The sequence below is a fragment of the Pseudomonas sp. FG1 genome (assembly GCF_034313875.1).
Lineage (GTDB): Bacteria > Pseudomonadota > Gammaproteobacteria > Pseudomonadales > Pseudomonadaceae > Aquipseudomonas > Aquipseudomonas veronii.
In genome coordinates, this window is sequence record NZ_JAVIWP010000001.1 from 342233 (window position 1) to 1264978 (window position 922746).

General features: G+C 60.9%; 853 protein-coding genes, 7 tRNA genes, 3 rRNA genes, 1 other RNA gene, 27 pseudogenes and 1 riboswitch (2 of these 892 only partly in view). Of the genes and pseudogenes, 390 read left to right on the top strand and 501 right to left on the bottom strand.

From position 1 onward, the window contains the following. A protein-coding gene (gene glyA, locus RGV59_RS01510) for a serine hydroxymethyltransferase (RefSeq protein WP_017848268.1) crosses the window boundary here: on the top strand, window positions 1-431 show its final stretch. Its footprint begins 823 nt before the window's first position; the window shows 431 of its 1254 coding nt (coding positions 824-1254); its start codon lies off the left edge, out of view; the stop codon is at window positions 429-431. 184 nt (window positions 432-615) lie between these two features. Here glyA (RGV59_RS01510) and yjiA read toward each other — a convergent pair whose 3' ends face one another. The 3 genes from yjiA to RGV59_RS01525 all read right to left on the bottom strand — a co-directional run bounded on the left by yjiA (window position 616) and on the right by RGV59_RS01525 (window position 4011). Beyond that, on the bottom strand, window positions 616-1575 hold the full coding sequence (gene yjiA, locus RGV59_RS01515) for a GTPase (RefSeq protein WP_017848269.1): 960 nt from the start codon (window positions 1573-1575) through the stop codon (window positions 616-618). 156 nt (window positions 1576-1731) lie between these two features. Continuing rightward, window positions 1732-1929, bottom strand: a complete 198-nt coding sequence (locus tag RGV59_RS01520; RefSeq protein WP_322246851.1) for a YbdD/YjiX family protein — start codon at window positions 1927-1929, stop codon at window positions 1732-1734. A 15-nt stretch (window positions 1930-1944) separates the two neighbouring features. Next, window positions 1945-4011, bottom strand: coding sequence for a carbon starvation CstA family protein (locus RGV59_RS01525; RefSeq protein WP_017848270.1), 2067 nt, complete (start codon window positions 4009-4011; stop codon window positions 1945-1947). A gap of 175 nt (window positions 4012-4186) precedes the next feature. Between RGV59_RS01525 and RGV59_RS01530 the strand changes: the two genes are divergently transcribed. Next, window positions 4187-4555: a PilZ domain-containing protein gene (locus tag RGV59_RS01530; protein WP_017848271.1), complete on the top strand. Its 369-nt coding sequence runs from the start codon at window positions 4187-4189 to the stop codon at window positions 4553-4555. Between the two features lie 54 nt (window positions 4556-4609). Here the strand turns inward: RGV59_RS01530 and radA are convergent, their stop codons facing one another. The 3 genes from radA to katB all read right to left on the bottom strand — a co-directional run bounded on the left by radA (window position 4610) and on the right by katB (window position 8241). Next, a complete protein-coding gene (gene radA, locus RGV59_RS01535; RefSeq protein ID WP_017848272.1) occupies window positions 4610-5977 on the bottom strand; it encodes a DNA repair protein RadA in 1368 nt (455 codons plus the stop codon). A 35-nt stretch (window positions 5978-6012) separates the two neighbouring features. After that, window positions 6013-6561 (bottom strand): ankyrin repeat domain-containing protein, encoded by a 549-nt coding sequence (locus tag RGV59_RS01540; protein WP_017848273.1) that lies wholly within the window; start codon window positions 6559-6561, stop codon window positions 6013-6015. Between the two features lie 138 nt (window positions 6562-6699). Beyond that, a complete protein-coding gene (gene katB, locus RGV59_RS01545) occupies window positions 6700-8241 on the bottom strand; it encodes a catalase KatB (RefSeq protein WP_126586223.1) in 1542 nt (513 codons plus the stop codon). A 287-nt stretch (window positions 8242-8528) separates the two neighbouring features. On the opposite strand from katB, the gene mscL reads away from it, so the two are divergent. Next, window positions 8529-8945, top strand: coding sequence for a large-conductance mechanosensitive channel protein MscL (gene mscL, locus RGV59_RS01550; RefSeq protein ID WP_017848275.1), 417 nt, complete (start codon window positions 8529-8531; stop codon window positions 8943-8945). A 45-nt stretch (window positions 8946-8990) separates the two neighbouring features. Here the strand turns inward: mscL and RGV59_RS01555 are convergent, their stop codons facing one another. Then, window positions 8991-9767 carry a ferredoxin--NADP reductase gene (locus RGV59_RS01555; RefSeq protein WP_046381980.1) on the bottom strand — a complete coding sequence of 259 codons (777 nt, stop codon included), beginning with the start codon at window positions 9765-9767 and terminating at the stop codon, window positions 8991-8993. Window positions 9768-10167: 400 nt separating this feature from the next. Between RGV59_RS01555 and RGV59_RS01560 the strand changes: the two genes are divergently transcribed. Together RGV59_RS01560 and RGV59_RS01565 are read left to right on the top strand one after the other, a co-directional pair. Next, the gene (locus RGV59_RS01560) at window positions 10168-10878 is read left to right on the top strand and encodes a helix-turn-helix transcriptional regulator (protein WP_046381979.1); all 711 of its coding nucleotides are present in this window, start codon (window positions 10168-10170) and stop codon (window positions 10876-10878) included. 169 nt (window positions 10879-11047) lie between these two features. Continuing rightward, the gene (locus RGV59_RS01565; RefSeq protein WP_046482168.1) at window positions 11048-12172 is read left to right on the top strand and encodes a methyltransferase; all 1125 of its coding nucleotides are present in this window, start codon (window positions 11048-11050) and stop codon (window positions 12170-12172) included. A 68-nt stretch (window positions 12173-12240) separates the two neighbouring features. Here the strand turns inward: RGV59_RS01565 and RGV59_RS01570 are convergent, their stop codons facing one another. Genes RGV59_RS01570 through RGV59_RS01580 form a run of 3 tightly spaced genes read right to left on the bottom strand, consistent with a single transcriptional unit; the run spans window position 12241 to window position 14869 of the window. Next, complete coding sequence (locus tag RGV59_RS01570) at window positions 12241-12408, bottom strand: DUF2474 domain-containing protein (protein ID WP_017848279.1); 168 nt, start codon at window positions 12406-12408, stop codon at window positions 12241-12243. 12 nt (window positions 12409-12420) lie between these two features. Beyond that, window positions 12421-13428 carry a cytochrome d ubiquinol oxidase subunit II gene (cydB, locus tag RGV59_RS01575; protein ID WP_017848280.1) on the bottom strand — a complete coding sequence of 336 codons (1008 nt, stop codon included), beginning with the start codon at window positions 13426-13428 and terminating at the stop codon, window positions 12421-12423. 1 nt (window position 13429) lies between these two features. Beyond that, a complete protein-coding gene (locus RGV59_RS01580; protein WP_017848281.1) occupies window positions 13430-14869 on the bottom strand; it encodes a cytochrome ubiquinol oxidase subunit I in 1440 nt (479 codons plus the stop codon). Window positions 14870-15186: 317 nt separating this feature from the next. Here RGV59_RS01580 and RGV59_RS01585 point away from each other — a divergent pair, with 317 nt between their 5' ends. Further along, a complete protein-coding gene (locus RGV59_RS01585) occupies window positions 15187-16425 on the top strand; it encodes an MFS transporter (protein WP_126586225.1) in 1239 nt (412 codons plus the stop codon). 48 nt (window positions 16426-16473) lie between these two features. Here the strand turns inward: RGV59_RS01585 and RGV59_RS01590 are convergent, their stop codons facing one another. Next, window positions 16474-16920 (bottom strand): DUF4879 domain-containing protein, encoded by a 447-nt coding sequence (locus tag RGV59_RS01590; protein WP_046482566.1) that lies wholly within the window; start codon window positions 16918-16920, stop codon window positions 16474-16476. A 222-nt stretch (window positions 16921-17142) separates the two neighbouring features. Between RGV59_RS01590 and RGV59_RS01595 the strand changes: the two genes are divergently transcribed. Both RGV59_RS01595 and trmA read left to right on the top strand, forming a co-directional pair. Then, complete coding sequence (locus tag RGV59_RS01595; RefSeq protein ID WP_017848284.1) at window positions 17143-18438, top strand: NCS2 family permease; 1296 nt, start codon at window positions 17143-17145, stop codon at window positions 18436-18438. After that, the gene (gene trmA / locus RGV59_RS01600) at window positions 18435-19514 is read left to right on the top strand and encodes a tRNA (uridine(54)-C5)-methyltransferase TrmA (RefSeq protein WP_046381974.1); all 1080 of its coding nucleotides are present in this window, start codon (window positions 18435-18437) and stop codon (window positions 19512-19514) included. The genes RGV59_RS01595 and trmA overlap by 4 nt, the downstream gene beginning before the upstream one ends. A 6-nt stretch (window positions 19515-19520) precedes the next feature. On the opposite strand, the gene RGV59_RS01605 is transcribed toward trmA, so the two are convergent. Together RGV59_RS01605 and RGV59_RS01610 are read right to left on the bottom strand one after the other, a co-directional pair. Further along, window positions 19521-19958: a DUF2442 domain-containing protein gene (locus RGV59_RS01605; protein WP_126586227.1), complete on the bottom strand. Its 438-nt coding sequence runs from the start codon at window positions 19956-19958 to the stop codon at window positions 19521-19523. Further along, a complete protein-coding gene (locus RGV59_RS01610) occupies window positions 19955-20383 on the bottom strand; it encodes a hypothetical protein (RefSeq protein WP_046381972.1) in 429 nt (142 codons plus the stop codon). The genes RGV59_RS01605 and RGV59_RS01610 overlap by 4 nt, the downstream gene beginning before the upstream one ends. A 273-nt stretch (window positions 20384-20656) precedes the next feature. Here RGV59_RS01610 and aroQ point away from each other — a divergent pair, with 273 nt between their 5' ends. Next, window positions 20657-21097, top strand: coding sequence for a type II 3-dehydroquinate dehydratase (aroQ, locus tag RGV59_RS01615; protein ID WP_102616974.1), 441 nt, complete (start codon window positions 20657-20659; stop codon window positions 21095-21097). Window positions 21098-21102: 5 nt separating this feature from the next. Beyond that, window positions 21103-21951, top strand: coding sequence for a shikimate dehydrogenase (locus RGV59_RS01620; RefSeq protein WP_126586229.1), 849 nt, complete (start codon window positions 21103-21105; stop codon window positions 21949-21951). Between the two features lie 64 nt (window positions 21952-22015). Here the strand turns inward: RGV59_RS01620 and RGV59_RS01625 are convergent, their stop codons facing one another. Both RGV59_RS01625 and quiC read right to left on the bottom strand, forming a co-directional pair. Next, the gene (locus tag RGV59_RS01625; RefSeq protein WP_017848290.1) at window positions 22016-22681 is read right to left on the bottom strand and encodes a TetR/AcrR family transcriptional regulator; all 666 of its coding nucleotides are present in this window, start codon (window positions 22679-22681) and stop codon (window positions 22016-22018) included. Window positions 22682-22762: 81 nt separating this feature from the next. Continuing rightward, complete coding sequence (quiC, locus tag RGV59_RS01630) at window positions 22763-24661, bottom strand: 3-dehydroshikimate dehydratase QuiC (protein ID WP_126586231.1); 1899 nt, start codon at window positions 24659-24661, stop codon at window positions 22763-22765. A gap of 210 nt (window positions 24662-24871) precedes the next feature. Here quiC and RGV59_RS01635 point away from each other — a divergent pair, with 210 nt between their 5' ends. Beyond that, window positions 24872-26206 (top strand): MFS transporter, encoded by a 1335-nt coding sequence (locus RGV59_RS01635; protein WP_046482183.1) that lies wholly within the window; start codon window positions 24872-24874, stop codon window positions 26204-26206. Window position 26207: 1 nt separating this feature from the next. On the opposite strand, the gene RGV59_RS01640 is transcribed toward RGV59_RS01635, so the two are convergent. Continuing rightward, a complete protein-coding gene (locus RGV59_RS01640) occupies window positions 26208-27086 on the bottom strand; it encodes a DMT family transporter (protein WP_017848293.1) in 879 nt (292 codons plus the stop codon). A gap of 185 nt (window positions 27087-27271) precedes the next feature. Between RGV59_RS01640 and RGV59_RS01645 the strand changes: the two genes are divergently transcribed. The 3 genes from RGV59_RS01645 to RGV59_RS01655 are packed head-to-tail and all read left to right on the top strand — an operon-like array spanning window position 27272 to window position 29598. Further along, the gene (locus RGV59_RS01645) at window positions 27272-27685 is read left to right on the top strand and encodes a lipoprotein (protein ID WP_046482185.1); all 414 of its coding nucleotides are present in this window, start codon (window positions 27272-27274) and stop codon (window positions 27683-27685) included. A gap of 44 nt (window positions 27686-27729) precedes the next feature. Then, window positions 27730-28617 (top strand): neutral zinc metallopeptidase, encoded by an 888-nt coding sequence (locus tag RGV59_RS01650; RefSeq protein ID WP_126586233.1) that lies wholly within the window; start codon window positions 27730-27732, stop codon window positions 28615-28617. Then, the gene (locus RGV59_RS01655; protein WP_126586235.1) at window positions 28618-29598 is read left to right on the top strand and encodes an alpha/beta hydrolase; all 981 of its coding nucleotides are present in this window, start codon (window positions 28618-28620) and stop codon (window positions 29596-29598) included. Between the two features lie 120 nt (window positions 29599-29718). Here RGV59_RS01655 and RGV59_RS01660 read toward each other — a convergent pair whose 3' ends face one another. Genes RGV59_RS01660 through RGV59_RS01670 form a run of 3 tightly spaced genes read right to left on the bottom strand, consistent with a single transcriptional unit; the run spans window position 29719 to window position 31792 of the window. Continuing rightward, window positions 29719-30318, bottom strand: coding sequence for an HAD family hydrolase (locus RGV59_RS01660; RefSeq protein ID WP_046381966.1), 600 nt, complete (start codon window positions 30316-30318; stop codon window positions 29719-29721). Continuing rightward, entirely contained in the window at window positions 30315-31184 is an 870-nt protein-coding gene (tesB, locus tag RGV59_RS01665) for an acyl-CoA thioesterase II (protein WP_017848298.1), read from the bottom strand. The genes RGV59_RS01660 and tesB overlap by 4 nt, the downstream gene beginning before the upstream one ends. A gap of 38 nt (window positions 31185-31222) precedes the next feature. Continuing rightward, window positions 31223-31792 carry a GNAT family N-acetyltransferase gene (locus RGV59_RS01670; RefSeq protein ID WP_046482192.1) on the bottom strand — a complete coding sequence of 190 codons (570 nt, stop codon included), beginning with the start codon at window positions 31790-31792 and terminating at the stop codon, window positions 31223-31225. A gap of 76 nt (window positions 31793-31868) precedes the next feature. Between RGV59_RS01670 and RGV59_RS01675 the strand changes: the two genes are divergently transcribed. Together RGV59_RS01675 and RGV59_RS01680 are read left to right on the top strand one after the other, a co-directional pair. After that, complete coding sequence (locus RGV59_RS01675; RefSeq protein WP_046482194.1) at window positions 31869-32789, top strand: histone deacetylase; 921 nt, start codon at window positions 31869-31871, stop codon at window positions 32787-32789. 171 nt (window positions 32790-32960) lie between these two features. Beyond that, window positions 32961-34187, top strand: coding sequence for a TIGR03862 family flavoprotein (locus RGV59_RS01680; protein ID WP_126586237.1), 1227 nt, complete (start codon window positions 32961-32963; stop codon window positions 34185-34187). Window positions 34188-34311: 124 nt separating this feature from the next. Here RGV59_RS01680 and RGV59_RS01685 read toward each other — a convergent pair whose 3' ends face one another. Together RGV59_RS01685 and yedA are read right to left on the bottom strand one after the other, a co-directional pair. Next, a complete protein-coding gene (locus RGV59_RS01685) occupies window positions 34312-35646 on the bottom strand; it encodes a DEAD/DEAH box helicase (RefSeq protein ID WP_017848302.1) in 1335 nt (444 codons plus the stop codon). 60 nt (window positions 35647-35706) lie between these two features. Continuing rightward, window positions 35707-36603 (bottom strand): drug/metabolite exporter YedA, encoded by an 897-nt coding sequence (yedA, locus tag RGV59_RS01690; RefSeq protein WP_017848303.1) that lies wholly within the window; start codon window positions 36601-36603, stop codon window positions 35707-35709. Window positions 36604-36763: 160 nt separating this feature from the next. On the opposite strand from yedA, the gene RGV59_RS01695 reads away from it, so the two are divergent. Then, entirely contained in the window at window positions 36764-37225 is a 462-nt protein-coding gene (locus RGV59_RS01695; RefSeq protein WP_017848304.1) for an Lrp/AsnC family transcriptional regulator, read from the top strand. A 44-nt stretch (window positions 37226-37269) separates the two neighbouring features. Here RGV59_RS01695 and RGV59_RS01700 read toward each other — a convergent pair whose 3' ends face one another. After that, entirely contained in the window at window positions 37270-37542 is a 273-nt protein-coding gene (locus RGV59_RS01700; protein WP_126586239.1) for an acyl carrier protein, read from the bottom strand. Window positions 37543-38298: 756 nt separating this feature from the next. Between RGV59_RS01700 and RGV59_RS01705 the strand changes: the two genes are divergently transcribed. Next, window positions 38299-38595: a DUF6124 family protein gene (locus tag RGV59_RS01705; protein WP_017848305.1), complete on the top strand. Its 297-nt coding sequence runs from the start codon at window positions 38299-38301 to the stop codon at window positions 38593-38595. A 124-nt stretch (window positions 38596-38719) separates the two neighbouring features. Here RGV59_RS01705 and RGV59_RS01710 read toward each other — a convergent pair whose 3' ends face one another. The 3 genes from RGV59_RS01710 to RGV59_RS01720 all read right to left on the bottom strand — a co-directional run bounded on the left by RGV59_RS01710 (window position 38720) and on the right by RGV59_RS01720 (window position 40747). After that, the gene (locus RGV59_RS01710) at window positions 38720-39331 is read right to left on the bottom strand and encodes a PolC-type DNA polymerase III (protein ID WP_017848307.1); all 612 of its coding nucleotides are present in this window, start codon (window positions 39329-39331) and stop codon (window positions 38720-38722) included. Window positions 39332-39377: 46 nt separating this feature from the next. Next, complete coding sequence (locus tag RGV59_RS01715) at window positions 39378-39854, bottom strand: NYN domain-containing protein (protein ID WP_017848308.1); 477 nt, start codon at window positions 39852-39854, stop codon at window positions 39378-39380. A 128-nt stretch (window positions 39855-39982) separates the two neighbouring features. Next, entirely contained in the window at window positions 39983-40747 is a 765-nt protein-coding gene (locus RGV59_RS01720; RefSeq protein ID WP_017848309.1) for a DUF2076 domain-containing protein, read from the bottom strand. Between the two features lie 181 nt (window positions 40748-40928). Between RGV59_RS01720 and RGV59_RS01725 the strand changes: the two genes are divergently transcribed. After that, window positions 40929-41588 (top strand): YciC family protein, encoded by a 660-nt coding sequence (locus RGV59_RS01725; RefSeq protein ID WP_017848310.1) that lies wholly within the window; start codon window positions 40929-40931, stop codon window positions 41586-41588. Between the two features lie 40 nt (window positions 41589-41628). Continuing rightward, window positions 41629-42717 (top strand): endonuclease/exonuclease/phosphatase family protein, encoded by a 1089-nt coding sequence (locus tag RGV59_RS01730; protein ID WP_017848311.1) that lies wholly within the window; start codon window positions 41629-41631, stop codon window positions 42715-42717. A gap of 32 nt (window positions 42718-42749) precedes the next feature. On the opposite strand, the gene hrpB is transcribed toward RGV59_RS01730, so the two are convergent. Beyond that, window positions 42750-45257 carry an ATP-dependent helicase HrpB gene (gene hrpB / locus RGV59_RS01735; protein WP_126586241.1) on the bottom strand — a complete coding sequence of 836 codons (2508 nt, stop codon included), beginning with the start codon at window positions 45255-45257 and terminating at the stop codon, window positions 42750-42752. Between the two features lie 183 nt (window positions 45258-45440). On the opposite strand from hrpB, the gene RGV59_RS01740 reads away from it, so the two are divergent. After that, window positions 45441-45860, top strand: a complete 420-nt coding sequence (locus RGV59_RS01740; protein WP_017848313.1) for a hypothetical protein — start codon at window positions 45441-45443, stop codon at window positions 45858-45860. A gap of 15 nt (window positions 45861-45875) precedes the next feature. Further along, complete coding sequence (locus tag RGV59_RS01745; protein ID WP_017848314.1) at window positions 45876-46769, top strand: cation diffusion facilitator family transporter; 894 nt, start codon at window positions 45876-45878, stop codon at window positions 46767-46769. Here RGV59_RS01745 and RGV59_RS01750 read toward each other — a convergent pair. Beyond that, window positions 46766-47785: a DUF6515 family protein gene (locus tag RGV59_RS01750; RefSeq protein ID WP_126586243.1), complete on the bottom strand. Its 1020-nt coding sequence runs from the start codon at window positions 47783-47785 to the stop codon at window positions 46766-46768. The two genes, RGV59_RS01745 and RGV59_RS01750, sit on opposite strands and share 4 nt — an antisense overlap. 415 nt (window positions 47786-48200) lie before the next feature. On the opposite strand from RGV59_RS01750, the gene RGV59_RS01755 reads away from it, so the two are divergent. Both RGV59_RS01755 and RGV59_RS01760 read left to right on the top strand, forming a co-directional pair. Then, window positions 48201-48680: an Lrp/AsnC family transcriptional regulator gene (locus RGV59_RS01755; protein ID WP_003194418.1), complete on the top strand. Its 480-nt coding sequence runs from the start codon at window positions 48201-48203 to the stop codon at window positions 48678-48680. Between the two features lie 165 nt (window positions 48681-48845). Beyond that, window positions 48846-49055: a DUF2788 domain-containing protein gene (locus RGV59_RS01760; RefSeq protein WP_026140189.1), complete on the top strand. Its 210-nt coding sequence runs from the start codon at window positions 48846-48848 to the stop codon at window positions 49053-49055. Here RGV59_RS01760 and RGV59_RS01765 read toward each other — a convergent pair. From RGV59_RS01765 to RGV59_RS01780, 4 genes are all read right to left on the bottom strand, one after another. Then, a complete protein-coding gene (locus tag RGV59_RS01765; protein WP_046482390.1) occupies window positions 49050-49685 on the bottom strand; it encodes a pseudouridine synthase in 636 nt (211 codons plus the stop codon). The two genes, RGV59_RS01760 and RGV59_RS01765, sit on opposite strands and share 6 nt — an antisense overlap. Before the next feature lie 71 nt (window positions 49686-49756). Further along, entirely contained in the window at window positions 49757-51229 is a 1473-nt protein-coding gene (amn, locus tag RGV59_RS01770; protein WP_162231494.1) for an AMP nucleosidase, read from the bottom strand. A 155-nt stretch (window positions 51230-51384) separates the two neighbouring features. Further along, window positions 51385-53037, bottom strand: a complete 1653-nt coding sequence (locus tag RGV59_RS01775; RefSeq protein WP_046482392.1) for an acyl-CoA dehydrogenase family protein — start codon at window positions 53035-53037, stop codon at window positions 51385-51387. Between the two features lie 69 nt (window positions 53038-53106). Beyond that, entirely contained in the window at window positions 53107-55500 is a 2394-nt protein-coding gene (locus tag RGV59_RS01780) for a hybrid sensor histidine kinase/response regulator (protein ID WP_126586245.1), read from the bottom strand. Between the two features lie 288 nt (window positions 55501-55788). On the opposite strand from RGV59_RS01780, the gene RGV59_RS01785 reads away from it, so the two are divergent. The 4 genes from RGV59_RS01785 to RGV59_RS01800 all read left to right on the top strand — a co-directional run bounded on the left by RGV59_RS01785 (window position 55789) and on the right by RGV59_RS01800 (window position 59309). Then, window positions 55789-56586: a hydroxymethylpyrimidine/phosphomethylpyrimidine kinase gene (locus RGV59_RS01785; protein WP_026140190.1), complete on the top strand. Its 798-nt coding sequence runs from the start codon at window positions 55789-55791 to the stop codon at window positions 56584-56586. Between the two features lie 18 nt (window positions 56587-56604). Further along, window positions 56605-57234, top strand: a complete 630-nt coding sequence (gene thiE / locus RGV59_RS01790) for a thiamine phosphate synthase (protein ID WP_017848322.1) — start codon at window positions 56605-56607, stop codon at window positions 57232-57234. Between the two features lie 11 nt (window positions 57235-57245). Next, a complete protein-coding gene (gene hemL / locus RGV59_RS01795; protein WP_126586247.1) occupies window positions 57246-58529 on the top strand; it encodes a glutamate-1-semialdehyde 2,1-aminomutase in 1284 nt (427 codons plus the stop codon). Window positions 58530-58754: 225 nt separating this feature from the next. After that, on the top strand, window positions 58755-59309 hold the full coding sequence (locus RGV59_RS01800; RefSeq protein WP_017848324.1) for a tetratricopeptide repeat protein: 555 nt from the start codon (window positions 58755-58757) through the stop codon (window positions 59307-59309). Between the two features lie 42 nt (window positions 59310-59351). Here RGV59_RS01800 and RGV59_RS01805 read toward each other — a convergent pair whose 3' ends face one another. Next, window positions 59352-59678: a DUF1820 family protein gene (locus RGV59_RS01805; RefSeq protein ID WP_003194436.1), complete on the bottom strand. Its 327-nt coding sequence runs from the start codon at window positions 59676-59678 to the stop codon at window positions 59352-59354. Between the two features lie 131 nt (window positions 59679-59809). Between RGV59_RS01805 and miaB the strand changes: the two genes are divergently transcribed. The 5 genes from miaB to lnt all read left to right on the top strand — a co-directional run bounded on the left by miaB (window position 59810) and on the right by lnt (window position 65186). Then, window positions 59810-61135, top strand: coding sequence for a tRNA (N6-isopentenyl adenosine(37)-C2)-methylthiotransferase MiaB (gene miaB / locus RGV59_RS01810; RefSeq protein ID WP_017848325.1), 1326 nt, complete (start codon window positions 59810-59812; stop codon window positions 61133-61135). A gap of 184 nt (window positions 61136-61319) precedes the next feature. Further along, complete coding sequence (locus RGV59_RS01815; protein WP_017848326.1) at window positions 61320-62321, top strand: PhoH family protein; 1002 nt, start codon at window positions 61320-61322, stop codon at window positions 62319-62321. Next, window positions 62314-62772, top strand: coding sequence for an rRNA maturation RNase YbeY (gene ybeY, locus RGV59_RS01820; protein ID WP_017848327.1), 459 nt, complete (start codon window positions 62314-62316; stop codon window positions 62770-62772). The genes RGV59_RS01815 and ybeY overlap by 8 nt, the downstream gene beginning before the upstream one ends. Window positions 62773-62814: 42 nt before the next feature. After that, on the top strand, window positions 62815-63654 hold the full coding sequence (locus RGV59_RS01825) for an HlyC/CorC family transporter (RefSeq protein WP_017848328.1): 840 nt from the start codon (window positions 62815-62817) through the stop codon (window positions 63652-63654). Between the two features lie 8 nt (window positions 63655-63662). After that, entirely contained in the window at window positions 63663-65186 is a 1524-nt protein-coding gene (gene lnt, locus RGV59_RS01830; RefSeq protein ID WP_017848329.1) for an apolipoprotein N-acyltransferase, read from the top strand. A 113-nt stretch (window positions 65187-65299) separates the two neighbouring features. Here lnt and RGV59_RS01835 read toward each other — a convergent pair whose 3' ends face one another. Together RGV59_RS01835 and RGV59_RS01840 are read right to left on the bottom strand one after the other, a co-directional pair. Continuing rightward, window positions 65300-66061, bottom strand: a complete 762-nt coding sequence (locus RGV59_RS01835) for a YdcF family protein (RefSeq protein ID WP_102616984.1) — start codon at window positions 66059-66061, stop codon at window positions 65300-65302. A gap of 107 nt (window positions 66062-66168) precedes the next feature. After that, window positions 66169-66486 (bottom strand): hypothetical protein, encoded by a 318-nt coding sequence (locus RGV59_RS01840; RefSeq protein WP_046381934.1) that lies wholly within the window; start codon window positions 66484-66486, stop codon window positions 66169-66171. A gap of 262 nt (window positions 66487-66748) precedes the next feature. On the opposite strand from RGV59_RS01840, the gene leuS reads away from it, so the two are divergent. The 5 genes from leuS (at window position 66749) to RGV59_RS01865 (ending at window position 72840) form a co-directional block, all read left to right on the top strand. Then, complete coding sequence (leuS, locus tag RGV59_RS01845; protein ID WP_046381933.1) at window positions 66749-69355, top strand: leucine--tRNA ligase; 2607 nt, start codon at window positions 66749-66751, stop codon at window positions 69353-69355. An 89-nt stretch (window positions 69356-69444) separates the two neighbouring features. Further along, on the top strand, window positions 69445-70050 hold the full coding sequence (lptE, locus tag RGV59_RS01850; protein ID WP_017848334.1) for an LPS assembly lipoprotein LptE: 606 nt from the start codon (window positions 69445-69447) through the stop codon (window positions 70048-70050). Window positions 70051-70089: 39 nt separating this feature from the next. Continuing rightward, a complete protein-coding gene (gene holA, locus RGV59_RS01855) occupies window positions 70090-71127 on the top strand; it encodes a DNA polymerase III subunit delta (RefSeq protein WP_046381932.1) in 1038 nt (345 codons plus the stop codon). 161 nt (window positions 71128-71288) lie between these two features. Continuing rightward, window positions 71289-71453 carry an alternative ribosome rescue factor ArfA gene (arfA, locus tag RGV59_RS01860; RefSeq protein ID WP_003176285.1) on the top strand — a complete coding sequence of 55 codons (165 nt, stop codon included), beginning with the start codon at window positions 71289-71291 and terminating at the stop codon, window positions 71451-71453. 61 nt (window positions 71454-71514) lie between these two features. After that, window positions 71515-72840, top strand: coding sequence for a lytic murein transglycosylase (locus tag RGV59_RS01865; protein WP_026140192.1), 1326 nt, complete (start codon window positions 71515-71517; stop codon window positions 72838-72840). A gap of 128 nt (window positions 72841-72968) precedes the next feature. Here RGV59_RS01865 and RGV59_RS01870 read toward each other — a convergent pair whose 3' ends face one another. The 13 genes from RGV59_RS01870 to RGV59_RS01930 all read right to left on the bottom strand — a co-directional run bounded on the left by RGV59_RS01870 (window position 72969) and on the right by RGV59_RS01930 (window position 85454). Beyond that, window positions 72969-73901: a S66 peptidase family protein gene (locus RGV59_RS01870; RefSeq protein WP_126586249.1), complete on the bottom strand. Its 933-nt coding sequence runs from the start codon at window positions 73899-73901 to the stop codon at window positions 72969-72971. Window positions 73902-74051: 150 nt separating this feature from the next. Then, complete coding sequence (gene lipA / locus RGV59_RS01875; protein ID WP_167379504.1) at window positions 74052-75053, bottom strand: lipoyl synthase; 1002 nt, start codon at window positions 75051-75053, stop codon at window positions 74052-74054. 26 nt (window positions 75054-75079) lie between these two features. Beyond that, window positions 75080-75727: a lipoyl(octanoyl) transferase LipB gene (lipB, locus tag RGV59_RS01880; protein WP_046381930.1), complete on the bottom strand. Its 648-nt coding sequence runs from the start codon at window positions 75725-75727 to the stop codon at window positions 75080-75082. Continuing rightward, the gene (locus tag RGV59_RS01885) at window positions 75727-76002 is read right to left on the bottom strand and encodes a DUF493 domain-containing protein (RefSeq protein WP_017848340.1); all 276 of its coding nucleotides are present in this window, start codon (window positions 76000-76002) and stop codon (window positions 75727-75729) included. The genes lipB and RGV59_RS01885 overlap by 1 nt, the downstream gene beginning before the upstream one ends. A gap of 85 nt (window positions 76003-76087) precedes the next feature. After that, entirely contained in the window at window positions 76088-77245 is a 1158-nt protein-coding gene (locus RGV59_RS01890; protein WP_017848341.1) for a D-alanyl-D-alanine carboxypeptidase family protein, read from the bottom strand. Between the two features lie 183 nt (window positions 77246-77428). Further along, entirely contained in the window at window positions 77429-78427 is a 999-nt protein-coding gene (locus RGV59_RS01895; RefSeq protein ID WP_017848342.1) for a septal ring lytic transglycosylase RlpA family protein, read from the bottom strand. After that, entirely contained in the window at window positions 78427-79437 is a 1011-nt protein-coding gene (gene mltB, locus RGV59_RS01900; protein WP_017848343.1) for a lytic murein transglycosylase B, read from the bottom strand. Before mltB ends, RGV59_RS01895 begins: the two co-directional genes overlap by 1 nt. A gap of 17 nt (window positions 79438-79454) precedes the next feature. After that, complete coding sequence (gene rodA, locus RGV59_RS01905) at window positions 79455-80558, bottom strand: rod shape-determining protein RodA (protein ID WP_046482428.1); 1104 nt, start codon at window positions 80556-80558, stop codon at window positions 79455-79457. A gap of 31 nt (window positions 80559-80589) precedes the next feature. Beyond that, on the bottom strand, window positions 80590-82488 hold the full coding sequence (mrdA, locus tag RGV59_RS01910; RefSeq protein ID WP_017848345.1) for a penicillin-binding protein 2: 1899 nt from the start codon (window positions 82486-82488) through the stop codon (window positions 80590-80592). A gap of 15 nt (window positions 82489-82503) precedes the next feature. Continuing rightward, the gene (gene rlmH / locus RGV59_RS01915) at window positions 82504-82971 is read right to left on the bottom strand and encodes a 23S rRNA (pseudouridine(1915)-N(3))-methyltransferase RlmH (RefSeq protein WP_003176297.1); all 468 of its coding nucleotides are present in this window, start codon (window positions 82969-82971) and stop codon (window positions 82504-82506) included. Between the two features lie 9 nt (window positions 82972-82980). Then, the gene (gene rsfS / locus RGV59_RS01920) at window positions 82981-83475 is read right to left on the bottom strand and encodes a ribosome silencing factor (RefSeq protein ID WP_003176298.1); all 495 of its coding nucleotides are present in this window, start codon (window positions 83473-83475) and stop codon (window positions 82981-82983) included. Between the two features lie 69 nt (window positions 83476-83544). Further along, the gene (gene nadD / locus RGV59_RS01925) at window positions 83545-84189 is read right to left on the bottom strand and encodes a nicotinate-nucleotide adenylyltransferase (protein WP_017848346.1); all 645 of its coding nucleotides are present in this window, start codon (window positions 84187-84189) and stop codon (window positions 83545-83547) included. Further along, window positions 84189-85454 carry a glutamate-5-semialdehyde dehydrogenase gene (locus RGV59_RS01930; RefSeq protein ID WP_126586251.1) on the bottom strand — a complete coding sequence of 422 codons (1266 nt, stop codon included), beginning with the start codon at window positions 85452-85454 and terminating at the stop codon, window positions 84189-84191. Before RGV59_RS01930 ends, nadD begins: the two co-directional genes overlap by 1 nt. A 174-nt stretch (window positions 85455-85628) precedes the next feature. Here RGV59_RS01930 and RGV59_RS01935 point away from each other — a divergent pair, with 174 nt between their 5' ends. Both RGV59_RS01935 and RGV59_RS01940 read left to right on the top strand, forming a co-directional pair. After that, entirely contained in the window at window positions 85629-86312 is a 684-nt protein-coding gene (locus RGV59_RS01935; protein WP_046381925.1) for a DNA-3-methyladenine glycosylase, read from the top strand. 25 nt (window positions 86313-86337) lie between these two features. Further along, complete coding sequence (locus tag RGV59_RS01940; protein ID WP_126586253.1) at window positions 86338-87654, top strand: bifunctional DedA family/phosphatase PAP2 family protein; 1317 nt, start codon at window positions 86338-86340, stop codon at window positions 87652-87654. On the opposite strand, the gene RGV59_RS01945 is transcribed toward RGV59_RS01940, so the two are convergent. From RGV59_RS01945 to RGV59_RS01960, 4 genes are all read right to left on the bottom strand, one after another. Then, on the bottom strand, window positions 87648-87863 hold the full coding sequence (locus RGV59_RS01945) for a hypothetical protein (protein WP_026140195.1): 216 nt from the start codon (window positions 87861-87863) through the stop codon (window positions 87648-87650). The two genes, RGV59_RS01940 and RGV59_RS01945, sit on opposite strands and share 7 nt — an antisense overlap. Before the next feature lie 102 nt (window positions 87864-87965). After that, on the bottom strand, window positions 87966-88556 hold the full coding sequence (locus RGV59_RS01950) for an LON peptidase substrate-binding domain-containing protein (RefSeq protein ID WP_017848351.1): 591 nt from the start codon (window positions 88554-88556) through the stop codon (window positions 87966-87968). A 21-nt stretch (window positions 88557-88577) separates the two neighbouring features. After that, on the bottom strand, window positions 88578-89294 hold the full coding sequence (locus tag RGV59_RS01955) for an LrgB family protein (protein WP_017848352.1): 717 nt from the start codon (window positions 89292-89294) through the stop codon (window positions 88578-88580). Beyond that, window positions 89291-89653: a CidA/LrgA family protein gene (locus RGV59_RS01960; protein ID WP_017848353.1), complete on the bottom strand. Its 363-nt coding sequence runs from the start codon at window positions 89651-89653 to the stop codon at window positions 89291-89293. Before RGV59_RS01960 ends, RGV59_RS01955 begins: the two co-directional genes overlap by 4 nt. 159 nt (window positions 89654-89812) lie before the next feature. Here RGV59_RS01960 and RGV59_RS01965 point away from each other — a divergent pair, with 159 nt between their 5' ends. From RGV59_RS01965 to RGV59_RS01975, 3 genes are all read left to right on the top strand, one after another. After that, window positions 89813-90268 carry a MaoC family dehydratase gene (locus tag RGV59_RS01965; RefSeq protein WP_017848354.1) on the top strand — a complete coding sequence of 152 codons (456 nt, stop codon included), beginning with the start codon at window positions 89813-89815 and terminating at the stop codon, window positions 90266-90268. Between the two features lie 195 nt (window positions 90269-90463). Then, complete coding sequence (locus RGV59_RS01970) at window positions 90464-92182, top strand: C13 family peptidase (protein ID WP_126586255.1); 1719 nt, start codon at window positions 90464-90466, stop codon at window positions 92180-92182. Window positions 92183-92212: 30 nt separating this feature from the next. Next, window positions 92213-92854 carry an oxidoreductase gene (locus RGV59_RS01975; protein ID WP_017848356.1) on the top strand — a complete coding sequence of 214 codons (642 nt, stop codon included), beginning with the start codon at window positions 92213-92215 and terminating at the stop codon, window positions 92852-92854. Between the two features lie 58 nt (window positions 92855-92912). Here the strand turns inward: RGV59_RS01975 and RGV59_RS01980 are convergent, their stop codons facing one another. From RGV59_RS01980 to RGV59_RS02000, 5 genes are all read right to left on the bottom strand, one after another. Further along, window positions 92913-93197, bottom strand: coding sequence for a YceK/YidQ family lipoprotein (locus RGV59_RS01980; protein ID WP_017848357.1), 285 nt, complete (start codon window positions 93195-93197; stop codon window positions 92913-92915). After that, window positions 93190-93819: a flavin prenyltransferase UbiX gene (ubiX, locus tag RGV59_RS01985; protein WP_010206807.1), complete on the bottom strand. Its 630-nt coding sequence runs from the start codon at window positions 93817-93819 to the stop codon at window positions 93190-93192. The genes RGV59_RS01980 and ubiX overlap by 8 nt, the downstream gene beginning before the upstream one ends. Continuing rightward, entirely contained in the window at window positions 93816-95165 is a 1350-nt protein-coding gene (gene mpl, locus RGV59_RS01990) for a UDP-N-acetylmuramate:L-alanyl-gamma-D-glutamyl-meso-diaminopimelate ligase (RefSeq protein ID WP_017848358.1), read from the bottom strand. Before mpl ends, ubiX begins: the two co-directional genes overlap by 4 nt. A 209-nt stretch (window positions 95166-95374) precedes the next feature. Next, on the bottom strand, window positions 95375-96451 hold the full coding sequence (locus RGV59_RS01995) for a hypothetical protein (protein ID WP_126586257.1): 1077 nt from the start codon (window positions 96449-96451) through the stop codon (window positions 95375-95377). A 211-nt stretch (window positions 96452-96662) separates the two neighbouring features. Further along, window positions 96663-98588, bottom strand: a complete 1926-nt coding sequence (locus RGV59_RS02000) for a sigma-54-dependent Fis family transcriptional regulator (protein WP_126586259.1) — start codon at window positions 98586-98588, stop codon at window positions 96663-96665. Window positions 98589-98862: 274 nt separating this feature from the next. On the opposite strand from RGV59_RS02000, the gene RGV59_RS02005 reads away from it, so the two are divergent. The 14 genes from RGV59_RS02005 (at window position 98863) to RGV59_RS02075 (ending at window position 113726) form a co-directional block, all read left to right on the top strand. Then, window positions 98863-100383, top strand: a complete 1521-nt coding sequence (locus RGV59_RS02005) for an aldehyde dehydrogenase family protein (protein WP_017848361.1) — start codon at window positions 98863-98865, stop codon at window positions 100381-100383. 184 nt (window positions 100384-100567) lie between these two features. Beyond that, window positions 100568-102001 (top strand): ethanolamine permease, encoded by a 1434-nt coding sequence (eat, locus tag RGV59_RS02015; RefSeq protein WP_017848362.1) that lies wholly within the window; start codon window positions 100568-100570, stop codon window positions 101999-102001. Between the two features lie 63 nt (window positions 102002-102064). Then, entirely contained in the window at window positions 102065-103459 is a 1395-nt protein-coding gene (locus RGV59_RS02020) for an ethanolamine ammonia-lyase subunit EutB (protein WP_017848363.1), read from the top strand. After that, the gene (gene eutC, locus RGV59_RS02025; protein ID WP_017848364.1) at window positions 103456-104289 is read left to right on the top strand and encodes an ethanolamine ammonia-lyase subunit EutC; all 834 of its coding nucleotides are present in this window, start codon (window positions 103456-103458) and stop codon (window positions 104287-104289) included. The genes RGV59_RS02020 and eutC overlap by 4 nt, the downstream gene beginning before the upstream one ends. A 92-nt stretch (window positions 104290-104381) precedes the next feature. Further along, window positions 104382-104840 carry a GNAT family N-acetyltransferase gene (locus tag RGV59_RS02030; protein ID WP_017848365.1) on the top strand — a complete coding sequence of 153 codons (459 nt, stop codon included), beginning with the start codon at window positions 104382-104384 and terminating at the stop codon, window positions 104838-104840. Between the two features lie 309 nt (window positions 104841-105149). Beyond that, window positions 105150-105806: a DedA family protein gene (locus tag RGV59_RS02035; RefSeq protein ID WP_017848366.1), complete on the top strand. Its 657-nt coding sequence runs from the start codon at window positions 105150-105152 to the stop codon at window positions 105804-105806. 6 nt (window positions 105807-105812) lie between these two features. Beyond that, on the top strand, window positions 105813-106628 hold the full coding sequence (locus RGV59_RS02040; RefSeq protein WP_017848367.1) for a zinc-dependent peptidase: 816 nt from the start codon (window positions 105813-105815) through the stop codon (window positions 106626-106628). Between the two features lie 107 nt (window positions 106629-106735). Continuing rightward, window positions 106736-107263 (top strand): inorganic diphosphatase, encoded by a 528-nt coding sequence (gene ppa, locus RGV59_RS02045; protein WP_003176323.1) that lies wholly within the window; start codon window positions 106736-106738, stop codon window positions 107261-107263. 213 nt (window positions 107264-107476) lie between these two features. Beyond that, complete coding sequence (locus tag RGV59_RS02050; RefSeq protein ID WP_079444786.1) at window positions 107477-108250, top strand: LexA family transcriptional regulator; 774 nt, start codon at window positions 107477-107479, stop codon at window positions 108248-108250. Between the two features lie 536 nt (window positions 108251-108786). Next, window positions 108787-109020 (top strand): hypothetical protein, encoded by a 234-nt coding sequence (locus RGV59_RS02055; RefSeq protein WP_260473888.1) that lies wholly within the window; start codon window positions 108787-108789, stop codon window positions 109018-109020. 47 nt (window positions 109021-109067) lie between these two features. Further along, window positions 109068-110660 (top strand): hypothetical protein, encoded by a 1593-nt coding sequence (locus RGV59_RS02060; RefSeq protein ID WP_260473889.1) that lies wholly within the window; start codon window positions 109068-109070, stop codon window positions 110658-110660. Continuing rightward, complete coding sequence (locus tag RGV59_RS02065) at window positions 110660-111391, top strand: OmpA family protein (RefSeq protein WP_126586263.1); 732 nt, start codon at window positions 110660-110662, stop codon at window positions 111389-111391. Before RGV59_RS02060 ends, RGV59_RS02065 begins: the two co-directional genes overlap by 1 nt. Then, on the top strand, window positions 111375-112460 hold the full coding sequence (locus tag RGV59_RS02070) for an HNH endonuclease (protein ID WP_126586265.1): 1086 nt from the start codon (window positions 111375-111377) through the stop codon (window positions 112458-112460). Before RGV59_RS02065 ends, RGV59_RS02070 begins: the two co-directional genes overlap by 17 nt. A 339-nt stretch (window positions 112461-112799) precedes the next feature. Next, window positions 112800-113726, top strand: coding sequence for a DUF5655 domain-containing protein (locus tag RGV59_RS02075; protein WP_115146491.1), 927 nt, complete (start codon window positions 112800-112802; stop codon window positions 113724-113726). A gap of 384 nt (window positions 113727-114110) precedes the next feature. On the opposite strand, the gene istB (RGV59_RS02080) is transcribed toward RGV59_RS02075, so the two are convergent. The 5 genes and pseudogenes from istB (RGV59_RS02080) to RGV59_RS02100 all read right to left on the bottom strand — a co-directional run bounded on the left by istB (RGV59_RS02080) (window position 114111) and on the right by RGV59_RS02100 (window position 118155). Continuing rightward, window positions 114111-114866 (bottom strand): IS21-like element ISPsy14 family helper ATPase IstB, encoded by a 756-nt coding sequence (gene istB / locus RGV59_RS02080; protein ID WP_057711072.1) that lies wholly within the window; start codon window positions 114864-114866, stop codon window positions 114111-114113. 19 nt (window positions 114867-114885) lie between these two features. Next, window positions 114886-116399: pseudogene (istA, locus tag RGV59_RS02085) on the bottom strand (IS21 family transposase). 118 nt (window positions 116400-116517) lie between these two features. Further along, window positions 116518-116823 (bottom strand): hypothetical protein, encoded by a 306-nt coding sequence (locus RGV59_RS02090; protein ID WP_322246852.1) that lies wholly within the window; start codon window positions 116821-116823, stop codon window positions 116518-116520. 246 nt (window positions 116824-117069) lie between these two features. Then, window positions 117070-117762 (bottom strand): DUF745 domain-containing protein, encoded by a 693-nt coding sequence (locus RGV59_RS02095; protein ID WP_126586813.1) that lies wholly within the window; start codon window positions 117760-117762, stop codon window positions 117070-117072. 135 nt (window positions 117763-117897) lie between these two features. Continuing rightward, the gene (locus RGV59_RS02100; protein WP_017849563.1) at window positions 117898-118155 is read right to left on the bottom strand and encodes a hypothetical protein; all 258 of its coding nucleotides are present in this window, start codon (window positions 118153-118155) and stop codon (window positions 117898-117900) included. A gap of 158 nt (window positions 118156-118313) precedes the next feature. On the opposite strand from RGV59_RS02100, the pseudogene RGV59_RS02105 reads away from it, so the two are divergent. The 9 genes and pseudogenes from RGV59_RS02105 to RGV59_RS02150 all read left to right on the top strand — a co-directional run. Beyond that, window positions 118314-118542, top strand: a pseudogene (locus RGV59_RS02105) (WYL domain-containing protein); the annotation flags it as partial. 123 nt (window positions 118543-118665) lie between these two features. Continuing rightward, window positions 118666-119310 (top strand): NAD(P)H-dependent oxidoreductase, encoded by a 645-nt coding sequence (locus RGV59_RS02110; protein WP_104904372.1) that lies wholly within the window; start codon window positions 118666-118668, stop codon window positions 119308-119310. Beyond that, on the top strand, window positions 119249-119620 hold the full coding sequence (locus tag RGV59_RS02115; RefSeq protein WP_026140359.1) for a MerR family transcriptional regulator: 372 nt from the start codon (window positions 119249-119251) through the stop codon (window positions 119618-119620). The genes RGV59_RS02110 and RGV59_RS02115 overlap by 62 nt, the downstream gene beginning before the upstream one ends. 120 nt (window positions 119621-119740) lie before the next feature. Next, window positions 119741-120709, top strand: coding sequence for an ornithine cyclodeaminase (locus RGV59_RS02120; protein WP_322246853.1), 969 nt, complete (start codon window positions 119741-119743; stop codon window positions 120707-120709). Between the two features lie 58 nt (window positions 120710-120767). Next, entirely contained in the window at window positions 120768-121379 is a 612-nt protein-coding gene (locus tag RGV59_RS02125; protein WP_046482525.1) for a helix-turn-helix transcriptional regulator, read from the top strand. Between the two features lie 99 nt (window positions 121380-121478). Further along, a complete protein-coding gene (locus RGV59_RS02130) occupies window positions 121479-121721 on the top strand; it encodes an exodeoxyribonuclease VII small subunit (protein ID WP_003176346.1) in 243 nt (80 codons plus the stop codon). Next, window positions 121718-122605, top strand: coding sequence for a (2E,6E)-farnesyl diphosphate synthase (gene ispA, locus RGV59_RS02135; RefSeq protein WP_017849569.1), 888 nt, complete (start codon window positions 121718-121720; stop codon window positions 122603-122605). Before RGV59_RS02130 ends, ispA begins: the two co-directional genes overlap by 4 nt. A gap of 110 nt (window positions 122606-122715) precedes the next feature. Then, the gene (dxs, locus tag RGV59_RS02140; protein ID WP_017849570.1) at window positions 122716-124614 is read left to right on the top strand and encodes a 1-deoxy-D-xylulose-5-phosphate synthase; all 1899 of its coding nucleotides are present in this window, start codon (window positions 122716-122718) and stop codon (window positions 124612-124614) included. Between the two features lie 133 nt (window positions 124615-124747). After that, window positions 124748-126640, top strand: a complete 1893-nt coding sequence (locus RGV59_RS02150) for a TonB-dependent receptor domain-containing protein (protein WP_322246854.1) — start codon at window positions 124748-124750, stop codon at window positions 126638-126640. A 28-nt stretch (window positions 126641-126668) separates the two neighbouring features. On the opposite strand, the gene RGV59_RS02155 is transcribed toward RGV59_RS02150, so the two are convergent. From RGV59_RS02155 to nrdR, 10 genes are all read right to left on the bottom strand, one after another. Then, complete coding sequence (locus RGV59_RS02155; RefSeq protein WP_322246855.1) at window positions 126669-127469, bottom strand: cobalamin-binding protein; 801 nt, start codon at window positions 127467-127469, stop codon at window positions 126669-126671. Next, entirely contained in the window at window positions 127466-127885 is a 420-nt protein-coding gene (locus RGV59_RS02160; RefSeq protein WP_026140360.1) for a nuclear fragile X mental retardation-interacting protein 1, read from the bottom strand. Before RGV59_RS02160 ends, RGV59_RS02155 begins: the two co-directional genes overlap by 4 nt. Further along, on the bottom strand, window positions 127882-128499 hold the full coding sequence (gene ribA / locus RGV59_RS02165; protein WP_017849574.1) for a GTP cyclohydrolase II: 618 nt from the start codon (window positions 128497-128499) through the stop codon (window positions 127882-127884). Before ribA ends, RGV59_RS02160 begins: the two co-directional genes overlap by 4 nt. A 142-nt stretch (window positions 128500-128641) precedes the next feature. Continuing rightward, on the bottom strand, window positions 128642-129607 hold the full coding sequence (gene thiL / locus RGV59_RS02170; protein ID WP_079444802.1) for a thiamine-phosphate kinase: 966 nt from the start codon (window positions 129605-129607) through the stop codon (window positions 128642-128644). Window positions 129608-129625: 18 nt separating this feature from the next. Continuing rightward, window positions 129626-130126 (bottom strand): transcription antitermination factor NusB, encoded by a 501-nt coding sequence (nusB, locus tag RGV59_RS02175; RefSeq protein WP_017849576.1) that lies wholly within the window; start codon window positions 130124-130126, stop codon window positions 129626-129628. Next, complete coding sequence (ribE, locus tag RGV59_RS02180) at window positions 130123-130599, bottom strand: 6,7-dimethyl-8-ribityllumazine synthase (protein ID WP_017849577.1); 477 nt, start codon at window positions 130597-130599, stop codon at window positions 130123-130125. The genes nusB and ribE overlap by 4 nt, the downstream gene beginning before the upstream one ends. An 88-nt stretch (window positions 130600-130687) precedes the next feature. Continuing rightward, window positions 130688-131779: a bifunctional 3,4-dihydroxy-2-butanone-4-phosphate synthase/GTP cyclohydrolase II gene (gene ribBA, locus RGV59_RS02185; protein WP_046381892.1), complete on the bottom strand. Its 1092-nt coding sequence runs from the start codon at window positions 131777-131779 to the stop codon at window positions 130688-130690. A gap of 15 nt (window positions 131780-131794) precedes the next feature. Then, window positions 131795-132472 (bottom strand): riboflavin synthase, encoded by a 678-nt coding sequence (locus RGV59_RS02190; RefSeq protein ID WP_017849579.1) that lies wholly within the window; start codon window positions 132470-132472, stop codon window positions 131795-131797. Window positions 132473-132519: 47 nt separating this feature from the next. Further along, a complete protein-coding gene (gene ribD, locus RGV59_RS02195) occupies window positions 132520-133656 on the bottom strand; it encodes a bifunctional diaminohydroxyphosphoribosylaminopyrimidine deaminase/5-amino-6-(5-phosphoribosylamino)uracil reductase RibD (RefSeq protein WP_046381891.1) in 1137 nt (378 codons plus the stop codon). Next, window positions 133653-134117: a transcriptional regulator NrdR gene (gene nrdR / locus RGV59_RS02200; RefSeq protein WP_026140361.1), complete on the bottom strand. Its 465-nt coding sequence runs from the start codon at window positions 134115-134117 to the stop codon at window positions 133653-133655. The genes ribD and nrdR overlap by 4 nt, the downstream gene beginning before the upstream one ends. 139 nt (window positions 134118-134256) lie before the next feature. Here nrdR and RGV59_RS02205 point away from each other — a divergent pair, with 139 nt between their 5' ends. From RGV59_RS02205 to trxA (RGV59_RS02215), 3 genes are read left to right on the top strand one after another with little or no spacing between them, the layout of a single operon-like run. After that, window positions 134257-134712 carry a YbaY family lipoprotein gene (locus RGV59_RS02205; protein WP_017849582.1) on the top strand — a complete coding sequence of 152 codons (456 nt, stop codon included), beginning with the start codon at window positions 134257-134259 and terminating at the stop codon, window positions 134710-134712. Beyond that, complete coding sequence (locus RGV59_RS02210) at window positions 134709-135371, top strand: class I SAM-dependent methyltransferase (RefSeq protein WP_201021593.1); 663 nt, start codon at window positions 134709-134711, stop codon at window positions 135369-135371. Before RGV59_RS02205 ends, RGV59_RS02210 begins: the two co-directional genes overlap by 4 nt. A 32-nt stretch (window positions 135372-135403) precedes the next feature. Continuing rightward, window positions 135404-136276, top strand: coding sequence for a thioredoxin (gene trxA / locus RGV59_RS02215; protein ID WP_017849584.1), 873 nt, complete (start codon window positions 135404-135406; stop codon window positions 136274-136276). A 101-nt stretch (window positions 136277-136377) separates the two neighbouring features. Here the strand turns inward: trxA (RGV59_RS02215) and RGV59_RS02220 are convergent, their stop codons facing one another. Next, window positions 136378-136728 carry a hypothetical protein gene (locus tag RGV59_RS02220; protein ID WP_322246857.1) on the bottom strand — a complete coding sequence of 117 codons (351 nt, stop codon included), beginning with the start codon at window positions 136726-136728 and terminating at the stop codon, window positions 136378-136380. A gap of 132 nt (window positions 136729-136860) precedes the next feature. Here RGV59_RS02220 and RGV59_RS02225 point away from each other — a divergent pair, with 132 nt between their 5' ends. The 5 genes from RGV59_RS02225 (at window position 136861) to RGV59_RS02245 (ending at window position 140776) form a co-directional block, all read left to right on the top strand. Then, window positions 136861-137466, top strand: coding sequence for a DUF2796 domain-containing protein (locus RGV59_RS02225; RefSeq protein WP_102617002.1), 606 nt, complete (start codon window positions 136861-136863; stop codon window positions 137464-137466). A 6-nt stretch (window positions 137467-137472) separates the two neighbouring features. Further along, window positions 137473-138183, top strand: a complete 711-nt coding sequence (locus RGV59_RS02230; protein WP_046381886.1) for an ABC transporter ATP-binding protein — start codon at window positions 137473-137475, stop codon at window positions 138181-138183. 1 nt (window position 138184) lies between these two features. Continuing rightward, window positions 138185-139450 carry an ABC transporter permease gene (locus tag RGV59_RS02235; RefSeq protein WP_046482553.1) on the top strand — a complete coding sequence of 422 codons (1266 nt, stop codon included), beginning with the start codon at window positions 138185-138187 and terminating at the stop codon, window positions 139448-139450. A gap of 11 nt (window positions 139451-139461) precedes the next feature. Then, window positions 139462-139983 carry a DUF3299 domain-containing protein gene (locus tag RGV59_RS02240; RefSeq protein WP_126589127.1) on the top strand — a complete coding sequence of 174 codons (522 nt, stop codon included), beginning with the start codon at window positions 139462-139464 and terminating at the stop codon, window positions 139981-139983. A 94-nt stretch (window positions 139984-140077) separates the two neighbouring features. Further along, a complete protein-coding gene (locus tag RGV59_RS02245) occupies window positions 140078-140776 on the top strand; it encodes an OmpW/AlkL family protein (protein WP_126589128.1) in 699 nt (232 codons plus the stop codon). Window positions 140777-140911: 135 nt separating this feature from the next. On the opposite strand, the gene RGV59_RS02250 is transcribed toward RGV59_RS02245, so the two are convergent. Beyond that, window positions 140912-141796 carry a sugar nucleotide-binding protein gene (locus RGV59_RS02250; protein ID WP_026140363.1) on the bottom strand — a complete coding sequence of 295 codons (885 nt, stop codon included), beginning with the start codon at window positions 141794-141796 and terminating at the stop codon, window positions 140912-140914. A gap of 166 nt (window positions 141797-141962) precedes the next feature. Here RGV59_RS02250 and RGV59_RS02255 point away from each other — a divergent pair, with 166 nt between their 5' ends. Then, a complete protein-coding gene (locus RGV59_RS02255; RefSeq protein WP_322246858.1) occupies window positions 141963-146210 on the top strand; it encodes a DEAD/DEAH box helicase in 4248 nt (1415 codons plus the stop codon). A 164-nt stretch (window positions 146211-146374) separates the two neighbouring features. On the opposite strand, the gene RGV59_RS02260 is transcribed toward RGV59_RS02255, so the two are convergent. Continuing rightward, entirely contained in the window at window positions 146375-147346 is a 972-nt protein-coding gene (locus RGV59_RS02260; RefSeq protein WP_046482562.1) for a GlxA family transcriptional regulator, read from the bottom strand. A gap of 97 nt (window positions 147347-147443) precedes the next feature. Here RGV59_RS02260 and RGV59_RS02265 point away from each other — a divergent pair, with 97 nt between their 5' ends. Then, window positions 147444-148004: a cysteine hydrolase family protein gene (locus tag RGV59_RS02265; RefSeq protein WP_322246859.1), complete on the top strand. Its 561-nt coding sequence runs from the start codon at window positions 147444-147446 to the stop codon at window positions 148002-148004. Window positions 148005-148025: 21 nt separating this feature from the next. On the opposite strand, the gene tam is transcribed toward RGV59_RS02265, so the two are convergent. Next, window positions 148026-148787: a trans-aconitate 2-methyltransferase gene (tam, locus tag RGV59_RS02270; protein ID WP_046381880.1), complete on the bottom strand. Its 762-nt coding sequence runs from the start codon at window positions 148785-148787 to the stop codon at window positions 148026-148028. Between the two features lie 253 nt (window positions 148788-149040). On the opposite strand from tam, the gene RGV59_RS02275 reads away from it, so the two are divergent. Continuing rightward, window positions 149041-149865 (top strand): alpha/beta fold hydrolase, encoded by an 825-nt coding sequence (locus RGV59_RS02275; RefSeq protein ID WP_232590926.1) that lies wholly within the window; start codon window positions 149041-149043, stop codon window positions 149863-149865. A gap of 80 nt (window positions 149866-149945) precedes the next feature. Here the strand turns inward: RGV59_RS02275 and RGV59_RS02280 are convergent, their stop codons facing one another. Continuing rightward, entirely contained in the window at window positions 149946-150461 is a 516-nt protein-coding gene (locus tag RGV59_RS02280; protein ID WP_017849542.1) for a single-stranded DNA-binding protein, read from the bottom strand. 9 nt (window positions 150462-150470) lie between these two features. Beyond that, window positions 150471-151865 carry an MFS transporter gene (locus tag RGV59_RS02285; RefSeq protein ID WP_017849543.1) on the bottom strand — a complete coding sequence of 465 codons (1395 nt, stop codon included), beginning with the start codon at window positions 151863-151865 and terminating at the stop codon, window positions 150471-150473. Window positions 151866-152043: 178 nt separating this feature from the next. Between RGV59_RS02285 and uvrA the strand changes: the two genes are divergently transcribed. Further along, window positions 152044-154878 carry an excinuclease ABC subunit UvrA gene (uvrA, locus tag RGV59_RS02290; RefSeq protein WP_017849544.1) on the top strand — a complete coding sequence of 945 codons (2835 nt, stop codon included), beginning with the start codon at window positions 152044-152046 and terminating at the stop codon, window positions 154876-154878. A 116-nt stretch (window positions 154879-154994) separates the two neighbouring features. After that, window positions 154995-156200, top strand: a complete 1206-nt coding sequence (locus RGV59_RS02295; protein ID WP_026139890.1) for an ISL3 family transposase — start codon at window positions 154995-154997, stop codon at window positions 156198-156200. 60 nt (window positions 156201-156260) lie between these two features. Here RGV59_RS02295 and bfr read toward each other — a convergent pair whose 3' ends face one another. From bfr to tyrS, 55 genes are all read right to left on the bottom strand, one after another. Then, on the bottom strand, window positions 156261-156725 hold the full coding sequence (gene bfr / locus RGV59_RS02300) for a bacterioferritin (protein WP_017848805.1): 465 nt from the start codon (window positions 156723-156725) through the stop codon (window positions 156261-156263). Between the two features lie 155 nt (window positions 156726-156880). Next, window positions 156881-158329: a catalase gene (locus RGV59_RS02305; protein ID WP_079444808.1), complete on the bottom strand. Its 1449-nt coding sequence runs from the start codon at window positions 158327-158329 to the stop codon at window positions 156881-156883. Between the two features lie 239 nt (window positions 158330-158568). After that, window positions 158569-158955: a 50S ribosomal protein L17 gene (rplQ, locus tag RGV59_RS02310; RefSeq protein WP_003176402.1), complete on the bottom strand. Its 387-nt coding sequence runs from the start codon at window positions 158953-158955 to the stop codon at window positions 158569-158571. Between the two features lie 41 nt (window positions 158956-158996). Beyond that, complete coding sequence (locus tag RGV59_RS02315) at window positions 158997-159998, bottom strand: DNA-directed RNA polymerase subunit alpha (RefSeq protein WP_003176403.1); 1002 nt, start codon at window positions 159996-159998, stop codon at window positions 158997-158999. 22 nt (window positions 159999-160020) lie between these two features. Next, window positions 160021-160641 (bottom strand): 30S ribosomal protein S4, encoded by a 621-nt coding sequence (gene rpsD, locus RGV59_RS02320; protein WP_003176404.1) that lies wholly within the window; start codon window positions 160639-160641, stop codon window positions 160021-160023. A gap of 18 nt (window positions 160642-160659) precedes the next feature. Further along, window positions 160660-161049, bottom strand: coding sequence for a 30S ribosomal protein S11 (gene rpsK / locus RGV59_RS02325; protein ID WP_002555466.1), 390 nt, complete (start codon window positions 161047-161049; stop codon window positions 160660-160662). A 30-nt stretch (window positions 161050-161079) separates the two neighbouring features. Then, entirely contained in the window at window positions 161080-161436 is a 357-nt protein-coding gene (gene rpsM / locus RGV59_RS02330; protein WP_017848803.1) for a 30S ribosomal protein S13, read from the bottom strand. A 129-nt stretch (window positions 161437-161565) separates the two neighbouring features. Further along, window positions 161566-161682 (bottom strand): 50S ribosomal protein L36, encoded by a 117-nt coding sequence (gene rpmJ, locus RGV59_RS02335; RefSeq protein WP_002555468.1) that lies wholly within the window; start codon window positions 161680-161682, stop codon window positions 161566-161568. 27 nt (window positions 161683-161709) lie between these two features. Next, a complete protein-coding gene (gene secY, locus RGV59_RS02340; RefSeq protein WP_003176406.1) occupies window positions 161710-163038 on the bottom strand; it encodes a preprotein translocase subunit SecY in 1329 nt (442 codons plus the stop codon). Beyond that, window positions 163039-163476 (bottom strand): 50S ribosomal protein L15, encoded by a 438-nt coding sequence (gene rplO, locus RGV59_RS02345; protein ID WP_322246860.1) that lies wholly within the window; start codon window positions 163474-163476, stop codon window positions 163039-163041. A 3-nt stretch (window positions 163477-163479) separates the two neighbouring features. After that, entirely contained in the window at window positions 163480-163656 is a 177-nt protein-coding gene (gene rpmD, locus RGV59_RS02350; protein WP_003176408.1) for a 50S ribosomal protein L30, read from the bottom strand. A 2-nt stretch (window positions 163657-163658) separates the two neighbouring features. Then, a complete protein-coding gene (gene rpsE, locus RGV59_RS02355; RefSeq protein WP_003186035.1) occupies window positions 163659-164159 on the bottom strand; it encodes a 30S ribosomal protein S5 in 501 nt (166 codons plus the stop codon). A gap of 3 nt (window positions 164160-164162) precedes the next feature. Next, window positions 164163-164513 carry a 50S ribosomal protein L18 gene (gene rplR / locus RGV59_RS02360; protein ID WP_003186037.1) on the bottom strand — a complete coding sequence of 117 codons (351 nt, stop codon included), beginning with the start codon at window positions 164511-164513 and terminating at the stop codon, window positions 164163-164165. Window positions 164514-164523: 10 nt separating this feature from the next. Beyond that, complete coding sequence (gene rplF, locus RGV59_RS02365) at window positions 164524-165057, bottom strand: 50S ribosomal protein L6 (protein ID WP_003176412.1); 534 nt, start codon at window positions 165055-165057, stop codon at window positions 164524-164526. Between the two features lie 12 nt (window positions 165058-165069). Further along, entirely contained in the window at window positions 165070-165462 is a 393-nt protein-coding gene (gene rpsH, locus RGV59_RS02370) for a 30S ribosomal protein S8 (RefSeq protein ID WP_017848802.1), read from the bottom strand. Between the two features lie 207 nt (window positions 165463-165669). After that, window positions 165670-165975 (bottom strand): 30S ribosomal protein S14, encoded by a 306-nt coding sequence (rpsN, locus tag RGV59_RS02375; RefSeq protein ID WP_003176414.1) that lies wholly within the window; start codon window positions 165973-165975, stop codon window positions 165670-165672. 13 nt (window positions 165976-165988) lie between these two features. Beyond that, window positions 165989-166528 (bottom strand): 50S ribosomal protein L5, encoded by a 540-nt coding sequence (rplE, locus tag RGV59_RS02380; protein ID WP_003194642.1) that lies wholly within the window; start codon window positions 166526-166528, stop codon window positions 165989-165991. Between the two features lie 22 nt (window positions 166529-166550). Further along, window positions 166551-166865, bottom strand: a complete 315-nt coding sequence (gene rplX / locus RGV59_RS02385; protein WP_007896770.1) for a 50S ribosomal protein L24 — start codon at window positions 166863-166865, stop codon at window positions 166551-166553. An 11-nt stretch (window positions 166866-166876) separates the two neighbouring features. Then, window positions 166877-167245, bottom strand: a complete 369-nt coding sequence (gene rplN, locus RGV59_RS02390; protein WP_002555479.1) for a 50S ribosomal protein L14 — start codon at window positions 167243-167245, stop codon at window positions 166877-166879. A 23-nt stretch (window positions 167246-167268) separates the two neighbouring features. Next, complete coding sequence (rpsQ, locus tag RGV59_RS02395; protein WP_003176419.1) at window positions 167269-167535, bottom strand: 30S ribosomal protein S17; 267 nt, start codon at window positions 167533-167535, stop codon at window positions 167269-167271. 2 nt (window positions 167536-167537) lie between these two features. Continuing rightward, window positions 167538-167729, bottom strand: coding sequence for a 50S ribosomal protein L29 (rpmC, locus tag RGV59_RS02400; RefSeq protein ID WP_002555481.1), 192 nt, complete (start codon window positions 167727-167729; stop codon window positions 167538-167540). Further along, the gene (gene rplP, locus RGV59_RS02405; protein WP_003232424.1) at window positions 167729-168142 is read right to left on the bottom strand and encodes a 50S ribosomal protein L16; all 414 of its coding nucleotides are present in this window, start codon (window positions 168140-168142) and stop codon (window positions 167729-167731) included. Before rplP ends, rpmC begins: the two co-directional genes overlap by 1 nt. Window positions 168143-168154: 12 nt before the next feature. Continuing rightward, window positions 168155-168841, bottom strand: a complete 687-nt coding sequence (rpsC, locus tag RGV59_RS02410; protein ID WP_003176422.1) for a 30S ribosomal protein S3 — start codon at window positions 168839-168841, stop codon at window positions 168155-168157. 13 nt (window positions 168842-168854) lie between these two features. Beyond that, a complete protein-coding gene (gene rplV / locus RGV59_RS02415; protein ID WP_003103908.1) occupies window positions 168855-169187 on the bottom strand; it encodes a 50S ribosomal protein L22 in 333 nt (110 codons plus the stop codon). Window positions 169188-169198: 11 nt separating this feature from the next. Further along, window positions 169199-169474: a 30S ribosomal protein S19 gene (rpsS, locus tag RGV59_RS02420; RefSeq protein ID WP_002555486.1), complete on the bottom strand. Its 276-nt coding sequence runs from the start codon at window positions 169472-169474 to the stop codon at window positions 169199-169201. 16 nt (window positions 169475-169490) lie between these two features. After that, entirely contained in the window at window positions 169491-170315 is an 825-nt protein-coding gene (gene rplB, locus RGV59_RS02425) for a 50S ribosomal protein L2 (RefSeq protein WP_003210080.1), read from the bottom strand. Window positions 170316-170329: 14 nt separating this feature from the next. Further along, the gene (rplW, locus tag RGV59_RS02430) at window positions 170330-170629 is read right to left on the bottom strand and encodes a 50S ribosomal protein L23 (RefSeq protein WP_002555488.1); all 300 of its coding nucleotides are present in this window, start codon (window positions 170627-170629) and stop codon (window positions 170330-170332) included. Beyond that, complete coding sequence (rplD, locus tag RGV59_RS02435) at window positions 170626-171228, bottom strand: 50S ribosomal protein L4 (protein ID WP_003210082.1); 603 nt, start codon at window positions 171226-171228, stop codon at window positions 170626-170628. Before rplD ends, rplW begins: the two co-directional genes overlap by 4 nt. 12 nt (window positions 171229-171240) lie before the next feature. Next, window positions 171241-171876, bottom strand: a complete 636-nt coding sequence (gene rplC / locus RGV59_RS02440) for a 50S ribosomal protein L3 (protein WP_007253310.1) — start codon at window positions 171874-171876, stop codon at window positions 171241-171243. A gap of 81 nt (window positions 171877-171957) precedes the next feature. Next, a complete protein-coding gene (gene rpsJ, locus RGV59_RS02445) occupies window positions 171958-172269 on the bottom strand; it encodes a 30S ribosomal protein S10 (protein WP_003186070.1) in 312 nt (103 codons plus the stop codon). A 158-nt stretch (window positions 172270-172427) separates the two neighbouring features. Then, window positions 172428-173621, bottom strand: a complete 1194-nt coding sequence (gene tuf / locus RGV59_RS02450; protein ID WP_017848801.1) for an elongation factor Tu — start codon at window positions 173619-173621, stop codon at window positions 172428-172430. A 30-nt stretch (window positions 173622-173651) separates the two neighbouring features. Continuing rightward, the gene (gene fusA, locus RGV59_RS02455; protein ID WP_017848800.1) at window positions 173652-175757 is read right to left on the bottom strand and encodes an elongation factor G; all 2106 of its coding nucleotides are present in this window, start codon (window positions 175755-175757) and stop codon (window positions 173652-173654) included. A gap of 30 nt (window positions 175758-175787) precedes the next feature. Next, complete coding sequence (gene rpsG / locus RGV59_RS02460; protein WP_002555493.1) at window positions 175788-176258, bottom strand: 30S ribosomal protein S7; 471 nt, start codon at window positions 176256-176258, stop codon at window positions 175788-175790. 118 nt (window positions 176259-176376) lie between these two features. Continuing rightward, a complete protein-coding gene (rpsL, locus tag RGV59_RS02465; RefSeq protein ID WP_002555494.1) occupies window positions 176377-176748 on the bottom strand; it encodes a 30S ribosomal protein S12 in 372 nt (123 codons plus the stop codon). A gap of 217 nt (window positions 176749-176965) precedes the next feature. Beyond that, entirely contained in the window at window positions 176966-181165 is a 4200-nt protein-coding gene (rpoC, locus tag RGV59_RS02470; RefSeq protein WP_017848799.1) for a DNA-directed RNA polymerase subunit beta', read from the bottom strand. A gap of 64 nt (window positions 181166-181229) precedes the next feature. Continuing rightward, window positions 181230-185303, bottom strand: a complete 4074-nt coding sequence (gene rpoB, locus RGV59_RS02475; RefSeq protein ID WP_017848798.1) for a DNA-directed RNA polymerase subunit beta — start codon at window positions 185301-185303, stop codon at window positions 181230-181232. A gap of 219 nt (window positions 185304-185522) precedes the next feature. Beyond that, window positions 185523-185888, bottom strand: coding sequence for a 50S ribosomal protein L7/L12 (gene rplL, locus RGV59_RS02480; RefSeq protein WP_017848797.1), 366 nt, complete (start codon window positions 185886-185888; stop codon window positions 185523-185525). Window positions 185889-185966: 78 nt separating this feature from the next. Continuing rightward, on the bottom strand, window positions 185967-186467 hold the full coding sequence (rplJ, locus tag RGV59_RS02485; protein ID WP_016969477.1) for a 50S ribosomal protein L10: 501 nt from the start codon (window positions 186465-186467) through the stop codon (window positions 185967-185969). A 199-nt stretch (window positions 186468-186666) separates the two neighbouring features. Continuing rightward, window positions 186667-187362 carry a 50S ribosomal protein L1 gene (rplA, locus tag RGV59_RS02490; RefSeq protein ID WP_003232403.1) on the bottom strand — a complete coding sequence of 232 codons (696 nt, stop codon included), beginning with the start codon at window positions 187360-187362 and terminating at the stop codon, window positions 186667-186669. Then, on the bottom strand, window positions 187362-187793 hold the full coding sequence (gene rplK / locus RGV59_RS02495) for a 50S ribosomal protein L11 (RefSeq protein WP_003176435.1): 432 nt from the start codon (window positions 187791-187793) through the stop codon (window positions 187362-187364). Before rplK ends, rplA begins: the two co-directional genes overlap by 1 nt. Before the next feature lie 116 nt (window positions 187794-187909). Then, the gene (gene nusG, locus RGV59_RS02500) at window positions 187910-188443 is read right to left on the bottom strand and encodes a transcription termination/antitermination protein NusG (RefSeq protein WP_003176436.1); all 534 of its coding nucleotides are present in this window, start codon (window positions 188441-188443) and stop codon (window positions 187910-187912) included. A gap of 9 nt (window positions 188444-188452) precedes the next feature. Further along, window positions 188453-188821, bottom strand: a complete 369-nt coding sequence (gene secE / locus RGV59_RS02505) for a preprotein translocase subunit SecE (protein WP_003194658.1) — start codon at window positions 188819-188821, stop codon at window positions 188453-188455. A 45-nt stretch (window positions 188822-188866) separates the two neighbouring features. Further along, window positions 188867-188942: transfer RNA gene (locus RGV59_RS02510), tRNA-Trp, on the bottom strand. Between the two features lie 161 nt (window positions 188943-189103). Continuing rightward, window positions 189104-189179 (bottom strand) — tRNA-Thr (locus tag RGV59_RS02515). A gap of 26 nt (window positions 189180-189205) precedes the next feature. Continuing rightward, window positions 189206-189279: transfer RNA gene (locus RGV59_RS02520), tRNA-Gly, on the bottom strand. Between the two features lie 24 nt (window positions 189280-189303). Next, a tRNA-Tyr gene (locus RGV59_RS02525) sits at window positions 189304-189388 on the bottom strand. Window positions 189389-189530: 142 nt separating this feature from the next. Next, window positions 189531-189977 (bottom strand): hypothetical protein, encoded by a 447-nt coding sequence (locus tag RGV59_RS02530; RefSeq protein WP_017848796.1) that lies wholly within the window; start codon window positions 189975-189977, stop codon window positions 189531-189533. A gap of 7 nt (window positions 189978-189984) precedes the next feature. Then, complete coding sequence (locus tag RGV59_RS02535; RefSeq protein WP_017848795.1) at window positions 189985-190734, bottom strand: pantothenate kinase; 750 nt, start codon at window positions 190732-190734, stop codon at window positions 189985-189987. Further along, entirely contained in the window at window positions 190724-191683 is a 960-nt protein-coding gene (gene birA / locus RGV59_RS02540; RefSeq protein ID WP_017848794.1) for a bifunctional biotin--[acetyl-CoA-carboxylase] ligase/biotin operon repressor BirA, read from the bottom strand. Before birA ends, RGV59_RS02535 begins: the two co-directional genes overlap by 11 nt. Window positions 191684-191851: 168 nt before the next feature. Next, window positions 191852-191967: ribosomal RNA gene (rrf, locus tag RGV59_RS02545) — 5S ribosomal RNA — on the bottom strand. Between the two features lie 156 nt (window positions 191968-192123). Continuing rightward, window positions 192124-195014, bottom strand: a 23S ribosomal RNA gene (locus RGV59_RS02550). A gap of 247 nt (window positions 195015-195261) precedes the next feature. After that, a tRNA-Ala gene (locus tag RGV59_RS02555) sits at window positions 195262-195337 on the bottom strand. 27 nt (window positions 195338-195364) lie between these two features. After that, a tRNA-Ile gene (locus tag RGV59_RS02560) sits at window positions 195365-195441 on the bottom strand. Window positions 195442-195523: 82 nt separating this feature from the next. Then, a 16S ribosomal RNA gene (locus RGV59_RS02565) occupies window positions 195524-197060 on the bottom strand. Together the 16S, 23S and 5S rRNA genes with 2 tRNA genes alongside form the textbook arrangement of a ribosomal RNA operon. A gap of 552 nt (window positions 197061-197612) precedes the next feature. Continuing rightward, window positions 197613-198812: a tyrosine--tRNA ligase gene (tyrS, locus tag RGV59_RS02570; RefSeq protein ID WP_017847777.1), complete on the bottom strand. Its 1200-nt coding sequence runs from the start codon at window positions 198810-198812 to the stop codon at window positions 197613-197615. A gap of 209 nt (window positions 198813-199021) precedes the next feature. On the opposite strand from tyrS, the gene RGV59_RS02575 reads away from it, so the two are divergent. Further along, window positions 199022-200440 (top strand): peptidoglycan DD-metalloendopeptidase family protein, encoded by a 1419-nt coding sequence (locus RGV59_RS02575; protein WP_322246861.1) that lies wholly within the window; start codon window positions 199022-199024, stop codon window positions 200438-200440. 3 nt (window positions 200441-200443) lie between these two features. Further along, the gene (locus RGV59_RS02580; protein WP_232590932.1) at window positions 200444-201535 is read left to right on the top strand and encodes an anhydro-N-acetylmuramic acid kinase; all 1092 of its coding nucleotides are present in this window, start codon (window positions 200444-200446) and stop codon (window positions 201533-201535) included. 78 nt (window positions 201536-201613) lie between these two features. On the opposite strand, the gene erpA is transcribed toward RGV59_RS02580, so the two are convergent. Then, window positions 201614-201964, bottom strand: coding sequence for an iron-sulfur cluster insertion protein ErpA (gene erpA, locus RGV59_RS02585; RefSeq protein WP_007906865.1), 351 nt, complete (start codon window positions 201962-201964; stop codon window positions 201614-201616). Window positions 201965-202129: 165 nt separating this feature from the next. Then, window positions 202130-203164 (bottom strand): N-acetyl-gamma-glutamyl-phosphate reductase, encoded by a 1035-nt coding sequence (gene argC, locus RGV59_RS02590; RefSeq protein WP_017847781.1) that lies wholly within the window; start codon window positions 203162-203164, stop codon window positions 202130-202132. A 136-nt stretch (window positions 203165-203300) separates the two neighbouring features. On the opposite strand from argC, the gene hemJ reads away from it, so the two are divergent. The 6 genes from hemJ (at window position 203301) to coq7 (ending at window position 207738) form a co-directional block, all read left to right on the top strand. After that, window positions 203301-203729: a protoporphyrinogen oxidase HemJ gene (hemJ, locus tag RGV59_RS02595; protein WP_017847782.1), complete on the top strand. Its 429-nt coding sequence runs from the start codon at window positions 203301-203303 to the stop codon at window positions 203727-203729. A gap of 24 nt (window positions 203730-203753) precedes the next feature. Further along, window positions 203754-204716: an NAD(P)H-dependent flavin oxidoreductase gene (locus tag RGV59_RS02600; protein WP_017847783.1), complete on the top strand. Its 963-nt coding sequence runs from the start codon at window positions 203754-203756 to the stop codon at window positions 204714-204716. Between the two features lie 68 nt (window positions 204717-204784). Further along, the gene (locus RGV59_RS02605; RefSeq protein ID WP_017847784.1) at window positions 204785-205735 is read left to right on the top strand and encodes a DUF805 domain-containing protein; all 951 of its coding nucleotides are present in this window, start codon (window positions 204785-204787) and stop codon (window positions 205733-205735) included. Window positions 205736-205798: 63 nt separating this feature from the next. Then, window positions 205799-206587 carry an SDR family NAD(P)-dependent oxidoreductase gene (locus RGV59_RS02610; protein WP_017847785.1) on the top strand — a complete coding sequence of 263 codons (789 nt, stop codon included), beginning with the start codon at window positions 205799-205801 and terminating at the stop codon, window positions 206585-206587. Window positions 206588-206633: 46 nt separating this feature from the next. Further along, entirely contained in the window at window positions 206634-206972 is a 339-nt protein-coding gene (locus RGV59_RS02615; protein WP_017847786.1) for a histidine triad nucleotide-binding protein, read from the top strand. 118 nt (window positions 206973-207090) lie between these two features. Then, entirely contained in the window at window positions 207091-207738 is a 648-nt protein-coding gene (gene coq7, locus RGV59_RS02620; protein ID WP_017847787.1) for a 2-polyprenyl-3-methyl-6-methoxy-1,4-benzoquinone monooxygenase, read from the top strand. Between the two features lie 57 nt (window positions 207739-207795). On the opposite strand, the gene RGV59_RS02625 is transcribed toward coq7, so the two are convergent. After that, on the bottom strand, window positions 207796-208218 hold the full coding sequence (locus RGV59_RS02625) for an OsmC family protein (RefSeq protein WP_005792019.1): 423 nt from the start codon (window positions 208216-208218) through the stop codon (window positions 207796-207798). Between the two features lie 248 nt (window positions 208219-208466). Here RGV59_RS02625 and crp point away from each other — a divergent pair, with 248 nt between their 5' ends. Beyond that, window positions 208467-209111, top strand: a complete 645-nt coding sequence (crp, locus tag RGV59_RS02630) for a cAMP-activated global transcriptional regulator CRP (RefSeq protein WP_017847788.1) — start codon at window positions 208467-208469, stop codon at window positions 209109-209111. Here the strand turns inward: crp and RGV59_RS02635 are convergent. From RGV59_RS02635 to RGV59_RS02700, 14 genes are all read right to left on the bottom strand, one after another. Beyond that, window positions 209108-209803: a lipoate--protein ligase family protein gene (locus tag RGV59_RS02635; RefSeq protein WP_322246862.1), complete on the bottom strand. Its 696-nt coding sequence runs from the start codon at window positions 209801-209803 to the stop codon at window positions 209108-209110. The genes crp and RGV59_RS02635 overlap by 4 nt on opposite strands. A gap of 158 nt (window positions 209804-209961) precedes the next feature. Continuing rightward, entirely contained in the window at window positions 209962-210798 is an 837-nt protein-coding gene (gene trpC / locus RGV59_RS02640) for an indole-3-glycerol phosphate synthase TrpC (RefSeq protein WP_102618117.1), read from the bottom strand. Then, window positions 210795-211844, bottom strand: coding sequence for an anthranilate phosphoribosyltransferase (gene trpD, locus RGV59_RS02645; protein ID WP_017847791.1), 1050 nt, complete (start codon window positions 211842-211844; stop codon window positions 210795-210797). Before trpD ends, trpC begins: the two co-directional genes overlap by 4 nt. A 9-nt stretch (window positions 211845-211853) precedes the next feature. Then, window positions 211854-212447: an aminodeoxychorismate/anthranilate synthase component II gene (locus tag RGV59_RS02650; RefSeq protein WP_017847792.1), complete on the bottom strand. Its 594-nt coding sequence runs from the start codon at window positions 212445-212447 to the stop codon at window positions 211854-211856. A 20-nt stretch (window positions 212448-212467) separates the two neighbouring features. Next, window positions 212468-213949 (bottom strand): anthranilate synthase component I, encoded by a 1482-nt coding sequence (gene trpE, locus RGV59_RS02655; RefSeq protein WP_017847793.1) that lies wholly within the window; start codon window positions 213947-213949, stop codon window positions 212468-212470. Window positions 213950-214018: 69 nt separating this feature from the next. Continuing rightward, window positions 214019-214837, bottom strand: a complete 819-nt coding sequence (locus tag RGV59_RS02660; RefSeq protein WP_017847794.1) for a phosphoglycolate phosphatase — start codon at window positions 214835-214837, stop codon at window positions 214019-214021. Then, a complete protein-coding gene (gene rpe, locus RGV59_RS02665; protein WP_017847795.1) occupies window positions 214834-215508 on the bottom strand; it encodes a ribulose-phosphate 3-epimerase in 675 nt (224 codons plus the stop codon). The genes RGV59_RS02660 and rpe overlap by 4 nt, the downstream gene beginning before the upstream one ends. A gap of 84 nt (window positions 215509-215592) precedes the next feature. Then, window positions 215593-216741: an iron-containing alcohol dehydrogenase gene (locus tag RGV59_RS02670; protein WP_046381867.1), complete on the bottom strand. Its 1149-nt coding sequence runs from the start codon at window positions 216739-216741 to the stop codon at window positions 215593-215595. Between the two features lie 123 nt (window positions 216742-216864). After that, window positions 216865-217689, bottom strand: coding sequence for an ABC transporter permease (locus tag RGV59_RS02675; RefSeq protein ID WP_017847797.1), 825 nt, complete (start codon window positions 217687-217689; stop codon window positions 216865-216867). Between the two features lie 12 nt (window positions 217690-217701). Further along, window positions 217702-218949 (bottom strand): ABC transporter permease, encoded by a 1248-nt coding sequence (locus RGV59_RS02680; RefSeq protein ID WP_102618120.1) that lies wholly within the window; start codon window positions 218947-218949, stop codon window positions 217702-217704. Window positions 218950-219098: 149 nt separating this feature from the next. Beyond that, window positions 219099-220139 (bottom strand): ABC transporter substrate-binding protein, encoded by a 1041-nt coding sequence (locus tag RGV59_RS02685; RefSeq protein ID WP_017847799.1) that lies wholly within the window; start codon window positions 220137-220139, stop codon window positions 219099-219101. 44 nt (window positions 220140-220183) lie between these two features. Further along, window positions 220184-221296, bottom strand: coding sequence for an ABC transporter ATP-binding protein (locus RGV59_RS02690; RefSeq protein WP_017847800.1), 1113 nt, complete (start codon window positions 221294-221296; stop codon window positions 220184-220186). 225 nt (window positions 221297-221521) lie between these two features. Next, window positions 221522-222151, bottom strand: coding sequence for a response regulator transcription factor (locus RGV59_RS02695; RefSeq protein WP_017847801.1), 630 nt, complete (start codon window positions 222149-222151; stop codon window positions 221522-221524). A gap of 18 nt (window positions 222152-222169) precedes the next feature. Then, the gene (locus tag RGV59_RS02700) at window positions 222170-224164 is read right to left on the bottom strand and encodes a histidine kinase (protein WP_102618121.1); all 1995 of its coding nucleotides are present in this window, start codon (window positions 224162-224164) and stop codon (window positions 222170-222172) included. A 77-nt stretch (window positions 224165-224241) separates the two neighbouring features. Here RGV59_RS02700 and RGV59_RS02705 point away from each other — a divergent pair, with 77 nt between their 5' ends. Further along, window positions 224242-225216: an alpha/beta hydrolase family protein gene (locus RGV59_RS02705; protein ID WP_102618122.1), complete on the top strand. Its 975-nt coding sequence runs from the start codon at window positions 224242-224244 to the stop codon at window positions 225214-225216. Between the two features lie 23 nt (window positions 225217-225239). Here RGV59_RS02705 and RGV59_RS02710 read toward each other — a convergent pair whose 3' ends face one another. From RGV59_RS02710 to RGV59_RS02720, 3 genes are read right to left on the bottom strand one after another with little or no spacing between them, the layout of a single operon-like run. Then, the gene (locus RGV59_RS02710; RefSeq protein ID WP_017847804.1) at window positions 225240-226007 is read right to left on the bottom strand and encodes a TerB family tellurite resistance protein; all 768 of its coding nucleotides are present in this window, start codon (window positions 226005-226007) and stop codon (window positions 225240-225242) included. A gap of 1 nt (window position 226008) precedes the next feature. Continuing rightward, window positions 226009-226683 carry an N-acetylmuramate alpha-1-phosphate uridylyltransferase MurU gene (murU, locus tag RGV59_RS02715; protein WP_046489161.1) on the bottom strand — a complete coding sequence of 225 codons (675 nt, stop codon included), beginning with the start codon at window positions 226681-226683 and terminating at the stop codon, window positions 226009-226011. Further along, window positions 226680-227705 (bottom strand): aminoglycoside phosphotransferase family protein, encoded by a 1026-nt coding sequence (locus tag RGV59_RS02720; RefSeq protein WP_126587655.1) that lies wholly within the window; start codon window positions 227703-227705, stop codon window positions 226680-226682. The genes murU and RGV59_RS02720 overlap by 4 nt, the downstream gene beginning before the upstream one ends. A gap of 130 nt (window positions 227706-227835) precedes the next feature. Between RGV59_RS02720 and RGV59_RS02725 the strand changes: the two genes are divergently transcribed. From RGV59_RS02725 to RGV59_RS02775, 11 genes are all read left to right on the top strand, one after another. Continuing rightward, window positions 227836-230670 (top strand): LPS-assembly protein LptD, encoded by a 2835-nt coding sequence (locus tag RGV59_RS02725; protein WP_322246863.1) that lies wholly within the window; start codon window positions 227836-227838, stop codon window positions 230668-230670. Then, window positions 230645-231985 (top strand): peptidylprolyl isomerase, encoded by a 1341-nt coding sequence (locus tag RGV59_RS02730; RefSeq protein WP_322246864.1) that lies wholly within the window; start codon window positions 230645-230647, stop codon window positions 231983-231985. Before RGV59_RS02725 ends, RGV59_RS02730 begins: the two co-directional genes overlap by 26 nt. After that, window positions 231982-232971 carry a 4-hydroxythreonine-4-phosphate dehydrogenase PdxA gene (pdxA, locus tag RGV59_RS02735; RefSeq protein WP_017847809.1) on the top strand — a complete coding sequence of 330 codons (990 nt, stop codon included), beginning with the start codon at window positions 231982-231984 and terminating at the stop codon, window positions 232969-232971. Before RGV59_RS02730 ends, pdxA begins: the two co-directional genes overlap by 4 nt. Beyond that, entirely contained in the window at window positions 232968-233780 is an 813-nt protein-coding gene (gene rsmA, locus RGV59_RS02740; RefSeq protein ID WP_017847810.1) for a 16S rRNA (adenine(1518)-N(6)/adenine(1519)-N(6))-dimethyltransferase RsmA, read from the top strand. Before pdxA ends, rsmA begins: the two co-directional genes overlap by 4 nt. 107 nt (window positions 233781-233887) lie before the next feature. After that, the gene (apaG, locus tag RGV59_RS02745; RefSeq protein WP_017847811.1) at window positions 233888-234268 is read left to right on the top strand and encodes a Co2+/Mg2+ efflux protein ApaG; all 381 of its coding nucleotides are present in this window, start codon (window positions 233888-233890) and stop codon (window positions 234266-234268) included. Beyond that, complete coding sequence (locus RGV59_RS02750; protein WP_017847812.1) at window positions 234268-235119, top strand: symmetrical bis(5'-nucleosyl)-tetraphosphatase; 852 nt, start codon at window positions 234268-234270, stop codon at window positions 235117-235119. Before apaG ends, RGV59_RS02750 begins: the two co-directional genes overlap by 1 nt. Window positions 235120-235152: 33 nt before the next feature. Next, on the top strand, window positions 235153-235482 hold the full coding sequence (gene glpE, locus RGV59_RS02755) for a thiosulfate sulfurtransferase GlpE (RefSeq protein WP_102618125.1): 330 nt from the start codon (window positions 235153-235155) through the stop codon (window positions 235480-235482). A 285-nt stretch (window positions 235483-235767) separates the two neighbouring features. Next, window positions 235768-237690 carry a PrkA family serine protein kinase gene (locus RGV59_RS02760; protein ID WP_017847814.1) on the top strand — a complete coding sequence of 641 codons (1923 nt, stop codon included), beginning with the start codon at window positions 235768-235770 and terminating at the stop codon, window positions 237688-237690. Between the two features lie 113 nt (window positions 237691-237803). Next, window positions 237804-239075 (top strand): YeaH/YhbH family protein, encoded by a 1272-nt coding sequence (locus RGV59_RS02765; protein ID WP_017847815.1) that lies wholly within the window; start codon window positions 237804-237806, stop codon window positions 239073-239075. Then, entirely contained in the window at window positions 239072-240634 is a 1563-nt protein-coding gene (locus tag RGV59_RS02770; protein WP_322246865.1) for a SpoVR family protein, read from the top strand. Before RGV59_RS02765 ends, RGV59_RS02770 begins: the two co-directional genes overlap by 4 nt. Before the next feature lie 63 nt (window positions 240635-240697). Then, window positions 240698-241927, top strand: a complete 1230-nt coding sequence (locus RGV59_RS02775) for a multifunctional CCA addition/repair protein (RefSeq protein ID WP_322246866.1) — start codon at window positions 240698-240700, stop codon at window positions 241925-241927. Here RGV59_RS02775 and folK read toward each other — a convergent pair. Continuing rightward, on the bottom strand, window positions 241922-242440 hold the full coding sequence (folK, locus tag RGV59_RS02780) for a 2-amino-4-hydroxy-6-hydroxymethyldihydropteridine diphosphokinase (protein WP_046381854.1): 519 nt from the start codon (window positions 242438-242440) through the stop codon (window positions 241922-241924). The genes RGV59_RS02775 and folK overlap by 6 nt on opposite strands. Beyond that, entirely contained in the window at window positions 242431-242784 is a 354-nt protein-coding gene (folB, locus tag RGV59_RS02785; RefSeq protein ID WP_026140135.1) for a dihydroneopterin aldolase, read from the bottom strand. Before folB ends, folK begins: the two co-directional genes overlap by 10 nt. Window positions 242785-242856: 72 nt before the next feature. Between folB and plsY the strand changes: the two genes are divergently transcribed. Further along, a complete protein-coding gene (gene plsY, locus RGV59_RS02790; protein ID WP_177029581.1) occupies window positions 242857-243426 on the top strand; it encodes a glycerol-3-phosphate 1-O-acyltransferase PlsY in 570 nt (189 codons plus the stop codon). A gap of 33 nt (window positions 243427-243459) precedes the next feature. Here plsY and tsaD read toward each other — a convergent pair whose 3' ends face one another. Next, the gene (gene tsaD / locus RGV59_RS02795) at window positions 243460-244485 is read right to left on the bottom strand and encodes a tRNA (adenosine(37)-N6)-threonylcarbamoyltransferase complex transferase subunit TsaD (protein ID WP_046489142.1); all 1026 of its coding nucleotides are present in this window, start codon (window positions 244483-244485) and stop codon (window positions 243460-243462) included. 203 nt (window positions 244486-244688) lie between these two features. On the opposite strand from tsaD, the gene rpsU reads away from it, so the two are divergent. The 5 genes from rpsU to RGV59_RS02820 all read left to right on the top strand — a co-directional run bounded on the left by rpsU (window position 244689) and on the right by RGV59_RS02820 (window position 253210). Then, complete coding sequence (gene rpsU / locus RGV59_RS02800; RefSeq protein WP_002551877.1) at window positions 244689-244904, top strand: 30S ribosomal protein S21; 216 nt, start codon at window positions 244689-244691, stop codon at window positions 244902-244904. A gap of 448 nt (window positions 244905-245352) precedes the next feature. Further along, a complete protein-coding gene (dnaG, locus tag RGV59_RS02805; protein WP_017847822.1) occupies window positions 245353-247323 on the top strand; it encodes a DNA primase in 1971 nt (656 codons plus the stop codon). A gap of 67 nt (window positions 247324-247390) precedes the next feature. Then, window positions 247391-249241, top strand: coding sequence for an RNA polymerase sigma factor RpoD (gene rpoD / locus RGV59_RS02810; RefSeq protein ID WP_017847823.1), 1851 nt, complete (start codon window positions 247391-247393; stop codon window positions 249239-249241). A gap of 133 nt (window positions 249242-249374) precedes the next feature. Continuing rightward, complete coding sequence (locus RGV59_RS02815; protein ID WP_046381851.1) at window positions 249375-253118, top strand: EAL domain-containing protein; 3744 nt, start codon at window positions 249375-249377, stop codon at window positions 253116-253118. 15 nt (window positions 253119-253133) lie between these two features. Continuing rightward, a tRNA-Ile gene (locus RGV59_RS02820) sits at window positions 253134-253210 on the top strand. Window positions 253211-253284: 74 nt separating this feature from the next. Here RGV59_RS02820 and RGV59_RS02825 read toward each other — a convergent pair. After that, window positions 253285-253710 (bottom strand): VOC family protein, encoded by a 426-nt coding sequence (locus tag RGV59_RS02825; protein ID WP_046489119.1) that lies wholly within the window; start codon window positions 253708-253710, stop codon window positions 253285-253287. Between the two features lie 113 nt (window positions 253711-253823). Here RGV59_RS02825 and RGV59_RS02830 point away from each other — a divergent pair, with 113 nt between their 5' ends. The 10 genes from RGV59_RS02830 (at window position 253824) to pqqE (ending at window position 263738) form a co-directional block, all read left to right on the top strand. After that, the gene (locus tag RGV59_RS02830; protein ID WP_046489117.1) at window positions 253824-254693 is read left to right on the top strand and encodes a LysR family transcriptional regulator; all 870 of its coding nucleotides are present in this window, start codon (window positions 253824-253826) and stop codon (window positions 254691-254693) included. 35 nt (window positions 254694-254728) lie between these two features. Then, the gene (locus RGV59_RS02835; RefSeq protein ID WP_017847827.1) at window positions 254729-255175 is read left to right on the top strand and encodes an Lrp/AsnC family transcriptional regulator; all 447 of its coding nucleotides are present in this window, start codon (window positions 254729-254731) and stop codon (window positions 255173-255175) included. A gap of 165 nt (window positions 255176-255340) precedes the next feature. Then, entirely contained in the window at window positions 255341-257023 is a 1683-nt protein-coding gene (locus RGV59_RS02840) for a flavin monoamine oxidase family protein (RefSeq protein WP_046489182.1), read from the top strand. Between the two features lie 11 nt (window positions 257024-257034). Continuing rightward, entirely contained in the window at window positions 257035-257829 is a 795-nt protein-coding gene (locus RGV59_RS02845) for a carbon-nitrogen hydrolase family protein (RefSeq protein WP_017847829.1), read from the top strand. Between the two features lie 48 nt (window positions 257830-257877). Then, complete coding sequence (pqqF, locus tag RGV59_RS02850) at window positions 257878-260268, top strand: pyrroloquinoline quinone biosynthesis protein PqqF (RefSeq protein ID WP_046489115.1); 2391 nt, start codon at window positions 257878-257880, stop codon at window positions 260266-260268. A gap of 159 nt (window positions 260269-260427) precedes the next feature. Beyond that, on the top strand, window positions 260428-260502 hold the full coding sequence (pqqA, locus tag RGV59_RS02855) for a pyrroloquinoline quinone precursor peptide PqqA (protein WP_003194766.1): 75 nt from the start codon (window positions 260428-260430) through the stop codon (window positions 260500-260502). A gap of 71 nt (window positions 260503-260573) precedes the next feature. Continuing rightward, window positions 260574-261485 carry a pyrroloquinoline quinone biosynthesis protein PqqB gene (gene pqqB / locus RGV59_RS02860; protein WP_017847831.1) on the top strand — a complete coding sequence of 304 codons (912 nt, stop codon included), beginning with the start codon at window positions 260574-260576 and terminating at the stop codon, window positions 261483-261485. 105 nt (window positions 261486-261590) lie between these two features. Continuing rightward, a complete protein-coding gene (gene pqqC, locus RGV59_RS02865) occupies window positions 261591-262343 on the top strand; it encodes a pyrroloquinoline-quinone synthase PqqC (RefSeq protein ID WP_017847832.1) in 753 nt (250 codons plus the stop codon). Further along, window positions 262340-262615: a pyrroloquinoline quinone biosynthesis peptide chaperone PqqD gene (pqqD, locus tag RGV59_RS02870; protein ID WP_046489112.1), complete on the top strand. Its 276-nt coding sequence runs from the start codon at window positions 262340-262342 to the stop codon at window positions 262613-262615. The genes pqqC and pqqD overlap by 4 nt, the downstream gene beginning before the upstream one ends. Beyond that, the gene (gene pqqE / locus RGV59_RS02875; RefSeq protein WP_017847834.1) at window positions 262608-263738 is read left to right on the top strand and encodes a pyrroloquinoline quinone biosynthesis protein PqqE; all 1131 of its coding nucleotides are present in this window, start codon (window positions 262608-262610) and stop codon (window positions 263736-263738) included. Before pqqD ends, pqqE begins: the two co-directional genes overlap by 8 nt. A gap of 5 nt (window positions 263739-263743) precedes the next feature. Here pqqE and RGV59_RS02880 read toward each other — a convergent pair whose 3' ends face one another. Both RGV59_RS02880 and RGV59_RS02885 read right to left on the bottom strand, forming a co-directional pair. Then, window positions 263744-263902 carry a YqaE/Pmp3 family membrane protein gene (locus RGV59_RS02880; RefSeq protein ID WP_010207008.1) on the bottom strand — a complete coding sequence of 53 codons (159 nt, stop codon included), beginning with the start codon at window positions 263900-263902 and terminating at the stop codon, window positions 263744-263746. A 182-nt stretch (window positions 263903-264084) separates the two neighbouring features. Continuing rightward, window positions 264085-265352 (bottom strand): annotated as a pseudogene (locus RGV59_RS02885) (aspartate aminotransferase family protein). Between the two features lie 209 nt (window positions 265353-265561). Between RGV59_RS02885 and RGV59_RS02890 the strand changes: the two are divergent. After that, window positions 265562-266461, top strand: a complete 900-nt coding sequence (locus RGV59_RS02890) for a LysR family transcriptional regulator (RefSeq protein ID WP_017847836.1) — start codon at window positions 265562-265564, stop codon at window positions 266459-266461. 226 nt (window positions 266462-266687) lie between these two features. On the opposite strand, the gene RGV59_RS02895 is transcribed toward RGV59_RS02890, so the two are convergent. From RGV59_RS02895 to bioB, 10 genes are all read right to left on the bottom strand, one after another. Then, window positions 266688-268466 (bottom strand): acyl-CoA dehydrogenase C-terminal domain-containing protein, encoded by a 1779-nt coding sequence (locus RGV59_RS02895; RefSeq protein ID WP_046489107.1) that lies wholly within the window; start codon window positions 268464-268466, stop codon window positions 266688-266690. Between the two features lie 122 nt (window positions 268467-268588). Next, window positions 268589-270358, bottom strand: coding sequence for an acyl-CoA dehydrogenase C-terminal domain-containing protein (locus RGV59_RS02900; protein ID WP_046489105.1), 1770 nt, complete (start codon window positions 270356-270358; stop codon window positions 268589-268591). Window positions 270359-270448: 90 nt separating this feature from the next. Then, window positions 270449-271738 carry a sensor domain-containing diguanylate cyclase gene (locus RGV59_RS02905; protein ID WP_046489103.1) on the bottom strand — a complete coding sequence of 430 codons (1290 nt, stop codon included), beginning with the start codon at window positions 271736-271738 and terminating at the stop codon, window positions 270449-270451. Between the two features lie 204 nt (window positions 271739-271942). Next, complete coding sequence (locus RGV59_RS02910; protein ID WP_322246867.1) at window positions 271943-273748, bottom strand: phenylacyl-CoA dehydrogenase; 1806 nt, start codon at window positions 273746-273748, stop codon at window positions 271943-271945. Between the two features lie 249 nt (window positions 273749-273997). Next, the gene (locus tag RGV59_RS02915) at window positions 273998-274279 is read right to left on the bottom strand and encodes a hypothetical protein (RefSeq protein ID WP_046489100.1); all 282 of its coding nucleotides are present in this window, start codon (window positions 274277-274279) and stop codon (window positions 273998-274000) included. Window positions 274280-274383: 104 nt separating this feature from the next. After that, window positions 274384-275064 (bottom strand): dethiobiotin synthase, encoded by a 681-nt coding sequence (gene bioD / locus RGV59_RS02920; RefSeq protein WP_017847842.1) that lies wholly within the window; start codon window positions 275062-275064, stop codon window positions 274384-274386. Next, entirely contained in the window at window positions 275061-275873 is an 813-nt protein-coding gene (bioC, locus tag RGV59_RS02925; protein ID WP_169881918.1) for a malonyl-ACP O-methyltransferase BioC, read from the bottom strand. The genes bioD and bioC overlap by 4 nt, the downstream gene beginning before the upstream one ends. After that, on the bottom strand, window positions 275866-276597 hold the full coding sequence (locus RGV59_RS02930) for an alpha/beta fold hydrolase (protein ID WP_322246868.1): 732 nt from the start codon (window positions 276595-276597) through the stop codon (window positions 275866-275868). The genes bioC and RGV59_RS02930 overlap by 8 nt, the downstream gene beginning before the upstream one ends. Beyond that, on the bottom strand, window positions 276590-277771 hold the full coding sequence (bioF, locus tag RGV59_RS02935) for an 8-amino-7-oxononanoate synthase (RefSeq protein WP_017847845.1): 1182 nt from the start codon (window positions 277769-277771) through the stop codon (window positions 276590-276592). The genes RGV59_RS02930 and bioF overlap by 8 nt, the downstream gene beginning before the upstream one ends. A 154-nt stretch (window positions 277772-277925) precedes the next feature. Continuing rightward, entirely contained in the window at window positions 277926-278981 is a 1056-nt protein-coding gene (gene bioB / locus RGV59_RS02940; protein ID WP_017847846.1) for a biotin synthase BioB, read from the bottom strand. A gap of 92 nt (window positions 278982-279073) precedes the next feature. Here bioB and RGV59_RS02945 point away from each other — a divergent pair, with 92 nt between their 5' ends. From RGV59_RS02945 to rarD, 5 genes are all read left to right on the top strand, one after another. Further along, window positions 279074-279811, top strand: coding sequence for a ComF family protein (locus tag RGV59_RS02945; RefSeq protein WP_322246869.1), 738 nt, complete (start codon window positions 279074-279076; stop codon window positions 279809-279811). Window positions 279812-279869: 58 nt separating this feature from the next. Beyond that, on the top strand, window positions 279870-280634 hold the full coding sequence (locus tag RGV59_RS02950; protein ID WP_322246870.1) for a TOBE domain-containing protein: 765 nt from the start codon (window positions 279870-279872) through the stop codon (window positions 280632-280634). A 90-nt stretch (window positions 280635-280724) separates the two neighbouring features. Beyond that, on the top strand, window positions 280725-282623 hold the full coding sequence (locus tag RGV59_RS02955) for a PhoX family protein (RefSeq protein ID WP_046489087.1): 1899 nt from the start codon (window positions 280725-280727) through the stop codon (window positions 282621-282623). Between the two features lie 627 nt (window positions 282624-283250). Then, the gene (locus RGV59_RS02960; RefSeq protein ID WP_046489085.1) at window positions 283251-284225 is read left to right on the top strand and encodes a serine/threonine protein kinase; all 975 of its coding nucleotides are present in this window, start codon (window positions 283251-283253) and stop codon (window positions 284223-284225) included. Between the two features lie 118 nt (window positions 284226-284343). Further along, window positions 284344-285228, top strand: coding sequence for an EamA family transporter RarD (gene rarD / locus RGV59_RS02965; RefSeq protein WP_017847851.1), 885 nt, complete (start codon window positions 284344-284346; stop codon window positions 285226-285228). Window positions 285229-285450: 222 nt separating this feature from the next. On the opposite strand, the gene RGV59_RS02970 is transcribed toward rarD, so the two are convergent. After that, complete coding sequence (locus RGV59_RS02970; RefSeq protein ID WP_017847852.1) at window positions 285451-285969, bottom strand: glycine cleavage system protein R; 519 nt, start codon at window positions 285967-285969, stop codon at window positions 285451-285453. A gap of 388 nt (window positions 285970-286357) precedes the next feature. Here RGV59_RS02970 and RGV59_RS02975 point away from each other — a divergent pair, with 388 nt between their 5' ends. Next, the gene (locus tag RGV59_RS02975) at window positions 286358-288535 is read left to right on the top strand and encodes a malate synthase G (RefSeq protein WP_046489083.1); all 2178 of its coding nucleotides are present in this window, start codon (window positions 286358-286360) and stop codon (window positions 288533-288535) included. 156 nt (window positions 288536-288691) lie between these two features. Here RGV59_RS02975 and RGV59_RS02980 read toward each other — a convergent pair whose 3' ends face one another. Then, window positions 288692-289138 (bottom strand): response regulator, encoded by a 447-nt coding sequence (locus RGV59_RS02980; protein ID WP_017847854.1) that lies wholly within the window; start codon window positions 289136-289138, stop codon window positions 288692-288694. Between the two features lie 247 nt (window positions 289139-289385). Between RGV59_RS02980 and RGV59_RS02985 the strand changes: the two genes are divergently transcribed. The 8 genes from RGV59_RS02985 to RGV59_RS03020 all read left to right on the top strand — a co-directional run bounded on the left by RGV59_RS02985 (window position 289386) and on the right by RGV59_RS03020 (window position 298625). Continuing rightward, window positions 289386-291308 (top strand): DUF294 nucleotidyltransferase-like domain-containing protein, encoded by a 1923-nt coding sequence (locus tag RGV59_RS02985; protein ID WP_032804651.1) that lies wholly within the window; start codon window positions 289386-289388, stop codon window positions 291306-291308. After that, on the top strand, window positions 291305-292012 hold the full coding sequence (locus RGV59_RS02990; RefSeq protein WP_017847856.1) for a PolC-type DNA polymerase III: 708 nt from the start codon (window positions 291305-291307) through the stop codon (window positions 292010-292012). The genes RGV59_RS02985 and RGV59_RS02990 overlap by 4 nt, the downstream gene beginning before the upstream one ends. Window positions 292013-292109: 97 nt before the next feature. Beyond that, the gene (locus RGV59_RS02995; RefSeq protein ID WP_026140138.1) at window positions 292110-292628 is read left to right on the top strand and encodes an RNA polymerase sigma factor; all 519 of its coding nucleotides are present in this window, start codon (window positions 292110-292112) and stop codon (window positions 292626-292628) included. After that, window positions 292625-293593, top strand: coding sequence for a FecR family protein (locus RGV59_RS03000; protein WP_322246871.1), 969 nt, complete (start codon window positions 292625-292627; stop codon window positions 293591-293593). The genes RGV59_RS02995 and RGV59_RS03000 overlap by 4 nt, the downstream gene beginning before the upstream one ends. 228 nt (window positions 293594-293821) lie before the next feature. Beyond that, a complete protein-coding gene (locus RGV59_RS03005) occupies window positions 293822-296251 on the top strand; it encodes a TonB-dependent siderophore receptor (protein WP_104904335.1) in 2430 nt (809 codons plus the stop codon). Window positions 296252-296313: 62 nt separating this feature from the next. Continuing rightward, on the top strand, window positions 296314-297417 hold the full coding sequence (locus RGV59_RS03010; RefSeq protein ID WP_275958613.1) for a PepSY-associated TM helix domain-containing protein: 1104 nt from the start codon (window positions 296314-296316) through the stop codon (window positions 297415-297417). Continuing rightward, window positions 297414-297596 carry a hypothetical protein gene (locus RGV59_RS03015; protein ID WP_046489074.1) on the top strand — a complete coding sequence of 61 codons (183 nt, stop codon included), beginning with the start codon at window positions 297414-297416 and terminating at the stop codon, window positions 297594-297596. Before RGV59_RS03010 ends, RGV59_RS03015 begins: the two co-directional genes overlap by 4 nt. 399 nt (window positions 297597-297995) lie before the next feature. Beyond that, on the top strand, window positions 297996-298625 hold the full coding sequence (locus RGV59_RS03020) for a glutathione S-transferase (RefSeq protein WP_017847862.1): 630 nt from the start codon (window positions 297996-297998) through the stop codon (window positions 298623-298625). An 84-nt stretch (window positions 298626-298709) separates the two neighbouring features. Here the strand turns inward: RGV59_RS03020 and creD are convergent. The 4 genes and pseudogenes from creD to RGV59_RS03040 form a co-directional block, all read right to left on the bottom strand. Then, a pseudogene (gene creD, locus RGV59_RS03025) lies at window positions 298710-299873 on the bottom strand (cell envelope integrity protein CreD); the annotation flags it as partial. Between the two features lie 49 nt (window positions 299874-299922). After that, a complete protein-coding gene (locus RGV59_RS03030) occupies window positions 299923-301212 on the bottom strand; it encodes an ISL3-like element ISPpu12 family transposase (protein ID WP_004574636.1) in 1290 nt (429 codons plus the stop codon). Window positions 301213-301233: 21 nt separating this feature from the next. Next, window positions 301234-301746, bottom strand: coding sequence for a signal peptidase II (lspA, locus tag RGV59_RS03035; protein ID WP_004863699.1), 513 nt, complete (start codon window positions 301744-301746; stop codon window positions 301234-301236). A 3-nt stretch (window positions 301747-301749) separates the two neighbouring features. Further along, a complete protein-coding gene (locus RGV59_RS03040) occupies window positions 301750-302646 on the bottom strand; it encodes a cation transporter (protein WP_004574643.1) in 897 nt (298 codons plus the stop codon). 95 nt (window positions 302647-302741) lie between these two features. On the opposite strand from RGV59_RS03040, the gene cadR (RGV59_RS03045) reads away from it, so the two are divergent. Further along, on the top strand, window positions 302742-303149 hold the full coding sequence (cadR, locus tag RGV59_RS03045) for a Cd(II)/Pb(II)-responsive transcriptional regulator (protein WP_004364961.1): 408 nt from the start codon (window positions 302742-302744) through the stop codon (window positions 303147-303149). Window positions 303150-303223: 74 nt separating this feature from the next. Here cadR (RGV59_RS03045) and RGV59_RS03050 read toward each other — a convergent pair. From RGV59_RS03050 to RGV59_RS03065, 4 genes and pseudogenes are all read right to left on the bottom strand, one after another. Continuing rightward, window positions 303224-303463, bottom strand: a pseudogene (locus RGV59_RS03050) (inner membrane CreD family protein); the annotation flags it as partial. A 51-nt stretch (window positions 303464-303514) separates the two neighbouring features. After that, a complete protein-coding gene (creC, locus tag RGV59_RS03055; protein ID WP_322246872.1) occupies window positions 303515-304954 on the bottom strand; it encodes a two-component system sensor histidine kinase CreC in 1440 nt (479 codons plus the stop codon). Beyond that, complete coding sequence (gene creB / locus RGV59_RS03060; RefSeq protein WP_017847865.1) at window positions 304954-305622, bottom strand: two-component system response regulator CreB; 669 nt, start codon at window positions 305620-305622, stop codon at window positions 304954-304956. The genes creC and creB overlap by 1 nt, the downstream gene beginning before the upstream one ends. 9 nt (window positions 305623-305631) lie before the next feature. After that, window positions 305632-306132 carry an ATP-dependent zinc protease gene (locus tag RGV59_RS03065; protein ID WP_322246873.1) on the bottom strand — a complete coding sequence of 167 codons (501 nt, stop codon included), beginning with the start codon at window positions 306130-306132 and terminating at the stop codon, window positions 305632-305634. Window positions 306133-306304: 172 nt separating this feature from the next. Between RGV59_RS03065 and RGV59_RS03070 the strand changes: the two genes are divergently transcribed. Beyond that, the gene (locus RGV59_RS03070; protein WP_322246874.1) at window positions 306305-307210 is read left to right on the top strand and encodes an acyltransferase; all 906 of its coding nucleotides are present in this window, start codon (window positions 306305-306307) and stop codon (window positions 307208-307210) included. A gap of 3 nt (window positions 307211-307213) precedes the next feature. On the opposite strand, the gene RGV59_RS03075 is transcribed toward RGV59_RS03070, so the two are convergent. Continuing rightward, window positions 307214-307417 carry a hypothetical protein gene (locus RGV59_RS03075; protein ID WP_017847868.1) on the bottom strand — a complete coding sequence of 68 codons (204 nt, stop codon included), beginning with the start codon at window positions 307415-307417 and terminating at the stop codon, window positions 307214-307216. Window positions 307418-307720: 303 nt separating this feature from the next. On the opposite strand from RGV59_RS03075, the gene RGV59_RS03080 reads away from it, so the two are divergent. Further along, a complete protein-coding gene (locus RGV59_RS03080) occupies window positions 307721-308197 on the top strand; it encodes a hypothetical protein (protein WP_052743389.1) in 477 nt (158 codons plus the stop codon). 66 nt (window positions 308198-308263) lie between these two features. Here the strand turns inward: RGV59_RS03080 and RGV59_RS03085 are convergent, their stop codons facing one another. Next, complete coding sequence (locus tag RGV59_RS03085) at window positions 308264-308836, bottom strand: DUF2780 domain-containing protein (RefSeq protein WP_017847870.1); 573 nt, start codon at window positions 308834-308836, stop codon at window positions 308264-308266. Between the two features lie 136 nt (window positions 308837-308972). On the opposite strand from RGV59_RS03085, the gene RGV59_RS03090 reads away from it, so the two are divergent. The 4 genes from RGV59_RS03090 to RGV59_RS03105 all read left to right on the top strand — a co-directional run bounded on the left by RGV59_RS03090 (window position 308973) and on the right by RGV59_RS03105 (window position 311084). Further along, window positions 308973-309431 (top strand): anti-sigma factor domain-containing protein, encoded by a 459-nt coding sequence (locus RGV59_RS03090; protein ID WP_017847871.1) that lies wholly within the window; start codon window positions 308973-308975, stop codon window positions 309429-309431. Window positions 309432-309515: 84 nt separating this feature from the next. Beyond that, the gene (locus tag RGV59_RS03095) at window positions 309516-309824 is read left to right on the top strand and encodes a hypothetical protein (RefSeq protein WP_416152038.1); all 309 of its coding nucleotides are present in this window, start codon (window positions 309516-309518) and stop codon (window positions 309822-309824) included. 148 nt (window positions 309825-309972) lie between these two features. Further along, on the top strand, window positions 309973-310455 hold the full coding sequence (locus RGV59_RS03100; protein WP_158243624.1) for a DUF3757 domain-containing protein: 483 nt from the start codon (window positions 309973-309975) through the stop codon (window positions 310453-310455). 227 nt (window positions 310456-310682) lie between these two features. After that, on the top strand, window positions 310683-311084 hold the full coding sequence (locus tag RGV59_RS03105; RefSeq protein ID WP_322246875.1) for a DUF3757 domain-containing protein: 402 nt from the start codon (window positions 310683-310685) through the stop codon (window positions 311082-311084). 28 nt (window positions 311085-311112) lie between these two features. On the opposite strand, the gene fdhA is transcribed toward RGV59_RS03105, so the two are convergent. The 8 genes from fdhA to RGV59_RS03145 all read right to left on the bottom strand — a co-directional run bounded on the left by fdhA (window position 311113) and on the right by RGV59_RS03145 (window position 321086). Next, window positions 311113-312312, bottom strand: a complete 1200-nt coding sequence (gene fdhA / locus RGV59_RS03110) for a formaldehyde dehydrogenase, glutathione-independent (protein ID WP_322246876.1) — start codon at window positions 312310-312312, stop codon at window positions 311113-311115. A 180-nt stretch (window positions 312313-312492) separates the two neighbouring features. Beyond that, window positions 312493-313350: a formyltetrahydrofolate deformylase gene (gene purU / locus RGV59_RS03115; protein ID WP_046487903.1), complete on the bottom strand. Its 858-nt coding sequence runs from the start codon at window positions 313348-313350 to the stop codon at window positions 312493-312495. A 171-nt stretch (window positions 313351-313521) separates the two neighbouring features. Next, on the bottom strand, window positions 313522-314154 hold the full coding sequence (locus tag RGV59_RS03120) for a sarcosine oxidase subunit gamma (protein WP_046487905.1): 633 nt from the start codon (window positions 314152-314154) through the stop codon (window positions 313522-313524). A gap of 109 nt (window positions 314155-314263) precedes the next feature. Then, window positions 314264-317281: a sarcosine oxidase subunit alpha gene (locus RGV59_RS03125; RefSeq protein ID WP_322246877.1), complete on the bottom strand. Its 3018-nt coding sequence runs from the start codon at window positions 317279-317281 to the stop codon at window positions 314264-314266. Next, window positions 317278-317580 carry a sarcosine oxidase subunit delta gene (locus RGV59_RS03130; RefSeq protein ID WP_275959521.1) on the bottom strand — a complete coding sequence of 101 codons (303 nt, stop codon included), beginning with the start codon at window positions 317578-317580 and terminating at the stop codon, window positions 317278-317280. Before RGV59_RS03130 ends, RGV59_RS03125 begins: the two co-directional genes overlap by 4 nt. A gap of 15 nt (window positions 317581-317595) precedes the next feature. Next, a complete protein-coding gene (locus RGV59_RS03135) occupies window positions 317596-318846 on the bottom strand; it encodes a sarcosine oxidase subunit beta (protein ID WP_003209185.1) in 1251 nt (416 codons plus the stop codon). Window positions 318847-318868: 22 nt separating this feature from the next. After that, window positions 318869-320122: a serine hydroxymethyltransferase gene (gene glyA, locus RGV59_RS03140; RefSeq protein ID WP_017847878.1), complete on the bottom strand. Its 1254-nt coding sequence runs from the start codon at window positions 320120-320122 to the stop codon at window positions 318869-318871. Window positions 320123-320357: 235 nt separating this feature from the next. Then, a complete protein-coding gene (locus RGV59_RS03145; protein ID WP_322246878.1) occupies window positions 320358-321086 on the bottom strand; it encodes a TraX family protein in 729 nt (242 codons plus the stop codon). Between the two features lie 90 nt (window positions 321087-321176). On the opposite strand from RGV59_RS03145, the gene RGV59_RS03150 reads away from it, so the two are divergent. Continuing rightward, window positions 321177-322217, top strand: a complete 1041-nt coding sequence (locus RGV59_RS03150) for a threonine aldolase family protein (RefSeq protein WP_017847880.1) — start codon at window positions 321177-321179, stop codon at window positions 322215-322217. 61 nt (window positions 322218-322278) lie between these two features. Here the strand turns inward: RGV59_RS03150 and gbcB are convergent, their stop codons facing one another. Then, the gene (gbcB, locus tag RGV59_RS03155; RefSeq protein ID WP_017847881.1) at window positions 322279-323379 is read right to left on the bottom strand and encodes a glycine-betaine demethylase subunit GbcB; all 1101 of its coding nucleotides are present in this window, start codon (window positions 323377-323379) and stop codon (window positions 322279-322281) included. A gap of 282 nt (window positions 323380-323661) precedes the next feature. Here gbcB and gbcA point away from each other — a divergent pair, with 282 nt between their 5' ends. Next, window positions 323662-324954 carry a glycine-betaine demethylase subunit GbcA gene (gene gbcA, locus RGV59_RS03160; RefSeq protein ID WP_017847882.1) on the top strand — a complete coding sequence of 431 codons (1293 nt, stop codon included), beginning with the start codon at window positions 323662-323664 and terminating at the stop codon, window positions 324952-324954. A 685-nt stretch (window positions 324955-325639) separates the two neighbouring features. Here gbcA and RGV59_RS03165 read toward each other — a convergent pair. From RGV59_RS03165 to RGV59_RS03190, 6 genes are all read right to left on the bottom strand, one after another. After that, complete coding sequence (locus RGV59_RS03165) at window positions 325640-326410, bottom strand: electron transfer flavoprotein subunit beta (protein WP_046487910.1); 771 nt, start codon at window positions 326408-326410, stop codon at window positions 325640-325642. Between the two features lie 15 nt (window positions 326411-326425). Further along, window positions 326426-327646 (bottom strand): electron transfer flavoprotein subunit alpha/FixB family protein, encoded by a 1221-nt coding sequence (locus RGV59_RS03170; RefSeq protein ID WP_232590960.1) that lies wholly within the window; start codon window positions 327644-327646, stop codon window positions 326426-326428. After that, window positions 327646-329589: a dimethylglycine demethylation protein DgcB gene (dgcB, locus tag RGV59_RS03175; RefSeq protein WP_322246879.1), complete on the bottom strand. Its 1944-nt coding sequence runs from the start codon at window positions 329587-329589 to the stop codon at window positions 327646-327648. The genes RGV59_RS03170 and dgcB overlap by 1 nt, the downstream gene beginning before the upstream one ends. Window positions 329590-329702: 113 nt before the next feature. Further along, window positions 329703-331763 carry a dimethylglycine demethylation protein DgcA gene (dgcA, locus tag RGV59_RS03180; RefSeq protein ID WP_017849541.1) on the bottom strand — a complete coding sequence of 687 codons (2061 nt, stop codon included), beginning with the start codon at window positions 331761-331763 and terminating at the stop codon, window positions 329703-329705. Between the two features lie 16 nt (window positions 331764-331779). Then, window positions 331780-332310: a DUF5943 domain-containing protein gene (locus RGV59_RS03185; protein ID WP_046381807.1), complete on the bottom strand. Its 531-nt coding sequence runs from the start codon at window positions 332308-332310 to the stop codon at window positions 331780-331782. 51 nt (window positions 332311-332361) lie between these two features. Continuing rightward, on the bottom strand, window positions 332362-333339 hold the full coding sequence (locus RGV59_RS03190; RefSeq protein WP_017849539.1) for a dipeptidase: 978 nt from the start codon (window positions 333337-333339) through the stop codon (window positions 332362-332364). Window positions 333340-333558: 219 nt separating this feature from the next. Between RGV59_RS03190 and RGV59_RS03195 the strand changes: the two genes are divergently transcribed. Then, on the top strand, window positions 333559-333960 hold the full coding sequence (locus tag RGV59_RS03195; protein WP_017849538.1) for a lysozyme inhibitor LprI family protein: 402 nt from the start codon (window positions 333559-333561) through the stop codon (window positions 333958-333960). Between the two features lie 40 nt (window positions 333961-334000). Here the strand turns inward: RGV59_RS03195 and RGV59_RS03200 are convergent, their stop codons facing one another. Beyond that, a complete protein-coding gene (locus tag RGV59_RS03200) occupies window positions 334001-334963 on the bottom strand; it encodes a tyrosinase family protein (RefSeq protein ID WP_046487917.1) in 963 nt (320 codons plus the stop codon). A gap of 202 nt (window positions 334964-335165) precedes the next feature. Here RGV59_RS03200 and RGV59_RS03205 point away from each other — a divergent pair, with 202 nt between their 5' ends. Further along, the gene (locus RGV59_RS03205; protein ID WP_079444846.1) at window positions 335166-335582 is read left to right on the top strand and encodes a DUF3010 family protein; all 417 of its coding nucleotides are present in this window, start codon (window positions 335166-335168) and stop codon (window positions 335580-335582) included. An 814-nt stretch (window positions 335583-336396) separates the two neighbouring features. Here RGV59_RS03205 and RGV59_RS03210 read toward each other — a convergent pair. Both RGV59_RS03210 and RGV59_RS03215 read right to left on the bottom strand, forming a co-directional pair. Further along, window positions 336397-337575, bottom strand: a complete 1179-nt coding sequence (locus RGV59_RS03210) for an AAA family ATPase (RefSeq protein ID WP_104904324.1) — start codon at window positions 337573-337575, stop codon at window positions 336397-336399. A 68-nt stretch (window positions 337576-337643) separates the two neighbouring features. Then, window positions 337644-338588: a GlxA family transcriptional regulator gene (locus tag RGV59_RS03215; RefSeq protein WP_017844925.1), complete on the bottom strand. Its 945-nt coding sequence runs from the start codon at window positions 338586-338588 to the stop codon at window positions 337644-337646. 193 nt (window positions 338589-338781) lie between these two features. On the opposite strand from RGV59_RS03215, the gene RGV59_RS03220 reads away from it, so the two are divergent. The 5 genes from RGV59_RS03220 (at window position 338782) to RGV59_RS03240 (ending at window position 342683) form a co-directional block, all read left to right on the top strand. Next, on the top strand, window positions 338782-339726 hold the full coding sequence (locus tag RGV59_RS03220; RefSeq protein WP_322246880.1) for a choline ABC transporter substrate-binding protein: 945 nt from the start codon (window positions 338782-338784) through the stop codon (window positions 339724-339726). Between the two features lie 87 nt (window positions 339727-339813). Further along, on the top strand, window positions 339814-340701 hold the full coding sequence (locus tag RGV59_RS03225; RefSeq protein WP_108524913.1) for a 3-keto-5-aminohexanoate cleavage protein: 888 nt from the start codon (window positions 339814-339816) through the stop codon (window positions 340699-340701). 144 nt (window positions 340702-340845) lie between these two features. Next, on the top strand, window positions 340846-341811 hold the full coding sequence (locus RGV59_RS03230) for an L-carnitine dehydrogenase (RefSeq protein WP_017844928.1): 966 nt from the start codon (window positions 340846-340848) through the stop codon (window positions 341809-341811). A 13-nt stretch (window positions 341812-341824) separates the two neighbouring features. Then, on the top strand, window positions 341825-342322 hold the full coding sequence (locus tag RGV59_RS03235; RefSeq protein WP_108524909.1) for a thioesterase family protein: 498 nt from the start codon (window positions 341825-341827) through the stop codon (window positions 342320-342322). A 97-nt stretch (window positions 342323-342419) separates the two neighbouring features. Then, entirely contained in the window at window positions 342420-342683 is a 264-nt protein-coding gene (locus RGV59_RS03240) for a hypothetical protein (protein WP_017844930.1), read from the top strand. A 94-nt stretch (window positions 342684-342777) separates the two neighbouring features. On the opposite strand, the gene RGV59_RS03245 is transcribed toward RGV59_RS03240, so the two are convergent. Further along, window positions 342778-343881: a GlxA family transcriptional regulator gene (locus RGV59_RS03245; protein WP_017844931.1), complete on the bottom strand. Its 1104-nt coding sequence runs from the start codon at window positions 343879-343881 to the stop codon at window positions 342778-342780. A gap of 522 nt (window positions 343882-344403) precedes the next feature. Further along, the gene (locus tag RGV59_RS03250; RefSeq protein WP_017844932.1) at window positions 344404-345780 is read right to left on the bottom strand and encodes an L-serine ammonia-lyase; all 1377 of its coding nucleotides are present in this window, start codon (window positions 345778-345780) and stop codon (window positions 344404-344406) included. 415 nt (window positions 345781-346195) lie between these two features. Here RGV59_RS03250 and RGV59_RS03255 point away from each other — a divergent pair, with 415 nt between their 5' ends. The 3 genes from RGV59_RS03255 (at window position 346196) to choV (ending at window position 349233) form a co-directional block, all read left to right on the top strand. Beyond that, on the top strand, window positions 346196-347143 hold the full coding sequence (locus RGV59_RS03255) for a choline ABC transporter substrate-binding protein (RefSeq protein WP_017844933.1): 948 nt from the start codon (window positions 346196-346198) through the stop codon (window positions 347141-347143). Between the two features lie 69 nt (window positions 347144-347212). After that, a complete protein-coding gene (choW, locus tag RGV59_RS03260) occupies window positions 347213-348058 on the top strand; it encodes a choline ABC transporter permease subunit (protein WP_017844934.1) in 846 nt (281 codons plus the stop codon). After that, window positions 348055-349233, top strand: a complete 1179-nt coding sequence (choV, locus tag RGV59_RS03265; RefSeq protein ID WP_104904321.1) for a choline ABC transporter ATP-binding protein — start codon at window positions 348055-348057, stop codon at window positions 349231-349233. The genes choW and choV overlap by 4 nt, the downstream gene beginning before the upstream one ends. 173 nt (window positions 349234-349406) lie before the next feature. On the opposite strand, the gene RGV59_RS03270 is transcribed toward choV, so the two are convergent. Further along, window positions 349407-351341: a BCCT family transporter gene (locus RGV59_RS03270; RefSeq protein ID WP_322247142.1), complete on the bottom strand. Its 1935-nt coding sequence runs from the start codon at window positions 351339-351341 to the stop codon at window positions 349407-349409. Window positions 351342-351731: 390 nt separating this feature from the next. Between RGV59_RS03270 and betI the strand changes: the two genes are divergently transcribed. From betI to yccS, 10 genes are all read left to right on the top strand, one after another. Beyond that, window positions 351732-352325, top strand: coding sequence for a transcriptional regulator BetI (gene betI / locus RGV59_RS03275; RefSeq protein WP_017844937.1), 594 nt, complete (start codon window positions 351732-351734; stop codon window positions 352323-352325). 110 nt (window positions 352326-352435) lie between these two features. Continuing rightward, window positions 352436-353908: a betaine-aldehyde dehydrogenase gene (gene betB / locus RGV59_RS03280; RefSeq protein WP_017844938.1), complete on the top strand. Its 1473-nt coding sequence runs from the start codon at window positions 352436-352438 to the stop codon at window positions 353906-353908. 141 nt (window positions 353909-354049) lie between these two features. Further along, the gene (gene betA, locus RGV59_RS03285) at window positions 354050-355753 is read left to right on the top strand and encodes a choline dehydrogenase (protein WP_046381793.1); all 1704 of its coding nucleotides are present in this window, start codon (window positions 354050-354052) and stop codon (window positions 355751-355753) included. A gap of 205 nt (window positions 355754-355958) precedes the next feature. Beyond that, the gene (locus RGV59_RS03290; protein ID WP_046381792.1) at window positions 355959-357401 is read left to right on the top strand and encodes a TldD/PmbA family protein; all 1443 of its coding nucleotides are present in this window, start codon (window positions 355959-355961) and stop codon (window positions 357399-357401) included. Next, a complete protein-coding gene (locus RGV59_RS03295) occupies window positions 357401-358717 on the top strand; it encodes a TldD/PmbA family protein (RefSeq protein ID WP_046381791.1) in 1317 nt (438 codons plus the stop codon). Before RGV59_RS03290 ends, RGV59_RS03295 begins: the two co-directional genes overlap by 1 nt. Window positions 358718-358953: 236 nt before the next feature. Then, window positions 358954-359844, top strand: a complete 891-nt coding sequence (locus RGV59_RS03300) for an alpha/beta fold hydrolase (RefSeq protein WP_102617717.1) — start codon at window positions 358954-358956, stop codon at window positions 359842-359844. Window positions 359845-359879: 35 nt separating this feature from the next. Further along, on the top strand, window positions 359880-361307 hold the full coding sequence (mdtD, locus tag RGV59_RS03305; RefSeq protein ID WP_102617718.1) for a multidrug transporter subunit MdtD: 1428 nt from the start codon (window positions 359880-359882) through the stop codon (window positions 361305-361307). Between the two features lie 131 nt (window positions 361308-361438). Continuing rightward, window positions 361439-362776 carry an ATP-dependent RNA helicase DbpA gene (gene dbpA / locus RGV59_RS03310; protein WP_231590016.1) on the top strand — a complete coding sequence of 446 codons (1338 nt, stop codon included), beginning with the start codon at window positions 361439-361441 and terminating at the stop codon, window positions 362774-362776. A gap of 157 nt (window positions 362777-362933) precedes the next feature. Then, window positions 362934-364112: an NAD(P)/FAD-dependent oxidoreductase gene (locus RGV59_RS03315; protein WP_046487938.1), complete on the top strand. Its 1179-nt coding sequence runs from the start codon at window positions 362934-362936 to the stop codon at window positions 364110-364112. 158 nt (window positions 364113-364270) lie between these two features. Beyond that, window positions 364271-366454: a YccS family putative transporter gene (gene yccS, locus RGV59_RS03320; protein ID WP_017844946.1), complete on the top strand. Its 2184-nt coding sequence runs from the start codon at window positions 364271-364273 to the stop codon at window positions 366452-366454. Window positions 366455-366458: 4 nt separating this feature from the next. Here the strand turns inward: yccS and RGV59_RS03325 are convergent, their stop codons facing one another. Beyond that, the gene (locus tag RGV59_RS03325; protein WP_046487940.1) at window positions 366459-367196 is read right to left on the bottom strand and encodes a substrate-binding periplasmic protein; all 738 of its coding nucleotides are present in this window, start codon (window positions 367194-367196) and stop codon (window positions 366459-366461) included. 202 nt (window positions 367197-367398) lie between these two features. On the opposite strand from RGV59_RS03325, the gene RGV59_RS03330 reads away from it, so the two are divergent. Then, window positions 367399-367851, top strand: coding sequence for a GNAT family N-acetyltransferase (locus tag RGV59_RS03330; RefSeq protein ID WP_017844948.1), 453 nt, complete (start codon window positions 367399-367401; stop codon window positions 367849-367851). Between the two features lie 58 nt (window positions 367852-367909). Here the strand turns inward: RGV59_RS03330 and RGV59_RS03335 are convergent, their stop codons facing one another. The 3 genes from RGV59_RS03335 to RGV59_RS03345 are packed head-to-tail and all read right to left on the bottom strand — an operon-like array spanning window position 367910 to window position 370875. Then, window positions 367910-368206, bottom strand: coding sequence for a winged helix-turn-helix domain-containing protein (locus tag RGV59_RS03335; protein WP_017844949.1), 297 nt, complete (start codon window positions 368204-368206; stop codon window positions 367910-367912). 19 nt (window positions 368207-368225) lie between these two features. Beyond that, on the bottom strand, window positions 368226-368726 hold the full coding sequence (locus tag RGV59_RS03340; RefSeq protein ID WP_010207148.1) for a M48 family metallopeptidase: 501 nt from the start codon (window positions 368724-368726) through the stop codon (window positions 368226-368228). Window positions 368727-368769: 43 nt separating this feature from the next. Further along, a complete protein-coding gene (locus RGV59_RS03345) occupies window positions 368770-370875 on the bottom strand; it encodes a putative bifunctional diguanylate cyclase/phosphodiesterase (RefSeq protein WP_017844950.1) in 2106 nt (701 codons plus the stop codon). A gap of 312 nt (window positions 370876-371187) precedes the next feature. Between RGV59_RS03345 and RGV59_RS03350 the strand changes: the two genes are divergently transcribed. After that, complete coding sequence (locus RGV59_RS03350; protein WP_102617721.1) at window positions 371188-371853, top strand: polysaccharide lyase family 7 protein; 666 nt, start codon at window positions 371188-371190, stop codon at window positions 371851-371853. A gap of 181 nt (window positions 371854-372034) precedes the next feature. Here the strand turns inward: RGV59_RS03350 and fba are convergent, their stop codons facing one another. From fba to tkt, 6 genes are all read right to left on the bottom strand, one after another. Beyond that, entirely contained in the window at window positions 372035-373099 is a 1065-nt protein-coding gene (fba, locus tag RGV59_RS03355) for a class II fructose-bisphosphate aldolase (RefSeq protein ID WP_003177554.1), read from the bottom strand. Window positions 373100-373380: 281 nt separating this feature from the next. Then, window positions 373381-373713 carry an MliC family protein gene (locus RGV59_RS03360; RefSeq protein ID WP_017844952.1) on the bottom strand — a complete coding sequence of 111 codons (333 nt, stop codon included), beginning with the start codon at window positions 373711-373713 and terminating at the stop codon, window positions 373381-373383. Between the two features lie 60 nt (window positions 373714-373773). Then, on the bottom strand, window positions 373774-374001 hold the full coding sequence (locus RGV59_RS03365) for a hypothetical protein (protein ID WP_017844953.1): 228 nt from the start codon (window positions 373999-374001) through the stop codon (window positions 373774-373776). A gap of 26 nt (window positions 374002-374027) precedes the next feature. Then, complete coding sequence (locus RGV59_RS03370; RefSeq protein WP_017844954.1) at window positions 374028-375191, bottom strand: phosphoglycerate kinase; 1164 nt, start codon at window positions 375189-375191, stop codon at window positions 374028-374030. Between the two features lie 18 nt (window positions 375192-375209). After that, the gene (gene epd / locus RGV59_RS03375; RefSeq protein ID WP_017844955.1) at window positions 375210-376259 is read right to left on the bottom strand and encodes an erythrose-4-phosphate dehydrogenase; all 1050 of its coding nucleotides are present in this window, start codon (window positions 376257-376259) and stop codon (window positions 375210-375212) included. A gap of 209 nt (window positions 376260-376468) precedes the next feature. Continuing rightward, complete coding sequence (tkt, locus tag RGV59_RS03380; protein ID WP_017844956.1) at window positions 376469-378466, bottom strand: transketolase; 1998 nt, start codon at window positions 378464-378466, stop codon at window positions 376469-376471. Window positions 378467-378725: 259 nt separating this feature from the next. Here tkt and RGV59_RS03385 point away from each other — a divergent pair, with 259 nt between their 5' ends. The 5 genes from RGV59_RS03385 to RGV59_RS03405 all read left to right on the top strand — a co-directional run bounded on the left by RGV59_RS03385 (window position 378726) and on the right by RGV59_RS03405 (window position 383697). After that, window positions 378726-379721 carry an ArsR/SmtB family transcription factor gene (locus RGV59_RS03385; protein ID WP_026139787.1) on the top strand — a complete coding sequence of 332 codons (996 nt, stop codon included), beginning with the start codon at window positions 378726-378728 and terminating at the stop codon, window positions 379719-379721. A gap of 19 nt (window positions 379722-379740) precedes the next feature. Beyond that, the gene (gene metK / locus RGV59_RS03390; protein ID WP_017844958.1) at window positions 379741-380931 is read left to right on the top strand and encodes a methionine adenosyltransferase; all 1191 of its coding nucleotides are present in this window, start codon (window positions 379741-379743) and stop codon (window positions 380929-380931) included. Between the two features lie 219 nt (window positions 380932-381150). After that, entirely contained in the window at window positions 381151-381501 is a 351-nt protein-coding gene (locus RGV59_RS03395) for a DUF1090 family protein (RefSeq protein ID WP_017844959.1), read from the top strand. 99 nt (window positions 381502-381600) lie between these two features. Next, on the top strand, window positions 381601-383262 hold the full coding sequence (gene ligB, locus RGV59_RS03400) for an NAD-dependent DNA ligase LigB (RefSeq protein ID WP_017844960.1): 1662 nt from the start codon (window positions 381601-381603) through the stop codon (window positions 383260-383262). A 39-nt stretch (window positions 383263-383301) separates the two neighbouring features. Further along, a complete protein-coding gene (locus RGV59_RS03405) occupies window positions 383302-383697 on the top strand; it encodes a DUF1090 domain-containing protein (protein WP_046487954.1) in 396 nt (131 codons plus the stop codon). A gap of 5 nt (window positions 383698-383702) precedes the next feature. Here the strand turns inward: RGV59_RS03405 and RGV59_RS03410 are convergent, their stop codons facing one another. Next, window positions 383703-384152 (bottom strand): c-type cytochrome, encoded by a 450-nt coding sequence (locus tag RGV59_RS03410; RefSeq protein ID WP_017844962.1) that lies wholly within the window; start codon window positions 384150-384152, stop codon window positions 383703-383705. A 129-nt stretch (window positions 384153-384281) separates the two neighbouring features. Here RGV59_RS03410 and RGV59_RS03415 point away from each other — a divergent pair, with 129 nt between their 5' ends. Continuing rightward, complete coding sequence (locus tag RGV59_RS03415) at window positions 384282-385466, top strand: murein transglycosylase A (RefSeq protein WP_046381782.1); 1185 nt, start codon at window positions 384282-384284, stop codon at window positions 385464-385466. Between the two features lie 52 nt (window positions 385467-385518). On the opposite strand, the gene RGV59_RS03420 is transcribed toward RGV59_RS03415, so the two are convergent. The 4 genes from RGV59_RS03420 to RGV59_RS03435 all read right to left on the bottom strand — a co-directional run bounded on the left by RGV59_RS03420 (window position 385519) and on the right by RGV59_RS03435 (window position 389477). Continuing rightward, complete coding sequence (locus tag RGV59_RS03420) at window positions 385519-385905, bottom strand: MAPEG family protein (RefSeq protein WP_046381781.1); 387 nt, start codon at window positions 385903-385905, stop codon at window positions 385519-385521. Window positions 385906-386083: 178 nt separating this feature from the next. Then, window positions 386084-386971, bottom strand: a complete 888-nt coding sequence (locus RGV59_RS03425; RefSeq protein WP_017844965.1) for a formate/nitrite transporter family protein — start codon at window positions 386969-386971, stop codon at window positions 386084-386086. Window positions 386972-387042: 71 nt separating this feature from the next. After that, a complete protein-coding gene (locus tag RGV59_RS03430; RefSeq protein WP_322246881.1) occupies window positions 387043-388974 on the bottom strand; it encodes a patatin-like phospholipase family protein in 1932 nt (643 codons plus the stop codon). Between the two features lie 98 nt (window positions 388975-389072). Continuing rightward, complete coding sequence (locus RGV59_RS03435; protein WP_017844967.1) at window positions 389073-389477, bottom strand: acyl-CoA thioesterase; 405 nt, start codon at window positions 389475-389477, stop codon at window positions 389073-389075. A gap of 198 nt (window positions 389478-389675) precedes the next feature. Continuing rightward, a riboswitch (S-adenosyl-L-homocysteine riboswitch) is annotated at window positions 389676-389782 on the top strand. 21 nt (window positions 389783-389803) lie between these two features. On the opposite strand from RGV59_RS03435, the gene ahcY reads away from it, so the two are divergent. The 5 genes from ahcY to RGV59_RS03460 all read left to right on the top strand — a co-directional run bounded on the left by ahcY (window position 389804) and on the right by RGV59_RS03460 (window position 396383). Further along, window positions 389804-391213, top strand: coding sequence for an adenosylhomocysteinase (ahcY, locus tag RGV59_RS03440; protein WP_017844968.1), 1410 nt, complete (start codon window positions 389804-389806; stop codon window positions 391211-391213). Window positions 391214-391385: 172 nt separating this feature from the next. Continuing rightward, window positions 391386-392231: a methylenetetrahydrofolate reductase [NAD(P)H] gene (metF, locus tag RGV59_RS03445; RefSeq protein WP_169884521.1), complete on the top strand. Its 846-nt coding sequence runs from the start codon at window positions 391386-391388 to the stop codon at window positions 392229-392231. 78 nt (window positions 392232-392309) lie between these two features. Next, a complete protein-coding gene (locus RGV59_RS03450; protein WP_198864245.1) occupies window positions 392310-393392 on the top strand; it encodes a hypothetical protein in 1083 nt (360 codons plus the stop codon). 63 nt (window positions 393393-393455) lie between these two features. After that, window positions 393456-394259: a substrate-binding periplasmic protein gene (locus tag RGV59_RS03455; RefSeq protein WP_017844970.1), complete on the top strand. Its 804-nt coding sequence runs from the start codon at window positions 393456-393458 to the stop codon at window positions 394257-394259. A gap of 222 nt (window positions 394260-394481) precedes the next feature. Beyond that, window positions 394482-396383, top strand: coding sequence for a DEAD/DEAH box helicase (locus tag RGV59_RS03460; protein WP_046381778.1), 1902 nt, complete (start codon window positions 394482-394484; stop codon window positions 396381-396383). Between the two features lie 146 nt (window positions 396384-396529). Here the strand turns inward: RGV59_RS03460 and RGV59_RS03465 are convergent, their stop codons facing one another. Next, window positions 396530-397126: a YceI family protein gene (locus RGV59_RS03465; protein ID WP_017844972.1), complete on the bottom strand. Its 597-nt coding sequence runs from the start codon at window positions 397124-397126 to the stop codon at window positions 396530-396532. Window positions 397127-397158: 32 nt separating this feature from the next. Next, window positions 397159-397710 (bottom strand): cytochrome b, encoded by a 552-nt coding sequence (locus tag RGV59_RS03470; protein ID WP_017844973.1) that lies wholly within the window; start codon window positions 397708-397710, stop codon window positions 397159-397161. Window positions 397711-397982: 272 nt separating this feature from the next. Between RGV59_RS03470 and RGV59_RS03475 the strand changes: the two genes are divergently transcribed. Both RGV59_RS03475 and RGV59_RS03480 read left to right on the top strand, forming a co-directional pair. Then, the gene (locus RGV59_RS03475) at window positions 397983-399389 is read left to right on the top strand and encodes an adenosylmethionine--8-amino-7-oxononanoate transaminase (protein ID WP_046381777.1); all 1407 of its coding nucleotides are present in this window, start codon (window positions 397983-397985) and stop codon (window positions 399387-399389) included. Window positions 399390-399428: 39 nt separating this feature from the next. After that, a complete protein-coding gene (locus tag RGV59_RS03480; protein WP_017844975.1) occupies window positions 399429-400148 on the top strand; it encodes a 16S rRNA (uracil(1498)-N(3))-methyltransferase in 720 nt (239 codons plus the stop codon). Window positions 400149-400166: 18 nt separating this feature from the next. Here RGV59_RS03480 and RGV59_RS03485 read toward each other — a convergent pair whose 3' ends face one another. Together RGV59_RS03485 and RGV59_RS03490 are read right to left on the bottom strand one after the other, a co-directional pair. Then, window positions 400167-401069, bottom strand: coding sequence for a transporter substrate-binding domain-containing protein (locus tag RGV59_RS03485; protein WP_322246882.1), 903 nt, complete (start codon window positions 401067-401069; stop codon window positions 400167-400169). A 27-nt stretch (window positions 401070-401096) separates the two neighbouring features. After that, complete coding sequence (locus tag RGV59_RS03490; protein ID WP_322246883.1) at window positions 401097-402338, bottom strand: D-amino acid dehydrogenase; 1242 nt, start codon at window positions 402336-402338, stop codon at window positions 401097-401099. Window positions 402339-402445: 107 nt separating this feature from the next. On the opposite strand from RGV59_RS03490, the gene RGV59_RS03495 reads away from it, so the two are divergent. After that, window positions 402446-403348 (top strand): LysR family transcriptional regulator, encoded by a 903-nt coding sequence (locus RGV59_RS03495; RefSeq protein ID WP_017844978.1) that lies wholly within the window; start codon window positions 402446-402448, stop codon window positions 403346-403348. Between the two features lie 139 nt (window positions 403349-403487). Here RGV59_RS03495 and trhA read toward each other — a convergent pair whose 3' ends face one another. Beyond that, a complete protein-coding gene (gene trhA / locus RGV59_RS03500) occupies window positions 403488-404105 on the bottom strand; it encodes a PAQR family membrane homeostasis protein TrhA (protein ID WP_017844979.1) in 618 nt (205 codons plus the stop codon). Between the two features lie 144 nt (window positions 404106-404249). On the opposite strand from trhA, the gene RGV59_RS03505 reads away from it, so the two are divergent. Then, window positions 404250-405170: a LysR substrate-binding domain-containing protein gene (locus RGV59_RS03505; protein ID WP_017844980.1), complete on the top strand. Its 921-nt coding sequence runs from the start codon at window positions 404250-404252 to the stop codon at window positions 405168-405170. Window positions 405171-405276: 106 nt separating this feature from the next. Here RGV59_RS03505 and madM read toward each other — a convergent pair. The 20 genes and pseudogenes from madM to pilG form a co-directional block, all read right to left on the bottom strand. Then, a pseudogene (madM, locus tag RGV59_RS03510) lies at window positions 405277-406042 on the bottom strand (malonate transporter subunit MadM). Between the two features lies 1 nt (window position 406043). Then, entirely contained in the window at window positions 406044-406457 is a 414-nt protein-coding gene (gene madL, locus RGV59_RS03515; RefSeq protein ID WP_017844982.1) for a malonate transporter subunit MadL, read from the bottom strand. A 66-nt stretch (window positions 406458-406523) separates the two neighbouring features. Beyond that, window positions 406524-407423, bottom strand: coding sequence for a malonate decarboxylase subunit epsilon (gene mdcH, locus RGV59_RS03520; RefSeq protein WP_104904308.1), 900 nt, complete (start codon window positions 407421-407423; stop codon window positions 406524-406526). Continuing rightward, window positions 407420-408016, bottom strand: a complete 597-nt coding sequence (locus RGV59_RS03525) for a malonate decarboxylase holo-ACP synthase (protein ID WP_169884525.1) — start codon at window positions 408014-408016, stop codon at window positions 407420-407422. The genes mdcH and RGV59_RS03525 overlap by 4 nt, the downstream gene beginning before the upstream one ends. Continuing rightward, the gene (mdcE, locus tag RGV59_RS03530) at window positions 408010-408780 is read right to left on the bottom strand and encodes a biotin-independent malonate decarboxylase subunit gamma (protein WP_322246884.1); all 771 of its coding nucleotides are present in this window, start codon (window positions 408778-408780) and stop codon (window positions 408010-408012) included. The genes RGV59_RS03525 and mdcE overlap by 7 nt, the downstream gene beginning before the upstream one ends. Further along, window positions 408777-409619 carry a biotin-independent malonate decarboxylase subunit beta gene (locus RGV59_RS03535; protein WP_322246885.1) on the bottom strand — a complete coding sequence of 281 codons (843 nt, stop codon included), beginning with the start codon at window positions 409617-409619 and terminating at the stop codon, window positions 408777-408779. Before RGV59_RS03535 ends, mdcE begins: the two co-directional genes overlap by 4 nt. Beyond that, the gene (locus RGV59_RS03540; RefSeq protein ID WP_046381769.1) at window positions 409612-409911 is read right to left on the bottom strand and encodes a malonate decarboxylase subunit delta; all 300 of its coding nucleotides are present in this window, start codon (window positions 409909-409911) and stop codon (window positions 409612-409614) included. The genes RGV59_RS03535 and RGV59_RS03540 overlap by 8 nt, the downstream gene beginning before the upstream one ends. Continuing rightward, entirely contained in the window at window positions 409911-410759 is an 849-nt protein-coding gene (locus RGV59_RS03545) for a triphosphoribosyl-dephospho-CoA synthase (protein WP_102617733.1), read from the bottom strand. The genes RGV59_RS03540 and RGV59_RS03545 overlap by 1 nt, the downstream gene beginning before the upstream one ends. Continuing rightward, window positions 410760-412430 carry a malonate decarboxylase subunit alpha gene (gene mdcA, locus RGV59_RS03550; protein WP_322246886.1) on the bottom strand — a complete coding sequence of 557 codons (1671 nt, stop codon included), beginning with the start codon at window positions 412428-412430 and terminating at the stop codon, window positions 410760-410762. It lies immediately after the preceding gene. Window positions 412431-412594: 164 nt separating this feature from the next. Further along, the gene (locus RGV59_RS03555; RefSeq protein WP_104904597.1) at window positions 412595-412975 is read right to left on the bottom strand and encodes a rhodanese-like domain-containing protein; all 381 of its coding nucleotides are present in this window, start codon (window positions 412973-412975) and stop codon (window positions 412595-412597) included. Window positions 412976-413018: 43 nt separating this feature from the next. After that, on the bottom strand, window positions 413019-413459 hold the full coding sequence (locus RGV59_RS03560) for a group II truncated hemoglobin (protein WP_017844991.1): 441 nt from the start codon (window positions 413457-413459) through the stop codon (window positions 413019-413021). A 499-nt stretch (window positions 413460-413958) separates the two neighbouring features. After that, a pseudogene (locus RGV59_RS31645) lies at window positions 413959-414060 on the bottom strand (DUF6124 family protein); the annotation flags it as partial. Between the two features lie 56 nt (window positions 414061-414116). Then, window positions 414117-414536 carry a hypothetical protein gene (locus RGV59_RS03565; RefSeq protein ID WP_046381766.1) on the bottom strand — a complete coding sequence of 140 codons (420 nt, stop codon included), beginning with the start codon at window positions 414534-414536 and terminating at the stop codon, window positions 414117-414119. Between the two features lie 15 nt (window positions 414537-414551). Further along, on the bottom strand, window positions 414552-414896 hold the full coding sequence (locus RGV59_RS03570) for a polymorphic toxin type 44 domain-containing protein (protein WP_322246887.1): 345 nt from the start codon (window positions 414894-414896) through the stop codon (window positions 414552-414554). Window positions 414897-415277: 381 nt separating this feature from the next. Next, window positions 415278-415733, bottom strand: coding sequence for a chemotaxis protein CheW (locus tag RGV59_RS03575; RefSeq protein ID WP_017844993.1), 456 nt, complete (start codon window positions 415731-415733; stop codon window positions 415278-415280). Next, window positions 415726-421545 (bottom strand): Hpt domain-containing protein, encoded by a 5820-nt coding sequence (locus RGV59_RS03580; protein ID WP_322246888.1) that lies wholly within the window; start codon window positions 421543-421545, stop codon window positions 415726-415728. Before RGV59_RS03580 ends, RGV59_RS03575 begins: the two co-directional genes overlap by 8 nt. A gap of 162 nt (window positions 421546-421707) precedes the next feature. Further along, window positions 421708-423759, bottom strand: coding sequence for a methyl-accepting chemotaxis protein (locus RGV59_RS03585; protein ID WP_232590979.1), 2052 nt, complete (start codon window positions 423757-423759; stop codon window positions 421708-421710). Beyond that, a complete protein-coding gene (locus tag RGV59_RS03590) occupies window positions 423756-424280 on the bottom strand; it encodes a chemotaxis protein CheW (RefSeq protein ID WP_046381763.1) in 525 nt (174 codons plus the stop codon). The genes RGV59_RS03585 and RGV59_RS03590 overlap by 4 nt, the downstream gene beginning before the upstream one ends. A 12-nt stretch (window positions 424281-424292) precedes the next feature. Then, on the bottom strand, window positions 424293-424658 hold the full coding sequence (pilH, locus tag RGV59_RS03595; protein WP_046487806.1) for a twitching motility response regulator PilH: 366 nt from the start codon (window positions 424656-424658) through the stop codon (window positions 424293-424295). 46 nt (window positions 424659-424704) lie between these two features. After that, window positions 424705-425112 (bottom strand): twitching motility response regulator PilG, encoded by a 408-nt coding sequence (gene pilG, locus RGV59_RS03600; RefSeq protein WP_010564379.1) that lies wholly within the window; start codon window positions 425110-425112, stop codon window positions 424705-424707. A 239-nt stretch (window positions 425113-425351) separates the two neighbouring features. On the opposite strand from pilG, the gene gshB reads away from it, so the two are divergent. From gshB to RGV59_RS03635, 7 genes are all read left to right on the top strand, one after another. After that, window positions 425352-426305, top strand: coding sequence for a glutathione synthase (gshB, locus tag RGV59_RS03605; RefSeq protein WP_017844998.1), 954 nt, complete (start codon window positions 425352-425354; stop codon window positions 426303-426305). 77 nt (window positions 426306-426382) lie between these two features. Next, a complete protein-coding gene (locus RGV59_RS03610) occupies window positions 426383-427288 on the top strand; it encodes an energy transducer TonB (protein WP_017844999.1) in 906 nt (301 codons plus the stop codon). Window positions 427289-427485: 197 nt separating this feature from the next. After that, window positions 427486-428055, top strand: coding sequence for a YqgE/AlgH family protein (locus RGV59_RS03615; protein ID WP_017845000.1), 570 nt, complete (start codon window positions 427486-427488; stop codon window positions 428053-428055). Beyond that, window positions 428055-428492, top strand: a complete 438-nt coding sequence (ruvX, locus tag RGV59_RS03620) for a Holliday junction resolvase RuvX (protein WP_005792259.1) — start codon at window positions 428055-428057, stop codon at window positions 428490-428492. Before RGV59_RS03615 ends, ruvX begins: the two co-directional genes overlap by 1 nt. Window positions 428493-428576: 84 nt before the next feature. After that, on the top strand, window positions 428577-429083 hold the full coding sequence (pyrR, locus tag RGV59_RS03625) for a bifunctional pyr operon transcriptional regulator/uracil phosphoribosyltransferase PyrR (RefSeq protein ID WP_017845001.1): 507 nt from the start codon (window positions 428577-428579) through the stop codon (window positions 429081-429083). A 24-nt stretch (window positions 429084-429107) separates the two neighbouring features. Next, on the top strand, window positions 429108-430112 hold the full coding sequence (locus tag RGV59_RS03630; protein WP_017845002.1) for an aspartate carbamoyltransferase catalytic subunit: 1005 nt from the start codon (window positions 429108-429110) through the stop codon (window positions 430110-430112). Then, entirely contained in the window at window positions 430109-431380 is a 1272-nt protein-coding gene (locus RGV59_RS03635; protein ID WP_322246889.1) for a dihydroorotase, read from the top strand. The genes RGV59_RS03630 and RGV59_RS03635 overlap by 4 nt, the downstream gene beginning before the upstream one ends. A gap of 132 nt (window positions 431381-431512) precedes the next feature. Here the strand turns inward: RGV59_RS03635 and RGV59_RS03640 are convergent, their stop codons facing one another. Further along, window positions 431513-431941, bottom strand: a complete 429-nt coding sequence (locus RGV59_RS03640; protein ID WP_017845004.1) for a TM2 domain-containing protein — start codon at window positions 431939-431941, stop codon at window positions 431513-431515. A 250-nt stretch (window positions 431942-432191) separates the two neighbouring features. On the opposite strand from RGV59_RS03640, the gene RGV59_RS03645 reads away from it, so the two are divergent. Further along, on the top strand, window positions 432192-432827 hold the full coding sequence (locus RGV59_RS03645) for a C40 family peptidase (RefSeq protein WP_046487813.1): 636 nt from the start codon (window positions 432192-432194) through the stop codon (window positions 432825-432827). Window positions 432828-432901: 74 nt separating this feature from the next. Here the strand turns inward: RGV59_RS03645 and RGV59_RS03650 are convergent, their stop codons facing one another. Further along, the gene (locus tag RGV59_RS03650; protein ID WP_322246890.1) at window positions 432902-433936 is read right to left on the bottom strand and encodes a type IV pilus twitching motility protein PilT; all 1035 of its coding nucleotides are present in this window, start codon (window positions 433934-433936) and stop codon (window positions 432902-432904) included. 57 nt (window positions 433937-433993) lie between these two features. On the opposite strand from RGV59_RS03650, the gene RGV59_RS03655 reads away from it, so the two are divergent. From RGV59_RS03655 to RGV59_RS03695, 9 genes are all read left to right on the top strand, one after another. Further along, window positions 433994-434680, top strand: coding sequence for a YggS family pyridoxal phosphate-dependent enzyme (locus RGV59_RS03655; RefSeq protein WP_017845007.1), 687 nt, complete (start codon window positions 433994-433996; stop codon window positions 434678-434680). 33 nt (window positions 434681-434713) lie between these two features. Then, the gene (gene proC / locus RGV59_RS03660) at window positions 434714-435532 is read left to right on the top strand and encodes a pyrroline-5-carboxylate reductase (RefSeq protein WP_017845008.1); all 819 of its coding nucleotides are present in this window, start codon (window positions 434714-434716) and stop codon (window positions 435530-435532) included. Window positions 435533-435571: 39 nt separating this feature from the next. Beyond that, window positions 435572-436159: a YggT family protein gene (locus RGV59_RS03665; protein ID WP_017845009.1), complete on the top strand. Its 588-nt coding sequence runs from the start codon at window positions 435572-435574 to the stop codon at window positions 436157-436159. A gap of 104 nt (window positions 436160-436263) precedes the next feature. Further along, window positions 436264-437403: a homoserine O-succinyltransferase MetX gene (metX, locus tag RGV59_RS03670; protein ID WP_046381757.1), complete on the top strand. Its 1140-nt coding sequence runs from the start codon at window positions 436264-436266 to the stop codon at window positions 437401-437403. A gap of 7 nt (window positions 437404-437410) precedes the next feature. Beyond that, window positions 437411-438031, top strand: a complete 621-nt coding sequence (gene metW, locus RGV59_RS03675) for a methionine biosynthesis protein MetW (RefSeq protein WP_017845011.1) — start codon at window positions 437411-437413, stop codon at window positions 438029-438031. Window positions 438032-438052: 21 nt separating this feature from the next. Continuing rightward, entirely contained in the window at window positions 438053-438487 is a 435-nt protein-coding gene (locus RGV59_RS03680) for a DUF4426 domain-containing protein (RefSeq protein ID WP_017845012.1), read from the top strand. Further along, window positions 438484-439080, top strand: a complete 597-nt coding sequence (rdgB, locus tag RGV59_RS03685) for an RdgB/HAM1 family non-canonical purine NTP pyrophosphatase (protein WP_026139793.1) — start codon at window positions 438484-438486, stop codon at window positions 439078-439080. The genes RGV59_RS03680 and rdgB overlap by 4 nt, the downstream gene beginning before the upstream one ends. Beyond that, window positions 439077-440279 (top strand): radical SAM family heme chaperone HemW, encoded by a 1203-nt coding sequence (gene hemW / locus RGV59_RS03690; RefSeq protein WP_193039529.1) that lies wholly within the window; start codon window positions 439077-439079, stop codon window positions 440277-440279. The genes rdgB and hemW overlap by 4 nt, the downstream gene beginning before the upstream one ends. Window positions 440280-440298: 19 nt before the next feature. Further along, window positions 440299-440622, top strand: a complete 324-nt coding sequence (locus tag RGV59_RS03695) for a DUF3392 domain-containing protein (RefSeq protein ID WP_003176691.1) — start codon at window positions 440299-440301, stop codon at window positions 440620-440622. Window positions 440623-440764: 142 nt separating this feature from the next. Here RGV59_RS03695 and trmB read toward each other — a convergent pair whose 3' ends face one another. From trmB to RGV59_RS03715, 4 genes are all read right to left on the bottom strand, one after another. Then, window positions 440765-441490 carry a tRNA (guanosine(46)-N7)-methyltransferase TrmB gene (gene trmB / locus RGV59_RS03700; RefSeq protein WP_017845015.1) on the bottom strand — a complete coding sequence of 242 codons (726 nt, stop codon included), beginning with the start codon at window positions 441488-441490 and terminating at the stop codon, window positions 440765-440767. A gap of 9 nt (window positions 441491-441499) precedes the next feature. After that, entirely contained in the window at window positions 441500-442294 is a 795-nt protein-coding gene (locus RGV59_RS03705) for a thiazole synthase (RefSeq protein ID WP_017845016.1), read from the bottom strand. 65 nt (window positions 442295-442359) lie between these two features. After that, window positions 442360-442560 carry a sulfur carrier protein ThiS gene (gene thiS / locus RGV59_RS03710; RefSeq protein ID WP_008434168.1) on the bottom strand — a complete coding sequence of 67 codons (201 nt, stop codon included), beginning with the start codon at window positions 442558-442560 and terminating at the stop codon, window positions 442360-442362. Between the two features lie 85 nt (window positions 442561-442645). After that, window positions 442646-443026 (bottom strand): DUF423 domain-containing protein, encoded by a 381-nt coding sequence (locus tag RGV59_RS03715; protein WP_017845018.1) that lies wholly within the window; start codon window positions 443024-443026, stop codon window positions 442646-442648. A 74-nt stretch (window positions 443027-443100) separates the two neighbouring features. On the opposite strand from RGV59_RS03715, the gene mtgA reads away from it, so the two are divergent. Continuing rightward, complete coding sequence (gene mtgA, locus RGV59_RS03720) at window positions 443101-443823, top strand: monofunctional biosynthetic peptidoglycan transglycosylase (RefSeq protein ID WP_322246891.1); 723 nt, start codon at window positions 443101-443103, stop codon at window positions 443821-443823. A gap of 123 nt (window positions 443824-443946) precedes the next feature. Here the strand turns inward: mtgA and rpoH are convergent, their stop codons facing one another. From rpoH to ftsY, 4 genes are all read right to left on the bottom strand, one after another. Continuing rightward, window positions 443947-444801 (bottom strand): RNA polymerase sigma factor RpoH, encoded by an 855-nt coding sequence (rpoH, locus tag RGV59_RS03725; RefSeq protein ID WP_017845020.1) that lies wholly within the window; start codon window positions 444799-444801, stop codon window positions 443947-443949. 129 nt (window positions 444802-444930) lie between these two features. Then, window positions 444931-445953: a permease-like cell division protein FtsX gene (gene ftsX, locus RGV59_RS03730; RefSeq protein WP_017845021.1), complete on the bottom strand. Its 1023-nt coding sequence runs from the start codon at window positions 445951-445953 to the stop codon at window positions 444931-444933. Then, window positions 445950-446621, bottom strand: a complete 672-nt coding sequence (gene ftsE, locus RGV59_RS03735) for a cell division ATP-binding protein FtsE (RefSeq protein WP_017476533.1) — start codon at window positions 446619-446621, stop codon at window positions 445950-445952. Before ftsE ends, ftsX begins: the two co-directional genes overlap by 4 nt. Further along, window positions 446618-447922 (bottom strand): signal recognition particle-docking protein FtsY, encoded by a 1305-nt coding sequence (gene ftsY / locus RGV59_RS03740; RefSeq protein WP_017845022.1) that lies wholly within the window; start codon window positions 447920-447922, stop codon window positions 446618-446620. The genes ftsE and ftsY overlap by 4 nt, the downstream gene beginning before the upstream one ends. 341 nt (window positions 447923-448263) lie before the next feature. Between ftsY and RGV59_RS03745 the strand changes: the two genes are divergently transcribed. From RGV59_RS03745 to RGV59_RS03760, 4 genes are all read left to right on the top strand, one after another. Next, entirely contained in the window at window positions 448264-449619 is a 1356-nt protein-coding gene (locus RGV59_RS03745; RefSeq protein ID WP_017845024.1) for a M16 family metallopeptidase, read from the top strand. Further along, on the top strand, window positions 449612-451102 hold the full coding sequence (locus RGV59_RS03750; RefSeq protein WP_322246892.1) for a pitrilysin family protein: 1491 nt from the start codon (window positions 449612-449614) through the stop codon (window positions 451100-451102). The genes RGV59_RS03745 and RGV59_RS03750 overlap by 8 nt, the downstream gene beginning before the upstream one ends. Next, the gene (rsmD, locus tag RGV59_RS03755) at window positions 451102-451719 is read left to right on the top strand and encodes a 16S rRNA (guanine(966)-N(2))-methyltransferase RsmD (protein WP_017845026.1); all 618 of its coding nucleotides are present in this window, start codon (window positions 451102-451104) and stop codon (window positions 451717-451719) included. Before RGV59_RS03750 ends, rsmD begins: the two co-directional genes overlap by 1 nt. Before the next feature lie 62 nt (window positions 451720-451781). Beyond that, on the top strand, window positions 451782-452777 hold the full coding sequence (locus tag RGV59_RS03760; RefSeq protein WP_046487833.1) for a hydrolase: 996 nt from the start codon (window positions 451782-451784) through the stop codon (window positions 452775-452777). A 27-nt stretch (window positions 452778-452804) separates the two neighbouring features. Here the strand turns inward: RGV59_RS03760 and RGV59_RS03765 are convergent, their stop codons facing one another. Together RGV59_RS03765 and RGV59_RS03770 are read right to left on the bottom strand one after the other, a co-directional pair. Next, entirely contained in the window at window positions 452805-453659 is an 855-nt protein-coding gene (locus RGV59_RS03765) for a sulfurtransferase (RefSeq protein ID WP_322246893.1), read from the bottom strand. 33 nt (window positions 453660-453692) lie between these two features. Beyond that, window positions 453693-454364 (bottom strand): TetR/AcrR family transcriptional regulator, encoded by a 672-nt coding sequence (locus tag RGV59_RS03770; RefSeq protein WP_017845029.1) that lies wholly within the window; start codon window positions 454362-454364, stop codon window positions 453693-453695. Between the two features lie 146 nt (window positions 454365-454510). Between RGV59_RS03770 and RGV59_RS03775 the strand changes: the two genes are divergently transcribed. The 5 genes from RGV59_RS03775 to RGV59_RS03795 all read left to right on the top strand — a co-directional run bounded on the left by RGV59_RS03775 (window position 454511) and on the right by RGV59_RS03795 (window position 459082). Then, window positions 454511-455938, top strand: coding sequence for a coniferyl aldehyde dehydrogenase (locus RGV59_RS03775; protein WP_057003959.1), 1428 nt, complete (start codon window positions 454511-454513; stop codon window positions 455936-455938). A gap of 28 nt (window positions 455939-455966) precedes the next feature. Next, window positions 455967-456512 carry a hypothetical protein gene (locus tag RGV59_RS03780; protein WP_017845031.1) on the top strand — a complete coding sequence of 182 codons (546 nt, stop codon included), beginning with the start codon at window positions 455967-455969 and terminating at the stop codon, window positions 456510-456512. Between the two features lie 36 nt (window positions 456513-456548). After that, complete coding sequence (locus RGV59_RS03785) at window positions 456549-458144, top strand: GMC family oxidoreductase (RefSeq protein ID WP_046487839.1); 1596 nt, start codon at window positions 456549-456551, stop codon at window positions 458142-458144. A gap of 103 nt (window positions 458145-458247) precedes the next feature. Further along, complete coding sequence (gene coaD, locus RGV59_RS03790; protein ID WP_003176711.1) at window positions 458248-458727, top strand: pantetheine-phosphate adenylyltransferase; 480 nt, start codon at window positions 458248-458250, stop codon at window positions 458725-458727. 103 nt (window positions 458728-458830) lie between these two features. Next, entirely contained in the window at window positions 458831-459082 is a 252-nt protein-coding gene (locus tag RGV59_RS03795; RefSeq protein ID WP_010564414.1) for a YfhL family 4Fe-4S dicluster ferredoxin, read from the top strand. A 121-nt stretch (window positions 459083-459203) separates the two neighbouring features. Here RGV59_RS03795 and mutM read toward each other — a convergent pair whose 3' ends face one another. Together mutM and RGV59_RS03805 are read right to left on the bottom strand one after the other, a co-directional pair. Then, window positions 459204-460016, bottom strand: coding sequence for a bifunctional DNA-formamidopyrimidine glycosylase/DNA-(apurinic or apyrimidinic site) lyase (mutM, locus tag RGV59_RS03800; protein ID WP_017845033.1), 813 nt, complete (start codon window positions 460014-460016; stop codon window positions 459204-459206). 21 nt (window positions 460017-460037) lie between these two features. Beyond that, window positions 460038-460850: an HDOD domain-containing protein gene (locus tag RGV59_RS03805; protein WP_193039782.1), complete on the bottom strand. Its 813-nt coding sequence runs from the start codon at window positions 460848-460850 to the stop codon at window positions 460038-460040. Between the two features lie 240 nt (window positions 460851-461090). Here RGV59_RS03805 and RGV59_RS03810 point away from each other — a divergent pair, with 240 nt between their 5' ends. Beyond that, window positions 461091-462287, top strand: coding sequence for a class I SAM-dependent rRNA methyltransferase (locus tag RGV59_RS03810; RefSeq protein WP_046381745.1), 1197 nt, complete (start codon window positions 461091-461093; stop codon window positions 462285-462287). Between the two features lie 131 nt (window positions 462288-462418). Here the strand turns inward: RGV59_RS03810 and RGV59_RS03815 are convergent, their stop codons facing one another. After that, entirely contained in the window at window positions 462419-462877 is a 459-nt protein-coding gene (locus tag RGV59_RS03815) for an REP-associated tyrosine transposase (RefSeq protein WP_017845036.1), read from the bottom strand. A 451-nt stretch (window positions 462878-463328) separates the two neighbouring features. Here RGV59_RS03815 and ilvD point away from each other — a divergent pair, with 451 nt between their 5' ends. Then, a complete protein-coding gene (gene ilvD / locus RGV59_RS03820) occupies window positions 463329-465170 on the top strand; it encodes a dihydroxy-acid dehydratase (RefSeq protein WP_046381743.1) in 1842 nt (613 codons plus the stop codon). Window positions 465171-465405: 235 nt separating this feature from the next. On the opposite strand, the gene RGV59_RS03825 is transcribed toward ilvD, so the two are convergent. Further along, complete coding sequence (locus RGV59_RS03825) at window positions 465406-466467, bottom strand: haloacid dehalogenase-like hydrolase (protein ID WP_322246894.1); 1062 nt, start codon at window positions 466465-466467, stop codon at window positions 465406-465408. 241 nt (window positions 466468-466708) lie between these two features. On the opposite strand from RGV59_RS03825, the gene RGV59_RS03830 reads away from it, so the two are divergent. Then, a complete protein-coding gene (locus RGV59_RS03830) occupies window positions 466709-468100 on the top strand; it encodes an L-cystine transporter (protein ID WP_102618288.1) in 1392 nt (463 codons plus the stop codon). A gap of 84 nt (window positions 468101-468184) precedes the next feature. On the opposite strand, the gene RGV59_RS03835 is transcribed toward RGV59_RS03830, so the two are convergent. Beyond that, the gene (locus RGV59_RS03835; protein WP_169884630.1) at window positions 468185-468697 is read right to left on the bottom strand and encodes a dihydrofolate reductase; all 513 of its coding nucleotides are present in this window, start codon (window positions 468695-468697) and stop codon (window positions 468185-468187) included. Window positions 468698-468787: 90 nt separating this feature from the next. On the opposite strand from RGV59_RS03835, the gene RGV59_RS03840 reads away from it, so the two are divergent. Next, a complete protein-coding gene (locus RGV59_RS03840) occupies window positions 468788-470167 on the top strand; it encodes a DUF2868 domain-containing protein (RefSeq protein WP_322246895.1) in 1380 nt (459 codons plus the stop codon). Further along, window positions 470160-471527 carry a DUF3482 domain-containing protein gene (locus tag RGV59_RS03845; RefSeq protein ID WP_017845042.1) on the top strand — a complete coding sequence of 456 codons (1368 nt, stop codon included), beginning with the start codon at window positions 470160-470162 and terminating at the stop codon, window positions 471525-471527. Before RGV59_RS03840 ends, RGV59_RS03845 begins: the two co-directional genes overlap by 8 nt. Before the next feature lie 6 nt (window positions 471528-471533). Here RGV59_RS03845 and RGV59_RS03850 read toward each other — a convergent pair whose 3' ends face one another. From RGV59_RS03850 to RGV59_RS03885, 8 genes are all read right to left on the bottom strand, one after another. After that, window positions 471534-472076, bottom strand: a complete 543-nt coding sequence (locus RGV59_RS03850) for a hypothetical protein (RefSeq protein ID WP_017845043.1) — start codon at window positions 472074-472076, stop codon at window positions 471534-471536. Window positions 472077-472169: 93 nt separating this feature from the next. Continuing rightward, window positions 472170-472724 (bottom strand): phosphonate degradation HD-domain oxygenase, encoded by a 555-nt coding sequence (locus RGV59_RS03855; RefSeq protein ID WP_026139794.1) that lies wholly within the window; start codon window positions 472722-472724, stop codon window positions 472170-472172. Next, window positions 472724-473857: a TIGR03364 family FAD-dependent oxidoreductase gene (locus RGV59_RS03860; RefSeq protein WP_017845045.1), complete on the bottom strand. Its 1134-nt coding sequence runs from the start codon at window positions 473855-473857 to the stop codon at window positions 472724-472726. Before RGV59_RS03860 ends, RGV59_RS03855 begins: the two co-directional genes overlap by 1 nt. A gap of 136 nt (window positions 473858-473993) precedes the next feature. Beyond that, window positions 473994-475016 carry a putative 2-aminoethylphosphonate ABC transporter substrate-binding protein gene (locus RGV59_RS03865; protein ID WP_017845046.1) on the bottom strand — a complete coding sequence of 341 codons (1023 nt, stop codon included), beginning with the start codon at window positions 475014-475016 and terminating at the stop codon, window positions 473994-473996. A gap of 18 nt (window positions 475017-475034) precedes the next feature. Then, entirely contained in the window at window positions 475035-476747 is a 1713-nt protein-coding gene (locus RGV59_RS03870; RefSeq protein ID WP_275958121.1) for a putative 2-aminoethylphosphonate ABC transporter permease subunit, read from the bottom strand. Between the two features lies 1 nt (window position 476748). Further along, the gene (locus RGV59_RS03875; RefSeq protein ID WP_322246896.1) at window positions 476749-477813 is read right to left on the bottom strand and encodes a putative 2-aminoethylphosphonate ABC transporter ATP-binding protein; all 1065 of its coding nucleotides are present in this window, start codon (window positions 477811-477813) and stop codon (window positions 476749-476751) included. Between the two features lie 247 nt (window positions 477814-478060). Next, entirely contained in the window at window positions 478061-478924 is an 864-nt protein-coding gene (locus RGV59_RS03880; protein ID WP_322246897.1) for a LysR family transcriptional regulator, read from the bottom strand. Between the two features lie 16 nt (window positions 478925-478940). Further along, window positions 478941-481199, bottom strand: a complete 2259-nt coding sequence (locus RGV59_RS03885; protein WP_104904282.1) for a heavy metal translocating P-type ATPase — start codon at window positions 481197-481199, stop codon at window positions 478941-478943. Between the two features lie 84 nt (window positions 481200-481283). On the opposite strand from RGV59_RS03885, the gene cadR (RGV59_RS03890) reads away from it, so the two are divergent. Then, complete coding sequence (cadR, locus tag RGV59_RS03890; protein ID WP_017845051.1) at window positions 481284-481733, top strand: Cd(II)/Pb(II)-responsive transcriptional regulator; 450 nt, start codon at window positions 481284-481286, stop codon at window positions 481731-481733. An 82-nt stretch (window positions 481734-481815) separates the two neighbouring features. On the opposite strand, the gene RGV59_RS03895 is transcribed toward cadR (RGV59_RS03890), so the two are convergent. The 3 genes from RGV59_RS03895 to RGV59_RS03905 all read right to left on the bottom strand — a co-directional run bounded on the left by RGV59_RS03895 (window position 481816) and on the right by RGV59_RS03905 (window position 484363). Continuing rightward, window positions 481816-482649, bottom strand: coding sequence for a thymidylate synthase (locus tag RGV59_RS03895; protein ID WP_017845052.1), 834 nt, complete (start codon window positions 482647-482649; stop codon window positions 481816-481818). Window positions 482650-482701: 52 nt separating this feature from the next. Then, the gene (gene lgt, locus RGV59_RS03900; RefSeq protein ID WP_017845053.1) at window positions 482702-483514 is read right to left on the bottom strand and encodes a prolipoprotein diacylglyceryl transferase; all 813 of its coding nucleotides are present in this window, start codon (window positions 483512-483514) and stop codon (window positions 482702-482704) included. 66 nt (window positions 483515-483580) lie between these two features. Next, window positions 483581-484363 (bottom strand): sulfite exporter TauE/SafE family protein, encoded by a 783-nt coding sequence (locus tag RGV59_RS03905; RefSeq protein WP_017845054.1) that lies wholly within the window; start codon window positions 484361-484363, stop codon window positions 483581-483583. Window positions 484364-484484: 121 nt separating this feature from the next. Here RGV59_RS03905 and RGV59_RS03910 point away from each other — a divergent pair, with 121 nt between their 5' ends. Continuing rightward, entirely contained in the window at window positions 484485-485231 is a 747-nt protein-coding gene (locus RGV59_RS03910) for an NRDE family protein (protein WP_322246898.1), read from the top strand. A gap of 168 nt (window positions 485232-485399) precedes the next feature. On the opposite strand, the gene ptsP is transcribed toward RGV59_RS03910, so the two are convergent. Together ptsP and RGV59_RS03920 are read right to left on the bottom strand one after the other, a co-directional pair. Further along, window positions 485400-487679 carry a phosphoenolpyruvate--protein phosphotransferase gene (gene ptsP, locus RGV59_RS03915; protein WP_017845056.1) on the bottom strand — a complete coding sequence of 760 codons (2280 nt, stop codon included), beginning with the start codon at window positions 487677-487679 and terminating at the stop codon, window positions 485400-485402. A gap of 22 nt (window positions 487680-487701) precedes the next feature. Then, window positions 487702-488181, bottom strand: a complete 480-nt coding sequence (locus tag RGV59_RS03920) for an RNA pyrophosphohydrolase (RefSeq protein ID WP_026139795.1) — start codon at window positions 488179-488181, stop codon at window positions 487702-487704. 143 nt (window positions 488182-488324) lie between these two features. Between RGV59_RS03920 and RGV59_RS03925 the strand changes: the two genes are divergently transcribed. Then, window positions 488325-488981, top strand: coding sequence for an HAD family hydrolase (locus RGV59_RS03925; protein WP_017845058.1), 657 nt, complete (start codon window positions 488325-488327; stop codon window positions 488979-488981). Between the two features lie 111 nt (window positions 488982-489092). On the opposite strand, the gene RGV59_RS03930 is transcribed toward RGV59_RS03925, so the two are convergent. After that, complete coding sequence (locus RGV59_RS03930; RefSeq protein ID WP_017845059.1) at window positions 489093-489506, bottom strand: DUF2269 family protein; 414 nt, start codon at window positions 489504-489506, stop codon at window positions 489093-489095. Between the two features lie 41 nt (window positions 489507-489547). Next, the gene (ilvA, locus tag RGV59_RS03935) at window positions 489548-491062 is read right to left on the bottom strand and encodes a threonine ammonia-lyase, biosynthetic (protein ID WP_017845060.1); all 1515 of its coding nucleotides are present in this window, start codon (window positions 491060-491062) and stop codon (window positions 489548-489550) included. Between the two features lie 135 nt (window positions 491063-491197). On the opposite strand from ilvA, the gene rpiA reads away from it, so the two are divergent. After that, a complete protein-coding gene (gene rpiA, locus RGV59_RS03940) occupies window positions 491198-491869 on the top strand; it encodes a ribose-5-phosphate isomerase RpiA (RefSeq protein ID WP_017845061.1) in 672 nt (223 codons plus the stop codon). Window positions 491870-491900: 31 nt separating this feature from the next. Here the strand turns inward: rpiA and RGV59_RS03945 are convergent, their stop codons facing one another. The 4 genes from RGV59_RS03945 to RGV59_RS03960 all read right to left on the bottom strand — a co-directional run bounded on the left by RGV59_RS03945 (window position 491901) and on the right by RGV59_RS03960 (window position 496110). Next, the gene (locus RGV59_RS03945) at window positions 491901-492815 is read right to left on the bottom strand and encodes an SdiA-regulated domain-containing protein (RefSeq protein WP_046487870.1); all 915 of its coding nucleotides are present in this window, start codon (window positions 492813-492815) and stop codon (window positions 491901-491903) included. Between the two features lie 118 nt (window positions 492816-492933). Continuing rightward, entirely contained in the window at window positions 492934-493860 is a 927-nt protein-coding gene (locus tag RGV59_RS03950; protein WP_322246899.1) for an SdiA-regulated domain-containing protein, read from the bottom strand. A 167-nt stretch (window positions 493861-494027) separates the two neighbouring features. After that, window positions 494028-494693 carry a fumarylacetoacetate hydrolase family protein gene (locus tag RGV59_RS03955; protein ID WP_017845064.1) on the bottom strand — a complete coding sequence of 222 codons (666 nt, stop codon included), beginning with the start codon at window positions 494691-494693 and terminating at the stop codon, window positions 494028-494030. 22 nt (window positions 494694-494715) lie between these two features. Then, window positions 494716-496110 carry an FAD-binding oxidoreductase gene (locus tag RGV59_RS03960; RefSeq protein WP_322246900.1) on the bottom strand — a complete coding sequence of 465 codons (1395 nt, stop codon included), beginning with the start codon at window positions 496108-496110 and terminating at the stop codon, window positions 494716-494718. A 367-nt stretch (window positions 496111-496477) separates the two neighbouring features. Here RGV59_RS03960 and serA point away from each other — a divergent pair, with 367 nt between their 5' ends. Next, on the top strand, window positions 496478-497707 hold the full coding sequence (gene serA, locus RGV59_RS03965; RefSeq protein ID WP_017845066.1) for a phosphoglycerate dehydrogenase: 1230 nt from the start codon (window positions 496478-496480) through the stop codon (window positions 497705-497707). Between the two features lie 67 nt (window positions 497708-497774). On the opposite strand, the gene RGV59_RS03970 is transcribed toward serA, so the two are convergent. Then, window positions 497775-498215: a DUF4399 domain-containing protein gene (locus RGV59_RS03970; protein WP_026139796.1), complete on the bottom strand. Its 441-nt coding sequence runs from the start codon at window positions 498213-498215 to the stop codon at window positions 497775-497777. 133 nt (window positions 498216-498348) lie between these two features. Between RGV59_RS03970 and RGV59_RS03975 the strand changes: the two genes are divergently transcribed. Then, window positions 498349-498843, top strand: a complete 495-nt coding sequence (locus tag RGV59_RS03975; RefSeq protein ID WP_046381723.1) for a transporter substrate-binding domain-containing protein — start codon at window positions 498349-498351, stop codon at window positions 498841-498843. A 1-nt stretch (window position 498844) separates the two neighbouring features. Here RGV59_RS03975 and RGV59_RS03980 read toward each other — a convergent pair whose 3' ends face one another. Beyond that, window positions 498845-499345 carry a DUF523 domain-containing protein gene (locus RGV59_RS03980; protein ID WP_102618671.1) on the bottom strand — a complete coding sequence of 167 codons (501 nt, stop codon included), beginning with the start codon at window positions 499343-499345 and terminating at the stop codon, window positions 498845-498847. 2 nt (window positions 499346-499347) lie between these two features. After that, complete coding sequence (locus tag RGV59_RS03985; protein WP_017845070.1) at window positions 499348-499980, bottom strand: 2OG-Fe(II) oxygenase; 633 nt, start codon at window positions 499978-499980, stop codon at window positions 499348-499350. A 131-nt stretch (window positions 499981-500111) separates the two neighbouring features. Here RGV59_RS03985 and RGV59_RS03990 point away from each other — a divergent pair, with 131 nt between their 5' ends. Then, the gene (locus RGV59_RS03990) at window positions 500112-500864 is read left to right on the top strand and encodes a DUF2059 domain-containing protein (RefSeq protein WP_017845071.1); all 753 of its coding nucleotides are present in this window, start codon (window positions 500112-500114) and stop codon (window positions 500862-500864) included. A gap of 104 nt (window positions 500865-500968) precedes the next feature. Here the strand turns inward: RGV59_RS03990 and RGV59_RS03995 are convergent, their stop codons facing one another. Beyond that, window positions 500969-501910, bottom strand: a complete 942-nt coding sequence (locus RGV59_RS03995; protein ID WP_017845072.1) for an alpha/beta hydrolase — start codon at window positions 501908-501910, stop codon at window positions 500969-500971. 111 nt (window positions 501911-502021) lie between these two features. Between RGV59_RS03995 and RGV59_RS04000 the strand changes: the two genes are divergently transcribed. Both RGV59_RS04000 and RGV59_RS04005 read left to right on the top strand, forming a co-directional pair. Next, window positions 502022-502597: a DUF6436 domain-containing protein gene (locus tag RGV59_RS04000; RefSeq protein WP_046381720.1), complete on the top strand. Its 576-nt coding sequence runs from the start codon at window positions 502022-502024 to the stop codon at window positions 502595-502597. 31 nt (window positions 502598-502628) lie between these two features. Then, on the top strand, window positions 502629-504983 hold the full coding sequence (locus RGV59_RS04005) for a penicillin acylase family protein (RefSeq protein ID WP_322246901.1): 2355 nt from the start codon (window positions 502629-502631) through the stop codon (window positions 504981-504983). Window positions 504984-505037: 54 nt separating this feature from the next. Here RGV59_RS04005 and RGV59_RS04010 read toward each other — a convergent pair whose 3' ends face one another. Beyond that, on the bottom strand, window positions 505038-506003 hold the full coding sequence (locus tag RGV59_RS04010; RefSeq protein WP_322246902.1) for a GlxA family transcriptional regulator: 966 nt from the start codon (window positions 506001-506003) through the stop codon (window positions 505038-505040). A 250-nt stretch (window positions 506004-506253) separates the two neighbouring features. On the opposite strand from RGV59_RS04010, the gene RGV59_RS04015 reads away from it, so the two are divergent. Then, complete coding sequence (locus RGV59_RS04015; RefSeq protein ID WP_017845076.1) at window positions 506254-506895, top strand: HD domain-containing protein; 642 nt, start codon at window positions 506254-506256, stop codon at window positions 506893-506895. Window positions 506896-507015: 120 nt separating this feature from the next. On the opposite strand, the pseudogene RGV59_RS04020 reads toward RGV59_RS04015, so the two are convergent. The 12 genes and pseudogenes from RGV59_RS04020 to RGV59_RS04075 form a co-directional block, all read right to left on the bottom strand. Further along, window positions 507016-507117: pseudogene (locus RGV59_RS04020) on the bottom strand (putrescine ABC transporter permease PotI); the annotation flags it as partial. Between the two features lie 160 nt (window positions 507118-507277). Further along, window positions 507278-507406 (bottom strand): annotated as a pseudogene (locus tag RGV59_RS04025) (putrescine ABC transporter permease PotI); the annotation flags it as partial. 158 nt (window positions 507407-507564) lie between these two features. Then, window positions 507565-507693: pseudogene (locus RGV59_RS04030) on the bottom strand (putrescine ABC transporter permease PotI); the annotation flags it as partial. 126 nt (window positions 507694-507819) lie between these two features. Then, window positions 507820-507921, bottom strand: a pseudogene (locus tag RGV59_RS04035) (putrescine ABC transporter permease PotI); the annotation flags it as partial. Window positions 507922-508056: 135 nt separating this feature from the next. Next, window positions 508057-508941 (bottom strand): ABC transporter permease subunit, encoded by an 885-nt coding sequence (locus tag RGV59_RS04040; RefSeq protein WP_046381717.1) that lies wholly within the window; start codon window positions 508939-508941, stop codon window positions 508057-508059. Continuing rightward, on the bottom strand, window positions 508938-509858 hold the full coding sequence (locus tag RGV59_RS04045) for an ABC transporter permease subunit (protein WP_017845077.1): 921 nt from the start codon (window positions 509856-509858) through the stop codon (window positions 508938-508940). The genes RGV59_RS04040 and RGV59_RS04045 overlap by 4 nt, the downstream gene beginning before the upstream one ends. Continuing rightward, window positions 509855-510997, bottom strand: a complete 1143-nt coding sequence (locus RGV59_RS04050; protein ID WP_017845078.1) for an ABC transporter ATP-binding protein — start codon at window positions 510995-510997, stop codon at window positions 509855-509857. The genes RGV59_RS04045 and RGV59_RS04050 overlap by 4 nt, the downstream gene beginning before the upstream one ends. A gap of 67 nt (window positions 510998-511064) precedes the next feature. After that, window positions 511065-512159 carry a polyamine ABC transporter substrate-binding protein gene (locus RGV59_RS04055; protein ID WP_046487885.1) on the bottom strand — a complete coding sequence of 365 codons (1095 nt, stop codon included), beginning with the start codon at window positions 512157-512159 and terminating at the stop codon, window positions 511065-511067. Window positions 512160-512398: 239 nt separating this feature from the next. After that, on the bottom strand, window positions 512399-513493 hold the full coding sequence (locus tag RGV59_RS04060) for a polyamine ABC transporter substrate-binding protein (RefSeq protein ID WP_026139797.1): 1095 nt from the start codon (window positions 513491-513493) through the stop codon (window positions 512399-512401). A 207-nt stretch (window positions 513494-513700) separates the two neighbouring features. Next, window positions 513701-515065 carry an aspartate aminotransferase family protein gene (locus tag RGV59_RS04065; protein WP_017845081.1) on the bottom strand — a complete coding sequence of 455 codons (1365 nt, stop codon included), beginning with the start codon at window positions 515063-515065 and terminating at the stop codon, window positions 513701-513703. 58 nt (window positions 515066-515123) lie between these two features. After that, complete coding sequence (locus RGV59_RS04070) at window positions 515124-516482, bottom strand: glutamine synthetase family protein (protein WP_017845082.1); 1359 nt, start codon at window positions 516480-516482, stop codon at window positions 515124-515126. A gap of 118 nt (window positions 516483-516600) precedes the next feature. Then, entirely contained in the window at window positions 516601-516873 is a 273-nt protein-coding gene (locus RGV59_RS04075) for a glutamine amidotransferase (protein WP_128192375.1), read from the bottom strand. Window positions 516874-517151: 278 nt separating this feature from the next. On the opposite strand from RGV59_RS04075, the gene RGV59_RS04080 reads away from it, so the two are divergent. Further along, window positions 517152-518528 carry a glutamine synthetase family protein gene (locus RGV59_RS04080; protein ID WP_026139798.1) on the top strand — a complete coding sequence of 459 codons (1377 nt, stop codon included), beginning with the start codon at window positions 517152-517154 and terminating at the stop codon, window positions 518526-518528. A 232-nt stretch (window positions 518529-518760) separates the two neighbouring features. Beyond that, window positions 518761-519402, top strand: a complete 642-nt coding sequence (locus RGV59_RS04085; RefSeq protein WP_046381715.1) for a TetR/AcrR family transcriptional regulator — start codon at window positions 518761-518763, stop codon at window positions 519400-519402. Window positions 519403-519988: 586 nt separating this feature from the next. On the opposite strand, the gene RGV59_RS04090 is transcribed toward RGV59_RS04085, so the two are convergent. The 6 genes from RGV59_RS04090 to ssuE form a co-directional block, all read right to left on the bottom strand. Continuing rightward, window positions 519989-520204, bottom strand: coding sequence for a TOBE domain-containing protein (locus tag RGV59_RS04090; RefSeq protein ID WP_017845085.1), 216 nt, complete (start codon window positions 520202-520204; stop codon window positions 519989-519991). 28 nt (window positions 520205-520232) lie between these two features. Next, window positions 520233-521039 carry an aliphatic sulfonates ABC transporter ATP-binding protein gene (gene ssuB, locus RGV59_RS04095; protein ID WP_322246903.1) on the bottom strand — a complete coding sequence of 269 codons (807 nt, stop codon included), beginning with the start codon at window positions 521037-521039 and terminating at the stop codon, window positions 520233-520235. Beyond that, on the bottom strand, window positions 521036-521824 hold the full coding sequence (ssuC, locus tag RGV59_RS04100) for an aliphatic sulfonate ABC transporter permease SsuC (protein WP_046381713.1): 789 nt from the start codon (window positions 521822-521824) through the stop codon (window positions 521036-521038). Before ssuC ends, ssuB begins: the two co-directional genes overlap by 4 nt. 9 nt (window positions 521825-521833) lie before the next feature. Continuing rightward, the gene (gene ssuD / locus RGV59_RS04105) at window positions 521834-522982 is read right to left on the bottom strand and encodes an FMNH2-dependent alkanesulfonate monooxygenase (RefSeq protein WP_322246904.1); all 1149 of its coding nucleotides are present in this window, start codon (window positions 522980-522982) and stop codon (window positions 521834-521836) included. A gap of 25 nt (window positions 522983-523007) precedes the next feature. Continuing rightward, window positions 523008-523976 (bottom strand): sulfonate ABC transporter substrate-binding protein, encoded by a 969-nt coding sequence (locus tag RGV59_RS04110; protein ID WP_322246905.1) that lies wholly within the window; start codon window positions 523974-523976, stop codon window positions 523008-523010. 93 nt (window positions 523977-524069) lie between these two features. Next, window positions 524070-524663, bottom strand: a complete 594-nt coding sequence (gene ssuE, locus RGV59_RS04115) for an NADPH-dependent FMN reductase (RefSeq protein ID WP_017845090.1) — start codon at window positions 524661-524663, stop codon at window positions 524070-524072. Window positions 524664-524920: 257 nt separating this feature from the next. Here ssuE and RGV59_RS04120 point away from each other — a divergent pair, with 257 nt between their 5' ends. Continuing rightward, entirely contained in the window at window positions 524921-526126 is a 1206-nt protein-coding gene (locus RGV59_RS04120; protein WP_322246906.1) for an ISL3 family transposase, read from the top strand. A 171-nt stretch (window positions 526127-526297) separates the two neighbouring features. Here RGV59_RS04120 and RGV59_RS04125 read toward each other — a convergent pair whose 3' ends face one another. The 4 genes from RGV59_RS04125 to argE all read right to left on the bottom strand — a co-directional run bounded on the left by RGV59_RS04125 (window position 526298) and on the right by argE (window position 531853). Beyond that, window positions 526298-526936, bottom strand: a complete 639-nt coding sequence (locus RGV59_RS04125; RefSeq protein WP_017845091.1) for a peroxiredoxin — start codon at window positions 526934-526936, stop codon at window positions 526298-526300. A 276-nt stretch (window positions 526937-527212) separates the two neighbouring features. After that, complete coding sequence (locus RGV59_RS04130; RefSeq protein ID WP_102618905.1) at window positions 527213-528538, bottom strand: OprD family porin; 1326 nt, start codon at window positions 528536-528538, stop codon at window positions 527213-527215. Window positions 528539-529272: 734 nt separating this feature from the next. Continuing rightward, the gene (gene argA, locus RGV59_RS04135) at window positions 529273-530571 is read right to left on the bottom strand and encodes an amino-acid N-acetyltransferase (protein ID WP_017845093.1); all 1299 of its coding nucleotides are present in this window, start codon (window positions 530569-530571) and stop codon (window positions 529273-529275) included. Window positions 530572-530704: 133 nt separating this feature from the next. Beyond that, window positions 530705-531853, bottom strand: a complete 1149-nt coding sequence (gene argE, locus RGV59_RS04140; RefSeq protein ID WP_322246907.1) for an acetylornithine deacetylase — start codon at window positions 531851-531853, stop codon at window positions 530705-530707. A gap of 158 nt (window positions 531854-532011) precedes the next feature. Between argE and RGV59_RS04145 the strand changes: the two genes are divergently transcribed. Continuing rightward, window positions 532012-533379 (top strand): inorganic triphosphatase, encoded by a 1368-nt coding sequence (locus RGV59_RS04145; protein ID WP_017845095.1) that lies wholly within the window; start codon window positions 532012-532014, stop codon window positions 533377-533379. Window positions 533380-533464: 85 nt separating this feature from the next. Here the strand turns inward: RGV59_RS04145 and RGV59_RS04150 are convergent, their stop codons facing one another. Beyond that, complete coding sequence (locus RGV59_RS04150) at window positions 533465-533935, bottom strand: Lrp/AsnC family transcriptional regulator (RefSeq protein WP_046381706.1); 471 nt, start codon at window positions 533933-533935, stop codon at window positions 533465-533467. A gap of 127 nt (window positions 533936-534062) precedes the next feature. Here RGV59_RS04150 and RGV59_RS04155 point away from each other — a divergent pair, with 127 nt between their 5' ends. The 7 genes from RGV59_RS04155 to RGV59_RS04185 all read left to right on the top strand — a co-directional run bounded on the left by RGV59_RS04155 (window position 534063) and on the right by RGV59_RS04185 (window position 540150). Next, window positions 534063-534401 carry a hypothetical protein gene (locus RGV59_RS04155; RefSeq protein ID WP_017845097.1) on the top strand — a complete coding sequence of 113 codons (339 nt, stop codon included), beginning with the start codon at window positions 534063-534065 and terminating at the stop codon, window positions 534399-534401. 80 nt (window positions 534402-534481) lie between these two features. Next, window positions 534482-536164 carry a GspE/PulE family protein gene (locus RGV59_RS04160; RefSeq protein ID WP_322246908.1) on the top strand — a complete coding sequence of 561 codons (1683 nt, stop codon included), beginning with the start codon at window positions 534482-534484 and terminating at the stop codon, window positions 536162-536164. 77 nt (window positions 536165-536241) lie between these two features. Next, complete coding sequence (locus tag RGV59_RS04165; protein ID WP_046381704.1) at window positions 536242-537162, top strand: SPFH domain-containing protein; 921 nt, start codon at window positions 536242-536244, stop codon at window positions 537160-537162. Window positions 537163-537172: 10 nt separating this feature from the next. Beyond that, complete coding sequence (locus RGV59_RS04170) at window positions 537173-537619, top strand: NfeD family protein (protein ID WP_193040287.1); 447 nt, start codon at window positions 537173-537175, stop codon at window positions 537617-537619. Between the two features lie 69 nt (window positions 537620-537688). After that, on the top strand, window positions 537689-538003 hold the full coding sequence (locus RGV59_RS04175) for a DUF2388 domain-containing protein (RefSeq protein ID WP_003176799.1): 315 nt from the start codon (window positions 537689-537691) through the stop codon (window positions 538001-538003). Between the two features lie 184 nt (window positions 538004-538187). Beyond that, the gene (locus tag RGV59_RS04180; RefSeq protein ID WP_046381703.1) at window positions 538188-538853 is read left to right on the top strand and encodes an outer membrane protein; all 666 of its coding nucleotides are present in this window, start codon (window positions 538188-538190) and stop codon (window positions 538851-538853) included. A gap of 157 nt (window positions 538854-539010) precedes the next feature. Continuing rightward, on the top strand, window positions 539011-540150 hold the full coding sequence (locus RGV59_RS04185; RefSeq protein WP_017845102.1) for a DegT/DnrJ/EryC1/StrS family aminotransferase: 1140 nt from the start codon (window positions 539011-539013) through the stop codon (window positions 540148-540150). 42 nt (window positions 540151-540192) lie between these two features. Here the strand turns inward: RGV59_RS04185 and gcvH are convergent, their stop codons facing one another. From gcvH to RGV59_RS04225, 8 genes and pseudogenes are all read right to left on the bottom strand, one after another. After that, on the bottom strand, window positions 540193-540576 hold the full coding sequence (gene gcvH / locus RGV59_RS04190) for a glycine cleavage system protein GcvH (RefSeq protein ID WP_102618642.1): 384 nt from the start codon (window positions 540574-540576) through the stop codon (window positions 540193-540195). A gap of 51 nt (window positions 540577-540627) precedes the next feature. Next, on the bottom strand, window positions 540628-541710 hold the full coding sequence (gene gcvT, locus RGV59_RS04195; RefSeq protein ID WP_322246909.1) for a glycine cleavage system aminomethyltransferase GcvT: 1083 nt from the start codon (window positions 541708-541710) through the stop codon (window positions 540628-540630). Between the two features lie 156 nt (window positions 541711-541866). Beyond that, complete coding sequence (locus tag RGV59_RS04200; RefSeq protein ID WP_322246910.1) at window positions 541867-543483, bottom strand: iron ABC transporter permease; 1617 nt, start codon at window positions 543481-543483, stop codon at window positions 541867-541869. 82 nt (window positions 543484-543565) lie between these two features. Beyond that, window positions 543566-544569, bottom strand: a pseudogene (locus RGV59_RS04205) (extracellular solute-binding protein). Window positions 544570-544727: 158 nt separating this feature from the next. After that, the gene (locus RGV59_RS04210) at window positions 544728-545945 is read right to left on the bottom strand and encodes a 2-octaprenyl-3-methyl-6-methoxy-1,4-benzoquinol hydroxylase (protein WP_164887041.1); all 1218 of its coding nucleotides are present in this window, start codon (window positions 545943-545945) and stop codon (window positions 544728-544730) included. A gap of 85 nt (window positions 545946-546030) precedes the next feature. After that, window positions 546031-547218 (bottom strand): 2-octaprenyl-6-methoxyphenyl hydroxylase, encoded by a 1188-nt coding sequence (gene ubiH, locus RGV59_RS04215; RefSeq protein ID WP_275958110.1) that lies wholly within the window; start codon window positions 547216-547218, stop codon window positions 546031-546033. Then, a complete protein-coding gene (gene pepP, locus RGV59_RS04220) occupies window positions 547215-548537 on the bottom strand; it encodes a Xaa-Pro aminopeptidase (protein WP_102618638.1) in 1323 nt (440 codons plus the stop codon). Before pepP ends, ubiH begins: the two co-directional genes overlap by 4 nt. Window positions 548538-548557: 20 nt before the next feature. Further along, the gene (locus RGV59_RS04225; RefSeq protein ID WP_017845110.1) at window positions 548558-549115 is read right to left on the bottom strand and encodes a YecA family protein; all 558 of its coding nucleotides are present in this window, start codon (window positions 549113-549115) and stop codon (window positions 548558-548560) included. Window positions 549116-549252: 137 nt separating this feature from the next. Between RGV59_RS04225 and RGV59_RS04230 the strand changes: the two genes are divergently transcribed. The 4 genes from RGV59_RS04230 to RGV59_RS04245 all read left to right on the top strand — a co-directional run bounded on the left by RGV59_RS04230 (window position 549253) and on the right by RGV59_RS04245 (window position 550672). After that, the gene (locus RGV59_RS04230; protein WP_017845111.1) at window positions 549253-549462 is read left to right on the top strand and encodes a TIGR02449 family protein; all 210 of its coding nucleotides are present in this window, start codon (window positions 549253-549255) and stop codon (window positions 549460-549462) included. Beyond that, the gene (locus tag RGV59_RS04235) at window positions 549459-549776 is read left to right on the top strand and encodes a cell division protein ZapA (RefSeq protein WP_017845112.1); all 318 of its coding nucleotides are present in this window, start codon (window positions 549459-549461) and stop codon (window positions 549774-549776) included. The genes RGV59_RS04230 and RGV59_RS04235 overlap by 4 nt, the downstream gene beginning before the upstream one ends. Window positions 549777-549806: 30 nt before the next feature. Next, a non-coding RNA gene (gene ssrS, locus RGV59_RS04240) (6S RNA) lies at window positions 549807-549985 on the top strand. Between the two features lie 57 nt (window positions 549986-550042). Next, window positions 550043-550672: a 5-formyltetrahydrofolate cyclo-ligase gene (locus RGV59_RS04245; protein ID WP_102618637.1), complete on the top strand. Its 630-nt coding sequence runs from the start codon at window positions 550043-550045 to the stop codon at window positions 550670-550672. 7 nt (window positions 550673-550679) lie between these two features. Here RGV59_RS04245 and RGV59_RS04250 read toward each other — a convergent pair whose 3' ends face one another. Next, window positions 550680-550829 carry a hypothetical protein gene (locus RGV59_RS04250; RefSeq protein ID WP_017845114.1) on the bottom strand — a complete coding sequence of 50 codons (150 nt, stop codon included), beginning with the start codon at window positions 550827-550829 and terminating at the stop codon, window positions 550680-550682. Window positions 550830-551024: 195 nt separating this feature from the next. Between RGV59_RS04250 and RGV59_RS04255 the strand changes: the two genes are divergently transcribed. The 4 genes from RGV59_RS04255 to RGV59_RS04270 all read left to right on the top strand — a co-directional run bounded on the left by RGV59_RS04255 (window position 551025) and on the right by RGV59_RS04270 (window position 556411). Beyond that, the gene (locus RGV59_RS04255; RefSeq protein WP_017845115.1) at window positions 551025-551474 is read left to right on the top strand and encodes an EVE domain-containing protein; all 450 of its coding nucleotides are present in this window, start codon (window positions 551025-551027) and stop codon (window positions 551472-551474) included. 139 nt (window positions 551475-551613) lie between these two features. Continuing rightward, complete coding sequence (locus RGV59_RS04260; RefSeq protein ID WP_017845116.1) at window positions 551614-552579, top strand: HlyD family secretion protein; 966 nt, start codon at window positions 551614-551616, stop codon at window positions 552577-552579. Next, entirely contained in the window at window positions 552576-555293 is a 2718-nt protein-coding gene (gene rbbA / locus RGV59_RS04265; protein ID WP_102618646.1) for a ribosome-associated ATPase/putative transporter RbbA, read from the top strand. Before RGV59_RS04260 ends, rbbA begins: the two co-directional genes overlap by 4 nt. Beyond that, window positions 555293-556411, top strand: a complete 1119-nt coding sequence (locus RGV59_RS04270) for an ABC transporter permease (protein ID WP_046381693.1) — start codon at window positions 555293-555295, stop codon at window positions 556409-556411. Before rbbA ends, RGV59_RS04270 begins: the two co-directional genes overlap by 1 nt. Before the next feature lie 96 nt (window positions 556412-556507). Here the strand turns inward: RGV59_RS04270 and RGV59_RS04275 are convergent, their stop codons facing one another. Further along, a complete protein-coding gene (locus RGV59_RS04275) occupies window positions 556508-556915 on the bottom strand; it encodes a flagellar basal body-associated protein FliL (RefSeq protein ID WP_046488859.1) in 408 nt (135 codons plus the stop codon). Between the two features lie 150 nt (window positions 556916-557065). Here RGV59_RS04275 and RGV59_RS04280 point away from each other — a divergent pair, with 150 nt between their 5' ends. Further along, window positions 557066-558052, top strand: coding sequence for an NADPH:quinone oxidoreductase family protein (locus RGV59_RS04280; protein ID WP_017845120.1), 987 nt, complete (start codon window positions 557066-557068; stop codon window positions 558050-558052). Window positions 558053-558157: 105 nt separating this feature from the next. Here the strand turns inward: RGV59_RS04280 and RGV59_RS04285 are convergent, their stop codons facing one another. Next, window positions 558158-558811, bottom strand: coding sequence for a gamma-glutamylcyclotransferase (locus RGV59_RS04285; RefSeq protein WP_046488861.1), 654 nt, complete (start codon window positions 558809-558811; stop codon window positions 558158-558160). A 240-nt stretch (window positions 558812-559051) separates the two neighbouring features. Here RGV59_RS04285 and RGV59_RS04290 point away from each other — a divergent pair, with 240 nt between their 5' ends. Continuing rightward, a complete protein-coding gene (locus RGV59_RS04290; protein ID WP_017845122.1) occupies window positions 559052-559534 on the top strand; it encodes a hypothetical protein in 483 nt (160 codons plus the stop codon). A 38-nt stretch (window positions 559535-559572) separates the two neighbouring features. Here RGV59_RS04290 and RGV59_RS04295 read toward each other — a convergent pair whose 3' ends face one another. The 7 genes from RGV59_RS04295 to RGV59_RS04325 form a co-directional block, all read right to left on the bottom strand. Continuing rightward, window positions 559573-560541: a CDP-6-deoxy-delta-3,4-glucoseen reductase gene (locus RGV59_RS04295; RefSeq protein WP_017845123.1), complete on the bottom strand. Its 969-nt coding sequence runs from the start codon at window positions 560539-560541 to the stop codon at window positions 559573-559575. Further along, a complete protein-coding gene (ubiD, locus tag RGV59_RS04300) occupies window positions 560541-562007 on the bottom strand; it encodes a 4-hydroxy-3-polyprenylbenzoate decarboxylase (RefSeq protein WP_046381692.1) in 1467 nt (488 codons plus the stop codon). The genes RGV59_RS04295 and ubiD overlap by 1 nt, the downstream gene beginning before the upstream one ends. A 59-nt stretch (window positions 562008-562066) precedes the next feature. Continuing rightward, on the bottom strand, window positions 562067-564049 hold the full coding sequence (locus RGV59_RS04305; RefSeq protein ID WP_126585170.1) for an acyltransferase family protein: 1983 nt from the start codon (window positions 564047-564049) through the stop codon (window positions 562067-562069). Between the two features lie 158 nt (window positions 564050-564207). Beyond that, on the bottom strand, window positions 564208-565467 hold the full coding sequence (rho, locus tag RGV59_RS04310; protein WP_017845130.1) for a transcription termination factor Rho: 1260 nt from the start codon (window positions 565465-565467) through the stop codon (window positions 564208-564210). A gap of 309 nt (window positions 565468-565776) precedes the next feature. Beyond that, on the bottom strand, window positions 565777-567201 hold the full coding sequence (locus RGV59_RS04315) for an IS1182 family transposase (protein ID WP_221768640.1): 1425 nt from the start codon (window positions 567199-567201) through the stop codon (window positions 565777-565779). Between the two features lie 103 nt (window positions 567202-567304). Next, complete coding sequence (trxA, locus tag RGV59_RS04320) at window positions 567305-567634, bottom strand: thioredoxin TrxA (protein WP_017845131.1); 330 nt, start codon at window positions 567632-567634, stop codon at window positions 567305-567307. A 121-nt stretch (window positions 567635-567755) separates the two neighbouring features. Next, the gene (locus RGV59_RS04325) at window positions 567756-568451 is read right to left on the bottom strand and encodes a FadR/GntR family transcriptional regulator (RefSeq protein WP_017845132.1); all 696 of its coding nucleotides are present in this window, start codon (window positions 568449-568451) and stop codon (window positions 567756-567758) included. Between the two features lie 255 nt (window positions 568452-568706). On the opposite strand from RGV59_RS04325, the gene RGV59_RS04330 reads away from it, so the two are divergent. The 4 genes from RGV59_RS04330 to RGV59_RS04345 are packed head-to-tail and all read left to right on the top strand — an operon-like array spanning window position 568707 to window position 571553. Beyond that, window positions 568707-569492, top strand: a complete 786-nt coding sequence (locus RGV59_RS04330) for a transporter substrate-binding domain-containing protein (RefSeq protein ID WP_046381688.1) — start codon at window positions 568707-568709, stop codon at window positions 569490-569492. Between the two features lie 21 nt (window positions 569493-569513). Continuing rightward, the gene (locus tag RGV59_RS04335; RefSeq protein ID WP_017845134.1) at window positions 569514-570182 is read left to right on the top strand and encodes an amino acid ABC transporter permease; all 669 of its coding nucleotides are present in this window, start codon (window positions 569514-569516) and stop codon (window positions 570180-570182) included. Next, a complete protein-coding gene (locus tag RGV59_RS04340) occupies window positions 570179-570829 on the top strand; it encodes an amino acid ABC transporter permease (RefSeq protein WP_017845135.1) in 651 nt (216 codons plus the stop codon). The genes RGV59_RS04335 and RGV59_RS04340 overlap by 4 nt, the downstream gene beginning before the upstream one ends. Then, window positions 570816-571553, top strand: a complete 738-nt coding sequence (locus RGV59_RS04345; RefSeq protein WP_017845136.1) for an amino acid ABC transporter ATP-binding protein — start codon at window positions 570816-570818, stop codon at window positions 571551-571553. The genes RGV59_RS04340 and RGV59_RS04345 overlap by 14 nt, the downstream gene beginning before the upstream one ends. Here the strand turns inward: RGV59_RS04345 and RGV59_RS04350 are convergent. The 4 genes from RGV59_RS04350 to RGV59_RS04365 all read right to left on the bottom strand — a co-directional run bounded on the left by RGV59_RS04350 (window position 571525) and on the right by RGV59_RS04365 (window position 576054). After that, complete coding sequence (locus RGV59_RS04350; RefSeq protein WP_126585172.1) at window positions 571525-572073, bottom strand: hypothetical protein; 549 nt, start codon at window positions 572071-572073, stop codon at window positions 571525-571527. The genes RGV59_RS04345 and RGV59_RS04350 overlap by 29 nt on opposite strands. Beyond that, window positions 572063-574564: a fimbria/pilus outer membrane usher protein gene (locus RGV59_RS04355; RefSeq protein WP_185833554.1), complete on the bottom strand. Its 2502-nt coding sequence runs from the start codon at window positions 574562-574564 to the stop codon at window positions 572063-572065. Before RGV59_RS04355 ends, RGV59_RS04350 begins: the two co-directional genes overlap by 11 nt. Before the next feature lie 7 nt (window positions 574565-574571). Continuing rightward, window positions 574572-575288 carry a fimbria/pilus chaperone family protein gene (locus RGV59_RS04360; protein ID WP_206614658.1) on the bottom strand — a complete coding sequence of 239 codons (717 nt, stop codon included), beginning with the start codon at window positions 575286-575288 and terminating at the stop codon, window positions 574572-574574. Window positions 575289-575394: 106 nt separating this feature from the next. After that, on the bottom strand, window positions 575395-576054 hold the full coding sequence (locus tag RGV59_RS04365) for a DUF1120 domain-containing protein (protein WP_017845140.1): 660 nt from the start codon (window positions 576052-576054) through the stop codon (window positions 575395-575397). 481 nt (window positions 576055-576535) lie between these two features. Between RGV59_RS04365 and ppx the strand changes: the two genes are divergently transcribed. Beyond that, window positions 576536-578038 carry an exopolyphosphatase gene (gene ppx, locus RGV59_RS04370; protein WP_017845141.1) on the top strand — a complete coding sequence of 501 codons (1503 nt, stop codon included), beginning with the start codon at window positions 576536-576538 and terminating at the stop codon, window positions 578036-578038. Between the two features lie 128 nt (window positions 578039-578166). Here ppx and ppk1 read toward each other — a convergent pair whose 3' ends face one another. Both ppk1 and hemB read right to left on the bottom strand, forming a co-directional pair. Further along, window positions 578167-580392: a polyphosphate kinase 1 gene (gene ppk1 / locus RGV59_RS04375; protein ID WP_017845142.1), complete on the bottom strand. Its 2226-nt coding sequence runs from the start codon at window positions 580390-580392 to the stop codon at window positions 578167-578169. A gap of 18 nt (window positions 580393-580410) precedes the next feature. Further along, the gene (hemB, locus tag RGV59_RS04380; RefSeq protein WP_057003998.1) at window positions 580411-581424 is read right to left on the bottom strand and encodes a porphobilinogen synthase; all 1014 of its coding nucleotides are present in this window, start codon (window positions 581422-581424) and stop codon (window positions 580411-580413) included. A 207-nt stretch (window positions 581425-581631) separates the two neighbouring features. Here hemB and RGV59_RS04385 point away from each other — a divergent pair, with 207 nt between their 5' ends. Further along, window positions 581632-582279 (top strand): DedA family protein, encoded by a 648-nt coding sequence (locus tag RGV59_RS04385; RefSeq protein ID WP_046488873.1) that lies wholly within the window; start codon window positions 581632-581634, stop codon window positions 582277-582279. On the opposite strand, the gene RGV59_RS04390 is transcribed toward RGV59_RS04385, so the two are convergent. After that, on the bottom strand, window positions 582260-583495 hold the full coding sequence (locus tag RGV59_RS04390) for a sterol desaturase family protein (RefSeq protein ID WP_126585173.1): 1236 nt from the start codon (window positions 583493-583495) through the stop codon (window positions 582260-582262). The genes RGV59_RS04385 and RGV59_RS04390 overlap by 20 nt on opposite strands. 115 nt (window positions 583496-583610) lie before the next feature. Here RGV59_RS04390 and elbB point away from each other — a divergent pair, with 115 nt between their 5' ends. After that, window positions 583611-584276 (top strand): isoprenoid biosynthesis glyoxalase ElbB, encoded by a 666-nt coding sequence (gene elbB / locus RGV59_RS04395; RefSeq protein ID WP_126585174.1) that lies wholly within the window; start codon window positions 583611-583613, stop codon window positions 584274-584276. On the opposite strand, the gene RGV59_RS04400 is transcribed toward elbB, so the two are convergent. The 5 genes from RGV59_RS04400 to RGV59_RS04420 form a co-directional block, all read right to left on the bottom strand. Further along, window positions 584273-584728 (bottom strand): YaiI/YqxD family protein, encoded by a 456-nt coding sequence (locus RGV59_RS04400; RefSeq protein ID WP_126585175.1) that lies wholly within the window; start codon window positions 584726-584728, stop codon window positions 584273-584275. The genes elbB and RGV59_RS04400 overlap by 4 nt on opposite strands. 2 nt (window positions 584729-584730) lie before the next feature. Continuing rightward, a complete protein-coding gene (locus RGV59_RS04405) occupies window positions 584731-586626 on the bottom strand; it encodes an FTR1 family protein (RefSeq protein ID WP_126585176.1) in 1896 nt (631 codons plus the stop codon). A 294-nt stretch (window positions 586627-586920) separates the two neighbouring features. Then, window positions 586921-587553, bottom strand: coding sequence for a LysE family transporter (locus RGV59_RS04410; protein WP_026139801.1), 633 nt, complete (start codon window positions 587551-587553; stop codon window positions 586921-586923). 88 nt (window positions 587554-587641) lie between these two features. Further along, window positions 587642-588214 carry a mechanosensitive ion channel family protein gene (locus RGV59_RS04415; RefSeq protein WP_017845150.1) on the bottom strand — a complete coding sequence of 191 codons (573 nt, stop codon included), beginning with the start codon at window positions 588212-588214 and terminating at the stop codon, window positions 587642-587644. Continuing rightward, window positions 588214-590124: an ATP-binding cassette domain-containing protein gene (locus RGV59_RS04420; protein WP_126585177.1), complete on the bottom strand. Its 1911-nt coding sequence runs from the start codon at window positions 590122-590124 to the stop codon at window positions 588214-588216. The genes RGV59_RS04415 and RGV59_RS04420 overlap by 1 nt, the downstream gene beginning before the upstream one ends. Before the next feature lie 50 nt (window positions 590125-590174). Here RGV59_RS04420 and RGV59_RS04425 point away from each other — a divergent pair, with 50 nt between their 5' ends. Then, entirely contained in the window at window positions 590175-590639 is a 465-nt protein-coding gene (locus tag RGV59_RS04425; protein ID WP_104904263.1) for a TIGR02444 family protein, read from the top strand. Here the strand turns inward: RGV59_RS04425 and RGV59_RS04430 are convergent. Continuing rightward, window positions 590636-591703 (bottom strand): AlgP family protein, encoded by a 1068-nt coding sequence (locus tag RGV59_RS04430; protein ID WP_126585178.1) that lies wholly within the window; start codon window positions 591701-591703, stop codon window positions 590636-590638. The two genes, RGV59_RS04425 and RGV59_RS04430, sit on opposite strands and share 4 nt — an antisense overlap. Before the next feature lie 192 nt (window positions 591704-591895). Here RGV59_RS04430 and RGV59_RS04435 point away from each other — a divergent pair, with 192 nt between their 5' ends. Next, a complete protein-coding gene (locus tag RGV59_RS04435; protein ID WP_126585179.1) occupies window positions 591896-592573 on the top strand; it encodes an FKBP-type peptidyl-prolyl cis-trans isomerase in 678 nt (225 codons plus the stop codon). 54 nt (window positions 592574-592627) lie between these two features. Here the strand turns inward: RGV59_RS04435 and RGV59_RS04440 are convergent, their stop codons facing one another. From RGV59_RS04440 to RGV59_RS04470, 7 genes are all read right to left on the bottom strand, one after another. Next, a complete protein-coding gene (locus tag RGV59_RS04440) occupies window positions 592628-593086 on the bottom strand; it encodes an Rsd/AlgQ family anti-sigma factor (protein WP_017845155.1) in 459 nt (152 codons plus the stop codon). A gap of 209 nt (window positions 593087-593295) precedes the next feature. Further along, window positions 593296-593817, bottom strand: a complete 522-nt coding sequence (locus RGV59_RS04445) for a disulfide bond formation protein B (protein ID WP_126585180.1) — start codon at window positions 593815-593817, stop codon at window positions 593296-593298. Window positions 593818-594054: 237 nt separating this feature from the next. Further along, window positions 594055-595296, bottom strand: coding sequence for a heme biosynthesis protein HemY (locus RGV59_RS04450; RefSeq protein ID WP_017845157.1), 1242 nt, complete (start codon window positions 595294-595296; stop codon window positions 594055-594057). Window positions 595297-595301: 5 nt separating this feature from the next. Next, a complete protein-coding gene (locus tag RGV59_RS04455) occupies window positions 595302-596417 on the bottom strand; it encodes a uroporphyrinogen-III C-methyltransferase (protein WP_260473857.1) in 1116 nt (371 codons plus the stop codon). 18 nt (window positions 596418-596435) lie between these two features. Then, window positions 596436-597194, bottom strand: a complete 759-nt coding sequence (locus RGV59_RS04460) for a uroporphyrinogen-III synthase (RefSeq protein ID WP_017845159.1) — start codon at window positions 597192-597194, stop codon at window positions 596436-596438. Further along, on the bottom strand, window positions 597191-598132 hold the full coding sequence (gene hemC / locus RGV59_RS04465) for a hydroxymethylbilane synthase (protein WP_017845160.1): 942 nt from the start codon (window positions 598130-598132) through the stop codon (window positions 597191-597193). Before hemC ends, RGV59_RS04460 begins: the two co-directional genes overlap by 4 nt. Before the next feature lie 138 nt (window positions 598133-598270). Next, a complete protein-coding gene (locus tag RGV59_RS04470) occupies window positions 598271-599017 on the bottom strand; it encodes a LytR/AlgR family response regulator transcription factor (RefSeq protein WP_017845161.1) in 747 nt (248 codons plus the stop codon). A 501-nt stretch (window positions 599018-599518) separates the two neighbouring features. On the opposite strand from RGV59_RS04470, the gene argH reads away from it, so the two are divergent. Next, complete coding sequence (gene argH / locus RGV59_RS04475; protein WP_046381669.1) at window positions 599519-600913, top strand: argininosuccinate lyase; 1395 nt, start codon at window positions 599519-599521, stop codon at window positions 600911-600913. Between the two features lie 40 nt (window positions 600914-600953). Here argH and RGV59_RS04480 read toward each other — a convergent pair whose 3' ends face one another. Next, window positions 600954-601613, bottom strand: a complete 660-nt coding sequence (locus RGV59_RS04480; protein ID WP_046381668.1) for a glutathione S-transferase family protein — start codon at window positions 601611-601613, stop codon at window positions 600954-600956. A gap of 125 nt (window positions 601614-601738) precedes the next feature. On the opposite strand from RGV59_RS04480, the gene RGV59_RS04485 reads away from it, so the two are divergent. From RGV59_RS04485 to RGV59_RS04495, 3 genes are all read left to right on the top strand, one after another. Continuing rightward, window positions 601739-602023: a hypothetical protein gene (locus RGV59_RS04485; protein ID WP_017845164.1), complete on the top strand. Its 285-nt coding sequence runs from the start codon at window positions 601739-601741 to the stop codon at window positions 602021-602023. 152 nt (window positions 602024-602175) lie between these two features. Further along, entirely contained in the window at window positions 602176-602430 is a 255-nt protein-coding gene (locus tag RGV59_RS04490; protein ID WP_017845165.1) for a TIGR02647 family protein, read from the top strand. A 168-nt stretch (window positions 602431-602598) separates the two neighbouring features. Beyond that, window positions 602599-605439, top strand: a complete 2841-nt coding sequence (locus RGV59_RS04495; RefSeq protein WP_126585181.1) for a class I adenylate cyclase — start codon at window positions 602599-602601, stop codon at window positions 605437-605439. Here RGV59_RS04495 and rnk read toward each other — a convergent pair. From rnk to cyaY, 3 genes are all read right to left on the bottom strand, one after another. Beyond that, window positions 605436-605846 (bottom strand): nucleoside diphosphate kinase regulator, encoded by a 411-nt coding sequence (gene rnk, locus RGV59_RS04500; RefSeq protein WP_017845167.1) that lies wholly within the window; start codon window positions 605844-605846, stop codon window positions 605436-605438. The genes RGV59_RS04495 and rnk overlap by 4 nt on opposite strands. A 131-nt stretch (window positions 605847-605977) precedes the next feature. Continuing rightward, window positions 605978-606196 carry a DUF1289 domain-containing protein gene (locus RGV59_RS04505; RefSeq protein WP_026139803.1) on the bottom strand — a complete coding sequence of 73 codons (219 nt, stop codon included), beginning with the start codon at window positions 606194-606196 and terminating at the stop codon, window positions 605978-605980. 2 nt (window positions 606197-606198) lie between these two features. Further along, window positions 606199-606546, bottom strand: a complete 348-nt coding sequence (cyaY, locus tag RGV59_RS04510) for an iron donor protein CyaY (RefSeq protein WP_126585182.1) — start codon at window positions 606544-606546, stop codon at window positions 606199-606201. Window positions 606547-606784: 238 nt separating this feature from the next. Here cyaY and lptM point away from each other — a divergent pair, with 238 nt between their 5' ends. The 6 genes from lptM to RGV59_RS04540 are packed head-to-tail and all read left to right on the top strand — an operon-like array spanning window position 606785 to window position 611367. Next, a complete protein-coding gene (gene lptM, locus RGV59_RS04515) occupies window positions 606785-606952 on the top strand; it encodes an LPS translocon maturation chaperone LptM (RefSeq protein ID WP_017845169.1) in 168 nt (55 codons plus the stop codon). Between the two features lie 9 nt (window positions 606953-606961). Then, the gene (gene lysA / locus RGV59_RS04520; protein ID WP_126585183.1) at window positions 606962-608209 is read left to right on the top strand and encodes a diaminopimelate decarboxylase; all 1248 of its coding nucleotides are present in this window, start codon (window positions 606962-606964) and stop codon (window positions 608207-608209) included. 3 nt (window positions 608210-608212) lie between these two features. Next, window positions 608213-609043, top strand: coding sequence for a diaminopimelate epimerase (gene dapF, locus RGV59_RS04525; protein ID WP_017845171.1), 831 nt, complete (start codon window positions 608213-608215; stop codon window positions 609041-609043). A gap of 13 nt (window positions 609044-609056) precedes the next feature. After that, window positions 609057-609773: a DUF484 family protein gene (locus RGV59_RS04530; RefSeq protein WP_017845172.1), complete on the top strand. Its 717-nt coding sequence runs from the start codon at window positions 609057-609059 to the stop codon at window positions 609771-609773. A 2-nt stretch (window positions 609774-609775) separates the two neighbouring features. Beyond that, window positions 609776-610675 (top strand): tyrosine recombinase XerC, encoded by a 900-nt coding sequence (xerC, locus tag RGV59_RS04535; RefSeq protein WP_046381665.1) that lies wholly within the window; start codon window positions 609776-609778, stop codon window positions 610673-610675. Further along, entirely contained in the window at window positions 610672-611367 is a 696-nt protein-coding gene (locus RGV59_RS04540) for an HAD family hydrolase (RefSeq protein ID WP_126585184.1), read from the top strand. The genes xerC and RGV59_RS04540 overlap by 4 nt, the downstream gene beginning before the upstream one ends. Window positions 611368-611480: 113 nt before the next feature. Here RGV59_RS04540 and sutA read toward each other — a convergent pair whose 3' ends face one another. From sutA to glnK, 4 genes are all read right to left on the bottom strand, one after another. Continuing rightward, a complete protein-coding gene (sutA, locus tag RGV59_RS04545; RefSeq protein ID WP_017845175.1) occupies window positions 611481-611807 on the bottom strand; it encodes a transcriptional regulator SutA in 327 nt (108 codons plus the stop codon). A gap of 103 nt (window positions 611808-611910) precedes the next feature. Beyond that, complete coding sequence (locus RGV59_RS04550; RefSeq protein WP_017845176.1) at window positions 611911-612336, bottom strand: secondary thiamine-phosphate synthase enzyme YjbQ; 426 nt, start codon at window positions 612334-612336, stop codon at window positions 611911-611913. Between the two features lie 212 nt (window positions 612337-612548). Then, complete coding sequence (locus RGV59_RS04555; protein WP_017845177.1) at window positions 612549-613886, bottom strand: ammonium transporter; 1338 nt, start codon at window positions 613884-613886, stop codon at window positions 612549-612551. A gap of 33 nt (window positions 613887-613919) precedes the next feature. Further along, the gene (glnK, locus tag RGV59_RS04560; protein WP_002555808.1) at window positions 613920-614258 is read right to left on the bottom strand and encodes a P-II family nitrogen regulator; all 339 of its coding nucleotides are present in this window, start codon (window positions 614256-614258) and stop codon (window positions 613920-613922) included. 422 nt (window positions 614259-614680) lie between these two features. On the opposite strand from glnK, the gene RGV59_RS04565 reads away from it, so the two are divergent. Beyond that, window positions 614681-614944 (top strand): accessory factor UbiK family protein, encoded by a 264-nt coding sequence (locus tag RGV59_RS04565; protein ID WP_017845178.1) that lies wholly within the window; start codon window positions 614681-614683, stop codon window positions 614942-614944. Between the two features lie 214 nt (window positions 614945-615158). After that, window positions 615159-616676, top strand: coding sequence for a YifB family Mg chelatase-like AAA ATPase (locus tag RGV59_RS04570; RefSeq protein WP_079444919.1), 1518 nt, complete (start codon window positions 615159-615161; stop codon window positions 616674-616676). A 10-nt stretch (window positions 616677-616686) separates the two neighbouring features. Here the strand turns inward: RGV59_RS04570 and glyA (RGV59_RS04575) are convergent, their stop codons facing one another. From glyA (RGV59_RS04575) to RGV59_RS04585, 3 genes are read right to left on the bottom strand one after another with little or no spacing between them, the layout of a single operon-like run. After that, window positions 616687-617952, bottom strand: a complete 1266-nt coding sequence (glyA, locus tag RGV59_RS04575; protein WP_102617845.1) for a serine hydroxymethyltransferase — start codon at window positions 617950-617952, stop codon at window positions 616687-616689. A 25-nt stretch (window positions 617953-617977) separates the two neighbouring features. Further along, complete coding sequence (locus RGV59_RS04580) at window positions 617978-618793, bottom strand: YggS family pyridoxal phosphate-dependent enzyme (RefSeq protein ID WP_102617846.1); 816 nt, start codon at window positions 618791-618793, stop codon at window positions 617978-617980. After that, a complete protein-coding gene (locus tag RGV59_RS04585) occupies window positions 618790-620031 on the bottom strand; it encodes a benzoate/H(+) symporter BenE family transporter (RefSeq protein WP_102617847.1) in 1242 nt (413 codons plus the stop codon). The genes RGV59_RS04580 and RGV59_RS04585 overlap by 4 nt, the downstream gene beginning before the upstream one ends. A 142-nt stretch (window positions 620032-620173) precedes the next feature. Here RGV59_RS04585 and RGV59_RS04590 point away from each other — a divergent pair, with 142 nt between their 5' ends. Beyond that, complete coding sequence (locus tag RGV59_RS04590; protein WP_126585185.1) at window positions 620174-621673, top strand: PLP-dependent aminotransferase family protein; 1500 nt, start codon at window positions 620174-620176, stop codon at window positions 621671-621673. A gap of 17 nt (window positions 621674-621690) precedes the next feature. Here the strand turns inward: RGV59_RS04590 and RGV59_RS31650 are convergent, their stop codons facing one another. The 3 genes and pseudogenes from RGV59_RS31650 to RGV59_RS04600 all read right to left on the bottom strand — a co-directional run bounded on the left by RGV59_RS31650 (window position 621691) and on the right by RGV59_RS04600 (window position 624765). Continuing rightward, window positions 621691-622551 carry a methyl-accepting chemotaxis protein gene (locus RGV59_RS31650; RefSeq protein ID WP_370737543.1) on the bottom strand — a complete coding sequence of 287 codons (861 nt, stop codon included), beginning with the start codon at window positions 622549-622551 and terminating at the stop codon, window positions 621691-621693. A 42-nt stretch (window positions 622552-622593) separates the two neighbouring features. After that, window positions 622594-623667 (bottom strand): annotated as a pseudogene (locus RGV59_RS31655) (Cache 3/Cache 2 fusion domain-containing protein); the annotation flags it as partial. A gap of 177 nt (window positions 623668-623844) precedes the next feature. Beyond that, a complete protein-coding gene (locus tag RGV59_RS04600) occupies window positions 623845-624765 on the bottom strand; it encodes a LysR substrate-binding domain-containing protein (protein ID WP_026139908.1) in 921 nt (306 codons plus the stop codon). Window positions 624766-624917: 152 nt separating this feature from the next. Between RGV59_RS04600 and RGV59_RS04605 the strand changes: the two genes are divergently transcribed. Then, window positions 624918-626321, top strand: a complete 1404-nt coding sequence (locus RGV59_RS04605; RefSeq protein ID WP_017846029.1) for a NorM family multidrug efflux MATE transporter — start codon at window positions 624918-624920, stop codon at window positions 626319-626321. A gap of 50 nt (window positions 626322-626371) precedes the next feature. Here RGV59_RS04605 and RGV59_RS04610 read toward each other — a convergent pair whose 3' ends face one another. Then, the gene (locus tag RGV59_RS04610; protein ID WP_017846030.1) at window positions 626372-628036 is read right to left on the bottom strand and encodes a putative bifunctional diguanylate cyclase/phosphodiesterase; all 1665 of its coding nucleotides are present in this window, start codon (window positions 628034-628036) and stop codon (window positions 626372-626374) included. 255 nt (window positions 628037-628291) lie between these two features. On the opposite strand from RGV59_RS04610, the gene rep reads away from it, so the two are divergent. Both rep and RGV59_RS04620 read left to right on the top strand, forming a co-directional pair. Beyond that, window positions 628292-630301: a DNA helicase Rep gene (rep, locus tag RGV59_RS04615; protein ID WP_017846031.1), complete on the top strand. Its 2010-nt coding sequence runs from the start codon at window positions 628292-628294 to the stop codon at window positions 630299-630301. Between the two features lie 58 nt (window positions 630302-630359). Further along, on the top strand, window positions 630360-630932 hold the full coding sequence (locus tag RGV59_RS04620; protein ID WP_017846032.1) for a xanthine phosphoribosyltransferase: 573 nt from the start codon (window positions 630360-630362) through the stop codon (window positions 630930-630932). A gap of 68 nt (window positions 630933-631000) precedes the next feature. Here the strand turns inward: RGV59_RS04620 and RGV59_RS04625 are convergent, their stop codons facing one another. The 6 genes from RGV59_RS04625 to dadA all read right to left on the bottom strand — a co-directional run bounded on the left by RGV59_RS04625 (window position 631001) and on the right by dadA (window position 637101). Continuing rightward, entirely contained in the window at window positions 631001-632923 is a 1923-nt protein-coding gene (locus RGV59_RS04625) for an acetyl-CoA hydrolase/transferase C-terminal domain-containing protein (protein WP_017846033.1), read from the bottom strand. 136 nt (window positions 632924-633059) lie between these two features. Continuing rightward, complete coding sequence (locus RGV59_RS04630) at window positions 633060-633473, bottom strand: c-type cytochrome (RefSeq protein ID WP_026139909.1); 414 nt, start codon at window positions 633471-633473, stop codon at window positions 633060-633062. Between the two features lie 181 nt (window positions 633474-633654). Next, on the bottom strand, window positions 633655-634203 hold the full coding sequence (locus tag RGV59_RS04635; RefSeq protein WP_017846035.1) for a cupin domain-containing protein: 549 nt from the start codon (window positions 634201-634203) through the stop codon (window positions 633655-633657). Between the two features lie 116 nt (window positions 634204-634319). Continuing rightward, window positions 634320-635393: an alanine racemase gene (gene alr / locus RGV59_RS04640; RefSeq protein ID WP_017846036.1), complete on the bottom strand. Its 1074-nt coding sequence runs from the start codon at window positions 635391-635393 to the stop codon at window positions 634320-634322. Window positions 635394-635474: 81 nt separating this feature from the next. After that, window positions 635475-635828 (bottom strand): RidA family protein, encoded by a 354-nt coding sequence (locus RGV59_RS04645; protein ID WP_017846037.1) that lies wholly within the window; start codon window positions 635826-635828, stop codon window positions 635475-635477. Next, window positions 635800-637101, bottom strand: coding sequence for a D-amino acid dehydrogenase (gene dadA / locus RGV59_RS04650; protein ID WP_017846038.1), 1302 nt, complete (start codon window positions 637099-637101; stop codon window positions 635800-635802). Before dadA ends, RGV59_RS04645 begins: the two co-directional genes overlap by 29 nt. Before the next feature lie 155 nt (window positions 637102-637256). On the opposite strand from dadA, the gene RGV59_RS04655 reads away from it, so the two are divergent. Beyond that, complete coding sequence (locus tag RGV59_RS04655; RefSeq protein WP_017846039.1) at window positions 637257-637745, top strand: Lrp/AsnC ligand binding domain-containing protein; 489 nt, start codon at window positions 637257-637259, stop codon at window positions 637743-637745. Window positions 637746-637792: 47 nt separating this feature from the next. Here RGV59_RS04655 and RGV59_RS04660 read toward each other — a convergent pair whose 3' ends face one another. After that, the gene (locus RGV59_RS04660) at window positions 637793-638146 is read right to left on the bottom strand and encodes a YkgJ family cysteine cluster protein (protein WP_126585186.1); all 354 of its coding nucleotides are present in this window, start codon (window positions 638144-638146) and stop codon (window positions 637793-637795) included. 114 nt (window positions 638147-638260) lie between these two features. Between RGV59_RS04660 and RGV59_RS04665 the strand changes: the two genes are divergently transcribed. Beyond that, on the top strand, window positions 638261-639553 hold the full coding sequence (locus RGV59_RS04665; protein ID WP_046381651.1) for an NAD(P)/FAD-dependent oxidoreductase: 1293 nt from the start codon (window positions 638261-638263) through the stop codon (window positions 639551-639553). A 1-nt stretch (window position 639554) separates the two neighbouring features. On the opposite strand, the gene RGV59_RS04670 is transcribed toward RGV59_RS04665, so the two are convergent. After that, entirely contained in the window at window positions 639555-639779 is a 225-nt protein-coding gene (locus RGV59_RS04670) for a DUF1127 domain-containing protein (RefSeq protein WP_017846042.1), read from the bottom strand. A 165-nt stretch (window positions 639780-639944) separates the two neighbouring features. Between RGV59_RS04670 and RGV59_RS04675 the strand changes: the two genes are divergently transcribed. Both RGV59_RS04675 and RGV59_RS04680 read left to right on the top strand, forming a co-directional pair. Beyond that, window positions 639945-641369 (top strand): PLP-dependent aminotransferase family protein, encoded by a 1425-nt coding sequence (locus RGV59_RS04675; protein WP_046385149.1) that lies wholly within the window; start codon window positions 639945-639947, stop codon window positions 641367-641369. A 62-nt stretch (window positions 641370-641431) separates the two neighbouring features. Continuing rightward, the gene (locus RGV59_RS04680) at window positions 641432-643000 is read left to right on the top strand and encodes a phospholipase D family protein (protein WP_032804275.1); all 1569 of its coding nucleotides are present in this window, start codon (window positions 641432-641434) and stop codon (window positions 642998-643000) included. Between the two features lie 85 nt (window positions 643001-643085). Here the strand turns inward: RGV59_RS04680 and RGV59_RS04685 are convergent, their stop codons facing one another. Together RGV59_RS04685 and RGV59_RS04690 are read right to left on the bottom strand one after the other, a co-directional pair. After that, window positions 643086-644228 carry an MFS transporter gene (locus tag RGV59_RS04685; RefSeq protein ID WP_017846045.1) on the bottom strand — a complete coding sequence of 381 codons (1143 nt, stop codon included), beginning with the start codon at window positions 644226-644228 and terminating at the stop codon, window positions 643086-643088. Between the two features lie 161 nt (window positions 644229-644389). Beyond that, window positions 644390-645883 (bottom strand): aldehyde dehydrogenase, encoded by a 1494-nt coding sequence (locus RGV59_RS04690; protein WP_046381649.1) that lies wholly within the window; start codon window positions 645881-645883, stop codon window positions 644390-644392. Window positions 645884-646113: 230 nt separating this feature from the next. Between RGV59_RS04690 and RGV59_RS04695 the strand changes: the two genes are divergently transcribed. Beyond that, on the top strand, window positions 646114-646476 hold the full coding sequence (locus RGV59_RS04695) for a cupin domain-containing protein (protein WP_046381648.1): 363 nt from the start codon (window positions 646114-646116) through the stop codon (window positions 646474-646476). 71 nt (window positions 646477-646547) lie between these two features. Here RGV59_RS04695 and rpmG read toward each other — a convergent pair whose 3' ends face one another. Continuing rightward, entirely contained in the window at window positions 646548-646703 is a 156-nt protein-coding gene (gene rpmG, locus RGV59_RS04700; RefSeq protein WP_003176906.1) for a 50S ribosomal protein L33, read from the bottom strand. A gap of 11 nt (window positions 646704-646714) precedes the next feature. After that, a complete protein-coding gene (gene rpmB, locus RGV59_RS04705) occupies window positions 646715-646948 on the bottom strand; it encodes a 50S ribosomal protein L28 (protein ID WP_003176907.1) in 234 nt (77 codons plus the stop codon). Between the two features lie 458 nt (window positions 646949-647406). Between rpmB and RGV59_RS04710 the strand changes: the two genes are divergently transcribed. Next, complete coding sequence (locus RGV59_RS04710; protein ID WP_126585187.1) at window positions 647407-648999, top strand: ABC transporter substrate-binding protein; 1593 nt, start codon at window positions 647407-647409, stop codon at window positions 648997-648999. 59 nt (window positions 649000-649058) lie between these two features. On the opposite strand, the pseudogene RGV59_RS04715 reads toward RGV59_RS04710, so the two are convergent. Beyond that, window positions 649059-649220 (bottom strand): annotated as a pseudogene (locus RGV59_RS04715) (JAB domain-containing protein); the annotation flags it as partial. A 43-nt stretch (window positions 649221-649263) separates the two neighbouring features. On the opposite strand from RGV59_RS04715, the gene RGV59_RS04720 reads away from it, so the two are divergent. From RGV59_RS04720 to RGV59_RS04740, 5 genes are all read left to right on the top strand, one after another. Further along, window positions 649264-650460 carry a tyrosine-type recombinase/integrase gene (locus RGV59_RS04720; RefSeq protein WP_019819803.1) on the top strand — a complete coding sequence of 399 codons (1197 nt, stop codon included), beginning with the start codon at window positions 649264-649266 and terminating at the stop codon, window positions 650458-650460. Continuing rightward, a complete protein-coding gene (locus RGV59_RS04725) occupies window positions 650453-651841 on the top strand; it encodes a site-specific integrase (protein WP_322246915.1) in 1389 nt (462 codons plus the stop codon). The genes RGV59_RS04720 and RGV59_RS04725 overlap by 8 nt, the downstream gene beginning before the upstream one ends. Window positions 651842-651894: 53 nt before the next feature. Continuing rightward, window positions 651895-652875, top strand: coding sequence for an IS5-like element IS1384 family transposase (locus tag RGV59_RS04730; protein WP_010466230.1), 981 nt, complete (start codon window positions 651895-651897; stop codon window positions 652873-652875). Between the two features lie 375 nt (window positions 652876-653250). Further along, the gene (locus RGV59_RS04735; RefSeq protein ID WP_003253492.1) at window positions 653251-655653 is read left to right on the top strand and encodes a hypothetical protein; all 2403 of its coding nucleotides are present in this window, start codon (window positions 653251-653253) and stop codon (window positions 655651-655653) included. After that, the gene (locus RGV59_RS04740) at window positions 655650-656009 is read left to right on the top strand and encodes a hypothetical protein (protein WP_003253491.1); all 360 of its coding nucleotides are present in this window, start codon (window positions 655650-655652) and stop codon (window positions 656007-656009) included. Before RGV59_RS04735 ends, RGV59_RS04740 begins: the two co-directional genes overlap by 4 nt. A gap of 8 nt (window positions 656010-656017) precedes the next feature. Here the strand turns inward: RGV59_RS04740 and RGV59_RS04745 are convergent, their stop codons facing one another. Further along, window positions 656018-656440 carry a hypothetical protein gene (locus RGV59_RS04745; RefSeq protein ID WP_003253488.1) on the bottom strand — a complete coding sequence of 141 codons (423 nt, stop codon included), beginning with the start codon at window positions 656438-656440 and terminating at the stop codon, window positions 656018-656020. An 83-nt stretch (window positions 656441-656523) separates the two neighbouring features. On the opposite strand from RGV59_RS04745, the gene RGV59_RS04750 reads away from it, so the two are divergent. The 3 genes from RGV59_RS04750 (at window position 656524) to RGV59_RS04760 (ending at window position 659230) form a co-directional block, all read left to right on the top strand. Beyond that, window positions 656524-656844 carry a helix-turn-helix domain-containing protein gene (locus RGV59_RS04750; protein ID WP_003253486.1) on the top strand — a complete coding sequence of 107 codons (321 nt, stop codon included), beginning with the start codon at window positions 656524-656526 and terminating at the stop codon, window positions 656842-656844. Window positions 656845-656993: 149 nt separating this feature from the next. After that, the gene (locus RGV59_RS04755; RefSeq protein ID WP_003253484.1) at window positions 656994-657353 is read left to right on the top strand and encodes a histone-like nucleoid-structuring protein, MvaT/MvaU family; all 360 of its coding nucleotides are present in this window, start codon (window positions 656994-656996) and stop codon (window positions 657351-657353) included. Between the two features lie 956 nt (window positions 657354-658309). Next, window positions 658310-659230: a hypothetical protein gene (locus RGV59_RS04760; protein ID WP_003253479.1), complete on the top strand. Its 921-nt coding sequence runs from the start codon at window positions 658310-658312 to the stop codon at window positions 659228-659230. Between the two features lie 130 nt (window positions 659231-659360). On the opposite strand, the gene RGV59_RS04765 is transcribed toward RGV59_RS04760, so the two are convergent. The 3 genes from RGV59_RS04765 to RGV59_RS04775 form a co-directional block, all read right to left on the bottom strand. After that, window positions 659361-661190 carry a CocE/NonD family hydrolase gene (locus tag RGV59_RS04765; RefSeq protein WP_003253477.1) on the bottom strand — a complete coding sequence of 610 codons (1830 nt, stop codon included), beginning with the start codon at window positions 661188-661190 and terminating at the stop codon, window positions 659361-659363. 44 nt (window positions 661191-661234) lie between these two features. Next, window positions 661235-662674: a YfcC family protein gene (locus RGV59_RS04770; RefSeq protein ID WP_003253475.1), complete on the bottom strand. Its 1440-nt coding sequence runs from the start codon at window positions 662672-662674 to the stop codon at window positions 661235-661237. A 112-nt stretch (window positions 662675-662786) separates the two neighbouring features. Next, window positions 662787-663698 carry a LysR family transcriptional regulator gene (locus RGV59_RS04775; protein ID WP_003253472.1) on the bottom strand — a complete coding sequence of 304 codons (912 nt, stop codon included), beginning with the start codon at window positions 663696-663698 and terminating at the stop codon, window positions 662787-662789. A gap of 202 nt (window positions 663699-663900) precedes the next feature. On the opposite strand from RGV59_RS04775, the pseudogene RGV59_RS04780 reads away from it, so the two are divergent. Further along, a pseudogene (locus tag RGV59_RS04780) lies at window positions 663901-664581 on the top strand (OprD family outer membrane porin); the annotation flags it as partial. A gap of 105 nt (window positions 664582-664686) precedes the next feature. Here the strand turns inward: RGV59_RS04780 and istB (RGV59_RS04785) are convergent. After that, window positions 664687-665442 (bottom strand): IS21-like element ISPsy14 family helper ATPase IstB, encoded by a 756-nt coding sequence (istB, locus tag RGV59_RS04785; RefSeq protein ID WP_057711072.1) that lies wholly within the window; start codon window positions 665440-665442, stop codon window positions 664687-664689. Window positions 665443-665461: 19 nt separating this feature from the next. Further along, window positions 665462-666975: pseudogene (istA, locus tag RGV59_RS04790) on the bottom strand (IS21 family transposase). A 78-nt stretch (window positions 666976-667053) separates the two neighbouring features. On the opposite strand from istA (RGV59_RS04790), the pseudogene RGV59_RS04795 reads away from it, so the two are divergent. Then, window positions 667054-667707 (top strand): annotated as a pseudogene (locus RGV59_RS04795) (OprD family outer membrane porin); the annotation flags it as partial. A gap of 323 nt (window positions 667708-668030) precedes the next feature. On the opposite strand, the gene RGV59_RS04800 reads toward RGV59_RS04795, so the two are convergent. Together RGV59_RS04800 and RGV59_RS04805 are read right to left on the bottom strand one after the other, a co-directional pair. After that, window positions 668031-669728 carry a phosphoethanolamine transferase gene (locus RGV59_RS04800; protein ID WP_003253466.1) on the bottom strand — a complete coding sequence of 566 codons (1698 nt, stop codon included), beginning with the start codon at window positions 669726-669728 and terminating at the stop codon, window positions 668031-668033. A 440-nt stretch (window positions 669729-670168) separates the two neighbouring features. Continuing rightward, window positions 670169-670375: a hypothetical protein gene (locus RGV59_RS04805; protein WP_003253464.1), complete on the bottom strand. Its 207-nt coding sequence runs from the start codon at window positions 670373-670375 to the stop codon at window positions 670169-670171. Between RGV59_RS04805 and RGV59_RS04810 the strand changes: the two genes are divergently transcribed. The 3 genes from RGV59_RS04810 to RGV59_RS04820 all read left to right on the top strand — a co-directional run bounded on the left by RGV59_RS04810 (window position 670355) and on the right by RGV59_RS04820 (window position 672023). Continuing rightward, window positions 670355-670555: a zinc ribbon domain-containing protein gene (locus tag RGV59_RS04810; RefSeq protein ID WP_223255137.1), complete on the top strand. Its 201-nt coding sequence runs from the start codon at window positions 670355-670357 to the stop codon at window positions 670553-670555. The two genes, RGV59_RS04805 and RGV59_RS04810, sit on opposite strands and share 21 nt — an antisense overlap. A gap of 54 nt (window positions 670556-670609) precedes the next feature. Further along, window positions 670610-671515: a cation diffusion facilitator family transporter gene (locus tag RGV59_RS04815; RefSeq protein ID WP_003253462.1), complete on the top strand. Its 906-nt coding sequence runs from the start codon at window positions 670610-670612 to the stop codon at window positions 671513-671515. 157 nt (window positions 671516-671672) lie between these two features. Then, the gene (locus tag RGV59_RS04820; RefSeq protein ID WP_003253461.1) at window positions 671673-672023 is read left to right on the top strand and encodes a DUF3147 family protein; all 351 of its coding nucleotides are present in this window, start codon (window positions 671673-671675) and stop codon (window positions 672021-672023) included. A 32-nt stretch (window positions 672024-672055) separates the two neighbouring features. Here the strand turns inward: RGV59_RS04820 and RGV59_RS04825 are convergent, their stop codons facing one another. Then, a complete protein-coding gene (locus RGV59_RS04825) occupies window positions 672056-672382 on the bottom strand; it encodes a DUF2790 domain-containing protein (RefSeq protein WP_003253458.1) in 327 nt (108 codons plus the stop codon). Between the two features lie 689 nt (window positions 672383-673071). Between RGV59_RS04825 and RGV59_RS04830 the strand changes: the two genes are divergently transcribed. Further along, window positions 673072-673746, top strand: coding sequence for a heavy metal response regulator transcription factor (locus RGV59_RS04830; protein ID WP_003253457.1), 675 nt, complete (start codon window positions 673072-673074; stop codon window positions 673744-673746). Further along, entirely contained in the window at window positions 673743-675161 is a 1419-nt protein-coding gene (locus tag RGV59_RS04835) for a heavy metal sensor histidine kinase (protein ID WP_009682005.1), read from the top strand. Before RGV59_RS04830 ends, RGV59_RS04835 begins: the two co-directional genes overlap by 4 nt. A gap of 57 nt (window positions 675162-675218) precedes the next feature. Here RGV59_RS04835 and RGV59_RS04840 read toward each other — a convergent pair whose 3' ends face one another. Then, window positions 675219-675806, bottom strand: coding sequence for a hypothetical protein (locus tag RGV59_RS04840; protein ID WP_003253452.1), 588 nt, complete (start codon window positions 675804-675806; stop codon window positions 675219-675221). A gap of 266 nt (window positions 675807-676072) precedes the next feature. On the opposite strand from RGV59_RS04840, the gene RGV59_RS04845 reads away from it, so the two are divergent. Beyond that, on the top strand, window positions 676073-676294 hold the full coding sequence (locus RGV59_RS04845) for a hypothetical protein (protein ID WP_003253450.1): 222 nt from the start codon (window positions 676073-676075) through the stop codon (window positions 676292-676294). Window positions 676295-676376: 82 nt separating this feature from the next. On the opposite strand, the gene RGV59_RS04850 is transcribed toward RGV59_RS04845, so the two are convergent. From RGV59_RS04850 to RGV59_RS04860, 3 genes are read right to left on the bottom strand one after another with little or no spacing between them, the layout of a single operon-like run. Next, complete coding sequence (locus tag RGV59_RS04850) at window positions 676377-677831, bottom strand: ArnT family glycosyltransferase (RefSeq protein ID WP_003253448.1); 1455 nt, start codon at window positions 677829-677831, stop codon at window positions 676377-676379. Continuing rightward, window positions 677825-678808 (bottom strand): glycosyltransferase family 2 protein, encoded by a 984-nt coding sequence (locus tag RGV59_RS04855; protein WP_003253446.1) that lies wholly within the window; start codon window positions 678806-678808, stop codon window positions 677825-677827. Before RGV59_RS04855 ends, RGV59_RS04850 begins: the two co-directional genes overlap by 7 nt. Beyond that, window positions 678774-679193, bottom strand: coding sequence for a GtrA family protein (locus tag RGV59_RS04860; RefSeq protein ID WP_003253444.1), 420 nt, complete (start codon window positions 679191-679193; stop codon window positions 678774-678776). Before RGV59_RS04860 ends, RGV59_RS04855 begins: the two co-directional genes overlap by 35 nt. Window positions 679194-679450: 257 nt before the next feature. On the opposite strand from RGV59_RS04860, the gene RGV59_RS04865 reads away from it, so the two are divergent. The 4 genes from RGV59_RS04865 to RGV59_RS04880 all read left to right on the top strand — a co-directional run bounded on the left by RGV59_RS04865 (window position 679451) and on the right by RGV59_RS04880 (window position 683613). After that, complete coding sequence (locus RGV59_RS04865; RefSeq protein WP_003253442.1) at window positions 679451-680419, top strand: LysR family transcriptional regulator; 969 nt, start codon at window positions 679451-679453, stop codon at window positions 680417-680419. 210 nt (window positions 680420-680629) lie between these two features. After that, on the top strand, window positions 680630-681937 hold the full coding sequence (locus RGV59_RS04870) for an OprO/OprP family phosphate-selective porin (RefSeq protein WP_003253440.1): 1308 nt from the start codon (window positions 680630-680632) through the stop codon (window positions 681935-681937). A 298-nt stretch (window positions 681938-682235) separates the two neighbouring features. After that, entirely contained in the window at window positions 682236-683261 is a 1026-nt protein-coding gene (locus RGV59_RS04875) for a hypothetical protein (protein ID WP_003253439.1), read from the top strand. Window positions 683262-683388: 127 nt separating this feature from the next. Then, the gene (locus RGV59_RS04880) at window positions 683389-683613 is read left to right on the top strand and encodes a hypothetical protein (RefSeq protein ID WP_003253436.1); all 225 of its coding nucleotides are present in this window, start codon (window positions 683389-683391) and stop codon (window positions 683611-683613) included. A 90-nt stretch (window positions 683614-683703) separates the two neighbouring features. Here the strand turns inward: RGV59_RS04880 and RGV59_RS04885 are convergent, their stop codons facing one another. The 5 genes from RGV59_RS04885 to RGV59_RS04905 form a co-directional block, all read right to left on the bottom strand. Further along, window positions 683704-685701 carry a heavy metal translocating P-type ATPase gene (locus tag RGV59_RS04885; protein WP_046786872.1) on the bottom strand — a complete coding sequence of 666 codons (1998 nt, stop codon included), beginning with the start codon at window positions 685699-685701 and terminating at the stop codon, window positions 683704-683706. A gap of 201 nt (window positions 685702-685902) precedes the next feature. Continuing rightward, the gene (locus tag RGV59_RS04890; RefSeq protein ID WP_003253432.1) at window positions 685903-686226 is read right to left on the bottom strand and encodes a DUF2790 domain-containing protein; all 324 of its coding nucleotides are present in this window, start codon (window positions 686224-686226) and stop codon (window positions 685903-685905) included. A gap of 162 nt (window positions 686227-686388) precedes the next feature. Then, complete coding sequence (locus RGV59_RS04895) at window positions 686389-689550, bottom strand: CusA/CzcA family heavy metal efflux RND transporter (protein ID WP_003253428.1); 3162 nt, start codon at window positions 689548-689550, stop codon at window positions 686389-686391. Between the two features lie 24 nt (window positions 689551-689574). Continuing rightward, window positions 689575-690825 (bottom strand): efflux RND transporter periplasmic adaptor subunit, encoded by a 1251-nt coding sequence (locus tag RGV59_RS04900; RefSeq protein ID WP_047279635.1) that lies wholly within the window; start codon window positions 690823-690825, stop codon window positions 689575-689577. A 68-nt stretch (window positions 690826-690893) separates the two neighbouring features. Continuing rightward, on the bottom strand, window positions 690894-692165 hold the full coding sequence (locus RGV59_RS04905) for a TolC family protein (protein ID WP_139047608.1): 1272 nt from the start codon (window positions 692163-692165) through the stop codon (window positions 690894-690896). A gap of 404 nt (window positions 692166-692569) precedes the next feature. On the opposite strand from RGV59_RS04905, the gene RGV59_RS04910 reads away from it, so the two are divergent. After that, window positions 692570-693913 carry an OprD family porin gene (locus tag RGV59_RS04910; RefSeq protein ID WP_322246916.1) on the top strand — a complete coding sequence of 448 codons (1344 nt, stop codon included), beginning with the start codon at window positions 692570-692572 and terminating at the stop codon, window positions 693911-693913. Between the two features lie 488 nt (window positions 693914-694401). Next, complete coding sequence (locus RGV59_RS04915; RefSeq protein ID WP_003253420.1) at window positions 694402-695076, top strand: heavy metal response regulator transcription factor; 675 nt, start codon at window positions 694402-694404, stop codon at window positions 695074-695076. Window positions 695077-695611: 535 nt separating this feature from the next. Here the strand turns inward: RGV59_RS04915 and RGV59_RS04920 are convergent. Then, window positions 695612-695848, bottom strand: a complete 237-nt coding sequence (locus RGV59_RS04920; protein ID WP_074059229.1) for a hypothetical protein — start codon at window positions 695846-695848, stop codon at window positions 695612-695614. 275 nt (window positions 695849-696123) lie between these two features. Then, window positions 696124-696663: a hypothetical protein gene (locus tag RGV59_RS04925; RefSeq protein WP_003253418.1), complete on the bottom strand. Its 540-nt coding sequence runs from the start codon at window positions 696661-696663 to the stop codon at window positions 696124-696126. Between the two features lie 94 nt (window positions 696664-696757). Here RGV59_RS04925 and RGV59_RS04930 point away from each other — a divergent pair, with 94 nt between their 5' ends. After that, complete coding sequence (locus RGV59_RS04930; RefSeq protein ID WP_009682000.1) at window positions 696758-697291, top strand: hypothetical protein; 534 nt, start codon at window positions 696758-696760, stop codon at window positions 697289-697291. Here the strand turns inward: RGV59_RS04930 and RGV59_RS04935 are convergent. The 4 genes and pseudogenes from RGV59_RS04935 to radC all read right to left on the bottom strand — a co-directional run. Further along, a complete protein-coding gene (locus RGV59_RS04935) occupies window positions 697284-698180 on the bottom strand; it encodes an alpha/beta fold hydrolase (RefSeq protein ID WP_014754857.1) in 897 nt (298 codons plus the stop codon). The two genes, RGV59_RS04930 and RGV59_RS04935, sit on opposite strands and share 8 nt — an antisense overlap. Then, window positions 698177-698551: a hypothetical protein gene (locus RGV59_RS04940; RefSeq protein ID WP_223255136.1), complete on the bottom strand. Its 375-nt coding sequence runs from the start codon at window positions 698549-698551 to the stop codon at window positions 698177-698179. The genes RGV59_RS04935 and RGV59_RS04940 overlap by 4 nt, the downstream gene beginning before the upstream one ends. Beyond that, window positions 698517-699554: a hypothetical protein gene (locus RGV59_RS04945; RefSeq protein WP_003253411.1), complete on the bottom strand. Its 1038-nt coding sequence runs from the start codon at window positions 699552-699554 to the stop codon at window positions 698517-698519. The genes RGV59_RS04940 and RGV59_RS04945 overlap by 35 nt, the downstream gene beginning before the upstream one ends. A 498-nt stretch (window positions 699555-700052) precedes the next feature. Continuing rightward, window positions 700053-700565: pseudogene (gene radC, locus RGV59_RS04950) on the bottom strand (RadC family protein); the annotation flags it as partial. A gap of 143 nt (window positions 700566-700708) precedes the next feature. On the opposite strand from radC, the gene coaBC reads away from it, so the two are divergent. From coaBC to argB, 4 genes and pseudogenes are all read left to right on the top strand, one after another. Next, window positions 700709-701917 (top strand): bifunctional phosphopantothenoylcysteine decarboxylase/phosphopantothenate--cysteine ligase CoaBC, encoded by a 1209-nt coding sequence (coaBC, locus tag RGV59_RS04955; RefSeq protein WP_102617852.1) that lies wholly within the window; start codon window positions 700709-700711, stop codon window positions 701915-701917. Between the two features lie 5 nt (window positions 701918-701922). Then, window positions 701923-702378: a dUTP diphosphatase gene (gene dut, locus RGV59_RS04960; protein ID WP_017846053.1), complete on the top strand. Its 456-nt coding sequence runs from the start codon at window positions 701923-701925 to the stop codon at window positions 702376-702378. Window positions 702379-702620: 242 nt separating this feature from the next. Then, window positions 702621-704045, top strand: a pseudogene (locus RGV59_RS04965) (phosphomannomutase/phosphoglucomutase); the annotation flags it as partial. 22 nt (window positions 704046-704067) lie between these two features. Beyond that, complete coding sequence (gene argB / locus RGV59_RS04970) at window positions 704068-704973, top strand: acetylglutamate kinase (RefSeq protein ID WP_017846055.1); 906 nt, start codon at window positions 704068-704070, stop codon at window positions 704971-704973. Between the two features lie 148 nt (window positions 704974-705121). Here argB and pyrE read toward each other — a convergent pair whose 3' ends face one another. Next, window positions 705122-705769 carry an orotate phosphoribosyltransferase gene (gene pyrE / locus RGV59_RS04975; RefSeq protein WP_017846056.1) on the bottom strand — a complete coding sequence of 216 codons (648 nt, stop codon included), beginning with the start codon at window positions 705767-705769 and terminating at the stop codon, window positions 705122-705124. A gap of 82 nt (window positions 705770-705851) precedes the next feature. On the opposite strand from pyrE, the gene RGV59_RS04980 reads away from it, so the two are divergent. After that, window positions 705852-706631, top strand: coding sequence for an exodeoxyribonuclease III (locus RGV59_RS04980; RefSeq protein WP_003195493.1), 780 nt, complete (start codon window positions 705852-705854; stop codon window positions 706629-706631). A 61-nt stretch (window positions 706632-706692) separates the two neighbouring features. Here RGV59_RS04980 and RGV59_RS04985 read toward each other — a convergent pair whose 3' ends face one another. Continuing rightward, window positions 706693-707061, bottom strand: coding sequence for a DUF4870 domain-containing protein (locus tag RGV59_RS04985; protein WP_017846057.1), 369 nt, complete (start codon window positions 707059-707061; stop codon window positions 706693-706695). A gap of 22 nt (window positions 707062-707083) precedes the next feature. Next, window positions 707084-707806, bottom strand: coding sequence for a ribonuclease PH (gene rph, locus RGV59_RS04990; protein ID WP_003195497.1), 723 nt, complete (start codon window positions 707804-707806; stop codon window positions 707084-707086). Window positions 707807-708035: 229 nt separating this feature from the next. On the opposite strand from rph, the gene RGV59_RS04995 reads away from it, so the two are divergent. The 6 genes from RGV59_RS04995 to RGV59_RS05020 all read left to right on the top strand — a co-directional run bounded on the left by RGV59_RS04995 (window position 708036) and on the right by RGV59_RS05020 (window position 713332). Next, window positions 708036-708899 carry a YicC/YloC family endoribonuclease gene (locus RGV59_RS04995; protein ID WP_017846058.1) on the top strand — a complete coding sequence of 288 codons (864 nt, stop codon included), beginning with the start codon at window positions 708036-708038 and terminating at the stop codon, window positions 708897-708899. 10 nt (window positions 708900-708909) lie between these two features. Beyond that, window positions 708910-709530 (top strand): guanylate kinase, encoded by a 621-nt coding sequence (gmk, locus tag RGV59_RS05000; RefSeq protein WP_017846059.1) that lies wholly within the window; start codon window positions 708910-708912, stop codon window positions 709528-709530. 167 nt (window positions 709531-709697) lie between these two features. Continuing rightward, window positions 709698-709961 carry a DNA-directed RNA polymerase subunit omega gene (gene rpoZ / locus RGV59_RS05005; RefSeq protein ID WP_003176920.1) on the top strand — a complete coding sequence of 88 codons (264 nt, stop codon included), beginning with the start codon at window positions 709698-709700 and terminating at the stop codon, window positions 709959-709961. A gap of 60 nt (window positions 709962-710021) precedes the next feature. After that, window positions 710022-712127: a bifunctional GTP diphosphokinase/guanosine-3',5'-bis pyrophosphate 3'-pyrophosphohydrolase gene (gene spoT, locus RGV59_RS05010; RefSeq protein WP_017846060.1), complete on the top strand. Its 2106-nt coding sequence runs from the start codon at window positions 710022-710024 to the stop codon at window positions 712125-712127. A 24-nt stretch (window positions 712128-712151) separates the two neighbouring features. Further along, complete coding sequence (locus RGV59_RS05015) at window positions 712152-712532, top strand: RidA family protein (RefSeq protein ID WP_003176922.1); 381 nt, start codon at window positions 712152-712154, stop codon at window positions 712530-712532. Window positions 712533-712588: 56 nt separating this feature from the next. Next, window positions 712589-713332 (top strand): hypothetical protein, encoded by a 744-nt coding sequence (locus RGV59_RS05020; protein ID WP_126585189.1) that lies wholly within the window; start codon window positions 712589-712591, stop codon window positions 713330-713332. Between the two features lie 118 nt (window positions 713333-713450). On the opposite strand, the gene RGV59_RS05025 is transcribed toward RGV59_RS05020, so the two are convergent. Beyond that, window positions 713451-714302: an SDR family oxidoreductase gene (locus tag RGV59_RS05025; protein WP_126585190.1), complete on the bottom strand. Its 852-nt coding sequence runs from the start codon at window positions 714300-714302 to the stop codon at window positions 713451-713453. Window positions 714303-714491: 189 nt separating this feature from the next. Between RGV59_RS05025 and exbB the strand changes: the two genes are divergently transcribed. The 7 genes and pseudogenes from exbB to RGV59_RS05060 form a co-directional block, all read left to right on the top strand. Continuing rightward, on the top strand, window positions 714492-715463 hold the full coding sequence (gene exbB / locus RGV59_RS05030; protein WP_046381643.1) for a tonB-system energizer ExbB: 972 nt from the start codon (window positions 714492-714494) through the stop codon (window positions 715461-715463). A 6-nt stretch (window positions 715464-715469) separates the two neighbouring features. Further along, on the top strand, window positions 715470-715895 hold the full coding sequence (gene exbD, locus RGV59_RS05035) for a TonB system transport protein ExbD (RefSeq protein WP_017846064.1): 426 nt from the start codon (window positions 715470-715472) through the stop codon (window positions 715893-715895). Continuing rightward, complete coding sequence (locus tag RGV59_RS05040) at window positions 715892-716641, top strand: TonB family protein (protein ID WP_017846065.1); 750 nt, start codon at window positions 715892-715894, stop codon at window positions 716639-716641. Before exbD ends, RGV59_RS05040 begins: the two co-directional genes overlap by 4 nt. Window positions 716642-716870: 229 nt before the next feature. Continuing rightward, entirely contained in the window at window positions 716871-717791 is a 921-nt protein-coding gene (locus tag RGV59_RS05045) for a hydrogen peroxide-inducible genes activator (RefSeq protein WP_046488968.1), read from the top strand. A gap of 8 nt (window positions 717792-717799) precedes the next feature. Then, window positions 717800-719875 (top strand): ATP-dependent DNA helicase RecG, encoded by a 2076-nt coding sequence (gene recG / locus RGV59_RS05050; protein ID WP_126585191.1) that lies wholly within the window; start codon window positions 717800-717802, stop codon window positions 719873-719875. Window positions 719876-719952: 77 nt separating this feature from the next. Beyond that, on the top strand, window positions 719953-721353 hold the full coding sequence (locus tag RGV59_RS05055) for an aminoacyl-tRNA deacylase and HDOD domain-containing protein (protein WP_169884162.1): 1401 nt from the start codon (window positions 719953-719955) through the stop codon (window positions 721351-721353). Window positions 721354-721506: 153 nt separating this feature from the next. Then, window positions 721507-721710 (top strand): annotated as a pseudogene (locus RGV59_RS05060) (histidine kinase); the annotation flags it as partial. Window positions 721711-721818: 108 nt separating this feature from the next. Here the strand turns inward: RGV59_RS05060 and RGV59_RS05065 are convergent. Further along, a pseudogene (locus tag RGV59_RS05065) lies at window positions 721819-721932 on the bottom strand (helicase); the annotation flags it as partial. 11 nt (window positions 721933-721943) lie between these two features. On the opposite strand from RGV59_RS05065, the pseudogene RGV59_RS05070 reads away from it, so the two are divergent. Then, a pseudogene (locus RGV59_RS05070) lies at window positions 721944-722165 on the top strand (histidine kinase); the annotation flags it as partial. A 108-nt stretch (window positions 722166-722273) separates the two neighbouring features. Here the strand turns inward: RGV59_RS05070 and RGV59_RS05075 are convergent. Continuing rightward, window positions 722274-722387, bottom strand: a pseudogene (locus RGV59_RS05075) (helicase); the annotation flags it as partial. A gap of 11 nt (window positions 722388-722398) precedes the next feature. Between RGV59_RS05075 and RGV59_RS05080 the strand changes: the two are divergent. Further along, window positions 722399-722620 (top strand): annotated as a pseudogene (locus RGV59_RS05080) (histidine kinase); the annotation flags it as partial. A 108-nt stretch (window positions 722621-722728) separates the two neighbouring features. Here the strand turns inward: RGV59_RS05080 and RGV59_RS05085 are convergent. The 13 genes from RGV59_RS05085 to tagH all read right to left on the bottom strand — a co-directional run bounded on the left by RGV59_RS05085 (window position 722729) and on the right by tagH (window position 740228). Next, window positions 722729-723103 (bottom strand): hypothetical protein, encoded by a 375-nt coding sequence (locus RGV59_RS05085; protein ID WP_046385148.1) that lies wholly within the window; start codon window positions 723101-723103, stop codon window positions 722729-722731. Window positions 723104-723227: 124 nt separating this feature from the next. Further along, window positions 723228-724157: a type VI secretion system-associated lipoprotein TagQ gene (gene tagQ / locus RGV59_RS05090; protein WP_102618740.1), complete on the bottom strand. Its 930-nt coding sequence runs from the start codon at window positions 724155-724157 to the stop codon at window positions 723228-723230. A gap of 84 nt (window positions 724158-724241) precedes the next feature. After that, a complete protein-coding gene (locus RGV59_RS05095; RefSeq protein ID WP_126585192.1) occupies window positions 724242-725954 on the bottom strand; it encodes a formylglycine-generating enzyme family protein in 1713 nt (570 codons plus the stop codon). After that, entirely contained in the window at window positions 725947-727131 is a 1185-nt protein-coding gene (locus RGV59_RS05100) for an ABC transporter permease (protein WP_126585193.1), read from the bottom strand. The genes RGV59_RS05095 and RGV59_RS05100 overlap by 8 nt, the downstream gene beginning before the upstream one ends. Then, window positions 727131-727835 carry an ABC transporter ATP-binding protein gene (locus RGV59_RS05105; RefSeq protein WP_046381638.1) on the bottom strand — a complete coding sequence of 235 codons (705 nt, stop codon included), beginning with the start codon at window positions 727833-727835 and terminating at the stop codon, window positions 727131-727133. Before RGV59_RS05105 ends, RGV59_RS05100 begins: the two co-directional genes overlap by 1 nt. Beyond that, window positions 727835-730816 carry a serine/threonine-protein kinase gene (locus RGV59_RS05110; protein ID WP_126585194.1) on the bottom strand — a complete coding sequence of 994 codons (2982 nt, stop codon included), beginning with the start codon at window positions 730814-730816 and terminating at the stop codon, window positions 727835-727837. The genes RGV59_RS05105 and RGV59_RS05110 overlap by 1 nt, the downstream gene beginning before the upstream one ends. Next, window positions 730813-731532, bottom strand: coding sequence for a PP2C family protein-serine/threonine phosphatase (locus tag RGV59_RS05115; protein WP_017849970.1), 720 nt, complete (start codon window positions 731530-731532; stop codon window positions 730813-730815). The genes RGV59_RS05110 and RGV59_RS05115 overlap by 4 nt, the downstream gene beginning before the upstream one ends. After that, a complete protein-coding gene (gene tagF, locus RGV59_RS05120) occupies window positions 731533-732186 on the bottom strand; it encodes a type VI secretion system-associated protein TagF (RefSeq protein ID WP_126585195.1) in 654 nt (217 codons plus the stop codon). After that, window positions 732183-735683, bottom strand: coding sequence for a type VI secretion system membrane subunit TssM (gene tssM, locus RGV59_RS05125; protein WP_126585196.1), 3501 nt, complete (start codon window positions 735681-735683; stop codon window positions 732183-732185). Before tssM ends, tagF begins: the two co-directional genes overlap by 4 nt. Next, on the bottom strand, window positions 735680-736969 hold the full coding sequence (locus RGV59_RS05130; RefSeq protein ID WP_017849973.1) for a DotU family type VI secretion system protein: 1290 nt from the start codon (window positions 736967-736969) through the stop codon (window positions 735680-735682). The genes tssM and RGV59_RS05130 overlap by 4 nt, the downstream gene beginning before the upstream one ends. Before the next feature lie 6 nt (window positions 736970-736975). Next, on the bottom strand, window positions 736976-738310 hold the full coding sequence (gene tssK, locus RGV59_RS05135) for a type VI secretion system baseplate subunit TssK (protein WP_046381634.1): 1335 nt from the start codon (window positions 738308-738310) through the stop codon (window positions 736976-736978). 18 nt (window positions 738311-738328) lie between these two features. Continuing rightward, window positions 738329-738841, bottom strand: a complete 513-nt coding sequence (gene tssJ / locus RGV59_RS05140) for a type VI secretion system lipoprotein TssJ (RefSeq protein WP_017849975.1) — start codon at window positions 738839-738841, stop codon at window positions 738329-738331. A gap of 52 nt (window positions 738842-738893) precedes the next feature. Further along, window positions 738894-740228: a type VI secretion system-associated FHA domain protein TagH gene (gene tagH / locus RGV59_RS05145; RefSeq protein WP_126585197.1), complete on the bottom strand. Its 1335-nt coding sequence runs from the start codon at window positions 740226-740228 to the stop codon at window positions 738894-738896. A gap of 394 nt (window positions 740229-740622) precedes the next feature. Between tagH and tssA the strand changes: the two genes are divergently transcribed. The 9 genes from tssA to RGV59_RS05190 all read left to right on the top strand — a co-directional run bounded on the left by tssA (window position 740623) and on the right by RGV59_RS05190 (window position 752573). Next, entirely contained in the window at window positions 740623-741645 is a 1023-nt protein-coding gene (tssA, locus tag RGV59_RS05150) for a type VI secretion system protein TssA (RefSeq protein WP_126585198.1), read from the top strand. Between the two features lie 54 nt (window positions 741646-741699). Continuing rightward, window positions 741700-742206, top strand: a complete 507-nt coding sequence (tssB, locus tag RGV59_RS05155) for a type VI secretion system contractile sheath small subunit (RefSeq protein WP_017849978.1) — start codon at window positions 741700-741702, stop codon at window positions 742204-742206. A 2-nt stretch (window positions 742207-742208) separates the two neighbouring features. Then, complete coding sequence (gene tssC / locus RGV59_RS05160) at window positions 742209-743705, top strand: type VI secretion system contractile sheath large subunit (RefSeq protein WP_046488991.1); 1497 nt, start codon at window positions 742209-742211, stop codon at window positions 743703-743705. Window positions 743706-743880: 175 nt separating this feature from the next. Then, the gene (locus RGV59_RS05165) at window positions 743881-744369 is read left to right on the top strand and encodes an Hcp family type VI secretion system effector (protein ID WP_003195562.1); all 489 of its coding nucleotides are present in this window, start codon (window positions 743881-743883) and stop codon (window positions 744367-744369) included. 78 nt (window positions 744370-744447) lie between these two features. Further along, window positions 744448-744963, top strand: a complete 516-nt coding sequence (tssE, locus tag RGV59_RS05170) for a type VI secretion system baseplate subunit TssE (RefSeq protein WP_005792513.1) — start codon at window positions 744448-744450, stop codon at window positions 744961-744963. Then, the gene (gene tssF, locus RGV59_RS05175; protein ID WP_104904235.1) at window positions 744960-746819 is read left to right on the top strand and encodes a type VI secretion system baseplate subunit TssF; all 1860 of its coding nucleotides are present in this window, start codon (window positions 744960-744962) and stop codon (window positions 746817-746819) included. The genes tssE and tssF overlap by 4 nt, the downstream gene beginning before the upstream one ends. Beyond that, a complete protein-coding gene (gene tssG / locus RGV59_RS05180; protein WP_046381629.1) occupies window positions 746783-747826 on the top strand; it encodes a type VI secretion system baseplate subunit TssG in 1044 nt (347 codons plus the stop codon). The genes tssF and tssG overlap by 37 nt, the downstream gene beginning before the upstream one ends. Then, window positions 747819-750482: a type VI secretion system ATPase TssH gene (tssH, locus tag RGV59_RS05185; RefSeq protein WP_126585199.1), complete on the top strand. Its 2664-nt coding sequence runs from the start codon at window positions 747819-747821 to the stop codon at window positions 750480-750482. Before tssG ends, tssH begins: the two co-directional genes overlap by 8 nt. A 159-nt stretch (window positions 750483-750641) precedes the next feature. Then, the gene (locus RGV59_RS05190; RefSeq protein WP_322246917.1) at window positions 750642-752573 is read left to right on the top strand and encodes a type VI secretion system tip protein VgrG; all 1932 of its coding nucleotides are present in this window, start codon (window positions 750642-750644) and stop codon (window positions 752571-752573) included. A 29-nt stretch (window positions 752574-752602) separates the two neighbouring features. Here RGV59_RS05190 and RGV59_RS05195 read toward each other — a convergent pair whose 3' ends face one another. From RGV59_RS05195 to RGV59_RS05230, 8 genes are all read right to left on the bottom strand, one after another. Further along, the gene (locus RGV59_RS05195) at window positions 752603-753028 is read right to left on the bottom strand and encodes a guanosine-3',5'-bis(diphosphate) 3'-pyrophosphohydrolase (protein ID WP_017849984.1); all 426 of its coding nucleotides are present in this window, start codon (window positions 753026-753028) and stop codon (window positions 752603-752605) included. Between the two features lie 460 nt (window positions 753029-753488). Further along, a complete protein-coding gene (locus tag RGV59_RS05200) occupies window positions 753489-753752 on the bottom strand; it encodes a hypothetical protein (protein ID WP_017849986.1) in 264 nt (87 codons plus the stop codon). Window positions 753753-753760: 8 nt separating this feature from the next. Continuing rightward, the gene (locus tag RGV59_RS05205; RefSeq protein ID WP_017849987.1) at window positions 753761-755014 is read right to left on the bottom strand and encodes a PAAR domain-containing protein; all 1254 of its coding nucleotides are present in this window, start codon (window positions 755012-755014) and stop codon (window positions 753761-753763) included. Window positions 755015-755057: 43 nt separating this feature from the next. Beyond that, complete coding sequence (locus RGV59_RS05210; protein ID WP_046381626.1) at window positions 755058-755492, bottom strand: DUF1795 domain-containing protein; 435 nt, start codon at window positions 755490-755492, stop codon at window positions 755058-755060. Window positions 755493-755746: 254 nt separating this feature from the next. Next, window positions 755747-756211, bottom strand: coding sequence for a hypothetical protein (locus RGV59_RS05215; protein WP_017849989.1), 465 nt, complete (start codon window positions 756209-756211; stop codon window positions 755747-755749). A 951-nt stretch (window positions 756212-757162) separates the two neighbouring features. Beyond that, on the bottom strand, window positions 757163-757438 hold the full coding sequence (locus RGV59_RS05220; RefSeq protein WP_003213368.1) for an HU family DNA-binding protein: 276 nt from the start codon (window positions 757436-757438) through the stop codon (window positions 757163-757165). Window positions 757439-757629: 191 nt separating this feature from the next. Then, on the bottom strand, window positions 757630-758778 hold the full coding sequence (locus tag RGV59_RS05225) for an NAD(P)/FAD-dependent oxidoreductase (protein WP_017849991.1): 1149 nt from the start codon (window positions 758776-758778) through the stop codon (window positions 757630-757632). A 36-nt stretch (window positions 758779-758814) separates the two neighbouring features. Further along, a complete protein-coding gene (locus tag RGV59_RS05230; protein WP_046381624.1) occupies window positions 758815-758982 on the bottom strand; it encodes a rubredoxin in 168 nt (55 codons plus the stop codon). Between the two features lie 197 nt (window positions 758983-759179). Here RGV59_RS05230 and RGV59_RS05235 point away from each other — a divergent pair, with 197 nt between their 5' ends. Together RGV59_RS05235 and ubiA are read left to right on the top strand one after the other, a co-directional pair. After that, window positions 759180-759743, top strand: coding sequence for a chorismate lyase (locus tag RGV59_RS05235; RefSeq protein ID WP_079444949.1), 564 nt, complete (start codon window positions 759180-759182; stop codon window positions 759741-759743). Next, window positions 759743-760633, top strand: a complete 891-nt coding sequence (ubiA, locus tag RGV59_RS05240) for a 4-hydroxybenzoate octaprenyltransferase (RefSeq protein ID WP_017849994.1) — start codon at window positions 759743-759745, stop codon at window positions 760631-760633. Before RGV59_RS05235 ends, ubiA begins: the two co-directional genes overlap by 1 nt. A gap of 30 nt (window positions 760634-760663) precedes the next feature. Here ubiA and RGV59_RS05245 read toward each other — a convergent pair whose 3' ends face one another. Continuing rightward, window positions 760664-761044: a hypothetical protein gene (locus RGV59_RS05245; protein WP_017849995.1), complete on the bottom strand. Its 381-nt coding sequence runs from the start codon at window positions 761042-761044 to the stop codon at window positions 760664-760666. A gap of 154 nt (window positions 761045-761198) precedes the next feature. Here RGV59_RS05245 and phoB point away from each other — a divergent pair, with 154 nt between their 5' ends. The 3 genes from phoB to RGV59_RS05260 all read left to right on the top strand — a co-directional run bounded on the left by phoB (window position 761199) and on the right by RGV59_RS05260 (window position 764815). Continuing rightward, complete coding sequence (phoB, locus tag RGV59_RS05250; RefSeq protein ID WP_003176964.1) at window positions 761199-761888, top strand: phosphate regulon transcriptional regulator PhoB; 690 nt, start codon at window positions 761199-761201, stop codon at window positions 761886-761888. 59 nt (window positions 761889-761947) lie between these two features. After that, window positions 761948-763270 (top strand): phosphate regulon sensor histidine kinase PhoR, encoded by a 1323-nt coding sequence (gene phoR / locus RGV59_RS05255; RefSeq protein ID WP_017849996.1) that lies wholly within the window; start codon window positions 761948-761950, stop codon window positions 763268-763270. 204 nt (window positions 763271-763474) lie between these two features. Beyond that, window positions 763475-764815 carry a hemolysin family protein gene (locus RGV59_RS05260; RefSeq protein ID WP_017849997.1) on the top strand — a complete coding sequence of 447 codons (1341 nt, stop codon included), beginning with the start codon at window positions 763475-763477 and terminating at the stop codon, window positions 764813-764815. A gap of 3 nt (window positions 764816-764818) precedes the next feature. Here RGV59_RS05260 and RGV59_RS05265 read toward each other — a convergent pair whose 3' ends face one another. The 8 genes from RGV59_RS05265 to RGV59_RS05300 form a co-directional block, all read right to left on the bottom strand. Next, entirely contained in the window at window positions 764819-765490 is a 672-nt protein-coding gene (locus RGV59_RS05265; protein ID WP_079444950.1) for a M23 family metallopeptidase, read from the bottom strand. A 207-nt stretch (window positions 765491-765697) separates the two neighbouring features. Further along, a complete protein-coding gene (locus RGV59_RS05270) occupies window positions 765698-766603 on the bottom strand; it encodes a response regulator (RefSeq protein ID WP_046485961.1) in 906 nt (301 codons plus the stop codon). A gap of 167 nt (window positions 766604-766770) precedes the next feature. Further along, window positions 766771-767532 carry a phosphate signaling complex protein PhoU gene (gene phoU, locus RGV59_RS05275; RefSeq protein ID WP_017850000.1) on the bottom strand — a complete coding sequence of 254 codons (762 nt, stop codon included), beginning with the start codon at window positions 767530-767532 and terminating at the stop codon, window positions 766771-766773. A 70-nt stretch (window positions 767533-767602) separates the two neighbouring features. After that, window positions 767603-768436, bottom strand: a complete 834-nt coding sequence (gene pstB / locus RGV59_RS05280; RefSeq protein ID WP_017850001.1) for a phosphate ABC transporter ATP-binding protein PstB — start codon at window positions 768434-768436, stop codon at window positions 767603-767605. Window positions 768437-768626: 190 nt separating this feature from the next. Next, window positions 768627-770297 (bottom strand): phosphate ABC transporter permease PstA, encoded by a 1671-nt coding sequence (pstA, locus tag RGV59_RS05285; RefSeq protein ID WP_017850002.1) that lies wholly within the window; start codon window positions 770295-770297, stop codon window positions 768627-768629. Between the two features lie 15 nt (window positions 770298-770312). Beyond that, window positions 770313-772346 carry an ABC transporter permease subunit gene (locus RGV59_RS05290; RefSeq protein WP_185833596.1) on the bottom strand — a complete coding sequence of 678 codons (2034 nt, stop codon included), beginning with the start codon at window positions 772344-772346 and terminating at the stop codon, window positions 770313-770315. 484 nt (window positions 772347-772830) lie between these two features. Then, a complete protein-coding gene (locus RGV59_RS05295; protein ID WP_017850004.1) occupies window positions 772831-773817 on the bottom strand; it encodes a phosphate ABC transporter substrate-binding protein PstS in 987 nt (328 codons plus the stop codon). Between the two features lie 250 nt (window positions 773818-774067). After that, window positions 774068-775357, bottom strand: a complete 1290-nt coding sequence (locus tag RGV59_RS05300) for an MFS transporter (protein ID WP_017850005.1) — start codon at window positions 775355-775357, stop codon at window positions 774068-774070. A gap of 468 nt (window positions 775358-775825) precedes the next feature. Between RGV59_RS05300 and RGV59_RS05305 the strand changes: the two genes are divergently transcribed. Together RGV59_RS05305 and RGV59_RS05310 are read left to right on the top strand one after the other, a co-directional pair. After that, window positions 775826-776230, top strand: a complete 405-nt coding sequence (locus tag RGV59_RS05305; protein ID WP_010566936.1) for an acyl-CoA thioesterase — start codon at window positions 775826-775828, stop codon at window positions 776228-776230. A gap of 58 nt (window positions 776231-776288) precedes the next feature. Further along, complete coding sequence (locus RGV59_RS05310) at window positions 776289-777188, top strand: D-hexose-6-phosphate mutarotase (protein WP_104904229.1); 900 nt, start codon at window positions 776289-776291, stop codon at window positions 777186-777188. A 119-nt stretch (window positions 777189-777307) separates the two neighbouring features. Here the strand turns inward: RGV59_RS05310 and RGV59_RS05315 are convergent, their stop codons facing one another. The 5 genes from RGV59_RS05315 to RGV59_RS05335 all read right to left on the bottom strand — a co-directional run bounded on the left by RGV59_RS05315 (window position 777308) and on the right by RGV59_RS05335 (window position 781023). Beyond that, on the bottom strand, window positions 777308-777844 hold the full coding sequence (locus RGV59_RS05315) for a DUF3299 domain-containing protein (protein ID WP_017850007.1): 537 nt from the start codon (window positions 777842-777844) through the stop codon (window positions 777308-777310). Window positions 777845-777922: 78 nt separating this feature from the next. After that, window positions 777923-778168, bottom strand: coding sequence for a GlsB/YeaQ/YmgE family stress response membrane protein (locus RGV59_RS05320; protein WP_126586269.1), 246 nt, complete (start codon window positions 778166-778168; stop codon window positions 777923-777925). 106 nt (window positions 778169-778274) lie between these two features. Then, window positions 778275-779360 carry a 5-(carboxyamino)imidazole ribonucleotide synthase gene (locus tag RGV59_RS05325; RefSeq protein WP_046381615.1) on the bottom strand — a complete coding sequence of 362 codons (1086 nt, stop codon included), beginning with the start codon at window positions 779358-779360 and terminating at the stop codon, window positions 778275-778277. An 11-nt stretch (window positions 779361-779371) separates the two neighbouring features. After that, window positions 779372-779863 (bottom strand): 5-(carboxyamino)imidazole ribonucleotide mutase, encoded by a 492-nt coding sequence (purE, locus tag RGV59_RS05330; RefSeq protein WP_017850010.1) that lies wholly within the window; start codon window positions 779861-779863, stop codon window positions 779372-779374. A gap of 251 nt (window positions 779864-780114) precedes the next feature. Then, on the bottom strand, window positions 780115-781023 hold the full coding sequence (locus RGV59_RS05335) for a LysR substrate-binding domain-containing protein (protein WP_017850011.1): 909 nt from the start codon (window positions 781021-781023) through the stop codon (window positions 780115-780117). Window positions 781024-781205: 182 nt separating this feature from the next. On the opposite strand from RGV59_RS05335, the gene aspA reads away from it, so the two are divergent. The 8 genes from aspA to RGV59_RS05375 all read left to right on the top strand — a co-directional run bounded on the left by aspA (window position 781206) and on the right by RGV59_RS05375 (window position 798224). Continuing rightward, window positions 781206-782630: an aspartate ammonia-lyase gene (gene aspA / locus RGV59_RS05340; RefSeq protein ID WP_017850012.1), complete on the top strand. Its 1425-nt coding sequence runs from the start codon at window positions 781206-781208 to the stop codon at window positions 782628-782630. Window positions 782631-783009: 379 nt separating this feature from the next. Further along, window positions 783010-784461, top strand: coding sequence for an alanine/glycine:cation symporter family protein (locus RGV59_RS05345; protein ID WP_102618756.1), 1452 nt, complete (start codon window positions 783010-783012; stop codon window positions 784459-784461). Window positions 784462-784533: 72 nt separating this feature from the next. Continuing rightward, on the top strand, window positions 784534-785511 hold the full coding sequence (locus RGV59_RS05350) for an asparaginase (RefSeq protein ID WP_126586271.1): 978 nt from the start codon (window positions 784534-784536) through the stop codon (window positions 785509-785511). A gap of 129 nt (window positions 785512-785640) precedes the next feature. Beyond that, the gene (locus tag RGV59_RS05355) at window positions 785641-790236 is read left to right on the top strand and encodes a hypothetical protein (protein ID WP_126586273.1); all 4596 of its coding nucleotides are present in this window, start codon (window positions 785641-785643) and stop codon (window positions 790234-790236) included. Window positions 790237-790295: 59 nt separating this feature from the next. Continuing rightward, a complete protein-coding gene (locus RGV59_RS05360) occupies window positions 790296-791288 on the top strand; it encodes an AraC family transcriptional regulator (protein ID WP_104904227.1) in 993 nt (330 codons plus the stop codon). 133 nt (window positions 791289-791421) lie between these two features. After that, entirely contained in the window at window positions 791422-792456 is a 1035-nt protein-coding gene (locus tag RGV59_RS05365) for a histone deacetylase family protein (RefSeq protein WP_102618759.1), read from the top strand. After that, window positions 792453-793544, top strand: coding sequence for a polyamine ABC transporter substrate-binding protein (locus RGV59_RS05370; RefSeq protein ID WP_126586275.1), 1092 nt, complete (start codon window positions 792453-792455; stop codon window positions 793542-793544). Before RGV59_RS05365 ends, RGV59_RS05370 begins: the two co-directional genes overlap by 4 nt. Before the next feature lie 111 nt (window positions 793545-793655). Then, the gene (locus tag RGV59_RS05375; RefSeq protein ID WP_126586277.1) at window positions 793656-798224 is read left to right on the top strand and encodes a dermonecrotic toxin domain-containing protein; all 4569 of its coding nucleotides are present in this window, start codon (window positions 793656-793658) and stop codon (window positions 798222-798224) included. On the opposite strand, the gene RGV59_RS05380 is transcribed toward RGV59_RS05375, so the two are convergent. Next, window positions 798209-799759 carry a PLP-dependent aminotransferase family protein gene (locus RGV59_RS05380; protein WP_126586279.1) on the bottom strand — a complete coding sequence of 517 codons (1551 nt, stop codon included), beginning with the start codon at window positions 799757-799759 and terminating at the stop codon, window positions 798209-798211. The genes RGV59_RS05375 and RGV59_RS05380 overlap by 16 nt on opposite strands. Window positions 799760-799861: 102 nt before the next feature. Between RGV59_RS05380 and RGV59_RS05385 the strand changes: the two genes are divergently transcribed. The 3 genes from RGV59_RS05385 to RGV59_RS05395 are packed head-to-tail and all read left to right on the top strand — an operon-like array spanning window position 799862 to window position 801625. Beyond that, complete coding sequence (locus RGV59_RS05385) at window positions 799862-800500, top strand: FMN-binding negative transcriptional regulator (protein WP_126586281.1); 639 nt, start codon at window positions 799862-799864, stop codon at window positions 800498-800500. Continuing rightward, on the top strand, window positions 800497-800943 hold the full coding sequence (locus RGV59_RS05390; RefSeq protein WP_126586283.1) for a GNAT family N-acetyltransferase: 447 nt from the start codon (window positions 800497-800499) through the stop codon (window positions 800941-800943). Before RGV59_RS05385 ends, RGV59_RS05390 begins: the two co-directional genes overlap by 4 nt. 10 nt (window positions 800944-800953) lie before the next feature. Then, window positions 800954-801625, top strand: coding sequence for a GNAT family N-acetyltransferase (locus RGV59_RS05395; protein WP_017850023.1), 672 nt, complete (start codon window positions 800954-800956; stop codon window positions 801623-801625). Window positions 801626-801840: 215 nt separating this feature from the next. Here RGV59_RS05395 and RGV59_RS05400 read toward each other — a convergent pair whose 3' ends face one another. After that, the gene (locus RGV59_RS05400) at window positions 801841-802743 is read right to left on the bottom strand and encodes a homocysteine S-methyltransferase family protein (RefSeq protein WP_169884741.1); all 903 of its coding nucleotides are present in this window, start codon (window positions 802741-802743) and stop codon (window positions 801841-801843) included. A gap of 114 nt (window positions 802744-802857) precedes the next feature. Here RGV59_RS05400 and RGV59_RS05405 point away from each other — a divergent pair, with 114 nt between their 5' ends. Both RGV59_RS05405 and RGV59_RS05410 read left to right on the top strand, forming a co-directional pair. Beyond that, window positions 802858-803679, top strand: a complete 822-nt coding sequence (locus tag RGV59_RS05405; RefSeq protein WP_017850025.1) for an ABC transporter substrate-binding protein — start codon at window positions 802858-802860, stop codon at window positions 803677-803679. After that, complete coding sequence (locus RGV59_RS05410; protein ID WP_017850026.1) at window positions 803676-804506, top strand: amino acid ABC transporter permease; 831 nt, start codon at window positions 803676-803678, stop codon at window positions 804504-804506. The genes RGV59_RS05405 and RGV59_RS05410 overlap by 4 nt, the downstream gene beginning before the upstream one ends. A gap of 4 nt (window positions 804507-804510) precedes the next feature. Here the strand turns inward: RGV59_RS05410 and RGV59_RS05415 are convergent, their stop codons facing one another. Both RGV59_RS05415 and RGV59_RS05420 read right to left on the bottom strand, forming a co-directional pair. Then, the gene (locus RGV59_RS05415; protein WP_017850027.1) at window positions 804511-804792 is read right to left on the bottom strand and encodes a helix-turn-helix domain-containing protein; all 282 of its coding nucleotides are present in this window, start codon (window positions 804790-804792) and stop codon (window positions 804511-804513) included. After that, a pseudogene (locus RGV59_RS05420) lies at window positions 804789-805001 on the bottom strand (type II toxin-antitoxin system HipA family toxin); the annotation flags it as partial. The gene RGV59_RS05415 and the pseudogene RGV59_RS05420, both read right to left, overlap by 4 nt. A gap of 410 nt (window positions 805002-805411) precedes the next feature. Here RGV59_RS05420 and RGV59_RS05425 point away from each other — a divergent pair. Beyond that, window positions 805412-806704, top strand: coding sequence for an autotransporter outer membrane beta-barrel domain-containing protein (locus RGV59_RS05425; protein ID WP_026140406.1), 1293 nt, complete (start codon window positions 805412-805414; stop codon window positions 806702-806704). Between the two features lie 90 nt (window positions 806705-806794). On the opposite strand, the gene oadA is transcribed toward RGV59_RS05425, so the two are convergent. Beyond that, window positions 806795-808603, bottom strand: coding sequence for a sodium-extruding oxaloacetate decarboxylase subunit alpha (gene oadA, locus RGV59_RS05430; RefSeq protein ID WP_126586287.1), 1809 nt, complete (start codon window positions 808601-808603; stop codon window positions 806795-806797). 11 nt (window positions 808604-808614) lie between these two features. Beyond that, a complete protein-coding gene (locus tag RGV59_RS05435) occupies window positions 808615-810030 on the bottom strand; it encodes an acetyl-CoA carboxylase biotin carboxylase subunit (protein WP_003213442.1) in 1416 nt (471 codons plus the stop codon). 196 nt (window positions 810031-810226) lie between these two features. Here RGV59_RS05435 and RGV59_RS05440 point away from each other — a divergent pair, with 196 nt between their 5' ends. Next, on the top strand, window positions 810227-811201 hold the full coding sequence (locus RGV59_RS05440; protein WP_126586290.1) for a LysR family transcriptional regulator: 975 nt from the start codon (window positions 810227-810229) through the stop codon (window positions 811199-811201). Here RGV59_RS05440 and RGV59_RS05445 read toward each other — a convergent pair. The 3 genes from RGV59_RS05445 to RGV59_RS05455 all read right to left on the bottom strand — a co-directional run bounded on the left by RGV59_RS05445 (window position 811131) and on the right by RGV59_RS05455 (window position 815451). Then, window positions 811131-811328: a PA3496 family putative envelope integrity protein gene (locus RGV59_RS05445; protein WP_079444958.1), complete on the bottom strand. Its 198-nt coding sequence runs from the start codon at window positions 811326-811328 to the stop codon at window positions 811131-811133. The genes RGV59_RS05440 and RGV59_RS05445 overlap by 71 nt on opposite strands. Before the next feature lie 220 nt (window positions 811329-811548). Next, entirely contained in the window at window positions 811549-812415 is an 867-nt protein-coding gene (hexR, locus tag RGV59_RS05450) for a transcriptional regulator HexR (protein WP_017850032.1), read from the bottom strand. A 162-nt stretch (window positions 812416-812577) separates the two neighbouring features. Continuing rightward, window positions 812578-815451, bottom strand: coding sequence for an EAL domain-containing protein (locus RGV59_RS05455; RefSeq protein WP_126586292.1), 2874 nt, complete (start codon window positions 815449-815451; stop codon window positions 812578-812580). Between the two features lie 279 nt (window positions 815452-815730). Between RGV59_RS05455 and uvrD the strand changes: the two genes are divergently transcribed. From uvrD to RGV59_RS05470, 3 genes are all read left to right on the top strand, one after another. Continuing rightward, window positions 815731-817914: a DNA helicase II gene (gene uvrD / locus RGV59_RS05460; RefSeq protein ID WP_126586293.1), complete on the top strand. Its 2184-nt coding sequence runs from the start codon at window positions 815731-815733 to the stop codon at window positions 817912-817914. Between the two features lie 315 nt (window positions 817915-818229). After that, entirely contained in the window at window positions 818230-819099 is an 870-nt protein-coding gene (locus RGV59_RS05465; protein WP_017850035.1) for a Tim44 domain-containing protein, read from the top strand. A 136-nt stretch (window positions 819100-819235) separates the two neighbouring features. Continuing rightward, on the top strand, window positions 819236-819643 hold the full coding sequence (locus tag RGV59_RS05470; RefSeq protein WP_017850036.1) for an SMI1/KNR4 family protein: 408 nt from the start codon (window positions 819236-819238) through the stop codon (window positions 819641-819643). Between the two features lie 35 nt (window positions 819644-819678). On the opposite strand, the gene RGV59_RS05475 is transcribed toward RGV59_RS05470, so the two are convergent. Then, entirely contained in the window at window positions 819679-821442 is a 1764-nt protein-coding gene (locus RGV59_RS05475) for a cation:proton antiporter (protein WP_126586295.1), read from the bottom strand. Window positions 821443-821730: 288 nt separating this feature from the next. Here RGV59_RS05475 and RGV59_RS05480 point away from each other — a divergent pair, with 288 nt between their 5' ends. After that, window positions 821731-822216 carry an acyl-CoA thioesterase gene (locus RGV59_RS05480; protein WP_017850038.1) on the top strand — a complete coding sequence of 162 codons (486 nt, stop codon included), beginning with the start codon at window positions 821731-821733 and terminating at the stop codon, window positions 822214-822216. 69 nt (window positions 822217-822285) lie between these two features. Here the strand turns inward: RGV59_RS05480 and pdxY are convergent, their stop codons facing one another. Further along, complete coding sequence (pdxY, locus tag RGV59_RS05485) at window positions 822286-823158, bottom strand: pyridoxal kinase PdxY (protein WP_017850039.1); 873 nt, start codon at window positions 823156-823158, stop codon at window positions 822286-822288. 118 nt (window positions 823159-823276) lie between these two features. Between pdxY and RGV59_RS05490 the strand changes: the two genes are divergently transcribed. Further along, window positions 823277-823669, top strand: a complete 393-nt coding sequence (locus tag RGV59_RS05490; RefSeq protein ID WP_017850040.1) for a DUF3301 domain-containing protein — start codon at window positions 823277-823279, stop codon at window positions 823667-823669. Here RGV59_RS05490 and RGV59_RS05495 read toward each other — a convergent pair. Genes RGV59_RS05495 through zigA form a run of 3 tightly spaced genes read right to left on the bottom strand, consistent with a single transcriptional unit; the run spans window position 823663 to window position 826522 of the window. Then, a complete protein-coding gene (locus tag RGV59_RS05495; protein WP_126586297.1) occupies window positions 823663-824625 on the bottom strand; it encodes a CobW family GTP-binding protein in 963 nt (320 codons plus the stop codon). The genes RGV59_RS05490 and RGV59_RS05495 overlap by 7 nt on opposite strands. A 44-nt stretch (window positions 824626-824669) precedes the next feature. Next, entirely contained in the window at window positions 824670-825314 is a 645-nt protein-coding gene (locus RGV59_RS05500; protein ID WP_126586299.1) for a DUF1826 domain-containing protein, read from the bottom strand. Next, window positions 825314-826522: a zinc metallochaperone GTPase ZigA gene (zigA, locus tag RGV59_RS05505; protein WP_017850043.1), complete on the bottom strand. Its 1209-nt coding sequence runs from the start codon at window positions 826520-826522 to the stop codon at window positions 825314-825316. The genes RGV59_RS05500 and zigA overlap by 1 nt, the downstream gene beginning before the upstream one ends. 139 nt (window positions 826523-826661) lie before the next feature. On the opposite strand from zigA, the gene RGV59_RS05510 reads away from it, so the two are divergent. Further along, window positions 826662-827030 carry a hypothetical protein gene (locus tag RGV59_RS05510; RefSeq protein ID WP_017850044.1) on the top strand — a complete coding sequence of 123 codons (369 nt, stop codon included), beginning with the start codon at window positions 826662-826664 and terminating at the stop codon, window positions 827028-827030. On the opposite strand, the gene RGV59_RS05515 is transcribed toward RGV59_RS05510, so the two are convergent. Next, the gene (locus RGV59_RS05515) at window positions 827027-828229 is read right to left on the bottom strand and encodes an N-acetylmuramoyl-L-alanine amidase (RefSeq protein WP_108525799.1); all 1203 of its coding nucleotides are present in this window, start codon (window positions 828227-828229) and stop codon (window positions 827027-827029) included. The two genes, RGV59_RS05510 and RGV59_RS05515, sit on opposite strands and share 4 nt — an antisense overlap. A 129-nt stretch (window positions 828230-828358) precedes the next feature. On the opposite strand from RGV59_RS05515, the gene folE2 reads away from it, so the two are divergent. Genes folE2 through RGV59_RS05545 form a run of 6 tightly spaced genes read left to right on the top strand, consistent with a single transcriptional unit; the run spans window position 828359 to window position 833568 of the window. Beyond that, on the top strand, window positions 828359-829249 hold the full coding sequence (folE2, locus tag RGV59_RS05520; protein WP_126586301.1) for a GTP cyclohydrolase FolE2: 891 nt from the start codon (window positions 828359-828361) through the stop codon (window positions 829247-829249). Then, entirely contained in the window at window positions 829246-829914 is a 669-nt protein-coding gene (locus RGV59_RS05525; RefSeq protein ID WP_126586303.1) for a metal ABC transporter ATP-binding protein, read from the top strand. The genes folE2 and RGV59_RS05525 overlap by 4 nt, the downstream gene beginning before the upstream one ends. Continuing rightward, complete coding sequence (locus RGV59_RS05530; RefSeq protein ID WP_017850048.1) at window positions 829914-830780, top strand: metal ABC transporter permease; 867 nt, start codon at window positions 829914-829916, stop codon at window positions 830778-830780. Before RGV59_RS05525 ends, RGV59_RS05530 begins: the two co-directional genes overlap by 1 nt. A gap of 11 nt (window positions 830781-830791) precedes the next feature. Then, entirely contained in the window at window positions 830792-831670 is an 879-nt protein-coding gene (locus RGV59_RS05535) for a metal ABC transporter substrate-binding protein (protein ID WP_046381599.1), read from the top strand. Continuing rightward, window positions 831667-832227 (top strand): DapH/DapD/GlmU-related protein, encoded by a 561-nt coding sequence (locus RGV59_RS05540; protein WP_017850050.1) that lies wholly within the window; start codon window positions 831667-831669, stop codon window positions 832225-832227. The genes RGV59_RS05535 and RGV59_RS05540 overlap by 4 nt, the downstream gene beginning before the upstream one ends. Before the next feature lie 3 nt (window positions 832228-832230). Then, window positions 832231-833568, top strand: a complete 1338-nt coding sequence (locus RGV59_RS05545; RefSeq protein WP_126586305.1) for a dihydroorotase — start codon at window positions 832231-832233, stop codon at window positions 833566-833568. Here RGV59_RS05545 and RGV59_RS05550 read toward each other — a convergent pair. After that, window positions 833565-834086 carry a DUF3617 domain-containing protein gene (locus RGV59_RS05550; protein WP_017850052.1) on the bottom strand — a complete coding sequence of 174 codons (522 nt, stop codon included), beginning with the start codon at window positions 834084-834086 and terminating at the stop codon, window positions 833565-833567. The two genes, RGV59_RS05545 and RGV59_RS05550, sit on opposite strands and share 4 nt — an antisense overlap. A gap of 130 nt (window positions 834087-834216) precedes the next feature. Between RGV59_RS05550 and cls the strand changes: the two genes are divergently transcribed. Beyond that, window positions 834217-835656 (top strand): cardiolipin synthase, encoded by a 1440-nt coding sequence (gene cls / locus RGV59_RS05555; protein ID WP_046484309.1) that lies wholly within the window; start codon window positions 834217-834219, stop codon window positions 835654-835656. Between the two features lie 622 nt (window positions 835657-836278). On the opposite strand, the gene cfaB is transcribed toward cls, so the two are convergent. The 8 genes from cfaB to hflK (RGV59_RS05595) form a co-directional block, all read right to left on the bottom strand. Continuing rightward, window positions 836279-837463: a C17 cyclopropane fatty acid synthase CfaB gene (cfaB, locus tag RGV59_RS05560; RefSeq protein ID WP_026140407.1), complete on the bottom strand. Its 1185-nt coding sequence runs from the start codon at window positions 837461-837463 to the stop codon at window positions 836279-836281. Window positions 837464-837550: 87 nt separating this feature from the next. Beyond that, complete coding sequence (locus RGV59_RS05565; protein WP_046484311.1) at window positions 837551-838339, bottom strand: DNA-binding domain-containing protein; 789 nt, start codon at window positions 838337-838339, stop codon at window positions 837551-837553. After that, window positions 838330-839175, bottom strand: coding sequence for a DUF692 domain-containing protein (locus RGV59_RS05570; RefSeq protein WP_017850056.1), 846 nt, complete (start codon window positions 839173-839175; stop codon window positions 838330-838332). The genes RGV59_RS05565 and RGV59_RS05570 overlap by 10 nt, the downstream gene beginning before the upstream one ends. Before the next feature lie 65 nt (window positions 839176-839240). Beyond that, a complete protein-coding gene (locus tag RGV59_RS05575) occupies window positions 839241-839492 on the bottom strand; it encodes a membrane protein (RefSeq protein ID WP_017850057.1) in 252 nt (83 codons plus the stop codon). 115 nt (window positions 839493-839607) lie between these two features. Continuing rightward, a complete protein-coding gene (locus tag RGV59_RS05580; protein WP_046381595.1) occupies window positions 839608-841494 on the bottom strand; it encodes a cation-translocating P-type ATPase in 1887 nt (628 codons plus the stop codon). Continuing rightward, entirely contained in the window at window positions 841491-842525 is a 1035-nt protein-coding gene (hflK, locus tag RGV59_RS05585; RefSeq protein ID WP_017850059.1) for a protease modulator HflK, read from the bottom strand. The genes RGV59_RS05580 and hflK (RGV59_RS05585) overlap by 4 nt, the downstream gene beginning before the upstream one ends. After that, window positions 842522-843511: a protease modulator HflC gene (gene hflC, locus RGV59_RS05590; RefSeq protein ID WP_017850060.1), complete on the bottom strand. Its 990-nt coding sequence runs from the start codon at window positions 843509-843511 to the stop codon at window positions 842522-842524. The genes hflK (RGV59_RS05585) and hflC overlap by 4 nt, the downstream gene beginning before the upstream one ends. 12 nt (window positions 843512-843523) lie before the next feature. Further along, complete coding sequence (gene hflK, locus RGV59_RS05595; RefSeq protein ID WP_102617670.1) at window positions 843524-845449, bottom strand: protease modulator HflK; 1926 nt, start codon at window positions 845447-845449, stop codon at window positions 843524-843526. A gap of 318 nt (window positions 845450-845767) precedes the next feature. Here hflK (RGV59_RS05595) and RGV59_RS05600 point away from each other — a divergent pair, with 318 nt between their 5' ends. From RGV59_RS05600 to RGV59_RS05625, 6 genes are read left to right on the top strand one after another with little or no spacing between them, the layout of a single operon-like run. Next, a complete protein-coding gene (locus RGV59_RS05600; RefSeq protein ID WP_046381592.1) occupies window positions 845768-846391 on the top strand; it encodes a CDP-alcohol phosphatidyltransferase family protein in 624 nt (207 codons plus the stop codon). Between the two features lie 10 nt (window positions 846392-846401). After that, complete coding sequence (locus tag RGV59_RS05605; protein ID WP_102617669.1) at window positions 846402-848156, top strand: bifunctional alpha/beta hydrolase/class I SAM-dependent methyltransferase; 1755 nt, start codon at window positions 846402-846404, stop codon at window positions 848154-848156. Between the two features lie 2 nt (window positions 848157-848158). Further along, window positions 848159-849457 carry a phosphatase PAP2/dual specificity phosphatase family protein gene (locus RGV59_RS05610; RefSeq protein WP_126586307.1) on the top strand — a complete coding sequence of 433 codons (1299 nt, stop codon included), beginning with the start codon at window positions 848159-848161 and terminating at the stop codon, window positions 849455-849457. Continuing rightward, window positions 849447-849890: a hypothetical protein gene (locus RGV59_RS05615; protein WP_046484321.1), complete on the top strand. Its 444-nt coding sequence runs from the start codon at window positions 849447-849449 to the stop codon at window positions 849888-849890. The genes RGV59_RS05610 and RGV59_RS05615 overlap by 11 nt, the downstream gene beginning before the upstream one ends. Window positions 849891-849899: 9 nt before the next feature. Then, a complete protein-coding gene (locus tag RGV59_RS05620; RefSeq protein ID WP_046484323.1) occupies window positions 849900-850520 on the top strand; it encodes a lysophospholipid acyltransferase family protein in 621 nt (206 codons plus the stop codon). 1 nt (window position 850521) lies between these two features. Further along, window positions 850522-851454 carry a phosphatidate cytidylyltransferase gene (locus tag RGV59_RS05625; RefSeq protein WP_017850067.1) on the top strand — a complete coding sequence of 311 codons (933 nt, stop codon included), beginning with the start codon at window positions 850522-850524 and terminating at the stop codon, window positions 851452-851454. A gap of 1176 nt (window positions 851455-852630) precedes the next feature. On the opposite strand, the gene RGV59_RS05630 is transcribed toward RGV59_RS05625, so the two are convergent. Continuing rightward, window positions 852631-853284: a hypothetical protein gene (locus RGV59_RS05630; protein WP_024078232.1), complete on the bottom strand. Its 654-nt coding sequence runs from the start codon at window positions 853282-853284 to the stop codon at window positions 852631-852633. Window positions 853285-853296: 12 nt separating this feature from the next. Beyond that, window positions 853297-854034 carry a HupE/UreJ family protein gene (locus RGV59_RS05635; protein ID WP_024078233.1) on the bottom strand — a complete coding sequence of 246 codons (738 nt, stop codon included), beginning with the start codon at window positions 854032-854034 and terminating at the stop codon, window positions 853297-853299. A 513-nt stretch (window positions 854035-854547) separates the two neighbouring features. Here RGV59_RS05635 and RGV59_RS05640 point away from each other — a divergent pair. The 5 genes from RGV59_RS05640 to RGV59_RS05660 are packed head-to-tail and all read left to right on the top strand — an operon-like array spanning window position 854548 to window position 858279. Beyond that, complete coding sequence (locus RGV59_RS05640) at window positions 854548-854841, top strand: metal-sensing transcriptional repressor (protein ID WP_024078235.1); 294 nt, start codon at window positions 854548-854550, stop codon at window positions 854839-854841. A gap of 7 nt (window positions 854842-854848) precedes the next feature. Then, complete coding sequence (locus tag RGV59_RS05645; RefSeq protein ID WP_024078236.1) at window positions 854849-855997, top strand: nickel/cobalt efflux protein RcnA; 1149 nt, start codon at window positions 854849-854851, stop codon at window positions 855995-855997. Then, window positions 855998-856435, top strand: a complete 438-nt coding sequence (locus RGV59_RS05650; protein ID WP_024078237.1) for a YqaA family protein — start codon at window positions 855998-856000, stop codon at window positions 856433-856435. Next, window positions 856432-857175: a TraX family protein gene (locus RGV59_RS05655; protein WP_024078238.1), complete on the top strand. Its 744-nt coding sequence runs from the start codon at window positions 856432-856434 to the stop codon at window positions 857173-857175. Before RGV59_RS05650 ends, RGV59_RS05655 begins: the two co-directional genes overlap by 4 nt. 39 nt (window positions 857176-857214) lie before the next feature. After that, window positions 857215-858279: an N-acetylmuramoyl-L-alanine amidase gene (locus RGV59_RS05660; protein ID WP_041161326.1), complete on the top strand. Its 1065-nt coding sequence runs from the start codon at window positions 857215-857217 to the stop codon at window positions 858277-858279. Window positions 858280-858409: 130 nt separating this feature from the next. Here RGV59_RS05660 and RGV59_RS05665 read toward each other — a convergent pair. From RGV59_RS05665 to RGV59_RS05675, 3 genes and pseudogenes are all read right to left on the bottom strand, one after another. Beyond that, window positions 858410-858880: pseudogene (locus tag RGV59_RS05665) on the bottom strand (IS5 family transposase); the annotation flags it as partial. Window positions 858881-858939: 59 nt separating this feature from the next. Further along, window positions 858940-860208 (bottom strand): group II intron reverse transcriptase/maturase, encoded by a 1269-nt coding sequence (gene ltrA, locus RGV59_RS05670; RefSeq protein ID WP_010466266.1) that lies wholly within the window; start codon window positions 860206-860208, stop codon window positions 858940-858942. Window positions 860209-860727: 519 nt separating this feature from the next. Then, window positions 860728-861240 (bottom strand): annotated as a pseudogene (locus RGV59_RS05675) (IS5-like element ISPre1 family transposase); the annotation flags it as partial. 461 nt (window positions 861241-861701) lie between these two features. Here RGV59_RS05675 and phnC point away from each other — a divergent pair. The 8 genes from phnC (at window position 861702) to RGV59_RS05715 (ending at window position 869107) form a co-directional block, all read left to right on the top strand. Further along, the gene (gene phnC / locus RGV59_RS05680) at window positions 861702-862529 is read left to right on the top strand and encodes a phosphonate ABC transporter ATP-binding protein (RefSeq protein ID WP_003118432.1); all 828 of its coding nucleotides are present in this window, start codon (window positions 861702-861704) and stop codon (window positions 862527-862529) included. Then, window positions 862526-863389, top strand: a complete 864-nt coding sequence (gene phnD / locus RGV59_RS05685; protein WP_010466255.1) for a phosphate/phosphite/phosphonate ABC transporter substrate-binding protein — start codon at window positions 862526-862528, stop codon at window positions 863387-863389. Before phnC ends, phnD begins: the two co-directional genes overlap by 4 nt. An 8-nt stretch (window positions 863390-863397) precedes the next feature. Then, a complete protein-coding gene (phnE, locus tag RGV59_RS05690; protein ID WP_010466252.1) occupies window positions 863398-864225 on the top strand; it encodes a phosphonate ABC transporter, permease protein PhnE in 828 nt (275 codons plus the stop codon). Between the two features lie 8 nt (window positions 864226-864233). Further along, a complete protein-coding gene (gene ptxD / locus RGV59_RS05695) occupies window positions 864234-865244 on the top strand; it encodes a phosphonate dehydrogenase PtxD (RefSeq protein WP_003118429.1) in 1011 nt (336 codons plus the stop codon). Continuing rightward, window positions 865238-866107, top strand: a complete 870-nt coding sequence (locus RGV59_RS05700) for a LysR family transcriptional regulator (RefSeq protein WP_010466239.1) — start codon at window positions 865238-865240, stop codon at window positions 866105-866107. Before ptxD ends, RGV59_RS05700 begins: the two co-directional genes overlap by 7 nt. 107 nt (window positions 866108-866214) lie before the next feature. Beyond that, window positions 866215-867195 carry an IS5-like element IS1384 family transposase gene (locus RGV59_RS05705; RefSeq protein ID WP_010466230.1) on the top strand — a complete coding sequence of 327 codons (981 nt, stop codon included), beginning with the start codon at window positions 866215-866217 and terminating at the stop codon, window positions 867193-867195. 336 nt (window positions 867196-867531) lie between these two features. Further along, on the top strand, window positions 867532-868329 hold the full coding sequence (locus RGV59_RS05710; RefSeq protein ID WP_019821372.1) for a sulfite exporter TauE/SafE family protein: 798 nt from the start codon (window positions 867532-867534) through the stop codon (window positions 868327-868329). Between the two features lie 280 nt (window positions 868330-868609). Next, window positions 868610-869107 carry a tetratricopeptide repeat protein gene (locus tag RGV59_RS05715; protein ID WP_019821370.1) on the top strand — a complete coding sequence of 166 codons (498 nt, stop codon included), beginning with the start codon at window positions 868610-868612 and terminating at the stop codon, window positions 869105-869107. 76 nt (window positions 869108-869183) lie between these two features. Here RGV59_RS05715 and znuA read toward each other — a convergent pair whose 3' ends face one another. Further along, complete coding sequence (znuA, locus tag RGV59_RS05720; protein ID WP_019821367.1) at window positions 869184-870173, bottom strand: zinc ABC transporter substrate-binding protein ZnuA; 990 nt, start codon at window positions 870171-870173, stop codon at window positions 869184-869186. A 242-nt stretch (window positions 870174-870415) separates the two neighbouring features. After that, window positions 870416-871726, bottom strand: coding sequence for an MFS transporter (locus tag RGV59_RS05725; protein WP_019821365.1), 1311 nt, complete (start codon window positions 871724-871726; stop codon window positions 870416-870418). Window positions 871727-872012: 286 nt separating this feature from the next. Between RGV59_RS05725 and RGV59_RS05730 the strand changes: the two genes are divergently transcribed. Beyond that, window positions 872013-872144 (top strand): YHYH domain-containing protein, encoded by a 132-nt coding sequence (locus RGV59_RS05730; RefSeq protein WP_094030665.1) that lies wholly within the window; start codon window positions 872013-872015, stop codon window positions 872142-872144. Between the two features lie 48 nt (window positions 872145-872192). Here the strand turns inward: RGV59_RS05730 and RGV59_RS05735 are convergent, their stop codons facing one another. The 3 genes from RGV59_RS05735 to RGV59_RS05745 form a co-directional block, all read right to left on the bottom strand. Beyond that, window positions 872193-872645: a chromate resistance protein ChrB domain-containing protein gene (locus RGV59_RS05735; protein ID WP_019821364.1), complete on the bottom strand. Its 453-nt coding sequence runs from the start codon at window positions 872643-872645 to the stop codon at window positions 872193-872195. 83 nt (window positions 872646-872728) lie between these two features. Next, window positions 872729-874087 (bottom strand): chromate efflux transporter, encoded by a 1359-nt coding sequence (chrA, locus tag RGV59_RS05740; protein ID WP_019821362.1) that lies wholly within the window; start codon window positions 874085-874087, stop codon window positions 872729-872731. Next, on the bottom strand, window positions 874080-875024 hold the full coding sequence (locus RGV59_RS05745) for a chromate resistance protein ChrB domain-containing protein (protein ID WP_024078242.1): 945 nt from the start codon (window positions 875022-875024) through the stop codon (window positions 874080-874082). The genes chrA and RGV59_RS05745 overlap by 8 nt, the downstream gene beginning before the upstream one ends. Window positions 875025-875435: 411 nt before the next feature. Here RGV59_RS05745 and RGV59_RS05750 point away from each other — a divergent pair, with 411 nt between their 5' ends. Beyond that, window positions 875436-875636, top strand: coding sequence for a heavy-metal-associated domain-containing protein (locus RGV59_RS05750; RefSeq protein ID WP_019821359.1), 201 nt, complete (start codon window positions 875436-875438; stop codon window positions 875634-875636). A gap of 118 nt (window positions 875637-875754) precedes the next feature. Here RGV59_RS05750 and flgB read toward each other — a convergent pair whose 3' ends face one another. Further along, window positions 875755-876168, bottom strand: coding sequence for a flagellar basal body rod protein FlgB (gene flgB, locus RGV59_RS05755; RefSeq protein WP_019821357.1), 414 nt, complete (start codon window positions 876166-876168; stop codon window positions 875755-875757). A gap of 384 nt (window positions 876169-876552) precedes the next feature. Between flgB and RGV59_RS05760 the strand changes: the two genes are divergently transcribed. From RGV59_RS05760 to RGV59_RS05785, 6 genes are all read left to right on the top strand, one after another. Beyond that, on the top strand, window positions 876553-876759 hold the full coding sequence (locus RGV59_RS05760) for a co-regulatory protein PtrA N-terminal domain-containing protein (protein ID WP_019821356.1): 207 nt from the start codon (window positions 876553-876555) through the stop codon (window positions 876757-876759). A 217-nt stretch (window positions 876760-876976) separates the two neighbouring features. Next, on the top strand, window positions 876977-878953 hold the full coding sequence (locus tag RGV59_RS05765; protein WP_024078243.1) for a copper resistance system multicopper oxidase: 1977 nt from the start codon (window positions 876977-876979) through the stop codon (window positions 878951-878953). A gap of 12 nt (window positions 878954-878965) precedes the next feature. Beyond that, window positions 878966-879214 carry a hypothetical protein gene (locus RGV59_RS05770; RefSeq protein WP_154502361.1) on the top strand — a complete coding sequence of 83 codons (249 nt, stop codon included), beginning with the start codon at window positions 878966-878968 and terminating at the stop codon, window positions 879212-879214. Next, on the top strand, window positions 879186-880160 hold the full coding sequence (locus tag RGV59_RS05775) for a copper resistance protein B (RefSeq protein WP_019821351.1): 975 nt from the start codon (window positions 879186-879188) through the stop codon (window positions 880158-880160). Before RGV59_RS05770 ends, RGV59_RS05775 begins: the two co-directional genes overlap by 29 nt. A gap of 9 nt (window positions 880161-880169) precedes the next feature. Then, window positions 880170-880985: a c-type cytochrome gene (locus RGV59_RS05780; RefSeq protein WP_024078244.1), complete on the top strand. Its 816-nt coding sequence runs from the start codon at window positions 880170-880172 to the stop codon at window positions 880983-880985. Further along, complete coding sequence (locus tag RGV59_RS05785; RefSeq protein WP_024078245.1) at window positions 880975-881442, top strand: DUF411 domain-containing protein; 468 nt, start codon at window positions 880975-880977, stop codon at window positions 881440-881442. The genes RGV59_RS05780 and RGV59_RS05785 overlap by 11 nt, the downstream gene beginning before the upstream one ends. A 305-nt stretch (window positions 881443-881747) precedes the next feature. Here the strand turns inward: RGV59_RS05785 and RGV59_RS05790 are convergent, their stop codons facing one another. The 27 genes from RGV59_RS05790 to rpmH all read right to left on the bottom strand — a co-directional run bounded on the left by RGV59_RS05790 (window position 881748) and on the right by rpmH (window position 911004). Further along, entirely contained in the window at window positions 881748-882080 is a 333-nt protein-coding gene (locus tag RGV59_RS05790; RefSeq protein ID WP_032874284.1) for a DUF2790 domain-containing protein, read from the bottom strand. Between the two features lie 188 nt (window positions 882081-882268). Beyond that, the gene (locus RGV59_RS05795; protein ID WP_158080547.1) at window positions 882269-883900 is read right to left on the bottom strand and encodes a TnsD family Tn7-like transposition protein; all 1632 of its coding nucleotides are present in this window, start codon (window positions 883898-883900) and stop codon (window positions 882269-882271) included. Between the two features lie 361 nt (window positions 883901-884261). After that, the gene (locus RGV59_RS05800; protein WP_019821343.1) at window positions 884262-885929 is read right to left on the bottom strand and encodes a TnsD family Tn7-like transposition protein; all 1668 of its coding nucleotides are present in this window, start codon (window positions 885927-885929) and stop codon (window positions 884262-884264) included. 16 nt (window positions 885930-885945) lie between these two features. Beyond that, window positions 885946-887406: an ATP-binding protein gene (locus tag RGV59_RS05805; RefSeq protein ID WP_019821342.1), complete on the bottom strand. Its 1461-nt coding sequence runs from the start codon at window positions 887404-887406 to the stop codon at window positions 885946-885948. Next, window positions 887403-889571, bottom strand: coding sequence for a Mu transposase C-terminal domain-containing protein (locus RGV59_RS05810; RefSeq protein ID WP_019821340.1), 2169 nt, complete (start codon window positions 889569-889571; stop codon window positions 887403-887405). Before RGV59_RS05810 ends, RGV59_RS05805 begins: the two co-directional genes overlap by 4 nt. Next, window positions 889568-890422, bottom strand: a complete 855-nt coding sequence (locus RGV59_RS05815) for a TnsA endonuclease N-terminal domain-containing protein (RefSeq protein ID WP_019821338.1) — start codon at window positions 890420-890422, stop codon at window positions 889568-889570. The genes RGV59_RS05810 and RGV59_RS05815 overlap by 4 nt, the downstream gene beginning before the upstream one ends. A 283-nt stretch (window positions 890423-890705) precedes the next feature. Further along, the gene (gene glmS / locus RGV59_RS05820; protein ID WP_017848927.1) at window positions 890706-892538 is read right to left on the bottom strand and encodes a glutamine--fructose-6-phosphate transaminase (isomerizing); all 1833 of its coding nucleotides are present in this window, start codon (window positions 892536-892538) and stop codon (window positions 890706-890708) included. Window positions 892539-892548: 10 nt separating this feature from the next. Then, window positions 892549-893319, bottom strand: coding sequence for a DeoR/GlpR family DNA-binding transcription regulator (locus RGV59_RS05825; RefSeq protein WP_169885952.1), 771 nt, complete (start codon window positions 893317-893319; stop codon window positions 892549-892551). A 226-nt stretch (window positions 893320-893545) separates the two neighbouring features. Next, window positions 893546-894913, bottom strand: coding sequence for a bifunctional UDP-N-acetylglucosamine diphosphorylase/glucosamine-1-phosphate N-acetyltransferase GlmU (glmU, locus tag RGV59_RS05830; RefSeq protein ID WP_046484441.1), 1368 nt, complete (start codon window positions 894911-894913; stop codon window positions 893546-893548). Window positions 894914-895028: 115 nt separating this feature from the next. Beyond that, a complete protein-coding gene (locus RGV59_RS05835) occupies window positions 895029-895454 on the bottom strand; it encodes a F0F1 ATP synthase subunit epsilon (RefSeq protein ID WP_017848931.1) in 426 nt (141 codons plus the stop codon). A 44-nt stretch (window positions 895455-895498) separates the two neighbouring features. Next, window positions 895499-896878, bottom strand: coding sequence for a F0F1 ATP synthase subunit beta (gene atpD, locus RGV59_RS05840; RefSeq protein ID WP_010565871.1), 1380 nt, complete (start codon window positions 896876-896878; stop codon window positions 895499-895501). A 27-nt stretch (window positions 896879-896905) separates the two neighbouring features. Beyond that, complete coding sequence (gene atpG / locus RGV59_RS05845; protein WP_017848932.1) at window positions 896906-897766, bottom strand: F0F1 ATP synthase subunit gamma; 861 nt, start codon at window positions 897764-897766, stop codon at window positions 896906-896908. 50 nt (window positions 897767-897816) lie between these two features. Further along, window positions 897817-899361, bottom strand: a complete 1545-nt coding sequence (gene atpA / locus RGV59_RS05850; RefSeq protein WP_017848933.1) for a F0F1 ATP synthase subunit alpha — start codon at window positions 899359-899361, stop codon at window positions 897817-897819. A 21-nt stretch (window positions 899362-899382) separates the two neighbouring features. Further along, window positions 899383-899919 (bottom strand): F0F1 ATP synthase subunit delta, encoded by a 537-nt coding sequence (locus tag RGV59_RS05855; protein WP_017848934.1) that lies wholly within the window; start codon window positions 899917-899919, stop codon window positions 899383-899385. Window positions 899920-899931: 12 nt separating this feature from the next. After that, window positions 899932-900402 carry a F0F1 ATP synthase subunit B gene (locus RGV59_RS05860; protein WP_015886647.1) on the bottom strand — a complete coding sequence of 157 codons (471 nt, stop codon included), beginning with the start codon at window positions 900400-900402 and terminating at the stop codon, window positions 899932-899934. A gap of 57 nt (window positions 900403-900459) precedes the next feature. Then, window positions 900460-900717 carry a F0F1 ATP synthase subunit C gene (gene atpE, locus RGV59_RS05865; RefSeq protein ID WP_002555987.1) on the bottom strand — a complete coding sequence of 86 codons (258 nt, stop codon included), beginning with the start codon at window positions 900715-900717 and terminating at the stop codon, window positions 900460-900462. 133 nt (window positions 900718-900850) lie between these two features. Then, complete coding sequence (gene atpB / locus RGV59_RS05870; RefSeq protein ID WP_017848936.1) at window positions 900851-901720, bottom strand: F0F1 ATP synthase subunit A; 870 nt, start codon at window positions 901718-901720, stop codon at window positions 900851-900853. Between the two features lie 16 nt (window positions 901721-901736). Then, window positions 901737-902144: a F0F1 ATP synthase subunit I gene (locus RGV59_RS05875; RefSeq protein ID WP_026140275.1), complete on the bottom strand. Its 408-nt coding sequence runs from the start codon at window positions 902142-902144 to the stop codon at window positions 901737-901739. A gap of 148 nt (window positions 902145-902292) precedes the next feature. Continuing rightward, window positions 902293-903165: a ParB/RepB/Spo0J family partition protein gene (locus RGV59_RS05880; RefSeq protein WP_017848938.1), complete on the bottom strand. Its 873-nt coding sequence runs from the start codon at window positions 903163-903165 to the stop codon at window positions 902293-902295. A 9-nt stretch (window positions 903166-903174) separates the two neighbouring features. Beyond that, on the bottom strand, window positions 903175-903972 hold the full coding sequence (locus RGV59_RS05885; RefSeq protein ID WP_016978715.1) for a ParA family protein: 798 nt from the start codon (window positions 903970-903972) through the stop codon (window positions 903175-903177). 18 nt (window positions 903973-903990) lie between these two features. Continuing rightward, entirely contained in the window at window positions 903991-904635 is a 645-nt protein-coding gene (rsmG, locus tag RGV59_RS05890; protein WP_026140276.1) for a 16S rRNA (guanine(527)-N(7))-methyltransferase RsmG, read from the bottom strand. After that, window positions 904632-906524 carry a tRNA uridine-5-carboxymethylaminomethyl(34) synthesis enzyme MnmG gene (gene mnmG / locus RGV59_RS05895; RefSeq protein WP_057004955.1) on the bottom strand — a complete coding sequence of 631 codons (1893 nt, stop codon included), beginning with the start codon at window positions 906522-906524 and terminating at the stop codon, window positions 904632-904634. The genes rsmG and mnmG overlap by 4 nt, the downstream gene beginning before the upstream one ends. 551 nt (window positions 906525-907075) lie before the next feature. Continuing rightward, complete coding sequence (gene mnmE / locus RGV59_RS05900; protein WP_017848941.1) at window positions 907076-908446, bottom strand: tRNA uridine-5-carboxymethylaminomethyl(34) synthesis GTPase MnmE; 1371 nt, start codon at window positions 908444-908446, stop codon at window positions 907076-907078. Between the two features lie 79 nt (window positions 908447-908525). Beyond that, a complete protein-coding gene (gene yidC, locus RGV59_RS05905) occupies window positions 908526-910208 on the bottom strand; it encodes a membrane protein insertase YidC (protein WP_017848942.1) in 1683 nt (560 codons plus the stop codon). A gap of 2 nt (window positions 910209-910210) precedes the next feature. After that, entirely contained in the window at window positions 910211-910456 is a 246-nt protein-coding gene (gene yidD / locus RGV59_RS05910) for a membrane protein insertion efficiency factor YidD (RefSeq protein WP_003213574.1), read from the bottom strand. Continuing rightward, a complete protein-coding gene (gene rnpA, locus RGV59_RS05915; protein ID WP_010565857.1) occupies window positions 910449-910853 on the bottom strand; it encodes a ribonuclease P protein component in 405 nt (134 codons plus the stop codon). Before rnpA ends, yidD begins: the two co-directional genes overlap by 8 nt. Window positions 910854-910869: 16 nt before the next feature. Next, window positions 910870-911004 (bottom strand): 50S ribosomal protein L34, encoded by a 135-nt coding sequence (gene rpmH, locus RGV59_RS05920; protein WP_003213577.1) that lies wholly within the window; start codon window positions 911002-911004, stop codon window positions 910870-910872. Between the two features lie 585 nt (window positions 911005-911589). Here rpmH and dnaA point away from each other — a divergent pair. Genes dnaA through gyrB form a run of 4 tightly spaced genes read left to right on the top strand, consistent with a single transcriptional unit; the run spans window position 911590 to window position 917795 of the window. Continuing rightward, a complete protein-coding gene (gene dnaA, locus RGV59_RS05925; RefSeq protein WP_026140277.1) occupies window positions 911590-913107 on the top strand; it encodes a chromosomal replication initiator protein DnaA in 1518 nt (505 codons plus the stop codon). A 38-nt stretch (window positions 913108-913145) separates the two neighbouring features. After that, window positions 913146-914249, top strand: a complete 1104-nt coding sequence (gene dnaN, locus RGV59_RS05930; RefSeq protein WP_017848945.1) for a DNA polymerase III subunit beta — start codon at window positions 913146-913148, stop codon at window positions 914247-914249. Between the two features lie 20 nt (window positions 914250-914269). Continuing rightward, the gene (gene recF / locus RGV59_RS05935) at window positions 914270-915373 is read left to right on the top strand and encodes a DNA replication/repair protein RecF (protein WP_010565854.1); all 1104 of its coding nucleotides are present in this window, start codon (window positions 914270-914272) and stop codon (window positions 915371-915373) included. A 4-nt stretch (window positions 915374-915377) separates the two neighbouring features. After that, the gene (gyrB, locus tag RGV59_RS05940; RefSeq protein ID WP_017848946.1) at window positions 915378-917795 is read left to right on the top strand and encodes a DNA topoisomerase (ATP-hydrolyzing) subunit B; all 2418 of its coding nucleotides are present in this window, start codon (window positions 915378-915380) and stop codon (window positions 917793-917795) included. A gap of 128 nt (window positions 917796-917923) precedes the next feature. Here the strand turns inward: gyrB and norW are convergent, their stop codons facing one another. Next, complete coding sequence (gene norW / locus RGV59_RS05945) at window positions 917924-919057, bottom strand: NADH:flavorubredoxin reductase NorW (RefSeq protein ID WP_102618204.1); 1134 nt, start codon at window positions 919055-919057, stop codon at window positions 917924-917926. After that, window positions 919054-920496 (bottom strand): anaerobic nitric oxide reductase flavorubredoxin, encoded by a 1443-nt coding sequence (gene norV, locus RGV59_RS05950; RefSeq protein WP_102618203.1) that lies wholly within the window; start codon window positions 920494-920496, stop codon window positions 919054-919056. Before norV ends, norW begins: the two co-directional genes overlap by 4 nt. Window positions 920497-920656: 160 nt before the next feature. Here norV and norR point away from each other — a divergent pair, with 160 nt between their 5' ends. Further along, window positions 920657-922180 carry a nitric oxide reductase transcriptional regulator NorR gene (gene norR, locus RGV59_RS05955; protein ID WP_079442533.1) on the top strand — a complete coding sequence of 508 codons (1524 nt, stop codon included), beginning with the start codon at window positions 920657-920659 and terminating at the stop codon, window positions 922178-922180. 85 nt (window positions 922181-922265) lie between these two features. Here norR and RGV59_RS05960 read toward each other — a convergent pair whose 3' ends face one another. After that, a protein-coding gene (locus tag RGV59_RS05960; RefSeq protein WP_102618202.1) for a cytochrome P450 crosses the window boundary here: on the bottom strand, window positions 922266-922746 show its final stretch. Its footprint extends 722 nt past the window's final position; 481 of the gene's 1203 nt are visible here — the last part of the coding sequence; its start codon lies beyond the right edge, outside the window; the stop codon is at window positions 922266-922268.

Here is a 922746-nt window from a genome sequence, read left to right on the forward strand (position 1 = left end):
TCAAAGAAGCCCTGCAGCCTGAGTTCAAGACTTACCAGCAACAAGTGGTGAAAAACGCCAAGGCCATGGCCGAAGTGTTTATCGCACGCGGTTTTGACGTGGTCTCCGGCGGGACTGAAAACCACCTGTTCCTGCTGTCGCTGATCAAGCAGGACATCTCCGGTAAAGATGCTGACGCCGCCCTGGGCAAAGCCTTCATCACCGTGAACAAAAACTCCGTGCCGAACGACCCACGTTCGCCGTTCGTCACCTCGGGCCTGCGTTTCGGCACCCCGGCCGTGACCACTCGTGGCTTCAAGGAAGCAGAGTGCAAGGAACTGGCCGGCTGGATCTGCGACATCCTGGCTGACCTGAACAACGACGCCGTGATCGACGCGGTCCGTGAGAAGGTCAAGGCCATCTGCAAAAAGCTGCCGGTGTACGGCGCTTGATTGCAGTTGCTTGAATAAGAAGCCCGGCTCTTGAGCCGGGCTTTTTTATACAGATCAGGATTTGGAATACCGGCCAATGTGGGAGGGGCTTGCCCCCGATGGCGGTGGGTCAGTCGACACATGTATGGCTGACACACAGCTATCGGGGGCAAGCCCCTCCCACATTTTTGATCGTATTTCCAAGTCAGGCTTGATAGACCTTCGCAAAACCCTCGCGAATCTTGTCTTCCGGCAACTCATCGGCAATAAACACGATCACACTCTCCCGCGTTTCGCCCTCGGCCCATTCGGTATCCCAATCGAAACCGTAGAGCTTCAGCACGCCCTGGAACACCATGCGCCGATCTTCCCCGGCGATGTTCAGCACGCCCTTGTAGCGCAGCAGTTGCTTGCCGTGGTCTTCCAACAACTCGTTCATGAACTCGCTGAGGCGGTCGATATCCAGCGGCTGTTCGGTGCGCAGCACCAGGCTGGAGATGCGGTCGATGGACGGCGCGGTGCTGACCGGGCGCAGGTTCATGCCGGCGTTGAGGTTGAAGCCGCGCACGTCGAGCAGCTCGGCCAGGTCGATGGCGCCGTGGTCGACCACGCGAATCGGCGCGCGGCGGTTGATGCGGGTCAGGCGCTGGCTGAGGGCATCGAAGCTAGCGTCGTCCACCAGGTCGCGCTTGCTCACCAGCAGGCGGTCGGCAAACCCGATCTGTGCCTGGGCGATGGTTTGGGTCAGGTGGTGCTCGGCGTGGGCCGCGTCCACCAGGGTGATGATGCCGTCGAGGATGTAGCGCTCGCGCAGCTCTTCATCGATGAAAAAGGTCTGGGCCACGGGGGCCGGGTCGGCCAGGCCGGTGCATTCGATCACCAGGCGGTCGAAGGCAATCTCGCCGTTGTCGAGACGCTCCAGCAGCAGGTACAGGGCTTTGGTCAGGTCGGTGTGGATGGTGCAGCACACACAGCCGTTGGACAGGGTCATGACTTGCACGGGCTCGTTGCCCAATAGCTGGGTGTCGATACCGGCGTCGCTGAATTCGTTTTCGATTACGGCGATTTTCAAGCCGTGCTCGGCTTTGAGCAGGTGACGCAGCAACGTGGTCTTGCCGGCGCCGAGGAAACCGCTGAGGACGGTGACGGGAATGGGAGAGGACAAAGACAGTTCTCCTGAAAATGGGGAGGTAAAAACAACTGTAGGAGCGCGCTTGCTCGCGAAGAACGTCAACGATAACCCGTGCTATCTGGATGCACGTGGTGTCCTTGCGTTGTTCGCGAGCAAGCTCGCTCCTACAGGTAAAGCGGTTTTACCAACTTAGCAGCACTTGGGCCCACCCTTGCCGCCGTAACGGGCTTCCTGGCGTTCCCGGAAGAACGTCTTGTAGTCCATCATCGGCTTGTCCGGGTGTTTGGTTTGCATATGCTCGACGTAAGTGTCGTAGTCGGGTATGCCGACCATCAGGCGCGCGGCCTGACCGAGGTATTTACCGACGCGACTGATGTCATTGAACATGGCTGCAATCCTCGATCATGCGTCCGGTACGGCCTGGAACGGGGCTTCTTTATCCGTGCGCTCTTTGTTGCCCCAGGCGGCGACGCCGACTTTGAGCGCATAGAACAGGATACTGAAGACCACGAACAGGAACAGCGCCGTCAGCGTTGCGTTGGTGTAGGCGTTCCAGATCACATGCTGCATCTGGTCGATGCTCTTGGCCGGGGCGAGGATCTGGCCGTTGGCCAGCGCATCGCTGTACTTCTTCGCCAGCGACAGGAAGCCGATCGCCGGGTTGGCGTCGAACAGCTTGATGAAGCCCGCCGTGGTGGTGCAGATCAGCAGCCAGACGGCCGGCAGCATGGTCACCCAGATGTAGCGTTGGCGCTTCATTTTGATCAGCACGACGGTCGCCAGCATCAGCGCGATACCTGCCAGCATCTGGTTGGAGATACCGAACAGCGGCCACAAGGTGTTGATGCCGCCCAGCGGGTCGATCACGCCTTGATACAACAGGTAACCCCACATCGCCACACAACCGGCGGTCGCGATCAGGTTGGCCGTCCAGGACTCGGTGCGCTTGAGCGCCGGCACGAAGGAGCCCAGCAGGTCCTGCAGCATGAAGCGCCCGGCACGGGTACCGGCGTCGACGGCCGTCAGGATGAACAGCGCTTCGAACAGGATCGCAAAGTGGTACCAGAACGCCATGGTGTTTTCACCCGGCAGCACACTGTGCAGGATCTGCGCGATACCCACCGCGAGCGTCGGCGCACCGCCGGCACGAGCCAGCACGGTGGTTTCGCCGATGTCATGGGCAACGGCCGACAGCGCCTCAGGCGTAATCGCAAAGCCCCAGCTGCTGACGGTTTGAGCGACGGTGACCACGTCCGAGCCGACGATCGCCGCCGGGCTGTTCATGGCGAAGTACACACCCGGCTCGATCACCGAAGCGGCAACCATCGCCATGATGGCCACGAACGACTCCATCAACATGCCGCCATACCCGATGTACCGGGCGTGGCCTTCACTGGCCAGCAACTTCGGCGTGGTGCCCGAAGAGATCAGCGCGTGGAAGCCCGAGACCGCACCGCAGGCAATGGTGATGAACAGGAACGGGAACAGACCGCCCTTCCACACCGGGCCGGTGCCATCGATGAACTGGGTCAGCGCCGGCATTTTCAGGTCGGGCATGGTCACCAGGATACCGATGGCCAAGGCGACGATGGTGCCGATTTTGAGGAAGGTGGACAGGTAGTCACGCGGGGCCAGGATCAGCCACACCGGCAGTACCGCCGCGACGAAACCGTAGCCGATCAGCATCCAGGTGATCTGGATGCCGGTGAAACTGAAGACCTTGGCCCAGACCGGGTCGGCGGCAATCTGCCCGCCCAGCCAGATCGAACCGAGCAACAACAGCACGCCGACGATCGAAATCTCACCGATGCGGCCCGGGCGGATGTAGCGCATGTAGATGCCCATGAACATCGCGATCGGGATGGTCGCCATCACCGTGAAGATGCCCCACGGGCTTTCGGCCAGGGCCTTGACCACGATCAGCGCCAGCACCGCGAGGATGATGATCATGATCAGGAAGCAGCCGAACAGCGCGATGGTCCCGGGAATGCGGCCCATCTCTTCGCGGACCATATCCCCCAGGGAACGGCCGTTACGACGGGTAGACAGGAACAGCACCATGAAGTCCTGCACCGCACCGGCCAGTACCACACCGGCGATCAGCCACAGGGTTCCGGGCAGATAACCCATTTGCGCCGCCAGCACCGGGCCGACCAAGGGGCCAGCACCGGCAATCGCCGCAAAGTGGTGACCGAAAAGGATGTGTTTGTTGGTCGGTACGAAGTCCAGACCGTCGTTATTGACCACTGCGGGGGTGGCCCGTCGTGGATCGAGTTGCATCACGTTGTTGGCGATGAACAGACTGTAGTAGCGATAGGCGACCAGATAGATCGCCACTGCTGCGACGACGATCCACAAGGCATTGATCGCCTCGCCGCGGCGCAGGGCCACTACGCCCAGGGCGCACGCACCTACTATGGCCAGTACCAGCCAGGGTAAGTGGCGTAGCAGGCTATTATTATTTTTCATTTTTTGTATTCCAGCCAGGGTGGACAGAAAGGACAACCAGCTCGAGTTTAGCGCTACTGGCCTTAAAGGCCAGCCCCCTACATTGGTCTAGAGCCTTCCCATGGCAAAAAAAGCAGAAATAAAGCCTCAATAATGGCGTAGGGCTACAATCCCTTCATCCACAGAGGGTTTCACCATGACCGAACATGCGTCTGACCGCCGTCGTTTTCGCCGGATTGCCTTTGATGCCAAGACCGAACTCCGGCAGAACGGTCGGAAATGGTCGGTGCAACTGGTGGACTTATCGCTGAAGGGCTTGTTGGTGCAGAAACCGACGCCCTGGCACAGCATCGGCACCGAGTCGTTCGATGTGGATATCCACCTGGACGCCAATACCGATGTGCAGATGCAGGTCAGGCTGACCCATGACCAGAACGGTCACCTGGGGTTTGAATGCGAGCACATCAGTCTGGAATCGATCAGCCATTTGCGCCGCTTGATCGAGTTGAACCTGGGGGATCAGGCAGAACTGGAGCGGCAGTTGGGCGCTTTGCTGGAGCACTGACCACCGGTGGGAGGGGGCTTGCTCCCTCCCACATGTGTACTGCGGTGTTGCGGGCTACTCGAAAAGTGCATCCAACGCCTGCTCCAGCCGCGTCACCGCGATCACCTGCAACCCCGGCGGCGCTTCCTTCGGCGCGTTGCCCTTGGGCACGATCGCGCGCTTGAAGCCGTGTTTGGCCGCTTCCTTCAAACGCTCCTGACCGCTGGGCACCGGGCGCACTTCGCCCGACAGGCCGACTTCGCCGAACACCAACAGGTCGTGGGGCAGCGGCCGGTTGCGCAGGCTGGACATCACCGCCGCCATCAACGCCAGGTCGGACGCGGTCTCCAGCACCTTGACCCCGCCCACCACGTTAAGGAACACGTCCTGGTCATGGGTCGGGATGCCGCCGTGCCGATGGAGTACCGCGAGCAGCATTGCCAGGCGGTTCTGGTCCAGGCCCAGGGTCACTCGACGCGGGTTGGCCAAATGGCTGTCGTCCACCAGCGCCTGCACTTCCACCAGCATCGGGCGGGTGCCTTCCCACGTTGCCATCACCACACTACCGGGGACTTCTTCCTGGGCACGGGTCAGAAAAATCGCCGAGGGGTTGGAGACTTCTTTCAGCCCGCGGTCGGTCATGGCGAATACGCCCAGCTCGTTCACCGCGCCGAAGCGGTTCTTCACGGCGCGCAGCAAACGCAAACGACCATCGGACTCGCCTTCGAAATACAGCACGGTGTCGACCATGTGCTCCAACACCCGTGGCCCGGCCAGCGCGCCTTCCTTGGTCACGTGACCGACCAGGAAAATCGCCGTGCCGCTCTGCTTGGCATAGCGCACCAGCAGCGCCGCGCTCTCACGCACCTGGGACACGCCGCCCGGAGCCGATTGCAGTTGCTCGGTGAAAATCGTCTGGATCGAGTCGATCACCATGACCTTGGGTTTTTCGATCCGCGCAGTGGCGATGATGCTTTCGATGCAGGTTTCGGTCATCACCCGCAGTTGGTCCTGGGGCAAGCCCAGGCGGCGTGCGCGCATGGCCACTTGTTGCTGGGATTCTTCGCCGGTGACGTACAACGCCGGCATGCGGCTGGCGATGCTGCACAGGGTTTGCAACAGGATGGTCGACTTGCCGATACCGGGATCGCCGCCGATCAGCACCACCGAACCGTCCACCAGGCCACCGCCCAGCACGCGGTCGAGCTCACCGGACGCGGTGGAGAAACGCGGGACTTCCTCGACGCTGACTTCGGCCAGGGTCTTGATCTGCGCCTGTTGCCCGGTCCAGCCGGCACGGCCGCTGGGGGCCGCGGCGCCGCCGCTTTCGATCATGGTTTCGGTGAGGGTGTTCCACGCCCCGCACTCGGTACACTGGCCGGCCCACTTGGGAAAGGTCGCGCCGCACTCGGTGCAGCCGTACATGCGCTTGGCCTTTGCCATTTGAGAACCTCCAACCGAAAAACCGCGATGATAGCTCAGCGCGGCGCCGGGGTCCGGATTTCACCGCCGGCCAATCGTGAAGCACTGTTGCCGATCGGGTCTTCGGCATTCAGGTCGGCGCCTTTGGCCTTCAACGCGTCGAGCAGTTCGAGACGCTTGAACAGCCCGGCGTACATGGCGGCGGTCTGCCCGGCGCCGTTGCGCTGGTCGGGGTTGCAGTCGGTGGCCAGCAGGCGCTGGGCAATCTTCAGCTCGCCCTTGAAAATCGCGCCCATCAGCGCGGTGTTGCCGCGCTTGTCCTGCACACAGGCATCGGCGCCGGCGGCGAGCAGACGTTCAACGTAGGCGCTTTCGCCGTGGTAGGCGGCGAGGATCAGTGCGGTGTAGCCCTTGTCGTCCTGGGTATTGAGGGGGAAGCCGGCGTCGATGAAGGTATCGAGCATGGGCAGGTCGCCGCGACGTGCGGCATCGAAATAGTAGCCTTGCAATTGCGCCTTGAGCGCCGCTGCGTCATTGGGCGCAGGCTGCCCGGCAACCCCGCTCAGCGACCAGCAGGCCAGCAGCGCGCCGATGAAGGTACGCATTGATTCAACTCCTCTACAAAGCCCTTGTAGGAGCGAGCTTGCTCGCGAAAAACGTCAACGATGACGCGTGCATCCTGGATGTACGCGTTGCCTGGCAGATCTTCGCGAGCAAGCTCGCTCCTACAGGGGCGGGTGGGGTTAGTCGGTGAGTTTTTGTGCCAGCGCTTTCACGCGGGCCAGGTCACCTTTGGCGACCTTGGTCACGCCGGCGCCGTATTCCGGGTCGGCTTTATAGAGGAAGGACAGGATGATGTGCTTGCTCTCGTCGTCGGTGGTGGCCAGGGAGCCGCCGAAGTTGTCGATCAAGTCCTGACGTTCTTTCTTGCTGTAGGAGCGATACAGATCACCGGCCTGCTTGAAGTTCTGCTCACGCTGGATCTTCGCCTGCTGGGTACTGCCCGCCAGCGGCGACTGGCTGTAGCGCGCGGTTTGCGGCTCTTCCCGTGGCAGCAGGCGGCTTGGCTGGTAGTTCACGCCGGTGCTGGTCTTGCCGGAATTCATCGCGCCGTCCTGGTTGCCGTTGTTGACGGTGACCCGTGGCGCGTTGATCGGCAGTTGCAGGGCGTTGGCGCCCAGGCGGTACATCTGCGTGTCGGCATAGGAGAACACCCGGCCTTGCAGCAGGCGGTCTTCCGACGGCTCGATGCCCGGCACCAGATTGGCCGGGGCCATGGCCACTTGCTCGGTTTCCTGGAAGACATTGGCCGGGTTGCGGTTCAACACCATCTGCCCGACTTTGCGCTCGGGTATGCCGGGCCAGATCTTGGTGGCGTCCAGCGGGTCGAAATCGAACTTGGCCAGTTCCTCAGGTTTGAGCACCTGCACGTACAAGTCCCACTTGGGGAAGTCGCCCTTGTTGATATGGGTGACCAAGTCATTCGTCATATGGCTGTAGTCACGGCCCTGTACGTCGGTGACTTGCTTGGGATCAAGATTCTTGATGCCTTGCAGGCTCTTCCAGTGGAACTTGACGTAATGCACTTCGCCCTTGGCGTTGATCAACTTGTAGGCATGTACGCCGTTGCCGTCCATTTCGCGGTAACTGGCCGGCGTGCCGGAGTCGGAGTACAGCTCGGTCAGGGTGCGGGTGGCTTCGGGAACATGGGAGAAGAAGTCGAAACGACGCGAGTCATCATCCAGGTTAGTGCGCGGGTCGGGTTTGAAGGCATGGACCATGTCCGGGAACTTGATGGCGTCTCGGATAAAGAACGTCGGGAAGTTGTTGCCGACCAAGTCCCAGTTGCCGTCGGCGGTGTAGAACTTGGTGGCGAAGCCGCGAGGGTCGCGCAGGGTTTCCGGGGAGTGATTGCCGTGTACCACCGCCGAGAACCGCACGAATACCGGGGTTGCCTCACCGGCGGCGAAAACTTTGGCCTTGGTCAGGTCGCTGAGGTTATCGGTGACGGTAAACGTGCCGTGAGCGCCGGTGCCACGGGCATGTACCACGCGCTCGGGGATGCGTTCGCGGTCGAAGCGTTGCAGCTTCTGAATCAGTTGCACATCTTGCAGCAGCACCGGGCCGTTGGCGCCCGCGGTTTGCGAGTTCTGGTTGTCGCCGACGGCGGCACCATTGTCACGGGTCAGGTTGGCAGCTTGCACAGACAGGGAAAGCAGGCTGACGGTTGCCAGCACCAGCGCATGTCGCGCCAGAACGGGCGCGCGGCTCATTGGGTTGTTCATCGAGGTTTCCTCTGGTTTTTTTAATGCACATTCAGTTGTGCTTGCCAGAGGCTAGTGACCCGCGAGTCAGAAGATAAATAGAAAAACCCCACCGGGTCGATTGAGAAAATAATCTGGTAACTCACTGAAATCGCGGGTATTTCGCGCGCGATTGATGGCACTTTGCAAACTATTTGCGATTTAATGTGTCGATAAAAATCGACAGTGTTAACAGTTGTGTCAGGCAAGCCCGCTACGACTGACTTACACTGACTTCCACCCTTCTCATCTGTAACAAGGAATAACCTATGGGCGTGATCAGTGAGTTCAAGGCCTTCGCGGTCAAAGGTAATGTGGTCGACATGGCCGTCGGGATTATCATCGGCGCCGCCTTCGGCAAAATTGTTTCCTCGTTTGTAGGCGACGTGGTGATGCCACCGATCGGTCTGTTGATCGGCGGTGTGGACTTCGCTGATCTGGCGGTGACGCTCAAGGCTGCGCAGGGCGATGTCCCGGCGGTCGTGCTGGCCTACGGCAAGTTCATCCAGAGCGTGATCGACTTCCTGATCGTCGCGTTTGCGATCTTCATGGGGGTGAAGGCCATCAACCGCCTGAAACGCGAAGAAGCCGTGGCCCCCAGCCTGCCGCCGACGCCGAGCAAGGAAGAAGTGTTGCTGGGTGAGATCCGCGATCTGCTCAAGGCACAGAACGACAAACCGCAATAAGCCGTATCGGTTTGAACGAAGGCGCCTCCAGGGGCGCCTTTTTTGTTACCAGTAGTTCTCCACCGCCACCTGGCCGGGGCGCCGGGACAGGCTCAATTGCATATCGCGCTGTTTGAGCAACTGACGGGTGTCGTCGATCATCTGCGGGTTGCCGCAAATCATCACGCGCGAATGCTCTGGGGTCAGCGCGACGCCGGCTGCGCGCTCCAGCTCGCCATTCGCGATCAGGGTGGTAATGCGCCCGTGCAGGGCGCCGGGGTGCTGCTCGCGGGTGACCAGCGGCAGATAGGTCAGCTTGTGGGCGTACTCGGCCAGGTACTCACGCTGAGCCAGCCCCTGGATCAGCGACTGATAGGCCAGCTCCCTGGCTTCCCGGGCGCTGTACACGAGGATGATGCGCTCGAATTTTTCCCAGACCTCGAAGTCCTGCAGGATCGACAGGAACGGCGCCACTCCGGTGCCGGTGCCCAGCAACCATAAGTCACGACCGTCGACAAACCGGTTCAGGGTCAGGAAGCCTGTGGCCTGACGCTCGACCATCAACGTATCGCCGACGCGCAGACGGCTCAGCTCGCTGGTGAACTCGCCACCGGGCACCACGATCGAGAAAAAATCCAGGTACTCATCAAACGGCGACGACACCACGGAGTACGCGCGCCATACCGTGCTGCCATCGGCCTTGGTCACCCCCAGGCGCACGAACTGGCCGGCGGTGAACCGAAAGCCCGGGTCACGGGTGGTGCGCAGGGTGAAGAGGCTGGGGGTCAGCGATTGCACGTCGAGCAGGGTCTGGCGGGTAAATTTCTCAGCACTGGCCGTCATGGGGAGCTCCGTTCTACAGGTGCCCTAGTGTCCCCCAAAGTCACGTGCGGAAACACCCGTAGTCGGTAGTGGCATTGTGAATAGAGCAAAAACCCCACAAGTTGATGGCTATTTAATTGCACTACTAAACATTTGGCTATTAGTCCAAGACACATCACAACATCGCCCCATAGTGCGATTGTCAGTGACGCATAACAGACGCTAAAACCCACTAAAAAAGGGCAAAACTTCGCAAAAAGTTGCGGACGGAAGTTGCACACCTGCTTAAAGAGTCTTAGAACACGACGAACAAGAACGAAAACTTCCGCTACAAGTGTAGTCCGTGTCCTACACTAATTTGCGTGCAACATTGGGGGCCAGGACGTACCCAAGTCACAAAGAACTCCATGGAGAGCTTCCGATGGTCAACTGGCGCAATACACGACTCCCTAAACTGGAAGGCGAGGACAAGATCACCAGTGTATTTGAAATGGTCATCAACAAAACCTACGAGCTTGGCTTCCAATTCTGTTCCTTCACGATGAGTTCACAACGACCCACACACCCATGCAAACCGATTTGCCTCAACAACTACCCAAATGAATGGAACTCCCTGTACGACCAGGCCCACTTTTTCGACGTAGACCCGGTTGTCACCCACTGCAAACGTTGCGTACTACCGATTGTCTGGGAGGAAAAAGTGTTCGGCGCCGCGCCGAATTTGTGGGAACTGGCCCGGTCCTCTGGCGTGCATCTTGGATGGACCCAGGCGGTCCACGATTTCCAGGGCGTGTTCAGCATGCTGACCCTGGGACGCAGCAAGGGCGAGGTCAGCCCGGAAGAGCTGTACGAAAAGGCCGGCCAGGTATTGTGGCTCTGTCATGCGATGCATGCGGTGGTCGCACAGAAATATGCCGACAAGCCCAACGCGCCTTCGGCCTGCAAATTGACACCACGGGAGACAGAAATCCTCAAATGGTCAGCCCTGGGCAAAACGGCTGCCGATATCGCCGCCATACTGTGCCTGTCGGAACGCACCATTGGTTTTCATCTCAAAAGCATCTTCACTAAAATGGGCGTCAATAACAAAATCGCTGCGGTGCTCTGTGCCTCGAAAGCAGGCTTGTTTTAACCCGCTTTGAAACACCGCATGTAATCACTCCAAAAAAAAAGTAACATTTACGGCCAACTCTGAGTGTTGACGCAGCCCCTCGGTGCCGCCTCGCAGTTCACTCAGACGGTTCCGCCGGCCGCCACAGCGCCTGTCGAACACCCATCGATTACCCAGAGCCTCCCCCGCCATGCCCCTGCTCGAAAGCCCGTTCGCCCAGCTCGATCTGATCCGCCAACCCGAGCAGCACAATGATCCGCTGCAGGCCTTCGACGCCGCCGACGAGTATCTGCTCAGCTACCTGGCCGAACAGCAACCGAACGCCGCAACTCGCGTGCTGGTGCTTAACGATAGCTTTGGCGCATTGGCCGCCAGCCTTGAGGGCCATGTGCAGGTGACATCCAGCGGCGACTCGTTTCTCGCCGCCCAAGGCCTGGAAAAAAACCTGCTGCGCAACGGCAAGGCGTTCGATGCGGTGTCGTTCATCCCCGCCAGCCAAGTGCCTGTCGGGCCATTCGACCGGGTGCTGATCCGCGTGCCGAAAACCCTGGCGCTGCTCGAAGAACAGTTGATCCGCCTGCAGGGCCAACTGGCGCCGGGCGCTGAAGTTATCGCCGCAGCGATGGTCAAGCATCTGCCACGGGCCGCCGGTGAATTGCTGGAGCAGTACATCGGGCCGATGCACGCGTCCCTCGCGCTCAAAAAGGCGCGGCTGTTGATCGCCACCGTTGGGGAGCGCCCGGCCGCCGTCTCGCCCTACCCCACCCGTTACGCCTTGGACACTCCAGCCATCGCCCTGCTCAACCACGCCAACGTGTTCTGCCGCGAAAGCCTGGACATCGGCACCCGCGCCTTCCTGCCACACTTGCCCACGGGCCTTGGCAGTGCGCGAGTCGCCGACCTGGGTTGCGGCAATGGCGTACTGGCGATTGCCAGCGCCCTGCAGAACCCGGACGCGCATTACACCTTGGTGGACGAGTCCTACATGGCCGTGCAATCGGCCGCCGAGAACTGGCAAGCGGCCCTGGGTGATCGCGAGGTCATCGTCCGCGCCGACGATGGCCTGGCCGGGCAGGCACCGCAATCGTTGGATGTGGTGCTGTGCAATCCACCGTTCCACCAGCAACAGGTGGTCGGCGACTTCCTCGCCTGGCGCATGTTCCAGCAGGCGCGCGAAGCGTTGGTGGTCGGCGGCGCCCTTTATATAGTCGGCAACCGTCACCTGGGTTATCACAGCAAGTTGGCGCGGCTGTTCCGGGGCGTCGAGCAAGTGGCCGCCACGCCCAAATTCGTCATTCTCAAAGCGCGCAAATAAAAAAAGACCCCGCCCCTCCAAAGAGGGGCAGGGTCAAAAACCGTGCCGCAAGGCAACGGGATGGGATGTCAGTGCGTGGTCAGGCCGGCCGCGCTCATGAACAGGCGCATCAGGCTGGCCACGATGAACAGGGCCAGCACGCTGCCGCTCCAGATCATCGCCAACCAACCAAGGCGCCGCCACAGCGGTTGCTTCTCAGCCTGTTCAATCTCGTGCAACGAAGGTTTGCCGGACATGAAACGACCCTCCTAGTGATAACCGTCTTCATGGGTGACCTTGCCGCGGAACACGTAGTAGCTCCAGAAGGTGTAGCCCAGGATGAACGGGATGATGAACAACGTGCCCACCAGCATGAAGCCCTGGCTTTGCGGCGGCGCGGCAGCGTCCCAGATCGATACCGACGGCGGGATGATGTTCGGCCAAAGGCTGATCCCCAGGCCGCTGTAGCCGAGGAAGATCAGCACCAGCGTCAGCAGGAACGGCGTGTAGTGCGCGTTGCGCGCCACGGCGCGGATCAGCCCATACATGGTCACCAGCACCAGGATCGGCACCGGCAGGAACCAGAACAGGTTCGGCAGAGTGAACCAGCGCGAGGCGATTTCCGGGTGCGACAGCGGCGTCCAGATACTCACGATGCCGATCACCGCCAACACCACGAAGGCCAATGGCCGCGCCAGGTTGTGCATCTGCTCTTGCAACTTGCCTTCGGTCTTCATGATCAGCCAGGTGCAACCGAGCAACGCGTAGGCCACGATCAGCGCCACGCCGCAGAACATCGTGAACGGCGTCGCCCAATCCAGTGAGCCACCGGCAAACTGGCGATCGACCACCGGGATGCCGTCGATGAACGCACCCAACGCGACGCCCTGGAAGAACGTGGCCGCCAGCGACCCGCCGATGAACGCCTTGTCCCACAGGTGACGCTTGTGGTCCTTGGCCTTGAAGCGGAACTCAAAGGCCACGCCGCGAAAGATCAGCCCGATGAGCATCAGCATCAGCGGCAGGTACAACGCCGACAGCACCACCGAATAGGCCAGCGGGAACGCGCCGAACAATGCCGCGCCGCCCAGTACCAGCCAGGTTTCGTTACCGTCCCAGACCGGGGCGACGGTGTTCATCATCACGTCACGGTCGGTCTTGCCGGGGATGAACGGAAAGAGGATGCCGATGCCCAGGTCGAAACCGTCCATGACCACGTACATCATGATGCCGAAGATGATGATCACGGCCCAGATCAGCGGAAGATCAATACCCATCTCAATGCCCCTTATGCTGGAGGTCGACGTGATCGTCATCGCTGCCGTCATCGGCCGCCGACAACGGCCGCGCCGGTGTGCGTTTCTGGCCTGGGCCACCGTGGGTTGGCTCGATGCCGTCGTGGGCCACCGGGCCTTTGCGCACCAGGCGCATCATGTAGCCCAAACCAGCGCCGAACAGCGCGAAGTACACCACCACGAACAGCACCAGGGTGATGCTCATCTGCGCCAGGCTATGCCCGGAGGACGCATCCGCAGTCCGCATCAGCCCGTAGACCACCCACGGCTGGCGGCCGATCTCGGTGGTGAACCAACCGGCGAGAATCGCGATCAAGCCGGATGGGCCCATCCACAACGCCAGGTACAGGAACGGCCGGGACGTATACATCTTGCCGCCCCGACGCAGCCAAAGGCTGAACAGGCCGGTGAAGATCATCAGGAAACCCAGGCCGACCATGACCCGGAACGACCAGAACACGATGGTCGAGTTGGGGCGGTCCTCAGGCGGGAACTCCTTGAGCGCCGGTACCTGTTTGTCCAGGGAGTGGGTCAGGATCAGGCTGCCGAGGTAGGGAATTTCCACCGCGTACTTGGTTTTTTCCGCCTTCATGTCGGGCCAGCCGAACAGGATCAGCGGCGTCGGCTCGTTGCCGATGTTTTCCCAGTGGCCTTCGATCGCGGCGATTTTCGCCGGCTGGTGCTGCAGGGTGTTGAGGCCGTGGAAGTCACCGATCACTGCCTGGATAGGCGCGACAATCAGCGCCATCCACATGGCCATCGACAGCATCTTGCGGATCGCCGGGTTGTCCTTGCCGCGCAGCAAATGCCAGGCCGCCGAAGAACCGACGAAGAACGCCGTCGCCACAAACGCCGCCGTGGCCATGTGCATCAGGCGGTAGGGGAACGAGGGGTTGAAGATCACGGCCAGCCAGTCCGTGGGGATCACGCGGCCGTCGATGATTTCAAAGCCCTGGGGAGTCTGCATCCAGCTGTTGGAAGCGAGAATCCAGAAGGTCGAAATCAGCGTGCCGACGGCCACCATCACGGTCGCGAAGAAGTGCAGCTTGCGCCCCACCTTGTTCCAGCCGAACAGCATCACGCCGAGGAAACCGGCCTCGAGGAAGAAGGCCGTGAGTACTTCATACGTCAGCAGCGGCCCGGTGACGGAGCCGGCGAAGTCCGAGAAGCGGCTCCAGTTAGTGCCGAACTGGTACGCCATGACCAAGCCGGAGACCACGCCCATGCCGAAGTTGACGGCAAAGACCTTCGACCAGAAATGGTAGAGGTCACGGTAGGTATCGTTATGGGTCTTGAGCCACAAGCCTTCCAGCACCGCAAGGTAACTCGCAAGGCCGATGGTGATCGCCGGGAACAGGATGTGGAACGAGATAGTAAACGCGAACTGAATTCGGGCGAGATCTAGCGCCTCCAAACCGAACATAAGTCTTCCTCTGTCAGGTAATACCGAATGCTGGCTGGAGGCCGCATCCACTGCCCCCACGGATATGGAGTGTGGCGAATTTCAATTCGTTTCTTTTTTTACCAACCACGTAGGGAGTCAGGCCTTGCGGCCGCCAGAACAAATCCTGAAATAGCTTTGATCTGGATCAATCACAGTCAAAAGAGTAGTCCCATTTTGGTAATTGGCTTGTGTGGTCTTTTGCCGCGTGACAGCTTGCCTCAGCGCAGTTTCTGCAACTGTTTGTTACAGCTTGATGCTAATCTCGGGCTTCCCTACCGCGCTGGCCCGAACTCCCGATGCCCAATGAAACCGCGTTGCTGTTGCGTCACCACCGCCCTTTCATCGCGTTCTGGCTGGCGCGGATCTTCACCGCCAGCGGCTTCCAAATGCTCACCGTGGCCATCGGCTGGAACCTCTATCAACTGACCGGCAACGTGCTGGACCTCGGCCTGGTCGGCCTGGTGGAATTCGTTCCCCGCGTGCTGTTCATGCTGCACACCGGGCATGTGGCCGACCGCTATGATCGGCGCAAGGTGGCGGCTATCTGTCAGACCGTGCAGGCGCTGATTGCCGTGTCCCTGGCCATTGGCGGCCTGACCGGCAATGTGACCCGCGAGATGATCTTTATCCTCGCCTTCCTGCTCGGCGCCGCGCGCTCCTTTGAAATGCCCACCACCCAAGCGCTGCTCCCGAGCATCGTGCCCAGCACGCTGTTCCCGCGCGCCGTGGCCTCGTCGCAATCGGCCCAGCAACTGGCAACCATCGTCGCCCCGGCCCTCGGCGGTTTGCTCTATGCGTTCGGCAGCGTGTGGGTGTATGGCCCGACCGTGGTGCTGTACCTCATTGCCTGCACGCTGACCCTCAACCTGCCCGCGCGCCAGACGCCGCTGAACAAGGCCAAGGCCACGATGGACTCGCTGCTGGCCGGGATTCGCTTTATCCGCAGCCGCCCGGACATCCTCGGAGCGATTTCCCTCGACCTGTTCGCCGTGCTGCTCGGCGGTGCCACCGCGTTGCTGCCGGTGTTCGCCAAGGACATCCTGCTGACCGGCGCCTGGGGCCTGGGCCTGCTGCGTTCGGCGCCGGCGGTGGGCGCGCTGTTGATGTCGTTGTGGTTGGCGCGCTTCTCGGTCGACCGACACGTGGGCCGTGTGATGTTTACCGCCGTCGGAGTGTTCGGGGTGGCGACTATCGCTTTCGGCCTGTCCACCTCGTTCTGGTTTTCCCTGGCGGTGCTGGTGGTGCTGGGCGCCGCCGATATGATCAGCATGGTGATCCGCGCATCCTTCGTGCAATTGGAAACCCCGGACGACATGCGCGGGCGGGTCAGTGCGGTCAACGGCCTGTTTATCGGCGCGTCGAATCAACTGGGCGAGTTCGAATCCGGGATCACCGCCCACTGGTTCGGCACCGTGCCCGCCGTGGTCATAGGAGGGATCGGCACGTTGGTGGTGACCGGGACGTGGATCAAACTGTTCCCGACCCTGGCTCACCGCGACCGCATGCATGTGCCGCTGGACGAAGCCAAGGGCTGAACCTCACCACCAGCCGGTGCGGATATCCGTGACGTTCAGGGCCATTGATCAGCGGATATTGAGCTGGGTATTCAAGGTATTTCGCGGCGCGTTGATCGACGTGTTGCTGTATTCGAACCAGCCTTGGGCTTCGACATTCAGGTCGAACACATAGATGTAGCCCATCAACGTGCCCGCGCCATTGCAGGCCTGGCTGACGTTGCCGACCTGGCACACCGCAGTGCGTTGCCCGTTGAGTACTGCGCCATTGAAGCGACCCATCGGGTTGTTGCCCAGGCCAACCTCCATCACCGACACCTGGGTGGGCCCACGGTGCGTACACATCTGTGTGCTCTGGGAGCGCTCCGGAATCGTTTCCACACACCCGGCCGACTCGACCTTGAACACCCGCACCTCGCTCAAGGCCGGTGCAGTCGCGCCCCACGCCGGTGCCGCACCTAACCACGCGCTGATACAAGCGATCAGAGCTAGACTCCACCGGTTGGCTTTTTTCATGCTGTCGATGACCCTGAATTAAACATCGGCGCAGTATGCCTCAAGGCCATGATTCACAGCCATGCGCCACAAAGCCAAGCCCGTGCGCCACACGGCCTCGGCTGCTGGTATGATGCGCCGCTTTTTCCGATCCTCTCTGAAACCACAGGCGCTTGGCGCAATTTGTGCTTTGACTTAGAGGTCAACAAATAACGACGCAACATAGCGTCACAGGGAGCAGGCATGCTGGAAAAGCTGTTTCAACTCAAAGCACACAACACGAACGTGCGAACCGAGATCCTCGCGGGCATCACGACATTCCTGGCCATGGCCTACATTTTGTTCGTGAACCCGAGCATCCTCGGCGAAACCGGCATGGACAAGGGCGCAGTGTTCGTCGCCACCTGCCTGGCAGCGGCCATCGGTTCGACCGTGATGGGCTTGATCGCCAACTACCCGATCGCGCTGGCGCCGGGCATGGGCCTCAATGCCTTCTTTACCTACACCGTGGTCCTGCACATGGGCCATACCTGGCAAGTGGCGCTGGGGGCGGTGTTCATTTCGGCGGTGCTGTTCTTCATGCTGTCGATCTTCCGCATCCGTGAATGGATCATCAACAGCATCCCCCTGCCCCTGCGCTCGGCGATTGCTGCCGGTATCGGCCTGTTCCTGGCGCTGATCGCCCTGCACAACGCCGGGATCGTGGTGAGCAACTCGGCCACCATGGTCGGCCTGGGCGACCTGAAACAACCGGCACCGATCCTCGCCGCCCTCGGTTTCGCGCTGATCGTCGCGCTGGAAGCCCTCGCGGTACGCGGCGCGGTGCTGATCGGCATCCTGGCGGTGACCATTGTCTCCATTCTGCTCGGCGTGACCCCGTTCGGCGGCGTGACCTCGATGCCACCGTCCCTGGCCCCGACCTTCCTGCAGCTGGATATCAAGGGCGCGCTGGACATCGGCCTGGTCAGCGTGATCTTCGCGTTCCTGTTCGTCGACCTGTTCGACAACTCCGGCACCCTGATCGGCGTGGCCAAGCGCGCCGGGTTGATGGACAAGGATGGCCACATGCCGAAAATGGGCCGTGCGCTGATCGCCGACAGCACCGCCGCCATGGCCGGTTCGCTGCTGGGCACCTCGACCACCACCAGCTACATCGAATCCGCCGCGGGCGTGAGTGCCGGTGGCCGCACCGGTTTGACCGCGGTCGTGGTCGCGATCCTGTTCCTGCTGGCGCTGTTCTTCTCGCCACTGGCCTCCAGCGTACCGGCCTTCGCCACTGCACCGGCGTTGCTGTTCGTGGCCGTGCTGATGACCTCGGGCCTGGCGGAAATCGACTGGGATGACATCACTGTTGCAGCGCCGGTGGTGATCACCGCCCTGGCGATGCCCTTCACTTACTCCATCGCCAACGGCATCGCCTTCGGTTTCATCGCCTGGACCGCCATCAAGCTGCTTTCGGGCCGCTACCGTGAGCTGAACCCGGCGCTGGTGATTCTGTCGATTCTGTTTGTGATCAAGCTGGGCTGGTTCAACGCATGACTTTTGACGCCGCAAGCTACACCGTTCAACTGCAAGACAAGGTCACGCGCTTGCGTGACCTGCTGGCACCGTTCGACGCGCCACAGCCTCAGGTCTTCGACTCGCCCCTGCAGAACTTCCGCCTGCGCGCGGAATTCCGCCTGTGGCGCGAAGCAGGGGAACGCCACTACGCAATGTTCTCCCAGGACGACAAGCGCACGCCGATCCTGATCGACGAGTTCCCCATCGCCAGCCAGCGCATCAACCAGTTGATGCCGCAGCTCAAGGCCGCCTGGCAAGCCAGCGCCGCCCTGAGCCACAAGCTGTTCCAGGTGGAGTTCCTGACCACCTTGGCCGGCGACGCGATGATCACCCTGTGCTATCACCGCCCGCTGGACGAGCACTGGCACACCGCCGCGAACCAGCTGGCCGCCGACTTGAACGTGAGCATCATCGGCCGCTCCAAGGGCAAACGCGATGTGATCGGCCATGACTACGTGGTGGAAAAACTCGACGTCGGTGGCCGCACCTTCAGCTATCGCCAACCCGAAGGCGCCTTCACCCAGCCCAACGGCACGGTGAACCAGAAGATGCTCAACTGGGCATACGACGCACTCGGCGATCGCCCGGACGATCTGCTGGAGCTGTACTGCGGCAACGGCAACTTCACCCTGCCGCTGGCCACCCGCGTGCGCAACGTGCTCGCCACCGAAATCAGCAAGACCTCGGTGAACGCAGCCCTGAGCAACCTCGATGAAAACGCAGTGGATAACGTCACCCTGGTGCGCCTCTCCGCCGAAGAACTCACCGAAGCGCTGAACGACGTGCGCCCGTTCCGACGCCTGCACGGCATCGACCTGAAAAGCTACGAATTCGGCAGCGTCTTCGTCGACCCGCCGCGCGCCGGCATGGACCCGGACACCTGCGAACTGACCCGGCGCTTCGACAACATCCTCTACATCTCCTGCAACCCGGAAACCCTGGCGGCGAACATTGCGCAACTGCATGACACGCACCGGATTACCCAATGCGCGATGTTCGACCAGTTCCCATGGACGCACCATATGGAGTCCGGGGTGCTGTTGACCCGTCGATAACCTCCCTTACGGCTCCTTGCGCGGCCGACCGCCCTTCTTGCCATTGGCTCGGGCGGCGGCGGATTTGGCCGCGCTGCTTTTACGGCCGTTGTGCGACGCCACCAGGCTCACGGCCAGATCCATCAAGGGCTGGCTGGTCGCAATCAGGCCGGTGATGGAAACATGCAGGTCGCGGGCTTCACAGCACAGCGCCTTGCCGCCAAAGCCGACCTCCAATTGCTCGAAGTCCTGCGTGGAAAACCCTTCGAACTCCGGAAGACCGGCCACCGGCAACATGATGCGACTGCCATCGCTGAAGCCGATGGAGATGCAGTCATCCTCGTAACGCACCGAGCAGGCATTGGCGTACACACGCTTCAGTTTGCGCCCCCGCACTATGGCCTTATCGATATCGGCCTCAGTGATCGGTACATCGGGCAAAGTTTTGGCTTTTACGACTTTCATAGATCAATCTCCACACAATCTGGCGCCCTGACCAGATTCAAAAGGGTTCGCTGCCCCGCCACATCGTGTCGGGCGTTTGCAATCACATAGACGCCACGCCGAATGATCAACCCCGGCACCACCTCGTCGGCGTCCCAATCCCAGGAATGGTTCTCCAGGCAAACCGTTTGCAGTTTTTCCCACCAGATCCTTCGTACACGAGCCAGGACGTGTCGCTGCATCAACGTCTGGCGAATGCCCTCCAGAATCCCGGGGGGTGGCCGCCGCCGTTCGGGGTCTACATCCCAAAGCTCCACTCGCCCATCCAGAAAGCTGAAACGAAAACGCGCATCCCATTGCTTTCCCCTGACATGCACGTGAGGCGGGCAATGCTCATCCCTGAGAAACACCGCAATCACATGTCCTTTGTAAGTGCCTACTTTCATCGTAACCCATCCGTTAGGTTATTTTCCGCCGGGTAACACTTTTCCATGCATCACCCGACAACCGGCTCCTTGATCAGGGCGTTTTTCACAGCGTAGTAACAGCGGGCAAACCGTCGAATACGGTCTTGTAACGACTCATGGCAGCACCTGGAAATGCCCGGTCTCACTGATTAACGGTTCGATAATCGAACACATCTACCGCCATCGATTGACCAAATTAACCATTCAGTACATTTTATCCGCACAACGAACAATAACTGTGGAGATCCCCTTATGCCGCCCATCGTGCTGGTGCTCAACGGCCCCAACCTCAACCTGCTCGGCACCCGTGAGCCCGCCACCTATGGCCATGAAACCCTGGCCGACATCGCCGCGCTGTGTGGCCGCAGTGCCGAGCAACTGGGGCTGACCATCGAATTTCGCCAAACCAACCACGAAGGCGAATTGCTCGACTGGATTCACGGCGCCCGCGCCCGTTGCGCCGGTATCGTGATCAACCCGGCGGCCTGGACCCACACCTCGGTGGCGATTCGCGATGCGCTGGTGGCCAGTGAAGTGCCGGTGATCGAGGTGCATTTATCCAACGTGCATGCGCGCGAGGCGTTTCGTCATCACTCGTTCGTGTCGCCCATCGCCAAGGCGGTACTCGCCGGGTTTGGCAGCCACGGCTATCACCTGGCCCTGGAACATTTCAGCCGCACGGTGAAAGGATGAGCCCGATGAAACCGCACGTCCTCGCCGGCCTGATCGGCGCCGGCATCCAGGCCTCCCGCACGCCCGCCCTGCATGAACAGGAAGGTGACGCCCAAGGCCTGCGCTACCTGTATCGCCTGATCGACCTGGAACCGCTGCAGCTGGACATCAATGCCCTGCCCGACCTGCTGCAGGCCGCCGAGCAGATGAACTTCACCGGGTTGAACATTACCTACCCGTGCAAGCAGGCGATCCTGCCTCTACTCGATGAATTGTCCGACGAGGCCCGGGGCATTGGGGCGGTCAACACCGTGGTGTTCAAAGCGGGCAAACGCATCGGCCATAACACCGACTGCCTGGGGTTCGCCGAAGGTTTCCGGCGCAACTTGCAGGATGTCGTTCGGCGACGCGTGGTCCAGATGGGCGCCGGCGGCGCAGGCGCGGCGGTGGCCCATGCGCTGCTGGCGGAAGGCGTTGAGCACTTGAGCATTTTCGACGTAGACGCCAGCCGCGCCCAGGACCTGGCGGATAACCTCGCACACTGTTTCGGCCCGGGACGGGCCCAGGTCGGCACCCATCTGGAAAACGCCATGGCCGAGGCCGACGGGTTAGTGAACACCACGCCGATGGGCATGGCCAAACTGCCCGGCACGCCCGTGCCACCGGCCTTGCTGCACGCGCAATTGTGGGTCGCGGAAATCGTGTATTTCCCACTGGAAACCGAACTGCTGCGCAACGCCCGCGCCTTGGGTTGCCGCACTCTGGATGGCGGCAACATGGCAGTATTTCAGGCGGTGAAGGCGTTCGAATTGTTCAGTGGCGTGGTGCCGGATGCACACAGGATGTTGGCGCACTTCCAGAGCATGAACAGCTGACGGCCAAAATCGCATCCAAATGTGGGAGGGTGTTTGCCCCTCCCACCGTGAATCCGCGCCAACCTCAGGTTTGCAGGTAACGCAGCACCGACTCGCAAATCATCTGTCGATGCCGCTGCTTAACGGCTTCGTCCGACAGTTCGATCTGAAAAATCTCACTGAACGTATGGCGGTTGGATACGCGGTAAAAACAGAATGAGTTGATCAGCAGGTGAACGTCCAGCGGCTCCAGCCCCTCGCGGAACAGCCCCATTTCGGCGCCACGGCGCAAGGTCGTGCCCAGCGCATCCAGGATGTTGCTGTTCATCGCCTTGATTGAATCGGAGCGCTTCACGTACTCGGCATTGTGGATATTTTCGATGCAGACGATACGCACGAAATCCACGTTCCGGTCGTGGTGATCGAAGGTGAACTCCACCAGCCGACTGATCGCTTCGCGCGGCTCCAGGGCCGTGAGGTTCATGCGTGATTCGGTGTTGCGGATATCGCCGTAGAGCTTCTCCAGCACCTCGACGTACAACTGCTCCTTGCTGCCGAAGTAGTAATAGATCATGCGTTTGGAGGTGTGGATACGCTCGGCGATCGCATCCACGCGAGCGCCGGACAGGCCCTGCTGAACAAACTCGACAATGGCTTCTTGCAGTATGTTTTCGCGGGTCTTTTCCGGGTTGTTCTTGCGACTCTTGCGCGGTGCGTCTGACACTGCGGAGAGATCGGGAGTCAAGGTCATGGTGCGCTCACGGCCGTTTTTTATTGTGCAGGCCGCGATTATGGGCCGCGGCGCGCCCCGAAGGAAGCACCGGCCCTGCCGTCACAACCGTGCCTGGCGTACCGCACCACTGCGCGACTTGGCCATCGCCGCCAGACGCACCGCCACATTGGCCGCACCGTAGCCGGCGTAGCCATGCTTGCGCTGGATGATCTCGAAGAAAAACCGCCCTTCGAACGGCTCGGTGTACACATGAAACAACTCACCGCCCTGGGCGTCGCGGTCGTACAGCACGTTGTAGTACGCCAGCTCGCTGAGGAACTCGTCGTCGAAATCGAAGCGCGCCGCCAGGTCGTCGTAGTAGTTGAGCGGGATATCCAGCAGCGGCACACCCGCCTCCTTGGCCCGGCGCACTTCGGCGAAAATATCCGCGCAGTCGAAGGCAATGTGATGCACACCCGAGCCGCGATAGCTCGACAGCGCGTGGGAAATCGCGGTGTTGCGGTTTTCGGAAATATTCAGCGGCAAACGAATCGAGCTGCAACGGCTGCGCAGCGCACGGCTTTTCACCAGGCCATACGGATCAGGCAGCACCACTTCGTCATCGGCCTCGAAATCCAGCAAGCTCTTGTAGAACAGCACCCAGCTGTCGAGGCTGTCGGCAGGCAAGGCCATCGCCATGTGGTCGATGCGCAAAAGCCCACCGCTGGTGGCAGCGCCCGGTCGCAGATTGAAATCGGTGTCGTATACGCCTTCGCTTGGGTCCACCAGGTAAATCAGGCTACCGTCCGGCGCGCGCACCGCCGCCAATTCCAGTTCGTTCGGCCCGACCAGGCCACGATACGGCTGGCCCTTGTAGGCCACCGCCCGTTCCAGGGCCTTGGCGCTGTCCTTGACCCGAATCGCGGTGGCGCACAGCGACGGCCCATGCGCCTCGAAAAAGTTGTGGGCGAAGGAGTAGGGCTCGCAGTTGAGGATCAGGTTGATATCGCCCTGACGCAACAGGCTGACGCTCTTGGAGCGATGCTGGCCGGCCTTGACGAAGCCCAGGCGCTCCAGCCATTGGGTCAGCTTGGCGCCGAGGTCTTCGTCCACGGCAAACTCAAGGAACTCGATGCCGTCGTATTCGCTGGCGGGCGGGGTTTCGAAGAGAATATCCAGCGGTACGGCAGGGCGTTCCTGCGCCAGGCGTTGGCGGGTTTTCTCTTCCAGGTAGAGCAGCGAGCGCAGGCCGTCCGCCGCGTTGGCTCGGGTTGGCGCGGCGCGGAAGCCGTCGTTGAAGATTTCCAGGGACAGCGGCCCGGTATAGCCGCTCTTGATGATCGGCGCGAGAAAACCCGCCAGGTCGAATTCGCCTTGGCCGGGGAAGCAACGGAAGTGTCGGCTCCACTCCAGCACATCCATGGCCAGGATCGGTGCGTCGGCCATCTGCACAAAGAAGATCTTGTCGCCGGGGATCTCGGCGATGGCGCTCGGGTCGCCCTTGAGCGACAGGGTGTGGAAGCTGTCGAGCAACACCCCGAGGCTCGGGTGATCGACCTGACGCACCAGGTTCCACACCTGCTGCCAGGTGTTCACATGCCGGCCCCAGGCCAGCGCTTCATAGCCGATGCGCAAGCCACGACGGCCGGCGTGTTCGGCGAGCAGGCTGAGGTCATCGAGTAGAATACGTTCATCGCCCACGCAATCGGCCGAGGCGTTGCTGCACACCAGCACCAGGTCGGTGCCCAGCTCGTGCATCAGGTCGAATTTACGCTCGGCGCGCTCCAGGTTGCGCGCCAGACGGTCGCGGCGGCAGCCTTCAAAGTCGCGGAACGGCTGAAACAAGGTGATGGCCAGGCCCAAGTCAGTGCATATTTGCCTGACTTCCCGCGGGCTGCCGTCGTAATACAACAGGTCGTTCTCGAAAATCTCGACCCCATCAAACCCGGCGGCGGCAATGGCTTCGAGCTTTTCCGGCAGGGTGCCGCTCAAGGAAACAGTGGCGATGGAACGTTGCATGGGGCGACTCCCGGCAATTGTTATTTACAGTAAATTATTCGCCCCCTAGCCTAATGCAGCAATTGAAATGTACGAACCAGTTAGTTTTCAGGGCGATTATCGAACACAATGGCCATTGGCGAATTGACGATTTTTTAGCCACTGCGCACCATCGATTCCGTAACAAAACCCAGAACACACCATAAAAATTTCAAAAACGGGTAAACCCTCATGCCTTCGCAAAACTCCGTCCTGGCTGCGCGCCCGGCCAATCCGCACGCCGGCATCGGCGACAAGATCCGCGGTGCAATGGCCGTCGGTAAAACTCGCTGGGGCATGCTGGCCCTGGTGTTCTTCGCGACCACACTCAACTACATCGACCGCGCCGCCCTCGGCGTGATGCAACCGATCCTGGCCAAAGAAATGAGCTGGACGGCGATGGACTACGCCAACATCAACTTCTGGTTCCAGGTCGGCTACGCGATTGGCTTTGTGCTGCAAGGCCGACTGATCGACCGCGTAGGTGTCAAGCGCGTGTTCTTCTGCGCGGTGCTGCTGTGGAGCGTGGCCACCGGCGCCCATGGCCTGGCCACCTCGGCCGTCGGCTTCATGGTCTGCCGCTTCATCCTCGGGCTGACCGAGGCCGCCAACTACCCGGCCTGCGTCAAGACCACTCGCCTGTGGTTCCCTGCCGGCGAGCGCGCAGTGGCCACCGGCATCTTCAACGCCGGTACCAACGTCGGCGCGATGATGACGCCGATGCTGCTGCCGTTGATCCTGCACGTATGGGGCTGGCAAGCGGCGTTCCTGTGCATGTCGGCACTCGGTGGGATCTGGCTGCTGTTCTGGGGCTTGAAGTACTACAACCCGGAAGAGCATCCGACGGTTAAGCAGTCCGAACTGGACTACATCCAACGGGAAGTCGAACCGGAACAGCCCCGCGTCCCCTTCAGCCGCATCCTGCGCATGCGCGGCACTTGGGCCTTCGCCATCGCCTACTCGCTGACCGCGCCGGTGTTCTGGTTCTACCTGTACTGGCTGCCGCCGTTCTTGAACCAGCAATACAACCTGGGCATCAACGTCACGCAGATGGGTATCCCGCTGATCATCATTTACCTGACCGCCGACTTCGGCAGCGTGGGCGGTGGGATTCTGTCGTCGTTCCTGATCGGCCGCGGGATGAATTCGATCAAGGCGCGGCTGCTGTCGATGCTGCTGTTCGCCTGCTGCATCATCGGGGTGATCATGGCCGCCGGCTCCAGCCAGTTGTGGGTCGCGGTGTTCGCCATCTCCCTGGCGATTGGCGCACACCAGGCCTGGACCGCCAACATCTGGAGCCTGGTGATGGACTACACGCCCAAGCACATGATGAGTACGGTATTCGGCTTCGGCGGCATGTGCGCGGCCATCGGCGGCATGTTCATGACCCAGATTGTCGGCCACATCCTGACCGTGACGAACAACAACTACACCGTGCTGTTCACCCTGATCCCGGCGATGTACTTCATCGCGCTGACCTGGATGTACTTCATGGCACCGCGCAAGATTCCCAGGGTCGACGCCTGATTCAGCGCCGCCGCTGCTGCCAGGCAGCGGCCAACCCGCTCATGCAGATCACCCCGATGCCGACCACCGTGGTCAGGTCGGGGGTATGCGCAAACACCAGCCAGCCCAACACGCCCGCAAACACGATCTGGCAATAGCCGAACGGCGCCAGCAAGGCCGGCGCCGCGAAGCGGAAGGCCTGGGTCAGCAGCAAGTGCGCGGTCATCCCGCAGGTGCCCAACGCCAGCATCAACACGCCGTGCCACAGGGTTGGCACTTGCCAGAAGAACGGCACCATCGCACTCATCACCAAGGTATTGCACAGGCCGGCGAAGAAGTTACTGGTGGTGGGCGTGTCGTATTGGCTGAGGATGCGCGTGAGCAGTTGGTAGAAGCAGAAGAACAATGCCGAGCACAGCGGCAGCAGCACCGCCGGGGTGAACAGTTCACCGCCCGGGTGGATGATCACCAGCACCCCGACAAACCCGCAGATCACCGCCAGCCATTGGCCACGCGTCACGTGTTCACCGAGCAGAGGCACCGACAGCGCCGTCACCAGGATCGGCGCAAGGAAGTTCACTGCGGTGGCTTCCGCCAGCGGGATGTAATGCAGCGCGGCGGTAAAAAACAGGCTGGTACCCAACAGGCACAGGGCCCGCACCACCTGCATCCCCGGCCGTTTGCTGCGCAGCACGCGCAAGCCCGATTGCGGCAGGAAAATCCCGGCCATCAACAAGGTATGCACCAGGTAACGCGCCCACACCACCATCACGATCGGGTAGAACCCGGCCAGGAATTTGGACAAGGCGTCGTGGCTGGAGAACAGAAAAGTCGCCACCACAATCAGCAGAATGCCTTTGAAGGGATGGTTGACGCCGGAAAGTGGGGTGCTGACAGTCATTGAATTCTCTTGCGTGGCGGGCTGAACGCGGTGGTACTCAACCCGTTAATCTAGCAGTCGGGCATGCGTCTGCCCCAAGAGCATAACCAAACACCGTGCGAACAGCGCACTAAATCACTGCAATCGAGTCCAACGCTGCACGTTCGCCCCGGCGTTGCACACTTTTTAACCAAGGCCTTGCCGCTATGAAAAAAACTGTCTTTCTTCTGTCTACCCTTGCCCTGCTCACCGCGTGCAACCAAGAGTCCAAGGCGCCCGCCAAACCGGCGCCGCCTTCCGTGCAAGCGACCCTGGTGCCGCAAACCCCACCCACCGACAGTTGGGTCGGCAAATGGATCGGCGTCGAAGGCTTGCACCTGACCATCGCCAAGGACGACAGCATCGGCCGTGGCCACTACCTTCTTACCATGCAATACGGCCTCGACGCCGACGCCGCCGGCACCTTCAAAGGTGAAGCGGCCGAAGACGGCATCGCCTTCACCCGCCCCGATGGCCCGCAACAGCTGCGCGCCGGTGACGGTGCGGCAACCGGGTTGAAATGGCTGGCGGATAAAAAGAACTGCCTGATCGTCGCCACCGGCGAAGGCTATTGCCGTTAATCACGACCATAATCAATCACGCTTAGCACACAGAGGATTGCCCCATGCTATGGAAAAAAGGCCGACGCAGCGACAACGTGGTGGATGCCCGCGATGACAGTGGCGGTGGTAGTGGCGGCATGCGTTTTGGCGGCGGCAAGGGCCTGAGCCTGACCGCGATTGTGTTGATCGTCGGCATCGGCTGGCTGACCGGCCAGGACCCGCTGCAGATCCTCGGCCAATTGACCGGCCAGTTGGAACAGGCGCCCTCGGTGAGCACCCCGTCGCGCCAGGCGCCGCCGGCCAATGATGAGCAGACCGACTTTGTCCGTGCGGTGCTCGGCGATACCGAAGACACCTGGGCCCAGGTGTTCCAGGAAAACGGCTTGGCCTACAAGAACCCGAAACTGATTCTGTTCCGTGGCCGGGTCAATTCCGCCTGCGGTGGCGCCACGTCCGCCAGCGGCCCGTTCTATTGCCCGGCGGATCAGCAGGTGTACCTGGACCTGGATTTCTTCCGGGAAATGTCGCAACGCTTCCAGGCCGCCGGCGATTTTGCCCAGGCCTACGTGATCGCCCACGAAGTCGGGCACCACGTGCAGACCTTGCTCGGCATCTCGTCGAAGATCCAGGCTGCACGCCAGCAAGGCCGGCAGATGCAAGGCGACGGCGGCCTGCTGGTGCGTCAGGAGCTACAGGCCGACTGCTTTGCCGGCGTGTGGGCCAACCGCGCGCAAAAACGCCTGAACTGGCTGGAACCCGGCGATATCGAAGAAGCGCTGAATGCGGCCAACGCGATTGGCGATGACCGTTTGCAGCAACAGGGCCAGGGCCGTGTCGTGCCGGACTCGTTCACCCACGGCACCTCGGCGCAGCGCGTGCGTTGGTTCAAGACCGGCTTTGCCCAAGGCCAGATCACTCAATGCGACACCTTCGCGGCCAAGAGTCTTTAAATGAATACGCGATTGCGAATGCTGCTGGGTGTGCTGGTCGCCTGCAGCGCCTCCACCTGGGCCGCCGAGCAGGGGGTCAAGGCGGTCAGCCCCGAGCGCTTTCACCTGACGGCCGGCGACCTCAGCCTCGGCTTGAGCCAGGACTGGAGTAAACCCCTGCCCAACGTCACCCGTGCGTTGATCATCGTGCATGGTCGCCTGCGCAACGCACAGACCTACCTGCAGAGCGCTGAAGACGCCGCCGAACATGCCGGGGTTGGTGGCACGACGCTGGTGGTCGCGCCGCAGTTTCTCAATGACTCGGACGTGAAACGCCATCACCTGGCCCCGCAAGTGCTGCGCTGGAACGGCAATGACTGGATGGCCGGCGAGCCCTCCACGGGCCCCGGCCAGGTCAGTTCCTACGGCGCCCTGGACCAGATTATCGAGCACCTGGGCAACCGCACCGTGTTCCCGGCACTGAAAGAGATTGTGGTGGCCGGCCACTCCGGCGGCGGCCAGGTGGTGCAGCGTTTCGCGCTCACCGGCCATGCTCAACCGAGCCTGCAAAGCGCGGGCATCCGCCTGCGCTATGTGGTGGCCAACCCGTCGTCCTACGCCTACTTCAGCCCGCAGCGCCCGGTGCCGTTCAAGGTCGCCGACTGCCCTGGCTTCAATGACTGGAAGTACGGCATGCAACACCTGCCCGCCTATGCCAAGGGGCAAAGCGCCGAGCAACTGGAACAGGCCTATGTGTCGCGTGACATCACCTACCTGCTGGGCCGGCAAGACACCGACCCGAACCACCCGGCGCTGGATAAAAGCTGCGAAGCCGAGACCCAGGGCGCGTACCGCCTGATTCGCGGACACAACTATTTCGACTACCTCAAGCAGCGCCACCCGCAACTGACCCAGAAGCTGGTGGAAGTGCCGGGGGTTGGGCATAACGGCGATGGGATCTTCACTTCGCCTGAAGGACAGAAGGCACTGTTCTCTCAGTAATACCTGCAGAAACCGGCTCAACCTGTGGGAGGGGGCTTGCCCCCGATTGCGGTGTAACAGTCAGCAAATTTTTAACTGACAGACTGCTATCGGGGGCAAGCCCCCTCCCACATTTGATCTCTATTGCCCGGGCTGGATCATCCGGCGCAGTACCGCGCAGTCTGCGGCATGCCAATCAGCCAGCTCGGGCCACGGGTTCTCCGGCAGGTTGACCAACACTGTTCTGGTCCCCGCTGCGCGGCCGCAATCCAGGTCAAAGCGGTAATCCCCCACCATCACCATCGCACTGGGCGATACATCCCAGGCCGCCGCCAGTTTCAGCAGGCCACCTGGGTCGGGCTTGGGTGGCGCATCATCGCGCCCCAGTACATCCTCGACGGCAAAGCAGTCCGCCAGGCCAATCGCTTCCAACGTCACATGCGCCAGCTCCCGCGCATTGCGGGTCAGGATGCCCAGGCGACAACCCCGCCCGGCCAATTCCCGCACCAGTTCCACCGAGCCTTGCGCCGCGACCGAACCCAGCGCCAGCTCGCGCTCATGCTCCAGCAACCAGGCATGTTTGGCCGCCGCGACATCCGCCGGCAATGCTGCGAGGTGGGTGAGGATGTCATCCTCGGGCGGAATATCCAGCGCTACGCGAATGGCCGCGAAATCATGCACGGCCACCGTGAGGGTGCCGTCCATGTCGAACACCCAATGTTTAATCTGCGCCAGGCTCACGCCCAGTCCTTACGGTGGCGGATCAGGCCTTCCTGAGTGACCGAGGCCACCAGTTGCCCAGCGCGGTTGTACACGCTGCCCCGTGAGAAACCACGGGAATTGCCGGCCCACGGGCTGTCCATGGCGTAGAGCAACCAGTCATCGGCGCGCAGGTCGGCGTGGAACCACAGCGCGTGGTCGAGGCTGGCGACCTGCATGTCTTTCTGCCACACGGTCTTGCCATGGGGCAGCAGCGACGTGGTCAGCAAGCCGAAGTCCGAGGCGTAGGCCAGCAGGTACTTATGCAGCGCCGGCGTGTCGGCCAGGGCGCCGTCGGCGCGGAACCACACGTACTTGACCGGGTCGGACGGCTGCGGGTTGAACGGGTCTTTTTCGGTCACCGGGCGCACTTCGATCGGCTTGGGGCACAGCAACTTGTCGCGCATGTGCTCGGGGATCAGGTGGACGCGCTGCTTGGTCAGCTCCAGCTCCGACGGCAGGTTTTCCGGGCCGACCACCTCGGGCATGCTGGTCTGGTGCTCGAAGCCGGCTTCGTCGTACTGGAACGACGCGCTGCAGGTAAAAATCGGGTGGCCCTTCTGGATCGCCGTCACGCGGCGTGTGCTGAAGCTGCCGCCATCGCGCACGCGGTCCACCGAATACACCACCGGCAATGCGGCATCGCCGGGGCGCAGAAAATAACCGTGCAAAGAATGCACGTGCCGCTCGGCTTCTACGGTCTGGCTGGCAGCCGACAGCGACTGGCCGAGCACTTGCCCGCCGAACAGTTGGCGAAAACCCAGGTCCTGGCTGCGGCCGCGAAAGAGGTTTTCCTCGATCGGCTCCAGGGTCAGCAAGTCCACCAGATCTTCCAATACTTGGCTCATAGAGCAACTCCTACAATCTATGGGGCATTCCGGGCTGCTTATCCGTGCAGCGTGTCCAACCATTGGGCGCGGGTGATGCGGTACAAAACATGCGGGCGCAGCGGGTCATCAGCCGCGACCTTGGGGTGTTCAAAATCTGCCTGGGGATCGTAATGCATCCCGATGGCTTGCATGACTTTTTGTGATGGCAGATTGGTTTGGGTGGTGAAGGCGACGATTTCGTCCAACTGCAGGCGGTCGAAACCACAACGCAACGCGGTCCATGCCGCCTCGCTGGCATACCCCAGGCCCCAATGCTCACGCGCCAGGCGCCAGCCGATTTCCACCGCAGGGGTGAAGGCGGTTTCAAAGCTGACATTCTGCAACCCGGTCAGGCCGATGAACTCGCCGCTGTCCTTGCGCTGCAAGGCCCACAGGCCGAAGCCGTATTCGGCGAAATGCCCACGAATCCGGCCGATCAACGCGGCGCTTTCCAGGCGGTCCAATCGGGTCGGGAAATAACGCATCACCTGCGGGTCGGCGCACATGTGCGCAAACGCCGGCAGGTCGGCATCGCGCCATTGGCGCAGCACCAGGCGTGCGCTGTGCAATTCCAGTATCGGCTCCATGGGTCCCCCTCCCTTGCCATGTGCGTGAGTGTACCGCGCTGTTAAGATCCGTCGCAGGTTCCCGTCAGAAAATCCCATGCCTTTGCCATTGATCTACCACGATGATTACAGCCCCGAGTTCCCGGCGGACCACCGCTTCCCGATGGACAAGTTCCGCCTGTTGCGTGACCACTTGGTGTCCACCGGGCTGACCCAGGACAGCCAATTACTGCGCCCACCGCTGTGTCCGGCGGACATTCTGGCCCTGGCCCATGAACCTGGGTATATCGAACGCTACATGAGCGGCGAGTTGTCCCGCGAAGACCAACGGCGCCTCGGCCTGCCCTGGAGCGAAGCCCTGGCGCGGCGTACCGTGCGCGCGGTGGGCGGTTCGATCCTGGCGGCGGAGCAGGCGCTGGAACACGGCCTGGCCTGCCACCTGGCGGGCGGCACCCATCACGCCCACTACGATTACCCGGCGGGCTTTTGCATCTTCAATGACCTGGCCGTGATCAGCCATTACCTGCTGGCCAGCGGCCGGGTCAACCGCGTGCTGATCTTCGACTGCGACGTCCACCAGGGCGACGGCACCGCGCGCATCCTCCACGACACGCCGGACGCGATCACCGTGTCGCTGCACTGCGAGAAGAACTTCCCCGCGCGCAAGGCCCAGAGCGACTGGGACATCCCGCTGCCCATGGGCATGGGCGACGCCGATTACCTCAAGGTGGTGGACGACGCGCTCAACTACCTGCTGCCGCTGTACCAACCGGACCTGGTGCTGTACGACGCAGGCGTCGACGTGCATAAGGACGACGCCCTCGGCTACCTCAAGCTGACGGACGAAGGCGTCGCCGCCCGCGATGAGAGCGTGATGCGCCATTGCCTGGGCCGCGACATTCCGGTGATGGGCGTGATCGGCGGCGGCTACAGCAAAGACCGTGTGGCCTTGGCCCGCCGCCACGGCATCCTGCACCACAGCGCGCAACGGGTGTGGACGTCATCAGGTTGTCATTGAAATATGGGCGTTACCCACAATGCCTGTGGAACGGCCTGTGGATAACTTGAGCGTAAACGTCTGAAAGCCAGTAACCGCATAGCCTGTAGGAAGCTGTACGTTTTTTGATCAGGAACTTGCGCCGTCCTCGGGTAGAATGCTCGGCCTATTCACGCGACCGTAGCCCTGCCCATGCCTCAGACCCCTGCCCAACACGTCACCATTATCGGCGGCGGCCCTGCCGGCCTGATGGCCGCTGAAATCCTGAGCCAGGCGGGCCTGCGGGTGGACGTGTACGACGGCATGCCCTCGGTGGGGCGCAAGTTCCTGCTGGCCGGTGTGGGCGGCATGAACATCACCCATTCCGAGGCTTACCCGGCGTTCCTGTCACGCTATGCCGAACGTGCGCCGCAGATGGCGCCGTTGCTGCGTGCGTTTGGTGCGCAAGCGCTGTGCGAATGGATTCATGGCCTGGGCATCGACACCTTTGTCGGCACCTCCGGCCGGGTGTTTCCCACAGACATGAAAGCCGCCCCGTTGTTGCGTGCCTGGCTCAAGCGCCTGCGCGACCACGGCGTGGTTATCCACACCCGCCATCGCTGGCTGGGCTGGAGCGCGGACGGCAGTTTACTTATCCACAGCCCGGACGGCGAAAAAACCATCCACAGCGACGCCGTGCTGCTCGCCCTTGGCGGCGGCAGTTGGTCGCGCCTGGGCTCCGACGGCACCTGGCTCAAGCGGCTGGAAGCTAAAGGCGTGCCCTGCGCGCCGTTACAGCCGAGTAATTGTGGCTTCGAGGTGTCGGCCTGGAGCGAACTGATGGTCAGCAAATTCGCTGGCGCACCGTTGAAAAACGTCGCTATCGGCCTGGGAGATGACAAGCCGCGCCTCGGCGAATGCGTGATCACCGCCAGCGGTATCGAGGGCAGCCTGATCTATGCGCTGTCGGCACCGATTCGTGAGGCGATCAATCGCAATGGCGCCGCCACGGTGCACATCGACCTGCTGCCGAGCAAGCCGCTGGACAAGGTCCAGGCCGCCTTGGCCAAGCCGCGTGGGTCGCGCTCGATGAGCAAGCATCTGCACAGTCAGTTGGGGTTGGATGGGGTCAAGGCGGCGTTGTTGCGTGAGCTGGCACCCGCCGAACACTTCAACGACCCGGCGCAATTGGCTGTGGCTATCAAGGCATTGCCCCTGAGCCTGGTGAAAACCCGGCCGATGGATGAAGCGATCAGTACGGCGGGCGGTGTGCCGTTTGAGGCGCTGGATGAGCGGTTGATGCTCAAGCAATTACCGGGGGTGTTTTGTGCGGGGGAGATGCTGGACTGGGAGGCGCCGACCGGCGGGTATTTGCTGACGGGGTGTTTTGCCAGTGGCAGAGCGGCCGGGCGGGGGATGTTGGAGTGGCTTAAGCGCTGAGATCTGTGGTGAATTCAAAGCCGTCATCGGGGGCAAGCCCCCTCCCACATTTTGAATGTATTCACAGATCAAAACTGTGGGAGGGGGCTTGCCCCCGATGACGGCCATCAGCAGCGCCGCAAAATCACTTCTTCTTACGCGGCCCGGTGTTGAACACCGGCACCTTGCGCACCGGCTTGATCGACGGCTCGGCAGGCGCGACCTCACCACTGTCCACCCACTTGCCCAGGTTGCGCTTGCCGCCACCACCGGAAGCCTTGGGCTTCTTCGGCTTTTTCGGTTTCTTCACCACTTGCCCACTGGCATCGGTGTCCGGCACGCGGTGTTCCGGCTCGAAATCCTGTTCCATATGCCGGGTCAAGGTCTGACGCGTGAGCATCTCGATGGCCGACAGCATGTTCACTTCATCGGCGCACACCAGGGAAATCGCCTCGCCGGTGTTGCCCGCGCGGCCGGTGCGGCCGATACGGTGGATGTAGTCTTCAGCCACAATCGGCAGGTCGAAGTTGACCACCAGCGGCAGGTCTTCGATATCCAGGCCACGGGCCGCCACGTCGGTGGCCACCAGGATCTGCACGTCGCTCGACTTGAAGCGGTCCAGCGCACGTTGACGGGTCGCCTGCGGCTTGTCGCCGTGGATGCCGTCAGCATTGATGCCCAGGCCCTGCAGCTTATCCACCAACGCATCCACGCCGTTACGGGTCTTGGCGAACACCAGCACCTGCTTCCAGCGGCCCTTGCGCATCAGGTGGACAAACAGCTCCGGCTTGCGCTTCTTGTCCACCGGCACCACCCATTGCTTGACGGTATTGGCGGCGACGTTGCGCGGGCTGACTTCGATGCTCAGCGGGTCGTTGAGCATTTGCCCGGCGAGCGTGCGGATTTCATCGGAGAAGGTCGCGGAGAACAGCAGGGTCTGGCGCTTTTTCGGCAGCATGCGGTAAATATTCGCCAGCTCCTCGGAGAAGCCCAGGTCGAGCATGCGGTCGGCTTCGTCGAGCACCAGGGTTTGCAGCTGATTGAGTTTCAGCGCGTTCTGGCGAAACAGGTCGATCAGGCGGCCAGGCGTGGCGACCAGCACATCGACGCCTTTGCGCAGCTTCATCATCTGCGGGTTGATGCTCACGCCGCCGTACACCGCGTAGGTGGTGAGTGGCAGGTGCTGGGCATACTCAGCAACACTGGCGTGAACCTGCTCGGCCAGCTCGCGGGTCGGGCACAGGATCAGCGCGCGCGCCGAGTTGGCGGCGACTTTCGGCCCTTCCATGGTCAGCAGTTGCAGGAGCGGCACGGCGAAAGCGGCGGTCTTGCCGGTGCCGGTCTGGGCAGCGGCCATCAGGTCGCGGCCGGCCAGCACCGCCGGAATGGCTTGCGCCTGCACCGGCGTCGGGGTCTGGTAGCCGAGCGTCTCAAGGGCGCGCTGCAAGGGTTCGATCAGGCCAAGTGTGGCGAAAGTCATGTGGTTACCGTAGGGGAAATTCAGCGCCTAAGCGGGTAAAAAGGCGTTATGCGCGGCAGTTTACCTTATTTTCGGCCCAGGCTTTCGCCACTGGGGCAGGCTGATCAACAGCACGGCGCTGATGATCACCAACATGGCCAGTGCCTCTTCGATGCCGATGGACTCGCCGACAAACACGATCCCCAACAACACCGCCACCGCCGGGTTCACATAGGCATAGCTGGTCGCGGCAGCCGGACGCACGTGCTTGAGCAGGTACATATACGCGTTGAAGGCGATGATCGAACCGAACACCGTCAGGTAGGCCAGGGCCAGCCAGCCCTCCAGCGGCGGCATGGCTTGCAGGTGCTCACCGGACACTGCGCTGCCGATCAACAGGGCCGCACCGGCCACCAGCATCTCCGCCGCACTGGCCATCGCGCCCTGGGGCAGCGGCAGTTGCCGGCTCCACACCGAACCGAACGCCCACGAGGCGGCGGCAAACAGCAATAAAGCCGCGCCGATCGGGCTCGATTGCAAGGTGCTGCCCATGTTGAGCATGGCAATGCCGATAATGCCCAGGATCACCCCCGCCCACTCCAGACGGGTATTACGCGCGCCCCAGAAGTAACCGCACAGCAAGGTGAACAGCGGCACGGTCGCCACGGCCAGCGCAGCGACACCGGACGACACCCCCGCGTGCTCCGCCAACGTGACACCGCCATTACCGAAAGTGAGCAGCAAAATCCCGATCATCCCGGCGGACTTCCATTGCACCCACGTCGGCGCCGGCACTCCACGCCAGCGCAAAAACGCGTACATCAGCGCCCCCGCCGTACAGAACCGAATCCCCGCCAGCAACAGCGGTGGCCAGTACTCCACACCGATCCGGATCACCAGGTAGGTAGACCCCCAAATCACATACAACGCAAAAAAGGCGGCGATCAACGGTAAGGGAAAGCGACGTGGGCCAGGCATTGGGCAGCTCTGCGGCAGAAAAAGAGAGGCTTATTCTAAAAAGACAGGTGCATAAACATAAGTTACAAAACCTGTTTAAACCGCCCATACACTTTTCAAAGCATGGTTATGAGGGCTATAAACCATGCTTTCGAAAGCCACCTGACGCTGGAGCCTTTTCATGGACAAATACGACCGCATGCTCCTCAGCGCCCTGCTCGAAGACGGCCGCGCGTCCTACGCGCAACTCGCGCGCACGGTCAACCTCTCCGCCCCCGCCGTGGCCGAGCGCGTGGCCAAGCTGGAAGCCAGCGGCGTGATCACCGGCTACCAGGCCAAGGTGGACCTGTCCAAAGTCGGCCTGCCGATCCAGTGCGTGATCGAACTGCGCCTGACCAACCATGGCAGCCAGAAGGTGTACGACGCCCTGGCCGAAATCCCCGAACTGACCGAATGCCACCGGGTCACGGGCGATCCGTGCGTGATCATGCAAGCGGCGGTAGGCACCATGCCGGAGCTGGAGAGTTTGATTAATCGGATAGCGAAGTTCGGGTTCAGCAAGACCTCGATCATTTTGTCGAGCGCGATAGCGCGGCGGGTGCCGTTGGGGCAGTTGGAGGGGAATGGGAAAAGTGGTGGCTGATCCAGCGCCATCGGGTGCGACGATTCGACTTGCCCCCGATGGCGTCAGAGCCCGCACTGCAGATTTGAACGCTGAACGATCAAGTCGACAATTTGCTCGAGGGTGGTGATGTGATCCCAATCTGCCTGAGTCGCACGCAGTTTGAATTGCCACTTGATCTGCATGACAAAGCAAGTCAAATCGTCATCGATGATCTTGAAGTCATGGATGAAATCCGTTTGCTCCGTCACCTGGCTGCGGTCGATGAAGCCGATGATATCGACGAACAGTTGAATGACCTTTTCGCTGATCTCGGCTCGAGTCAGATTACTTTGCATTTCTTGCCTCATAGGCACACTTGCCAATACTGATGAGATCAAAGACAGCCAACCCCGCAGCCACGAAGGGAATGCCTCGCCCGATCTGGCGCCATGGGTCGAGCCTGGCGAATTAGGCAAAGCCATGACTGCCGGGCAGCTTGTCATTGTGTTTCCCATATGAAACGCCATGCTTGAAGTTGAGCCGAAATCGATGCCCTTGCTTTCGAGCTCAAACTTGCTTCGCATGATTGCTGTATGAAGATCGCGTTCCTGCATGCCGTAGTCCCTGTACGTAAATGACAGGCGGATAGTAAGTTTCAGCAAAGGGCGATTGGTGGTTGGCGGGAAAAACCAGAAAGGTCCGACGAAGCAGTAGCGCTTAGCCTACTGACGTTTCAGAAGACCGCTAAAAGCCTCCACAAAGAACTGATGTTTTAGTGGCCAGCAAGACCAATCCCTTTCATTTGCGGGACGTTTCCTAGAGAATTCCACGACCTTGTTTCCGTCGGATCAGGTCGCAGTCTCGCTCAGTCATCGAATGTTCGGTGGCCGGACGTGCAAGTCCGACGGCAAGTAGAATCCACAAATCAACATACAGCTTATTAATGCCCAGCTTGATGCTTGGCGTTCGCCCATTATGGCGGCTGTGCGTGGGAGGCCTTCGGGCCTGCTGGGTTTCGCTCCTTGCCCCGGTCTTGCACACCTACGTACAGTTGCCACCCCAATTCGCGTGCAAGCGGACGGTTGCAACTTCTTCCTGCAAGGAGTTCCACCATGGTCAAAGTCACCCCCGATCCACCAGATTTCTTGAGCGAAGACGCCCTGCTCAACCGCCGCGCCATCGACTACTACCTCAAAGCGTCCGCCCCGGATGCGCCCACCTTCATCCTGAATGACAACCTGAGCCTCGAAGATGCCCTCGCCCATGCGGCGGACTTGCTGCATTGCGCGGTGAAAACTGCGCACTTGCCGGGTGAGGCGATGAACGCGCAGCAACGGGCGGTGATGCATTTGGTGGAAATGGCGAAGGGAGTGGTGGATCGGGCGCTGGAGTGTGTGCAACCTCGTTGAACCACACATAACGAATGTGGGAGGGGGCTTGCCCCCGATTGCGGTGGGTCAGCTACACATAAGCTGACTGATCCACTGCTATCGGGGGCAAGCCCCTCCCACATTTTGAACGGTGTTCGTTCTATCAGAACCCGCGATGCTTCTTCAAATGCTCATTGATCTTCGCCGCCGGGACTTTCTGCAAGGTACACAGCAGGTCGTGGGACAGCTCGCGCAAGCCATGGGTTCGCCGCAGTTGCTCGGCCAGGTGCGCCGTCAGGTTAGCCGCCATCTCCGCATCGGCCATGGCCCGGTGAGCCTGGCCGGTGTGGGGCAGTTGGGCGTAGCTGTTGAGGGTGCCGAGTTTGTGGTTGGGTGCAGCAGGCATGAGGCGGCGGGCCAATAGCAGCGAGCAGGCGAATTTTTGCAGGCGGGTGCGGCGGATCAGGCCCAGTTCGAAGTCCCAGAACTTCTGGTCGAACGCGGCGTTGTGCGCCAGCAGCGGTGTGGTGCCGACGAACTCGTTGACTTCGTTCATCACCCGCTCGGCCGGCGGCGCGCTGCGCAGCATGGCGTTGCTGATGCCGGTGAGCTGTTCGATAAAGCCCGGCACGCGCACGCCGGCGTTCATCAGGCTCTGGTAGCGGTCCACAATCTGGCCACGTTCGAGGATGACCACCGCGATTTCCGTGGCCCGGCAGTGGCTGCTCGGGGTGATGCCGGTGGTTTCAAAGTCGATGACCGCTATACGTTCCAAACCTGTTCCAACTCCGTCTAAGCATTTATCTATTGAACCGCAGCGCTTATTTGAGCAGCAACGCGCCTTCGATCGGCACGTAGCGGCTGGCGGCGCGTATCAGTGAGTTGGCCGTCAGCCCCGGCACGCCATAGGCCACAGCTTCGACGCCATGCTTGTGGATGATGCGGTCGAGCAGCATGTCGAAATCACCGTCGCCGGAAGCCAACACCACTTCGTCGACGTTAGCGGCGGCGTCCATGATGTCGATGGTGATGCCCACGTCCCAGTCGCCCTTGGCCGAGCCGTCGCTGCGCTGGATGTAGGGCTTGAGCTTCACGGTAAAGCCCAGGTTGCGCAGGATCTGCTGGAATTGCTGCTGCTTGCTGTCACCACGGTCGATGGCATAGGCATACGCCTCGACGATCTGCCCGCGCGAGCTGATGTCAGCCCACAGGGCGGCGTAGTTGAAGTGGCAGCCATACGCCTGGCGCACGGTGTAGTAGAGGTTTTGTACATCGGCGAACACTGCAATTTTCTTCACCGCACTTCCCCATGACTGCCGCTTGGACCCCGGACGCGAAGGTCCGCAAAGGTTGCCAGTATGCCAGCCACGGGAAAGTTTCCGGGAAAAATCAGCCCGGGGCGGCAAAGCGCCCCGGCCTGGATGCGTCAGACGAAGGAATCGTCGTCGTCGAAGGAGGACGAGTTGTCGGAATAATCACTGTCCGCGAAGCTGTCGGAATTGTTGCTGCCCCAGTTGTCATTGCCAGCAAACTTCTGGTCATCGTTGCCCCAGTTGCTGTTGTCACTGGCAGGCGCAGGCACTTCACGGATGATTTCTTCCACCACTTGCGGCTGTTGCGAGTTGTGGTTGAACAGGCTGCTGATACCTTCCGCCAGCATCACACCACCGGCCACACCCGCTGCGGTTTTCAGGGCGCCACCGAGAAAGCCACTGCCGATGGGGGCGGCAGCGGGTTGTTGCGGCTGTTGGTAGTTCTGCTGCGGGGCGGCGTAGTTTTGTTGCGGTGCAGGTTGTCCGAAAGACGGCCGAGCCGGTTCACGCCAACCGCCGCCGGATGAGGCCGGAGCGCTCTGTGGCGGTTGCGCGTCACGGGAACCGCCGCCGAAAATGCTCGACAGAAAGCCACCGCTGCTCGGCGCCGGTTGTGCCGCCTGGGACTTGGCCCGCTGCAGCTCGTCTTGCAATTGCTGGATCTGTTGCGCCTGCTGCTTGTTCTGCGCGTCGAGGTTCTTGAGCGCGTGTTCCTGCACCAGGATCGACTGGGTCATGTAGTACCCGGCCGCCGGTTGGCGCGTCATATGCTCCTTGATCCGCGCTTCGGCCTGCGCGTCGCGGGGGGCTGAGTCCGTTTCGGCCTGTTGCAGCCGTGAAAACAGTCCATCGATCAGGGTTTGCTCTTCGCTGTTCATGGCGACCTCGTTAGATTGCCGGTAGAAATCATGGTCCGGCCTGTGATCAGGCTCGGTCCTACTAGTTATGGGGGTGTTACCAGTTGTTTCAATGGTCTTTACTCAAGGTTTACGTTTGCTTGCTCACGGCACCTATCGGTTAAAGTGTGCCCCTGCTTTTTTTCGGCCTGTGATGACTCTGATGAATCCGTTAGATGTGCTGCGCGACTCCCTCCGTTTCACCCAGCGCAACCTGGGCGCCATCGTCCAGCTGTGCCTGCCGCTGGTGATCCTCGAAGCCCTGCTGCAACAGGTGCTCGACCACACGCTCGGCCCGGATGCCTTCCCCGGCTACAGCGTGGTGGTGGGGTTGCTGGTGTATCCGCTGTACACCGGGGCGCTGATCCTGTTTCTCGACGCCCGCACCCGTGGCGAATCGCCGCGCACCAAGGATGTGTGGGCCATGGCCCTGACGCTGTGGCCGCGCTTCGCCCTGCTGACGGCGATGAGCACCCTGCTGATATTGCTCGGGCTGTCGCTGTATTTCCTGCCGGGGCTGTGGCTGATGGTGGTGCTGGCGTTCGCCGAGTACCTGCTGGTGCTGCGCGGCATGTCCGCACTGGCGGCGATGAAGGAAAGTTTGCGCCTGACCCGCGGGCATTTCTGGCGAATCCTGGTGTGCCTGCTGTGCGTAATGACGCCACTGTGGCTGCTCAAAGGCGCCAGCATGGCCGCGTATCCCGAGCCCGCGCCGTTGCTGGGCGTGCTGATCGACAGCGCGCACAGCTTCCTGCAGCTGTTTACCAGTGTGGTGCTGTTCCGTTTATTTATGCTGATCGGTGGCGACGCCGACGTGCGGTGATATGCTCCGTGTCACCTCTGACACGCTATAAGCCGAGCCGATGACCCGTTTATTGCGCCTCACCTTGCTGGGCCTGCTGATCATCGCGGGCCTGCTGACGGCCCTGATCTACAGCCTGACCTGGCGCCCCGCCGACAAGCAAACCCTGCCCGTGAGCTGCATCGCGCCCCGTGCGCCGACCCTGCTGCCCGGGCAGGCGCTCAAGGTAATGACCTGGAACGTGCAGTACCTGGCCGGCAAGAACTACGTGTTCTGGTACGACACCGCCGACGGCAGCGGCCCGGACGACCGCCCCACCGTCGAAGACATGGCCTTCAGCCTCGACGAAGTGGCCCGGGTGATTCGCGACGAACAGCCCGACATCCTGCTGTTGCAGGAACTCGACGAAGGCGCCAAGCCGTCCCACTACCAGGATCAGGTGGCGCTGCTGCAAGAGCGGCTCGTCGATCTCTACCCCTGCAGCGCCCAGGCCTTCGACTGGAAAGCCGACTTTATCCCCAACCTGCATATTTTCGGCAGCGTCGGCCGCAAGCTGGTGACCCTGAGCCGCTACCAGATCGAACACGCCGAACGCCTGCAACTGCCCGTACCGCCCGCGGATTTCATCAGCCGTCAGTTCCAACCCAAACCGGCGTTGCTGCTGACCTATCTGCCCTTGAGCGACGGCGGCCAACTGGCGGTGCTCAACACTCGCCTGGAAGGCGACGCACCCGGGCGCAGTGCGGTGCAAGCACAAGTCCAGGCCACGGTGAAACTGCTGGATAAATTCGAAAGCCGCGGTACGCCGTGGTTGATCGGCGGGGATTTCAATTTGCTGCCGCTGGGGCAATTCCTGCGCCTGGATGCCGGTAAACGCGGGCAGTATTCACCGGACAGCGAATTGCATCTGCTGTGGGACAAATACCCGATGATCCCGAGCAACAGCGAATCCACCGGGATTGATCGTGAGCAGTGGCTGACGCACTTTCCGAATGACCCGAGCCTGGACGGGCCGGATCGCACCGTCGATTACCTGTTCTACAGCTCGCGGATCAAGCGTGTAGAAGCCAAGGTGCGCCAGGCGGATACGTTGCGCATTTCCAACCATCTGCCGGTCATCGCCCGCTTCCTGCTGCCCGCCGCGCAATAACCGCCCCTCCCACATTTGAATCGCGGTCACGCTTACTTGCGGGGTTTGATCCGCGCCGTCGCCTCGGCCACCAACGGGTCATCCGGCCAGTAATGTTTGGGATAGCGCCCTTTCAGATCTTTCTTCACCTCGGCGTAGGTACTGCGCCAGAAGTTCGCCAGATCCTGGGTCACCTGCACCGGCCGTCGTGCCGGGGACAGCAGGTGCAACTTGACCACCTGGCGCCCGCCGGCAATGCGCGGTGTATCCGCCAAGCCGAACAATTCCTGCAGGCGCACTGCCAGAATCGGCGGATGCTCGCTGTAGTCCAAGCGCACCGACGAACCCGACGGCACTTTCAAATGGTGCGGTGCCAGTTCGTCCAGGCGTTGGGGCAACGGCCAGGGCAACAGGTTGTGCAGGTAGCTGGAAATATCCAGATTAGCGAAATGACTGAGGCGCGAGACCTTGCCCAGGTAAGGCATCAGCCAGTGCTCCAGGCTGGCGAGCAAGGCGCTGTCGCTGACGTCGGGCCATTCGCTGGTGTTGCCGGTGTCCAGCTGGCGCAGCAACATCACACGGGCCTGCCATTGGCGCAGTTCCGGCGTCCAGGGCAACAGCTCCAGGCCTTTGCGCCGGACCAGGTTGACCAGCGCCTGGCTGCGGGCGTTTTCGTCGAGGCCGTTGAGGGGTTCGCGGCTGAGTACCAGTTCGCCGACTTTGCGTTGGCGCTCGGCGCGCAGCACGCCTTCGCGCTCGTCCCAATCCAATTGGTCAACGGTGCGTACTTGTTCGGCGAGGACCGTGTCGAACAGCGCCGGATCAAAATCCGCCGCCAGGTAGATGCGTTCTTCGCGCTGGCCCTGGCGGCTGCCCAGGTCGGCAATCACCAGCCAGGCTTGTTTCATCAGGCTATCGGCCTCGGCGAACAAGGCGGCGCGGCCATTGGCCAGGCGGTATTCGGCGCCGCCGGGGCGGCGTTGTTGGGCCACGCGGTCGGGATAGGCCAACGCCAGCAGCGCGCCAAGCCAACGCGGGTGTTCGGGGTCGGCCACCGGCTGGGTCGCCTGGCCGCGCAAATAGCCGCGATATTGCCGGGCCAACTGCTTGGCGCGCTGAACACCACCCTGAGTGCCCCGCGCGCGTTCTTCACCGGACAATAACGCCAGGCGACTGTGCAGATCCGCGCCGCCCCCGCGCAGGATATCGCGCTCGCCCAGCAGCGCGGCGACATCACACGCGGTGGCCGCCAGCCCCAGATCCTGCCCGCGCAGCAGCAGATGGGCGATGCGCGGATGGGCCGGCAGCTCGGCCATCTTCTGGCCGTGGGCGGTCAGTTTTTCGTCATTCAAGGCGCCGAGGCGTTGCAGCAGGTCCTGGGCCTGGGCATACGCGGCAGCGGGCGGCATGTCGAGCCACACCAACTGCGCGGGCGCAACGCCCCAACGCGCCAGTTGCAAGGCCAGCCCGGCGAGGTCGGCGGCGAGGATTTCCGCGCTGCCATAGGCGGCCAGGCCTTCGTGCTGGTCCTCGGACCACAAGCGATAGCACACGCCCGGTTCCAGGCGCCCGGCCCGGCCGGCACGCTGAGTGGCGCTGGCGCGGGAGATGCGCTGGGTGTCGAGGCGGGTCATGCCGCTGCCGGGGTCGAAACGCGGCACACGCGCCAACCCGGCGTCGATCACCACGCGCACGCCATCGATGGTCAGGCTGGTCTCGGCGATGTTGGTGGCCAGCACCACTTTGCGCTTGCCAGCGGGCGCCGGGTCGATGGCGGCACGCTGGGCATTCAGGTCGAGCTCGCCATGCAGCGGGCAGAGCAGCACATCGCGGCGATCACCGAGCGCGTCTGCCAGTTGCTGGTTGACCCGGCGGATCTCCGCCTGGCCCGGCAGGAACACCAGCACGCTGCCGGTTTCGTCATGCAAAGCGTCGAGGATGGTCTGCACCAGGCGCGGCTCGATGAATTCACCGGACTGGTACGGCCGCCCCCAGCGCATCTGCACCGGGAACATGCGCCCTTCGCTGCGCAGGATCGGCGCGTTGTCCAGCAGCGCGGCCAGGCGCTCGCCTTCGAGGGTGGCGGACATCAGCAGGATTTTCAGCGGCTGCTCGTCGCGAAACAGGTCGCGGCCATTCAGGCTCAGGGCCAGTGCCAGGTCGGCGTCGAGGCTGCGTTCGTGGAATTCGTCGAAGATCAGCAGGCCCACGCCGTCCAGCGCCGGGTCGTCCTGCAGGCGGCGGGTGAGGATGCCTTCGGTGACCACTTCGATGCGCGTGTTGGGCCCCACTTTACTGTCGAGGCGGATGCGGTAGCCGACGGTTTCACCGACCTTTTCCCCCAGCTCGCTGGCCAGGCGCTCGGCGGCGGCGCGCGCGGCCAGGCGTCGGGGTTCGAGCATCAGGATGGTCTGCCCGGTCAGCCAAGGCTCATTCAACAAGGCCAAGGGTACGCGGGTGGTTTTACCGGCGCCGGGCGGTGCTTCCAGCACGGCTTCATGGCGATTCGCCAAGGCGTCACGCAGGGCGGGTAAAACATCATCGATCGGCAACGAATTCATACTGGCTCCAAAGCAGAGCGGCAAGTATAACGGCGAACTGTCGGATGCCGGTGGTGGTCTCCCGTAGGCGCGAGCCTGCTCGCGAAAAATCACAGAGCACCACGCACATTCAGGCAGCACGCGGTATCGTTAACGTCTTTCGCGAGTAAGCTCGCTCCTACAGTGACTGACAGGAGATTTTCCATGCGTATCGCTTCCCGTGTCATCGGCGGTGTCCTCGCCGTCACTCTGCTGAGCCAACTGACGGCCTGCGGTTCGATTTTCTATCCCGACCGCCGCGGCCAGATCGACGGCAAGATCGACCCGACGATTGCCGTGCTCGATGCCGTGGGCCTGCTGTTCTACGTGATCCCTGGCCTGATCGCCTTCGGCGTCGACTTCGCCACCGGCGCGATCTACTTCGAACCGGGCAAGACCGCACAAGTCGCCCCGGAGAAACTGCAGCAAGCCATCGGTGCCGACGGCAAGGTCGACACCGCCAAGCTGCAGACCATCATCCAGCAGGAAACCGGTCGCACGCTGCCGCTGGACGACCCGCGCATGATCCAGTTCAAGGGCAGCGTGCAACAACTGGCGGCCCTCGGCTTACAACCGTCCGCCTAAGGATCTGACCCGCTTATGACCAGCAGTCCCGAACACGCCCGGCTCTTGCGCCTGGCCACGCGCGCCTCGGTGGGCGTCGCCTCTGTGCTGATTGTGACCAAGGCCATCGCCTGGTGGCTCAGCGGCTCGGTGAGCATGCTCGCCGGGTTGACCGATTCGCTACTCGATGGTGTCACCTCGCTGCTCAATCTGCTGGCGGTGCATTACGCCCTGCGCCCGGCCGATGACGATCACCGTTACGGGCATGGCAAGGCCGAGTCGCTGGCCGGGATGGCGCAGGCGCTGTTTATCGCCGGCAGTGCGGTGCTGATTGCGTTGCAGGCATTCGAACGGATCAAGCATCCCGAACCGGTGGGCGCGCCGTGGCTGAGCATTGGCGTGATTATCTTGTCCCTGGCGCTGACCGTGGCCCTGCTGGTCCTGCAACACCACGTGGTGCGGGAAACCGGCTCAAGCGCCGTGCGCGCCGACTCGCTGCACTACCGCTCGGACCTGCTGCTCAATGGCAGTATCTTGATTGCGCTGATCCTGGCCGGTTTCGGCTTCCATCAGATCGACGCCTGGTTCGGCCTGGGCATCGCGGCCTACATTCTGTGGAGCGCGATCCAGATCGCCCGGGAAAGCTTTGCCGTGCTGATGGACGAAGAACTGCCGCCGGACGTCAGCCAGCACATGCTGGAATTGGCCCGTGGCGTGCCCGGCGTGCTGGGCGCACACGACTTGCGCACGCGGATTTCCGGCAACCACTGGTTTGTGCAACTGCACCTGGAATTGCCGGGGGAATTGACGTTGTCTGTCGCCCACGGCATCAGCGACCAGGCCGCCGATGCCATTCACAAAGCCTACCCGCGGGCCGAAGTGCTGGTACACGCCGACCCGTTGGATGTGGTGAGTGGCGCCCAGGCCTAGTACTGCACCTGATAGCCGCGACTGCTCAGGCAGTTGCCCTGGGCCTGGCGGTAGGCTTGCACCACTGCCGGGGCCGGAGCGTAGGTGACCGCTTGCGGGTCGAAGCCACTTTGCTGCACGGCCCAGCGATAACAGTCGTAACCATCCTGCTGCACCTGCGCCGGTGACTGGCCGTTGGCGGGATAGGCCACCACGTCATAACCGTTACCCTGGGGCGCTGGCTGCGGTGCCGGTACGGCGGTCGGCGGTTCCACCACCACGTACTGCTGGGTGCTGCTTTCGTAGGTGTAATAGGCACCCGCCGCGAGGAAAAACAACGCACCGCCCACCCACACTTCGCGCGCGTAGTCCGGCAAGTAATGCACGCGGATGCCATACGGCGGCGCCACCACTACATAGCGCGGGCCTTGCGGGCGATACCAGTAGCCGCCGGAGAAGAAATAATCCTGGCCCCGGTAAGGCACGCGGTAATTACGCTCCGGAAAACGATCCACCATATACCCCGGGCGATACTGCGGGCCGGGGCCCCAGCCGTTGCCGTGCCCATCGGGGCGACCTGGCCAGCGATTATCACCGGGACGCCCATTGTGGTAACCGCCGTCGTTGCCTGGACGTGAACCGGGGCCGCCGGCCTCCCAATGTTGATTGCCGTCGTTGCGGCGCGGGATATCGCGGTAGTAACCCTCACGCGGTTCCTGGGTCTGGCGCACCGTATCGGGCCGCCCCTGGATCGGCAGGCTGTTCGACGGTTGTGGCTGCGGTGCCGGGCGACCCGCCTCATTGCCCTGGGGCCGGCCTTGCCCCTGACCGCCGCCGTTCGGGCCGCCGCGATCAAAATGCGGGTTCTGCGGGCGTGGCTGATTATTCTCGGGCCGCCCGCCACCTTCAGGACCGCGTTCATGCTGCCCGCCGCCCTGCGGCCGCTCGGGTGAATTATCACGCTCGTCCGCTGTTACCTGCGCGCTGACGCTGACCACCAACAAACCAACACCTGCCATTCGCCAGATGCGCTTCATGCTCTTCCTCACTGCGGTTTAGGGCTTATCAATGAGACTGGAAAAGCCTCGCCCGGTTCTGGAACAGGTTATCAGTCACGAGAACTATTTTCTTAAGGCAAAAAGAAAGGGGCAGCCCGTCGGCCGCCCCTTGAGAACTTCGTCCTGGCTCAACGCTTATGACGTTGGCTCACCTCACGCCGTCTTGTGGACAGTGTGCAGCCTGGAGGCCGGCTCAACCCTGCTGGGGTGGCGGCCGCAGCGAGCCTGATTGGGCGAGCTGCAGTGGACTATGTCCAGGCGGTGATTCTGTTGGTAATCATAGGCGCAGCGCCCCGGCAGATGATTGCGAAGATTGCGTCAATAAACAGTGCTTGCGCAATTTTTAACCCTTAAGGGATAATTCACCGCAATAGTTACGACAAAGGCCAGCCCCATGAGCAAACTTGACCGATACGACCTGAGTATTTTGGCGGAATTGCAGCGCGACGCGAGGATCTCCAACCAGGAGTTGGCCGAGCGTATCGGGCTGTCGCCGTCGCCCTGCTCGCGCCGGGTCAAGCAATTGGAGGACGACGGCTACATCGCCCGCCAGGTCGCGCTGCTCGACCGCAAGATGCTCGGCCTGAGCCTCACCGCCTACGTGCTGATCGGCATGGACCGCCACACCCCCGAGCGCTTCGAGAACTTCGAAGCCGCCATCCGTACCCTGCCGCAGGTGCTGGAATGCAGCCTGGTGACCGGGATGGATGCCGACTATCAGTTGAAAGTGGTGGTGCCAGACATGGATCACTACCAGAAGCTGCTGCTGGGCCACCTCACTCGGATCGAAGGCGTGACCAGCGTGCGCTCGAGCTTTGTGCTGAACCAGGTATTGAACAGCACCGAGCTGCCGCTGACCCATCTGCGTACTTGAGATCGGTGACGGTCAAAGGTGGGAGGGAGCAAGCCCCCTCCCACATTCTGCCTGTGTTTCAACCGTGAAGTCTGCCTGCGACGCACCGACGCAGGTCAATGCTCAGCCCGAGCACTGCCGTATACTTCCCGCCTGCCCTGTCGGAAAAATTACCGAATGAACTCGATTGACCCCGCACTATTCGAAGAATGGATGATGACCGGCCTGGTCACGATTCTGATCATTTTCATGGGCTTCATCGTCTGGGACCTGGCGAAAAAATCCAAGGCCGGGCGTTTCGGCTCGTTCATTCTGTTCTTCGTGCTTGGCCTGGGCGTGGCCGCGTTCGTCATCAAGAGCGTGGTGATCGGCCTGATCGAGTCCGGCGCCTTATAAGCGCGCCGGGACGGCCTTCCATTGGCCCTGATCCAGGCCGTCGATGGACCAATCGCCAATCCGCACGCGCACCAGGCGCAAGGTGGGCAACCCCACCGCCGCGGTCATGCGCCGCACCTGGCGGTTTCGCCCCTCACGAATCACCAACTCCAGCCAGTGGGTCGGCACGCTTTTGCGAAAACGCACCGGCGGGTTGCGTGGCCATAACTCAGGCTCGTCCAGTTGCCGTGCTTCGGCGGGCAAGGTCATGCCGTCGTTGAGCTCCACCCCGTCGCGCAGGCGTTGCAGTTGTTCTTCGGTAGGTTCGCCTTCCACCTGCACCCAGTAGGTTTTCGCCAGCTTGTGCTTGGGGTCGGCAATCCGCGCCTGCAATTGACCGTCGTTGGTCAACAGCAGCAGGCCTTCGCTGTCACGGTCCAGGCGGCCCGCCGGGTAGATGCCGGGGATGTCGATAAAATCCTTGAGGGTCGCCCGCCCGCCTTCGTCGCTGAACTGGGTCAGCACGTCGAACGGTTTATTGAACAGGATCAGCTTCGGCTCGGCCGGTGGCGCCTTGGCGACGCGACGGGTTGCGGAATACGGGGCTTTCACGCCAGGGCGACGCGAATCGGGACGGCTGGGACGGGACATGGCGAAGGAACATCTAACGGTCAGGACCGACAATGCTAGTGGCCTGACCGCTAAATGACCATCCCAACCGCTTAGCGGAACGGCGGCTCGTCGAAGCTGCGCAGTTTGCGCGAGTGCAGCGAGTTGAGCTCGGTGCGCAACAGGTCGACCGCCTCGATGCCGATCTTCAAGTGCTGGCTGACCGCCCGCTCATAGAACGCGTTGGCCGAGCCCGGCAGCTTGATCTCACTGTGCAACGGCTTGTCCGAGACACACAGCAACGTGCCGTAAGGCACACGCAAACGGTAGCCTTGGGCGGCGATGGTGCCGCTCTCCATGTCCACCGCGACGGCGCGGGACAGGTTGATCAGCGGCCGTTCCTGGGCCCAGCGCAGTTCCCAGTTGCGGTCGTCGTAGGTCAGCACGGTGCCGGTGCGCAGGCGCTTTTTCAGCTCTTCGCCTTTTTCGCCGGTGACATTGGCCGCCGCTTGCTGCAAGGCCATCTGCACTTCGGCCAGGGCCGGGATCGGGATGTTCGGCGGCACTACGCGGTCGAGAATGCCGTCACGGCGCATATAGGCGTGAGCCAGGACATAGTCGCCGATGGTCTGGGATTGGCGCAGGCCGCCGCAGTGGCCGATCATCAGCCAGCAATGCGGACGCAGCACGGCCAGGTGGTCGGTGATGTTCTTGGCGTTGGACGGGCCGACGCCGATGTTGACCAGCGTCACGCCGTGACCGTCACTGGCCTGCAGGTGGTAGGCCGGCATCTGGTAACGGTGCCAGACCACGCCTGCGGCAATGGCGGACGCTTCGCCGTGGTCCATGCTCTTGTCGATGATCACGTTGCCCGGCAACACCATGCGGATAAAACGCGGGTCGCTGCGCAGTTGCTCCAGGCCATGCACGATGAACTGGTCGACATAACGGTGGTAGTTGGTCAGCAGGATCCACGGCTGTACATGGCGCCAATCGCTGCCGGTGTAATGCACCAGGCGGCGCAGGGAAAAGTCCACGCGGGCCGCATCGAACAGGGCCAGGGGCAGCGGGTCGGTGTTTTCCCAGTCGTACAGGCCGTCGGCGATGCCATCGGTGGCGGCCGACAGGTCGGTGCTGGGAAACACCCGCGCCAGGGTCGCGGCGGTCACGCCGGAGCCGGCCAGTTCGTCGCCCTGCTCGACCACATACGGGTAAGGAATATTCTGCTGACTGACGCCGACTTCCACCGTCACGGTGAAGTCGTGCATCAGCGGCACCAATTGCTCCAGCAGGTATTTACGGAACGCCGACGGATGGGTGACGGTGACGCTGTAAGTCCCCGGCAGTTGGACCTTGGCATACGCCCGGGTGGTTTGTGGGACTTCGCCATGGCATTGGTAAGTCAGGCGCAGCTCCGGGTAACGAAACATCGCGCGTTGTTCGGCGTCGGGCTCGACGCGGTCCTTGAGGTATTGCTTGAGGGCCTGATTGAGCGCGCCGGTAGCACGCTCATGCAGAGCCGCCAGCCGGTCCACGGCTTCTTCGGCGGTTTGAACGACAACAAAAGCTTCGGTCACGGTAAGCATCCTGTGTGCTGACTTGCAGACCTTTATCTTGCCTGTATCCCTGTCAGACGCAAACTTTGAATTGGCATGCCTACTCAAGAAGAGCTCAGTCCCTGTGGGAGGCTGGCACACCGCGATCGCAGGCAAGCCAGCTACCACAGGTTGACCGCGTGTATTCAAAGGGCCTGTGGCGTGGACCGCGCGACAATCGCCTCAACATCCACACCGCGTGGCAAGGTGCCATACACGCGTCCCGACGACTGGCCCAAACGGCTGGCGATAAACCCATCGCTGACCGCCGCGTTCCCAGCCTCCAGCAACAACTTGGCCTGCAACGCTACAGCAATGTCCTCGGTCAGTTGCCGCGCGCGGTACTGGATATCCTGGGTGTCCATGAACGCCGATTTCAGTTGCTCGACATGGCGCGCCAACTGCCTGTCACCATGCCCGTCGCCCAGTTCGACGAACAGCGCTTCCAGCACGCCCGGTTCTTTGGACAAGGCGCGCAGCACGTCCAGGCACTGCACATTGCCGGAACCTTCCCACGTCGAATTCACCGGCGCCTCACGATACAAGCGCGGCAGGATACTGTCCTCCACATAACCGGCACCGCCCATGCACTCGGCGGCTTCGTTGATCATCGCCGGCGCGCGCTTGCAGATCCAATACTTACCCACCGCCGTCACCAGCCGGGAGAACTTGGCTTCCTGCTCATCGCCCAAATGATCGAGGGCGCGGCCCATGCGCAAGCTCAAGGCCAGCGAGGCCTCGCTTTCCAGCGCCAGGTCGGCCAGCACGTTTTGCATCAGCGGCTGCTCGCTGAGTACGCGACCGCCGACCGAACGATGGGCGCAATGATGGCTGGCCTGGGTCAGCGCCTGGCGCATCAAGGCGCTGGAGCCGACCATGCAATCGAAGCGGGTCATGGCGACCATCTCGATGATGGTCGGCACGCCACGGCCTTCTTCGCCGACCATCCAGGCCAGGGCGCCGCGGAACTCGACTTCGCTGGACGCATTGGAGCAATTGCCGAGTTTGTTTTTCAGACGCTGGATATAGAACTGGTTGCGCGTGTCGTCCGGACGGTGCCGAGGCAGCAGGAAACAGGTGAGGCCCTTGTCGGTCTGGGCCAGGGTGAGGAACGCATCGCACATCGGCGCCGAGCAGAACCACTTGTGCCCCACCAGCTCATAGGCTTGGCCGGGGCCGCCCGCGCCCACGGGGTAAGCACGCGTGGTGTTGGCGCGCACGTCGGTGCCGCCCTGTTTCTCGGTCATCGCCATGCCGATGGTGGCACCGGCCTTGTGGGCGATGCCGACGTTGCGCGGGTCGTAATCGGTGCTGAGGATTTTCGGCAGCCAGGTCTGCGCCAGGTCCGGTTGCAGGCGCAGGGCCGGGACGCAGGCAAAGGTCATGGTCAACGGGCAGCCGGTGCCGGCCTCGGCCTGGCTGTGCAGGTACGTCAGGGCAGCACGGGCCACATGGGCGCCGGATTGTGGATGAGCCCACGGCAGCGACGGCAGGCCATGCTCGACGGCGGTGTGCATCAGCTCATGGTAGGCCGGGTGAAACTCCACCAGGTCGACACGGTGACCATAGCGGTCATGGCTGCTGAACTGTGGCTTGTTCTGGTTCGCCAGGAACCCGGCCGCCATCAGCGGCCCACCGGCCAACGCGCCATAGGCATCGAAGCGCGGTGCTGCCCAGCCGGCACCGAAGCGGTGCGACCAGTCTTGCAGCGGCACATCGATGCGGTACAGGTTGATGCCGTCCAGGGAGGACGGCTGGTTGGTGACGTCGTGGGTTTCGGCGAACTGGTGCAGGTTCATGACGGGCCTCCTGGAAAAAAGGCCACCTGGGGTTGCGGCCCGAATTTCAGTTAAGCACCGTCATCTCGCTTAAAAAAGTGGCATACGCGCCGAATGTCCGGCGCTTTCGCCCTCTGACGGACACAGCAGCCGACGTTCCAGCAGCGCCTGCAGCGCGTCGAAACGTACCGGCTTGACCAGGCGCTCGGTGATGCCGATGCCATGGCAGCGCTCGCGTTCGGACACATTCAACGTGGTGCTCAGGGCGATCACCGGTAACTCGCCGCAGCCGGGCAACGCGCGAATCTGACAGCACAACGAGAAACCGCCTTCCGGTATATCCAGCAACACTGCGTCGAAGGTTTCCCCCTGCAACGCCGCCAACGCCGCCGGCCCGCTGTCGACGGTTTTCACCCGATAACCGAGCTTGAGCAACATGCCGCGCACCACCAACTGGCCGACGCTGTTGTCGTCCACCAGCAGCACCGCACACTGCGCAGGCGTGCGTGCGTGCGCGGGGCTTGCCGGGCGTGGCTCGGGCTGCAGCGGGGTGACCGCCAGTTCCAGCTGAAAACGACTGCCCTTGCGCGGTTCGGAATGATGGGTGAGACGCCCGCCGAGTAATTCGATCAGTTGCCGGCAGATCGCCAGACCAATCCCCAGGCCGCCGTATTCGCGGGTCGTCGAGCCATCGAGCTGGAAGAAACGCTGGTACAGGGTGGCCTCGTCGAGGAACGCAAAGCCGATGCCAGTGTCGGTGACGATAAAACTCAGGCGCACTGCACCATCGCTCAGGGGCACGCCGACCACCCGCAGACGCACGACGCCTTCGTGGGTGAACTTGAAGGCGTTGTCCAACAGGCAATCCAGGCACTGGCTGAGTTTGTCGGCATCGCCGCGCAGGCGATCGGGCAAGTCGTCGGCGACATCAATGGAAAAGGCCAGGCCTTTGCTCTGGGCGCTGGCGCTGAACTGCTGGCGCAAGGTGTCGAGCACGCCGCGCAGGCTGAACACCCTGGGCTGGGCACTCAGGCGCCCAGCCTGCAACTCGGTGAGGGTGAGGATGCCATTGACCATCCGCATCATGTCCCGCGCCGAGCCGGCGGCGGTTTGCTGGTAGTTCGCCAGGTCGTCGTCCAGAGGCACGGTCTGCATCAATTCCAGGGAGCCGATCACCCCATTCATCGGCGTGCGCAGTTCGTGGGTCAGGGTGGCGAGGAATTCGTCCTTGAGCCGGTTACTGCGGGCCAACTGCTGGTTGAGCACTTCGAGCTTCTGGCTCGCGTCGTAGAGGATCTGCGCCTGTTGCTCGCGCATGGCGTTGATGCGGTCTGCCAGGGCCAGGGACAACAGCGCCACTTCGATCGCCGAGCCGATCTGGCTGGCGTACATGGTGAGGAACACATTCGGCAGGTAACCCAGCACCATCAAGGTGTTGACCACGCCGCCCAGCAGGAACGCCGACCAGGCGATGATGAAATAACGTGCCACCCGCTGGCCGCAGTACCAGGCCTTGATGGCGGCGACGAAGATAGTCACGGTGAACACCAGCGCCAGGCCGGTGGCCAGGCGCAGCGCGAGAGCGTAGCTGGTCATCAGTGAGAGCAGCATCACCACCGCGCCACAGGCCACCAGCGCCAGCAACAGGCGATTGATCCAGCGGCTGTGCTGGGCGGTGTGCAGGAAGCTGCGGGCGAACAAGCTGCCGAACAACGCCGCCGAGCCGATCATGAACGGCGTCGCGGCATTCGCCCACCAGGGGTTGTTCGGCCAGAAATACTCCACAGCCGCACCGTTCACCGACAGCTGGTACAGACCGAACGAGGCGATATAGAAGATGTAATAAAGGTAGCTGGTGTCGCGCACGCTGAGGTAGATGAACAGGTTGTACACCAGCATCCCCAGCAACACGCCATAAATCAGGCCCAATACATATAGGCGCAGCGGTTGTTGTTCCAGGTAGGCAGTGCTGGACCACAGCGTCAGCGGCGCCTGGATCGAACCTTCGCTTTGCAGGCGCAGGTAGACGGTCTTGGTTTCGCCCGGCGTGAAGTCGACCTTGAACAAGTAGTTGTTCTGGCGAATCTCGCGGCTGGAGAACGCCAAGGCATCCCCGGTGCGACCGGCCAGGCGATAGTTGCCGGTGCTGTCGGGCAAGTACAGGTCAAGGTGGTCGAGGGGCGGATAGGCCAACTCCAGCAGCCAGGTGCGCTGGGTTTCAGGCAGCTTGGGCTGGTAACGCAGGTTGACCTTGAGCCAGAACACCGAGCGCGAATAGCCGGCGTTGAGGGTGTCTTTGTCGTGGGGCTTGAACTGTGTGGCAGCGGCGGGAGCGCTCACATCGGCGATGGTCAGGGTGTTGGTCGGGTCTTCGAGCACTTGCATGGCCCGGCCCAGCGGCAGGCTTCGCGTGTCTTGGGTGAACTCAACGGCGTCGGCGAGCAGCGGTAGCCCGCACAATAATAAAATCAGCAAATAACGCATAGAGCCCCAGCGTGACCTGTCCGGTCATGTCAAAAAGCCCCCCATTCCTTTTGAGAAGACGTATACCGGCGATACAGTAAGTTGTTTCGAATCACTTTAGCATAGCCGCTAAAGGCCATTAGACACCATTGATATAATTTTTCTAAAGGCTCTAGAACAAGGCTTTCAGCGGACCTCACAACTAAAATCCGATACTAGCAAACAGCCATAATCGCCCATGGTTCCGGGCGAAATTCAGCCATCGCCAGACGGCCACGCCAAAAGCGTTTGGTGGTAAGCTCGCGCACCATGAATATCTACAGCTCTCGCCCCGTTGTCCTCTGTCTCTCCGGCCATGATCCCAGTGGTGGCGCCGGCTTGCAGGCAGATATCGAAGCCCTGCTCGCCCAGGGTTGCCATGCGGCCCCGGCCGTTACCGCGCTGACGGTGCAGAACACCGTCAACGTCAGTGATTTCCGCGTACTCGACCGCGAGTGGGTGCTGGCCCAGGCCAACGCCGTGCTCAGCGATTCGCCAGTGGCGGCGGTCAAGCTGGGCATGCTCGGCTCCACCGCGATGGTCGACACCGTGGTCGAACTGCTGCAGGCACACCCGCACCTGCCGGTGGTGTGCGACCCCGTGCTGCGCGCCGGTGGCGGCGGCAGCCTGGGCAAGGACGAAGTCGGCTACGCCATGCGCGAGCGGCTGTTGCCGTTGTCGCTGATCGCCACACCCAACCTGCCTGAAGCACGCATCCTTGCCGAACTGCCTGAGGGCACGGCGGACGAATGCGCGGAAAAGCTGTTGCCGTTTATCAAGCACCTGCTGATTACCGGCGGCCATGGCGATGAGCACCAAGTCCACAACCGCCTGTACAGCCGCGACGGCACGCGCCAGACCTTTACCTGCCAGCGCCTGCCCGGCAGCTATCACGGTTCGGGGTGTACGCTGGCCAGCGCGCTGGCGGGCCGGATCGCCCAGGGTGAAGGCCTGGTCAGCGCCGTGCAATCGGCCCTCAACTACACTTGGCGCACCCTGCGTGACGCCGAACAACTCGGCCAGGGCCAGTTCGTGCCTCGCCGGCTGCCGCTGGATTTCTGCTCGTAACACCAAGAGGCCTGCCCGATGAAACTACGTGGCCTTTATGCCATTACCGACAGCCAATTATTGGCCGGCAAATTCCTCGCCTACGTCGAAGCGGCGCTGGATGGCGGCGTGACCCTGCTGCAGTACCGTGACAAAAGCAGCGACGAGGCCCGGCGCCTGCGTGAAGCGGAAAAACTCCGCGAATTGTGCTCGCGCTACAAGACCCAACTGATCATCAACGATGACGCCGAACTGGCCGCGCGCCTGGGCGTCGGCGTCCACCTGGGCCAGACCGATGGTCCCCTGACCACAGCCCGTGCGTTGCTGGGCTCCAAGGCGATCATCGGCGCCACCTGCCACAGCCAGATCGAACTGGCCGAACAGGCCGCGAAAGAAGGCGCCAGCTACGTCGCCTTCGGCCGCTTCTTCAACTCCAGCACCAAGCCCGGCGCCCCCGCCGCCAGCCTCGAAATGCTGGCCCAGGCCCGCGCGCGCCTGCAGTTGCCGATCTGCGTGATCGGCGGCGTCACCCTGGAGAATGCCGAACCGCTGGTGGCCCACGGGGCCGACTTGCTCGCCGTGGTACACGGCCTGTTTGGTGCCGACAGCACCCAGGAAGTCACGCGCCGCGCCCGCGCTTTCAACGATCTTCTTAAATCTTCAGTTTAGAGAGCCCGATCATGTCCCGTTCCGAAACCCTGTTTGCCGATGCCCAGAAACACATCCCCGGCGGTGTGAACTCCCCCGTGCGTGCATTCAAGAGCGTCGGCGGCACGCCGCTGTTCTTCAAGCATGCCGAAGGCGCCTACGTCACCGACGAAGACGACAAGCGCTATGTGGACTACGTCGGTTCCTGGGGCCCGATGATCCTCGGCCACAGCCACCCGGACGTACTCGACGCCGTGCGCCAGCAGTTGCAACACGGCCTGTCCTACGGCGCCCCGACCTCGATGGAAACCGAGATGGCCGATCTGGTCTGCTCGATCGTGCCGTCGATGGAGATGGTGCGGATGGTCAGCTCCGGCACCGAAGCCACCATGAGCGCGATTCGCCTGGCCCGCGGTTTCACCGGCCGCGACAGCATCATCAAATTCGAAGGCTGCTACCACGGTCACTCCGACAGCCTGCTGGTCAAGGCTGGGTCCGGCGCGCTGACCCAGGGCGTGCCAAGCTCGGCCGGTGTGCCGGCAGACTTCGCCAAACACACCCTGACCCTGCCGTTCAACAACATCGCCGCCGTCGAGCAGATGCTCAATGAAGTGGGCCAGGAGGTGGCGTGCATCATCGTCGAGCCGGTCGCTGGCAACATGAACTGCGTACCGCCGGCCCCGGGCTTCCTCGAAGGCCTGCGCGCACAGTGCGACAAGCATGGCGTGGTGCTGATTTTCGACGAAGTGATGACCGGCTTCCGCGTGGCCCTCGGTGGCGCCCAGGCGCATTACGGCGTAACGCCGGACCTGAGCACCTTCGGCAAGATCATCGGTGGCGGCATGCCGGTGGGCTGCTTCGGCGGCAAGCGCGAAATCATGCAATACATCGCGCCGCTGGGCCCGGTGTACCAGGCGGGCACCCTGTCCGGTAACCCGCTGGCCATGGCCGCCGGCCTGACCACCCTGCGCCTGATCAGCCGCCCGGGCTTCCATGCCGAGCTGACCGACTACACCTCCCGCCTGCTCGACGGCCTGCAACAGCGCGCCGATGCCGCTGGCATTCCGTTTGTCACCACGCAAGCAGGCGGCATGTTCGGCCTGTATTTCAGCGGTGCCGACGATATCGTCACCTTTGAGGACGTGATGGGCAGCGACGCCGACCTGTTCAAGCGCTTCTTCCACCTGATGCTGGACGGTGGCGTGTACCTGGCACCGAGCGCCTTTGAAGCCGGCTTCACCTCGATCGCCCATGGCGACGCCGAGTTGAAACTGACCCTGGATGCTGCCGAGCGCGCCTTCGCCGCCCTGAAATAACCGGCACAGCATTCTGACGTCGCCCCCCAGCGGCGTCAGATTTGCTACTTTGCTTACAGACTTTTCCTGGTTTTCTCGAGAAATCACCTGCAATCCGGCAGATAACTTGCCCAACCGGCAGAAAAACGAGTAAAGACTTTGTAAGCAGAGGTCTGCTTATTTCATAATGCGCGCTTATTGGACCCCCGAGGGTCCGCGTGCCCCGTCAGAGGTAAGTCGATTCCCATGAAACGCACCGGCCGCACCCTGGTCCTGGGCTGCCTGTTGCTCCTTCAGCCGCTGCTGGCACATGCACAAGCAGGCGGCAACTCGTTGTTAATCCCAGCGATGGGTCGTTGCACCCTCAATACCCAGCCAGACAGCCAGGCCGAGGCCCTGAGCGCGTGCCAGAAACAGGCCGACGGCGGGGATGCGCAGGCGCAATACGAGTTGGGCGAGTACTACCACGACGGCAAGAACCCCGCGCGCGACCTCAACAAAGCGTTGAACTACTTCGAAAAAGCCTCGCTGCAGGGCCACGCCCAGGCGCAATTCCAGCTGGGCACCATGTTCTTCAAAGGCGAAGGGGTGCCGGCCAATAACGTCCAGGCGTATATCGTGCTGAAAATGGCCGCGGTCAACGGCGCCGAAGACGCACTGGACACCGCCGACGAAGTTGCCGAACACATGCAGCGCGATGAACTGGAACTGGCGACCCAGGTGCTGGGCCAGATCTTCCGCAATTATCTGCAGGAACTGCAGAGTGCGGATGGGCGCTCACCGTTCTCGCCCCTGCCCTGATCGACCGGTGACGAGGGAGCCAGCGCCCTCGCTACAAACGCCCTACTTCTCAGGCATCGGCATCGGAAACGGCATGACATTGCTCGTGCCACGCGCTTCGCTGATCTTCGGCGTGCCCAGGCGCTCGACTTCATCGATACGCACGATCGAATGCATCGGCACAAAACTGCGCACCACGCCTTCGAACTGGGCCTTGAGTTTTTCCTCGCCCGGGTCGACGACCAGCTGTGTGCGCTCGCCAAAGACGAACTCTTCCACTTCCAGGAAGCCCCACAGATCACTTTGATAGATCTGCTTGGCGTACATTTCGAACACCTGGCCCTGGTTGAGGAAAATCACCTTATAGATTGGAGCTTCACGTTTGGTCATGGTGGGCGGGGAACACATCGGGGATATAAAAGAGGGCGCGAACTATAGCATGGCACCCGATGCACAGTGCTAGGAACCGATGGACATGACCCCTATAATGCGCGGTTCTTTACCACCAGTTGACGATTCCCATGGCCAAGAAGCTCTACATTGAAACCCACGGTTGCCAGATGAACGAGTACGACAGCTCGCGCATGGTCGATCTGCTGGGTGAACATCAGGCCCTGGAAGTCACCGCCCGCGCCGAAGATGCCGACGTGATCCTGCTCAATACCTGCTCGATCCGCGAACGGGCACAGGACCGCGTGTATTCGCAGCTGGGCCGCTGGCGTGAATTGAAACTGGCCAACCCGGAGATGGTGATTGCCGTCGGCGGCTGCGTCGCCAGCCAGGAAGGCGCAGCCATCCGCGACCGCGCGCCCTACGTGGACGTGGTCTTCGGCCCGCAAACCTTGCACCGCCTGCCGGAAATGATCGACGCCGCACGCCTCACCAAGCTGCCCCAGGTCGACGTCTCGTTCCCGGAAATCGAAAAATTCGACCATTTGCCCGAGCCGCGCATCGATGGGCCGAGCGCCTACGTGTCGGTGATGGAAGGTTGCAGCAAGTACTGCACCTTCTGCGTGGTGCCCTACACCCGTGGTGAAGAAGTCAGCCGGCCGTTTGACGATGTAATGTCAGAAATCATCCACCTGGCCGAAAACGGCGTGCGTGAAGTGACCCTGCTGGGCCAGAACGTCAACGGCTATCGCGGCCAGACCCACGACGGGCGCCTGGCCGACCTCGCAGAGCTGATCCGGGTTGTCGCCGCGGTGGATGGCATCGAGCGCATTCGCTACACCACCTCGCACCCGCTGGAGTTCTCCGACAGCCTGATCCAGGCCCACGCCGAAGTGCCGGAGCTGGTCAAGCACCTGCACTTGCCGGTGCAATCGGGTTCGGACCGCATCCTGTCGGCGATGAAACGCAACCACACCGCCCTGGAATACAAATCCAAACTGCGCAAGTTACGCGCGGCAGTGCCGGGCATCTGCATCAGTTCGGACTTTATCGTCGGCTTCCCCGGCGAGACCGAGAAAGACTTCCAGCAGACCATGAAGCTGATTGAAGACGTCGGTTTCGACTTTTCCTACTCGTTTGTCTACAGCCAGCGCCCCGGCACGCCTGCCGCCGACCTGCTGGACGAGACCCCGGAAGAGCTGAAAAAAGAGCGCCTGAACGCCCTGCAACATCGCCTGAACCAGCAGGGGTTCGAGATCAGTCGACAAATGGTCGGGTCCACCCAGCGCATCCTGGTCACCGACTACTCGAAAAAAGACCCGGGCGAACTGCAAGGGCGCACCGAGAACAACCGCATCGTCAACTTCCGTTGCGACAACCCGACCCTGATCGGCCAGTTCGCCGATGTCCACATCGATGCGGCGCAACCGCACTCGTTGCGCGGCTCTCTGGTGTAATAAATGTGCGAGGGGGCTTGCCCCAAATTGCGGGACATCAGCAGCACATGAGCTGCCTGACACTCCGCTATCGGGGGCAAGCCCCCTCCCACACTGGATCGGGTTGGATAAGTGCTTTCGCACACTGGCGCGTGGCGTTATCCTCTCTTTCACCTCAACAGCCAAAGGGCGGCTAAAAGCGACCTTGAACGCACCCATCGAACCCCATCGTTTTCTCCTCGAGCCGTTTGAGGCTCGCCGTTTCGCCAATTTGTGCGGACAGTTCGACGAGCACCTGCGCCTGATCGAACAACGCCTGAGCATCGAGATCCGCAACCGCGGCAATCAATTCGAGCTGATTGGTGAACCCCAGCACACCACGTCTGCAGAAAACCTGCTCCGCCGCCTCTACCGCGAAACCAAGGGTAGTGAGCTGTCGCCGGAAACGGTCCACCTGTACCTGCAGGAATCGGCCGTGGAAGACCTGGCCAACAACCCGGTGGCCGAAGCCAGCGTGGCCTTGCGCACCAAAAAGGGCATGATTCGCCCACGCGGCTTGAATCAGCAGCGCTACGTCAAAGAAATCCTCGGTAACGATATCAACTTCGGCATCGGCCCCGCCGGTACCGGCAAGACCTACCTGGCCGTGGCCTGTGCCGTCGACGCCCTGGAGCGCGAGCAAGTACGCCGCATCCTGCTGGTGCGCCCGGCGGTCGAGGCCGGCGAAAAGCTCGGCTTCCTGCCCGGCGACCTGGCCCAGAAGATCGACCCGTACCTGCGCCCGCTCTACGACGCGCTCTACGAGATGCTCGGCTTTGAATACGTGGCCAAGCTCATCGAGCGCCAGGTGATCGAGATCGCCCCGCTGGCCTACATGCGCGGCCGGACGCTGAACAACAGCTTCATCATTCTCGACGAAAGCCAGAACACCACCGTCGAACAGATGAAAATGTTCCTCACCCGCATCGGTTTCGGCTCCACCGCCGTGATCACCGGCGACGTCACCCAGGTCGACCTGCCCAAGGGCACCAAGTCGGGCCTGGCCCAGGTGATCGAGGTGCTCAAAGACGTGCCGGGGATCAGCTTCACGCACTTCATGCCCAAGGACGTCGTCCGCCACCCGCTGGTCCAGCGCATTGTCGAAGCCTACGAGCGCTTCGAGCACCGCGACGACGCCCCGGCCAAGGACACCCGCCGCGATGCTTGAGCTTGACCTGCAACTGGCAACCGACGCGCCCGCCCCCAGTGAAGAGCAGTTCCGTCAATGGTGCGCCCTGGCCCTGCGCCAGCGCACCGCCGACTCGGAGCTGACCATCCGCCTGGTGGACGAACCCGAAGGCCGCGAACTGAATCACACCTGGCGCCAGAAGGATTACGCGACCAACGTGCTGTCCTTCCCCGCCGACGTACCCGACGAACTGCTGGATATCCCGTTGCTGGGCGACCTGGTGATCTGCGTCGAAGTCGTCGAGCGTGAGGCGCAGGAACAAGGCAAGGCCCTTGAAGCCCATTGGGCTCATCTGGTCATCCACGGCTGCTTGCATCTGTTGGGTTACGACCATATAGACGATGACGAAGCCGAAGAAATGGAAGCACTGGAACGATCGTTGCTTGCAGAATTGGGTCACCCCGATCCGTATGCAGATGACGAAAACTGATCAACACTCAACTGAAACATCAAAGGATTTAGAGTAATCGCTATGAGCGAAGACCGATCGAGCAACGGGCAAAAGTCATGGCTGGGTAAACTGACCCAGGCTTTTGCCCACGAGCCGAAAAACCGCCAGGAGCTGCTGGAGCTGCTGCGCGAGGCCCATCAGAACAAGTTGCTGGACAGCGAAGCGCTGGCCATCGTCGAAGGCGCCATCCAGGTGGCTGACCTGCAAGTTCGGGACATCATGGTCCCGCGTTCGCAGATGATCAGCATCAAGGCGCCCCAGACCCCACGGGAATTCCTCCCGGCCGTGATCGACTCGGCGCACTCGCGCTACCCGGTGATCGGCGAAAGCCATGACGACGTCATGGGTGTCCTGTTGGCCAAGGACTTGCTGCCGCTGATCCTCAAGGAGAACGGCGACAGCTTCAACATCAAGGACCTGCTGCGTCCGGCCACCTTCGTCCCCGAATCCAAGCGCCTGAATGTGCTGCTGCGCGAGTTTCGCGCCAACCACAACCACATGGCCATCGTGATTGACGAATACGGCGGCGTCGCCGGCCTGGTGACCATCGAAGACGTGCTGGAACAGATCGTCGGCGACATCGAAGACGAGCACGACGTCGAAGAAGACAGCTACATCAAGCCGCTGCCGAGCGGTGATTTTCTGATCAAGGCGTTGACGCCGATCGAAAACTTCAACGAGTTCTTCGACAGCGAATTCTCCGACGACGAGTTCGACACCGTCGGCGGCCTGGTGATGAGTGCGTTCGGGCACCTGCCCAAGCGTAACGAGACCACCGAGATCGGCGCTTATCGCTTCCGCATCCTGAATGCCGACAGCCGCCGGATTCATCTGATTCGCCTGACACCTATTGCCCGTTAAGGACTGACATGCGCCGTTTCATCGCACCCGGCTGGCCCGGCAACTTGTTGGCCGTGGTGGCTGGCGCCATCACCACCCTGGCGCTGGCGCCATTCGATCTGTGGCCGCTTGCGTTGGTCGCGGCCGGATTGTTCTATATCGGGCTGCGCGAGCTGTCCCCACGCCAGGCCCTCGGCCGTGGCTGGTGTTTCGGTTTCGGCCTGTTTGGCGCCGGCACCAGCTGGATCTACTACAGCATCCACCACTTCGGCGGCGCTTCGGTGTTGCTGGCTGGCTTGCTGATGCTGGCGTTCACCGCCGCCATTGCCTTGTTCTTCGCCCTGCCCGCCTGGTTGTGGGCGCGCTGGCTGCGGCGCAATGAAGCGCCACTGGCCGATGCCCTGACGTTTGCGGCGCTGTGGGTCGGCCAGGAAGCGTTCCGGGGCTGGTTCCTGACCGGTTTTCCCTGGTTGTACTCCGGTTACAGCCAACTTGACGGCCCCCTCACCGGCCTCGCGCCGCTGGGTGGGATGTGGCTGATTTCCTTCGCCCTGGCCCTGACCGCCGCCCTGCTGTGCAACCTGCCGCGCCTGCTGGCGACCCAGCGCAACGCCTTCATCGGCGCTGGCCTGTTGCTGCTGGTGGCGCCCTGGGCCATCGGCCTGGCCCTCAAGCATCACGCCTGGACTTCACCGTCCGGCGACCCGCTGAGCGTGGCGGCGATCCAGGGTAACGTCGAACAAAGCATGAAGTGGGACCCCGAGCAGCTCAATGCACAACTGGCGCTGTACCGCGACATGAGCTTCAGCTCCAAGCGGGTCGACCTGCTGATATGGCCGGAAACGGCCGTGCCGGTGCTCAAGGAGTCCGTCGAGGGCTACCTCGGGATGATGGGCAAGTTCGCCGCCGAACGGCACACCGCGCTGATTACCGGCGTGCCGATTCGCCAGGAAGTGCATCACCAGAAGCGCTACTACAACGGCATCACCGTCGTGGGCGAAGGTGACGGCACCTACCTCAAGCAGAAGCTGGTGCCCTTCGGCGAGTACGTGCCGCTGCAGGACATGCTGCGCGGCTTGATTGCCTTCTTCGACCTGCCCATGTCGGACTTCGCCCGCGGCCCGTCCGACCAGGCGATGCTACAGGCCAAGGGCTATCAGATTGCGCCGTTCATTTGCTATGAAGTGGTCTACCCGGAATTCGCCGCCAGCCTCTCGGCCCAGAGCGACTTGCTGCTGACCATCAGCAACGACACCTGGTTCGGCACCTCCATCGGCCCCTTGCAGCACCTGCAAATGGCGCAGATGCGTGCGCTGGAAGCCGGCCGCTGGATGATCCGCGCCACCAACAACGGCGTGACCGGGCTGATCAACCCGTATGGGCAGATCACCGCGCAGATCCCGCAGTTCGAGCGCGGCATCCTCTATGGCGAAGTGGTGCCGATGCACAACCTCACGCCGTACCTGCAATGGCGTTCGTGGCCGCTGATCGTGGTGTGCCTGGTGTTGTTTGGCTGGGCGCTGCTGGCCGGCCGAATGTCCAAAACCGTCTAACAGATTCAAATGTGGGAGGGGCTTGCCCCCGATAGCAGTGTGTCAGTCAGTAGATTTGATACTGATACACCGCAATCGGGGGCAAGCCCCCTCCCACATTTTGATTTGCGGTGCTATCGGTAGAACAACCGATACCCCACCTGCCCCACCGCCTCATTGAGCAACTGCCCGCTCTGCCACACCGACTTGAACTCCGGCATCCAGCCACCCAGCGGCCGCGCGTTATCCTCGCCGAGGAAGCCGACCGGCGCCGGCACCACGCTGAAACCGGCTTTTTCAAAGCTCCAGACCGCACGCGGCATATGCCAGGCCTGGGTCACCACCACGACGCGCTTGACCCCCTCGGGCAACAGAATCTCGGCACTCATCTGCGCATTTTCCCAGGTGGTGCGGCTGCGCTCTTCCTTCCAGCGCACCGCCACATCGAAGTCGTCCCGCATCGATACCGCCATCAACTCAGCTTCGCTGGGCGGTGTGCCGTAGTGCAAACCGCCGCTGGTCAGCACCGGCAGCCCGGAGGCCTTGGCCAATCGCGCGGCGTAGCGCTGACGTTCGAGCCCGATGCCGGTTGGCTGGTCCGAACCCCAGGCCGGGTCGCCACGCTCGCGCCCCGAACCCAGCACCACAATGGCATCGGCGCGCCGGGCCAGGTTCGACCAGTCCTCCCGGGCCAACGGCGGCGCCGTCTCCAGGGCGCGCGCGCCCCACTCCACCATGATCGGCAGGCTCATCAGCCACATCCCGCCCAGGCCGAGGGCAAAGCAGCAGCCGGCCAGGCGCGGGCGGCTGCGGCGAAACCACCAGGCAAGGGCCAGCAACAGCAAGAGAATGCCGGGCGGCAACAGCAGTTGTTTGATGAAATAACGAATAGGCATCGAGCATCTCCATAGATGCCCGAAGCCTAAGGTGTAACGGGGTTTAGCGACAATCTTTACAAGAACGAAGCAGAGTCAGCGATGATCAGGAAACTAAGGGGCATGTATTACTTGAACCGCACGGACCGATGTTTTTCCGGACCGCGAGCGGCTGACACATCCTTGAGCCACACCACCTTGGCCGACCGCACGGGCTCGTTGGGCGGCGTGCTCGCCACGCCGGTAAAAGCCGAACGTTCGTTCCTTGCCAGGTAAGCCTTGATCAGTTCCAGCTCCGCGTGGCTCAAGCCTCGCAGTTCCAACTCGACGGGCTGCTCATCACGCAATCGACCCGCCGTACTTGCTGCATCCAATGCACGACCCAAACGGTCGATGAGTCCTTGGTACACATCCGGTTTAGATAACATTCGCTGCGATTCCACCATCCCCTCACCTCATTGAAGATAAGACTCACTCCCCAATAAACAGCGTAGCCCCCATGGCTGCGCCTGCCCGGCGCCGCGACAGACGGCCTCGACCGCGCAATCAGGGTTTCCCTCGATAGAGTGGGGTCATGTATGCTACGGCGCTTCCTGTAACTCCACTTCCCGCAGGGTTTGGGCACGGACGCGGCGCTTTATGGTGTCGGCCAGCTCGGACAATGCACCGAAGAGGATTAGGCCACCCCTATTCAGTTCAAAAGTAGCCATGCACGAACAATATCAGCCCCGTGAAATAGAAAATGCCGCCCAAACCTTCTGGGATGAGCAAAAGTCCTTTGAAGTCAGTGAACAGCCGGGCAAGGAGACGTTCTATTGCCTATCGATGTTCCCTTACCCCAGCGGCAAGCTACACATGGGGCACGTGCGTAACTACACCATCGGCGACGTGATTTCCCGTTACCAGCGCATGCAAGGCAAGAATGTCCTGCAACCCATGGGTTGGGACGCCTTCGGCATGCCGGCGGAAAACGCCGCGATGAAGAACAACGTAGCGCCCGCCAAGTGGACCTACGAAAACATCGCCTACATGAAGACCCAGCTGCGCAGCCTGGGCCTGGCGGTGGACTGGTCCCGCGAAGTGACCACCTGCAAGCCGGACTACTATCGCTGGGAACAATGGCTGTTCACCCGCCTGTTCGAAAAAGGCGTGATCTACCGCAAGAACGGTACCGTGAACTGGGACCCGGTCGACCAGACCGTGCTCGCCAACGAGCAAGTGATCGACGGGCGCGGCTGGCGTTCCGGCGCGCTGATCGAAAAGCGCGAAATCCCGATGTACTACTTCAAGATCACCGCCTACGCGGATGAACTCTTGTCGAGCCTCGACGACCTGCCGGGCTGGCCTGAACAGGTCAAGACCATGCAACGCAACTGGATCGGCAAGTCCAAGGGCATGGAAGTGCAGTTCCCGTACAACGTCGATTCGATCGGCGAAGCGGGTACCCTCAAAGTCTTCACCACCCGTCCGGACACCCTGATGGGCGCGACTTACGTCGCCGTGGCCGCGGAACACCCGCTGGCCAGCCAGGCCGCACAGAACAACCCTGAGCTGCAGGCGTTCATCGCCGAATGCAAAGGCGGCAGCGTGGCGGAAGCCGACGTCGCCACCCAGGAGAAAAAAGGCCTGCCGACCGGGCTGTTCGTCGAGCACCCGCTGACTGGCGAAAAATTGCCGGTATGGGTCGCCAACTACGTGCTGATGCACTACGGCGATGGCGCAGTAATGGCTGTGCCGGCCCACGACGAACGCGATTTCGAATTCGCCACCCAGTACAACCTGCCGATCAAATCCGTGGTACGCACCAGCTCGGGCGACACCAACCCGGCCCCGTGGCAAGACGCCTACGGCGAGCACGGTGAACTGATCAACTCCGGCGAGTTCGACGGCCTGGACTTCGCCGGTGCCTTCGACGCCATCGAAGTCGCGCTGATCAAGAAAAACCTCGGTGCCTCGCGCACCCAGTTCCGCCTGCGCGACTGGGGCATCAGCCGCCAGCGTTACTGGGGCTGCCCGATCCCGATCATCCACTGCGAAACCTGCGGTGACGTGCCGGTGCCGGAAGACCAGTTGCCGGTAGTCCTGCCGGAAGACGTGGTGCCGGACGGCGCCGGTTCGCCTTTGGCGCGCATGCCTGAGTTCTACGAGTGCAGCTGCCCGAAATGCGGCCAGCCAGCCAAGCGCGAAACCGACACCATGGACACTTTCGTCGAGTCCTCGTGGTACTACGCCCGTTATGCCTCGCCGCACTACGAGGGTGGCCTGGTCGAGAAATCGGCGGCCGACCACTGGTTGCCGGTGGATCAGTACATCGGCGGTATCGAACACGCCATTCTTCACCTGCTGTACGCGCGCTTCTTCCACAAGCTGATGCGCGACGAAGGCCTGGTCAGCTCCAACGAGCCGTTCAAGAACCTGCTGACCCAGGGCATGGTGATCGCCGAGACGTATTACCGTCGCGAAGCCAATGGCAGCTACACCTGGTTCAACCCGGCGGATGTCGAGCTCGAGCGCGACAGCAAAGCCAAGGTCATCAGTGCCAAGCTGATCGCCGACGGCCTGCCGGTGGAAATCGGTGGCACCGAGAAGATGGCCAAGTCGAAGAACAACGGCGTCGACCCACAGTCGATGATCGACCAGTTCGGCGCCGACACCTGCCGCCTGTTCATGATGTTCGCCTCGCCGCCGGACATGAGCGCCGAATGGTCCGACTCCGGCGTCGAAGGTTCGCACCGCTTCCTCAAGCGCGTCTGGCGCCTGGCCCATGCCCATGTCAGCCAGGGCCTGCCGGGCAAGCTGGATGTGGCCGCCTTGAGCGACGAGCAGAAAGCCATTCGCCGCAGCACCCACCTGGCCATCAAGCAAGCCAGCCAGGATGTGGGCCAGAACCACAAGTTCAACACCGCCATCGCCCAGGTGATGACACTGATGAACGTGCTGGAAAAAGCCCCGCAAGCCACCGAACAGGAGCGTGCGCTGGTTCACGAAGGCCTCGAGACGGTCACCTTGCTGCTGGCCCCGATCACGCCGCACATCAGCCACGAACTGTGGCACCGCCTGGGCCACAGCGAAGCCGTCATTGACGCCCGCTGGCCGGTGCAGGATGACAGCGCGCTGGTCCAGGACACGCTGCAGCTGGTGATCCAGGTCAACGGCAAACTGCGCGGCCAGATCGACATGCCGGCCAGCGCCAGCCGCGAAGACGTCGAAGCGGCCGCGCGCTGCAACGAGAACGTGCTGCGCTTTACCGAAGGCCTGACGATCCGCAAAGTGATCGTCGTGCCGGGTAAACTGGTCAATATCGTCGCCAGCTAAATCGGATCGGGCGCAGGGCTTGAGCGCTGCGCCGAACTAAACCTTCAGGGCCTCGATAAGGCCCGCATGGTTTCAAGGGGAGCAATAAAATGATCAAACGCAATTTGCTGGTGATGGGCCTTGCTGTGCTGCTGAGCGCTTGCGGCTTCCAGCTGCGCGGTACCGGCACCAATGAACTGACCATCAAGGAATTGGACGTCAGCGCCCGCAACGCCTACGGCGAAACCGTTGTGCAACTGCGCGACACCCTGAAAAACAGTGGCGTACACGTCTACACCGGCGCGACCTACAAGCTGTTCCTGGCCGACGAGAAAGAAACCCAGCGTAACCTCAGCTACGCCAGCGCCGGCCGTGCGTCCGATATCGAGCTGATCACTTCGTTGACGTTTGAAATGCAGGGCCGCGACCATCTGCCGTTGATGGGTGACAAGATCGAAGTGCAAAAGGTCGTGAGCCACGATGGCAACAACCTGGTGGGCTCGGACTCGGAAATGACCCAGGTGCGCAAAGAAATGCGTCGCGAGCTGGTCCAACGCGTGATGCTGCGCCTGCAACAGCTGACGCCGGAAAAACTGGAACTGCTGCAACAGACCGCCGACAACAAGGCCAAGGCTGACGCCGACGCCCTGAAAGCCGCGCAAGAGTACGAAAACAACACGCCGAAACAATCGCCTGTTGAAGTCCCTGTAGACTAAGCCAGACGGGGCGCCCCAGGCGCCCCGTTCATCGCGCCTATGAAACTCGCCCCCGCCCAACTCGCCAAACACCTGCAAGGTGCTCTCGCGCCTGTCTATATCGTCAGCGGCGATGACCCGTTGCTGTGCCAGGAAGCGGCAGACGCCATTCGCACCGCCGCGCGCCAGCAAGGCTTCGACGAACGCCAGGTGTTCAGCGCCGACGCCAGTTTCGACTGGGGCACGTTGCTGCAAGCCGGCGCGAGCATGTCGCTGTTTGCCGAAAAACGCCTGCTGGAACTGCGCCTGCCGTCGGGCAAGCCCGGCGACAAGGGCGCGGCGGCCTTCATCGAGTACTGTTCGCGGCCTGCCGAAGACACGGTGTTGCTGATCAGCCTGCCCAAGCTCGACGGCAGCGCGCAGAAAACCAAGTGGGGCAAAGCGCTGGTGGAAGGGGCACAGACCCAGTTCATCCAGATCTGGCCGGTGGACAGCAATCAGTTGCCGCAGTGGATTCGTCAGCGCCTGTCCCAATCGGGGCTGTCGGCCACGCAGGACGCCGTGGAACTGATCGCCGCCCGGGTCGAAGGCAACCTGCTCGCCGCCGCCCAAGAGATCGAAAAGCTCAAGCTGATGGCCGAAGACGGGCAGATCACCGTCGAAACCGTGCAAGGCGCGGTGGCTGACAGCGCGCGCTTTGACGTGTTCGGGCTGGTGGACGCCATCCTCAACGGCGAGCCTGCGCACGCCCTGCGCATGCTCGAAGGGTTGCGCGGTGAAGGCGTGGAACCGCCGGTGATTCTCTGGGCGCTGGCTCGCGAGTTGCGGGTACTGGCCAATATTGCGCTGCAATACAGCCAGGGCACGCCGTTGGACAAATGCTTCAGCCAAGCCAGACCGCCGGTCTGGGACAAGCGCAAACCGCTGATGAGCAAAGCCCTGCAGCGGCACTCGGCGCAACGCTGGGCGCAACTGTTGCTCGAAGCCCAGCGCATCGATGCGCAAATCAAGGGCCAGGCAGCGGGTTCGCCGTGGATGAGCCTGAGCCGTTTGTCACTGCTGATGTCTGGCCAGCGCCTGACATTACCTGCCGAATAACCCACCCTCTTAAAAACACCGCAAAACCAATGCGGGATGGGGCAAGCCCCCTCCCACATGTTGGCTGCATTTGTATTTCAAAAAACTTGTCGGGCTTTACAGCGGCCAGACTTCGGCAGATGATTTGCACCGCTGCATCCCACCTGAAGAGAGTAACGACCATGAGCAAAAAGCCATCTAAGCATGGCCCCAACAAGGCCAAATCCATCATCGCCCAGCCACTGTTCCGCAGCCGTCAGGAACGCGCCGGCAAGGGCAAAGGCAGCTACCGCCGCGAAGCCTTCCAGTCTAATAGCTGGGAGGCTTCTTACTTTCTGGCCGCCTGAAGGCAAGCGCCCCTCCGGCATGATAAGGTCAGCACTTGATTTGTAATCCCTGGACCTGTGCATGCCCTCTAGTCTTTCCCGTCGTTGGCACCTTCGCCAATTGATCGCTGCCTCCAGCCTCATTCTGCTTGTCGCCTGCGCGGAAAAACCTACCGCCGCAGATGCTCAACCCTTGCCGACACTGTCGACCGCACCGGTCGTAGCGCCCGCTGTCGTGGCCCCGCTGGCTGTGGATAACCTGGACATCCAGCCCACCCAGACCTTTGCCGAATGGCAGGCCGGTTTCCGTGCGCAAGCCTTGAAGGCCGGCATTACCCCAGCCGTGTTTGATATCGCCTTCGCCAACGTCACCCCGGACATGGCGGTGATCCGCGCCGACCGCAGCCAACCGGAATTTTCCCGCCCGGTGTGGGAATACCTCGACGGCGCCCTGTCGCCAGTACGCGTGCGTAATGGCCAGGCACTATTGGTCAAGCACGCCGACATCCTGCAAAGCATCGAGCAACGTTATGGCGTCGACCGCCAGGCGCTGGTCTCGGTGTGGGGCATGGAAAGTAACTTCGGTCAGTTCCAGGGCAATAACTCGGTGATCCGTTCCCTCGCGACCCTGGCCTACGAAGGCCGGCGCCCGGCCTTTGCCCAGGCGCAATTGCTTGCGGCGCTGCAAATCATCCAGCACGGCGATATCCAGGCCGACCAGATGCGCGGTTCGTGGGCCGGCGCCATGGGCCAGACCCAGTTCATCCCGACCACCTACAACACCCACGCCGTGGACTTCGACGGCGACGGTCGCCGCGATATCTGGAACAGCCCGGCCGACGCCCTCGCCTCCACTGCGCATTACCTGCAAAGCTCCGGCTGGCAGAAAGGCCAGCCGTGGGGTTTCGAAGTCAAACAACTGCCGGCCAACTTCGATTACACCCTGGCCGACGGTGGCGTGCGCAAGACCGTCGCCGACTGGCTGAAGCTGGGCATCCAGCTGCCACCGGGAGCGAGCATGCCGCCTAACGTCGACCAGCTCTCCGCCGCCCTGCTGCTGCCAGCGGGTTACCGTGGCCCGGCGTTCCTGGTGCTGGATAACTTCCGCGCAATCCTCAAGTACAACAACTCGTCGTCCTACGCACTGGCCGTGGGCCTGCTGTCGGAACGGTTCGGCGGAAGTGGTGTGATTCGTGGCGATTGGCCGAAAGATGAACTACCGCTGAGTCGTTCCCAGCGCATCGACCTGCAGACCGTACTCAGCAGCAATGGCTATGACGCGGGCAACCCGGACGGGATTATCGGCGCCAACACGCGTAAGGCGATCCGCGCGGCGCAACAGTCACTGGGCTGGCCGGCGGATGGTTATCCGACGGTGAAATTGCTGGAGTCGTTGCAGAACCGTTAGATCGGCTTATGGCGACTGCCGCTATCGGGGGCAAGCCCCTCCCACATTTTGACCGCGTACATCCTTTGAAATGCGGTCAAAATGTGGGAGGGAGCTTGCTCCCGATAGCGGTTTAGCAGACGACAGATTCAGCGGTTGAACACCACATCCTGCTCCAACACCACCCGCTGCTCCCCCGCATCCAACCGCACCCGCGCGCCCATCGGCAGCGTCAGGTTCGGATCGCAATGCCCACTGCGCCAGCCAGACAGCACCGGGATGCACAACGGTTCGAAGGTCTGCTTCAGCAGCCGCTCCAGCGCGGTGCTATCCACCCCCGCCACGTCCCCCACCAGCACACCCGCTACCTGCGCCAGCTTGCCGGTCAGGCGCAGATGCGTCAGCAAGCGGTCGATGCGGTAGATCGGCTCGTTGACGTCTTCGATAAACAGGATGATGCCCTCGGCATCGATTTCGTAGGACGTCCCCATCATGGCCGCGATCATCGACAGGTTGCCGCCGAGCAAGCGCCCACAGGCGATACCGGGCTCGATCGTGGTCAATGGGTAGGCCACCGGGTGCGCCAGCACGCTGCCTGCACCCACCTGGCCACGCAGCATGTTGAACAACGACGACTCGGTGGGGGGCTGCTTGTCGCCGAGCAGGTCGGCATTCAGCATCGGGCCGTGGAAGGTCACAAAACCGGCATAGCGGTTGATTGCCAGGTGCAACGCAGTGATATCACTGTAACCCACGAAAGGCTTGGGGTTGGCGCGCAGCAGATCGAAGTCCAGGCGGTCCAGCAGGCGGGGCGTGCCGTAGCCGCCGCGCAGGCAGAAGATCGCATCGATATCAGGGTTGGCGAAGGCGGCGTGCAGGTCGCGCAAGCGCACGTCATCGCTGCCGGCCAGGTAGCCGTCGCGTTCATATACTCCGGGGAAGATGCGTAGCTCATAGCCACGGGCGCGCATCCATTGCCCGGCTTTTTCCACGTCCAGCGCGGCAGGGCCTGCGGGAGCGATCAGGCCGATGGTGGCTTCAGAACGCAATGCAGGTACGGCGGCGGCTAGTCGACTGGTCATCCCTGATTCTCCCTATATGACGCGGAACGAAATGTGGGAGGGGGCTTGCCCCCGATAGCACTGAATCAGCCAGTACCTGTAGCGACTGACACACTGCCATCGGGGGCAAGCCCCTCCCACATTGGATCTGCGGTGTTGCGCAGATCTGTATTACGAAATCAGGCTAGCCTTGACCAGCTTGGCCTGCTCATCGGCGTGGTACGAGGAACGTACCAGCGGGCCCGACGCGACGTTCTTGAAGCCCATCTTGTAACCTTCCTCGGCGAACCAGGCGAAGGTGTCCGGGTGAACGAAACGCTGTACCGGCAAGTGGCTGCGCGATGGTTGCAGGTATTGGCCGAGGGTCAGCATGTCGATGTCGTGCTCACGCATGCGCTGCATGACTTCGATCACTTCCTCGTCGGTTTCGCCCAGGCCGAGCATCAGGCCGGACTTGGTCGGGATGTGCGGCATCATCTGCTTGAATTTCTGCAGCAGGGTCAGCGACCACTGGTAGTCCGAACCTGGACGCGCCGCCTTGTACAGGCGTGGCACGGTTTCCAGGTTGTGGTTGAACACATCCGGCGGCTCGGCGGCGGTGATTTCCAGCGCGACGTCCATGCGGCCACGGTAGTCCGGCACCAGGGTTTCGAGCATCACGTCCGGCGACAGCTTGCGGATTTCGCGGATGCAGTCGGCAAAGTGCTGGGCACCGCCGTCACGCAGGTCGTCGCGGTCGACAGAAGTGATTACCACGTACTTGAGTTTCAGGTCGGCGATGGCGATGGCCAGGCTTTCCGGCTCGTTGACGTCCAGCGGCTTCGGCCGGCCGTGGCCGACGTCGCAGAACGGGCAACGACGGGTGCAGATGTCACCCATGATCATGAACGTGGCAGTGCCGCCGGAGAAGCATTCGCCCAGGTTCGGGCAGGACGCTTCTTCGCACACGCTGTGCAGCTTGTGCTTGCGCAGCAACGCCTTGATACGGTCGACTTCCGGCGAGACCGGGATACGCACGCGAATCCAGTCAGGTTTTTTCGGCAGTTCGGTGGTCGGGATGATCTTGACCGGGATGCGTGCAACCTTCTCGGCGCCGCGCAGCTTGACGCCGGCTTCCACCTTGGCACGCGGGGCCGGGGCCGAACGTTCGGTGACGTCCAGCGTCGGGATCATGGTTTGCACTGCATCAGTAGTCATAATCAGTCGATTCCGCCCGTAAGGGTCGTCTGCTCAGCATAGTCGAGGTGTTTGACGAGCTGCGCACGCAGCCGGGCACTTACCTCGGCAAATTTAATCGGTGTGGCGTGGTCGCTCAACTGGGTCATCGCCAACCCGGCATAACCGCACGGGTTGATGCGCCGGAACGGCGCCAGGTCCATGTCCACGTTCAACGCCAGACCATGAAACGAACAACCGTGGCGAATGCGCAGCCCCAGGGAAGCGATTTTCGCACCATCCACATACACACCGGGTGCATCGGGCTTGGCCACGGCGCTCACGCCGTAACTGGCCAACAGCTCGATCAGGCAAGCCTCCATACGGTTCACCAGGTCGCGCACGCCAAACCCCAGCTTGCGCACATCCAGCAGCAGATACGCCACCAGTTGACCGGGCCCATGGTAAGTCACTTGACCCCCTCGGTCGACCTGCACCACCGGAATATCACCCGGAAGTAGCAGATGCTCGGCCTTGCCGGCCTGGCCCTGGGTGAACACCGGCGGGTGTTCCACCAGCCAGATCTCATCGGGTGCCGAGGTGCCGCGCTCGTTGGTGAAGCGCTGCATCGCGTGCCAGACGGGCTCGTAGTCCATCCGGCCGAGCTCGCGAAAGCCCAGGACCTGCGGCATCACAGCACCATATGTACGAAGCCGGTGGCCCGCAGTTCGCTGTTGATGTCGTAAAGCTGGTCTTGACCGGTCGCAACGATGTGCAACTGGATCGTGGTGTACTTACCGTTGGTGCTCGAACGTTCATCCACACGGTTGTCGTTGATCGTCGCGTGTTTACGCACGATGTCGAGAATCTTGTCCTTGTTGCCCACACCGGTATCGCTGATCACCTTGACGGGATAATCCGTCACCGGGAATTCGATCTTTGGCGCCTTTACTTCTTTATCGGTCATGGCGTAACGGCCTCGTAAGCGTAAGCCGTGGCGACGGGCAAAGCCCCGCGTCGGATCAACACGGGGCTTTGCAGGTGCACACTTATCAGTTGAACAAGCTGTAGAAGAACAGGCGGATGCTATCCCACACGCGGCGGAAGATACCACCCTCGTCGACGGCGTCCAGGGCGATCAGGTCGGCACTGTGTACCACTTTATCGTCCAGCTTCACTTCGACCTTGCCGATCACGTCGCCCTTGGCGATTGGCGCAACCAGGTGCGGGTTCATGGTCATGCTGGCCGCGAGCTTTTTCAGCTGGCCTTTAGGCATGGTCAGGGTCAGGTCTTCAGCCAGGCCGGCCTTGACTTGCGAGGTCGTGCCTTTCCATACCGGCGCGGTCGCCAGTTCAGCACCCTTCTGATAGAAGGTCTGGGTTTCGAAGAAGCGGAAACCGTAGGTCAGCAGTTTTTGCGTCTCGGCCGCACGGGCCTGCTCGCTGTTGGTGCCGAAGACCACGGCGATCAGGCGCTGGCCATCGCGCACGGCGGACGACACCATGCAGTAGCCGGCTTCTTCGGTGTGGCCGGTTTTCAGACCGTCGACGGTCTTGTCGCGCCACAGCAACAGGTTGCGGTTAGGCTGCTTGATGTTGTTCCAGAAGAATTCCTTCTGGGAGTAGATCGCGTAGTGGACCGGGTCGACACGAATGATCGCGCGCGCCAGGATCGCCATGTCGTGAGCCGACGAGTAGTGCTCTGGGTTCGGCAGACCGGTCGGGTTCATGAAGTGGCTGTTGGTCATGCCCAGGTCGGCCACGGTTTTGTTCATCATGTCGGCGAACGCGTCTTCGCTGCCGGCGATGTGCTCGGCCAGGGCGACGCTGGCGTCGTTACCGGACTGGATGATGATGCCGTGCAGCAGGTCGCTGACCGTCACCTGCGAGCCGACCTTGATGAACATCCGCGAACCACCGGTGCGCCAGGCGTTTTCGCTGACGGTCACCGGGTCGTTTTCGCCGATCTGGCCGCGACGGATTTCCAGGGTCGCGATATAGGCTGTCATCAGCTTGGTCAAGCTGGCAGGCGGCAGGCGCTGGTCACCGTTGTTTTCCACCAGCACGTTGCCACTGGCGGCATCCATGAGGACCCAGGCCTTGGCGGCCAGTTGCGGTGAAGCCGGCACCATTTCAACCGCCCAGGCGGCCGGGGTGATGATCAGCGAGATAAGCAGGCACGTGCGTTTGGCTAAGGTGATGATGTTCATCCGTCTCTCGAAATTACGTATGGAAACTTGCCCTCGCGGGCAAAACTTATTCAGACAGCCCGTTACCAGTCTGTCGCGTGTTCGGTTGCCTGCTCACCCCTTGCCCCTGGGTTTTATTGTTCAACGAGCCAACAACCAGGGCCCAGGCCCGCGGACGGACCTGAACCATCAATCCTTTACGGTTTATTCGGCGCTGACCACGCTGGGTTGCCCCAGGTTGGCCAGGCGCACGCTGTTCTGCACTTGCGCGACCTCGCTCGGCGAACCGATCGGGCCCATACGCACACGGTGCAGGGTCTGTTGATTACGCACGATGGAACTGATGAAGACCGGCGCATTGACCATACTGCTCAGCTTGGACCTTAACAGCTCTGCCGCATCCGGGTTGGCGAAAGCGCCCACCTGCAGGTATTGCCCACCGGCAGCCGAAGCACCCGGCGCGGCGCGAGGCACCACGACCGTGTCGGGCGCGTGCTGTTGCGCGGGTGGCGTCCACTGCTCGATCTTGCCGGTCGAGGCTGTGACTTGCGGTTGCGCGGCCTGCGGCTCGTTGAGCATCAACGGTGCCGGTTTGCCACGCTGGGCCCAGTATTGCGCGGGGTCGATCCCTTCGACCTTGACCCGCGCGGTGCCGGTTTCGGCATAACCGAGTTTCTTCGCGGCGGCGTAGGACAAGTCGATGATCCGGTCCGAATAGAACGGCCCGCGATCGTTGACCCGCAGGATCACCGTGCGGTTGTTGTCCAGGTTGGTCACGCGCACATAGCTGGGCAGCGGCAGGGTCTTGTGGGCCGCGCTCATGCCGTACAGGTCGTAGACCTCGCCATTGGCGGTGTTCTGGCCATGGAACTTGGTCCCGTACCACGACGCGGTGCCCGACTGCACGTAGGTCTTGGAGTCCTGCAGCGGAAAGTAGCTCTTGCCCAGCACGGTATAGGGGTTGGCCTTGTACGGACCGGTGTGCAGGGTCGGCGTGGCATCCGGGATTTTCGACACGTCGACGTCCCACCACGGCGCACCGTCTTTATGCGCGCGGTTGATGTCCAGGCCCGGCTGGGAACGAATAGCGGTGCCGCCGGACTTTTGCGTCGGCGCGCGGCTGGTGGAGCAACTGACAACCAGCAAGGACAACGCGGCAAACGCCACCAGCTTGAGCGGTTTTTTCAACGGCGATGCCCGCATTACTTGTTGCCCCGTGCTTGGACCAGCATGTCAGACAGTTGATGCACAGCCATGGCGTACATCACACTGCGGTTATAACGCGTGATTGCGTAGAAATTCTTCAGGCCCATCCAGTATTCAGGGCCGTTTTCGCCTTCCAGGCGGAAAGCCGTGACCGGCATATCATCGCGCAGCGCATCATGACTTGACCAGCCCAGCGCCCGCAACTCCCCGACCGTCTTGGCCGGCTCAATGCCCTGGGTCAGGCCTTCATCGGCGCGCTCGCCACTCACGTCGGCACGGCTGACGACCGGTTCGCCGCTCACCCAGCCATGGCGCTTGAAGTAGCTGGCCACGCTGCCGATGGCATCGTCCGGGTTGCTCCAGATATTGATATGGCCGTCGCCGTCAAAATCCACCGCGTAGGCGCGAAAACTGCTCGGCATGAACTGCGGCAAGCCCATCGCACCGGCGTAGGAGCCTTTGAGGGTCAGCGGGTCGACCTGCTCTTCGCGGGCCAGCAGCAGGAATTCACGCAGTTCCTTACGGAAGAATTCAGCGCGGGGCGGGTAATCGAAGCTCAAGGTCGACAAGGCATCGATCACCCGGTAACCGCCAGTGTTGCGCCCGTAGAAGGTTTCAATGCCAATGATCGCGACAATCACCTGGGCAGGCACGCCGTATTCCTGCTCGGCGCGAGCCAGCGCGGCTTCGTGCTGGCGCCAGAAGTCCACGCCCCGGGCCACGCGGGCGTCGGTCAGGAACATCGGGCGATAGTCCTTCCACTGCTTCACGCGCTCGGCCGGGCGGGAGATGGCATCGAGGATCGCCTGCTTGCGCTGGGCCTCGCGGAACACGCCCATCAGCTGTTCACCGGCGAAGCCATAGTCACGGGTCATCTCACCGACGAATTCGGCGACCTGAGGTGAGCCATCGTAGTCACCGGCCTGCGCTTCGTGCATGGCGCCCAGCAGCCCGATCAGGCTCATCCAGGACGCATGCCGAGTCGCCCAGCCGCGCAATACTTGCATTGACATCTTCACCTTATTCAAACCTGTGCGATCCATTTGCGATGCGTGTGAATCGACATCAAAACCCCAAACGCTGACAGCAATGTCACCAGCGAAGTTCCGCCGTAGCTAATGAACGGCAACGGCACCCCAACCACCGGCAAGAGGCCACTGACCATACCGATGTTGACGAAAACGTAAACAAAAAAAGTCATGGTCAACGAGCCCGCCAGCAATTTGCCGAACAACGTCTGCGCCTGCGCGGTGATCACCAGGCCACGCCCAATCAACAGTAAATAGATCAGCAGCAACGCGCAAATGCCCACCAGGCCGAACTCTTCGCCCATCACCGCAATAATGAAGTCGGTGTGGCTCTCGGGCAAAAAGTCCAGGTGCGACTGGGTGCCCATCAGCCAGCCCTTGCCAAAGACACCGCCGGAACCGATGGCCGCCTTCGACTGGATGATGTTCCAGCCCGTGCCCAGCGGGTCGCTCTCCGGGTCGAGGAACGTGAGAATCCGCTGCTTCTGGTAGTCATGCATAAAGAAGAACCACATGGCCACGGCCACCGGCACGGCAGCGGCGAGCACGCTGAGAATCCAGCGCCAGCGCAAGCCGCCCATGAACAGCACGAATGCACCGCCCGCCAGGATCAGCAGCGATGTACCGAGATCCGGCTGACGCACGATGAGGATGAACGGCACGCCGATCAGGATCAGGCTGATCCCCACATGCTTGAGTTGCGGCGGCAAGGTGCGCTTGGACAGGTACCAGGCGATGGTCGCCGGCATCAGGATCTTCATGAATTCCGACGGCTGGAAGCGAATCACCCCCGGAATGTTGATCCAGCGGGTCGCGCCCATGGCGTTGTGGCCCATCACGTCCACCACCACCAGCAACAACACGCCAGCGACGTACCCCAGCGGCACCCAGCGCGCCATGAAACGCGGCTCCAGCTGGGCAATTACCACCATCGACAACAAGCCCAGGCCGAACGACGACGCTTGCTTGATCAGCAGGTCCCAGTTCTTGCCGCTGGCCGAATACAGCACGAACAGACTGCCAGCCGCCAGGGTCAGCAGCAGGATCAACAACGGGCCATCAATGTGCATGCGCTGCAGCAACGTCGCGCGGCGACGCATCACATCCTCACTGGAGAGGATGCGGTCAAAATTACTCTTCACTGGCCGTAACCTCGGTGCTTGAAGGGGGGCCGCCATATTCGGGCTTGAGCTTGCCATCGTCGGTCAACAGCCAGGCATCCATCACTTGACGGACCACCGGCGCGGCGACGCCCGAACCGGACTCGCCGTTCTCGACCATCACGGCGACCACGATCTTCGGGTCGTCCGCCGGAGCGAAGCCGACAAACAGGGCGTGGTCGCGGTGGCGCTCCTGGACTTTGGAACGGTCATATTTTTCGCCTTGCTTGATCGCGACCACCTGGGCCGTACCGCTCTTGCCGGCAATGCGATATTGCGCACCGATCGCCGCCTTGCGCGCCGTGCCCCGGGCGCCGTGCATCACCTGCTGCATGCCGTGGTTGACCTTGGTCCAGTCCGACGGGTCACGCAGCACAATGTCCGGGATCGGATTTTCATCCACCGGCTTTTCGCCTTCGATGGTGCGGGCCAGGTGCGGACGGTTCCAGACGCCTTTGTTGGCCACCAACGCCGTGGCCTGGGCCAGTTGCAGCGGTGTCGCCTGCATATAGCCCTGGCCGATGCCAAGAATCAGAGTCTCGCCGGGGAACCACGCCTGGCGGCGGGTGGCACGCTTCCATTCGCGCGACGGCATCAGGCCTGGGGATTCTTCGAACATGTCCAGGGAGACTTTCTGACCCAACCCGAACTTGCCCATGTAGGCCGACAGGCGATCGATCCCCAGCTTGTGGGCTAGGTCGTAAAAATAGGTGTCGTTGGACCGCATGATCGCGGTGTCCAGGTCGACATAGCCGTCACCGGTGCGGTTCCAGTTACGGTATTTGTGATCGTAATTAGGCAGCATGTAGTAGCCGGGGTCGAACACGCGACTCGACGCCGTGACCACGCCCGCATCCAGGCCGGCAATCGCTACCGCCGGCTTGATCGTCGAACCCGGCGGATACAGGCCGCGCAACACCCGGTTGAACAGCGGCCGGTCGATGGAATCGCGCAGCTCGGCGTAGGCCTTGAAGCTGATCCCGGTCACGAACAGGTTGGGGTCGAAACTGGGCTGGCTGACCATGGCCAGGACTTCGCCGGTACTCGGGTCCAGCGCCACCACCGCGCCACGGCGCCCGCCCAGGGCCATCTCGGCCGCTTCCTGCAACTTGATGTCCAGGCTCAGCACAATGTCCTTGCCCGGCACCGGATCGGTACGCTTGAGCACCCGCAACACACGGCCGCGGGCGTTGGTCTCGACCTCTTCGTAACCCACCTGGCCGTGCAGCTCGGGCTCGTAGAAACGCTCGATGCCGGTCTTGCCGATATGGTGGGTGCCGCTGTAATTGACCGGATCGAGGCTTTTCAGCTCTTTCTCGTTGATCCGCCCCATATAACCGACGGAGTGCGCGAAGTGCGGCCCTTGCGGGTAATGCCGCACCAACTGCGCCACCACTTCCACGCCCGGCAGGCGGAACTGGTTCACCGCGATCCGGGCGATCTGCTCTTCGGTCAGCTCGAACAGGATCGGCACCGGCTCGAACGGCCGACGCCCCTGTTTCATGCGCTTTTCAAAGATCGCCCGGTCTTCCGGGGTCAGTTGCAGCACGTCGACGATCACATCGAGAACCTGCTGCCAGTCGCCGGAGCGTTCGCGGGTCATGCTCAGGCTGAAGCTGGGCCGGTTATCCGCGACCACCACGCCGTTGCGGTCGAAAATCAGGCCACGGGTCGGCGGAATCGGCTGCACATGCACCCGGTTGTTTTCCGACAGAGTGGAGTGATAGTCGTACTGGATCACCTGCAGGAAATACAGGCGCGCGATCAACACCCCGATCAACGTCACTACCATGATCGCGCCAAAAACCACGCGCGAGCGCACCAGACGTGCGTCTTTCTCGTGGTCCTTGATGCGGATCGGCTGAGTCATCGGGAGGGGCGCAGACTATTTGTGGTAAGGGTGCCCGGACAGAACTGTCCAGGCGCGATACAGCTGTTCACCGATCAGAATCCTTACCAACGGGTGCGGCAACGTCAGCGCCGACAGCGACCAGCGTTGGTCCGCCCGCGCGCAGACTTCCGGCGCCAGCCCCTCGGGGCCGCCGACCATGAAGTTGACGGTGCGCGAGTCCAGGCGCCAGCGATCCAGTTCCACCGCCAATTGCTCGGTGCTCCAGGGCTTGCCGTGGACTTCGAGGGTGACGATGCGCTCGTTGGGACCGACCTTGGCCAGCATGGCTTCGCCTTCCTGACGGATAAAGCGCGCCACGTCGGCGTTCTTGCCCCGGGTATTGAGCGGAATTTCCACCAGCTCAAGCGACAGCTCGGCGGGCAGACGCTTGGCATATTCATGCCAGCCTTCTTCCACCCACTTGGGCATGCGTGAACCGACAGCGATCAGACGCAGGCGCACAGCCGTTCCTTATTCCTGGTCTTTGTTGAGCTTGTCGAAGTGCGCGTGGCCCACTTCCGGGCTGTGGTGCTTGCCATCAGCGGCACGGCTCTGTTCGGCGCCTTTCCACAGACGCTCCAGGTCGTAGAACTGACGGGCGTTGGAGGTCATCATGTGAACGATCACGTCGTCCATGTCCAGCAGCACCCAGTCGCTGTCGCCCTTGCCTTCTTCACCCAGCGGCTTAACGCCCTGGGCTTTGACGGCTTCGCGCACTTTGTCGAGCATCGCGCCGATCTGGCGGTTGGAGGTACCGGTGGCGATGATCATGAAGTCGGTGATGCTCTGCTTGTCGCGCACGTCCAGCACCTGGATGTCCTGGGCCTTGACGTCTTCCAGGGCCGCCACGGCGACTTTCACCAGCTCTTCGCCAGCCAGTTCCGGGCCAACGTGGGCTTCAACCGGCAGTGGCGCGCTTTTGAAGGTGCCTTTGCGCTTAACTTTGCTTACGTCTTTGTTCGTCATATAAAACTCGTTTTGCTCGTATGTTCGGGCGCTCGCTGCACGACTGTTCGTGCGTTCAAGCGCGCCTTTTCAGTTCGACGCACGGTAAAGCCCGTGCGCATCGATGTAGGCCAGGACCGCGTCAGGCACCAGGAAACGTACCGACTTCCCGCTGGCCAGCAGTTGACGGATCTGGGTGGCGGACACCGCAAGCGGGGTCTGCCAGACGAATGCAATATTCCCGTTCGGCCCGGTCAGGGCCAAGGGGTCACTTACCGACCGCGCGGCCAGCAGGTTGCGCAAGGCATCCGGCGGTTCGCTGTCGGCATCCGGGCGTTGCAAAACCAGGATGTGGCAATGCTGGAGGAGTTCCTCCCAGCGATGCCAAGAGGGCAGGCCGCAAAATGCGTCCCAGCCCAAAAGCAGAAACAACTGGTCGTCCGCGGCCAACTCGGCACGCATCAGTTCCAGGGTGTCGACAGTGTAGGACGGTTTATCGCGCTTGAGCTCGCGGTCGTCCACCACCAGCGGCGGTATGCCGGCTACGGCAAGGCGCACCATTTCCAGGCGCTGCTGCGCTGACACCTGCGGCGTATCGCGGTGCGGCGGCCGGGCATTGGGGGTCAGGCGCAATTCATCCAGCGCGAGGGCATCCGCGACTTCCAGGGCACTGCGCAAATGGCCGATATGCACGGGGTCAAAGGTGCCGCCGAGCAACCCGATGCGTTTACCCATCAAGCGCGCACATGCCCGTCGCCGAACACTACGTACTTCTCGCTGGTCAGGCCTTCCAGGCCAACCGGGCCGCGTGCGTGGAGCTTGTCGGTGGAGATACCGATCTCCGCGCCCAGGCCATACTCGAAGCCGTCGGCAAAACGCGTCGAGGCGTTGACCATCACCGAAGCGGAGTCCACTTCGGTGAGGAAACGCCGGGCATCGCTGAAATGCTCGGTAACAATGGCATCGGTGTGCTTGGAGCCGTATTTGTTGATGTGCTCGATGGCCTGATCCAGGTCGTCGACGATGCGGATCGACAGGATCGGCGCCGTGTACTCGGTGTACCAGTCTTGCTCGGTGGCTTCGATCACGTCCGCGCCGAGCAGCGCACAGGTGCGCTCGCAACCGCGCAGTTCCACACCCTTGTCGCGGTAGATGGCAGCCAGCGGCGGCAGCACGCGATCGGCAATGCCGGCGTGCACCAGCAGGGTTTCCATGGTGTTGCACGGCGCGTAACGGTGGGTCTTGGCGTTGTCGGCGATGCGGATCGCCTTGTCGATGTCGGCGGCGATGTCGATGTAAACGTGGCAGACGCCGTCCAGGTGCTTGATCACTGGCACCTTGGCATCACGGCTGACGCGTTCGATCAGGCTCTTGCCACCGCGCGGCACGATCACGTCGACGAATTCCGGCATGGTGATCAGCGCGCCGACGGCGGCGCGGTCGGTGGTTTCCACCACTTGCACCACTTCGGCCGGCAATTCGGCCACGGCCAGGCCCTGCTGGATGCAGGCGGCAATCGCACGGTTGGAATGGATCGCCTCGGAACCACCGCGCAGGATGGTGGCGTTGCCAGACTTGAGGCACAGGCTCGCAGCGTCGATGGTCACGTTCGGGCGCGACTCATAGATGATGCCGATCACGCCCAGGGGCACGCGCATCTTGCCGACCTGGATGCCGGACGGCAGGTAACGCATATCGCGGATTTCACCGATGGGGTCAGGCAGCTTGGCCACCTGACGCAGGCCTTCGATCATGTCGTCGATACGCGCCGGGGTCAGCGCCAGGCGGTCGAGCAACGCCGGTTCCAGGCCATTGGCGCGGCCGTTGGCCAGGTCCAGTTCGTTGGCGGCGGTCAACTCGGAGCGCGAAGCATCCAGAGCATCGGCGGCGGCCAGCAAGGCACGGTTTTTCTGCGCGGTGCTCGCACGGGCGATCAACCGCGAGGCCTGACGGGCAGCGCGACCCAGGCGGGTCATGTAGTCAAGAACGGACTCAGTCATGGTCAGGGAGTCTTGGCAAAGAGGAAAGCGGCAGATTATAGCTGTGACGCCGCCCGACTGACAGCGGTGAGGGGCGGATGGTCGAAATGAACTGTAAAAACCTGGGGTTCAGCCGTAATTAAGGTAGGAGTTGTTATTATTCCGTCACATTTAGCCGTATTAACCCTGAAGGCCATGTCGAGTTTCACCCCCCAACTCCCTGCCAGCGCCCTGCCCGACCGCTTCTTCGACCGCGATGCACAACTGCTTGCGCGGGAATTGCTCGGCAAAATCATCCGTCATCGGGTCGGCGATCTCTGGCTTTCGGCGCGGATTATTGAAACCGAAGCGTATTACGTGGCCGAAAAAGGCAGCCATGCCTCACTGGGCTACACAGAAAAGCGTAAGGCTTTGTTTCTGGATGGCGGTCATATCTATATGTACTACGCCCGTGGCGGCGATTCGCTGAACTTCAGCGCCCAGGGCCCGGGCAATGCAGTATTGATCAAATCCGCCTATCCCTGGGTCGATGAGACCTCCGGCCCGGCCAGTTTGGCGCAGATGCTGCTGAACAACCCGGACGCCAATGGCAGGCCGCGCGCCTCGCAGAAGCTCTGCGCCGGCCAGACCTTATTGTGCAAGGCGCTGGGCCTGAAAGTGCCGATGTGGGATGCCAAGCGCTTCGACCAGGAGCGGCTCTATGTAGAAGACGTCGGCCAGGTGCCGACGCACATTATCCAGACCACCCGCCTGGGCATTCCCGGCGGCCGGGACGAACACTTGATGTACCGCTTCGTCGATGCAGGCTATGCGCCTTATTGCACGCGGAACCCGCTGCGCCGGGGCCAGGTCGAAGGCCGCGACTATTTTTTGATTTGAAACGGTGACGAGGGAGTGAAGAAATATGGGCCAATGGCTCGATAGCATCACCGGCTGGCTGACCCTGAACCCCCAATGGCTGGCGGCGGCGGTGTTTATCGTGGCGTGCGTGGAATGCCTGGCCATTGCCGGTTTGATCGTGCCCGGCACCGTGCTGCTGTTCGCCATTGCCGTGCTGGCCGGCAACGGTGCGCTGTCGTTGAGTGAAACCCTGCTGCTGGGTTTTCTCGGCGGCCTGGTGGGCGATGGGGTGTCCTACTTCCTGGGACGCCATTTCCACCAGAACATCCGGCGCCTGCCTGGCCTGCGGCATCACCCTGAATGGATGAACGGCGCCGAGACCTACTTCCACAAGTACGGCATCGCCAGCCTGCTGGTCGGACGTTTCATCGGCCCGTTGCGCCCCATGCTGCCGATGGTGGCCGGCATGTGCGACATGCCGTTCCCACGCTTTGCCCTGGTCAGCATTCTCGCGGCGGCCGGTTGGACAGTCGCGTACCTGCTGCCGGGCTGGGCGACCGGCGCGGCTTTCCGCCTGCCATTGCCGGCGGGGTTCTGGCCCGAGGCGGGAATTGTCGCGGCATGCCTGGCGGTGTTGCTGGGGCTGAGCTTGAACAGCAGCCTGCGCGGCCATCGCCGCGCCACAGGATGGATAGGTTGCGCCAGCCTGACCCTGTTGATCGCCCTGTTTATCGGCTACCCGCACCTCAACGACTTCGACCAGGGGCTGAGCGCCCTGGTGCAGGAGCATCGCAGCGCCTGGCTGGACGAGACCATGGTGAGGCTCACCCAACTGGGCGAGTTCAAGAATATGTTTGTCGCCAGCGCCCTGTTCACCGGCCTGTTGTTACTCGCACGCCAATGGCGCCACGCGCTGTTTGTCGGCATCACGCTGGGCATGGCCGCAGTGATCAATACCGCCACCAAGCTGTTCTTCGCCCGCGGTCGCCCGGAAATCCTCACCGACCCACTGAGCAGCTTCAGCATGCCCAGCGGCCACTCCTCCGGCGCATTCGCGTTTTTCCTGGCGTTAGCCGTATTGGCCGGGCGCGGGCAGCCCACGCGCCTGCGCCTGACCTGGCTGCTGCTGGGCTGCATCCCCGCGGCATTCATCGCGTTGTCGCGGGTTTACTTGGGCGTCCACTGGCCCACCGACATCCTCGCCGGAATGTTGCTGGCGATGAGCGTGTGTACATTGAGCCTGGGCGCAATCCAATACCGCAGCCCGCTGCCGCCGATGTCGCAGAAAGCCTGGTGGCTGGTATTGCCTGCCCTGGTGGCGGTGCTCGGTTTCATCGCCCTCAGCGACACCTCGCAGGCCCTGTTCAAGTATGCCTACTGACCCTTGGCCGGGCCGATCCAATCGATTGGCGCGGTTCGGCGCTCAACGCAACGTTCGCGCCGCTCCAGCAGCATTTCATCGGCAATTTCTGCAGCACGCTCGGCGATGTATTCCGGGCCGCGCTGTGCATCCTGCGCGAGCAGTTGTGAGGTAATGCTGACAAAAAAAGCGTCCCAGGCCGCCTGCTCCGATTGCGCTAGCCGAATCATGTTCATCCCCTGATCAGTGGTTGTGTGATCGGAAACTATTTCAGCCCGTGCGATGGGAGCAACGCAGAAACGTCTGAAAGCAGCACCAGACAATTCTGAAAATCAGGTGAACAGCTCACCTTGCAGTTCATCCAGCAGCCTCTGGATCGCATCCAGCCGTTGTTGTGGATCGTCGAGCTGCAGCAGGTCGATCTTGTCGGCCTCGGTGAACGGCAGCAAATACGCCAATTGATTGCCCAGGGCCTGCTGGCCGTCGGCATCGGCGCCCATGTCCAGCGAGGCCACCATCGGGTGTTCGGCCAGGGCCTGGAGCAAGGCCTGCAGGTCGGCGTCCGCCTCTTCCAGCGCGTGGTCCGGCCGCTCTTCCAGCCATTGCACCTCGGCCACCAGCAACTGGTCCTTCTGCACCTCGGCGTCGCGGACACGGAAGCGCCTCCCGCCCTCGACGCGAATGCCCAGCAGGCCGTTATCCTGCTGCTTGAAGTCGCGAATCAGCGCTTCACAGCCGATCAGCGCGTAGCCATCCGGGGCCGCGCCCACCTCTTTGCCGTCGAAGATGCACACCACGCCGAAACTTTCGCCCTTTTTCATGCAGCGGCTGATCATGTCCAGGTAGCGCGCCTCGAACAACTGTAGGTCGAGGGTGCAGCCAGGGAACAGCACAGTGTTGAGCGGGAACAGCGCCAGACTCATAAAGGTTTCCTTAACCCTGGTTCAAACAATCACCGACACGGCCAGCGGCAGGAACACCGCCGTCGCCACGCCCATCAGACTCATGGCCAGCGCCGCAAAGGCGCCGCACTCTTCGCTTTCCTGCAGGGCCACCGACGTGCCGACGGCGTGAGCGGTCATGCCCAGCGCCATACCGCGCGCCTCGGGGCTGTGGACGCCCAGGCGCGACAAGTACGCCGGGCCGATCATCGCCCCGATCACGCCGGTGATCAGCACGAACACCGCGGCCAACGCGGCCACGCCGCCGATCTGCTCGGCCACCAGCATGGCAATCGGCGAGGTCACCGACTTGGGTGCCATGGTCATCAACATCCTGTGTTCGGCACCGAACCACCAGCCCAGCAACACACACAGGCCGGTGGCCAACACACCACCTATCACCAGCGTAGTAAAAATCGGCCAGAACAATTGACGAATCCGGCGCAGGTTCAGATAGAGCGGCACCGCCAGGGCCACAGTCGCCGGCCCCAGCAGGATGCTCATGATCTCGGTGCTCTTGCGGTACTCGGCGTAGCTCAGGCCACAGGTGAGCAGCACGCCGATCACCAGCAACATGGACACCAGCACCGGCTGCAGGAAGATCCAGCGGGTTTTCTCGAAGCCCGCGAGCACCAGTTGATAGGCGCCGAGGGTGATGCCGATGCCGAACAGCGGATGATGAATCACCGCCGCCCATGCGCCTTGCCAGTCGAAGGTCATGATTGCTCCTCCTGCTGCGCCTGGCGCTTGACCAGTTTTTGCATCAGCACGCCAACGAACCCCATGGCGATCACCAGCGACAACACCAAGGCACCGACGATGGCCCAGAAGTCTGCGGCGATGTCCTTGGCATACACCATCACCCCGACCGCCGGCGGCACCAGCAGCAAGGGCAAGTAACGCAGCAGGCTGCTGGCCGCCAGGCTCAGCGGCTCGCCGACTTCGCCGCGCCACACCAGGTAACCCAGCATCAGCAGCAGACCGATGATCGGCCCCGGCAACACCGGCAGCAGCAAATGGTTGATCGCCGTGCCGATCAATTGAAACAGCACCAGCCATGTCAGACCGCGTAATAGCATCCGTCCTTCCCCCCTCAAGACCGACCCGCATTATAAGCATGCCCGCGCTATGCTCCGGCATTCGTCATATGCATGGTGGGTTGACCGGGCGGGTTGCCCATGATGATCTAACATGGTTCTCGCACATCAATAAAAACCGATGAACCAAGGAGAGACGCAATGCCCTATGTACCCGTAGCGCAGCTCAAAGATTATGTCGGCAAGGAACTGGGACGTTCCGACTGGCTCACCATCGACCAGGCCCGCATCAACCTGTTCGCAGAAGCCACTGGCGACCATCAGTTCATCCACGTCGACCCGGTCAAGGCCGCGCAAACCCCGTTCGGCAGCACCATCGCCCACGGTTTCCTGTCGCTGTCGCTGATGCCCAAGTTGATGGAAGACATCCTGATCATGCCCGAAGGCCTGAAAATGGCGGTCAACTACGGCTTGGACAGCGTGCGCTTTATCCAGCCGGTGAAGGTCAATTCCAAGGTCCGCCTGAACGTGACCCTCACCGACGTCACCGAGAAAAAACCCGGCCAATGGCTGTTCAAGGCCACCGCCACCCTGGAAATCGAAGGCCAGGAGAAACCCGCTTACATTGCCGAGTCGCTGTCGCTCTGCTTCGTGTAACCGCCTCCTTCCTCCCTGTAGGAGCTGGCTTGCCAGCGAAAAGCCCCCAGACGCCACATTCCCCCTGAATGCCCGCGTTTTCGTTGACCACCTTCGCCGGCAAGCCGGCTCCTACAGGTCATCATTCCCCAACAGACCACTAGGTATGGCTCCTTCGCTGCGGCATACTCGGCGCTTAATTATCCGGATCCCGCTATGCGCCCACTCGCTCCCCTTGCCCTTGTCCTGTTGCTCACCGCTTGCGGAGACGGCGAATCGCTGTTGCCGCCCGATGCGCGCCTGCCCGACGGCGGCCGTTACCGGGGTGATGTGGTCAATGGCTTGCTGCAAGGCCAGGGCCGCGTGGATTACCCCAACGGCAGTTGGTACGCCGGCCAGTTCGACAAAGGCCAGTGGCACGGCCAGGGCGAATGGCATGGCAGCAACGGCGAAGTCTATAAAGGCCAGTTCCAGCAAGGCCTGTTTGACGGCCAGGGCAGCCTGACCACTGCGGGCAGCCACTATGTCGGTGGCTTCAAGCAAGGCCGGCGCAACGGCGAAGGCACCCTCAAAGAGGGGCAAATGACCTATCGCGGCGAATTCAAGGACGACCAGTATTCCGGCCTCGGGCGCCTGGAGCTGGCCGACGGCAGCCAATACCAGGGCCAGTTCGCCCACGGCAAGCCCAACGGCGAAGGCCAGCGCAACGACGACAGCGGCAACCAGTTCAGCGGCCACTTCGTCGATGGCCAGCTGGAAGGCAACGGCACCTTCAACAGCGCTGACGGCGACATCTATGTCGGCCAGTTCAAACAGAACCAATTGAACGGCAAGGGTCGCTACGAAAACGCCGACGGCGACGTGTGGATCGGCCAGTTCAAGGAAGGCGCCCTCAGCGGCAAGGGCGAGTTGATCGGCGTCGATGGCAGCCACTACATTGGCCAGTTCAGCGATTGGCGCTTCAGCGGCGAAGGCCGCCTGAACCTCACCGACGGCAGCTTCTATATCGGCGGTTTCGACAGCGACAACTACCAGGGCCACGGCACCCTGGTGCTCGCCGACGGCACCGTGCAAGCCGGCACCTGGGTCAACGGCATGCGCGTGCGCGACGCCGACGGCAAGCTGTTGCCCGACCCGTTGGAAATCGGCGTGCTGGCCCAGGGCCGCCTGCTCGATGCTGCCCTCGCCGCCGTGCCGCCCTCGACCCCCGCCGTGGAACTGTACACCCTGGTACTCGCCGGCGACGGCAAACAGAGCGTGTTCCTGCGCGAAGCCGATTACGTCAGCAACATGCTCGCCAGCCGCTTCGGTGCGCGCGGGCAGATTCGCCTGGTCAACCACCGCGACCATATCGCCGACCGCCCGCTGGCTACCCGCGAAAGCCTGCGCCGTGCGGTGCAGACCCTGGCCGAACGCAGTGGGCCGGAGGACCTGGTGTTTATCTACCTGACCAGCCACGGCACCCACGAAAGCGAACTGGTGCTCGACCAGCCGCGCATGGAGCTGGCCGACCTGCCGGCCGATGAGCTCGCCGCAGTGCTCACGCCGTTGAAGAACCGCGACAAGGTCGTGGTGATTTCCGCGTGCTACTCCGGCGGTTTCATTCCCGCGCTGAAAGACGAGCACACCTTGATCATGACCGCTTCCCGCGCCGACCGGGTGTCGTTTGGCTGCTCCGAGGAAGCCGACTTCACCTACTTCGGCGATGCCCTTTTCGCCCAAGCCTTCAACCAGACCGACGACTTGCAGCAAGCCTTCAAGCTGGCGCAACTGCACGTGACCGAACGCGAACAGGCGGACAACTTCGAAGCCTCCGAACCGCAGATCTGGGCCCCCAAAGGCGTGATCGCCCATTGGCAACTATTACGCAAGCAGCAAGCACGAAAGGCGCTCGAAAGCGTCTCAATGAATAGCAAGGAAGCTAAAGGCAACTAAGCTGTAACGTGTAACAAAGGGGGAAACACCATGTACCTGACGCCTCAGCATATTTTGCTCGCAGGAGCCTCTGGCCTGACCGGCGAACACCTGCTCGATCGCCTGCTCAACGAACCCACCGTGACCCGTGTGCTGGCGCCCAGCCGCAAGCCATTGGCCGAACATCCACGCCTGGAAAACCCAGTGGGCGACCCGGCGGTGGTCCTGCCGCAACTGCGTGGCCAGGTCGATATCGCCTTCTGCTGCCTGGGTACCACGATCAAGCAAGCCGGCTCCGAGGACGCCTTTCGCGCGATCGACCTGGACCTGGTCGTGGCCTTTGCCAAGCGCGCGCGGGAAATGGGCGCGCGGCACCTGATTGTCATCAGCGCGATTGGCGCCGACCCGAAATCCTCGATCTTCTACAACCGGATCAAAGGGCAAATGGAAGACGCCTTGAAAGCCCAGGGTTGGCCGCAACTGACCATCGTGCGGCCGTCGCTGTTGCTGGGGGAGCGCCTCGAACCGCGCCTGGCCGAGCAATTGGCCGGGCCGTTGTCACGGCTGATTCCAGGCAAGTACCACGGCATCGAAGTGTGCGAACTGGCACGCGCCATGTGGCGCCTGGCGCTGGAAGAGCAAGATGGTGTGCGTGTGGTCGAATCGGATGAGTTGCGCAAGCTGGGTAAATAAACCCGCCAACCGAGCTGCCAGCTCAACATGTGGGTTCAGATGGGGCCTGAGCGCGGAGTCACAGCCCTCCCGTGGCGTTGAACCCTACCCCCAACACCGTCAACACCGACAGCGGCAACAGCAGGGTATCGAGCAACGCGCTGGCTGGCAGGTCGACGCCGGGATAGCTCGGCGCCTCGGCACCAAAACGGTCCATCGCGCAACAGCCGCCGTTCATCGCATACAGGTCCAGCCGCGTGCCGGCATACACCACCGGCGCGCCGGGCTTCGCCGCATCCAGCGTGCGCGCGGTGGCGCAGCCCGCCAGTTGCAACGCCAGCAACACCAACAGCGCCTTATTCATCGCTGCTCAAATGGTGCTCACCCCAACGGGGGAGCATGTCCTGGGGAATGTTCAGCAGGTTGAGAATCCGCGCCACCACAAAATCCACCAGGTCATCAATGGTCTGCGGCTGGTGATAGAAACCAGGCGACGCCGGCAAGATGGTCACGCCCATGTTCGACAACTTGAGCATGTGCTCCAGGTGAATGCTCGAATACGGCGCCTCACGCGGCACCAAAATCAGCTGGCGCCGCTCTTTCAACGTCACATCGGCGGCCCGTTCGATCAAATTGTTGCAGGCGCCCGTGGCAATCGCCGACAACGTACCGGTGGAACACGGCACCACCACCATCGCCGCCGGCGCGCCGGAGCCGGAGGCCACCGGCGACATCCAATCCTCTTTACCGTAGACCTTGATCTGCCCCGCCGCCGCACCGGTGTACTCGGTGAGGAACGCCTGCATCATCTGCACCTTGGGCGGCAGCGCGACATCGGTCTCGGTGGCCATCACCAGTTGCGCGGCCTTGGAGATCAGGAAATGAACTTCACGCTCCTCGCGCACCAGGCAGTCGAGCAGGCGCAAGCCATAGGGCGCGCCGGATGCGCCGGTCATCGCCAGCGTCACGCGCTCGGGCCCGCTCATTTCAGGGCCTCAGCCAATTTGCCGTGCAGGCCGCCGAAGCCGCCGTTGCTCATGACCACCACGTGGGTGCCGGGCGTGGCCTGTTGCTTGACGTGTTCAATGATGCCTTCGATCGAATCGCAGACCGTCGACGGCACGTGACACAGCGCCGCAATGGCGGGCAGGTCCCAGCCGAGGTTGGCCGGTGCGTACCAGACCACTTGGTCCGCATCATTGACGCTCTCCGGCAAACCATCGCGGTGCGCGCCGAGCTTCATGGAGTTGGAGCGCGGTTCGATAATCGCAATGATCGGCGCATCACCGACCCGCTTGCGCAGGCCATCAAGGGTGGTGGCAATCGCCGTTGGGTGGTGGGCAAAGTCGTCGTAGATGGTAATCCCATTCACATCGGCAACTTTTTCCATGCGTCGTTTCACACTTTTGAACGCACTCAAGGCCGCGATGCCCATGGAAGGCACCACGCCAACATGCCGTGCCGCCGCCAAGGTGACCAGGGCGTTGGCAACGTTGTGCTGGCCGGTCATGTCCCAGTCGACCACACCCTGGGCCTCGCCTTCGAACAGCACTTCAAATGTCGAACCGTCTTCACTGAGCAACCTGACCTGCCACTGCCCGCCCGCGCCGGTGGTTTGCACCGGCGTCCAGCAGCCCATGTCGATGACGCGCTGCAAGGCCGGCTCGGTGGTCGGGTGGATCACCAGGCCCTCACTCGGGATGGTGCGTACCAAATGGTGGAACTGCCGCTCGATGGCCGCCAGATCGGGGAAGATATCCGCGTGATCGAACTCCAGGTTATTCAGGATCGCCGTGCGCGGGCGGTAGTGGACAAACTTGGAGCGTTTGTCGAAGAACGCGCTGTCGTATTCATCGGCTTCGATCACGAAGAACGGCGTATCGCCCAGGCGCGCCGACACCGAGAAGTTCTGCGGTACGCCGCCGATCAGGAAACCCGGGCTCATGCCTGCGTGCTCCAGCACCCAGGCCAGCATGCTGCTGGTGGTGGTCTTGCCATGGGTGCCGGCTACCGCGAGTACCCAACGGCCTTGCAGCACATGGTCGGCCAGCCATTGGGGGCCGGACACATAGGGCAAACCTTTGTTCAGTACGTATTCGACCGCCGGGTTGCCCCGAGACATGGCGTTGCCGATCACCACCAGGTCGGGGACCGGATCGAATTGGGATGGATCATAGCCCTGGGTCAACTCGATGCCCTGGGCTTGCAGTTGCGTACTCATGGGCGGATAGACGTTGGCATCGGAACCCGTCACATGGTGGCCCAACTCCTTGGCCAGAACCGCCATCGAGCCCATGAAAGTACCGCAAATACCGAGAATATGAATGTGCATGGTCGACCTCGTAAAACATCGAGGCAGGTTAGCGCAGGGAGGGGGAAATCGCACTCTTTTAGCGGTACACGCCAGCTCAATCGTCTGAATTCGGCCGGCAGTGCGGTCGTTGAGCCCGGTGCCGGCACCCGCCGTGACTGCACCGGACTCAGCGTATACGAGGGGTCACTATGGGGTGTCAATTAACGGCCTCCCCTGCATAACCCGCATCAGACAAACTGCATCGAGGATAGCGGCCCCTTCGGCTCCAACACCGTATTGATACGGGAGATCTGGTTTAAAACAGCCTGATTGCGTCGATCCAATGTTTCAAGGCGGCGCACAGGGTCTTTCTCGGTGGCGGCGGTATCACTTTTAAAGGGCCTGAATATAAAATCATTTTCCTTAGAGATTAATTCCAAGTTCGACTCGACGGTGTTGTATTGCTTTTCCAACATATCAAGTCGGGCAGTTGTCTCGGTTGGCCAATCGGGGCTTTTATCCAAGGCTTGACCCTCGCTCCCTTCGGTATAGGCCTGGATCGTATTACTGACCAAGAGCAGTTTTAATTCTGCATTGTCCAAGTGCAACGCCAGGTCTTGCGGCGATGAAGGACTCGGCGCCGATCCCGCCACACCGTTCTGTTGACTCGGCGCGGGCTGGTGCGCGGGAGGAAGTAAGGGGGTATTGGCGCTGAACGCCCCCTTGATCTGCTCGCCACTCCATACGGAGCCTGCGTAAGTACCAATACTCAATGGCGTACTGACCAAGCCGTTGACTGCGGCATTCACGAAAGCGTCCCGTGTCACGGTTTTCAGATCTGGCCCGGTCTTGAACACGCCAGCCTTGACCAGGCGATCGGCAGTGACGAGGTTTTGCGCCACCTCGCCAAACGTCTTGGGAACGGGGTGAGACCTGGAAGGAAGGGTAGAGCCCCCGAACCGGTTGTTATTAATCAGATCTCGAAAGGGCTTATTAGATGCATGAGTGGAAGGTGGGTTTGAGAAAAACGGTCCCTTATTAACCTGAGTATATTGACCGGGCGTCCCAGACGGCACGCGGGAAGTGCTATGCGTCGGCCTGCGGAAAAAACGTCCGAAATCAAGTCCCCTTTTGCTACGAACCTGCGTGTCCGAGTTCAAACGTTCAGCATCATAAGTAAGCTCGGAGCGATCATTTTGCCAAGTAGCCGAAGCGGCGTTGCGCGGGTTACCGGTCGATCCAGTATTATTGGCAGCTTGAGTAACATCAGCTGAAACGTCACTGGACGGTGCTGTAGTGTAAGTTGGAACACCTGTAACATTCATAATCATCACCTTAGTCAGTCAATAAAAACTTGCATTCACTGGGTGACAAAAATATCTATCTCAGTTCCACCGAAACAACATTACATGCATTTACTTCCGCGCCAGCCAGGACACACTTTCTCAACAATTAACCCACAAAAGCAAAAACAGTAAATCCCCCTACAACCAACAATTAAAAACCGCCCCCACACACTCGACAACAACTTACGAATTACAACGCCGAACGCAGTTCAATGCCATGTTTGCGTAACTTTCGATATAACGTGTTGCGGCTCACCCCCAACCGTTCAGCCACAAGGGTCATATGCCAGCGCTGCTGCGTCAGGACCTTCAACAATGCCAGGCGCTCGGCATCCTCAAGCAGCGACAGCGGGGGGACATCCGCAGCAGGCGTAGTCAAGGACGCCGGGCGGATCATCGGCGGCAAATCATCGACACCGATCAACGCGCCGTCACACAGTGCAACCAGGGTGCGCAACACCGTGCGCAACTGCCGCACATTGCCCGGCCAGGCGAACGCCAGCAATGCCTGACGCGCGCCGGCATCAAGCGTTATCGTCTGCTCCCCGGCTTCCTGGGCCAGCAGAAAATCCAGCAATTGCGGCTTATCACTGCGCTCGCGCAACGGCGGCAAGCCGATTTCGAGGCCATTGAGTCGGTAGTACAAATCTTCACGAAAGCTGCCGGCCTGCACACGTTGCAACAAATCACGGTGGGTGGCGCTGATGACTCTAACGTTTACCGACTGGGGCTCGCCGCCGATGGGCACCACCAGGCGATCCTCCAGCACCCTCAAGAGCCGGGTTTGCAAAGCCAGGGGCATGTCGCCGATTTCATCCAGGAACAACGTGCCCCCATCTGCCTGTTGCAGCTTGCCGCGCATGCCTTCCTTGCGGGCACCGGTGAAACTGCCGCCGCGATAGCCGAACAGTTCGCTTTCGATCAGGCTTTCCGGGATGGCGGCGCAGTTGAGCGCAACAAAAGCCTTGTCCGCACGCTGGCTGGCCTGGTGTACGGCCTTGGCGAAGGCCTCTTTGCCGGAACCGGTTTCACCGTTGACCAGCAGCGGCACATCACGTTCGAACACGCGCAACGCCTTGCGAAAATCGCTTTGCAACGCGGAATCGCCCAGGCAGATACCGAGCAGACGCTCGGGCTTGGCGGCAACCACCGGCTGCGACGGTACGGGCACCGGCACACTGCGCGGCTGGCCGCGCAACGCGGCAAACAGATGTCGACCGTCCCGCGTCCGCAGCGGCCAACTCGCTGTGGCATTGGCGCTGGCGCGGCCCAGCAGTTGATCCAGGGTGCATTCGAAAAGCACTTCCACAGGCTGCCCCAGCAAGCCACCACGCATCTGCCCCAACAGGTTCAGGGCACTTTGGTTGACTGCGCACATGCGCCCTTCACCGTCGAACGCCAGCAGCCCTTCACTGAACAAGCCCACGGACTCCGCCTGCAAGTGAAAACGCAGCAGCCAGTGGTGTTCAAAGTGACGCAGGAAGTAACAACTCTCGATCATCTTCGCCGACAGGTTGACCAGCGCCATGGTGTGGAACTGGCTCTGACGCGACACCGCTTCTCGCGCCGACGACACGTCCAGCACCGCCAGCAACTCACCATGGGGATCGAACACCGGGCTCGCCGAACAGGTCAGCCCGGTGTGGCGCCCGCGAAAATGCTCATCGCGGTGAATGGTCAACGACTGGCGCTCCACCAGGCAGGTGCCGATGCCATTGGTGCCTTCGCAGGCCTCGCTCCAGTCGGCGCCGAGCCACAATCCGGCGCGCTCGAAAATCTTGCGCTCGGACGGCGCGGTGACGCAGTTGAGGATCACCCCGCGCGCGTCGGTGAGCAACACGGCGTGACCGGCGCCCGAAAGTTGCTGATGCAGGCTGTTCATCTCGCCGCCAGCGATGTGCAGCACCTGCTGCAGGCGCTCGCGGCTTTCCAGCAGACGGCCATGTTCGAGCACGGTGGGGGCGATGCTCAGCGCAGGGTCGAGGTGATAGTCCTCCAGGCAACGCAGCCAGGAGCGGGCGATGGACGGGTCGCTGCCGGGGCCCTGGGAAAGGTCTTGCCCACGGGTCACGGTCAAGACTTGCTGGGCATGGCGACTGAAATGATCGTGATGCATGTTCTTATTATTCTCCCTGCGTGAGAACGTCCAGCATCCCCCAGCCACCCGGCCATTGCAATCCCGCGCCGACCCACCGGTCACAGGTTGTACCGTGCATGGCACAAACTGTCACACAGACTGTACCAAGGCTGGCACAGCCGCACTTTTTGGCTCTCGCCAACCCCCTGATTTAACTGGCTTGCAAGGCAGTGGCCCGACCTTTGCTCTACGCTTTATCAAGCGCTTGCCGCGCTGCACTCCAATAAACATAAAAAGCCAGGAGATACCCACCATGCGTTACGCACACCCCGGTACTGAAGGCGCCATCGTTTCGTTCAAGGCCAAGTACGGCAACTACATCGGCGGCGAATTCGTGGCGCCGATCGATGGCAACTACTTCACCAACACTTCCCCGGTCAACGGCAAGCCCATCGCCGAATTCCCGCGCTCCACCGCCAAAGACATCGACAAGGCGCTGGACGCCGCGCATGCCGCCGCCGACGCCTGGGGCAAAACCTCTGCCCAGGACCGCTCGCTGGTGCTGCTGAAGATCGCCGACCGTATCGAACAGAACCTCGAACTGCTGGCCATCACCGAAACCTGGGACAACGGCAAGGCCGTGCGGGAAACCCTCAACGCCGACATCCCGCTGGCCGCCGACCACTTCCGCTACTTCGCCGGTTGCATCCGCGCCCAGGAAGGCAGCAGCGCCGAAATCAACGAACACACCGCCGCCTATCACTTCCATGAGCCCCTGGGCGTGGTCGGCCAGATCATCCCGTGGAACTTCCCGCTGCTGATGGCCGCCTGGAAACTCGCCCCGGCCCTGGCCGCCGGCAACTGCGTGGTGCTCAAGCCGGCCGAGCAAACCCCGCTGGGCATCAACGTGCTGATGGAAGTCATCGGCGACCTGCTGCCGCCGGGCGTGCTGAACGTGGTACACGGTTTCGGCAAAGAAGCTGGCGAAGCCCTGGCCACCAGCAAGCGCATCGCCAAGATCGCCTTCACCGGCTCTACCCCGGTGGGCGCGCACATCATGCATTGCGCGGCCGAGAACATCATTCCGTCCACCGTTGAACTGGGTGGCAAGTCGCCGAACATCTTCTTCGCCGACATCATGAAAGCCGAACCGCAATTCATCGAGAAAGCCGCCGAAGGCTTGGTGCTGGCGTTCTTCAACCAGGGCGAAGTGTGTACCTGCCCATCCCGTGCGCTGGTGGAAGAGTCTATCTACGACGACTTCATGAAAGTGGTGATGAAGAAGGTCGCGTCGATCAAGCGTGGCGACCCGCTGGACACCGACACCATGGTCGGCGCCCAGGCGTCCGAGCAGCAGTTCGACAAGATCCTGTCGTACCTGGAAATCGCCAAGGGCGAAGGCGCCGAGTTGCTGGCCGGCGGCAAGGTCGAGAAGCTGACAGGTGATCTGGCCACCGGCTATTACATCCAGCCGACCCTGCTCAAGGGCACCAACAAGATGCGGGTGTTCCAGGAAGAAATTTTCGGCCCGGTGGTGAGCATCACCACCTTCAAGGATGAAGCCGAAGCCCTGGCGATCGCCAACGACACCGAGTTCGGCCTCGGCGCCGGCCTGTGGACCCGCGACATCAACCGCGCCTACCGCATGGGCCGGGCGATCAAGGCGGGCCGCGTGTGGACCAACTGCTACCACCTGTACCCGGCACATGCCGCGTTTGGCGGTTACAAGAAGTCCGGCGTCGGTCGTGAAACCCACAAGATGATGTTGGATCACTACCAGCAGACCAAGAACCTGCTGGTGAGCTACGACATCAATCCATTGGGCTTCTTCTAACCCAACACCGCCGGGGCGATAACCGCCCCCGTAGGAGCGAGCTTGCTCGCGAAGAACCTCAACGATTACGCGGATAGCCTGGCTCTGCGCGGTGCTCTGAAGTTTTTCGCGAGCAAGCTCGCTCCTACATTACCCGGCGACAACTTGTCGGGACCAAAACAATAAGAATGAAAGGTACTTTCCCATGCCTAGCGAACCCACTGGATCCTCCGTCGACTTCGAAAAAGTCGATTCCCAATACTTCCAACAACGCGAACTGAAAAAAGGCGCCGCCGGCTGGGTGCTGCTGGTCGGCCTTGGCGTTGCCTACGTGATCTCCGGCGACTACGCCGGCTGGAACTTCGGCCTGGCCCAGGGTGGCTGGGGCGGCATGTTCCTCGCCACATTGCTGATGGCCACCATGTACCTGTGCATGTGCTTTTCCCTGGCCGAACTGTCTTCCATGATCCCTACTGCCGGCGGTGGCTACGGTTTTGCCCGCAGCGCCTTTGGCCCTTGGGGCGGGTTCCTGACGGGCACCGCGATCCTGATCGAATACGCCATCGCCCCCGCCGCCATCGCGGTGTTCATCGGCGCCTATTGCGAGTCGTTGTTCGGCATCGGCGGCTGGATGATTTACCTGGCGTTCTACATCATCTTCATCGGCATCCATATCTTTGGCGTGGGTGAAGCCTTGAAGCTGATGTTTGTCATCACCGCCGTCGCCGCCATTGCACTGGGCGTGTTCCTGGTGTCGATGGTGCCGCACTTCAACGTCGCCAACCTGCTCGACATCCCGGTGACCGACGCCAAGGGCGCCAGCACCTTCCTGCCATTCGGCTACGTCGGCGTGTGGGCAGCGATTCCCTATGCGATCTGGTTCTTCCTGGCGGTAGAAGGCGTGCCGCTGGCGGCCGAAGAAACCAAGAACCCGAAGCGCGACCTGCCTCGCGGCCTGATCGGCGCCATTGTGGTGCTGACCAGTTTTGCCCTGCTGATCCTGGTGATTGCACCGGGCGGCGCCGGCACCTACGCGCTGATCAAGTCCGGCAACCCGCTGGTTGAAGCGTTGGCGCTGTCTTACGGCGGCTCGACGTGGATGGGCAGCTTCGTCAACCTGGTCGGCCTGGCGGGCTTGATCGCCAGCTTTTTCTCGATTATCTACGCCTATTCGCGGCAGATCTTCGCGTTGTCCCGCGCCGGCTACCTGCCGCGCAAACTGTCCCAGACCAACAAAAGCAAGGCGCCGGTCCTGGCGCTGGTGATCCCCGGCATTATCGGTTTCGGCCTGTCGCTGACCGGCCAGGGCGACCTGCTGATTCTGGTGGCGGTGTTTGGCGCGACCATTTCCTACGTGCTGATGATGGCCGCGCACATCACCCTGCGCATCCGTCGCCCCAAAATGGATCGTCCGTACCGCACGCCGGGCGGCATCTTTACCTCCGGCGTGGCCCTGGTATTGGCCTGCGTGGCCGTGGTGGCGGGCTTTCTGGTCGACCCGCGAGTGGTGATTGGCGCTGCAATCATCTATGGAGTATTAATTGCTTACTTTGCTTTCTACAGCCGGCATCACTTGGTAGCAGGCACGCCGGAAGAAGAGTTCGCGGCGATCCAGGCCGCAGAGGCCGCCTTGCACTGACTGCCGTAAACCTCGACGCGGGCGCCTTACCCATATTTGCCCGCGTCATCAAGGAGACACTGTATGGCAAGTTTTTCCCACGCGGTGGGCGCATCGACCTACCGCTTCGACAGCCTCAAGGACGTGATGGCCAAGGCCAGCCCCGCCCGTTCAGGCGACTTCCTCGCTGGCGTCGCCGCACAGAACGATGGCGAGCGGGTGGCGGCGCAAATGGCCTTGGCGAATATCCCGCTGAAGCACTTCCTGCAAGAGGCGCTGATTCCCTATGAAAGCGACGAAGTCACCCGACTGATCATCGACACCCACGATAAACAGGCGTTTACCGCCGTCAGCCACCTGACCGTCGGCGGCCTGCGCGACTGGCTGCTCAGTGACGCAGCCGATGAACAATCCCTACGCGCCTTGGCGCCAGGGCTGACACCAGAAATGGCCGCCGCCGTGTCGAAGATCATGCGCGTGCAAGACCTGGTGCTGGTCGCGCAGAAGATCCGCGTGGTCACCCGGTTTCGCGGCACCATGGGCCTGCGCGGCCGCTTGTCGACCCGCCTGCAACCGAACCACCCCACCGACGAACCGGCGGGCATCGCGGCGAGCATTCTCGACGGCCTGTTGTACGGCAACGGCGACGCCATGATCGGCATCAACCCGGCCACCGACAGCATCGCCTCGATCTGCGCGATGCTGGAGATGCTCGACGCGATCATCCAGCGTTACGAAATCCCCACCCAGGCCTGCGTGCTGACCCACGTCACCACCTCCATCGAAGCCATCAACCGTGGCGTGCCGCTGGATCTGGTGTTCCAGTCGATCGCCGGCACCGAGGCGGCCAACGCCAGTTTCGGCATCAGCCTGAGCGTGCTGCAGGAGGGCTACGAAGCAGGCCTGAGCCTGAACCGTGGCACCCTCGGGCAAAACCTGATGTATTTCGAAACCGGCCAGGGCAGCGCCTTGTCGGCCAACGCGCACTTCGGCGTCGACCAGCAAACCTGTGAAACCCGCGCCTACGCCGTGGCCCGGCACTTCAAGCCGTTTCTGGTGAACACCGTGGTCGGTTTTATCGGCCCCGAGTACCTGTACAACGGCAAACAGATCATCCGCGCCGGCCTCGAAGACCACTTCTGCGGCAAGCTGCTGGGGGTGCCGATGGGTTGCGACATCTGCTACACCAACCACGCCGAAGCCGACCAGGACGACATGGACACCCTGCTGACCCTGCTGGGCGTGGCCGGGATCAACTTCATCATGGGCATTCCCGGTTCCGACGACATCATGCTCAACTACCAGACCACCTCGTTCCACGACGCCCTGTACGCCCGCCAGACATTGGGTTTAAAGCCGGCGCCGGAGTTTGAACAGTGGCTGGCGAACATGGGCATTTTCACGCAAGCCGACGGCAAAGTGCGCTTCGGCAACAGCCTGCCACCGGCGTTTCGCCACGCCTTGGCGCAATTGGGATGAAGGAGCCGCCCGTGCAACCAGACTTACCCGAAAACCCGTGGCTGGAACTGCGTCGCCTGACCCCGGCGCGCATCGCCCTGGGCCGTACTGGCACCAGCATCCCCACCAGCGCACAGTTGGACTTCCAATTTGCCCACGCCCAGGCGCGGGACGCGGTCCACCTGCCCTTCGACCACGTCGGCCTCAGCACTCAGCTCGCCGAACGCGGGCGTGACAGCCTGTTGCTGCACAGCGCCGCCGTCGACCGCCACAGCTACCTGCAACGCCCGGACCTGGGGCGGCGCCTGAGCGATGAGTCGGCCCAGGCCCTGCGCGACCATGCGGCGGCCAACCCGGGCGGCATCGACCTGGCCGTGGTGGTGGCCGATGGTCTGTCGGCGCTGGCGGTACATAAACACACGTTGCCGTTTCTCACGCGCATGGAGGAACAGACCCACGCCGAAGGCTGGTCCTTGTCACCGGTGATCCTGGTGGAACAGGGCCGCGTCGCGGTGGCCGATGAGATTGGCCAGCTACTCGGCGCCAAGATGGTGGTGATCCTCATCGGTGAACGACCGGGGCTCAGTTCGCCGGACAGCCTGGGCCTGTATTTCACCTACAACCCCAAGGTTGGCCTCACCGATGCGTACCGCAACTGCATCTCCAACGTGCGCCTGGAGGGTTTGAGTTATGGCATGGCAGCCCACCGCCTGCTGTACTTGATGCGCGAGGCCTGCCGTCGGCAGTTGTCGGGGGTCAACCTCAAGGATGAGGCGCAGGTTCAGACCATCGAGTCAGATGACCCGGACTTGGTGAAAGGCAATTTCCTGCTCAGCCCGCCCACCGACTGATCCCCGCACGATTGCGCTTTTTCGCGTCTTTAGGCAGCATCGAGTCACGGCCGCTCGCGTGGTCATATACCATCTGGAAGTTGAGGCCTGGCATGCGGATCACTCAAGCGACCCTGGAACACCTGGACCTGTTGACCCCGTTATTCGTCAAATACCGCGAGTTCTACGGGGCGCTGCCGTTCCCGGACTCTTCGCGGGCGTTCCTGGAAAAACGCCTGCGCCGCAAGGAATCGGTGATCTACCTGGCCCTGGCCGATGACGACGACAAGCGCTTGCTCGGGTTCTGTCAGCTGTACCCGAGCTTTTCTTCGTTGTCGCTCAAACGGGTGTGGATCCTCAACGACATCTACGTCGCCGAAGACGCGCGCCGGCAACTGGTGGCGGACAACCTGATGCGCGCGGCGAAGAAGATGGCCAAGGAAACCCATGCGGTGCGGCTGCGGGTGTCGACCAGCAGCAACAATAACGTGGCGCAGAAGACGTATGAGTCGATGGGTTTTCGCGAAGACAGCGAGTTCAAGAACTACGTGTTGCCGATCAGCGAAGACTGACCCCATCCCCAAGCCCCCCCAAAGTCCCTGTGGGAGGAGCTTGCTCCCGATAGCCGTGGACCAGTCAGACTATTTATAACTGGCACGACCCGATCGGGGGCAAGCCCCCTCCCACATTTGGTTCTGTGGTGCTCTGGGAGCCGAGTGCCATGACATCACCCGCTACAAAACCCACACACTCTTTTCACTTCTCAATCCGTATAATGCCGACCTTTCAGGATTGTAAGAAGCGCGACAAATACTTGTAGCCTTATTACCCGAGCCTCCGCACAGGCCTGCTGAGTCGGGCCATTCACACAGGTGCCATCCATGGATTTCAACCCGCTTGACCTTATCCTGCATCTCGACGTCTACCTCGACCTGCTGGTAAAAAATTACGGTCTGTGGATCTACGCCATTCTGTTCCTTGTAATCTTTTGCGAAACCGGCCTGGTGGTCATGCCGTTCCTGCCGGGTGATTCATTACTGTTCATTGCCGGCGCGGTGGCGGCGGGTGGCGGCATGGACCCGGTCTTGCTCGCCGGTCTATTGATGTTGGCGGCGATCCTCGGCGATAGCACCAACTATGTGATCGGGCGAACAGCCGGCGAACGCTTGTTCAGCAACCCGAACTCGAAAATCTTCCGCCGCGACTACCTGCAAAAAACCCACGACTTCTACGACAAGCACGGCGGCAAAACCGTGACCCTGGCGCGTTTCCTGCCGATCCTGCGCACCTTTGCGCCGTTCGTCGCCGGTATCGCGAAAATGCCCTACCCGCGCTTCTTCGGCTTCAGCGTGCTGGGCACCGTCTTCTGGGTTGGCGGCCTGGTAACCCTGGGTTACTTCTTCGGCAACGTGCCGTTCATCAAGAAAAACCTCTCGCTGCTGGTGGTGTTCATCATCCTGCTGTCGCTGGTGCCGATGATCATCAGCGTGTTCCGCAGCCGCTTTGGTCGCACGTCCACCGAAGCCAAGTCGCAGTAACCTGCGATGTGGTCCCTCAGCGCCTGGCGTCGCCGGCGCCTGTTGGCCAGGCACCCGATTGCCGATGACACCTGGCAGCGGGTGCGCGAGCACCTGACCTTCCTCGACGGCATCAGCGCCGAGCAAGACCAGTGGCTGCGCGAAGCCTGCGTGGTGTTTCTCGCCGAAAAACACCTCACCGCCCTGCCCGGCGTCGAGCTGCACCAGGAACAACGCCTGCTGCTCGCCGCCCAGGCGCAACTGCCACTGATGAACCTCGGCGACCTCGACTGGTATCAGGGCTTCCACGAGATCGTGCTGTACCCCGACGACTTCCTCAGCCCGCAACGTCATCGCGATGCCAGTGGCGTCGAGCACGAGTGGGACGGCGAGCACAGCGGCGAAGCCTGGCAACAAGGCCCGGTGATCCTCGCCTGGCCCGGCGTGCTGGCCAGCGGCAACTGGGAAGGCTACAACCTGGTGATCCACGAACTGGCGCACAAGCTCGACATGCTCAACGGCGACGCCAACGGCCTGCCGCCCCTGCACCACGACATGCGCGTGCAAGACTGGGCCCGCGTGATGCAAGGCGCCTACGATGAGCTTAACCGTCAACTGGACGCCAACCCCGACGCCGAAACCGCCATCGACCCCTACGCCGCCGAAAACCCGGCGGAATTTTTCGCGGTCACCAGCGAATATTTTTTCAGCGCGCCAGATTTATTGGTGGAAAGTTATCCACAGGTGTACGCCCAACTCAGTCATTTTTACCGCCAGGACCCTCTGGCCCGCCTCGCGCAGCTGCAAGCGCACGACCCGCGTTATCAGCCACAAGGCGAATGACTGTACGACGTCTGGTGCATGGCATCGGCGTCAGAATATGCCTATAATCGCCGCCACTTTTAGGCCAATCCGGCCATGTACATGGCCAACTACGGGGGCAACGCCCAATGAGCTACAGCAAGATTCCGGCTGGCAAAGACCTGCCGAACGACATCTACGTCGCCATCGAGATTCCGGCCAACCACGCGCCGATCAAATACGAAATCGACAAAGACAGCGACTGCCTGTTCGTTGACCGGTTCATGGCCACCCCGATGTTCTACCCGGCCAACTACGGTTTCATCCCCAACACCCTGGCTGACGACGGCGACCCCCTCGACGTGCTGGTCGTAACCCCTTACCCGGTTACTCCAGGCTCGGTTATCCGCGCGCGTCCAGTCGGCATCCTGAACATGACCGACGACGGCGGCGGCGATGCCAAAGTCATCGCAGTGCCCCACGACAAGCTGTCCCAGCTGTACGTGGACGTGAAGGAATACACCGATCTGCCGCCACTGCTGCTGGAACAGATCAAGCACTTCTTCGAGAACTACAAAGACCTCGAAAAAGGCAAATGGGTGAAGATCGACGGTTGGGGCAACGCAGACGCCGCCCGCGCCGAGATCATGAAGTCGGTCGCCGCCTACAAAGGCTGATACCGGCTCCTCATTGCTGCGGCAATCAAAAAGCCCCGATCATTCAGGGCTTTTTTTGTGGAAAAACTTAAACACCAAGTTCAATTATTAACACTCTATGTTGAACTAAGCAGCGCCAACGAAAGATCAGGCTACAACTAAGTAAAAACCTACACCGGCAATTGAACGCATAGTTTATTTGATCTATTTTCCCGGCCAGTAAACTCAGCGTTTATGAATACATCAGGTGATCGCTTAAAAGCGCTATTACGGGAAGTTCATCTTTCCGCTTCCGACTTCGCCAAGAACCGCGGCGTCACGCCTCAGCACGTGAACAACTGGTTCAAACGCGGTGTTCCCATGGGCCGACTCAACGAAATCGCAGAACTGCTGTGCGTCTCCAGCCGCTGGCTGCACGCCGGTGTAGGCCCTAAACACCCACCGGCCAACTTCCTGTTGGACGCTCAAGATGCAAGGAAAGCATTGCCCACCCGCGAAGAAAGCGGCAAATACCTCACAGGCCCCGCCCGTTCCCCGGAAACAATCGATGTGGAGATCACCCTCCATCCGTCCTTCACCTCAACCGAACGCATCCGCCTCTCCCGTCACACCCTCGACACCTTAAACGTAAACCCCGACCGCGCCCTCGGCGCCTACATGGTCGATAACAGCATGGTCGACATCATCCAACAAGGCGCCACCCTCGCCATCGACCGCGGCCGCACCCAAATCGTCGACGGCGAAATCTACGCCGTCGAACACGACGACATGCTGCGCATCAAATACCTCTACAACCGCCCCGGCGGCGGCCTGCGCATGCGCAGCCACAACGCCGGCGAACACCCCGACGAATACCTGACCTTCGATCAACGCTTCGAACAGAACTTCCAGATCGTCGGCTGGGTGTTCTGGTGGTCCACCCTCAACAACCGCCGCCCACCCGTGCCGCTGGATGAACACCTGCTGGGCTGGGAAGGCTCTAAATCGGATACGGAGGTGGGCAACTGAGGTGAATATGGGTATCATGCGCCGCACATTTGGCAGGGGCTGGTTTTAGGCCATTCACCCTGCCAGGCGATGCGGAAAAACGCCCGCGGATGCCCTGACTATTCAGCCAGACGCGATGTTGGCTGAGCGATTTGAAGGCTGGTGAGGTTTGTCAAAAACAAGCTGAGGCGGTCCCCGAGAAGCCGGCCACAAGCCGGCTTTTTAATGCGCTAAGTATTTGTAAAATAAGAATTTTTATTCAGAGTTTTACTCAGCCCACACTTCAGCCCATACACCAGTGAGCTTGATTTGGGATGGCAAATGTCTGCCGTCCGTGCCGATGGTGCCTTCCAGCCATAGCAAAACAACCTGTACTAAGTGACCCAAAGGAAAAAGGGTGCGCGTTGAATCTCAACCACAGACCCTGCATCGCGTCCATCATAGGCGCTGGTTACCGGTATGAGGTTCATTGCTTGCCTGGGTCAGTTTTCAATCAGCCCCAACAACTTACGCTTCTTTTCGGTAATATTCGTTAACTCAGGACTGAAGGTCAGGAAATGGATATCACCCCCCTCATTGCGCAGGTCCTGGGCACGCTGCCCTTGTTTATCCCGCTGATGCAACGGATCGGCCTACTAAAATCGTATTCGGCTGACCGCACCATTCGCTACACCGCCCCCTTCACGCTCGCCAACCGAGAAGCCGACTGCCGCATAGCCTGGGCTTTTTTCGAGTGCGCGACATCTCCCCCTGGACTTTCTTCCGTGCCTGATTCTGGAGTTTGCAAATGATTAGCCAATACCTTGAGGGTGCCCTGAGATCCGCCTCAGCGGGCACCATGACTGAGTTGTTCATCTGGGTAATGTTGGCAATCTTTGCCATGGCAATCATCCAAGGCAAAACTGGCAAGCACGGCTTTTTTGTCGAACATGCACCCGCTGTACTGGTATCGCTGGGCATTCTGGGTACCTTTATAGGTATCGTTATCGGTTTGCTAGACTTCAATGCACACGACATCAAGAGCAGCATTGAAGACCTGCTCGATGGTCTGAAAACCGCATTTATCACAAGCCTGGTCGGCATGACGCTATCAATTGTGCTGAAGGCTTTGGATGCTTGGTGGTTTGAGCCCGCGCGCGGGAAGGCAGAGCAGCCTGACTTAGTTACACCTGAGCATATCTACGGCGTAATGAGCCGACAGGAAAAGCTGTTAGAGGCGCTTAATCACTCCCTCGCGGGCAGTGAGGAAGGCTCGGTAGCGGGGCAACTGAAGTTATTGCGATCAGATATGGGCGACTTCCGGAATGGCTTGGATCGTGGACAACACGAGTTTCAGGACAAGCTTTTTAAACACTTGGTTCTGTTTAGCGAGATGCTGGCGCAATCTGCCACAGAGACGGTGATCAATGCACTTCGACAAGTGATACAGGACTTCAATAAGCACTTGGTGGAGCAGTTTGGCGACAACTTCAAGGCGCTTAATGAGTCTGTCGGCAAGATGGTGGACTGGCAAGAGCAGTACAAGCAGCATGTAGAAGTGTTGGAGGCACGTATCGAAATGGCTGTCCGTGAACTTGAACGTACTGCTACAGCTAATGAGGCTATCAGCCGTTCGTTGACGACATCTGAACAATCCATTGGCTCAATTGATAATCACTGCCAGAGTATTCCAACGGCTATCGGCCAGCTAGAGCCAGTACTGCAGGTCAATCAGCACCAAATTCAGGAACTGCAACGACATCTGGATGTGTTCATTGCTATGCGCGATAAAGCCACGAGCGCGGTGCCAGAACTGCAACAGCATATGGATACTCTCTCTAAGGCGCTCTCAGATGGCATGCAGGGCGTCATATCTACCATGCACGAGGGTTCAATGGAGTTCGGACGCTCGGTTGATCTCACCAATACAGCCTTGACCGAGGCCTCGCATGTGATCAGCAGCCAAACGGAACAGATCAACGAGAATATGAAGGATGCAGCGCAGGAGTTCGGTTCCTCTGTGCGTGGCACCCTAGAAAGCATGCTGCATAATTCGAAGGCGCTGGAGCAGCAAATGGGGCTGGCGATCGAGCAGGCGTCTGGCTCATTGACGGAAACATTTAAACAAGCGACCGGTAAGATTCAAGACAGTCTTACATCGACAGTTGATGCCGCGATGAATACGTTGCGCTCAACCGTAGAGGGCAACCTCAGCCAGACTGAATCGCTGATTCAAGGCTCTGCTAACCGCACTATGGGGTCCGTGGAAGCTCAGGTCAGAGAGGCCACCGAGCGGGCTAACGCATCTCTGCAAGCGCAGCTTAATGCTATGGATCAAGCCATCGGGCGTGAGTTAGAGAAAGTCTTCAGGGAAATGGGATCGGCCCTGGCCACTATCTCTCGCCGGATTGCTGATGATCATGCAGAACTGGTTAGCAGGGTGCGTTCGTAATGAGCTCTCTGGACAATGTGTTCCGCAGTCGGCACTCGAAAAAGGAGGATGCCGAGCACTGGATTGGCATTTCCGATTTGATGTCCGGACTAATGATGATGTTCTTGTTCATCGCTGTTGCCTACATGTACTACGTGCAGGTCGAGCGAGAAAACATCAAGGAGATCGCGGTCGCCTATAAGGACACGCAAGTAGCAATATACAATGACCTAAACAATGAGTTTAGGAGTGACCTCCCACGCTGGAATGCGTCGATAGATCGCAACACTCTGCAAGTGATCTTCAACAATCCCGAGGTACTGTTTCGCTCAGGCTCGCCGGAGCTAAGTACACAGTTCCAAGCAATGCTCTCCGACTTCTTTCCACGTTATGTGGCTGTGCTTTCCCGCTACAGGGGGGCGATTGATGAGATTCGTATCGAAGGGCATACCAGCAGTGATTGGGGAACGCTGCATGGTGATGAAGCCTATTTTCCGAACATGGCGCTGTCACAGGATCGGACGCGCTCGGTGCTGCAGTACGTACTATCGAAGTTGACATCTGGAGCAGATAGGGACTGGGTCCGTTCGAGCTTTGCGGCAGTAGGTTACTCCTCGTCAAGGCGCCTTGTGGATGCAAGTAGCACCGCTGAAGACGCCGCACGCTCCCGACGCGTTAACTTTCGGGTGATCACTAACTCCGAGCTGCAGATCCGCACAATCATTGAGAGACTCGATGGAAATCAACATTGATTTTTCCGGGCTATGGGCTCAGGTCAAACGGCTAAATGCGGAGACCGTTGATTTCGATTGGACGGCGGCCGCACAGCTTGACCCTATCGATATCGCGCTGTTGGAGGGGCGCGAGGTTCAGCTCGACGATTTGAATGTCATTAACGGGCTGCTGAGTGTCGATGGCCGTCAGGTGTTGCTGTACATCCCTGACCAATTCGCCCCAGTGGACGTAGTGCAGCTGTCTCCAGATAAAGGTAAGCGTTTCCATGTGGCGGACTGCAAAACGCTGAACGACATGCGCAGCAAAGGACGCTTTGAACGCTATGTGGTTACTAATAATTTGAGCGGGATTTTCCCGATTAGTGGCAAAAGCAGCCGTGGTGTTCGTGAGGAACTGGATTCTCGTCTGCTTGTATGTAAAAACTGCCTAGAAAAGCTCAATTACCAGAATTACTGCCATGAGGGCACACGCTCGACTATCTGGAATGGGTTTGAGATTGGCAAATTCTTTGAAACTTACAGTACGAGCTTTCGCCACCTACCGCGCAGCTTGACGCAGCGTGCTCTCGGGAATGATTACACCAAGGACTGGGCTGAAATTTCTGCGGATGTGAGGCGGCGTTGTGGATTCACTTGCGAGGCGTGTGCTGTGAGCCTCACAGAGCATCGTCACTTACTGCACGTTCATCACATCAACGGCGTAAAACAGGACAACAGCACGGTAAACCTTCGCCCCCTCTGTGCTGACTGTCACCGTAAACAGCCGCTGCACGATCACATGTTTATCTCGACTCAAAACATGCAGATACTTAATCGTTTGCGTCGTGAGCAGAGCATCGTTGCTGGCGACTGGAAGCAGGCTCTGGCACTAGCCGATCTTGCAGTGCATGGCGGGCTTATGCACGGTCGGCACAAAGGTTTTGGGGTTCCTGTGATTGGTTACGAAGTCATGAATGCCCAGGAACTGGTGGTCACAGAGGTTGCGGCTGCATGGCCCGAGCAGCGTATAGCTATGTATGTTGCCGACGCCCCTGCCATTGAGGGTTGGGCTGTACTAAATCCGGTTGAGTTTATTGATAAATATTGAACTGTTGCCGTGATGGTTGTTTTTTTGTGGTGGTGTGCACATGGCAACGGAACGAAATTCATAATGGCGGCGGTTGCAGACTCTGAGTGCAACACGGTTACCTTGGCCAAGTATGGATTGATCAATTTAGAGCGTCCATTTCCGCTGAGCAGAAGCACTTCCCAAACCTCGCGGACCTACGGCCCCCCTAATTCTGACCTTCCGCAGGGTTTGCATTCCCATAGGGCTAGCTTACGCAAGCACGTTAGCTGAAAATCAGGCAAGGGGCGCGATGATTGAAAATGCTTCAGCACTGTTTAGTCAAATCATGACAGGCACGTTGTTATCAAGGATGGTGGGATGAGTGACATACAGCTTTTTCGCTTGGGTGGCGCAGGCATTGCCTGTGAGTTGCCGGGGCGTGCGGTCGCGGTAGAAAAGCACCTACAAAACTTAATCGAATCCCAGATGGAGACCTTCCTAGGGGTGCGATTTATTGCGACTGAGTACACCACAGGTAAGACCCATAAGGGCCGTATCGACTCTCTAGGTCTGGACGAGAACGGGTGCCCGGTGATTATCGAATACAAGCGCCACAGTAACGAAAATGTGATCAATCAGGGACTGTTCTATCTCGACTGGTTGCTGGATCACCAGGCTGAGTTTCGCTGGCTGGTGATGGAAAAACTAGGTAAGGATGCGGCAGAGCAAATTGAGTGGAGCGGCACACGACTGTTATGTATAGCCGCAGACTTCACCCGCTACGACCAGCATGCCGTACAGCTGATTCAACGCAACATTGAGCTTATCCGCTACAAGCTATTTGGAGATGATCTGCTTCTGCTTGAGCTGGTCAATGTGGTGAGCGTGGCGGATACCTCCGCTACAGCTAAGTCTGTGGACAGTGGCGCAGATAAACCTGCATCTATCAGTAAGGACAAGACTTGGCAGGAGCAACTAGCCCAAGCCCCGTCGGAAATCGCTGCGCTTTTCGAGCAAACGACCAGCTACCTGCATTCCCTCGGCGATGATGTACAAGAAAAGCCCCTTAAGCTCTACCTGGCATTTCGCCGCCTGAAGAACTTCGCGAGCGTAGTGGTGCAGTCTAAGCGGCTGCAGCTTTACCTCAAACTCAATCCCGATTCGGTCGAGCTTATCGAGGACTTCAGCCGAGATGTGCGCTTCATCGGTCACTGGGGCACCGGCGATTTGGAACTGAGCCTGCGCACCCAGGCCGACTTGGAAAGGGCCAAAGCATTGATTGAACGCAGCTATCAGGAGAACTAATTTCGAGATAGCCGAATCTGCGGAAGGCGCCCCCCTCTAATTCGCCACGTAAGCAGGCAGAGTTGATGATCCTCTAAAAGCTCACGGAGGTCACTGGCCTGCTCATTTTGGTTATGATCAGCTCTCCATGGATGACCTTCGGTGCAGGACCTCATGTAAGCGCCAGCAATCCAGCCGTGCCGTAGGTGGCTCACAATCACCAACGCGGGACACCGAGTCAGTTGGATACGTATCGGTAGATCAGCTCTGGAAGTCTCGGGCAAGCATGGTGGACGCTATCTGCGCATTCCACGCCATCCGGCCACCCAGCCCACCAACATCCGGCCACCTATTCCACGCTCATCCGGCCGGGCAGTCGGAGCGCAGCGACGCAGGCTTGCATTGTTAGTCTGAAGTCTCTGTCGCCGTCAATTTCGTTGCGCGTCTGCGCATCGATTCGCCCTTCAGTTCGATCCGATAAGCGTTATGTACCAGCCGGTCGAGGATCGCATCGCCCAGGGTCGGATCGCCGATCAGTGCGTGCCATTTGTCCACCGGCATCTGGCTGGTTACCAGCGTCGAGCGGTTGCCGTAGCGGTCGTCCAGCAGTTCAAGCATGTCGCGCCGCTGAGCAGCGGTAAACGGCGCCAAGCCCCAGTCATCCAGGATCAGCAGGTCGGTCTTGGCGTAGCCGGCCATTAGCTTGGCGAAGCGGCCGTCGCCGTGTGCCAGGCCCAGTTCTTCCATCAAGCGCGGCAGGCGCAGATAGCGCACGCTGTAACCGTCGCGGCAAGCTTTATGAGCCAGCGCGCAGGCGAGCCAGGTTTTGCCTACGCCCGTCGGCCCGCCGATGATCAGGTTCAGGCCATCGCGCAGCCACTGGCCGCTACCCAGTTGCAGGATCAGCGCCTTGTCCAGGCCACGAGGGCTGCGGTAATCGATGTCTTCCAGGCAGGCGTTATGGCGCAGTCGTGCGGCTTTGAGGCGAGTCGTCAGGCGGGCGTCTTCGCGCTCGGTCAGCTCGCGGTCGACCATCAGGCCGAGGCGTTCGTCGAAGCTGAGATCGTTGATGTCGGGCGTTGCGTGTTGTTCGCCAAGCGCCTTGATCATGCCGTGCAGGCGTAGGATTTGCAGCTTGTCGAGGGTCGGGTTAGGCAGCATGTTCGTGCTCCTTTTTCAGTCAGTGGTAGTAGCCAGGGCCGCGCAGATTGATATGTTCATCGGGCAGTAACGGCAGGTTTTGCTGGGCAAGAGGTAGCCGTTCCAGGCCTTGGCGCAGGATCGATTCGAGGCTCTTGTAACTGCATGCGCCTAGGGCCAGCGCACGTTGGCAAGCGGCTTCCAGCCGCTCTTCGCCGTGCTGTTTGCTCAAGCGCAGGATGCCCAGACAGGCGCGGAAGCCATGCTGCGGATGGATTCGGCGTTCGAGGATGTAGGCGATGACACCGGCCGTATTCGGGCCCGTCTGCTCAGCCCAGCGGATCAGCCGCTGGGGCGTCCACTCGGCGTGTTCGCGGTGACTTTTGGGCATGTGCTCGGTGTGGGTAGTGTGGCGGCCTTTGTGCGGCGAGCGCAGATGGCTGGCCACGCGCTGGTTGGCGTGGAAGCACTCGACGGTCTGCGCGGTCAGGCGTACTTCGAGTTGGTGTTTCACCAGTTGGTACGGCACGGAGTAAAAATGGCCGTCGACTTCGACGTGGTAGTCGATGTGGACTCGCACCTTTTTCCATTCGGCGTAGACATACGGATGTTCTGGTAGCGGTTGCAGCGCGGGTTGGTCGATGGTCTCGAAGGCCGAGCGGCGTGAGCCGGGCAGTTTCTTGAAGGGCTTCTGATTGAGGCGATCCAGCAGCAGTCCGATGGCGGTGTTGAGTTCACCCAGCGAAAAGAACTGCCGATTGCGCAGCACCGCCAGGATCCAGCGCTCGACCACTTGAACACCGACTTCGACCTTGGCTTTGTCCTTGGGTTTTCGTGAGCGAGCGGGCAATACGGCGACGCCGTAGTGCTCGGCCAGATCGCGGTAGCTGGGGTTGATATCGGGCTCGTAACGGTGCGCCTTGGTCACGCCACTGCGCAGATTGTCGGGCACCAGGATCTGTGCGGTGCCGCCGAAAAAGCAAAACAGCGGGCATGCGAGCCCAGCCAGTCGGGCAGTTTCTGCGACCAGGTCGCCTCGGCGAAGGTGTAGCTGGAGGCGCCGAGGACGGCGACGAAGATCTGGGCCTGGCGGATCTCTCCGGTTCGCCGGTCGATGATCGGCACGGTCTGACCCGCGTAATCGACGAACAGCTTTTCGCCGGCGCGATGTTCCTGGCGCATGACCACGTCGACCTTGGCGGCCCAGAGCCGGTAGTGCTCGCAGAACCAGCTGTATTGGAAGCCTTGCGGATGGGCGAGTCGATATTCTTGCCAAAGCAGGGCCAGGGTTACGCCGGGGCGGCGCAACTCTGCGTGGACATGAGTCCAGTCCGGCATCGGACGTTGATCGCTGGGGACGTCGGGTGGTGGCGGAAAAAGACGCTGCTGCAACTGCGCCTCGCTCGCCGCACACGGCCAAGTCAGCCCGCTGGCAGCAAAGCGATTGAGGTACTCACCGATAGTTGCGCGACCCACCTGCAAGCTGACAGCGATCTGGCGAGCAGATAGGCCGACCTCAAACTTGAGACGTAGCACTTCCTTAATTTTACGCATGGATAACCGCTCCACGACGACCTCTCTGCTTCGATAAAAGAGGTCGATGGTAGTGAATTAATCCTGCGTTGCTGCCTGCCTTGTGGGTGGCCGGATGGCCGTGGAACGGGTGGCCGGATCATCGTGGAATCAGTGGCCGGATGTTCATGGAATGGGTGGCCGGATGCCCGTGGAATCCGCACGCTATCGACGGCTCAACAGCTTGATCGCCGGAAAACTGCTTAGCTGCGGCAAAACCTTCCCGGCGAAACCTCGCCAGCATTTCGTCGTAGTTGGTCAGCGTCTGGGTATTGAATCGCAGCCGCAAAGCTGTTCCCTGGTAAGAAGTCAACCGATCATGTTTGCCCGTGTGATCGAGCAGGAGTCCGGCACCATCGCTGGCTATAAAAAAGCTACCGCCGGCACGGCAAATACGGCTAGTCATATACAAGCCGAAACCGGAGTTTTGCCACGCGTCGTTAGGGCGTTTTTTTACACCGCGGTACTCTTGCCCGATATCCCAGGTAGCAGAGCCAAATGTAGTGCATCACGGTCGCTGGCAATGTTTAGGTACGGGTTGTTTCGCAAACCGAAACGGACACCATGCCCTACATCAAGGATCGCCACCTCCACCATGTTCTGGCTTGGCCAATACTGGCCACAATATTCGATGAACTCCGAGCCAGAATGCTCAACCACATTGCGCATGGCAGTCGCTGCGTGCGCCTTGTAACTGCTGACCAACCTGTTGCAGTTCACCCCGGACCTGGCCCAGCATGCTCTGGCTTTCACTCAGGCGCGTTTCGGTGCCTTGCAGCGCTTGGCGCGTGTTATCCAAATCGCTCTGGGCATGATTAAGCCGCTCTTTGCAGAAGGTGTAATCCTGCTGGGTATGCTCGAGTTGCTGGCGGGTGCTTAACAGGTCGCGCTGGGTCTGGTTGACCAGGGCGCCAATGTCGTCCCCCAGCGCGGCAACGTCTTCGCAGAAGCTGACATAACGCGTACTGAGTTCGTCAATAAGCGCGTCGCTTTTCTCCGAGAACACCGCCTGGATATCACTGACGGTGGCCTGGTTTCTTTTGATCAGCGCCTGGCGTTTCTTTTCTTCAAACAGAATGCGCAGGCTTTCAATGATCGTGCTTTTCCCAGCGTTTGTTTCGCCGAAGAAGGCGATGGTGAAGTTGTCCCACTCGGCATGTTTCTCGAGATAGGTAATCTCGGAGTCGAACCGCAACTTCATTTCGCCGAGTTTTTCTTTAACGCTGGCGAGGTGGGCATTGCCCTTGTCGTTACTGACATCAAGCCTGGAAACGTCTTCCAGTGCAGTGGCGATATCACTCGCCACACGCGCATACAGCTTGGAGAAATCCTGAGCCTTACTCATATCGTCCCTTAATAATGTATCCAGGTGTACTACGCTTCAGGTGGACAAGTTGCATTTTGCCATCATCGGTGTCAAGTTGATCGGCAGTACACTGCAAGATCCAATTAGCGGCGGTCCGGCTAAGACGTTCCCAGGCTACTCTTCCTGCGCAATCACCCCCTGCAAAATCCCCACCTTCGTCTGCAACTGCTTGATATGCGCCTTCTCAGCGCGCAGCGCAGAACGCAACTCCCGGTTCTCAGCCTCATAGATCCGCCCCCAGCGCGCGTTCCGGCGGCAGGTAAGCGCCATTTTCCAGAGTTCACGCAGCCTCAAGTATTGCAGCAGGAGCACCAGCAGGATGCTCCCCAACACTACCAATGCCCCTGTCGACACTGCTTCTGCCATAGTCATGCGTACTTCCTTGCGTATACCCAATTTGTTTAAACGACAGCCACACGATATGTAGCAATAGACGACAGGTCTAGAATGTAGACTTATACAGGTAAAGTATTCGCACACGTCACGAGGGGATGGAACGCATGCATTGCATTGAACAGGTTTGCTGAGACCTGGCACTTCGCCACTGCTTGATCGAGATTGTCGCCCGGCAGGAGGGCCGGCAGACCACGGGGCACTTGATCCAGAGCGTTGGTAGCAAAAGCCGGCAGGCCGCCAACGACATCAATATGCACATCACCGAACATGCGCCTCAAAACCTTACACATGACAAAAAAAATAACCGGCTACGTGCCAAGCAAAACGTTCCAGCCGCTGTTCATCGGTGACGAATCTCAAGCACTTGAGACCGGGGTTTTATGAGTAACGGGGCAAAACGTGGGGCAAGCCGCATCGTGCTATTGCCCTTGACTCTCCCCTATACGGCAGCCCCTACCCTGCAACCCCGTTTCAGGACTCATCCCCATGGCTCAGCGCATTCTGGTCATCCTCGGCCATCCCTCCAGCACCAGTTTCTGTTCGGCACTGGCGGACACCTACATCCAATCGGCCAAAAACGCCGACCATGAAGTACGCGTCCTACGGCTGGGCACGCTGACTTTCGACCCGGTGCTGCATCACGGTTACACCGACATTCAAGCCCTGGAAGCCGATTTGCTCGGTGCCCAGGCAGATATCCTGTGGGCCACCCATTTGGCGTTTGTCTTGCCGATTTGGTGGGGTGGTATTCCGGCGTTGATGAAGGGCTTTATCGATAGAGTTTTCCTACCCGGCTTCGCCTTCAAGTACCGTGCAGGCAAGGCATTTCCCGACAAGCTGCTGCATGGCCGAACCGCACACTTGCTGGTGACGCTCGATACGCCGCCATGGTATTACCGCTGGTTCTACCGCATGCCGGGCATTCATCAGATGCGCAAGACGACGCTGGCGTTTTGCGGCATAACGGTGACCAAGACCTTGTTGCTCGGGCCGGTGCTGGGTTCCACGCCCGCGCAACGCGCTCGTTGGCTGACGCGGGCCGGCGGATTATTTGGAAAAGGGCGTTTTCATGTTCATCGGCAAAGCGGCGCAACTGTCGGGCACGACCATCAAGGCGATTCGTCACTATGAAGCGATCGGCCTGCTTCCCAGCCCGCAGAGAGCGGGGCGGTATCGGGTCTATTCGGCGCAGAGTGTCGAGCTGCTGATGTTGATCAAGTGTGCTCAGCAACTGGGTTTCAAGCTCAAGGAGCTACAGGCCATTTTGCACGGGCACCAGGGCGACGCGCTGCCCTGGGAGCGCGCGAGCCAGGCGATTGCCCGCAAGCAGGAGGAGCTGGCGCTGCAGATGGCGGCACTGCAGAAGATGCAGGCCGGGCTGGTCGAGTTTGACGCGATGCTTAAACACTCAAACCAGAATTGTACGATAAGTACAAATTAGACAATAAATACAAATCAGGTTAGTGTCGCGCTTTCGTCCCGTTGATATTCAGGAGCGCGCCATGACCACACTCTCGGACTTCAAGCTTAAAACCTGCTTTCCCCCGCAGGAGCGTGCGTGATGAGCGCGGTGCCACTGGCGGTTTACGAACTCAGTGCATTGCGCGCCGCGCTGTCGCGCCAAGACATGCTGCACGCGGTGGAACAGGCATTGATCAGTCACGCCGACGGCCGCATCGTGGCCCCGCCGCCGGGGGTGTTGTTGTTTGAAAACCCGCCGGGGGACTGTCATATCAAGTCCGGCTACGCGAAAGACGGTTCGGTGTTTGTGGTCAAGCTGGCCATGGGCTTTTATGAGAATCCTTCCCGCGGCCTGGAGACCAATAATGGCCTGGTGCTGGTGTTCGATTCTCACACCGGCAAGACCCGCGCCATCCTCAACGACGAAGGCTGGCTGACCAGTTGCCGCACTGCCGCCGCCGGTGCCTTGGCCGCACGGGCCGGGGCGCCCGCACGGGTGAGCGCGCTAGGCATTCTCGGCAGCGGACATCAGGCGCAACTGCAGGCGCGCTGGGCCTGCGAACTGCTCGGAATCGAGCGTGTGGTGATCTGGGGACGCGCTCCCGAGCGGGCACAACACCTCGCCAACGCGCTGCAGCAAGCTGGGTTGAAAGCCCAAGCAGCCGACAGCGTTGAGGCTGTTTTCGCACAGTGCAATCTGGTGATTACCTGCACGCCGTCGACCCAGGCAATCGTACCGGCCGACGTGGTGCGTAAAGGCACTCATATTGTCGCCCTGGGCGCAGACAGCCCAGGCAAACAGGAACTGGACCCGTTGCTGCTGCAGAGGGCACGGGTGCTCATGACCGATGACCGGGCACAATGCCTGGACCATGGCGAAATGAGCCACGCAGTACGGGCCCATTTGATCAGCGACCAGGCCGACGTTTCCCTCGGCCATGTGCTGGCCGGTAAGGCACGCGGGCGTTTCCGCGACGATGACCTGACCATCGCCGACCTGACCGGCCTGGCCGCTCAGGACATCGCACTGGCGACCCTCGCGGTGCAGCGCATGCAAGCCGTGGACTGACAACTGTTCGGACGCCTGCGTACAATCACCGTTCCTTTTTCCTGTGCCCGGTTAACCCATGGTCGATATCGCATTCATCAAGGCAACCGCCGACGGCATCGCCGCCCTGCTCTATCCGGACCTGGAAGCCGTGGTACACGACCTGCACACCGGGCGCATTGCCCACATCGCCAATGGCTTTTCCCGACGTCAGGTCGGGGATGAATCGCTGATCACTGACCTGGCTGAGTTGGCTGCCGGACCCGACACCGTCGGGCCGTATGAAAAGACCGGGATCAACAGCCGTCAGTTACGTTCGATCTCCCTCGTCGCCCGTGCCGCCAACGGTGAACCCTGCGCCTTGCTGTGCCTGAACTTCGATGTGACCGCCCTGGCCCAAGTGCAGAAACTGATCAACGGCTTTGCCGTAGGCCAGCAGTCCCAGGGGCGCCCAGAATCGCTGTTCAGCGGCGACTGGCGGGAAAAACTCAATGAGATCATCGAAACCCTCGCCGCCGAAAATCATTTGAAACCCGCCGATTTCGGCCGTAGCGAAATCATCCAGGTGCTGGTGCAGGCGCGGGAGCACGGCCTGCTGGATGTGCGTAACTTTGTCGACTACGTCGGCGACTACTTCAAGATTTCCCGGGCCAGTGTGTATAACTATTTGCGCGCCGCGGCGGCGCAGTAACAGGCGACCGCGCAATCGGCTCAGTCGCCCCGTTCATTTGCCCCCATCCCCCATGTCTGCTAGTGTCGCGCCGGTTTACCGTCTACCGGAATAGCCGCCATGGCCCGCAAAAAAGTTGCACTCGATTTCGAACAATCCCTCGCCGACCTGCAAACCCTGGTCGAGCGTCTGGAGAACGGCGAGTTGTCGCTGGAAGACTCGCTGACGGCGTTTGAACAAGGCATCGGCCTGACCCGCGACTGCCAGAGCGCGTTAGCGCAGGCGGAGCAGAAGGTCCAGGTGTTGCTCGAACGCGACGGGGAGTTGGCCGAAGAACCTTTCGATGCGGAACAGCCCGAATGATCGACGCGTATCAGGCCAGTAGCCAAGCCCGGGTCAATGCGGCGCTGGAGCCCTTGTTTGTTGCGCCAAGCCCGGAAATGAAACGGCTCTACGAGGCCATGCGCTACAGCGTGATGAATGGCGGCAAGCGGGTGCGCCCGTTGCTGGCCTATGCGGCCTGCGAAGCCCTCGGCGCGCCTGCCGAACAAGCCAACGGCGCGGCCTGCGCGGTGGAGTTGATTCACGCCTATTCCCTGGTGCATGACGATTTGCCGGCGATGGACGACGATGACCTGCGTCGCGGCCAGCCGACCACCCATAAAGCCTTTGACGAAGCCTGCGCGATCCTCGCCGGCGATGGCCTGCAAAGCCTGGCGTTCAGCGCATTGCTCGACCCGAGTTTGAGCAGCGTGAATGCCGAGATCCGCTTGCGCATGGTCACCACCCTGGCGGTCGCCGCAGGCCCCGCCGGGATGGTCGGTGGCCAGGCCATCGATCTCGGCTCGGTGGGCCAGAAGCTCGATCAACAGGCCCTCGAACACATGCATCGGCACAAGACCGGCGCCCTGATCGAAGCCGCCGTCCACCTGGGCGCCTTGGCCAGTGGGCGTGCCGAAGCCGCGCAATTGGCGGCCTTGCAGGTTTACTCCGGGGCTATCGGCCTGGCGTTCCAGGTGCAGGACGACATTCTCGACGTAGAAAGTGACACCGCCACCCTGGGCAAACGCCAGGGCGCCGATATCGCACGGGACAAACCGACTTATCCTGCGCTGCTCGGGCTGGATGCCGCCAAGGCTTATGCCCTGGAACTGCGCGACCAGGCCCTGGCCGCCCTGCGACCTTTCGACGCAGCAGCCGAGCCCCTGCGAGACCTGGCGCGGTACATCGTCGAACGTCGTCACTGATAACCGCGGCCATTACAGCCACATATCGGTCAAGTTCGGTGCTCTGCGTGGGCAGTTTGCGATGCTTGAGGTAAACTGCCGCCTCTTCTATACCTATAACGATTCGCCTGATGCCCACGACGTTTCAAGAGATTCCCCGCAAACGCCCGTCCACGCCTCTGCTCGACCGTGCTGTCACGCCGGACGGCCTGCGTCGTCTGGGTGAAGCCGAGCTGGTAACCCTGGCCGATGAATTGCGCCTGGAATTGCTCTACACGGTCGGCCAGACCGGTGGGCATTTCGGTGCCGGCCTGGGCGTCATCGAGCTGACCATCGCGCTGCATTACGTGTTCGACACCCCGGACGACCGGCTGGTGTGGGACGTAGGCCATCAGGCGTATCCGCATAAAATCCTCACCGGCCGTCGCGAGCGCATGAGCACCCTGCGCCAGAAGGACGGCATCGCCGCCTTCCCGCGTCGCTCGGAGAGCGAGTACGACACCTTTGGCGTCGGCCACTCCAGCACCTCGATCAGTGCCGCGCTGGGCATGGCGATTGCCTCGCGCCTGCAAGGCAGCGATCGCAAGGCGATTGCGGTGATCGGTGACGGCGCGCTGACCGCCGGCATGGCTTTCGAAGCGCTGAACCATGCGCCGGAAGTGGACGCCAACATGCTGGTGATCCTCAACGACAACGACATGTCGATCTCGCGCAATGTCGGCGGCCTGTCCAACTACCTGGCGAAGATCCTTTCCAGCCGGACCTACGCCAGCATGCGCGAAGGCAGTAAAAAAGTGCTGTCGCGCTTGCCCGGCGCGTGGGAAATTGCCCGCCGCACCGAAGAATATGCCAAAGGCATGCTGGTGCCCGGCACGCTGTTCGAAGAGCTGGGCTGGAACTACATCGGCCCCATCGACGGCCACGACCTGCCAACCCTGATCGCCACGCTGCGCAACATGCGTGACCTCAAAGGCCCGCAGTTCCTGCACATCGTCACCAAGAAAGGCAAAGGCTTCGCCCCGGCGGAAGTCGACCCGATCGGTTACCACGCGATCACCAAGCTCGACCCCCTGGACGCCCCCGCCGCCGCGCCGAAAAAAGCCAGCGGGCCAAAGTACTCCGGTGTGTTCGGCGAATGGCTGTGCGACATGGCCGCCGCCGACCCGCGCCTGGTGGGAATTACCCCGGCGATGAAGGAAGGTTCCGACCTGGTGGCGTTCAGCGAGCGTTTCCCGCTGCGCTACTTCGACGTCGCCATCGCTGAGCAGCACGCAGTGACATTCGCCGCAGGCATGGCCTGCGAAGGCGCCAAGCCGGTGGTGGCGATCTACTCCACCTTCCTGCAGCGCGCTTATGACCAGTTGGTGCATGACGTCGCGGTGCAGCACCTCGACGTGCTGTTCGCCATCGACCGCGCCGGCCTGGTCGGCGAAGACGGCCCGACCCACGCCGGCAGCTTCGACCTGTCCTACCTGCGTTGCATCCCCGGCATGCTGGTGATGACGCCGAGCGACGAAAACGAACTGCGCAAGATGCTCAGCACCGGCCACCTCTACAACGGCCCGGCCGCCGTGCGCTACCCGCGCGGCACCGGCCCGAACGCGGTGATCGAAAAAGACCTGGCGCCGATCGAAATCGGCAAGGGCGTTGTGCGACGCCAAGGCAGCAAGACCGCATTCCTGGTGTTCGGCGTGCAACTGGCCGAAGCCCTGAAAGTCGCCGAGAAGATCGACGCCACCGTGGTCGACATGCGTTTCGTCAAACCGCTGGATGAAGCACTGGTGCGCGAGATCGCCGCCGGCCATGAACTGCTGGTGACGGTCGAAGAAAACGCCATCATGGGCGGTGCCGGTGCGGCGGTCAGCGAGTTCCTGGCGCGCGAGAACATCCTCAAGTCGGTGCTACACCTGGGCTTGCCGGATGTGTACGTCGAACACGCCAAGCCGGCGCAGATGCTCGCCGAGTGCGGGCTCGACGAGGCGGGTATCGAGGCGTCGGTCCGCGAACGCATGACACTCCTGGGTTTATAACCCCCCGAGACTTCTGTAGGAGCGAGCTTGCTCGCGAAAAACGTCAACGATGACGCGTGCACTCTGTATGCACGCGGTGTCCTCAGGTTTTTCGCGAGCAAGCTCGCTCCTACAAAAAGCTATGGACCGCTCTATGAATCACCTGCGCCTTGCCCTGCCCTTGCTGCTTCTGCCAGCCCACGACCTGCTCGCCGACACCCGCGACGCCGCGCTGAAACTCCCCGACGTGGTCATCAGCGCCAACCGCCAGGTCCAGGCGCGCAACGACAGTAGCGCCGCCAACACCGTCTTCACCCGCGACGACATCGACCGCCTGCAACCCACCAGCCTGACCGACCTGCTCAGCCGCGTGCCCGGCGTGCAAGTGGCGCCCACCGGCGGCCGTGGCAGTTTGCCGGGCATCTACCTGCGCGGCACCAAGTCCGCGCAAAGCCTGGTGCTGGTGGACGGCCAGCGCATCGCCAACACCACCTCCGGCGACAGCGGCCTGCAATACCTGAATGTGGACCAGATCGAGCGCGTCGAAGTGCTGCGCGGCTCGCGCTCGGTGATCTACGGCAGCGATGCGATTGGCGGGGTGATCCAGGTGTTTACCCGGCGCAACGCCGAACAGGGCCTGCAACCGCGCCTGCGGTTGGGCTTCGGCAGCCACCAGAGCTGGGAGCGTAGCCTCGGGCTGTCCGGCGGCGACGAACACACGCGCTTCAACCTGGGCGCGAGCCTGGATGAAAGCGCCGGCATCAACTCGACACACACCTCGTTTCCCAGCGATGGCGACCATGATGCCTACCGCAACCAGTCCGTCAGCCTGAACCTCAGCCACAGTTTCAGTGACGCGTTGGAAGCCGGTTTCAACCTGTTGGATAGCCGCGGCAAGTCGGAGTACGACAACAGCTTCGGCCGCTACGACGTCGCCACCGGCCAGAGCGTCGGCCAGAAACCCTACACCGACTACGCCGTGAGCAGCGCCAGCGGCTATGCCGACGCCCGCCTCAGCGAACGCTGGCAATCGCGCCTGGAACTGGGCCACAGCGAGAACCGCGATACCAAACGCGATACGCTCAGCGATGACTTCAGCGTGTTCAACACCTACCGCGACTCGCTCAACTGGCAGAACGACCTGACGCTGAATGAGCGCAACAGCCTGATCCTCGGCGGCGACTGGTACGAAGACCGCTTCCACGGCTCCACCACGTTTACCGAAAACAGCCGCTGGAACCGCGCCGCCTTTGTCCAGCATCGTTTCCGCAGCGAATGGTTTTCCACCGAACTGGGCCTGCGCCATGACCAGAACCAACAGTTTGGCAGCCAGAACAGCTGGAGCGGCACCCTCACCGTGCCGATCAACCCCGACAACGATGTGCTGCTCAGCTACAGCGAAGGCTTCCGCGCGCCGACCTTCAATGACCTCTATTACCCGGACACGCAGTACAGCAACCCGAATCTTCAGCCCGAGACGTCGAAGAGTTACGAGCTACAATGGCGCAGCCAGCTCGGCGACCACACGCGCCTGGAAACCTCGCTGTACCGCACCGACTTGAGCGACGCGATCATCCTCGACGGCGGCAAACCGCAGAACGTAGCCTCGGCGCGGATCAATGGTTTTGAAGCCGCGCTCAAGCACGAGCTGTTCGGCTGGCAGGGCAACCTGGGCGTTTCGCTGATCGACCCGCGCGACCGCGACAGCGGCCACACCCTCGCCCGCCGTGCGCGGCGCACCCTGAACCTGGACCTGGATCGGCAATTCGATCAACTCGGCGTCGGTGCGAGCTGGCAGGCGATCAGCAGCAGCTACGACGACGAAGCCAATCGCAATCGCCTGGGCGGTTATGCCTTGCTCGGGCTGCGCAGCAGTTGGGCGCTCAGCCGGGAAGTGGCGCTGTCGCTGAAAGTCGATAACGTGCTGGACAAGACTTACGCTCGCGCACGTTACAGCTATGACGATCCGGCGTTCCTGAACAATCAGGACTATCGGGAAGAAGGTCGGGTGTGGAGGGTTGGCGTGACCTGGACGCCGACGCTCTGATAGAAACGTCGGCGTGTCTGCGATTGCGTCAGCGGTTCGGCGCAATCACCTGACACAACCGCGCCAAGGCTTCCAACATCTGCCCGCTCGGCCGTTCCAGACCCTTGTCCGGCACCAACAACAACCGCCCCTGTGCCACCGCCGCCAGCTGCGGCCAGGCTTTCCAGGCATCCAACTGCGGTTGATCCGCCGCCAGAATCACCTCGGGGTTGCGCTGCAGCACCGCCTCGACGCTGACCTGCGGCGCGGGCAGCGTGAGGTCGTCGAACACATTGCGCGCGCCGCACACACTCAGCGCATCGCTGATGATCTGCCCACCGCCCACGGTGTACAAAGGCGGGCTCCACACTTGGTAAAACACCCGCAGGGGTTCGGCACGCTGATAGCGCTGGCGCAACCCGGCCAGGCGTTGGCGCAACTGCGCAGACAATTGCCGGCCGGCGTCGGCGCGCCCCAGTTGCTCGGCAATGGCCTCGACCTGCTGGGTCAGTTGTTCGAGGCTATGGGGTTCGGCGACGTAGACCGGGATATTCAAGCGCTGCAACTGTTCACGCTGGGCCGGGCCGATGCTGCCGGGCCAGAGCAGGATCAGGTCGGGCTTGAGGCTGAGCAAGCGCTCGATGTTCAATTGCCCATAGCGCCCGACCGACGCGACCTTCGCCAGCGCCGCTGGCCGTTCGCCGCCGTCGAGCACGCCCACCAACAGGTCGGCAGCGCCCAGTTCAACCATGATTTCCGACAGCGACGGCGCCAGGCTGACCACCCGCTCGACCGCCAGGGCCTGGGCAGCGAACGCCAGCAGCAGGAGCGCCAGCCAGCGAGGCTTCATCCCAATTGACGCGGGATGCGGTAGAGGTAAAACAACACCAGGGTCGACAATGCCAGCAGGAACAACGGCACCGCTTCCAGGCCGACGAATACCGCCAGCGCACCGATCCAGGCGGGCACGGAGGCAATCAGCAACGCCGTGCGCCGACGGGCGGCGAGGGTGATCCAGGCCGCCGGCTCTTCTGCGGTATCGAGGGCTTTAGAGGTGGCGATCAACGCATGTTTATAGCCATGAAAATAGCGCAGGCTGAGAAACATCGAGGCCACGCCGGCAATGAAGAACGGCATGGCCAGCACCGGCAACAGCGGTTCGGCCTGAGCGAACACCAGGTTGATCACGAACAATGGCAGCAACGCCAGCGCCAGGTACTGCCACCAATTGAAGGACAGTCGCCGTTTCACCTGGCCTCGAGTCACGCGCGGTCGACCTCGCCCTGGTGTTCGTTGCCCATCATGTGGTCGAGCTTGCTGGCTTTGGTCGCCAGGTAGAGCTTGTTGTGCGGGTTGTGCCCGGTGTGCAGCGGCACGCGCTCGGCGACGGTGATACCCATCTCGGTCAAGGCTTTGACCTTGCGCGGGTTGTTGGTCATCAGGCGCAGGGATTTCACGCCCAGGTGCTCCAGCATCGGCAGGCAGATGCCGTAATCACGCTGGTCGGCGGCAAAGCCCAGGCGCTCGTTGGCTTCAACGGTGTCGGCGCCGCCGTCCTGCAACTCGTAGGCGCGGATTTTATTCAGCAGGCCAATGCCACGACCTTCCTGGCGCAAGTACAGCAAGATGCCGCGGCCTTCATGGGCAATGGCGCGCATCGCCGCTTCCAGTTGCGAACCACAGTCGCAGCGCTGGCTGAACAGCGCGTCGCCGGTCAGGCACTCGGAGTGGATGCGGCCCAGTACCGGCGCGCCATCGGCGATATCGCCCAGGCTGAGCACGACGTGCTCGCGCCCGTTGGCTTCTTCGAGGAAGCCATGCATGGTGAACATGGCAAAAGGGGTAGGCAGCTTGGAAGCAGCGACGAAAACGACGGGCACCGTGTGCTCCTGATTTCAGATTTCACAGAGGCGGGCATTGTAACAGCACGTTCCTACAGACGCTTAAGCTGAATTATCGTTGATAAAGATCAATCGGCTCGATTGGCCTTCGTCTCGGTTCTATGCAGGTCTGAATGCTGACTCAGGGCGTCTCGCGAAAATGTTGATAACCGCGAACGGCCGGGGTGATGTCGCGCCCGTTCGCGTCGAGCAGCGTCACCCCCTGCCCCGCCTCGACCCGGCCGATCACATGCACCGGCCAGCCGCCCGCCAGCAACGGTGCCAGCGCGGCCGGTGGCAGGGTGAACACCAACACATAGTCGTCGCCGCCACTCAAGGCCGCCACCCGCGCCGCGTCATCGCCGACAAATGCGAGCAAGGCTTTGGATAACGGCAGTCGCTGGCGCTCGACCAGCAGGCTGACAGCCGATGCCTTAGCGATATGCCCACAATCGGCCAGGAGCCCGTCGGAAATATCCATCGCGGACGTCGCCTTGCCCCGAAGGGCAACGCCCAGGGCCAACTGCGGTTGCGGCGACCAGTAATGCGCCAGCAGCGGGTCGGCGATGCCGGCCTCGGCGCTGCGCTGGCCCAGCACCAACGGCAGCGCTCCCGCCGCGTTGCCCAATTCCCCGCCCACACACAGCAAGTCACCCGGCCGCGCACCGCTGCGGGTCAACGCTTGCCCGGCCGGTACACGGCCGAACACGGTCATGGTCAGGCTCAGCGGCCCGCGCGTGGTGTCGCCGCCGACCAAGCCCACGCGGCAGCTCTGCGCCATGGCGTTCAAACCCTGGGCATAGCGTTGCAGCCAATCGGCATCGACGGTGGGGGTTGTGAGGGCCAGGGTAAACGCGATGGGGTCGGCGCCCATGGCGGCCAGATCGCTCACCGCCACGGCCAGCGAGCGCTGGCCGAGCAGGAACGGATCACAGGGGTCGGCGAAATGCACGCCGGCCACCAAGGTATCGGTGGAGATTGCCAACTGCTCCCCGGCGGGGAGCGCCAGCAAGGCGCAGTCATCGCCGATCCCCAGGGCAATGCCCTCGCCGCCCTGCGCACAAGGCGCGGCGGCGAAGTATTTGCGGATCAGCTCAAACTCGCCCATCGGGAACTCAAGCGCGGATCAGCGCTTGTGTTCCTTCACTTCGGCTTCGCGCAGGCGCGGGGCCAGCTTGTCGAGCACGCCGTTGACGAACTTGTGACCGTCGGTCGAACCGTAGACTTTCGCCAGTTCGATGCCTTCGTTGATCACCACACGGTACGGCACGTCGACGCGCTTGAGCAGTTCCCAGGTGGACAGGCGCAGTACGGCCAGTTCAACCGGGTCCAGCTCGTCGAGGGTCAGGTCCAGGCACGGTGCCAGCGCGATGTCGATCTCGGTCTTATTGGCCGGGACGCCGTGCAGGATGTCGTGGAAGTAGCTGGCATCGACGTCGCTGAAATCGTTGTCGACGCGAAATTGCGCTTCGATTTCGTTCAGCGAGGTTTTCGCCATGTGCCACTGATACAGCGCCTGGGTCGCAAGCTGACGCGCTTCGCGACGCTTGACGCTCTTGGACGGCTTGCCAGCGTCGGCTGGGCGTGGGTCGCGCGGGTTGAAACGATCGCTCTCGTCGGAAATCACTTGGCCTCCAACTGCGCCAGCAGGCTGACCATTTCCAGGGCGGACAGGGCAGCTTCAGCACCTTTGTTACCGGCCTTGGTGCCGGAACGTTCGATGGCTTGTTCGATCGAATCCACGGTCAGCACGCCGAATGCAACCGGTACGCCGAACTCCATGGACACCTGGGCCAGGCCCTTGGTGCATTCGCCAGCCACGTATTCGAAGTGCGGCGTACCGCCACGAATGACCGCGCCCAGGGCGACGATCGCCGCGTATTCACCCCGTTGCGCAACTTTTTGCGCAACCAGTGGAATTTCGAAGGCGCCAGGGGCACGGATGATGGTGATGTCGCTCTCGCTCACACCGTGGCGAACCAGGGCGTCCACGGCACCGCTTACCAGGCTTTCAACCACGAAGCTGTTGAAGCGGCCAACCACCAGGGCATAGCGGCCTTTGGGGGCGATGAAGGTACCTTCGATGGTCTTCAGGGTCATTCGACAAATCTCTTAAAGAGCCGGGACGCGAAAAGTGCGTCCCTCAGTGATGATTTAACCGCGAACAAGGGGCAACAATCGCCAGCCTTTATTCGGAGGGCACGTATTCTACAACTTCCAGGTCGAAACCGGATATCGCATTAAATTTCATCGGTGCGCTCATCAGGCGCATTTTGCGCACGCCAAGGTCGCGCAGGATCTGCGAACCGGCGCCGACGATGCTGTAGGTGGTCGGCGTTTTGACCTGGGTTTGCTCGGCGGACTCACGAATATGCGCGAGCAAGACGTCGCCATCCACCGGGTTGCCCAACAGCAACACCACCCCGCTGCCGGCCTCGGACACCGCGGCCATCGCGGCGCGCAGGCTCCAGCGCCCGGGTTGCTTGACCATCAACAGGTCGCGCAGCGGGTCCATGTTATGCACGCGCACCAGGGTCGGTTCGTCGGCGCAGATGGTGCCCAGGGTCAGCGCCATGTGAACGTCGCCTTCCACCGAATCACGGTAGGTCACCAGGTTGAATTGGCCCAGTTCGCTGTCCAGCGGCTGCTCGGCAATCCGCTGAACGGTACGTTCGTGGATCATCCGGTAGTGAATCAGGTCGGCAATCGTGCCGATCTTGAGGTTGTGTTGGGCGGCAAAGGTTTCGAGTTCGCTACGACGGGCCATGGTGCCGTCGTCGTTCATCACTTCGCAGATCACCCCGCTCGGCTCGAAACCGGCCATGCGCGCCAGGTCGCAGGCGGCTTCGGTGTGGCCGGCGCGGGCCAGGGTGCCGCCCGGCTGGGCCATCAGCGGGAAGATGTGGCCCGGGCTGACGATGTCTTCGGCCTTGGCGTCTTTCGCGGCGGCCGCTTGCACGGTGCGCGCACGGTCGGCGGCGGAGATCCCGGTGGTCACGCCGGTGGTGGCCTCGATCGATACGGTGAACTTGGTGCCGAACCCGGAACCGTTGCGCGGCGCCATCAGCGGCAGCTTGAGCAACTCGCAGCGTTCGCGGCTCATGGGCATGCAGATCAACCCACGGGCGTGCTTGGCCATGAAGTTGATGTGCTCCGGCTTGCACGCCTCGGCGGCCATGATGATGTCGCCTTCGTTCTCACGGTCTTCGTCATCCATCAGGATGACCATCTTGCCTTGGCGGATATCTTCAACCAGTTCTTCGATGCTATTGAGCGCCACAGGGCACCCCCTTGGTCAGGATTTCAGGTAGCCGTTAGCGGCCAGAAAACTTTCGGTGATGTTACTGGCAGGCTTTTGTCGAGAGTCAGACTCTGCGGCCTTATCGCCCATAAGCAGGCGCTCCAGGTAACGGGCAAGCAAGTCGACTTCCAGGTTCACCCGGCGACCTGGCTGGTACGACGCCATGATGGTTTCGCTCAGGGTGTGGGGAATGATGGTCAGTGCGAATTCGGCGCCATCCACGGCGTTCACGGTCAGGCTGGTGCCATCGACGGTGATCGAGCCTTTGTGGGCGATGTATTTGGCCAACTCCTTGGGCGCGCGGATGCGGAACTCCACGGCGCGGGCGTTTTCGCTGCGCGCCACTACTTCGCCGACGCCGTCGACATGGCCGCTGACCAGATGACCGCCCAGGCGCGTGGTTGGGGTCAGGGCTTTTTCCAGGTTGACCGGGCTGCCGGCCTTGAGGTCGCTCATCGCCGTGCAGTCCAGGGTTTCCCGGCTGACATCGGCGGCAAAGCCGTTGCCCGGCAAGTCGACGACGGTCAGGCACACGCCGCTGACGGCGATGCTGTCGCCCAGCTTGACGTCGCCCAGGTCGAGCTTGCCAGTGTCAACCAGCAGGCGCACGTCGCCGCCCTTGGGGGTCATGGCACGGATACTGCCGATGGATTCGATAATGCCGGTGAACATGGCCTTCTCCTGGAAAACGGTGCGGGCGTTTGAGCACCCGGTCAGAATTATACGCTCGCTGCTGGCACAGGGATGGCAGTGACTCGCCAGTCATCGCCCACAGCGCGCATTTCAGTGATCTTGAGTTGGGGCGCGTCGGCCAGTTTCTCAAGCGGCCAGTCCAGCAAAGGCCGGGCTGCGGAGCCGAGGAACTTGCCGGCGACGAAAATCACGTATTCGTCCACCAGGCCCTGCTGGGCGAACGCGCCCGCCAGGCTTGGCCCGGCTTCCACCAGCACGTCGTTGACGCCACGGGCCGCCAACGCCACCAGCGCCGAGCGCAGGTCGACCTGGCCATCGACACCGGGCACCACCAGGCACTCGGGGCCGCGGGGGAACTGGTTTTCCGCAGTGACACAGGTGATGACCAGCGCCGGGCCGGCCTTGAAGAACGGCGCATTGAGCGGCACCCGCAAGCGGCCGTCGATCAATACGCGCAGCGGCGGACGCGACATGGCCAACGCGGTGGTTTCTGCGTCCAGGCCGAGTTCGGCGGCGCGCACGGTCAGGCGCGCACCATCGGCCAGCACGGTGTCGGCGCCGGTCAGCACTACGCTGGCCTCGGCGCGCAGGCGCTGCACGGCGGCGCGGGCGGCGGGGCCGGTGATCCATTGGCTCTCACCGCTAGCCATCGCGGTGCGGCCGTCCAGGCTCATCGCCAGCTTGACCCGCACAAACGGCAGGCCGTGTTCCATGCGCTTGAGGAAACCTTTATTGAGCGCCCGCGCTTCCACTTCGAGCACACCACTGCGCACTTCGATGCCGGCCTGGGCCAAACGCTGCATACCGCGCCCGGCGACGTCCGGGTTGGGGTCCTGCATCGCCGCGACCACCCGCGCCACCCCGGCACTCACCAGCGCATCGGCGCACGGCGGGGTATGGCCGTAATGGCTGCAGGGTTCCAGGGTGACGTAGGCCGTGGCGCCGCGGGCTTTGTCAGCGGCCGCGCGCAAGGCATGCACTTCCGCATGGGGCTCGCCGGTACGTACATGCCAACCTTCGCCGACGATCTGCCCATCGCGCACAATCACGCAACCCACACGCGGGTTGGGATGGGTGGTGTACAGGCCGTTGCGCGCCAGTTCGAGGGCGCGGGCCATGTAATGGGCGTCGAGGATGGCCTGTTCAGCAGACGGTGGGTTCATTTTTTGATCGGCTCACGGGCCAGGCGGTCGATCTCTTCGCGGAACTCATTGAGGTCCTGGAAACGTCGATACACCGAAGCGAAACGGATATAGGCGACTTCGTCGAGCTTTTGCAGCTCGCCCATCACCAGCTCTCCAACCACCAGGGACTTGACCTCGCGCTCGCCGGTCGCGCGCAACTTGTGCTTGATATGCGCCAGCGCCGCCTCCAGCCGCTCGACACTCACCGGGCGTTTTTCCAGGGCGCGCTGCATACCGGCGCGTAATTTGTCTTCGTCGAAAGGCTGGCGGCTGCCGTCGGATTTGATCAGGCGCGGCAATACCAGTTCGGCGGTTTCGAAGGTGGTGAAACGTTCACCGCAGGCCAGGCATTCGCGCCGGCGACGCACTTGATCGCCCTCGGCGACCAGACGCGAGTCAATGACCTTGGTGTCGTTGGCACCGCAGAAGGGACAGTGCATGGTGGCAGGCAACAAAAAAAGGGAGGGCCATGGTAGCGCATCCCCGTGGCAAGACAAGCCATAGCCTTTACGGTATATAGGCTGACGATTATGTTTCCTGTTTTTTAAGCCACGGATTTTGTCCTTTCTGGAGCCGTACATGCAGTTACGACCACTCGTTTTACTCACCTTGTTCGGTTTTCTGGTCGCCTGCAGCAGCGAAGCCCCAAAACCTTCGACGCCGCAGCCTCAGCCGGCGCAAGAGAAAAAAGTCCCCGGCATCGAAGACCTCGGCCCGCTGCCGGCCTACCAGCGTGAGATCAACGGCAGCCTGACCAACGTGCCCGCCGGCGCCGAAGTCGAAATGGCGCTGTTGGTGATCGACGACCGCAGCCGCCCGCAACAACTGCTCGCCAGCAGCGTGCTGAGCGGCAACGGCAAGCCCCTGGCCTTCCGCCTGCGCTTCAGCCCCGACGCGTTCCCGGCCGGTGCGCGGGTCGAACTGCGCGGGCGCGCCAGCCAGTCCGGCCAACTGATCCTGCACCTGCCCGCAGTACGCATCACCCAGGCCATCACCCAGACCACCGGCCCCCTGCAACTCGTCAAGGCACCATGACGCCACCGCTCGACCTGCAACGGGCGCTGAGCGCCCTGATCGGCGACGCACAGCTGGTGCCCTGCCCGCTGCCGGGCACCGACCTGGCGTTGTGGCTGCTCGACGCCGACAACATGGACCGCGCCTTCAGCCCCGAAGAAACCCGGCGCATCCTGCATGAGCCGCCCTACTGGAGTTTTTGCTGGGCCAGCGGCCTGGCACTCGCACGCTACCTGGCGGCGAACCCGGAATGGGTCGCGGGCAAGCGCGTGCTGGATTTCGGCGCCGGCTCCGGCGTCGCCGGGATTGCCGCGGTCAAGGCCGGCGCGCTGGAAGTGGTGGCCTGCGACCTGGACCCACTGGCATTGGCGTCCTGCCGTGCGAATGCCGAACTCAACGGGGTTGAACTGGGCTATTCGACGGATTTTTTCGCCGAGGCCGACCGCTTCGACCTGATCCTGGTGGCCGACGTGCTCTACGACCGCGCCAACCTGCCGCTGCTCGACCAGTTCCTCACGCGCGGGCGTGAAGCACTGGTGGCGGACTCGCGGGTGCGGGACTTTCAGCATCCGGATTATCAGCGCCTGGCGATACTCGATGCCCTGACATTGCCGGACTTGGCCGAGCCTTGGGAGTTTCGCAAGGTGAGCCTGTACCATTCGCGGCGCCAGCCCTTATAGTTGCCCCATTCCCGCTTTATTCGAGACGCCCCATGAGTGAGCCCACGCCGTATATCTTCGACGCCACCACCGCCACGTTCGACCAGGCGGTGATCCAGAACTCCTTCGAAAAGCCCGTGCTCGTGGACTTCTGGGCCGAGTGGTGCGCGCCGTGCAAGGCGTTAATGCCGATGCTGGCGCAGATCGCCGAGAGTTATCAGGGCCAATTGCTGCTGGCCAAGGTCGATTGCGAGGCCGAGCAGGACATCGTTGCGCGCTTTGGTATTCGCAACCTGCCGACGGTGGTGCTGTTCAAGGACGGCCAACCGGTGGACGGGTTTGCCGGGGCGCAGCCGGAGTCGGCGGTGCGGGCGATGCTCGAACCTCACGTGCAGATGCCGCCGCCGGCTGCGGCGGACCCGCTGGAGCAGGCTCAGGCGCTGTTTGCCGAGGGCCGTATCAGTGAAGCCGAAGCCGTGCTGGTCGCGCTGCTGGGCGAAGACAACAGCAACGCCGGCGCGCTGATTCTGTACGCGCGCTGCCTGGCCGAACGCGGTGAATTGGGCGAAGCCCAGGCCGTTCTCGACGCCGTCAAGAGCGACGAGCACAAGGCCGCCCTCGCTGGCGCCAAGGCGCAAATCACCTTCCTGCGCCAGGCCGCCGACCTGCCCGACCCCGCCGACCTGAAAAGCCGCCTGGCGCAAAACCCGCAGGACGACGAAGCGGCCTATCAGTTGGCCATTCAGCAACTGGCGCGCCAGCAGTACGATGCCGCGCTGGAAGGCTTGCTCAAACTGTTCATCCGCAACCGCAGCTACAGCGAAGGCTTGCCGCACAAGACCTTGCTGCAGGTGTTCGAACTGCTGGGCAACGATCATCCGCTGGTGACCGCGTACCGCCGCAAGCTGTTCGCCGCGCTGTACTAATCGCCCTGTAGGAGCGAGCTTGCTCGCGAAACACTCAAGGACACCGCATTCATTCAGGATGGGCGCGTTGTGGTTGACGCTCTTCGCAAGCAAGCTCGCGCCTACAACGGGTCAATCCAGGTATAGAGCGGCGTATCACCGCCACTGCTGACCTTGACCTGGCCGCAATGGCGCAGGCGCACCAGCAGGCGCTTGCCCGCCGCGGCGTCGCCGGCCAGTCCTTCCAGTTGATCGAGCAATTCCAGCCCGTTGAGCTGGCCGGCGGCGCGCAACAGGTCCTGGGCGTTCTGCCACAGGTCATCGTTCTGCTTGACCGCAACGGCCGGCGCAGCGGTGGCGCTGGCCACCGGCGTCGCCTGCAACTGCGCGCGCAGGCGTGCCCAATCAGCGTCATCCAGCTCCAGGGTCAAGTCCACCGGCAGGTCGCCGACAGTTCCACGAATCCGCAACATCGTCCCTACTCCTGCATTTTTTCCGACGGGCATGCTCCCATGCGGCTTGCGCAACGCCAAGCGGACGGTCAAACTCTCGATACTATTGTTATAAGATCACATAACATAAATTTCATGTTCTGGAGCTTCCCCATGCGCCGTCTGCTGCTTGCTTTGCCGTTTGCCCTGCTGCCACTGGCTATCGCCCACGCCGCTGACGAGCATGATCATGAGCATGCCAGCCTGGGAGCCCATGAACACGGGGTCGGCCGTCTCAACGCGGTGCTCGACGGCCAGGCCCTGGAGCTTGAGCTGGACAGCCCGGCGATGAACCTGGTGGGGTTCGAACACCCGGCCACCAGCGCCGCCGACAAAGCCAAGGTCGCCGCCGTGCGCAAACAGCTGGAAAACCCAGCCGTCCTGTTCAATCTGCCCAAGGCCGCCGGTTGCGTGGTCAGCACCCAGGAACTCAACAGCCCGCTGTTCGGCGACAAGCCCGAAGCCGAGCATGATGACGACGATGACGACCACGCCACCGACAGCAAAGGCGCGGCCGCCCACGAGCATCATCACGACCACAGCGAAATCCACGCCCACTACCAATTCACCTGCGCCACGCCGACGGCCTTGAGCAACCTCGACCTGAGCCAAGTGTTCAAGACCTTCCCCGCCACCCAGAAAATTCAGGTACAACTGATCGGCCCGAGCGGCCAGCAAGGTGTGGAAGCGACGGTCACAGCAGCCACCCTGAAGTTCTGAGTAGCCATGAGCCACGCATTGATCGAACTGTCCGACCTGGGTTTCAACTGGCCCGGACACCCGCCGTTGCTGGACATCCCCGCGTTCCGCCTGGAACCGGGGGAGACCCTGTTTCTCAAGGGCCCCAGCGGCAGTGGCAAGACCACCCTGCTCGGCCTGCTGGGCGGCGTGCAGACACCCGGCCGGGGCAGCATCCGTCTGCTCGGCCAGGAACTGACCGAACTCTCGGCCAGTGCCCGCGACCGTTTTCGCGTCGACCACACCGGCTACATCTTCCAGCAGTTCAACCTGCTGCCGTTCCTGTCGGTGCGCGAAAACGTCGAGTTGCCGTGCCACTTTTCCAAGCTGCGCGCGCAGCGGGCCAAGCAGCGCCACGGCAGTGTCGACCAGGCCGCTGCGGCGTTGCTGGCGCACCTGGGGTTGAAGGACAGCGCCCTGCTGGAGCGCCGCGCCGACTCGCTGTCGATCGGCCAGCAACAACGGGTGGCCGCCGCCCGTGCGCTGATCGGCCAGCCGGAACTGGTGATCGCCGACGAGCCCACCTCGGCGCTGGACTACGACGCCCGCGAAGCCTTCCTGCAACTGCTGTTCGCCGAATGCCGCGAGGCCGGCGCCAGCCTGTTGTTTGTCAGCCATGACCAGAGCCTGGCCCCGCTGTTCGACCGTCACCTGTCGCTGGCCGAACTCAATCGCGCCGCCACGCCCGCAGAGGTTTGAGATGTATCTGTTCCGTCTAGCCATGGCCAGCCTGGCTAACCGCCGCTTTACCGCGATCCTCACCGCCTTCGCCATCGCCCTCTCGGTGTGCCTGCTGCTGGCCGTGGAGCGGGTGCGCGTTGAAGCGCGCAACAGTTTCGCCAGCACCATCAGCGGCACTGACCTGATCGTCGGCGCGCGCTCCGGCTCGGTCAACCTGCTGCTGTATTCGGTGTTCCGCATCGGCAACGCCACCAACAATATCCGTTGGGACAGCTACGAACACTTCGCCGCCAACCCGCAGGTGAAATGGGCCATTCCGATCTCCCTCGGCGACTCCCATCGCGGCTACCGGGTGATGGGCACCAACGAATCCTATTTCGAGCACTACCAGTACGGCCGCAAGCAACACCTCGAACTGGCCAGCGGCCGCGCCTTCGCCACCGATCCGTTCGAAGTGGTACTCGGCGCCGAAGTGGCCGATGCGCTGCACTACAAGCTCGGCGATCAGTTGGTGCTGGCCCATGGCGTGGCGGTGGTGAGCCTGGTCAAGCACGATGACAAACCGTTCACCGTGGTCGGCATCCTCAAGCGCACCGGCACCCCGGTGGACCGCACACTGCATATCAGCCTCGGCGGCATGGAGGCGATCCATATCGACTGGCACAACGGCGTGCCGGCCCAGGGCAAAGGCCGCATCAGTGCCGATCAGGCGCGCAACATGGACCTGACCCCGCAAGCGATCACCGCCTTCATGCTCGGTTTGAACAACAAGATCTCCACCTTCGCCCTGCAACGCGAGATCAATGAATTCCGTGGCGAACCGATGCTGGCGATCCTGCCCGGCGTGGCGCTGCAAGAGCTGTGGAGCATGATGGGCACCGCGGAAAAAGCGCTGTTCGTGATCTCGCTGTTCGTGGTGCTGACCGGTTTGATCGGCATGCTCACCGCGATCCTCACCAGCCTCAACGAGCGCCGTCGCGAAATGGCGATCCTGCGTTCGGTGGGCGCGCGCCCATGGCATATCGCGACGTTGCTGATCTTCGAAGCCTTTGCCCTGGCGCTGTCCGGTGTGATCGCCGGCGTGGGTCTGCTGTACGTGTGCATCGCCGCTTCACGCGGGTACCTGCAGGCCAACTACGGCCTGGACCTGCCGATGGCCTGGCCCAGCGAGTATGAATGGAGCTTGCTCGCCGGTATCCTCGCGGCGGCGCTGCTGATGGGCAGCGTGCCAGCGTGGCGGGCCTATCGACAATCCTTGGCCGATGGCCTGTCCATACGTTTATGAGGAAGGCTTCGATGCATCGTGCCCTGTTTGCCCTGTTGTTGCTGCTGGCCGCGCCCGCCTGGGCGGAGGATCAGCCCAAGGATTTGTCCTGGCAGGAGATGATCCCGGCGGACGCGCCGCCGGAAATCCCCAATATGAAACCACTGCACGACCTGTCGAAAATGGCCGATGCGTTATCGGTGGAGGCCGCGCCAGCGGCCAAGCAGGACTTGCCCAACGCACCGGTGGTGCCAAGCCTCGACGGCCGGCATATCCGCCTGCCGGGCTATATCGTGCCGCTGGAAGTCAGTGAAGAAGGCCGTACCACCGAGTTCCTGTTGGTGCCGTATTTCGGCGCGTGCATTCACGTACCGCCACCGCCGTCGAACCAGATCGTGCATGTGAAAAGCGAAGTCGGCGTGAAGCTCGACGAGCTGTATCAGCCGTATTGGATCGAGGGCGTGATGCAGGTCAAACCGTCCTCCAGTGAGTTGGCCGACGCCGGCTATCAGATGGATGCCGAGAAGATTTACGTCTACGAATTGCCGGAATAGCGCTTATCACCCATTCATTGAGCTGCGTCAAAAGACCGAACGGAACGATCTTTACCATTGGATGTACAACCTTTAAACGTCCTCTGGAGCTCCCATGAACAATAAGTCTCTGCTCGGCGCGTCACTCTTCGCGCTCGCCCTCGCCGCCCCCGTTGCCCACGCTCACGAGGCCGGTGACATTCTGGTTCGCGCAGGTGCAATCACCGTGAACCCGAATACCGACAGCGGCAGCGTCAAAGTTGACCAGGGCCCAATTGCCGGCACGAACCTGGGCGGCAAAGCGACCTTGAGCAGCGACACGCAACTGGGTCTGAACTTCGCCTACATGTTCACCAGCCACTGGGGTATCGAACTGCTGGCGGCCACACCGTTCTCGCATGACGTGAAGCTCAAGAATACCGCTTTGAGCCCAGCCAACGGTAAACTCGGCTCCCTGAAACAACTGCCGCCAACCCTGAGCGTCGTGTACTACCCGCTGGACAGCAAATCGGCGTTCCAACCGTATGTGGGTGCCGGTATCAACTACACCTGGATCTATGACGAGAGCGTCAGCGGCAGCGCGAAACAAAACGGTTTCAGCAACTTCAAGGCCGAAAACTCCTGGGGCTGGGCCGCGCAGATCGGCGCCGACTACATGATCAACGACAAGTGGATGATCAACGCCCAGGCGCGCTACATCGACATCAACACCAAGGCCACAGTGAACTACAACAACGTGCCTGGCACTCGCGCCAAGGTCAATGTTGACGTTGATCCATTCGTTTACATGGTTGGTATCGGCTACAAGTTCTAAGCGATATTTAACAAACACCGCAAAACCAATGTGGGAGGGGGCTTGCCCCCGATAGCGCGGCGTCAGTCAACAGATTCATTGACTGAGCCACCGCTATCGGGGGCAAGCCCCTCCCACATTTTGCTTTGGGGTGTTTCAGCTACGGCGGTAGAACCGATCCAGCAACGCCGGCAACCCCGCTCGCCACGCCCGCGGCTTGATGCCGAAGGTGTGGAGAATTTTCTTGCAGGCCAGCACCGCGTGTTGCGGTTCTTCACCGGCATCCGGCCGAGCCGCATGGGCCTGGGCGGTGGGGGCTTCGATCACCAGCGCACGGAAACTGCGCGCTTCGGTGAGGATCGCCTGGCCCAGCGCCAACGGCGTGGTCGCCTCGTGACCGGCGTAGTGATAAGTGCCCCACAGCGGCGCGGCGCAGTCGAGTTGCTTGAGCACGGAGATGATCACCCGCGCCGCATCGTCCACCGGCGTCGGGTTGCCGCGACGGTCGTCCGCCATCAGCAGTTCTTCAGTCTGCTCGGCCCGCGCCAGGAAACGCCCGAGGGTGCCGTCGACACTGTCATCCAGCAGCCAGCCAAAGCGCAGCAACACATGCTGCGGGCAGGTGGCGCGCACGCTCTGTTCGATACGCCACAACGCCTGGCCGCGCAGGCCCAGGGGCACTGGCTCGTCCTTTTCGCTGTAGGCAGTGGCGCGGGAGCCATCGAACACGCGGTAGCTGGACGGTTGCAGCAAGGTGATGCTGTGGTGCTGACACAGTTCGGCCAGGCGTTCGATCGCCGACTCCTGGGCGGCCAGACGGCTTTCGCTGACCGTTTCGGCCTGGAACCAATCGAAATAGTAGGCGAGGTTGATCAACGCATCGGGACGGGTGTCGTCGAGCAATTGGGTAAGGCTCGCGGCATCCCAGCCGTCTTGGGGCGGTTTGGGGGCGAGGAAACCGATGTCTTCCTCTGCACCGAGGCGAATCAGCGCCTGCCCGAGGGCATTCCCGCCGCCCAACAACATAAGGCGCATTCGCATAGATTGAGCTGGCCCGGTCTGTTTGGAACGATGGTTAGTATCGACAGGCGTTTGAGCCTTGCCGTGGGTATTTGCCAGAATCGTTGCATTTTGCGGGTTTGTAGCGCAACCGTCACGGACAAAGTGCGGGCTTGCAACTTGGCCCGGGCGGTTGCATATAGGGATCATGAACCTTCCTGAAACAACCGATACGGTCTTGAACGGCTTTCACCCCGCCGTCAGCGCCTGGTTCCGCAGCACCTTCCCCTCGGTGACCCACGCCCAGGCCCAGGCGTGGCCGCTGATCCGCCAGCGCCGCTCGACGCTGATCGCCGCGCCCACCGGCTCCGGCAAGACGCTGACGGCCTTCCTCGCGGTGCTCGATGACCTGGTTCATCAAGGCCTGGCCAACGGCGGGCAACTGCCAGATGAAACCCAGGTGGTGTATGTGTCGCCGCTCAAGGCGCTGTCCAACGATATCCAGATCAACCTGCAAACCCCGCTGACCGGGATCACCGCGCATTTACAGCAACTGGGCCTGCCACCGCTGGCGATCCGCACCGCCGTGCGTACCGGCGACACGCCGCAAAAAGACCGCGTGCTGATGCGCAAGCGTGCGCCACATATCCTGGTGACCACGCCGGAATCGCTCTACGTGCTGCTGGGCTCGGACTCCGGCCGGCAGATGCTCGCCAGCACGCGCACGGTGATCGTCGATGAGATCCATGCGATCGCGGCGAGCAAACGCGGCAGTCACCTGGCCCTGAGCCTCGAACGCCTGCAAGGCTTGTGCGCCGAGCCGTTGATACGCATCGGTCTGTCGGCCACGCAAAAACCCATCGAGGCGGTGTCGCGTTTTCTGGTGGGCACGGCACGTCCGTGCGCAATCGTCGACATCGGCCATGCGCGCCCGCGTGACCTGGATATCGAAGTGCCGCCGGTGCCGCTGTCAGCGGTAATGGCCAACGACGTGTGGGAATTGGTCTACGACCGCCTCGCCGCCCTCGCCCGCGAACACCGCACCACGCTGATTTTCGTCAACACCCGGCGCCTGGCCGAACGCCTGGCGCGGCATTTGAGCGAGCGCCTGGGCAAGTCCGCCGTGGCCGCGCACCACGGCAGCCTGGCCAAGGAGTTGCGCCTGGACGCCGAACAACGGCTCAAGGCTGGCGCGCTGCAGGTGCTGATCGCCACCGCATCCCTGGAGCTAGGGATCGATATCGGCGAGGTCGACCTGGTGTGCCAGATCGGCTCGCCCGGTTCCATCAATGGGTTTCTGCAAAGAGTCGGTCGCTCCGGGCACCAGGTCGGCGGCACGCCCAAGGGGCGCCTGTTCGCTACCACCCGCGATGACCTGATCGAATGCGCCGCCCTGCTCGACTGCGTGCGCCGGGGCGAGTTGGACACCTTGCACATCCCGGTCGCGCCGCTGGACGTGCTGGCCCAGCAAATCGTCGCCGAAGTCAGCGCACGGGAATGGCCAGAACAGGCGCTGCTCGAACTTATCCACCGCGCCGCGCCCTATGCCGAGCTGGATGAACGCCATTACCAGGCGCTGGTGCAGATGCTCTGCGACGGCTACAACGGCCGCCAGGGCATCCGCAGCGCCTACCTGCACCGCGACGCCGTGACCGGCACCTTGCGCGGCCGTCGGGGCGCCAGGCTGACCGCCGTGACCAGCGGCGGCACCATCCCCGACAACGCCGACTACAGCGTGTTGCTCGAGCCTCAGGGCCTGAACATCGGCAGCGTCAACGAAGACTTCGCGGTGGAAAGCATCGCCGGGGATGTCTTCCAGCTCGGTAATACGTCCTACCGGATCTTGCGGGTCGAAGCCGGCAAGGTGCGGGTCGAGGACGCCCATGGCCAGCCGCCGACCATCCCGTTCTGGCTCGGCGAGGCGCCGGGGCGCAGCCGCGAACTGTCGGCGGCGGTCGCGCGTTTGCAGGGCCAGTTGGACGAACTGCTCGGCGTCACGCCCGGCGATCTGCAGCCCACCCTCGCCTGGCTCACCGACACCCTGGGCCTGAACCGCGCCAGCGCCGAGCAGATCGTGGATTACCTGGCCCGCGCGCGCCTGGCGCTCAGCGCGCTGCCGTCCCAGGACACGCTGATCATGGAGCGGTTTTTCGACGAGTCCGGCGGCACCCAACTGATCATCCACACGCCGTTCGGCAGCCGCATCAACCGCGCCTGGGGCCTGGCGCTGCGCAAGCGCTTCTGCCGCACCTTCAACTTCGAACTGCAAGCGGCGGCCAGCGAGAATGCGATCGTGCTGTCGCTGTCCACCAGCCACAGTTTCGCGCTGGATGAGGTGTGGCGTTATCTCAACAGCCAGACCGCCGAGCACCTGCTGATCCAGGCCGTGCTCGACGCGCCGTTGTTCGGCGTGCGCTGGCGCTGGAACGCCGGGGTGGCCCTGGCGTTGCCGCGTTTTACCGGCGGGCGCAAGGTGGCGCCGCAGATCCAGCGAATGAAAAGCGAAGACCTGATCGCCAGCGTGTTTCCCGACCAGATCGCGTGCCTGGAAAACCTCGCCGGCGAGCGCGAAGTACCCGACCACCCGCTGGTCGAACAAACCCTGGATGACTGCCTGCACGAAGCGATGGACAGCGACGGCTGGCTGGCCCTGTTGCGGCGCATCGAGCGCGGCGAGGTACGCCTGATCAGCCGCGACCTGCCGGCGCCCTCGCCCATGGCCGCAGAAATTCTCAGCGCGCGGCCCTACACCTTTCTCGACGACGCGCCGCTGGAAGAACGCCGCACCCAGGCCGTGCTCAACCGGCGCTGGAGCGACCCGCAGAGCACCGACGACCTTGGCGCGCTGGACGCCGACGCCATCGCCGGCGTGCGCGAAGAGGCCTGGCCGGCGCCCCATGGCCTGGATGAAATGCATGAAGCGTTGATGAGCCTGGCGTGCATCGTCGACAGCGAGGTTACGCCGCAATGGCGGCAGTGGTTGCAAACGCTGGCCAAGGGCGGACGCGCCTGTCATCTGCCCCAAGGCCAGTGGGTGGCGGTGGAACGCCTGAGTTGCTTGCGGGCGATTTACCCCAACGACCTGCCGCTGTTGCCCGGCTTCGATGAGCCCTGGACCTTCGATGACGCGCTGGTGGAAGTACTGCGCGCGCGCCTCGGGGGGTTCGGCCCGCTGAGCCTGATCGAAATCGCCGCGCCCCTTGGGCTGCCGGTGACCGACATCGCCCAGGCCCTGGCCCGCCTGGAGCAGGAAGGCTATGTGTTGCGCGGGCGTTTCAGCCCCGGCGCCCGCGAGGAGCAATGGTGCGAACGGCACCTGCTGGCGCGGATTCATCGCTACACGGTCAAGCGCCTGCGCCGGGAAATCGAGCCGGTGGCGTTGCAGGACTTCATGCGCTTTCTGTTCGATTGGCAGCACCTGTCCGACGGTACGCGTGGCCAGGGCAGCGCGATGTTGCCGCAGATCGTCGCCCAGTTCGAAGGCTACGCGGCGGCCACCTCGGCCTGGGACAGTGACTTGCTCAGCGCGCGGCTCAAGGATTACACATCAACCTGGCTCGACGACCTGTGCCGCAGCGGCAAGCTGGTGTGGACACGCCTGAGCAACAAGCCCGGCGCCACCGCCCTGCGCAGCACGCCCGTGGTGCTGCTGCCACGCAGCCAGGTGCCGCTGTGGAGCGGGCTGACCGAACAGACCGACAGCACGACGTTGTCGCCCAAGGCGCAGAAAGTCCAGCAGACCCTGCACGAACACGGCGCGTTGTTTTTCGATGAGCTGGCCCACGAAGCCCATCTGCTGCGCAGCGAGCTGGAAACGGCGCTGCAGGAACTGGTCGGCGCCGGCCTGGTGAACGCCGACAGCTTTGCCGGGCTGCGTGCGCTGACCACGCCCGCGAGTAAACGCCAGGCGCGCAGCAGCCGGCGCGGGCGCGGTGCATTTGTCGGCGGCATGGACGATGCCGGGCGCTGGGCGCTGATCCGGCGCCCGTCGACCGCCGCCGGCCCGCACTCGGCCGAAACCCTGGAGCATGTGGCGATGACCTTGCTGCGCCGCTACGGCGTGGTGTTCTGGCGACTGCTGGAGCGCGAGGCGGATTGGCTGCCAAGCTGGCGCGAACTGTTGCGCACCTTTCACCGCCTGGAGGCACGCGGGGAGATTCGCGGCGGGCGGTTCGTCAGCGGGTTGGCGGGCGAGCAGTTTGCGTTGCCGGAAGCGATCCCGCTGCTGCGTGAGGTGCGGCGGCGGGCCCATGATGGAAGCCTGATCGCGGTGTGCGGGGCTGATCCGCTGAACCTGGTGGGCACGCTATTGCCGGGCAGCAAAGTGCCGGCGGTGAGTGGTAACCGGATTGTGTATCGCGATGGGCTGCCGGCGGCGGTGATGGTGGCTGGCAAGCAACAGATACTGCTGGATGTGGATCAGCAGGCGGTGCAGGAGAGGCTGATCAGGCATTGAGTCAGGGTGACTTTGAAGGCCTCATCGGGGGCAAGCCCCCTCCCACACGTTGATCTGTGAACACAATCAAATGTGGGAGGGGCTTGCCCCCGATGAGGCCAGAACATCATCAGGCCTATAGGAAGCTGACGAGGCGAGCGCGGGCGGTGACGACGAAACATTCTTCACACACCAAACCGGCTGCGGTACTCGCTGGGGGCCAGGCCGGTGATTTTCTTGAAGGTGGCGCGAAACGCGCTGGGGTCCTGATAGCCCACGGTCCAGGCGATATGGTCGATGGTGCCGTTGGTGAACTCGAGCATTTGCCGGGCTTTGCCCACTCGCAGGTGCTGGCAGTATTCGGTGGGTTTCAAACCCGTTGCGCCGCGAAAGCGCCGCAGGAACGTGCGTTCTTCGAGGCCGGCTTCCTGCGCCATCGCCGCCACCGAGACATCCACCGCGCCACTGGCTTGCAACCAGTGCTGCACTTTCAGGATCGCGCCGTCGCCATGCCCGAGAATCGGCGCAAAGTTGCTGCCGCACTGGCTGGCGCTGTCGCTGTGTTCGATCACCAGAAAGCGCGCCGTGTCCGCCGCAACGCTCGGCCCCATGAGGCGGTCGACCAGGCGCAGGCCCAGTTCGGACCACGCCATCAGCCCGGCGGTGGTGATCAGGTCGCCGTCATCGACGATCGGCTTATCCGCTTCCAGACGCACCGCGGGGTAATGCTCTGCGAACGTACTGGCGGAAGACCAATGGGTGGTGGCGCTGCGCCCGTCCAGCAAACCACTGCGCGCCAGCATGATCGAACCGATACACACGCCACCGAGCACGGTGCCCGCCGCGTGTTGTTGGCGTAGCCATTGCAACAACGCGGGTGGCGTCTGTTGCTCCGTGAATTCGCCAATCGACGGTGGCACCAGCACGGCCATCAGCGGTTGGCCGGGGCCGGGATGGCTGGCGAATACGCGCGCGGGCGTACCATCTGCCGCCACCTGCCAATGGCTGACCCGCAGCAGCGGCAATTGCGCGGATTGGTGCGCGGCGGCGATCCGGTTGGCCACCCCGAACAGATCGGTCAGGCCATGCACCGCCGCCAGTTGCGCGCCCTGATAGATCAACACACCCAACTCGATGATCGAGCGTTCCACGGCCATTGTCAGTTTTCCCCCTGCTATTGTCGGTGCAGCCAATCCCCGGTCGGTGCGCCAGCTAAGATACTGGCGCCCATCAACCCATCACGAGGCAACACACATGGCCAAGCAAGCGCTCATCCTAATCGATATCCAGAATGACTACTTCCCCCACGGCAAGTGGCCACTCGACGGCGTGGAAGCCGCGGCAGACAAGGCCGCGCAGGCGCTGCAGGCATTTCGCCAGGCGGGCGATGCAGTGATTCATGTGCGCCATGAGTTCACCTCGGAAGATGCACCGTTCTTCACCCCAGACTCCGAAGGCGCGCATCTGCACCCCAAGGTGCTGAACGAAGGCAGTGAGCCGGTGGTGCTTAAACATTTCGTGAATGCGTTTCGCGAAACCCAACTGCGCACCGTGCTGGAACAACGCAGCATCACGGACCTGGTGGTGGTCGGCAGCATGAGCCATATGTGCATCGACGCCGTGGTACGGGCGGCGGCGGACCTCGGTTACAAGGTCACCGTGCTCCATGACGCCTGCGCCACGCGGGATCAGGAATTCAACGGGCAAGTGATTCCGGCGGCGCAGGTGCATGGGGCGTATATGGCGTCGCTGGCATTTGGGTATGCGAGCGTGGTGTCGACGCAGGAATACTTGCAGGCGCAAGCGGCGGCCTGACCGCCACGTGCGGGCGTGGGGCTAGCGGGTTGCGATGATGAACAGGCGTGGGAAAGGCAGCAGCACGGTGCCATCAGCCAGGGCCGGATAAGCCTGGGTAATTCGCGCCTGATAGTCCTGTAGGAAGGCGGCTTTTTCGTCGTCACTCAACGGTGCGAGGAACGGCCGCAATGCCGAGGCCTTGAACCACTCCACCACAGCCGCGTGATCCGCCAGCGGGTGCAGGTAGGTGGTGCGCCACACATCGACAGCGCTGCAGTGTTTGCTCAGCAGTTCGTAGTAATAGCTCGCCGTGTGCCGTTCATTGTGTTTGACCGCGCCGATCCTGGCGGACCATGGGCCATCGGCGGCGACTTCACGCGCCAGCCGATGGGCGGGCTCGTCGAGGTTGTCCGGGGTTTGCACCGCCAGGGTTCCGCCGGAGGTCAACTGGCTGACCAGGTGCGGGTAAAGCGTGGCGTGGTCCGGCAGCCATTGCAGAGAAGCATTCGCCAGGATCACATCGAACGGTTGCGCCGGGCTCCAGGCGCCGATATCCGCCCGTTCGAAGTTCAGCGTCGGCAGGCGCTTGCGGGCGTCGGCCAGCATGTCGTCGGAGCTGTCCATGCCGGTGACGCGAGCCTGCGGAAAACGCTCGGCCAACACTTGCGTGGAATTACCGGGGCCGCAGCCCAGGTCGACGGCGGTTTGCACCGCGGTATTGGGAATGGCCGCGACCAGATCACGGACGGGGCGTGTGCGCTGTTGTTCGAACAGCGTGTATTGCTTGGCGGACCAGGTCATCGCGGCGCTCCTTGTGCTTAAAGGTTGGCCACAGCCTAAATCGTGTGAGCCATGAGAACAAACGCCAGGGATCACCTCACCATCGGAAGATGCCTGCACACCCTGCGCAGCGTGCGCAAACCCGAACTAAGATTAGGTTAGACCTGCACGAGCCAGGTCCTCTGCGAATCGTTAATACCAATGCCAGCGTAGTGTCCACGGACGGCTTTCTGGTCTCCACCGCCAAGTCTGTTCACGTCAATGGAGCTACGCCATGACTTATCTGATAACTCGCGAAGGCAACGAGCTTTATTATAAAGACTGGGGCAGCGGCCAGCCTGTTATGTTCTGCCACGGCTGGCCACTGAACAGCGACAGCTGGGAATCGCAAATGCTGCATTTCGCCAACAACGGTTTTCGCGCCATCGCGCATGACCGCCGCGGGCATGGCCGCTCAAGCCAGCCGTGGGGCGGCAATGACATGGACCACTACGCGGACGATCTGGCGGAACTGATCGAGCACCTGGATCTGACCAACGTGATCCTCTTCGGTTTCTCCACCGGAGGCGGTGAAGTTGCACGCTATATCGCTCGCCATGGCACTTCGCGCGTGGCCAAGGCCGGCTTGATCTGCGCGGTAACGCCGTTGATGCTGAGAACCCCCAGTAACCCCCAAGGGACGCCAATCGAAGTTTTTGACGGAATGCGTGCCGACTCCATCGCCAACCGTTCGCAGCTCTACCTCGATCTGGCCAGCGGCCCTTTCTATGGATTCAACCGGGTAGGCGTCGAACCCTCGCAAGGCTTGATCAATTCATTCTGGATGCAGGGTGTAATGGGAGGGCACAAAAATACTTTTGACAGCATCAAGGCATTTTCGGAGACAGACTTTCGAGCGGACTTGAGGCGTTTCAGTATTCCCACCCTCATCATTCATGGTGATGACGATCAAATCGTGCCGATCCAATCTTCGGCACTGGAAAGCAAGCGCCTAATCCCGCATGCCCAGTTGCTGGTCTATACGGGCGCTCCGCATGGGTTGACCGACACGCACAAGCAACGAGCCAATGAAGATATGTTGCGTTTCGCAATGCTCTAGGCTGGGTACTGTACATAAACCGCACGACCTTCAAGGTCGTGCGGTTCTTTTAGTATGTAACTGTTTTGCTGCGGTATGCGCTAGAACGGAATATCGTCATCAAAGCTGTCGAAATCCGCAGCCGGTTGCGGAGCGGCCTGTTGTGGCGCTGGGCGCGACTCACGCTGTGGTTGCTGGCTTGGCTGCGGACGCGACTGCTGTGGACGCGGTGCCGAGTTGGACATGCCGCCCTGGCCCTGTTGGTCGCCCTGTGGACGGCCGCCGAGCAGTTGCATGGTGCCTTGCATGTCGACCACGATTTCAGTGGTGTAACGCTTGATGCCGTCTTTTTCCCACTCGCGGGTCTGCAGTTTGCCTTCGATGTAGACCTGCGAACCTTTGCGCAGGTATTCACCGGCGATCTCTGCCACTTTGCCGAACATCGACACACGGTGCCATTCGGTTTTCTCGACCTTCTGGCCGGTCTGCTTGTCGGTCCACTGTTCGCTGGTCGCCAGACTCAGGTTGGTCACGGCGTTACCGTTAGGCAAGTAGCGAACTTCGGGATCCTGGCCGCATGTACCGACCAATATGACTTTGTTAACCCCACGGGCCATAACGTTCTCCTAAGCTGGGCGCGCTGTCGGCACTGGGTTGACCAGTTGCTCGAGCGTCGCGCGATCCAATAATTCGGTGTCCAATTTGATGTAGATGGCGGCTTCTTCAGCAATAACCACAGCATCGGTAACCCCTGTAACGGCCTTAAGACGCTCGGCCAAGCCAGCTTCGCGTATCGCTTCAGGCGATAACGGCAAGCGCAGACTCGTCACATAGGGAGGTTCGCGCATGGTAACAGCAAAGGCTAGCCAGAGGGCAGCCAGACCTGCGCATCCGAGGAACACAACCGACAAACCGCCGTGCTGGAACATCCAGCCACCCATGATGCCGCCCAGTGCAGAGCCCAGGAACTGGCTGGTGGAATACACCCCCATCGCCGTGCCCTTGCCGCCGGCCGGTGAAACTTTACTGATCAGCGAAGGCAGCGAAGCCTCCAGCAGGTTGAACGCGGTGAAGAACACCACCGTACCGATTACCAGCGCCCGCAGGCTGTCGCCGAACTGCCAGAAGAATAGCTCAGTGAGCATCAGCGTCACGACGGCGCCGAGTAAAACTCGTTTCATTTTGCGTTTCTTCTCGCCATAGATGATGAACGGGATCATGGCGAAGAATGAAATCAGCAGCGCGGTCAGATAGACCCACCAGTGCTGTTCCTTGGGCAGCCCGGCTTTTTCCACCAGGGCCAGGGGCAAGGCCACGAAGCTGCTCATCAGCATCGCGTGCAATACAAAGATACCCAAATCCAGGCGCAGCAGGTCCGGGTGCTTGAGGGTCGGCAGCAGCGCCTGGCGCGCGACGCCGGATTCACGGTGCTGCAGAGTGCCGGTGGAACGCGGCACCATGAAGGCCACGATCACGATACCGAACAACGCCATGCCGCCGGTGGCCAGGAACAGCCCGTGCAAACCGAAGGCGCGGGTCAGCAACGGGCCGACCACCATCGCGACGGCGAACGACAGGCCGATGGTCATGCCGATCATGGCCATGGCCTTGGTGCGGTGTTGTTCGCGGGTCAGGTCCGACAGCAAGGCCATGACCGCTGCGGAAATCGCGCCGGCGCCCTGTAGGACACGCCCGGCAATCACGCCCCAGATCGAATCGGACTGGGCCGCGAGTACGCTGCCGAGGGCAAACACGATCAACCCGAGGTAGATCACCGGGCGGCGGCCGATGCGGTCGGAAATGATCCCGAACGGAATCTGGAAAATCGCCTGGGTCAGGCCATAAGCGCCAATGGCCAGGCCGATCAGGGCGGGGGTCGCGCCTGCGAGATCCATCCCGTAGGTCGCCAGCACCGGCAACACCATGAACATGCCAAGCATACGGAAGGCGAACACCAGGGCCAGACCGCTTGCTGCTCGGGTCTCGCCGCTACTCATGCGTTCGCTGTGGGGATCGTGCATGGAAAAACCTCGTGTGAACCGGCGGCGATTCTACCAGTCCCATCGATTGAGAGGGTATATGCGGCGGTTTGCCGCGCAGGTTTCATGTAAGGCTGCACCTGGCACCTTGACAGTGTATATTCATCCAGTCTTTAGCCGTATACTCCGGCATTATTTACGCCCGCCGTGCGAGGCCATCTTGGACAAGATCCTGATTCGTGGGGCTAGAACCCACAACCTGAAGAACATCGACCTGACCCTGCCCCGGGACAAACTGATCGTCATCACCGGTTTGTCCGGGTCCGGCAAATCGTCGCTGGCGTTCGACACGCTGTACGCCGAAGGCCAGCGGCGCTATGTCGAGTCGCTGTCGGCCTATGCCCGCCAGTTTCTGTCGATGATGGAAAAACCCGACGTCGACACCATCGAAGGCCTGTCGCCGGCAATTTCCATCGAGCAGAAGTCGACTTCCCACAACCCGCGCTCCACCGTGGGCACCATCACCGAGATCTACGACTACCTGCGCCTGCTGTATGCGCGCGTCGGTATCCCGCGCTGCCCGGACCACGACATCCCGCTGGAAGCCCAGACCGTCAGCCAGATGGTCGACCTGGTGCTGGCCCAGCCGGAAGGCGCCAAGCTGATGCTGCTGGCGCCGGTGATTCGCGAGCGCAAGGGGGAACACCTTTCAGTGTTTGAAGAACTGCGCGCGCAAGGTTTCGTGCGTGCGCGGATCAACGGCAAGCTGTACGAGCTGGACGAAGCGCCGAAGCTCGACAAGCAGAAGAAGCACTCGATCGATGTCGTGGTCGACCGCTTCAAAGTACGCGCCGACTTGCAGCAGCGCCTGGCGGAATCCTTCGAGACAGCCCTGAAGCTGGCGGACGGTATCGCCCTGGTCGCGCCGATGGACGACGAACCGGGCGAAGAGATCATCTTCTCCGCACGCTTTGCCTGCCCGATCTGTGGCCACGCCATCAGCGAGCTGGAACCCAAGCTGTTTTCCTTCAACAACCCGGCCGGCGCCTGCCCGACCTGCGATGGCCTGGGCGTGAAGCAGTTCTTCGACATAAAGCGCCTGGTCAATGGCGAGCTGACGCTGGCGGAAGGCGCGATACGCGGCTGGGACAGGCGTAACGTCTATTACTTCCAGATGCTCGGCTCATTGGCCTCGCACTATAAGTTCAGCCTGGAAGTACCGTTCAACCAACTGCCGGCGGATCAGCAGAAGGTCATTCTCAACGGCAGCGGCTCGCAGAACGTCGACTTCAAATACCTCAACGACCGTGGCGATATCGTCAAACGCTCGCATCCGTTCGAAGGCATCGTACCCAACCTCGAACGCCGCTACCGCGAGACCGAGTCGGCGAGCGTGCGGGAAGAACTGGCCAAGTTCCTCAGCACCCAGCCCTGCCCGGATTGCCGAGGCACCCGCCTGCGCCGTGAGGCGCGGCACGTATGGGTTGGCGAGAAGACCCTGCCGGCGGTGACCAACCTGCCGATCGGCGACGCCTGTGAATATTTCGGCGTACTCAAGCTGACCGGACGCCGTGGGGAGATTGCCGACAAGATCCTCAAGGAGATTCGCGAGCGCCTGCAGTTCCTGGTCAACGTCGGCCTGGATTACCTGTCGCTGGACCGCAGCGCGGATACCTTGTCGGGCGGTGAAGCCCAGCGCATCCGCCTGGCCAGCCAGATCGGCGCCGGCCTGGTGGGCGTGTTGTATATCCTTGATGAGCCGTCGATTGGCTTGCACCAGCGCGATAACGATCGCCTCCTGGGCACGCTGAAACACCTGCGGGACATCGGCAACACGGTGATCGTGGTCGAGCACGACGAAGACGCGATTCGCCTGGCCGATTATGTGGTCGATATCGGCCCGGGGGCCGGCGTGCATGGTGGGCATATCGTCGCCCAAGGCACGCCTGCCGAGGTGATGGCTCATCCAGACTCGCTGACCGGCAAGTACCTGTCCGGGCGCGTGAGGATTGAAGTGCCGTCCAAGCGCACGCCACGCAACAAGAAGATGGCGTTGCACCTCAAGGGCGCGCGCGGCAACAACCTGCGCAATGTCGACCTGGAAATTCCGCTGGGTCTGCTGACCTGCGTGACCGGTGTTTCCGGCTCCGGCAAGTCGACGCTGATCAACAACACGCTGTTCCCGTTGAGCGCCACCGCCCTGAACGGCGCGACCACGCTGGAAGCGGCTGCACATGACAGCATCAAGGGCCTGGAGCTCCTCGACAAAGTGGTCGATATCGACCAGAGCCCGATTGGCCGTACTCCCCGCTCCAACCCGGCGACCTATACCGGGCTGTTCACGCCCATTCGCGAGTTGTTCGCCGGCGTGCCGGAATCCCGCTCGCGGGGCTACGGGCCGGGCCGGTTCTCGTTCAACGTCAAGGGAGGGCGCTGCGAAGCGTGCCAGGGCGATGGCTTGATCAAGGTGGAGATGCACTTCCTGCCGGACATCTACGTGCCGTGCGATGTGTGCAAGAGCAAGCGCTACAACCGCGAAACCCTTGAGATCAAATACAAGGGCAAGAACATCCACGAAACCCTGGAGATGACCATCGAGGAAGCGCGGGTGTTCTTCGACGCGGTTCCGGCGTTGGCGCGCAAGCTGCAGACGCTGATGGATGTGGGCTTGTCGTACATCAAGCTGGGGCAATCGGCGACCACGCTGTCCGGTGGTGAAGCGCAACGGGTCAAGCTGTCCCGCGAGCTGTCCAAGCGCGACACCGGTAAAACCCTGTATATCCTCGATGAGCCGACCACGGGCCTGCACTTCGCGGACATTCAGCAATTGCTGGATGTGTTGCACCGCCTGCGTGACCACGGCAACACCGTGGTGGTGATCGAGCACAACCTGGATGTGATCAAGACCGCCGACTGGCTGGTCGACCTCGGGCCGGAAGGCGGTTCCAAGGGCGGTCAGATCATCGCGGTAGGTACGCCGGAGCAGGTCTCCGAGATGCCGCAATCGCACACGGGTTACTACTTGAAACCGTTGCTCGCGCGCGACCGGGCCTGATTTATCCGGCCCAATAAAAAGGTTCTTCACGGAATCCCGGGAAACACAGAAACAAGAACGCCGATTTGATGGATGATGTTCGTGCGAGCAAACACATCTAAAAAACCGGCGTTCTTATGCGCAATATTAATACTTTCCTTCCTTTTTGGGAGGGCTTTTCTGTCGTTGCGATCAAACCTGACGGCGATGCCCTTCAAATCGATCTGATCCCCCAGGCCACGCGATTTCCCACCTGTGGTGGCTGCCAAAAGCTCTGTTCAACAACTCATGAGTACTGCGATCGAGTCGTGCGTGACTTGCCGATTCTCGGTCGCGCAGTCCGCCTCAACGTGCAGCTCAGGCGTGTTAGTTGCCGTGATTGTGGCAAGCGCATGGAGGTCGTCAGTTGGCTGGATCGCTATGCCCGCATGACGCGCCGGCTGGCGGAGGCCGTTATTCAAGCCTGCGAACGCCTTCCTACACTGCATGTTGCGCAAATGTTCGGGCTGCACTGGGACACCGTTCGGTTGCTGGAGCGGCGCGCTCTGCAAGCGGCGTTGAGTGCCTTACCCAAGGCCCAGCCACGGCGCCTGATAATGGACGAGTTCGCGTTATTCAAAGGTCATCGCTACGCCAGCGTGGTGTTGGACGCTGATACTCGGCGAGTGCTTTGGATCGGCGAAGGCCGTAGCCGAGCGGCAGTCAGACCGTTTTTCGAAGAGCTGGGGCCAGAAGGGTGCGCCCGAATTGAAGCGGTAGCGATGGACATGAACACGGCTTATGACCTGGAAGTTCGCCAACACTGCCCAAAAGCACGAGTGATTTATGACCTTTTCCATGTGGTCGCCAAATATGGCCGAGAAGTGATTGATCGTGTTCGCGTTGACGAGGCGAACCGATTGCGCCATGACAAGCCCGCTCGAAAGATCATAAAGCAAGCGCGATGGTTGCTATTGCGTAACCCGGAGAACCTGAAAAAGCCGGAACAGCAGGTTCATTTACAGGATCTGCTGGCCGCTAACCAATCGTTAATGACGGTCTACTTGATGAAGGCCGAGCTCAAAATGCTCTGGGCGCCGAGCGATGCCTGGGACTGGAGATCAGCCTGGAAGCAGTGGCTGCGTCATGCTCAAGAAAGCGAAATACCCGCACTGATCCAGTTCGCAAAGCGACTAAAGGGCTACTGGCGGGGCATCGTGAGCCGGGTACGCTGGCCAATGCACACTGGTCAGTTGGAAGGAATAAACAATCGAATAAAGGTCATCAAACGAATGGCGTACGGTTACCGGGACAGCGAATTCTTTTTCATGAAGATCAAGAGCGTCTTTCCCGGCAATCCGTGAAGAACCAATAAAAAGCCCCTGTCACTTCAACGGTGACAGGGGCTTTTTTACAGCCGGGAATCAGAACTGCGATTGCAGGTAATTCTCCAGGCCGACCAGCTTGATCAGGCCCAGCTGCTTTTCCAGCCAGTAGGTGTGATCTTCTTCGGTATCGGCCAACTGCACGCGCAGAATTTCACGAGTGACATAGTCGTTGTGCTGCTCGCACAGCTCGATGCCCTTGCAGAGCGCGGCACGGACCTTGTTCTCGAGGCGCAGGTCGGCGGCGAGCATCTCAGGCACCGTTGTGCCTACGTCCAAGTCGTCGGGACGCATGCGTGGCGTGCCTTCGAGCATCAGGATACGGCGCATCAGTGCGTCGGCGTGCTGGGTCTCTTCTTCCATCTCATGGTTGATACGCTCGTAGAGCTCGGTAAAGCCCCAGTCTTCGTACATACGCGAATGGATGAAATATTGGTCACGAGCCGCGAGTTCGCCCGTCAGCAACGTGTTGAGGTAATCGATTACGTCGGGGTGACCTTGCATCGCCCTACATCTCCCTGCTTGAAAGTCTTTAGTTTGAACCATGCTGACCCATAGGTCACGGAGCCAACGGCTGAAAAGTGAAGATTTCCTGAGAAAAGCAGCTGAATTAACGCAAAAACCGCCCAAATGAGGGCGGTTCTGCTTATCGTTTAGAGTCAGTTAATCGATACACCCAGCGCCTTTGCGATTGCTTCTCCATAAGCCGGATCGGCTTTGAAGAAGTGCTGCAACTGACGCTGGACCACATCACTGGAAACCCCCGCCATGGCGCCTGCGATGTTGCCGGTGAGCAAGGCTTTCTGCTCATCGTTCATCAGGCGGAACAGCGCACCGGCGTGGCTGTAATAGTCGGTGTCTTCGCGGTGATCGTAACGATCCGCGGCACCGCTCAGGGCCAATGCGGGCTCGGCGTACTGTGGCGCTTGTTTCGGCGCGTCGGCGTAGCTGTTTGGCTCATAGTTGGGCGCCGCACCACCGTTGCTGCCGAAGGCCATCGAGCCATCACGCTGGTAGCTGTTGACCGGGCTACGTGGGGCATTCACCGGCAATTGCTGGTGGTTGGTGCCGATACGGTAGCGGTGGGCATCTGCGTAAGCGAAGACGCGACCTTGCAGCATGCGGTCCGGCGACAGGCCAACACCCGGGACCATGTTGCTCGGGCCGAACGCCGCTTGTTCCACTTCGGCGAAGTAGTTCTGCGGATTACGGTTGAGCTCCAGCTCACCGACTTCGATCAGCGGGAACTCCTTCTGCGACCAGGTTTTGGTCACGTCAAAGGGGTTCTCGTAATGTGCGTTGGCCTGGGCCTCGGTCATGATCTGAATGCAGACGCGCCATTTCGGGAAATCCCCGCGCTCGATCGCACCAAACAGATCGCGCTGTGCGTAATCAGGGTCGGTACCGGCCAAACGTGCCGCCTCGGCCGGTGCCAGGTTCTTGATGCCTTGCTTGGTCTTGTAGTGCCACTTCACCCAGTGCCGCTCGCCCTTGGCGTTGATCAAGCTGTAGGTGTGGCTACCGAAGCCGTGCATGTGGCGGTAACCGTCAGGGATACCACGGTCCGAAAACAGGATGGTGACCTGGTGCAGCGCCTCCGGGGAGTGCGACCAGAAATCCCACATCATCTGCGCGCTTTTCAGATTGCTTTGCGGCAGGCGTTTTTGAGTGTGGATGAAATCAGGGAACTTGAGTGGGTCGCGGATGAAGAACACCGGGGTGTTGTTACCGACGATGTCCCAGTTGCCTTCTTCGGTGTAGAACTTCAAGGCAAAGCCACGAGGGTCGCGCTCGGTATCCGCCGAACCACGTTCGCCACCAACCGTGGAGAAACGCAGAAAGGTCGGCGTTTGTTTACCAACGGCCTCGAACAGCTTGGCGCTGGTGTACTGAGTAATGTCCCGGGTGACGGTGAACGTGCCGTAAGCACCCGAACCTTTGGCGTGTACGCGACGCTCAGGGATGTTTTCGCGGTTGAAGTGAGCGAGCTTCTCGATCAGGTGAAAATCATCGAGCAACAACGGGCCACGCGGGCCGGCGGAACGGGAGTTCTGGTTATCCGCCACGGGAGCGCCGCTGGCGGTGGTAAGAATTTTGTTCTGGCTCATGTTCAATCTTCCTCAGGTCGGACTTGGAACTGCCGGCTAATCGGCTTGCAGTGAGTATTGATCATCAACATGACGTCTACAAATTCATTAAATTGTGGACATCAATAGAAAATTACTACCAATACACCCGACGCCCATAATGCCGCGGCCAGATCGATGCACGCTTGTATCCATGGCGCTTTTCTTACGCGCACAAAAAACCGGGCGCTAGGCCCGGTTCTTCGTAACAGACTGTCGTCTTACTCGGCGCTTACAGCTTCGCCGGCAGTAGCACGATCAACCAACTCGACATACGCCATAGGCGCGTTGTCGCCAGCGCGGAAACCGCACTTGAGGATGCGCAGGTAGCCACCCTCACGGGTAGCGTAACGCTTGCCCAGGTCGTTGAAGAGCTTACCAACGATAGCTTTCGAACGAGTACGGTCGAAGGCCAGACGGCGGTTAGCCAGGCTGTCTGTCTTAGCCAAAGTGATCAGCGGCTCAGCAACGCGACGCAGTTCTTTAGCTTTCGGCAGTGTAGTTTTGATCAGCTCGTGCTCGAACAGCGACACCGCCATGTTTTGGAACATGGCCTTACGGTGCGAGCTGGTACGGCTCAGGTGACGTCCACTTTTACGATGACGCATGGTTCATTCCTTACCAAACTCACGTTCGGTGATTACGACGATCAGGCAGTCGCCTTGTCGTCCTTCTTAAGACTTGCAGGCGGCCAGTTGTCGAGGCGCATGCCGAGGGACAGACCGCGGGAGGCCAGAACGTCCTTGATTTCAGTCAAGGATTTCTTGCCCAGGTTCGGAGTCTTCAACAGTTCTACTTCGGTACGCTGAATCAGGTCGCCGATGTAGTAAATGTTTTCCGCCTTAAGGCAGTTAGCCGAACGTACAGTCAGTTCCAGATCGTCAACCGGGCGAAGCAGGATCGGATCGATCTCGTCTTCCTGCTCGATTACCACTGGTTCGCTGTCGCCTTTGAGGTCGACGAACGCAGCCAACTGCTGTTGCAGAATGGTTGCAGCGCGACGGATAGCCTCTTCAGGGTCCAGAGTACCGTTGGTTTCCAGATCAATAACCAGCTTGTCCAGGTTAGTACGCTGCTCGACACGGGCGTTTTCCACCACGTATGCGATACGGCGAACCGGGCTGAACGAAGAGTCAAGCTGCAAGCGACCAATGCTGCGGCTTTCGTCTTCATCGCTCTGACGCGAGTCGGCCGGTTCATAACCACGACCACGAGCTACAGTGAGCTTCATGTTCAGGGCGCCGTTAGACGCCAGGTTAGCGATTACGTGATCGGGGTTAACGATCTCGACATCATGATCCAGCTGAATATCGGCAGCGGTAACCACCCCCGAACCCTTCTTCGACAAGGTCAGCGTAACTTCGTCACGGCCGTGCAGCTTGATAGCCAGACCTTTAAGGTTCAACAGGATTTCAATTACGTCTTCCTGTACACCTTCGATGGCGCTGTACTCGTGGAGCACACCGTCAATCTCGGCCTCGACTACTGCACAGCCGGGCATTGAGGACAACAGGATGCGGCGCAGCGCGTTGCCCAGGGTGTGGCCAAAACCACGCTCGAGAGGCTCGAGTGTGATTTTGGCGCGGGTTGGACTGACAACCTGCACATCAATGTGGCGGGGTGTCAGGAACTCATTTACCGAAATCTGCATGGATGCACCTATTTTCTAGCCCTTACTTGGAGTAGAGCTCGACAATCAGGCTTTCGTTGATGTCGGCGGACAGATCACTGCGAGCTGGAACGTTCTTGAAAACGCCCGACTTCTTCTCAGTGTCTACTTCTACCCATTCTACGCGGCCACGTTGGGCACACAGATCGAGAGCTTGGACAATGCGAAGTTGGTTTTTTGCTTTCTCGCGAACAGCGACCACGTCACCAGCACGAACCTGGTAGGACGGAACGTTTACGGTCTGGCCGTTAACGCTGATCGACTTGTGCGATACCAGCTGACGGGATTCGGCACGAGTAGAACCAAAGCCCATACGGTATACAACGTTGTCCAGACGGCATTCGAGCAGTTGCAGCAGGTTTTCACCGGTTGCACCTTTCTTGCCAGCAGCTTCTTTGTAGTAGCCGCTGAACTGACGCTCGAGAACGCCGTAGATACGACGGACCTTCTGCTTTTCACGCAGTTGGGTGCCGTAATCGGACTGGCGACCGCGGCGTTGGCCGTGGATACCAGGTGCTGCTTCAATGTTGCACTTCGATTCGATCGCGCGCACGCCGCTCTTCAGGAAGAGATCGGTGCCTTCGCGACGAGCGAGTTTGCATTTTGGACCAATGTAACGAGCCATTCTTTACAATCTCCTGGATTACACGCGGCGCTTCTTCGGCGGACGGCACCCGTTGTGCGGGATTGGCGTCACGTCGGTGATGCTGGCGATCTTATAGCCACAGCCGTTCAAAGCACGGACAGCGGACTCACGACCTGGACCTGGACCTTTGACGTTAACGTCGAGGTTTTTCAGGCCGTATTCCAGCGCAGCTTGACCAGCACGTTCAGCAGCTACTTGAGCAGCGAACGGGGTGGACTTGCGGGAACCGCGGAAACCCGAACCACCGGAGGTAGCCCAAGAAAGCGCGTTACCTTGACGGTCGGTGATGGTCACGATGGTGTTGTTAAAAGAAGCATGGATGTGGGCGATGCCATCAACCACTGTCTTTTTAACTTTTTTACGAGGACGAGCAGCAGGTTTTGCCATGATAATTTTCCTGTCGATTCGCGGGGGCGATTACTTGCGGATCGGCTTACGCGGACCTTTACGGGTACGCGCGTTAGTCTTGGTACGCTGACCGCGTACTGGAAGACCACGACGATGACGCAGACCGCGATAGCAACCGAGGTCCATCAAACGCTTGATTTTCATGTTGATTTCGCGACGCAGGTCACCTTCAGTGGTGAACTTCGCCACTTCGCCACGCAGCAATTCAACCTGCTCGTCGCTCAGATCCTTGATCTTAGCGGCTGGGTTTACCCCAGCGACCGCGCAAATTTTCTGCGCAGTAGTGCGACCAACACCATAGATGTAGGTCAGCGAGATAACAGTGTGCTTGTTATCTGGAATGTTAACGCCTGCAATACGGGCCATTCAGTGGGACTCCAATTGACAGCTACCTACGCCCCGGAAGCCAAGAAATAGGGCGCGAGATAATATCGCTGTAATAACAAATAATCAACCCGGCAGCGCACTAGCTGCCGGGCTTCAAGCGGATCACACTCAGCCTTGGCGCTGTTTGTGACGCGGTTCCGCGCTGCAAATTACTCGAACAACACCTTCGCGGCGAATAATCTTGCAGTTACGGCACAGCTTTTTCACCGATGCACGAACTTTCATCACCAACTCCTCGAACCTTATGGGTACTCAGCGCAACATGCCGCTGCCGTAACCCTTCAGGTTGGCTTTCTTCATCAGGGATTCGTACTGGTGCGAAACGAGGTGCGATTGTACTTGGGACATGAAGTCCATCACAACCACGACCACGATCAGCAACGAGGTCCCGCCAAGGTAGAACGGAACGTTTGCTGCAACCACCAGGAACTGGGGCAACAAGCACACGGCCGTCATATATAGAGCACCGAACAGGGTCAAACGAGTCAGAACGCCATCAATGTAGCGTGCAGACTGCTCACCTGGACGGATGCCCGGAATAAAGGCACCGGACTTCTTCAGGTTTTCCGCTACGTCTTTCGGATTGAACATCAACGCCGTATAGAAGAAGCAGAAGAAAATAATCCCTGCACTAAACAGCAGAATATTCAACGGCTGACCAGGAGCGATCGACTGAGAGAGGTCCTGCAGCCAGCCCATGTTTTCAGACTGACCAAACCAGGTACCCAACGAAGCCGGAAACAGCAAGATGCTGCTCGCGAAAATTGCCGGAATAACACCGGCCATATTCACTTTCAGCGGCAAGTGGCTGGTCTGCGCAGCAAAGACCTTACGGCCCTGCTGACGCTTGGCGTAGTGAACAGCAATACGACGCTGGCCACGCTCAATGAACACCACAAAACCGATAATCGCTACTGCCAGCAAACCGATGGCAACCAGGGCGAAAATGTTGATATCACCCTGACGTGCAGACTCGAAAGACTGCCCGATCGCTCTCGGAAGACCGGCGACGATACCTGCGAAAATCAACATCGAGATACCGTTACCAACACCACGCTCAGTAATCTGCTCACCCAGCCACATCATGAACATCGCACCAGCCACAAACGTGGATACCGCGACGAAATGGAAGCCAAAGTCACCAGTGAACGCAACACCCTGCCCCGCCAGGCCAACGGACATGCCGATAGCTTGAACCAGGGCGAGGATGACAGTGCCGTAGCGGGTGTACTGGCTAATCTTGCGACGGCCAGCTTCACCTTCCTTCTTCAACTGCTCCAGCTGCGGGCTGACGGCGGTCATCAGTTGCATGATGATCGATGCCGAAATGTACGGCATGATCCCCAGTGCAAAGATGCTCATCCGTTCCAGCGCGCCGCCGGAAAACATGTTGAACAAGCTAAGAATGGTCCCCTCATTCTGTCGAAACAGGTCTGCGAGTCGGTCCGGGTTGATACCTGGAACCGGGATGTGTGCGCCTATTCGGTAGACGATAATCGCCAGGAACAGAAAACGCAGACGAGCCCAAAGTTCAGACATACCGCCTTTGCCGAGCGCTGAGAGAGCACCTTGCTTAGCCATTTATTCCTCGAACTTGCCGCCAGCTGCTTCGATAGCCGAACGCGCACCTTTGGTGGCGCAGATTCCCTTGCCGATAGTGACAGCGCGAGTCACTTCACCGGACAGCATGATTTTCACACGCTGTACGTTGACGTTGATCACGTTGGCATCTTTCAGGGTCTGCACAGTAACGATGTCGCCTTCCACTTTAGCCAGCTCGGACAGACGCACTTCTGCGCGGTCCATGGCCTTCAGGGATACGAAACCGAACTTAGGCAGGCGACGATGCAGCGGCTGTTGACCGCCTTCAAAGCCTGGAGCAATGGTGCCACCGGAGCGGGAGGTTTGACCTTTGTGGCCACGGCCACCAGTCTTACCCAAACCGCTACCGATACCACGGCCCGGACGATGCTTTTCGCGACGGGAACCCGGCGCTGGACTCAGATCATTGAGTTTCATCGATTAACCCTCGACACGCAGCATGTAGTAAGCCTTGTTGATCATCCCGCGATTCTCGGGAGTATCCTGGACTTCTACAGTGTGACCGATGCGACGCAGACCCAAACCCTTAACGCACAATTTGTGGTTAGGGATGCGGCCGGTCATGCTTTTGATCAGCGTTACTTTAACGGTAGCCATGATCAGAAGATCTCCTTGACGCTTTTGCCACGCTTGGCGGCAATGGATTCAGGAGACTGCATTGCTTTCAAACCCTTGAAAGTGGCGTGAACCACGTTTACTGGGTTAGTCGAGCCGTAGCACTTGGCCAGAACGTTCTGAACGCCAGCAACTTCGAGGACAGCACGCATAGCGCCGCCAGCGATGATACCGGTACCTTCAGAAGCAGGCTGCATGTACACCTTCGAAGCGCCATGGGCGGACTTCATTGCGTACTGCAGAGTGGTGCCGTTCAGATCAACTTGGATCATGTTGCGACGAGCAGCTTCCATTGCCTTCTGGATCGCAGCAGGCACTTCACGTGACTTGCCACGGCCGAAGCCAACGCGCCCTTTACCATCACCCACCACGGTCAACGCGGTGAAAGTGAAGATACGGCCGCCTTTAACGGTTTTGGCTACGCGGTTAACTTGAACCAGCTTCTCAATGTAGCCTTCGTCGCGCTTTTGGTCGTTATTTGACATAACTTAGAACTCCAGCCCAGCTTCACGAGCAGCATCAGCCAGCGCCTTGACGCGACCGTGATACTTGAAGCCAGAGCGGTCGAAAGCCACCTGCGAGACGCCAGCGGCTTTAGCACGCGTAGCGACCAGCTGGCCAACCTTAGTGGCCGCGTCGATGTTGCCGGTGGCACCATCACGCAGTTCTTTATCCAAAGTCGAGGCGCTTGCCAGGACTTTGTTGCCGTCGGCCGAGATGACCTGGGCGTAGATGTGCTGCGACGAGCGGAACACGCAGAGACGCACGACTTCGAGTTCGTGCATTTTCAGGCGTGCTTTGCGAGCGCGACGCAGTCGAGTAACTTTTTTGTCGGTCATTTGCTATGCCCTACTTCTTCTTGGCTTCTTTACGACGGACGACTTCGTCCGCGTAGCGCACACCTTTGCCTTTGTACGGCTCTGGTGGACGGAAGTCGCGGATCTCAGCGGCCACCTGACCTACCAGCTGCTTATCGATGCCCTTGATCAGGATATCGGTTTGGCTAGGGGTCTCAGCGGTGATGCCTTCCGGCAGTTCGTAATCCACTGGGTGCGAGAAGCCAAGGGCCAGGTTCAAAACCGTGCCTTTTGCTTGCGCTTTGTAACCAACACCGACCAGCTGGAGCTTACGCTCGAAGCCTTGGCTTACGCCTTGGACCATGTTGTTTACCAACGCACGCGTGGTACCGGCCATTGCGCGAGTTTGTTGATCGCCATTGCGAGCAGCGAAACGCAGCTCACCAGCTTCTTCAACGATCTCAACGGACGAATGGATGTTCAGTTCAAGAGTACCCTTGGCACCCTTCACCGAAAGCTGTTGGCCTGCGAATTTTACTTCGACACCGGCTGGCAGCTTAACGGGGTTCTTAGCGACGCGAGACATGCTTATCCCCCCTTAGAACACAGTGCAAAGAACTTCGCCGCCGACACCGGCAGCGCGCGCAGCACGATCCGTCATCACACCTTTGTTGGTGGAGACGATAGACACGCCAAGACCGCCACGAACTTTCGGCAGATCTTCAACGGACTTGTACTGACGCAGGCCTGGACGGCTAACGCGCTTCACTTCCTCGATGACCGGACGGCCTTCGAAGTACTTCAGCTCGATGGACAGCAGTGGTTTGATTTCGCTGCTGATCTGATAACCCGCAATGTAGCCTTCGTCTTTCAGGACTTTGGCAACAGCTACCTTCAACGTGGAAGATGGCATGCTTACGACGGACTTTTCAGCCATCTGGGCATTACGGATACGAGTTAGCATGTCCGCTAACGGGTCCTGCATACTCATGGGCTAGACGCTCCTAATACAAAAAAATTAGCCTTGCGGCTACATATGTCGCTGAGTATCTCCGGGCATAGAAAACACGGGCTCAGGCGAGCCGGGTATTCTAGACACACTCCGGAAATGAAACAAGCCCCAAAAGGGGCTTGTTCCAGATTCAAGGTACCGGCGGTCAGTATCTTGCGATTCAGACCGTCCGGACTTTGAAAGTACTTACCAGCTGGCTTTAACCAGACCTGGTACGTCACCACGCATTGCCGCTTCACGCAGTTTGTTACGGCCGAGGCCGAACTTGCGGTAAACGCCGTGTGGACGACCGGTCAGGCGGCAGCGGTTACGCATGCGCGAGGCGCTTGCGTCACGTGGCTGCTTCTGCAGAGCTACTGTGGCTTCCCAACGTGCTTCTGGACTTGCGTTCAGATCAACGATGATTGCTTTCAGTGCTGCACGCTTCTTGGCGTACTTGGCAACCGTGAGCTGACGTTTCAGCTCGCGGTTTTTCATGCTCATCTTGGCCATGGTCCTACTCCAATCAGTTGCGGAACGGGAATTTGAAAGCACGCAACAGGGCGCGACCTTCATCATCGTTCTTGGCAGTGGTGGTCAGGGTGATGTCCAGACCGCGGAGAGCATCGATCTTGTCGTAGTCGATTTCCGGGAAGATGATCTGCTCTTTCACGCCCATGCTGTAGTTACCACGACCATCGAAGGACTTGGCATTCAGGCCGCGGAAGTCGCGGACCCGAGGCAGGGAGATCGACAGCAGACGATCCAGGAATTCGTACATACGCTCACGGCGCAGAGTCACTTTGACGCCGATCGGCCAACCTTCACGGACTTTAAAGCCAGCGATGGATTTCCGAGCGTAAGTCACAACGACTTTTTGACCGGTGATCTTTTCCAGGTCAGCAACAGCGTGCTCGATGACTTTTTTGTCGCCGATCGCTTCGCCCAGACCCATGTTCAGGGTGATTTTGGTAACGCGCGGAACTTCCATCACGTTCCCGAGCTTAAGTTCTTCCTTAAGCTTGGGGGCGATTTCCTTCCGGTAAATCTCTTGTAGTCGTGCCATGGTCTTATCTACCTAGCAGTGTTCAAGCATCAACCGCTTTTTGGGTCGACTTGAAGACACGAATTTTCTTACCGTCTTCTACTTTGAAACCAACGCGGTCAGCCTTGTTGGTTTCGCCGTTGAAGATGGCGACGTTAGAAGCGTGCAGTGGCGCTTCTTTCTCGACGATACCGCCTTGTACGCCCGACATAGGGTTAGGCTTGGTATGACGCTTGACCAGGTTCAGACCACCGACGACCAGACGGTCGTCAGCGAGAACCTTCAGCACCTTACCGCGCTTACCTTTGTCTTTGCCGGCGATCACGATGATCTCGTCGTCACGACGAATCTTTTGCATGTCGGATCTCCTTACAGCACTTCTGGGGCGAGCGAGACGATCTTCATGAACTTCTCAGTACGAAGTTCACGGGTCACTGGCCCAAAGATACGGGTGCCGATCGGCTCTTGCTTGTTGTTCAGAAGAACAGCAGCGTTGCCATCAAAGCGGATAATGGAGCCATCTGCACGGCGAACGCCGTGACGAGTGCGGACTACAACAGCAGTCATCACTTGGCCTTTTTTCACTTTACCGCGAGGAATTGCTTCCTTCACGGTAACTTTGATGATGTCACCGATACCAGCGTAACGACGATGGGAGCCACCCAGCACCTTGATGCACATAACACGGCGAGCGCCGCTGTTATCGGCCACATCGAGCATGGATTGAGTCTGAATCATATAATTTCTCCGACCCCTAGTCCTTAGACTTCCACAGCGCGTTCGAGAACATCAACCAGTGCCCAAGACTTGGTCTTGGCCAGCGGACGAGTTTCACGAATAGTGACTTTGTCGCCGATGTGGCACTGGTTGGTTTCGTCGTGCGCGTGCAGCTTAGTCGAACGCTTAACATATTTACCGTAGATCGGGTGCTTAACGCGACGCTCGATCAAAACGGTGATGGTTTTGTCCATCTTGTCGCTGACAACACGGCCAGTCAGCGTACGGACAGTCTTTTCGGCTTCAGCCATGATCACTTACCTGCCTGCTGGTTGAGCACAGTCTTCACGCGAGCGATGTCACGCTTAACTTGCGAGAGCAGATGAGACTGCCCCAACTGGCCAGTTGCTTTCTGCATGCGCAGATTGAACTGGTCGCGCAGCAGGCCGAGCAGTTGCTCGTTCAGCTGCTGTGCGGATTTTTCACGAAGTTCATTCGCTTTCATCACATCACCGTCCGTTTAACAAAGGCGGTGGCGAGCGGCAGCTTTGCAGCAGCCAGGGCAAAAGCCTCACGCGCCAGCTCTTCAGTTACACCCTCGATTTCATACAGGACTTTGCCTGGCTGAATCTGGGCTACCCAGTATTCCACGTTACCCTTACCTTTACCCATCCGAACTTCGAGGGGCTTTTTGGAGATCGGCTTGTCCGGGAATACACGGATCCAGATCTTGCCGCCACGTTTTACGTGACGGGTCAGAGCACGACGCGCTGACTCGATCTGACGAGCGGTGAGACGACCACGAGCTACAGACTTCAGCGCGAATTCGCCGAAGCTGACTTTGCTACCGCGCTGAGCCAGACCACGGTTGTGGCCTGTCATCTGCTTGCGGAACTTCGTACGCTTTGGTTGCAACATTTGGCGTACCCCTTACTTAGCAGCTTTTTTACGAGGCGCTGGTGCTTGTGGTTTCAGTTCTTCTTGGCGACCACCAATTACTTCGCCTTTGAAGATCCAAACCTTTACACCGATCACACCATAAGTGGTGTGAGCTTCGTAGTTGGCATAGTCGATGTCGGCACGCAGGGTGTGCAGTGGCACACGACCTTCGCGATACCATTCAGTACGTGCGATTTCAGCACCGCCGAGACGACCGCTCACTTGGATTTTGATGCCTTTGGCACCAATACGCATGGCGTTCTGTACGGCGCGCTTCATAGCGCGACGGAACATGACGCGACGCTCCAGCTGCTGAGCTACGCTCTGCGCAACCAGCATACCGTCGAGCTCCGGCTTGCGGATCTCTTCGATATTGATGTGCACAGGCACACCCATTTGCTTGGTCAGGTCCTGACGCAGTTTCTCAACATCTTCACCTTTCTTCCCGATAACGATACCTGGACGAGCGGTGTGGATGGTGATACGTGCAGTTTGTGCCGGACGATGGATATCGATACGGCTTACGGACGCGCTTTTTAGTTTGTCTTGGAGATACTCACGCACCTTCAGATCAGCGAACAAATAGTCCGCATAAGTCCGACCGTCTGCGTACCAGACGGAGGTGTGCTCCTTGACGATTCCCAGGCGAATGCCAATGGGATGTACTTTCTGACCCATCTCTTCGACTCCGTTACTTGTCAGCAACCTTGACAGTGATATGGCAAGACCGCTTGACGATGCGATCAGCACGGCCTTTGGCACGCGGCATGATACGCTTCAGCGAACGCCCTTCGTTGACGAAAACGGTGCTGACCTTCAGGTCATCAACGTCTGCGCCTTCGTTATGCTCGGCGTTGGCTACGGCCGACTCCAGCACTTTCTTCATGATCTCGGCGGCTTTCTTACTGCTGAAAGCCAACAGGTTGAGCGCTTCGCCCACCTTCTTCCCGCGGATCTGGTCGGCGACCAAGCGGGCTTTCTGGGCGGAGATTCGAGCGCCCGACAACTTAGCGGCTACTTCCATTTCCTTACCCCTTAACGCTTGGCTTTCTTGTCTGCCACGTGCCCACGATAAGTGCGGGTACCGGCAAACTCGCCTAGTTTGTGGCCGACCATGTCTTCGTTAACGAGAACTGGGACGTGTTGACGACCGTTGTGTACTGCGATGGTCAGACCGACCATTTGTGGCAGGATCATCGAACGACGCGACCAGGTCTTAACTGGTTTGCGATCGTTCTTTTCCGCCGCCACTTCGATCTTCTTCAGTAGGTGAAGATCAATAAAAGGACCTTTTTTCAGAGAACGTGGCACTGTCGTATCCCTCTATTTACTTGCGACGACGGACGATCATTTTGTCGGTACGCTTATTACCACGAGTCTTCGCGCCCTTAGTCGGGAAGCCCCATGGCGATACCGGATGACGACCACCAGAGGTACGACCTTCACCACCACCGTGTGGGTGGTCAACCGGGTTCATGGCAACACCACGAACGGTTGGGCGAACGCCACGCCAGCGTTTGGCACCAGCTTTACCCAGCGAACGCAGGCTGTGCTCGGAGTTCGAGACTTCACCCAGGGTCGCGCGGCATTCAGCCAGCACTTTACGCATCTCACCAGAACGCAGACGCAGGGTCACGTAGACACCTTCACGAGCGATCAGCTGAGCCGAAGCACCAGCGGAACGAGCGATTTGCGCGCCTTTACCTGGCTTCAATTCGATGCCGTGTACGGTGCTACCAACTGGAATGTTACGCAGTTGCAGAGCGTTGCCCGGCTTGATCGGTGCCAGAGCACCTGCGATCAGCTGGTCACCAGCACTCACGCCTTTAGGGGCGATGATGTAGCGACGCTCGCCATCTGCGTACAGCAGCAGAGCGATGTGAGCAGTACGGTTTGGATCGTATTCGATACGCTCGACAGTGGCAGCGATGCCATCTTTGTCGTTGCGACGGAAGTCGACCAGACGATAATGCTGTTTATGGCCACCACCGATGTGACGAGTGGTAATGCGACCATTGTTGTTACGACCACCAGTCTTCGATTTCTTCTCGAGCAGCGGTGCGTGAGGAGCGCCTTTATGCAGCTCCTGGTTGACCACCTTGACCACAAAACGGCGGCCAGGGGAAGTCGGTTTGCATTTAACGATTGCCATGATGCACCCCTTCCTTACTCAGCACTGCTGCTGAAATCGAGATCTTGGCCTGGCTGAAGGGAGATAACTGCCTTCTTCCAGTCATTACGCTTGCCCAGACCGCGAGCAGTGCGCTTGCTCTTACCCAGAACATTCAGGGTAGTAACACGCTCTACTTTCACGCTGAACAGGCTTTCGACGGCCTTCTTGATTTCCAGCTTGGTTGCGTCAGTTGCAACCTTGAAAACGAACTGGCCTTTCTTGTCAGCCAGAACCGTAGCCTTTTCGGAAACGTGCGGGCCAAGCAGAACTTTAAATACGCGTTCCTGGTTCATCCCAGCAGCTCCTCGAATTTCTTCACGGCCGACACGGTGATCAACACCTTGTCGTATGCGATCAGACTAACTGGATCGGAACCTTGCACGTCACGTACATCAACGTGTGGCAGGTTGCGAGCAGCCAGGTACAGGTTCTGATCAACAGCTTCAGACACGATCAAGACGTCAGTCAGGCCCATGCCGTTCAGCTTGTTCAGCAGATCTTTGGTTTTCGGTGCTTCAACAGCGAAGTCCTGAACCACGACCAGACGATCAGTACGCACGAGTTCAGCAAGGATGGAGCGCAGTGCTGCGCGGTACATCTTCTTGTTGAGCTTCTGAGTGTGATCCTGCGGACGAGCTGCGAAAGTGGTACCGCCGCCGCGCCAGATTGGGCTACGGATAGTACCGGCACGAGCACGGCCAGTACCTTTCTGACGCCAAGGGCGCTTACCGCCACCACGAACGTCGGAACGGGTCTTTTGCTGCTTGCTACCTTGACGGCCGCCGGCCATGTAGGCCACGACTGCTTGGTGAACGAGCGTCTCGTTGAATTCGCCGCCAAATGTCAGTTCGGAAACTTCGATCGCTTGAGCGTCATTTACATTTAATTGCATGTCAGCTTCCCCTTAACCGCGAGCCTTGGCCGCTGGACGTACAACCAGGTTGCCGCCAGTAGCGCCAGGAACAGCACCCTTGACCAACAACAGATTGCGTTCAGCGTCGACGCGCACTACTTCGAGGGACTGCACGGTCACGCGCTCAGCGCCCATATGACCGGACATTTTTTTGCCCTTGAATACACGACCAGGAGTCTGGCACTGGCCAATAGAGCCCGGGACGCGGTGGGAAACGGAGTTACCGTGAGTGTTGTCTTGGCCACGGAAATTCCAACGCTTGATCGTACCCTGGAAGCCTTTACCCTTGGACTGACCGGTTACATCAACCAGTTGACCAGCGGCGAAGATTTCAGCGTTGATCAGATCGCCAGCCTGGTAGTCGCCTTCTTCAAGACGGAACTCCATAACAGTGCGACCAGCTGCAACGTTTGCTTTAGCGAAGTGACCTGCTTGAGCAGCAGTCACGCGCGAAGCACGACGCTCGCCGACAGTGACTTGCACTGCACGATAGCCATCGGTTTCTTCAGTTTTGAACTGGGTGACGCGATTCGGTTCGATCTCAATGACCGTGACCGGAATGGAGACACCTTCTTCGGTGAAAATACGGGTCATACCGCATTTACGACCGACTACACCAATAGTCATGTTGTAAACCTCATGAGTGTACGGGGCTTTCACCCGCTATGGCCGCCCATTTCAGAGCGTTACACGACTAAGACCCAAGTCTTAGCCGAGGCTGATCTGTACTTCCACACCGGCCGCCAGATCAAGCTTCATAAGTGCATCAACGGTTTTATCCGTTGGCTGGACGATGTCCAGTACGCGCTTATGAGTACGGATCTCGTACTGGTCACGCGCGTCTTTGTTGACGTGCGGGGAGACCAGAACGGTGAACCGCTCTTTACGGGTAGGCAGTGGAATTGGACCACGCACTTGAGCACCAGTACGTTTCGCGGTTTCCACGATTTCCTGGGTGGATTGGTCGATCAGGCGATGGTCAAAAGCCTTCAACCTGATACGGATTTGCTGATTTTGCATTGGATTTCAGACTCCGGCTGCTATTCCCAGCGAGCGCAATACGCCCGTTAAAAGGAGGCGCAATTCTATAGACGCCCCAGATAGGTGTCAACCCAATAAAAAAAGCCCCCGCTGAGCGGGGGCTTTTTCAAAACCTCGAAGCTAACTCAAAAAAGAGCTTACTCGATGATTTTAGCTACAACGCCAGCACCAACGGTACGGCCGCCTTCACGGATAGCGAAGCGCAGACCGTCTTCCATTGCGATGGTTTTGATCAGGGTAACAGTCATTTGAATGTTATCGCCTGGCATTACCATTTCAACGCCTTCTGGCAGTTCGCAGTTACCAGTCACGTCAGTAGTACGGAAGTAGAACTGTGGACGGTAGCCTTTGAAGAACGGAGTGTGACGACCGCCTTCTTCCTTGCTCAGAACGTAAACTTCTGCGGTGAACTTGGTGTGCGGCTTAACGGTACCTGGCTTAACCAGAACCTGACCACGTTCAACGTCATCACGCTTGGTGCCGCGCAGCAGTACGCCACAGTTCTCGCCAGCACGACCTTCGTCGAGCAGCTTGCGGAACATTTCAACACCGGTGCAAGTGGTAACGGTGGTGTCACGCAGACCAACGATTTCCAGTGGGTCTTGAACGCGAACGATACCACGCTCGATACGACCAGTCACAACAGTACCGCGACCCGAGATCGAGAATACGTCTTCGATTGGCATCAGGAATGGCTTGTCGGTCAGACGAACTGGTTCTGGGATGTAGCTGTCCAGAGTTTCAACCAGTTTACGAACGGCAGTGGTGCCCATTTCGTTGTCGTCTTTGCCTTCCAGCGCCATACGAGCAGAACCGATGATGATCGGAGTGTCGTCGCCTGGGAAGTCGTAAGTGCTCAGCAGATCGCGCACTTCCATCTCAACCAGTTCCAGCAGCTCAGCGTCGTCTACCAGGTCAGCCTTGTTCAGGAAAACCACGATGTACGGAACGCCTACCTGACGGGACAGCAGGATGTGCTCACGGGTTTGTGGCATCGGACCATCAGCGGCCGAGCAAACCAGGATCGCGCCGTCCATCTGGGCAGCACCAGTGATCATGTTCTTCACATAGTCAGCGTGACCTGGGCAGTCAACGTGAGCGTAGTGACGAATCTTCGAGTTGTACTCGACGTGCGCGGTGTTGATGGTGATACCACGAGCTTTTTCTTCTGGTGCGCTGTCGATTTTATCGAAATCAACGATTGCGGAACCGAATACTTCGGAGCAAACGCGAGTCAGAGCAGCAGTCAGAGTGGTTTTACCGTGGTCAACGTGACCGATGGTGCCAACGTTGACGTGCGGTAGGGAACGATCAAATTTTTCTTTAGCCACGACAATTAACTCCTTGCCTAAAGGACTGAATCAGCCTTGTTTTTTGGATACAGTTTCAGCGATGTGCGCCGGAGCTGTGTTGTATTTTTTGAATTCCATAGAGTAGCTTGCGCGACCCTGGGACATGGAGCGAACGTCGGTCGCATAACCGAACATCTCACCCAACGGAACCTCGGCGCGAATCACTTTGCCGGAAACCGTGTCTTCCATACCCAAGATCATGCCGCGACGACGGTTAAGGTCGCCCATGACATCACCCATATAGTCTTCAGGTGTAACAACTTCTACCGCCATGATTGGCTCAAGCAACTCACCACCGCCCTTCTGGGCCAGTTGCTTGGTTGCCATGGAAGCAGCCACCTTGAACGCCATCTCGTTGGAGTCGACGTCGTGGTAAGAACCGTCAAAAACGGTTGCTTTCAGGCCGATCAGCGGATAGCCGGCGACAACACCGTTCTTCATCTGCTCTTCGATACCCTTCTGGATAGCAGGGATGTATTCCTTAGGAACAACACCACCTACTACTTCGTTCACGAATTGCAGACCTTCCTGACCTTCGTCAGCAGGAGCAAAACGGATCCAGCAGTGACCGAACTGACCACGACCGCCGGACTGACGAACGAACTTGCCTTCGATTTCACAGTTCTTCGTGATGCGCTCACGATAGGAAACCTGAGGCTTACCGATGTTGGCTTCGACGTTGAACTCACGGCGCATCCGGTCAACCAGGATGTCCAGGTGCAACTCGCCCATGCCGGAGATGATCGTTTGACCAGTCTCTTCATCAGTCTTGACGCGGAAAGATGGATCTTCCTGAGCAAGTTTGCCCAGAGCGATACCCATTTTTTCCTGGTCATCCTTGGTCTTAGGCTCTACGGCAACCGAAATAACCGGCTCCGGGAAGTCCATACGAACCAGGATGATTGGCTTAGCAGCGTCGCACAAAGTTTCACCAGTGGTGACGTCCTTCATGCCGATCAGGGCCGCGATGTCACCAGCGCGCACTTCCTTGATCTCTTCACGGGCGTTTGCGTGCATTTGCACCATACGACCCACGCGCTCTTTCTTACCTTTAACCGAGTTGATCACGCCGTCGCCGGAGGCCAACACGCCCGAGTAAACGCGGACGAAAGTCAAGGTACCCACGAATGGGTCGGTTGCGATCTTGAACGCCAGAGCCGAGAACGGCTCGCTGTCATCGGCGTGACGCTCCATCTCTTCTTCCTCGTTATCAGGGTTGGTACCCTTGATAGCAGGAATGTCGGTTGGAGCAGGCAGGTAGTCGATAACGGCGTCGAGAACCAGGGGAACACCCTTGTTCTTGAAGGAAGAACCACAAACAGCCAAGACGATCTCACCAGCGATAGTACGCTGACGCAGAGCGGCCTTGATTTCCGCGTTGGTGAGTTCTTCACCTTCGAGGTACTTGTTCATCAGTTCTTCGCTGGCTTCGGCAGCAGCCTCAACCATGTTGTTACGCCACTCGTCAGCCAGTTCCTGCAGTTCAGCAGGGATAGGCTTACGAACAGGAACCATACCTTTGTCAGCGTCATTCCAGTAGACGGCTTCCATGGCGATCAGATCGATCTGGCCCTGGAAGTTATCTTCGGAACCGATTGCCAATTGAATTGGCACCGGAGTGTGACCCAGACGCTGCTTGATCTGACCGATCACGCGCAGGAAGTTGGCACCAGCACGGTCCATCTTGTTTACGTAAACAAGACGTGGAACGCCGTATTTGTTGGCTTGACGCCATACGGTTTCCGACTGAGGCTCAACACCCGAGGTACCGCAGAACACAACGACAGCGCCGTCGAGTACACGCAGGGAACGCTCAACTTCAATAGTGAAGTCTACGTGGCCTGGGGTATCGATAACGTTGAAGCGGTGCTCGTCTTTGTACTGCTTCTCGGAACCTTTCCAGAAGGCGGTAATAGCAGCAGAAGTAATGGTAATACCACGCTCCTGCTCCTGAACCATCCAGTCTGTGGTCGCGGCGCCGTCATGCACCTCGCCCATCTTGTGACTTTTGCCGGTGTAAAAAAGGACGCGCTCGGTGGTGGTGGTTTTACCAGCATCCACGTGAGCAACGATACCAATGTTACGGTAGCGATTAATCGGTGTAGTACGAGCCATAAAGCCCTCGCAAATTGAGTGACGCTGGATTTAGAAGCGGTAGTGCGAGAAAGCCTTGTTAGCTTCAGCCATACGGTGCACGTCTTCACGCTTCTTAACAGCAGCGCCTTTACCTTCAGCAGCGTCCAACAGTTCGCCAGCCAAACGCAGAGCCATAGACTTCTCGCCACGCTTACGGGCGAAGTCTACCAACCAGCGCATTGCCAGGGCGTTACGACGGGACGGACGAACTTCAACCGGAACCTGGTAAGTAGCACCGCCTACACGGCGCGACTTCACTTCGACCAGCGGAGCGATGGCGTCGAGAGCTTTCTCGAAGATTTCCAGGGGGTCGCTGTTCTTGCGTTCTTTAACCTTTTCCAGCGCGCCATAAACGATACGCTCGGCAACGGCTTTCTTGCCGCTTTCCATCACGTGGTTCATGAACTTGGCCAGGATTTGGCTTCCGTATTTTGGATCGTCAAGCACTTCGCGCTTGGCTGCTACGCGTCTTCTTGGCATGGATAAGCCCTCAAACGGTCTTCAGGTTCGCTCGGAATCGGTGCCCTTTCGGGACGCCTCCGACCTTACTCTTATCGACTCAGAAAATAAGATGATTCAGTTTTACAAAAAGCCGCTACTACTTAGGCTTCTTGGTACCGTACTTCGAACGACCCTGGTTACGACCTTTAACGCCGGAAGTATCCAAGGAGCCGCGTACGGTGTGGTAACGAACACCTGGCAAGTCTTTTACACGACCGCCGCGGATCAGTACCACGCTGTGCTCTTGCAGGTTGTGGCCTTCACCGCCGATGTACGAGGAAACCTCGAAACCGTTGGTCAGACGCACACGGCATACTTTACGCAGTGCCGAGTTAGGTTTTTTCGGCGTAGTGGTATACACGCGAGTGCATACGCCACGACGTTGCGGGCAGTTCTGCAGCGCAGGTACGTCGGATTTCTCGACGATACGCTTACGCGGCTGACGTACCAGCTGGTTGATAGTTGCCATCTACTAGCTCCACTGTTGTCTTGCGACGCTATTGTCTTGCAAGAAAAGCAAAATGGCAGGAACGAATTCCCGCCAAATTTAGGGGTACAAGAGTCTAAAGAGGATCTTGCCCCCAGTCAAGGCAAGGCCCCGACCTCCCCTCTCAACGAACCGGGGCAAAACTGCCTCGATCCGACGAATGGGGGCTGCCAGGGCCCAGACTTATTTATCGCAGAACTCAGTTACCGCTTGAGTTCAGCGCTTCGGTCAGTGCAGCTTCCACTTCACTGGCGCTTACGCGCAACGGCTTGTCAGCATCACGGCGGCGCTTGCGCTCGCTGTGGTAAGCCAAACCGGTACCGGCTGGGATCAGACGACCCACAACCACGTTTTCTTTCAGGCCGCGCAGGTAATCGCGCTTGCCGGTTACCGCTGCTTCGGTCAGTACGCGAGTGGTCTCCTGGAAGGAGGCCGCCGAGATGAACGACTCAGTGGACAACGACGCCTTGGTGATACCCAGCAGTACACGAGTAAATTTGGAAACAAATTTCTCGTCGGCTGCCAGACGTTCGTTTTCTACCAGTACGTGAGTCAGTTCCATCTGGTCGCCCTTGATGAAACTGGAATCGCCGGATTCAGCGATTTCAACTTTACGCAGCATCTGACGCAGGATGGTCTCGATGTGCTTATCGTTGATCTTCACGCCTTGCAGACGGTAAACGTCCTGGATCTCGTTAACGATGTACTTGGCCAGCGCACTCACACCCAGCAGACGCAGGATGTCGTGTGGATCGCTCGGACCGTCGGAGATAACTTCGCCGCGGTTTACCTGTTCGCCTTCGAACACGTTCAGGTGACGCCACTTCGGAATCAGCTCTTCATACGGATCGCTACCGTCGTTCGGGGTAATGACCAGACGGCGCTTGCCCTTGGTCTCTTTACCGAACGCGATGGTGCCGCTGACTTCAGCCAGAATCGACGCTTCTTTCGGACGACGAGCTTCGAACAAGTCGGCAACACGCGGCAGACCACCGGTGATGTCACGGGTCTTCGAAGTCTCTTGCGGGATACGCGCGATAACGTCACCGATCGCGATCTTCGCACCATCCGCTACACCGACCAGGGCGTTGGCTGGCAGGAAGTACTGAGCGATTACGTCAGTGCCTGGCAGCAACAGATCCTTGCCGTTGTCATCGACCATCTTCACGGCAGGACGGATGTCTTTACCGGCAGCTGGACGATCTTTCGCGTCGAGGACTTCAATGTTGGTCATACCGGTCAATTCGTCAGTCTGACGCTTGATCGTGATGCCTTCTTCCATGCCCACGTAGGTCACGGTACCTTTCATTTCGGTAACGATTGGGTGAGTGTGCGGATCCCACTTGGCCACGATTGCGCCAGCGTCGACCTTGTCACCTTCTTTAACCGAAATCACAGCACCATACGGCAGCTTGTAGCGCTCACGCTCACGACCGTAGTCATCAGCGATTGCCAGCTCACCGGAACGGGACACCGCAACCAGGCAACCATCCACTCGCTCAACGTGCTTGAGGTTGTGCAGGCGGACGGTACCGCCATTCTTCACCTGAACGCTGTCGGCTGCGGAGGTCCGGCTTGCCGCACCACCGATGTGGAATGTACGCATGGTCAGCTGGGTACCCGGCTCACCGATGGACTGGGCAGCGATAACGCCGACCGCTTCACCGATGTTCACCTGGTGACCACGAGCCAAGTCACGGCCATAGCACTTGGCGCAAATGCCGAAGCGGGTTTCGCAGCTGATCGGCGAACGAACGATCACTTCGTCGATGCTGTTGAGTTCGATGAACTCGACCCACTTCTCGTCAACCAGGGTGCCGGCAGGAACGATAATTTCCTCGGTACCCGGCTTGAATACGTCACGGGCAATAACACGGCCCAATACGCGCTCACCCAGCGGCTCTACAACGTCACCGCCTTCAATGTGCGGTGTCATCAGCAGGCCGTGCTCGGTGCCGCAATCGATCTCGGTTACAACCAGATCTTGTGCAACGTCTACCAGACGACGAGTCAGGTAACCGGAGTTAGCGGTTTTCAACGCGGTATCCGCCAGACCTTTACGAGCACCGTGAGTAGAGATGAAGTACTGAAGTACGCTCAAACCTTCACGGAAGTTCGCAGTAATCGGCGTTTCGATGATGGAACCGTCCGGCTTGGCCATCAGGCCACGCATACCGGCGAGCTGACGGATCTGCGCAGCAGAACCCCGTGCGCCCGAGTCGGCCATCATGTACATCGAGTTGAAAGACTCTTGATCGACTTCTACGCCATGACGGTCGATAACCTTCTCTTTCGAGAGGTTAGCCATCATCGCCTTCGACACTTCGTCGTTGGCCTTGGACCAAAGGTCGATCACTTTGTTGTACTTCTCGCCCTGGGTTACCAGGCCGGAGGCGTACTGACTTTCGATCTCTTTCACTTCATCGGTGGCAGCACTGATGATGCGGGCTTTTTCATCCGGGATAACGAAGTCGTTAACACCGATGGAAACGCCGGAAATGGTCGAATAGGCAAAACCGGTGTACATCAACTGGTCAGCGAAGATCACGGTCTCTTTCAGACCAACCACGCGGTAGCACTGGTTGATCAGCTTGGAGATCGCCTTTTTCTTCATCGGCAGGTTGACGACGTCGTAAGACAAACCTTTTGGCACAACCTGGTACAACAGCGCACGGCCAACAGTGGTGTCGACGATACGGACATTGCTCACGCTGCCGCCGTCACGGTCGTTCACGGTTTCGTGAATCCGCACTTTGACCTTGGCGTGCAGTGCGGCTTCGCCGGCACGGAACACACGGTCAACTTCCTGCAGGTCAGCGAACACACGACCTTCGCCCTTGGCGTTGATCGCTTCACGGGTCATGTAGTACAGACCCAATACAACGTCCTGCGACGGAACGATGATTGGCTCACCGTTGGCTGGCGACAGGATGTTGTTGGTCGACATCATCAACGCACGCGCTTCCAACTGGGCTTCCAGTGTCAGCGGTACGTGCACGGCCATTTGGTCGCCGTCGAAGTCGGCGTTGTACGCAGCACAGACCAGAGGGTGCAGCTGGATAGCCTTACCTTCGATCAGTACCGGTTCAAACGCCTGGATACCCAGACGGTGAAGGGTCGGTGCACGGTTGAGGAGAACCGGGTGTTCGCGGATCACTTCAGCGAGAACGTCCCAAACCTCTGGCAGTTCGCGCTCGACCATTTTCTTGGCCGCTTTGATCGTGGTCGCGAGACCGCGCATTTCCAGCTTGCCGAAGATGAACGGCTTGAACAGCTCAAGGGCCATCTTCTTAGGCAGACCGCACTGGTGCAGACGCAGGGTCGGGCCTACGGTAATTACCGAACGACCGGAGTAGTCAACACGCTTACCGAGCAAGTTCTGACGGAAACGACCTTGCTTACCCTTGATCATGTCAGCCAGGGATTTCAGAGGACGCTTGTTCGAACCGGTGATAGCGCGGCCACGACGACCGTTGTCGAGCAGGGCATCGACGGCTTCTTGCAACATACGCTTTTCGTTGCGCACGATGATGTCCGGAGCGGACAGATCGAGCAGGCGCTTCAAGCGGTTGTTACGGTTGATCACGCGGCGGTACAGGTCGTTGAGGTCGGACGTCGCGAAACGACCACCGTCCAACGGTACCAGCGGACGCAGGTCTGGCGGCAGAACCGGCAGAACGGTCAGCACCATCCACTCTGGCAAGTTGCCGGAACCCTGGAAGGCTTCCATCAACTTCAGACGCTTGGACAGCTTCTTGATTTTGGTTTCGGAGTTGGTTTGCGGAATTTCTTCACGCAGACGGCCAATCTCGTGTTCCAGGTCGATAGCGTGCAGCAGTTCGCGGACAGCTTCGGCACCCATGCGGGCATCGAAATCGTCGCCAAACTCTTCCAGCGCTTCGAAGTACTGCTCGTCGTTCAGCAGCTGACCTTTTTCAAGGGTGGTCATGCCTGGATCGATAACGACATAGCTCTCGAAGTAGAGAACGCGTTCGATATCACGCAGGGTCATGTCCATCAGCAAGCCGATACGGGACGGCAGCGATTTCAGGAACCAGATGTGGGCAACCGGCGAAGCCAGTTCGATGTGCGCCATGCGCTCACGACGAACCTTGGCCAGTGCAACTTCAACGCCGCACTTCTCGCAGATCACACCACGGTGCTTCAAGCGCTTGTACTTACCGCACAGGCACTCGTAATCCTTTACCGGGCCAAAGATCTTGGCGCAGAACAGGCCGTCACGCTCGGGTTTGAACGTACGGTAGTTGATGGTTTCCGGCTTTTTAACTTCACCGAACGACCACGAACGGATCATCTCAGGCGATGCCAGTCCAATACGGATGGCGTCGAACTCTTCGACTTGACCCTGGTTTTTCAGCAAATTCAGTAGGTCTTTCAAGGCCTTTCCTCCTGGCGGAGCAGAGAGCGGGCCAAATAGCCCCGCTCTCGATTCGCGTCACGTGTTATTCGGTTTCCAGATCGATATCGATGCCGAGGGAACGAATTTCTTTGATCAACACGTTGAAGGACTCGGGCATGCCCGGCTCCATACGGTGATCGCCGTCCACGATGTTTTTGTACATCTTGGTCCGACCGTTCACATCGTCCGACTTCACTGTGAGCATTTCTTGCAGAGTGTAAGCAGCACCGTATGCTTCCAGTGCCCAGACCTCCATCTCCCCGAAACGCTGACCACCGAACTGAGCCTTACCACCCAGCGGCTGCTGGGTAACCAGGCTGTACGAACCGGTAGAACGAGCGTGCATCTTGTCGTCTACCAAGTGGTTCAGCTTCAGCATGTACATGTAGCCAACAGTAACCGGGCGCTCGAACTTGTTGCCGGTGCGGCCGTCGAACAGCTGCATCTGGCCGCTTTCGGGCAGGTCTGCCAGTTTCAGCATGGCCTTGATTTCGCTTTCCTTGGCACCGTCGAACACCGGGGTAGCCATTGGAACGCCGCCGCGCAGGTTCTTCGCCAGATCCAGGATTTCCTGGTCGGAGAAGGTATCCAGCTCTTCTTTGCGGCCGCCGATCTCGTTGTAGATCTCGTGCAGGAACTTGCGCAGGTCAGCAACCTTGCGCTGCTCTTCGATCATACGGTTGATCTTCTCGCCCAGACCTTTGGCCGCGAGGCCCAGGTGGGTTTCGAGGATCTGACCAACGTTCATACGCGAAGGTACGCCCAACGGGTTGAGGACGACGTCGACCGGGGTGCCATTGGCATCGTGCGGCATGTCTTCAACCGGCATGATCACGGAGACCACACCCTTGTTACCGTGACGACCGGCCATCTTGTCGCCCGGTTGGATGCGGCGACGGATTGCCAGGTAGACCTTGACGATTTTCAGCACGCCTGGAGCCAGGTCATCGCCCTGCTGCAGTTTGCGCTTCTTGTCTTCGAACTTGTCGTCCAGCAGACGGCGGCGATCGACGATGTAGGCCTGGGCCTTCTCGAGCTGCTCGTTCAGAGCGTCTTCAGCCATGCGCAGTTTGAACCACTGGCCGTGCTCAAGACCATCGAGGACTTCGTCGGTGATGTCCTGACCTTTCTTCAGGCCCGCGCCGCCTTCGGCCTTGTGGCCTACCAGAGCGGAACGCAGACGTTCGAAGGTCGCGCCTTCAACGATACGGAACTCTTCGTTCAGGTCCTTGCGGATCTCGTCGAGCTGGGTCTTCTCGATGGACAGCGCACGAGCATCACGCTCAACGCCGTCACGGGTGAAGACCTGTACGTCGATGACAGTACCTTTGGTACCGGTCGGTACGCGCAGGGAGGTGTCTTTAACGTCGCTGGCTTTTTCACCGAAGATGGCACGCAACAGCTTCTCTTCCGGAGTCAGTTGGGTCTCGCCTTTCGGAGTGACCTTACCGACCAGGATGTCGCCTGCGCCAACTTCAGCACCTACGTAAACGATACCGGCTTCGTCCAGCTTGTTCAGTGCAGCTTCACCCACGTTCGGGATGTCTGCAGTGATTTCCTCTGGCCCAAGCTTGGTATCACGCGCCACACAGGTCAGTTCCTGGATGTGGATCGTGGTGAAGCGGTCTTCTTGAACCACACGCTCGGACAGGCAGATGGAGTCTTCGAAGTTGAAGCCGTTCCACGCCATGAACGCGATACGCATGTTCTGGCCCAGCGCCAGTTCACCCATGTCGGTGGACGGGCCGTCAGCCATGATGTCGCTGCGCTGAACGCGATCACCCTTACGCACCAGCGGACGCTGGTTGATGCAGGTGTTCTGGTTCGAGCGGGTGTATTTGGTCAGGTTGTAGATGTCGACACCGGCTTCGCCAGTTTCAACTTCGTCATCGGCAACACGCACCACGATACGGCTGGCATCAACGGAGTCGATCACGCCGCCACGACGAGCCACGACGCAAACGCCGGAGTCACGGGCTACGTTACGCTCCATGCCGGTACCTACCAGCGGCTTGTCAGCACGCAGGGTCGGTACAGCTTGACGCTGCATGTTGGAACCCATCAACGCACGGTTGGCGTCATCGTGCTCCAGGAACGGGATCAGCGACGCGGCGACCGAAACTACCTGCTTGGGCGATACGTCCATCAAGGTGACGTCTTCCGGCGCCTTGACGGTGAACTCGTTCAAGTGACGAACAGCTACCAGCTCGTCGACCAGGACTTTCTTCTCGTTCATCGTGGCCGAAGCCTGGGCGATCACGTGATCGGCTTCTTCGATGGCGGACAGGAATACGATCTCGTCGGTGACCAGAGCGTCTTTCACCACACGGTACGGGCTCTCAAGGAAGCCGTACTGGTTGGTGCGCGCATAGGCGGCCAGGGAGTTGATCAGACCGATGTTCGGACCTTCCGGCGTTTCGATCGGGCAAACACGACCGTAGTGCGTCGGGTGTACGTCACGGACTTCGAAGCCAGCACGCTCACGGGTCAGACCGCCCGGGCCCAGTGCAGATACACGGCGCTTGTGGGTGATCTCGGAGAGCGGGTTGTTCTGGTCCATGAACTGCGAGAGCTGGCTGGAACCGAAGAACTCTTTCACCGCCGCAGCCACTGGCTTGGCGTTGATCAGGTCTTGCGGCATCAGGCCTTCGCTTTCAGCCATCGACAGACGCTCTTTGACCGCACGCTCAACACGTACCAGGCCAACGCGGAACTGGTTCTCGGCCATTTCGCCTACGCAGCGAACACGACGGTTACCCAGGTGGTCGATGTCATCGACGATGCCTTTGCCGTTACGGATGTCAACCAGAGTCTTCAGGACCGCAACGATGTCTTCCTTGCACAGCACGCCCGAACCTTCGATCTCGGTACGACCGATACGACGGTTGAACTTCATCCGGCCGACCGCAGACAGGTCATAGCGCTCAGGGCTGAAGAACAGGTTGTTGAACAGGGTTTCGGCAGCGTCTTTGGTCGGTGGCTCGCCAGGACGCATCATGCGATAGATCTCGACCAGCGCTTCCAATTGGTTGCTGGTGGAGTCGATCTTCAAGGTGTCGGAGACGAACGGACCGCAGTCGATATCGTTGGTGTACAAGGTCTCGATGCGAACAACCTGGGCCTTGGCGATTTTTGCCAGGATCTCGGTGTTCAGCTCGGTGTTGCACTCAGCCAGGATTTCGCCTGTGGCCGGGTGAACGATGACCTTGGCGGTCGTGCGACCCAGGACGTAGTCCAGAGGCACTTCCAGCGACTTGATACCGGCTTTTTCGATCTGGTTGATGTGGCGCGCAGTGATACGGCGGCCGGCTTCAACGATGACCTTGCCATTTTCGTCCTGGATATCCAGGACAGCAATTTCACCACGCAGACGCGAAGCGATCAGTTCCAGGCTGAGGGTTTCGTCCTTCAGGCTGAACACGTTGGTGGTGTAGAAAGCATCAAGCACTTGCTCAGTGGTATAGCCGAGCGCGCGCAGCAGTACCGAGGCCGGCAGCTTGCGACGACGGTCGATACGCACGAACACGCAGTCTTTCGGGTCGAACTCGAAGTCCAACCACGAACCACGGTACGGAATGATCCGCGCGGAGTACAGGAGCTTACCGGAGCTGTGCGTCTTGCCGCGGTCGTGGTCGAAGAACACGCCCGGGGAACGGTGCAGCTGGGAAACGATAACACGCTCGGTACCGTTGATAACGAAGGTACCGTTTTCAGTCATCAGTGGGATTTCGCCCATGTAGACTTCTTGCTCTTTGATGTCCTTGATCGCTTTGTTCGACGATTCTTTGTCGAAAATGATCAGACGGACTTTTACCCGCAAAGGTACGGCGTACGTAACACCGCGCAACACGCATTCTTTGACATCAAATGCCGGTTCGCCCAGGCGATAACCGACGTACTCCAGCGCAGCATTGCCGGAGTAGCTGATGATCGGGAAAACGGATTTGAAGGCCGCATGCAGGCCCACGTCGCGGAACTGATCTTTGGTCGCTCCCGCCTGCAAGAATTCACGATACGAATCCAGCTGGATAGCCAGAAGGTACGGGACATCCATGACGTCCGGCAACTTGCTAAAGTCCTTGCGGATACGTTTTTTCTCAGTATATGAGTAAGCCATCAGCGTTCCCCAGCTTGGTCACCTGCTTGTTTGGCCCTCCCGACGGGAGCAGCCAGAAAATCTTGCAAACCCCTTGGTTTGCACCACCGCACCGGGTGGCTACAGCACGTTAATGGCGGCGACCGAGTCGACAGCCAAGAACGGAAAAAGGCCGGTGGCAAGAGCCACCAGCCATCAGCCTTCAGCTTAACGCTTGGGCTGGAGACGCAAGGTCGATGCTTACTTCAGCTCGACTTTAGCGCCTGCTTCTTCCAGAGTTGCTTTGGCTTTGTCAGCTGCGTCTTTGGCAACAGCTTCCAGAACCATGGCAGGAGCGCCGTCAACTACAGCCTTGGCTTCTTTCAGGCCCAGACCGGTCAGTTCACGAACTGCCTTGATCACGTTTACTTTCTTCTCGCCAGCTTCCAGCAGCATGACGTTGAATTCGGTTTGCTCTTCAGCAACAGCAGCAACAGCGGCTGGGCCAGCGGAAGCAGCGGCAGCAGAAACGCCGAATTTTTCTTCGAAAGCTTTGATCAGCTCAACAACCTGCAGAACCGACATTTCAGCTACGGCGTTGAGGATATCTTCTTGGGAGATAGACATTACTGTATTTCCTGAATTGGGGGACGGCCTACGCGGCCATCGAAATAAACAAAAATACGCGAGAGAAAATGCTCAGCCTTAGGCTGCGGCAGCTTCTTTTTGCTCGCGAACTGCAGCCAGAGTACGAGCCAGCTTGCTGGTAGCGCCTTGAATCACGCTCATCAGTTGCGAAATAGCTTCGTCACGGGTCGGCAGTGTTGCCAGTACGTCGATTTGGTTAGCTGCGAGGAACTTGCCCTCGAACGCAGCTGCCTTGATCTCGAACTTGTCCTGACTCTTGGCGAACTCTTTGAACAAACGGGCAGCAGCGCCTGGATGTTCTTTGGAGAACGCGATCAGAGTCGGGCCAGTGAACACGTCGTTGAGGACACTGTATTCAGTGTCAGCAACAGCGCGCTTGAGCAGGGTGTTACGTACAACACGTACGTATACGCCAGCTTCACGAGCCTCTTTACGGAGTCCGGTCATAGCGCCTACTGTCACACCACGGGCATCAGCCACGACAGCGGACAGAGCAGCTTTGGCAGCCTCGTTGACTTCAGCGACGATGGCCTTCTTGTCTTCGAGATTAATTGCCACGGGTTTAACTCCTGCTTGTTACCGTTTCATCTGGCCGAAGCCGGATGTCGTTTTGGTGTCTGATTCGGTAAGGAACCGGGAGCACCATCTGCGTAGGCTTGAGGTTTAAGACTTGCGTCGCCTACGGTCTTGGATAGCCCCCGCCAGGCAGGGACCCCAATTTTTTCAATTGGCGCGATCGCTCACGCCAACTTGTGTCTTATACGTCCAGCGAGCCTTGGTCGATGACCAGACCTGGGCCCATAGTGGTGCTCAGGGTAACGCGCTTGACGTAGATGCCTTTCGAGGAAGCTGGTTTGATACGCTTCAGATCAGCGATCAGGGCTTCAACGTTTTCCTTCAGCTTGACGGCATCGAAGCCGACTTTGCCAACGGAAGTGTGAATGATGCCGTTTTTGTCGGTGCGATAACGAACCTGACCAGCCTTGGCGTTTTTAACCGCGGTAGCGACGTCTGGGGTTACGGTGCCGACTTTTGGGTTAGGCATCAGGCCACGTGGACCAAGGATCTGACCCAACTGACCTACAACGCGCATTGCATCCGGGGAAGCAATAACGACGTCATAGTTCAGGTCGCCGCCTTTCATTTCGGCAGCCAGGTCGTCCATGCCAACGCGATCGGCGCCGGCGGCCAGAGCAGCTTCAGCTGCTGGACCTTGGGTGAAGACAGCAACACGTACAGTCTTGCCAGTACCGTGTGGCAGCACAGTAGCGCTACGAACGACCTGGTCGGATTTACGTGGGTCAACACCCAGGTTCACAGCAACGTCAACCGACTCGCTGAACTTGACAGTCGACAGCTCGGTCAGCAGGGCAGCAGCGTCTACAAAGTTGTAGGCCTTGCCTGCTTCGATTTTGCCGGCGATAGCCTTTTGGCGCTTGGTCAGCTTAGCCATTACACACCCTCCACGTTAAGGCCCATGCTACGAGCAGAACCGGCGATGGTACGCACGGCTGCATCCATATCAGCTGCAGTCAGATCCGCGTTTTTGGTTTTCGCGATTTCTTCCAGCTGAGCACGAGTCACGGTGCCAACCTTAACGGTGTTAGGACGAGCGGAACCGCTAGTCAGACCAGCAGCTTTCTTCAACAGAACCGAAGCCGGGGTCGACTTGGTTTCGAAGGTGAAGCTACGGTCGCTGTATACAGTGATGATCACTGGAGTCGGCAGACCTGGCTCAAGACCCTGAGTACGGGCGTTGAAGGCCTTGCAGAATTCCATGATGTTCACGCCGTGCTGACCCAGAGCTGGACCGACGGGTGGGCTAGGGTTGGCCTGAGCGGCCTTCACTTGCAGCTTGATGTAAGCGGTAATCTTCTTGGCCATGAGGCACTCCAATTACGGGTTCGAACGCCTCGAAAGGCTCCCCGGTTACTTGCGCGTTTATCCCAGTGACGACAAAACCCCACAGCCTAGGCTGCGGGGTTGGGATGCTTGCTCAGTTAGACCTTTTCGACCTGACTGAACTCCAACTCTACCGGAGTAGAGCGTCCGAAAATGAGCACTGCCACTTGGATCCGGCTCTTTTCGTAGTTAACTTCTTCGACGGTGCCGTTGAAATCAGCAAACGGACCATCGGTGACACGAACAACCTCACCCGGCTCGAACAACGTCTTCGGCTTAGGCTTGTCGCTACCGTCAGCAACACGACGCAGAATCGCTTCTGCTTCTTTGTCGGTGATCGGAGCAGGCTTATCGGCAGTACCGCCAATGAAGCCCATGACACGAGGGGTATCCTTGACCAAGTGCCAAGTACCTTCATTCATGTCCATCTGAACCAGCACGTAGCCTGGGAAGAACTTGCGTTCACTCTTGCGCTTCTGCCCATTCCGCATTTCAACCACTTCTTCAGTGGGAACCAGAATTTCGCCGAAGCCATCTTCCATGCCTGCCAGCTTTACGCGCTCCAGCAAAGAGCGCATAACATGCTTCTCGTAACCCGAGTAAGCATGCACAACGTACCAACGCTTAGCCACGGGACACCCTTAGCCAACAATCAAGGAAACAAGCCAGCCGAGCAGGGAATCAAGCCCCCACAACAGCAACGCCATAACCAGAACAACAGCCACAACAATCAACGTGGTCTGCGTGGTTTCTTGGCGAGTCGGCCAAACGACTTTACGAATTTCGGTGCGAGCTTCCTTTACCAGGACCGCGAAAGACTTGCCTTTGGCAGTCTGCAGGCCTACAAAGGCAGCTACAGCAGCGAGGGCGAGCAAAGCGAGTACGCGGTACAGGATCGGCGAAGCAGAATAGTACTGATTGCCAACAACGCCTACGACCACCAATGCGACTACAGCGAGCCACTTGACCAGATCGAAACGAGAGCTTTGAGCTTCAGCCTTAGGAGTCATCTATGAAGATCCTGTGAAAAGAAAGCCAGATACACCACGTGAATCTGGCAGGTCAGGAGGGAATCGAACCCCCAACCTACGGTTTTGGAGACCGTCGCTCTGCCAATTGAGCTACTGACCTAAAACAAAATCAGGCCGACCATTATGCAGGCCTGAAAAAGACTTTACAACAGCCAACCCCTAGAGACTTGAAACCAACCGGCGAAAACGCCCGTTACAACAGAATCAAGCCGAGATAGCCGTTAAAACAAAGGCAGATATTTTCATATCTGCCTTGTTATATGGAGCTCTTGAGCGGATTTGAACCGCTGACCTCACCCTTACCAAGGGTGTGCTCTACCAACTGAGCTACAAGAGCAAAACACGCCGCACAACCTGCAAACTTGGAGCGGGTAGCGGGAATCGAACCCGCATCATCAGCTTGGAAGGCTGAGGTTCTACCACTAAACTATACCCGCGGAGCTTGCAGCTCACGCTAAAAATGGTGGAGGGGGAAGGATTCGAACCTTCGAAGTCGTAGACGTCAGATTTACAGTCTGATCCCTTTGGCCGCTCGGGAACCCCTCCTAAGCGAGCCGGCATTCTACATCATGCCAGCCTTCTGTCAAGCATTTTCTCATTAAAAATATGAGGTTAGCTGCGTTGACCTTCGCTTCACACTGTAGGCCTTAAAGGTCTTCACTGCGAAGCGGGCGCCATTCTATGCAAACTATTCGAGAGTTGCAATGCCTTCGCACAGCATTATTTTATGTTTTAACTCATTGAATTCCTTAGCAAGGTTTTCAAACGGCAGATCCTCAGCCAGGCGCCGGCTTTCAGGGGCCACACGAAGCCAGTAACCGGACGCCTCAGGTGTGCTCAACAGTTGAACCTTGACCTTTATATCCAGGCTCGTGAGGCGCTGCTCAAGCGACTGCGCCTGGCGCTGGTCGGCAAAGCCGCCGATGTATAAGCAGGTATTCTGCGCCTCGGGCGCTTTTGCTCGATCACGCCGGGACACCGAGTCCGAGGACTCGCTTAGCAGTCGAATATCCTGCTGAGGGCCACGATACAGACTCAGGGGCGTGACATCCTTGGCGCGCAACGGCGCCTCTTGCTGATGCCAAACGTAATAGAAGGCATTAAGAACGAGTAAAAGTAAAAACAGCCAACGCATAAACACCTCAGGACAATGGACACGCCATGGCCAGACCAACGAAAACCAGGTCCGGGATCAACCGCGCCTGCGGCACGGCGTCCGAGACCAGATCAGCATCCCCACCCGTCAGGAATACGGTGAAATCATCACCCCAGTAGCTGCGGGCCAACTCGAGCTGGGTCAACACGAAGCCCCTGAGCATCAGCGTACAACCACGCTCGACAGCCTCCGCGGTCGTGCGCCCGGGGGAGAGCCGCTCCAGGGCACGCTCAGCCGCCGCGTCGTCGTAGCGTATCTTGCGGGTGTGCGTGCGCAACTGGTTGCGCATCAACGGCATGCCGGGGCAAATGAAGCCGCCCAGGTGCTGGCCGTCTGCCGCGATGAAATCGGCGGTGGCTGCGGTACCAAAATCGAGTACCAGGCACGCGCCCGAAGCCAACTTGAAGCCACCCAGCATCGCCAGCCAGCGATCAAGACCAAGGCGTTCGAAGTCTTGGTAGCCATTGCGCACGCCAGCCATCTCACGCGCGGGGACAGCACAGGAGACGACAACACCGAAAGCCCCTTGCAAAGCCTCGACCAGCTTATTGGTCTCTTCTGAAGCCCGAACACTCACCAATCGGCAACGCGCCAACGACAGGCCTGGTAGCGCCGCCAGGCTTTCAATCAATGCGAGGTCCGATCCCACAACACCTTCGGCGCAAGCTTTCGCCTGATCCGATTCAAGTACGCGCCATTTGATAAAGCTATTCCCACAGTCGAGCTCAAGAATCATCACGCAACCTCAGGCTTAGCTCACCACCGCTGTATATTTTTTCAACACCATCGACGCTCAAACGCAACGCACCCTGGCGGTCGACCCCCAGAACCACCCCGTCAACCTGATTGACTCCAGCAATGAGGGACACCGCCCTGCCCTGCCATAAGTGATTCTGCTCCCACTCCTCCTGAAGCGCCGCAAAGCCGGAGGCGGCGTGTCGCTCCAAGTAACGTTGCAACTGCAGCCCCAGCCGCGCCACCAGTAGATTGCGATCTACGGGAGAGCCCGTTTCAAGCTGCACCGACGTCCACTGCTGATCGATTGCCGCGACTTTCTGCATATTTACGTTGATGCCGATCCCGAGCACAACGTGACAGATATCAGCAGGATCGCCGACCAACTCCAGCAGGATACCGGCAATTTTCTTCTGCCCCACCAAGACATCGTTTGGCCATTTCAAGGCAGCTCCTTGCACGCCCGACTCGCGCAAGGCCTGCATGACCGCAAGCCCCACAACCAGGCTCAGCCCCTCTAGCTGCCGCAGACCGCCCTCGATGCGCAGCACGAGGCTGTAATACACATTCTGAGCGAACGGGCTGACCCACTTGCGCCCCCGTCGACCTCGTCCGGCGCTCTGCTGCTCGGCGAGCACCAGGAATGGTGCCGCGCAACCCGCATCGACAAGGCGCAAGGCTTCAGCATTGGTGGAGTCAATGGAATCGGATATGTGGACGGGCCACGCCAGGGAAGGCGCCTTCAGCGCGATGTCTTCGGCATTCAAGAACACCAGCGGCGATGCCAATTGGTACCCCCTGCCACGCACTTTGTGGATGGGCAGGTTTAACTCAGCCTCAAGATGCTGAAGCTGCTTCCATACAGCACTGCGACTGACGCCCAGGGCAGCGCCCAGCGCTTCCCCGGAGTGGAATCGACCATCTTTCAGAAGTTTTAACAACGTCAGCATGCAAGTATCGCCTCACAATGAGGCACGCATGATAGCCATGCGCAGGGTCATTGCATAGAAAGGCCGGGCCTTAGCACTGACAGCCGTCGCAATGAGCCACTTGACCCTTTCCGACCGCCCAAAACAAAACCCCTGTCTGCGTAAGCAAACAGGGGTTCTGGAATTTAATCTTGACGATGACCTACTCTCACATGGGGAAACCCCACACTACCATCGGCGATGCATCGTTTCACTGCTGAGTTCGGGATGGGATCAGGTGGTTCCAATGCTCTATGGTCGTCAAGAAATTCGGGTACTGAGTCGTGGCCAGCTGGCCTCGCTTCAGCAAATTGGGTATGTGATAGCTTTCGGTGTTTTGTAAGAGTCGAACTTTCGGTTCGGTTCGTCTTCACACACCGCAATCTGGTCTCTTTCGAGTTCGCAAATTGCTTGGGTGTTATATGGTCAAGCCTCACGGGCAATTAGTATTGGTTAGCTCAACGCCTCACAGCGCTTACACACCCAACCTATCAACGTCGTAGTCTTCGACGGCCCTTCAGGGGACTCAAGGTCCCAGTGAGATCTCATCTTGAGGCTAGTTTCCCGCTTAGATGCTTTCAGCGGTTATCTATTCCGAACATAGCTACCCGGCAATGCCACTGGCGTGACAACCGGAACACCAGAGGTTCGTCCACTCCGGTCCTCTCGTACTAGGAGCAGCCCCTCTCAAATCTCAAACGTCCACGGCAGATAGGGACCGAACTGTCTCACGACGTTCTAAACCCAGCTCGCGTACCACTTTAAATGGCGAACAGCCATACCCTTGGGACCGGCTTCAGCCCCAGGATGTGATGAGCCGACATCGAGGTGCCAAACACCGCCGTCGATATGAACTCTTGGGCGGTATCAGCCTGTTATCCCCGGAGTACCTTTTATCCGTTGAGCGATGGCCCTTCCATACAGAACCACCGGATCACTAAGACCTACTTTCGTACCTGCTCGACGTGTCTGTCTCGCAGTCAAGCGCGCTTTTGCCTTTATACTCTACGACCGATTTCCGACCGGTCTGAGCGCACCTTCGTACTCCTCCGTTACTCTTTAGGAGGAGACCGCCCCAGTCAAACTACCCACCATACACTGTCCTCGATCCGGATAACGGACCTGAGTTAGAACCTCAAAGTTGCCAGGGTGGTATTTCAAGGTTGGCTCCACGCGAACTGGCGTCCACGCTTCAAAGCCTCCCACCTATCCTACACAAGCAAATTCAAAGTCCAGTGCAAAGCTATAGTAAAGGTTCACGGGGTCTTTCCGTCTAGCCGCGGATACACTGCATCTTCACAGCGATTTCAATTTCACTGAGTCTCGGGTGGAGACAGCGCCGCCATCGTTACGCCATTCGTGCAGGTCGGAACTTACCCGACAAGGAATTTCGCTACCTTAGGACCGTTATAGTTACGGCCGCCGTTTACCGGGGCTTCGATCAAGAGCTTCGCGTTAGCTAACCCCATCAATTAACCTTCCGGCACCGGGCAGGCGTCACACCCTATACGTCCACTTTCGTGTTTGCAGAGTGCTGTGTTTTTAATAAACAGTCGCAGCGGCCTGGTATCTTCGACCGGCATGAGCTTACGGAGCAAGTCCTTCACCCTCACCGGCGCACCTTCTCCCGAAGTTACGGTGCCATTTTGCCTAGTTCCTTCACCCGAGTTCTCTCAAGCGCCTTGGTATTCTCTACCCAACCACCTGTGTCGGTTTGGGGTACGGTTCCTGGTTACCTGAAGCTTAGAAGCTTTTCTTGGAAGCATGGCATCAACCACTTCGTCATCTAAAAGATGACTCGTCATCAGCTCTCGGCCTTAGAATCCCGGATTTACCTAAGATTCCAGCCTACCACCTTAAACTTGGACAACCAACGCCAAGCTGGCCTAGCCTTCTCCGTCCCTCCATCGCAATAACCAGAAGTACAGGAATATTAACCTGTTTTCCATCGACTACGCTTTTCAGCCTCGCCTTAGGGACCGACTAACCCTGCGTCGATTAACGTTGCGCAGGAAACCTTGGTCTTTCGGCGTGGGTGTTTTTCACACCCATTATCGTTACTCATGTCAGCATTCGCACTTCTGATACCTCCAGCAAGCTTCTCAACTCACCTTCACAGGCTTACAGAACGCTCCTCTACCGCATCACTTACGTGATACCCGTAGCTTCGGTGTATGGTTTGAGCCCCGTTACATCTTCCGCGCAGGCCGACTCGACTAGTGAGCTATTACGCTTTCTTTAAAGGGTGGCTGCTTCTAAGCCAACCTCCTAGCTGTCTAAGCCTTCCCACATCGTTTCCCACTTAACCATAACTTTGGGACCTTAGCTGACGGTCTGGGTTGTTTCCCTTTTCACGACGGACGTTAGCACCCGCCGTGTGTCTCCCATGCTCGGCACTTGTAGGTATTCGGAGTTTGCATCGGTTTGGTAAGTCGGGATGACCCCCTAGCCGAAACAGTGCTCTACCCCCTACAGTGATACATGAGGCGCTACCTAAATAGCTTTCGAGGAGAACCAGCTATCTCCGAGCTTGATTAGCCTTTCACTCCGATCCACAGGTCATCCGCTAACTTTTCAACGGTAGTCGGTTCGGTCCTCCAGTTAGTGTTACCCAACCTTCAACCTGCCCATGGATAGATCGCCCGGTTTCGGGTCTATTCCCAGCGACTAGACGCCCTATTAAGACTCGCTTTCGCTACGCCTCCCCTATTCGGTTAAGCTCGCCACTGAAAATAAGTCGCTGACCCATTATACAAAAGGTACGCAGTCACCTAACAAGTAGGCTCCCACTGCTTGTACGCATACGGTTTCAGGATCTATTTCACTCCCCTCTCCGGGGTTCTTTTCGCCTTTCCCTCACGGTACTAGTTCACTATCGGTCAGTCAGTAGTATTTAGCCTTGGAGGATGGTCCCCCCATATTCAGACAAAGTTTCTCGTGCTCCGTCCTACTCGATTTCATGACTAAGAGATTTTCGCGTACAGGGCTATCACCCACTATGGCCGCACTTTCCAGAGCGTTCCGCTAATCTCAAAGCCACTTAAGGGCTAGTCCCCGTTCGCTCGCCACTACTAAGGGAATCTCGGTTGATTTCTTTTCCTCAGGGTACTTAGATGTTTCAGTTCCCCTGGTTCGCCCCTTACACCTATGTATTCAGTGTAAGGTAACCATCTTATGATGGCTGGGTTCCCCCATTCAGACATCTCCGGATCAAAGTCTGTTTGCCGACTCCCCGAAGCTTTTCGCAGGCTACCACGTCTTTCATCGCCTCTGACTGCCAAGGCATCCACCGTATGCGCTTCTTCACTTGACCATATAACCCCAAGCAATCTGGTTATACTGTGAAGACGACATTCGCCGAAAATTCGAATTTCTCAACTAAGAGAACTCACAAATTTTACCTTAGCCTGATCCGTTACCAGTGAAAGTAACGTTCAGTCTATCTTTCTATCACATACCCAAATTTTTAAAGAACGATCTAATCAAAGACTAGAAATCAACATTCACCATCATCACGATGGAATGCTCATTTCTAAGCTTTCAAACTTCAGAAGCAGTAGTGGTGGAGCCAAACGGGATCGAACCGTTGACCTCCTGCGTGCAAGGCAGGCGCTCTCCCAGCTGAGCTATGGCCCCGTATTGCTACAGGTTCCCACACAAAATTGGTGGGTCTGGGCAGATTCGAACTGCCGACCTCACCCTTATCAGGGGTGCGCTCTAACCAACTGAGCTACAGACCCAATTTCGGGCTGCTTCTTATCGTCTTCTTCAATGAATCAAGCAATTCGTGTGGGAACTTATGGAGCAGCTGATGTCGTCGATTAAGGAGGTGATCCAGCCGCAGGTTCCCCTACGGCTACCTTGTTACGACTTCACCCCAGTCATGAATCACACCGTGGTAACCGTCCCCCCGAAGGTTAGACTAGCTACTTCTGGTGCAACCCACTCCCATGGTGTGACGGGCGGTGTGTACAAGGCCCGGGAACGTATTCACCGCGACATTCTGATTCGCGATTACTAGCGATTCCGACTTCACGCAGTCGAGTTGCAGACTGCGATCCGGACTACGATCGGTTTTCTGGGATTAGCTCCACCTCGCGGCTTGGCAACCCTCTGTACCGACCATTGTAGCACGTGTGTAGCCCAGGCCGTAAGGGCCATGATGACTTGACGTCATCCCCACCTTCCTCCGGTTTGTCACCGGCAGTCTCCTTAGAGTGCCCACCATAACGTGCTGGTAACTAAGGACAAGGGTTGCGCTCGTTACGGGACTTAACCCAACATCTCACGACACGAGCTGACGACAGCCATGCAGCACCTGTCTCAATGTTCCCGAAGGCACCAATCTATCTCTAGAAAGTTCATTGGATGTCAAGGCCTGGTAAGGTTCTTCGCGTTGCTTCGAATTAAACCACATGCTCCACCGCTTGTGCGGGCCCCCGTCAATTCATTTGAGTTTTAACCTTGCGGCCGTACTCCCCAGGCGGTCAACTTAATGCGTTAGCTGCGCCACTAAGAGCTCAAGGCTCCCAACGGCTAGTTGACATCGTTTACGGCGTGGACTACCAGGGTATCTAATCCTGTTTGCTCCCCACGCTTTCGCACCTCAGTGTCAGTATCAGTCCAGGTGGTCGCCTTCGCCACTGGTGTTCCTTCCTATATCTACGCATTTCACCGCTACACAGGAAATTCCACCACCCTCTACCATACTCTAGTCAGTCAGTTTTGAATGCAGTTCCCAGGTTGAGCCCGGGGATTTCACATCCAACTTAACTAACCACCTACGCGCGCTTTACGCCCAGTAATTCCGATTAACGCTTGCACCCTCTGTATTACCGCGGCTGCTGGCACAGAGTTAGCCGGTGCTTATTCTGTCGGTAACGTCAAAACAATCACGTATTAGGTAACTGCTCTTCCTCCCAACTTAAAGTGCTTTACAATCCGAAGACCTTCTTCACACACGCGGCATGGCTGGATCAGGCTTTCGCCCATTGTCCAATATTCCCCACTGCTGCCTCCCGTAGGAGTCTGGACCGTGTCTCAGTTCCAGTGTGACTGATCATCCTCTCAGACCAGTTACGGATCGTCGCCTTGGTGAGCCATTACCTCACCAACTAGCTAATCCGACCTAGGCTCATCTGATAGCGCAAGGCCCGAAGGTCCCCTGCTTTCTCCCGTAGGACGTATGCGGTATTAGCGTCCGTTTCCGAACGTTATCCCCCACTACCAGGCAGATTCCTAGGCATTACTCACCCGTCCGCCGCTCTCAAGAGAAGCAAGCTTCTCTCTACCGCTCGACTTGCATGTGTTAGGCCTGCCGCCAGCGTTCAATCTGAGCCATGATCAAACTCTTCAGTTCAAACATCTTTGGGTTTTTAAGAAACCCTAAACTTGGCTCAGCAATCGTTGGTTACATCTTTGATTTCTCGCGGAGTAACTTGTGATGCTGATAATCTTGTTGACTATCAGTCTGACTCCACAAGCACCCACACGAATTGCTTGATTCAGTTGTTAAAGAGCGGTTGGTTAAGATATTTCGTCTCAACCGAGGCGCGCATTCTACAGCAGCCTCATTTGCTGTCAAGTGATTATTTTAAGAAGTTTTCAAAGTTTCCTTTGTAACTTCAACCACTTGCGCTTCCGATCTCTCGTTAGCGGGAGGCGAATTCTACAGCGTTACACGCTGCTGTCAACACCTCTTTTTCTCCGCTTTCGACCGAGAAGATCGAAACGTTAATAGAGCCAAACAACCCTGCTCTACCAACTCCTTCCAGGCTTCGATAAACTGAAGCAGGTCGCTGTCGAATCTTGCGTAACTCTTTGTTTACCAAGGAGTTTTCCGTTTCGACTGCGCCGGAAGTGGGGCGAATTATAGACAGATATAAATCGCCGTCAACAGTTAATTTCAGACTTATTCGGATTTAAGCGTAATACGCGCAAATGCCTTCTTCCCAGCCTGGCAAACATGGGTCGCACCCAGCGCGTATATAAAGGTGCGATCAACCACCTCACCATCGATACGCACACCACCGGAACCCAAGAGGTCACGCGCGACCGCCGAGTTCTTCACCAGGCCTGCCTTATTAAGGACGGCCGCGATCGGCATTGCCTCGGCAGCAGTCAGCTCGATCTCCGGCAGATCATCCGGCAGCTCACCATCCTTCATGCGGTTGCCCGCCGCACGGTGAGCACTGGCCGCAGCTTCCTCGCCATGGAAACGCGCAACAATCTCTTCAGCCAGCTTGATCTTCACGTCGCGAGGATTGGCACCCGCCTCGACATCCGCACGCAGCGCATTGATCTCATCCATCGAGCGGAAGCTCAACAGCTCGAAGTAACGCCACATCAGCGCATCCGGAATCGAAACCAGCTTGCCGTACATCACGCCCGGCGCTTCCTGGATACCGACATAGTTGCCCAGGGACTTGGACATCTTCTTGACGCCGTCCAACCCTTCCAGCAACGGCATGGTCAGAATGCACTGAGCCTCTTGCCCATACGCACGCTGCAGCTCACGCCCCATCAGAAGGTTGAACTTCTGATCGGTGCCACCCAACTCAACGTCAGCGCGCAACGCCACCGAGTCATAGCCCTGGACCAGCGGGTACAGGAACTCATGAATCGCGATCGGCTGGTTGGTCGAATAGCGCTTGTCGAAGTCATCGCGCTCAAGCATGCGCGCCACGGTGTACTGGGATGTCAGACGAATGAAGTCCGCCGGCCCCATCTTGTCCATCCAGGTGGAGTTGAACGCCACCTCGGTCTTGGCCGGATCGAGAATCTTGAACACCTGGGTCTTGTAGGTCTCGGCATTCTCGAGAACCTGTTCACGGGTCAGCGGCGGACGCGTGGCGCTCTTGCCGCTTGGATCACCGATCATCCCGGTGAAATCCCCTATAAGGAAGATCACCTGATGCCCCAGGTCCTGGAACTGGCGCAGCTTATTGATAAGCACGGTATGGCCCAGGTGCAGATCCGGCGCAGTCGGATCAAAGCCGGCCTTGATACGCAGGGGCTGGCCACGCTTGAGCTTTTCGATCAGCTCCGCCTCGACCAACAGTTCTTCCGCACCACGTTTTATCAGCGCTAGCTGCTCTTCAACCGACTTCATAACAGACCCGCAAGGCTCAGATTCAAAAGGGAACCAACCATACAAGATCAGGGACTAATTACAAGTTTTGCCCTGCGCACGGACACCGTTCGACAAGCCCGGCGTTCGCGAGCTTGCGTCACAGATGATTTGGTTATATTTTATACAGTTATTTCATCTTCATCATGTCAGTCATCTTTTCCATTTCATCTTCAAAGTCAAAATTACCTATGACCACAGAACCGTCTAAAGCGCCGCCGCTTTACCCAAAGACCCACCTGCTCGCTGCAAGTGGTATCGCCGCCCTTCTGAGCCTGGCACTCCTGGTATTCCCTTCCAGTGACGTAGAAGCCAAACGAACATCCCTGAGCCTTGACCTGGAAAGTCCCGCAGAACAACTGACACAAGATCAAGACGCTTCCGACGCGCAACTAGCCACAAATGCATCCGTCGATTCGCCGTTTGCCCAGATCGAAAGCGCCCCGGACGAAACCGACAAAACCGCCCAGCAGCAGGCTGCACCTGCCGTAGCGCAGGCCAAGAACCCCCAGCATCGCGAGGTGCTCGTCGGCAAGGGCGACACGCTTTCCACGCTGTTCGAGAAGGTCGGCCTACCTGCCACTACGATTAATGAGGTCTTGGCCAGCGATAAACAAGCCAAGCAATTCACCCAGCTCAAACGCGGTCAAAAACTCGAATTCGAACTGACCCCAGATGGCCAGCTGAACAACCTGCACAGCAACCTCAGCGACCTGGAAAGCATCACCCTGACCAAGGGTGCCAAGGGTTTCGCGTTCAATCGCATCACCACCAAGCCAGTGATGCGCTCCGCCTACGTACATGGCGTCATCAACAGCTCGCTGTCGCAATCGGCCGCCCGTGCCGGCTTGTCCCACAGCATGACCATGGACATGGCCAGCGTGTTTGGCTACGACATCGACTTCGCCCAGGACATCCGCCAGGGTGACGAATTCGACGTGATCTACGAGCAGAAAGTCGCCAACGGCAAAGTGGTCGGCACCGGCAATATCCTCTCCGCGCGCTTTACCAACCGCGGCAAGACCTACACCGCCGTGCGCTACACCAACAAACAAGGCAACAGCAGTTACTACACCGCTGATGGCAACAGCATGCGCAAGGCCTTTATCCGCACACCTGTGGATTTCGCCCGCATCAGCTCGCGCTTCTCCATGGGACGCAAGCACCCCATCCTGAACAAAATCCGCGCCCACAAAGGCGTCGACTATGCAGCGCCGCGCGGCACGCCCATCAAGGCCGCAGGTGACGGCAAGGTACTGTTGGCCGGACGTCGCGGCGGTTACGGCAACACCGTGATCATCCAGCACGGCAACACCTACCGCACGCTGTATGGCCACATGCAAGGCTTCGCCAAGGGCGTACAGACCGGCGGCAACGTGAAGCAGGGCCAGGTGATCGGCTATATCGGCACGACCGGCCTGTCCACCGGCCCACACTTGCACTATGAATTCCAGGTCAATGGCGTACACGTCGACCCGCTGGGCCAGAAACTGCCGATGGCCGACCCGATCGCCAAGGCCGAACGCGCGCGTTTCATGCAACAAAGCCAACCGCTGATGGCACGTATGGATCAGGAGCGCTCCACCCTGCTGGCTTCGGCGAAGCGCTAAGGTATGCCGCTCTATATAGGCGTGATGTCAGGGACCAGCCTCGATGGCCTGGATATCGCCCTGATCGAACAAGAGGCGGCGATCAAGCTGATCGCCACTCACTACATCCCCATGCCAGACAGCCTGCGCGCGGAGCTGCTTGGCCTGTGCGCCAGCGGCCCGGATGAGATCGCCCGCTCGGCAATGGCCCAGCAGCGCTGGGTGACACTCGCCGCCCAGGGCATCCATGCCCTGCTCGACCAGCACAACCTCAAGCCCCAGGACATTCGCGCGATCGGCAGCCATGGGCAGACTATCCGCCATGAACCGGCACGCGGTTTCACCGTACAGATCGGCAACCCTGCCTTGCTCACCGAATTGACCGGCATCACCGTGGTCAGCGACTTCCGCAGCCGCGACGTTGCTGCAGGTGGCCAGGGTGCGCCGTTGGTACCGGCCTTTCATGAAGCACTGTTTGACGAACGCAGTGGGAATCGTGCGGTTTTGAACGTCGGAGGTTTCAGCAACCTCAGCCTGATCGAGACCGGAAAACCCGTAGCCGGCTTCGACTGCGGCCCGGGCAATGTCTTGCTGGATGCCTGGATTCATCAACAGCGCGGCGAACACTTTGATCGCGAGGGCCAATGGGCCGCCAGCGGCAAAGTCGAACCTCAGTTGCTCAACGCGCTGCTCAGTGACCCCTTTTTCTTGACCAAAGGCCCAAAAAGCACCGGGCGCGAAGTGTTCAACCTGGGATGGCTGCAACAACACCTGGCGCGCCTACCCGCCTTCGCCCCCCAGGACATCCAGGCCACGCTGCTGGAGCTGACGGCCCTGACCATCGTCGAGTCCCTGCAAACCGCCCAACCCCAGACAAACACCCTGCTTGTCTGCGGCGGCGGCGCGCATAACCGCACGCTGATGAAACGCCTGGCCACGCTATTGCCATCGACCCAGGTCAGCAGCACCGCCACCTGCGGCGTCGATCCCGATTGGGTCGAAGCCATGGCCTTCGCCTGGCTGGCCCATTGCTGCCTCGAAGGCATCGCCGCCAACCGCCCCAGCGTCACTGGCGCACGCGGGCTACGGGTGCTGGGCGCGATCTACCCCGCCTGACTGCCCGCCAGAATCCGCAGACAGCAAAACGCCGCTTGGCCGATCAAAGCCAAGCGGCGTTTTTGTATCCGCTACCGATCAGATCGAGAACGAAGACCCGCAACCACACGTAGTCGTGGCATTAGGGTTCTTGATCACGAAACGCGAACCCTCCAGACCTTCCTGGTAATCCACCTCGGCGCCTGCCAGGTATTGGAAACTCATGGGGTCCACAACCAGGCTCACGCCCTCGCGCTCGACGATGGTGTCGTCATCGGCCACTTCTTCATCGAAGGTAAAACCGTACTGAAACCCTGAACAACCGCCGCCCGTAACAAATACGCGCAGCTTCAAGCGATCATTACCCTCTTCATCGACCAGGCTCTTCACCTTGTGCGCAGCACCGTGGGTGAATTGCAAAGCCGTGGGGGTGAAGGACTCAACGCTCATGCTGATAATCTCCCGGCGTACCGCCGCCATATGCGTAATGGTCGGTATTATCCGCTTCTCCTAGAAAAGCGGTCAACTATTGTTACGGTATATCAATCTGCGCAGCCGCCATTAAAAACACAAAAGGCCCGATCGACGGGCCTTCTGCTTGGCGACCTGACAGCCTTACGGCAGCATGCCTGCGTGGGACAAGCCCAGCTTCTCATCCAGGCCGAACAGGATGTTCATGTTCTGCACCGCCTGGCCCGAAGCGCCCTTGACCAGATTGTCGATCACCGACAGCACCACCACCAGATCACCGTCCTGCGGCCGATGCACGGCAATCCGACACACGTTGGCGCCGCGCACGCTGCGGGTTTCCGGATGGCTGCCGGCCGGCATCACATCGACGAACGGCTCGTTGGCGTAACGTTTTTCAAACAGCGCCTGCAAATCCACCGAGCGATCCACCACCGTCGCATACAGTGTCGAGTGAATGCCACGGATCATCGGAGTCAGGTGCGGCACGAAGGTCAGCCCCACATCCTTACCGGCGGCGCGACGCAGCCCCTGGCGGATTTCCGGCAGATGACGATGCCCTTTTACCGCGTAGGCCTTCATGCTTTCCGACGTCTCGGAGTACAGCGACCCCACCGCCGCCCCACGCCCGGCGCCGCTGACGCCCGACTTGCAGTCGGCAATCAAGCGCGAAACGTCGGCCAGCCCGGCTTCGAGCAATGGCAGGAAGCCCAACTGCGTCGCGGTCGGATAGCAACCCGGCACGGCGATCAGGCGCGCTTGCTTGATCTGCTCACGATTGACTTCCGGCAGGCCGTACACCGCCTCTTCCAACAGCTGCGGCGCGCCGTGTGGCTGGCCGTACCATTTGGCCCACTCGTCGGCGTCCTGCAGGCGGAAGTCCGCCGACAGATCGATGACCTTGGTGCCCGCGGCCAGCAACTCGCCGGCCAGCGCATGGGCTACGCCGTGGGGGGTGGCAAAGAACACCACGTCACAGGCGCCGAGGGTCTTGATGTCCGGCACGCTGAACGCCAGGCCGTCGTAATGGCCTCGCAGGTTCGGGTACATATCGGCCACAGCCAGGCCGGCCTCGGATCGGGAAGTGATGACCACCACCTCAGCTTGCGGATGCTGAGCCAACAGACGCAGCAATTCGACACCGGTGTAACCCGTGCCGCCGACGATACCGACCTTGACCATAAACCTGCCCTCAAAGAACCCACTGGAAAGCCGTCGATAATAGGGGCCGCATTGTCCTGCGACAACCGCCAAGGTGACGTAAGGACGCATGAGCCACTACTATCTTCAGTTACCGTGAACCTGGGAATAACTAAAAATGCTTTATCTATGGGTCAAAGCCTTCCATATCGTCAGCATCGTGTGCTGGTTTGCCGGGCTGTTCTACCTGCCGCGCCTGTTCGTCTACCACGCCCAAAGCGAAGACACCGTCAGCAAGGAACGCTTCAGCGTCATGGAGCGCAAGTTGTATCGCGGCATCATGGGCCCGTCGATGCTTGCCACGCTGGTCTTCGGCATCTGGATGATCGCCCTCAACCCCGGCCTCTTCCATATGGGCGCCTGGCTCCACGTCAAGCTGACCCTGGTCGTTCTGCTGATCGGTTACCACCACATGTGCGGCGCGCAGGTAAAACGCTTCGCCCGTGGCGAAAACACCCGCAGCCATGTCTTTTATCGCTGGTTCAATGAGTTCCCGGTTCTGATATTGCTGGCTATCGTAATTCTGGTCGTGGTCAAACCGTTCTAACGTCAATGCCTCGGGGTACCTCCAATGTCGCTGCCCGCTTTGCTTGAACAACGTCTGCGCCTGCCCGTCGTGGCCGCGCCGATGTTCCTGATTTCCAATCCGCAACTGGTCCTGGCGTGCTGCCGCAATGGCGTGGTCGGAAGTTTCCCGGCACTGAACCAGCGCGAAAGCAGTGGTTTCAAGGCCTGGCTGGAGGAAATCGAAGCGGGCCTGGCGCAGTTGAGCAACCCTGCGCCCTACGCCGTCAACCTCATCGTCCACCACAGCAACCCACGGTTGGAGGCAGACCTGGCGATCTGCGTCGAGCACAAGGTGCCGATCGTCATCACCAGCCTCGGCGCGGTGAAGGCGTTGGTCGATGCGGTACACAGCTACGGCGGCCTGGTCTTCCATGACGTCACCACTCGACGTCACGCCGAGAAAGCCGCCGAAGCCGGGGTGGACGGCCTGATCGCCGTGGCCGCCGGCGCCGGTGGTCATGCCGGCACCTGGAGCCCGTTCGCGTTGATCGCCGAGATTCGCCAGTTCTTCGATAAAACCCTGCTGCTGGCCGGCTGCCTCAACCACGGGCACGAGATCCTGGCCGCCCAGTTGCTGGGCGCGGACCTGGCGTATCTGGGCACGCGGTTTATCGCCACCGCCGAAAGCCACGCGCCGGATGCATATAAAGAGATGCTGCTCACATCAGGCGCCGTCGACATCGTACACACTGCCGCAGTCTCCGGCGTGCCCGCCAGCTTCATGCGCCAGAGCCTGGCAAACGCCGGTTTCGACCTGGCCGCCCTGCAAGGCAAAGGCGAAGTCAATTTCGGCGCCAAGCTCAAGCCGTTGAACGACGAGGCCAAGGCCTGGAAGACCGTATGGTCCGCCGGCCAGGGCGTCGGTGAGATCGATGATTTGCCCGGCGTCGATGAACTCGTTGCGCGCCTGGATGCCGAATACCGCGAAGCCCGCGAGAAGGCGGCACAGTTGCGCTGGCCGCGCTGATACACTTGCCGGGCCCGCCCATTGAAGCGGGCCTGCCCCCTCCCCTGTAACATGACAAGGATGCCCGCATGAGCGACAACCGTTTCAAGATTGTGTTTGATGGAGCCCTGCTCCCGGGTGTCGAAAGCACCACCGCTAAACTGAATCTCGCCGAATTGTTCAAAAGCAACGTTGAGGCCATCGAGAAGCTCTTTACCGGTCGCCCCGTCGCCCTCAAGCGCGACCTCGCGCGCCCCGATGCCGAAACCTACCTCACCGCGCTGAAGAACGCCGGAATAGACGCGCGTATCGAAGCCGAACAGCCCGTGGCCTTCAGCCTTGACGAAACCCACGAGACCGAGCCCTCTGCCCGCCCTGCCGCCTCCCCGTATGCACCACCGCGTGCCGCAGTAGGTGACGATTTGCCGGAGTACGCCGAGCTCAAGATCTTCACGATCCATGGCCGCATCGGTCGCCTGCGCTACCTGGCCTGGACGCTGGTACTCACCGTCGCGATGCTCGTCGCCTCGGGCATCCTCGCCACTGCCGGCTTCGCCGTGGCGACCGCTTCGCCGACGGCGGGCATCATCCTGGGCTCGCTGCTGGGTTTCGCGCTGTTCGTGGCGATTGTCTGGGTCAGCGTGCAAATCGGCGTGCAGCGTCTGCACGACCTGGGCTGGTCCGGCTGGCTGTACCTGCTGAACCTGGTACCGCTGGTGAACAGCATTTTCCCGCTGCTGCTGCTGGTGTTGCCAGGTAACACCGGCGCCAACCAGTACGGTGCGCCGCCACCGCGCAACTCCACGGCAGTGAAAGTCCTGGCCTCCCTGTGGCTGGCGTTTATTCCGTTGATGCTCATCATCTTGATGGCCTTGGGGATGAACGGCTACCTGGACCAACTCGAAAGCAACGTGGACAGCAGCTACGAAAGCAGCTCCATCACCTCCGATGAAGACGCCGATCAAAGCGTGATCGTCAATGAAGAAGACGTGCAAAGTGCTGACGACGCGGCCGAACCTGTAGACTCTCCAGAACAGTGAAAAAACGCCCGCCGCCTGTGATGCCTCTGTCACAGGTCCGGCGGCGTTGCGATGGAGAAAGGCATGACCCGTTACGCTCTGATCACCGGTGCCTCCAGCGGCATCGGCCTGGCCTTGGCCGAAGCACTGGCCCGGCGCGGCCGCAGCTTGATTCTGGTGGCCCGCCAGCGTGATCAGTTGGAAAGCATTGCAATCGAATTGACGCAACGCTTCGGCGTCGAGGTGCTGTTCCGCGCCTGCGACCTGGGTGAGCCGCTGCGTTTGTCCGGGTTCCTGTTGGAGCTTGAGGAAGGCGAGCGGCAGATCGACTTGCTGGTCAACTGCGCTGGCATGGGCACCAGCGGGCCGTTCCTGGCCCAGGACTGGATGACCGAGCAGGACCTGATCGAAGTCAACATCCTCGCCCTGACCCGTATGTGTCACGCCCTCGGCAATGCCATGGCCCTGCATGGCGGCGGGCAGATCCTCAACGTCGCCTCGATCGCCGCATTCCAGCCCGGCCCGTGGATGAGCAGTTACTACGCCAGCAAAGCCTATGTATTGCACTTCTCCGAAGGTCTGCGCGAAGAATTGAAAACCTGCGGCATCAAGGTCTCGGTGCTGTGCCCCGGCCCGACGCGCACAGCCTTCTTCGGCACGGCGCAAATGGACACCGCCAAGCTCGAGCGCAGCGCGCACTTGATGAGCCCGGAGGAAGTGGCGCTCTACACCGTGCGCGCCCTGGAAAAAAACCAAGCCATCATCATCCCCGGCCGCCGCAATCGCTGGCTCGCCTTCAGTCCGCGCTTGAGCCCACGCTGGCTGACCCGCAAGCTCGCCGGCGCGATCAACAAGGCCTATTGCCCGCGCTGAAGGCCTGAGTACACTCACCCTGCACATTCACCATGGAGAAACAGCTTTGGATACTCTGTTCACCAAGATCATCAACAGAGAAATACCCGCGAAGATCATCTATGAAGATGATCAGGTCCTCGCCTTCCACGATATCGCCCCACAAGCGCCGGTACATTTTCTGGTTATCCCGAAAAAACCGATCCGCACCCTGAACGATCTGACCGAAAGCGACAAAACCCTGGCTGGGCACATCCTGTTCACCGCTCAGCGCCTGGCCCTGGAACAGGGCTGCGAGAAGGGCTTTCGTGTGGTGATGAACTGCAATGAAGACGGTGGACAGACCGTTTACCATATCCACATGCATGTGCTGGGTCAGCGCCAGATGAACTGGCCGCCGGGCTGATACGCCTGACACACTGGTCGCCGGCCTCCCGCATGCGACCCCATGCCCTTGACTCAACGCAAACGCTTCGCCCTCTCTTGCGGTAAACTGGCCGCCGAGATTCTTCCCGGAGGTCAGCATGACTACCCAACGTCACTACTCGCCAATTGACCGTCTGTTGTTGCAAGCCGACACGGCCATACGCACGCTGCTGCCATTCAGCGGCCAGCCGTATCGCCCGTCGCCCGCCATCGTGCAGCCCGATGCACAGATGAACGAGACCGACACCCGCCACGTCGCCGGCCTGATGCGTATCAACCATACCGGCGAAGTCTGTGCCCAGGCGCTGTACCAGGGCCAGGCGCTGACCGCCAAGCTGCCGCAAGTGCGCGCAGCCATGGAGCATGCCGCCGAGGAAGAAATCGACCACCTGGCCTGGTGCGAGCAACGCATTCGCCAATTGGGCAGCCATCCCAGCGTGCTGAACCCGCTGTTCTATGGCCTGTCGTTTGGGATTGGCGCCGCAGCCGGCTTGATCAGCGACAAAGTCAGCCTGGGGTTTGTCGCAGCCACGGAACAGCAAGTATGCAAGCACCTGGATGAGCACCTGGAACAGTTACCGACCGAAGACGAAAAGTCCCGGGCGATTCTTGAACAGATGCGTATCGACGAAGAACACCACGCAGAAAGCGCACTGGACGCCGGTGGTTTCCGCTTCCCGGCGCCGGTGAGGTTTGGCATGAGCCTGATGGCCAAGGTCATGACCAAAAGCACCTACCGCATCTAACCTGCAAAAAAGGGCGCTATCAAAGCGCCCTGTCTTTATTGCCGACGAATCCCTGGATCAGCCCAACTCAATGATTTCGTAATCATGGGTAATGGCGACACCGGCCGCGCCCAGCATGATCGACGCCGAGCAATACTTCTCGGCCGACAGCTCGATGGCACGTTTGACCTGGGCTTCTTTCAGCGCCCGGCCCTTGACCACGAAATGCATATGGATCTTGGTGAACACCTTGGGATCTTCAGTCGCACGCTCGGCTTCGAGGAAGGCTTCGCAGCTTTCCACGGCCTGGCGGGACTTTTTCAGAATGCTGACCACGTCGAAATTGCTGCAACCGCCTACACCAAGCAGGAGCATTTCCATCGGGCGTACGCCCAGGTTGCGGCCACCGGCTTCCGGCGGACCGTCCATGACCACGACATGGCCACTGCCCGACTCACCGAGGAACATGGCTTCGCCCGCCCATTGGATGCGTGCCTTCATCGCCCAGACTCCACTGCTAAAAAAGGGTCGCCAGCTTAGCACACGACCCGCGGCCGGCAGCTTTTGCGCGTAAAGCCATCAATCGCCACAGTTACCCGGTAAATTGGCTAATCGAGTCACAATGTGTCTGGTAAGCTGGCGCCAAATGAATGGCGCATTGCCATCCTTTGTACAACGTGTATCAATGCAGATACAGCTGGATAAAAACAATTCCAACCACCCTGTGCAGTCTTTTTCGGGATACAACCATGGTTGCTTTTACTCCCATACCCAAGATCAAGAATCTCGACAGACTGCTGACGCATTGCCAGAGTCGTCGTTACCCGGCCAAGCACAACATCATCTGCGCAGGCGAACGCTCCGAAACACTGTTCTTCATTATCAAGGGCTCGGTCACCATCCTGATCGAGGATGAAGACGGCCGCGAGATGATCATTGCCTACCTCAATACCGGCGATTTCTTCGGCGAGCTGGGGTTATTTGAACAAGCGGGCAAAGAACAGGAGCGCAGCGCCTGGGTGCGGACCAAAATCGAGAGCGAAGTGGCCGAGATCAGTTACACGAAGTTTCGTGAACTGACCCAGCACGATCCCGACATCCTCTATGCACTGAGCGGCCAGATTGCCCAGCGCCTGCGGGACACCACGCGCAAAGTCGGCGACCTGGCATTCTTTGATGTCACCGGCCGTGTGGCCCGCTGCCTGTTGGAGCTGTGCAAGCAGCCCGACGCGATGACTCACCCCGATGGCATGCAGATCAAAGTCACGCGCCAGGAGATCGGGCGCATTGTCGGTTGTTCACGGGAGATGGTCGGTCGCGTGCTCAAGGATCTGGAAGAACGCAACCTGGTAGACGTCAAAGGCAAGACGATGGTGGTGTTCGGCACCCGTTAAACCGGCAGGAAGCTGGCCAGCATCTGCCGGTACAACGCATCCAGCCGACTGAGCGCGTCCGGTGCGGGGAAAGCTTCGTGCAGGGCGATATGGCTGTCGGCGCGAACGCGCTGTTCCAGGCCGCAGGCTTGATTGAAGCGATTGACCGCCGCGATCAGTTCTTCGCGATCGTTGTCCAGCAACAAGGCTCCGTGTACCAGCCCCACCGGACGGCCACCACTTTGACGCCAGCGCTGGGCGGTGCCGACCATTTTGCGGCCATTGAGGTTGACGTTGTAGCGGCCGTCGCAGAACGCGCCGTCGATTTCGCCGACGGAAGCATCGCCGCCCAGTTCGATCAGCAAGTCACAGATCGGCTGGCACAAACGCAGGTAGCCGGTTTCGATGCGCCCCTGATCGCCTTCGCTGCGCGGCGGTGCGTAGACCAGGGCGATATTGACCGTGGCGTTTGATTGCGGCACCGGCTCGCCGCCGGTTTCGCGTAACAGCACCGGCCAACCCGCCGCGGCTGACACTTGGCTAGCCAGCTCGAACGCCGGCAAGCGGCTCAAACGACGCGGCATCACCAATGCCTGGTCGCTGGGTTGCCAGAACAGCAATCCAAACGCCCGCTCACCCGCGCACACTTCAGCCAGTAAGGCCTGCTCGGCAGCAAGCCCGGCTTCGACGGTCATCGATACTGGCTGGATCATCGAACACCTACCTCGCTGAATAAACACAAAACCCAATGTGGGAGGGGCTTGCCCCGATGGCGGTGTATCAGTTGATAAATGTATCTGACTGACACTCCGCTATCGGGGGCAAGCCCCCTCCCACATGTTGACCGCACTTCAAACTGACCGCGGTTTGATCAATCCAGGGTCGAACCGCTGACTGCCACACCACGCTCCGGGAAGAACAGGCGTTGCAGTTCGGCGCCCGGGTTCTCGGCGCGCATGAAGGTCTCGCCCACCAGGAACGAATACACGTCGCTGATTTCCATCAGCTCCACGTCGGCGCGGTTAACGATGCCGCTTTCGGTAATCACCAGGCGGTCGCGCGGGATACGCGGCAGCAGGTCGAGGGTGTTTTCCAGGCTGACTTCGAAGGTGTGCAGGTTGCGGTTGTTGACCCCCACCAGCGGTGTGTCGAGGGTTTTCAGCGCACGTTCCAGCTCATCGCCGTCGTGGACTTCCACCAGCACGTCGAGGCCGACGCTTTTGGCCACGGCCGCCAGCTCGGCCATCTTCACGTCATCCAGCGCGGAGACGATCAGCAGCACACAGTCGGCGCCCAGGGCACGGGCTTCAACGATCTGGTATGGATCGATCATGAAGTCCTTGCGGATCACCGGCAACTTGCACGCGGCGCGGGCCTGTTGCAGGAACAGGTCGGAACCCTGGAAGAAATCGACATCAGTCAGCACGGAGAGGCAAGTCGCCCCGCCTCTCTCATAGCTGACGGCGATGTCGGCCGGTACGAAGTTTTCGCGGATCACGCCTTTGCTTGGCGAGGCCTTCTTGATTTCAGCGATAACAGCCGGCTGCTTGAGCTTGGCCTGGGCGATCAAGGCCTTGGCGAAGCCACGCGGCGCATCGGCGATTTTCGCCTGGCTTTCCAGCTCGGCCAGGCTCACGCGGGCACGGCGTTCAGCGACTTCTTCGGCTTTGCGGGCCAGGATCTTTTCCAGAACGCTCGGCACACTCATCCTTCATTCTCCATCTTGAACACCGCAGTAAAGGCCCCCAGTTCTTCGAGCTTCTCGCGGGCAAGGCCGGTGTGCAATGCATCATGCGCGAGGGCCACGCCTTCGTTAAGACTATAGGCGTGATCGGCGGCATAAAGCGCGGCACCGGCATTGAGCACAATCATTTCGGCGGCTTTCTGGCCGTTTTCGGTCTTGCGACGCCCCAAGGCGTCCTGAATCAGCGCCAGGGAGTCCGCCGGGCTTTCCACTGCCAGGCCGTGCAGGCTCTGGCTCTTCATGCCGAGATCTTCAGGCTCGACCCAATATTCGGTGATCTGATCATTCTTCAGCTCCGCCACAAAGGTCGGCGCCGCCAGGCTGAATTCGTCCAGGCCATCTTTGGAATGCACCACCAGCACATGCTTGCTGCCCAGGCGCTGCAACACTTCGGCCAACGGCCGGCACAACGCCTGGCTGAACACGCCGACCACCTGATGCTTCACACCGGCCGGATTCGTAAGCGGGCCGAGCATGTTGAACAGGGTGCGCAGGCCGAGATCCTTGCGCGGGCCGGCGGCGTGTTTCATCGCGCCGTGGTGGGACTGCGCAAACATGAAGCCAATGCCCACGTTGTCGATGCAGCGCGCCACTTGTACGGGGGTCAGGTTCAGGTAGATCCCGGCCGCTTCGAGCAGATCCGCGCTGCCGCTTTTGCCGGACACCGCTCGGTTGCCGTGTTTGGCCACGGTGCAACCCGCCGCCGCGACCACGAAGGAGGCCGCCGTGGACACGTTGAAAATATTCGCACCGTCACCGCCGGTGCCGACCACGTCGACCACGCCGTCGAGGGTCTTGAGCTCGACCTTGTCTGCCAGCTCGCGCATCACCGACACGGCGCCGACGATTTCGTCGATGCTCTCGCTCTTCATACGCATCGCCATCATGAACGCGCCGATCTGCGCGTCGGTGCATTGACCGGTCATGATCTCACGCATCACATCGCTCATTTCCGCGGTGCTCAGGTCCAGATGGCCGACGATACGGCTCAGGGCAGTCTTGATATCCATGAAAAGTCCTTAGCGCGTGCCGCCGCTCTGCTTGAGAAAGTTGGCGAACAGCTCGTAGCCCTGCTCGGTCAGGATCGACTCGGGGTGAAACTGCACCCCTTCGATGTTCAGTGTCTTGTGGCGCAAGCCCATGATCTCGTCGACCGAGCCGTCTTCCAGCTGGGTCCAGGCGGTCAATTCCAGGCAGTCGGGCAGGGTTTCGCGCTTGACCACCAGCGAATGGTAGCGCGTCACGGTGACCGGCAGGTTGAGGCCTTCGAACACGCCGAGGTTGTTATGGAACACCGGGCTGGTCTTGCCGTGCATCACTTGGCGCGCCCGCACCACCTCACCGCCAAACGCCTGGCCGATGGACTGGTGGCCCAGGCACACGCCGAGGATCGGCAGCTTGCCGGCGAAGTATTTGATCGCCTCCAGGGAGATGCCCGCCTCGGTCGGCGTGCAGGGCCCCGGCGAAACCACAATGCGCTCCGGGTTCAGGGCGGCGATTTCGGCGACGGTCAGTTCGTCGTTGCGCACCACCTTGACCTCGGCACCGAGTTCGCCCAGGTACTGCACAACGTTGTAGGTAAAGGAGTCGTAGTTATCAATCATCAGCAACATGGGGGAAACCTCAAGAATTCTTAGCCCTGGGGGGTCTGTTCAGCCAACGCCACTGCACGGAACATGGCGCGGCGCTTGTTCAGGGTTTCTTCCCATTCGAGGGCCGGCACCGAGTCGGCGACGATCCCGCCACCGGCCTGCACATGCAGTTCCCCGTCCTTGATCACCGCCGTGCGAATCGCAATGGCGGTGTCCATGTTGCCGTTCCAGGCGAAATACCCCACGGCGCCGCCGTAGACACCGCGCTTGACCGGCTCGAGCTCGTCGATGATCTCCATCGCGCGAATCTTCGGCGCGCCCGACAAGGTGCCCGCCGGCAGAATCGCCCGCAGCGCGTCCATCGCGGTCAGGCCGGCCTTCAATTCGCCAGTGACGTTGGAGACGATGTGCATCACGTTGGAGTAGCGCTCGATGACCATCTTCTCCGTCAACTTCACCGAACCGATTTCCGAGACGCGCCCGGTGTCATTGCGGCCCAGGTCGATCAGCATGAGATGCTCGGCGATTTCCTTGTCGTCGCTGAGCAGCTCTTCTTCGAGCGCCAGGTCCGCTTCCTCGGTCGCGCCACGCGGGCGGGTACCAGCGATCGGGCGCACGGTGATCAGGTTGTCTTCGACGCGCACCAGCACTTCCGGCGAACTGCCGACGACGTGGAAGTCGCCGAAGTTGAAGAAGTACATGTACGGCGTCGGGTTGAAGCAGCGCAGCGCACGGTACAGGTCGATCGGCGCGGCCTTGAAGTCGATGGACATGCGTTGCGACGGCACCACCTGCATGCAGTCTCCAGCGAGGATGTATTCCTTGATGGTATCGACCGCCCGCTCGTAGTCATCCTGGGTAAAGCTGGAGCGGAACACCGGGTCGGCCGCCGGCGGACGGCGCAGGTCCAGGCCGCGACGCGGGGTGATCGGCTGGCGCAGTTTTTCCAGCAGGGCTTCGAGGCTGGCCAGGCCTTGCTCGAACGCATCGCTCTGGGAGGGGTCGGCCAGCACGATTGCATGCATCTTGCCGGCGAGGTTGTCGAACACCACCACGGCGTCGGAGACCATCAGCAGAATGTCCGGAACGCCCAATGGATCGGGGTTCGGGCATTTACCCAGGCGTTTTTCCACATAACGCACGCAGTCGTAGCCGAAATACCCGACCAGGCCGCCGTTGAAACGCGGCAGCCCAGGGATGGTCGGCACGTTGTAGCGCGCCTTGAAGGTTTCGACGAAGGCCAGCGGGTCTTCGACGTCATGGCTTTCGATCTCGACGCCGTCATGGGTGATGCTGACGTGATGGTCGTACACGCGCATGACGGTGCGGCACGGCAGGCCGATGATCGAGTAACGGCCCCACTTCTCGCCGCCCTGTACCGATTCGAGCAGGTAGGAGTTGGGCGCGTCGGCCAGCTTCAGGTAGATCGACAGCGGCGTGTCGAAGTCGGCCAGGGTTTCGCAGGCCAGGGGGATACGGTTGTAGCCGGCAGCGGCCAAGCGCAGGAATTCTTCGCGGATCATGAGGTGCCTCGTGGCATGAGGGTCTAACGGTCAGGTGTGCAAACGTGCCGCAGCGCGGCCAGGATTCAGTCAGGCGCGCCAACGCCAGCGGGCCAGGGCCTTGATGACTTTCATCCAGAGTTTGCGAGTGACTACCACGATGGTATTTCCAGAAGGGGACGGATCGGTGTCGGCCAACGTTATCTCAGCGCCCGCTCCCAAGCAACCGGGGATTAGTCGGCGCAGGTCATCAATTACCAGCGCGGGCGACTCTTCGGCGATCGGCCGACCGTGGTTATAGCCGTAACTCAAGGCCACGCACTGCACGCCCGCCGCCTTGGCCGCCAGCACGTCGCTGCGCGAATCACCGACAAACAACGACTGGGACGCCGGGATATTGGCCATTTTCATCACGAAAAACAGCGCCGCCGGGTCGGGTTTCTTCTGCGGCAAGGTATCGCCACCGATGATCCAGCGGAAATAACGGCCGATTTTCATCTGGTCCAGCAACGGCGCGACGAAGCGCTCCGGCTTGTTGGTGATCAGGGCCATTTCCACGCCCTGCTTGCTCAGCCATTTGAGGGTGTCGCGCACGCCGGGGTACACCACGGTCAGTTCGTGGTGGTCTTCATAGGCGAGGTTGAACAATTCCAGGGCGTGTTCGGCCTCGACATCATCGACCCCCTCGGCCTCGATGCGGTTAGCCAGCGCCCGGCGCACCAGCACCTGCGCGCCGTTGCCGACCCATTTGCGCACCGACTCGATACCGACCGGCTTGCGCCCCAGCTTGAGCAGCATCTCGTCCACCGCCGCCGCCAGGTCCGGCACCGAGTCGATCAACGTACCGTCCAGATCGAACATCACCAGCCGTGGCAGTTTGCCGGGGAACAGCCGCTCGAAGCCGCTCATGGGCGCGCCAGCGCCAGTTCCGCACGCATCTTGGCGATGACGTCCTGGTAGTCCGGCGCATTGAAGATCGCCGAGCCGGCGACAAAGGTGTCGGCGCCGGCAGCAGCGATTTCGCGGATGTTGTTGACGTTGACCCCGCCGTCGATTTCCAGGCGGATCTCACGCCCCGAGGCATCGATCAGCGCACGGGCTTCGCGCAGCTTGTCGAGGGTGCCGGGGATGAACTTCTGCCCGCCGAAACCTGGGTTGACGCTCATCAGCAGCACCATGTCGACTTTGTCCATCACGTACTTGAGCACGTCCAGCGGGGTGGCCGGGTTGAACACCAGGCCCGCCTTGCAGCCGCCTTCGCGGATCAGTTGCAGGGTGCGGTCGACGTGCAGCGAGGCTTCCGGGTGGAAAGTGATGTAAGTCGCGCCCGCTTCAATGAAGTCCCCGACGATGCGGTCTACCGGGCTGACCATCAGGTGCGCGTCGATCGGCGCGGTGACACCGTACTTGCGCAACGCCGCGCAAACCATCGGGCCGATGGTCAGGTTGGGGACGTAGTGGTTGTCCATGACATCGAAGTGGACGAAGTCGGCACCGGCGGCCAACACGTTGTCCACTTCCTCACCCAGACGGGCGAAGTCGGCGGAGAGAATCGATGGAGCGATAACGAAGGGCTGCATGACGCACCTTTTTTGAGCTAAATCACAATGGCGCGCATTGTATACCTCATGCTTTGCCCTGCGCACCGTGACCTAACTCAACGGCTAGTACGCCGCCCGATAGATTTTCTCGATATCGGCGGCGCTGAGTTGGCGCGGATTGTTGCACATCAGGCGCTCGATACCCGCCGCTTCCACGGCCATGGCCGCAAGGGCGTCTTCGGGGATACCGAAGCTGCGCAGGCCCGACGGGATCTCCACCGCGGCGCACAGTCGCGTCATCGCCTCGACCGCCTGGTCGGCGGCGTCATTGATGCTCAGGCCGGTGACATTCACGCCCATGGCCTGGGCAATGTCCTGCATGCGTTCGACACACGCCAGCTTGTTCCAGTGCATGACATACGGCAGCAACAGCGCATTGCTCACGCCATGGGCGATATTGAAGCGCCCGCCCAGCGGATACGCCAACGCATGCACCGCGCCGACCCCGGCGTTACCGAACGCCATCCCGGCCATCAGGCTGGCGGTGGCCATGTCGTCGCGGGCCTGCAGGTTGGCCGGGTTGGCGTAAGCCTTGGGCAACGCCTTGGCAATCAGCTTGATCGCGCCGATGGCCAAGGCATCGGTAATCGGCGAGGCGTTCAGCGACAGGTAGGACTCAATGGCATGCACCAGCGCATCCACGCCACTGGCGGCGGTGACGCTGCGCGGGCAGGTCAGGGTCATCTGCGGGCTGATGAGTGCGACGTCCGGCAGCAGGAAGTCACTGACGATGCCCTTTTTCAGTTGCGCGGCCTTGTCGGAGAGGATCGCGACGTTGGTCACTTCCGAGCCGGTGCCGGCCGTCGTGGGAATGGCGATCAGCGGCGGGCCCTTGCGCGGCACCTGATCGACACCGAACAGGTCTGCCAGCGCGCCGTGGTATCCGGCATAGGCCGCCACACTCTTGGCGATATCGATCGCACTGCCGCCGCCCAGACCGATCAGGCCGTCATGCCCGCCTTCGCGGTAGGCGCGCATGCAATCTTCGACAATGGCGATTTCCGGGTCGGGCAGCACCCGGTCGAAGATCTCATAGGAGCGCTCGCCCAAATGTGCCAGCGCCAGCGCCACGGTGCCGGACTTGACCAGCGCGGCATCGGTGACGATCAGCGGGTTGTCGACATCCAGCCGCGTCAACTCTGCGGCCAATTGCTCGATGGCGCCGGCGCCAGTCAACAGTTTGTGGGCGATCTTGAATGAGGAAGTACTCATGTGCGCGGCCTCTTGTCGATTGTGGGCTGGCACAAGAGTAGCTGACGGAGATCGGTTGTCTTCCATTCAACAGCTGAATGGTCACAGAACCGATTGTGGGAGGGGGCTTGCCCCCTCCCACATTTAGACCTGGGCGGTGCGCAACTTCTCGCTACGGCCGCGCAGCCATTCCAGGGTCAGCAGCAGCAACACCGAGAAGGCAATCAGCAAGGTCGCCGCGGCGGCAATCGTCGGGCTGAGGTTTTCGCGGATACCGCTGAACATCTGGCGCGGCAGGGTCGCTTGCTCGGGGCCGGCGAGGAACAGCGTCACCACCACTTCGTCGAACGAGGTGGCAAACGCGAACAGCGCCCCGGAAATCACCCCCGGCGCGATCAGCGGCAAGGTCACCCGGCGAAACGCGGTCAACGGCGATGCCCCCAGGCTGGCCGCTGCCCGCACCAGGTTATGGTTGAAACCCTGCAAGGTCGCGGACACCGTGATGATCACAAACGGCACGCCCAACACGGCATGGACCACGATCAGCGAAAAGAAACTGTTACCCAGCCCCAGCGGCGCGAAGAACAGGTAACTGGCCACGCCGATGATCACCACCGGCACCACCATCGGCGAAATCACCAGGGCCATCACCAGCGCCTTGCCGGGGAAATGCCCACGGGTCAGGCCGATCGCCGCCAACGTGCCGAACACCATGGCCAGCACGGTGGCCGCCGGGGCGACGATGACGCTGTTCTTCAGCGCCCGCATCCATTCGGCCGAGGCGAAAAAGTCCTGATACCAGTGCAGCGAGAAGCCTTGCAGCGGGTACACCAGGAAGCTGCCGCTGTTGAACGACAGCGGGATGATCACCAGCACAGGCAGAATCAGGAACAGCAGGATCAAGCCGCAGAGGATCCGCAAGCTGTAGAACCACACCCGCTCCACGGGCGACATATAAGGGCTCAGCATCGCAAGGTCTCCTTAGCTCAGGCGCAGGCGGCTGGCGCCCACCAGCCGGTTGTAGATCAGGTACAGCAGCACGGTGGCCAGCAGCAGCAAGCCGCCCAACGCGGTCGCCATGCCCCAGTTGATGCTGGTGTTGGTGTAGAAGGCCACGAAGTAGCTGACCATCTGGTCGTTCGGGCTGCCCAGCAAGGCCGGGGTGATGTAGTAACCAATCGCCAGGATGAACACCAGCAGGCAGCCTGCGCCCACACCGGCGTAGGTTTGCGGGAAGTACACGCGCCAGAAGCTGGCGAATGGGTGACAGCCCAGGGAAATCGCGGCGCGCATGTAGGTCGGCGAGATGCCTTTCATCACGCTGTAGATCGGCAGAATCATGAACGGCAGCAGGATATGCACCATGGAGATGTAGACCCCGGTGCGGTTGAACACCAGCTCCAGCGGCTTATCGATCAGGCCCATGCCCATCAGCGCGCCGTTGATCAGGCCACCGGACTGCAGCAGCACGATCCACGCCGCCACGCGCACCAGGATCGAGGTCCAGAACGGCAGCAGCACCAGAATCATCAGCAGGTTGCTTTGCCGTGCCGGCAGGTTGGCCAGCAGGTAGGCCAGCGGATAGGCCAGCAGCAGGCAGAGAAAGGTGATCACCAGGCCCATCCAGAAGGTGCGGGCGAAGATGTCCAGGTAGATCGCCTGGTCCGGCGTGGCCGGGGCCACTTCGCCGAGGTCGTCGATGCGGTGATCGACGGCCGCCAGCAGGTAGTACGGCGTCAGGCTGCTGGTATTGCGCCGGATCGCCTGCCAGTACGCCGGGTCGCCCCAGCGTTCGTCGAGGGTTTCCAACGCTTCTTTATAAGAGGCTGGCGCTTCGGTAAACGGCAGCGCCCGCGCGGTTTTGGTCAGCAGGCTGCGATAGCCGGCCAGTTCCATGTTCAAGCGTTTCGACAGATCGCCGAGGGTCTGGTTCTTGCGCGCTTCGCCAAGGTCTTCGCTGAGCGCCTGGTACACCGGCTCGCCAGGCAAGCCGCGACCGTCCCAGGTCTTCACCGCCACCACCGTGCGTGGCAGGCCGCCCACGACTTCCGGGTTGCCGACACTTTTGTACAACAGCGCAACGATCGGCACCAGGAACACCAGCAGCAAAAACAGCACCAGCGGCGCAATCAAGGCCTGGGCCTTCCAGCGATTAAGCCGCTCAGCACGCGCCAGGCGCTGCTTGAGAGTGGGGCTGTTGACCTCGGTCGAGGGAACGGCGATGGCCATGGCTAACTCCGAAACTTGAAAATGAATGCACTCTGCCAAACGCAGCAGATCCCCTGTGGGAGGGGGTTTGCTCCCGATGGCGGTGTATCAGTTGATAGATGTTCTGACTGACACTTCGCTATCGGGGGCAAGCCCCCTCCCACATGGAGTTACTTGGCAGCCCAGGAATTGAAGCGCTGCTCAAGTTGCTCGCCGTTATCCGCCCAGAAGCTCACATCGATCTGCACCTGGTTGGCAATGTTCTCAGGCGTGGTCGGCATGTCTTTGAGCACGTCCTTGGCCAGCAACGGTACGGCTTGGGTGTTGGCCGGGCCGTAGGCGATGTTTTCCGAGTAGATCTTCTGCTGCTGCGGCTGCACCGAGAAGGCGATGAACTTCTTCGCCGCTTCTGCGCGATCCTTGGCCAGGCCTTTTGGAATAGCCCACGCGTCGAAGTCGTAGATGCCACCGTTCCAGACCACTTTCAGGTTGCTCTCTTTCTGTACGGCAGCGATGCGACCGTTGTAGGCCGAGCTCATCACTACGTCACCCGAGGCGAGGTACTGCGGCGGTTGCGCGCCGGCTTCCCACCACTGGATCGACGGCTTGAGTTCGTCGAGCTTTTTGAACGCACGGTCCTGGCCGTCTTTGCCGGCCAGCACTTTGTACACATCCTTCGGCGCCACGCCGTCAGCCATCAACGCGAATTCGAGGGTGTATTTGGCACCCTTGCGCAGGCCGCGCTTGCCAGGGAATTTCTTGGTGTCCCAGAAATCCGCCCAACTGGTCGGCGCGCTGCTCAGCTTGTCAGCGTTGTAGGCGAGTACGGTCGACCACACGAAGAAGCCCACGCCGCACGGCTGGATCGCGCCTTTGACGTAGTCAGCGGTGTTGCCGAACAGTTTCGGGTCCAGCGGCTCGAACATGTCTTCGTCGCAACCACGGGACAGTTCCGGCGATTCCACTTCTACCAGGTCCCAGGACACGCTCTTGGTGTCGACCATGGCCTTGATCTTGGCCATCTCACCGTTGTACTCGCCGGCGATGATTTTGCCGTTGCCTGCACTTTCCCACGGTGCATAGAAAGCCTTGACCTGTGCGGCCTTGTTCGCGCCACCAAAGGACACGACCGTCAGATCCGGGCCAGCCATGGCCTGGGTCGCGCCGATCAAGCCGATCGCCAGTGCGGAATACTTAAGGGATCTCAACATTGTTGTTCTCTCCACGTGCAGGGTTGGTGAAGCCATGGGGGCGATTATTTCGCCTCTAGAAGTGGGTCGAGTGCGCGAACGTGCTCGACTTGCCAGCCAATCGGTACCACGTCGCCGACCGCCAGTGCCGGGTCCAGCTCGGCGATCGGTTGTTTCACAAAAAAATCGGTCATGCCGCAGACTTCCAGGCGCACGCGCACGTGGTCGCCCAGGTAGACAAATTCCGCTACTCGCCCAGAGAAGCGGTTCACGCAACGTTCGCTGGAGCCATTGAGGCTGACGCGCTCAGGCCGCACCGACAAGGTCACCGGGCCGCCGACCTGGCCGACGTTCACCGCCAGCGCCTCGACTTTCTCGCCCCGCGCCAGTTCCACCACGCAGCGGTCGCCGGTGTGGCTGTGCAGGCGACCGTTGAGGCGGTTGTTTTCGCCGATGAAGTTGGCGACGAAGGTATTTTTCGGCTCTTCGTACAGGGTACGCGGCGCCGCGATCTGCTGGATCTCGCCCTGGTGGAACACGGCCACCCGGTCGGACATGGTCAAGGCTTCGCCCTGGTCGTGGGTCACATACACCACGGTCACGCCGAGGCGTTGGTGCAGGTGCTTGATCTCCATCTGCATGTGTTCGCGCAATTGCTTGTCGAGGGCGCCGAGGGGTTCGTCCATCAGCACCAGCTGCGGTTCGAACACCAGCGCCCGGGCCAACGCCACACGCTGTTGCTGGCCGCCGGAGAGTTGCGCCGGGTAGCGTTGGGCGAAGGCGTCGAGCTGGACCATGCTCAGCACGCGCTTGACCCGCTCGCTGATATCGGTCTTGCTCAACCCTCGCACCGACAGGGGAAACGCCAGGTTCTCGGCCACGGTCATGTGCGGGAACAACGCGTAGTTCTGGAACACCATGCCGATATCGCGCTTGTGCGGCGGCACGTTGTTGATGGCGCGTCCGGCCAGCTGGATTTCGCCGGCAGTCGGCGTTTCGAAGCCGGCCAGCATCATCAGGCTGGTGGTCTTACCCGAACCCGACGGCCCTAGCAGGGTGAGGAACTCGCCCTTGCGAATCTCCAGGTTGAGGTCTTTGACGATCAGGTTCTCGCCGTCGTAGCTCTTCTGCACGCCACGAAAGCTGACCAGCACATCATTTGAATCCGCCTCGCTCATACCCGCACCTTTGTATTTTGGACTGCTGTGGCACAAGCGTAGTCCAGGGGCGGGGCCCCGGAAATCGGGGGCCAGGAGAGAATCACATCAGCCGGATGGAAGGTTGGGGGTAGGGAACGCCCTACAGCGATGGCGGGGATAGAACAGCGCCGCTATGAGCGCCAGCCTGCAAGCGCCGAGAACGGGCAAATGGCGCTCTGAAGGAGGTCGCAAACAGGCATGTCGTCAGAGCAGCTTGTGCTCCATGGCGTACTTCACCAGTTCGGCCAGGGAGGTGATATTGAGCTTTTGCATCAGGCGTGCCTTATGGGTGCTGATGGTCTTGCTGCTCAACGCCAGTTGCTGAGCGATGTCGTTGACGTTGGCGCCCTGGGCCAGGCGTTCGAACACCGAGAACTCGCGTTCCGACAGCAGCGAATGCAAAGGCCGCGAATCGGTCAGGCCGACCTCGAAGACCATGCGATCGGCCAGGTCCGGGTCGATATAGCGCCCGCCGGCCGCGACCTTGCGAATCGCCATCAAGAGCAGGGCCGGGTCGCTGTCCTTGGTGGCATAACCGGCCGCGCCTACCTTCAAGGCCCGCGCGGCCATCTGCGCTTCATCGTGCATCGACAGCACCAGGATCGCCGGCGGATTGCTCAGCGCACGAATCCGCGCGATGGCTTCCAGGCCGTTGACGCCGGGCATCGAGATATCCAGCAACACCACCTCGCAAGGCACATGGCGCAAGGTCTCCAGCAACTGCTCGCCATTGCCCGCCTCGCCCACCACCAGCAAGTCTTTGGCCAGGCCGATCAATTGCTTGATGCCTTCACGCACGATGGTGTGGTCTTCGGCTACCAGTACACGGATCACAGGGGTTTCCTCTTATTGTTATGCATCCAATGGCACCGTCACACTCAGGGTGGTGCCCTCCCCCGGCTGGCTGTCCAGGTTCAACTGCCCGCCCATGATCAGCACGCGCTCACGCATGCCGACCAGGCCGAACGACACCGGACGGCCCTTGGCCTCGATGAAACCGACGCCGTCGTCGCTGATGGTCAGCCGCAGTTGCTTGCCCTCCACCGCCAGGGTCAGCTCGACAGTATGCGCCTGGGCATGGCGCATCACATTGGTCAGCGCCTCCTGCAGGATACGGAACAGGCCGATGGCCTTGGCATCGCTCAAGGCCGGCAGGTTATCCGGGACTTGCACCAGGCAGGGAATCTGCGTGCGCGCTTCGAAGCGCCGCGCCTGCCACTCGATGGCCGAGGCGATCCCGGCGTCGAGAATTGGCGGGCGCAACGCCGTAGCCACGTCGCGCACCAATTGAAACAGTTGGGCGATCAGGCGTTTCATGCTGTTCAAGCGCTCGTTCAGGCCAGGGTCCAGTTGCGCATAGGCCAGCTCGCACATGGAGGTTTCCAGCTTGAGTACGGTGAGCATTTGCCCGAGTTCGTCGTGTACTTCGCGGGCGATGCGCGCCTTTTCTTCTTCACGCACGGTTTCCAGGTGCGCCGACAGTTCGCGCAACTGCGCTTCGCTTTGCAGCAACGCAGCCACATAACGGCGACGCTCAGTGACGTCATTGAGGTAGACCACCAGGTATTCGCCGTCGGCAAACCGCAAAAAGCTCAACGACACCTCGGCCGGCAGGATGCTGCCGTCTGCGCGCAGGCAGTCGGCGGCGAAATGCTGCGGGCCCTCTTCGCTGGCACGCGCGCGTTTCCACAGGTTCAGCCAACGGTCCATGCTCAGGCTCGGGTCGAAATCAGCCAGCGGACGCTCGATCAGCGCGCCAGGGCCATAACCGAGCATGGTTTCCGCCGCCAGGTTGGCGTAGCGCACATGGCTGTCCCAATTGACCCAGAGGATGCCGACGGTACTTTGATCGATGGAAAACTGCGTCAGGCGCAGCGCTTCGGCACCGGCGGCGCGTGCGGCGCTTTCTTCGCGAGCGGCGAGCAGTTTGTGTTCCAGCACTCGTTGCTGGCGACGCTGCCAGAACACCACCGCCAGGCTGGCGAGCAGCAGCAACCCCAGCAGCAGGCTGAGGTTTTGCCACAGGCCGGGAGACTCGGACAGACGCGGGTATTTGGGTTGCAGCCAGCGGTTGTGCAACTGGTCCAGATCGCGGGCGGGGATGGCGCGCAACGCGCTTTCCATGATGCCGGACAGTTCCGGCCAGTCGCGGCGGGTCGCCACCCGCAGCAATTGCGGCAGGCCGATATCGCCGACCACCGCCAGCCCGGAGAACTCAGGCTCGCCCGACAAGCGGCTCAGTTGCGCCTCATCCACCACGGCGTAACGCGCCTGCTGACTGACCAGCAACTGCAAGGCCTGGCGCTCCATGGGCACGCCTTGCAGGTTGAGACCGGGATAAGTGCTGCGCAGGTAATCGGCCACGGCGCTGGGCATACGCACGGCGACGCGGGAATGTTCGTCGAGTTTTTCCAAATCCACCGCACCGCCGCCCTCACGCACACCGACGATACGCTGGGGCACGCGCATGTACGGGTCGGTGAACAACCACAGGCGCAAACCGGCCGGGGTTTGCTGCAGACCGGGGGCGATGTCCACCTCGCCGTCGCGCAGGGCAGCTTCCAGTTGCTCCTGAGTGGGGAAATTGCGCCACGTCAGCTCGATGTTCAGGGCCTTGGCCAGCCATTGCATCAACTCGACATTGGCCCCCGACAAACGCTGCAGGCGCCGGTCGTATTGCGCATACGGCGCCTGCAAGACCAGCCCCACCCGCAACTCCGGGTGTTGCGCCAGCCATTCGCGTTGCGGCACAGAGAGCTGCGCTTGCGCAGCGACAGGCACGGGCGCAGCCCCCGCCATCAAGGCAAAGCACATACAGCCGATAACCAGCAGACAGCGAAAACCCATGATCCACGTCTCACATCACTGACAAATACTGACCAACCCATTAGGCTGCTGGAATCACTTCTGGCCGGGAATTAACGATGCCCTATCGAAACCGTTCGGCACTGCCAGCATTGTGCCTGTCACTCCTCTTTACCGCCGTCTTTTCTGCCCAGGCCGCCGACGCGCCTGCGCCGGTTACGGAAAAACCGCTCGAACGCCAGCCCCTGCCGGAGCGGAGCCGGGAAGAAGCCAGCGCCCTCGAACGCCAGATCCCACGCGAAGAACAGCAACAGCTGCAGGCCGGCAGCGATTCATTCCTGGCCCTGTGGAAACCGGCCAACAGCGCCGAAGCCGAAGGCGTGGTGATTATCGTACCTGGCGCGGGTGAAAATGCTGACTGGCCGCAAGCAATTGCACCATTGCGGCGTAAATTGCCGGATGCCGGCTGGGGCACCCTCAGTCTGTCACTGCCGGACGTGAACCTGGACACCTTGCCACCACGGGTGATCGAAGCGCCCAACGCGGCCGTCGACACCAGCAGCAAAGACGGCAGCACCGCCGCCAAACCGATCGAGCAAGCCGCCAGCGCGGAAGCCGAAGGCACCGACCCGGCCGTGGTGCCGGGCGCGGACGAACAGGACAAGACCGATGCCAAGCGTATCTTCGAGCGCATCGATGCCGCCGTCGCTTTCGCCCAGACCCAAGGCGCCCGCAGCGTGGTGCTGCTTGGCCATGGCAGCGGCGCCTGGTGGGCCGCGCGGTACTTGAGCGAGAAACAACCGAGCCAGGTGCAGAAGCTGGTGATGGTGGCGGGCAAGGCCCCCGTGGGTCGCCAACCGGACCTGCAACAACTTGCCCCGGGCTTGAAAGTCCCCACGGCGGATGTCTTCTACCAGGACCTCGCCCAGGACCGGAACACCGCACGGGAACGCGCCCAAGCCGCCAAACGTTTGAAGAATGGCGGCTACAAGCAGGTGTCGCTCAAGGCCGTGCCCGGCAACAGTTCGGCCGAGCAGGAGCAGTTGTATCGGCGGGTGCGCGGGTGGTTGAGCCCCGAGCCAAAAGACAGCTGAGCGCCCGCGCCCAAATGGGACGACTAGCGGAAATCCCGCCGCTCGCGAATCAACGTATAGGCGTTATGCAGTTCGCGGGTTCGCTCGGTGGCCTCACGCACTTGCGCGGGGCTGGCGCCGCTACCGGCGATCTTGTCTGGATGGTGGCGGCTGAGCAGGCGGCGGTAGGCGCGCTTGATCGCCGAGGGCTCGGTGGTGCTGGTCACCCCCAGAATCCGCAACGCCTCCTGATACGCGGCGCCACGGCTGGCCACCGGCTTGCGCTCCGGCGCGTAATCGGCGGCCAGCGCCTGAAGCTGTTGCGGCGTCCAGCCCAACCACTTGCCCCACAAGTTGATCAGGTCACGCTCGGCATCATCCGCGCGGCCATCCGCCCAGGCCATGCGCCAACAGGCGCGCAACACGCCTTCTGACGCATGGGGCTGGGACTTGAGGACGCGCAGGTAGGCGCGCACCCGGTCAGAGCCGGATTTACCGCGGTTGAACGCCGCAATCGCCCGACGCTGGGCCGGTTCGGTCATGTCCAGCGCGCGCATTTCCTGGCGTGCCTGCTGGATATGCCCGTCCGCCACGCGGCCATTGCTTTTGGCCAGGCGGCCCAGCAGCACAAACAACAGTTCGTCATTGCGCAACGCCGGGCGCCCGCCCAGGCGCTCACGCAACTGTGCCCAGCTGTGCAGTTGCAGGCGGCGATCCAGCGCCTGCCCGAGCAAGGCTCCCAACAAGGCACCCGGAATACTGGCAATGGCAAAGCCAGCCCCGGCGCCGATCAGCGTCCCAGGCCACAACATCTTAGCGCCCCGCTGTCAGCAGGGTTTCGACTTGCGCCAGGCGCTCCAGCGTGCCGACATCGATCCAGCGTCCCGTCATGTGTTCTCCCGTTACTTGACCTTGCGCCATGGCCGCGCGCAACAGCGGCGCCAGCTTGAAAGCACCGGTGCTGCAACCCGCGAACAACTTGGGGTCGAGCACTGATATGCCACTGAAGGTCAGGTTATCGGCACCGGGCGCCGCATCATGAAGCACACCATGATCCAGGTGGAAATCCCCGCCCGAGGGGTGATGCGCCGGGTTATCGACCATCACCAAGTGGGCCAGGCCCTGAAGCGGGCGCTGGAGTTGGGCGAAGTCGTAATCGGTCCAGATATCGCCATTGACCACCAGAAAGGGTTCATCCCCCAGCAACGGCAGCGCCTGGAAAATCCCGCCGCCGGTTTCCAACGGTTCGCCCTCGGGGGAGTAGCGGATGCGCAGGCCAAACTGCGCACCGTCGCCCAGGTAGTTTTCAATCTGCTGGCCGAGCCACGCATGGTTGATCACGACATCGGTGAACCCGGCCCTGGCCAGCGCCTCCAGGTGATACTCGATCAGGCGTTTGCTGCCCGCTTGCACCAGCGGCTTGGGCGTGTGCAAGGTGAGCGGGCGCATCCGCTCGCCTTTACCGGCCGCCAGGATCATCGCCTTCATACGCTCGCCTCGGCGGGTTGGCGCAGGCTGGCCAGCAGCTCCGCCAGTTCGCCCAACTCCGGACGGTCCGCCAGTACCGCTTCTATATAGGCAAAGAAGCGCGGCACGTCGGCCAGGTAGCGTGGTTTGCCGTCGCGGTGGCAGATACGCGCGAAGATACCGATCACCTTGAGGTGACGCTGCACGCCCATCAGGTCGCTGGCGCGCAGGAAGTCGTCGAAATCCGCCTGCACCGGGATGCCCAGGGTTACGGCGCGCTGCCAATAACCGCGCTGCCATTCGCGCACGCGGGCCTGGGGCCAACTGAGGAACGCGTCCTTGAACAGGCAGGTGATGTCGTAGGTCACCGGGCCGTAGACCGCGTCCTGGAAATCCAGCACACCGGGGTTCGGCGCGCTGATCATCAGGTTGCGCGGCATATAGTCGCGGTGTACCAGCACTTTCGGCTGGGCCAGGGCGCTGTCGATCAGGCGCTCGCTGACACGCTGCCAGAGCGCCTGCTGGTGCGCGTCGAATTCGACCCCCAGGTGGCGGCGCACGTACCATTCGGGGAAGAGTTCCAGCTCGCGGCGCAGTAAAGCGACGTCATAGCTGGGCAGCGGCGCGTCCATCGGCAACTGCTGGAAAGCCAGCAAGGCGTCGATGGCATCGGCGAACAATTGATCGGCATTTTGCTCGTCAATCACGTCCAGGTAGGTTTTTCTGCCCAGGTCGTTGAGCAAAAGAAAGCCGCGCGGCAAATCTTCTGCATAAATTTTTGGCACATTGATTGCCGATTTCGCCAGTAAATCGGCGATATCGACGAAAGGTTTGCAGTTTTCCTGGGGGGGTGGAGCGTCCATCACCACGAAAGTATGCGCCCCGCCTTCCCAGCGGAAGTAGCGCCTGAAACTCGCGTCGCTACTGGCCGCGGTCAATGTGGCCGGGGGTACGGCGCCCCAATCCTGAGCGTTGAAGAGGATCGGCAACTGCTCATCCAGCCAGACTTTCAGCTGTTGTAAACGTAGATCTTGCTCGGGCATTACAAGGGTCTCCGACGGCGCTAGCCGTCAAGCGGGTCATGCTTTATTATCACGCATCTTTTTCAGACCATCGAGAGGCGTGCGGCCCACACCGCGGGCAGATGGCACGCAGGAAGCCCGGACTAATAAGATGGCATTGAAATCCCCCGCGTTTCGTAGAAAATTTCCGTTGCTGGTAACCGGCAGTCTGCTGGCCATGCAACCTTTCGCCACCTCATTCGTGGTCGCCGCGGAACAGTATGACTGCTCAGTCTCTGCTTCGGGTGCCTGGGATTGCGCGCCGAAAACCGCCGCCGCCCCATTGCCACCGCGCCCGGTGCATGACGGTGCAGCCGTCAGCTCGGCCAACGGCACGGCGCAAGCCAACGCTGAAGGCGGCACCGAGGCCGAGCCGAAGACCATGCTGGTCACCGAATCCAAGGGCCGTGGCCTGCGTTCGCGCAGCGCCGACTACAGCCACTTGGACTGGGTGCCTCGCGAGAAGCTGACCGCCGCCCAACTGGCGGAAACCGGTCCTTATTGCTCCGGCGCGTACATCGAGCCGATTCGTCCTGGCATGAACGACAAGACGAACAAGAGCGATGCGCCGACCTTCATCGGCGCCAAGGCCTCGCGTTACGAGCAGGAACAGCAGGTCGCGACCCTGGCCGGTGACGTCGTCATGCGCCAAGGCAGCATGCAGCTGGAGTCTGAAGAAGCCAGCCTGTACCAGGCCGAGAACCGTGGCGAGCTGAACGGCAACGTCCGCCTGCGCGACAACGGCGCGCTGATCGTCGGCGACCACGCCCAGGTCCAGCTCGATACCGGCGCGGCACAGATCGACAACGCCGAATACGTGATGCACAAGTCACGCATCCGCGGTAACGCGCTGTACGCCAAGCGCGCCGAAAACGCGATCATCCGTCTCAAGGACGGTACGTACACCACCTGCGAGCCAGACAGCAACGCCTGGCAGCTCAAGGGCAACAACATCACGTTGAACCCGGCCACCGGTTTCGGTACGGCCACCAACGCGACGTTGCGGATCAAGAACATCCCGATCCTGTATACCCCTTACATCTATTTCCCGATCGACAACCGTCGTCAATCCGGCTTCCTGCCGCCGAGCTTCAGCACCGGCAGCGAGACTGGCTTTACGCTGGTGACGCCGTACTACTTCAACCTGGCACCGAACTACGACGCCACGTTGTACCCGCAATACATGACCAAGCGCGGCTTGTTGATGGAAGGCGAATTCCGCTACCTCACCAAATCCAGCGAAGGCCAGTTCGGCGGCGCGTACCTGAACGACGACAACGACGAACGCAGCAAGCAGACCGATTACGAAAAAACCCGTTATATGCTCAATTGGCAGCATAAGGGCGGGCTGGATTCGCGCCTGACGACTCAGGTGGATTACACCAAGATCAGTGATCCGTTCTACTTTCAGGATCTGAAGTCATATGAAGAAGGCGTAGAGAGCCGAGACTTCCTCAACCAACAAGGCTCTTTGACCTATCGTGGCGACTCTTACCAGGCGCGCCTGAACGTCCAAGCGTATCAATTGGCGACGATCTCCCAAATCACGCCTTATGACCGACTGCCTCAGATCACTTTTAATGGCGCTCTGCCGTATCACCCCGGCGGCCTGAACTTCTCTTATGAGACTGAAGCTGTACGGTTTGATCGAGACCTCAGAAGCGGCAATGTCACCAATGAAGATGGTGGCCCGTTCAATGCGGATGGTACGGTAGGTGAGCGTCGTCTGGACACTTACGTCACAGGCCTGACCCGTGCAAACGGTACTCGCTTGAACGCGGCCCCCGCCGTCGACTACCCGATGAACTGGACCTACGGCTTTATTACGCCGAAGTTGAAGTACGTCTATACCAAGTACGATTTGGACTTGGATAGCAGAGGCAAGAACGACATTATTACCGCGCAAGCGAATGCAACCGCGACTAATCCGTATGCAGGCGGAGTATTCAAAAGCTCGCAAGACCGCGCAATTCCAATCGCCAGCGTCGACAGCGGCCTGTACTTCGACCGCAACACCAACTGGTTCGGCAAAGACTATCGCCAAACCCTCGAGCCGCGCGCGTTCTACCTTTATGTTCCGAATAAAGACCAGAGCGACATCCCGGTTTTCGACACCAGCGAATACTCGTTCAGCTATGCCTCGCTGTTCCGTGACAACCGCTTCAGCGGCACCGACCGGATCGGCGATGAGAACAAGCTGTCCCTGGGTGTCACCAGCCGTTGGATCGAAGAAAACGGCTTCGAACGCCAACGCGTCAGCGTCGGCCAGGCCTTGTACTTCAAGGACCGCGAAGTTCAACTGCCCGGCATCCTGGCAGCCGACCGCGCCGACGCCCAGAGCGACGTTTCGCCGATCGCGCTGGACTACGAGTTCCGCTTCAACCGCGACTGGCGCGCCACTGCCGATTACAACTGGGACACGGAAAGCCACGCCCCACGTTCCGGCAGCGCGATGTTCCACTACCAGCCGGAAGACAACCCGAACAAGGTCGTCAACCTCGGTTATCGCTATCGCAACGACCAAGTGGTCTACAACCAGCTGACCGGTAAATGGCAGTTTGGCGGCGACTACGGCACGGAAGGCCAACCAAACTTCGTGAAGGATTACTACAAAATCCAACAACACGACTTCTCGATGATGTGGCCGATCATTCCCCAGTGGAACATGATTACCCGCTGGCAGTACGACTACGCCCGCAACCGTACCCTGGAAGCCTTCGGTGGTTTCGAGTACGACAACTGCTGCTGGAAACTGCGCGTCATCAACCGTTACTGGGTTTCCAACGACGAATACAGCCAGATCGCCCCGCTTAACGAAAAGGGTGACCACGGGCTCTTCTTCCAGATCGTCCTCAAAGGACTCGGCGGCCTGACCGGCGCCAAGGTAGAGAGCTTCCTCGACAAAGGCATTCAAGGTTATCGTGAACGTGAAGATCAAGCTTTCTGATTGTCTGCGCCCGCTCGTGCTGGGCGCGCTGTTCCTGGGTACCGCATCGGCGCATGCCGCGGTTCAACAGCTGGATAAGGTCGTGGCCATCGTCGATAACGACGTGATCATGCAGAGCCAACTGGACCAACGGGTCAAGGAAGTTCAGCAAACCATCGCCAAGCGTGGCGGTGGTGTGCCGCCTACCAGCGTCCTGGACCAACAGGTGCTGGAGCGCCTGATCGTCGAAAACCTGCAATTGCAGATCGGCGATCGTTCCGGCATCCGTATTTCGGACGAAGAACTGAACCAGGCTGTCGGCACGATCGCGCAACGCAACAACATGAGCATCGATCAGTTCCGCGCCGCCCTGGCCCACGACGGCCTGTCCTATGAGGACGCGCGTGACCAGATCCGCCGCGAAATGATCATCAGCCGTGTGCGTCAGCGTCGTGTGGCCGAGCGGGTTCAGGTGTCCGAGCAGGAAGTGAAGAACTTCCTCGCATCGGACCTGGGCAAGATGCAGCTCTCCGAAGAACTGCACCTGGCCAACATCCTGATCCCGACCCCGGACAGCGCCAACTCTGAGCAGCTCAATGCAGCCGCCGCCAAAACCCAGGCTATCTATGATCGCCTGAAGGCCGGTGCCGACTTCGCCCAGATGGCAATCGCCCAATCCGGCAGCGACAACGCCCTGGAAGGCGGCGATATGGGCTGGCGTAAAGCCGCTCAATTGCCACCGCCGTTCGACCGTGAGCTGAGTGCCATGGAAGTGGGAGGCATTACCCAGCCAGCCCGCACCCCAGGCGGCTTCATCATCCTCAAGTTGCTGGAACGTCGCGGCGGCGAGACCTCGCTGAAAGACGAAGTCCACGTTCGTCACATCCTGGTTAAACCAAGCGAAATCCGCACCGAAGCGCAAACCAAGGAACTGGCCCAGAAGATCTATGACCGCATCGAAAGCGGCGAAGACTTTGCCACCCTGGCCAAAAGCTTCTCGGAAGACCCGGGTTCCGCCCTCAACGGTGGCGACCTCAACTGGATCGACCCGAACGCATTGGTGCCGGAGTTCCAGGAAGTGATGGCCAAGACCCCGCAAGGCGTACTGTCCAAACCGTTCAAGACGCAATATGGCTGGCATGTACTGGAAGTCCTTGGCCGCCGCGCCACCGACAACACCAGCCAGGCCCGCGAACAGCAAGCCCTGACCGTCCTGCGCAACCGCAAGTACGATGAAGAGCTGCAAACCTGGCTGCGTCAGATCCGTGACGAAGCCTACGTAGAAAACAAACTGCCAGGCGCCGAGCAAACAGGCACCAACCAGGCAAACCAGTGAAACCCCAGCGTTTCGCGGTGACACCCGGCGAGCCGGCCGGCATTGGTCCAGACCTGTGCCTGCTGCTCGCCTCGCAGCCCCAGCCACACCCCCTGATCGCCATTACCAGCCGCGACCTGCTCCTTGAGCGGGCCGCGCAACTGGGCGTGGCCGTCAAACTGCTGGACGTTGCGCCGGGTAACTGGCCCGACCTGCCGGCTCCCGCGGGCAGCCTGTATGTGTGGGATACCCCGCTGCAGGCCAAGGTGGTCGCCGGGCAACTGGACAAGGCCAATGCGGCCTTTGTGCTGCAAACCCTGACCCGTGCCGGGCAAGGGTGTATCGACGGCGACTTCGCCGGCATGATCACCGCCCCCGTACACAAGGGTGTGATCAACGAATCCGGCATCGCCTTTTCCGGCCATACCGAATTCCTCGCCGAACTGACCCACACCCCCCAAGTCGTGATGATGCTGGCCACACATGGCCTGCGCGTCGCCCTGGTGACCACGCATTTGCCGTTGCGCGACGTGGCCGATGCCATCACCGTCGAACGCCTGGAGCGCGTCACGCGCATCCTGCATGCCGACCTGCAACAGAAATTCGGCATCGCCCAACCGCGCATCCTGGTCTGCGGGCTCAACCCCCACGCCGGTGAGGGCGGCCACCTGGGCCATGAAGAAATCGACATCATCGAACCCACCCTGGAGCGTCTGCGCCAAGACGGCATGGACCTGCGCGGCCCATTGCCCGCGGACACTCTGTTTACCCCCAAATATCTGGAGCACTGCGACGCAGTGCTGGCGATGTACCATGACCAGGGGCTGCCCGTACTGAAATACAAAGGCTTCGGCGCCGCAGTCAACGTGACGCTGGGCCTGCCGATCATCCGCACTTCCGTCGACCATGGCACCGCCCTGGACCTGGCGGGCAGCGGCAAGATCGATACCGGCAGCCTGCGCGTGGCCCTGGAAACCGCCTATCAGATGGCCGAGACCCGTATATGACCGAGCATTACCAACACCGGGCGCGCAAGCGCTTCGGGCAAAACTTCCTGCACGACGCTGGCGTGATCGACCGCATCCTGCGCTCCATCCATGCCAAGCCCGAAGACCGTCTGCTGGAAATCGGCCCGGGCCAGGGCGCACTGACCCAAGGCCTGCTGGCCAGCGGCGCGCAACTGGATGTGGTTGAGCTCGATAAAGACCTGATCCCGATCCTCAATCAGCAGTTTGGCGGCAAGTCCAACTTCATCCTGCACCAGGGCGATGCGCTGAAGTTCGACTTCACCAGCCTCAATGCCGCGCCCAACAGCCTGCGGGTGGTGGGTAACCTGCCGTACAACATCTCCACGCCGCTGATCTTCCACCTGCTGAACAACGCAGGGATCATCCGCGACATGCACTTCATGCTGCAGAAAGAAGTGGTTGAGCGCTTGGCCGCCGGCCCTGGCGGCGGCGATTGGGGCCGCCTGTCGATCATGGTTCAGTACCACTGCCGCGTCGAACACCTGTTCAATGTTGGCCCGGGCGCGTTCAACCCGCCGCCGAAGGTCGATTCAGCCATCGTGCGCCTGGTGCCTCACGCCGTGCTGCCGCACCCGGCCAAGGATCACAAACTGTTGGAGCGCGTCGTGCGCGAAGCCTTCAACCAGCGCCGCAAGACCCTGCGCAATACACTCAAAGCGCTGTTGAGCAACGCCGAGATCGAAGCCGCTGGCGTCGACGGCAGCCTGCGCCCGGAACAACTGGACCTGGCCGCATTCGTGCGCCTGGCCGACCAGCTTGCGATCCAGCCGCCGCCCGTCGCGGACTGAAGCCCGCCCTGCACCAGGCCCGACAGCATGTCTGGCCTAGTGCCCGCCTCTTGGCCTAGACTGATCCGCATCTGCTGTCCTCCGCTTTTGCTTTTAAGGCCTCTTGCATGTCCGATCCTCGCTACCAGATCGACGTCAGCGTCGTTACCCGCTTCCTGGCGGACCAATCGCAACCTGAACACAACCGTTTCGCCTTTGCCTACACCATCACGGTGAAAAACAACGGGCTGGTGCCGGCCAAGCTGCTGTCACGCCACTGGGTGATCACCGACGGTGACGGTCAAGTGGAAGAGGTGCGGGGTGCCGGCGTGGTCGGCCAGCAACCGCTGATCGATATCGGCGCCAGCCATACCTACAGCAGCGGCACGGTGATGACGTCCAAGGTCGGCACCATGCAAGGCTCGTATCAGATGAAAGCCACTGACGGCAAACTGTTCGACGCGATCATCAAGCCATTTCGCCTGGCCGTGCCCGGAGCCTTGCACTGATGGCAACCTATGCGGTCGGCGACCTGCAAGGCTGCCTGCAGCCCCTCAAGTGCCTGCTCGAGCGCGTGGCCTTCGACCCGGCGAACGATCGTCTGTGGCTGGTAGGCGACCTGGTCAATCGTGGCCCCGAGTCCCTGGAGACCCTGCGCTACTTATATGGCCTGCGCGATTCCCTGGTGTGCGTACTGGGCAACCACGACCTGCACCTGCTCGCGGCCGGCAGTAACATCGAGCGCCTGAAAAAAGCCGATACCCTGCGGGAAATCCTCGAGGCCCCGGATCGCGCCGACTTGCTGGACTGGCTGCGCCGGCAAAAGATCATGCACTACGACGAGCAGCGCGACATGGTGCTGGTCCATGCCGGCATTCCACCGCAGTGGACGCTGAAAAAAGCCCTCAAGTGCGCCGCCGAAGTCGAAAGCGCCCTGGCCGATGACAACCTGTACATCGCCTATCTCGACGGCATGTACGGCAATGAACCGGTGAAATGGGACAACGACCTGACGGGCGTCGCCCGCCTGCGCGTGATCACCAACTATTTCACACGCATGCGCTTCTGCACCGCCGACGGCAAACTGGACCTCAAGAGCAAGGAAGGCGCCGACACCGCGCTGCCCGGCTACAAACCGTGGTTCGCCCACAAGGAACGCAAGACCCGCGACACGAAGATCATCTTCGGTCACTGGGCGGCCCTCGAAGGCAAATGCGATGAACCCGGCGTGTTCGCCCTCGACACCGGCTGCGTGTGGGGCGGCGCCATGACCCTGATGAACATCGACACCGGCGAGCGCCTGAGCTGCCAGTGCCCTTCCCCTCTTCCCGTGACCCCGTCGGTTGCCGCGAAGCGCTAGACGCCGCTTGCAGCCAAACCCAAGGAGCCCGCCATGAGCGAATTCAAACGTATCCCTCCCGAACAAGCCCAGGCCCTGCGCGAACAAGGCGCGGTGGTGGTGGATATTCGTGATCCGCAGGCCTACGCCCTGAACCACATCAAAGGCGCCCGGCACCTGGACAACCACAACATCGCCGATTTCATCCGCGCCGCCGACCTCGACGCGCCGGTGATCGTGGCCTGCTATCACGGCAATTCCAGCCAGAGCGCGGCCGCCTATCTGATCAGCCAGGGCTTCTCCGACGTCTACAGTCTGGACGGTGGCTTTGAGCTGTGGCATACGACCTATCCTGCAGAAATTGCCTCCGGCGATTCGCAATAATTTTTTTCACACCCCGCCACCCCGCGTGACGCTTGGGCTTGCGCCGTTTCTGACGAACGGCGCACCCAAACTAATTGCGTATCCCTCCTTTACCTCGCGGATTCCGAACTATCCTTAAGCGCAGGCCATCCGAATCAGGGGAGAGCCGGTACACCGGCGTGCGGGTCATCGGTAGCGTTTCAGGGTGTTCTGGGGGGAAAACGGCCATTGGCGTTCGTCAATGACTGCCAGCATCGACTGATTGATCCGGCGTCGGCTCCACGTATCGAGCGAGGTGACGACGTCATGAGTATTTTTAGCCACTTCCAACAACGTTTCGAGTCCACGCAGCAGGAAGAACTCACACTGCAAGAGTATCTCGACCTGTGCAAGCGTGACCGCAGTACCTACGCGTCTGCCGCCGAGCGTTTGTTACTGGCGATTGGCGAGCCGCAGTTGGTGGACACCTCCAACAATTCGCGTCTGTCGCGAATCTTCTCGAACAAGGTGATCCGCCGCTATCCGGCCTTTGAAGACTTCCACGGCATGGAAGAATGCATCGACCAGATCGTCTCCTACTTCCGGCACGCCGCCCAAGGCCTGGAAGAGAAGAAACAAATCCTCTACCTGCTCGGCCCGGTTGGCGGCGGTAAATCGTCCCTGGCCGAAAAGCTCAAACAACTGATCGAGAAAGTGCCCTTCTACGCCATCAAGGGTTCGCCGGTCTTCGAATCGCCCCTGGGCCTGTTCAACGCCACGGAAGATGGCGCGATCCTCGAAGAAGACTTCGGCATCCCACGGCGCTACCTCAACACCATCATGTCGCCCTGGGCCACCAAGCGCCTGGCCGAGTTCGGCGGTGACATCAGCCAGTTCCGCGTGGTGAAACTCTACCCGTCGATCCTCAACCAGATCGGCGTGGCCAAGACCGAGCCGGGCGATGAGAACAACCAGGACATCTCGGCGCTGGTGGGCAAAGTCGATATCCGCAAACTGGAAGAATTCCCACAAAACGATGCCGACGCCTACAGCTACTCGGGCGCACTGTGCCGGGCCAACCAGGGCCTGATGGAATTCGTGGAGATGTTCAAGGCTCCGATCAAGGTCCTGCACCCACTGCTCACCGCCACCCAGGAAGGCAACTACAACAGTACCGAAGGCCTCGGCGCGATTCCGTTCACCGGGATTCTGCTGGCCCACTCCAACGAATCGGAATGGCACACCTTCCGCAACAACAAGAACAACGAAGCCTTCATCGACCGGATCTACATCGTCAAGGTGCCGTACTGCCTGCGGGTCAGCGATGAAATCAAGATCTACGACAAGCTGCTGTTCAACAGCTCCCTGGCCAAGGCCCATTGCGCGCCCGACACCTTGAAGATGCTCGCGCAATTCACCGTGCTGTCGCGCCTCAAGGAGCCGGAGAACTCGAATATCTATTCGAAGATGCGCGTGTACGACGGCGAAAACCTCAAGGACACCGATCCGAAGGCCAAGTCGATCCAGGAATACCGCGACACCGCCGGCGTGGACGAGGGCATGAACGGCCTGTCGACGCGCTTCGCGTTCAAGATCCTGTCCAAGGTGTTTAACTTCGACCCTCACGAGATCGCCGCCAACCCGGTCCACTTGCTCTATGTGCTGGAGCAGCAGATCGAACAGGAACAATTCCAGGCCGAAACCCGCGAACGCTACCTGCGCTTCCTCAAGGAATACCTGGCGCCGCGCTATATCGAGTTCATCGGCAAGGAAATCCAGACTGCCTACCTGGAATCCTACAGCGAGTACGGCCAGAACATCTTCGACCGCTACGTGCTGTATGCCGACTTCTGGATTCAGGACCAGGAATACCGCGATCCGGAAACCGGCGAAATCCTCAACCGCGTAGCCCTCAACGAGGAACTGGAAAAGATCGAAAAACCCGCCGGCATCAGCAATCCGAAGGATTTCCGCAACGAAATCGTCAACTTCGTGCTGCGTGCCCGCGCCAACAACAACGGCAAGAACCCCACTTGGCTCAGCTACGAGAAGCTGCGGGTGGTCATCGAGAAGAAAATGTTCTCCAACACCGAGGATCTGCTGCCGGTCATCAGCTTCAACGCCAAGGCCAGCAAGGAGGATCAGCAAAAACACAACGACTTCGTTACACGGATGGTCGAGCGTGGCTACACCGACAAACAGGTACGGCTGCTCTCCGAGTGGTATCTGCGGGTGCGCAAATCGCAGTAAGGCAGCGACGGGCGTGTACTGCCAGGCCCATGGCCTGGCGGTCGACCGCTTGTCTCTAAGCTTCCAGCTCGCGGCTTGAAGCTTGTAACGTGAAGCTGCCCGGAGGGCTCCCCATGAGCTATGTGATCGACCGACGCCTCAATGGCAAGAACAAGAGCACGGTAAACCGTCAACGTTTCCTGCGGCGTTACCGTGACCACATCAAAAAGGCCGTTGAAGAGGCCGTCAGCCGCCGTTCCATCACCGACATGGAGCATGGCGAACAGATCAGCATTCCCGGACGGGACATCGACGAACCGGTGCTGCACCACGGCCGGGGTGGCAAGCAGACTGTCGTGCATCCGGGCAACAAGGAGTTCACCACCGGCGAACACATCCAGCGCCCCCAAGGCGGTGGCGGCGGCAAAGGCCCCGGCAAGGCGGGTAACTCCGGCGAAGGCATGGATGAGTTCGTGTTCCAGATCACCCAGGAAGAATTCCTCGAATTCATGTTCGAAGACCTCGAACTGCCCAACCTGGTCAAGCGCAACCTGACCGGCACCGACACGTTCAAGACCGTGCGCGCCGGGATCAGCAACGAAGGCAACCCTTCACGGATCAACATCATCCGCACCCTGCGTTCGGCACACGCCCGGCGCATCGCCCTGTCCGGCAGCAGCCGCGCCAAATTGAAGGAGGCCAAGGAAGAGTTGGCGCGTTTGAAACGCGAAGAACCGGACAACTTCGGCGATATCCAGGAAATCGAGACAGAAATCGAGAAACTCAGCGCGCGCATTCACCGCGTGCCGTTCCTCGACACCTTCGACTTGAAATACAACCTGTTGGTCAAACAACCCAACCCAAGCTCCAAGGCGGTGATGTTCTGCCTGATGGACGTGTCCGGCTCCATGACCCAGGCCACCAAAGACATCGCCAAGCGCTTTTTCATCCTGCTGTACCTGTTCCTCAAGCGCAACTACGACAAGATCGATGTGGTATTCATCCGCCACCACACCAGCGCCCGGGAAGTCGATGAGGAGGAATTCTTCTATTCACGGGAAACCGGCGGCACCATCGTCTCCAGCGCGTTGAAACTGATGCAGGAAATCATGGCCGAGCGCTACCCGGCCAACGACTGGAACATCTACGCGGCGCAGGCCTCCGACGGCGACAACTGGAATGACGACTCGCCGATCTGCCGGGACATCTTGATCAACCAGATCATGCCATTCGTGCAGTACTACACTTATGTCGAGATCACCCCCCGTGAGCACCAGGCGCTGTGGTTCGAATACGAGCGCATCGGCGAAGCCTTCGCCGACACGTTCGCCCAGCAGCAATTGGTCTCGGCCGGCGATATCTATCCGGTCTTCCGTGAACTCTTCCAGCGCAGGTTAGTGACATGACCGCCAAAGAGCATAAACGCCAACCCATTTCCACGGGGTCTGAGTGGACCTTTGAACTGATCCAGGCCTACGACCGGGAAATCAGCCGCATCGCGGCCGGTTATGCCCTGGACACCTACCCCAACCAGATCGAAGTGATCACCGCCGAACAGATGATGGATGCCTACGCCTCGGTAGGCATGCCCCTGGGTTACCACCATTGGTCCTACGGCAAACACTTCCTCAGCACCGAAAAGTCCTACAGCCGCGGCCAGATGGGTCTGGCCTACGAAATCGTGATCAACTCCGACCCGTGCATCGCCTACCTGATGGAAGAAAACACCATCTGCATGCAGGCGCTGGTGGTGGCTCATGCCTGCTACGGGCATAACAGTTTCTTCAAGGGCAACTACCTGTTTCGCACCTGGACCGACGCCAGCTCGATCATCGATTATCTGGTGTTCGCCAAGCAGTACATCATGCAGTGCGAGGAGCGCCACGGCATCGATGCGGTGGAAGACTTGCTCGACTCCTGCCATGCCCTGATGAACTACGGCGTCGATCGCTACAAACGCCCGTATCCGATTTCCGCCGAAGAAGAACGCCTGCGCCAGAAGGAGCGCGAGGAACACCTGCAGAAGCAGATCAACGACCTGTGGCGCACCATTCCCAAACGCGCCGATAAAAACAGCGACAAGGACAATGCGCGCTTCCCCGCCGAACCTCAGGAAAACATCCTGTATTTCCTGGAAAAGCACGCGCCCCTGCTGGAGCCGTGGCAACGGGAAATCGTGCGTATCGTGCGCAAGATCGCCCAGTACTTTTACCCACAGCGCCAGACCCAGGTGATGAACGAAGGCTGGGCGACGTTCTGGCACTACACCCTGATAAACGACCTGTACGACGAAGGCCTGGTCACTGACGGCTTCATGATGGAGTTCCTCACTTCCCACACCAGCGTGGTGTACCAACCCGGTTTCGACAGCCCGTATTACAGCGGCATCAACCCGTATGCGCTGGGCTTTGCCATGTACCGCGACATCCGGCGCATGTGCGAAAACCCCACCGAGGAAGACCGCCGCTGGTTCCCGGAAATCGCCGGCACCGACTGGCTTTCCACCATCAAGTTCGCCATGAGCAGCTTCAAGGACGAGAGCTTCATCCTGCAGTACCTGTCGCCCAAGGTGATTCGCGACCTCAAGCTGTTCAGCATCCTCGATGACGACCTCAAGGACGACCTGGTGGTGCCGGCCATCCACGACGAGCCCGGCTACCGCACCATTCGCGAAACCCTGGCGGCGCAGTACAACCTGGGCAACCGCGAGCCCAACGTGCAGATCTACAGCATCGACGTGCGCGGCGACCGCTCGCTGACCCTGCGTCACCAGCAGCACGACCGCAAACCCCTGGGCGACTCCACCGAGGAAGTACTCAAGCACCTGCATCGGCTGTGGGGGTTCGACATCCACCTGGAAACCCTGCAGGGCGATCAGGTGATGAAAACCCACCACGTCCCCCCACGCAGCGATCACAACGATAACGACTACGGCCGCCTGGACCTGGCCGTCGTTCATCTCTGAAACGGCAAAGCCGCCATTGGCCGGGCACAGGCGTTATCCTGTGCGGCTAATGGAGGCTTTTTCATGAAAATCTACAAAGTCGGCGGCGCGGTGCGTGACCGCCTTCTGGGCATCAAGGTCACCGATATCGACCGTGTCGTCGTCGGCGCAACGGCCGAGGAAATGCTCGCCAAGGGCTATAAACCGGTGGGCGCGGACTTCCCGGTATTCCTCGACCCGAAAAACGGCGACGAGTACGCCCTCGCCCGTACCGAGCGCAAGAGTGGCCGGGGCTATGGCGGCTTTGTGTTTCACGCCAGCCCCGACGTCACGCTGGAAGAAGACCTGATCCGCCGCGACCTGACCATCAACGCCATGGCAGAGGACGACGACGGCAGGCTGACCGACCCCTATCACGGCCAGCGCGACCTTGAAGCCCGCGTTTTACGCCACGTTTCCCCGGCGTTCGCCGAAGATCCCCTGCGCGTATTGCGGGTTGCGCGCTTTGCTGCGCGCTACGCCCACCTGGGTTTTACAGTGGCGCCGCAAACCCTGGACCTGATGCGTCAACTCAGCGAATCCGGTGAACTCGAAGCCCTGACGCCGGAGCGCAGTTGGAAGGAAATTTCCCGTGCCCTGATGGAAGATCAGCCCCAGATATTCATCCAGGTGCTGCGCGATTGCGCCGCATTGAACACCTTGATGCCGGAAGTCGACGCCCTGTTCGGCGTGCCGCAGCCCGCAGCCCATCACCCCGAGATCGACAGCGGCGTTCACACCTTGAGCGTGCTCGAACAGGCCGCCTTGCATCACCAACCGCTGACAGTGCGCTGGGCCTGCCTGCTGCATGACGTCGGCAAAGGCCTGACGCCTGTGGATAAGTTGCCACAGCATATTGCCCATGAGCAGCGCGGCCTGAAGCTGATCAAGGCGGTCAATGAACGCTTCAAGGCGCCGAGGGACTGCCAGGAACTGGCGCTGTTGGTGGGCCAATACCACACCCATGGGCATCGAGCCCTGGAGCTTAAAGCCTCGACATTACTGGAATTGCTGCAGAGTTTTGACGTTTACCGGCGGCCGCAGCGCTTTGAAGAGTTTGTGGTCGCCTGCGAAATGGACGCCCGCGGCCGCAAGGGCTTGGAACAACGCAGTTATCCACAGGCGGATTATTTACGCGGCGCCGCAAAGGCCGCGCGCGAGGTCGCGGTGGCGCCGTTGCTGGAGAAGGGTTTCAAGGGCCCCGAACTGGGCGAGGCCCTGAAGCGCGAACGGCTCAAGACCTTGAAAGCCTACAAGGAACAGCACGCCCTATAGCAGCGCGCTCGGCGTCAGTTGCTGGCCCCGCCATTCGAATCCGACGGGCGCCAGCACCTGATCGATCTGTGCATCCCGCCACAGCTCAGCCAGCGTCTTGCCCACTTCAGGGTGTACACGATCTGGCGCCATCATCGACAACGGCCACAGCACGAAGGCGTTTTTCAGGATTTCTGCACGCGGCAGGATCAGGCCATCGAAGTTGCCCACCAGATCGCCGTACAGCAGCACGTCGATATCCAGCGGCAGGCCCTTGCGATCCGGCGCGTAACGGCCATTGTCGGCCTCGATGGACTTCAGCCGGCGATCCAGCTCCATCAACGACAGGTCGGTATAGGCCGACACCACCAGATTGAAGAACAGCCCGCTCTTGATGCCCACCGGCTGACTCTCGAACACCGCCGAGCAGCGCATGTCGATCAAGAAGCCCGCGAGTGCATCCAGGCCCGCGCACAGATGGGGCTCGCGCTCGATATTGCTGCCAAGACCAAGGTAAACCTGAGTTAGCGACATCCGCGCTCGATCTCCACGCCCACGCCCTTGGCGGCCGGCACGGCCCCCGGCTTGGTCAACTTGAGGTGCAGCCAGGGAATCTGGAACTCGCTCATCAGCACTTCGGCCAGACGCTCGGCAAAGGTTTCCACCAACTGGTACTGCGACTGCTCGGCAAAGGCCTGGATACGCGCGGACACACTGGCGTAATCCAGTGCCAGGGTGAGGTCGTCACCCGCAGCGGCCGGGCGGTTGTCCCAGGCGAAACTCAGGTCCAGGCGCAAGCATTGCTTGATGCCGCGCTCCCAGTCGTAGGCCCCGATCACGGTGTCGACTTCCAGGCCTTCGATAAACACTCTGTCCAAGCTCTTCTCCGCAGCACGACAAGGGCGCGATGCCCCGTTAGAATCAGGGCGTCCTCGCCCGGAATAGTTAGCATGTTTTGGTCACTGGCGATTTTCGCCTACCTGCTCGGCTCGCTGTCCTTCGCCATCTTGCTCAGCCGCCTGACGGGAAATCCCGACCCGCGAATGGGTGGTTCAGGCAATGCCGGCGCCACCAACATGCTGCGCCTGGCCGGCAAGAAGCTCGCCGTGCTGACGCTGCTGGGCGACGTGTGCAAGGGCCTGTTGCCCGTACTGATCGCCAGCCTTGCCGGCCTTACCCTGCAACAGCAAGCCTGGGTTGGCGTGTGCGCCGTCCTCGGCCATCTGTTTCCGTTGTACTTTCGTTTTCGCGGCGGCAAGGGTGTCGCCACGGCGGCCGGCATGCTGCTGGGGATCTACCCTCCGGCGGCGCTGCTGGCCATGCTCGCCTGGCTGCTGACCTTCTACCTGACCCGCACCAGCTCGCTGGCCGCGCTGATCGCCACGCCGCTCACCCTGCCGTTGCTGGCCTGGCAGGAACCGGCGGCGCTGTTGCCGATGAGTGTGCTGACCCTGCTGATCGTCTGGCGCCATCGCGGCAATTTACGCGACCTGTTTGCCGGGCGCGAACGGCATTTTTAAATCCGGCCGATGAATTCCGCTCACCTTGAGCGCCTACAACGGTGACAACTGCTCCATCGGCCAGCGTGCCTGCACGCTGATCGCCAGGCTTTCGTGCTGCCCGGCCTGCAGGCGCTGGCAACCGGCATAAGCGATCATCGCGCCGTTGTCGGTGCAGAATTCAGGGCGCGCATAGAACACATCGCCCCTCATGTCGCCGAGCATTTTTTCCAGGGATGCGCGCAAGGCCTTGTTGGCGCTGACGCCGCCTGCGATCACCAGGCGCTGCATGCCCGCCTGTTTCAGGGCGCGCTTGCACTTGATGGTCAAAGTCTCCACCACCGCCTGCTGGAACGCCAGCGCGATGTCGCAACGGGCTTGCTCACTGTCGTCCCCGGCGCTGACGCTGTGCTGCCAGGTATTCAGGGCAGAGGTCTTCAAACCGCTGAAGCTGAACATCAGGCCCGGGCGATCACACATCGGACGCGGGAAGGTATAGCGACCGGCGACGCCTTTTTCGGCCAGACGCGCGATTTCCGGACCGCCGGGATAATTGAGGCCCATCATCTTCGCGGTCTTGTCGAACGCCTCACCGGCGGCATCGTCCAGCGACTCGCCCAATAGCGTGTATTGACCGATCCCATCGACCTGAACCAGCTGCGTATGGCCACCCGAAACCAACAAAGCGACGAACGGGAACTGCGGCGGTGTTTTTTCCAGCATTGGCGCCAGTAAATGGCCTTCCATATGGTGTACGCCGAGGGCCGGAATGTCCCAGGCAAATGCCAGCGCCTGGGCGCAAGAAGCCCCAACCAGCAGGGCTCCGACCAATCCGGGACCGGCGGTGTAGGCGATCGCATCGATCTCGGTCGGCACGCAGCCGGCCTCGTCCAGCACCTGCCGAATCAACGGCAGCATGCGTTTGACGTGATCACGGCTGGCAAGCTCCGGCACCACGCCGCCATAGGCGCGATGCAAGTCGATCTGACTGAACAGCGCATCGGCCAAAAGCCCGCGTTCACTGTCGTAAAGTGCGACACCGGTTTCGTCGCAGGAGGTTTCAAGTCCCAGTACTAGCATGGGTTTGCGCCTTGTAGAGGCTGAATTCGAAGGCGCGCATAATAGTCGCCACTCCCCCTCCCGACTAGCGGTTTTCGATCAGAGGCTTTGCATTCCTGGCAATGAGGGGTTAACATCCGCAACCCTTAAAAACCGACGACCTCAGCCGCGAATTTTTTGCGACGAGAACGTTGATTCCCGGTAATGAAAGAAGGTAGCTCTGGATGCCAGCCGTCAAAGTAAAAGAGAACGAACCCTTCGACGTAGCTCTGCGTCGTTTCAAGCGCTCCTGCGAAAAAGCCGGTGTTCTGGCTGAAGTTCGTAGCCGCGAATTTTACGAGAAGCCAACTTCTGAGCGTAAGCGTAAAGCAGCAGCCGCTGTTAAGCGTCACGCCAAGAAAGTTCAGCGCGAGCAGCGCCGCGCCGTTCGTCTGTACTAATACACAGACGTTCGTAGCAAGCTTCTGCCAAGCCCGGCCCTAAGCCGGGCTGTTGGCATTTGCGGATATCGCTTGATGCTTCACCGTCGACGCCGCCCATGCGACCGAGACACTGCTTCACACGTCAGGACTGGCTCTTCTGCCAGCGGTGCGCGTCTCTTCTGACGAGTCTAACAAGGCTACTGACGAGCACACTTATTTCTTCAAGCAGACGATCGACTGTGTCGGCTGTGCCCATCGATGCGCTTCCGAGGCCCGCCATTGGCCAAGACCGGACGCCGGGGCAACATTTCTTCGCCGAACAGACTGAGTAGAAATTAACGTCAGTGGATGTTCGGCAGATACACTTCCTGACAGCCCAAGCAGACGATTGATGGTCGAGCCATACGATACGTGCGCTTGAGCACTTCACGGGCCCTCATTTCCACGCAGTGATGACGAGAACGCCATGGCCGGGCTGATTCCCCAGAGCTTTATTGACGACCTTCTGAACCGCACCGACATCGTCGATGTGGTCAGCTCGCGCCTGCAAATGAAGAAGGCGGGCAAGAACTACACCGCCTGCTGCCCGTTCCACAAGGAAAAGACCCCGTCGTTCAGCGTCAGCCCCGACAAGCAGTTCTACTACTGCTTCGGCTGCGGCGCGGGCGGCAACGCCCTCGGCTTTATCATGGACCACGACAACCTGGACTTCCCCCAGGCCGTCGAGGAACTGGCCAAAGCCGCCGGCATGGAAATCCCCCGCGAAGAAAGCGGCCGCCCGCACAAACCGCGGCAACCCACCGATTCGCCGCTGTACCCGCTGCTGACCGCCGCCGCCGACTTTTATCGCCAGGCGCTCAAGAGCCATCCGCAGCGCAAAGCCGCCGTCGACTACCTCAAGGGGCGCGGCCTCACCGGCGAAATCGCCCGCGACTTCGGCCTGGGCTTCGCCCCGCCGGGCTGGGATAACCTGTACAAACACCTGAGCAGCGACACCCTCCAGCAAAAAGCCATGATCGACGCCGGCCTGCTGGTGGAAAACGCCGAGACCGGCAAGCGCTACGACCGCTTCCGCGACCGCGTGATGTTCCCGATCCGCGACAGCCGTGGCCGGATCATCGCCTTCGGCGGCCGGGTGCTCGGGGACGACAAGCCCAAGTACCTCAACTCGCCGGAAACCGCAGTGTTTCACAAGGGCCAGGAACTCTACGGCCTGTTCGAAGCGCGCAAGAACAACCGCAACCTCGACGAAATCATCGTGGTTGAAGGCTATATGGACGTGATCGCCCTCGCCCAGCAAGGCCTGCGCAATGCCGTGGCGACCCTGGGCACCGCCACCAGCGAAGAACACTTGAAGCGCCTGTTCCGCGTAGTGCCCAGCGTGCTGTTCTGCTTCGACGGCGACCAGGCCGGCCGCAACGCCGCCTGGCGCGCCCTCGAAGCCACGCTGCCGTGCCTGCAGGACGGGCGCCGCGCACGCTTCTTGTTCCTGCCCGAAGGCGAAGACCCGGACACCCTGGTCCGCTCCGAAGGCACCGACGCCTTCCGCGCGCGCATCAACCAGCATGCGCAGCCGCTGGCGGACTATTTCTTCCAGCAACTGACCGAAGAAGCCGACCCGCGCTCCCTCGAAGGCAAGGCGCACATGGCCACCCTCGCAGCGCCGCTGATCGACAAAGTGCCGGGCGCGAACCTGCGCACCCTGATGCGTCAACGCCTGCTGGAAATCACCGGACTGAGCGGCGAAGCGGTCAGCCAGCTGGTCCACAGCGCACCGCAAGATGCGCCGCCGGCCTACGACCCAGGCATGGATTACGACGCCATGCCGGACTATTCCGACTTCCACCAACCGCAGGAGGCCTACACGCCCCAGCAGGAGTGGACACCGAAAAAGCCCGGCGCCGGCGGCAAGAAATGGGACAAGAAGCCCTGGAACAAAAACGGCAAGCGTGGTGACCGCGACGAGGCCTACGCCCCGCGCACCCCGGTGGCCGTAGAGGCGCCGACGCTGATTGCCCTGCGCACGCTCATCCACCATCCGCAATTGGCGGGCAAGGTCGAGAGTGCCGAGCACTTTGCCAACGAGAGCAATACCTATGCCCAGGTACTGATCGCGCTGATCGAGGCGGTGCAGAAAAATCCTAAGCTAAACTCCATTCAGCTGATGGCTCGCTGGCATGGCACCGAACAAGGGCGGTTGTTGAAAGCACTCGCGGAAAAGGAGTGGCTAATTGACGGCGATAACCTTGAACAACAGTTTTTAGACACCATTACTAGGTTATCCGCGGGTCAGCACACGCAGACCCTCGATGAACTCATCAAGAGAGCGAGGCAGCCGGGATTATCGGCTGAAGAGCAAATTCAGATAGCAAAACAGATGCGTGACCTCTTAAAACAGAATGTTTCCGCATCAAACCCGACCTCAGCTGGCGCGTGAGGTCATAGCTCGGGTATAATCCTCGGCTTGTTTTTTGCCCGCCAAGACCTTCAGTGGATAGGGTGTTATGTCCGGAAAAGCGCAACAGCAGTCTCGTATCAAAGAGTTGATCACCCTGGGTCGTGAGCAGAAGTATCTGACTTACGCAGAGGTCAACGATCACCTGCCTGAGGATATTTCAGATCCAGAGCAGGTGGAAGACATCATCCGCATGATCAACGACATGGGGATCCCCGTACACGAGAGTGCTCCGGATGCGGACGCCCTTATGTTGGCCGACGCCGATACCGACGAGGCAGCCGCTGAAGAAGCCGCTGCCGCGTTGGCCGCGGTGGAGACCGACATCGGTCGCACGACTGACCCTGTACGCATGTATATGCGTGAAATGGGTACCGTCGAGTTGCTGACACGCGAAGGCGAAATCGAAATCGCCAAGCGTATTGAAGAGGGTATCCGTGAAGTGATGGGCGCAATTGCGCACTTCCCTGGCACGGTTGACCACATTCTCTCCGAGTACACTCGCGTCACCACCGAAGGTGGCCGCCTGTCCGACGTCCTGAGCGGTTATATCGACCCGGACGACGGCATTGCGCCACCTGCTGCCGAAGTGCCGCCGCCTGTCGACCCGAAAGCCGTGAAAGCGGACGACGATGCCGAAGACGACGATGCCGAAGCCAGCACCGACGACGAAGATGAAGTCGAAAGCGGTCCAGACCCAATCATCGCTGCCCAGCGTTTCGGTGCGGTTTCCGATCAAATGGAAATCACCCGCAAGGCCCTGAAAAAGCACGGTCGCTCCAACAAGCTGGCAATTGCCGAGCTGGTGGCGCTGGCTGAGCTGTTCATGCCGATCAAGCTGGTGCCGAAGCAATTCGAAGGCCTGGTCGAGCGTGTTCGCAGCGCCCTTGAGCGTCTGCGCGCACAAGAGCGGGCGATCATGCAGCTCTGTGTGCGTGATGCGCGCATGCCGCGTACCGACTTCCTGCGCCAGTTCCCGGGCAACGAAGTTGACGAAAGCTGGACCGACGCTCTGGCCAAGGGCAAGGCGAAATACGCCGAAGCCATTGGTCGCCTGCAGCCCGATATCATTCGTTGCCAGCAGAAGCTGACCGCACTTCAGACCGAAACCGGTCTGACGATTGCCGAGATCAAGGACATCAACCGTCGCATGTCGATCGGTGAGGCCAAGGCCCGCCGCGCGAAGAAAGAGATGGTTGAAGCGAACTTGCGTCTGGTGATCTCCATTGCCAAGAAGTACACCAACCGTGGCCTGCAATTCCTCGATCTGATCCAGGAAGGCAACATCGGCTTGATGAAGGCGGTGGACAAGTTCGAATACCGTCGCGGCTACAAGTTCTCGACTTATGCCACCTGGTGGATCCGTCAGGCGATCACTCGCTCGATCGCCGACCAGGCCCGCACCATCCGTATTCCGGTGCACATGATCGAGACGATCAACAAGCTCAACCGTATTTCCCGGCAGATGTTGCAGGAAATGGGTCGCGAACCGACCCCGGAAGAGCTGGGCGAACGCATGGAAATGCCTGAGGATAAAATCCGCAAGGTATTGAAGATCGCTAAAGAGCCGATCTCCATGGAAACCCCGATCGGTGATGACGAAGACTCCCATCTGGGCGACTTCATCGAAGACTCGACCATGCAGTCGCCAATCGATGTAGCCACCGTTGAGAGCCTTAAAGAAGCGACCCGCGACGTACTGTCCGGCCTCACTGCCCGTGAAGCCAAGGTACTGCGCATGCGTTTCGGCATCGACATGAATACCGACCACACCCTTGAGGAAGTCGGTAAACAGTTTGACGTGACCCGCGAGCGGATCCGTCAGATCGAAGCCAAGGCGCTGCGCAAGTTGCGTCACCCGACGCGAAGCGAGCATCTGCGCTCCTTCCTCGACGAGTGATCCCAGAACCCCCGGCCCAGGCCGGGGGTTTTGCTTTCTACCGATTACTTTTTATAGATTCACCGCTGCGCCCTCCCTCCCCCGCAATGCCCGTCTACACTCGAAACATTCCCCGTGCCATAACGAGACCGTTATGCCCAGATTGCCGACCGTGCTTTTGCTGTCGCTGCTGACCTGGACCGCAACGGCTGGCGCCTTGACTCTCACGGAGGATGAGCGTGGCTGGTTGGCGGACCATCAGGAGCTGCGCCTGGGGGTGGATGCCTCCTGGCCGCCCTTCGAATACCGCGACGAGAACGGACGCTACCAAGGCTTGGCGGCGGATTACGTGCGCCTGATCCAAGACCGCCTGGGCGTCAGGATCAAGCTGATCGAGCCGGTGAACTGGAGCGCCGTCCTCGAACAGGCCCGCAACAACCAGCTCGACCTGCTGCCGGGCATCATGTCCACCCCCGAGCGCCAGGCCTACATGGCGTTCACGCGGCCTTATCTGGACTTCCCCATCGTCATCCTCGCCCATGAAGGCGGTGCGCAACCGCACAACCTGAAGGACCTCTATGGGTTGAAGATTGCCGTGGTGGAAAACTACGCGCCCCATGAATTGCTGCGCACCCACCACCCCGACCTCAACCTGGTGGCCTTGCCGAATGTCAGCTCGACCCTGCAGGCGCTGGCCACCGATGAAGTGGACGCAGTAGTCGGCGACCTGGCTTCGAGCGTATGGAGCCTGCGCCAACTCAAGCTCGATGGCTTGTACGTCAGCGGTGAAACGCCCTACCGCTACCAACTGGCGATGGGCGTGCCTCGTGAAAACAAAATGCTGGTAGGGATTCTGGACAAGGTCCTCGCCGACCTCAGCCCGGACGAAACGCAAGCGATCCAGCGACACTGGGTCGGCAGCCTCACCGATCACCGCACGTTCTGGACGGATCTGCTGACGTATGGCCTGCCCACGGTACTGCTGCTGAGCAGCGTATTGGTCGTCGTGATTCGGATCAATCGTCGGCTCAGTTCGGAAATTTCCCGCCGCGTCGCCCTCGAGCAGGAATTGCGCAGCAGCGAATATCACTATCGCGGCCTGGTGGAGAGCTTGTCCGCCATCGCCTGGGAAGCCAGCATTAGCGATTTCACCTACAGTTACGTGTCGCCGCATGCCGAAGAACTGCTCGGTTACCCCCGCGCCCATTGGCTGATTCCAGGCTTCTGGCGCAGCATCATTCACCCCGCCGACCTGACGCGCACCGAAGCCTATTGCTACCGCGAAACCCGCGCCAACCGTGATCACAGCGTCGATTACCGGGTGATCACCGCCGACGGCCGTTGCCTGTGGGTACGCGACATTGTCAGCCTGATCGAACACGGCCATGAACCGGTACTCCGTGGCTTGATGATCGACATCAGTGACGCCAAGCGCACGGAAGAGGCGCTGCAATTGTCCGAGCAAAAATTTGCCTCGGTGTTCCAACAGTGCCCAGACATTCTGGTGATCGCACGAATGTCCGACGGCTGCCTGTTGGAGGTCAACAAAGCGTTTGAGGACCAGGTGGGCCTGAAGGCCGAAGACGTGATCGGTAAAACCGCTACTTCGCTGAATATCTGGGGTATCCCGGGCATCGGCCCGGACCTGCTGCAACGGCTGCAGACCACCAGCATCCGCAACCTGGAAATGCGCTTTCTGCGCAGCAACGGCCAAGCCTTTACCGGGCTGATTTCCGCCGAACCGTTCCAACTCGACACGACCGAAGCCCTGGTAATTGTGGTGCGAGACATCACCCAGCTCAAGGAAACCCAGCAACAGCTGCAAACCTCCGAAGAGAAATTCGCCAAGGCCTTCCATGCCTCGCCCGACGGTTTGCTTTTGAGCCGTCAGAGCGATGGCCAACTGATCGAGGTCAACGAAGGGTTCAGCCGCATTACCGGCATCGCCAGCGTGAGTTCCCTCGACCAGTCAACCCTGGACCTGGGCATCTGGGTCGACCTCAACGAACGCAAACACATGCTGGAGCTGCTGCAACGCGATGGGTTTGTCCGCGATTTCATCTGCCATATCCGCCGCAGCGACGGGCAGATCCGGCTGTGCGAGTTGTCCAGCCGCCCGCTGCCCATCGGCGATGACGACTGCATGCTGACCATCGCCCGGGACATTACCGAGCGCCAACAGATGCAGGAAAAACTGCAACAGGCCGCTACCGTCTTCGAAAGCACCGCCGAAGGCGTGTTGATCACCGACACCCGGCAAAACATCAGCGCCGTGAACCGCGCCTTCAGCGAGATCACCGGCTACAGCGAAGCCGAAGCCCTCGGCCACACCCCGCGCCTGCTCGCCTCCGGCCTGCATGACAGCGCATTCTATGCCGCGATGTGGCACCAGTTGACCACTCACGGGCATTGGCAGGGCGAGATCTCCAACCGTCGCAAGAATGGCGAGGTCTACCCCAGTTGGCTGACCATCAGCGCCGTGCGCAACCGCGACCAGGCGATCACGCACTTCGTCGCGGTGTTTGCCGACATCTCCAGCCTCAAACACGCCCAGGCCCGCCTCGACTACCAGGCCCATCACGACCCGCTGACCGGCCTGCCCAACCGCACCCTGTTTGAAAACCGGCTACAGGCCGCGCTCAACAATCAACAGGAGAGCGGCCACCAGGGCGCCGTGCTGTTCCTCGACCTGGATCGCTTCAAACACATCAACGACAGCCTCGGCCACCCGATCGGCGATCTGCTGCTCCAGAACATCGCCGTGCGCCTCAAGGAGCAACTGCGCGACATCGACACCGTCGCCCGCCTGGGCGGCGACGAATTCATCATCCTCCTGCCCGGCCTGCAGCAAGCCAGCGACGCCCAGCACCTGGCCAATAAACTGCTGGCCTGCTTCACCCCGCCGTTCCAGGCGGGTGAGCACGAGTTTTTTATCAGCGCCAGCATCGGCACCAGCCTGTACCCCCAGGACGGCATGGACGTCGCCACCCTGGTCAAAAACGCCGACGCCGCGATGTACCGCTCCAAGGCCAAGGGCCGCAACCGCGTCGAAGGCTACACCCGCGACCTGACCGCCCAGGCCAAAGAACGCGTGGCGCTGGAACATGAACTGCGCCGGGCCATCGAACGCGATGAGCTGAGCCTGTATTACCAACCCAAACGGAGCCTGGAGACCCAGGAACTGATCGGCGCCGAAGCGCTGATCCGCTGGCACCACCCGACCTTCGGCGACGTACCGCCCGAACACTTCATCGCCCTGGCCGAAGAGAACGGCATGATCCTGCAGATCGGCGATTGGGTCCTGGAGCAGGCCTGCCAACAAATGCACGCCTGGCAAACCGTCTTCGATCACTTCGGCCCGCTGTCAGTCAACCTCGCCGGCGCACAACTGCGCCAGCCCAACCTGCTGTCACGCATCGAACAGCTACTGCGCGATTACCGTCTCGAACCCGGCTGCCTGCAACTGGAGATCACCGAAAACTTCATCATGAGCCAGGCCGAAGAAGCGCTGGACGTGCTGCACCAACTCAAACGCCTGGGCGTACAACTGGCGATCGATGATTTCGGCACCGGCTATTCATCCCTCAGCTACCTCAAGCGCCTGCCCCTGGACTTCCTGAAAATCGACCAATCCTTCATCCGCGGCCTGCCCGACGACCCCCACGACGTGGCGATCGTGCGCGCCATCATTGCCCTGGGCCACAGCATGCAATTCACCATCATCGCCGAAGGCGTAGAGACCCCCGCCCAACAAACCTTCCTCGCCGCCGAGGGCTGCGAACAGATGCAAGGCTACATCGTCAGCCTGCCCCTGCCCCCGGAGCTTTTTGCCGCGACGTTTCTTCGTATGAGGGTTCAGGATTTTTCGGATAGCACAGCGGAGAAACCATCGCTATAATCCGCGACCTGTTAAGGGCCTATAGCTCAGTTGGTCAGAGCAGAGGACTCATAATCCTTTGGTCCACGGTTCAAGTCCGTGTGGGCCCACCAACTCCAAAGCCGCGCATTGCGCGGCTTTTGTGTGTCTGTCGCTGCCGTTTTAGCCAGCGCCCTCGCCCTCAGGCTCACGTCGCAAACAACTGCCCAATATCCCGGAACGCTTTGAACTCCAACGCGTTACCGCAGGGGTCAAACAAAAACAGTGTCGCCTGCTCCCCCACTTGGCCTTTGAAGCGAATGTGCGGTTCCAGCACGAACGCGGTCTGCCGTGCCTGCAAGCGCGCCGCCAGGGCATGCCAGTCGTCCCAGCTCAATACCACGCCGAAATGCGGCACGGGGACGTCGTGGCCGTCGACTGCGTTGGTGTGCGCCGCAGCCTGGGAGGCTGTTTTGGGGTGTTCATGAATCACCAGTTGATGGCCGAAGAAGTTGAAGTCGACCGAGTGGTCGCTGGAACGCCCCTCTTGCAGGCCGAACACGTCAGCGTAGAAATGCCGGGCAGCAGCCAGGTCGAATACCGGAATGGCCAAGTGAAAAGGTGCCAGTGTCATCAGGTCAAACCTCTGCGGATCGTGGAGAGGCTTGAGTTTAGCCTTGCTGCTGGCGATGAAAAGACGATAGTTTTTGCGCCGAGCTCAAATAATTTCGATGAGTTGAGGCGCCCATGCTGCGTGAATTGAAGACCTTTATCGCGGTAACGCGCCACGGTACGTTCGCCGCGACGGGCATGCATATCGGGCTGACGCAATCGGCGGTCAGTGCGCAGATTCGTCAACTGGAGCAGGCGCTCGGGGTGCCGTTGTTCGACCGCACCGGGCGCCAGGCTACGCTGAATGCCGCAGGCGTTCGCGCCTTGCCGCTGGCCAAGGAGATTCTGGAGACGTTCAACCGCATGGCAGTGCCGGTGGATGCCAATGAATACCGGGGCGAGCTGAAAGTCGGGGCGATCGGCACTGCGCAGACCGGGTTGTTGCCCCAGGCCCTGGTCCGGTTACGTCAGGCCGCGCCGACCGTGGAATGCAAGTTGGTGCCCGGCGTGTCCCTGGAATTACTGAGCCAGGTGGACGCCGGCGAGTTGGACTCGGCGATTATCATTCGACCGCCTTTTGACTTGCCTAAGGAGCTGCACGTACAGGTGCTGCGCAAGGAGCCTTTTGCGCTGATCGTGCCGCATGCACTGGCAGGCGATGACCCCTTGCAGTTGCTCGGCAGCCAGCCCCATGTGCGCTACGACCGGGCGTCGTTTGGCGGTCGATTGGTCAGCCGGTTTCTGCGCGAGCAGAAACTCGAGGTGCAGGTGGCGCTAGAGTTGGATGAGCTGGAAGCCATCGTCAAGATGGTCGAGTGTGGCCTGGGGGTGTCGCTGATTCCTCAGGCGGGGCTGTGGCTCGAACGCTCGCCCCAGGTACGAATTATCCCGCTAGGCCATCTGACCTTTTACCGGGAGATCATCCTGCTCAGTCGCTACAACCACCGCAACCTGCCCGTGCCGCAACTGTTTGCCCGCTGTCTGTTGGCTGACGCAAGCCTGTAACATATGCCCCCTATCCGTCCGCACCGGAGCTGCCCTTGCCTGTCCTCGATGAAATCGACCGCCAACTGATCGCCGCGTTGCAGATCAATGCCCGTGAAAGCGTCGCCATGCTGGCACGGCAACTCGGCATTGCGCGCACTACGGTGACGTCGCGCCTGGCTCGCCTGGAGAAAACCCAGGTGATTACCGGTTATGGCGTGCGCCTCGGCCAGCGTGTGGTGGATGGCGGGCTGCAGGCGTATGTCGGCATCACCGTGCAGGCGCGCTCGGGCAAGGACGTGCTGCGCAAGCTCAGCGCCATGGCCCAGGTTCAGCAACTGTGCGCGGTGAGCGGCGAGTTCGATTACGTGGCATGGCTGCGCACCGATTCGCCAGAACAGCTCGATCAATTGCTGGACCAGATCGGCAGCGTCGACGGCGTGGAAAAAACCACCACGTCGATCATCCTCAGCAACAAACTCGATCGCAGACAACCAATCTGACCGCCAATCTCGTCACTTTGACTGAAAACAATTCAATTCGACGACACTTTGCGTCTTATTAACGAACGCTACGCTCCCTAAACTGGCTGCCATCTTTTCCTATACTCAGCGGGCACGTCCCGCGAGCCGCTAGTAAGGTCAGCCATGAGCATTCCGTCCAGCAGCATCAGCAAGACCAATCGCCACCCCGCCGACGGTAAAAAACCGATCACCATCTTCGGCCCGGATTTCCCCTTTGCGTTTGATGACTGGATCGAACACCCCGCCGGCCTGGGCAGTATTCCGGCCGCCAACCACGGCGCCGAAGTGGCGATCGTCGGCGCCGGGATCGCCGGCCTGGTGGCCGCCTACGAACTGATGAAGCTGGGCCTCAAGCCCGTGGTGTACGAGGCCTCGAAGATGGGCGGCCGTTTGCGCTCCCAGGCGTTTGAAGGCGCCGAAGGGATCATCGCCGAGTTGGGCGGCATGCGTTTCCCGGTGTCGTCCACCGCGTTCTACCACTATGTCGACAAGCTCGGCCTGGACACCAAACCCTTCCCCAACCCGCTGACGCCGGCTTCCGGCAGCACGGTCATCGACCTGGAAGGCCAGACCCACTACGCACAAAAACTGTCCGACTTGCCTGCGCTGTTCCAGGAAGTGGCTGACGCGTGGGCCGACGCCCTGGAAGCCGGCTCGCAGTTCGGCGATATCCAGCAAGCCATCCGCGACCGCGATGTGCCGCGCCTCAAGGCGCTGTGGAACAAACTCGTGCCGCTGTGGGACGACCGCACCTTCTACGACTTCGTCGCCACCTCCAAGGCCTTTGCCAAGCTGTCCTTCCATCACCGCGAAGTGTTTGGCCAGGTCGGCTTCGGCACCGGTGGCTGGGATTCGGACTTCCCCAACTCCATGCTGGAAATCTTCCGCGTGGTGATGACCAACTGCGACGACCATCAACACCTGGTGGTCGGCGGCGTGGCGCAGGTGCCCATGGGTATCTGGCGCCATGTGCCGGAGCGCTGCGCCCACTGGCCGGCGGGCACCAGCCTGAGTTCGCTGCACAGCGGCGCGCCACGGGCCGGGGTCAAGCGCATTGCCCACGCGCCCAGCGGCCGTTTCGCCGTGACCGACAACTACGGCGATACCCGCGAATACGCCGCCGTGCTGACCACCTGCCAAAGCTGGCTGCTGACCACCCAGATCGAATGCGACGAAACCCTGTTCTCGCAAAAGATGTGGATGGCCCTGGACCGCACCCGCTACATGCAATCGTCGAAGACCTTCGTGATGGTCGACCGCCCGTTCTGGAAAGACAAAGACCCGCAAACCGGCCGCGACCTGATGAGCATGACCCTCACCGATCGCCTGACCCGTGGCACTTACCTGTTCGACAACGGCGACGACAAGCCGGGCGTGATCTGCCTGTCGTACTCGTGGATGAGCGATGCGCTGAAAATGCTCCCGCAGCCCATCGATAAACGCGTGAAGCTGGCCCTCGACGCACTGAACAAGATCTACCCGAAAGTCGACATCAAGGCGCGCATCATCGGCGACCCGATCACCGTGTCCTGGGAAGCCGACCCGCATTTCCTCGGGGCCTTCAAAGGTGCGTTGCCCGGTCACTATCGCTACAACCAGCGGATGTACGCGCACTTCATGCAGAAGGACATGCCCGCCGAGCAACGTGGGATTTTTATCGCCGGCGATGACGTATCCTGGACACCGGCCTGGGTCGAAGGCGCGGTGCAAACCTCATTGAACGCGGTGTGGGGCATCATGACCCACTTCGGCGGCCACACTCACCCAGAGAACCCGGGGCCGGGTGATGTGTTCGATGAAATCGGGCCAATTGCCCTGGCCGATTAAGGAGCCAAGCCATGCGTGTCGCCCTGTACCAATGCCCGCCGCTGCCGCTGGACGTGGCCGGCAACCTCGAGCGCCTGCATCAACTCGCGCATGAGGCATCCGGCGCCGACCTGCTGGTGCTGCCGGAGATGTTCCTCACCGGCTACAACATCGGTGCCGAAGCTGTCGGCGCATTGGCCGAGGCGCAGGATGGCGAGTCGGCGCGAACGATTGCCGAACTGGCGCGAAGTGCCGGGCTGGCAATCCTGTACGGCTACCCGGAGCGCGCCGCGAACGGGCAGATCTATAACGCCGTGCAGTTGATCGACGCCCACGGCCAGCGCCTGTGCAACTACCGCAAGACGCACCTGTTCGGCGACCTCGATCATTCGATGTTCAGTGCCGGCGGCGATGATTTTCCGCTGGTGGAACTCAACGGCTGGAAACTGGGCGTGCTGATCTGTTACGACCTGGAGTTCCCGGAAAACACGCGGCGCCTGGCCCTGGCCGGCGCCGATCTGATCGTGGTGCCCACCGCGAATATGGTGCCGTTCGACTTTGTCGCCGACGTCACCGTGCGGGCGCGGGCCTTCGAGAACCGGTGCTACGTGGCGTACGCCAATTACTGCGGGCACGAAGGCGAGATTCAGTATTGCGGGCAAAGCAGCATCGCCGCGCCGGATGGGCAGCGAATCGCCCAGGCCGGCCTGGATGAAGCCTTGATCGTTGGCACGCTGGAACACCAATCGATTCTCGATGCCCGCGCCGCCAATGACTACCTGCAAGACCGCCGCCCCGAACTGTACGGCACGCTGCACAAGCCCTGATCTGGAGGGTTTGCTAGCATAGGCACTTCCCTCGTATCGGAAGTGCCCATGCCTGCGCCGGCCCAGCCCCATCACCTTCACCTGACCCTGGCCAACGGCCTGCGGGTTTCCCTGCGCCATGCCCCGCGTTTAAAGCGTTGCGCCGCTGTTTTGCGGGTGGCGGCCGGCAGCCATGACGTGCCGTTGGCGTGGCCCGGCCTGGCGCACTTTCTGGAACATCTGTTGTTTCTTGGCACTGAGCGTTTTCCGAGCGATGAAGGGCTGATGACCTACGTGCAGCGCCACGGTGGCCAGGTCAATGCCAGCACCCGCGAGCGCACCACGGATTTCTTCGTTGAACTGCCGTTGTCGACCTTTGCCGATGGGCTCGAACGCCTGGCCGATCTGCTGACCCATCCGCGCCTGGCGCTGGACGATCAACTGCGCGAGCGCGAAGTGCTGCACGCGGAATTCATCGCCTGGTCCCAGGACGCCAACGCACAACAACAGGTCGCGCTGCTGGAGGGCCTGGCGGCCGATCATCCGCTGCGCGGCTTCCATGCGGGCAATCGCGACAGCCTGCCGGTGGAACGTCAGGCGTTTCAGCAAGCATTGCGGGATTTCCACCAGCACTTCTATCAGTCGGGGCAAATGACCTTGAGTCTGGCCGGCCCACAACCGCTGGCAGAACTGGAACGCCTGGCGCGGCGCTTCAGTGAGCAACTGCGCGCCGGCCCGCGACACCCGCAGGCGGCCCCGCCAGCACTGATGCCCGCTCATACACAGCATTTCCAACACAGCGCCGACGGCCATCTGCATCACGTCATCAGCGTCGACGCCCCCAGGGAAGCCCTGGATTTCCTCTGTTTCTGGCTCAACGCCTCGGCGCCCGGCGGGTTGCGCGCGGAACTGCAAGCGCGGCAATTGGCGAGCACCGTGCAGGCCTCCGTGCTCTACCATTTCGCCGGGCAAGCGCTGCTGGATCTCGACTTTACCCTCGGAACTCAAAGCGACGCGGCGACACAGATCGAAGCGTTGTTGTACGACTGGCTGAGCTTTTTCGCACACAGCGACTGGACATCTCTGCGCGAGGAATTCGCCCTGCTCAACGCACGCCAACAGCAGGTCCAAGGCGCCCTCGCGTTGGCGCGGCATGACAGCGAAGAACTCGAAGCGCTGGTGTCGGAGCAGCACGTTGCCGCCCTCAAGACCCTGCTCGACGCCCTGCCGCTGCAAGCCTGCCGACATGCGTGGCAACTGCCGCCCAACAACCCGTTCCTGCGCCCACCCGTGAAGGACGAACGCGCCGGCCTGATTCGCGGCCAGACCAGCGCCCACCGGGGCCTGCGCACCTTTGCCCAGGACCGTTCCCGAGGGCGGCGAGAGCTGTCGGCGTTGTCGTTCAGCCCGGCGTTGGCCGATGCCTATGAGGAAGGCGCGCTCTACCTGCGCTGGCGGCTGGATTGCGCGCTCCCATCGACGCTGGAAAACACCCTGGCACCGTTGCGCGAAAATGCCCGCCAGGCCGGCGTCGACTTATCCTTCGACGCGATCGGCAATGACTGGCTGGTGAAGATGGTCGGTCTTCACCAACCCATGCCAGCGATACTCGATGAACTCGCGCGCAGCCTGAACCTGCTTGAGGAGGATCGGCAACACGCCACTGCTGGTACACCGCCGATTGCCATCCGGCAATTGCTCAAGGCGCTGCCGGCGTGCTGTGTCGGCGTTCGACCAAACCCGCCTGCGCCCTCGCTGTCGTGGACCCACGCACGCTGGGAAGGCCTGGGCATTGGGCTGCCCGCCCACTGCGAAGCGGCGCTCAGATCCGCCGCCACCCGCTTGCCCGGGCAACCGGCCATTCTTGAATCCGAATGCCCCAGCCTCAACGGCCAGCGTCTATGGCATGAGGTCCACACCGATGCCCACGATGCGGCCTTGCTGTTGTTCTGCCCGACGCCGACGCGCTCCCTGGCAGATGAAGCCGCATGGCGCCTGCTGGCGCACCTGCTCCAAGGGCCGTTCTACCAACGCCTGCGGGTAGAGCTGCAAATCGGCTACGCGGTGTTCAGCGGTATCCGACAGATCAATGGGCAAACCGGCCTGCTGTTTGGCGTGCAGTCGCCCAGCGTTTCCCTTGAGGGCATCATGCAGCACCTGCGCACCTTCCTCGCGCAATTACCGGCATTGATCGACGCCAGCGACGACCTCGGCCACCCAGCGCTGGCGCAACAGTTCACGGCGCAGTCGCTGCCCCTCGCCCAGGCCGCCGAACTGTTGTGGCAGGCGCGCCTGGCCGGCCATCCAGCAGAGTATCTGGCGCTGCTTCAACACCAGATCCAAGCCCTGACGCACGCGGATCTGCAGCGCGCCGCCCAACAGGTGCAGGACGCCGCGGGCGGCTGGCGCTGCATCGCCAACGGCCCGCGCAGCGGCGGTGACTGGCAATCGGCAGACTGATCGTTGCCGCTGCCGCAATAGGCTTTTTCCACCAAGACAGCGCTAACTTGGAAAAAAATGCGTAATATTCATAGGCACACATCTGAACATCTCCGACTGGAGGTGGACTATATGTATTACTTGGTAGTAAACGTCCCATCCCTTCGTAGGAGTAAGAATATGACTTGGTCCAAACCTGCTTACACTGATCTGCGCATCGGTTTCGAAGTGACTATGTACTTCGCCAGCCGCTGATTGGCTGGGTAAGACAACGCCTCGGCTCGTCCGGGGCGTTTTTGTTTTCAGCTTTGTTTGATGGAGCGGCCATGTTTGTCCAGATTCTAGGTTCCGCCGCCGGCGGCGGCTTCCCGCAGTGGAACTGCAACTGCGCGAACTGCGCAGGCTTTCGTGATGGCAGCCTGCGAGCGCAGGCGCGTACCCAGTCATCCATCGCGATTTCCGACGATGGCGTGAACTGGGTGCTGTGCAATGCCTCGCCGGATATCCGCGCACAACTGCAGGGCTTCGCGCCGATGCAACCCGGCCGCGCCCTGCGCGACACCGGCATCAGCGCGATCATCCTGATGGACAGCCAGATCGACCACACCACTGGCCTGCTGAGCCTGCGCGAAGGCTGCCCGCACCAGGTGTGGTGTACCGACATGGTCCATGAAGACCTCAGCAGCGGTTTCCCGCTGTTCACCATGCTCACCCACTGGAATGGCGGCCTGGCCTGGAACCGCATCGAGCTGGACGCCAGCTTCACCATCCCGGCCTGCCCCAACCTGCGTTTCACCCCGCTGCCGCTGCGCAGTGCCGCGCCACCGTATTCGCCGCACCGCTTCGACCCGCACCCCGGCGACAATATCGGCCTGATCGTCGAAGACCTGCGCACCGGCGGCAAACTGTTCTACGCCCCAGGGCTGGGCAAGGTGGACGCGCCATTGCTGGAAATCATGGCCGGCAGCGACTGCCTGCTGGTGGACGGCACGATGTGGGACGATGATGAAATGCAGCGCCGTGGCGTCGGCACCCGCACTGGCCGCGAGATGGGCCACCTGGCGCAGAACGGCCCCGGCGGCATGCTCGAAGTGCTGGAACACCTGCCGAAGCAGCGCAAGGTACTTATCCACATCAACAACACCAACCCGATCCTCGATGAAGATTCTCCCGAGCGGGCCGAGCTGGTGCGGCGCAATGTCGAAGTGGCCTACGACGGCATGAGCATTGAACTGTAGGAGCGAGCTTGCTCGCGAAAAACGCAAAAACACCGCAGATATTCAGGGTGCACGCGTCACCGTTAACGACCTTCGCGAGCAAGCTCGCTCCCACAGGAGACCCATATGACTGATATACCGATGAGCACCGATGCATTTGAAAAAGCCCTGCGGGCCAAGGGCGCCTTCTACCATATCCATCACCCGTACCACGTGGCGATGTATGAAGGCCGCGCCACCCGCGAGCAGATCCAGGGCTGGGTCGCCAACCGCTTCTACTATCAAGTGAACATCCCGCTGAAGGACGCCGCGATCCTGGCCAACTGCCCGGACCGTGAAATCCGCCGCGAGTGGATTCAGCGCCTGCTCGACCACGACGGCGCCCCCGGCGAAGACGGCGGCATCGAAGCCTGGCTGCGCCTGGGCCAGGCCGTCGGCCTCGACCCGGACCAACTGCGCTCCCAGGAGCTGGTGTTGCCCGGCGTGCGCTTTGCGGTGGACGCCTACGTCAACTTCGCCCGCCGCGCCTGCTGGCAGGAAGCCGCCAGCAGCTCGCTGACCGAACTGTTCGCGCCGCAGATCCACCAATCGCGCCTCGACAGCTGGCCGCAGCATTACCCGTGGATCGACCCCACCGGCTATGAGTATTTCCGCACCCGCCTGGGCCAGGCCCGCCGCGATGTGGAACACGGCCTGGCGATCACCCTGCAGCACTACACCACCCGCGAAGGCCAGGAGCGCATGCTGGAAATTCTGCAGTTCAAACTGGACATCCTGTGGAGCATGCTCGATGCCATGAGCATGGCCTACGAATTGAAACGCCCGCCCTATCACAGCGTGACCACGCAGCGCGTCTGGCATAAAGGGATCGCCCTATGAGCTTTGATCGCAGCAAGAAACCGACCTGGCGCCAGGGTTATCGCTACCAGTACGAGCCCGCGCAAAAAGGCCATGTACTGCTCTACCCCGAGGGCATGATCAAGCTCAATGAAAGTGCCGCCTTGATCGGTGGACTGATCGACGGCGAGCGCGACGTCGCCACGATCATCGATGAGCTGGATAAACAATTTCCCGGTGTGCCTGAGCTGGGCAATGATGTAGAGCAATTCATGGAGGTCGCCCGTGCCGAGCACTGGATCACCCTTGCCTGAAAAACCAGCCATCGGCCTGCCCTTGTGGCTGCTCGCTGAGTTGACCTATCGCTGCCCGCTGCAGTGCCCGTATTGCTCCAACCCGCTGGATTTCGCCGAGCAGGGCAAGGAGCTGAGCACCGAGCAGTGGTTCAAGGTGTTTCGCGAAGCCCGTGAGATGGGCGCCGCGCAGTTGGGCTTTTCCGGCGGCGAACCGCTGGTGCGCCAGGATCTCGCCGAACTGATCGCCGAAGCGCGCAAGCTGGGCTTCTACACCAACCTGATCACCTCCGGCATCGGCCTGACCGAGCAGAAGATCAGCGACTTCAAGAAGGCCGGCCTGGACCATATCCAGATCAGCTTCCAGGCCAGCGACGAACAGGTGAACAACCTGCTGGCCGGCTCGAAAAAGGCCTTCGCGCAAAAGCTGGAAATGGCCCGCGCAGTGAAGGCCCACGGCTATCCGATGGTGCTGAACTTCGTCACCCATCGGCACAATATCGACAAGATCGACCGCATCATCGAGCTGTGCATTGCGCTGGAAGCGGATTTTGTCGAACTCGCCACCTGCCAGTTCTATGGCTGGGCGCAGCTCAATCGCGTGGGGTTGTTGCCGACACAGGAACAGTTGGTGCGCGCCGAACGCATCACCAACGAATACCGCGCCAAGCTCGAAGCCGAAGGGCACCCGTGCAAGCTGATTTTCGTCACCCCGGATTACTACGAAGAACGCCCGAAAGCCTGCATGAACGGCTGGGGCAGCATCTTTCTGACCGTAACCCCGGACGGTACCGCCCTGCCCTGCCACGGTGCCCGACAGATGCCGGTGCAGTTTCCCAACGTGCGCGACCACAGCATGCAGCACATCTGGTACGACTCTTTCGGCTTCAACCGCTTTCGCGGCTACGACTGGATGCCCGAGCCGTGCCGTTCATGCGATGAAAAGGAAAAGGACTTCGGCGGCTGCCGCTGCCAGGCGTTCATGCTGACCGGGGATGCGAGCAATGCCGACCCGGTGTGCAGCAAGTCCGAGCACCACGGCATCATCCTTCAAGCACGGGAAGAGGCCGAACACGCCACCCAGACCATCGAGCAACTGGCCTTTCGCAACGAGCGCAACTCACGACTCATCGCAAAAAGCTGAGAGCCTCAGCGTTTGGCGATGATGTACACCGCGTGAATGATGCCTGGGAAGTAACCGCACAAGGTCAGCAGAATATTCAGCCAGAACGCGCCGGCGAAACCCACTTGCAGGAATACACCCAGTGGCGGCAACAGAATGGCGATGATGATACGAATGATGTCCATGGGTTCAGCTCCTGAAAATCGGCTCGTGTGAGCCGTGTAGCTAATCGACCTTGGACGTTCGTGAGGGTTCAGTAGGATCTGGCACCGCGACCGTCGTTCGCTGCACAAAAAAAAACGCCCCCAGCCAAAAAAAACAAGCTGGGGGCGCCGCGTATACCGCGAGACGGTTCAGGAATAAGGGGTCAGACGGCGATGCCCTTGCGGCATTGCATTTGTGCGGTGCGTACCCGGGAAAAGGCGTGCCCCAGGCGCAGGAGCATTTCGTCGATGTTGCTTTTGCTCACCGTCAGGGCCGGAGTGAAGCGCAGGCAGTTGGGTTGCGGGGCGTTGAGGATCAGTCCTTCGTCCAGAGCCGCTTTTACTACGGCATCCGCAGAATCATCCGATAACGTCAGTCCCCACATCAGGCCGTGGCCGCGCAGTTGACCATGGCCATAGCGATAAGCCAGGCGAGCCAGACCTTCGCCGAGGTAACAACCAGACTCACGCACATGCTCGAAGAAGCCATGCCCCAGCACAGCATCGAGCACCGCCCCCCGGCGCAGGCCATCAGCGCATTGCCATGATGGGTGCCTTCCAACTCACCGACTTCAAAGCAACAAGCCTTGCCACGCGCCAGCAGTGCCGCCAGCGGTACACCACCGCCCAGGCCTTTGCCGAGCGCAATGATGTCGGCGCGTACACCGTACTGCTCTTCGGCGAGCAAGGTGCCGCAACGGCCGATGCCGGTTTGCACTTCGTCGAGGATCAGCAGAATGCCCAGCTCGCGGCACAGCCGCTCGACACCCTTGAGGTAATGCTCGGTCGCCGGGATGACGCCGGCTTCGCTCTGGATCGGCTCGAGCATGATGGCAACGGTTTGCGCATCAACGGCCGCGTGCAGCGCCGCCAGGTCGTTGAGCGGGACGTGGCTGAAGCCCGGCAGTTGCGGTTCAAAGCGGTTTTCACGGCTGCTCGCCGAGGCCGACATCGCCGCGAAGCTGCGCCCATGGCAACCGTTGCTGGCGCTGATGATGCGATGAGCACCGCCGCGATACAGCTGGCCCCACTTGCGCGCCAGTTTGATCGCCGCTTCGCAGGCTTCCGCGCCGCTGTTGAGCAAATACGCCTGGTCGCTGCCGGTGCGGTGGCACAGGCGGTCGACGAGGTTGAGTTGGGGACGGTTATGCAAGCCGTTACCGGGATTGATCAGCGCCTGGGCCTGATCGGCCAGGGCCCGGATCAATACCTGCGGGCTGTGGCCGAGGCTGTTGGCCGCGCAGCCCTGGCTGAAGTCCAGATAGGCGCGATCATCGCTGTCCCACAACCAGGAACCCTGGCCGCGCACAAAGACCTGCGGGGGGCGCGCTACGGTAGGCATCAGGCATCCACTGGGAAAATCTTCGCCACACGCATCCAGGATCAGGTCATCCAGACTGGCCGCCGAGCGGCGCAAATTGAACAGGTTCACACTTTTCCTCCCATGGCAACCATGCCGTGGTCGGTGTACCCCGCAAAACCTGCCTGGAGGTTTTTTGACTTGCCTATGCAAACACCATCAACATAAACGCTAATCATCGCCCGATCTGGCCCTGTAAGCCTTGTGGATAGGCGCTAGACTAGGCGTCTTGGGGGCCAACGGCCATTTCGATTTTCCAGCTTTTCCGATAAGAATTACTTATGGATTTTAAGCAACTGCGTTATTTCGTCGCGGTGTATGAGGAAGGCCACGTAGGCCGTGCCGCTGAGCGCCTGTCGATCTCCCAACCGGCCCTGTCACAGCAGATCCGCCAGCTCGAACAAAACCTCGATGTGAGCCTGTTCGAACGCAGCAGCAAGCGCCTGCTGCCGACCCTCGCGGCCCATACGTTATACAACCACGCCTTGCCGTTGATCGATGGCATGCAACAAGCCGTGGAGGCGTTGCGCAACTTCAAGGGCCAGGCATTGCGCACCTTGGCCATCGGTGTGTTGCAAACCGTACACACCAGCCTGGTGCCGCAGATGCTGGAGCGTGTGCGCAAGGCCCAGCCGCACCTGGTGGTGCAAATCTACGAACTGACCGGGCTGGAGATTGAACGGCGCCTGCTCAATGGCTCGCTGGACATCGGCATCAGTTACCTGCCGCCCCGCCAGCCGGGGTTGCACGGCGTGCTGCTGTATGAAGATGAGCTGAAGGTGGTCATCCCGGAGGATCACCCCCTGCGTGAATTCAAGAAAGTCTCCCTGACACAAGCGGCCGAGTTGCCGATGTTGCTGCTCGGGGAGGAGTTTCAGATCCGGCAGATCTGGCAGGGCCAGCTATCCAACCTCGGGCGGCGCCCGCAGGTGCAGGCGGAGTTGAATACCATGGTGGGGATTCTCGACAGCCTGCCGCATACCAAACTGGCCACGGTGCTGCCGGGACGTTCCCAGGACCAACACAACAGCCAGTCGCTGCTGTGGAAACCCTTGAGTGAACCGAGGGTGCCGCTGAAAGTCGGGTTGGTGTGCCGCGATGTGCAGCGCCAGCAAGCGACGTTGGCGCTGCTGCGCACCTTGCTGGAGGACGTGATGAACGCCCCGCAGGTGCCGGGCTGAGTTTTTCGCGGGCAAAAGAAAACCCCGCCGAAGCGGGGCTTTGCAGACTGTTTCCCTGACATCCATTTCACTCCGCCATCCTGGCAGAATCCTACGTGTCCGTGTTGTTGCTTTGCGCTTCCTGCGCGACGTCCATGTGAAGTAGATTATCCGTGGATCCAATTTGGCGATAGAGGACGATTAGCAGCACGTCATGTAAGAGAATGCTTACAAAGCCTCTACACCCTTAGAACAGGGCCTCATCCAGCAAGAACAGCGATTCGCTACCGGCTTTTACCGACGCGCTCAACGACTGAATACGCGGCAGCAGACGGGCAAAGTAGAAACGTGCGGTGCCCAGCTTGCTGGCGTAGAAACCTTCTTCGGCTTCTTTGCCCAGCGCCGCCTTGGCCATCCTTGCCCACATGTAGGCGTAGGCCATGTAACCGAATGCATGCAAATACTCCACCGAGGCCGCACCGATTTCATTCGGGTTGCTCTTGGCACGGTCCAGCACCCAGGCCGTCAACTCATCCAGGCTATCCACCGCGGCATTGAGCGGCGCGGTGAACTCAGCCAGCTCCGCGCCCGCGGTGGCGGTGAACTGGCGGATCTCGTCGGCGAACAGGGTGTAGAACGCGCCGCCGCTGCCGACAATCTTGCGTCCCATCAGGTCCAGGGCCTGAATGCCGTTGGTGCCTTCGTAGATCTGGGTAATGCGTACATCACGCACCAATTGCTCCTGGCCCCACTCGCGGATGTAACCGTGGCCGCCAAAGATTTGTTGGCCGAGTACCGTGGTTTCCAGGCCCAGATCGCTGAGGAATGCCTTGGCCACCGGGGTCAGCAAGGCCACCAGGTTATCCGCGCGCTCGCGGGCGGCGGCGTCTTCGCTGAACTTGGCGATATCCAGTTGCATCGCCACATATGTGGAGAATGCACGGCCGCCTTCGTTCGACGCCTTCATGGTCAACAGCATGCGACGCACGTCGGGGTGGACGATGATCGGGTCGGCGACTTTGTCCTTGGCCTGGGCACCGGTCGGCGCACGGCTCTGCAGGCGGTCGCGCGCATATTCAATCGCGTTCTGGTAGGACCGCTCACCGGACGCCAGGCCCTGGATGCCTACGCCCAGACGCTCGTAGTTCATCATGGTGAACATTGCCGCCAGGCCCCGGTTAGGCTCGCCCACCAGGTAACCCACGGCTTGGTCGAAGTTCATCACACAGGTCGCCGACGCTTGAATCCCCATCTTGTGTTCGATGGAACCGCAGCTCACCGGGTTACGCGCGCCCAGGCTGCCGTCGGCATTGACCATGAACTTCGGCACCAGGAACAGCGAAATGCCCTTCGGCCCCGCAGGCGCATCCGGCAGTTTGGCCAGGACCAGGTGGATGATGTTCTCGGTGAGGTCGTGTTCGCCGCCGGTGATGAAGATCTTGGTGCCGCTGATGGTGTAGGAACCGTCCGCCTGAGGCTCGGCCTTGGTGCGGATAATGCCCAGATCGGTGCCGGCATGCGCCTCGGTCAGGCACATGGAACCGGCCCACTTGCCGGAGTACATATTCGGCAGGTAGGTGGCCTTGAGTGCTTCACTGGCGTGGGTGTTGATCGACACGCAGGCGCCGGAAGTCAGCATCGGGTACAGGCCAAACGCCAGGCTCGACGAGTTGATCATCTCTTCGACTTGCGCCGACACCGCCTTGGGCATGCCCATGCCGCCAAACGCCGGATCGCCGCCTACGCCCACCCAGCCGCCTTCGGCGTAGGTGGTGTAGGCCTGTGGAAAGCCGGCCGGGGTGCTGACAACCGTGTCGGCCCAGCGGCAGCCCTGTTCATCGCCGCTGCGGCTGAGCGGGGCGATGGATTTGGCGGTGACTTTACCGGCTTCTTCGAGGATTGCCTCAACGGTTTCGGCGTCGACAGTGTCTGCCAATGCCGGCAATTGGGCCCAAAGTGTGGCGACCTCAAAAACTTCGTTGAGGACGAAGCGCATATCACGCAGCGGCGCTTTGTAATCAGCCATGGCAAACCTCGTGAGAACGTGAAAAGTAATTCGATAGGGTCGGTTTTACAGGCGCCGAGTGTACCCGAACAACTTTTCAGACACATAGGGTCCACTTTTGACTGATTGGTATTTTTAAGTCATCAGCCGCCGAATGCCTCCGCAGGCAGACTCATCAGGCACTCGCTGCCCGCTTGCACGGCAGCCCGATGGGTGGCAGTGCGCGGCAGCAGGCGCTTGAAGTAAAAGTCGCAGGTGGCCAGCTTGGCCTTGGCGAAGTCGGCATCGTCGTGGGTCTGCGCCGCGATCGCCATGCGCAGCCACAAATAGGCGAGGACGATGTAGCCGCTGTACATCAAGTAGTCCACCGCGGCGGCGCCCACTTCGTCAGGGTTTTTCATCGCGGCCATGCCGACCTCGGTCGTCAGCTCGCCCCATTGCCGGTTCAGTTGATCAAGCTGCGCCACATACGCCTTGAGCTGCGCATGCTCGGCATTCGCCTCACAGAACTTATGCACAATCCGGGTAAAACCGCGCAGCAGCTTGCCCTGGCTGCCCAACACCTTGCGCCCCAGCAAGTCGAGCGCCTGGATCCCGTTGGTGCCTTCGTAGATCGACGCAATGCGGCAATCGCGCACCAACTGCTCCATGCCCCACTCGCGAATAAAACCATGGCCGCCGAACACCTGCATGCCGTGGTTGGTCACTTCCAGCCCGGTGTCGGTCATGAAGGCTTTGCAGATCGGCGTGAGGAATGCCAACAGGTCTTCGGCCTCCTGGCGCTGGCCGGCGTCGCTGCTCAAGTGCGCGGTGTCGAGCAGTTGCGCGGTGAAATAGGTGAGCGCCCGGTTGCCTTCGTTGAACGCCTTCATGGTCAGCAGCATGCGCCGCACGTCGGGATGGACGATGATCGGGTCGGCGGCTTTTTCCGGGGCCTTGGCGCCGGTCAGCGCGCGCATTTGCAGGCGGTCGTTGGCGTACCTGATCGCGCCCTGGAAGCTCGCTTCGCCGTTGCACAGCCCTTGCATCCCGGTGCCGAGGCGCGCGTGGTTCATCATGGTGAACATGCAGTTGAGGCCTTTGTTCGCCTCGCCGATCAAAAAGCCCTTGGCCCCGTCGAAGTTCAGCACGCAGGTGGCCGAGGCCTTGATCCCCATCTTGTGCTCGATGGAGCCGCAATGCACCGCGTTGCGCTCGCCCGAATCGGCATGGAACTTGGGCACGATAAACAGCGAGATGCCTTTGGTGCCGGCCGGGGCGTCCGGCAGCTTGGCCAGCACCAGGTGGATGATGTTGGCGCTCAGGTCGTGCTCACCGGCAGAGATGAAGATCTTGCTGCCGCTGACCGCATAGCTGCCATCCGCCTGAGGCACGGCGCGGGTCTTGATCAGGCCCAGGTCGGTGCCGCAGTGGGCTTCGGTCAGGCACATGGTGCCAGTCCATTCGCCAGCGGTGAGTTTGCTCAGGTAGGTGGCTTTCTGTTCGGCGCTGCCGTGGGCGTGGATCGCCGACATCGCGCCGTGGGTCAGCCCCGGGTACATGCCCCAGGAGGTGTTGCTGGAGCCGATCATTTCGCTGAGCACCAGCCCCAGGGATTGCGGCAAGCCTTGACCGCCGTAGGCCGGGTCGGCTGCCACGCCGTGCCAGCCGCCTTGTACATACTGGGCGAAGGCTTCCTTGAAGCCCTTGGGCGTGGTCACCACGCCTTTGTCGAAATGGCAGCCTTCTTCATCGCCGCTGCGGTTGAGCGGCGCGAGCACGTTCTCGCAGAATTTCGCACCTTCTTCGAGGATCGCGCTGACCATGTCCGGGCTGGCGTCCGTCGCGCCAAGGGCGGCGTAGTGAGCGTGAAAATCAAACACGTTGTCGATCAGAAAGCGCATGTCGCGCAGGGGAGCTTTGTACTCAGGCATGGCAATGTCTCCGGCAGCAGATGGTTTCAACCTACTGCCGGCCACCGCCCCGGACAATCACTGTAGCGCCGCTGAATACAGCACCATCACTCAACCGGCAGCACTCTGCGTGCGTACCGCGCCACGGCGGTTTTGCCCGGCCGCAATCACGCAGTTACGCCCCGCGCCCTTGGCGGCATACAGCGCCTGGTCGGCGGATTTGAGCACCTCTTCGGAGGTGCGGTGCTCGGCCTGGCGCTCGGCCACGCCGATGCTGATGGTCACCGAGACACTCGACGCACCGCTGCCCGCGCGCCGCTGGCGACCTTGCAGGTCATCCTGCGGGCGGTCCGGGTTGCGCAGCTTGATGTCGTAGTTGGCGATGATCTCGCGGATTTCTTCCAGGTGCGGCATGCATTCATCCAGGGTCTTGCCGGCAAACACCACGGCGAACTCTTCACCGCCATAACGGTAGGCGCGTCCGCCGCCATTGACCTTCGACAGCTTGCTGGCGACCAGGCGCAGCACCTGGTCGCCGACATCGTGGCCATGGGTGTCGTTGAAGCGCTTGAAGTGATCGACGTCGCTCATCGCCAGCACATAGTTGCGCCCCAGTCGCTGCATGCGCTCATTGAGTGCGCGGCGCCCCGGCAGGCCGGTCAACTCGTCACGGAACGCCATCTGATACGCCTCGTGGGCCACCGCGGCCGCAATCATCAGCATCACCTGGCTGCACATGATGTTCAGGGTGAACGGCAGGATAAACGTCTGCGGCAACATCCAGAACAATCCCACCAGCCCCACCATCTGCGCCGCGTGCAGCGGGCGCGGCTGGTACCAGTATTGCGCCGCCAGGGTCAGGAAACCGATCAGGAACATCGGGTACGACAGCTGGATCAGGCTCATCCAGGCGCCATGCAGCGCCGGCCAGCGAATTTCCGCCAGCCAGTTCAGCAGCGCCTGGGGATAACTTTGCTCCAGCGCCAACGCGACGCTGCCGACCGCCAGCAGCACCGCACAGCGCGCGACAAAATCACGGAACAAGTGGGTTTTTTCCTGCCACAGCCCATAGAGGCCGAACAGCAGCGGCAGCAACAGGCAGCACAAGTGGAACACCACCGCGGCGTCTTCGCGCACGCGGCCGTTGTCGCGGTAGTAGTCGGTCTGGGTGTCGAGCAGGAAGTAGGCGATGTACACCGTGATCATCAGGAACAGTTCACGCTGGCGACGATAGACCGCGCAATACGAACCGCCGAGCAACAGCACCAGGGTCGGCAACACGTTGAACAGCGAGGTGAAGAAGACGTTGAGGTCCTTGACATACGCAGCCGAGAGCCCGGCCAGTAACAGCAGCAATGAAGGGAGGAAATGACTGAAACGTAAAGCGGACGCGCGTGACAAGGGTAAAACTCCGACCCGCCAGGAATGATGGCACTGTGCCTTACTCCAGACAGTTAAACATACCCTGCCCGGCCTGTATCACATTGCCATCACTGTAACGGCAGCCAATCGCAATCCCTGAGCGCCCCGCTGCGTTTTTTCTCGGCAAAAAAAAACCGTCGCCCCCAACAGGAGCGACGGTTTTTCAAGTGGGCTCGGTGAGGCTTAGTAAGCCAGGCCGAAGTCCTCTTCTTTCATGTCCATCAGGTTGTTGGCGCCCGACAGCATGGTGGCCATGTGAGTACGGGTACGCGGCAGGATGCGCTGGAAGTAGAAGCGCGCGGTCTGCAGCTTGGCGGTGTAGAACGCCGCTTCGCTGGTGCCGGCGGCCAGTTTTTCGGCCGCCAGGCGTGCCATGTCGGCCCAGAAGTAAGCCAGGCAGGCGTAACCGGAGTACATCAGGTAGTCCACCGACGCGGCACCGACTTCTTCACGGTCTTTCATCGCCGCCATGCCAACCTTCATGGTCAACTCGCCCCACTCTTTGTTCAGCGCGGCCAGCGGTGTCACGAACTCTTTGACCGCTTCGTTGCCTTCGTTGGCCTGGCAGAACTTGTGGACGATCTTGGTGAAGCCCTTCAGCGCTTCGCCTTGGGTCATCAGTACTTTACGGCCGAGCAGGTCCAGCGCCTGGATGCCGGTGGTGCCTTCGTACAGCATCGAAATGCGGCTGTCGCGCACGTTCTGCTCCATGCCCCACTCGGCGATGAAGCCGTGACCGCCGTAGATCTGCACGCCGTGGTTGGCGGACTCGAAGCCGACTTCGGTCATGAACGCCTTGGCGATCGGGGTCATGAAGGCCAGCAGGCCATCGGCCTGTTTCTTGGCTTCGTCGTCGGTGCCGTACTTGACGATGTCCACTTGCTTGGCGGTGAAGTACACCATCGCACGGTTACCTTCGGCGAAGGCTTTCATGGTCAGCAGCATACGGCGCACGTCGGGGTGGACGATGATCGGATCGGCCGCTTTGTCCGGCGCTTTCGGGCCGGTCAGGGAACGCATTTGCAGGCGATCGCGAGCGTATTTCAGGCCGCCCTGGAAGCCGATCTCGGCGTGGGCCAGGCCTTGCAGCGCGGTGCCCAGGCGAGCGGTGTTCATAAAGGTGAACATGCAGTTCAGGCCTTTGTTCGCCGGGCCGATCAGGAAACCGGTGGCTGCGTCGAAGTTCATCACGCAGGTGGCGTTACCGTGGATGCCCATCTTATGTTCCAGGGAACCGCAGGTCACCGCGTTGCGCGCACCGATCGAGCCATCGGCGTTCGGCAGGAATTTGGGCACGATGAACAGCGAGATGCCTTTGGTACCGGCCGGTGCGTCCGGCAGGCGGGCCAGGACGATATGGACGATGTTGTCGGCCATGTCGTGTTCGCCGGCCGAGATGAAGATCTTGGTGCCGGAGACTTTGTAGGTGCCGTCGGCCTGAGGTTCGGCCTTGGTGCGCAGCATGCCCAGGTCGGTGCCACAGTGAGGCTCGGTCAGGCACATGGTGCCGGTCCATTCGCCCGACACCAGCTTGGTCAGGTAGGCGTCTTGTTGCTCGGGGGTGCCGTGCTCGGAGATGGTGTTCATCGCGCCATGGGACAGGCCTGGGTACATGCCCCACGACCAGTTGGCTTCGCCGACCATTTCGCTGACCGCCAGGCCCAGGGATTCCGGCAGGCCTTGGCCACCGTGCTCCACGTCATGGGCCAGGCTCGGCCAGCCGCCTTCAACGAACTGTTTGTAGGCTTCTTTGAAACCAGTAGGGGTCTTAACGCCTGACTCGCTCCAGGTACACCCTTCGATGTCACCCACGCGGTTCAACGGTGCCAGTACTTGCTCACAAAACTTGGCGCCTTCTTCGAGAATGGCGTCAACCATGTCCGGAGTAGCGTCCTGGCAAGCCGGCAGGCTTTGATAATGCGCTTCATAGCCGAGCAGTTCGTCACGAACGAAGCGAATATCACGCAAGGGGGCCTTGTAGTCAGGCATAGCGATAAACCTCTGCTGATGTGTCTGGGATGAACAACCGCGTGGGATTTGTTATGGCGGTCAAACAGGTGTTTGAAACATACGTTTACCACCTGGGGATGTCAAGCGTCGTCCCGCTGCCGTTTGTCATGACACCGCTCAAGAGCGCGCACGACGATGCCTGCGGCGAGGCGCCACAAGGGTTATCGGGAAAAAGGCGAAGGTGCAGGCGCGAGCGGTGTGCCTGGCACACCGCGTTGCTTCAGGGGGTCAGGCGAAGGTGTCGATCAACGTGCCGAGCATTTCATCGGAAGCCTTGGCGACTTTCGCGCCCAGCTCCACCTGAAACTTGCCTTGGGCCATTTCGACCATATTGCTCGCCGAGTTGGTCGGCTGGGCGCGGTCATTGGCCCGTAGCAGGTCGCTCTGGGCGTCCGACGGCTGGGTAGTGGCGGTGCTGGCAATCCTGCCGGCGGCCTGGTCGACGCGGCTCTGCCCGGTTTGAATGGTACTCAGGCCTGAATAAAACGCACTGCTGCCAGAGATTTCCATGGCGTGGACCTGCTGAGAGAATCGTGAAGTTGAATTGAAACAGACATCCTGGCAAAAGGCCCGTCAAAAACGCTAATGGCATAATGCCTTATCGATAGCCAAAATCAGTCAAGCAAGTCCAAGTGCAGGTACTCAGCCACCGCGTCGCTGCTGGCGTGCTTGAGTTTGGGCACCCGGCCCAGGCACGGCGCGGGCAAGCGTTCGGCCAGGGTGGCGAGGTTTTCTTCCAGACGAGAGGTCTTCGGCTCGATGATATTCGCCACCCAACCGGCCAGCGGCAGGCCATCGCGTGCGATCGCTTCGGCGGTGAGCAGGGCATGGCTGATGCACCCCAGGCGCACGCCCACCACCAGGATCACCGGCAATTGCAGCGCCATGGCCAGGTCGGACAGGTTGTCCTGGTCGGCCAACGGCACGCGCCAGCCGCCCGCGCCTTCGATCAGGGTGAAATCCGCTTTTCGCGCCAGGATCTGTTGCATGGGTTTGAGCAGCGATTGCACCGTCAGCGCAACGCCCGCCTCGCGCGCAGCCAGGTGCGGCGCGATGGCCGGCTCGAACGCCACCGGGTTGACCTCGGCATAACTCAACGGCAACGAACACTCGGCCAGCAGTGCCAGCGCATCGGCGTTGCGCAAGCCTTTGGCGGTGACCTGGCAACCGGAAGCCACCGGCTTGCCGGCGGCGGTGCTTTTGCCGGCCAGGCGCGCGGCATGCAGCAGGCCGGCGGCGATGGTGGTCTTGCCGACATCGGTATCGGTGCCGGTGATGAAATAAGCGGCGTTCATAGAGGTTTCTCCAGTACGGCGTACACCACTTGGTAGGTGGCCGGCAGGCCCTGGGCCTGGCGGAACTGCTCGTAGGCGTCGATCAGTGCAACAATCCGCGCGCGGCCCGTCAACCCTCCCGGCCGCCCCGGGTTGAGATTGTGCGCGCCAAGCGCTTTCAATTCGTGGGTCAGGCTGCGCACATCCGGGTAATGCAACACATGAGCACGCCGCTCCAGGCTCCGCACCTTGAAGTCACTGGCCGCGCACAGCTGTTGATAGGCTTCGAAGCTGCGGAAGCGGTTGACGTGGACCCGCCCGTCCACCGCCCGCCAGCTTTCGCGCAACTCGTCCAATGTGCCCACGCACAAGCTGGCGAACGCCAGCACGCCGCCCGGCTGCAGCACGCGATGGGCTTCGCTGAGCACCGCCGCGAAATCCGCGCACCATTGCACCGCCAGGCTGGAGAAAATCAACCCGCAGCTGGCCGCCTGCAACGGCAGGCGCTCGGCGTCACCGGCGATGAAATGCTGCGCGCCGCCCAACGGCCGCGCATGGTCGAGCATGCCTTGGGCAATATCCAGCGCCACGCCTTGGCCGGCCGGCAGCCGTTCGCCCAGCACGCGGCTGAAATAACCGGTGCCGCAGCCCATGTCCAACCAGCGCTGCGCACTGCAGGCCGGCGGCAGACGGGTCAGCAATTCATGCCCCACCGCGCGCTGCAACTCGGCCACGCTGTCGTAACTGGCGGCGGCACGGGAAAAGGAGGCCGCCACCTGGCGCTTGTCCGGCAACGCGCCTGGCAGGCAGGCATGGGCTAAATCAGTCATCAACGCACTCGTGCAAAAAAGCCTGGATGGCCCCCGCTACACCGTGGGGGTCCTCCAGGAGAAAAGCGTGGCCGGCCTGTTCAATCAGGCCGATTTCGACATCGGGCAGCAGGCTCAGCAGGTCGCTGGCGGCTTCGGCGGGCACCAATTCATCCAGGCCCGCGAACAGGTGCAATTGCGGGCCGCGGAAGGCCACCAAGGCGTCGCGGGTATCCAGTTGGGCAAGCAGCTCGAGGCCGCTCATCAACACGTCCGACGGCGTCTGTGGTGCCGCGCTGGCCAACAGACGCGCCAAGCCGCGCGGGTCCGCGGCGCCTTTGGCGCACAACAGGCCGAAGCGCTTGAGGGTGACCGGGGCGTCGGCGTGGCAACCGGCGAGGAACGCCTCGAAGGTTGCGCCGGGCATCGCGTTCGGCCAGCCATCACGGGCGACGAAACACGGGTTGCTCGCCAGGGTCAGCAACCCACAACAACGCTCGCCGCGCCGCGCGGCCAGCTCGGAAGCGAGCATGCCGCCCAACGACCAGCCACCGAGCCAGGCGTTGTCCGGCAGGCTCGCGTCGAGTTCGTCGAGCCATTCATCCAGGTCGCTGGAGGCCAACGCCGGCAACGGCTCGACCTGTACGCGCAGGTGTTCGTTCAGGCCGTGCAGGGCGGCGACCAACGGTTCCAGCGGCGACACGCCGAGGCCCCAGCCGGGCAGCAGGATCAAGCGATCACGCATGGTCGGGCTCCGTCGTACCGGACAAGCGGAAACACGCTTCCAATGCGTTTAACAATAGCTGCACCTGCGCCGCGCTGTGGGCCGCGGTCAGCGTCACGCGCAAACGGGCGCTGCCGGCGGGCACGGTGGGCGGGCGGATCGCGGTGACCATCAGGCCGCGCTCGCGCAACATCCGCGACAACGCCATGGCCTTGGCACTGTCGCCGATCAGGATCGGCTGAATCGGCGTGAAGCTGTCCATCAGCGTCAGGCCGATCTGCTCGGCGCCGTGACGGAACTGGCGGATCAGGCCGTTGAGGTGCTCGCGCCGCCAATGCTCGGTGCGCAGCAGCTCCAGGCTTTTCAGGGTGGCGCAGGCCAGGGCCGGGGGTTGGCTGGTGGTGTAGATGTAGGGCCGGGCGAACTGGATCAGGCTTTCGATCAAGTCATCACTGCCCGCGACAAAGGCGCCAGCAGTGCCGAACGCTTTGCCCAGGGTGCCGACCAGCACCGGCACATCCGCCTGGCTCAGGCCGAAATGCTCGACGATACCGCCGCCGTTCGCGCCCAACGGGCCGAAACCATGGGCGTCGTCCACCATCAACCAGGCGCCTTTGGCCCGCGCTTCACGGGCCAGCGCCGGCAAGTCGGCGAGGTTGCCGTCCATGCTGAACACGCCATCGGTGACCACCAGGGTATTGCCGGTGGCTTTCTCCAGGCGCTTGGCCAGGCTGGCGGCGTCGTTGTGCAGGTAGCGATTGAAGCGCGCCCCGGACAGCAGGCCGGCATCCAGCAATGAAGCATGGTTGAGGCGGTCTTCCAGCACCGTATCGCCCTGCCCCACCAGCGCCGTGACCGCGCCGAGGTTGGCCATGTAACCGGTGGTAAACAACAACGCACGCGGGCGTCCGGTGAAGTCGGCCAGGGCTTCTTCCAGCGCATGGTGCGGCGTGGCATGCCCGACCACCAGGTGCGAAGCGCCACCGCCCACGCCCCAACGGGACGCACCGGCACGCCAGGCCTCGATCACCTGCGGGTGATTGGCCAGGCCCAGGTAATCGTTACTGCAGAACGCCAGTAACGGTTGACCGTCCACCACCACTTCCGGGCCTTGCGGGCTGTCCAGCAGAGGGCGTTGGCGGTAAAGGTGTTCGGCACGACGGGCAGCGAGACGCGCGGCGAGATCGAAAGACATGCAGGCCTCGGCAGATCAGAGAAATGTAAGACAGGGCGCGATCCCCTGTGGGAGTTGGCTTACCTGCGATAGCGGCAGGACTGTCACCACCGAAGTGTCAGAAAGACCGCTATCGCAGGCAAGCCAACTCCCACATTTGGATCGCCGTGGTGCTTTAAACCGCGGCGTTGTAGAACTGCTCGCTGCTTTTCTGTTCCACCAACGCTTGCTCGATCGCCGCCTGGTGGACTTCGTCGGCGTGCTCTTCCCGCGCTTCCGGCAAGATGCCCAGGCGCGAGAACAGTTGCATGTCCTTGTCGGCCTGCGGGTTGGCGGTGGTCAGCAGTTTGTCGCCGTAGAAGATCGAGTTGGCGCCAGCAAAGAACGCCAGGGCCTGCATCTGCTCGTTCATCGCCTCACGGCCGGCCGACAGGCGCACATGGGACTGCGGCATCAGGATGCGCGCCACCGCCAGCATGCGGATAAAGTCGAACGGGTCGATCTCCTCGGCGTTTTCCAGCGGCGTGCCGGCCACCTTCACCAGCATATTGATCGGCACCGATTCCGGATGCTCCGGCAGGTTGGCCAGCTGGATCAGCAGGTTGGCGCGGTCGTCGAGGGACTCGCCCATGCCGAGAATGCCGCCGGAGCAGATCTTCATCCCCGAATCGCGCACATAGGCCAGGGTTTGCAGGCGCTCGGCGTAGGTGCGGGTGGTGATGATCGAGCCGTAGAACTCCGGCGACGTGTCGAGGTTGTGGTTGTAGTAGTCGAGGCCGGCCTGGGCGAGGGCTTCGGTCTGGTCCTGGTCGAGACGGCCGAGGGTCATGCAGGTTTCCAGGCCCATGGCCTTCACGCCTTTGACCATCTGCAGCACGTAGGGCATGTCTTTGGCCGACGGATGTTTCCACGCCGCGCCCATGCAGAAGCGGGTCGAACCGATGGCCTTGGCGCGGGCCGCCTCTTCGAGGACCTTCTGCACTTCCATCAGCTTTTCTTTTTCCAGGCCGGTGTTGTAGTGGCCCGACTGCGGACAATATTTGCAATCTTCCGGGCAGGCGCCGGTCTTGATCGACAGCAGGGTCGACACCTGCACACGGTTCGCATCGAAATGCGCGCGGTGTACGGTCTGCGCCTGGAACAACAGGTCATTGAACGGTTGCACGAACAGTGCTTTGACTTCGGCCAAGGACCAATCGTGACGCAGGGTGGCAGTGGTGCTGGCGCTCATGGGCGATTCCTTGATTATGCTTTGGCAAACGCTGCGGGAAGGGCAATACCCACAGGCACGACACGGATGCTCGGCATATTTAAGGAAGATTCATGCACTGTCAACCTGGATACAAACACCAAGTTTACATATGGTCAAAAAACGTACAGTACTGTTTAATCTGCGATGAAGCCACTGAGTCGGCCGATTGTGTGTGCAACGCCTGCGAAACCGAGCTGCCCTGGCTGATGGAGCAGTGCGAGGTCTGCGCCCTGCCCCTGCCGCTGGACGGTCTGATCTGCGGCCAATGCCAGAAACACCCGCCAGCCTTTAAACAGGTCATTGCCGCCTGGCGCTACAGCTTCCCCGTCGATAGCCTGATCAGCCGCTTCAAGCATCAGGCGCGCTGGCCCCTCGGGCATCTGCTGGGGCGCTTGCTGGGACGCCATCTGCAACACCGCTTCGACAACGCCGAACTGCCGCGCCCCGACTGCCTGCTGCCGGTGCCCATGGCGCGCAAACGCCTGCGCGAGCGCGGTTATAACCAGGCGTTGATGCTGGCACGCTGGCTCAGCGCCGAACTGCACATTGCCTACAATGAACACCTGTTGTTACGCCCCAGTGAAACCGTCGCGCAACAGGCGCTCGACGCCAAGAGCCGCCAACGCAACCTGCGCGGCGCCTTCAGCCTGGCGCGTGGCATGGCGGTACAGGACCGCCACTTTGCGCTGGTCGACGACGTGCTCACCACCGGTGCGACCGCCCATAGCCTGGCACGTCTGTTGATGGAGGCCGGAGCGCGGCAGGTCGACGTGTACTGCCTGGCGCGCACGCCCAAACCGGGTGCCTGACTTGACTCCGGCCGGCCTTGCCCGCAACGTTCCGCTCATCTCATCGAAGCGTAACCCCATGTCTCTGCCGACCTCCCTCAGCCAACACATCATCCGTCGCCCGCAGCGCATCGCTTTGCTCGCGCATATCGCCGAGCAGGGCTCGATCACCCGCGCGGCGAAAAGCGCCGGCTTGAGCTACAAAGCGGCCTGGGACGCCATCGACGAACTGAACAACCTCGCGCAAAAACCGTTGGTGGAACGCAGCGTCGGCGGCAAGGGCGGCGGCGGCGCCAGGCTGACGGCCGAAGGCGAGCGCGTGCTGCGCCTCTATCAGCGCCTGCAAGTGTTACAGGCCGAAGTGCTCGGCTCGGACGAAGCCGCCAGCGACTTCAACCTGCTGGGCCGCCTGATGCTGCGCACCAGTGCGCGCAACCAACTGCATGGCCAGGTCGTCGCCATCGAGCGTCATGGCCGCAATGATCTGATCCGCCTGCAACTGGCCGGCGGCCTGAGCCTGAGCGCGCAGATCACCCACGACAGCACGCAACGGCTGGAGCTGGAAGCCGGTGTCGAAGTGGTCGCCCTGATCAAGGCCGGCTGGCTGGAGGTGTGTGCCAGCCAGCACCCAGAAACACCTGGACACAATTGCCTGATCGGCAACGTCGACGTCATTCTCGACGCCGAGGACGGCCCCAGCGAAGTGCGAATCGCCCTGCCCAACGGCCAGGTACTTTGCGCCCTGGCCCAGCCCCACGCGCTCAAGGCCCTGGGTGCCGCCGAAGGCCAGCCGATCCAGGTGCAATTCGCGCCGAGCAATGTATTGCTCGGCACGCCCGTCTAAGCGCCGGGCCTGCTGCGCCCGCCGTCAAACTGCAACAATTTCGTCATGCCCGCTCCTTATGGTGTCTGCAAAAACCGCAGGGAGCCTGACATGAGCCTATTAGAAGAAAACCAAGCCACCGACCTCGAACAGATGGTCGGCCTCACCCGCCGCCGCTTCATCGGCGCCGGTGCCCTGTGCGGAGCCGCGATGTTCCTCGGCGGCAACCTGCTGACCCGCAGCGCGCTGGCCGTGAACGCCGCCAACGCCAGCCCGCTGCTGGGGTTCGCCAGCATCGCCGCTGCCACCAGCGACAGCATCACCCTGCCGCCCGGCTACAGCGCCTCGGTGCTGATCAGTTGGGGCCAGCCGCTGCACAAGAATGCCCCGGCGTTCGACCCGTCCGGCAACGGCACGGCCAAGGCCCAGGAGCAGCAGTTCGGTGACAACAACGATGGCATGAGCCTGTTCGCCTTCCCCGGCGACGACAACCGCGCGCTGATGGCGATCAATAACGAATACACCAACTACCGCTACCTCTTCGCCCACGGCGGCGCGCCGCAATCGGCCGAAGACGTGCGCAAGGCCCAGGCCAGCGAAGGTGTGTCGGTGATCGAAGTGCGCCGCCAGGGCGACACCTGGCAGTTCGTCCAGGACTCGCGCTACAACCGGCGCATCCACGGCAACTCGCCGATCCGCCTGAGCGGCCCGGCGGCCGGCCATGACTGGCTGAAAACCAGCGCCGACAAATCCGGCAAAAAAGCCCTCGGCACCTTCCAGAACTGCGCCAACGGCAAGACGCCGTGGGGCACTTATCTGACGTGCGAAGAGAACTTCACCGACTGCTTCGGCAGCAGCAACCCACAACAAACCTTCGACGCCGGGCAAAAGCGCTACGGCGTGGTGGCGGCGAGCAAAGAGATCAACTGGCACCTGCACGACCCGCGTTTCGATATGGCCAAGAATCCCAACGAACTCAATCGCCATGGCTGGGTGGTGGAAATCGACCCGTTCGACCCGCACTCCACCCCCGTCAAACGCACCGCCCTCGGCCGCTTCAAGCATGAAAACGCAGCCCTCGCGGAAACCCGCGACGGCCGCGCCGTGGTGTACATGGGCGACGACGAGCGCGGCGAATTCATCTACAAGTTCGTCAGCCGCGACCCGATCGACCACCAGAACCCCAAGGCCAACAAAGACCTGCTCGACCATGGCACGTTGTTTGTGGCGATCTTCGACGCTGGCGACGGCAACGCCGACCACCCCAAGGGCAACGGCCAGTGGGTCGAGTTGACCCATGGCAAGAACGGCATCGACGCCAGCACCGGTTTCGCCAGCCAGGCCGAAGTGCTGATCCATGCACGCCTGGCTGCCAGTGTGGTGAAAGCCACGCGCATGGACCGCCCGGAATGGATCGTGGTCAGCCCCACCGACGGCCAGGTCTATTGCACCCTGACCAACAACGCCAAGCGCGGCGAAGACGGCCAGCCGGTCGGTGGGCCCAACCCACGCGAGAAAAACGTCTACGGCCAGATCCTGCGCTGGAAGCCCAACGCCGATAACCACGGCGCCGCCGATTTCACCTGGGATCTGTTTGTGGTCGCGGGCAACCCCGGCGTGCATGCCGGTACGCCGAAGGGCGGCTCGTCGAACATCAACCCGCAGAACATGTTCAACAGCCCCGATGGCCTGGGTTTCGACAAAGCCGGGCGCCTGTGGATTCTGACCGACGGTGACTACAGCAACGGCGGCGACTTCGCCGGCATGGGCAATAACCAGATGCTCTGCGCCGACCCCAACACTGGGGAAATCCGCCGTTTCATGGTCGGGCCGGTGGCGTGCGAGGTGACGGGGATCAGCTTCTCGCCGGATCAGAAGACCTTGTTCGTGGGGATTCAGCATCCCGGCGAAACCGGTGGTTCGACGTGGCCGGAGCATCTGCCCAATGGCAAGCCGCGTTCGTCGGTGATGGCGATTCGGCGGGATGATGGTGGGATCGTGGGCGCCTGACAGACCGCTATCGGGGGCAAGCCCCCTCCCACATGTTGATTTGTGAATACCTTCAACTGTGAGAGGGGGCTTGCCCCTGCCACATGTTGAGTTGTGAATACCTTCAACTGTGGGAGGGGCTTGCCCCTGCCACATGTTGAGTTGTGAATACCTTCAACTGTGAGAGGGGGCTTGCCCCTGCCACATGTTGAGTTGTGAATACCTTCAACTGTGAGAGGGGGCTTACCCCTGCCACATGTTGATTTGTGAATACCTTCAACTGTGGGAGGGGGCTTGCCCCTGCCACATGTTGATTTGTGAATACCTTCAACTGTGAGAGGGGGCTTGCCCCTGCCACATTTTGATTTGTGAATACCTTCAACTGTGGGAGGGGGCTTACCCCTGCCACATGTTGATTTGTGAATACCTTCAACTGTGAGAGGGGGCTTGCCCCTGCCACATGTTGATTTGTGAATACCTTCAACTGTGAGAGGGGGCAAGCCCTCTGCCACATTTTGATTTGTGAATACCTTCAACTGTGGGAGGGGGCTTGCCCCCGATAGCAATGGCACAGCCGCCCCCTATCTCAAGCCCGGTGCGTTACCATACCCGGCCGGACGCGGCGCCCTGCTGCGCGCAGGAGTTCGCATGGCCCATCCGTTTGAAACACTCACCCCCGACCTGGTGCTCGATGCTGTCGAAAGTATCGGCTTCCTCAGCGACGCACGCGTATTGGCGCTCAACAGCTACGAAAACCGTGTGTATCAAGTGGGCATCGAAGACGCCGAGCCGCTGATCGCCAAGTTCTACCGGCCGCAGCGCTGGACCAACGAAGCGATCCTCGAAGAACACAGCTTCACCTTCGAGCTGGCCGAGTGTGATGTGCCGGTGGTCGCGCCGATGATCCATAACGGCTCAAGCCTGTTCGAACACGCCGGGTTCCGCTTCGCCCTGTTCCCGCGCCGTGGCGGCCGGGCGCCGGAGCCGGGCAATCTGGACCAGCTCTATCGCCTTGGCCAGTTGCTCGGGCGCTTGCACGCGGTCGGCGCGACCCGCCCGTTCGAACACCGCGAAGCCCTGGGCGTGAAGAACTTCGGCCACGACTCCCTGACCACCCTGCTCGAAGGCAACTTCATTCCCAAAAGCCTGCTGCCGGCCTACGAGTCCGTGGCCCGCGACCTGCTCAAGCGTGTGGAAGAGGTGTACAAGGCCACGCCGCACAAGAACATCCGCATGCACGGCGATTGCCACCCCGGCAACATGATGTGCCGCGACGAGATGTTCCACATCGTCGACCTCGATGACTGCCGCATGGGCCCGGCCGTACAGGACCTGTGGATGATGCTCGCCGGCGACCGTCAGGAATGTCTGGGCCAGCTGTCGGAGTTGATGGACGGCTACCAGGAGTTCCACGATTTCGACCCACGCGAACTGGCGCTGATCGAACCGCTGCGGGCCCTGCGCCTGATGCACTACAGCGCCTGGCTGGCGCGGCGCTGGGATGACCCGGCGTTCCCCCACAGCTTTCCGTGGTTCGGCAGTGAGCGGTATTGGGGTGATCAGGTGTTGGCGTTGCGCGAACAGTTGTCGGCGCTCAACGAAGAACCGCTGAAACTGTTCTGACGGCGTTGCTTCCTGTGGGAGGGAGCAAGCCCCTCCCACATAAAGCACTGCAGGCCCCACGAGCGGACAAATATCCTTACAATCGCGCTTTGTTAGCTGCCTAAGCAAGGATTCTGCAATGCACGCCGCCAACCCCCGCAAGGGCTACATCCTGGGCCTGAGCGCCTATGTCATCTGGGGTCTGTTCCCGCTCTATTTCAAAGCCATCGCCAGTGTCCCCGCCGCCGAAATCATCGTACACCGTGTGCTCTGGTCGGCGCTGTTCGGCACGCTGTTGCTGATGGTCTGGAAACACCCCGGCTGGTTCCGCGAACTGCGCGATAACCCGCGGCGCCTGGCGATCCTGGCGCTCAGCGGGGCGTTGATTGCGGCTAACTGGCTGACCTATGTGTGGTCGGTGAACAGCGGACGCATGCTCGAAGCCAGCCTGGGTTACTACATCAACCCGCTGGTGAACGTGTTGCTCGGCATGCTGCTCCTCGGCGAACGCCTGCGCCGCCTGCAATGGCTCGCCGTCGGTCTCGCCGCCGCGGGGGTGGCGCAACAGGTGTGGCAGGTGGGCAGTTTGCCGTGGGTGTCGCTGGCGCTGGCGCTGACCTTCGGTTTCTATGGCCTGATCCGCAAGCAGGCGCCGGTCAAGGCACTGCCGGGGCTGGTGGTGGAAACCTGGATGTTGGTGCCGATCGCCGTCGCCTGGTTGCTGTTCAACCCGTCGGCGCACAGCGCGCAGCTGGCATTCTGGAGTACGTCCGAAGCCTGGTGGCTGGTGGCCGCCGGCCCGGTGACGCTGATCCCACTGGTGTGCTTCAACGCCGCCGCACGGCATTTGCCCTACACCGCCCTGGGCTTTTTGCAGTACGTGGCGCCGACCCTGGTACTGCTCGAAGCGGTGCTGCTGTTTGGTGAACAACTGGCAACCAGCACGCTGATCGCCTTCGCGTTTATCTGGGCCGGCCTGGTGGTCTACAGCCTGGACGCCTGGCTGACCGTGCGCAAACGCTGATCAAATAACGTACAAACTTCTGCAAGCCACGGCCCGCATGGCTTGCAGAGAACCACCCCAAGGTTATCCACAACCTGATCCCCGCCATTTGTGTACAAGCCCTTGAAACTGCTCGTTTTTTGCTCAGGTGACGGAGACGCACGGCCGGCGTGGCCTGGCGCCGGGTCTCTACAGGTTATCCACAGGCCCATGCAAGATTTCCATGCATAACCTTGTGGGTGGTTATTCCTCGCGGCGCAGTTCCAACTCCACCATCAAGTCGTCGGCCAGGGTTTCCAGGGCCGCTTGCAGGGTGTCCAGCGCCAAGCCAGACGGCACCGCCAGTGATGCATCGGCGTGGAACAGCGGATCGCCGCTCATCGGCGCCGGGCGCACGTCGGTACTCAAGCGTTCGAGGTTCACCCCCTGCTTGCTCAACAGCGCGGTGATCTCACGCACGATCCCCGGCCGGTCGTTACCTACCAGCGTCATGGTGATCGGTTTGGACGCCGCCGCCTGCCCGGCGCCGCTCTCGCCCACCAGCACGCGGATGCCGTGTGTGGATAAGTCCTCCAGCGCATTCACCAGGGCCTGACGGTTCTCGGCGGGAACGCTGACCCTCAGAATCCCGGCAAACTGCCCGGCCATGTGCGCCATGCGGCTCTCCAGCCAGTTGCCGCCGTGGGCCGCGATGTTCTGCGCAATGCGTTCAACCAGGCCGGGTTTGTCGGCGGCAATGATAGTGAGTACAAGATGGTCCATGGCGAAGCCCTCTGGAATTCAATCTACAAGGTGGACGCAGATGCCCACGAAAACAAATCGTGTACCATTTTTATATTTATCTGGAACAATCCATCTGTTTCTTGAGAACATCCCAGACCCCACTGTGACCATACGACCAAAGTGGGTCGCTAAACGACGTATTTAGTCTAATTTTCACAAGCGCAAGTCATCATGTAGTATGCGCAATCGCGCACTACATAACGTTGGGTCGATGTCTGCCACGGCAACCATGCTCCGCGACACAGCCTGCCCAGCCGCCTTCACAGGCATGTACCGGCGCAGCGTGCCCGCGGTTTAAATGGCCAGAGGCTTCATTGGTAAATTGAAAAGCTGAAAAGCGCATAAGCTCCGCAGAGTGAGGCAAGCAATGACTGAACACGTTCAAGTCGGTGGCCTGCAGGTCGCCAAAGTCCTGTTCGACTTCGTGAACAACGAAGCCATTCCCGGTACCGGCATCACTGCCGACCAGTTCTGGGCCGGTGCCGACAAGGTCATCCACGACCTGGCACCGAAGAACAAAGCCCTACTCGCCAAACGCGACGATTTCCAAGCGCGGATCGACACCTGGCACCAGACTCACGCCGGCCAGGCGCATGACCCGGTGGCCTACAAAGCCTTCCTGCAAGATATCGGATACCTGCTGCCAGAAGCCGCAGACTTCCAGGCCTCGACCCAAAACGTCGATGACGAAATCGCCCGCATGGCCGGCCCCCAGCTGGTTGTGCCGGTGATGAACGCCCGTTTCGCCCTCAACGCCTCCAATGCGCGCTGGGGCTCGCTGTATGACGCGCTGTATGGCACCGACGCCATCAGCGAAGCCGACGGCGCCGAAAAGGGCCAGGGCTACAACAAGGTGCGCGGCGACAAGGTCATCGCCTTCGCCCGCGCCTTCCTCGACGAAGCCGCACCGCTCAGCGCCGGCAGCCACGTCGATTCCACTGGCTACAAGATCGTTGACGGCAAACTCGTGGTCAGCCTCAAAGGCGGCAGCAACAGTGGCCTGCGCGACGATGCCCAGTTGATCGGTTTCCAGGGCGACAGCGCCCAGCCGATTGCGATCCTGCTCAAACACAACGGCCTGCATTTCGAAATCCAGATCGATGCCAGCACCCCGGTCGGCCAGACCGATGCGGCCGGCGTCAAAGACGTGCTGATGGAAGCCGCGCTGACCACCATCATGGACTGCGAAGACTCCGTCGCCGCCGTCGATGCCGACGACAAAGTGGTGATCTACCGCAACTGGCTCGGCCTGATGAAAGGCGACTTGGCCGAAGAAGTGGCCAAAGGCGGCAAGACCTTCACCCGCACCATGAACGCCGACCGCGTCTACACCGGCGTGAATGGCCAGGACGTGACACTGCACGGTCGCTCGCTGCTGTTCGTGCGCAACGTTGGCCACTTGATGACCATCGACGCGATCCTCGACAAAAACGGCAACGAAGTACCGGAAGGTATTCTCGACGGCCTGCTCACCAGCCTGGCGGCGATCCACAGCCTCAACGGCAACAGCAGCCGCAAGAACAGCCGCACCGGCTCCGTGTACATCGTGAAACCAAAGATGCACGGCCCGGAAGAAGCGGCATTCACCAACGAGCTGTTCGGCCGCATCGAAGACGTGCTGAACCTGCCGCGCAACACCCTCAAGGTCGGGATCATGGACGAGGAGCGCCGTACCACGGTCAACCTCAAGGCCTGCATCAAGGCCGCCAGCGAGCGCGTGGTGTTTATCAACACCGGCTTCCTCGACCGCACCGGCGATGAAATCCACACCTCCATGGAAGCCGGCGCGATGGTGCGCAAGGCCGCGATGAAGACGGAAAAATGGATCGGCGCCTACGAAAACTGGAACGTCGATATCGGCCTCGCTACTGGCCTGCAAGGCCGTGCGCAGATCGGTAAAGGCATGTGGGCCATGCCCGACCTGATGGCGGCGATGCTCGAACAGAAAATCGCCCACCCGCTGGCCGGCGCCAACACCGCCTGGGTGCCGTCGCCGACGGCGGCTGCGTTGCACGCGTTGCACTACCACAAGGTCGACGTGTTCGCGCGCCAGGCCGAACTGGCCAAGCGCGAGCGCGCGTCGCTGGACGATATCCTGACCATCCCGCTGGCGAACAACCCTAACTGGTCGGACGAAGAAATCCGCAACGAGCTGGACAACAACGCCCAGGGCATCCTCGGTTATGTGGTGCGCTGGATCGACCAGGGCGTCGGCTGCTCGAAAGTGCCGGACATCAACGACATCGGCCTGATGGAAGACCGCGCCACCCTGCGCATTTCCAGCCAGCACATCGCCAACTGGCTGCGCCACGGCGTGGTCACTCAGGATCAGGTGATGGAAAGCCTCAAGCGCATGGCGCCGGTGGTAGACCGTCAGAATGCCGGGGATGCGTTGTACCGCCCGCTGGCGCCGGACTTCGATAGCAATATCGCGTTCCAGGCGGCGGTGGAGTTGGTGATTGAAGGCACCAAACAGCCTAATGGTTATACCGAGCCGGTGTTGCATCGCAGGCGTCGGGAGTTCAAGGCTAAAAACGGCCTGTAAATGAAAAAGCCCTGGTCTTGCGATCAGGGCTTTTTCTTTGAGGCTTGTGGTGTCCGGAATGGCCTCATCGGGGGCAAGCCCCCTCCCACAGTTGACCGCGTACATCCTGTGGGAGGGGGCTTGCCCCCGATGAGGCCATTACATACACCGCAAAAATCAGGACCTCATCCCCAACTCGCGCTTGACCATCTTCGCCAACTTCACGCTATCAATCGGCTTGAGCAAAAAGTCCACCACGCTCAAATGCATCGCATCGATCACATCCAGCGCTCCGGCGTTCCCGGACACAACGATGATCGGCAACGCCGCGCGCTCGGATTCGCGCACTTCGCGAATCAACTGGAGGCCGTTGCTCGGCGCCATGCGCAGGTCGGTGATCAGCAACCCAATGGAGCGGCTCGACTTCAAGAGTTTCAAGGCTGCCTCACTACTCTCGGCGGTCATGCAGCGAATCCCGTCCAGGCCCAGGATTTCCGCCAGCAGTTCGCGCGCATCCTTGTCGTCGTCGACGATCAACACGCGTTGTGGCGGTAAATCAGGCTTCAGCATCACAGCGCTCAGCGCTTCGCGCTCGGCATCACTCAAAATATCGTGGTCGGACATACGGTTCTCAGCTAGCTCTCATCAATCTCCCAGCACACTCGTCAGACATCTGCGGAAGGGCGAACAATGTGCACTTCGTCGGAAAGTTTGCCTAGTGGGCGTTCTACGGGGTTTGGACGATCGTCATGTAAGGTTTTTCCCTAGTTATGCGCCGTTTTCATCGACCTAGACTTACGTCCAATGGGCACCCGCCGTGCAGGAGTCGACCATGCAGGACGATAACGACAAAAACATCGCGGTCATTGTTATGAGTAAAGCTGATGCATTCGCCCAGGCGGGAAAAACTGCGGTGTTGCAGAACATCCACGGCACCTTGCAGTTCCTGCAACGCTTCCCGCCGTTCAACCAAATGGAAAACGCGCACCTCGCGTTCCTGGTAGAGCAGTGCCAATTGCGCTTTTATGGCCCCGGCGAAAGCATCCTCAAGCCGTCGGCCGGGCCGGTGGAGCACTTTTACATCGTCAAGCAGGGCCGGGTCATCGGCGAACGGCCGGATTCGGCCGAACCCACCTTTGAGATTGCCACCGGCGAGTGCTTCCCCCTTGCGGCACTGCTGGGCGAACGTGCGACGCGCACCGAGCACAAGGCCGCCGAAGACACCTTCTGCCTGCAACTGAACAAGCCGGCGTTTATCAAGCTGTTCGCGCTGTCCAGCGAGTTCCGCGATTTCGCCTTGCGCGGCGTCAGCAGCCTGCTCGATCAGGTCAACCAGCAAGTGCAGCAAAAAGCCGTGGAAACCCTCGGCACCCAATATTCCTTGAACACCCGCCTCGGTGAGTTGGCCATGCGCCACCCGGTGACGTGCAGCCCGGCTACACCGTTGCGCGAAGCGGTGACGCTGATGCACGAGCAACAGGTCGGCAGCATTGTGATCGTGGATGAGCACAAGGCGCCCCTGGGGATCTTCACCCTGCGCGATCTGCGCCAGGTAGTGGCCGACGGCACCAGCGATTTCACCCTGCCGATCGACGCGCACATGACCCATGCGCCGTTCTTCCTCACCCCGGACCACAGCGCCTTCGACGCCGCCATCGCAATGACCGAGCGGCATATCGCCCACGTGTGCCTGGTCAAAGACCAGCGTCTGTGCGGCGTGGTGTCCGAGCGCGACCTGTTCTCCCTGCAACGCGTGGACCTGGTCCACCTGGCCCGTACCATCCGCAACGCGCCCAAGGTGGAAAACCTGGTGGCGATACGCGGCGAGATCGGCCAGTTGGTGGAGCGCATGCTGGCCCATGGCGCGTCGTCGACCCAGATCACCCACATTATTACCCTGCTCAACGATCACACCGTGTGCCGGGTCATCGAGCTGACCCTCGCCGACAAAGGCGACCCCGGCGTGCCGTTCACCTGGTTGTGTTTCGGCAGCGAAGGCCGGCGCGAGCAGACGCTCTACACCGACCAGGACAACGGCATCCTGTTCGACGCCAAGGACGCCGCCGAAGCGGCTGAGATCCGTGCGCGCCTGCTGCCCCTCGCGCAGCAGATCAACCAGAGCCTGGCGCAGTGCGGCTTCACCTTGTGCAAAGGCAACATCATGGCCGGCAACCCCGAGCTGTGCCTGTCGCGGGCCGAATGGGCGCGACGGTTTGCGGCGTTCATCCGCGAAGCCACGCCGGAGAACCTGCTGGGGTCGACCATCTATTTCGACCTGCGGGTGGTGTGGGGCGATGAACAGGGCTGTGAACAACTGCGCCAGGGCATTCTCGACCAGGTCGCGGATAACCGCCTGTTCCAGCGCATGCTGGCGGAGAACGCCTTGCGCCAGCGCCCGCCGGTGGGGCGCTTCCGCGATTTCGTGCTGACGCGCAAAGGCGGCGAAAAAGCCACCCTCGACCTCAAGGTGCAGGGCCTGACGCCCTTTGTCGACGGCGCGCGCCTGCTGGCCCTGGCCAACGACGTCCACGCCATCAACACCCTGGAGCGCCTGCGCCAGTTGGTGGTCAAGGAAGTGATCGAGCCGCTGGATGGCGCCGCCTATGAAGAGGCGTACCACTTTATCCAGCAAACCCGCATGCAGCAGCACCAATTGCAGATGCGGGAAAACCAGCCGTATTCCAACCGCGTCGACCCCGACAGCCTCAACCACCTGGACCGGCGCATCCTGCGCGAATCCCTGCGCCAGGCCCAGCGCCTGCAAAGCAGCCTGACCGTGCGGTATCAGCTGTGAACTTATTTGGTTGGTTGCGCACGGCCAAACCCCATCTCGACGCAACACAACAGCAGCGCCTGGCGCAGTTACCCCAGCCGGTCGCGCTGGGCGACGCGGCATTGCGCAGCCAGCGCTGGGTGGTGCTGGACCTGGAAACCAGCGGCCTGAACCTCAACCGCGATCAGGTGTTGTCCATCGGTGCGGTGGTGATCGAGGACGGCGCGGTGGATTTTTCCCAGATGTTCGAGCGCACCCTGCAACGCGCCGAAACAAAACTCAGCCCCAGCGTGCTGATCCACGGTCTCGGCCCCAGCGCGATCGCCGCCGGCAGTGACCCGGTGGACGCGTTGCTGGATTTCATGGAGTTCGTCGGCGACAGCCCGTTGCTGGCCTTCCATGCGCGGTTCGATCAACACATGCTGGCCCGGGCGCTCAAGGACAGCCTGGGTTATCGCCTGGCCCATACCTTCCTCGACGTGGCCGACATCGCCCCGCTGCTGTACCCCGAGGCGCTGCTGCGCGAAGCCGGGCTGGACGACTGGATCGACCACTTCCACCTGCAGGTGGGCGAACGCCATCACGCCAGCGCCGACGCCCTGGCCACTGCGGAGCTGATGCTGATCCTGCTCAGCCGCGCGCGCCAGCAGCACATCGACACACCGCGCGCCCTGCAAGCACGTTTGAGCCAATGGAAACGGCGCAAGCAGGCGCCATCGTTTTAATAGCACCGCCGGACAGACGCCAATTGCGCCCGCTGCACGCCTCTGACACAATCGCGAATAATTCTCGTTAGTTTAAACTTGTTTATTCGGTGATGCCTTGTCGTCGGTCCAGACCCCACACAGTGAGCTTGTCGGTGCGTTGTATCGCGACCATCGCGGCTGGCTGCTGGCCTGGCTGCGGCGCAATGTGGCCTGCCCGAGCCGCGCCGAAGACCTGAGCCAGGACACCTTCATGCGCCTGCTCGGCCGCGACGGGTTGCGCGAACCCCGCGAGCCCCGCGCCTTCCTGGTGGCGATCGCCAAAGGCTTGCTGTTCGACTACTTCCGCCGCGCCGCCCTGGAACAGGCCTACCTCAGCGAATTGATGCTGATCCCGCAAAGCGAACAGCCGTCGCCGGAAGACCAGCAACTGATCCTCGAAGACCTCAAGGCCATCGACCGCCTGCTCGGCACGCTGTCGAGCAAGGCCCGCGCCGCGTTCCTCTACAACCGCATCGACGGCCTGGGCCACGCCGACATCGCCCGGCGCCTCGGCGTGTCGGTGCCGCGCGTGCGCCAGTACCTGGCCCAGGGCATCCGTCAGTGCTACATCGCGTTGTATGGCGAGCCGCTGTGAGTGCGATCAGTTGCAAACCGGTGTCAGCCCGGGTGCTGGATGCGGCGATTGCCTGGCAACTGTCCCTCGACTCAGGGGACGGCAGCGCCGTGGAACAGGAGGAGTTCGCCAAATGGCTGGCCAGCGATGCAGAACATGCCCGCGCCTGGCGCCAACTGGGCCTGCTCGACCAGCGCTTCAGCGTGGCCTCGGGCCCGGCGCGGGCGGCGTTGTTGCAGTCACGCGAGGGCATTCGCCAGCGCGTGCGCAAACTCGGCAGCGGCCTGGCGAGTATCGCACTGGTCTGCGGCCTGACCTTGTTTGCCGGGGAGCGTTATGTACCGCTCCACTATTGGCTGGCCGATCAACGCACCGCCACCGGCGAACAACGCACGCTGACACTGGCGGACGGCACGCAGATCAACCTCAACACCCACAGCGCCATCGATGTGCGCTTCGATGAAAAACGCCGGCTGATCGTGTTGCAGGAAGGCGAAATCCTCGTCGAAACCGGCCACAACGATGCGCGCCCGTTCTATGTGCAGACCCGCGACGGCAGCCTGCGCGCGCTGGGCACGCGGTTTATCGTCAAACGCGAGGACGCCGCCACGCGCCTGAGCGTGCTGCAATCGGCGGTGGCCGCGCAACCCGAGGCGCTGCATCAGGAACAGATCTTCAAGGCCGGCCAGCAAGTGCTGATGCGCAGCGACAGCCTCGGCCCGCTGCTCGCCGTCACCCCCGCCACCGACGCCTGGACCCGCGGCATGCTGGTGGTGGACAACGCCCGCCTGGGCGATGTGGTCGAGGAACTGAGCCGTTATCGCCGCGGCTACCTGGGTGTGGATAACGCCGTGGCCGACCTGCGCATCACCGGCAGCTTCCCGCTGCACGACACCACCCTGGCGCTCAACGCGCTGCTGCCGACGCTGCCGGTGCGGATCGAACAGCGCACGCCGTGGTGGGTGACGGTGAAGGGTAGGCCCTAGGTCCGGCGGTGTCTGGGATATTGCTCGCGCGAGCAATCCCGCTCCCACCTTCGACCGCGTTGTATCAGGCTGAACGCGGTCGAAGGTGGGAGCGGGCTTGCCCGCGATGAGGCCCTCAAGAACACCGAATAGCCCCAGGCAACAATTATTTTCCCCAAGCCCTATCACTTTTCGAATCTCGCTCGGCACAGGGGTAATTGCGAATTACTTCCATTCAGGAGCCGCCCCATGTCCCGCACGCTAGACACCTTGTTGCGCCCCAGCCTGTTAGCCGTGGCCATTGCCCTCAGCACCCCGCTGACCAGCAGCGTGCTGATCGCCGCCGAGCAAGCGTCCAGCGTGCGCGCCTACAACCTGCCCGCCGCGCCATTGGCCGCCACCCTGAACCAGATCGCCAGCCAGGCCGGCCTCGCGCTGACCCTCAGCCCGGCACTGGCCGCAGGCAAAACCTCGGCGCCGGTCCAGGGCCAGTTCGACGCCCCGGGCGCACTGCGCGAGGCACTGCGCGGCAGCGGCTTGCAGGTGGAGCAGAGCAGCGCGGGGACTTACACGCTGGTGGCGATTGCGGACGGGGTCGTGGCGTTGCCGCAAACCAGCATCGTTGCCCAGGGCAACACTGAAAGCGCCTGGGGCCCAGTGCAAGGCTACCTGGCGACGCGCACCGCCGCCGGCACCAAGACCGATACCGCGCTGGTCGAAGCACCGCGCTCGATCTCCGTCGCCACCCGCGAGCAGATGCAGGACCGCAACGTGCAGAACCTGGATGACGCCGTCAAATACATGCCCGGCATTGTGTCCGCCAGCTACGGCAGCGACACCCGCTACGACTGGATGCGCGTTCGCGGCTTCGAACCGACCCAATTCCTCGACGGCCTGCCGTTGCCACGCGGTGTGTACGCCAACCCCAAGGCCGAAACCTGGAACCTGGATCGACTCGCCCTGCTGCGTGGCCCAGCCTCCTCGGTCTATGGCCAGACCCCGCCGGGCGGCCTGCTGGACATGGTCAGCCGGCGCCCCAGCGCGGAGTCGAGCCATGCCATTCAAGTGCAGTACGGCAGCGACAACTATCGCCAGATCAATTTCGCCAGCACCGGCAAAATCGATGATGAAGGCCAGTTCCTTTACGGCGTCAGCGGCGTGGTCCGGGATGCTGGCACCCAGGTCGACCACATCGACAACAAGCGCTACAACATCGCCCCCAGCCTGGTCTGGAACATCGACCCCGATACCCAACTGACCTTGCTCTCGCAGTTCACCCGCGACGATACCGGCACCACCAGCCAGTTCCTGCCGATCCAGGGCACCAAGATCAAATCGCCGCTGGGCGAGGTCTCCCACCACAAGAACCTCGGCGATCCGGACTATGAATTTTACGACCGCACCTACTACGCGCTGGGCTATGCGTTCGAGCATCGCTTCAACGATACATGGCAGTTCCGCCAGAACCTGCGCTACACCAAGTCGGAGCTGGCGTTCCAGCAACTGACCGTGGGCTCACTGATCTACGGCCCTGCCGACGCTGCGGGCAACATCGGTCGTTCGTCGACCAACGTTGACGAAAACATCGGCCAATTCGCGGTCGACAACCATTTCCAGGCTGACTTCAACACGGCTGACATCACGCACACGCTGTTGCTGGGGCTCGATCATCAACGCACCGACACTTCGTATCTGTCGATTTTCAGCAGCGCCGGTACGACCAATATCTTCAACCCGACCTACGGCCAGACGATCGTCCGCCCGCCGCGCTCCGACGCGTACTACGACTACAACCAGAAAACCATACAGACCGGCCTCTACGTGCAAGACCAGATGGCCCTCGACAAATGGCGCCTGACCCTCGGCGGGCGTGAAGACTGGGTGCATCAGGGCACCACGTACTTCAACAAGGACGACGCGACCAACACCGACCGCAGTCGGAACTTCAGTGGCAACGCGGCGTTGAGCTATGTCTTCGATTCGGGCTTCGTGCCGTACCTGTCCTACGCCGAGTCCTTCCAGCCGGCGAGCAATGCCAGCGTCGACCCGGTCAAATCGTACAAGCCCACGCAGGGCAAGCAATGGGAACTGGGGGTCAAGTATCAGCCTCCCGGCTCCAACACATTGCTCAGCGCAGCGGTTTACGACCTGACCCAGAAAAACGTGCTGGTCACCAGCTTCGGCGCCGGGGGCGAATCGGTGACCGACCAGACCGGCGAAGTGAAGGTCAAGGGCCTGGAACTCGAAGCCGTGTCTGACGTGAGTGAAAACCTCAAGCTGATAGCCGCCTACACCCTGGCCAAGTCCGAAGTGCAAAAAGGCCAATACAAAGGCAACCGCCTGCAACTGATGCCGAACCAGCAAGCCTCCCTGTGGACGGACTACACCTGGCACAGCGGCATGCTCGACGGTTTCGGCATTGGCGCCGGGGCCCGCTACACCGGCAATACCTATGGCGACCAGGGCAATACCTGGACGGGCAAGGCCAACGCCTACACGGTGTTCGACGCCGCCGTGCATTACGACCTCGGCCGCCTGGACAACAGCCTCAAAGGCGCCTCGCTGAAACTGAACGCGACCAACCTGTTCGACAAGGACTACCTCTCCACCTGTGACGGTTCCTACTGCTACTTCGGCGACCAGCGCAGTGTGGTCGCCAGCGCCACCTACCAGTGGTAAACGACTGAGTTAACCATCCGGCCGCCCCCTGGGGCGGCCCGGGTGTGTCTGAAGGCCAACAAATGAAAAGCCGAACCATCCGCCGCTGGTCCTTTATCCACACCTGGACCAGCCTGATCTGCACCTTGTTCCTGCTGCTGCTCGCCCTTACCGGCCTGCCGTTGATTTTCCACCACGAGCTCGATCACCTGCTGGGCAACGAACCCGAGTTGCAGCAGATGCCCGCCGACACACCACAGCTGAACCTCGAGCAACTGGTGGCCAAAGCCCAGGCGCATCGCCCTGGCGAAGTCATGCAATACCTGGCGTGGGACGAAGACGACCCGCACGGCGTGATCGCGATCATGGCCGCCACCGCCGGCACCGAACCCAATGCGTCGCACACGTTCATGCTCGACGCGCGCACCGGCGCAACCGTGGAGATGCCGTCGGCCAACGGCGGCTTGACGCTGTTCCTGCTGCGCCTGCATGTGGATATGTTCGCCGGCCTGCCGGGCAAGTGGCTGCTGGCGTTCATGGGCCTGTTGTTTGTGCTGGCGATTGTCTCGGGCACGCTGCTTTACCTGCCGTTCATGCGCCGCTTGACGTTCGCCACCGTGCGCCAGGACAAATCCACCCGCCTGCGTTGGCTCGACCTGCACAACCTGATCGGCGTGGTCACCCTGACCTGGGCGCTGGTGGTCGGCGTGACCGGCGTGATCAGCGCCTGCGCCGATCTGATCATCGCCGCCTGGCGCACCGACAGTCTCAGCGCGATGGTCGAACCGTACCAGCACGCCCCGCCGCTGACCCAGCGCGCACCGACCAACGATCTGCTCAAGATCGCCGCCGCGGCCGAGCCCGGCATGCAGCCGGACTTCATCGCCTTCCCCGGCACGCGCTTTTCCAGTGAGCACCATTACGCGGTGTTCATGAAGGGCAGCACCCACCTGACCTCGCACCTGCTCACGCCGGTGCTGATCGACGCCAGCAGCCTGGCCGTCACCGCGATCGCCGAGCGGCCGTGGTACATGGACGCCATGGGCATGTCGCAGCCGCTGCACTTCGGCGACTACGGCGGCATGCCGATGAAAATCCTCTGGGCGCTGCTGGATGGGCTGACCATCGTCGTGCTCGGCAGCGGTGTGTACCTGTGGTGGGTGCGGCGCAAGGCGGGCAAGGCATGAGGCCGCGTCAGTCGAGTTTCTGGAAGGTGTTCGGCATTCCGCTGGGGATCGGCCTGCTCAGCGCCGTCGGTTTGTTTGCCGCGTTGCTGGGGGATGGGCTGTGGGATGCGCTGAGTTGGGTCGGGTTGGGTATTCCTGCGGTCATTGGGACTTGGGCGTTGTTCAGGCGGCGTGGCTGAGGACGCCATCGGGGGCAAGCCCCTCCCACATTTGGAATGCATTCCCCTGTGGGAGGGGGCTTGCCCCCGATGAGGCCCTCAAGAACCACAGCCCCCCCTCGCCAGCCACCGCGCAACCCACTAGGCTAGCGACTGCCCATCCCATCCATAGGGATTGGCTGTGGGATGCGCTGAGTTGGGTCGGGTTGAGTATTCCTGCGGTCATTGGGACTTGGGGGTTGTTCAGGCGGCGTGGCTGAGGACGCCATCGGGGGCAAGCCCCCTCCCACATTTGGAATGCATTCCCCTGTGGGAGGGGGCTTGCCCCCGATGAGGCCCTCAAGAACCACAGCCCCCCCTCGCCAGCCACCGCGCAACCCACTAGGCTAGCGACTGCCCGTCCCATCCAGAGGAATGCCTATGTCCGCTCCCAGCATGACCTTGTTCCACAACCCCGCTTCGCCGTTCGTGCGCAAAGTCCGCGTGCTGCTGGCCGAAACCGGCCAGCAGAACCGTGTGGCCCTGCAGCTCTGCATGCCGACACCGGTCAACCCGGACGTGCAACTGGTCAACGAAAACCCGGTGGGCAAGATCCCGGCCTTGCGCCTGGCCGATGGCACGGTGTTGCACGACAGCCGGGTGATCCTCGATTACCTCGACCACCAGCACGTCGGCAACCCGCTGATCCCGCGTGACGGCTCGGCCCGCTGGCGTCGCCTGACCCTGGCCTCGATGGCCGACGCCATCATGGATGCCGCCGTGCTGGTGCGTTACGAGAGCGCCCTGCGCCCGCCGGAAAAACACTGGGCGCCGTGGCTCGACGAACAGCGCAACAAGATCCGGCGCACCCTGGCGGAGCTGGAAGCGGATGCGATTGCCGAACTGGCCAGCCACTTCGATATCGCCGCGATCAGCGTGGCCTGCGCCTTGGGTTACCTGGATTTCCGCCACCCGGACCTGCACTGGCGCGACGCCAACCCCCAGCTTGCCGCCTGGTACGCCGAAGTCAGCCAGCGCCCTTCGATGCTTGAGACACAGCCGCCGGTTTGACCCTGCGCATAGGTGGCGCAGGAAACAACGCCACAATCCTCGCCACCAACTGCGCTCGCTCCCGCTGGTCCTCACGCAACCCGATCATTGCACGGCCTCCAGATCGAATGCCAAGGGCTCGGCCGCCTTGCGTTTGCCCACGCCGTACCAATCGAGTTTGCGTGTCAGCACCATCACCGTCCCCAGCAGGCCGAACAGCAACAGCGAGCCCATCAGCAGCGCGTAGTCCTCGGCACTCAACAGCCCGTACAACAAGCCATACAACGCCGCCAGCCCGGCCGAAAACCCCAGGCCGTGGGCGACGCTGCGCAGCACATGGCACACGTAGAAACCAATCAACAACACACAGGCACTCGCCGAGATCAGGTACGCCAAGGCAAAGCCCAGGTGCTCGGACAACGACAGCAATAACAGGTAGAAAAACGCCAGGGCGAACCCCACCAGGGCGTACTGGATCGGATGCACCGCCAAGCCCTTGAGCACTTCGAACAGGAAGAAACCGGCAAAGGTCAGGGCGATGAACAGCAGCGCATATTTGATCGCGCGGTCGCTCTTGAGGTACTGGTCCACCGGGTCGATGAAGTTCACCCCGAAGCTGCGGTTGTTGAAGTCGTCACAGCCGCGTTCGTCCAGGCAGCCGCGCAGGGCTTCTTCGAGGTTGGTGGAGAAGAATGAGGTCTGCCAGTTGGCGCTGAAGCCCTTGTCGGTGACTTCCCGTTGCGCCGGCAGGAAGTTGCCGATGAAGCTCGGGTGCGGCCAGTTGGAGGCCAGTGTGACCTGGCTGGTCTTGCCCACCGGCACCACTTGCAGTTGCTCGGTGCCTTGCAGGCGCAGGTCGAAGGCGAAGTCCAGCGCGGCAGGGGTTTTGCTGTCCAGCTCCGGCAGCGCCACATGCACCCCCTCGCCCAGCCACTCCACGTGGGTGCCTGGCGCAAACTCCAGGCGCTGGCTGCCCAGCTCCAGCTTCAGTGCGTTTTCGATACCGCGAATATCGCTGATACCCACCGCCAGAAACGCCGGCTCAAAGCGGTAATCGGCGAAATTTTCCTTGATGCCCCATTGCTCCGGCAAGACGAAGCGTCCGCTGATGCGGTTGTCGGCGTGGAACAGCCGGGCCTGGTAGATGCCACGCGCACGCAGTTCGGTCTGCACCCGCCCGTCGAGCTCAAAACGCTCCGGCAGGAAATACAGACGACCGCGCACTTCACGGGTTTCCTCGTAGCGCCTGTTGAGTTTTTCGGGTATACGGATTTAATGGTTGATGGGGCACCTTCACCCCATCAATCTGATACCACCCTCAGATGGTTGATAGATCGACTCCGTAGTTGAGTTCCTCTGCGAAGTCCGGCAGTCCGTAACCGATGGTTTTCTTGTAGAAAGGAGAGACCTTCGCAGTCGGTGCCTTCTTCTTGTGCTTCGTGGTGTAGAGCATTCGTGCCCGCATCACCTCGAAGGAGTAACCGCGCCCTTCACGGTTCTTGTCCTTGGCCAGTCGGTTGATGGACTCCGTGTAAGCGTTGGTGACGGGCATGTCCGTCTCGAAGTAGGTCATGGTCTCTTCGCGCCAGTTTCCCACTGCCCTGACCAGATCGCTCCAGACTTCCTTTTGGCCCTTCGGGATGGTGGCTATCCACTCGTCCAGGGCGGCTTCTGCCTGGAGCCGTGTGGTGGCGTCCCAGATGCCGTAGAAGCGCTCCTTGTGCTCGTAGGCGGCCAGCAGTTGCGGGAACGCGCCTGTCCAGGTCTCCATGATGAGGCGCTCCCGGTCTGAGACTTCGTGAGCGCGTTTCAGCAGGATTTTCCGGTCTCCCTTGAGAGTCCGGCTCTGGGACGGTTTCAGCTCCTTTCTGAGGCCCTTGCGCACTCTCTCTAGGGCATCGTTGGCCATGCGCACCACATGGAACTTATCGACCACGATACGGGCCTGGGGCAGCACAGCCTTGACCGCTGCCCGGTAGGGGTTCCACATGTCCATGCTGACGATCTCGACCTTCTGCCGGTCTTTCAGCTTCATCAGGTAGTTGGTCACCACGTCCTGGCGGCGGGTGGCCAGCAGGTCGAGCAGGGTTCGCTCCTCAATGTTGGTCAGAATGCAGCGGTAGCGCTTGTTCAGGTATAGCTCGTCAATGCCCAGGATGCGGGGCGTCTCGAAGCGGTGCCAGCGCCCCAGGAACTCGGCGCGGGCGTTGAAGATGTCGCGCACCGTCTTCTCGTCCAGGCCGGTCTGTGCCGCCACAAAGGTGTAGGGGTGGTTGAAGGATTCCTTCTCCACGTACTCATGCAGCCGCAGTGTCATACGGAATCCGTCCACCATCTCCGGTAGCTGGGGCCTGAATGTTGTCTTGCAGGCCCGGCAGGTGTATCGGCGGCGGACCACCCAGAGAGTGACCCGCTTGCCGTGGATGGGCAGATCACGATAGGGAACGTCACGCTTGCCGAACCGTACGAACTCACCCTGCACGCCGCATTCCTCGCAGGCGATGGGATCGGGCACGTCCACCTGGAAGTGCATTTCGTCGTCGGTTGATTTGCAGCCCAGTACTTGGTATTGCGGCAGGTGAAGGATGTTGTCGGGAAGTTCGGTCATGGTGTTGTATAGGCGTAGGTGTCAGTCAGATCCATCCGGCTCGGCATTGGTGTTTGCTTTTTTACCCAACAAGCTGCTGGAAACGAAAAGTAAGGCACCGAGGACAATTGCAATATCAGCCAGGTTGAAGGCCGGCCAATGCCAGTCTCGCCAATAGAAATCAAAGGAATCCACAACATAGCCGCGAAAGACCCGGTCAATCAGGTTGCCCATGGCGCCACCGAGGATAAGACTGTAAGCGATGGCTTCTCCTTTATGACGATTTTCAAGGATCAGCTTGATCAGAAAAATCGAGACCACTACCGCGATTCCGATAAAAAAGTAGCGCTGCCAGCCTCCACCATTCGCAAAAAGACTGAATGCGGCACCGGTGTTCCATAGGTGCACCCAGTTAAAGAACGGGGTCACCGAAACATACTCGCCATAGGCCATTGATTGCTGCACCAGCCACTTTACAGCCTGATCAGACGCTGCCAGCAGGCCCGATATGGACAATAGGGCATACGGCGAGAGCTTTTTGCCAATAATGAGCATTATTTAACCCTTCAACGCCAAAATGCGTCTGGCACCGTTAAGTACAATGCCCCCCGCGATGGTGCCGATAATCAGATCCGGATAATTGGAACCGGTCCACGCGACCAGGGCGCCGGCGGTGATGACCCCCAGGTTGATCACCACGTCGTTGGCCGAGAATATCCAGCTTGCCTTCATGTGCGCCCCGCCTTCCCGATGTTTGGATATGAGCAGCAGACAACTGGTATTGGCAATCAATGCGACGAATGCGATAGCCATCATCACCAGCGATTCAGGCTCACTACCGAATACAAAGCGTCTCACCACCTCTACGAGCACGCCCACAGCCAAGATCAGTTGCAGTACACCAGCAAGATGCGCGGCACGTACCTGCATTTTCACGCTATGTCCAACCGCATAAAGGGCAAGCCCGTACACCGCCGCATCGGCAAAATTGTCCAGGGATTCTCCAATCAGGCCGGTGGACTGGGCGATCAGACCGGCAGTCATTTCCACCACGAACAGAAGTGCATTGATGCCGAGCAACCAGCGCAGGGTCCCGGATTCTTGCTTAGCAGAAGCTGCCGAAAACTCGGCGGCCTTGATGGTCTCCGGATTTGCAGCGACGGTTTCCTGAAGCGAGGCGCCTAGCCCCAAGGTCTTCAGTTTCGAGGTGACGGGCTCGACCTCGCCGTCATGCACGACCTTCAGCCGGCGGTTCGACAAGTCGAAGGACAGCGCCCGAATCTCCTCAAAGCCGTTCAGGGCTAGGCGAATCATTCGTTCTTCTGATGGACAGTCCATCTTCGGCACGGCATAAACACTGACCCATCTCCCTGGCGCCTCGGAGGAGGCCTGTATATCGGTATCCGCTGCGGACGTTGCATCACCGCCACAGGCGCCACCACAGGATTTGCTCATGATACGACTCCACTTGAACAATGTTGTGGTACCATTTAAAACTATAAAGCTACTATAAGGTCAATAGAGTAAAGAATCCGTTGGGGAGGAGGCTGATGCGCATTGGTCAGTTGGCGCAGTTGGTAGGGGTCGAAACACAGACGATCCGCTTCTATGAACAGCAGGGCTTGTTGCCGCCGCCTGATCGGCAGGACAACGGTTACCGTGTCTATACCGAGAAGCATGGTGAGGGGCTGGCCTTCATCCGTCGCTGCAGAATCCTGGGCCTGTCACTGGCTGAGATTCACGAACTACAGAGCTATCAGGACGACCCTCATCAGCCTTGTACCGCCGTCAACGCCTTGCTCGATGATCACATCTCTCATGTGCGGTCGCAGATAACCGCTCTGCAAGCGCTTGAGAAACAACTCGTTTCACTGAGAGCGAGTTGCAACGATGACCGGGAAGTTGAGGCGTGTGGGGTTCTTGCTGGAATTAGCGAAGGAAACATGCACCAGCAGTAGGTGAAGCATCAACCAGATAATCCGATGAGATGCCGGTCTGTCTCACTCTCATGCAAAGGTAAGATCAACCATTTAATCCGCTTACCCAGTTTTTCATTGAGCTTCCACTCGCGGACAGTCTTGCGGTACGGCACCACCATCACCGGGCCGGTGAGGCGCTGGCTGTAGCTGGAGCTACGGGCGATATCCATCAGGACACTGTCGCGAGTGTATTGGCGGTCGGCGATGAGGCCGTTGATCATCAGCAATGGAATCAGCAATAGCAGGATCAATAGCGCAATCGCGCCAAGTTTGAAAAGCAGGCTGCGGTTCATGGGGCTCTCCCTGTTTTGATGGGGAAAGCGTGAGCCGCGCATGTGGGAAATTTATGTGGGCAGTGTGGAGACTGTGTGGAGATGCAGCACCACTTGCACGCCACCGTGTACGTTGCCGATCTGCAACGTGCCGCCATGCAGCTTCATCACTTCCTCGACAAAGTTGAGGCCCAGGCCGGTGCTTTTGCGCCCGCTGGCCGGACGCGGCAGCGAGTAGAAACGCTCGCTCAGGCGCGGCAAGGCGTAGTCGGGAATCGGCGCGGCCTGGTTGAACAGGCTGACCTGCACAGCGTTGTGCCGGGTCTGTGCGCTGAACCGCAACACTCCGCCCGCCGGCGTGAAGTCCAGGGCGTTGTCGAGCAGGTTGCCCAGGGCCTGGCGCAGCAGGAACGGTTCGCCGAAGACCTTCACCTCAGCGCCGATCGTTTGTTCGATGCGCAAGCCGGCACCTTCGATGCGCGCGCATTGGGCCTTGAGCACATCGTCCACCAGCGCGGCCAGCGGCAGGCTGGCTTGCGCCTCCAGGCCCTGGCGATGCTCGACCTGGGCCAGGTTCAGCAAGCGCTCGATCAACTGCTGCAGGCGGGTACTTTCGCTGTCGATATTGCCGACAAAGCGCTGTTGCTGCTCGCGGCTCATGTCGCCCTGCAACAGCTCGGCCGCGCCGCGAATCGCCGCCAGCGGGCTCTTCAATTCGTGGGTCAGGGTGTGGACGTAATGCTCCACATAAGCCTTGCCCTCCAGCTGTGTCCGCATGTGCTCCACAGCGGTGGACAACTGCTTCAGCTCGCCGCCACGGTAATGCGGCAATTCGGCGCGCCGCCCCTCGCTGACCGCCTCGGCATACGCGGTAAGCCGGCGCAGTGCCACGCTCAACCACCATGACAATAGCGCACCGAGCAGCAGGCCAAGGATCACCAAGCCGGCGCCGTACCACAGCAACCGGTGCTCGGTGCGATCGACATAAGGCTGCAGCGAACTGTTCGGCTTGGCCACCGTGACCACGCCGATGATCTGCCCGTTGTCGCGAATCGGCGCGCCCACGTGCATCACCGACGAGGCCGGATCATCCGGCGCGCTGCGGGTGGAACGCGCGCCGTACTCGCCGCGCAGGGTCAGGTACACGTCGTTCCATTTGGAGTAGTCCTGGCCCACGGCTTCGCCGCTGGAGTCGAGCAACACCATGCCGTTGGCGTCGGTCACGTAGATGCGGTGGTTGACCTGGTTTTTCGGCAGGCCCCAGATGGTCGCGCCCGGCTGACGGGTGCCGTAGGCCTTGAGCAGCTCCGGCCAGTGGCTTTGGGCGAGGGTGCCGTTCTTGACGTCGTTGCGCAGGATTTCGGCCAGCAGGTTGGCGGTGTCCACCAGGGTTTCTTCGGTGGACTGGCGCACGCCGGGGCGGATTTCCTTCATCACGGTGTTCAGCACGAAGTAACCGGTGAAGCCGATAAACAGCGCGTAGACCAGGAAAAACCGCAGCCCCAGGCGCATCAGCTGTGGCTCGGGCTGTAGCTGTAGCCGAGGCCGCGATGGGTCTGGATCGGTTCGGCCTGCGCCGCCACGCTGCGTAATTTGCTGCGCAGGCTTTTGATATGGCTGTCGATATTGCGCTCATAGCCGGCATCGGCCGGCACGCCGACCGCGTCCAGCAGTTGTTCGCGGCTGAACACACGCTCGGGTTGTTCCAGCAGGCTTTGCAGCAAGCGGAACTCATGGCGGGTCAGGCTCAGTGCCAGGCCACGGTAGGTGATCTGCATGCGCTCCAGGTCGACCTGGAACAACGCCGGAACGACGCCAGGGCCGACGCGCTTGAGGATCGCCCTGACCCGCGCCGCCACTTCCCGTGGGCTGAACGGCTTGACCACATAATCGTCGGCGCCGATCTCCAGCCCGACCACGCGGTCGATCTCGCTATCGCGGGCACTGAGAAACATCACCGGCACTTCGCTGAAGCGCCGCAGTTGCTTGCAGGTTTCAAAGCCGCTGATGTCGGGCAGGCCGATGTCGAGGATGATCAGGTCGGCCGGGGTCTGGCGCTGGTGGGCCAGCGCTTCCTGGCCGAGGCTCAGCCAGGTGGTGGTAAAGCCCTCGCCTTGCAGGGCGAAAACCAGTGTGTCGGCTATCGCCGCTTCGTCTTCGACAATCAGGATGTGCGGCATGGCGGTCCGTCAGCAGTCCGGCTTGTCGGCGGTGTAGCGACGCGCCGGGTTCACCGCGGCGCCGAACTCACGCAGGGCCTTGGCGCCGATCAACAGCGGGTAGTTGAAGCTGCTGCGGTCGGTGAGGTTGACCTCGACGGTGCGCTTGACGTTGCCCAGGCACATTTCCAGGTCGATCACCGGGCGCGTGGCCACGGTGGCTTCTTCCTTGTCCTCGTCTTCGTCGGCGCGGCTCTTGATCTTGCTGATGCGCGCCACCTTGTGTTCGTAGACTTTGTTGCCGGCGTCCTTGCCGCCGACGCGGAAGCGCACCCAATCGTCGCCGTCACGGGTGAAGGTCTCGATGTCACGGGCCGACAGCGAGGCGGTCAGCGCGCCGGTGTCCATCTTGGCCTTGAAGGTTTCGCCGATCTCCGGCAGTTGGATGTATTCGTAGCGACCGTAAACGGTCGGTTCGGCGGCCATGACGGGCAAGACCACCAGGGCGAGCGAGGCAAGGAGCAGTTTCACGAAGTGATTTCCTCGGAAAGAAGTAGGCGAATTCTAGACCGCAAAGGCAGCACTTAGTTAGTTCGGCAACCATACCCGGCATATTGTGAAACATTCGTCGGGCGATTTGCGATTTGGCCTCTAGACGCCGCTCTCTTATTATGTCCCGCCCACAGGATTCCAAGAGTTACTTATGCGCCGCCTGCTCACCGGCTGTTTCGTCTCGCTGCTGCTCCTGCTCAACACCCTGGTCCTGATCGGGCCGCTGACGGTGTTTGCCCTGCTCAAGCTGGTGGCCCCCGGTCGCTATCGCGATTACGCGTCATGGGCCGTGATGTGGATCGCCGAGACCTGGGCCGAAATCGACAAACTGATCTTCGCGCTGTGCATCCCGACCCAATGGGACATCCGCGGCGCAGACGACCTGCGCGGCGACACCTCGTACCTGGTGATCAGTAACCACCAATCCTGGGTCGATATCCCCGCGCTGATCCAGGCCCTCAACCGCCGCACGCCGTTCTTCAAGTTCTTCCTGAAGAAAGAACTGGTCTGGGTGCCCTTCCTCGGCCTGGCCTGGTGGGCACTGGATTATCCGTTCATGAAGCGCTACACCAAGGCGTTCCTGGCCAAGCACCCGGAACTGGCGGGCCAGGACTTGAAGATCACCCGCCAGGCCTGCGAGCTGTTCAAGCGCCAGCCGGTGACGGTGGTCAACTACCTGGAAGGCACCCGGTTCAGCGAGGCCAAGCGTGCCCAGCAAGGCTCACCGTTTGCCCGCCTGCTCAAGCCCAAGGCCGGCGGCGTGGCGTTTGTGTTGGCGGCACTGGGCGAACAACTGGATGCCGTGCTCGACGTGACCGTGGTCTATCCGCAAGCGAAGACGCCGGGGTTCTGGGATCTGATCAGCGGGGCGGTACCGAAGGTGATCATCGATATCCGCACCCGTGAGCTGGACCCGGCGCTGTGGCAGGGCGACTACGAAAACGACCTGGCGTTTCGCCAGGTCGTGCAGAACTGGGTGAACCGGCTCTGGATGGAGAAGGATCAGCGGATTCAGGAACTGCGAGGCGAAACCGCTGGGGCCTTATTGGCAAAGTAACCGTTACGGGCGCTTAGGCCACGTGGCCGAATCGTCACCGGTACGCCACCCGTGCGCTATCTCGATGGTGTCGTGACTGCTCACGGTATCAGCCTGCTCCTGGCTGGCGTCGTGGGGCGCTTTTCCTTGCTCTGCGGCAGCGGGCTTGTGGGTCGCGGCGTGATACGAAGCGCTAGCGAGAGCGTTGTAGGTGTTGACGATGTTCATGGAAGACTCCTACCTGACCGGATTGAAGAATCCACCTCAGGAGGGTTGGTTTTCCTGGGGCAGTCCCCGTAGGTGGTGAAACATCCCACACAGTTCCTCGAGAGTTGTTGCGCAGCATTGCCAAACGAGGGGCTGACTCAATCCTTGGCTACCCGCGCCCCACGCCTGGACTCGCTTGCCCTGCTGCGAACCCGCGATAGGGCATCGTCTGAAAACGCATAAAAAACTGTCAGAGTTAACAGTTCCGCCCGCCTTGGGCGGCTGATTAGGCTAAGGACTCCATCTCAGTCGAGTGCCCTGATCATGACCATCAAAGTCCTCTTCGCCGGCATAGCGTTACTGACAGCAGCGAACATTGCCCATGCAGAAATGGCCACGTGCCCCGCAGTCAGTTCAATAAAAGCTACGCCGTATACCGACCCGGACCTTCCTCCGGACTTCAACCAAGGCTTCAAATACGAAGCCCCCGGGCCCGGTGGCCAGATGTGGGAGGGCCAGTCCACGGCCACAAGCGAGACCTACCTCGAATCTAAATACAACCTGATGTTAGTCAGTGCCGAAATGATCCACGGGAAAATACTCTGCAGTTATGGCGGTACAACACAAAGAGAAAACGCAGAGCCGGTGAACAACGTTTCCAAACCCTATGTTCAATTGGGCCTGCCGTTTAACAACCCGAAGGCCGCGACCGGTACAGCATGGAAAGGAACCAGCTGCGGGAATCAAGGCGGCGCGGTGCCGATCGACGCCTCCCAATGTACTTTTGAGTACCAACCGTAACGCTGTTCCCCGCAACCTGCCGGCCACTTCAAAGCGGGGGCGAACCCGCTTTGAAGGACCACGGCCTTAGCTGCCGGTGCCCCAAGCCTGGCCCAGTTTGCCCAGCAGCGAACTGTTGGCACCCTGGCCGCCCAGGTATTGCAGGATCACCGGGGCGAATTGGCCGATCATGCCGCTGTCCATGCCCAACGCGCTGAACGCGGTGTTCAGGTCGCTGGTGTTCTTCACGTTACCCAGCAGGCCGTCGAGGCCGCTGGTCTTGCTGCCGCCGCTCTGGCCGAGCATGCCGCTCAAGGCACCGAGGCTACCCAACGCATTGCTGCCCGACAGTTGATCGAGACCCGGCACGCTTTTCCCCAGTTGCGAATAGTCGCTGCTGCTCAGTTGGTTCCTGGCCAGGCCCAGCATGGCGCCGGTGCCGCCGACGGCTTGCTCGGGGGTGACATTCAATTGTGAGGTCAGGGCACTCAGCAAACCGGCCGTTTCGGACGACGGCGCAACGGCAGCGGCTTTGTTGTTGCCGCCCTGCATACCGGAAATCGCATTGGCCGCATCGCCAAGGCTGAACCCGGCGGCGAATACCGGGCCGGCTGCCAGGGTCATCAGGCAGGAAAGGGCGAAACCGCGTGAAATCTTCATCGAAACAACCTCTGGATGTAGGGGTGAAAGCAGGCGTTTGACTGGCCTTTTCGTCACTTGTTCCAAACCCGCTCCGGAACCCAACTGCGATAAGCCGGTCCATGAACTGACTACAAAATTTGTCAGGAAGAGACTTATGACGACGATCCACCCCCAAGTGATTGATCACAAGCCTTCATTCTGGAGCCGCCCGCGCCTGTTCATCGGCGCCTGCGCTGTAGTGGCCGCCGGTATCGGCGGCGCGCTCTACACCCAGGACAGCGTCAAATCCGCCGCCACCCTGGTGACCACCACCCAGCAGCCGGCAGCGCAGATCATGGCCCACAAGGACTACCTGGAAGTGCAGCCGATTGCCTCCACGGCCCCTGCCCCTGATCAGAGCCTGGAACTGTGGGCCATCCCCGAGGACGGCACGCCGGTATCCCTCGGCCTGTTGCCGGAAAATGGCAAAGGCATCATCGGCTTGAATCCACGCCAGCAGGAATCCATCAGCAAACCGGTGGGCTTGATGGTGAGCTCGGAAACCAAGGGTGGATCGGTGAGCAAGCAGCCGACCGGGCCGACGGTGTATCAAGGCGCGCTGGCGATTCGTTAAGCCACGGGGTAAACATCAACGAGTCACTGGATCAATCGCCAAAAGCAAGCTCAGCCGGCAGTCCGCCAGTCGTGAGCGAGAGCCGTGGTTGCTGACAAGCAATCTGAAGCAAAGCGAGTGGAATTCAGCAAAATCGTGGCAATTTATAAGCGGCGTATGCAGATCGAAGGAGGCTTCCGAGATGTGAAAAGTGAGCACTTGGGGCTGGGTTTTAATCTGCATCGAAGCATGAGCCCAAAGCGAATAGAGGTGCTGCTGTTGATTGCTGCGCTCACCAACTATCTCCTCTTTTTAACCGGGCTTCAGGCGCGAGAACGTGATCAACCACAAACTTTCCAGCGCAGGGGCCTCATAAAAGCCGGAGTCACCACAACCGCAATGAAGAACCATTAACGCCAGAAAGACAAACAGACCCTACTTATATCAATAAACAATTAACAATATCTCAAATCAATATAAAAACTGTCAATTTCAACAGTAGAGCAATAAGCCTTGGCTCCGGATGATGGCCCTCCACACAATGAAAATGGAGCACAAGACCATGCACGCCAAAGTATCAATTGTCACTCTTCTCCTTCTAACAGCAGCAGCCAGCAACACCTACGCGGGAAACTGCGCGTACGCGTTTAATATAGCCAAAGTAGGCGATTCCTACGTTGCAGATGGCGTTGAAGGCGCACGTTCACAGTGGACTTCCAGCGCCACAGCTCCAGATATCAGCCTTTCTAACCTTAGGTTCGTGAACGCCCGCATCCAAAAAGCGAATAATGAAACAGATCCAAGCAGAAAAAAAGATTGGAGAGTTTTTTGCCGCTACCAAGACCAGAACAATCAATTTATAACAATGTCTTTTAATCCAGGCCAACCCATCAAAGCTGTAGGCGGAAATTGGAAAAGTGTGGCCACAGATAGCTTTGACAGAGAAGTCAAAGCTAAAACCAAATCACCCAGCGACATGACGGAGGCTGATATTATTGCGAGGGACTGCGTTAAGTCATCGCCTGAAGAGTGTCCGTATCAATAAGTTTTATAAAAATAAAGAGTGTGGCCAGAACGCCACTCTCTTTTAATACTCGGGCGGCGCATCATCCAGTCTGATCACCTGCACGCGTGTCGATTTTTTGCATCTCTGGCAATAAAAAACCACTCTTTAATCTCAACTTCTTCTAAAGCACTGTCACTTCTAACAGTAGCTGCCGCCGGAACATCACCTGCAGCATAGAGCCTTCCACGCCCCACAGGAGTTGGGCTATGAAAACTGCACTGCTTGCAGGTGTGTTAGCCACTGTGGCACTGATGAACAACACCCACGCGGCGACTTCCACCTGCCCGCCGATCCAAAACATCAAACAAACGGCGATGGCCAGTGGAGGTTACCGCTATGAAGCATCACAGTCCGATGGACGCATCTGGGCAGGTGAAAACCAGCAGGCGACAGCGTCGTACCTTACTGATTCGACGTTTCACGATGCCCGGTACGATGCCGACCACAAAGCCGTCATCTGCACCTACGAAGGGCCAATGAATAACGACGCGAGCTTTTCGGTCACGCTCAAACCTATCTCTGATTGGAACCTTATCCCTATAGGTGACTGGAAAGGCACGCATTGCGAAGCCCAGGACATTTCCAAATGCTCATTTACGCATGAATGAAAAGGGCGACTCGAAGTCGCCCTTTTCGTTACGCCGCGCTGAACAACTTATGCGGATCAATCACAAACTTCTTCGGCACGCCCGCATCAAACTCGCCATACCCACGCGGCGCGTCATCCAGGCTGATCACCTCAACCCCGGCGATGTCGGCAATGTGAATACGGTCCCACATGATCGCCTGCATCAACTGGCGGTTGTACTTCATCACCGGCGTTTGCCCGGTGTGGAAGCTGTGGGATTTGGCCCAGCCCAGACCAAAACGGATGCTCAGGCTGCCCATCTTCGCGGCAGCGTCGACGGCGCCAGGGTCTTCGGTGACGTACAGGCCGGGGATACCGATCTTGCCTGCCACGCGCACCACGCCCATCAGTGAGTTGAGCACCGTGGCCGGGGCTTCGTGCTTGACGCCGTCATGCCCGTGGCCGCGTGCTTCGAAGCCCACGCAGTCGACGGCGCAGTCCACTTCCGGCTCACCGAGCAAGGCAGCGATCTGTTCGTGCAGCGGCGTGTCGGTGGACAGGTCGACCACTTCAAACCCTTGCGCCTTGGCATGGGCCAGGCGGATGGAGTTGACGTCGCCGATGATCACCACCGCCGCGCCCAGCAGGCGTGCGGAAGCGGCAGCGGCCAGGCCGACCGGGCCGGCACCGGCGATGTAGACGGTGCTGCCAGGGCCAACGCCGGCGGTGACGGCGCCGTGGTAGCCGGTGGGCAGGATGTCGGAGAGGCAGGTCAGGTCGCGGATTTTCTCCATGGCCTTGTCGCGGTCCGGCAGTTTCAGCAGGTTGAAGTCAGCGTAGGGCACCAGCACGTATTCGGCTTGGCCGCCGGTCCAGTCGCCCATGTCGACATAGCCGTAGGCGCCACCGGCACGGGCCGGGTTGACGGTGAGGCACACGCCGGTGTGTTGCTCTTTGCAGGAGCGGCAGCGGCCGCAGGCAACGTTGAAGGGCACGGACACCAGGTCGCCGATTTTCAGGTTCTCGACGTCGCTGCCCTTCTCGATCACTTCACCGGTGATCTCGTGACCGAGCACCAGGCCGGTCTGGGCAGTGGTGCGGCCGCGCACCATGTGTTGGTCGGAGCCGCAGATGTTGGTGGAGACCACGCGCAGGATGACGCCGTGCTCAATCTTCCTGCCACGGGGGTCCTGCATTTTGGGATAGTCGATTTTCTGTACTTCGACCTTGCCGTTGCCGAGATACACGACACCACGATTACCAGACATGCTTTCACCTCGCTGTTGTTTTTATGAAAGCGCGTTGCCCGTGGGTGGGCAGCGCGTTGAGTGCTCGGGGTACAGATGCTGTTTCTTGTGTTGTTTGTTAGGGCCTCATCGGGGGCAAGCCCCCTCCCACATTTGGAATGCATTCCCCTGTGGGAGGGGGCTTGCCCCCGATGGCGTCAGTCAGAGCACCACCGTTCTATTGGCATTCAAAAACACCCGCCGTTCAATGTGATACCCCACCGCCCGGGCCAGGGTCAGCCCTTCAATATCGCGCCCCTTGGCAATCAGATCCTCGGGGTAATGGCTGTGATCCACCACCTCCACACCCTGGGCGATGATCGGGCCTTCATCCAGGTCGTTGTTGATGTAATGCGCCGTCGCGCCGACCAGCTTCACGCCCTTGTTGTACGCCTGGTGATACGGCTTGGCGCCCTTGAACCCCGGCAACAACGAGTGGTGGATATTGATCGCCTTGCCATCCAGCTTGCGGCACAGCTCCGGCGACAGCACTTGCATGTAGCGCGCAAGGATCACCAGTTCCGCGCCGGTCTGTTCGATCACTTGCCACACCTGACGCTCCTGGGACGGTTTGTCGTTGGGGTCTAGGGCGAAGTGGTAGTAGGGAATCTGGTGCCAGTCGGCCAACGGTTTCAGATCGGGGTGGTTGGACACCACCGCGACCACGTCCATCGACAGTTGGCCGATACGCTGGCGATACAACAAGTCGTTCAGGCAGTGATCGGCCTTGGACACCATGATCACCACTTTGGGCCGATAGTTCGGCGCCGTCAGTTCGAAGACCATGCCAAAGGCTTCCCCGCGCGCGGCCAGGCCATCGCGGAACGCTTGCTCATCGAAACCCTCCGGCTGACGAAACTCCACGCGGATAAAAAAGCGCCCTGACAGCCGGTCATCGAACGAGTGGTGCTCGGTGACGTAGCAACCCTGCTCGAACAGGTAGCGGGTGACCGCGTCCACCGTGCCGAGCACGCTGGGGCAGTCGGCGGTCAAAATCCATGTGTCGGGTGCGCGGCTCATGACAGGTCACTCCTCAAGCAAAGCCCGGCCTCACCCACCCCTGTAGGAGCGAGCTTGCTCGCGAAAATCGTCAACGATAACGCGGGCATCCTGGATGACCACGGTGCCCTTGAGGTTTTCGCGAGCAAGCTCGCTCCTACAGGGTGGCGGGTGAGGGGGGTGGGGGTCATATCAGGCTTGAACGCTCAGGCCGAATTCGGCCGAGGCATCCTGCAACCACAACCACCAGTAATCCGAGAAGCTGCGACGAATCACCAGCTCCCAAGTGTCTTCGGCGGTATGGCGGATCACCAATTGCGACTTGGCGAACACCGTGCCCACCGCCTTGCCCACCGGGAAGTTGTTGGGGTGTACGTCGTAGCTGGTGGACTTCATCAGCACGTCGCGCACGTTCGGGCCGCGCAGTTCGAGGATCTGTTGGCCGCCGCTGACATTGACGATCTGGATATGCAGATCGCCCAGGGCGGCACGCAGGTTTTGTTCGGCGGCGAATTCTTCACCGCTCGGCACCACCAGCAGCCACTCGTCCGGGCCGAGCCATTGCAGGCTGGTGTCGCCGTTGACGATCACCGTCAGCGCGCCGGGCAGTTCGATGCCCAGGGCCTTGTGGACGCCAGCGGCGAAGGCGGCGTCATGGCCGTCGCCGCGAATAGTCAGGTGGCCGAGCAGTTTCTTTTCACGCACGGTCACGCCGGCATTCTTGCGGCCCTTGCCGACCAGGCTGGCGAGGTCGGCATGGTGCAGCGACGACTCGGCCTTGGCCCCGGTGGTGGGGCGTTGTTGGTATACGTTGGCTGCTGTCATAGAGCACCTTTGCTGAATTCTGTTGTGTGGCTACTGGCGTCATCGGGGGCAAGCCCCCTCCCACATTTGGAATGCATTCCCCTGTCTCCCGATGGCGCGCCTCGGTCTATCAGATGTTCTGGCGGTCGCCTTTCGGATCAAAGAACACCGAGGACACAATCTCCGCCTCGATCACGCTGCCATCCGCTTGCGGCGAAAACACCCGCTCGCCGATGCGCTTCAAGCCGCCCTTGACCACCGCCAGCGCAAACGAATAACCGAGGGAGTTGTGCGCGTAGCTGGAGGTGACATGGCCGACCATCTTCATCGGGATCGTCTGCTTGGCGTCGAACACCAGTTGCGCGCCTTCCGGCAGCCACACCGCTGGATCGATCGGCTTGAGGCCGACCAATTGCTTGCGATCTTCGCGCACGCAGTCTTCGCGGTTCATGCCGCGCCAGCCGATCCACGAGAACGGCTTGGTACGGCCGACGCACCAGCCCATGTTCAGGTCGTCCGGGGTCATCGAACCGTCGGTGTCCTGGCCGACGATGATGAAGCCCTTCTCGGCCCGCAGGACGTGCATGGTTTCGGTGCCATACGGGGTCAGGTTGTACTTTTTGCCGGCCTCGACGATTTGCTCCAGCACGCCCATGGCGTAGTCGGCCTGCACGTTGACTTCATACGACAGCTCGCCGGTGAACGAGATGCGGAACACCCGCGCCGGCACGCCGCCGACCAGGCCTTCTTTCCAGGTCATGAACGGGAAGCCGTCCTTGTCCAGGTCGATGTCGGTGACTTCGGCCAGCAGCTTGCGGCTGTTGGGGCCCGACAGGGTCATGGTCGCCCAGTGGTCGGTGACCGAGGTGAAGTAGACCTTGAGGTCCGGCCATTCGGTCTGTTGGTAGATTTCCAGCCATTGCAGCACCCGGGCCGCGCCGCCGGTGGTGGTGGTCATCAGGAAGTGGTTGTCGGCCAGGCAAGCGGTCACGCCGTCGTCGAAGACCATGCCGTCTTCTTTGCACATCAGGCCGTAGCGCGCCTTGCCCACGTCGAGCTTGGTCCAGGCGTTGCTGTAGATGCGGTTGAGGAACTCGCGGGCATCCGGGCCCTGGATGTCGATCTTGCCGAGGGTCGACGCATCCAGCAGGCCGACGCTGTCGCGCACCGCCAGGCATTCGCGCTTGACCGCCGCGTGCAGGTCTTCACCGTTGCGCGGGAAGTACCACGGGCGTTTCCACTGGCCGACGTCTTCAAACTCGGCGCCATTCTTCACATGCCAGGCGTGCAGCGCGGTGTAGCGAACGGGCTCGAAGATGTGCCCACAGTGCCGCCCCGCAACCGCGCCGAAGGTCACCGGCGTGTAGTTGGGGCGGAACATGGTGGTGCCCATCTGCGGGATGGTCACGTTCAGCGAACGCGCCGCAATGGCCAGGCCGTTGACGTTACCCAGCTTGCCCTGGTCGGTGCCGAAGCCCAGCGCGGTGTAGCGCTTGACGTGTTCCACCGACTCGAAACCTTCGCGGGTCGCCAGTTCGATGGCGGCCGCGGTGACGTCGTTCTGCAGGTCGACGAATTGCTTGGGCGCCCGTGCAGTGGCTTTCTCGTGAGGCACCTGGAACAGCGCCAGCGTCGGCTCTTCCAGGCGGTTCAAGGCTTTGGGCAGCGTGCCTTCCACCGGGCTAAAACCGGCTTCGCTGGCGGCGCGCACGCCCCCTTCAAAACCGTCCGCCAGGGAATCGCCCAGGCCGTAGACGCCGTTGATACCGCCAACGCACACGCGCTTTTGCGGTGCTTCGCCCGGTACAAAACCGAGGATGTCTTCGCGCCAGGTCGGCTTGCCGCCCAGGTGCGAGGCCAGGTGGACCACCGGGCTGTAGCCGCCGGAGCTGGCCACCAGGTCGCAGTCCAGCCACTCGCCGGGGCTGGTGACGGTATGCGCTTTGACATCGATGGCGGCAACACGGGCGCCGCTCACATGCTTGCTGCCACGGGCTTCGATCACGGCGCTGCCGGTGAGGATACGAATGCCTTTGGCGCGGGCTTCTTCCACCAGCGCGCCGCGTGGGTTATGGCGGGCATCGGCCACGGCCACCACTTTCAGGCCGGCTTCCAACCAGTCCAGAGCGACGCGGTAGGCGTGATCGTTGTTGGTCGACAGCACCAGTTTCTTGCCGGGTGCCACGCCGTAACGGCGCACGTAAGTCGAGACTGCACCGGCGAGCATATTGCCCGGCACGTCGTTGTTGGCGTACACCAGCGGACGCTCGCACGCACCGGTCGCCAGCACCACGCGCTTGGCACGCACACGGTGGATACGCTGGCGCACCTGGCCGATCGGCGCACGGTCGCCGAGGTGATCGGTGAGACGCTCGTGAATGGTCAGGAAGTTATGGTCGTGGTAACCGTTGACGGTGGCGCGGGGCAGCAGCACCACATCCGGCAGGGCTTTGAGTTCGGCGATGACGCTGGCGACCCACTCGGTGGCCGGCTTGCCGTCGAGGCTTTCGCGCGAATCGAGCAACGAGCCGCCGAACTCTTCCTGCTCATCGGCGATGATCACGCGGGCGCCGCTGCGCGCAGCGGCCAGTGCAGCGGCCAGACCGGCCGGGCCGGCACCGACCACCAGCACGTCGCAATGCCGGTTGAAGTTGTCGTAGGTGTCCGGGTCGTTCTCGGTCGGCGAGCGGCCTAAACCTGCAGCCTTGCGGATGTACTTCTCGTAGGTCATCCAGAACGACTGCGGGTACATGAAGGTTTTGTAGTAGAACCCCGGCGGCATCAGCTTGCCGCCGACTTTGCCGAGAATGCCCATCACGTCGTTGTTCACGCTCGGCCAGCCGTTGGTGCTGGTGGCGACGAGGCCCTGGTACAACGCCTGTTGCGTGGCGCGCACGTTGGGAATCTGGGTGGCTTCGGTGGCGCCGATCTGCAGCACCGCGTTCGGCTCTTCGGCACCGGCAGCAAAGATGCCGCGTGGGCGCGAGTACTTGAAGCTGCGGCCGATGATGTCGACACCGTTGGCCAGCAGCGCGGCGGCCAGGGTGTCGCCTTCGAAGCCTTTGTAGGTCTGGCCGTTGAAGCTGAAGGTCAGGACTTTGTTACGGTCGATCCGGCCACCGTTGGACAGGCGATTGATCTGGCTCATACCTTCGCTCCAGCAGCCTTGGCGGTGAATTGTGGCTTGGTGCCGATTTTGTAGGTTTCAAGAATTTCGTAGGTCAGCGTGTCGCGGGTCGCGTTGAAGTACTGACGGCAACCGGCGGCGTGAATCCACAGTTCGTGGTGCAGGCCACGGGGGTTGTCGCGGAAGAACATGTAGTCGCCCCACTCTTCATCGGTGCAGGTGTTGGGGTCCAGCGGGCGTGGGATGTGCGCTTGGCCGGAGGCATGGAATTCCTCTTCGGAGCGCAGTTCGCCACAGTGAGGACAGAAGATATGCAACATAGGGAATTTCTCCTGTTAGTGGGCGACGGCCGCAGCGCCGTGTTCGTCGATCAACGCACCGTTGTGGAAACGGTCGATGGAGAAAGGTGCGGCCAGCGGGTGCATTTCACCCTTGGCCAGGCTCGCGGCAAACACGTTGCCTGAACCGGGAGTGGCCTTGAAACCGCCCGTGCCCCAACCGCAGTTGAAGAACATGTTCGGCACCGGGGTCTTGGAGATGATCGGGCAGGCGTCCGGCGTGGTGTCGACGATGCCGCCCCACTGGCGGTTCATACGCACGCGCGAGAGCACCGGGAACATCTCGACGATGGCCTGGATGGTGTGTTCGATCACCGGGTACGAACCGCGCTGGCCGTAGCCGTTGTAGCCGTCGATACCGGCGCCGATCACCAGGTCGCCCTTGTCGGACTGGCTGATGTAACCGTGTACGGCGTTGGACATGATCACGCTGTCGATAATCGGCTTGATCGGCTCCGACACCAGTGCTTGCAGCGGGTGCGATTCGATCGGCAGGCGGAAACCGGCGAGCGAAGCCATGTGCCCGGAGTTACCGGCGGTGACCACACCGACGCGCTTGGCGCCGATAAACCCCTTGTTGGTTTCGACGCCGATGCACACGCCGTTTTCCTTGCGAAAGCCGATCACTTCGGTCTGCTGGATCAAATCCACTCCGAGGGCGTCGGCGGCGCGGGCAAAGCCCCAGGCCACGGCATCGTGACGGGCCACGCCGCCGCGCCGTTGCACGGTGGCGCCCATCACCGGGTAGCGGGTGTTCTTCGAGCAATCCAGGTACGGAATCTCGTCCGCGACCTGTTTGGCGTTGAGCAGTTCGCCGTCCACGCCGTTGAGGCGGTTGGCGCTGACGCGACGTTCGGAATCGCGGATGTCCTGCAGGGTGTGGCACAGGTTGTAGACGCCGCGCTGGGAGAACATCACGTTGTAGTTCAGGTCCTGGGACAGGCCTTCCCACAGTTTCATCGCGTGTTCGTACAGGTGCGCCGACTCGTCCCACAGGTAGTTGGAACGCACGATGGTGGTGTTGCGCGCGGTGTTACCGCCGCCCAGCCAGCCCTTTTCGACCACGGCCACATTGGTGATGCCGTGCTCCTTGGCCAGGTAATAGGCGGTCGCCAGACCATGCCCGCCACCGCCGACGATGACCACGTCGTACACCTTTTTAGGGGTCGGCGTGCGCCACATCTTCTGCCAGTTTTCGTGGTGGCTGAGTGAGTGCTTGAAGAGGCCGAAGCCCGAGTAGCGTTGCATAGTCATTACTCCAAAACCGCGCTCAGCGATAAACCGGGAAATCAGCGCACAGGGCCGACACGCGCTTGGCCACGTCGGCCTCGACATCGGCGTCGCCGAGGTTGTCGAGGATGTCGCAGATCCAGCCGGCCAGCTCGATGCATTGCGGCACCTTGAAACCGCGCGTGGTCACCGCCGGCGTGCCGATACGCAGGCCCGACGTCACGAACGGCGACTGCGGGTCATTCGGCACGGCGTTCTTGTTGACGGTGATGTGGGCGCGACCGAGGGCGGCGTCCGCGTCTTTACCGGTGAGGCCCTGGCGAATCAGGCTGACCAGGAACAGATGGTTATCGGTGCCGCCGGACACTACATCGTAGCCGCGTTTGATAAACACGCCGGCCATGGCCTGGGCGTTGTCGATCACTTGCTGCTGATAGGCCTTGAAGCCAGGCTCCTGGGCTTCCTTGAAGCACACCGCCTTGCCGGCGATGACGTGCATCAGCGGGCCGCCCTGGGCGCCAGGGAATACAGCGGCGTTGAGTTTCTTTTCGATCGTTTCGTTGGCACGCGCCAGAATCAGGCCGCCACGCGGACCGCGCAGGGTCTTGTGGGTGGTGGTGGTGACCACGTCGGCGTAGGGCAGCGGGTTCGGGTACAGACCGGCGGCCACCAGGCCGGCGACGTGGGCCATGTCGACGAACAGCAGCGCACCGACCTTGTCGGCGATCTGACGGAAGCGTGGGAAATCCAGGGTCTTGGAGTAGGCGGAGAAACCGGCCACCACCATCTTCGGCTGGTGCTCCACGGCCAGGCGCTCGACTTCGTCGTAGTCGATCAGCCCGGTGTCGGTGTTGATGCCGTATTGCACCGCGTTGTACAGCTTGCCCGAGGACGACACTTTGGCGCCGTGGGTCAGGTGGCCGCCGTGGGCCAGGCTCATGCCGAGGATGGTGTCACCGGCGTTCAACAGCGCCAGGTACACCGCGCTGTTGGCGGATGAGCCGGAATGCGGCTGCACGTTGGCGTAGTCGGCGCCGAACAACTGCTTGGCGCGTTCGATGGCCAGGGCTTCGACCTTGTCCACATGCTCGCAGCCACCGTAGTAGCGCTTGCCTGGGTAGCCTTCGGCGTACTTGTTGGTCAGGCCGCTGCCCTGGGCTTGCATCACGCGCTTGCTGGTGTAGTTCTCCGACGCGATCAGCTCGATATGATCTTCCTGCCGCTGCTCCTCGGCATTCATCGCCGCGAGCAGTGCATCGTCATAACCCTGGATCTGGTCTTGTTTGCTGAACATCGCGTCTCTCCCAGCCTTTCGTATTGTTAAGGCCCGTGCAGGGCCCTTTGATGCGATGGTAGGGCTGGCGCAGGCAGGTCAAATGCCTACGGACGCCACGCAAAGGTGCGTTTACGACATTGCTGGAACAACGCAGAACAAATGTGGGAGGGGCTTGCCCCCGATAGCGGTGGATCAGCTTGCACATGCCGTGGCTGACACACCGCTATCGGGGGCAAGCCCCCTCGCACACTGGTTAGGCGATGATTTGACGGACGAGTAGCAGCAGCAGGAAATGCACAGGATAGAGGGCATACGCCCAGCGGCGCATTGCCGGCGGCGTGGCGTTTTTGACATGTCGCAACAGGACCAGGCCGGCCAATGGCGCGATCAGGCATGCCGCCAACCCCATCCACGCCACCGGCGTGCCGCTATCGAGCAGAATCTGCCATTGATTGGCTGCCACACACAGCAGCCCCGGAAATACGCTGAAATACCATGGCCGACGAAACACCAACACCATCGCCCACGGCAGCAATACACCGAAGAAACCGAACATCAGCTGCGTGGAAAACACAGCGCCTATCGCCAGGGAAATCAGCGCCAATCCTCGATCAACCAGCGCCTTCTGCTGCCATCCTCGGGCAACCAGCAGGCCCAACGCCAAGGTGGGCAACACATTCAACGTATCGGCATCTTCGATGAACAGCCGGTACGGCACTTCACTGATCAGGCTGAACAACAGCAACCAGCCCAGGTAACGCCAGCGGCCGCTCACTGGCGCGTCTCGCACCCGATACACATTCGCCGCAATCGCCAGGCAAAACCACGGGAACGCCAGGCGCCCCGGCACATACAGGCCATCCAGGCTCAACCCGACATAACGCAAGTGGTCCAGCACCATGCTCAGCAGCGCCAGCCACTTGAGCAAATCCAAGGCGCCATCGCGGACACGTCCGACAGGAATCGTTTCAGTAGCGTGCATAATTCCCCAGTGACTTTGCATTTACAGTGCGTGTGCACCCCAGACAATCTTGGTTAAAGTGTGCACCAACATCGACCACAGGAATGGGCCATGACCGACAAGAGCCAACAATTCGCCAGCGATAACTATTCCGGCATCTGCCCGGAAGCCTGGGCCGCCATGGAACAAGCCAACCACGGCCATCAGCGCGCCTATGGCGATGACGAATGGACCCACCGCGCCGCCGACGGTTTCCGCAACCTGTTCGAGACCGACTGCGAAGTGTTCTTCGCCTTCAACGGCACCGCCGCCAACTCCCTGGCGCTGTCGTCGCTGTGCCAGAGCTACCATAGCGTGATCTGCTCGGAAACCGCCCACGTCGAGACCGACGAATGCGGCGCACCGGAGTTTTTCTCCAACGGTTCCAAGCTGCTCACCGCGCGCACCGAAAACGGCAAGCTGACCCCGGAATCGATCCGCGAGATCGCCCTCAAGCGCCAGGACATCCATTACCCCAAACCCCGCGTGGTGACGCTGACCCAGGCCACTGAAGTCGGCAGCGTGTACACCCCGGACGAAATCCGCGCCATCAGCGCCACCTGCAAAGAGCTCGGCCTGAACCTGCACATGGACGGCGCGCGCTTCGCCAACGCCTGCGCGTTCCTCGGCTGTTCGCCGGCCGACCTGACCTGGAAAGCCGGGGTGGATGTGTTGTGCTTCGGCGGCACGAAAAACGGCATGGCCGTGGGCGAAGCGATTCTGTTCTTCAACCGCGCACTGGCCGAAGACTTCGACTACCGCTGCAAACAGGCCGGCCAGCTCGCGTCGAAGATGCGCTTCCTCTCCGCGCCGTGGGTGGGCCTGCTGGAAAACGACGCCTGGCTCAAACACGCACGCCACGCCAACCACTGCGCACAGTTGCTGAGCAGCCTGGTGGCGGATATTCCCGGCGTGGAATTGATGTTCCCGGTGCAGGCCAACGGCGTGTTCCTGCAACTCTCGGAACCGGCGATCGCCGCGCTGACGGCCAAGGGCTGGCGCTTCTACACCTTCATCGGCAAAGGCGGCGCGCGCTTCATGTGTGCGTGGGACACCGAGGAAGAGCGCGTGCGCGAGCTGGCGGCGGATATTCGCGAAGTGATGGGGGCCTGATTACGAAGGTGGCAGGGGCTTGCTCCCTGCCACAGTGGATCGTGCCCACTTAAGGTGTGGGTCAGAACTCAATCCGCACGTCGCCCTTCGGCACGCTGCAGCACGACAGGATGTAGCCCTCGGCTTCGTCTTCCTCGGTAATCCCGCCGTTGTGGTCCATCTCGACCTCGCCGCCCAGCTTGAGCACCTTGCATGTGCCGCAAATCCCCATGCCGCAGGCCTTGGGAATCAGCAAGCCGAGCTTGGCCGCAGCGGCGTGGACGGTTTCGCCCGGCGCCACGCGGATGCTCTTGCCCGAGGTGATGAACTCGACCTGATGCAGGTCCGCCAGGTCGATTTCCGGCGCATCGGCGGCTTGTTCGGCCTGTTCCACCGCATCGGCGCGGGCTTCCGCTGGCGTCGCGCCGAAGGACTCTTCGTGATAACGCGTCATGTCGAAACCGGCGGCTTCCAGCAGGCGCTTCACTGCGGTCATGTACGGCGTGGGGCCGCAGCAGAACACTTCGCGCTCCAGGAAGTCCGGCACCATCAATTCGAGCATCTTGTGGTTCAGGTAGCCGCGATACCCGGCCCAGGGCTCGCCCAGGCCGTGCTTCTCGCAGATCAGGTGCAGGCTGAAGTTGTCGATCCGCGAGGCCATGTGCTCCAGCTCGCGGTGGTAGATGATGTCTTTGGGCGAGCGCGCGCTGTGGATAAACGTCATGTCGACGTTGGCGTTGGTGTCGTAGAACCAGCGCGCCATGGACATCACCGGGGTAATGCCGACGCCGCCGCTGAGGTACAGCACCTTGGGGCTTGGGAAGTCGATGGCATTGAACAGCCCGACCGGCCCGTGGACCGCCAGCTCCTGGCCCTCGTGCAGGGTGTCGTGCAGCCAGTTGGAGACCTTGCCGCCCGGCACGCGCTTGATCGTCACCGAGAAGCTGTAAGGCACCGACGGCGAGCTGGAGATGGTGTAGGAACGCATGATCGGCTGGCCGTCGATTTCCAGCTCCAGGGTGACGAACTGCCCCGGCTTGAAAAAGAACAGGATCGGTTGGTCGGCCATGAAGCAGAAGGTGCGAACGTCCCAGGTTTCCTGGATGACTTTGACGCAACGGACAATGTGCCGACCATTGGCCCAGGTCTGGGTGGTTACCGGATTCAGGAAGTTGCTGGACATGCTGTTCTCCACCGCCGAGGCTCGGCCTTATGGTGGCGATTCTGCGTAACGCGAGAACCACCCATTTACCTATCTGCGACATTCACATACTTATCGCGACCAGCCCCCAACGACAGGGGGTTGCGCGTCGGGAACAGATTGGGCCATGTCGCCCATGGATAAGGTTCACCGCAACGGCGGCCGCACACTCGCTGCCAACAACGACACTTTCTTTACGCCTTGCACTGCACTAACCGTAGCCACTTTCGCCGGCCACACAGAATGGCCATGAGGACACACACGATGGACGTCACCGCAACCTTAAGCTTGGGCGATCCGCTGGAACCCGCACGCAAGGCCACCGCGCAGATGCTGCAAGAGCGCGAACGCACGTTCTCGCTGCCACAGCCGTTCTACTCTGATGAGCGGTTGTTTGATATCGATATGCAGGAGATCTTCCAGAAAGAATGGTTGATCGCCGGCATGACCTGCGAGATCCCCACCAAGGGCAACTTCCTGACCCTGCAAGTGGGCAAGAACCCGATCATCGTGATCCGTGGCGCCGATGGCGTGGTGCATGCGTTCCACAACGTCTGCCGCCACCGCGGTTCGCGCTTGTGTACCAGCGACAAAGGCAAGGTCGCCAAGCTGGTCTGCCCGTACCACCAGTGGACCTACGAACTGGACGGCCGCCTGCTGTTCGCCGGCACCGAGATGGGCGCCGACTTCGACATGAAGCAGTATGGCCTCAAGCCGATCAACGTGAAGACCGCCGGCGGCTACATCTTCATCAGCCTGGCGCAGAACCCGCCGGCCATCGATGACTTCCTGTCGACCCTGAACCACTACATGGAACCCTACGACATGGAGAACACCAAGGTGGCGGTGCAAACCACCTTGATGGAAAAGGCCAACTGGAAGCTGGTGCTGGAAAACAACCGCGAGTGCTACCACTGCAACGCCTCGCACCCCGAGCTGTTGAAAACCCTGCTCGAGTGGGACGACGTCACCGACCCGCGCGCCGACCAGGCCTTCAAGGACCACGTGGCCGCCAGCGCCGCGGCCTGGGAAGCCGAAAAAATCCCTTACGCCCACGCCAGCTTCGGCCTGCGCAACCGCATCGTGCGTATGCCACTGCTCAAGGGCACCGTGTCGATGACCCTGGACGGCAAACAGGGCTGCAAGAAGTTGATGGGCCGCATCAAGAACCCGGACCTGGGCTCGATGCGTATCCTGCACCTGCCGCACTCGTGGAACCACTGCATGGGCGACCACGTGATCGTGTTCACCGTGTGGCCGATCAGCGCCCAGGAAACCATGGTCACCACCAAGTGGCTGGTCCACAAGGACGCGGTCGAAGGCGTGGACTACGACGTGGAGCGCATGCGCCAGGTATGGGACGCCACCAACGACCAGGACCGTCGCCTGGCCGAAGAAAACCAGCGCGGGATCAACTCCACCGCCTACCAGCCGGGCCCCTACTCCAAGACCTATGAATTCGGCGTGGTGAACTTCATCGACTGGTACAGCGAGCGCATGCTGAGCAACCTCGGCGCGGCGCCGGCGCCCTACCTCAAAGGCGTGGCCGCCCAGTAACCATCCCAGTGGGAGCGGGCTTGCTCGCTCCCACATTGGGTTGCGCACTGATCAAAATTTGTTCAAGCACACTGAACCCCTCTCGCCGCCTGCCCTCCAGCCTTTGCCCAACAACTTATCCACAGAGCCACCCACAGCAATTGTGCGCAAGTGCGTCTGCCCGTCGAAATTAAATCAAGAAAATCCGTGACTTATTCGACTTGGCCGTTTTAAGGCGCCACTGATCAATTTTTGAACAACTCCGTGTAAGCCATATGAACCGTGCCCTGTAGCGGTACGCGAACACCTTATCCACAGAAGCACCAACAGACTTTGGGGGCAACTTTGACGCGGCTGTGGAAAACCCCTTCAAACCTTCATAAACCGGGCTATCCACGCGTTTCAGCGGGCAAATGCGCGCAATTGATCAAATTTCGATCAACCTAGCGTAAGCCTTGATTTATAAGGGCTTCAGCGGTAAGCGAACATCTTATCCACAGAAGCGCCAACAGACTTTGGGGGAAACTCTGCGCGCGGTAATCGCTGTGATCACACAGAAACCCAAGGAAAAACCGAGGGTTAGCCTGGTCGTTTTTTGTACGGAGGGCTGCAGGGCTTGATTTACAGGGGGTGTGGACAACCGCGAACAGGTTATCCACAGACGGGTCAACAGGGATTGTGGGTAAGCCACTCTCCCCGTTGCGGCTCAGCGAACCACGCCTTCCTCAAGCAACAACTTGAGAATCGCTTCAGCACCCGCTTCAGGGCTGAGGCCCTTGAGTACCTGCCCGCCGCCGCCACTGGCCTTGGCCGTGGCCGCCTTCATCCGGTCCGCGCCGCTCTTGGCCTTGATCACCTTGAGCCGCTTGGGGCGTGGCTTGGCCGGTTGCAGCACGGCGCCTGTGAATAACTCGTCCGCTTCAACCTCGACCTCGTGGGCCGCCAGTTCGCCGCGTTGCGCCGGGCCATAGGCGCTCTGCCGAGGCTTGGGCGCGGCGTTATCCACCGTGGCCAGAAACGGCAGGCGCACCTTCAAGCGCCGCCGCTGCCCGCGGGGCAAGGCTTGCAGCACCAGGGCCACGCCGCTCTCGATGGACTCCACCTGCGCCAGCCCGACAATCAGCGGCCAGCCCAGGTGTTCGGCGAGCAGGAACGGCAACATCCCCGAACCTTCGCCGGTTTCGGCCTGGCTACCGGTGAGCACCACCTGGGCGCCGGCGTCGCGCAGATACTCACTGAGCACCGGCAAGGCATCGGCGCCAGGCGGTTGTTCGAGCACATGCAACTGCGCCAGCCCCATGCCCAGGTAGCTGCGCAGCGTGGGTTCGGCGATGTCGCCGGCATGCAGCACCTGCAACTTATCCCCAGCCATTTGCAGGCCCAACTCGACCGCGCGCGCATCCTGCTCGGCGCGGCGCGGGCGCCCGGAGGTGGGGTGGGCGCCGATGGAGACCAGACTGATTACCTGCGTGTTCATGCCCTTATCCTTTGCTTAAGCCGCATCGCGCTTGGCGCCGTGGCGGTAGGCCTCGACCGCGGCGATCAAGGCTTGCAGAATCGCGGCGCTGTCGCCGATCACCGACAGGTCGGCACGCTTGATCATGTCGCAGCCGGGGTCGAGGTTGATCGCCACCACCTTGTCGCAGGCGCCGATGCCTTGCAGGTGCTGGATCGCCCCGGAGATACCGACGGCCACATACACCCGCGCCGTAACCCAGGTGCCGCTGGCGCCGACCTGGCGATCGCGGGCCATGAAGCCATCGTCCACCGCGACGCGCGAGGCACCTTCGGTAGCGCCCAGGGCGGCGGCGGTCTGGTGGAACAGCGCCCAGTCCTTCACGCCGTTGCCGCCGGAGAAAATAAACTCGGCTTCAGCCATCGGAATCGCCGCCGGGTCCACCGCCACCGCGCCGAGGTCTTCGATACGCGGCAGGCTGCGCGCCAGGGCTGTGGATAACTCCACGGGCAGCACTTCATGCCGAGTGTCGCTGACCGGATCGGCGCATTCGGCGGCGGCCAGGATCAGGCGCGGCAGCGGCCGGGCCACGTCTTGCTGACCAGCACCGGCACGGCCGATGCACTGCTCGCCCTGGATCTGCCAGACCCGCGTGGCCGGGCGCTCGTTGAGGCTGGCGGCAAAACGCCGACCGAGTTCGCCGCCACCGCTGCGGCTGTCCGGCAGCAACCAATGGCGCGGGTTGAACTGGTTATCCACAGCCCGCAGGCCCTGCACCCGTTGCTCCGGTGAATAACCGTCGAAGGCATGACCTTCGAGCACCAGCAGGCGGTCGACGCCGGCCGTGGCAAATGCGTTTTCCTTGTGTTCGCCAAACACCACGGCCAGCACCGCACCGTCGCTGCCGGCGAGTTGCCGGGCCAGGCCGAGCAGGTCACGGTCGTGGCTGCTCAGGCGGCCGCCGACCATGTCCGGCACCACGTTGATGTAGAACGCGGGCGCCGCCACTTGATGCAGCGGCAACTGCACTTCCACCGCCGCCGTGCGCTTGGCCGCCCCGCCCTGCTGGGCACCGCTGCGGTCGATGCGCTTGATGCCGTTGGGGCCGATAAAACCGACACCATGGACGTTCTTGCGGATGACGCCGTTGGGCCCCATCCAACTGTGTTGCACCGGTTGCATCGCCGCATGCAGCGGGTGCAGGCGGTTACGGGCGATCCATTCGGCGCGTGGGTCGCGGCGGATAATGTCGCTCATCAGTGTACCTCCGCGGGTTCACGCGTGATCGGGGCTTTGGCCGGCGCCGGCTCGTCGAGCAAGGCATCGGCCACCAACTCGGCGATGTCCTTGATCAGTGGGCGCGGTTCGACCACGCCTTCGAGCATCGCGGTGCATTGCGGGCAGCCCACGGCCACCAGCTCGGCGCCGGTTGTGCGGATGTCGTCCATCCGCATATCGGGGATGCGTTGCTTGCCCGGAATGTCGGTGATCGGCGCGCCGCCACCGCCACCGCAGCAGCGTGAACGGTAGCCCGAGCGTTGCATCTCCTTGACCTCGATCCCCAACGCGCGCAGCACCTGGCGCGGCGCCTCGTATTCGCCGTTGTAGCGGCCCAGGTAGCACGGGTCGTGATAGGTCACGCTGCTGCCTTTGTGCTGGCCCAGGTTCAGCGCGCCGTCGCCGATCAGCTCGGCCATGAAGGTGCTGTGGTGCTGTACGACATAGTCACCGTTGAAGGCGCCGTATTCGTTTTTCAGCACATGGAAACTGTGCGGGTCGCAGGTGACGATGCGCGTGAAGTTGTACTTGGCCAGGGTCTGGATATTGCGCGTGGCCAGCAGTTGGAAGGTCGCTTCATCGCCCAAACGGCGGGCGACGTCGCCGCTGTCGCGCTCTTCCAGACCGAGCACGGCGAAGTCGACCTTGGCCGCTTTCAGCACTTTGACGAAGGCGCGCAGGGTGCGCTGGTTGCGCATGTCGAAGGCAGCGTCGCCGACCCAGAACAGCACCTCGCAGCGACCTTTTTCGCTGAGCAACGGCAGGTTCAGATCCGCCGCCCAGTTCAGCCGGCCGCCCGGTGCGAAGCCGCCGGGGTTGTCGGTGGCGATCAGGTTTTCAAGGACTTCGGCGCCCTTGTTCGGCGTGGCGCCTTTTTCCAGGGTGAGGTGGCGGCGCATGTCGACGATGGCGTCCACGTGCTCGATCATCATCGGGCACTCTTCCACACAGGCGCGGCAGGTGGTGCAGGACCACAACGTGTCGGCGTCCACCAGGCCGTTGACGATCGGTTGGTGCGGGTTGCCGCGGTGTTCACCGATCAGTTTTCCAGGATAAGCGCTGCCGGCGAACTTGGCATCGGTGCCGCCGGCCAGGCCGACCACCATGTCCTGAATCAGCTTTTTCGGGTTCAGCGGCTGGCCGGCGGCGAACGCCGGGCACGCCGCTTCGCACTTGCCGCACTGCACGCAGGCGTCGAAGCCGAGCAGTTGGTTCCAGGTGAAGTCCTTGGGTTTTTCCACGCCCAGGGGCGCGCTTTTATCGTTCAGGTCCAACGGTTTCAAACCGGTGGAACGGCCCCCGCCGAAGCGCTCGGCGCGGCGGTGCCAGGCCAGGTGCAAGGCACCGGCGAAGGCGTGCTTCATCGGCCCGCCCCAGGTCATGCCGAAGAACATTTCCGACACGCCCCACAGCACACCCACGCTCAACAACGCGGCCAGCAACCAGCCGCCGAAGTCGGCGGGCAGCACCCCGGCCACCGGCAGCGTCACCAGGAAGAAGCTCACAGAAAACGCCATCAGGCTTTTCGGCAGGCGCATCCACGGGCCTTTCGACAGGCGCGACGGCGGATTGCGCCGGCGCAGATAGACAAACGTGGCGCCGACAAACATCAGCACCGACGCCAGCAGCAAGGCAACGCCGAGGATGCGGTTATGCAAGCCGAAACCATGCACCAGGACCGCCAGCAGCGCCGACAGCACAAAACCCAGCGCCGTAGCGACGTGGGTGTTGGCGATGTATTTGTCGCGGGCGACCACGTGGTGCAGGTCGACCATGTAGCGCTTGGGCATGGCCAGCAGGCCTTTGATCAGGTCGACCTTCGACGCCCGCCCACGGCGCCACATGGCTGCCCGCCGCAGTGCGCCCAGAACAGCAAGGCCCAGCGCCGCGAACAGCAGAATCGGAAGAAGAGTATTCAACATGGTGAAGCTCCCACAGACCACACGGATCTACTGTGAAACCGGGTCCTAAATGTGGGAGGGGGCAAGCCCCCTCCCACATTTTCAGACCGAGTACACATTGGTTCGGTGTCGGGTCAGAAATCCTTGCACAAGCGCAGGGCGTCATAGATCGCGGCGTGGGTATTGCGCTGCGCCACACAGTCACCGATGCGGAACAGCAAGTAGCCCTCGCCCGCTTCGCTCAGGCACGGTTGCGGCTTGATCGCGAACAGCGCTTCGATGTCCATCTGCCCCTTGTTGCGCGAGCCGGGCTTGAGGGCGTAGTAGATCTCCTCATCGGGACGCACGCCGTTTTCCACCACCACTTGATCGACCACCCGCTCCTCTTTGGCGCCGGTGTATTCGTTCTCCAACACCGCCACCAGCTTGTCGCCTTCGCGGTAGACCTTTTCCAGCATCATGTCGCCGGTCATGATCACTTCCTTGGGGTACATGCTGCGGTAGTAGGTCGGGAACGACGTACCGCCGATGGCCACGCCGGGCTTGATGTCGTCGGTGACGATCTCGACCTGGCTGCCCTTGTCCGCGAGGAAATCGGCCACCGACATGCCGGTGAATTCGCAGATAGTGTCGTAGACCAGCACGTTCTTGCCCGGCGCGACTTTGCCGTCGAGCACGTCCCAGCTGCTGACCACCAGGCCTTCGGCCGCGCCCCAGTGTTCGTTCTGCTCCAGGAACGGATGCCCGCCCACCGCCAGCACCACCACATCCGGGCGCAGGTCGAGGATGGCCGCCGCGTCCGCCGCCACGCCCAGGCGCAGGTCGACGTTCAACCGCGCCAGTTCCAGTTGGAACCAGCGGGTAATCCCGGCGATCTGGTCGCGCTGCGGGGCTTTGGAGGCGGTAGTGATTTGCCCGCCGATAAAGGCTTTTTTCTCGAACAGGGTCACGTCGTGGCCACGCTCGGCGGCGACGCGCGCAGCCTCCATCCCCGCTGGCCCGGCGCCGACCACCACCACCTTGCGCTTGGGCCCGGTGGATTTTTCGATGATGTGCGGCACGCCCATGTATTCGCGGGAGGTCGCGGCGTTCTGGATGCACAGCACATCCAGGCCCTGGTACTGGCGGTCGATGCAATAGTTGGCGCCGACGCACTGTTTGATCTGGTCGATCTGGCCCATCTTGATCTTGGCGATCAGGTGCGGGTCGGCGATGTGGGCGCGGGTCATGCCGACCATGTCCACATAGCCGCCTTCGAGGATGCGCGTGGCCTGGTTCGGGTCCTTGATGTTCTGCGCATGCAGCACCGGGGCCTTGACCACTTCCTTGATCCCGGCCGCCAGATGCAGGAACGGCTCCGGTGGATAACTCATGTTCGGAATGACGTTGGCCAGGGTGTTGTGGGTATCGCAACCCGAGCCGACCACACCGATAAAATCGAGCATGCCGGTGTCGTCGTAATACTTGGCGATCTGCTTCATGTCCTCGTGGGACAAGCCGTCCGGGTGGAACTCATCGCCGCACAGGCGGATGCCGACGCAGAAATCCGGGCCGACTTCAGCCCGCACCGCCTTGAGCACTTCCAGGCCGAAACGCATGCGATTTTCAAAGCTGCCGCCCCATTCGTCGGTGCGCTTGTTGACCCGCGGGCTCCAGAACTGGTCGATCATGTGCTGATGCACCGCCGACAGTTCCACGCCGTCCAGGCCACCGGCTTTTGCCCGCGCTGCCGCGCTGGCGTAGTTGCCGATCACGCGCCAGATCTCTTCCGGCTCGATGGTCTTGCAGGTCGCACGGTGTACCGGCTCGCGGATGCCCGAGGGCGACAGCAGGGTCGGCCAATGCTCGCCGTCCCAGCGCGAGCGGCGGCCCATGTGGGTAATCTGGATCATGATCTTGGCGCCATGCTTGTGCATGGCATCGGCCAGGTTCTGGAAGTGTGGGATGATCCGGTCGTCGGCCAGGTTCACCGATTTCCACCAGCCTTGCGGGCTGTCGATCGCCACGCTGGAAGACCCGCCGCAGATGGCCAGGCCGATCCCGCCCTTGGCTTTCTCTTCGTAGTACTTCACATAGCGGTCGGTGGTCATGCCGCCGTCGGTGGCATACACCTCGGCGTGGGCGGTACTGAGCACGCGGTTGCGGATGGTCAGTTTGCCGATCTGGATCGGCGCGAACATTGCTTCGAAAGCCATGGCAGGGTTCCTCGACTTACAACGGCTTGACGGTGAACAGGCCGTCGTCATGGCCCTCTTCGGAGCCGCCGTAGACTTGTTCGGCCACGGTGCGAATAGTGCTGCCGCGCGCTTGCAGGATCTGGTCCATGGCCCCGGCAAACCAGCCGGTGAACATGTAGTCGACCTTGCGCCCGACCTTGCCGTACACGTAGACAAACGCCGAGTGTTCGAGCTTGACGCTGGCGGTGCCTTTGTCCAGGTCGATGTCCTGGATCTTGAACAGGCCCCAGCCGCGTTGCGACAGGCGCTTCATGTAGTGCTCGAACACCGCCACGCCTTCAAGGCCATGGCATTCGGCTTCTTTTTCACACCAGTGCCAGGCGGATTTGTAGCCGGCCTTGTAGAGGATCTCAGCATAGGCCTCGGCGCCGAGCACTTCTTCGATGCCCATGTGGTTGTTGACGAAGAAATGACGCGGTACGTACAGCATCGGCAGGGCGTCGGAGGTCCAGACACCGGTTTCGCTGTCGACTTCGATAGGCAATTGCGGGGCGATCTTGGCCATGGAAACTTAACTCCAGAAAATTCGTAGTGGTGTTGCCCGTGGGTGTTTGGCTTATTCGCCCCACACGTCCTTCAAGACGTTGACCCAGTTCTCGCCCATGATCTTGCGCACCACGCGTTCGCTGTGGCCGCGCTTGAGCAGGGTCTCGGTGAGGTTGGGGAACTCGCCCACGGTGCGGATGCCCAGCGGGTTGATGATCTTGCCGAAGCTGGTCAGGCGGCGGGCGTAGCCCTTGTCATGGGTCAGCATTTCGAAGAAATCCTGGCCATGACCCTGGGTGAAGTCGGTGCCGATGCCGATGGCGTCTTCGCCGACGATGTTCATGGTGTACTCGATGGCTTCGGCGTAGTCGTCGATGGTCGAATCGATACCCTTGGCCAGGAACGGCGCGAACATGGTCACGCCGACAAAGCCGCCGTGGTCGGCGATGAACTTCAGCTCTTCATCGGACTTGTTGCGCGGGTGTTCCTTGAGCCCGGAGGGCAGGCAGTGGGAGTAGCACACCGGTTTTTTCGATTCGAGGATGACTTCTTCGCTGGTCTTGGAGCCGACGTGGGACAGGTCGCACATGATGCCGACGCGGTTCATCTCGCCGACGATCTCGCGACCGAAGCCCGACAGCCCGCCGTCGCGTTCGTAGCAACCGGTGCCGACCAGGTTCTGGGTGTTGTAGCACATCTGCACCACACCGACGCCGAGCTGCTTGAAGATCTCGACATAGCCGAGCTGGTCTTCAAACGCGTGGGCGTTCTGGAAGCCGAAGATGATGCCGGTCTTGCCCTGTTCCTTGGCCTTGCGGATGTCGGCGGTGGTTTTCACCGGGATCACCAGGTCGCTGTTCTCGCGGATCAGGGTCTGACTGGCGACGATGTTATTGATCGTCGCCTGGAACCCTTCCCACACCGACACGGTGCAGTTGGCGGCGGTCAGGCCACCTTTGCGCATGTCCTCGAACAGCTCGCGGTTCCACTTGGCAATGATCAGCCCGTCGATAACGATGCTGTCGGCGTGTAATTGCGCTGGGCTCATCAGGCGTCCCCTTATTGGCGATTCGTGCGCCGAATCGTCTGCCGGCGCTTTGGGGCCAGCATATGCCGAGGGGCCGAGCGGACCGGGTGCAAAAACGACAGGGGAATTGCCGAAAGCGTCAATCCGCGACGAAGGTCGCTAAGACAGGTCTGTCTGGCGGCTGTTCTTTGTCTTACGCTTGGGCCAGAATTCCCGCATCAACCGATACGAGACGGCGCAATGAAATCGATTTTCCTGGCTTTGGCACTCATCGCAACCGGCGTCCACGCGGCCGAAGACACCGACAGCACGCCGTGCGACGGCATCGAAAACGACAAGCAAACCCTGGAATGCGCCACCTACAACAAAACCACCGCCGAGCAATTGCTCAAGGATAACTATCAAGGGTTGCTGGAGCGCATGGGTTCGACCTATGGCAGCAACAAGTCACAGCTGGCAGACATTACCGCTCGTCTGAAGGATGCCCAGCAGAAGTGGGAAAAATTACGCGATGCTGATTGCGCGGTGGACACCTTCCCGGCGGCGACCGGTACCAAACCCTATGCGATCGCGCTGAACGATTGCCTGGCGCGGATGAGTGATGAGCGGTCGGAGTTTTTGGAGTCGATCGGCCAGGAGTGAAGCATTCCCGCGCATTGAACGCGGGAACGCTTCACAGGCGTCAGGCCATGAAGGGCGACTTGAACGGGCTTTTCGTCAATGGGCGGCTGGGCGCATAGCTGTAGCCCAGCGCGGCGATATCCATCACCTCACTGATCCGGCGGGTCCAGGGATTAATCACATCATCATAGTTGTGGCCCGGCGGACCGTCCTGCATGGGGCAATAGTGCGGGGCCAGGTCCGGCTCATCCAGGCGCTTCTGCGCCTGCCAGTCCGCCCAGATCTTGTCGATGAAACAGTGATGCAGGAAGAACACCGGGTCATCCGGTGAGGTCATGGGCAACATATTGCCGCCAATCCACAAATGCACACGGTTATGCAACTGCGAACCGGAGGTTTTGACAGCAGGATCGCCACGCTGGGTGATCCAGCCTTCCAGGCGGTTTCTGAAACCACGGATGAAAGGGCTCGAGTTGTAATTGGGTTCGTCATACAGGCTTTCGTTCATCGCCACTCGCAGGTCGTCCTCGGTTGGCAGTGAGCTGATCACTTGCCCGAACTGGCGTTTGAGGCCTGGCCCGGGCAAGCCCTCCTCGTCATAGGGCGGCACGGGCCAGTTCCCGTATTTGTGGGCAAAGACCCCATCCTGCACGCGAAACTGATCGGCTGGGTCGCCATCACCCCCCAGGAAACCCTGGCGCCAGACCGGCGATTGTTCAGGGGCGGCCGCATCCTGCGTCCAGTCCCAATAAGGCAACGTTACGCTGACGTTGATCGCTTGTAGATCCGCCTCGAACTGCATCAACATTTCACGGTGCCACGGCAGAAATGCCGGCCCCCGGTGAGCACCGTTACGGTAGTTGGGATCTTGGGGTTCGTTCGGGTAGACCGTGGCCTTCATGACGGCGTGATGCCAATGAACATACTTGTCGTAGACACCGGAACGCTTCATCGCCAATAACGTGTTGATAAACTCCAGTTGTTCCGTTGCGGTCAGTGCGCGAATTTCCTTGCGAATATTCATTGCATAACTCCCTTGTCGGAATAGCCATGGAACAGGCCGGAACCCTCGGCAGGCTCCTTCAGGGAATCTATGAGACCGGGCACGCGGCGGTCTACTGTCAAAAATAACAGGTCGAGCACGTTCCCGACGGGTGGACGGCGGCCGTCTCAGCCCTCGACCCTGATACTATTGCGGCCTCTCTTTTTTGCCCCAAGGCGACCCAATGACTCTCTGCGGCATCGAAATCAAAGGCAGCGAAGCCATCATCGCCGTTGCCTCCCTGAACAATCAGACGCTGACCCACGTCGCCCTGGCCACCAAGAAAATCGCCCTCGAAGACGACGATGACGCGGCCAACGTCAAAGCCTTCGCCGCCCAGGTGAAGGCGTTCGTGCAGGACAACGCCATCGAACGCATCGCCATCAAGAAGCGCAGCAAAAAAGGCGAATTCGCCGGCGGCCCGACCACGTTCAAGATTGAAGGGGTGTTTCAACTGCTGGAGGGGGTTGAAGTGACGCTGCTGTCGCCGCAGACCATCAATGCGCAGAACAAGAAGCACAATTTCGATCTGCCGGCGACGCTGAACAAGTACCAGCATGAAGCCTTCAAGGCAGCGTGTTCGGCCCTGATAAAGCAATAGGCACACCGACAATTTACTGTGGGAGGGGGCTTGCCCCCGATGGCGATGTGTCAGCCACTCAGGGGCCGCTGATCCACCGTCATCGGGGGCAAGCCCCCTCCCACATTTGATCTTGGTCGCTTACAGGAGAAGGGGTGTACCAGCATGAAGCCTTCAAGACGGCTTGTTCGGCCCTGATAAAGCAATAAGCACACCGACAATTCACTGTGGGAGGGGGCTTGCCCCCGATGGCGGTGTGTCAGCTACTCAGGTGCCGCTGATCCACCGTCATCGGGGGCAAGCCCCCTCCCACATTTGATCTTTGTCGCTTACAGGAGAAGGGGTGTACCAGCATGAAGCCTTCAAGGCGGCGTGTTCGGCCCTGATAAAGCAATAAGCACACCGACAATTTACTGTGGGAGGGGGCTTGCCCCCGATGGCGGTGTGTCAGCCACTCAGGGGCTGCTGATCCACCGTCATCGGGGGCAAGCCCCCTCCCACATTTGATCTTTGTCGCTTACAGGAGAAGGGGTGTACCAGCATGAAGCCTTCAAGGCGGCGTGTTCGGCCCTGATAAAGCAATAAGCACACCGACAATTTACTGTGGGAGGGGGCTTGCCCCCGATGGCGGTGTGTCAGCCACTCAGGGGCTGCTGATCCACCGTCATCGGGGGCAAGCCCCCTCCCACATTTGATCTTTGTCGCTTACAGGAGAAGGGGCGTACCAGCATGAAGTCTTCAAGGCAGCGTGTTCGGCCCTGATAAAGCAATAGGCACACCGACAATTTACTGTGGGAGGGGGCTTGCCCCCTCCCTCATTGGCTTTGTGGTGTGTTTAGCCGGGTGTACGGTGCTTGTGCAGTAGCCAGTCGCCGAAGGACTTGTCTTCCAGGGCATAACCGCCGCGGCTGGACTTCCATACCAGTTCCTTGTCACGCAGGGCATCGATACACGCCTGGATGGTCTGAGTGCCGGGCACCACGTCGCTGCCCATCTCCTCCAGCGCCTTGCTGACCGCAGTGAGGGTGCTGTCGGTGAACGGGGCGAAGGGTTGATTGTGTTGCGAACGCTCCACCATCACTTGCAGCACTGCACGTTGCGCAAGGGTGAGGGCGTTCCAGGCGCTTTCGAATTCGTTCCAGACGCCAGCACGCAGCACTTCCGCGCGGCTGTGCAGCAACTGGCCCAGGTTGCTTGCCTCGCCCAACTCCAGGGCCACTTCACCGATGATGGTGCGCAGCATCTCGGGGCGCCGGCCTACCAACTCAAACGCTTCGTCGATATCCGCCGCGTTGAATTGGTTGGTCTCGGCCAGATGCGCGTTGAGATGCGCGGTGTAAGCCTGAGTGAACGCCTTACCCAGCAACGGAAACGGCGTGATGCTGGAGCCGAAGAACGGCTGGCTTTTGCCCAGCACCAAATGAGCGAGCTTGTCGCGGTTGGAGCCGGTGAACACCAGGTGTAAGCCACTGCCCTCGCCTTCGCGGCCCTGGTTGAGCTGGTCGCGTGCGGCCTTGAGGGCGAACATGGCATTGATGCCCGCTTCGGTGGTGAGCGCGTGCTGGGCTTCATCAATCACCAGCACCACGGTTTTCTCGGCGGCGCGGTGAAGTAATTCCAGTGCTTGCGTAAGGGTCGCGCCCACGGGCAGTTGAGGCTTGGTGAAGTCCCAGGACAAGGTGCGCAGGAAGCTGAGTTTTTCGATGCCGATGTTCTTCGCCAGTTTGCGGATGCCCTTTTCGAAAGGCACCAACGCACCGGCAATGGCGCTGGAAATCAGCTCGGCGGGATCTTTCTCCTTGTCGGCCCACAGGTCCACATACACCGTCAGCCAACCCCGAGCCTGGCACTCGGGGAGAAGGTCTTCGCGCAGAAAAGTACTTTTGCCGGTACGACGCGGCGCCGCGAGAAACAGGCCAGAGGTGAAATCCTGGATACCCACGCCCACCAGGCCATCGGCAATACTGCTTGCCAGGGTGGGGCGGCGGAACACAAAACCGCTGGGCTTGGACATGCTTTTATACTCAATTATTGAACTAACTATAAATTATAGTCGTGAGTATAATTGACTATAATCGCCGGTCAAACCACCTCCCGTCGCCGATCCTCCCGCGGACACTTGGCAAACCGCGCCCGATAACTGCGGGTGAAATACGACGGCGACTCAAAGCCGCAGGCAAGACTCACCTCCAGCACGCTCATGTCGCTCTGGCGCAACAACTGCCGCGCTTTTTCCAGGCGCAGGCCGAGGTAGAAGTTGCTCGGCGTGTCGTTCAGATGCAGGCGAAACAGCCGCTCCAGCTGACGCCGCGTGACTTTGATCGCCTCGGCCAGGGCCAGGGTGCTCAACGGCGGTTCGGTGTGTTGTTCCATCTCGCCGATCACCTGCACCAACTTCTTGTTGTTGATGCCGTAGCGCGTGGCGATCTGCATGCGCTGGTGGTCTTTGCGCGGGCGGATGCGCCCGAGCACGAATTGCTCGGAGACCTGGATCGCCAGGTCGGGGCCGTGGGCCTGGGCGATCAGGTCGAGCATCAGGTCGATGGAAGCGGTGCCGCCGGCGCAGGTGATGCGGCGGCGGTCGATCTCGAACAGTTCCTGGGTCACGCTCAGGTGCGGATAGGCTTCTTTGAAGGCGTCGATGGCTTCCCAGTGCAGGGTCAGGCGGTGGCCGTCGAGCAGCCCGGCCTCGGCCAGGATGCAGGCACCGGTGTCGATGGCGCCGAGGGTCACACCGTCATGGTCGAGGCGGCGCAGCCAATGTTCGAGGGCCGGGGTGGCGAATTCAAGCGGTTCGAAACCGGCGACCACCATCAGCGTCGCGCCTTTTTTCAGCGGCTCCAGCGCCGCGTCGGCGTTGACCGACATGCCATTGCTCGCCAGCACCGCGCCGCCGTCGGCGCTCAATACATGCCAGCGGTACAACTCGCCACGAAAGCGGTTGGCCACGCGCAGCGGTTCGAGCGCGGAGATAAAGCCGATGGCCGAGAACCCCGGCATCAGCAGAAAGTAGAAATCCTGGGACATGGTGCGCTCTCGTAGGACCGGCAGCGTGGTCACTGTGATACGCCAGTTCAACGGCCCATTCAAGAGCACAGGTCGCTGCAGTGCAAGAGCGGGTCGCCGCCGTGCGTTTTGTCGCCCTTCAAGCTGCGTAACGTGACCTCACGGCGCACAAAGACGCCGGCCCCCACAATAACGACCTGCCGAGGGAACCACCATGAACCGACTGATCAGCCGCTGCGTGCTCGCATTCAGCGCCAGCGCCATCTTGAGTACCAGCGTCTTCGCGGCCGATGCGCCATCCTGCCAGAACGTGCGTATGGGCGTGGTGAACTGGACCGACGTGATCGCCACCAGCGCCATGACCCAAGTGTTGCTCGATGGCCTCGGCTACAAGACCAAACAGACCAGCGCGTCCCAGCAAATCATCTTCGCCGGCATCCGCGACCAGCGCCTGGATTTGTTCCTCGGCTACTGGAACCCGCTGATGACCCAGACCATCGCCCCGTTCGTCGACGCCAAGCAGGTCAAGGTCCTCGATAAACCGAGCCTGGAAGACGCGCGTGCGACCCTGGCGGTGCCGACTTATCTGGCCGACAAAGGCCTGAAAACCTTCGCCGACATCGCCAGGTTCGAGAAAGAACTGGGCGGCAAGCTCTACGGCATCGAGCCGGGCTCGGGTGCCAACACCCAGATCAAGGCGATGATCGCCAAGAACCAGTTCGGCCTGGGCAAATTCCAGCTGGTGGAGTCCAGCGAAGCGGGCATGCTCGCCGCCGTCGACCGCGCGGTGCGTCGCAAGGAAGCTGTGGTGTTCTTCGGCTGGGCGCCGCACCCGATGAACGTCAACATCGCGATGACCTACCTCACCGGCAGCGAAGATGCCCTGGGCCCGAACGAAGGCATGGCCACCGTGTGGAGCGTCACCTCGCCGACCTATGCCGAGCAGTGCCCCAACGTCCACAAGCTGCTGACCAACCTGACCTTCACCGCCGCCGACGAGAGCCGAATGATGCAGCCGTTGCTGGAACACAAGGACGCCTTCGAGTCCGCCAAGCAGTGGCTCAAGGACCACCCGCAAGACCTGGCGCGCTGGCTCGAAGGCGTGACCACCTTCGACGGCAAACCGGCGGCCGCCAACCTGCAACTGACCAGCAAATAACGGTATTCGACGCACCGTTTCGCGGTCGTGCCTGACCGCGAACGGCCTCGCTACGCCTTGAAATCACGCCTGTAAGGAACCTGCCCCATGAACCACGACGTCATCATCACCTGCGCACTCACCGGTGCTGGCGACACGAGCGCCAGAAGCCCCCATGTACCGGTCACCCCCAAACAAATCGCCGCCGCCGCCGTGGAAGCCGCCAAGGCTGGCGCCACTGTCGTTCACTGCCATGTGCGCAACCCCGAGACCGGCAAGTTCAGCCGCGACGTCGCCTTGTACCGCGAAGTGATGGAGCGTATCCGTGAGGCCGACATCGACATCATCGTCAACCTCACCGCAGGCATGGGCGGCGACCTGGAGATCGGCGGCGGCGAGACGCCCATGGCATTCGGCCCCAACACCGACCTGGTCGGCCCGCTGACGCGCCTGGCCCATGTGGAAGCGCTGTTGCCGGAAATCTGCACGCTCGACTGCGGCACGCTGAACTTCGGCGATGGCGACACCATTTACGTGTCCACCCCGGCGCAACTGCGGGCCGGCGCCAAACGTATCCAGGCACTTGGCGTAAAAGCCGAGCTGGAAATCTTCGACACCGGCCACCTGTGGTTCGCCAAGCAGATGATCAAGGAAGGCCTGCTCGACGACCCGCTGTTCCAACTGTGCCTGGGCATCCCGTGGGGCGCGCCGGCCGACACCACCACCATGAAAGCCATGGTCGACAACCTGCCTGCCGACGCGGTGTGGGCCGGCTTCGGCATCGGCCGCATGCAAATGCCGATGGCGGCGCAGGCGGTGCTGCTCGGCGGCAACGTGCGGGTCGGGCTGGAAGACAACCTGTGGCTGGACAAAGGCGTGCTGGCCACCAACGGTCAACTGGTGGAACGCGCCAGTGAAATCCTCAGCCGCCTGGGCGCGCGGGTCATGACCCCGGCCGAAGGGCGCCTGAAAATGGGCCTCAAAAAACGCAGCTAACCCCCCAACCCAAACCGGATCAAAACCTGTGGGAGGGGCTTGCCCCCGATAGCGGCGTATCAGCAGCGAATGCATCGACTGGTACACCGCTATCGGGGCAAGCCCCTCCCACAGGAGAACATCACCTTATTCAGGAATGTCGCCATGCGTTTTATTACAGATATCAAAACCTTCGCCGCCCTCGGCAGCGGTGTGATCGGCAGCGGTTGGGTGTCCCGCGCCCTGGCCAACGGCCTCGACGTGGTGGCCTGGGACCCGGCGCCCGGTGCCGAAGCCGCGCTGCGCCAACGCGTCGCCAATGCCTGGGGCGCCCTGGAGAAACAAGGCCTGGCCCCCGGCGCATCGCAGGACCGCCTGCGTTTTGTCGCCACGATCGAGGCGTGCGTGAAAGACGCCGACTTCATCCAGGAAAGCGCCCCGGAACGCCTGGAGCTGAAACTGGAGCTGCACAGCAAGATCAGCGCGGCCGCCAAGCCGAATGCGTTGATCGGCTCCAGTACCTCGGGCCTGTTGCCCAGCGAATTCTATGAAGGCTCGACCCACCCTGAACGCTGCGTCGTCGGTCACCCGTTCAACCCGGTGTACCTGCTGCCGCTGGTGGAAGTGGTGGGCGGCAAACACACCGCGCCCGAAGCGATCCAGGCGGCGATCCAGGTGTATGAATCCCTCGGCATGCGCCCGTTGCATGTGCGCAAGGAAGTCCCCGGCTTTATCGCCGATCGCCTGCTCGAAGCCCTGTGGCGCGAGGCGCTGCACCTGGTCAACGATGGCGTTGCCACCACCGGCGAGATCGACGACGCAATCCGTTTTGGCGCCGGCTTGCGCTGGTCGTTCATGGGCACGTTCCTGACCTACACCCTGGCCGGCGGCGATGCCGGGATGCGGCACTTCATGGCGCAGTTCGGCCCGGCGTTGCAGTTGCCGTGGACCCACCTGCCGGCGCCGGAGCTGACCGACAAGTTGATCGACGATGTGGTCGACGGCACCCGCGAGCAGTTGGGTAACCACAGCATTTCGGCGCTGGAGCGCTATCGTGATGATTGTCTGTTGGCGGTGCTGGAAGCGGTGAAGACCACTAAAGCCAAGCACGGCATGACCTTCGCCGAATAAGGAAACCCCCAGCATGCCTGCACTGACCACCTACACCACCCAGGTCCACCCCGACTGGGTGGATTACAACGGCCACCTGCGCGACGCGTTCTACCTGCTGATCTTCAGCTACGCCACCGACGCGTTGATGGACACCCTCGGCCTGGACAGCGAAAACCGCGCCGCCAGCGGCCATTCGCTGTTCACCCTGGAGCTGCACCTGAACTACCTGCACGAAGTGAAACTCGGCGCCGACGTGGAGGTGCGGACCCAACTGATCGCCCACGATGCCAAGCGCCTGCACCTCTATCACAGCCTGCACCTGGTGAGCGACGACAAGGAACTGGCGGGCAACGAACAGATGCTGCTGCACGTCGACCTCGCCGGGCCGCGCTCGACGCCGTTCACCGAGGCGACACTGGAACGCCTCGCGGCCATCCGCGCCACGCAAGTCGACCTGCCCACTCCCGCCCTCCTCGGCCGCGTCATTGGCCTGCCCGCGCCAAATGGCCCGAAAACGACCTGTTCATAGCCATCCGAGCCATTCGTGCATTCTGCCCTTGCCGACCGCCTGGTCGGCTACCAGAATCCAGATCGATCCCCCCGCTCCCTTCACCAGGATAAACGTCATGATGCACGCGGATTTGATTGACCAGGATGACCTGCTGAGCAAACTGCGCTCGCTCGGTTTCGAGGTATCCAGCGGCGCCAGCGCCGAGCAGGCCTGTGAATGTGCGGTACGCGGTTTGAGCGAAGCGCGGGCCAAGGCGCTCAAGGGCATGGTCGAGCAGATGTACAGCGGCAGTGCGACGATTCTGCCGGCGGTGCGGCAGGCGATCGACAGGCAGTTATTGCCGGCGCTGATGCAGTTCAAACAGAACTCCGGCGTCTGACAGACCTCTATCGGGGGCAAGCCCCCTCCCACACTCGAATTGTGAATACAGTCAAATGTGGGAGGGGGCTTGCCCCCGATGCAGGCGACTCGGTCTAGAGCCTCACACTGGCAAACGTCGACTCATTGCGCGCCTGGCTCAACGCCGACATCGGCCCCGACAACGGGGACAACACCAAGGCCGGCGGAATCGGCATCATCGCCACCTGCTGGGTGGTGTTGGAACCGACGCGCTCATCCCGTGGCGGAATACCGAAGTATTCGCGGTAGCACTTGGAGAAGTGCGGCGTGGACACAAACCCGCACACCGACGCCACTTCGATGATCGACATCGGCGTTTGCTTGAGCAACTGCCGTGCGCGAATCAGGCGCAGCTTGAGGTAGTAGCGCGACGGCGAGCAGTGCAGGTATTTCTGGAACAGCCGCTCCAGCTGGCGCCGCGACACGGCGACGTACACCGCCAGCTCATCCAGGTCGATCGGCTCTTCGAGGTTGGCTTCCATCAGCGCGACGATTTCCTGCAACTTCGGCTGGTTGGTGCCGAGCATGTGCTTGAGCGGCACACGCTGGTGATCCTGTTCATTGCGGATGCGCTCGTACACGAACATCTCGGAGATCGCCGCCGACAGTTCACGGCCGTGGTCGCGGCTGATCAGGTGCAGCATCATGTCCAGCGGCGCGGTGCCGCCGGAGCTGGTGAAGCGGTTGCGGTCGAGGGTGAACAGGCGGGTGCTCATCGACACGCGCGGGAAGGCTTCCTGCATCGACGCCAGGCATTCCCAGTGCACGCTGCAATCGAAGCCATCGAGCAACCCGGCGCAGGCCAGGGCCCAACTGCCGGTACATACCGCGCCGAGGCGACGGGACTGACGCGCCTGGCTTTGCAGCCACGACACATGTTCACGGGTGACGGTGCGCTGGATACCCACGCCGCCGCACACGATGACGGTGTCCAGGGCCGGGGCTTTGTGCATGGCGGCATCGGGGGTGATTTGCAGACCGTCGCTGGCCCACACCTGGTTGCCGTCGACACTCAGGGTTGTCCAGCGATACAACTCGCGCCCGGACAACTGGTTGGCCATGCGCAGCGGTTCCACTGCCGAAGCCAGGGAAATCAGCGTGAAATTGTCCAGCAGCAGAAAGCCGATGGATTGAGGCGCACGGTTCTGGGGTTGGGCCCCGGAGTTGAACGACGTCATCGCGGTATCTCCTCACACAAAGCGGGTGATGGCCTCAGGCGAGGCTCTTGTTATTGCGCTCGTCTCTGATGCAGAGAGAGGCGTTGAGTTGATAGAGCAATTGCCATGCCTAAATTTGAATGGCCATTCAATAACTCCTGAAAACGACCTCTTGATGTGTCTAGACAAGCCCCTGTACGAAGTGCGGAATATGCCCCGAATCGGCGGCGCAAACGGCCCCGTTCAAGGGCTGTGAGCAGATCGGTAGCACTTGTGGGTAGGCGCTTTGAGGGCGAAGCAAGCGTCTGTCACCGCAGGCACGGGTGACGGGTGGTCGGAGGGGAAAGTGTTTGGGGGCTACTTATCTGTTTGCGACGCGCTAAAAGGTGGCGCTTTTGGTTTTGGTGTTCACTTTATGAGCAGGGTTGTTTGGACTGGCGCTATCGGGGGCAAGTCGAATCGTCGCACCGCCCCTCCCACACTCGACCGAGTTCACATTTCAAATGTGGGAGGGGGCTTGCCCCCGATAGCGGCGACGCGGTCTCAACACTCAACCGCACTGACCGCCAACCCACCCCGCGAGGTTTCCTTGTACTTGTCATGCATGTCCGCCCCCGTATCGCGCATGGTGCGGATCACCCGGTCGAGGGAAATAAAGTGCTGGCCGTCGCCGCGCAGGGCCATCTGCGCGGCGTTGATCGCCTTCACCGCGGCAATCGCGTTGCGCTCGATACACGGCACTTGCACCAGGCCGCCCACCGGGTCGCAGGTCAGGCCGAGGTTGTGTTCCAGGCCGATTTCGGCAGCGTTGCACAGTTGCTCCGGGGTGGCGCCGAGGATCTCCGCCAACCCCGCCGCCGCCATGGCGCAGGCTGAGCCGACCTCGCCCTGGCAGCCGACTTCGGCGCCGGAGATCGAGGCGTTCTTCTTGCACAGAATGCCCACCGCCGCCGCGCTGAGCAGGTAGTCGACCACGTTGGCTTCGGTGACGTCATCGCTGAACTTCATAAAGTAGTGCAGCACCGCCGGGATGATCCCCGCCGCGCCATTGGTCGGCGCGGTGACCATGCGCCCGCCAGCGGCGTTTTCTTCGTTGACCGCGAGGGCGAACAGGTTGACCCACTCCATCGCGCTCAAGGTCGAGCCGATCACGTTGGGCTTGCTCAACTCCAGCAAACTGCGGTGCAACTTGGCGGCGCGACGGCGCACATTCAGGCCGCCGGGCAGGATGCCTTCGTGCTTGAGGCCCTGCTCGACGCACGCCTGCATGGCGCGCCAGAGCGTCATCAGGCCGCTGCGGATTTCATCCTCGGAGCGCCAGACTTTTTCGTTGGCCAGCATCAGCTCGGCGACGCGCAGGTTATGGCTCTTGCACAGTTGCAGCAGCTCCACCGCGCTGGAGAATTCATAGGGCAATGCGCTGCGGTCCATATCCGCCACGCCGCTTTGCGCCTGGGCTTCATCCACCACAAAGCCGCCGCCGACGGAGTAGTAGGTGTCGCGGTGCAACTCGCCGTCAGCACCGAACACCACCAGGGTCATGGCATTGGGGTGGAACGGTAGGTTTTCGTCGAGCAGGCGCATGTCCCGCGCCCACACGAAAGGCACCGGTAAACGCCCGTCCAGCAGCAGCGTGTCGGTCTCGCGCAGGGTATGGATACGCAGGCCGATCTGCGCCGGATCGATTGCGTCCGGCCACTCGCCCATCAGGCCCATGATGGTTGCGGTGTCGCTGCCGTGGCCGATGCCGGTGGCCGACAATGAGCCGTAGAGCTGAACTTCGACGCGCCGCACCTGTTCCAACCATTCACGTTCACGCAACCGTTGAACGAACAACGCTGCGGCGCGCATGGGGCCGACGGTGTGAGAACTCGAAGGCCCGATGCCGATCTTGAACAGGTCGAAAACACTGATAGCCATTGCCGTGGAACTCCTCGATAAGCACAGGCCAGGCTTGAACGAGGTGCTACGCTCAGATCGCCCAGATGGCGGCATCATCAGGCTTTTATCCGCCATCACGGCGTCTCACACCGACGCAACCATGCTCATCAGCGTCGCTCACGAACAAGGGCCTGTTTTGGGCGTTTTTAGCGGTGCAGATGGGTAAAAACAGCGGTTTTACCTTAGGAAAAATCTGTAAACGACGTCACCGACACTGGATGCGACCCTGCCTGTACTGGATACGACGCCCCCTGTAGGCGTCAGATTTTCACTGGTACATGATCAGTCTCGACTCGTTGGCAAGGCACCGTGCCGCCGCCTCAAAGCACGTTCCAACCGCAACACTTATAAAGCGCGGCGAATGCCGCCAGAAAGTACACAGGAGTCTAGCCCCATGAAAGGTTCACCCTCGTTGTTGTTGGCCGCCATGCTGAGTCTGCCAGTCCTGGCGCACGCTGCAGAACCGGCACAATGTCAGACCGTCAACTTCTCCGATGTCGGCTGGACCGACATCACCGTCACGACCGCGACCACCAGCGAAATCCTCAAGGGCCTCGGCTACAAGCCGCGCACCACGATGATTTCGGTGCCGGTGACCTACAAGTCCCTGGCCGACGGCAAGAACATGGACATCTTCCTCGGCAACTGGATGCCGACCATGGAAAACGACATCAAGGCATACCGTGATGCCGGCACCGTGGAAACCGTGCGCGCCAACCTGGAAAACGCCAAGTACACCCTGGCCGTTCCCGAGGCGCTGTATGACAAAGGCCTGAAAGACTTCGCCGATATCGCCAAATTCAAGGATGAGCTGGAAGGCAAAATCTACGGCATCGAACCTGGCAACGACGGCAACCGCACCATTCAAACCCTGATCGACAAGGACGCGTTCGGCTTGAAGTCGGCCGGTTTCAAAGTCGTCGAGTCCAGCGAAGCCGGGATGCTGTCGCAGGTCGAACGCGCCACCAAGCGCGGCAAGGCCATCGTGTTCCTCGGCTGGGAACCGCACCCGATGAACACCCGCTTCAAGATGAAGTACCTGACCGGGGGTGACGACTCGTTCGGTCCCAACTACGGCCAGGCCACCATCTACACCAACGTGCGCAAGGGCTACACCCAGGAATGCAGCAACGTCGGCCAGTTGCTGAAAAACCTGTCGTTCACCCTGAACATGGAAAGCACCCTGATGGGTAACGTCCTGGACGACAAGATGAAACCCGACGCCGCGGCCAAGGCCTGGCTGAAGAAGAACCCGCAAGTGCTCGATACCTGGCTTGCCGGTGTCACCACCGTCGATGGCAAACCAGGTCTGGAGGCCGTCAAAGCTTACCTCGCCAAGTAATCCCTGCTGACCCCGGGCTGGTGCGCTGGCCCGGGATGTTTTCCCCTTCGCATGTGGACATTCACTACCATGCTGACTGAACAGAAAATCCCACTAGGCCAGTACATCGCTGCCTTCGTCGAATGGTTGACCCAACACGGTGCCAACTACTTCGACGCAATCGCATCGACCCTGGAAACGATGATCCACGGCGTGACGTTCGCGCTGACCTGGTTCAATCCGCTGGCATTGATCGGTCTGATTGCGCTGCTGGCTCACTTCATTCAACGTAAATGGGGCCTGACTGTTTTTGTCATCGCCTCCTTCCTGCTGATCCTCAACCTGGGGTACTGGCAGGAAACCATGGAGACCCTCGCGCAGGTGCTGTTCGCCACCCTGGTCTGCGTGGTCATCGGCGTGCCGCTGGGCATTGTTGCCGCGCACAAACCGATGTTCTACACCCTGATGCGGCCGGTGCTCGATCTGATGCAGACCGTACCGACCTTCGTCTACCTCATCCCTACCCTGACCCTCTTCGGGCTGGGTGTGGTGCCTGGGTTGATTTCCACGGTGGTGTTCGCGATTGCCGCGCCGATCCGCCTGACCTACCTGGGTATCCGTGATGTACCGCAAGAGTTGATGGACGCCGGCAAGGCCTTCGGCTGCTCGCGCCGTCAATTGCTCTCGCGCATTGAACTGCCCCACGCCATGCCGAGCATTGCTGCCGGCATTACCCAATGCATCATGCTGTCGCTGTCGATGGTGGTGATCGCCGCCCTGGTGGGTGCCGATGGCCTCGGCAAGCCGGTGGTCAACGCACTGAACACCGCCGACATCGCCCTGGGCTTTGAAGCCGGCCTGGCGATCGTGCTGCTGGCCATCATGCTCGACCGCATCTGCAAACAACCCGACGCCAGAGTAGGGGGTGATGCATGAGCATTATCCGATTCGACAATGTCGACGTGATCTTCTCCAAAGACCCACGCGAAGCGCTCAAGCTGCTGGACCAGGGCATGAGCCGTAACGAGATCCTGAAAAAGACCGGCCAGATCGTCGGCGTTGAAAAAGCCAGCCTGGATGTGGAAAAAGGCGAGATCTGTGTGCTGATGGGCCTGTCGGGCTCCGGCAAGTCGAGCCTGCTGCGCTGCATCAACGGCCTCAACACCGTCAGCCGTGGCCAGTTGTTCGTCGAGCATGAAGGGCGCCAGATCGACATCGCCTCCTGCACCCCGGCCGAGCTGAAAATGATGCGTACCAAACGCATCGCCATGGTATTCCAGAAGTTCGCCCTGATGCCCTGGCTGACCGTGCGCGAGAACATCAGCTTCGGCCTCGAAATGCAGGGCCGCCCGGAGAAAGACCGGCGCAAGCTGGTGGACGAAAAGCTCGAACTGGTGGGCCTGAGCCAATGGCGTAACAAGAAGCCGGACGAACTCTCCGGCGGCATGCAGCAGCGCGTCGGCCTGGCGCGGGCGTTGGCGATGGACGCCGACATCCTGCTGATGGACGAACCCTTCTCCGCCCTCGACCCGCTGATCCGCCAAGGCCTGCAGGACGAGTTGCTGGAGCTGCAAAACAAGCTGAGCAAGACCATTGTGTTCGTCAGCCACGACCTCGACGAAGCCCTCAAGCTCGGCAGCCGCATCGCGATCATGAAAGACGGCAAGATCATCCAGTACAGCGTGCCGGAAGAGATCGTGCTGAACCCGGCGGACGATTATGTGCGTACCTTCGTCGCACATACCAACCCGCTGAACGTGCTGTGCGGGCGCAGCCTGATGCGGACACTGGACAACTGCAAACGCATCAACGGCTCGGTGTGCCTCGATCCGGGCGGCGACTCGTGGCTCGACCTGGCCGAAGGCAACACCATCCGGGGCGCACGCCAGAATGGCGCGGTGATGAACCTGCAGAACTGGGCACCGGGGCAACCCGTGGAAGGCCTGGGCCGCCTGCCGACACTGGTGGACTCGAATATCGGCATGCGCGATGCGCTGCAGATCCGCTACCAGACGGGCAACAAGTTGGTGTTGCACGACAACAACCAGGTGGTGGGGATCCTTGGCGACAGCGAGTTGTACCATGCCCTGCTGGGCAAGAACCTGGGCTAACAAACACCGCATAACCCATTGGAGAAACAGGGTCAAAATGTGGGAGGGGCTTGCCCCCGATAGCGGTGTATCAGTAACAGACGAGCTGACTGACACACTGCAATCGGGGGCAAGCCCCCTCCCACATTTTTTGCCCCAGTGGTGTCAGTGGGGACACCACCAGGCTTCAACCATCAGCTATAGACACGGCCAAGGAGCTGCCGATGGCTTTCAAACTGATCGAGCACGTCCCGGGTGATCTGCTCCTGGGCGAAGCCCATCAGGTCGTACTCCTGAGGCCCGTTGTGCAGGTACACCTCGGCCCGGTAGTAACGGGCGCGCTCCGCCTCGGGCAGTTCGTCCGACGCCACCGCGTAGCCGTCCAGGCTCACTTCGTAGACAAACGGGTTGCCCTCTTCCATCTCGATACGCACGCCGATGCAACGCTTGGATTTGCCCAACAGGGTCTGCACGTCCAGCCCCTGGTCGCGCAACGCCTTCGTCGCGTCTTCCAGCGCCGGCGTGACGTGCTTGTCCATAAAGCGCTGCACCGTGGCCTGGCTCGGTTGCAGGTCCAGGGCGGTCAAGCGCTCGCTGAAACCACGACGGCCACGCTCGGCCAATTGCGCCTGCTCCAGTTCCGTCGCCATGTCCTGGCGCATCGCCTTGTGCAAACCGAACATAAAGACAATCAGCACCACCGAGAACGGCAGCCCCGCCAGCACCACCATGGTTTGCATGGCTTCGAAGTTACCCGCAAACAGCAGGCCGATAGTCACCAGGGTGATCACCGCCGACCAAAAGATCCGCAGCCAGTGCGGCGCGTCTTCGTCCACGTTGCCGCCTTTGCAGGAAAGGTTGGCCATCATCACCGCGCCGGAGTCCGCCGGGGTCAGGAACAGCACGAAGCCGACAAAGATCGACACGCCGATGACGATTTTCGACGCCGGGTAATGCTCCAGCAATTGGTAGATGGCCATCGACGGTTGTTCCAGCGCCGTCTTGCCCAACGCCACCGCACCCTGGTTCAACACCAGGTCCAGCGCCGAGTTACCGAAGATCGACAACCACGCCAGGGTGAAGCCCAGCGGGATCAGCAGCACGCCGGCCACCAGCTCACGCACCGTGCGGCCCCGGGAAATCCGTGCGATGAACATGCCCACGAACGGCGCCCAGGAAATCCACCAGGCCCAGTAGAACAGGGTCCACAGGCCCATCCAGCGTTCGGTCTTGTCGGCGTCGCCTTCGTACACATACAGGTCGAAGGTTTTCAGGAGGATGCCGTTGAGGTAGTCACCGGTGTTCTGCACCAGGCCGTTGAGCAGGTGCAGGGTCGGGCCGAACAACAGCACGAAGATCAGCAAGCCGCTGAACAACACGATGTTGAGGTTGGACAGGCGACGAATGCCGTTCTCCACCCCCGACACGGCGGCAATGGTCGCCACGCTGCTCATGATAATGATCACGATCAGCAGGTTGGTGTTGCTGTGCTGCATGCCGAACAGGTTTTCCAGGCCGGACGACACCTGCATCGCGCCGATACCGAGGTTGGTCACCAGGCCCAGCAGGGTCACGAACATGCCGAACCCGTCCACCGCATGGCCAGCCGCGCCTTTGACCCAACGCTCGCCCACCAGCGGGTACAACGCCGAGCGCAGGGCCAGTGGCTGGTTATGGCGGTACGCGAAGTACGCCACGGCCAGGCCGACCAGCGCATAGATCGCCCAGCCGTGCAGGCCCCAGTGCAGGAAGGTCAATTGCAGCGCCTGGCGCGCCGCGCCGTTGCTGGCGGCCGCGCCTTCGGGCGGGTTGAAGTAATGGTCCAACGGCTCCGACGCGCCGAAATACAGCAACGAGATGCCGATACCCGACGAAAACAGCATGCCGGCCCAGGCGCCGTAGCTGAAGTCCGGGGTGTCGTCCTTGCTGCCCAGTTTCAACTTGCCGTAGGACGAAAACGCCAGGCCGACCACGAACACCAGGTAGGCCGCGATCACCAGCATGTAGTACCAGCCGAAGCTTTTCGATAACCACGCCTGCGCCACGCCGAGCATCCGGCCGGCCTCTTGCGGGGCGATGATCAAAATGGCGGTCAGCAACAGAATCAGTGCGGTGGAGGTGTAGAACACCCAACCGTTGACCCGCACCTTTTCCGGTGGGGTTTTTATTAGAGAGGCAGAACTCATGGCGCAGATGCTCCAGGCAGTGCGAGAGAGAAACACAAGGCAGCGGTGATCCCGTGCTCATCGATTTTTCGGCAGTCGACGGACGGGTGTTATAAAGACACCCCGAAAATTCTTGAGCCCGCCGAGGCGGTGTTCAGGCTCTGAAATGGCCTGTTTCAAGGGTTTTCACAGGTGTCAGATGTCGCCACCTACCTGTAGGAAATACCGGCAGGCAGCGACCATTTGTCGCAGAGCTTATTCTTTGTTGATTGAACGTTCAATCAAAACAAAATAGACTGGCCATCGAGTCGACGGACGTCATCGCCCGCCGGCAGGCCTGAGGAGAGGTACTCCATGCCCAAGGTCGGTATGCAACCCATACGCCGCCAACAACTGATCGAAGCCACGCTGACGGCCATCGATCAAGTCGGAATGGGAGATGCCAGCATTGCGCTGATCGCCCGCTTGGCCGGCGTTTCGAACGGCATCATCAGTCACTACTTCAAGGACAAGAACGGCCTGATCGCGGCCACGATGCGGTACTTGATGAATGTGCTGATCGAGAACGTCCACGAACGGCGACAAGCGTTGACGGAGGACACGCCACGGGCACACCTCCAAGTGATCATCGGCGGCAACTTCGACGCCAGCCAGGTCAACGGCCCGGCAATGAAAACCTGGTTGGCCTTCTGGGCGACCAGCATGCACCACCCGTCTTTGCACAGGTTGCAGCGGATCAACGATCACCGCCTGTATTCCAACCTGTGCTGCCAGTTCCGCCGCGTGTTGCCGCTGCCGGATGCACGCAGCGCAGCCCGAGGCCTGGCGGCCTTGATCGACGGTTTGTGGTTGCGCGGCGCCCTGTCGGGAGATGAATTCGACACGGCGCAGGCGCAACGGATCGCTTACGAATACATGGATTTCCAATTGGCCAAGCAGGTGAGTTAGAGCACACATAACCGCTCAACCCCTGAACCTCCACTGATCGGTGTTGCCAGACTCTTATTGGCCACCCCTCAGTGGTTAACGCCAACCACTTATGCACTTGCGAGGACTTTATGGCCCGTTTCGACCTGCAAAAACTCTACATTGACGGCGGCTACAGCGACGCTGGCAGCGATGCCACCTTCGAAGCCATCAACCCGGCTAACGGTGAAGTTCTCGCCCAAGTGCAACGCGCAACGTTCGATGACGTTGAACGTGCCGTGGTCAGCGCTGAAAAAGGCCAGAAAATCTGGGCCGCCATGACCGCCATGGAGCGTTCGCGCATCCTGCGTCGTGCCGTCGACATCCTGCGTGAGCGCAATGACGAACTGGCCGCCCTGGAAACCCTGGACACCGGTAAATCCTTCTCCGAAACCAAGTACGTCGACATCGTCACCGGCGCCGACGTGCTGGAATATTACGCGGGCCTGGTGCCAGCCATCGAAGGCGAGCAGATCCCGCTGCGCGACACCTCGTTCGTCTACACCCGCCGCGAGCCGCTGGGCGTGGTCGCCGGTATCGGCGCGTGGAACTACCCGATCCAGATCGCCCTGTGGAAATCCGCACCGGCCCTGGCCGCCGGTAATGCGATGATCTTCAAACCCAGCGAAGTCACCTCGCTGACCACCCTGAAACTGGCGGAGATCTACACCGAAGCCGGCGTTCCGGCCGGTGTGTTCAACGTATTGACCGGCAGCGGCCGCGAAGTCGGCACCTGGCTGACCGAGCACCCGCGCATCGAGAAAGTCTCGTTCACCGGCGGCACCGACACCGGCAAGAAAGTCATGGCCAGCGCCTCCAGCTCTTCGCTCAAGGAAGTGACCATGGAACTGGGCGGCAAATCGCCGCTGATCGTGTTCGAAGACGCCGACCTGGACCGCGCCGCCGACATCGCGATGATGGCCAACTTCTACAGCTCCGGTCAGGTCTGCACCAACGGTACTCGCGTGTTCGTGCCCAAGCACCTGCAAGCCGCGTTCGAAGCCAAGATCGCCGAACGTGTTGCGCGCATCCGCATCGGCGACCCGCAGGACGACAACACCAACTTCGGCCCGCTGGTCAGCTTCGCCCACATGGAAAGCGTGCTCGGCTACATCGCCAAGGGCAAGGCCGAAGGCGCTCGCGTGCTGTGCGGCGGCGACCGCCTGACCGACGGCGACTTCGCCAAAGGCGCCTTTGTTGCCCCGACCGTGTTCACCGACTGCACCGACGAAATGACCATCGTCCGTGAAGAAATCTTCGGCCCGGTGATGAGCATCCTCACCTACGAGACTGAAGAAGAAGTGATCCGCCGCGCCAACGACACCGACTTCGGCCTCGCCGCCGGCCTGGTGACCAAGGACCTGAACCGCGCCCACCGCGTGATTCATCAACTGGAAGCAGGCATCTGCTGGATCAATGCCTGGGGCGAGTCCGACGCGAAAATGCCGGTCGGTGGCTACAAACAGTCGGGCGTGGGCCGTGAGAACGGGATCAGCTCGCTGAACAACTTCACCCGCATCAAATCGGTACAGGTCGAGTTGGGCGATTACGCCTCGGTGTTCTAAAGCCTGAGCCTTGCGTTGCCTGTGAGGCCGCTATCGGGGGCAAGCCCCTCCCACATTTGAATTGTGAATACCTTCAAAGGTGGGAGGGGGCTTGCCCCCGATGAGGCCCGACCTGACCACACTTCAAAGAGGGTGCATTCAATGTCCCAAGAATACGACTACATCATTGTGGGTGCCGGCTCCGCCGGTAACACCCTGGCGACCCGTCTGACCGAAGACGAAGGCGTCACCGTCCTGCTGCTGGAAGCCGGCGGCCCGGATTACCGTCTCGACTTCCGCACCCAGATGCCCGCCGCCCTGGCGTTCCCGCTGCAGGGCCGTCGCTACAACTGGGCCTACGAGACCGATCCAGAGCCGCACATGGACGGCCGTCGCATGGAATGCGGGCGCGGCAAGGGCCTGGGCGGTTCCTCGCTGATCAACGGCATGTGCTACATCCGTGGCAACGCCATGGACTACGACAACTGGTCGAAACTGCCCGGCCTGGAAGACTGGACCTACCTCGACTGCCTGCCGTATTTCCGTAAAGCCGAAACCCGCGACATCGGCCCCAACGACTACCACGGCGGCGACGGCCCGGTCAGCGTGACCACGCCCAAGGCCGGCAACAACCCGCTGTTCCACGCCATGGTCGAAGCCGGCGTACAGGCCGGTTACCCACGTACCGAAGACTTGAACGGCTACCAGCAGGAAGGCTTCGGCCCGATGGACCGTACCGTCACGCCAAACGGCCGGCGCGCCAGCACTGCGCGCGGTTATCTGGACACGGCTAAAAAGCGTTCCACCCTGACCATCGTCACCCATGCCCTGACCGACAAAGTGCTGTTCGAAGGCAAGCGTGCGGTCGGCGTGCGTTACCTGATCGGCGCCGCCGAAGAACGCGTCGAAGCCCGTGCGCGTAAAGAAGTGCTGGTGTGCAGCGGCGCCATCGCCTCTCCGCAACTGCTGCAACGCTCCGGCGTCGGCCCGGCCAAACTGCTCGAAAGCCTCGACATCCCGGTGGTCCACGACCTGCCCGGCGTCGGCGAAAACCTGCAGGACCACCTTGAGCTGTACCTGCAATATGCCTGCACCCAACCGGTGTCGCTGTACCCGTCGCTGCTCTGGTACAACCAACCGGCCATCGGTGCCGAGTGGCTGTTCAACGGCACCGGCATCGGCGCCAGCAACCAGTTCGAAGCGGGCGGTTTTATCCGTACCCGGGAAGACTTCGATTGGCCGAACATCCAGTACCACTTCCTGCCGGTGGCGATTAACTACAACGGCAGCAACGGTGTGAAAGAGCATGGTTTCCAGGCGCACATGGGCTCCATGCGTTCGCCGAGCCGTGGCCGCGTGCAATTGAAGTCGAAGAACCCACGGGACTACCCGAGCATTCTCTTCAACTACATGGCCACCGAGCAGGACTGGCAGGAATTTCGCGATGGCATCCGCCTGACCCGCGAAATCATGCAGCAGCCGGCGCTCGACCCGTTCCGCGGCCGCGAAATCAGCCCGGGCATCGAGGTGCAGACCGACGAGCAACTCGACCAGTTCATCCGCGAACACGCCGAGACCGCGTTCCACCCGTCCTGCTCGTGCAAGATGGGCAGCGACGAGATGGCCGTGGTGGATGGCGAAGGCCGCGTGCATGGCATGCAGGGCCTGCGGGTGGTCGATGCGTCGATCATGCCGATCATCACCACCGGCAACCTGAACGCGCCGACGATCATGATCGCCGAGAAAATCGCCGACAAGATCCGTGGCCGCAAGCCACTGCCGCGCAGCACCGCGGACTACTACGTGGCAGGCGATGCGCCAGTGCGGGGCAAGCCGATGCGTGAAGTGGGGCCTACTGCGCAGTAACTGGAAGACCGTGTCGCCCTATCGGGGGCAAGCCCCCTCCCACACTTTGAATGTATTCACACATCGAAATGTGGGAGGGGGCTTGCCCCCGATAGGGCCCGACCCAACACCGCAAACCTTACGCCTACACTCTCCTTGATCCGCTCCCCAGCCCAGGCCTACTCTGTTCGTCTGCCCGCGCTGAGCCGCCCACAAGGAAGGCCCCATGTTCGAACACCACGCCACACTCAAAAAGCATTTCAGTGCCCTGCGCACCACCGCCGAGTTTTTCTCCCTGCGTTACGTGCGCGAATCCGGCCACTACCTGTCGGTGCGCAAGAACGTCGCCGCACCGCCGCACCTGAACCACGACGAAGGCGCCATGCTCACCGTGCGCGTCAACGGTGTCGAAACCTACGCCGCGACCCACGATATTTCCCTGCCCGGCCTGCAAGCCGCGCTCGAGCGTGCCGAACAGCAAGCACGCCTGATAAAACCCCACGCCCTGCTCGACCTGCGCGAGCAACACGTGTCCAGCGACGTCGCCGATTACCTGTCGCCCCACCTTGAGCAAGCCTTCCCCTCCTTGAGCGACTGCTACCAATTGCTCGGCGCTGAATCTGCAGCCGTGCCCCGGGACGAGCGCCTGGTGAACTGGGAAGTCAGCCTCGGCCTGAGCCACGTCGAACAGATCTACCTCAACAGCGCCGGCGCGGAACTGCGCCAGGCCCAGCGTTTTGTGTTCCCTGGCGTCAACGTCACGGCCTACGACGGCAACGACAGCCAGTCGCGCACCCTCGGCGGCAGCAACTTCGGCCAGCAAGGCGGGTTTGATGTGATCGAGCGCTTCGGCCTGGTCGGCGCCGCGCCGCGCATCGCCGACGAAGCCCTGCAACTGCTGCTGGCGCCGAACACGCCGCAGGGCCCGCGCGACCTGCTGTTGATGCCCGACCAGATGATCCTGCAGATCCACGAATCGATCGGCCATCCGCTGGAACTCGACCGCATCCTCGGTGACGAGCGCAATTACGCCGGCACCAGTTTTGTGAAGGCCAGCGACTTCGGCCACCTGCAATACGGCTCCAAACTGCTCAACGTGACCTTCGACCCGGACATCCCCGAACAACTGGCCAGCTACGGCCACGACGACGACGGCACCCCGGCCAGCAAGCAATTCCTGATCCGCGAGGGGCTGCTGCTCAAGCCGCTGGGCGGGGCGTTGTCGCAATTTCGCGCAGGCATGAGCGGCGTCGCCAACAGCCGCGCCAGCAGTTGGAACCGCCCGCCGATCGACCGCATGGCCAACCTGAACATCGAGGCCGGCGACCAGAACCTGGCGCAACTGATCGGCGGCATCGAACACGGCATCCTGATGTCGACCAACCGTTCGTGGTCCATTGACGACGCGCGCAATAAATTCCAGTTCGGTTGCGAATGGGGCCAGTTGATCGAAAACGGCGAACTCAAAGGCGTGGTGAAAAACCCCAACTACCGCGCCATTTCCGCGCAGTTCTGGCGCAAGCTCAGCGCCGTGGGCGACGCCAGCACCTTCCAGGTGTTGGGCACGCCGAACTGCGGCAAAGGCGAGCCCAACCAGGTGATCCGCGTCGGCCATGCCTCGCCCGCCTGTGTATTCAGCCATGTCGACGTATTTGGGGGAGACGCCTGATGAACAACTTCAAGGCATTGGTGGAGTGGCTCAAGCAGGCCCTCACCGACAAAGAACAATTTCACCTGGGCTACGCCGCGGAATCGTCCGAATTCGTGCGTTTCAACCATGCCAAGGTGCGTCAGGCCGGGCAGGTGCAACAGGCCAGCCTGACCCTCAAACTGATCAACGACGGCCGTCATGCCGACCTCGGCATCACCCTCGGCGGCGAGCCGGAGCTGGACCGCCAGCGCCTCGCCGCTGGCCTGCAACAGCTGCGCGAAACCTTGCCGTTGCTGCCGCACGATCCGTACCTGTTGCTGAACCACAACGCGTGGCAGAGCCAAAACGAACAGGCCCGGCCGCTGCCCGAGCTGGGCCAGGTGCTGGGAGACATCAGCCAGGCGGCACACGGCGTCGATCTGGTCGGTTTCTACGCCGCTGGCCCGATCAGCCGTGGCTTCGCCAGTTCGGACGGCGCGTTCGGCTGGCATCAGGCCAATAGTTTCAACTTCGACTTCAGCCTGTTCCACGCCAACGGCGAAGCGGTCAAAGCCAGTTACGCCGGCAATGAATGGAACAGCGCCGAGTTCGCCCGCCGCTTCCAGCAGGCTCGCGAACAGCTGGAATTCCTCGGACGGCCACTGCACAAGCTGGCGCCCGGCGAGTACCGCGCCTACCTGGCGCCGGCAGCCCTGGAAGAAATCATCAGCATCATCACCTGGGGCGGTTTTTCCGCCCAGGCCATCGCCAGCAAAAGCAGCTCGCTACAGCGGCTGTATGCCGGCGAGCAGGCGTTGAGCACGCTGGTGACGGTGGATGAGCACATCAGCGGCTCGCTGAGCCCGGCGTTCTCCAGCGAAGGCTACCCGTGCAGTGACGTCACGCTGATCAACGCCGGCCAGGGCGCCGGCCAACTGGTCAATTCGCGCAGCGCCGCCGAATACGGCCTCAGCACCAACGGAGCCAGCAGCGACGAATCCCCCAGCGCGTTGCAGATGGCGGCGGGCAGCCTGGCCCAGGCCGATATCCTCAAGCAATTGGGCACCGGGCTGTACATCAGCAACCTGTGGTACCTGAACTATTCCGACCTGCCGGCAGCGCGCCTGACCGGCATGACGCGGTTCGCCACGTTCTGGGTGGAAGACGGCGAGATCAAGGCGCCGGTCAGCACCATGCGCTTCGATGACAGCGTCTACAGCCTGCTCGGCTCACAACTCGAAGCGCTGACCGCAGAGCGCGAACTGTTGCTGTCGGCCAGTACCTACAGCCAGCGCAACACCGCGTCCAATCTGTTGCCGGGGGCATTGGTCAAGCGCCTGACCCTGACCCTCTGACCGACAGTAGTCTGCTTGTGGGAGGGGGCCCCCTCCCACATTGTTTTGTGTTGATTTCAGACATCTTGTTTCGACATGTCCTACAGCTAAATCAGACCTCTCTCACCGCCCGCCCAAGGCCGGTTGTCGCCTGTAAAAAACCCCGTTATAACGGTTAGTGGCACCCCGCCACCTAACCCACGTGCCCGCACGTGATGCATGACCTCGCCCGGGAAAAGGCAAGCTGGAGCATTGACATGAACCATGGAAGTTTTGTCATAGAAAAGCTGTTCAAGCACTACAACGTTCATGTTGAGCAACTAGGTCACCATCCGCAAAAGAAAACCGTGCTGATGGTCAATGGCGCGCTATCCACCACGCGCTCCTTCGCCCGCACCAGTAAATGCCTGGCCGAGCATTTCAATGTGCTGCTGTTCGATTTACCGTTCTCCGGCTATTCACGCGAGCACAACACCGACCTGGACCTGGTGACCAAGGACGACGAAGTGCAAATCCTGCGGGCGCTGGTGGAGCGCTTCCAGGTCAACCACCTGGTGTCGGCCTCGTGGGGCGGCATCTCCACGCTGCTGACCCTGGCACACAACCCGCCCTCCATCGAAAGCTCGGTGGTGATGGCGCTGGCGCCGAACCTCAACCAGGCGATGCTCGACTATGTGGAGCGGGTGCGCGCGCTGATCGAAGCCGACGACAAATCCGCCGTCGGCCACTTGCTCAACGACACCGTGGGCAAATACCTGTCGCCGCGACTCAAGCGCAATAACCATCGGCACCTGTCGAACATGGCCACCACCGAATACCGCCAGGCGCGCTTTCATATCCATCAGGTGCTGGCGCTGGGCGATGGCAACTACCTGCCACAGCTCAGCCGGATCGAAACACCGGTGCATTTCCTCAACGGCACGCTGGACGAATACACCCCGGCCGCCGAGGCCCGACTGTTCCAGCACTACGTAGGCCGCAGCAGCTTTGCCGTCGCCGAACATACCGGGCATCTGCTCGACCTGGAGTCCCGCGAAGCGGCGCGGGCGGTACATCGCGCGCTGCTGGACTTCCTGGTGGGCGAGCACGCGATGTTGTCGGATGTAGACGAACCTTCAGTGGGAAAAGGAGCGACGAATGGCGCATAATCGCCGACACATAGCCTCCTAACAAAAGGGATCCCATGCCAAATCGCGCCCCTCTCGATGCCAAGACCGCCCGCTGGCTCCCCTGGGTGGTCGCGATTGCCTTCTTCATGCAATCGCTGGATGGGACGATTCTCAACACGGCACTGCCGGCGATGGCCCGGGACCTCGCGGAAAACCCGCTGCGCATGCAAGGGGTGGTGATCGCCTACATGCTCACCGTCGCCTTGCTGATCCCGGCGTCGGGCTGGATCGCCGACCGCTTCGGCACCAAGAAAATCTTCTTTGGCGCGATCATGCTGTTCAGCATCGGCTCGCTGCTGTGCGCGCTGTCCAGCAGCCTGACCATGCTCGTCGGCGCGCGGGTGGTCCAGGGCCTGGGCGGTGCGCTGATGCTGCCGGTCGGCCGGCTGGTGGTGCTGCGCGCTTATCCGCGCTCCGAGCTGGTGCGGATCATGGGCTTCATCACCATCCCCGGCCTGCTCGGTCCGTTGCTCGGCCCGACCATGGGCGGCTGGATGGTGCAATACCTGACCTGGCACTGGATCTTCCTGATCAACCTGCCGGTGGGCATGATCGGCTGCTACGCCGTGTGGAAACTGATCCCCGACCTGCGCGGCAGCGAGCGCACGCGGTTCGACGGCATCGGCTTCCTGCTGTTCGGCGCGGCGATGGTGTTGATCACCATCGCCATGGAAGGCCTGGGCGAATTGCACCTGCCGCACCTGCGGGTGATGTTGCTGCTGTTCGGCGGGCTGGCCTGCCTGGCGGCCTATTGGCTGCGCGCCGGGCATATCGATAACCCGCTGTTTGCGCCGGGGCTGTTCAAGACCCGTACCTTTGCGGTGGGCATCCTGGGCAACCTGTTCGCACGCCTGGGCAGCGGCGCCTTGCCGTTTCTGGTGCCGTTGCTGTTGCAGGTGGCCTTGGGCTATTCACCGTCCCAGGCCGGGATGAGCATGCTGCCCCTGGCGGCGGCGGCGATGCTGGCCAAGTCGGTTGCACGGCCGTTGATCGAACGCCTGGGCTACCGCGTGGTGCTGACCGGTAACACCCTGGCCTTGGGCCTGATGCTGGCGAGCATGGGCCTGGTCAGCGAACAGACGCCCTACCCGCTGCTGCTGGGCATGCTGGCGATACTCGGGGCGATCAACTCCTTGCAGTTCACCGCGATGAACACCGTTACCCTGATCGACCTCGACGATGCCCAGGCCAGCAGCGGCAACAGCTTGCTGTCGGTGGTGGCACAACTGTCCCTGAGCCTCGGCGTGGCCTGCGCCGGTGCGCTGCTCGGCGGGTTCACCGCCGAATCGGGCAATGACGGCGTGAGCACGGTACTCGGCGCCTTCCAGCTGACCTTCCTCACCGTGGGCATCATGGCAATGCTGGCGGCGGCGATCTTCCTGCAACTGTCGCCAAAAGACGGCAAACGCATCGGCAGCCGCGAACACGACATCGAACACTAGCAGGCGTCTCGTCGAGAACTTGCAGGGAAAATCCCACGGGACTGCTACACTGCGCGACATTTTGTTTTTGCAGAGCCAGTCCCGTGACCACCATCGCCACCGCTTTTAATACGTTGCCGCTCTCCGCCGCCATGCTGGCTAACCTCGACTCGCTGGGTTATGCCGAGATGACGCAGATCCAGGCGCAGAGCTTGCCGGTGATCCTCAAGGGGCTGGACCTGATTGCCCAGGCCAAGACCGGCAGCGGCAAGACGGCTGCGTTCGGCATCGGCCTGCTGAACCCGATCAACCCGCGCTACTTCGGCTGCCAGGCCCTGGTGATGTGCCCGACCCGCGAGCTGGCCGACCAGGTGGCCAAGGAAATCCGTCGCCTGGCCCGCGCCGAAGACAACATCAAGGTGCTGACCCTGTGCGGCGGCGTGTCCCTCGGCCCGCAGATCGCCTCCCTGGAACATGGCGCCCACGTCATCGTCGGCACCCCGGGCCGCATCCAGCAACACCTGCGCAAGGGTTCGCTGGTGCTCGACGGCTTGAACACGCTGATCCTCGACGAAGCCGACCGCATGCTCGACATGGGTTTCTACGACGCCATCGAAGACATCATCAGCAAGACCCCGGCCCGCCGCCAGACCCTGCTGTTCTCGGCCACCTACCCGGTGAGCATCAAGCAGCTGGCCTCGAAATTCATGCGCGCGCCGCAGCAAGTCAAGGCCGAAGCGTTCCACTCCGACGACCAGATCGAGCAGCGTTTCTACGAGATCTCGCCGGAAGAACGCATGGAGGCCGTCACCAAAGTCCTCGCGCATTTCCGTCCGGCCTCGTGCGTGGCGTTCTGCTTCACCAAGCAGCAAGTGCAGGAAACCGTCGACCACCTGACCTCCAAAGGCATCTCCGCCGTCGGCCTGCATGGCGACCTGGAACAGCGTGACCGCGACCAGGTGCTGGCGATGTTCGCCAACCGCAGCACCTCGGTACTGGTCGCCACCGACGTCGCCGCCCGCGGCCTGGACATCGATTCGCTGGACATGGTGATCAACGTCGAACTGGCCCGCGACTCGGAAATCCACATCCACCGCGTCGGCCGCACCGGCCGTGCCGGTGAGACCGGGATCGCCATCAGCCTGGTGGCGCCGTCCGAAGCGCACCGCGCCCAGGCCATCGAGCAACTGCAGAAGTCGCCGCTGAACTGGGACCAACTGGACAACCTCAAGCCACAGAGCGGTGGCCCGCTGCTGCCGCAGATGAGCACCCTGTGCATCGCCGCCGGCCGTAAAGACAAGGTCCGTCCGGGCGATATCCTCGGCGCGCTGACTGGTGAAGCCGGCATTCCGGGGGCCCAGGTCGGCAAGATCGCGATCTTCGATTTCCAGGCGTTTGTGGCCGTGGAACGCAGCGTCGCCAAGCAGGCGCTGCAGCGTTTGAATGACGGCAAGATCAAGGGCCGTTCGTTGCGCGTGCGGATCCTGTAAACGATCTTTCGAACAATAGAGATCCCCTGTGGGAGGGGGCTTGCCCCCGATGGCGGTGGACCAGTCAACTCATCAGGTGACTGACATACCGCCATCGGGGCAAGCCCCTCCCACATTTGACTGTATTTCAAATCAGAACATGTATGAGGACACCGTTTTGCGCTCGACCGAAGTTGTGATCATTGGCGCCGGCGCCGCAGGCTTGATGTGTGCTCTGACCGCCGCCGGACGTGGGCGCAAGGTGATGCTGATCGACCACGCGAACAAGGCCGGCAAGAAGATCCTGATGTCCGGCGGCGGTCGCTGCAACTTCACCAATATGTACACCGAACCGGCGAACTTCCTCTCGCACAACGCGCACTTCTGCAAGTCCGCCCTGGCCCGCTACACCCAATGGGACTTCATCGGCCTGGTGGCCAAGCACGGCGTGCCGTACCACGAGAAGAAGCTCGGCCAGTTGTTCTGCGATAACAAATCCAGCGACATCCTCGGCATGCTGCTCGACGAGTGCATCCAGACCGGCGTGAGCCTGCACCTGGACACCTCGATCGAAACCATCGCCAAGCTCGACAGCGGCTACCAGTTGCAGACCACCCTGGGCGAGTTGCGCTGCGAATCCCTGGTGATCGCCACCGGCGGCCTGTCGATCCCGACCCTCGGCGCGACCGGCTTCGGTTACCAGGTGGCCAGGCAATTCGGCCACGAACTGCTGCCGACCCGCGCCGGGCTGGTGCCGTTCACCATCACCGACCAGCTCAAGGAGCTGTGCGGCGAGTTATCCGGCACGTCGGTCGATTGCCTGGTCAGCTGCAACGGCCAGAGCTTTCGCGAGAACCTCCTGTTTACCCATCGCGGCCTGAGCGGGCCGGCGATTCTGCAGATTTCCTCCTATTGGGAGTCCGGCGACACGGTCGAGATCAACCTGCTGCCCGACCACGACGCCCACGCCTGGCTGCAACAGCAACAAGCCGAGCGCCCCAACAGCGAGCTGAAAACCCTGCTGGGTGAAATCTTCACCAAGAAGATGGCCAACCTGCTGGCAGAAACCTGGTTCGTGTCCAAGCCGATGAAGCAGTACACCCACGCCGAACTGGCCGACATCGCGCAAAAACTGGCGAGCTGGCAATTGGTACCGGCAGGCACCGAAGGTTATCGCACCGCCGAAGTGACGCTGGGCGGCGTGGATACGCGGGAAGTGTCGTCCAAGACCATGGAATCGCTGAAAAGCCCGGGCTTGTACTTCATCGGTGAAGTGCTGGATGTGACCGGCCACCTCGGCGGCTTCAACTTCCAGTGGGCCTGGGCTTCCGGCTACGCCGCTGCGCAGTATGCCTGACACAACGCGGTAAAAATGTGGGAGGGGGCAAGCCCCTCCCACATTTTGATTTTCAGTGTGCCCGGGAGAAATTTTGTGCAGTGATGTGATCACCACCCTTGCCGCAGCGTCCTTGATAGCTCAATTTAGCGGCATCGTCCCGGAAGACTCCAGCCTTCATGTCATCGACCTCGTTCAAGCAGTCCATGCGGCGCCTATGGGCACTGGATAAATTCAGTTACAGCGTTCGGGTATTCATCGCCCTCACCGGCAGCATGACGCTGTGCTGGTATCAGGATGAAATGACACTGCTGATCCCGCTGTTCCTGGGGATTATCGCCAGTGCCCTGGCCGAGACCGACGACAGTTGGCAAGGCCGCCTCAACGCCCTGGCGGTGACGCTGGTGTGTTTCAGCATTGCCGCGCTGTCGGTGGAGCTGTTGTTCCCCTACCCCTGGGCCTTCGCGGTCGCCCTGGCCCTGGCGAGTTTCGGCCTGACCATGCTCGGCGCCCTCGGTGAGCGTTATGGCGCGATTGCGTCGGCCACCTTGATCCTGTCGGTCTACACCATGATCGGCGTGGACCAGCGCGGCGGTGCCGTCACGGATTTCTGGCACGAACCGCTGCTGCTGGTGGCCGGCGCCGCCTGGTACGGTGCGCTGTCGGTGCTGTGGCAGGTGCTGTTTTCCAACCAGCCGGTGCAGCAGAGCCTGGCGCGGTTGTTTCGCGAGTTGGGGCGTTACCTCAAGCTCAAATCGTCGCTGTTCGAGCCGATCCGCCAGTTGAACGTGGAGGCGCGCCGCCTGGAGCTGGCCCAGCAAAACGGCCGGGTGGTGGCCGCGCTGAATGCGGCGAAGGAAATCATCCTGCACCGCGTCGGCAATGGCCGGCCGGGCTCCAAGGTCAGTCGTTACCTCAAGCTGTATTTCCTGGCCCAGGACATCCACGAACGCGCCAGCTCGTCGCACTATCCCTACAACGCCCTGGCCGAGGCCTTCTTCCACAGCGATGTGCTGTTCCGCTGCCAGCGCCTGCTGCGCCAGCAAGGCAAGGCTTGCGAGGCCCTGGCCGAATCGATCCAACTGCGCCAGCCGTTCATCTATGACGCCAGCTTCGCCGAAGCCTTGGGCGACCTGAACGCCTCCATGGAACACCTGCGCATCCAGAGCAACCCGGCCTGGCGCGGCCTGCTGCGTTCCTTGCGTGCGCTGGCGGCCAACCTGTCGACCCTCGACCGCCTGCTGGGCGACGCGAGCAACCCGGACGCCCTGGCCGACGCCAGCGACAGCAACCTGCTTGACCGTGCCCCACGCAACCTCAAGGAAATGTGGACGCGCCTGCGCACCCAGCTCACGCCGACTTCGCTGCTGTTCCGCCACGCCTTGCGCCTGGCCCTGGCGTTGACCATCGGCTATGGCACCCTGCATGCGATCCACGCTTCCCAGGGCTACTGGATCATCCTCACCACCCTGTTCGTCTGCCAGCCCAACTACGGCGCCACCCGGCGCAAGCTCGGCCAGCGGATCATCGGCACAGCCATCGGGCTCACCGTGGCCTGGGCGCTGTTCGACCTGTTCCCCAGCGCCCTGGTGCAGTCGATGTTCGCCATCGCGGCGGGCCTGGTGTTCTTTATCAACCGCACCACCCGCTACACCCTGGCCACCGCGGCGATCACCCTGATGGTGCTGTTCTGCTTCAACCAGGTGGGCGATGGCTACGGGCTGTTCCTGCCACGCCTGTTCGACACCTTGATCGGCAGCGTGATTGCCGGCCTGACCGTGTTCCTGTTCCTGCCGGACTGGCAAGGCCGGCGCCTGAACAAAGTGCTGGCCAATACCCTGACCTGCAACAGCATCTACCTGCGCCAAATCATGCAGCAATACGCCGCCGGCAAAAGCGACGACCTGGCTTACCGCCTGGCCCGACGCAACGCGCACAACGCCGACGCGGCGCTGTCCACCACCCTGGCGAATATGCTGATGGAGCCGGGGCAGTTCCGTAAGGAGGCCGACGTGGGCTTCCGCTTCCTGGTGCTGTCCCACACCTTGCTCAGCTACCTGTCGGGGCTCGGCGCGCACCGCGAAACCCAACTGCCGGCCGACGTGCGCGAGCACTTGATCGACGGCGCGGGAAAAACCCTGGCGGCGAGCATCGACGAAATCGCCACGGGGCTGGCCAATAAACAGCCGATCTCGATTCAGAGCGATGCCGAGGAAGCCTTGGCTGCGGAGCTGGAACAGATGCCGGATGAGATCGATGAGGGGCAACGTCTGGTGCAGACGCAACTGGCGTTGATTTGCCGGCAGTTGGGGCCGTTGCGCACCCTGGCGGCCCACCTGATCAAAGACACCAGCGCGGCGTAGGCCATTACATGCCGTGCTGCTTCATCAACCGCGCATAACTGCCGTCGGCCTTCATCTTGGCAATCTCGCGGTCAAAACCGGCAACGATCTGCTCATGCTCGGGGTTCTTCAGACTGACCAGAATATGCAGGCTGTTTTCACTCAACGGCTGCGGCAAAAACTCCACCGCATTGCGCACCCGCGCCGACTCCTGCGCCAGGTAATAACGGGCAACGAATTCGTCCTCCACCGTCAGGCGTACCCGGCGCGCAACGAGCATCCGCACCGCCATGGCGAAGTTGTGTACCGGGACTTTCTGTAACTGCGTGTCCTGGTCGAACGCCGCGGAATACGCATACCCCCGCACCACGGCGATGGGATAGTTGTGCAGTTGCTCAAGGTTCTGGAACTCGATGGGATCGTCGCGACGCTTGATAAAAACCAGGCGGTTGATCAGGTATTCAGCGGAAAACTGCCCCAGGCGCGTGCGGGCCTCGTCATACCAGGCGTTGACCACCACGTCGTAGCGCCCATCGCCGACCCCCATCAACGCGCGAGCCCAGGGCACCTGCTCGAAATCACTGGCATAACCGGCGCGGGCCAAGGCTGTGCTGACAATATCGGTAGCCAGCCCACCATTGATCAAGGTGGCATCGGTAAAGGGTGGCCAGGCATCTGCCACCAGGCGCAGACGCTGTGCGAACGCCGGCTGGGCCAGCAACAACATTCCAATCAAAGCAACGGCACGAGAGAATCGCGGCATGCTTAAAGTCCTTGGCAGGCAGGCGGTGGCCCTGGCTCAGGCGGTGCCTGAGGATGTAACAGTAGCTCAGATTACACAAAGAACCCGCCGCTGAATGCATACAATGATGGCGGATTGATGTCACTGATCCAAACAGTCGATTTAGACAGAAGTGCCCGCCGCGCTTACTATCCGGGACAGACACTTCCAAGAGAACCACACCATGACAGTCGAATGGGTCTGCAAACATCACAACGACCTGGGCAAGGAACAGCTGTACGCCATTCTGCGCCTGCGCAGCGAGGTCTTCGTTGTCGAGCAAAAGTGCGTCTACCAGGACATCGACGGGCAGGACCTGCAAGGCGATACCCACCATCTGATGGCCTGGAAAGGCGACGACCTGGTGGCCTACCTGCGCCTGCTGGACCCGGAGACCCAGGCCGGGGATGTGGTGATCGGCCGGGTGATCGTGGCACCGATGGCACGCGGCACCGGGCTGGGGCATCTGCTGATGGAGGAAACCCTCAAGCAGATTGACGATATCTGGCCAGAGACGCCGATCTTTCTCTCAGCCCAGGCGCATTTGCAGGGGTATTACGCGCGGTATGGTTTTTTGGTGGCGGGTGAGGAATACCTTGAGGACGACATTCCGCACATCGGCATGCGGCGCGCCTGATGGCCCCATCGCGAGCGGGCTTGCTCGCGATAGCGTCAGCCCAGCTGACCGCCAAGCCTCAGGGATAACCCAAGACCTGTTTGATCGACGCCAGATTCGCCTCGATCCACCGCCGGTCGATCGCGCCCCAGTCGCGAATCCGATAGCACCCCGCATGATTGCGCGCGCCGTCTTCCTGCTCAAACTCGCAGACGATATCCAGATCCGCCAATGCCGCAATCGTGTCCTGCGCGGTGCGCCGGGGCATGCCCGTCACCTCGGTCAGCGCCGGCACGCTGCTGGCCTGCTGGCTGTCGATCAGATACGCCACGTACAGGCGGCGGTAGAAGCTGCTCTTGGTCTTGCTCACATCCATGGTCAACCGCCTTGGAAAGTCAGGGTTTGCCCTGCAGGTCGCGATACGTGAGGTACACGCGCAGGTCGAATTCCACCTGATGGTAGCCCGGCATCATGTACTCACAGAGTTTGTAGAACGCTTTGTTGTGGTCCGATTCCTTGAAGTGCGCCAGTTCGTGTACCACGATCATGCGCAGAAATTCCGGGGCGGCCTCCTTGAACAGCGCGGCGATCCGGATTTCTTTCTTGGACTTCAGATTGCCGCCCTGCACCCGCGAAATCGTGGTGTGCAGGCCGAGGGCACGGTGGGTCAGGTCGAGGCGGTTATCGAACAGCACTTTGTCGATAGCCGGCGCGTTGCGCAGGTGCTCCTGTTTCAAGGCCAGCGCGTAGGCATACAGGGCCTTGTCGCTCTGCACGGCGTGACGTTCGGGGTAACGCTGCTCCAGGTAGGCGCCCAACTGGTCCTTGGCGATCAGTTGGCGCACTTGCTCCTGAAGGGCAGCGGGATAGGCCTGGAGGTATTTCAGCGCGGTCATTGAGGTCTGCAACAGGGTTCGAATGGGCGCCAGTGTAGCGAATTCAGCAGGAACGGGCGCGCAACCAGTCGACCACCGCCCCGGCCATCAACGGTGGGGCCGCCCATGGCCCCTGGACAAACGGGCAACCATTGGCCTTGAGCCACTGGGCTTGCTCCAGCGTCTCTACGCCCTCGGCGACTACCAGCACACCGAAATGCCCGCACAACTCGATAATGCTACGGGCCATCGCCGCATCCCGCGCCGAGCCCGGCAGGCCCGCGACCAATTGGCGGTCCAGCTTGAGTGTGTCGAATGGCAGGTCGCGCAGATGGGCCAGGGAACAGTGGCCGGAACCGAAGTCATCCAGGGCGATGCGTACCCCGACCGCGCGCAGTAACTTGAACTGCTTGGCGGACGCTTCGAGGTTATGCATCAGGCTGTCCTCGCCGATTTCCACCTCCAACTGGCGCCCCTGCAACCCATGTCGGTCGAGTACCTGCTGCAGTTGGCTCGCCAGGTTGGGCATGTTGAACTGGCTGCTGCTCAGGCTCACGCTCAACACCAGTTCATCCTCGAACATGGCTTGCCACACCTGACGCTGAGCGGCGACCTGGTGGTAGATCCAGGCACTCAACTGGCTGATCAGCCGCGCCTCTTCCAGCAGAGGCAAAAACAGCCCCGGCGGTACATCGCCGACACTCGGGTGCTGCCAGCGCAACAACGCCTCGACGCCGCGCAGATGGCCGTCCTCCAGAGACACCTGGGGCTGGTACACCAGGGTGAAATCCTTGTTCTGAATGGCGTTGCGCACGCTGTCCTCGAGCATCAGCCGCGAGCGGGCACGACCGTTCATTTCCTGATCGTAATAGCGATATTGCTGACGCCCCGCACGCTTGGCCTCATACATGGCGATGTCAGCCGCACGCAACAGGCCGCCCAAGTCCGAGCCGCAATCCGGAAAAGTCGCGATGCCGATGCTGACCCCGAGCATCACCTCCAAGCCATCCACCTGTTGGCAAACAGACACCCGCTCGATCAGTTTTTCCGCAATCTTCGCCGCCTGTTCGGGGAACTCCAGTTCCAACAACGCCGTGAATTCATCCCCACCCATGCGTCCGAGAATGTCGTAGGAACGCAGGCAGCTCTGCAACTGTTCCGAAACCCAGCGCAGCACCCGATCACCCGCGTCATGCCCCAGCGAGTCGTTGACCCGTTTGAAGCCGTCGAGGTCCAGGTACAACAAGACCAGCGACTGCTCGGTGCGATCGCTGCGCAGCAGGGAGTTTTCCACGGCCTGGTAAAAGCCACGACGGTTCAACAACCCGGTCAGCGGGTCGGTCACCGCCTGGAACTCCAGTTGCTGATGCAGGTGGCAGACCTCGGACATGTCCAACACGGTCACCACCATGGCCTTCTGCTCGGCGGGCAACGGCGCACAAGAGAGCGCCACCGGCACCTGCTGACCGCGGCCGGTACGCAAGATCGCATCATGCAAACGCCAGGTTTGGCCTTGACGGAAACCGGCGTACATCTGCGATTCCAGCCAGGCAGGCACATGGGGTTTTTGCAGGAAACTCAAAAAATCCTTGCCCTTGAGCTCATCGTGCGTGGCATTGAGCAGGCGCGAAATCGCCGGGTTGGCGTACTCGATCACGCCCGCATCACTCACCACGAGGATGCCTTCGGCGGCGTTGTCCAGCACCGAGGCATTGAAGGCGCGGGCGGACTCCAGGTCATGGCTCAGGCGCTGCAACGCCCGACGGGTGCGCTGCTGCTCCAGCAACGCCTGGACCTTGGGCTTGAGGATATGCGGGTCGAAGGGTTTAAACAGGTAATCGATGGCGCCGCTGGCATAACCTTCCAGCACGGCGGCCGGCGATTGCGCATTCGCGCTGAGAAAGATGATCGGCGTCATGCGCGTGCGCTGGCTGCCGCGCATCAGGCGGGCGACTTCAAAACCGTCCATGCCGGGCATCATCACGTCGAGCAGCACCAGGTCTACCTCGTGCTGGAGCAACAGTTCCAGAGCCTCCAGGCCGGAACCGGCGGTCACCACCTGCCAGTCATCACCTTGCAAAAGGGCGCGCATGCTAATCAGATTTTCCGGGTAGTCATCGACCACCAGAAGAACCGAACCGCCATCGCCTTGGTGTGGAGCGCATTCCATGCTACGTCTCTTCCTTAAGGTACCGCACCGGTCAGTTCTGACAGAAAACCCGGGCAAGCACTGAGGTCTCACTCTAGCCTTGGTTCCCAAAAATCAGAAGTGAAGCGGGGGCCATCATCGCACCAAAGACTGCTAAGCCGACTAACGGTCAACCCCTGCAGCCCACGGTTCATGGGGAACATGGCTTTTTGACATTCCCTTGGCGTCAATAATTTGCCAGGCATTCATTAACAAGCGGCGGACTACCGCCTATAAAGATGCTGTCTGGCCCAAGGGCCAAAGCCTATACCTATCTGTAAAAAGGCCTACGCCATGATTGATCTTTCCACTTGGAACCTGAGCATTCCGGTCGGCTCGCCTCCCGCGACCATCAACACCCCGAAGCTGATGAGTGGCTTCAATGACCAATATTTCCAGGCCGAAGGCAGCAACGTGCAATTCTGGACACCCGTCACCGGCACACGTACCGAGAACGCCATTTACCCCCGCAGCGAACTGCGCGAAACCTACGCCGACGGGCGTCTGCGCAACTGGACCTACCCCGAAGCCGACAATTATCTGCGCGCCACGCTGGCCGTCAACCAGGTGCCCTCCTCCGGGAAAATCGTCATCGGCCAGATCCACGCCTACGACAGCCAGAAACCCTTGATCAAGGTGGAATACCAGTTCAAGGAAAAAACCCAGACCGGCAACATTGTCGCCAAGGTCCGCATGCGCCCGGACGACGATGAAAGCCGGGTGATCATCGTCGCCTCCAATGTGCCGCTGGAGAAGAGTTTTACCTACGTGATCAACCTCAACAAAGCCGGGTTGCTCAGTGTCGTAGCAGCCGACGGGCAGTGGAATGAGCGCATTGGCGCGGCCTGGGGCAGCAAGCCGCTGTATTTCAAGGCGGGGGCGTATGTGCAGGACAATAGCGGGGATAGCAAGGAAGGGGCGAAGGTGACGTTTGCGAAGTTGGATATTGATCACGAGTGAACGGATTGGCCTCATTACGAGCAGGGATTGTCTGATCAGCACAATGAGCACGCCCTGGTAAACGCCGTTCCCCTGTGTAGCCTTAGGACTCGGTGCTGGTCCTACACGCCTGCAAGCTGATCAAATTCCAGCCGCAAAAAAAGCCCGCATCGCTGCGGGCTTCTTTTTAAACGCTTGAGGCTTAGTTCACCTTAGCGTTCAACTCACCTTTCAGGTAACGCTGGTACATCGCTTCCAGGGAGATCGGCTTGATCTTCGAAGCATTGCCCGCAGTACCAAACGCTTCATAACGTGCGATACACACATCGCGCATCGCGGTCACGGTGGCGCCGAAGAATTTACGTGGGTCGAATTCGCTCGGGTTGGTGGCCATCAGGCGACGCATCGCGCCGGTGGATGCCAGGCGCAGGTCGGTGTCGATGTTGACCTTGCGCACGCCGTATTTGATGCCTTCGACGATTTCTTCAACCGGTACGCCGTAGGTTTCTTTGATGTCGCCGCCGTACTGGTTGATGATCGCCAGCCACTCTTGCGGCACCGAGGAAGAACCGTGCATCACCAGGTGGGTGTTGGGGATGCGCTTGTGGATTTCCTTGATGCGGTCGATGGCCAGCACGTCGCCGGTAGGCGGCTTGGTGAACTTGTAGGCGCCGTGGCTGGTGCCGATGGCGATGGCCAGGGCGTCGACCTGGGTCTTCTTGACGAAGTCGGCGGCTTCTTCCGGGTCGGTCAGCATCTGGCTGTGATCCAGCACGCCTTCGGCGCCGATGCCGTCTTCTTCGCCAGCCATGCCGGTTTCCAGGGAACCCAGGCAGCCCAGCTCACCTTCAACCGAGACGCCGCAGGCGTGAGCCATGGCCACGGTTTGTTGGGTGACGCGCACGTTGTACTCGTAGTCGGTCGGGGTCTTGCCGTCTTCGCCGAGGGAGCCGTCCATCATCACCGAGCTGAAGCCCAGTTGGATGGAACGCTGGCACACGTCCGGGCTGGTGCCGTGATCCTGGTGCATGCACACCGGGATGTGCGGGAATTCTTCGATCGCGGCGAGGATCAGGTGACGCAGGAACGGGGCGCCGGCGTATTTACGCGCACCGGCCGAAGCCTGGACGATCACTGGGGAGTCGGTCTTGTCAGCGGCTTCCATGATGGCGCGCATCTGCTCAAGGTTGTTGACGTTAAAGGCTGGGACGCCGTAGCCGAACTCGGCTGCGTGGTCCAGCATTTGACGCATGCTGATAAGTGCCATTGTGTTGTCTCTCCCGGTCGAGGGTCGTTAATCGTGCAAGCCTGCCGTAGCGGCGGCTGCTATTCAAGTTATTGCCGGTCAGGCTTTGCATACCTGGCCTGCTGAATCGTTTTTTGTGAGCCGGACTCAACGCCGACATCACTTTGAAACCGTATCAATGTGGGAGGGGGCTTGCCCGCGACGGCGATTTACCTGTCGACATCGCGAGTGGCTGACCCAACGCTATCGGGGGCAAGCCCCTCCCACATTTTGGTCTCATTAATGTTGAGACCGTGTTCTGTTTACTGGGCCTTGCAGCCACGTCCGATCAGATCGTCCGTGGCCACCCAGTAAACCAGGCCTTCCTCACCTTTTGTGTGAAACGCCAACTGATCGTTGCTGTAGAGCACACCCGATGCCGCCACATCCTGCTTGAGGCGGTAAACCTGGGTCGAGCCGCCGAGGCGGACATCCACTTCGGTGCGGGCCGGGTTGGCAAAGCGCCAGTTGACCTCGGCCTTGCTGTCGCAGGTCCAGGTCGTCCATTTGTCGGCAGGCTCTGCCTTGTTGAACATGTTCATGCTGCTGCAACCGGCCAGTAACGCCAGTGCTGCCAGGGCGAAAACGCCTTTCATTGCCAATCCTCGCACGCAGGCCTTGGGCCTGCGTTGCAGTCGGTTAGTTGATCAGACCCTTCAAGGGCAACCCTGTTCCTGACCGTTGGGCGCAGAGTCGTATTTCTCCAGCCGTTCGTTGCCCATGCGCTTGTTGATCACCGGCATGGTCTCGGCTTGCCAATCGGCTTGGTAGCAGCTTTTTTTCTGCGCCGGCAGCGCCTTTCCAGGCGCCGGCGCCGCGCTCGGCGTGCTGCCGCAGCCGGCCAACAGGCCCGCTGCGATCACCAGTGCCAACGACTTGATCATGGGAAGGCTCCTTTTCCTGATCTGCCTCAGCCTTTGGCTCGGCTTTCCAGGACTTCAACCGCCGGCAGGACCTTGCCTTCGACGAACTCGAGGAACGCGCCGCCACCGGTGGAAATGTAGGAGATCTGGTCGGCAACGCCATATTTATCGATGGCCGCCAGGGTGTCGCCGCCGCCAGCGATGGAGAATGCCGAGCTTTCGGCAATGGCCTTGGCCAGCACTTTGGTGCCGTTGCCGAACTGGTCGAACTCGAACACGCCGACCGGGCCGTTCCACAGGATGGTCCGGGAGGCTTTCAGCAATTGCGCGAAGTTGGCTGCAGTTTGCGGGCCGATGTCCAGGATCATGTCGTCAGCGGCCACGTCATCGATAAGCTTGACGGTGGCTTCAGCGCTTTCGGCAAATTCCTTGGCCACGACCACGTCCACCGGCAGCGGCACGCTGACCTTGGCCGCGATGGCGCGAGCGGTGTCCAGCAGGTCCGGCTCGTACAGCGACTTGCCCACCGGGTGACCGGCTGCAGCCAGGAAGGTGTTGGCAATGCCGCCGCCGACGATCAGCTGGTTGCAGACCTGGCTCAGGCTGTTGAGCACATCCAGCTTGGTGGAGACTTTGGAACCGGCCACGATGGCCGCCATTGGTTGGGCCGGCGCCTTCAGGGCCTTGCCCAGCGCGTCCAGCTCGGCAGCCAGCAACGGGCCGGCGGCAGCGACCTTGGCGAACTTGGCCACGCCGTGGGTCGAACCTTCAGCACGGTGGGCGGTGCCGAAGGCGTCCATCACGAACACGTCGCACAGGGCGGCGTATTGCTGGGCCAGTTCGTCACTGTTCTTTTTCTCGCCCTTGTTGAAGCGCACGTTTTCGAACAGCACGACGTCGCCGGCTTTCACGTCGACGCCGCCGAGGTAGTCAGCCACCAGCGGCACGTCGCGGCCCAGGGCCTTGCTCAGGTAATCGGCCACAGGCTTGAGGCTGTTTTCGGCCGAGAACTCACCTTCGGTCGGACGACCCAGGTGGGAGCAGACCATCACGGCCGCACCTTTTTCCAGGGCCAGCTTGATGGTCGGCAGCGAGGCCAGGATTCGCGCATCGCTGGTGACAACACCGTCCTTGACTGGGACGTTGAGGTCTTCGCGAATCAGTACGCGTTTACCTTGCAGATCGAGGTCGGTCATCTTCAACACGGTCATGGGTGGCAATTCCTGAGGCTAAAGTTTTGGAGAGGCTGTTTGCAGATAGTGTTCTGCGACGTCCAGCATTCGGTTGGCAAACCCCCATTCGTTGTCGAACCAGGCCAGGATATTCACCAGCCTCGGGCCGGAAACGCGGGTCTGGCTGGCATCGACAATCGCCGAATGCGGGTCATGGTTGAAATCACAACTGGCGTGGGGCAACTCAGTGTAGGCCAGCAAACCTTTGAGCGGGCCGCTGGTGGCGGCGTCGCGCAGAATCCGGTTGACCTCCACCGCATCGGTGTCGCTGACGGTTTGCATGGTGATGTCCAGGCATGAAACGTTCACCGTCGGCACCCGCACGGCTTTGGCCTGAATTCGCCCGGCAAGTTCCGGCAACAGCCGTTCGATGCCACGCGCCAGACCGGTGGACACCGGAATCACCGACTGAAACGCCGAACGCGTGCGGCGCAGGTCTTCATGGTGATACGCGTCGATCACCGGCTGGTCGTTCATCGCCGAGTGGATGGTGGTGATCGACACGTAGTCCACGCCGATCGCCTGGTCCAGCAGGCGCAACAACGGCACGCTGCAGTTGGTGGTGCAGGAAGCGTTGGACACCAGCCGCTCAGCGCCGGTCAGGCAATCCTGGTTGATGCCGTAGACGATGGTAGCGTCGACATCCGCCTCGCTGGCCATCGGCTGGGAAAACAGCACACGCGGCGCGCCGGCATCGAGAAAACGCTGGCCGTCGGCACGGGTGTTATAGGCACCGGAGCATTCCAACACCAGGTCGACGCCCAGCGCCGCCCAGTCGATGCCCTCGGGGGTGGCACTGCGCAGCACTTTCACGCAGTCGCCCTTGATATGCAGACAATCGCCTTCCACCCGCACTTCGCCGGGGAACCGGCCGTGGGTGGAGTCAAAGCGTGTCAGGTATTCGATGCTGGCCATGTCGGCCAAATCGTTGATCGCGACAATCTCAAACCCGGCCGCCGCCCCTCGCTCGAACAGAGCACGCAAGACGCAACGACCAATACGGCCGTAGCCGTTGAGTGCAACTTTGTAGGGACGCGGTTGGGGCATGGGGTTCTCGCAGTGTGGGCGACACAAACCATCTAACCAATGTAGGAGCGAGCTTGCTCGCGAAGATCGTCAACGATAACGCAGCGTCTCTGGTTTGACGCGGCGCTCTCTCGTTCTTCGCGAGCAAGCTCGCTCCTACAGTGGGTGCGATGGGCAGTCGCCACCGCACATCTGTGTGCAGCAGCCAGTTGGCCACCGCGTTCGCGCTTTTAGTCTTCCAGCAGCTCTTCAGCCTGACCCAGGATGTTTTCCAGGGTGAAACCGAACTCTTCGAACAAGGCTGGCGCCGGCGCCGACTCACCGTAGGTGGTCATGCCGATCACGCGGCCTTCCAGGCCCACGTACTTGTACCAGTAGTCGGCGTGAGCCGCTTCGATGGCGATACGCGCGCTGACCTGCAGCGGCAACACCGATTGCTTGTAGTCGGCGTCCTGGGCTTCGAACACGCTGGTGCAAGGCATGGACACCACGCGCACGTTGCGGCCCTGGGCAGTCAGCTTGTCGTAGGCCTGAACGGTCAGGCCGACTTCGGAACCGGTGGAGATCAGGATCAGCTCCGGCTCGCCGATGCAGTCCTTGAGCACATAGCCACCACGGCTGATGTCAGCGATCTGCGCGTCAGTGCGAACCTGATGTTGCAGGTTCTGACGGGAGAAGATCAGCGCCGAAGGGCCGTCCTTTCGCTCGATCGCGTGTTTCCAGGCCACGGCGGATTCGACCGCGTCGGCTGGGCGCCAGCAATCCAGGTTCGGCGTGGTGCGCAGGCTGGTCAATTGCTCGACCGGCTGGTGGGTCGGGCCGTCTTCGCCCAGGCCGATGGAGTCGTGGGTGTACACGTGGATCACGCGTTTCTTCATCAGCGCGGCCATACGCACTGCGTTGCGCGCGTATTCCATGAACATCAGGAAGGTCGCGCCGTAAGGCACCAGACCGCCATGCAGGGACACGCCGTTCATGATCGCGCTCATGCCGAATTCGCGCACGCCGTAGTACATGTAGTTACCGCTGGCGTCTTCGGCGGAGACACCTTTGCAACCTTTCCACAGGGTCAGGTTGGAACCGGCCAGGTCGGCCGAACCGCCGAGGAACTCAGGCAGCAGCGGGCCAAAGGCGTTCAAGGTGTTCTGGCTGGCTTTACGGCTGGCGATGGTCTCGCCCTTGGCCGCGACTTCGGCGATGTAGGCCGAGGCTTTTTCCGCGAAGTCGGCAGGCAGGTCACCGGCGAGGCGGCGTACCAGCTCATTGGCAAGCTCCGGGAATTCGGCGGAGTAGGCGGCGAAACGCTGGTCCCACTCGGCTTCGGTGGCCAGGCCTTGTTCCTTGGCATCCCATTCGGCGTAGATGTCGGCCGGGATTTCGAACGGGCCGTAGTTCCACTTCAGCGCTTCACGGGTCAGGGCGATTTCCGCGTCACCCAGCGGGGCGCCGTGGCAGTCTTCTTTGCCTTGCTTGTTCGGCGAGCCGAAACCGATGGTGGTCTTGCAGCAGATCAGGGTCGGCTGCTCGCTCTTGCGGGCGGTGTCGATAGCGGTCTTGATTTCTTCCGGGTCGTGGCCGTCGACGTTGCGGATCACCTGCCAGTTATAGGCCTCGAAACGCTTAGGGGTGTCGTCGGTGAACCAGCCTTCGACTTCGCCGTCGATGGAGATGCCGTTGTCGTCGTAGAAGGCAATCAGCTTGCCCAGGCCCAAGGTACCGGCCAGAGAAGCGACTTCGTGGGAAATGCCTTCCATCATGCAGCCATCACCCAGGAATACGTAGGTGTGGTGGTCGACGATGTGGTGGCCGGGGCGGTTGAACTGCGCGCCCAGGACTTTTTCAGCCAGGGCGAAACCGACGGCGTTGGCCAGGCCTTGGCCCAGGGGACCGGTGGTGGTCTCGACGCCTGGGGTGTAGCCGAATTCCGGGTGACCCGGGGTACGGCTGTGCAACTGGCGGAAGTTTTTCAGATCGTCGATGGTCAGATCGTAGCCGGTCAGGTGCAGCAGCGAGTAGATCAGCATCGAGCCGTGGCCGTTGGACAGCACGAAGCGGTCACGGTCGGCGAAAGACGGGTTGGTCGGGTTGTGTTTCAGGTAGTCACGCCAGAGTACCTCGGCGATATCCGCCATGCCCATCGGGGCACCGGGATGGCCGCTGTTGGCTTTTTGCACGGCATCCATGCTGAGGGCACGAATGGCGTTGGCACGCTCACGACGGCTGGGCATCGCTGTTCTCCTGAGGGTTGAATAAAAGAAACGGAAAAAAGGACCGGCATTTTCCCTCAGCCACCGCCTGCGGGCAATGACAGATAGTCACTTGGGGGCGTTTTTCCTGTGGTTTGCGCGGCAATCGCCTGCAGAACCCTGCCGCCGCTTCGTCTAACGGGAATAGCGCTCGCTTATAACCTCCACTTATCGACCAATATCAAAACTTTTTGATATTGACCTTGCGATGATTTCCACCCGTCACTAGACTGCTGGCCTTATGAACCTACCCGTGCCCTCCCTGCGTCCCGACGATGGCGATGAACTGGCAGCCTTATGCAAAGCCGCTGGCGATCCGTTGCGCCTGAACGTCTTGCGGGTGCTGGCCAACGATTCCTTCGGCGTGCTGGAACTGGCGCAGATCTTCGCCATCGGCCAATCGGGCATGAGCCATCACTTGAAGGTCCTGGCCCAGGCCGACCTGGTGGCCACCCGCCGCGAAGGCAATGCGATTTTTTACCGCCGTGCCCTGCCCCACACCGAGTTGCTCGGCGGCAAGCTGCACAGCGCGCTGCTGGAAGAAGTGGACAACTTGAGCCTGCCCGGCGACGTGCAATCACGCATCGGCCAGGTTCACGGGCAGCGTGCGGCGGCCAGCCAGGACTTTTTCTCACGGGTCGCCGAGAAGTTTCGCGCCCAGCAAGACCTGATCGCCGGCTTGCCGCAATATCGCGAAAGTGTACTGGCGTTGTTGGACAAGCTGAGCTTCAGTCATAAAGCGACGGCCCTGGAAGTCGGGCCTGGCGATGGCGGCTTTTTGCCGGAACTGGCGCGCCGCTTTCAACAGGTCACGGCGCTGGACAACAGCCCGGCGATGCTCGAACTGGCACGCCAGCTGTGCGAGCGCGAGGCCTTGGGCAACGTCAGCCTGCAGTTGGCCGATGCCCTGAATGACACCAGCCTGCGGGCCGATTGCGTGGTGCTGAACATGGTCCTGCACCATTTCGCCGCCCCCGCCGACGCCCTCAAGCAGATGGCGAATTTGCTGCAACCCGGCGGTAGCCTGCTGGTTACAGATTTATGCAGCCACAACCAGAATTGGGCCAGGGAGGCCTGCGGTGATCTCTGGTTGGGTTTTGAACAGGACGATCTGGCCCGTTGGGCCACCGCTGCGGGACTCGTTCCCGGGGAAAGCCTCTATGTAGGTTTACGTAATGGTTTCCAGATCCAGGTCCGCCATTTTCAGCGACCGGCTGGCGACACTCACCATCGGTAAATATCAGGAAAACATCGAGATGAGCGAATACTCCCTTTTCACCTCCGAGTCCGTGTCTGAAGGGCATCCGGACAAAATCGCCGACCAGATTTCTGATGCGGTGCTGGACGCCATCATTGCTGAAGACAAGTTCGCCCGTGTGGCGTGCGAGACTCTGGTGAAAACGGGCGTGGCGATCATCGCCGGCGAAGTCACCACCACGGCCTGGGTCGACCTGGAGCATATCGTCCGCGAGGTGATCACCAACATCGGCTATAACAGCTCCAACGTCGGCTTTGACGGCGCGACCTGCGGCGTGATGAACATCATCGGCAAGCAGTCCCCGGACATCAACCAGGGTGTCGACCGCGCCAAGCCAGAAGACCAGGGCGCCGGCGACCAGGGCCTGATGTTCGGCTACGCCAGCAACGAAACCGACGTGCTGATGCCAGCGCCGATCACCTTCTCGCACCAACTGGTGCAGCGCCAGGCCGAAGCCCGCAAATCCGGCCTGCTGCCGTGGCTGCGTCCGGACGCCAAGTCCCAGGTGACGTGCCGTTATGAAGGCGGCAAAGTGGTCGGTATCGATGCTGTCGTGCTGTCGACCCAGCACAACCCGGACGTTTCCTACGCCGACTTGCGCGAAGGCGTGATGGAGCTGATCGTCAAGCACGTGCTGCCGGCTGAACTGCTGAACAAGGACACCCAGTTCCACATCAACCCGACCGGCAAGTTCATCATCGGTGGCCCGGTGGGCGACTGCGGCCTGACCGGGCGCAAGATCATCGTCGACAGCTATGGCGGCATGGCCCGTCACGGCGGTGGCGCGTTCTCCGGCAAAGACCCATCCAAGGTTGACCGTTCGGCGGCCTACGCCGGTCGCTACGTGGCCAAGAACATCGTCGCCGCTGGCCTGGCCGAGCGTTGCGAGATTCAGGTGTCCTACGCCATCGGCGTGGCCCAGCCTACGTCGATCTCGCTGAACACCTTCGGCACCGGCAAGATCAGCGATGACAAGATCGTCAAACTGGTGCGCGAGATCTTCGACCTGCGCCCTTACGCGATCACCACCATGCTCGACCTGCTGCACCCGATGTACCAGGAAACCGCGGCCTACGGCCACTTCGGCCGTACCCCGGCGCAGAAGACAGTCGGCGACGACACCTTCACCACCTTCACCTGGGAAAAAACCGACCGCGCCAACGACCTGCGTATCGCTGCCGGCCTGTAATCGCTTGCGCTACCCAAAGCCCTGCCGGGTTCGCCCGGCGGGGCTTTTTATTGTCGGGAGATTCGCCTCGGTGTTCACATTTTTTGGATCCAAACCTTGCAGGCTAAATAGTGGCCCACTAGAATCCGCGCCCTCTCGGGCCCTCCACCTTATTCTGGATATTGCACTGCGCCGGCCCGGGACTCATCAGCGCGCAGGCAATCGGACATTGAGGTTTTCATGCAAATTTCCACGCTCGCCCCTGCCGCCCTGCTGCTCAGCCTGTTTGCCCTGCCGGTGAACGCCGCCGACCTGAGCGCACTGAGTGGCGCACTGAGCTCCCAGCTCGGTGGCGGCAACTCCGGCGACTGCCAGCAGCATGCCAAAGACCTGCAAACCAAGATCGACGCGGCCAATGCCAAGAATGACGCGTTGAAAGTGAAGGCCTTCGAAGCCGCGCTGGAGCAGGTCAACAAAGGCTGTAACAAACTCGCCGAGTCCCAGGCCAACGTCGATGCCAAGCAGCAAAAGCAGCAGGCCAAGGCAGAAAACAACGATGCCGTGAAAGCCCTGGGTGGTCTGTTCAAGTAAGCAGAAACACCCGGTAAAAAGCCCCGCTCTGTCGGGGCTTTTTTGTGGGCGCGAAGATCCCTTAGGCTGAACGCCCCTTACCGAGCAAGGATGCTCCCGATGCGCTTGCTGATCGTTCTTTTACTCAGTGTTCTAACCGGGTTGGCCAGGGCTGAAGAGTGCCCCGATGACGCACGGGCGCAAATCGGCCCGCTGGCTCGGCAAATCAGCCTCTGGGACGACAGTTACCACCGGCTCGGCCATTCGCCCATCAGCGACGAACTCTACGACCAGGCCCGCCAGCGCCTGGCTCACTGGCAGCGGTGTTTCCCGCAACCGGCGGCGGTGGCCGACAAGCCTCTGGCCAGCTCACGGGGCACCTCGCCGCACCCGGTGGCCCATACGGGCCTGGACAAATTGCTCGACGAACACGCCGTCGGCGAATGGCTCCAGGTTCGCCAAGATGTGTGGGTCCAGCCTAAGGTCGATGGTGTCGCCGTGAGCCTGGTGTACCGCCAGGGGCGCCTGCACCAAGTGATCAGCCGGGGCGACGGCCTGCTCGGCCAGGACTGGTCGGCCTGCGCGAAAAAAATCCCCGGTATCGTCCAGCAACTGCCGGAGCCCATCGACCTGGTGCTGCAAGGTGAGCTCTATTGGCGTCTCGACGACCATGTGCAATCAAGCCTGGGCGGGCTCAATGCGCGCAGCAAGGTGGCCGGTTTGATGAACCGTCGACAGTTGAGCGACGCCGAGGCCGCCGGGATCGGTCTGTTTGTCTGGGCCTGGCCCGACGGCCCGGCGGACTTCACCGAGCGCCTGGCCACCCTGGCAGGCTGGGGCTTCATCGACAGCCAACGCTACAGCCGGCCCATCCAGGACATCGCCGGCGCCGCCCGCTGGCGCACCTACTGGTACAACCATCCACTGCCTTTTGCCAGTGATGGCGTCGTGCTGCACCAGGCCACACGCGCACCCGCCAAGCGCTGGCAGGTCAGTGCGCCTTACTGGGCAGTCGCCTGGAAATACCCCGCCGCCAAAGCCCTCGCGCTGGTACGCAAGGTGCAGTTCAACATCGGCCGCACCGGGCGCATCACCCCTATCCTGGAACTCGAACCGGTGCGCCTGGACGACCGGCAGATCAGCCGCGTCAGCACCGGCTCCCTGCAACGCTGGAAAACCCTGGATATCCGCCCCGGCGACCAGGTCGCCATCAGCCTCGCCGGTCAGGTCATCCCGCGACTGGACGAGGTGGTCCTGCGCAATGAGACCCGAGTGGACATCCAAGTCCCCAACGCCCGGGACTTTCACGCCCTGAGTTGCTGGCAACTGGACCCTGGCTGCGAAGAACAGCTGCTGTCGCGCCTGACCTGGTTGAGCGGCAACCAGGGCCTGGGCCTGCCGCATATGGGCCGGGAGACGTGGAACGTATTGATCCAGGCCGGTCTAATCGCAGGCTTCCTCGATTGGTTGACCCTCGATGCGGCAGAGCTTGCTAACATTGAGGGCTTCGGCGATCGCAGCCGTGCGCGGGTGCTCGACAGTATCCAAAGCGCGCGGCAACGGCCTTTCGCTCAATGGCTCAAAGCCCTGGGTGTACCGCCTGCGGCACGCAATAACCTGGAAGGCGACTGGCAGGCGCTGGTTGCCAAGGACACCCAAGCCTGGCTGGCCCTGGATGGCATCGGCCCGGGCCGCGCGGCGCAACTCAGCGCTTTTTTTCGCGACCCGCAGATACAGGCTTTGGCTGAGACACTACGCGTGGCTGGAATAGACGGGTTTTGAACCCGACCCGGCCATCAGATTGCGACTTTGGAGCTCCATATGAAATTTTTAGCCCCTTTTGCCCTGCTGACCGTCGCATGCTTCATGGCGACGCCGCTGCTGGCAGCCGAAGAAGCAACCCCGCTGACCGGCTGCGCCGCCAAGCGCCAGGCCATCAGCACCCAGATCGAACAGGCCAAGGCCCATGGTGACAGCGCGCAACAGGCCGGCCTGGAGAAAGCCCTGAGTGAAGTCACGGCCAACTGCAACGAGGCGACCTTGAAAAAGGAACGCGAAAACAAAGTGCTCGACGCCAAGCATGACGTCAGCCGCCGTCAGGCCGACCTCGACAAGGCGATGAAAAAAGGCGACGCGGACAAGATCAACAAACGCAAGGACAAACTGGCCGAGTCGCGCAAAGCACTGCAGGATGCGGTGGAAGAACTCGACCAGTAAACCGGTCAGTGGTCCCGGAACTGCTTATGACAGGCGCTGCAGGCATCTTCGACTTTCTGCACAGCAGGCGAAAGGTTACTGGCCTTGTAAGGCTGCACCTGGCTTGCGATCACCAATTCACCGGTGGCCGCTTCGAGGTCGCGGGCCATTTGCTGGAATTGCGCCTGTTTTTGCCAGACGTCGTCCTTGGCGCTGGTGTGGTCTTCCTCACGCACGCTCGGAAAATGCTTCCATGGCTCATGGGACAGCGCATCGAGCTTGACCGCGCCTTCGGCGAACTTCGCGCCGTCGAACGGGATGCGCCCACGCAACATGCCACCCAGGTCTTCGCCGGTCTTGAGCATTTGCTTGAAGATCGCTTTGCGCTGGCCCAGGGGCGAATTCGGATCAACGCCGCCACAGGCGGACAGCGCCAGGCAGGCCAGCAGTACAACAGTCAGTTTTTTAAAAGTCATGGTGGCTTCGAGGTCACGGGAAACGGCGGCCAGTATCCTCGCCCCACCCGCAAAGACCAATAGCCCTATTAACGATAAGGGTTGCCCAAACGCGTCGACGCACGGGCAATCGCTTCAGGAATTGCTTGTATGAATATCGCTTTGAAACCCTGGAGCCGCCGTCTGGCGTGGGCTCTACCGATGATCGCGGTGCTGGCCGGCTGCGATGCGGGCAAGGACACGCACAAAGATGAAACAATCAAACCCCATGCGGTGGCCACCTATGTGAACGCACCGTGGGAAGCCCTGCCGGCGGTGTCCGACAGCGAACTGCTGGCCGGGTTTGAGTCCTGGCGCAGCGCCTGCCAACGCCTCAAGGCTGACCCGGTGTGGGGCGCGACCTGCGCGGCGGCAACGGCGGTGCCAGGCGATGCCGCGGCGGTTCGCGGTTTTCTCAAGGAACGCCTGGACGTATTCGGCCTGCGCTCGGCCGACAACACACCGAACGGCCTGATCACCGGCTACTACGAACCCGTCTACCCCGGCAGCCTGACCGAAACCCCCACCGCCCATGTGCCGGTGTACGGCGTGCCGGACGACCTGATCATCGTCAACCTCGAAAGCATCTACCCGGAACTCAAGGGCAAGCGCCTGCGCGGCCGCCTGGAAGGTCGTGTACTCAAGCCGTATGACGACGCCAGCACGATCAACGGCCAAGGCTCCACCGCCAAGCCGATCGCCTGGCTGACCGACCCGATGGACCTGCAGTTCCTGCAGATCCAGGGTTCGGGGCGGATTCAACTGGCAGGCGGGCGCCAATTGCGCATCGGCTATGGCGACCAGAACGGCTACCCCTACCGTCCTATCGGCCGCTGGCTGGTGGAGCAAGGCGAACTGAAGAAAGAAGACGTGACCATGGGTGCCATCGGCGCCTGGGCCAAGGCGCATCCGCAGCGCATTCCGGAACTGCTGGCGAGCAACCCCAGCTACGTGTTCTTCAGCGCCCGCCCCGACAGCAACGAAGGCCCTCGCGGCTCGCTGAACGTGCCGCTGACCGCCGGCTACAGCGTGGCGGTGGATCGCAAGGTGATTCCGCTGGGCAGCTTGTTGTGGCTGTCGACCACACGCCCGGACGGTGCGCCGATCGTGCGCCCCGTCGCCGCGCAGGATACTGGCGGCGCAATCACCGGCGAAGTGCGCGCAGACTTGTTCTGGGGCACAGGGGCGGCCGCAGGCGAACTGGCAGGGAATATGAAGCAGCAGGGGCAGATCTGGATGTTGTGGCCAAAGGGCGCCGCATTACCCCAGGTACCGGATGCCCCGGCCGGCACCTGACAGACGCTGATCGACAGTGTGGGGCAAGCCAGCCCCCACACTGCGGCAAGCGTTAGATCGAGACGAAGAAGAAACTCGCAATCAGCGCCATGCCCACCGCCCACACCAACGAGCGCAGGATGGCCCAGTCCGCCAGGTAGCAGATGATGTACAGCAGGCGGCTGGTGATAAACAGCACCGCGAGGACATTGATCGTGACCAGTTCGGCGGTGCCGGCCAGGTGCGCGATGATCACTGCGGCAGCAAACGCCGGGGTCACTTCAAAGCTGTTGAGCTGCGCGTTATGGGCGCGTTTGGCGAAGCCTTCCAGGGTATCGAGGAAGGCACGCGGGTCATGGTTCTGCCGTGGCCCGAACTTGCCGCCACTGAATTTGGCCACACCGGTACACAGGTACGGCAGAAAGATTGCAATCAATACACACCAGAAAGCGACAGTCATCACTCATTCCTTTTTTGGTTTTATCAAGGCGATCAACGCTTTATCACGAACATGCCGATCCGCATCCAGCCACAGGCTCTGCGCCCAACCGCATGGCCCAAAGCACTCAAGCGTAGCTCATCAAAACGCACACCCCCAACCGCCATGGGTTGTGTCGGCAGCGCGTTGATTCTGCCGCTCACTGATCCTTATTGATCCGCTGCGGATGCCTCGGGTCCGCTGCAACCTTACCCGGCAAGCTGCTTTCGCTGCGGATCTGCGCATGACTGATCAGCGCAAAGATACAGCTGCCGCCAATGATATTGCCGGCCAGGGTCGGCCCGGCGAATATCAGCCAGAAATCCTTCCACGGCAGTTCACCGGCAAATACCAGGTAAGACACTTCCGCCGAGCCGACCACGATGTGGGTGAAATCCCCCAGCGCCATCAAGTAGGTGATCAGGATGATGATCCAGAGCTTGGCGCTTTCCATCGACGGAATCATCCACACCATGGTGGCGATCATCCAGCCGGAAACGATGCCCTTGGCGAACATCTGGCCGGGGGCGTTTTCCATGACTTTGCGTCCGATCTCAAGGAAGGCCTGATCGGTCTTGGTATCGAAGATCGGCAGGTGCAGCATCACATAAGCCACCAGCAAGGTGCCGCACAGGTTACCCACCAGCACCACCGTCCACAGCCGCAGCAAGCGCCCGGCATTGGCCAGGGTCGGTTTGCTCATCACCGGCAGCACTGCGGTCAGGGTGTTTTCGGTGAACAACTGCTGACGCGCGAGAATCACCGCCAAAAAGCCCGCGCAGTAACCGAAACTGGCGATGACTTTGAACCCTTCACCGTCCGGCAGGCGCGAATTGAGCAGGCCCATGCCCATCAATGACAGGCCCATGGTCAGGCCGGCCGCCAGCGCCGACCACCACAATGCCGCCACCGTGCGCTCCAGTTCCTGGTCGCCCTGGGTACGGATGATTTCATGCAGCACCGCCGCGCGGGGTGGCTGGTTCTTGTCGACGTCGTGCTGCTCTTCCTTCGACAGGTTGGGGGTCTTGCCGTCGTCGTGCGTGGCCATGATGCTCCAGAGTCCAAGGGGTGCCTGTAGCTACGACAGGCTGGAGCGATGGCTGTTCAGTGGCCTGGCAACTAAACCGGTATGCGCCAGGCCTTGGCCATCTCCACCGTGGTCGAACTGAACGGTTTTGACCAGGGCTTGTTGCGCGCGCCGTAGTGCCGAATGATCTCGTCGAGCACCCGGTTGAACTCCGCGGGGGTGGTCGCCTTGGCCAAATCCGCCGCAGCGCGTTGCAGCAGGTCGACATTGGCGTCGGTCTGGCCTGGCCGGTACAGCGATGGGTAGATGACCTCGCGGGTGAAGTTTTCGGCCTTTACCGCGATGTCGCGCCGTTTCATTTCGGCGACCGCACTGGCCATGACGCTGGACATCGGCGAGGCGCCCGAAGCCTGCTTGGCCGCCACCTGCAACAACTGCTGAAAATTGCGCTGCCCCACGGCATTCAATCGACGCCCCAGCCACTCGACGTGCTCAGGCCGGCTGGCGAGCGCATCCAGGTTACGCAGCGCGGCAGACAACTCAGGTGTGAAGATCAAGGTGTCGTGGGCCTGGTTCACCTTGGCAATGGCACTGTCCAGGGTTTGCAGCGCTTGTTGTGCGTTCTGTCTGAACATCAACACCGCGGCGGCGGCCGGGTCTTTCTGCAAGGTTGCTTGCGCACTGGCCAGCATCGCATCGTCCATTGCCAGCACCGCGTCATCCAACGAGGCAAACGTGTGATGCTCGCGCACCGTGTCGCGTTGTTCCAAGTGCGCCGCCACGGTTTTGCGCGCCTGTGCCTGTAGATGCTGCTTGTCTTGCGCGCTCATGGTGAAATTCACGGTGCCGTTGAGCGTGCCGCGAAAGTCCCCCTTATCCGTCTTCAGCGGCAGGACCACGGTCTGCTCGGCAAACGCCTTGAGCCGCTCATTTTGATAGGCCTCGGCGGACGCATGGGGCGTTCCCGTCAGCTTGTCGACGAGGCTGCTGAAAAAACCGCCGCCTTTTTTCGGCATCGCTGCGTCTTCGGCTTCAAACTTGACGATCAGAGACTCGTGCTGGCTCAACGGGCTTTCTGCAAACGAGGGCTCGATCACCCCGGGGGCCGGCGTGTTGAGCAGCAGGCCGCCGTCCTGGAATGCAGTGGCTTCGGCGGTTTCCTGGAAGGCATGCCCCTGCTCGCCAGGGCGCTTGAAAAGCACCGGCAACGACGCCGAGATGTGCGCGGCGCGGGCGATGTCCATGTCCGGGGTCAGGCTGGCGTTGAACGTCACCAGTTGCGGGCGGCCGTCGAACATCCCTGTGCCGGTGATATTGAGCGGTTTAATCGCCGGGATATGTCGGTTCAACACCTCAAGATCGCGAAACGTCGGAGCCTCGCCGGCGCTGATCCGGTCGGCGATTTTCATGACTTCACCAGGCCGGGTGGCCCTTGGCGTAGCGGCGATATGGGCAAGGACCGATTGGCGCGACTCATTGCGCAGCAATTGCTCCAAGGGACGCGCCTCGGTTTGCAGGCGCGGCATCATGGTCAGCAACAATTGAGAGATATTGCCCGCCGGGCCTGGCAAGCGCCGGGTGAGTTTGCCCAGGCGAGCACTGGCCTCTTGTAGCCAGGCCGTCAACGGGTCGTCGCTGTTCAACAGGCTCGGCAGGTCGATGCGGTTCGATAGCTTGCCGAAGACCTCGGCGCTCATGCCGCTGGCGAGCAACGAGGCAGAAATCGCGCCGGCGGATGAGCCGGAAATAACCTGGATACCTTGCAGCTTCCCACTGTCCTCCAGCGCCTGCACCATTCCCGGATAGGCAATGCCTTTGGCGCCTCCGCCGCTGAGCACCAGATGGCTGGGCGGTGGCGGCGACAACACCACCTCCACCTGGCCGTCAATATTGCGGGAAAGACTCAGTTTGCGCGGTCCCGCGGCCTCAACCAACGTGGTTTTCACGTCTTGGCTGAGGGGGGCTTGCGATGACTGGAGCGAAAGCGGCTGCATCTGCTCAGCCGGATTGGACGACACTTTCATACATAGGCTCTCGATACAGAACGTAGTCCTGAGTCGTGAGAAAGCCTGGGAAAGATCCACGCGGAATGATTTGGTAAAGCAATCAAACCGCTGTGCGGTTACGCAGGAGGGCTGTCTTCCTTGAACTGGTCTTTCACGTATTTGATCTCGGTCCGGCCGTGAGGCGCGGGCAAACCGTCTTCGCCGAGGTTGACGAAGACCATTTTTTCCACGGTGAGGATGCTTTTGCGGGTGATCTTGTTGCGCACTTCACAGGTCAGGGTGATGGAGGTGCGGCCGAAATCGGTGGCGGTGATGCCCAGCTCGATGATGTCGCCCTGGCGCGAGGCGCTGACGAAGTTGATTTCGGAGATGTACTTGGTCACCACGCGCTGGTTGCCCAATTGGACAATCGCGTAGATGGCTGCTTCTTCGTCGATCCAACGCAGCAGGCTGCCACCGAACAGGGTGCCGTTGGGGTTGAGGTCTTCAGGTTTTACCCATTTGCGGGTGTGGAAGTTCATGGTCACTCCAAAGCGTCTTGCCGAATGATGGGCAATATCATGGCAGAGCCTGGGCGCAAGCTCTATGCGCCATTGCCTATCGCCCCCATGCGGGATCTTCATATCGCCGACAGAAAGGCTTGGGAAGTGCCGCATACACAGCTATAATCGCACCCGCTTCAAAACGGTCATCTTCAGTTGATACCGTTCTCCCGCCACCTGTCCGAGGGGCGCTGCAGCAGGTTAGACCTGTCAGGCTCGGATGGGGCGTTGTCCGGCCTGGTTGTCCTGGCCTGATACTAAACGCACAACGGCGCCCATTCGCACACTACGAATGGAGGCTCTTCATGAGCGCTGTAATTACGCCTGCAGATTTCAACGACTACAAAGTCGCCGACATGTCCCTCGCTGCCTGGGGCCGTCGCGAAACCTTTATCGCCGAATCCGAAATGCCTGCGCTGATGGGCCTGCGTCGCAAGTACGCCGCTGAGCAACCGCTCAAGGGCGCGAAGATTCTCGGCTGCATCCACATGACCATCCAGACTGCCGTGCTGATCGAAACCCTGGTTGCCCTGGGTGCCGAAGTGCGTTGGTCGTCCTGCAACATCTTCTCGACACAAGACCAGGCCGCCGCCGCCATCGCTGCTGCCGGTATCCCGGTATTCGCCTGGAAAGGCGAGACCGAAGCAGAGTACGAATGGTGCCTGGAGCAAACCATCCTGAAAGATGGCGCGCCTTGGGATGCCAACATGGTCCTCGACGACGGCGGCGACCTGACCGAGCTGCTGCACAAGAAGTACCCGCAGATCCTCGACCGCGTCCACGGCGTGACCGAAGAAACCACCACCGGCGTACACCGCCTGCTGGACATGCTGGCCAAGGGCGAGCTGAAAATCCCGGCCATCAACGTCAACGACTCGGTGACCAAGAGCAAGAACGACAACAAGTACGGCTGCCGTCACAGCCTGAACGATGCGATCAAGCGCGGCACCGACCACCTGCTGTCGGGCAAGCAAGCCCTGGTGATCGGCTACGGTGACGTGGGCAAGGGTTCGTCCCAGTCCCTGCGCCAGGAAGGCATGATCGTCAAGGTCTCCGAAGTCGACCCGATCTGCGCCATGCAAGCCTGCATGGACGGTTTCGAAGTGGTTTCGCCGTTCATCGATGGCATCAACGATGGCAGCGAAGCGAGCATCGACAAGGCCCTGCTGGGCAAGATCGACCTGATCGTCACCACCACCGGTAACGTGAATGTCTGCGATGCCAACATGCTCAAGGCCCTGAAGAAGCGCGCCGTGGTGTGCAACATCGGTCACTTCGACAATGAAATCGACACCGCTTTCATGCGCAAGAACTGGGCATGGGAAGAAGTGAAGCCACAGGTACACAAGGTTCACCGTACCGGCTCGGGCGATTTCGACCCGCAGAACGACGACTACCTGATCCTGCTGGCCGAAGGCCGCCTGGTAAACCTGGGTAACGCCACTGGCCACCCAAGCCGCATCATGGACGGTTCGTTCGCCAACCAGGTACTGGCGCAGATCTTCCTGTTCGGCCAGAAGTACGCCGACCTGTCGCCGGCCCAGAAAGCCGAGCGTCTGACCGTGGAAGTGCTGCCGAAGAAACTCGACGAAGAAGTGGCCCTGGAAATGGTCCGCGGCTTCGGCGGCGTGGTGACTCAACTGACCAAGACCCAGGCCGACTACATCGGCGTGACCGTCGAAGGTCCGTTCAAGCCGCACGCTTACCGCTACTAAGTAACCAGCTCCACCTGCTCTAACCTGTAGGAGCGAGCTTGCTCGCGAAAAACCCAAGGGCACCGCGTACAGCCTGTTTGACGCGTTATCGTTGACGTTCTTCGCGAGCAAGCTCGCTCCTGCAGTGCAGGTGGGTTGCACAGTCGGCTTCTGAGTTTCCAAGGGTATTACCATGTCCCAAGACCGTCGCTACAGCTTCGAGTTCTTTCCGACCAAGACCGATGCTGGGCATGAAAAACTGATGGCGACTGCCAAGCAGTTGGCCAGCTACCACCCCGACTTCTTCTCCTGCACCTACGGCGCTGGCGGCTCGACCCGTGACCGCACGATCAACACCGTGTTGCAGCTGGAAAGCGAAGTCAAAGTTCCCGCCGCGCCGCACTTGTCGTGCGTGGGCGACAGCAAGGCCGACCTGCGCGCCCTGCTGACCCAATACAAAGGCGCCGGCATCAAGCGCATCGTCGCCCTGCGCGGTGACCTGCCATCCGGCATGGGCATGGCCAGCGGTGAGCTGCGCTACGCCAACGACCTGGTGAGCTTCATCCGCGAAGAAAGCGGCGATCACTTCCACATCGAAGTGGCCGCTTACCCGGAGATGCACCCACAGGCGCGCAACTTCGAAGACGATCTGCAGAATTTCGTGCGCAAGGCCAACGCCGGCGCCGACAGTGCGATCACCCAGTACTTCTTCAACGCCGACAGCTACTTCTACTTCGTCGAGCGTGTACGGGCCATGGGTGTGAACATCCCGATCGTGCCGGGCATCATGCCGATCACCAACTACAGCAAGCTGGCGCGCTTCTCCGACGCCTGCGGTGCTGAGATCCCACGCTGGGTACGTAAACAACTGGAAGCCTATGGCGACGACGTCAAAAGCATCCAGGCATTCGGCGAACAGGTAATCAGTGAGATGTGTGAACAATTGTTGCAAGGTGGTGCGCCAGGGCTGCATTTCTATACCCTGAACCAGGCTGAACCTAGCCTTGCCATCTGGAACAACCTCAAGCTGCCACGCTGAAGTTTGCCCGGCTGTGCCAAGGCCCTCGTTTCTACGAGGGCCTTTGTCGTTTTACATGCCCACGGAACCCAGCAGTCCATGAATACAGTGCCCTCGACTTCCCGCCCGCAACTGGTGTATCTGGTTTTCGGTGCCCAGACCTACCATCAGGAAGCCGTCTTCAGTATCGCCAGCGCCTTGGCTTTTCTGCAGGACACCCCGGACGCCGTCGTGGACATCCAGGTATTCAGCGACAACCCCGAACCCTATCGCCTGCTGCCGGTACGCGTGCGCCCGCTGGACGACGCCACCCGCAAACGCTGGAGCGAGCCCCACGGCTATCACTTCCGCACCAAACACGTGGTGCTGCGCCAGGTGCTGGAAGAGTCGTCGACAGCCCTGCTGATCGACACCGACACCTTCTTCCACCATTCGCCCACAGCCCTGTTCGAGCGCGTGCAGCCCGGCACTCTGCTGTGCAACGCCTTCTACACCAAGTACGGCGACAATCACGAAAGCATCCTCTATAGCGCCCTGCACCAGCGCCTGCTGGACATGGGCGTGGCCGACGATGACATGATGACCCTCAACTCCGGCGTCATCGGCCTGACGCAACAGGACGCGCACATCCTCGATCGCTCCATCGAGTTGATGGATGAACTGTTCCCCCACGCCCAGGGCGCCTACACCCTGGAAGAGTTCTGCCTGTCGATCGCCGCCTACCGCACCGTGAATGTGCGCGAGTGCCCGGACCTGATCCACCATTACTGGAGCCGCAAGCAGTTGTTCCGCGCCAAGGTCAAGGCGTGGATCGCCAAGCATGCGGCCGCCCCCACCAGCGCGCAGGCCCTGGCCGACACGCGTCAGGTTTCCTCGCACCTACCGCGCCCGCCGCGCTTGCAGCGCCTGATGTACAAACTGATCACCCTGCTCTTGCCCAAGCACCAGCAGCAGTTCATCCGCGAAGTTCTCTACGGTTGCTACGAGCACGAGAACGAGTTCGACCAGGCGTGCGGCCCGGTGTGGTGGGACAAGGCGCGGCAGAATCAGGAAGAGCGCCAGCAACGTCCGCTCGACGCCCACCAACTGGAGCACTGGTTCGCCAACCCGGTGGTCAGGCTGATTCTGGGCGAGCGGCGCAGCGCGATCTACGAACATTTGATAACCTCGCCCGCCAAATAACGATCCTTGCAGATGCGCGTGCCAGAGCTTCTCTTTCATTCAGGAGCATCGTAACCTCAGGCCATGTCCGCCCTTCTTAAGCTGTTGACTGCGACTCTTTTTACTTGCCTGAGCCTGGCCGCTCACGGCGAGAAATTGCGCATCGTCACCGAACCGTGGGCGCCTTACGTGTATGACGACAACGGCACGATGCGCGGGCTGGACTATGAAACCACGGTGATCGTGTTCCAGCGCCTGGGCGTCGATGTGCAGTGGCAATTCCTGCCGTGGAAACGCTGCCTGGCGATGCTCGAACAAGGCCACGCCGACGGCGCGCTGGACATTTTCCACAGCCATGAGCGCGATGCCCTGCTGCTGTACCCCAGCGAACCGCTGTCGGAAGTGGAGTTCGTGCTGTTCTACGCCAATGAGCGGCCCCACCCGGTCCAGACCCTCGACGAGTTGCGCGGGCTGACCGTGGGCACCTCGCCGGGTTACCTGTACGGCGCCGAATTCAGTGAGTCCAGCGTGTTCCAACGCGAGCCGGCGCCGAGTCATGAAGCGAACTTCGGCAAATTGCTGCTTGGCCGCATCGATCTGCTGGTGACTGACCGCAGGGTCGGCCAGCATGTGATCGCGGCCTTGGGCCTGGAAGGCCAGGTCAGCCAGGCGCCCGCCGTGATCCGCCGCCAGCAGCAGTTCCTTGCCGTGCGCCGTGGCGCGGGCATGGACCTGCTGGTGCAGCGCTTTGCCGCCGAACTCAAGCGTTTCAAGCAAGAGCCGGCCTACGCCGCCTTGAGCGCCAAATATGGTGGTATTCAAAGCGCAGCGGCGCCGATTACACTGCACGAACACACCGTTGAGCAGCAGGAAAGCAGCGCGCGGTGATTGCTCTGTTATACTCGGACCTTCCCGCCAGGCTTACGCCCGGCCGCTGAGGTCTTGAAAAAGACACCCAACCCAGCTACTGCGCAGCTTTGCGGCCCGCGCGAGCCATTGGAGTGTCCGCCAGACGCAGCAGGACCGGACGGGGTTGCGCTCCCCTAAGCGCCATTCACGCCCGGCAAGATTATCCCTTTGGGCCAAGCCCTAACTAAAACAGGATTACTCATGTCCTTTGCTTCCCTCGGTCTCTCCGAGGCTTTAGTCCGCGCCATCGAGGCAGCGGGCTATACCGAGCCTACTCCGGTGCAACAGCGGGCTATTCCCGCCGTGTTGCAAGGTCGCGACCTGATGGTTGCGGCTCAGACAGGTACTGGTAAAACCGGCGGCTTCGCCCTCCCGATTCTGGAGCGGTTGTTCCCCAATGGTCACCCGGACAAGTCCCAGCGTCATGGCCCGCGCCAACCGCGCGTACTGGTCCTGACCCCTACCCGCGAACTCGCCGCCCAAGTGCACGACAGCTTCAAGCTGTATGCCCGCGACCTGAAGTTCGTCAGCGCCTGCATCTTCGGCGGCGTCGGCATGAACCCACAGGTTCAGGCCATGTCCCGTGGCGTTGACGTCCTCGTCGCCTGCCCGGGTCGCCTGCTCGACCTGTGCGGCCAAGGCAGCGTCGATTTGTCCCACGTGGAAATCCTCGTGCTCGACGAAGCCGACCGCATGCTCGACATGGGCTTTGTCCATGACGTGAAAAAGGTCCTCGCCCGCCTGCCGGCCAAACGTCAGAACCTGCTGTTCTCGGCAACGTTCTCCAACGACATCACTGCCCTGGCCGGCAAGTTGCTGCACAACCCGGAGCGCATCGAGGTCACGCCGCCGAACACCACGGTCGAGCGTATCGAACAACGCGTGTTCCGCCTGGCCGCCAGCCACAAGCGTTCGTTGCTGGCGCACCTGATCACCCACGGCGCGTGGGAACAGGTGCTGGTGTTCACCCGCACCAAGCACGGCGCCAACCGCCTGGCCGAGTACCTGGACAAGCACGGCCTCACCGCCGTCGCCATCCACGGCAACAAGAGCCAGAACGCGCGCACCAAAGCGCTGGCCGACTTCAAGGCCGGTGAAGTACGCATCCTGGTGGCCACCGATATCGCCGCACGCGGCCTGGATATCGACCAACTGCCGCACGTGGTCAACTTCGAGCTGCCTAACGTCGACGAAGACTACGTACACCGTATCGGCCGTACCGGCCGTGCCGGTCGTTCGGGCGAAGCCATCTCCCTGGTTGCGCCGGACGAAGAAAAACTGCTGAAAAGCATCGAGCGCATGACCAAGCAGAAAATCGCCGACGGCGACCTGATGGGCTTCGATGCCAGCACCGTTGAGGCCGAGAAGCCTGAGGTGCGCGAGCGTCCGGACGTGCGTAACCCACGCAACCCACGCGGTCCGAAGGGCGATGGCCCGAACGGCGGCGGTGGTGGTGGCGGTCGTCGCGACAAGGGCAAGGACAAGGGCGGCAAGGAAAAAGCGCCGACCAACGGCCGTGGCGAACGCCCAGCCCGCGAGCAGAAGCCCCGCGAAGGCACCCCGGCCCGCGAACAGCGTCAGCCGAGCCAACCGAGCCAGCCGCCACGCGCCAGCGCCGACCGCGCGCCGGACGAGTTCCTCGACGACGATGTGGATAACTTCGGTAACCGCGTCGACTACGTGCCCCAGGCCAAACCGGCCCAGGGCCGTGGCCGTCGTCCAGGCGCTCCGGCTCCGGGCGCTGGCACTGGCGCACCGCGTGGCGGCCAGCCACAGGGCGCGCGTCAGAACGGCCCGCGCAACAGCAGCGGCGGCACCACCGGTACGCCACCGGCCAAGCGCAGCGGCCCGCGTAACGGCGCACCGCGTGATGGTCAGGCGCGTCGCGAAGACTCGCGCAGCAACAACCGCCGCCCGGCCCGTGACGACCAGCCACGCTTGTCCGAGCCAGCGGTGCAGAACCCGCGCGGCGGCCCCGCGCCGAAGATCATCCACAAGGAGTCGAAAGCCGACCGCTTCCCGACACCGGAGCAGCTGGATCAGTTGCCAGGGCGTCCTCGTGGTGAAAAACCAGCGCTGCTGACCCGCAACCGCGAGGCATAAAAAAAAACCCGTATCGTGAGATACGGGTTTTTTTGCCTGTAGGAGCGAGCTTGCTCGCGAAGGTCGTCAACGATAACGCTGGCAGCCTGAAAAAACGCGGTGTCTCTACGTTTTTCGCGAGCAAGCTCGCTCCAACAAGTGAAGCGTTACTTCGCTTTCACACCTTCAAACGTCACGTACAGCTCAACATTGTTGGACGCTGGGCCCAGGTCCATCTGCTTGCCGAAGTCCTGGCGGTTGAAGCTGGTGGTGCCTTCAAAACCGGCACGGTAGCCGCCCCATGGATCCTTGCCTTCACCCAGGAAGGTGGCCTTGACGACGATCGGCTTGGTCACGCCGTGCAGGGTCAGGTCGCCGGTCACGTCGGCAGTGACTTGGCCCGCAGCATTCTTACCGGTGGTTTTAACACTGGTGGAGACGAACTTGGCATCGGCAAACTTGCCAACGTCCAGGAAGTCTTTGCTGGAGATGTGCTTGTCACGTTCAGCGTGGTTGGTGAACACGCTGGCGGTGCGGACGTTGAACTCAATCTTGCTGTCTTCAGGCTTGGCGGCATCGAAGCTGAACTTGCCGTCCAGGTCCTTGAACGTACCGGTGATGAAGCTGTAGCCCAAGTGGCTGATCTTGAAGTCGACGAAGGCGTGCTGGCCTTCTTTGTCGACAACATAGTCAGCGGCCATCACCTGGCCTGCGGACAGCAGAGCAGAACCGATTGCCAGAGCAGCGAGTGTCTTTTTCAACATGCTTTCTATTCCTTGTGAGTCGAGGTTGAACATCAGGCTTTGCGCCCCAGCATTCGCGTGAGGGTCGCATCACGATCGATAAAGTGGTGTTTCAACGCGGCCACGCCGTGCAGGCCGGCGAAAACCACCAGCACCCAGGCGAGGTACAGATGCACCACGCCTGCGGTGTCTGCCTGGTCCGGCAAGCCGGAAACCAAGGCAGGAATCTCAAACAGGCCAAACACCGGGATACCCACACCGTCCGCGGTGGAAATCAGGTAACCGGCGATCATCACGGCAAACAAGCCGACATAAAGGAACCCATGGCCAAATGCAGCACCGATCCGCGTCAGCCGGCTGTAGCTGGCCAGCGCCGGTGGCGGCGGGCTGATCAGGCGCCAGACGATACGCACCAGCATGATGGCGAACAGCGTGATGCCTATGCTTTTGTGCAGATCCGGCGCGTCTTTGCGCCATGCGCTGTAGTAGTCGAGACCGACCATCCACAAGCCCAGGGCGAACAGACCAAACACCACCAGGGCCACGCCCCAGTGCAATACCATGCTGACCCAGCCGTAGCGGGCTGGTGAGTTACGTAGCTGCATGTACTTAATCCCGTAAGAACTGTGCTCAAGACTAACGATTTACCTATCGAATTAAAGCGCAATTTTTTGCTTTGAAATATCGAGAAATATGATCATAAGCCTAGGCACAATACGTTAACGAGGGATTAAGACTATTCCTAAGAAACGTGACAGACCGTCCTGTGTTTACTGCGAATTGCCCCACAATGGCTTGTGACACGGGCCTCCATTGCATAGGCTTGCGCGATTGTTTCACCTGCGCCGGGCGCAGGACCGCTTCGAGGAGATAGACGATGGGCTTGAACAACCAGTGGATGCAACGCGACCTTGCAGTGCTGTGGCATCCCTGCACCCAGATGAAAGACCACCAGCAACTGCCGCTGATCCCGATCAAGCGCGGTGAAGGCGTGTGGCTGGAAGACTTCGAAGGCAAGCGCTACCTCGACGCCGTCAGCTCCTGGTGGGTCAACGTGTTCGGCCACGCCAACCCGCGCATCAACCAACGCATCAAAGACCAGGTCGACCAGCTGGAACACGTGATCCTCGCCGGTTTCAGCCACCAGCCGGTGATCGAACTGTCCGAGCGCCTGGTGGCGATGACGCCCGCAGGCCTGACCCGGTGCTTCTACGCCGATAACGGTTCGTCGTGCATCGAAGTCGCGTTGAAGATGAGCTTTCACTATTGGCTCAACCGCGGCCTGCCGAACAAAAAACGCTTCGTCACCCTGACCAACAGCTACCACGGCGAAACCATCGCCGCGATGTCGGTGGGCGACGTGCCGCTGTTCACCGAAACCTACAAAGCGCTGCTGCTCGACACGATCAAGGTGCCAAGCCCGGACTGCTACCTGCGCCCCGAGGGCATGAGCTGGGAAGAACACTCGCGCAACATGTTCCTGGCCATGGAACAGACCCTGGCGGACAACCACGACACAGTCGCCGCCGTAATCGTCGAACCGCTGATCCAGGGCGCCGGCGGCATGCGTATGTACCACCCGGTATACCTCAAGCTGCTGCGCGAAGCCTGCGACCGCTACGGCGTACACCTGATCCACGACGAAATCGCCGTGGGCTTCGGCCGCACCGGCAGCATGTTCGCCTGCGAACAGGCCGGCATCCGCCCGGACTTCCTGTGCCTGTCCAAGGCCCTCACCGGCGGCTACCTGCCGCTGGCGGCGGTGGTCACCACCGAAGATGTCTACAGCGCCTTCTACGACGACTACCCGACCCTGCGCGCCTTCCTGCATTCCCACAGCTACACCGGCAACCCGCTGGCGTGCGCAGCGGCCCTGGCGACCCTGGATATTTTCGAAGAAGACAACGTCATCGAAAACAACAAGGCCCTGGCCCAGCGCATGGCCACGGCCACCGCGCACCTGGCGGACCACCCCCATGTGTCAGAAGTGCGCCAGACCGGCATGGTGCTGGCCATCGAGATGGTCCAGGACAAAGCCACCAAGACCGCCTACCCCTGGCAGGAGCGCCGTGGCCTGAAGGTGTTCGAGCACGCCCTGACGCGCGGCGCGCTGCTGCGGCCGTTGGGCAGCGTGGTGTACTTCCTGCCGCCGTATGTGATTACGCCGGAGCAGATCGACTTTTTGGCGGAAGTGGCCAGCGAAGGGATCGATATCGCCACCAACAGCAAGGTGAGCGTTGCCGTGCCCAAAGACTTCCACCCAGGCTTTCGCGATCCAGGTTGATTTGCCCTTCAAGCTTTGTATTTTTTCCAGAGAACAGACATGAGACTGTCCCGCTTTTTCACCGACACCCCGCTGAGCCTCGGCGATCACGAACTGCCTGAAGCCCAGGCGCACTACATCAGCCGCGTGCTGCGCATGGGCGAAGGCGATGCCGTGCAACTGTTCGACGGTTCCGGCCAGGAGTTTCGCGGCACGTTGCTGGAGGTCGGTAAAAAACACGTCAGCGTGCAACTGACCGAACAATTCGCCGGGCAGGCCGAATCGCCGCTGCACATTCACCTCGGCCAGGGCCTGTCCCGCGGCGAGCGGATGGATTGGGCGATTCAGAAAGCCACCGAACTGGGCGTCAACGCCATCACGCCGATTTTCAGCGAACGCTGCGAAGTGCGCCTCAAGGACGAACGCGCCGACAAACGCCTGCTGCACTGGCGCCAGGTGGCAATCAGCGCCTGCGAGCAATGCGGGCGCTCGACGGTGCCGGTGATTCATCCACCGCTGCTACTGGCCGATTGGCTGAAGCAGACCGAGGCGGACCTGAAGCTGGTGCTGCACCCGGTGGCCGAGCCGATGGTCAGCCATGCCAAGCCATCGAGCCTGGCGTTCCTGATCGGGCCCGAAGGCGGCTTGACCGACCCTGAAGTCGACACCGCCCAAGACGCCGGCTTCCACGCCGCCCGCCTCGGCCCGCGCGTGTTGCGCACCGAAACCGCGCCGGTCGTCGCGCTGGCCGTCGCCCAACAACTGTGGGGCGACTTCTGACCGGCCCGAGGAGCGGGTTTATTCCACCGGGTCGCTGACCGGCGTGGCGAAGATCGCCTTCAACTCGGCGGTCATCGGAAACTCCAGGTTCAGGCCCTTCGGTGGGATCGGCTGTTCAAACCAGCGCCGGTAAATCCCGTTGATCTCACCGGTGCGGTACAGATCGCCCAAGGTGTCGTTGACCACCGCGAGAAACTGCGGATCGTCCTTGCGCACCATGCAGCTGTAGATCTCCCGCGACTGCTCCTCGCCCACCACCACCCAGCGATGCGGGTCCCTGGCCTTGGCGCGCTCGCCGTAGAGCAACGCATCGTCCATATAGAACGCGGCTGCGCGGCCGGTCTCGAGCATCTTGAAGGCTTCGCCATGGTCCTTGGCGCTGATCACCGACAGGTTGCCGTTGTGCTCGGCGTTGTAACTTTTGAGAAAACGTTCGTTGGTGGTGCCGGCGGTCGTCACCACGTTCTTGCCCTTGAGGTCGGCGAAGCCTTGGATGCCGCTGTCTTTCGCCGTCAGCAGTTGCCCCTTCACGTAGATGAAGCCGTAGGAAAACGCCACCTGCTTCTGCCGCTCGACGGTCACCCCGGTAGAACCGCACTCCAGGTCGACGGTGCCGTTCTGCACCAGCGGGATACGGGTCTGGGAAGTCACCAGGTTGTACTTCACGCTAAGGTTGGCCACCCCGGTTTTCTGCTGGATGCGCTCGACAATCTTGTTGGCCAGGTCCACCGAATAGCCCATGGGCTTGCCGCTCTGGTCGCCCACGTAGGAAAACGGCACCGACGCATCGCGATAACCCAAGGTGATGGACTTGGTGCTGGCGATCTTACTCAACGTGCCCTCTGCCGGCGGTTCATTCGCCTGAACCGGCACGCCGAACAAAAGCCCCAGGGTGCAACCGGTCAACAGGATTTTTCTCATTGTTATTCTCCGTTGGTGTGTGACGATTCAAGCGGCGCGGGGCGCCAGGCCCTGCATATCAATCGATGGCAGGTGCTGGCCGATCAGTTCGGCCAGCAGTTGGCCGCTGCCGCAGGCCAGGGTAAAACCGAGCGCGCCATGGCCCAGGTTCAGCCACAGGTTGCGATAGGCACTGGCGCCGATCAGCGGCACCCCGGTCGGCGTGGCGGGACGCATGCCGGCCCATTCGACCGCGTGGGCGTAGTCGCCGGCCAAGGGGAATGTCTCGACCGCCTGGCGCCTGATCAACGCGAGCCGCTTGGGCTCGAGGCCGGCGTCGAAACCGACGATATCGACCATCGCCGCCACCCGCAATTGCTCGCCGATCCGGGCGTACACGATCTTGCGGTCGTAGTCGGTGATGCTCACATTCGGCGCCCGATGCTGCGCGCCAATCGGCACGCTCAGGCTGTAGCCCTTGAGCGGATACAGCGGCAGCGCCAGCCCCGACAACCCCAACTCAGCGCTGCGATGCCCGGCGGCGAGGACCAGTTGCTCGACCGGCATTACCTCCTCGCCCAACTCGATGGCCTGCACCGCACCGGCGCTGTGACGGATCCCGGTGACCTTGCGCCCCAGCAAGAAGCGGCAATGCCCCGACGCTTGCAGGCGCGCCGCCAGGCGTTGGCAGAAGGCGTGACAATCGGCCACTTCCTCGTTCGGCGTGTAGATCCCACCGACAAAACCACCGCTCGCCAGCGCCGGCTCCAGGCGGGTGCAATCGGCCGCCGACAGCACCTGCTGTTGCAGGATATCCGTGACCTTGCGGCGCGCATGCTCGAAGGTGTCGGCGTTGCGAAACGTCACCAGCTTGCCGTTGCGCCGCCAGTCGAAGCCGTCCAGGCGATCATCCTCGCGCCACTGCTGCAAGGTGGCCTGGCTCAGGCTCGCCAGGCGCAGCAGGTGGGCGGCATTGCGCCGGTTCACCGAGCCACGGCAGGCACCGAGGAATGCCGCCATCCAGCGCCATTGCTGCGGGTCGAGGCGCGGGCGCAGCTTCAATGGCGAATCACCGCGCAGCAGCCAGCCAAGCGCTTGCAGCGGCACCCCGGCATCGGCCAGCGGCGCAACGTAGCGATACGACAACTGCCCACCGTTGGCGAAACTGGTTTCGCTGCCCAGGGTGTCGCGCGCGTCGATCAGCGTCACGTCATGCCCGGCGCGCACCAGCGCGTAGGCGCTTGCCAGGCCGATGACCCCACCCCCGATGATACAAACCTGCCTGGCCATCCCCGCTCCTCGCCGTTGAATAAGACGGCTCAAGCGTAGGGGCAGGTGACAGGCCCGCGACAATGAATAAAGATGGGTCACCTATAAGCAAAGGTTATGGACTCGCCATGCGCTTGCGTCATATCGAAATCTTCCAGGCCATCCGCCAGACCGGCTCCATCAGCGCCGCCGCGCAATTGCTGCACGTCTCGCAACCGGCGGTGAGCAAAGTGTTGCAGCACGCCGAGTTGCAACTGGGCTTCCCGCTGTTTCTGCGCGTGCGCGGCAAATTGCAGCCCACGCCGGAAGCCCTGGCGTTGGAACGCGAAGTCGAGAAAGTCAGCGAAAGCCTGCAAGGCGTAAGGCGCCTGGCCAAGAGTCTGCGCCGGTCGCCGGCGCAGAGTGTGCGGATCGGCGCGATCCCGGCGCTGGCGCTGTCGTTGCTGCCACCGGCGATTCTGCAGTGGAAACGCGCTTACCCGGACATCGCCTGCGAACTGTCCAGCGACCATAGCCGCGAGTTGGTGCAGAAGCTGTTGATGCGCGAAATCGACCTGGCGCTGACCCTCAACTTCGCCGGCCACCCGGGGCTCACCACCCAAGTGCTGGCCAACGGAGCCTTGGTCGCGCTGGCGTCCAAGGGCTATTGGAGCGACGCGCAAACCCGCCAGCCGCTGCCGTTGGCGGAGCTGGCGGGAGCGCCGTTGATTGGCCTGTCCAGCGCCGACCCGTTGGCGGCAAAGCTCGACAGTTACCTGGAGAAAGTCGACCCGCCACCACGGGTGAGCCTCTCGGTGCAGACCTACTCCCTGGCTCGCGCGATGGTCGAATCCGGCGCCGGTCTGACCGTCATCGACCCCTTCACCGCCCTCGGCGCGTCGACGGCGACTACCTGCATCCGCACGCTCACACCGCCGCTGCCGATCACCCTGTACGCCCTGACCCGCGCCGACGAACCGCCGCCGCACATGTTGGCCAACCTGCTGCAGATCTTCGGTGAACGTGCCCGGGAGCTGCTCGAACGCCTGTAGTCAGCGCCCTAAACCCCACTGAAGAACCAATGTGGGAGGGCTTGCCCCCGATGGCTGTGGTTCAGCCAGCATATTTGCCAACTGACACACCGCCATCGGGGGCAAGCCCCCTCCCACATTTTTTAGACCGCGTCGTGCGTTAGAGCACGTAATGCATGATCGCCACGAAATGCAGCAAACTGCCGCCGATCACAAACAGATGCCAGATCCCATGGGAATGCCGCAGGCGGTCCTCCAGGGCAAAAAAGATAATGCCGACGGTGTACAACACCCCGCCCGCCGCCAGCCAGATAAACCCCGCCGTGCCCAGCGCGGCGATCAGCGGCTTGACCGCCACCAGCACGATCCAGCCCATCACCGCATAGATCACGATCGACAGAACCCGTGCTTCAGAACGCGGTTTGATCTCCTGCAGAATGCCGATCACCGCCAGCCCCCACACGATCCCGAACAACGTCCAGCCCCACGGCCCTCTTAAACTGACCAGGCAAAACGGCGTGTAACTGCCGGCGATCAACAGGTAGATCGAAAAGTGATCGACCTTCTGCATGATCGCTTTTCGCCGCCCCTGCACGCTGTGATACACCGTCGACGCGCTGTACAGCACCATCAACGTAAACCCATAAATCGCCACGCTGACAATCTTCCAGGGGCTGCCGTCCAGGCTCGCCACCACCAACATCCACACCGCGCCCACACACGCCGCGACTGCACCGAGCAAATGGCTCCAGGCGTTGAATCGTTCCCCGTGGTACATCTGTCACTGACCTCCCGTAACCGTTGACCGCTGGCTGACAAGCGTCCCGCCTTGCGCATCAGAGTGCAAGGGCCTTATGACGTTCCGGCGACGCCGCACGGTTTTGCGGGCACAATCGGCAGCATTCGAACAAGAGCCACGGCCATGTTGATCGACGAAGAGTTCACCCTCAAAAAGCTGGAAATCTTCCTGGCCTTCATGCGTACCGGCAACCTGGCCCGCGCCGCTGCCGAGCTGCAAACCAGCAACGTCAGCGTACACCGCGCCATCCACTCCCTGGAAAACGCCCTGCGCTGCCCGCTGTTCAAGCATGAAGGCCGCAACCTCACCCCGCTGGAAAGCGCCTACGTGCTCGAAGAGCGCGCACAAAAGCTGGTGCAGGACGCAGTCGACAGCATCCGCCTGACCCGTGAAGCCGCCGGCTTCTCCGCCGAACGTTTCAAGCTCGGCTCGCTGTATTCGCTGACGGTGAAAACCGTGCCGCAACTGATCATGGGCCTGAAACTGCGCCGCAGCGAACTCAACATCGACCTGATCCTCGGCTCCAACTTCGACCTGCTGTATAAGCTCAAGAACATGGAAGTCGACGCGATCCTGATCTCCCTCGACGAACGCGCCAACGACCCCGATTGCGAACAGATCGCGTTGTTCTCCGACGACATCTTCCTCGCCACGCCCGCCGACTCGCCCTTCGACCGCGACCAGCAGATCGACCTGGCCGACGTGCGCGACGCCACGTTCATCACCCTCACCCAAGGCTTCGCCACCCACCAGGACGGCAACCGTGTGTTCAAGCAAGCGGGGTTCGAGCCGAAGGTGGCGATGCAGGTCAATGACATCTTCACCCTGCTGAGCATGGTCAGTTCGGGGGTCGGTTATGCGCTGCTGCCGGGGCGGATTGCGGCGGTGTATGAGAACCGCGTGAAGCTGATACCGCTGCAACCCCGGTATCGGTTGCAGCAGCATATCGGGGTGGTGTTCTTGAAGGCCAAGGAGCGTGATCCGAATTTGCTGGCGTTATTGGCGGAGTGTCGGATGTATGCCAATCGGCAGGTGACAGCCTGACAGACCGTCATCGGGGGCAAGCCCCCTCCCACATTGAAATGCACTCCAAATGTGGGAGGGGGCTTGCCCCCGATAGCGCCAGCCCAATCACCGCAAAACCCCAAAGTCAGCCCACCAACCCTCGCACAATGAAGTACAGCAACGAAGGCCCGAGCAAACAGCCAAGCCCGGTGTGGAACGTCGCGGTCAGCGCGCCATACGGCACCAGGCGCCGATCCGTCGCCGCCAGCCCCGCCGTCACGCCACTCACCGTACCGGCCAGCCCACCGAACACCATCGCCGAACGCGGGTTATCCAGGCCCATCCAACGCGCCGCAACCGGCGTGCCGCGCCATCACCAGAATCGCCTTGATCAAGCCAGTGGCAATCGACAGCGCCATCACATCCGAGGTCGCGCCGATCGCCGCACCGGTCACCGGGCCGACGATGTAGGTCACGGCGCCGGCGCCGATGGTGGTCATACTGATCGCATCGCGATAACCGAATACCCAGGCCATGCTTGCACCGACGATAAACGGCAGGATCGTGCCCAGCAGCAGCGCAATCACACCGATCATCCCGGCCTTGCGCGCTTCGGTGGCTTGCACTTCAAACGCCGTGGCGACGATGGCGAAGTCGCGCAGCATCGCGCCGCCCATCAGGCCGATGCCGGAGAACAGCGATATATCCGCCAGGCCTTTTTGCCCGCCGGTCATGGTGCCGCCGACCCAGGCCAGCACCAGGCCGATCACGATGGCAATCGCCGAGCCGTGAACGCGCCCGAACGTCAGACGCTTGGACAGCACCACGGAAATCCACATCACCACGCCCACGAACGCAAAGGCGGTGACCAGGCCGTTATGCTCCAAACCCTTTTCAATGAGAGCCCACATATCAGCGGCCTCCCACGACAGGTGTCGGTGTGATCAGCGGTTCTTCATCGGGCAGCGGTTCGCCCTTGTGCGTGCGGCTGATCAACGCGATGGTGCAACCACACACCACCACCGAACCAATCGCCGCGAGCACCGCGACCGGGCCGCCGTGCAGAGCGGTGACCACGTTTTGCTGTGCGGCCATCGCCACCACCACGGGGATGTACATCGCCCCCCAGAAGCCGACGCCCATTTCGCAATCCTTGGTCATGCCGCCGCGTTTGTGCATCCACAGCCGCGCGCAGATCAGCAGGATCATCGCGATGCCCACCCCGCCCACGTTGGATTTGACGCCGAGCAACACGCCAAGCATGTCGCCCATGATCACGCCCGCGAGCGTGCAGATCGCCAGCAATGCCACACCGTAAATAATCATTGTTGTTGTCCTCAAAGTGCTCGATCGATTTTTTGTTGTTGTGCTTCGAAAGCCTTGGGTGGTGCTTTATCGGTGGCGGCGCTCCTCCTCTTCCAGCAGGGCCTGCAAGGTGTCCAGGCGCGCACCTTCGCAGGCGATCACCGTGCCGTGTTCGAACACGCGGCGTGACAAGCCGGTGAGAACGGCGCCGGGGGGCAGTTCGATCTGCAGGCGCACGCCGCGCTCATAGGCGCTTTGCACGGTGCCGCGCCAGTCGACGACGCGGCACATGTTGAAGGCCAGGTCGTCGCGCAGTTGCGCAGGGTCGCGGATCGGCCGCGCCCGGGTGCTGCTCAAGTAGCTGATGCGCGGTGCCTTGAGCGTGACGAACGCTTCAGCCAGCACCTGGGCCGGGCGCTCCAGCAGCGCGCAATGGGACGGCACGCTGACGGCCAGGCGCTTGGCGATGCCGTTGCCTTTGACGCGCTGGGCGACACGCTGCATCGCTTCATCGCTGCCGGCGATCACCGTCTGGTTGTCGGCGTTGATATTGGCCAGGTACACCGGGGTTTCGGGGCTATGGATGTCGGCCAGCAGGGTTTCGACAGTGGATAAATCCGGGCCGATCAGGGCGGTCATGCCGTAGCCCTGTGGATAAGCCTGCTGCATCAGTTCGCCACGCAGGCTGACCAGCCGGACGGCGTCGGCAAAGTCCAGGGCACCGGCAATCACCGCCGCCGGGTAAGCGCCGATGGACAAACCCGCCACATAATCCGGCGTGCGCGCCAACAGGCGCGCATGGGCCACACCCGCAATCAACAGGCACAACTGCACAGCGCGGGTACTGGCCAAGGCTCGCGCAGAGTCGAGTGGGCGAACGTCTTCAGCCAAGGCCTCGCTGGCTTCGTCCAGCACCGACGCGGGCAAATGCCGAAGCATGCCAGGGCGTTGCGCGCCCTGCCCCGGAAACACCAGCAGGCTGCTCATATCAGCGCCTGCCAGGGATCGATGACCAGGTGCGCGCCGCTGGCGGTTTTGAGTAATACGCGACGTGACGAGCCGGCCCATTCGCGCAAGGCGACGGCGCCAAACGGGGTTTGCAGTTGCAGGTCCACGGCGCAGACCGCCGTGTCCAGGATCGCCAGCAAGTCCTCGGCGTCGCGTCGCCCCAGCGGCTCGGGGGTGTGCAGGATCAAATCCAGATCGCTGGCGTCATGCAGCGCTTCGATGCCCGTGGCCAATTCAAAACCCGCACTGCCGCTGACGCCCCAATCCTTCTGCGCCAGCAGCGGCCGCAGTTGAGCCAGCGCCTGCAATGCCGGCAAATCCCGTGGCGATGTCACCTCGCGCAGGGCTTGCGGCGTCACGCGCCGCCGCACCAGCGCCAGCGGCATCTGCGCGGCGAAACGCTGCTCGCGCAAACGCCCGCGCACGCCGACCGCCACCAGGCCCGGTTGCGCAATGGCGCGGCGGACCACCACCGGCTGCCCGGCACCGAGCGCCTCCAGCACCCAGGTCGGCGCATCGGCAGGCACATGCGCCGGGGTCATGCCCCAGAGCAGGTCATGGGCGTTCACCATTGCGCCCGCAGCAGTTGGCGCACATGGCTGGAGGCGGCGCGATGGGGCGCACCCAGGCGACCGCTCAAATCACGGCCATCGACATCCTTGATCGCACTGACCAGGCAGTCACTGACCCGCGCCACATCGTCCTTCGTCGGCTGTTCAATCTGGCTGACCGACAAGGTCTCCCAGAGCAAACCGAGGCTGGCATAACTGTCGATGTCATAGGCCATCGGCGGCACACTGGCGGCCAGAGCTTCGAGCTCTTCGACGCTGCGCAGGGTCACCCGCGCCGCCGAGGCCTTGCCCATGGCGTGAACCATCACGCCGGGGTCGCGCAGGGCGATCAGGCGGTTGGCCTGGTAGCCGTGGGCGAGGAACGCGCCGGACATGGCCTTGCCCACCAACAACCCGATCACCGGGTGCCCGGCCAGACGGGCCCGAGCGTAGCTGTCGACCGCGGCGGCCAGGGCTTGATGGATGCCGAGGGCTTCTTCGCGACGGCCATAGGCCTGGCTCGGCACATCGACGATGGCGATCAACGGGCGCTGGTCACCGCTCGCAATGGCTTCATCCACGGCTTTGGCCAACCCCCAGCCTTCGAGCAGGCCGACTTCGCCATTGCGTGCGCGGGGGAAGCGGTTTTGCGCGTCAGGGACCACGGCGATAAAGCGCACCGTGTGTTCACCCAATACGCCATCGGCGACTTTCAGCGAGTCCGGCAACCCTTCCACGGGTTGGGCGCCGGCACTCAACGCGTTGAACCACTGCAAGCCTCTCATGAGCGTTCTCCCTGATACAGATCGCGAACCGTCGCCGGGTCGATTTGCGGTTCGGCGTCCAGTTCAGCCAGGCGCGCCAGATAGAAGTCGGCGCGGCGACTGCGTTGTTGGGCGGGCAAGCCGAGCTGCAATAGCGCGCTGACGGTCTGCTGAATCTGCGCGACATCATCCGCCACGTAACGGTCGGCCAAGCCGCTGTTGAAGCGTTGTTCGCCACCGGTCAGGCTCCAGATAAAGGGCCGGTCGCGGGAATCGTATTCATCCAGGCCGGCTTCCTGCTCGATCACCTGCGGACCGTTCAGGCCCAGGCGCGCTTCGCGGGTCACCAGCAGATAGCTGCACAGCCCGGCGGCGATGGACATCCCGCCAAAGCAACCGACGCTGCCCGCCACCACGCCGATCACCGGCTGATACTGGCGCAGATCGACAATCGCGGCGTGGATATCGGCAATCGCCGCCAGGCCCAGGTTGGCTTCCTGCAGGCGCACGCCACCAGTTTCCAGCAGCAGCACGGCGCGGGTCGGGATGCCGTTGCGGTTGTCTTCGGCCGCCAGTTCAAGGGCGCCGGCGATTTTTGCGCCGCCGACCTCACCGAGGCTGCCGCCCTGGAAGTTGCCTTCGATCGCGGCGATCACCACCGGCTTGCCAGCGATGTTGCCTTTGGCGATCACCACACCGTCGTCGGCCTGGGGCACCACGCCCTGACGGCTGAGCCAGGGCGACATGACCCGTTCGAACGGGTCGACCAGTTCACGGTAAGAACCTGCGTCCAACAAGGCCTTGGCCCGCTGCCGTGCGCCCAGTTCGACGAAGCTGTGTTTGCTGAGCAAGTCAGTCATGGCCGATCTCCTCGAAGCCTTGTTCCAGGCGCAGGCGCACCACGCCGGGCGTGGCACCGAAGTCGTGGATATCAATGTTCAACGCGGGCGGCGTGTGCTCCTGGAAGATCCGCTCGAACAGGTGCTGCCAGCGCTGTTCGGCGCCATTCACCGAGGTCTGTACCTGAATGCTCAGGATGCCGGGCGTGCCCGGTTCCAGCAGCACTTCGAGGTCGCCCGAACCGACACACCCCACCAGCGCGCGACCTTTGGGCGGTTGCCCGGCGGGAAATTCAAAGGATAAGGTTTCCATCAAAACGCTCCATCGAGGCGGTCGATAAACAGGCAGGCGGCCAACAGGTCAGCGGCGCCGCCGGGGGAGGCATTCAGGGCCAACAGCTGTTGGTCGAGTTCGTGCAGGTGGCGGCGACCGGCCAGGGTTGCGCTGCCGCCTGCGTCGAGCACCGCTTGGGCGCCGTGTTGCATGGCGTGCAGGCCCGCGGTGCCGGCGCGGTAGAGCACGCAGGTGTCGGCCAGGGCGGTCATGATCGCGAGCAACGCATCCAGGCGCGCGTTCTGTTCACCGGCCTGTTGCTGGCGGCTTTTGTGCAGTTGCGGCAGGCCGCGTTGCAGCACCGAGGGGAAACCCAGCTGGGCTTCCTCACGGGCACCGCGTGCGCCGTAACGTTGCGCCACCTGCGCGCCGTGGCTCATGGGTTGCGGGGCATGGCGATCGTCGAGCAGGGCCAGTTTTGCCGCTGTCAGGGTTACGGCATTCGGGTGACGGGATTGGGGTTCCAGTGCCGCTGCCGCAGTGAGTAAGCCGAGGGCCCAGATCGCACCGCGATGGGTGTTCACGCCGAGGGTGGTGACGAGCATCGCCTGTTCACCCTCACGACCGATGCGGCCGAGGGCTTCGCGCAGGGGCAAGCCGACTTCACCGATGTCGCGGGCGGCTTCGGCCATTGCCAGGAACATCGGCCACAGCGACAGCGCCGAGGCATGCATCAGACCCAGGTGCAAATCGCGGTGGGCGCCGTTGCCACGACGGTCCACCAGGGCCGGTTTGGGCGACAGGTCGGCTTCGTCGATCAGGGCGTCGACGGCCAGGTCCGCCAGGCGTTCGGCAACGCTGAGTGGGTGCAGTTTGAGGGCGCGCATTTACCAGCTCCTGAACTTGGCGGGAGGGTTGTACAAACCGCCGGACCACTCCACCAGGTCGGCCACGCTCTTGGCGGCCAACAACTCGCGGGTGGCGTCGGTGCGGCGGATGCCGAGGTCTTCGGGCCAGGCGATCAGGCCTTCACGGCGCATGCGCGCGGTGTCCTTCGGGTTATGGCGCATGCCGATGGCGGTCACCCCGGCGACGGCGGCGATCATCGCCTGGCGCTCTTCCAGGGAGCGCGCCTTGTACAGGTAGGCGATGCCTTCTTCGGTGAGCAAGTGGGTGACGTCGTCACCGTAGATCATGATCGGTGCCAGGGGCATGCCGCTTTTGCGCGCCACCTCCACCGCGTCGAGGGTGTTGACGAAGGTCGGTTTGCCGCCTTCCTGGAACGTCTCGACCATTTGCACCACGAGCTTTTTGCCGCGCTCCAAGAGTGCTTCGGGAGCATCCTCGTGACGCATGTCGAGCCAGGCCGGGGTGCCATGGCGGCGGCCACGCGGGTCGTGGCCCATGTTCGGTGCGCCGCCGAAACCGGCGAGGCGCCCGCGGGTGACCGTGGAGGAATGCCCGTCGCCATCGACTTGCAGGGTGGCGCCGATAAACAGGTCCACCGCGTATTGGCCGGCCAGTTGGCAGAACATGCGGTTGGAGCGCATGGAACCGTCGCGGCCAGTGAAGAACACATCCGGGCGGGCGGCGATGTAGTGTTCCATGCCCAGTTCAGTGCCGAAGCAATGCACGCTTTCGACCCAGCCGCTTTCGATGGCGGGGATCAGCGTGGGGTGCGGGTTGAGGGTCCAGTTGCGGCAGATCTTGCCCTTAAGGCCCAGGGATTCGCCGTAGGTGGGCAGGATCAATTCGATGGCGGCGGTATTGAAGCCGATGCCGTGGTTGAGCGACTGCACGTTGTGTTTTTCGTAGATGCCGCGGATCGCCATCATCGCCATCAGCACATGCACCGGCTTGATGTGGCGCGGGTCACGGGTGAACAGCGGTTCGATGTAGAACGGCTTGTCGGCCACCACCACGAAGTCGACCCAACTGGCCGGGATGTCGACGCGAGGCAAGTCGGTGACGTCATCCACCAACTGATTGACCTGCACAATGACAATGCCATCGCTGAACGCTGCCGGCTCGATCAGCGCCGGGGTGTCTTCGGTACTCGCGCCAGTGTAGATATTACCGGCGCGGTCGGCCATGAAACCGGCCGAGAGCACCACATTGGGGATCAGGTCCACCACCAGCCGGGCATAGAGTTCGATGTAGGTGTGGATCGCGCCGATTTCCAGCAGGCCGTCTTCCAGCAACTGGCTGATGCGCAGGGATTGGGTGCCGGCGAAAGAGAAGTCGAGCTTGCGCGCGATGCCCCTTTCAAACAGGTCCAGGTGCTCGGACCGGCCGACACTGGGCATGATCATGTGCAAATCGTGGAGCTTGGCCGGGTCAGCCTTGGCCAGGGAGCGCGAGAGGAAATCCGCCTGCTTCTGGTTATTGCCCTCCAGCACCACGCGGTCGCCGGGGAGAATCAGGGCTTCGAGGGCCTCAACGATTTTGTCGCTGGGCAGCACGGCCCCATCCGCATACTGCTTGACCAGCCCGAGCCGCCGCTGCTTCTCGTCGCGCCGCCGCGTCCAGCGCGAGTCGGGGGTAATTATTGTTGTCATGGTCGCTCCACGGGTTTGCTGTCGTGGGCTGTACCTTAGGAGTGATTCAGAGGGGCATCAATCAAGCTGGGCGGCGGATCGTTACGGCTGGAGTAATGAATCAGCCACAGACACGGGGTTAAGCCTAATGGGGAGCAACATGCCCCCCAAAACAGCCCACGGCGCTACTCGAAGCGAGGTAAATGCGGAACCACCGTCGGCTTTTGCGCACTCACCCATGCGTCGAACCCTCCGGTGATCGATGTTACGTGCAGGTAGCCCATATCAAGCAGCGATACAGCCGCGAGTGCTGCACGACCACCCGTTTTGCAGTACAGCACGACCTTAAGGTCCCGCGAACTGAGTGCGGTATCGTTGGACAGTTTAAATTCCAGCATTCCGCGCGAGGCATGCACAGCGCCCGAGATATGACCTGCGGCATACTCGTCGGCTTCACGTACATCAATAAGTACATCCGCATTCTGGATAGCCAGGTCAACGTCTTCGATGGCAACTTCTTCGATACGGGCTTTAGCGTCTACTACAAGATCGTGGGCAGTTTTAATCATGGTATTTGGGAAGCGTCCAGTTGGGAGAGTTAGCCGACGTTCAAAGCGGCGCCGCAACACCTGCGCGGCTGCCATCGGTATTAATCATGTGGTCGGCCATTTCGGAAAACATACGTTGCAGCTTCGCATTCAGGACTGCGTCATCCACCTGCTCGTTGATTGCCTGACGCATGCACAGCATCCATTCGTCGCGCTCGACAATACTGACTGCAAAGGGCGCATGTCGCATGCGCAAACGCGGGTGGCCACGTTCCTGTTGAAACAGTGGCGGGCCGCCAAGCCAGCCACTCAGGAACTTGAATAGACTGTCGGCGCTGCCGGCAAGACTCGGCGGGTGCATCTGGCGCACTCTTCGCGCCTCGCACAGCACCTCCATCAATTCGTAAAAGCGGTCGACCAGTTTATGGATACCCGCCTCTCCCCCTAACTGGAGATAAGTACTGGTGTTGTTCTTATGCACGGTACTCAATAGTTCAGTCATATCGTCAGCACTCAATGTTGGAACTTTATCCCGCGGGCAAGCGCATGTGTCACACAGCACTGCCATTGGCAGATGACGCCGCCGTCATTTATCGCAACGGGCCATGACCAGGCAGTTAGCACGCGCCATGCCAAGAGCGGAAATGTGTTTTTTATTGATTGATAACAAATACTTAACTATTCGCGCACGAAGATGGCAGATGCGTTGGCAGTCACATATTCTGCCAATCGGCTATGACGGCAGTGGTTGGCAGTCAGGGTGCGGGCGAGCGCCTACGACGTGTGGCAGGCCGAGCATTGGGAGCAGCGAATTGATTGAGCTCTGAAGACGAGCGCTAACCTGTGTGGGAGGGGGCTCGCCCCCGATGGCAGTGGCTCAGTTACAGATACTGAGACTGACACACCGCCATCGGGGGCAAGCCCCCTCCCACATTTGTTCGGCGGTGTCTTTTAAATAGCGGTCCCCAAAAGGGAGTGATCAGTCGCTGTTTGGGAACGTTTCAAGATGCTGGAGAAGGGCTGACTTGATCCCGCGCTCTGTCGACCAGCAACTGCCCCAAAGCCGCCATTTGCTGGATTCCGAGCATGATTGCGCGCTGCGAGCGACACGTTCATGCAGGGCGCAAAATATTGCAGGAAGAATCCGAACGCTGACTCATCACAACTCCATCACCACCTTGACCGCTCCAAGACCTTCGAGGGCGTAGCTGTTGTACTCATACACGCCCCCCTGAATATCCAACCGAAGCACGCCCTCATGCTCACTTACTTGCACATCGGGTTCTTTGGTTTTTAGAAATGGATGAGCCGACACCAACCCTGTGAGTATTTCTTGATCACTCCCCAGGTCCTTATGAACGTAGTACCTGTAGGAAAAGCCCACCGTCGCACCACCCTGCCCATCCCGCGCGCCGTAGATTGAGGTGCCGTTGCCCAAGGAATGTTTCAACACCACCTCATCCAGATCCGGTGTCCCGGGCGACATGACCCAACTGCCCGCGATATAAATCAGGCAGACCACTAACAGGCAGTTACGCAGGATCGGTATGAAGCCTTCAGTGGCCTTGAGAAATCGCATACTCAATACCTCTCCTTATCCAATATTGATCTCGCGGGTCATCACCAAAAGGATCACCTCCCACCATGATCCAAAATCCGGATGGGTGGTTTTTGCGATGGTCTGAGCAACACCAGCGGCGCGCAGCAACACGTGCTCAGGAATGCCCAACACCGTACCAGTTGCACCGTAATTGAAGTTACCAAAAGCCTCGTATTGGCGCCCTCGCTTCTTGTAGTTCCATGGCCCGGCAGCTCTGACCTGAGAATAAAACCAGGAGTAGGCGAACGCCGAGCCTGACTGGAGATGAACACGCTTGCATTTGGCTATTGCCATATTTTCTAGAAGTGAAACACCAGGCGGCATTAACGGTACGGCCATGTGCCGGTCCTTGTTGGCAGTGAGGGGTGCTGAAATTAGCATCCCACTCAGGCCAGAAAACCTGCCCAATCAAAGTAAAGAAATTGCCTACATAAACAACATCCCATTCCGACAGAGGCTCGCCCCCGATGGCAGTGGCTCAGTTACAGATACTGAGACTGACACACCGCCATCGGGGGCAAGCCCCCTCCCACATTTGTTCGGTGGTGTCTTTTAAATAGCGGTCCCCAAAAGGGAGTCCCATTCAGGCCGGAAAACCTGTCCAATCCAGGCAAAGAACTTGCCTACATAAACAACATTCAATTCTGACATCAGTGCGCTCAACGCCAACCTGTGTGGGAGCAAGCCCCTCCCACATCGGGATCATCGCAAGGCTTATGTTCAGGCCAGGCCGGATTCAACCAGCAGGGCTTCTAACCCCATCAAATCCGGCACTTTCGCCACATGCTCCCCCACCTGCACCGCCGCCAGTTCCAGCGGGCACAGCGGCACATCCACGTAGCTCAACTGGCTATCGAGTTTGTACGAGCGGGGAATCCCCTGGATCACCATCGCAATGAACTTCAATGACGGCCGCCCGCCCAGGGCGTTCAGCACGACGATGCGCGAGCGCTCGCCGGTCACGCTGGCTTCACCGCAGGCCGCTTCGAAGCTGATCAGCGGCAATTGCCGGTCGCGCCAGGTCACTTGCCGCAGGTACCAGGGCGGTGCGTCGCTGGCCGGTTCGCCGCGCTGGAAGTCGATCAGTTCAGCGATGGCGACGTTGGGCAGCACCAGGTGGCGGTCGGCGAGGGGCAGGAGCAGGCCGGTGAGTTGGCTGGTGCGGTGGTCAAGCATGGGACTTGCTCCAATAGGCGATGCTTTCCAGCAGCACCGACTCCTGATACGGCTTGCCGAGGTAGTCGTTGACGCCGATGGCCATGGCGCGGTCGCGGTGCTTCTGGCCGGTGCGGGAGGTGATCATGATGATCGGCAAGCGCATCAGCCGTGGGTCGTTGCGCACCTGGATGGCCACTTCGAAACCGTCCATGCGCGGCATTTCGATGTCCAGCAGCATCAGGTCCGGGGTGTGTTCTTCCAGCACGGCCATGGCGTCGATGCCGTCCTTGGCGGTGAGGACGTTCATGCCGTTGCGCTCGAGCAGGCGGCTGGTGACTTTGCGCACGGTGACCGAGTCGTCCACCACCAGCACCAGCAGCGGGCGCTTTTTCAGCGGCGCGTTGAGCAGCAGCGGGACGTCCACCACCTGGGCCGGCAAGGCCGGTTGCCGGGCGCGGATGTGGGCGAGCAGGTCGATGATCAAGACCACGCGGCCATCGCCGAGAATGGTCGCCCCGGAGAGCCCCTTCACCCCGGCAAACTGCGGCCCCAGGCCCTTGACCACGATTTCCCGGCTCCCCGCCATGCTGTCCACCTGCACCGCCACGTGCCGTTCGTTGTACTGCACCAACAGCACGGGAAGCGGTTGGTACTGGCCCAGCAGTTTCGGGCGGGCGACCGTGTGCAGCAGGTCGCCGAGGTAAAACAGCTCATAGCGCTGGCCGGCGTATTCATAACGCGGCGGGTCCAGTTGATAGTGCCCTTCCAGCTCATGGGGCAACACGCGCACCAGACCTTCGATGGTGTTGAGCGGCATCGCGTATTGATCGTCCGCGCACTGCACCATCAGCGCACGGTTGACCGACACGGTGAACGGCAGGCGAATACGAAAATGCACGCCCGCCCCCGGTATCGAATCGATAAACATCGAGCCGCCAAGCTGGCGCACTTCTTCATGCACCACGTCCATGCCCACGCCGCGCCCGGAAATCTGGGTGATCTTTTCCGCGGTGGAGAACCCCGGCTGCAGGATGAACTGCAACACGTCATGGTCGCTGATCTCTTGATCAGCGGCGAGCAGGCCGCGCTTGATCGCCTTGCGCCGTACCGCATCGAGAGACACGCCGGCACCGTCGTCGCGCAGGTCGAAGAGGATATCGCCGCCTTCGTGGGTCAGGTCCAGGGTGACGCGGCCCTTCTCGGGCTTGCCGGCCAGCAGCCGCGCCTCGCGGGACTCCAGGCCGTGATCGACGGCGTTGCGCAGCATATGTTCCAGCGGCGCGACCATGCGTTCCAGCACGTTGCGGTCCATCTCGCCCTCGGCATTGCCGACCACGAATTCCACGTCCTTGCCCAACTCCTGCGCGACCTGGCGCACGATGCGCTTGAGGCGCGGCAGCATGCGTTCAAAGGGCACCATGCGCGTTCGCATCAGGCCTTCTTGCAATTCGGTGTTGATGCGCGCCTGTTGCTGCAACAGGTCGTGGGCATCCTGGTTGCGGCGTTCGAGGGTTTCCTTGAGGTCGAGCAAGTCGGAGGCAGACTCGAACAACGCCCGGGACAGTTGCTGCAACTGTGAATGACGGTCCATTTCCAGCGGGTCGAATTCGTCATAGTCCAAGCGCTCGGCTTCGGCCTGCTGACGGCTGAAGAGGCGGCCCTGGGTTTCGCTGTCGAGCCGACGCAGTTGGTCGCGCATGCGCTCGAGGGTGGTTTCCACTTCGTTGAGGGCAACCTGCGCGTCGTTGACCTGCTGTTCGATTCGGCCACGGAAGATCGAGGTTTCACCGGCCAGGTTGACCAGGTCGTCCAGCAGGTCGGCGGAGATTTTCACCATGTCGGCCGTCGGTTCGACAGCCGCTTCGGCCTTGCCCGTCACCAACGCCACCGCCGCCACCGGCTCATCGCTGGGGTGGACCAGGCTCTTGATGCGCTCGATGAGTTTGTCCACCGAGCCCACCGGCAAGCCCGCCGCCACCGCATCGATCATCTGCGCCAGGCGGTCGTGACAACCTTGCAGCAAGGCGAACAACTCAGAGGACGCCACGAGCAAACCGGAGGACAAGCCTTCGTAGAGAAACTCCAGCTCATGGGCCAAGTCGCCGATCGGGCCGATCTCGACCATGCGCGCACCGCCCTTGAGGGTGTGCAGGTCGCGCAGCAGGGTTTCGACTTCCTGGCGGTTATGGGGCTCTGCCTGCCAGCGCAGCAACGCCGCGCCCGAGCTGTCGAGAATGTCGGCAGCTTCTTCGAGGAAGATATCCAGCAACTCAGGGTCGATGCCCAAGGTATGCGCGGTCGCGACCGGCGCCGTGGGCGAACCGCTGTGGCGCAACGCCCGGACTTTGGCGATCAACTCACTGGAATCGCTCAGCGCCTGATGCTCTTGCAACTGGTCCAACTGCAACGCCAAGTGCTCATGACTGGACATCAGTACCTGGGACAGCTCGCCGGAATAGCTGTAGCGGCGGTCCGCCAGGCCTTCGTAAAGGCCTTCCAGCTCGTAGGCAAGGTCGCCGACCGGCCCGATTTCGGCCATGCGCGCGCCGCCCTTGAGGGTGTGCATATCGCGCTGCAACGAGGTCAACGGCGCTACGCCCTCGGGTTCCAGCAGCCAGCGCTTGAGGGATTGCCCGGCGCTGTCGAGGATATCCACGGCTTCTTCGAGGAAGATCTCGACAATCTCATCATCTACCACCGCGTGCCGATCCAGCCGGGCCGTCGCGGCGCCCAGTTCGGAGATGCTCAGCGCACGGCTGCCGTCGCTTTTGATCAGGCCGGTGGCGGACGGGTCGAGGGCGCCATCCAGCAGCTCGCGCAAGGCTTGCATGCGCGCCGGGGCCGGGCTGATTTCCTGGCCGGCGGCCAGTTGGTCGAGCATGTTGATCAGCGCTTCGTGGGCCTGTTCGGCCTCCTGGAAAAACCGCTCGCTGACCGCCAGGCTGCTTTCTTCCACGGCGCCGTAAAGGTCGAGCAGGGCTTCGCACAGTTCGTCGATGGCGTGCAGGTCGGCGAGGTGCGCGCCCTGCCCCAGGGTGGTCAATTCGTCCAGCAGCGCGGTCAGTTCCTGGCGTTCGCCGGGGTGTTGTTGCCAGCGGCGCAGCAGGCTTTCGGCGTCGAGCAGGATGTCCATGCCCTGGGCCAGGAAGTTGTTGATCAGTTGCGGATCACGCTTGATCCGCAGCCCGGTGCTCGGCGCTTCGAGCTGGGCTTGAAGCTGCTGATCGAGCAGGCTTTGGGTGCGACCGATCAGGTCGGCGGCCCCTTGGATCGGCATCAGCGGGTCGCCGTTCAACTGGCGCAAGCCCCGTTGGAACAGGCCCTCGGCCTCCAGCAGCAGTTCCACTTCATCCAGGTCCAACGGCAGGCGGTGGGCCTTGTACTCGCGGGTCAGGTGATCGAGCGGGCGCGCCAGTTCGGCGATCGGCAGCACGCCGGCCATGTAGGCGCTGCCTTTGAGGGTGTGCAAGGCGCGTTGCAGCTCATCGCTGACTTGCAGCGGCACATGCTCGGCGGCCTGGCGCAGGAAATGGTTGAGGCTGTCGAGGTGGCTCTGGACTTCGTTGCGGAAGATCTCCAGCAGCATCGGGTCATGGGGTTCGGCAGCCGCCACGGCAGTGCCGCTGGCCAACGCGTGGGCGCGTGCGGCCAGGGCGTCGACCGCGTCCCGCTGGCGCTGGGCACCGGCGGCGAAGTCGGCGATCAGTTCCGGCAGCAGGGCCACTGCTTCATCCAGCACCTGTTGCACCTCGGGGCCGGCGGCCACGCTGCGCTCCAGCACGCGGTTGAGCAGGTTCTCCACGGCCCAGGCCAGTTCCGCCAGCACCAGGGCCCGCACCATGCGGCCGCTGCCTTTGAGGGTGTGGAAGGCACGGCGCATTTCGCCGAGGGCGGTTTTATCGACGCCGCTCGGCAGATGGTGGTGCAGCACCTCGAGGACTTCGGCGGTCTCTTCGAGGAACACTTCACGCAGTTCGTCGTCGATCGGCTCTTCACCGGCCGGCGGCGGCAGCAGGCTGCCGGGGCGTTGCAGGGCGGGCGGGTTCAAGCGCGAAGCGGGATTGGCCAGCGCGTCGAACTGGGACTGGCTCGGCGTGCTCTCGCTCGACAGCGCGCCATCCGGCGCCACCAGCGCCTGGCGCCAGGGCTTTTCGGCAGGCAGGTAACCCAGCGCGGCCAGGCCCCGGGTGGCCAGCTCCAGTACCCGTTCGCCAGCGGCGTCGGGGTCTTGGAGCATGCGCTCCAGGTAGTACTCCAGGCCGCTGATCACGTCGGCGAAATGCTCCAACTGCTCTGCGGATGGCACTGCGTCGTTGATCATCAGTTGTTCATCGACGTAATCGGTGCAACCGCGCATCAGGCTCGCTGCGCGTGGCAGTGGAATCATCGCCAGGGCGCCGCGCACCTGGCTCAACAGCTCCGGCAGGGACTCCAGGCGCTGGCGCTCCCACTGGGCGTCGATGCAGTCGATCACCAGCTCTTTGGCTTGCTTGAGGCACTGGCAGGACTCGCGGATCACCAACTGATGAATCTGCGTCAGGTCGGTGGTGGGCAAACGGCTCTCTTCGCGGTTTTCCGGCTCGACCGTGCCCGCCATCCCGGCCAGCGTGGCTTCGACGTAGAGCAAGGCGCCGGCAACATCCATCAGCACCGCATCGTTGGGTTCGCGCTGGCCCTGGGCCAGGCTCAACACCACTGCAAGCTGGTCGATGATGACTTTGCGCGGCTGGCCAAAGCCCAGCACCGCAAGGGTATCGGCGATTTGCCGCAGCGGCGCCAACAGCGCATCGAGGTCGCTGGTGTGTTGACGGTCGCTGCGCACGAACAGGTCGAGGCGCTCCTTGACCCGCACCAGCTCCTCGCACAACGCGCCGAGCACCGAGCCCATCGCATTGCGGTCCGGCCCGGCCAGGCGCGCCCGTTCGGCATCAACCACGGCGCTGTCGGGCAAGGCTTCATCGAGGCCGTAGCGTTCTTTCAGGCTTTGCATGCGCGGCGTTGGCCGGGTGACTTTGGCGACGTAGAACAGCAGGCTCTTGAGCAGTTCATCCGGCGCCGGCTGGTTGATGCCGCCAATGCCCTGGACGAGCAGGCGCTTGAGTTGCTTGTCGCTGGCCTTGAGCAGGCTGCGCAGCGCCGGGCTGTTGGCGATCACGCCGGTCAACATGCCCTCGACCAGCGCCGAGGTAACTTGCCACAGCGGCAACAGCGGCGCGCCCTGGCACAGCGCTTCGAGGCGCGCGAAGACTCGCGCCATGTCTTCCAGGTTGCTCGGGCCGTGATCTTCGCGCAGCAACCCGGCCAGGGCTTGTTGCAGCAGCAGGTGCCACTGACGCACCTGCTCGTTCAGGTCGGGCGGCGCGCGTTGCGCCAGCGTTTCTTCGGACAACGGCGCAATCGACAGCAGTTGCGGGCTGAACAGGCTGGTTTCGGACAACAGGCTTTCGCCGCGCGCACTGCGCAGGTCGTTGAGCAGCGGCAACACCACCAGCGGCAAGTCGCGACGCGCGCTGTGGATGCGGTCCAGGTACAGCGGCAATTGGCCGAGGGCTTGTTGTAGCAGGCGGATGCTTTCATCGCGCTGGCTGACGCGCCCGGCCTGCAGGGCCAGAGCCAGGGCTTCGATTTCTTCGGCGAGCAGCGCCGCGCCGTAGAACTCGACCATTTGCAAGGCGCCATGCACTTGATGGATGCACGCCAGGCAGTCGCCGAGGGTGTCGTTGTCGGTGGTTTCGACAAACGCGTCCAGCGCCGAACGGGCCTGTTTCAGGGTTTCGGCAATGTCGCCCTTGACCCATTCGAGGGCCACGTAGTCGTGCCGATCAACCATAACTGCTCCGCTTAGAATTCATGAGTTGCTGGTGTTCTTGAAACAAAGAGCGAGATCACATGTGGAGGGGGCTTGCTCCCGATGACGGTGTATCAGTCACCTGATTCATTGACTGACCCACTGCCATCGGGAGCAAGCGCCCTCCCACATTTGGATTGCATTTCAATCATCAGCCTGCTTAGCAGCCGGGAGGGTGAAGCCCGATACTGAGCGGCGCAACTGGCTGGCCATTTTCGCCAGGTTGCCGATGCTCTCGGCGGTGGCGGTCGAGCCCGATGAGGTCTGGCTGGTGATCTGCTGGATGACGTTCATGGTCAGCGAGATCTGCCCCGCCGACGACGTCTGTTGCTGCGCCGCGTTGGAAATACTCTGGATCAGCGCCGCCAGGGTTTTCGACACGCCTTCGATCTCTTCCAGCGCCACCCCGGCGTCCTGGGCCAGCCGTGCGCCGCGCACCACTTCAGTGGTGGTCTGTTCCATCGAGATGACGGCTTCGTTGGTGTCGGCCTGGATCGCCCGCACCAGGGTTTCGATCTGCCGCGTGGCCGCCGAGGAGCGCTCGGCCAGGCGTTGCACTTCATCGGCAACCACCGCGAAGCCGCGTCCGGCATCCCCGGCCATGCTTGCCTGGATCGCGGCGTTGAGCGCAAGGATGTTGGTCTGGTCGGCGATGTCATCGATCAGGCTGACAATGTCGCCGATCTCCTGGGACGACTCGCCCAGGCGCTTGATGCGCTTGGCGGTGTCCTGGATCTGCTCGCGAATGTTGTCCATGCCGTGGATGGTGTTGTGTACCACTTCATTGCCCTTGTTGGCGATTTCCACCGAGCGCTCGGCCACCGCCGAGGATTCAGCCGCGTTCGCCGACACCTGATCGATCGACTGGGCCATCTGCTTGATCGCGGTGGAAGCCTCGGCGATTTGCTGGGCCTGATGCTCCGAGGCCTGCGCCAGGTGCATGGCGGTGGCCTGGGTGTCCTGCACCGCGCCGGCGACCTGGCCGGCGGTGAGGTTGATGGTAGCGACAAGGTCGCGCAGTTGGTCCACGGAATAGTTGATGGAGTCGGCGATGGTGCCGGTGAAGTCTTCGGTCACCGAGGCCGTCACGGTGAGGTCGCCGTCGGCCAGGTCTTCGATTTCATCCAGCAGGCGCATGATCGCGTTCTGGTTGCGCTCGTTCTTCTCGGCGGTTTCCCGCAGTTGCTGGTTGGTGGCGCGGACCATCACCAGGCCGATCAGGATGATCGAGGCCAGCGCCAGCAAGCCCAGCACATAGCCGCCGATCGTGTCGAAGCTGCGCCCGCCGGCGAGGTTTTCAAAGCCGGTGGCCAGGAGCGAGGCTTCATCGAGCAGGGTTTGCGAGAGGTTGAAAATATTGCTCGCCGAGGCCCGGACCTGGAACAGTTGCGGCGAGGTTTCGAGGATCTCGTCCACGGAGCCGGAGACAAACTCGAACAGCTCGGCGATTTCCGCCAGGCGCGCCCGTGCGTCGTGGTCCTCGACCTGGGTGATGCGCAGCCCGGGGTTGCCCTGGAGCATGCCGGTGAGCACCTGGCCGAAGCGGTTGGCATCGCGGCCAAAGGCATCGGCGGCCTGCGCGGCGGTTTCGTCACCGGCCAGCACGGTGTTGACCGCCCCCAGGATCCGCTCGGCCAGCAGCGACTGGCGCTGGGCCAAGGCCACCTGGCTGGCCGGGGCGCCGCGTTGCAGCAGGATATCCACGACCTTTTCCGATTCCATCTGCAGTTGCGGCACGGTTTCGGCCAGGGTCGCGGCAACTTGATGCAACGACAGCACGGTCTGTTCGCTGGCGAGGATCGCGTCGGTGTTTTTCAGCAGCGCTTCCCAATCGGTCTGCACCGCCCGCATCTCTGCACGTACCGCATTGGGCGCGGCGGGCAGGCCGGTGGCCGGGTCGCCCTTTTTCAGGTAACCCCAGCGCCGGGCAAAGTCATTGCGCGCCTCCGCCAGCAACTTGAACGCCGCGGCCTTGCCGGCGGCGGCTTCGGTGGCGTTCTTGGCGATACGCTGGGACAGCACCCGCAACTCACCGGCGTGGCCGATGTACTGCTTGTCGTAGGTGGACTGGGTGTTGAGGTACGCGAAGTTGGCGAACAGCAACATGATGAACACGATCAGCGCAATAAACAGCACGATGATCTGCGAGCGGCTGCGTGAGCCTGCCTGGGGTTTGGGCGTGGTAGCGGTGGTCATGCGGCAACATCCATGAAGCCAGGGGCCTGGGCCAGAGCGAAGGGGCTGAAGACCTGCCATTGCTGATCAGCGTCGAACCGGCCACTGATAAAGGGTACGCCGGGGGTGGCGCTGGGCAACAAGGCGTCTTGTGCGAAATGCTGCATACCCACCACCTCGTCCACCAGCAGCCCGATAAATATGTCCTGGTATTCCACGACCAATACCCGCCGCTGCTTGTCTGCCTTGGACAGCGCATGGCCGAGGAACCCGCCGAGATCCATCACCGGCAGCAGGCGCCCACGCAGGTTAGCGACTCCTCTGATCCAGGTCTTGACCCCGGGCATTAAAGTGCAGCGCGGCTCATGCAGCACTTCGGCGACTTCGCGCATGGGCGCGACAAACCACTGTTCGCCCACGCGAAAGCCGATCCCGCTCCAGCCTTGCAGGCGGGTTTCCTGGGACGGCAGGTCAGCGGCCAGCAGGCGACAGCGGCGGTCGATGTCCAGCAGCAGCTCGAAGGCGGTTAGCGACTCGGTCATGATGGCGTGCCGTCAGCGGGCCAAGACCTTGTTCAGGGTGGCGATCAGCGTGGCTTCGTCCACCGGCTTGGTCAGGTAATCCTTGGCGCCCTGGCGCGCGCCCCAGATTTTGTCGGTTTCCTGGTCCTTGGTGGTGATGATGATGATCGGGATGCTGTTGGTTTCCCGCTCCTTGGACAGCTGGCGGGTGGCCTGGAAGCCATTGAGGCCCGGCATCACGATGTCCATCAAGACCGCGTCGGGCTTTTCCTGGCGGGCCAGGGCCACGCCGTCGGCACCGTTTTCCGCTTTCAAGACCTGATGACCGTGCTTTTCCAGCATGCCGGTCAGTTTGTACATTTCGGTCGGCGAATCGTCGACGATCAGAACACGTGCCATGGTTTTCCCCACTACATTGGAAGACGCACGCCCTTGTGAGGTTGCGTCAGTGTGCTTGTTCTACTGCGGCGAAACCCGGCACGTAGGCCTTGATCGCGCCCAGCAGTTCTTCCTTGCTGAAAGGCTTGGTCAAAAACTGATCGACACCGACGATACGCCCCTTGGCCTTGTCGAACAGGCCGTCCTTGGAAGACAGCATGATCACCGGGATCGACTTGAACGCCGGGTTGTTCTTCACCAAGGCGCACGTCTGATAGCCATCCAGGCGCGGCATCATGATGTCGACAAAGATAATGTGCGGGTGATGATCCACAATCCGGGCCAGGGCATCGAAACCATCGATGGCCGTGATGACATCGCAGCCCACGTTCTTCAACAGGGTTTCGGCGGTGCGGCGGATCGTTTTCGAATCGTCGATCACCATCACTCTCAAGGCGTTGGAATGCTGTTCCATATCTGCTCTACCATCGCCACAGCGAATCGGTTTTCGGTGTGTACGGCCTGATACTGCCCAGGATGAGCGTCACAAGCCTTGGAATTCAGGGGCTGCTGCGCCGTGGCAGTCTTTTTAGCACAGTCTCGTGGAGCAATCTATCGAGCGACCCGCCAGGTGGTTTTTCCTTGACCCACAACAGTCGCAGCGCCACTCTGACGCCACTTTTATGCGCCCTAATTTGCTAGAGGAAATCCCCCATGAGCGTTCGCGTCGGCATTGTCATGGACCCTATCGCCAGCATTTCCTATAAAAAGGACAGCTCGCTGGCCATGCTCCTGGCCGCCCAGGCCCGCGGCTGGAGCCTGTTCTATATGGAACAGCGCGACCTTTACCAGGGCGACGGCGAGGCGCGTGCGCGGATGCGTCCGCTCGAGGTGTTCGCCAACCCTGAAAAGTGGTTCGAGCTGCAAGACGAAATCGACAGCCCCCTGAGCGACCTGGACGTGATCCTGATGCGCAAGGACCCGCCGTTCGACATGGAATTCGTCTACTCCACCTACCTGCTGGAGCAGGCCGAGCGCGCCGGCGTGCTGATCGTCAACAAGCCGCAGAGCCTGCGCGACTGCAATGAGAAGCTGTTCGCCACGCTGTTCCCGCACTGCACGCCGCCGACCGTGGTCAGCCGCCGCGCCGATGTGCTGCGCGAATTCGCCGCCAAGCACGGCGATGTGATCCTCAAGCCGCTGGACGGCATGGGCGGCACCTCGATCTTCCGCCACCGCGCCGGCGACCCGAACCTGTCGGTGATCCTCGAAACCCTGACCGCCCTGGGCACCCAGCAGATCATGGGCCAGGCTTATCTGCCGGCGATCAAGGACGGCGACAAGCGCATCCTGATGATCGACGGCGAACCGGTGGATTATTGCCTGGCGCGCATCCCGGCAGCCGGCGAGACCCGCGGCAACCTGGCGGCCGGCGGTCGTGGCGAAGCCCGGCCTTTGTCGGACAAGGACCGCTGGATTGCTTCCCAGGTCGGCCCGACCCTGCGGGAAAAAGGTTTGCTGTTCGTAGGCCTCGACGTAATTGGTGAACACCTCACCGAAATCAACGTCACCAGCCCGACCTGTATTCGCGAGATCGACAATGCATTTGGCACGAACATCGGCGAAATGCTGATGGCCGCGATTGAGCGCAAGCTACAAGCCAAGTGACATAGAACAGCCGGACACCCGCCAACATTGCGTTATCATGCGCCACCTGTGAAACACGCGATGTTGGTTTTCTTGTCATGACACTCCCGTCCGATCTGCCCTTCGAACCCTCCCCCAGCGGCGTGCGCCCGGCTGATCGGCTCGGATTTACCCTGTTTCTCGCGGCATTGATCCACCTGGCGCTGATCCTCGGCGTGGGTTTCACCATGGTCGAACCCAAGCAAATCACCAAGACCCTGGAAATCACCCTCGCCACGTTCAAGAGCGAAAAGAAGCCCGAGAAGGCCGATTTTCTCGCCCAGGACAATCAGCAGGGCAGCGGCACGCTGGACAAGAAAGCCGTGCCCAAGACCACCGAAGTGGCACCGTTCCAGGACAACAAGGTAAATAAAGTCTCCCCGCCGCCGACGCCCAAGCCCGAAGTCCCGCAGGCCGCGCCCAAGCCTGTGGTGACCACCGTCGCGCCGAAACCGCAAAAAGCCGCGACCCAGCGCGAGAAAACCAAGACCGAACCGCGACCCGAGCCCGTCAAGCCGGCGCCGACCTTCGACAGCTCGCAGCTCTCCGACCAGATCTCCAGCCTCGAAGCCGAACTGGCCAATGAGCAACAGCTGTACGCCAAGCGCCCGCGCATCTACCGCCTGAACGCAGCGTCCACCATGCGCGACAAAGGCGCCTGGTATAAGGACGAGTGGCGCAAGAAGGTCGAACGCATCGGCAACCTCAACTACCCGGACGAGGCCCGCCGCCAGCAGATCTACGGCAATTTGCGCTTGCTGGTGTCGATCAACCGCGACGGCACGTTATATGAAGTGCAGGTGCTCGAATCGTCCGGCCAGCCGCTGCTGGACCAGGCCGCCCAGCGCATCGTGCGCCTGGCCGCGCCCTTTGCGCCGTTCAGCGGCGACCTGAACGACGTGGACCGCCTGGAAATCATCCGCACCTGGCGGTTTGCCAAGGGCGATCGCCTGTCCAGCAACTGATAACCCCAATCAACACCAATCACTGTAGGAGCGAGCTTGCTCGCGAAAAACTTGAGAGCGACGCGGTTCTACCTGGAGCACTTCGTTATCGTTGGCGTTTTTCGCGAGCAAGCTCGCTCCTACAGAAAAGGCGACGGCGCTGTATTCGGATCACTCCCAGCTTGTCAGTTCGCCCCTCCAACGCCACACTAGCGGACATGAAAAATGTCAGCCCGACCTACCTCAAGCACCAATTCCTGATCGCCATGCCCCATATGGCCGACCCGAACTTTGCGCAGACCTTGACCTACATTGTCGAGCACACGGCCAATGGTGCCATGGGGTTGGTGGTGAACCGCCCGCAGGAGCTGAACCTGGCCGATATCCTCGAGCAACTGCGCCCGGAGATCGACCCGCCAGCCCGCTGCCAGGGCGTGCCGATCTATATCGGCGGGCCGGTGCAGACCGATCGCGGCTTCGTGCTGCACCCAACCGGGCCGAAGTTCCAGGCCACGGTGGACCTCGACGGCGTGTCGCTGTCCACATCCCAGGATGTGTTGTTCGCCATCGCCGACGGCGTCGGCCCCGAACAGAGCGTGATCACCCTCGGCTACGCTGGCTGGGAAGCCGGGCAACTGGAGGCCGAGCTGGCCAGTAACGCCTGGCTGACCTGCCCCTACGATGCCGACATTCTGTTCAACACTGCCGCCGAGCTGCGCCTGGACGCGGCCGCGGCCAAGCTGCGGGTCAACCTCAGCCTGCTGACCAGCCAGGCGGGGCACGCCTGATGGCCTTGCGTCTGATCCTCGGTTTTGACTACGGCACCAAACAGATCGGCGTCGCTGTCGGCCAGGTCATCACTGGCCAGGCCCGCGAGCTGTGTACCTTGAAAGCCCAGAACGGCATACCGGACTGGAACCAGGTCGAAGCCCTGATCAAGGAGTGGAAGCCCGACGCGGTGGTGGTCGGCCTGCCCTTGAACATGGACGGCACCCCCAGCGACATGTGCCTGCGCGCCGAAAAGTTCGCGCGCCGCCTCAACGGCCGCTACAACCTGCCCTTTTATACCCACGATGAGCGCCTGACGACCTTCGAAGCCAAGGGTGAGCGCCGCGACCGTGGCGGGCAGAAAGGCAGCTACCGCGACAACCCGGTGGACGCCATCGCCGCGGCCTTGCTGTTGCAGGGTTGGCTGGATGAAAACACCGCGTTATTTGAATCCTGACTGACGCGGCTTGCCGCGTCTTTTTACGTTTGAGCCCGGTCCTTGCTGGCAACCCCTGCCGCGCAAGGCCTTGAAGGAGCGACCATGAGCCTGCCAAACCCCGCCGAACTGATCAGCCAGATGGCGATTCGCCTCAAGGCCCACCTGAAACACCGTGGCATCAGCGAGCCGCGCTTCATCGGCATTCGCACCGGCGGCGTGTGGGTGGCCCAGGCGCTGCTGCAAGAGCTGGGCAACGATTCGCCGCTGGGTACGCTGGATGTGTCCTTCTACCGCGACGACTTCAGCCAGAACGGCCTGCACCCGCAAGTGCGCCCGTCGGCCCTGCCGTTCGAGATCGAAGGCCAGCACCTGGTGCTGATCGATGACGTGCTGATGAGCGGTCGCACCGTCCGTGCCGCGCTGAACGAGCTGTTCGACTACGGCCGCCCCGCCAGCGTGACCCTGGTCTGCCTGCTGGACCTGGACGCCGGCGAGCTGCCGATCAGCCCGGATGTGGTCGGCGCGACCCTGTCGCTTTCAGCCCAGCAGCGGGTAAAATTGTCCGGTCCCACGCCGCTCGTACTCGAACTGCAAGACCTTGCCCTTTAAACCGCCTTGTAAAGAGTCCCCGCGATGACGCCTCTAGATGCCAAGCGCCCGCTGCAGCTCAATGCTCAGGGCCAGCTGCAACACTTCTTGTCCCTCGACGGTTTGCCCCGCGAACTGCTCACCGAAATCCTCGACACCGCCGACTCGTTCCTCGAAGTCGGTGGCCGCGCGGTGAAGAAGGTCCCGCTGCTGCGCGGCAAGACCATCTGCAATGTGTTCTTCGAGAACTCCACGCGCACCCGCACCACCTTCGAACTGGCGGCCCAGCGCCTGTCGGCCGACGTGATCACACTGAACGTGTCGACCTCGTCGGCGAGCAAGGGCGAGACCCTGCTCGACACCCTGCGCAACCTTGAAGCGATGGCCGCCGACATGTTCGTGGTGCGCCACGGCGACTCCGGCGCCGCGCACTTCATCGCCGAGCACGTCTGCCCGCAGGTGGCGATCATTAACGGCGGCGACGGCCGTCACGCCCACCCGACCCAGGGCATGCTCGACATGCTCACCATCCGTCGGCACAAAGGCAGCTTTGAAAACCTTTCGGTGGCCATCGTCGGCGACATCCTGCACTCGCGGGTAGCGCGCTCGAACATGCTGGCCCTGAAAACCCTGGGTTGCCCGGATATCCGCGTGATCGCGCCGAAAACCCTGCTGCCGATCGGCATCGAGCAGTACGGCGTGAAGGTCTACACCGACATGACCGAAGGCCTCAAGGATGTGGACGTGGTGATCATGCTGCGCCTGCAACGCGAACGCATGTCCGGTGGCCTGTTGCCGAGCGAAGGCGAGTTCTACCGCCTGTTCGGCCTGACCACCACGCGTCTGGCCGGAGCCAAGCCGGATGCCATCGTGATGCACCCGGGGCCGATCAACCGAGGGGTGGAGATCGAATCGGCGGTGGCCGACGGCAACCAGTCGGTGATTCTCAACCAGGTGACCTACGGCATCGCCATACGCATGGCGGTGCTGTCCATGGCCATGAGCGGGCAAACCGCGCAACGTCAATTCGAGCAGGAGAAGGCCCAGTGAAGCTCAGCATTCTCGGCGCCCGCGTCATTGATCCGGCCAGTGGCCTGGATCAAGTCACCGATCTTCATCTGGAAGCCGGCAAGATCATCGCCATCGGCGCTGCGCCCGCTGGCTTCAGCGCCAGTGAGACCCTCGACGCCAAGGGCCTGGTGGCCGCGCCTGGCCTGGTCGACCTGAACGTCGCCCTGCGCGAGCCGGGTTACAGCCGCAAAGGCAACATCACCAGCGAAACCCGCGCCGCCGCCGCCGGTGGCGTCACCAGCCTGTGCTGCCCGCCGCACACCAAACCGGTGCTGGACACCTCGGCCGTGGCCGAGCTGATCCTCGACCGCGCCCGCGAAGCCGGCAATTGCAAAGTGTTCCCCATCGGTGCCCTGAGCAAAGGCCTGGAAGGCGAGCAACTGGCCGAACTGATCGCGCTGCGCGATGCCGGTTGCGTGGCTTTCGGCAACGGCCTGGAGAGTTTCCGCAGCACCCGCACGCTGTGCCGTGCCCTGGAATACGCGGCCACCTTCGACCTGACGGTGATCTTCCACTCCCAGGACCGCGACCTGGCCGAAGGCGGCCTGGCCCATGAAGGCGCGGTGGCCAGCTTCCTCGGCCTGCCGGGCATCCCGGAGACCGCGGAAACCGTGGCCCTGGCCCGCGATCTGCTGCTGGTGGAACAAAGCGGCGTGCGCGCGCACTTCAGCCAACTGACCAGCGCCCGCGGCGTCGCCCTGATCGCCCAGGCCCAGGCCCGTGGGTTGCCGGTGACGGCGGACGTGGCGCTGTATCAGTTGATCCTGACGGACGAGGCGCTGATCGACTTCTCCAGCCTGTATCACGTACAACCACCGCTGCGCACCCGTGCCGACCGCGAGGGTTTGCGTGCGGCGGTGAAGTCCGGTGTGGTGTCGGCGATTTCCAGCCATCACCAGCCCCACGAGCGCGATGCCAAGCTGGCACCGTTCGGCGCGACCGAGCCGGGTATCAGCAGCGTCGAGCTGTTGCTGCCGCTGGCGATGACGCTGGTGGAGGATGGCTTGCTCGACCTGCCGACGCTGCTGGCGCGCCTGAGTGCAGGCCCTGCCGACGCCTTGCGCCTGCCAGCGGGCAAGTTGGCGGTGGGGGCGGCGGCAGACCTGGTGCTGTTCGATCCAGCCAGCTCGACGATTGCCGGCGAGCACTGGCTGTCCAAGGGCGAAAACTGCCCGTTCATCGGCCATAGCCTGCCGGCGAGCGTGCGCTACACCCTGGTGGACGGACGCATCAGCTACCAGGCCTAAAGCGGGCTCGGTAAAAAATGTGGGAGGGGCTTGCCCCCGATAGCAGTGGGTCAGCTACAGATAAGCTGACTGGTCCACCGCCATCGGGGGCAAGCCCCCTCCCACATTGGGTTCTCTATAGAGCTTGAGAGATCAGCGCCCGCCTCTTAGCTCGGCGTTACGGATCGATATCTGCGTATTCAACGTCCAGAAGTCATACAACACCCCCACCAGGAACAGGCCGCCAGTCAGCAGGTACAGCAGGCCGGTGATCCATTTGCCCTGATACATCCGGTGTACACCGAACACCCCGAGAAACGCCAACAGAATCCAGGCCACGTTGTATTCGATCGGGCCGGCGGTAAAACGCAGGTCGGCTTCACGGTCCATCGCCGGAATCAGGAACAAGTCGATCAGCCAGCCGATCCCCAGCAAGCCCAACGTGAAAAACCAGATCGTCCCGGTGACGGGTTTGCCGTAATAGAAGCGATGCGCCCCGGTAAAACCAAAAATCCAGAGCAGGTAACCGATCACCTTGCTGTGGGTGTCTTGCTGCGAAACATCCTGTCGATAGGTGTTCATGGCGTACCTCTTTTGCTGCGATAGATAAATTTTTTCACTTTCTTTGTGACTTTTTTACATGCGCCCGACGTATGGCCGATGGTATCTTCGCTCCCCTGAAAGCCTGATGCCACCTGACTTGTGTAGGACAATTGCGGCGATTCGTCGCGTATTTCCTGAGTTTGACCCCAAGGTTCAGTCGACAAACGGCCTGAGAACGACACAAAAAGCTGTTATAAAGTTGCGCGCAAACCCATAAGAGCCACGCCTAATGCGACCATTTTTCAAGACATGGCTAACCATTTGCCTATTAATGCCACTGGCCGCCCACGCCACCAATCGTGAGCAACGACTTCCTAACGTCAACGGTTTCACCCCTAAAGTCCACAGCACACCCAGCACGGCCAAATCCGTAAAGCCCACCGTCAGCCGCCCGACTAAACTGAGCAAGGCCCACGGTAAGGCAACACCCGGCCTTATGGCGGGTAACACCAAGCAAAGCAGCACCGTCCTCAGCCGCGCCGTGAATGTGCTCGGTACACCTTATCGTTGGGGCGGCAGCAGCCCAAGTAAAGGGTTCGACTGCAGCGGCCTGGTAAAATATGCGTTCAACGACGTTGCCGCGGTGGATTTGCCACGCACCTCCAACGCCATGGCCGCCGGCCACGGGCAGAAGGTTGACCGCAAGGACTTGAAGCCGGGCGACCTGCTGTTCTTCAAATTGAAGAGCCGCCGGGTTAACCACGTTGCCATCTACCTGGGCAACGACCGCTTTATCCACGCACCGCGTCGCGGCAAGTCGGTCAGCATCGATACCCTGAAGAAGCCGTTCTGGGACAAGAACTACGTGATCGCCAAGCGGGTTCTGCCGAAAGAACAGAACAACCTGCGGATCGTCCAACGCTGATCTGAAGCTGGAATACAGTACCCATGTGGGAGGGGCTTGCCCCTCCCACATTTGATTTCATTGCCCACAAGATCTCATATGTCTGTCGGCACCCTCGCCTTCTCCCGCGCCGCCTCCCGGCTGATCACGCCCTGCGTGACCAAGGCCTTCAAGCGCATATCCAACGTCTGCATCCCCGATGCGCCACCGGTCTGAATCGCCGATACGATCTGCGCCACCTTGTCTTCGCGGATCAAATTGCGAATGGCGGGCGTACACAGCATGATTTCATGGGCCGCCACGCGCCCGCCGCCGATCTTCTTGACCAACACCTGGGACACCACTGCCTGCAGCGACTCCGAGAGCATCGAGCGGACCATCGGCTTTTCTCCCGCCGGAAACACGTCCACCAGGCGATCCACGGTCTTGGCCGCCGACGCGGTGTGCAGGGTGCCGAAGACCAGATGCCCGGTCTCAGCCGCCGTCAGCGCCAGGCGGATGGTTTCCAGGTCACGCAGTTCACCCACCAGGATCACATCCGGGTCTTGCCGCAGTGCCGAGCGCAAGGCCGCCGAAAAACTGTGGGTGTCGCGATGCACCTGGCGCTGGTTGATCAGGGCCCGGCAGGGCTGGTGGATGAATTCGATGGGATCTTCCAAGGTGAGGATGTGCTGGCGCCGGTGCTGGTTGAGGTGATCGATCAGCGCCGCCAGGGTGGTCGACTTGCCCGAGCCGGTGGGCCCGGTCACCAGCACCAGGCCGCGCGGCAGTTGGGCGATACGTTGGAACACCGCGCCCAACCCAAGGCTTTCCAGGCTCTGGACCTGGGCGGGGATGTTGCGAAACACCGCGCCCATGCCACGCGCCTGCTGGAACACATTCACCCGGAATCGCCCGACACCGGGCAGTTCGAAGGCGAAATCCGTTTCAAGAGATGTTTCGAAATCCTTTTGTTGGTACTGGTTGAGCAAAGGGCTGAGCAAATCCGCCACATGCGTGGGTGACAGCACTGGCCCATCCAGGGACCAGACCTCGCCATCCATCCGCAGCATCGGTGCGAGGCCGGCCGACAGGTGCAGGTCGGAGGCGCCCCGGCGCACGCTGTGCGTGAGTAATTCAGTGATATCCATAGGGCTTTCCATTTCCAGTAGAATGCCGCGGACTCCATATCCACGGGCGCATCTTGAATGTCGACGATAGCAGACAACATTGGCCAGGTTCGCCAGCGCATCCGCGCCGCAGCCGACGCCGTGCAACGTGACGCAAACAGCATCCACCTGCTGGCCGTGAGCAAGACCAAGCCCGCGCAAGCCGTGCGCGAAGCCTATGCCGCCGGGATGTGCGATTTCGGCGAAAACTACCTGCAGGAAGCCTTGGGCAAACAGGCCGAATTAACCGACCTGCCCTTGAGTTGGCACTTCATCGGCCCCATTCAATCGAACAAGACTCGCGCGATCGCCGAGAACTTCGCTTGGGTGCATTCCGTGGACCGCCTGAAAATCGCACAACGCCTGTCCGAACAACGCCCGGCCGACCTGGCCCCGCTGAACATCTGCATCCAGGTCAACGTCAGTGGCGAAGCCAGCAAGTCCGGCTGCACGCCCGCCGACCTGCCGGCGCTGGCCAACGCGATCAGCGCCCTGCCGCGCTTGAAGTTGCGCGGTTTGATGGCGATCCCTGAACCGACCGAAGACCGCGCCGCACAGGATGCAGCGTTCGCCGCCGTCCGCGACCTGCAGGCCAGTTTGAACCTGCCGCTCGACACACTTTCCATGGGCATGAGCCACGACCTCGAGTCGGCCATCGCCCAAGGCGCCACCTGGGTGCGGATCGGTACCGCCCTGTTTGGCGCCCGCGACTACGGTCAGCCGTGAAATGGCCGACTTCCCTCTGAATAAGGACCTGTCATGAGCAACACGCGTATTGCCTTTATCGGCGCCGGCAACATGGCGGCCAGCCTGATCGGCGGCCTGCGGGCCAAGGGCCTGCAAGCCCAACAGATCCGCGCCAGCGATCCGGGCGCCGAAACCCGCGCCCGCGTCAGCGCCGAACACGGTATCGACACCTTCGCCGACAACGCCGAGGCCATCCAGGGCGTCGACGTGATCGTGCTGGCGGTCAAGCCGCAAGCCATGAAAGCCGTGTGCGAAAGCCTGCGCCCGAGCCTGCAGCCGCACCAGTTGGTGGTGTCCATCGCCGCCGGCATCACCTGCGCCAGCATGAACCGCTGGCTCGGCGCCCAGCCCATCGTGCGCTGCATGCCCAACACCCCGGCGCTGCTGCGCAAAGGCGTGAGCGGTTTGTATGCCACCGCCCAGGTGAGCGCCGAACAGCGCGACCAGGCCCAGGAACTGCTGTCCGCCGTGGGCATCGCCCTGTGGCTGGAACAGGAAGAGCAACTGGACGCGGTGACCGCCGTCTCCGGCAGCGGCCCGGCCTACTTCTTCCTGCTGATCGAAGCCATGACTGCCGCCGGCGTGAAACTGGGCCTGAGCCGGGACATCGCCGAGCAACTGGCCGCGCAAACCGCCCTGGGCGCCGCGCAGATGGCCGTGACCAGCGACGTGGATGCCGCCGAACTGCGCCGCCGCGTGACCTCCCCCGGCGGCACCACGCAAGCCGCCATTGAATCGTTCCAGGCCGGGGGCTTCGAAGCCCTGGTGGAAAAAGCACTGGGTGCCGCGGCACATCGTTCGGCCGAGATGGCCGAGCAACTGGGCAAATAGTCGTCCCCAACCTGCAACTGGACTAGATAGGAATCGAACATGCTCGGAATCAATGACGCTGCCATTTTCATCATCCAGACCCTGGGCAGCCTGTACCTGCTGATCGTGCTGATGCGCTTTATCCTGCAACTGGTGCGGGCGAACTTCTACAACCCGCTGTGCCAGTTCGTGGTGAAGGCCACCCAGCCGCTGCTCAAGCCCCTGCGCCGGGTGATCCCGAGCCTGTTCGGGCTGGACATGTCCTCGCTGGTGCTGGCGCTGCTGCTGCAGATCCTGCTGTTCGCGGTGATCCTGATGCTCAACGGCTACCAGGCCTTGACCCTCCTGCTGCTGCCATGGGCGCTGATCGGGGTTTTCTCGCTGTTTTTGAAGATCCTCTTCTGGTCGATGATCATCAGCGTGATCCTCTCGTGGGTCGCACCCGGCAGCCGCAGCCCCGGGGCCGAGCTGGTCGCGCAGATCACCGAACCGGTGCTGGCGCCGTTCCGCCGGTTGATCCCCAACCTGGGCGGTCTGGACATCTCGCCGATCTTCGCATTTATCGCGATCCAGCTCCTGCAAAGCTGGGTGATCCCGCGCCTGGCGTTCTATGCGTTCATGCCCAAAGAGCTGTTCGGGCTGATCTGATTCGGCCCCGCTTGCGTGTCAGGGCCGGATAACCTCCGGCCTTTGCTTGCCGCTAGGGGCAGCGGTCTTTAGACTTACGCCTCATTTAAACGAGAGCAGGGTCGATGCCAGCTGCCTTCCCCCCCGATTCTGTTGGACTGGTCGTGCCCCAAATGGCGCACTTCAGCGAACCACTGGCCCTGGCCTGTGGACGTTCGCTGCCCGCCTACGACCTGATCTATGAAACCTACGGCCAGTTGAACGCCACGGCGAGCAACGCCGTGCTGATCTGCCACGCCTTGTCCGGCCATCATCACGCCGCGGGCTTCCACAGCGTCGACGAGCGCAAGCCCGGCTGGTGGGACAGCTGCATCGGCCCCGGCAAGCCCATCGATACCAACAAGTTCTTTGTGGTCAGCCTGAACAACCTCGGCGGCTGCAACGGCTCGACCGGCCCCAGCAGCCTCAACCCGGAAACCGGCAAGCCCTTCGGCGCCGACTTCCCGGTGCTGACCGTGGAAGACTGGGTCCACAGCCAGGCGCGCCTGGCCGACCGGCTGGGCATCCAGCAATGGGCCGCCGTGATCGGCGGCAGCCTCGGCGGCATGCAGGCCCTGCAGTGGACCATCACTTACCCCGATCGCGTGCGCCATTGCCTGGCCATCGCCTCGGCCCCCAAGTTGTCGGCGCAGAACATCGCCTTCAACGAAGTGGCGCGCCAGGCGATCCTGACCGACCCGGACTTCCACGGCGGCTCGTTCCAGGAAGCCGGCGTGATCCCCAAGCGCGGCTTGATGCTGGCGCGGATGGTCGGGCATATCACCTACCTGTCCGACGATTCCATGGGCGAGAAATTCGGCCGCGGCCTCAAGAGCGAGAAGCTCAACTACGACTTCCACAGCGTCGAGTTCCAGGTGGAAAGCTACCTGCGCTATCAGGGCGAAGAGTTCTCCGGGCGGTTTGACGCCAACACCTACCTGCTGATGACCAAGGCCCTGGACTACTTCGACCCGGCCGCCAACTTCGACGACGACCTGGCGAAAACCTTCGAGGGCGCGTCGGCCAAGTTCTGCGTGATGTCGTTCACCACCGACTGGCGCTTCTCGCCGGCCCGCTCGCGGGAACTGGTGGATGCCTTGATGGCGGCGAAGAAAGACGTCTGCTACCTGGAAATCGATGCTCCGCAAGGCCACGACGCCTTCCTGATCCCGATTCCTCGTTATCTGCAGGCGTTCAGTAACTACATGAACCGCATAACTCTGTGAGAACGCCATGAGAGCCGACCTGGAAATCATCCAAGACTGGATACCCGCCGGCAGCCGCGTGCTCGACCTTGGCTGCGGCAATGGCGAACTGCTGAGCTGGCTGCGCGACAACAAGCAAGTCACCGGCTATGGCCTGGAAAACGACCCGGACAACATCGCCGAGTGCGTGGCCAAGGGCATCAACGTGATCGAGCAGGACCTGGACAAGGGCCTGGGCAACTTTGCCAGCAACAGCTTCGACGTCGTGGTGATGACCCAGGCCCTGCAGGCGGTGCATTACCCGGACCGCATCCTCGACGAAATGCTGCGCGTCGGCCGCCAGTGCATCATCACCTTCCCCAACTTCGGTCACTGGCGCTGCCGCTGGTACCTGGCCACCAAGGGCCGCATGCCGGTGTCGGATTTCCTGCCGTACACGTGGTACAACACGCCGAACATCCACTTTTGCACCTTCGAAGACTTCGAAGCCCTGTGTGGCGAGCGGGAAGCCAAGGTGATCAACCGCCTTGCCGTCGATCAACAGCACCGCCACGGCTGGGCGAGTAAACTATGGCCCAACCTGTTGGGTGAAATCGGGATCTACCGGGTCAGCAGCCCGGGCCTGACAGACCACAAGATCGCCGTCTAACTATTTTCGAGGAAGACGAATATGAGACGCCTGGCTGTATTTCTACTCACCGCGTGCCTGGGCGTCAGCGCCATGGCCGCCGATGCCATCGACAGTAAGCGCCAGAAGGAATTTGGCGATATCACCGTACACTACAACACCTTCACCTCCAGCTTCCTGCAACCCGATACGGCCCAGGCTGTCGGCGTGGTACGCAGCAAGAACAAGGGCTTGATCAACGTGACCGTGATCAAGGGCGTGACGCCCGTGACCGCGCAAGTGACCGGCACGATCAAAGACCTGAGCGGCAGGAGCGAAATCCTGACGTTCAAGCAGATTACCGAAAAAGGTGCGATCTATTACCTCGCGCCCTACAACGTGCCGCAACAGGAAGTGCGGGTTTTCACCATCAACGTTGAAACCGGCGGCAAGGCCCATGGTTTCCAATTCAACCAGGAACTGTTTCCGGCGGACTGATGAACCTGACTCAACTCGTGCTGGCCAGCCATAACGCCGGCAAACTCAAAGAACTCCAGGCCATGCTCGGCGAGTCCGTGCAACTGCGCTCGATCGGCGAGTTCAGCCAGGTCGAGCCCGAAGAAACGGGCCTGTCGTTCGTCGAGAACGCCATCCTCAAGGCGCGCAATGCCGCGCGCCTGTCCGGCCTGCCGGCGCTGGCGGACGACTCGGGCCTGGCGGTGGACTTCCTCGGCGGCGCCCCCGGTATCTATTCGGCGCGCTATGCCGACGGCAAAGGCGACGCGGCGAACAACGCCAAGCTGCTCGATGTGCTCAAGGACGTGCCGGATGCCGAGCGTGGCGCGCAGTTCGTCTGCGTGCTGGCCCTGGTGCGGCATGCCGACGATCCGTTGCCGATCCTCTGCGAAGGCCTGTGGCACGGGCGCATCCTGCATGCAGCCAGCGGCGCGCATGGGTTTGGCTACGACCCGCTGTTCTGGGTGCCGGAGCGCGATGTCTCCAGCGCCGAACTGAGCCCGGCCGACAAAAACCAGATCAGCCACCGCGCCCGCGCCATGGCTTTGCTGCGCCAGCGCCTGGGCTTGAAATGACCCAGAACACCTCCGCGCAGCCGCTGATCCACGGCGGCGCGCAAACACCACGGGCGACCCTGCCCCATCTGCCGCCCCTGGCGCTGTACATCCACATCCCGTGGTGCGTGCGCAAATGCCCTTATTGCGACTTCAACTCCCACACCGCCAGCCCTGTGTTGCCGGAAGAAGAGTACGTCGATGCGCTGCTGGCCGACCTCGATCAGGACCTGCACGCGGTTTATGGCAGGGAACTGAGTTCGATCTTCTTCGGTGGCGGCACGCCGAGCCTGTTCAGTGCCGCCGCGCTGGGCCGTCTGCTCAAGGGCGTGGAAGCGCGCATCCCGTTTGCCGACGACATCGAGATCACCCTGGAAGCCAACCCGGGAACGTTCGAGCAAGAGAAGTTCGTGGCGTACCGCAAGCTGGGGATCAATCGCCTGTCCATCGGCATCCAGAGCTTCCAGCAGGAAAAACTCGCGGCCCTGGGCCGTATCCACAACGGCGATGAAGCCGTGCGCGCCGCCGGCATGGCGCGCCAGGCCGGGTTCGACAATTTCAACCTGGACCTGATGCATGGCTTGCCCGATCAGTCCCTGGACGACGCCCTGAGCGACCTGCGCCAGGCCATCGCGCTCAAACCGACCCATTTGTCGTGGTACCAACTGACCCTGGAGCCCAACACCGTATTCTGGAACCAGCCGCCGACGCTGCCGGAAGACGACACCCTGTGGGATATCCAGGAAGCTGGCCAGGCGCTGCTGGCCGAACACGGTTACGCGCAATATGAAGTATCGGCCTATGCGCAACCGGGGCGAGCGGCGCGACATAACCTCAACTACTGGAGCTTCGGCGACTTCATCGGCATCGGTGCTGGCGCCCATGGCAAGCTCAGCCACCCGGACGGGCGCATCGTCCGCACCTGGAAGACCCGCGCACCGAAGGACTACCTCAACCCGGCCAAAAGCTTCCTGGCCGGCACGAACGCGCTGACCAACGAAGAGCTGCCGTTCGAGTTCCTGATGAACGCCCTGCGCCTCACCGAAGGCGTCGACGCCAAGCTCTACGCCGAACGCACCGGGCTGGCGCTGGCAAGCCTCGCGCAAGGCCGCACCGAGGCAGAACAAAGTGGCTTAATGCAGGTCGAACCGTCACGCCTGGCGGCCACCGACCGCGGGCAACTCTTTCTCAATGACCTGTTGCAGAAGTTTTTGAGCTGATCGCTCTTAAGGAAATCGAATGGATTTGGTACTCGACCTGCTCGCCACCGTATCCCGCTGGAGCCGCAGCAACCTATCGGAAATCTCCCTGGCCCTCGTCGGCTGCCTGTTGGTGCTGTTCGGCGCCGATATCAAAGGCTGGGTCGAAGCCCGCCTGGGCAGCATCGCCGGCGCCTTGCGCGTACCGTTGATGGCCCTGCTGTGCATGATCGGCAGCGGCGCCGCGCTGATCTACGCCACGCCGTGGATTGTGCGGGGGCTGAGCCAGTTCAATAACTACAGCCTGGCGCCGGTATTGGTGGTGGTGCTGGTATTGATCGGCGTCGTCGCCGACCGCCGCTGATCCCAAACCCAACACAAAACCAATGTGGGAGGGGCTTGCCCCCGATAGCAGAGTGTCAGTCAACCACTCTATGACTGACCCACCGCTATCGGGGGCAAGCCCCCTCCCACATTTTTTGACCGCATTCCAAGTTACTGGCTGATCAGTCGACTTTCTCGAACTTCAGATCCCACACCCCATGCCCCAACCGCTCGCCGCGGCGTTCGAACTTGGTGATCGGGCGCTCGGCCGGGCGTGGTACGCATTTGCCGTCTTCGGCCAGGTTGCGGTAGCCAGGGGCGACGTTCATCACTTCCAGCATGTATTCCGCATAGGGTTCCCAGTCGGTGGCCATGTGCAAGATACCGCCGACTTTCAGCTTGCTGCGCACCAGTTCCGCGAAAGACGCCTGGACGATGCGGCGCTTGTGGTGACGGCTTTTGTGCCATGGATCGGGGAAAAACAGCATCAGGCGATCGAGGCTGTTGTCGGCGATGCAGCGGTTGAGCACTTCAATCGCGTCGCAGTCGTAGACCCGCAGGTTGGTCAAACCCTGGGTCAGCACGCCATTGAGCAGCGCGCCGACACCCGGGCGATGGACTTCCACACCGATGAAATCCTGTTCCGGCGCGGCGGCGGCCATTTCCAGCAGGGAGTGGCCCATACCGAAGCCGATTTCCAGGGAGCGCGGGGCCGAACGGCCGAACACTTGGTCATAGTCCACCGGCGCGTCGGCCAGGGGCAGGACGAACAGCGGCGTGCCTTGCTCCAGGCCCTTTTGCTGGCCTTCGGTCATGCGACCGGCGCGCATCACAAAGCTCTTGATGCGGCGGTGCTTGGACTCGTCGCCCTGTTCCACGGTGTTCGGCGTTTCGTTTGATTCAGTCATCAATGGCTCTTACTTGATCAGACCATCCAGCGGCGAGGAGGCGCTGGCGTAGAGTTTTTTCGGCATGCGCCCGGCGAGGTAGGCCAGGCGGCCCGCGACGATGGCGTGTTTCATGGCTTCGGCCATCATGATCGGCTGTTGGGCATTGGCGATGGCCGAATTCATCAGCACCGCTTCGCAGCCCAGCTCCATGGCGATGGTCGCGTCGGAGGCAGTGCCCACGCCCGCATCCACCAGCACCGGGATCTTGGCTTCTTCGAGGATGATCTGCAGGTTGTACGGGTTGCAGATCCCAAGGCCAGTGCCGATCAGGCCGGCCAGCGGCATCACGGCGATGCAGCCGATTTCGGCCAGTTGGCGGGCGATGATCGGGTCATCACTGGTGTAGACCATCACGTCGAAGCCTTCCTTGACCAGGGTTTCGGCGGCCTTGAGGGTTTCGATCACGTTGGGGAACAGGGTTTTCTGGTCGGCCAGCACTTCCAGCTTCACCAGGTTGTGGCCGTCGAGCAGCTCACGGGCCAGGCGGCAGGTCCGCACGGCTTCGATGGCGTCGTAGCAGCCGGCAGTGTTCGGCAGGATGGTGTAGCGGTCCGGCGGCAGGATATCCAGCAGGTTCGGTTCGCCCGGGTTCTGGCCGATGTTGGTGCGGCGCACGGCCACGGTCACGATCTCAGCGCCCGAGGCTTCGATGGCCAGGCGGGTTTCTTCCATATCGCGATACTTGCCGGTGCCTACCAGCAGACGGGACTGGTAGGTACGACCGGCCAGGACGAAGGGCTTGTCGCTACGAACGATGCTCATGGGAAATCCTCGAAGTGGGGTGAGGTTCTGCAGAATCCGGGGTGGCGCGCCTGGGCGCCGGACGACTAGCCGCCGCCGATGGCGTGGACCACTTCGACCTGGTCACCTTCGGTGAGCGCAGTCTCGACGTGTTGGCTACGCGGGACGATATCCTGGTTGAGCTCCACTGCGACGCGACGCCCGGTCAGGTCCAGACGGGTCAGCAGGGCCGCAACGGTTTCGCCGTCGGGCAGTTCAAAGGGTTCGCCGTTCAACTGAATGCGCATGCCATGGGCCGCCATCGTTTTTAGGGGCAAGCATTCTAGCCCGATTGGCGTAGCTGGCCCAAGACCCTTTGATCAGCAGCGCGCTTCAGGCCGCCTGCTGCAAGCGCCACGCCGCCAGCCCCAGGAGGAACCAACCGAGCAGAAACGCCAGGCCACCGAACGGCGTGATGATGCCGAGCTTGCTGATGCCAGTCATCGTCAGCACGTACAGGCTGCCGGAGAACAGCAGGATGCCGACGACGAACGACACGCCCGCCCACGTGACCAGGCGGCCAGGCAGGTGCGCCGCGAGCAACGCCACGCCGAACAGCGCCAGGGTGTGGACCAGTTGGTAGGTCACGCCGGTATGGAAAATCGCCAGGTACTCGGCGCTCAGGCGGTTTTTCAAGCCGTGAGCGGCGAACGCACCGAGGGCGACACCGGTGAAGCCGAAAAAAGCAGCCAGCATCAGAAAGCCACGCAGCATGAGGAACTCCAGTCAGACTCATTGGGCAGGGTCTGTATAATGGCCCGCTCAACGGGTTCGGCCAAGCCATCTCTATGCTGCGTGTCCTCTTCAGTCGTTTTCTCAAAGCCGTGAAATGGTTTGCCATCGGCAGCGTGTTGCTGGTGCTGCTGTTTCGTGTCGTACCGCCGCCGTTCACGGCGCTGATGGTGGAGCGCAAGATCGAATCCTGGTTTGACGGCGAACCGATTGACCTGCAGCGCACCTGGGTGCCGTGGGATGAGATCTCCAACGACCTCAAAGTGGCGGTGATGGCGGGTGAAGACCAGCGCTTCCCACAACATTGGGGCTTCGATTTCGGCGCGATCCAGGCGGCGCTCCTGCACAACGAGCGCGGCGGCTCGATCCGCGGCGCCAGTACGCTGAGCCAGCAGGTATCGAAGAACCTGTTCCTGTGGTCCGGCCGCAGTTATCTGCGCAAGGGCCTGGAGGCCTGGTTTACCGGGCTGATCGAGGTGCTGTGGCCCAAGCAGCGGATCCTTGAGGTGTACCTCAACAGCGTGGAATGGGATGAAGGGGTGTTCGGTGCGCAAGCGGCGGCGCAGCATCACTTCGGGGTGAGTGCCAAGGCGCTTTCTCGGCAGCAGGCCAGCTACCTGGCGGCGGTGCTACCCAATCCTCGGGTATGGAGCGCCAGCCATCCAACGGCCTATGTGGCACGGCGGGCGGCATGGATTCGCCAGCAGATGAGCCAGCTGGGTGGGGATGGCTATCTGGTTGAGTTGAACCATTCGCGCAAGGCGCCTTGGTCCGACTGACACAACACAGAAATAAATGTGGGAGGGGCTTGCCCCCGATAGCAATGGATCAGTCACCTTGATGTCGACTGACACTCAGCTATCGGGGGCAAGTCGAATCGTCGCACCGCCCCTCCCACAGTTTTAAGCGGCGATCGACAGCTTCAGCTTGTTCATCGCGCTTTTCTCAAGCTGACGAATCCGCTCAGCCGACACGTTGTACTTCTGCGCCAGGTCGTGCAGCGTGGCTTTTTCTTCGGCCAGCCAGCGCTGGTAGAGGATGTCACGGCTGCGGTCGTCCAGCACTTCCAGCGCTTCGTGCAGGTTGTGGTTGGAGTTGTCGCTCCAGTCGGCGTCTTCCAGTTGACGCGCCGGGTCGTACCGGTGGTCTTCCAGGTAGTTGGCCGGCGATTGGAAGGCGCTGTCGTCGTCCGCTTCAGCGGCCGGGTCGAAGGCCATGTCATGGCCGGTCAGGCGGCTTTCCATCTCGCGCACTTCACGCGGCTCCACACCGAGGCTTTCGGCCACGCGGTGGACTTCTTCGTTGTTCAGCCACGCCAGGCGTTTTTTCTGGCTGCGCAGGTTGAAGAACAGCTTGCGCTGGGCCTTGGTGGTCGCGACTTTCACGATGCGCCAGTTGCGCAGGATGAACTCGTGGATTTCCGCCTTGATCCAGTGAACGGCGAACGACACCAGGCGCACACCCATTTCCGGGTTGAAGCGCTTCACTGCCTTCATCAGGCCGACGTTGCCTTCCTGGATCAGGTCAGCCTGGGCCAGGCCGTAGCCGCTATAGCTACGGGCGATATGTACGACAAAACGCAGGTGGGCGAGCACCATCTGCCGAGCCGCCCCCAAATCCTGCTCATAGTAGAGACTCTCGGCCAGTTCACGCTCCTGCTCCGGTGTCAGCAATGGAATGCTGTTGACCGTGTGCACATAGGCCTCCAGGTTCGCACCCGGGACCAAGGCATAAACAGGTTGCAAAGAAGTGGTCATACGAAAAAACCTCCGACTCACATAACTCGTGCAGTTCAGCACTGCGAAAATTGACCGGGAACCGTAGGACAAGTTCCCTAAACCACTGATACGGTCAATACAAACGAAACCACATTAATCTGACATTAACTACTTCGGTGCCAACTCACGTAAATGCCGTGCGACCGCAATCCACGCACCGATATACCCCAACAAGACCGCGCCAAGCAAGAGCGACAGACCATCGGCGACCGGCACCCCGGCCAATGCGAAATCACTGCCGTACAAGCCGGCCAGCCCGATGACCGCGTCGTTCAGCCAGTCCAGGCCGAACGCCAACAAGCCCCAGGACAAAATCCCCGCACCGAAGCCATAAAGCGCGCCCATGTACAGAAAAGGACGACGCACATAGCTGTCCGTGCCGCCGACCAGTTTAATCACTTCTATCTCGGTGCGACGGTTTTCAATATGAAGACGAATGGTATTACCTATCACCAAAAGTAATGCAGACACCAACAACACCGTCAGGCCGAACACAAAGCGGTCGCCCAGCTTGAGGATCGCCGCCAGGCGCTCTACCCAGACTAGATCAAGTTGCGCCTGTTGCACCTTGGGCATCTCTGCGAGTTTTTGTCGCAGGGCTTCCAGGGCCGGTTTGTCGACTTCATTCGGCGTCACCAGCACCACGCCCGGCAGCGGGTTCTGCGGCAGCTCCTTGAGCGCTTCGCCCAGGCCGGACTGTTGCTGGAATTCCTCGAGGGCCTGATCGCGGCTGATGTACTCGGCATCCGCCACGCCCGGCAGGTTCTTGATCTCTTCGCGCAGGGCCTCGCCGTCTTTGGCGCTGGCATCCAGGTTCAGGTACAGCGAAATCTGCGCGGCGCGCTGCCAGGAACCGCCCAGGCGCTCCACATTATTAAGCAGCAGCGACAAGCCCATGGGCAGGCTCAAGGCCACGGCCATCACCAGGCAGGTGAAAAAGCTGCCGATCGGCTGCTTGCCCAGGCGACGCAGGCTGTCGAGCAGGCTGGCACGATGGCTTTCGATCCAGGCACGCAGCAGCGTGGCGAAATCCGGGCCGTCGTCTTCGTCGTGTTTTTTCTTTTTCGGTTGCGGGTCGGCCGGTTTCGGCGCCACGCGCTCGGAAACCTTGGGGCTGCGTGTCGCACTCATACGCCAGCCTCCCCGTCGCCGATCAGGCGACCGCGTTGCAGGGTCAGCATGCGATGGCGCATGCGCGCGATCAGTGCCAGGTCGTGACTGGCAATCAGCACGCTGGTGCCCAGGCGGTTGATATCTTCGAACACGCCCATGATCTCGGCCGCCAGGCGCGGGTCGAGGTTACCGGTGGGCTCGTCCGCCAGCAGCAAGGCCGGGCGGTGGACGATGGCGCGGGCGATGCCGACGCGCTGTTGCTGGCCCGTGGACAGGTCGCCGGGGTAGAGGTCGGTCTTGTCCGACAACGCCACGCGCTCCAGCGCCGAGTCCACGCGCTTGATGATTTCGGCCTTGGACAGCCCAAGGATCTGCAACGGCAACGCAATGTTATTGAACACCGTGCGATCGAACAGCAACTGGTGGTTCTGGAACACCACGCCGATCTGGCGGCGCAGGAACGGAATCTGCGCATTGCTGATGGTGGCCAGATCCTGGCCGGCCAGCAGCAGCTTGCCGGTGGTCGGGCGTTCCATGGCCAGCAGCAGGCGCAACAGGGTACTTTTGCCGGCACCCGAATGGCCGGTGACAAACAAGAATTCGCCGCGACGCACTCGAAAACTCAGCTCATGCAAGCCGACATGCCCATTGGCATAGCGTTTACCGACCTGTTCGAATCGAATCATGAACGCTCCCGCTCGGCAAACAGTGCCTGGACAAAGGGTTCGGCTTCAAAGGTGCGCAGGTCGTCGATACCTTCACCGACGCCGATATACCGAATCGGCAACCCGAACTGCTTGGCCAGGGCGAAGATCACGCCGCCCTTGGCCGTGCCGTCGAGCTTAGTCAATGCCAGGCCGGTCAGTTGCACCGTCTGGTGGAATTGTTTGGCCTGGCTGATGGCGTTCTGGCCAGTACCGGCGTCAAGCACCAGCAGCACCTCGTGCGGAGCCTCGCCGTCGAGCTTGCCGATCACGCGGCGCACTTTCTTCAGCTCTTCCATCAGATTGTCTTTGGTGTGCAGGCGACCGGCGGTATCGGCGATCAGCACATCAATGTTGCGGGCCTTGGCGGCTTGCACGGCATCGAAGATCACCGAAGCGGAATCGGCGCCGGTGTGCTGGGCGATGACTGGGATCTTGTTGCGCTCGCCCCAGACCTGCAACTGCTCGACGGCGGCGGCGCGGAAGGTGTCGCCGGCGGCGAGCATGACTTTCTTGCCTTCCAACTGCAGCTTCTTGGCCAGTTTGCCGATGGTGGTGGTCTTGCCGGCGCCGTTGACGCCGACTACCAGGATCACGAACGGCTTCTTCGGAGTAATCACCAACGGCGCTTCGACCGGCTTGAGCATCGCGGCCAGCTCGGCCTGCAGGGATTTGTACAGCGCATCGGCGTCGGTCAACTGCTTGCGCGCGACCTTCTGGGTCAGGCTCTGGATGATCACGGCGGTGGCTTCGACGCCCACGTCGGCGGTCAGCAGACGGGTTTCGATGTCTTCCAGCAGTTCGTCATCGATGGTCTTCCGGCCCAGGAACAGGCTGGCCATACCTTCGCCGATGGTCGCGCTGGTTTTGCTCAGGCCTTGCTTGAGACGGGCGAAGAACCCGGTTTTGCTCGGTTCGGCGGCAACCACGGGCGACGGCGCGATCACGGCGGGCGCCGCGGCCACAACAGGCGCGGGAGTCGGCTCGACCGCCACCGGCTCAACCTGCGGAATCGGCGGCGTCACATGCTCGGCCTGCACATCTTCGACCAGTGCCACGGGCTCTTCGGCCACCGGCAGTGCCAGCCACGGTTTGTGCTCAGGCTCGGCTTGCGCCACCGGCGCGGTCGGTTCGGCGCCTACCAAGGGCTCAGGGATTGGCTCAGATTGAACCTGCGGCTGTTCGACGACGGTTTCCTGCGGCTTTTTGCGCAGCCATCCGAACAGGCCTTTTTTCTCGCCAGCCGCAGCTGGACTCTTCTTGTCGTCGTTGGAACCAAACATGGAGGACGGCTATCTCAAGGTAGCGACGCGCCAAGGGCGCCTCGGTAAATAAAAATTCGATGCAGAACAGACTGCTTTAACGCTCGCTCGTTCATGCGCAACATTTTGTAAGGCGTAAATAAAGGCCTCAACAAATCGATTCAATATGGAATTGAAGCGACAACATCGGCGAAAAGCTGAAGATTGTCGGGGAAAATCACCCTCTACTTCAATATTCCTACGACTGGGTCCGGAACAAGATGACTGCCGCAGTGGCCGTCCCCAAATCGGATCAGTATCCTAGCACCTCCTCGCCCGCCGACGCTAAGACCAAGCGGGCAGCCCAACAGGTTTAAAAACGAATGAATGCTCTAGCCCGCCGCGCCGCAGGCCTGCTGCTCAGCACAGTTTGTCTGCCCCTCTCAGCCTTGGCTGCCGACCCACAACCCACCCATGAATTCACCCTGGATAACGGCCTCAAAGTGGTCGTGCGCGAAGACCATCGCGCGCCGGTGGTGGTTTCCCAGGTCTGGTACAAAGTCGGTTCGAGCTACGAAACCCCGGGCCAGACCGGTTTGTCCCACGCCCTGGAACACATGATGTTCAAGGGCAGCTCCAAGGTCGGCCCCGGCGAAGCCTCGCTGATCCTGCGCGACCTTGGCGCCGAAGAGAACGCCTTCACCAGCGACGACTACACCGCCTACTACCAAGTGCTGGCGCGTGACCGCCTGGGTGTCGCCTTCGAACTCGAAGCCGACCGCATGGCCAGTCTGCGCCTGCCGGCCGACGAGTTCAGCCGCGAAATCGAAGTCATCAAGGAAGAACGCCGCCTGCGCACCGACGACAACCCGATGTCCAAGGCCTTCGAGCGCTTCAAGGCCATGGCCTTCCCGGCCAGCGGCTACCACACGCCGACCATCGGCTGGATGGCCGACCTCGACCGCATGAAGGTCGAAGAACTGCGCCACTGGTACCAGTCCTGGTACGTGCCGAACAACGCCACCCTGGTGGTGGTCGGCGACGTGACCCCGGACGAGGTGAAGAACCTGGCCCAGCGCTACTTCGGCCCGATCCCCAAACGTGACGTGCCACCGGCGAAGATCCCGCTGGAACTGGCCGAGCCCGGCGAGCGCCTGCTGACGATGCATGTGCAGACCCAACTGCCGAGCGTGATCCTGGGCTTCAACGTGCCCGGCCTGGCCACCGCGCCAGACAAACGTTCGGTACAAGCCCTGCGCCTGATCTCGGCCCTGCTCGACGGCGGCTACAGCGCGCGCATTTCGGAACGGCTCGAACGCGGTGAAGAGCTGGTCTCCTCCGCCTCCACCAACTACGACGCCTACACCCGCGGTGACAGCCTGTTCACCCTGAGCGCCACACCGAACCAGCAGAAGAAAAAGACCATCGCACAAGCCGAAGCCGGCCTGTGGCGCCTGCTGGAAGAACTCAAAGCCAAGCCGCCGACCGCCGAGGAGCTGGAGCGTATCCGCGCCCAGGTCATTGCCGGCCTGGTCTACCAGCGCGACTCGATCACCAGCCAGGCGACCGCCATCGGTTCCCTGGAAACCGTCGGCCTGTCCTGGAAACTGATGGACACCGAACTGGCCGACCTGCAAAGCGTGACCCCGGACGATATCCAGAAGGCCGCACGTACCTATTTCACCCGCGAACGTCTCAGCGTCGCCCATGTCCTGCCTGAGGAGACCGCTCATGAGTGATCGCAAAAGCAGCCGCCTGATCCTGCCCGGCCTGATCGCCGTCACCCTGATCGCGGCGAGCGCGGTGTATTTCCTGCGCCCAAGCGAATCCGTCGCCAGCCCGGCGCTGGAAAAAGCCCAGTCGACCCACACACTGCAATCCCTGGCGGAACTGGACGGCAAGGCGCCGACCAACCGCAAGCTCGACGTGCAGACCTGGAACACCTCCGAAGGCGCCAAGGTGCTGTTCGTCGAAGCCCACGAACTGCCGATGTTCGACATGCGTATCCTGTTCGCCGCCGGCAGCAGCCAGGACGGCAACGTCCCCGGCGTGGCGCTGATGACCAACGCCATGCTCAACGAAGGCGTGCCGGGCAAGAATGTGAGCCAGATCGCCAGCGGCTTTGAAGGCCTCGGCGCGGACTTCGGCAATGGCGCTTACCGCGACATGGCGCTGGTGTCCCTGCGCGGCCTGAGCGACAGCGACAAGCGCGACGCCGCCCTGGCACTGTTTGACCAGGTGATCGGCAAACCGACCTTCCCCGCCGACTCCCTGGCGCGCATCAAGAACCAGATCCTCGCCGGCTTTGAGTATCAGAAGCAGAACCCCGGCAAACTGGCGAGCCTGGAGCTGTTCAAGCGCCTGTACGGCGATCACCCGTATGCTCACCCGAGCGAAGGCACGGCCGAGAGCGTTCCGAAAATCACCCAGGCACAGTTGCAGGCATTCCACGCCAAGGCGTATGCCGCGGGTAACGCTGTGATTGCCGTGGTGGGCGACCTGACCCGCGCCGAGGCCGAAGCCATGACCGCCAAGGTCTCGGCCTCGCTGCCCAAAGGCCCGGCCCTGGCGAAGATCGCCCAGCCGACTGAGCCCAAGGCCGGTTTGAGCCATATCGAGTTCCCGTCCAAGCAGACGCACCTGCTGTTCGCGCAACTGGGCATCGATCGCGCCGACCCGGACTACGCCGCCCTGTCCCTGGGCAACCAGATCCTCGGCGGCGGGGGCTTCGGCACCCGCTTGATGAGTGAAGTACGCGAGAAGCGCGGCCTGACCTACGGCGTCTACTCCGGTTTCTCGCCGATGCAAGTGCGCGGTCCGTTCATGATCAACCTGCAGACCCGCGCGGAAATGAGCGGCGGCACCCTGCGCCTGGTGGAAGACGTGCTGGCCGACTACCTCAAGACCGGCCCGACGCAAAAGGAGCTGGATGACGCCAAGCGCGAGCTGAGCGGCAGCTTCCCGCTGTCCACCGCGAGCAACGCCGATATCGTCGGGCAGCTGGGCGCCATGGGTTTCTACAACCTGCCGCTGAGCTATCTGGAAGATTTCATGAAACAATCCCAGGCCCTGACCGTAGAACAGGTCAAAGCGGCTTTGAACAAACACCTGAGCGCCGACAAGATGGTCATCGTGACCGCCGGCCCGACGACTGCGCAAAAGCCACTACCGCCCCCCACTGATAAACCTGCCGAGCAGCCGCTCGGGGTTCCGGAGCATTAATGGCCAGTTCATCTCGCCCGAAAAAACCTGTCCACAACGTGCATAACGGTGTGGGCCAACTGCGCATCATTGGCGGTGAATGGGGCAGCCGCAAGCTCAGCTTCCCCGACGTCGTGGGCCTGCGCCCAACGCCGGATCGCGTGCGTGAAACCCTGTTCAACTGGCTGGCACCCTACATCGCCGGGGCCAAGGTACTCGACCCGTTTGCCGGCAGCGGCGCGCTGTTCCTCGAGGCGCTGTCCCGTGGCGCGGCCCAGGCACAGGCGCTGGATGCCAGCAATGTGGCGGTGTCCAGCCTCAAGGAACACCTGGGCACCCTGCGTTGCACCAACGGCCAGGTGCAGACCGCCGACGCGCTGCGCTACCTGGAAACCCAGGCCGCCAGCGAATACGACGTGGTGTTCCTCGACCCGCCGTTCAACCAGAACCTGCTGCCGACCGTGTGCGCGTTGCTGGAAGAGCGCCAATGGCTGGCGCCGGACTCGTGGATCTACACTGAAAGCGAAAGCGCGCCATCCAGCCTGGGCCTGCCCGGCAGCTGGCGCCTGCACCGGGAACAGAAATCCGGGCGGGTGTATTACGCATTGTGGCAACGTTCGGTACAGCCCTCGGCCTGAACGGGCTTTTGTGGCGAGCAAGCTCGCTCGCCACAGTGAGTCCGCGTGCCACAGAGAGTGTCATGACCCCCTCTTCAGACCTGTTCAAACCCGCCTTCGGCCTCGGCAACCCTCATCTGCAAACGTTGTGGGGGCCGCTGTGGCGCCCGACCACGCATCTCGAACGCCCACGCGAACGCCTGTGGCTGGACGACGGCGACTTTCTCGACCTCGACTGGCATGGCCCCCATGACGCGCACGCGCCGTTGGTGCTGGTACTGCATGGGCTGACCGGTTCGTCCAACTCGCCTTACGTGGCCGGCCTGCAAAAAGCCCTCGCCGCCCAGGGCTGGGCCAGTGCGGCCTTGAACTGGCGCGGATGCTCGGGCGAGCCGAACCTGTTGGCGCGCAGCTACCACTCGGGCGCCAGCGAAGACCTGGCGGCGGCGATTGCCCATCTGCGCGCCAAGCGGCCGTTGGCGCCGTTGTATGCGGTGGGTTATTCCCTGGGGGGCAACGTGCTGCTCAAGCATTTGGGCGAAACCGGCGCGAATTCGGGGCTGCAAGGCGCGGCGGCGGTGTCGGTGCCGTTTCGTCTGGATCAGTGCGCCGATCGCATCGGCCTGGGCTTTTCGCGGGTGTACCAGAAGCACTTCATGCGCGAGATGGTGGCGTACATCCGCGTCAAGCAAAGCCGCTTTTTACAGGATGGTCGTGCTGAAGGGCTTAAGGCCCTGGAGGCACTCGGGTCTCTGGAGAAGATGCACACGTTCTGGGACTTCGACGGCCGGGTCACCGCGCCGCTGCATGGTTTCCTCAGTGCCGAAGACTATTACCGCCGCGCGTCGAGCCGTTACTACCTGGGCGATATCCGCACGCCGACCCTGATCATCCAGGCGGCCGATGACCCGTTTGTCTTCGCCCATAGCCTGCCCGAAGCCAGCGAGTTGTCGGATTGCACCGAGTTCGAATTGCTGGCCAAGGGTGGGCATGTGGGGTTTGTCGACGGTTCGCTGAAGCGCCCCGGTTACTACCTGGAGCGGCGGATTCCGCAATGGCTGCTGACACAACCCCGTTAAACAAGGTGGGTTTACACGCAGGACAACTCAGTCGCCCGTCGCGATTTCCCGCGTCGGATCGGTAATCCACTCGCTCCACGATCCCGCATACAACTTGCCCAACGGGTAACCCGCCAGGCTCAGGGCGAACAGGTTATGGCACGCCGTCACGCCCGAACCGCAATACGCCACCAGTTCATCCGGCGAACGGCCTTGCAACTGGGCGGCGAAGCGCTGCTTGAGCTGCTCGGCCGACAGGAAACGCCCATCGCTGCCCAGGTTTTCGGTGAACGCCGCACATTGCGCGCCGGGAATGTGCCCGGCAATCGGGTCGATAGGCTCGACATCGCCGCGAAAGCGCGGCTGGGCGCGGGCGTCGATCAGGGTCAGGCCCGGTTGGCCCAGGCGTTTTTGCAGCTGCTTGGCATCCAGCAGCAGGCGATTGTCCGGCGTGCCGACAAAGGTGCCGCGCTCGATCACCGGCGCATCCAGGCTTAACGGGAAGCCGGCCGCGTGCCAGGCCTTCAAGCCACCGTCCAGGATAAACACGCCATCACGCTTGCCCAGCCACGCCAGCGACCACCAGGTGCGGGCGGCATAAACACCCGGGCCGTCGTCGTAGAGCACCACATCGGTATCGGCATTGATGCCCCAGGCACGCAGTTGCTCGGCGAGCGTCTGCGCCTGCGGCAACGGGTGACGCCCGGTCACGCCCTTGGTCACCGGCCCACTGAGATGGCGCTCCAGGTCGGCATATTGCGCGCCTTCGATATGCCCTTCGGCGTAGCTGCACATTCCGTAGTCCGGGTCTTCCAGGGCAAAGCGGCAGTCAAGTATCACCAGAGCGCCGCGCTGTTGGCGCTCGGCCAGTTGCTGGGGGCTGATCAGTTGGGCAAGTGGCATGACAGACTCCTGTGAACAAATTCGGGAAAGATCCTACTTCACTTCTTCCAGTGCCTGGTTCAACGGCACGTAAAACTCTTTGAACAGTGCATCCACCGCCGCTTTGGCCTGCGGCGTGACAAACCCCGCTTCCAGCACCAGCACCTGATACACCCCGCGCTTGATCGCTTCGGCGCTCAGATGCGTGGATTTTTCATTGGTGGTACACAAAAACCGCACCCAGGAGGTAAGGATGATCCAGGCGTTGAGGGTCAGCGCCTCGGTTTGCACCGGGTCCATATTGAGAATGCCGGCATCGACAAACCCCCGGTAAATGGCGCCACCCTGAATCAGGCAACGCTGGGAAAAGCGCCGGTAGCCGGTGGCCAGTTCCGGGTCGCTCTCCAGCAGGTGTTCGAGGTCACGGTGCAGGAAACGGTAGCGCCACATGCCGGCCAGGACCGCCTGCAGGTAGAAGCGCTTGTCCTCCACCACCATGGTGCGACCCTGGGGCGGGCGCAGGAAACTGTCGACCAAGGCTTCGTATTCGCGAAACAGCACGGCGATGATCGCCTGCTTGTTGGGGAAGTGGTAGTACAGGTTGCCCGGCGAAATTTCCATATGGGCGGCGATATGGTTGGTGCTGACACTGCGCTCGCCCTGCTGGTTAAAAAGCTCCAGGCTGGTTTGCACAATGCGCTCGCTGGTCTTTACTCGTGGTGCCATAGGGGATCAGCTTCTGTACACGTGATCGACCATCTTACGGCCTAACCTTGCCGGGATAAATCCAGTTGTGGCTGCAATGCCATTTGACAATTTAGAGCAATAACTCTAAAAATCCAGGCAGACCAATAACAATCCGGGACTGCACCATGTCTGCCAACGTTGCCTACCCGCAAGATTCCCAGACACTGGATCAACTCCAGGGCCTGTTCGACGCCCAACGCCGCGCCTATGCCGCCAACCCGATGCCGCCTGCCGCGCAACGCCAGCAATGGCTCAAAGCCTTGCGCGAAGTGCTCAGCGACGAACGCCAGGCGCTGATCGACGCGATCAGCCAGGACTTCAGCCATCGCAGCGCCGACGAAACCCTGTTCGCCGAACTGATGCCCAGCCTGCATGGCATTCACTATGCGAGCAAACACCTCAGTGGCTGGATGAAACCTTCCCGCCGTGCTGTAGGCATTGCCTTCCAGCCCGCCTCGGCCAAAGTCATCTACCAACCGCTGGGCGTGGTCGGGGTGATCGTGCCCTGGAACTACCCGCTGTACCTGGCCATCGGGCCATTGGTGGGTGCGTTGGCCGCGGGCAATCGGGTGATGCTCAAACTCAGCGAATCGACCCCGGCCACCGGCGAACTGCTCAAGACCCTGCTGGCGAAGGTCTTCCCCGAAGACCTGGTGTGCGTGGTGCTGGGCGAGGCCGACGTCGGCATGGCGTTTTCCAGGCTGCGCTTCGATCATCTGCTGTTCACCGGCGCCACCAGCATCGGTAAACATGTGATGCGTGCGGCGGCCGAGCATCTGACCCCGGTGACGCTGGAACTGGGCGGCAAATCGCCGGCGATCGTTTCCGCCGATGTGCCCCTCAAGGACGCCGCCGAACGCATCGCCTTCGGCAAGGCCCTGAACGCCGGGCAAACCTGCGTGGCGCCGGACTACGTGCTGGTGCCGGAAGATCGCGTCGAGGGTTTCGTCGAGGCCTACAGCAAGGCGCTTCGCGGTTTTTACCCGACTCTGGCCAACAACCCGGACTACACCGCCATCATCAACGAACGGCAACTGGCCCGGCTCAACGCCTATGTGAAGGACGCCACCGACAAGGGCGCCACCCTGATCCCTCTGTACGACCAGGGCCAGGCACGCCGCATGGCCCACAGCCTGCTGTTGAATGTCAGCGATGAAATGACGGTGATGCAGGACGAAATCTTCGGCCCGGTGCTGCCGATCGTGCCTTATCGCGGCATCGACCAAGCCTTTGCCTACATCAATCAGCGGCCTCGCCCACTGGCCCTGTACTACTTCGGCTACAACAAGCGCGAACAGAACCGCGTACTCCACGAAACCCACTCCGGCGGCGTATGCCTGAACGACACGCTGCTGCATGTGGCTCAGGACGACATGCCTTTCGGCGGCATCGGCCCGTCGGGCATGGGCCACTACCACGGCCATGAAGGGTTCCTCACGTTCAGCAAGGCCAAGGGCGTGCTGGTCAAGCAGCGCCTGAACGCCGCGAAGTTGATCTACCCGCCCTACGGCAAATCGATCCAGAAGCTGATCCAGAAGCTGTTTATCCGCTGATACCGCCACCCTCGGGATAACCATAACAATGAACCCTAGCCTGACTGATTCACCCGCGCTGTCGCGGCGCGGCGTCCTGAAAATCGGCCTGTGCGCCAGCGCCTTCCTGGCCACCGCCGGGCTGGGCGCGAGCCTCAGCGGTTGCTCCAGCAGCACTCCGGCCAGCGGCTTTGCCCTGTTGCGCAGCAGCGACTTGCCGTTTCTGCGCGCGGTGATCCCGGTGCTGCTGGAAGGCGTGGCCAGCGCCCAGGAAGTCGCCAGCGGGATTGAAGACACCCTGAAAAAACTCGACTACAGCCTGCAGCACCTGTCGCCGGAGATGTTCAAGCTGACCCAGCAATTGTTCGACGTGCTGGGCATGGGCATCACCCGCGGCCCACTGACCGGGATCTGGGGCAGTTGGGAAAACGCCAGTGGCGAACAAATCCGCAACTTCCTGCACCGCTGGGAAAACAGCTACCTGAACCTGCTGCGCATGGGCCAGGGTTCGTTGCTCAAGCTGGTGATCATGGCCTGGTACTTCCGGCCGGCGTCGTGGGCCCATTGCGGCTACCCCGGGCCGCCGAAGATCTGATTCGCATCCCCCCAATAAAAACAAGAGACGACCCCGATGCCTGTACCCGATCTGTTCCGCGACGGCCTGGCCCGCGGCTGGAAAACCCACAATGGCGCCGCCCTCGACCGCGACCTGACGCTGGAAGCCGACGTAGCGATCATCGGCAGCGGTGCCGGCGGCGGCACCTCTGCCGAAATCCTCAGCGCCGCCGGCTACAAAGTGCTGCTGATCGAAGAAGGCCCGCTCAAGACCAGCAGCGATTTCAAGCTGCTCGAAGACGAGGCCTACGCCAGCCTGTATCAAGAAGGCATCGGCCGCATGAGCAAGGACGGCGCCATCACCATCCTGCAAGGCCGGGCCGTGGGCGGCACCACGCTGATCAACTGGACCTCCAGCTTCCGCACCCCGGACGCCACCCTCAGCCACTGGGCCAGCGAATATGCGGTCAAGGGCCACAGCAGCGCGGACATGGCGCCATGGTTCGAAAAAATGGAACAGCGCCTGGGCATCGCTCCCTGGGCCATGCCGCCCAACGCCAACAACGACGTGATCCGCAAAGGCTGCGAACAGTTGGGCTACAGCTGGCATGTGATCCCGCGCAACGTGCGCGGCTGCTTCAACCTGGGTTATTGCGGCATGGGTTGCCCGGTCAACGCCAAGCAGTCGATGCTGGTAACCACCATCCCCTCCACCCTGGAGAAAGGCGGCGAGCTGCTGTACCTGGCCCGCGCCGAACGCCTGGTCTACAGCGGCGACCGCATCAATAGCCTGGAATGCGTGGCCATGGACGAACGCTGCGTGGCGCCGACTGGACGCAAGATCACGGTCAAGGCCAGGCATTACGTGCTGGCCGGCGGCGGCATCAACAGCCCGGCGCTGCTGATGCGCTCGGCCGCCCCCGACCCGCATTCGCGGCTGGGCAAGCGCACCTTTTTGCATTTGGTGAACTTCTCCGCGGCGCTGTTCGACGAGGTGATCAACCCGTTCTATGGCGCGCCGCAGTCGATCTATTCCGATCACTTCCAATGGCTGGACGGCACCACCGGCAGAATGTCGTACAAGCTCGAAGCGCCGCCGCTGCACCCGGCGCTGGCCAGTACGCTGCTCGGTGGCTACGGCACCCAGAACGCTCTGGACATGAGCCAATTGCCACATACCCACGCAATGCTCGCCCTGCTGCGCGACGGCTTCCACCCCGACAGCCCCGGCGGCAGCGTGGAACTGCGCGGCGACGGCACACCGGTGCTCGATTACCAAGTTTCGCCTTACGCCTGGGACGGCCTGCGCCGTGCGTTCCACAGCATGGCCGAGATCCAGTTCGCGGCGGGCGCCAAGTCGGTCAAGCCGCTGCATCATGATGCGCGCTACGTGAAGACCTTGGCCGAAGCACGCAGCCTGATTGACGGCCTCAACCTGGAATTGCACCGCACCTGCCTGGGCAGCGCCCACGTGATGGGCGGCTGCGCCATGGGCGAAGAGCCGAAAAATGCGGTGGCCGACAGCCTCGGTCGCCATCACCAGTTGCGCAACCTGTCGATCCACGACGGTTCGCTGTTCCCCACCAGCATTGGCGCCAACCCGCAGTTGTCGGTGTACGGATTGACCGCGCAACTGGCGAGCGCATTGGCCGAACGTCTGAAAACGGCATGAAAAAACAGGCTATTTCGCGGGTCTATCTGCATAAGTCGACTTGGCCGACCGGGACGGCTGCGATACCATCCGGTTCCCCAACGGACTCCGCCAGGACGACGCGATGAACCGAGTGTTGTACCCAGGTACCTTCGACCCGATTACCAAAGGCCATGGCGATCTGGTCGAACGCGCCTCGCGCTTGTTCGACCATGTGATCATCGCGGTCGCTGCCAGCCCCAAGAAAAACCCGCTGTTTCCCCTGGAACAGCGCGTGGAGCTGGCGCGCGAGGTCACCAAGCACCTGCCCAACGTCGAAGTGGTGGGTTTCTCGACGCTGCTGGCACATTTCGCCAAAGAGCAGAACGCCAATGTGTTCCTGCGCGGCCTGCGCGCGGTATCGGACTTCGAATACGAATTCCAGTTGGCCAACATGAACCGCCAACTGGCGCCGGACGTGGAAAGCCTGTTCCTCACGCCGTCGGAGCGTTATTCGTTCATTTCCTCGACGTTGGTCCGTGAAATCGCGGCCCTGGGCGGGGATATCACCAAGTTCGTGCATCCGGCCGTGGCTGATGCGCTGACCCTGCGCTTCAAGAAGTAAGACCGCTCACTCGGCGCCCGCTCGCACTGCGGGCGCCAATGCGGCACAATTGCGCGCATTAGTTTTCCAGATGCCTTGGCTGACTGCCCTGGCAGGAGTTTCCATGTCCTTGATCATCACCGACGATTGCATCAACTGCGACGTCTGCGAACCCGAGTGCCCGAACGCCGCGATTTCCCAAGGCGAAGAGATCTACGTGATCGACCCCAACCTCTGCACCCAGTGCGTCGGCCACTACGACGAACCGCAGTGCCAGCAGGTGTGCCCGGTGGATTGCATTCCACTGGATGAAGCCCATCCGGAGACTGAAGCGCAGTTGATGGAGAAATACCGGAAGATTACCGGTAAGGCTTGAGCCTGGTGGCGTCTGTGAAGGCCTCATCGGGGGCAAGCCCCTCCCACATTTGAATGTATTCACACATCAAAATGTGGGAGGGGGCTTGCCCCCGATGGCGATATCAGCCTTCACACAACAGTCAGCTCTGGCACTTAGGGCAAAACACACTCGCCCGCTGCCCCAGCACCACATTGCGCAACTCGCTTCCGCAGACCTTGCACGCCTCGCCGCCCCGGCCGTAGACGAACAGTTCCTGCTGGAAATACCCCGGCTGCCCGTCGCCACCGATAAAGTCGCGCAAGGTGGTGCCGCCGCGCTCGATGGCGGCCGCCAGAATGCGCTTGATCTCGATCGCCAGCTTCAGATAGCGCCCGCGTGAAATGCCACCGGCCTCGCGGCGCGGATCGATCCCCGCCGCGAACAGCGCTTCGGTCGCGTAGATATTGCCCACGCCCACCACCACCGCGTTGTCCATGATGAACGGTTTGACCGCCATCGAACGCCCACGGGACAGTTTGAACAGGCGCTCGCCATCGAACAGGTCGGTCAACGGCTCCGGCCCCAGGCGGATCAGCAGTTCGTGGTTATGCGGGTCCTGGCTCCAGAGCATCGCACCAAAACGCCGAGGGTCGGTGTAGCGCAGGGCCAGGCCCGACTCCAGCTCGATGTCCACATGCTCATGCTTGGCCGCCGGCAGGCCGACTTCCACCAGGCGCAGGTTGCCCGACATGCCCAGGTGGCTGATCAGGGTGCCCACTTCGGCGTTGATCAACAGGTACTTGGCCCGCCGCTCCACCAGCACGATGCGCTGCCCGGACAGGCGTACATCGAGGTCTTCCGGGATCGGCCAGCGCAGGCGTCGCTCGCGCACCACGACGCGGCTGACCCGCTGGCCTTCCAGGTGCGGCGCAATCCCGCGCCGAGTGGTTTCGACTTCTGGTAACTCGGGCATGTGTGCCTCGTGAGGTAAGGGTCAGTGCGCGCCCAGTTCGCGGATCGACAACTTCATGCTTTCGAAGTCGTAGTCCGACAGGCCCACGTAGTCCAGCACCAGATGGCCAATCGCGTCCCACTCATAGTCGACCGGCTGGTTGCCCAACACCCGGTACGACGCGCAGATGTGCTCGGCCATTTTCAGGATCGCCAGCAGGTTCTTGAGCTGCGGATTGCGCGGCGACTCATCGCTGAAGATCGCCAGGGCGTTGTGATGGTTGGCAATGGCGTCGGTCACATGCTCCGGCAGGCGCCAGGACTTGGCGGTGTAATAGCCGACCACCGCATGGTTGGTGTTGAACGCATTGTTTTCGGTGTCGACCACTCGGCAGTCGGCACCGGCATTGGCGTAGGACTCTTCGAGCACCGCCATGTAATTGGGGAAGCGCTTGAGCATCAGCGGTACGCCGCAATCGTGGAACAGCCCCAGGGCATAGGCTTCGTCCACCGCCTGGGCGCCGGTGCGCTTGGCCAGGGTGAGGCAGGTCATGGCCACGTCCTGGGCGGTGTCCCAGAAACGGTTGAGGGTGACGATGGTGTCGTCGCTCATCTCGCCCTTGATCGACAGGGCGTTGATCAGGTTGATGATCGAACGGCTGCCCAGCAGGTTAACGGCGCGCTGGATCGAGGCGATCTTGTTGCTCAGGCCGTAATACGACGAGTTGACGATCTTCAGCAGCGCGCCGGACAGGCCCGGGTCCTGGGAAATCAACCGCGCGATCACTTCCAGGTCCGGGTCGGGCATGTACTGTTCCATCTGCAAATCCACCATGATTTGCGGCTGAGGCGGCACACTGATGCCTTGCAGGGCCAGCTGGATCTGTTCGGCGGAAAGCTCTTGGGACATAAGTACACACTCTGGGCGAGAGGGGGATTCTAACCCCGATGGGAAGCTGACCGACACCTCAAAAAACCAAATGGCACTCCTATCAAATGGACGCCACAGCACGCGCCCCCCCTGCAACCCATCAGGCCAAGCCACGAAATGTAATGCAACACGGTATACTCCCGCTCTTTTTTCCGGAGCGACGTCATGTCCCTGCCAAGCCTGCGTCTCAAAGCCAACGCCGATCGTCGTTTGCGCAACGGCCACCTGTGGGTCTACAGCAACGAAATCGACGTGGCCGCCACCCCACTCCACGGCTTCCAGGCGGGCGACCAGGCCATCCTCGAAGCGGCCGGCGGCAAGACCCTGGGCATCGTGGCCATGAGCCCGAACAACCTGATCTGCGCGCGCCTGCTGTCGCGTGACATCAAGTTGCCTTTGGACAAGTCGCTGCTGGTACACCGCCTGAACGTCGCCCTGTCCCTGCGCGACCGTCTGTTCGACAAGCCGTTCTACCGCCTGGTCTACGGCGATTCCGACCTGCTGCCGGGCCTGGTGGTCGACCGTTTCGGCGACATCCTGGTGGTGCAGATCGCCTCGGCGACCATGGAAGCGCATAAAGAAGACGTGATCGCCGCCCTGACCCAAGTGCTCAAGCCGAGCGGCATTCTGTTCAAGAATGACTCCGCCGCGCGCGACGCCGAAGGCCTCAACCGCTACGTCGAAACCGTGTTCGGCCTGGTGCCGGAGTGGGTCGCGCTGGAAGAAAACGGCGTGAAATTCGAAGCCCCGGTGATCCAGGGCCAGAAAACCGGCTGGTTCTATGACCACCGCATGAACCGCGCACGCCTGGCCCCGTATGCCAAAGGCAAGCGCGTCCTCGATCTGTACAGCTACATCGGCGGCTGGGGCGTGCAAGCCGCGGCCTTCGGCGCCACTGAAGTGTTCTGCGTCGACGCCTCGGCCTTCGCCCTCGACGGCGTCGAGCGCAACGCCGCGCTGAACGGCGTCGCCGAGAAAATGACCTGCATCGAAGGCGACGTCTTCGAAGCCCTCAAAGAGCTGAAAGCCAGCGAAGAACGCTTCGACGTGATCGTCGCCGACCCACCGGCCTTCATCAAACGCAAAAAAGACATGAAAAACGGCGAAGGCGCCTACCGCCGCCTCAACGAGCAAGCCATGCGCCTGCTCAGCAAGGACGGCATCCTGGTCAGCGCCTCGTGTTCGATGCACCTGCCGGAAGACGACCTGCAGAACATCCTGCTGACCAGCGCCCGCCACCTGGACCGTAACATCCAGATGCTCGAACGCGGCGGCCAGGGCCCGGATCACCCGGTACACCCGGCGATTGTTGAGACGCGCTACATCAAGAGCATCACCTGCCGGTTGCTGCCAAATAGCTAAAGACCAAAACCGTCCCCCTGTAGGAGCGAGCTTGCTCGCGAAGAACGCATAGACGACGCGAGCTACCTGATAGCGCTGCGTTATCGTTGACGTTCTTCGCGAGCAAGCTCGCTCCTACAAGGGGGAAGAGGTCACAACCAGATGGCGTCCCATAGCGGGTACTGGCCGATATGCTCGACCAGCCCTGCACGCAAGGGATTGGCCACGATATAGCGGGCCATTGCTTTCAAATCTTCCTCCCGACGCAGTGCGCGGTCGAAGTAACCTTTTTGCCATAGGGTCCCGAACGAACACCTGGCCTGGTTGATGGCACGGGCACTTCGCGACTTGGTGATTCGCATCAGCCTTGGCAAGTCGCCGTTATGCAACTCGACCAGCCAATGGAAATGGTCAGGCATGACCACCCAGGCCAGCGAAGTCGCCTCACCCTCGTCCTGAGCCTGCCTGAACTCACTGACAAGCAGGCGGCCGATGCGCCAGTCCTGAAAGACCGATTGCCGTTGATGGGTAACCGCAGTGATCAGGTAAATCCGGCCCGACTCCGAACAGCGCCCGATGCGCAGCCGATGTGCACGTTGCTGGGTGGACATTCCTTCGTCCTCTTCTGTGAGTGGAAGAGAAACGGTAGGCGCAGCGACGTCAACCGGCCTCTAAACAGTGGTTCTGAATATGTCCCCTCCCTGTAGGAGCGAGCTTGCTCGCGAAAAGCGTCAACAATAACGCCGTACTATCAGGAGGCCCGTGTCGCCTGTTCGTTTTTCGCGAGCAAGCCCGCTCCTACATCAGATTGGTTGATCCGGGCGTGCGTCGCCACGGCGCTTTTCGCCATTCCCTCCAGCCGCCAGCGGTGTAGAATCGGCCTATTCATCGCCAGTCATCCCCCGGCGGGTTTATGAGCTCGAGGCCAAAACGCACGGCGATCCCGTAACGTTTGCGGCAACGTCCGGACACCACGGCCATTTTTCGGGTGTTCCAGACGTCCATAGAAGCTCACTCCCCTTAGCACCTGATTAGTTTTGATTAGCCGCCCGGAGGGCTCAAATGCCAGATTACCGCTCGAAAACATCCACCCATGGCCGCAACATGGCCGGCGCCCGCGCACTGTGGCGTGCCACGGGGATGAAAGATGACGACTTCAAGAAGCCGATCATCGCGATTGCCAACTCGTTCACCCAGTTCGTCCCCGGCCACGTCCACCTCAAGGACCTGGGCCAACTGGTCGCCCGCGAGATCGAACGCGCCGGCGGTGTCGCCAAAGAATTCAACACCATTGCCGTGGACGACGGCATCGCCATGGGCCATGACGGCATGCTGTATTCCCTGCCGAGCCGCGAGATCATCGCCGACTCCGTGGAGTACATGGTCAACGCCCACTGCGCCGACGCCATCGTGTGCATCTCGAACTGCGACAAGATCACCCCTGGCATGCTGATGGCCGCCCTGCGCCTGAACGTCCCGGTGATCTTCGTCTCCGGCGGTCCGATGGAAGCCGGCAAGACCAAACTCGCCTCCCACGGTCTCGACCTGGTCGATGCCATGGTCATCGCCGCCGATTCCAGCGCTTCTGACGAGAAGGTCGCGGAATACGAGCGCAGCGCCTGCCCGACCTGCGGTTCGTGCTCCGGCATGTTCACCGCCAACTCGATGAACTGCCTGGTCGAAGCCCTGGGCCTGGCCTTGCCGGGCAACGGTTCCACGCTGGCCACCCACAGCGACCGCGAGCAACTGTTCCTGCAGGCCGGCCGCACCATCGTCGAGCTGTGCAAGCGCTACTACGGCGAGAACGATGAGTCGGTGTTGCCGCGCAACATCGCCAACTTCAAGGCGTTCGAAAACGCCATGACCCTGGACATCGCCATGGGCGGTTCCACCAACACCATCCTGCACTTGCTGGCCGCGGCCCAGGAAGCCGAGATCGATTTCGACCTGCGCGACATCGACCGTCTGTCCCGCCATGTGCCGCAACTGTGCAAAGTCGCGCCGAACATCCAGAAGTACCACATGGAAGACGTCCACCGCGCCGGCGGGATCTTCTCGATCTTAGGTTCCCTGGCGCGCGGCGGCCTGCTGCACACCGACCTGCCGACCGTACACAGCAAGTCCCTCGCCGAAGGCATCGCCAAGTGGGACATCACCCAGACTGACGACGAAGCCGTACACACCTTCTTCAAGGCCGGCCCGGCGGGCATCCCGACCCAGACCGCGTTCAGCCAGTCGACCCGTTGGGACACCCTCGACGTCGACCGTGAAAACGGCTGCATCCGCAGTGTCGAGCACGCCTATTCGAAAGAAGGCGGCCTGGCCGTGCTGTACGGCAACATCGCCCTCGACGGCTGCGTGGTGAAAACCGCCGGTGTGGACGAGTCGATCCATGTCTTCGAAGGTCGCGCCAAGATCTACGAAAGCCAGGACAGCTCGGTACGCGGCATCCTCGCCGACGAAGTCAAAGAAGGCGACATCGTGATCATCCGCTACGAAGGCCCGAAAGGCGGCCCGGGTATGCAGGAGATGCTCTACCCAACGTCGTACCTGAAATCCAAAGGCCTGGGCAAAGCCTGCGCGCTGTTGACCGACGGCCGTTTCTCCGGCGGCACCTCGGGCCTGTCCATCGGCCACGCTTCACCTGAAGCCGCTGCCGGCGGCGCGATTGGCCTGGTACAGGACGGCGACAAGGTACTGATCGACATTCCGAACCGCTCGATCAACCTGTTGATCAGCGACGAAGAACTGGCCGCGCGCCGGGTCGAGCAGGACAAGAAGGGCTGGAAGCCGGTGGAGAAGCGTCCGCGCAAGGTGACTACTGCGTTGAAGGCTTATGCGTTGCTGGCGACCAGTGCCGACAAGGGTGCGGTGCGTAACAAGGCGATGCTCGACGGTCTGTAAGGCCCGCCCATGAAAATGCCCCGCCAGGTGCGGGGCATTTTTTTTGCTGGGAGAAAACCTCAATAACCATGAGGATCAAATGTGGGAGGGGGCTTGCCCCCGATGGCAGAGTGTCAGTCGATACATCCACAGCTGACCCACCGCTATCGGGGGCAAGCCCCCTCCCACAGCTTGACCGTGTGAACCCAATCAAGTGTGGGAGGGGGCTTGCCCCCGATAAGCAAGCGACTCGGTCTTACTGGATCTCATCCGGCTTGACGATCACCCAGTTCTTGTCCGCCGTCACCGGCAAGCCTTCCTTGGCCTGGGCGGCCGCGTGTTTGGCCATCATGCCGTTGAGCTGGGTCATGTACTTGTCTTTGCGGTTGACCCACAGGTGAATGCCGCCCTTGGCCACGTCCACATCGTGGAACAGCATGTAGCCGTCGCTGGTCGGGGTATCGCCGCCGACGATTACCGGCTTTTTCCATTCGTCGATGTAGGTCAGGATCGCGGCGTGCTTGCCGGCCATCCAGGTCGCCGGGGTCCACAGGTAGGGGGTCAATTCCAGACCGAGGTTGGCTTTTTCGTCGTATTTGCCGGCCGTGATCTGCTTGCGTGCGGTGGTCAGTTCGCCGGTCTTGCGGTCCTTGAGCAGGGTGCTCACGCCGATGACGTTCTGCGGTTTGACGTTGTAGCCGTACTTCGGATCGGCAGCGACCATGCGTACCAGCTCTTCCGACGCGGCGGTCATCACATACACCTCGATGCCGTTTTCCATCAGCTTGTTGTACAGCTCAGCCTGGCCGGTGAAGACTTTCGGCGGCTGGACTTCGGAGTTCTTCACCGCGTCGCCTTCGAAATAGCTGACCGGCACTGGCTTGCCGGAGGCCATCAACTCATCGACCTGGACCTTGAGTTCCTTGAGGGTAAAACCTGCAAACACCTGGGCCACCCACGGGTAGCAGACCATGTCATCCACTTCGCAGAGGCGATAGTAGTAACTGAACAGACTTTCCTTATGGTCGGCGGTGTCTTTGAAGGGCATAAGCTTGAGCGACGGGTCGAGGCTGTCGCGGGTGATCAGGCCCTTGTTTTCCATGTAGGGCAGCAGGGACTCTTCGAGGTCGTAGCGGTAGCTGGTGTTGTCCATGTCGAACACCGCGAAGTTACCCTTGTTGGCGTTGGCGGCGATCATTTCGTTCAGTTGCTTGGCGGCCGGGGCCGGCCAGTGTTTCAACTCGGTGGCGGCGAACGCCTGGCCGGCAAGTGCGAGGCAGAATGCGGCGGATACCAGTAGTTTCGGCGCGAACTTCATAGGCGTTGTCTCCCTGAGTGAAAGACATCGACGCTAACAAATCCCTGTGACAGTTTTCGCCCGGTCGCGACCGCTTGCGTTCTGATTCCGCCATTGCCATGCGCCTGAGCGCCAACTACTTATTCCAAAAACGACAGATACCATTCCATATTGGTATTAAATCAATATATATCAAGCTGTTAGGCTTCCCGGTTCGCAATCGCAGGCTCACGCGATTGGCAACACTCTCAACGGAGCTTCAATGAATCTGCCCCTGATTCTCAACTTACTGGTGTTCGTGGCCCTGTTGCTGGGCCTGGCACAAACCCGTCGAACGAACTGGAGCCTCGCCAAGAAAGTCCTGTTCGCCCTGATACTCGGCGTGGCGTTCGGTACGGCCTTGCACGCCATTTACGGCGATGGCAACCCGGTCCTCAAAGCCTCTATCGGCTGGTTCGATCTGGTCGGCAACGGTTATGTGCAGTTGCTGCAAATGATCGTGATCCCGCTGGTGTTCGCTTCGATCCTCAGCGCCGTGGCACGTCTGCACAACGCCGCGTCCCTGGGCAAGATCAGCTTCCTGACCATCGGCACCTTACTGTTCACCACCGCGATTGCGGCGCTGATCGGCATCGGCCTGACCAACCTGTTCGGCCTCACCGCCGAAGGCCTGGTGGCCGGCACCCAGGAAATGGCGCGCCTGCAAGTGATCCAGAGCGACTACGCGGGCAAGGTCGCCGACCTGAATATCCCGCAGTTGCTGTTGTCGTTCGTGCCAGCGAATCCGTTTGCCGACCTGGCCCGCGCCAAGCCGACCTCGATCATCAGCGTGGTGATCTTCGCCGCCTTCCTCGGCGTGGCCGCGCTGCAACTGCTCAAGGATGACGTGGAAAAGGGCCAGAAAGTGCTCAACGCCATCGACACCCTGCAAGCCTGGGTGATGCGCCTGGTGCGCCTGGTGATGAAACTCACGCCCTACGGCGTATTGGCGCTGATGACCAAGGTGGTCGCCGGTTCCAACCTGCAAGACATCATCAAGCTCGGCAGTTTTGTCGTGGTCTCGTACCTGGCGCTGGGGCTGATGTTCGTGGTGCATGGCCTGCTGCTGTCGCTGGCCGGGATCAACCCGCTGCGCTTCTTGCGCAAGGTCTGGCCGGTGCTGACGTTCGCCTTCACCAGCCGCTCCAGCGCGGCGGCGATCCCGCTGAGTATCGAAGCGCAGACCCGCCGCCTGGGCATCCCGCACGCCATCGCCGGTTTCGCCGCCTCGTTCGGCGCGACCATCGGCCAGAACGGTTGCGCCGGTCTCTACCCGGCAATGCTGGCGGTGATGGTCGCGCCGACGGTCGGCATCAACCCGTTGGACCCGCTGTGGATCGCGACCCTGGTGGCGATTGTGACCTTGAGTTCGGCGGGCGTTGCCGGCGTGGGCGGCGGGGCGACGTTTGCCGCGCTGATCGTACTGCCGGCGATGGGCTTGCCGGTGTCACTGGTGGCGCTGCTGATTTCCGTGGAGCCGCTGATCGACATGGGCCGTACCGCGTTGAACGTGAACGGTTCGATGACAGCCGGGGCGATTACCAGCCAGATCATGCAGCAGACCGATAAAGAACGGCTGAATGCGGATGAGCATGCGGAGTTGGCGCAGGCCTGATAGACCGCTATCGGGGGCAAGCCCCCTCCCACACTTGATCGCATTCACCCGGTCAAATGTGGGAGGGGCTTGCCCCCGATGCTTTTAGGCTTTTTCCCAAACTTCGAAGTTGTAAGCCGGCTTGTCACCTTCGGCTGGGTTCTGCAGATTGGAAACCAACTTCCACTGGTTCTCATCAAACGCCGGAAACCACGCATCCCCTTCCGGGCTCAGCGCCACCCGCGTCAGGTACAGGCGATCCGCCTGTTCCAGCCCCTGTGCATAAAGCTGCGCGCCGCCGATCAGCATCAGCTCATCCACGCCCTGCTCCAGGGCCCACGCTTGCGCGCGTTCCACCGCCGCTTCAAGCGACGGAAAAACTTCCGCACCTTCCAGCGCCAGGTCGGTCTGACGACTGACCACAATGTTCAAGCGCCCCGGCAGCGGTCGGCCCAGGGAATCCCAGGTCTTGCGCCCCATGATGATCGGCTTGCCCAGGGTGGTGGCCTTGAAATATTTGAAATCCCCCGGCAAATGCCAGGGCATGCTGTTGTCGATGCCGATCACACGGTTTTCACCGAGGGCTGCGATCAGGCTTAGAGGGAGAGTTTTTTTCATGGCGACGAGAATACCAGAGCCACGCGAAGCGTACCCCAACCGGCTGCACAGCGGTTATGCTCCAGGCTCACTGACACAACAGGACGGCGCGTGACTGCACTGACCCCCCTGCAAACACTCTGGCTGACGGAAACCGTGCGCCTGCGCGAAGAACACGCCGGCCCGCTGGAAGATCAGCAAGCCAATCGCCTGGCCCGCACGGCCGGCGGCGACCTGTCGACGCGCATTCAACAGCGCGCCCTGCACCTGGCAGAGCGCGATGGGCTGACAACCGCCCTCATCCGCTGGCTGCAAGGTGCGCGTTTGGCCCTGATACTGCTGGCGATAGTCGCGGTGATCAGCGGTGCGGGCCTGGCCTTTGCTGCGCTGGGTAACGGCTTGACCCCGGTGAATGTGTTCTGGGCGCTGGGCAGCCTGCTCGGCTTGAACCTGATCCTGCTGATCAGTTGGGCATTGGGCCTGTTGTTTGCCGGAGAACACAGCGCCAGCCTCGGCCGGCTGTGGTTGTGGCTCAGCGAAAAATTCGCGCGTGACGCCAAAGCCGCGCAACTGGCGCCGGCGTTGCTGCTGCTATTGCAGCGCCAGAAGCTCAATCGCTGGGCCGTCGGGGTGCTGGTCAACAGCCTGTGGTTACTCGCATTGCTCAGCGCGCTGGCGATCCTGCTGACACTGCTCGCCACCCGGCGCTACGGTTTTGTGTGGGAAACCACCATCCTCGGCGCCGACACCTTCGTCGCCGTGACCCAAGCCCTCGGCGCCCTGCCCGCCCTGCTTGGTTTCAACGTCCCCACGGTGGAGATGATCCGCGCCAGCGGCGATTCCGCCCTGAACATCGACAGCGCCCGCCAGGCCTGGGCTGCCTGGCTGGTGGGCGTGCTGCTGATCTACGGCCTGTTGCCGCGGTTGATCCTTGCCCTGCTGTGCCTGTGGCGCTGGAAACGCGGGCGCGCCGCCCTGCGCCTGGACCTCAACCTGCCCGGCTACAGCCAACTGCGCGAACGCCTGATGCCAAGCAGCGAACGGCTTGGGGTCAACGATGCGGCACCGGAGCAGTTGCACGCCGTCAGCGGCGGCGTCAGCGAACTGCACAGTGACGGCGCGCTGGTGGTCGCCATCGAACTCGACGACCAGCACCCGTGGCCGCCGAAGCTGCCGGGCAACGTGCAGAACGCCGGCATCCTCGACAGCCGCGAATCACGCCACAAACTGCTGGAACAACTGACCCGCTTCCCGCCAGCGCGCCTGGCCATCGCCTGCGACCCGCGCCGCTCGCCCGACCGGGGCAGCCTGGCGCTGATCGCCGAACTGGCGCGCAGCGCCAGCGCCACCCGCGTGTGGCTGCTGCAAGCGCCACCCGGCCAGGCGCTGGACGCCGAACGCCTGGGCGATTGGCACGCGGCGCTGCAACAACTGGAGCTGCCCTTCGCCGATTGCGCGCCGTTGAACTGGCTGGAGAGCGGCCATGACTAAACCCCTGAAACTCGCCGTGGTCGGCCACACCAATGTCGGCAAGACCTCGCTGCTGCGCACCCTGACCCGCGATGTCGGTTTCGGCGAAGTCTCCCACCGCCCCAGCACCACGCGGCATGTCGAAGGCGCGCGCTTGTCGGTCGAGGGCGAAGCCCTGCTGGAACTCTACGACACCCCCGGCCTGGAAGATGCCATCGCCCTGCTCGACTATCTGGAGCGCCTCGATCGCCCCGGCGAACGCCTCGACGGCCCGGCACGCCTGGCGCGCTTCCTGGAAGGCAGCGAAGCCCGCCAGCGTTTCGAACAGGAAGCCAAGGTGCTGCGCCAACTGCTGGCCTCCGACGCCGGCCTGTATGTGATCGACGCCCGCGAGCCGGTGCTGGCCAAGTACCGCGACGAACTGCAAGTGCTGGCCAGTTGCGGCAAACCGTTATTGCCCGTGCTCAACTTCGTCAGCAGCAACGATCATCGCGAACCGGACTGGCGCGAAGCCCTGGCCCGCCTCGGCCTGCACGCACTGGTGCGGTTCGACAGCGTCGCGCCGCCGGAAGACGGCGAACGCCGCCTGTATGAAAGCCTCGCCCTGCTGCTGGAAAACGCCCGGCCCCAACTGGAACGGCTGATCCTCGACCAGCACGCCCAACGCCAGGCCCGCCAGCAAAGTGCCGCGCGGCTGATCGCCGAACTGCTGATCGACTGCGCCGCGTGCCGGCGCAGCGTGGTCACTGAAGAGGAACCGCAAGCCATCGGCGATTTGCGCAAGGCCGTGCGCCAGCGCGAGCAGCGTTGCGTGGAAGCCTTGCTCAAGCTGTTCGGCTTCCGCCCGCAGGACGCCGCCGCCAGCGACTTGCCGCTGCTCGACGGGCGCTGGGGCGATGACCTGTTCAACCCGGAAACCCTCAAGCAACTCGGCGTGCGCGTCGGCGGCGGGATTGCCGCCGGCGCGGCCGCCGGTGCCGGGGTCGACCTGCTGGTGGGTGGGTTGACCCTTGGCGCCGCCGCGCTGGCGGGCGCCATTGCCGGTGGCGCGCTGCAAACCGCGCGCAGCTATGGCGGGCGCCTGCTGGGCAAGATCAAGGGCCAGCGCGAGCTGACCGTCGACGACAGCGTGCTGCGCCTGCTGGCCCTGCGCCAACGCCAATTGCTCAAGGCCCTGAACCTGCGCGGTCATGCGGCGATGCACAGCATCAAGGTCGACACGCCGCAGGACAAGACCTGGCGCGAAGGCAAGCTGCCCGATGCCCTGCACAAGGCCCGCGCCCACCCGCAGTGGTCGTCCCTCAACCCCCACGCCAAATTGAGCCAGGCCGAGCGCCAGGAGCAGGTCGAAGCCCTGGCCGCCCGGCTCGATGAAGCCTGACCCCGCTTATTGACGCGCGTACCACTCAAAGCCCAGAAAGGTCGTACACAACGTGCGGATCAGCTCTTTATCGGCCTTGTCCGCAATACCGTCGCGGTCGATGTCACTGTTGGTAAACGATTCCAGCACCCCGTCGCCATCGCCGTCATAGGCGGCGGCCTTGTAGATCAGCGAGCCCTTGCACTGCGGCGCCGTGCGCTCTTGGAATTCCAGCTTGACCGCGTTGGGCGTGCCGGCCTTGGCGTAATGATCGACGTACAGCGTCAACGTGCGCTGCCAGTGGCTGCGCCGATTGAACCAGTTCAACTTCAAAAAGCAGTCGGCGAAAGTGTCCACCCGCTGTTTTTCCAGCCGACAGGGACGGGTGACGGGGTTGAGGTCGTCCGCCCATTGCAGGTCGACCCGGCCGTCCGCGCTCATGTCCACGGCGAAGATCTCGTGGATCAGTTCATCGGGGCAGCCAGCCTGCTGCTTATAGAAGTGCAGGATGACTGTGTCCGCCCGACCGTTGCCGCTCATGTCCTGGGCCGTCACTTTTAAGTAGCGCATCAGCGTTGCTCCTTGGATTGAAGAAGCAAGCCACCTTAGTGATCCGACCTCAGGGGCTCTAGGCGGCGCATCTGCGTTTGGCGTAAGGCCAATCTACGCAACCAGTAGCCGCGCGGCCTTGGCCTTGAGTACCTGCAGATCGAGCACCGGCACCTGCGCTTGCTTGGCCTGTTCGTCCCAGTGGCGCAGACGCAGGCTGATGGCGTAGAGCGGGTCTTGCTCGAACGCCCGCGCTTCGTCAGGCGTCATTGCCCCGCCTTGATACGCCAGCGTGCGGCGGCTGGCTTCGCTCAACCGGGCGTAGTAGTCCGGCTGGCTGAAGGTCAGGTAGCGCTTGGCCTCGACGTGATATTCCACCAGCCGCGCCAGGCGCTCGCTGAAACCGACGCGGCGCAGGTAATCGGCGCCCAGCCGCTCATGGCTGACCACGCCATAGCCGCCCATGTTCGCACCGCCCTGGCCGCAGAGATGGCCGATATCGTGGAAAAACGCGGCCAGCACCACTTCATCGTCGAAGCCTTCGGCCATGGCCCACTGCGCGGCCTGGGACATGTGTTCGAGCTGCGACACCGCCTCGCCGATGTAATCCGCCGTGCCGTGTTGCTCGTACAGGCCGAAAACCTCGGCAATCACCTGCTGCGGATTCATCATGCCGCCCCCCACAGTGCGCTGATATTACGCTCGCCCAGCGCCGGCCCCACGCTCATGCCCACGCCGGTATGCATCAACGCGGCGCTGACGCCGGGCGCCACGCGCAGGAACGAGAACGGCACCCGCCCACGTGCGCCGTAGACGCCCTGCCAACGCTCGACCACCTGGACCTTGCAACCCAGGGTCTGCTCGGCCAGTTCGAGCATCCAGTCATCGACCTGCTCGGCGTTGAACGGCGACGCATCGCGGCCGTAGTCGTGGGAGTCGCCGATGATCAGTTCGCCATGGGGCGTCGGGCTGATCAGCAAGTGAATCCCGTGCTCATGCAGGTACGGTGCCTCGCGCAGGATCTGCGCCTGCACCGCCGCCGCTTCCGGCAGGTCGGCAAACGCGCCGTAATGCACGCAACTGAGGCCGGTGAGCAAGGCGTGTTGCAGGTTCAGGTTGACCGCCGGCCGCGCGCGCAGCATTTGCAGGCGGCAGATATGCGGGTCGAGTTCGGCAATCGCTTCGGCCAGCAGGGTTTGGTAGTCGTGGCCCGAGCAGACCACGATCTGCGCGCCACGAAAACTGCCCGCCGTGCTGTGCAACTGGCCCGGCTCGACGTCGCGCACCAGGGTCGAAAAGTGAAACTCCACCTGCAGTTCCTCGCGCAGGTAATCGATCAGCGCCGGGATCGCCTCGCGCGAATACAGCTGCTGATCGTCCTTGCCGTGCAACGCTGCGCGGTGATGACGGAATTGGCCGCCGTACAGATCCCGCAACGCCGCGCCCTGCAGCAGTTCGACGTTATAGCCATACGCCTGGGCGCGGCCGGCGCAGAAGGCTTCCAGCAGATGTTCTTCGGCTTCGCTGCGGGCGAACAGATACGAGCCGTTGCGCTTGAGCTGCAAGCCGGCCAGCCGCGCCCATTCGCCCCAGATATCGCGGCTTTGCCGCGCCAGGTCGAGCATCGGGCCTGGCGGTTGGCCGGTGACCAGGGCCTGGCCGAAGTTGCGCACCGAGGCGCCCAACGGCGTGGCGCTGCGCTCGAACACCTTGACCTTGAGCCCGCGCTTGGCTGCCGCGTAGGCGTGGGACAGGCCGAGGATGCCGGCGCCGATGATCAGCAGGTCGCTGTGGTGTGTCATTTAGTGATGTCCTGTTTTCAAGACCGCTATCGGGGGCAAGCCCCCTCCCACACTTGACCGAGTTCCAACATGAGAATGCGGTCAACATGTGGGAGGGGGCTTGCCCCCGAAGAGGCCATCAGCCCAAACGGAGTATTTACTGACCCGCTACCTTCTCCGACTTACCGTCATAGCGCTTGCGCCATTCAGTCAGAATGCTGTCGCGGTTTTTCGAGGCCCAGGTGAAGTCGTTCTTGATCAGCCGCTGCTCGTAGTCCGCCGGCAATTCGGTCTGCGGCTTGGCGATGCCCGGCTGGGCGAGCACGGCGAAGTTGTCCTTGTACAGGTCCATCGCCGCGGTGCTGGCGGAGAAGTCGGCGAGTTTCTTCGCCGCGTCGGCGTGGGCGCTGCCTTTGATCACCGCCGTCGCTTCGATGTCCCAGCCCAGGCCTTCTTTTGGCAGGATGATGTCCAGCGGCGCGCCCTGGCGCTTCAACTGCACGGCCGGGTATTCGAAGGAAATACCGATCGGGAATTCACCCGAAGCCGCCAGCTTGCACGGCTTGGAACCGGAGTGGACGTACTGGCCGATGTTCTGGTGCAGGTCGTCCATGTACTGCCAGCCCTGCTTCTCGCCGAAGGTCTGCAGCCAGGCGCTCACATCCAGGAAACCGGTGCCCGAGGACGCCGGGTTGGGCATCACGATCTTGCCCTTGTACTCAGGCTTGGTCAGGTCTTGCCAGCTCACCGGTTTGCTCAGGCCCTGCTTCTCGGCTTCGACGGTGTTGAAGCAGATCGTCGCGGCCCAGACGTCCATGCCGACCCACGCAGGCGGGTTGGCGGCGTCACGGTAGTGTTTGCCGATCTTGTCCAGGCCCTTGGGCGCGTAACTTTCGAGCATGCCTTGCTGGTCGAGGATCGCCAGGCTCGACGCGGCCAGGCCCCAGACCACATCGGCTTGCGGACGGTCTTTTTCCGCGAGCAGCTTGGCGGTGATGATGCCGGTGGAGTCACGCACCCATTTGATTTCGATGTCGGGGTTGGCCTGCTCGAAGGCCTGTTTATAGGTCTTCAATTGCTCGGCTTCGAGGGCCGTGTACACGGTCAATTCAGTCTTGGCGAAGGCATTCAGGCTGAATGCAGTGAGTACGGCAGCGACCAACGCGAGGGGCTTGAACATGGCATACCTCCTTCAGGGTTATTGGCCCGGCGCGGTCTGGCGCCAGGCTTGGGAGCGGCGCAACGCGCCACGTGAGGCCCACGCCAGCAGCAGCGAGACGCCGGCCGAAGTGAACAGAATCAAAGTGGACATGGCCGCCGCGCCGCCCACATTGCCGGCGTCGTCCATGTTCAACACGGCGACGGCGGCGAGGATGGTGTCGGGGCTGTAGAGGAAGATCGCCGCCGAGACAGTGGTCATCGCCGACACAAACAGGTAGCGCACGATGTCCAGCAGCGCCGGCAGGCAGATCGGCACGGTGACGCGCAGGTAGTGGCGGTACAGCGGCGCCTTGAGCGACAACGCGGCGGCTTCGAACTCCGCGTCCAACTGGCGCAGCGCGGTGGTGGCGGTCATCTGCGCGGTGGTCAAATAATGAGCGATGGTACACACCACCAGCAGCGTCATGGTGCCGTAGAACACATGCAGCGGGTTGCCGCTGAGGTTGAAGAAGAAGACGTAGCCCAGGCCCAGCACCAGGCCCGGCACGGCCATCGGCACGAAGCTGAGCATGCGCAGCGCCAGGTTGAGGCCTTTCTGGCTCTGGGTCTTTTCCATCAGGTACGCGCCGGTGAAGATCAGCACGCTGCCGATCAACGCCGTACACAGCGCCAGGGTCAGGCTGTTGCGGTACGCCAGCCAGCCGCCGCCGGCTGTGTCTTCGAACTGGTAGTGGTTGAGCGACAGCGACAGGTTGTAGGGCCAGAACTTCACCAGCGACGAGTACACCGCCATGCCGAACACCAGCAGCAACACCGCGCAGATCAGCAGCACGATGGCCAGGTAACAGGCATCGCGCCGCCGCGACGGGGCCGGCTGGAACACTTGGGCACGGCCGCCCATGGCATCGCCCTGACGCCGACGCAGCCAGGTATCGACGCCAAAGCTGAACAGCGCCGGCAGCAGCAACACCATGCCGATCAACGCCCCGCGCCCGAACTGTTGCTGGCCGACCACGGCCTTGTAGGCTTCCAGCGCCAATACCTGATAATCGCCGCCGACCACCACCGGTACGCCAAAGTCAGTGATGGTCAGGGTGAACACCAGGCAAAACGCGGCGAACACCGCCTGGCGCGTGGCCGGCCAAGTGATGCTGCGAAATGCCCGGGCCGGGCTGGCGCCCATGCTCGAGGCGGCATCGAACAAGCGCGCATCCGCCAGGGAAAGCGCCGACAACAGGATCATCAAGGCGTGTGGGAAGGTGTAGATCACCTCACCGAGGACAATGCCCCAGAAGCCGTAGATATTCTCCGACAACAAACCGCGCAGCAGGCCCTGGTTGCCGAACAGATAGACCAGCGCGATCCCCGGCAGCATCGACGGCGCCATCAAGGGCAGCAGCGATAGCCCGCGCCAGAGCGCCTTGGCCGGGATCAGTGTGCGTTGCAGCGCGTAGGCAAACAGATACGCCAGCGGTACGACAATGACCGCCACGCTGAGGGAGACTTTCAGGCTATTCCCAAGCAGCCAGTGGAAGTTGGCGCTGCTGACCAGTTCCCGCGCCGCCACCAGCCCGCCGCCCTGCCCGGCTTCGCTGCTGAAGCCGCGCCAGAAGATCGCCAGCAGCGGCAACAACACCGCGATGCCCAGCAGGCACAGCCATAGCCATTTGCCGCCCAGCACGAAAAGGCGGTCGCCCAACTCGGCGCGGGACACCCGGCGTGCAATGGGCAGCGTCATCAGCGCACCCATGTCAGGCAAACACCTGCAGGCTGCGCGGCGGCAACGCGACCCAGATGTCCTGGGCCCCCAGGCGCGGCATGGCTTCCGGAGCCAGTTCGGCCAGCAGCGGATGACCGGGCAGTTGCGCCAGTTCAAAGCTCATGCGGCAACGGTTGCCGAGGAAGGTGATCTCGCGGACCTTGGCCGCAAACAGGTTCTCTTCATGCACCAGCGGGTTGACGCTGATCGCCTCCGGGCGGCAGAACAGGCGCCCGGAGGTGGCCGCGCCAGCATCATCGGCGAGGCGCATGTGCATCCCGCCGACCTGCGCATGGCTCGCGCTGCTGCGGCTGAACGGCAGCCAATTGCCCTGGCCGACGAACTCCGCCACGAACGGTGTGGCCGGGTGGTCGTAAATCTCTTGGGGCGTGGCGTATTGCTCGACCTTACCGTTGTTCATCACGGCAATGCGGTCGGCCATCAACATGGCTTCGTCCTGATTGTGGGTGACCATCAGCGTGGTGACGCCCAGGCGCCGTTGCAGTAGGCGCAGTTCGGTACACAGGTGCTCACGGACGCGGGCGTCGAGGGCCGACATCGGTTCATCGAGCAGCAACAGCGAGGGTGCCGGCGCCAAGGCGCGGGCCAGGGCGACCCGTTGTTGCTGGCCGCCGGAGAGTTGGCCGGGGTATTTCTTTTCGCTGCCGAGCAGGCCGACCAGTTCGAGCATCTGACCGACACGCTTGCGCACTTCATCGCGACCGCTGCCGGTGAGGCCGTAGCCGATATTCGCTTCAACGCTGAGGTTGGGGAACAACGCGTAGGACTGGAACAAAATGCCGTAGTCCCGCGCCTGCGGCGGCAGCAGGGAAACATCCCGCTCCCCCAGGTAAAGCTCCCCACTGTCCTGGCGCTCGAGGCCGGCGATGCAGCGCAGCAGCGTGGTCTTGCCGCAACCGGACGGGCCCAGCAGGCACACCAGCTCGCCGGCGGCGACGTCCAGGGACACGTTGTCCAGCGCGGTAAAGGCGCCGAAGCGTTTCTGGATACCGCGCACCTTCATTGGCGCGCCGGGTTGGGTCAGGGCTGTGTTCATGGAGGCACCTCATCAAACAGATGAGGGCCATGCTAGGCAGGCAATGCGTCCCTGATGTGGCAGAAAGGCAAAACGTGGCGATAGTGGTATTGGTGGATTTGGGTAGGGTTTATCCAGAAGGGGTGGCCTTGAGGGCCAATCGGGGGCAAGCCCCCTCTCACATGTTGACCGCATTCTCATGTTGGAACTCGGTCAAGTGTGGGAGGGGGCTTGCCCCCGATAGGGCCCTCAAGACCACCACCGTATTTCAGATCGGCGACATTTCCTGCGCCAACCCGAGAAAAGCAGCTGGCAGGCGAGCGCCTTTTCTTTCCTTGAGGCAGTAGAGGTACTCAACGATCTGCGGCGCGTTCTCGATGGTCAGCACCCGCAACTGCGGGTCGTGGGGCACTTCCTGGCGGGCGATGATGCTGATGCCGATATTGCGCAGCACCGCTTCACGAATCGACTCGCGGCTGCCGATTTCCAGCAGCGGCCCGTAACTCACGCCGGCGCCCTGCAGCAGCTGTTCCGTCAGGCGTCGCGTGGTGGAGCCGGCTTCACGCATCAACAGCGTATGCCCGGCCAGCGCGGTCAACGGCACATGATCGAGCGTCGCCAACGGGTGGTTGCGATGCACCGCCAGCACCAGCGGATCGGTGCCCAGCACACGGCGAATCAGACGCGGGTCTTCCAGCAGTTGCGAGGACGCGGCGACGTCGACGCGGTAATCATCCAGGGCTTCGAGCACCTGTTGGGAGTTGCCGATTTCCACCGACACTTCCACCTGGGGCAAACGCTCGCGGAAGGCTTTGACCAGGTCGAGGATGTAATACGGCGCCGTCGCGGCAATCCGCAATGCGCCCTGGACCTGGCCACTGTTACGCAGGAAAAACTCGATATCCGCTTCCTGTTGCAACAGCGTCTTGACCATCGGCAGCAGGCGCGCGCCTTCGTCGCTGACCGTCAGGCGGCGGCCCCCGCGATAGAACAGCTCGACGCCGTACTGGCTTTCCAGGTTGCGGATCTGCGTGGTGACGGTGGGCTGGCTCAAGCCGAGTTTTTTCGCCGCCTGGGTAATGCTGCCCAGGCGGGCGACCATAAAAAACGCCTTCAACTCGGCACTCAGCACACCACCCTCACATCATCTATTTGCGCAGCAGGCGCAGGCCATTGAACACCACCAGCAGGCTTACGCCCATGTCGGCAAACACCGCCATCCACATGGTGGCCATGCCCAGGAAGGTGACCGCAAGGAAGACCGCCTTGATCACCAGCGCCAGGGCGATGTTCTGCTTGAGGATACTCGAGGTTTGCCGCGACAACCGAATGAAAGCCGGAATCTTGCGCAAATCATCGTCCATCAAGGCCACGTCGGCAGTTTCGATGGCAGTGTCGGTGCCTGCCGCGGCCATGGCAAAACCGATCTCGGCGCGGGCCAACGCCGGGGCGTCGTTGATGCCGTCGCCGACCATGCCCACGCGCCGGCCTTGGCCGTAAAGGGCTTCAATGGCTAGCAGTTTGTCGGTGGGCAACAGGTCGCCCTGGGCCTGGTCGATGCCGACCTGGGCCGCAATCGCCTGGGCAGTGTGGGTGTTATCGCCGGTGAGCATCAGGGTTTTGATGCCCAGCTCGTGCAACTGCTGGATCGCTTCGCGGCTGCTGTCCTTGACCGTGTCGGCCACGGCGAACAGCGCCAGCGGGCCGGATTTGTCGAGCAGCAGCACCACGGATTTGCCTTGTTTCTCCAGGGCGAAGAGTTTGTCTTCCAGCGCGGGCGAGCACAGGCCGAGTTCTTCCACCAGGCGGTGGTTGCCCAGGTGGTAGGTTGCGCCGTTGATATCACCGCGCACACCGCGACCGGTCAGGGCAGTGAAGTTATCCACAGCATGGCGCGGCAGGTTTTTATCCACAGCCGCGTTGGCGATGGCCAGCGATACCGGGTGGTCGGAACGCCCGGCGAGGGCAGCGGCCAACGCCGGCGCACTGTCTTCGACATTCGGGAACAGGGCCAGGTAGTCGGTTTGCACCGGTTTGCCGTGGGTGATGGTGCCGGTCTTGTCGAGGGCCAGGTAGTCGAGCTTGTAACCGCCCTCCAGGTACACGCCGCCCTTGATCAGGATGCCTTTGCGCGCCGCTGCGGCCAGGCCACTGACGATGGTCACCGGGGTGGAGATCACCAAGGCGCACGGGCATGCGACCACCAGCAACACCAGGGCGCGGTAGATCCAGTCGAACCAGACGCCAGCCATGAACAGCGGCGGGATCAGCGCCACGCCCAGGGCAAACAGGAACACCGCCGGGGTGTAGATCTTCGCAAAACGGTCGACAAAACGCTGGGTCGGCGCGCGGGCGCCCTGAGCCTGTTCCACGGCGTGGATGATCCGCGCCAGGGTCGAGTTGCTGGCGGCCGCCGTGACTGCGTATTCCAGGGAACCGGCCTGGTTGATGGTGCCGGCGAAGACTTTATCGCCCACGGTTTTTTCAATCGGCAGGCTTTCGCCGGTGATCGGCGCCTGGTCGATGGTCGACTGGCCGGCGGTGACTTCGCCGTCCAGGCCGATGCGCTCGCCGGGGCGAACCCGCACGATGGCGCCCAATTCCACACTGTTCACTTCCCGTTCGGCCCAACTGCCGTCGGCCTGGCGCACTGTGGCCCGTTCCGGGGTCATCTGCATCAAGCCGCTGATGGCATTGCGCGCGCGGTCGAGGGACTTGGCTTCGATCAATTCGGCCACGGTGAACAGGAACATCACCATCGCCGCTTCCGGCCATTGCCCGATCAGGATCGCGCCGGTCACGGCGATGCTCATCAGCGCGTTGATGTTCAGGTTGAGGTTTTTCAGGGCGATCCAGCCCTTTTTATAGGTGGTCAGGCCGCCGCTGAGGATCGAGACCAGTGCCACCAGGGCGATCACCCAGGTCGGGGCCGCGTTGGTGAAGTGGATCACTTCGGCGGCCAGGGCGCCGACGCCGGACAACGCCAACGGCCACCAGTGTTTCTTCGCCGGCGGTGCGGCAGCCGGGGTGCCCTCTTCGATCGGATCGGCCTGCATGCCCAGGGACTTGATGGCGTCGATGATCGGCGCGGTGCTCGGCAGGTCATGGGTGACGCCGAGGATGCGGTTGATCAGGTTGAATTCCAGCTGCTGCACACCGGCAAGCTTGCCCAGTTTGTTCTGGATCAGGGTCTGCTCGGTGGGGCAGTCCATGGCTTCGATGCGGAAGGTGCTCAGGCGCGAATCGGCGCTGGGCGCGGCGCTCAGTTGCACCAACGCCGGGGCTGGCGTGCCGGAGCAGCAGGAACCGGCGTGGCCGTGGTCATGCACCGGCGTCAGTTTTTTCGGCGCATGAGCGTGGTCATGCGCGTGATCGTGCGTGTGCGGGGTGTGATGGGAGTCGCTCATCTGGTCGCGTCCGTAAGGTGCCTGTTGCCAAGTAAAGACCCTGTAGCCACTATAGGGTCAAGCACCCATTTGGAGATTGCTGCGATGAAGATCGGCGAATTGGCCAAGCTAACCGACTGCCCGGTGGAAACCATCCGTTATTACGAGAAGGAAGGCTTGCTGCCACCACCGGCACGCACCGAGGCCAACTACCGCGTGTACACCCAGGCGCACACCGAGCGGTTGGTGTTTATCCGCAACTGCCGCAGCCTGGACATGACTCTGGAAGAAATCCGCAGCCTGCTGGGCTTACGAGACAGCCCGCAGGACCAATGCGAAAACGTGAATGCGCTGATCGACGAGCATATCCACCATGTCAAAGCGCGGATCGACGGCCTGTTGGCATTGCAGGAACAGCTGATCGACCTGCGCCAGCGCTGTGGCAGCGGGCCGGAGCTGGATCAGTGCGGGATATTGCAGCGGCTGGAGGTCAGCGGCAGTGTCGCCGCCAGCGAGGCCGAGCCTTCGCATGTGGGCAGAAGCCATGGGCATTAATTCAGCCTGGTAACCGAATCAAAGTGTGGGAGGGGGCTTGCTCCCTCCCACACAAGCCCACACCTTTAGACTGAGGCAGCCTTTAGATGGCGACGTCGGCCTTGATGCTTGGGTCGGCGTCGTAACCGACGATTTCGAAGTCTTCGAACTTGTAGTCATAGATCGACGCAGGCTTACGCTTGATCACCAATTCCGGCAGCTTCTTCGGCGTGCGCGCCAGTTGGGTCTGGATCTGTTCCATGTGGTTGCTGTAGGCGTGGGTGTCGCCGGTGGTGACGATGATCTCGTGGGGGATCAGGTCGCACTGCTGGGCCAGCATGTGGGTCAGCAGCGCCAGCGCGGCGGTGTTGTACGGCAGGCCGAGGAATACGTCGGAGCTGCGGATATACAACTGCATCGACAGATGGCCGTCATGCACGAACGCCTGGTACAGCAGGTGGCACGGCGGCAGGGCCTGCTTGCCGTTGCGCGCATTTTCCTGGGGGCTCTTGGTCTCGTCCGGCAGGTACTCGACGTTCCAGCCGTGGAACAGGATGCGGCGGCTGTTGGGGTTGGTCTTCAGCGTCTCGACCATGTAGTCGATCTGATTGATCGTGCCGCCGTCCTTGGTCGGCCAGGCGGTCCACTGCTCGCCGTACACCGGGCCCAGATCACCGTCTTCGGTGGCCCATTCATCCCAGATACGCACGCCGTTCTCGTTCAGCCACTTGATGTTGGTGTTGCCGCTCAACATCCAGATCAATTCGTTGGCGATGCTTTTGAAGTGAAGCTTCTTGGTGGTCAGCAGCGGGAAGCCGTCGGCCAAGTTATGCCGATACTGACGGGCAAACACAGCCTTGGTGCCGGTGCCGGTGCGGTCGCCCTTGGTCAGGCCATTGGTCACGACGTCGTTCAGTAGTTCGAGATATTGCTTCATGTCATTACCCGTATCGGTGCAGCCGAGACCTCGCAGGCCTCGGCATTCGAATTCAAAGCGCGGTGTTCTTCAACGGTTGCGGACGGTTGTACGCCCACCACAGCAGGCCCAGGCCGACGATGATCATCGGCAGACTGAGGATCTGGCCCATGGTCACCCAACCGAACGCCAGGTAGCCCAGTTGCGCATCCGGGACGCGCACGAACTCGACGACAAAACGGAAGATGCCGTAGAACAACGCGAACATACCCGACACAGCCATGGTCGGCCGTGGCTTGCGCGAGAAAATGTACAGAATGAGGAACAGTGCCACACCTTCCAGGGCGAACTGGTACAGCTGCGACGGATGGCGCGGCAATTGCGCCGGGTCGCTGAACGGCGGGAACACCATGGCCCACGGCACGTCGGTCGGCTTGCCCCACAGTTCGGCATTGATAAAGTTACCGATACGCCCGGCGCCCAGGCCGATCGGCACGAACGGCGCAACGAAGTCCATCAGTTGGAAGAATGACTTGCCGTTGCGGCGGCCAAACCACCAGGCGGCGAGCATCACGCCGATAAACCCACCGTGGAAGGCCATGCCGCCCTTCCATACCTCGAAGATCAGCGTCGGGTTGGCGATGTAGGCGGGCAAGTCGTAAAACAGCACATACCCCAGGCGTCCGCCGACGATGACCCCCATCGACAACCAGAAAATCAGGTCGGAGAGTTTTTCCTTGGTCCACGTCGGGTCGAAACGGTTCAGACGCCGGGACGCCATAAACCAGGCGCCGCCGATGCCGATCAGGTACATCAACCCGTACCAATGGATTTTCAGCGGACCGATGGCCAGGGCCACCGGGTCGATCTGCGGGTAAGGCAGCATTGCGACTCCTCGTTAAATCATTCGTTATGGCGACCGGGACCATGCCCGGGCGCGATTAAGGCTGCGTTACAGCAAGAAATTCAAACCCACGCAAAACAGCAGCCCGGCAAACAGGCGTTTGAGCAAGCGCGGCGACAAACGGTGCGCCAGGCGCGCGCCGAAGCGGGCAAACACCATGCTGGTCAGGGCAATGCCCAGCAGCGCCGGCAAATACACGAACCCTAGACTATGAGCGGGCAGCAGCGGGTCATGCCAGCCCAGAATCATGAAACTTAATGCACTGGCCAGCGCAATCGGCAGCCCGCAGGCCGACGAAGTGGCCACCGCTTGCTGCATCGGCACGCTGCGCCAGGTCAAAAACGGCACGGTCAGCGAACCGCCGCCAATCCCGAAAATCGCCGAGGCCCAGCCGATCACCGTGCCCGCCAGGGTCAGACCGAGCTTGCCCGGCACCGTTCGACTGGCCTTGGGCTTGACCTCCAGGGCCAACTGCACGGCGATGATCAGCGCGAACACGCCGATGATCTTCTGCAAGTGGGGGCCGGAAATCGCCTCGGCGGTCAGCGCGCCAAAACCGGCGCCGATCAGGATGCCCACGGTCATCCACACAAAGATCGGCCAGCGCACTGCGCCCCGTCGATGGTGCTCACGCACGGCATTGATCGAGGTGAAGATGATCGTCGCCAGGGACGTGCCCACGGCCAGGTGGGTCAGCACCTGCGGGTCGAAGCCCTGCAAGGTGAAGCTGAACACCAGCACCGGCACGATAATGATCCCGCCGCCCACGCCAAACAGCCCGGCGAGCACCCCGGCACAGGCGCCCAGCAGTAAATACAGCAGAAATTCCATGGGAGCCCCCAAACCAAGTCCGGCATGTTAACGGATGGAAGGCATGCGACCCAACTGGATACGATGGAACGCCCGCGCCAGTGTAGGTAGAGTGGCCAAACACACAAAGGGGGATCGCCTGATGTGCCTGATTGTTTTCGCCTGGCGGCCGGGCCATGCCCAACCGCTGATCGTCGCGGCCAACCGTGACGAGTTCTACGCCCGCCCCAGCCTGCCGCTGGCCCAGTGGCCGGATGCGCCTGCCGTCTATGCCGGCCGCGACCAGGAAGCGGGCGGCACCTGGCTGGGGGTGAACGCCGACGGACGGTTTGCCGCCCTGACCAATATCCGCGACCCGCATCAACCGCCAGCCCGCAAGTCGCGTGGGGAACTGGTGGCGCGGTTTCTCAGCGGTTCGCTACCGCTTGAGCAGTATTTGGCGGAGATCAACGGCCGTTCGATTGAATATGCCGGGTTCAACCTGCTGGTGGCCACGCGGGAGGAGCTGTGGCATTACAACGCCCGCGACAGCGTGCCTACGCAGCTGCCCGCCGGGGTGTACGGCCTTTCCAATGCAGGGCTCGACACGCCATGGCCGAAATTGCTCAAGGCCAAGGCGGCGCTGGGCGAGGTACTGGAGAACCCGCAGCCGGAAACCTTGCTGGATATCTTGAGCGACCCACAGACCGCGCCGTTTGCCGACTTGCCGGACACCGGCGTGGGCTTGGCGACCGAGAGTTTGCTATCAAGCGTATTTATCGCCAGCCCCAGTTATGGGACACGGGCGAGTACAGCGCTGATTGTGAATGCGGACGGCACGCGGCAGATGGTGGAGCGCAGTTTTGGGCCGCACGGTGGGCGGCTCGGCGAAGTCGAACTCAACCTGTAGGAGCGAGCTTGCTCGCGAAAAACGTCAACGATGACGCGCGCCCCCCTGAATGCACGCAGTACCCTCAGGTTTTTCGCGAGCAAGCTCGTGTGCTGACTGACACTCCGTAATCGGGGGCAAGTCGAATCGTCGCACCGCCCCTCCCACATTTTTGATCGGCGCCAGGTTTTAGAGGGTTTTGGCAGAGGCCGGGTTGATCATCCGCGTCAACCCCAGGTTCTTCAGCGCCAGTTGCAGCGAGCTGTGGATAACTTGCGGGTTGTCGATGGTCATCAGCTCGGCCAGCAGTTCCTTGGCCATGCTCAGGTTGACCTGGCGCAGCAGCCACTTCACCTTCGGCAAGTTGGTGGCGTTCATCGACAGGCTGTCAAAGCCCATCGCCATCAACAGCACCGCTGCCGCCGGATCGCCGGCCATTTCCCCGCAGATGCTCACCGGCTTGCCTTCGGCATGGGCGTCGCGCACCACATGTTGCAGCGCTTGCAGCACCGCCGGGTGCAGGTAGTCGTAGAGGTCGGCCACCCGTGGGTTGTTGCGGTCCACGGCCAGCAGGTATTGGGTCAGGTCGTTGGAGCCCACCGACAGGAAGTCCACCTGCCGCGCCAGTTCCTTGGCCTGGTACACCGCCGCCGGAATTTCGATCATCACGCCGATCGGCGGCATCGGTACGTCGGCGCCTTCGTCGCGCACCTCGCCCCAGGCGCGGTGGATCAGGTGCAGGGCTTCTTCCAGCTCATGGGTGCCGGAGATCATCGGCAGCAGGATGCGCAGGTTGTTCAGGCCTTCGCTGGCCTTGAGCATGGCGCGGGTTTGTACGAGGAAAATTTCCGGGTGGTCGAGGGTGACGCGAATCCCGCGCCAGCCGAGGAAGGGGTTGTCTTCCTTGATCGGGAAATACGACAGTGACTTATCGCCGCCAATGTCCAGGCTGCGCATCGTCACCGGCAACGGATGGAAGGCGGACAGTTGCTCGCGATAAATCGCCAGTTGCTCCTTCTCGCTCGGAAAGCGCTGGTTGATCATGAACGGCACTTCGGTGCGGTACAGCCCCACCCCTTCGGCGCCGCGTTGTTGCGCGCGGGCCACATCGGCGAGCAGGCCGGTGTTGACCAGCAGCGGCACGCGATGCCCGTCGAGGGTCACGCAGGGCAGTTCGCGCAAGGCGTCGAGGCCCTGGGACAGCTGGCGTTCCTCTTCCACCACCTCGGCGTACTGCTTGCGCATCACTTCGCTGGGGTTGGTGAACACCTCGCCACGGTTGCCGTCGACGATCATTTCGATGCCGTCGACCTTGGAGTACGGCAGGTCCACCAGGCCCATCACCGTCGGAATGCCCATGGCCCGGGCCAGGATCGCGACGTGGGAGTTGCCCGAACCGAGCACCGAGATCAGGCCCACCAGTTTGCCTTCCGGCACTTCGCCGAGCATGGTGGCGGTCAGTTCTTCACTGATCAGGATGGTGTTGTCGGGGTAGACCAGGTTGGTGGAACGGTCTTCCTGCAAGTAAGCGAGCAGACGGCGACCGAGGTCGCGCACATCCGAGGCGCGCTCGCGCAGGTAGGCGTCGTCCATCAATTCGAAACGGTTGACGTGATCGGAGACCACCTGGCGCAGCGCGCCCTGGGCCCACTGGCCGGTCTTGATCACGTTTTTGACTTCGCTGCCCAGCGACGCGTCATCCAGCATCATCTGGTACACCTCGAACAGCGCTCGCTCTTCGGGGCGCAGTTGGGTGGCGAGCTTGTTCGACAGGTTGCGCATGTCGGCGCGCACGCCTTCCAGGGCGGTCTTGAACAGTTTGATTTCGGCGTCGATGTCGCTGACGGTCTTGTCCGGCACCACATCGAGGTCGGCCGGCGGCAACATGACCACGGCCGTACCGACGGCCGCACCTGGCGAGCCCGGTACGCCGACGAATTTGGCTTCCTGGATGCCCTTGCCCTGGCGCCCCAGGCCGCGAATCGAGCCGGTGGCTTCGGCGTGGGCGATCACCCCGGCCAATTGCGCGCTCATAGTCACGAGGAAGGCTTCTTCGCCTTCGTCGAACTGGCGGCGCTCTTTCTGCTGGATGACCAACACGCCGACAACGCGGCGGTGGTGAATGATCGGCGCGCCGAGGAACGAGGCGTAGCGCTCTTCACCGGTTTCGGCAAAGTAGCGATAACGCGGGTGATCAGCCGCGTTTTCAAGGTTCAGGGGTTCTTCACGCGTCCCTACCAAGCCCACCAGACCTTCATTGGGCGCCATGCTGACCTTGCCGATGGAGCGCTTGTTCAAGCCCTCGGTCGCCATCAGCACAAAACGGTTGGTCTCGGGGTCCAGCAGGTAAACCGAGCAGACCTGGCTGCCCATGGCTTCCTTGACGCGCAACACAATAATCCCCAACGCCGCCTTGAGATCCTTGGCGGAGTTAACTTCCTGGACGATCTTGCGCAGCGTATTGAGCATGGCTCGGGGTCGAACTCCGTCGTCAGTCGCGCGTTAAAAGGCGCGGGGCAAGCTCTTTGAGAGCGCGACGATAAACCTCGCGCTTGAATGTCACCACCTGGCCCAACGGATACCAATAACTGACCCAACGCCAGCCATCGAACTCCGGTTTACCGGTCAAATCCATCCGCACCCGCTGCTCGTTGGAGATCAGGCGCAGGAGAAACCATTTCTGCTTCTGGCCGATACACAGCGGTTGGCTGTGGGTACGCACCAGGCGTTGCGGCAAACGATAACGCAACCAGCCACGGGTACAGGCCAAAATTTGCACATCTTCGCGCTCAAGGCCGACTTCTTCGTTCAACTCGCGGTACAAGGCGTCTTCAGGGGTTTCGTCAGGGTTGATCCCACCTTGAGGAAACTGCCAGGCATCTTGGTTGATTCGGCGAGCCCATAGGACCTGTCCGGAATCATTCGTAAGAATAATCCCGACATTAGGACGGAAACCATCGGGGTCGATCACGGCAACAACCTCGCAAACGCATGTCGTCGCATTGTTCCACAAAGGTTGTTCCAGCGGCAACGAGGCTTCTTAGCTTATGTGCAGTCTTGTGAAAAGACCGTATTCTGGACGCCTTTTTACAGACTTTTCAGCGGGTAACTGTAATGCGCCTGGCTTTATTCGACTTGGACAACACGCTTCTGGGGGGTGACAGCGATCACGCCTGGGGCGATTACCTCTGTGAACGCGGATTTCTCGACCCGGTGACCTACAAGGCACGCAACGACGAATTCTATCAGGACTACCTGGCCGGCCAGCTGGATAACGCGGCCTACCTGAATTTTTGCCTGGAAATCCTCGGCCGCACCGAAATGGCCCAACTCGAGGCATGGCACAACGACTACATGCGCGACTGCATCGAGCCGATCATGCTGCCGCAGGCATTTGAACTGCTGGCCAAGCACCGCGCCGCTGGCGACAAGCTGGTGATCATCACCGCGACCAACCGCTTCGTCACCGCGCCAATTGCCGCACGCCTGGGCGTGGACGCCCTGATCGCCACCGAATGCGAGATGGAAGACGGCCGCTACACCGGGCGCAGTACGGATGTACCGTGCTTTCGCGAAGGCAAGGTGACGCGCCTGAACCGCTGGCTGGAAGAAACCGGGCACAGCCTGGAAGGCAGCTACTTCTACAGCGATTCGATGAATGACTTGTCGCTGTTGGAGCAGGTGACGTATCCGATCGCGGTAGACCCGGACCCGAATCTGCGGGCTGAGGCTGAAAAACGTGGCTGGCCGGTGATTACGCTGCGTAGCTGATGGCCCTATCGGGGGCAAGCCCCCTCCCACATTTAACTGCATTTCAACGGATGTACGCGGTTAAATGTGGGAGGGAGCTTGCTCCCGATGCAGACAACTCGGTCCCAAGCCTTAAACCGGCTTGGCGCCCATCAACCCCGCAATCGCCACAAACCCCACCAAGCTGACCACCGCCAATGCCAAGGTGAAATTCAGGCTACCGCCCTCGCCCTTGCGCAAGCGATTGAGCCGCGCCACCAGCCAGAACCAGCACAGCGCCGCGACGGTGTAGAGCAGGCTGGAACCCAGAATCCAGGTCTGCCCCAGCGGCCAGCCGACCAGATGCACCAGCCACCAGCCGGTAAACGGCATGCTGATCAGGCAGATCCCCATCAACAACCATACGAACGCCCACGGGCGCTGCACGGTGATCGCCGGGCCGGCGCTGCGTTTGCGCCAGGCCAGCAGCGCCAGGCCGAGGCCGCTGAGCAGCAGCAACACGGTCGCCGCCATGTGGATAACTTTGAGGGTGGTCAGGGTTTCCATGTGTCGTCTTCCTTAAAGGCCGCCCCAATCAGCGTAGTCGCTCAACCGAGGAACAGTTTGTAAGCCGGGTTATCGCTTTCATCCCAGTACGGGTAGCCGATGGCTTCAAGGGCTGCCGATACCAGATGGCGCTCGTCCGCCGGGACTTGCAGGCCGGCGACCACGCGGCCGTCGGCTGCGCCGTGGTTGCGATAGTGGAACATCGAGATGTTCCAGCGCCCGCCTAATTTGTTAAGAAAGTTGAACAAGGCGCCCGGCCGCTCCGGGAATTCGAAGCGAAACACCACTTCATCGCTGACCTTCGCCGCGTGCCCGCCGACCATGTGACGGATGTGCAACTTGGCCAGTTCGTTCTCGGTCAGGTCGAGCACCGGGAAACCCTGGCTGGTCAGGCTGGCGATCAATGCGCTGCGCGGATCGTTTTCCGGATGGGTCTGCACGCCGACGAAAATGTGCGCCTCGCGGCCGGAGTGGTAGCGATAGTTGAATTCGGTGATCTGGCGCTTGCCCACGGCCTCGCAGAACGCCTTGAAGCTGCCCGGCTTCTCGGGGATGGTCACGGCGATGATGGCTTCGCGGCCTTCACCCAGCTCGGCGCGCTCGGCCACATGGCGCAGGCGGTCGAAGTTGACGTTGGCGCCGGAGTCGATGGCCACCAGGGTTTGCCCGGTGACGCCACGGCTCTCGACATATTTCTTGATGCCCGCCACACCCAAGGCGCCCGCCGGTTCGGTGATGGAGCGGGTGTCGTCATAGATGTCCTTGATCGCCGCACAGATTTCATCGGTGCTGACGGTGATCACTTCGTCCACATAGTCTTTGCAGATGTCGAAGGTGTACTGGCCGATCTGCGCCACCGCCACGCCATCGGCAAAAATCCCCACGGTCGGCAGCACCACGCGCTCGCCGGCGGCCATGGCGGCCTGCAGGCAGTTGGAGTCGTCCGGCTCGACGCCGATGATCTTGATCTCCGGACGCAGGTATTTCACATACGCCGCGATACCGGCGATCAGCCCGCCGCCGCCGACCGGCACGAAGATCGCGTCCAGCGGCCCAGGGTGCTGGCGCAGGATCTCCATCGCCACGGTCCCCTGCCCGGCAATGGTGTGCGGATCGTCGTAGGGGTGAATGTAGACGTAGCCTTTTTCGTCGACCAGTTTCAGCGAGTAGGCCAGGGCTTCCGGGAACGAATCACCGTGCAGCACCACTTTGCCACCACGGGAACGCACGCCTTCGACCTTGATTTCCGGGGTGGTCTTGGGCATCACGATAGTGGCCTTGACCCCCAGCACCTTGGCCGCCAGGGCCAGGCCCTGGGCATGGTTGCCCGCCGAAGCGGTGACCACGCCGCGCGCGCGCTCATCGGCCGTCAACTGGGTCAGCTTGTTGTACGCGCCGCGAATCTTGAACGAGAACACCGGCTGCAGGTCTTCCCGCTTGAGCAAGACCTTGTTGCCCAGCCGCTCGGAGAGCTGGCGGGCGGCCTGCAACGGGGTTTCTATGGCAACGTCGTAAACGCGCGAGGTGAGGATCTTTTTGACGTACTGTTCAAGCATCGGCAGGCATCACTGGGCGGAGTGGGCAGGGTCGACGAGTCTAACTCAGCGTTTGGCCGGGCGACCACACGAATCCAAAGGTTTTGATGGGTTATACTCGCGCCCTCTCTACTCCCCGCCCGTTCCGGAGCCCGCATGACCCAGGATCAACTCAAACAGGCAGTGGCCCAGGCCGCCGTCGATTTAATCCTTCCTAAACTCGATGACAAGAGCATCGTCGGCGTCGGCACCGGCTCCACTGCCAACTGCTTCATCGATGCGCTGGCCAAGCACAAGGGCGCGTTCGATGGCGCCGTGGCCAGCTCCGAAGCCACCGCCGCGCGCCTCAAGGGCCATGGCATTCCGGTGTACGAGCTCAATACCGTCAGCGACCTGGAGTTCTACGTCGACGGCGCCGATGAAAGCGACGCGCACCTGAACCTGATCAAGGGCGGTGGCGCGGCCCTGACCCGCGAGAAGATCGTCGCGGCCGTGGCCAAGACCTTTATCTGCATCGCCGACGCCAGCAAACTGGTGCCGGTACTCGGCGCCTTCCCGCTGCCGGTGGAAGTGATCCCGATGGCCCGCAGCCACGTGGCCCGCGAGCTGGTGAAGCTGGGCGGCGACCCGGTGTACCGCGAAGGCGTGTTGACCGACAACGGCAACATCATCCTCGACGTGTACAACATGCAGATCACCAACCCGGTGGAGCTTGAGACGCAGATCAACGCCATCGTCGGCGTGGTCACCAACGGCCTGTTCGCCGCACGCCCGGCTGACGTGCTGCTGCTGGGCACCGCGGAAGGCGTGAAAACCCTCAAGGCCTGACGCACAACCGAATGTGGGGTCGGCGGTGTGTTCAGGCTTCTGGTTTCTTGAACACGTAGAACAGGTTCGGCTCGCTGACCAGGTACAACGTACCCGCGTCATCCATGGCGATCCCTTCGGCCTGCGGCACCCGCGCATTCAGGCCATGGCGCCCGTTAAGCAGCGACAAACTGCTTAACGGGCGACCGTCGATATCCAGCTCCAACACCAGGAACGACTCATCCGACAGCGCCAGTAAATGGCCGCTGCGTTCGTCGTATTGCAGGCTCGACAGGTCGCGCACGAACAGCCCGGCATCGCGTTTGGGGTTGTTGATGACGTGGACCGAGTAGGTTTTTTCCGGTTTGAAATGGGGAAACCCGTGAACCTCATAGATCACCATCGGGTCGCGTTCCTTCGCCACGAACAGGCGCTTGCCCACCGAGTCGTAGGCAAGCCCTTCAAACCCCTTGTTGCCCCCCACATGCACACCCAGGGTCATCTGCTCCGCGTCGGCGGCGTCGAGGAACTGCGTATCGTCGTCCACATGCACCTTGATCAGGCGCTGTTGGCGCTCATCGCTGATGACATAGATGTTGTCGCTGATAAATTCCACGGCCTCGGCATCTCCGAAGCCGACCAGGGAAATCCGTCGCAGGATCTTGCCAGCGAGGGACAGTTCGACCAGCTCGGCGTTTTTATTGGTGACGGTAAACAGGCTTTTACGCACCGGGTCGTAGGTCAGCGCGGAGACGTCGTCATCCAGGCCTTCGATCACCTGGCCCTCGACGCTGACCCGGTAATCCGCCAGGCCAATGGCGCGTTCGCCAACAGGCTGGCCCCACACCTGCCAATTGAACCAGGCCCGTTCGAACAGGCGAAACTGTTGTGCGACAACGCCCGCGCCCATCAAGGCGATCAGCACCAGTATGAAAAAAGCCGGTTTGGGGCGGGCAAGTCGACGCATCGGGCGGGCTCAAAGTCAAAAATGGCGAATGAATATCACGCCCGCCTGAATTTAAACTTAAACGCGCCCGGTGTGTGGCGTATGCCGCGGATAGAGAAATATCCGACGTAATCGGTTGTTATTTCTGTTTTTCGAAACGATAGAACAGGTTCGGCTCACTGACCATGTAGAGGTTGCCGTTCTCGTCCAGGGTCACGCCTTCGGCACGCGAGATCGTGTTCTTGAGGCCGTTGAAGCCGCCGAGCAAGGTCATGAAGCTGACTGGCTCGCCCTTTTCATCCAGTTCCAGCAGCAGGTGGGACTCTGCCGACAGCGCCAGCAGGTGCCCGGTGCGCGGATCGATGGTTAGCGCCGAGAGGTTGCGCATGTCGAGCTTTGTATTGGCGAGCTTTTGCTTGTCACCGACCAGGGTCTGGCTGCCGTCGCTTTTCCAGGTGAACAGCGCCGGCGGGCGTTCTTCGCCGAGCACGAACTGCTGGTTGCGCTTGTCCCAGGTGACGCCTTCAAAGGCTTTGTTCTGGTCTTTGGACGGGCCCAGGTCGTAACTCGGGAAGTCGGCCTTGTTCAACGCCGTGGTGCTGGCGTCGACCTTGACGATGGTCAGGCTGTGCTGGCGTTCATCGACCACGGCCATCAGGCCGTTTTCCATCACCGTCACACCTTCCGGGTTGTTCCAACCGTTAAGGGGCATCTTGCGCAGCACATCGCCTTGCAGAGTCAACTCGACGAGGAATGGATTTTTGCCCATGACGGAAAACAGGGTTTTCGTCTGCGGATTGTAGGACAGGTCCGAGGCCTCGTCCTTCTCCATACCGGGCAACCGCTTGGCGTCGATGACGGCGCGGTAATCCGGGAGCCACACGCTCGCTTGGCGTTTGGCCGGGCTTTCAAAACGCTCCACGACCCACAACACACCGCGGTCGTCCCAATGCATGACCCAGGCAACGCCATACACGATCGCCCCAACCAGAAGCAGCCAGGAATACCAGCGCAGAGCAAAACGAGAGCGTGGCTTGGAGGTGAAGGTAGGCAGGGACACGGCCATTGAGCGCTTTTTCCGGAAAGTCAGCGTTAGGTGAAAGCACAGGAATAACCGGCCCGCGCGCTAGAGGCTGAAGATTATCCGGATGGGGTGTGAAAAAAATGCAAACAACCGAAACGGGTGCGGGACCTGTGGCGAGCTTGTTCGCTCGCCACAGGGTTGTGCCGAAGTTAGCGAACGCTGCTTTCGAAGCGGGTCACACCGGACAGTTCCAGCACCAGCTTGTCACCGACATTCAACGGCCCAACGCCAGCGGGGGTGCCGGTGAGGATCACGTCGCCGGCCTGCAGCGAGAAGCAGCCGGCCATGTACTGGATCATCGGGATGATCGGGTTGAGCATGGCCGCGCTGTTACCATTCTGGCGCACTTCGCCGTTGATGCTCAGGCGAATGCCGATATCGGTCAGGTCCGGGAAGGTGCTGCCGACCACGAACGGCGCGATCACCGCCGCGCCGTCGAAGGACTTGGCGATTTCCCACGGCAAGCCCTTGGCTTTCAACTCGGCCTGCTTGTCGCGCAGGGTCAGGTCCAGGGCCGGGGCGAAGCCGGAGATGGCATCGAGCACTTCTTCGCGGCTGGGCTTGGTCGACAGGGGTTTGCCGATCAGCACCGCGATTTCCGCTTCGTAATGCACCGAACCGCGTTCGGTCGGAATGCTGAAACCGCCTTCCAGCGCCACAACGCAACTGCCCGGCTTGATGAACAGCAACGGCTCGGTCGGTACCGGGTTATCCAGTTCCTTGGCATGTTCGGCGTAGTTGCGCCCAATACACACCACTTTACCCACCGGGAAGTGGATGTTGGTGCCGTCGACATACTTGTGCTGGTAGCTCATGGAACGACTCCTTCAGGGGCGGTTAAACAGCGAAGATCTTGCCGGGGTTCATGATCCCGTTCGGGTCAAACACCGCTTTCACGGCCTTCATGTATTCGATTTCAACCGGCGAGCGGCTGTAGGTCAGGTAGTCGCGCTTGGTCATGCCCACGCCGTGTTCGGCGGAGATCGAGCCGTTGTACTTCGCCACGGTTTCGAACACCCACTTGTTCACGGTGGCGCACTTGGCAAAGAACTCGTCCTTGGTCAGGTTTTCCGGCTTGAGGATGTTCAGGTGCAGGTTGCCGTCGCCGATATGGCCGAACCAGACGATTTCGAAGTCGGGGTAGTGTTCGCCGACGATAGCGTCAATTTCCTTCAAGAATGCCGGCACTTTCGATACCGTCACCGAAATGTCGTTCTTGTACGGCGTCCAGTGGGAAATGGTCTCGGAGATGTACTCGCGCAGTTTCCACAGGTTGTGCAGCTGGGTTTCGCTCTGGCTCATCACGCCGTCCAGCACCCAGCCCTGCTCGACGCAGTGCTCGAAGGTTTCCAGGGCGTGGTTGGCGACTTCTTCGGTGGTGGCTTCGAATTCCAGCAGTGCGTAGAACGGGCACTCGGTCTCGAACGGCGCCGGCACGTCACCACGGCCGAGGACTTTGGCCAGGGCCTTGTCAGAGAAAAACTCGAAAGCGGTCAGGTCCAGCTTGCTCTGGAATGCGTGCAACACCGGCATGATCGCGTCGAAATCGGTGGTGCCGAGCACCATCGCGGTGAGGTTTTTCGGCGCACGGTCCAGGCGCATGGTGGCTTCCACGACAAAACCCAGGGTACCTTCGGCGCCGATGAACAGCTGGCGCATGTCGTAGCCGGTGGCGTTCTTGATCAGGTCGCGGTTCAGTTCCAGCACATCGCCTTTGCCGGTGACGACCTTCATGCCGGCGACCCAATTACGGGTCATGCCGTAGCGAATGACCTTGATCCCGCCGGCATTGGTGCCGATATTGCCGCCAATCTGGCTCGAACCGGACGAAGCGAAGTCCACCGGGTAGTACAGGCCGTGCTCTTCGGCGACGTTCTGCAATTGCTTGGTGACCACGCCCGGCTGGCACTTGGCGGTGCGGTCGGTGAGGTTCACCTCGAGGATCTGGTTCATATAGTCGAACGAGACGACCACTTCACCATTGGCCGCAACGGCGGCAGCCGACAGGCCGGTACGCCCACCGGACGGCACCAGCGCGACCTTGTGCTCATTGGCCCAGCGCACGATGGCCTGCACCTGTTCAATCGTCTTGGGGAATACGATGGCAGTCGGGGCCGGGGCGAAGTGCTTGGTCCAATCCTTGCCGTAAGCCTCCAGGGAGTCGGCGTCGGTCAGCACTTTGCCGGGCTCAACCAGGGTCTTTAGCTCATCAATCAGGGCAGGATGGGTCATCGACAGAACTCTCGAACAATTCATGGTCATCCTGAGAACGCTTCACGTCGCAGGAATAGGTGTTTAGCGGGGCGCGTATGCTAGCATACCGCCCCCGTAGGACAGAGCCCAAGGGCGTTCTGCGGTGACGGCTTTCCTGCCGTCCGGGTCAGCTCTGTGCCCTGATTTACCAATACGTTTCTGTTTGACGAGTGGCTGTTGTCGTCAGGCAAGGCGCCGCGACGACTCATAGCTGGGGCTATGGGGAGGAGCGGCAACGCAGCATGACGGCAACAGACGCCGTCAAACGGGAACAGTATTGGTGAATCAGGACACATCCGGCGATCCGATTCCCTGCCATTTTTCTCCGGGATACAGGTTTACGCAGATGAGCAAGACTTCTCTCGATAAGAGCAAGATCAAGTTCCTTCTTCTGGAAGGCGTCCACCCATCGGCTGTCGAAGTTCTGAAAGCCGCCGGGTATACCAGCATTGAGTACATCACCAGTTCTCTGCCGGAAGCCCAGCTCAAGGAAAAGATCGCCGACGCGCACTTCATCGGCATTCGCTCCCGCACTCAACTGACCGAAGAGGTCTTCGATCACGCCAAGAAACTCGTGGCGGTCGGCTGTTTCTGCATCGGCACCAACCAGGTCGACCTTAACGCAGCGCGCGAGCGCGGCATCGCGGTGTTCAACGCACCGTACTCCAACACCCGTTCCGTCGCGGAGCTGGTGCTGGCCGAGGCCATCCTGCTGCTGCGCGGCATTCCGGAGAAGAATGCCTCCTGCCACCGTGGCGGCTGGATCAAGAGCGCGGCCAACTCCTTCGAAATCCGCGGCAAGAAGCTGGGGATCATCGGTTACGGTTCGATCGGCACTCAACTGTCGGTCCTGGCCGAAAGCCTGGGCATGCAGGTGTTCTTCTATGACACCCTGACCAAGCTGCCACTGGGTAACGCCACGCAAGTGTCGAGCCTGACCGAGCTGCTGGGCATGTCCGACATCGTCACCCTGCACGTGCCGGAAACCGCTGAGACCCAGTGGATGATCGGCGAGAAGGAAATCCGCGCGATCAAGAAAGGCGGCATCCTGATCAACGCCGCCCGCGGCACCGTGGTCGAGTTGGACGCCCTGGCCGACGCGATCAAGGACAAGCACCTGATCGGCGCCGCCATCGACGTGTTCCCGGTGGAGCCGCGCTCCAACGACGACATCTTCGAAAGCCCGCTGCGTGGCCTGGACAATGTGATCCTGACCCCGCACATCGGCGGCTCCACCGCTGAAGCCCAGGCCAACATTGGCCTGGAAGTCTCGGAAAAGCTGGTCAAGTACAGCGACAACGGTACGTCGGTGTCCTCGGTCAACTTCCCGGAAGTGGCCCTGCCGGCTCACCCTGGCAAGCACCGTCTGCTGCACATCCACCAGAACATCCCGGGTGTGATGATGGAGATCAACAAGGTCTTCGCGGAAAACGGCATCAACATTTCCGGTCAGTTCCTGCAGACCAACGAGAAGGTCGGCTACGTGGTGATCGACGTCGACGCCGAGTACTCGGACCTGGCGCAACAGAAGCTGCAACACATCAACGGCACGATTCGTTGCCGCGTGTTGTTCTAACGCTTCAAACGCCCTACGAAAAATGGGAGGCCCGCAGGGGTCTCCCATTTTTTTGTCTGAACAAATCTTACTTGACGTTAACCGTGATCACTTTCGACGCTACAGTCGGGTTGAACTGCATGTGCAGTTTATCGCCGGCGACCAGTTGCAAGGTGTGCTTGCCAGGGGTCAGGGTCAGCTCGGTTTCGGTCTGGGCCTTGCCGAAGTGGATCACGCTGTCGGTGGCCGGGATCGGCACGCTGGCGTCCGGCAGTTCCTTCTGGTCGACCAGCAGGTGATGGTGGCCGGTGCCTGGGGTCTGGTCGGTGGCTGGGGCCAGTTTCAGACCTTCCATGCCGAATTTGACGGTGAAGGTTTTATCGACGGTGGCGCCGTCTTTCGGCGAAACGATAAACACTTTGGCATTTTCAGGTGGCGCGCTGCGAGGGATGCCGTCTGCGGCGGTCACCAACATCGAAGCACCCAATAGTACGCCGGCAATCGTTACACGAGACAAAAGGGCTTTCATTCGCTTCTCCACTTTTCTATGAAATTTGTAGGGTTATGACAACTTAGCGACTAATTGCTGTCCAAGGCACTCAACACCATAACAAAGCGATGCTGAACCGCGCCTCGCACATTCGAATTATTTAGGAGTGACCATGCGCTTTTCGCCTGGCCTGTTACTGCTGCTTCCTCTGATGAGCCCCTTGGCTCACGCCGAATTGATTGATGATGTGTTTGACCGCGGTGAACTGCGCATCGCCCTCGAGGCCAATACCCCGCCCTTCAACTTCAAGGACGGCGAGAAACTCACCGGTTTTGAAGTGGAACTCGGTGAACAACTGGCCAAAGAGATGGATGTGCGCCCCTCGTTCATCACCACCGACGACAGCGACATGCTGCCGGGCGTGGCAAGCGGCAAGTACGACGTGGCCATCAACCATATCGCTATGACTGCCGAGTTGCAGGATCAGTTCGATTTCAGTGAGCCTTATCGCGACAAGCCGGCGCTGGCCATTCCATTCCAGAAGGGCAACCCGGCGTTCAAGGCGAGCCTGGACAATGCGCTGCAACGGGTGAAAGCCGATGGCCGGTTGAAGGCGCTGGGGCAGAAGTGGCTCGAAAGCGACACGGCGGAAGTCAAAGCACAGTAAATCAAAATGAGGGAGGGCTTGGGAGACGGGCCAGGGCTTGCGCCGCCTCAAGCAACTCAAGCTCACTGAACACCAACACCCCATGGCGCTTGAGCAGCGCCGCCGTGACGCCTTCGCCGCTCACCTTCACACCGCTGAAAGTGCCGTCATAGGTCAGCACATTGCCACAGGACGGGCTATTGGCCTTGAGCACGGCGATACGGATATCGTGGCGCTGCACCAGCGCCAACGCCTGGCGGGCGCCGTCGAGGAAGGCGGCGCTGAAGTCCTCGCCCGCGGCGGTCAGCACCTGGGCGCGGCCCTCCCACACGTCGATACCCTGCCCGCCCGGAATCTCGGCGGAAGGCCTGGGCGTGGGCAAACCGCCCGCCACTTCCGGGCAGATCGCAACCACGCGGCCTTCGGCCTGCCATGCCGCCAGTTGATCGAACGGCCCGCTGGCGCCGCCGTCGTAGCGCACTTTGTGCCCGAGCAGGCAGCGGCTGACGAGAATTTTTTCCATGCTTAAAACGGCTCGTTACCGCGCCGACGAAACCAGCCGGTCAGCGACAGGCGCTCGCGGGTAGCGGGCAGCACTTCGTGGGGCACTTCGCCGGACAGGAACACCACCAGGCAACCTCCGCTGGGCACCACGTCGAGTTCGACGCCGTCCTTGAGGTACATACGCAACTGGCCGCCGTGTTCCGGCAGCCACTCGTCGTTCAAGTAGATCACCGCCGAGACCGTGCGCCGGTCGTCGTCGCGAAACCGGTCCAGGTGCCTGAGGTAAAACGCCCCCGGCGGGTACATCGCGAAGTGGCTTTCAAAATCTTCCAGGCCGAGGAACAAGCTGCGGTTTATCGCCAGGCGCAGGCTGTCCATCACCGTCATATAGCGGTCGCAGACGACGGCGTCGCCCTCCTCCAGCCACTGGATATGGTCGCCACGAATACCCTCGCGAATCTCCTGGGCCGGCCCGCGCCCGACCGCCGCCGGGGCCAGCTCACCTTCAGCCGCACGTTTACGGCACTCAGCCGCCAGTTCCAGGGTCAGAGCCTGGGGCAGGAAGCTGTTTTGCTGCGACCAGCCCTTTTCGGCCAGGTCGTCGACAATGCGTTGCAGCAATGGGTGATCGTGGGATATTTGCATGGCGCGCATAGTATCCATACGCCTGTGAATCCGACAGAGCCGCTGAGCGTCTGAACGCACTTTAGCCAGGTGACTGATAGGACTTCTCGACAAATCCTACGCCCGACACGGACAATAGTGGCCGACTGACAGGAGTCCATATGCGTCGTTTGTTTTTTTCCTTGCTGATGTTCTGCGTTTTGCCCGCTTGGGCAGACGGCCATGACCAGTTGTACAAGGTCGCCGGCTGGGCCGAACAACGCGCGCATTTCAATGACGCCCTCAGTGCCGCCCAGCAACGCTACCGCAACAGCCTGCCGCCAGCGGTGTACCAGGCGCTGGTCGACAACAGCAACAAGCGCTTCGCCGCCCAGGCCGTGGACCGGCGCGCCGAAGCCCAACTGCGCAAGCACCTGGCGGACCCGGCACCGGCCCTGGCGTTTTTCCAGTCGCCGCTGGGGCGCAAGATTGTCGCCGCCGAACTGCTGGCCACCCGCCGCGACCAGTTGGCAAAAAATGCCCAAGGCCTGCCGCACATCGAAGCCGACGCCACCCGCAGCCTGATCATCGGCCACCTGGCCCAGGCCCTGCCCGCCCGCGAAGCCGGCGCCGAAGTCAGCCTGGCGATCGCCGGCGTGGCGGCCGACAGCTTGAGCCAGATGATCCCCGGCCTGTTGGGCGGCGGCCAGGCCCAGGGCATGCTGGATGGACAACGCGAACGGCTGATGCAACAGATCGGCAATGACCTGAACAACACGTTGCTGTACGTCTATCGGGATTTGTCCGACCCGGAGCTGGAAGAATTCGCTACGTTTGCCGAGTCGCCGCAGGGGAAGGCGTATTACCAGGCGGCGTTGGCAGCCGTGCGCGCAGGGCTGGCGGTCGGTCAAAGCACCTCAAGCCTGGCGCAGTAGGAAATGTGGGAGGGGGCTTGCCCCCGATAGCAGTGGGTCAGTATCAGATGTGCTGACTGACACCCTGCTATCGGGGGCAAGCCCCCTCCCACATTTGTACTGCGTTATTTCAGGTGGTCGGTGAGGTACTTGAAGTACTCATTGCGGATCTCCGGGATCTCATTGGCCAAGTGATGCCGGCCGCGCTTGAGCATCAACACCTCAGGCTGATCGAACTTGCCCCGCAGCACCTGCAGGTTGTGCTGCCAATCCACCGTCATATCCTCTTCGCCCTGCACAATCAGCGGCCGCCGCGGGCTGCGCGGTGCGGCTTCGATTTGCCTGATCCAGCGCGCCAGTGCCCCGACCCAGGCGGTCGGCAATTGGCGCGGCTGCAAGGGGTCGGCTTCGAGGAACGGCTTGAAGGCCGGGTCATTGGTGTTTTCGCTGAACCGTCGGGCGATGCCTTTGACGAACGGCCGCAGCAGGTAATAGCTGACCTGCGACCAGCCCCACCCACGCGGACGCACCAAGGGTGAAAGCAGAAAAGTCTTACCCTGGGCCGGGCTGTCGGCGCCATGGTTGAGCAAGTGATCCACCACCACCGCACCGCCGGTGCTTTGCCCGAACAGGTGCCAGGGCCGGGGCAGGTGCAGCGCTTCGGCCTGGGCGAACAGCGCCTGCACCACGTCCTGGTACACCGCAAAATCATCGATACTGGCCCGCGCGCCGCTGGACAAGCCATGGCCCGGCAGGTCGCAGGCGATCACCACGAAACCCTGGTCCAGCGCCCAGTCGACGACGTGGCGGTACAGCCCCATATGGTCGTAGAACCCGTGGAACATGAACATCGTCGCCACCGGCACCGGCGGCCACCACACCTGGGCGACCACCGCGAACCCATCGACCTCGAACCGGCCAAGGCGGCTCACCGCCGGCACCTGGCGCGCGCGCAGGTCCAGCCCATAGAAGCGCTGATAGACCCGCGCCTCGGCGCTGAGCGGCTGCGCATCCACCAGGGGCCGCAAGCTGTCGCGCAGGTGATCGGGGTCAAAGGTGACGGGCATAAGAGGTTCCAGACTTGGGGCTTCACGCGCTGCGCAGAGGAATATCGAGCTGCGATATTCATCTGTCGGGGCAAGCATGGCAAGCTACGCGTCCTTCGAGGATTGATCTGAATGCGACAGCCCTACCGCACCACCCTGTTCGCCAGCCTGCTGCTGATCCTCTGCGCCGGCGTGTTATGGGCGGCGTATGACTGGTTCCAAGGCCGCTACCTGCGTGCCTTCAGCGAACACACGGCGGTGTTTTCCGGCGACGCCCTACGCCTGCCCGACGACCTCGCCGGCCCCGGCCCGATCCGCCTTGTGCATTTCTGGGACCCGGCCTGCCCGTGCAACGTCGGCAACCAGCAGCACCTCGGCGAATTGATCGAGCACTACGCGCCCCAGGGCGTCGAGTTCTACGCCCTGCAGAAACCCGGCAGCCACGGCCAGTTGCCCGACAACCTGCGCCAGATGAAAATCCTCAGCAGCCTGCCCGGTGCCGATCAGATACCCGCGACCCCGGCCGTGGCGATCTGGGACCGCAGCGGCAAGCTCGCGTATTTCGGGCCCTACAGCGAAGGGCTGACGTGCAACGCCAGCAACAGTTTCATCGAGCCGATCCTCAAGGCCCTTGCGGCAGGCCGCGCAGTGAATGCCACTCACACCCTGGCGGTGGGCTGCTATTGTTCGTGGCCAACCGGTTCGTAGCCCGTCGCCCCACTCTTGGTAAGGAATGTTCATGAAGCGCCTCTTGCAGGTTCTCGCGGTGCTGCTGGCGCTGATCGCCGTCGGTGCCGGCTGGTACGTCTACAGCAAGCAACCCACCCGCCAGGGCGCCGTGACGCTGGCGAACCTGCAAGGTTCGGTCACGGTGCGCTACGACGAGCGTGGCGTGCCGCATATCCGCGCCGAGAACGAGACCGACCTGTACCGCGCCCTGGGCTATGTGCATGCCCAGGACCGGCTGTTCCAGATGGAAATCATGCGACGCCTGGCGCGCGGCGAATTGGCCGAAGTGCTCGGCCCCAAGCTGCTGGACACCGACAAACTGTTCCGCAGCCTGCGCATTCGCGAGCGCTCCGCCACTTATGTGGCGCAGTTGGACCACGAATCGGCGCACTGGAAGGCCCTGCAAGCCTATCTGGACGGGATCAACCAGTATCAGGACAACCACGCCAGCCCGATGGAGTTCGATGTGCTGGGCATCCCCAAGCGGCCGTTTACCGCCGAGGACACCATCAGCGTCGCCGGGTATATGGCCTACAGCTTTGCTGCGGCGTTTCGTACCGAACCCTTGCTGACCTATGTACGCGACCAGTTGGGCAGCGATTACCTGAACGTGTTCGACCTCGCCTGGCAACCCAAGGGCGCGCTCAACCTGGCCGCCAGCGACTGGCAAAACCTCGGCGCCATCGCGGCCCTGAGTGAACAGGCCCTGGCCGACAACGGCTTGCCGCAGTTCGAAGGCAGCAACGCCTGGGCGATCAGCGGCAGCCGCACCCAGAGCGGCAAGCCGTTGCTGGCGGGTGACCCGCATATCCGCTTCTCAGTGCCGTCGGTGTGGTACGAGGCGCAGCTGTCGGCGCCGGGCTTTGAGTTGTACGGCTATCACAACGCGCTGGTGCCGGTGGCGTTCCTGGGGCACAACCTGGATTTCGGCTGGAGCCTGACCATGTTCCAGAACGACGACCTCGACCTGATCGCCGAGCAGGTCAATCCGGACAACGCCAACCAGGTCTGGTACCACGGCCAATGGGTCGACATGACCCGCAGCGAGCAACAGATCGCGGTCAAGGGCCAGGCACCGGTCACCTTGACCCTGCGCCAATCGCCCCACGGCCCGATCATCAATGACGTGCTCGGCGAGAACGCCGGCAAGACGCCGATCGCGATGTGGTGGGCGTTCCTCGACACCCAGAACCCGATCCTCGAAGGGTTCTACCAGCTCAACCGCGCCGACACCCTGGCCAAGGCCCGTGCCGCGGCGGCCAAGGTGTCGGCGCCGGGGCTGAACATTGTGTGGGCGAATGCCCAGGGCGATATCGGCTGGTGGGCGGCGGCGCAGTTGCCGATCCGCCCGGCCGGCGTCAACCCCGGGTTTATCCTCGACGGCAGCACGGCCCAGGCCGACAAGCTGGGCTTCTACCCGTTCAGCGCCAACCCCCAGGAAGAAAACCCGGCGCGTGGCTATGTGGTGTCGGCCAATGCGCAGCCGGTGTCGCCCAGCGGCATGGAGATCCCCGGCTATTACAACCTGGCCGACCGTGGCCAGCAGTTGAACGCGCAGTTGAGCGACAAGCGCGTGAAGTGGGACGTGAACAACAGCCAGGCCCTGCAACTGGGCACCACCACCGCCTTCGGCCCGCGCTTGCTGGCACCGCTGTTGCCGGTGCTGCGCGAGGTGGTCAAGGACCCGGCGCAGTTGCAGTTGGTGGAGCAACTGGCGGCCTGGAAAGGCGATTATCCGCTGGACTCCACCAGCGCCACGCTGTTCAACCAGTTCCTGTTCAACCTGGCTGACGCGGCCTTCCACCCGAAACTCGGCGACACCATGTTCAAGACCCTGCTCAGCACGCGGGTGATCGATGCGGCGTTGCCCCGCCTGGCCGCGAGCCCGGATTCGCCCTGGTGGAACGGCAAGCGTGCCGACACCGTCAAGCTCGCCTGGGACAACAGCCTCGCGCACCTCAAGGTCACCTTCGGCGATGACCCGGGCCAATGGCAGTGGGGCAAGGCCCATACGCTGACCCACGGCCACCCGCTGGGCTCGCAGAAACCGCTGGACCGGATCGTCAACGTCGGCCCCTTCCCCGCGCCGGGCAGCCACGAAGTGCCGAACAACCAGTCAGCCAATATCGGCCCGGCACCATGGCCGGTGACCTACGGCCCGTCGACCCGGCGCCTGATCGACTTCGCCGACGTGCCCCACGCGCTGACCATCAACCCGGTGGGGCAAAGCGGTGTGCCGTTCGACAAGCACTATGGGGACCAGGCGGAAACGTATATCGAGGGCGGCTATGAGCAGGCGCATTTCAGCGACGAGGAAATCACGGCCAATACGCGCGGTACGCTGAAGCTGCTGCCAGCCCGCTGACCGCCTGGAACGCGGTCAAAATGTGGGAGGGGGCTTGTATCTGCGGTGTTGCACCTACACCGGTGCGGCGAAGTTGAGCCGGAACTGTTGCGGCGTCACCTCCAGTCGGCGGTTGAACACACTGCGCATGTGCTGGGCATCGCGAAACCCGCATTGATAGGCCACGGTCTTGAGCGGTGCGCGGCTGCTTTCGAGCATCACCCGCGCCGCATCCACCCGCGCCCGCTCGACGAACTCCGCCGGGGTGATCCGCGCTTCACGGGCGAACACCCGGGAGAAGTTGCGCGCACTCATATTGGCCGCGTTGGCCAGGTCCGCGATGGTCAGGTCGCCGGTCAGGTTCGCCAGCACATACACCTGCACCAGCGCCACCGCCGAGGTGGTTTCGGCGTGGGGCGTGAGGAACGGGCTGAACTGCGACTGCCCGCCCGCACGCTGGGTGAACACCACCAAGCGCTTGGCCACGCTCAACGCCACTTCCGGCCCGTGATCCTGGGCCAGCAGGTACAGCGACAGGTCGATCCCCGCCGTGACCCCGGCCGAGGTGTAGAGGTTGCCGTCCTGCATGTAGAGACGGTCGGCCTCGACCCGGGTGCTGGGGCACAACCGCGCCAGGTCGGCGGCATCGCCCCAATGGGTGGTGACGGTTTTCCCGTCGAGCAGGCCGGCGCGGGCCAGTATGAAGGCGCCGTTGCAAATCGAACCGAAGCGCTGCGCCCGCGCCGCGGCCCCGCGCAGCCAATCATCGAAGTGCGCGCCGAATTCCTCGAAAGGCAGCTGCGGCCCGCCGGCGACCAGAAGCAGGTCATAGGCTTGCAACGCTTCGCGGTAATGCCGATGGGCCTGCAACGACAGGCCGTTGGAACAGGCCATATTGCCGTGGTCCAGGCCGATCACGTCCAGCTGGTACCGGTCTTCGGGCGACAGGAAACGGTTCGCCTCGCAGAACACATCCATCGGGCCGGTCACGTCCAGTGACTGGACGCCGGGGAAAATCAGAATGCCGACGGTCTTGCTCATGAACAGGCACACCTTTACCTAACCGGATAAACACAGAACCCCTGTGGGAGGGGGCAAACGCCCTTCCACCTTTGGATTTTCGCAGGCTTCAAGGGTGATATCGCCAGCTACACCCTAGCCGACTTTCACTTGGCACGATGTAGCAGCACATTGGCCGACATCGCACCCTCGCTGCGATAGCCCCTTCCCCGGCGCGCGACCAGACTGGCTGCCTCGGCGCCACCCTGGCGCTTTCTTGCGGAGAACGACCATGAGCACCAGTATCGCCGGCATCAAGATCCCGGACAGCGCCCTGGCCAGGGCCACCACCGACTACATCCGCGATATCGAATCCGACCTGCTCTACCACCACTCGCGCCGGGTGTTTCTGTTCGGCGCGTTGAGCGGTGAGCGCAAGCAACTGGCCTATAACCCGGAGCTGCTTTACGTCGGCGCGATGTTCCATGACCTGGGCCTGGTCGAAGGCCATCGCAGCGACGACCAGCGTTTCGAAGTCGACGGTGCCAACGCGGCGGCGGACTTCCTCAAGCCGCATGGGCTGAGCGATGACGACATCGAACAGGTGTGGCTGTCCATCGCACTGCACACCACGCCGGGCGTGCCGCAGCATTTGCGGCCGACCGTGGCGCTGGTCACCGCCGGCGTCGAGATGGACGTGCTGGGCATGGACTACGCCGCATTTACCCCCGTGCAGCGCGAAGCCGTGGTGCATGCACATCCACGCGGTGAAGGGTTCAAGGAATGCATCATCTGCGCGTTCGCCGACGGCTTGCGCCATCGCCCGCAGACCACGTTCGGCAACGTGAAGACCGATGTGCTGGTGGATCAGGAGCCGGGGTTCAAGCCGATGAACTTTGTCGAGGTGATTCGCCAGTCGCCGTGGACGGCCTGATCAACCTGGAATGCGGTCAAAATGTGGGAGGGGGCTTGCCCCCTCCCACATTTGCACCGTGTCGGCCGTTAGACCGGCGCAGGCGCCCGACGCTTGTCCGGCTGCTGCCAGCCATCGGCTGGCCGCTTCTTCGATCGACAGGTCCAGCTCACGCAAGCGCGCCGACACCACCACCGCCACATACGCCGCGCAGAACGTGGTGTGGGCGATCCAGATGGTGACGGCCTGATCAACCTGGAATGCGGTCAAAATGTGGGAGGGGGCTTGCCCCCGATGGCGGTGGATCAGTCACAGCTTCAGTGACTGACACTCTGCTATCGAGGGCAAGCCCCCTCCCACATTTGCACCGTGTCGGCCATTAGACCGGCGCAGGCGCCCGACGCTTGTCCGGCTGCTGCCAGCCATCGGCGGCCGCTTCTTCGATCGACAGGTCCAGCTCGCGCAAGCGCGCCGACACCACCACCGCCACATACGCCGCGCAGAACGTGGTGTGGGCGATCCAGATGGTGACGGCCTGATCAACCTGGAATGCGGTCAAAATGTGGGAGGGGCTTGCCCCGATGGCGGTGGATCAGTCACAGCTTCAGTGACTGACACTCTGCTATCGGGGGCAAGCCCCCTCCCACATTTGCACCGTGTCGGCCATTAGACCGGCGCAGGCGCCCGACGTTTGTCCGGCTGCTGCCAGCCATCGGCGGCCGCTTCTTCGATCGACAGGTCCAGCTCGCGCAAGCGCGCCGACACCACCACCGCCACATACGCCGCGCAGAACGTGGTGTGGGCGATCCAGATGTGGACGGCCTGATCAACCTGGAACGCGGTCAAAATGTGGGAGGGGCTTGCCCCCTCCCACATTTGCACCGTGTCGGCCGTTAGACCGGCGCAGGCGCCCGACGTTTGTCCGGCTGCTGCCAGCCATCGGCTGGCCGCTTCTTCGATCGACAGGTCCAGCTCACGCAAGCGCACCGACACCACCACCGCCACATACGCCGCGCAGAACGTGGTGTGGGCGATCCAGATGGTGACGGCCTGATCAACCTGGAACGCGGTCAAAATGTGGGAGGGGCTTGCCCCCGATAGCAGTGGATCAGTCACAGCTTCAGTGACTGACACTCTGCTATCGGGGGCAAGCCCCCTCCCACATTTGCACCGTGTCGGCCATTAGACCGGCGCAGGCGCCCGACGTTTGTCCGGCTGCTGCCAGCCATCGGCGGCCGCTTCTTCGATCGCTTGCTGGATCGCCTTCTTGCGCATCTCTTCGGCACGTCGGCTGAAGAACCACACCAGGAAAGTCACCAACGACACCGCCAGCAGAATCAGGCTGGCCACGGCGTTGATCTCCGGTTTGACCCCCAGGCGCACCGCCGAGAAGACTTCCATCGGCAAGGTGGTCGAACCCGGGCCCGACACGAAGCTGGCGAGTACCAGGTCATCGAGGGACAGCGCGAAGGACATCATCCCACCCGCCGCCAACGACGGCGCGATCATCGGGATGGTGATCAGGAAGAACACCTTCCACGGCCGCGCGCCCAGGTCCATCGCCGCTTCTTCGATCGACAGGTCCAGCTCACGCAAGCGCGCCGACACCACCACAGCCACATACGCCGCGCAGAACGTGGTGTGGGCGATCCAGATGGTGACGATGCCACGTTCCTGGGGCCAACCGATCATCTGCGCCATCGCCACGAACAGCAGCAACAGCGACAGACCGGTGATCACCTCGGGCATGACCAACGGCGCGGTCACCAGGCCGCCGAACAGCGTGCGGCCCTTGAACTGGCTGATGCGCGTCAGCACGAACGCCGCCAATGTACCCAGCGCCACGGCCGCGATGGCCGTGTAGCAGGCGATTTCCAGGGAACGCGCCACCGAGCCCATCAACTGGGTGTTGTCCAGCAGGCCCACGTACCACTTGATCGACCAACCGCCCCACACCGTCACCAGCTTGGATTCGTTGAACGAGTAGATCACCAGGATCAGCATCGGCAGGTAGATGAACAACAACCCCGCCACCAGCATGAAGCTTGAGAAACTGACGCGCTTCATATCTTGCCCTCCATCTCTTTGGCTTGGCTGCGGTTGAACAGGATGATCGGCACGATCAGGATCGCCAGCATCACCACCGCCAGGGCAGAAGCCACCGGCCAGTCACGGTTGTTGAAGAATTCTTGCCACAACACTTTACCGATCATCAGGGTTTCCGGGCCGCCGAGCAGTTCCGGGATCACGAACTCGCCCACCACCGGGATGAAGACCAGCATGCAACCGGCGATGATGCCGTTCTTGGACAGCGGCACGGTGATCTTCCAGAAGCTGTTGAACGTGCTCGAACCCAGGTCCGAGGCAGCCTCCAGCAGGCTCTGGTCGTGTTTCACCAGGTTGGCGTACAGCGGCAGGATCATGAACGGCAGGTACGAATAGACCACGCCGATATACACCGCGATATTAGTGTTGAGGATCTGCAGCGGCTCGTTGATCAGCCCGATATACATCAGGAAGCTGTTGAGCAAGCCGTTGTTGCTGAGGATGCCCATCCACGCGTACACGCGGATCAGGATCGCGGTCCAGGTCGGCATCATGATCAGCAGCACGAGGACGGTCTGCATCTCTTTGCGCGCACTGGCAATCGCGTAGGCCATCGGGTAGCCGATCAACAGGCACAGCAGCGTGCTGAAGAACGCCATCTTCAGCGAGCCCAGGTACGCGGCGATGTACAACTCATCGTCGCCGAGCATCGCGTAGTTGGCCAGGTTCAGCACCAGTTGCAGCTTCTGCTCAACGAAGGTGTAGATCTCGGTGTAAGGCGGGATCGCCACGTCGGCTTCGGCAAAGCTGATCTTCAGGACGATGAAGAACGGCAGCATGAAGAACAGGAACAGCCAGAGGAAAGGGATCCCGATGACCACATGCCGGCCACCGGGGGTTATTCGTTGCAGCTGGCGCTTGAATTTTTTCATGTTCATGAGCGAAGTACCACGCCGCTGTCGTCTTCCCACCACACGTACACCTGATCACCCCAGGTTGGGCGCTGGCCACGGCGTTCGGCGTTGGCGACGAAGGATTGCACGAGCTTGCCGCTCGGCAACTCGACGTAGAATACCGAGTGGCCGCCGAGGTAGGCGATGTCGTGGACCTTGCCGCTGGACCAGTTGTGCTCGCAGGTCGGCATTTGAGTGGTGACCAGCAGTTTTTCCGGGCGGATGGCGTAGGTCACCGACTTGTCTTCCACCGAGGTGGCGATGCCGTAGCCGACGTAGATGTCACGGTCCAGGTCCGGGCACTTGAGCACTGCGTGGCCTTCAGCGTCGTCGACCACCTGGGTGTCGAAGATGTTGACGTTGCCGATGAACTCGCACACCAGGCGGCTGGTCGGCGTCTCGTAGATGTCGACCGGGCTGCCGATCTGCGCGATCCAGCCCAGGTGCATGATCGCGATGCGCTCGGCCATGGTCATGGCCTCTTCCTGGTCGTGAGTCACCATCACGCAGGTCACGCCGACGCGCTCGATGATTTCCACCAGTTCCAGCTGCATCTGCGAACGCAGTTTCTTGTCCAGCGCCCCCATCGGTTCATCGAGCAGCAGCAGTTTCGGGCGCTTGGCCAGGGAACGGGCCAGGGCCACACGCTGGCGCTGGCCACCGGACAACTGGTGCGGCTTGCGCTTGGCGTACTGGCTCATCTGCACCAGCTTGAGCATCTCGGCCACGCGGGCGTCGACTTCGGCCTTGGGGATCTTGTCCTGTTGCAGGCCAAACGCGATGTTCTGCGCCACGGTCATGTGCGGGAACAGCGCGTAGGACTGGAACATCATGTTGATCGGCCGCTCGTAGGGCGGCATGTCGGTGATGTCCACACCGTCGAGGTAAATGCGACCCTCGGTTGGGCGCTCGAAACCTGCGAGCATGCGCAACAAGGTGGATTTGCCCGAACCCGAACCGCCGAGCAAGGCGAAGATCTCGCCTTTCTTGATTTCCAGGGACACATCGTCCACGGCAATCGTCTCGTCGAACTTCTTCGTGACCCGGTCGATTTTGACCAGCACCTTTTTCGGTGTCTGGTCGCCCTCGAGGGCTTTCTTATAGGCGCCGGAGGCAACTGCCATTTACGAAACTCCCAAAAAAAAAGAGTGCAGTTCGCCCGACGCGGGCGAACCCAGGATAGTTTGAGCCTTACTTGCCCGTCTTGACCTTGGTCCAGCTACGGGTCATTAAACGCTGCACTTTCGGGGGTAGCTCGAAGTTGACAAATGTCCGGTCGAGAACCGCCTGCGGTGGGTAAACCGCTTCGTCGGTGCGTATCGATTGCTCCATCAGTGCGTCCGCCCCTGGGTTAGGGTTGGCATAACCGACGTAATCACTGACCTGAGCGATAACCTCAGGTTGCAGTAAATAGTTGATGAAGGCGTGGGCTTCTTTAACGTTGGCCGCGTCCTTGGGGATCGCCAGCACGTCAAACCACAGGTTGCCGCCTTCTTTCGGAATCGCGTAGGCGATGTTCACGCCCTTGCCCGCCTCGGCTGCGCGGGCCTTGGCCTGGAACACATCGCCGGAGAACCCGGCCGCCACGCAGATGTTGCCGTTGGCCAGGTCGGAGATGTATTTGGAAGAATGGAAGTAGGTCACATAAGGCCGCACTTTCAGCAGTTTCGCTTCGGCCTTCTTGTAGTCTTCGGGGTTCTCGCTGTTGGGGTTCAGGCCCATATAGTTGAGCACCGCCGGCAGCATTTCATCTGCCGAGTCCATGAAGGACACGCCGCACGTCGCGAGCTTCTTCATGTTTTCCGGCTCGAACAGCACGGCCCAGGAGTCGATCTTGTCGACGCCCAGCACTTCTTTGACTTTATCGACGTTGTAACCGATGCCGTTGGTGCCCCACAGGTACGGCACGGCGTATTGGTTGCCCGGGTCGTTCTTTTCCAGGCGCTTGAGCAGCGCCGGGTCGAGGTTGGCGTAGTGAGTCAGCAACGACTTGTCGAGCTTCTGGAACGCCCCGGCCTTGATCTGTTTGCCAAGGAAGTGATTGGACGGCACCACCACGTCGTAACCGGTACGTCCGGCCAGCAACTTGCCTTCCAGGGTTTCGTTGGAATCAAACACGTCATACACAGGCTTGATACCGGAGGCCTTTTCAAAGTTGGCCAGGGTGTCGGGGCCGATGTAGTCCGACCAGTTATAAACATGCACAGTCGATGCGGCCTGCACGCTGACAGCCAGCGTGATACCGGCACCTACCAGCAAGGCTTGGCGAAATAAAGAAAATGGCAAGTGGAGGTCCTCTTAAATAGTTGGGCCCAAAGTTGTTGCCCGGCAACAAAACCGGCGCGCAACTTACCCTCGATAAACCGATCCGGCAAAACTTTCTGTCATTTAATTACTGTACGGCTGCCGCTCTTTGTAGGAGCGAGCTTGCTCGCGAAGAACTCACAGGCAACGCGGGCGACCAGAGGCGCTGCGTTATCGTTGAGGATTTTCGCGAGCAAGCTCGCTCCTACAGGTTACCTCGCTTACTTACCGGATTTGATTTTGGTCCAGCTACGGGTCATTTCACGCTGAGTCGCTGCCGGCAAGTCGGCAATGGCATACAGCTTGGCTTGCACGTCCGCTGGCGGGTAGATGCCTGGGTCGCTGGTGATGTCTTTGTCGACCAATGCGGTGGCTTTCTCGTTACCGTTCGGGAAACGCACGCTGTTGGTGATCGCAGCCATGACTTTCGGCTCGAGCAGGTAGTTCATGAACTTGTAGGCCGCTTCGACGTTTTCGGCATCTTTAGGGATGGCGACCATGTCATAGAAACTGCCGGCGCCTTCCTTCGGAATGTCATACGCCACTTTGACCTTGCCACCGGCTTCAGCCGCGCGGGATTTGGCCTGCTGGATGTCACCCGAGTAACCCACGGCTACGCAGATGTTGCCGTTGGCCAGGTCGGAGATGTACTTGGACGAGTGGAAGTAGCCGATCGAAGGACGGATCTTCAGGAACAGGTCTTCAGCTTGCTTGAGGTCGGCTTTCTTCTGGCTGTCGGTCGGCAGGCCCAGGTAATGCAGCGCGATCGGCAGCATTTCGGTTGGCGAATCGAGGAAGCTCACACCGCAGCTCTTGAGCTTGGCGATGTTTTCCGGCTTGAGCAGGATGTCCCACGAATCGATCTTGTCGACGCCCAGCGCGGCCTTGACCTTCTCCGGGTTGTAACCGATGCCGATCGAACCCCACATGTACGGGAAAGCGTGCTTGTTGTCCGGGTCGCTGACCGACACGGCCTTGAGCAGCGACGTGTTCAGGTTTTCGTAGTTGGACAGCTTGGACTTGTCCAGCTCCTGGTAGACGCCGGCCTTGATCTGCTTGGCGAGGAAGTTGTTCGACGGTACGACGATGTCGTAACCGGACTTGCCTGCCAGCAACTTGGCTTCAAGGGTCTCGTTGCTGTCAAATACGTCGTACACCACTTTGATGCCCGACTCTTTTTCAAAGTTGGCGATGGTGTCCGGAGCAATGTAGTCGGACCAGTTATAGATGTGCAGCACTTTATCGTCTGCCTGGGCCGCGCCCGCCATTGCGCCCATCAGGGACAACGCGAGGAGGGTCTTGCCAGCGTTCTTCAAACCTAATGCCTTCATTTGGTGATGCTCCAATTTTCTTTTTTGGGCCGCAGCATGCTTCATCGATATACAGCTGTTCGGCAGCCCGTCGAAGGGCAGCAAAACAGGACTACAGTCTGGCAAGTTAGGGGGCCGGCTTTCAACTAACCCCCCACTTTTATAACTGCCCGAACGCAGCGCCCGAGAGTCACTGCGCTCTGAGCCTAGCACTTAGCCCTGCAATGCCGCCAAAGTCAGGTCCAGGCAATGACGAGCCTTGGTCACCAGCTCGTCGATTTCGGTCTTGCTGATCACCAGCGGCGGCGAAATGATCATGGTGTCACCCACGGCGCGCATGATCAGGCCATTCTCGAAGCAGAAGGTTCGGCAGATCATGCCAACACCGCGGCCTTCGTAACGCTTGCGCGTCGCTTTGTCCTGAACCAGTTCAATCGCACCGAGCATGCCGACACCACGCACTTCACCCACCAACGGATGATCAGCCAGCTCCCTCAGACGTTTCTGCAAATACGGTGCCGTTTCATCATGCACACGCTTAATAATTTGTTCATCGCGCATGATGCGGATGTTTTCCAGGGCGACCGCCGCGGCCACCGGGTGACCGGAGTAGGTGAAGCCGTGGTTGAAATCGCCGCCTTCATTCAGCACCGCCACCACCTCGTCGCGCACGATCAGGCCACCCATCGGGATGTAGCCCGAGGTCAGGCCCTTGGCGATGGTCATCATGTCCGGCTTGAGGTCGTAGAAATCGCTGCCGAACCACTCGCCGGTACGGCCGAAACCGCAGATCACCTCGTCGGCGACGAACAGGATGTCGTACTTGGCGAGGATTTCCTTGATGCGCGGCCAGTAGCTGTCCGGCGGCACGATCACGCCACCGGCGCCCTGGATCGGCTCGGCAATGAAGGCACCGACGTTGTCCACGCCCAGTTCCAGAATCTTCGCCTCCAGCTGGTTGGCGGCCCACACGCCGAACTCTTCTGGGCTCATGTCGCCGCCTTCGCCAAACCAGTACGGCTGGGCGATGTGGACGATGCCCGGGATCGGCAGATCGCCCTGCTCATGCATATAAGTCATGCCGCCGAGGCTGGCGCCGGCCACGGTGGAGCCGTGGTAGCCATTCTTGCGGCTGATGATGATTTTCTTGTTCGGCTGGCCCTTGATCGCCCAATAGTGGCGGACCATGCGCAACATGGTGTCGTTACCTTCGGAGCCGGAACCGGTGAAGAACACGTGGTTCATGCCGGCCGGTGCAACGTCGGAGATCGCCTTGGCCAGTTCCAGCACCGGCGGGTGGGCGGTCTGGAAGAACAGGTTGTAGTACGGCAGTTCTTTCATCTGCTTGGCGGCGGCGTCAGCCAGTTCATCGCGACCGTAACCGATCGCCACGCACCACAGGCCGGCCATGCCGTCGAGGATCTTGTTGCCTTCGCTGTCCCACAAGTAAACACCGTGGGCTTTAGTAATGATCCGTGGGCCTTTCTCTTTCAACTGCTTGAAGTCGCTGAACGGCGCCAGGTGGTGATCACTGCTCAAGGCTTGCCATTCACGGGTTTGCGGGTTGTTGCTGGACATACCAATCTCCTAGACTTTTCAGTGGAGGGCGCGCCGTTCAACGGGCGCGCCCGGCGCATCAGACGGCGAAGAGCAGGAACTCCCGCTCCCACGAACTGATCACGCGCTTGAAGTTTTCATGCTCGGCCCGCTTGACCGCGACGTAGCCAGTGATGAATTTGTGACCCAGGTATTTCTCGATGGTCTTGCTGTTTTCCATGCGCTCCAGCGCGTCTTCGATGGTCAACGGCAGGCGCAGGTTGCGCCGCTCGTAACCACGGCCGACGACCGGCGCGCTTGGGTTGTGCCCTTCGACCATGCCGATGTAGCCGCACAACAGGCTGGCGGCGATCGCCAGGTACGGGTTGGCGTCTGCGCCCGGCAGGCGGTTTTCCACGCGACGGTTCTGCGGGCCGGCATCCGGTACGCGCAGGCCGACGGTGCGGTTTTCTTCGCCCCACTCCACGTTCACCGGTGCCGAAGTGTCCGGCAGGAAGCGGCGGAACGAGTTCACGTTGGGGGCGAACAGCGGCAGCAATTCGGGGATGAATTTCTGCAGGCCACCAATGTGGTTGAGGAACAGTTGGCTCATGGTCCCGTCTTCATTGGAGAAGACGTTCTTGCCGGTAGCGATGTCGATGATGCTCTGGTGCAGGTGCATCGCGCTGCCGGGCTCGCCGGTCATCGGCTTGGCCATGAAGGTGGCGGCCACGTCGTGCTTGAGCGCGGCTTCACGCATGGTGCGCTTGAACACCAGGATCTGGTCGGCCAGGGACAGCGCGTCGCCGTGACGGAAGTTGATTTCCATCTGCGCCGTGCCGTCCTCGTGGATCAGGGTGTCGAGGTCCAGCTCCTGCAGTTCGCACCAGTCGTAGACGTCCTCGAACAGCGGGTCGAATTCGTTGGCCGCTTCTATAGAGAACGACTGCCGACCGGTTTCCGGGCGCCCGGAACGGCCGATCGGCGGTTGCAGCGGGAAGTCCGGGTCTTCGCAGCGCTTGGTCAGGTAGAACTCCATCTCCGGCGCCACGATCGGCTGCCAGCCTTTGTCGGCGTAGAGCTTGAGGACTTTCTTGAGCACGTTGCGCGGCGACAGCTCGATCGGGTTGCCTTGCTTGTCGTAGGTATCGTGGATCACCTGGGCGGTAGGCTCGATGGCCCACGGCACCAGGAACACCGCGTTCTGGTCGGGGCGGCAGATCATGTCGATGTCGGCCGGGTCGAGCAATTCGTAATAGATGTCGTCTTCGACATAGTCGCCGGTCACGGTCTGCAACAGAACGCTCTCGGGCAGACGCATGCCTTTCTCGGCGATGAACTTGTTGGTCGGCGAGATCTTGCCCCGGGTGATACCGGTGAGGTCGCCAATCATGCATTCGACTTCTGTGATCTTGTGGTCTTTCAACCAATCGGTGAGCTGGTCGAGGTTGTTACTCATAAATGCCTCTGGGCTGGGTTTCCTGACGTTCATTAAAGGTCAGGCGTCGGTTGACGCATCGGCGTCGCTGGTTCATCAGAGTGGGAGCTTAACCGCCATTTGGGGTGCCGTTGCACTCCTAAAGCAAAAGGCTTGCCTCCCGTGCAGGATAATGAGCGGCAACTGCAAAAAAGGCAGGACCGGCGTCATGAAAAGGGCGAGTACAAGAAAATGAACGGGGCACGCGAACAGCGTCCTGGCCGTCAAGAATAATGGCCGGATCGAAGGGGCTTATCGGGGATGGAATCATCAATGGGAATGCGCGTTCGCAACATTCGACACGGATCTGAAAAGCATGCAGACCGACCTGTTTCGCGCAGGTGGTGATGCCGATTAACGGCAGGCCAGACATGAAGCACCCCGGTATTATTGCTGTTATGGGTTTGAATCGAGCTTAGCCTTGTTCATTTTTTTACACAACACCCCCGTAAAAAATACAACACGGCCCGCTCAAGCCTGCTAGTCCCAAGCCGGGCAACCGGGTAAAACCGCCCCAAAAAGCCCCAAAAAAGCCCTCGTGGCGCTTTTTTGGGGCAAAAAAGGCCTCGCTTGACTTCGGCATGCCGTTCGGGTTGACTGAAACCTGAAAAGATCAATGATTGATATTTTTAACAACAAAGGTGTTGCATCATGTCGGTACCCCCGCGTGCCGTTCAGCTTAACGAAGCGAACGCGTTCCTTAAGGATCATCCTGAGGTTCTGTACGTAGACCTTCTAATTGCGGATATGAATGGTGTGGTGCGCGGTAAGCGCATCGAACGCACCAGCCTCCACAAGGTTTACGAGAAAGGCATTAACTTGCCTGCCTCTTTATTTGCCCTGGATATCAACGGCTCAACGGTGGAAAGCACCGGCCTGGGCCTGGACATCGGTGATGCTGACCGAATCTGTTATCCAATCCCCGACACCCTGTGCAATGAACCTTGGCAAAAGCGCCCGACCGCGCAACTGCTGATGACCATGCACGAAATTGAAGGTGAACCTTTCTTCGCCGATCCGCGCGAAGTACTGCGTCAGGTCGTAAGCAAATTCGACGACCTCGGTCTGACTATCTGCGCTGCCTTCGAGCTTGAGTTCTACCTGATCGACCAGGAGAACGTGAACGGCCGCCCACAACCGCCCCGCTCGCCGATCTCCGGCAAACGCCCGCACTCGACACAGGTCTACCTGATCGACGACCTCGACGAATATGTCGACTGCCTCCAGGACATCCTGGAAGGTGCCAAAGAGCAAGGCATCCCGGCTGATGCCATCGTCAAGGAAAGTGCCCCGGCGCAGTTCGAAGTGAACCTGCACCACGTGGCCGACCCGATCAAGGCCTGCGACTACGCTGTACTGCTCAAGCGCCTGATCAAGAACATCGCCTACGACCATGAGATGGACACCACCTTCATGGCCAAGCCTTACCCAGGCCAGGCAGGCAACGGTTTGCACGTACACATTTCGATCCTGGACAAGGACGGCAAGAACATCTTTGCCAGCGAGGATCCCGAGCAGAACGCCGCATTGCGTCACGCGATCGGCGGTGTGCTGGAGACCCTACCCGCCCAGATGGCGTTCCTGTGCCCCAACGTCAACTCCTACCGTCGTTTCGGCGCACAGTTCTACGTGCCGAACTCGCCGTGCTGGGGCCTGGACAACCGCACCGTGGCGATCCGCGTGCCGACCGGCGCGGCCGACTCCGTGCGTATCGAACACCGCGTGGCCGGTGCCGATGCCAACCCCTACCTGTTGATGGCTTCGGTCCTGGCGGGCGTACACCACGGCCTGACCAACAAGATCGAACCGGGCGCGCCAGTGGAAGGCAACAGCTACGAGCAGAACGAACAAAGCCTGCCGAACAACCTGCGCGATGCCCTGCGCGAGTTGGATGACAGCGAGGTGATGGCCAAGTACATCGATCCTAAATACATCGATATCTTCGTCGCCTGTAAGGAAAGTGAGCTGGAAGAGTTCGAACACTCCATCTCCGACCTTGAGTACAACTGGTACCTGCATACCGTGTAAGCGCTGGTTGCACTGAAAAAACGTCGCAGGCCTTTGGTCTGTGGCGTTTTTTTATGGGTTGCTTTTGGTAGACCGAGTTGGCCGCCATCGGGAGCAAGCTCCCTCCCACATTTGAACGAGTTTTCCTGAAGAAACCGGTTCGAGTGTGAGAGGGAGCTTGCTCCCGATGGCGGCCTGGCAGACAACACCAGCTCCTGCTCATACAATGCCCGCTGCCTTGTAGGAGACTTCCATGACCACCCGCCCCGCCGCCCCTCGCAAACCCCGCGCCCGCAGCCAGGCCCGGATCGACGCGATCCTCGACGCCGCCCGCACGTTGCTGGCGTCCGAAGGCGTGGCCGGTTTGTCGATCTACAGCGTGGCCGAGCGCGCACAGATTCCGCCGTCGTCGGTGTACCACTTTTTCGCCAGTGTGCCGGCGCTGCTGGAAGCGTTGACCGCTGACGTCCATGCGGCATTCCGCGCCGCAATCCAGGCGCCCATCGCGCATGATTCACTCAAGTATTGGCGCGACCTGTCTTACATCGTCGAACAGCGCATGCTCACCATCTACAGCAACGACGCCGCCGCCCGCCAGCTGATCCTGACCCAGCACGGGCTGACCGAAGTGAATCAGGCCGACCGCCAGCACGATCTGGAGTTGGGTGACTTGATGCTGGCCGTGTTCAACCGGCATTTCGAAGTGCCGACCCTGCCTGCCGATGTGGACGTGTTCGCGCTGGCGCTGGAATTGAGTGATCGCGTGTATGCGCGTTCGGTGCATCAGCATGGGCTGATCACGCCGCGCATGGCTGAGGAAGGCATGCGCGTGTTCGATGCGTATGTGGGGCTTTATCTGCCGGCGTATTTGCCCAAGCGGGGCGTCACTGTCTGATGGATGTGTTGTCTGGCAGGGCCTCATCGGGAGCAAGCTCCCTCCCACATGTGACCGAGTTTTCCTGAAGAAACCGGTTCGAATATGGGAGGGAGCTTGCTCCCACATGTGATCGAGTTTTCCTGAAGAAACCGGTTCGAATGTGGGAGGGAGCTTGCTCCCACATGTGACCGAGTTTTCCTGAAGAAACCGGTTCGAATGTGGGAGGGAGCTTGCTCCCACATGTGATCGAGTTTTCCTGAAGAAACCGGTTCGAATGTGGGAGGGAGCTTGCTCCCACATGTGATCGAGTTTTCCTGAAGAAACCGGTTCGAATGTGGGAGGGAGCTTGCTCCCACATGTGACCGAGTTTTCCTGAAGAAACCGGTTCGAATGTGGGAGGGAGCTTGCTCCCACATGTGACCGAGTTTTCCTGAAGAAACCGGTTCGAATGTGGGAGGGAGCTTGCTCCCACATGTGACCGAGTTTTCCTGAAGAAACCGGTTCGAATTTGGGAGGGAGCTTGCTCCCACATGTGACCGAGTTTTCCTGAAGAAACCGGTTCGAATGTGGGAGGGAGCTTGCTCCCGATAGCGCCCTCAAGTGATCACAACTTGGCGATCGACACCTCGGTGGATTTGACGAAGGCAATCACCTCGCTGCCGATCACCAGCTCCAACTCCTTGACCGAACGGGTGGTGATCACCGACGTCACGATCCCGGACGCGGTCTGCACGTCGATTTCCGAGAGCACGTCGCCTTCGACGATTTCCTTGACGGTGCCTTTGAACTGGTTACGCACGTTGATGGCTTTGATAGTCATGTCGTTTTTCCTTCGTGGGACAAGTGAGTTATTGCGCCCACCGCAATTGCGTAGGCAACGGTGAAACAGGTTCGGGTTCCGGCGGGGTGCCGGGCAGCGACAGCACACGGTTGAGCACCTGCGCTTCGAGCGCGGCCAGGCGATGCGAGCCTCGGGCGCGTGGACGCGGCAGGTCGACAATCAGGTCGAGGCCGATTTCGCCGTCTTCGATCAGGATCACCCGGTCGGCAATGGCCACGGCTTCGCTGACGTCGTGGGTTACCAGCAACACGGTGAAACCATGCTTCTGCCAGAGGCTTTCGATCAGTTGCTGCATCTCGATGCGGGTCAACGCATCCAGCGCGCCCAACGGCTCATCGAGCAACAACAGACGCGGCTGATGAATCAACGCACGCGCCAGGGCCACACGCTGCTTCTGGCCACCGGACAAGGCCGCCGGCCACTCATTCGCACGCTCGGCCAGGCCGACCGCTTCGAGCGCTTCCAGTGCCTTGGGACGCCAGTTGCCCTTGAGGCCGAGGCCGACGTTGTCGATGATCTTTTTCCACGGCAGCAGACGCGCTTCCTGGAACATCAACCGCGTGTCTTCGATCGCCTCGCCAAGCGGCGCGGAGCCGGCCAGCAGCTCACCGCTGCTGGCCTTGTCGAGGCCGGCGAGCAGGCGCAGCAAGGTACTTTTACCGCAGCCACTGCGGCCGACCACGGCAACGAACTGGCCCGCCGGAATATGCAGGTCGATGCCCTTGAGCACTTCCCGCGCGCCAAAGGCCTTGCGCAATTTGCGCACCGCCAGGGGAATCCCCTTCAGCAGGCGCGGAGGTTGTTGAGCGGTCATGCCGCACCTCCTTTATTCACTTGATAAGCCGGATGCCAGCGCAGCCACACACGCTCCAAGCCGCGCGCCGCGAGGTCGGCCAGCTTGCCGAGAATCGCGTACATGACGATGGCCAGCACTACCACGTCGGTTTGCAGGAATTCACGGGCGTTCATCGCCAGGTAACCGATACCGGAACTGGCCGAAATGGTTTCCGCCACGATCAGCGTCAGCCACATGAAGCCCAGGGCAAAACGCACGCCCACCAGGATCGACGGCAGCGCGCCCGGCAGGATCACCTGGCGGAACAGGCTGAAGCCAGACAAGCCGTAGCTGCGGGCCATTTCCACCAGTGCCGGGTCGACGTTGCGGATGCCGTGGTAGGTGTTGAGGTAGATCGGGAACAGCGTGCCGAGGGCGACCAGGAAAATCTTCGCGGTCTCGTCAATGCCGAACCACAGGATCACCAGCGGGATCAACGCCAGGTGCGGCACGTTGCGGATCATCTGCACCGAGCTGTCCAGCAGGCGCTCGCCCCACGTCGACAGGCCGGTGATAAAGCCCAGGGCCAGACCGATGCTACCACCGATCACAAACCCCAGGCCCGCGCGCCAGCCGCTGATGGCCAGGTGCGTCCAGATTTCACCGCTGCGTACCAGGTTGACCCCGGCCTCGATCACCGCGCTCGGCGCCGGCAGAATCCGCGTCGACAACCAACCCGCCGACACCGACAACTGCCACACCGCCAACAGCAACACCGGCAGCACCCAAGGCGCCACGCGATGGCTCAGTTTTTCCACATTCATGGCCCCACCTCAGCTCTGTGACGCCGCTTTGGGAAGGATGTCGTTGGCGACCATCTCGCCGAACGGGCTCACGTACCCGGCACTTTTCGGCAACTCGGGACGTTCGATATCCAGGTGCGGGAACAGCAACTCGGCGACGCGATACGATTCTTCCAGGTGTGGATAACCGGAGAAGATAAAGGTGTCGATGCCCAGCGCCGCGTATTCCTTGACCCGCGCCGCGACCGTCGGGCCATCGCCCACCAGCGCGGTGCCGGCCCCGCCGCGCACCAGGCCGACGCCGGCCCACAGGTTGGGGCTGACTTCGAGGTTGTCGCGGCTGCCGCCATGCAAGGCCGCCATGCGCTGCTGGCCGACCGAATCAAAGCGCGCCAGCGAGGCCTGGGCACGGGCGATGGTGTCGTCGTCCAGGTGCGAGATCAGTTTGTCGGCGGCTTTCCAGGCTTCATCGTTGGTTTCGCGCACGATCACATGCAGACGAATGCCGAAGCGCACCGTGCGCCCGAGTTTCGCGGCCTTGGCCCGCACCTCTTCGATTTTTTCCGCGACCGCGGCCGGTGGCTCGCCCCAGGTCAGCACCATGTCCACCTGTTCGGCCGCCAGGTCCTGCGCGGCTTCGGAGGAACCGCCGAAATACAGCGGCGGACGCGGTTGCTGGATCGGCGGGTAAAGCAATTTGGCGCCTTTGACGCTGATGTGTTCGCCATCGTAATCCACGGTTTCGCCTTCCAGCACACGACGCCAGATGCGGGTGAACTCCACCGAGGCCTGGTAGCGCTCCTCGTGAGTGAGGAACAGACCGTCGCCGGCCAATTCTTCCGGGTCACCGCCGGTCACCAGGTTGAACAGCGCACGGCCGCCGGACAGGCGATCGAGGGTCGCGGCCTGACGCGCGGCCACCGTCGGCGAAATGATCCCGGGGCGCAGCGCGACCAGGAACTTCAGACGCTGGGTCACCGGGATCAGCGAAGCGGCCACCAGCCACGAGTCTTCGCAGGAACGCCCGGTGGGGATCAACACCCCGCCGAAGCCAAGGCGGTCGGCCGCCTGGGCCACTTGCTGCAGATAACCGTGGTCGACGGCGCGAGCGCCTTCGGCGGTGCCAAGGTAATGACCGTCGCCATGGGTAGGCAGGAACCAGAAAATAGTGAGGCTCATGGAGTTGTCTCCTGAAGAAGGCGGATTACGGTGCGTTGGCCACGACGGCAGGTGGCGTCCAGATCACGTCCTTGATGCTCAAGGGTTTGGGGATCAATTTGAGTTGGTAGAAGCTGTCGGCAATCTTCTGCTGGGCGGCGACCACCGCCGGGGTCAGGAACAGCGCGCCATAGCCCTGGCGTTTCACCGAGGTCAGGGTGATGTCAGCCGGCAGGCCGAGCAGCGGCGCGACTTGCTCGGTGACTTGCTGCGGGTTGGCCTTGGACCACTCGCCCACCGCGCGCACTTCTTCCACCAGCGCCTTGATCACTTCGGGGTGTTTTTCGGCGTAGGGCCTGGTGGCCAGGTAGAACTGATGGTTGTCGGCAATCCCGCTGCCGTCACGCAAGGTGCGGGCTTGCAGTTGTTTCTCGGCGGCGGCCTGGTACGGGTCCCAGATGACCCAGGCGTCTACGCTGCCACGCTCGAACGCGGCACGCGCATCGGCGGGCGGCAGGAACACGGTCTGCACATCGGTGTATTTCAGGCCGGCATCTTCCAGGGCCCGCACCAGCAGGTAGTGAACGTTGGAGCCCTTGTTGAGCACGACTTTCTTGCCCTTGAGCTCGGCCACCGATTTGATCGGCGAGTCCTTCGGCAGCAGGATCGCTTCACTGGTCGGCGCCGGCGGTTCGTAGGCCACGTAGAGCAGATCGGCACCGGCGGCCTGGGCGAATACCGGCGGGGTTTCGCCAGTGACGCCAAAGTCGATCGAGCCGACATTCAGGCCTTCGAGCAATTGCGGGCCGCCCGGGAACTCGGTCCACTGCACCTGCACACCGTCGGCGGCCAGGCGCTTTTCCAGGGTGCCCTTGGCCTTGAGCAGCACCAGGGTGCCGTATTTCTGATAGCCGATCCGCAGGGTTTCGGCAGCGTGGGCTTGAACAATGGCGCCGAAGGACACAGCCGCAGCAAACAGTGCGACCAGACCACGACGCAAGATGACAGTGAGCATGGCGCTCTCTCCAAAAATGCGATTGGGGGGTTGGCTGCACCTGCTTGGCCGTTGGCGGCTGAGTAAGGTGAGTACTTCGTGAATCGGTAAGGCTTAAATGCTCCAGCGAGCACTCAACAAACGTTCATTCAACACATGCGGGTCCAACGGTTTCGGGCGACGGGCCATGGCGGCGTAGAAGGTTTCCAGGGCCTCGCTCAAGCGTTGTTCGAGGACCGGCACCAGTTGCGCCTGGGCACTGCCTTCGCCGTAAGCGATCTGGCTGTCTTCGGCAAAGATCCCGTGGAGCAATTCCTGGGCTTTGAGCGCCGACAGCACCGGCTTCAATGCGTAGTCCACCGCCAGCATGTGGGCGATGCTGCCGCCGGTGGCGATGGGCAATACCACCTTGTGGGCCAGGGCGCGTTCGGGCAGCAGGTCGAGCACGGTTTTCAGCGCGCCCGAGAACGAGGCCTTGTACACCGGCGTGGCGATCACCAGGCCGTCGGCATTGGCCACTTGTTGCAACAAGTCGATGACTTTGGGGCTGTCGAAGCGCGCATGCAGCAAGTCTTCGGCCGGGAAGTCCCGTATCTGATAACTCACCACTTCCACGCCCTGCTGTTGCAGCCACTGACGGGTTTTATCCAGCAAGACCCCGGAGCGGGAACGCTGGCTGGGACTGCCTCCAAGTGTTACGACCAGCATGTAGGAAATTCCTTTAGCAAGTGTCGGCGGTTCGCTGTGTGGCGATGGCGCCAAGATGGAACAGACCATATCAGCAGATTTATATATCTATAAATCTTATTTTTTCATTTGTTTATTCCTTAAAAGAATAAGCAATCCATCAATCGCCAGGCGAAAAAAAAGGTTCTTCACGGAATCCCGGGAAACACAGAAACAAGAACGCCGATTTGATGGATGATGTTCGTGCGAGCAAACACATCTAAAAAACCGGCGTTCTTATGCGCGATATTAATACTTTCCTTCCTTTTTGGGAGGGCTTTTCTGTCGTTGCGATCAAACCTGACGGCGATGCCCTTCAAATCGATCTGATCCCCCAGGCCACGCGATTTCCCACCTGTGGTGGCTGCCAAAAGCTCTGTTCAACAACTCATGAGTACTGCGATCGAGTCGTGCGTGACTTGCCGATTCTCGGTCGCGCAGTCCGCCTCAACGTGCAGCTCAGGCGTGTTAGTTGCCGTGATTGTGGCAAGCGCATGGAGGTCGTCAGTTGGCTGGATCGCTATGCCCGCATGACGCGCCGGCTGGCAGAGGCCGTTATTCAAGCCTGCGAACGCCTTCCTACACTGCATGTTGCGCAAATGTTCGGGCTGCACTGGGACACCGTTCGGTTGCTGGAGCGGCGCGCTCTGCAAGCGGCGTTGAGTGCCTTACCCAAGGCCCAGCCACGGCGCTTGATAATGGACGAGTTCGCGTTATTCAAAGGTCATCGCTACGCCAGCGTGGTGTTGGACGCTGATACTCGGCGAGTGCTTTGGATCGGCGAAGGCCGTAGCCGAGCGGCAGTCAGACCGTTTTTCGAAGAGCTGGGGCCAGAAGGGTGCGCCCGAATTGAAGCGGTAGCGATGGACATGAACACGGCTTATGACCTGGAAGTTCGCCAACACTGCCCAAAAGCACGGGTGATTTATGACCTTTTCCATGTGGTCGCCAAATATGGCCGAGAAGTGATTGATCGTGTTCGCGTTGACGAGGCGAACCGATTGCGCCATGACAAGCCCGCTCGAAAGATCATAAAGCAAGCGCGATGGTTGCTATTGCGTAACCCGGAGAACCTGAAAAAGCCGGAACAGCAGGTTCATTTACAGGATCTGCTGGCCGCTAACCAATCGTTAATGACGGTCTACTTGATGAAGGCCGAGCTCAAAATGCTCTGGGCGCCGAGCGATGCCTGGGACTGGAGATCAGCCTGGAAGCAGTGGCTGCGTCATGCTCAAGAAAGCGAAATACCCGCACTGATCCAGTTCGCAAAGCGACTAAAGGGCTACTGGCGGGGCATCGTGAGCCAGGTACGCTGGCCAATGCACACTGGTCAGTTGGAAGGAATAAACAATCGAATAAAGGTCATCAAACGAATGGCGTACGGTTACCGGGACAGCGAATTCTTTTTCATGAAGATCAAGAGCGTCTTTCCCGGCAATCCGTGAAGAACCAAAAAAAGGCCGTCGAAACGGCCTCAAAACCCCTGCCATGTGAGTACACAGCGTCTATCTGTAGGAGCGAGCCTGCTCGCGAAAACCGTCAACGATGACGCAGGCTTTCTGGATGTCCGCAGTAACCGCGCATGCTTCGCGAGCAGGCTCGCGCCTACAGGTAATTCAGCGATTGGGTTGCGGTGTCAGCCGCAGATATGGCTTCACCGCCCGATACCCTTTGGGAAAGCGTTTCTTGATTTCTTCCTCGTCCTTGAGCGACGGCACGATCACCACCTCATCGCCGTCCTGCCAGTTGGCGGGCGTGGCGACTTTGTAGTTGTCGGTCAGTTGCAACGAGTCGATAACCCGCAGGATTTCATGGAAGTTGCGCCCGGTGCTGGCCGGGTAGGTGATCGTCAGGCGGATCTTCTTGTGCGGGTCGATCACGAACAAGGAACGCACGGTGAGGGTGTCACTGGCGTTCGGGTGGATCAGGTCGTAGAGGTCCGAGACCTTGCGGTCGGCGTCGGCCAGGATCGGGAAGTTGACGAGCGTGTTCTGGGTTTCGTTGATGTCTTCGATCCACTTGAGGTGCGAGTCCACCGGGTCTACCGACAGGGCGATGGCCTTGACGCCACGCTTGGCGAATTCGTCCTTGAGCTTTGCGGTGAAGCCCAGCTCGGTGGTGCATACCGGCGTGAAGTCCGCCGGGTGGGAAAACAGCACACCCCAGCTGTCGCCCAGCCACTCGTGGAAACGAATCTTGCCGGCGCTGGAATCCTGTTCGAAGTCGGGGGCGATGTCGCCCAGTCTTAGGCTCATGGTGTGGCTCCTGGTGAATGCTTATGGAGCCCACTGTGCATGGATTACGGATTATTTAAAAAGAATAAATATCGATTTATCTAGACGATATAGGAATATTAAAAATGTGTTCACTGGACCTTGGAGCAGGCGAGAGTCAACATTCGTTTCAAGGTTCGAGAAGGCCTTGAGACGCTGTAAAAAAGAGGGGGTCAGGAAGGGCTTGCGGGGGTTGAGCCCGACTTGATTGAACGTGAGAAAAACCTCGCGGTAACGCGAGGTTTTCCTTATCCAGCCTTACAAGAAGCTGTAGGAGTAGCTGAAGATCAGGCGTGTCTGATCCTGGTCCTGGATACCAGTGCCGCTGCCACGGTACGCACCGTGCCGCAGAGTGGTGCCAAAACCTTTGAGCGCGCCGGCCTGAATGGTGTAGTCGATACGCATATCGCGTTCCCACTCGGACTGATCACTGCCACCGCCCACGGCTTTGATGTTGTCGCCGTGCAAGTAGGCAATCGAGGTTCGCAGACCTGGAACACCCAGTGCAGCGAAGTCGTAAGAGTACTGACCGAAGGTGGTGTTTTCACCCGCGCGGACGAAGGAGTTGATCATGCTGTCGGTGAACAGGTAGAAGCTCGACCCGCCGGCACCTTCGTTACGACCATTACCATCCACAACGCTACCCTGGTTCACCCAGACGAAACCACCGTCATCGTTGACACGCTGGTGACCGAGCATAACGGCGCTGCCACCCAGGGTGTAGGTGAACATGGCGCTCCAGGTCTTGTTATCAACTTCGCCGGCGTTCTTCGCGTAACCACCGTTGTTGTTGAAGCGATAGCCGGCCTGACCGTTCTTGCCATCAGAACTGCTGTCGAAGTAGCGCAGGTCGGTCTTGAAGGACTGACCTTCGCTGATCGGGTATACGTGCAACAGGCCCAGGAAGTGCTGCTTATAGTAGTCTTCGAGGTTTGCGTAGTAGTACTGCAGGGTCAAGTCTTTGGTGACCTTCCAATCAGCGCCACCAAAACGGAACTTATTGCTTTCCTCGGTACCGCCATTGACGGCCAGGCCAGTGCTGTTGGTTGAAGCACGACCAGTGGCATGTTCGAGTTGACCGGCGTTGAAGGTCACATTGTCGATTTCTTTGGAAGTGACAGTGCCGCCTTCAAAGGTTTGCGGCAACAAACGACCGTCGCTGGCGATCAGGATTGGAAGGTTCGGCGACAGCGCACCACCCAGGTGTGCTTCAGTCTTGGAGAAGCGGGCCTTGGCGTTAGCACTCGCACTGCTCCAGTTGCTTACGGCAGACCCATCGGAGTCACTTGGAACGAAGGAGTTGTTGTTTGGGTGATGGCCCCGACCACCATCCAGGTGAATACCTACCAATGCCTGGGCGTCGATACCAAAACCAACGACACCTTGAGTGAAGCCGGACTTGTAATCGAACTTCAGGCCGGTGGCTGTTTCGCGTTGATCAGCACCGCCATCACGCTGATCGTTATCGAAATACAAGGTACGCGAGCTGACACTGGCCTTACTGTCTTCAATGAAACCGGCTGCTGCAGCTTGCTGGGCGATTGCCGCCAACGCTATAGCCAACGCCAATGTGGACTTCTTCATGTACCGCTCCTCTCATTTCTAATTTTTGTATTTCTTTGGTCCTGGGTCTAACGCCCGAGATCCACAGATGCGCGATTAGCGCCAGATAGTGACTACCAAGTCAATCGTAACCTTGTGTGTCTACTACCTTCGTCTAATCGCAGTTTGTTTGGTCCCTGCAGGGTAATGAATTTTTCATACACCCAAAAAGAATTATTTCATTCTTTTTCATACGCTTTTGGAATAAGCCTCTGCATGAAACAAGACGCGTCAGCATAGACGAACCTTTGCATAAGCTAATTTCTAAAAGGCATTTCTTGATCGCTTTTTAGATCTTTTTAGCTGAACGCACCGTCATATACGTCACCCAGGATCAAAAAGGCGACGTCATCATGGCCAAACGCCCATCTTCCCGTCAATTTGTTACAGTTTTTGTATCGCTAATATTTCATGCCGGCGTGAGAGCCGCCGATCGAGCCGTCTGGCAGCGAAAGCTTCGCGCAATTTATCCCTCTACGCCTTGATCGTATCGGCTCAAAATCAAGAATCCTTAAACTTTAGTAGGGGGCACGGGTGGCACGATGACGCACCCCGGGGGTTGATCGGCCACGTCATCGCTACGCCCTTCGCCCGTGGGACGTACCGATCTTCGAAGTGACAAGCTGGTTTGGCGGCGAACGCATCACCTCGGGTTAACGCAACGACCGAGGCCTGCATCGCAGGCAAACCAGCTCAGAGGCTGGGAGGGCGGGGTGTTACAGGGCCTTCTCGAAAATCTTCGAGTTACGCTGATAGTTGTACAGCGATGCCCGCGCCGAAGGCAGGCGATCCACGCTGCTGGGCACAAAGCCGCGCTCGCGGAACCAGTGCGCCGTGCGCGTGGTGAGCACGAACAGGGTCTTCAACCCCTGCGCCCGGGCGCGCGCCTCGATGCGCTCGAGCAGTTCATCGCCGCGCCTGCCGTGGCGATACTCCGGGTTGACTGCCAGGCACGCCAGCTCCCCCGCGTCCGAATCGGCGATCTGATACAGCGCCGCGCAGGCGATGATCATGCCTTCGCGTTCGACCACGCTGAACTGCTCGATCTCACGCTCCAGTACTTCCCGCGAACGGCGTACCAGGATGCCCTGCTCTTCCAGCGGGCTGATCAGGTCGAGCAAGCCGCCGACGTCTTCGATCGCCGCCTCGCGCACCAGCTCGAATTGTTCCTGGGCCACCAGCGTACCGCCGCCATCACGGGTGAACAGTTCGGTGAGCAGCGCACCGTCTTCGACATAGCTGACGATATGGCTGCGGCCTACCCCGCCCCGGCAAGCTTCGGCAGCCGCATCGAGCAATTCAGCCTGGTAGTTGCTGCCCAGGCGTTGCAGGTGCGCCGGCACTTGTTGCGGGCGCAGTTCACGCACCAGGCGGCCATTTTCATCGATCAAGCCAGGATCGGCACCGAACAGCAGCAACTTATCGGCGGCCAGGTCGATGGCGGCGCGGGTGGCGACGTCTTCGCAGGCCAGGTTGAAGATCTCGCCGGTGGGCGAATACCCCAGGGGCGACAGCAGCACGATGGAGCGCTCGTCCAGCAGGCGGTTGATGCCTTTGCGGTCGACCCGACGCACTTCGCCGGTGTGGTGGAAGTCCACGCCTTCGAGCACGCCGATCGGGCGTGCCGTCACCAGGTTGCCGCTGGCCACGCGCAAGCGCGAGCCCTGCATCGGCGACGAGGCCATGTCCATCGACAGGCGCGCTTCAATGGCGATGCGCAGATGGCCGACCGCATCGATCACACACTCCAGCGTGGCGGCATCGGTGATGCGCAGGCCGTTGTGGTAAACCGGGTTGAGCCCGCGCGCTTCAAGGCGCGCTTCAATCTGTGGGCGCGAACCGTGGACCAGCACCAGTCGCACTCCCAGGCTGTGGAGCAGCACCAGGTCGTGGACGATATTGCCGAAGTTCGGATGATCCACACCGTCGCCGGGCAGCATGACCACAAAGGTGCAGTCGCGGTGGGCGTTGATGTAGGGCGAAGCGTGACGAAGCCAATTGACGTAGTCGGGCATGGAACCTGGGCCTGTAATAAAAAGCAGCCGAAAAAGGATGAGTCGTGAAAACGCACAGCAGGCTGATGGTTATCGTCGGAACAGGCTTGGCAACACGCTCGCTCTCCTTATGTACGCATGGGCAGGGATTAATTTATGCAGGTGTCAGGCAGTAATGTTCGATCAGTTCCCGCAATAGACGCACTGTAGGCGTCAAGCGTGACATTTCGAGGTACTCGCCCGGCTGGTGGGCGCAGGCAATATCGCCAGGGCCAAGCACCAGGGTTTCACAACCAAGGCGCTGAAGATAAGGCGCTTCGGTGCCGAACGCTACTGCTTCGGCGCGATGACCGGTCAATCGTTCGGCGACCCGCACCAGCTCTGCGTCTTCGGCCTGCTCGAACGGCGGCACTTCGGCGAACAGCGGCGCATAGTCGATCTTCACCTTATGGCGCTCGGCCACTGGTTCGAGTTTCTGCCGGATCGCCGCGCGCAGCACCTGCGGGTCCATGCCGGGCAAGGGCCGCAGGTCGAACTCCAGAGAACACTGGCCGCAGATGCGGTTGGGGTTATCGCCGCCGTGGATGCAACCGAAATTCAGGGTCGGTTGCGGCACGCTGAACTGCGGGTTGCGGTACTCGCGCTGCCAGGCCAGGCGCAGGCCGCGCAGTTCGCCGATGGCGTCGTGCATGGCTTCCAGCGCGCTGTGGCCCAGGCGCGGGTCCGACGAATGACCGCTGCGGCCGAGGATGTCGATGCGCTCCATCATCACACCTTTGTGCAGGCGGATCGGCTTGAGGCCCGTCGGCTCGCCGATCACCGCCGCACGCCCCAGCGGACGCCCGGCCGCCGCCAATGCACGGGCGCCGGACATCGAGCTTTCTTCATCGCAGGTGGCAAGGATCAGCAACGGCTGCTTGAACGGTTGGTCGAGCAACGGCAACACCGCTTCGATGGCCAGCGCGAAAAAACCCTTCATGTCGCAGCTGCCCAATCCTACCCAGCGACCGTCGACTTCCGTCAACTTGAGCGGGTCGGTCTTCCACAGCGCGGCGTCATACGGCACGGTATCGCTATGACCGGCCAACACCAGGCCGCCGGGGCCCGTGCCGAAACTGGCGAGCAGGTTGAACTTGCCAGGGCTGACGGGCTGGATGTCGATGGCGAAGCCCAGATCGCCCAGCCAGCCGGCGAGCAGGTTGATCACCGGGCGGTTGCTCTGGTCGAGAGACGCTTGGGTGCAACTGACCGACGGTGTGGCAATCAAGGCGGCGAATTGCTCTTTCATGGACGGTAACGGCATGCGCGGTCTCCCTACTTCCCGGATGAACCTCACTATAGAGGCATCTGCACGACACAATAAACCGTTGCGGCGCGTTGCCGGGCTCAGTCCTGTACACTGCACGACCTTGGCAGCCACTCTTTTTCCCGGCTGCGCTCCCGATCCTGGATTTTCCGGCCATGCAGAAAGAAACCGAAATCAAGCTCCGCGTCAGCCGCGAAACACTCGCCGCGCTGCGTGAGCACCCGCTACTGAAAAAACGCAACAAAAGTGGCTGGGAACGCCGTGAGTTGATGAACCAGTACTTCGACACCCCCGAGCGCGACCTGGCCAAGGCCAAAGTCGCCCTGCGTTTGCGCAAGGACGGTGACGACATTATCCAGACCCTCAAGACCCGCGGCCAAAGCGTCGCCGGCTTGTCGGAACGTAACGAATACAACTGGGAATTGCCCAAAGCCAAGCTCGACGTGAAGAAACTCGACGGCGAATGCTGGCCCGAGGAACTCGCCGAGCTGGACAAAAAGACCCTCAAGCCGATCTTCACCACCGACTTCGTGCGCGAACGCGCCGAAATCGCCTGGGGCCGGGGCAAAGCCAAAGTGGTGATCGAAGCCGCACTGGACCTGGGCCATGTAGTAGCCGGCAAGCAGAAAGAAGAAATCTGCGAGCTGGAACTGGAACTGCGCGAAGGCGAACCGGCCGCCCTGCTGGAACTGGCCGCCGAACTGGCCGCCACCCTGGCACTGATGCCATGCGACATCAGCAAGGCCGAACGCGGCTACCGCCTGTATGACGCCAGCAGCTACTCCCTGAGCCTGCCGGCGCCGCAACTGCACGCCGAAATGCCGTTGGACGACGCCTTCGCCGCGATCATGTGGCACCTGCTGGGCAGCAGCCAGCGCCTGGCCGAGCAATACCGTTTCAATGGCCACTGGCGCCTGTTGCAGGACTGGGTCGACAACCTCGGCGAACTGCGCGCCCTGCTCGGCAGCCTCGGCCAGGCCGCGCCGCGTCAATCCACCAGCGAACTGCGCAGCGCACTCGATGCCCTGCTGGAAGACTGGCGCCCGCTGGTCCAGGCCGGTGACGACGATGAAGACATTCGCAAAGCCGCGCCGGAGCAATTCGCCGAAGAATTGACCGACGTGCGTTGGGGCCTGTTCTCGCTGAACACCTCCCGCTGGTTGCTGAACCGCACCTGGACCGCCGACCGCAACGTGCGCGGTAACCGTCAGGGCGCCGCGCAAATCACCAACTGGTTGCCACGCCTGCTGGCCGAAGACGCCGTCGCCCTGCAACTGCCGCGCTATCAGCAGCAACCGGAAGACCTCGCCGAGCAACTGCCGCGCATCGAGCGCATCCAGGCCTGGCTGCACCATGCACGCCAGGTGGTGGACATTGCGGAACTCGACCGCCTGTACGGCGAGCTGAACAAGCTGGCGCAACTGGCCAACCAGCCGATCACCGATGAATCGCTGGATGCGCGCATGCATCAGGCGATCGCGGTGTATCAGAACCGTGCATGGAAGACCCTGCTGCGTCTGTGACCCCGCTTTCGAAAGCAACCCCCTCCCACATTTGCAATGCATTCCAAATGTGGGAGGGGGCTTGCCCCCGATGAGGCCAGCCCTGTCAGCCCAATACTGGCAAGCTAGTGGTGGACTTGATCTCCGACAACGCCACGATCGAATTGACCTCCTGAATCCCCGGCACCATCGACAACTTCTCGAAGAAAAACCGCTCGTAAGCCTCGATGTCCGACGTGACAATGCGCAGCAGAAAATCCACCGCCCCCATCAACACATAACACTCCAACACTTCCGGAAAACCGCGGATCGCCTCGGTGAACTCGGTGAAGTTGGAACGCCCGTGGGCATTGAGTTTGACCTCGGCAAAAATCTGCGTATTGAGGCCGATCTTCTTGCGGTCCAGCAGCGTGACCTGGCTGCGGATCACGCCCTCGTCCTTCAGCCGTTGGATACGCCGCCAGCATGGCGATTGAGACAGGCCGACCTGCTCGGCGATCTGCGCGCTGGAGAGCGAGGCGTCCTCCTGCAGCAGGGCCAGGATACGGCGGTCATAGACGTCCAGCTCGCTGCGCATAGAAATACCTTTAATACGGGTTGTCTTGAATTGATTTGTGCATCTATCGACGAATCAGGCTCATCTTAGATAAGAAATCTCCTTTCGCGAATGTAAGAATTTCTCCAATCGAATCTGGAGAGTCCGCATGCACGCCGTCGAAACCACCTGCCCTGTCACCCGCGTCGATGCGTGGGCCGTCGACAGTGCCCATTGCCAGGCCCATTACCAGATCGTCGCCGAGGCCGAACCCGATGTGCTGTGCCGGGTGCTCAACTATTTCGCGCTGCAGTTCCTGACGCCGCGCCAGGTCAGTGTGAATCGCCAGGACGATGTGCTGACCGTGGATATCGTGATGGATGGCGTGAGCTGGCACCGAGCCCAGGTGATCGGTGAAAAGATTCGAAACCTGATCAGCGTGTGCTCGCTGGAGATGTGGTCGGCTGATTCCGTGCGGCCTCAGGCGCTGGCGGCCGGCGCCCAGTAAAAGCCTGCAATACACGCGCAAGGCAGCGGGTCAGGGGCTGACTAGCCTGGGAATACACCCGGCCCCCCAGGAAAGCCTCAATGTCCGTTGACCAGCGATTGGAATTGCCCCCGTTGTTACCGGCCCTGGTCGAGCAGGGCGTGATCACCCTCGATGTGGCCCGGCGCTTGTCGACGCTGCCGGCCAGCCACACTCAGCATCCCCTGGAATGCATCGCGACCCAGGGGCCTTGCCTGGAAACCCTGACGCAATGGCTGGCGCGGCACAGCGGGCAGCCTTACCTGCGTATCGACCCGCTGAAGATCGATGTGGCGACGGTGGTGCCACTGATGTCCCACGCCTTCGCCCAGCGCCACGGCATTCTTGCGGTGGCCGTGGATGCGCAGAGCGTCACGGTCGCCAGTGCCGAGCCTTACGTCACTGCCTGGGAAGCCGGGTTGGCGCAGGTGCTCAAGCGTTCGATCAAACGCGTGGTCGCCAACCCACAGGCCATCCAGCGCTGCATCGGCGAGTTTTATCGCCTGGCGAAGTCCGTCAGCGGCGCCGATCAAACAACGCCCGCGCCGGCACATTTCGAGTTGCTCAACCTCGGCGCCGGCGACCAGGCGCCGGACGCCAACGACGCGCATATCGTCAATATCGTCGACTGGCTGTTGCAGTACGCGTTCGGCCAGCGGGCCAGCGATATCCATATCGAGCCATGTCGCGAGCAGGGCCGCGTGCGTTTTCGCATCGACGGGCTGCTGCATGACGTCTACCAGTTTCCGCCCCAGGTCACGATGGCGGTGGTCAGCCGCCTGAAAAGCCTGGGCCGGATGAACGTGGCAGAAAAACGCAAACCGCAGGACGGGCGGGTCAAGACCAAAAGCCCGGCGGGCGCGGAAGTGGAATTGCGCCTTTCAACCTTGCCCACGGCGTTCGGCGAGAAACTGGTGATGCGGATTTTCGACCCCCAGGTACTGCTCAAGGACTTCGACCAGCTTGGCCTGTCGGCCCAGGACCAGCAGCGCTGGCACAGCCTGACCCGCCAGAGCCACGGCATCATCCTGGTCACCGGCCCTACCGGCTCCGGCAAGACCAGCACCCTCTATACCACCCTCAAGCGCCTGGCGAGCCGCGAGGTCAACCTGTGTACGGTGGAAGACCCGATCGAGATGGTCGAGCCGGCATTCAACCAGATGCAGGTGCAGCACAATATCGACCTGAGCTTCGCCAGCGGCATTCGCGCACTGCTGCGCCAGGACCCGGACATCATCATGATCGGCGAGATCCGCGACCAGGAAACCGCCGAGATGGCGATCCAGGCCGCGCTGACCGGGCATCTGGTGCTGTCGACCCTGCACACCAACGATGCGCCGAGTGCGATCAGCCGATTGCAGGAACTGGGCATTGCTTATTATTTGATCAAGGCCACACTACTGGGAGTGATGGCGCAGCGCTTGGTGCGACTCTTGTGCCCACGCTGCAAACGCACAACCGGCGGCAACGACACTGAAGCCATCGGGTGCGCGGAGTGTCGTGACAGCGGTTATCGCGGGCGCGCCGGGGTCTACGAAATCATGGTGCTGGACGACGCGCTCAAGTCGCTGATCTCCCCCGGCACCGACGTGCAGGCCTTGCGCCGGGCGGCGCTCCAGCAAGGGATGTGCAGCCTGCGAATGGCTGGCATGCACAAGGTCGAAGCCGGGTTGACCAGCCTGGCGGAAATCTTGCGCGCCACGCCTGGGGATTCAGAAACAAATCCGTTGGCTGTCGGGCGGTGAAACCCTTCTTATCGCAGACAACCCCGTTACAATCGGCCGAACGTCGTTTCACTGACATCTTCAGATAGGGAATCGCTATGCAGATCGGAACCGTACTGCTTCTTTTCGTGGGATTGGCCATCGCCATCCTGTTCATGGGCTTCAAAGTGGTGCCCCAGGGCTATCAGTGGACGGTCGAGCGCTTCGGTCGCTACACCAACACGCTCAAGCCCGGCCTCAACATCATCATCCCGGTCATGGACCGCATCGGTCGCAAGATCAACGTGATGGAAAGCGTGCTGGATATCCCGCCCCAGGAAGTGATCACCGCCGACAACGCCACCGTGCAGATCGACGCCGTGTGCTTCTTCCAGGTGGTCAACACCGCCCAGGCCGCCTATGAGGTGAACAACCTCGAACACGCCATCCGCAACCTGTTGCAGACCAATATCCGTACCGTACTCGGTTCCATGGAACTGGATGCGATGCTCAGCCAACGTGACGGCATCAACGAAAAACTGCTGCGCACCGTCGACGAAGCCACGGCGCCGTGGGGCATCAAGATCACCCGGATCGAGATCAAGGACATCAGCCCGCCCGCGGACCTGATGGCCGCCATGTCGGGCCAGATGAAAGCCGAGCGGATCAAGCGCGCACAGATCCTCGAAGCCGAGGGCCTGCGGGCATCGGCGATCCTGACCGCCGAAGGCAAGAAGCAGGCGCAGATCCTCGAAGCCGAAGGCGGACGCCAAGCCGCGTTCCTGGAGTCCGAAGCCCGCGAACGTCAAGCCGAGGCTGAGGCCCGCGCCACCCAGGTAGTGTCCGAAGCGATCGCCACCGGTAACGTGCAGGCCATCAACTACTTCGTCGCCCAGAAATACATCGACGCGCTGGGCAAACTGGCTTCGGCCAACAACAGCAAGGTGATCCTCATGCCGCTGGAAGCCAGCCAGGTGATCGGCGCTGTCGGCGGTATCGGCGAAATCGTCAAAGCGACTTTCGACAACAAGAAAGGCTGAGGCCATCGCCATGTGGGATTTCCTGCAGCATCTTTCGTTTTGGGACTGGCTGGCACTGGGCACGGTGCTGCTGATTCTTGAAGTGTTCGGCGCCGGCGGCTACCTGTTGTGGATGGGGATCGCCGCGGCCGCCGTGGGCGTGATCAAGTTCCTGGTACCGCCGCTCGGGCTGGAATGGCAACTGCTGCTGTTCGCCGTGTTGTCGATATTGACGGCGGTGTACTGGTGGAAACGCCAGCGCAGCAGCGCCAAGGCCAGCGACCAACCGGGGCTCAATGAGCGCGGTTCAGAGTTGATCGGCCACACGTTTGTCGTGCATCAGGCGATTGTGGATGGTCGCGGCAAGATAAAAGTCGGTGATGGCGTGTGGATCGTGACCGGCCCGGACACCCCCGTAGGCACTCATGTATGCGTGGTTGCACAGGAGGGGACGGTTTTGCAGGTTGAAACTGTTTAGTCAGTGATGGAACTCGATTGGGCTAACTAGAATCATAGAGTACAGATAACCCACCCGGAGTCACCCGCCATGCGTCTCAAATATGCTGTCGCCACCCTCGCTGTGCTTTCCCTACCTGTCGGCTCAGCCATGGCCGATAGCTTCTGGCGTAATGTCATCTCGTCGGGCGCCACGACCGGCTCGACGTACCTGACCTTCAAGGACCACAAGCTGGTGGTTGCCGCCCAAGACGACGCAGGCAGCTTCGTTGCCAGCGACGGCGGCATCCGCGGCCCGTACCTGGAAGCCGCCATGCAGAAAGTCCGCGCCGATAACCCTGGCCTCCAGGCCACGGACATGGAATTGGCCAACGCCATCCTCGCGAAAAACGCTGTCACCGAGTAATCCTCGCCCCATAAAGAATGCCGCTTCCCAGCGGCATTTTTTTTTGATCATTTCCTACAGTCATCGCCCCCGGGCACTACGCAGATAGTCTATTTTTTCCAGCCGCGGGCAGAGAAGTCCTGTCGAGCCCTCAAGAGCCAGGCAACAAGCTAAGGGTTCCTTTTCCATCGAGCGAATCCCTTCCATGCAAAAACTCGCCTACGCGCTGCTGTTCTCTGTGTTCTTTACCCCCCATGCCCATGCAGAAAACGGGTACGGATCGTTGAAGCTCAACCACGCCCGTCAGAACCTCTCCAGCGCCCTGCTGACCAGCCCACGCGTCACCGAGCGGGTGGAGGCGCCCGACAGCAGCAAGTCAATCGTCGCCTCTTTCGCCGTGGGTTATGCGTTTGCCGATGGCTGGCGCTTGGAAGGGGAATACACCATGCCGAAGCATTCGACCTTCAAGTCCTACTGGGCGCCCTTCAATGCCAACGTCAACAGCCAACAGGTCCACAGCCAGCGCTTGATGCTCAATGGCTACAAGGACATCCCACTCAATGATTGGCTGTCGTTTTACGGTATGGCCGGCGTGGGGGTGGCGCGGATCGACGCCGAGGGCTACCAGACCAACGAGACCCGGCGCTTTGCCAGCCACCGCCAGCACAATTTCGCCTACAGCGTCGGCATGGGGCTGGAGGCCAAGGTCAGCGAACAACTCACCCTCGGCGCGGGTTACCGTTACACCGCCATGGGCGATGTGGAAACCGGCTACAACACCTTCGCCAACCGCGTGAACGCACGCGATGAGCAGCTCAAAGGCAAGCTCAAAGAGCAGAATATGTTTCTGGAAGCGCGCGTTTCCTTCTGACTCGCAGCAAAAAATGCCGCGCTCGATGCGGCATTTTTCACCGTTTGGGTGACGTTTCGTTCACAGAAGACAGGCTATATTCAGTCACGCCGTGCAACCATGCCGGTACTGATATGCCTTCTCTCATCGTCTATCTGAAACGGATGCCTTCGTCGTCATGAGCCAACAGCCCTTTCTGCCATTTTCCAAACCTACCATTGATGAAGCCACCATCTCGGCGGTCGGTGATGTACTGCGTTCAGGCTGGATCACCAGCGGGCCGAAAGTGCAGGCGTTCGAAGCGCAACTGTCGGAATACTTTGGCGGGCGACCGGTACGCACCTTCAACTCGGGCACCTGCACCATGGAGATCGCCTTGCGCATCGCCGGTATCGGGCCTGGCGATGAAGTCATCACCACCCCGATCTCCTGGGTTGCCACGGCCAACGTGATTCTGGAAGTCGGCGCTACGCCGGTGTTTGCCGATATCGACCCGGTAACCCGCAATATCGACCTGGCCCAGGTCGAAGCGGCCATCACCCCGCGCACCAAGGCGATCATCCCGGTATACCTGGCCGGCCTGCCGCTGGATATGCCGATGCTTTACGCACTGGCCAACAAGTACAACCTGCGTATCGTTGAAGATGCCGCCCAGGCCCTGGGTTCGAGCTGGGACGGTGAGCGGATCGGCGCCACCGGCGACTTCGTGTCGTTCAGCTTCCAGGCAAACAAGAACATCACCTCTTCCGAGGGCGGCTGCCTGGTGCTGAACAACGCCGACGAAGCACGCCTGGCAGAGAAGTACCGCTTGCAGGGCGTGACCCGCACCGGCTTCGACGGCCTCGACGTGGATGTGCTGGGCGGCAAGTTCAACATGACCGACATCGCCGCCGCCATCGGCCTGGGGCAATTTGCCCATATCCAGGAGATCACCGCCCATCGCCAGAACCTGGCGCGGCACTACTTCAAGTGCTTCGGCAGTGATTTTGAAGAGCAATACGGTGCGCAACTGCCACCGGCGGATTTCGAAAACAGCAACTGGCACCTGTTCCAGCTGGTCCTGCCGGAGCGCCAGGACGGGCTGCCGGCCCGCGCCACATTCATGGAGCAGATGCAGGCCCACGGCGTCGGCATTGGCTATCACTACCCGCCGATCCACCTGTTGAGCCTGTATCGGGCACGCGGGTTCAAGGAAGGCATGTTCCCTGTAGCGGAGCGTGTTGGGCGTTTGATCGTGTCGTTGCCGATGTTCACAGCAATGACAGAGGCAGATGTGGAACGCTCGGTAGCGGCGGTGAAGGCCGTGCTGAAGCGCTGAAAGGCTGTTGCAGGAGCCGGATGACCGGCTCCTGCAGCGGGATCACTCGCCGATGGCGGCTTTGTAGCCGGCGGCATCGAGCAGTTTTTCCAGGTCGGCCGGGGTGCTGGGCTTGAGCTTGAAGATCCAGGCGCCGTAAGGGTCGCTGTTCAACAACTCAGGGCTGCCGCTCAGTTCCTCGTTAACAGCAATCACTTCGCCAGCAACTGGCGAGTAGATGTCCGAAGCCGCTTTAACCGACTCCACGACACCCGCCGCGTCCCCCGCCGCAAACGCTTTGCCGATTTCGGCCAGCTCAACAAACACCACATCACCCAAGGCTTCCTGGGCATGGTCGGAGATGCCGACGGTCACAGTGCCGTCAGCTTCCAAACGGGCCCATTCGTGACTTTCGGCATAACGCAGGCCGGCAGGGATATCGCTCATAGTCTATGTCCTCAAGAAGAAATGTCAGCGGCCACAGGCCTGCCGGAATAGTTAGATCAAGGTTTTACCATGGCGCACGAAGGTCGGTTTGACCACTCGAACCGGATACCACTTGCCGCGGATCTCCACTTCGGCCCGATCGGCAGTCGCCGTCGGTACACGCGCCAAAGCAATGGATTTACTCAGCGTAGGAGAGAAACTACCACTGGTGATCTCCCCTTCGCCAACATTGGCGATACGAACCACCTGGTGAGCGCGTAAAACCCCACGTTCTTCCAGTACCAAACCGACCAATTTGGTCTGCACCCCGGCCGCCAGTTCGGCTTCCAGCGCGGCGCGGCCGATGAAACGGCGCTCGGCCGGTTCCCAGGCAATGCTCCAGGCCATGTTGGCCGCCAGGGGCGAAACGTCCTGGTGGATATCCTGGCCATACAGGTTCATGCCGGCTTCCAGGCGCAGGGTGTCGCGGGCGCCGAGGCCGATGGGGGAAATCCCCGCGCCCACCAGGTCGTTGAAAAAACCCGGGGCCTGATCGGCCGGCAGGACAATTTCCAGGCCGTCTTCGCCGGTGTAGCCGGTGCGGGCGATAAACCAGTCGCCATCGGCCTGGCCTTCGAAGGGCTTGAGCTGGTGGATCAGGGTGCCACGCGACTGGGTCACCAGTTCGGCGATTTTCTGCCGGGCGTGGGGGCCCTGGATAGCGAGCATGGCCAGTTCGGAGCGCTCGTGCAGTTGCACCGGGTAAGAGCCCAACTGCGCCTGCATCCAGGCCATGTCCTGGTCACGGGTGGCGGCGTTGACCACCAGCCGATAACCGACTTCGGTACGGTAGACGATCATGTCGTCCACCACCCCGCCGTGCTCGTTGAGCATGGCGCTGTACAACGCACGGCCGCAGCCGTGCAAACGGTCGACGTCATTGGCCAGCAGGTACTGGAGCCATTCCTTGGCCTGGGGGCCGGTGACATCGATCACGGTCATATGAGATACATCGAACACCCCGCAGTCGCGTCGCACCTGATGGTGTTCTTCAACTTGCGAGCCATAGTGCAGAGGCATATCCCAACCGCCAAAATCGACCATTTTCGCGCCGAGGGCGAGATGCAGGTCATACAAAGGCGTGCGCTGTCCCATGGGTTTCTCCTTCCGGGCTTGGCGAAGGTACGCAAGGCTGCAGGATGGGCTTAACCCCTTGAATCAAAGGGCCTGCAGCCACATCCGACGAGCCGGTCCGAAACACGGAGCGTACCGAATGCCGCGCATTGTAGCCTCAAGCCGTAGGACTGGCACCTAACCGATTTGCCGAGCGGAACGTCGTATCAGCCCGACCACCGGCAACAGGCCCACCAGCACCAAGGTCAAGGCCGGCAATGACGCCCGCGCCCACTCCCCTTCACTGGTCATCTCAAAGATCCGCACCGCCAGGGTGTCCCAGCCAAACGGGCGCATCAGCAGGGTCGCCGGCATTTCCTTGAGCACATCGACGAACACCAGCAACGCTGCGCTCAGGGTGCCCGGCAGCAACAGCGGAAGATACACTTTGCAAAACAGTCGTGGACCGCTCACCCCAAGACTGCGCGCCGCTTCGGGCAACGATGGACGGATACGCGCCAGGCTGTTTTCCAGCGGCCCGTAAGCCACCGCCAGGAAACGCACCAGATACGCCAGCACCAATGCCGCCAAGCTGCCCAGCAACAAAGGCTTGCCCGCGCCACCGAGCCAGCCCGACAACGGCACCACCAGCTCACGATCCAGGTAGCTGAACGCCAACATGATCGACACCGCCAGTACCGAGCCCGGCAACGCATACCCGACGCTGGCCAGGCTGATGCCGGAACGAATTGCCCGGGTCGGCGCCAGGCGGTTGGCGAAGGCCAGTATCAGGGCCACGCTGACCGTGACCAGCGCCGCGATACCGCCCAGGTACAGGGTGTGGACGATCAGGCCGGTATAGCGCTCGTCCAGATCGAAACGGCCGCGCTGCCAAAACCAGGCGAGCAGTTGCAGCATCGGAATGACAAAGGCACAGGCAAACACCAGGCCGCACCAACCACTGGCCGCCGCCGCCTTCCAGCCGCGCAGGTGATACAGCGCCTTGCCGCGCGGCCGCTCATTGCTCGGCCGACTGGCACCGCGGGCACGACGCTCGCCGTAGAGCACCAGCATCACCACCAGCAGCAACAGGCTGGCCAGCTGGGCCGCGCTGGACAGGCTGAAAAAGCCGTACCAGGTCTTGTAGATCGCGGTGGTGAAGGTATCGAAGTTGAACACCGAGACCGCACCGAAATCCGCCAGGGTCTCCATCAGCGCCAGGGCCACGCCGGCGCCAATCGCCGGCCGCGCCATGGGCAGGGCCACGCGCCAGAAGGCTTGCCAGGGCGATTGCCCCAGCACGCGCGCCGCTTCCATCAAGCCCTTGCCCTGGGCCAGGAACGCCGTGCGTGCCAGCAGGTAGACGTAGGGATAGAACACCAGCACCAACACAATGACCACCCCACCGGTGGAACGCACGCGGGGCAGGCGCACGCCGCTGCCGAACGCGTCACGCAGCAGGGTTTGCACCGGCCCCGAGAAGTCCAGCAGGCCGACAAACACAAACGCCAGCACATACGCCGGGATCGCGAACGGCAGCATCAGCGCCCAGTCGAGCCAGCGCCGCCCGGGAAATTCGCAGAGGCTGGTCAGCCACGCCAGGCTCACACCCAGCAAGGTCACGCCGACGCCGACGCCGAGCACCAGGGTCAAGGTATTGCCCAGCAGGCGCGGCATCTGGGTTTCCCACAGATGGGACCAGATCTGCGCGTCGATGCTTTGCCAGGACAGCAACAGCACGCTCAGCGGCAGCAACACCAGGGCGGCGACGCTGAAGACCGGCAGGTACCAGCGGCGTTGGGCGAGGTGGGCCAAGAGCAAATTCCCTGGGAATGGATGATCTACAGACAGACACAAAACAGTGTGGGAGGGAGCAAGCCCCCTCCCACCTACACATTCAGTTCCAGCCGGCCCGATCCATCAGGCGAATCGCCTCGGCCTGGCGCTTGCCCGCCACTTCCACCGGCAAGGTGTCCGCCACGAACTTGCCCCAACTGGCCACTTCAGCCGACGGCGCCACCGTCGGGTTGGCCGGGAACTCCTGGTTTATGTCGGCAAAAATCTTCTGCGCCTCAGGCGTGGTCATCCACTCCACCAGCGCCTTGGCTGCTTCCGGGTGCGGCGCGTATTTGGTCAGGCCGATGCCGGACAGGTTCACATGCACGCCACGGTCGCCCTGGTTCGGCCAGAACAGCTTCACCGCCAGATTCGGCTTCTGCTTGTGCAGGCGGCCGTAGTAGTAAGTGTTGACGATGCCCACGTCACACTGCCCGGCGTTGATCGCTTCGAGCACGGCGATGTCGTCGGAGAACACATCGGTGGACAGGTTATTGACCCAGCCCTTGATGATTTCTTCGGTCTTGGCCGCGCCATGGGTTTCGATCAGGGTGGCGGTCAGCGACTGGTTGTAGACCTTTTTGCCGTGCGCAGGCACAGGCGGCCTTCCCATTGTTTGTCGGCCAGGGCTTCGTAGGTGGTCAGCTCGCCTGGCTTCACCCGGTCGGTGGAATAGGCGAGGGTCCGCGCACGCAGGCTCAAACCGGTCCAGGCGTGGGCGGACGAGCGGTATTGCAGCGGAATATTGGCGTCGATCACCTTGGAGGTGAACGGTTGCAGGATGCCCATCTGCTCGGCCTGCCAGAGGTTGCCGGCGTCGACGGTGAGCAGCAGGTCGGCGGTGGCGTTCTCGCCCTCGGCCTTGATGCGCTGCATCAGCGGGGCTTCCTTGTCGGTGATGAACTTCACCTGCACCCCGGTTTTCTGGGTGTAGGCGTCGAACACCGGCTTGATCAGTTCGTCGATGCGCGAGGAGTAGACCACGACTTCGTCGGCCGCCTGCACGGTGGTGCTGCCGATGAGGGTGAGTGCCAGGGCAGTCAGGAGGCGCTTGGGTGCCGACATGGGTGCGGTCTCTCGTGAACAAAAGAGTACAAATGATAAGGACTCACATTTAGCATCTCAATCACTCACTCGAATGAGGCGTTACGAGATGTTGCAAGGCCGCGTTCTGCAGTGCGACGTATCGCCTCATCGCGGGCAGGCCCGGGCTGCCGGGTGTGTCAGGGCCTGGCCAGTTCCGGCAGATCCCCGCTCAAGCCAAGGGCCTGGCGCACGAAGATCGCCTTGGCTTCCGGCATCTGGTCGACCACCTTCAAGCCGGCATTGCGCAGCCAACGCAACGGCAACTGGTCGGCCTGGAACAAGCGCTCGAAACCTTCCATCGCCGCCATCAGCGCCAGGTTGTGCGGCATGCGCCGACGCTCGTAACGGCTCAGCACTTTCACATCCGCCAGGCGTTCACCGCGTTCGCTCGCCGATAACAGCACCTCGGCCAGCACGGCCGCATCGAGAAAACCGAGGTTCACCCCCTGCCCCGCCAATGGATGGATCACGTGGGCCGCATCGCCGATCAACGCCAGGCCTTCGGCCACATAACGTTTGGCGTGGCGCTGGCGCAGCGGCACACACACACGCGGGTCGGCGCTGAGCACCGTGCCCAGGCGCCCTTCGAAGGCACGTTCCAGCTCACGGCAGAAGTTTTCCTCATCCAACGCCATCAGGCGCGCGGACTCAGCCGGCGTGGTCGACCAGACGATCGAACACCAGTCCTCCTGCCCATCCCGCACCAGCGGCAAAAACGCCAGCGGGCCAGTGTCGGTAAAGCGTTGCCAGGCGGTGCGCCGGTGCGGTTGACTGCTGCGCACGCTGGTGACGATAGCGTTGTGCAAGTAATCCCATTCGCGGGTCGCGGTGCCGGTCAGACGGCGCACCGCGGAGTTGGCGCCATCGGCAGCGACCACCAGCGGCGCGCGCAGCGTGCGGCCATCGGCCAGGGTCAGCAGCCAGTCATCGCCGGAGCGGCGCATCTGTTCCAGGCGCGCGTTGGCCAGCAGGCCCAGGTCGCAGTCGTGCAGGCGATCGAGCAAGGCATCCTGGACCACGCGGTTTTCGACGATATGCCCGAGCACTTCGGCATGCACGCTGGCCGCCGAAAAATGGATCTGCCCGGTGCCGCTGCCGTCCCACACCTGCATCTCGCCATACGGGCTGGCGCGCCGTGCGACGATGCCATCCCACACGCCAAGGCGCTCAAGGATGCGCTGGCTGGCGGCCGACAAGGCGCTCACCCGCGGCTCGAAAGCCGCGTCAGGCTCGAACGGCTTGACGCTCAGCGGGCTGCCGTCGAGCAGCAGCACCTGCAGGCCACTGCCCTGCAACGCCAGCGCCAGGGCGCTCCCGACCATTCCGGCCCCGACAATCAGCACATCTGCGCGCATATCCATGCTTTAAGCCTGTCTCGCTGGCGGCTTGCGCCGCACGTAAAGGGTTAATCTCATCCCGTCCCGAACGATGTAGTCGCGGCTACGCATCGGGACGCGTGCCCAGGCCCATGGCTTGACGGGCGAACCAGCGTTTCGCCGGCGGCAGCAGGTCGAGGCCCAGCAGGCCCATGTTGCGCCCCAGCGCGACCAGCGGCTGGGCGCTGCCGAACAGGCGCGTGACCTGATCGGAGAAGCCCACGGTCAGCGTTTGATCCATGCGCTGCCGCTCGCGATATGCTCGCAAGGTCGCCAGGTCACCCGGCACCGCCGGCCCGGCCAGCAAGGCCTCGGCCAAGGCATTCGCATCGCGCAGGGACAGGTTGAAGCCCTGCCCGGCAATCGGGTGCAGGCTGTGGGCGGCATTGCCGAGGATCGCCAGGTGCGAGCGCACTTGTTCTTCGGCTTCCACCAGGGTCAGCGGGTACAGATGCCGCGCACCGACCTGCTTCAAGGTGCCCAGGCGGTAGCCGAACACGCCCTGCAATTCACTGAGGAAACTGCGCTCATCCAGGTTGGCCAGGCGCTGGGCGTCCATGCCGGCACGGGTCCAGACCAGCGCGCAGCGGTTGTCCGGCAGCGGCAGCAGGGCCATCGGGCCTTCATCGGTGAAGCGCTCGAAGGCTTCGCCGTTGTGGGCTTCGCTCGGGGTGATATTGGCGATCAGCGCGCTCTGGTTGTACGGGCGGGATTTCACGCCGATCCCCAGTTGCTCGCGCAGGCCGGAGCGACCGCCGTCGGCCAGCACCGCCAGGTCGCACTCCAGCACGGTTTCGTCGTTGAGGGTCAGGCGATAGCCATCGGGCAGCGGCTCCATGCGCGTGACTTCGGCCGGGCAACGCCAGCTGACCACGTCCTTATCCAGGCCTTGCCACAGGCATTGGCCGAGCCAGGCGTTCTCAACCACGTAGCCGAGGGCCGGCACGCCCTCTTCCATGGCGGATAAGCGCGCGGTGGAGAAGCGCCCGCGGTCCGACACATGGATCTGCTTGATCGGCTCGGCGCGGCGGGAGATGGCCTGCCACAGACCCAGACGCTGATAGATCTGCCGCGCGCCATAGGACAGCGCCGAAGAGCGTGCGTCGTAGCTCGGCTGGTAGCTGTCACCCGGTGCGAAGGGTTCGATCAGCAGGATCTTCCAGCCCCGCGCCTTGGCCCCGTCCTGCAGCGCCAACGCCAGGCTCGCGCCCACCAGGCCGCCACCGATAATGGCCAGGTTGACCCGGCTCATCGGGCGGCCGCCATCAACGCTTCGATGTCGGCGACGGTCTTGGGCACGCCGCCGGTCAGAATGTCACAGCCTTGCTTGGTCACTACCACGTCGTCCTCGATGCGTACGCCGATGCCACGCCATTTCTTTGCCACGCTCTGGTTGTCCGGCGAAATATAGATCCCCGGCTCCACGGTCAACGTCATGCCGACTTCCAGCACACGCCATTCACCGCCCACTTTGTACTCGCCGACATCATGCACATCCATCCCCAGCCAATGGCCGGCGCGGTGCATGTAGAATGGTTTGTAGGCTTCGCCGGCGATCAGTTCGTCAACGTCCCCTTGCAGCAACCCCAGCCTCACCAGCCCGGAAGTGATGACCTGCACGGTGGCCTCATGGGCCTGGTTCCAATGCTTGTTCGGTGCAATCTCGGCGAAGGCGGCTTCCTGGGCGGCCAGCACGACTTCATAGATCGCCTGTTGCTCGGGCGAAAACTTGCCGTTGACCGGCCAGGTGCGGGTGATGTCGCTGGCGTAGCAGTCGATCTCGCAACCGGCGTCGATCAGCACCAGGTCGCCGTCCTTGAGCAGCGCGTCATTCTGCTGGTAATGCAGGATGCAACTGTTGCGCCCGGCGGCGACGATGGAGCCATAGGCCGGCATCTTCGCGCCGCCTTTGCGGAACTCGTAATCCAGCTCGGCTTCGAGGCTGAACTCGCGCAAGCCGGCGCGGCTGGCCTGCATGGCCCGCACGTGGGCGGCGCAGGAAATCCGCGCAGCTTCGCGCATCACCTTCACTTCCGCCGCCGATTTATACAGGCGCATATCGTGGAGCAGATGATCCAGGGCAACGAATTCGTTCGGCGGCTGGGCGCCCAGGTGCGCTTTGGAGCGGATAATGTTGATCCACTCCATCAGGTGCCGATCGAACTCGGCATTGCTGCCCATCGCCGAATACACCCGGTCGCGGCCTTCGATCAGGCCGGGCAGGATGTCGTGGATATCGGTGATGGGGAAGGCATCGTCGGCGCCGAAATCACGGATCGCGCCTTCGGTACCGGCGCGCAAGCCGTCCCACAGTTCGCGCTCGGCATTGCGTTCGCGACAGAACAGCACGTACTCGCCGTGCGGGCGACCGGGCATCAGCACGATCACCGCTTCGGGCTCGGGGAAGCCGCTCAGGTACTGGAAATCGCTGTCCTGGCGGTAGACATGTTCGACATCGCGATTGCGGATGGCCACCGCGGCGGCCGGCAGGATCGCGATACTGTTGGGTTCCATCTGCGCCATGAGCGCCTTGCGGCGACGGGTGTATTCCGCTTTCGGGATATGGATCATGGGCAGACGGGCTTCCTTTCTCAGTGCAGCGACGGCTTGGGGGTGGCCGGTTCAGCGGACTTCTTGGTCTCGGTGAACAGCAGCAGCGGCGCGACGCGCAGGTATTCCATGACTTCCATGTAGTCGCCTTCGCCGTCTTCGGATTCTTCCAGGGCATCTTGCACCTGGGAGATGGCCGCCAGGTCCTGCAGCACTTCCTTGGCGTCGGTGCTCAGCTCCAGGCCGCCGGCATTCACGCCAAAGCCATGGAGGAAGCCCTGGCACCATTGGCCCAGCGCGGCAGCACGTTCGGTGAGCGGTGCATCGTCGGTCGGCAGCAGCAGGACCACGGTGACGTCATCACCGGTCAGCTCGCCCTTGACCATTTCCTGCAGGCCGATCAGCGCGTTACGCACGTTCTCGGAGGGCTCGGTTTCCAGCAGTTCGGCCACATCGGCCAGCCAGTTGTCGGCGTCAAAGCCAACACCGGTGCAACTGCGGCCCAGCAACACGCCGTGCAGTTCGGCGGGCGAGCAAGGATGACCGCTGGAGCTCAGCAGTTTGGTAAAAGCGTCGTACGGGGAGTTCTGAATGGGCATGGTGAGCTAGGCGCCAGACGGCGCAATGTCTAGAATGAAGCGCTGTATCCTAGCACCGGCAGACGCACCAGACTATCAAGGGCGTCAGATCGTTTATTCTGCAGTTGCCATTCATCAGACAAATCCAGTGGAACCCAATGGAAGACACCGACCTGCAAGCGCTGATGGCCAGACTCGAATTGCTAATTGATCGGGTCGAGCAACTAAAGAGGCAAAACGGACTCCTATTAGCTCAGGAAAAGACCTGGCGCGAGGAACGCGCTCACCTCATTGAAAAAAACGAAATCGCCCGGCGTAAGGTCGAGTCGATGATTTCGCGCCTGAAGGCCCTGGAGCAAGACTCATGAGTTCAAGCAATAGCGTCACCGTGCAGATTCTCGACAAAGAATATTCGATCATCTGCCCCCAGGAAGAGCGCAGCAACCTGGTGAGCGCCGCCCGCTACCTGGACGGCAAGATGCGTGAAATCCGCAGCAGCGGCAAAGTGATCGGCGCCGACCGCATCGCCGTGATGGCCGCGTTGAATATCACCCACGATCTGCTGCATAAGCAGGAGCGCCCGGACGTGCAGGCCAGCGGCTCGACGCGCGAGCAGGTACGTGACCTGCTGGAGCGTGTGGACCTGGCACTGTCCAACGATTCCGACACATCCAAGGGCTGATTGCCGTGTCTGTTTAAGGTATACTCGCCCCACTCCCTGGCGTGCTTGCCAGTCGGCGATGTCCCGGAGCCGATTCGCACTACCCTGGAAGTTGCACGTTTGGCTGGTGTGCATGTCCGCTAGACGGAAAGCCTTAAAGCCTACTGCTTCTTCCACCTTGAACTTTCGGGTTCAAGGGCTTAGTCGACAGCGGTTCTGTCGGGGAGCCTGAATCCCAAACTCAATGCCAGTCCCAGGACTGGCATTGTTTTATGAGCCGAAAAACCATGACCGAACCTGCGCCGCTTTCCCGTCCGCAACTTCGACGCATGTTGCGCAACGCCCGCCGCGCACTCACGCCAAGCGAGCAGCGAAAAGCCGCCCAAGGCGTGTATCGGCAACTGGCACAGCACCCGCTGTTTCGCCGGGCCAAGCATATTTCCCTGTATCTGCCGACGGACGGTGAAATCGATCCGCGCTTGCTGCTGCGTGCGGCTCAGCGGCGGGGCAAGGCCACTTACCTGCCGGTGCTCAGCGCCTGGCCACGGACCAAGATGGTGTTCCAGCGCGTTCGCCCCGGGGAGAAGTTGCTGCCCAATCGCTTTCGCATTCTTGAACCACGGGTGAATGTCCGCCGCCAGCGCAAGGTCTGGGCGCTGGACCTGGTGCTATTGCCGTTGGTGGGGTTCGATGACGCGGGGGGACGGCTGGGCATGGGTGGCGGTTTTTATGACCGCAGCCTGGCTTACCTGGCGCGCCGCCAGCACTGGCGCAAGCCGACGCTGCTGGGCCTGGCCCATGAATGCCAGAAAGTCGAACGGCTGGTGCAGGCGAGTTGGGACGTGCCGTTGGCGGGCACCGTCACCGATAAGCAGTGGTATATCGCACAGGCGTCGCTGGAACCCGCGACGCCCTGAAGAAGAGTTAACGCTTGAACGGTTGTGGCGGCTGCTGGGTCAGCTCAACGGGCGCATCGGTCTTGTTCGACCATAAGCTTTGCGCATACCCGGTGGTCACGACGCCCAGACCAAACAAAATAACCAGTATCCATAGTAAATCCGGTTTGCGTTGCATCGATTGCCCCCCTTCAGGCACCTCGTACACGATGACAACAACGTTCCAAAGTAGTCCGTTGCAGCTGCGTCAAGCTTAAAATCCCGGCATTCTGCGTTAACGTGAACCAACACGCAAACCTTGACGCCAACCGACCGTCGGTTTGTCATGCAATTGCCCCACAACCTGTCCAACGCCTTTTTCAGGAGCCCCCAAATGGCCTACTGGCTGATGAAATCCGAGCCCGACGAACTCTCCATCACCGGCCTGGAACACCTCGGCGAAGCGCGATGGGACGGGGTTCGCAACTATCAGGCACGCAACTTTCTGCGTGCGATGGCGGTGGGCGATGAGTTTTTCTTCTACCACTCCAGCTGCCCCGAGCCTGGCATTGCCGGCATCGGCAAAATCGTCGTGACGGCGTATCCCGACCCCACCGCGCTGGAACCTTCCAGCCACTATTTCGACGCCAAGGCCAGCCCGGACAAAAACCCGTGGAGCGCGATCGACGTGGCCCACGTCCAGACGTTTCCCAAGGTGCTCGGCCTGGGCTATCTGAAGCAGCAAACCGCCCTGGCCGAACTGCCCCTGGTGCAAAAAGGTAGCCGTCTGTCAGTGATGCCGGTGACCGCCGAGCAATGGTCGGCGGTCCTCGCGCTGGGCTGAACCGCAGAACCTTGCAGTCACGCGCCCGACGCATGCATCTGCAGCGCAACCGGGTTAGGCTTGCGCTTCATTTGACCCGTATCAAGCGCCCTCGGGCCGAACCCGTCAGACTAGGACGCTAACACCGCAGGAAGCATCTATGTCCACGAACCACCGCACCTCCCAGCTGTTTGCCACCCTCCTGATTGTGTTGCTGCTCGCCGCTGGCGGTTTCGGTTACTGGAAATCCACCCAGGACCGCCTGCCCGAAGGCTTGAGCATGGGCAACGGCCGCCTGGAATCCACCGAAGTGCAGATCGCCGCCAAGATCCCCGGGCGTCTGGAAGAAGTGCGGGTGGATGAAGGCGACAAGGTACTCAAGGGCCAACTGCTCGCGCGCATGGACACCCGCACTCTGGAAGCCCAGCGCGCCCAGGCCGAAGCCGAAGTGCTGCGGGCCAGGGAAAACCTCGCCGCCGCAGAGGCCAATGTGCAATTGCGTCAGAGCGAACAACTGCTTGCCCACCAGGAACTCCAGCGGACCCAGGAGCTGTACAAACGCGGCTTCGCCAGTGGCCAACTGATCGACCAACAGCAGGCGCGCCAGAACACCGGGAATGCGGCCGTGGTCGCCGCCCAGGCCCAGGTCAATTCGGCCAAGGCCGCCATCGGCGCCGCCCAGGCCCAGGTGGCGCAGCTCACCAGCGAAATCGACGACAGCAGCCTGCGCGCGCCCATCGACGGCATTATCCAGCTGCGCCTGGCCGAGCCGGGCGAAGTGCTCGGCGCGGGCGGGCGCGTATTGCTGCTGATCGACCCCGAGGATCAGTACATGAACCTCTACCTGCCCGCTTCGGTGACCGGCGCCCTGACCGTCGGCAGCGATGCGCGCATCCTCCTCGACGCGCTCCCCGGCCAATCGCTGCCGGCCAAAATCAGCTTCGTCGCGGCTAAATCGCAGTTCACCCCCAAAGAGGTGGAGACCCGCGATGAACGCCAGAAACTGGTATTCCGCGTCAAACTGCGCCTGACCCAACCCAGCGCCGTGCCGCAGGCCAAACCGGGCATGCCCGGCGCCGGCTACGTTCGCACGGCTGACATCCCATGGCCGGCCAACCTGCAATGACCGATCTGGCGCTGCACGCCACCGGCATCCAGCACCGCTACGGCAAGCAACAGGCGCTGGTCGATATCGCCTTCAGCCTGCCCACCGGCACGCGCTGCGGGCTGATCGGCCCGGATGGCGCCGGCAAGTCGAGCCTGCTGGGTTTGATCGCCGGGGTTAAAAAACTCCAGGACGGCCAACTGGAGGTGCTCGGCGGCTCCATCGCCAACCGCCGCCACCGCAACAGCCTGTACCCGCGCATCGCCTTCATGCCTCAAGGCCTGGGCGGCAACCTGTACCCCGAACTGTCCATCCGCGAAAACATCCGCTTCTTTGCGACGCTGTTCGGCCTGTCCAAAGCCGATTGCAACCAGCGCATGCACAACCTGCTGCTGGCCACCGACCTCGAGCGCTTCGCCGAACGGCCGGCCGGCAAACTCTCCGGCGGGATGAAGCAGAAACTCGGCCTGTGCTGCGCGCTGATCCACGACCCGGACCTGTTGATCCTCGACGAACCCACCACCGGGGTCGACCCGCTGTCCCGTCGGCGCTTCTGGGAGCTGGTCGAAACCGTGCGCAGCGAGCGCCCGCAACTGACACTGCTGGTGGCCACGGCCTACATGGAAGAGGCCGAGCAGTTTGAACATTGCCTGATGCTCGACCGCGGCAAACTGATCGCCGACGGTTTGAGCAGTGAGCTGGCGGCAGTGACCCCCAGCGGCAAACTGGACGAAGCCTTCACCCACTTCCAGGGCGACAACGCCCATGACAACCAGCCGCTGGTCATCCCGCCGCGCACAGGCAACAACGCTGATATCGCCATCGAAGCCCACGACCTGACCCTGCGCTTTGGCGACTTCACCGCCGTCGATAAAGTCAGCTTCGCCATCGGCCGGGGCGAGATCTTCGGTTTTCTCGGCTCCAACGGCTGCGGCAAGACCACCACCATGAAAGTCCTCACCGGCCTGATGCCGGCCACCGAGGGCAGTGCCACGTTGCTGGGCAACCCGGTGAACGCCAAGGACCTGGCCACCCGCAAGCGTGTGGGTTTCATGTCGCAGAGCTTTTCGCTGTATGGCGAACTCAGCGTGCTTCAGAACCTGGTGCTGCACGCGCAGTTGTTCGATTTGCCCAACGTCGACAGCGGCAAGCGGATCGACGAGCTGATCCAGCGTTTCGACCTCAGCGAGGTGGCCGAGCAGCCGTCGGGCGAACTGCCCCTCGGCTTGCGTCAGCGCTTGTCGTTGGCCGTAGCGGTGCTGCATCGTCCTGAAGTGCTGATCCTCGATGAACCGACCTCGGGCGTCGACCCGGCGGCGCGGGATGATTTCTGGCGGCTGCTGATCGAACTGTCGCGCGAACAAGGGGTGACGATCTTTCTGTCCACCCACTTCATGAACGAAGCCCAGCGTTGCGACCGCATCTCCCTGATGCACGCCGGCAAGGTGCTCGCCTGCGACACGCCCGACGCGCTGCAGCAGCAATTCCACGGCGACACCCTCGAAGCCGCGTTCGTCACGTGCCTGGAGCAAGCCCAGGGCGAGGCCGAACCTACCGCGCCCACCGCCACCGTCAGCGAAACCAGCACGCCGCCGGTGAGCAAGCGCGGCTTCAGCCTGTCGCGCCTGCTGGCCGTGGCCAGCCGTGAAGGCAAGGAACTGCTGCGCGACAAGGTGCGTATGGCCTTCGCCCTGCTCGGGGCGATGTTCATGATGGTGATCTTCGGCTACGGCATTTCCCTGGACGTGGAAAACCTCGCCTTCGCCGTCTACGACCAGGACCAGACCCCGCAAAGCCGCGCCTACCTGGAGGCGTTTCGCGGCTCACGCTATTTCGCCGAACAAACGCCGATCCAGGATGCCAACGAACTGCACCGGCGCCTGCAACGTTCGGAAATCAAACTGGCCCTGGAAATCCCGCCCGGTTTTGGTCGTGACCTCTACGCCGGCCGCCAACCCAGCGTGGCGGCCTGGCTCGACGGCGGCATGCCGTTTCGCGCGGAAACCAGCCGGAACTATGTAGAAGCGGTCCACCAGGCCAACCTGCAGCAACTGGCCGAGCTGAGCAGCCAGCCGCAGAACAGCCAAGGCGCGGCCAAGCTCGAAACCCGCTTTCGCTACAACCAGGATGTGGTCAGTGTGAACGCCATCGGCCCAGGCGTGATGGCACTGATCCTCGCCTTCATCCCGGCGATGCTCACCGCCCTGGGCATCGTGCGCGAAAAGGAGCTGGGTTCGATCACCAACTTCTACGCCACGCCCCTGACCCGCCTGGAATTCCTGCTGGGCAAACAGACCCCGTACCTGGCCGTGAGCCTGATCAACCTGGCGGTGCTGGTCGCGATGAACCGCTGGCTGTTCGGCGTACCGTTCAAGGGCAGCGGCCTGACCCTGGCGTTCGGCGGCCTGCTGTACGTGCTCGCCACCACCAGCATGGGCCTGCTGATTTCCGCGTTCACTCGCACCCAGATCGCCGCGATCCTCGGCACCATGATCATCACCAGCCTGCCGACCATCCAGTTCTCCGGGCTGATCGTGCCGCGCTCGTCCCTGGAAGGCGCGGCGGCGGTGATGGGCACGCTGTTTCCGGCGGGGCACTTTCTCGATATTGCGGTGGGCACGTTCACCAAGGCCCTCGACCTGCGGCAACTGTGGCCGCAGTGCCTGGCGCTGTTCGGGTTTTTCCTCGGGTTTACCGGGCTTAGCCTGATCATGCTGAAGAAGCAGGAGGCTTGATGCATAAGTTCGCGCACATCCTGCGCCTGGGGATCAAGGAACTGACCAGCCTGCGCCACGACAGCGTGCTGCTGCTGTTTCTGTTCTACGCCTTCACGGTCGCGATCTACATGCCCGCGGCCGGCTCGGTGATTGGCGTACACAACGCCAGCGTGGCGTTTGTCGACGAGGACCACAGCGCGATCTCGCGGCAGATGGCCGAGGCGTTGCAGCCGCCCGAGTTCCAGTCACCCGTGCCGCTGGCGTATGACCAGTTGGATAAGGTCATGGACAGCGGCCAGTACACGTTCGTGATCAACGTACCGGCGAATTTCCAGGCCGACCTGTTGGCCGGTCGCGAGCCCGATGTGCAGGTGAACGTCGATGCCACGGCGATGAGCCAGGCGTTCATGGGCGCCGGCTACATCGGGCGGATTTTCCAACGCGAGCTGCTGACCTACAGCGGCCAGGCCGACTCCGCCAGCAAAGCGCCGGCGCTGCTGACAACGCGGGCGCTGTTCAATACCAACCTGGAGGGCGGCTGGTTCCTCGCGGTCATCCAGATCGTCAACAACATCACCATCCTCGCCATCGTGCTCACCGGCACCGCGCTGCTGCGCGAGCGCGAACATGGCACCCTCGACCATTTGCTGGTGCTGCCGCTGACGGCACTGGAAATCATGCTGGCGAAAATCTGGAGCAACCTGCTGGTGGTGGTGCTGTGTACCTGGGTGTCACTGGAAGTGGTGGTCAAGGGCATGCTCGGCGTGCCGCTGGCCGGGTCGCTGAGCCTGTTTCTGTTCGTGACCGCGCTGTACCTGTTTGCCAGCACCGCCCTGGGGATCTTCCTCGCCACCCTCGCCCGCTCGACGCCGCAGTTCGGCTTGCTGGCAATCCCAGTGATCATCCCGATGCTGTTGCTCTCCGGCGGCAGCACGCCGCTGGACAGCATGCCCGAATGGTTGCAGTGGGTGATGCAGGCCTCGCCGTCGACGCACTTTGTGAGCCTGAGCGCGGCGATCCTGTTCCGCGATGCGGGCATGAGCGTGGTGTGGCCGGACATGCTGGCGCTGGCGGGAATTGGCTTGCTGTTCTTTTTGGTGGCGCTGGCGCGGTTCCGCAAGAGCCTGGCGTCTTGAGGTGCCTGCCCGGCCGCTATCGCAGGCAAGCCTGCTCTCACAGGTGGAACGCATTCCCTTGTGGGAGCGGGCTTGCTTGCGATCGTCGCGCCGTGACTATTGGATGATCAGGTTGTTGAACAACAGGTCTTCCACCACCGGCTTGCCGGTTTCGTCGTTCATCACTTGCTGGGTCTGCTTCAGGGCTTCCTGGCGCAGTTTTTCCTTGCCCTCAACCGTGCTCATGGTCTCGTTGGTTTGCTGGGTGAACAGCGCCACCAGTTGATTACGAATCAACGCATCGTTGGCTTTGATGGCGGCGGCCGCTTCGGTGCCGGTCACGCGCAGAGCGATATCGGCCTTGTACACCTTGAGCTTGGACGTACCGTCCAAGCCATAGTTGCCCACGAACGGCGGGGCCAGGCTGATATAGCTGACCTTCGGCGCCTCGCCTTCTTTCGCCTCTTGCGCCTGGGCCGCCATTGGCAAGGTCAGGGCCAGCATCAACAGAATCCACGCTTTCACAGTTCATTCCTCACATTCGGTAGCCCAGTAGCATAACGCTAGCAAGGCAGAGCACAAGCTTATGGCGACTTATCAGGCCCGGGCATGCTCGTTGACCCACGGGCATACCCTCCTACACTTATCGGCCACGACGCCAAAAGGAATAGTCCGATGAAAGCTGTGCTGTGCAAAGCCTTCGGCCCCGCCGAAACCCTGGTGCTGGAAGACATCGCCAGCCCGGCGATCAAGAAGAACGAAATCCTGTTGGACGTGCATGCCGCCGGGGTCAACTTCCCGGACACGCTGATCATCGAGGGCAAGTACCAGTTCAAGCCGCCGTTCCCGTTCTCGCCGGGTGGCGAAGCAGCGGGCGTGGTCAGTGAAGTGGGGGAAAAGGTCAGCCACCTGAAGGTAGGAGACCGCGTGATGGCGCTGACCGGCTGGGGCAGTTTTGCCGAGCAGGTCGCGGTGCCCGGCTATAACGTGCTGCCGATCCCGCCCAGCATGGGCTTCAACACCGCCGCCGCGTTCAGCATGACCTACGGCACCTCGATGCATGCGCTGAAACAACGGGCCAACCTGCAACCCGGCGAAACCTTGCTGGTCCTCGGCGCCTCCGGCGGCGTGGGCCTGGCTGCCGTGGAAATCGGCAAGGCCATGGGCGCCCGGGTCATCGCCGCCGCCAGCAGCGCCGACAAACTGGCGGTGGCCAAGGCCGCCGGCGCCGATGAGCTGATCAACTACAGCGAAGCCAGCCTGAAAGATGAGGTCAAGCGCCTGACCGACGGGAACGGCGCCGACGTGATCTACGACCCGGTGGGCGGCGACTTGTTTGACCAGGCCATCCGCGCCATCGCCTGGAACGGCCGCCTGTTGGTGGTGGGTTTTGCCAGCGGGCGCATTCCGGAGCTGCCGGTGAACCTGGCGCTGCTCAAGGGCGCGGCCGTGGTCGGAGTGTTCTGGGGCGCGTTCGCCCAGCGCCAGCCGCAGGACAATGCGGCGAACTTCCAGCAGCTGTTTGGTTGGTATGCCGAGGGCAAGTTGAAACCGCTGGTGTCGCAGGTGTATCCGCTGGAACAGGCGGCCCAGGCGATCAATGACCTGGGGCAGCGCAAGGCGGTGGGTAAGGTGGTCGTGCAAACCCGCCTGCCGAGGTGAAATGCGCTTGAATGTGGGAGGGGCGGTGTCCTCGACCATCACCTGTCTATTCGCGACATGTTCGTAGAGAACATGCATTTGCTCATATTTCCTGCGTTTGACGCGTTAATCGCCTGAGCAATCCTGGGCACAACGCTTGAGCCGCGCCTCCAGGTTTTTGTCTGGCATGGCGTGGCTGCGCAGGGCGTTGACGGTCTGCTCGACATAATCGCGCGTCGTGCCGTAACGCCCGCAAGCGCTTTGCAGCACGTGGCTGAGCACGATGTCGGGCAGATTGCCAGCGTAGCTCGGCAGGTGCCGCTCCAATACAAACCCCAATGCCTGCACCCGACTGCCATCTTCCAGACGGCAGCTGAGCCAGTGCGGCCGATAGGAGGGGTAAGGCATTTCGCGCTGCCACAAGGCGTACAGCGAGGCTTCTAACTGATCTTCCGGCAGGCGGTAGGCAAACCCGCTGCACGAGCCGCCACGATCCAGGCCGAACACCAACCCGGGCAACTCCGGCGTACCCCGATGCTCGTGGGACCACAGGTACAAACCACGATGATAGCCATGGACTCGCGCCCGAACCCGCTCGGTCGATGAACATTCCGGCCGCCAGATCAGCGAACCGTAAGCGAATAGCCAGACCGGCCCGCCCTTATGCCGGGCCATGGTGGCCTGCATCGAGTTCATCAACTGTTCGTGCGTGAGTTGCGGTCCCAGATCGAGCCGCGGAGGGTAAGCCAATTGCAAAAGATCGGATTCGATGGCGGTCATGGCGAAAAGTGGCTCGCCTCCTATGTGTTACCAATTGTTAGCAACTCTACCGTAATAAAACGCGCTGCTGTGACCATACGGCAAAAAAGTACAATAGGCTGAACGACCACCGCATTCTCCAGAAGCAATCCCAGTATTTTCAGCTCCGGTTCAGCCCGGCAAAGCGCTTGACCGTCAAAATAGCGCAGCTGGCACGACTCAGTCGGTCACCCCTCACACCGATTACTCGAGGTCGCACCTATGAAAAAATTACGATTGCCGGGCCTGCTGCTCCTGGCCCAGGCCACCACCGCTCTCGCTGTCGAAACCCCGCCCGTCGACGATGACAAGGGCTTCTGGTATGCGCAGACCAGCGTCTACACCCGGCACTTCTCCCCCGACCCGGACCACAACAACAACCAGGATTTGCTTGGCCTGGAGCGCAATGAAGCGTCAGGTTTGGTGTATGGGGCGGCGACGTTCCGCAACTCGTTCAGCCAACGCTCGTACTACGTCTACGCGGGCAAACGCTATGACATGACCGACTATCCGGTGTATCTGAAACTGACCGGCGGGGCGATCCAGGGCTATCGCGGCAAGTACCGCGACAAAATCCCGTTGAACCGTTTCGGCGTGGCGCCGGTGATCATACCGTCCGTGGGCACCCATTACGGGCCGGTGGCGGCGGAGTTGGTGTTGCTGGGGTTCAATGCGGCGATGATCACGACCGGCGTGCGTTTCTGACGGCAACGCCAGCTCTTCCACCAGAGCCGGCGCAGGTTTCAGGGCCGCGGGGCGTAGGCGAATACGTCGGCGCGCATCTGGTGTGCATCCATGCCCGCAGCCACCAGCGCATCCAATGTGCCGTAGATCATCGCCGGTGAACCGCTGGCGTAGACATGCACGCCTTTGAGGTCGTGGATGTCTTCGCACACCGCTTCATGCAACAGCCCACAGCGTCCTTCCCAACCGCACAGGTCACTGACCACTTTGTGCAGGAACAGGTTGGGCAGTTGCAGCCATTGATCCCAATGCTCGATCTCGTAGAAATCTTCCGGACGCCGCACGCCCCAATACAAATGCACCGGGTGTTTGAAGCCGGTGGCGCGGCAGTGCTCGATCAGGCTGTGCATCTGCGCCATGCCGGTGCCCGCAGCGATCAGCACCAACGGCCCATCGGGCAACTCGGCCAGGTGGGTATCGCCAAACGGCAGCTCGATGCGGGCCATCCGGTTGCGCTGCAACTGCTCAATCAGATTGCGCGCGCTGTCCTCGCGGGCCAGCACGTGCAGTTCCAGTTCGCGTCCGGCGTGGGGCGCCGAAGCCAGGGAAAACGCCGACTTCTCGCCGTTATCCCGTTCAATCATCAGGTATTGCCCGGCGTGGTAACGCACGGCCTTGCCGGCCGGGGCGAGCAAGCGCACGCGCCATACATCGCCACCGACTTGCACGCATTCACTCACTTGGCACGACAACTTGCGCAACGGCAACTCTCCCGGCGCCAGCACGCCATCCCACAACACCACACAATCCTCCAGCGGCTCGGCGATGCAGGTGTAGAACTCCCCGTGGTCGCGTATTTCACCGGACTGCCGCACCCGGCCGTCCACCAACAGCGCCGCGCACACGTGGCACACGCCATTGCGACAGGCTTGCGGGCATTCGTAGCCCAGGCGGCGCGCACCTTCGAGGATTCGCTCACCGGGGACCAGCTCCAATACGGCGCCGGAAGGTTGCAGGGTCACACGCATCAATCTATTCCCAACTCTTTCCAGATCGCATCGACACGCGCCGTCACGGCTTCGTCCTTGACGATCACCCTGCCCCACTCGCGGGTGGTCTCACCCGGCCATTTGTGCGTGGCATCCAGGCCCATCTTCGAGCCCAGGCCCGAGACCGGCGAGGCGAAATCGAGGTAGTCGATCGGCGTGTTGTCGATCATCACCGTGTCGCGCTTGGGGTCCATGCGCGTGGTGATGGCCCAGATCACGTCGTTCCAGTCGCGGGCGTTGATGTCGTCGTCGGTGACGATAACGAACTTGGTGTACATGAACTGTCGCAAAAACGACCACACGCCGAGCATGACCCGCTTGGCATGGCCTGGGTACGACTTCTTCATGGTCACGATGGCCATGCGGTACGAACAGCCTTCCGGCGGCAGGTAGAAGTCGGTGATTTCCGGGAACTGCTTCTGCAGGATCGGCACGAACACTTCGTTCAGCGCCACACCGAGAATCGCCGGCTCATCCGGCGGACGGCCGGTGTAGGTGCTGTGGTAGATCGGCTTGATCCGATGAGTGATGCGCTCGACGGTGAACACCGGGAAGCTGTCGACTTCGTTGTAGTAGCCGGTGTGGTCGCCGTAGGGGCCTTCGTCGGCCATTTCGCCGGGGTGGATCACGCCTTCGAGGATGATTTCCGCGGTGGCCGGCACTTGCAGGTCGTTGCCACGGCACTTCACCAGCTCGGTGCGGTTGCCGCGCAGCAGGCCGGCGAAGGCGTATTCGGACAGGCTGTCCGGCACCGGGGTCACGGCGCCGAGGATGGTGGCCGGGTCGGCGCCCAGGGCCACGGAGACCGGGAACGGCTTGCCGGGGTGCTTCTCGCACCATTCACGGAAGTCCAGCGCGCCGCCACGGTGGCTCAGCCAACGCATGATCACCTTGTTGCGGCCGATCACTTGCTGACGGTAGATGCCGAGGTTCTGGCGATCCTTGTTCGGGCCCTTGGTGACGGTCAGGCCCCAGGTGATCAGCGGGCCGACATCGCCGGGCCAGCAGGTCTGCACCGGCAGCATGCCCAGGTCGACGTCATCGCCTTCGATGACCACTTCCTGGCACACCGCGTCCTTGACCACCTTGGGCGCCATGGCAATGATCTTGCGGAAGATCGGCAGCTTCGACCAGGCGTCCTTCAAGCCCTTGGGTGGCTCGGGCTCCTTGAGGAACGCCAGCAACTTGCCGATCTCGCGCAATTCGCTGACCGACTCGGCGCCCATGCCAAAGGCCACGCGATCGGGGGTGCCGAACAGGTTGCCGAGCACCGGGATATCAAAACCGGTCGGGTTCTCGAACAGCAGCGCCGGGCCCTTGTTGCGCAGGGTACGGTCGCAAATCTCAGTCATTTCCAGCACCGGCGAAACCGGCACGTGGATGCGTTTCAACTCTCCGCGCTGCTCAAGTTGCTGCACGAAATCCCGAAGATCCTTGAATTTCATTAACCATGCCACCCGTAAAATAGGCGTACATCCTACCTGCTCTGAGGACGGCTGGCAGCTTAATTGGCCGTCAGCCCCCGTGATTGCAGCGAACGGAACAGCGGTTCCAGGAACGCCTGGACATGTCGCGCGCCGACGTCGGAGAGGTGGTTATCGTCGGTGTACAGCGCGCGGCCGTCGAGCTCGACCCGGCACAGGCCGTCGGCGCCACACAGCAGGGGCGCGGGGTCCAGCACGGTGACGCCACTGTCGGCGGCGGCCAGCTCGTCAAACAGTCGAGTGATAAAGGCCTGGCGCTTCTCGTGCTCCGCCACGGGGAGCCCTTCGCCGTCCACCGGCCGGTGCATCATGGCCAGGCGACTGAGGCGGTACGGCACAATGATTTCCTGCAACGGCACTTCCTTGACCAGCCACACGCGATGCCCGGCGGCGCGCAGCCCCTGGATGCGTTCACGCAAGCCCTGCTCGAAGCGCTGCTCGGCCACGGCACGCACGTACTTGCCGGTGCCCAGGTCTTTTAGCGCATGTTCCTTGTCACCCGACATCTGCCCATAGAGGTACAGGCTCCAGCGCGCCGCCAGCACCACATCGCTGAACGACTGTTCGGCCAGGGCCTGCTCGACGCGCTGGTTGAAATGCGCGCACTGGGTGATGTTCTCCAGACCGTCCAACGGTACGCAACCGGCGAAACTGGCATGGACCAGACTGATATCGTGCCGATTGGCCGCGTCCTCAAGCGCTGGAATCAACGCCGTGGCGTGGCTGTCGCCCCAGACCAACGCTGACACCGAGAGGCCTTGCGGACCGAAGTGGCAGAACGACCGCTTATCTGCAGTATTCTTGTCCGCCAGGCAGGCCGTCAGCTCCGGGCTCCACTTCTTCGCCTGGGCATAACGCAATGCCTGTTCGGACAGGCGCCACGGCACGCCATCGGCTTCCCGCAATGCCAGGCCAGTAAGGCCGAGACACAAAATGCCGGCCGCGGCGCCAGCCAGGATCGCCTTGCGTCCGGCCAGCAGACGTTTTTCCCGGAATGGCGCCTCCACGAAGCGCCAGGACAAATAACCCAGCACCAGGCTCAGCAGCATCAACCCGCCCAATTCCGCCGCGCTCAAGCCATCAACCGCTGCGTAGTTGGCGTACACGAACACCGGCCAATGCCACAGATACCAGGAATAGGAGATAAGCCCCAGCCCCACCATCAGCCGCGAACTCAGCAGCTGCCCGACCCAGGTGGCTTGCTGCCCATTGGCCCAAATCAACCCGACCACGCCCAGCACCGGCAGCAAAGCGGCCGCGCCAGGGAACGGTGTATGCCGGTCGAAACCGAATATGGCGCTCAGGATCAATGCCAGGGAAGCCAGGCTGACCGCTTGCGCCAGGGGCGGCGAGGCGCGCCACTCAACCTTCGGCATGACCGCCAGCATGGCGCCGGCCAGCAATTCCCAGGCACGCAGATGCAGCAGGTAGAACGCTTTCTGCGGCTGATGGGAAACCGCCCAGACACTCATGCCAAACGACACCAGCAGCACCGCGAACAACGCCAGGCGCCAGTGTTTCAAGCGGCTTGAAAGCAGGGCCAGCAACAGCGGGAAGAAGATGTAGAACTGCTCCTCCACCGCCAGCGACCAGGTGTGCAACAAGGGTTTTATGTCGGAGGCTGCATCGAAATAACCGTGCTGGCGTGCAAACAGCAGGTTGGAGGTAAAGGTCACCTGGTAGTGCGCCGACCGCCCCAGCTCTTCATAGTCCTTGGGCGCCAGCAAAAACCAGCCCACGGCCAGTGTCGCGGCCATCATCACGAACAACGCCGGCAAGATACGCCGGGCACGGCGCGCCCAGAAGCCCACGAAACTGAAACGCCCAGCCTGGCGTTCGCGCCAGATGATCGAGGTAATCAGGAAGCCGGAAATCACGAAGAACACATCGACACCGACAAAGCCGCCAGTGATCCCAGGAACGCCAAAGTGGAACAGCACGACAGCAAGGACAGCAATGGCACGCAGGCCGTCGATATCTCTTCGGTAAGCAAGAATGGTCATAAGAATTGTGGTCAATATGTTACGAATGGAGGCGAGAATAGGCGCATGTTTACTTTTTGTTACTTAACGGACACTTATGACATAAAATCCATTCAATTTCGACGCAAAAAAAATGGCGCCCCGAAGGACGCCATTTTTTTTGGACCTGAAACGTCGTATTACTTACGCTTCATCGACAGGAAGAACTCGTCGTTGGTCTTGGTGGTTTTCAGCTTGTCGATCAGGAACTCGATGGCCGCGACTTCATCCATCGGGTGCAGCAGCTTGCGCAGAATCCACATGCGCTGCAGTTCGTCGTCGGCTGTCAGCAGCTCTTCACGGCGGGTGCCGGAGCGGTTGATGTTGATCGCCGGGAACACACGCTTTTCAGCGATACGACGGTCCAGGGGCAGTTCCATGTTGCCGGTACCCTTGAACTCTTCGTAGATCACTTCATCCATCTTCGAGCCGGTTTCAACCAGCGCGGTGGCGATGATGGTCAGCGAGCCGCCTTCTTCGATATTCCGCGCGGCGCCGAAGAAACGTTTCGGTTTCTCCAGGGCGTGGGCATCGACACCACCGGTCAATACCTTGCCGGAGCTCGGGATCACGGTGTTGTAGGCACGGGCCAGACGGGTGATGGAGTCGAGCAGGATCACCACGTCTTTCTTGTGTTCGACCAGGCGCTTGGCCTTCTCGATCACCATTTCGGCAACCTGCACATGGCGGGTTGGCGGCTCATCGAACGTCGAGGCAACCACTTCGCCGCGCACGGTACGCTGCATTTCGGTCACTTCTTCCGGACGTTCATCGATCAGCAGCACGATCAGGTGAACTTCAGGGTTGTTACGCGCGATGTTCGCTGCAATGTTCTGCAGCATGATGGTCTTACCGGCTTTCGGCGGTGCGACGATCAGGCCGCGCTGGCCCTTGCCGATCGGGGCGCACAGGTCGATTACACGACCGGTCAAGTCTTCGGTAGAACCGTTGCCGGCTTCCATCTTCATTCGCACGGTCGGGAACAGCGGGGTCAGGTTCTCGAAGAGAATCTTGTTTTTCGCGTTCTCTGGACGATCGAAGTTGATCGTGTCGACCTTGAGCAGGGCGAAATAACGCTCGCCTTCCTTCGGCGGACGGATCTTGCCAACGATGGTGTCACCGGTGCGCAAGTTGAAGCGGCGGATCTGGCTCGGCGAGACGTAGATATCGTCTGGACCGGCGAGATAGGAAGCGTCTGCAGAGCGGAGGAAGCCGAAGCCGTCCTGGAGAATCTCCAGCACGCCATCACCGGAGATTTCCTCGCCGCTTTTCGCGTGCTTTTTGAGCAAGGAGAAAATCACGTCCTGCTTGCGCGAACGGGCCATATTTTCTATGCCCATCTGTTCGGCCAATTCGAGCAGTTCGGTAATCGGCTTTTGCTTGAGTTCAGTCAGATTCATATAGGAATGACGTAATCATTTATGGAGGGGGGAAATTAAGCTTTTGGCTTAATGAGGCCGCGCCGCAGAGAAGGCGACAGGATCGCGTACTAATCGAAAAGGAATGCGTCGGCGACGGCTTGCAGGGGGCAGTGGAGAAACCAGTGCGGGGCCGAATGTACCACCTGAGTTTCGGAGCGTCTAGCCCTGTTTCACGAAAAAGCCCCGCAATTTCAGGCTGTGTGAAAACGCACCCTGCACCGGCTAAAAACAAATGCCCCGACTTGTCGGGGCATTTGTTTTTGCAGACTTGAAGAAAAAAAGGGCCTTTCAGCCCATCAACTCCATCAATTTAGGCACTCCCAACACATTGATGGTCCTTTTCAGGTTGTAGGCCTGTATCGCAAGTGCCATTTCTGTCCGTGTACCTTTTAGCTGGCGCAGCAAAAACCTAGCGTTGCCGAAGGCCCATTGCTTCAAGTTGCCAAATGGGTGTTCGACGATCGATCGTCGATTGATCATCATGTCGGGATTCGCCTTCATGCGCTGTTCCATTCGTTCAAACGCTGACTCATGGGCATGGCGCGTGACGTAACGGCGTTCAGCCTTGGTACACCGGCTTTTCAGTGCGCAAGTGCCGCAATCACTGATTGATGCGTGATAAACCCGGTCTCCCTTGTTAAGTGCTTTAAGCGTGAGCGTCTTGCCATTAGGGCATTCATAGCTGTCACTCTCTTCGCTGTAATTGAAGAGCGTGCGGTCAAAAAATTGCTCTTCGCCACCTTTGGTGTTGATCGCCCGGTTGGGCGGGACAAAGGGTGTGATACCAGCGTCTTCACACGCCTGAAATTGCGCGCCGTTGGAGTAGCCTGCATCAGCGGTGACGTTGAGCTTGGCTTGTTCCAGCACCGCTTGAGTCGCCTGGGCCATCGGTTCAAGCAGGCGATTGTCGGCACCTTCCTGAGTCACTTCGTGGTGAACAATCAGACAGTGTTTCGCATCCACCGCGCTCTGAACGTTGTAGGCAATACGCGAGCCTGAAGGTGTCCGCATTTTTTGCGCATCGGCCTCACCCACCACGTGCTGAACCAGACCTTGAGCTTGCATCAGCGCTTGGCAGGTCTGGTTATTAGCCTTTTTTACGCGCAACGTCTCAAGCGCAGTCTGTACTGCTGAGCGATCAATCGCTTGCTCTTGCTCACCGCGATCAGCCTCGTCAAGTTGCGCCAGGTAGTGGGCAATACGCTTGTCCAGAACCGCTTCGCGCCGCTGGAGCTTCTTGGGTGTGATGTGCTTTCGATTCGAGGCCACTGCCTGGAACTTGCTGCCATCAATGGCTATCAGGTCGCCGCCAATGAGGCCGGCCCCGCGGCAAAAACTAACAAATGCACGGCACGTGGCAACGAAGGCTGCGCTGTTGTCCCGTCGAAAATCGGCAATGGTTTTAAAGTCAGGTGCCAAGCGACCCAGCAGCCACATAACCTCGACGTTGCGTTGACATTCAGCTTCCAGCCGACGCGAGGAACGAACCTGTTGGAAATAGCCGTAAAGGTAGAGTTTGAGCAGATCAGCCGGGTGGTATGAAGGGCGGCCGGTAGCCTTGGGGACGGCTTTGTCAAAACCCAGCTGCTCAAGGTCGAGCAGAGAAATATAGGCTTCGATTACCCGAACCAAATGATCCTCGGGAATGAGTTCGTCCAGCGAGACTGGAAATAGGGTTCCCTGAGAGCGGTCTTCACCTTGGATATAGCACATAAGAAAAATGCCCGTATCTTGCGATACGGGCATTTTCTTAAACCGAGCGGCAAATTGCTAGGTTTTCACACAGCCTGAATTTGCGGGGCTTTTTTGACGGCGCTTAGATGTTCACGTCGATGAATGCAGCCAGTTGGGACTTCGACAGCGCGCCCACTTTGGTCGCTGCGACTTCGCCGTCCTTGAACAGCATCAGGGTCGGAATACCACGCACGCCATGCTTGGCCGGGGTTTCCTGGTTTTCGTCGATGTTCAGCTTGGCAATGGTCAATTTGCCGTTGTACTCGGTTGCAATGTCGTCCAGAACCGGAGCGATCATTTTGCAAGGGCCACACCATTCAGCCCAGTAGTCAACCAGCACCGGGCCAGCAGCCTTGAGTACTTCGGCCTCAAAGGTCGCGTCGGTGACGTGCTTGATAAGATCGTTGCTCATGGATGTCTCCGGATTGTAAGCAAAAAAAACGTGACCCATCATAGCTGCCCTTCCCTCGTTCAGGAAGCCGCCTCTGATTGACTCTTGCTATGGTGGCGCATGAGTTTGGGTATCGCCTCGCTCACGGCGCTACGGGAGTCACGAAAGCAATCCCGGTGCGCAACGCCGCATTACGTACATGTTCCTGCATGGTTTTCTGCGCCGCCGCGCTCGCGCGCCGGGCCAGGGCGCGCAAGACTCTGCGGTGCTCCTGCCAGGTTTCCATGGCCCGCTCCGGCCGGATGAACGGTAGCTTCTGACTCTCCAGGAACACCTCGGCGCTGGCACTCAGGATGCTGACCATCGCCTGATTGCCGCTGGCGAGGAGGATGCGCTGGTGGAATTCGAAGTCCAGCCGCGCGGCCGCTTCGAAGTCGCCGGCCTTGAGCACCTTGCGCATGGCTTCGACATTCTCTTCCAGGCTATCCAGTTCATCAATGGTCAGCGTGACGGCCGCCAACCCTGCCGCAAACCCTTCCAGGGCATAGCGCAACTGGAAGATATCCAGCGGCGTCGCCTGGGCCGCGAAGGGCCACGCAAACCCCGGTGGCTCCTGTGCCTCTTGCACGAACACGCCTTTGCCCGGCTGCACGCTGACCACCCCCAAGGCACTCAGGGACGACAACGCTTCGCGCAATGACGCCCGGCTCACGCCCAACTGCAGCGCCAGGTCGCGCTGGGACGGCAGTGCGTCGCCCGGCCCGAAGCCTTGCTCCTTGATCAGTTTGCGGATGGCCTGCAAGGCCGCTTCCGGTACCGCTTGGGCGATGGAATTCATAAAAAACTCAAGGTTCCAGACAACTGAGCGGCTAGTTGTAAAGCTATTCGTGCCCGGCGGCAAGCCACGCCCCAAAGGGGCTCGCGCGCTTTGGGCGGCGCTCGAAAAAGGTGCGAAAGCCGCGCTCACTGTTCAGACCAGTAAGACCACCGAAGCTCAACAAATCCCGACCTTGCAGACGAACCGAGCCGGGATGGCATGGGCTGTGCACTGGGCAAAAACAGAATGCCCCTTCGCCCTTCTCGGAGAGTTCCCATGACCAAGCGCTACAGCGCCCTGCTCACCGCCCTGTTTGCCAGCCTGATGCTGAGCCAGGCACCCGCCCAGGCCAACGGTCTGGACGATATCGTTGCCCGCGGCACCTTGAAGGTCGCCGTGCCCCAGGACTTCCCGCCGTTCGGCTCGGTCGGCCCCGACATGAAACCACGCGGCCTGGACATCGACACCGCCAAGCTGCTGGCCGACCAGCTCAAGGTCAAACTGGAGCTGACCCCGGTCAACAGCACCAACCGCATCCCGTTCCTCACGACCGGCAAGGTCGACCTGGTGATTTCCAGCCTGGGCAAGAACCCCGAGCGAGAAAAGGTCATCGACTTCTCCAAGGCCTACGCGCCGTTCTACCTGGCCGTGTTCGGCCCGCCTGACGCCGCCATCAGCAGCACCGACGACCTCAAGGGCAAGACCATCAGCGTGACCCGCGGCGCCATCGAAGACATCGAGCTGACGGCCGTCGCGCCCAAGGAAGCCACGATCAAGCGCTTCGAAGACAACAATTCGACCATCGCCGCCTACCTGGCCGGCCAGGTCGACCTGATCGCCAGCGGCAACGTGGTGATGGTTGCGATCAGCGAGCGCAGCCCGAAACGCGTACCGGCGCTGAAAGTGAAGCTCAAGGATTCGCCGGTGTACGTGGGCGTGAACAAGAACGAGCCGGCGCTGCTGGAGAAGGTCAACCAGATCCTGGTGGCGGCCAAGGCTGACGGCAGCCTGGAAAAGAATGCGATGCAGTGGCTGAAAGAACCTCTGCCTGCTGATCTCTGAAGCCCGCGACGGAGCTGATTCATGGCCTATCAATTCGACTTTGTGCCGGTGCTGGCCAATACCGACCTGCTGTTGCGCGGCGCCCTGTTCACCCTTGAACTGACGGCGATCGGCGCAATCCTGGGGGTGGCCCTGGGCACCGTCGGCGCAGTGGTGCGGGCGTGGAAAATCCAGCCGTTCGCCTGGTTCTTCGGGGTGTATGTCGAGTTGATCCGCAACACGCCATTTCTGGTGCAGTTGTTTTTCATCTTCTTCGGCCTGCCCTCCCTGGGGCTGAAAATCACCGAGTGGCAAGCGGCGGTATTGGCGATGGTGATCAACCTGGGCGCCTATTCCACCGAGATCATCCGCGCCGGCATCCAGGCGATCCCCGGTGGTCAGTTGGAGGCTGCTGCCGCCCTGGCGATGACGCGCTTCGAGGCGTTCCGCCATGTGGTGCTGCTGCCGGCACTGGGCAAGGTGTGGCCGGCCCTGAGCAGCCAGATCATCATTGTGATGCTCGGCTCGGCGGTGTGTTCGCAGATCGCCACCGAAGAGCTGAGTTTTGCCGCCAACTTCATCCAGTCGCGCAACTTCCGCGCCTTTGAGACCTATGCCCTGACCACCCTGGTGTACCTGTGCATGGCGTTGATGATTCGCCAGTTGCTCAACTGGATCGGCCGCCGGTTTGTGATGAGGAACAGCCGATGAGTGATTTTTCCTTCTGGGACATCGTGCGCAACCTGCTCATCGGCCTGCAATGGACACTGTTGCTGTCGCTGGTGGCGTTTGTGGGCGGTGGCCTGATCGGCCTGCTGGTGATGACGATGCGTATCAGCCGCAAAGCCTTCCCGCGCAATGTCGCCCGCACCTATATCGAACTGTTCCAGGGCACGCCGCTGTTGATGCAGCTGTTCCTGGTGTTTTTCGGCGTCGCCCTGCTAGGGGTGGATATCTCGCCCTGGCTGGCGGCGGCGATTGCCTTGACCTTGTTTACCAGCGCCTACCTCGCCGAGATCTGGCGCGGCTGCGTCGACTCCATCGCCCACGGGCAGTGGGAAGCCTCGGCCAGCCTGGCCCTGAGCCCGCTGGAACAGCTGCGCTACGTGATCCTGCCCCAGGCCCTGCGGATTGCCGTGGCGCCTACCGTGGGGTTCTCGGTGCAAGTGGTCAAAGGCACCGCGGTGACCTCGATCATCGGCTTCACCGAACTGACCAAGACCGGCGGCATGCTCGCCAACGCCACGTTCGAGCCCTTTATGGTCTACGGCCTGGTGGCCCTCGGTTACTTCCTGCTCTGCTACCCCTTGTCCCTCAGTGCGCGCTACCTGGAAAGGAGACTGCATGCCTCTGCTTAGAATTTCCGCCCTGCATAAGTATTACGGCGATCACCATGTGCTCAAGGGCATCGACTTGACCGTTGAAGAAGGCCAGGTCGTCGCGATCATCGGCCGCAGCGGCTCGGGCAAGTCGACCTTGCTGCGCACCCTCAATGGCCTGGAGTCGATCAACGACGGCGTGATCGAAGTCGACGGCGAATACCTCGACGCCGCCCGCGCCGACCTGCGCAGCCTGCGGCAGAAAGTCGGCATGGTGTTCCAGCAGTTCAACCTGTTCCCGCACCTGACGGTGGGCGAAAACGTCATGCTCGCGCCGCAGGTGGTGCAGAAAGTGCCCAAGGCCAAGGCCGCCCAGTTGGCGCGGCAGATGCTGGAGCGGGTCGGCCTGGGCGAGAAGTTCGACGCCTTCCCTGATCGCCTGTCCGGTGGCCAGCAACAACGCGTCGCGATAGCTCGCGCCCTGGCCATGTCGCCCAAAGTACTGCTGTGCGACGAGATCACCTCGGCGCTGGACCCGGAACTGGTCAATGAAGTGCTTAGCGTGGTGCGCCAACTGGCCAAGGACGGCATGACCCTGATCATGGTGACCCACGAAATGCGTTTCGCCCGCGAAGTCGGGGACAAACTGGTGTTCATGCACCAGGGCAAGGTGCATGAAGTGGGCCCGCCCCAGGCGCTGTTCGCCAACCCCCGCACCCCCGAACTGGCCAACTTCATCGGCTCGGTGGGGCAGCCGGGCTGACCAGCTCGAAGGTGCCCTGCCCCTCCAGCCGCGTTTCATCACGGACCTGCAGGGCATCGGAAGGCAGGTCGATATCGACATCGACCTGGGCCGTCAGGCGCTGGCCGACCAGCGCTTGACCTGCTGCGCGTGCCACCAGGACCTGGCCCGGCAACAACGCCCCGCTGACGGTTTCACCGGGCAGGTGCGCCACCCCCCACTCGACGGTGCGCCCATCGACCTGGGCATGCTTGAGACTCAGGCGCATACGCCCCTGGCGGTCAAACCGGAAACCTTGCCCGTCCGCCGCACCGATGAAGCGCAACGCTATCATCGAAGGCTGCGTACACACGACGTTCAGGTGCAGCGTGCGGGTGCCGATGGCCACGGAGGTGCTTTGGACGACGGCCTCCCTGCGAATGACGCCATAGTCGAGGCGCGGCTGGCTCACGGACAACCGGCAGTTTTCAGCGCGCACGCCCTGGGCCATCAACAGCGCGCAGAACAGGACGACGCCCGCGCTTCTCCACTTAGCGGCCATGGCACACCGCCGTCGTGGTCTCATAGAACTTGTCATGGTCAGGCTGGGTTCCGGGGTCAAGGCTCAGTTGGCAGGTGGAAGAGTCCGGCAACGAAACCCGCAGGCTTTGCGACTCATTGACGTCATTCAGGAAAATCATGCCCTCGCCCACCACGCTGGTGAGGAAGCGGCCATCCTGGCCGAACACCGACGCGCCCTGCGGCAACGGCTGACCGTGCTGATCGCTGGCGGTGAGCAACACGCGGCGCACTGTCACCACATCGAACGCGACGGTATTGAAGGACCCGCGACCGGCGGCGAGCACCTGGGTGCCGTTCTTCAGGTCAATCCGCCTGGGCAACGACTGCGTCTGCACTTCGACGCGGCTGTTGGCATACGCCGGCAAGCCGGCAATCACGGCCTGCCCGGTGAAGTCGGTCCACACCGGCCCCTGGGGGGTTTCGACTTTCGCGGAGCCGATATCCCCCACGGAGACGATGCCGAACGTGTCCTGCACGGGATAGGGCGAGAAGGTCAGGCCGTTTTCGTGCGCGACGATGCCGCCTTGCAGTTGCCCCGTATAACCGGTGCCCTGGGCATCTCGGCTGACGCCCAGGCCGACGCGGGTGTAGCGCGGCAGCAGGTCCACATGGCCGCGAACCGCTTGTTCGCGGGCGCTGAGGTCGCGCTCGACACCCACCTCGTAATTCACATAGTCATTGACCCGCTCGCTGAGTGCCGTACCGGCGCGGGACTGGTTACCACGCCGACTGACGTAGCTGTTCACACGACGATCGCCGCCCAGCGGCACGCTGATCTGCAACCGTACCGACAGATCATTGTCCACCGTGCTATCGCGCCGGCCGGCGGCAACGCTGGCGTCACCCCGCGGCCGCGTGCCGCCCACCTGCGAGTCGGCGATCAAAGCAACATCGACGTGACTGAACGACTTGTTCCACGAAGCAAACACATGTTCGGCCGTTTGCCGGTCAAATTGCGCACTGCGCGAATAACCCAGGGAGAACACGCCCAGGGTTGGATCGGCCCAGCTCATGCCCGCCGTGTACTGGTTCTTGAAGCGCGAACCCAACTCGTCGGCCTTGAACGAGCGGCCCGCTTCAAGCACCTCGCGATACCCCCGGGTCTGGGTGGTGGCGCTGAAGTTGACGTCTATATTGGCGTAGACCGGGCTGCTCACGGACACGCTGCTACGCGAACCCGACACCGCGTTACGGCCGTCCCGGGACACATTGTGGCGAGCGCCAACCGCAACCCGCTGGAAAAATACGCTGCTCAGGGTGCCGCCTGCCGACCAGTATTCATCGGTGCTCAATAAGCCAAACCCCGCCGACGATTCACGCCCCAGGCCCCAGGTGCCGCTGCCCATGGCGACCACCGGCGACGGCGCCTGCGCGTCGATGTTTTCGCGCACCTTGCCGAGCGAAAAATAATAGCCGGGCGCCGCCGGGGCCGCCCCCGCGAACGAAGCCGCCGGCACCACGAAACTGCGCTTGGCGCCGCGTACATCGATCACGCTGACTTCGAGGTCGCTGGTGCCATTGAGCAAAGGCAACCCGGTCAGCCGGAAGGGGCCTTCGGGCACCAGCGTGCTATGGATCAGCACGCCGGACTGGCGCACTTCAATCCGCGACTGACTCTGGGCCAGCCCCTCGACCACCGCATTATTGCCGCCCGCCGGCATCCGCGACTGGCCATCGGGGGAAAACTGCACACCGGACAACTGGATGCCGCCAAACAGCGGATTGTTGCTGGAGAGCTGGCCCACCTGGAACGTCGATCGCAGCACGGCCAGATCCCGCTGGGCGAAGGCATACAGGTGCTCGGTGCGCGCGTCGCCATTGTCGGACACATAGAATTGGCGGCTGCGGACAATCCAGTCGCCCAGGTTGAAGCCCGCTTCGGTGTAGGCCGACACGAACCGGCTGGACTCACTGCGCGAACGGTTGTCGAAACCCAGCACGTCATAGTTGAACATCGCCGCTGCGCCACCCTGGGCAAAGTCCCCGGCCTCCCACTGGGGTTCACGCAATGACTGGGTCGGCACCACCAGTGCCACCTCATCGATGCCGGGCCGGAGCCGAACCATCGTCGTCGGGAAGGCGCCCAGGAAGTCATGGCAGGCCTGGTCCGGTGAGGCGCCTTTGCGGACAACGGCGCGGGGCTGCACCAACCCGGCTTTCTCGAGCAAGCCCGGGGTGAAACACAATTGCCCCTGTGCGTCGAACCGCGCATCGACTGACCCGAGCGGGTTCCCGTTGACCCGCAGCCCCACCACCTGGACGCCTTCGCGAAAACGCGCCGCACTGCGGAAGTAGTCGGAGACCTTCGGGTCAATACCGTGGGTGGTCAGTGCCGCGAGGTCGAAACCCTCGCCCAACTCGAGCGCCGGAGCCAGGCCGGGCAAGCTCCACAGGGTCGCAAACCCGATGAGCAGCGTGGGGCGGCGAGACCGGATGGAAACCGCAGGCGTATTACTCGACAGGTTTTTCATAAGCCGCTCAACCCCCATCGGTACTGATCGGGGCGCGGTAACTGTCCACCGAAAACCCATAGACCGTGGCGGGCTGGATCTCGACTTCGGCCAAGCCGTCCAATGTTCCGTCAACCTTCGCCGTCAACGCCTCCCCCGGCAAAATGTAAGCACGCGGCAACGTCGCCAGAACCCGTTGGGGTAGCAACTGCACCTCCGGCGCCAGGCGCACCACATAAGCACTGTCGTTGTGAACAGCGAGCCTCTCTCCAGCCCGCCGCCACTTCAGCAGCTCCCAGGGCGTGTGATGTTGAGGCAAGCCTTTGGGGTGCAGGATCAGCGGCAGATTCTGCCGAAGGGTGATACCGATGGTCGCACCCCCTGCGGCACGCGCCTGCGGGATACCCTCGAAGGACACACGCTTCAAGCGCTGGGTCTTCAGCGGTGCTTCCAAGGTGCTGATGAAACGCACCAACTGGGTTTCACCGGGTTCCACACGCGCAATAGGCGGCGTGACAATCAATAGGGGCTCTACGTCTTCGGGCACGTTCAGTACGACTGAATGAAGCAGCGCCGGCCCCGAATCGGTGTTCTTGATATTTATCGTGGCCTCGCCCTGTTCCTCATAAAGAACCACAACCGAGGTTTCCGGCAACATTCCGTCCGCCAATACCATGCCGGTAAAACACAGACACACACTTGCACACAACAACAGCAGATTATTTATTACTGAAAGACTACGCACTCAGTGTTCCCCGCAGACCATGAAGTTGGCAATTGATAGCCAAGCACCCACATGAAAACAGCCGATCAGAACGCGTGCGTTCTTTGATCGGCTGTATTTCAGCCGCTTAGAGGTAAACCAAAGTAAGCGTTGCGCGACCATCAAGAGTAACGTCGCGAGCCAGGTTCAAGTCTTGGCCTTTGTTGATCACGGCCCGTACTGCGATAGTCCCAGTCAGTTGAGAGAGTTCGGCCGGAATGAGCGAAGTGCCACTGCGCCACGAAGATTGGTTAGGCGATTTCGCGACTTTGCCATCACTGCTCTGCCAGGCCGCGCCTTCGCCGACACGTGTAAGAGCCGTCAGCGTTTTGCCCGGCGACCTGAGGTCCCTGAGCGTAACCGCATAGCCACCGGTATTTTTGCCAGCGACCGAACCCAAGCCGAAGTTATGCACCTCGGTATAGCCTGCGCCAAGGGCACTGAGGATGCCCGTTACCCTGCTGCCGGCCTGCAGGTCGGTGAATGTCAGCCCGAACGGAGCGCTGCCGGTGCCGCAATTGACGGACAGGGGCGTGGTCATTTCCCGAAGCGGGTTGAACGCCGTCTGGGAGAGTTGGCCCGAAGGAATATCGCCGTAATTGATAATGCCGCCGCCAGTCATGCTGAGGTTGCAGGCAGCGGGTTTAATCGTGCCCCTGACGACCAGTTCGGCACTGGTGGATGCGTTAGCACTGATGGCCGCAGCCAGGCAAGCGAGACCGAGAGTCAATCCAACAATTTTTTTCATATTCGACCTGTCACTGAAAGTTATCAGGCGTTCTTTATTTATCTCTCGGCAAGTCCAGCGCCAAACGGCTTATTTCTCCGGACCTGCACGACTATAAATAAATAACACCCAGGCAATATTGCCGGGTGACAGTCTGTCGCTTTGGCACTTCATTAAAGAATCAGATAACACATCAGTTAGTGTGGGAGCCGTAAAAACAAAGAGTCGCCTTTACCCGACCGCGAGGTAGTCCTAAACAAAAAAACCAATGGAACATCAACAAGCACTCTGTAGGGAAAATCATAAAAAGCTTTACAACAACAACTAGTTAAAAACTCCTACAAAACTAAAACCTCATTCAGTGGATATTTAGAAACCCACCCTACATTTCCCACAAGAATTCCTCGCAGACACCCTTAGGAAAATTACCGGAGCGCTACGCGTTGGCTCCAGCGGTCGATCGTGGCACGATGGTCAGGTTATCGACCGAGACCCTCTAACCATGCCGCAATCCCAAGCCAAGAATCTGTCCCTGATCGCCGCCATCGACCTGGGCTCCAACAGCTTTCATATGGTCGTGGCCAAGGCCCAGAACGGCGAAATCCGCATCCTTGAGCGGCTAGGCGAAAAAGTCCAACTGGCTGCCGGAATCGACGACGCGCGCCAGCTCAATGAAGAATCCATGCAGCGCGGGCTCGATTGCCTCAAGCGGTTTGCCCAGCTGATCAACGGCATGCCCCCGGGTGCTGTGCGAATCGTCGGCACCAACGCGTTGCGCGAAGCCCGTAACCGGGGCGAATTCATCCGCCGCGCCGAGGAGATCCTCGGGCACCCGGTAGAAGTCATCTCCGGACGCGAAGAAGCGCGCCTGATCTACCTCGGCGTGTCCCACACCCTGGCCGACACCCCCGGCAAGCGCCTGGTGGCGGACATCGGCGGCGGCAGTACCGAATTCATCATCGGCCAGCGCTTCGAGCCGCTGCTGCGCGAAAGCCTGCAGATGGGCTGCGTCAGCTATACCCAGCGTTATTTCAAGGACGGCAAGATCACCCCGGCGCGTTATGCCCAGGCCTACACGGCGGCGCGGCTGGAGATCATGAGCATCGAGCACGCCCTGCATCGCCTGTCGTGGGATGAAGCGATCGGCTCGTCCGGCACCATCCGCGCCATCGGCCTGGCCTTGAAAGCCGGCGGCCATGGCACCGGCGAGGTCAACGCCGAAGGCCTGGCGTGGCTCAAGCGCAAGCTGTTCAAGCTGGGAGATGCCGAAAAAATCGACTTCGATGGCATCAAGCCCGACCGCCGCACGATTTTCCCGGCGGGCCTGGCGATTCTCGAAGCGATCTTCGACGCCCTCGAACTGCAACGCATGGACCACTGCGACGGCGCCCTGCGCGAAGGCGTGCTTTACGACCTGCTCGGCCGTCATCACCATGAGGACGTGCGTGAGCGCACCCTCAGCTCGTTGATGGAGCGCTATCACGCCGATCTGGAACAAGCGGCCCGCGTGGAACGCAAAGCCCTGCATGCCTTCGACCAGGTGGCCGCGGACTGGGACCTGGAAGACGGTGTATGGCGCGAACTGCTGGGCTGGGCGGCCAAGGTGCATGAAGTGGGCCTGGATATCGCCCACTACCATTACCACAAGCACGGCGCCTACCTGATCGAGCACTCCGACCTGGCTGGTTTCTCCCGGGAAGACCAGCAGATGCTCGCGCTGCTGGTACGCGGCCATCGCCGCAATATCCCCAAGGACAAGTTCGCCGAATTCGGTGACGAAGGCATCAAGCTGATCCGCCTGTGCGTGCTGCTGCGCTTTGCGATCCTGTTCCACCACATCCGTGGCACCCAGGAAATGCCCCAGGTGACCCTGCGCGCCAGCGGCGACAGCCTCGACGTGGTGTTCCCGGAAGGCTGGCTGGAGGAGAACCAACTGACCCAGGCGGACTTCGCCCAGGAAGCGGAGTGGCTGACGCGGGTGGGGTTCAGCCTGAACGTGCGCTAAAGAACACCGAAAATACATGTGGGAGGGGCGGTGCGACGATTCGACCTCCCGATGGCGGTGGGTCAGTCACTTGGTACTTTGACTGAACTGCCGCCATCGGGGGCAAGCCCCCTCCCACATTAGGTCGGTTAATTCACTGCGAGAATCGGGCTACCCAGCCTCTCCAGCAAGGTGGCCTGGGCGCTGCGCGGGTTCTGGTTGCCGGTCGGCGTGTTGCGCACGTAGCGGCCGTCCGACTGCAGGCTCCAGCTGTGGGTGTTATCGGTGAGATAACTTTCCAGCTCTTTCTTGACCCGCATGATCAGCTTCTTGCCTTCCACCGGGAAGCACGTCTCCACGCGCTTGTCGAGGTTGCGCTCCATCCAGTCGGCGCTGGAGAGGTACATCTGCTCCTCCCCGCCGTTGAGGAAGTAGAACACCCGCGTGTGCTCCAGGAAGCGCCCGATGATCGAGCGCACATGGATGTTGTGCGAGACCCCGGCAATGCCCGGCCGCAGGCAGCACATGCCGCGTACTACCAGGTCGATACGCACGCCGGACTGGCTGGCCTTGTACAGCGCGCGGATGATCTTCGGATCGGTCAGCGAGTTGAACTTGGCGATGATGTGCGCCGGTTTGCCGTCGAGCGCGAACTGGGTCTCGCGGGCGATCATGTCGAGCATGCCCTTCTTCAGGGTGAACGGCGCATGCAGCAGCTTCTTCATGCGCAACGTCTTACCCATGCCGATCAACTGGCTGAACAACTTGCCGACGTCTTCACACAAGGCGTCGTCGGAGGTCAGCAGGCTGTAGTCGGTGTAGAGCTTGGCGTTACCGGCGTGATAGTTGCCGGTGCCCAAGTGCGCGTAACGCACGATCTCACCGGCTTCGCGGCGCAGGATCAGCATCATCTTGGCGTGGGTCTTGAACCCGACCACACCGTAGATCACCACCGCGCCGGCCGCTTGCAGGCGGCTGGCCAGTTGCAGGTTGGACTCTTCGTCGAAGCGCGCGCGCAGTTCGATCACCGCGGTGACTTCCTTGCCGTTACGCGCAGCGTCCACCAGGGCGTCGACGATCTCCGAGTTGGCACCGCTGCGGTACAGGGTCTGGCGCACGGCGAGTACGTGCGGGTCCTTGGCGGCCTGGCGCAACAGGTCGACCACCGGGGTGAAGGACTCGAACGGGTGCAGCAACAGAATGTCCTGCTTGCTGATCACGCTGAAAATGTTTTCGCTGTTTTGCAGCAGTTTCGGGATCTGCGGCGTGAACGGCGTGTATTGCAGCTCCGGGTGGCTGTCCAGGCCGGTGATGCTGAACAGACGCGTCAAGTTGACCGGGCCGTTGACCTGGTACAGCTCGCTCTCGCCGAGGTTGAACTGCTTGAGCAGGTAGTCCGACAGATGTTTCGGGCAGGTGTCGGCCACTTCCAGACGCACCGCATCGCCGTAGCGCCGCGAGAACAGCTCGCCGCGCAGGGCGCGGGCCAAGTCTTCGACGTCTTCGGAGTCCAGCGCCAGGTCGGCGTTACGGGTCAGGCGGAACTGGTAGCAGCCCTTGACCTTCATGCCCTGGAACAGGTCATCGGCGTGCGCGTGGATCATCGACGACAGGAATACATAGTTATCGCCAGCGCCCCCCACCTCTTCCGGTACCTTGATGATCCGTGGCAGCAGACGCGGTGCCGGGATGATCGCCAGGCCGGAGTCGCGACCGAAGGCGTCGATACCTTCAAGCTCAACGATGAAGTTCAGGCTCTTGTTGACCAGCAACGGGAACGGGTGAGTCGGGTCGAGACCGATCGGCGTGATGATCGGCGCGATCTCGTCGCGGAAGTAGCGACGCACCCAGGTCTTGATCTTGGTGGTCCAGTGACGGCGACGGATGAAGCGGACCTGATGTTTTTCCAGTTCCGGCAGCAGGATGTCGTTGAGGATTGCGTATTGGCGATCCACATGCCCGTGTACCAGCTCGCTGATGCGCGCCAGGGCTTGATGCGGTTGCAGGCCATCGGCGCCGGCCTGTTCACGGGCGAAGGTGATCTGCTTCTTGAGGCCGGCGACGCGGATCTCGAAGAACTCGTCCAGGTTGCTGGAGAAAATCAGCAGGAATTTCAGGCGTTCCAGCAACGGATAGGACTCATCCAGCGCCTGTTCCAGCACGCGGATGTTGAATTGCAGTTGTGACAACTCACGGTGGATGTACAGGCTGCTGTCATCCAGGTTGGTCACCACGGCAGGCGCTGGCGCCGGGGCCGGCGCTTCGGCGACCACCACCGGCGGCGCAGGCTCCGGCACCGGCGGGGTCTCGGCGACGGATTCGACCACCGGGTGGGCGTCTTTTACGGCAACTTCTGAGAGTCCTTCGGTATTCATCGAGTGTTCCTGTGAGGGCTATTGTTGCTCTCTAAGCAATTGGGCAGCGCGGGCGGCGAAGTAGGTCAGAATGCCATCAGCGCCAGCACGTTTAAAGGCTGTCAGGGATTCGAGGATCACCCCTTCACTCAACCAACCATTCTGGATCGCGGCCATGTGCATGGCGTATTCACCGCTGACCTGATAGACAAAGGTCGGCACCTTGAATTCCTCTTTGACCCGATAAAGGATGTCCAGGTAAGGCATCCCGGGCTTGACCATCACCATGTCGGCGCCTTCGGCCAGGTCGGCGGCCACTTCGTGCAGGGCTTCATGGCTGTTGGCCGGGTCCATCTGGTACGAGGCTTTGTTGGCCTTGCCCAGGTTCAGGGCCGAGCCCACCGCATCGCGGAACGGACCATAGTAGGCACTGGCGTATTTGGCCGAGTAGGCCATGATCCGCACATTGACGTGGCCGGCCAGCTCCAGGGCTTCGCGGATCGCCTGGATGCGGCCGTCCATCATGTCCGACGGCGCGACCACCTGGGCCCCGGCGGCGGCATGAGACAAGGCTTGCTTGACCAGCGCGTCGACGGTGATGTCGTTCTGCACGTAGCCGTCTTCATCCAGGATGCCATCCTGCCCGTGGGTGGTGAACGGGTCCAGGGCCACATCGGTGATCACCCCCAATTCCGGGAAGCGCTCACGCAACGCACGGGTGGCGCGCTGGGCGATCCCTTGCGGGTTCCAGGCTTCGGCGGCATCGAGGGACTTGAGTTCAGCAGGCGTGACAGGGAACAGCGCCAGCGCCGGAATCCCCAACTCGACCCAGTTCGCCGCCTCTTCCAGCAGCAGATCAATGGTCAAGCGCTCGACACCCGGCATCGACGCCACGGCTTCCCGACGGTTTTCCCCGTCCAGCACAAAGACCGGCAGGATCAGATCGTTCGTGGTCAGTACGTTTTCACGGACCAGACGGCGAGAAAAATCATCACGACGGTTGCGACGCAGACGGGTCGCGGGAAACAGGCGATTGGCAGGGGTAAAGCTCACGACAGACTCCTGAGCCCGCGTTTACGGGCGAGTGTTGCAGTTATAAGCGGCCATTATGACGAAGGTATGACAGTTGTGCTTAACGATGCGACCTGTAGTCGCATTCGGCGTTTCTGTAGGAATTGTTCACTTCGTGACACATCTCGATACTTTCACGAATGATCGCGAAGGCGTAGGCTGCGCGTTCATTTCGCCAGCACCCAGACCATGCTTCAACAATTTCTGCATGACTTCGGCTACTTTGCCCTCTTCCTCGGGACGTTCTTCGAAGGCGAGACCATACTCGTTCTCGCAGGCTTCCTGGCGTTCCGTGGGTACATGGATATCAACCTGGTGGTGGTCGTTGCTTTTTTTGGCAGCTACGCCGGCGACCAGCTTTGGTATTACATGGGGCGCAAGCACGGCCGCAAACTGTTGGCACGTAAACCGCGCTGGCAATTGATGGGCGACAAAGCCCTGGAACATATCCGCAAGCACCCGGATATCTGGGTGTTGAGCTTCCGCTTTGTCTACGGATTGCGCACGGTGATGCCCGTGGCGATTGGCCTGTCCGGCTATCCGCCCTTGCGCTACCTGTTACTCAACGGCATTGGCGCGGCGGTCTGGGCGGCGGCACTCGGTGCGGCGGCGTACCATTTCGGCGCGGTGCTGGAAGGCATGCTGGGCAGCATCAAGAAGTACGAGCTGTGGGTGCTGGGTGCGTTGTTACTGCTGGGCCTGGTTCTCTGGCTGCGGCGGCGGTTCAAGAACGCGCGCATCGCCCGTCAAGCCTGTGTCGACGCCAAGGCCCGACTGGCGGCCGCACAACTGAGTGAGACCAGCCCGACCGAGCCGCCTAAGACGCCAGTCGAGTAAGCCGGCCTCGGCAGCAGTAGAGGCCAATCAGGCTCAGCAAGCTGTAGCTCAACAGACCCGGCCAGCCCAGGTGGCTGGCCGGCCAAAGCCCGACCAGCGGCGCCAGCCATACCAGCGGCACATTCAGGCCCAGGCGCACCAGTTCCGCCTTCAACGCCCACGGGCGGTTCTCCAGGGCGACGCCCAGGCTGAACAGGCCCAACGCCATTGCACTCCAGCCCAGCACCAATGCCGCCGTGGGCAGCCCTTCGCCGATGTTCATCAGATAACTGCCAAACCCCACATACACCGCGAATTGCAGGGCGACGTACACCTGTTGCCGCGTATCCAGCGGCACCTCGAATTTGCGGAACTGGCTCAAGTCCGGCTTGGTCAACGGGTAGTTGGCCTTCACGTCGGCCGGCCGCCAGCCGGTACGCATGAACCAGATGCGCAGCTTGTCCCAACGGCTTTGCGTGCGCCGCGCGTCACTCCACAACTGCGCATAGAACTGCAGGTTGGCCCACAGCGGGTTCCAACTGGCCAAGGGGGTGGTGACGCCAAAGATCACCGGCTCGTTTTCGTCTTCTTCCTGAAACGAGCCAAACAGCCGGTCCCAAATAATGAACACCCCGCCGTAGTTGCGATCCATGTAGAGAGCGTTCTGTGCATGGTGGGCCCGATGATTGGACGGGGTGACGAAGAACCACTCGAACCAGCCGAGCTTGGGCACATGGCGGGTGTGGACCCAGAATTGATACAGCAGGTTGAGCGAGGCGACGCTGATGAACACCACCAGCGGCACGCCGAGCACGGCCAGAGGCAGATAGAAGATCCAGCTCAGCAGAAAGCCGGTGCTGGTCTGGCGCAAGGCGGTGGTGAGGTTGTAGTCCTCGCTCTGGTGATGCACCGAATGCGCGGCCCACAGGATATTGCGCTCGTGACCGCAGCGATGCAGCCAGTAATAGCAGAAGTCGTAGAACACAAAGGCGAACACCCAGGTCCAGACGCTCTCGGCCGACAGCTCGATCAGCGCCAGGTGCTTGAGGGCGAATGCGTAGGTCAGCAATCCCACGCCCTTGGTCAGCAGCCCGGTGGTGGTGGACAGCACGCCAGTGCTGAGGCTGTTGATGGCATCCGCCACCCGATAATTGCGCGCGCCGCGCCAACGGTCGACGAACAGTTCAACCACGATCAAGGCGATGAAAAACGGTACCGCGTAAGGCACGAAGTCCATGGGCTAGTCCGGTCTGTTTTTATTGCATCAAGATTAGGGGCTGCGGCGGGAGTTCCCATTGGCAACAGATGACAAATTAGTAGACATTTAACGCCATGAATCAGGAGAAATGCCCATGAGCAAAAAGATTGCAGTGATCCTTTCCGGCTGTGGCGTGTACGACGGCGCAGAAATCCATGAAAGCGTGATCACCCTGCTGCGCCTGGATCAGCGCGGCGCTCAGGTCCAATGCTTTGCACCCGACATCGCGCAGTTGCACGTGATCAACCACCTCACGGGCGAAGAAATGCCCGAGTCGCGCAATGTGCTGGTGGAGTCCGCCCGCATTGCCCGGGGCGACGTGAAAGACATTCGTGAAGCCAACGCCGAGGATTTCGACGCGCTGATCGTGCCTGGCGGGTTTGGCGCGGCGAAGAACCTGTCGAACTTTGCCAGCGCAGGCGCCGGTTGCAGCCTCAACCCGCAGGTATTGGCGCTGGCCGAAGCCTTTGTCGAAGCGGGCAAGCCGCTGGGACTGATCTGCATCTCGCCGGCCCTGGCCGCGAAGATCTATGGCCCGGGAGTGACCTGCACCATCGGCAACGATGCCGACACCGCCGCCGTGCTGGACAAGATGGGCGCCCACCACCAGGCATGCGCGGTGGACGATATCGTCGAAGACACCGCGCGCAAGCTGGTCAGCACTCCCGCCTATATGCTCGGCAAGAACATCAGCGAAGTTGCGTCAGGCATCAACAAGCTGGTGGATCGGGTGCTGGAGCTGACCCACGAAAACGACTAACCGGCCCGCATCAAGCGTGTGAGCAGGCGGTCGAGTGCGTTGGCGAACGCTTGCTTGTCCTTTTCCCCATGGGGCGGTGGACCACCGCCCATCTGGCCTTGCTCGCGCAGATCGGTGAACAGGTTACGCACCGCCAGCCGCTCACTCATGTTCTGCGGGCTGAATTCCTTGCCGCGCGGGTCGAGGGCCGTCACGCCGTTCTTCACCAGGCGGTCAGCCAGGGGCACGTCGCTGCAGATCACCAGTTCACCGGGCACCGCGTGCTCCACCAGGTAGTCATCCGCCGCGTCCGGGCCGCTGGGCACCACGATCAGCTTAACGCAGGCGAAGGCCGGCTTGATCTGGCTCTGCCCGGCCATCAGCACCACCTCGAACTGACGCTTGAGGGCGAACTTCACCACCTGGTCCTTGGCCGCGCGCGGGCAGGCATCGGCGTCGATCCACACGCGCATGCTTATGCCGCCAGCCGGCGCTTGTCGGCGATCCGACTGCGGCCATACATCACCATAATCGCCAGGATCGCCACCACCTGCGCACTCAGCGAGTAGGCATCGGCGTGGATACCCAGCCAGTCGAAGTCAAAGAACGCCACCGGCCGCGTGCCGAAGATACCGGCTTCCTGCAACGCCTTCACGCCGTGCCCGGCGAATACCACCGACAACGCACACAGCAGCGCCGCGTTGATCCCGAAAAACAGCGCCAATGGCAGCTTCGCCGAACCGCGCAGGATCACCCACGCCAGACCCATCAACAGCACCAGCGCCGTGGCGCCGCCCGCCAGCACGGCGTTGTGCCCGGCCGGGCCGGCTTGCAACCACAGGGTTTCGTAGAACAGGATCACTTCGAACAGCTCGCGGTACACCGAGAAGAACGCCAGCAGCGCGAAGCCGAAACGGCCACCGCCGCCCACCAGGCTGCTCTTGATGTAGTCCTGCCAGGCCGCTGCGTGGCGCCGGTCATGCATCCACACGCCGAGCCACAGCACCATCACACTGGCAAACAACGCCGTGCAACCTTCGAGCAATTCGCGCTGGGCGCCGCTCACATCAATCACATAGGCCGCCAATGCCCAGGTGGCCAAGCCGGCCAACAAGGCCAGGCCCCAGCCGACGTGGACGCCGCGCACCGCCGATTCCTGGCCGGTGTTGCGCAGGAAGGCGAGGACCGCCGCCAGCACCAGGATCGCTTCCAGACCTTCGCGCAGCAGGATCAGCAAGCCTGAGATAAAGCTCAACGACCAGCTCAGGCCATCGCCGCCCAACAAGCCGGCAGATTCGGTGAGCTTGCCCTTGGCGGCGTCCAGGCGCTGCTGCACCTGTTCGAGCGGCAAGCCGTCCTGCAACGACTGCCGATAGGCCATCAGGGCCTTCTCGGTGTCTTTGCGCACGTTGGCGTTGACGTTGTCCAGGGAGCTTTCCACCAGCTCGAACCCTTCCAGATACGCCGCTACCGACAAGTCGTAGGCTTGCTCATGGTCACCGTTGCGGAACGCCGCAAGGCTCTTGTCGAGGGTGGCGGCAGTGTAGTCGAGCAACTGCGCCGGGCCGCGCTTGACCTGCGGCGGCTGGGCACGCTGGGCGCGGAACGTCGCAGCAGCGGCCGGGCCGTTGGCGGCCAGCACTTCATTGGGGGTCTGGCGGGCCAGGTCGGCGAGGTTGAACGGTTGCGCGCTTTTCGCGGCAGCCGGGTCGGCCGTGAAGCCGGCGATGTAGGTGGCCAGGTCCCAGCGCTGACGTTCGTCCAGTTGGTCGGCGAAGGACGGCATGTCCGTGCCTTCGACGCCCAGGCCCAGCGTGTTGTAGATCGCATAGAGGCTCAGGCGGTCCAGGCGCTCCGCGTTCTGCAGGTTCGCCGGCGGCGGCGTCATGCCGACACCCGCCGGGCCATCACCGGCGCCGGCCGTGCCGTGGCAGACCGAGCAGTGCTGGGCATACAGTGGTGCGCCGCGAGTCGGGTCGGGCGTAATCGCCGGGGCCTGGCTGACTTCATACGCCGCCGCCAGCTTGGCGCCCAACTGTCGGGCCTGGTGCGCCACGCTGGCGCCTTCCTGACGAGCGGTCACGGCCGCGACCAATTCATCGACCCCTTTGACCAATTCCGCGCGCTCGGGCTTGGACGGCAGCTCAGCCACCAGGCCCTGCAATACCCCCAGAAATTCCACCTGCTCACGGTATTCCGATTCATCGACGACCTTGCCCGCCGCTACCGTCGGCGGATAGTCCGCGCCGATATAGTCCAGCAAATGCAGGGCTTTCGTGGCGCCCTCGGCAGGCGCGGCCAACAGATTGAAGCTGCACGACATCAACGCCGGCAATAGCAGCCAGGCGAGAAAACGGAAGGGGGCAGTCATGAACGAATCTCAAAGGGAAATACGAAGTAACACATTGTTGAGCTTTATGAGATTTGACTCAAGGTGTAAGTGATTTGTATTTTGAGTAACAGAGCAGATTCAGCTGAAGCAATGACGCCACGCCCGACGATTCTGCGCTGCCCCCAACGCGCACAGGCAACGCAAAACCAATGTGGGAGCGGGCTTGCTCGCGATAGCAGTGGGTCAGCCGACTGACTCGGTGACTGACACTCCACTATCGCGAGCAAGCCCGCTCCCACATTGTCGATCCGGTTTCTTCAGCCCGGTCCGGGTTCAAGCCGTCGCGCGATGCAAGCTGGCGAGGAAGCCCGCAGCCCCCACGAACAACCCGGCAAACGTGCGGTTCATGCGTTTTTGCTGCTTGGGCGTGCGCAACAGGCGCAAGACTTTCGACGCCAGGCCGGTATAGCCCGCCATCACGATCATATCGACGCTGATCATCGTCGCGCCGAGGATCAGGTATTGGATCAGCAGCGGCGCCTGCGGGTTCACGAACTGCGGCAGCACCGCGAGCATGAACACCAACGCCTTGGGGTTGCTGGCGTTGACCAGAAAGCCACGGAACATCATTGCCATCGGCTTGCCGATCGGCCGTACTGCGGCGTCATCGGTCATGTCCATGGGCAGCGCGCGCCATTGCTTGACGGCCAGGTACACCAGGTACGCCACGCCAAACCATTTGATCGCATAGAACGCGGTGGACGACGCCGCCAGAATGGCTCCCAGCCCGCCGGCGACCACGGCGATCTGCATCGCCAGACCGATTTGCAGGCCGATGGCGTTCCAGTAGCCGCGCAGGAAACCGTATTGCAGGCCACTGGACATCGAGGCGATGGCGCCTGCGCCAGGAGAAAGGGAAATGATCCAACTAGCGAGGAAAAAAGCCAGCCATGTGTCGAGTGCCATTGCACACCTCAGCAGCGAGTTTGCGGTTGTGCCTTAAGCTAACGCTGCCGACCGAAGGCTGGCTATAGTTTTTTGCAAGATGTGAACGCTAGCGCTCGCCCGGGAGGACAGCACTGTCGCGCCAGCGGCGCACCGAGCGTTGGAAGAACAGGCTATTGGGCACCTGCACCGTCACGCCGCCGGTCCCCGCCTCTTCCACTTCGATCAGCGTGGTGTAAAGCAGGTTGATCGCCACTACCCGGCCTTTGACGCCGGGCTTGTCGACGGTGTCCACCAGCTCGACCACATCACCGAGGCGGAACGGCCCGACGGTGAAGATCAGGATCGCGCACAACAGGTTGGACAACACCGACCACATGGCGAAAAACGCCACCGCCGCCACCGCGACAAACCCCGACAGCGCGGTCCACAACACCGTGGCGGACACGCCCAGGCGCTCCAGCACGAAGATCAGCGCACTGCCCATGATCAGCCAGCGCAAGCCGCCGCGCAGCGGCATCAACAGCTGCGGCGGGAAGGGGTAGTGCTCGCCGAGGCGGGTCAGGCCTTTGGCGACAAACCGCTGGGTCAGGTAGCCGGCCAGCAGGATCAGCAGGATTTGCACGCCGATCCACACGGGCGCGACCCATTGCGCCGGCAGCGGCAGTTGCAGCGCGTCCATCAGGACAGCGCCTCCAGCTCCGCTTGCAGGCTTTCGAGCAGTTCGAGGGCTTCCATCCAGCTTTCCTCCAACTGCCCTTCACGGACCTTGAGCTTGGCCTGCTCGGCCAGCAGATCGCGCAGTTCATCCTTGCGCGCGGCTTCGTACACGGCACTGTCGCCCAGGCTGGTTTCGATCTTGGCCAGGCGCTCGTGGACCTTGCCCAACTCGGCTTCCAGCTTGTCGGCTTCGCGCTTGTGCGGCGCCAACTGCTGACGCAGGGCGGCGGCGGCCTGGCGCTGGGCCTTCTTGTCGGTTTTGTCCGGGTTGACCGGGGTGTTGCTGGTCGGCGCGTTGCGCAGGCGGTATTCCGTCAGCCAGCGCGCGTAGTCGTCGAGGTCGCCGTCGAACTCTTCGACTTTGCCGTCGGCCACCAGCAGGAAGTTGTCGGTGGTGCTCTTGAGCAAGTGGCGATCGTGAGACACCACCAGTACCGCACCGGTGAACTCCTGCAAGGCCATGGTCAGCGCCAGGCGCATTTCCAGGTCGAGGTGGTTGGTCGGTTCGTCGAGCAGCAACAGGTTCGGCCGGTCCCAAGCGATCAACGCCAGGGCCAGGCGGGCTTTTTCGCCGCCGGAGAAATTCAGCACCGGCTCATCGATGCGCGCGCCACGGAAGTCGAAGCCGCCGAGGAAGTCGCGCAGGGGCTGCTCGCGTTCGGTCGGCGCCAGGCGCTGCAGGTGCAGCAACGGGCTGGCCTTGGCGTCCAGGGAGTCCAACTGATGCTGGGCGAAGTAGCCGACCACCAGGTTCTCGCCACGGGTCAGGCGCCCGGCCAGGGGTTGCAGCTCGCCCGACAGGTTCTTGATCAGCGTCGACTTGCCCGCACCGTTCGGCCCGAGCAGGCCAATGCGAGCGCCCGGCGTGAGTTGCAGCTTGACCTTCTCGAGGATGGTTTTCTCGCCATAGCCCAGGCGGGCATCGGACAGGTCGAGCAACGGGCTGGAGATCTTCACCGACTCGCGGAACACGAAATCGAAAGGCGAATCGACGTGGGCCGCCGACAGTTCTTCCATGCGCTCCAGCGCCTTGATCCGGCTCTGGGCCTGGCGGGCCTTGGTGGCCTGGGCCTTGAACCGGGCGATGTAGCTTTCCATGTGCGCGCGCTGCGCCTGCTGCTTCTCGAACGCCTGCTGTTGCTGGGCCAGGCGTTCGGCGCGGGCGCGTTCGAACGCGGTGTAGCCACCACGGTAGAGGGTGATTTTCTTCTGTTCGACGTGGGCGATGTTGTCGACCACGGCGTCGAGGAAATCCCGGTCGTGGGAAATCAGCAGCAAGGTGCCCTGGTAGCTCTTGAGGAAATCCTCCAGCCACAGGATCGCATCGAGGTCCAAGTGGTTGGTCGGTTCGTCGAGCAGCAACAGGTCCGAGGGGCACATCAGAGCCTGGGCCAGGTTCAGGCGCATGCGCCAGCCGCCGGAGAAGTCGGCGACCGGGCGGTCCATCTGTTCGTTGGTAAAGCCAAGGCCGGCGAGCATCTTGCGCGCACGGGCGTCGGCGGTGTAGCCGTCGGCGCTGTCCAGTTCCGCGTGCAGGCGGGCTTGAGCGGCGCCGTCCTGGGCTTTCTCGGCCGCGGCCAGGTCGTGTTGCACCTGGCGCAGACGCAGGTCGCCATCGAGCACGTAGTCGATCGCGATGCGGTCCAGGGTGTCGATCTCCTGGCGCATATGGGCGATGCGCCAGTCGACCGGCAGTAAGCAGTCCCCGGAGTCCGGGGTCAGCTCACCCAGCAACAGGGCGAACAACGTGGATTTGCCGGCGCCGTTGGCACCGATCAGGCCGGCTTTGTGACCGGCGTGCAGGGTCAGCTCGGCGTCTTCGAGAAGACGTTGCGGGCCACGCTGTAATGTTAGGCTTTGAAGTCGGATCATAATGGCGGCGGAGTCTACCAGCTTCGTTGGCCGCTGGCTTGGGTGTGAATATGTGCGCTGACCTATGGAGCTTTGCCCTCTCGACTTACGCCCGCCCGGGCGTCGAGGCTGCATGCCTGCGTGTGCAGGAACAAGGCGCGGATGTGTGCCTGTTGCTCTGCGGGGCGTGGCTGGAACAGCGGGGCGTGGCGCTGACGCGTGAACGCGCGCTGGCGCTAAGGCATATCGCCGAGCCCTGGCAATCGCAGGTGGTTGAACCGTTGCGACAGGTACGCCGGCAATGGCGGGCCGTGGCGCAGCAGGATGCGCCCTTGGCGGCGTTACGGGAGCGGGTCAAAGCCCTGGAGCTGGACGCGGAACGCGAGTTGCTGGCGCGCCTGGAAACGCTGGCAACGACATGGCTGACAGGCGAGGCGATGGGTCAACGATGGTTGGAAGGCCTGGCGGCTGAGGGAGCCGCCAACCTTGACCACGACGCGCTGCAGCAGCTGCGCGTCGCAGTCACCGGCACTTAGGAAGCGCTGGTTGGAGTGCTGTTGCTTGGCGCGACCGACGCAGGGGTGCTGGTCGATGCGCTTGGCGCTGCAGGGGTAGCAACCGATGCTGCCGGGGTGGCTGGCTTGGCCGGTGCTGGTTTTGCAGCAGCAGCTTTAGCCACTGGCTTGGCCGCTGGTTTCGCGGCAGCCGCTTTAACCACTGGCTTGGCGGCTGGTTTCGCAGCAGCCGCTTTAACCACTGGCTTGGCGGCTGGTTTTGCAGCAGCGGCTTTAACCACTAGCTTGGCAGCTGGTTTTGCAGCAGCAGTTTTGGCAGCTGGCTTGGCAGCCGGTTTTGCAGCAGCGGCTTTAGCAACTGGTTTGGCGGCTGGTTTGGCAGCAGCGGCTTTAGCCACTGGCTTGGCGGCTGGTTTGGCAGCGGCCGTTTTGGCAGCTGGCTTGGCAGCCGGTTTTACAGCAGCGGCTTTAGCGGCTGGCTTGGCGGCTGGTTTGGCAGCAACGGCTTTAGCCACTGGCTTGGCGGCTGGTTTGGCAGCAGCCGTTTTGGCAGCTGGCTTGGCGGCCGGTTTGGCAGCAGCGGTCTTGGCAACTGGCTTGGCAGCTGGTTTTGCAGCAACAGTTTTGGCAGCTGGCTTGGCGGCGGCCTTAGCCGGCGCTTTGGCGGCAACGGCTTTTGCCGGTGTACGAGCGCCCAGCACTTTCGATACAGCTTCCTTCACACGACCAACGCCCTGGGCCAGTTTCAGGCTTTCTTGAGCATCTTTTTTGAGTTGGGAAATGTAGGTGCGGGTTTCGGCTTGGCGATCCTTGAGGGCGTCCAGCATGTCCTCAAGTTCTTTGACTGCGTCTTTGGCTTTGGCTTGAGCCTTGGCTTTGCCGGCAGTGGCGGCGTCTTGCAATTTGGTGCGGGACTTATGCAGTTTTTCTTGCGCTTTACCGCGTTGTTTTTCCAACTTGGCGAGCAGTTTTTCTGCATCAGCCAAGGCTTGGGAACACGCGCTTTCCAAATGCTCGAGCAGACTGCCCGAGAGTTGTTGGAGTAAGTGCAACGGGGTATTTACAGGCTTTTGTTTGGCCGACATGGTTTACCTCCTGGCTGACGTGGGTGCGGCTCATACTAGCCCTCTGCTCTTACCGCCGCTAGGGCATGTTGACAGTATCGTTTGCCTTGCGTTGCACCGTGCGAAAAATCTTATCGATATAACGAAAAACCACGCCACTTTTTACCCTCTCACACTGGCATAATCCGTCGCACTTTCGGCTGGAGAAGACCCATGTCGCGTTACCTTTTTCTTGCGCTTGGCTTGGCGATTTCCGTGGCCAATGCAAACGAGCCGGCACCCTCCAAAACCACTGCCCCGGACGCGCACGACCTCGCGTACAGCCTGGGCGCCAGCCTCGGTGAGCGGCTGCGCCAGGAAGTCCCCGACCTGCAGATCCAGGCCTTGATCGAGGGTCTCAAGCAAGCCTATCAAGGTAAACCGCTGGCACTGGATAGCGCGCGCATCGAACAACTCCTGGCGCAGCATGAAGCGCAGGACGAAGCCGATGCTCAGGTACCGCAAAGTGAAAAAGCACTGACGGCCGAACAGCAGTTTTTGACCCAGGAAAAAGCCGCGAGCGGCGTGCGCGAATTGGCCGATGGCGTTCTGCTCACGGAACTCACGCCCGGCAGCGGCAACAAGCCGTTGGCCAGTGATGAGGTTCAGGTGAAATACGTGGGGCGATTGCCCGATGGGACGGTGTTCGATCAAAGCACCCAGGCGCAATGGTTTCGTCTGGACAGTGTGATCAGCGGCTGGAGCAGTGCGCTGCAACAGATGCCGGTGGGCGCGAAGTGGCGCCTGGTGATTCCATCGGCACAGGCCTATGGCGCCGACGGTGCTGGCACGTTGATCCCGCCTTACACGCCCCTGGTATTCGAGATCGAATTGCTCGGCACCCGACATTGATCCAATAAAAAACGGCGCGTCATACGCACCGTTTTTTTATCTCATCAGCAACGGTCAGGCCGGGGCGACAGCCACATCCCGGTGAGCATTGTGCAGCACTTCGATCAGGCAATCCTCCAACTCGAAACGCTCATGGAGCAGGCCGCCCAGCTCTTTGAATTTCTCGGCAACACACTTGCCGGCATCACACAGGTCATTGAACGCCAGCAGCTTCTCGGTGATCACATCGATGCGTGGGTAGAGGGTCTCGGCCAATTCAAGACCACGCTGATCGTCAAAGGCTTCCGCCTCCTTGGTCAACTGTTCGTAGACGCCGAAATGACCGGCAGACACGTAGTCCACCAAGACACCGCAAAACGCCTGCAGCGGCTTGCGATTCATCGCTAATGCTTCGGGCTTCTCGCCGAGAGCATCAAACGCCCGAACCAGTTCGTGGCGTGCCTTCAACCAGCTGTCGATCAGCTTGTGCACCCCACCCCAGCGTTCCTGAGCATTCTGACAACTTTCCAGCATGATGATCTCTCTTCCCTATAGGGGGCGCTGCCGCTGTGTGCCCGCGCAATACTTCAAAGATAAAGCGGCAGCCGGACAAAGCCGCATCTGACAACGGTTTCAATAACGCATGCGGGCCAGATTATGCCCGCATGACTATGGCTTCAAGGTACGCAGGAGAGAAAGTTCATACAAGTGTTTAATCCCGTCCTACAACTTGCGACCACTTTTCAGCGTGTCGACAGGCGCAAGCGTTGGTTGAATATCAGCCGTGAAAACTGCATGAAACCCAGGATCAACATCGCCACGAAAAACAACAGACTCCACTCCGGGAGGCTCAAATCGAACAGGGTCCAGGTGATTTCCACGCAGTCGACGGTACCGTTGAAGATCGAGCGCAGCGCCTGCGAGAACGACAGGTTTTCGAGCATGTACTGCAAACTGGGCCAACAATCGCCGGCCTGATCAGACGCAGTGTTCTGCAACAACACCTGGCGCACCGCGGTAATTGCACCTAGCGCGGCACAGCCCATGCTCACCAACCCGTACCCATAGATGCCGTAGCGCTTGGGGTTATGAACAGCCGCGACCAGGTTGATCAACGTAAAGGTGGCGAGGAATAGCCGCTGAACCTGGCACAGAAAGCAGGGCCGCAGCAGCGCGCCATATTCCAGGTAGAAAGACGCACCCAACGTCAGCGCACCGGCCATGAACGCCAGGAAAAACAAGGAGCGTGAGGGGGCCAAAGACATTGTTTATCCGTACCGCGAGAGATAGGCCGTTACGGTAGAGGAAAGGCCTGACCCCTTTCAATACGCGTTAGAGCAGACGATTCCGTTAAAACGTAGGGACATCCCGCCAGAGCTTGGAGGACATAACCTGACGCAACGTAGGAATGTATTACGAACCCAGTTAAATCGAGTCTTTACACAGAACCCAAGGGTTGGCTGTCGGATGCATCCGAGCCAACCCTCGTACCTGTTCCTGCTTCAACCCCGCACCGGCGCGGGCAACGGTGAGGCGAGCAGACGGTTGTCCAGCAGGCCCAGGCCTTCCTGGAACAGCTGGTTGCTGCGCTCGGTGTCACCCAACTGGGCCAGCAGGCGTGCCAGTTCGGCACACGCCTCGGGGTTACGCTGCACCTGCAGGCTGCTTTCCAGATAGTCCCGCGCCTTGCCCCACAGACTGTTTTGCAGGCACAGGCGCCCGAGGGTCAACAGCAAGCTGGCATCACCGGGATGATCCTTGAGCCAGCCTTCGGCAAACTTCAACTGACGGGCCGGGTCACTGCCGCGCAACAGGCCATACAGGCGGATCAGGTGGCTGTCATACGCACGCTTGAGCGCGCCGCGCAGCACCTCTTCGGCCTTGGCATCGGCGCCCAGCTGGCGCAGTTGCTCGGCGTAGGCCAGCACTAACGGCGGCTCCTGGCGCTGGGCGGACGTCAGTTGCTGCCAGGCGCGCTCAAGCGCCTGCAACCCCGCTTCGCCCTGCTCTTCCCGCTGGGCGGCCAGGCTCAGGTTTTCACCCCAGGCGCGGCGCTCCAGCTCGGCCAATTCGCCGGCCGGCAATACTTTGTCCTTGCGCAGCTCAGGCAACAGACGAATCACCGACGACCAATCGCCCCGCTGCTGATGCAAGCGTTGCAACTGGCGCAGCACCTGGGCGTTATGCGGATGACGCTCGTGCATGGCCTGCAAGGTGGTCAGCGCGCCGTCGGTGTCGCCACGGTCCGTCTGCAATTGTGCATGGCTCAAGGCAATCGCCAGTTCGGCCTGGGGCTGTCGCTCGAGGGCGCGCTCCAGCAGGCCGTCGCACTCTTCATATCGCCCTTGCTCGTTTGCCGCCCGGGCCGCGCCAAGGTAATACAACAGCGGCTGGCGTTCGGCTTCGGCGGCACGATGCAGGTGACGTTCGGCACTGGCCCAGCGGCCTTCGGCGAGGTCCATCTGGCCGTGCTCGATCGCGATCTGCACGCGCCGGCTGCGGTTACGCCGCGACCATGGGTTGACCACGCCGCCCGAGGTGCTCAACAGGCTCAACAACACACGAATCAGGTAGATCGCCAGGCCGATGACAAATACCGCCACCAGGGTAGCCCACAGGCTCGACTCGTAATGCAGCAGATGGGGATAGGTAATCAACACGTAGCCGGTGTGTTTCGAAATGCCCACGGCCAGCGCCAGGGCGACCGCAATCGCCAGCACCAGGATCACATAGAAACGCTTCATCGGCTCTACTCCCGGCTCGCCGGCGTGCCGGCCGAAGCCTTGGCTTCGTCGGCAGGCAAGTGACGACGTTCAAGGTATGCCTGCACGGCGGCCAGGCTGGCGGCCAGGTCCGGAGTCACGACCGAGACGGCCTTGGGCTCAAGCTCGGCGATACGCGCGAGCATCGCTTTGCTCTGCGGGTTGTCCTGGTTGAAGTTGTCCTGCAACACGCTGCGCGCTTCACCCAGCGAACGGCTGTACACCGCCGCCTCGCCATTGAGCGCAGCCCATTGCGCCTGTTCGAGGGCCAGGCTCAGGGCCAGGCGAACCTGGTTCAGGCCTTGGCCGGCGAGCAGTGGGCGAATGTTGTCATCGGGGTTGAAGTCGATGCGGAAGTAACGCGAGAGCTGCTCCCACCATTGGCTCAAGCGGTTTTCCGTATCGGTGGTCGGACGCCCATGGGATGTCGGTTCCTGAAGCTGGTACTCCGGCGCAATCGCCGCCAGTTGCACGACTTGATCGCGCAAGGCCGCCAATTGCAGGTAGAGCCCGGTACGGTCCGGTTGTTCGGTACTGCGCAACGCGGCAAGGCTCTTGGCCAATTGCTCGCGCGCGGCGTAGGCACCCGGATCGCTCTGCTCGCGAAGAATCTCGTCGGCGCCCTGGACCAGCGACTGCGCGCTGTTGATGTCCTGCAGGGCAGACAAGCGCAGGCTCGCCAGACGAATCAGGTGTTCGGCTTCTGCCAGGCGCCAGTCCTTGCGGCTGGCCCCGAGCACGGTTTCCAGGCGCTGGCCCAAACGCTGCTGGTCGCCCTGCAACTGGGCCAGCAAGCGGCGGCGCTCCTCCAGCTCGTCCGCACCCGGCAGTTGCGCCAGGCGTGCAGCCAACTGTTGCTGGCTTTGCTTGAGGGTCTGGGACTGGTCGTCGAGGCTCTTTACCTGGCTCAGCTGTTGCTGGTTGCTGGCTTGCAGGGTGCGGACCTGCCAGATCCCCCACCCGCCGGCGGCAACGCCCGCAGCACCCAGCAGCAAGGCGACGATTGCCAGGCCATTGCCACGGCGCGGCGCGGTGACCGGTGTCTGGCCCGGCGCATCGAGCGCGGGCTGAGCTTCATCTTTAGGCAAGGCTGTTTCGCTCACGTATCCATCCTTTGCGTATCAGAGAGTGGGAACGGAATGGCTCCGTAACGCCACTAACAAAGCCGCGGCACTCGCGCCGCGACAATCCACAACTTTTTCTGCGCCAGCCGCCCGCGCCATCTCATAGACGCGCGGGCTGGGCACGAACAACGGCAGCCGGGCCACCTGTGGCCAATCCGAACCGGCCAGGGCCTGCAGGTGCAAAAAACCCTGCCCACTGCTGACCACCAGGCCGTTCAAGCGTTCCAACTGGATGCGCTGCATCAGTACACCCGGGTCGTAGGCCGGAAGGAAACGGCGATACAACTCCAGATAGTCGACACTAGCACCTTGCTCGCGCAAACGCTCCGCCAGCAGCTCTCGCCCGCCCTCGCCGCGCAGGATCAACACCCGCGCATCGGTGCGCGCAACAGCCTCGCGCAAGGCGGGCAAGGCCAGCAATGCCTCGCTGTCGTCGCCGCTGGGCGGATAATGAACGTCCAGGCCCTGATCGGCCAGTACCTGGGCGGTGGCGGCACCCACGCTGAACCACGGCAACCGCGGCCAGTGTCGCTCCAGGCGTTGCACGCCAAGGCGCGCCGCTGGTTTGCTGACCACAATTACCGCGCAATAGCGACCCAGGTCAGCCCAGACCGCCTGCTGCTCAGGCGTGACCGGCAAGGCTTCGATCTCCAGCAACGGCAGGCTGCTGCTGAAAATCCCGACATCCGACAACGACGCCGCCAACAGCGCAGACTCCTCGGCAGGCCGCGTCAGCAGCACACGCCAATCGGTCACTGCGGACCGGCCTCGCCGTAGACTTTTTGCAGGATGGCACCGGCGCCCTGGTCCAGCAGCTCTTCGGCAACCTGGATCCCCAGCGCCGTCGCATCACGCTGCGGCCCGCGCACTTGCGCGGTGATCAAGTTGCCGCCTTCCGGGTCGCCCACCAGGCCACGCAGCCACAGGTTTTCGCCTTCGAGCACGGCGTAGCAGGCGATCGGCACCTGGCAGCCACCATTGAGGTGTTTGTTCAGGGCGCGCTCGGCGGTGACACGGACGTCGGTGTCGTGGTGGTCGAGCGGTTTGAGCAAGGCGTGGATTTCACTGTCGGCGGTGCGACATTCGATGCCCACTGCGCCCTGCCCGCCGGCGGGCAAGCTGTCTTCGACGCTGATGACCGAGGTGATGCGGTCCTCGAAGCCGAGCCGGATCAAACCGGCCGCCGCGAGGATGATCGCGTCATATTCACCGGCATCGAGCTTGGCCAGACGCGTGTTGACGTTGCCGCGCAGGAAGCGGATCTGCAGATCCGGGCGACGCGTCAGCAACTGGGCCTGACGACGCAGGCTGGAAGTGCCGACGATGCTGCCCAACGGCAGCTCATCCAGGGACGCGTAGGTATTGGACACAAAGGCATCGCGCGGGTCTTCGCGCTCGCAGATGCAAAACAGGCCCAGGCCTTCGGGGAAGTCCATGGGCACGTCTTTCATCGAATGCACGGCGATGTCGGCTTCGTTTTCCAGCAGCGCGGTTTCCAGTTCCTTGACGAACAGACCCTTGCCGCCGATCTTCGACAGCGGCGAGTCGAGCAGCTTGTCGCCGCGACTGACCATGGGCACCAGGGATACCTGGAGCCCAGGGTGGGCCTGCTCGAGACGTGCTTTGACGTATTCGGCCTGCCACAAGGCCAGGGCGCTTTTACGGGTGGCGATGCGGATTTCGCGAGAGGACATGGATCAATCCGTACTGAATAGATACGGCAGATAATAACAGCTCAGGCAAATTCGCTTTGATTTGAATCAGCAAGTGCGGGGCCTCCCTGGCCACAGCGCACCGGGATCACGACTATAGACCGCGCTGCAGCCCGTGGACTAAAGCTGCTGCATCATCTTGCGCACGCCAGCGACATGGCGGCGGCTGACGATCAAAGCATCGCCGTTAAGCCCTTTCAGGAACAACTGAAAGTGCCCCAGGGGCGTGCGTTGCAGGCGCTCGATGCGCTCGCGGGCCACCAGCGCGTTGCGGTGGATACGCACGAAACGGTCGCCGAACTCATCCTCAAGGGCCTTGAGCGGCTCATCGAGCAGCACTTCGCCAGACTCGTGACGCAGGGTCACGTACTTGTGATCGGCGATGAAGTACACCACCTGGCTCAGCGGGATCAGCTCGATACCCTTACGGGTGCGCGCGCTGATATGGCTGCGCGGCCCGTTACCGCTCTGGGCGGCGGGCTGGGTCAGGGCGGCAAGCTGGACGCGATTGGGGCGCTCGGCTTTTTTCAACGCCTTGAGCAACACCTCGGCAGTCACCGGCTTGGCCAGGAAGCTGACACCGCTGGCTTCCAGGGTTTCGGCAGGGAATTCTTCCTCGGCGGCACACAACACCACGGCCGGCGGCGATTCGCGCTCGCTCAGGCGGGCGGCGACTTGCAGGCCATCCAGGCCCGGCATGCGGATGTCGAGCAGCACCACATCCGGCTTGAGGCTGTCGATCAACGTCAACGCCTCCTCACCCGTGCTGGCGCTCGGTTCAAGGACTGTATAACCCTCGAGTTCGCTGAGCAGACGGCTCAGTCGCTCGCGGGCTTGGGGTTCGTCATCAACGATCAGGACATTCATATTGCGCTGGATTCCTGCGTGAGTCTCGCACAAGGATAGCGTAGACAGGTGCGGTGACTTGCGTCACAGCGATCCACGCTAAGACTAGCGCGAGCGGCAAAAAGTGCCCTGAGAGCGGCACTCATATTTATCCGGACCTGTTCAATAGCGCCCAAAACCTGCCGCCCTTGGGCATCGTCGTAGGGTTTGCTGATACACAATCCGAATACCCCCCTTGTTTAATGGTAGTCAGGGTTATGACCGCATCACCTGACTTTGGTGCATTCACACACTATCAGTCCAACTGTAGACGCTCGCCGAGACGACATTGCTCATTCGTCAAATATCGTTTCAATAAGCACCTCTGCCCAGTCTCTTCCCGGACGCGGTCGGCGGCAAGGCACTTAGCCATGCTTGGCACAAATAAAATGCCGACCACCCGCAGCACCGCCTCCACGGGCAACCCTGTTATTATCGTCGGCACACCTCCACGCCTCTTTTAAGCAGATCACGAGCGAATCCATGAGCACCGACAAGACCAACCAGTCCTGGGGCGGCCGCTTCAGTGAACCCGTCGACGCCTTCGTCGCCCGCTTCACCGCCTCCGTCACCTTCGACCAGCGCCTGTACCGCCACGACATCATGGGCTCGATCGCCCACGCCACGATGCTGGCCAAGGTCGGCGTGCTGACCGACGCCGAGCGCGACAGCATCATCGACGGCCTGACCACCATCCGTGGCGAGATCGAAGCCGGCACGTTCGACTGGCGCGTCGACCTGGAAGACGTGCACATGAACATCGAAGCCCGCCTCACCGATCGCATCGGCGTGACCGGCAAGAAACTGCACACCGGGCGCAGCCGTAACGACCAGGTGGCCACCGATATCCGCCTGTGGCTGCGTGACGAAATCGACCTGATCCTGGCCGAAATCACCCGCCTGCAAAAAGGTTTGCTGGAACAGGCCGAGCGTGAATCGGACACCATCATGCCCGGCTTCACCCACCTGCAGACCGCACAGCCGGTAACCTTCGGCCACCACCTGCTGGCCTGGTTCGAAATGCTCAGCCGCGACTACGAGCGCCTGGTGGACTGCCGCAAGCGCGCCAACCGCATGCCGTTGGGCAGCGCCGCGCTGGCGGGCACTACCTACCCGATCGACCGCGAGTACACCGCACAACTGCTGGGTTTTGACGCCGTGGGCGGCAACTCCCTGGACGGCGTGTCGGACCGCGACTTCGCCATCGAATTCTGCGCCGCCGCCAGTATCGCGATGATGCACCTGTCGCGCTTCTCCGAAGAACTGGTGCTGTGGACCAGCGCGCAATTCCAGTTCATCGACCTGCCCGACCGCTTCTGCACCGGCAGCTCGATCATGCCGCAAAAGAAAAACCCCGACGTGCCGGAGCTGGTACGTGGCAAGAGCGGCCGCGTATTCGGCGCGCTGATGGGCCTGCTGACCCTGATGAAAGGCCAGCCCCTGGCCTACAACAAGGACAACCAGGAAGACAAGGAACCGCTGTTCGACGCCGCCGACACCCTGCGCGATTCGCTGCGTGCCTTTGCCGACATGATCCCGGCGATCAAGCCCAAGCACGCGATCATGCGTGAAGCGGCGCTACGTGGGTTCTCCACCGCGACCGACCTGGCGGACTACCTTGTGCGCCGTGGCCTGCCGTTCCGCGACTGCCACGAAATCGTCGGCCATGCCGTGAAGTACGGCGTGGAAAGCGGCAAGGACCTGGCGGAAATGAGCCTGGAAGAACTGCGCCAGTTCAGCGACCAGATCGAGCAGGACGTGTTTGCCGTGCTGACCCTGGAAGGCTCGGTGAATGCGCGCAACCACGTGGGCGGTACCGCGCCGGCCCAGGTCAAGGCCGCCGTCGTGCGCGGTCAGGTCCTGCTCGCCAGCCGCTAGGTCGAAAATGTGGGAGGGGGCTTGCTCCCTCCCACATTGATCACTTCTTCGCCGCCACCATCGCCATGAACGCCGGCATCGCCGCTTCCCTGTCCGCCGCCACCTTCAGGGCGTTAGGCATGGCGTGCAAACGCTCCAGCAATGCCTTGGCCGTCGGCAATTCAGCCAACAGGTCGAGGCCGAACAGCTTCTCGGCCACGCCGCAGGCGAGGTTCAGGCTGTACATGAAATACAGATCGGCAATCGTAAAGCTCTCCCCCGCTACGTAAGGCGCGAACTTGCCGTGCCGACCTAACGTCCCCACCCCCAGCAGCAACTCGGCCCGGGCTTTGTCCTTGATCGCCTCCGGCACCGGCATGCCAAAATACGCTTCGGCGAAACACGCACGGGCGGGCAGCTCGATGTACAGCTCGATTTCCCTGCACAATGTCAGCACCTGAGCGCGCTGAAACGGTTCGGCCGGCAGCAGCGAGGGGCCTTCCTGGGTTTGCTCGATGTATTCGAGGATCACGCTGGTTTCGTTGATAAAGCCCTGTTTGACACCCAGCACCGGCACCTTTCCCCGCGGGCTGATCGCTAGGGCGGCGGGTGTTTGCCCGGCAAAAAAAGGCACCTCTTCGAATGCCAGGCCTTTCTCCAAGAGCGCCAGCTTGACCATGTTGTAGTAATTGCTGACCGAAAATCCGTAGAGCTTGAGCATCGCAAAGCCTCCAGGCCATGTGCGGGGTTGGCTGCATGAGTTATAGATCCGCCCGACCAACCTGGCTAGCAGCATCACCTGCCTGAATGGGGGTAGACTGGCGCCCTTTTCTTGAGGAGCCTGCCATGAGCGAGCCGACCGATATCGACAACGACGAAGAAGCGTTCACCGAAAGCACGCTGACCCAGGCCATCGAAAACCAGATCGAAAGCGACAATCCGCCCGCCGCCAAGGCCACGTTCAACAAGCTGACGCTGGTGGGTTACGAGCGCGAAGAGATTTTGAACATGATGGCCCATGTGCTGGCGGTGGAAATCGACAAGATGCTCGACGAAGACCGCGCCTTCGATACCCAATGGTATGAATCCGCCTTGCGCGCACTGCCCGAGCTGCCGCCTGAAAACGCCTGAAGCGAGCGCCCGTGTGGCCGGGAAGCCTGCTTCCTCGCCACAACACTGCGCCATATCAACAGCCGCGAGTTTCCCACTGGACAGCCCGCCAAAGTACGTTCACCTTAGGGCCTGCTAGCCTCTAACAAATTCTTAGAAAGTCTGGAGTCCCTATGTCGTATACCCCTGAGTTGGTTGCCGAACTGGAAATCCTTGCACTCTTCAACCTGGACAGCTCCCAGGAAGGTCTGAAAGTCCATCAGACTGCCGCACCGACTGCTATCGCCGCCGCCAAACGCCTGTTCGAGAAAAAACTGATCGACCAACCGGACGGCGGTTACCTGACCAGCCTTGGCCGGGACGCTGCAGAACAAGCCCAAACCCTGCTGACCATCCTGACCACCGCCGCAACCAAAGAAGCTGCCTGATTCCGGATACTGCCCATGGAGTCCGCCGCGGCGGATTCCGAGGGCATTGCCGTGAACCGGATAAAATTCTGACGCCAAAAACCGTTTCCCCTCTAAACCTCCTACGCTTCTGAATGTAAACTCCTACACGGCCGCCCATGTCGGGCCTTGCACGCCGCCGAGTTCGACATGACCCGCACCCATGAGATCCGCCCCGACCTGGACGAAGGCATCGACCGCAAGGTGCTGGCCCAACTGCGCGCGCGGTTCATGGCGCTTAACGCAGGGCGCATGGCCCGGGCTGTCGAAGGGCTGACGCCACGCCAGCAAAGCGTATTGACCCTGCTGCCGCTGTTTTTCCACGTCAATCACCCGCTGTTGCCCGGTTACGTGTCGGGCAGCACCCCGGCCGGGCTGTCGAATTTCGAACCCGACGCGCAGGCCCTGAACGAAGCCCAACGCCTGACCCGTTCGTTCTCCTACAAACCGCGCCACGGCAACCCGCCGCAGCCGATCCATGGCCTGTTCCTGATGGGCAGCCTCGGCACATTGGCCCAAGCCGACCAGAGCGACATGGACGTGTGGGTATGCCACGCCCCCGACCTGAGCGACAACGAACTGGTCGAGCTGCGCAAGAAATGCCAGTTACTGGAAGCCTGGGCCCAGAGCATGGGCGCCGAGGCGCACTTCTTCCTGATCGAGCCGAGCCGGTTTGTCTTGGGCGAACGCGACACGCAACTGAGCTCCGACGACTGCGGCACCACCCAGCATTATCTGTTGCTGGATGAGTTCTATCGCACCGCCATCTGGCTCGCCGGTCGCACGCCGATCTGGTGGCTGGTGCCGGTGTATGAAGAAGTGCGCTACGCCGAGTTCACCCACACACTGATTTCCAAACGCTTTATCCGCGCCGATGAAACCCTCGACCTCGGCCACCTGGCGCGCATCCCGCCCGGCGAGTTCATTGGCGCCGGGCTGTGGCAATTGTTCAAGGGCATCGAATCGCCCTACAAGTCGCTGCTCAAGCTGCTGTTGACCGAGGTCTACGCCAGCGAGCACCCGAATGTGCAGTGCCTGAGCCTGCGCTTCAAACGGGCGGTGTTCGCCAACCGGATGGACCTGGACGAGCTGGACCCTTACGTCGTGGTCTACCGGCGCATCGAGGAATACCTCAACGCGCGCAACGAGCCGGAACGCCTGGAACTGGTACGGCGCGCGCTGTACTTGAAGGTCAACCGCAAGCTCAGCGCCGGCCAGCGCACCGTCGGCTGGCAGCGCCTGTTGCTGGAACGCCTGGCCCATGAATGGGGTTGGGACCAGCGCCAACTGGCGCTGCTCGACAGCCGCAGCCAATGGAAAGTACGCCAGGTGGCCTCCGAGCGCCGCGCCCTGGTCAATGAGCTGAACTACAGCTATCGCTTCCTGACCCAGTTCGCCCGCACCGAACAGACCGTCAGCCTGATCAACAAGCGCGACCTCAATGTGCTTGGCCGTCGCTTGTACGCGGCGTTTGAACGCAAGGCCGGCAAGGTCGAATTCATCAACCCCGGCATCGCCCCGGACCTGGCCGAAGACACCCTGACCCTGGTGCAATCGGCCAACCGCAAGGAACCGGGCCAGCATCATTGGGGCCTGTACAACGGCAACCTCACCGCCCTGGAATCGGAGCACTTCGCGCCGATCAAGCGCAGCCGCGACCTGCTGGAAATGCTCACCTGGTGTCACCGCAACGGCGTGATCGACAGCAGCACGCGCCTGGCGCTGCACCCAGGCGTCAGCGACATGACCGAATTCGAACTGTTCAACCTGCTGGGCAGCCTGCAACAGACCATCGCCCTGCCCCTGGCCAGCGTCGATGAAGAGCGCCTGCTGCGCTCGGCGGTGCCGGAAGAAGTGCTGTTGCTGATCAACGTCGGCGTCGACCCGCTCAAGCACCATCGCGACCTGAACATCCTGATGACCACCGAGCGCACCGACTCCCTGAGTTACGCCGGCGTGCGCGAAAACCTGGTGCTGACCCTCGACCAGGTCACGCTCAACAGCTGGAACGAGGTGATGGTCAGCCGCTACGACGGTCCCCATGCCCTGCTCGACTGCCTGCGCGACTACCTCAACCAGTTGCCGTCGGACCACCTGCCACGCCTGCGGGTGCGCTGCTTCTGCCACAACCGCGCACAGTTCATTGCCCAGCGCGTGGAAGACATCTTCGACACCGCGCAGAACCTGCTGCTGGGCCAGGGCAACCATCGCTACTTGCTGCAGGTGCAGCAGCACTATCACGTGATGGAGCTGATGCCCGGCCAGGCCACCCACGTCTCACTGGCGACCCAGGACGCGCTGATCGCCTACCTCAGCGAAGAACTGGCCAGCTACAGCCCGTTGCACCTGGACGCCATGGCCCTGGAAGACCACGACCTGGCGCTGCTGCTGCCGATGGGCATGGCCGAATGCGTGCAGGTGTTTTACCGGGTCAACGAAGGCTTCGCCGAGCTGTATGTGCTGGATGAGTTCAACGCGCTCTGGCAGCAACGCTTGCCGTTCCATGATGAACAGAGCCTGCTGGCGCCGTTGCAGCGTTTTCTGCAGTCGATCATCTATCGCCGGGACGCGCTGTCGCCCCTGGACCCGCAAGAACCGCTGGGCGCGGTGCAAACCTTGTATTACCAACTGTTGCCGTCGGGCAGCAATCGCGCACGCGGTATCGAGCCCCGGCCGGCCCCGCAAAACCCGGCCAACAAGCCGTTTTATGACGTGCAGGCGATTATCGGCAAGGCGGCGCCGGGCCAGGTGGGGATCACCCTGTACTGCAATCAGCGGGAGTTTTCCGAACTGGAGTTTGGCGACCAGCTGTTTGCAGTGGTCGCCCGGGAGATCGTCGGGCAGCGCCGCGAAACCGAGCGCTACCGCTGCTATATCACTGATCTGGATCTGTCGGGCCTGCTCGGCGACGTACAAAGCCCGAGCAATCTGTACCTGCGTTACAAAGCCGAGCTGGAACAGGCGCTCAATGACGCACTGAAGCAGATTTAAAGCGAGAAGGCGCCGCCGTCTTTGGGCTGGCCTTCAACACTGAGCAGTTCGAGCTTGAGGGTCTTGCCGCCGGGTGCCGGCCAGTCGATGTGCTGACCCACTTTCAGGCCGAGCAACGCGCTGCCCACCGGCGCCAGGATCGAAATCTTGCCCGCGTCGGCATTCGCATCCTTGGGGTAAACCAGGGTCAGGTGATAGTCCTTGCCGCTGCCTTGCTCGCGGCAATGCACGCTGGAGTTCATGGTCACGACGCTTGCAGGCACTTCATCGTGGCCAACCACTTCTTCGGCGCGGTCGAGTTCGTGCTGCAGGGCTTCTACACCTGGCGAATTCTCGCCGACACGGTCGATCAGTTGCTCAAGACGCTGCACGTCGAGACGGGTAAGAATGATGGAAGGTGCGGTCATGATTCAGGCAGACTCCTTTTTTCTGCACAAAAAAGCAAAACCCCGCCAGGAAAAGGCGGGGTTCTCACGGACCTCGATGAGTTGAGGTGTACCCGGACACTACCACAGCACCGTAAATAAACAAGACGGGCTCAAGGCCCGACTTTGCGCCGCTCGGCCTGGGCCACGATCACGCGTCGCCGCTGATCATCGGCGGAGCGCCATTCACGGATGTCTTCCACATGGCGAAAGCAGCCAAGGCAGACTTTTGCCTCGTCCAGCCGACACAAACTGATACAAGGTGACGGCACCGCCGGGCTGACATTACTGAACAACGGCTTGGGCGGACGCACGATTGCAGGCTGGCTCACAATCAATTCTCGTCGGGGTTCAGCTCATCGAAGCTGAGCTCGACGCCGGCTTGTTCCTGAACCAGCCGCGCGAGCATTTCGCTGAGCAGCTCATCGCTGGTATCGCACTGCCAATTGCGGTCTTCTTCGTTGTAATCGAAGTGAAAACCACCGGAACGTGCCGCCAGCCACAGTTGGCGCAACGGTTCCTGGCGACTGAAGATCAGTTGAGTGCCGTTCTCGAACTTGACGGTCAGCACCCCGGCCGAGCTTTCCAGGTCCACATCCAGGCCGCTGTCGTCGAAAATATCTTCCAGCGCGTTCTGGGTCGAATCCACCAGGTCGTGAAAACGGGCTTCGGTCAAACTCATTGCGGCAACCTCAAAAGTGTCTGGTTTTGCTCAAGCGCCGCACGATACGGACGCGCTCCGCCGATTGCAAAGGATACCGAGTTCATTACCAATGGCGGTAAGAAATATCCCCGACAAGCGTAGCCAGCTTCGCAGTTATGTCGGCAAACCCCCGCCGGACGGGTATTCCGGCGCATAGGCAAGCTGGCGGGTGGTCGGTATACTCGGGCGCAATTAATGCATATTCAAGGATTTCGCCATGAAGCGCCTGATCTCTTCCCTTGCTGCGCTCGTCGCGGTCGCTTGCCTCGTTAGTGCCTGTGGTCAAAAAGGCCCGCTGTATCTGCCCGATGACAGCAAAGACCCGAATGAACAGGCGCAATCGTCGCAAAAGCCTGCCAAAGCGCATAAGCACGACACTTACTAAGGGAACCCCATGGACGCTTTTAACTACCGGAACGGCGAGCTGTTCGCGGAAGGCGTGGCGCTGTCCGCAATTGCCGAGCGCTTTGGCACCCCGACCTATGTGTACTCGCGCGCGCATATCGAAGCCCAATATCGCTCTTTCACCGACCCGTTGAACGGCGTGCCGCACCTGGTGTGCTACGCGGTCAAGGCCAACTCCAACCTGGGCGTGCTCAATGTCCTGGCGCGTCTGGGCGCCGGTTTCGACATCGTCTCCCGCGGCGAGCTGGAACGTGTCCTGGCGGCTGGCGGCCAGGCTGACAAGATCGTCTTCTCCGGCGTCGGCAAGAGCCGCGAAGACATGCGCCGTGCCCTGGAAGTCGGCGTGCATTGCTTCAACGTCGAATCCACCGACGAGCTGGAGCGCCTGCAAGTGGTCGCCGCCGAGATGGGCGTTCGCGCGCCGATTTCCCTGCGCGTCAACCCGGACGTCGACGCTGGCACCCACCCGTACATTTCCACCGGCCTGAAAGAGAACAAGTTCGGCATCGCCATCGCCGACGCCGAGGACGTGTACATCCGCGCCGCCCAATTGCCGAACCTGGAAGTGCTGGGTGTCGACTGCCATATCGGCTCGCAACTGACCACCCTGCCGCCGTTCCTGGATGCCCTCGACCGCCTGCTGGCGCTGACCGACCGCCTCGGCGAGTGCGGCATCTACCTGCAGCACATCGACCTCGGTGGCGGCGTGGGCGTGCAGTACCGCGATGAAGAGCCGCCGCTGATCGGCGACTACATCAAGGCCGTGCGCGAACGCCTGGAAGACCGCGACCTGACGCTGATGTTCGAGCCGGGCCGCTACATCGTCGCCAATGCCGGCGTGCTGCTGACCCAGGTCGAGTACCTCAAGCACACCGAATACAAGGATTTCGCCATCGTCGATGCGGCGATGAACGACCTGATCCGCCCGGCGCTGTACCAGGCCTGGATGAATGTCACCGCCGTAACGCCTCGCGACAGCGCAGCGCGCGCCTATGACGTCGTCGGCCCGATCTGCGAAACCGGCGACTTCCTGGCCAAGGATCGTCAGTTGGCCCTGGAAGAAGGCGACCTGCTGGCCATTCATTCGGCCGGTGCCTACGGGTTTGTCATGAGTTCCAACTACAACACCCGCGGGCGTGCCGCCGAGGTGCTGGTGGACGGTGATCAAGCGTTTGAAGTGCGTCGCCGCGAGACGGTAGCCGAGTTGTATGCTGGCGAAAGCCTGCTGCCGGAGTAAGCCATGCTGCTGCGTTTTACCAAGATGCACGGGCTGGGCAATGACTTCATGGTCCTTGACCTGGTCAGCCAGCACGCGCACATCCTGCCCAAGCACGCCAAACAGTGGGGCGACCGTCATACCGGCATCGGCTTCGACCAGTTGCTGATCGTTGAGGCGCCGAGCAACCCGGAGGTGGATTTCCGTTACCGGATCTTCAACTCCGACGGTTCCGAAGTGGAACAGTGCGGCAACGGTGCGCGCTGCTTCGCCCGCTTTGTGCTGGACAAGCGCCTGACCGCCAAGCGGCAGATTCGCGTCGAGACCAAGAGCGGCGTGATCGAGCTGGATGTCCGCAGCGACGGCCAGATCAGCGTCAACATGGGCGCGCCACGCCTGGTGCCGGCGGATATTCCGTTCCAGGCCACCGAGCAGGCCACCCACTACACCGTCGATGTCGACGGCCAGGCTGTCGAACTGGCGGCGGTGTCCATGGGCAACCCCCATGCGGTGCTGCGGGTCGACGACATCAATAATGCGCCGGTGCACGAGCTGGGGCCGAAGATCGAACATCACCCGCGCTTTCCGGCACGGGTCAATGTGGGCTTCCTGCAGGTGATCGACCGCTCCCGCGCGCAATTGCGCGTATGGGAACGCGGCGCTGGCGAAACCCAGGCCTGCGGCACCGGTGCTTGCGCCGCTGCCGTGGCCGCGATCAGCCAGGGGTGGATGGATTCGCCGCTGCTGATCGACCTGCCCGGCGGACGTTTGTCCATCGAATGGGCAGGCCCCGGCCACCCGGTGATGATGACCGGGCCGGCCACGCGCGTATACGAAGGACAGGTCCGTCTATGAGTGAGCCAAGCAAATGACCGATAAGCCTCAAGTACCCGCACAAGCATCCCCGAGCGAAAGTCTGGAGGCCGCTGCCGTCGCGGCGTACCTTGAGGCTAACCCGGACTTCTTCGTCGAACACGAAGAACTGCTGCCAGCCCTGCGCATCCCCCACCAGCGTGGCGATACCGTGTCGCTGGTGGAGCGGCAGATGAAGATCCTGCGCGAGCGCAACATCGAAATGCGCCATCGGCTCTCGCACTTGATGGACGTCGCCCGCGATAACGACCGCCTGTTCGACAAGACCCGTCGCCTGATTCTGACGCTGATGGACGCCACCAGCCTGGAAGAAACTGTGATCGCCGTGGAAGACAGCCTGCGCCAGGACTTCCAGGTGCCCTTCGTCAGCCTGATCCTGTTCAGCGACAACCCGATGCCGGTCGGGCGCTGGGTCAGCGGCGGCGAAGCGCAAACGGCGATCGGCGGCCTGCTTTCCGAAGGCAAGACCATCAGCGGCACCTTGCGCGAGCATGAACTGGACTTTTTGTTTGGCGCCGAGCAGCGTAAGCAGATCGGCTCGACCGCCGTGGTCGCCCTCAGCCATCAAGGCCTGCATGGGGTACTGGCCATCGCCAGCCGTGATCCTGCGCACTACAAAAGTTCGGTGGGCACGTTGTTCCTGACCTACATCGCCGAAGTGCTGGGCCGCGTATTACCGCGCTTCACCACCGCCCTGCGCGCGGTGCGCTGACCATGGAACGGCAACTGGACGCTTACTGCGCACACCTGCGCAGCGAGCGCCAGGTGTCGCCCCACACCCTGGAGGCCTACCGGCGGGACTTGAACAAGGTCCTGGCCTACTGCGAAAAGCAGCAGATCCCCAGCTGGAAGGCCTTGGACATCCAGGGCCTGCGCAGCCTGATCGCGCGCCTGCACCAGCAGGGCCAATCCTCGCGCAGCCTGGCGCGCCTGCTGTCGGCGGTGCGCGGCCTGTATCACTACCTCAACCGCGAAGGCCTGTGCGACCACGACCCGGCCAATGGGCTGGCCCCGCCCAAGGGCGAGCGGCGGCTGCCCAAGACCCTCGACACCGACCGCGCCCTGCAATTGCTCGATGGCGCCGTCGAGGACGACTTCCTGGCCCATCGTGACCAGGCGATCCTGGAGCTGTTCTATTCTTCGGGCCTGCGCCTGTCGGAACTGACCGGGCTGAACCTCGATCAGCTCGACCTCGCCGACGGCCTGGTGCAAGTGCTCGGCAAAGGCAGCAAGACCCGCGTGCTGCCGGTGGGCAGGAAGGCCCGGGAAGCGCTGCAACTGTGGCTGCCCCTGCGCGCACTGACCAACCCGGCGGACGACGCCGTATTCGTCAGCCAGCAGGGCCGGCGCCTGGGGCCGCGGGCGATTCAACTGCGGGTCAAGGCGGCCGGCGAGCGCGAGCTGGGGCAGAACCTGCATCCGCACATGCTGCGGCACTCGTTTGCCAGCCATTTGCTGGAGTCGTCCCAAGACCTGCGCGCGGTGCAGGAACTGCTCGGCCACTCTGATATCAAGACGACACAGATCTACACCCACCTGGACTTCCAACACCTGGCAACGGTGTACGACAGCGCCCATCCACGGGCCAAACGCATCAAGGGCGGCGACTCATGAGTATCAAGCTGATCACCTTCGACCTCGACGACACTCTCTGGGACAACGTCCCCGTCATCATCAGCGCCGAAGCGTCGATGCGCGAATGGCTGGCCACCCATGCCGCCAAGGTCGGCGAACTGCCCCTGGAACATTTCGCCAGCCTTCGCCAGCAGGTGCTGGAACGCCATCCCGAACTCAAGCACCGCATCAGCATGCTGCGCCACCACGTACTGATGCACGCGTTTGAAGAGGCCGGTTATCCACAACCTGAAGCGACGGAAATGGCCGATGTGTGCTTTGAAGCGTTCATTCATGCGCGCCACCAGCTCACCGTATTCCCCGAAGCCGAGCCGATGCTGCAAGCGCTGCGCAAACACTTCCTGCTGGGCGTGATCACCAACGGTAACGCTGACGTACAGCGCGTCGGGTTGGCGGACTACTTCCACTTCGCGCTGCGCGCAGAAGACATCGGCATCGCCAAGCCGGATGCGCGGTTGTTTCAGGAAGCGCTGCAACGGGGCGGGGTGGACGCCAGCGCGGCGGTGCATATCGGCGATCATCCCGGTGACGACATCGCCGGAGCGCAACAGGCGGGGCTGCGTGCCGTGTGGTTCAACCCGACAGGCAAGGTCTGGGAAGGGGATAAACTCCCGGATGCGCAGATTCGCAGCCTGACGGAACTGCCTCCGCTGCTCAAAAGCTGGCAGTAAGTGGGAGGGGGCTTGCCTCCCCTATATTGGCAGGCGGTGAGCCGTAGGATTTGTTTCAGGCATGAAAAAGCCCGCAGCGACGGCGGGCTTTTCCAGCAAGCCAGAAGCAGACCTCAGATAGGTCGGCTGCCGTACTTGTTATCCGGCTTCTTGGGTGGATCTGCCACCACGTTGGCCTCGACTTCCTGCACTTTGCCGCCTTTAGCGAGGAATTCCTCCATCGCACGGGCCAGCGCGTCGCGCTCTTTGTTCTTGGCTTCAACACTTGGCAGCTCATCGACCGAAACAGCGGCCTTGGCTTTGCCTTTGGCAGCCGGAACAGGAACGTCATCGCCACCGTCGTCGTCAGCAACGTCTTCCGCTGCCGCCTCAAGACCTTCTTCGGTGTCGTCTTCGTCGCCTACTTCCAGTTCGTCGTTTTCCAGATCATCGTCGCTCATGTTCTACCTCATGACTTGCGAAAAGCAGATTAGTTATAGCCCAGCTTCACCATCTGTCGAAGGTCGCCGGAAAAAAATCAACATCCACCGGATAACCAGTGGCTTATGCCCCATCACCGTGCAAAGTGGCGAGGACTTTACGAGCACCGCCATGATCACGGTGCTCGCCCAGATAAACACCTTGCCAGGTCCCCATCGCCAAGCGGCCGGCCTTGACCGGCAAACTCAGCTGGCAACCCAGGAGACTGGCCTTGAAGTGCGCCGGCAGATCGTCCGGGCCTTCGTCGTTGTGTTCGAACCCGGCTCGGCCTTGCGGCACCAGCGAGTTGAAAAAACGCTCGAAGTCACGACGAACCGCCGGATCGGCATTCTCGTTGATGGTCAACGAGGCCGAGGTATGCTGCAACCACAGATGCAACAGGCCCACGCGACACGCCTTCAATTCAGGCAAACCGGCAAGCAACTCGTCGGTTACCAGGTGAAAGCCCCGGGGCTTGGCCCGCAGGGTAATCAGGGTCTGTTGCCACATACAGTTCTCCGCCCATCGGCGCGCATTCTAGCGCGCTCTGGGAAAAAACAAAGTGTCGAATACGCCTACATGCCTGTAAGACATTCGCACCCGGAAAAGTGCCGTGTGAGCGCCATCATCCACGCGACGCAAAAACCCGGCATCCCGCGTCATGAGTGACAAACACCAGACAAAAAAATGCCCGGCAAGCCGGGCATGTTTTTTTCGCCTACTTACAAGTTGTAGCCGCGTTCGTTGTGTTGTGCCAGGTCGAGGCCGACAGCCTCTTCTTCGTCGGTAACCCGCAGGCCCATGACCATATCCAGCACCTTGAGGATGATGAAGGTCACGATGGCGGTGTAGATCACAGTGAAGCCGACGCCTTTGCACTGAATCCAGACTTGGGCCGCCACGTCAGTCACGGTGCCGAAGCCGCCCAGGGCTGGGGCTGCGAAAACGCCCGTGAGGATCGCACCGACGATGCCACCGATACCGTGTACGCCGAACGCATCCAGGGAGTCGTCATAGCCCAGCTTGCGCTTGAGGCTGGTGGCGCAGAAGAAGCAGATCACACCGGCAACCAGGCCGATCACCAGAGCGCCCATCGGGCCCACGGTGCCTGCCGCAGGCGTGACGGCGACCAGGCCAGCCACCACACCCGAGGCGATGCCCAGGGCACTTGGCTTACCGTGGGTGATCCACTCGGCGAACATCCAGCCCAGCGCCGCAGCAGCTGTAGCGATCTGGGTCACCAGCATCGCCATACCGGCAGTGCCGTTGGCCGCAGCAGCGGAGCCGGCGTTGAAGCCGAACCAACCGACCCACAGCATGGCCGCACCGACCAAGGTGTAACCCAGGTTGTGAGGGGCCATCGGGGTAGTCGGGTAGCCTTTACGCTTGCCAAGCACGATGCACGCCACCAGACCAGCCACACCCGCGTTGATATGCACCACGGTGCCACCAGCGAAGTCCAGCACGCCCCAGTCCCACAGCAGGCCACCATTGCCGCTCCAGACCATGTGTGCGATCGGCGCGTAAACCAGGGTGAACCAGATAGCCATGAAGATCAGCATCGCGGAGAACTTCATGCGCTCGGCGAACGCACCGACGATCAGCGCCGGGGTGATGATGGCGAAGGTCATCTGGAAGGTGACGAACACCGCTTCCGGAAACAGCGCCGCAGGCCCGGTGATGCTGGCCGGGGTTACGCCCGCCAGGAACGCCTTGCCCATGCCGCCAAAGAAGGAGTTGAAGTTTACAACGCCCTGCTCCATGCCGGTCGTGTCAAACGCGATGCTGTAACCGTAGATGACCCACAGAATGCTGATCAGGCCAGTGATGGCAAAACACTGCATCATCACCGACAGAATGTTTTTCGAGCGAACCATACCGCCGTAGAACAGCGCCAGGCCGGGAATGGTCATGAATAGCACCAGCGCGGTGGATGTCAGCATCCACGCGGTGTCGCCGGAATTGAGGACTGGAGCAGCCACTTCGTCTGCCGCCATGGCCAGGCTTGGCATTACGATGGACAACAGGGCTCCGAGCCCTGCGAATTTACGCAGAGTCATATTGTTTTCTCCTGGGGCGTTGGGTTTGGCGGCTTAGATTGCGTCGGTATCGGTTTCGCCGGTACGGATGCGAATAGCCTGTTCCAGATTGACCACAAAGATCTTGCCGTCACCGATCTTGCCGGTGTTGGCGGCCTTGGTTATCGCCTCGATAACCCGATCAAGATCCTTGTCGTCAATGGCGACATCAATCTTCACCTTCGGCAGGAAATCAACCACGTATTCCGCGCCGCGATACAGCTCGGTGTGACCCTTCTGCCGCCCGAAGCCTTTGACCTCAGTAACGGTAATGCCCTGCACGCCGATTTCGGACAACGACTCGCGTACATCGTCCAACTTGAACGGCTTGATGATGGCAGTGACTAGCTTCATGAAAACTCTCTCCCGAATTGGTGGACTTGCCCCAGGAAAACAAACCCGTCTCAAGTCTAAGCGCAGCGCCTGGCTTTGTAACGCATCGTCGCAAGAGCAGTTGCCATTGCGACGCCAGCGAACCACTGGTGACGAAACCTGTACCCCTGATCCGTCGGCGCACTGCATTCGTCACAGCGACTGCATCAGTGCATGGGTCATGTTCGTCTAAGCAGAAACCTTGCCAGCTCCGTAAAAACCACTGAAATCAGTCCCTTGCCCACTTATGCCCACCTGCGGGGCTTTTTGGCGGGGTGATTGCGCACGAAAACGGTGCGCTACCGCCCGACACCCTGCGCGAAAAGCGTGCGCCCGAGGTCGTGGAAATGACTATAGACGCTGCGTGATACACTGCCCGCCAACAGTTTTCCGGAATATTTCCCATGCTCGCGCCCAAAGACCTCCTCGACGCCCTGAGCGGCCATGCCTCCCGCCTGTTCAGCGGCGAGACCCCGCTGCCCCGCAATGAAATCGAAAGCCAGTTCAAGGCCTTGCTGCAAAGCGGCTTCAGCAAGCTCGACCTGGTCAGCCGGGAAGAATTCGACAGCCAAATGGTGGTGCTGGCCCGCACCCGAGCACGCCTGGAAAGCCTGGAGGCGAAAGTGGCGGAGCTGGAAGCGCGGTTGACCCCGGCAGCCTCTGAATAAACCCCGACCAATGTAGGAGCTGGCTTGCCTGCGATGGAATCACCTCGGTCCCTCTGATACGCCTGACCGCCCCTATCGCACGCAAGCCAGCGCCCCCACCTGTTCTGCGTCACTCTGCGGATACGTTCTGTAAAACCTCCCGCGTCCCGCTCGACCCCACCTCGTCTACCCTTGAAAAACCGCAGGAAGCGGTCCGCCCTTTCAAGGAATGAGCATGTCCCTCGCCATCGTCCACAGTCGCGCCCAGATCGGCGTCGAAGCCCCTGCCGTCAGCGTCGAAGTACACATGGCCAATGGTCTGCCATCGCTCACCCTGGTGGGCTTGCCGGAAACCGCCGTCAAGGAAAGCAAGGACCGCGTGCGCAGTGCCATCCTCAACTCCGCGCTGCAATACCCGTCCCGCCGCATCACCCTCAACCTCGCGCCCGCCGACCTGCCCAAGGACGGCGGGCGTTTTGACCTGGCGATAGCCCTCGGGATTCTCGCGGCGAGCGTGCAGGTGCCGACGCAGATGCTCGACGACGTGGAATGCCTGGGGGAATTGGCGCTATCGGGCGAGGTACGCGCAGTGAAAGGTGTGTTGCCGGCAGCGCTCGCGGCGCGCAAGGCCGGGCGCAGCGTGATCGTGCCCCGGGCGAATGCCGAAGAGGCTTGCCTGGCATCGGGGTTGAAGGTGATTGCGGTGGACCACCTGCTGCAGGTGGTGGCGCACCTGAATGGGCATGTGCCGATAGAGCCCTTCAAGTCTGACGGTTTGCTGTACTTGAACAAACCTTACCCGGACCTCAGCGAAGTCCAGGGCCAACTCGCCGCCAAACGCGCACTGCTGATCGCTGCGGCAGGCGCGCATAACCTGTTGTTCAGCGGCCCGCCCGGCACCGGCAAGACCTTGCTCGCCAGCCGCCTGCCGGGTTTGCTGCCGCCGCTGAGTGAGCACGAAGCGCTGGAAGTGGCAGCGATCCAATCAGTGGTCAGCCTGGCGCCCCTGAGTCATTGGCCCCATCGGCCGTTTCGCCAGCCGCACCATTCGGCCTCCGGCCCGGCGCTGGTGGGTGGAGGGTCAAAGCCGCAACCGGGGGAAATCACCTTGGCCCACCATGGCGTGCTGTTCCTGGATGAGCTGCCGGAGTTTGATCGCAAGGTGCTCGAGGTTTTGCGCGAGCCACTGGAGTCGGGGCATATCGTGATCTCCCGCGCCCGCGACCGCGTGAGTTTCCCGGCGCGCTTTCAACTGGTCGCCGCAATGAACCCCTGCCCTTGCGGTTACATGGGCGACCCCAGCGCACGCTGTCGCTGTACGCCGGAGCAGGTCCAGCGCTATCGCAACAAACTCTCCGGGCCGTTGCTGGACCGGATCGACCTGCACCTGACCGTCGCTCGCGAAATCACCGCGCTGAACCCGGCCCCGCAGCCCGGCGACAACACGTCCACCGCCTCGGCACTGGTAGCCCAGGCCCGGGACCGCCAGCAACAGCGCCAGGGCTGCGCCAATGCGTTCCTCGACCTACCGGGGTTGCGCCAGCATTGCGCGCTGTCGAGGCCGGATGAAGCCTGGCTGGAAAGCGCCTGCGAGCGCCTGACCCTGTCCCTTCGCGCGGCCCACCGCCTGCTCAAGGTCGCCCGCACGCTGGCGGATCTGGAACACACAGACAGCATCCGCCGCAGCCACATTGCCGAAGCCCTGCAATACCGCCCCTCAGCCTCCAGTCAGGTCGACAGCGCCAACGTTTAGAAGGGAAAAGTCAGCGATAAACCGGGTGTCGGCGGCACAGCGCAATCACCTGTTCACGCACCTGCAGCGCAACGCTATCGCTCTCCCCGCGTTGCAGGGCGTCCAGGACATCGCACAGCCAAGCGGCCAGTTGCTCGCACTCGAACACGCCGAAACCGCGGGTGGTGACGGCCGGCGTGCCGATGCGCAGCCCCGAGGTGACAAAGGGGGAGCGCGGATCGTTGGGCACCGAATTCTTGTTGGCGGTGATGCCGGCGTTGCTCAAGGCCGCATCGGCGTCTTTGCCGGTGTAAGGCCGGTCGGACAGGTCGATCAACATCATGTGGTTATCGGTGCCACCCGAGACAATCCTGTAACCGCGCCGCTGCAACACGGCCGCCATGGCCCGGGCATTGACCACGACCTGGGCCTGGTAGGTTTTGAACTCGGGCCTCAAGGCTTCCTTGAAGGCCACCGCCTTGGCGGCAATCTGATGCATCAACGGCCCACCCTGAACACCCGGGAACACCGCCGAATCGAGTTTTTTGTAAAACGCTGCGTCCTGGCCCTTGGACAAAATCAACCCGCCTCGCGGGCCACGCAAGGTCTTGTGCGTGGTGCTGGTGACCACGTGGGCGTGCGGCAACGGGTCCGGGTACTCGCCAGCGGCGACCAAGCCGGCGACGTGAGCCATGTCGACCCAGAAAATCGCACCGACCTTGTCGGCAATCGCCCGCATGCGCGCCCAGTCTTTGTACCGCGAGTAGGCCGAAAACCCGCCGATCAGCATCTTCGGCCGCGTTTCCACAGCGATGCGCTCCATCTCGTCGTAGTCGAGCAAGCCCGTCTGCGGGTCAAGCCCGTAAGGCACGATGTGGTAATGCCGGCCCGAGAAGTTGGAGGGATTGCCGTGGGTCAGGTGGCCACCCTGGGCCAGGTTCATGCCCATCACCGTATCGCCGGGTTTGATCAAGGCCAGGAACACCGCGGCGTTTGCCTGGGCGCCCGCATGGGGCTGCACGTTGGCGTAATCGCAGTCGAACAGGGCCTTGACCCGTTCGATGGCCAGGCGCTCGGCCACATCGACGTATTCGCAGCCGCTGTAGTAGCGCTTGCCGGGGTAGCCCTCGGCGTATTTGTTGGTCAGTACCGTGCTCTGGAGACTCATGACCAGCGGGCTGGCGTAGTTTTCGGAAGCGATCAGCTCGACATGGTCTTCCTGACGGCGCTCCTCGTTATGAATCGCCTCACACAGCTGCGGGTCGAAGCTTTCAAGTGTCAATGTTGAGTCGTACATGATGAACAGGTCCTTGCTGAAAAAGTCAGGTCGTTGACGGTTGATCGGCGCTCGGCCAGTAGTAGTCATCCGGCATGGCGCGGGCGCCGAAGATGGCCTGGCCGACGCGGACAACGGTCGCGCCTTCCTCGATGGCAATCTCGAAATCCCCGGACATGCCCATCGACAATTCCTCCAGGCTGACGCCCGCCGGGGCGTGATCGCGCAGGCGCTCGCGCAGTTCGCGCAGCCGCACAAAGCACGGGCGCACGCGGGCCACATCGGCCGAAAACAGCGCCAGCGTCATCAGCCCGCGAACGCGCAAGGCCGGGAACGCTGGCAGGGCCTGCAGAAAACCCGCGACGGCGTGCGGTTCCAGGCCGTATTTGCTGGCTTCCCCGGAGGTATTCACCTGCACGAACACATCCAGTTGGCGCCCTTCGATCTGCAGGCGACGATCCAGCGCCTCGGCCACTCGCAGGCTGTCCAGCGCCTGGAACTCACTGGCAAAGCGCGCGACCTGCTTGGCTTTGTTGGTTTGCAGGTGGCCGATCACCGACCACTGCAGATCGGCCAGATCGCTCATGGCCTGCCATTTGCGCTGGGCTTCCTGCACCTTGTTCTCACCCAGCAGCCGACAGCCCGCCGCATACGCCAGGCGCAGGTGCGCCTCGTCAAAGGTTTTGCTGACCGGCAACAGGCGCACGTTCGCCGGGTCGCGTCCGACCCGCGCACAGGCACTGGCGATACGTTGCTGTACGGCCGCCAGATTGCGCCGGAAGTCCTCCACGCTGGTGGCCTGCGGGTAACGCCCGTGACGCGCATGCAGGGTGGCGCTGGCTGGCGGTTCGGCGCGCATCATTGGGCCGCTCCCTTGGCCGCCGCCACTGCCTCGGAAGCCGGCGCACGGCGCCGTGGCAAGCGGCCGTTGAGCAACGCATACGCAGCCAACCCGATCAACAACCCCCAAAACGCGCCGCCGATCCCGAGCAGGTTGATGTTGGCGGCGCACGCCAGAAAGGTGATCAGCGCGGCTTCACGCGACCTGACGTCCGCCATCGCGTTGGCCAGGCTGGCGCCGATGGTGCCCAGCAGGGCCAAGCCGGCCAGCGTGGTGATGAATGCCGGCGGGAACGCCATGAATACGGCGGCCAGCGTTACCCCGAACACCCCGACGAGGATGTAGAACACCCCAGCGGCAACCCCGGCGACCCAGCGCTTGGACGCGTCCTCCGAGGCTTCCTTGCCTGTGCAGATGGCCGCCGTGATCGCCGCGACGTTGAACGCGTGCGAGCCGAACGGCGCCATCAGCAGCGACCCCAACCCGGTCACCGTCAGGATCGGGTTGGCGCTGGTCTTGAAACCATCGTTGCGCAGCACCAGCATGCCCGGCATGTACTGGCCCGTGAGGGTGATCAGAAACAGCGGCAGCGCCACACTGAGCAACGCATTGAGCGAAAACTCGGGCCGGGTGAATACCGGCGCCGCCAGTTGCAGGGACAGGCCCGACAAGTCCACCCGCCCCTGCACCAGCAGGAATCCCAAGCCCAGCAGCAGAATGCCGACGACCGCGTAGCGCGCAGTAAAGCGCTTGAGCCCGACGTAAGCGGCGATCAACACGCCGACCAGCACCGGGTCGAGGCTCATGCCACCAAACGCGCCGATGCCGAACTGCAGCAGAATCCCCGCCAGCATGGCCGCCGCGATGCCCGGCGGAATCAGCCGGATGACTTTTTCGAAACAGCCGGACAGCCCCAGCAGCACAAACGCAGCGGCTGAAACCATGTACGCGCCGACCGCCTCGGCGTAAGGCGTGGCAGACAGCGCGACCACCAGAAACGCCGCAGCGGGGGTCGACCAGGCGGTGATGATCGGCTCACGGCTCACCCAACTGAGAAACAGCCCGGTCACCCCCACGCCGATCGATACCGACCAGACCCACGAAGCCGTCAGCTCGGGGCTGAGCCCGGCCACCTTGGCCGCCTGGAACACCAGAATGAACGTACCGCCATAATTGACGATGACTGAAATCAGCCCGGCCACGATGGGGTGCAACAGGTCGCGCGGGCGCAGCGGCGACGGCGATATTGACGAAGACATAGGGACTTTGCTCCTTGCCAGATGAGGGGTTGAGCCTCGCGTGATGGGTCATTGGCCGGCGTGAAGGCAGTGGCACAGGTGAAAGTCTACGGATAGACTGGCCTGCTATTACCGGCCAATTCTTCAGGGCGAGGCAGACCGCATGGCAAAATCCTTCGCGCTGGAAACCCTGCAGATGCGCCTCAACGACGCGCAATTCCAGCAGTTGGGCCTGCACCAGCGCATTCAACGCGCGCTGCGCGCCTTGATCCTCGACGGCGCACTCTCGCCGGGCCTGAAGCTGCCGGCGACGCGGGTGTTGGCCACGTCGTTGGGGGTCGCGCGCGACACGGTGGAGAACGCCTACGTGCAGTTGCACCGCGATGGTTTTATCGTGCGGCGCGAGGGCTCCGGCAGTTACGTGTGCGAGGCCATCGGCACCGAATTGCGCGGTGCCTCGCGCCGCCGCATCAAGGCGCAGGCCGTCAAAACCAGCCAGGCCGCACCGGGCGCCGGCTTGAGCCTGCGCGGGCGGATGATCCTCGACAGCGGCGGCGTGAACGATCAACAGGTGATCAAGGCATTCGCCACGGGCCTGCCCGAAACCCGCTCGTTCCCGACCGATGTGTGGGAGCGCCTGCAGCGCCAGGTGATGAAGGACTATCGCAGCAGCGTGCTGTTGCACGGTGACCCGCAAGGAGCCGAGTCGTTACGCAAAGCCATCGCGACGTACTTGAACCTTGAGCGTGGGGCGAAGTGCTCGCCCGACCAGGTCCTGGTGCTGAGCAGTACGCGCCAGGCGCTGTTTCTGTGTGCGCAACTGCTGGTGGACGTCGGCAAACCGATCCTGCTGGAAAACCCGGGCTACTACGGCGCCAGGAAGGCCTTCGAAACCGCCGAGGCCAAGGTCGTGCCCATCGATGTCGATGCGGCGGGCATCCGCACCGACCTGCTGCACGCCGACCGCAGCGGCGCCCACTGCGTGTATATCACGCCGTCTCATCAATACCCGACCGGCGCCACGCTGACCCTGGAGCGGCGTCTGGAGTTGATCAACTGGGCCGCGGAAAAAGGCAAATGGGTCATCGAAGATGACTACGACAGCGAGTTCCACTACGAAGGCAAACCCACGGCCTGCGTGCAGGGCCTGGACAAGTACCAGCGCACGCTGTACCTCGGCACCTTCAGCAAGACCCTGTTCCCCGGCCTGCGCATGGGCTACATGGTGCTGCCCCCGGAACTGGTCAAGGCCTTCACCTATGCGCGCAGCATGATGGACGGCCACACTCCGCAAATCCTGCAACTGACGCTGGCGCGCTTCATGGAGGACGGGCATTACAACGCCCATGTCCGGGCGATGCGCAAACTCTACGCCGGGCGCCAAGCCATCATGCTCGACGCCATCGGCAAGTACCTCGGCGATGTGGTCACGGCATGCCGGCCCCAGGGTGGGCTGCAAATCCCTTGCGTGCTGCATGAGGGGTGGTCGGAAGAAAAAACCATCCGCCAGGCCGCCAGCGCGGGTGTGCAACTGTCCGGCCTCAGTCGGTTGTATGCCGGTGCGGCCACGCAACAGGGATGGTTATTGGGCTACTCGTCCTTGACCGCCCATGAAATCGAAACCGCCATGCAGCGCCTGGCTAACGCGCTCAAGGCACGCTAGCCGTTCCAGGCGCGCCTTCAACGAAACCGATCGACCTCTTGGCGCAAGCCTGCCGCCAGCGTCTCCAGCTCCTTGGCGGTAATCGCCAGGTTCGACACCACTTCGCGTTGCTCGCTGTTGGCCAGCGCAATGCTCTGCAGGTTGCTGCTCAGCAACGTCGCCGTGCTGCTCTGCTCCTGGGTGGCGGTGGTGATCGCGGCGAATTGCTGCCCGGCCGAGCGGCTCTGCTCGTCGATGCGTGCCAGGGCCGACGCCACGTCGGCGTTGCGTGACAGGCCTTCCTGCATCAGCGTATTGCCCTGTTCCATGGTGCTGATGGCGTTACCGGTTTCCTGCTGGATGCTTAGGATCATCCCGGAAATTTCATCGGTGGCCTGGCGAGTGCGCGAGGCCAGGTTGCGCACTTCGTCGGCGACCACCGCAAACCCACGGCCCTGCTCGCCGGCGCGGGCGGCTTCGATGGCGGCATTGAGCGCCAGCAGGTTGGTCTGTTCGGCGATCGAAGTGATCACGCCAACGATCCCGCCGATTTCCTGGGAACGCTGGCCCAAGGTGTTGATCACCGTGGCCGTGCTGTTCAGGGCGGTGGCGATGTGTTCCAGGGACGACGACGCCTCCTGCATCGAGTTGCGGCCGATGCGGGTCTGCTGCGCGTTTTCCTGGGCCAGGCGCTCGGTGTTGCCCATGTTGTCGGCGATGTTCAGCGAAGTGGCGCTGAATTCCTCCACCGCGCCGGCCATGCTGGTGATTTCGCCGGACTGCTGCTCCATGCCTTCATAGGCACCGCCGGACAAACCGGACAACGCCTGCGCCCGGCCGTTGACCTCTTCGGCGGCCCTGCGGATGTGCGACACCATGGTCGACAGCGCTTCCCCCATCTGGTTGAAGCTGCGCGCCAGTTGGCCGATCTCGTCATGGCTCGACACGTTCAGGCGTGCGCTCAAGTCACCGCCGCCCAAGGCTTCGGCCTGGCGTACCAAGTCGCTCAATGGCGCCAGTTTGCTGCGCAACAACCACACCGTTGCGCCCACCGCCAGCAGCATCGCCAGCATGCTGCCGATCACCAGGCGAATGCCCACCGACCACGTGACCGCGCGGATCTCGGCTTTCGGCATGCTCGCCACCACCGACCAGGGGCCGCCGGCAAACGGCACCGAGACGCTGTAGAAATCTTCCTGCTTGTCGCTCCAGAAGCGGCCCTTGCCGGGCGCCTTGGCCAGGTCCAGCATCACCGGCACAGCCTGGTCCGGCGCCTGCACCCCGGCCGGCGGTACCAGCCAGTGTTTCTGCTCATCCAGCAGCGCCAGCGAACCGGTCTGGCCGATGCGGAAGCGCTTGAGGTTGGCGAACTGGGCATTCTGCTCATCGGTGTAGTCGAAGCCGATGAACAGCACCGCGATGACTTTGCCGCTGGCGTCGCGCACCGGGCTGTACTGGGTCATGTAGGAGCGATCGAACAGCACGGCGCGGCCGATGTACGTCTGCCCGCCGACCACCCGCGAGTAGGCCGGCCCCTGGCGATCCAGCACTGTGCCGATGGCACGGCTGCCGTCCTGCTTGGTCAAGGACGTGCTGATGCGGATAAAGTCGTCGCCGCTGCGCACGAACACCGTGGCCACGCCGCCGGATATCTGCTTGAACTCGTCGACGTCACCGAAGTTGTTGTTCAGCAGCGCCTTGCCCAGGTACAGGCTCGGGGTCTGCACGCCGGCCACGGCGACCGGCTGATCCGCCTGCACACTCAAGCCGGCGCCGAAGCGTTTTTCAAACAGCCCGCTCAAGCGCTGAGTGCTCTCGCGCAAGGTGCCGTGGAAGGTACTGAGTTGATCGGCCAGCAGCCGCGCCTCGCTGGCCAGATGTTCTTCCCGGGTATCGAGGTTGGCGGAGTCGAGGGAACGCAAGGCAAAAACCGTACTGCCGCTGATGACGACAGCCAGAATCACGGCTAACGCGAGGCCTAGCTGGGAGGCGATCCGAGCACGAGGTTGAGACATGACAGCTCCTGGCCGAGGCCTGGATCATCCTGATCTCATAGCGTTGCTCGGCAAATTATCTGGTGAGATTCGTTGGTGCACGATAGTTCCAACACCCCTACTTCGGCGGCGCCGGGCAATACTTGAGCGAAGTGCAGGGGTATCACGCAAACGATTGCTCTCTCACGCTGAAGCGATTCAATCGAGACGCTCGACGACAGGCAACACCATGGCCTGCACTTCGCCCTGCAGAAACTCCGCCAGCCGGCGCAGACGCTCGCCGCCCGGGCGGGTTTTCGGCCACACCAGGTAATAATTTTCCCCACTGGCGACGGCGGTCGGCCACGGCAGGCTCAAGCGCCCCTGGGCCACGTCTTCGGCGACCATCAGCAGATCGCCCATGGACACGCCGTAACCCCGGGCGGCGGCGATCATGCCCAGCTCCAGGGTATCGAACACCTGCCCGCCCTTGAGCGACACCTGGGCGGACAGCCCCATGCGCTCCAACCAGTTACGCCAGTCGCGGCGGTCGGGTGTGGGGTGCAGCAACTCGGCGCTGGCCAGGCGATTGACGTCCCACGGGCCGTCGCTCAACAAATTGGGCGCGCCGACTGGAATCAACAGTTCCGGGAACAGATAACTGGCTTCCCAATCCGCCGGAAAGTGCCCGTCGCTCAACAACACCGCGCAGTCAAAAGGCTCCTGGTTGAAGTCGACTTCATCCACGCTCATCCACGCGCTGGTGAGCTGCACTTCATTGCCCGGCTGCAAATGCCGGAAACGACTGAGCCGCGCCAACAGCCAGCGCATGGTCAGGGTCGAGGGTGCCTTCATGCGCAAGATGTCATCTTCGGCGTTCAAGGTATGACAGGCCCGCTCCAGCGCGGCAAAGCCCTCGCGCACCCCGGGCAGCAACAGGCGTGCGGCCTCGGTGAGCTGCAGGTTGCGCCCGCTGCGCAGGAACAGGCGGCAGGCGAAATGCTCTTCGAGGGTGCGGATATGCCGGCTCACCGCACTTTGGGTGATGGACAGCTCCTGCGCCGCACGGGTGAAGGAATTGTGTCGGGAAGCGGCCTCAAAAGCCCGTAGCGCATAAAGCGGAGGAAGACGACGAGACATAAGGAAAGCTCCGACAGCACGATGCTGAAACCCTACCAGAATCAATCAGGCATGAGTTTTAATCATGCGACCAATCGCTTTTATCCCTTTGTGCAATGAGCTGAGAGCGCCGAGAATCGACGCTCTCCCCCTCCTCCGAAAATTTGAGCGTGATGATCATGCAACATCCGGCACGTACCGAACTCTGGGCCATTCTGCGGCTGTCAGGGCCGTTGATTGCCTCACAGTTGGCGCACATGCTGATGGTGCTGACCGACACCCTGATGATGGCCCGCCTGAGCCCCGAGGCCCTGGCCGGCGGTGGCCTGGGCGCGGCGAGCTACTCGTTCGTGGCGATTTTCTGCATCGGCGTGATTGCTGCCGTGGGCACCCTGGTCGCCATCCGCCACGGCGCGGGCGATATCGACGGCGCCACCCGCCTGACCCAGGCCGGGCTGTGGCTCGCCTGGCTGATGGCCTTGGCGGCGGCGCTGCTGCTGTGGAACCTCAAGCCGGTGCTGCTGATGTTCGGTCAGACCGAAACCAACGTGGACGCGGCGGGGCAATTCCTTACGATCCTGCCGTTCGCCCTGCCCGGCTACCTGAGTTTCATGGCCCTGCGCGGCTTCACCAGCGCGATCGGCAAGGCCACACCGGTGATGGTGATCAGTCTCGGCGGCACAGTGGTCAACTACCTGCTCAACCACGCGTTGATCGAGGGCATGTTCGGCCTGCCGAAACTCGGCTTGATGGGCATCGGCCTGGTCACGGCCATCGTCGCCAATGGCATGGCGCTGGCACTGATGGCGTACATCCGCAGCAACCGCGCGTACTCGGCCTACCCGCTGAGCGCAGGCCTGTTGCGTCTGAACACCCACTACTTGCGCGAGCTGTGGCGGCTGGGCCTGCCGATTGGCGGCACCTACGCGGTGGAAGTCGGGTTGTTTGCCTTCGCCGCGCTGTGCATGGGCACCATGGGCAGTACGCAATTGGCGGCGCATCAGATCGCGCTGCAAATCGTCTCGGTGGCGTTCATGGTGCCGGCGGGGATGTCCTACGCGGTGACCATGCGTATCGGCCAGCACTATGGCGCCGGGCAACTGCTGCAGGCGCGCATGGCGGGGCGTGTCGGTATCGGCTTTGGCGCGGCGGTGATGTTGGGATTTGCCGCGGTGCTGTGGCTGTATTCCGATCCGCTGGTCGGGCTGTTCCTCGACCATAACGACCCGGCATTCCACGAGGTGATCGTGCTCGCCGTCAGCCTGCTGGCCGTGGCGGCCTGGTTCGAGCTGTTCGACGGCGTGCAGACCATCGCCATGGGCTGCATCCGTGGGCTCAAGGACGCCAAGACCACCTTCCTGGTGGGCCTGGGTTGCTATTGGCTGATCGGTGCGCCAGCGGCCTGGTGGATGGCCTTCACCCTGGGCTGGGGGCCGACCGGGGTGTGGTGGGGCCTGGCGCTGGGCTTGGCCTGTGCGGCGATCAGCCTGACCTGTGCGTTCGAGGCGAAGATGAAGCGCATGATTCGGCAGGAGCCAGACGCTCAACGCTCATTCCATGCCGCGCAGACCGACTAGAAGTCTTGCACGGTTGAAATGTGGGGGTGGGTTGGCAAGAAAAGGATGAGCTAGCCCAATAAAGCCTGCTGGTCCTTGCCGAACGTCAGGTAGTCCACCAACTCCGGCAATGGCAGCGGTTTGCTGATCAGGTAACCCTGGGCCTGGTCGCAACCGAACAAACGTAACAGCGCCAGTTGTTCCGCGGTTTCCACGCCTTCGGCCACCACTTCCAGGTTGAGGTTGTGGGCCAGGTTGATCATGGCGTGGACCAGCTTGCGGTTTTCTTCACGCTCTTCCATGCCGCCGACGAAACTCTTGTCGATCTTCAACAAGGCAATCGGCAGGCTGTTGAGGTGGACGAACGATGAGAAGCCGGTGCCGAAGTCGTCGAGGGAAAAGCGCACACCGAGGCGACCGAGGGCGTCCATGGTCTGCTTGACCAGGTCACTGCGGCGCATCACGGCGGTTTCGGTCAGCTCGAATTCCAGCCACTGCGCATCCACCCCGCGCTCGACAATCAGCCGGCTGAGGGTCGAGAGCAGTTGGCTGTCCTGGAACTGGCGGAACGACAGGTTGACCGCCATATGCAGCGGCGGCAGGCCGCGTTCGCGCAGGTCTTGCATGTCGCGCAGGGCCCGGGAGATCACCCAGTAACCCAGCGGTACGATCAACCCACTCTGTTCGGCCAGCGGCACGAATTCGCTGGGCGGCAACAGGCCGCGCTCGCCATGGCGCCAGCGCACCAGGGCTTCGAGGCCGACGATATGGCCGTCGTCCAGGTCGAGGCGCGGCTGGTAGTGCAGTTCCAGTTCGTCGCGACGCAGCGCGCGACGCAATTCGCTTTCCAGGTCGGCCAGGCTGCGGGCGTTGCGGTTGATGCGTTCGTTGAAGATATGAAAGGTGCAGCCCTGGGTGCTTTTGGCTTGCTGCATGGCGATATGGGCATGCCACATCAACGGGTCGGCGCCGGCACGCGCGCGGGCATGCGCGACGCCCAGGCTGCAACCGATCAGCAGGCTCTCGCCATCCACCCAATACGGTTCGGCCATGGCTTCGGTGATGCGCTCGGCCATCCATTCGGCACGCTGGGGCGCGCGGCGGGTGTCGATCAGCAAGGCAAACTCATCGCTGCCCAGGCGCGCCAGTTGGTCGCCGGCTTCGAGCTGGCTCTTGAGCCGCGAGACCACTTGCAGGATCAGCCGGTCGCCGGCCTGGTGGCCGAGGGCATCGTTGGCGTGGCGGAAGTTGTCGAGGTCCAGGTGGCCCAGGGCCAGGCCGCGCCCTTCGTTGTCTGCCAGGCGTGCGGCCAACAGGGTCTGGAAGCCCTGGCGGTTGGCGATACCGGTCAGCGGGTCTTGTTCGGCCAGGCGCTGCAAGGTGTTTTCCAGCACGCCACGTTCGCGCACATGGCGCAGGCAGCGGCGCAGGGTGTCGGCGTCCATGGCAAGACGGATCAGCCAGTCACTGACTCCCAGGGGCGCCACCAACGGCTCCTGTTCCAGCAACAACACGCACGGCAAGCTGCAACGGCCCGGGCCGGGTTGCAGGTTGGGCGTGGTCAACAGCACGGCGCTGTGGTCGTCATCGAACAGACGACTCACCGAGTCCCAGTTGGGCGCGCTGATCAGCACAGCCCCGTCGCCCATCGGCACCAGGCACTCGCGCAACAATGCTGCCCACTCAGGCGTATCGGCCAGTAGCAGCAAACGCAAGGGTTCGACAGGCGTGGACAAGCTAGCTCCCTAGACTCTGCAAGATTTCGTTGGCGGCAAGTATTATGACGTCAGGTCGAGCATTCACAAATGATAAAAGTTATCAAATACGAGCAGTACGCACAAAAGTCGCAAATACCCCCACATCCTGCGGCAAAGTAGCAAAAGCGGCAAATTTAGATCGAGTGGTACGTCACACCGTCGATCCAAGGCAGCAGAATCTCACCAGCCTGTTAAAATGCCCGCCCTTTTGAACAACGACTCCCTGAACTCTGTATGTCCCGACTCAATCCCCGGCAGCAAGAAGCCGTGAACTACGTCGGCGGCCCTCTATTGGTGCTCGCCGGTGCTGGCTCCGGCAAGACCAGCGTGATCACCCGCAAGATCGCGCACCTGATCCAGAACTGCGGCATCCGCGCCCAGTACATCGTCGCCATGACCTTTACCAATAAGGCGGCGCGGGAAATGAAAGAGCGGGTCGGCACCCTGCTCAAGGGTGGCGAAGGCCGCGGCCTCACGGTGTGTACGTTCCACAACCTGGGGCTGAACATCATCCGCAAGGAGCATGCGCGGCTGGGCTACAAGCCGGGTTTCTCGATCTTCGACGAGACCGACGTCAAAGCCCTGATGACCGACATCATGCAGAAGGAATACGCGGGCGACGACGGCGTCGACGAGATCAAGAACATGATCGGCGCCTGGAAAAACGACCTGGTCCTGCCGCCCGAAGCCCTGGAAAACGCGCGCAACCCCAAGGAACAGACCGCCGCCATCGTCTACACCCACTACCAGCGCACGCTCAAGGCGTTCAACGCGGTGGACTTCGACGACCTGATCCTGCTGCCGGTGAAGCTGTTCCAGGAACACGCCGACATCCTCGAGAAGTGGCAGAACAAGGTACGTTACCTGCTGGTGGACGAATACCAGGACACCAACGCCAGCCAGTACCTGCTGGTGAAGTTGCTGATCGGCAAGCGCAACCAGTTCACCGTGGTGGGCGACGACGACCAGTCGATCTACGCCTGGCGCGGCGCCCGCCCGGAAAACCTGATGCTGCTCAAGGACGACTATCCGTCCCTGAAAGTGGTGATGCTGGAACAGAACTACCGCTCCACCAGCCGCATCCTGCGCTGCGCCAACGTGCTGATCTCGAACAACCCCCACGAGTTTGAAAAACAACTGTGGAGCGAGATGGGCCATGGCGACGAGATCCGCGTGATCCGCTGCCGCAACGAAGACGCCGAAGCCGAGCGCGTGGCCGTGGAAATCCTCAGCCTGCACCTGCGTACCGACCGGCCCTACAGCGACTTCGCGATCCTCTATCGCGGCAACTACCAGGCCAAGCTGATCGAGCTGAAACTGCAGCACCATCAGGTGCCGTATCGTCTGTCCGGCGGCAACAGCTTTTTCGGACGCCAGGAAGTCAAAGACCTGATGGCCTACTTCCGCCTGATCGTCAACCCGGACGACGACAACGCCTTCTTGCGCGTGATCAACGTACCGCGTCGGGAAATCGGCTCGACCACCCTGGAAAAACTCGGCAACTACGCCACCGAACGCAAGATCTCGATGTACGCCGCCACCGACGAAATCGGCCTGGGCGAACACCTGGACACGCGCTTCACCGATCGCCTGTCGCGCTTCAAGCGCTTCATGGACAAAGTGCGCGAGCAATGCGCCGGTGAAGACCCGATCAGCGCCCTGCGCAGCATGGTCATGGACATCGACTATGAAAACTGGCTGCGCACCAACAGTTCCAGCGACAAGGCCGCGGATTACCGCATGGGCAACGTCTGGTTCCTGATCGAAGCGTTGAAGAACACCCTGGAAAAAGACGAAGACGGCGAAATGACCGTCGAAGACGCCATCGGCAAGCTGGTGCTGCGCGACATGCTCGAGCGCCAGCAAGAAGAGGAAGACGGCGCCGAAGGTGTACAGATGATGACCTTGCATGCGTCCAAGGGCCTGGAATTTCCCTACGTGTTCATCATGGGCATGGAAGAGGAAATCCTCCCGCACCGCTCCAGCATCGAAGCCGACACCATCGAGGAAGAACGGCGCCTGGCCTACGTGGGCATTACCCGCGCACGCCAGACATTGGCCTTCACCTTTGCCGCCAAGCGCAAGCAATACGGCGAAATCATCGATTGCGCCCCCAGCCGGTTCCTCGACGAACTGCCGCCGGACGACCTGGCCTGGGAAGGCAACGACGACACCCCGACCGAGGTCAAGGCCGTTCGCGGCAACACCGCCCTGGCGGATATTCGCGCGATGTTAAAGCGCTAGAATTGACTATTTTTTAATCTACTTTCGGCGCACCGTGCGCCATTAGAGGAAGCGTTCCGTGGAAGCACTGCACAAGAAAATTCGCGAAGAAGGCGTCGTGCTTTCCGATCAGGTACTCAAAGTCGACGCCTTTCTGAACCATCAGATCGACCCGGCGCTGATGAAACTGATCGGCGACGAATTCGCCGCGCTGTTCAAGGATTCGGGGATCACCAAGATCGTCACCATCGAAGCCTCGGGGATCGCCCCGGCAATCATGACCGGCCTGAACCTCGGCGTGCCGGTGATCTTCGCCCGTAAGCAACAGTCCCTGACCCTGACCGAAAACCTGCTGTCGGCAACGGTGTATTCCTTCACCAAGAAAGTCGAAAGCACCGTAGCGATCTCGCCGCGCCACCTGACCAGCAGCGACCGCGTGCTGATCATCGATGACTTCCTGGCCAACGGAAAGGCGTCCCAGGCGCTGATCTCGATCATCAAGCAGGCCGGCGCCACCGTTGCCGGCCTGGGGATCGTGATCGAGAAGTCGTTCCAGGGCGGGCGGGCCGAGCTGGATGCGCAGGGTTATCGGGTTGAGTCGCTGGCGCGCGTGAAGTCGCTGAGCGGCGGTGTCGTCACCTTCATCGAGTAATCGCTGACGGAACCCGGTTAAACATGTGGGAGGGGCGGTGCGACGATTCGACTTGCCCCCTCCTACATTTAGTGCGCGGTGGCCTGGAGGCCGGCGAGCAACAGCCGCTGATACACGTCCTCTTTGAGCCCTTCCGGCTGGTCCAACCCCATCCGCTTCAGATGCTCGGGAAACGCCTCCGGCTCCGGTGCATCCAGCGCCGCCTTGCCCAGGTCGAAAATCTCGCTCAGCTTGAATTTGCTCTTGAGCCAGTTCAACCCCCGCAACAGGTCCCGTTCGACATCCGTGAAGTCGGTGCCCAGCGGATACTCCGGAAACAACCGGCGATGCCGGGCCTGAAGGCTCTGGAGCCGCTGCGGAGTGTTGTCGGTAAAGCGCGGGTCCAGCTGGAAATCCCGGGGTAGTTTGCCGGCCTCTTGCGCCTGCTCGATCAAGTCGCCCTGGAACCTGGAGTCGGTGATGTTGAGCAACGCCTCAATTACCTTGGCATCGGTCTGACCGCGCAAGTCGGCAATTCCGTATTCGGTGATGACAATGTCCCGCAGGTGCCGTGGGATCGTGCAATGGCCGTACTCCCACACGATATTGGAACTGACCTCCCCCGCCGCTTCGCGCCAGCTGCGCAACATCAGGATCGCGCGCGCACCTTCCAGCGCGTGGGCCTGGGCAACAAAATTGTACTGCCCGCCCACGCCACTGAGCACGTGGCCACCTTCCAGTTGGTCGGCAACCCCGGCGCCGAGCAAGGTCACCACGATCGCGCTGTTGATGAACCGCGCATCCAGACGCTGCAAACGCTTGAGTTCTTCCTGTCCGTACAGCTCGTTGATGTAGCTGATGCGCGTCATGTTGAACGCCTGACGCTTGGCGAGGGTCATGTCTTGCAAGCGTTGGTAAAAACTACGCGGGCCAACGAAAAAACCGCCATGGATCGAAATGCCGTCGGGCTGGGCCGCATCATCGAGCAGGCCGGCATTTGCCTGTTCCTGCGTCGCCACATCCGGGTAGACCTTGCGCCGCACAATCCCCGCATCCGCCAGCACCAGCAGGCCGTTGACGAACATTTCGCTGCAACCATAAAGGCCTTTGGCAAACGGCTCGACGCCCCCTTCGCGGCTGATCAGCGCCGCCCAGCGGTACACATCGAGGTCGGTCAGCAGCAGCCGATAGGCTTCGTTATCGGCCTGGCGCGCAAGCAAGGCGGCGGTCAGCGCATCGCCCATCGAACCGATACCGATCTGCAAGGTGCCGCCATCGCGTACCAGGGTACTGGCATGCAGGCCGATAAAATGGTCCTGGAAACCCACCGGCATATTCGGTGTGGAGAACAGCGTGCTGCTGTCCTTTTCATCGAGCAGGTAGTCGAACGCATCCATGCCCAACTCCGAATCCCCCGGCATGTAGGGCAAATCGGTGTGGACCTGGCCGACCATCAGCACGGTTTCCCCGGCGGCGCGACGCTTGGCGATCATCGGCAGCAGGTCGAGGGTGACATCGGGGTTGCAGCTCAGGCTCAGCCGGTCGGGGTGCTCGGCGCTGCTGGCCACCAACTGCGCCACCAGGTTCAGGCCGGCGGCGTAGATATCGCGCGCGGCATGGCTGTAGTTGCTGCTGACGTAGTCCTGTTGCGCGGATTGGCTGTGAAGCAGGCTACCGGGCTGCATGAAAAATTGCTGGACGTGGATATTCGCCGGCAGGCTGTCCTTGTGCAGATCGGCGAGATAATCCAGCTCGGGATAATCGCCAAATACCCGCTCGGTAAACGGTTCCAGGAAGCGCTTCTGCAAGCCATCGCCCAGCGCCGGGCGACCCAGGCTCAAGGCGGTGTAAATCGTCAGCGCCCGCTCCGGCAGCTTGGCGATACGTCGGTACAGCGCGTTGACGAACAGATTGGGCTTGCCCAGGCCCAGGGGCAGGCCCATGTGGATATGCGCTGGCAAGCGCGCGAGTACGTCGTCAACGGCTTGCTCGATTGAACATAACTGCACCATCCGACCCTCCTGAACATTTCATGACTAGGGGTTGGATAGAGAGTGGCCCGTCTTGGTTGCAAAGAACAGCCTCAACCCTCGATCGCAGGCACAAAAAAGCCGCTCGTAAGCGGCATTTTTGACGAAGATCGCTGGATTACAACCCGGACATCTTCTTGATCGCGCCTTTCAGATCAGCATCCGTGCAATCAGCACAGGTGCCTTTTGGCGGCATGGCATTGATACCCGTGATCGCCTTGGCCAGGATGCCGTCGAGGCCGCCCTGGTGGTCGGCGCGGTCTTTCCAGGCGGCGGTGTCGCCGATTTTCGGAGCACCCAACAGGCCGGTTCCGTGGCATGCATTGCAGTGCTTGGCAATGATCTCATCCGGTGTTTTCGCACCGCCGCCGCCGCCCGCTGTTGCGGCGACTTCCATCCCCTTGCACTCCTGCCCCTGCACACACACTTGGCCAACAGGCTCCAAGCGCTTGGCAATGTCATCATTGGTCGCAGCTTGAGCGCTGACAGCCCATAGGGCCAGTACGGTTGCTGGTGCAGCCAGCATTTTCATAATTAGGTTCACGCGTTCACCCTCAATGGTGGCTATTCACGCCTGCGGCCACGGTTTCGCAGGCGGCGAAAGTATAACGGTTAGCCCGCCTGGCTGAAACAACCCTATTAAGCAAAGGGAGATTCAGTCTCACGGAATACGCTGCGGGAGTCTCTGCAATGCTGGCAGGACGCCTCTTCTGTCAAAAGTTCGCGGGCGTGGCTGCGCTGATTAGTCGCGCCGGCACCTCGAACGGATTACGAAAACGATGGGGCTTGGTGCTTTCAAAGTAGTAGCTATCGCCAGCTTCGAGCACAAAAGTTTCAAGACCGACGACCAATTCCAGGCGACCCTCCACCAGAATCCCGGTTTCTTCGCCTTCGTGGGTGAGCATTTCTTCGCCAGTATCGGCGCCAGGCGGGTAAATTTCGTTGAGAAACGTGATCGCCCGGCTCGGATGTGCGCGACCCACCAGTTTCATGGTGACGGCGCCGTCGGAGATATCAATCAGCTCGTTGGCTTTATAGACGACCTGGGTCGGTATTTCCTGGAGGATTTCCTCGGAAAAGAACTCGACCATCGACATGGGAATGCCGCCCAGCACCTTGCGCAAGGAACTGATGGAAGGGCTGACACTGTTTTTTTCGATCATCGAAATGGTGCTGTTGGTGACACCCGCACGCTTGGCGAGCTCGCGCTGGGAAAGACCCTTCAGTTTACGGATGGATTGCAGTCGTTCGCCGACGTCCAATGCGGGAGCCTCCTAGGATTCAGGCTTTGTTGTAATTGAGCGTTATCATGGCGACAGCGTTCAGTATTTACAACACTTGGGCCTAAATCCTCCCCCGCACCGTTCGTAGAGGCCGATCAAGCCCCGGAATAGAGCCTTGGCACGCGGCGCAGGTTGCAGAAGATCTGGTAGGGGATGGTCTCGGCGGCGGCCGCGACGTCACTGGCGAGGATGTTCTTGCCCCACAGCTCCACGGTGGAACCGAGGCCGGCCTGGGGCACGTCGGTGAGGTCGACGCATAGCATGTCCATGGACACGCGGCCGAGCAACTGGCTGCGCTGCCCCGCCACCAGCACCGGCGTGCCGGTGGGGGCGTGACGTGGATAACCGTCGGCATAACCCATAGCAACCACGCCGATCCGCATCGGTTTCGGCGTGATGAATTTGGCACCGTAGCCCACCGGCTCGCCGGCCGGCAGTTCGCGCACGCAGATGACTTTCGATTCCAGGGTCATTACCGGCTGCAAGCGCGCGGCGATGGCCTGGTCTTCACCAAACGGCGTCGTACCGTACAGCATGATGCCGGGGCGTACCCAGTCGCTGGGCACCTTCGGCCAGCCCATCACCGCCGGCGAATTGCGCAGGCTGACCTCGGCCGACAGCCCCTGGCGCGCCGCTTCGAACACCGCCACTTGTTCATTGCTGCGCACGCAATCGAGCTCATCGGCGCGGGCGAAGTGGCTCATCAATACGATCTTCGCCACCTTACCGCTGGCGAGCAGGCGCTGGTACGCCTCGTGGTAGTCCTTGGGATGCAGGCCGACGCGGTGCATGCCCGAGTCCAGTTTGAGCCACACGGTGAGGGGCTTGCGCAAGGCCGCCTGCTCGATGGCCTCCAGTTGCCACAGCGAATGCACCACGCACCAGAAATCATGCTCGACGATCAGCGGCAGCTCGTCGGCTTCGAAAAAACCTTCCAGCAGCAATACCGGCGCGCGGATACCGGCAGCCCGCAGCTCCAGTGCTTCCTCGATACAGGCCACGGCAAAACCATCGGCCTCGGCTTCCAGCGCCTGGGCCACGCGCACCGCGCCATGGCCGTAGGCATCGGCCTTGATCACAGCGAGGGCCTTGGCCCCCGTGACTTCACGGGCCAATTGGTAATTGTGGCGCAGGGCTTGGAGGTCGATCAGGGCACGGGCAGGACGCATGGCGGCAGGCTTCTAGGCGGCAGAGTGAAAAAAACCGGCACCGACCAACCGCATCGGTACCGGGAGAGGGATCGTTGCTTCTTAAGGCAGGGCGGCCACGACGGACAGCTCCACCAGGATTTGCGGCTCGCACAGTTTCGCTTCAACCGTGGCGCGGGCCGGGGCGACGCCTTTGGGCAGCCATGCGTCCCACACCGCGTTCATGCCGGCGAAGTCGGCGTCGATGTCTTTGAGGTAGATCGTCACCGACAGCAACTTGCTTTTGTCGGTGCCGGCCAAGTCCAGCAAACGCTCGATATTGGCCAGGGTTTCACGGGTCTGTTGTTCAATCCCGGCACTCAGGTCGTCGCCGACTTGCCCTGCCAGGTACACGGTGCCGCCGTGGGCAACGATCTGGCTCATGCGCTCATTGGTGAGCTGGCGCTGGATTGACATGTTTTGCAGACTCCTGGTGGTTGCCATAACGGGAAATATCGAGGCCTTCGGCACTGATCTGCGGCGTTTTCTTGGCCATCAGGTCAGCCAGCAAACGACCGGAGCCGCACGCCATGGTCCAACCGAGGGTGCCATGGCCGGTGTTCAGGAACAGATTCTTGAACGGGGTGGCGCCGACAATCGGCGTACCGTCCGGTGTGGTCGGACGCAGGCCGGTCCAAAAGATCGCTTCGGTCAGATTGCCGCCCTGAGGATAAAGGTCGTTGACGATCATCTCCAGGGTTTCGCGCCGACGTGGGTTCAGCGACAGGTCAAAACCGGCGATTTCAGCCATGCCGCCGACACGGATGCGGTTGTCGAAACGGGTGATCGCGACCTTGTAGGTCTCGTCGAGAATGGTCGACGTCGGCGCCATCGCCGGGTTGGTGATCGGCACGGTCAGCGAGTAGCCCTTGAGCGGGTACACCGGCGCCTTGATCCCCAGCGGCTTGAGCAACTGCGGCGAATAACTGCCGAGGGCCAGGACGTAGCGGTCGGCGGTTTCCAGCTTGCCGTCGATCCACACACCGTTGATGCGATCACCGGCGTGGTCGAGGCGCTGGATGTCCTGTTCGAAACGGAATTCCACGCCCAACTGCTTGCACATGTCGGCCAGGCGCGTGGTGAACATCTGGCAGTCGCCGGTCTGGTCGTTCGGCAGGCGCAGGGCACCGGCGAGGATGTCGGTGACACTGGCCAGGGCCGGTTCGACGCGGGCGATGCCGGCACGATCAAGCAATTCGAACGGCACGCCGGACTCTTTCAACACGGCGATATCTTTGGCAGCGCCATCGAGCTGGGCCTGGGTGCGGAACAGTTGAGTCGTACCGAGGCTGCGGCCTTCGTAGGCAATGCCGGTTTCAGCGCGCAGTTCGTCGAGGCAATCGCGGCTGTACTCGGACAGGCGGACCATGCGCTCCTTGTTCACCGCATACCGGCTGGCGGTGCAGTTGCGCAGCATCTGCGCCATCCACAGGTATTGGTTGATATCGGCGGTGGCCTTGATCGCCAGCGGCGCGTGGCGTTGCAGCAGCCACTTGATGGCCTTGAGCGGCACACCCGGCGCGGCCCATGGCGAGGCGTAGCCTGGAGAGACCTGGCCGGCGTTGGCGAAACTGGTTTCCATGGCCGCGGCTGGCTGGCGGTCGACCACGACCACCTCAAAACCGGCTCGCGCCAAATAGTAGGCACTGGTCACACCAATGACGCCGCTACCCAAGACCAGAACGCGCATTTTTATATCCTCATCGCGGCTTGACCGCCGACGTGTGTTGTTCGAGCAATGATGTGAGCAGTATAAAAAGCAATCACCAGTGCATTTCACTATATAAATGCCTATATTTGGCGACAATTCTTGGCAACAACCCTTTTCACAGAGGCGTATCCCCTATGCGTACCAACACCCAGACCAAACGGGAGCTGGACAAGATCGACCGGAACATCTTGCGCATCCTACAAGCCGACGGGCGCATTTCGTTCACGGAGCTGGGGGAAAAGGTCGGACTGTCGACCACCCCCTGCACCGAGCGCGTGCGCCGCCTTGAGCGTGAAGGGATCATCATGGGCTACAACGCACGCCTCAACCCCCAGCATTTGAAGGCGAGTTTGCTGGTATTTGTCGAGATCAGCCTCGACTACAAATCCGGCGACACCTTCGAAGAATTCCGCCGCGCCGTGCTGAAATTGCCCCATGTGCTGGAGTGCCACTTGGTCTCGGGGGACTTCGACTACCTGGTGAAAGCGCGGATTTCCGAGATGGCCTCGTACCGCAAACTGCTCGGCGACATCCTGCTCAAACTGCCCCATGTGCGGGAGTCCAAGAGCTATATCGTGATGGAAGAGGTGAAAGAGAGCCTCAATCTGCCCATCCCCGACTGACTGACACAACCGGGCCAATGTGGGCGGGGGCTTGCTTGCTCCCACATTTAGACCAGCACCTGCCGGGTACTCGCCATGTATTCCTGGATCTGCTTCTCCACCCGCGGGTGAATCAGCTCCACCGGCCGCCGTCCATTGGGGCACGGCAAGGTCTTTGTGGTGCCGAAAAGCCTACAGATCAGCGGGCGCTCGTCATACACCGTGCAGCCATTGGGCCCCAGGTGTACGCAGTTCAACTCGTCCATGGCGGCTTCCTGTTCGGCAGCGGTCTTACGCGGCAGGCGCGACATTTCCTCGGGTGAAGTCGTCACCGGCCCACAGCAATCGTGGCAACCGGGGACGCACTCGAACGAGGGAATCTGTCGGCGCAATGCGCTGATTTTCTGACTGTTGCAACTCATCGAAACACGTACCGAACGGCGAATAGGTGTGGATTCTGCCGCAAAACCCCGCAGTGAGACAGCTTCGTCCGACCGCTGTATCCTGCGTCAAATTTTCCAAACGGGGATGTTCCCATGACTGCCAGCGCCCGGCACACCGCTTCCTACTACGCCGCCAGCAGCCTGCCGCAACCCGACTATCCGGCGTTGGCCGGCGAAACGGTGGCCGACGTGTGCGTGATCGGCGGCGGTTTTTCCGGGCTCAACACCGCGCTGGAACTGGCCGAACGCGGGTTCAGCGTGGTGCTGCTGGAAGCGCGCAAGATCGCCTGGGGCGCCAGCGGGCGCAATGGCGGCCAGCTGATCCGCGGCGTCGGCCATGGCCTGGAGCAATTCACCAACGTGATCGGCACCGACGGCGTGCGCCAGATGAAACTGATGGGCCTGGAGGCGGTAGAAATCGTGCGCGAGCGCGTCGAGCGTTTCCAGATCGCCTGCGACCTGACCTGGGGCTACTGCGACCTGGCCAACAAACCCCGCGACCTGCTCGGCCTCGCCGAAGACGCCGAAGAATTGCGCAGCCTGGGCTATCGCCACGAAGTACGCCTGCTGCAAGCCAGCGAAATGGGCAGCGTGATCGGTTCCGAGCGCTACGTGGGCGGCATGATCGACATGGGCTCGGGCCATCTGCACCCGCTGAACCTGGCCCTCGGCGAGGCAGCTGCCGCCCAAAAACTCGGCGTGCAACTGTTCGAACACTCCGAAGTGACGCGCATCGACTACGGCCCCGAGGTCAACGTACACACCGCCCGCGGCAATGTGCGCGCCAAGACCCTGGTACTGGCCTGCAACGCCTATCTGAAGGGGCTCAACCCACTGCTGAGCGGCAAAGTGTTGCCGGCCGGCAGCTATATCATCGCCACCGAGCCGTTAAGCGCCGCCCAGGCGGCCCAATTGCTGCCGCAAAACATGGCGGTGTGTGATCAGCGGGTGACAGTGGACTACTTCCGACTGTCTGCCGACCGTCGCCTGCTGTTCGGCGGCGCCTGCCACTATTCCGGACGCGACCCCAAGGACATCGGCGCCTACATGCGGCCGAAGATGGTGCAGGTGTTCCCCCAACTGGCCGACGTGAAGATCGACTATCAATGGGGCGGCATGATCGGCATCGGTGCCAACCGCTTGCCGCAGATCGGCCGATTGGCGGATCAACCCAACGTGTATTACGCCCAGGCCTACGCCGGTCATGGCCTCAACGCGACACACCTGGCGGGCAAGCTGCTGGGCGAAGCCATCAGCGGCCAGCAGCAGGGACGTTTCGATCTGTTCGCCCAGGTGCCGCACATCACCTTCCCCGGCGGCAAGCACTTGCGCTCGCCGCTGTTGGCGCTGGGGATGCTCTGGCACCGGTTGAAAGAACTGGTGTGACTCAACTGCGCCAGAACGGCTTCAAGCCTTCCTGGCGCGCCTGCTCGGCGGTCAACCCGATATCCCGCAGTTGCTCGGCAGTCAGCTCCAGCAGCACCTTGCGCGTGTGGCGACGGTGCCAGAACAGGCTCCAGCGGTTGCGGGTCGGGGCCGACATCGCCCGCGCCTGCCCCGCTTCCAGTTCCTGGCCGTGTAACGTCAGCCGCACATCGCTCATGCCGTTCATTTTGTCGTCCTCATTTGCTGGTTGCCATGAGTGACTAGAATGAGCGGGCGGACAAAACCATTACAGATTCAACCAAATTTTATTAAATCCATACAGATACTGCCCACGAGTGGCTGAATCCTGTATTTTCCCAGAATCTGTACTGCTCCCCTGGGAGTGATCACCGTGACCCTTTACGTCAACCTTGCCGAATTGTTGGGCACCCGCATCGAACAGGGCTTCTACCGCCCCGGTGACCGGCTGCCTTCCGTAAGGGCCTTGAGTGTCGAGCACGGGGTCAGTTTGAGCACCGTGCAGCAAGCGTATCGCATGCTGGAAGACAACGGCCTGGCGATGCCGAAGCCCAAGTCCGGTTACTTCGTGCCCGTCGGCCGTGAGCTGCCGGCCTTGCCCGAAGTCGGCCGTCCGGCCCAGCGCCCGGTGGAAATTTCCCAGTGGGACCAAGTGCTCGAGTTGATCCGCGCGGTGCCGCGCAAAGATGTCGTACAGCTGGGCCGCGGCATGCCGGATGTGTTGTCGCCCACCCTCAAGCCGCTGCTGCGCAGCCTGGCCCGCGTCAGCCGGCGCCAGGACCTGCCGGGGCTGTATTACGACAATATCCTCGGCTGTATGGAGTTGCGCGAACAAATCGCCCGACTGTCATTGGATTCCGGCTGCCAGTTGACCGCCGAAGACATCGTGATCACCACCGGCTGCCATGAAGCGCTGTCTGCCAGCATCCGCTCCATCTGCGAGCCGGGGGATATCGTTGCGGTGGACTCGCCGAGCTTCCACGGCGCCATGCAGACCCTCAAGGGCCTGGGCATGAAAGCCCTGGAAATCCCCACGGACCCGCTCACCGGCATCAGCCTCGAAGCCCTGGAACTGGCGCTGGAACAGTGGCCGATCAAAGTCATTCAACTGACCCCCAACTGCAACAATCCTTTGGGCTACATCATGCCGGAGGCACGCAAGCGGGCGCTGTTGACCCTGGCCCAGCGCTTTGATGTGGCAATCATCGAAGACGATGTGTATGGCGAACTGGCCTACAGCTACCCGCGCCCGCGCACCATCAAATCCTTCGACGAAGATGGCCGCGTATTGCTCTGCAGCTCGTTCTCGAAAACCCTGGCGCCAGGCCTGCGGATTGGCTGGGTCGCGCCGGGCCGCTACCTGGAGCGGGTGTTGCACATGAAATACATCAGCACCGGCTCCACTGCGACCCAGCCGCAGATCGCCATCGCCGAATTTCTCAAGGGCGGCCATTTCGAACCGCATTTGCGGCGGATGCGTACTCAATACCAACGTAATCGCGACATGATGCTCGACTGGGTCAGCCGTTATTTCCCCGCCGGCACCCGCGCCAGCCGACCTCAAGGCAGCTTCATGCTGTGGATCGAGCTGCCGGAAGGTTTCGACACCCTCAAGCTCAACCGGGTGTTGGTGGAACAAGGCGTACAAATCGCCGTGGGCAGTATCTTTTCCGCGTCCGGCAAGTACAGGAATTGCCTGCGCATGAACTACGCTGCCAAACCTACGCCGCAGATTGAAGAGGCGGTGCGCAAAGTCGGCGCCGTCGCGAGCAAGATGCTGGCCGAGGCCGCCGACTGACCTTTCCGGGAAAATAGCCGTCCTATGTCGACAACCGCCCTGATCTGGAAACGGTGCCCTTGATGACTCGACGGCTTTTAGCGTTTTTCCTGTTGGGCGCCCTGGCCCTGGGCGGCTGCGCCACGGTGAATGTGCCGCGCATCCCCAGCGATGCTCTGCCGGCGACGCAGTCGTCGTTCGGCCGTTCGATCCAGGCCCAGGCCGCGCCGCATCAGGGCCGCTCCGGCTTTCGCCTGCTGCCCAACAGCAGCGAGGCGTTCATGGCCCGCGCCGAACTGATCCGCAACGCCCAGACCAGCCTCGACCTGCAGTACTACATCGTCCACGACGGCATCAGCACCCGCCTGCTCGTGGATGAACTGCTCAAGGCCGCCGACCGTGGCGTGCGTGTGCGTATCCTGCTGGACGACACCACCAGCGACGGCCTCGATCAGGTCATCGCCACCCTCGCCGCCCACCCCAACATCCAGATTCGCCTGTTCAACCCGCTGCACCTGGGGCGCAGCACCGGCGTGACGCGCGCCATGGGGCGCCTGCTCAACCTGTCGCTGCAACATCGGCGCATGCACAACAAACTGTGGCTGGCGGACAACAGCGCGGCCATCGTCGGCGGGCGCAACCTGGGCGACGAATATTTCGACGCCGAACCCAACCTGAATTTCACCGACATCGACATGCTCAGCGTGGGCCCGGTGGCCGAGCAACTCGGCCACAGTTTCGACCAGTACTGGAACAGCGCCCTGAGCAAGCCCATCAATGAATTCATCTCCAACCTGCCGTCCAAAGGCGACCTGGCCAGCGCACGCCTGCGCCTGGAGGAATCCCTGGCCCAGTCGCGCCAACAGAACCACGCCTTGTACAACCGCCTGCGCACCTACAAGACCGAACCGCGCCTGGACATCTGGCGGCGCGAGCTGATCTGGGCCTGGAACCAGGCGTTGTGGGACGCCCCGAGCAAGGTACTCGCCAAGAATGATCCGGACCCGCGCCTGCTGCTGACCACCCAATTGGAACCGGAGCTCGAAGGCGTCAACCATGAGTTGATGATGATTTCGGCGTATTTCGTGCCGGGGCAGCCGGGCCTGGTGTACCTGACCGGTCGCGCGGACGCGGGCGTCTCGGTGAGCCTGCTGACCAACTCCCTCGAAGCCACCGACGTGCCGGCCGTACACGGCGGCTACGCGCCCTATCGCAAGGCGTTGCTGGAGCACGGCGTGAAACTCTATGAGTTGCGCCGCCAACCCGGCGCACCCCGCACAGGCAGCGGCCCCCACCTGTTTCGTCGCGGCCTGTTCCTCGGCTCGGACTCCAGCCTGCACAGCAAGGCGATGATTTTTGATCGACAGAAATCGTTTATCGGCTCGTTCAACTTCGACCCGCGTTCGGTGCTGTGGAATACCGAAGTCGGCGTGCTGGTGGACAGCCCTGAGCTGGCCGAGCACCTGCGCAATCTGGCGCTGCAAGGCATGGCGCCAGCATTGAGCTACGAGGCGAAATTACAGGATGGCCAGGTGGTGTGGACCACCGAAGATAACGGGCAACCGCACACCCTGACCCGCGAGCCGGGCAGCTGGTGGCGCCACTTCAATGCCTGGTTCGCCACCTCCGTCGGCCTGGAGCGCATGCTGTAGGAGCGAGCTTGCTCGCGAAGAACGCAAGAACACCACACTTAACCAGACCGTACCCGTCATCGCTAACGCCTTCATCCCCTCGCGCCTAAGCGGGCTGCGCGGCGCCAAACGCCCCCTGACGCAACAACAGCACCACCAACCCCAGCGCCCCGGCCGCCATCAGCCACGGCAATGCATGCCCGCTGATCCACTGGCTGCCCGCACCGGCCACCAGCGGCCCGATCAGGCAACCGATGCCCCAGAGCTGCGCCACGTGGGCATTGGCGCGCACCAGCGCATCGTCGCGGTAACGCTCGCCGATCAGGATCAACGACAAGGTGAACAAACCGCCCGCACTCGCGCCGAACAGCACCCACACCGGCCAGATCAGCAGCGTGTGCATCAACAACGGGACTGCCAGGCTCGCCCCCAGCAACAGCAGCGCGCAGCTCAAGAACAGCGTGCGCCGCGGCAGGTAGTCGGCCAGTGCGCCGATGGGCAGCTGCAGCAACGCATCGCCCACCACCACCGTGCTGACCATCGCCAGGGCGATCTCGGCCGTGAAGCCTTGCTGCAGGCAATACACCGGCAGCAGCGTCAGGATCATCGCCTCGAACGCCGCGAATAACGCCACCGCCCAGGCAATCGCCGGCAGGCTCCGACAGAAGCGCCACAGCTCGGCAAACGTCACGCTGAAGGACTCGGCGGTCGGCGCCCCGGAACGCCCCAGCAACAGCAACGGCGCCAGCGTCAACAGGCCCACGCCCACCCAGAACCCATAGTCATGATCGGTGCCCAGCACGCCCAACAGCAGCGGCCCCGACAGCTGGCTCAGCGCATAGGTGCAGCCATACAGCGCCACCAGCCGGCCGCGCCATTGCTCCACCACCAACTGGTTGATCCAGCTTTCGCCAAGAATGAACACGATGGTCAGGATCACCCCGATCATCAGCCGCAGCACCAGCCACACCGGGTAGCTCGGCAGGATCGCCAACAGGCCGATGGACACCGCCCCCGCCCACAGGCACAGGCGCATCAGACGCGCAGTGCCCAGCCAGGACGCCAGCCGACTGGAAACCTTCGCCCCCAACAGCACGCCGAAGGCCGGCATCGCAGCCATCACTCCAATGGCGAAGCTGCCGTAGCCCCAGCCTTCCAGGCGCAGGGACACCAGCGGCATGCTGACACCCAACGCCAGACCAACGCTGAGCACCGAGGCCAGCACGGCGAAATAAGTCGCCCAACGCATTTCCACGCTCCTGTGGATAGTTTTTTCAGGGCTGCAAACGAACTGTAGGAGCGCGCTTGCTCGCGAAGAACGCCAACGATAACGCGTGCTGTCTGGTTGAACGCGGCGTCTTTGAGTTCTTCGCGAGCAAGCTCGCTCCTACAGGGGACCTGCGGTGTTGCTTAGAGCTTGATCCAGGTGGCCTTCAGCTCGGTGTACTTGTCGAACGCATGCAGCGACTTGTCGCGACCGTTGCCCGACTGCTTGAAGCCACCAAACGGCGCGGTCATGTCACCGCCGTCGTACTGGTTGACCCACACGCTACCGGCGCGCAGTGCCTTGGCGGTGAGGTGCGCCTTGGAGATATCCGCCGTCCACACCGCCGCGGCCAGGCCGTATTGGGTGTCGTTGGCGATGGCGACGGCTTCTTCGGCGCTGTCGAAAGTGAGCACCGAGAGGACCGGGCCGAAGATTTCTTCGCGGGCGATCTTCATGGCGTTGGTCACGCCGTCGAAAATCGTCGGCTCGACGTAAGTGCCGCCGGTCTCTTCCAGCGTGCGCTTGCCGCCCGCCACCAGCTTGGCACCGTCGGCATGACCGGCTTCGATGTAGGACAGCACGGTGTTCATCTGTTGAGTGTCTACCAGCGCGCCGACGTTCGTGGCCGGGTCCAGCGGGTTGCCTGGCTTCCAGCCCTTCAGCGCGGCGATCACCAGCGGTAGGAATTTATCCTTGATGGAACGCTCCACCAGCAGGCGCGAACCGGCGGTGCAGACCTCGCCCTGGTTGAAGGCAATCGCGCCGGCGGCGGATTCGGCGGCGGCTTGCAGATCCGGAGCATCGGCGAACACGATGTTCGGGCTCTTGCCGCCCGCTTCCAGCCATACACGTTTCATGTTCGATTCGCCGGAGCGGATCAACAGCTGTTTGGCGATTTTGGTGGAGCCAGTGAACACCAGGGTGTCGACATCCATGTGCAGCGCGAGCGCGTTACCCACGGTGTGGCCGTAGCCCGGCAGCACGTTGAACACGCCTTTTGGAATACCGGCCTCAACGGCCAGGGCCGCGATGCGGATGGCGGTCAGCGGGGATTTTTCAGACGGTTTGAGGATCACGGAGTTACCGGTCGACAGCGCCGGCCCGAGTTTCCAGCAAGCCATCATCAGCGGGAAATTCCACGGTACGATGGCGGCAACCACACCGACCGGCTCACGGGTCACCAGACCCAGCTGATCGTGAGGGGTGGAAGCGACTTCATCGTAAATCTTGTCGATAGCCTCGCCGCTCCAGCTCAGGGCATTCGCCGCGCCGGGTACGTCGATATTCAGGGCGTCGCTGATCGGCTTGCCCATGTCCAGGGTTTCCAGCAGCGCCAGCTCTTCGGCATTGGCCTTGAGCAACGCGGCGAAACGGATCATGGTGGCCTTGCGCTTGGCCGGCGCCAGGCGCGACCAGACACCGGAATTGAACGTGGCGCGGGCATTTTCCACGGCGCGCTGGGCGTCGGCGACGTCACAGCTGGCAACGCTGGTCAGCAGGCGGCCATCGACGGGGCTGATGCATTCGAACGTGTCGCCGGAAACGGCGGCGGTGTACTCGCCATTGATATAGGCGCGGCCTTCGATCTTCAGATCCTTGGCGCGTTGCTCCCAGTCGGCACGGGTCAGGGTGGTCATGCGAGTGTCCTCCTCTTATTGAATACAAGGCCCAGGCGATGTGCCCCGGCAGCCTCAAAGAATGCTTGCCCCGCCAGCCAGTTGTTCGGCTCAAGGCAACTGCCACCCTAAACCAGCGGCTGGGGATGTATCAATATATTTGACATAACGCCGGTAAACGCCCTTGCGATGTTCATTTTAATAAACATAGACTTTGGGCTCTCCAACCGCAGGCCAGACGGGACACGCACATGAGCATCCAGGACATCGTCGACTTCAGCCAAGCCAACACCGCCCCCGATCGCTACCTCCCTGCCCCGGAAAAAATCCTCAAGGGCAATCCCGAGCAAACGATCTACAACCACTACAACAGCCCGTGCGGCCAGATGAGTGCCGGCGTCTGGGAAGGCGACGTCGGGCAGTGGAAGGTCAACTACACCGAACATGAGTACTGCGAGATTGTGCAGGGGGTTTCCGTACTGCGCGATGCCGAGGGCAACGCCAAGACCTTGCGCGCCGGCGACCGCTTCGTGATCCCGGCCGGCTTCAGCGGCACCTGGGAAGTGCTCGAGCCCTGCCGCAAGATCTATGTGGTGTTCGAACAGAAGGCCTGATCAGCAAATCCTGCGCAAAAAAAAGCCCGAATCGTGAGAAACGGGCTTTTTTTCACAAGGAAGAAAATCAATTACTTGATTTTGCCTTCTTTGTAGATCACGTGCTTGCGAACGCGCGGGTCGAACATTTTCTTTTCGAGCTTGTCCGGGGTAGTACGCTTGTTCTTGTCGGTAGTGTAGAAGTGACCAGTACCGGCGCTAGAGATCATTCGAATCAATTCACGCATGATAGAGCTCCTTAGATCTTGCCAGCGGCGCGGATTTCGGCCAGCACGACAGTGATGCCACGCTTGTCGATAATGCGCATGCCTTTGGCAGATACGCGCAGACGCACAAAACGTTTCTCTTCTTCAACCCAGAAGCGGTGATGCTGCAGGTTCGGCAGGAAACGACGACGGGTTTTGTTATTTGCGTGGGAAATGTTATTCCCAGTCACCGGACCCTTACCGGTAACTTGACAGACTCTCGACATGCCTCAGCCCTCTAAAACCACATGCCCAACCCGGCATGGGTTGGCCGCTTAATCTCTCAGTCATTTGGCGCCAGGCGCCGCGTTTCTTTAGGGTCTTACCGGCTACACCTACAAGCGAAGGAACCGGGCCCCTAGAAAAGAGCGCTGCTTTATACCAGAAAGACCCAAGTGCAACAACAGCCCGTGTGTTTTTACCGGCGTAAATCTCGGCGACAGATGGCCGAACCGTTGCCAGGAGGGGCCGCTGCAATAGCCGACCGCTCGTCGCACAGAATGATTTACAACGCCCGCAAGTACCAAAAAGTACAAGGCGAAACGCGCTGAGGCGCCATCAAAACAGCATTTGAGGCAAAAGCACAGGCAAAAATGGACTAGTCATTTATCAATCAGACCACTACGGTAGGACTTTTCCAGACTGCACTCGCAGATGGGCCTTCGATCTGCACAGGAAACCGAACATGCGCCTCGCTGCCCTACCGCTTTTGCTAGCCCCTCTGTTTATCGCGCCGCAGGCCTTGGCGGCCACCAATCTGAGCGTGTGTACCGAAGCCAGTCCCGAAGGGTTTGACGTAGTGCAGTACAACTCGCTGACCACCACCAACGCCTCGGCCGACGTGCTGATGAACAGCCTGGTGAACTATGACGCAGCCAGCGGCAAGCTGGTGCCAAGCCTGGCGGACAGCTGGGAAGTGTCGCCGGACGGCCTGACCTACACCTTCCAGTTGCACCCCAACGTAAAATTCCACCGCACCGACTATTTCACCCCGAGCCGCACCCTGACCGCCGAGGATGTCCGCTTCAGCTTCGAGCGCATGCTCGATCCGGCCAACCCATGGCACAAGATCGCCCAGAGCGGCTTCCCCCATGCCCAGTCGCTGCAATTGCCGGCACTGATCAAGAAGATCGACGCCCTTGACCCGCTGACCGTGCGCTTCACCCTCGATCACCCCGACTCGACCTTCCTCGCCGCGTTGAGCATGGGTTTTGCCTCGATCTACCCGGCCGAGTACGCCGACAAGCTGCTCAAGGCCGGCACCCCGGAGAAGCTCAACAGCCAGCCCATCGGCACCGGCCCGTTCATTTTCACACGGTTCCAGAAAGATGCCGTGGTGCGCTACAAAGCCAACCCGGATTATTTCGCCGGCAAACCGGCTGTGGATAACTTGATCTTCGCCATCACCCCGGATGCGAACGTGCGCCTGCAGAAACTGCACCGCGACGAATGCCAGATCGCACTGTCGCCCAAACCCCTGGATGTGGGCGAAGCCGAGAAAGATCCCGCACTCAAAATAGAAAAAACCGCAGCATTCATGACTGCATTCGTCGCGATCAACAGCCAGCACCCACCGCTGGACAAGCCCGAAGTGCGCCAGGCGATCAACCTGGCCTTCGACAAGGACAGCTACCTCAAAGCCGTGTTCGAAGGCACCGCCGAAGCCGCCAACGGCCCCTACCCGCCCAACACCTGGAGCTATGCCAAGGAGTTGCCGGGTTATCCACAGGACATCGCCAAGGCCAAGCTGCTGCTGGAGCGCGCCGGGCTCAAGGACGGCTTCAAGACCACGATCTGGACACGCCCCACCGGCAGCCTGCTGAACCCCAACCCCAACCTCGGCGCGCAACTGTTGCAGGCGGACCTGGCCGAGGTCGGCATCCAGGCCGAGATCCGCGTGATCGAATGGGGCGAGCTGATCCGCCGCGCCAAGGCCGGCGAACACGACCTGCTGTTCATGGGCTGGGCCGGCGACAACGGCGACCCGGATAACTTCCTGACTCCGCAGTTCTCCTGCGCGGCAGTGAAATCCGGCACCAACTTCGCCCGCTATTGCGACCCGGCCCTGGACAAACTCATCAGCGCCGGCAAGACCACCAGCGAGCAAGGGGTGCGCAGCAAGCTGTATCAACAGGCCCAGGCGCAGATCCAACAGCAGGCACTGTGGCTGCCGCTGGCGCACCCGATGGCGTTCGCCCTGATCCGCAAGAATGTCGAGGGGTACCAGGTGAGCCCGTTTGGGCGGCAGGACTTTTCGAAAGTCAGCGTCAAGCCCTGAGCTGCAAGCTGCAAGCCCCCTTGAGGCTTGCAGCTGCAACCTTGCAACTGCTGCCCCTCCTACATCCACCCGTATTCCGCCATCGACAATGGATCACCATCGCCCACGATGATGTGATCCAGCACCCGCACATCCACCACTTCCAAGGCTTTTTGCAGGATTTTGGTCAATTTCCGATCAGCCGCACTCGGCTCCACACTCCCCGAGGGATGGTTGTGGCACTTATGGTATATGTTCGGAAACGTTGCAGATCTGGAGCTACCGATGCCAGACGTCCCTTTCTGCGAGATCCGAATGATTCGTACTGCCTCCAGCGGCCTCAGGCCATACCTGCTGGTGCAGGGGGTTCCAGTGATCCTAGCAAACCTCTGGGCGGAGGATTTGCTCCACAGATCGCGTCTCAATACCGTCGAAAATTACCTACGTGACATCGCTATCGCGTACGAGTGGGCTCTCAGCCGAGGTTCTCCACTGGAAGCGAAGCTTGAGCGCCTAGCGGTGTTCAGCTCAGCGGAACTGACATCGCTGGCCGAACGCCTCTGCTCCACCAAACGCGGTGCGGGTGCGAGCCAATCGACATGCACCCGACGACTCGAAGCTGTCAAATCATTCATAGATTTCTCCTTCGAGCACTACGTTGAGCTCAATCGACTAGGTCTACTTGAGCAAAGCCAAGCGGAAAAAAACAAAGCCAAGAATCTGCGAAATCTTCAAAAAAAAATCACCAAGATTGCATATCAATCAGAACCGCCGCTACCAGCAACGCCACTTGACTCCGGCGGACAAGCCTTATTCAAAGGGGTGCTCAGTCCTGATGACTTTAGGAACCCATTCCAAAGTAAACAGATACAGGCACGCAATTACTGTCTGTTCTTAGTAATGCTTGAAACACTTGCCAGGCGTGGCGAAGTGGTTCTCATAGAACTCGACGACGTTGACCTTGGTCCCTCACCTACAATACGCATCAAGCGCCCAAGCGATATCAACAGGGAGCGGAGACTGGACGGGGCTAGTCTCAAGACGCGCGGTCGGATAGTCCCCATAACCGCATCGGTAGCCGCGGTTCTGAACGAATACATTTCCGATCATCGCCCTAAACTGATCAAACCAAAAAGACCTTGTACAGCCCTATTCGTGAGTTCCCGTGACGGGAGACGGCTATCTGCGCGAACCGTAAACACCATTCTTCGTACCGTTGCAGCCAGCCTCGGCTTGCCAAACTTTTCAACACGAATTCATCCGCACGGCTTGAGGGCGACAGGGGCAAATATAGCTCGCAAAAAGTTTGAAAAAAGTGGCGCCAACAGCATTAATGTAAAAGATGCTCTGGCGTATCTGGGCGGATGGAGCCCCAGCAGCGAAAGTGTTCAGCGCTACTCTCGACAGGCCATATCTGATCGGCTCGGCGAAATAATCAGAAGCTCAGACAGCTCAAATTTTCGAGGCAATGAAGATGATTAAAATTTCGCCTGCCGAACTCGTAGCCGAGATTGAATGTCGCTTCGGCATCGAGGCCGATGCCTTTCCTTCCACAGTCAAATCCACCTTCGGTCAGGCTATAACAATTCACAACAATGATGCGTGGGTTGAGAGAATAACGGTAGAGATTGTCGGGTGTGCTCCGATGAATATTGCGTGGAGCAAGCCCCTACATTCTAACTTGTTAGTTGAGTGGCTACTCAGAGGGTGGTTCATCGACAGACTCCAAACCCACATCGACCTTAGGCCTCTGATTGTCGTCCAGCGGCTTCTGGCCCAGCATAAATTTTCGGGAAATGACGCGGATACTATTGGCAATAGGTTATCGACATTTGCTGTACGTGAATGCACTCGATTAAAAGCATCAAGCTGGTATGAGGAGCTAGTTGCTCTTCGAGTATTTTATCGATGGTGCTTGGATGAAGAAGTCCCAGGCTTCAACGAACATGACAGCCTTGAACTATCACAGCTTACAGTAAAGGCGCATGATAACAGGCATTTAGTCACGATGCGAGATGATGACTTTGGCCCTTTCACTCGCGTACAACTCGCGAACATTGAGATGAAGCTTGCCAACAATCCGCTCATCACTCATGCCCAACGCACGCTTTTTTTGCTCTGTCGCGACTGGGCTCTTCGCCCTATACAGTTGGCCCTAATGCAGGTTACTGACTTCGGGATCGATGAGGGCGGCCCCTTTGTAAAGGTGCCGAGTGTTAAAGGAATTAGACGTTCAAGGCTCAGGAGGCATCCGAGCAACCTGGTAAAACGTTACATCGCTAACGATACTGCAGAGGCAGTAGAACTTCAGTGCACTTTAGCTGAGACCCAATGCAATGCCGCATCGAAGGAAATCAACGCGATATGTGCCAGGCATGGAATAAGCACTCCAGTACTTCCTACGCCGTTGTTTCCCTCGGCGTACACAACCGAAAACCGCCTTTTACGCTTCCTCACCAACCCCAAGCTGACACCATTCACATTACATCTCGACAACCATAGAATAAGTTATGCGCTAACATCTCTCACTTGGATACTCCAGTTACCAGACCCTCATCGACCCATACAAAAAACAGAGCCCTTCATGCGGATCACCGCGTACCGACTGCGCAGGACCAAGGCTACTTCAATGGTTCTTTCCGGTGCATCCCCTGAAGAGGTCGCTGAAGCTTTAGATCATTCAAATCTGAACTCTATAAAGCACTACTTCCATTACAACCTTGAGCTGCAAGAGTTCATAAATACGACCCACATGGCAAGCCCGGAGATCAATGCAGCCGTGCAGATGTGGTGCGGCAAATTCATGGAAGAAATCCCTGACAGATCCGCGCTAAGGCCAATAAGTGGCTTAGGGAAACTCTGAAAAAGACTTTCTGATTTGGCAAAATACCGCGACCCCACCCACCGAGTTTCCCGATGAAGCAGATGACCTTCGCCGACGCCGAGTACGCTGGCAAGCGCAAGCAAACCCGCAAGGAGTTGTTCCTGATCGAGATGGATCGGGTGGTGCCGTGGAAGGGCTTGATTGCTTTGATCGAGCCACATTATCCGAAAGGTGAAGGTGGCCGTCCGGCCTACCCGTTGATGGCGATGCTGCGTGTGCATCTGCTGCAGAACTGGTTCGGCTACAGCGATCCAGCGATGGAGGAAGCGCTGTACGAAACCACGATCCTGCGCCAGTTTGCCGGGCTGAACCTGGAGCGCATCCCCGACGAAACCACCATTCTCAACTTCCGCCGCTTGCTGGAGAAACACGAGCTGGCGGCCGGCATCCTCGCTGTCATCAATGGCTATCTGGGCGACCGCGGCCTGTCGCTGCGCCAGGGCACCATCGTCGATGCAACGCTGATCAATGCGCCCAGTTCGACCAAGAACAAGGACGGCAAGCGCGACCCGGAAATGCACCAGACCAAGAAGGGAAACCAGTATTATTTTGGCATGAAGGCCCACATCGGCGCCGATGACGAATCGGGTCTGGTGCACAGCGTAGTGGGCACGGCGGCCAATGTGGCGGATGTCACCCAGGTGGACAAATTGCTGCATGGCGACGAAAACGTGGTCTGCGCCGATGCAGGCTACACCGGTGTCGAAAAGCGGCCCGAGCATGAAGGACGTGAAGTTATCTGGCAGGTGGCGGCACGCCGCAGCACCTACAAAAAACTCGATAAGCGCAGCGTGCTGTACAAAGCCAAGCGCAAGATTGAAAAGGCCAAGGCTCAGGTGCGCGCCAAGGTCGAGCATCCGTTCCGGGTAATCAAGCGCCAGTTCGGTTACACCAAGGTGCGCTTTCGCGGCTTGGCCAAAAACACGGCGCAACTGGTGACACTGTTCGCTCTGTCGAACCTGTGGATGGCGCGCCGACATTTACTGACGAATGCAGGAGAGGTGCGCCTGTAATGCGGGAAATGGCCACCGGAGTGGGGTCCGGGTGGCGAAAACGTAAGAAATACTCGTCGAATTGATTGTTTTTTGATCATTTGGCGAGTTTAAAAGTTGCGCTAGGTGGTATGCCGGGGAAATACATGGCTACTTCAGACCATCCTTAGGATCATGCAATTCTGAAGAGCCATGTCCTTACCACCCGACGGTCACTTGCTATGCATGCCCTAAATTCAGACCTAGCCGTCATGCTAATCATGAAGGGGCTTTAGCAGACATCACTAAATTCCAGCAGATGCTCGGGAGCAATTCCACTGGCGCTATGGCCCAACAGGTCGAAGCAGCAATTCACGGCGCTAAGTCAGTAATCATTGCTGTGAAGGAGTTGAAAGAATGAGCATATCAATGATGGTCTTAGACGACCGATACAAACATGCAGAGCAACAATTTAATGACCTCAAGGCCAACGGATTAGTAGCAGGAGATTTCGAGGGCAAGGTATGGCAGTATCGATCGAGTAATATTCCCTTCACATCACTCGATCCTCTCAACAGGCGAAATCAAGACCAACCCCCTCTCCCGCTAGTGATTGGCAAGCTTGCGCGCTGCTTTATAGTTAAAGAAATTCTGGCACATCCGTCAGCAGAGCTGATTATCGGCAGAATGGCCTCGATTAGGCATCTATCCGCAGTAATGGATAGCGAAAACATTGAGTGGAGCGACATAACGCGCAAAGTCTTCGACCGCACCGTAGACTCGATCAGGCATGGACGTTCAGACTCTACCATTTACCATAGAGCAAATGCCCTCAAGGCATTTGTTGATTTCCTCAACCAACTTAGCGTAATGGTCGATGGAGTACTGCTGCGATTCGTCGATAGGTTTATCAAATGGCAAACTGGGATACCCAACCCGACTCATAGTGCGCTTGAACTCACATCACGAGAGTTTCAGCAAAGAGAAGAAAATCTATACTCTTCTGACTTGCACAAAGGGATTGCACAAGCCAGGTGGTTGATCAAGCAGAACCCACATTTGGAGCCAACTGCGGGCTTCGATAGAATTCGACTTGAGGCGACCTGCTTTGGAATGGCGCTCGGTTTGAGAGTTGGTGAGATCGCGAATCTTCCAAAGAGTTGCCTTTTCCAAGATCCCAACACTCACACGACGTTCGTACGAGTGCCTGTAGAAAAAAACTGCATCCCCAACGCCGTACCCGTCGCAGACCTATGGAGCGCACCACTCACCGAAGCGTACGAGTACTTGCTGGCTGTCACTCAGGATGCTAGAGAGCGTGCTCTTGACATTGAAACCAATGGTTTCTCATTTATAGATAAAGCACTCGCAGCCTATCGCGCTAACCATCCGTTAGATCCCGGCGCGGTGGATCAACTCTCATCGTTGGATCTGCCCGTAGAACATCACTACTTTGTTGAGGAGATATGTAAGTGCTTCCCCGTATCTCCAAAAGAGCTCTACAGTGGTGGGCGATTTTACAGCAGCAGCGTTGAACTCCCTAGAATAACGGCCGCTCGAATCGCAATTTGGATAGATGAACGAATGCATAATTGGGATTGGTCTAATTTTCTCAATGAGTACAAAAAGAACTGTTATAGCGTATCCGTCATTGACATTGCAAAACACACAAAATCCTCCGAGGCGTCAGTAAAAAAGAGCAAATGGTTTGTAGATCACCTGCGCACCTTTCTCAAGGGAATGGTTCACGACGGGCTTTTCAAGCCTGGAAACAATCCTTCACATGCGCAACTCTTCGACATCCGGAATGAGTGGGCAAGCATCAGAGAACTTATGTTATCTCAAAGAGGATTCGGGGCGGGAGTACCATCCCTGGTCATAGATATCAGACTGCTCAAGCGCCTTTTAGAAGATAAATACAGATTTCACCTGCGACGCCATTTTGAAGAACAATTTTCAATGCCTGGTGATGGAAGTGAAGCACCTTATCATGCGAAGCACACTGCCAAAGGTTATCCTAGCAAGCTGAGTGACAACTTACTTGTAATCTGGGAAAACCAGTTTGACTCGATATCTGAGCTAGGGATCATCCCCCGCCCCCTATTTAGAGCCGATCTCTACAACTATCTCTCTTCGAACTCCTCAAAAAAAACAATCTTTCAGCGCCTTGACCTACGAGGGCAAGACGGTGAAATCTTTTCCATCACTCCTCATCAAATCCGTCGTTGGGTTACCACGGCAATTCTTCGTTCTGGTCCCTCTGAAACAGCTGTGGACCTATGGATGGGGCGAACCCCACGCCAAAGCCGTCAATATGACTACCGTACTGCCAAAGAGCGAGCAGAATATGTGAGATCTTTATACTTGGCCGTTGACCCTCCCCCAGACTTTTTGGGCAGGCTAGTAATCCGATGGCGGGAGGAGTCAATCGCTGACGAACAAATCGAAGAGATGATCATCGAGAAACTCAGCATTCTCAACCTAACGCCTTGGGGCGGGTGTACACGTGAGCTCTATATCAGTCCGTGCGACAGGGGCCTCATGTGTATCAGAGGCTTCGGTACAGATTCTGGATGTAAATCCTTTCACCTGAACCCTGATGATCTGGAAGCAAAGGCCGCTATCGAGAGCTTACTCAGCGAGTACGAGAAAATTTTGAGGGCAATTTTTGACAACCAAACTGACATCACGTCTAGTATTGAGGCTGAGCTCGATAATACTCACGCTTTCGATCAGCACGTTCTGTTTGTGATGGATATGGTTACGAGCTGCAAAACGGCCTTAGAAGCTTACTCAAAACCTAAGAAGGCTTCATCATGAAGCAGGAAAAAAAATGGAAGGACCACGTGCGGTCCATTCTCGCCGAATATGAGGCCGGACGGGTTCAGGAACCGCTCACCCAAAGTGGCCTTGCCCAGCAGGCGGGTGTTAGTCGTCAAACGCTCTGGAGAGATGAGGAAATACGATCTTTATATACGGCCACTCAGACCCATCTTAAAGACTTCAAAAAGGTCGGGCGTAAAAATAGTGATGCGAGAATTTATGCTCTCGAAGCACAGCTACAAAAAGCACGCATGGAGAACAATCGATTAATTCAGACAATCGTCAAAGCCGCTCAGCTAATGACCGAGGATGCAATTGACCCAAGACGATACTTCGAAGATACCACGAGCTGACTCACCAGCTATCCTCGTCTGTAAAGTTCCTTGAAGAAGCCATACTCACGGCACTCGGAGCTGTTAGGCTGGTAATACCGACGACCGCCTTGAACGGTGTAACACCTGTACAAACGATCCTCGCTTTCATGAATGACCTCCAGATGCTCCATCGCCCACCCGCTACTACCGTTCATCCACCCGGGAGTAACAATCTGAAGGGATAACTCAACGGCACCATTCAGGGTTAAACGCGTGAACTGCTCCAGCCCACGCATGTCCTCCAGAAAGAAGACCTCCACACACGTGTCCTCTCCCCGCTCCCTCGTCACCGTGATGTGAATCCATGGCGATGACAGCCGTTGCTCCACGAAATGCCAAGCCTGCTGATCCTCAGCCAGCCAGGCGAAGGAGCGATCCACCTCTGCCCATCGGTTGGTGATAAACATCATGACCCCCTCTCAAATGAACAGCATACATTGTAGTCATATACTGTTCACGGGTGCCTCATCTTTCCTTTTGCGGAAGATGCAAAGTGGAATTGAGACAGGCATTCGGTCGGGTTCTGAAGTGGATGCGAGTCCAGCAAAAGCTGACCCAAGAAGACTTCGCGACGGTGAGCAGTCGTACCTACATCAGCACGCTGGAAAGGGGACGATACGTCCCGACCATCGAGAAACTGGACACCATCGCACCAGTGCTGGGAGTTCATCCGATCACATTACTGGTTGGGAGCTATGCCCTCAAAGAGAACCGAGCAGTGGCAGAGTTACTCGCTCAAATCACTCAAGAAGCTGAACGCATGGACCTTGCAACGGCCTTCCCGGACTCAAGCAAAACCTCACACCAGAGCTGATCACCACCTGCTAATGCCGCGAAGCGATTGCCCAAGCGCCAATGGGGGGACTGGATTTTGCTCTATTGCAGGGCTGTTTAGGCCACAAGATACTTAGCACGCTTTCTGTCTAGCCTGATAAAATCTCAGGCCACTTCTTGGAGAATCTCATGTCCCGTCTCGCTGAATTTCGCCTTCTCGAACAACAGCTCGCCGCGCAGCTCGCCGAACTGGAAGCACTGAAGAATGATTCCGCCCTGAAGCAGGAAATGGAATTCGAAACGAAGCTCCGCAACCTGCTCAACGATTACGGCTACAGCCTGCGTCACGTGATCCAGATCATTGATCCGCAGCCCGTAGATTCCGGATCTATTGCACAAAAACCTGCACGGAAACCACGAGTAGTGAAAACCTACAAGAACCCGCATAGCGGAGAAGTCGTTGAGACGAAGGGGGGCAATCAGCGCACTCTGAAGGCCTGGAAGGCAGAGTACGGTGCCGAGGTGGTTGAGTCCTGGTTAGCCAACTGACTGTGCTGTAGTCGACCTGTGGCAGGAGCATAAACGTGAATCGTCGCCAAATGCGAATTCCCATTCTGGGGCGCGACGATTTTTTTGGTAGGTGGTAATGACACACCATTTATGCGCATTAAATAGAGGTCCACTTCAGAAACGGACGCTCCAAAATGCGCAATGCTCTCGTCACAATCTCAGTAAACACCCTCGCAAGCATCCTGGCTGGTCTCATGCTCCACTGGATCACCCCCCCTCCTACTGCCGAAGCCATTCGATCCGGGATCGCGACGCCTGTCTCACCGTCTAAGTCGGTTACCGAGCCTTGACATCTGCACCTCCGAATCATGTGGCCGGCTTACCCAGTGGATGCCTCAAAAAAGCAGAACTTGGGGACCAGTTCGCGCCCCGCCCGAAGCGCATGAAGTGATGTTCCGTTTTTAGACCAAGCGAGAGCACGCCAGGCTTACAAGTCAGTTGCATGATCAGCTGAACGAATTGCTGGAGCATTTCGTAAACCTCAACGAGGGGCTGTACTTCGGGGGCGGATGTCACGGTATTGCAGAATTTCACTATGCTCGATGCGGAGGATGAAGACTTCGTGCATTACAGCCTGCACGACTGGTTCAGTTTTGGAGACGCCATAGAAGACGACGATTTGCTGATTGAGCGGCCTTGATCGACGGTGCTGGGCCATAGCTGACGGCTGGTCTGCCTACCAACTGATCCGTTCCGTGGCAGGTGTTATTTTCTCTACAAGAATAGCCTCCACGCCTCGGGCGGGTCCCAGACCTGCACTGCGCACCAGGGGGTTAGTTGTTTCTGGGGCTCACAGACTCCTTACGGGGTAATCCCATGCTTCTGGCAAGGCCTGCCACCGGAGGGTGACCACCTAAGGGGCAGATAGGCCTTCCTGCTACCGAACTTCGCTGGGTACGATCAATAAACCCTCTATTGATACGGTTTTGGCAAAGATGGATGTGTACAAGCTCCGCATTGAAGACACTGAAAGCAAAACCATAGACAAGGATCGGTTCGAGTCTGAGACCTTCCGCAGGGAGCCGTGGTATCAGCCCGGAAGCGCGGGCAAGCTGGCTCAGTTCGCGGTGTGCCCGGCATGCGACAACCCTGTCCAGCTGGTAGGGCTGTATGAGTTACCCCCAAACGTAAAAAATCCCTTCGGAAAGCACGCGACGAAGAGCATTCGCGGTATCGCTCCATTTGATGGAGAGGCCCGTAACGATTGCCCATACTTCCAGCCCCGTCAGCACAAGAAGACCGACCGAAAAACCGGTTTTGACGGCGTACCGCGGAAGATTCTCAGGCTTTTGATAGAACAGTTTGACCGCGTGGTTTACATCCTGGAGAAGGAAACCCAGGTGGTGCTCTCGGAGAAAGCCTTGCGAGGCATGCTGCAGCGTTACAAAGGGGAGCGCGGCTACCTCTATACCGGTGCGACGCTACGCAACGTGCCATGGATCTTCGCCTATATGTCGGACGCCACTCGGCTCTTTGGCCAGAAGATAGGTGGGAATGCTGAGCTTGTGAAAGCGATAGAGTCTCAAGTGCCAGGGGCGGAAATCAGCACCAAAGGCCGGCTGGAGGCGAAGAGCCTTCCTGGGATGAAAGGCCCCTACTTCGATCTCAAGATGAGTTTCATCCGCCACCGGATCTCTAAGGATAACGAGGAATCCGGCCTGGTTGAGAGCATGGAGTTTGTAGTGTCCCAGCTTCGCAAAGGTGAGCTTGAGCACATTCACAAGCAGGTGCTCAAATTCGATCCGGCTTGGTTCGAGAGCCTCATCCGAATGCCTGTTGATCATCCCTATCGCAGGATGGACCGAGTGGATATGGCCCGTGAAGAGCTAGGCGATTTGCTGGTGTCGAACGGGTAGAGGTGAGCATCGTGTAAACCTATTTTTTTACCTGTTAACTACAGTGGTTAACAGGTAAAAAAACTGGTTTACAGGGACAGCGCTCGGCAGCTGTCCAGAACTGCTGCCAAGCGATAGCTCTATACCGCTATCAGCTACCAGCTGGTGCTTGGACGACCGTTAGCTGAATCCTGGAGGGCCGCTTAGCCCCCATATGTACGGTATTTCGAGCAGTCCTTTTTTTGTTCGCGCAGCCTTCCGGCTCACCGCTGTTGGGGTTTACGTCGAACCGTGGGAAATTGCTGCCGGCAATCTCAAGGCGCAAGCTGTGACCGCGCTTGAACAGGTTGCAGGTTGCAAACGGTTCGATCTGCACCTTGAAACATTCCCCAGGTACCGTCGGCTTCGGATCGTTCCAGCTGTCCCGGTATCGGCAACGAATGATGCCGTCTGTAATGTTCATGGCATACCCCTCTGGGAAGTCATCGCTTGGCGGATAGACGTCGACCACCTTAGCGGTAAAGTCAGTGTCTAAGCCGTCGGTCTCGACCCACAGCTGGATCGTTACCGGACCGGCGACAGCAAGGTCAGCTTCAAGCGGCTCAGTTTCGAAACACAGCACATCGCTGCGCTGGCAGATGGCACTGCCATCTCCGCGCGCGCCGAAGAAGCGTGGTGTTTCTCGCTGATCAAACGCTCCGCCTTCGAAGACAGGAGCGCCGGAAGTCAGCGCGCCGCCGATGGTCGGTACTGGATTAGATGGATCGGCGAGGAAGTGGCAAGCAGCATCGGTTGCCGCTGGCCCCCCTTTGCTCAACTGACCGTCAGGATGAAGATAAAGATCCAACCGCTGGCTGCCAGGTAATGGCCACTGCTGTGCATCAAGCCACTGACCACCATGATCTATTCGCGTGTCCTGAAGCTTGCGACCACTACCACCGCCCATCATGAATACCTGCACCTGTTGGGCTGGTGCAGTGATCTGTAGCTGCAGATGGTTTACAAACCACTCAATACGACAGGACAGCCAATCCTGCGCCACTTGCCCATCGAAAGCGGCGGCTGGGCCAAACTCGGCATCGCCGCTGTGGCTAATGTTGCGGTCGCCATGCAGCCAAGGGCCCATCACGAGTCGTTGTGGTGCCTTACCGTTCGCGACGAAGGCAGCAAAGTTATCCAGGGTTGAGCTGACATAGGCGTCATACCAGCTCGACATGTGCAGCACCGGAATATCGGGAATGTTGCTGCGATAGTGATCGGCGCAAATGCCCAACTGTTGCCAATAGGCATCGAAACAGCCGCGGCCCCATTGGTCGAACAGGTAGTCCTCATACGCTGGCGCATGACGCAGCGGTGAAAATCCTGGACGCCACGGCATATGGGCGAACCAATGCCGGATGTCTTCCTGCTCCAATGCTTCGCGCAATAGTGGATCGGCTTTGGCTGCCGGACTTTCCTTGGCCTGCTTGTATGCCCATGTGGCCTGTTTGAGCTCGAATGCGCCTCCTTGGCGGATGCCACATTGATAAGCGTTGGCGAAGCCTCCAGAGTCCAGCACCATCGTCTTCAGCCCTGGAGGATTTAAGCAGGCCATAGCGAGCTGAGTATGGGCTGCATAAGAAAGACCCATGCTTCCGACCTTCCCATTGCACCAAGGCTGCTCGACCAACCAGGCCAAAGTGTCGTAGCCGTCTTCTGCTTCGTTGACGTACTTGATGAATTCGCCTTCGGAGGCGTAGCGACCGCGGCAGTCCTGAAACACAGTGACGAAGCCATGTTCGGCAAAGGCTTGGGCCATCTCTTCACGCCCTAAGTGATGACCATTCAGGCATTTCTCCGAGCGTGAGGGCTTGCTCTTGTCGTATGGAGTGCGTTCGATCACCACTGGCCACACGCCGGTACTTTCATCAGGCAGGTAGACATCGGTGGCCAACCGAACGCCATCGCGCATCGGGACCATCAGGTTTCTGAGGATTTGCATGTTTGACACTCAAAGCAGTAGGGCCGCATACGCGGCCCGAGATTTCAGTAGCCGGTCAGAACGGCAATGGAGAGGAGGCACATGGCGATGGCCGCGAATACCAGGCACAACGGCCAGATGAATCGCGCCCATTGACCCCATCCGACTTGAGCGGTCGCAAGCAGCACTAGTAGGCCACTTGAGGTAGGAGTGATCAGGTTTGTTAGACCATTGCCCAGCAAAAAGGCATACACAGTGGTCTGAGCGCTCACACCTGACAATTGCCCCAACGGTCCGAAGATTGGCATGGTCACTGCTGCTTGCCCCGACGTGGACGGGATCAGGACATCCAGCCCGAGTTGTGCGAAGAACATGCCGTACGCCGAAACTAGAGGGCCGTGATCGCTGACCAGGTTGGAAAGGTTGTTGACGATAGTGTCGAGCACCTGGCCAGTGCTGAGGATGATCTCCACCGCAGTGGCGAGACCGATCAGCACGCCGGCCATTAGCACCTTCTTCATTCCGTCGACGAATGCGCCGGCAGCCTCGCTGGCACCGATGCCAGCCACCACACTGAACACCATGCTCATCGCCAAGTAGTACGCAGACAACTCTGGGTACTTCCAGTGCCAGCGATTGGAGGCATAAACCAGGAAGGCGACGCCCGCTCCCAGCAGTAGAAGGTTGAGACTGTGGCGTGGCGCTAGCGGTGTGCGCTTAAAAGTAAACTCAGCACTGGCGTCGTAACCCAGTCGGCGTACAGTCATTAACACGAAGCCAATGCCGACCAGCAGAAACACCAAGTAGGCTGCCACACGCATATTCAGCCCGCTGAACATTGGAACGCCCACTAGCGGCTGGGCAACCGCCAATGCCACGGGGTTGGTAATCGAACCCAGATAGCCGATTTTCACCGAGATCACCACGATCGCCAGACCAACAATGTTGGGCAGCCCCAGGCGATTGGCCATCGCTACCATTAGCGGGACGATCAGGATGAACTCTTTGGCCAGTCCCATGAACGTGCTACCGGCCGAGAACACCAGCATCAAGCAGGGTACCAGCACGTAGATGTTGCCCCGGGTAAGGCCAAGTATCCGCTCAAGACCAGCATCGATTGCCCCGGCCTTGTTCAGCACGCCAAACATTCCGCCGATGAACAAAACCATGAAGATCAGGCCGGCTCGCTTCTCGATGCCCTGTGGAATGGCCATGAAAGCCTCAACCAAGGAGACCGGACGTGCAGCAGAATCGGTTGTGGCACGCGGCTCTGTGGAAAATAGCTGGCTTAGAGAGGCGTCCTTTTCCAAGGTCTGGTACGAACCGGGGACAACAGCGATGTCTTTGCGCTGGAACTGGCCTGAATCGACGAAGTAGGTGAAGGCCAGAGCCATGAAAACAATGCTCAACAGGATCAACGCAGGATTGAGCTGCTTGGCCGGGCGAGGGATGTCTGCTTTTCCAGCAGGCGCGGCTTGCGCCGCCGGTGCATGAGGTAGGTTCATGGTGCGCGATCTCGATTATTGTTTTGTAGGGGCCCAGGGCTACAGGGCGCACACTAGTTCAATCGGATGCAGTCACTCAACGTTATGAGTAAATCGGGTTGGGCTATGCAATTTATTGCGTTGGCGTAGAACCATTCACCTCTGTGAGCCTGTTACGCATGTGCTCCGCGAAACTCTCAACCAGCAAAGAGCGTGGCTGGTCTTTGCGGAAAATCAGGCCAAAACGATAGCAAAGCGCAGGTCTCAGCGGCTTGGCGATCAAAGGAAGGCCACCAAACTCTTTGGCCAAAAGACCATTGATAATTGAGACCCCCATACCCTCTGCAACGAATGCGCAAGCAGCACTGACCGAGTGGACCTCTACGCGAACTTGAGGGGTAATTTCAGCCTCTCGGAAACGCAGGTCGAGTTCAGATCGAAGGCTCCTTTGCCGCCCCAGAAGCACGAGGGGTTCATACCGCAATGCTTCGAGACTGACCTCCGATAGCTCCGCCAGTGGATGGCTTTGGTGCATGACGCACATCCCTTCGGTCTCCAGTACCGGTAGCACTTCAAAATGCTGAAGTTCCGTAGGCAAACGCACGAAAGCGAAGTCAGCGCTTTTGTCGAGTACGGCCCTTTCCAGCGCATCGTATCCGCCGGTGATGACCTCTACGACGACGTCCTCACGGCCCTGCATGAATTCGGCAACGATCCTCGGTAGCAAGTGTTGAGACATGCTGGTCGGTACTGCAACCTTGAGCAGACTCCGGCGCGAATGACCCAGTCTCAGCTCATCTGCCATGCGTTGTACGCGCTGGAGGTTGTCTACGAGCTCCGCCACCTGTCCAAGGAGTTCTTCCGCCTCAGGAGTCGCCATCAATCTGCCCTTACGTCGAAGGAAGAGCGCGAGGCCTAAGTGATCTTCGAGCTGAGTTAACAAGCGGCTGACGGCCGATTGGGACAAGCCCATACGGGTAGCAGCTCCGATGGTAGAGCCCGTTGTCATGATGGCTTGAAAAGCTTCGAGTTGTTTGAGGTTCACAAGATACTCCGAGGTTTCTTACCAACTAAACGCATAGCCTCATGCGTATTACTCATAACGTTGTTGCCGATTCCACGACGGGTTAGTGTCCGCCGCATGAGTGAATCCCGTCCAGCATGACGCTGCGTAATCTGCGATGGATAGTACTGGGTCGCTCCATTTTGATGCTGCCAAAAATCACAATACACAGCAGAGATTTCCGATGAACACCCTCACAACATCGCGCACACTCGCGTGTGCAAGCGTCATTGCTAGCTTGTTCCCCAATTTTGCTGAAGCAGACTTCTTCAAAGACTCCGAGGGCCGGCTGGCTCTGCGAAATTACTATTTCAATGATGGATTTCGTGATGGGGGCGAAGATCGCAAAGAGTGGGCGCAGGGTTTTCTGCTCAAGCTACAGTCAGGTTACACCGAAGGACCTGTAGGCTTTGGTTTGGAGGCACTGGGACTTTCAGGAATCCGGCTCGACTCAAGCGCTAAGCATGCGGGGACAGGCCTTCTGCCGGTCCACGACGATGGTCGGGCAGCTAGCGAATATTCGAGTCTTGGCATTACCGCTAAGGCCAAATGGAATGACCTTTTGGTCAGTGGTGGCACTCTCCTCCCCAAAATCCCCGTCCTGGTTTACAACGATGGTCGACTACTACCTCAAACGTTCCGAGGTACCCAAGCGGAGTACACCGGTGTTGATCGGTTGTACCTTCAAGCTGGGCATCTAGACAAATTCAAAGCCCGAAACTCTACCGATAGCGTCGATATATTTCCTCAGGGATATTCCGGAGGTGGCGGTACGGACTTTGATTTTGCGGGGATGCGCTACGACCTCACCAAACAGCTCAGTTTTAGCAGCTACTACGGGGAACTTCGGGATTTCTACCGCCAACTGCGCATTCCACGCCATCCGGCCACCCAGCCCACCAACATCCGGCCACCTATTCCACGCTCATCCGGCCGGGCAGTCGGAGCGCAGCGACGCAGGCTTGCATTGTTAGTCTGAAGTCTCTGTCGCCGTCAATTTCGTTGCGCGTCTGCGCATCGATTCGCCCTTCAGTTCGATCCGATAAGCGTTATGTACCAGCCGGTCGAGGATCGCATCGCCCAGGGTCGGATCGCCGATCAGTGCGTGCCATTTGTCCACCGGCATCTGGCTGGTTACCAGCGTCGAGCGGTTGCCGTAGCGGTCGTCCAGCAGTTCAAGCATGTCGCGCCGCTGAGCAGCGGTAAACGGCGCCAAGCCCCAGTCATCCAGGATCAGCAGGTCGGTCTTGGCGTAGCCGGCCATTAGCTTGGCGAAGCGGCCGTCGCCGTGTGCCAGGCCCAGTTCTTCCATCAAGCGCGGCAGGCGCAGATAGCGCACGCTGTAACCGTCGCGGCAAGCTTTATGAGCCAGCGCGCAGGCGAGCCAGGTTTTGCCTACGCCCGTCGGCCCGCCGATGATCAGGTTCAGGCCATCGCGCAGCCACTGGCCGCTACCCAGTTGCAGGATCAGCGCCTTGTCCAGGCCACGAGGGCTGCGGTAATCGATGTCTTCCAGGCAGGCGTTATGGCGCAGTCGTGCGGCTTTGAGGCGAGTCGTCAGGCGGGCGTCTTCGCGCTCGGTCAGCTCGCGGTCGACCATCAGGCCGAGGCGTTCGTCGAAGCTGAGATCGTTGATGTCGGGCGTTGCGTGTTGTTCGCCAAGCGCCTTGATCATGCCGTGCAGGCGTAGGATTTGCAGCTTGTCGAGGGTCGGGTTAGGCAGCATGTTCGTGCTCCTTTTTCAGTCAGTGGTAGTAGCCAGGGCCGCGCAGATTGATATGTTCATCGGGCAGTAACGGCAGGTTTTGCTGGGCAAGAGGTAGCCGTTCCAGGCCTTGGCGCAGGATCGATTCGAGGCTCTTGTAACTGCATGCGCCTAGGGCCAGCGCACGTTGGCAAGCGGCTTCCAGCCGCTCTTCGCCGTGCTGTTTGCTCAAGCGCAGGATGCCCAGACAGGCGCGGAAGCCATGCTGCGGATGGATTCGGCGTTCGAGGATGTAGGCGATGACACCGGCCGTATTCGGGCCCGTCTGCTCAGCCCAGCGGATCAGCCGCTGGGGCGTCCACTCGGCGTGTTCGCGGTGACTTTTGGGCATGTGCTCGGTGTGGGTAGTGTGGCGGCCTTTGTGCGGCGAGCGCAGATGGCTGGCCACGCGCTGGTTGGCGTGGAAGCACTCGACGGTCTGCGCGGTCAGGCGTACTTCGAGTTGGTGTTTCACCAGTTGGTACGGCACGGAGTAAAAATGGCCGTCGACTTCGACGTGGTAGTCGATGTGGACTCGCACCTTTTTCCATTCGGCGTAGACATACGGATGTTCTGGTAGCGGTTGCAGCGCGGGTTGGTCGATGGTCTCGAAGGCCGAGCGGCGTGAGCCGGGCAGTTTCTTGAAGGGCTTCTGATTGAGGCGATCCAGCAGCAGTCCGATGGCGGTGTTGAGTTCACCCAGCGAAAAGAACTGCCGATTGCGCAGCACCGCCAGGATCCAGCGCTCGACCACTTGAACACCGACTTCGACCTTGGCTTTGTCCTTGGGTTTTCGTGAGCGAGCGGGCAATACGGCGACGCCGTAGTGCTCGGCCAGATCGCGGTAGCTGGGGTTGATATCGGGCTCGTAACGGTGCGCCTTGGTCACGCCACTGCGCAGATTGTCGGGCACCAGGATCTGTGCGGTGCCGCCGAAAAAGCAAAACAGCGGGCATGCGAGCCCAGCCAGTCGGGCAGTTTCTGCGACCAGGTCGCCTCGGCGAAGGTGTAGCTGGAGGCGCCGAGGACGGCGACGAAGATCTGGGCCTGGCGGATCTCTCCGGTTCGCCGGTCGATGATCGGCACGGTCTGACCCGCGTAATCGACGAACAGCTTTTCGCCGGCGCGATGTTCCTGGCGCATGACCACGTCGACCTTGGCGGCCCAGAGCCGGTAGTGCTCGCAGAACCAGCTGTATTGGAAGCCTTGCGGATGGGCGAGTCGATATTCTTGCCAAAGCAGGGCCAGGGTTACGCCGGGGCGGCGCAACTCTGCGTGGACATGAGTCCAGTCCGGCATCGGACGTTGATCGCTGGGGACGTCGGGTGGTGGCGGAAAAAGACGCTGCTGCAACTGCGCCTCGCTCGCCGCACACGGCCAAGTCAGCCCGCTGGCAGCAAAGCGATTGAGGTACTCACCGATAGTTGCGCGACCCACCTGCAAGCTGACAGCGATCTGGCGAGCAGATAGGCCGACCTCAAACTTGAGACGTAGCACTTCCTTAATTTTACGCATGGATAACCGCTCCACGACGACCTCTCTGCTTCGATAAAAGAGGTCGATGGTAGTGAATTAATCCTGCGTTGCTGCCTGCCTTGTGGGTGGCCGGATGGCCGTGGAACGGGTGGCCGGATCATCGTGGAATCAGTGGCCGGATGTTCATGGAATGGGTGGCCGGATGCCCGTGGAATCCGCAGCCAACAATTTTTCGGGTTGGTTTACACACTGCCGCTTGGCCCAGGCAAGCTAACTAGCGATCTACGTTACTTTATCAGTGATGATGCTGGCGCAGCCCGTAATGGTGTAGTTGATAGCGATATGTTTAGCGGTTTACTCAGTTATCGTCTGGGTGGCCACACGTTCAGTGCTGGATATCAAAAGGTTGATGGCAGCACCGCACTTCCGTACGTGAGCGTAAGCACGGTCTACTCGTTCAGCAATGCTAGCGTTGGCAAATTCATTCAGCCCGGAGAGCGGACCTGGATGGCGAGGTACGACTACGATTTTACTAGCATGGGAATTCCTGGACTGAGCTTCATGACCCGCTACTACAAGGGCGAGGATGGGGTCTATCGTGGTCAGGAAGCCCGGGAGCACGAGTCCAATACGAACCTGAAATATGTGATCCAGGACGGGCTCTTCAAAGGTGTGGGGGCTGAGTTTCGATATGCAGTGGCCAGGAGCACGTACAGCAGTGACCGGGATAACTACCGCTTGTATCTGACGTACGACATTGCATTGTGGTGATAGCTTCAAGTTCCCCTTGAAGCCGTCATCTAAAGGCAGCTCCCGCAGTCGGGAGCTGCCTTGTTAACCTACTCCCCCTTTTTGTGCTTGTGGGGTTTCAGGTCCGGATGGTCCTTCTGCTTCTCAGGCGTGACTCGCTGCCTTTTATCCGGAGTGCCATCTTCGTTAGTTCGTTTAGGGCCTGGCTTGATGCTCATGCGAGATTTCCTTTATCGCTTGGGTTGGTGGGTGCTGCTATGTAGTTAGTCCAGCTTCTTATAGCTGTCAAAGCGGACGGGAGCAGAAGCACTTGGCATCCCAGAGGGGCCATCCTACTTCGTGTCTTAGAGGCCTGAGTAAGAGCCTCCTGGCAAGGGCTTGCACGGGGCAGTGAAATCCAAGGCTGAGCGGTACGAGGACGTCTGGACATTCATCATCCCGAGCACTGTGTGAAACAGGTTGTCGTGGCTAAGAGGTGAGCTTGCTTGAGCTTTCAAACAGCCGACGTTGAGCCTTTCACTCTTCGCAAGAGAATCGGACATCCAAAGCACCAATGGCACCTTGGTTTGCTCTTCAGGAGCCATCGCATAAGGCAGCCCATGCAGGTAGAGCCCACCCTCACCCAGTGATTCTCCGTGGTCAGAAACGTACAGGAGCCCAGTGTCGAATTTGGTGTTCGCTGCCAGGATGTCGATCAGCCCGGCTGTAACGTAGTCGGTGTAAAGGATCGAGTTATCGTAGGCATTGAGCACTTCCTGCTGCTTACATTTGTCGAGCTCGTTGGTCTCGCACACCGGCGCGAATTTCTTGAATTGCGCGGGGTAGCGCTTGTAGTAGGCCGGGCCATGGCTACCTTTGTAGTGGAGCACCAGGACAGCATCGCCTTCTTGACGCTTGATGAAGTCTTGCATCTCCGAGAGCAGCACCCCGTCCTTACACTCCTCGCTGGTGCAAAGTTGGGGATCCGCGTGAGAGGCAGCCTTGTGGTTGGGAACCCTGTCGCAGGCCCCTTTGCACCCCGAGTTGTTGTCAGTCCACATGACACTAATGCCTGCGCGTTGAAGCACGTCGAGCAGCCCTTCTCGGCTCTTGGCCAAGCCATCTTTGTACTCGGCCTTACCCACATCCAGGAACATGCATGGCAACGAAACTGCGGTGGCGGTGCCGCAGGAGCTGACGTTGGAGAAGCTGATGACGTTGCGTTTTTCCAGCTCCGGGTTCGTTTCACGGGTGTAGCCATTGAGGGAGAAGTTGGCGGAGCGGGCGGTCTCTCCTACAGCCAGTACCAGCAGCCTAGGTTTACGGGCCGCCCCCTGTCGATTAACTACCGCATCAGTTCCAATGGCCGTCAGCGTTTTAGGTGTGGCCAGCTGGCGCTTCAGGTAACCATGGCCAGCCGCAAACAAGTTGGTGGGTACCAGGATCAGTCGGATCTCCCGATTGTTGCGCAGCAAGGAGGCATATGACTGGTATTGACTCAGCACGATGCCAGACAAGGTCAACAGAGCGAGCGACAGAGCAATGACCCTGCTGACCAAAGCTCTGGCCCAAGGCTTGCGCCGGAGGGGAACCCGGGAGATCAGGTAGACGGGCAACACCCCAACCATTGCGACCCACAGACCGAGCTTCCAATTCAGCAGCTCGGTTGCCTCAGCGACGTCTGTCTCCACAACGTTGGTGAACATTGTGTAATCGATCACGATGCCATAGGCATTCATGAAGTAACTCGCAAAAGCCGCGCTGATCAGTACGAGACATAGAAAAGGTTTGGTCAGCCGCGCCCATGACAGCAAGCTCAGAACCGTAAACACCCATGCGAATACTATGACTGGGAGGCTAGCTGCTAGCAGCCAGTTCACTTCATCGGTTTTGAATACCAGCTTCCAGAGCACGCTCCAGAGCTCAGCATTCGCGAATAGCAGCAACCAAAGAGTTACCAGCCCAATGAGCAGATTAGTGCTGATGCCTTCCTGTCGGGCAGTGCGAATAGCAAAGATCCATTTACTTAACAGGGTGTGAACAATGGATTTTGAAGGTGTCATTATCAAACTCTGAGAGGCTGCTTATCCATGCGTTAGCTGTGGAGTTAGCGGGAGCTGCTTGGCAAACCATCGACAGATGCTGAGCGATTGCGCAATGTGCGGAGCGCCAGAGGCCTTAGGGCCTAGGCGTTGGAGACGCTTAGAATGTGTGAGGCATAGGGACAAAAGAGAAATAAATCTCGCTGAGCGCATTATTTCCGGCGCCTGATAACGACACGATGACCTCGTGATTACAATGCTGACAGAAATGCAATAACTGCTGTTTTAATTGCCATCGACCAGGCTATGATAAAAATTAGGGCGACACCATCTATTAAACGCAGAGCACCGCTCAGCTAGATAAATTTAATTTCACAAACAAAACGGCTTCGTTTTGACGTAGGCTAATTTTGAACTTTCACTTTAACTTACAAGTCTTTCTCGCGAGCAGAACATTCTTTTCAACTTTTGCTCGTTAATATGTCACCCATCAATGAGGGGCGAATACCATGAGCTTTTTCAAAAATATCCTGGGCGGGCACCATGGCCGTGGAAACCACGGTGGAGGCAAGCACCACAGCGGGGGACATGGGGCCGAGCAATACGATCGCCATGGCCGGCAGCAGGGCTGCGACGGCGGCAACCAGGTGTATGACGGCGGGCGCCATGCCACTCCAGCCCCCATTAAAGATCTGCAGGGCTGCAGGCAGTGCCGGACGGCCAACGATCCGTCAGCACGCTTTTGTCTAAACTGCGGAACACCACTATCGAGTGGTTGCACCGCCTGTGGCTCGTTGCTGAGCGCAGGAGCAAAATTCTGCAGTCAGTGTGGCCAAGCGACGCTCTAACGATAGGCAGACAGGAAGGCCAACGAGACCACAACCCTGCGCAAGGAGAAATACGTGGGTTCAAATCATGACCATGGCAGCGCTGCAGTACGCGAGGGGCATCAGAAGAAGCTAATCATGGCGCTCGCCTTGACTGGCAGCTTCATGATTGCAGAAGTGATCGGTGCGTGGATTACCGGCAGCCTGGCGCTGCTGTCTGACGCATCCCACATGTTCACAGATACTGCCGCCTTGGCGATCTCACTGATTGCACTTCAGATAGCCAAGCGCCCGGCGGATCAGAAAAGAACCTTCGGCTATGCGCGCCTGGAGATTCTGGCTTCGACGTTCAACGCCGTGCTGCTCTTCCTGGTGGCGATGTACATCTTGTACGAGGCCTACCAGCGCTTTTTCATGCCGGCGGAGATCGCTACCGGGGCGATGATGTGGATCGCAATCGCCGGCCTGATCATCAACCTAATCTCGATGCGCCTTCTGGCATCTGCGAGCAACGAGAGCCTTAACGTCAAAGGCGCCTACCTCGAAGTTTGGAGCGACATGCTCGGCTCGCTAGGCGTAATCATTGCAGCACTCATCATCCGCTTCACGGGCTGGACCTGGGTCGACACGATTGTCGCTGTGGCAATCGGACTTTGGGTACTGCCGCGGACGTGGCAGTTGCTTCGCGAAAGCCTGGGGATTCTCATGGAGGGTGTGCCGAGGGGGCTCGACGTTACGGCAATCGAGGCCACCATCCGCGGCGTAGATGGGGTCACGGACGTTCATGACTTGCACGTCTGGGCCGTCAGCAGTGGCAGCAACGTGATGACGTCGCACGTAGTGGTACGGGATTCTGCAGATGGGGATGCTGTGTTGGCGGCCGTCGTGGATGCTGTCAGCGATGGATTTGAAATCCATCACTGCACCATCCAGATCGAGCGGGCAGCTTTCCACGAGAGCGTTCCCTCGCCCTCGCACTGATCGATCGGTAAACACCATGCAGACACATCCCCTTCCTGGCTGAGGGGGATGTTGTAGAAGAAATGCGATGAGGGATGGCGTAAACGGCAGGAGCACTTCGAGAGGGGTTGGAGAATGGCTTCACCTCCCCCGTCCACAATCCCCAGAAGGTTCAGCGATGGCTTGGATCATCACGAAGTACCTACTCACTGCCGGAATAGTGATTCTCGTATCAGAGCTGGCGAAACGCAGTGACAAGCTGGGCGGCCTGGTCGCCGCCCTACCCCTGGTCACTGTCTTGACGCTGGTCTGGCTCTATTTGGAGAACCAGAGCATGGAGAAGATCTCCAATCATGCTTGGTACACGTTCTGGTACGTGCTTCCTACACTGCCGATGTTTATCGCGTTCCCGTTGCTGCTACCTAAGCTCGGCTTCTGGCCGACCCTTATCAGCAGCATCCTCATCACAATGGCCAGTTTCGGATGTTTCGCCGTACTGCTGCGCCGGTTCGGCATTGAGCTTCTATGATCCGGCGACCGCAGACATCATCTTGATGAGCCTTAACGGCTGTTAATACACTCGCCCTTCACCAGGTAGCGAACCATGTGCAGCTCGCCTTTCGAGTCTTCGTAGGTCATCATACTTCTTACATTACCGCAGTACCGCACGCTGGGTGATACATACACCAACTTACCAACGTCAAGGTCCATACCGTAGGCATAGTCTTCAAGTTGAGGCATGGGCTTTTTTACGCGCTGAGCATAATCCGCAGTAGCCTCTCTAGCAGAACGCTCAATGCGTTGGTTTATTTCCATACCGCTTTGTGCATTGGCTGTTAGTGATGTGAAGAGCATAAACACGGCGATCGCTGATACAGTAGTGTTCATAAGAAGTCCCTTAATAAAAAAGCGCCCGTAGGGGGGCGCTAAAATTCACCTACCAAAGGAGCGTATGGTTTACAGGTGAATGCATTGACGAGAACAACTGCCCGCTGCTCTTGCCAAGCTGCTTTGAAATGAGACAATTTCCAAAGCAGCGATGCCTCTTCCGCTGCCCTTAAACTAGCAAAGGAGGCTAACACCAAGATGATCGCGCAATTACAATTTGGACATGTAATAGATTGTAAGGTAATTATTCGGGAGACTACTGAGCCACCAAGTGAACTAATTCGCAGAAAGGCGTAGCAGTTCGCGGCCGTGCATGGGGACTGCCTGCGTGGCGCACTCGATGCAAGGCCAGCGCCAGTCTCTGCAAGCTGGCGACCGAAATACTGCCTGTCATGGCCGATTCCGCCTGTCAGGCGAAGCTGTCATACACCGTCGCAGACCCCAGAATCCGCTAAGCTCAGAGCTGGAGCCTGCATGACTGTCAGAAATCTTGCGGCTACATTACAAATTTGTAGGATTTCGCCGCGGCCAGCTTCTTCGCGTTAAGATTCAAGCGTCCTCAGGTGACCCGGCGTATGGACAGAGGTAGCGACTACCACATGCCATACCCTCAGCCTATCTTTCGAACAGCCTGCAACCATAATCTTGGCGGATTAGGCCAACTCCTTCCTCACACCTTGAGATAAGTTATGCGCGTTCTAGTTGTGGAAGACGAAATTAAAACTGCCGAATATCTTCAGCAGGGCCTATCCGAAAGCGGGTATGTCGTAGATATCGTGCACAACGGTGTAGATGCCCTGCACTTGTTCAACACTAATGTCTATTCGTTGGTCCTTCTGGACGTGAACCTCCCCGGTATCGACGGCTGGGACCTGCTGGAAACCATCCGTAAGACCAGCCGGGTCCGCATCATCATGCTGACCGCCCGCGGACGCATCAATGACAAGCTCAAGGGCTTGGACGGCGGCGCGGATGACTACCTTGTGAAGCCATTCGAATTCCCTGAACTGCTTGCTCGCATCCGTTCGCTGCAACGCCGTGGTGATGAGTTGGTCGAGAAGAGCTCGCTGAAAATTGCGGATCTGGAACTCGACTCCGTCCGCCATCGCGTCTTCCGCGGTGGCACACGCATCGATCTCACCACCAAGGAATTTGCGCTTCTGCACCTGCTCATGAGCCGAACGGGCGAAGCGCTGACTCGTTCCCAGATCATCTCGTTGGTCTGGGATATGAATTTCGATTGCGACACCAATGTCATCGATGTAGCCATCCGGCGCTTGCGCTCGAAGATCGATGACCCGTTTGAAACCAAGCTCATTCACACGCTTCGTGGCGTTGGGTACGTTTTTGAGGAACGCGCATGAGGCCATTCAGCCTGGCTGCAAAGCTGGGGTTAAAAGTTGGGTTGATGAGCGCAGCGTTGCTGCTTCTGTTCGCCACCTTTGGCTATCTGATGGTAGGTAAGGCTCTGGAAAGAAATGCCCGAGCGGACCTGGAAGTAAAGATGGCGGGGATGGCTCACAACCTGTCCACCATCCCGGATATCTCCGGCGTCAACGCAGATGCACATCAGCTTGTCGATTTGGTCATGGGCCACAACAACCTGTATGTGAGCATATTCGATACCTCACAGAATCAGACTCCTCTGCTCTCGATTGGCTCGAAACAGGTCAATCTGGAGGTGCACAAGTTTCAGCCGGCGGCCCAGCCTAAAGAGCATGAATGGCGTGATACGCAGGACCGTCCTCTGCTGAGTGCTTCTCGGATCATGCGCTTGGGCGATGGAACAGAGGTCAGCGTCTATATGACCATGGACCAGTCATCCAGTGAGGCACTGCTTGATGCGTTGCTGACTTGGGCCTTGATGATGTCCCCCGTCATCCTCGCACTGATCTTGGCCATTGGCTGGTGGACCGTGCGCAGAGGCCTGCTGCCGCTGACCAAATTCCTCAAGGTGGCGTCAAAGATCTCAACGGAGAGCCTCGACCATCGTCTTCCGACTGATGGGATGCCGGCAGAACTCAAGAAGCTCGCCGACGGCATCAACATCATGCTGGCTCGCCTGGATGATGGCGTTCAGCAGCTCTCGCAGTTCTCTGACGACCTTGCCCACGAACTTCGAGCACCGCTTTCCAACCTGATGGGCAAGGCCCAGGTTGCCTTGACCAGAGAAAGATCGCTTTCCGAGTACCGGGAGGTTCTAGAGTCGTGCACAGAAGAGTTGGACCGCATGAGCCGCATGGTTTCCGACATGCTGTTCTTGGCCCAGGTCAGTCACCCTGCGTCCATGGTGGAGTTCGAACCGGTGTCCCTGGTCGACGAGGTTCAGCGCGTATGCGACCTCTTCAGCATTTCGGCAGAGGAAGGCGAGATCCAGCTGCAGATTTCTGGGAGTGATGATGTGGTACGCGGGAACCGCCTGATGGTTCAACGGGCCGTCTCAAACCTCGTGTCGAACGCGATCCGCTACTGCCCTCGCGGCCGCACGGTCTACGTGAAGGTGCAGCATAGTGCGAGCGGTACGACCTTGAGTGTCGGCAACCCCGGCCGCGGTATTGCCAAGGAACACCATGCGCACTTATTTGAGCGGTTCTACCGTGTGGACAAGAGCCGAGCACGGAGCGAAGGCGGTACCGGTCTTGGCTTGGCCATTGTGCAGTCGATCATGAGCCTGCACCAAGGGTCGGCGAGCGTGGAGGTGACCGAAGAAAACTTCACCTGGTTCCACCTTCACTTTCCCGCAGCCCAGCAACTGCAGCCAGCAATGACCGCCGCTTAAACCGCGCAGACATGATTAGGCCCGTCCATCGACGGGCCTTTTTGTTTGCTCAATGCATCAGTGCCGGAGGACCACAGGGTCCATAGGCGACCGCAGAATCACCGACTTGATGATCTTCTGCTCGTCAGGATTGGCGTTCTTCCACAGGTGTGAGAAGTACTGAGCATTCACTTTCTCTTGAGCACTTACGCTGCCGGCGGCATCGATCAGGCGCATGGTCGAGTAGACACAGATCAGCGCCAGAATGAAGAACGACGTGGCGACCACCATCACATAACGCTTGGCCAGCACCGGTGCCCGCTTGAGCTCCTGGATAGAGGCGTCCGCCGCCTTTGTCGCTGCTGTAAGCTCCGAGATCAGTGGCTGGATGGCGGTGTCGACTCCGCGGCATGCAGCTGAATACGCTGATGCAGCGGCGCGCAAGGCAACCTCCTCCGCGTTCGACCAAGCCTTCTCCGCCTTTCGCACCTCCTCCTGAATCTGCCGGCCGACAGCGTCCACCTGCTCCACCAGTTCGTTCGACCTCTCCAGAACAGCGCTGGAGGTCCGCGTCTGCGAGGTCAGCTCATCGAGCTGGACAGTGAGTTTTTCAGTGCAGCGGCGAAAGTCACCGATAGCAACTGCCCAGGGCTCTATGTCATTCATGGCTATCTCCTAGGGCGGCCAACAACGCCGCGCTGAATTAACGCGCTAGATATCAAAATTGTAATTTAAGAGAAAATTCTTAGTCGCCCTCGACAGTGCCGAGATAGACATGATCCTTCCAGATTTGAGGATTTAACGCATCCTGCCTGCCGCCAAAATTACGGAATTGTAATTATTGACTCACCTTGTCGTTAGCTTCGCGTTCCTAAACTACAAACCAACAAAGGCCGCTAATCAGGCAGGCCTAGTATGAACCGAGGTTCACAATGAAATTTGTCAAATCTATCGCTATTGGCAGCCTGCTGCTGGGTCTCATGGGTACCGCTTACGCTGAAGGTGGCTTCGAGCGAGCGAAACAGTTCAATGAAAACTTCCGAACCGAACAGGCTCGCCTATGGAGCGATGACTCTTCGGACCAGAACAAACAACAAGTCGCTCAAGAGCAAAAGAAAGAAAGCAAGGATGGTAAGGAACAAGCCGACAATTAATCGGCGGTTAAATAGGACTTCAAATGACGAAAGAAATCGACAAAAAAGCCAGGATAAAACCTGGCTTTTTTGTGCTTGGAATTTAGCCTTCGTTCTTGCGAGGCGTTTCCGCATTGCTTTCTCCAGCCAGACCCTCGGCACCTTGTACGGTACGTTTCCAATGGCACAGCATGAGCTGGCTGGCGTTCGCTTCGGTGATCGCTGTACATGCTAGATCAGCGGGCAGACCATCCTTGCTGTCTCGCAAGCGCCTGGACAGATAGAACGAGCCATCCTGCGGCCACTTGGCAGGATCCTTGATGTTCTCGGACTTTCCGCTGCTGTAAAACTCCGACGAGTATGAGCGGCGGCCAGGATAGATCAGGGGAGCGGAATGAGCAGACTGCACATTGAGCCAGGCTTGAACCACATCTCGCTGATTCTGAGGTCGCTCCTCAAGTACCCCGGCGTAGATGATGCCCGCACCGATGATTGGTAACACCAATGCACTCGCCGCGGCAGCCCATGTAGTCTTCGGGCCAACATCGCTGATCCGTCCGGATAGCAGCAATGCCCAGGCTGGCAGCGCAGGTAGCAGGTAGGTCCACAGAATGTTGCCTGCAAATGTGAAGAAGACCGGTGTCGCCAAGGCCCACAGCCAGAGGTAAGCCTCGAAGCGCTGCATTGATTCACGCTTGCGGATCAGTAATGGTAAGAAAAAGGCCCACGGCAGTAGCGACAGTCCGAGCTGGATCCAGATGGTGCCATATGGCTTGGCATGAGCACTGCCGTATAGGTCGCCCGCCCAGTTACTGACGACGTAGCGGCTCCAGTGCTCACCAACGAAGAAGTACTCCATGAAGCCGGGCGTTTTCATCTCGGCCGCGACATACCAAGGCACGGATATACCGAACATGAGTACAAGGCCGCTGATCCAGGGAAGCCTCAGTACCCGTCCCCATTCCTTGTAGATAACGAACCAGGCGAATGCCGGCGCCCCCATAAGCACTAGGGTCAGAGGGCCTTTGGCAAGCAAGCCCAGCCCGAGACCTGCGAACATCAGGTAGGCATCCGCCTTGCTGGCGCACTTCATCCAACGCCAGAAACCGTAGCTGGCCAGCAGAATCGAGAACGACAAAACAGGGTCGGTCAGCACGACACCGCTGGAGACTAGGCCAAGGGTGGTGCTGGAAAAGATAATGGCGGCCCAGATGCCGGCGTTACGGGAAATCTGCTGCGTGCCGAGTTTGATGATGATGAAACAGCTTGCCAGGTGCAGCAGCCACGCCGGGAAACGCGCAGCGAACTCGTTAACGCCGAAGACCGTCATGCTTGCGGCCTGGGTCCAGAAGGACAACGGTGGCTTGCCCCAGAACGGTACCCCGTAGTCGAACATGGGCGTGATCCAGTCATTCAACTCGACCATCTTGCGAGCCATTTCAGCGTAGCGAGCCTCCGATGTGTCCATCAGTGGATAGATGCCCAGCCCCACCAAACGCAAGAGCAAAATCGAACCCAGGATCCACCACAGCGTCCGCTCGTTTTTCAGGCTCAGCATTTCTTACCCTCGATCGAGGCCATCGAAGGGTGGAGTGACACGGGATCCGCCTTGCTGCTGTGCTTCAGGAAATAGAGAGGCCGGCGCTTCACTTCCGCGAGTGTCACGCCCAGGTACTCCCCCACCATGGCGACACCGACGCACATGAATGAAGCCATTCCGACGATCAGGTGATGGATGTCGAAACTTCCTGCCACAAGCGACGCAAGCATGTAGCAGATGCTGGAGACGAAAAGACCGAAACTGATGAGGCTGAAAATGCGCAGCGGTTTGCGAGAGAAGCTGACGATGCTTTCGATGGCCAGATTGAACAGGCCAGCTGCATTCCACTTGGTGCTGCCGGCATGGCGAACGGTGCGATTGTAGGGCAGCTCGATGGTACGGAAGCCTACCCAGCCGATCATGCCTTTGAGAATCCTGGAGCGTTCGTCCAGCGCCCGCAGTGCTGCCAGCGGCGCAGGCCCAATCAATCGGAAATCGCTGACATCGGCCGGCATGTCCACCTTCTCCACCAGGCGCTGCATGACCCAGTAGTAAGCCCGGGCACTCATGCGCTTAAACCACGAATCACCGACTCTCAGGTTGCGTTGCATGTTCACCACGTCGTAACCGCGTTGCCAGTGGTCCACCATGGCCGAGATGAGCTCTGGTGGGTCCTGCAGGTCGACATCGATGAAGATCAGCGCACTGCCACGGGCATGGTCTATCCCGGCGCTGAGTGCAGCCTCTTTGCCGAAGTTGCGACTCAGGGACAGACAACGTACAGATGACCCATCCTGATAGTGGCGAAGAATGTCGGCCGTTCGGTCGTTACTGCCATCGTCGATATAGAGGATTTCGCAGGAGACGGGTAAGCGCTTCACGACGCGGGTGATCCGCTGGTGGAACTCGGGGATGGTTTCCTCTTCCTGGAAGCAAGGGACGACGATGGTTAACAAGGGATCAGGGCGCTCGGGAAAGCGATGTAATGTCTGCATGATTGAATGTCCAAAAACGATGTGCAATGAATCCAAGTGCAGTGAGGCTTAAGGTCACTACAAGTTGGGAGATGAGCGGTGACAGATTCGACTTGATGAGGAACCACATACCCACGCCATTGCCGAAGTTTGTGGCTAACGCGACCAGTGCAAACCTGACAGGCTGAAACTTACGAGAGCCATCTGACACAAAGCAGAGCGCCCTATTTCCAATAAAGCTTGCGATAGCGCCAACCATGCCTCCACAGATACTGGCTAGCAATGGAGTAGATAATTCTGTCGTAACCAGCACTAGGAACACCGCATAATGGATTCCCGTTGCTATGAAGCCGATCCCCAGATAACGAATCAGTAAGGTAGTAAGAGGTAGGGTTTGATTTTCCATGCCCAAAGCCTATGGAGGCAAAGGTGAAAAAAAAGTGAACCAAATGTAAATGCGTAATTGGCTAAATTTAGATCTGCCAAGTAATGAAATTGGCGCGCTAGGCTAGCACGCTACAATATCAGCAAGATTGCTCGAAAATTACGCTTTCGAAATAAAACCTTCCGATAACGCATGCATGACCTGCGGATTACAATGCTGACAAGATAAGGAAATGCTGGGTGGCATTGAGATAGATTCCCCGAATTAAGGGGGACCCAATGGTTACACAAAATGAAACATTTACAAGCAGCGTTGTTCCTTACAGTCCTGACATATTGGATGATCTGCCAATTGATGATCAGCTGGCCGTAGAGTTTTTCGCAACAGCACGTTGTGCCAGTTTCAAACAGGCTGCCCGGGGGCTCAATGTGCCAGTGGTAGGCCTTCGGAAACGCTTGGAGAAACTGGAAGAGCACATTGGTGCTCCCGTGTTTGTATACAAACACAACAAGCTTGCCCTGACCCGCACTGGCGAGAGGGTCAGCCATTACCTGTGCCAGCTCTTCGGCCCAGACGGCCTTGGCAAGTCCGGTGAAAAGGAAGTCCCCAGGCTTACCATCGCGATCACGGAGCCAGTGTTGAGCGACATCGTAAACCGCGATCTAGTCGCCTACGTGCGCGATCATGCCGAAATGCAGCTTGAAATCCATTCAGAGTGCACAACGCAGATGCTCTCTGAGTGTGAAGTCGATGTGGGTATCGCTTTCGTGAGCCCAGATGATGAGGGCGCGTTTGATCGCCATCCTACGTATAGGTTTGAACGGCTTGGCCGGATTGGGCACTCGCTGTTCATTTCCAGCCGCTACTCAAGAAGCGTCACCCTTCCAGTGCAGAGCCTGGATTTGCACAACTTCATGCTCGTTATCCCTTGGGATGAAGAGATTTTGGCGGGCTCACGAAAGTGGGCATCGATAATGGCTGAGCATCAGGGCGGTACCACTCGGGTAAAGAACTATAACTTATCCCGTGGCCTTGTCGTAGGAGGCGCGTGTATCGGTGTGCTGCCCGACTATAGTCGAAAGATGGAGAGGAATATTCTGCCGATGCCGGGTTTTTTGGACGATCTGGAGGAGAAAGATGTCTATCTTGTTATCAAAACCAAGCTTGCCCGCAACCCGCACGTTCTGGAAATCCGTAGATTGATCAAGAAGAGCTTCTTTGATAAGAAGGACTGGCTTGTTCGGTAACAGTTTTGTTAGGTTTCAAACTCTCCTGTTAACACTACAGAAACACAACTGTCATATTCGCTTGCAATCTAGTCAGAGTGCTTAGAACAAAGGCATCTTGTTACAGCAGGTGACAACCGTGGCCTGCTCCCATCTGCAAGATAAATTTAGGCCGACGAAGGGCGAAATACAACGTCGGTAGCTAAGCACTTAACATACGAGAGGCAAGCAATGATCCGTTCTTCGAACATGCGGGAAAAGCTGTTGGCTGCCGCAATAATAGGCACATTTTCCTCGCAAGCATTCTCCGGAACAGTAACCACTGACGGAGCTGACATCGTTCTGAAGACCAAGGGCGGTCTTGAAGTATCGACTTCTGACAAGGAATTCAGTTTCAAACTGGGCGGTCGCGTTCAGGCCGACTACGGCCGTTTCGATGGTGTCTTCACCAAGAATGGCGATACCGCTGACGCCGGCTACTTCCGTCGCGCCTACCTTGAGCTCGGCGGCGTTCTGTACCGCGACTGGAAGTATCAGCTCAACTACGACCTTTCCCGCAACACGGGCAACGACTCCGACGGTTACTTCGACGAGGCCAGCCTGACCTACACCGGTTTCAAGCCCGTCCAACTGCGATTCGGTCGTTTCTACACCGACTTCGGTCTTGAGAAAGCCACCAGTTCGAAGTGGACCACTGCCATGGAGCGGAACCTCTCGTACGACCTGGCGGACTGGATCAACGACAACGCCGGCATGGGTGTTCAAGCCACCAGCACCATCGCTGACATGGCTTATGTCTCCGGTAGCGTTTTCAGCGAAACCAACAACAACTCGGATGGCGACAGCACCAAGCGCTACAACGCACGTGCCGTGTTCGCACCGCTGCACAGTGATGGCAACGTCCTGCACGTCGGTGCTCAGTACGCTTACCGCGACCTCAAAAACAGTGCGGTCGATACCCGGATTCGTTCGCGTCTTGGCGTTCGCGGTGTAGATACCAATGGCGGCGGCGATGCCGGCACCAACGGCAACCGCATGCTGTTTGGCGGTGCCGCCGCACAAGATGGCCTGTGGAAGGACGATTCGGTCTGGGGTCTCGAAGGTGCCTGGGCCACCGGCCCGTTCTCGGTGCAAGCGGAATACCTTCGCCGCAAGCTGAAAGCTGACCAGGCCAACAGCGACATGAAGGCCTCTGGTTACTACGCCCAGATGGCTTACACCCTGACCGGCGAGCCGCGTATCTACAAGCTCGACGGTGCCAAGTTCGACACTATCAAACCAGAGAACAAGGAACTGGGGGCCTGGGAAGTTTTCTACCGCTTTGACGATATCAAGGTCGAAGACGGCAACCTGGTCACCGCAGCGGATCAATCGAACGAGCGCAAGGCCAAGAGCCACACTGTGGGTGTGAACTGGTATGTCAACGAGGCAGTGAAACTCAGTGCCAACTACATCAACGTGCGTACTGACAATAACGAGAACACCGTGGGCGACGACAGCGGCAATGCAATCGTGACCCGCCTGCAATACGTCTTCTGATCCCTCTCATCAGTCTGACGTGAGAAAGCCGGAAGCGCTCAATGTGCTTCCGGCTTCCCTGTTTCTGACGTGATCGAGCTTGGAGCGTCCTCCTCCTACCTGCTCTCGCTCACCTGATGACCTCTCTTGCCAAAACTCGGCGAATCTGGTGTGATTGCCGCGTCGGGTTTTGCATGGTGGCCGTGCAAGCAAACCAAACCTGACTCCTACTCATGATTGAACCTGATTCGACGTCCAGCTTCGCGTCTAACGGCCCTACAAGCGCAGCTACCCCAACGTCGCTCATTAGGGGATAGTCATGTCTGCCAAAAAGCTGCTTCAACCTCTCGCTGCTCAGCTGCACGCCTCATTCTCGGCTTCCGGTCGCCCGTACGCTCACCAGCACATTCACCAGTTGCTCCACGCTGCCATTGGCTCCGTCTCCCCAGAAGTTGACTCCCAAGACAATCTGCCAATCCAGGTATGCCGTGACAGCGACAGGCAGTACAACCTCTACGAGACGATTGAGCGGGCGAAAAAGTGCTTGGGATTGACCGATCTTCAAGCAGTCGGCGTGGCTGAAGAAGTCATCGAAGTACTACGAGCTGCAGGGATAGGCGTGAACCAGGTTCGCCTGCTCCTCGACCCCTCCTTCACCTCGAAGACTCGTAAAAAGGCATTCAAAGCCCTTTGCAAGAATCTGGATCTGAACGAGCTCGGCGATCGATTCGTCCCGAAAACGGCGACGCTGGCCATTGCGGCGGGTATGGCACCGCCTCCGAAAATCACGTGGAAAGATCGCTTCGCACTGGCTGCAGATTTCCCTATACGGGGACAGAGCCAGCTCGTCGAAATGGTGACTCGAAGCGAGTGCTATCTGTGGGTATTTCCGCCGACTGATCATCAAGCTACGGCTTCGGCGAGTCACGACCGCTATTTCGGTGAACAGACCCATCCGAGCGCTGAGATGGGCATGGGGTTCACTATCATCGATTCCGGATCGACCCGCCCTAAATTTCCGATGCTCTCCAAACAGCCGGAAGAGACCTTCATCCAGTATTCACTTTCGGCGCCGATGTGGTTCTGGCGCGCACAAAGTAACACCTGGCGGCTGGGAAACATCCTGCGCTCCAAGATCCTTGACGGGGCTCCTTGGCATAACGAGCCCTTGAGCGATGTGCTGCCAGGTGGTCTGAAGTCTCTGCCGCGGATTTATGGGTGCACCACCTGCCAAACGCTGTTCGTCGAGAAACACAGCGGCTATCCGGATGTACCCACTCAGTGCCAATGCGGTGAGGCGAGCAGCACGCGTGACCAAAACGAGTCACCTGCTCTCAATAGCTGATTTTCCTTACGGTGGCGGGCTATGCCCCCCGTTAGGGATTGGCTATGGGAGCGGGATTCGCTCACCCCAAACCTGAAGGCGCCGCCATCTAACCGAGCGATATGAGCTGAATGCTCGCGGAGTAGATATGCAGAACAGTACCAACAAACAAGACACCCTGGCGGCGATCAATGCACTTGTGGAGATTGCGTATGATCAGGGATTTGCGAACGGACAAGGGGTCGGCAATCAAGTCGGTTTCGTAGCCGGTGTCATGAGTCTCAAAGCTGCGTTGGCCTGCGGCTTAAGGCACGGCTCACCTGAGTGTGGGAAGGCCCTTGAAAGCCTCAAGCGCATCGGGATCGACGAGTGAGAAAAGTACGGGTCGTGCGCTGATCGCGCACGACCCGTACTTCTACTTCAAGTCATTTCCCTGCTTAGCTTCATGATTGAAGCTCAGGGATCAGGAGCTTCTGCGGTAGGCCAACAACCGCAAGGCGTTGAAGACGACCAGCAGTGTGGAGCCCTCATGGATCGCAACGGCGGCACCAATGCTCAAGCCCATGATGGTAGACGGAACCAAGATGGCCACAATCCCCAAGCTGACGAACAGGTTCTGGCGGATGATCGATCGCGTGTGACGGCTCAGCCCCACCGCAAATGGGAGTTGCCTGATGTCGTCAGCCATAAGCGCGATATCAGCCGTTTCCAGGGCGACATCAGATCCGGCAGCCCCCATTGCGATGCCAACGCTCGAATTGGCCATGGCAGGGGCATCATTCACGCCGTCACCCACCATGGCCACCCTGGCGCTGAGGCGCAGGTTCTTGATGGCCTTGACCTTGTCTTCCGGCATTAGGTCTCCCCACGCCTCATCTAAGCCAACTTGTTTGGCTACCGCCTCTGCAACGCGGTTGTGGTCCCCAGAAATCATGACCATGCGGTCGATGCCCATCTCTCTGAGTTTCTGGAGTGCCTCTTTGGCACCCTCTCGGGGTGTGTCCAATAGCCCGATAGCGCCCAGATCCTTGTCAGCGCGACGTACCACCATGGTTGTGCGGCCCGACTGACGCAGACGCTCCGCAGCCTCCAAGGCTGCCTTGCTCAGTGCGGGAATACCATTGGTACCGAACATCTCGACCTTGCCAATCCAGACGAACTGCCCATCAAGCTCGGCACGTACGCCGCGGCCAATCATGTTGCTCATGTTCTTGGCTTGCAATCGGCGCCGTGTGCCAATCATCTCTTCACCGTCACGCACAATTGCCGCAGCCAGCGGATGGTCGCTCATCGACTCCACAGCGATGGCGACGTTTAGTAGATCCTCGATCTGCGTGCCGCCTACCGGTATTACATCGGTGATGCGTGGGCGCCCTTCGGTCAGGGTACCGGTCTTGTCGAATGCCATGGCATTCAAGGAGCCGAGCTCTTCAAGCGGTGCACCGCCCTTGATCAGCACGCCACCTCGGGCTGCCCTGGCGATGCCAGATAGAATGGCGCTTGGTGTTGCGATCGCCAGCGCGCAGGGGCTGGCTGCAACCAGTACGGCCATCGCCCGGTAGAACGAGTCACGGAACGGCTCATCAAGGAAAATGCCGGCAAATAGCAGCCCGACTACCAGCAGCAAAACCAACGGGACGAATATGCGTTGGAAGCGGTCCGTGAATCGCTGGGTCGGTGACTTCCTGACTTCGGCTTCACTGACCATCTTGATGACCCGCGCCAGGGTACTTTCCGTAGAGCGCCGTGTTACCTCAACCTCGATGAGCGTTTCGCCATTGATGGTACCGGCGAAGACTTTCGAGGCTGCATCCACTGCATCTGGCTTGCTGCGTGCGAGTTCGGCATCAGGGACAGGTTGCTTGTCCACGGGGACGCTCTCACCGGTTACTGGCGCCTGGTTGATACTTGAGGAGCCCACTACAACAAAACCATCGGCCGGTAGGCGGTCATTGGGGCGCACGATGACAACGTCACCGGGAACCAGCAGCTCCACAGGCATTTCCAACGTGCCATTTGCTCTGCGTACGATCGCGGTGGCTGGTGCGAGCTTGGACAGTGCCTCAATCGCTTTCTTGGCCCGCCCCATCGCGTAGCTTTCAAGGGAATGCCCCAGACTGAACAGGAACAGCAGCAGAGCCCCCTCCGCCCAGGCGCCAATGCTCGCGGCACCGGCTGCGGCGAGAAGCATCAGCGAATCGATCTCGAAGCGTTTCTGGCGGATGTTGCTGATCGCTTCCTTGGTGGTGAACCATCCACCGAACACATAGGCCGACACGTACAGAATAAGGGGAAGTCGATCAATCAGCCCAAGTTTTCCTGCGAGGGCTCCGGCACCCAGGAGAGCACCACAGATCAGCGCGAAAAACAGCTCCGTGTTCATGCCAAAAATGCCGCCATGCTCATGGCTATGACCTTCATGCCCAGCTTGGTCATCAGGGCGTTCAAGCAAACTCTTCATAACTCGTCCCTTCTGGGGTCAAGGCTTCCAATTGCCCTCTGCAGTTGGGAGCCGTCGCGGTTGGTTAGCTAAGACCTATTGCACGGTTTGCCCCGGCCCAGGCGTTAACATGTCAAAACCATGGGGCATCGGGCGTAATAAAAAATGCCAGGCACTGCCTGGCATTTATGAATTCTCTAATTGTTCTGTTCAAATCGTTTACTACTTGTTGTTGATGCATTGCGAATACATCGAGTAACGAACAGTCTTGAGCGTGCCCTGGGAGTCCTCGAAGGTCATCAACCGTGGGTAGACCTGGCAGGTACGTGGGTCCTGCGACTGACGTACGAACTTAGCAACGTCTATCTTCATGCCATATTTGTAATCCTGAATCTCTGGCATTGGCTTGCCATTTTTCTCCGCGTACTTGGCCACTGCGGTCTGGTGCTCCTTGGTGTATTGCAGCTGCTTGCTCTCGGAAAAAGTGTTGGCCTGCGAAGCCACCGAGAAAACAACAAGTGCAGCAGCGATAATTAGCTTTTTCATAAAACCCTCTCAATTTCAAAACTTCTCGGGCGTAACCTTAGCAATGCATAGGCATCACCGGCATGACGAGAAACTTACAATTTTGAAAGGTAAGTGCATCTACTTCACTTTAAACAAAAAAGCCCACAACACGTGTTGTGGGCTTCTCTTTAGCGGAGCCTGTTAGCTAACCACTTCGGCCTCGTCGCCGTCTTCATCCTTGCGGTGTGCCCAGTAATACAGGGCAGGCAGTACCAACAAGGTCAATGCGGTGGAGGACAGGATCCCGCCAATCACCACAGTCGCCAGTGGCCGCTGAACTTCTGCACCGGTACCGGTGGCCAAAGCCATCGGGATGAAGCCCAGGGAAGCTACCAAGGCAGTCATCAGAACAGGTCGCAGACGGGTTAATGCACCTTCATCGACTGCCTGCCTGAGCGTTCGCCCTTCCTCCCTTAGCCCGCGGATGAAGGCAATCATCACCAGGCCGTTCAGTACTGCAACGCCGGACAGTGCAATGAAGCCGACACCTGCCGAGATCGACAGTGGGATGTCCCGCAACCACAACGCCACAACACCACCGGTGAGTGCGAATGGAATACCGGTGAAGACCAGCATGCCGTCCTTCAGGTTGTTGAACATCAGGAACAACAAGGTCATGACCAGCAGCAAGGCGACTGGAACAACGATCTGCAGCCGTTTGGCAGCCGACTGCAGCTGCTCGAACTGGCCACCCCAAGTCGTCCAGTAGCCCGCAGGGATTTGCACCTTCTGATCCAGCGAAGCGGTCGCCTCCTCAACGAAGGATCCCAGGTCACGGCCTCGAACGTTGGCACTGACGATTACCAGACGCTTGCCGTTCTCGCGGCTGATTTGGTTCGGGCCCAGTTGCAGGTCCAGATTAGCGACCTGCGACAGCGGGATGAAACCGATCTGGTTGGCACCCTGAGCCGCATTGGCAGGCACCGGAATCAGCAAACTGGACATCCCCGCTACGTCGGTGCGAACGGTCTCAGGCAGGCGCACTACCATGTCGAACCGACGGTCGCCCTCATACAGCGTGCCGGCCTGGCGACCACCCACGGCGATAGCGATCGAGTTCTGAACATCCGCGATGTTCAGGCCGTAGCGTGCTGCTTTCTCGCGGTCGATGTTGATTGTCAGCACCGGCAGGCCGGATGTCTGCTCAACTTTCACTTCCGACGAGCCCGGTACCGCTTTGAGCGCTGCCGCGATCTTGTTGGCGGTGTTGTTGAGCACGTCCATGTCATCGCCGAAGACCTTCACAGCGACATCACTACGCACGCCCGAAATCAGCTCGTTGAAACGCAGTTGGATTGGCTGCGACAACTCGTAGTTGCTTCCTGGAACACCCGCTGCGGCCTTCTGCACCTCAGCAATCAGCTCATCGCGAGGCTTCTTGGGGTTAGGCCACTGATCCTGAGGCTTGAGCATGATGTAGGCGTCGGAGGCGTTCGGTGGCATCGGGTCAGATGCAATTTCCGCGGTACCCGAGCGTGCGAACATCCGCTCGACTTCAGGCACCTGCGCTATTACCGCTTTCTCCAGACGCTGCTGCATCTCGACGGACTGAGTGAGGCTCGTTCCAGGCACACGCATGGCCTGCATCGCAAAGTCACCCTCACTGAGGCTTGGGATGAACTCGCTACCCATACGACTTGCCAGCACACCACTGAGCACGACCAAGGCTACTGCGGCCGAGAAAGCGATGTTCCGATGTCCCAGCACCCATTGCAGAACCGGCTCATAGCGCAGTCGAGCTGTGCGCATGACCACGCCTTCCTCTTCCTTCACCTTGCCAGTGACGAACATGGCAATAGCTGCAGGAACAAAGGTAACGGACAGGATCATTGCGCCCAGCAGAGCCATCACAACGGTGAACGCCATAGGGTGGAACATTTTGCCTTCGACGCCGGTGAGGGCGAAGATCGGCAGGTACACCACCATGATGATCAGCTGACCGAAGATCAGCGGCCGGCGAGCTTCTCGCGCCGCGGCAAAGACCTCGTGGAAGCGTTCGGTTTTGGTGAGCATGCGGCCATGCTTATGCTGCGCATGAGCCAGTCGACGGATCGCGTTTTCTACAATAACCACGGCACCGTCGACGATGATGCCGAAGTCGAGTGCCCCCAAACTCATTAAGTTGGCACTGACCTTGTTGTTGAACATGCCTGTGAAGGTGAAAAGCATGGACAGCGGAATCACCATCGCGGTGATCAGGGCTGCACGGATGTTGCCGAGGAACAGGAACAGAATCGCGATTACCAAGATCGCGCCTTCTACCAGGTTCTTCTTCACCGTCGCGATGGCTTTTTCAACCAGGTTGGTACGGTCGTAAACGGTCACAGCCACCACGCCCTTTGGCAGGGTGCGGTTGATGTCCGCCAGTTTGGCGGCGACAGCTTGAGACACAGTACGGCTGTTTTCACCAATCAGCATGAACACGGTACCGAGCACGACTTCGCGGCCGTTCTCAGTAGCAGCACCTGTGCGGAGTTCTTTACCGATGCTGACGTCAGCAACGCTGCTGATGCGAATCGGTGCACCATCCACGCTGGTGATCACGATGTTGGCGATGTCTTCGATGTTGCCTACCTGGCCGGGCGCACGGATGAGCAACTGCTCACCATTACGTTCGATGTAGCCGGCGCCGACGTTGGCATTGTTACTTTCCAACGCTGCGACCAGGTCATTGAGGGTAAGCTTGTAGGTAGCCAGGCGCTTAGGATCTGGCGCAACCAGGAACTGCTTGGCATAGCCGCCGATGGTATTGATCTCGGCTACACCCGGGACGTTGCGCAGCTGAGGCTTGATGATCCAGTCTTGGATCACGCGCAGGTCGGTCGGGGTGTAAGGCGTACCGTCCTCTTTGACCGCGCCATCTTCGGCTTCAACGGTCCACAGGAAGATCTCGCCGAGGCCGGTAGATACCGGACCCATGACGGCCTCTACACCTTCTGGCAGCTGTTCCTTCGCAACCTGCAGCCGCTCGTTGATCAACTGGCGGGCAAAGAAGATGTCAGTGCCATCCTTGAAGATCACGGTGACCTGAGACAGGCCAGAGCGAGACAGGGAACGGGTCTGCTGAAGGCCCGGGAGACCGGCCATTGCCGTTTCAACTGGAAACGTGATCCGTTGTTCGGTTTCCAAGGGCGAGTAACCAGGCGCTGCAGTGTTGATCTGCACCTGAACGTTGGTGATATCGGGTACCGCATCGATGGGCAGCTTTTGATAGCTGTAGATACCGATACCCGCCATGATCAGAACAGCGATCATTACTACGATGCGCTGCTCGATGGCGAATCTGATGATACGTTCAAACATGAGAAATCATCCTGTCAGTTCGCATCAGTGACCGTGTTCGGCAGAAGCTTTGCCGAGCTCGGACTTGAGTGTGAAGCTGCCACTGGTTGCTACCTGGGCGCCGGCTTCAATACCGTCGATGATTTCCACGTACCCACTGTCGCGGCGACCCAGTTTTACCGGGCGGGTGTCAAAGCCATCTGGGGTGCGTACGAATACCGAAGGTTTGTCTTCAACGGTCTGCACTGCGTGCTCGGGGACCGCTACGGCAACTCGATCGGTCTGGGAAGTGACCGCAATGTTCACGAACAGGCCTGGACGCCAGGCGCCGTTGGGGTTGGTCAAGGTGACGCGGACAGTAGCTGCACGGTTTTGCTCGCCCAGCAGGCTGCCGACATAACCCACCTTCCCTTCGACCTCGACGTTCATGTCAGGCGAAGAGACTTTCACCGCACGACCAGTCGTGACCTTGCCCAGATCTGTAGGCGGGACGGCGAAGGTTGCCCAAACCTGGTTCAGGTCGGAAAGGATGAAGGCGTTGGTCGCCTCGCTTACGACTTCGCCAACGGTCAGATGTTTCTCCACTACCACGGCGTCGAAGGGAGCTCGAAGCTCGTATCGATTACCGCCAACGGAGTTAACCGAGGCACCGATAGCGCCGACCTTCTGCTTGGCGTTGGCCAAGGAGATCTCCGCTTCTTGCAACGCTTGGCGTGCTTGGAGGTAGTCTTGCTCTGCAGAGATTTTGTCCTGCCACAGCTCTTTCTCACGCTGGAAGGTCACACGCGCCAGTTCGACGCGACGCTGTGCGGCCTGTTGTTCGCTGCGCAGGTCAGAGATCTGCTGGCTGGCGATTACAGCGAGGACCTGACCCTTTTTGACCGTCTCACCCAGGTCGGCCTGGACAGCTTCAACAACGCCAGGAACACGAGGAACCACGTGGGCAGTACGGTCTTCATCGAAGCGAATTTCGCCCGGGAAGCTCACGACTGTACCCAAGTCACGCGGCGCTGCAGCTTCCAGGGCAACGCCGGCTGCCTTGATCTGTTCATCGCTGAGCGTCAGTTTGCCCTCTTCTTCACCGCCCTCTTCGCTGTGGCCTTCTTCGCCATGGCCCTCATCACCTTCCTCTTGGGCGGCAGATGAGGCTTTCTTTTCGTCGCCATGGCCATCGTTAGCGCCATGTTCGGCGGTACTGGCGGCCTGCTGTCCGGAACTATTGTTCCAGGCAAGGCTGCCAAATCCGAGGGCTGCCACAGCGGCTACCGCGAGGGCGATCTTGCGTTTGTTATCCATTGCTACTCCTGCTGATCGTAGGCACCGGCTTGTTCAAGGCTGGGTGCCGAAGAAAATGTTTGGCCCGCTCAGCGAGCGCCGGCAGTTGAGCCGACTTCGCCATAAACCCTTTCCACCTGCGCACGCGCATTGGTCGCCGCTGCCAACGATTCGAGGTATTGGCCACGAGCGACGATCAAGGTGCGCTGGGCATCCAGCACTTCGATGAAGCCGAATTTGCCCATCTCGAAGCCGCGGGTTGCGGTCTCTACGGCTTGTTGGGCTGACGGCAGAATGGTCTTGTCGTAGGACTCGACCTCCTGCATTGCGGTGGACCACTGGTTCAACGCGGTTTGGGTTTCGGTGCGCAGGCGCAGCTCCACAGCATTGCGCTGGTCTCGGGCCTGATCGGCACGTCGAGAAGCGGAAAGAATGTTGCCTTGGTTACGATCGAACAGCGGCAGAGGCATAGACAGGCCCACAGTGTTGACCCGCTCGCGCACAGAGCGGTCGTACTGGCTGCCTACGCTGACAGTAAGATTCGGGATACGCTGAGCTTTCTCTGAACCGAGCGAGGCATCGCTCTTGTCGATCTGCACCACGGCCTGGCGCATTTCTGCGGTCTGATCGAGCTTTGCCAGCAGCTCTTCAGTCTGCGGTGGCAGCCCCGGGGAGAGGGTTGGCGATTCGAGTTGATCAAATACCGTGACTGAGCTCCCGGTAATTTGCGCGAGCTGCTGGTAAGCGGTCGCCTTTTCCGTTTCGGCACGTCGAACTTGAAGCTTGGCTTCGGCCAGTTGCACCTGGGCGCGGGTGGCCTCTACTGGGGACGATTTACCTGCGCGAACACGGCCATCGACGATGCGGAGACCGCGCTCAGTCAGTTCGAGAGATTGCTTGGCCAGATCAAGGCCTGTCTGGGCCCGCAACGCGGCGTAGAAGGCTTGCACGACGTCTGCACGCAGTCCGTTCACGCGACGGTCTAACTCCAGCTGTGCGGCGGTCTGCCCGAATGTGGCGACGTCAACCCGAGCCCCCCGCTTACCGCCCAGCTCAAGGGTTTGGCTGAGCGAAACAGTTGTCTGGCTGGTGTTACGACGGGTGTCTTCCACGTCGTACGAGATTGTGGGGTTGGGGATAAGTCCGGCCTGCTTGCGAGCGCCGTCAGCGATCCCAATCTCTTGCCTGGCTGCAGCTAGATCAGGGTTGGCATCCATGGCCGTCGAAAGCGCCTGGGGCAAGCTGATGCTTTGGGCAAGGGCTGCAGGTGCCATCAATCCAGAGATGACTGCACAGAGTGCAGCGATCTTCCAGGGCGAGACGGAGGTCTTGGATAAGACATTGCGGTTATACCGGGGCACTTTGATGGTCCTCGTGCACAAACTTCGATAAAGCTTGGCGAGAACGCCGAAACAGCTGCCAAGCCCCACTTGATTAGGTGATGGCACTCTAATGAGCGGTAGCTATCAGAGGGGTGGCTGGAAAATTACAATTTCGTAATAAATCCCTGTAATGCCCGTAAATACTGCGATTCCCAACCCGGCTCTATGATTTCGTTACAAGCAACGGAGATGGCAACCACGCGGTGCGAAGGCGCCAAATAACGGGCAGATGACGAAATTGTAATTTTCCTATCACCCTCCCGTTATCTTCGGCCTGCAAATATGAGCTCGCGCTACGCTAGGCGCGCCGCCGGGTCAGAACAATTAACGACACCCGCGCAGGTAAACATAATAAAAACTGCCGTGAATCAAAGGAGCATCGGATGAAAATCAAAGTACCACTGTATTTGGCGGCAGTTTCTGCGCTGTCTGGAAGCTATGCTATTTCGGCACAAGCTGAAGACAAGTCAGAGGGCTTCATTGAAGGCAGCAGCCTTACAGTGCTGAACCGTAACTTCTATTTCAATCGTGATAACCGCGACAGCACTGCCCCTACTTACAACAGTGGCAAAGGCAATACCAATGGCTACTCCGAAGCCTGGGCGCACGCAATCATCAGCAAATTCAACTCTGGGTTTACCCAGGGTACAGTGGGCTTTGGCGTTGATGCCTTCGCCATGATCGGCCTTAAGCTCGACACCGGTGATGGGCGCAACGGCGGCCGTAGCTCCTTCGACGTGCTGCCTGTTGATAACAAGGGCGAAGCTCGCGACGAATACACCAAGGTCGGCGGCGCAGCCAAAGTTCGCTTGTTCGATACCATCGTGAAAGTGGGTGATGTCTTCCCATCGACCCCGGTCGTTGCATCGGGTGACTCGCGACTGTTGCCGGAAAGCTTTCGCGGCGTGACCGTTGAGAACACCAGCATCCAAGGCCTCACCCTGCAGGGTGGTCGTCTGCATGCGATGAGCCAACCGGTCTCTAGCAACCTTAACGACAACTTCGTGACCTTCTACGGCGGCCCAGTCAACTCGCCATGGATCGGCTACGGTGGCGGTGATTACTCGATCAACGACAACTGGACCGTGAGTGCCTATGCAAGCCAGTTGAAAGACGTCTGGAACCAGTACTACGCCGGTACCAGCTTCGCCTACCCCTTGAACGACGATCTGGCGCTGATCGGCGGCTTCAATTACTACAAAGCCGTGGATGAAGGTAAGCGACGCCTGGGCGAATTTGACAACAACATCTGGAGTGCCAAGGTCGGCGTACGTTACGGTGCTCACACCCTGGCCCTCTCGCATCAGCGCAACAACGGCGACGACGACTTCGACTACCTGCGTCAGTCGGACTCGATCTTCGTCGACAACTCCATCCAATACAGCGACTTCAACTCGCCGAAAGAGCGTTCATGGATGCTGCGCTACGACCTGAACTTCACCAGCTACGGCATTCCAGGCCTGACGTTCATGACCCGCTACGCCAGAGGCTCGGGCGCGGATTACTCGAATGCTAACCAGTTCTACATGCGCACTGACGACAACGGCAACCCGCTCGACAATCAGAAGCGCTGGGAGCGTGACGTCGAAGTCAAATACGTTGTCCAAACCGGCCCGGCAAAAGATCTGTCCTTCCGGTTGCGCCAGGCAACCACGCGTGCCACTGCTTTCGAATCGGATTTGGATGAAACTCGTGTAATCATCGAGTACCCGCTTTCGATTCTTTAATTCGCTAACGGACCAGTTATTCATTAGCTGATCCTGTTAGTAAAACGAGCATTACGAATTCACCTTGAGTGGCTTAAGTGCTCCTTTGGTAAAAGGTGGATATTTGGCGCCCTTTGGGCGCCTTTTTTTTGCCTAAAATTCAAGTAAGCGTTCGATTGTACGCATCGCATGCCGGTGAAGTTCATGGCTACACCAATGACCAGTCTCCTCGATGTGAGCAACCTCGCCGTCATCTGAGCGGAACGAAGCCAGTACAAAGAAGAAAATAACCCAATACTTCATAAGGTCAAGTCACCTGCTGGAGAGAGGGTCCGCAACTGTCAAACCCAAACCGCGACAAGATATACCGCCAGACTATCAACTGTATTACCTAGAAATTACAAATCCGTCATTTGAGCCCCGGCACGCTCATTTTGATTTACCATCCCTTTCAATAATGCCGGCGCGCGTGCGCGGTTAATTGCTCAGTGATATCGAGACAAAATCCCATGCGAATTCTGGTAATTGAGGATGAAGTAAAAACTGCGGAGTATGTGCGTCAAGGTCTGACGGAGTGTGGCTATGTCGTAGATTGCGTCCACACCGGATCAGATGGATTATTCTTGGCCAAGCAGCATGAGTACGAGCTGATTATCCTCGATATAAACCTACCAGAGATGGACGGTTGGCAGGTCCTTGAGTTGTTGCGCCGTAAAAACTGCCCGTCCCGCATCATGATGCTGACGGCGAGAAGCCGATTGGCGGATAAGGTCCGGGGGCTGGAGAACGGCGCAGATGACTATCTGATCAAACCATTTGAGTTCCCAGAGCTGCTAGCCCGGGTTCGCGCCTTGATGCGCAGGTCAGATCACCCCGCATCTGTGGAGGTCATTCGCGTGGCCGATCTGGAACTTGATCAAAGCCGGCACAGGGCATTCAGGGACGGTCAGCGTATTGATTTGACCACCAAAGAATTCGCGTTGCTGCACTACTTGATGCGTAACACCGGGGTGGTACTGAGCCGTACGCAGATTATCTCTCAGGTTTGGGATATGAATTTTGATTGCGACACGAACGTTGTAGAGGTGTCGATTCGAAGACTCAGAGCCAAGATAGATGACCCCTTCGAAACCAAGCTGATACACACACTTAGAGGCGTAGGGTATGTACTTGAAAAGCGTTAATTGCCAAACTATATAGTATCGAGATCGGCTAACTAATTCCGTCGCAAACGTGCCTACTGAACTGGATTTTACTATTTACGACCCGCGGCGCTGATTCCTTACCCCGCAAATGAGGTAGGCTGTGCATGAGGTATAGCATTGATTATCAGCAGGTCTCGGAGGATCAAGAGTTTGTCAGGCCTGATGACCGCTCAGCTGATATTGTCTTTAACAGTGAGCATGGCTTAGCTCTTATCCCATGTGTTGGCGATGTAGTCAACCTACCCTCTACGGCCGTCAAAGCGGGGGTTTGTGGCGTCGTCAGATCAAGAATTTTCAATTATCTCAGGGGTCCTGAAGAGTTTTACTGCCACGTCAATATTTTTGTTGAAGAGGCCGACATCAATTTCGGCAATCTAATATCCGAATATATGCGTAACCAGGCACGCTCACGATCACCCTCCTCATAGTGGTTTGAATAGTCAATACGGATTCCGTCCTTTTATTGAGTGCTCAGTAGAACCCACGTTGCAGAGCTCTACTGAGCCCAAAAACCTTATTTCCGCTGCTGTGCAAAAACCACTAACTGCCACTCAATCTTGCCCGCGCCAGGTGCATGCTGGTGATGGTTCTGTGGAGGAAGAACATGCCCTTTGGCAATACCGATCTCATCCCCGCAGGAGACGCATCGGTAAATGCCTGGATTTGGCGCTTCGGTACCAGGCGAATACTTTTTATCGTACTCCGAATGATCACTTTTGTGCAGAAAATTGCCGTGCTTATACTGAGCCATATCTATTCCCTTGAACTGTTGCTCTATATTTTTGTGCCACTTTACCGGGGCACAGAATAATTTTTATCACGTAATGACGAATAGATTCCAGCGAAGTTTTCCATAATCGCTCAGTACGCAGCCTACTTTCGTAGCATTTATTATTCTGATTGTGTCAGGCAGGAGATTTTTATGCCGGCGGAATTTTGGCGCCATGCTATGGCACCAGGATAGAGATCAAATCACGCCATCAAGTGACTCTTGCTATTCGAACCTGCCCCTACAAGAACAGGTAGTCACGGCACCCTGCTAGAGCGCGGGAGAGGCGGAGCACACAGAGCAGGCGTCATTGTTTTTTGAATAGCGCACTGAAAAATATAGAAGTACAAGAAGCCCGCAAAGAGAACAGTAGGCGCCATCAGAGCCAATTGAGGATCCATAAACCCTGAAATTACATACTGCTTAAGTGTAAGAGAAGCCAGGATAAAGGCCGAACAATACAAAGCACCTGTAAATTGATTCCCTAGAAAGCTTAGCACCCCACTAAAGGCATTATTGGCGCTCAATAACACTGCCTTCAATATGGTCCAACCGAAAAGCGGAAGGAAAATCTTCACCATAAAGGCAAATAAAGTTGTTGAGGCGAACAGTTTCAGTGGTATCTCTGCCCATGGCTTGATGGTACCGTCGTTTTCTACACCAAAGAATAGGATGGCATTCAGGATAATTGCTATAGAGCAGCATATGATGAGGCGTATCACCTCCCGTTTAAGCGGGGCCATCATTATAACTGAGTTAATGCTTTTCGCGATATATTGCTTTAGAGCCTGGGTCATTGACCTATTGCGTCCTATGCTAGCCGAGGTGATAATATTGATGCAGCAGTAATAGACTGACGCTTTATTTATTTCTCAGTCAAGGAGAATCCTGATGATTTACGAGTCTGATGATTGGAGGAAGTCACTTCTTCGTTCAGCTCGTTGGCTTGAGAAGGCTCGTGTAAAAGAGTGTTCTGAAGGGCGCATTTATGCGAAAGCAGAACGTGAAATTTTTGTCAGTTTTTATACGGTACGCAAGCTAATCGAGACCTACAAAATCTCTGAATCAACGAAGAAAATTAAGCTCCATCTACCGTACTACCCGATCACCAGTGGCAAGACAGTAGACTACTTCAATCGGCACAACATAATGGAAAACTACGAAACTACTAAAGTTTACAAAGAACTGCGGGATATGACTTTTGTCGCGAACCAGGTAATCCACTCGTACGTATTCGAATTCGCGACTAGTGAGGATGGACGGATTGACGGGGTGTTTGTGGCCTCAGACAAGGGACGACACCAGCGACTCTATTACTATTCTATGACGCTAATGCTCAGTATTTTTAGGTCCGTAGGCTTGGATGTCGTCTCAGAGCAGCATTTGGTAAGGGACCCTGAAACAGAGCAGTGGAAGATCAGGTGAGTAGCCACCAAGCCAAACCCGCTACGGCAGCTGTAATTAACCCAACGGTTGCATAGAAGGCAGGTCTGCCGATCCAAGGGTGACAAGCCAGCATGATTCCCAGATGGGTCTTCGGCTTTATGCTATCCCACTCAGACTCGACGATGGTCCCATCTAGAATATAAGGCTTCCAATATTTGACGATATGGTCCTTGTCGGGCTCAAAAAAATCGCTATGGCCGTAATCAAAGTAACGGTCAGCTACACGTGTATTTTTAAATCCGTTTCGACCAGTCCCGCCGTAGCCTATAGTCGAAAAGGTAGCTAGGACGGGGTAAAAATCTCGCGTCCCGACATCGTTGACGATGTTGCCTGCAGCCATGTGCCGAGCATGCTTCTCCCAGGCATAATTGCCTTTTATTATGGAGCCGCAGAGAACAATTCTCTCAATGTTGATGTCAGTGTATTTGGCGAGGATCCGACTAATGATATAGGTGCCGAAGCTGTGGGCAATGACCATAATGCGAGCAGTCGGTTCCATAAGCCGTGCGTCTCGGAAGTCATTTGCGATCTTATTGATTGGCGTAGATCGAAACGGACACGCAAGCTGCAGCGCGGTCACACAATGGTAGCCAAGACCTTTGACTCTGACATGAGCAACATCTCGGAAGGCTGCTTTTACCAGCTCGTGCCAGGAACCATCAGTTTGAATACCATGGACAAGCATGAGCGTGATGGCCTGAGCATCATCTTTGACATTAGAAATCTGCATATCGACTAACGAGTCAAACAGCTCCAGATGCTCGGCATCCAGAGTTGCCCTAATTGCCTGCAGCTGGGCCAGTCGTTTGGTCTCAATCGTATTTTCCCAAGTCGATCGAACAAGGGTAACAATATCAACAGGCTTCAATCGAGCACCAATCTATAGGTTGGTTCCACGTTGGCGGCAAGTACTTCAAATTCGGTATCCATCCCAGGATCACGAACAATCTCTGGGATATCGCCGTAAGATTGGAATGAGAGACCTTCGCCGCTGGGGCACCTAACAATAAGGAATCTCTTGATAATCCGGCCCGTTACCAAGATATTAATCAAGATTGCAAGGTGCGCGGAAGTACCGGCTTGCATAATATCGAACATGCGATTCGGGTTTAGCCGAATTCTAGGCAAAGCTTCGCCACCCTGGGATTCATAGCCCTGGATAAAACTAGCCAATCTTCGGAGGCCTTCAGCCTCGTCTGGATGGTTAAGTATTAAAGGCGATAACTTTTCCGCGAACATATTCGTATTCTCCGGCGGAGCACGCTACGGTCACCGCAAACTCGTTTCTCTCACCCGAAATCAAAAGCCTCAGTTCACGGGGAGGATCACTGTCTGGTAGTTTAACGTAAATATTGGCTCCCGTCACTTCGCCATCACGCTCCAAGAAGCGATCCAACGCAGACATCGAACCCTCATCCGATGAAAGGTTTTCATCAACCGATGCGGAGGTAATCTGCATTTGGGCCCCGAATTCATTTCGAGCCGTTGAATTGCTATATCTGATTTCTTGGGAGAGGTTATCGCGCTCGCGCAGAATCTTATTCTTAGCGGGGCTAAGCGAAACTTCAGCGAACCCATCGTCCGGTAGAAATTTCCTTACTTTGTTTTTCAACACCCACAAGAGCTCGGAATATTTCTTTGCCTGATTATCTTGAGAGGCAATACGAAACTCCAATAAACCAGTGTGGTCCAGGTGAACAATATTCACCGCACGTTTTTTTGTGGTCGCATAGCGTCGAATCAGTTCGCCAGTTGCTGGATCCGTCTCCACAGCGCTGAGACGATTGATGTCACGGCTTTCGACGACTTTGATCGTAAGCGAAACCGGTGTCTTCTGCGGGTCCGGACGGTACAGGCGGATGTCGACGATTGTGGCCTCGTCGGGCATCTCAAGATCCAGCGGGTGAGTAAACAGCCCCGAAAGGCCCTCAGCTGCTGCGATTGAAGCGATGCGCGTAGGAGACAGCAGGCCGATTGCCCGCTCTTCAGTGCACTGGAAAAGGAACGAGTGCTGCTTGCCAAACTCCTCCACCTGCTGCAGTAGATCACGGAGGTCTTTCAGGGCAAGTTTTTTATCCTTGAGGGCAGGCTCGATCCGCTTCTCATAGAGATCGTCCCAGTTTTGCGCAGAAACGGGGATGCCCTTCGTCCGGAGGAATTCCTTGACGACGGCTTGGCTAGTCGCATTTTTCAGAAGGCCAAAAAGGATCTTGGCTAGCTTTTGGTCGTCGTCACTCAGCACATCACTCTCCACAAATTGGCATTAAGCTTAAAGGCTCGTGCGAGCCTTGGCTGTGGAGGCATGAAGCCGGTGACATCCTGCCACGAGAGCGCCGACCTGCGCGCATCATGCCTTCCATTGCGCGCGCATTCTCGCCTTTTTATCCAGCGGTACACAATGAGTGGAGAAGGTCAAAATGCCATCAGCGATGTAGGATCCCTTGGCCACGTGGAGTAGGTTCCATCAGATTTTGCCGTAATGTTCAGCTTTTTCGGGAAGATGGGTAGGAATTCCCAGCTTTTCTGTGAACCGCAAGCAACAGCCTGAGCCCCAGTCATCCGGGACCTAGCATCACAATTGTTGGTGAAGCTGACTGCTGTGGTGGCCCGCCTGGGCCTAAAATCAAATTTGCTCTGCAACACTGAATATGGAACATCAAAATCTGAATAAGCATCAAGGAATGCTTCTATCTCGGGCACTTCAGCCGAGTGAAACACTAGAGTTGACACCATAACCGCGAAGGATCAACGCCGCCGCGTTATACGCCAGGGCGCGCTTGACCACTTGCCGCGGGTAAACCACGGTGGCGTCGATGGTGCCCTGGAACAACGCCTCGAACCCCAGCACCCGATGCTTTGAATCGAGAAACAGGCAGCCGAAAATCTCGTGAGGCTCATGGCGCAACAGCGCCTTGAGGTAGTCCCGCACAGCGACCGGGCTTTCCAGCACCGAGTCACTGCGCAGCTGTTCGGCCAAGTGGCGCCGGGACATTTCCAGTACCGCCTGCAGCTGGGCAAACTTCGCCGGCCCCAGCCCCAACTGCTGGCTGAACAGCACCTGGCTGGCCTCCAGCAGCGGGCGCAAGCCACCGAACTGCGCCAACAGATGCCGCGCCAGGTCCACCGCACTCCGCCCGGCCACGCCAGTGCGCAGGAAGATAGCCAACAGTTCGGCGTCGGACAGCGTTGCGGCCCCCCATTCCAAAAGCTTCTCCCGCGGCCGCTCGGCCACCGGCCAATCACGAATACTCATCCCGCCTCCCTGTGCATGTGCGCCGCTGTTGCCTGGCGGACGCTGTGTTATCGTAGGCCCTCTTTTTTGCATGCGATTTCACCTGGGGAGGGGGCATCGCAGGCGTCACTGAACTGGCTTCACTGAACTGGAAAGGCAAACCAATGCAGCGTCTGTATCGGAAACGCATCGTTCTCGGCGTCGGCGGCGGCATTGCCGCCTACAAGAGCGCAGAGCTGGTTCGCAGGCTTCTCGACCAGGGCGCCGAAGTGCGCGTGGTCATGACCCGCGGCGGCAGTGAGTTCATCACCCCGCTGACCATGCAGGCCTTGTCCGGCCACCCGGTTCACCTGGACCTGCTGGACCCGGCCGCCGAAGCCGCCATGGGCCATATCGAACTGGCCAAATGGGCCGACCTGGTGCTGATCGCCCCGGCCACCGCCGACCTGATCGCCCGCCTGGCGCAAGGCATCGCCGATGACTTGCTGACCACGCTGGTCCTGGCCACCGACGCCACTGTCGCCATCGCCCCGGCCATGAACCAGGCCATGTGGCGCGACCCGGCCACCCAAGCCAATATGCAGCTCCTGCAAAGCCGTGGCCTCAAGGTGTTCGGCCCGGCCTCCGGCAGCCAGGCCTGCGGCGACGTCGGCATGGGCCGCATGCTCGAAGCCACCGACCTGGCACTGTGCGCCGCGGAGTGCTTCCAGCACCTGGCCCTGACTGGCAAGCACGTGTTGATCACCGCCGGCCCGACCCAGGAAAACATCGACCCGGTGCGCTACATCACCAACCATAGCTCAGGAAAAATGGGCTTTGCCCTGGCTGAAGCGGCGGTCGAGGCAGGCGCGCGCGTGACCCTCATCACCGGCCCGGTGCATTTGCCGACGCCCGATCGTGTCACCCGGATCGACGTGGTCAGCGCCCGGGACATGTTGGCGGCCTGTGAGGCGGCCATTCCCTGCGACCTGTTTATCGCCTCGGCAGCGGTTGCGGATTACCGCCCGGAAGTCGTCGCCCCGCAAAAGCTCAAGAAAGACCCTACCAGCGGCGACGGCCTGCTCCTGCAAATGGTGCGTAACCCGGACATCCTGGCCACCATCGCCAGCCGCCCGGACCGTCCGTTCAGCGTCGGTTTCGCCGCCGAGACCGAGCACCTGCTGGACTACGCCGCACGCAAATTGAAAGACAAAAACCTCGACCTGATCGTTGCCAATGATGTCGCCAACCCAAGCATCGGCTTCAACAGTGAGGAAAACGCCTGCAGCGTGATCGACCGCGACCTGCACGCCACCCTTTTCGCCCAGACCAGCAAGGGCAAGATTGCCCGCCAACTGATCTCTTTTATCGCCCAACGGCTGAACCAGGTTTAATTTACATGCACGCTTTGCAAGCCAAGATCCTCGACCCCCGCATCGGCACCGACTTCCCCCTGCCGGCCTATGCCACACCGGGCTCCGCCGGCCTGGACCTGCGCGCCATGCTCAAGGAAGACACCGTCCTCGAGCCGGGCCAGACCCTGCTGATTCCGACCGGCCTGTCGATCTACGTCGGCGACCCGGGCCTGGCGGCGCTGATTCTGCCGCGCTCGGGCCTCGGCCATAAGCACGGCATCGTGCTGGGCAACCTGGTCGGCCTGATCGACTCGGACTACCAGGGCGAGCTGATGGTGTCATGCTGGAACCGCGGCCAGACCGCCTTCAACATCGTCGTCGGCGAGCGCATCGCGCAGCTGGTGCTGGTGCCGGTGGTGCAGGCGCACTTCGAACTGGTACAGGAATTCGACGCAACCCAACGCGGCGCAGGCGGTTTTGGGCATTCCGGCAGTCACTGACCACACCAAACCGGGGCGGACGCTACCGTCCGGCCCGGTTAGATGCCACCGCATGACCTTTCAGGATGAAGAATGCGCGGACCTGACGATCGACATTTCATCAGTAAAATCAATGCATTACGTAAACATAAGCGCGGAGCGGATGCTCCGATGGCCTTTTTGCACCACGAACTCTGCACCGAAAACGCCGTCATACCCTTCAGTTTAAGCCTGCCGGTCAGCCACATTAAGGCCAGCCTTGTCTCTTTCAGATGGAGTTTCCCCCCGCGATGAGTACCGCCGCCCGAGTAGCCCCGACCTTCCCCGACAGCATCTTCCGCGCCTATGACATCCGTGGCGTGGTGCCCAAGACCCTGACTGCCGAAACCGCCTACTGGATTGGCCGCGCCATCGGCGCCCAAAGCCTGGCCCAGGACGAACCGAACGTTTCGGTCGGCCGTGACGGTCGCCTGTCCGGTCCCGAACTGGTGGAGCAATTGATCCAGGGCCTGGCCGACAGCGGTTGCCATGTCAGCGACGTCGGCCTGGTGCCGACCCCGGCGCTGTACTACGCCGCCAACGTGCTGGCCGGCAAATCCGGGGTGATGCTCACCGGCAGCCACAACCCGTCGGACTACAACGGCTTCAAGATCGTCATCGCCGGCGACACCCTGGCCAACGAACAGATCCAGGCCCTGCACACGCGCCTGAAAACCAACGACCTGACCAGCGGCAAAGGCAGCATCACCAAGGTCGACATTCTTCAGCGCTACTCCGACGAAATCACCGGCGACGTCAAACTCGCGCGCCGCCTGAAAGTGGTGGTGGACTGCGGCAACGGCGCGGCCAGCGTGATCGCCCCGCAACTGCTCGAAGCCCTGAACTGCGAAGTGGTGCCGTTGTTCTGCGACGTCGACGGCAACTTCCCCAACCACCATCCAGACCCGGGCAAGCCTGAAAACCTGGTGGACCTGATCGCCAAGGTCAAGGAAACCGGGGCCGACGTCGGCCTGGCCTTTGACGGCGACGGTGACCGCGTGGGCGTGGTGACCAACACCGGCGAAAACGTGTTCGCCGACCGCCTGCTGATGCTGTTTGCCCGTGATGTGGTGGCGCGCAACCCGAATGCCGAAATCATCTTCGACGTAAAATGCACCCGTCGCCTGACGCCGCTGATCAAGGAATATGGCGGTCGCCCGCTGATGTGGAAGACCGGTCACTCGTTGATCAAAAAGAAAATGAAGGAAACCGGCGCACTGCTGGCCGGCGAAATGAGCGGCCACGTGTTCTTCAAGGAGCGCTGGTTCGGGTTTGACGACGGCATTTACAGCGCCGCTCGTCTGCTGGAGATCCTCAGCAAGGAAAAATCCACGGCGCAGGAGCTGTTTCAGACCTTCCCGAATGATATTTCTACGCCAGAGATCAATATCCATGTGACCGAAGAGAGCAAATTCAGCATCATTGACGCATTGCACGATGCGCAATGGGGCGAAGGCGCCAACCTGACCTCCATTGATGGTGTGCGAGTCGATTACGCCAAAGGCTGGGGCCTGGTTCGCGCGTCCAACACCACACCGGTGCTGGTGCTGCGTTTCGAGGCGGATACCGAGGCTGAGTTGCAGCGCATCAAGGACGTGTTCCACGTCCAGTTGAAACGTGTTGCCCCCGATCTCCAATTACCGTTCTGATTTTTTTGCACCGGAGCCCTGAATGACCCTCGAACGCGAAGCCGCTGCCAACACCGCCAAGGTCCTGTCCGAAGCGTTGCCCTACATTCGACGCTACGTCGGCAAGACGCTGGTGATCAAATACGGCGGCAATGCCATGGAAAGCGACGAGCTGAAAACCGGCTTTGCCCGCGATATCGTGTTGATGAAAGCCGTGGGGATCAACCCGGTGGTGGTCCACGGCGGCGGCCCGCAGATCGGCGACCTGCTCAAGCGCCTGTCGATCGAAAGCCACTTCATCGATGGCATGCGTGTCACTGACGCGCAGACCATGGACGTGGTGGAGATGGTCCTCGGCGGCCAGGTGAACAAAGACATCGTCAACCTGATCAACCGCCACGGCGGCAGCGCGATTGGCCTGACCGGCAAGGACGCGGAGCTGATCCGCGCGAAAAAACTGACCGTGACCCGTCAGACGCCGGAAATGACCCAGCCAGAAATCATCGACATCGGCCAGGTGGGCGAAGTGATCGGTATCAACACCGACTTGCTGAACCTGCTGGTCAAAGGTGATTTCATCCCGGTCATCGCGCCGATCGGCGTGGGCGCCAACGGCGAGTCCTACAACATCAACGCCGACCTGGTTGCCGGCAAAGTGGCCGAAGCGCTGAAGGCTGAAAAGCTGATGCTGCTGACCAACATCGCCGGCCTGATGGACAAGCAAGGCAAGGTGCTGACCGGCCTGACCACCCAACAAGTGGACGAGCTGATCGCCGACGGCACCATCTATGGCGGCATGCTGCCGAAGATCCGTTGTGCGCTGGAAGCGGTACAGGGCGGCGTCGGCAGCTCGCTGATCCTTGATGGCCGCGTGCCGAATGCGATCCTGCTGGAAATCTTCACCGACACCGGCGTGGGTACGCTGATCAGCAACCGCAAGCGTCCTTAACCACAAAAAGCCCCACCCTCTGTAGGAGCGAGCTTGCTCGCGAAAAACGTAAAGACGCCGCGTTCATCCAGAATAAACGCGTCATCGTTGGCGTTCTTCGCGAGCAAGCTCGCTCCTACAGGGGGTGGGGCTTTTTGTTGTGCGGCGTTTACTGGACGCCGAACTGCTCGCGGTACGCCCGTACTGCCGGCAAGTGTTGCTTGAGCTGCGGATCATCTTCCAGGAACTGCAACACCTGGTTCAACGACACGATGCTCACCACCGGGATGCCGAAATCGCGCTCCACTTCCTGGATCGCCGACAACTCACCATTGCCACGCTCCTGGCGGTTCAAGGCGATCAACACGCCTGCGGCCTTGGCACCCTCCTGGGAGGCGATGATCTGCATCACTTCACGGATGGCGGTGCCAGCGGTGATCACGTCGTCGATGATCAGCACGTTGCCGGTGAGCGGCGCGCCCACCAGGCTACCGCCTTCGCCATGGGCCTTGGCTTCCTTGCGGTTGAAGCACCACGGCAGATCGCGCCCATGGTGTTCGGCCAACGCCACGGCCGTCGCGGCGGCCAGGGGGATGCCCTTGTAGGCCGGACCGAACAGAACGTCGAAGGAAATACCGCTTTCAACGATGGCAGCCGCGTAGAAACGCCCCAGCTGAGCCAGGGCCGAACCCGAGTTGAACAAGCCGGCATTGAAGAAATACGGGCTGGTGCGCCCGGACTTGAGGGTGAACTCACCGAAGCGCAAAACCCCGCGATCGATGGCAAAACGAATGAAATCGCGTTGATACGCCTGCATGAAAAAAGCCTCAGATACCACGGATTTAGCTAATTAGGTAGACGGCGTGTATCATACACGCACGCGATTTTTGGGGCCATTTATGCGGATCATCAGTGTGAACGTTAATGGTATTCAGGCTGCAGTCGAGCGTGGTTTGCTCAGTTGGCTGCAAGCCCAGAATGCCGACGTCATCTGCCTGCAGGACACCCGCGCCTCCGCCTTTGAACTGGACGATCCAGCCTTCCAACTGGATGGCTACTTCCTTTATGCCTGCGATGCCGAAGTGCCCACCCAAGGTGGCGTGGCTTTGTACTCGCGGTTGCAACCCAAGGCGGTCATCAGCGGCCTCGGCTTCGAGACAGCCGACCGCTACGGGCGCTACCTGCAAGCCGATTTCGACAAGGTCAGCATCGCGACCTTGCTGCTTCCTTCGGGGCAGAACGGCGATGAAGACTTGAACCAGAAGTTCAAGCTAATGGACGACTTCGCCCGTTATCTGGATAAACAGCGACGCAAACGTCGCGAGTACATTTATTGTGGCTCGCTGTACGTGGCGCAACAGAAGCTGGATATCAAGAACTGGCGCGACAGCCAGCAATCCCCGGGTTTCCTGGCGCCGGAACGGGCCTGGATGGACGAGATTGTCGGCAACATGGGCTATGTCGATGCCCTGCGCGAAGTCAGCCGCGAAGGCGACCAGTACAGCTGGTGGCCAGACAACGAACAGGCTGAGATGCTCAACCTGGGCTGGCGTTTCGACTACCAGCTGCTGACCCCGGGCCTGCGTCGCTTTGTGCGCAGCGCACGCCTGCCACGCCAGCCGCGCTTCTCGCAGCACGCGCCGCTGATCGTGGACTACGACTGGACACTGACCATCTGAGGTCTTTGCCCAGGCACAAAAAAAACCGACATCGCTGTCGGTTTTTTTTGTGCGCGCCTGGTTACTTGATCAGCCGCCAGGTCCACGGGTAGCGGTAGGCCGTGCCGTTGTTGGCCTTGATCCCGCCAATGATCGTCAGCACCAGCGCCGCGACCACCAGGATCAACATCAACAGGAAGCCGATCACCACGAACCCCAGCACCATGCAGACCAGCCAGGCAATGGCCACGGTGATCTGGAAATTCAGGGCTTCCTTGCCCTGGTCATCGATCAGCGGGTCCATGTCCTTCTTGATCTGCCACAGGATCAGCGGCCCCAACAGGCTGCCGAAAGGGAACACCAGGCCCAGAAACGCCGCGAAGTGACACAACATCGCCCATTGGCGGACTTCCTTGGACGGTGCCGGAACCGGCAATTGACTGTCACTCATGGCGTTTCTCCTTGAAGCCGGTTCAGTCGGCCAGCGCGGCGTTCTGCAGCTCGAAAATCTCGGTCATGCCTTTCTGCGCCAGCGCCAGCATGGCATTCAGCTCAGCCGGCTGGAATGGCGCACCTTCGGCGGTGCCCTGCACTTCGATGAAACCACCGGTGCTGGTCATCACCACGTTCAGGTCGGTCTCGGCGGCCGAGTCTTCCAGGTAATCCAGGTCCAGCACTGGCTCGCCCTGGTACATACCCACCGACACAGCGGCGATCATCTGCTTGAGCGGGTCGCCGGCTTTCAGGCCGCCACGCTTCTTGATCACTTTCAACGCGTCGACCAGCGCAACCATGGCACCGGTGATGGAGGCAGTGCGCGTGCCGCCGTCGGCCTGGATCACGTCGCAGTCGACGTACAGGGTCACGTCGCCCAGCTTGGACATGTCCAGGGCAGCACGCAGCGAACGGCCGATCAGGCGCTGGATTTCCAGGGTACGGCCGCCTTGCTTGCCACGGCTGGCTTCACGCTGGTTACGCTCGCCAGTGGCGCGCGGCAGCATGCCGTATTCGGCGGTCAACCAACCCTGGCCCTGGCCCTTGAGGAAACGCGGCACGCCGTTTTCGACGCTGACGGTGCAGATCACCTTGGTATCGCCAAACTCGACCAGTACAGATCCCTCGGCGTGTTTGGTGTAGTTGCGGGTGATGCGGATCGAGCGGAGCTGATCGGCAGCGCGACCACTTGGACGTTTCATAGGGGATACCTGTACGGAGGACGAAAAACTGCCGAGCATTATAGAGCCGCGAGCCGATTCGGGGCACGTCTAAAAAATTCGGTTACGAATCGTCGACTGGCGGTGCTTTGTCAGTGCCAGGGTTTGGGGCCAATCGTCCCACTGCGCTACACTCCTGCGCCTTCGCAGCCTGTCGGCTTCAATTTACCCATCAGCCCGCCATCGCGGGACTGCAACGCGAGGTACCTCCATGGTGCACAGCATGACCGCCTTCGCCCGCGTCGAAAAAGCCGGCGCGCAAGGCACCCTGAGCTGGGAACTGCGCTCGGTCAACAGCCGCTACCTGGAGCCGCACCTGCGCCTGCCGGAATCGTTCCGCGACCTCGAAGGCGCGGTACGTGAAGCACTGCGCCAGGGCATTTCCCGCGGCAAGCTGGAATGCACCCTGCGCTTTACCGAGGAAACCACCGGCAAACCGCTGCAGGTCGACCGCGAGCGCGCCGCGCAACTGGTCGCCGCCGCCGAAACCATCGCCGGACTGATCAAGCAGCCGGCCGCGCTGAACCCACTGGAAGTGCTGGCCTGGCCCGGCGTGCTGGTGGCCGACGCCAGCGACCCGCAAGCCCTCAACGCCGAAGCCCTCGCCTTGTTCACCCAGGGTTTGAAGGAACTCAAGGCCGGCCGCGAGCGCGAAGGCGCCGAGCTGGCCCGCCTGATCAGCGAGCGCCTGAGCGCGATCGAAGCCGACGTGGTCACCTTGCGCGAGCTGGTGCCGCAGATGCTCGCGACCCAGCGCCAGAAGGTCCTCGACCGCTTCGCCGACATGAAGGCCGACCTCGATCCGGTACGCCTGGAGCAGGAAATGGTCCTGTTGGCGCAGAAGAGCGACGTCGCCGAAGAACTCGATCGCCTGAGCACCCACATCCTTGAAGTACGCCGCGTGCTCAAGTCCGGCGGCGCCGCCGGTCGGCGCCTGGATTTCCTGATGCAGGAACTCAACCGCGAAGCCAATACACTGGGCTCCAAGGCGTTCGATCCGCGCAGCACCACGGCGGCGGTCAACCTCAAAGTGTTGATCGAGCAAATGCGCGAACAAGTACAGAATATTGAGTAAGGCAACTTCCATGACCCACAGCACCGGCACCCTTTACATCATTTCCGCCCCCTCGGGCGCGGGCAAGAGCAGCCTGGTCAAGGCCCTGACCGACGCTGACGAACAGATCCGCATCTCGGTGTCCCACACCACCCGCGCCATGCGCCCGGGCGAGGTGAACGGCGTTCACTATCACTTCGTCGAGCGCACCGAGTTCGTCAAGATGATCGAGCACGGCGCCTTCCTTGAGCGCGCCGAAGTGTTCGGCAACCTCTACGGCACCTCGCAAAGCCACCTGCAACAGACCCTGGACGAAGGCCACGACCTGATCCTGGAAATCGACTGGCAGGGCGCCGAGCAAGTGCGCCAGCTGATGCCCAAGGCGCGGTCGATCTTCATCCTGCCGCCGTCCCTGGAAGCCTTGCACCAGCGCCTGACCAACCGCGGCCAGGACAGCGACGCGATCATCGAAGGCCGCATGCGTGAAGCCGTCAGCGAAATGAGCCACTACGTCGACTACGATTACCTGATCATCAATGACGATTTTGCCCACGCCCTGGACGATTTGAAGGCGATTTTCCGCGCCAATCAGCTCCAGCAAAAACGCCAACAACAGCGTTTCGGCAAGTTATTGGCCGAACTGCTCGGTTGATCAGCTCTTCCCAAAACCGCTGCGAGGGCCTTACATTGGCACTTGCAGCGGTTTTGCGAGAGCCTGGGAAAAATCAGCGCTTCCCTAAACGCTGGTGATTTTTTAAACTGTTTAGTCCGCTCGCCCAACCGGGCAGCGCGCATCTTGCATTCGCTCCGAGGAATACCATGGCCCGCGTAACCGTTGAAGACTGCCTAGAACACGTGGATAACCGCTTTGAGCTGGTCATGCTCTCTACCAAGCGTGCCCGTCAACTGGCCACTGGCGGCAAAGAGCCCCTGGTCCAGTGGGAAAACGACAAGCCTACCGTTGTCGCTCTGCGCGAAATCGCTGAAGGCCTGATGAGCTACGAGTTCATCGCCAACGCCGAGATCGTTGAAGACGAACCGCTGTTTGCAGCGTTCGAGGACGAGTCCAACGAGGCCGTCTAAGCCTATGCCTGGTCGACGTAGCACGGCGCGGTGTCAACGCACGCGGCAGGAGTCCATCCTTTGCCGAGCATAGACGCCCTCGCCGATCGCTTATCGACCTACCTCGGCCCAGACCAGGTCAACCTGGTCCGCCGAGCGTATTTCTACGCCGAACAAGCCCACGACGGCCAACGCCGCCGCAGCGGCGAGGCGTATGTCACCCATCCTCTTGCGGTGGCCAATATTCTCGCCGACATGCACATGGACCATCAGAGCCTGATGGCCGCGATGCTGCATGACGTGATCGAAGACACCGGCATCGCCAAGGAAGCGCTCAGCGCGCAATTTGGCGAAACCGTGGCCGAACTGGTCGATGGGGTCAGCAAACTGACCCAGATGAACTTCGAGACCAAGGCCGAAGCCCAGGCGGAAAACTTCCAGAAGATGGCGATGGCCATGGCCCGGGATATCCGCGTGATCCTGGTCAAGCTGGCCGACCGGCTGCACAACATGCGGACACTGGAAGTGCTGTCCGGCGAAAAACGCCGGCGCATCGCCAAGGAAACCCTGGAAATCTACGCGCCCATCGCCAACCGGCTGGGCATGCACGCCATTCGTATCGAATTCGAAGACCTCGGCTTCAAGGCCATGCACCCGATGCGTTCGGCGCGCATCTACCAGGCGGTCAAACGTGCCCGGGGCAACCGCAAGGAAATCGTCAACAAGATCGAAGAGTCGCTGAGCCATTGCCTGGCGATCGACGAGATCGAGGGCGAGGTCAGCGGGCGGCAGAAGCACATCTACGGCATCTACAAGAAGATGCGCGGCAAGCGCCGGGCCTTCAACGAGATCATGGACGTGTATGCGTTCCGGATCATCGTCGACAAGGTCGACACCTGCTACCGCGTATTGGGCGCTGTACATAATTTGTACAAACCCCTGCCGGGCCGCTTCAAGGACTACATCGCCATTCCCAAGGCCAACGGCTATCAGTCGCTGCATACCACGCTGTTCGGTATGCATGGGGTGCCGATCGAGATCCAGATCCGCACCCGGGAAATGGAAGAGATGGCCAACAACGGCATCGCCGCCCATTGGCTGTACAAATCCAGCGGCGACGAGCAGCCCAAAGGCACCCACGCCCGCGCGCGCCAGTGGGTCAAAGGCGTGCTGGAAATGCAGCAACGTGCAGGCAACTCCCTGGAATTCATCGAGAGCGTGAAGATCGACCTGTTCCCGGACGAGGTCTACGTGTTCACGCCCAAGGGCCGGATCATGGAGCTGCCCAAAGGCTCCACGGCCGTCGACTTTGCCTACGCCGTACACACCGATGTCGGCAACAGCTGCATCGCTTGCCGCATCAACCGGCGCCTGGCCCCGCTGTCGGAACCGCTGCAAAGCGGCTCCACCGTGGAGATCGTCAGCGCACCGGGCGCCCGGCCGAACCCGGCGTGGCTCAACTTCGTGGTCACCGGCAAGGCGCGCACCCATATTCGCCACGCCCTGAAACTGCAGCGCCGCTCCGAGTCCATCAGCCTGGGCGAACGTTTGCTGAACAAGGTGCTCAACGGTTTCGACAGCGCCCTCGAGAAAATCCCCGGCGAGCGCGTGCAAGCGATGCTCAGCGAGTATCGCCAGGAAACCATCGAAGACCTGCTGGAAGACATCGGCCTGGGCAACCGCATGGCCTATGTGGTCGCCCGTCGCCTGCTCGGCGAAGGCGAGCAATTGCCAAGCCCGGAAGGTCCACTGGCGATTCGCGGCACCGAGGGCCTGGTGCTCAGCTACGCCAAGTGCTGCACGCCGATCCCGGGCGACCCGATTGTCGGGCACCTGTCGGCAGGCAAAGGCATGGTGGTCCACCTGGACAACTGCCGCAATATCAGCGAAATCCGCCACAACCCGGAAAAATGCATCCAGCTCTCGTGGGCCAAGGATGTCACCGGCGAATTCAACGTCGAGCTGCGGGTCGAGCTGGAGCACCAGCGCGGCCTGATCGCCCTGCTGGCCAGCAGCGTCAACGCGGCCGACGGCAATATCGAGAAAATCAGCATGGACGAGCGCGATGGTCGCATCAGCGTGGTCCAACTGGTGGTCAGCGTACACGACCGCGTACACCTGGCCCGCGTGATCAAGAAACTGCGCGCGTTGACCGGTGTGATCCGCATCACCCGCATGCGTGCATAGCCCACCTCTTACAAGGAGTCATTCATGACCAAGACTGTTATCACCAGCGACAAAGCCCCAGCCGCCATCGGCACCTACTCCCAGGCGATCAAGGCGGGCAACACCGTCTACATGTCCGGCCAGATCCCACTGGACCCAAAGACCATGGAACTGGTTGAAGGCTTCGAAGCACAAACCGTACAGGTCTTCGAAAACCTCAAGTCGGTCGCCGAAGCTGCCGGCGGTTCGTTCAAGGACATCGTCAAGCTGAACATCTTCCTCACCGACCTGAGCCACTTCGCCAAGGTCAACGAGATCATGGGCAAGTACTTCGAACAGCCTTACCCAGCCCGCGCCGCTATCGGCGTTGCTGCCCTGCCAAAGGGCGCACAGGTTGAGATGGACGCGATTCTGGTCATCGAGTAAAACACCCGGCGCAGCCTCCATAGGCTGCGCCGACTTCGTTTTAAAAGGATTTCATGATGCGCAAAGCGCTTGTAGCCTCTTCGTTGCTCGCCCTGTTGCTCGGCGGCTGTGCCAGCAACCCCGCCGACCTGGATGTGAGCGGCACCTGGATCAACCAGGTTGCCATCGACGCGGCAGCCAAGGGCGGCCCTTTGCGTGAAGCACTGCAGAGCTTTGGCCCGAACCTCGAGTGGGACGTCAACACCAAGGCCCTGCAGGCCCGCTACTACAACGGTTTTGAAGTAGCGGAAGGCAAGTTGCTCGGTGAGAAGCCCGGTGCCTGGAGCGTCGACTTCTACGGCAGCGCCGCCACCGATCTCAAGCGCAAAGGTCGGCAACTGCTGCAAGTGGCCAACGACAACGAGCCCGAACAGCTGTTTGCCCGCGCCAAGGAACCTGCACCGGAAGGCGCGCCATTGGGCGCCAACTTCGAGCGCGCGCTGTACGCCGCTTATATGGGCGGCGACTGGAAAATCGCCAACGGCAATGGCGAAGGCGCCACCGTGCAGTTCCAGGCCAACGGCCAAGTGGCCGGCCTGCCGGGCGCCGATCGATATTCGTTATGCCTGGCGGGTGATTGCGCCTCCATGAGCGGCGGCTACGACAGCATGTGGTTGCAACGCAACGGCGTGGGCAATGCGTGGATCTTTGCACGCAAGGGCAAGCAGCTGGAAATCTTCCAGGCGATCAATACCTCGCGGGCCGACGAAGTGCCCTCGTTTACACCGGGGCCACGCCAGTGGCTGCTTGAAAAACAATAACCGTCATCCCACAGACCTGAATGTGGGAGGGGCGCTGCGACGATTCGACTTGCTCCCGATCAGCCACTACAACCGTGGCTGACAGAGCAAGCCCCCTCCCACCTTTTCTGACCGCGGCTCAGCCCTTCAGGATGGCCGCGTAGCCTTCGCGATAACTCGGATACGTCGGCACCCAGCCCAACGCCTTGGCCCGGGCGTTGCTGCATTGCTTGCTCCCGGCGCGGCGCACACTGGCGTCATCGGACCATTGCGTCACACCCAGGTACTCACGCAACCAGGCCACCACCTCGGCCAACGGCGCCGGTGCGTCATCGACACCGATATAGATGCGATCCAGCGAACCGCCCTGCTCCACATGCCGCAACAAAAACGCCAGCAGGCCGGCCGCATCATCGACGTGGATCCGGTTGCCATACAAAGGTGGATCGATCGCCACGCGATAACCCTGGCGCACCTGCGTCAGCAGCCACTCGCGGCCCGGCCCGTAAATCCCGGTCAAGCGCACGATGCTCGCCGCAATGCCGCTGTTCAGCGCGACTTGCTCGGCTTCCAGCATCACCTGCCCGGAATAGCCTTTTGCCTGGGTCTCGGACGTTTCGTCGACCCATTCGCCCTGCTGCTGCCCATACACACTGCTGCTGGACACAAACAGCAGATGCTTGGGCTCCTGGCCGTAATCCTTCAACCACTCCAACACATGCTGCAACCCTTGCACATAAGCGGCGCGATAACCGGCTTCGTCGTGATCCGTCGCCGCCGCGCAATACACCAGGTAATCCACCCCGCCGATCGGCCAGGTGTCAGGGCAATCCTTATTGAACAGGTCACCGGCAATGCCGATCACGCCATCGGGCAGGCGCGAAATATCACGCCGCAGGCCATGAACCTCCCATTCCGAGGCGAGCAATTGGCTGGCCAGCCGACTCCCCACATCGCCACAACCGGCAATCACAACAGAAGGCGCAGACATCACAAAACTCCGTACTGAAAGGTCTAGATTAGCCGTCGCAGGAGACCAGCGGCCAGAAAAAGGACAAATAAAGTTACTGTATTACTTCTGTTAACAAGAATTACTTGCAATAATAACGACCCATTTGTCCTCGACCTCGCAGGGTCTGGAAGGACGATCACTCTTTTTTTTCTCTCAGGTCCGGCCAGCATGACACGTAATACACACCCCGCTTCGCCAACCAAACTTCACAGTCCATCCCGCGCCTGGCGTGCGATTGCCGCGCTGCTGTTCAGCGTACTGCTGGCACCGACCGCCGCATTCGCTGATGCCACCGCGCCGGCGGCTCCTGCTGCTGCCGAACAGAATGCCACCGCCGCCCCTGCGGTGCCGGCCGCCACAGACCCAGCCCAGGCTGCAGCGCCGGCCACCGCCGACGAGCCCGGCGTGGTGCTGGAAGAAAACAACACCCTTGGCATGGCCCACGACCTGTCGCCATGGGGCATGTACCAAAACGCTGACGTGGTGGTGAAAGCCGTGATGATCGGCCTGGCCATCGCCTCGATCATCACCTGGACCATCTGGATCGCCAAAGGCTTCGAACTGCTGGGCGCCAAGCGCCGCCTGCGCAGCGAGATCGTCCACTTGAAAAAGGCCACCACCCTCAAGGAAGCCAGCGAAACGGCGACCAAGAAGGGCACCCTGGCCAATACGCTGGTACACGACGCGCTGGAAGAAATGCGCCTGTCGGCCAACACCCGCGAAAAAGAGGGCATCAAGGAGCGCGTGGCGTTCCGTCTCGAGCGCCTGGTGGCAGCCTGCGGTCGTAACATGAGCAACGGCACCGGCGTGCTGGCGACCATCGGTTCCACCGCGCCGTTCGTCGGTCTGTTCGGCACCGTGTGGGGCATCATGAACAGCTTCATCGGCATCGCCAAAACCCAGACCACCAACCTCGCCGTCGTCGCTCCCGGCATCGCCGAAGCCTTGCTGGCGACCGCCCTGGGCCTGGTTGCCGCGATTCCAGCGGTGGTGATCTACAACGTCTTCGCCCGTTCGATTGCCGGCTACAAGGCCCAGGTATCGGACGCGTCGGCAGAAGTCCTGCTGCTGGTCAGCCGCGACCTCGATCACCTGCCTTCCGAGCGCAGCTCGCAACCGCACATGGTGAAAGTGGGGTAATCGGCCATGGGCCTGCATTTGAATCAAGGCGACGACGAACTCGTCGAGAACCACGAAATCAACGTCACGCCGTTTATCGACGTGATGCTGGTGCTGCTGATCATCTTCATGGTGGCGGCCCCCTTGGCCACCGTGGATATCAAGGTCGACCTGCCCGCCTCCAGCGCCAAACCCGCGCCGCGGCCGGAGAAGCCGATTTTCCTCAGCGTCAAGGCGGACCAACGCCTGTTCCTGGGCGAAGAAGAAGTCAAAGCCGAAACCCTGGGGCCGGCGCTCGACGCCAAGACCCAAGGCAAGAAAGACACGACGATCTTCTTCCAGGCCGACAAAGGCGTGGACTACGGCGACCTGATGAGCGTGATGGATGCCCTGCGGGCAGCCGGCTACCTCAAGGTCGGCCTGGTCGGACTTGAGACGGCAGCCAAAAAATGATCACGACGCGCCACAAACTGACGCGTTATGGCACCAGCCTCGCCGTCGTGCTGGGCGTGCATGCCATCGCGATTGCCATCGCGCTCCACTGGTCGGCGCCGCGCACGGTCCAGCTGCCACCGGCGGCCATGGTCATCGACCTGGCGCCGATGCCCGCACCGCCGCCGCCGGCACCGCCCAAGGTGGTCACGCCGCCGCAGCCGCCCGCCCCGGTGGAAGAGCTGCCGCTGCCGAAACTGGCCGAAGCGCCCAAGCCGACGATCCAGGTGCCCAAGCCGGTCAAGCCCAAGCCGAAACCCCAGCCGCCCAAGCCGGAGGAGAAAAAGCCCGAGCCGCCCAAGGAGAAACCTTCCGAGACGCCACCAAGCGACACGCCGCCGACCAATACACCGGCGGAGAAATCGGCCCAGCCCGCACCGGGCCCGTCGCCGCAACAGGTCGCCGCCAAAGCCTCCTGGGAAGGCGCCCTGCTGGCGCACTTGCAGAAGTACAAAAAGTACCCGCAAAGCGCGCAGAACAGTGGCAAGGAAGGCATGAATCGCTTGCGCTTCGTGGTCGATGCCGAAGGCAATGTGCTGTCCTACGAGTTGGTGGGCCGCTCCGGCAACGCCGACCTGGACCGCGCCACCCTGGACATGATCCGTCGCGCCCAGCCATTGCCCAAGCCACCGGCCGACATGGTGAAAAGCGGCAGCATCGAGATCGTCGCGCCGTTCGTTTACAACATCGAGAAGCGTCGCCGCTAAAGGCACGCGCAGGGCTATGTGAGAGGGGGCTTGCTCCCGATGACGGTACATCAGTCGACACATCCTCGACTGACCCATCGCCATCGGGAGCAAGCCCCTTCCCACATCGGGTTTTATCGCTTCAGCAAAATCTCGCACATTCCCCGCTCAATCCTTATCAAAGTTCTGATAACGTGTGTCTATCGATTGCAGCCGGTATGCTTGGCTCGCAACCTCATGGACGCCCGCTATGACTCTTACAGAATTACGCTACATCGTGACCCTCGCCCAAGAACAACACTTCGGCCACGCGGCCGAGCGTTGCCACGTCAGCCAGCCGACGCTGTCGGTGGGCGTGAAAAAGCTTGAAGACGAACTCGGTGTGCTGATTTTCGAGCGCAGCAAAAGCGCCGTGCGCCTGACCCCGGTCGGTGAAGGCATCGTTGCCCAGGCCCAAAAGGTCCTGGAGCAAGCCCAAAGCATTCGCGAACTGGCCCAGGCCGGCAAAAACCAGCTGACCGCGCCGCTGAAAGTCGGCGCCATCTACACCGTCGGCCCGTACCTGTTCCCGCACCTGATTCCGCAACTGCACCGCGTCGCGCCGCAGATGCCGCTGTATATCGAAGAAAACTTCACCCACGTGCTGCGCGACAAACTGCGCAACGGCGAGTTGGACGCGATCATCATCGCCCTGCCGTTCAACGAGGCTGACGTGCTGACCCTGCCGCTCTACGACGAGCCGTTCTACGTGCTGATGCCGGCCTCGCACCCGTGGACGCAGAAAGACAGCATCGACGCCAGCCTGCTCAACGACAAGAGCCTGCTGCTGCTCGGTGAAGGCCACTGCTTCCGCGACCAGGTGCTGGAAGCCTGCCCGACCCTGACCAAGGGCCACGACGGCGCCAAACACACCACCGTGGAATCCAGCTCCCTGGAAACCATTCGCCACATGGTCGCCTCCGGCCTGGGCATTTCGATCCTGCCGCTGTCGGCGGTGGACAGCCATCACTACGCCCCGGGCGTGATCGCCGTGCGCCCGCTCACGCCGCCGGTGCCGTTCCGCACCGTGGCGATCGCCTGGCGCGCCAGCTTCCCGCGGCCCAAAGCCATTGAGATCCTGGCCGACTCGATCCGCCTGTGTTCGGTGGCCAAACCGCCTGCTGCGAGCTGAGCCACTGTATGACTGAGCTGTCGCAGGTGTCGGTGACGGCACTCAAGGGTGTCGGCGAAGCCATGGCCGAGAAGTTGGCCAAGGTCGGCCTGGAGAACCTTCAGGACGTGCTGTTCCACCTGCCTCTGCGCTATCAGGACCGCACCCGCGTAGTGCCCATCGGTCATTTGCGCCCTGGGCAGGACGCAGTGATCGAAGGCACCGTCAGCGGCGCCGACGTGATGATGGGCAAGCGCCGCAGCCTGGTGGTGCGCCTGCAGGATGGCACCGGCGGCCTGAGCCTGCGCTTCTACCATTTCAGCAACGCGCAGAAGGAAGGCCTCAAGCGCGGCACCCGCGTGCGCTGTTACGGCGAAGCACGCCCCGGCGCCTCGGGCCTGGAGATCTACCATCCGGAATACCGCGCCATTACGGGCGACGAGCCGCCGCCGGTCGACACCACCCTGACGCCGATCTACCCGCTGACCGAAGGCCTCACCCAACAACGCCTGCGCCAACTGTGCCAGCAGACCCTGACGATGCTCGGCCCGAAAAGCCTGCCCGACTGGCTGCCCGTGGAGCTGGCCCGGGACTATCAACTGGCGCCGCTGGACGATGCGATCCGCTACCTGCATCACCCACCGGCCGACGCGGACGTGGACGAACTGGCCCTCGGTCATCACTGGGCGCAGCATCGCCTGGCCTTCGAAGAACTGCTGACCCACCAACTGTCCCAGCAACGCCTGCGCGAGAGCATGCGCTCCCTGCGCGCCCCGGCGATGCCCAAGGCCACGCGCCTGCCCGCGCAGTACCTGGCGAACCTCGGCTTTGCGCCGACCGGTGCCCAACAGCGCGTGGGCAATGAAATCGCCTACGACCTCAGCCAGCCCGAACCCATGCTGCGCCTGATCCAGGGCGACGTCGGCGCGGGCAAGACCGTGGTCGCCGCCCTCGCCGCCCTGCAGGCACTCGAAGCCGGTTACCAGGTGGCGCTGATGGCGCCCACTGAGATTCTCGCCGAGCAGCACTTCATCACCTTCAAGCGCTGGCTCGAACCGCTGGGCCTGGAAGTGGCGTGGCTGGCGGGCAAACTCAAAGGCAAAAACCGCACAACCGCGCTGGAGCAGATCGCCAGCGGCGCACCGATGGTGGTGGGCACCCATGCGCTGTTCCAGGACGAAGTGCAGTTCAAGAACCTCGCGCTGGTGATCATCGACGAACAGCATCGCTTCGGCGTGCAACAGCGCCTGGCCCTACGCCAGAAAGGCGCGGGCGGGCGCATGAGCCCGCACCAACTGATCATGACCGCCACGCCGATCCCGCGCACCCTGGCCATGAGCGCCTACGCCGACCTCGACACCTCGATCCTCGACGAACTGCCGCCCGGCCGCACCCCGGTCAATACTGTGCTGGTCACCGACTCCCGGCGCGTGGAAGTCATCGAGCGCGTGCGCGGCGCCTGTGCCGAAGGCCGCCAGGCGTATTGGGTATGCACGCTGATCGAAGAGTCCGAAGAGCTGACCTGCCAGGCCGCCGAAACCACTTACGAAGACCTCACCAGCGCCTTGGGCGAACTCAAGGTCGGGCTGATCCACGGGCGCATGAAACCGGCGGAAAAAGCCGCGGTGATGGCGCAATTCAAGGCCGGCGACCTGCAACTGCTGGTGGCCACCACGGTGATCGAGGTCGGGGTGGACGTGCCCAACGCCAGCCTGATGATCATCGAAAACCCCGAGCGCCTGGGCCTGGCGCAACTGCACCAGCTACGCGGCCGCGTCGGCCGGGGCAGCGCGGCCAGCCACTGCGTGCTGCTGTATCATCCGCCGCTGTCGCAGATCGGCCGTCAACGCCTGGGCATCATGCGTGAAACCAACGACGGTTTTGTCATCGCCGAAAAAGACCTCGAACTGCGCGGCCCCGGCGAGATGCTCGGCACCCGCCAGACCGGCCTGCTGCAATTCAAGGTCGCCGACCTGATGCGCGACGCCGACCTGCTGCCGGCAGTGCGCGATGCGGCCCAGGCCCTGCTCGAGCGTTGGCCGGATCACGTCAGCCCGCTGCTGGATCGCTGGCTCAGGCATGGGCAGCAATACGGCCAAGTGTGACGCCTGTTTCACTTATCCGACCAACATTTGTATCAAGCTGGTTATACTCCAAAGACTGTACGAATTTGGATCAGGCCATGTCAGAAGTTGCCCACGCCGCCGCACCACTGACCGCCCCGCCGGTTATTCGGGCGCTGCTCGCGAAACTCTCCATCAGCTATACGGAAGTCGCCGAACATCCGGGCCTGAACCCTGCGCGAAAGATCCAGGCGGTGCTGCTGGAAGATGCGGTGGGCGCGCTCATGGTGCTGTTCCCGCAGAACCAGTTGCTCGACCTCAACCGCCTGACCGAACTCACCGGCCGCCACCTGACATCGGTGTCGCCGGAACGTATCGAACGCATGCTCGGCAAGCATGACCTCAGCCTGTTGCCCGGCCTGCCGGCGCTGACCAGCTCACCTTGCCTGTATGAAGGCAGCCTGCTCGATGAGTCGAGCCTGCTGGTTCACTCGGGCGAAGCCGGTTTGCTGCTGGAGATCGCCAGCGCCGACTTCAAGACCATGCTGACCAAGGCCAGCGCCGCTCAATTCGGCGAGCCGCTGAGCAACATCCGGCCCAACCTCGACCGGCCCCATGATGACCGCGAGGAAATCACCCAGGCCATGCAGGCGTTCACGGCCCGGCGCATCCAGCAACGCCTGGAAGCGACCATCGAGATTCCGCCGCTGGCCGACACTGCGCAGAAAATCATCAAACTGCGCGTCGACCCCAACGCCACCATCGACGACATCACCGGCGTGGTCGAAACCGACCCGGCGCTGGCCGCCCAGGTGGTCAGCTGGGCCGCCTCGCCCTATTACGCCTCGCCGGGCAAGATCCGCTCGGTGGAAGACGCCATCGTGCGGGTGCTGGGCTTCGACCTGGTGATCAACCTGGCGCTGGGCCTGGCCCTGGGCAAAACCCTGAGCCTGCCCAAGGACCACCCGCACCAGGCCACGCCGTACTGGCACCAGTCGATCTACACCGCCGCCGTCATCGAAGGCCTGACCCGCGCCATGCCGCGCGCGCAACGCCCGGAAGCCGGCCTGACCTACCTGGCCGGTCTGCTGCACAACTTCGGTTATCTGCTGCTGGCCCACGTGTTTCCGCCGCACTTCTCGCTGATCTGCCGACACCTGGAGGTCAACCCGCACCTGTGCCACAGCTATGTGGAGCAGCATTTGCTGGGTATCAGCCGCGAACAGATCGGCGCCTGGCTGATGCGCTACTGGGACATGCCGGACGAACTGTCCACCGCCCTGCGCTTCCAGCACGACCCGTCCTACGACGGCCAATACGCCGAGTACCCCAACCTGGTGTGCCTGGCCGTGCGCCTGCTGCGCAGCCGGGGCATCGGCTCCGGGCCACACGAAACCATCCCCGACGAGCTGCTTGAACGTTTGGGCTTGAGCCGTGACAAGGCTGAAGAAGTTGTGGCCAAGGTGCTGGATGCCGAGGTGCTGTTGCGCGAATTGGCCTCGCAGTTCAGCCAGGGCTGAATCGGTAGCTTGTTAGATCGCTATCGGGGGCAAGCCCCCTCCCACATTTTGATCTGCGAACACGGTCAAGTGTGGGAGGGGGCTTGCCCCCGATGAATCCACCTCGGTCTACTGCTTTTTCTTCGGCTTCAAATACTTGGTCAAGCCCTGGAATACGCCGAGTACCCCAACCTGGTATGCCTGGCCGTGCGCCTGCTGCGCAGCCGGGGCATCGGCTCCGGGCCGCACGAAACCATCCCCGACGAGCTGCTTGAACGTTTGGGCTTGAGCCGTGACAAGGCTGAAGAAGTCGTGACCAAGGTGCTGGATGCCGAGGTGCTGTTGCGCGAATTGGCCTCGCAGTTCAGCCAGGGCTGAATCGGTAGCTTGTTAGATCGCTATCGGGGGCAAGCCCCCTCCCACATTTTGATCTGCGAACACGGTCAAGTGTGGGAGGGGGCTTGCCCCCGATGAATCCACCTCGGTCTACTTCTTTTTCTTCGGCTTCAAATACTTGGTCAAGCCCTGGAACCAGATCACCAGCGCCGGGTTGCCCTTGATCTGGATCGACTTGTCCTGAATCCCCGTCATGAACGCCAGGTCTTTGTCACCCAACCTACGACGGCCAATACGCCGAGTACCCCAACCTGGTGTGCCTGGCCGTGCGCCTGCTGCGCAGCCGGGGCATCGGCTCCGGGCCACACGAAACCATCCCCGACGAGCTGCTTGAACGTTTGGGCTTGAGCCGTGACAAGGCTGAAGAAGTCGTGGCCAAGGTGCTGGATGCCGAGGTGCTGTTGCGCGAATTGGCCTCGCAGTTCAGCCAGGGCTGAATCGGTAGCTTGTTAGATCGCTATCGGGGGCAAGCCCCCTCCCACATTTTGATCTGCGAACACGGTCAAGTGTGGGAGGGGGCTTGCCCCCGATGAATCCACCTCGGTCTACTGCTTTTTCTTCGGCTTCAAATACTTGGTCAAGCCCTGGAACCAGATCACCAGCGCCGGGTTGCCCTTGATCTGGATCGACTTGTCCTGAATCCCCGTCATGAACGCCAGGTCTTTGTCACCCAACCTACGACGGCCAATACGCCGAGTACCCCAACCTGGTGTGCCTGGCCGTGCGCCTGCTGCGCAGCCGGGGCATCGGCTCCGGGCCGCACGAAACCATCCCCGACGAGCTGCTTGAACGTTTGGGCTTGAGCCGTGACAAGGCTGAAGAAGTCGTGGCCAAGGTGCTGGATGCCGAGGTGCTGTTGCGCGAATTGGCCTCGCAGTTCAGCCAGGGCTGAATCGGTAGCTTGTTAGATCGCTATCGGGGGCAAGCCCCCTCCCACATTTTGATCTGCGAACACGGTCAAGTGTGGGAGGGGGCTTGCCCCCGATGAATCCACCTCGGTCTACTGCTTTTTCTTCGGCTTCAAATACTTGGTCAAGCCCTGGAACCAGATCACCAGCGCCGGGTTGCCCTTGATCTGGATCGACTTGTCCTGAATCCCCGTCATGAACGCCAGTTGCTTGTTCTTCGCCTGCATCGTGGCGAAGCCATAGGCGGCGTCTTTAAAGGCAATGGCGAAGGCCGGCGCAGGGTGGACACCCGAGCGGCTGGTGATGCGCTGGTCTTTGACGATGAAGTGACGGGCAACCTTGCCGTCGAGAGTCTGCAACTGGAACGCCAGGTCTTTGTCACCCAACTGCTGCTGGAACGCAGGGTTGGTGCGGCTGGCTTTGCCCATCATCAGGCCCAGTACCCAGAGGAGAAGACGAAATTTCATGCACACGGCCTCGGTGTAATTATTGAGTGGCCGCAGCAGTGTAACGAATTGCCGAAAGAACGCCACCGATCTCGCGCTTTAGCCGGAGATCGGTTGGCGTTTACCGCTTATAGCAACAACTTACTTATACGTTAGGGCACGGCACCGGCGCCCAGTCGGCCAGGTTCGGATCGCGGCAAGTGCCTTCGATCTGTGCTTTACCGGCGCTGGCGACCTTCTTGCTCTCATCTTGCTTGGTCTGGGCAGTCTGGAAGGTTCTTTCGGTGGCGACCGCTTCTTTCGGCACCACAGGCAGCGGCGGACGCTTGGTCACGACTTTGCTGGTCGACTTACCTTTCTTGGCCGGTACAACCGCCGGAGTGGCATCCGCTGTCGCCACGGTGACCACGTCGTTGCGCTGCACGCCCACCTGTTGCAGGTCTTTCTCGTAAGCCTGGGTGTAGTTGTTCAGGTCTTCGCTGGCCTTGCCGTTGACCGCGACGATCAGGTCATTGGATTCCTTCAGGCCGGAAACGATTTCCGCCAGGCGCTTGCGGCCTTCGGTGTCGTTGACGGTCTTGGCTTTACGGTCGGCCACCAGCTTGGTGAACGCGCTCTGGTAGCACTGCTGGGAGGCCTTGGCGTAGGCGGTGCTGCGGTCGATGTCGGAGGCGCTTTTATTGACGTCGGCTGCGTAGGAGCCAATACGCTGGTTGTCATCGGCGATCTGCTTCTGACGCTCGGTGTAGTAACCCGCCGCGCCGCCAGCCAGGGCGCCGCCCGCGGCACCGATTGCGGCGTTACGGCCGCGCTTCTCGGAGTCGCCGGTCAGGGCGCCGAGCAATGCACCGCCAGCAGCGCCGATGGCCGCGCCGGTGACGACCGACTTGGTCATGTCCGAATCGGTCGCGCGCAGGTGCTGCACCGGCTCGTAGCAGTTCGGGTAGTACTCGACCTTGGTGCTCGACGCGACTTTGGACGTCGGCGACGTGGCGCAACCAGTCAACACGGTGCTGAAACCGGCTGCGATCAGCAGCAAGTGACGCTTGGAAACCGCCTTACGGGAAAAAAGCATAGGTGTGTTCTCTTTTAAGTTTGACTTGCCCAGCACGGCCCACCGCCGCCTGAGTCCCTTCCAAGCTCGCTCTATAGCCAACGATCAAGACCGCTGACCACTGGCTGCGAGCAATTCCTTCAAGATCGTTGCCGGGTCGGCCCGCTGTTGCTTGCGGTAGTTGCCGACATGGCGAACGAACAGTGTCGCGCGCGTCACCAGGCTTTTGCCGAGCACTGGCTTGCGATCCAACTCTTCCTTGATCCGTTGAAACTGCGCCTGGATCACCGCATCGGTGTAACGCGTGCCGGTGGCCAGGTTGTCGATATAGATCGCCACTGCGCCGTCGAGGGCACTGCGCCCGTTGGCGATGGCTACGGCAAACAGCTGCGCGCTGGCCTCGTCCTTGGCGTCCACGGCCTGCTGGCGGCTCTTCTGCAGATTGGTCAGGCGGATGTTGTAGTTATTGATGGTCTCGGCCACCAACGCCGCCGACTGAATCAGGTTGCCCGCCGCTTCTTCGCGTTGCTGGGCGATCAGCGAGACGTTGCGCTTGAGCTCTTCGTTGACCAGCCCCAGCTCGGCTTGCAGGCGTGGGTCGACGCTGGCGGCGATGATGCTGTCCAGGCGCTTGGTCGGGTCCTGGGCGTCATCGATGGCATCGGTCAGCGAGGCCAGGCGGCCTTCTTTCTGCCACTGCGCGAACAGCTCCTTGTAGCGCGAACGCGGTGCCGACAGCGCGCCGATCGCCACGCGAAAACCGGTGGTCTCGTTGCTTTGCTCGGTGCCGTCGGCGGCGAACAACGGGTACTCGCGGCGCATGCCGGTGAACAGCGTGCCCTCGCCCTCCAGGTAATTGCCGCCCTTGACCACAAAGCCGCCATAGGCGCCCTGGCGACGCCCGGCGTGTACCAGCTGGAAGGATTCCTGAACCATTTCCGCCGCGTTGCCGATCACATCGAACAGGCCGATCGGGTTGGGCAATTTGGTGCCGATGGGCAGCAGCCGCGCGGCCTGGCCGGTGCCGCCGGCGACTTGGTTGAACACCGCCCAATCGGCCAGCGGGCCGTCGCTTTCGCTGCCTTCGATGCGCCGCGGGAACAGGCGCCCTTCCAAGTCCTGGCGGCTCACGGCCTGGGCCCCGCGTGCGGCGAACTCCCATTCCACTTCGGTGGGCAGGCGCACAAAACCCAGGCCGCCGTCGTCCGCCGAAGCACCACGCCCGCTCACCGGCAGCAACTCGCGGTGGTATTTCATCAGCCAGGCGCTGTACACCGCCGAGAAGCGTTCGGCTTCAAAGCGCGACAGCTTGACCTTGGGCAAACGCCCGGCCATGCCACTGGGCGCATCGCACGCGGGCGCCGGTTCGCCACTGGCCAGCGATTGCGCCTGGGACATCACCAGGGCGTATTGGCGCGCGGTCACTTCGTACTTGCCGATGAAGTAGAGCATCGGCTTGAGCGGGGTCTTCGCGTCGGTCTTCGGCATCAAGGGCGTGATGACGTTGTTCCAGTCTTTCGGCAGGTCCTTGAGGCTGAACTGGCCGTTGATGAAGTCGCGGCGATAACCGGAAATGAACGACTGCTGATAGCCCGCCTCGCCTTCGGCAAAGGGGTAGCCGAGGCTGATCTCGCGGTCGTCCAACGTGCCTTGGGCCAGCACATAGACGTAGCGGAACACCATGTTGCCTTCGCACGGCAGCGGCAGGCTGACGTCGTCCGGCAACGGCTTGGGGTTGTCGAGCTTGTCGCTTGCCTCATCGGCCCACGCCAGCGAGGCCAGGCTCAGCGCCAAGGCGGCGCCCAGTAATTTATACATCTCGGATTCCTTCAGAAGCCTGGATACGCGCCACGCGCCAACCGCCACAGGCTGCCGCCACGGCGCTGACGCCGAGCACAGCCACCAGGGCCAGGCCGTAATGACGCGCCAGCAGGTGGCTGGCGTGTTCGCCCGGCACCTGTACGAATAATTGATTCAAGCCCGCCTCGGCCAGGCCATACAGACCCGCACTGAACACGGCGGCCAAGCCGGCGCTGTAGAGCGCCTGCAGCACCACAAACAGCAACAGCGCGGCGGTGGAAAAGCCCAACAGGCGCAACACCGATAACTCCCTGCGCTTGCGCGCCACGGCGGCCAGCGCCCCGGCGAAGATCGCCGCGAACGCCCCCGCCAAGGCCAACCCGGCGATGATCCAGAACACGATCGACAGGTTGCGGCTCAACGACTGCACCTGGGCGATGCTCAATGCCTGGGTCGCCACCAACAGATTCTGCCCGGCGAAAAACACCCGCAGCGGCTCCACATCGGTGAGGTTGCGCGCATACAGGCGAAACGCCGGATACACCCGCTGCTCGCCCGCGCCGACCGCGTCGCCGTCCCAACCCAGCGCTGGCACGGCACGGCCGTCGCGGTAGTCTTCCACCGCTTCCAGCAGGCTCAATTCAGCAAACAGGCCGTCACGGGCGAAGGCTTCCAGCGGCAGTACCGCGAGCACCTGCAAACGCGTGCGCCGGGTTTCGACGCGCCCCGCGACCTGGCGCGCAAAGCCGGTCTCCAGCCAATCCCCGGGCCGCGCCGCGAGCTTCTCGGCGGCGGTGTGGCTCAGCACGATCTGCGCCAGGCCCTGGGGCATCGGCAAACCGTTGAGCAGTGGATCGCCCGGCGCGGTCGGCAGCATTTCCAGGGTCAATGTGCCCACCTGCGCGGTCGCCGCGATCTGCCGCGTGCGCGGGATGGCGAACGCCACATCGCCGCGCTGGCCCAACTGCTCGACAAAGGCGCGGCTGAATCGACCACCGCCCAACGGAATAATTTCACGGGTGGCCGGGTCGTTCTCCAGGCGCTCGGTCAGACTGCTGACCAGCCCGAACTTCAGGCCGAACAACACCAGCAACGGCGCGACGACGGCGACCAGCGCCAGCACCGCGCAGGCCGACAGCCACGCATCGTTGCGGTAATCCTGCCAAGCCAGGGAAGCCACCAGACCGAGGCGCATCAGCACACCTCCCCGAGGGTGGCGGTGATGCCGCCATCAGTGTCGCGACGGCAAGCGATACGGCGCACCTGCAAGCCGCTGGCGCGAGCCAGGGGTTCGTCATGGGTGGCGATCACGCAAGCGGCGCGGTGTTCGCGAGCGCGGGCCAACAGCGCTTGCATCACCCGTTCGGCGTTAAGCGGGTCGAGGGACGCGGTCGGCTCATCGGCCAAGACCAATTGCGGCGCATGGGCCAGGGCGCGGGCGCAGCTCACGCGCTGGCGTTGGCCGACCGACAGCGCCGCCGGCTTCTTGGCCAGTTGATCGCTGATTTCCAATTGCTCGGCCAGGCGCGCCACGCTGCCATCGTCCTTCAACCCCAGCAGTTGCCGGGACAAGGCGATATTGCTGCGCACATCGAGAAAGCCCAGCAAGCCGCCGGTTTGCAGGACGTAACCGAGGTGCCGGCTGCGCAACTCGGCCAGGGCGGTCTGCCGATCAGCGCGCCACAACCCGCCGATATCGGTCTGATTGAATTCGAAGCGGTCCACCTGATCCGGCGCGAGCACCAGGGCCAGCAGGTCGAGCAAGGTGCTTTTGCCGCACCCGCTCGGCCCGACAATCGCCACTTGCTCCCCCGCGCGCAGGTGCAACGCCGGAATCACCAGGCTATAGCGCTGGGCACCGACGCCCCGGCTCTTGTGTACCGCGTTCAGGTTCAGCATTACGGCAGCGTCGACAAAGGGACGCGGTACAACGCATCGCCCGGCTCGGCAGCGCCGAAACGGACCCAGTTGGCCAGGTCATTGTGGAAGGTTTCATAGAGGCGGATCTTCGAATCCAGCTCGTCGATAAAGTCCTCCTGCTCGGCCACGCTCAACGACAGCCACAGGTCCTGGGTCATGTTCAGCGACTTGCTGCGGTACGGCAGGCCTTCCAGGTATTCGCCGAGAATGCCGCCATCGGCCAGGTTGCCGCCCTTGCGCAGGGCCTGCGGGTCGCGGCTCATATAGGCCGAGGCGCTGGCGATTTCCTGGAAGAAGTCTTTGGGCGAGGTCTGGGTTTTGCGGGCGGCGTCGACGATCAGTTTCAGCGACTGCTGCAGGTCGTTGAGCTGCAATTTGGTCAACATCACGCACACCTGGAACGCCGGCAGCGCCGGGTTGGTCAGGTCGCGGTCGGCGGTCCAGGCGCTGACCAGTTGCGGCGCCTGGCTCGCGGCTTTGCGCCCGAGGAAGTCCATGTGCATGGCGTAGCCGATGGCGGCGGATTTATCCGCCAGGCTTGGCGCGGCGCTCAGCAAGGGCAGCGGCTGTGGCGTGTCATTGCGTACCTGATGCACCAGGTTGGCGAACACCGTACCGATCTCATCGACGCGCTCGCCCAGCTTGCGTACATCGCCACCCGGCACCTTCGTATACAGGTCGCCGATCTGCGGGTTGGCGTCGGCGGTGAGGATGCGGTACTGGCTTTCGGCGCCGGCGTGGGTTTTCTTGCCGGCGTCGGTGCGCAGGTGCAGGGCGTAGATCTTGATCTGCTTGCCCAGCGCCGCCTGGCGCACTTCGGCTTCGTTCATCTGGGTGGCGGCGAACGGGTCGTTCTTGCGCAGCGCGCCGGCGTCGGTGACCAGCAGGATGATACGGCCGCCATAGCCGGACCAGTCCATGCCTTCGACAGCCTGCATCACCCCGGCAAACGCGTCCTCGTTGAAGGAGTGGCTGGACACGGTCGACGCCTTGACCCCGCGCGCCAGGTCGAGGAAGCGCTGCGGGTCGCGGCCCTGGTCGAGGGTGATCAGGGTCTTGGCCACGTATTCCAGGCCCGGGGTTTTCTTGATGCTGTTGCGAAAACCCACCAGGCCGAAGCTGACGCTGTCCAACTCGCCGCGTTCGGCGATGCGGGTTTGCAGCTCGTGGACCACATCGCGGATCTGGTCGATATACGGCTGCATCGACACGGTGGTGTCGACCACCAGCACCACCGCCGTGCGGAAGGCATCGGCATTGGCGTTGATCAGCGCGGTCGCGGGCTTGGCGACCGCGCTGCTGCCAGGGTCGATGGACGCGACGTTGAGCAACTGCACCGGCTGGCCGTTGTCGTCGAAGCTCTCTTTGGAATCGAAGATCGGCAGCAGGTAGAACTGGTTCTGCGGCACCGCGCTGGCGGCCGGCTCCAGGGCCAGCACCTGGCCGTTGTCGTCGCGGTTGTTCTGCGCCTTGGCCAGCACGCCTTTGGCAGCGGCGGGGTCGGCCAGCAGCTTTTCCACTTCGCCGGATTGGCGCAGGAACATCACCGGCGCCCGGCCGGAGCGTTCGGTGAACTTGAGCACCAGGCTTTGCTTCCAGTCGCTGACCTGGGCGGCCGGCAACCAACCGTCGCTGCGCCCATCGGTGGCGGCACCGACGCGCAGCCATGGGCTGCCGTCGACGTCCTTACGCTGATACACATAGAGCACGGAAAACGCCGGCAGGGCTTTGCCTGGCGCGCTGCCGGCAGCGCTGGCGAGTTTCGCGCCGGGTTTGCTGAGCACGCGCTGGAACAGGGTTTTCTTGCCCGCCATCAGCAAGGGCCGTTGACCGCCGTCCACTTCGGCGACCGCCACCGGTGGCGTCACCGGTGGTGTCACCTTGGGCACTGCCGCAGCCGGTGGCTTGGCGGGCTGATCACTGCCGCTCAACCACCAGTAACCCGCGCCACCTATGGCCAAGGCAACCGCCACCGCCACGGCGGCCAACGCCAACACCGGCCCACGGCGCTGCTCGGACACCGTGTGCCGTGGGGTTGGCGGCACCACCGGCTGGCGCGCCGGTTGCGGCTTGTCGGTCGGGATCTCGATGGATTGCGGAGTGATGCCGGCCAGATCGAAACTCAGCGGAATCGGCAACGGCCGCACCTGCGTGGCGTCCGGCGACTCGGTCGGCAGTTGATCCAGCGCCAGCAGCAACGCCGCCGCATCCGGGAAGCGCTCATTCGGGTCCTTGGCCAACAGTTTGCGCAGCACGTCCTGATAACGCCCGTGATGCAGCGGCAGTTCCGGCAGCGGCTCGGTCAGGTGGGCCAAGGCCGTGGAGAGCGCGTCGGTGCCGTTATAAGGCAGCTTGCCGACGAGGATTTCATAGAGCACCACGCCCAGCGCATACAGGTCTGCGCGGCCATCGATTTCCTGGCCACGCGCCTGTTCCGGGCTCATGTAGCTCGGCGTGCCCACGGCGAAACCGGCCTGGGTGAACTGGGTGCGGTCGTCCAGGGATTTGGCGATGCCAAAGTCCGACAGCACGGCGGTGCCGTCGGCGCGGAACAGAATGTTCGCCGGCTTGACGTCGCGGTGGACCAACCCCTGCGCATGGGCATAACCCAGGGCCGAAGCGATCTGGCGGATCAGCGTGAGGCCCTGCTCCGGGGTGAGGCCGGCGGCGATGCGCTCCTTGAGCGTGCCGTTGGGCAGGTACTCCATGGCCATGTAATACAGCTCGCCGACATTGCCGATGTCATGGATGGTCACCGTGTGCGGGTGCGACAGCCGCGCCAGGGTCTTGCCTTCGCGCAGGAAGCGCTCGCAGAAACTCGGGTCCGCCGCCAGCGCCGCCGCCATCACCTTGAGCGCGACCTTGCGCTCCAGCGAGCGCTGGGTCGCCAGGTATACGCTGGCCATGGCGCCTTCGCCGATCTCGCCTTCGATGTCGTAGCCCGGGATCACGATGTTCATGCCGATACCTTCACGACGATGGCAGTGATGTTGTCCGGTGCGCCGCGGTTCAGCCCCAGGTGGACCAGGCTGCGCACGATTTCATCCGGGGCGTCATGGTTGAGCACTTCACGGATCTCGTGGTCCTCGACGGTCTTGTTCAGGCCATCGCTGCACAGCAGGTAACTGTCGCCGGGGGCGATCAGCAGGTCGACCACCGCCAGTTCCAGTTGGGCTTCCACACCGATGGCGCGGGTGACGATGTTGGCGCGCGGATGCACGCGGGCATCGGCCTCGCTGAGCAGGCCGCTGTCTTGCAGGTCTTGCACGTAGCTGTGGTCGCGCGAAATGCCGTCGAGCACGCCGTCGCGCAGGCGATACAGGCGACTGTCGCCGGCCCACAGGCACACGCCGCGCAAGCCGCGTGCGGCGAACACCACCACGGTGCTGCCCATCATGGTCACGCCACGGTTGGCGGTTTCTTCACGCACGGCCGCGTTGATGCGGATCAGGTCGTTGCGCAAGGCCGCCGAGTATTCCTCGAGGGAACGCCCCAGCGGCACACTGCGCAGGCTGTCGACGATCAGGCTGCTGACGTAATCCCCCGCGGCGTGCCCGCCCATGCCGTCGGCCACCACCCACAGGCGATTCTCGGGCAGGTCCAGGCACGCGTCTTCATTGACCTGGCGAACCATGCCCACATGGCTTTTGCTCGCGGATTTGTACGTCGACCCCATCTACATCACACCTTCTTGTCCGAGCAAAAACTGCGCAAAATCGCTGGTGGCGGGCAGGCCCTGACACCGCAATAAACCAGGGGAAATCGTCTGCGAACCACGCCCCCACCACAGGCTGGCGCCTTCGCAGGCCTGTTCGGCGAGTGCGGTCATGCGCGCATGGGGAACGGTGGCGGCGACCCGCTGCAGCCCGGCGAAACGGCTGTCCACCGCGCGCGGTTCCGTCGCCGGCAAGCCCAGGCAGTCGAGGCCGGCGTTGAAATTCTCGAAGGTGGCACCGGCATCCAGGGTGCCGAGCAACAGCTCTTCGGCCTCTTCAAACCAGCGGTCCGGGCCGCCCACCAGGGACGCCGGGTTGGTGTCGTGATCGAGCAAGGCGACCACGGCCAGCGGGAAATACCGCCCGACCCGGTCGATGCTCGGCATCACCACGCCCGCCGCCGCGTTCGGCCCGCACACGCCGGGCGCCAGCACAAAGCGCCACAGCGGGCTGACCAGATATACGTTGAGCCAACCGGCGCCGAGGCTGTGTTGACTGGCGAGCAGGCCCGCCGCCAGCCAGCTGTCCCACGGGCCGATAAAGCTCTGCGGTAAGGCGCGGCTGACAAAATCGCCGCGACTGGCCAACTTGCCGTAGAAGCCCAACGTCGTCATAACCGCTCCGGCAGGCTGAAGCCACTGAGCACGCGGCTCTTGAACGGGTTGAAGGCGCTGTTGGCACGCAATTCGTAGGCGATGCTCGCACCGTCGACCCGCAGGCGCAGGCTGAAGCGGTCCGGCGCATTGCCAGGCGTGAGGTCCGATTGTTCCAGCAGGCGGAACCAGGCCCACGGGCCGTCCAGGGTCACGCCGGAGCGACCGCTGGCCGACGGCGGCATGATCGAAATACGCACCACGCCAATGCTGCCGGGGTTCGGCCATTGCATCGCCACCGGACGGCTCGGGCCGTGGTCGTAGCTCAATTGCTGGCCGTCGAGGTCGAGCAGGAACTGGGTGATGCTGGCGTCCATCGCCACCGGCTTGAGCTCGAAACGCACGATCGGCTGAGTACCGCCTGAGCGAAAGAACGCATCGCGGATCGTCGCCGCGCGCTGGAAGGTTTGCAGCACACCCGGCGCAATCCCGAGTTTCTGCGCCGCGCCCGGCTGCCAGCGCCAGGTCTGTGCGGAGGTATCGACGTAGGGCTGCAGATATTTGCGGAAGTAGTTATCCATCACCCCGCCCACGCCGAAGAACTGGCCGAAATCATCCAGAGTCGCGTCACGCGCGCTGCCCGGCGACATCGGATAACGCCCGGCCAGGGACTGGCGATACACGTTCACCACTTCGCTGACCCACGCCGCGTTCAGCTGGTTGCGCACCCCGCCCATCATGCTGTTGGTGGTCGAGTTGACCACCGACTTGACCATGCCCTGCACCAGCGGCGGCTGGCGCTCGGCGTTCAGGCTGACCCGCGTGGCCGCCGCTGCAGCCTGGTTCTTGGCCTCACCGAGCAAGGCATCGCCGCTGGCGCCGACCATGGCGCTGACTTGCACGTACAGCGCGTTCATATCCGCCAGCAGGCCGTCGATGGCCGCCGGTTCGCCTTCGTTCTTGCTGACGATGCTGTTGAGCTCGGCGAAGTGCGCGGTCACCGGGTCGTCCGCAGCGGCCGGCGCATCCGCGTTCGGTTGCGCCTGGCCGAGCAGGTTGCCCAGGCGTTCCTTGAGCTTGTCCACGCCGCCTTCGACCGGCACGCCCTTGGCCGCTAACTGGCGTTCCTCTGCCTGCAAGTCGGTTTCCCTGGCCACCGCCACCAGCAGTTTTTTCAGCGGCGAGGTCGGCCCGGAAATCACCCGCAGCACGTCCGCCGCCTGGGCCACGCTGGTGATCGGCACAAAGTCGATGTCGGCGAGCAACGCATCCCACTGGCGCTGGTAGTCCTGGAAGTACAGGCGGCGCACGTCGGCGGCCAGGCTGACCACGTTCTGCTGGTCGGCCTGCTCATGGCCGAGCACCCATTGCTCTTCGGCCAGGGTGCCGGTCTGGTTCAGGCTGCGCAGCAGGAACGCCTGGCGATAGCCCTTGGCGGTGAAGAAACCACTCAGCGGCTCGCCCAACGGCTTGCCGCTTTTGCGGCTGAACACCAATGCGGCGTCGCGACCGGCGGCTTCGTTGAGGCGGAAGTCCGGAATGCCGTCGGGCAGTTTCTGGCGTTTGACCCGGTCATACACACGCTGAGCCACCGGCAGTTGTTGCAACTGCCGACGCAGGTCGTCGATCAAGCGCGCATCGAGGCGTGCGCTCGGCGGGTGACGTTCGAACAACGCCTGCAAGTGTTCGGCCAGCGCCTGGCGCTGATCGGCGGGCAGGTCGCGTGGCAGGTTGCGGTCCCAGTCGAGGGCGATCCAGGCCTTGATGAATTCCGCGTCGTAATGCTCGATGTCGGCGAGCATCAGGTAGGCCTTGAGGCCCTCGTAGAGGAAGTCGGAGTTACCGCCGCCGTGCAGTTGCTCCTCGATGCGCGTCACCAGGCGCGGCGCGAAGACGGCGATCAACAGCTTGCGATAGACGCTGGCGGATTCGGCTTCGAGCATATCGCCCTGATACAGGCCCAGACCCTCGGACCAACTTGGCGAATCCCCGGCGAGGTGTTTCACCGCGTTGAGCAACGGCAACACGGCGAGCACTTCGCGCTGTGCCGGGCTGAGGTTCTGTACGGCCTGGCCCAGGGGCGCGACCTTCTGGTCGACCTGGGCGATATACGCCTGGTTGGCGCGATAACTGACCCACCACAGGCTGCTGACCACGATCACCAGCACCACGGTGGCCGCGAGCACGCCGCGTGCGATCCATTTGCGCCGCCGCTCGACCTGCGGGTTGACGCCCACCAGCCCGCGCTCGGCAAAGGCGACCGCGCTGAACAGTTTCTCGATGAAGTAACTGCGCCCGCTGCCGCTCTGGCGTGCCAGGTGCTGGCGGTCCAGGTTCATGCTCTGGGCCATGGTGCCGATCAAGCGATCGATCGGGCTGCCTTCCTGGGTGCCGCTGGTGAAATACACGCCGCGCAGCAAGACGCGCTCTTCAAAGGCGTTGGGTTTGAACACGCCTTCGAGGAAGCTTTGCAGGCAATCTTTCAATGCGCCGAACTGCTGCGGGAAGCCGTAGATCAAGTCGCGCCGCGCCGGGTCGCGTTCCTGTTGCAGGCGTTCGACCAGGCGTTCGTTGAGGCGCTGTTCGAGGCCGGCGAATTCGCTTTGCAGGTGCGCCAGGGGGCTGTCGCTGTGCTTGCCGTCGTCCAGGGCAAAGGTCATGCCCCACACCTGGGCGCGTTCTTCCTTGCTCAGGTTGTCGAAGAACTCCATGAAACCCGGCACCAGGTCGAGCTTGGTCAGCATCAGGTAGATCGGGAAACGCACGCCCAGCTGGGTGTACAGCTCCTGGATACGCAGGCGAATCGCCGCCGCGTGGGCAGCGCGTTCGGCTTCGCTGCCCAGCAGCAGGTCCGACAGGCTGATGGCGATAAAGGCGCCATCGATCGGGCGGCGCGAGCGCTGCTTTTTCAACAGGTCGAGGAAGCCCAGCCAGGCGGCTTTGTCCACCGGGGAGTTGCTGTCCTGGGTGGTGTAGCGGCCGGCGGTATCGAGCAATACGGCCTGGTCGGTAAACCACCAGTCGCAGTTGCGCGTGCCGCCGACGCCCCGCACCGCCCCGGCGCCCAATTGGGCAGCCAGCGGGAAATGCAGCCCGGAATTGACCAGCGCGGTGGTCTTGCCCGAACCCGGCGGGCCGATGATCACGTACCACGGCAGCTCGTAGAGGTTGCGCCGCTCATCCCCGCCGAGCTTGGCTTTTTTCAGCAGGGCCAGGGCTTCGTCCATGCGCTGGCGCAGGCTGGTGAGTTCTTCGGCGGTGGCGACGCTGTTGGGGTCGGCCGGGGTTTGCGCGGCCAGGCTGCGCATCACTTCGGCGGCCTGGCGACGGGCCTGGAGGATGCGGAACACACGGTAGGCGAGCCAGGCCGCAAACAGCAGGACGATCAGCGCCCAGCGCCGCCCTTCGGGCACCAGCACGTCGAGCAGGGGCCCGACAAACCAGATGATCAGGCTCAGGGCGATCAGGCCCAGCAACGGGATCACCCAGCGAATCATGAAACTGAAAAACGCCTTCACTCGACGCCCTCCGCGAGTACGGTGATTTCAACCCGACGATTGCGGGCACGGCCTTCGGCGGTGGCGTTGGTCGCCACCGGCTCGGTGTCGCTTCTGCCCTCGGCACTGAAGCGATCGCCCTGGCCGGTCTTGGCCGCGAGGATCTCCAGCACCGACTTGGCCCGCGCTTCGGACAAGGCCCAGTTGGACGGGAAGCGCAGCGTGGCAATCGGGCGGTTGTCGCTGTGCCCGGTGACGCGCACCTGGCCCTTGACCTTGCGGATCGCGTCGGCGATGCGCAGCATCAGCGGCTGGTAGTCGTCGACGATGCTGGAGCTGGCCGACGCAAAGAGCTCATCACCGCGGATCGTCACGACGGAACGGTCGACCTTGTCTTCCACCGCGACGCGCCCGGCCTTGATGTCTTCCACCAGAAAACCGGCCAGGCGCGGGCGCTCGATCACTTTCGGCTGCGCCACGGGGCGGTCGATGGCCTGCACCGGGATCTCGCCCAGGGCATGGATATTCTTGAACACCGGCTCGGCGTCTGCGGCCAGCTTCAGGCGCAGGCCGAACAGCAACGCCAGCAGCAGCGCCAGGCCGATGGCCACGGCGATCCACGGCGGCATGAACTGCGCCAGGCGATCGCGCGCCACGGTCACGCCGCGCCAGTGCGGCGACAGCTCGCGCTCGTGGTCGCCCCGGGCGCTGCGAATCGCCGCTGCGGTACGTTCACGCAGGGCTTCCAACTGGCTGCGACCATCGTTCATCACGCGGTAGCGGCCTTCGAAACCCAGGCACATGCACAGGTACAACAGTTCCAGCAGGTACAAGCGCTCGCGTGGGCTTTGCAGGCAATGGTCGAGTAGCTGGAAGACCTTTTCGCCGCCCCAGGCTTCGTTGTGAACGGTGATCAGCAGGCTCTGCTTGCCCCAATCGCTGGTGCTGCCCCACGGCGTGCTCAACACTGCCTCATCCAGTGCGGTACACAGGGCGTAACGCGCCAGCAGCACTTCGTTGCGCGCCACGCCAGCAGCTTCGGCGCGCTCTTCGAACTGGCGCAGATAGGCCAGCAACTGCGCACGCAAACTGGCCGGCGCCGGGTGGGCGATGGTGTTGCGCAGGCGTGTCAGCAAGGCCAGCAGCGGGCCGGCGGCGCTTTCCAGCGGGTTCAGGCCGTGGCTTTTGCCGGTCAGGATCGGCGCGGCCGGCATCGACAGCGGCGCCGGTTCGGCACGCGCGGGTTCGGGCGCACGGCCACCCGGGCGCGGCATGAACTGGGTGCGGTCATCATCATTGGGGTGCATCGCGGATTATCCTCGGATCGCCCAGAAGGCCAGGTTCAAGCCCGGGAACTGCCCGGCAATATGGAAGGCGAAGCCGCCGGAATTGCTCAACTGCTGCCAGTGCTCGCTGCCCCGGTCCAGCTCGTAATAGGTCGAGCCTGCGTGGTACGGCAGTTGGCGCGGCGCCACCGGCAACGGCAGCAGGCCAATGCCCGGCAGTTGCAGGTTGACCAGGTCGCGAATGTGCTCCACCGAGCCGACTTTGCTCTGCTGGCCGAAGCGCGCGCGCAGGGTCTCGCCGGGCACATCGGCGCGTACCACGAGGATGAAACTGGCGCTGTCGATCAGGGTTTTGTCGGCGAGCATTGCCACGTGGATGCCGTAGGCTTTCTCGACGATCGGGATCGGCGTGGCCTTGCTGTCGATCAACATCGACAGCGCTTCACGCAGGGCCTGCATCACCGGGGCAAAACTCAAGGCCAGGTCGTCGTGCTGGTACTGCGGGTATTCCTGGGGGCGCCGGCCGGTGGTGGAGAAGGTAGCGAACTCACCGGCCAGGCTGACCAGTTCGCTGAACAACCGCTCCGGGTGCAGCGGGCTCAGTTGGCTGAGGTGCTGGATCAGCGGCTGGGCACGGTTGACCAGTTGCAACAGCATGAAGTCGGCAATCTCCGACGCGCCGCCCGCGCCCGAAGCGACCACGCGCCCGGCCAGGGCTTCGCCGCGCTGGTGCAGCAGGCCGAGCAGTTCGCTGCGAAACGCGGTCAGCGGTTTGCTCGCGGCCACATCGAGGACTGGCGGGATGTAGCTGTCGTCGAGGACCAGCGCACGGTCGGCGCGTTTTTCCTTGATACGCACCAGGCCGATGGCCGCGTAATCGCTGATGCCGTCCTGCGCGGTCAACAGGCGCAGCGCACGGGAGCCGACGGCCACCGGGGCGCGGTTCTCGAACGGTGCGTTGTCGTCACGCACTTCGCGCACCTGGCTCACGTAGCGGGCGGCGCCAAGCGCTTCGCCGTCGTCGACGGTGTCGCGGGCCCCTGCGCGCTTGAGCGGCAAGGCCAGGTAGACGAGACCGTCGCGCAGGCTGTCGTCGATATTCAGCGGGCTGGGCGCCAAGTCATCCTGGGGGATATTGAACGGCGTGCCGTCGGGCAGCAGGCCGCGTGCCGACACAATCGCCAGCTTGCCCTGGGCCAGCAGGCCCTGATCGATCAGCAGCTCGGAAAACCCCCAGGCCCCGGCCGACAACGGGCGACTGCGGGCGTCGATCAGGTTTTCCAGGTAACGGTCATGCTGCTGGAAGTGCTGCGTTCCGATGAACATGCCTTCCGACCAGACCACGCGATTGTTCCAGGACATGGGGGCTCCGATTGCTTGTTATTGGGCTGGGCTGGATGGGGAAACCACGACGTCCGCACGCACGGCGCGCACATCGAGGCTGATCTGGTATTCGGTGTATTGGCGCGGCGGCACGTTGAGCACCGTGCGCCATTGCGCGCGGTCCAGCTCGCGGTAGCCCACCAACAGGCCGATCTGGCGGGTGGACGGGTCGAGGTCGCGCTGGATGCTCAACTGCTGGCCGGGCTGCACCATCACTTCGTCCTGGTCCAGCAGGTCGAGGCCGAGGGTGGATTGCGCGTGGTCAGCCAGGGCGAAGTAATCCGAACGGCCGAAGGTGGCGGCGTTTTTCAGTTCGAAAATCCGCACGCGCACCGGGGCGGCCTGGCCGTTGGCGCCGGGGTTGAGCCCGGCAATCGCGTGAAAGTGCAACTCGACGGCAGCGCTGTTCGCTTCAACCTCGGCGGCGCTGGCCTGGGGTTCGGCGACATCCTTGGTACATGCCGCCAGCATCAGCAGGCTGGCCACTGCGAGTAAAAACCTGGGAATCATCCTTCGTCCTCAATGACGTACTTAGCTTTCCGTTTTATCCATGTGTTGCGGCTCAGCGACGCTGGCGTGCGCTGTGCTCTTCGTAGGCTCGGCTGAATTCGCGGCCGAACAGGTCCTGGAAATCTTCCTGGGCCTCGCGGGAAATATTGCTGTAAAGCTCGGTGAACTGCTGCCAGTACTGGGCCTGGCGCGAGCCGCTGAACAGGCTCGACAGCCCGCCGGGCTTGCCCATGCGTTCCTCCAGCTGCGCCGGTTCGAAGCGGCTGAGCAGGTGTTTGATGGCCGCTTCCACACCGGCCATCACCGCCAATTGGTGAGCGCGCAGGTCGTCGAAACTGTCGCGCACTGCGATGTCCGGTGCCATAAACGCTTGGTTGCCATGACGCAGCAGCAGCTGTAGCGCTTCGTCGGCATTCGGGGCGAATTTCAACGGATTGTTTTCCGCGGGCTGGATCATCGTCTGCTGCATGCGGAATTCGCCCTTGAGGCTGGCGCGGGCACGCAACACGTCGATCAGGCCTTCGACCATCAGCCGGTAGCTGCGGCCGATGCTTTCCATCTGGGCTTCGGCCTGGGCCTTGTCCAGGCGCAATGGGTCCAGGCCGGCGCCGCGCAGGAAGGCGTGCAAAAGATCGGGTTGCTGGGCGGCGGCCGCCGGGAGCACAGGCTCGACCACAGGTGGCGGCGCGATCACCGGCGCAGGCGGTGGCGGTGGCGGTGCGCTGACCACCGGCGCCGGTGTGTCGCCAAACAGGTCCCAATCCTCGGGAATGACCGAGCCCGACGCGGCCGGCGGCTCGACCACCGGCACCGGCACGGCCACCGGGGTCGGCGGGCGGAAGTCGTGTTGCTCGGACGGCACATGATCGGCCACGGTCGGCGGCGGCACGGCGGTCGGGCTGAGAAAATCGAAGAGGTCCGGCAAGGTGTCCATCGACGACGCGCCCTGGAACTGCGGCGCGATCACTGGCGTGGCTACCGGCTTGCTGGCGACGGCGCCCATCAGCGCTTCAAAACTGTTCGGGGAATCCCCGGCAAACGCCTGGCTATCCGCAGCCTGTACGTTGAAATCGATGCGCGCCTGGATTTCGTAATCACCGATGCGGATCAGCTCGCCATCCTGCAACGGCTCGCTATTACCCCGGCGCAGACGGATGCCGGCGTTAACCAACTCCACACCGTTTGTACTGTTATCGGTTAAATAATAACGACCATCTTTGTATTGAATTACGCAATGTTTCGAGGACACCAGACGCTCGGGATCAGGCAATACCCAGTCATTATCCGAGCTGCGGCCGATAGCTATCGAGCCCTGGTTCAAGGACTTTTCGGCACACTGCCCAGGGGTAATCTTGTGATAACTAGTGATAGTCAAACACAGCGACATCTTGCCTCCTTGCTGATACTTCGCGCGCAATCGATTCCCGGCGAGCGCCTTTCCCGAGAGATCGCGCCAGGCGACGCAAACCACGGTCATAATCTGCTTTTTGCCAGCATGATCGCAGATCTTAACTGGCCTCAATGACAAAAACCCTGTCGTGGAACACCACTCGACTCACCAGTCGCGCAGGTTGTTAAGTACCGCACATCTGTCACAGAGGGCGAATAGCTTACCTTGACAAGCCATAACTACTACACCAAAAATGCACAACTTCTTGAATACCAGTGATGGCACATTAGTGGCGCCACATGTATATGACCAAGAAAACATGCAAAGTTCATCACGCAACTAATGCATGAATTGCCCGTCATCTAACGGGCCGATAGGGAGATCGATTTCAGTGGATGTGCCGTTGCTGCTCGCCGCCGTTTCCGCGACTTCGCCATGTGGCGAAGACATGGAATATGACGCGCAATTTCTACAACTGGAGCGTGATGCCAAGGGGCAGCCCGAGCGCAGCATGGGCGACGCCATCCTGCCTGCCGAACCGCCGGACTGGCGCAGCATCCAGCAGCAAAGCCTCGACCTGTTGCAACGCAGCAAAGACCTGCGCATCACCCATTTCCTGCTGCAAAGCGCCCTCGCCCTCCAGGGTGTGGCCGGGTTGGCCGACGCGCTCACGCTGATCAACGCGCTGCTGCGCGAATACTGGGCCGACCTGCACCCGCGCCTGGATGCCGACGACGATAACGACCCCACCGTGCGTATCAACGCGCTGTCCGGCTTGACCGGCGACGCGACGATCCGCCTGCTGCGCGAAAGCATCCTCACGCGCTCGCGCACCTTCGGCGCCGTGAGCCTGCGCGCCGCGCTGAACGCCAGCGGCCTGATGAGTTTTCCCGATGAACAACTCGGCGCCCAGCAGCTCAACGCCGCGTTCCTCGACAGCGACCCCGAGCAACTGCAAGCCACCCGCGACGCCTTGAGCACCGCGCGTGCCGCCTGCGAAGCCATCGAACAACAGGTCAGCGACCAGGTCGGCTCGGCCCAGGGCGTCGACCTCAGCCTGTTGAAGCAACCGCTCAAGCAAGCGCTGCAGATCCTCAGCCAATGTGTACCGAACGGTGAGACCGGCAGCCGCGAACCCGAGGCCGTCAGTGACGACAATGCCCCCTCGGCCGACTTCGCCGCCGCCCCCACCGCACCGCGCCCCAGCGGCGACATCGCCAACCGCGATGACGTGCTGCGCAGCCTCGACAAGATCCTTGCGTACTACACCCGTCACGAGCCTTCGAGCCCGCTGCCGGTGCTGTTGAACCGCGCAAAGCATCTGGTGCATGCCGACTTCGCGGCCATCGTGCGCAATCTGATTCCCGACGGCATGTCCCAATTTGAAAACCTGCGTGGCCCGGACGGCGAGTAAGCCGCCCGACTGCGCAGTAACAACACCGTCGCTCAAGCGACCAGGAGCAGCAACGTGGCGAAGCAAAGTTCTCAGAAATTCATCGCGCGCAACCGCGCGCCTCGAGTGCAGATCGAGTACGACGTCGAGCTCTACGGCGCCGAGAAAAAGGTCCAGCTGCCCTTCGTGATGGGTGTGATGGCCGACCTCGCCGGCAAACCCGCCGAGCCCCTCGCGCCCGTGGCCGACCGCAAGTTCCTTGAAGTGGACGTCGACAACTTCGACTCGCGCCTCAAGGCCATGCAACCGCGCGTAGCGTTCCACGTACCCAACGAGCTGACCGGCGAAGGCAACCTGAGCCTGGACATCACTTTCGAAAGCATGGACGACTTCAGCCCGGCCGCCGTGGCTCGCAAGGTCGATGCGCTGAACAAGCTGCTCGAAGCCCGTACCCAGTTGGCCAACCTGCTGACCTACATGGACGGCAAGACCGGCGCTGAAGAAATCATCATGAAAGCGATCAAGGACCCGGCATTGCTGCAGGCCCTTGCGAGCGCGCCGAAGCCGGCAGGGGAGCAGTAATCATGACCGAGAATACCGTGCGCGAAAGCGCTCAGAACCTGGGCGCCACCGAAGAAACCAGCGAGTTCGCCTCGCTGTTGCTGCAAGAGTTCAAACCGAAGACCGAGCGTGCCCGCGAAGCCGTGGAAACCGCCGTGCGGACACTCGCCGAGCAGGCGCTGGCACAGACTGACCTGGTGTCCAACGACGCGATCAAGTCGATCGAATCGATCATCGCCGCCATCGACGCCAAGCTCACCGCCCAGGTCAACCAGGTCATCCACCACCCGGATTTCCAGCAGCTGGAAAGCGCCTGGCGTGGCCTGCACTACCTGGTCAACAACACCGAGAGCGATGAGCAGCTGAAGATCCGCGTGCTCAACATCTCCAAACCGGACCTGCACAAGACCCTGAAGAAATTCAAGGGCACCGCCTGGGACCAGAGCCCGATCTTCAAGAAGATGTACGAAGAAGAATACGGCCAGTTCGGCGGCGAACCTTACGGTTGCCTGGTCGGCGACTACTACTTCGACCAGTCGCCACCGGATGTCGAGCTGTTGGGCGAATTGTCCAAAGTCTGCGCCGCCATGCACGCCCCGTTCATCGCGGCCGCTTCGCCGACCGTGATGGGCATGGGCTCGTGGCAGGAACTGTCGAACCCGCGCGACCTGACCAAGATCTTCACCACCCCGGAATACGCCGGCTGGCGCTCGCTGCGTGAATCGGAAGACTCGCGCTACATCGGCCTGACCATGCCGCGCTTCCTCGCGCGCCTGCCGTATGGCGCCAAGACCGACCCGGTGGAAGCCTTCGCCTTCGAAGAAAACACCGACGGCGCCGACAGCTCCAAGTACACCTGGGCCAACGCCGCTTACGCGATGGCGGTGAACATCAACCGTTCGTTCAAACACTACGGCTGGTGCTCGCGCATCCGTGGCGTGGAGTCCGGCGGTGAAGTGGAAAACCTGCCGGCCCACACGTTCCCTACCGATGACGGTGGCGTGGACATGAAGTGCCCGACCGAAATCGCCATCAGCGACCGTCGTGAAGCAGAGCTGGCGAAGAACGGTTTCATGCCGCTGCTGCACAAGAAGAACACCGACTTCGCCGCGTTCATCGGCGCGCAGTCGCTGCAGAAGCCGGCCGAGTACGACGACCCGGACGCCACCGCCAACGCCAACCTGGCCGCACGCCTGCCGTACCTGTTCGCCACCTGCCGTTTCGCGCACTACTTGAAGTGCATCGTGCGCGACAAGATCGGTTCCTTCAAAGAGAAGGACGAAATGCAGCGCTGGTTGCAGGATTGGATCCTCAACTACGTCGACGGCGACCCGGCGCACTCCACCGAAACCACCAAGGCCCAGCACCCACTGGCGGCAGCCGAAGTGATCGTGGAAGACGTCGAGGGCAACCCGGGTTACTACAACTCCAAGTTCTACCTGCGCCCGCACTACCAGCTCGAAGGGCTGACCGTGTCGCTGCGCCTGGTATCGAAACTGCCTTCGGCGAAAAGCGCATAAAAAATCGGGACTGGCTCGCTCCCTGTAGGAGCGAGCCTGCTCGCGAAAAACTTGAAGGCGCTGCGTTCATCCAGGATGCCCGCGTCACCGTTGACGACCTTCGCGAGCAAGCTCGCTCCTACAGGGGTCGGCGGCGTTAACAAATACAGTGGCTGAGTCCACACAGGGAGAAAACATGGCTGTTGATATTTTCATCAAGATCGGCGACATCAAGGGCGAGTCCATGGACAAAGCCCACAAGGACGAAATCGACGTGCTGAACTGGAGCTGGGGCATGTCCCAGTCCGGCAACATGCACGTAGGCGGTGGCGGCGGCGCGGGCAAGGTGAACATCCAGGACCTGTCGCTGACCAAGTACGTCGACAAGGCCTCGCCGAACCTGATGATGCACTGCGCCAGCGGCAAGCACATCGACAAGGTCAAGCTGACCGTGCGCAAGGCCGGTGGTGAAAGCCAGGTCGAATACATGGTGATCAACCTGGAAGAAGTGCTGGTCACGTCCCTGAGCACTGGCGGTTCGGGCTCCGATGATCGCCTGACCGAAAACGTCACCCTGAACTTCGCCCAGGTGATGGTCGACTACCAACCGCAGAAAGCCGACGGCACCAAAGACGGCGGCGCGATCAAGTTTGGCTGGAACATCCGTTCCAACACCAAGCGCTGATAGCCCTGGCGGCCGTGGCCCAGCGCCACGGCCCCAGGCACTTTGTCCCTCTCGCAACCCGTCCGTGGAGCTGCTTTGGTGGTAACTGAAATCGCTTCCCGCGACCGTCTGCAACCGTCCCTGTTGGACCGGTTGACCGACGACGACCCAACCAACCCGAAGGAAAGCGCCGACAAGCGCGTGCTGTCCCTTACCCAATTGAAGGCCTCGGTGCTGCGTGACCTGGCGTGGCTGCTCAACACCACGTCGTTGCTCGACGCCGATGCCACCCTGCACACCCCGGCCGGCACCTCGGTGGTCAATTACGGCCTGCCGGCGCTGGCGGGCAACAGTGTTTCCAGCGTCGACATCAAGGCCCTGGAAGCCCTGATCTACCAGGCGATCGCCACCTTTGAGCCACGTATTCTGCGCCACACCCTGCGGGTCAAAGCCCGTGTCGGCCATGGCGAGATGAACCACAACGCCCTGAGCTTCGAGATCGAAGGCGACCTGTGGGCGCAGCCGGTGCCGTTGCGCCTGCTGCTGCAAACCGACTTGGACCTGGAGTCGGGCCATGTACGCGTGGTCAACGCCGACCAGCGGAGACGCCCATGAACCCGCGCCTGCTGGAGCTGTACAACCAGGAACTGCACCACGTGCGCGAAAGCGCCGCCGAGTTCGCCAAGGAATACCCGAAGATCGCCAGTCGGCTGAGCCTGTCCGGCATGGACTGCGCCGACCCCTACGTCGAACGTCTGCTCGAAGGCTTTGCCTACCTCACCGCCCGCGTGCAGCTCAAGCTCGACGCCGAGTACCCGACCTTCACCCATAACCTGCTGGAAATCGCCTACCCACACTACCTGGCGCCGACCCCGTCGATGACCGTGGTGCAACTGCAGACCGACCCGGATGAAGGCTCCCTGGCCAGCGGTTTCCCGTTGCCGCGCGACAGCGTATTGCGCGCCGCGTTGGGCCGCGAAACCCAGACCTGCTGCGAGTACCGCACCGCTCACCCGGTGACGCTGTGGCCGTTGCAGGTCAGCCACGCCGAGTACTTTGGCAACCCAGCCGCCGTGCTCGGGCGCCTGGCGGCCAGCGAACCGAAAGCCAAGGCCGGTTTGCGCCTGACCCTGCGCACCGGCGCCGAGTTGCCGTTCAACAGCCTCGCGCTGGACAACCTGCCGCTGTACCTCAGCGGTGCGGATGAGCAACCGTTCCGCCTCTACGAACAATTACTGGGCAATGCCTGCGCGGTGTTTGCGCGCAAGCCGGGGGGCGATTGGGTCGAGCGCCTGCCACCAGACGCGCTGCGCTCGCGCGGTTTCGACGACGCCGACGCGGCCATGCCCGTGGTGGCGCGGGCGTTCCAGGGCTATCGGTTGCTGCAGGAATACTTCGCCCTGCCCCACCGCTTCCTGTTCATCGAGTTCGCCGAGCTGAGCCGTGCGGTCAAGCGTTGCGACGGCCAGGAACTGGAACTGATCGTGCTGTTCGACCGCCACGAACCGAGCCTGGAAGGCAGCGTCGGCGCCGCGCAGTTCCTGCCGTTCTGCACCCCGGCGATCAACCTGTTCCCGAAACGCGTGGACCGTATCCACTTGTCCGAGCGGGTCAACGAACACCATGTGATCGCCGACCGCACGCGGCCGATGGATTTCGAGATTCACTCCCTCGACGGCATCACCGGCCACGGCACCGGGCCGGAGCAGCCGTTCCTGCCGTTCTATGCGGTGCGCGACCCCTCGCGTTATGGCCGCGACCAGGCGTACTACACCGTGCGCCGTGAGCCGCGGGTGCTGTCCAGCGACCAGCGGCGCAACGGCCCGCGCTCCACCTACGTGGGCAGCGAAACCTTCGTCAGCCTGGTGGACAGCCAGCAAGCGCCCTATCGCCACGACCTGCGCCAACTCGGCGTGAGCGCGCTGTGTACCAACCGCGATTTGCCGCTGTTCATGAGCGTGGGCAATGGTAAGACCGACTTTACCCTCGCCGACAGCGCCCCGGTGCTGGCCGTGCGCTGCGTCGCCGGGCCGAGCCGCCCGCGCGCCAGCCACGCCCATGACGCCAAGGCCTGGCGCCTGATCAGCCAGCTGTCGCTCAACTACTTGTCCCTGAGCGAACAGGGCCAGGGCGCAGGCGCCTTGCGCGAACTGCTGCGCCTGTATGGCGACAGCAACGACGCTGCCCTGCAATTGCAGATCGAAGGCCTGCGCGAAGTCAGCAGCAAAGCGGTGACCCGGCGCCTGCCGATGCCCGGCCCGATCGTGTTTGGACGCGGCCTGGAAATCACCTTGGAATTCGATGAAAACGCGTTTCGCGGCACCGGCGTGTTCCTGCTCGGTGCGGTACTGGAACGTTTCCTGGCACGCTACGTGTCGATCAACAGTTTTACCGAGACGGTGATCCGTACCACCGAACGCGGCGAGATCATGCGATGGAAAGCCAAGCCCGGACGTCGTCCGACCCTGTGAGTACCCTGGATGCGATGCACCAGGAGCCCTGGGAATACGATTTCTTCCAGGCGCTGCGGCGTATCGAGTGCGAATCGCCGGACCTGCCGCGCCTGGGCCAGTCCCTGCGCCTGGCGGACGACCCGCTGCGCCTCGGGCAACAGGCCGACTGCACCTTCGCCCCGGCCACCCTGGCCTCGGTCGACCCCGCTGGCGACGGCAAGCCAGCGCGGCTGCAGCAGTACTTTTTCGGCCTCGGCGGACCCAACGGCCCGCTGCCGCTGCACATCACCGAGTACGTGCGCGAACGCCAGCGCAACAATGCCGACAGCACCAGCAAACAGTTCCTGGATATCTTCCACCATCGCCTGTTGAGCCTGTTCTACCGGGCCTGGGCCGAGGCGCGGCCGACCGTCAGCCACGACCGCCCGGACGATGATTACTGGTCGGCGCGCCTCGCGGCCTTGAGCGGTCGGGGCATGCCGAGCCTGCTCAACCAGGGGCTGATCCCCGACACGGCAAAGCTGCATTACAGCGGCCACCTGTCGGCGCAGACCCGCTACCCGGATGGCTTGAAGGCGATCCTTGGCGAGTACTTCGGCCTGCCGGTAGAGATCGAAGAATACATCGGTCAATGGCTCGAGCTGCCCGAGCGCAGTCGCGTCGGGGTCAGCGCCAACCGGCTCGGCGTGGACTTCTGCCTGGGCAGCCATGTGTGGGACCGCCAGCACAAATTCCGCATCCGCCTGGGCCCGCTCGCGCTGGACGACTACATGGGCATGCTGCCCGGCAGCCAGCCGTTCAACGAGCTGGTGGCCTGGGTGGCCGAGTACCTGGGCCATGAATTGGACTGGGACTTGAACCTGGTTCTGCAACAACCCGAAGTCCCGGCGCTGCAACTCAACGGCCGGTTCCGCCTGGGCTTCAATACCTGGCTCGGCCGCCCTGCGGTTGATGCCAACGACCTAATCCTGGCCCGGCATTACGCCGATCACGCCACCACCTCAAGGAATCCAGAGCATGGGTGAAATCAGTCGCGCCGCACTGTTCGGCAAACTCAACAGCGTGGCCTACAAAGCCATCGAAGCCGCCACGGTGTTCTGCAAGCTGCGGGGCAATCCGTATGTGGAACTGGCCCACTGGTTTCACCAGTTGCTGCAACTGCAGGACTCGGACCTGCACCGCATCATCCGTCAGTTCAACGTGGAACCGGCGCGCCTGGCCCGCGACCTGACCGAAGCCCTCGACCGCCTGCCGCGGGGCTCGACTTCGATCACCGACCTGTCCTCCCATGTGGAAGAAGCCGTGGAGCGCGGCTGGGTCTACGGCAGCCTGATGTTCGGCGAAAGCCAGGTGCGTACCGGTTATCTGCTGCTGGGCATTCTGAAGACGCCGAGCCTGCGCCATGCGCTGTTGGGTTTGTCGGCGGAGTTCGACAAGGTCAAGACCGAAGCCCTGAGCGAACGCTTTGACGAGTACGTCGGCGACTCGCCGGAGAATGCGTTGACGGCCAGCGACGGTTTCAACGCCGGCGCCGTTCCAGGCGAAGCCAGCGGTGCGATGGCGCCGAGTGCGATGGGCAAGCAGGAAGCGCTCAAGCGTTTCACGGTCGACCTGACCGAACAGGCACGCAGCGGCAAGCTCGACCCGATCGTCGGCCGCGACGAAGAGATCCGCCAGTTGGTGGATATCCTCATGCGTCGACGCCAGAACAACCCGATCCTCACCGGTGAAGCCGGCGTGGGCAAGACGGCCGTGGTCGAAGGCTTCGCCCTGCGCATCGTCGCCGGCGACGTGCCGCCCGCGCTGAAAGACGTGGAACTGCGCAGCCTCGACGTCGGCCTGCTGCAAGCCGGCGCCAGCATGAAAGGCGAGTTCGAACAGCGCCTGCGCCAGGTCATCGAAGACGTCCAGGCCTCGCCGAAGCCGATCATCCTGTTCATCGACGAAGCCCACACCCTGGTGGGTGCCGGTGGTGCCGCCGGCACCGGTGACGCAGCCAACCTGCTCAAACCGGCCCTGGCCCGCGGCACCTTGCGTACCGTGGCCGCGACCACCTGGGCCGAGTACAAGAAACACATCGAAAAAGACCCGGCCCTGACCCGCCGTTTCCAGGTAGTGCAGGTGGCCGAACCGTCGGAAGACAAGGCGCTGCTGATGATGCGCGGCGTGGCCTCGACCATGGAGAAACACCATCAGGTGCAGATCCTCGACGAAGCACTGGAAGCCTCGGTGAAGCTGTCCCACCGCTACATCCCGGCGCGCCAGTTGCCGGATAAATCCGTCAGCCTGCTGGACACCGCCTGCGCCCGCGTCGCCATCAGCCTGCATGCGGTGCCGGCCGAAGTCGACGACAGCCGTCGCCGCATCGAAGCCCTGGCAACCGAGCTGCAGATCATCGCCCGCGAGCATGCGATCGGAATCGCCATCGGGGCGCGCCAGAGCAACAGCGAAGCCCTGCTGAGTGCCGAGCGCGAGCGCCTGGCCAGCCTGGAAAGCCGCTGGGCCGAAGAGAAAACCCTGGTCGATGAGTTGCTCGCCACCCGCGCGACGTTGCGTGAAAAAGTCGGCGTGGTCGACAGCGGCAACGATGAGTTGCGTGCGCAATTGGTCGACCTGCAGCAACGCCTCACCGCGCTGCAAGGCGAAACCCCGCTGATCCTGCCGACCGTGGATTACCAGGCCGTGGCCTCGGTGGTCGCCGACTGGACCGGCATCCCGGTCGGCCGCATGGCGCGCAACGAACTGGAAACCGTGCTCAACCTCGACCAGCACCTGAAGAAACGCATCATCGGCCAGGACCACGCCTTGCAGATGATCGCCAAGCGCATCCAGACCTCCCGCGCCGGCCTCGACAACCCGAGCAAGCCGATCGGCGTGTTCATGCTGGCCGGCACCTCCGGCGTGGGCAAGACCGAAACCGCCCTGGCCCTGGCCGAAGCCATGTACGGCGGCGAGCAGAACGTCATCACCATCAACATGAGCGAGTTCCAGGAAGCCCACACCGTGTCGACCCTCAAGGGCGCGCCACCGGGCTACATCGGCTACGGCGAAGGCGGCGTGCTGACCGAAGCGGTACGGCGCAAACCCTACAGCGTGGTGCTGCTGGACGAGGTGGAAAAAGCCCACCCGGACGTACACGAGATCTTCTTCCAGGTGTTCGACAAGGGCGTGATGGAAGACGGCGAAGGCCGGGTCATCGACTTCAAGAACACGCTGATCCTGCTGACCACTAACGCCGGCACCGAGTTGATTTCCCAGGTCTGCAAAGACCCGGCGAACATCCCCGCGCCGGAAGACATTGCCAAAGCCCTGCGCCAGCCGCTGCTGGAAATTTTCCCGCCCGCACTGCTCGGCCGACTGGTGACCATCCCGTATTACCCGCTGAGCGACGAGATGCTCAAGGCGATCACCCGCCTGCAACTCGAGCGCATCAAGAAGCGTGTGCAGAACACCCACAAAGTCGCCTTCGATTACGACGACGCGGTGGTCGATTTGATCGTCTCGCGCTGCACCGAGACCGAAAGCGGCGGGCGCATGATCGACACGATCCTCACCAACAGCCTGCTGCCGGACATGAGCCGTGAATTCCTCACGCGCATGCTCGAAGGCAAGGCGCTGGCGGGTGTGCGGATCAGTAGCCGGGATAATGAATTGCACTACGACTTCAGCGACGCCGAATAACGACTGTTGGAATGCGGTTTAAATGTGGGAGGGGGCTTGCCCCCGATGGCGGTGAATCAGTCACCAGATGCATCAACTGACACACTGCTATCGGGGGCAAGCCCCCTCCCACATTTGCAGCCGGTTTCTTCAGCTATTACGCAATTTACGGGTTAACCGATGCTATTCAACCAAACCTCACGCCTGGCCAAAATCACCAGTCCCCTCGGGCCGGACGTGCTGTTGCTCAATCAAATGGGTGGCGGCGAAGAGTTGGGCCGGCTGTTCGCCTATGAGCTGCAACTGACCTCCGTGGACGCCAACATCGACCTCAACCAGTTGCTGGGCAAGCCGATGAGCGTCGGCGTGCAATTGGCGGACGGCGGCGAGCGGCACTTTCACGGCATCGTCGCGCAGTGCAGCCAGAGCATCGACCAGGGCCAGTTCGCCAGCTACCAGGTGACGCTGCGCCCGTGGCTGTGGCTGCTGAGCCGCACGTCGGACTGCCGGATTTTTCAGAACCTGAGCATCCCGCAGATCATCAAACAAGTGTTCCGCGACCTCGGCTTTTCCGACTTCGAAGACGCCCTGAGCCGGCCGTACCGCGAGTGGGAATACTGCGTGCAGTACCGCGAGACCAGCTTCGATTTCGTCAGCCGCTTGATGGAACAGGAAGGCATCTACTACTTCTTTCGCCATGAACAGGACCGCCACGTGCTGGTGCTGGCCGATGCCTACGGCGCCCACGCCACGGTGCCGGGCTACGCGTCGATTCCGTACTACCCCAAGGACGAGCAGCAACGCGAACGCGACCACCTGTACAACTGGCACCTGGCCCAGCAAGTGCAACCGGGCTCGCTGGAGCTCAACGACTACGACTTCCAGCGCCCCAGCGCGAGCATCGACGTGCGCTCGGCGATGCCGCGCCCGCACGCCGCCGGCGACTACCCGTTGTACGACTACCCCGGCACCTACGTGCAAAGCGCGGACGGCGAACACTACGCGCGCACCCGCATCGAAGCCCTGCAAACCCTGCATGAACAAATCGAATTCAACGGCAACGCCCGCGGCCTCGGTTCCGGCCACCTGTTCAGCCTCACCGGCTTCAGTCGCCAGGACCAGAACCGCGAATACCTGATCGTCGGCTGCCGCTATTACATCGTTCAGGAAAGCCTGGAAAGCGGCGGCGGCTCCAGCTCGGCGCAGTTCGACAGCAGCCTGACCTGCATCGACGCCCAACAAAGCTTCCGCCCGCTGGCCAACACCTATCGCCCCATCGTCAAAGGCCCGCAGACCGCGCTGGTGGTCGGCCCCAAAGGCGAGGAAATCTGGACCGACCAGTACGGCCGCGTGAAGGTGCATTTCTACTGGGACCGCCACGACCAGTCCAACGAAAACAGCTCGTGCTGGATACGCGTATCGCAATCCTGGGCCGGCAAGAACTGGGGCTCGATGCAGATCCCACGGATCGGCCAGGAGGTGATTGTGAGCTTTCTGGAAGGCGACCCCGACCGGCCGATTATTACTGGGCGGGTGTACAACGCGGAGCAGACGGTGCCGTACAAACTGCCCGAGAATGCCACACAAAGTGGTATGAAAAGCCGCTCCAGCAAGGGTGGCTCACCCGCCAATTTCAACGAAATCCGCATGGAGGACAAAAAAGGCGCCGAGCAACTCTATATCCACGCGGAGCGTAATCAGGATATTGCCGTAGAAAATGACGAAGGCCATTGGGTGGGGCATGACCGCCACAGCACTGTGGATCACAACGAGACGGTCAGAATCGGTAATGACCGCCTGCGCGCGGTGTTGGCTAACGATGCTTTGCATGTCGGCGGGGCCAAGAGCGACAGTATCAACACCCAATACCTGATCGAGGCAGGATCGCAAATTCGACTGGTCTGTGGAAAGAGCGTGCTGGAGTTCAATGCCAGTGGCGAGATCAACATCTCGGGTACCGCGTTCAATATTTACGCCAGTGGTAACGGCAATATCGATACAGGCGGCCGGCTGGACCTCAATGCGGGCAATGCTTGTGCCGTGGATAACAAGGGTAAAGGCATCAAAAGCGTTATTGATGCAGCGGTGAAAGCCTTCTTTCCCAAGCGCTGACAAGGCAGACAGAGCGCCTGCCCAGTCGATCAGGTCGACAGCAAAAGATAGCGCAGCGCTTTGTGATATTTGGCGATCCGTTCCAGGTCCTTGGCCTCTAGGGTGGGCAATCGCGTGAGGTTGAGGTTGTCCCGGATATCTTCGATTTTCACCTTGCGCGCCAACTCGTCAGGCCGAATCCGCGCGATAAAGTCTTCGTAGACTTCGCCAGGACGCTTTGAGAGACAGTCGATGGCACGTATCACGTGCTCGCTGAGGCCTAATTGTCTTAATTCATCCAGGGTGACATCACTGTCTTCGACAACATCGTGCAGAACGCTGACAACCTGCTCATCCAATGTCTCGAATTTCAACATCAAGCGCAGCGGATGCAGAATGTAAGGCTTGCCAGACTTATCCAGCTGCCCAGCATGAACACGACAGGCCAGCGCAATGACGGTGTCGAGAATACTCATTGACGTGTAAATCCTTTTTCATATTGCTCACGAGTGATTTCCCGGCCCGAGCACAACGCTTCCCGATACAGACGACGGTCAGGAGCAACCGGCTCAGTACGCTCTTGTGCGCCATAGAACTTGACGTATATTTTTTCTCTCGATGATCCCAGCGATACATGACTTCTTCGAAGTTGTAGTCGATGAACACATCCCGGGTCAAAAGCGCTTCAAAATCAATTGCCACTGCTCCCCCTTATCGCGTCGTAATAGGCTTTGCTCTTATTGGCAATGGCTTTTGCTTCGGCACTGTTTGGGTCTAGCACTCGCCACGCCTCATAGTACTTGTGGCCCAGCCCATCTTCGACGTTGGCTTTCGCCGCTACCGCATTGTAGGTGCCATCACCCAACAACCTACCGAGCGCGTCAGCACTCCTTTCCATAGATCCTTTCAGAAGTGTGGGTAGACGATGTTGAAACGTCAGATCGCCGTGCCTCGGTTCGTTCCCGGCTGAATCAGCAACAGCTCGTCCAACTCGCGCTTGCGACAACGCATGACGAACGGTAGAGCAGCGTTCGGGTCACGCTTGAACAGTTCAAAAGTTGCCCGATCAATTTCATAATATTCCTCGTAATCGACCATACCGTTGCTGACCGGTATGGATACGTAAAAACGACCCGACTCCTTTTCGACTCCAACGGAAAACATGTGCTCCCGACTTACAAAAACATCCTGAAATTTCATGATCACCTCTAAAATCCTAATGGCGTCCAACTGAAGTCAGTGGGCGCAATACTGCCTGCGTCAATGACTGCCTCACTGCTGCCCGTAGGCAGTTTACCGCCAGGAATCCATAACTCATTCGCCCCGGCCTCGTTCCCGGAGGGAATCCGTAGATTCAAGTCTTTCGGGGCGGGGATATCGATGCGAACCAGAGTGCTGTTATCCAGCGTGTTTTTCGGTAATCCAAGCGCCTGCTCCAACGCTCTCGGGTCACCCTTGGCGTTGGCCAGCAATTGATCCGCCTCGTGCTTGGGCATAATGAAGGAGGTGCCATCACGCTGAGCAATTCCGTACTTGTCGAGGTTGGACTTTGTCATGAAGCGCGAGGCGCCTTTATCGAACTGGGCTAGATGTTCGCTTACGTACTTAGGTGAGAGGTAGGTATCGGCATTGGGTCGGCTTCCCTTCGGCATTGCCAGGATATCAGCCTCAGTCACGCCAAGTTTGTACTTAGGCGTCGCCAACCTTGCCATCTTCGGACTCAGCCCTAGCATCGCCATACCTGCCACGCCTTGGAGCAGATCTCGATAGCCCGGCCCAAGCCGGTCACCCAATTCACCCAGTAGGGTCATGCCGCCTAAAACCAGGCCGCCGATCACGACAAACTCGACAAGTACCGCAAGACCCACCATGGCGGCCATTACCAGTGCAGCGCCGGCTGCCAGCAGCCCCATAAGCTCCAGCCCGGAATGCATCCAACCTTCGATATCAAGAACAAACGCAACCGAAACTGTCGGCCCACCGATAAACGTATTGGGGCTGCCACTCTTGATATGTGCACCGCAGACCATTTTGCTATGCAAGCGGGCCGCCGGCTTGCCGTTGATAAAGACCGTGGCACTGCCTTCGGCGATCAATACCGGAAACGGCCACATTGGGTGACTCATCGGAAAACCGGTACAGGACGAGGCGATGTCCTCTCCCGCTCGCATCGCATTGAGGCCATTGATATAGACATTGAAACTGCCCTTCAACAACTTCCCCGTGGTAGGTTCGGGTAGGTTGAAAAGCGTATTTAGACCTTTGACGATTTGGAACATCGACAAACCGCCCGCAGCGACCGAGCCTGCCATGATCGCCACCGCCACTCCACCTGTGGCAACGGTGGCAGCGATGACTGCAGCTCCAATCAATGCGCCCGCCACAGCGCCGGCGATCATCGACATGACCCCAAAACCGTGGGCTATTTCATCACCCAAGCGTGCTGCTGCTTGCGCATCCATTGCGTCTATCTGCCGTATTGGTTAAACCGCTGCCGTGTATGAATCAGGTGCCTGACACAAGGGGTTTGAGGCTGCTCATGGCAATTTTCCAGGCAGTCTCGTGATGAGCCAGATCACTCGGCGTGGTCGTCAATGTGGTGATCAGCACGGCCGGTTTTCGTTCGATAAACATCTGGCGCAACATCAGTTCGCGCCCTTCACGCTTCCAGGTGTAATCCAGCAATGTGGCGGCATGTTCATGCAGCACCGTGTCCCATCGTTGGACCAACTTGAACTCAGGCAATTGCTGCTCTGCGCTCTTCACTTGCTTGTCGATGTAATCCGCGAAGATCGCGTCGCCTTGGGAGGCATCACGACTGATGACAAAACTGGCTTCCTTGGCGCCGCCAACGGCCGGCAGCTTGAAGATATTGATACTCTGGTCCTGCCAGGCATCAGGGATGTCGAGGTCCGCTTCTTGAATTCTGTAGAGGGTCACAGTGATCGCTTTCCATGGATGTGAGTGACTCGGGAAAGCGCAAATACTCGGGTAATGCGCCACAACAATCAAGCCGAGGGAGATTCCCTGGTCCCGTCCCACCAAAAATGGGCACCCAACCCAGTCGGCATGCCCATTTTTCCTACCGTCCCGCAGCCCTTCGAGACCGCACCGCTATTAAAATTTTACGGACAGGGCGGACTTGCCTAAACAAATCCGCCACTCTCCACTCTTGAATCAAGAGTTTATCAAGACTACGTTACATCCGATTCTACAAGCGTTATCAATCTTTTAATCATTCTGTTCATGTGCTTGTGGCGCAGTTCAATCGCATCCATACGAGACTTGTCAGTCGGTGCATCCGACGACTTCGGCGCTTCATACGGTTTATAAACAAGGTCGTATCGTGTACCCAGGTCTTGCAACTGGGCTTCTATGCCATCCATGGTTTTTTCTTGATTGGTCAAGCGCCCGGCTGTGTCTTTTGGTGCCTCCGATTTTTTACTAACCGCATTAGCCTCAGATCCTTCGTTAATGGAAAGGATCTGGTTGACCATCAACTCTGTTTTTATTTCACTGTCTTCGAGGCGCGCGTCTATTTTTTGCTTTTCTGTTGCAGCCGGGTCTACGGTCGTGGTCGTGCCGTCCGCGTTCTTTTTTGCCGCGCCTGGCATTGCAGCTTGCGCTTCGATTCTATCGATGATGGCTTTGGAAGCCATATGTTCCCCCACACTCAACGGGATATTCACCAGTGAATTTACCCCCCCACTGATAAGTGAGTTGCGCGCGCTGGACGCCAGTTCAGAAGAGAGCGGCGGGAACCCATTTTTATCGTGTAGATCGTTAATATTTTGCGTGGTCTTTAAAGAGTCCTTAATACCAGGTGACGCGGCTTTGGGGTTTGGCAGAGGATGGGAGCCTCTTTGTTTATTTGACCGAGGATTGGAGCCCCCTGATCCATTTGCCTGAGGATTCGGACCTCCTTGCCCATTTGGCAGAGGATTCGAACCTGGATTCGAACCTGGATTCGAACCTGGATTCGATCCTGGATTCGAACCTGGATTCGATCCTGGATTCGATCCTGGATTCGAACCTGGATTCGATCCTGGATTCGAACCTGGATTCGATCCACTTCCGGAACCTCCACGTCCACTTGACCCTCCCCCCCTGCGTCCTCCGCCAGCCTTAGTAGCGCCACTTAACTCAGAAGCACCTATTTTCTCATTACTCGCCGTGGGATATTCAATACCCCCTCCGTTACCCGCATTCGAACCATATACAATCTTCGAGGAGTCAGCCGTTTGCTGCCCATTACCCGACGTCAACGGAACTGAGTTTCCTGGCACAGTTGGCTGAGGTGATGGAGTATTTGGAGGAATATAAGTTAGATCAGTGAGTTTCATTGAGACACCTCTTTAAAATAGTCTTGAGCGCGTCCCTGCAATCTCGACTAATAGGTGGCGCCTCGTACCCATTAAGTTCCAATGCGTAAGTAATCGTCCTTTACAAACAATAAAAAACTCTGCCCCGCTAATACTAATAACTGTATAAGCCGTGAGCCCCCTCCTTGCGCCTCGATTGCTTTTCCACGCGCACAAAAAATGGGCACCCGACCCAGTCGGCGTGCCCACTTTTTCTACCTCCCCGCCCCCTTCGAGACGATACCGCTATTACGGGTTGACGCTGTCTTTGAGCGACTTGCCCGGCTTGAACGCAACGGTATTGCTGGCCTTGATTTTCACAGGCTCACCGGTTTGCGGGTTTTTGCCGGTGCGGGCGCCGCGGTGGCGTTGCAGGAAGGTGCCGAAGCCAACCAGGGTGACGCTGTCCTTGCGGTGCAGGGCGCCGGTGATTTCTTCGAGAACGGCGTTGAGGACGCGATTCGCCTGTTCTTTGGTGAGGTCCGCTTTTTCAGCGATGGCGGCTGCGAGTTCTGGTTTACGCATAAGTGAAGCCTCTTTGACGGTTTTTTGTTGTTATGTCCGTGCTGCTCTCTAATGGAGCAGCGCCCAAGGCGCCGCAGGCTCTACTCTGCGGCAGACGGGAGTGAGGATGGCATGCCCTCGGACGCCGCGCCAGTCTCGTGGCGACCTTTCTAGGGTGAAAAATAGGGTTATTCCGACAGAACGACCGGTATTTACGCCAGCAGCGGCGGAAGTTCTTTGTTCAACGCCAGTTTTTCCATCACGGCGCTGCCGGTCAGCGCGTAGCCCAGCAGGCGGCCGCTGGCATCGCGGCACAGGGCCTTGATGTCGGCGCCCTGCCCTTCGACGCTCCACACGCCTTCGGTGCCCCGTGGCGGTGGCGAAACCACCAGCGGGCAGACCGGGGTTTTCACGGTGACCGGCATCGGCCCGTAGCTGACGGCCGTGGCGTTGCCCGCCAGCGTCTGGGCCAAGGCGCGAGCGCAGCTCATCAGCGGCATGACGTACAGCAGGTTCAGGCCATCGACCTCGGCGCAGTCGCCCAGGGCATAGATGTTGGCGTGGGAGGTCTTGAGGTGGCGGTCGACCACGATCCCACGGTTGACCTGCAAGCCGGCAGCCGCGGCCAGGTCGACACGCGGGCGCAGGCCGATGGCCGAGACCACCAGGTCGCACTGGATCACTTCACCGTCCGACAGGTGCGCTTCCAGACCTTCGGCGCTGCGTTGCAGGCGGTTGAGCACCGGGCCCAGGTGGAAGCGCGCCCCAAGGCCTTCCAGCCCGGCTTGTACCGCTGCGGCCGCCGCTGGGTGCAGCAGGGTCGGCATGACTTGCTCGCACGGTGCCACCAGGTCGATTTCGTAGCCGCCGAGGATCAGGTCGTTGGCGAATTCGCAGCCGATCAGGCCGGCGCCAAGCAGCAGCACGCGGCGTTTACCGACGGCTGCCGCGCGAAAGCGGGCGTAGTCTTCAAGATCGTTGATCGGGAAAATCAGCTCCGCGGCGTCGCCTTCGACCGGCACGCGCACGGTTTCCGCGCCCCAGGCCAGGACCAGGTCGCGGTAAGTCACCGCTTCTTCGCCGATCCACAAGCGCTTGTGGCCCGGGTCAATACCGGTGATACGGGTATGAGTGCGTACCTCGGCCTTGAGTTGCTCGGCCATGGCGCCGGGTTCAGCCATGCTCAGGCCATCGGCTTCCTTGTTCTTGGCAAAGCCGGTGGAGAGCATGGGCTTGGAGTAGGAGCGCCCATCATCCGCGGTGATCAGCAACAACGGGGTATCGCTGTCGAGCTTGCGAAACTCGCGGGCCACGTTGTAACCGGCGAGCCCTGTGCCGATGATCACGACAGGTGCGTTCATTCCTTTCTCCTTGTAGTACGTTTCTTAAATTCGCGATTACGCGATTTCAATCATTTCGAAATCCACTTTGCCCACGCCGCAGTCCGGGCACAGCCAGTCTTCCGGAACGTCCTCCCACAGGGTACCCGGAGCGATTCCGTCGTCCGGCCAGCCGTCTTTCTCGTCATAGATCAGGCCGCAGACTATGCATTGCCACTTCTTCATTTACTTGCTTCCTCAGGGTCCAGGCAGGTTGGCCGACGGTCGATAGATCCCGCGTTGCCGTGCGGCTCAGCGCGTTTTGTACTGATCGGGGCCTGCAGATGCAAGTACGATCGACACAAGGCACCGGTTCAGCCCGGCAAAAGAGCCGGACGCCATGGTAAGCTCGCGGCCTCTTTTGCTGCCAATATTGACGCACCGTGCCGCACTCAATCGCCCTTCCCGATGCTTGCCAATGGCTGACCCAGAGCCTTCTGAGCCCCCTGCCCGCGCCGTTGACCCTTGACTGGCTGTTCGACGAGGGCTCGCTGACGCGGCGCCTGACGGGGCTGTCCAGCGACAGTTTCAGCGTGACGCCGCTGTGCGAAGGCTGGCAGCCGTTGCGCGACGATGAGTGCGCGGCGCTTGACCTGCCCCAGGCCAGCATCGGTTGGGTGCGCGAGGTGTATTTGCGCGGGCATGGCCAGCCGTGGGTGTTTGCCCGCAGCGTGGCGTCGCGCAGTGCGCTGCAAGGCGACGGGTTGCATATGGACGAGCTGGGGAGCCGCTCCCTGGGCGAGCTGCTGTTCTGCGACCGCGCCTTCACGCGTCGGGCGATCGAGGTCTGCCATTACCCGCGCCCATGGCTGCCCACAGCCGATCAGCTCGACGGGCTGTGGGCGCGCCGCTCGCGGTTCGATCGCGGGGCGCTGAGCGTGCTGGTCGCCGAAATTTTCCTGCCGAGCCTGTGGCACGCGGTGCATGACCACCCGGAGAACCGCTGATGTATCAACGCCTGCTCAAATCCTTGAACCGTCTGAACCCCAGGGCCTGGGATTTCATTCAGTTGACGCGCATGGACAAACCCATCGGCATCTATCTGCTGCTGTGGCCGACGCTGTGGGCGCTGTGGATCGCCGGCAAGGGCTCGCCGTCCTTGATCAATATCCTGATTTTCGTGCTCGGCGTGGTGCTCACTCGCGCCGGCGGCTGCGTGATCAACGACTGGGCCGACCGCAAGGTCGACGGCCACGTGAAGCGCACCGAGCAACGCCCACTGGTCAGCGGCAAGATCAGCTCGAAAGAGGCGCTGGTGTTTTTCGCGCTGCTGATGGGCGTCAGTTTCCTGCTGGTGCTGCTGACCAACGCGACGACCATCCTACTGTCCCTCGGCGGCCTGGCGCTGGCGGCGAGCTATCCGTTCATGAAGCGCTACACCTATTACCCGCAAGTGGTGCTGGGCGCGGCGTTTTCCTGGGGCATGCCGATGGCGTTCACCGCCGAAACCGGCAACCTGCCTGCCGCCGCGTGGCTGCTGTACATCGCCAATGTGCTGTGGACGGTGGGCTACGACACCTATTACGCCATGACCGACCGCGACGACGATTTGAAGATCGGCGTGAAGTCCACCGCCATCCTGTTTGGCGACGCCGACCGGGCGATCATTCTGACCCTGCAAGGCCTGGCGCTGGCGTGCCTGTTGCTGGCCGGCGCGCGGTTCGAGCTGGGCGGCTGGTTCCACCTGGGGTTGCTGGCGGCGGCGGGCTGTTTTGCCTGGGAATTCTGGTACACCCGGGACAGGGACCGGATGAAGTGCTTCAAGGCGTTTTTGCACAACCACTGGGCCGGGTTGGCGATCTTTGTCGGGATTGTCGCGGATTACGGCTTTCGATGAGGGGCCAGGCCCCTCATCGCGAGGGCCCAACTAAGGCTTGGCGACTTTCCAGGCCCCGTCCATCTTGCCTTCACCGGTCATGTCGCCAGCCTTCTTGTCCATGACGAAGGTGTAGAGCGGCTTGCCGCTGTAGGCCCACTGACTCTTCTGGTCGTCACGGGTGATCACGGTCCACTTGCCCATGGGCTTGTCGGTGGACGCCGCCATCAATGGCGGCCAGTTGGCGGCGCACTTATCGTTGCACAGGGATTTGCCATCGGCGTCCTTGGCAAAGGTGTAGAGCGTCATGCCGTTGTGATCGACCAGTATCCCGTCTTTGGTCGTCGCGGGGTCCGCCGCGAATGCCAGGGTCGGCAGCGTCAACGCCGCTGTGACCAGCAAGGCCTTCCAAGAAAAAGTACTGTAAGTCATCGGAACCTTCCTTTTGTGGTTGTCAGGATTCGGACCCAAAGCGTAGTCCACGCAGGCGGGAATTGCGCGAGCAGCTAAATTACTGTCACACGACTGCAATAATTCCGTTATCTAATGCGGCGCAAGACAGTTAAATGACAAGAGGACTTTAGGCATGGTTGGCAGGAGCATTCTGATCGTCGACGACGAAGCGCCCATTCGCGAGATGATCGCCGTCGCGTTGGAAATGGCCGGCTATGACTGCCTGGAGGCGGAGAACTCGCAGCAGGCCCATGCCATTATCGTCGACCGCAAACCGGACCTGATCCTGCTCGACTGGATGCTGCCCGGCACCTCCGGCATCGAACTGGCGCGGCGCCTCAAGCGTGACGAGCTGACCGGCGATATCCCGATCATCATGCTCACGGCCAAGGGCGAAGAAGACAACAAGATCCAGGGCCTGGAAGTCGGCGCCGATGACTACATCACCAAGCCGTTTTCCCCACGGGAACTGGTCGCACGCCTGAAAGCCGTACTGCGCCGCGCCGGCCCGACCGATGGCGAAGCACCGATCGAAGTCGGCGGCCTGTTGCTGGACCCGATCAGCCACCGCGTGACCATCGACGGCAAGCCCGCCGAGATGGGCCCGACCGAATACCGTCTGCTGCAGTTCTTCATGACCCACCAGGAACGCGCCTACACCCGCGGCCAGTTGCTGGACCAAGTGTGGGGCGGCAATGTGTACGTGGAAGAGCGCACCGTGGACGTGCATATCCGTCGCCTGCGCAAAGCCCTGGGCGATGCCTACGAGAATCTGGTACAAACCGTGCGCGGCACTGGCTATCGGTTTTCCACCAAGGGCTGAGCCAGCCGGTTTCTGAACGCAAGAGCCTGACTTAACAGCTGACAAGGACGCATGTTCAAGTGAACCAAAACTGGCATGGCACGCTGATCCGCCACCTGCTGCTGTTGATCACCGGCTGCTTGCTGGTAGGCCTGATCAGCGGCCAATACGGCTGGAGCCTGGCCGTCGGCATTGGTCTGTACCTGGGCTGGACCCTCAAGCAATTGCTGCGCCTGCATGAATGGCTGCGCCAACACAAACCCGATGAAGCACCACCCGACGGCTACGGCCTGTGGGGCGAGGTGTTCGACAGCATCTACCACCTGCAACGCCGCGACCAACGGGTACGCGGGCGCCTGCAAGCGGTGATCGACCGGGTGCAGGAGTCCACCGCCGCGCTGAAAGACGCAGTGATCATGCTCGACAGCGACGGCAACCTCGAATGGTGGAACCGCGCCGCCGAGACCCTGCTGGGCCTCAAGACGCCCCAGGACAGCGGCCAACCGGTGACCAACCTGGTCCGCCACCCGCGCTTCAAGGAATACTTCGAGCAGGAAAACTACGAAGAAGCCCTGGAAATTCCCTCGCCCACCAACGACCGCGTACGCATCCAGCTGTACCTGACGCGCTACGGCAACAACGAACACTTGATGCTGGTGCGCGACGTAACCCGCATCCACCAGTTGGAACAGATGCGCAAGGACTTCGTTGCCAACGTCTCCCACGAGCTGCGCACCCCGTTGACGGTGATCTGCGGCTACCTGGAGACGCTGCTGGACAACGTCGACGAGATCAACCCGCGCTGGAGCCGCGCCCTGCAACAGATGCAGCAGCAAGGCTCGCGCATGCAAACCCTGCTCAATGACCTGCTGTTGCTGGCCAAGCTGGAGGCGACCGATTACCCGTCGGATAACCACCCGGTGGCGGTGCAAAGCCTGTTGCAGACCATCAAGAACGACGCCCAGGCCCTCTCCGGCCAACGCGGGCAACAGATCACCCTGGAAGCCGACCCGTCTGTACTGCTCAAAGGCAGCGAAGGCGAATTGCGCAGCGCGTTTTCCAACCTGGTGTTCAACGCCGTGAAGTACACCCCGGACAAGGGCAATATCCGCATCCGCTGGTGGGCCGACGCCCAGGGCGCGCACCTGAGCGTGCAAGACTCCGGCATCGGCATCGACGCCAAGCACCTGCCGCGCCTGACCGAGCGCTTCTACCGCGTCGACTCCAGCCGCAACTCCAACACCGGCGGCACCGGGCTGGGCCTGGCGATCGTCAAGCACGTGCTGCTGCGCCACCGCGCACGCCTGGAAATCAGCAGTGTGCTCGGCCACGGCAGCACCTTTACCTGCCATTTTCCGCCGCCCCAGGTAACCCGTTCGCGGATGGTCGTGAATGATGAATAACCCGGACACAATACAACACTAAATGTGCGAGCAAGCCCCCTCCCACATTTGGAATTGCATTGTTGCGACGCAGGTATTCCTGGCTCCATCAGGCAGCAACCACTAGGCAAGCGCTGCGCCAGCCGCTACATTGGCCGACTTGTGTCCGCCTTTCAGGCGCTCCTGTCACCCCTATTGAACATACGGAACCCGCAAAACCCCATCATGGACCCTTCCCCAAGTATCACCCTCGCCACACTCTTCGCCGATTTCGGCATGATTCTTTTTGCACTGATCCTGGTACTGCTCAACGCGTTCTTCGTTGCGGCGGAGTTTGCCATGGTCAAACTGCGCTCCACGCGGGTCGAGGCCATCGCCCACACCAACGGTTGGCGCGGGCAGATCCTGCGCACCGTCCACCGCCAGCTCGACGCCTACCTGTCGGCCTGCCAGTTGGGTATCACCCTCGCCTCCCTGGGCCTGGGCTGGGTCGGCGAGCCGGCGTTTGCGCATATCCTCGAGCCGCTGCTGGGCGCCGCTGGCGTCGAGTCGCCGGAAGTGATCAAAGGCGTGTCGTTCTTTTCCGCCTTCTTCCTGATTTCCTACCTGCACATCGTGGTCGGTGAACTGGCGCCCAAGTCCTGGGCCATTCGCAAGCCGGAACTGCTGTCGCTGTGGACGGCCGTGCCGCTGTATCTGTTCTACTGGGCCATGTACCCGGCAATCTACCTGCTCAACGCCAGCGCCAATGCCATCCTGCGGATCGCCGGGCAAGGCGAACCCGGCCCGCACCATGAGCACCAGTACAGCCGCGAAGAACTCAAGCTGATCCTGCACTCCAGCCGTGGCCAGGACCCCAGCGACCAAGGCATGCGCGTCTTGGCCTCGGCCGTGGAAATGGGCGAACTGGAAGTGGTCGACTGGGCCAACTCGCGGGAAGACCTGGTGACCCTGGACTTCAACGCTCCGCTCAAGGAAATCCTCGCGCTGTTCCGTCGCCACAAATTCAGCCGTTACCCGGTGTATGACGCGCAGCGCAACGAGTTTGTCGGCCTGCTGCACATCAAGGACCTGCTGCTGGAACTGGCTAACCTGGACCATCTCCCCGAGTCGTTCAACCTGGCCGAACTGACCCGCCCGCTGGAGCGCGTGTCGCGGCACATGCCGCTGTCGCAGTTGCTGGAGCAGTTCCGCAAAGGCGGCGCGCACTTCGCCCTGGTGGAAGAAGCCGACGGCAAGGTCATCGGCTACCTGACCATGGAAGACGTGCTCGAAGTGCTGGTGGGCGATATCCAGGACGAACACCGCAAGGCCGAGCGCGGCATCCTCGCCTACCAGCCGGGCAAACTGCTGGTACGCGGCGATACGCCGCTGTTCAAGGTGGAACGCCTGCTCGGCGTCGACCTCGACCACATCGAAGCGGAAACCCTGGCCGGGCTGGTCTATGACACCCTCAAGCGGGTGCCGGAAGAGGAAGAAGTCCTCGAGGTTGAAGGCCTGCGGATCATCATCAAGAAGATGAAAGGGCCGAAAATCGTGCTGGCCAAGGTCCTGCTGCTGGACTGACCGTCAATTGCCCAAGGCAAAATTGGGCAATACCCCCACGGGCTGGTTGAACTCATACGGGATCGATACCAGCCCCGCCTCGGTCCGCTGCTGCACCACAAAGTGCAGGTGCGGCCCGCTGCTGTTGCCGGTGTTGCCCGACAACCCCAGCGCACTGCCCACCGCCACCCGCTGCCCCGGCCTGACGCTGACCGAACCTTGCTTGAGGTGCAGGTACACGCCCTGGGTGCCGTCATCGTGCAGCACCCGCACGAAATTCCCTGAAGCATCGTTGCCGCGCCCGGCCTGGTCATTCTCGATCTTCACCACCCTGCCGCTGCGCGCCGCAATGATCGGCGTGCCTTCGGGCATGGCAATGTCCATGGCGTAGCGGCTTTTGGCGTCGGTATGGCTGAAGCTGCCGTTGGGGCCTTGGCTCAGGCGAAACGGCCCGCCGCGCCAGGGCAAGGGGTAGCGGTAGGCCTGCTGGGGATAACCGGGCCTTGGCCGGTCGAGCACCGGCCGTTGCACGCGCACGGCCTCCCGCTCCCGGATCACAAACGCCTGGGCGCCGGGGGTTTGCCGGTCGCTGAAAAACACCTCGCCATTGGCGTCGGTGGATTTGTAGAGGGTCATGGCCGGGGTCGAGGTAGCAACCGTGGCCAATACGCAGAGCAGCAGTAGGCGAATGAGCATGACGCGAACCTGCCGGGGGGACTGAATGGCAGGCTAGCAAGGCTTGATGACAAGACCGTGTGAGATTTACCCGATACTGAAAACAACGAACTTCACATGTAGGAGCGGGCTTGCTCGCGATTGCGGTAGTTCAGCCAACGAAGATGTTGAATGAAAGACCATCGGGAGCACGCCCCCTTCCACAGGGGACAGGTGGCGTTCTGTGAATCAGGCACCCGGCACAAAATGCTTCTGCGCCGTACCCCGCGCGATCAGCCGCGAGATGTAGTCCAGTTTCTGCGCATCCTGGTCGATAAAGCGGAAGGTCAGTTGCAGCCAGTCGCTGTCGGGCTTGGGCTCGAAGGCGACGACGGCGTGCAGGTAGCCGTTGAGGCGTGCGACTTCGGCGTTGTCGCCTTGCTCAAGGTCGAGCACCGCGCTTTCCAGTACCTGAGGCAGGACCTCACTGCGACGGACCACCAGCAGCGCTTCCTTGATGCTCAGGCCCTTGATCACGCATTGCTGGGTGCCGCTGGACAGCCGCAACTGACCCTGCCCGCGACCACTGGCGGGCGCAGCGGCGGCAGCCGCCTTCACGGGCGGGCTGTTGAGCAGGCCTTTGCTCGGTGCAGCCGCCGCGATAGGAGCGACCTTGACCGCTTCGGGCTTGCCACCGGTCAGGGCGCTCAGGGAGTCGTTGCCGAACGCTGAGTTCATCTTGGTCGGTGCGCTGGCGACCAGGGCGTCGAGGCGCCCGACCTTGTGCAGGGCGTGCTTGACCTTGGTCAACAGCTGTTCGTTGGTGAACGGTTTGCTGACGTAGCCGGAAACCCCGGCCTGGATCGCCTGCACCACGTTCTCTTTGTCGCCGCGGCTGGTCACCATCACGAACGGCATGGCTTTGAGCTGCGGTTGCTCACGGCACCAGGTCAACAGCTCCAGGCCGGACATCTCGGGCATTTCCCAGTCGCACAACACCAGATCGAAGGTTTCGCGCATCAGGATGGCCTGGGCCTTTTTGCCGTTCACCGCATCTTCAATCTTGATCCCGGGGAAGTAATTGCGCAGGCACTTCTTCACCAGGTCGCGAATAAACGAGGCGTCATCCACCACCAATACACTGACTTTACTCATCGACCCTTTATCCTATAAAAACGCGGCACGCAGAACGCCTGACTGGTGGCATTTTGCCAAAACTCTGTAGTCGTGTTGGGACTTTCTTTCACCCCACGCACAAAAAAATCAGCGCCCACAAACGAAAACGCCCGACCAAAGGCCGGGCGTTAATATCTCGGGCAACCTTACTTATCGTCAGATTCGCCCGGAACATTAGGGATTTGATCGGTAGATCCTTCAACTTCGGCTTTCATGCGCTTGAGGCCCATGTGCCGCACGTCGGTGCCACGCACCAGATAGATCACCAACTCCGAGATATTGCGCGCGTGGTCGCCGATCCGCTCCAGCGAACGCAGCACCCAGATAATGCTCAAGACCCGTGTGATAGAGCGGGGGTCTTCCATCATGTAGGTGGCCAGCTCGCGCAGGGCGGTCTTGTACTCACGGTCGATGATCTTGTCGTACTGGGCCACCGACAACGCCAGTTCGGCGTCGAAACGGGCAAACGCGTCCAGGGCATCGCGCACCATGTTGCGCACCTGGTCACCGATATGCCGCACTTCCACATAACCGCGCGGCGCTTCGCCTTCTTCGCACAGTTGGATGGCGCGGCGGGCGATCTTGGTGGATTCATCGCCGATACGCTCAAGGTCGATCACCGACTTGGAAATACTGATGATCAAGCGCAGGTCGGAAGCCGCCGGCTGGCGACGGGCGAGAATGCGCAGGCATTCTTCGTCGATATTGCGTTCCATCTGGTTGATCTGGTCATCGATCTCGCGCACTTGCTGGGCCAGGCCCGAGTCGGCCTCGATCAGCGCGGTGACCGCATCGTTGACTTGCTTCTCCACCAGCCCGCCCATCGCCAGGAGGTGGCTGCGCACTTCCTCAAGCTCGGCATTGAACTGCGCGGAGATGTGGTGGGTAAGGCCTTCTTTGCTAATCATGTTGGCGTCCTTGGAGCGTCCGGAAAGGTGCGGAGAACCGCAGCGTCAATGCAATCTGAACCACAGCTTCCTAGCCGTAGCGACCGGTGATGTAGTCTTCGGTCTGTTTCTTCGCCGGATTGGTGAACAGGGTATCGGTATCGCCGAACTCCACCAGCTTACCCATGTACATGAACGCGGTGTAGTCGGAAACCCGCGCCGCCTGTTGCATGTTGTGAGTCACGATGACGATGGTGAACTTGGACTTGAGCTCGTAGATCAGTTCTTCGACTTTCAACGTCGAGATCGGGTCGAGTGCCGAGCAAGGTTCGTCGAGCAGCAGCACTTCCGGTTCCACGGCGATGGTACGCGCGATCACCAGGCGTTGTTGCTGGCCGCCGGACAGGCCGAGTGCGGAGTCGTGCAGGCGGTCCTTGACCTCGTCCCACAGCGCCGCGCCTTTAAGCGCCCATTCGACCGCTTCATCGAGGATGCGCTTCTTGTTGATGCCCTGGATGCGCAGGCCGTAAACCACGTTTTCGTAGATGGTCTTGGGGAACGGGTTGGGCTTCTGGAACACCATGCCCACCCGGCGACGCAGCTCGGCCACGTCTTCACCCTTGCGGTAGATGTTGCTGCCGTAGAGGTTGATCGCACCGTCCACGCGGCAACCGTCGACCAGGTCGTTCATGCGGTTGAAGGTGCGCAGCAGCGTGGACTTGCCGCAGCCCGACGGGCCGATGAAGGCGGTCACGCGCTGCTTGGGGATGTTCATGCTGACGTCGAACAGCGCCTGTTTGTCGCCGTAGTACAGGCTCAGGCCCGGCACTTCGATGGCCACGGTTTCCTGGGCCAGGCTCAGGCTCTGCTTGTCACGACCCAGGGCAGACATGTTGATGCCATGGGAATGGGTTTCTTGTTGCATGGGATGCTCCCTGTGCTACCAATTCGTGTTGTTGAACCGCCGGGGACGGTTTACTCAAATTCTGCGTATATCGTGGTCTAGTGTGGGAGGGGGCTTGCCCCCGATAGCAGTGTGTCAGCCAGCATATGTGTTTCTGATACGCCGCTATCGGGGGCAAGCCCCCTCCCACATTGAGTCCGCGTCACTTCAATTAGCTATCCAACGCTTTATATTTTTCGCGCAGGTGGTTACGGATCCACACCGCCGACAAGTTGAGCGTGGCGATCACCAGCACCAGCAACAGCGCGGTGGCATATACCAGCGGCCTTGCGGCCTCGACGTTGGGGCTCTGGAAGCCGACGTCATAAATATGGAAGCCCAGGTGCATGATCTTCTGGTCAAGGTGCAAGTAAGGGTAGTTGCCGTCCAGCGGCAGCGACGGGGCCAGCTTGACCACGCCCACCAGCATCAGCGGCGCTACTTCACCGGCGGCACGGGCCACGGCGAGGATCATGCCGGTCATCATCGCCGGGCTGGCCATCGGCAGCACGATCTTCCACAGCGTTTCCGCCTTGGTCGCGCCGAGTGCCAGCGAGCCTTCGCGCACAGTGCGAGGAATCCGCGCCAGGCCTTCTTCGGTAGCCACGATCACCACCGGCACCGCCAGCAGCGCCAGGGTCAGCGACGCCCACAACAGGCCCGGCGTGCCGAAGGTCGGGGCCGGCAGGGCTTCGGCGAAGAACAGGCGGTCAACCGAGCCACCCAATACATACACGAAGAAGCCCAGGCCGAACACGCCGTAAACGATGGCCGGTACGCCCGCCAGGTTGTTCACGGCGATGCGGATGATCCGCGTCAGGGCGTTCTGCTTGGCGTATTCACGCAGGTACACCGCCGCCAGCACGCCGAACGGGGTCACGATCATCGCCATGATCAGGGTCATCATCACGGTGCCGAAGATGGCCGGGAAGATCCCGCCTTCGGTGTTGGCTTCCCGTGGGTCGTCGCTGAGGAACTCCCAGACCTTGCTGAAGTAGAAGCCGACCTTGGTCATCGTGCCCATGGCGTTCGGCTGATAGGCGTGGACCACTTTGCCGATGCCGATTTCGACTTCCTTGCCGTTCGCATCGCGGGCAGTCAAGGCGTCGCGGTTGAATTGGGCGTGCAGGTCGGCCAGGCGCGCTTCGATGTCCTGGTAACGGGCATTCAGTTCGGCGCGGCCCGAGTCCATGTCGGCCTGGGCGGCGGCGTCGAGCTTGCCTTCCAGTTCCAGCTTGCGACCGTGCAGACGGATACGTTCAAGACCGGCGTTGATCGCGCCGATGTCGGACTTCTCAAGGGTCTTGAGCTGGGCCGCCAGCTTGTTCACGCGGTCGACCCGAGCCTGCAGCTCCGGCCACGCAGCCTGGCCTTCGGCGATGACCTTGCCATCCTGCTTGACGTTGACCAGGGTGCCGTAGAAGTTGCCCCACTCACGGCGCTCGATGGTCATCAATTCCAGCGGCTTGGTCTGGTTCTTCAGCCATTCGCCGACGATCCATGTGAAGTCGTTGCCATTCAGATCGCGGTTACCGACTTTGATCAGCTCGCGGGTCATGAATTCCGGGCCCACGTCGGGCACGGGCAGGCCAGCGCTTTTCAGGCGCTCGCGCGGCACTTCTTCTTTCTGTACCACTTCGCCGATGACGATATGGTTGGCCTGGCCCGGGACATCGTAGTTGGCCTGGATCAGGTCAGCCGGCCAGAAGTGGCCCAAACCACGCACCGCAATCACAGCCAGCAAACCAAGGGTCATGATGACCGCGATGGACACCGCGCCACCGCTGATCCAGACGCCGGGGGCGCCGCTCTTGAACCATCCATTCAGGGAGTTCTGTTTCACAGACTTCTACCTTTCTTAAAGCGACGAGTATTTCTTGCGCAGACGCTGACGAATCAGCTCGGCGAGGGTGTTCATGATGAAGGTGAACAACAGCAGCACCAGCGCCGAGAGGAACAGCACGCGGTAGTGACTGCCGCCCACTTCCGACTCGGGCATTTCCACCGCGACGTTGGCCGCCAGGGTGCGCAGGCCTTCGAACAGGTTCATCTCCATCACCGGAGTGTTACCGGTGGCCATCAGCACGATCATGGTCTCGCCCACGGCGCGGCCCATGCCGATCATCAGCGCCGAGAAAATCCCCGGGCTGGCGGTCAGGATGACCACGCGGGTCATGGTCTGCCACGGCGTGGCGCCCAGGGCCAAAGAGCCCAGGGTCAGGCCGCGCGGCACGCTGAACACGGCGTCTTCGGCGATGGAGTAGATGTTCGGGATCACCGCGAACCCCATCGCCAGGCCGACGACCAGGGCGTTGCGCTGGTCATAGGTGATGCCCAGGTCATGGGAGATCCACATCCGCATGTCGCCGCCGAAGAACCAGGTTTCCAGGTACGGGCTCATGTACAGCGAGAGCCAGCCCACAAACAGGATCACCGGGATCAGGATCGCGCTTTCCCAGCCATCGGGAACCCGCAGGCGAATGGACTCAGGCAGGCGGCTGAAGATAAAACCGGCCACCAGGATGCCAATCGGCACCAGCATCAGCAGGCTGAAAATCCCCGGTAGATGCCCTTCGACATACGGCGCGAGGAACAGGCCGGCGAAGAAGCCGAGGATCACCGTCGGCATCGCTTCCATCAGCTCGATCACCGGCTTGACCTTGCGGCGCAGGCCCGGCGCCATGAAGTACGCGGTGTAGATCGCTGCGGCAACAGCCAGCGGCGCGGCCAGCAACATGGCGTAGAACGCGGCCTTCAGCGTACCGAAGGTCAGCGGCGCGAGGCTCATCTTGGGTTCGAAATCGGTGTTGGCGGCGGTCGATTGCCAGACGTATTTAGGCTCGTCGTAGTTTTCGTACCAGACCTTGCTCCACAGCGCGCTCCACGACACTTCCGGGTGCGGGTTGTCCAGCAGCAACGGTTGCAGCTTGCCGTCGGCTTCGACGATCACACGGTTGGCCCGTGGCGACAGGCCGAACACGCCCGGGCCATCGACCACCGGGTCCACCAGCAGGGTGCGGTGGGCGGTGCTGTGGAACACGCCGAACTTGCCGGAAGCGTCGAGGGCGGTGAAGCCTTTGCGACGTTCTTCGGCGGTGATTTCAACAATGGGCGCAGTGCCCATCTCGAAGGTGCGGATCTGCTTCAGGCGCTGTTCGCCATCCGGGTCACGGGCCATGAACCACTGGGCCAGGCCGCCCTTGGAGTTACCGACGATCAGCGAGATACCGCCCACCAGTTGGGTGCTGGCGGTGATTTCGGCGTCGCCGTCTTCCAGCAGTTTATAGCGACCGTTGAGGCTCTTGTCGCGCAGGCTGAACACATCCGCCAGGGCACGGCCGTTGATCACGTACAGCCATTGCTGGCGTGGGTCGATGAAGATCGCCTTCACCGGCTCGGTCATCTGCGGCAGCTCGATACGCTTCTGCTCGCTGGTGACTTCGCCGGTCATCATGTTTTCTTCACGGCTCAGGGACAGCACGTTCAAGTGCGAACCGGCCGAACCTGCCACCACCAGCGAGGTGTCGGTGACGTTCAGCGCGACGTGTTCCAGCGGGCGACCGGCGTCATCCAGCACGATCGGCGTTTCGCCGTAAGGGTATTCGATGGCCGGGCTGATGGTCTTCTTGCCGTCCGGGTAGGACACCTTGTAGGTGTGGCGGAACACCAGGGACTGGCCATTGGACAAACCGAGGATCACCAGCGGGCTGCCCGGCTGGTCTTTACCAATCGACACGACGCTGACGCCGGCCGCCAGCGGCAGGTCGATGCGCTTGAGTTCGGCGCCGGTGCCCACGTCGAAGAACAGCGCCTGGCCTTTGTCGGAAACCCGCATGGCGACTTGGTTCTGTTCTTCCAGCGAGATCATCAACGGCTTGCCCGCGTCTTGTATCCACGCCGGTGTCAGCGCGGCTTCCTTGGTCAACGAGGCGCCCTGGAACAAGGGCGCGACCACGTAGGCCAGGAAGAAGAAGATCAGGGTGATAGCGCCGAGGACGGCAAGGCCGCCGATCAACACGTACCAACGGGTCAGGCGATCCTTGAGCGCGCGAATGCGGCGCTTGCGTTGCAACTCAGGCGTATTGAAGTCAATACGCTTGGGGGGAGAAGTCGTCGTCATAGTGGAATTGGCCAGATCATTCATGCGCACACCCTAGCGGTCCTGTATGACAGAAAGATGACAATGCAGTGACGCAAGAAATCCGCCGCATGGCAGAGCCGGCAGCGGACTAAAAATTAGGAGTTTCTGTAGGAGCGAGCTTGCTCGCGAAGAGCGTTAACGATAACGCGCCGCTTCTGAATAAACGCAGTGCTCTATCATCTTTCGCGAGCAAGCCCGCTCCTACAGAACGGCCGGTTTTACCCGGCCCAGCAACTTAGTTGCCTTCTTTCAGACCCAGGTCAGCCAGTGCCTTGGCGGCAACTTTGGCTGGCAGTGGGATGTAGCCGTCCTTGACCACAACTTCCTGGCCCTGCTTGGACAGAACCAGCTTCACGAACTCGGCTTCCAGCGGTGCCAGCGGCTTGTTCGGGGCTTTGTTGACGTAAACGTAGAGGAAACGCGACAGCGGGTATTTGCCGTTCAGGGCGTTTTCTTCGCTGTCTTCGATGAAGTCAGTGCTGCCTTTCTTGGCCAGGGCCACGGTCTTCACGCTGGCGGTCTTGTAGCCGATGCCCGAGTAACCGATGCCGTTCAGCGAGGAGCTGATCGACTGCACGACCGAAGCCGAGCCTGGTTGTTCGTTCACGTTAGGCTTGTAGTCGCCTTTGCACAGGGCTTCTTCCTTGAAGTAGCCGTAGGTGCCGGATACCGAGTTACGACCGAACAGTTGCACTGGCTTGTTGGCCAGGTCGCCGGTCACACCCAGGTCGCCCCAGGTTTTGACGTCGGCTTTGGCACCGCACAGGCGAGTCGAGGAGAAGATCGCGTCGACTTGTTCCATGGTCAGGTGCTTGATCGGGTTGTCCTTGTGTACGAACACGGCCAGGGCATCCACGGCAACCGGGATAGCAGTTGGCTTGTAGCCGTACTTCTGCTCGAAGGCCGCCAGTTCGGTGTCCTTCATCTTGCGGCTCATCGGGCCCAGGTTGGAGGTGCCTTCAGTCAGCGCAGGTGGCGCAGTGGCAGAACCAGCAGCTTGAATCTGGATGTTGACGTTCGGGTATTCCTTTTTGTAACCCTCGGCCCACAGGGTCATCAGGTTAGCCAGGGTATCGGAACCGACGCTGGACAAGTTGCCCGACACACCAGTGGTCTTCGTGTAAGCCGGAATAGCCGGGTCAACACCAGCGGCCACCGCGTGGGCAGTCGCAACGCCAGCAGCGACAAAAGTCATTGCCGCCATCAAACGCTTCAGTTTCATGCCTTACTCCTAGCAGATAGGGATAGTTGGATCGGGGCCAAGTATTGATAGGCCGTGTGAACACTCTATGTCTGGAATATGACAATTAGATGAAAGGCCAGTATTGGGGGAAAAAGCGGCCAGAAGCGGCAAGTGCCGAAAAAACGGGGGTGGCGAGGACGTCGGGGCGGTTGAAACGATGATTCGGAAACACTCTGTAATTTATGATCGTTCCTACGCAACTGCGTAGGAACGATCTTCAGATAGCTGATTACCTGCCGCGCTTCCACAGATACCCACCCACCCCCATCCCCATCACGCACAGGACGGCAACGTAGTAGGCCGGGCCCATCGGGCTTTCTTTCATCAGCAGCGACACCGCCAACGGCGTCAGCCCGCCGAACACGGCGTAGGCCACGTTGTAGGAGAACGACAACCCGCTGAAGCGCACCACCGGTGGGAAAGCTTTCACCATCACGTAGGGCACCACGCCGATGGTGCCGACAAACAGGCCGGTCAGGGCGTACAGCGGGAACAGCCAGTCAGGGTGGTCCAGCAGGCTGTGATACAGCGTCCAGGAGGTCGCCAGCAACAGTGCGCAACCGACCACCAGTATGCGGCCGGCACCGAAGCGGTCGGCCAGGGCGCCGGAGGCAATGCAGCCCAGGCTCAGGGTCACGATGGCCAGGCTGTTGGCTTGCAGCGCAACGGTCGGGCTGAAGTGGTAGAGGGTCTGCAGCACGGTCGGGGTCATCAGGATGACGACTACCACGCCGGCTGACAGCAGCCAGGTCAGTAGCATCGACAGCACGATGGCGCCACGGTGGTCGCGCAGTACCGCGCGCAGCGGCAGTTCGGCGGCCAGAGCCTTGCGTTGCTGCATCTCGGCGAAGATCGGCGTTTCATGCAGCCAGCGGCGCAAGTACACCGACAGCAGGCCGAACACACCGCCGAGCAGGAACGGGATACGCCAGGCGTAATCGGAGACCTGCTCCGGGCTGTAGAGCGTGTTGATGGCGGTGGCCACCAGCGAACCCAACAGGATGCCGGCGGTGAGGCCGCTGGTCAGGGTGCCGCAGGCGTAGCCGATGTGGCGTGGCGGAACATGTTCGGAGACGAACACCCAGGCGCCCGGGACTTCGCCGCCGATCGCCGCGCCCTGGATCACGCGCATCAACAGCAACAGGATCGGCGCCCACAGGCCGATCTGCGCGTAGGTCGGCAGCAGGCCCATGATCAGGGTCGGCACGGCCATCATGAAGATGCTCAGGGTGAACATTTTCTTGCGCCCCAGCAGGTCACCGAAGTGCGCCATGATGATGCCGCCCAGGGGCCGCGCCAGGTAACCGGCGGCGAAGATGCCGAAGGTCTGCATCATGCGCAGCCACTCGGGCATGTCGGCGGGGAAGAACAGTTTTCCGACCACGGTGGCGAAAAACACGAAGATGATGAAGTCGTAGAACTCCAGCGCCCCGCCCAAGGCAGACAGCGACAGGGTTTTGTAGTCGTTGCGGGTCAGCGGGCGCGACGGTTGCGCACTGCTTGCGGGCACGGAGGACATGGCAAGGCTTCTCTTATAGTAATCAGCGTAATAAAGACGGCACGCCCTGGACTTGCGGCGGTCTGGCAAGATAGCAAATCGCCGGAAAAAGCACAGCGTCGAACGGTTGATAGCGCAGCGCGGTGAACTATTCACGGCGTAGGGAGTCGGTCAACCAGGGCAGGAGAACAGTTGCCGGAAAAAGCTCCGTTACAGCGTCTATTTACCGACCAAATGAGCGCCGAGAGGTCGTCGCGACGCCAGCGTCTCGATATACTCGGCCCTTGCAAGCGCCAGACCCGCAGTCTTGAGGGGCTGCTGTGCCAAAACGCCGTTGGGTGCCATCCAGCCGGTTTGGCAGAGTTTCCCTTTAGTACGCCTTACGAGAAACACAGCTCGCGTCGTGCGTTGGTGCTGAAATGTTTTTCTACAAGACGGCTATCCATTTGAAACACCCATGAAGCGTCACGGCTCAGAGGCACCCTCGGCATGATCGAACTCGAACAAGAAGATCCCATCCCACAAGGCGATCTCGCCCTGCAAATCACCGCACTTCCGCGTGAAACCAACGGTTTCGGCGATATCTTCGGCGGCTGGCTGGTCTCGCAGATGGACCTGGCCGGTACGGCCATGGCCAGCAAGGTCGCAGGCGGGCGTGTCGCCACCGTGGCCATTGATCGCATGGCGTTCCTGGTGCCGGTGGCCGTGGGCGCGCAATTGTCCTTCTATACCCAGGCCCTGGAAATCGGCCGCAGCTCGATCCAGATGATGGTCGAAGTGTGGAGCGACGACCCGCTGTCCAGCGAATGGCGCAAGGTCACCGAGGCGGTGTTCGTGTTCGTCGCCATCGATGGCAGCGGCCGCACCCGTTCGGTACCGTCGCGAGCGCGTTAAACCTCGCCGGGTTTTGACGGTCAATTGCCCCATTGCCTGCTATTAAGAGTGCTTTGTTATGCCGACGCCCCACGTTGAATCCGTGAAAATCGACGAGCTGGACTGCTGGCGCATCCGCCACAACGGCGCCGAGCTGATGGTGGCCCAACAGGGCGCGCACCTCTTCAGTTACCAACGCGCAGGCGAACAGCCGCTGATCTGGCCGAACAAGGCAGCCGTCTTCAAGGCCGGCAAAGGCATCCGCACCGGCGTACCGGTGTGCTGGCCGTGGTTCGGCGTGTTCGATCGCAACCCGCACAGCGTGCAGGCCATGCGCCAGAGCGACCAGCCCGCGGGCGCCCACGGTTTCGTGCGTACTGCACTCTGGGAATTGGCTGCCACCGAACTCGAAGGCGACACCCTGCGCGTCGACCTGGTGCTCCCCGTACCCGCGGGCGGCTTCCCCGGCTGGCCGCATCAGGTCGACCTGAAGCTGAGCCTGCGCCTGGACGATCACCTGCACATCGGCCTGACCAGTCATAACCGTGGCACCGACACCGTGACCCTCAGCCAGGCATTGCACACCTACTTCGCCGTGAGCGATGTGCGCAACGTGCAGGTCGAGGGCCTGGACGGGCTTGCGTATATCGATACCGCTGACGGCTGGGCCACCCGGCAACAGGCTGGGCCGCTGCACTTCGGCGCCGAGACCGACCGCATCTACCTCGACACCCCCGCGCAGTTGCACATCGTCGATAACGACTGGCAGCGGCGCGTCCGGCTCAGCAGCGAAGGCTCCCACTCGACCGTGATCTGGAACCCCTGGACCGAACGTGCCAAAGCCTTCGACGACATGGCCGACGACGGCTGGCAGGGCATGCTGTGCATCGAGACGGCGAATGTGCTGGATGACGTGGTGGCGCTGGCGCCGGGCGAAAGCCACACCTTGGGCGTGAGCATCACCAGTAGCGCTTTGTAAACCCAATCAAAATGTGGGAGGGGGTGTTGCTCCCGATAGCAGGGGGTCAGTCAGCACATTTGTGACTGATAGACCGCTATCGGGAGCAAGCTCCCTCCCACATTGGTCGGTGTTGTGGTTTAGAGATCCGACTCCTTCACCACCCGCACCTTGCCCGCATCCAGCGCATACGCCGCATCGGCCAGGTCGTTATTGACCGTCTCCACCTTCAACGTGCCCGTGACCCACAGCGGCGTGTAGATATCATCCAGCTTCAACCCCTTGGGGTAACGCACCAGCACCAATTGGTTCGGCGGCGGTGGCGGCACGTGGATGCACGCGCCTGGGTACGGCACCAGGAAAAACAGGGTGCTGCGGCCCTTGGCGTCGGTTTCCAAGGGCACCGGGTAACCGCCGATGCGGATGTTCTTGCCGTTCATGGCGGCCACGGTCTTGGTGGAATACATCACCGCCGGCAACCCTTTGCTCTGCTTCAAGCCACCTTTGTCGGTAAAGGTGCCCTGGGCTTCGGGGGAGTTGTGGTCGATTTCCGGCATTTGTTCGAGGGCTTTCTGGTCCGACAGCGGCATCAGGTCGAGCCAGTCGGTTTCCGGCAGTTCGCCAGCATGAGCCAGGCCTGGGCCCAGCAGGAGAAACATCAAGAGGAGACGGCGCATGGAGGAGCTCGACAAGGTAAACAGTGCCGGCATTCTAGCCCTCTGCGCCTGCGCAGCGCAGAGGACTTTGTCGCTCGATTACTTCTTTTTGATCAGGCCGTAGATCACCAGCAGCACAATGGCGCCCAACAATGCGCCGATGAAGCCAGCGCCCTGGCCTGCCTGGTAGATACCCAGTGCCTGACCGCCGTAGGTGGCGGCAAGGGAGCCAGCGATACCCAGCAGGATGGTCATGATCCAGCCCATGCTGTCGTCGCCGGGCTTGAGGAAACGCGCCAGCAGGCCGACGATCAGGCCGATAAAGATGGTTCCGATGATACCCATGGCATTTCCCTCTGATTGAATGTGAGTCATGAAAAAGCCTAGCCAGGCTTTATCATCCTGCAATCAGAGAGACGGCGGCCGCCAATGGTTCCCGCCGTTCCCGGGATTATTGCTCGGCGATCAACGCTTCGACCTTGAGGATCTGCGCTTGCAGCGTCGCGCGGTCCTGGCAACGCAGGTTGGCGTGGCCGACCTTGCGCCCGGTCTTGAAAGCCTTGCCGTAGTGATGCAGGTGGCAGTCGTCGATGGCGATGACTTTTTCAACCGGCGGGACCACGCCGATGAAGTTGAGCATGGCGCTCTCGCCCACCTTGGCTGTGGAGCCCAGCGGTAAGCCCGCCACCGCGCGCAGGTGGTTCTCGAACTGGCTGCACTCGGCGCCTTCGGTGGTCCAGTGCCCGGAGTTGTGGACGCGCGGGGCGATTTCGTTGGCCTTCAGGCCACCGTCGACTTCAAAGAACTCGAACGCCATCACGCCGACATATTCCAGCTGCTTGAGCACACGGCTGGAATAGTCTTCGGCCAGGGCCTGCAACGGATGGTCGGTGCTGGCCACGGACAGTTTGAGAATGCCGTTGTCGTGGGTGTTGTGGACCAACGGGTAGAAGCGGGTCTCGCCATCGCGGGCACGCACGGCGATCAGCGAAACTTCGCCGGTGAACGGCACGAAGCCTTCCAACAGGCAGGCCACGCTGCCCAGTTCGGCGAAAGTGCCGACCACATCGGCAGCGGTGCGCAGGACTTTCTGGCCCTTGCCGTCGTAACCCAGGGTGCGGGTTTTCAGCACGGCCGGCAGGCCGATGCTGGCAACGGCGGCGTCCAGGTCCGCCTGGGACTGGATATCGGCGAAGGCCGGGGTCGGAATGCCCAGGTCCTTGAACATGCTCTTCTCGAACCAGCGATCACGGGCGATGCGCAAGGCTTCGGCGCTCGGGTAGACCGGCACGAACTGCGAGAGGAAGGCCACGGTTTCGGCCGGGACGCTTTCGAACTCGAAGGTCACCAGGTCGACTTCTTCGGCCAGTTGGCGCAGGTGGTCCGGGTCGCTGTAGTCAGCGCGCAGGTGTTCACCCAACGCGGCCGCACAGGCATCCGGCGCCGGGTCCAGGAAAGCGAAGTTCATCCCCAGCGGCGTTCCCGCCAGGGCCAGCATGCGACCCAGTTGGCCGCCACCGATTACACCGATTTTCATCGTCAACAACCTCAGGCGATACGTGGGTCTGGATTGTCCAGCACGCTGTCTGTCTGCTCAGCACGGAATTTTTTCAGCATCGCGTGGAACTGCGGGTGCTTGGCGCCCAGGATGCTGGCGGACAGCAAGGCGGCGTTGATTGCGCCGGCCTTGCCGATCGCCAGGGTCGCCACCGGGATACCGGCCGGCATCTGCACGATGGACAACAGCGAATCCACGCCCGAGAGCATCGACGACTGCACCGGCACGCCGAGTACCGGCAGGTGGGTCTTGGCCGCACACATGCCTGGCAGGTGCGCTGCACCGCCGGCACCGGCGATGATCACCTCGATGCCACGGGATTCTGCTTCATCGGCATACTGGAACAGCAAATCCGGGGTGCGGTGGGCAGAGACCACTTTCACTTCATACGGAATGCCGAGTTTTTCCAGCATATCGGCGGTGTGGCTAAGGGTGGACCAATCGGACTTGGAGCCCATGATCACGCCAACCAATGCACTCATCGTCGTGCCTCTTCTCTCTGGGCGCCCGCAGGCGCGTCAAAAAACAACAAGCCACGCGGGAAATCCGGCGTGGCTTGGTGTACGAAATTTGGCCGGTTGGACCGGCCGAAGGCCGCGCAGTATACCGTAATAACGCAGATAAACAGCCCCTGGAATGACCATCTGTCTAGCGGCGCAAACCGGCGGTTTTATTGACTTAAGAGTCAGCGAAAACCCCACAAAACCCCTTCCACAGTTAAGCGGTGCTGGACTCACGTATTCTGCGCGGCACCACCTTCCAGCTTGCGCCACAACAACCGCACGTTTGCCTTACGCACCAAGGCACAGCGGTACAAACGAATCTCCAACGGCACATGCCACTGCGGACCGCCGCAGACCACCAACTCACCCCGAGCCAACTCGGCACGCACGCTCAGTTGCGGCACCCAGGCGATGCCCAGGCCTTCCAGGGCCATGCTTTTGAGGCTGTCGGCCATCGCGGTTTCGTAAACCGTGGTGAAGCGCAGGGCACGTTGGCGCAACAGCAGGTTCACCGAACGCCCCAGAAATGCCCCGGCGCTGTAGGCCAGCAGCGGCACACTGCCTTCACCTTCCAGGTCGAACAGTGGCTTGCCCTCGGCATCGGCGGCGCACACCGGGAGCATTTCGGTATTGCCCAGGTGCAGTGACGGGAAGATCTCCGGGTCCATCTGCATCGCCGCGTCGGGGTCGTAGAACGCCAGCATCAAATCGCAGCCGCCTTCGCGCAGGGCATGCACGGCATCACCGACGTTGGTGGCGACCAGCCGGGTGGCAATGTTCAGGCCTTCGTTGCGCAACTGCGCGATCCAGCGCGGGAAGAAGCCCAGCGCCAGGGAGTGGGCCGCCGCCACTTGCATGACTTCGCCCTGCCCGCCTTCCAGATGGTGCAAATGGCGCAGTACTTCACCGAGCTGCTCGACCACCGTGCGTGCGGTCACCAGGAATAACTGCCCCGCCGCCGTCAATTCCACCGGCGTGCGCGAGCGGTTGACCAGGGTCAGGCCCAGCGCGGCTTCGAGGCTGCGGATACGTCGACTGAACGCCGGCTGGGTGACAAAGCGCCGCTCAGCAGCCTGGGAAAAGCTGCGCGTCGCCGCCAGGGCGCTGAAGTCTTCCAGCCATTTGCTCTCAAGGTTCATCAGTTCCTCCCACGGGTATGCACCATTTTGGCACACACGCCCGCCATGATAGCCGGGTCACACGCCTATTATGCCGTTTGTGCATAGGCCAGTGTTTAACAGCATTGGCCCAAAAACTTCCACAAGCCTAGCATTCACAGCGTTCCGGCCAGTTCCGGGTCCATATCGAGATGATTTCCGTCATGTCCTCCGCTGCATCATTCCGCACAGAAAAAGACCTGCTTGGCGTACTCGAAGTACCTGCCCAAGCGTATTACGGCATCCAGACCCTGCGAGCGGTGAATAACTTCCGCCTCTCGGGCGTTCCGATTTCGCATTACCCGAAATTGGTGGTCGGCCTGGCAATGGTCAAGCAAGCCGCCGCTGACGCCAACCGCGAGTTGGGCCAGCTCAGCGAAGCCAAGCACGCTGCAATCAGCGAAGCCTGTGCCCGCCTGATCCGCGGCGACTTTCACGAAGAATTCGTGGTGGACATGATTCAAGGCGGCGCTGGCACTTCAACCAACATGAATGCCAACGAAGTCATCGCCAACATCGCGTTGGAGGCCATGGGCCACAACAAGGGCGAGTACCAGTACCTGCACCCGAACAACGACGTGAACATGGCGCAGTCGACCAACGACGCCTACCCGACCGCGATCCGCCTGGGTCTGCTGTTGGGCCATGACGCGCTGCTGGCCAGCCTCGACAGCCTGATCCAGGCGTTCGCCGCCAAGGGTGTCGAGTTCAACCATGTACTGAAAATGGGCCGCACCCAGTTGCAAGACGCCGTGCCGATGACCCTCGGCCAGGAATTCCGCGCCTTTGCCACCACCCTCAACGAAGACCTGGCCCGCCTGAAAACCCTGGCGCCGGAGCTGTTGACCGAAGTGAACCTGGGCGGCACCGCCATCGGCACCGGCATCAACGCCGACCCGCGCTACCAGGCCCTGGCCGTACAACGCCTGGCCACCATCAGCGGCCAGCCGCTGGTGCCGGCGGCGGACTTGATCGAAGCCACCTCCGACATGGGCGCCTTCGTATTGTTCTCCGGCATGCTCAAGCGTACCGCGGTGAAGCTGTCGAAGATCTGCAACGACCTGCGCCTGCTGTCCAGCGGCCCACGTACCGGCATCAACGAGATCAACCTGCCGGCCCGCCAGCCTGGCAGCTCGATCATGCCCGGCAAGGTCAACCCGGTGATCCCGGAAGCCGTCAACCAAGTGGCCTTCCAAGTGATCGGCAACGACCTGGCCCTGACCATGGCAGCCGAAGGCGGCCAACTGCAGTTGAACGTGATGGAACCGTTGATCGCCTTCAAGATCTTCGACTCGATCCGCCTGCTGCAACGGGCCATGGACATGCTGCGCGAGCACTGCATCGTCGGCATCACCGCCAACGAAGCCCGCTGCCGTGAGCTGGTGGAGCACTCCATCGGCCTGGTCACCGCGCTGAACCCGTACATCGGCTATGAAAACGCCACCCGCATCGCGCGTATCGCCCTCGAAAGCGGCCGCGGCGTGCTGGAACTGGTGCGCGAAGAAGGCTTGCTCGACGACGCCATGCTCGACGACATCCTGCGCCCCGAAAACATGATTGCTCCACGTTTGGTCCCGCTGAAGGCCTAAGCGTTTGTTGCACCGCTCACCAGGTTGAGGGACTAGACACCTCTCACCTTTTGAGGGCCTGAAGGCTCGTTCTTCAGGCCCTTTTTTTGTCTCAAGGTTGTGAAATGACGCCCATAAAAATTCCAATATCGCCCCTGCCCGCCACGCCCTGGCTGAAACCTTTAATCAGCCCAGGCAGACGGATCACGTTCGCCTAGGTATAGTGCCGCCCCTCTTCGCGTCAGCGGCCATCGGTAACGAGGCCCGGACACACGCGAAAACGCATGAATAACAACACCCGCAAAAGGATCCGGTCGAACCGTCGCGCACTGCCTGGTGCCAAGTGACAGCGTCGAACCGTCCTGCGTTTGCCATTAGAAAAATCAGCGAGGAACACTCCATGCTCGAAGTCATCAACGACTTCCTCTCAGGGAAAGTACTGATCGTGCTCATTGTCGGGCTCGGCGGTTATTTCACGATCCGCTCGCGTTTCGTTCAGTTGCGTCACTTTTTCCACATGTTTTCGGTGTTTCGCGACAGCCTGAAAAACAGCTCCGACCAGCTCAGTTCGTTCCAGGCGCTGATGCTCAGCCTGGCCGGCCGCGTCGGTGCCGGTAACATCGCCGGTGTCGGCATTGCCGTGACCCTGGGCGGCCCCGGTGCCGTGTTCTGGATGTGGGTCACCGCGTTGGTGGGCATGTCCTCGAGCTTTATCGAGTGCTCCCTGGGCCAGTTGTACAAGCGCACCGACGCCGAAGGCACCTTCCGCGGCGGCCCGGCTTATTACATCCAGCACGGCCTGCACAAGCGCTGGCTGGGCATGGTGATGGCGTTCCTGCTGCTGGTGACTTTCGGTTTTGCCTTCAACGGCCTGCAAGCCCATGCCGTGACGCATTCGCTGAACAACGCCTTCGGCCTCGACACCACCTACACCGGCCTGGCCCTGGCGGCATTACTGGGCCTGGTGTTCATCGGCGGGATCAAGCGGATCGCCTCGATCGCCGACCTGCTGGTGCCGGTCAAGACCCTGGTCTACATCGCCGTGACCCTCTACGTGATCGTGCTGCAATTCGACCATGTGCCGGCCATGCTCGCGACCATCGTCAAGAGCGCGTTCGGCCTCGACCAGGCCTTCGGCGGCCTGGTGGGCAGTGCGATCATCATGGGTGTGAAGCGCGGCGTATTCGCCAACGAAGCCGGTTTGGGCAGTGCGCCTAACGTGGCGGCGGTCGCGTCGGTGGAACATCCGATCGCCCAAGGCGTGGTGCAAGCGTTCAGCGTGTTCCTCGACACCTTCGTGATCTGCACCTGCACCGCCTTGCTGATCCTGCTCTCCGGTTTCTACACCCCGGGCTTTGAAGGCGACGGCATTGCCCTGACCCAGAACTCCCTGGCGGCCGTGGTCGGCGACTGGGGCCGGATGTTCATCTCGGTGGCCCTGGCGTTGTTCGTGTTCACCTCGATCATGTACAACTACTACCTCGGCGAGAGCAACCTGCGCTTCCTGGTCGGCAACAACCGCAAGGTGCTGATGGGCTACCGCGCGTTGGTGCTGGTGCTGATTTTCTGGGGTTCGATCGAGAACCTGAGCACCGTGTTCGCCTTCGCCGACATCACCATGACGATGCTCGCGTTCGTCAACCTGTTCGCCCTGGCGTTCCTGTTCAAGATCGCCATGCGTATCCTGAATGACTACGACAACCAGCGCGCGGCGGGGATCAAAACCCCGGTGTTCGACTCCAGCCAGTTCCCCGACCTGGACCTGGACCGCAAGGCCTGGCCGGCCAACCCGGTGAAACCGGAGCCTGCCGCTAAAGCGCCTGCTGAATCGATCGCACTGTCGCAACGCTAAGCGCAGATGACACGCCGCCTGGCCTTGGGCATGCTCTGGGCTTGGCGGCGTTTTTCGTTCAGGAGATTTTCGATGCAAGCAGCTAACAACGTCATGGTGCTCTACACCGGCGGCACCATCGGCATGCAAGCCAGTGCCAACGGCCTGACCCCCGCATCCGGTTTCGAAGCCCGCATGCGCGAACAGCTCGCCAACCAGCCAGTGCCTACATGGCGCTTCCGGGAAATGTCGCCGCTGATCGACAGCGCCAACATGACCCCGGCCTACTGGCAGCGCCTGCGCACTGCCGTGGTCGAAGCCGTGGACGACGGTTGCGACGCGGTGCTGATCCTGCACGGCACCGACACCTTGGCCTACAGCGCAGCCGCCATGAGCTTCCAACTGCTGGGCCTGCCGGCGCCGGTGCTGTTCACCGGCTCCATGCTCCCGGCCGGCGTACCCGACAGCGATGCCTGGGAAAACGTCAGCGGTGCGCTGCTGGCCCTGGGCCAAGGCCTGGCGCCGGGTGTGCAGTTGTACTTCCACGGCACGCTGATGGCGCCGACACGCTGCGCGAAAGTCCGCAGCTTCGGGCGTCACCCGTTCGCCGCGTTGCAACGCCAGGGCGGCGTGGCCCGCGCCGCGTCGATTCCTGCAGCGCTGGACTACCGTCAGCCCAAGGCCCTGGCCAATGTCGGCGTGCTGCCGTTGGTGCCGGGTATCGGCGCGCCCCAACTGGACGGTTTGATCGGCAGCGGCCTGCAGGCGTTGATCCTGGAATGCTTCGGCAGCGGTACCGGGCCCAGCGACGACCCCGAGTTCCTCGCCAGCCTCCAGCGCGCGCAGGCGCAAGGCGTGGTCGTGGTCGCGATCACCCAATGCCATGAGGGCGGCGTGGAACTGGACGTGTACGAAGCCGGCAGCCGTTTGCGTGCAGCGGGCGTGCTGTCCGGTGGTGGCATGACCCGTGAAGCGGCGTTCGGTAAGTTGCAGGCCCTGCTCGGTGCCGGCCTCGCGACCAGCGAAGTGCGCCGCCTGGTGGAACTGGACCTGTGCGGTGAACTGGCCTGAATCGCACAGCCAAACCCGCATAAAAACCCCCAGCCAACTAAATAGTTAGTCTCCTCCCTGCCTTGCCGCTTTCTAGCATGCCGAAGCTGTTCTTCCGGCAGCGTCCATGAAATGGCAAGGCAGGAACCCATGAGCCAACAAACCTCCACCCTTCGTTACAACCCCTCCGATACGCTGGTCACCCAACTCTGCGTCGGCCCCGCCTTCCGGGAAGCCGCCAGCGCGCTGTTACGCCGCTCGTTGCAAGAACTCTACCCGGACCTGGGCATCGACCCGGACATCGCCATGGTCGGCACGCCGACATGGGGCATTGTCGACGATGAAATCGTCGCCGGCCCCACCGCGCACCAAACCCTCACTGACATCCTCACCAATCAGGCCATCTCAGGTGAACCCGCGCTCTACATCGAAGGCGCGCACTACCTTATCCAGCCAAAAAACCAGCAACCCACCGCGCACCTGCCGGTACGCATCACGCAGATCGCCACCCTGATCAACCTGCTGGCGCCAGTGATGCTCACCGCCTACCAGGAACAACAAGTGGCGTTCTGGAACTCCAGCAACGGCACCTCCGGCCCCCACTGGCAAGCCTTGTCCAGCACGCTGCGCTCGGTGTGGAACGTGACCCGCGTCGACGGCTGGGACGAACAGGACTGCGCCATGGCCCGCACGCTGTACGCCGCGCCGGAACTGACACGCCGCCAGAGCGACGATGCATTCGCCTGCCGCGCCTACCTGGTGGACGTCGATCAGATCGACGGCGCGACCGTCACCCACCTGGGCCTGCTGTCGATTGCCGTACTGATCGGCAACCACGACGGCGAGACGCTTATCCTCACGTACTCCCTGTTCAACGGCTACGAGAAATTCGCCACGCTGGAGCAACTGGGCCAGAGCTTGCCCGGCTACGTAGGTCGCCATGCACCCACTGACATCCAATGGCGACTGTTCGAACCCACCGGGCATTTTTTCGATCACCAGGCTTGCACGCTGATTGCCCAACAGCTTGCGTTCATCGGGCAGCTCGACACTCAGCAACTGCGGCGCACCGCCCCCAGCGAATCCTCACTCAACCTGCCACCGGCCACCCAAGAGCTGGTCGGCGAAAAGCAACCCGACCTCAAACCCTACCTCGACGCACTCCCGTCCTGGCTGACGTCCGCCTCCACCACCGACCTGAGTCTCTACGCACGCTACCTGAAAGACCTCGCCGCGCTGCACAGCCTCAACGCGGGCAAGTCCTACGACGATGACATCCCGCACATCCAGACCTACGCGCTCGACAGACTGCGCGCCGAAATGCTCAAGGACCACACCGACGCGGCGAACCTGCGTCTGGAGAACATCGAGATTCAGGTACGCAGCCCGATTGTGTGGGGCAGTTTCACCCTGCCGGGCAAGGTCGACACCACCACCTTCAGCCTGGCCGACCTGGCCCTGCAAAACCTGATCGGCCTGCCCCTAGGCGACAAAAGCGTGCGCTTGCGCAACAGCAGCACCGTGCCGGCGTGGCTGACCATGGCATACATCGAAACGCTGATCCGCAAGGTGGACGTCGGCCAACACTACCCGGCCCTGGCCAAAAGCAAGTTGCTCGACAACCCGCTCGAATCCAGCCGCCGACGCGCCCTGTACAGCAGCCATTTGCGCATCCAACTGCCGCTGCAAGCCTTGCAATACAAGATGAGCCGACACGCCGGGATCGACGAACTGGGGTATCGCTATGTCGCTGCCGTGCTGGCGCCAGAGGCAGCGGACCGTCAGGTCGACGGGCAAGCCATCGTTCTTCGTCCCCTGGCCTTCCTGCCGAAAAACCGCAGCGCCGACACGCAAGACGTGGTGAGCAACATGTTTGTGATTGGCCCCCAGGACACGAACGCCGGGCCCTGCCTGTTGTATCGCCCGATGGCGGAATTACAACTGCTGCAATATCCGTCACCGGCCGACCTGCTGTATGCGATCCGCCAATCACGCCACCTGCGCGACTCGGTCCTGGCCTGGCTGCCGGACAATGTGCGCGACGACTACGCACGCTACGCATTCCCTGGCGAACTGCCGTCGCCCTGGGCAGTCGTGACGTTGCTGGTGGACCCGGTCAAACTCGTGATGATGAGCGGGCCCATGGACCTGGGCATGCAAGCGCTCAGCGGCGAGCTGCCCGACGAACTGTTCAAGGCCAACGCCAACGCGCTGATCACGCTGGCCGACCGTCAGTCGGCGTCGAATGCCGAAAGTCGCTGGGCTTCGTTCAAGCAGGCGGGCTGGCTGATATTCAACGCAGCCCTGCCGTTCCTGGGCCGCACCGTGAACACCGCCGCCTGGATCTGGCAGATCCTGGATCAGGTGCAAGCGGTCGTCGACGCGCAACAGCAGAAGGACAAACCGGCCGAATGGTCCGCCCTGGCCGGGCTGTTGCTCAACCTGGGCATGGTGTTGACCCTGCACATCGCCAGCCGCGAAGCGCCGTCAGCCCCCGCCTTGAGCAAGGACGAGCCGGCACCGAAACCTGCCGCCAGGCCCGAGGTGATCGCCAAGCCCGTGACAGTCAAACAATTGGCCAACCTTTCGGCAGTTGAGCTGCCAGGCAATCACCCGCATGCACTGCACACCCTGGCCGCGATCAACCGCAGCCCCAGCGACCTGGGCAGCCTGCTGGACAGTTTCAAGGTCGAAAAGCCGAAGGTGCGCAACAAAGCCTCATCGCGCATCGGCCCTCATCGCCACCTCTATCCGCTGCTCGATAAATGGTACGCACAGGTCGGCGAACGCTGGTTCGAAGTGACGGTGGATGAGAATGACGAAGTGCAGATCACCGATCCCCAACAACCCGCGCGCAACGGTCCCTTTCTGATCGGCAATCTCAAGGGCGAGTGGTTCATCGACACCCGGCTGCGCCTGCGTGGCGGCGGTTCAAGAAGCCGGGAGCGCAAAGCCCGGGCGCAAGCCGAACGTCAGGCCAGCCAACTGCGCAGGCAGATCACCGCCTTCGAGCAACAGAAAAAGACCGCCCAGGACACCCTGGAAAAGACTTATCAGGCACTGGTTGACGCGCCGCCCACCTCGGCCCAGGCCGCGCAAAGGGCTTACCTCGATCAACTGGAGGCCCAACGCACAGACTACGAGACCGCCCTGAAAAACCTGAAAGAATTGAATGTACTTGCCCCCACGCCGGACTACCTGCACAGCGCCGTGGGGTATCTCAAGGCTCAGTTGAGCCTGAGCTGGGCCGGGCTCAACGAAGTGCTCAAGGCCTTTACGCCCAAACTCCGTACAATCCTCGACCACATCGCGAAGCAGGCCGCCGACGCACGCGTGCGCAACATCCCCGACGCACTGCAAATGAACGCAATACTGCACGGCATGATCGAGCGCCTGGACTACTTCGAAACGCGGTTCAACGAACTGCGTGACCTGCCCGGCGAAGGCCTGCGCCTGATCAAGAACACCAAAAGCCTGCTGCCTGCCTACAGCAGCGGCGACCTCAAGGCGTTGCAAGTCACCTTGGCCCGCAACCTGTGCCTGCGCGAAACCACCACCCTCAGCGCACCACTGGCATGGGCCGCCATCGACCATATTGTCGACGCCTGCGACATCGCCATCCAGGCCCTGCGCGACACCCTGCGCGAGCGCAGTGACAAGCGCATCGACGAACAGATCGAGACCCTGAGCAGCCTGATCGAACAGTTCACGGTGCTGGGCGAGCGCCTGCAGGACTTTCCCACGGAATTCCCCAGCGTCTCCCTGACGGAACCGTTGACCCGCCTGCGCGAGCAACTCGGCGAGTACACCAAACGCGCCAGCACCCATCTTGCGCAAATGGCCGACCGACGCACCGCGCTGAGAGCCACCCCCAGCCCGCCGCCCGTCCCGCCACACCCGCAGAAAAAATTCATCCGCACCCGTTACCACGGCATGGTCGTCGGTGAGCCGCAGGTGTCCGCCACAGGCCTGGACACCGGGCTGGTGGATGTTCGCTCGCCCCTGTCCAACACCGTGGTGGCCACGTTTCACGAGAAACCGGACGGTTTTTGGGTGCAACGGGCCAGGAGCGAACAAACGGTGAACACGCCCATCGACCTGCAAACCAGCGTGGACGCCGGCCAGAACCTGCTCGACGGCCTACCGGACTTCAAACAACGGATCACCGGCCTGGCCAGCCAAGCCCAACGCACGCCCATCGGCATCGAATACTTGTACCATCAACACGCCCAGCGTCTGGAGCAAGCCACGCGCAGTATCGAGCAAGCCCTGAGCCAGAAGAACCTCGCGCAAGGCGACGTGGCCCTGGCCAGCACCGTCAAAAAGACCCTCAGCGACGCCACCACAGCCCTCTATCAACAATCCGTAGACAATGTGCTGAGGATGACCCAACAGCACCCGCCGACACCCTCCGGCGTGCAATGGCTGAAGGCCCGCAACGCGATAAGCATCAAAAAAACCATCAGCCGCCGACGCATCAAATCCGCCCGGCCGGATTACCTGGACGAATACACCATCACCGACCGCAGCACCCATAAGGTGCTGTGGTATGCACACTTCCACTACTCGACCGACTGGACCACGCCCAGGGCGTTTATCAACGCGCGCCTCAAGACACCGCAGGAACACAGCCTGGGCGCGGCAGCCGACACCACCAAAGACCTGAGCAGCGCACAACGCGTGGCATTCCACCGCAGCGAGATCAACGAGAGTCAGGCCAGTACGCTGTTTTTCAACCTGGCCTGACACACGGCCGACGGCACACAACTTGCTCTTTCACCATACCTGACACGTTGGAGCCGTCGATGCTGCACGCTCATCTCACTACCCTCAACGCGGTGTCGCTGGTGCTCGACACCTTCAAGGCCCAAGGGCTGCCCAGCGAGGCCTTGCTCGCGGGCAGCGGCATCTGCGCGGCGGACTTGAGCCGCGCCGACACGCGTATTACCACCAATCAGGAAATGCGCGTATGCGCCAATGCCGTGGCCCTGCGCCGGGATGTCGGCCTGGTGCTGGGCCGCCAGATGCATGTATCGGCCTACGGCATGCTCGGTTACGCGCTGCTGACGAGTGCCACCTTCGGTGACGCTTTGCGCCTGGCGCTGCGTTATCCGGCGCTGCTGGGAACACTTTTCAAGCTGAGCCTGGAGGCGGACGGCGAGCGCATCTGGTTTACCGCCGCCGACTATCGCGAAACCCCGGCCATGCAGATGTTCAACGTCGAACTGTGCCTGGCCTCGCTGAAGGTGATCTGCGACGACCTGCTCGGCCAGCCGCTGGCGCTGCTTGGCGCACGTTTTGAATACAGCGCGCCGGATTATCGCGCGCGCTACAGCGAGTGTTTCGCCTGCCCGCTGCAGTTCGACGCCGGCACCAACGCCTTCGCCTTCGACAAGCGCTGGCTGGACCAGCCCCTGCCCCTGGCCGACGCCGTGACCCACCAGGCCATGGCCGAGCGGTGCCGCAAACAGAACCTGGAGTTCACCGGCCGCCAGGCGTGGCTGGGCAGAATCCGCCAGTTGCTCACCAGCCAACTCGGCGCCGCGCCGGGGATCGAAGGCCTGGCCGCACAGATGAACTGCTCGCCGCGCACCCTGCGCCGCCACTTGCACGACCTGGGGTGCAGTTATCAGGAACTGCTTGACGAACTGCGCTTCGAACGCGCCAAACAATGGCTGGCGGCGGATGAACTGCCGATCTACCGCATCGCCGAGCAACTGGGTTTCAGCGAAACCGCCAGCTTCCGGCATGCCTTTGTGCGCTGGAGCGGCGTGGCGCCGAGCCAATTTCGTGCATGACGCCCCATTGATGGGCGAATTGCGGACACATAATTTGGCCCGATTTATCCCCTTTTGGCCGCTCCTGCCGTTCTCATAAAGCGCCCCGCCCGCAAGACTGCAGGCACCGATACCGCCTGCGGAGAACAACAAAATGCTGACGATCTACTCGGACGATCACCACCTGCACCACGGCCGTTGTGAACTGATGGACGGGCAACTGATGCCCTGCTTCGAAATGCCCTCGCGCGCCGACCACGTACTGCAACGGGTCAAAGCCCGTGGGCTGGGCCCGGTCCTTGCCCCGCAGGACTTTGGCCTGGCGCCGCTGCAACGTGTCCACAGCCGCGACTACCTGGACTTCTTCAAAGGTGCCTGGCAACGCTGGACCGCATTCGGCGAGGACGGCGACCTGTTGCCCTACACCTGGCCCGCCCGCACCTTGCGCCGCGTGCTGCCCACCAGCCTGCACGGCCAGCTCGGTTACTACAGCTTCGACGGCGGCGCGCCGATTACCGCCGGCACCTGGCAAGCGGCCTACAGCGCCGCCCAGGTCGCGTTGACCGCACAGCAAGCGATCCAGCGCGGCGCCCACTGTGCGTTCGCGCTGTGTCGCCCGCCGGGGCACCACGCCGCCAGCGACTTGATGGGCGGTTATTGCTACCTCAACAACGCCGCCATCGCCGCCCAGGCGTTTCTCGACCAGGGCCATCGCAAGGTGGCGATCCTCGACGTGGACTACCACCACGGCAATGGCACTCAATCGATCTTCTACGCACGCAACGACGTGCTCTTTACCTCGATCCATGGGCATCCGGAGGCGGAGTTCCCGTTTTTCCTGGGCTACGCCGATGAGCAGGGAGAAGGCGCCGGGGAAGGCTTCAACTTCAACTACCCGTTGCCGGCCGGTTCCGGGTGGGCGCGCTGGAGCGCGGCGCTTGACGAGGCGTGCAGGGAAATCGAGCGCTATGACGCCGACATCGTCGTCGTGTCGCTGGGTGTGGACACGTTCAAGGACGACCCGATCTCGCAGTTCAAGCTCGACAGCCCGGACTACCTGGCCATGGGCGCACGCATCGCGCGCCTGGGCAAACCCACGCTGTTTGTGATGGAAGGCGGCTACGCCGTGGCAGAAATCGGCATCAACGCCGTCAACGTTCTAGAAGGTTTTGAGGGGTCCATCCAATGAACATGCTCAAGTCGCTCTTCCTCTGCGCCGCCGTTCTCGGTGGCGCGGCCCATGCCGAAGAGAAAACCCTGCGGGTCTACAACTGGTTCGACTACATCACGCCCAAGGCGCTGGAAGACTTCAAGGCGCAGAACCCCGACGTCAAACTGGTGTACGACATCTTCGACACCAACGAAGCCCTGGAAGCCAAGCTGCTCACCGGCAACTCCGGGTATGACGTGGTGGTGCCGTCCAACGTGTTCCTCGCCAAGCAGATCGAAGCCGGGGTATTTCAGCCCCTGGACCGCAGCCGACTGCCGAACTGGAACCACCTCGATCCCAAGCTGATGAAGCTGCTCGAGGCCAACGACCCCGGCAACAAGTTCGCCGTGCCCTACATGTACGGCACCATCCTGATCGGCTTCAACCCCGACAAGGTCAAGGCCGCGCTGGGTGCCGATGCGCCGGTGGACAGCTGGGACCTGATCTTCAAGGAAGAAAACATCAGCAAGCTCAAGCAGTGTGGCGTCGCGCTGCTCGATTCGCCGTCCGAGATCCTGCCGCTGGCCCTGCAGCACCTGGGCCTGGACCCCAACAGCAGCAACCCCAAGGACTATGAAAAAGCCGAAGCGCTGCTGATGAAAGTCCGTCCGTACATCACCTACTTCCACTCCTCCAAGTACATGGCCGATATCGCCAACGGTGACATCTGCGTGGCCGTCGGTTATTCCGGCAGCTTCTCCCAGGCCGCCAACCGCGCCAAGGAAGCCAAGAACGGCGTGATCGTGGACATGCGCCTGCCCAAGGAAGGCGCGCCGATCTGGTTCGACATGCTCGCCCTGCCCAAAGGCGCGAAAAACCCGCAGGACGCCTACACCTTCATCAACTACCTGCTGCAACCGCAGGTGATCGCGCCGATCAGCGACTTCGTCGGTTACCCCAACCCGAACAAAGACGCGACGGAACTGGTTGACCCAGCGATCCGCCACAACCCCAACCTGTACCCCACCGAGGCGGCGATGGCCACGCTGTATACCCTCAAACCCCTGGGCCGCGACGCCGAGCGCGCCCGGACGCGGGCGTGGACCAAGATCAAGTCGGGGACATAGAGGCCGCCCGCTATCTAACTACCACCTCCGGACGGGCACGCGCCCTAACGTGGTCGAGGTCCTGGGTTGCCGTCGGCAACCCGCCTCACCTCGCCCGTCAGGAGCCCGCCCTTGCCCTCATCGCCTCCCAGTGCCAACGACCTGTTGACTCAACTGACCACCGGCCCCTCCTTGCGCGAAGTCGCGGCCGCCACCCTGCGCTCGAGCTTGCGCGAGCTGTACCCGGATCTCGACATCGACCCCGACCTGACCCTTCTGGTGACGCCGCACTGGCAGATCACCGCCGAGGCGATCCTGCCCGGAGCCCCGCGATTTCAAACACTGACCGGCGCGTTGTGCCGCAGTGCAACATCCGGCGCACCTGTCACCTGGCTCGACAGCGAGCACTACCTGATCTATCAATCCGCCACCGGGCCGAACGTGCATCTGCCGGTCAAGGTGGACTCCGTCGGCCGCCTGATCAATGAGCTGGCACCGTTGCTGTGCGTCGCGTACCAAGAGCAGCAACTCGCGTTCTGGAATGCCGGCAACCACCCGAACGGCCCACGCTGGCGCACCTTTGCCAACGCCTTGCGCGCGATCTGGAATGTCGACAGCGTGGAGGGTTGGGACGAGGATGAATGCAACGTTGCCAGGGCGGTTTTTCACACGCCGGATTACGCCCAGCGCTTGCCCCAGGACAAATACGCGACCAAGGCTTATCTGATCGACGTCGACCTGGAATACGCCACACAGGTCAAACACCTCAACCTGTCGGCATTGGCGGTACTGGTCGGGCGCCTCGGCGAGCGCGACATCATCCTCAGCTATTCGATCGCCGACGGTTACGCCGCCTTCAAGAGCCTGCAAGCGCTTGGCGACGCCCTGAGCATTCAAGTGGCCACTCCACAGGCGACCAAGCTCCACTGGCGACTCTTCCAACCCTCAGGGGACTTTTTCGAGCAGCAGGCCTGTGCGTTTATTTCCCTGCAGATTCAGGCAATCGGCGCAATCGCGTTCAACAGCGGTGAGCTGATCCCGACCATGGCGCACGACAAGCCAGGCAGCGAAATCGCCCCCCGCGCCCCGCTGAATCAAGACCGAATCGGCTGGGTACATCGTGCCTTGCCCGACTGGATACTCACCGCGTCCTCGTCGGATCAGGCCACCTACGGGCGCTACATGATGGACCTCGCGGCCCTGCACCTGCGGCACGCGGGTAAAGCCTTTGATGACGGGATCAAGCACATCGGCGATTTTGCCCTGGATGCGATCCACACCCTGATGGTCAAGGACCACCCCGGCGTGGCCCGCACGACGCTCGACAGCGTGCGGATCAGCGTCACCAGCGTGCAAGCCTGGGGCACCCTGATCGTGCCGGGAAACACCCAGACCCAAACCTTTACCCTGGCCGAGTTGGCCCTGGAAAACCTGATAGCCCTGCCCTTGGGCAACAAAACCGTCGGTTATGAAAACGGCAGCGCGGTGCCCGCCTGGATGACGGCGGCCTACCTGGAGCACTTGATTACCCAGGCGAACGTCGGCATGCACTATCCGGCCCTGGTCAAACGCACGCTGCTTGACGACGCTGCCGAGTCCCTGCGAAGGCAACGTCTCTACACCGCTCAATTACGCCTGCAACTGCCGCTACTGGCGTTGCAGTACAAAGTACGAGGTGTCCACGACCTGAGCGAACAGGGCTATCGCTATGTCTGCGCGGCGATGCATCCAGACAGCGCAGCCCGTGTGGTCGACGGCGCGGCGGTGGTCATCCGCCGCTTGTCCCTGCTCCCCAAACGCCGTCTGGGCTCGGCCGTCGACGTCGTCGGCAACATGTTCGTCATTGGCCCTCAAGACCCGAAAAAAGGTCCTTGCCTGCTCTATCGCCCGCTGTCCAACCAACCGTTGATGCAGTTCCCGTCACCGACCAACCTGCTGTACGCGATCAAACAAGACACGCCATTGCGCCAATCGGTCCTGGCTTGGCTGCCCGATAAGGTGCGAACGGCTTACGCGCAGTTTGTGTTTCCCGGCAGCCTGCCCTCGCCGTGGGTATTTACCAGTGTGCTGAGCGACCCGCTGAATGCACTGGTGATGACCGGCCCCGTCGAACTGGGGCGGGAAGTGCTGCCAAACGACGACTTCGCCACACTGTTCCGAGCCAACGCCGACGCGCTGGTCACCCTGGCCGACCGCCAATCGGTGTCCAATGCCGAGGCGCGCTGGGAGAGTTTCAAGCACGCCGGGTGGCTGATGTTCAATACCGTGCTGCCGTTCATGGGCCGCGCCGCGGGCGCCGCGACCTGGATCTGGCAATTGATGGATGACCTGCAACAGATGGTCGACACCAATGAGGTCGGTGACCGTTCCGCCGGGCTCTCGGCGCTGGTGGATATCTTGCTGACGCTCGGCATGGTGTTAACGACGCATGTCGCCACGGCGCATCGGCCCGAGTCGTCCATCGGGAAGCCCGCCAAGCCGCGCGCATTGCCGCCGCCGGAGGTCAAGGTAGAGGTCGTCCAAAAGCCGGATATCGCGACGGCAGAGCTGCCCGTCGACCACGAACACACCCTGCACATCAGTGGCGCCCTGAACCGCAGCGCGCAGAACCTGGGCACGTTCCTCGACAGTTTTGCGCAGGCCAAGCCCGATCAATTGGGTACGCAACAGACCGTGGAAGGCCCCCATCAGCATCTCTATGCCAAAGCCTCACACTGGTACGCCCCGGTGGGTACACGATGGTTTGAAGTGACGGTCGACGAAAACAACACCGTGTTGATCATCGATCCGCGCCAACCAGGCCGGCGCGGCCCGCCGCTGATCGCCAATCGCCTGGGGCAATGGTTCGTCGACACGCGCTTGCGCCTACGCGCAGGCGGCCTGCGCAGCCGGCGCAAAAAAGGCGAAGCCCTCAGGCCGCCGAAAATCACCGATTTACGCCGGCAACTGGCAACCTTCGACAGCGAGCAGGCCCAGCGCCAGCAAGGTCTTGAAGCCTTGCAAGGCGCCATCGACCGCACGGCGGGTGACGCCAAAGCCGCGGCCAGAACCACCTTTCTCGAACAGGTGGATACGCGTCTCAAAGAATTCGACGTACCGATTTCCCAGCTCAAATCCCTGAATATTCTCGACACGGTGCCCAACTATCAGGACGCCATGGTCGGCTACCTGGAACATCAGCTGTTTCTGGCGCGCTCCGCCATCAGCGAACAACAGATCCCGTTTCGCGAACGACTGGAAGCCATACAGGGCCACCTCGACATCGAGGGCGTTGAAGAAGAAGCCTTGCCCACCGTTCACTACCGCAACATGTATACCGCGACACACGCCATGGCGGAGCGCCTGGACTACCTTCAGGCACGCTTCAAGGAGGCTCGTGCCCTGGGTGCGCGCGGGGTCAGGCTGATCCAGCAGCATGAGCCGCACCTGCCCGCTTATGCCCTTGATGATCTCAAGGCGTTCAAGATTACCCTGGGCCACTTCCTGTGCGTGGCCGAAGGCGCATCGGCCACACGCGCCGACGCCAGGGAAGCCTTGCGCCGTATCGTCGATGTGGCGGAGCTGGCGGTCCAAAGTTTCAGAGAGGCCGCACAACCGCGCAACATGGTGCCGCCGGAGCAGTTGATCGAAACCCTGGACAGCCTGATGGATCAGTTTTCCAGGGTTGACCAGAACCTGGTGGATCTGCCGGCCGAGTTTCCCAATGACCTCAACAAGCCCGACCTGGAAAACCTGCGCAAGCAAGTGGACGAGTTCGCTCGGCTCGCAGAGAAACAACTGACAACCCTGCTTCGCGAACGCAGAGCCATGGAGCCCACCGCGGGCCCGTCGCGCACCGTCCCCAGGGCGAAGAAAAAATACATCAAGACGCGTTTCAAGGGGATGGTGGTCGGCGAAGAGCGTGAAAGCCCCGACGAAGACGGCAAGACGCTGGTCGACGTAAAGGAACCCCTGACCGGCAAAGTGATTGCAACCTTCCATGAGAAGGAGCCGGGGGTTTGGGTCGAACGCGAGCTGACGCCCAAGCCCGCTTCCCGCAGCCAGGCGCGTAACCTGGCAAACAGCATCAGCGACGGTCAGGCGCTGGTCGATGGGGTCGAAGCCTTTATCGCCAACAAGGAAGCCTGGGCGAAGGAAACCCGGCAACTGCCGGTGGAAATCGAAGAGCGCTTCCACCAGCACGCCAAAAAACTGCAACGGGCCAACCAGGATATCGAAGAGGCGTTGACCTCCAGCAACCAGACCGAAAGCGCCTCGCCGTCAGCTGCGTTGACTAACCGCCGCCTTGATGAGGCGATCACCCAGCTTTACCGGGAAGGCAAACGGATCAAGCTCGAGGTGCTCAAGCGCCGACCACCGGAGGCGGCGCACGTCGAATTGCTGTTGCGCGAGGGCGCCGTCACGGTAGACCCGCCTGTCGGCGCCCGCACCCGACTCAGGGGGCGCGACAAGGGTTTCCTGCAGGAGTATGCGGTGGTGGACGTCAACACGAACCGTCCGTTGTGGTACGCACACTTTCACTACCCCACCCTCACCGGGCCGGAGGAAGCCTACACCGCCGCCCATCTGAAAAACCGCCAACAGCGCCTGATGGGCGGCCGGTTCGAACCCTTGAGCGACATCGCCGTGTACCGCAGTGAAATCGGTCTGCATCTGGCCCGCTCGCTGTTCCTGAAAGCCAAGCCTCAGCCCTCAGCCTGACCGGTCCAGGCCTGGCGCAACCGCGCGAGCGCCTGACGGATCGCCGCCTCGGGCACTGCGGCGAAGCCCAGCACCAGGCCGGCGCGTTGATCGTCCGGTGGCCCGGCCTGCGCCAGCCAATAGCTGCTCAGGCCATTGACCTCCACGCCCACCGCGCGGGCCTGCGCCACCAGTTGTTGTTCGCGGGCAAGGCTGTCCACCCGCACGGTAAGGTGCAGGCCCGCCGCACTGTTCGGCAGGCTGCCGACCCCCGGCAGCTCGTCCGGCCAGCCGTTCAACAGGACGTTGCGCCGACTGAGCGCAGCGCGACGCATGCGCCGGATATGCCGCTGAAAGTGCCCCGCCGCCATGAACTCCGCCATCACCGCCTGGGTGCTGACCTCCGAGTGCCGCACATCCACGGCGCGGCGCTGGGCGAATGCGTCGACCAGCGTCGGCGGCAACACCAGGTAACCCAGGCGCAGCGCCGGGAACGCGACCTTGCCGAACGTCCCCACATACAGCACCCGCCCGCTGCGATCCAGGGCCGCCAGCGGGGCCAGCGGCGCGCCGCTGTAACGGTACTCGCCGTCGTAGTCATCCTCGACGACCCAGCCACCGCTGCGTTCGGCCCAGGCCAGCAACTCCAGGCGCCGGGCCAGGCTCATGACCACGCCCAATGGGTACTGATGGGACGGCGTGACATAGGCCAGGCGGCAGTTGTCGAGGCCGTTCAACACGCTGCAGTCGATCCCCTCGCTGTCCACCGCCACACCTTGCAACTGCGCACCGGCCAGGGCGAAGGCATGACCGGCGGCGCGGTAGCCGGGATTTTCAATCGCCACGCCATCACCTGGGCTCACCAGCAACTGTGCACAAAGGCTGATTGCCTGCTGCGCGCCACTGGTGATCACAATTTGCTCAGCCGTACACTGCATGCCCCGCGAGCTGCGCAGGTAGGCGGCGATCAGGCCGCGCAAGCGCTCGTCCCCGGCCGGGTTGCCATAGCACAGTTGCTTGAGGTCCGGCTTGCGCCAAAAAGCCGCATTCAGCTTGGCCCAGACGTCAAAAGGGAACAGGTCGAAGGCCGGAACCCCCACCCGAAATGCCCGTGGAGGCCCCGTGGGCGGCAAGGGCAAATGGTTGTTTTCGAGGCGCTCCAGCGCCGCGCTGTGGATAACTTTTTCGCTCGAAATATCGGCGTTTTTCAGCTTGATTGTGGATAAGGCTGGGGATAAGCCTGTTGAAAACCCTGTGGACAGTTTTGTGGATAGTTTTTTTGAACTGGGCAGTTGGGCGACATACGTCCCGTCGCCGACCCGGCTTTGCGTAAAGCCCTCGGCATACAGCTGATCGTAGGCACGCACCACGCTGTTGCGCGAAATCGACAACGCCGCCGCCAGGTCGCGCGTGGCGGGCAAACGCGTGCCGCCGGCCAGTCGCCCGTCCAGCACGCGTTGGCGCAGGGCTTCGTACAGCTGGCGGGTCAGCCCCTGACGACGATCCAGCTCGATTCCCGCAGGGTTGAACGACAACGGCGGCGCAAGGGACGACATTGGGCAGGCTCCGGAATTGGACCCATGAAATGGGTCATAAATGGCTCTTACAACGAACCATTAGCCTGCCTAGGATGCAGGCATTCGCCAAGGAATACTTTTATGTACACACCACGCGCCTTTGCCCTCGACGATTTGCCCGAACTGCAGCAACTGATCCAGCACACGCGCCTGGCGCAGGTGGTGACCGTGGGTGAACACGGCCTGCTAGCCAGCCACCTGCCACTGCTGCTCAACCCCAACGAAGGCCCGAACGGTACGCTCTACGGCCACATGGCCAAGGCCAACCCGCAGTGGCACGACCTGCAGAACGGCGGCGAAGCGCTGGTGATCTTTGCCGGGGCCGACGCCTATGTCAGCCCGGCGTTTTACCCGAGCAAGGCCGAGCACGGCAAAGTGGTACCCACCTGGAATTACCTGGCCGTGCATGCCTACGGCACGGCCGACGTGTTTACCGACGCCGAGCGCCTGCTCGGCGTGGTCAGCGCCCTCACCGACCGCCACGAAGGCCGCCGCGCCCAGCCCTGGAAGGTCAACGACGCCCCGGCCGACTACATTGAAGGCATGCTCAAGGCCATCGTCGGTTTCGCCTTGCCCATCGAACGTCTGATCGGCAAACGCAAACTCAGCCAGAACCGCAGTGCCGCCGACATCCAGGGCGTGCGCGAGGGGCTGGCCGCCAGCCTCGACGTGCGCGACCAGACCCTCGCCCGTTTCATTCCCCAAGGAGCCCCAGAATGAGCCCGATCGACATCCGCCCCGTCACCGCCGCCGACCACGCCGCCTGGCTGGCGCTGTGGCACGCGTACTTGCAGTTCTACAACACCGAACTGCCAGACGCCGTCAGCCAGAGCACCTGGCAACGCCTGATCGACGCCCATGAGCCGACCCACTCCGCGCTCGCCTGGCAGGACGGCAAAGCGGTAGGCATGGTCAACTTCATCTACCATCGCTCCAACTGGAGCATTGAAAACTCCTGCTACCTGCAAGACCTGCTGGTGGCGCCGGCCCAGCGTGGCGGCGGCGTGGGCCGCAAATTGATCGAACACGTCTATGCCACGGCCAAAGCCGACGGCTGCTGCAAGGTCCATTGGCTGACCCACGAGACCAATGCCACCGCGATCCAACTGTACGAACGCATCGCCGAACGCCCTGGCTTCATCCAATTTCGCAAAGGTCTTTAAGGAGCGCAGCATGTCCACCTCTCTCGCCGACTGGCAAGGTGCCCCGGCGCCCACGGTCCAACTGCTCGAAGGGCGTTTCATCCGCCTGGAAAAACTCGACCCGGCGCGCCACGCCGACGGTCTGTGGCAAGCCCTCGAAGGCCCCGGCGCCGACCCCAAGCTGTGGGACTATTTGCCATATGGCCCGTTCAGCGACCGCACCGCGTTCGATGCCTGGCTGAATAACCATGCCCAGCACAACGAGCCGTATTTCTTCAGCGTGATCGACCGCGCCAGCGGCGATGTGCAGGGCATCCTCAGCCTGATGTCCATCGTCCCGGCCCACGGGCGCATCGAAATCGGCCACGTCACCTTCGGCGCGCCGATGCAGCGCTCGCCGAAAAGCACCGAGGCCGTGTATCTGTTGGCCAAGCATGCTTTCGAACTGGGCTACCGCCGCCTGGAGTGGAAATGCAATAACGGCAATGCCCGCTCCAAATACGCCGCCGAGCGCCTGGGGTTCAGTTTTGAAGGGGTGTTCCGCCAGCACATGGTGGTCAAGGGGCAGAACCGGGACACGGCGTGGTATTCGATTCTGGACTCGGAATGGCCGCCGATCGGGGCAGGGTTTGAGCACTGGCTGTCGGAAGCCAACCAGGCAGGTTCAGGCCAATTGAAAAGCCTGGCGGAGTGCCGCGCCTAAATCCCACAGACAGCGCAGCACCAGAATATGAGAGCGGGCTTGCCCGCGAGGCGGTGGGTCAGTCGAGATTGATTTTCGACTGGTCTACCGCTATCGCGGCGTAGGTATCTACACATCCGATGACGCTGAAAACCCCGGTCGTATCGCGAGCTGTTGCTTTGCTGTTGCTCTGTTTTTGATTTTGATCTTAGGCGCCCCGTTAACCACGCTGGGTGTCAGTCGGCAAGCTGCTCGGCCAACACCGCAATATGCTCCGGTCCGATCCCGCAGCAACCGCCCAAATGGCTGGCGCCGCGCTTCTGCCAATCGGCAGCCCATTGCAGGTAGCCCGGCGGGTCAAGGTCGTCGCGCAACGGGTCGAGGCCGTCGTTGGCCGTGGCCTCCTTGGGCTGTGGCGGGAAGGCGTTGGCATAGGCGCCGATCTGGATCGCCACCCCCAGGCGCTCGAAGGTCTGGCGGGCCGCGTCAATCGCCGCGCCGATCACCTCCGGCTGGCTGCAGTTGAACAACAACACCTGCACGCCCAGTTGCGCAGCCGCTTCGGCCGCCTCGGCCACCGGCTCGCCGGAACGCAGGCGCGGCACCTCGTCGGTGTCTTCGTCCTTCAAGGTAAACGACAGCCAGAACGGTTTGCCGTCCGCCGGCAGACCGGCATGAATGGCCCGCGCCTCGACGATCGAACTCTGGGTTTCCGCCAGCCATAGGTCGACATAAGGCGCCAGGCCGGTCACCAGGGGCGTCAGCAGTTCGCTGACCCGGTCGGCCTCGAACAGGTCGGGCCGATACGAGCCGAACAGCGGCGGCAGGGAACCGGCCACGCGCACTGCTTGGCCGGACGTCACCACCGCGCGTCGCGCCAATTCACCGGCCAACGCCGCCAGGGCCTGGCCCTCGGCGGCAAACCGCGCTTCGCCGATATGAAACGGTACGACAGCATAGCTGTTGCTGGTGATCACGTCGGCACCGGCCTGGATGTAAGCCGCGTGTACCGCTTCCACCGCCTGCGGCGCTTCGCTCAACGCCAGCGCCGACCACTCCGGCTGCCGGAACGGCGCGCCGCGGCGTTGCAGTTCGCGGCCCATGCCACCATCGAGAATTACTGTGCGTACTGCGGCCATATGCTTTTTACTCATAAGCTTATGAAAATAACTCACTATGAGAGTCGCTCTTATAACTATTTAATACGGTAAATTCGCTTCATAACAACTTCTTTTTTTATTCGGGTGCCTCTCTTGAAACTCAAACCGCTACTGGCCCTGGGCCTGACCATGCTGGCTGCCTCCACCCAAGCCTTCGGCGGTGCAACCCTGGACCGGGTTGAGCAAAACCACGAATTGGTCGGCGTGCTGATGGAAAGCTATCCGCCTTTCTCGTTCCTCAACGAGCAGAACCAGCTCGACGGTTTCGACGTCGACGTGGCCAAGGCCGTCGCGCAAAAACTGGGGGTCAAACTGCGCCTGGAAACCCCGTCCTGGGACGTGATCGCCGCCGGCCGCTGGAGCGGGCGCTACGACATCTGCATCTGCTCGATGACCCCAAGCAAGGCCCGCGCTGAAGTGTTCGACTTCCCCGTGGAGTACTACGCTTCGCCCGCGGTGATCGTGGTCAATGCCAAGGATGAGCGCATCCACGGCGCCAAGGACCTGAGCGGCAAGAAAGTCGGCCTCACCAGCGCCTCCAGCTACGAGAGCTACCTGAACAAAAACCTGGTGATCGAAGGCGCCGAAGACACCCAACTGCAGTACCCGTTCGAGAACGTGCAGATTGCCCCCTACGACACCGACAACGTGGCCTTCCAGGACCTGGGCCTGGGCGCCGGCGTGCGCCTGGATGCGATCCTCACCAACCTGGTCACCGCCCAACCGCGCCTGAGCCAGGACAAGCGCTTCAAGCTGGCCGGCGAAGCGCTGTACGCCGAGCCCAACTCGGTGGCCATCGAAAAAGGCGACCCGCAGTGGGACAGCAAAGTGCGTGAAGTCTTCGCGCAGTTGAAGCAGGACGGCACCTTGAGCAAGCTGTCGCAAAAATGGATCGGCGCCGACATCAGCCAATGACCGCGTTCCCCACCCCACCCAAACCACCGGTCAGCGCGTCGCGGCTACAACGATTCTTCGGTTTTCGCACGCGCCTGTACCTGACCTGGGCCGCGCTGTTCTGCCTGTTCGCCAGCTTCTTCCTGAGCTTTGACCTGAAGTTCTCGATCATCCTCGACAAGCTGCCCAATCTGGTCGGCGTGCATCTGGCGCCCAACGGGTTTCTGCAAGGCGCGGCGCTGACGGTGTTCCTGTGCCTGTGCTCGATCGTGGCGTCATCGATACTGGGCTTTATCACCGCCCTGGGGCGCCTGTCGAAAAGCGCGGTGGCCTTTGGCGTCGCGAGTTTCTATGCCTCGTTCTTCCGTGGCACACCGCTGCTGATCCAGATCCTGCTGATCTACCTGGGTCTGCCGCAACTGGGCCTGGTGCCGGGGGCCATCGTCGCCGGGATCATCGCGCTGTCGCTGAACTACGGCGCCTACCTGAGCGAAATCTTCCGCGCCGGCATCCTCGGCGTGCCCCACGGCCAACGGGAAGCCGCCCTGGCCCTGGGCATGCGCGACAGTGCGATCTTCTGGCACGTCACCCTGCCCCAGGCCATGCGTACCATCGTCCCGCCCGCGACCAACCAGTTCATCTCGATGCTCAAGGACTCCTCCCTGATCTCGGTGATGGGCGTGTGGGAAGTGATGTTCCTCGCGCAATCCTACGGCCGCTCCAGCTATCGCTACATCGAAATGCTCACCACGGCGGCGATCATCTACTGGGTAATGTCCCTCGGCCTGGAACTGATCCAGGCGCGTATGGAGCGGCATTACGGCAAGGGGTATGTGCGACGGGGGTGAGGACTCAGTCATCCCACTCGCGACGCACCTTGACCACGCCCATCTGTAAGCCAAAGGGGCGGAACACGGCGTTCAGCGATTTCAGGGTTTGATTGCCCTCGCCGTGTTCGATATGCACCAGGGTACGCACGGAAATCTTGCACATTTTGGCGAACTGGCTTTGGTGCAGGCCAGTGACTTCGGTGCGCAGGCGGCGCACGGCTTCGCCAATTGCAAGGGAACCATCAGCCAGCCCCTGTTCGACACGTTCGATTAACAGGGCGCGGGCATCCAGGGTAATGGTCATTTCAGCCCCCATTGCTTCAGACGCATGTCCAGTTTCCCCAACGGGACGCTGGGGTGGTTCAAGGTGACCGCTGGCAAACCGCCTGCAGCCAAGATGTCCGGCAGAGCTCGCAAGTGTTCGGCGTCTTGTCGCAGCCGCTCAAAACTTTGCTCAGGGTCAATAATCTCGGCCAGTGCATCGCAGACCCCTCGCCAATTGATATCACCTGCCCTGCAACGTCCATCAAAACCCTTTTCAGGCTCCGAGAACTCCAACCGCATAGCGTCACGCCAATGACCAGCGGTGAAAATCTGCAGTATCAAAGAGTAGGTCGTTTCCATCTGCATTTAAGTGCACCTGGCAAGCAATGTTCGGGACGCGTACTGCAATATAGTGCATTTCCCGCTCAGCAGATGACCAGATTTACGCATTAAAATGCATTTGCATCGCCAGAATTATTCTAAAAATGCATTTTAATGCAAATGAGATAGCCATTTATCCTGTCGCGGACAAAGCCCGATGCGTTTTTAATCGCACCGCACTACAGACAACTCCCGCAAACCAGGGGTCGATAGCCTGACAGTTATCGCCCCGCCATCTCGCTAAATTTCCGGCCTCATTCATCAGAGGTTGGGATCACATGCCCTTTACACCCCCACGATTTGCACTTGTCATGGCGCTTGCGATCAGCGCCGCCAGCCTTCAACACGCCCAGGCGCGGGGCGATATCGAATACCGGCCGTACCATTTCCAACCCTATGAGGCGCTTGATAATGAGTGGGCCGACGCAGCGTCTGAAAAAGCCGAGCCCATCGACGGTTACCTCACTCAGCGCGCCACCACGCACAATGGCCTGCAGCTCGCCAAGGCCCTGGAACCTGCGCTGGTTCAGTTGCTGGAGTCCGGCGAACTGACCTCCGAACAGATCAAAGCCCTGGAAAAATTCGCCGACGCGCTGGACAAGCAGCCCGGCGGCATCGGCGCGGCCCTTGAGCAATTGGCCGCCAGCCAGAACGCCAACCTCGCCGCCGCGACCCAGAACACCACGCAGCAACTGAGCAGCCAACTGTTGTCGATCCTGCGCACCCTGCCCGCCGATGACGCTGGCCACTTCTGGGTGCAAAGCCTGGGCAACGACGGCACGCTCGACAAAAAAGGCGGCAGCGCCGGTCTGAAACATGGCACCCAAGGCCTGTTGCTGGGGGCCGACTGGGCGCTGGACCACGCCTGGCGTGTCGGCGTGATGGGCGCCAAGTCCAGCAGCCACCTCGACGCCGCGCGTTTTTCCGCCGACCTCGACAGCTGGCACCTGGGCAGCTATGCCGTGCGGCAGGACGGCCCGTTGGCCCTGCGCCTGGGAGCGATCTACAGCAGCCATGACGGGCAGAACAAGCGCAGCGTCAAGTTGCTCGATTACACCGAGCAGCTCAGGGCCAATTACAACGCCAACAGCCAAACCGTCTTCTCCGAAATGGGCTACCAATTGGGCACTGCGGATTTGAGCGTGGAACCCTTCGCCGGCCTCGGTTACCAGCGCTATCACCGCGACGGTTTCAAGGAGCGGGGTGGCCTGACCGCGCTGAACGTCGGCTCGCAAAACCAACAGAACCTGAGCAGCACCTTCGGTCTTCGCCTGGCGTCGCTATATCGGTTCGATAACCAGATGAGCCTGGCCCCCCACCTCAGCGCCAGTTGGAAACACCTGTACGGCGACGTCGACAGCCGGGTCAGCCAATCCTTTCGCGCTGCGCCGGGGCTGATTGACAGCTTCACTGTCCAGGGCACGTCGCTGGACCGCGACAGCCTGAACGTCCGAGCCGGCCTGGACCTCGCACTCTCGCCGCAACACACCGTGGGCCTGACCTACGCCAGCGAAACAGGCAACCATAGCCGCAACCAGGGCCTGATGGGCCAATGGCAAATGCGGTTCTGAGCCCACGCTGCGCGCGCCGCCAAATTACGGGCGAAAAAAAAGGGGAGCACCTGCTCCCCCGAGGATTAAACGGTAGTGTCGAAGGCTGGATCAGCCTTCGATTTCAATCAGGATTTCGCCAGGGTTCACCCGGTCGCCCTTGGCTACATGAACGGCGGTCACCTTGCCGGCAATCGCGGCCTGCACTTCGGTTTCCATCTTCATCGCTTCGGTGATCAGCACCGCCTGGCCGGCCTTGACGACGTCGCCTGGCTTGACCAGCACGTCGACGATATTGCCCGGCATCGTGGTGCTCACATGGCCTGGCTCGGTGGCTTGCTTGCGCTTGCTGCCGCCCCCGCCGACGAACTCGTTGAGCGCTTCGAACACCACTTCTTCGGGCATGCCGTCGATGGACAGGTAGAAGTGACGCTTGCCTTCAGCTTTCACGCCAACACCGGTGATGTCGACGCGGTAGCTTTCGCCGTGGACGTCGATGACGAACTCGGTCGGTACGCCTTCGCCACCCGCACGGGCCACGCCGCCGGCTTCCGGGATCGGCAGCAACACTTCCGGAGTCAGGGTGCCGGCGTCGCGTTCTTCGAGGAACTTGCGACCAATGTCCGGGAACATGGCGTAGGTCAGCACGTCTTCTTCAGATTTGGCCAACGCACCGATTTCGCCGCGCAGCTTGTTCATTTCCGGCTTGAGCAGGTCGGCCGGGCGCACGTCGATCACGTCTTCGCTGCCGATGGCCTGGCGACGCAGTTGCCCGTTCACCGTGCCCGGCGCTTTGCCGTAGCCGCCTTGCAGGTAGAGCTTCACTTCGTTGGTGATGGTCTTGTAGCGCTCACCGGCCAGCACGTTGAAGAACGCCTGGGTGCCGACGATCTGCGAGGTCGGGGTGACCAGCGGCGGGAAGCCCAAGTCTTCACGCACCCGCGGAATTTCAGCCAGCACTTCGCCCATGCGGTTGAGTGCGCCCTGCTCTTTGAGCTGGTTGGCCAGGTTGGAAATCATCCCGCCCGGCACTTGGTTGACTTGCACGCGCGTGTCGACTGCGGTGAATTCACTTTCGAACTGGTGATACTTCTTACGCACCGCGTAGAAGTACAGGCCGATTTCCTGCAGCAGTTCCAGGTCGAGGCCGGTGTCGAATTCGCTGCCTTTAAGGGCGGCGACCATCGACTCGGTGCCCGGGTGGCTGGTGCCCCAGGCGAAGCTGGAGATCGCGGTATCGATGTGCGCGGCACCGTTTTCGATGGCCTTGAGTTGGCACATCGCAGCCAAACCCGCCGTGTCATGCGAGTGGATGAACACCGGCAGGCTCTGCTCGGCTTTCAGTGCCTTGACCAGCTCGCCGGTGGCGTATGGCGTGAGCAGGCCGGCCATGTCCTTGATCGCCACCGAGTCGCAGCCCATGGACTCCATTTGCTTGGCCTGGGCCACAAACGCGTCGATGGTGTGTACCGGGCTGGTGGTGTAGGCGATGGTGCCCTGGGCGTGTTTGCCGGCGGCCTTGACCGCTTCGATGGCCACGCGCAGGTTACGCACGTCGTTCATCGCGTCGAAGATGCGGAACACGTCGATACCGTTGACGGCGGCCTTGGCGACGAAGGCTTTGACCACGTCGTCGCTGTAGTGGCGATAGCCCAACAGGTTCTGGCCGCGCAGCAGCATTTGCAGGCGGGTGTTAGGCAACGCAGCGCGCAATTTGCGCAGACGCTCCCACGGGTCTTCTTTCAAAAAGCGCACGCAGGCGTCGAAGGTCGCGCCGCCCCAGACTTCCAGGGACCAGTAGCCGACTTTGTCGAGCTTGTCGCAGATCGGCAGCATGTCGTCGGTACGCATGCGGGTGGCCAGCAACGATTGGTGAGCGTCGCGCAGGATGGTGTCGGTGACAAAGATCTTCTTGCTCATTGTTATATTCCTCACAGGCCTGCGTGGGCGGCGATGGCGGCGGCGATGGCCAGGGCCAGCTCTTCGGGTTTGCGCTTGATCGAGTAGTTGGTCAGCTCAGGGTGGCTTTCCACGAAACTGGTGTTGAACTGGCCGCTGCGGAATTCCGGGTTGCGCAGGATTTCCTGGTAGTAGGCGGCGGTGGTCTTCACGCCTTGCAGGCGCATGTCATCCAGGGCACGCAGGCCGCGGTCCATGGCTTCTTCCCAGGTCAACGCCCACACCACCAGTTTCAGGCACATGGAATCGTAGAACGGCGGGATGGTGTAGCCGGTGTAGATCGCCGTGTCGGTACGCACGCCGGGGCCGCCGGGCGCGTAATAGCGGGTGATCTTGCCGAAGCTGGGCAGGAAGTTGTTCTTCGGGTCTTCGGCGTTGATCCGGAACTGCAACGCAAAACCACGGTGCTGGATGTCTTCCTGCTTCACCGAGAGCGGCAGGCCCGAGGCGATGCGGATCTGCTCGCGAACGATGTCGATCCCGGTGATTTCTTCGGTGATCGTGTGTTCCACCTGCACCCGGGTGTTCATCTCCATGAAGTACACCTCGCCCTCGGCGAGCAGGAACTCCACGGTGCCGGCGTTTTCGTAACCCACGGCCTTGGCTGCGCGCACCGACAGGTCGCCGATGTAGGCGCGCTGTTCAGGGGTCAGTTGCGGGCTCGGGGCGATTTCGATGAGCTTCTGGTTACGGCGCTGGATCGAGCAATCGCGCTCGAACAGATGCACCACATTGCCGAAGCTGTCACCGAGGATCTGCGCTTCGATGTGCTTGGGGTTGACGATGCATTTTTCCAGGAACACTTCCGCCGAACCGAAGGCCTTGGTGGCTTCGGAGATCACGCGGGGGAAGGCTTGTTCGAGTTCTTCACGGCTGTTGCAACGACGAATGCCGCGACCGCCGCCACCGGAGGTGGCCTTGAGCATCACCGGGTAACCGATGCGGTCGCCTTCGGTGAGGGCTTCGGCGATGTCGGCGACGTTGCCTTCGGTGCCGGGGGTGACCGGTACGCCGGCCTTGATCATGCTGCGGCGCGCTTCGGTCTTGTCGCCCATGCGGCGAATCACTTCCGCGGATGGACCGATGAATTTAATCCCACGTTCGGCGCAAATGTCCGCCAGTTCCGCGTTTTCCGAGAGGAAACCGTAGCCGGGATGCAACGCATCGCAACCGGTTTCCACGGCCAGGTTCACCAGCTTGCGCGGGTTCAGGTAACCGGCCAGGGGCTCGGCGCCGATGCTGTGGGCCTCGTCGGCACGCTTGACGTGCAACGCGTGGCGGTCGGCGTCGGAATAGACCGCGACCGAGCGAATGCCCATCTCGGCGCAGGCACGCACGATTCGCACGGCAATTTCACCACGGTTGGCGATCAGGATCTTTTTTATCACTTGGAAATTCCCTTGAGCCGATTGCTGCGTTCTTCGACCCGCTAGACTCGGGTCGGCGCGTGACTAAATGTTTCAAGCCAGTCGCGAGGCACACACTAAGCCTGCTGAGGGATTAACAAAAATCAATAATTATTGGGTCATGCATAAGTAAAGACTTATAGTTGGCGGACCGGACGCCGCCAAGAGGCTTTAAAAAATGCGTAAGTCATTGATGAGACTGACATTACGTCAACTGCAGATCTTCAATGAGGTGTGTGATTTGCGCTCCTACAGCCGGGCGGCCGAGGAAATGTCCCTCACCCAGCCGGCCGTCAGCCTGCAAATTCGTCAGCTGGAAGAGCTGATCGGCCAGCCGTTGTTCGACTACGTCGGTAAGAAACTTTACATGACCGAGGCGGCCGAAGCGCTGCAACGGGCCAGTCGCGATATTTTCGGACGCCTGGAAAACCTCGATATGCAGCTGTCGGACATGCAGGGCTCGCTGCAAGGCCAACTGAAACTGGCGGTGGAGTCCAGCGCCAAGTACTTCGTGCCGCACCTGTTTGCCGCGTTCAAGCGCCAGCATCCGGAGGTGCAATTGCATCTGACGGTGGTCAACCGCGCCCAGGTGATCCGTCGACTGTCGGACAACCGTGATGACTTGGTGATCATGTCCATGGTGCCCCAGGACATGGGCCTCGAATTCCTGCCGTTCCTCAACAACCCGATTGTCGCCGTGGCGCTGCCCGACCACCCCTTGAGCCAGCAAGGAGCGCTGCGCCTGCGCGACCTGGAGCCTTACACGCTGCTACTGCGCGAACCGGGTTCCGGCACGCGGCTGGCTTGCGAGGAGTACTTCAAGGAAAAACGCGTTCACTTCAACCAGACAGTGGAAGTCGCCTCGGCCGAGGCGCAGCGTGAATGCGTGTTGGCCGGGTTGGGCGTGGCCTTGTTGACACGCCACGCCCTGAACCTGGAACTGGCCACCGGCGGGCTCAAGGAGCTGCCGGTGGAAGAACTGCCGCTGTACCGCAGTTGGTGCCTGGTGCAGGCCAAGGCCAAGCGCCTGTCACCGGTGGCCCATGCGTTCCTGGGCTTTATCCGCAGCGAGCGGGTGCAAATCAGCGTGCTGGCTGAGCGCTTCGCTGGGCAGCCGCGGGTGCCTGCCAGTGCAGTTCCGGGTAGTCCGTGATGCTTTGCAGCAATTGGCGTTGATCACAGCGGTCTTCGATTGCGCGACGGAACGCCATGCGGCGCTGGTCTTCCTGCTGACGACGGGTCTTGACGGAGCTGTTGCTATCTTCGTAGGGCCGGGCCATTTGGAGTCTCCCAATGCGAGTGCGGGGAGTTCAGAATGGGCGCGAGGGATGACGGTTTGGCGGCGCGGGGATGACAGGACGATGAATCTTCTGGACAGGTGAGACATGCACATATGAGAGGGGGCTTGCTCCCGATGGCAGAGTGTCAGTCGATGCATATGCGACTGAACCACCGCTATCGGGAGCAAGCCCCTCCCACATTTGGATCGCTGTATCGCGCTCAGTCGTCGAGGGCTTTGACGGACTTGGGCGACAGACGAAGGCTGCGCAGGCTGCGCTTGACGCTCTTGAGGTGGTTGACCAGGCTCGGCCCGCGCGCCATGGCCACGCCCATCGCCAGCACGTCGATCACCACCAGGTGGGCGATGCGCGAGGTCAACGGGGTGTAGATTTCGGTGTCTTCGTGGACATCGATCGCCAGGTTGACCGTGGACAGTTCCGCCAACGGCGTCTGGCTCGGGCACAGGGTGATCAGCGTGGCGCCGCTTTCACGCACCAGGTTGGCGGTGATCAGCAAGTCCTTGGAGCGGCCGGACTGGGAAATACAGATGGCCACGTCGGTCGGCTTCAACGTCACGGCCGACATCGCCTGCATGTGCGGGTCGCTGTAGGCCGCCGCCGTAAGCAGCAGTCTGAAGAATTTGTGCTGGGCATCGGCCGCCACCGCACCCGACGCGCCAAACCCGTAGAACTCGACACGCTGGGCCTGGGACATCGCCGTCACGGCCTTTTGCAGCGCCACCGGGTCGAGCTTCTCGCGCACTTCCATCAGGGTGTGCAGCGTGGTGTCGAAGATCTTGAGGCTGTAGTCGGCGACGGAATCGTCTTCGTGAATCGCAAACTGCCCGAAGCTCGCGCCGGCGGCCAGGCTTTGGGCCAGCTTGAGTTTCAGGTCCTGGAAGCCGGAACAACCGATGGCACGGCAGAAGCGCACGATGGTCGGCTCACTGATGCCCACGCTGTGGGCCAGGTCGGCCATGGAACTGTGCATTACGGCCGCAGGGTCAAGCAGCACGTGGTCGGCAACCTTGAGTTCCGATTTGCGTAACAGGTGGCGCGACTGGGCGATATGTTGCAACAGGTTCAAAGGACAGGACTCTTGTTATTGGCAGACGCCAGGGATGTAGCAAGCTTGTAGTTATACTACAAGAATTGCCGTTTTGCCCGTCCGATGCATCACTAAATCGCCCTGCTGCCCTTTGAATCTAAGGGCAGCCAAGTTGTAGCCACAAAGGCTGAAGGCACGCCTCTAGGAAAAATCCGCATTCTTCCGTAACAAATCTGCCAGCCCTTCGGCCTTCATCGGCCGGCTGATCAAGTAGCCCTGCACCTCATCGCAACGCTCCCGGCGCAGGAAATCCAGCTGCTGCTGATCTTCCACACCTTCGGCCACCACCTTGAGCGCCAAACCGTGGGCCATGGCGATGATCGCACGGGTAATGGCCGCGTCTTCCCGCCCCTGGCCGAGGCCGCGGATGAAGGTCTGGTCGATCTTCACGTAGTCCACGGGAATGCGCTTGAGGTAACTGAGGGACGAATAGCCGGTGCCAAAATCGTCGATGGCCAACTTCACCCCCAGGTCGCGCAGTTGCTGGAAGGTGGCGATGATGTGCTCGACACTGTCGAGCAGTTGGCTTTCGGTCAGCTCCAGCTCCAGGTATTGCGGGTCCAGGCCGGTTTCTTCCAGCACCTGGCGCACCAGGCTGACCAGCTTGCCTTGACGCAGTTGATGCACCGACAGGTTCACCGACACACGTATCGGCGCCAGCCCCTGACGCTGCCACTCACAAGCCTGCCAGCAGGCCTGGCGCAGGACGAATTCGCCCAACGGCACGATCAGGCCGGTTTCTTCGGCCAGGCCGATGAAGTCGCTTGGCGGCACCGTGCCCCACTGCGGATGCTCCCAACGAATCAACGCCTCGGCGGCGTTCAGTTTGCCGCTGGCCAGGCACAATTTCGGTTGGTAGAACACCGACAGCTGGCGCTCGTCGATGGCCTTGCGCAGCTGGTTTTCCAGCTGCAAACGCTCCAGGGTGCTGGCTTGCAGGCTGTCGGTGTAGAACTGGAAATTATTCCCGCCCAGGTGTTTGGCGTGTTGCATGGCCATGTTCGCCTGGCTGACCAACGCCGAAATTTCCCGCGCATTATCCGGAAGCAGGCTGACACCCATCGAGGCGCTGACCACCAATTCATGCCCTTCCACCGTCACCGGCACGCGCAACTTGGCCAGCAGGCGCGTGGCCACCCGCGCCAGGCTTGAGAGGTTGCCGTAGGCATCGAAAAGCACGGCGAACTCATCCCCGGACAAACGCGCGATGGTGTCGGCCTCGGGCAGGGCATTGATCAAACGTCGCGCCATTTTTTGCAGCAATTGGTCGGCGACGTCATGGCCCAGGCTGTCGTTGAGCAACTTGAAACGGTCCAGGTTGATATGCAGCAACGCCAGGCTGCGCCCGCCCTGGCGCACCCGCTGATGCGCTTCGCGCAGCCGCTCGCGAAACAGCGAGCGGTTGGCCAGGCCGGTCAATTCGTCATAGTGCGTGAGGTAGCGCATGCGCTCCTCGGATTCACGCCGCGCCGAGAGATCGGCGAAGAAGCCTACGATATGGCTGACGTTTCCTCGAATATCGCGCACCACGTTCAGTTGCAGCCACTGCGGGTACAACTCGCCGTTCTTGCGCGTTTCCACCAGCTCGCCCTGCCAGGTACCGTGACTGAGCAGCGCCTGGCGGATCAGCGGAAAGTGCCGCCGGGCGTCGCGGCTGCACGGCAACTCCACCACATTGCGCCCGAGCATGTCGTCGATATCAAAGCCGGTGACGCGACTGAAGGCCTGATTGACGGCGAGCAGCGCGCAGTCCGGGTCGAGGATCACAATACCTTCGCTGGCCGCTTCGAATACGGTCGAGGCCAGGCGTTGCTGTTCCTCCAGCGCCTTGCTTGCGCTGATGTCGCGGCGCGTGCCGAGCATGCGCGTCACGCGACCGCTGGGCGCACGCTCCACGGCGCGGCCGCGGTCTTCGATCCACACCCAGTGGCCATCGCCATGGCGCACCCGGTATTCCACCAGATAGTCCTCGCTACGGCCCTTGAGATGCTCCACCAGGGCACGCTTGAGCAGCGGCAAGTCGTCGGGGTGCAGGCGCGGTTTGAGGTGGCTGAGCATCGCCGTGACGAACTCGGGCTCCAGGCCGAACAGTTCCTTGAGCTGGGTGTGGTGGACTTCGTCGGTTTGCAGGTTCCAGTCCCACAGGCCCAGTTCGCTGGCTTGCAGGGCCATCGCCAGGCGCGCTTCGCTTTTATTCAGGGCCAGGCTGGCGGCGTCCAGTTCCTGGCTGCGTTGCGCCACGCGGTCCTGCAGGCCGATTTGCGCTTCGCGCAGTTCCTGCTCGACCTGGCGGCGTTGCTCGACTTCGCGCACCAGCTCCTGATTCAACTGTTCACTGCGCTGCTGTGCCTGTTGCAGATGCTCGATCAGCGCCTGGTTCTGAAAGCGCCGCAACAGCCCGTGCTGGATCAGGCGGTTGACCTGCCACGCCACCACACTCAAGGACGCCAGCAGGATCAGGCCGAGTACACCCCAACCCTGTTGCTGCGCGGCGCCGTTCCAGAAGAGATAGACAATGGCCGGCACCAGGCACGGCAGCGCGAATGACAGGAACGCCGGCAGGCTCACCGCATAGGCAACGCTGGCGGACAACGTCGCCGCGCCGATCAGGCCGAACACCCAGGCTTGCTGCGTAAAGCTGTCTGCCGGCACCAGGGCGATGGCGGCGATGGCCAGGGTCAGGCCGCTGACCGCCGAGCCGAGCATGAACATGCGCCGCCAGATCGGTTGGGCCTGGCGGCTGGGCATCGCCGAGTCGAAGGCGGCCACCTGGATCACGCGCAGCGCGACCAGCGCCAGCAGCCAGACCAGCCAGATGCTGTCGAGCAGGTAATGTTTGGGGTTCCAGATCAACCAGGCACAGACCAGGCCGTTGACCAGCATCAATAAGGTCGGCAGCAGCGAACCCTGGTAGAGCAGGCGCGTGCGTTCGACCGCCATCTCGGTAGCGTAGTGTTTTCGGATAACCTGCGCGGGCGCCGCCATGGGGCTAAACAGGTCGGTGCTGAGGGTCATAGGCAGTGTTCTTATAATGGTGAGCCCGAAACGTCGACGGAGCATACACAAGCAAGCGCTCGGGCCAAACTGCTGCGCGTCATAAAAACCAGCGAGGCGTACCGCGCAAACCTCGGGGCCAGACGGCTTGAGCGAGACGCGGCGCGGCCTGTGGCCCATGACCAACCAGTCATCAGCCCCGCCGGAACGCGTGCCCGCCCCGGCACGCGCCGCAGGTTTTCCGTCGGCCATCCGCCAATGGGATTTGCCCCACTCCCCCGCGGGCCATAGAATGCGCCGATGCGCGATGATCTCTCCCTTTTGCTGAATTCCCTCAACGATGCCCAACGCCAGGCCGTAGCGGCCCCCGTTGGCCGTCAGTTGGTCCTGGCCGGTGCTGGCTCCGGTAAAACCCGAGTGCTGGTACACCGTATCGCCTGGTTGATCCAGGTCGAGAACGCGTCCCCGCATTCGATCCTGTCGGTGACCTTCACCAACAAGGCCGCTGCCGAGATGCGCCACCGCATCGAGCAGTTGATGGGCATCAGCCCGGCCGGCATGTGGGTGGGCACCTTCCACGGCCTGGCGCACCGCCTGCTGCGGGCGCATTGGCAGGAGGCGGGCCTGACCCAGACCTTCCAGATCCTCGACAGCGATGACCAGCAACGCCTGGTCAAGCGCGTGATCCGCGAGCTGGGCCTCGACGAACAGCGTTGGCCGGCGCGCCAGGCCCAGTGGTTCATCAATGGCCAGAAAGACGAAGGCCTGCGCCCGCAACATATCCAGGCCAGCGGCGATTTGTTCCTGGCCACCATGCGCAGCATTTATGAAGCCTACGAAGCGGCCTGCGTGCGCGCCGGCGTGATCGACTTCTCCGAGCTGCTGCTGCGCGCCCTCGACCTGTGGCGCGATAACCCCGGCCTGCTGGCCCATTACCAGAAACGCTTCCGGCACATCCTGGTCGACGAGTTCCAGGACACCAACGCCGTGCAGTACGCCTGGTTGCGCCTGCTGGCCAAGGGCGGCGACAGCCTGATGGTGGTGGGCGACGACGACCAGTCGATCTACGGCTGGCGCGGCGCGAAAATCGAGAACATCTACCAGTATTCCGAAGACTTCCCGGACGCGGTCACCATCCGCCTGGAGCAGAACTACCGCTCCACCGCCGGGATCCTCAAGGCCGCCAACGCCTTGATCGCCAATAACACCGGGCGCCTGGGCAAAGAGCTGTGGACCGACGGCGGCGAAGGCGAAGCGATCAACCTGTACGCGGCGTTCAACGAGCACGACGAAGCGCGCTACGTGGTGGAAACCATCGAAAGCGCATTGAAAACCGGCCTGGCGCGCAGCGACATCGCGATTCTGTACCGTTCCAACGCCCAATCGCGGGTGCTGGAAGAAGCCTTGCTGCGCGAGCGCATCCCGTACCGTATTTACGGCGGCCAGCGCTTCTTCGAGCGCGCCGAAATCAAGAACGCCATGGCCTACCTGCGTTTGCTGGAAGGTCGCGGCAACGATGCGGCGCTGGAGCGGGTGATCAATATCCCGGCCCGCGGCATCGGCGAAAAAACCGTTGAAGCGATTCGCGACCATGCGCGCCACGCCGATGTGTCGATGTGGGAAGCCATGCGCTTGCTGATCGCCAATAAAGGCCTGACCGGCCGTGCTGCCGGGGCGTTGGGTGTGTTTGTCGAGCTGATCGAGAACCTGGCGGCCAAGTGCGCGGACATGCCCCTGCATTTGATGACCCAGACCGTGATCGAGCAGTCCGGGCTGATTGCCTATCACGAAGCGGAAAAAGGCGAGAAAGGCCAGGCCCGGGTGGAAAACCTTGAGGAACTGGTCAGCGCCGCCCGCGCGTTTGAAAACACCGAGGCCGATGAAGAACTGACCCCGCTCGCCGCGTTCCTCGGCCATGCGTCGCTGGAAGCCGGTGATACCCAGGCCGATGAGCATGAAGACAGCATCCAGCTGATGACCTTGCACAGCGCCAAGGGCCTGGAGTTCCCGTATGTGTTCCTGGTGGGCATGGAAGAAGGCCTGTTCCCCCACAAGATGAGCCTGGAAGAGCCCGGCCGCCTTGAGGAAGAACGCCGCCTGGCCTATGTGGGCATTACCCGGGCGATGCAGAACCTGGTGATGACCTACGCCGAGACCCGTCGCTTGTATGGCAGCGAGACCTACAACAAGGTGTCGCGCTTCGTGCGGGAAGTGCCGAAGGGGCTGATCCAGGAAGTGCGCCTGTCCAACAGCGTCAGTCGCCCGTTCGGCGGCGGCCAGCAGCAGAACTCCAGCAGCCTGTTTGCCGGCTCCGAAATTCCGGAAACCCCGTTCAGCCTTGGCCAGCAGGTCAAGCATGCGATCTTCGGCGAAGGGGTGATCCTCAACTTCGAAGGCGCCGGCGCCCAGGCACGGGTGCAGGTGAACTTCGCCGAGGGCAGCAAGTGGCTGATGATGGGTTACGCGAAGCTCGAAGCGGTCTGACACGCTGACCCCTTCCCCCTGTAGGAGCGAGCTTGCTCGCGAAAAACCCTCAGACAACGCGTCTCATCCAGGATGCCCGCGTTATCGTTGGCGATCTTCGCGAGCAAGCTCGCTCCTACAGACAGAAGGACGGTTCAGCATGAAGGTTTCGCGTCCACCCTTGTTTTTGACGCGTGTGGGCCAATATCTGTAACTAGTCCTACAGACCCTTCGGATTCTGTCTTACGCAAAAGCCCGAAACATTATGTCGCTAGCCACTGTCACGACACCTGTGCAACATGGCGCGCGTGCAATCCACAAATGGGAATTCCCTTTATGAAACGTTTTCTTAGCATCGCCATGGCGCTGTGCATTGGCCTGACGATGAGCCTCGATGCCAACGCCAAACGCTTCGGTGGCGGCAAAAGCATAGGCTCGGCACCGACTCACCAGACCAGCCAAATGGCTCCTTCCGCCGGCGTCGGCGGTGCTGCCGCCACTGCCGGCGCGGCCGGTGCTGCAGGCGCAGCCGCCAAGGCCGGCGGTGCTTCGCGCTGGTTGGGCCCTCTGGCCGGTATCGCCGCCGGTGGCCTGCTCGCATCCATGTTCATGGGCGGCGGCTTCCAGGGCATGCAGATCTTCGACATCCTGATCATGGCGGTCATCGCCTTCCTGATCTTCCGCTTCATCGCCGCCCGTCGTCGCAAGCAGCAGGAGCACATGGCTCCAGCCGGCGCGCCGATGCAGCGTGAAGTGTTCGAGCAGAAGCCAGCCATGGGTTCGATCTTCGGTGGTTCGGCCGCGCCTGCTGCTGCCCGCCCGGTGATCAATGCGCCGGCCTGGTTCAACGAAGAGCGTTTCGTCGAAGCGGCCCGCAGCCACTTCCAGTCCCTGCAGCAGCACTGGGACGCCAACGAAATGGATAAAATCTCCGAGTTCGTGACCCCGCAACTGCTCGAGTTCCTCAAGCGCGAACGCGCCGATCTGGGCGACGGCTTCCAGTCGACCTACATCGACGACCTGCGCGTGCAGCTCGAAGGTGTGGACGATCGCGCCGACAAGACCATCGCCACCCTGACGTTCAGCGGTGTGTCGAAGACCTCGCGTTTCGACCAGGGCGAAGTGTTCAGCGAAAGCTGGAACATGGAACGCGCCCAAGGCGACAACCAGCCTTGGCTGGTCGCCGGTATCCGCCAGAACGGCTGATAGCCACACGCTTGAACAAGCCGTAAGCAAAACCCCGGACATGTTCCGGGGTTTTCTATTTCACGGTTGCACTTATAGCGAGCTACTGTATAAAACGCCCCTGTAAACCGCGCCATCTAGCAAGAGGATCCCGGCCGTGGAAGAAGTCATCGAACAATTGCGTGAAGCCAACGAACCGGTTCCGGTTCCTCTGGAACTGCCTGATGAAGACCAACTGGTGGAAATCGAGGAACAGCTGTTCATCGACATCCCGTTTGTCTTCCGCGAATTCCTGCTAACTGTCAGCGATGTGGTGTACGGCAGCCTGGAACCGGTGACCGTCACCGACCCGCAGTCCCACACCTACCTGCCGGATGTGGCGGCCAACGCCTGGGATGCCGGTGTTGACCGCAGCATGATCCCGATCTGCCAGGACGGCGACGACTACTACTGCGTCGAAGAAGACGGCACCGTGGTGCTGTGGTGCGGCGAAGAAGAACTCGTCACCGAAGAAACCTGGGAGTCGGTGTGGCACTGGGCACGGGACGTCTGGCTGGAAAGCTGACACCTGCGGCTCGCGCGCGGGGCGGCCCAGCCTCCTCAGTGTTCCGGCGTATCCTTGTGGTTATCCAGAGTCTCCAGCAAAGCGACCTGCATCCGCGTATGCACGCGGATGAACCACCGCCAGAGCACGGCCGCCACCGCCGCCGCGACCACGGCGATCAGCACCAGCAACTTGTTGGTCGGCAGAATACTCGCCGACAACGCCGCCAATAGCAGGAAGATCACCAGCAGCGACAAAATCGGGATCACCTCGGCGATCACCCGACGCACGCGCTGGGTATGCCGCCCGGCCATTTCCGGCTTGACGCTCATCTCCGCCAGCAGCATCGACAGCGCCTTGAGCTTGCGGTACGCCGCAATCAGGAACGGCAGCGACAACAGCAACGCCGCGCCCCAGATCAACGCCTTCTGCCAGCTTGGATCACTGATCCAGCCCTCCAGATACCCGCCGATTCGCAGCGCGAAATAACTGCCGGTAAAGAAGATCGCCACCACCAGCGCCAGGTTCACCCCCACTTGCAGCACGATTTTGCGGATCATCGACGCCAGCAGCGCCCCCTCGCCGTGGGGCTGAATGCTGCGCAGCCATTCGCCATAGAGGCCAAATACCCGGCTCATGCGCTTGGGCATCACGGCGGCAATCTTCAGCGACAATGGGTCGGCGCCGCGAATCAGGTATGGGGTGAGCAATGTGGTGATCGCCGACACCGCGACCGCCACCGGGTAAAGGAAGTCACTGGTCACCTGCAAGGTCATGCCGAGCGCCGCGATGATGAAGGAAAACTCACCAATTTGTGACAGCCCCATCCCAACGCGCAACGATGTGCGGCCGTCATTGCCGGCGATAAACGCGCCCATGCCGCAGGACAACATCTTGCCCAGCACCACGGCCACGCTGATCACGGCAATCGGCCAGGCATATTGCAGCAGGATCTGCGGGTCGATCATCAAGCCAATGGCGACAAAGAAGATTGCGCTGAACATGTCGCGAACCGGCTCGATCAGGCGCTCGATCTTAATCAACTGGCGGGATTCGGCCATGATCGCGCCGATCAGGAACGCCCCCAGCACCATGCTGTATTCCAGCTTGACCACCAGCAGGCAAAAACCGAAACACAGGCCCAGCACGGTGATCAGCAGCATTTCATTGCTGTCGAACCTGGCCACGTAGGCCAGCAAGCGCGGCACCAGCAAAATCCCTATGACCAGCGCGACGATCATGAACAGCGAGAGCTTGCCGACCGTGGAAAACACCTCGCTGGAGCTGACCGTGCCACTGACGGCGATGCTCGACAGCAAGGCGATGATGCCGATGCCGAGGATGTCCTCGACGATCAGCACGCCAAAAATCAGTTGGGCGAAGCGCTGGTCTTTCATCTTCAGGTCGTTGAGCGCCTTGACGATGATGGTGGTCGAGGAAATCGCCAGGATCGCGCCGAGGAACAGCGAGTCCATGGTGTTCCAGTCGAACCAGCGGCCGATCTCGTAGCCGATCCAGATCATCAGCACGATTTCCAGGAAGGCCGCGATAAACGCCGTGGCTCCCACCTTGAACAGCTTGCGCAGGCTGAACTCCAGGCCCAGGCAGAACATCAGGAAGATCACCCCCAGTTCGGCGAGGGTCTTGATGGTGTCTTCATCGTGGATCAGGCCGAACGGCGGCGTGTGGGGGCCGATGATGAACCCGGCGACGATGTAACCGAGCACCACCGGCTGCTTGAGGCGATGAAACAGGATAGTCACGACCCCAGCCACCAACATGATCACGGCCAGATCCTGGATAAAGCTGATGGCGTGCATGGCGAGGGGCTCCTTGAGGGTACTGGCGCTTTTCCCACGTCCACCGCACCTTTGAAACTTCGTAAAGAGCGGAAGGAAAAGTCTGCCTTGATCGTAAGAAATGCCCTTAGAAAGGCTTTTGAAGGTTAACACCGCGACTTCCGCCGAAAAGCCGGTGCAATATATGGAAACAGATCGCTGCAGGCGTGACGGCAAGCCGCCTACCGGCGTCCCGTAAGAGATGGCGCTGCAATGACTCGAGCATCCACAGAGGTGCCTCCCCACCAATGCCTAACCCGTGAGTGTGCTATGGAACCCGGAAACGCCCAGCTGTCGATGACGGTACTGATGACCCCTGATATGGCCAACTTCTCAGGCAATGTCCATGGCGGCACCCTGCTCAAGTACCTCGACGAAGTGGCCTACGCCTGCGCGAGCCGTTATGCCGGGCGTTATGTCGTGACCTTGTCGGTGGACCAAGTGATTTTTCGTGAACCGATCCACGTCGGCGAGTTGGTGACCTTCCTCGCATCGGTCAACTACACCGGCCACACCTCGATGGAGGTGGGCATCAAGGTGGTGACCGAAAACATCCGCGAGCGCTCTGTGCGCCATACCAACAGTTGCTTCTTCACCATGGTCGCCGTGGACGACCAGCGCAAACCCGCCGCCGTGCCGCAACTGCAACCGCACAACAGCGAAGACCGCCGCCGGTTTGCGCAGGCGCAGCAACGCCGGCAGATCCGCCAGGAGTTGGAAAAGCGCTACCAGGAAATCAAAGCCGACGCACTGTAAGCCCCGAGCTGTATACCCAAGCAAAATGTGGGAGGGGCTTTGCCCCCTCCCACATTGGGTTTTGTGTAGTTACAGGCCGATCGGCGTGGCCTCGAAACGCACGCGAGGATGGGCGATGCGATCCTGGGCACGCACCAGCTCCAGTTCATAACTGGCGCAGGCCTGGGTTTCCAACAGCACTTCATGCACCGCCGCCGCGGTGAACTCGAAAGCGGCCACCAGGCTGTCGCCCAACAATACCCGCGCCAGGAACAACCCTGAGGTCAGGTCGCCCACGCCCACCGGCTGGCGGGGAAACGCCAGCAGCGGCCGACGCAGGTGCCAGCTGCCTTCGGCTGTCACCAGCAGCATCTCAAAGCCTTCCGGCAATTTGCCGGGGTAATCCAGGTGCTTGACCAGCACGGCCTTGGGCCCGCGTGCCAGCAGGGCTTTGGCCATGCCCAGGCAGTCGAACAGCGATTGCGGCTTGCGCCCGGAAAAGCTGTCCAGTTCCAGCTGGTTGGGGCACAGGAAGTCGGCCATGGCAGCGGCTTCGTCCAACAGAAAATCACTGACTTCCTGCGGCACGATGCAGCCCTTTTCCGGGTGGCCCATCACCGGGTCGCACAGGTACAGGGCCTTGGGGTTGATCGCCTTGATCCGCGCCACGCCGGTGAGGATCGCCCGGCCCTGGGCCGCGCTGCCCAGGTAGCCGGAGAGTATGGCGTCGCAGTTGCCCAATTCACCGATGGCCGCAATGCCTTCCACCAGCGCTGGAATCTGCTGCGGCGCTAACACTTCGCCCGTCCACTGGCCATACTGGGTGTGGTTGGAGAATTGCACCGTGTTGAGCGGCCACACGTTCACCCCGACCCGCTGCATGGGGAACACGGCGGCGCTGTTTCCGGCGTGGCCAAAGACCACATGAGACTGGATCGCAAGCAGATGAGGTGTGCGTTTCATGCAGGGGATTTCCGTAAAACCATTGAAATTCTGGTCGCGCAGTATGCGACCAAACACAGCCTGTACGACAGGCCGACGACACAGTTAAGCTGCTCTCACTTCGTTGGAGTTTTTTCGCATGCTGACCCTGGGAAACATCTTCGTGTTGATGCTGCTGGCGACCGGCGCCGCCTGGGTATGGCACAACCACGGCCTGCGCGAGCGCGCGTTGGAGCGGGTCAAGCAGCATTGCGCCAAGCTCGATATCGAGTTGCTCGACGGTGCCGTGGCCCTGAAACGCATCGGTTTTGTGAAGGATGCCAAAGGACGGCGACGCCTGGCGCGCATCTACAATTTCGAATTCACCGTGACCGGCGAAACCCGCCACCCCGGGACCATCACCCAGTTCGGCGCCCACAGCGCGCAGATCGAACTGGCGCCCTACCCGTTCGAAATCAAGACGCCGCTACCCAGCGCCGACGTGATCGAACTCAGCCAGTGGCGCCAGGACCACGCCAAGCACCGTCAATGACGGCAGGCCGCCAGCGTCTGCTGTAGCGCGGCCACGTCCTGTGGCGCGCTGAAAATCAGTTCGATACGCGAATCACGCCGCCATTCGCTGGGTTGCCAGACGAGTGGGCTGTTATCCACAGCGTTGCCGGAGATCCAGCCGTCGGTGCTGTGGATAACCAGTTTGGCGCGACGCCAATCCAGGCGTGTCAGCCATTGCGCCAGGCGCTGGTGATCGAATGACTGGCTCGGATGCCAGCGCCAACCGATGCTCCAGCCGCCCTCCTGGGCCTGGCTCAAGCAGATCGGCAACGCAGGATCGCTCCACACCGCCGGCATTTGCGCCACGCCCTTGGGCGCCACGAAGTTATCCACAGCCGCTGCAGCCTGTGCGTTCAGGCCTGGCAAAAGCTGCAGTGGCAATTGCGCCTGACGCGTCCAGTAAAACGGAACCTCGACTAACTGCCGTTCGATCGCCTCGCGCTGTGCGGCGTCCAGCGCCTCATCCTTGTTCAGGACCAACAGGCCGGCGCTGGCGAGTGCTTCGCGCTGCGCCTCCGGCAATGGTTTGCCCGCCGCCAGGGCTTGCGCATCCAGCACCAGCACGCAAGGCTGAACCGCGAGCACATCCTGCCATGGCGCCTCGCGCAATTGCTTGAGCACCTGCACCGGGTGCCCGAGCCCCGAAGGCTCGATAAACAGGCGGTCAGGCTTGGCCTTACGCAGCAAGCGACCCAGTCCGACCTGGAACGGCGCACCATTCACACAGCACAAGCAGCCACCCGCCACTTCGCCCAGGGCAATGCCGTCGTCGGCCTGGGTCAGCAAGGCCGCATCCAGACCGATCTGCCCGAATTCGTTGATCAACACCGCCCAGCGCTCGTTGGCCGGGCGTTGGGCGAGCAGGTGTTTGATCAGGCTGGTCTTGCCGGCGCCCAGGGGCCCGGCAATCACATGAGTAGGAATGTTCTGCAGCATAGAGGGCATCATTCAAGCCGTGTAGAGCGTTTGATCCTACGCGGTTATGCCAGCCAATCCAGCGTCAGAATTAACCGTCGCTCATCGGCTTTAAGCTGCGGCGAGCGGTGAATCAGGCCGTGAGCTTCGTTGCCATGCCACTTCGTCCCTTTGAGCAATGCCACTTCGCCGCAGCGAATCTGCTCGATACGCTCGCTGGGCTCGGCATCCGCCTGGCCCAACTGGCGGCGGTCCATCACGCCTTCGCGCAACCATTGGCTGCCGATGCCGGCATACGTGGTGATCAGGCGCACGGGCACATGGTCGACGTGAAAGCGCGGGCACATGGCTTTGTCCAACAGGCGCAAACGCACGCCGATCCGACGGGCGCCAAGCAGGCAGGCAAACGCGCCGATCAGCCACGACACATCGGCGATAAACCCTTCGTAACCCTCAAGATCGCGGCAGCAGGCGGCTAATCCCTGCACGTTCGGCACCGCGTCGTCGCTGGACAACTCGATGACCAACGACTCGGCCAACGGCTCGTCGAGCGCCACCAGCAAGGCGCCGAACTCGGCGATGTGCAACGGCAATTGGCGCTGCCACAGCGCCAGGTTGACGCCGTCTTCGAGAATCTCGGACAGCGCCAGCGGGGTGTCGCCGCAGGTCTGGCGGATCACCGGGCGCAGGGGGATGAGCGGTGCCAGCATCAGGCCGCCGCCTCTTCATACCAAGGGCCAAAAGGATCGGCCAGCAAGCGCCATGCGTCGACGCCCAGGGCCATTTCTTCATCGGTCAGCAGGCAGGCGTCCAGTTCGGCACGCATCTGCGCGAAGTCGATGTTTTGCCCGATGAACACCAGTTCCTGACGGCAATCGCCGGTGCTTGCTTGCCAGTGGCCCATGATCGCGGCGACGCTTTCTTCGTCCTGCGGCCACTGGCTTTTCGGCACAAAACGCCACCAACGTCCGGCAAAGCCATGGCGCATCAGGCCGCCCGCCTGGGACCAACTGCCGGCGTCCTGCGGCTTGCTGGCCAGCCAGAAAAAGCCCTTGGAGCGCAGGAGTTTGCCGTTCACCCAAGGGCGGTCGATAAACTCGAAAAAGCGCTGCGGATGGAACGGACGGCGCGCGCGGTAAGCCGTGGAGGCGATGCCGTACTCTTCGGTTTCCGGCACATGCTCGCCGCGCAGTTCCTGCAGCCAGCCGGGGGCCTGGGCGGCACGTTCGAAGTCGAAGCGGCCGGTGTTGAGGATTTTGTTCAGCGGCACTTCGCCCATGACCATCGGAATGATCTCGGCCTGGGCGTTCAGGCGTTCGAGGATGGCCATCAGTTCCTCACGCTCGTGGCGGCCGATCAGGTCGATTTTGCTGATCAGGATGACGTCGGCAAATTCGATCTGCTCGATCAACAGGTCGGTGATCGAGCGTTCGTCTTCTTCGCCAAGGGTTTCGCCCCGCGACGCGAGGCTTTCGGCGGCCTGATAGTCGAGCAGGAAGTTCATGCCGTCGACCACGGTGACCATGGTGTCCAAGCGCGCAATATCGGCCAGGCTCTGCTCGTTTTCATCGCGAAAGGTGAAGGTTTCGGCCACGGGCAACGGTTCGGAGATGCCGGTGGATTCGATCAACAGGTAATCGAAGCGACCATCCCTGGCGAGTTTTCCGACCTCTTCGAGCAGGTCTTCACGCAAGGTGCAGCAGATGCAGCCGTTGCTCATCTCCACCAGTTTTTCTTCGGCGCGGTTGAGGGTGACGTCGCGCTGCACCTCGCCGCCGTCGATGTTGATTTCGCTCATGTCGTTGACGATCACCGCCACCCGCAGGTTGTCGCGGTTGCGCAGGACATAGTTGAGCAGCGTACTTTTACCGGCGCCGAGAAAGCCGGACAACACGGTAACGGGGAGACGATTGGGCATCAGGTCATTCTCATCAGGCCGCCCGTTCAAGCCGGGCTGTACTTAATGTTATATTATAACAACACAAATAAGCCAATCCCCCGCTTGCTCATCATGACCAACGGAGCAATGCTGGCGCCTGTCTACGTCGAGAAAGCCTATGAAATATCTACTCTGTAGCCTGCTGTTGCTCATCACGACCCAGGCCTGCGCCCAAGTGCCGCGCCTGTCGGCCAATTGCACGCGCAGCGCCAACCTGCTGGCCTGCGTCGATCCGCTGGGCAATGCCTACAGCGTGGCGACGGTTGGCAGCACCACGTATCTGCGCGGTTTCGAGGCGATCGGCAGGCGCTATTGGGCGCAAACCAACAGCCGCTACGGGCAACTGACGTTCTTCACCGGCTTGGCCTCGGACGGTGAAGCGTGGGTCGGCTACACGCGGCGTGTGGGCTGGACCACAATCAACCGGTTTTCCAGCTCCGGTGGCGCCAGCGCCACGTTCACCTGCAGCCGTGTGACCGGCTGTTAGGCCTGGTTGTGTTTCTGTTCCTGGACCCAAGCCATGTAGCTGTTCACCGGCGGGTTCTTCTGGAAATAGCGCTGCAGGCCGAGGAACAAACCCTCCGCCACCGCCTGTTGATGCCGCGCCGTGACCAGCCGCGCACTGTCCCGCGCATTGGAGATAAACCCGGTCTCCACCAGGATCGACGGGACATCCGGTGACTTGAGCACCGCGAATCCGGCCTGTTCCACACGCTTTTGATGCAACGAGGTGATGCCTTCCAGGCTGCCCAGGATCGAGCTGCCCAGTTGCAGGCTGGAGGCGATGGTGGCGTTCATCGACATGTCGAGAATCACCCCGGCCAGCATCGGGTCCTTGTCCTTGAGGTTCAGCAGACTGGTGGCGCCCAGCAGGTCGGCGCCGTTTTCCCGTTGCGCCATGAACCGCGCCGTGGCCGAGGTGGCACCGCCTTCGGACAAGGCATACACCGAAGCCCCCGACGCGCTGATCCGTGGTGCCGCATCCGCATGCACCGAGATAAACATGTCGGCGTTGTGTTTGTGGGCGATCTCCACGCGCTTGCGCAGCGGCACGAAGAAGTCATCGTTGCGCACCAGCTTCACATCGAACCCTTTCTCGCGCTTCAAGCGTTTGGCCAGCAATTGCGCAATGGACAGCACCACGTCTTTTTCGCGCTGGCCCTTGGAACCAATGGCGCCGGGGTCCTTGCCGCCGTGGCCGGGGTCGACCACCACGATGATGTCGCGCTTGGGGTGCGCCCTGTCGACCAGCGGTCTGGGTGCGGCCGCTATCGGGTGAGGCACCTGGGTGGCGCTGGTGAGATCAAGCACCAGGCGGTGCCCTTGCCCATCCTGGGGCGGCAACAAAAAGCTGGTGAGCTGCATCGGCGTGGCGAGGTCCAGCACGATGCGCGTATCCGCCTTGCCGAAGTGCCCGGAGCGAATCGAGGTGATCCCGCTGTTCTTCAAGACCAACTGAGAGAAGTCGCCACTGAGCCCGGCGCCGCTCAGGTCGATGATCAGGCGTTCCGGCGCGGTCAGGGAAAAAGTCTTGTAGTTCACCGGGCCACTGAGGTCGAACACCAGCCGCAGCTTGTCGTCCGAGCGCCACAGGCGGGCGTTGCGAATCTGCGTGGCCGACGCGGTGAAGGGCAAGGTGAACAGCGGGCTGACCAGGAGCAGGTTGAGGAGCTGACGTCTGTGCATGACAAATACCGCAAATAAAGGAGCGTCCTTACTCGACATGACTGAAAAAAGGCCGGAGCAGAAAATTCATCGTCGACTCAATCGTTATAATATAACATGTCTTTTTTATCGCCAACGATGGACCTGCTCATGAATGCGCTGACTCTGCCGGATATCGCCGCGCAGGCTTCACGCCAAGCCTTGCCGCTCGACTGGGTGGGCATGTGCGGCATCGCCTTGCCTATTTTGATCGACGACCAACGCCTCGCCGCCACGGCCGATGCCGGCGTCAGCCTGGACGACGGTGCCGCCCGTGGCATTCATATGTCGCGCCTGTACCTGGCGCTGGAGATGCTCGACCAGCAGCCACTGACTCCGGCACTTCTGCGTAAGGTACTGCAGCGTTTTCTCGACAGTCATGAAGGTTTATCTAATAACGCCTACCTGCGTATCCACACCGATCTGCTGCTCAAGCGCCCGGCATTGGTCAGCCCACTGGCTGGCTGGAAGGGCTACCCGGTGAGTATCGAAGCGCGCGTGGAAAACCAGATGTTCCACGTGGAACTAAACATCGAGGTGACTTATTCCTCAACCTGCCCGTGCTCGGCGGCCCTCGCCAGGCAGTTGATTCAGCAGCAATTTCTCGAAGATTTCGGCAACACGCCGTTGCAGCACGCCGATGTGCTGAGCTGGCTCGGTAGCGCCAACGGCATCGTCGCCACGCCCCACAGCCAGCGCAGCAGCGCGCAACTGCGCGTCCAGTTGCGCGGCGAGCAGCTGGCGCTGACCGAGTTGATCAATACCGCCGAAGCCGCCCTCGGCACCGCCGTGCAAACCGCGGTGAAACGTGCGGACGAACAAGCCTTCGCCCTGGCCAACGGGCAGAACCTGATGTTCTGCGAAGACGCCGCCCGCCGCTTGAACCTCGCCTTGAAACGCTCGGATGCCGTCCAAGCCTTCCACCTCAAAGTGATCCACGCCGAAAGCCTGCACGCGCACGATGCCGTGGCTGAAAGCCGTTGGACGAGACACTCAGCATGATCACCTGCACCGCTTTGCGCTGGGGTGCCCCCGGCCAACCCCTGACACCCGCCGTGGACTTCACCCTGGAAACCGGCAGCCTTACCGGCGTGATCGGCCCCAACGGCTGCGGTAAAAGCAGCCTGCTCAAAGTCATCGCCGGCCTGCAAAAGCCGCTGGCGGGCAAAATCCGCGTGGATGTGCCGCGTCGCGGCGGCGTGTCCTTCCTGCCCCAGCAACAACACCTCGATCGGCAGTTCCCCATCAGCTTGCAAGAGCTGGTCGCCGCCGGTTTCTGGGGCACCCGACTCACCCCGCAACAACGCAGCGAACGTCTGCACGCCGTGTTGGAAGACTGGTGCCTCAGCGGCCTGGAACAGCGCCCGTTGATGGCCTTGTCCGGCGGCGAACTGCAACGCGCCCTGCTCGCCCGCATGAGCCTGGCCGAAGCGCCGGTGTTGCTGCTCGACGAACCCCACGCCGCCCTCGACGAAGACGGCCAGGCCCTGTGCTGGAAACATATCCACACCTGGCATGACGAAGGCCGCACGGTGGTCGTGGTCTGTCATGACTTGGCCTCCGTGCGTCAACACACCCAGCAAGTGGTGCAGATCAAAAGCACGGGCTGCCGGTTCGGGCCGAGCAAAGAACTGATCCGCCCGCAACCGCACATGCAGGTGGCCTGATGCACTTCACCGCCCACCTGTGGATGCCGTTTCTCGACTTCGTGTTCATGCGCCGCGCCTTGATCGGCGGCCTGGTACTCGCTTGCAGCACCGCGCCGTTGGGGGTGTTCCTGATCCTGCGGCGCATGAGCCTGATCGGTGACGCCGTCGCCCACGGCATCCTGCCCGGTGCCGCCCTGGGTTTCTGGTTCGCCGGCCTGAGCCTGCCCGCGCTGACCATCGGCGGCCTCGGCGCCGGCCTGAGCATGGCGGGGTTGGCCGCGTGGATCACCCGTCGCACCGGCCTGCGCGAAGACGCCAGCCTGGCCGCCATCTACCCCATCTCCCTCGCCGCCGGTGTGCTGATCCTCGGCCTTGCCGGCAAGCGCCTGGACCTGCTGCACCTGCTGTTCGGCTCGGCCCTGGCCGTCGACGAAACCACCTTGACCGGCATGCTCTGGGTCTCCGGTTTCAGCCTGGTCGCCATGGTGCTGATCTACAAACCGCTGCTGCTGGACACCCTCGACCCGCTGTTCCTGCAAACCGTCAGCCGCCTCGGCCCGTTGGCCCACGGGCTGTTTTTGACCCTGGTGGTGCTGAACCTGGTGATCGGTTTCCAGGCCATCGGCGCGCTGATGGTGGTGGGTTTGATGATGTTGCCGGCCATCGCGTCCCGCTTCTGGAGCCGGCGCTTGCCGGTGCTGATCGCAGTATCGGCAGTGCTGGGATGCCTGTCGGTGTGGCTTGGCTTGTTGCTGTCGTTCTACTACTCACTGCCCAGTGGCCCGGCGATTGTGCTGGTGGCTGGCGGTGGGTACCTGCTGTCCGTGATCTTCGGTCCGGTGCATGGCTTGCTGCGCCGCCCGCCCTTGCTGTCATCCCAATGAGGTGTCTCCCGATGCGCGCTCTACTCGTGTTGTTCAGTCTGCTACTGCCGTTGTCCATGGCCCAGGCCGCCGACAAACTCCAGGTGGTGACCAGCTTCAGTATTCTCGATGACATCACCCACCAGATCGGTGGCGAACACATCCAGATCAGCAACATGGTCGGCCCCGACGCCGACGCTCATACCTACGAGCCGACCCCGGACGATGCCAAGGCGCTGCTCAAGGCCAAGCTGATCATCAAGAATGGCCTTGGCTTCGAGCCGTGGCTGGACCGCCTGGTGACCAGCACCGAAACCCGCGCCACCGTGGTTACCGCCAGTAAAGGCGTGATCTCCCACACCATGGAAGAAGACGGCGAAACCATCCCGGACCCGCACGCCTGGCATAACCTGGCCAACGCCGAAATCTATGTGAACAACATCACCAAGGCGCTGGTGGCCGCCGACCCGGCCAACCAGGCCGACTACCTGCGCAACAGCCAGGCGTACCTGAAAGACATCTACCGTTTGCTCGCCGAGGCCAAGGCCAAGTTCGGCGCACTGCCAGCGGGCAACCGCCGCATCGTCACCTCCCATGACGCGTTCGGCTACCTGGGCCAGGCCTATGGCATCCAGTTCCTCGCGCCTCAGGGTTTGTCCACCGAGCGTGAGCCTTCCGCCGCCGAAGTCGCCGCGCTGATCACTCAGATCCGCAAGGACAAGGTCAAAGCCGTGTTCATTGAAAACATCAAGGACTCGCGCCTGCTCAAACAGATCGCCAGCGAAAGCGGCGCGCAGATCGGCGGCACGCTGTATTCCGACGCCCTCGCCGCAGAAGGCCCGGCCAGCACCTTTCTCGGGCTGTTCGAATACAACCTCAACACCCTGTGCGCCGCGTTGGGCAAACCATGATCCGCAAGAACCCATCCGGTGATCTGCCGGTGATTGCCGAATCGGCCTACGTCGATAAAACCGCGATCATCTGCGGCAAGGTCATCATCGGTGAGAACGTATTCGTCGGCCCCTACGCCGTGATCCGCGCGGACGAGGTCGACGCCAGCGGCGACATGGACCCGATCACCATCGGCGCCAACTCCAATATCCAGGACGGCGTGGTGATCCACTCCAAATCCGGCGCGGCGGTGACCATCGGCGAGTTCACCTCCATCGCCCACCGCTCCATCGTCCACGGCCCCTGCAGCGTCGGCGACCGCGTGTTCATCGGCTTCAACAGCGTGTTGTTCAACTGCGCCGTCGGCGACGGCTGCGTGGTGCGCCACAACTCGGTGGTCGACGGCCGCGACTTGCCCGCCGCGTTCTACGTGCCTTCGACCACCCGCATCGGGCCCAACACCGACCTGTCGCAATTCCCGCCGGTGAGCGTCAGCGCGTCGGAGTTTTCCGAGGACGTAGCGCGTACCAACGTCGATCTGGTGCAGGGTTACAAAGCCCTGCAAAACGAGTTCTGAACCATGAGCCGCCTGTTGATCCGCAACGCTCGACTGGTGAATGAAGGCCAGGTATTCGACGCCGACATGCTGGTCGCCCACGGCCGTATCGAGAAGATCGCCAGCAGCATCACGGGGCACACGGCGCCTGTGGAAATCGACGCCCACGGTCAATGGCTGCTGCCGGGGATGATCGATGACCAGGTTCACTTTCGCGAACCCGGCGCGCCGGACAAAGGCGGTTTCTACAGCGAATCCCGCGCAGCGGTGGCCGGCGGCATCACCAGTTTCATGGACATGCCCAACACCCGGCCGGCCACCCTCACCCTGGAAGCGCTGGCCGACAAAAAACGCCGCGCCGTCCAGCACTCGGTGGCCAACTACGGTTTTCACTTCGGCGTCAGCAACGACAACCTCGACACCGTCGCCGCGCTCGACCCGCGGCAAGTGGCCGGGGTCAAAGTGTTCATGGGCGCGTCCACCGGCAACATGCTGGTGGACGATCCACGGATTCTGGAGCGCCTGTTCGCCGATGTGCCGACGATCCTGCTGGCCCACTGCGAACACACGCCGAGTATCCAGGCCAACGAACAGCGCTTGCGCGAGCGTTTCGGCGACAACATCCCTGCCGCCGCCCATCCGCTGATCCGCGATGCCGAAGCCTGTTATCGCTCGTCTTCACTGGCGGTGGAACTGGCCAAGCGCCACGGCACGCGCCTGCATGTGTTGCACCTGAGCAGCGCCCGCGAGTTGGCGTTGTTCGAAGACCAGCCGCTGGCGCAGAAACGCATCACCGCCGAGGTCTGCGTCCATCACCTGTTGTTCGACGACCGCGACTATCACCGCCTGGGCCACCAGATCAAATGCAACCCGGCGATCAAGACCCGCGCCGACCGCGACGCCTTGCGCCTGGCCCTGCTCGGTGAGCGACTGGATGTGATCGGCACCGACCATGCGCCGCATACCTGGGCGCAAAAGCAGTTGGCGTACGGTGAGGCGCCGTCGGGTTTGCCCCTGGTGCAACATGCGTTGCCGGCGTTACTGGAGTTGGTGGCCGATGGGCTGCTGCCGCTGACCACCCTGGTGGCGAAAACCAGTCATCGCGTTGCCGACCTGTTCGCGATCCCGGACCGTGGCTACCTGCGCGAAGGCTATTGGGCCGATCTGGTGCTGATCAAACCCGAACCCGAAGGCAAGCCGGTCCGCAGCCAGCCGATCCTGGCCCGCTGCGGCTGGACACCGTTCGCCGAGCGCCGCTTTCGCCACAGCGTCAGCACCACTCTGGTGTCGGGCCAGTTGGCCTGGCACACCGGCCAGGTGGTCGACAGCTGCCAGGGCCTGCCCCTGCACTTTCAGCGTTAAGCGCGCGGTTTGACGCTGCCGCAGTTTTCCCCCAGCCACTGGGCGTGACTGTCCAGGCTGCCCTTCTGCTGAATGCCGGTGGCATTGAAGGTGCCGTTGACCGTGGTGGTGAATTCCTTCTGGCTCTGGAAGGTGGCAACGCCGGTGCCCTGGGCTTTCGGGCAGCTGAAACGGAATTTCCACTGGTTGCCGCTCTTGTCGGTCACTTGCTGTTTGCAGCCCGACTGCGGATCGGTCAGCGGGATCGCGTCGGAGGCGACCTGGGCGGGGGTGAGGCACACCTGCACGCCTTTACCGGCCATGGTGATGCCTTGTTTTTCCAGCATGGCGCGCTGTTCGGGGGTCATTTGTTGCTTGAGCTGACCGAGGATCAATGACAAATCCGGCAGGTCCTGGTTATCCACTTTCATGTTGCTCGTGGTCAATTCCCACAAACCAGGCGCCAGCATCTGCGCCTGGGCCGCCACGGGCAGCGACAAACCAATAACCATGGCCAAACCTAGCAGACGAGCATTCATCGGGTAACTCCTGGATAATTGTGGGCATTAGACGCCACAAAAGCGCCAGTGTTGCACGGCAAATAAAATAGCGACATTCCTGACCGAACATGGTCTGTTAGGCACTGGATTGCCTGGAGTACCATCGTCCATGGATTTTTTTGGCCCGCACCTGCTCGCCTACTTCATCGCCACGCTGCATTTTCTCGGGACGCTCGCCGCGATCCATGCAGTGCTGACCGTCAGGACCGCCCAAGGCTCGATTGCCTGGGCGTTGTCGCTGATGTTCATACCCTACCTCACGCTGATCCCGTACCTGATCTTCGGCCGCAGCACCTTCGATGCGTACATCCAGGCGCGGCGCCAGGCCAACCAGGAAATGCACACTGCGATCAACGAGCTGAACTGGCGCCCGTGGGTCGAGGAAGCCCTGGCCGCCCGCAACTCCAGCGCCTACGCCTCCCTGCGAGCGATGCCGAAGCTGGGCCGCATGCCGTGCCTGGCGAATAATGAAGTGCGTTTGCTGATCAATGGTGACGCCACCTTCAGTGCGATCTTCGAGGCGATTCGCCGCGCCAAAACCGCCGTGCTGTTCCAGTTCTTCATCATTCATGACGACGAACTCGGTCGGCAGTTGCATGCCTTGCTGAAGGAAAAAGCCGCCCAAGGCGTCGCCGTCTACGTGCTCTACGACCGCATCGGCAGCCACGCCCTGCCCTCTCACTATGCACAAACGCTGCGCGACGCCGGGGTGCAGGTCAAGGCGTTCGCCACCCGCAGCGGCTGGCTCAATCGCTTCCAGGTCAACTTCCGCAACCACCGCAAGATCGTGGTGGTGGATGGCATCACCGGGTTTGTCGGCGGGCATAACGTCGGCGATGAGTACTTGGGCAAAAAGCCGCCGCTGGCGCCGTGGCGCGATACCCATGTGCAGGTCACCGGCCCGGTGGTGGCGTGCCTGCAGGAATCGTTTGCCGAAGACTGGTTCTGGGCGGCGCGGGAACTGCCGCCGCTGATCCTGCCAGACACCTACCCCGAAAACGGCGTGCTCTGCCAATTGCTCGCCAGCGGCCCGGCCGACCCTTATGAAACCTGCTCGCTGTTTTTTGTCGAAGCGATCCACGCCGCGACCGAGCGGGTGTGGATCACCAGCCCGTATTTCATCCCGGATGAAGCGGTGTTTGCCGCCCTGCGCCTGGCGGTGCTGCGCGGGGTCGACGTGCGCCTGCTGCTGCCGTCGCGGCCCGACCACCGCATCGTGTATGCCGCCTCCAGCCTTTACGCGATCGAAGCGGTGCGCGCCGGGGTGCGGGTGTTCCGCTATACGCCGGGGTTTCTGCACCAGAAAGTGGTGTTGGTCGACAGCGAAATCAGCGCCATCGGCAGTGCGAACATGGACAACCGTTCGTTCCGCCTGAATTTCGAGGTGATGTTGCTGACCGTCGATGAAGCCTTCGCCCAGCAAGTGGAACACATGCTGCTCGATGACTTCGCCCTGGCCCATGAAGTCAGCCAGGAAGAAAGCCGCGAAACCCGCCGCCTGCAACAACTGGGCATGCGGGTCGCGCGGCTTATCTCACCGATTCTCTAACAGACACTGCGGTAAAAATGTGGGAGGGGGCTTGCCCCCGATAGCGGTGAATCAGTGCCCAATCCGCTAGCTGACACACCGCAATCGGGGGCAAGCCCCCTCCCACATTTGGATCTGCGGGGCTGTGGGGAAATGCTTCAGCGGTAGATATTTTCCCGTGTCCACGGTAGTTCGTGGCTGCCATCGGCGAAGGGTTTTACCGCCAGTATGCGGATCGCACGGCGTGTTTCACCGCTTCACTAACAGACGCTGCGGTAAAAATGTGGGAGGGGGCTTGCCCCCGATAGCGGTGAATCAGTGCCCAATCCGCTAGCTGACACACCGCAATCGGGGGCAAGCCCCCTCCCACATTTGCATCCGCGGGGCTGTGGGAAAATGCTTCAGCGGTAGATATTTTCCCGCGTCCACGGCAGTTCGTGGCTGCCATCGGCGAAGGGTTTTACCGCCAGTATGCGGATCGCACGGCGTGTTTCACCGCTTCACTAACAGACGCTGCGGTAAAAATGTGGGAGGGGGCTTGCCCCCGATAGCGGTGAATCAGTGCCCAATCCGCTAGCTGACACACCGCCATCGGGGGCAAGCCCCTCCCACATTTGGATCTGCGGGGCTGTGGGAAAATGCTTCAGCGGTAGATATCTTCCCGCGTCCACGGCAGTTCGTGGCTGCCATCGGCGTGGGGTTTTACCGCCAGGATCTGGTGCAGGTTGATCCAGCCCCGCGCAAACGCGTAGGCGCAACCGGCCAGGTACAACCGCCAGATGCGCAACGCCTGCGCCGGCACCATCTTCGCCGCCGCTTCCAGGTTGTCTTCCAGGCGTTCGCTCCAGTGGTCCAGGGTGCGTGCGTAGTGCAGGCGCAGGCTTTCCACGTCGACCACTTCGAGCCCGGCTTCGCTGAGTTCGGCGGTCATCATCGCCAGGTGCGGCAGTTCGCCGTTGGGGAAAACGTAGCGCTCGATGAAATCCCCGGCGCCGCGGCCCACGGGGCGTCCGTCGGTGTGCTTGGCGGTGATGCCATGGTTCATCACCAGCCCGCCTTCGCGCACCGCGCCAAACAGGGTTTTGCAGTATTGCGCCAGGTTGGCGTGGCCGACGTGTTCGAACATGCCCACGCTCACCACTTTGTCGAAACGACCGTCCTGGGGCAGATCACGGTAATCGAGCAGTTGCAGGTCCACCTGATCGTCCAGGCCCTCGGCTTTCACGCGTGCCTTGGCCAGGGCCAGTTGCTCCTTGCTCAGGGTGATGCCGAACACCTTTACCCCGAACTCCCGCGCCGCATACCGCGCCAGCCCGCCCCAACCACAGCCGACATCGAGCAAATACTCCCCCGGCTGCAAGCGCAACTTGCGGCACAGGTGGCGGAATTTGTCTTGTTGGGCCTGATCGATGGATTCGCTGCCGGTTTCGAAATAACCGCAGGAATACGCCATGTCCTGGTCGAGCCACAGCTGGTAGAACTCGTTGGACAGGTCGTAATGGTAGGAAATCGCCGCTGCGTCAGTGGCCTTGTCGTGGAACGAGCGCACCGGACGATTGCCCCCATCGTCATCGACGAGGGCGTGACTCAACTCGTCACACACCCGGATCACCTCGGAGATGGAGCCTTCCAGCTCCAGTTTGCCCTCGACGAAGGCTTCGCCCAATGAATCGAGCGTGGGATGGGAAAGCTTGGACACAATCGTGGGGTCCTTCACCACGATGGTCACACTGGGCTCAGGGCCCAAGTTGAATTCATGGCCGTCCCAGAGTCGAAGACGCAGCGGTAGCTGAAGATTCTGTAAGGCCGGTGGAAGTTGCGCGAGCATGAGTAGTCCCCCCTTGTTTCAGACGTCTGGAAAGAGGGTAGACCATCCGACGACCGGGTAGGAAGCTATCGATCTGATAACCTGCGCTTATGGAATCCGGCGTTCGAGCAAACCGTCCTGAACCCACTGTTTCAGCCATGAGACTGCTTGCAGGGGCGCACCCTCTCCATGACTGACCGCCAAGCGTTCGCACAGTTCTGAAAAACACCAGCCGGTGCTCACCATGCCCGCCAGGGCGCAGGTTTGCGCGGGTTCCAGGCTGCGGTAGCGGCATATCTGCTGATCGCGCCACACCAGGCAGACCTGCGGCGCGTCCAGAGGCTGGCCGGCGTGCAAGGCCGATTTAGCCTTGGCGGCACGCCAGGTTTCGACGGTATTGAAGCGGCAGAATATCTGCTGAACGGTCGGCGCCAGGGTGACCTGCAAGCCCGGCCAGTCGGGCGGCGGCAGTCGCGCCATGTCGTCCAGGGTCAGCGGCGTGCCCGGCGGCGCATCGAACGCCAGGGTAAACGCCCACTCCAGCCGTGCCAGCTCGGCCAACGGCGCGCTTTGTTCAGCCACCAGGTGCTCCTGGATAAACCCCGCAAACCGCTCGCCCAGCCAGCGCAGGCTGTAGTGGGCGGACGGATAGCGACGCACGTAGGCCTCAGTCAGCGAGGCGAATTCGTCATCGCCCAGCCAATACCAGAGGGCGCCGAAGTCCTGCCGTAATACGTCCTGCAAGCGCGACAGGTAGGCGTTGTGATAGATCGCCAGGCCGGTTTCCACATCCAGCGTAGGACCACCCAGCAAGGTGGCGGCAAAGCCAGTACCGGCCACGGGCGTTTCGGCTAATAAATGCTCTTCGAAGGCCCGTTGCCAATCCGTCAGGCGCATAGCGTTCTCCTGAGCAAGGCGCTCGCCCCCAGCGACCGGGCCTTGTCCAACTCGCTGAGCAAGTCTTCGAACGGCGGGAAATGGTCGTCGCGCTCGAGCAACGTCGAGACCGGGCCCAGGTGCTCCAGGGTCTGTTGATACAGCGCCCACACCGGATCACACACCGGGTGGTCATGGGTATCGACCACGTAATCGCCGTAGTCCATATGCCCCGCCAGATGCAGCTGGCGGATGCTCTGCGGCGGCAGGTTGTGAATGAACGTCCAGGCATCGAAGCCATGATTGCGCGAGCTGACGTACACATTGTTGACGTCCAGCAGCAACTGGCACCCGGTCAAGTGGGTCAGGGCGTTGAGGAATTCCCACTCGGTGAATTCATCCGCCTTGGCGCGCACATAGCTGGAGACGTTTTCCAGCACCAGCGGGCGCTGCAACACATCCTGTACCTGAAGCACGCGACTGGCCACGTGATACAAACTTTCTTCGGTGTACGGCAGGGGCAGCAAGTCATGCAATTGATGCGCGCTGCCGCGGCTCCAGCACAGGTGATCGGAGATCCACGCCGGCTGGATGCGTGCGGCGAGTTGCTGGAGTTGCTTGAGGTAATCGGTATCGAGCGGATGGGGCCCGCCGATGGACAGGGACACACCGTGCATCACCAACGGGTAGCGCTCGGCGATCGCGTCCAGGTAGTACAAGGCTTTACCGCCCTGCACCAGGTAATTCTCGGAGATCACTTCGAACCAATCCACGGCCGGCGATTGTTCAAGGATCTGCTGGTAGTACTCACTGCGTAGACCCAGGCCGTAACCCAGGCTCGGAAGGGATGTAGACATCAGGCACTCCTGGGCAAAAGTGTCCGCAGCGGTGACGGCGACCGCTGCGGGGTACGCGGGGCCGATTACGCGCCGACTTTGCCACCGGCCGCGTCGCACGCGGCCTTGGTCATGGCCTTGAAGCCATGACCCTTGCAGACCGCCTGGCCCTTGCAGGCGTTTTCAGCGGTCTTGCAGTCATTCATGCCTTTGCAGGAGGTTACGCCGTAGCAATGAACCGGAGCGTCGGCGGCCTGGACCTGGGTGGTGACACCGGCAAACAAGGCGGCGGCAGCGAAAGCCAGGGCAGCACCGGAAACGGCGTTTTTGATGGTCATGGGGTCATCCTCATAAATCGTGGTTAGGTCGGCTGAGCGGAATGCTCAGTCGCGACATAGCACTAGAGTGAGGTGCCCCCTTGCCGTTACAGCACCTTCGAAAAAAACCTGGGATTTATTCCTCCAGCTTCGACAGCGGCTCCTGAAACCGCAGCAACCGCCCGGCATTGCCCAGCACCAGCAAGGTGCTGAGGTTGTGCAACACCGCCGCGATCATTGCGCCCGCGGCGCCCAACCAGCCAAACGCAGCGAACACCACGATCGCCAGCGTCCAGCCCAGGCCGATGATCACGTTGACCTGCAACGTCTGCCGGCACCGTCGGCTCAAGCGCACACAGGTGCCCAGGCGGCGCAAGTCGCTGCCAATCAACACCACATCCGCCGAGGCCAGCGCAATGTCCGCACCGCCCGCGCCCATGGCCACGCCGACCACGCCGGCTTTGAGCGCCAGGGAGTCGTTGATGCCGTCACCCACCACCATCGGCCGGAAACCGCTGCTGATTTCGCCCAACACGCGGTTGAGCTTGTCTTCCGGCAACGCCTGGGCTTCGACATCGCTGATGCCCACGTCGAGGGCCAGGCTGTCGGCCACGCTTTGGCGGTCGCCGGTCAGCAGCAGTTGCCGCCCCAGGCCCAGGTCGCGCAGCTCTTGCAGGGCCTGGCGAGCTTCCGGTTTGACGCTGTCGGCCAGCAACAGCCAGGCGAGGAACGCACCGTTCAACGCCAGCCCGGCAATCGGGCCATCATGGTCGGGGACGCGGGTAGTGACGATGCCCAACTGCTCGAACAACTCCGGCCGGCCCAAGGCCGCTTCGCCCTGCGCGGTCTGGGCCACCACGCCGAGGCCTTGGCGTTCGCGGATGTCGGTGAGCACCAACAGCTGTTCCTGGCTCGCCAACCCGGCCAACGCGCGGCTGACCGGGTGGCTGCTGGCCGAACCGAGGCTGGCCGCCAGGTTCAACAACCCTTGGCGGTCCGGCGCGGTGGTTTGGATGGACTGCAGGCGCAGAGTGCCAAAGGTCAGGGTGCCGGTCTTGTCGACCACCAGCGAGGTCAGGTCCGCCAACTCTTCGAGGAACGCCGAGCTGCGGATCAGAATCCCATGCCGCGCCGCCACGGCAATCCCGGCAATCGCCGTGGCCGGGGCCGACAGCACCAGGGCGCACGGGCACGCCGCGACCAGCACCGCGAGCATCGCCTGGGCGTCATTGGTGACAAACCAGGTCACCGCCGCCAGCAACAGCACCAACACCATATAGCTGCCGGCGTAACGCTCCAGCAGCCGCGTGATCGGCGGCTTGGAACGCTCGGCGTTCTGCATCAGGGCGATGACTTTGCCCAGGGTCGACTCGTTGCCGGTACGCGTCACTTCCAGGCGCAACAACCCGTCGAGGTTGATCGCACCGCCGAACACTTGCACGCCGACACTGGCTTCCAGCGGCACCGACTCGCCGGTGATCGGCGCCGTGTCGAGGCTGGCCTGGCCGGACAGCACCACGCCATCGGCAGGCACGCGGTCGCCGGCGCGCACTTCGACGATGTCGCCGCTGTTCAGCGTGCCGTTGTCGACTTCGCTGATGCTGCCGTCCGCCTGCACCAGGCGTGCGTGGCTGCGGGTCAGTTTGCCGAGGGCGTGGATCGCTTCCTGGGAGCCGATCACGCTGCGCTCTTCGAGCACATGGCCGAAGATCATGATGATCGGCAGCAACGCGGCGGTCAGCAGATCGCCCGTGGCCCACGCGCCGAGCATCGCCAGGGCGATGAGTTGGTCGGTGATGCCATGCAGACTGGGAAAACGCAGGCTGTACCAGGCCGAGCGCATCACCGGCACAGCCACCAGCAGCGAGGCCACGCCGAGCAGCAACTGGCTGACGCCGCTCTGGTCCGGCGCCAGCCAGCGCCACACCAGGCCCAGCACGAGCAAGCCGAGGGCGAGCATGGCCAGGGTCAATTGCCGGGCGGCGCTGCGCTGCTCGGCGGATGTCAGCATGGGTGCGCTCATTGTTCGGCTCCCTGAATGATCAAGCGGGAGTCGTCTTTGGGGTCGACCGTGGTCACGGAACCGGCCTGGCCGAGAATCTTCGGCAAGCGCTCGCGGTACAGGCGCAACAGCAAGCCGGGGTCTTTGACCTGGGCCAGGCTGGCGACGGTGGCGGTTTGCGCCTGCGCGTTGGCCAGGCGTTCGCTGGCCTGGGCGTGGGCGACTTGCACCAGGCGGTCAGCCTGCTGGTTGGCGGTCTGGGTGAGCTTTTCCGCGTCGGTGCGCGCATTCGCCACCGCTTTGTCGGCTTGCTGGCTGGCGGTGAGCACCGCATTGAAGGCGTTCACCGCCGGGCTCGGCAGGCTCGATTGCACATCGACGCGGGTGACTTCGATGCCCACCCCCAAGCCGCTGGCGGTCAACTCCGCCAGGCGCTTGTTGATGCCTTGCACCAGGTCGCCGCGCAGCCGTTCACGGCGCTCGGCGGCGCCGTTGTCGCTGCTGATCAATTCGGGGCGCGCCACCAGGATGGTGTCCAGATCCCGCGCCGCCGTCAGGGCCACGGCGCTGCGCGTCACCAGGCGATCCAGCGCCGGCAGCACGTGCTCGCCCTGCAGCACAAACGCATAAGGTTCGGTGACTTTGTAGAACACCCGCACATCCAGCTGCACCACGCCGGCATCGCCGGTCAGCAGGTAGCCGGACCCGGCCAGGGCATCGCTCAACGGCGTGGCGAAGCTGGCCACGCGGTCGGCCTGCACCGCGGCATCGGAACGCAGCAGGTTGCCGACCCGCCGCTCGATCACCCGGTCTGCCGCCGGCAACAGCACGACTTGCTCGAACGGCTGCGGCCACGCCAGCAACAGTCCGGCATTCTGAACCCGATCGAGTGCGCCGAAGTGCAGCACCACGGCGCGATTCTGCGGGTCGATCTGTCGCACATTGGAAAACGCCCAGGCCAGGGCGGCCAACACCGTCACCGCGTACAGCGCCATGAACGTCAGGCGCCCGGCCTGAATCCACGGGCTGTCCGGGCTGTCACGCTCGATCATGGCTGGACGTCCTTCGGCCCGTCCACCAGCGCGCGGAACGGCGCGGCGTCGGTGCGCAGGATGATCTTGGTGCCCGGGGTGACCACGGTGCCCAGGGTATCGAGGGAACGCAGCAGGTTGTACAACTGGGGATTGCCGGCGTAGGCGCGACCATAGATCTGCGCCGCTTCGACCCGCGATTGCGCTTCGATGTCGGCGGCTTTCACCGTGGCATCGGCCTGCACGATGCGCGCATCGCGCTCGGCGGCGGAACGGATCTGCGCCGCCTCACGCTTGCCCACGGCGGTGCGTTCGGTAGCGATGGTTTCGCGCTCGGCGCGCATGCGGTCGACGGTGGCAGTGAGCGTCACCGACGGCAAGGTCAGCCGCTCGATGCCCACCTGCGCCACACGCACGCCATAGGTGGTGAGCAATTGTTGATCGATCTGCTGGCGCAACTGCGCTTCGAAATCGCTGATGCGTACCTGGCTGGCGTCGGTATTGATCAGGCTGGACAGGTCGAAGCTGGCCGCCGTGGTTTCCAGCGCCGAACCGACAAACGTCCGAATCTGCCGCGCCGCTTCATCCGGCTGGTTCTGCACCGCACGCATGAAGCGCTGCACATTGTCGGCATCGCCCTGCACCTGCCACGCCACATAAGCCTGCACGATGATGCGCAGGCCATCGCGGGTGCCGACATCCTGCAAACCGCTGGAGGTGGTGCGCAGGCGCAGGTCCACCGGGATCGCCGCTTCGAACGGCGCCGGCCAGCGCCAGCCCAGGCCCGGTTCCAGCAGCACCCGCGACGGGTTGCCGAAACGGGTAATCACCGTGGCTTCACCGGAGCGCACCTGCACCAGGCTGGCGGCCGCTACCGCAAACAACACCAGCAACACAGCCCAGGCCATGCGCCGCCAAGGGAACGGGCCGGCGGGTTGTTCGTCACCATGGTGGTGATGATGGTGGCCGTGGTGGTGGTGACCATGATCGTGAGAATGAGCGCTCAACAGACAGACTCCTTATTGAACGGCTTTACGCGGCACCGAGGGATCGGCCGGCAAGGTAAAAGAACGCAGATCGATCGTCGGCGCACTGTCGGCGCCCAGGCGATGATCCAGAATCAACAGCTTGGCGTGAGCCAGGCCCTGGGTCAGCTGGCCGAGGTATTGCTCCAGCACGAAGGCTTTGCCCGCGCTGGCGTAGGCTTTTTGTTCGGCGGCAAAACGCAGGTCCGCCGCCCGGGCCCCGGCATTGACCTCGTGCGCGGTGGCCTGGGCCTGGTCGCGGACGGTGCTGGCTTGCAGCAGGGCCTGGTTGGTTTGTTCGCTGGCGGCGCCGCGTTCGCGGGAGATCAGCGCCTGAGCGCCGATCTGCGCCGCTTGCACGCCGTGGTAGGCGTTGGCGGCACCGGACGGCGGGTGGATGGCTTCGACCACCGTGGCGAGAATCTCCACGCCGCTGTCGAGTGTATGCAGGTCCGCTTGCACGGCGCGGCCGATCTCGTCGGCCAGGCCGGTGCGTTGTTCGCCGAGCAATTCGTCGAGGGTACGCGAGGCAAAGTCATGCACGAGGATGCGGCTGGCAGTGCTGCGGATCAGGGTCGGCACATCCGCGCTGTTATAGGTGGCGGCCAGTGCGGCCTGGTCGGTCAGGCCGATACGGTAGACGAAGCGCACATCCATATTGACGATCTGGAAGCTCTGCTTGTCGCCACGGCTGCTGGCGATCACCTGGGACTTGTCATTCACATGGCTGGCGTCCCACAACCGGTTGGCGATCAGCGGTGCCGGGCCTTCGGCCGCCGCGAGTTCCGGGCTGGCGGCTTCGCTGACGCTGGTCGCCAGCTCATGCACCACGCCGTTTTCCACGTTCAGCACGCGGCCCAGCGGCCACGGCAACCCGGCATGCAAGCCAGGGCCGAAGACTTGCACCGGTTTGCCAAAGCGCTCATAAATCCCACGGCCTTGCAGGGGCACTTCATGCACCCCCGTCAGCGCCCAGCCGACGGCCAGTACCACCAGCAGCACCGGCAGGAATGCCCGACGCATGTAGGTAAACGCCCAGATCTGGCGCAGATCGATGCCGAAGCGGTTGTGCAATTCGTGCTGCAAGGCCTGCAGCGGTTGCGGCGGCCAGCGCAGCAGCCCGGCGACAAAACTCTGCGCCATCAGGCGTGGTTCGAGGCGCGGTTGGCGCGGGCTGAACAGTGACAGCGCGGCCCGTAACAGAAACTCCAGCGCGACCAGCGCCGGCAACAGCCCGACCAGTGTCGCCAGGCGCAGCGGCCACACCGACCCGGCACTGGCAAACAGCAGGCAAATCGCGCTGATCACCAGGCACGCAATCGCCACCCGGCTCAGTTGCGCCAACTGCGCGGCTTCCGGCCATTGCGCGGCGGTTTCCTGGGCCAGGCGCCGCTCGAACACCAGCAGGCCAAAGGCCAATGCCAAGGCCAGTGCAGCGCCGATACTTGCGCCTTGGCCGACCGCTGCCGCGGGCAAGCCCAGGTTCCAGAACTCGACAATGCTGACCAGCGCGAACAACGACCAACCGCCGAGCCACAACACCGGCGCGCCGATCTGCGCCAGCAACCCTCTGCCGAAACGCCCTACCAGGCGCGCCTGCCAGCCAGCGGGTTCACTCTCTGCTTCGAGTAACTCAGGTGCCGACGCTTCCAGCGCCTGGGCACGCCAATCGGCCACCCACCACGCCGACTGCAACCCGGCCACCAGCACCAGCAACGCAGACGCGCAATTGATCAACACCACCGGCCAGATCGACAACGGGGCGAACAGCGCGACGAACAACGCCAGCACCCAGCCGCTGATAGCCACCGCAGTCAGGCTGATACCGGCCTGCCTCAATCGACGGGCATGGAACAGCCCTTGCTGAAAACGCGGCAGTCCTTCAACCGAAGCGCCGTCAGCTTCTAGATCCACTTGCATCCACTCATGCCCGTTCACACATAATTCGTTACGATATAACACATGGCGTGAAATTTTTGTTCGTTAAACACCGTATTCACCTGCAACACAGACCCACTGTGGGAGGGGGCTTGCTCCGATGGCGGTGGGTCAGGTGATACATGGGTTGGCGGGGCCGCCACCATCGCGGGCAAGCCCCCTCCCACATTCGTTCTGCATCGCGCTCCGGAACGTGACTACCCCCCCATAAACACGTGCCATCACTGGTGCAGGCCACGATTAGTCGGCACACTTCAGGCCAGTTTTTCGCGGGCTTACGGACAAGGAAACGTCACTCCCATGATTTCGATCTATCAGCTCAAACCGCGTTTTCAAAACCTGCTGCGCCCCCTCGTGCAGCGCCTCTACGACAACGGCACCACCGCCAACCAGATCACTGTGCTGGCCGGGGTCATCTCCCTGCTGGTCGGCCTGCTGATCGCCGGCTTCGCCCAACACCTCTGGCTGTTCGCGCTGATCCCGCTATGGATGATCCTGCGCATGGCCCTCAATGCAATCGACGGCATGCTCGCCCGCGAATTCGGCCAGCAGTCGCGCCTGGGCGCCTACCTCAATGAACTGTGCGACGTGATCGCCGACAGCGCGCTGATCCTGCCCTTTGCGTTGATCCCCGGCGTCAGCCTGGCGCCGGTGCTGCTGGTGACCTTGCTGGCAGTGTTCAGCGAATACGCCGGGGTGCTCGGGCCGATGGTCGGCGCGTCGCGGCGCTACGACGGGCCGATGGGCAAGAGTGATCGGGCCTTCGTCCTCGGCGTGCTGGCCAGCGGCGTGGCGCTGGGCTGGCTCGGTGCCGGCTGGGTCGACACGGTGATGTGGCTGGTCGCCGCCCTGCTCGCCTACACCGTGGTCAACCGGGTGCGCCAGGGCCTCAAAGAAGAACAACACATTTCCCCTTCTGCATAAGGATTTTGCGATGCGCGAACAGCGAGAACACACCTTCAGTACCCATGATGGCGTCGAGCTTTTCTACCGGCACTGGCCCGCCACCGCCCCGGCAGGCGGCGAGCCGCGCAAGGCGATCCTGCTGTTCCATCGCGGCCATGAGCATTCGGGGCGCATTGCCCATCTGGTCGATGAACTGAACCTGCCCCATTTCGACTTCTTCGCCTGGGACGCCCGTGGCCACGGCCAATCCCCCGGCGAGCGCGGCGACAGCCCCAGCTTCGCCACCAGCGCCCGCGACGTGCAGACGTTCTGCGAACATATCGGCGCCACTTACGGCGTCGAGGCGGAAAATCTTGCAGTCATCGCCCAAAGCGTCGGCGCGGTGATCGCAGCCACCTGGGTCCACGACTACGCACCGAAAATCCGCGCCCTGGTGCTCGCCTCCCCGGCGTTCAAAGTCAAACTCTACGTGCCCTTCGCCCGGCTGGGCCTGGCGCTGATGCGCAGGTTTCGCGGCAACTTTTTCGTCAACAGTTACGTCAAGGCCAAGTTCCTCAGCCACGACCCGGAGCGCGTCGCGTCCTACGACAGCGACCCGCTGATCACCAAGGCGATTTCGGTGAATGTGCTGCTCGGGCTGTATGAAGCGGCCGACCGGGTTGTCGCCGATGCCCAGGCGATCCAGGTGCCGACCCAACTGCTGATCTCCGGCTCCGACTTCGTGGTCCACCGCAAACCCCAACAACAGTTCTTCGACCGCCTTGGCAGCCTGAAAAAAGAGCTGCATATCCTCCCCGGCTTCTTCCACGACACCCTCGGCGAGCGCGACCGTGCGGTGGCCGTGAGCAGCGCCCGGCGTTTTATTCTGCAGAACTTCACGCACCCGCTGGACCGCGCCTCGCTGCTCGATGCCGACAAACTGGGCGCCACCTGTGCCGAATCCGAAGCCCTCGCCGCGCCGCTGCCGCGCAATTCCCTGCGCGACCTGTACTGGCGCCTGACCCGCGCCAGCATGGGCCTGGGCAAGAACCTGTCGGACGGCGTCAAGCTGGGCTTCGACACCGGTTTCGACTCCGGTAGCACCTTGGACTACGTGTACCGCAACACGCCCACCGGCAAAGGCGCGCTGGGGCGGATGATCGACACCCATTACCTCAACTCCATCGGCTGGCGCGGCATTCGCCAGCGCAAGCTGAACGTCGAAGAGCTGCTGCGCCTGGCCATGGCCACGCTGCGCACCGATGATCGCGAAGTGCGTATCGTCGATATCGCCGCCGGCCACGGTCGCTACATTCTCGAAGCCTTGCAGGGCGTTTCGCCGCTGCCGGAATCGATCCTGCTGCGCGACTACAGCGACATCAACGTGCGCGACGGTGGTGCGTTGATCCGCGAGAAAGGCCTGGGCGAGATTGCGCAGTTCATCAAAGCCGATGCGTTCGACCGTGCGGAGCTGGCAGCGCTGGCGCCCAAGCCGACGCTGGCGGTGGTCTCCGGGTTATATGAACTGTTTGCCGACAACGCCATGGTCGGCGGTTCGCTGGCGGGCCTGGCCGAAGCCGTGGAGCCCGGCGGTTATCTGGTCTACACCGGCCAGCCATGGCACCCGCAGTTGGAACTGATCGCCCGCGCATTGACCAGCCATCGCCAGGGCCAGGCCTGGGTGATGCGCCGGCGCAGTCAGGCGGAAATGGATCAACTGGTGCAAGCCGCCGGTTTCCGCAAGATCACCCAGCGGGTGGATGAGTGGGGCATCTTTACCGTATCCCTGGCACAGAAGATCTGAACATGCGCGAACCCGGCCTGTTAAAGCCCGCGTTCCTGTGGCTGTTGCTGTTGGCGCCGCTGTTTTTCAGCACCTACGGTTTTGCCACATGGGTCACCAGCCAGCGCAGCGACGTCGGCACACTGGTGTTCGATTGGGAAACCCACATGCCGTTCTGGGCCTGGACCATCGTGCCCTACTGGACCATCGACCTGCTCTACGGTTTCTCCCTGCTGCTGCCCAACAGCCGCCATGAACTGAAGCAACATGCGCTGCGCCTGCTGAGTGCGCAGCTCATCGCCGTGAGTTGCTTCCTGATCTGGCCGCTGCGCTTCACCTTCGAACGGCCGGAGCTGGATGGCGTGTTCGGCTGGCTGTTTGCCCTGCTGGCCGGTTTCGACAAACCGTTCAACCAGGCGCCGTCGCTGCATATCGCGCTGCTGGTGATCCTGTGGATCATGTACCAACGCCACACCCAGGGCGCCTGGCGCTGGCTGGTGCATGGCTGGTTCGGGTTGATTGGGGTTTCAGTGCTGACCACTTATCAACACCACTTTATCGACTTACCCACAGGTGCCCTGGCGGGTTGGCTGTGCGTGTGGCTGTGGCCGCTGGAACATCCGAGCCCGCTGCTGAATGCGCGGCTGACCCGTGATTCCACGCACTGGCGCCTGGGGTTGCGCTACGGCCTGGGCGCGCTGGGGCTGTTCATCCTCGCGCTGACTTACGGCGGGTGGTGGCTATGGCTGCTGTGGCCGGCGCTGTCCCTGGGGCTGATCATGGCGAATTACGTCGTCCTCGGCGCGCCAGGTTTCCAGAAGCGTGCCGACGGTCGACTGACCCCTGCGGCGCGCTGGCTGTATGCGCCATATCTGGCAGCGGCGTGGCTCAATTCACGGCTGTGGACGCGCACGCATCCACAGCCCGACCTGATTGTGGATAACGTCTCGCTCGGTCGGCTTCCTACCGTGCGCGAGCAAGGTTCATTCAAGGCCATCGTCGATCTGTGCGCGGAATTGCCGATTAATCCACAGGGCCGTGCCTATCAATGCGTCCCCGTCCTCGACCTGATCGCGCCGACCCCCGCCGAATGCCTGCAAGCCGCGCAAGCCATCGAACGCCTGCGCGCCAGCGGCCCGGTGTTGGTGTGCTGCGCCCTTGGCTATTCGCGCAGCGCCACCGCTGTGGCGGCCTGGCTGCTGCACAGCGGGCGCGCCGCCACGGTGGATCAGGCACTGGCTATTATTCGTACAGCGCGGACCCAGGTGGTCCTGCATCCCGCTCATCGCCATGCTTTGGAGGCCTTGCCCCATGCCTGCTGATATGGAACTCCAGGTCGTCGCCAGCCTGCTGCGCCGCGGCCGCTCACTGGATCAGTTATCCACAGGCCTGACGCTGCTGGGCGTGTTGTTCGGCCTGGCGCAACTGCTGATGGCCAGCATCGCGCCGATCTGCCTGCTGCTCAGCCTGTGGATGATTATCCTCGGCCTGCTGCAGAAGTACTGGGCGCTGCGCGTGGCCTTCGATGCCGACCTGTTCGCCCTGCTCGCCCATAACACCGAACACACCCCGGACCTCGACCAGGCCCTGCAAACCCTCGGCCTGCAGTCGCCCAAACGCGCCGGCCGACCCTGGACCGAACGCCGTCGCGGCGCCCTCAAACTGCTGCGCAAGCAAGCCTGGCTACTGGGCGCGCAAGTGCTGTTGACCCTGGGCGTGATTCTCGCCAGCCCTTGGCTACCTTTCGCCGGATAAGGAATTCCCATGTTCGAACCCGTGGTCGCCACCCTGATTACCTCGATGGCCCGCACCGTCACCGGCGCCCGCAGCCTGTGGCTGGGCTGCGCGCCGGTGCCGGTGCAACGCATCTACTTCGCCAACCACAGCAGCCACGGCGATTTCGTGTTGCTGTGGGCATCGCTGCCGCAGAACCTGCGCAAATTCACGCGCCCGGTGGCCGGCAGCGACTACTGGAACAAAAGTGCGCTGCGCCGCTACATCATCCACCGCGTGTTCAACGGCGTGTTGATCGACCGCGAGCGCAAAGACCCTGTGGATAACCCCTTGCAGCCCATGCTCGCCGCACTGGAAGGCGGCGACTCGCTGATCATCTTTCCCGAAGGCACGCGCAATCTGGAAGACGGCTTGCTGCCGTTTAAAAGCGGCCTGTATCACCTGGCAAAAAGTTACCCACAGGCCGAATTGATCCCCGTGTGGATTGCCAACCTCAACCGCGTCATGCCCAAGGGCCGCGTCCTGCCGCTGCCTCTGCTGTGTACCACCAGCTTCGGCGCGCCACTGCAATTGGAAGAAGGCGAAGACAAAGCCGCCTTCCTTGCCCGCACCCGCGATGCCCTGCTCGCCCTCGCCCCGGAGCATTCCTGAGATGGATAGCCAAACCCTGATGCTGTTCGGCGGGATCGGCGCGATCCTGGTACTCGCCTCGCTGATCGGCCTGATCCTCAAGCTGCGCACCCGTGGCACGCCGAATGCGGTGATCGACAACCTCAACGCCCGCATCAACGCCTGGTGGGTGATGGTGGTGATGATCGGCATCGCCTTCTGGCTCGGCACCGGCGCGGTGATCGTGCTGTTCTATGCCGTGTCGTTCTATGCCCTGCGTGAATTCCTCACCCTCACCCCGACCCGGCGCAGCGACTACCCGGCGCTGGTGGCCGCGTTCTACCTGGCGCTGCCGCTGCAATACCTGCTGATCTATGCCGACTGGTACGGGCTGTTCTCGATCTTCATCCCGGTGTACGTGTTCCTGCTGCTGCCGATCCTCGCCTCCCTCGGCGGCGACAGCACACACTTCCTGGAGCGCGCCTCGAAGGTGCAATGGGGCTTGATGATCGCAGTGTTCTGCGTGTCCTTCGTGCCCGCCCTGCTCACCCTCGACATCCCCGGCTATGAAGGCCGCAACCTGCTGCTGATCGCCTACCTGGTGATCGTGGTGCAACTGTCGGACGTGTTGCAGTACGTGTGCGGCAAGCTGTTCGGCAAACACAAGATTGCGCCCAACCTGTCGCCGTCGAAAACCGTCGAAGGCTTTGTCGGCGGCATCCTGCTCTCCTCGCTGATCGGCGCGGCGCTGTGGTGGACCACGCCGTTCAACCCATGGCAGTCGTTTCTGATTGCGCTGCTGATCAACTTGCTGGGGTTTGCCGGCGGCATTGTGATGTCGGCGATCAAACGCGACCGTGGCGTGAAGGACTGGGGGCATATGATCGAGGGGCACGGCGGGATGCTCGATCGGCTGGATTCGGTGTGCTTTGCGGCGCCGATTTTCTTCCACCTCGTGCGCTACTGGTGGACCTGACCGACACCGCCCTCAAGCCCGACGAAGATCAACATGTGAGGGCGGGTTTGCTCCCGCACGCTCGGCATTGAGGTGACGTATCGACCTCATCTTTTGTCGCAAAGACGCGTGTAAGATACGCCGCATGTTGGCGCTGATGCCGAGTTGACCCAGTTGCCGAGATTTCACTGACCCAGTCTGACTCCTCGTGAATCATTGTCTGTGCTGGATTTTTACAGGTTTGGAAATGGGGCAGTCTTGCGTCGGCAACCGGGTCAACCCAGGGGCAGCGCCAATAAATTTGTACAAACATTGGCGTCTTAACTTTCGGCTTTCGGACTTTGGGAGCTTTCGGTTTTTTGATCCGGTGTTCAGATCCTACCGACGTCTGAGGGGGAACATAAGGCGCAAATTGTGGGTATAGATCCTCAAAAAGCTGAACCTGCGCGGATACTGGAGTTACCCTAGTTACCCCGACCTCACCGGACTTGCGCCTAAAGTGATCGTCAGACGAATTCATTCTAGCTACAAAGTCCAGAATCGTCCCCCGAAGAGACCGCCCTGTCACAATGCGACGATGAATTCGTTTCCAGCCATCTTTCAGATTTCCCCTGGTCACGTCCCACTGCTCTGGTGACGAGAACCCCAGCTGTTTCGCGAACTCTATGTAATCTGGTGGTAAATCGTTTGCCATGTCCTTAGCCTCCGATTTTACAAGCATCGATGATGGCATAGAAGAATCAAGGGATGCTATACCAGTTCTGTCGAGAGCCTATCCGTTAGGTAATTGCACAGACTTGCCCAGCCATTTGCATTCGATTTGACCAGTAATTTGCTTCGGATTTGACCTGCAGGCTTCGTGGCCATGACCGGCAGAGGACGACCCAAAGCAGTCATTTGTTTGCGGGATATAGGCTAGAACTTTTCGTCATGCAGAAAAACGAGGCCGCAATCGCGGCCTTGTTTTTTTAGAGTGTTACTCGTGCGAATGTCCGTGCTCAGCGCTCTCGGAGGTTGTGCCTTTCTCACCACCGCCGCATGCCGTCATCAAGCCCAGGAAGCAGAACAGCAGCACAGAACGAATCAGAGTGGTTGGGGATTTCATGGGAATACTCTTCAAAAGTGGATGAAATAAATGGTCTGTGGTCAGGCTGAAGTCCGCGTTTTCGGCAGTAGGACAGCCGTCTCTGTGTCGGATTACTGTTTGACGTTCAGGTAATCACCACTCGTCTTCAACGAAATGGTCACGTCGTTATTGCTGCGATTACGCCAAAACCAACCATGGGTGCCGTCAAAAATGGCGGTGAATTCGCCTTTATTACTTTTGACCTGCTTGCCCTTGTTGTAGCTGTGGAAGTAACCCTTTTCACCGTTGTAGGGCTCGCCATGGGTGTCGTAGTTCACAAGCCCACCAGCCGCTGTCCATTCATAACTCACAGTCTTGTTCTTCAGCACTTCCAGTTTGATCTCTGTCCCTTCACCTGGTTTGAGCGTGACGGTCATTTGATTCGTCTTCATGGCTGGGGTCGGTGCCGACGCTGATTGGGCCACAGGTATTGCAGCAGGTTGGATTTGCGCAATCTGCGGAGCTGGAGCTGGAGCTGAACTAGGAGCTAATGCTTGCGGCGGCGCTGTATCCGCCAACGCCTCTTGGGCAAGGATGATCTTCAATTCGCCCATTTGGGTCAGACCCAGTGCGCGGCCCACACCCGTAGGATCAACGGCGTATTCCGAAGGCATGACAACGGTCATCAGCAGGCCAATAGCAGTCAGCAGTGCAATGACAGTCGAACGAACCAGTTTGCGAGTGCTGGGCAATTCATTAACAGTTGGAAGCGGAGTATTGAACATGGTCAGAATTCCTTAGGCGGAGATAAACAGGCCGGTGATCTGGTAACCCATCAGCAGGAAACCGGCACTCATCATGGCGACGTTGGCGGTATAGGCGTGGCGCCAGAAACTGGCGGTGCGCCGCCAATACCCCATCAGAATGAGAATCGCACTAAGGGCCAGCAACTGGCCGATCTCGACGCCGACGTTGAACGCAAGCAAGTTGGGGATCAGCCCGTCGGGCGAGATCTCGTACTCCTGGATTTTGGTGGCCAGGCCGAAACCATGGAGCAGGCCGAAAATCAGCGTGGCCACTTTGGTATTGGGTTGGAAACCGAACCAGCGCTGGAACGCGCCCAAGTTATCGAGTGCCTTGTACACCACCGAAAAACCGATGATGGCGTCGATGATGTACGAGCTGATGCTGATCTCGGTCAGCACGCCCAGCAGCAACGTCACCGAGTGGCCTACCGCGAACAGTGTGACGTAGAGCCCCACATCCTTCAGGCGGTAAAGGAAGAAGATCACCCCGAACAGAAACAGCAGGTGATCGTAGCCCGTCATCATGTGCTTGGCGCCCATGTAGATGAAGGGCAGCAACATGACGCCGGAACTTTCCTGGATAAAGCCCTTGTCACCTTCCGCGACGGCGTGAGCCATCGCCTCGGGCATCCCGAGGAAAAGTGCAGCGACAAGTAAAAACAACAGCAGTAGCGGGCGGTGCGATGGCGCAGTGAATGCGCCCACGCCGCTCATCGAGTGCGAATGCATGGATAAATCCTACGTTGGAGGGATCAAAGGCCGCTGCGCGGCCATGGTCAGGATGCGAACGAAGGACGGGGTGGACGCTTGATCAAGAATATCGGCGGAGGGGGAACTGCATATTGCGGGGCATCAACCCGCACCGATAGCTTGGGTTGTTCGGCCAAAATCAACAGTGAAGTGAGCTGCGGTGTTTCGTGCTGATGGTCAGGGGTCAGCGGGGAGTGATAGTGATCCGAGCAGCTCGCACACGACATCTCAGTCAGCTCTTCATGAGAGTGATGGGCGTCTTGCGCAACCTCCCAAGCAGGCTGTTTCGACGTCACTGACAACGTATAGGTATGCCCGGCCCAGGCCACAAACATGGCGAGGACAAGCGCGAATACCACCGTTGTTGTCAGTGTTCTGCTGAACATCGTGATCGGGCTTCAACTCGTTTTTCAGGGCTTTGATGCGTTTGACCGCATCCCCTAAGGGGGGATAGGATGCCAGCGTAATTCATTAAGGCCCGAGGCTCAAGTCATGAGTGAAAACGAACACAGCCATCCCCACACTCACCAAAGTCACGAGGCGATCATCAAGCGTCTCAAACGGGCGGACGGCCATTTACGCGGCATCATCACCATGATTGAAGAGGGGCGTCAGTGCGTGGACATCGCTCAGCAGCTGCATGCGGTCGAAAAAGCCGTATGTCAAGCGAAGCGCACGCTCATCCAGGATCACATTGATCACTGTCTGGAGGACACAGTCTCAGCCTTGAACAATGGCGAGCGCGCACCGTTGGAAGCCTTCAAACAAATCACCAAGTACCTCTAGGTCTGACATGCCCAACTTTGCTGAACTGCTGCAACAGGGCGGTACACACGCCTGGCTGTATTTCCCGAGCGCTATCTTGCTCGGTGCCTTGCATGGCCTGGAACCGGGCCATTCAAAAACCATGATGGCCGCTTTCATCGTGGCCATTCGTGGTTCGGTTAAACAGGCCGTTTTGTTGGGTCTGGCCGCGACGCTGTCGCACACCGCCGTGGTGTGGTTGGTCGCCATCGGCGGCATGTACCTGGGCAAAGGTCTGGACGCTCAAACCACTGAGCCGTACTTCCAGCTTGCGTCCTCTGCACTGATCATCGTAGTTGCTCTTTGGATGCTGTGGCGTACCTGGCGCGGTGAGCAGATGTTCAAGTTCGAGCAAGGTGATGACCACCACCACGGTGAGCATGACCATGGCCATCATGATGAAACCCATCGAATCGATACCGGCCACGGGCGCATCGAACTGTCGATTTTTGAAGTAGGTATGCCACCGCATTGGCGCCTGAAAACATTGACCGGACACGCTTGGGCTACATCGGATGTTCGCCTAATGACGACTCGTCCGGACGGCAGCACTCAATCGTTCTCTTTCGTCGAGCGCGAAGGCTTTCTGGAGTCGGCAGTCGATATCCCGGAGCCTCATGAGTTCAGTGCGCGCTTGAGTCTTGGGCATGCGGGCCACTCCCATGATTACGATCTGGCGTTCCAGGAGCATGATCACGGGCACGCGCATTCCGAACTGGAAGGTCTGGAGTTGTCAATTGATGGCTATCAGGATGCGCATGAACGCGCACATGCCAACGATATCCGTAAGCGCTTCACGAATCGTGAGGTGACCACGGGCCAGATCGTCATGTTCGGTTTGACGGGTGGTTTGATTCCTTGTCCGGCTGCCATCACCGTTCTGTTGCTGTGTCTTCAGGTTAAAGAAGTCGCGCTGGGAGGCATACTCGTCCTGTGCTTCAGCATCGGCTTGGCGATCACCTTGGTGGCGGTGGGAGCTGCTGCGGCTATTGGTGCTAAACAGGCTTCCAACCGCTGGCCGTGGCTGGGCACCGTGGCTCGTCGTGCACCGTACCTGTCCAGCGTGTTGATAATCGGTGTTGGTCTGTACGTAGGCTTCCATGGTTGGATCGGCTTGAGCGCCCAAGGCGTCGTTTAAGTGTTCGAACTCGCCAGCTATTTTGGTCTATTTCTGGCGGCATTCGGTGCCGCCACGTTATTGCCCATGCAGTCTGAAGCTGTGTTGGTCGGGATGTTGCTCTCCAACCAATACGTTGCTTCTGCGCTATTGGCGGTCGCCACCTTCGGCAACGTTCTTGGCTCTGCGCTGAACTGGATTCTGGGTCGCTCTATCGAGCGATTTCGCTACAAGCGATGGTTCCCGGTGAGCGAGAGCAAGCTCGAAAAGGCCCAGCAGTCTTACCTGCGCTACGGGCGCTGGTCGTTGCTGCTGAGCTGGGTGCCCATCATTGGCGATCCGCTGACGGTCGTCGCCGGAGTCATGCGCGAGCCATTCTGGAGTTTCCTGCTGATCGTCACCATGGCCAAGGGCGTGCGTTATCTCTTGCTGACCGCCGTCACACTGGGGTGGACATGACGACTGCTCATACAACCCAGCATTCCTCACTCAAGAGCCGAAGCAGTAGCCTGGATCTGATCAAGTGGCTGGCGATGCTGACCATGGTCATCGATCACTTGCGGTTGGTGTGGCCGGAGATGAGCAATCTGTTCATTCTGGGGCGGCTTTCCTTTCCGCTGTTCTGTGTCGCCATTGCTGCCAACGTGGCGCGCTCCAAACCGGGCGAATTACTGACTGCCGCGAATGGACGCTACCTCGCCTTGATGCTGGTGTTCGCCGCCATTTCAGAAGTGCCTTATCGCTATATCAGCACCTCGGGATCATTCAACGTGTTGGTTACCCTGGCATTGGGGCTGGTGATTGCCTGGGGATGGCAACATCGCACCTTGTTGAGCAGCGCTATGGCCTTGATGGCTGCCGCGATTGCCTACGTGCTGGATGACCCGTTGATGTACGGGCTATACGGCGCGCTCGTTCCTGCGGCTGTCTTGTTAGCGATCAAGAGGCCCGGTGCTCTTTGGTTGCTGCCAGCAGTTCTATGCCTGTTGAGCAACACCCGCAGTAGCATCGTGACCAGGGCTATGGATCTTGAAATTCACTCATTGCTGGCCTTGAGCACTGCATTTGCCGCTCCGCTGATCGGACTCTGGCTGCTGCATCAGAAGTTCACCTTCAACGTCTGGCCGGTGCGGCAATGGGGCTACTGGTTTTATCCGGGACACCTTGCCGCTCTGCAAGCTCTACGGTTCTTAATCTGAATGGCAGAGAAAGGACTCTCCCCAAAAACGGTAAACGAGATGCACAGACGTTCATTACTCAATCTATTTTTGGCCGGTTTTGCCTTTGCTTTACCTTTGGGCTTACAAGCCGCACAAGTCCTAAATGTTCGGCTATGGAACACCGACGACAAGCTTCGGCTGGTGCTAGACCTAAGTGGTCCAGCACAGTACAAGACCTTCTCCCTGACGGCGCCGGATCGGTTGATTCTCGATCTGATGGGAACCAGCCTTGCCTTTGATTTGAGCAAACTGCAACTGGGTAACATGCCAATCCGCGCTATACGTTCAGGGCCTCAAGGTACAGGAACGCGGATTGTCCTGGACCTGATAGGTCCCGTGCAGTTGAATACCTTCATGCTGGCACCTGAACAGGCACAGGGGCATCGCTTAGTGCTGGATATTTCCAACTCGGCATCCCCGGCAATACAGCCGGCTGCACCGCAGGTTGTGCTTAATGATTCGGCTCATCCAAAGCGCGACATCATCGTCGTGGTAGACCCAGGGCATGGCGGTAAAGACCCTGGAGCAGTCGGGGCCAATGGCGAGCGGGAAAAAGATGTGGTGCTGTCAATTGCTCGGCAGTTGGCCAAACGGATCGAGCGGGAAAAGGGGTTTACCGTGCGACTCGTACGCGACAGCGATGTTTACGTACCGTTACGCAAGCGGGTGGAGATTGCTCGCCAACACAATGCCGATATCTTCATTTCCATACACGCGGACGCCGCGCCTCGGCGCACGGCCTCCGGAGCGTCGATCTATGCGCTATCGGAAGGTGGAGCCACGTCCACTACTGCGCGCTGGCTCGCGCAGAAGGAGAACGGCGCCGAGTTACTCGGTACGACCAAAAGCCTCGCACTCAAAGATAAGGACCCCATGCTGGCAGGAGTGATTCTCGACATGTCGATGAGCGCTACAGTCGCAACGAGCCTGGAACTGGGCCACTCCGTACTGAGAAGTTTGGCGGGCATCACCACTTTGCACCAGAAGCGTGTGGAGCAGGCGGGCTTTGCCGTACTTAAGTCGCCAGACGTACCGTCAATCCTGGTTGAAACTGGATTCATCTCTAAGGATGGTCTGAAGTAGTTGTGTATTTCTGGCTGACTTCAGCCCCTGCCGATTTTAAAAGCGGCAAATCGATCAAAAACGCTCAGATCACCCGCTTATTTCTGTGTTTTTAGCCGCCGCGAGCACCTCGCGGCAGCCATTTTCCACATTACAGGCGCACCTCTCCTGCATTCGCCAGTAAATGTCGGCGCGCCATCCACAGGTTCGACAGCGCGAACAGCGTCATCAGTTGCGCCGTGTTCTTCGCCAGACCACGGAAGCGCACCTTCACATAACCGAACTGGCGCTTGATCACCCGGAACGGATGCTCGACCTTGGCTCGTACCTGAGCCTTGGCCTTCTCAATCTTGCGCTTGGCTTTGTACAAAGCACTGCGCTTATCAAGCTTCTTGTAAGTACTACGGCGGGCGGCGATCTGCCAGATGACCCCCCGGCCTTCATGTTCAGGGCGTTTCTCGACGCCGGTGTAACCCGCGTCGGCACCGACCATGTTCTCATCGCCGTGCAGCAGCTTATCGACCTGGGTGACATCGGCCACGTTGGCCGCCGTGCCCACCACGCTGTGCACCAAGCCCGACTCATCATCGACACCGATGTGCGCCTTCATGCCGAAGTGGTGAGTCGGCCGCGGGAACTGCCCCCGCAGCCGCTCGCAGAACCGTACGTGACACTCTCGCGTCATACGGCTCCCGTTATCCAACCTTGCTGCCCGGTCACTCGCCAGTGATGAAACAGCCGGGGTACCACAGTCCGCATCTTGTCCAGCCATTGGCTAATGCGCCGCTTGCGCCTATGAAGAGCCTTGTATTTTCGTCGGGCCCAGCGTTCAAGCGCGCGGTCAATGTGCTGGAAGATGCCAAGCATGGCTGTCCGATAGAACGAGCCATAGTATTGCGACCACCCCTGTATCACTGGATTGTAGAGCCGAGCCACGTCGACCAGCGTCACGTGGGTTTGGCGATTGAGTCGCCACCTGCGTACCGCTTGCCGCATCCGCTTTAAGGCATCCGCACTCGCTCCCGGAAGGAAGCTCGTGAAGAGCTGGTCTTGTTTGCTGAGCGCCTTCCTCGGCCTAAAGGTGAAGCCGAGGAAGGTAAAGCTCACATGCGGATAACCTGCGCGACGGTTACTGTCCTTGCAGTACACGACCTTCGATTTCTCGGGGTGCATCGTCAAGCCACAGGCAGCCAGCCGTGAAGCAATGGAGCGCATCACGTACTCCGCTTGCTTTCGACTGCGGCAGTGCACCACCGCATCATCGGCGTAGCGGGCAAACGGGCAGTTGGGGCTGGTACGTTGCATCCAGGTGTCGAAGGCATAGTGCATGAACAGATTCATCAGGAGGGGACTGATCACTCCACCTTGCGGGGTGCCGCGTTCGCGTCGGACGCGCATACCGTGATCCGTTTCGAACGGCGCAACCAGCCACCGCTCGATGTACAGAAGTATCCAGTCCTCCTTGATGTGCAGGCGCACCGCCTTCATCAGCAACCCATGATTGATCTGATCGAAGGCTGCCTTGATATCAAACTCCACCACCCAGTCGTATCGCCAGCAGCGCTCACGCGTGATCGCCACCGCCTGCTTCGCTGATCGTCCCGGCCGGTACCCATAGGAGTCCGAGTGGAAGATCGAGTCCAGCTCCGGCTCGATGAGAAGCTTGACCACGGTTTGCGCGACACGATCACCAACCGTGGGCACTCCCAGCTTGCGCGTGCCTCCCGATGCCTTGGGAATTTCTACTTGCTTGACCGGAGGCGGGAAGTACGACCCCGACGACATCCGATTCCACAGCTTGTAGAGATTCTTAGACAGATCCCGCTCGAAATCGGCGATGGTTTCATCGTCGATGCCGGCAGCACCGCGGTTGGCCCTGACCTGCTGGTAGGCGTCCCATACCGTGCGTTTCGCTATGTCATAAGGTTTCGCCGAGCTCACGCCACTCATCCCCGGAGGTTGGCAACGCTCGTCGGCCGGATAACGCCGCCCCTTCGCTCCACCTCCATTACAGAGGCTTCATCGCTACTACGGGAGGCTCCGCCCCTCGTTCCAGCATCGGTATTCTTCCTCATGGTGTTGGCCATTTGTCATTTTCCTTCGCATCTGGAACAAGGTTCTCACGTTCCGTACCAAAGCCTGTATGAAGATCATGCCGCCTATACACCGGCTGCCATCGGGTCCGTAAGCAGGTAACGCCCCGACTTGTCCTGAAGCCAGTACTCCACCTCAGTTTCGGCAGCACCTTGGGCATAACGATGCGTCATCGGACGGTTTGCTTTCGCTCATCTTCTCCATACTCACCTGCCATCCTCAGGGATGACTTTTCCTCGGTCGCTCACCACCACACCTTTTGGATGCAGCAGCACCGGGTGGTTTGAAGTCCGCTCCTGCAAGCCGACTTCGGAAGGCCTACTTCCATCTTCGGCACAGCAGCACAGGTCATCTGACCTGTGTTCGTGACACACAGTACTGGTTACCCTTCTTGGTCTGATGCATTTCCGGGTCGCGCTTACCGTCCTTGTTCTTGGTCGAACTCGGCGCATTGATCAGCGTGGCATCGACGATCGTGCCTTGGCGCAGCGACAGCCCTCGGTCGCCCAGATAGCCATTGATGACAGCCAAGATGCCGGCGGCTAGTTCGTGCTTCTCCAGCAAACGACGGAAGTTGAGGATGGTGGTTTCATCGGGGATACGCTCCAAGCTCAGCCCCGCGAACTGGCGCAGGATGGTGGTCTCGTACAGCGCCTCTTCCATCGCTGGATCGCTGTAACCGAACCAGTTTTGCATCAGGTGCACGCGCAGCATCGCCATCAGCGGATAGGCCGGACGACCGCCTTCACCCTTGGGATAATGCGGCTCGATCAAGGCAATCAAACCCTTCCACGGCACCACCCGATCCATCTCGATCAGGAACAACTCTTTGCGGGTTTGTTTGCGCTTACCGGCGTACTCGGCGTCGGCGAAGGTCATCTGCTTCATCGGGAAACTCGGTGGGTGGAATCCGGGTATTTTGCCAAAATCTGGAAGTCTTCTTCAGAGTTTCCCTAGCATTAAGCTGGGCGCGACAACAGACGTCTAGTTGGGCGGCACCTGAAGGTTTCGACCAGCCACATAACGGCCTAGGTCAATCGACGGGCAAGAATAGAATGTCTCCTATAGTCCGCTAGTGTGCGCTCTCTTGCTTGGATGGCATTACGTTCTGGCCCAACGTTACTGTAGCGAATCCGCAGCAGTATCAATCAAAGCCTCCTGTATCCCGCGTGAAGAAAGACGCTACGTTGCGCCCGTTCTTCCACGGCTTCGCTTGCCGCCCCGCTACGGCAGATTCGAAGTATTCATCGAAATGTCATCCTTTAGAAGCAGTGCGGTAACAAGGAATTTCTACCCTTTGCATCGCGAACCGCAATTGTGCGGCCAGCAATATTGCGAAAGGTGATCAAATGACGCCCCATCCGATACAGGACGCCGTGCTGCGGGTCGACCGGTTGAGCGTCGTCTATCCAGGCGGCGTGACAGCCCTACGCGATACCTCGATTGCATTTCGGCGTGGTGAGTTCACCGTGCTGCTTGGTCTCTCGGGCGCAGGCAAGTCGACCTTGCTCCGTAGTCTCAATCGACTCGTCACGCCCACTGGCGGCAGTGTCACCAGCGAACTCGGTGAACTCGGCAGCGGCTCGGCCTTGCGTCAGCATCGTCGGCGTACCGCCATGATCTTTCAGCACCACCAGCTAATCGAACGTCAAAGCGCACTGGCTAATGTGCTTACCGGTCGGCTGGCCTTTCACAACACGCTCCGCTCGCTGTTTCCTCTGCCGCGTGCCGATCAGGAGATTGCGCTCAGTTGCCTCGCTCGGGTCGGTCTGGCAGACAAGGCGCTAAGCCGGGTGGACAAACTGTCCGGTGGCCAGCAGCAGCGGGTAGGCATCGCGCGTGCGCTAGCGCAACAGCCGGCGATCATTCTGGCCGATGAGCCGGTAGCCAGTCTCGACCCGGCCACTTCGGTCCGTGTTCTCGGATTGCTGCGCGACATCTGCAAGGAAGACGGCATCACCGCCATCGTTTCGCTGCATCAACTCGAATATGCCCGCCGCTTCGCCGATCGCGTCGTCGGGCTGGCCGATTCTCAGATCGTTTTCGATGCCGCGCCCTCGGAACTCACCGATGCGCAGCTTGAGCGCATCTATGCAGGCCGCTCTACGACTCAGCCAGCGAATGCTCCGGCTGAACCACCTGTCATGCTCGAACCTTCACTGGAGATGTCCCGATGAAACGCTTATCCGCGCTCTTATTGACTTGCTTGCTGTCCGCTGTTTCAAGTTTGTCCGCCCTAGCGGCCGATGCCGATCCGGATGTGCTAAAGGTTGCCCTGCTGCCGGACGAAAACGCCTCCGAGCTGATCAAGCGTAACCAGCCGCTGAAGGATTATCTGGAAGAGCATCTGGACAAGAAGGTGCAGCTGATCGTAACCACCGACTATTCCTCGATGATTGAGGCGATGCGCTTTGGCCGTATCGACCTGGCGTATTTCGGTCCGCTGTCCTACGTCATGGCCAAAAGCAAAAGCGACATCGAGCCCTTCGCTGCCATGGTCATCGACGGCAAGCCGACCTATCGCTCGGTGATTATCGCCAATGTGGCGTCAGGCGTGAATGAGTATGCCGACCTTAAGGGCAAGAAGATGGCCTATGGTGACCGGGCATCGACGTCCAGCCATTTGATTCCCAAAACCGTGCTTCTTGAGACGGCCGATTTGACGGGTGGGCAGGACTACGAACAACATTTTGTGGGCACGCATGACGCCGTTGCCGTCAACGTGGCGAACGGCAACGCCGATGCGGGTGGGCTGTCGGAGGTAATTTTCAATCACGTAGCCGAACGTGGCCTAATCGATCCGAGCAAGGTGAAAGTACTTGGTTACAGCGGCGAATACCCCCAGTACCCCTGGGCGATGCGCTCGAACCTGAGCCCCGAGCTGAAAACCAAGGTGCGGGATGTATTCGTCGGTATCGACGATCCCGAAGTGCTGCGCAACTTCAAGGCCGAGGCCTTCGCGCCAATCACCGACGCCGACTACGATGTGATCCGCAACATGGGATCGCTGCTCGGCCTCGACTTCGCCACGATGTGAGCACCGATATGTCTACTCATTACGACGTGCAGGCGCTGCCTGCAGAGCAACGCGAGCACATCCTTCGAGGCTTCGGCCTCGGTTGGTGGCGCCAGCTGGGGCAGGTGGCGATTGTATTCGGAGTGGTGCTGTTGGCCTGCTGGTACGTGGGGCTGCTCGATGCCACCACGCTGCTGAACGGGCTGCCCTCCATCGCGACCCTGGCAGGCGAGGCCATGCCGCCAGACTTTTCGGGCTATCGAAGCTGGATTCGCCCCTTGATCGACACCTTGGCGATGAGCATCGCCGGTACGGCCATCGCAGTGGTGTTCTCGCTGGTGGTGGCCTTCGTTGCAGCGCGCAATACGGCGCCGCACCCCCTTGTGTTCGGTGTTGCCCGGGTGCTGCTCAATGCCCTGCGGTCGGTGCCGGAGCTGATCATGGGCATCATCTTCGTTGCAGCCGTAGGGTTCGGCGCCTTGCCGGGCGTGCTTGCCCTGGGTCTGCATTCGGTCGGCATGGTCGGCAAGTTCTTCGCCGAGGCCATCGAGCACGTCGACGAAGCGCCGGTGGAAGCCGCTCGGGCGGCGGGGGCTACGCCGATGCAAGTGCTGCTGCACGCGGTTTTGCCACAGGTGACGCCGCAGTTCGCCGACGTGGCGATCTACCGCTGGGAATACAACTTTCGCGCCTCCACCGTGATGGGCATGGTTGGCGCCGGCGGTATCGGCTTCGAACTCATGGGCTCGCTGCGCATCATGCAGTACCAGGAGGTTGCAGCAATCCTGCTGGTCATCCTGGCCATGGTCACGCTAGTAGACGCCTTCAGTGGCGTGCTGCGCAAACGTTTCAAATAGGACAAACCATGCTGCCGAAACTCGTTATAACTCACCGAGTACACGATGAGATCCTGCAACTGCTGGCGCCACATTGCGAGCTGATGACCAACCAGACCGACAGCACGCTGACGCGCGAGGAAATTCTGCGCCGCTGCCGCGATGCTCAGGCGATGATGGCGTTCATGCCCGATCGGGTCGATGCAGACTTTCTTCAAGCCTGCCCTGAGCTGCGTGTAGTCGGCTGCGCGCTCAAGGGCTTCGACAATTTCGATGTGGACGCCTGTACTGCCCGCGGGGTCTGGCTGACCTTCGTGCCTGATCTGTTGACGGTCCCGACTGCCGAGCTGGCGATCGGACTGGCGGTGGGGCTGGGGCGGCATCTGCGGGCAGCAGATGCGTTCGTCCGCTCTGGCGAGTTCCAGGGCTGGCAACCACAGTTCTACGGCACGGGGCTGGATAACGCTACGGTCGGCATCCTTGGCATGGGCGCCATCGGACTGGCCATGGCTGATCGCTTGCAGGGATGGGGCGCGACCCTGCAGTACCACGAGGCGAAGGCTCTGGATACACAAACCGAGCAACGGCTCGGCCTGCGCCAGGTGGCGTGCAGCGAACTCTTCGCCAGCTCGGACTTCATCCTGCTGGCGCTTCCCTTGAATGCCGATACCCAGCATCTGGTCAACGCCGAGCTGCTTGCCCTCGTACGGCCGGGCGCTCTGCTTGTAAACCCCTGTCGTGGTTCGGTAGTGGATGAAGCCGCCGTGCTCGCGGCGCTTGAGCGAGGCCAGCTCGGCGGGTATGCGGCGGATGTATTCGAAATGGAAGACTGGGCTCGCGCGGACCGGCCGCGGCTGATCGATCCTGCGCTGCTCGCGCATCCGAATACGCTGTTCACTCCGCACATAGGGTCGGCAGTGCGCGCGGTGCGCCTGGAGATTGAACGTTGTGCAGCGCAGAACATCATCCAGGTATTGGCAGGTGCGCGCCCAATCAACGCTGCGAACCGTCTGCCCAAGGCCGAGCCTGCCGCATGTTGAATCCGGTCTGGCTGAAGAGCCTGGTAGCGATCGTTCAAACAGGCAGTTTTCAGAGCGCGGCGAGGGCGTTGGGGCTGGCCCAGCCGACGGTGTCGCAGCACTTGCAGAAGCTTGAAGAGCAGGTCGGCGTAACGCTGGTGCAGCGCAGTCGTAGCGGCTGCCAGCCTACCACACGGGCGCTGGCCTTCATGCCGCATGCGACCGCCTTGCTCGACATGCACGCCCGGGCGCTAGAAGCCCTGCATGGCAATCGTGAGCGCGTCGGGGCCAGCTCCAACATCGGCACCTACCTTCTCCAGCCATTCGTGCGCAACTATCTGACGACCGCAAATGAGAGGGGCGAGGTGGATCTGCGCATCGCCGCCAACCCGGATGTGGCCGACCAGCTACTGGCGGGCCAGCTCGACGCCGCGATCATGGAATGGTGGCTACCTCACCCCGACTTCGAACACCGCCTCTGGCGGGTCGAGCCGCTGGTGCTTATCGTCAGCCCCGACCATGCGCTGGCTGAAGCAGGGTGCATAGAACGTGATCGTCTGGTGGACCTGCCGATGCTGGGAGGTGAACCGGGTAGCGGTACCGGACGGCTTCTGACCGAATACTTTGGCGAACTGGGCGTGCCTCGCAGCGGTATGCAGCTAGGCAGCACCGAGGCAGTCAAACAAGCAGTGAGGGCGGGACTCGGCGTGTCGTTGGTGATGGCTTCCGCAGTACAAGACGAAGTTCGCAGTGGCGCGCTGGTAGCTCTTCCCATCCCGGGGCTTGAAAAGCGTCTCCAACTGATCTGGCGCAAACCTCCCGGAAATCTGCACCCGCCGGGATTTGTGCGGCACTTATTGGAGGAGGCAGATCTAGCTGGATAAGGTGATGGATGGTTGCGATCCAGCGCTTGGCTTGTCAGCCTAGGGAAACTCTGAAAAAGACTTTCTGATTTGGCAAAATACCGCGACCCCACCCACCGAGTTTCCCGATGAAGCAGATGACCTTCGCCGACGCCGAGTACGCTGGCAAGCGCAAGCAAACCCGCAAGGAGTTGTTCCTGATCGAGATGGATCGGGTGGTGCCGTGGAAGGGCTTGATTGCTTTGATCGAGCCACATTATCCGAAAGGTGAAGGTGGCCGTCCGGCCTACCCGTTGATGGCGATGCTGCGTGTGCATCTGCTGCAGAACTGGTTCGGCTACAGCGATCCAGCGATGGAGGAAGCGCTGTACGAAACCACGATCCTGCGCCAGTTTGCCGGGCTGAACCTGGAGCGCATCCCCGACGAAACCACCATTCTCAACTTCCGCCGCTTGCTGGAGAAACACGAGCTGGCGGCCGGCATCCTCGCTGTCATCAATGGCTATCTGGGCGACCGCGGCCTGTCGCTGCGCCAGGGCACCATCGTCGATGCAACGCTGATCAATGCGCCCAGTTCGACCAAGAACAAGGACGGCAAGCGCGACCCGGAAATGCACCAGACCAAGAAGGGAAACCAGTATTATTTTGGCATGAAGGCCCACATCGGCGCCGATGACGAATCGGGTCTGGTGCACAGCGTAGTGGGCACGGCGGCCAATGTGGCGGATGTCACCCAGGTGGACAAATTGCTGCATGGCGACGAAAACGTGGTCTGCGCCGATGCAGGCTACACCGGTGTCGAAAAGCGGCCCGAGCATGAAGGACGTGAAGTTATCTGGCAGGTGGCGGCACGCCGCAGCACCTACAAAAAACTCGATAAGCGCAGCGTGCTGTACAAAGCCAAGCGCAAGATTGAAAAGGCCAAGGCTCAGGTGCGCGCCAAGGTCGAGCATCCGTTCCGGGTAATCAAGCGCCAGTTCGGTTACACCAAGGTGCGCTTTCGCGGCTTGGCCAAAAACACGGCGCAACTGGTGACACTGTTCGCTCTGTCGAACCTGTGGATGGCGCGCCGACATTTACTGACGAATGCAGGAGAGGTGCGCCTGTAATGCGGGAAATGGCCACCGGAGTGGGGTCCGGGTGGCGAAAACGTAAGAAATACTCGTCGAATTGATTGTTTTTTGATCATTTGGCGAGTTTAAAAGTTGCGCTAGGTGGTATGCCGGGGAAATACATGGCTACTTCAGACCATCCCTAACGCACAGGACTGCCAGCGGTTAGTCAGCGCACGCCATCAGCAAGCGTTGGCGAACTCTTTGTTTGATGGGCTACGGCAACACTTCAGCCGACGCCCTCCAGTGAACACTTATCTAGCTTGGCAGAAGGACCAGGAAAGATCCTAGTCTAGCTTTGTAGTTTCAGGGCGCTGAAAAGAAAAATGAGCAATGACCTCAAGTAGAGAAAAAAACAAACCAATAGTATTTGGTAGCGGCACTATTATCGGTGCCCTAGGTGGGCTGATTGGCTTGGGTGGCGCAGAGTTCAGGCTGCCACTACTCATCGGATTGTTTGGTTTCGGTGCGTTGGAGGCTGTCATTCTCAACAAGGCCATGAGCCTCGTGGTGGTAGCCACAGCTCTTCCATTTCGCGCATTCAGCGTTCCCTACTCTGCGGTCTTTGAACGGTGGGACATCATCGTCACGCTTCTGGCTGGAAGCCTTGCGGGTGCTTGGTTTGGAGCGGGATGGGCAACCAAGCTCAAGAGTAAAACCTTGTACCGCGTTTTGGCAGTGCTGCTCGTAGGCATCGCTGTTGCTTTGCTGTTCGGCCATGAGGCAAGCGCAACTGGGGTCGCCCTGCTTCAAGGCGAGACACTGGCTATAGTCGGGATCGTGGTTGGCTTCGGTATCGGAGTAGTTGCTGCATTGATGGGGGTTGCTGGCGGTGAGTTGTTAATACCCACAATCGTTCTACTATTCGGTGCTGACATCAAGCTCGCTGGCAGTCTTTCACTTGCTGTGAGCCTGCCCACAATGATTGTGGGTTTCACGCGATACAGCCGCGACCAGAGCTTTTCGATAATCCGCGCTCAACGGCCATTCATACTGGTCATGGCAGCGGGTTCCATCATAGGAACATTCATCGGCGGGCAATTACTAGGTCTGATCCCGACAACATATCTCCTCCCGTTGCTCGCCGCCATTCTCCTGATTTCCTCGGTAAAAGTATGGCGTCATAGTTGAACTTTGACTCGGCCGCTAAGGGAAAGGCACTCGCCCATGAACCGAATTTACTGGTCTGGCCAAAAACCTCAATTTAGTAGTACCTGAGCGCACGGCAACCTTGGGCCGCCCTTGTGGTTCGCACTTATGCGGCGGCAATTCTTCAATTTCACTCGCTCGCGGTAGAGGAGGCCACGCCAGCACATCCCTTAAGTAGGTATACGGATCATGGCTTAAAGGTGACGGGTGGATTCTTTGCTAGGATTATCGATAGTGCTCCAAGACAAAATCAGGATTCGCCATGCACGCCCGCCATGTACCAGTTTACCTTGTGCTGCTTGGTGTTCTGAACACGGTCTATGCAGGTTTCGATGAAGGTTTCTCGGCTTTTCAGCGAGGAGATTTCACCGCCGCTTTACGTGAATGGCGACCTTTAGCTGAACAGGGCAACGCTGCCGCACAATCCAACCTCGGAATGATGTACGTCCAGGGCAAAGGCGTGCCGCAGGACTTCAAGGAGGCCATCAAGTGGTATCGCCTCGCTGCCGAGCAGGGGGCAGCCCTCGCTCGATCCAACCTCGGAGTGCTATACGCCAATGGTTATGGGGTGCCGCAGAATCACGTGGTAGCTTATGCGCTCTTTAGCCTGGCGGCCGCGAGCGCTCCTGACAGCATTGCGTTAGAAGAGCGCGATAGGATTACCGCTTCAATGACGCCACAAGAGATTGAGGCCGCGCAGAAGCTGACGCAGGACATGTCTGGCAATCCCATCAAAGCCATAGATGCGTATCTTCACTGAAAAGGCGATGACCTATGGCCCGAAATATTGTGCCGATCATCATCCAGTTCGGCTCAATCGTATGCATAATTCCATTTCAAAGTTGATCAAGACACCCAGCAAGACCATCGCTGAGATTCATCAGCAATTGCTCGTAGTTGTTGGACAAGGGTTTTAGACCAAAGCCCAGCGCATCTAGTTCGGCAAAATGCACTGGCAGGCCATCGCTCAAGGTTTGCGCCAGACGTGGACGCATGGGTGGTTCGCTAAATATACAGGTAGGTCCAGCAGCCTTGAGGCGCTCTCGCATCTCTGCGACGTGGCGTGCACCAGGCGGGACCTCGGCGTTGATTGCGAAAACTCCAGTGTGCTGCAATCCGTAGGCCTCCTCAAAGTAGTCGAAAGCCTGGTGGAAGACGAAGAACGGTTTGCCTTCCAGCGGCTTGAGGCGCGCTTTTAGTTTGATATCGAGGGTTTTTAAGCGTTGCTCGAAGGCATCCAGATTTGCTTGGTAGCGAGCGGCATTGCCTGGATCGACAAGAGCCAGATCCGAAGCCATGTGTTTGGCGATCAACCGTGCATTCTCAGGTCTCAGCCAGAGGTGGGCATCCAGTGCACCGGGTCGATGAAGTTGGTCATGATTATCGACCTGCAATTCTGTTGCCTGCTCTTTTGCATCATGCCCCTCAGATTGATCTCCGACAGGCTCGTCGTCATGTCGATGCTCCTCGCCAAAATGCCTTAGGTGCAGCCCCTGCATGTCCTGCACAGCCACGCTCTTGCCCTTTCGGCCCTCAAGTACGGTAGGCAGAAAGCCCTCCAAGTCTGGCCCGATCCAGTAAACCAGGTCTGCTTCTTTTACCTGACGCAAGTCCGAAGGACGTAACGTGTAATGGTGAGGTGAAGCACCGGCTGGTAGTAACACATCAGGTGTCCCGACACCGTCCTGCACGGCCGCAGCAATGAGTTGCAGCGGTTTGATGCTGGTTAGAACACGGGGTTCGGCGAAGGCCGAGGCGGCCACCAACCAAGTCAGGGTCACGGCGGGCAAAAGGGAAGAGAGGCGAGGCAAGGCGGCATCACTCATTGATTTTTATAGTTACATAATAACATACCGATCAGCCGGCATGTTCAAGTCGATCCGTGAATTCTGGATTGAGCGATGGAGTGCATATCTGCCGTTGCTTTGCAGCACGCAGTACTCCCACGGCAGTGCTTCGAGGAACCGGCCTGCTCCAGGCTGACTTTCAGGGCGAGCTGGTCTCTTCAGATTTTGGCGGCCAATCATGCAGTTTGCCTGGAGCAGCCTTAAAGCAGGTGTTGACGCGGTTACCTATTCGGCCAGCGACGATGTTGATCATCAATGACATATGGATGTTCATGATCGGTGCCGCTGTGTCCGTCCAGGTGAGTATGGTCATCCGACAGATTCTCATGGCTGTGCCTGATACTCTCTTGATCATGGGCCGGACGCCAGATCACGATGCTGACCGCCAATGCGCTACCTGCCACGACAACGAGCCCAACAAACGAGGCCGTGAGGCTGATGTTGGCACCCAGCCATCCCGCCAATGGGTAGGTAATCAACCAGCAGGCATGGGATAGCGCAAATTGGGCGGCAAACAACGCCGGGCGATCTTCGGCATGTGCAGAGCGACGCAACAGTCGACCGCTCGGAGTCTGGGCCAAGGAGTAGCCCACCCCAAGCACCATCCACAGCGGCAGCAGAAAGTTGTAGGTGGTCAGGTTGATGCCAACCGCTAAGCCTGCGACCAATATGCCTCCGCCAAACAGCATGGCCGTTCGGTCTTTGATGTTTTTCAACAATCGAGGCAAGACCAGGGCAGCGACCATCGAGCCGCCACCAAACGCAGCCAGCGCTAATGCCGTAGAACTCTGAGGCAGAGCGAAGCGCGACTGCACCAGCACTACGGTGTTGACGATGACCATTGCACTAGCAGCCGCTACCGTCAGATTGAGAGCCAGCAGCCCCCGCAAGCGAGGAGTGGCCAGGAATATGCGCAGGCCACGAGTGGTTCGTTCGTAGATGCTGCGTCGTGGCGTCGGTTTCGCCTTTGGCAGGAGTACTGTGGCGACCAAGGCCGCTGAGGCAAGGAACCCGATGACGGTGCCGGCGAACAGGTTATGGAAGCTGATCACGGTCAGCAACGCGGCGGCGAGCATTGGGCTGGCGACACTTTCAAGATCGTAGGCGAGACGTGATAGCGACAAGGCGCGGGTGTAATCGTCCTCATCCGGCAGTATGTCTGGAATGGTCGCCTGGAACGTCGGAGTGAACGCTGCCGAGGCGGACTGAAGGACGAAAATCAGCACATAGATTTGCCAGACTTCGGTCACGAACGGCAACGCCAGTGCAACCACGGCACGTATCAAATCCAGCGAGACCAGCATCGCTCGACGGGGTAGGCGTTCTGCAAAAGCGGCGGCAATCGGCGCCACGCCGATGTAGGCCGTCATTTTAATCGCCAAGGCTGTACCGAGGACGGCGCCCGCTTGGGCGCCCGCAAGATCGAATGCCAGTAGCCCCAGCGCGACGGTGGCGAGTCCAGTCCCTACGAGCGCGATTACTTGGGCGAGAAAGAGATGACGGTAGGTGCGGTTGGCTAGGATTTTCAGCATGAGAAATCTCACATGGAGAGGCGTGTGACCACTAGATTGTCGAGCATTTCTCGAAGAAAGAGAGCAACGAGTTTCTCGTTTATAGATGTTCTTATATCCTCCCTAGGGGGATATCACAACATCCTAAACTAGAGGCGGGGACAGCTCAAGAAATAGGCACTCAGCCTTTCATCGAATGTCAGGGAAACAGCGAGGAAGTTGCTTGCTCGATGAAGGCAATTGGCCATACTCTGCAAGGCGTGAGAGGTCTCACGAGTATAAAAACATGAGCATGGAGCAAGCCCTGATGAAACTGTCTGCCCTTTTGATCGCCGCTTTACTTTCGATTTCGTCCGCTGCTGCCTTCGCGCATAGTGGTGGTACTGATTCAAAAGGTTGCCATCGCAACCATAAAACGAACGACTACCACTGCCACTAAACGGCAAAAGCCCAGCGCTAGGCTGGGCTTCAGTGCGAGCTGGTCTCTTTACATTTGAGGAGGCCAGTTGTGCGATTCACCTTGGCATTCCTTGCACCAGGCATAAAGCGCGTCGTACAGGATCAGTCCATGCGAAAGCATTTCATGATCATCGGAATATCGCTGCGACAGCCCCAGTGAGATGGCGTACAGCCCAGCCGATTGTGGCGTCAGATCCAGACGAGAGGTATCTGCTCCCCGCACGATCTTCGCGAGCTGCTGCAAGGCGGGCTCATTGAGCTGGTACTTCTTCACAAACGCGTCGAAGCTGCACAACTCACCCTCATGGGTAAGCTCTACGCCCGGAATGTCGTAGGGTGTCGCATCTTTCTCAGCTGCAATCCGCAGCACATCACCGCTGGGTACGTACAAGAACTCGGCCTGTGGATCGATAAAGCGAGTGATCAGCCAAGGACAAGCAACCCGATCGATCTTGGGTCGTTCACGGGTAATCCACCTCATGGAACACCTCCTGCCTAGCTCAATAGGCTGGGTGGTCAGGCGAGCCCAATGCCCGCCAAAGATTGCTAATCAATTCATGCTTTCTAGCGCAGCAAATGCACAGCCAACCCGACGAGCGCGCAGGCCATCAGTACCTGAATGACGCCTCGCTTGAAGCGGAACAAGGCAATCGCCGCAGCAATCGCGATCAACGCGGAGGGCCAGTCCAGGTTACCGCTGAAGCCTTTCGGCCAAAGTACGTGATAGCCGAAGAAACACGCCAGATTGAGGATAACTCCCACCACCGCCGCCGTAATGGCGGTAAGGGGTGCCGTGAACTTGAGTTCGTTGTGGGTCGACTCCACCAGCGGGCCACCCGCGAGGATGAACAGGAACGATGGTAGAAAGGTGAACCAGGTCACTAGGGCGGCGGCCACAGCTCCCGCCAGAAATACTTGATCGGCACCGAATACTTGCAAGACATAGGCCCCGACAAAGCCGACGAAAGCCACCACCATGATCAGCGGCCCTGGCGTGGTTTCCCCCAGAGCCAGCCCGTCGATCATCTGCGTCGGGGTTAGCCAGCCATAGTGACCGACCGCGCCTTGGTAGACGTATGGGAGCACTGCGTAGGCTCCGCCAAAGGTCAGTAATGCCGCCTTGGTAAAGAACCAGCTCATCTGGGTCAAGGTTCCTTCCCAACCAAAGAGGGCGGTCAAAATCCCCATCGGCAAAGCCCATAGCACGGCGCCGATCAGTGCGAGCGATGCCAATTTCAACCAGCTGAACCGGGCATGTTCCGGGGACGGAGTGTCGTCATCGATCAAGGCTGGGCCGAAGGACTTTTTGGCGGCGCTATGCCCCCCAGCTCTGAACTTCTCGGGAGCCAGGCGACCTCCGACATAGCCGATTAACGCGGCCCCCAAGACGATCAGCGGGAACGGAACATTGAATGCAAAGATCGCGGTAAATGAAGCCGCCGCTATTGCCCACAGCCAATTGTTCTTCAATGCCCGAGAGCCGATTCTATGTGCCGCCTGCACCACGATGGCCGTTACGGCGGGTTTGATCCCATAGAAAAGTCCGGCCACCGCGGGGACATCGCCAAAGGCGATATACATCCACGAAAGAGCGATCAGGATGAAAAGTGAGGGCAGTACAAACAAAGCACCCGCAATAACTCCGCCCCAGGTTCGATGCATTAGCCAGCCAATGTAGGTTGCTAACTGCTGAGCTTCAGGCCCAGGCAACAACATGCAGTAATTGAGGGCATGCAGGAATCTGCGCTCGGAAATCCAGCGTCGCCGTTCCACCAGCTCCTGGTGCATGATCGAGATCTGTCCGGCTGGCCCGCCGAAACTGATGAAGCCGAGCTTCAGCCAGAACCAGAACGCCTCACGCAGACTAATCGGTTCAGGCCTCGACATATCCTCTTCAACCTCTGGTGCCAAAACCTTACTCATTGGGTTGCTCCTCTTTCACGAACCCGGCGAGCAGGCCATCGAAGATGGCACTTGCAGCTGCCAGCAGATGGTCGTCATGGGTAATGGTTTCACGTAGCCCTGCCAGCACCCGTTCGATACCGGCAGCCTCCACCGGCTGGATACCTCCGATATCGAGGTAGTGCACCAATGCGGCGATACGGTTTAGGCCGGGCTCTTGAAGCTCAAAACTGGCTTGTAGGGTTTCGAAGGTGACGCGGTTACCAACATGGCTGAAGGTTGCGTCATCGAAATCAAAACCCAGGGCACCGACTGGACAGTCCTGTGGCGTGTTCAGCCAGAGGATCTGAGCTTGCGCGTCAATGAAGCGACGAATGAGCCAGGCACACGCCAGTCGGTCGACCCAGGGACGCTTGCGTGTTGCCCAGACGCGTCCCTGATAATCATCAACATAGAGTGTCGTTATTGTTTGGTTGCTGCTGTGTGGCTCATCCGGAGACAGGGCCCTGCTAACCGCTGTCTCTAGCTCCTGCAAAGCCAAATTAATTTGCTGCTTCGGCTTACCTGGAAAGTAATCGATGTTGACCAGTTGTTCGTAGGCTTTGCGCAGCTTGCGAATCTGCTTGGTGGTGGCCAGTGCGTTCTCAGCATTGAGCTGTGCACGGCATGCTTCGATCTCAGTGCGTAGCTTGGTGTAGTCCTCGCTACGGTCGAACAGCTCGACAAAGCGCTCACCGTGAGAATCGACGACGGGCAAGACGTAAGCGGTGCCGTTGATGGCCAGGATGTCGCGTTCGACAGACGCTAACGCTTCACGACAGACACCGGTATCAGGCAGCAGGTAAGCACCATCGCGCAAAACTGCCGCACCTGAAGCTTTCAAAGCGCGCCAAGCCCGCATGCGTTCGGTGGCATTAGCGGTGGGTAAGCCAAGAATCAGAGTCAGCCAATTTTTCATGTAGAGATAGCTATTTAATATGTAGTCAGTATTACATTACTCCTAATCTTGGCGTTTGGAAAGCCGCCCTATAGAGCTAGGGTTTTGGCGAGACCAACTGGAGAAGGGGTTGCGAAGGCAGGGTTAATAGGTGCTGTGCGTGTTGGCCTGTCAGTCAGGCTTTCAAGCTTCAGACGTTCGTGATGAGCGTCCGGTTTTGGCCGTTCTCTGCCGGTCATGGCCAAGAAGCGTACTGGTCGAATCCGATGCAAATGGCTGGTTAGGTCAAATGCAAAAGGGTGGTCCAGACTGTGCAATTACCCATGAATGACGCTCACAACCCGAAACAGATAACTATTGACCTTGCCATCGTGTCAACGTTGATGCTGTCGGTGCGGTGAAAAGAGACCGCTCAGCACGAGAGGAATAACCATGTTCGTCTTAGATGTATCAGGCATTGGTTGCGGCAGTTGCGTCAGCAAAATTACCAAAGCGATTCAGTCACTGGACAACGAAGCTACGGTTTCCGTGGATCGGTCAGCCGGTAAGGTGAGTGTTGAAAGCAGCGAAAGCCCAGAGCAGATTCGTAAAGCTGTCGAGGCGTTAGGTTTTCCTTCTCAGATCAGCGCTTGAATGCTGACACCTGCCCCTAGTCAGAGCCCCGTATGCAGGGGGCTCCCCTTGGTGAACCCTCAGGGAGTACCGAAGCAGCCGCGTCGGCCACAATTACCGCTCGCAAGCCCTTGCGCTACTAATCACCTCGCAGAGCTTTGAGCAAACCTTTGAATGCTCCATTCAACCGAGTAAAAGCGGCGTCGAAACGTATTCCATTTTCTGTGTATTTTGCGACCTCGACCTGCTGATCGACAGTATTTTGATCAATGGCAGGTTGAGCTGGTGTGCTGTAAAGCAACGCACCTCCGTAAATATCACCTGCTGATTCTTTTTCGGTAACGTGTTTTACATTTGTTGTTTTCAAATAAAACGGAGTAGCAGGAGTTTCTGTTGTCTGGCTTGCAAGCACAGTAGAAAAATCTAAGTCTCGGGCCTTGAAGTTCGGCGTATCAGCGTTTGCGATATTGTTACTCAGGATCTCAGCTCTTTGACTACGATAAATTAACGCTCTTTCTGCGAAGCCAAGCGCTTTCTCAAAATTAATACTCACGCTAAATCACCCTCAGTAGCGCTACTATTTCCCATGAACATCGAACACTTAAGTGTTGACGCGGTGCATCCAGGTTCAGATATGCAGTTCCAGTAAAGAAACTAAAAAAACATCTTCCCCTTGAAAGTTAACGGAAACTTACAAAGTCACGCACCTCAAACTGATACTCAGTAAATAGCGGTGTGACGCTGGAAGATCGAGACCTTACGGATTAAATAGCGTGTTCCTCAAGAGAAATATCGCAACCTGACACAACTGTAATATTCACCTAAGGTTCCTGACAGGGGATGAGTCTTATAGTCCTATTGAGCCTTAAGCTCACCCCTAAGAATCATCACTTGATGTGGATTCGGGGGTTACCAATACTCATCCGAGGAAATTCAAATGAACCCCATCAAAACTTTGTTCGTCATCGCAGCCCTGACCGTCTCTTCTTTGGCAATGGCTGAAGGCGGTGGTGACCGGGCGTTCGCACGTATGGAAGCGGCTAGGAATAATTCAATGGAATCGTATCAAGTAGCCCAAAAGCAAAGCACCCAACCTCCCATCGCAGAAAGCCAAGCCAAATCGACGGATCACAAGAATTGCTGAATAGCTTGCTGCGCTCCCAAGCTGACAGAAATGTAATCACTGTGGTGGTTCAAATGTGGCAATTTCTGAGCTCGCTTGCCGTAAGAACTCGTTTTTAGTGACGGCGAGCGAGCTCATTCGGGCTCATTACACCCCCCGAGAGAGTGCCTTCACCTGTTTGAGCAACTCATTGGTTGTTTCGCACGGCTTCCCTTTTGACTGATCGGACATAAACGGCATGCATTCCAAAACCTCTAGGCGGACATTCGTTAAAGGCCTGGCCGCTGGTGGCATTCTCGGCGGCCTGGGTCTGTGGCGCACTCCTGTATGGGCAGTGACCAGTCCTGGTCTGCCGAGCGTTCTCACCGGTAACGAATTTGATCTGTTTATTGGTGAAACCCCTGTAAACATAACTGGCTCGCCGCGCACAGCCATGACCATCAATGGTTCGTTGCCCGGACCTTTGCTGCGCTGGCGCGAAGGCGAGACGGTCACACTGCGTGTGAAAAATCGCCTAGACCAAGACACCTCCATTCATTGGCACGGGATCATTCTGCCCGCCAATATGGACGGTGTACCGGGTTTGAGTTTCCATGGCATCGCGCCCGATGGCATGTACGAGTACAAATTCAAGGTGCATCAGAACGGTACGTACTGGTACCACAGCCACTCTGGTTTGCAGGAGCAGGCAGGCGTTTACGGTCCAATCGTCATCGACTCGAAAGAGCCTGAACCTTTTCAATACAACCGCGATTATGTGGTGATGTTGACTGACTGGACCGATGAAGATCCTAGTCGCGTCATGGCCAAGCTCAAGAAGCAATCGGACTACTACAATCACCACAAACGTACCGTGGGCGACTTTATCGACGACGTCAGCAAGCAAGGTTGGTCTGCTGCCGTGGCCGACCGGAAGATGTGGGCTGAAATGAAAATGAACCCCACTGATCTCGCAGACGTCAGTGGGGATACTTACACCTATCTCATGAATGGCCAGGCGCCTAACGGTAACTGGACCGGTATTTTCAAGCCGGGCGAGAAGCTGCGCCTGCGCTTTATCAACGGCTCAGCTATGAGCTATTTCGACGTCCGCATCCCTGGTTTGAAAATGACCGTTGTGGCGGCTGACGGCCAACATGTCGAACCAGTCAGCGTCGATGAATTCCGCATCGCCGTGGCAGAAACGTATGACGTGATCGTAGAACCTGCCAGCGAAGAAGCTTACACAATCTTCGCCCAGTCCATGGATAGAACCGGTTATGCACGTGGAACCTTGGCAGTTCGCGAAGGATTAAAGGCACAGGTACCTGCGATCGATCCTCGGCCGCTTTTGACCATGGATGACATGGGTATGGGCGGTATGGCGGGCATGGACCATGGCAGCATGGCTGGTATGGGCGGCGGCGATATGAAACAAGGTGACATGTCAGGCATGGCGGGCATGGACCACAGCAAAATGGCGGGAATGGACCAAAGTGACATGACCGGGATGACCGGCATGGACAGCGGTGACATGACTAACATGGCCGGTATGGACCACAGCAAGATGGCGGGAATGGACAAAGGCGACATGTCCAACATGGCCGGCATGGACCACAGCAAGATGGCGGGAATGGACAAAGGCGACATGTCCAACATGGCTGGCATGGACCACAGCAAGATGGCAGGGATGGGCGGTATGGGTGGCGAAATGCAAACTCACCCAGCGTCCGAAACCAACAACCCGTTGGTTGACATGCAAGCCATGAACCCAACGCCCAAGCTAAACGATCCAGGCATCGGGTTACGAAACAATGGTCGTCGAGTGCTCACCTACTCAGACCTGAAAAGCACCTTCCAAGACCCTGACGGTCGCGAGCCCAATCGCACCATTGAGCTTCATCTGACCGGTCACATGGAGAAGTTTTCGTGGTCCTTCAACGGCATCAAATTCTCTGACGCCGAGCCGCTTCGTCTGAAGTATGGGGAGCGTCTGCGTATCACCCTGGTGAACGACACCATGATGACCCACCCCATCCACCTTCACGGCATGTGGAGCGACCTTGAAGATGAGAACGGCAAGTTCATGGTGCGCAAGCACACAATCGACATGCCACCAGGTACCAAGCGCAGCTATCGAGTCACCGCCGATGCCTTAGGTCGCTGGGCCTATCACTGCCACCTGCTTTTCCATATGGAAATGGGCATGTTCCGTGAAGTACGGGTTGATGAGTAAAGGAGACGATCTGTGAGCACATACCTAAATCGTAAATCGCTGGTCGGTTGCCTCTTTGCCGTCGGCTTGATGGGTGGACTCTCGTCCGTGGCGCTGGCAGTCGAAGATAGTAGTGTTCATTCACCTGCTACTCCTGCGGAAGCAACGAGCAAGCCTCCAACTGCGACAAACGAGTCAAAGCCCGATCACGGGTCAATGGATCACAGCAAGATGAGCCATGAGTCGATGGATCATGACCAAAAAACCAAAAAGGCAGATTGAGATCATGACCAGTAAGTTTTTACGCCCAACGTTGATAGCACTGGCAGTCTCTACCAGTCCTGCTTTCTTTGTCGTGGTTCACGCCGCTGAAGAGATGGATCACTCCAAGATGGACCACGGCTCAATCGGAGCTATGGACCATAGCAAGATGGGGGCTATGGATCACAGCAAGATGAGTATGGATGACGGGCAAATGGACGGAATGGAAAGTATGGATGGAGGGGCGACTACCACCAGTCGAACCCCAGTCCCCGTACTTACCGACGCTGACCGTGCAGCCGCCTTTCCAGATGTCGCTGGTCATGGTGTCCACGACAAAAAACTAAATTCCTTCATGCTGCTGGATAAATTTGAGTACCAGGATGCTGACAACGGTAGTGCATTGGCCTGGGATGCAAAAGGATGGATCGGCGGTGACGTTGACCGACTGTGGTTGCGCTCGGAAGGCGAACGTACCAATGGCGTAACGGAAAACGCTGAACTCTCAGCACTTTGGGGGCACTCCATCGGTCCATGGTGGGATGTCGTCACCGGCGTACGACAAGACTTCAAACCCGGGTCACCACAAACTTGGGGAGCGCTCGGTATTCAGGGCATGGCCCTCTATAACTTTGAAGCCGAAGCGACCGCCTACATCGGTGAGAACGGTCAAACCGCTGCTCGATTGGAAGGCGACTACGACATTCTGCTGACCAATCGCCTGATCTTGCAGCCGACGGCCGAAGCCAATTTTTACGGAAAAAATGATCCCCAGCGCGGCATTGGGTCTGGATTGGCAAACACCGAAGTAGGGCTCCGATTGCGTTATGAGATTGTTCGCCAATTTGCCCCTTACATTGGTGTTAGCTGGAGCCGCTCCTACGGCAATACGGCAGATCTGGCCAGCGATGAAGGAGAGGATGCCAACGAGGCCCGGTTTGTCGCCGGTATTCGGATGTGGTTTTGAGGGCCTGACATGAAAAGAACATTGAAAACATTGACTGCTGCCGGGGTGGTTGCCGCAATAACAGGTGCCGGCGTGGTTTATTTTGGTGTGATCAATGTTGGGGCGGATGAACCACATTCCGATCCCGTTTACGCGCTACTTTCCACCGCTCGGGATCGCTCGATCGAAGTGCGCTCACGCGACATTAAAGTCCCCGACCTGAGCGAAGAAGCTCTCATCCGCGCAGGTGCTGGCAACTACAACTCTATGTGCATCGGTTGCCATCTGGCTCCGGGTATTGCAGGAACCGAGTTAAGTAATAGCCTTTACCCTGCACCTCCGAATCTTTCAAAACTGGGCGTTGATGGAAACCCTGCCGCAGCTTTCTGGATCATCAAGCATGGAATCAAATCCACAGGCATGCCCGCTTGGGGTAAAAGCATGGCCGATCCCTACATATGGGGAATGGTCGCTTTTCTCCAGCAACTGCCTTCATTGGATGCAGAGCAATACAAAGCTCTAGCAACCAGCAGCGGTGGTCATCAACACGGTGGCGGTGAGAGCAAAATGCATAACCATGAAGGCCAGCATGAGGGCCAAAAAGGCGTTGTCGCGGGGCATCATGACGCGAGTGCAGCCGAAGAGATAGCCGAAGCAGGCGACCATCATGGCGAGAGAAACAGCGCTCATGCCCATGAGGCGGCCGCAGCGCCTTCTCAGGATGAAAGTACCGAACACGCCCATCCTCAGGTTGTGGAGGCTTCACATGACGCCCCTGAAACTCCGGCCACTCAGCCAAAAACTCATACCCACGCTGATGGGAAGGAACATACCCATGCGAAATAACTTTCTTCGTCCCGGTCGGGCACTTCGCCTCGCTGCATTTGCGGCTCTGTTTATCAGTTCAGCTGGTCATGCAGCAGAGTCGCTGACGATCGACGTCCATCGTGACGCTAACTGTGGATGCTGCAAGAAGTGGATCCAGCACCTTGAAGCTAACGGCTTCACCGTCGTTGATCATGTAGAAACCAACATGAGCGCGGTCAAGCAGGATCTCGGTGTTGCTCCACGACTCTCGTCCTGCCACACAGCAATGATCAATGGAAAGTTTGTTGAAGGTCACGTGCCCGCCGAGCAAATCATTGCGATGAGCAAACGTGACGACCTTCTCGGGATCGCCGTTCCTGGCATGCCGGCCGGCTCCCCAGGAATGGAAGTGGACGGGAAACATGACGCTTATAAGGTAATCGGCTTGTCCAAAGCAGGCACAGACCACGTCATTGCTGAATACCCCGGAAACTGATCTTCTAATCTTGTTCCTGCATGGTCAGGGTCATGGCAGTGCAGAGGACATAGCTCATTTTGAACGTAAAAAAGGCGCCACTAGGGCGCCTAAACCGCCTCCCAAACCAAAGGAGAAACAAGGAGGCGGGATGTATCTGGTGGTTGAGCAATACTTCACTGCGCGTTAGAAACCTTTCAACTGACAGAGATGATTTCATAAAATGGATAACTTCAGCCTGTCCTGAAAATTACTTCTACGTCAGCGGGCAGTAAGCTTGTTCGGACAAACGGAAAATTATGTTGCGCTTAAATAATTTGCATGGTCTAGCTTCCATGTGGGCAGTTGTCGGCCATAACCTTATATTCCACGGTGTTAAGCTTGCCGGTAGAGTCTTCGTAGGTCATGCGCGAAGGAGCAATACCACAGGTTTTATTGGCTTGTGTGACACTGACGACCTTCTGGATATCGAGGTTCATACCATATTCATAATGAACAATTTCAGGAGGTGTCTTACCATTTCTTGAGGCGTATTGTTCCATTGCCTGTTGGTTCTCTTGCATCATTCGACCATAAACGCGGTCACCGCCTCCCTCAGCCATGGCCAAAGCAGATAAGGTCAAAATAGTAGCGGCAAAAAATCCTTTCATTGCTGTCATTGCTTTCATAATTATCTCCAGAGCTCAATTATTTCTGAGTTAAAGAGTAACAAGTGAAAGCTTTCAGAAAGCTGCCGCGAATGTTACTAATGTGAAAGGTGGACCCTGCTCCGCGTCTACGCTTAGGAGCCAGATGGGATTTTTATTATCACCTGAGGTTGGCAGACGCTGACGGAATACAGATGCCCTCAAAAGCTTATTGGAACCGGTGGTCCCTCCCAATTCCTCGATACGCCGGTAGATCTGAGCAAGGCCTCCGCGTCGACTCCGGTTCTTGCCAAGCTTTCCAGATCCCACTCGAAGAAACTGGAAAAAACCAGGAAAACCTTGCTTGCTACCGCTGAGGTCAATCTTACCGTCGAGTAATTCACCGGGAGCTTCATCCTGATGAGTTCAGAGACAGTCCACACCAAAGTTCTTAGACGGAAATGCCATACTGACTCTTGATGAATCTTGATCTGTTGATAAGTAAGGGGAAACTTCTGCTTGCGCAGATCCAGTTCATGAGGTAACGAACTTGGGAGCAGCGATTGCAAATTCCGAATGTTCACTCTCTTCGGATCTTTCGTAACTTTGTATAGCTCATCTACGCCCGCTTCGATAAGGGCTGCATACGCGCCGTCTCTAGAGTCGACAGACTTCTCGGCCGTAACTGCAACTTTTTTAGGTGCACGGAGTTTTGCCATTAACCATGCGTTATCATTTTCTAGAATCCATTGCGTAGGTTTGTACGCTTTCTTCCAGAGGTACTCGACATCGGCGTCGGCACGTAGCGCTAAAAGCAACTCAATTTTTTGGCGATATCTAGTTTTTTGGTTAGGATGCGATTCTTCGCCTTTGGGAACTCGCGGAGAAATAGAGGCACTCAGCAGGATAGACTCATTCTTCAGAGCCTCTTCAAAGTCATCTGCACTGGAAAACAAATGAAGAGCAATGATCAAATGCCGCGCGAGCGGCATATTTAGCTGACCTTTGTCTGATTTGAGCCGGATCCATTGCTCATGCTTCCCGGTGTTATAGGCTGGATCAATCTGCGACAAAAGCTCATCGCCGTAAGCGCTTTGGATGCTGTCGAATAGTTTTGCGATACCCGCATTTTTTCCGAAAATGAATCCGCGTTTCTTGCATTGGCGGACGTAGCACGAACTTAATACCGTACTGCCTATCGGAGGAATATTGCGTTGCAAGATATCGTGTGCGAACAGGGCGACTTTCTGTTCCAGATTTGAGCCCTTGTGAGTCGCTGCGCTGTTTAAGGGGCTCCAGCCGCACGCGCATGGCTCAGTCAGATTGGGAAGTAGCTTCAATTTTCGGTAGAACGGGCGAGAGCACTCGGGGCAGGCATGGATCAATGCGTCGCCATGACGCCAACAGACGGCAACACCGGGTATCTGGTGAGATCGATGCCAGTAGGCAGAACCCCGATCAATCAAATCCTCCTGAACGCAGGTAGGACAAAGCTTAGCCTTGCCATGGGTGGACTCTTCTCTGCGGGGCACCCGTACCACCCCGTCATAACCGAGCGGTCCTACGTTGTTCTCCGGACCCTGCTTAACCCCAAGAAAAGGTCGGTAAGCAGGAAAAGTCGTGTTGCTACTGATCAGCTCTGCGAGATTGCTCTCCGATTGCCCCGGCAGCCTGTGGGCGAGCCTCTCGATCTGCTTGGGTACGATGCCACCAATGCAAAAGGGTTTCGATGCGAACAAATCGCGGTAGGTTTCTGTCGCGGTTCTATTGCCTGACAGATAGTGATAGCGGGTGACACGAGAGTGCAGCATTTCATCCGGCATCGATACGGGGAAAAATAATAGATCAGACATCATTTACCGATTAAAGGTAGGGCTCGAAGAGAACGTGCATCCGAGGGCAGTATATATGCAACCCGTAAAATTCTGTATCCGGCCTGGATTTGGAAATGACACAGCCGCTCAACTTTGAATCGTAGTGAATTCATTTAAACCCTGCCGCGACCGTACTCCTTGAATACAACACACGTATCGATAACCCGCGTAGGTCAGCCCATGGCGATTGCTCGCAGGTTAGTACATTTTACTTGCTGATCGTGATCATGCGTATTCCGGACCTATTCTGGAAGGTGCAAATTTTCATTAACAGAAAAACAATGTGTTCACGGTGAATTAATTCAGAACGTTTTTTAGATGGAGGGAATGGCGGGCTGGATTACAGCGTGGGCCGAATGCTCGCGACCCGGTAGAGCGAAGAACGTGATACAGGCTTGCCCTCCGAGAGCAATTTGCGTCTAGCCCATCGCAGACGCCTATCGTGAAAGCCTTCGATTGATTCACATACTTTGTCGAGCATTGCTGCACAGAGAGGAAGCTTGCAGAGCTGCTTTTCGAAGCGAGACAGAACATGAAGCTCCCGGCCAATTCTGGTACGCGAGATGCGGACAGGCTTACCCGCAAGAGCATAAAGCGCTTCAGCACACTGACGGACTTCTTCGGCCAGTCTCGCATCGAGGGCAGCGAACATTTCGGCGCTATTTAGACGGGGCGTACGATGGGGGCTTGGGTTTACAGTTGACTCCGAAAGCCACTGCCTATCGTGGCGATACAGCCACGCATACCCCCTGCATGCATGTGCTTTGTAAAAGCGATAATCAGCCTCGAAAGCCGCGCGTCTTGCGCATAGCTCAATGTGAAATCGTGCCTCCCTCCAAGCACCTTGCCCGCCGGCTACATTTCGGATGTGACGATAGACATACGCCAATGAAACGCCTAGAACGGCAGCGATCTTTTTGGCATCAGCTCCCTCAAGAGCATGTTTCCACACAGCGGCTGACGAACAGTCCAGGCCTTCACCAGGCATCACCGGAGAAAGGCGCGTGTGAAGTCGAATGTGAGCTTTCGGACCACACGCCACCGCCTGTTTCATTGGGCGTTGACCATGCAGCAAGCTCACCATGTCAATGCCCAGAGCACCGGCCAATAAAATGTATTTGAGCGGATGGTGGGAGGTTATTGGCGTACGAAGCAGCTTCATGACCCATGAGGCGGGTGTACCTGCACGAACTTCTCCGAGTATAGAAAATTCCCATTCTCGCGGGAGTGCAGCAAAAAAATCGGCCATGTGCTGCGCCAGCATGTGCAGGTGCAAGCGATGGTTATCAGAGGCAAGGTTAAGCTGCGTTGCCCTTTGTAAAAGCGTGTAGCGCACCGCCTCCGCCGACAAAGCACTGACTTCAGACTCGATGACCTGAAGTGATCGCAACGCTATTTCGTGAAGCGGCGGCATGCGCAGCAACGGGGTATCGAGAAGTACCGTGTGTGCTTGCACATTCTCATCACTCGGCAGATTGAGTTGTCGAGAGCTACGGCTGGACCAGCGAGGATCAAGGATCCTAAGTGACGTGCCGTGATGCGGACATACCAGCACGCCTGGAAGCATGTGGACCCTGTGCCAGTAAGCAACTCCCCGTTGGGCCTGATCTTGGGCGATACATTCTGGGCATAACCGCACTCGGGAGGCGAATCCAATACGGCTCGCGTTGACGCCCAGCTTCAACATCAAGCCCTTCCCATCGGCAGTCATCAGCGTCCGAGCGTGTTCTACCTGGCTCATACTCAAAAACGGCGCATAGTAGGGTAATAGCGTGTGACGCATGAGGACCTCGGCTATCGATAGCTCGGTACCGCTGGGTAGCGCGTCGACAAACTCCCCTAAATGACTTGGGAATGCCACATTTTGCGAAAATGCTGCCGCCGATTTCAGTCCGGCAAATGCTTCTTGGCAATTACGAACACCGCAAAGACGGGCATAGCGAGAAATCACGCTGTGCAGCGTCTCGTCGGGAAACGCGGCGGGGAAGAAATGGAGTTTAAGGTGCACTTCGCCACCTCCCGACTCACGCTTTGTGGTACATCGGTGAGAACTCAAACAGGTCCTCGTTGAGCCAGCCCGCAGCGCGCAGAGCATCGAGGGGAGCGTCATGTTCGCTTAGCGCTGTAGCCTCTGAGTTTTCCACTGCAGTAGCAATTGGCGATGGGTGGCCTTTCGCAAGAATGGTTGGAGATGGGTCTACCGGCTTCTCACGGGATACAACACTTCGAAGCAAGGCAAGGCGATCCTCTCGTGCCAAACCATCGAAGACCATCATTTCGCTCAGCTGATCCTCAATCGGCAGCAAATCGTCGAACTGTCGCATCCGCTTCGGATCTCGGCTACGCAGAGCTGAAAGGGCTGGCTTTAGAATCTGCATTTTTGAGTTGCTTACCTTCACCAGGACCTCGGCAGTCAAACACTCCGAGCCACTCTGGACCGCATAACGCTGACTCAATACCAGCAGCTTGACCAGGAAATCTGTGACGCCTTGAGTGTGCTCATACAGCGTGTCGAAAATCTCGTCGGTCAGCTCAGCAGTCTGTTTGCACCACTGATAGCTCCAGAGATTTTCGACTAACAACCGCCACTCCTCATCATCTTTCTCGAATCGTTTGAATTCCAGCGTACCGGCACCACAGACTCGGCGGGCAGTCCGCATGACTTCTGAGAACAGGCTAATCGTAGAGTTCGTGCCACTGAAAACGACCGGGATACCAATGTTGTTAACCAAGTGCAGAAAGAAATTCAGCATGCTCTCCTTACCACCGGTTTTCGCCAAGTGGAGGTTTTGCAGCTCGTCGATTAACAAGGCGCCGATGAAAAACGTGCTGGCCACCTGCTCCATCTGTTGCAGCGCATCATTGATGTTTCGATGCCTGTAGCGCTTGTGATAGTCCTTGTCTCCTAGAGCGTCACCAACTGCATAAAAAAACTGCTGGCAAAATCCAGCCAGCGATCCATCCCGAGGGCAGTCAAGCTTCAGCCAAGTGATTTGGGTATGAACAAACTGCTTTCCCTCATAACGCTCATGACGGATTGTCTGTGGATAAAGGCTCAAAATGGCGTGGAGTGCCGTCGACTTGCCAATGCCGCTCAGGCCGACGACGGTGAACGTTTCTGCAGTGGACTTGAACGCATCGTGGTAACGCTGAGCCCCCGATAAAGAATGCAAATGCCGGACGGTAGCGGGCGACATCGGGTTACGCCCAACATACCCTCGACGGATGAGCAGTGAAAACAGGGCCTCCAGTTCCAGGTGTAACAAAAACGGCTGCACCACGGTTCTCAACCGGTCGATACAGTGAATTCGAGTGGATCCTTCGAGGGTCAGCTCTTTCGGATCCACCGGCTGAGGAAAATTCGAGATCAGCTCAATAGCCGCCGCCTCCGACAATATCGGAGGCAAAGCTTCGATAAGCGGATTGCCCGCATACTCACTTATGTCCTGTTTGACGTAATTGGCAAACGTCTGCGCACCTTTCATTTTGCCTGTCCTGGCCGAATTCTTTTGAGCAAATCGATAACCTGCGCAGTTCGCTCGCCGGCATATGAGTCATGCGCTTTCGGTGTCAATTCAGATTGAAGTGAAGCTGGCTCCGCCCTGACGCCTTCAGGAACAACCGCATTTTCACGCTCACGGAGACGTTCTTCTGCGCGGTTCTCGCGGATGTTCCCAGTGGCCTCTGCCTTGGTGGGCGGAGCAGGTTCCAATTTTCGTTCTGCGAGCGCATGACTGATGATCTGGTGGACCTGATCGCTAAGCTGGACACGGCTTTCCAGCTCGGCTCGCCGGCGAGTAGGCGGTTTTTGGCGATAGGCTTCGAGCAGATCAAAAATCTCGTCCGAGCGGTAATTCGCGTAACCGGCATCCGATCGTCGAAGATCACAGCGGATAAACTGCTTGGCCTCTCCCTGGATCCAGATGTGCGCCGCAGAGTTCGGATCGAACCAACACTCTATTGACCAAACGCCCCCTTTGCGAGCCTTGGCAAACCAATCTTTCTCTATGGCCATATCACACACGTAGTGCATGCCGCGAAACATCACCCCGCCCTTTTGAACGGTCGCGCGCTCGCGCGGCAAGAGATGGAGGTAAACCAGCTCGTCGGGACGTTTGTTGGATTCGATCAGGTCGTTTTCGCAGGCCCAATTCCATATCCCGTTGGGCGTAGGTTCAACGCCGTCATTCATCATCGCCTGAGTCAGTCGGTCAGGCTGTCGATGGTGCCGGTTATAGTGGAGCACGCAATTGATGAGTATCTGGGTGAACTCTTTGAGGTTCAGCGTGGCATCGAGCCGGTAATCTCGCTCGCCTCGCTCTTTGTCTCGCGCAGCTACCCCGCCAGGTAGCCATCTGATACCCGTCAAATCATTCAAAATGCCAAACCGACTTTCTACCATAGGCTTCCAATCAGGCCGATAAGGCGGAGCAGTGCCCATCTCAATTCCCAAGCCTGACGATAGCCCCTCTGCTGCCAGTGACAACATCTCTCCCCTGTCGGCGTAAATCTGGTGGGGCAGGTGGTGACAATTCCAATCATCTGAATTGATTTCAACGCCGTTCTGAGCGCAGAACTCGACTTTGGAGGTAAACGCGTTGAACAGCGCTTGCCTCGCCCCGTTCCAACTGGGACCTTCCAATCCTACATAGAGGCCAACAATCATTCCGGAGAAACTATCCACAACGATATAAACTACGGGCCGGCCAATGAGCATCCGTCTAGAGTAGCTGTTGACCAAATAAATATCGGCAATAGTTGCGTCGATTTCGAACTGATGACACGGTCCACGCAGCCAATCGCGAACGGTACCTGAAAGCGGACGGCAGTCCTTTAACCACTTCCTCAACCCTTTACGGCCACGCTCGGTTTCAATTTCGTCGAAAAAAATCTGTCCCCAATATCTGAACTGCCTCAGGCTGGGCAGCTCTAAGCTAGGCAGCAAACGAAGCTCTTCTTCACTGTTTTTAGAGATGTCTCGAACCGAGTAGAATCTTCTCAACATTTCGTCATATGCGCTCGAAATAGAAGACTTTTTATCTTTTACATAAAGGGAATACCCAACTCGGATGCATCGTTTATCAACCGCACCGAGCATCTTGGAAGGCGCAGTAAGAACGCCTTGAAACTTAGGCTTTCGCCCTGGAGGCCTACTTGGATCATATTTTCTATCGGCAACACCTACCGCCGAGTAATTATTAAGCAATGAGTTTCGAACTTGACCATAAAACCAATATCGGTAAAGAAGCCGATAGATAGTTTTTCGCTGGATTCCGAGCTCTGACGCCCGTTTGCTAACAAGCCGGCCTAACTCCCCCCGTACAAATATTTGTCCTGGATATTCAGGATCTAGCAGAGGGGCGATGACGGCCCACTTTTCGTCCCGGCCTTGCTTGGCTCTCTCATCCAACTGCTCCTCAAGCACAAGCATAAACTCGGGCGTGGTGATGGCTGCTGGTTTGGTGTGACCAGACGCTAGCGAGCGACGCAGCTCATCAAGACCAACAGCGTACGGCTGCCGGGGAGGGTCAGCTAGATCTATCACAACTGCTAAGTCATGCGTTTCATCCTGGTAAATGAGCCTGGCTATCGTAGAGATGACCGACAGATCGGTAACAGGCTCGAAAACGTCATTAACGAGAACAGTCATGACATTTTCTCCATCAACGATACTTGGGCAGGGATCTGGAAAACTTCGAAGTCAGGAACTAGACCAGTAAGGTGGAGAGGAGTGTTAACCAAATCTATTTTCAGTATCTTGTTCCAAACCAGATGGAAGAAAATTGCTTGAGCATCTATATAGGAAATGGACAGAAGGCATGCTATTTTTCTTAGACAGGTGGCCAAGGTCCACGAATATTCCCGGCTGTTTGCTAGGCAGTCGATAAAATTCGAATGCAACGGGACTTTCATTAAATCGCGATGCAGCTTCGAGTATTTTCTGATTAGTCCAAGATTTTTTATCAAATCTCGTGTAAAAAACTCATCTGTGACGATCTTCCAATCAACACCTTGGCTATGCCAAAAGCGCTTTTCAATCTCAAGTTTTTCAAGCGTGCGGTTACTTCCTTTGCCAACTAGGTCGGATCGATACTTCACAGTTCTAGCTACCGACTTAAAGTTTCCGTTCAAGTCCTTAACAGTTAGCAGGAAATCTGTTGTCATTACATAGGGCAGTGTCGTTCTAGGGTATCTGGGATAACGTACATCTATTGCCGACGCTATCGCTTGCGCACGCTCTGTAGGTAGTAACGGATATTGCTCACGGATATCCACGACGTTTTCAGAAAATTCACACACAAGGAAGTACGAACGCTCGAGATCTGACAGTAGGTGATGAATCCTCTCGATCTTCACACCTTGGATCTTGTGCGAACGACCTATCGACGGGACATCTTGTACCCGCAGCCAAGGCACGTAGCTTGCCCCGGCGCCTTCGCCAAATCCATTTGCAATATGCCGTTCAATGTCTTGCTGTGATGCAAACTTACGACCTCGCAACCCACGCCTCCTCAGTCGATGCGGACCGCTTCACCTCACGCCGAGAAAAAGTCGTAGAAGGACATGACCGCCGTAGCGGCCATATTTCAAAGCGTTTTCTAGACTACACCCGCGGAGAGTTGAAGCGATGAATCCAGACCAAAGGGAAAGCCTGGAAAGGAAAAACCCCCATAGATACGGGGGTTTGGGCCTTGTGTCAATCTATGTTCATGAGTGTCAAACTTTATTGTTTTGTGTCAATCTTTATTGTTCAAAACCACCAGGCCTCCAGGCGCCAGCCGTATTACTCCACCGTCACCGACTTCGCCAGGTTGCGCGGCTGGTCAACGTCGGTGCCCTTGAGCACGGCGACGTAGTACGACAGCAATTGCAGCGGGATGGTGTAGAGGATCGGCGACAGGGTGTCGTGGATGTGCGGCATGTTGATGACGTGGGTGCCTTCGCCATTGACCATGCCGGCTTTCTCGTCGGCGAAGACGATCAGTTGGCCGCCGCGGGCGCGCACTTCCTGCAGGTTGGACTTGAGCTTCTCCAGCAGTTCGTTGTTCGGCGCGACGGTGACCACCGGCATGTCGTCATCCACCAGGGCCAATGGGCCGTGTTTCAGTTCGCCGGCCGGGTAGGCTTCGGCGTGGATGTACGAAATTTCCTTGAGCTTCAGGGAGCCTTCCATCGCCACCGGGTATTGCGCGCCACGGCCGAGGAACAGGGTGTGGTTCTTGTCGGCGAACAGCTCGGCGACTTTTTCTACGGTGCTGTCCATCGCCAGCGCTTCGCCGAGGCGGGTCGGCAGGCGGCGCAGTTCTTCCACCAGGGTGGCTTCGACGCCGGGGGCCAGGGTGCCGCGTACTTGGCCCAGGGACAGGGTCAGCAGCAGCAGGCCGACCAGTTGGGTGGTGAAGGCTTTGGTGGAGGCCACGCCGATTTCGCGACCGGCCTGGGTCAGCAGGGTCAGGTCGGACTCACGCACCAGGGAGCTGATGCTGACGTTGCAGATCGCCAGGCTGGCGAGGAAGCCCAGCTCTTTGGCGTTACGCAGGGCGGCCAGGGTGTCGGCGGTTTCGCCGGACTGCGAGATGGTCACGAACAGGCTGTCGGGCTGCACCACCACCTTGCGGTAGCGGAATTCGCTGGCGACTTCGACCTGGCACGGGATGCCGGCCAGTTCTTCCAGCCAGTAACGCGCAACCATCCCGGCGTGGTAGCTGGTGCCGCAGGCCACGATCTGGACATTGCGCACCTTGGCGAACAGCGCGGCGGCTTGCGGGCCGAAGGCGTTGACCAGCACTTGCTTGTCGCCAAGTCGACCTTCCAGGGTGCGTTGCACCACGGCCGGTTGCTCGTGGATTTCCTTGAGCATGAAGTGGCGGAACGCGCCCTTGTCGGCCGCTTCGGCGCCGTCGCGGTATTGCACGGCTTCGCGCTCGACGGAATTGCCGTTTACGTCCCAGATCGCCACGCTGTCACGGCGGATGTCGGCAATATCGCCTTCTTCCAGGTACATGAAGCGGTCGGTGACCTGGCGCAGGGCCAGTTGGTCGGAGGCGAGGAAGTTTTCCCCCAGGCCCAGGCCGATCACCAGCGGGCTGCCACTGCGCGCGGCAACCACGCGGTCGGGTTGGCTCGCGCAGATCACGGCCAGGCCGTAGGCGCCGTGCAGTTCCTTGACCGTGGCCTTGAGGGCGGCGGTCAGGTCGCTGTGGTCCTTGAGCTTGTGGTCGAGCAGGTGGGCGATGACTTCGGTGTCGGTGTCCGAGGTGAACACGTAACCCAGGCTCTTCAACTGTTCACGCAGCACTTCGTGGTTTTCGATGATGCCGTTGTGTACCACGGCCACGTCGCCAGAGAAGTGCGGGTGGGCGTTACGTTCGCACGGCGCACCGTGGGTGGCCCAACGGGTGTGGGCGATGCCCAGGCGACCGACCAACGGTTCGCCGGCCAGGGCCTGGTCCAACTCGCTGACCTTGCCCGGACGACGCAGGCGCTCCAGCTTGCCGGCGTTGGTGAAGACCGCCACACCGGCGCTGTCATAGCCGCGGTATTCCAGGCGTTTGAGGCCTTCGATCAGGATGGGGGTGATGTTACGTTCAGCGACTGCGCCAACAATGCCACACATGGTGTTTCTCCTAGATGATTGCCGCGCATATCAGCGTAATGCCGCGGGCTTGGATCTGGTCGCGGGCCTCATGCGGCAGGCGATCATCGGTAATCAGGGTATGGACGCTGCTCCAGGGCAGTTCCAGGTTGGGAATCTTGCGGCCGATCTTGTCGGATTCGACCATCACCACCACTTCACGGGCGACCTCGGCCATCACGCGGCTCAGGCCCAGCAGTTCGTTGAACGTGGTGGTGCCGCGCTGCAGATCGATGCCGTCGGCGCCGATGAACAGTTGATCAAAGTCGTAGGAACGCAGCACCTGCTCGGCAACCTGGCCCTGGAACGAATCCGAATGCGGGTCCCAGGTGCCGCCGGTCATCAACAGCACCGGCTCGTGTTCCAGTTCGCTCAAGGCGCGGGCCACGTGCAGGGAGTTGGTCATCACCACCAGGCCGGGCTGGTGGCCCAGTTCGGGGATCATGGCGGCGGTGGTGCTGCCGCTGTCGATGATGATGCGTGCGTGTTCGCGCAGGCGCATCACGGCGGCACGTGCGATGGCGCGCTTGTAGACCGAGATCGGCTGGGCAGGGTCGCCGACGAGTTCCTGGGGCATGGTGATCGCGCCACCGTAACGGCGTAGCAGCAGGCCGTTGCTTTCGAGGGCGGCCAGGTCCTTGCGGATGGTGACTTCCGAGGTTTCGAAACGCTTGGCCAATTCATCCACGCTGACTTCGCCCAGTTGATTGAGCAAGGTCAGGATGTTGTGGCGTCGTTGGGGTGTATTTCGTTTCGACATGATGAATTTATGTTTCGCTTCGAAAGATAACGAAGGCAATAAAAACCTATTGGCGAAAGATCGTCAAGCAGCACGCGGCAAATTTTTGAAACTGGCGAAGGGCTAATGTGGGAGGGGGCTTGCCCCCGATAGCAGTGTGTCAGTCATTAAGTGCTTTGACTGGACCGTCGCCATCGGGGGCAAGCCCCTCCCACATTGACTATTTGTTGCTGATAAGACTGTGGATAACTCAGCTCTTTTTGATTTTGACCGGGCGTTTCCAACCGTCGATGTTGCGCTGACGGGCGCGGGCCACGGCAAGCTGGGACTTATCCACATCCTGATTGATGGTTGAACCCGCTGCGGTGTTTGAGCCATCACCGATGGTTACAGGTGCAACCAGCGAGTTATTGGAGCCGATGAATACGTCTTCACCAATCGTCGTCTGATACTTGTTGGCACCATCGTAATTGCAGGTGATGGTGCCGGCGCCGACGTTGGTCCGCGCGCCGATCACCGCATCGCCCAGGTACGTCAGGTGGCCGGCCTTGGCGCCTTCGCCCAGATGGGCGTTTTTCAATTCGACAAAGTTACCCACATGGGCCTTGGCTTCCAACACGCTGCCGGGACGCAGGCGCGCAAATGGGCCGGCATCGCTGCCCTCGCCCATCACCGCACCGTCGAGATGGCTGTTGGCCTTGATCACCACGCCCTTGCGCAGGGTGCTGTCCTTGATCACGCAGTTCGGCCCGATCACCACGTCGTCTTCGATGATCACACGACCTTCAAGAATCACGTTGATGTCGATCAGCACATCCCGGCCCACGGTGACTTCACCGCGCACATCGAAGCGCGCCGGGTCGCGCAGGGTCACGCCCTGGGCCATCAGGCGGCGGCCTTCGCGCAGTTGGTAGTGACGCTCCAGTTCGGCGAGTTGCTTGCGGTCGTTGGCGCCCTGCACTTCCATCGGGTCGTGGGGCTGTTCGGTGGCGACCAGCAAGCCATCGTTGACGGCCATTTCGATCACGTCGGTCAGGTAGTACTCGCCCTGGGCGTTGTTGTTGGACAAACGGCTCATCCAGTCCGCCAGGCGATTGGCCGGCACTGCGAGAATCCCGGTGTTACCTTCGGTGATGGCGCGTTGGGCGTCGCTAGCGTCCTTGTGCTCGACGATGGCAGCGACCTTGCCGTCGGCGTTGCGCACGATGCGGCCGTAGCCGGTAGGGTCATCCAGTTCGACGGTGAGCAGGCCCATCTGGCCGGGCACGACGTGCTTGAGCAGGCGCTGCAGGGTTTCCACTTCGATCAGGGGCACGTCGCCGTAGAGGATCAGCACCGTGTCGGCTTTGATGAACGGCACGGCTTGGGCGGTAGCGTGGCCGGTGCCCAGTTGCTTGTCTTGCAATACGAAATTCAGGTCATCCGCGGCCAGGCGTTCACGCACCACATCGGCACCGTGGCCGATGACGACGTGGATGCGTTGCGGGGCCAGTTGCCGGGCGCTGTGGATAACATGACCAAGCATGGAGTTACCGGCCACCGGGTGCAGCACTTTGGGCAAGGCCGACCGCATGCGGGTGCCCTGGCCAGCGGCGAGAATGACGATTTCTAGAGACATGAATGGCTACCAATCCTGGGCGGTCCGGCTTCAGACCAGAGAAGTGTTTTGCAAAAAAAGAAAAAGGGTAGCCGAGGCTACCCTTTTTAATCAATCACGCATGAGGCGTAACGGCTTAGCCGCCAAACTTCTTGCGGATCTGCTGGACGGTACGCAGCTGAGCTGCGGCCTCGGCCAGACGAGCGGCAGCAGAACCGTAGTCGAAATCTGCGCCTTTTTCGTTCAGGGCCTTCTCGGCGGCCTTGACGGCTGCCTGAGCGGAGGCTTCATCCAGGTCAGCAGCACGTTGCACGGTGTCGGCAAGTACCTTGACCATGTTCGGCTGAACCTCGAGGTAACCACCAGAGATGTAAAACACCTCCCGGTCCCCGCCTTGCTTGGTCAGAGTGATCGGACCTGGCTTCAAACTGGTGATCAACGGCGCGTGGCCCATGGCAATACCCAGGTCACCGAGTTCGCCGTGTGCAATCACCATTTCTACCAGACCGGAGAAGATTTGCCCTTCCGCGCTGACGATATCGCAATGGACTGTCATAGCCATCTGATTGCCTCAACCTGATGAGCGCCCGTTGCCGGGCGCCGGGATTACAGTTTCTTGGCTTTCTCGATCGCTTCTTCGATGCCGCCGACCATGTAGAACGCTTGTTCTGGCAGGTGGTCGTAGTCACCGTTGAGGATGCCTTTGAAGCCAGCAATGGTGTCTTTCAGGGAAACGTATTTACCCGAGGCACCGGTGAAGACTTCAGCCACGAAGAACGGCTGCGACAAGAAACGCTGGATCTTACGAGCGCGGGATACCAACTGCTTGTCGGTTTCCGACAGCTCGTCCATACCCAGGATCGCAATGATGTCCTTCAGTTCTTTGTAACGCTGCAGCACGTACTGAACGCCGCGAGCGGTGTCGTAGTGCTCCTGGCCGATCACGTTCGGGTCCAGCTGGCGCGAAGTCGAGTCGAGTGGATCGACCGCTGGGTAGATACCCAGGGAAGCGATGTCACGGGACAGAACGACGGTGGCGTCCAAGTGGGCGAAGGTGGTCGCTGGCGACGGGTCGGTCAAGTCATCCGCAGGTACGTATACCGCTTGGATCGAAGTGATCGAACCTTCCTTGGTCGAAGTGATACGTTCTTGCAGAACGCCCATCTCTTCAGCCAGGGTCGGCTGGTAACCTACTGCCGAAGGCATACGGCCCAGCAGTGCGGATACTTCAGTACCGGCCAGGGTGTAACGATAGATGTTGTCGACGAACAGCAGAACGTCGTTACCTTCGTCACGGAACTTCTCGGCCATGGTCAGGCCGGTCAGTGCTACGCGCAGACGGTTTCCCGGCGGCTCGTTCATCTGACCGTAAACCAGTGCCACTTTGTCCAGAACGTTGGAGTCCTTCATCTCGTGGTAGAAGTCGTTACCCTCACGAGTACGCTCACCCACACCGGCGAACACGGAATAACCGCTGTGCTCGATGGCGATGTTACGGATCAGTTCCATCATGTTTACGGTCTTGCCTACACCGGCACCACCGAACAGACCGACTTTACCGCCCTTGGCGAACGGGCAAACCAGGTCGATAACCTTGATGCCGGTTTCCAGCAGGTCGTTGCCGCCAGCTTGTTCCGCGAACGAAGGTGCTGGACGGTGAATGCCCCAGCGCTCTTCGGTGTCGATCGGGCCAGCTTCGTCAATCGGGTTACCCAGAACGTCCATGATCCGGCCCAGGGTCGCTTTACCGACCGGTACGGAGATGGCAGCGCCAGTGTCCAGAACACCCAGACCGCGCTTCAAGCCCTCGGTGGAACCCATTGCAATGGTACGAACCACGCCGTCGCCCAGCTGCTGCTGAACTTCCAGAGTGGTGCCTGCATCGCTTTGTACTTTCAAAGCGTTGTAGATGCTCGGTACGCTGTCGCGTGGAAATTCCACGTCGATAACGGCGCCGATGATTTGAACGATACGTCCGCTACTCATAGCTGGATCCTCTGAATATTTGAACCGTTAAACCGCGGCAGCGCCGCCGACGATTTCCGAGATCTCTTGGGTGATCGCAGCCTGACGCGCCTTGTTGTAGATCAGCTGCAAATCGCTGATCAGATCACCGGCGTTATCGGTAGCGTTTTTCATCGCGATCATCCGCGCCGCTTGTTCAGCTGCGTTGTTCTCGACCACCGCCTGGTACACCTGCGACTCCACGTAGCGCACCATCAAGCCGTCAAGCAGCTCTTTGGCGTCTGGTTCGTAGAGGTAGTCCCAGTGGTGCTTGAGTTCCTGATCCGGAGTCGCCACCAGTGGAATCAATTGCTCCACGGTAGGCTGCTGGGTCATGGTGTTGATGAACTTGTTGGATACCACGGACAGGCGGTCAATCCGGCCTTCCAGGTACGCATCCAGCATCACCTTCACACTGCCGATCAAATCATTGATCGACGGCTCTTCACCCAGGTGGCTGATAGCTGCAACGACGTTACCGCCGAAGTTGCGGAAAAAGGCCGCACCCTTGCTACCAACTACACACAGATCAATCTCGACGCCGTTTTCGCGGTTTACCGCCATGTCCTTGACCAGGGCCTTGAACAGGTTGGTATTCAAACCACCGCACAAACCACGGTCACTGCTCACTACCACATAACCCACACGCTTAACTTCGCGGTCGATCATGAACGGGTGGCGGTATTCCGGGTTGGCGTTGGCCAGATGCCCAATTACCTGGCGGATACGCTCCGCATAAGGACGGCTAGCCGACATACGCATTTGTGCCTTGCGCATTTTGCTGACCGCCACTTTTTCCATGGCGCTGGTAATTTTTTGCGTGCTTTTGATGCTCGCAATCTTACTGCGAATCTCTTTTGCGCCTGCCATGTAACACCTATCAGGTTAGCAAGCGGGAGCCTTGCGGCTCCCGCTGCGGCTTACCAGGTTTGGGTGGCCTTGAACTTCTCGATACCGGCTTTCATGCCAGCGTCGATATCGTCATTGAAGTCACCCTTCACGTTGATCTTCGCCATCAATTCGGCGTGATCGCGGTTGAAGTAAGCAATCAGCGCTTGTTCAAAGCTGCCGACCTTGGCGATTTCAACGTCGGTCAGGAACCCACGCTCAGCGGCATACAGCGACAACGCCATGTCAGCGATCGACATCGGGGCGTATTGCTTCTGCTTCATCAGCTCGGTAACGCGCTGACCATGCTCAAGTTGCTTACGGGTCGCTTCGTCCAGGTCAGAAGCGAACTGGGCGAATGCCGCCAGTTCACGGTACTGAGCCAGAGCGGTACGGATACCACCGGAGAGCTTCTTGATGATCTTGGTCTGAGCGGCACCACCCACACGGGATACCGAAACACCGGCGTTCACTGCAGGGCGGATGCCCGAGTTGAACATGGCCGATTCCAGGAAGATCTGACCGTCGGTGATGGAAATCACGTTGGTCGGAACGAACGCGGAAACGTCGCCAGCCTGGGTTTCGATGATCGGCAGTGCGGTCAGGGAACCGGTTTTGCCGGTCACTGCGCCGTTGGTGAACTTCTCTACGTATTCTTCCGAAACGCGGGATGCGCGCTCCAGCAGACGGGAGTGGAGATAGAACACGTCGCCTGGGTAGGCTTCACGGCCTGGTGGACGGCGCAGCAGCAGGGAAATCTGGCGGTAAGCCACTGCTTGCTTGGACAGATCGTCATAAACGATCAGCGCGTCTTCACCGCGGTCGCGGAAGAATTCACCCATGGTGCAACCGGAGTACGGTGCCAGGAATTGCAGCGCAGGAGATTCCGAAGCACTGGCAGCCACGATGATCGTGTTGGCCAGGGCGCCGTTTTCTTCCAGCTTGCGAACCACGTTGGCGATGGTCGATTGTTTCTGACCGATGGCTACGTAGACGCAGAAAATGCCGCTGTTCTTCTGGTTGATGATCGCGTCGATCGCCAGAGCGGTTTTACCGATCTGACGGTCACCGATGATCAGCTCACGCTGGCCACGGCCGACTGGGATCATGGCATCGACAGCCTTGTAGCCAGTCTGTACAGGCTGGTCTACCGACTTACGCCAGATCACGCCTGGAGCAACTTTCTCGACCGCATCGGTCTCGGTGTTGTTCAGCGGACCTTTGCCGTCAACTGGGTTACCCAGTGCGTCGACTACGCGACCCAGCAGTTCCTTACCAACCGGAACCTCCAGGATGCGGCCGGTGCACTTGGCGCTCATGCCTTCAGCCAGACTGGTGTACGCGCCCAATACAACGGCACCTACGGAGTCTTGCTCCAGGTTGAGGGCCATACCGTAGACGCCGCCCGGAAACTCGATCATCTCGCCGTACATGACGTCGGCCAGACCGTGAATCCGCACGATGCCGTCAGATACGCTGACGACAGTGCCTTCGTTACGGGCTTGGGAGGTCACATCGAGCTTGTCGATGCGGCCCTTGATAATTTCACTTATTTCGGAAGGATTGAGTTGCTGCATTGCTCTGCTGCCCCTTCAAACTCAAGATTTCAATGCTTCGGCAAGGCTCGCGAGTTTGCCGCGAACCGAGCCATCGATAACCAGGTCGCCGGCGCGAATGACAATGCCCCCAATGAGGGATTTGTCTTCCGCAACTTGCAGGCGCACTTCCCGGTCGAGTCGTGCACTGAGAACCTTGGCGAGTTTGTCTTGCTGTTCTTGGTTCAATGCAAAAGCACTGGTCACTTCAACGTCTACCGACTTCTCTTGCTCGGCCTTGAACAGGTCGAACAGAGCGGCAATCTCCGGCAGAAGCGGGAGACGGTCGTTTTCGGCAACGACGTGAATGAAGTTCTGCACTTTCACATCGAACTTGTCGCCGCACACGTCAATAAACGTGGCGGCCTTGTCTGCGCTCGTCAGGCGCGGGGCCTTGAGCACGCGCTGCATGGTGTCGTCTTGCGACACTGCTGCAGCCAGGCCGAGCATGGCTGACCAAGAGGCCAGCTGCTGGTGGGCCTGGGCGTGCTCGAAGGCTGCCTTAGCGTAAGGTCGGGCCAACGTGGTCAGTTCTGCCATGATCGCCCTCGCTTAAATTTCAGCAGCCAGTTTATTAACCAGCTCCGCGTGCGCGTTTTGATCGATTGTGGCACCGAGGATCTTCTCGGCACCGCCGACCGCCAGAGCACCCAGTTGGGCACGCAGCGCGTCTTTGACGCCGTTCAGTTCCTGTTCGATCTCGGCATGAGCCGAAGCCTTCACACGATCAGCTTCGACGCGGGCTTTTTCAACAGCCTCTTCGACGATCTGGTTGCCGCGCTTCTTGGCTTGCTCAATGATTTCAGCTGCCTGTGCTTTAGCATCGCGCAGTTGATGACCCACTTTCTCTTGGGCCAACTCCAGGTCGCGAGCTGCACGGCTGGCAGCGTCCAAACCATCCGCGATCTTCTTCTGACGTTCGTGCAAAGCCGCGATGACCGGAGGCCACACGAACTTCATGCAAAACACTACAAAAATGAAGAACGCAACGGATTGGCCAATCAGGGTTGCATTAATGTTCACGCCAACACCTCGCTCATTCGTTGTCCATCACCCCAATCAACTCGAAAATTCGAGTGATTAGCCAGCGAGTTGACCAACGAAGGGGTTCGCGAAGGTGAAGAACAGAGCGATACCAACGCCGATCATGGTCACGGCGTCGAGCAGGCCGGCGACGATGAACATTTTAACTTGCAGCATTGGAACCATTTCTGGCTGACGCGCTGCGCCTTCCAGGAATTTGCCGCCAAGCAGGCCGAAACCAATGGCAGTACCCAGGGCGCCCAGGCCGATCAACAGTGCAACAGCGATAGCGGTTAGACCAACTACAGTTTCCATCTTTCCTCCCGACTTTTACGTCGTATGGTTTAGGTTTTTTAGATTTTAAAGCGGTAAAACAAATCGTTTCATAGCCCTTTCAGGCCACCTTCCCGTTTTACCGGGAAGGACATCAGACTAGTCGAGACTGGCCTTAATGGTTCTCTTCGTGCGCCATCGACAGGTAGACGATGGTCAGCATCATGAAGATAAACGCCTGCAGGGTGATGATCAGGATGTGGAACACAGCCCACGCCCACTGCAGAACAACGCCCAGGCCGCTAAGCCAGAGCAGACCGCTGCCGAACATCACAGCGATCAGAATGAACACCAGCTCGCCGGCATACATGTTGCCGAACAGTCGCAAGGCCAGGGAGATCGGCTTGGCGACCAGGGTCACGAATTCCAGCAGGAAGTTCACCGGGATCAGCAGGGCTTGAACGAAGATGTTCTTGCTGCCGAACGGGTGCAGGGTCAGTTCGCCGATGAAGCCGCCGATGCCCTTGACCTTGATGCTGTAGAAAATGATCAACGCGAACACCGACAGGGCCATGCCCAGGGTGGCGTTAGGGTCAGTGGTGGACACCGCACGGAATGGAATGTGGTGATCGCCAGTGATCAGGATGGCCAGCTGAGGAATCCAGTCGACCGGAATCAGGTCGACGGCGTTCATCAGGAACACCCAGACGAAGATGGTCAGTGCCAGCGGTGCAATCACCGGGCTACGGCCATGGAAGCTGTCTTTCACGCTGCCATCGACGAATTCGACCAATACTTCAACGAAGTTCTGCAGGGCACCCGGTTGACCGGAAGTCGCCTTCTTTGCCGCCATGCGGAAAATCAGGACGAAAATCAGACCCAATGCGACCGACCAGCCCAGAGTATCCAGGTGGAAAGCCCAGAAGCCCATTTCTTTGGCTTCTGCTGCGGTGTGGGCGAAGCCCCAGCCGCCGTTGGGAAGCTGACCGAAGGTCAGGTTCTGCAAGTGGTGCTGGATATAGCCCGAAGCGGTTGTTTCTGCCATGGTTGCCTCAAACGCCCTAAGGTTTCGAAAGTCTTGTTTTCATTAGCAGGGGAGCGAACCAGCTGACCAGTTGGGTCAACACGAAGACGCTGAATACAGCCAGCGGCGCCAATGGCTTCACACCTGCAAAGGTCAGTGCAAACAGCACTGCCGTCAAAATCAATTTCCCCGCCTCGCCGGCATAAAAAGACCGGACGATGGCCTGGGCTGCTCGGGCGCCGGAAAACCGAAAGGCCCTGTGAGCAAAATACATATTGGGCAGCAAGGCTATCAGGCCTCCGCAGAGTCCCGAGTATCCCGCTACGACTCCATGCCAATACCAAAGCGCCAGTGCGGCGATCAGCAAAATGACAAATTGCGCCAATAGAACCGGGAAAACGGCCAAGCGATGGAACGACGACGTGTTTGGCGTGCGGGTTTCCACCACTCTTGCTCCTCAATGGTCGGCTGCCGGAAATCAATAACTTGGCATAATTTGTGCCGACAAAATGCGCGCAGAGTATAGGGGCGGTTCTGCCCCTATTCAACTGTCAGGTAGTGATTTCCGATCACACGCTACATAAGCAATTGTTTCAGCGGATGTGGGCAAGAACACCCTGAAGCTCATCTAGCGAGTTATAGCCGATGACCAGTTGGCCTTTACCCTTCTTGCCATGCCGAATTTGCACCGCAGAGCCCAGGCGCTCGGCCAGGCGCTGTTCGAGACGCGCGATATCCGGATCAGTTTTGACCGCTTCGACCGGTGCAGGTTTACCACTGAGCCACTGTCGAACCAGGGCCTCGGTCTGACGAACGGTTAGGCCTCGTGCGACAACGTGTCGCGCCCCTTCAACCTGTTGATTTTCCGGTAAACCGAGCAAAGCACGCGCATGCCCCATTTCGAGGTCGCCATGGGAAAGCATCGTCTTGATGACTTCCGGCAGTGCGATCAGGCGCAGCAGGTTGGACACGGTCACGCGGGATTTACCCACGGCATCGGCCACTTGTTGCTGGGTCAACTGGAATTCCTGCTGCAAACGCTGCAAAGCGATCGCTTCTTCGATCGGATTGAGGTCTTCGCGCTGGATGTTCTCGATCAACGCCATGGCGATGGCGGTTTCATCCGGCACATCGCGCACCATCGCCGGGATGGTTTCCTTGCCGGCCTGCTGGCTCGCGCGCCAGCGGCGTTCCCCGGCGATGATTTCAAAGCGGCCGGCGCCGATCGGGCGGACCACGATCGGCTGCATCACGCCCTGGGCCTTGATCGAGTTGGCCAGTTCTTCCAGCGCCTGCGGGTCCATGTCCCGGCGCGGCTGGTATTTGCCGCGCTGGATCAGGTCCAGCGGCAAGTGCTGCAGCTCGCGCTCGTCGGCCTGTACCGCTTGTTCTTCAAGGGTCGTGACAGTCGGACCACTCAGCAGTGCATCCAGTCCACGTCCGAGACCTCGTTTCTTGACGGCCATGGGGTTTCCTTAAGTTGGCTGGGCTGCAGCGGTACGGGAGTTGCGGCGTTGACGACGAACCATCTCGCCGGCCAATGCCAGGTAGGCAATGGCGCCACGCGAGGACTTGTCATACGCCAGCGCGGGCATGCCATAGCTTGGCGCTTCGGCCAGGCGGATGTTGCGTGGGATCACGGTGTCGTACAGCTGATCGCCGAAGTGTTCCTTGAGCTGCGCCGACACATCGTTCATCAGGCTCAGGCGCGGATCGAACATGGTCCGCAGCAGGCCTTCGATCTGCAGGTTCGGGTTGAGCAGTTCGGCGATGCGCTTGATGTTATCCACAAGGTCGCTCAAGCCTTCCAGTGCGTAGTACTCGCACTGCATGGGGATAATCACGCCATCGGCGGCCACCAGCGCATTGAGCGTCAGCATCGACAGCGACGGCGGGCAGTCGATCAAGATGTAATCGTAATTCTCGCGGATCGGCGCCAAGGCGCTGCGCAGACGGCTTTCTTTCATCTGCATTTCCAGCAGCACCACTTCCGCCGCCGTCAGGTCGCGGTTGGCCGGCAGCAGTTGATAACCGCCGTGTTCGGAATAGTGCATGGCCTGGGCCAGGTCGCACTCGCCAATCAGCAAGTCGTAGACCGAGTTTTCCAGGCCGTGTTTATCCACACCGCTACCCATGGTGGCGTTGCCCTGTGGATCGAGATCGATCAACAGCACCCGGCGCTTGGTCGCGACCAGGGATGCTGCGAGGTTGATGCAGGTGGTGGTTTTACCCACGCCACCTTTCTGGTTCGCTATCGCGAATACCTTAGCCATTCTTGCTTGTGTTCCCAATCATGCCGTGCGGCGCAGTATCAGCAGATGGCGTTGGCCTTGGCAACCGGGTACGGCCAAGGCGTGTTCGCTATCGAGGTGGAAGTCTGCCGGCAATGCTAACAGCTCGTCGCTTGGATGAACGCCCTTCATTGCCAGCCAACGTGTGTCGCGGTCGCCTAAGTGGCGGGTCCAGTTGCTGAAATTCTCCATGCTGCTGAAAGCCCGGGAAACAATTCCGTTGAAAGGCTGCGGCGGCGTGAAGGCTTCGACGCGACTGTGGATAACTTGCAGGTTGTCCAGCTTCAGTTCGAGTTTGACCTGGGTCAGGAAGCGGGTCTTCTTGCCGTTACTGTCCAGGCAGGTCACTTGCGACTCGGGAAACAGGATAGCGAGCGGAATGCCGGGCATCCCGCCGCCGCTGCCGACGTCGAGCCAGCGGCCGTTTTCGATGAACGGCATCACGCTCAGGCTGTCGAGCAAGTGGCGCGAGACCATTTCGTCGGGGTCGCGCACCGCCGTCAGGTTGTAAGCCTTGTTCCATTTGATCAACAGGGCCAGGTAGCCGAGCAGCAACTCGTGCTGGGCGGGGCTCAGGTCGACACCCAACTGGCGTGCTCCTGTGGATAACTCTTCGGCGTGTTGCGAGGTGACCAACGAACTCAAGCGCTTTGCTCCAACTGACGGCCCGCGCCGCGTTTTTTCAAATGAATCATCAACAGCGAAATGGCTGCCGGGGTGACACCGGGGATCCGTGAAGCCTGGCCCAGGGTTTCCGGGCGAGTTATCCCCAGCTTGCTTTGGATTTCTTTCGACAGCCCGGAAATCCCGGTGTAATCGATATCCACAGGCAGCTTGGTGTCTTCACTGGCGCGCAGGCGAGCGATCTCGTCCTGCTGGCGATCGATATAACCGGCGTACTTGGTTTTGATCTCGACCTGTTCGGCGACCTGCGGATCGTCTGCGCCGCCGCCGGTCACTTCAATCAGACCAGCGTAGTCGATTTCCGGACGGGACAGCAGGTTCAGCAGGTTGTACTCGTGGGTCAGCGGCGTGCCGAATTTTTCGGCGATCGCGTCGCCCTGCTCGGTACCCGGGCGAACCCAGGTGCTTTTCAGGCGCTGCTCTTCCAGGTCGATACTTTCGCGTTTCTTGCAGAAAGCCGCCCAACGCGCGTCATCCACCAGGCCCAACTCGCGGCCTTTTTCGGTCAGGCGCAGGTCGGCGTTGTCTTCGCGCAGGATCAGACGGTATTCCGCTCGCGAAGTGAACATCCGGTACGGTTCCTGGGTACCCAGGGTGATCAGGTCGTCGACCAACACGCCGATATACGCTTCATCGCGACGCGGGCACCAGCTGTCTTTGCCCTGCGCGCGCAACGCGGCGTTGGCCCCGGCCAGCAAACCTTGGGCGCCGGCTTCTTCGTAACCGGTGGTGCCATTGATTTGCCCGGCGAAGAACAGACCGCCGATCACTTTGGTTTCCAGGCTGTATTTCAGGTCACGCGGGTCGAAGTAGTCGTACTCGATGGCGTAGCCGGGACGCACGATGTGCGCGTTTTCCATGCCGCGAATCGATTGCACGATCTGGATTTGCACGTCGAACGGCAGGGAAGTGGAAATCCCGTTCGGGTACAGCTCGTGAGTGGTCAAGCCTTCGGGCTCGATGAAGACCTGGTGGCTTTCCTTGTCGGCAAAGCGGTGGATCTTGTCTTCGATCGACGGGCAGTAACGCGGGCCGATGCCTTCGATTACCCCGGAATACATCGGCGAACGGTCGAGGTTCGCGGCAATGATTTCGTGGGTACGCGCATTGGTGTGGGTAATCCAGCAGCTCACCTGTTTCGGGTGCTGCTCTTTCGAACCCATGAACGACATCACCGGAATCGGCGTATCGCCGGCCTGCTCGGTCATCACCGAGAAATCCACCGAACGCCCATCGATCCGCGGCGGCGTACCGGTTTTCAGGCGACCGACGCGCAGCGGCAGTTCGCGCAGGCGTTGTGCCAGGGCAATCGACGGCGGATCGCCGGCGCGGCCACCGGAATAGTTCTGCATGCCGATGTGGATAAGTCCACCGAGGAACGTGCCGGTGGTCAACACCACGGATTCAGCGAAGAAACGCAGGCCCATCTGGGTGACAACACCGCGGACCTGGTCTTGTTCGACGATCAGGTCATCGGCTGCCTGTTGAAATATCCACAGGTTCGCCTGGTTCTCCAGGGTTTCGCGTACCGCCGCCTTGTACAGGATGCGGTCGGCTTGTGCCCGGGTCGCACGCACGGCTGGGCCTTTGCGGCTGTTCAGCACACGAAATTGAATACCCCCTTTGTCGGTGGCCATGGCCATCGCGCCGCCAAGGGCGTCGATTTCCTTGACCAGATGGCTTTTGCCGATGCCGCCAATGGCAGGGTTGCAACTCATGGCACCAAGGGTTTCCACGTTGTGCGTCAGCAACAGGGTTTTTGCACCCATGCGTGCTGAGGCCAGTGCTGCCTCGGTACCGGCATGACCGCCGCCGATGACGATCACTTCAAAACGGGAAGGGAAATCCACCACGCACCTCGTGCCTGCTTATGTAGGTAATTAGGAATTGATTGATTGAGCTGGTTTTAGAGCTTTGGCGGCCAGTATAGGGACTTAGCCCTTCCTAAAGAACCCTTTGCACAAAATTTAACCAGCTGTGGATGAATCACAGACAATAGAAATTAAAAGAGAGAAAGATATTAAATCTTTGTTTTTATGTTTATTTATACTGAGCCTACTTTCTGTGGATAGATTGCTACATCCCTTTATTTACGTAATGTACAGAGATTCAAAAGTCTGTGGTCATGTGTCCATGAGCGGCGTGGATAAGTGCTTTAAGCCTGTGGATTAAACAGTAGGTTATCCACAGAGGGGTTTTCGCTCAGGTTTCAAGCCCTGTTATCAACCGAGCACAGGCGCGGTTATTCACAGGGCTTAATCCACAGAAATTGCTGCGCCAACGCAAATCGCGCCCACGGCGAGGCCACCAATGGCTGGCTCAGGAGTGCAGAAAGAGAGGAAATCGGATGAAACAAGAGAAACAGACAGGCACGAATGGCCTGTCTGTGGACAACGAAGGTCTATTTACCAATACAGAAGCTGGAAAAGATCCGCCCCAGCAGGTCATCCGAGCTGAATGCCCCGGTGATCTCGCCCAATAGCTGCTGCGCCTGGCGTAAATCCTCAGCCAGCAGCTCACCGGCGCCTGCCAAGGTCAGCTGCGCCCGACCATGCTCCAAGGCCGCGCTGGCATGGCGCAGCGCCTCCAGGTGCCTGCGACGGGCGCTGAAGCTGCTTTCCGACGTCTGCTCATAGCCCATGCAGGCTTTGAGGTGTTCGCGCAGCAACTCCAGGCCATCCCCGGCCGACTTGGCACTCAGGCTGATCGTGACGTGGCCATCCTCGCTGGTTTCCATGGCAATGGCTTCGCCGGTCAGGTCAGCCTTGTTGCGGATCAAGGTGACTTTGGCCGGGTCGGGCCGTTGCTCGAGGAATTCCGGCCACAGGGCGAAAGGGTCCACCGCCTCGGGCGCGGTGGCGTCTACCACCAGCAGCACGCGGTCGGCTTCGCCGATGGCCTTGAGGGCGCGTTCCACGCCGATCTTTTCCACCTGGTCGTCGGTGTCACGCAGCCCGGCCGTATCGACGACGTGCAGCGGCATGCCGTCGATGTGGATATGTTCGCGCAGGATATCCCGGGTGGTGCCGGCAATCTCGGTGACGATCGCCGCTTCACGGCCGGCCAGGGCATTGAGCAGGCTGGATTTGCCCGCATTGGGGCGCCCGGCAATCACCACGGTCATGCCGTCGCGCAACAACGCGCCCTGCCCGGCTTCGCGCAGTACTGTGGATAACTCGTCGCGGACTTTATCCAGCATCGCCAACACATGGCCATCGGCGAGGAAGTCGATTTCTTCTTCCGGAAAATCAATCGCCGCCTCCACATAGATGCGCAGGCTGATCAGTTGCTCGGTCAAGTTATGCACGCGCAGGGAAAACGCGCCCTGCAGTGAGCGCAAGGCGTTGCGCGCCGCCTGTGCAGAACTGGCCTCGATCAAATCGGCAATGGCTTCGGCCTGGGCCAGGTCGAGCTTGTCGTTGAGGAATGCACGCTCGCTGAATTCTCCCGGCCGGGCCAGGCGACAGCCCAGTTGCAGGCAGCGCTGCAGCAGCATATCCAGCACGACGGGGCCGCCGTGGCCCTGCAATTCAAGGACGTCTTCACCGGTAAAGGAATTCGGCCCCGGGAAATAGAGGGCCAGGCCTTCGTCCAGCACCTGGTTATCCGCATCCAGAAACGCGCCGTAATGGGCGTAGCGCGGTTTCAACTCACGACCGCTGATGGCCTTGGCGGCCATGCCGGCGAGCGGCCCGGAAATTCGAACGATACCGACACCGCCGCGACCTTGGGCGGTAGCGACAGCAGCGATGGTTTCACGAGGAGCGCTCATCAGCAGGTTCCAGAACAAAAGTGACGGAAAGCAAAACGCCCCACTAGGGGGCGTCTTGAGTGGTTATCCACAGAGTAAGTTACGCCGCGGCTTTTTTGGTAGCCGCTTCGATCTTACGTGTGATGTACCACTGTTGAGAGATCGACAACACGTTGTTGACCACCCAGTACAGCACCAGACCAGCCGGGAACCACAGGAAGAAGAAGGTGAAGATGATTGGCATCATTTTCATTACCTTGGCCTGCATCGGATCCGGCGGAGTCGGGTTCAGACGCTGCTGGATGAACATGGTCGCGCCCATGATGATCGGCAGGATAAAGAACGGGTCTTTGATCGACAGGTCAGTTATCCACAGCATGAACGGTGCCTGGCGCATTTCCACGCTTTCCAGGAGTACCCAGTACAGCGACAGGAATACCGGCATCTGCACCAGAATCGGCAAGCATCCACCCAGCGGGTTGATCTTCTCTTTCTTGTACAGCTCCATCATGGCCTGCGACATTTTCTGCCGGTCGTCGCCATGTTGTTCTTTCAGCGCGGCCAGTTTCGGGGCCACGGCACGCATGCGCGCCATCGACTTGTAGCTGGCGGCCGACAGTGGGAAGAAGATCCCCTTGATCAGCATCGTCAGGAAGATGATCGAGAAGCCCCAGTTGCCGACGATGCTGTGGATATGTTGCAGCAGCCAGAAGATCGGCTGGGCAATGAACCACAGGATGCCGTAATCCACAGTCAGTTCCAGACCTGGGGATAACTCTTTGAGCACTGCCTGGCTTTTCGGGCCGGCGTACAGGGTCGCGCTGGTTTCAGCCTTGGCACCTGGAGCAACGGTCAACGCCGGGCCAGTAAAGCCGATGATGTAGTTGCCCTGGCTGTCCTTGCGGGTTTGCACCAGGTTGGCTTCGCCCTTGTTCGGGATCCACGCGGTCACGAAGTAGTGTTGCAACCAAGCAACCCAACCACCCTGCACGGTTTCTTTCAGCGCGCCCTTGTCGATATCTTTCATCGACACTTTTTTGTACGGCTCGTTACTTGTCCACAGGGCGGCGCCCAGGTAAGTCGCGGTGCCGGTGGCAGTGCTGGAAGAAGGATCGGAGCTGCCATCACGCTTGAGCTGGGCAAACAGGTTGCCGCTCCACGGTTTGTCGCTTTCGTTGTCGATCAGGTAAGTGACCTTCAAGTCGTACAAACCGCGGGTGAAGCTGAAGCGTTTGATGTAATTGACGCCGTCGAGGCTGAATTTCAGGTCGACGTTCAACTGGTTCTGGCCGTCAGCCAGTTGATAAGTCTTCTGTTCGGTCGAATAAACCGGACGACCGGTAGCACGCGCATCCGGACCGTTGGTGCCGGTCAGGCCGCTTTGTGCCAGATAAACGCGTTCGCCGCCGTTATCGAACAGCTGGAACGGAACATCCGGATGGTCTTGGCGACGTGGATACAGCGGCAGTTTCAGCTGCGCGATATCACCACCTTGTGGATCGATAGCCAGGTCGAGCACATCCGTTTTCACATGGATGAGGTCTTTATTGGTGACAACTGGCGTTTCTACAGGGGCGCTTGTCTCGCCATTCGCGCTGGGAACATCGGCACTCGCGGACGCATTGTTACCCAGCGGGGTGTCCGGAATAGCCGGCGCAGCCTGATTGGCAGCAACATTCTGAGTCGGCAGGGCAGCTTGGCCGTAGTCCTGGTTCCACTTAAGAACCATGACGTAGGACACGATTGCCAGGGCGACGATCAGGATCGTGCGTTTAATATCCATGATTACTCGGCCATCGAAGAAGAACGGGAGGTAGGGATAGGTGGAACCGGGTCATAACCACCGGGATTCCACGGATGACAGCGACCTAAACGACGAAAGGTCAGCCAGCCACCGCGCAGAAGACCATGATTTTCTATGGCCTCTAACGCGTAGCAGGAACAACTGGGGTAGAAACGACAGTGGTTGGCCATCAGAGGACTAATGGCATAGCGGTAAAACTGGATCGGAACGAGTGCCAGTTTACGCATCAAGGCTGTCTACCCCTACAGTTTCGGTGCTGACTGCTGGTGCTGGTTTGTTGGTACGCGCCAGACGTTTCCAGAGCTTGCCGAAATGCTGAATCAATTCGGGGTTTTCTACGTCCCCCAAGCCTTTGCGCGCGACGATAACAATATCCCAACCAACCAGAGTGTCCTGGTGGAGGCGAAACGATTCGCGCATCAGACGCTTGAGGCGATTGCGCTCAACGGAGAGCTTTACGCTCTTCTTGCCGATCACCAACCCGAGACGGGGGTGATCCAGATCGTTGTTACGCGCAAGGAGCAGGAGATTTTTCCCCGGAACCTTGCCGGTGGGGGAGTCAAAGACTGCCTTGAAGTGCCGGGGGGTAAGCAGACGCTTTTCCCGACTGAAGTCCTGACTCACCACCAGTACCGGATTATCAAACTGCCAGACGCGCACGACCTTTGGCGCGGCGACGCGACAGGACAGCACGGCCGTTCTTGGTAGCCATGCGAGCACGGAAGCCGTGGGTACGGGCGCGTTTGATGGTGCTTGGTTGGAAAGTACGTTTCATGGCGTTGTTACCTGGTTCGTCCACAACGGGCCGGAATGGCCCCCGTTTTAAGAGACCGGCGATTCTAGAGAAAGCAAGCCTCTAGGTCAATTTCCAACCAGCTTTTCCTTCAATTAGATCTTTACAGGCAATCCGCCCTTTTTTGTCCAGCGAGCTTCCAAGGGCAATGCCATAGATATAAAAATAAAGAAGGAAGTTATTTAAAGCTTTTCTGTAAAGCTTATAAAAGCTAGGCAGGCATTCCTCTGTGGATAACTACCTTTAGGCCTTATTCCACGTGATGTACAGAGAATGACAACACGGGGGAGAAACGGTGCTCTGCCTGTGCTGCGCTGTCGGATAAGCTGTGGGTGGAATGGGTTGTTATCCACAGGCCAGTTACCCACAGACTTTCGACCCCACTTGTGCAACGAGCTCAGGGGCGCTTATCCACAGAGCTTATGCACAGACCATTGGTCGCCTTTATTCACGTTAAGGCGTTGATTTTGGCTGACCTGTGCGCAACCTACATGTGGATAAGTGGGCGGCCGACCGCTACAATGGCGGCTGTTTTTGCCTCACCGGCTTTCAACTTAGGGGATATCCGTGTCAGTGGAACTTTGGCAGCAGTGCGTAGAGCTTTTGCGCGATGAGCTGCCTGCCCAGCAATTCAACACCTGGATCCGTCCGCTACAGGTCGAAGCCGAAGGCGACGAGTTGCGCGTCTACGCACCCAACCGTTTTGTTCTCGACTGGGTCAACGAGAAGTACCTGAGCCGCGTTCTCGAATTGCTCGATGAACATGGCAACGGCCTCGCGCCCGTGCTCTCCTTATTAATAGGCAGCAAACGTAGCTCCGCGCCTCGCGCTGCGCCGAATGCGCCATTGGCGGCTGCCGCGTCGCAAGCCCAGGCGGTGACGGCTCCGGTCAACCACGCGCCGGCTCCCGCGCCGACGCCTTCGAAATCGTCGGCCCAGAAAAACGCGCCGGCCAATGAAGAGCCGTCCCGCGACAGCTTCGATCCGATGGCGGGTGCCAGTTCCCAGCAAGCACCGGTTCGCGCCGAGCAGCGCACCGTGCAGGTCGAAGGCGCGCTCAAGCACACCAGCTACCTGAACCGCACCTTTACCTTTGAGAACTTCGTCGAGGGTAAATCCAACCAGCTGGCCCGCGCGGCCGCCTGGCAAGTCGCCGACAACCCCAAGCACGGTTACAACCCGCTGTTCCTTTATGGTGGCGTTGGCCTGGGTAAGACGCACTTGATGCACGCGGTGGGTAACCATCTATTAAAGAAGAACCCGAATGCCAAGGTCGTGTACCTGCACTCGGAGCGCTTCGTGGCTGACATGGTCAAGGCCCTGCAGCTCAACGCTATCAACGAGTTCAAGCGGTTCTACCGTTCCGTGGATGCCTTGCTGATCGATGACATTCAATTCTTCGCGCGCAAGGAACGTTCCCAGGAAGAGTTTTTCCACACCTTCAACGCCCTGCTCGAAGGCGGCCAGCAAGTCATCTTGACCAGCGACCGCTACCCGAAGGAAATCGAAGGCCTGGAAGAACGCTTGAAGTCGCGCTTCGGCTGGGGCCTGACCGTGGCGGTCGAGCCACCGGAGCTGGAAACCCGCGTGGCGATCCTGATGAAAAAGGCCGATCAGGCCAAAGTCGATCTGCCCCACGACGCCGCGTTCTTCATCGCCCAACGCATTCGCTCCAACGTGCGTGAGCTGGAAGGCGCGCTCAAGCGGGTCATCGCGCACTCGCACTTCATGGGCCGCGACATCACCATCGAGCTGATTCGCGAATCCCTGAAAGACCTGCTGGCTCTGCAGGACAAACTGGTGAGTGTGGATAACATCCAACGCACCGTGGCCGAGTACTACAAGATCAAGATTTCCGATCTGCTGTCCAAGCGCCGTTCGCGCTCGGTGGCACGTCCGCGTCAGGTGGCCATGGCACTCTCCAAAGAGTTGACCAACCACAGCCTGCCGGAAATCGGCGATGTCTTCGGTGGTCGCGACCACACCACGGTCTTGCACGCATGCCGCAAGATCAACGAGCTTAAGGAATCCGACGCGGATATTCGCGAGGACTACAAGAACCTGCTGCGTACACTGACTACTTGATGACACCAGCGCAGCTTATTAAGGCAAGGGACTAGACCATGCACTTCACCATTCAACGCGAAGCCCTGTTGAAACCCCTGCAACTGGTCGCAGGCGTCGTCGAGCGCCGACAGACCTTGCCGGTGCTTTCCAACGTATTGCTGGTTGTCGAGGGCCAGCAATTGTCCTTGACCGGCACCGACCTGGAAGTCGAACTGGTGGGTCGCGTTCAGCTGGAAGAGCCCGCTGAACCTGGCGAGATCACCGTGCCCGCGCGCAAGCTGATGGATATCTGCAAAAGCTTGCCCAACGACGCGCTGATCGACATCAAGGTCGATGAGCAGAAGCTGGTGGTCAAGGCCGGCCGCAGTCGCTTCACCTTGTCGACGTTGCCGGCCAATGACTTCCCGACTGTGGAAGAAGGCCCGGGTTCGCTGACCTGCAGCCTGGAGCAAAGCAAACTGCGGCGTTTGATTGAGCGCACCAGCTTCGCCATGGCCCAGCAGGACGTGCGCTATTACCTCAACGGTATGTTGCTGGAAGTGTCGGAAGGCATTATTCGCGCCGTGGCCACCGACGGTCACCGCCTGGCCATGTGTTCGATGAAGGCCGATATCGGTCAGCCGGACCGTCATCAGGTGATCGTGCCGCGCAAAGGTATCCTTGAACTGGCGCGTCTGCTCACCGAGCCGGACGGTATCGTCAGCATCGTCCTGGGCCAGCATCACATCCGCGCCACCACCGGCGAGTTCACCTTCACCTCCAAGCTGGTTGACGGCAAGTTCCCGGATTACGAGCGTGTACTGCCTAAGGGTGGCGACAAGCTGGTGGTCGGTGATCGTCAGGCCCTGCGTGAGGCGTTCAGCCGTACTGCGATTCTGTCCAACGAAAAGTACCGGGGTATTCGCCTGCAATTGGCCAACGGCCAACTGAAGATCCAGGCCAACAACCCGGAACAGGAAGAAGCGGAAGAAGAAGTGGGCGTCGACTACAACGGCGGTTCGCTGGAAATCGGCTTCAACGTGAGCTACTTGCTCGACGTGCTGGGTGTGATGACCACCGAACAGGTTCGCCTGATTCTGTCCGACTCCAACAGCAGTGCGCTGGTGCAAGAATCCGACAACGATGACTCGGCTTACGTTGTTATGCCGATGCGTCTGTAATCATGCTCAGCAGAAGCTAGATGTCCCTCAGTCGCGTCTCGGTCACCGCGGTGCGCAATCTGCACCCGGTGACCTTCTCCCCCTCCCCCCGCATCAATATCCTCCATGGCGCCAACGGCAGTGGCAAAACCAGCGTGCTGGAAGCCATCCATTTGTTGGGGCTTGCCCGGTCTTTCCGCAGTGCCCGCCTGTTGCCGGTGATTCAGTACGAACAACTGGCGTGTACGGTGTTTGGCCAGGTCGAGTTGGCTGAAGGTGGCCATAGCAGCTTGGGGATATCCCGTGATCGCGGGGGCGAGTTTCAGATCCGCATCGACGGGCAAAATGCTCGCAGCGCGGCGCAGTTGGCGGAAATCCTGCCGCTGCAACTGATCAACCCCGACAGTTTCCGTTTGCTCGAAGGCGCGCCGAAAATCCGTCGGCAGTTCCTCGATTGGGGAGTGTTCCACGTGGAACCGCGCTTCATGGCCACTTGGCAGCGCCTGCAGAAGGCCTTGCGGCAGCGGAACTCATGGCTGCGGCATGGTACACTTGACGCCGCGTCGCAAGCAGCCTGGGACCGGGAACTGTGCCTGGCCAGCGACGAAATAGATGAATACCGCCGCGCCTATATCAAAGCCTTGAAACCAGTCTTTGAGCAGACCTTGAGTGAGCTGTTGGACCTCGAAGGGCTGACGCTGAGCTACTACCGCGGTTGGGACAAAGAGCGTGAACTGAGTGCAGTGCTCGCCACGTCCTTGCAGCGGGATCAGCAAATCGGCCACACCCAGGCCGGCCCCCAGCGCGCTGATTTGCGTCTTAGGTTAGGCGCACATAATGCCGCGGATATCTTGTCCCGCGGCCAGCAGAAGCTGGTGGTATGTGCATTGCGTATCGCCCAAGGGCATTTGGTTAGCCAGGCCCGGCGCGGTCAATGTATTTATCTGGTGGATGATTTGCCGTCAGAACTCGACGAGCAACACCGCCGAGCGTTATGCCGCTTGTTGGAAGACTTACGCTGCCAGGTGTTTATCACCTGTGTAGACCACGAATTATTGAGGGAAGGCTGGCAGACGGAAACGCCAGTCGCTTTGTTCCACGTGGAACAAGGCCGTATCACCCAGACCCACGACCATCGGGAGTGAAGGCATGAGCGAAGAAAACACGTACGACTCGACCAGCATTAAAGTGCTGAAAGGTTTGGATGCCGTACGCAAACGTCCCGGTATGTACATTGGCGACACCGATGATGGTAGCGGTCTGCACCACATGGTGTTCGAGGTGGTCGACAACTCCATCGACGAAGCTCTCGCCGGTCACTGCGACGACATCAGCATTATCATTCACCCGGATGAGTCCATCACCGTGCGCGACAACGGTCGTGGCATTCCGGTAGACGTGCATAAAGAAGAAGGCGTTTCGGCGGCAGAGGTCATCATGACCGTGCTCCACGCCGGCGGTAAGTTCGACGACAACTCGTACAAAGTATCCGGTGGTTTGCACGGCGTAGGTGTTTCCGTAGTAAACGCCCTCTCCGAACTGCTGGTGCTGACCGTGCGTCGCAGCGGCAAGATTTGGGAGCAGACCTACGTTCACGGTGTTCCGCAGGAACCGATGAAGGTTGTTGGCGAAAGCGAAACTACCGGTACCCAGATTCACTTCCGTCCTTCTGACGAAACCTTCAAGAACATCCACTTCAGCTGGGACATCCTGGCCAAACGGATTCGTGAACTGTCCTTCCTCAACTCCGGTGTCGGCATCGTCCTCAAGGATGAGCGCAGCGGCAAGGAAGAGCTGTTCAAATACGAAGGCGGCCTGCGTGCGTTCGTTGAATACCTGAACACCAACAAGACTCCGGTCAACCAGGTGTTCCACTTCAACGTCCAGCGTGAAGACGGCATCGGCGTGGAAATCGCCCTGCAGTGGAACGACAGCTTCAACGAGAACCTGTTGTGCTTCACCAACAACATTCCGCAGCGCGACGGCGGTACTCACCTGGTGGGTTTCCGTTCCGCACTGACGCGTAACCTGAACACCTACATCGAAGCCGAAGGCCTGGCCAAGAAGCACAAAGTTGCCACCACCGGTGACGATGCGCGTGAAGGTCTGACTGCGATTATTTCGGTGAAAGTACCGGACCCTAAGTTCAGCTCCCAGACCAAAGACAAGCTGGTGTCTTCCGAAGTGAAGACCGCCGTGGAACAGGAGATGGGCAAGTACTTCTCCGACTTCCTGCTGGAAAACCCGAACGAAGCCAAGCTGGTTGTCGGCAAGATGATCGACGCAGCGCGTGCCCGTGAAGCCGCGCGTAAAGCCCGTGAGATGACCCGCCGCAAAGGCGCGCTGGACATCGCCGGCCTGCCGGGCAAACTGGCTGACTGCCAGGAGAAGGACCCTGCCCTCTCCGAGCTGTATCTGGTGGAAGGTGACTCTGCTGGCGGTTCCGCCAAGCAGGGCCGTAACCGTCGCACCCAGGCCATCCTGCCGTTGAAGGGTAAGATCCTCAACGTCGAGAAAGCGCGCTTCGACAAGATGATTTCCTCCCAGGAAGTCGGCACGTTGATCACGGCGTTGGGCTGCGGTATCGGCCGCGACGAATACAACATCGACAAGCTGCGCTATCACAACATCATCATCATGACCGATGCTGACGTCGACGGTTCGCACATCCGTACCCTGCTGCTGACCTTCTTCTTCCGTCAGTTGCCGGAGCTGATCGAGCGCGGCTACATCTACATCGCCCAGCCGCCGTTGTACAAAGTCAAAAAGGGCAAGCAAGAGCAATACATCAAAGACGACGACGCCATGGAAGAGTACATGACGCAGTCGGCCCTGGAAGACGCCAGCCTGCACTTGAACGAAGAAGCACCGGGCATTTCCGGTGAGGCGCTGGAGCGTCTGGTCAACGACTTCCGCATGGTCATGAAGACGCTCAAGCGTCTGTCGCGCCTGTACCCTCAGGAACTGACCGAGCACTTCATCTACCTGCCGGCCGTGAGCCTGGAGCAGTTGGGCGATCACGCAGCGATGCAGGATTGGCTGGCCCAGTATGAAGTGCGTCTGCGCACCGTCGAGAAATCCGGCCTGGTGTACAAAGCCAGCCTGCGCGAAGACCGTGAACGTAACGTGTGGCTGCCCGAGGTCGAATTGATCTCCCACGGCCTGTCCAACTACGTCACCTTCAACCGCGACTTCTTCGGCAGCAACGACTACAAAACCGTGGTCACCCTGGGCGCACAACTGAGCACCCTGCTGGACGACGGCGCTTATATCCAACGTGGCGAACGCAAGAAGCAGGTCAGGGAATTCAAGGAAGCCCTTGACTGGCTGATGGCCGAAAGCACCAAGCGTCACACCATCCAGCGCTACAAAGGTCTGGGCGAGATGAACCCGGATCAACTGTGGGAAACCACCATGGACCCCGCTCAGCGCCGTATGCTGCGCGTGACCATCGAAGACGCCATCGGCGCAGACCAGATCTTCAACACCCTGATGGGTGATGCGGTCGAGCCTCGCCGTGACTTCATCGAGAGTAATGCTTTGGCGGTGTCTAACCTGGATTTCTGATCGGGTGTAGGAACTTACAAAAGCAGCTGAACTTCACACTATGCGCGCTACAAAAAAGGCCAACCCCTGCGGGTTGGCCTTTTTTTGCCCGTATGTCCAGGAACGCGCGAGAGCTCTGCCAATTGGATTCACAGCGAGAGTTGCCGTAGTAGCGTAAAGGCCTGCTTCATTTGGTCTTCACTGACGACGAACGCACGTAACTGCCCTGCCATATCCATGCCTCTGGCTATCAGCCCCTGTGCCTCAAGGCTGATCTGCCATTGCAAGTCCTTGCGGCTGGTTTCTCCGGCCAGGTGCAGCGGCATTTCCGGAGTCTTGACCTTCACCAGCATCGCCGGGAACTTAACTTCCTCATTCCCACCCAGCACATTACGCGCGAGGGTCATGGCGCTTACCTGGATAGGTTGCAGAAACGGCAGTAGCTTGCCCTGGATTTGCGCGCAATCGCCAACGGCGAATATGCGTGGGTCAGAGGTGCACATGCGTTCATCAACTTCAATGCCACGGTCCACTCGTAAGCCAGCCTGTGTGGCTAACGTCGTATCGGGCTTCAACCCAATTGAGGCAACGATCACATCGGCGCTGATGTGTCGGCCGTTGGACAACGTCGCCAACAGGCCATCGTTTCTCTTTTCAATGGATACCAACGCCTGGTTAAACAGCATCTCCACACCCATCTGGCATAACCGGTGCTGCAGGCGGCTGCTCACCTCAACAGGAAGCAACGATGCGAGCAGGCTGCAGGACTTGTCCATCAGCACCACCTGCTTTCCGGCACGATTGATGTCCATGGCCAGTTCACTGCCAATCAAGCCGGCCCCGAGGATCAGTACGCGCTGTGCAGCCCGCAGTGCATGTTGTGCATGACGGTATTCCTGCTGGCTGTTCAGAGTCACCATCCACTCCCGCCCGGGAATCGGCGGAACCATGGCTTGCGCCCCCGTGGCGAGAATCAGTTGGTCGTAGCTGAATGCCTCATTACCGGCGCTAACACGCTGGTTTTCGCGGTCAATCGCAGTGAGCTGGCAGCACGAGTTCAGGGTCAACCGATACATCTCGGCAAACTCTGCCGCAGGCTGGCGAGTCATGTCGTCGGCAGTCTGATTGAGACTGACGACGTGACTCAGGTCGGGCTTGTTGTACTCATCGCAACTGTCTGCAGCGATCAATCGAATGGGCACCGCTGCATCGAGCCGGCGCAAGTTCTTGACCACCTGACGAGCCGCGAAGCCGGAGCCCACAATGACGATTTCCCGGTTCATGTCGCCTCCGAAGGCAGCTCATCGAATACCGATTTACCCATTGAACATTCAGGGCACAGGAAGTAATCAGGCACATCACACCAGGCCGTACCGGCCTGCACATCCTGCATCGGCTCGCCGATCGCGGGGTCGTAAATCCATTGGCAGACACTGCAGCGCATGCGCAGGCCGTTGTCCGCGATGGGGTCTGCCTGGGCAGTTGCGGTGGCTGCAGCGGGTACGACATGTGCAGCCGTCGATGGATGCAGCGCCCATTGCCGAGCGATTTCGCGGCCATGAGCCCGGCAAACCTCAAGCGCGTCACCGTCCGGCCGCCACTTGGCTTTGAGCGCCAATGTGGTTTCAAAACCAGCGTCCATCAAGCGTGTCTGGATACGGTCTACCGCCCCGCCATTCCAGCCGTAACTGCCAAACGCCGAAGCCTTTTTGTCACGAAAACGCAGCCCGGTTATTTCCTCCAGCAGCGCGGCGACTTTCGGCATCATCACGTTGTTCATGGTGGACGAGCCCACCAAAACGCCTTTTGAGCGGAACACGTTGGTCAGAATCTCATTCTTGTCGTGGCGCGCGACGTTGAAAATCTTCACCGCCACACCGGGATCGACTTCGTGAATACCCTGCGCGATGGCATCGGCCATCATGCGGGTGTTGTTCGACATGGTGTCGTAGAACAGGGTGATGCGATCCTCCTGATAGTCCGCCGCCCATTCCAGATAGCGGTGCACGATCTGCGTCGGATTATCCCGCCACACCACGCCATGAGCGGTGGCAATCATATCGACCGGCAGGTTGAAACCGAGGATCTCGGTAATCTTGGCAATGACCAGGCGACTGAATGGGGTGAGGATATTGGCGTAGTAGCGTTGGCACTGTTCGAACAGTTCGTTTTGATCCACTTCATCATTAAACAGGTGTTCGTCGCAGTAATGCTGGCCAAAGGCGTCGTTACTGAACAGAACGGCATCGCCGGTCATGTACGTCATCATGCTGTCCGGCCAATGCAGCATCGGGGTTTCCACGAAAACCAGCTGTTTGCCATTGCCGACATCCAGGGTGTCGCCGGTATGGACGACGTGGAAATTCCACTCGGGATGATGGTGATGACCGTTGATCGAGTCCACACCATTGGCGGTGCAATAGATCGGCGTATTCGGGATCAGCGACATCAACTCTGTCAGCGCTCCTGCATGGTCCTCTTCCGCATGGTTGATGACGATACAGTCCAGCGTGTTCAGGTCGATTTCCATCGCCAGGTTCTGTATGAATTCCCGACTGAACCTGTGATCAACCGTATCAATCAGTACGGTCTTTTCTTCACGGATCAGGTAGCTGTTATAGCTGCTGCCTTTGTGGCATTTGTATTCTGTGCCATGAAAGTCCCGCACTTCCCAATCGCGCTGACCGACCCAATGAATGTTGTTTTTGACGTGAATTGACATGACCTACCTCGGTATAGAAATGATGTTCTACACCGAAGATGGCAACCTTCGTGCCACATAATAAACCGTTGATTTAAAAGGAAAAATAAAACAATGATTGTCAATATGACATTGGCCGACTATTGTCTTTATGACTAATTCATTGTCAAAGTGACAAACCATGAGTCTCTCCGTTGAATCCCTGGCACGCATCGCTATTGAGCTGCAAAGTGGCATTTCCCATCAGGACCGCTTTCAACGTCTGATCAATACCCTGCGCCAATTGCTCGGTTGCGACGCCTCTGCCTTGTTACGTTATGAACAGCGACTGTTCCGTCCGCTGGCGATCGATGGCCTGGCACCGGATGTTCTGGGGCGCCGCTTCAGCCTTGATGCCCATCCGCGTCTGGAAGCCATCGCTCGCGCCGGTGACGTGGTGCGCTTTCCGGCAGAGAGTCATTTGCCTGATCCCTATGACGGCCTGATCCCGAGCCGGCAGGACCTCAAAGTACATGCCTGCATCGGGTTACCGTTGTTCGCGGACCAGACGCTGATTGGCGCGCTGACGATCGATGGCATGGACCCGGCACAGTTTGATCACTTCAGCGACGAAGAGCTGCGACTGGTGGGCGCCCTCGCTTCTGCTGCCTTGACCAATGCGTTGCTGGTCGAGCAACTCGAGAGTCAGACCATTACGCCTCTCTCCATCAGTCATGTCCCGGCGGGCAAACCCGGCACCGAAATGGTCGGGCTCAGCGAGGTCATGCAACAGTTGAAAAGAGAGATCGAAATGGTGGCAGGTTCCGACCTGAACGTTTTGATCACTGGAGAAACCGGGGTCGGCAAGGAACTGGTCGCCAAGGCGATACATGAAGGTTCATCACGCGCCAGTCACCCTGTGGTCTATCTAAACTGCGCTGCGCTGCCGGAGTCAGTGGCTGAAAGTGAGTTGTTCGGCCATGTCAAAGGTGCCTTCACCGGGGCGATCCATCATCGCACCGGCAAGTTCGAAATGGCCGATAACGGCACACTGTTCCTCGACGAAATCGGTGAACTGTCGCTGAGCCTGCAAGCAAAACTGTTGCGGGTATTGCAATACGGCGACCTGCAACGGGTCGGTGACGATACCGTCTTGCGGGTCAACGTAAGGGTGCTTGCCGCGACCAATCGTGACCTGAAGCAGGAGGTGCTGAACAATCGCTTCCGGGTCGACCTGTTCCACCGGTTAAGCGTGTTCCCTGTGCATGTGCCGCCACTGCGTGAGCGTGGGCAGGACATCACATTGCTAGCGGGTTTTTTCTGCGAGCAGAGCCGGGTACGCATGGGATTGCAACGGGTGGCGTTGGCTGCCGGTTGCCTGTCGTTGCTCAAGCAGTACTCGTGGCCAGGAAACGTTCGCGAACTGGAACATGCTGTTTATCGAGCGACAATCCTTGCTCGTGCGACCCAGCAAAGTGAAGAGCTGCTGCTGGAAGCACAGCATTTCAATCAAGTACCCGAACAGCTGGCGATACTGCCTGTTGCTGTGGATGTTCCTTCCAGCAGCGTTGGCCAATGCCTACGGGATGCGACGGATAGCTTCCAGCGTCAGCTGATTGAAAACACGCTGAAAAATTGCGCAGATAACTGGTCTGCCTGTGCGCGAATGCTCGATATGGATGTGGCCAACCTGCACCGACTGGCGAAGCGGCTCGGTTTGAAATAACACTCGCGGCCGATCAGGGCTCAATGCAGGTCAGTCATGCTGACCCACATGTCGCCCTTGCCGCCAAGCGGTCCAGCATAAAACGCTATCGGATCTCGAGGGGAAGGCCGGCGCCCAGCGGTTGGGACGGCGGTTTCTGAATCTGCAGGTGTAGAGAAGAAAACCCACCGGCAGGGAAAAACGCGTTCACTGGTTCTTTATCCGGCGCCAGCGTAATCCGGCTGGTGCGTCCAAGCAGTTCCTCCATCACGATCCGTAGTTCCAGTCTGGCAAGCGGCGCACCGGGGCAGACATGAATGCCGGCGCCATAGAGCAGGTTCAGCTCGGGATCGCGATCGAGGCGCAATTCATCGGGATCTCCAAAGACCGCTTCGTCCCGATTGGCAGACGCCCAGTTGAGGGCAATACGCGAACCCTTCGCCAGCGTGCGCCCGCCCAGCGTGACCTCTTTCGTAGTCACCCGACGGTTCATGATCAGTGGTGCATGAATACGCAGTATTTCATCAATGGCGACAGGTAACAGCGCGGGTTGTTCGCGCAATCGCTGCTGCCACCCGAAGTTGGTC

Coding starts and splice junctions, on each gene's coding strand:
- RGV59_RS02575 (WP_322246861.1), top strand. CDS start 199,022: ATGACCACAGAACCGTCTAAAGCGCCGCCGCTTTACCCAAAGACCCAC.
- RGV59_RS03665 (WP_017845009.1), top strand. CDS start 435,572: ATGCTCGGAATCAATGACGCTGCCATTTTCATCATCCAGACCCTGGGC.
- RGV59_RS02225 (WP_102617002.1), top strand. CDS start 136,861: ATGCGCCGTCTGCTGCTTGCTTTGCCGTTTGCCCTGCTGCCACTGGCT.
- RGV59_RS03245 (WP_017844931.1), bottom strand. CDS start 343,881: ATGACGTCGTTCAACTCCGGGGCCCAACCCCAGAACCGTGCGCCTCAA.
- atpE (WP_002555987.1), bottom strand. CDS start 900,717: ATGGAAACTGTAGTTGGTCTAACCGCTATCGCTGTTGCACTGTTGATC.
- RGV59_RS01895 (WP_017848342.1), bottom strand. CDS start 78,427: ATGCGGGCATCGCCGTTGAAAAAACCGCTCAAGCTGGTGGCGTTTGCC.
- RGV59_RS01835 (WP_102616984.1), bottom strand. CDS start 66,061: ATGCCTATTCGTTATTTCATCAAACAACTGCTGTTGCCGCCCGGCATT.
- nrdR (WP_026140361.1), bottom strand. CDS start 134,117: ATGCACTGTCCCTTCTGCGGTGCCAACGACACCAAGGTCATTGACTCG.
- RGV59_RS02030 (WP_017848365.1), top strand. CDS start 104,382: ATGCGGATCACTCAAGCGACCCTGGAACACCTGGACCTGTTGACCCCG.
- RGV59_RS02130 (WP_003176346.1), top strand. CDS start 121,479: ATGGCCCGCAAAAAAGTTGCACTCGATTTCGAACAATCCCTCGCCGAC.
- RGV59_RS03960 (WP_322246900.1), bottom strand. CDS start 496,110: ATGACCCATCCTGCCCTGATTGATGAGCTAAAGACCCTGGTTGAGCCC.
- RGV59_RS05760 (WP_019821356.1), top strand. CDS start 876,553: ATGAACCCCATCAAAACTTTGTTCGTCATCGCAGCCCTGACCGTCTCT.
- RGV59_RS02625 (WP_005792019.1), bottom strand. CDS start 208,218: ATGAAGGCACGCATCCAATGGGCGGGCGAAGCCATGTTCCTCGGTGAG.
- RGV59_RS01670 (WP_046482192.1), bottom strand. CDS start 31,792: ATGGAGCCGATACTGGAATTGCACAGCGCACGCCTGGTGCTGCGCCAA.
- RGV59_RS02980 (WP_017847854.1), bottom strand. CDS start 289,138: ATGTCCGACCACGATATTTTGAGTGATGCCGAGCGCGAAGCGCTGAGC.
- RGV59_RS04270 (WP_046381693.1), top strand. CDS start 555,293: ATGCATAAGTTCGCGCACATCCTGCGCCTGGGGATCAAGGAACTGACC.
- RGV59_RS04400 (WP_126585175.1), bottom strand. CDS start 584,728: ATGCGCGTGTGGATCGACGCCGATGCCTGCCCGCGCGCGGCCAAGGAC.
- RGV59_RS02210 (WP_201021593.1), top strand. CDS start 134,709: ATGACGCCACCGCTCGACCTGCAACGGGCGCTGAGCGCCCTGATCGGC.
- RGV59_RS05260 (WP_017849997.1), top strand. CDS start 763,475: ATGGACCCTTCCCCAAGTATCACCCTCGCCACACTCTTCGCCGATTTC.
- RGV59_RS04445 (WP_126585180.1), bottom strand. CDS start 593,817: ATGTCTTTGGCCCCCTCACGCTCCTTGTTTTTCCTGGCGTTCATGGCC.
- RGV59_RS03455 (WP_017844970.1), top strand. CDS start 393,456: ATGTCCGCCCTTCTTAAGCTGTTGACTGCGACTCTTTTTACTTGCCTG.
- ltrA (WP_010466266.1), bottom strand. CDS start 860,208: ATGAGTGGCGTGAGCTCGGCGAAACCTTATGACATAGCGAAACGCACG.
- lipB (WP_046381930.1), bottom strand. CDS start 75,727: ATGCCGCAGGTCCTGGGCTTTCGCGAGCTCGGCCGGATGGACTACGAG.
- RGV59_RS03205 (WP_079444846.1), top strand. CDS start 335,166: ATGACTCTCTGCGGCATCGAAATCAAAGGCAGCGAAGCCATCATCGCC.
- RGV59_RS01755 (WP_003194418.1), top strand. CDS start 48,201: ATGAGCAAACTTGACCGATACGACCTGAGTATTTTGGCGGAATTGCAG.
- glmU (WP_046484441.1), bottom strand. CDS start 894,913: ATGTCTCTAGAAATCGTCATTCTCGCCGCTGGCCAGGGCACCCGCATG.
- rpmC (WP_002555481.1), bottom strand. CDS start 167,729: ATGAAAGCGAATGAACTTCGTGAAAAATCCGCACAGCAGCTGAACGAG.
- RGV59_RS03910 (WP_322246898.1), top strand. CDS start 484,485: ATGTGCCTGATTGTTTTCGCCTGGCGGCCGGGCCATGCCCAACCGCTG.
- ptsP (WP_017845056.1), bottom strand. CDS start 487,679: ATGCTCAATACGCTGCGCAAGATCGTCCAGGAAGTTAACTCCGCCAAG.
- RGV59_RS04450 (WP_017845157.1), bottom strand. CDS start 595,296: ATGAAGCGTTTCTATGTGATCCTGGTGCTGGCGATTGCGGTCGCCCTG.
- rpmD (WP_003176408.1), bottom strand. CDS start 163,656: ATGGCTACCGTTAAAGTAACGCTGATCAAAAGCATGACCGGCCGCATC.
- creB (WP_017847865.1), bottom strand. CDS start 305,622: ATGCCGCACATCCTGATTGTCGAAGACGAAGCGGCGATAGCCGACACA.
- rarD (WP_017847851.1), top strand. CDS start 284,344: ATGCACGCCGCCAACCCCCGCAAGGGCTACATCCTGGGCCTGAGCGCC.
- RGV59_RS01955 (WP_017848352.1), bottom strand. CDS start 89,294: ATGACCTTCGACTGGCAAGGCGCATGGGCGGCGGTGATTCATCATCCG.
- RGV59_RS05320 (WP_126586269.1), bottom strand. CDS start 778,168: ATGGGTATCATCGGAACCATCTTTATCGGCCTGATCGTCGGCCTGCTG.
- RGV59_RS05610 (WP_126586307.1), top strand. CDS start 848,159: ATGCGCGAACCCGGCCTGTTAAAGCCCGCGTTCCTGTGGCTGTTGCTG.
- RGV59_RS02020 (WP_017848363.1), top strand. CDS start 102,065: ATGGCAAGTTTTTCCCACGCGGTGGGCGCATCGACCTACCGCTTCGAC.
- tagQ (WP_102618740.1), bottom strand. CDS start 724,157: ATGCTTTTTTCCCGTAAGGCGGTTTCCAAGCGTCACTTGCTGCTGATC.
- RGV59_RS04425 (WP_104904263.1), top strand. CDS start 590,175: ATGTGCGCTGACCTATGGAGCTTTGCCCTCTCGACTTACGCCCGCCCG.
- RGV59_RS05040 (WP_017846065.1), top strand. CDS start 715,892: ATGATCACGACGCGCCACAAACTGACGCGTTATGGCACCAGCCTCGCC.
- RGV59_RS03865 (WP_017845046.1), bottom strand. CDS start 475,016: ATGTTCAAGCCCCTCGCGTTGGTCGCTGCCGTACTCACTGCATTCAGC.
- ribE (WP_017849577.1), bottom strand. CDS start 130,599: ATGACCCTGAAGACCATCGAAGGTACCTTCATCGCCCCCAAAGGCCGC.
- gmk (WP_017846059.1), top strand. CDS start 708,910: ATGACCCACAGCACCGGCACCCTTTACATCATTTCCGCCCCCTCGGGC.
- dbpA (WP_231590016.1), top strand. CDS start 361,439: ATGCTGGCTAACCTCGACTCGCTGGGTTATGCCGAGATGACGCAGATC.
- rpoD (WP_017847823.1), top strand. CDS start 247,391: ATGTCCGGAAAAGCGCAACAGCAGTCTCGTATCAAAGAGTTGATCACC.
- RGV59_RS03715 (WP_017845018.1), bottom strand. CDS start 443,026: ATGCTGCGTGGCTTTCTGATGCTGGCTGCTTTTTTCGGCTTCACCGGT.
- rnk (WP_017845167.1), bottom strand. CDS start 605,846: ATGACCGCACCTTCCATCATTCTTACCCGTCTCGACGTGCAGCGTCTT.
- RGV59_RS03090 (WP_017847871.1), top strand. CDS start 308,973: ATGACGACGATCCACCCCCAAGTGATTGATCACAAGCCTTCATTCTGG.
- RGV59_RS04760 (WP_003253479.1), top strand. CDS start 658,310: ATGGATGTGTACAAGCTCCGCATTGAAGACACTGAAAGCAAAACCATA.
- RGV59_RS05645 (WP_024078236.1), top strand. CDS start 854,849: ATGCCCAACTTTGCTGAACTGCTGCAACAGGGCGGTACACACGCCTGG.
- RGV59_RS02155 (WP_322246855.1), bottom strand. CDS start 127,469: ATGAAGCCTCGCTGGCTGGCGCTCCTGCTGCTGGCGTTCGCTGCCCAG.
- RGV59_RS05015 (WP_003176922.1), top strand. CDS start 712,152: ATGACCAAGACTGTTATCACCAGCGACAAAGCCCCAGCCGCCATCGGC.
- RGV59_RS04345 (WP_017845136.1), top strand. CDS start 570,816: ATGCCTCTGCTTAGAATTTCCGCCCTGCATAAGTATTACGGCGATCAC.
- lysA (WP_126585183.1), top strand. CDS start 606,962: ATGGACGCTTTTAACTACCGGAACGGCGAGCTGTTCGCGGAAGGCGTG.
- erpA (WP_007906865.1), bottom strand. CDS start 201,964: ATGAGCGTTGAGTCCTTCACCCCCACGGCTTTGCAATTCACCCACGGT.
- rpsJ (WP_003186070.1), bottom strand. CDS start 172,269: ATGCAAAATCAGCAAATCCGTATCAGGTTGAAGGCTTTTGACCATCGC.
- RGV59_RS05475 (WP_126586295.1), bottom strand. CDS start 821,442: ATGCACGCCATCAGCTTTATCCAGGATCTGGCCGTGATCATGTTGGTG.
- RGV59_RS04755 (WP_003253484.1), top strand. CDS start 656,994: ATGTCCCGTCTCGCTGAATTTCGCCTTCTCGAACAACAGCTCGCCGCG.
- RGV59_RS03240 (WP_017844930.1), top strand. CDS start 342,420: ATGATGCACGCGGATTTGATTGACCAGGATGACCTGCTGAGCAAACTG.
- pdxY (WP_017850039.1), bottom strand. CDS start 823,158: ATGAAACGCACACCTCATCTGCTTGCGATCCAGTCTCATGTGGTCTTT.
- RGV59_RS01825 (WP_017848328.1), top strand. CDS start 62,815: ATGAGCGAAGACCGATCGAGCAACGGGCAAAAGTCATGGCTGGGTAAA.
- RGV59_RS02605 (WP_017847784.1), top strand. CDS start 204,785: ATGAGCGACAACCGTTTCAAGATTGTGTTTGATGGAGCCCTGCTCCCG.
- RGV59_RS03210 (WP_104904324.1), bottom strand. CDS start 337,575: ATGTCCAAGCCCAGCGGTTTTGTGTTCCGCCGCCCCACCCTGGCAAGC.
- tagH (WP_126585197.1), bottom strand. CDS start 740,228: ATGTCGCTGTGTTTGACTATCACTAGTTATCACAAGATTACCCCTGGG.
- yidD (WP_003213574.1), bottom strand. CDS start 910,456: ATGCGTAAACTGGCACTCGTTCCGATCCAGTTTTACCGCTATGCCATT.
- rplE (WP_003194642.1), bottom strand. CDS start 166,528: ATGGCACGACTACAAGAGATTTACCGGAAGGAAATCGCCCCCAAGCTT.
- RGV59_RS02880 (WP_010207008.1), bottom strand. CDS start 263,902: ATGGACATCATTCGTATCATCATCGCCATTCTGTTGCCGCCACTGGGT.
- RGV59_RS04430 (WP_126585178.1), bottom strand. CDS start 591,703: ATGTCGGCCAAACAAAAGCCTGTAAATACCCCGTTGCACTTACTCCAA.
- elbB (WP_126585174.1), top strand. CDS start 583,611: ATGAGCAAAAAGATTGCAGTGATCCTTTCCGGCTGTGGCGTGTACGAC.
- RGV59_RS04235 (WP_017845112.1), top strand. CDS start 549,459: ATGAGTTCAAGCAATAGCGTCACCGTGCAGATTCTCGACAAAGAATAT.
- RGV59_RS02090 (WP_322246852.1), bottom strand. CDS start 116,823: ATGACTAGCCGTATTTGCCGTGCCGGCGGTAGCTTTTTTATAGCCAGC.
- rpsK (WP_002555466.1), bottom strand. CDS start 161,049: ATGGCAAAACCTGCTGCTCGTCCTCGTAAAAAAGTTAAAAAGACAGTG.
- ruvX (WP_005792259.1), top strand. CDS start 428,055: ATGGCCTTGCGTCTGATCCTCGGTTTTGACTACGGCACCAAACAGATC.
- RGV59_RS03475 (WP_046381777.1), top strand. CDS start 397,983: ATGGGCTTGAACAACCAGTGGATGCAACGCGACCTTGCAGTGCTGTGG.
- phnE (WP_010466252.1), top strand. CDS start 863,398: ATGTCTACTCATTACGACGTGCAGGCGCTGCCTGCAGAGCAACGCGAG.
- RGV59_RS02930 (WP_322246868.1), bottom strand. CDS start 276,597: ATGCGTGATCGCTTGATCCTGCTGCCCGGCTGGGGCCTCGGCGTGTCG.
- RGV59_RS05410 (WP_017850026.1), top strand. CDS start 803,676: ATGACCGCGTTCCCCACCCCACCCAAACCACCGGTCAGCGCGTCGCGG.
- RGV59_RS02095 (WP_126586813.1), bottom strand. CDS start 117,762: ATGAGTAAGGCTCAGGATTTCTCCAAGCTGTATGCGCGTGTGGCGAGT.
- RGV59_RS04555 (WP_017845177.1), bottom strand. CDS start 613,886: ATGACTCTGCGTAAATTCGCAGGGCTCGGAGCCCTGTTGTCCATCGTA.
- pyrR (WP_017845001.1), top strand. CDS start 428,577: ATGAGCCTGCCAAACCCCGCCGAACTGATCAGCCAGATGGCGATTCGC.
- RGV59_RS04665 (WP_046381651.1), top strand. CDS start 638,261: ATGACTGCCAGCGCCCGGCACACCGCTTCCTACTACGCCGCCAGCAGC.
- ybeY (WP_017848327.1), top strand. CDS start 62,314: ATGCTTGAGCTTGACCTGCAACTGGCAACCGACGCGCCCGCCCCCAGT.
- cydB (WP_017848280.1), bottom strand. CDS start 13,428: ATGGGTATTGATCTTCCGCTGATCTGGGCCGTGATCATCATCTTCGGC.
- RGV59_RS03150 (WP_017847880.1), top strand. CDS start 321,177: ATGACCGACAAGAGCCAACAATTCGCCAGCGATAACTATTCCGGCATC.
- RGV59_RS02815 (WP_046381851.1), top strand. CDS start 249,375: ATGCCCAGATTGCCGACCGTGCTTTTGCTGTCGCTGCTGACCTGGACC.
- RGV59_RS02280 (WP_017849542.1), bottom strand. CDS start 150,461: ATGGCCCGTGGGGTTAACAAAGTCATATTGGTCGGTACATGCGGCCAG.
- ilvD (WP_046381743.1), top strand. CDS start 463,329: ATGCCAGATTACCGCTCGAAAACATCCACCCATGGCCGCAACATGGCC.
- istB (WP_057711072.1), bottom strand. CDS start 114,866: ATGCTGCCTAACCCGACCCTCGACAAGCTGCAAATCCTACGCCTGCAC.
- RGV59_RS03585 (WP_232590979.1), bottom strand. CDS start 423,759: ATGACCACCGCTACCACGCCCAAACCCCAGGCAGGCTCACGCAGCCGC.
- RGV59_RS05750 (WP_019821359.1), top strand. CDS start 875,436: ATGTTCGTCTTAGATGTATCAGGCATTGGTTGCGGCAGTTGCGTCAGC.
- ahcY (WP_017844968.1), top strand. CDS start 389,804: ATGAGCGCTGTAATTACGCCTGCAGATTTCAACGACTACAAAGTCGCC.
- RGV59_RS04695 (WP_046381648.1), top strand. CDS start 646,114: ATGAGCATCCAGGACATCGTCGACTTCAGCCAAGCCAACACCGCCCCC.
- dapF (WP_017845171.1), top strand. CDS start 608,213: ATGCTGCTGCGTTTTACCAAGATGCACGGGCTGGGCAATGACTTCATG.
- RGV59_RS04440 (WP_017845155.1), bottom strand. CDS start 593,086: ATGCTGGAAAGTTGTCAGAATGCTCAGGAACGCTGGGGTGGGGTGCAC.
- RGV59_RS05580 (WP_046381595.1), bottom strand. CDS start 841,494: ATGAGCGCACCCATGCTGACATCCGCCGAGCAGCGCAGCGCCGCCCGG.
- RGV59_RS05710 (WP_019821372.1), top strand. CDS start 867,532: ATGACCTCAAGTAGAGAAAAAAACAAACCAATAGTATTTGGTAGCGGC.
- trmB (WP_017845015.1), bottom strand. CDS start 441,490: ATGACTGAATCAAACGAAACGCCGAACACCGTGGAACAGGGCGACGAG.
- RGV59_RS05725 (WP_019821365.1), bottom strand. CDS start 871,726: ATGCTGAAAATCCTAGCCAACCGCACCTACCGTCATCTCTTTCTCGCC.
- RGV59_RS31650 (WP_370737543.1), bottom strand. CDS start 622,551: ATGGGGGAAGCGCTGTCGACCATGGTGTCGCACATCCGCAGGGCCGCC.
- RGV59_RS05115 (WP_017849970.1), bottom strand. CDS start 731,532: ATGGGGTCGACGTACAAATCCGCGAGCAAAAGCCATGTGGGCATGGTT.
- aroQ (WP_102616974.1), top strand. CDS start 20,657: ATGCCGCCCATCGTGCTGGTGCTCAACGGCCCCAACCTCAACCTGCTC.
- tssG (WP_046381629.1), top strand. CDS start 746,783: ATGGAAAGCCAAGCCCGGACGTCGTCCGACCCTGTGAGTACCCTGGAT.
- rplV (WP_003103908.1), bottom strand. CDS start 169,187: ATGGAAGTAGCCGCTAAGTTGTCGGGCGCTCGAATCTCCGCCCAGAAA.
- RGV59_RS03345 (WP_017844950.1), bottom strand. CDS start 370,875: ATGGAATGCGCTCCACACCAAGGCGATGGCGGTTCGGTTCTTCTGGTG.
- RGV59_RS03630 (WP_017845002.1), top strand. CDS start 429,108: ATGACGCCTCTAGATGCCAAGCGCCCGCTGCAGCTCAATGCTCAGGGC.
- RGV59_RS04130 (WP_102618905.1), bottom strand. CDS start 528,538: ATGAAGAAGTCCACATTGGCGTTGGCTATAGCGTTGGCGGCAATCGCC.
- choV (WP_104904321.1), top strand. CDS start 348,055: ATGAGCATTATCCGATTCGACAATGTCGACGTGATCTTCTCCAAAGAC.
- RGV59_RS01635 (WP_046482183.1), top strand. CDS start 24,872: ATGCCTTCGCAAAACTCCGTCCTGGCTGCGCGCCCGGCCAATCCGCAC.
- pyrE (WP_017846056.1), bottom strand. CDS start 705,769: ATGCAGGCGTATCAACGCGATTTCATTCGTTTTGCCATCGATCGCGGG.
- RGV59_RS01560 (WP_046381979.1), top strand. CDS start 10,168: ATGGTCAACTGGCGCAATACACGACTCCCTAAACTGGAAGGCGAGGAC.
- gbcB (WP_017847881.1), bottom strand. CDS start 323,379: ATGTCCAGCAACTTCCTGAATCCGGTAACCACCCAGACCTGGGCCAAT.
- RGV59_RS03745 (WP_017845024.1), top strand. CDS start 448,264: ATGAATGCTCTAGCCCGCCGCGCCGCAGGCCTGCTGCTCAGCACAGTT.
- RGV59_RS05335 (WP_017850011.1), bottom strand. CDS start 781,023: ATGAACCTTGAGAGCAAATGGCTGGAAGACTTCAGCGCCCTGGCGGCG.
- RGV59_RS03495 (WP_017844978.1), top strand. CDS start 402,446: ATGCGCTTGCGTCATATCGAAATCTTCCAGGCCATCCGCCAGACCGGC.
- phoB (WP_003176964.1), top strand. CDS start 761,199: ATGGTTGGCAGGAGCATTCTGATCGTCGACGACGAAGCGCCCATTCGC.
- rplK (WP_003176435.1), bottom strand. CDS start 187,793: ATGGCCAAGAAGATTACCGCTTACATCAAGCTGCAAGTGAAGGCCGCT.
- rpsC (WP_003176422.1), bottom strand. CDS start 168,841: ATGGGTCAGAAAGTACATCCCATTGGCATTCGCCTGGGAATCGTCAAG.
- RGV59_RS02235 (WP_046482553.1), top strand. CDS start 138,185: ATGTATCTGTTCCGTCTAGCCATGGCCAGCCTGGCTAACCGCCGCTTT.
- RGV59_RS02900 (WP_046489105.1), bottom strand. CDS start 270,358: ATGCCTGAGTACAAAGCTCCCCTGCGCGACATGCGCTTTCTGATCGAC.
- RGV59_RS04830 (WP_003253457.1), top strand. CDS start 673,072: ATGCGCGTTCTAGTTGTGGAAGACGAAATTAAAACTGCCGAATATCTT.
- RGV59_RS02710 (WP_017847804.1), bottom strand. CDS start 226,007: ATGTTGTGGCCTGGGACGCTGATCGGCGCCGGGGCTGGCTTTGCCATT.
- RGV59_RS01695 (WP_017848304.1), top strand. CDS start 36,764: ATGGACAAATACGACCGCATGCTCCTCAGCGCCCTGCTCGAAGACGGC.
- recG (WP_126585191.1), top strand. CDS start 717,800: ATGACTGAGCTGTCGCAGGTGTCGGTGACGGCACTCAAGGGTGTCGGC.
- RGV59_RS05400 (WP_169884741.1), bottom strand. CDS start 802,743: ATGGCCGCAGTACGCACAGTAATTCTCGATGGTGGCATGGGCCGCGAA.
- RGV59_RS05045 (WP_046488968.1), top strand. CDS start 716,871: ATGACTCTTACAGAATTACGCTACATCGTGACCCTCGCCCAAGAACAA.
- RGV59_RS05310 (WP_104904229.1), top strand. CDS start 776,289: ATGCCGACGCCCCACGTTGAATCCGTGAAAATCGACGAGCTGGACTGC.
- RGV59_RS04540 (WP_126585184.1), top strand. CDS start 610,672: ATGAGTATCAAGCTGATCACCTTCGACCTCGACGACACTCTCTGGGAC.
- metW (WP_017845011.1), top strand. CDS start 437,411: ATGAGAGCCGACCTGGAAATCATCCAAGACTGGATACCCGCCGGCAGC.
- RGV59_RS04280 (WP_017845120.1), top strand. CDS start 557,066: ATGAAAGCTGTGCTGTGCAAAGCCTTCGGCCCCGCCGAAACCCTGGTG.
- hemJ (WP_017847782.1), top strand. CDS start 203,301: ATGCTTTATCTATGGGTCAAAGCCTTCCATATCGTCAGCATCGTGTGC.
- RGV59_RS05700 (WP_010466239.1), top strand. CDS start 865,238: ATGTTGAATCCGGTCTGGCTGAAGAGCCTGGTAGCGATCGTTCAAACA.
- rplX (WP_007896770.1), bottom strand. CDS start 166,865: ATGCAAAAGATTCGTCGTGACGACGAGATCATCGTGATCGCCGGCAAA.
- RGV59_RS01930 (WP_126586251.1), bottom strand. CDS start 85,454: ATGACTGAGTCCGTTCTTGACTACATGACCCGCCTGGGTCGCGCTGCC.
- RGV59_RS03885 (WP_104904282.1), bottom strand. CDS start 481,199: ATGAGCGACTCCCATCACACCCCGCACACGCACGATCACGCGCATGAC.
- RGV59_RS03815 (WP_017845036.1), bottom strand. CDS start 462,877: ATGTCCACCCAGCAACGTGCACATCGGCTGCGCATCGGGCGCTGTTCG.
- aspA (WP_017850012.1), top strand. CDS start 781,206: ATGTCCTCCGCTGCATCATTCCGCACAGAAAAAGACCTGCTTGGCGTA.
- RGV59_RS03215 (WP_017844925.1), bottom strand. CDS start 338,588: ATGTCCCAGGATTTCTACTTTCTGCTGATGCCGGGGTTCTCGGCCATC.
- miaB (WP_017848325.1), top strand. CDS start 59,810: ATGGCCAAGAAGCTCTACATTGAAACCCACGGTTGCCAGATGAACGAG.
- RGV59_RS05440 (WP_126586290.1), top strand. CDS start 810,227: ATGCGTAAGTCATTGATGAGACTGACATTACGTCAACTGCAGATCTTC.
- fdhA (WP_322246876.1), bottom strand. CDS start 312,312: ATGTCTGGTAATCGTGGTGTCGTGTATCTCGGCAACGGCAAGGTCGAA.
- pqqB (WP_017847831.1), top strand. CDS start 260,574: ATGTTTGTCCAGATTCTAGGTTCCGCCGCCGGCGGCGGCTTCCCGCAG.
- RGV59_RS04175 (WP_003176799.1), top strand. CDS start 537,689: ATGCGTCTCAAATATGCTGTCGCCACCCTCGCTGTGCTTTCCCTACCT.
- RGV59_RS03780 (WP_017845031.1), top strand. CDS start 455,967: ATGAACCCTAGCCTGACTGATTCACCCGCGCTGTCGCGGCGCGGCGTC.
- RGV59_RS04800 (WP_003253466.1), bottom strand. CDS start 669,728: ATGACACCTTCAAAATCCATTGTTCACACCCTGTTAAGTAAATGGATC.
- RGV59_RS04870 (WP_003253440.1), top strand. CDS start 680,630: ATGATCCGTTCTTCGAACATGCGGGAAAAGCTGTTGGCTGCCGCAATA.
- RGV59_RS03995 (WP_017845072.1), bottom strand. CDS start 501,910: ATGCCCGTCACCTTTGACCCCGATCACCTGCGCGACAGCTTGCGGCCC.
- ubiD (WP_046381692.1), bottom strand. CDS start 562,007: ATGAAATTCAAGGATCTTCGGGATTTCGTGCAGCAACTTGAGCAGCGC.
- norV (WP_102618203.1), bottom strand. CDS start 920,496: ATGTCAATTCACGTCAAAAACAACATTCATTGGGTCGGTCAGCGCGAT.
- RGV59_RS05380 (WP_126586279.1), bottom strand. CDS start 799,759: ATGTCGTCCCTTGCGCCGCCGTTGTCGTTCAACCCTGCGGGAATCGAG.
- katB (WP_126586223.1), bottom strand. CDS start 8,241: ATGAACAACCCAATGAGCCGCGCGCCCGTTCTGGCGCGACATGCGCTG.
- RGV59_RS02675 (WP_017847797.1), bottom strand. CDS start 217,689: ATGCTGAGCCCTTATATGTCGCCCGTGGAGCGGGTGTGGTTCTACAGC.
- RGV59_RS01870 (WP_126586249.1), bottom strand. CDS start 73,901: ATGACCAGTCGACTAGCCGCCGCCGTACCTGCATTGCGTTCTGAAGCC.
- mpl (WP_017848358.1), bottom strand. CDS start 95,165: ATGCACATTCATATTCTCGGTATTTGCGGTACTTTCATGGGCTCGATG.
- RGV59_RS01745 (WP_017848314.1), top strand. CDS start 45,876: ATGACCAGCAGTCCCGAACACGCCCGGCTCTTGCGCCTGGCCACGCGC.
- RGV59_RS02060 (WP_260473889.1), top strand. CDS start 109,068: ATGACTGAGTTGTTCATCTGGGTAATGTTGGCAATCTTTGCCATGGCA.
- mrdA (WP_017848345.1), bottom strand. CDS start 82,488: ATGACTCAGCCGATCCGCATCAAGGACCACGAGAAAGACGCACGTCTG.
- RGV59_RS04900 (WP_047279635.1), bottom strand. CDS start 690,825: ATGGATAACAAACGCAAGATCGCCCTCGCGGTAGCCGCTGTGGCAGCC.
- RGV59_RS04420 (WP_126585177.1), bottom strand. CDS start 590,124: ATGATCCGACTTCAAAGCCTAACATTACAGCGTGGCCCGCAACGTCTT.
- RGV59_RS05835 (WP_017848931.1), bottom strand. CDS start 895,454: ATGGCTATGACAGTCCATTGCGATATCGTCAGCGCGGAAGGGCAAATC.
- tam (WP_046381880.1), bottom strand. CDS start 148,787: ATGACCTGGTCCGCCAAGCAATACACGCTGTTCGAACAACAGCGCACA.
- RGV59_RS02040 (WP_017848367.1), top strand. CDS start 105,813: ATGTGGTCCCTCAGCGCCTGGCGTCGCCGGCGCCTGTTGGCCAGGCAC.
- RGV59_RS02830 (WP_046489117.1), top strand. CDS start 253,824: ATGCTGCGTGAATTGAAGACCTTTATCGCGGTAACGCGCCACGGTACG.
- RGV59_RS01940 (WP_126586253.1), top strand. CDS start 86,338: ATGGGCCAATGGCTCGATAGCATCACCGGCTGGCTGACCCTGAACCCC.
- RGV59_RS01580 (WP_017848281.1), bottom strand. CDS start 14,869: ATGTTCGGTTTGGAGGCGCTAGATCTCGCCCGAATTCAGTTCGCGTTT.
- RGV59_RS04090 (WP_017845085.1), bottom strand. CDS start 520,204: ATGACTATCAAAGCCATCAACGTGCGTAACCAGTTCAAAGGCACCGTC.
- rsmA (WP_017847810.1), top strand. CDS start 232,968: ATGACCGAGCATTACCAACACCGGGCGCGCAAGCGCTTCGGGCAAAAC.
- RGV59_RS04530 (WP_017845172.1), top strand. CDS start 609,057: ATGACCGATAAGCCTCAAGTACCCGCACAAGCATCCCCGAGCGAAAGT.
- RGV59_RS05500 (WP_126586299.1), bottom strand. CDS start 825,314: ATGCTGGCACCGCTCATCCCCCTGCGCCCGGTGATCCGCCAGACCTGC.
- RGV59_RS03015 (WP_046489074.1), top strand. CDS start 297,414: ATGAGGCCGCGTCAGTCGAGTTTCTGGAAGGTGTTCGGCATTCCGCTG.
- rpiA (WP_017845061.1), top strand. CDS start 491,198: ATGACCCAGGATCAACTCAAACAGGCAGTGGCCCAGGCCGCCGTCGAT.
- RGV59_RS05425 (WP_026140406.1), top strand. CDS start 805,412: ATGCCCTTTACACCCCCACGATTTGCACTTGTCATGGCGCTTGCGATC.
- RGV59_RS05390 (WP_126586283.1), top strand. CDS start 800,497: ATGAGCCCGATCGACATCCGCCCCGTCACCGCCGCCGACCACGCCGCC.
- RGV59_RS04865 (WP_003253442.1), top strand. CDS start 679,451: ATGGTTACACAAAATGAAACATTTACAAGCAGCGTTGTTCCTTACAGT.
- RGV59_RS05220 (WP_003213368.1), bottom strand. CDS start 757,438: ATGCGTAAACCAGAACTCGCAGCCGCCATCGCTGAAAAAGCGGACCTC.
- hemW (WP_193039529.1), top strand. CDS start 439,077: ATGACCCAGAACACCTCCGCGCAGCCGCTGATCCACGGCGGCGCGCAA.
- RGV59_RS02255 (WP_322246858.1), top strand. CDS start 141,963: ATGAACCTTCCTGAAACAACCGATACGGTCTTGAACGGCTTTCACCCC.
- RGV59_RS01530 (WP_017848271.1), top strand. CDS start 4,187: ATGACCGAACATGCGTCTGACCGCCGTCGTTTTCGCCGGATTGCCTTT.
- RGV59_RS03980 (WP_102618671.1), bottom strand. CDS start 499,345: ATGGAAAAAATTCTCGTCAGCCGCTGCCTGCTCGGGCACAAAGTGCGC.
- rep (WP_017846031.1), top strand. CDS start 628,292: ATGTCCCGACTCAATCCCCGGCAGCAAGAAGCCGTGAACTACGTCGGC.
- RGV59_RS03655 (WP_017845007.1), top strand. CDS start 433,994: ATGTCGACGATAGCAGACAACATTGGCCAGGTTCGCCAGCGCATCCGC.
- RGV59_RS05655 (WP_024078238.1), top strand. CDS start 856,432: ATGACGACTGCTCATACAACCCAGCATTCCTCACTCAAGAGCCGAAGC.
- RGV59_RS04225 (WP_017845110.1), bottom strand. CDS start 549,115: ATGCCCATTCAGAACTCCCCGTACGACGCTTTTACCAAACTGCTGAGC.
- norR (WP_079442533.1), top strand. CDS start 920,657: ATGAGTCTCTCCGTTGAATCCCTGGCACGCATCGCTATTGAGCTGCAA.
- RGV59_RS03835 (WP_169884630.1), bottom strand. CDS start 468,697: ATGAAAAAAACTCTCCCTCTAAGCCTGATCGCAGCCCTCGGTGAAAAC.
- RGV59_RS04605 (WP_017846029.1), top strand. CDS start 624,918: ATGATCATGCAACATCCGGCACGTACCGAACTCTGGGCCATTCTGCGG.
- RGV59_RS04630 (WP_026139909.1), bottom strand. CDS start 633,473: ATGAAAATGCTGGCTGCACCAGCAACCGTACTGGCCCTATGGGCTGTC.
- ssuE (WP_017845090.1), bottom strand. CDS start 524,663: ATGCTGGTCGTAACACTTGGAGGCAGTCCCAGCCAGCGTTCCCGCTCC.
- RGV59_RS03465 (WP_017844972.1), bottom strand. CDS start 397,126: ATGTTGAAAAAGACACTCGCTGCTCTGGCAATCGGTTCTGCTCTGCTG.
- RGV59_RS03435 (WP_017844967.1), bottom strand. CDS start 389,477: ATGAACTTCCACACCCGCAAATGGGTAAAACCTGAAGACCTCAACCCC.
- RGV59_RS05785 (WP_024078245.1), top strand. CDS start 880,975: ATGCGAAATAACTTTCTTCGTCCCGGTCGGGCACTTCGCCTCGCTGCA.
- gcvH (WP_102618642.1), bottom strand. CDS start 540,576: ATGAGCGATATCCCTGCCGGCCTGCGTTATGCCGAAAGTCACGAATGG.
- glyA (WP_102617845.1), bottom strand. CDS start 617,952: ATGTACGACTCAACATTGACACTTGAAAGCTTCGACCCGCAGCTGTGT.
- pqqD (WP_046489112.1), top strand. CDS start 262,340: ATGAGCTTTGATCGCAGCAAGAAACCGACCTGGCGCCAGGGTTATCGC.
- znuA (WP_019821367.1), bottom strand. CDS start 870,173: ATGAGTGATGCCGCCTTGCCTCGCCTCTCTTCCCTTTTGCCCGCCGTG.
- cadR (WP_004364961.1), top strand. CDS start 302,742: ATGCGCATTGGTCAGTTGGCGCAGTTGGTAGGGGTCGAAACACAGACG.
- RGV59_RS04915 (WP_003253420.1), top strand. CDS start 694,402: ATGCGAATTCTGGTAATTGAGGATGAAGTAAAAACTGCGGAGTATGTG.
- chrA (WP_019821362.1), bottom strand. CDS start 874,087: ATGAGTAAGGTTTTGGCACCAGAGGTTGAAGAGGATATGTCGAGGCCT.
- rpoH (WP_017845020.1), bottom strand. CDS start 444,801: ATGACCACTTCTTTGCAACCTGTTTATGCCTTGGTCCCGGGTGCGAAC.
- RGV59_RS05350 (WP_126586271.1), top strand. CDS start 784,534: ATGCAAGCAGCTAACAACGTCATGGTGCTCTACACCGGCGGCACCATC.
- RGV59_RS02955 (WP_046489087.1), top strand. CDS start 280,725: ATGAGCCTATTAGAAGAAAACCAAGCCACCGACCTCGAACAGATGGTC.
- RGV59_RS02050 (WP_079444786.1), top strand. CDS start 107,477: ATGAATACATCAGGTGATCGCTTAAAAGCGCTATTACGGGAAGTTCAT.
- RGV59_RS05020 (WP_126585189.1), top strand. CDS start 712,589: ATGCGCAAAGCGCTTGTAGCCTCTTCGTTGCTCGCCCTGTTGCTCGGC.
- RGV59_RS04585 (WP_102617847.1), bottom strand. CDS start 620,031: ATGTCTTCGTCAATATCGCCGTCGCCGCTGCGCCCGCGCGACCTGTTG.
- RGV59_RS05265 (WP_079444950.1), bottom strand. CDS start 765,490: ATGCTCATTCGCCTACTGCTGCTCTGCGTATTGGCCACGGTTGCTACC.
- RGV59_RS04925 (WP_003253418.1), bottom strand. CDS start 696,663: ATGACCCAGGCTCTAAAGCAATATATCGCGAAAAGCATTAACTCAGTT.
- RGV59_RS04495 (WP_126585181.1), top strand. CDS start 602,599: ATGACCCGCACCCATGAGATCCGCCCCGACCTGGACGAAGGCATCGAC.
- RGV59_RS05095 (WP_126585192.1), bottom strand. CDS start 725,954: ATGTATAAATTACTGGGCGCCGCCTTGGCGCTGAGCCTGGCCTCGCTG.
- RGV59_RS03645 (WP_046487813.1), top strand. CDS start 432,192: ATGCGACCATTTTTCAAGACATGGCTAACCATTTGCCTATTAATGCCA.
- RGV59_RS05315 (WP_017850007.1), bottom strand. CDS start 777,844: ATGCGCCGTCTCCTCTTGATGTTTCTCCTGCTGGGCCCAGGCCTGGCT.
- RGV59_RS01655 (WP_126586235.1), top strand. CDS start 28,618: ATGAATACGCGATTGCGAATGCTGCTGGGTGTGCTGGTCGCCTGCAGC.
- RGV59_RS03485 (WP_322246882.1), bottom strand. CDS start 401,069: ATGAGAAAAATCCTGTTGACCGGTTGCACCCTGGGGCTTTTGTTCGGC.
- RGV59_RS04985 (WP_017846057.1), bottom strand. CDS start 707,061: ATGAGTGACAGTCAATTGCCGGTTCCGGCACCGTCCAAGGAAGTCCGC.
- RGV59_RS05805 (WP_019821342.1), bottom strand. CDS start 887,406: ATGAAAGGTGCGCAGACGTTTGCCAATTACGTCAAACAGGACATAAGT.
- RGV59_RS05615 (WP_046484321.1), top strand. CDS start 849,447: ATGCCTGCTGATATGGAACTCCAGGTCGTCGCCAGCCTGCTGCGCCGC.
- RGV59_RS02120 (WP_322246853.1), top strand. CDS start 119,741: ATGAGCGCGGTGCCACTGGCGGTTTACGAACTCAGTGCATTGCGCGCC.
- RGV59_RS04250 (WP_017845114.1), bottom strand. CDS start 550,829: ATGCAACGCAAACCGGATTTACTATGGATACTGGTTATTTTGTTTGGT.
- rplW (WP_002555488.1), bottom strand. CDS start 170,629: ATGAACCAGGAACGCGTATTTAAAGTTCTGCTTGGCCCGCACGTTTCC.
- hflK (WP_017850059.1), bottom strand. CDS start 842,525: ATGATCGAGCGTGACAGCCCGGACAGCCCGTGGATTCAGGCCGGGCGC.
- RGV59_RS03130 (WP_275959521.1), bottom strand. CDS start 317,580: ATGTTGCATATCTTCTGTCCTCACTGTGGCGAACTGCGCTCCGAAGAG.
- rpmJ (WP_002555468.1), bottom strand. CDS start 161,682: ATGAAAGTTCGTGCATCGGTGAAAAAGCTGTGCCGTAACTGCAAGATT.
- norW (WP_102618204.1), bottom strand. CDS start 919,057: ATGAACCGGGAAATCGTCATTGTGGGCTCCGGCTTCGCGGCTCGTCAG.
- RGV59_RS03020 (WP_017847862.1), top strand. CDS start 297,996: ATGTCCGCTCCCAGCATGACCTTGTTCCACAACCCCGCTTCGCCGTTC.
- RGV59_RS03505 (WP_017844980.1), top strand. CDS start 404,250: ATGTTGATCGACGAAGAGTTCACCCTCAAAAAGCTGGAAATCTTCCTG.
- RGV59_RS03255 (WP_017844933.1), top strand. CDS start 346,196: ATGAAAGGTTCACCCTCGTTGTTGTTGGCCGCCATGCTGAGTCTGCCA.
- thiS (WP_008434168.1), bottom strand. CDS start 442,560: ATGCGCATTCAGTTGAACGGCGAACCCTTTGAACTGCCCGACGGCGAA.
- RGV59_RS05395 (WP_017850023.1), top strand. CDS start 800,954: ATGTCCACCTCTCTCGCCGACTGGCAAGGTGCCCCGGCGCCCACGGTC.
- RGV59_RS02115 (WP_026140359.1), top strand. CDS start 119,249: ATGTTCATCGGCAAAGCGGCGCAACTGTCGGGCACGACCATCAAGGCG.
- RGV59_RS01595 (WP_017848284.1), top strand. CDS start 17,143: ATGCTGGAAAAGCTGTTTCAACTCAAAGCACACAACACGAACGTGCGA.
- RGV59_RS02260 (WP_046482562.1), bottom strand. CDS start 147,346: ATGGCCGTGGAACGCTCGATCATCGAGTTGGGTGTGTTGATCTATCAG.
- zigA (WP_017850043.1), bottom strand. CDS start 826,522: ATGCCCAATCGTCTCCCCGTTACCGTGTTGTCCGGCTTTCTCGGCGCC.
- RGV59_RS05790 (WP_032874284.1), bottom strand. CDS start 882,080: ATGACAGCAATGAAAGGATTTTTTGCCGCTACTATTTTGACCTTATCT.
- argC (WP_017847781.1), bottom strand. CDS start 203,164: ATGGTCAAGGTCGGTATCGTCGGCGGCACGGGTTACACCGGTGTCGAA.
- RGV59_RS03235 (WP_108524909.1), top strand. CDS start 341,825: ATGCCTGCACTGACCACCTACACCACCCAGGTCCACCCCGACTGGGTG.
- RGV59_RS04070 (WP_017845082.1), bottom strand. CDS start 516,482: ATGAGTAACAACCTCGACCAGCTCACCGATTGGTTGAAAGACCACAAG.
- dut (WP_017846053.1), top strand. CDS start 701,923: ATGCACGCTTTGCAAGCCAAGATCCTCGACCCCCGCATCGGCACCGAC.
- RGV59_RS01980 (WP_017848357.1), bottom strand. CDS start 93,197: ATGAATAAGGCGCTGTTGGTGTTGCTGGCGTTGCAACTGGCGGGCTGC.
- RGV59_RS03145 (WP_322246878.1), bottom strand. CDS start 321,086: ATGCACGCTACTGAAACGATTCCTGTCGGACGTGTCCGCGATGGCGCC.
- RGV59_RS05630 (WP_024078232.1), bottom strand. CDS start 853,284: ATGTTCAATACTCCGCTTCCAACTGTTAATGAATTGCCCAGCACTCGC.
- RGV59_RS02075 (WP_115146491.1), top strand. CDS start 112,800: ATGAGTGACATACAGCTTTTTCGCTTGGGTGGCGCAGGCATTGCCTGT.
- RGV59_RS03955 (WP_017845064.1), bottom strand. CDS start 494,693: ATGAGCTACCAGCACAAGTATGTCGACGGCACCAACATCCACTTCCCG.
- cyaY (WP_126585182.1), bottom strand. CDS start 606,546: ATGAGTTTGACCGAAGCCCGTTTTCACGACCTGGTGGATTCGACCCAG.
- rpsQ (WP_003176419.1), bottom strand. CDS start 167,535: ATGGCTGAAGCCGAAAAGACTGTCCGTACGCTGACTGGCCGTGTTGTC.
- RGV59_RS02005 (WP_017848361.1), top strand. CDS start 98,863: ATGCGTTACGCACACCCCGGTACTGAAGGCGCCATCGTTTCGTTCAAG.
- folE2 (WP_126586301.1), top strand. CDS start 828,359: ATGAATGCGCTGACTCTGCCGGATATCGCCGCGCAGGCTTCACGCCAA.
- betB (WP_017844938.1), top strand. CDS start 352,436: ATGGCCCGTTTCGACCTGCAAAAACTCTACATTGACGGCGGCTACAGC.
- RGV59_RS03705 (WP_017845016.1), bottom strand. CDS start 442,294: ATGAGCATCGTTCGTAGCGACAAGCCCTTCGTCCTGGCCGGTCGTACC.
- rpsH (WP_017848802.1), bottom strand. CDS start 165,462: ATGAGTATGCAGGACCCGTTAGCGGACATGCTAACTCGTATCCGTAAT.
- RGV59_RS04155 (WP_017845097.1), top strand. CDS start 534,063: ATGCACGCCGTCGAAACCACCTGCCCTGTCACCCGCGTCGATGCGTGG.
- RGV59_RS04725 (WP_322246915.1), top strand. CDS start 650,453: ATGATTAAAATTTCGCCTGCCGAACTCGTAGCCGAGATTGAATGTCGC.
- RGV59_RS05105 (WP_046381638.1), bottom strand. CDS start 727,835: ATGCTGAACCTGAACGCGGTACACAAGAGCCGGGGCGTCGGTGCCCAG.
- exbD (WP_017846064.1), top strand. CDS start 715,470: ATGGGCCTGCATTTGAATCAAGGCGACGACGAACTCGTCGAGAACCAC.
- RGV59_RS05165 (WP_003195562.1), top strand. CDS start 743,881: ATGGCTGTTGATATTTTCATCAAGATCGGCGACATCAAGGGCGAGTCC.
- RGV59_RS04010 (WP_322246902.1), bottom strand. CDS start 506,003: ATGAGCAAGACCGTCGGCATTCTGATTTTCCCCGGCGTCCAGTCACTG.
- RGV59_RS01520 (WP_322246851.1), bottom strand. CDS start 1,929: ATGTTCAATGACATCAGTCGCGTCGGTAAATACCTCGGTCAGGCCGCG.
- crp (WP_017847788.1), top strand. CDS start 208,467: ATGGTTGCTTTTACTCCCATACCCAAGATCAAGAATCTCGACAGACTG.
- RGV59_RS05515 (WP_108525799.1), bottom strand. CDS start 828,229: ATGCACAGACGTCAGCTCCTCAACCTGCTCCTGGTCAGCCCGCTGTTC.
- RGV59_RS04390 (WP_126585173.1), bottom strand. CDS start 583,495: ATGGACTTCGTGCCTTACGCGGTACCGTTTTTCATCGCCTTGATCGTG.
- RGV59_RS03450 (WP_198864245.1), top strand. CDS start 392,310: ATGAATACAGTGCCCTCGACTTCCCGCCCGCAACTGGTGTATCTGGTT.
- RGV59_RS05345 (WP_102618756.1), top strand. CDS start 783,010: ATGCTCGAAGTCATCAACGACTTCCTCTCAGGGAAAGTACTGATCGTG.
- betA (WP_046381793.1), top strand. CDS start 354,050: ATGTCCCAAGAATACGACTACATCATTGTGGGTGCCGGCTCCGCCGGT.
- RGV59_RS03985 (WP_017845070.1), bottom strand. CDS start 499,980: ATGCGCGCCATGCAAATATCCCACGATCACCCATTGCTGCAACGCATT.
- rsmD (WP_017845026.1), top strand. CDS start 451,102: ATGGCCAGTTCATCTCGCCCGAAAAAACCTGTCCACAACGTGCATAAC.
- RGV59_RS04330 (WP_046381688.1), top strand. CDS start 568,707: ATGACCAAGCGCTACAGCGCCCTGCTCACCGCCCTGTTTGCCAGCCTG.
- RGV59_RS04245 (WP_102618637.1), top strand. CDS start 550,043: ATGACCGAACCTGCGCCGCTTTCCCGTCCGCAACTTCGACGCATGTTG.
- RGV59_RS04170 (WP_193040287.1), top strand. CDS start 537,173: ATGTGGGATTTCCTGCAGCATCTTTCGTTTTGGGACTGGCTGGCACTG.
- trpD (WP_017847791.1), bottom strand. CDS start 211,844: ATGGATATCAAGACTGCCCTGAGCCGTATCGTCGGCCATCTGGACCTG.
- cfaB (WP_026140407.1), bottom strand. CDS start 837,463: ATGCTCGCGCAACTTCCACCGGCCTTACAGAATCTTCAGCTACCGCTG.
- tssC (WP_046488991.1), top strand. CDS start 742,209: ATGACCGAGAATACCGTGCGCGAAAGCGCTCAGAACCTGGGCGCCACC.
- RGV59_RS02680 (WP_102618120.1), bottom strand. CDS start 218,949: ATGGCCATCGCCGTTCCCTCGACCGAGGTCAACAGCCCCACTCTCAAG.
- RGV59_RS03040 (WP_004574643.1), bottom strand. CDS start 302,646: ATGAGCAAATCCTGTGGTGGCGCCTGTGGCGGTGATGCAACGTCCGCA.
- RGV59_RS01625 (WP_017848290.1), bottom strand. CDS start 22,681: ATGACCTTGACTCCCGATCTCTCCGCAGTGTCAGACGCACCGCGCAAG.
- leuS (WP_046381933.1), top strand. CDS start 66,749: ATGCACGAACAATATCAGCCCCGTGAAATAGAAAATGCCGCCCAAACC.
- RGV59_RS01620 (WP_126586229.1), top strand. CDS start 21,103: ATGAAACCGCACGTCCTCGCCGGCCTGATCGGCGCCGGCATCCAGGCC.
- RGV59_RS04940 (WP_223255136.1), bottom strand. CDS start 698,551: ATGTTCGCGGAAAAGTTATCGCCTTTAATACTTAACCATCCAGACGAG.
- RGV59_RS04745 (WP_003253488.1), bottom strand. CDS start 656,440: ATGATGTTTATCACCAACCGATGGGCAGAGGTGGATCGCTCCTTCGCC.
- RGV59_RS01645 (WP_046482185.1), top strand. CDS start 27,272: ATGAAAAAAACTGTCTTTCTTCTGTCTACCCTTGCCCTGCTCACCGCG.
- lspA (WP_004863699.1), bottom strand. CDS start 301,746: ATGCTCATTATTGGCAAAAAGCTCTCGCCGTATGCCCTATTGTCCATA.
- RGV59_RS03340 (WP_010207148.1), bottom strand. CDS start 368,726: ATGACCGCGCTGAAATACCTCCAGGCCTATCCCGCTGCCCTTCAGGAG.
- RGV59_RS03200 (WP_046487917.1), bottom strand. CDS start 334,963: ATGAATATTCGCAAGGAAATTCGCGCACTGACCGCAACGGAACAACTG.
- RGV59_RS05730 (WP_094030665.1), top strand. CDS start 872,013: ATGAAACTGTCTGCCCTTTTGATCGCCGCTTTACTTTCGATTTCGTCC.
- purU (WP_046487903.1), bottom strand. CDS start 313,350: ATGAGCCGCGCACCCGACACATGGATTTTGACCGCCGACTGCCCCAGC.
- RGV59_RS03970 (WP_026139796.1), bottom strand. CDS start 498,215: ATGAAAGCCCTTTTGTCTCGTGTAACGATTGCCGGCGTACTATTGGGT.
- RGV59_RS05565 (WP_046484311.1), bottom strand. CDS start 838,339: ATGCGCCTGACGGATTGGCAACGGGCCTTCGAAGAGCATTTATTAGCC.
- holA (WP_046381932.1), top strand. CDS start 70,090: ATGAAACTCGCCCCCGCCCAACTCGCCAAACACCTGCAAGGTGCTCTC.
- RGV59_RS01750 (WP_126586243.1), bottom strand. CDS start 47,785: ATGAAGCGCATCTGGCGAATGGCAGGTGTTGGTTTGTTGGTGGTCAGC.
- RGV59_RS05795 (WP_158080547.1), bottom strand. CDS start 883,900: ATGTCTGATCTATTATTTTTCCCCGTATCGATGCCGGATGAAATGCTG.
- rplB (WP_003210080.1), bottom strand. CDS start 170,315: ATGGCAATCGTTAAATGCAAACCGACTTCCCCTGGCCGCCGTTTTGTG.
- RGV59_RS04850 (WP_003253448.1), bottom strand. CDS start 677,831: ATGCTGAGCCTGAAAAACGAGCGGACGCTGTGGTGGATCCTGGGTTCG.
- RGV59_RS03905 (WP_017845054.1), bottom strand. CDS start 484,363: ATGGAATTTCTGCTGTATTTACTGCTGGGCGCCTGTGCCGGGGTGCTC.
- RGV59_RS03795 (WP_010564414.1), top strand. CDS start 458,831: ATGTCCTTGATCATCACCGACGATTGCATCAACTGCGACGTCTGCGAA.
- RGV59_RS04875 (WP_003253439.1), top strand. CDS start 682,236: ATGTCTGCCAAAAAGCTGCTTCAACCTCTCGCTGCTCAGCTGCACGCC.
- RGV59_RS03470 (WP_017844973.1), bottom strand. CDS start 397,710: ATGCAGCTACGTAACTCACCAGCCCGCTACGGCTGGGTCAGCATGGTA.
- RGV59_RS04805 (WP_003253464.1), bottom strand. CDS start 670,375: ATGGCGCCCGCCGTCATACACCTGGTTGCCGCCGTCGCAGCCCTGCTG.
- RGV59_RS02770 (WP_322246865.1), top strand. CDS start 239,072: ATGACCGCCAAAGAGCATAAACGCCAACCCATTTCCACGGGGTCTGAG.
- RGV59_RS03350 (WP_102617721.1), top strand. CDS start 371,188: ATGATTGATCTTTCCACTTGGAACCTGAGCATTCCGGTCGGCTCGCCT.
- rpe (WP_017847795.1), bottom strand. CDS start 215,508: ATGCAGCCCTTCGTTATCGCTCCATCGATTCTCTCCGCCGACTTCGCC.
- RGV59_RS04355 (WP_185833554.1), bottom strand. CDS start 574,564: ATGAAAAACCTGTCGAGTAATACGCCTGCGGTTTCCATCCGGTCTCGC.
- RGV59_RS05230 (WP_046381624.1), bottom strand. CDS start 758,982: ATGAAGAAGTGGCAATGCATAGTCTGCGGCCTGATCTATGACGAGAAA.
- ribD (WP_046381891.1), bottom strand. CDS start 133,656: ATGAACCCACCGTCTGCTGAACAGGCCATCCTCGACGCCCATTACATG.
- RGV59_RS05780 (WP_024078244.1), top strand. CDS start 880,170: ATGAAAAGAACATTGAAAACATTGACTGCTGCCGGGGTGGTTGCCGCA.
- RGV59_RS03105 (WP_322246875.1), top strand. CDS start 310,683: ATGAAAACTGCACTGCTTGCAGGTGTGTTAGCCACTGTGGCACTGATG.
- RGV59_RS03170 (WP_232590960.1), bottom strand. CDS start 327,646: ATGAGCGACATTATCCGCCGCGACCCACGCGCCGAATGGATCGCCCGT.
- RGV59_RS01700 (WP_126586239.1), bottom strand. CDS start 37,542: ATGCAAAGTAATCTGACTCGAGCCGAGATCAGCGAAAAGGTCATTCAA.
- RGV59_RS02580 (WP_232590932.1), top strand. CDS start 200,444: ATGCCGCTCTATATAGGCGTGATGTCAGGGACCAGCCTCGATGGCCTG.
- phnD (WP_010466255.1), top strand. CDS start 862,526: ATGAAACGCTTATCCGCGCTCTTATTGACTTGCTTGCTGTCCGCTGTT.
- RGV59_RS02685 (WP_017847799.1), bottom strand. CDS start 220,139: ATGTTGAGATCCCTTAAGTATTCCGCACTGGCGATCGGCTTGATCGGC.
- mdcA (WP_322246886.1), bottom strand. CDS start 412,430: ATGACAACAATAATTACCCCCGACTCGCGCTGGACGCGGCGGCGCGAC.
- argB (WP_017846055.1), top strand. CDS start 704,068: ATGACCCTCGAACGCGAAGCCGCTGCCAACACCGCCAAGGTCCTGTCC.
- RGV59_RS03225 (WP_108524913.1), top strand. CDS start 339,814: ATGAACCACGACGTCATCATCACCTGCGCACTCACCGGTGCTGGCGAC.
- RGV59_RS04045 (WP_017845077.1), bottom strand. CDS start 509,858: ATGAACATGAAAAAATTCAAGCGCCAGCTGCAACGAATAACCCCCGGT.
- rbbA (WP_102618646.1), top strand. CDS start 552,576: ATGACCGATCTGGCGCTGCACGCCACCGGCATCCAGCACCGCTACGGC.
- pilG (WP_010564379.1), bottom strand. CDS start 425,112: ATGGAACAGCATTCCAACGCCTTGAGAGTGATGGTGATCGACGATTCG.
- RGV59_RS02245 (WP_126589128.1), top strand. CDS start 140,078: ATGAACAATAAGTCTCTGCTCGGCGCGTCACTCTTCGCGCTCGCCCTC.
- RGV59_RS05085 (WP_046385148.1), bottom strand. CDS start 723,103: ATGAAATTTCGTCTTCTCCTCTGGGTACTGGGCCTGATGATGGGCAAA.
- phnC (WP_003118432.1), top strand. CDS start 861,702: ATGACGCCCCATCCGATACAGGACGCCGTGCTGCGGGTCGACCGGTTG.
- murU (WP_046489161.1), bottom strand. CDS start 226,683: ATGAAGGCGATGATCCTGGCGGCCGGTAAAGGCGAGCGGATGCGCCCG.
- RGV59_RS05490 (WP_017850040.1), top strand. CDS start 823,277: ATGCTGACCCTGGGAAACATCTTCGTGTTGATGCTGCTGGCGACCGGC.
- atpD (WP_010565871.1), bottom strand. CDS start 896,878: ATGAGTAGCGGACGTATCGTTCAAATCATCGGCGCCGTTATCGACGTG.
- RGV59_RS03480 (WP_017844975.1), top strand. CDS start 399,429: ATGAGACTGTCCCGCTTTTTCACCGACACCCCGCTGAGCCTCGGCGAT.
- RGV59_RS01765 (WP_046482390.1), bottom strand. CDS start 49,685: ATGTCCCGTCCCAGCCGTCCCGATTCGCGTCGCCCTGGCGTGAAAGCC.
- apaG (WP_017847811.1), top strand. CDS start 233,888: ATGTCCGATCCTCGCTACCAGATCGACGTCAGCGTCGTTACCCGCTTC.
- RGV59_RS03120 (WP_046487905.1), bottom strand. CDS start 314,154: ATGACAGCAGCCAACGTATACCAACAACGCCCCACCACCGGGGCCAAG.
- RGV59_RS02035 (WP_017848366.1), top strand. CDS start 105,150: ATGGATTTCAACCCGCTTGACCTTATCCTGCATCTCGACGTCTACCTC.
- RGV59_RS04920 (WP_074059229.1), bottom strand. CDS start 695,848: ATGGCTCAGTATAAGCACGGCAATTTTCTGCACAAAAGTGATCATTCG.
- RGV59_RS04040 (WP_046381717.1), bottom strand. CDS start 508,941: ATGAAGCGCGTCAGTTTCTCAAGCTTCATGCTGGTGGCGGGGTTGTTG.
- rpsE (WP_003186035.1), bottom strand. CDS start 164,159: ATGTCAAATAACGACCAAAAGCGCGACGAAGGCTACATTGAGAAGCTG.
- lgt (WP_017845053.1), bottom strand. CDS start 483,514: ATGCTGCCTTACCCGCAGATCGACCCGGTGGCCCTGGCCATCGGTCCG.
- RGV59_RS04845 (WP_003253450.1), top strand. CDS start 676,073: ATGAAATTTGTCAAATCTATCGCTATTGGCAGCCTGCTGCTGGGTCTC.
- RGV59_RS03785 (WP_046487839.1), top strand. CDS start 456,549: ATGCCTGTACCCGATCTGTTCCGCGACGGCCTGGCCCGCGGCTGGAAA.
- trxA (WP_017849584.1), top strand. CDS start 135,404: ATGAGTGAGCCCACGCCGTATATCTTCGACGCCACCACCGCCACGTTC.
- RGV59_RS01995 (WP_126586257.1), bottom strand. CDS start 96,451: ATGAATGTTACAGGTGTTCCAACTTACACTACAGCACCGTCCAGTGAC.
- RGV59_RS03570 (WP_322246887.1), bottom strand. CDS start 414,896: ATGGCCGTACCGTTAATGCCGCCTGGTGTTTCACTTCTAGAAAATATG.
- argH (WP_046381669.1), top strand. CDS start 599,519: ATGAGCACCGACAAGACCAACCAGTCCTGGGGCGGCCGCTTCAGTGAA.
- RGV59_RS05625 (WP_017850067.1), top strand. CDS start 850,522: ATGGATAGCCAAACCCTGATGCTGTTCGGCGGGATCGGCGCGATCCTG.
- pstB (WP_017850001.1), bottom strand. CDS start 768,436: ATGCAACAAGAAACCCATTCCCATGGCATCAACATGTCTGCCCTGGGT.
- exbB (WP_046381643.1), top strand. CDS start 714,492: ATGACACGTAATACACACCCCGCTTCGCCAACCAAACTTCACAGTCCA.
- rph (WP_003195497.1), bottom strand. CDS start 707,806: ATGAAACGTCCAAGTGGTCGCGCTGCCGATCAGCTCCGCTCGATCCGC.
- thiL (WP_079444802.1), bottom strand. CDS start 129,607: ATGGGCGAGTTTGAGCTGATCCGCAAATACTTCGCCGCCGCGCCTTGT.
- glpE (WP_102618125.1), top strand. CDS start 235,153: ATGAGCGAATTCAAACGTATCCCTCCCGAACAAGCCCAGGCCCTGCGC.
- RGV59_RS03855 (WP_026139794.1), bottom strand. CDS start 472,724: ATGAATCCGCAGCAGGTGATTGCCGAGGTTTTCGGCCTGTACGAGCAA.
- yccS (WP_017844946.1), top strand. CDS start 364,271: ATGTCATCGACCTCGTTCAAGCAGTCCATGCGGCGCCTATGGGCACTG.
- RGV59_RS03135 (WP_003209185.1), bottom strand. CDS start 318,846: ATGCAACGCTACTCGGGCTTCGGCCTCTTCAAGCACTCACTCAGCCAC.
- RGV59_RS02150 (WP_322246854.1), top strand. CDS start 124,748: ATGAATCACCTGCGCCTTGCCCTGCCCTTGCTGCTTCTGCCAGCCCAC.
- rplF (WP_003176412.1), bottom strand. CDS start 165,057: ATGTCTCGCGTCGCTAAGAACCCCGTTAAGCTGCCAGCCGGTGTCGAA.
- rplO (WP_322246860.1), bottom strand. CDS start 163,476: ATGAAACTCAATGATCTGAGTCCAGCGCCGGGTTCCCGTCGCGAAAAG.
- RGV59_RS04065 (WP_017845081.1), bottom strand. CDS start 515,065: ATGTCCAGCAACAACCCGCAAACCCGTGAATGGCAAGCCTTGAGCAGT.
- RGV59_RS01890 (WP_017848341.1), bottom strand. CDS start 77,245: ATGAACATCATCACCTTAGCCAAACGCACGTGCCTGCTTATCTCGCTG.
- madL (WP_017844982.1), bottom strand. CDS start 406,457: ATGATTATTTACGGTGTGGCATTGCTGGCGATCTGCACGCTCGCGGGC.
- rpoZ (WP_003176920.1), top strand. CDS start 709,698: ATGGCCCGCGTAACCGTTGAAGACTGCCTAGAACACGTGGATAACCGC.
- ftsX (WP_017845021.1), bottom strand. CDS start 445,953: ATGAGTGCGACACGCAGCCCCAAGGTTTCCGAGCGCGTGGCGCCGAAA.
- RGV59_RS05455 (WP_126586292.1), bottom strand. CDS start 815,451: ATGACCCTCAGCACCGACCTGTTTAGCCCCATGGCGGCGCCCGCGCAG.
- RGV59_RS01540 (WP_017848273.1), bottom strand. CDS start 6,561: ATGCGTACCTTCATCGGCGCGCTGCTGGCCTGCTGGTCGCTGAGCGGG.
- RGV59_RS01800 (WP_017848324.1), top strand. CDS start 58,755: ATGAAACGCACCGGCCGCACCCTGGTCCTGGGCTGCCTGTTGCTCCTT.
- RGV59_RS03830 (WP_102618288.1), top strand. CDS start 466,709: ATGAATCTGCCCCTGATTCTCAACTTACTGGTGTTCGTGGCCCTGTTG.
- RGV59_RS01945 (WP_026140195.1), bottom strand. CDS start 87,863: ATGATTCGGCTAGCGCAATCGGAGCAGGCGGCCTGGGACGCTTTTTTT.
- RGV59_RS02070 (WP_126586265.1), top strand. CDS start 111,375: ATGGAAATCAACATTGATTTTTCCGGGCTATGGGCTCAGGTCAAACGG.
- RGV59_RS02240 (WP_126589127.1), top strand. CDS start 139,462: ATGCATCGTGCCCTGTTTGCCCTGTTGTTGCTGCTGGCCGCGCCCGCC.
- ftsE (WP_017476533.1), bottom strand. CDS start 446,621: ATGATTCGATTCGAACAGGTCGGTAAACGCTATGCCAATGGGCATGTC.
- tyrS (WP_017847777.1), bottom strand. CDS start 198,812: ATGAAGTCGGTTGAAGAGCAGCTAGCGCTGATAAAACGTGGTGCGGAA.
- RGV59_RS01960 (WP_017848353.1), bottom strand. CDS start 89,653: ATGCTATTACGCGGTCTGACATGGCTGGTGCTGTTTCAATTGATCGGC.
- RGV59_RS03925 (WP_017845058.1), top strand. CDS start 488,325: ATGCGCCTGGCTTTATTCGACTTGGACAACACGCTTCTGGGGGGTGAC.
- RGV59_RS04255 (WP_017845115.1), top strand. CDS start 551,025: ATGGCCTACTGGCTGATGAAATCCGAGCCCGACGAACTCTCCATCACC.
- RGV59_RS04015 (WP_017845076.1), top strand. CDS start 506,254: ATGAGCACCAGTATCGCCGGCATCAAGATCCCGGACAGCGCCCTGGCC.
- RGV59_RS02220 (WP_322246857.1), bottom strand. CDS start 136,728: ATGTTGCGGATTCGTGGAACTGTCGGCGACCTGCCGGTGGACTTGACC.
- rpsM (WP_017848803.1), bottom strand. CDS start 161,436: ATGGCCCGTATTGCAGGCGTTAACATTCCAGATAACAAGCACACTGTT.
- RGV59_RS01650 (WP_126586233.1), top strand. CDS start 27,730: ATGCTATGGAAAAAAGGCCGACGCAGCGACAACGTGGTGGATGCCCGC.
- RGV59_RS03540 (WP_046381769.1), bottom strand. CDS start 409,911: ATGGAAACCTTATCCTTTGAATTTCCCGCCGGGCAACCGCCCAAAGGT.
- RGV59_RS03640 (WP_017845004.1), bottom strand. CDS start 431,941: ATGAACACCTATCGACAGGATGTTTCGCAGCAAGACACCCACAGCAAG.
- RGV59_RS04150 (WP_046381706.1), bottom strand. CDS start 533,935: ATGCGCAGCGAGCTGGACGTCTATGACCGCCGTATCCTGGCCCTGCTG.
- tkt (WP_017844956.1), bottom strand. CDS start 378,466: ATGCCCAGCCGTCGTGAGCGTGCCAACGCCATTCGTGCCCTCAGCATG.
- RGV59_RS01725 (WP_017848310.1), top strand. CDS start 40,929: ATGAATCCGTTAGATGTGCTGCGCGACTCCCTCCGTTTCACCCAGCGC.
- RGV59_RS03810 (WP_046381745.1), top strand. CDS start 461,091: ATGTCCCTGCCAAGCCTGCGTCTCAAAGCCAACGCCGATCGTCGTTTG.
- RGV59_RS05215 (WP_017849989.1), bottom strand. CDS start 756,211: ATGGCTTCCAAAGCCATCATCGATAGAATCGAAGCGCAAGCTGCAATG.
- RGV59_RS01675 (WP_046482194.1), top strand. CDS start 31,869: ATGCCTTTGCCATTGATCTACCACGATGATTACAGCCCCGAGTTCCCG.
- fusA (WP_017848800.1), bottom strand. CDS start 175,757: ATGGCTCGTACTACACCGATTAATCGCTACCGTAACATTGGTATCGTT.
- ptxD (WP_003118429.1), top strand. CDS start 864,234: ATGCTGCCGAAACTCGTTATAACTCACCGAGTACACGATGAGATCCTG.
- RGV59_RS05300 (WP_017850005.1), bottom strand. CDS start 775,357: ATGTCCTCCGTGCCCGCAAGCAGTGCGCAACCGTCGCGCCCGCTGACC.
- RGV59_RS01935 (WP_046381925.1), top strand. CDS start 85,629: ATGTCGAGTTTCACCCCCCAACTCCCTGCCAGCGCCCTGCCCGACCGC.
- RGV59_RS05195 (WP_017849984.1), bottom strand. CDS start 753,028: ATGAGTATTCTCGACACCGTCATTGCGCTGGCCTGTCGTGTTCATGCT.
- RGV59_RS02950 (WP_322246870.1), top strand. CDS start 279,870: ATGTCTCTGCCGACCTCCCTCAGCCAACACATCATCCGTCGCCCGCAG.
- trxA (WP_017845131.1), bottom strand. CDS start 567,634: ATGAGCAACGATCTTATCAAGCACGTCACCGACGCGACCTTTGAGGCC.
- ftsY (WP_017845022.1), bottom strand. CDS start 447,922: ATGTTTGGTTCCAACGACGACAAGAAGAGTCCAGCTGCGGCTGGCGAG.
- RGV59_RS04685 (WP_017846045.1), bottom strand. CDS start 644,228: ATGCGTTGGGCGACTTATTTCGCCGTGCTGGCCTCGGTGCTCAGCGTT.
- RGV59_RS02190 (WP_017849579.1), bottom strand. CDS start 132,472: ATGTTCACCGGCATTATCGAATCCATCGGCAGTATCCGTGCCATGACC.
- proC (WP_017845008.1), top strand. CDS start 434,714: ATGAGCAACACGCGTATTGCCTTTATCGGCGCCGGCAACATGGCGGCC.
- RGV59_RS04405 (WP_126585176.1), bottom strand. CDS start 586,626: ATGACTGCCCCCTTCCGTTTTCTCGCCTGGCTGCTATTGCCGGCGTTG.
- RGV59_RS04885 (WP_046786872.1), bottom strand. CDS start 685,701: ATGAAGAGTTTGCTTGAACGCCCTGATGACCAAGCTGGGCATGAAGGT.
- RGV59_RS02705 (WP_102618122.1), top strand. CDS start 224,242: ATGCCCTATCGAAACCGTTCGGCACTGCCAGCATTGTGCCTGTCACTC.
- RGV59_RS02635 (WP_322246862.1), bottom strand. CDS start 209,803: ATGATCCAGCCAGTATCGATGACCGTCGAAGCCGGGCTTGCTGCCGAG.
- RGV59_RS05810 (WP_019821340.1), bottom strand. CDS start 889,571: ATGACTGTTCTCGTTAATGACGTTTTCGAGCCTGTTACCGATCTGTCG.
- RGV59_RS02915 (WP_046489100.1), bottom strand. CDS start 274,279: ATGGAAATCTCTGGCAGCAGTGCGTTTTATTCAGGCCTGAGTACCATT.
- RGV59_RS04230 (WP_017845111.1), top strand. CDS start 549,253: ATGGAAGACACCGACCTGCAAGCGCTGATGGCCAGACTCGAATTGCTA.
- RGV59_RS03850 (WP_017845043.1), bottom strand. CDS start 472,076: ATGCGCTACTTAAAAGTGACGGCCCAGGACATGAGCGGCAACGGTCGG.
- RGV59_RS04550 (WP_017845176.1), bottom strand. CDS start 612,336: ATGTGGCAACAGACCCTGATTACCCTGCGGGCCAAGCCCCGGGGCTTT.
- RGV59_RS05525 (WP_126586303.1), top strand. CDS start 829,246: ATGATCACCTGCACCGCTTTGCGCTGGGGTGCCCCCGGCCAACCCCTG.
- purE (WP_017850010.1), bottom strand. CDS start 779,863: ATGAGTGCATTGGTTGGCGTGATCATGGGCTCCAAGTCCGATTGGTCC.
- RGV59_RS03945 (WP_046487870.1), bottom strand. CDS start 492,815: ATGCGTCGACTTGCCCGCCCCAAACCGGCTTTTTTCATACTGGTGCTG.
- RGV59_RS04470 (WP_017845161.1), bottom strand. CDS start 599,017: ATGAATGTCCTGATCGTTGATGACGAACCCCAAGCCCGCGAGCGACTG.
- RGV59_RS03100 (WP_158243624.1), top strand. CDS start 309,973: ATGCACGCCAAAGTATCAATTGTCACTCTTCTCCTTCTAACAGCAGCA.
- RGV59_RS02285 (WP_017849543.1), bottom strand. CDS start 151,865: ATGCACGATCCCCACAGCGAACGCATGAGTAGCGGCGAGACCCGAGCA.
- RGV59_RS02845 (WP_017847829.1), top strand. CDS start 257,035: ATGCGTGTCGCCCTGTACCAATGCCCGCCGCTGCCGCTGGACGTGGCC.
- RGV59_RS05100 (WP_126585193.1), bottom strand. CDS start 727,131: ATGCGCCTCGGTCTGGTGGCTTCCCTGGCTTGGCAGGATTACCGCAAC.
- rsfS (WP_003176298.1), bottom strand. CDS start 83,475: ATGACGAACAAAGACGTAAGCAAAGTTAAGCGCAAAGGCACCTTCAAA.
- RGV59_RS02760 (WP_017847814.1), top strand. CDS start 235,768: ATGAGTATTTTTAGCCACTTCCAACAACGTTTCGAGTCCACGCAGCAG.
- dadA (WP_017846038.1), bottom strand. CDS start 637,101: ATGCGCGTTCTGGTCTTGGGTAGCGGCGTCATTGGTGTGACCAGTGCC.
- recF (WP_010565854.1), top strand. CDS start 914,270: ATGTCCCTCAGTCGCGTCTCGGTCACCGCGGTGCGCAATCTGCACCCG.
- atpA (WP_017848933.1), bottom strand. CDS start 899,361: ATGCAGCAACTCAATCCTTCCGAAATAAGTGAAATTATCAAGGGCCGC.
- RGV59_RS03165 (WP_046487910.1), bottom strand. CDS start 326,410: ATGAACACGCAGGTAATCAGTCTGGTCTCCATCGGCGCCCACCCCACC.
- ssuB (WP_322246903.1), bottom strand. CDS start 521,039: ATGACCGCTCAACAACCTCCGCGCCTGCTGAAGGGGATTCCCCTGGCG.
- RGV59_RS05660 (WP_041161326.1), top strand. CDS start 857,215: ATGCACAGACGTTCATTACTCAATCTATTTTTGGCCGGTTTTGCCTTT.
- rplP (WP_003232424.1), bottom strand. CDS start 168,142: ATGTTGCAACCAAAGCGTACGAAGTTCCGCAAGCAGATGACAGGCCAC.
- RGV59_RS02110 (WP_104904372.1), top strand. CDS start 118,666: ATGGCTCAGCGCATTCTGGTCATCCTCGGCCATCCCTCCAGCACCAGT.
- RGV59_RS04080 (WP_026139798.1), top strand. CDS start 517,152: ATGTCGGTACCCCCGCGTGCCGTTCAGCTTAACGAAGCGAACGCGTTC.
- hemC (WP_017845160.1), bottom strand. CDS start 598,132: ATGTCCTCTCGCGAAATCCGCATCGCCACCCGTAAAAGCGCCCTGGCC.
- RGV59_RS04435 (WP_126585179.1), top strand. CDS start 591,896: ATGTCGCGTTACCTTTTTCTTGCGCTTGGCTTGGCGATTTCCGTGGCC.
- thiE (WP_017848322.1), top strand. CDS start 56,605: ATGAAACTACGTGGCCTTTATGCCATTACCGACAGCCAATTATTGGCC.
- RGV59_RS02055 (WP_260473888.1), top strand. CDS start 108,787: ATGGATATCACCCCCCTCATTGCGCAGGTCCTGGGCACGCTGCCCTTG.
- RGV59_RS01730 (WP_017848311.1), top strand. CDS start 41,629: ATGACCCGTTTATTGCGCCTCACCTTGCTGGGCCTGCTGATCATCGCG.
- RGV59_RS03930 (WP_017845059.1), bottom strand. CDS start 489,506: ATGGAAACCCTGACCACCCTCAAAGTTATCCACATGGCGGCGACCGTG.
- tssF (WP_104904235.1), top strand. CDS start 744,960: ATGAACCCGCGCCTGCTGGAGCTGTACAACCAGGAACTGCACCACGTG.
- RGV59_RS02275 (WP_232590926.1), top strand. CDS start 149,041: ATGACTTATCTGATAACTCGCGAAGGCAACGAGCTTTATTATAAAGAC.
- lptE (WP_017848334.1), top strand. CDS start 69,445: ATGATCAAACGCAATTTGCTGGTGATGGGCCTTGCTGTGCTGCTGAGC.
- RGV59_RS02890 (WP_017847836.1), top strand. CDS start 265,562: ATGGATTTTAAGCAACTGCGTTATTTCGTCGCGGTGTATGAGGAAGGC.
- RGV59_RS04855 (WP_003253446.1), bottom strand. CDS start 678,808: ATGCAGACATTACATCGCTTTCCCGAGCGCCCTGATCCCTTGTTAACC.
- trmA (WP_046381974.1), top strand. CDS start 18,435: ATGACTTTTGACGCCGCAAGCTACACCGTTCAACTGCAAGACAAGGTC.
- tsaD (WP_046489142.1), bottom strand. CDS start 244,485: ATGCTAGTACTGGGACTTGAAACCTCCTGCGACGAAACCGGTGTCGCA.
- RGV59_RS05130 (WP_017849973.1), bottom strand. CDS start 736,969: ATGCACCCCAATGATGATGACCGCACCCAGTTCATGCCGCGCCCGGGT.
- rpsU (WP_002551877.1), top strand. CDS start 244,689: ATGCCAGCCGTCAAAGTAAAAGAGAACGAACCCTTCGACGTAGCTCTG.
- RGV59_RS02775 (WP_322246866.1), top strand. CDS start 240,698: ATGAAAATCTACAAAGTCGGCGGCGCGGTGCGTGACCGCCTTCTGGGC.
- gshB (WP_017844998.1), top strand. CDS start 425,352: ATGAGCGTTCGCGTCGGCATTGTCATGGACCCTATCGCCAGCATTTCC.
- RGV59_RS05775 (WP_019821351.1), top strand. CDS start 879,186: ATGACCAAAAAACCAAAAAGGCAGATTGAGATCATGACCAGTAAGTTT.
- RGV59_RS05200 (WP_017849986.1), bottom strand. CDS start 753,752: ATGAAATTTCAGGATGTTTTTGTAAGTCGGGAGCACATGTTTTCCGTT.
- RGV59_RS04740 (WP_003253491.1), top strand. CDS start 655,650: ATGAAGCAGGAAAAAAAATGGAAGGACCACGTGCGGTCCATTCTCGCC.
- RGV59_RS05535 (WP_046381599.1), top strand. CDS start 830,792: ATGCGCGCTCTACTCGTGTTGTTCAGTCTGCTACTGCCGTTGTCCATG.
- RGV59_RS03325 (WP_046487940.1), bottom strand. CDS start 367,196: ATGCCGCGATTCTCTCGTGCCGTTGCTTTGATTGGAATGTTGTTGCTG.
- RGV59_RS04260 (WP_017845116.1), top strand. CDS start 551,614: ATGTCCACGAACCACCGCACCTCCCAGCTGTTTGCCACCCTCCTGATT.
- hflK (WP_102617670.1), bottom strand. CDS start 845,449: ATGCAAGTGGATCTAGAAGCTGACGGCGCTTCGGTTGAAGGACTGCCG.
- RGV59_RS04410 (WP_026139801.1), bottom strand. CDS start 587,553: ATGGCACTCGACACATGGCTGGCTTTTTTCCTCGCTAGTTGGATCATT.
- lnt (WP_017848329.1), top strand. CDS start 63,663: ATGCGCCGTTTCATCGCACCCGGCTGGCCCGGCAACTTGTTGGCCGTG.
- RGV59_RS03560 (WP_017844991.1), bottom strand. CDS start 413,459: ATGACTGAACTATTGAGTACCGTGCATAAGAACAACACCAGTACTTAT.
- hrpB (WP_126586241.1), bottom strand. CDS start 45,257: ATGAATTCGTTGCCGATCGATGATGTTTTACCCGCCCTGCGTGACGCC.
- metX (WP_046381757.1), top strand. CDS start 436,264: ATGCCAGCTGCCTTCCCCCCCGATTCTGTTGGACTGGTCGTGCCCCAA.
- RGV59_RS01720 (WP_017848309.1), bottom strand. CDS start 40,747: ATGAACAGCGAAGAGCAAACCCTGATCGATGGACTGTTTTCACGGCTG.
- RGV59_RS05885 (WP_016978715.1), bottom strand. CDS start 903,972: ATGGCTAAGGTATTCGCGATAGCGAACCAGAAAGGTGGCGTGGGTAAA.
- RGV59_RS05575 (WP_017850057.1), bottom strand. CDS start 839,492: ATGACCATCAAAAACGCCGTTTCCGGTGCTGCCCTGGCTTTCGCTGCC.
- sutA (WP_017845175.1), bottom strand. CDS start 611,807: ATGAGCGACGATGATCTGGAAAACGACGAACTGGAAGTAGGCGACGAA.
- RGV59_RS03370 (WP_017844954.1), bottom strand. CDS start 375,191: ATGACCGTGTTGAAGATGACCGACCTCGATCTGCAAGGTAAACGCGTA.
- RGV59_RS04590 (WP_126585185.1), top strand. CDS start 620,174: ATGGCAAAATCCTTCGCGCTGGAAACCCTGCAGATGCGCCTCAACGAC.
- bioF (WP_017847845.1), bottom strand. CDS start 277,771: ATGTCTTTCGATCTCGCCGCGCGTCTCGCTGCCCGTCGTGCCGAACAC.
- choW (WP_017844934.1), top strand. CDS start 347,213: ATGCTGACTGAACAGAAAATCCCACTAGGCCAGTACATCGCTGCCTTC.
- RGV59_RS02670 (WP_046381867.1), bottom strand. CDS start 216,741: ATGAGTACTTCCTCATTCAAGATCGCCCACAAACTGTTGACTGGCGCC.
- RGV59_RS03590 (WP_046381763.1), bottom strand. CDS start 424,280: ATGACCGAGTCGCTAACCGCCTTCGAGCTGCTGCTGGACATCGACCGC.
- RGV59_RS04565 (WP_017845178.1), top strand. CDS start 614,681: ATGCTCGCGCCCAAAGACCTCCTCGACGCCCTGAGCGGCCATGCCTCC.
- RGV59_RS05715 (WP_019821370.1), top strand. CDS start 868,610: ATGCACGCCCGCCATGTACCAGTTTACCTTGTGCTGCTTGGTGTTCTG.
- tagF (WP_126585195.1), bottom strand. CDS start 732,186: ATGACGACGTTGGGCTTCTACGGCAAGTTGGCCAGTCGCGGCGATTTT.
- RGV59_RS05545 (WP_126586305.1), top strand. CDS start 832,231: ATGAGCCGCCTGTTGATCCGCAACGCTCGACTGGTGAATGAAGGCCAG.
- RGV59_RS01865 (WP_026140192.1), top strand. CDS start 71,515: ATGCCCTCTAGTCTTTCCCGTCGTTGGCACCTTCGCCAATTGATCGCT.
- RGV59_RS04655 (WP_017846039.1), top strand. CDS start 637,257: ATGCGTACCAACACCCAGACCAAACGGGAGCTGGACAAGATCGACCGG.
- RGV59_RS04895 (WP_003253428.1), bottom strand. CDS start 689,550: ATGTTTGAACGTATCATCAGATTCGCCATCGAGCAGCGCATCGTAGTA.
- RGV59_RS04720 (WP_019819803.1), top strand. CDS start 649,264: ATGCCAGACGTCCCTTTCTGCGAGATCCGAATGATTCGTACTGCCTCC.
- RGV59_RS01780 (WP_126586245.1), bottom strand. CDS start 55,500: ATGCGTTATTTGCTGATTTTATTATTGTGCGGGCTACCGCTGCTCGCC.
- rplQ (WP_003176402.1), bottom strand. CDS start 158,955: ATGCGTCATCGTAAAAGTGGACGTCACCTGAGCCGTACCAGCTCGCAC.
- rplA (WP_003232403.1), bottom strand. CDS start 187,362: ATGGCTAAGCTGACCAAGCGCCAAAAGGCTATCGCCGGCAAAATCGAA.
- RGV59_RS03580 (WP_322246888.1), bottom strand. CDS start 421,545: ATGGTTGATCGGCACGACTACGTGGCCCTCGAATGGGTCAAGGGCGAC.
- RGV59_RS03125 (WP_322246877.1), bottom strand. CDS start 317,281: ATGAGCCAGATCAATCGCCTGTCCAACGGTGGCCGGATCGACCGTAAC.
- RGV59_RS03410 (WP_017844962.1), bottom strand. CDS start 384,152: ATGACTTTTAAAAAACTGACTGTTGTACTGCTGGCCTGCCTGGCGCTG.
- RGV59_RS04335 (WP_017845134.1), top strand. CDS start 569,514: ATGGCCTATCAATTCGACTTTGTGCCGGTGCTGGCCAATACCGACCTG.
- RGV59_RS01590 (WP_046482566.1), bottom strand. CDS start 16,920: ATGAAAAAAGCCAACCGGTGGAGTCTAGCTCTGATCGCTTGTATCAGC.
- RGV59_RS04290 (WP_017845122.1), top strand. CDS start 559,052: ATGAAAAAATTACGATTGCCGGGCCTGCTGCTCCTGGCCCAGGCCACC.
- RGV59_RS02945 (WP_322246869.1), top strand. CDS start 279,074: ATGCACTGTCAACCTGGATACAAACACCAAGTTTACATATGGTCAAAA.
- pilH (WP_046487806.1), bottom strand. CDS start 424,658: ATGGCACGTGTTCTGATCGTCGACGATTCGCCGACCGAAATGTACAAA.
- RGV59_RS02250 (WP_026140363.1), bottom strand. CDS start 141,796: ATGCGAATGCGCCTTATGTTGTTGGGCGGCGGGAATGCCCTCGGGCAG.
- RGV59_RS05550 (WP_017850052.1), bottom strand. CDS start 834,086: ATGAATGCTCGTCTGCTAGGTTTGGCCATGGTTATTGGTTTGTCGCTG.
- RGV59_RS02315 (WP_003176403.1), bottom strand. CDS start 159,998: ATGCAGATTTCGGTAAATGAGTTCCTGACACCCCGCCACATTGATGTG.
- RGV59_RS02125 (WP_046482525.1), top strand. CDS start 120,768: ATGGTCGATATCGCATTCATCAAGGCAACCGCCGACGGCATCGCCGCC.
- rpsL (WP_002555494.1), bottom strand. CDS start 176,748: ATGGCAACTATCAACCAGCTGGTACGTCAGCCGCGTAAGCGTATCGTC.
- RGV59_RS05745 (WP_024078242.1), bottom strand. CDS start 875,024: ATGAAAAATTGGCTGACTCTGATTCTTGGCTTACCCACCGCTAATGCC.
- bfr (WP_017848805.1), bottom strand. CDS start 156,725: ATGCAAGGTCACCCCGACGTAATCGATTACCTCAACACGTTGCTGACG.
- RGV59_RS02700 (WP_102618121.1), bottom strand. CDS start 224,164: ATGGGTTTTCGCTGTCTGCTGGTTATCGGCTGTATGTGCTTTGCCTTG.
- RGV59_RS04325 (WP_017845132.1), bottom strand. CDS start 568,451: ATGAATTCCATCGCCCAAGCGGTACCGGAAGCGGCCTTGCAGGCCATC.
- RGV59_RS05735 (WP_019821364.1), bottom strand. CDS start 872,645: ATGAGGTGGATTACCCGTGAACGACCCAAGATCGATCGGGTTGCTTGT.
- RGV59_RS03575 (WP_017844993.1), bottom strand. CDS start 415,733: ATGCTTGACCACCGCACCAGCCAACTCACCGGCCTGCTCCTGCCCCTC.
- ssuD (WP_322246904.1), bottom strand. CDS start 522,982: ATGAGCCTCACTATTTTCTGGTTCCTGCCTACCCATGGCGACGGTCAT.
- quiC (WP_126586231.1), bottom strand. CDS start 24,661: ATGCAACGTTCCATCGCCACTGTTTCCTTGAGCGGCACCCTGCCGGAA.
- RGV59_RS05325 (WP_046381615.1), bottom strand. CDS start 779,360: ATGAAAATCGGTGTAATCGGTGGCGGCCAACTGGGTCGCATGCTGGCC.
- RGV59_RS05635 (WP_024078233.1), bottom strand. CDS start 854,034: ATGCATTCGCACTCGATGAGCGGCGTGGGCGCATTCACTGCGCCATCG.
- rplL (WP_017848797.1), bottom strand. CDS start 185,888: ATGTCTATCTCCCAAGAAGATATCCTCAACGCCGTAGCTGAAATGTCG.
- RGV59_RS03680 (WP_017845012.1), top strand. CDS start 438,053: ATGAGACGCCTGGCTGTATTTCTACTCACCGCGTGCCTGGGCGTCAGC.
- RGV59_RS04660 (WP_126585186.1), bottom strand. CDS start 638,146: ATGAGTTGCAACAGTCAGAAAATCAGCGCATTGCGCCGACAGATTCCC.
- RGV59_RS01775 (WP_046482392.1), bottom strand. CDS start 53,037: ATGAACCTGCACCAGTTCGCCGAAACCCACGACGTCACCAACCAGCCG.
- RGV59_RS02725 (WP_322246863.1), top strand. CDS start 227,836: ATGGCATTGAAATCCCCCGCGTTTCGTAGAAAATTTCCGTTGCTGGTA.
- RGV59_RS04825 (WP_003253458.1), bottom strand. CDS start 672,382: ATGAACACTACTGTATCAGCGATCGCCGTGTTTATGCTCTTCACATCA.
- RGV59_RS03895 (WP_017845052.1), bottom strand. CDS start 482,649: ATGAAGCAATATCTCGAACTACTGAACGACGTCGTGACCAATGGCCTG.
- RGV59_RS02970 (WP_017847852.1), bottom strand. CDS start 285,969: ATGGACCATCTTGTACTCACTATCATTGCCGCCGACAAACCCGGCCTG.
- RGV59_RS05445 (WP_079444958.1), bottom strand. CDS start 811,328: ATGGCCCGGCCCTACGAAGATAGCAACAGCTCCGTCAAGACCCGTCGT.
- RGV59_RS05370 (WP_126586275.1), top strand. CDS start 792,453: ATGAACATGCTCAAGTCGCTCTTCCTCTGCGCCGCCGTTCTCGGTGGC.
- RGV59_RS03750 (WP_322246892.1), top strand. CDS start 449,612: ATGAGTGATCGCAAAAGCAGCCGCCTGATCCTGCCCGGCCTGATCGCC.
- dgcA (WP_017849541.1), bottom strand. CDS start 331,763: ATGGCTTTCGAAGCAATGTTCGCGCCGATCCAGATCGGCAAACTGACC.
- istB (WP_057711072.1), bottom strand. CDS start 665,442: ATGCTGCCTAACCCGACCCTCGACAAGCTGCAAATCCTACGCCTGCAC.
- RGV59_RS05510 (WP_017850044.1), top strand. CDS start 826,662: ATGAAATATCTACTCTGTAGCCTGCTGTTGCTCATCACGACCCAGGCC.
- metK (WP_017844958.1), top strand. CDS start 379,741: ATGAGCGAATACTCCCTTTTCACCTCCGAGTCCGTGTCTGAAGGGCAT.
- oadA (WP_126586287.1), bottom strand. CDS start 808,603: ATGAGCAAGAAGATCTTTGTCACCGACACCATCCTGCGCGACGCTCAC.
- RGV59_RS05295 (WP_017850004.1), bottom strand. CDS start 773,817: ATGAAACTGAAGCGTTTGATGGCGGCAATGACTTTTGTCGCTGCTGGC.
- RGV59_RS02600 (WP_017847783.1), top strand. CDS start 203,754: ATGTCGCTGCCCGCTTTGCTTGAACAACGTCTGCGCCTGCCCGTCGTG.
- dgcB (WP_322246879.1), bottom strand. CDS start 329,589: ATGTTGAATACTCTTCTTCCGATTCTGCTGTTCGCGGCGCTGGGCCTT.
- RGV59_RS01950 (WP_017848351.1), bottom strand. CDS start 88,556: ATGAGTCTGGCGCTGTTCCCGCTCAACACTGTGCTGTTCCCTGGCTGC.
- RGV59_RS01885 (WP_017848340.1), bottom strand. CDS start 76,002: ATGACCGATAAAGAAGTAAAGGCGCCAAAGATCGAATTCCCGGTGACG.
- birA (WP_017848794.1), bottom strand. CDS start 191,683: ATGCTGACGTTGTTAAAACTTCTGAAAGATGGTCGATTCCACTCCGGG.
- RGV59_RS05480 (WP_017850038.1), top strand. CDS start 821,731: ATGGAACCCGGAAACGCCCAGCTGTCGATGACGGTACTGATGACCCCT.
- RGV59_RS02720 (WP_126587655.1), bottom strand. CDS start 227,705: ATGCCCGAGCAAGATCTACGTTTACAACAGCTGAAAGTCTGGCTGGAT.
- secY (WP_003176406.1), bottom strand. CDS start 163,038: ATGGCTAAGCAAGGTGCTCTCTCAGCGCTCGGCAAAGGCGGTATGTCT.
- RGV59_RS03975 (WP_046381723.1), top strand. CDS start 498,349: ATGCGCTTTTCGCCTGGCCTGTTACTGCTGCTTCCTCTGATGAGCCCC.
- RGV59_RS03365 (WP_017844953.1), bottom strand. CDS start 374,001: ATGATCAAGTCGTTGGCACTGGTGATCGCAGCGGGCCTGTTGGCCGGC.
- RGV59_RS03005 (WP_104904335.1), top strand. CDS start 293,822: ATGTCCCGCACGCTAGACACCTTGTTGCGCCCCAGCCTGTTAGCCGTG.
- RGV59_RS04995 (WP_017846058.1), top strand. CDS start 708,036: ATGGTGCACAGCATGACCGCCTTCGCCCGCGTCGAAAAAGCCGGCGCG.
- RGV59_RS01610 (WP_046381972.1), bottom strand. CDS start 20,383: ATGAAAGTAGGCACTTACAAAGGACATGTGATTGCGGTGTTTCTCAGG.
- radA (WP_017848272.1), bottom strand. CDS start 5,977: ATGGCAAAGGCCAAGCGCATGTACGGCTGCACCGAGTGCGGCGCGACC.
- RGV59_RS04580 (WP_102617846.1), bottom strand. CDS start 618,793: ATGATGCGCGCCGAACCGCCAGCCAGCGCCACCCTGCATGCGCGTCAC.
- RGV59_RS04910 (WP_322246916.1), top strand. CDS start 692,570: ATGAAAATCAAAGTACCACTGTATTTGGCGGCAGTTTCTGCGCTGTCT.
- RGV59_RS05605 (WP_102617669.1), top strand. CDS start 846,402: ATGCGCGAACAGCGAGAACACACCTTCAGTACCCATGATGGCGTCGAG.
- ubiA (WP_017849994.1), top strand. CDS start 759,743: ATGTATCAACGCCTGCTCAAATCCTTGAACCGTCTGAACCCCAGGGCC.
- RGV59_RS02295 (WP_026139890.1), top strand. CDS start 154,995: ATGCGCAATATTAATACTTTCCTTCCTTTTTGGGAGGGCTTTTCTGTC.
- RGV59_RS04365 (WP_017845140.1), bottom strand. CDS start 576,054: ATGAAAAAAATTGTTGGATTGACTCTCGGTCTCGCTTGCCTGGCTGCG.
- RGV59_RS01640 (WP_017848293.1), bottom strand. CDS start 27,086: ATGACTGTCAGCACCCCACTTTCCGGCGTCAACCATCCCTTCAAAGGC.
- RGV59_RS04385 (WP_046488873.1), top strand. CDS start 581,632: ATGCTTCAACAATTTCTGCATGACTTCGGCTACTTTGCCCTCTTCCTC.
- RGV59_RS02205 (WP_017849582.1), top strand. CDS start 134,257: ATGCAGTTACGACCACTCGTTTTACTCACCTTGTTCGGTTTTCTGGTC.
- RGV59_RS03825 (WP_322246894.1), bottom strand. CDS start 466,467: ATGAAGTTCGCGCCGAAACTACTGGTATCCGCCGCATTCTGCCTCGCA.
- atpB (WP_017848936.1), bottom strand. CDS start 901,720: ATGGCAGAAACAACCGCTTCGGGCTATATCCAGCACCACTTGCAGAAC.
- RGV59_RS03860 (WP_017845045.1), bottom strand. CDS start 473,857: ATGACACACCACAGCGACCTGCTGATCATCGGCGCCGGCATCCTCGGC.
- mscL (WP_017848275.1), top strand. CDS start 8,529: ATGGGCGTGATCAGTGAGTTCAAGGCCTTCGCGGTCAAAGGTAATGTG.
- RGV59_RS02265 (WP_322246859.1), top strand. CDS start 147,444: ATGGCCAAGCAAGCGCTCATCCTAATCGATATCCAGAATGACTACTTC.
- xerC (WP_046381665.1), top strand. CDS start 609,776: ATGGAACGGCAACTGGACGCTTACTGCGCACACCTGCGCAGCGAGCGC.
- dxs (WP_017849570.1), top strand. CDS start 122,716: ATGCCCACGACGTTTCAAGAGATTCCCCGCAAACGCCCGTCCACGCCT.
- RGV59_RS03535 (WP_322246885.1), bottom strand. CDS start 409,619: ATGACTGACTTGCTCAGCAAACACAGCTTCGTCGAACTGGGCGCACGG.
- RGV59_RS04765 (WP_003253477.1), bottom strand. CDS start 661,190: ATGCAAATCCTCAGAAACCTGATGGTCCCGATGCGCGATGGCGTTCGG.
- RGV59_RS05365 (WP_102618759.1), top strand. CDS start 791,422: ATGCTGACGATCTACTCGGACGATCACCACCTGCACCACGGCCGTTGT.
- RGV59_RS04305 (WP_126585170.1), bottom strand. CDS start 564,049: ATGACCATTCTTGCTTACCGAAGAGATATCGACGGCCTGCGTGCCATT.
- RGV59_RS04880 (WP_003253436.1), top strand. CDS start 683,389: ATGCAGAACAGTACCAACAAACAAGACACCCTGGCGGCGATCAATGCA.
- RGV59_RS03765 (WP_322246893.1), bottom strand. CDS start 453,659: ATGCCACTTGCCCAACTGATCAGCCCCCAGCAACTGGCCGAGCGCCAA.
- secE (WP_003194658.1), bottom strand. CDS start 188,821: ATGACTCCTAAGGCTGAAGCTCAAAGCTCTCGTTTCGATCTGGTCAAG.
- pepP (WP_102618638.1), bottom strand. CDS start 548,537: ATGATCCATATCCCGAAAGCGGAATACACCCGTCGCCGCAAGGCGCTC.
- RGV59_RS04285 (WP_046488861.1), bottom strand. CDS start 558,811: ATGACCGCCATCGAATCCGATCTTTTGCAATTGGCTTACCCTCCGCGG.
- RGV59_RS03230 (WP_017844928.1), top strand. CDS start 340,846: ATGCGTTTTATTACAGATATCAAAACCTTCGCCGCCCTCGGCAGCGGT.
- RGV59_RS02985 (WP_032804651.1), top strand. CDS start 289,386: ATGAGTAAAGCTGATGCATTCGCCCAGGCGGGAAAAACTGCGGTGTTG.
- RGV59_RS02690 (WP_017847800.1), bottom strand. CDS start 221,296: ATGAGCGAGGCGGATTCAAATGATGTGCTGGTCAGCTTTCGTGGCGTG.
- RGV59_RS04890 (WP_003253432.1), bottom strand. CDS start 686,226: ATGAAAAAGCTAATTATCGCTGCTGCACTTGTTGTTTTCTCGGTGGCT.
- RGV59_RS03010 (WP_275958613.1), top strand. CDS start 296,314: ATGAAAAGCCGAACCATCCGCCGCTGGTCCTTTATCCACACCTGGACC.
- rpsG (WP_002555493.1), bottom strand. CDS start 176,258: ATGCCAAGAAGACGCGTAGCAGCCAAGCGCGAAGTGCTTGACGATCCA.
- pqqF (WP_046489115.1), top strand. CDS start 257,878: ATGCCTGCGCCGGCCCAGCCCCATCACCTTCACCTGACCCTGGCCAAC.
- RGV59_RS01805 (WP_003194436.1), bottom strand. CDS start 59,678: ATGACCAAACGTGAAGCTCCAATCTATAAGGTGATTTTCCTCAACCAG.
- plsY (WP_177029581.1), top strand. CDS start 242,857: ATGTTTTGGTCACTGGCGATTTTCGCCTACCTGCTCGGCTCGCTGTCC.
- RGV59_RS05600 (WP_046381592.1), top strand. CDS start 845,768: ATGATTTCGATCTATCAGCTCAAACCGCGTTTTCAAAACCTGCTGCGC.
- RGV59_RS05385 (WP_126586281.1), top strand. CDS start 799,862: ATGTACACACCACGCGCCTTTGCCCTCGACGATTTGCCCGAACTGCAG.
- alr (WP_017846036.1), bottom strand. CDS start 635,393: ATGCGTCCTGCCCGTGCCCTGATCGACCTCCAAGCCCTGCGCCACAAT.
- RGV59_RS01555 (WP_046381980.1), bottom strand. CDS start 9,767: ATGACGGCCAGTGCTGAGAAATTTACCCGCCAGACCCTGCTCGACGTG.
- RGV59_RS05270 (WP_046485961.1), bottom strand. CDS start 766,603: ATGAGTAAAGTCAGTGTATTGGTGGTGGATGACGCCTCGTTTATTCGC.
- mdcH (WP_104904308.1), bottom strand. CDS start 407,423: ATGAGCAGCCTGCTGGTGTTTCCGGGGCAGGGCGCGCAACGCCCTGGC.
- glmS (WP_017848927.1), bottom strand. CDS start 892,538: ATGTGTGGCATTGTTGGCGCAGTCGCTGAACGTAACATCACCCCCATC.
- ubiH (WP_275958110.1), bottom strand. CDS start 547,218: ATGAGCCGGGTCAACCTGGCCATTATCGGTGGCGGCCTGGTGGGCGCG.
- RGV59_RS03615 (WP_017845000.1), top strand. CDS start 427,486: ATGAAAAATGTCAGCCCGACCTACCTCAAGCACCAATTCCTGATCGCC.
- mnmE (WP_017848941.1), bottom strand. CDS start 908,446: ATGAGCGCTCCTCGTGAAACCATCGCTGCTGTCGCTACCGCCCAAGGT.
- RGV59_RS04670 (WP_017846042.1), bottom strand. CDS start 639,779: ATGAACGGCATGAGCGATGTGCGGCTGACGTTACACGGCCAGGAACTG.
- ppa (WP_003176323.1), top strand. CDS start 106,736: ATGAGCTACAGCAAGATTCCGGCTGGCAAAGACCTGCCGAACGACATC.
- rplN (WP_002555479.1), bottom strand. CDS start 167,245: ATGATTCAGACTCAATCCATGCTCGATGTGGCCGATAACAGCGGCGCT.
- RGV59_RS03185 (WP_046381807.1), bottom strand. CDS start 332,310: ATGGCCAAGATCGCCCCGCAATTGCCTATCGAAGTCGACAGCGAAACC.
- RGV59_RS01585 (WP_126586225.1), top strand. CDS start 15,187: ATGCCCAATGAAACCGCGTTGCTGTTGCGTCACCACCGCCCTTTCATC.
- creC (WP_322246872.1), bottom strand. CDS start 304,954: ATGCGCCTGGGGCTGCGGTTTTTCCTGGTCTACGCGCTGTTTATCGGC.
- coaD (WP_003176711.1), top strand. CDS start 458,248: ATGAACCGAGTGTTGTACCCAGGTACCTTCGACCCGATTACCAAAGGC.
- rodA (WP_046482428.1), bottom strand. CDS start 80,558: ATGCGTCGCCGCGCGACGTTGCTGCAGCGCATGCACATTGATGGCCCG.
- RGV59_RS02535 (WP_017848795.1), bottom strand. CDS start 190,734: ATGATTCTTGAGCTCGACTGTGGGAATAGCTTTATCAAATGGCGCGTA.
- RGV59_RS04860 (WP_003253444.1), bottom strand. CDS start 679,193: ATGGAAAATCAAACCCTACCTCTTACTACCTTACTGATTCGTTATCTG.
- RGV59_RS01565 (WP_046482168.1), top strand. CDS start 11,048: ATGCCCCTGCTCGAAAGCCCGTTCGCCCAGCTCGATCTGATCCGCCAA.
- RGV59_RS02650 (WP_017847792.1), bottom strand. CDS start 212,447: ATGTTGCTGATGATTGATAACTACGACTCCTTTACCTACAACGTTGTG.
- RGV59_RS03990 (WP_017845071.1), top strand. CDS start 500,112: ATGCGTCGTTTGTTTTTTTCCTTGCTGATGTTCTGCGTTTTGCCCGCT.
- RGV59_RS04210 (WP_164887041.1), bottom strand. CDS start 545,945: ATGCGCGCAGATGTGCTGATTGTCGGGGCCGGAATGGTCGGGAGCGCC.
- yedA (WP_017848303.1), bottom strand. CDS start 36,603: ATGCCTGGCCCACGTCGCTTTCCCTTACCGTTGATCGCCGCCTTTTTT.
- RGV59_RS03415 (WP_046381782.1), top strand. CDS start 384,282: ATGAATATCGCTTTGAAACCCTGGAGCCGCCGTCTGGCGTGGGCTCTA.
- RGV59_RS02610 (WP_017847785.1), top strand. CDS start 205,799: ATGACCCGTTACGCTCTGATCACCGGTGCCTCCAGCGGCATCGGCCTG.
- RGV59_RS04625 (WP_017846033.1), bottom strand. CDS start 632,923: ATGGTGCAGTTATGTTCAATCGAGCAAGCCGTTGACGACGTACTCGCG.
- rplD (WP_003210082.1), bottom strand. CDS start 171,228: ATGCAATTAAATGTAAATGACGCTCAAGCGATCGAAGTTTCCGAACTG.
- metF (WP_169884521.1), top strand. CDS start 391,386: ATGTCCCAAGACCGTCGCTACAGCTTCGAGTTCTTTCCGACCAAGACC.
- phoU (WP_017850000.1), bottom strand. CDS start 767,532: ATGATTAGCAAAGAAGGCCTTACCCACCACATCTCCGCGCAGTTCAAT.
- tssJ (WP_017849975.1), bottom strand. CDS start 738,841: ATGATTCCCAGGTTTTTACTCGCAGTGGCCAGCCTGCTGATGCTGGCG.
- rpmG (WP_003176906.1), bottom strand. CDS start 646,703: ATGCGTGAATTGATTCGAATGATCTCTAGCGCCGGTACTGGTCACTTC.
- RGV59_RS05305 (WP_010566936.1), top strand. CDS start 775,826: ATGATCGAACTCGAACAAGAAGATCCCATCCCACAAGGCGATCTCGCC.
- eat (WP_017848362.1), top strand. CDS start 100,568: ATGCCTAGCGAACCCACTGGATCCTCCGTCGACTTCGAAAAAGTCGAT.
- RGV59_RS04145 (WP_017845095.1), top strand. CDS start 532,012: ATGCAGAAAGAAACCGAAATCAAGCTCCGCGTCAGCCGCGAAACACTC.
- RGV59_RS05495 (WP_126586297.1), bottom strand. CDS start 824,625: ATGCTGCAGAACATTCCTACTCATGTGATTGCCGGGCCCCTGGGCGCC.
- RGV59_RS04295 (WP_017845123.1), bottom strand. CDS start 560,541: ATGCGTGTGACCCTGCAACCTTCCGGCGCCGTATTGGAGCTGGTCCCC.
- rplR (WP_003186037.1), bottom strand. CDS start 164,513: ATGACCGACAAAAAAGTTACTCGACTGCGTCGCGCTCGCAAAGCACGC.
- gcvT (WP_322246909.1), bottom strand. CDS start 541,710: ATGGGACAGCGCACGCCTTTGTATGACCTGCATCTCGCCCTCGGCGCG.
- RGV59_RS03070 (WP_322246874.1), top strand. CDS start 306,305: ATGCGCCGCCTGCTCACCGGCTGTTTCGTCTCGCTGCTGCTCCTGCTC.
- RGV59_RS04600 (WP_026139908.1), bottom strand. CDS start 624,765: ATGTCTCGTCGTCTTCCTCCGCTTTATGCGCTACGGGCTTTTGAGGCC.
- RGV59_RS05415 (WP_017850027.1), bottom strand. CDS start 804,792: ATGACCATTACCCTGGATGCCCGCGCCCTGTTAATCGAACGTGTCGAA.
- RGV59_RS04110 (WP_322246905.1), bottom strand. CDS start 523,976: ATGCTCACTGTCATCTTGCGTCGTGGTCTGGTCGCACTGTTTGCTGCG.
- RGV59_RS05530 (WP_017850048.1), top strand. CDS start 829,914: ATGCACTTCACCGCCCACCTGTGGATGCCGTTTCTCGACTTCGTGTTC.
- trpE (WP_017847793.1), bottom strand. CDS start 213,949: ATGATCCGCGAAGAATTCCTGCGCTTGGCCGCTGCCGGCTACAACCGT.
- cls (WP_046484309.1), top strand. CDS start 834,217: ATGGATTTTTTTGGCCCGCACCTGCTCGCCTACTTCATCGCCACGCTG.
- RGV59_RS03610 (WP_017844999.1), top strand. CDS start 426,383: ATGACACTCCCGTCCGATCTGCCCTTCGAACCCTCCCCCAGCGGCGTG.
- uvrD (WP_126586293.1), top strand. CDS start 815,731: ATGCGCGATGATCTCTCCCTTTTGCTGAATTCCCTCAACGATGCCCAA.
- argA (WP_017845093.1), bottom strand. CDS start 530,571: ATGCCCGACTACGTCAATTGGCTTCGTCACGCTTCGCCCTACATCAAC.
- tssH (WP_126585199.1), top strand. CDS start 747,819: ATGGGTGAAATCAGTCGCGCCGCACTGTTCGGCAAACTCAACAGCGTG.
- RGV59_RS01965 (WP_017848354.1), top strand. CDS start 89,813: ATGCCCTATGTACCCGTAGCGCAGCTCAAAGATTATGTCGGCAAGGAA.
- ligB (WP_017844960.1), top strand. CDS start 381,601: ATGCGCTTGCTGATCGTTCTTTTACTCAGTGTTCTAACCGGGTTGGCC.
- RGV59_RS05765 (WP_024078243.1), top strand. CDS start 876,977: ATGCATTCCAAAACCTCTAGGCGGACATTCGTTAAAGGCCTGGCCGCT.
- RGV59_RS05205 (WP_017849987.1), bottom strand. CDS start 755,014: ATGGATGCGCAAGCAGCAGCACGCTTGGGTGATGAAATAGCCCACGGT.
- RGV59_RS04680 (WP_032804275.1), top strand. CDS start 641,432: ATGACTCGACGGCTTTTAGCGTTTTTCCTGTTGGGCGCCCTGGCCCTG.
- RGV59_RS05355 (WP_126586273.1), top strand. CDS start 785,641: ATGAGCCAACAAACCTCCACCCTTCGTTACAACCCCTCCGATACGCTG.
- RGV59_RS01680 (WP_126586237.1), top strand. CDS start 32,961: ATGCCTCAGACCCCTGCCCAACACGTCACCATTATCGGCGGCGGCCCT.
- RGV59_RS03845 (WP_017845042.1), top strand. CDS start 470,160: ATGACTAAACCCCTGAAACTCGCCGTGGTCGGCCACACCAATGTCGGC.
- trpC (WP_102618117.1), bottom strand. CDS start 210,798: ATGAGTGTGCCGAGCGTTCTGGAAAAGATCCTGGCCCGCAAAGCCGAA.
- mutM (WP_017845033.1), bottom strand. CDS start 460,016: ATGCCCGAGTTACCAGAAGTCGAAACCACTCGGCGCGGGATTGCGCCG.
- RGV59_RS03490 (WP_322246883.1), bottom strand. CDS start 402,338: ATGGCCAGGCAGGTTTGTATCATCGGGGGTGGGGTCATCGGCCTGGCA.
- RGV59_RS02305 (WP_079444808.1), bottom strand. CDS start 158,329: ATGAGCCAGAACAAAATTCTTACCACCGCCAGCGGCGCTCCCGTGGCG.
- rpmB (WP_003176907.1), bottom strand. CDS start 646,948: ATGTCGAGAGTCTGTCAAGTTACCGGTAAGGGTCCGGTGACTGGGAAT.
- RGV59_RS04075 (WP_128192375.1), bottom strand. CDS start 516,873: ATGTCTGGCCTGCCGTTAATCGGCATCACCACCTGCGCGAAACAGGTC.
- RGV59_RS03875 (WP_322246896.1), bottom strand. CDS start 477,813: ATGAACACAGCCCTGACCCAACCCGGCGCGCCAATGAAGGTGCGCGGT.
- atpG (WP_017848932.1), bottom strand. CDS start 897,766: ATGGCAGGCGCAAAAGAGATTCGCAGTAAGATTGCGAGCATCAAAAGC.
- bioB (WP_017847846.1), bottom strand. CDS start 278,981: ATGAGCGCCAGCACCACTGCCACCCTGCGTCACGATTGGTCCTTGGCC.
- RGV59_RS04835 (WP_009682005.1), top strand. CDS start 673,743: ATGAGGCCATTCAGCCTGGCTGCAAAGCTGGGGTTAAAAGTTGGGTTG.
- RGV59_RS01975 (WP_017848356.1), top strand. CDS start 92,213: ATGTACCTGACGCCTCAGCATATTTTGCTCGCAGGAGCCTCTGGCCTG.
- RGV59_RS04735 (WP_003253492.1), top strand. CDS start 653,251: ATGAGCATATCAATGATGGTCTTAGACGACCGATACAAACATGCAGAG.
- mdtD (WP_102617718.1), top strand. CDS start 359,880: ATGCCAAATCGCGCCCCTCTCGATGCCAAGACCGCCCGCTGGCTCCCC.
- RGV59_RS04180 (WP_046381703.1), top strand. CDS start 538,188: ATGCAAAAACTCGCCTACGCGCTGCTGTTCTCTGTGTTCTTTACCCCC.
- RGV59_RS03870 (WP_275958121.1), bottom strand. CDS start 476,747: ATGGGTGCGCTGATGACGCTGCCCATTGCACGCCGGGTGTCCCGCGCC.
- glyA (WP_017847878.1), bottom strand. CDS start 320,122: ATGTTCAGCAAACAAGACCAGATCCAGGGTTATGACGATGCACTGCTC.
- RGV59_RS04350 (WP_126585172.1), bottom strand. CDS start 572,073: ATGGCCGCTAAGTGGAGAAGCGCGGGCGTCGTCCTGTTCTGCGCGCTG.
- RGV59_RS04770 (WP_003253475.1), bottom strand. CDS start 662,674: ATGAACCTACCTCATGCACCGGCGGCGCAAGCCGCGCCTGCTGGAAAA.
- RGV59_RS04185 (WP_017845102.1), top strand. CDS start 539,011: ATGAGCCAACAGCCCTTTCTGCCATTTTCCAAACCTACCATTGATGAA.
- RGV59_RS02895 (WP_046489107.1), bottom strand. CDS start 268,466: ATGGCTGATTACAAAGCGCCGCTGCGTGATATGCGCTTCGTCCTCAAC.
- tesB (WP_017848298.1), bottom strand. CDS start 31,184: ATGAGCCAAGTATTGGAAGATCTGGTGGACTTGCTGACCCTGGAGCCG.
- RGV59_RS04980 (WP_003195493.1), top strand. CDS start 705,852: ATGCGGATCATCAGTGTGAACGTTAATGGTATTCAGGCTGCAGTCGAG.
- RGV59_RS03075 (WP_017847868.1), bottom strand. CDS start 307,417: ATGAACATCGTCAACACCTACAACGCTCTCGCTAGCGCTTCGTATCAC.
- RGV59_RS05620 (WP_046484323.1), top strand. CDS start 849,900: ATGTTCGAACCCGTGGTCGCCACCCTGATTACCTCGATGGCCCGCACC.
- mltB (WP_017848343.1), bottom strand. CDS start 79,437: ATGCAAGTATTGCGCGGCTGGGCGACTCGGCATGCGTCCTGGATGAGC.
- ppk1 (WP_017845142.1), bottom strand. CDS start 580,392: ATGAATACCGAAGGACTCTCAGAAGTTGCCGTAAAAGACGCCCACCCG.
- RGV59_RS02660 (WP_017847794.1), bottom strand. CDS start 214,837: ATGAGCGGCTTCGAGCGGCTGTTCCCCGGCAAACTGCCACGGCTGGTG.
- RGV59_RS04930 (WP_009682000.1), top strand. CDS start 696,758: ATGATTTACGAGTCTGATGATTGGAGGAAGTCACTTCTTCGTTCAGCT.
- mdcE (WP_322246884.1), bottom strand. CDS start 408,780: ATGAGAGGCTTGCAGTGGTTCAACGCGTTGAGTGCCGGCGCCCAACCC.
- RGV59_RS02065 (WP_126586263.1), top strand. CDS start 110,660: ATGAGCTCTCTGGACAATGTGTTCCGCAGTCGGCACTCGAAAAAGGAG.
- RGV59_RS03430 (WP_322246881.1), bottom strand. CDS start 388,974: ATGAAAGTGTCGTCCAATCCGGCTGAGCAGATGCAGCCGCTTTCGCTC.
- RGV59_RS03650 (WP_322246890.1), bottom strand. CDS start 433,936: ATGGATATCACTGAATTACTCACGCACAGCGTGCGCCGGGGCGCCTCC.
- RGV59_RS03385 (WP_026139787.1), top strand. CDS start 378,726: ATGAACCTACCCGTGCCCTCCCTGCGTCCCGACGATGGCGATGAACTG.
- RGV59_RS03770 (WP_017845029.1), bottom strand. CDS start 454,364: ATGGCACCACGAGTAAAGACCAGCGAGCGCATTGTGCAAACCAGCCTG.
- betI (WP_017844937.1), top strand. CDS start 351,732: ATGCCCAAGGTCGGTATGCAACCCATACGCCGCCAACAACTGATCGAA.
- RGV59_RS03190 (WP_017849539.1), bottom strand. CDS start 333,339: ATGAGCCCAGCGCAATTACACGCCGACAGCATCGTTATCGACGGGCTG.
- RGV59_RS05110 (WP_126585194.1), bottom strand. CDS start 730,816: ATGAACATCGTGATCCCGGGCTACGACATCGAAGGCGAGATCGGCGAA.
- RGV59_RS03335 (WP_017844949.1), bottom strand. CDS start 368,206: ATGGATGTGAGCAAGACCAAGAGCAGCTTCTACCGCCGCCTGTACGTG.
- RGV59_RS01685 (WP_017848302.1), bottom strand. CDS start 35,646: ATGACTTTCGCCACACTTGGCCTGATCGAACCCTTGCAGCGCGCCCTT.
- bioD (WP_017847842.1), bottom strand. CDS start 275,064: ATGAACGCCGCTTATTTCATCACCGGCACCGATACCGATGTCGGCAAG.
- RGV59_RS04490 (WP_017845165.1), top strand. CDS start 602,176: ATGTCGTATACCCCTGAGTTGGTTGCCGAACTGGAAATCCTTGCACTC.
- rpsD (WP_003176404.1), bottom strand. CDS start 160,641: ATGGCTCGTTACATTGGTCCAAAATGCAAACTCGCTCGTCGCGAAGGC.
- RGV59_RS04730 (WP_010466230.1), top strand. CDS start 651,895: ATGAAGCAGATGACCTTCGCCGACGCCGAGTACGCTGGCAAGCGCAAG.
- RGV59_RS04125 (WP_017845091.1), bottom strand. CDS start 526,936: ATGAGCCTAAGACTGGGCGACATCGCCCCCGACTTCGAACAGGATTCC.
- trhA (WP_017844979.1), bottom strand. CDS start 404,105: ATGTACCACGGGGAACGATTCAACGCCTGGAGCCATTTGCTCGGTGCA.
- rpoB (WP_017848798.1), bottom strand. CDS start 185,303: ATGGCTTACTCATATACTGAGAAAAAACGTATCCGCAAGGACTTTAGC.
- RGV59_RS05190 (WP_322246917.1), top strand. CDS start 750,642: ATGCTATTCAACCAAACCTCACGCCTGGCCAAAATCACCAGTCCCCTC.
- RGV59_RS04050 (WP_017845078.1), bottom strand. CDS start 510,997: ATGGCAGTTGCCTCCGGCGCCTATAAGAAAGCCCTCGAGGGCGACCAG.
- RGV59_RS03460 (WP_046381778.1), top strand. CDS start 394,482: ATGTCCTTTGCTTCCCTCGGTCTCTCCGAGGCTTTAGTCCGCGCCATC.
- ssuC (WP_046381713.1), bottom strand. CDS start 521,824: ATGAATGTGGAAAAACTGAGCCATCGCGTGGCGCCTTGGGTGCTGCCG.
- RGV59_RS01705 (WP_017848305.1), top strand. CDS start 38,299: ATGGTCAAAGTCACCCCCGATCCACCAGATTTCTTGAGCGAAGACGCC.
- RGV59_RS04480 (WP_046381668.1), bottom strand. CDS start 601,613: ATGCTCAAGCTCTACGGATTTTCGGTCAGCAATTACTACAACATGGTC.
- lipA (WP_167379504.1), bottom strand. CDS start 75,053: ATGATCCCGACGCTGGACGTCACCGAACGTTCGGCCCCGGCCCCGCGT.
- ubiX (WP_010206807.1), bottom strand. CDS start 93,819: ATGAGCGGGCCCGAGCGCGTGACGCTGGCGATGACCGGCGCATCCGGC.
- RGV59_RS02530 (WP_017848796.1), bottom strand. CDS start 189,977: ATGCGTTGGCTGTTTTTACTTTTACTCGTTCTTAATGCCTTCTATTAC.
- RGV59_RS02960 (WP_046489085.1), top strand. CDS start 283,251: ATGGCCCATCCGTTTGAAACACTCACCCCCGACCTGGTGCTCGATGCT.
- rpmH (WP_003213577.1), bottom strand. CDS start 911,004: ATGAAACGTACTTTCCAACCAAGCACCATCAAACGCGCCCGTACCCAC.
- arfA (WP_003176285.1), top strand. CDS start 71,289: ATGAGCAAAAAGCCATCTAAGCATGGCCCCAACAAGGCCAAATCCATC.
- RGV59_RS01840 (WP_046381934.1), bottom strand. CDS start 66,486: ATGGTGGAATCGCAGCGAATGTTATCTAAACCGGATGTGTACCAAGGA.
- RGV59_RS04085 (WP_046381715.1), top strand. CDS start 518,761: ATGACCACCCGCCCCGCCGCCCCTCGCAAACCCCGCGCCCGCAGCCAG.
- eutC (WP_017848364.1), top strand. CDS start 103,456: ATGAAGGAGCCGCCCGTGCAACCAGACTTACCCGAAAACCCGTGGCTG.
- RGV59_RS04645 (WP_017846037.1), bottom strand. CDS start 635,828: ATGTCAATCCAGCGCCAGCTCACCAATGAGCGCATGAGCCAGATCGTT.
- RGV59_RS03295 (WP_046381791.1), top strand. CDS start 357,401: ATGAACAACTTCAAGGCATTGGTGGAGTGGCTCAAGCAGGCCCTCACC.
- pqqC (WP_017847832.1), top strand. CDS start 261,591: ATGACTGATATACCGATGAGCACCGATGCATTTGAAAAAGCCCTGCGG.
- RGV59_RS03220 (WP_322246880.1), top strand. CDS start 338,782: ATGAACCGACTGATCAGCCGCTGCGTGCTCGCATTCAGCGCCAGCGCC.
- RGV59_RS01570 (WP_017848279.1), bottom strand. CDS start 12,408: ATGTCCGGCAAACCTTCGTTGCACGAGATTGAACAGGCTGAGAAGCAA.
- bioC (WP_169881918.1), bottom strand. CDS start 275,873: ATGACTGATTTAGCCCATGCCTGCCTGCCAGGCGCGTTGCCGGACAAG.
- RGV59_RS03395 (WP_017844959.1), top strand. CDS start 381,151: ATGCAAATTTCCACGCTCGCCCCTGCCGCCCTGCTGCTCAGCCTGTTT.
- RGV59_RS03695 (WP_003176691.1), top strand. CDS start 440,299: ATGGATTTGGTACTCGACCTGCTCGCCACCGTATCCCGCTGGAGCCGC.
- ispA (WP_017849569.1), top strand. CDS start 121,718: ATGATCGACGCGTATCAGGCCAGTAGCCAAGCCCGGGTCAATGCGGCG.
- cadR (WP_017845051.1), top strand. CDS start 481,284: ATGAAGATCGGCGAATTGGCCAAGCTAACCGACTGCCCGGTGGAAACC.
- fba (WP_003177554.1), bottom strand. CDS start 373,099: ATGGCACTTATCAGCATGCGTCAAATGCTGGACCACGCAGCCGAGTTC.
- RGV59_RS04710 (WP_126585187.1), top strand. CDS start 647,407: ATGCGCCTCGCTGCCCTACCGCTTTTGCTAGCCCCTCTGTTTATCGCG.
- RGV59_RS02750 (WP_017847812.1), top strand. CDS start 234,268: ATGGCAACCTATGCGGTCGGCGACCTGCAAGGCTGCCTGCAGCCCCTC.
- RGV59_RS04165 (WP_046381704.1), top strand. CDS start 536,242: ATGCAGATCGGAACCGTACTGCTTCTTTTCGTGGGATTGGCCATCGCC.
- RGV59_RS02230 (WP_046381886.1), top strand. CDS start 137,473: ATGAGCCACGCATTGATCGAACTGTCCGACCTGGGTTTCAACTGGCCC.
- ppx (WP_017845141.1), top strand. CDS start 576,536: ATGCCGCAATCCCAAGCCAAGAATCTGTCCCTGATCGCCGCCATCGAC.
- dnaG (WP_017847822.1), top strand. CDS start 245,353: ATGGCCGGGCTGATTCCCCAGAGCTTTATTGACGACCTTCTGAACCGC.
- RGV59_RS04000 (WP_046381720.1), top strand. CDS start 502,022: ATGCGACAGCCCTACCGCACCACCCTGTTCGCCAGCCTGCTGCTGATC.
- lptM (WP_017845169.1), top strand. CDS start 606,785: ATGAAGCGCCTGATCTCTTCCCTTGCTGCGCTCGTCGCGGTCGCTTGC.
- RGV59_RS05540 (WP_017850050.1), top strand. CDS start 831,667: ATGATCCGCAAGAACCCATCCGGTGATCTGCCGGTGATTGCCGAATCG.
- ilvA (WP_017845060.1), bottom strand. CDS start 491,062: ATGCTTGAACAGTACGTCAAAAAGATCCTCACCTCGCGCGTTTACGAC.
- gyrB (WP_017848946.1), top strand. CDS start 915,378: ATGAGCGAAGAAAACACGTACGACTCGACCAGCATTAAAGTGCTGAAA.
- RGV59_RS03565 (WP_046381766.1), bottom strand. CDS start 414,536: ATGCGATTTCTCAAGGCCACTGAAGGCTTCATACCGATCCTGCGTAAC.
- rpsN (WP_003176414.1), bottom strand. CDS start 165,975: ATGGCCAAGATGAGCATGAAAAACCGCGAGCTGAAACGTCAGCTCACG.
- RGV59_RS03405 (WP_046487954.1), top strand. CDS start 383,302: ATGAAATTTTTAGCCCCTTTTGCCCTGCTGACCGTCGCATGCTTCATG.
- dnaN (WP_017848945.1), top strand. CDS start 913,146: ATGCACTTCACCATTCAACGCGAAGCCCTGTTGAAACCCCTGCAACTG.
- coaBC (WP_102617852.1), top strand. CDS start 700,709: ATGCAGCGTCTGTATCGGAAACGCATCGTTCTCGGCGTCGGCGGCGGC.
- glnK (WP_002555808.1), bottom strand. CDS start 614,258: ATGAAGCTAGTCACTGCCATCATCAAGCCGTTCAAGTTGGACGATGTA.
- RGV59_RS03195 (WP_017849538.1), top strand. CDS start 333,559: ATGAAATCGATTTTCCTGGCTTTGGCACTCATCGCAACCGGCGTCCAC.
- RGV59_RS05055 (WP_169884162.1), top strand. CDS start 719,953: ATGTCAGAAGTTGCCCACGCCGCCGCACCACTGACCGCCCCGCCGGTT.
- RGV59_RS04415 (WP_017845150.1), bottom strand. CDS start 588,214: ATGGACGCGCTGCAACTGCCGCTGCCGGCGCAATGGGTCGCGCCCGTG.
- RGV59_RS04485 (WP_017845164.1), top strand. CDS start 601,739: ATGAGCGAGCCGACCGATATCGACAACGACGAAGAAGCGTTCACCGAA.
- RGV59_RS05855 (WP_017848934.1), bottom strand. CDS start 899,919: ATGGCAGAACTGACCACGTTGGCCCGACCTTACGCTAAGGCAGCCTTC.
- RGV59_RS05705 (WP_010466230.1), top strand. CDS start 866,215: ATGAAGCAGATGACCTTCGCCGACGCCGAGTACGCTGGCAAGCGCAAG.
- RGV59_RS01785 (WP_026140190.1), top strand. CDS start 55,789: ATGAATATCTACAGCTCTCGCCCCGTTGTCCTCTGTCTCTCCGGCCAT.
- RGV59_RS03760 (WP_046487833.1), top strand. CDS start 451,782: ATGACCCCCTCTTCAGACCTGTTCAAACCCGCCTTCGGCCTCGGCAAC.
- RGV59_RS04340 (WP_017845135.1), top strand. CDS start 570,179: ATGAGTGATTTTTCCTTCTGGGACATCGTGCGCAACCTGCTCATCGGC.
- RGV59_RS02100 (WP_017849563.1), bottom strand. CDS start 118,155: ATGACTATGGCAGAAGCAGTGTCGACAGGGGCATTGGTAGTGTTGGGG.
- argE (WP_322246907.1), bottom strand. CDS start 531,853: ATGCCGTTACCGTCCATGAAAGAGCAATTCGCCGCCTTGATTGCCACA.
- RGV59_RS03950 (WP_322246899.1), bottom strand. CDS start 493,860: ATGGCCGTGTCCCTGCCTACCTTCACCTCCAAGCCACGCTCTCGTTTT.
- RGV59_RS05360 (WP_104904227.1), top strand. CDS start 790,296: ATGCTGCACGCTCATCTCACTACCCTCAACGCGGTGTCGCTGGTGCTC.
- RGV59_RS03030 (WP_004574636.1), bottom strand. CDS start 301,212: ATGACCGAACTTCCCGACAACATCCTTCACCTGCCGCAATACCAAGTA.
- RGV59_RS04690 (WP_046381649.1), bottom strand. CDS start 645,883: ATGACCACCCTGACCCGTGCCGACTGGGAGCAACGCGCCAAGGATCTG.
- nadD (WP_017848346.1), bottom strand. CDS start 84,189: ATGGGTAAACGCATCGGGTTGCTCGGCGGCACCTTTGACCCCGTGCAT.
- amn (WP_162231494.1), bottom strand. CDS start 51,229: ATGCTTACCGTGACCGAAGCTTTTGTTGTCGTTCAAACCGCCGAAGAA.
- RGV59_RS05025 (WP_126585190.1), bottom strand. CDS start 714,302: ATGTCTGCGCCTTCTGTTGTGATTGCCGGTTGTGGCGATGTGGGGAGT.
- RGV59_RS05225 (WP_017849991.1), bottom strand. CDS start 758,778: ATGAACGCACCTGTCGTGATCATCGGCACAGGGCTCGCCGGTTACAAC.
- RGV59_RS02910 (WP_322246867.1), bottom strand. CDS start 273,748: ATGCCTGACTACAAGGCCCCCTTGCGTGATATTCGCTTCGTTCGTGAC.
- RGV59_RS05570 (WP_017850056.1), bottom strand. CDS start 839,175: ATGTCTACATCCCTTCCGAGCCTGGGTTACGGCCTGGGTCTACGCAGT.
- RGV59_RS01605 (WP_126586227.1), bottom strand. CDS start 19,958: ATGAAAGTCGTAAAAGCCAAAACTTTGCCCGATGTACCGATCACTGAG.
- RGV59_RS03085 (WP_017847870.1), bottom strand. CDS start 308,836: ATGAAGATTTCACGCGGTTTCGCCCTTTCCTGCCTGATGACCCTGGCA.
- RGV59_RS03330 (WP_017844948.1), top strand. CDS start 367,399: ATGACAGTCGAATGGGTCTGCAAACATCACAACGACCTGGGCAAGGAA.
- RGV59_RS01525 (WP_017848270.1), bottom strand. CDS start 4,011: ATGAAAAATAATAATAGCCTGCTACGCCACTTACCCTGGCTGGTACTG.
- rho (WP_017845130.1), bottom strand. CDS start 565,467: ATGAATCTGACTGAACTCAAGCAAAAGCCGATTACCGAACTGCTCGAA.
- coq7 (WP_017847787.1), top strand. CDS start 207,091: ATGACTACCCAACGTCACTACTCGCCAATTGACCGTCTGTTGTTGCAA.
- RGV59_RS03360 (WP_017844952.1), bottom strand. CDS start 373,713: ATGAAAGGCGTTTTCGCCCTGGCAGCACTGGCGTTACTGGCCGGTTGC.
- RGV59_RS03300 (WP_102617717.1), top strand. CDS start 358,954: ATGAACCATGGAAGTTTTGTCATAGAAAAGCTGTTCAAGCACTACAAC.
- RGV59_RS04160 (WP_322246908.1), top strand. CDS start 534,482: ATGTCCGTTGACCAGCGATTGGAATTGCCCCCGTTGTTACCGGCCCTG.
- RGV59_RS05880 (WP_017848938.1), bottom strand. CDS start 903,165: ATGGCCGTCAAGAAACGAGGTCTCGGACGTGGACTGGATGCACTGCTG.
- yidC (WP_017848942.1), bottom strand. CDS start 910,208: ATGGATATTAAACGCACGATCCTGATCGTCGCCCTGGCAATCGTGTCC.
- RGV59_RS02000 (WP_126586259.1), bottom strand. CDS start 98,588: ATGCATCACGATCATTTCAGTCGCCATGCCCAGCAAGTCTTGACCGTG.
- RGV59_RS03290 (WP_046381792.1), top strand. CDS start 355,959: ATGTTCGAACACCACGCCACACTCAAAAAGCATTTCAGTGCCCTGCGC.
- RGV59_RS05245 (WP_017849995.1), bottom strand. CDS start 761,044: ATGACTTACAGTACTTTTTCTTGGAAGGCCTTGCTGGTCACAGCGGCG.
- RGV59_RS04005 (WP_322246901.1), top strand. CDS start 502,629: ATGAAGCGCCTCTTGCAGGTTCTCGCGGTGCTGCTGGCGCTGATCGCC.
- RGV59_RS04570 (WP_079444919.1), top strand. CDS start 615,159: ATGTCCCTCGCCATCGTCCACAGTCGCGCCCAGATCGGCGTCGAAGCC.
- epd (WP_017844955.1), bottom strand. CDS start 376,259: ATGCCCCAACCGCGTCCCTACAAAGTTGCACTCAACGGCTACGGCCGT.
- RGV59_RS01740 (WP_017848313.1), top strand. CDS start 45,441: ATGCGTATCGCTTCCCGTGTCATCGGCGGTGTCCTCGCCGTCACTCTG.
- hemL (WP_126586247.1), top strand. CDS start 57,246: ATGTCCCGTTCCGAAACCCTGTTTGCCGATGCCCAGAAACACATCCCC.
- tssK (WP_046381634.1), bottom strand. CDS start 738,310: ATGTCCTGGAACAATCGCGTGGTCTGGTCGGAAGGCATGTTCATCGGA.
- rplC (WP_007253310.1), bottom strand. CDS start 171,876: ATGACTATTGGTGTAGTCGGTCGTAAATGCGGTATGACCCGTATTTTC.
- RGV59_RS04820 (WP_003253461.1), top strand. CDS start 671,673: ATGGCTTGGATCATCACGAAGTACCTACTCACTGCCGGAATAGTGATT.
- mtgA (WP_322246891.1), top strand. CDS start 443,101: ATGCTGCGTGTCCTCTTCAGTCGTTTTCTCAAAGCCGTGAAATGGTTT.
- RGV59_RS04840 (WP_003253452.1), bottom strand. CDS start 675,806: ATGAATGACATAGAGCCCTGGGCAGTTGCTATCGGTGACTTTCGCCGC.
- RGV59_RS02765 (WP_017847815.1), top strand. CDS start 237,804: ATGAGCTATGTGATCGACCGACGCCTCAATGGCAAGAACAAGAGCACG.
- RGV59_RS02825 (WP_046489119.1), bottom strand. CDS start 253,710: ATGACACTGGCACCTTTTCACTTGGCCATTCCGGTATTCGACCTGGCT.
- RGV59_RS03420 (WP_046381781.1), bottom strand. CDS start 385,905: ATGACTGTCGCTTTCTGGTGTGTATTGATTGCAATCTTTCTGCCGTAC.
- RGV59_RS03080 (WP_052743389.1), top strand. CDS start 307,721: ATGACCATCAAAGTCCTCTTCGCCGGCATAGCGTTACTGACAGCAGCG.
- RGV59_RS03775 (WP_057003959.1), top strand. CDS start 454,511: ATGTCTGCCAACGTTGCCTACCCGCAAGATTCCCAGACACTGGATCAA.
- gbcA (WP_017847882.1), top strand. CDS start 323,662: ATGGACGTCACCGCAACCTTAAGCTTGGGCGATCCGCTGGAACCCGCA.
- RGV59_RS03425 (WP_017844965.1), bottom strand. CDS start 386,971: ATGGCCACGCACGACGACGGCAAGACCCCCAACCTGTCGAAGGAAGAG.
- RGV59_RS02975 (WP_046489083.1), top strand. CDS start 286,358: ATGACTGAACACGTTCAAGTCGGTGGCCTGCAGGTCGCCAAAGTCCTG.
- RGV59_RS03545 (WP_102617733.1), bottom strand. CDS start 410,759: ATGCGCGCCCTCAAACTGCACCCACTCAGCGTTGCCGAACGCCTGGCG.
- serA (WP_017845066.1), top strand. CDS start 496,478: ATGAGCAAGACTTCTCTCGATAAGAGCAAGATCAAGTTCCTTCTTCTG.
- folK (WP_046381854.1), bottom strand. CDS start 242,440: ATGTCGCTAACTCAGGTTTACCTTGGTCTTGGCAGCAATATCGAGCGC.
- RGV59_RS01970 (WP_126586255.1), top strand. CDS start 90,464: ATGCGCCCACTCGCTCCCCTTGCCCTTGTCCTGTTGCTCACCGCTTGC.
- RGV59_RS05640 (WP_024078235.1), top strand. CDS start 854,548: ATGAGTGAAAACGAACACAGCCATCCCCACACTCACCAAAGTCACGAG.
- RGV59_RS04120 (WP_322246906.1), top strand. CDS start 524,921: ATGCGCGATATTAATACTTTCCTTCCTTTTTGGGAGGGCTTTTCTGTC.
- RGV59_RS03250 (WP_017844932.1), bottom strand. CDS start 345,780: ATGGCTATCAGTGTTTTCGACCTGTTCAAGATCGGCATCGGGCCTTCG.
- RGV59_RS03525 (WP_169884525.1), bottom strand. CDS start 408,016: ATGGTGAACGCCCATGACCTGCTCTGGGGCATGACCCCGGCGCATGTG.
- RGV59_RS05465 (WP_017850035.1), top strand. CDS start 818,230: ATGAAACGTTTTCTTAGCATCGCCATGGCGCTGTGCATTGGCCTGACG.
- RGV59_RS04315 (WP_221768640.1), bottom strand. CDS start 567,201: ATGTGCTATATCCAAGGTGAAGACCGCTCTCAGGGAACCCTATTTCCA.